Annotated in this window: 804 protein-coding genes, 15 tRNA genes, 7 rRNA genes, 1 other RNA gene, 21 pseudogenes, 1 riboswitch and 1 other annotated feature (2 of these 850 running past the window's edge); of the genes and pseudogenes, 336 read left to right on the forward strand and 512 right to left on the reverse strand. The window is 41.8% G+C overall.

The window, feature by feature from the left end; genetic code table 11:
- Positions 1 to 409, forward strand: a pseudogene (locus CC97_RS19480) (phage tail tape measure protein); it begins 467 nt to the left of the window's first position.
- Between the two features lie 71 nt (positions 410 to 480).
- On the opposite strand, the gene CC97_RS04300 reads toward CC97_RS19480, so the two are convergent.
- A complete protein-coding gene (locus tag CC97_RS04300; RefSeq protein ID WP_044973979.1) occupies positions 481 to 1,140 on the reverse strand; it encodes a hypothetical protein in 660 nt (219 codons plus the stop codon).
- Between the two features lie 114 nt (positions 1,141 to 1,254).
- Between CC97_RS04300 and CC97_RS20845 the strand changes: the two genes are divergently transcribed.
- The 8 genes and pseudogenes from CC97_RS20845 to CC97_RS04330 all read left to right on the forward strand — a co-directional run bounded on the left by CC97_RS20845 (position 1,255) and on the right by CC97_RS04330 (position 6,589).
- Entirely contained in the window at positions 1,255 to 1,410 is a 156-nt protein-coding gene (locus CC97_RS20845) for a hypothetical protein (RefSeq protein ID WP_242848122.1), read from the forward strand.
- Positions 1,392 to 1,706, forward strand: coding sequence for a phage tail family protein (locus CC97_RS04305; protein WP_242848123.1), 315 nt, complete (start codon positions 1,392 to 1,394; stop codon positions 1,704 to 1,706). The genes CC97_RS20845 and CC97_RS04305 overlap by 19 nt, the downstream gene beginning before the upstream one ends.
- A gap of 148 nt (positions 1,707 to 1,854) precedes the next feature.
- Positions 1,855 to 1,941, forward strand: a pseudogene (locus tag CC97_RS21510) (hypothetical protein); the annotation flags it as partial.
- Between the two features lie 12 nt (positions 1,942 to 1,953).
- Positions 1,954 to 2,094: a hypothetical protein gene (locus CC97_RS21515; protein ID WP_347493884.1), complete on the forward strand. Its 141-nt coding sequence runs from the start codon at positions 1,954 to 1,956 to the stop codon at positions 2,092 to 2,094.
- Positions 2,095 to 2,329: 235 nt separating this feature from the next.
- Entirely contained in the window at positions 2,330 to 3,325 is a 996-nt protein-coding gene (locus CC97_RS04315; protein ID WP_044973980.1) for an IS5 family transposase, read from the forward strand.
- Between the two features lie 161 nt (positions 3,326 to 3,486).
- Complete coding sequence (locus CC97_RS04320) at positions 3,487 to 4,869, forward strand: lectin like domain-containing protein (RefSeq protein WP_044973981.1); 1,383 nt, start codon at positions 3,487 to 3,489, stop codon at positions 4,867 to 4,869.
- Between the two features lie 244 nt (positions 4,870 to 5,113).
- The gene (locus CC97_RS04325; RefSeq protein WP_044973982.1) at positions 5,114 to 6,007 is read left to right on the forward strand and encodes a phosphatase PAP2 family protein; all 894 of its coding nucleotides are present in this window, start codon (positions 5,114 to 5,116) and stop codon (positions 6,005 to 6,007) included.
- Between the two features lie 126 nt (positions 6,008 to 6,133).
- Positions 6,134 to 6,589 carry a GNAT family N-acetyltransferase gene (locus CC97_RS04330; RefSeq protein WP_081849984.1) on the forward strand — a complete coding sequence of 152 codons (456 nt, stop codon included), beginning with the start codon at positions 6,134 to 6,136 and terminating at the stop codon, positions 6,587 to 6,589.
- Positions 6,590 to 6,716: 127 nt separating this feature from the next.
- Here CC97_RS04330 and CC97_RS04335 read toward each other — a convergent pair whose 3' ends face one another.
- Positions 6,717 to 7,580 (reverse strand): hypothetical protein, encoded by an 864-nt coding sequence (locus tag CC97_RS04335; RefSeq protein WP_044973983.1) that lies wholly within the window; start codon positions 7,578 to 7,580, stop codon positions 6,717 to 6,719.
- Between the two features lie 267 nt (positions 7,581 to 7,847).
- Between CC97_RS04335 and CC97_RS04340 the strand changes: the two genes are divergently transcribed.
- The 6 genes from CC97_RS04340 to nudC all read left to right on the forward strand — a co-directional run bounded on the left by CC97_RS04340 (position 7,848) and on the right by nudC (position 12,832).
- Entirely contained in the window at positions 7,848 to 8,408 is a 561-nt protein-coding gene (locus CC97_RS04340) for a hypothetical protein (protein WP_044973984.1), read from the forward strand.
- 149 nt (positions 8,409 to 8,557) lie between these two features.
- Entirely contained in the window at positions 8,558 to 9,541 is a 984-nt protein-coding gene (locus CC97_RS04345) for a hypothetical protein (protein WP_044973985.1), read from the forward strand.
- 491 nt (positions 9,542 to 10,032) lie between these two features.
- Positions 10,033 to 10,386: a hypothetical protein gene (locus tag CC97_RS04350; protein ID WP_049962685.1), complete on the forward strand. Its 354-nt coding sequence runs from the start codon at positions 10,033 to 10,035 to the stop codon at positions 10,384 to 10,386.
- Positions 10,379 to 11,332, forward strand: a complete 954-nt coding sequence (locus CC97_RS04355) for a HigA family addiction module antitoxin (protein ID WP_049962686.1) — start codon at positions 10,379 to 10,381, stop codon at positions 11,330 to 11,332. Before CC97_RS04350 ends, CC97_RS04355 begins: the two co-directional genes overlap by 8 nt.
- 202 nt (positions 11,333 to 11,534) lie before the next feature.
- The gene (locus CC97_RS04360; RefSeq protein ID WP_044973986.1) at positions 11,535 to 12,008 is read left to right on the forward strand and encodes a low molecular weight protein-tyrosine-phosphatase; all 474 of its coding nucleotides are present in this window, start codon (positions 11,535 to 11,537) and stop codon (positions 12,006 to 12,008) included.
- Positions 12,009 to 12,010: 2 nt separating this feature from the next.
- Positions 12,011 to 12,832, forward strand: coding sequence for an NAD(+) diphosphatase (gene nudC / locus CC97_RS04365; protein WP_044973987.1), 822 nt, complete (start codon positions 12,011 to 12,013; stop codon positions 12,830 to 12,832).
- A gap of 50 nt (positions 12,833 to 12,882) precedes the next feature.
- On the opposite strand, the gene CC97_RS04370 is transcribed toward nudC, so the two are convergent.
- The 6 genes from CC97_RS04370 to CC97_RS04395 form a co-directional block, all read right to left on the reverse strand.
- Positions 12,883 to 12,954: transfer RNA gene (locus CC97_RS04370), tRNA-Gln, on the reverse strand.
- A gap of 189 nt (positions 12,955 to 13,143) precedes the next feature.
- Entirely contained in the window at positions 13,144 to 14,109 is a 966-nt protein-coding gene (locus tag CC97_RS04375) for a hypothetical protein (RefSeq protein ID WP_044973988.1), read from the reverse strand.
- Positions 14,110 to 14,124: 15 nt separating this feature from the next.
- On the reverse strand, positions 14,125 to 14,553 hold the full coding sequence (locus tag CC97_RS04380) for a hypothetical protein (protein ID WP_044973989.1): 429 nt from the start codon (positions 14,551 to 14,553) through the stop codon (positions 14,125 to 14,127).
- Positions 14,553 to 15,134, reverse strand: coding sequence for a hypothetical protein (locus CC97_RS04385; RefSeq protein ID WP_044973990.1), 582 nt, complete (start codon positions 15,132 to 15,134; stop codon positions 14,553 to 14,555). Before CC97_RS04385 ends, CC97_RS04380 begins: the two co-directional genes overlap by 1 nt.
- Complete coding sequence (locus tag CC97_RS04390; RefSeq protein ID WP_044973991.1) at positions 15,131 to 15,688, reverse strand: hypothetical protein; 558 nt, start codon at positions 15,686 to 15,688, stop codon at positions 15,131 to 15,133. Before CC97_RS04390 ends, CC97_RS04385 begins: the two co-directional genes overlap by 4 nt.
- A gap of 12 nt (positions 15,689 to 15,700) precedes the next feature.
- Positions 15,701 to 16,258 (reverse strand): MotA/TolQ/ExbB proton channel family protein, encoded by a 558-nt coding sequence (locus CC97_RS04395; protein WP_044973992.1) that lies wholly within the window; start codon positions 16,256 to 16,258, stop codon positions 15,701 to 15,703.
- 374 nt (positions 16,259 to 16,632) lie between these two features.
- Between CC97_RS04395 and CC97_RS04400 the strand changes: the two genes are divergently transcribed.
- The 14 genes and pseudogenes from CC97_RS04400 (at position 16,633) to CC97_RS04465 (ending at position 32,807) form a co-directional block, all read left to right on the forward strand.
- Positions 16,633 to 17,619 carry a Gfo/Idh/MocA family oxidoreductase gene (locus CC97_RS04400; RefSeq protein ID WP_044973993.1) on the forward strand — a complete coding sequence of 329 codons (987 nt, stop codon included), beginning with the start codon at positions 16,633 to 16,635 and terminating at the stop codon, positions 17,617 to 17,619.
- A gap of 175 nt (positions 17,620 to 17,794) precedes the next feature.
- The gene (locus CC97_RS04405; RefSeq protein ID WP_044973994.1) at positions 17,795 to 19,147 is read left to right on the forward strand and encodes an OFA family MFS transporter; all 1,353 of its coding nucleotides are present in this window, start codon (positions 17,795 to 17,797) and stop codon (positions 19,145 to 19,147) included.
- A 335-nt stretch (positions 19,148 to 19,482) separates the two neighbouring features.
- Positions 19,483 to 19,986, forward strand: coding sequence for a 5-(carboxyamino)imidazole ribonucleotide mutase (gene purE, locus CC97_RS04410; protein ID WP_044973995.1), 504 nt, complete (start codon positions 19,483 to 19,485; stop codon positions 19,984 to 19,986).
- 59 nt (positions 19,987 to 20,045) lie between these two features.
- Positions 20,046 to 20,762: a phosphoribosylaminoimidazolesuccinocarboxamide synthase gene (gene purC, locus CC97_RS04415; RefSeq protein ID WP_044973996.1), complete on the forward strand. Its 717-nt coding sequence runs from the start codon at positions 20,046 to 20,048 to the stop codon at positions 20,760 to 20,762.
- 3 nt (positions 20,763 to 20,765) lie between these two features.
- Entirely contained in the window at positions 20,766 to 22,187 is a 1,422-nt protein-coding gene (locus CC97_RS04420) for an amidophosphoribosyltransferase (protein WP_044973997.1), read from the forward strand.
- Positions 22,188 to 22,219: 32 nt separating this feature from the next.
- Positions 22,220 to 23,254, forward strand: a complete 1,035-nt coding sequence (purM, locus tag CC97_RS04425; RefSeq protein WP_044973998.1) for a phosphoribosylformylglycinamidine cyclo-ligase — start codon at positions 22,220 to 22,222, stop codon at positions 23,252 to 23,254.
- 15 nt (positions 23,255 to 23,269) lie between these two features.
- The gene (gene purN, locus CC97_RS04430; RefSeq protein WP_044973999.1) at positions 23,270 to 23,893 is read left to right on the forward strand and encodes a phosphoribosylglycinamide formyltransferase; all 624 of its coding nucleotides are present in this window, start codon (positions 23,270 to 23,272) and stop codon (positions 23,891 to 23,893) included.
- 80 nt (positions 23,894 to 23,973) lie between these two features.
- The gene (locus CC97_RS04435; protein WP_044974000.1) at positions 23,974 to 24,693 is read left to right on the forward strand and encodes an IMP cyclohydrolase; all 720 of its coding nucleotides are present in this window, start codon (positions 23,974 to 23,976) and stop codon (positions 24,691 to 24,693) included.
- A 17-nt stretch (positions 24,694 to 24,710) separates the two neighbouring features.
- Positions 24,711 to 25,892, forward strand: coding sequence for a phosphoribosylaminoimidazolecarboxamide formyltransferase (locus tag CC97_RS04440; RefSeq protein WP_044974001.1), 1,182 nt, complete (start codon positions 24,711 to 24,713; stop codon positions 25,890 to 25,892).
- A 103-nt stretch (positions 25,893 to 25,995) separates the two neighbouring features.
- A pseudogene (gene purD / locus CC97_RS04445) lies at positions 25,996 to 27,283 on the forward strand (phosphoribosylamine--glycine ligase).
- Positions 27,284 to 27,305: 22 nt separating this feature from the next.
- A complete protein-coding gene (locus CC97_RS04450) occupies positions 27,306 to 27,938 on the forward strand; it encodes a hypothetical protein (protein WP_044974002.1) in 633 nt (210 codons plus the stop codon).
- A gap of 109 nt (positions 27,939 to 28,047) precedes the next feature.
- A complete protein-coding gene (hflX, locus tag CC97_RS04455; protein ID WP_044974003.1) occupies positions 28,048 to 29,289 on the forward strand; it encodes a GTPase HflX in 1,242 nt (413 codons plus the stop codon).
- Between the two features lie 99 nt (positions 29,290 to 29,388).
- The gene (locus CC97_RS04460; protein WP_044974004.1) at positions 29,389 to 30,336 is read left to right on the forward strand and encodes an AEC family transporter; all 948 of its coding nucleotides are present in this window, start codon (positions 29,389 to 29,391) and stop codon (positions 30,334 to 30,336) included.
- Positions 30,337 to 30,416: 80 nt separating this feature from the next.
- Complete coding sequence (locus tag CC97_RS04465) at positions 30,417 to 32,807, forward strand: glycoside hydrolase family 3 N-terminal domain-containing protein (RefSeq protein WP_044974005.1); 2,391 nt, start codon at positions 30,417 to 30,419, stop codon at positions 32,805 to 32,807.
- Between the two features lie 183 nt (positions 32,808 to 32,990).
- On the opposite strand, the gene ispE is transcribed toward CC97_RS04465, so the two are convergent.
- Together ispE and CC97_RS04475 are read right to left on the reverse strand one after the other, a co-directional pair.
- Entirely contained in the window at positions 32,991 to 33,869 is an 879-nt protein-coding gene (ispE, locus tag CC97_RS04470; RefSeq protein ID WP_044974006.1) for a 4-(cytidine 5'-diphospho)-2-C-methyl-D-erythritol kinase, read from the reverse strand.
- Between the two features lie 15 nt (positions 33,870 to 33,884).
- Positions 33,885 to 34,721, reverse strand: coding sequence for a histidinol-phosphatase HisJ family protein (locus CC97_RS04475; protein WP_044974007.1), 837 nt, complete (start codon positions 34,719 to 34,721; stop codon positions 33,885 to 33,887).
- 285 nt (positions 34,722 to 35,006) lie between these two features.
- On the opposite strand from CC97_RS04475, the gene CC97_RS04480 reads away from it, so the two are divergent.
- Entirely contained in the window at positions 35,007 to 36,566 is a 1,560-nt protein-coding gene (locus CC97_RS04480) for a hypothetical protein (RefSeq protein WP_044974008.1), read from the forward strand.
- A gap of 145 nt (positions 36,567 to 36,711) precedes the next feature.
- Here CC97_RS04480 and CC97_RS04485 read toward each other — a convergent pair whose 3' ends face one another.
- From CC97_RS04485 to CC97_RS04490, 3 genes are read right to left on the reverse strand one after another with little or no spacing between them, the layout of a single operon-like run.
- The gene (locus CC97_RS04485; protein WP_347493464.1) at positions 36,712 to 37,941 is read right to left on the reverse strand and encodes a monomeric [FeFe] hydrogenase; all 1,230 of its coding nucleotides are present in this window, start codon (positions 37,939 to 37,941) and stop codon (positions 36,712 to 36,714) included.
- On the reverse strand, positions 37,925 to 38,191 hold the full coding sequence (locus tag CC97_RS21520; protein WP_347493465.1) for a hypothetical protein: 267 nt from the start codon (positions 38,189 to 38,191) through the stop codon (positions 37,925 to 37,927). The genes CC97_RS04485 and CC97_RS21520 overlap by 17 nt, the downstream gene beginning before the upstream one ends.
- A gap of 28 nt (positions 38,192 to 38,219) precedes the next feature.
- Entirely contained in the window at positions 38,220 to 38,996 is a 777-nt protein-coding gene (locus CC97_RS04490; RefSeq protein WP_044974009.1) for a hypothetical protein, read from the reverse strand.
- A 267-nt stretch (positions 38,997 to 39,263) separates the two neighbouring features.
- Between CC97_RS04490 and CC97_RS04495 the strand changes: the two genes are divergently transcribed.
- Positions 39,264 to 40,493 carry an AI-2E family transporter gene (locus tag CC97_RS04495; protein ID WP_044974010.1) on the forward strand — a complete coding sequence of 410 codons (1,230 nt, stop codon included), beginning with the start codon at positions 39,264 to 39,266 and terminating at the stop codon, positions 40,491 to 40,493.
- Between the two features lie 115 nt (positions 40,494 to 40,608).
- Here the strand turns inward: CC97_RS04495 and CC97_RS04500 are convergent, their stop codons facing one another.
- On the reverse strand, positions 40,609 to 41,529 hold the full coding sequence (locus CC97_RS04500; RefSeq protein WP_044974011.1) for an aldo/keto reductase: 921 nt from the start codon (positions 41,527 to 41,529) through the stop codon (positions 40,609 to 40,611).
- A gap of 37 nt (positions 41,530 to 41,566) precedes the next feature.
- On the reverse strand, positions 41,567 to 43,525 hold the full coding sequence (locus tag CC97_RS04505; RefSeq protein ID WP_044974012.1) for a YgiQ family radical SAM protein: 1,959 nt from the start codon (positions 43,523 to 43,525) through the stop codon (positions 41,567 to 41,569).
- Positions 43,526 to 43,750: 225 nt separating this feature from the next.
- Between CC97_RS04505 and CC97_RS04510 the strand changes: the two genes are divergently transcribed.
- Complete coding sequence (locus CC97_RS04510; protein WP_044974013.1) at positions 43,751 to 44,737, forward strand: radical SAM protein; 987 nt, start codon at positions 43,751 to 43,753, stop codon at positions 44,735 to 44,737.
- A gap of 209 nt (positions 44,738 to 44,946) precedes the next feature.
- Here CC97_RS04510 and CC97_RS04515 read toward each other — a convergent pair whose 3' ends face one another.
- Positions 44,947 to 47,697 carry a hypothetical protein gene (locus CC97_RS04515; RefSeq protein WP_044974014.1) on the reverse strand — a complete coding sequence of 917 codons (2,751 nt, stop codon included), beginning with the start codon at positions 47,695 to 47,697 and terminating at the stop codon, positions 44,947 to 44,949.
- 56 nt (positions 47,698 to 47,753) lie between these two features.
- Entirely contained in the window at positions 47,754 to 49,859 is a 2,106-nt protein-coding gene (locus CC97_RS04520; protein WP_044974015.1) for an MMPL family transporter, read from the reverse strand.
- A gap of 330 nt (positions 49,860 to 50,189) precedes the next feature.
- On the opposite strand from CC97_RS04520, the gene CC97_RS04525 reads away from it, so the two are divergent.
- Entirely contained in the window at positions 50,190 to 50,807 is a 618-nt protein-coding gene (locus CC97_RS04525) for a TetR/AcrR family transcriptional regulator (RefSeq protein WP_044974016.1), read from the forward strand.
- 139 nt (positions 50,808 to 50,946) lie between these two features.
- Here the strand turns inward: CC97_RS04525 and CC97_RS04530 are convergent.
- Both CC97_RS04530 and CC97_RS04535 read right to left on the reverse strand, forming a co-directional pair.
- Positions 50,947 to 52,918, reverse strand: a pseudogene (locus CC97_RS04530) (ABC transporter ATP-binding protein).
- Between the two features lie 607 nt (positions 52,919 to 53,525).
- Positions 53,526 to 55,265 carry an ABC transporter ATP-binding protein gene (locus CC97_RS04535; RefSeq protein WP_044974017.1) on the reverse strand — a complete coding sequence of 580 codons (1,740 nt, stop codon included), beginning with the start codon at positions 55,263 to 55,265 and terminating at the stop codon, positions 53,526 to 53,528.
- A gap of 334 nt (positions 55,266 to 55,599) precedes the next feature.
- Between CC97_RS04535 and CC97_RS04540 the strand changes: the two are divergent.
- The 3 genes and pseudogenes from CC97_RS04540 (at position 55,600) to hpt (CC97_RS04550) (ending at position 57,944) form a co-directional block, all read left to right on the forward strand.
- Positions 55,600 to 56,431: pseudogene (locus CC97_RS04540) on the forward strand (undecaprenyl-diphosphate phosphatase).
- Between the two features lie 111 nt (positions 56,432 to 56,542).
- Positions 56,543 to 57,415 carry an SGNH/GDSL hydrolase family protein gene (locus CC97_RS04545; protein ID WP_044974019.1) on the forward strand — a complete coding sequence of 291 codons (873 nt, stop codon included), beginning with the start codon at positions 56,543 to 56,545 and terminating at the stop codon, positions 57,413 to 57,415.
- A 25-nt stretch (positions 57,416 to 57,440) separates the two neighbouring features.
- Positions 57,441 to 57,944, forward strand: coding sequence for a hypoxanthine phosphoribosyltransferase (gene hpt, locus CC97_RS04550; protein ID WP_044974020.1), 504 nt, complete (start codon positions 57,441 to 57,443; stop codon positions 57,942 to 57,944).
- Between the two features lie 75 nt (positions 57,945 to 58,019).
- Here the strand turns inward: hpt (CC97_RS04550) and CC97_RS04555 are convergent, their stop codons facing one another.
- Positions 58,020 to 58,607, reverse strand: a complete 588-nt coding sequence (locus CC97_RS04555) for an NADH peroxidase (RefSeq protein ID WP_044974021.1) — start codon at positions 58,605 to 58,607, stop codon at positions 58,020 to 58,022.
- A 353-nt stretch (positions 58,608 to 58,960) separates the two neighbouring features.
- A complete protein-coding gene (locus CC97_RS04560) occupies positions 58,961 to 59,869 on the reverse strand; it encodes a diacylglycerol kinase family protein (RefSeq protein WP_044974022.1) in 909 nt (302 codons plus the stop codon).
- A 381-nt stretch (positions 59,870 to 60,250) separates the two neighbouring features.
- Here CC97_RS04560 and CC97_RS04565 point away from each other — a divergent pair, with 381 nt between their 5' ends.
- Positions 60,251 to 60,961 (forward strand): hypothetical protein, encoded by a 711-nt coding sequence (locus CC97_RS04565; protein WP_044974023.1) that lies wholly within the window; start codon positions 60,251 to 60,253, stop codon positions 60,959 to 60,961.
- 97 nt (positions 60,962 to 61,058) lie between these two features.
- On the opposite strand, the gene CC97_RS04570 is transcribed toward CC97_RS04565, so the two are convergent.
- Positions 61,059 to 61,769, reverse strand: a complete 711-nt coding sequence (locus tag CC97_RS04570) for a glutamine amidotransferase (RefSeq protein ID WP_044974024.1) — start codon at positions 61,767 to 61,769, stop codon at positions 61,059 to 61,061.
- Between the two features lie 146 nt (positions 61,770 to 61,915).
- Entirely contained in the window at positions 61,916 to 63,136 is a 1,221-nt protein-coding gene (locus tag CC97_RS04575; RefSeq protein ID WP_044974025.1) for a MurT ligase domain-containing protein, read from the reverse strand.
- A gap of 212 nt (positions 63,137 to 63,348) precedes the next feature.
- Between CC97_RS04575 and fabV the strand changes: the two genes are divergently transcribed.
- The 22 genes from fabV to CC97_RS21280 all read left to right on the forward strand — a co-directional run bounded on the left by fabV (position 63,349) and on the right by CC97_RS21280 (position 83,968).
- The gene (gene fabV, locus CC97_RS04580) at positions 63,349 to 64,527 is read left to right on the forward strand and encodes an enoyl-ACP reductase FabV (protein WP_044974026.1); all 1,179 of its coding nucleotides are present in this window, start codon (positions 63,349 to 63,351) and stop codon (positions 64,525 to 64,527) included.
- A 35-nt stretch (positions 64,528 to 64,562) separates the two neighbouring features.
- Positions 64,563 to 65,663 (forward strand): EAL domain-containing protein, encoded by a 1,101-nt coding sequence (locus CC97_RS04585; protein ID WP_044974027.1) that lies wholly within the window; start codon positions 64,563 to 64,565, stop codon positions 65,661 to 65,663.
- Positions 65,623 to 66,267 (forward strand): EAL domain-containing protein, encoded by a 645-nt coding sequence (locus CC97_RS04590; RefSeq protein ID WP_197021822.1) that lies wholly within the window; start codon positions 65,623 to 65,625, stop codon positions 66,265 to 66,267. The genes CC97_RS04585 and CC97_RS04590 overlap by 41 nt, the downstream gene beginning before the upstream one ends.
- A 77-nt stretch (positions 66,268 to 66,344) precedes the next feature.
- A complete protein-coding gene (locus tag CC97_RS04595) occupies positions 66,345 to 68,258 on the forward strand; it encodes a glycosyl hydrolase 53 family protein (RefSeq protein WP_081849990.1) in 1,914 nt (637 codons plus the stop codon).
- A 181-nt stretch (positions 68,259 to 68,439) separates the two neighbouring features.
- A complete protein-coding gene (gene hisZ / locus CC97_RS04600; RefSeq protein ID WP_044974029.1) occupies positions 68,440 to 69,627 on the forward strand; it encodes an ATP phosphoribosyltransferase regulatory subunit in 1,188 nt (395 codons plus the stop codon).
- Between the two features lie 108 nt (positions 69,628 to 69,735).
- On the forward strand, positions 69,736 to 70,371 hold the full coding sequence (hisG, locus tag CC97_RS04605; protein WP_044974030.1) for an ATP phosphoribosyltransferase: 636 nt from the start codon (positions 69,736 to 69,738) through the stop codon (positions 70,369 to 70,371).
- A 19-nt stretch (positions 70,372 to 70,390) separates the two neighbouring features.
- Positions 70,391 to 71,677 carry a histidinol dehydrogenase gene (gene hisD, locus CC97_RS04610; RefSeq protein WP_044974031.1) on the forward strand — a complete coding sequence of 429 codons (1,287 nt, stop codon included), beginning with the start codon at positions 70,391 to 70,393 and terminating at the stop codon, positions 71,675 to 71,677.
- A gap of 95 nt (positions 71,678 to 71,772) precedes the next feature.
- On the forward strand, positions 71,773 to 72,831 hold the full coding sequence (hisC, locus tag CC97_RS04615; protein WP_044974032.1) for a histidinol-phosphate transaminase: 1,059 nt from the start codon (positions 71,773 to 71,775) through the stop codon (positions 72,829 to 72,831).
- Positions 72,828 to 73,418 carry an imidazoleglycerol-phosphate dehydratase HisB gene (hisB, locus tag CC97_RS04620; protein WP_044974033.1) on the forward strand — a complete coding sequence of 197 codons (591 nt, stop codon included), beginning with the start codon at positions 72,828 to 72,830 and terminating at the stop codon, positions 73,416 to 73,418. Before hisC ends, hisB begins: the two co-directional genes overlap by 4 nt.
- Entirely contained in the window at positions 73,418 to 74,023 is a 606-nt protein-coding gene (hisH, locus tag CC97_RS04625) for an imidazole glycerol phosphate synthase subunit HisH (protein ID WP_044974034.1), read from the forward strand. Before hisB ends, hisH begins: the two co-directional genes overlap by 1 nt.
- Positions 74,020 to 74,748: a 1-(5-phosphoribosyl)-5-[(5-phosphoribosylamino)methylideneamino]imidazole-4-carboxamide isomerase gene (gene hisA, locus CC97_RS04630; RefSeq protein WP_044974035.1), complete on the forward strand. Its 729-nt coding sequence runs from the start codon at positions 74,020 to 74,022 to the stop codon at positions 74,746 to 74,748. The genes hisH and hisA overlap by 4 nt, the downstream gene beginning before the upstream one ends.
- 3 nt (positions 74,749 to 74,751) lie before the next feature.
- Positions 74,752 to 75,507: an imidazole glycerol phosphate synthase subunit HisF gene (hisF, locus tag CC97_RS04635; RefSeq protein ID WP_044974036.1), complete on the forward strand. Its 756-nt coding sequence runs from the start codon at positions 74,752 to 74,754 to the stop codon at positions 75,505 to 75,507.
- A gap of 12 nt (positions 75,508 to 75,519) precedes the next feature.
- A complete protein-coding gene (gene hisI / locus CC97_RS04640) occupies positions 75,520 to 75,855 on the forward strand; it encodes a phosphoribosyl-AMP cyclohydrolase (protein ID WP_044974037.1) in 336 nt (111 codons plus the stop codon).
- 66 nt (positions 75,856 to 75,921) lie between these two features.
- Complete coding sequence (gene ligA / locus CC97_RS04645; protein ID WP_044974038.1) at positions 75,922 to 77,904, forward strand: NAD-dependent DNA ligase LigA; 1,983 nt, start codon at positions 75,922 to 75,924, stop codon at positions 77,902 to 77,904.
- Positions 77,905 to 78,026: 122 nt separating this feature from the next.
- Complete coding sequence (locus CC97_RS04650) at positions 78,027 to 78,395, forward strand: hypothetical protein (protein ID WP_044974039.1); 369 nt, start codon at positions 78,027 to 78,029, stop codon at positions 78,393 to 78,395.
- Between the two features lie 133 nt (positions 78,396 to 78,528).
- Positions 78,529 to 79,113, forward strand: coding sequence for a GGDEF domain-containing protein (locus CC97_RS04655; RefSeq protein ID WP_049962687.1), 585 nt, complete (start codon positions 78,529 to 78,531; stop codon positions 79,111 to 79,113).
- A gap of 251 nt (positions 79,114 to 79,364) precedes the next feature.
- Positions 79,365 to 79,874, forward strand: coding sequence for an RNA polymerase sigma factor (locus CC97_RS04660; protein ID WP_049962688.1), 510 nt, complete (start codon positions 79,365 to 79,367; stop codon positions 79,872 to 79,874).
- Positions 79,864 to 80,865: a hypothetical protein gene (locus CC97_RS04665; protein ID WP_044974040.1), complete on the forward strand. Its 1,002-nt coding sequence runs from the start codon at positions 79,864 to 79,866 to the stop codon at positions 80,863 to 80,865. Before CC97_RS04660 ends, CC97_RS04665 begins: the two co-directional genes overlap by 11 nt.
- Before the next feature lie 37 nt (positions 80,866 to 80,902).
- A complete protein-coding gene (locus tag CC97_RS04670; protein ID WP_044974041.1) occupies positions 80,903 to 82,333 on the forward strand; it encodes a hypothetical protein in 1,431 nt (476 codons plus the stop codon).
- A gap of 31 nt (positions 82,334 to 82,364) precedes the next feature.
- Positions 82,365 to 83,477 carry a hypothetical protein gene (locus CC97_RS04675; protein WP_044974042.1) on the forward strand — a complete coding sequence of 371 codons (1,113 nt, stop codon included), beginning with the start codon at positions 82,365 to 82,367 and terminating at the stop codon, positions 83,475 to 83,477.
- On the forward strand, positions 83,446 to 83,757 hold the full coding sequence (locus CC97_RS04680) for a hypothetical protein (RefSeq protein WP_044974043.1): 312 nt from the start codon (positions 83,446 to 83,448) through the stop codon (positions 83,755 to 83,757). The genes CC97_RS04675 and CC97_RS04680 overlap by 32 nt, the downstream gene beginning before the upstream one ends.
- A gap of 79 nt (positions 83,758 to 83,836) precedes the next feature.
- A complete protein-coding gene (locus CC97_RS21280; protein WP_278245312.1) occupies positions 83,837 to 83,968 on the forward strand; it encodes a hypothetical protein in 132 nt (43 codons plus the stop codon).
- A gap of 152 nt (positions 83,969 to 84,120) precedes the next feature.
- On the opposite strand, the gene pepT is transcribed toward CC97_RS21280, so the two are convergent.
- Entirely contained in the window at positions 84,121 to 85,347 is a 1,227-nt protein-coding gene (gene pepT / locus CC97_RS04685; RefSeq protein WP_044974044.1) for a peptidase T, read from the reverse strand.
- A gap of 248 nt (positions 85,348 to 85,595) precedes the next feature.
- Between pepT and CC97_RS04690 the strand changes: the two genes are divergently transcribed.
- The 7 genes from CC97_RS04690 (at position 85,596) to fliB (ending at position 91,111) form a co-directional block, all read left to right on the forward strand.
- Positions 85,596 to 85,940, forward strand: a complete 345-nt coding sequence (locus CC97_RS04690) for a helix-turn-helix transcriptional regulator (RefSeq protein WP_044974045.1) — start codon at positions 85,596 to 85,598, stop codon at positions 85,938 to 85,940.
- Positions 85,937 to 87,223, forward strand: a complete 1,287-nt coding sequence (locus tag CC97_RS04695) for a type II toxin-antitoxin system HipA family toxin (protein ID WP_044974046.1) — start codon at positions 85,937 to 85,939, stop codon at positions 87,221 to 87,223. Before CC97_RS04690 ends, CC97_RS04695 begins: the two co-directional genes overlap by 4 nt.
- A 95-nt stretch (positions 87,224 to 87,318) precedes the next feature.
- Positions 87,319 to 88,107, forward strand: a complete 789-nt coding sequence (locus CC97_RS04700; RefSeq protein WP_049962689.1) for a Cof-type HAD-IIB family hydrolase — start codon at positions 87,319 to 87,321, stop codon at positions 88,105 to 88,107.
- 240 nt (positions 88,108 to 88,347) lie between these two features.
- On the forward strand, positions 88,348 to 88,728 hold the full coding sequence (locus tag CC97_RS04705) for a RidA family protein (protein ID WP_044974047.1): 381 nt from the start codon (positions 88,348 to 88,350) through the stop codon (positions 88,726 to 88,728).
- Between the two features lie 102 nt (positions 88,729 to 88,830).
- Positions 88,831 to 89,172 (forward strand): phenylpyruvate tautomerase MIF-related protein, encoded by a 342-nt coding sequence (locus tag CC97_RS04710; protein ID WP_044974048.1) that lies wholly within the window; start codon positions 88,831 to 88,833, stop codon positions 89,170 to 89,172.
- The gene (locus CC97_RS04715; RefSeq protein WP_044974049.1) at positions 89,172 to 90,128 is read left to right on the forward strand and encodes a site-specific DNA-methyltransferase; all 957 of its coding nucleotides are present in this window, start codon (positions 89,172 to 89,174) and stop codon (positions 90,126 to 90,128) included. Before CC97_RS04710 ends, CC97_RS04715 begins: the two co-directional genes overlap by 1 nt.
- The gene (gene fliB / locus CC97_RS04720; RefSeq protein ID WP_044974050.1) at positions 90,125 to 91,111 is read left to right on the forward strand and encodes a flagellin lysine-N-methylase; all 987 of its coding nucleotides are present in this window, start codon (positions 90,125 to 90,127) and stop codon (positions 91,109 to 91,111) included. The genes CC97_RS04715 and fliB overlap by 4 nt, the downstream gene beginning before the upstream one ends.
- A 217-nt stretch (positions 91,112 to 91,328) precedes the next feature.
- Here fliB and CC97_RS04725 read toward each other — a convergent pair whose 3' ends face one another.
- The 9 genes from CC97_RS04725 to hydE form a co-directional block, all read right to left on the reverse strand.
- Positions 91,329 to 92,573 (reverse strand): phenylacetate--CoA ligase, encoded by a 1,245-nt coding sequence (locus CC97_RS04725; protein ID WP_044974051.1) that lies wholly within the window; start codon positions 92,571 to 92,573, stop codon positions 91,329 to 91,331.
- Positions 92,574 to 92,633: 60 nt separating this feature from the next.
- Positions 92,634 to 93,218 carry an indolepyruvate oxidoreductase subunit beta gene (locus CC97_RS04730; RefSeq protein ID WP_044974052.1) on the reverse strand — a complete coding sequence of 195 codons (585 nt, stop codon included), beginning with the start codon at positions 93,216 to 93,218 and terminating at the stop codon, positions 92,634 to 92,636.
- Positions 93,211 to 95,004, reverse strand: coding sequence for an indolepyruvate ferredoxin oxidoreductase subunit alpha (gene iorA, locus CC97_RS04735; RefSeq protein WP_044974053.1), 1,794 nt, complete (start codon positions 95,002 to 95,004; stop codon positions 93,211 to 93,213). The genes CC97_RS04730 and iorA overlap by 8 nt, the downstream gene beginning before the upstream one ends.
- A gap of 144 nt (positions 95,005 to 95,148) precedes the next feature.
- A complete protein-coding gene (locus CC97_RS04740; RefSeq protein ID WP_197021823.1) occupies positions 95,149 to 97,824 on the reverse strand; it encodes a hypothetical protein in 2,676 nt (891 codons plus the stop codon).
- Positions 97,751 to 98,137 carry a hypothetical protein gene (locus tag CC97_RS04745; RefSeq protein WP_044974054.1) on the reverse strand — a complete coding sequence of 129 codons (387 nt, stop codon included), beginning with the start codon at positions 98,135 to 98,137 and terminating at the stop codon, positions 97,751 to 97,753. Before CC97_RS04745 ends, CC97_RS04740 begins: the two co-directional genes overlap by 74 nt.
- Positions 98,138 to 98,302: 165 nt before the next feature.
- A complete protein-coding gene (nadA, locus tag CC97_RS04750) occupies positions 98,303 to 99,214 on the reverse strand; it encodes a quinolinate synthase NadA (RefSeq protein WP_197021824.1) in 912 nt (303 codons plus the stop codon).
- 19 nt (positions 99,215 to 99,233) lie between these two features.
- Complete coding sequence (gene murD, locus CC97_RS04755) at positions 99,234 to 100,571, reverse strand: UDP-N-acetylmuramoyl-L-alanine--D-glutamate ligase (RefSeq protein WP_044974055.1); 1,338 nt, start codon at positions 100,569 to 100,571, stop codon at positions 99,234 to 99,236.
- Between the two features lie 18 nt (positions 100,572 to 100,589).
- Positions 100,590 to 101,948 (reverse strand): hypothetical protein, encoded by a 1,359-nt coding sequence (locus tag CC97_RS04760; protein ID WP_044974056.1) that lies wholly within the window; start codon positions 101,946 to 101,948, stop codon positions 100,590 to 100,592.
- Positions 101,935 to 102,996 carry a [FeFe] hydrogenase H-cluster radical SAM maturase HydE gene (gene hydE / locus CC97_RS04765; RefSeq protein WP_044974057.1) on the reverse strand — a complete coding sequence of 354 codons (1,062 nt, stop codon included), beginning with the start codon at positions 102,994 to 102,996 and terminating at the stop codon, positions 101,935 to 101,937. The genes CC97_RS04760 and hydE overlap by 14 nt, the downstream gene beginning before the upstream one ends.
- 316 nt (positions 102,997 to 103,312) lie before the next feature.
- On the opposite strand from hydE, the gene CC97_RS04770 reads away from it, so the two are divergent.
- From CC97_RS04770 to CC97_RS21290, 15 genes are all read left to right on the forward strand, one after another.
- Positions 103,313 to 104,257, forward strand: coding sequence for an ACP S-malonyltransferase (locus CC97_RS04770; RefSeq protein ID WP_044974058.1), 945 nt, complete (start codon positions 103,313 to 103,315; stop codon positions 104,255 to 104,257).
- A 1-nt stretch (position 104,258) separates the two neighbouring features.
- On the forward strand, positions 104,259 to 104,561 hold the full coding sequence (locus tag CC97_RS04775) for a phosphopantetheine-binding protein (RefSeq protein WP_044974059.1): 303 nt from the start codon (positions 104,259 to 104,261) through the stop codon (positions 104,559 to 104,561).
- Between the two features lie 2 nt (positions 104,562 to 104,563).
- A complete protein-coding gene (locus CC97_RS04780; RefSeq protein ID WP_044974060.1) occupies positions 104,564 to 105,289 on the forward strand; it encodes an enoyl-CoA hydratase/isomerase family protein in 726 nt (241 codons plus the stop codon).
- A 4-nt stretch (positions 105,290 to 105,293) separates the two neighbouring features.
- Complete coding sequence (locus CC97_RS04785) at positions 105,294 to 105,692, forward strand: thioesterase family protein (RefSeq protein ID WP_044974061.1); 399 nt, start codon at positions 105,294 to 105,296, stop codon at positions 105,690 to 105,692.
- Positions 105,689 to 106,261 carry a hypothetical protein gene (locus CC97_RS04790; protein WP_044974062.1) on the forward strand — a complete coding sequence of 191 codons (573 nt, stop codon included), beginning with the start codon at positions 105,689 to 105,691 and terminating at the stop codon, positions 106,259 to 106,261. Before CC97_RS04785 ends, CC97_RS04790 begins: the two co-directional genes overlap by 4 nt.
- 4 nt (positions 106,262 to 106,265) lie before the next feature.
- Positions 106,266 to 106,973 (forward strand): enoyl-CoA hydratase/isomerase family protein, encoded by a 708-nt coding sequence (locus tag CC97_RS04795; RefSeq protein ID WP_044974063.1) that lies wholly within the window; start codon positions 106,266 to 106,268, stop codon positions 106,971 to 106,973.
- Positions 106,973 to 107,413: a 3-hydroxyacyl-CoA dehydrogenase NAD-binding domain-containing protein gene (locus CC97_RS04800; protein WP_044974064.1), complete on the forward strand. Its 441-nt coding sequence runs from the start codon at positions 106,973 to 106,975 to the stop codon at positions 107,411 to 107,413. The genes CC97_RS04795 and CC97_RS04800 overlap by 1 nt, the downstream gene beginning before the upstream one ends.
- The gene (locus tag CC97_RS04805) at positions 107,385 to 108,098 is read left to right on the forward strand and encodes a hypothetical protein (RefSeq protein ID WP_044974065.1); all 714 of its coding nucleotides are present in this window, start codon (positions 107,385 to 107,387) and stop codon (positions 108,096 to 108,098) included. Before CC97_RS04800 ends, CC97_RS04805 begins: the two co-directional genes overlap by 29 nt.
- A gap of 139 nt (positions 108,099 to 108,237) precedes the next feature.
- Positions 108,238 to 109,377: an alpha/beta hydrolase gene (locus CC97_RS04810; protein ID WP_044974066.1), complete on the forward strand. Its 1,140-nt coding sequence runs from the start codon at positions 108,238 to 108,240 to the stop codon at positions 109,375 to 109,377.
- Between the two features lie 173 nt (positions 109,378 to 109,550).
- The gene (locus CC97_RS04815) at positions 109,551 to 110,756 is read left to right on the forward strand and encodes a beta-ketoacyl-[acyl-carrier-protein] synthase family protein (RefSeq protein WP_044974067.1); all 1,206 of its coding nucleotides are present in this window, start codon (positions 109,551 to 109,553) and stop codon (positions 110,754 to 110,756) included.
- Positions 110,757 to 110,772: 16 nt separating this feature from the next.
- On the forward strand, positions 110,773 to 111,126 hold the full coding sequence (locus tag CC97_RS04820; protein WP_044974068.1) for a hypothetical protein: 354 nt from the start codon (positions 110,773 to 110,775) through the stop codon (positions 111,124 to 111,126).
- A gap of 17 nt (positions 111,127 to 111,143) precedes the next feature.
- Entirely contained in the window at positions 111,144 to 112,706 is a 1,563-nt protein-coding gene (locus tag CC97_RS04825) for a class I adenylate-forming enzyme family protein (RefSeq protein ID WP_044974069.1), read from the forward strand.
- A 92-nt stretch (positions 112,707 to 112,798) separates the two neighbouring features.
- Positions 112,799 to 113,047 carry an acyl carrier protein gene (locus CC97_RS04830; RefSeq protein WP_044974070.1) on the forward strand — a complete coding sequence of 83 codons (249 nt, stop codon included), beginning with the start codon at positions 112,799 to 112,801 and terminating at the stop codon, positions 113,045 to 113,047.
- Positions 113,040 to 113,363 carry a thioesterase domain-containing protein gene (locus tag CC97_RS21285; protein ID WP_044974071.1) on the forward strand — a complete coding sequence of 108 codons (324 nt, stop codon included), beginning with the start codon at positions 113,040 to 113,042 and terminating at the stop codon, positions 113,361 to 113,363. Before CC97_RS04830 ends, CC97_RS21285 begins: the two co-directional genes overlap by 8 nt.
- A complete protein-coding gene (locus CC97_RS21290) occupies positions 113,344 to 113,760 on the forward strand; it encodes a thioesterase domain-containing protein (protein WP_044974072.1) in 417 nt (138 codons plus the stop codon). The genes CC97_RS21285 and CC97_RS21290 overlap by 20 nt, the downstream gene beginning before the upstream one ends.
- 405 nt (positions 113,761 to 114,165) lie before the next feature.
- Here the strand turns inward: CC97_RS21290 and CC97_RS04850 are convergent, their stop codons facing one another.
- Entirely contained in the window at positions 114,166 to 115,152 is a 987-nt protein-coding gene (locus CC97_RS04850; protein ID WP_044974074.1) for a diaminopimelate dehydrogenase, read from the reverse strand.
- A gap of 311 nt (positions 115,153 to 115,463) precedes the next feature.
- On the opposite strand from CC97_RS04850, the gene asnB reads away from it, so the two are divergent.
- The gene (gene asnB / locus CC97_RS04855; RefSeq protein ID WP_044974075.1) at positions 115,464 to 117,002 is read left to right on the forward strand and encodes an asparagine synthase (glutamine-hydrolyzing); all 1,539 of its coding nucleotides are present in this window, start codon (positions 115,464 to 115,466) and stop codon (positions 117,000 to 117,002) included.
- Between the two features lie 74 nt (positions 117,003 to 117,076).
- Here the strand turns inward: asnB and CC97_RS04860 are convergent, their stop codons facing one another.
- Positions 117,077 to 117,853, reverse strand: a complete 777-nt coding sequence (locus tag CC97_RS04860) for an RES family NAD+ phosphorylase (RefSeq protein ID WP_044974076.1) — start codon at positions 117,851 to 117,853, stop codon at positions 117,077 to 117,079.
- 299 nt (positions 117,854 to 118,152) lie between these two features.
- Between CC97_RS04860 and CC97_RS04865 the strand changes: the two genes are divergently transcribed.
- Genes CC97_RS04865 through CC97_RS04875 form a run of 3 tightly spaced genes read left to right on the forward strand, consistent with a single transcriptional unit; the run spans position 118,153 to position 122,306 of the window.
- A complete protein-coding gene (locus tag CC97_RS04865) occupies positions 118,153 to 119,025 on the forward strand; it encodes an efflux RND transporter permease subunit (protein WP_044974077.1) in 873 nt (290 codons plus the stop codon).
- Positions 118,976 to 119,512 carry a hypothetical protein gene (locus tag CC97_RS04870; RefSeq protein WP_156036772.1) on the forward strand — a complete coding sequence of 179 codons (537 nt, stop codon included), beginning with the start codon at positions 118,976 to 118,978 and terminating at the stop codon, positions 119,510 to 119,512. Before CC97_RS04865 ends, CC97_RS04870 begins: the two co-directional genes overlap by 50 nt.
- Positions 119,424 to 122,306, forward strand: coding sequence for an efflux RND transporter permease subunit (locus CC97_RS04875; RefSeq protein WP_049962691.1), 2,883 nt, complete (start codon positions 119,424 to 119,426; stop codon positions 122,304 to 122,306). The genes CC97_RS04870 and CC97_RS04875 overlap by 89 nt, the downstream gene beginning before the upstream one ends.
- Positions 122,307 to 122,483: 177 nt before the next feature.
- Here CC97_RS04875 and CC97_RS04880 read toward each other — a convergent pair whose 3' ends face one another.
- Entirely contained in the window at positions 122,484 to 122,927 is a 444-nt protein-coding gene (locus CC97_RS04880) for a MarR family transcriptional regulator (RefSeq protein ID WP_044974079.1), read from the reverse strand.
- A gap of 308 nt (positions 122,928 to 123,235) precedes the next feature.
- On the opposite strand from CC97_RS04880, the gene CC97_RS04885 reads away from it, so the two are divergent.
- Together CC97_RS04885 and CC97_RS04890 are read left to right on the forward strand one after the other, a co-directional pair.
- Complete coding sequence (locus tag CC97_RS04885; protein WP_044974080.1) at positions 123,236 to 124,006, forward strand: exonuclease domain-containing protein; 771 nt, start codon at positions 123,236 to 123,238, stop codon at positions 124,004 to 124,006.
- Positions 124,007 to 124,019: 13 nt separating this feature from the next.
- The gene (locus tag CC97_RS04890; protein WP_044974081.1) at positions 124,020 to 125,159 is read left to right on the forward strand and encodes an acyltransferase; all 1,140 of its coding nucleotides are present in this window, start codon (positions 124,020 to 124,022) and stop codon (positions 125,157 to 125,159) included.
- Here CC97_RS04890 and CC97_RS04895 read toward each other — a convergent pair.
- Positions 125,143 to 125,379 carry a hypothetical protein gene (locus tag CC97_RS04895; protein WP_044974082.1) on the reverse strand — a complete coding sequence of 79 codons (237 nt, stop codon included), beginning with the start codon at positions 125,377 to 125,379 and terminating at the stop codon, positions 125,143 to 125,145. The genes CC97_RS04890 and CC97_RS04895 overlap by 17 nt on opposite strands.
- 283 nt (positions 125,380 to 125,662) lie before the next feature.
- On the opposite strand from CC97_RS04895, the gene CC97_RS04900 reads away from it, so the two are divergent.
- From CC97_RS04900 to CC97_RS04915, 4 genes are all read left to right on the forward strand, one after another.
- Positions 125,663 to 127,093, forward strand: a complete 1,431-nt coding sequence (locus tag CC97_RS04900) for a GGDEF domain-containing protein (protein ID WP_044974083.1) — start codon at positions 125,663 to 125,665, stop codon at positions 127,091 to 127,093.
- A gap of 21 nt (positions 127,094 to 127,114) precedes the next feature.
- The gene (locus tag CC97_RS19995) at positions 127,115 to 127,303 is read left to right on the forward strand and encodes a hypothetical protein (protein WP_044974084.1); all 189 of its coding nucleotides are present in this window, start codon (positions 127,115 to 127,117) and stop codon (positions 127,301 to 127,303) included.
- Positions 127,236 to 128,093, forward strand: coding sequence for an HD domain-containing protein (locus CC97_RS04910; protein WP_081849994.1), 858 nt, complete (start codon positions 127,236 to 127,238; stop codon positions 128,091 to 128,093). Before CC97_RS19995 ends, CC97_RS04910 begins: the two co-directional genes overlap by 68 nt.
- A 79-nt stretch (positions 128,094 to 128,172) precedes the next feature.
- Positions 128,173 to 129,090 carry a CorA family divalent cation transporter gene (locus CC97_RS04915; RefSeq protein ID WP_044974085.1) on the forward strand — a complete coding sequence of 306 codons (918 nt, stop codon included), beginning with the start codon at positions 128,173 to 128,175 and terminating at the stop codon, positions 129,088 to 129,090.
- Positions 129,091 to 129,267: 177 nt separating this feature from the next.
- Here CC97_RS04915 and CC97_RS04920 read toward each other — a convergent pair whose 3' ends face one another.
- The 4 genes from CC97_RS04920 to CC97_RS18605 form a co-directional block, all read right to left on the reverse strand.
- Positions 129,268 to 130,197 carry a hypothetical protein gene (locus tag CC97_RS04920; RefSeq protein WP_044974086.1) on the reverse strand — a complete coding sequence of 310 codons (930 nt, stop codon included), beginning with the start codon at positions 130,195 to 130,197 and terminating at the stop codon, positions 129,268 to 129,270.
- 167 nt (positions 130,198 to 130,364) lie between these two features.
- Positions 130,365 to 132,554 carry a hypothetical protein gene (locus CC97_RS04925; RefSeq protein ID WP_044974087.1) on the reverse strand — a complete coding sequence of 730 codons (2,190 nt, stop codon included), beginning with the start codon at positions 132,552 to 132,554 and terminating at the stop codon, positions 130,365 to 130,367.
- A 21-nt stretch (positions 132,555 to 132,575) separates the two neighbouring features.
- A complete protein-coding gene (locus CC97_RS04930; RefSeq protein ID WP_044974088.1) occupies positions 132,576 to 133,001 on the reverse strand; it encodes a hypothetical protein in 426 nt (141 codons plus the stop codon).
- A 12-nt stretch (positions 133,002 to 133,013) separates the two neighbouring features.
- Positions 133,014 to 134,093, reverse strand: coding sequence for a DUF1002 domain-containing protein (locus tag CC97_RS18605; RefSeq protein ID WP_049962693.1), 1,080 nt, complete (start codon positions 134,091 to 134,093; stop codon positions 133,014 to 133,016).
- A 280-nt stretch (positions 134,094 to 134,373) separates the two neighbouring features.
- Here CC97_RS18605 and CC97_RS04940 point away from each other — a divergent pair, with 280 nt between their 5' ends.
- On the forward strand, positions 134,374 to 136,290 hold the full coding sequence (locus tag CC97_RS04940; RefSeq protein ID WP_044974089.1) for a BMP family ABC transporter substrate-binding protein: 1,917 nt from the start codon (positions 134,374 to 134,376) through the stop codon (positions 136,288 to 136,290).
- A 48-nt stretch (positions 136,291 to 136,338) separates the two neighbouring features.
- Entirely contained in the window at positions 136,339 to 136,995 is a 657-nt protein-coding gene (locus tag CC97_RS04945) for a metallophosphoesterase family protein (protein ID WP_044974090.1), read from the forward strand.
- Between the two features lie 137 nt (positions 136,996 to 137,132).
- Here the strand turns inward: CC97_RS04945 and CC97_RS04950 are convergent, their stop codons facing one another.
- Positions 137,133 to 137,564 carry a thioesterase family protein gene (locus CC97_RS04950; RefSeq protein ID WP_156036773.1) on the reverse strand — a complete coding sequence of 144 codons (432 nt, stop codon included), beginning with the start codon at positions 137,562 to 137,564 and terminating at the stop codon, positions 137,133 to 137,135.
- Between the two features lie 18 nt (positions 137,565 to 137,582).
- Complete coding sequence (locus CC97_RS04955; RefSeq protein WP_044974092.1) at positions 137,583 to 138,848, reverse strand: SGNH/GDSL hydrolase family protein; 1,266 nt, start codon at positions 138,846 to 138,848, stop codon at positions 137,583 to 137,585.
- Positions 138,849 to 139,205: 357 nt separating this feature from the next.
- Between CC97_RS04955 and CC97_RS04960 the strand changes: the two genes are divergently transcribed.
- The 3 genes from CC97_RS04960 to CC97_RS18610 all read left to right on the forward strand — a co-directional run bounded on the left by CC97_RS04960 (position 139,206) and on the right by CC97_RS18610 (position 148,411).
- Complete coding sequence (locus tag CC97_RS04960) at positions 139,206 to 142,844, forward strand: AMP-binding protein (RefSeq protein ID WP_044974093.1); 3,639 nt, start codon at positions 139,206 to 139,208, stop codon at positions 142,842 to 142,844.
- A 394-nt stretch (positions 142,845 to 143,238) separates the two neighbouring features.
- The gene (locus tag CC97_RS04965) at positions 143,239 to 145,839 is read left to right on the forward strand and encodes a CotH kinase family protein (RefSeq protein ID WP_044974094.1); all 2,601 of its coding nucleotides are present in this window, start codon (positions 143,239 to 143,241) and stop codon (positions 145,837 to 145,839) included.
- Between the two features lie 319 nt (positions 145,840 to 146,158).
- On the forward strand, positions 146,159 to 148,411 hold the full coding sequence (locus CC97_RS18610; RefSeq protein WP_049962694.1) for a bifunctional diguanylate cyclase/phosphodiesterase: 2,253 nt from the start codon (positions 146,159 to 146,161) through the stop codon (positions 148,409 to 148,411).
- Positions 148,412 to 148,717: 306 nt separating this feature from the next.
- On the opposite strand, the gene CC97_RS04975 is transcribed toward CC97_RS18610, so the two are convergent.
- From CC97_RS04975 to CC97_RS05030, 13 genes are all read right to left on the reverse strand, one after another.
- Positions 148,718 to 149,116, reverse strand: a complete 399-nt coding sequence (locus CC97_RS04975; RefSeq protein WP_044974095.1) for a (deoxy)nucleoside triphosphate pyrophosphohydrolase — start codon at positions 149,114 to 149,116, stop codon at positions 148,718 to 148,720.
- A 12-nt stretch (positions 149,117 to 149,128) separates the two neighbouring features.
- A complete protein-coding gene (locus CC97_RS04980; protein ID WP_044974096.1) occupies positions 149,129 to 152,095 on the reverse strand; it encodes a DEAD/DEAH box helicase in 2,967 nt (988 codons plus the stop codon).
- A gap of 289 nt (positions 152,096 to 152,384) precedes the next feature.
- Positions 152,385 to 152,534, reverse strand: a complete 150-nt coding sequence (locus tag CC97_RS20000; RefSeq protein WP_156036774.1) for a hypothetical protein — start codon at positions 152,532 to 152,534, stop codon at positions 152,385 to 152,387.
- 28 nt (positions 152,535 to 152,562) lie between these two features.
- Positions 152,563 to 153,558, reverse strand: a complete 996-nt coding sequence (locus CC97_RS04985) for a hypothetical protein (protein ID WP_044974097.1) — start codon at positions 153,556 to 153,558, stop codon at positions 152,563 to 152,565.
- A gap of 370 nt (positions 153,559 to 153,928) precedes the next feature.
- The gene (locus tag CC97_RS19490; RefSeq protein ID WP_197021902.1) at positions 153,929 to 154,096 is read right to left on the reverse strand and encodes a hypothetical protein; all 168 of its coding nucleotides are present in this window, start codon (positions 154,094 to 154,096) and stop codon (positions 153,929 to 153,931) included.
- Positions 154,062 to 154,850: a class I SAM-dependent methyltransferase gene (locus CC97_RS04990; RefSeq protein WP_044974098.1), complete on the reverse strand. Its 789-nt coding sequence runs from the start codon at positions 154,848 to 154,850 to the stop codon at positions 154,062 to 154,064. Before CC97_RS04990 ends, CC97_RS19490 begins: the two co-directional genes overlap by 35 nt.
- Before the next feature lie 87 nt (positions 154,851 to 154,937).
- Positions 154,938 to 155,264, reverse strand: a complete 327-nt coding sequence (locus CC97_RS04995; protein WP_044974099.1) for an Imm8 family immunity protein — start codon at positions 155,262 to 155,264, stop codon at positions 154,938 to 154,940.
- 551 nt (positions 155,265 to 155,815) lie between these two features.
- A complete protein-coding gene (locus CC97_RS05005; RefSeq protein ID WP_044974101.1) occupies positions 155,816 to 156,400 on the reverse strand; it encodes a hypothetical protein in 585 nt (194 codons plus the stop codon).
- Positions 156,366 to 157,373, reverse strand: a complete 1,008-nt coding sequence (locus tag CC97_RS05010; protein ID WP_044974102.1) for a hypothetical protein — start codon at positions 157,371 to 157,373, stop codon at positions 156,366 to 156,368. The genes CC97_RS05005 and CC97_RS05010 overlap by 35 nt, the downstream gene beginning before the upstream one ends.
- Before the next feature lie 185 nt (positions 157,374 to 157,558).
- Positions 157,559 to 158,260 carry an endonuclease V gene (locus CC97_RS05015; RefSeq protein ID WP_044974103.1) on the reverse strand — a complete coding sequence of 234 codons (702 nt, stop codon included), beginning with the start codon at positions 158,258 to 158,260 and terminating at the stop codon, positions 157,559 to 157,561.
- Between the two features lie 213 nt (positions 158,261 to 158,473).
- Positions 158,474 to 159,256: an ATP-grasp domain-containing protein gene (locus tag CC97_RS05020; protein ID WP_347493472.1), complete on the reverse strand. Its 783-nt coding sequence runs from the start codon at positions 159,254 to 159,256 to the stop codon at positions 158,474 to 158,476.
- Complete coding sequence (locus tag CC97_RS05025) at positions 159,256 to 159,804, reverse strand: RNA 2'-phosphotransferase (protein WP_044974105.1); 549 nt, start codon at positions 159,802 to 159,804, stop codon at positions 159,256 to 159,258. The genes CC97_RS05020 and CC97_RS05025 overlap by 1 nt, the downstream gene beginning before the upstream one ends.
- 113 nt (positions 159,805 to 159,917) lie before the next feature.
- Positions 159,918 to 160,460 (reverse strand): metallophosphoesterase, encoded by a 543-nt coding sequence (locus CC97_RS05030; protein ID WP_242848124.1) that lies wholly within the window; start codon positions 160,458 to 160,460, stop codon positions 159,918 to 159,920.
- 282 nt (positions 160,461 to 160,742) lie between these two features.
- Between CC97_RS05030 and CC97_RS05035 the strand changes: the two genes are divergently transcribed.
- Positions 160,743 to 161,180, forward strand: coding sequence for a DUF4869 domain-containing protein (locus CC97_RS05035; RefSeq protein ID WP_044974106.1), 438 nt, complete (start codon positions 160,743 to 160,745; stop codon positions 161,178 to 161,180).
- A 7-nt stretch (positions 161,181 to 161,187) separates the two neighbouring features.
- On the forward strand, positions 161,188 to 162,147 hold the full coding sequence (locus CC97_RS05040; RefSeq protein WP_044974107.1) for a hypothetical protein: 960 nt from the start codon (positions 161,188 to 161,190) through the stop codon (positions 162,145 to 162,147).
- Positions 162,148 to 162,355: 208 nt separating this feature from the next.
- Here CC97_RS05040 and CC97_RS05045 read toward each other — a convergent pair whose 3' ends face one another.
- From CC97_RS05045 to CC97_RS05100, 13 genes are all read right to left on the reverse strand, one after another.
- The gene (locus CC97_RS05045; protein ID WP_044974108.1) at positions 162,356 to 162,874 is read right to left on the reverse strand and encodes a hypothetical protein; all 519 of its coding nucleotides are present in this window, start codon (positions 162,872 to 162,874) and stop codon (positions 162,356 to 162,358) included.
- Positions 162,874 to 164,568: an HNH endonuclease gene (locus CC97_RS18615; protein WP_347493859.1), complete on the reverse strand. Its 1,695-nt coding sequence runs from the start codon at positions 164,566 to 164,568 to the stop codon at positions 162,874 to 162,876. The genes CC97_RS05045 and CC97_RS18615 overlap by 1 nt, the downstream gene beginning before the upstream one ends.
- Complete coding sequence (locus tag CC97_RS05055) at positions 164,543 to 165,070, reverse strand: DEAD/DEAH box helicase family protein (RefSeq protein ID WP_049962696.1); 528 nt, start codon at positions 165,068 to 165,070, stop codon at positions 164,543 to 164,545. The genes CC97_RS18615 and CC97_RS05055 overlap by 26 nt, the downstream gene beginning before the upstream one ends.
- A 187-nt stretch (positions 165,071 to 165,257) precedes the next feature.
- A complete protein-coding gene (locus CC97_RS05060) occupies positions 165,258 to 166,253 on the reverse strand; it encodes an IS5 family transposase (protein ID WP_044973980.1) in 996 nt (331 codons plus the stop codon).
- Between the two features lie 345 nt (positions 166,254 to 166,598).
- Positions 166,599 to 167,021, reverse strand: a complete 423-nt coding sequence (locus CC97_RS05065) for an HD domain-containing protein (RefSeq protein WP_044974109.1) — start codon at positions 167,019 to 167,021, stop codon at positions 166,599 to 166,601.
- A 25-nt stretch (positions 167,022 to 167,046) separates the two neighbouring features.
- Positions 167,047 to 167,499, reverse strand: a complete 453-nt coding sequence (locus CC97_RS05070; protein ID WP_044974110.1) for a GNAT family N-acetyltransferase — start codon at positions 167,497 to 167,499, stop codon at positions 167,047 to 167,049.
- A gap of 318 nt (positions 167,500 to 167,817) precedes the next feature.
- Positions 167,818 to 168,972, reverse strand: coding sequence for a hypothetical protein (locus CC97_RS05075; RefSeq protein ID WP_044974111.1), 1,155 nt, complete (start codon positions 168,970 to 168,972; stop codon positions 167,818 to 167,820).
- Positions 168,973 to 169,324: 352 nt separating this feature from the next.
- The gene (locus CC97_RS20855) at positions 169,325 to 169,690 is read right to left on the reverse strand and encodes a GxxExxY protein (RefSeq protein ID WP_049962697.1); all 366 of its coding nucleotides are present in this window, start codon (positions 169,688 to 169,690) and stop codon (positions 169,325 to 169,327) included.
- Positions 169,674 to 170,867 (reverse strand): AAA-like domain-containing protein, encoded by a 1,194-nt coding sequence (locus CC97_RS05080; RefSeq protein ID WP_049962698.1) that lies wholly within the window; start codon positions 170,865 to 170,867, stop codon positions 169,674 to 169,676. Before CC97_RS05080 ends, CC97_RS20855 begins: the two co-directional genes overlap by 17 nt.
- 115 nt (positions 170,868 to 170,982) lie before the next feature.
- Positions 170,983 to 171,711 (reverse strand): HAD family hydrolase, encoded by a 729-nt coding sequence (locus CC97_RS05085; protein WP_197021825.1) that lies wholly within the window; start codon positions 171,709 to 171,711, stop codon positions 170,983 to 170,985.
- Between the two features lie 125 nt (positions 171,712 to 171,836).
- On the reverse strand, positions 171,837 to 173,468 hold the full coding sequence (locus tag CC97_RS05090) for a hypothetical protein (protein ID WP_044974113.1): 1,632 nt from the start codon (positions 173,466 to 173,468) through the stop codon (positions 171,837 to 171,839).
- Positions 173,461 to 174,165: an ABC transporter ATP-binding protein gene (locus CC97_RS05095; RefSeq protein ID WP_044974114.1), complete on the reverse strand. Its 705-nt coding sequence runs from the start codon at positions 174,163 to 174,165 to the stop codon at positions 173,461 to 173,463. Before CC97_RS05095 ends, CC97_RS05090 begins: the two co-directional genes overlap by 8 nt.
- 204 nt (positions 174,166 to 174,369) lie before the next feature.
- Positions 174,370 to 174,813, reverse strand: coding sequence for a GNAT family N-acetyltransferase (locus tag CC97_RS05100; RefSeq protein WP_044974115.1), 444 nt, complete (start codon positions 174,811 to 174,813; stop codon positions 174,370 to 174,372).
- Between the two features lie 343 nt (positions 174,814 to 175,156).
- Between CC97_RS05100 and CC97_RS05105 the strand changes: the two genes are divergently transcribed.
- The gene (locus tag CC97_RS05105; RefSeq protein WP_044974116.1) at positions 175,157 to 175,951 is read left to right on the forward strand and encodes a YhfC family glutamic-type intramembrane protease; all 795 of its coding nucleotides are present in this window, start codon (positions 175,157 to 175,159) and stop codon (positions 175,949 to 175,951) included.
- A 133-nt stretch (positions 175,952 to 176,084) separates the two neighbouring features.
- On the opposite strand, the gene CC97_RS05110 is transcribed toward CC97_RS05105, so the two are convergent.
- The 44 genes and pseudogenes from CC97_RS05110 to CC97_RS05290 form a co-directional block, all read right to left on the reverse strand.
- Complete coding sequence (locus tag CC97_RS05110; RefSeq protein WP_044974117.1) at positions 176,085 to 179,186, reverse strand: type I restriction endonuclease subunit R; 3,102 nt, start codon at positions 179,184 to 179,186, stop codon at positions 176,085 to 176,087.
- Positions 179,187 to 179,232: 46 nt separating this feature from the next.
- Entirely contained in the window at positions 179,233 to 179,787 is a 555-nt protein-coding gene (locus CC97_RS05115) for a hypothetical protein (protein WP_044974118.1), read from the reverse strand.
- Positions 179,788 to 179,790: 3 nt separating this feature from the next.
- Positions 179,791 to 181,059, reverse strand: a complete 1,269-nt coding sequence (locus CC97_RS19495; RefSeq protein WP_081849998.1) for a restriction endonuclease subunit S — start codon at positions 181,057 to 181,059, stop codon at positions 179,791 to 179,793.
- Positions 181,060 to 181,064: 5 nt separating this feature from the next.
- A complete protein-coding gene (locus CC97_RS05125; RefSeq protein WP_044974120.1) occupies positions 181,065 to 181,742 on the reverse strand; it encodes a hypothetical protein in 678 nt (225 codons plus the stop codon).
- 30 nt (positions 181,743 to 181,772) lie between these two features.
- Positions 181,773 to 182,873 carry a PDDEXK nuclease domain-containing protein gene (locus CC97_RS05130; RefSeq protein ID WP_044974121.1) on the reverse strand — a complete coding sequence of 367 codons (1,101 nt, stop codon included), beginning with the start codon at positions 182,871 to 182,873 and terminating at the stop codon, positions 181,773 to 181,775.
- Positions 182,873 to 184,445: pseudogene (locus tag CC97_RS05135) on the reverse strand (type I restriction-modification system subunit M). Before CC97_RS05135 ends, CC97_RS05130 begins: the two are co-directional and overlap by 1 nt.
- A gap of 349 nt (positions 184,446 to 184,794) precedes the next feature.
- Positions 184,795 to 185,367 (reverse strand): hypothetical protein, encoded by a 573-nt coding sequence (locus CC97_RS05140; RefSeq protein WP_044974122.1) that lies wholly within the window; start codon positions 185,365 to 185,367, stop codon positions 184,795 to 184,797.
- Positions 185,368 to 185,482: 115 nt separating this feature from the next.
- A pseudogene (locus CC97_RS05145) lies at positions 185,483 to 186,005 on the reverse strand (Fic/DOC family protein); the annotation flags it as partial.
- Between the two features lie 379 nt (positions 186,006 to 186,384).
- Positions 186,385 to 186,822, reverse strand: a complete 438-nt coding sequence (locus CC97_RS05150) for a MaoC family dehydratase (RefSeq protein WP_049962699.1) — start codon at positions 186,820 to 186,822, stop codon at positions 186,385 to 186,387.
- 37 nt (positions 186,823 to 186,859) lie between these two features.
- Positions 186,860 to 187,270 carry a VOC family protein gene (locus tag CC97_RS05155; RefSeq protein WP_044974123.1) on the reverse strand — a complete coding sequence of 137 codons (411 nt, stop codon included), beginning with the start codon at positions 187,268 to 187,270 and terminating at the stop codon, positions 186,860 to 186,862.
- A gap of 14 nt (positions 187,271 to 187,284) precedes the next feature.
- Complete coding sequence (locus tag CC97_RS05160) at positions 187,285 to 187,719, reverse strand: class I SAM-dependent methyltransferase (RefSeq protein ID WP_242848125.1); 435 nt, start codon at positions 187,717 to 187,719, stop codon at positions 187,285 to 187,287.
- Positions 187,706 to 187,897 carry a hypothetical protein gene (locus tag CC97_RS20860; RefSeq protein WP_242848126.1) on the reverse strand — a complete coding sequence of 64 codons (192 nt, stop codon included), beginning with the start codon at positions 187,895 to 187,897 and terminating at the stop codon, positions 187,706 to 187,708. Before CC97_RS20860 ends, CC97_RS05160 begins: the two co-directional genes overlap by 14 nt.
- Positions 187,898 to 188,023: 126 nt before the next feature.
- Positions 188,024 to 188,836, reverse strand: coding sequence for an AAC(3) family N-acetyltransferase (locus CC97_RS05165; protein WP_044974124.1), 813 nt, complete (start codon positions 188,834 to 188,836; stop codon positions 188,024 to 188,026).
- Between the two features lie 176 nt (positions 188,837 to 189,012).
- Positions 189,013 to 189,495 carry a hypothetical protein gene (locus tag CC97_RS05170; protein WP_044974125.1) on the reverse strand — a complete coding sequence of 161 codons (483 nt, stop codon included), beginning with the start codon at positions 189,493 to 189,495 and terminating at the stop codon, positions 189,013 to 189,015.
- Between the two features lie 64 nt (positions 189,496 to 189,559).
- Positions 189,560 to 190,112: pseudogene (locus CC97_RS05175) on the reverse strand (HD domain-containing protein); the annotation flags it as partial.
- A gap of 36 nt (positions 190,113 to 190,148) precedes the next feature.
- Complete coding sequence (locus tag CC97_RS21525; protein ID WP_347493477.1) at positions 190,149 to 190,397, reverse strand: hypothetical protein; 249 nt, start codon at positions 190,395 to 190,397, stop codon at positions 190,149 to 190,151.
- Complete coding sequence (locus tag CC97_RS21530; RefSeq protein ID WP_347493479.1) at positions 190,381 to 190,539, reverse strand: hypothetical protein; 159 nt, start codon at positions 190,537 to 190,539, stop codon at positions 190,381 to 190,383. Before CC97_RS21530 ends, CC97_RS21525 begins: the two co-directional genes overlap by 17 nt.
- Before the next feature lie 14 nt (positions 190,540 to 190,553).
- Positions 190,554 to 190,955: a hypothetical protein gene (locus CC97_RS20865; protein WP_242848127.1), complete on the reverse strand. Its 402-nt coding sequence runs from the start codon at positions 190,953 to 190,955 to the stop codon at positions 190,554 to 190,556.
- Positions 190,912 to 191,184 (reverse strand): hypothetical protein, encoded by a 273-nt coding sequence (locus CC97_RS20870; RefSeq protein ID WP_242848128.1) that lies wholly within the window; start codon positions 191,182 to 191,184, stop codon positions 190,912 to 190,914. The genes CC97_RS20865 and CC97_RS20870 overlap by 44 nt, the downstream gene beginning before the upstream one ends.
- Before the next feature lie 112 nt (positions 191,185 to 191,296).
- A complete protein-coding gene (locus CC97_RS05190; RefSeq protein ID WP_044974126.1) occupies positions 191,297 to 191,758 on the reverse strand; it encodes a GNAT family N-acetyltransferase in 462 nt (153 codons plus the stop codon).
- A 116-nt stretch (positions 191,759 to 191,874) separates the two neighbouring features.
- On the reverse strand, positions 191,875 to 192,519 hold the full coding sequence (locus tag CC97_RS05195; protein ID WP_044974127.1) for a hypothetical protein: 645 nt from the start codon (positions 192,517 to 192,519) through the stop codon (positions 191,875 to 191,877).
- A 55-nt stretch (positions 192,520 to 192,574) separates the two neighbouring features.
- Positions 192,575 to 193,192, reverse strand: coding sequence for a DUF6796 family protein (locus CC97_RS05200; RefSeq protein WP_156036775.1), 618 nt, complete (start codon positions 193,190 to 193,192; stop codon positions 192,575 to 192,577).
- A 323-nt stretch (positions 193,193 to 193,515) separates the two neighbouring features.
- Positions 193,516 to 194,169: a TipAS antibiotic-recognition domain-containing protein gene (locus CC97_RS05205; protein WP_242848129.1), complete on the reverse strand. Its 654-nt coding sequence runs from the start codon at positions 194,167 to 194,169 to the stop codon at positions 193,516 to 193,518.
- Entirely contained in the window at positions 194,093 to 194,266 is a 174-nt protein-coding gene (locus tag CC97_RS20875) for a MerR family DNA-binding transcriptional regulator (RefSeq protein WP_156036777.1), read from the reverse strand. The genes CC97_RS05205 and CC97_RS20875 overlap by 77 nt, the downstream gene beginning before the upstream one ends.
- A 206-nt stretch (positions 194,267 to 194,472) precedes the next feature.
- Positions 194,473 to 195,264 carry a hypothetical protein gene (locus CC97_RS05210; RefSeq protein ID WP_044974129.1) on the reverse strand — a complete coding sequence of 264 codons (792 nt, stop codon included), beginning with the start codon at positions 195,262 to 195,264 and terminating at the stop codon, positions 194,473 to 194,475.
- Positions 195,265 to 195,588: 324 nt separating this feature from the next.
- Entirely contained in the window at positions 195,589 to 197,649 is a 2,061-nt protein-coding gene (locus CC97_RS05215) for a glycosyl hydrolase (RefSeq protein ID WP_044974130.1), read from the reverse strand.
- 451 nt (positions 197,650 to 198,100) lie between these two features.
- Positions 198,101 to 198,913, reverse strand: coding sequence for a prephenate dehydrogenase/arogenate dehydrogenase family protein (locus CC97_RS05220; RefSeq protein WP_347493483.1), 813 nt, complete (start codon positions 198,911 to 198,913; stop codon positions 198,101 to 198,103).
- 107 nt (positions 198,914 to 199,020) lie between these two features.
- The gene (locus CC97_RS21535) at positions 199,021 to 199,200 is read right to left on the reverse strand and encodes a hypothetical protein (RefSeq protein WP_347493484.1); all 180 of its coding nucleotides are present in this window, start codon (positions 199,198 to 199,200) and stop codon (positions 199,021 to 199,023) included.
- A gap of 190 nt (positions 199,201 to 199,390) precedes the next feature.
- A complete protein-coding gene (locus tag CC97_RS05225; protein ID WP_044974131.1) occupies positions 199,391 to 200,572 on the reverse strand; it encodes a GGDEF domain-containing protein in 1,182 nt (393 codons plus the stop codon).
- Positions 200,573 to 200,880: 308 nt separating this feature from the next.
- A tRNA-Ser gene (locus CC97_RS05230) sits at positions 200,881 to 200,971 on the reverse strand.
- A 172-nt stretch (positions 200,972 to 201,143) separates the two neighbouring features.
- Positions 201,144 to 202,061 carry a hypothetical protein gene (locus CC97_RS05235; protein WP_049962700.1) on the reverse strand — a complete coding sequence of 306 codons (918 nt, stop codon included), beginning with the start codon at positions 202,059 to 202,061 and terminating at the stop codon, positions 201,144 to 201,146.
- Positions 202,062 to 202,143: 82 nt separating this feature from the next.
- Entirely contained in the window at positions 202,144 to 202,830 is a 687-nt protein-coding gene (locus CC97_RS05240) for an HAD hydrolase family protein (protein ID WP_049962701.1), read from the reverse strand.
- Between the two features lie 88 nt (positions 202,831 to 202,918).
- On the reverse strand, positions 202,919 to 203,977 hold the full coding sequence (locus CC97_RS05245; RefSeq protein WP_044974133.1) for a cysteine protease StiP family protein: 1,059 nt from the start codon (positions 203,975 to 203,977) through the stop codon (positions 202,919 to 202,921).
- On the reverse strand, positions 203,978 to 205,105 hold the full coding sequence (locus tag CC97_RS05250; RefSeq protein ID WP_049962702.1) for a phosphoribosyltransferase domain-containing protein: 1,128 nt from the start codon (positions 205,103 to 205,105) through the stop codon (positions 203,978 to 203,980).
- On the reverse strand, positions 205,098 to 206,150 hold the full coding sequence (locus CC97_RS05255; protein WP_044974134.1) for an HpcH/HpaI aldolase/citrate lyase family protein: 1,053 nt from the start codon (positions 206,148 to 206,150) through the stop codon (positions 205,098 to 205,100). The genes CC97_RS05250 and CC97_RS05255 overlap by 8 nt, the downstream gene beginning before the upstream one ends.
- A 20-nt stretch (positions 206,151 to 206,170) precedes the next feature.
- Positions 206,171 to 206,962 carry an FAD-dependent protein gene (locus tag CC97_RS20880; protein WP_242848130.1) on the reverse strand — a complete coding sequence of 264 codons (792 nt, stop codon included), beginning with the start codon at positions 206,960 to 206,962 and terminating at the stop codon, positions 206,171 to 206,173.
- A complete protein-coding gene (locus tag CC97_RS20885) occupies positions 206,871 to 207,572 on the reverse strand; it encodes an NAD(P)/FAD-dependent oxidoreductase (protein ID WP_242848131.1) in 702 nt (233 codons plus the stop codon). The genes CC97_RS20880 and CC97_RS20885 overlap by 92 nt, the downstream gene beginning before the upstream one ends.
- Positions 207,511 to 207,762: a hypothetical protein gene (locus CC97_RS20890; RefSeq protein ID WP_242848132.1), complete on the reverse strand. Its 252-nt coding sequence runs from the start codon at positions 207,760 to 207,762 to the stop codon at positions 207,511 to 207,513. The genes CC97_RS20885 and CC97_RS20890 overlap by 62 nt, the downstream gene beginning before the upstream one ends.
- 180 nt (positions 207,763 to 207,942) lie before the next feature.
- Positions 207,943 to 210,471, reverse strand: coding sequence for a heavy metal translocating P-type ATPase (locus tag CC97_RS05265; protein WP_044976800.1), 2,529 nt, complete (start codon positions 210,469 to 210,471; stop codon positions 207,943 to 207,945).
- A 165-nt stretch (positions 210,472 to 210,636) separates the two neighbouring features.
- The gene (locus tag CC97_RS18630) at positions 210,637 to 211,935 is read right to left on the reverse strand and encodes an ABC transporter permease (protein ID WP_156036778.1); all 1,299 of its coding nucleotides are present in this window, start codon (positions 211,933 to 211,935) and stop codon (positions 210,637 to 210,639) included.
- Positions 211,936 to 211,943: 8 nt separating this feature from the next.
- Positions 211,944 to 213,314: an HlyD family efflux transporter periplasmic adaptor subunit gene (locus CC97_RS05275; protein WP_044974135.1), complete on the reverse strand. Its 1,371-nt coding sequence runs from the start codon at positions 213,312 to 213,314 to the stop codon at positions 211,944 to 211,946.
- 21 nt (positions 213,315 to 213,335) lie between these two features.
- Positions 213,336 to 214,709, reverse strand: coding sequence for an ABC transporter permease (locus CC97_RS18635; RefSeq protein WP_049962704.1), 1,374 nt, complete (start codon positions 214,707 to 214,709; stop codon positions 213,336 to 213,338).
- Positions 214,696 to 215,433: an ABC transporter ATP-binding protein gene (locus tag CC97_RS05285; protein ID WP_044974136.1), complete on the reverse strand. Its 738-nt coding sequence runs from the start codon at positions 215,431 to 215,433 to the stop codon at positions 214,696 to 214,698. Before CC97_RS05285 ends, CC97_RS18635 begins: the two co-directional genes overlap by 14 nt.
- On the reverse strand, positions 215,426 to 216,901 hold the full coding sequence (locus tag CC97_RS05290) for an efflux RND transporter periplasmic adaptor subunit (protein WP_044974137.1): 1,476 nt from the start codon (positions 216,899 to 216,901) through the stop codon (positions 215,426 to 215,428). Before CC97_RS05290 ends, CC97_RS05285 begins: the two co-directional genes overlap by 8 nt.
- 403 nt (positions 216,902 to 217,304) lie before the next feature.
- On the opposite strand from CC97_RS05290, the gene CC97_RS05295 reads away from it, so the two are divergent.
- Positions 217,305 to 217,652, forward strand: a complete 348-nt coding sequence (locus tag CC97_RS05295; RefSeq protein WP_044974138.1) for a hypothetical protein — start codon at positions 217,305 to 217,307, stop codon at positions 217,650 to 217,652.
- A gap of 57 nt (positions 217,653 to 217,709) precedes the next feature.
- Here CC97_RS05295 and CC97_RS05300 read toward each other — a convergent pair whose 3' ends face one another.
- Complete coding sequence (locus CC97_RS05300) at positions 217,710 to 217,928, reverse strand: hypothetical protein (protein ID WP_044974139.1); 219 nt, start codon at positions 217,926 to 217,928, stop codon at positions 217,710 to 217,712.
- 261 nt (positions 217,929 to 218,189) lie between these two features.
- Between CC97_RS05300 and CC97_RS05305 the strand changes: the two genes are divergently transcribed.
- The gene (locus tag CC97_RS05305; RefSeq protein WP_156036779.1) at positions 218,190 to 220,370 is read left to right on the forward strand and encodes a C39 family peptidase; all 2,181 of its coding nucleotides are present in this window, start codon (positions 218,190 to 218,192) and stop codon (positions 220,368 to 220,370) included.
- Positions 220,371 to 220,538: 168 nt separating this feature from the next.
- On the opposite strand, the gene CC97_RS05310 is transcribed toward CC97_RS05305, so the two are convergent.
- Positions 220,539 to 221,294, reverse strand: a complete 756-nt coding sequence (locus CC97_RS05310; RefSeq protein WP_044974141.1) for a dockerin type I repeat-containing protein — start codon at positions 221,292 to 221,294, stop codon at positions 220,539 to 220,541.
- A gap of 306 nt (positions 221,295 to 221,600) precedes the next feature.
- Between CC97_RS05310 and CC97_RS05315 the strand changes: the two genes are divergently transcribed.
- From CC97_RS05315 to CC97_RS05330, 4 genes are all read left to right on the forward strand, one after another.
- Positions 221,601 to 222,455, forward strand: a complete 855-nt coding sequence (locus CC97_RS05315; RefSeq protein WP_049962705.1) for an MBL fold metallo-hydrolase — start codon at positions 221,601 to 221,603, stop codon at positions 222,453 to 222,455.
- A gap of 29 nt (positions 222,456 to 222,484) precedes the next feature.
- Positions 222,485 to 223,840, forward strand: a complete 1,356-nt coding sequence (locus tag CC97_RS05320) for an MATE family efflux transporter (protein WP_044976804.1) — start codon at positions 222,485 to 222,487, stop codon at positions 223,838 to 223,840.
- Between the two features lie 102 nt (positions 223,841 to 223,942).
- Positions 223,943 to 224,026 (forward strand) — tRNA-Leu (locus CC97_RS05325).
- Positions 224,027 to 224,291: 265 nt separating this feature from the next.
- Positions 224,292 to 224,459 (forward strand): hypothetical protein, encoded by a 168-nt coding sequence (locus tag CC97_RS05330; protein WP_156036780.1) that lies wholly within the window; start codon positions 224,292 to 224,294, stop codon positions 224,457 to 224,459.
- A 278-nt stretch (positions 224,460 to 224,737) separates the two neighbouring features.
- Here the strand turns inward: CC97_RS05330 and CC97_RS05335 are convergent, their stop codons facing one another.
- The gene (locus CC97_RS05335; protein WP_044974143.1) at positions 224,738 to 225,439 is read right to left on the reverse strand and encodes an RloB family protein; all 702 of its coding nucleotides are present in this window, start codon (positions 225,437 to 225,439) and stop codon (positions 224,738 to 224,740) included.
- A gap of 2 nt (positions 225,440 to 225,441) precedes the next feature.
- Positions 225,442 to 226,797, reverse strand: coding sequence for an AAA family ATPase (locus tag CC97_RS05340; RefSeq protein WP_044974144.1), 1,356 nt, complete (start codon positions 226,795 to 226,797; stop codon positions 225,442 to 225,444).
- A 470-nt stretch (positions 226,798 to 227,267) separates the two neighbouring features.
- On the opposite strand from CC97_RS05340, the gene CC97_RS05345 reads away from it, so the two are divergent.
- Positions 227,268 to 228,653, forward strand: coding sequence for an RNA-binding domain-containing protein (locus CC97_RS05345; protein WP_044974145.1), 1,386 nt, complete (start codon positions 227,268 to 227,270; stop codon positions 228,651 to 228,653).
- 63 nt (positions 228,654 to 228,716) lie between these two features.
- Here CC97_RS05345 and CC97_RS05350 read toward each other — a convergent pair whose 3' ends face one another.
- The 3 genes from CC97_RS05350 to CC97_RS05360 form a co-directional block, all read right to left on the reverse strand.
- Complete coding sequence (locus tag CC97_RS05350) at positions 228,717 to 229,007, reverse strand: hypothetical protein (protein WP_044974146.1); 291 nt, start codon at positions 229,005 to 229,007, stop codon at positions 228,717 to 228,719.
- 24 nt (positions 229,008 to 229,031) lie between these two features.
- Positions 229,032 to 231,707, reverse strand: coding sequence for a DUF6055 domain-containing protein (locus tag CC97_RS05355; RefSeq protein WP_044974147.1), 2,676 nt, complete (start codon positions 231,705 to 231,707; stop codon positions 229,032 to 229,034).
- A gap of 499 nt (positions 231,708 to 232,206) precedes the next feature.
- Positions 232,207 to 233,817, reverse strand: coding sequence for a transposase (locus tag CC97_RS05360; protein ID WP_044973085.1), 1,611 nt, complete (start codon positions 233,815 to 233,817; stop codon positions 232,207 to 232,209).
- Here CC97_RS05360 and CC97_RS05365 point away from each other — a divergent pair.
- Both CC97_RS05365 and CC97_RS05370 read left to right on the forward strand, forming a co-directional pair.
- Positions 233,811 to 234,914 carry an ATP-binding protein gene (locus CC97_RS05365; protein WP_049962706.1) on the forward strand — a complete coding sequence of 368 codons (1,104 nt, stop codon included), beginning with the start codon at positions 233,811 to 233,813 and terminating at the stop codon, positions 234,912 to 234,914. The genes CC97_RS05360 and CC97_RS05365 overlap by 7 nt on opposite strands.
- A complete protein-coding gene (locus CC97_RS05370) occupies positions 234,907 to 235,353 on the forward strand; it encodes a hypothetical protein (protein ID WP_197021826.1) in 447 nt (148 codons plus the stop codon). The genes CC97_RS05365 and CC97_RS05370 overlap by 8 nt, the downstream gene beginning before the upstream one ends.
- 154 nt (positions 235,354 to 235,507) lie before the next feature.
- On the opposite strand, the gene CC97_RS05375 is transcribed toward CC97_RS05370, so the two are convergent.
- The 10 genes from CC97_RS05375 to lysA form a co-directional block, all read right to left on the reverse strand.
- Complete coding sequence (locus CC97_RS05375) at positions 235,508 to 236,680, reverse strand: hypothetical protein (RefSeq protein ID WP_156036781.1); 1,173 nt, start codon at positions 236,678 to 236,680, stop codon at positions 235,508 to 235,510.
- A gap of 10 nt (positions 236,681 to 236,690) precedes the next feature.
- On the reverse strand, positions 236,691 to 237,473 hold the full coding sequence (locus CC97_RS05380) for a DUF6304 family protein (protein WP_044974149.1): 783 nt from the start codon (positions 237,471 to 237,473) through the stop codon (positions 236,691 to 236,693).
- A 130-nt stretch (positions 237,474 to 237,603) separates the two neighbouring features.
- Positions 237,604 to 238,047 carry a GNAT family N-acetyltransferase gene (locus tag CC97_RS05385; RefSeq protein WP_044974150.1) on the reverse strand — a complete coding sequence of 148 codons (444 nt, stop codon included), beginning with the start codon at positions 238,045 to 238,047 and terminating at the stop codon, positions 237,604 to 237,606.
- A gap of 223 nt (positions 238,048 to 238,270) precedes the next feature.
- On the reverse strand, positions 238,271 to 241,618 hold the full coding sequence (locus CC97_RS18640) for an EAL domain-containing protein (protein WP_049962707.1): 3,348 nt from the start codon (positions 241,616 to 241,618) through the stop codon (positions 238,271 to 238,273).
- A 62-nt stretch (positions 241,619 to 241,680) separates the two neighbouring features.
- Positions 241,681 to 242,049: a hypothetical protein gene (locus CC97_RS05395; RefSeq protein WP_044974151.1), complete on the reverse strand. Its 369-nt coding sequence runs from the start codon at positions 242,047 to 242,049 to the stop codon at positions 241,681 to 241,683.
- Positions 242,033 to 242,569 (reverse strand): hypothetical protein, encoded by a 537-nt coding sequence (locus CC97_RS05400; RefSeq protein WP_044974152.1) that lies wholly within the window; start codon positions 242,567 to 242,569, stop codon positions 242,033 to 242,035. Before CC97_RS05400 ends, CC97_RS05395 begins: the two co-directional genes overlap by 17 nt.
- Positions 242,570 to 242,683: 114 nt before the next feature.
- Positions 242,684 to 243,259: a class D sortase gene (locus CC97_RS05405; RefSeq protein ID WP_049962708.1), complete on the reverse strand. Its 576-nt coding sequence runs from the start codon at positions 243,257 to 243,259 to the stop codon at positions 242,684 to 242,686.
- Between the two features lies 1 nt (position 243,260).
- Entirely contained in the window at positions 243,261 to 244,082 is an 822-nt protein-coding gene (locus CC97_RS05410; RefSeq protein ID WP_044974153.1) for a hypothetical protein, read from the reverse strand.
- Positions 244,083 to 244,126: 44 nt separating this feature from the next.
- Entirely contained in the window at positions 244,127 to 244,297 is a 171-nt protein-coding gene (locus CC97_RS20470; protein ID WP_197021827.1) for a DUF6472 family protein, read from the reverse strand.
- A gap of 15 nt (positions 244,298 to 244,312) precedes the next feature.
- Positions 244,313 to 245,611, reverse strand: a complete 1,299-nt coding sequence (gene lysA, locus CC97_RS05415; RefSeq protein ID WP_044974154.1) for a diaminopimelate decarboxylase — start codon at positions 245,609 to 245,611, stop codon at positions 244,313 to 244,315.
- Positions 245,612 to 245,779: 168 nt separating this feature from the next.
- Here lysA and glyA point away from each other — a divergent pair, with 168 nt between their 5' ends.
- Both glyA and CC97_RS05425 read left to right on the forward strand, forming a co-directional pair.
- Positions 245,780 to 247,033, forward strand: a complete 1,254-nt coding sequence (gene glyA / locus CC97_RS05420) for a serine hydroxymethyltransferase (RefSeq protein ID WP_044974155.1) — start codon at positions 245,780 to 245,782, stop codon at positions 247,031 to 247,033.
- A gap of 124 nt (positions 247,034 to 247,157) precedes the next feature.
- Positions 247,158 to 248,427: pseudogene (locus tag CC97_RS05425) on the forward strand (replication-associated recombination protein A).
- Between the two features lie 217 nt (positions 248,428 to 248,644).
- Here the strand turns inward: CC97_RS05425 and CC97_RS05430 are convergent.
- Positions 248,645 to 249,757 (reverse strand): cation diffusion facilitator family transporter, encoded by a 1,113-nt coding sequence (locus CC97_RS05430; RefSeq protein WP_044974156.1) that lies wholly within the window; start codon positions 249,755 to 249,757, stop codon positions 248,645 to 248,647.
- A 258-nt stretch (positions 249,758 to 250,015) separates the two neighbouring features.
- Here CC97_RS05430 and CC97_RS05435 point away from each other — a divergent pair, with 258 nt between their 5' ends.
- Positions 250,016 to 250,696, forward strand: a complete 681-nt coding sequence (locus tag CC97_RS05435) for a TIGR00266 family protein (protein WP_044974157.1) — start codon at positions 250,016 to 250,018, stop codon at positions 250,694 to 250,696.
- 108 nt (positions 250,697 to 250,804) lie between these two features.
- Here CC97_RS05435 and CC97_RS05440 read toward each other — a convergent pair whose 3' ends face one another.
- Positions 250,805 to 252,484, reverse strand: coding sequence for a CotH kinase family protein (locus CC97_RS05440; protein ID WP_044974158.1), 1,680 nt, complete (start codon positions 252,482 to 252,484; stop codon positions 250,805 to 250,807).
- A gap of 340 nt (positions 252,485 to 252,824) precedes the next feature.
- On the opposite strand from CC97_RS05440, the gene CC97_RS19500 reads away from it, so the two are divergent.
- The 3 genes from CC97_RS19500 to CC97_RS05455 all read left to right on the forward strand — a co-directional run bounded on the left by CC97_RS19500 (position 252,825) and on the right by CC97_RS05455 (position 256,350).
- Positions 252,825 to 254,678 (forward strand): leucine-rich repeat protein, encoded by a 1,854-nt coding sequence (locus CC97_RS19500; RefSeq protein WP_081850001.1) that lies wholly within the window; start codon positions 252,825 to 252,827, stop codon positions 254,676 to 254,678.
- 207 nt (positions 254,679 to 254,885) lie between these two features.
- On the forward strand, positions 254,886 to 255,557 hold the full coding sequence (locus CC97_RS05450) for a hypothetical protein (protein WP_044974159.1): 672 nt from the start codon (positions 254,886 to 254,888) through the stop codon (positions 255,555 to 255,557).
- Positions 255,481 to 256,350 carry a hypothetical protein gene (locus CC97_RS05455; protein ID WP_044974160.1) on the forward strand — a complete coding sequence of 290 codons (870 nt, stop codon included), beginning with the start codon at positions 255,481 to 255,483 and terminating at the stop codon, positions 256,348 to 256,350. Before CC97_RS05450 ends, CC97_RS05455 begins: the two co-directional genes overlap by 77 nt.
- Positions 256,351 to 256,412: 62 nt before the next feature.
- Here the strand turns inward: CC97_RS05455 and CC97_RS05460 are convergent, their stop codons facing one another.
- Positions 256,413 to 258,416 (reverse strand): dockerin type I domain-containing protein, encoded by a 2,004-nt coding sequence (locus CC97_RS05460; protein ID WP_044974161.1) that lies wholly within the window; start codon positions 258,414 to 258,416, stop codon positions 256,413 to 256,415.
- Between the two features lie 216 nt (positions 258,417 to 258,632).
- On the opposite strand from CC97_RS05460, the gene CC97_RS05465 reads away from it, so the two are divergent.
- The gene (locus tag CC97_RS05465) at positions 258,633 to 260,006 is read left to right on the forward strand and encodes a hypothetical protein (protein WP_044974162.1); all 1,374 of its coding nucleotides are present in this window, start codon (positions 258,633 to 258,635) and stop codon (positions 260,004 to 260,006) included.
- On the opposite strand, the gene CC97_RS05470 is transcribed toward CC97_RS05465, so the two are convergent.
- Both CC97_RS05470 and CC97_RS05475 read right to left on the reverse strand, forming a co-directional pair.
- Positions 259,978 to 260,643, reverse strand: coding sequence for an HAD family phosphatase (locus tag CC97_RS05470; protein ID WP_081850202.1), 666 nt, complete (start codon positions 260,641 to 260,643; stop codon positions 259,978 to 259,980). The genes CC97_RS05465 and CC97_RS05470 overlap by 29 nt on opposite strands.
- A gap of 70 nt (positions 260,644 to 260,713) precedes the next feature.
- Entirely contained in the window at positions 260,714 to 261,997 is a 1,284-nt protein-coding gene (locus CC97_RS05475; RefSeq protein ID WP_044974163.1) for a hypothetical protein, read from the reverse strand.
- Between the two features lie 543 nt (positions 261,998 to 262,540).
- On the opposite strand from CC97_RS05475, the gene CC97_RS05480 reads away from it, so the two are divergent.
- The gene (locus CC97_RS05480; protein ID WP_049962710.1) at positions 262,541 to 263,533 is read left to right on the forward strand and encodes a type II CAAX endopeptidase family protein; all 993 of its coding nucleotides are present in this window, start codon (positions 262,541 to 262,543) and stop codon (positions 263,531 to 263,533) included.
- A 124-nt stretch (positions 263,534 to 263,657) separates the two neighbouring features.
- Here CC97_RS05480 and CC97_RS05485 read toward each other — a convergent pair whose 3' ends face one another.
- From CC97_RS05485 to CC97_RS05525, 10 genes and pseudogenes are all read right to left on the reverse strand, one after another.
- The gene (locus tag CC97_RS05485) at positions 263,658 to 264,539 is read right to left on the reverse strand and encodes a hypothetical protein (RefSeq protein WP_347493489.1); all 882 of its coding nucleotides are present in this window, start codon (positions 264,537 to 264,539) and stop codon (positions 263,658 to 263,660) included.
- Between the two features lie 84 nt (positions 264,540 to 264,623).
- A complete protein-coding gene (locus CC97_RS05490) occupies positions 264,624 to 267,005 on the reverse strand; it encodes an EAL domain-containing protein (protein WP_044974164.1) in 2,382 nt (793 codons plus the stop codon).
- Positions 267,006 to 267,304: 299 nt separating this feature from the next.
- Positions 267,305 to 270,418 carry an HD domain-containing phosphohydrolase gene (locus CC97_RS05495; protein ID WP_049962711.1) on the reverse strand — a complete coding sequence of 1,038 codons (3,114 nt, stop codon included), beginning with the start codon at positions 270,416 to 270,418 and terminating at the stop codon, positions 267,305 to 267,307.
- A gap of 378 nt (positions 270,419 to 270,796) precedes the next feature.
- On the reverse strand, positions 270,797 to 272,020 hold the full coding sequence (locus CC97_RS05500) for a DUF6382 domain-containing protein (protein ID WP_044974165.1): 1,224 nt from the start codon (positions 272,018 to 272,020) through the stop codon (positions 270,797 to 270,799).
- 230 nt (positions 272,021 to 272,250) lie between these two features.
- Positions 272,251 to 273,658 (reverse strand): annotated as a pseudogene (locus tag CC97_RS05505) (aminopeptidase).
- A 5-nt stretch (positions 273,659 to 273,663) separates the two neighbouring features.
- Positions 273,664 to 274,137, reverse strand: a complete 474-nt coding sequence (gene coaE / locus CC97_RS20895; protein ID WP_347493861.1) for a dephospho-CoA kinase — start codon at positions 274,135 to 274,137, stop codon at positions 273,664 to 273,666.
- On the reverse strand, positions 274,112 to 274,306 hold the full coding sequence (locus tag CC97_RS20900) for a dephospho-CoA kinase (RefSeq protein ID WP_242848133.1): 195 nt from the start codon (positions 274,304 to 274,306) through the stop codon (positions 274,112 to 274,114). The genes coaE and CC97_RS20900 overlap by 26 nt, the downstream gene beginning before the upstream one ends.
- Positions 274,303 to 275,322, reverse strand: a complete 1,020-nt coding sequence (locus CC97_RS05515) for an L-threonylcarbamoyladenylate synthase (RefSeq protein WP_044976811.1) — start codon at positions 275,320 to 275,322, stop codon at positions 274,303 to 274,305. The genes CC97_RS20900 and CC97_RS05515 overlap by 4 nt, the downstream gene beginning before the upstream one ends.
- Positions 275,323 to 275,402: 80 nt before the next feature.
- Complete coding sequence (prfA, locus tag CC97_RS05520; protein ID WP_044974166.1) at positions 275,403 to 276,479, reverse strand: peptide chain release factor 1; 1,077 nt, start codon at positions 276,477 to 276,479, stop codon at positions 275,403 to 275,405.
- 14 nt (positions 276,480 to 276,493) lie between these two features.
- Positions 276,494 to 276,694 carry a DUF951 domain-containing protein gene (locus CC97_RS05525; protein WP_044974167.1) on the reverse strand — a complete coding sequence of 67 codons (201 nt, stop codon included), beginning with the start codon at positions 276,692 to 276,694 and terminating at the stop codon, positions 276,494 to 276,496.
- 205 nt (positions 276,695 to 276,899) lie between these two features.
- Between CC97_RS05525 and CC97_RS05530 the strand changes: the two genes are divergently transcribed.
- The 7 genes from CC97_RS05530 to CC97_RS05555 all read left to right on the forward strand — a co-directional run bounded on the left by CC97_RS05530 (position 276,900) and on the right by CC97_RS05555 (position 282,574).
- Entirely contained in the window at positions 276,900 to 278,435 is a 1,536-nt protein-coding gene (locus CC97_RS05530) for a hypothetical protein (RefSeq protein WP_044974168.1), read from the forward strand.
- A gap of 147 nt (positions 278,436 to 278,582) precedes the next feature.
- Positions 278,583 to 279,869 (forward strand): folylpolyglutamate synthase/dihydrofolate synthase family protein, encoded by a 1,287-nt coding sequence (locus CC97_RS05535; protein ID WP_044974169.1) that lies wholly within the window; start codon positions 278,583 to 278,585, stop codon positions 279,867 to 279,869.
- Entirely contained in the window at positions 279,866 to 280,354 is a 489-nt protein-coding gene (locus CC97_RS05540) for an HD domain-containing protein (RefSeq protein ID WP_044974170.1), read from the forward strand. The genes CC97_RS05535 and CC97_RS05540 overlap by 4 nt, the downstream gene beginning before the upstream one ends.
- Before the next feature lie 108 nt (positions 280,355 to 280,462).
- Positions 280,463 to 281,269 (forward strand): dihydropteroate synthase, encoded by an 807-nt coding sequence (folP, locus tag CC97_RS05545; RefSeq protein WP_044974171.1) that lies wholly within the window; start codon positions 280,463 to 280,465, stop codon positions 281,267 to 281,269.
- Positions 281,270 to 281,272: 3 nt separating this feature from the next.
- Positions 281,273 to 281,842 (forward strand): dihydroneopterin aldolase, encoded by a 570-nt coding sequence (gene folB / locus CC97_RS05550; protein ID WP_347493490.1) that lies wholly within the window; start codon positions 281,273 to 281,275, stop codon positions 281,840 to 281,842.
- Positions 281,724 to 282,092 carry a 2-amino-4-hydroxy-6-hydroxymethyldihydropteridine diphosphokinase gene (gene folK, locus CC97_RS21540; RefSeq protein ID WP_347493492.1) on the forward strand — a complete coding sequence of 123 codons (369 nt, stop codon included), beginning with the start codon at positions 281,724 to 281,726 and terminating at the stop codon, positions 282,090 to 282,092. Before folB ends, folK begins: the two co-directional genes overlap by 119 nt.
- Complete coding sequence (locus CC97_RS05555) at positions 282,089 to 282,574, forward strand: dihydrofolate reductase (RefSeq protein WP_044974172.1); 486 nt, start codon at positions 282,089 to 282,091, stop codon at positions 282,572 to 282,574. Before folK ends, CC97_RS05555 begins: the two co-directional genes overlap by 4 nt.
- Positions 282,575 to 282,782: 208 nt before the next feature.
- Here CC97_RS05555 and CC97_RS05560 read toward each other — a convergent pair whose 3' ends face one another.
- Both CC97_RS05560 and add read right to left on the reverse strand, forming a co-directional pair.
- On the reverse strand, positions 282,783 to 283,580 hold the full coding sequence (locus CC97_RS05560) for an amidohydrolase family protein (RefSeq protein WP_044974173.1): 798 nt from the start codon (positions 283,578 to 283,580) through the stop codon (positions 282,783 to 282,785).
- A 137-nt stretch (positions 283,581 to 283,717) separates the two neighbouring features.
- Positions 283,718 to 284,638 carry an adenosine deaminase gene (gene add / locus CC97_RS05565; RefSeq protein WP_049962712.1) on the reverse strand — a complete coding sequence of 307 codons (921 nt, stop codon included), beginning with the start codon at positions 284,636 to 284,638 and terminating at the stop codon, positions 283,718 to 283,720.
- A 302-nt stretch (positions 284,639 to 284,940) separates the two neighbouring features.
- Here add and CC97_RS05570 point away from each other — a divergent pair, with 302 nt between their 5' ends.
- The 3 genes from CC97_RS05570 to CC97_RS05580 all read left to right on the forward strand — a co-directional run bounded on the left by CC97_RS05570 (position 284,941) and on the right by CC97_RS05580 (position 289,397).
- Entirely contained in the window at positions 284,941 to 286,440 is a 1,500-nt protein-coding gene (locus tag CC97_RS05570) for an aminotransferase class I/II-fold pyridoxal phosphate-dependent enzyme (RefSeq protein WP_081850002.1), read from the forward strand.
- A 201-nt stretch (positions 286,441 to 286,641) separates the two neighbouring features.
- On the forward strand, positions 286,642 to 287,772 hold the full coding sequence (locus tag CC97_RS18650) for a carbohydrate-binding domain-containing protein (protein ID WP_049962713.1): 1,131 nt from the start codon (positions 286,642 to 286,644) through the stop codon (positions 287,770 to 287,772).
- Between the two features lie 83 nt (positions 287,773 to 287,855).
- Positions 287,856 to 289,397 carry a helicase HerA-like domain-containing protein gene (locus CC97_RS05580; protein WP_044974174.1) on the forward strand — a complete coding sequence of 514 codons (1,542 nt, stop codon included), beginning with the start codon at positions 287,856 to 287,858 and terminating at the stop codon, positions 289,395 to 289,397.
- A gap of 99 nt (positions 289,398 to 289,496) precedes the next feature.
- On the opposite strand, the gene CC97_RS05585 is transcribed toward CC97_RS05580, so the two are convergent.
- Complete coding sequence (locus CC97_RS05585) at positions 289,497 to 290,039, reverse strand: inorganic diphosphatase (RefSeq protein ID WP_044974175.1); 543 nt, start codon at positions 290,037 to 290,039, stop codon at positions 289,497 to 289,499.
- 74 nt (positions 290,040 to 290,113) lie between these two features.
- Positions 290,114 to 291,295, reverse strand: coding sequence for a dockerin type I domain-containing protein (locus CC97_RS05590; protein ID WP_049962714.1), 1,182 nt, complete (start codon positions 291,293 to 291,295; stop codon positions 290,114 to 290,116).
- 323 nt (positions 291,296 to 291,618) lie between these two features.
- Here CC97_RS05590 and CC97_RS05595 point away from each other — a divergent pair, with 323 nt between their 5' ends.
- The 7 genes from CC97_RS05595 (at position 291,619) to CC97_RS05625 (ending at position 299,260) form a co-directional block, all read left to right on the forward strand.
- Positions 291,619 to 292,998 (forward strand): MATE family efflux transporter, encoded by a 1,380-nt coding sequence (locus CC97_RS05595; RefSeq protein WP_044976815.1) that lies wholly within the window; start codon positions 291,619 to 291,621, stop codon positions 292,996 to 292,998.
- The gene (locus CC97_RS05600; protein ID WP_044974176.1) at positions 292,974 to 293,216 is read left to right on the forward strand and encodes a helix-turn-helix domain-containing protein; all 243 of its coding nucleotides are present in this window, start codon (positions 292,974 to 292,976) and stop codon (positions 293,214 to 293,216) included. Before CC97_RS05595 ends, CC97_RS05600 begins: the two co-directional genes overlap by 25 nt.
- 154 nt (positions 293,217 to 293,370) lie before the next feature.
- Positions 293,371 to 295,278 carry a cellulase family glycosylhydrolase gene (locus tag CC97_RS05605; RefSeq protein WP_049962715.1) on the forward strand — a complete coding sequence of 636 codons (1,908 nt, stop codon included), beginning with the start codon at positions 293,371 to 293,373 and terminating at the stop codon, positions 295,276 to 295,278.
- A 286-nt stretch (positions 295,279 to 295,564) separates the two neighbouring features.
- Positions 295,565 to 297,901, forward strand: a complete 2,337-nt coding sequence (locus CC97_RS05610; RefSeq protein WP_044974177.1) for an AAA family ATPase — start codon at positions 295,565 to 295,567, stop codon at positions 297,899 to 297,901.
- A complete protein-coding gene (locus tag CC97_RS05615; RefSeq protein WP_044974178.1) occupies positions 297,864 to 298,046 on the forward strand; it encodes a hypothetical protein in 183 nt (60 codons plus the stop codon). Before CC97_RS05610 ends, CC97_RS05615 begins: the two co-directional genes overlap by 38 nt.
- A 64-nt stretch (positions 298,047 to 298,110) precedes the next feature.
- On the forward strand, positions 298,111 to 298,656 hold the full coding sequence (gene yfcE / locus CC97_RS05620; protein ID WP_044974179.1) for a phosphodiesterase: 546 nt from the start codon (positions 298,111 to 298,113) through the stop codon (positions 298,654 to 298,656).
- A 10-nt stretch (positions 298,657 to 298,666) separates the two neighbouring features.
- Positions 298,667 to 299,260 carry an epoxyqueuosine reductase QueH gene (locus CC97_RS05625; protein ID WP_242848134.1) on the forward strand — a complete coding sequence of 198 codons (594 nt, stop codon included), beginning with the start codon at positions 298,667 to 298,669 and terminating at the stop codon, positions 299,258 to 299,260.
- 45 nt (positions 299,261 to 299,305) lie between these two features.
- On the opposite strand, the gene CC97_RS05630 is transcribed toward CC97_RS05625, so the two are convergent.
- A complete protein-coding gene (locus CC97_RS05630; RefSeq protein ID WP_044974180.1) occupies positions 299,306 to 301,063 on the reverse strand; it encodes an RNA-binding domain-containing protein in 1,758 nt (585 codons plus the stop codon).
- 255 nt (positions 301,064 to 301,318) lie between these two features.
- On the opposite strand from CC97_RS05630, the gene CC97_RS05635 reads away from it, so the two are divergent.
- From CC97_RS05635 to CC97_RS05645, 3 genes are all read left to right on the forward strand, one after another.
- On the forward strand, positions 301,319 to 302,842 hold the full coding sequence (locus CC97_RS05635) for a hypothetical protein (RefSeq protein WP_242848135.1): 1,524 nt from the start codon (positions 301,319 to 301,321) through the stop codon (positions 302,840 to 302,842).
- A gap of 108 nt (positions 302,843 to 302,950) precedes the next feature.
- Complete coding sequence (locus CC97_RS05640; RefSeq protein WP_044974181.1) at positions 302,951 to 303,289, forward strand: hypothetical protein; 339 nt, start codon at positions 302,951 to 302,953, stop codon at positions 303,287 to 303,289.
- 131 nt (positions 303,290 to 303,420) lie between these two features.
- Positions 303,421 to 304,008 (forward strand): nitroreductase family protein, encoded by a 588-nt coding sequence (locus CC97_RS05645; RefSeq protein ID WP_044974182.1) that lies wholly within the window; start codon positions 303,421 to 303,423, stop codon positions 304,006 to 304,008.
- 102 nt (positions 304,009 to 304,110) lie between these two features.
- Here the strand turns inward: CC97_RS05645 and CC97_RS05650 are convergent, their stop codons facing one another.
- From CC97_RS05650 to CC97_RS05670, 5 genes are all read right to left on the reverse strand, one after another.
- Positions 304,111 to 304,800, reverse strand: a complete 690-nt coding sequence (locus tag CC97_RS05650) for a GNAT family N-acetyltransferase (RefSeq protein WP_081850004.1) — start codon at positions 304,798 to 304,800, stop codon at positions 304,111 to 304,113.
- 357 nt (positions 304,801 to 305,157) lie between these two features.
- The gene (gene xylB, locus CC97_RS05655) at positions 305,158 to 306,681 is read right to left on the reverse strand and encodes a xylulokinase (protein WP_044974183.1); all 1,524 of its coding nucleotides are present in this window, start codon (positions 306,679 to 306,681) and stop codon (positions 305,158 to 305,160) included.
- A 15-nt stretch (positions 306,682 to 306,696) separates the two neighbouring features.
- Complete coding sequence (gene xylA, locus CC97_RS05660; RefSeq protein ID WP_044974184.1) at positions 306,697 to 308,013, reverse strand: xylose isomerase; 1,317 nt, start codon at positions 308,011 to 308,013, stop codon at positions 306,697 to 306,699.
- 126 nt (positions 308,014 to 308,139) lie between these two features.
- Positions 308,140 to 310,203, reverse strand: coding sequence for a glycoside hydrolase family 3 C-terminal domain-containing protein (locus CC97_RS05665; RefSeq protein ID WP_044974185.1), 2,064 nt, complete (start codon positions 310,201 to 310,203; stop codon positions 308,140 to 308,142).
- Between the two features lie 18 nt (positions 310,204 to 310,221).
- A complete protein-coding gene (locus CC97_RS05670; RefSeq protein WP_044974186.1) occupies positions 310,222 to 311,070 on the reverse strand; it encodes a hypothetical protein in 849 nt (282 codons plus the stop codon).
- Positions 311,071 to 311,351: 281 nt separating this feature from the next.
- On the opposite strand from CC97_RS05670, the gene CC97_RS05675 reads away from it, so the two are divergent.
- A complete protein-coding gene (locus CC97_RS05675; protein WP_044974187.1) occupies positions 311,352 to 312,218 on the forward strand; it encodes an AraC family transcriptional regulator in 867 nt (288 codons plus the stop codon).
- A 143-nt stretch (positions 312,219 to 312,361) separates the two neighbouring features.
- Here the strand turns inward: CC97_RS05675 and CC97_RS20015 are convergent, their stop codons facing one another.
- The 17 genes and pseudogenes from CC97_RS20015 to CC97_RS18655 form a co-directional block, all read right to left on the reverse strand.
- The gene (locus tag CC97_RS20015; protein ID WP_156036785.1) at positions 312,362 to 312,535 is read right to left on the reverse strand and encodes a hypothetical protein; all 174 of its coding nucleotides are present in this window, start codon (positions 312,533 to 312,535) and stop codon (positions 312,362 to 312,364) included.
- A 239-nt stretch (positions 312,536 to 312,774) separates the two neighbouring features.
- Positions 312,775 to 313,969, reverse strand: a pseudogene (coaBC, locus tag CC97_RS05680) (bifunctional phosphopantothenoylcysteine decarboxylase/phosphopantothenate--cysteine ligase CoaBC).
- An 83-nt stretch (positions 313,970 to 314,052) separates the two neighbouring features.
- Positions 314,053 to 314,457, reverse strand: a complete 405-nt coding sequence (gene panD / locus CC97_RS05685; RefSeq protein WP_044974188.1) for an aspartate 1-decarboxylase — start codon at positions 314,455 to 314,457, stop codon at positions 314,053 to 314,055.
- 7 nt (positions 314,458 to 314,464) lie between these two features.
- Entirely contained in the window at positions 314,465 to 315,313 is an 849-nt protein-coding gene (gene panC, locus CC97_RS05690) for a pantoate--beta-alanine ligase (protein WP_044974189.1), read from the reverse strand.
- Between the two features lie 20 nt (positions 315,314 to 315,333).
- The gene (gene panB, locus CC97_RS05695) at positions 315,334 to 316,191 is read right to left on the reverse strand and encodes a 3-methyl-2-oxobutanoate hydroxymethyltransferase (RefSeq protein ID WP_044974190.1); all 858 of its coding nucleotides are present in this window, start codon (positions 316,189 to 316,191) and stop codon (positions 315,334 to 315,336) included.
- A gap of 98 nt (positions 316,192 to 316,289) precedes the next feature.
- The gene (queF, locus tag CC97_RS05700; RefSeq protein WP_044974191.1) at positions 316,290 to 316,781 is read right to left on the reverse strand and encodes a preQ(1) synthase; all 492 of its coding nucleotides are present in this window, start codon (positions 316,779 to 316,781) and stop codon (positions 316,290 to 316,292) included.
- Between the two features lie 12 nt (positions 316,782 to 316,793).
- Positions 316,794 to 317,474: a 7-cyano-7-deazaguanine synthase QueC gene (gene queC / locus CC97_RS05705; protein WP_044974192.1), complete on the reverse strand. Its 681-nt coding sequence runs from the start codon at positions 317,472 to 317,474 to the stop codon at positions 316,794 to 316,796.
- A gap of 6 nt (positions 317,475 to 317,480) precedes the next feature.
- On the reverse strand, positions 317,481 to 318,059 hold the full coding sequence (gene folE / locus CC97_RS05710; protein WP_044974193.1) for a GTP cyclohydrolase I FolE: 579 nt from the start codon (positions 318,057 to 318,059) through the stop codon (positions 317,481 to 317,483).
- A gap of 7 nt (positions 318,060 to 318,066) precedes the next feature.
- On the reverse strand, positions 318,067 to 318,732 hold the full coding sequence (gene queE / locus CC97_RS05715; RefSeq protein ID WP_044974194.1) for a putative 7-carboxy-7-deazaguanine synthase QueE: 666 nt from the start codon (positions 318,730 to 318,732) through the stop codon (positions 318,067 to 318,069).
- Between the two features lie 9 nt (positions 318,733 to 318,741).
- A complete protein-coding gene (locus CC97_RS05720; protein ID WP_044974195.1) occupies positions 318,742 to 319,161 on the reverse strand; it encodes a 6-carboxytetrahydropterin synthase in 420 nt (139 codons plus the stop codon).
- Positions 319,162 to 319,734: 573 nt separating this feature from the next.
- The gene (locus CC97_RS05725) at positions 319,735 to 320,007 is read right to left on the reverse strand and encodes an acylphosphatase (protein ID WP_044974196.1); all 273 of its coding nucleotides are present in this window, start codon (positions 320,005 to 320,007) and stop codon (positions 319,735 to 319,737) included.
- Positions 320,004 to 320,912: a tRNA (adenosine(37)-N6)-dimethylallyltransferase MiaA gene (gene miaA, locus CC97_RS05730; RefSeq protein ID WP_049962716.1), complete on the reverse strand. Its 909-nt coding sequence runs from the start codon at positions 320,910 to 320,912 to the stop codon at positions 320,004 to 320,006. Before miaA ends, CC97_RS05725 begins: the two co-directional genes overlap by 4 nt.
- 235 nt (positions 320,913 to 321,147) lie before the next feature.
- Entirely contained in the window at positions 321,148 to 321,570 is a 423-nt protein-coding gene (locus CC97_RS05735) for a hypothetical protein (RefSeq protein WP_044974198.1), read from the reverse strand.
- Positions 321,567 to 323,045, reverse strand: a complete 1,479-nt coding sequence (locus CC97_RS05740; protein WP_044974199.1) for a DNA methylase — start codon at positions 323,043 to 323,045, stop codon at positions 321,567 to 321,569. The genes CC97_RS05735 and CC97_RS05740 overlap by 4 nt, the downstream gene beginning before the upstream one ends.
- Before the next feature lie 4 nt (positions 323,046 to 323,049).
- Positions 323,050 to 323,607, reverse strand: a complete 558-nt coding sequence (locus tag CC97_RS05745) for an ImmA/IrrE family metallo-endopeptidase (protein WP_044974200.1) — start codon at positions 323,605 to 323,607, stop codon at positions 323,050 to 323,052.
- Between the two features lie 18 nt (positions 323,608 to 323,625).
- Complete coding sequence (locus CC97_RS05750; RefSeq protein ID WP_044974201.1) at positions 323,626 to 324,054, reverse strand: helix-turn-helix transcriptional regulator; 429 nt, start codon at positions 324,052 to 324,054, stop codon at positions 323,626 to 323,628.
- Between the two features lie 87 nt (positions 324,055 to 324,141).
- Positions 324,142 to 326,874 carry an ATP-binding protein gene (locus CC97_RS18655; RefSeq protein WP_049962717.1) on the reverse strand — a complete coding sequence of 911 codons (2,733 nt, stop codon included), beginning with the start codon at positions 326,872 to 326,874 and terminating at the stop codon, positions 324,142 to 324,144.
- A 174-nt stretch (positions 326,875 to 327,048) separates the two neighbouring features.
- Between CC97_RS18655 and CC97_RS05765 the strand changes: the two genes are divergently transcribed.
- The 3 genes from CC97_RS05765 (at position 327,049) to CC97_RS05770 (ending at position 328,723) form a co-directional block, all read left to right on the forward strand.
- Positions 327,049 to 327,864, forward strand: a complete 816-nt coding sequence (locus tag CC97_RS05765; RefSeq protein ID WP_044974202.1) for a hypothetical protein — start codon at positions 327,049 to 327,051, stop codon at positions 327,862 to 327,864.
- Between the two features lie 63 nt (positions 327,865 to 327,927).
- The gene (locus CC97_RS20905) at positions 327,928 to 328,155 is read left to right on the forward strand and encodes a hypothetical protein (RefSeq protein ID WP_242848136.1); all 228 of its coding nucleotides are present in this window, start codon (positions 327,928 to 327,930) and stop codon (positions 328,153 to 328,155) included.
- Positions 328,156 to 328,168: 13 nt separating this feature from the next.
- Entirely contained in the window at positions 328,169 to 328,723 is a 555-nt protein-coding gene (locus CC97_RS05770; protein ID WP_242848137.1) for a TIGR02452 family protein, read from the forward strand.
- Between the two features lie 196 nt (positions 328,724 to 328,919).
- On the opposite strand, the gene CC97_RS05775 is transcribed toward CC97_RS05770, so the two are convergent.
- The 5 genes from CC97_RS05775 to CC97_RS05795 form a co-directional block, all read right to left on the reverse strand.
- On the reverse strand, positions 328,920 to 329,765 hold the full coding sequence (locus CC97_RS05775; RefSeq protein WP_044974203.1) for a DUF3737 family protein: 846 nt from the start codon (positions 329,763 to 329,765) through the stop codon (positions 328,920 to 328,922).
- A gap of 163 nt (positions 329,766 to 329,928) precedes the next feature.
- Positions 329,929 to 331,212, reverse strand: a complete 1,284-nt coding sequence (locus tag CC97_RS05780) for a carbohydrate-binding domain-containing protein (RefSeq protein ID WP_044974204.1) — start codon at positions 331,210 to 331,212, stop codon at positions 329,929 to 329,931.
- A gap of 178 nt (positions 331,213 to 331,390) precedes the next feature.
- Complete coding sequence (locus CC97_RS05785) at positions 331,391 to 331,558, reverse strand: hypothetical protein (protein ID WP_156036787.1); 168 nt, start codon at positions 331,556 to 331,558, stop codon at positions 331,391 to 331,393.
- A gap of 41 nt (positions 331,559 to 331,599) precedes the next feature.
- Entirely contained in the window at positions 331,600 to 332,364 is a 765-nt protein-coding gene (locus CC97_RS05790) for a zinc ribbon domain-containing protein (protein ID WP_044974206.1), read from the reverse strand.
- 219 nt (positions 332,365 to 332,583) lie between these two features.
- A complete protein-coding gene (locus CC97_RS05795; RefSeq protein ID WP_156036789.1) occupies positions 332,584 to 333,735 on the reverse strand; it encodes a hypothetical protein in 1,152 nt (383 codons plus the stop codon).
- 337 nt (positions 333,736 to 334,072) lie between these two features.
- Between CC97_RS05795 and CC97_RS05800 the strand changes: the two genes are divergently transcribed.
- Positions 334,073 to 334,723, forward strand: a complete 651-nt coding sequence (locus CC97_RS05800; protein ID WP_044974208.1) for a helix-turn-helix transcriptional regulator — start codon at positions 334,073 to 334,075, stop codon at positions 334,721 to 334,723.
- Positions 334,724 to 334,808: 85 nt separating this feature from the next.
- On the opposite strand, the gene carB is transcribed toward CC97_RS05800, so the two are convergent.
- The 25 genes from carB to CC97_RS05915 form a co-directional block, all read right to left on the reverse strand.
- Complete coding sequence (gene carB, locus CC97_RS05805; protein ID WP_044974209.1) at positions 334,809 to 338,000, reverse strand: carbamoyl-phosphate synthase large subunit; 3,192 nt, start codon at positions 337,998 to 338,000, stop codon at positions 334,809 to 334,811.
- Position 338,001: 1 nt separating this feature from the next.
- Positions 338,002 to 339,102 (reverse strand): carbamoyl phosphate synthase small subunit, encoded by a 1,101-nt coding sequence (locus tag CC97_RS05810; protein ID WP_044974210.1) that lies wholly within the window; start codon positions 339,100 to 339,102, stop codon positions 338,002 to 338,004.
- A 23-nt stretch (positions 339,103 to 339,125) separates the two neighbouring features.
- Positions 339,126 to 340,046 carry an orotidine-5'-phosphate decarboxylase gene (gene pyrF, locus CC97_RS05815; RefSeq protein ID WP_044974211.1) on the reverse strand — a complete coding sequence of 307 codons (921 nt, stop codon included), beginning with the start codon at positions 340,044 to 340,046 and terminating at the stop codon, positions 339,126 to 339,128.
- Positions 340,047 to 340,064: 18 nt separating this feature from the next.
- Entirely contained in the window at positions 340,065 to 341,159 is a 1,095-nt protein-coding gene (locus tag CC97_RS05820) for a dihydroorotase (protein WP_242848138.1), read from the reverse strand.
- Between the two features lie 7 nt (positions 341,160 to 341,166).
- The gene (locus tag CC97_RS20910; protein ID WP_242848139.1) at positions 341,167 to 341,346 is read right to left on the reverse strand and encodes a hypothetical protein; all 180 of its coding nucleotides are present in this window, start codon (positions 341,344 to 341,346) and stop codon (positions 341,167 to 341,169) included.
- A 94-nt stretch (positions 341,347 to 341,440) separates the two neighbouring features.
- Positions 341,441 to 341,974, reverse strand: a complete 534-nt coding sequence (gene pyrR / locus CC97_RS05825) for a bifunctional pyr operon transcriptional regulator/uracil phosphoribosyltransferase PyrR (RefSeq protein WP_044974212.1) — start codon at positions 341,972 to 341,974, stop codon at positions 341,441 to 341,443.
- 377 nt (positions 341,975 to 342,351) lie between these two features.
- Positions 342,352 to 343,197 carry a dockerin type I repeat-containing protein gene (locus CC97_RS05830; RefSeq protein ID WP_044974213.1) on the reverse strand — a complete coding sequence of 282 codons (846 nt, stop codon included), beginning with the start codon at positions 343,195 to 343,197 and terminating at the stop codon, positions 342,352 to 342,354.
- Between the two features lie 108 nt (positions 343,198 to 343,305).
- The gene (locus tag CC97_RS05835; protein WP_044974214.1) at positions 343,306 to 344,433 is read right to left on the reverse strand and encodes a hypothetical protein; all 1,128 of its coding nucleotides are present in this window, start codon (positions 344,431 to 344,433) and stop codon (positions 343,306 to 343,308) included.
- Complete coding sequence (locus tag CC97_RS19505; protein WP_197021828.1) at positions 344,426 to 344,599, reverse strand: sigma factor-like helix-turn-helix DNA-binding protein; 174 nt, start codon at positions 344,597 to 344,599, stop codon at positions 344,426 to 344,428. The genes CC97_RS05835 and CC97_RS19505 overlap by 8 nt, the downstream gene beginning before the upstream one ends.
- Before the next feature lie 17 nt (positions 344,600 to 344,616).
- A complete protein-coding gene (locus tag CC97_RS18660) occupies positions 344,617 to 344,946 on the reverse strand; it encodes an RNA polymerase sigma factor (protein WP_049962718.1) in 330 nt (109 codons plus the stop codon).
- A gap of 261 nt (positions 344,947 to 345,207) precedes the next feature.
- A complete protein-coding gene (locus CC97_RS05845; protein WP_049962719.1) occupies positions 345,208 to 345,648 on the reverse strand; it encodes a MarR family transcriptional regulator in 441 nt (146 codons plus the stop codon).
- Positions 345,649 to 345,722: 74 nt separating this feature from the next.
- A complete protein-coding gene (locus CC97_RS05850; RefSeq protein WP_049962720.1) occupies positions 345,723 to 346,538 on the reverse strand; it encodes a putative RNA methyltransferase in 816 nt (271 codons plus the stop codon).
- A gap of 2 nt (positions 346,539 to 346,540) precedes the next feature.
- Complete coding sequence (locus CC97_RS05855; protein ID WP_044974216.1) at positions 346,541 to 347,284, reverse strand: YebC/PmpR family DNA-binding transcriptional regulator; 744 nt, start codon at positions 347,282 to 347,284, stop codon at positions 346,541 to 346,543.
- A gap of 1 nt (position 347,285) precedes the next feature.
- Entirely contained in the window at positions 347,286 to 347,660 is a 375-nt protein-coding gene (locus tag CC97_RS05860) for a ribonuclease III domain-containing protein (protein ID WP_044974217.1), read from the reverse strand.
- Positions 347,661 to 347,701: 41 nt separating this feature from the next.
- Positions 347,702 to 348,979: a GTPase ObgE gene (obgE, locus tag CC97_RS05865; RefSeq protein ID WP_044974218.1), complete on the reverse strand. Its 1,278-nt coding sequence runs from the start codon at positions 348,977 to 348,979 to the stop codon at positions 347,702 to 347,704.
- Between the two features lie 104 nt (positions 348,980 to 349,083).
- A complete protein-coding gene (gene rpmA, locus CC97_RS05870; protein WP_044974219.1) occupies positions 349,084 to 349,365 on the reverse strand; it encodes a 50S ribosomal protein L27 in 282 nt (93 codons plus the stop codon).
- A 70-nt stretch (positions 349,366 to 349,435) separates the two neighbouring features.
- Entirely contained in the window at positions 349,436 to 349,696 is a 261-nt protein-coding gene (locus tag CC97_RS05875; protein ID WP_049962721.1) for a ribosomal-processing cysteine protease Prp, read from the reverse strand.
- Positions 349,697 to 349,702: 6 nt separating this feature from the next.
- A complete protein-coding gene (rplU, locus tag CC97_RS05880; RefSeq protein WP_044974220.1) occupies positions 349,703 to 350,017 on the reverse strand; it encodes a 50S ribosomal protein L21 in 315 nt (104 codons plus the stop codon).
- Between the two features lie 252 nt (positions 350,018 to 350,269).
- Complete coding sequence (locus tag CC97_RS05885) at positions 350,270 to 352,027, reverse strand: transposase (protein ID WP_044973470.1); 1,758 nt, start codon at positions 352,025 to 352,027, stop codon at positions 350,270 to 350,272.
- Positions 352,028 to 352,047: 20 nt separating this feature from the next.
- Positions 352,048 to 352,419 (reverse strand): hypothetical protein, encoded by a 372-nt coding sequence (locus CC97_RS05890; RefSeq protein ID WP_044973469.1) that lies wholly within the window; start codon positions 352,417 to 352,419, stop codon positions 352,048 to 352,050.
- A 217-nt stretch (positions 352,420 to 352,636) separates the two neighbouring features.
- A complete protein-coding gene (locus CC97_RS05895; protein WP_044974221.1) occupies positions 352,637 to 353,401 on the reverse strand; it encodes an energy-coupling factor transporter transmembrane component T in 765 nt (254 codons plus the stop codon).
- A 3-nt stretch (positions 353,402 to 353,404) separates the two neighbouring features.
- A complete protein-coding gene (locus tag CC97_RS05900; RefSeq protein WP_044974222.1) occupies positions 353,405 to 354,202 on the reverse strand; it encodes an ABC transporter ATP-binding protein in 798 nt (265 codons plus the stop codon).
- A gap of 20 nt (positions 354,203 to 354,222) precedes the next feature.
- Entirely contained in the window at positions 354,223 to 355,059 is an 837-nt protein-coding gene (locus tag CC97_RS05905; RefSeq protein ID WP_044974223.1) for an ABC transporter ATP-binding protein, read from the reverse strand.
- Positions 355,060 to 355,193: 134 nt separating this feature from the next.
- Positions 355,194 to 355,754, reverse strand: a complete 561-nt coding sequence (locus CC97_RS05910; protein WP_044974224.1) for a tryptophan transporter — start codon at positions 355,752 to 355,754, stop codon at positions 355,194 to 355,196.
- Positions 355,755 to 356,257: 503 nt separating this feature from the next.
- The gene (locus CC97_RS05915; RefSeq protein ID WP_044974225.1) at positions 356,258 to 356,710 is read right to left on the reverse strand and encodes a hypothetical protein; all 453 of its coding nucleotides are present in this window, start codon (positions 356,708 to 356,710) and stop codon (positions 356,258 to 356,260) included.
- Positions 356,711 to 357,436: 726 nt separating this feature from the next.
- Here CC97_RS05915 and CC97_RS20020 point away from each other — a divergent pair.
- A complete protein-coding gene (locus tag CC97_RS20020) occupies positions 357,437 to 357,652 on the forward strand; it encodes a hypothetical protein (RefSeq protein WP_156036791.1) in 216 nt (71 codons plus the stop codon).
- A gap of 556 nt (positions 357,653 to 358,208) precedes the next feature.
- Positions 358,209 to 358,284, reverse strand: a riboswitch (cyclic di-GMP riboswitch).
- A 151-nt stretch (positions 358,285 to 358,435) separates the two neighbouring features.
- Here CC97_RS20020 and CC97_RS05930 read toward each other — a convergent pair.
- Positions 358,436 to 358,636, reverse strand: a complete 201-nt coding sequence (locus tag CC97_RS05930; protein WP_044974228.1) for a hypothetical protein — start codon at positions 358,634 to 358,636, stop codon at positions 358,436 to 358,438.
- Between the two features lie 179 nt (positions 358,637 to 358,815).
- Here CC97_RS05930 and CC97_RS05935 point away from each other — a divergent pair, with 179 nt between their 5' ends.
- The gene (locus tag CC97_RS05935) at positions 358,816 to 360,678 is read left to right on the forward strand and encodes an IS1634 family transposase (RefSeq protein ID WP_156036793.1); all 1,863 of its coding nucleotides are present in this window, start codon (positions 358,816 to 358,818) and stop codon (positions 360,676 to 360,678) included.
- A gap of 204 nt (positions 360,679 to 360,882) precedes the next feature.
- On the opposite strand, the gene CC97_RS05940 is transcribed toward CC97_RS05935, so the two are convergent.
- The 3 genes from CC97_RS05940 to CC97_RS05950 all read right to left on the reverse strand — a co-directional run bounded on the left by CC97_RS05940 (position 360,883) and on the right by CC97_RS05950 (position 364,095).
- The gene (locus CC97_RS05940; RefSeq protein ID WP_044974230.1) at positions 360,883 to 361,749 is read right to left on the reverse strand and encodes a carbohydrate ABC transporter permease; all 867 of its coding nucleotides are present in this window, start codon (positions 361,747 to 361,749) and stop codon (positions 360,883 to 360,885) included.
- A complete protein-coding gene (locus CC97_RS05945; RefSeq protein WP_044974231.1) occupies positions 361,739 to 362,632 on the reverse strand; it encodes a sugar ABC transporter permease in 894 nt (297 codons plus the stop codon). Before CC97_RS05945 ends, CC97_RS05940 begins: the two co-directional genes overlap by 11 nt.
- A gap of 140 nt (positions 362,633 to 362,772) precedes the next feature.
- Positions 362,773 to 364,095 (reverse strand): extracellular solute-binding protein, encoded by a 1,323-nt coding sequence (locus CC97_RS05950; RefSeq protein ID WP_044974232.1) that lies wholly within the window; start codon positions 364,093 to 364,095, stop codon positions 362,773 to 362,775.
- Between the two features lie 426 nt (positions 364,096 to 364,521).
- Between CC97_RS05950 and CC97_RS05955 the strand changes: the two are divergent.
- Positions 364,522 to 365,104, forward strand: a pseudogene (locus tag CC97_RS05955) (TerD family protein).
- A 114-nt stretch (positions 365,105 to 365,218) separates the two neighbouring features.
- Here CC97_RS05955 and CC97_RS05960 read toward each other — a convergent pair.
- The 5 genes from CC97_RS05960 to CC97_RS05980 form a co-directional block, all read right to left on the reverse strand.
- Positions 365,219 to 365,482 (reverse strand): hypothetical protein, encoded by a 264-nt coding sequence (locus CC97_RS05960; RefSeq protein ID WP_044974233.1) that lies wholly within the window; start codon positions 365,480 to 365,482, stop codon positions 365,219 to 365,221.
- 8 nt (positions 365,483 to 365,490) lie between these two features.
- Positions 365,491 to 366,696 carry an HD domain-containing protein gene (locus CC97_RS05965; RefSeq protein WP_044974234.1) on the reverse strand — a complete coding sequence of 402 codons (1,206 nt, stop codon included), beginning with the start codon at positions 366,694 to 366,696 and terminating at the stop codon, positions 365,491 to 365,493.
- 29 nt (positions 366,697 to 366,725) lie between these two features.
- Positions 366,726 to 367,859, reverse strand: coding sequence for a DUF4317 family protein (locus CC97_RS05970; RefSeq protein ID WP_044974235.1), 1,134 nt, complete (start codon positions 367,857 to 367,859; stop codon positions 366,726 to 366,728).
- A gap of 94 nt (positions 367,860 to 367,953) precedes the next feature.
- Complete coding sequence (locus tag CC97_RS05975; RefSeq protein ID WP_044974236.1) at positions 367,954 to 368,178, reverse strand: hypothetical protein; 225 nt, start codon at positions 368,176 to 368,178, stop codon at positions 367,954 to 367,956.
- Complete coding sequence (locus CC97_RS05980; RefSeq protein WP_044974237.1) at positions 368,178 to 368,870, reverse strand: metallophosphoesterase; 693 nt, start codon at positions 368,868 to 368,870, stop codon at positions 368,178 to 368,180. The genes CC97_RS05975 and CC97_RS05980 overlap by 1 nt, the downstream gene beginning before the upstream one ends.
- Positions 368,871 to 369,524: 654 nt before the next feature.
- Between CC97_RS05980 and CC97_RS05985 the strand changes: the two genes are divergently transcribed.
- From CC97_RS05985 to CC97_RS05995, 3 genes are all read left to right on the forward strand, one after another.
- Positions 369,525 to 371,954 (forward strand): hypothetical protein, encoded by a 2,430-nt coding sequence (locus tag CC97_RS05985; protein ID WP_044974238.1) that lies wholly within the window; start codon positions 369,525 to 369,527, stop codon positions 371,952 to 371,954.
- A 257-nt stretch (positions 371,955 to 372,211) separates the two neighbouring features.
- Positions 372,212 to 374,497, forward strand: coding sequence for a glycoside hydrolase family 9 protein (locus CC97_RS05990; RefSeq protein WP_049962722.1), 2,286 nt, complete (start codon positions 372,212 to 372,214; stop codon positions 374,495 to 374,497).
- Positions 374,494 to 375,102, forward strand: coding sequence for a metal-dependent hydrolase (locus tag CC97_RS05995; RefSeq protein WP_044974239.1), 609 nt, complete (start codon positions 374,494 to 374,496; stop codon positions 375,100 to 375,102). The genes CC97_RS05990 and CC97_RS05995 overlap by 4 nt, the downstream gene beginning before the upstream one ends.
- A gap of 261 nt (positions 375,103 to 375,363) precedes the next feature.
- Here CC97_RS05995 and CC97_RS06000 read toward each other — a convergent pair whose 3' ends face one another.
- The 9 genes from CC97_RS06000 to glmM all read right to left on the reverse strand — a co-directional run bounded on the left by CC97_RS06000 (position 375,364) and on the right by glmM (position 385,145).
- Positions 375,364 to 375,948 (reverse strand): TerD family protein, encoded by a 585-nt coding sequence (locus CC97_RS06000; RefSeq protein ID WP_044974240.1) that lies wholly within the window; start codon positions 375,946 to 375,948, stop codon positions 375,364 to 375,366.
- A 33-nt stretch (positions 375,949 to 375,981) separates the two neighbouring features.
- Entirely contained in the window at positions 375,982 to 376,569 is a 588-nt protein-coding gene (locus CC97_RS06005) for a TerD family protein (RefSeq protein ID WP_044974241.1), read from the reverse strand.
- 22 nt (positions 376,570 to 376,591) lie between these two features.
- A complete protein-coding gene (locus CC97_RS06010; protein WP_044974242.1) occupies positions 376,592 to 379,309 on the reverse strand; it encodes a calcium-translocating P-type ATPase, PMCA-type in 2,718 nt (905 codons plus the stop codon).
- Positions 379,310 to 379,330: 21 nt separating this feature from the next.
- Positions 379,331 to 380,806: a kinase gene (locus CC97_RS06015; protein ID WP_044974243.1), complete on the reverse strand. Its 1,476-nt coding sequence runs from the start codon at positions 380,804 to 380,806 to the stop codon at positions 379,331 to 379,333.
- Between the two features lie 8 nt (positions 380,807 to 380,814).
- A complete protein-coding gene (locus CC97_RS06020; protein ID WP_049962723.1) occupies positions 380,815 to 382,122 on the reverse strand; it encodes a PP2C family serine/threonine-protein phosphatase in 1,308 nt (435 codons plus the stop codon).
- 15 nt (positions 382,123 to 382,137) lie between these two features.
- Positions 382,138 to 382,284 carry a hypothetical protein gene (locus CC97_RS20475; protein ID WP_197021829.1) on the reverse strand — a complete coding sequence of 49 codons (147 nt, stop codon included), beginning with the start codon at positions 382,282 to 382,284 and terminating at the stop codon, positions 382,138 to 382,140.
- A 10-nt stretch (positions 382,285 to 382,294) separates the two neighbouring features.
- Positions 382,295 to 382,780: a VWA domain-containing protein gene (locus CC97_RS06025; RefSeq protein ID WP_197021830.1), complete on the reverse strand. Its 486-nt coding sequence runs from the start codon at positions 382,778 to 382,780 to the stop codon at positions 382,295 to 382,297.
- Positions 382,781 to 383,163: 383 nt separating this feature from the next.
- Positions 383,164 to 383,796, reverse strand: coding sequence for a hypothetical protein (locus CC97_RS20480; protein WP_049962724.1), 633 nt, complete (start codon positions 383,794 to 383,796; stop codon positions 383,164 to 383,166).
- A complete protein-coding gene (gene glmM / locus CC97_RS06035; protein WP_044974244.1) occupies positions 383,796 to 385,145 on the reverse strand; it encodes a phosphoglucosamine mutase in 1,350 nt (449 codons plus the stop codon). The genes CC97_RS20480 and glmM overlap by 1 nt, the downstream gene beginning before the upstream one ends.
- A 440-nt stretch (positions 385,146 to 385,585) precedes the next feature.
- On the opposite strand from glmM, the gene CC97_RS06040 reads away from it, so the two are divergent.
- From CC97_RS06040 to CC97_RS18670, 4 genes are all read left to right on the forward strand, one after another.
- On the forward strand, positions 385,586 to 387,511 hold the full coding sequence (locus CC97_RS06040) for a carbohydrate binding domain-containing protein (protein ID WP_049962725.1): 1,926 nt from the start codon (positions 385,586 to 385,588) through the stop codon (positions 387,509 to 387,511).
- Between the two features lie 264 nt (positions 387,512 to 387,775).
- Entirely contained in the window at positions 387,776 to 388,657 is an 882-nt protein-coding gene (locus CC97_RS06045) for a DUF4261 domain-containing protein (protein WP_044974245.1), read from the forward strand.
- A gap of 26 nt (positions 388,658 to 388,683) precedes the next feature.
- Positions 388,684 to 388,896 carry a DUF4250 domain-containing protein gene (locus CC97_RS06050; protein ID WP_347493503.1) on the forward strand — a complete coding sequence of 71 codons (213 nt, stop codon included), beginning with the start codon at positions 388,684 to 388,686 and terminating at the stop codon, positions 388,894 to 388,896.
- Complete coding sequence (locus CC97_RS18670; RefSeq protein WP_197021831.1) at positions 388,893 to 389,771, forward strand: DUF4261 domain-containing protein; 879 nt, start codon at positions 388,893 to 388,895, stop codon at positions 389,769 to 389,771. Before CC97_RS06050 ends, CC97_RS18670 begins: the two co-directional genes overlap by 4 nt.
- A gap of 286 nt (positions 389,772 to 390,057) precedes the next feature.
- On the opposite strand, the gene CC97_RS06060 is transcribed toward CC97_RS18670, so the two are convergent.
- Together CC97_RS06060 and CC97_RS06065 are read right to left on the reverse strand one after the other, a co-directional pair.
- Positions 390,058 to 391,182, reverse strand: a complete 1,125-nt coding sequence (locus CC97_RS06060) for an AAA family ATPase (protein WP_044974246.1) — start codon at positions 391,180 to 391,182, stop codon at positions 390,058 to 390,060.
- Positions 391,142 to 391,345: an AAA family ATPase gene (locus tag CC97_RS06065; protein ID WP_044974247.1), complete on the reverse strand. Its 204-nt coding sequence runs from the start codon at positions 391,343 to 391,345 to the stop codon at positions 391,142 to 391,144. Before CC97_RS06065 ends, CC97_RS06060 begins: the two co-directional genes overlap by 41 nt.
- A 397-nt stretch (positions 391,346 to 391,742) precedes the next feature.
- Here CC97_RS06065 and CC97_RS06070 point away from each other — a divergent pair, with 397 nt between their 5' ends.
- Positions 391,743 to 393,353, forward strand: coding sequence for a transposase (locus CC97_RS06070; protein ID WP_044973085.1), 1,611 nt, complete (start codon positions 391,743 to 391,745; stop codon positions 393,351 to 393,353).
- Positions 393,354 to 393,698: 345 nt separating this feature from the next.
- On the opposite strand, the gene CC97_RS06075 is transcribed toward CC97_RS06070, so the two are convergent.
- From CC97_RS06075 to CC97_RS06115, 9 genes are all read right to left on the reverse strand, one after another.
- On the reverse strand, positions 393,699 to 396,605 hold the full coding sequence (locus CC97_RS06075; protein ID WP_044974248.1) for a carbohydrate-binding protein: 2,907 nt from the start codon (positions 396,603 to 396,605) through the stop codon (positions 393,699 to 393,701).
- A 327-nt stretch (positions 396,606 to 396,932) separates the two neighbouring features.
- Positions 396,933 to 397,136 carry a hypothetical protein gene (locus CC97_RS06080; RefSeq protein WP_044974249.1) on the reverse strand — a complete coding sequence of 68 codons (204 nt, stop codon included), beginning with the start codon at positions 397,134 to 397,136 and terminating at the stop codon, positions 396,933 to 396,935.
- Between the two features lie 13 nt (positions 397,137 to 397,149).
- Positions 397,150 to 398,226 (reverse strand): zinc finger domain, LSD1 subclass, encoded by a 1,077-nt coding sequence (locus CC97_RS06085; protein ID WP_044974250.1) that lies wholly within the window; start codon positions 398,224 to 398,226, stop codon positions 397,150 to 397,152.
- Between the two features lie 141 nt (positions 398,227 to 398,367).
- Entirely contained in the window at positions 398,368 to 399,210 is an 843-nt protein-coding gene (locus CC97_RS06090; protein WP_044974251.1) for a TPM domain-containing protein, read from the reverse strand.
- The gene (locus tag CC97_RS06095; protein ID WP_156036795.1) at positions 399,200 to 400,717 is read right to left on the reverse strand and encodes an EI24 domain-containing protein; all 1,518 of its coding nucleotides are present in this window, start codon (positions 400,715 to 400,717) and stop codon (positions 399,200 to 399,202) included. The genes CC97_RS06090 and CC97_RS06095 overlap by 11 nt, the downstream gene beginning before the upstream one ends.
- Before the next feature lie 298 nt (positions 400,718 to 401,015).
- Positions 401,016 to 401,570: a Maf family protein gene (locus CC97_RS06100; protein ID WP_044974253.1), complete on the reverse strand. Its 555-nt coding sequence runs from the start codon at positions 401,568 to 401,570 to the stop codon at positions 401,016 to 401,018.
- Positions 401,571 to 401,588: 18 nt separating this feature from the next.
- Positions 401,589 to 403,385 (reverse strand): oligoendopeptidase F, encoded by a 1,797-nt coding sequence (gene pepF / locus CC97_RS06105; protein ID WP_044974254.1) that lies wholly within the window; start codon positions 403,383 to 403,385, stop codon positions 401,589 to 401,591.
- Positions 403,386 to 403,493: 108 nt separating this feature from the next.
- Positions 403,494 to 404,603 carry an SLC13 family permease gene (locus tag CC97_RS06110; RefSeq protein ID WP_044974255.1) on the reverse strand — a complete coding sequence of 370 codons (1,110 nt, stop codon included), beginning with the start codon at positions 404,601 to 404,603 and terminating at the stop codon, positions 403,494 to 403,496.
- An 80-nt stretch (positions 404,604 to 404,683) separates the two neighbouring features.
- Positions 404,684 to 405,712: a 3-deoxy-7-phosphoheptulonate synthase gene (locus CC97_RS06115; protein ID WP_044974256.1), complete on the reverse strand. Its 1,029-nt coding sequence runs from the start codon at positions 405,710 to 405,712 to the stop codon at positions 404,684 to 404,686.
- A gap of 382 nt (positions 405,713 to 406,094) precedes the next feature.
- Between CC97_RS06115 and CC97_RS06120 the strand changes: the two genes are divergently transcribed.
- From CC97_RS06120 to CC97_RS06130, 3 genes are all read left to right on the forward strand, one after another.
- Positions 406,095 to 407,798 carry a [Fe-Fe] hydrogenase large subunit C-terminal domain-containing protein gene (locus CC97_RS06120; protein ID WP_044974257.1) on the forward strand — a complete coding sequence of 568 codons (1,704 nt, stop codon included), beginning with the start codon at positions 406,095 to 406,097 and terminating at the stop codon, positions 407,796 to 407,798.
- A 141-nt stretch (positions 407,799 to 407,939) separates the two neighbouring features.
- Positions 407,940 to 408,833 (forward strand): DUF445 family protein, encoded by an 894-nt coding sequence (locus tag CC97_RS06125; protein WP_044974258.1) that lies wholly within the window; start codon positions 407,940 to 407,942, stop codon positions 408,831 to 408,833.
- A 285-nt stretch (positions 408,834 to 409,118) separates the two neighbouring features.
- On the forward strand, positions 409,119 to 411,251 hold the full coding sequence (locus CC97_RS06130; RefSeq protein WP_156036797.1) for a PASTA domain-containing protein: 2,133 nt from the start codon (positions 409,119 to 409,121) through the stop codon (positions 411,249 to 411,251).
- A gap of 182 nt (positions 411,252 to 411,433) precedes the next feature.
- Here the strand turns inward: CC97_RS06130 and CC97_RS06135 are convergent, their stop codons facing one another.
- The 3 genes from CC97_RS06135 to CC97_RS06145 are packed head-to-tail and all read right to left on the reverse strand — an operon-like array spanning position 411,434 to position 414,750.
- Positions 411,434 to 412,255: a purine-nucleoside phosphorylase gene (locus tag CC97_RS06135; RefSeq protein WP_044974260.1), complete on the reverse strand. Its 822-nt coding sequence runs from the start codon at positions 412,253 to 412,255 to the stop codon at positions 411,434 to 411,436.
- On the reverse strand, positions 412,252 to 413,448 hold the full coding sequence (locus CC97_RS06140) for a phosphopentomutase (RefSeq protein ID WP_044974261.1): 1,197 nt from the start codon (positions 413,446 to 413,448) through the stop codon (positions 412,252 to 412,254). The genes CC97_RS06135 and CC97_RS06140 overlap by 4 nt, the downstream gene beginning before the upstream one ends.
- The gene (locus CC97_RS06145) at positions 413,449 to 414,750 is read right to left on the reverse strand and encodes a PLP-dependent aminotransferase family protein (RefSeq protein WP_044974262.1); all 1,302 of its coding nucleotides are present in this window, start codon (positions 414,748 to 414,750) and stop codon (positions 413,449 to 413,451) included.
- 159 nt (positions 414,751 to 414,909) lie between these two features.
- Here CC97_RS06145 and CC97_RS06150 point away from each other — a divergent pair, with 159 nt between their 5' ends.
- Together CC97_RS06150 and CC97_RS06155 are read left to right on the forward strand one after the other, a co-directional pair.
- Positions 414,910 to 415,440, forward strand: coding sequence for a TIGR04002 family protein (locus tag CC97_RS06150; RefSeq protein ID WP_044974263.1), 531 nt, complete (start codon positions 414,910 to 414,912; stop codon positions 415,438 to 415,440).
- A 262-nt stretch (positions 415,441 to 415,702) separates the two neighbouring features.
- Complete coding sequence (locus CC97_RS06155; protein ID WP_049962727.1) at positions 415,703 to 416,749, forward strand: ISL3 family transposase; 1,047 nt, start codon at positions 415,703 to 415,705, stop codon at positions 416,747 to 416,749.
- A 516-nt stretch (positions 416,750 to 417,265) separates the two neighbouring features.
- On the opposite strand, the gene CC97_RS06160 is transcribed toward CC97_RS06155, so the two are convergent.
- A complete protein-coding gene (locus tag CC97_RS06160) occupies positions 417,266 to 418,630 on the reverse strand; it encodes an NCS2 family permease (RefSeq protein ID WP_044974264.1) in 1,365 nt (454 codons plus the stop codon).
- 227 nt (positions 418,631 to 418,857) lie between these two features.
- On the opposite strand from CC97_RS06160, the gene CC97_RS06165 reads away from it, so the two are divergent.
- Both CC97_RS06165 and CC97_RS21545 read left to right on the forward strand, forming a co-directional pair.
- On the forward strand, positions 418,858 to 419,973 hold the full coding sequence (locus CC97_RS06165; RefSeq protein WP_347493505.1) for an MATE family efflux transporter: 1,116 nt from the start codon (positions 418,858 to 418,860) through the stop codon (positions 419,971 to 419,973).
- Complete coding sequence (locus CC97_RS21545; RefSeq protein WP_347493506.1) at positions 419,930 to 420,268, forward strand: MATE family efflux transporter; 339 nt, start codon at positions 419,930 to 419,932, stop codon at positions 420,266 to 420,268. The genes CC97_RS06165 and CC97_RS21545 overlap by 44 nt, the downstream gene beginning before the upstream one ends.
- 2 nt (positions 420,269 to 420,270) lie before the next feature.
- Here CC97_RS21545 and hpt (CC97_RS06170) read toward each other — a convergent pair whose 3' ends face one another.
- Entirely contained in the window at positions 420,271 to 420,822 is a 552-nt protein-coding gene (gene hpt, locus CC97_RS06170; protein ID WP_044974265.1) for a hypoxanthine phosphoribosyltransferase, read from the reverse strand.
- Positions 420,823 to 421,162: 340 nt separating this feature from the next.
- Between hpt (CC97_RS06170) and cysK the strand changes: the two genes are divergently transcribed.
- Positions 421,163 to 422,098 (forward strand): cysteine synthase A, encoded by a 936-nt coding sequence (gene cysK, locus CC97_RS06175; protein WP_044974266.1) that lies wholly within the window; start codon positions 421,163 to 421,165, stop codon positions 422,096 to 422,098.
- Between the two features lie 163 nt (positions 422,099 to 422,261).
- Here cysK and CC97_RS06180 read toward each other — a convergent pair whose 3' ends face one another.
- Positions 422,262 to 423,014, reverse strand: a complete 753-nt coding sequence (locus CC97_RS06180; protein WP_044974267.1) for a hypothetical protein — start codon at positions 423,012 to 423,014, stop codon at positions 422,262 to 422,264.
- A 244-nt stretch (positions 423,015 to 423,258) separates the two neighbouring features.
- Positions 423,259 to 424,014, reverse strand: a complete 756-nt coding sequence (locus tag CC97_RS06185; protein WP_044974268.1) for a tRNA threonylcarbamoyladenosine dehydratase — start codon at positions 424,012 to 424,014, stop codon at positions 423,259 to 423,261.
- Between the two features lie 459 nt (positions 424,015 to 424,473).
- On the opposite strand from CC97_RS06185, the gene CC97_RS06195 reads away from it, so the two are divergent.
- The 3 genes from CC97_RS06195 (at position 424,474) to CC97_RS06205 (ending at position 428,352) form a co-directional block, all read left to right on the forward strand.
- Positions 424,474 to 425,589, forward strand: a complete 1,116-nt coding sequence (locus CC97_RS06195; RefSeq protein ID WP_197021833.1) for an MATE family efflux transporter — start codon at positions 424,474 to 424,476, stop codon at positions 425,587 to 425,589.
- A gap of 73 nt (positions 425,590 to 425,662) precedes the next feature.
- Positions 425,663 to 425,962 carry an ATP-dependent Clp protease adaptor ClpS gene (locus tag CC97_RS06200; protein WP_044974271.1) on the forward strand — a complete coding sequence of 100 codons (300 nt, stop codon included), beginning with the start codon at positions 425,663 to 425,665 and terminating at the stop codon, positions 425,960 to 425,962.
- A gap of 5 nt (positions 425,963 to 425,967) precedes the next feature.
- Positions 425,968 to 428,352, forward strand: a complete 2,385-nt coding sequence (locus tag CC97_RS06205; RefSeq protein WP_044974272.1) for an AAA family ATPase — start codon at positions 425,968 to 425,970, stop codon at positions 428,350 to 428,352.
- A 152-nt stretch (positions 428,353 to 428,504) separates the two neighbouring features.
- On the opposite strand, the gene CC97_RS06210 is transcribed toward CC97_RS06205, so the two are convergent.
- From CC97_RS06210 to CC97_RS06220, 3 genes are all read right to left on the reverse strand, one after another.
- On the reverse strand, positions 428,505 to 430,112 hold the full coding sequence (locus CC97_RS06210) for a hypothetical protein (protein ID WP_044974273.1): 1,608 nt from the start codon (positions 430,110 to 430,112) through the stop codon (positions 428,505 to 428,507).
- 137 nt (positions 430,113 to 430,249) lie between these two features.
- A complete protein-coding gene (locus tag CC97_RS06215) occupies positions 430,250 to 430,885 on the reverse strand; it encodes a YbhB/YbcL family Raf kinase inhibitor-like protein (protein WP_049962728.1) in 636 nt (211 codons plus the stop codon).
- A gap of 220 nt (positions 430,886 to 431,105) precedes the next feature.
- Entirely contained in the window at positions 431,106 to 431,498 is a 393-nt protein-coding gene (locus tag CC97_RS06220) for a hypothetical protein (protein WP_044974274.1), read from the reverse strand.
- A 256-nt stretch (positions 431,499 to 431,754) separates the two neighbouring features.
- On the opposite strand from CC97_RS06220, the gene CC97_RS06225 reads away from it, so the two are divergent.
- Genes CC97_RS06225 through CC97_RS06245 form a run of 5 tightly spaced genes read left to right on the forward strand, consistent with a single transcriptional unit; the run spans position 431,755 to position 436,351 of the window.
- Positions 431,755 to 432,126: a GntR family transcriptional regulator gene (locus CC97_RS06225; RefSeq protein ID WP_044974275.1), complete on the forward strand. Its 372-nt coding sequence runs from the start codon at positions 431,755 to 431,757 to the stop codon at positions 432,124 to 432,126.
- 2 nt (positions 432,127 to 432,128) lie between these two features.
- Positions 432,129 to 433,013 carry an ABC transporter ATP-binding protein gene (locus CC97_RS06230; protein ID WP_044974276.1) on the forward strand — a complete coding sequence of 295 codons (885 nt, stop codon included), beginning with the start codon at positions 432,129 to 432,131 and terminating at the stop codon, positions 433,011 to 433,013.
- Positions 432,982 to 433,692, forward strand: coding sequence for a hypothetical protein (locus tag CC97_RS06235; protein ID WP_044974277.1), 711 nt, complete (start codon positions 432,982 to 432,984; stop codon positions 433,690 to 433,692). Before CC97_RS06230 ends, CC97_RS06235 begins: the two co-directional genes overlap by 32 nt.
- 12 nt (positions 433,693 to 433,704) lie before the next feature.
- On the forward strand, positions 433,705 to 434,499 hold the full coding sequence (locus tag CC97_RS06240) for an ABC-2 transporter permease (protein WP_044974278.1): 795 nt from the start codon (positions 433,705 to 433,707) through the stop codon (positions 434,497 to 434,499).
- A 4-nt stretch (positions 434,500 to 434,503) separates the two neighbouring features.
- Positions 434,504 to 436,351 (forward strand): serine hydrolase domain-containing protein, encoded by a 1,848-nt coding sequence (locus CC97_RS06245; RefSeq protein WP_049962729.1) that lies wholly within the window; start codon positions 434,504 to 434,506, stop codon positions 436,349 to 436,351.
- Positions 436,352 to 436,473: 122 nt separating this feature from the next.
- Here the strand turns inward: CC97_RS06245 and CC97_RS06250 are convergent, their stop codons facing one another.
- Positions 436,474 to 437,319 carry a hypothetical protein gene (locus CC97_RS06250; RefSeq protein ID WP_044974279.1) on the reverse strand — a complete coding sequence of 282 codons (846 nt, stop codon included), beginning with the start codon at positions 437,317 to 437,319 and terminating at the stop codon, positions 436,474 to 436,476.
- Positions 437,320 to 437,511: 192 nt separating this feature from the next.
- Positions 437,512 to 439,807, reverse strand: a pseudogene (gene pflB / locus CC97_RS06255) (formate C-acetyltransferase).
- A gap of 256 nt (positions 439,808 to 440,063) precedes the next feature.
- On the opposite strand from pflB, the gene CC97_RS06265 reads away from it, so the two are divergent.
- The 9 genes from CC97_RS06265 (at position 440,064) to CC97_RS06305 (ending at position 451,883) form a co-directional block, all read left to right on the forward strand.
- Entirely contained in the window at positions 440,064 to 440,723 is a 660-nt protein-coding gene (locus tag CC97_RS06265; RefSeq protein WP_044974282.1) for a Crp/Fnr family transcriptional regulator, read from the forward strand.
- A gap of 101 nt (positions 440,724 to 440,824) precedes the next feature.
- Positions 440,825 to 441,268, forward strand: coding sequence for a nucleoside deaminase (locus tag CC97_RS06270; RefSeq protein ID WP_044974283.1), 444 nt, complete (start codon positions 440,825 to 440,827; stop codon positions 441,266 to 441,268).
- Between the two features lie 142 nt (positions 441,269 to 441,410).
- Complete coding sequence (locus CC97_RS06275; protein ID WP_081850010.1) at positions 441,411 to 442,256, forward strand: alpha/beta fold hydrolase; 846 nt, start codon at positions 441,411 to 441,413, stop codon at positions 442,254 to 442,256.
- Positions 442,257 to 442,336: 80 nt separating this feature from the next.
- Positions 442,337 to 445,174 carry a pectinesterase family protein gene (locus CC97_RS18675; protein ID WP_049962730.1) on the forward strand — a complete coding sequence of 946 codons (2,838 nt, stop codon included), beginning with the start codon at positions 442,337 to 442,339 and terminating at the stop codon, positions 445,172 to 445,174.
- A 234-nt stretch (positions 445,175 to 445,408) separates the two neighbouring features.
- On the forward strand, positions 445,409 to 446,143 hold the full coding sequence (locus CC97_RS06285; RefSeq protein ID WP_044974284.1) for a hypothetical protein: 735 nt from the start codon (positions 445,409 to 445,411) through the stop codon (positions 446,141 to 446,143).
- Positions 446,144 to 446,388: 245 nt separating this feature from the next.
- Positions 446,389 to 448,464, forward strand: a complete 2,076-nt coding sequence (locus tag CC97_RS18680; RefSeq protein ID WP_197021834.1) for an ATP-binding protein — start codon at positions 446,389 to 446,391, stop codon at positions 448,462 to 448,464.
- Positions 448,465 to 448,524: 60 nt separating this feature from the next.
- Positions 448,525 to 449,814, forward strand: a complete 1,290-nt coding sequence (locus CC97_RS06295) for an extracellular solute-binding protein (RefSeq protein ID WP_044974285.1) — start codon at positions 448,525 to 448,527, stop codon at positions 449,812 to 449,814.
- Positions 449,815 to 449,829: 15 nt separating this feature from the next.
- Complete coding sequence (locus tag CC97_RS06300; protein WP_044974286.1) at positions 449,830 to 451,545, forward strand: EAL domain-containing response regulator; 1,716 nt, start codon at positions 449,830 to 449,832, stop codon at positions 451,543 to 451,545.
- Positions 451,539 to 451,883: an Hpt domain-containing protein gene (locus CC97_RS06305; protein WP_044974287.1), complete on the forward strand. Its 345-nt coding sequence runs from the start codon at positions 451,539 to 451,541 to the stop codon at positions 451,881 to 451,883. Before CC97_RS06300 ends, CC97_RS06305 begins: the two co-directional genes overlap by 7 nt.
- A 74-nt stretch (positions 451,884 to 451,957) precedes the next feature.
- On the opposite strand, the gene CC97_RS06310 is transcribed toward CC97_RS06305, so the two are convergent.
- The 18 genes from CC97_RS06310 to CC97_RS20920 all read right to left on the reverse strand — a co-directional run bounded on the left by CC97_RS06310 (position 451,958) and on the right by CC97_RS20920 (position 468,268).
- Positions 451,958 to 452,293, reverse strand: coding sequence for an AAA family ATPase (locus CC97_RS06310; RefSeq protein WP_197021835.1), 336 nt, complete (start codon positions 452,291 to 452,293; stop codon positions 451,958 to 451,960).
- The gene (locus tag CC97_RS06315; RefSeq protein WP_044974289.1) at positions 452,268 to 453,011 is read right to left on the reverse strand and encodes an AAA family ATPase; all 744 of its coding nucleotides are present in this window, start codon (positions 453,009 to 453,011) and stop codon (positions 452,268 to 452,270) included. The genes CC97_RS06310 and CC97_RS06315 overlap by 26 nt, the downstream gene beginning before the upstream one ends.
- Before the next feature lie 356 nt (positions 453,012 to 453,367).
- Positions 453,368 to 454,555 carry a hypothetical protein gene (locus CC97_RS06320; RefSeq protein WP_044974290.1) on the reverse strand — a complete coding sequence of 396 codons (1,188 nt, stop codon included), beginning with the start codon at positions 454,553 to 454,555 and terminating at the stop codon, positions 453,368 to 453,370.
- A gap of 3 nt (positions 454,556 to 454,558) precedes the next feature.
- Positions 454,559 to 455,356: an OmpA family protein gene (locus tag CC97_RS06325; RefSeq protein WP_049962732.1), complete on the reverse strand. Its 798-nt coding sequence runs from the start codon at positions 455,354 to 455,356 to the stop codon at positions 454,559 to 454,561.
- 5 nt (positions 455,357 to 455,361) lie between these two features.
- A complete protein-coding gene (locus CC97_RS06330) occupies positions 455,362 to 457,647 on the reverse strand; it encodes a MotA/TolQ/ExbB proton channel family protein (protein ID WP_044974291.1) in 2,286 nt (761 codons plus the stop codon).
- A gap of 105 nt (positions 457,648 to 457,752) precedes the next feature.
- On the reverse strand, positions 457,753 to 458,274 hold the full coding sequence (locus CC97_RS18685) for a helix-turn-helix transcriptional regulator (RefSeq protein ID WP_049962733.1): 522 nt from the start codon (positions 458,272 to 458,274) through the stop codon (positions 457,753 to 457,755).
- A gap of 30 nt (positions 458,275 to 458,304) precedes the next feature.
- Positions 458,305 to 458,544 carry an AbrB/MazE/SpoVT family DNA-binding domain-containing protein gene (locus CC97_RS06340; protein WP_044974292.1) on the reverse strand — a complete coding sequence of 80 codons (240 nt, stop codon included), beginning with the start codon at positions 458,542 to 458,544 and terminating at the stop codon, positions 458,305 to 458,307.
- A 48-nt stretch (positions 458,545 to 458,592) separates the two neighbouring features.
- The gene (locus CC97_RS06345; RefSeq protein ID WP_044974293.1) at positions 458,593 to 459,276 is read right to left on the reverse strand and encodes a hypothetical protein; all 684 of its coding nucleotides are present in this window, start codon (positions 459,274 to 459,276) and stop codon (positions 458,593 to 458,595) included.
- On the reverse strand, positions 459,269 to 460,330 hold the full coding sequence (locus CC97_RS06350; RefSeq protein ID WP_044974294.1) for a hypothetical protein: 1,062 nt from the start codon (positions 460,328 to 460,330) through the stop codon (positions 459,269 to 459,271). The genes CC97_RS06345 and CC97_RS06350 overlap by 8 nt, the downstream gene beginning before the upstream one ends.
- 52 nt (positions 460,331 to 460,382) lie before the next feature.
- On the reverse strand, positions 460,383 to 460,643 hold the full coding sequence (locus CC97_RS21550; protein WP_081850012.1) for a sigma factor-like helix-turn-helix DNA-binding protein: 261 nt from the start codon (positions 460,641 to 460,643) through the stop codon (positions 460,383 to 460,385).
- Positions 460,564 to 461,466 (reverse strand): hypothetical protein, encoded by a 903-nt coding sequence (locus CC97_RS06355; protein ID WP_044974295.1) that lies wholly within the window; start codon positions 461,464 to 461,466, stop codon positions 460,564 to 460,566. The genes CC97_RS21550 and CC97_RS06355 overlap by 80 nt, the downstream gene beginning before the upstream one ends.
- Before the next feature lies 1 nt (position 461,467).
- Positions 461,468 to 461,989, reverse strand: coding sequence for a hypothetical protein (locus CC97_RS06360; RefSeq protein WP_044974296.1), 522 nt, complete (start codon positions 461,987 to 461,989; stop codon positions 461,468 to 461,470).
- 5 nt (positions 461,990 to 461,994) lie between these two features.
- Positions 461,995 to 463,989 carry an AAA family ATPase gene (locus tag CC97_RS06365; protein WP_044974297.1) on the reverse strand — a complete coding sequence of 665 codons (1,995 nt, stop codon included), beginning with the start codon at positions 463,987 to 463,989 and terminating at the stop codon, positions 461,995 to 461,997.
- A gap of 160 nt (positions 463,990 to 464,149) precedes the next feature.
- A complete protein-coding gene (locus CC97_RS20915; RefSeq protein WP_242848140.1) occupies positions 464,150 to 464,836 on the reverse strand; it encodes a helicase-related protein in 687 nt (228 codons plus the stop codon).
- A 34-nt stretch (positions 464,837 to 464,870) separates the two neighbouring features.
- Entirely contained in the window at positions 464,871 to 466,361 is a 1,491-nt protein-coding gene (locus CC97_RS06370) for a DEAD/DEAH box helicase family protein (RefSeq protein ID WP_242848141.1), read from the reverse strand.
- Between the two features lie 32 nt (positions 466,362 to 466,393).
- Positions 466,394 to 467,086 (reverse strand): hypothetical protein, encoded by a 693-nt coding sequence (locus tag CC97_RS06375; RefSeq protein WP_156036801.1) that lies wholly within the window; start codon positions 467,084 to 467,086, stop codon positions 466,394 to 466,396.
- A gap of 29 nt (positions 467,087 to 467,115) precedes the next feature.
- Complete coding sequence (locus CC97_RS06380) at positions 467,116 to 467,877, reverse strand: aminotransferase class V-fold PLP-dependent enzyme (protein WP_242848142.1); 762 nt, start codon at positions 467,875 to 467,877, stop codon at positions 467,116 to 467,118.
- Positions 467,777 to 468,268 (reverse strand): aminotransferase class V-fold PLP-dependent enzyme, encoded by a 492-nt coding sequence (locus tag CC97_RS20920; protein WP_242848143.1) that lies wholly within the window; start codon positions 468,266 to 468,268, stop codon positions 467,777 to 467,779. Before CC97_RS20920 ends, CC97_RS06380 begins: the two co-directional genes overlap by 101 nt.
- A 532-nt stretch (positions 468,269 to 468,800) precedes the next feature.
- On the opposite strand from CC97_RS20920, the gene CC97_RS06385 reads away from it, so the two are divergent.
- Positions 468,801 to 470,357 (forward strand): transposase, encoded by a 1,557-nt coding sequence (locus CC97_RS06385; RefSeq protein WP_044973606.1) that lies wholly within the window; start codon positions 468,801 to 468,803, stop codon positions 470,355 to 470,357.
- Here CC97_RS06385 and CC97_RS06390 read toward each other — a convergent pair.
- The 8 genes from CC97_RS06390 to CC97_RS06425 form a co-directional block, all read right to left on the reverse strand.
- Positions 470,354 to 473,629, reverse strand: coding sequence for a hypothetical protein (locus CC97_RS06390; protein ID WP_049962734.1), 3,276 nt, complete (start codon positions 473,627 to 473,629; stop codon positions 470,354 to 470,356). The two genes, CC97_RS06385 and CC97_RS06390, sit on opposite strands and share 4 nt — an antisense overlap.
- A gap of 16 nt (positions 473,630 to 473,645) precedes the next feature.
- Entirely contained in the window at positions 473,646 to 474,548 is a 903-nt protein-coding gene (locus CC97_RS06395) for a DUF4007 family protein (RefSeq protein WP_044974299.1), read from the reverse strand.
- 10 nt (positions 474,549 to 474,558) lie between these two features.
- Positions 474,559 to 476,274 (reverse strand): phosphoadenosine phosphosulfate reductase family protein, encoded by a 1,716-nt coding sequence (locus CC97_RS06400; RefSeq protein ID WP_044974300.1) that lies wholly within the window; start codon positions 476,272 to 476,274, stop codon positions 474,559 to 474,561.
- 86 nt (positions 476,275 to 476,360) lie between these two features.
- The gene (locus CC97_RS20485; protein ID WP_044974301.1) at positions 476,361 to 476,540 is read right to left on the reverse strand and encodes a hypothetical protein; all 180 of its coding nucleotides are present in this window, start codon (positions 476,538 to 476,540) and stop codon (positions 476,361 to 476,363) included.
- A gap of 476 nt (positions 476,541 to 477,016) precedes the next feature.
- Positions 477,017 to 478,087 (reverse strand): hypothetical protein, encoded by a 1,071-nt coding sequence (locus tag CC97_RS06410; RefSeq protein ID WP_049962735.1) that lies wholly within the window; start codon positions 478,085 to 478,087, stop codon positions 477,017 to 477,019.
- 554 nt (positions 478,088 to 478,641) lie between these two features.
- Positions 478,642 to 478,959: a type II toxin-antitoxin system RelE/ParE family toxin gene (locus CC97_RS06415; protein WP_044974302.1), complete on the reverse strand. Its 318-nt coding sequence runs from the start codon at positions 478,957 to 478,959 to the stop codon at positions 478,642 to 478,644.
- Positions 478,959 to 479,261: a hypothetical protein gene (locus CC97_RS06420; protein WP_044974303.1), complete on the reverse strand. Its 303-nt coding sequence runs from the start codon at positions 479,259 to 479,261 to the stop codon at positions 478,959 to 478,961. Before CC97_RS06420 ends, CC97_RS06415 begins: the two co-directional genes overlap by 1 nt.
- Before the next feature lie 173 nt (positions 479,262 to 479,434).
- Complete coding sequence (locus tag CC97_RS06425) at positions 479,435 to 481,615, reverse strand: clostripain-related cysteine peptidase (protein ID WP_049962736.1); 2,181 nt, start codon at positions 481,613 to 481,615, stop codon at positions 479,435 to 479,437.
- Positions 481,616 to 481,918: 303 nt separating this feature from the next.
- Between CC97_RS06425 and CC97_RS06430 the strand changes: the two genes are divergently transcribed.
- From CC97_RS06430 to CC97_RS06440, 3 genes are all read left to right on the forward strand, one after another.
- A complete protein-coding gene (locus CC97_RS06430; protein WP_044974305.1) occupies positions 481,919 to 482,353 on the forward strand; it encodes a hypothetical protein in 435 nt (144 codons plus the stop codon).
- Positions 482,354 to 482,780: 427 nt separating this feature from the next.
- Complete coding sequence (locus CC97_RS06435) at positions 482,781 to 484,385, forward strand: AAA family ATPase (protein WP_044974306.1); 1,605 nt, start codon at positions 482,781 to 482,783, stop codon at positions 484,383 to 484,385.
- Between the two features lie 172 nt (positions 484,386 to 484,557).
- Complete coding sequence (locus CC97_RS06440; protein WP_044974307.1) at positions 484,558 to 485,181, forward strand: esterase; 624 nt, start codon at positions 484,558 to 484,560, stop codon at positions 485,179 to 485,181.
- A 263-nt stretch (positions 485,182 to 485,444) separates the two neighbouring features.
- Here the strand turns inward: CC97_RS06440 and CC97_RS06445 are convergent, their stop codons facing one another.
- Positions 485,445 to 486,455 carry a hypothetical protein gene (locus CC97_RS06445; protein ID WP_044974308.1) on the reverse strand — a complete coding sequence of 337 codons (1,011 nt, stop codon included), beginning with the start codon at positions 486,453 to 486,455 and terminating at the stop codon, positions 485,445 to 485,447.
- A 322-nt stretch (positions 486,456 to 486,777) separates the two neighbouring features.
- Here CC97_RS06445 and CC97_RS06450 point away from each other — a divergent pair, with 322 nt between their 5' ends.
- The 10 genes from CC97_RS06450 (at position 486,778) to CC97_RS06495 (ending at position 495,026) form a co-directional block, all read left to right on the forward strand.
- Positions 486,778 to 487,101 (forward strand): TfoX/Sxy family protein, encoded by a 324-nt coding sequence (locus tag CC97_RS06450; protein WP_044974309.1) that lies wholly within the window; start codon positions 486,778 to 486,780, stop codon positions 487,099 to 487,101.
- A 155-nt stretch (positions 487,102 to 487,256) separates the two neighbouring features.
- On the forward strand, positions 487,257 to 487,949 hold the full coding sequence (pnuC, locus tag CC97_RS06455; protein ID WP_156036803.1) for a nicotinamide riboside transporter PnuC: 693 nt from the start codon (positions 487,257 to 487,259) through the stop codon (positions 487,947 to 487,949).
- Positions 487,950 to 488,269: 320 nt separating this feature from the next.
- Complete coding sequence (locus CC97_RS06460; RefSeq protein ID WP_044974311.1) at positions 488,270 to 489,106, forward strand: alpha/beta hydrolase; 837 nt, start codon at positions 488,270 to 488,272, stop codon at positions 489,104 to 489,106.
- Positions 489,107 to 489,312: 206 nt separating this feature from the next.
- Complete coding sequence (locus CC97_RS06465; RefSeq protein ID WP_044974312.1) at positions 489,313 to 489,696, forward strand: VOC family protein; 384 nt, start codon at positions 489,313 to 489,315, stop codon at positions 489,694 to 489,696.
- A gap of 226 nt (positions 489,697 to 489,922) precedes the next feature.
- Positions 489,923 to 490,378 (forward strand): GNAT family N-acetyltransferase, encoded by a 456-nt coding sequence (locus CC97_RS06470; protein WP_044974313.1) that lies wholly within the window; start codon positions 489,923 to 489,925, stop codon positions 490,376 to 490,378.
- A gap of 103 nt (positions 490,379 to 490,481) precedes the next feature.
- Positions 490,482 to 490,898 (forward strand): pyridoxamine 5'-phosphate oxidase family protein, encoded by a 417-nt coding sequence (locus tag CC97_RS06475; protein WP_242848145.1) that lies wholly within the window; start codon positions 490,482 to 490,484, stop codon positions 490,896 to 490,898.
- Positions 490,899 to 491,248: 350 nt separating this feature from the next.
- Positions 491,249 to 491,620, forward strand: a complete 372-nt coding sequence (locus CC97_RS06480; RefSeq protein WP_044973469.1) for a hypothetical protein — start codon at positions 491,249 to 491,251, stop codon at positions 491,618 to 491,620.
- A gap of 20 nt (positions 491,621 to 491,640) precedes the next feature.
- Positions 491,641 to 493,398 carry a transposase gene (locus tag CC97_RS06485; protein ID WP_044973470.1) on the forward strand — a complete coding sequence of 586 codons (1,758 nt, stop codon included), beginning with the start codon at positions 491,641 to 491,643 and terminating at the stop codon, positions 493,396 to 493,398.
- A gap of 410 nt (positions 493,399 to 493,808) precedes the next feature.
- The gene (locus CC97_RS06490; protein ID WP_044974314.1) at positions 493,809 to 494,285 is read left to right on the forward strand and encodes a flavodoxin; all 477 of its coding nucleotides are present in this window, start codon (positions 493,809 to 493,811) and stop codon (positions 494,283 to 494,285) included.
- Positions 494,286 to 494,501: 216 nt separating this feature from the next.
- Entirely contained in the window at positions 494,502 to 495,026 is a 525-nt protein-coding gene (locus CC97_RS06495) for a DUF4256 domain-containing protein (protein ID WP_347493512.1), read from the forward strand.
- Positions 495,027 to 495,161: 135 nt separating this feature from the next.
- On the opposite strand, the gene CC97_RS06500 is transcribed toward CC97_RS06495, so the two are convergent.
- Complete coding sequence (locus CC97_RS06500) at positions 495,162 to 496,766, reverse strand: AAA family ATPase (protein ID WP_044974316.1); 1,605 nt, start codon at positions 496,764 to 496,766, stop codon at positions 495,162 to 495,164.
- A gap of 479 nt (positions 496,767 to 497,245) precedes the next feature.
- Between CC97_RS06500 and CC97_RS06505 the strand changes: the two genes are divergently transcribed.
- Positions 497,246 to 497,974: an AAA family ATPase gene (locus CC97_RS06505; protein WP_044974317.1), complete on the forward strand. Its 729-nt coding sequence runs from the start codon at positions 497,246 to 497,248 to the stop codon at positions 497,972 to 497,974.
- A gap of 107 nt (positions 497,975 to 498,081) precedes the next feature.
- Here the strand turns inward: CC97_RS06505 and CC97_RS06510 are convergent, their stop codons facing one another.
- Positions 498,082 to 499,569: a class I adenylate-forming enzyme family protein gene (locus tag CC97_RS06510; RefSeq protein ID WP_044974318.1), complete on the reverse strand. Its 1,488-nt coding sequence runs from the start codon at positions 499,567 to 499,569 to the stop codon at positions 498,082 to 498,084.
- A 398-nt stretch (positions 499,570 to 499,967) separates the two neighbouring features.
- Between CC97_RS06510 and CC97_RS06515 the strand changes: the two genes are divergently transcribed.
- From CC97_RS06515 to CC97_RS06530, 4 genes and pseudogenes are all read left to right on the forward strand, one after another.
- Entirely contained in the window at positions 499,968 to 500,237 is a 270-nt protein-coding gene (locus CC97_RS06515) for a hypothetical protein (protein ID WP_242848146.1), read from the forward strand.
- A gap of 128 nt (positions 500,238 to 500,365) precedes the next feature.
- Positions 500,366 to 500,863, forward strand: a complete 498-nt coding sequence (locus CC97_RS06520; RefSeq protein ID WP_044974319.1) for a CarD family transcriptional regulator — start codon at positions 500,366 to 500,368, stop codon at positions 500,861 to 500,863.
- Positions 500,864 to 500,972: 109 nt separating this feature from the next.
- Positions 500,973 to 501,449, forward strand: a pseudogene (locus CC97_RS06525) (MATE family efflux transporter); the annotation flags it as partial.
- Positions 501,450 to 501,635: 186 nt separating this feature from the next.
- Complete coding sequence (locus tag CC97_RS06530; protein WP_044974321.1) at positions 501,636 to 502,208, forward strand: flavin reductase family protein; 573 nt, start codon at positions 501,636 to 501,638, stop codon at positions 502,206 to 502,208.
- A 265-nt stretch (positions 502,209 to 502,473) separates the two neighbouring features.
- Here the strand turns inward: CC97_RS06530 and CC97_RS06535 are convergent, their stop codons facing one another.
- The 4 genes from CC97_RS06535 to CC97_RS06550 all read right to left on the reverse strand — a co-directional run bounded on the left by CC97_RS06535 (position 502,474) and on the right by CC97_RS06550 (position 504,984).
- The gene (locus CC97_RS06535) at positions 502,474 to 503,319 is read right to left on the reverse strand and encodes a Sir2 silent information regulator family NAD-dependent deacetylase (protein WP_044974322.1); all 846 of its coding nucleotides are present in this window, start codon (positions 503,317 to 503,319) and stop codon (positions 502,474 to 502,476) included.
- Positions 503,285 to 504,049: a protein-ADP-ribose hydrolase gene (locus CC97_RS06540; protein ID WP_044974323.1), complete on the reverse strand. Its 765-nt coding sequence runs from the start codon at positions 504,047 to 504,049 to the stop codon at positions 503,285 to 503,287. The genes CC97_RS06535 and CC97_RS06540 overlap by 35 nt, the downstream gene beginning before the upstream one ends.
- A 162-nt stretch (positions 504,050 to 504,211) precedes the next feature.
- On the reverse strand, positions 504,212 to 504,649 hold the full coding sequence (locus CC97_RS06545) for an Rrf2 family transcriptional regulator (RefSeq protein WP_044974324.1): 438 nt from the start codon (positions 504,647 to 504,649) through the stop codon (positions 504,212 to 504,214).
- Between the two features lie 17 nt (positions 504,650 to 504,666).
- Positions 504,667 to 504,984 (reverse strand): hypothetical protein, encoded by a 318-nt coding sequence (locus tag CC97_RS06550; protein ID WP_347493515.1) that lies wholly within the window; start codon positions 504,982 to 504,984, stop codon positions 504,667 to 504,669.
- Between the two features lie 472 nt (positions 504,985 to 505,456).
- Between CC97_RS06550 and CC97_RS06555 the strand changes: the two genes are divergently transcribed.
- Both CC97_RS06555 and CC97_RS20040 read left to right on the forward strand, forming a co-directional pair.
- On the forward strand, positions 505,457 to 506,383 hold the full coding sequence (locus CC97_RS06555) for a DUF1848 domain-containing protein (protein WP_044976839.1): 927 nt from the start codon (positions 505,457 to 505,459) through the stop codon (positions 506,381 to 506,383).
- A gap of 11 nt (positions 506,384 to 506,394) precedes the next feature.
- Positions 506,395 to 506,556 (forward strand): hypothetical protein, encoded by a 162-nt coding sequence (locus tag CC97_RS20040; protein WP_156036805.1) that lies wholly within the window; start codon positions 506,395 to 506,397, stop codon positions 506,554 to 506,556.
- A 97-nt stretch (positions 506,557 to 506,653) separates the two neighbouring features.
- Here CC97_RS20040 and CC97_RS06560 read toward each other — a convergent pair whose 3' ends face one another.
- Positions 506,654 to 508,240, reverse strand: coding sequence for an AAA family ATPase (locus CC97_RS06560; RefSeq protein WP_044974325.1), 1,587 nt, complete (start codon positions 508,238 to 508,240; stop codon positions 506,654 to 506,656).
- Positions 508,241 to 508,813: 573 nt separating this feature from the next.
- Between CC97_RS06560 and CC97_RS06565 the strand changes: the two genes are divergently transcribed.
- From CC97_RS06565 to CC97_RS06580, 4 genes are all read left to right on the forward strand, one after another.
- Positions 508,814 to 509,479, forward strand: a complete 666-nt coding sequence (locus CC97_RS06565; protein ID WP_049962738.1) for a DUF6198 family protein — start codon at positions 508,814 to 508,816, stop codon at positions 509,477 to 509,479.
- A 225-nt stretch (positions 509,480 to 509,704) separates the two neighbouring features.
- Positions 509,705 to 509,929: a hypothetical protein gene (locus CC97_RS06570; protein ID WP_049962739.1), complete on the forward strand. Its 225-nt coding sequence runs from the start codon at positions 509,705 to 509,707 to the stop codon at positions 509,927 to 509,929.
- A 42-nt stretch (positions 509,930 to 509,971) separates the two neighbouring features.
- Positions 509,972 to 510,499, forward strand: coding sequence for a hypothetical protein (locus CC97_RS06575; RefSeq protein ID WP_044974326.1), 528 nt, complete (start codon positions 509,972 to 509,974; stop codon positions 510,497 to 510,499).
- On the forward strand, positions 510,496 to 510,759 hold the full coding sequence (locus CC97_RS06580) for a hypothetical protein (RefSeq protein WP_044974327.1): 264 nt from the start codon (positions 510,496 to 510,498) through the stop codon (positions 510,757 to 510,759). The genes CC97_RS06575 and CC97_RS06580 overlap by 4 nt, the downstream gene beginning before the upstream one ends.
- Positions 510,760 to 510,858: 99 nt before the next feature.
- Here CC97_RS06580 and CC97_RS06585 read toward each other — a convergent pair whose 3' ends face one another.
- Positions 510,859 to 512,463, reverse strand: coding sequence for an AAA family ATPase (locus CC97_RS06585; RefSeq protein ID WP_044974328.1), 1,605 nt, complete (start codon positions 512,461 to 512,463; stop codon positions 510,859 to 510,861).
- Positions 512,464 to 512,702: 239 nt separating this feature from the next.
- On the opposite strand from CC97_RS06585, the gene CC97_RS06590 reads away from it, so the two are divergent.
- Positions 512,703 to 512,897 (forward strand): hypothetical protein, encoded by a 195-nt coding sequence (locus CC97_RS06590; RefSeq protein WP_044974329.1) that lies wholly within the window; start codon positions 512,703 to 512,705, stop codon positions 512,895 to 512,897.
- Positions 512,898 to 513,055: 158 nt separating this feature from the next.
- Here CC97_RS06590 and CC97_RS06595 read toward each other — a convergent pair whose 3' ends face one another.
- The 6 genes from CC97_RS06595 to CC97_RS06615 all read right to left on the reverse strand — a co-directional run bounded on the left by CC97_RS06595 (position 513,056) and on the right by CC97_RS06615 (position 515,505).
- On the reverse strand, positions 513,056 to 513,280 hold the full coding sequence (locus CC97_RS06595) for a hypothetical protein (RefSeq protein WP_044974330.1): 225 nt from the start codon (positions 513,278 to 513,280) through the stop codon (positions 513,056 to 513,058).
- A 108-nt stretch (positions 513,281 to 513,388) separates the two neighbouring features.
- Positions 513,389 to 513,601 carry a hypothetical protein gene (locus CC97_RS06600; RefSeq protein ID WP_044974331.1) on the reverse strand — a complete coding sequence of 71 codons (213 nt, stop codon included), beginning with the start codon at positions 513,599 to 513,601 and terminating at the stop codon, positions 513,389 to 513,391.
- Between the two features lie 13 nt (positions 513,602 to 513,614).
- On the reverse strand, positions 513,615 to 514,175 hold the full coding sequence (locus CC97_RS06605; RefSeq protein WP_044974332.1) for an SMI1/KNR4 family protein: 561 nt from the start codon (positions 514,173 to 514,175) through the stop codon (positions 513,615 to 513,617).
- 22 nt (positions 514,176 to 514,197) lie between these two features.
- Positions 514,198 to 514,779 (reverse strand): SecY-interacting protein Syd, encoded by a 582-nt coding sequence (locus tag CC97_RS06610; RefSeq protein ID WP_044974333.1) that lies wholly within the window; start codon positions 514,777 to 514,779, stop codon positions 514,198 to 514,200.
- Positions 514,780 to 514,990: 211 nt separating this feature from the next.
- Positions 514,991 to 515,128, reverse strand: a complete 138-nt coding sequence (locus tag CC97_RS20050) for a hypothetical protein (RefSeq protein ID WP_156036807.1) — start codon at positions 515,126 to 515,128, stop codon at positions 514,991 to 514,993.
- The gene (locus CC97_RS06615) at positions 515,125 to 515,505 is read right to left on the reverse strand and encodes a VOC family protein (RefSeq protein WP_044974334.1); all 381 of its coding nucleotides are present in this window, start codon (positions 515,503 to 515,505) and stop codon (positions 515,125 to 515,127) included. Before CC97_RS06615 ends, CC97_RS20050 begins: the two co-directional genes overlap by 4 nt.
- A 178-nt stretch (positions 515,506 to 515,683) precedes the next feature.
- On the opposite strand from CC97_RS06615, the gene CC97_RS06620 reads away from it, so the two are divergent.
- The 9 genes from CC97_RS06620 to CC97_RS18690 all read left to right on the forward strand — a co-directional run bounded on the left by CC97_RS06620 (position 515,684) and on the right by CC97_RS18690 (position 521,671).
- On the forward strand, positions 515,684 to 516,136 hold the full coding sequence (locus CC97_RS06620) for a hypothetical protein (RefSeq protein ID WP_044974335.1): 453 nt from the start codon (positions 515,684 to 515,686) through the stop codon (positions 516,134 to 516,136).
- Between the two features lie 305 nt (positions 516,137 to 516,441).
- A complete protein-coding gene (locus CC97_RS06625) occupies positions 516,442 to 517,164 on the forward strand; it encodes an SOS response-associated peptidase family protein (RefSeq protein ID WP_081850013.1) in 723 nt (240 codons plus the stop codon).
- A 31-nt stretch (positions 517,165 to 517,195) separates the two neighbouring features.
- Complete coding sequence (locus tag CC97_RS06630) at positions 517,196 to 517,903, forward strand: MBL fold metallo-hydrolase (RefSeq protein WP_044974336.1); 708 nt, start codon at positions 517,196 to 517,198, stop codon at positions 517,901 to 517,903.
- 492 nt (positions 517,904 to 518,395) lie between these two features.
- Positions 518,396 to 518,674, forward strand: a complete 279-nt coding sequence (locus tag CC97_RS06635; protein WP_044974337.1) for a hypothetical protein — start codon at positions 518,396 to 518,398, stop codon at positions 518,672 to 518,674.
- A 24-nt stretch (positions 518,675 to 518,698) separates the two neighbouring features.
- Positions 518,699 to 519,385, forward strand: a complete 687-nt coding sequence (locus CC97_RS06640; RefSeq protein ID WP_044974338.1) for an SOS response-associated peptidase family protein — start codon at positions 518,699 to 518,701, stop codon at positions 519,383 to 519,385.
- Positions 519,386 to 519,521: 136 nt separating this feature from the next.
- A complete protein-coding gene (locus CC97_RS06645; RefSeq protein WP_197021837.1) occupies positions 519,522 to 520,055 on the forward strand; it encodes an ankyrin repeat domain-containing protein in 534 nt (177 codons plus the stop codon).
- Between the two features lie 43 nt (positions 520,056 to 520,098).
- Positions 520,099 to 520,503: a hypothetical protein gene (locus tag CC97_RS06650; protein WP_044974339.1), complete on the forward strand. Its 405-nt coding sequence runs from the start codon at positions 520,099 to 520,101 to the stop codon at positions 520,501 to 520,503.
- 12 nt (positions 520,504 to 520,515) lie between these two features.
- Entirely contained in the window at positions 520,516 to 521,085 is a 570-nt protein-coding gene (locus tag CC97_RS06655; protein ID WP_044974340.1) for a GNAT family N-acetyltransferase, read from the forward strand.
- Positions 521,078 to 521,671 carry a DUF3267 domain-containing protein gene (locus CC97_RS18690; RefSeq protein WP_049962741.1) on the forward strand — a complete coding sequence of 198 codons (594 nt, stop codon included), beginning with the start codon at positions 521,078 to 521,080 and terminating at the stop codon, positions 521,669 to 521,671. Before CC97_RS06655 ends, CC97_RS18690 begins: the two co-directional genes overlap by 8 nt.
- Positions 521,672 to 521,757: 86 nt before the next feature.
- On the opposite strand, the gene CC97_RS06665 is transcribed toward CC97_RS18690, so the two are convergent.
- Complete coding sequence (locus CC97_RS06665; protein ID WP_049962742.1) at positions 521,758 to 522,564, reverse strand: arylamine N-acetyltransferase; 807 nt, start codon at positions 522,562 to 522,564, stop codon at positions 521,758 to 521,760.
- A 184-nt stretch (positions 522,565 to 522,748) separates the two neighbouring features.
- Here CC97_RS06665 and CC97_RS06670 point away from each other — a divergent pair, with 184 nt between their 5' ends.
- Both CC97_RS06670 and CC97_RS06675 read left to right on the forward strand, forming a co-directional pair.
- Complete coding sequence (locus CC97_RS06670; protein ID WP_044974341.1) at positions 522,749 to 523,216, forward strand: pyridoxamine 5'-phosphate oxidase family protein; 468 nt, start codon at positions 522,749 to 522,751, stop codon at positions 523,214 to 523,216.
- A 54-nt stretch (positions 523,217 to 523,270) separates the two neighbouring features.
- Positions 523,271 to 523,798, forward strand: a complete 528-nt coding sequence (locus CC97_RS06675; RefSeq protein ID WP_044974342.1) for an SUKH-3 domain-containing protein — start codon at positions 523,271 to 523,273, stop codon at positions 523,796 to 523,798.
- A gap of 51 nt (positions 523,799 to 523,849) precedes the next feature.
- Here the strand turns inward: CC97_RS06675 and CC97_RS06680 are convergent, their stop codons facing one another.
- Both CC97_RS06680 and CC97_RS06685 read right to left on the reverse strand, forming a co-directional pair.
- Positions 523,850 to 525,118, reverse strand: coding sequence for an NYN domain-containing protein (locus CC97_RS06680; RefSeq protein WP_242848147.1), 1,269 nt, complete (start codon positions 525,116 to 525,118; stop codon positions 523,850 to 523,852).
- A gap of 68 nt (positions 525,119 to 525,186) precedes the next feature.
- Positions 525,187 to 525,441, reverse strand: coding sequence for a hypothetical protein (locus tag CC97_RS06685; RefSeq protein ID WP_044974344.1), 255 nt, complete (start codon positions 525,439 to 525,441; stop codon positions 525,187 to 525,189).
- A 229-nt stretch (positions 525,442 to 525,670) separates the two neighbouring features.
- Between CC97_RS06685 and CC97_RS06690 the strand changes: the two genes are divergently transcribed.
- A complete protein-coding gene (locus CC97_RS06690) occupies positions 525,671 to 526,537 on the forward strand; it encodes an EamA family transporter (RefSeq protein ID WP_044974345.1) in 867 nt (288 codons plus the stop codon).
- Positions 526,538 to 526,626: 89 nt separating this feature from the next.
- On the opposite strand, the gene CC97_RS06695 is transcribed toward CC97_RS06690, so the two are convergent.
- The 9 genes from CC97_RS06695 to CC97_RS06735 are packed head-to-tail and all read right to left on the reverse strand — an operon-like array spanning position 526,627 to position 530,829.
- Positions 526,627 to 526,842 (reverse strand): hypothetical protein, encoded by a 216-nt coding sequence (locus CC97_RS06695; RefSeq protein ID WP_044974346.1) that lies wholly within the window; start codon positions 526,840 to 526,842, stop codon positions 526,627 to 526,629.
- Positions 526,832 to 527,014, reverse strand: coding sequence for a hypothetical protein (locus tag CC97_RS06700; protein WP_044974347.1), 183 nt, complete (start codon positions 527,012 to 527,014; stop codon positions 526,832 to 526,834). The genes CC97_RS06695 and CC97_RS06700 overlap by 11 nt, the downstream gene beginning before the upstream one ends.
- Positions 527,014 to 527,463, reverse strand: a complete 450-nt coding sequence (locus CC97_RS06705) for a hypothetical protein (protein ID WP_156036810.1) — start codon at positions 527,461 to 527,463, stop codon at positions 527,014 to 527,016. The genes CC97_RS06700 and CC97_RS06705 overlap by 1 nt, the downstream gene beginning before the upstream one ends.
- Positions 527,429 to 528,133, reverse strand: coding sequence for a hypothetical protein (locus tag CC97_RS06710; RefSeq protein ID WP_044974348.1), 705 nt, complete (start codon positions 528,131 to 528,133; stop codon positions 527,429 to 527,431). The genes CC97_RS06705 and CC97_RS06710 overlap by 35 nt, the downstream gene beginning before the upstream one ends.
- A gap of 22 nt (positions 528,134 to 528,155) precedes the next feature.
- On the reverse strand, positions 528,156 to 529,094 hold the full coding sequence (locus tag CC97_RS06715) for a ParB N-terminal domain-containing protein (protein ID WP_044974349.1): 939 nt from the start codon (positions 529,092 to 529,094) through the stop codon (positions 528,156 to 528,158).
- Complete coding sequence (locus tag CC97_RS06720) at positions 529,091 to 529,435, reverse strand: hypothetical protein (protein WP_044974350.1); 345 nt, start codon at positions 529,433 to 529,435, stop codon at positions 529,091 to 529,093. Before CC97_RS06720 ends, CC97_RS06715 begins: the two co-directional genes overlap by 4 nt.
- Entirely contained in the window at positions 529,432 to 529,662 is a 231-nt protein-coding gene (locus CC97_RS06725) for a hypothetical protein (protein WP_044974351.1), read from the reverse strand. The genes CC97_RS06720 and CC97_RS06725 overlap by 4 nt, the downstream gene beginning before the upstream one ends.
- Positions 529,656 to 530,438 (reverse strand): ParA family protein, encoded by a 783-nt coding sequence (locus CC97_RS06730; RefSeq protein ID WP_044974352.1) that lies wholly within the window; start codon positions 530,436 to 530,438, stop codon positions 529,656 to 529,658. The genes CC97_RS06725 and CC97_RS06730 overlap by 7 nt, the downstream gene beginning before the upstream one ends.
- A gap of 25 nt (positions 530,439 to 530,463) precedes the next feature.
- Complete coding sequence (locus tag CC97_RS06735) at positions 530,464 to 530,829, reverse strand: single-stranded DNA-binding protein (protein WP_044974353.1); 366 nt, start codon at positions 530,827 to 530,829, stop codon at positions 530,464 to 530,466.
- Positions 530,830 to 531,074: 245 nt separating this feature from the next.
- Here CC97_RS06735 and CC97_RS20495 point away from each other — a divergent pair, with 245 nt between their 5' ends.
- Positions 531,075 to 531,908 (forward strand): DUF4279 domain-containing protein, encoded by an 834-nt coding sequence (locus CC97_RS20495; RefSeq protein WP_197021838.1) that lies wholly within the window; start codon positions 531,075 to 531,077, stop codon positions 531,906 to 531,908.
- Here the strand turns inward: CC97_RS20495 and CC97_RS06745 are convergent, their stop codons facing one another.
- Both CC97_RS06745 and mobC read right to left on the reverse strand, forming a co-directional pair.
- Positions 531,909 to 533,312, reverse strand: coding sequence for a relaxase/mobilization nuclease domain-containing protein (locus CC97_RS06745; protein ID WP_044974354.1), 1,404 nt, complete (start codon positions 533,310 to 533,312; stop codon positions 531,909 to 531,911).
- Positions 533,261 to 533,623 (reverse strand): plasmid mobilization relaxosome protein MobC, encoded by a 363-nt coding sequence (gene mobC / locus CC97_RS06750; RefSeq protein WP_242836279.1) that lies wholly within the window; start codon positions 533,621 to 533,623, stop codon positions 533,261 to 533,263. The genes CC97_RS06745 and mobC overlap by 52 nt, the downstream gene beginning before the upstream one ends.
- A gap of 475 nt (positions 533,624 to 534,098) precedes the next feature.
- Here mobC and CC97_RS06755 point away from each other — a divergent pair, with 475 nt between their 5' ends.
- Both CC97_RS06755 and CC97_RS06760 read left to right on the forward strand, forming a co-directional pair.
- On the forward strand, positions 534,099 to 535,085 hold the full coding sequence (locus CC97_RS06755) for a WYL domain-containing protein (RefSeq protein ID WP_081850014.1): 987 nt from the start codon (positions 534,099 to 534,101) through the stop codon (positions 535,083 to 535,085).
- An 83-nt stretch (positions 535,086 to 535,168) separates the two neighbouring features.
- Positions 535,169 to 535,366, forward strand: a complete 198-nt coding sequence (locus CC97_RS06760) for a hypothetical protein (RefSeq protein ID WP_049962744.1) — start codon at positions 535,169 to 535,171, stop codon at positions 535,364 to 535,366.
- Between the two features lie 116 nt (positions 535,367 to 535,482).
- On the opposite strand, the gene CC97_RS06765 is transcribed toward CC97_RS06760, so the two are convergent.
- Positions 535,483 to 536,820: a dockerin type I repeat-containing protein gene (locus CC97_RS06765; RefSeq protein WP_044974355.1), complete on the reverse strand. Its 1,338-nt coding sequence runs from the start codon at positions 536,818 to 536,820 to the stop codon at positions 535,483 to 535,485.
- Positions 536,821 to 537,084: 264 nt separating this feature from the next.
- Here CC97_RS06765 and CC97_RS06770 point away from each other — a divergent pair, with 264 nt between their 5' ends.
- The 5 genes from CC97_RS06770 to CC97_RS06790 all read left to right on the forward strand — a co-directional run bounded on the left by CC97_RS06770 (position 537,085) and on the right by CC97_RS06790 (position 541,923).
- Positions 537,085 to 537,813, forward strand: a complete 729-nt coding sequence (locus CC97_RS06770) for a GIY-YIG nuclease family protein (protein WP_242848148.1) — start codon at positions 537,085 to 537,087, stop codon at positions 537,811 to 537,813.
- Positions 537,814 to 538,800: 987 nt separating this feature from the next.
- Positions 538,801 to 539,298 (forward strand): hypothetical protein, encoded by a 498-nt coding sequence (locus tag CC97_RS06775; protein ID WP_044974356.1) that lies wholly within the window; start codon positions 538,801 to 538,803, stop codon positions 539,296 to 539,298.
- Positions 539,295 to 539,726 (forward strand): hypothetical protein, encoded by a 432-nt coding sequence (locus tag CC97_RS06780; protein WP_044974357.1) that lies wholly within the window; start codon positions 539,295 to 539,297, stop codon positions 539,724 to 539,726. The genes CC97_RS06775 and CC97_RS06780 overlap by 4 nt, the downstream gene beginning before the upstream one ends.
- Positions 539,727 to 540,243: 517 nt before the next feature.
- Entirely contained in the window at positions 540,244 to 540,462 is a 219-nt protein-coding gene (locus CC97_RS06785) for a helix-turn-helix domain-containing protein (RefSeq protein ID WP_044974358.1), read from the forward strand.
- A gap of 150 nt (positions 540,463 to 540,612) precedes the next feature.
- Positions 540,613 to 541,923, forward strand: coding sequence for a site-specific integrase (locus CC97_RS06790; RefSeq protein WP_044974359.1), 1,311 nt, complete (start codon positions 540,613 to 540,615; stop codon positions 541,921 to 541,923).
- 47 nt (positions 541,924 to 541,970) lie between these two features.
- Here CC97_RS06790 and CC97_RS06795 read toward each other — a convergent pair.
- From CC97_RS06795 to hprK, 26 genes are all read right to left on the reverse strand, one after another.
- Positions 541,971 to 542,053, reverse strand: a tRNA-Leu gene (locus CC97_RS06795).
- Positions 542,054 to 542,529: 476 nt separating this feature from the next.
- Positions 542,530 to 542,617, reverse strand: a tRNA-Ser gene (locus CC97_RS06800).
- 10 nt (positions 542,618 to 542,627) lie between these two features.
- Positions 542,628 to 542,708: transfer RNA gene (locus CC97_RS06805), tRNA-Leu, on the reverse strand.
- A gap of 36 nt (positions 542,709 to 542,744) precedes the next feature.
- Positions 542,745 to 542,817, reverse strand: a tRNA-Lys gene (locus CC97_RS06810).
- 6 nt (positions 542,818 to 542,823) lie between these two features.
- Positions 542,824 to 542,940, reverse strand: a 5S ribosomal RNA gene (rrf, locus tag CC97_RS06815).
- 16 nt (positions 542,941 to 542,956) lie between these two features.
- Positions 542,957 to 543,037 (reverse strand) — tRNA-Leu (locus CC97_RS06820).
- Between the two features lie 25 nt (positions 543,038 to 543,062).
- A tRNA-Lys gene (locus CC97_RS06825) sits at positions 543,063 to 543,135 on the reverse strand.
- A gap of 6 nt (positions 543,136 to 543,141) precedes the next feature.
- Positions 543,142 to 543,258: ribosomal RNA gene (gene rrf, locus CC97_RS06830) — 5S ribosomal RNA — on the reverse strand.
- 65 nt (positions 543,259 to 543,323) lie between these two features.
- Positions 543,324 to 546,148: ribosomal RNA gene (locus CC97_RS06835) — 23S ribosomal RNA — on the reverse strand.
- Positions 546,149 to 546,343: 195 nt separating this feature from the next.
- Positions 546,344 to 546,417: transfer RNA gene (locus tag CC97_RS06840), tRNA-Ile, on the reverse strand.
- Between the two features lie 9 nt (positions 546,418 to 546,426).
- A tRNA-Ala gene (locus CC97_RS06845) sits at positions 546,427 to 546,499 on the reverse strand.
- A gap of 96 nt (positions 546,500 to 546,595) precedes the next feature.
- A 16S ribosomal RNA gene (locus tag CC97_RS06850) occupies positions 546,596 to 548,105 on the reverse strand.
- Together the 16S, 23S and 5S rRNA genes with 8 tRNA genes alongside form the textbook arrangement of a ribosomal RNA operon.
- Before the next feature lie 402 nt (positions 548,106 to 548,507).
- On the reverse strand, positions 548,508 to 549,803 hold the full coding sequence (locus CC97_RS18695; RefSeq protein WP_049962745.1) for a TerD family protein: 1,296 nt from the start codon (positions 549,801 to 549,803) through the stop codon (positions 548,508 to 548,510).
- Between the two features lie 16 nt (positions 549,804 to 549,819).
- Positions 549,820 to 550,476 (reverse strand): hypothetical protein, encoded by a 657-nt coding sequence (locus CC97_RS06865; RefSeq protein ID WP_044974361.1) that lies wholly within the window; start codon positions 550,474 to 550,476, stop codon positions 549,820 to 549,822.
- A gap of 324 nt (positions 550,477 to 550,800) precedes the next feature.
- On the reverse strand, positions 550,801 to 552,141 hold the full coding sequence (locus CC97_RS06870; RefSeq protein ID WP_044974362.1) for a penicillin-binding transpeptidase domain-containing protein: 1,341 nt from the start codon (positions 552,139 to 552,141) through the stop codon (positions 550,801 to 550,803).
- Entirely contained in the window at positions 552,138 to 553,436 is a 1,299-nt protein-coding gene (locus tag CC97_RS06875; RefSeq protein WP_044974363.1) for an FtsW/RodA/SpoVE family cell cycle protein, read from the reverse strand. Before CC97_RS06875 ends, CC97_RS06870 begins: the two co-directional genes overlap by 4 nt.
- Positions 553,399 to 553,923 (reverse strand): FHA domain-containing protein, encoded by a 525-nt coding sequence (locus CC97_RS06880; protein ID WP_049962746.1) that lies wholly within the window; start codon positions 553,921 to 553,923, stop codon positions 553,399 to 553,401. Before CC97_RS06880 ends, CC97_RS06875 begins: the two co-directional genes overlap by 38 nt.
- 2 nt (positions 553,924 to 553,925) lie before the next feature.
- Positions 553,926 to 555,224 (reverse strand): putative glycoside hydrolase, encoded by a 1,299-nt coding sequence (locus CC97_RS06885; protein WP_044974364.1) that lies wholly within the window; start codon positions 555,222 to 555,224, stop codon positions 553,926 to 553,928.
- 135 nt (positions 555,225 to 555,359) lie between these two features.
- A complete protein-coding gene (gene rpe / locus CC97_RS06890) occupies positions 555,360 to 556,004 on the reverse strand; it encodes a ribulose-phosphate 3-epimerase (protein ID WP_044974365.1) in 645 nt (214 codons plus the stop codon).
- A gap of 576 nt (positions 556,005 to 556,580) precedes the next feature.
- Entirely contained in the window at positions 556,581 to 557,366 is a 786-nt protein-coding gene (locus tag CC97_RS06895) for an enhanced serine sensitivity protein SseB C-terminal domain-containing protein (protein ID WP_044974366.1), read from the reverse strand.
- A gap of 166 nt (positions 557,367 to 557,532) precedes the next feature.
- Entirely contained in the window at positions 557,533 to 558,495 is a 963-nt protein-coding gene (gene pfkA / locus CC97_RS06900; RefSeq protein ID WP_081850016.1) for a 6-phosphofructokinase, read from the reverse strand.
- A gap of 266 nt (positions 558,496 to 558,761) precedes the next feature.
- Positions 558,762 to 562,178 carry a DNA polymerase III subunit alpha gene (locus CC97_RS06905; RefSeq protein ID WP_044974368.1) on the reverse strand — a complete coding sequence of 1,139 codons (3,417 nt, stop codon included), beginning with the start codon at positions 562,176 to 562,178 and terminating at the stop codon, positions 558,762 to 558,764.
- Positions 562,171 to 563,085, reverse strand: a complete 915-nt coding sequence (gene whiA, locus CC97_RS06910) for a DNA-binding protein WhiA (RefSeq protein WP_044974369.1) — start codon at positions 563,083 to 563,085, stop codon at positions 562,171 to 562,173. Before whiA ends, CC97_RS06905 begins: the two co-directional genes overlap by 8 nt.
- Positions 563,086 to 563,166: 81 nt before the next feature.
- Complete coding sequence (gene rapZ / locus CC97_RS06915) at positions 563,167 to 564,024, reverse strand: RNase adapter RapZ (protein ID WP_044974370.1); 858 nt, start codon at positions 564,022 to 564,024, stop codon at positions 563,167 to 563,169.
- 15 nt (positions 564,025 to 564,039) lie between these two features.
- Positions 564,040 to 564,951, reverse strand: coding sequence for a UDP-N-acetylmuramate dehydrogenase (gene murB / locus CC97_RS06920; RefSeq protein ID WP_044974371.1), 912 nt, complete (start codon positions 564,949 to 564,951; stop codon positions 564,040 to 564,042).
- 5 nt (positions 564,952 to 564,956) lie between these two features.
- Positions 564,957 to 565,940 (reverse strand): HPr(Ser) kinase/phosphatase, encoded by a 984-nt coding sequence (gene hprK, locus CC97_RS06925; protein WP_044974372.1) that lies wholly within the window; start codon positions 565,938 to 565,940, stop codon positions 564,957 to 564,959.
- Positions 565,941 to 566,229: 289 nt separating this feature from the next.
- Here hprK and CC97_RS06930 point away from each other — a divergent pair.
- Positions 566,230 to 566,302, forward strand: a tRNA-Lys gene (locus tag CC97_RS06930).
- A 28-nt stretch (positions 566,303 to 566,330) separates the two neighbouring features.
- Positions 566,331 to 566,407: transfer RNA gene (locus CC97_RS06935), tRNA-Arg, on the forward strand.
- Between the two features lie 267 nt (positions 566,408 to 566,674).
- Here the strand turns inward: CC97_RS06935 and CC97_RS06940 are convergent.
- The 9 genes from CC97_RS06940 to CC97_RS06980 form a co-directional block, all read right to left on the reverse strand.
- Complete coding sequence (locus tag CC97_RS06940; RefSeq protein WP_044974373.1) at positions 566,675 to 567,589, reverse strand: HAMP domain-containing sensor histidine kinase; 915 nt, start codon at positions 567,587 to 567,589, stop codon at positions 566,675 to 566,677.
- Between the two features lie 105 nt (positions 567,590 to 567,694).
- Positions 567,695 to 568,423, reverse strand: coding sequence for a hypothetical protein (locus tag CC97_RS06945; protein WP_044974374.1), 729 nt, complete (start codon positions 568,421 to 568,423; stop codon positions 567,695 to 567,697).
- Positions 568,416 to 569,330 (reverse strand): ATP-binding cassette domain-containing protein, encoded by a 915-nt coding sequence (locus CC97_RS06950; protein ID WP_044974375.1) that lies wholly within the window; start codon positions 569,328 to 569,330, stop codon positions 568,416 to 568,418. Before CC97_RS06950 ends, CC97_RS06945 begins: the two co-directional genes overlap by 8 nt.
- A 170-nt stretch (positions 569,331 to 569,500) precedes the next feature.
- On the reverse strand, positions 569,501 to 570,190 hold the full coding sequence (locus CC97_RS06955; RefSeq protein WP_044974376.1) for a response regulator transcription factor: 690 nt from the start codon (positions 570,188 to 570,190) through the stop codon (positions 569,501 to 569,503).
- A gap of 18 nt (positions 570,191 to 570,208) precedes the next feature.
- Complete coding sequence (locus tag CC97_RS06960; protein ID WP_044974377.1) at positions 570,209 to 570,442, reverse strand: hypothetical protein; 234 nt, start codon at positions 570,440 to 570,442, stop codon at positions 570,209 to 570,211.
- A 93-nt stretch (positions 570,443 to 570,535) separates the two neighbouring features.
- The gene (locus CC97_RS06965; RefSeq protein ID WP_242848149.1) at positions 570,536 to 572,254 is read right to left on the reverse strand and encodes a DEAD/DEAH box helicase; all 1,719 of its coding nucleotides are present in this window, start codon (positions 572,252 to 572,254) and stop codon (positions 570,536 to 570,538) included.
- Positions 572,255 to 572,357: 103 nt separating this feature from the next.
- On the reverse strand, positions 572,358 to 574,721 hold the full coding sequence (locus CC97_RS06970) for a clostripain-related cysteine peptidase (RefSeq protein ID WP_044974378.1): 2,364 nt from the start codon (positions 574,719 to 574,721) through the stop codon (positions 572,358 to 572,360).
- Positions 574,722 to 574,736: 15 nt separating this feature from the next.
- Positions 574,737 to 575,693 carry a glycosyltransferase family 2 protein gene (locus tag CC97_RS06975; protein WP_044974379.1) on the reverse strand — a complete coding sequence of 319 codons (957 nt, stop codon included), beginning with the start codon at positions 575,691 to 575,693 and terminating at the stop codon, positions 574,737 to 574,739.
- Positions 575,694 to 575,756: 63 nt separating this feature from the next.
- The gene (locus tag CC97_RS06980) at positions 575,757 to 578,123 is read right to left on the reverse strand and encodes a hypothetical protein (protein WP_044974380.1); all 2,367 of its coding nucleotides are present in this window, start codon (positions 578,121 to 578,123) and stop codon (positions 575,757 to 575,759) included.
- Positions 578,124 to 578,296: 173 nt separating this feature from the next.
- Between CC97_RS06980 and CC97_RS06985 the strand changes: the two genes are divergently transcribed.
- Positions 578,297 to 579,271 carry a glycosyltransferase family 2 protein gene (locus tag CC97_RS06985; RefSeq protein ID WP_044974381.1) on the forward strand — a complete coding sequence of 325 codons (975 nt, stop codon included), beginning with the start codon at positions 578,297 to 578,299 and terminating at the stop codon, positions 579,269 to 579,271.
- Between the two features lie 98 nt (positions 579,272 to 579,369).
- Here CC97_RS06985 and CC97_RS06990 read toward each other — a convergent pair whose 3' ends face one another.
- Complete coding sequence (locus tag CC97_RS06990) at positions 579,370 to 580,344, reverse strand: M15 family metallopeptidase (RefSeq protein WP_044974382.1); 975 nt, start codon at positions 580,342 to 580,344, stop codon at positions 579,370 to 579,372.
- A 35-nt stretch (positions 580,345 to 580,379) separates the two neighbouring features.
- Positions 580,380 to 581,258, reverse strand: coding sequence for a DMT family transporter (locus CC97_RS06995; RefSeq protein WP_044974383.1), 879 nt, complete (start codon positions 581,256 to 581,258; stop codon positions 580,380 to 580,382).
- 291 nt (positions 581,259 to 581,549) lie between these two features.
- On the opposite strand from CC97_RS06995, the gene CC97_RS07000 reads away from it, so the two are divergent.
- From CC97_RS07000 to CC97_RS07055, 12 genes are all read left to right on the forward strand, one after another.
- On the forward strand, positions 581,550 to 582,500 hold the full coding sequence (locus tag CC97_RS07000) for a MoxR family ATPase (protein WP_044974384.1): 951 nt from the start codon (positions 581,550 to 581,552) through the stop codon (positions 582,498 to 582,500).
- 11 nt (positions 582,501 to 582,511) lie between these two features.
- Entirely contained in the window at positions 582,512 to 583,702 is a 1,191-nt protein-coding gene (locus tag CC97_RS07005) for a DUF58 domain-containing protein (RefSeq protein ID WP_044974385.1), read from the forward strand.
- Between the two features lie 11 nt (positions 583,703 to 583,713).
- Positions 583,714 to 584,877, forward strand: a complete 1,164-nt coding sequence (locus CC97_RS07010) for a hypothetical protein (protein ID WP_044974386.1) — start codon at positions 583,714 to 583,716, stop codon at positions 584,875 to 584,877.
- Between the two features lie 196 nt (positions 584,878 to 585,073).
- Positions 585,074 to 586,276: a transglutaminase-like domain-containing protein gene (locus tag CC97_RS07015; protein WP_044974387.1), complete on the forward strand. Its 1,203-nt coding sequence runs from the start codon at positions 585,074 to 585,076 to the stop codon at positions 586,274 to 586,276.
- A gap of 115 nt (positions 586,277 to 586,391) precedes the next feature.
- Positions 586,392 to 587,780 carry an MATE family efflux transporter gene (locus CC97_RS07020; RefSeq protein WP_044974388.1) on the forward strand — a complete coding sequence of 463 codons (1,389 nt, stop codon included), beginning with the start codon at positions 586,392 to 586,394 and terminating at the stop codon, positions 587,778 to 587,780.
- A gap of 248 nt (positions 587,781 to 588,028) precedes the next feature.
- Positions 588,029 to 588,709, forward strand: a complete 681-nt coding sequence (locus CC97_RS07025) for a response regulator transcription factor (protein WP_044974389.1) — start codon at positions 588,029 to 588,031, stop codon at positions 588,707 to 588,709.
- Between the two features lie 10 nt (positions 588,710 to 588,719).
- Positions 588,720 to 590,516, forward strand: a complete 1,797-nt coding sequence (locus tag CC97_RS07030) for a HAMP domain-containing sensor histidine kinase (protein ID WP_044974390.1) — start codon at positions 588,720 to 588,722, stop codon at positions 590,514 to 590,516.
- 222 nt (positions 590,517 to 590,738) lie between these two features.
- Positions 590,739 to 591,452: a hypothetical protein gene (locus tag CC97_RS07035; RefSeq protein WP_044974391.1), complete on the forward strand. Its 714-nt coding sequence runs from the start codon at positions 590,739 to 590,741 to the stop codon at positions 591,450 to 591,452.
- Positions 591,449 to 591,892, forward strand: coding sequence for a DUF4869 domain-containing protein (locus tag CC97_RS07040; RefSeq protein WP_044974392.1), 444 nt, complete (start codon positions 591,449 to 591,451; stop codon positions 591,890 to 591,892). Before CC97_RS07035 ends, CC97_RS07040 begins: the two co-directional genes overlap by 4 nt.
- Positions 591,882 to 592,310 (forward strand): hypothetical protein, encoded by a 429-nt coding sequence (locus CC97_RS07045; RefSeq protein ID WP_044974393.1) that lies wholly within the window; start codon positions 591,882 to 591,884, stop codon positions 592,308 to 592,310. Before CC97_RS07040 ends, CC97_RS07045 begins: the two co-directional genes overlap by 11 nt.
- A 367-nt stretch (positions 592,311 to 592,677) precedes the next feature.
- Positions 592,678 to 593,235 (forward strand): sigma-70 family RNA polymerase sigma factor, encoded by a 558-nt coding sequence (locus tag CC97_RS07050; RefSeq protein ID WP_044974394.1) that lies wholly within the window; start codon positions 592,678 to 592,680, stop codon positions 593,233 to 593,235.
- Positions 593,232 to 594,179, forward strand: a complete 948-nt coding sequence (locus CC97_RS07055; RefSeq protein WP_044974395.1) for a hypothetical protein — start codon at positions 593,232 to 593,234, stop codon at positions 594,177 to 594,179. The genes CC97_RS07050 and CC97_RS07055 overlap by 4 nt, the downstream gene beginning before the upstream one ends.
- Before the next feature lie 205 nt (positions 594,180 to 594,384).
- Here CC97_RS07055 and glmS read toward each other — a convergent pair whose 3' ends face one another.
- The 6 genes from glmS to CC97_RS07085 all read right to left on the reverse strand — a co-directional run bounded on the left by glmS (position 594,385) and on the right by CC97_RS07085 (position 605,022).
- Positions 594,385 to 596,223, reverse strand: coding sequence for a glutamine--fructose-6-phosphate transaminase (isomerizing) (gene glmS, locus CC97_RS07060; RefSeq protein WP_044974396.1), 1,839 nt, complete (start codon positions 596,221 to 596,223; stop codon positions 594,385 to 594,387).
- Between the two features lie 43 nt (positions 596,224 to 596,266).
- Positions 596,267 to 598,495 (reverse strand): DNA topoisomerase (ATP-hydrolyzing) subunit A, encoded by a 2,229-nt coding sequence (locus CC97_RS07065; protein WP_044974397.1) that lies wholly within the window; start codon positions 598,493 to 598,495, stop codon positions 596,267 to 596,269.
- Positions 598,496 to 598,510: 15 nt separating this feature from the next.
- Positions 598,511 to 600,493 carry a toprim domain-containing protein gene (locus tag CC97_RS07070; protein WP_044974398.1) on the reverse strand — a complete coding sequence of 661 codons (1,983 nt, stop codon included), beginning with the start codon at positions 600,491 to 600,493 and terminating at the stop codon, positions 598,511 to 598,513.
- A gap of 24 nt (positions 600,494 to 600,517) precedes the next feature.
- Entirely contained in the window at positions 600,518 to 601,483 is a 966-nt protein-coding gene (gene prmA, locus CC97_RS07075) for a 50S ribosomal protein L11 methyltransferase (RefSeq protein WP_044974399.1), read from the reverse strand.
- 241 nt (positions 601,484 to 601,724) lie between these two features.
- Positions 601,725 to 603,515 carry an SH3 domain-containing protein gene (locus tag CC97_RS07080; RefSeq protein ID WP_044974400.1) on the reverse strand — a complete coding sequence of 597 codons (1,791 nt, stop codon included), beginning with the start codon at positions 603,513 to 603,515 and terminating at the stop codon, positions 601,725 to 601,727.
- 457 nt (positions 603,516 to 603,972) lie between these two features.
- Positions 603,973 to 605,022, reverse strand: coding sequence for a DUF5620 domain-containing protein (locus CC97_RS07085; RefSeq protein WP_044974401.1), 1,050 nt, complete (start codon positions 605,020 to 605,022; stop codon positions 603,973 to 603,975).
- A 407-nt stretch (positions 605,023 to 605,429) separates the two neighbouring features.
- Here CC97_RS07085 and CC97_RS07090 point away from each other — a divergent pair, with 407 nt between their 5' ends.
- Positions 605,430 to 605,843, forward strand: coding sequence for a hypothetical protein (locus CC97_RS07090; RefSeq protein WP_242848150.1), 414 nt, complete (start codon positions 605,430 to 605,432; stop codon positions 605,841 to 605,843).
- Here the strand turns inward: CC97_RS07090 and CC97_RS07095 are convergent.
- From CC97_RS07095 to CC97_RS07120, 6 genes are all read right to left on the reverse strand, one after another.
- On the reverse strand, positions 605,826 to 606,068 hold the full coding sequence (locus CC97_RS07095) for a hypothetical protein (RefSeq protein WP_044974402.1): 243 nt from the start codon (positions 606,066 to 606,068) through the stop codon (positions 605,826 to 605,828). The two genes, CC97_RS07090 and CC97_RS07095, sit on opposite strands and share 18 nt — an antisense overlap.
- 68 nt (positions 606,069 to 606,136) lie before the next feature.
- A complete protein-coding gene (locus CC97_RS07100; RefSeq protein WP_044974403.1) occupies positions 606,137 to 607,246 on the reverse strand; it encodes a hypothetical protein in 1,110 nt (369 codons plus the stop codon).
- Positions 607,247 to 607,259: 13 nt separating this feature from the next.
- Complete coding sequence (locus tag CC97_RS07105; protein WP_044974404.1) at positions 607,260 to 609,560, reverse strand: dynamin family protein; 2,301 nt, start codon at positions 609,558 to 609,560, stop codon at positions 607,260 to 607,262.
- Positions 609,535 to 611,859, reverse strand: coding sequence for a dynamin family protein (locus CC97_RS07110; RefSeq protein WP_044974405.1), 2,325 nt, complete (start codon positions 611,857 to 611,859; stop codon positions 609,535 to 609,537). The genes CC97_RS07105 and CC97_RS07110 overlap by 26 nt, the downstream gene beginning before the upstream one ends.
- Before the next feature lie 187 nt (positions 611,860 to 612,046).
- Positions 612,047 to 612,976 carry a hypothetical protein gene (locus tag CC97_RS07115; RefSeq protein WP_044974406.1) on the reverse strand — a complete coding sequence of 310 codons (930 nt, stop codon included), beginning with the start codon at positions 612,974 to 612,976 and terminating at the stop codon, positions 612,047 to 612,049.
- A gap of 391 nt (positions 612,977 to 613,367) precedes the next feature.
- Complete coding sequence (locus CC97_RS07120) at positions 613,368 to 614,213, reverse strand: Mrp/NBP35 family ATP-binding protein (RefSeq protein WP_044974407.1); 846 nt, start codon at positions 614,211 to 614,213, stop codon at positions 613,368 to 613,370.
- A gap of 237 nt (positions 614,214 to 614,450) precedes the next feature.
- Here CC97_RS07120 and speD point away from each other — a divergent pair, with 237 nt between their 5' ends.
- From speD to nspC, 6 genes are all read left to right on the forward strand, one after another.
- Positions 614,451 to 615,275 (forward strand): adenosylmethionine decarboxylase, encoded by an 825-nt coding sequence (gene speD, locus CC97_RS07125; protein ID WP_044974408.1) that lies wholly within the window; start codon positions 614,451 to 614,453, stop codon positions 615,273 to 615,275.
- 134 nt (positions 615,276 to 615,409) lie between these two features.
- The gene (locus CC97_RS07130) at positions 615,410 to 616,861 is read left to right on the forward strand and encodes an aminotransferase class I/II-fold pyridoxal phosphate-dependent enzyme (protein ID WP_044974409.1); all 1,452 of its coding nucleotides are present in this window, start codon (positions 615,410 to 615,412) and stop codon (positions 616,859 to 616,861) included.
- A gap of 6 nt (positions 616,862 to 616,867) precedes the next feature.
- On the forward strand, positions 616,868 to 617,725 hold the full coding sequence (speE, locus tag CC97_RS07135) for a polyamine aminopropyltransferase (protein ID WP_044974410.1): 858 nt from the start codon (positions 616,868 to 616,870) through the stop codon (positions 617,723 to 617,725).
- Between the two features lie 20 nt (positions 617,726 to 617,745).
- Positions 617,746 to 618,597 carry an agmatinase gene (speB, locus tag CC97_RS07140; RefSeq protein WP_081850018.1) on the forward strand — a complete coding sequence of 284 codons (852 nt, stop codon included), beginning with the start codon at positions 617,746 to 617,748 and terminating at the stop codon, positions 618,595 to 618,597.
- A 19-nt stretch (positions 618,598 to 618,616) separates the two neighbouring features.
- Positions 618,617 to 619,834, forward strand: coding sequence for a saccharopine dehydrogenase family protein (locus tag CC97_RS07145; protein WP_044974412.1), 1,218 nt, complete (start codon positions 618,617 to 618,619; stop codon positions 619,832 to 619,834).
- Entirely contained in the window at positions 619,821 to 620,963 is a 1,143-nt protein-coding gene (nspC, locus tag CC97_RS07150; RefSeq protein WP_044974413.1) for a carboxynorspermidine decarboxylase, read from the forward strand. Before CC97_RS07145 ends, nspC begins: the two co-directional genes overlap by 14 nt.
- A 350-nt stretch (positions 620,964 to 621,313) precedes the next feature.
- Here the strand turns inward: nspC and CC97_RS20500 are convergent, their stop codons facing one another.
- From CC97_RS20500 to CC97_RS20925, 4 genes are all read right to left on the reverse strand, one after another.
- Positions 621,314 to 621,451 (reverse strand): hypothetical protein, encoded by a 138-nt coding sequence (locus tag CC97_RS20500; RefSeq protein ID WP_197021839.1) that lies wholly within the window; start codon positions 621,449 to 621,451, stop codon positions 621,314 to 621,316.
- Between the two features lie 199 nt (positions 621,452 to 621,650).
- On the reverse strand, positions 621,651 to 621,839 hold the full coding sequence (locus CC97_RS07160) for a hypothetical protein (RefSeq protein ID WP_044974415.1): 189 nt from the start codon (positions 621,837 to 621,839) through the stop codon (positions 621,651 to 621,653).
- A 269-nt stretch (positions 621,840 to 622,108) separates the two neighbouring features.
- Complete coding sequence (locus tag CC97_RS07165) at positions 622,109 to 623,146, reverse strand: DUF6591 domain-containing protein (protein ID WP_044974416.1); 1,038 nt, start codon at positions 623,144 to 623,146, stop codon at positions 622,109 to 622,111.
- Between the two features lie 165 nt (positions 623,147 to 623,311).
- Positions 623,312 to 624,121: a TM2 domain-containing protein gene (locus CC97_RS20925; RefSeq protein WP_242848151.1), complete on the reverse strand. Its 810-nt coding sequence runs from the start codon at positions 624,119 to 624,121 to the stop codon at positions 623,312 to 623,314.
- Between the two features lie 198 nt (positions 624,122 to 624,319).
- Between CC97_RS20925 and CC97_RS19535 the strand changes: the two genes are divergently transcribed.
- Positions 624,320 to 624,712, forward strand: a complete 393-nt coding sequence (locus tag CC97_RS19535) for a helix-turn-helix transcriptional regulator (RefSeq protein WP_081850021.1) — start codon at positions 624,320 to 624,322, stop codon at positions 624,710 to 624,712.
- Between the two features lie 312 nt (positions 624,713 to 625,024).
- On the opposite strand, the gene CC97_RS07180 is transcribed toward CC97_RS19535, so the two are convergent.
- Together CC97_RS07180 and CC97_RS07185 are read right to left on the reverse strand one after the other, a co-directional pair.
- Positions 625,025 to 625,936: a nucleotidyl transferase AbiEii/AbiGii toxin family protein gene (locus tag CC97_RS07180; protein ID WP_044974417.1), complete on the reverse strand. Its 912-nt coding sequence runs from the start codon at positions 625,934 to 625,936 to the stop codon at positions 625,025 to 625,027.
- Positions 625,920 to 626,561, reverse strand: coding sequence for a DUF6088 family protein (locus tag CC97_RS07185; protein ID WP_044974418.1), 642 nt, complete (start codon positions 626,559 to 626,561; stop codon positions 625,920 to 625,922). Before CC97_RS07185 ends, CC97_RS07180 begins: the two co-directional genes overlap by 17 nt.
- A gap of 431 nt (positions 626,562 to 626,992) precedes the next feature.
- On the opposite strand from CC97_RS07185, the gene CC97_RS07190 reads away from it, so the two are divergent.
- The 4 genes from CC97_RS07190 to CC97_RS07205 all read left to right on the forward strand — a co-directional run bounded on the left by CC97_RS07190 (position 626,993) and on the right by CC97_RS07205 (position 630,106).
- Positions 626,993 to 627,202 carry a hypothetical protein gene (locus CC97_RS07190; RefSeq protein ID WP_044974419.1) on the forward strand — a complete coding sequence of 70 codons (210 nt, stop codon included), beginning with the start codon at positions 626,993 to 626,995 and terminating at the stop codon, positions 627,200 to 627,202.
- Positions 627,203 to 627,568: 366 nt separating this feature from the next.
- Entirely contained in the window at positions 627,569 to 628,147 is a 579-nt protein-coding gene (locus CC97_RS07195; RefSeq protein WP_044974420.1) for a DUF1836 domain-containing protein, read from the forward strand.
- A 420-nt stretch (positions 628,148 to 628,567) separates the two neighbouring features.
- Positions 628,568 to 629,458, forward strand: coding sequence for a prohibitin family protein (locus CC97_RS07200; RefSeq protein ID WP_044974421.1), 891 nt, complete (start codon positions 628,568 to 628,570; stop codon positions 629,456 to 629,458).
- A gap of 15 nt (positions 629,459 to 629,473) precedes the next feature.
- Positions 629,474 to 630,106: a thiamine diphosphokinase gene (locus CC97_RS07205; protein ID WP_044974422.1), complete on the forward strand. Its 633-nt coding sequence runs from the start codon at positions 629,474 to 629,476 to the stop codon at positions 630,104 to 630,106.
- 226 nt (positions 630,107 to 630,332) lie between these two features.
- Here the strand turns inward: CC97_RS07205 and CC97_RS07210 are convergent, their stop codons facing one another.
- The 4 genes from CC97_RS07210 to CC97_RS07225 all read right to left on the reverse strand — a co-directional run bounded on the left by CC97_RS07210 (position 630,333) and on the right by CC97_RS07225 (position 635,930).
- Positions 630,333 to 631,700 carry a carbohydrate-binding domain-containing protein gene (locus CC97_RS07210; protein WP_347493864.1) on the reverse strand — a complete coding sequence of 456 codons (1,368 nt, stop codon included), beginning with the start codon at positions 631,698 to 631,700 and terminating at the stop codon, positions 630,333 to 630,335.
- Positions 631,701 to 631,710: 10 nt separating this feature from the next.
- Entirely contained in the window at positions 631,711 to 632,622 is a 912-nt protein-coding gene (locus CC97_RS07215) for a carbohydrate-binding domain-containing protein (protein WP_044974424.1), read from the reverse strand.
- Positions 632,623 to 632,929: 307 nt separating this feature from the next.
- Positions 632,930 to 634,108, reverse strand: a complete 1,179-nt coding sequence (locus tag CC97_RS07220) for a GH25 family lysozyme (protein ID WP_044974425.1) — start codon at positions 634,106 to 634,108, stop codon at positions 632,930 to 632,932.
- 223 nt (positions 634,109 to 634,331) lie between these two features.
- Positions 634,332 to 635,930 (reverse strand): ATP-binding cassette domain-containing protein, encoded by a 1,599-nt coding sequence (locus CC97_RS07225; RefSeq protein ID WP_044974426.1) that lies wholly within the window; start codon positions 635,928 to 635,930, stop codon positions 634,332 to 634,334.
- A gap of 484 nt (positions 635,931 to 636,414) precedes the next feature.
- Between CC97_RS07225 and CC97_RS20930 the strand changes: the two genes are divergently transcribed.
- From CC97_RS20930 to CC97_RS07240, 4 genes are all read left to right on the forward strand, one after another.
- On the forward strand, positions 636,415 to 636,732 hold the full coding sequence (locus CC97_RS20930) for a response regulator (RefSeq protein WP_278245327.1): 318 nt from the start codon (positions 636,415 to 636,417) through the stop codon (positions 636,730 to 636,732).
- An 82-nt stretch (positions 636,733 to 636,814) separates the two neighbouring features.
- Positions 636,815 to 637,090 (forward strand): winged helix-turn-helix domain-containing protein, encoded by a 276-nt coding sequence (locus CC97_RS20935; RefSeq protein ID WP_242848203.1) that lies wholly within the window; start codon positions 636,815 to 636,817, stop codon positions 637,088 to 637,090.
- Positions 637,087 to 638,457, forward strand: coding sequence for a HAMP domain-containing sensor histidine kinase (locus CC97_RS07235; RefSeq protein WP_049962747.1), 1,371 nt, complete (start codon positions 637,087 to 637,089; stop codon positions 638,455 to 638,457). Before CC97_RS20935 ends, CC97_RS07235 begins: the two co-directional genes overlap by 4 nt.
- A gap of 183 nt (positions 638,458 to 638,640) precedes the next feature.
- Entirely contained in the window at positions 638,641 to 639,675 is a 1,035-nt protein-coding gene (locus CC97_RS07240; RefSeq protein WP_044976856.1) for a bifunctional glycosyltransferase family 2/GtrA family protein, read from the forward strand.
- Positions 639,676 to 639,747: 72 nt separating this feature from the next.
- Here CC97_RS07240 and recN read toward each other — a convergent pair whose 3' ends face one another.
- From recN to trkA, 15 genes are all read right to left on the reverse strand, one after another.
- Positions 639,748 to 641,415, reverse strand: a complete 1,668-nt coding sequence (recN, locus tag CC97_RS07245; RefSeq protein WP_044976857.1) for a DNA repair protein RecN — start codon at positions 641,413 to 641,415, stop codon at positions 639,748 to 639,750.
- 80 nt (positions 641,416 to 641,495) lie between these two features.
- Positions 641,496 to 641,933, reverse strand: coding sequence for an arginine repressor (gene argR, locus CC97_RS07250; protein WP_044974427.1), 438 nt, complete (start codon positions 641,931 to 641,933; stop codon positions 641,496 to 641,498).
- Positions 641,933 to 642,793, reverse strand: a complete 861-nt coding sequence (locus CC97_RS07255) for an NAD(+)/NADH kinase (RefSeq protein WP_044974428.1) — start codon at positions 642,791 to 642,793, stop codon at positions 641,933 to 641,935. The genes argR and CC97_RS07255 overlap by 1 nt, the downstream gene beginning before the upstream one ends.
- A complete protein-coding gene (locus CC97_RS07260; protein WP_044974429.1) occupies positions 642,790 to 643,593 on the reverse strand; it encodes a TlyA family RNA methyltransferase in 804 nt (267 codons plus the stop codon). The genes CC97_RS07255 and CC97_RS07260 overlap by 4 nt, the downstream gene beginning before the upstream one ends.
- A 111-nt stretch (positions 643,594 to 643,704) precedes the next feature.
- Positions 643,705 to 645,417, reverse strand: coding sequence for a 1-deoxy-D-xylulose-5-phosphate synthase (gene dxs / locus CC97_RS07265; RefSeq protein ID WP_347493530.1), 1,713 nt, complete (start codon positions 645,415 to 645,417; stop codon positions 643,705 to 643,707).
- A gap of 168 nt (positions 645,418 to 645,585) precedes the next feature.
- Complete coding sequence (locus CC97_RS07270; protein WP_044974430.1) at positions 645,586 to 646,032, reverse strand: divergent PAP2 family protein; 447 nt, start codon at positions 646,030 to 646,032, stop codon at positions 645,586 to 645,588.
- Between the two features lie 61 nt (positions 646,033 to 646,093).
- The gene (locus tag CC97_RS07275; protein ID WP_049962748.1) at positions 646,094 to 646,987 is read right to left on the reverse strand and encodes a polyprenyl synthetase family protein; all 894 of its coding nucleotides are present in this window, start codon (positions 646,985 to 646,987) and stop codon (positions 646,094 to 646,096) included.
- Positions 646,971 to 647,162 carry an exodeoxyribonuclease VII small subunit gene (gene xseB, locus CC97_RS07280; protein ID WP_242848152.1) on the reverse strand — a complete coding sequence of 64 codons (192 nt, stop codon included), beginning with the start codon at positions 647,160 to 647,162 and terminating at the stop codon, positions 646,971 to 646,973. The genes CC97_RS07275 and xseB overlap by 17 nt, the downstream gene beginning before the upstream one ends.
- A complete protein-coding gene (gene xseA, locus CC97_RS07285) occupies positions 647,152 to 648,354 on the reverse strand; it encodes an exodeoxyribonuclease VII large subunit (protein ID WP_044974432.1) in 1,203 nt (400 codons plus the stop codon). Before xseA ends, xseB begins: the two co-directional genes overlap by 11 nt.
- Positions 648,351 to 649,289 (reverse strand): peptidase M22, encoded by a 939-nt coding sequence (locus tag CC97_RS07290; RefSeq protein ID WP_044974433.1) that lies wholly within the window; start codon positions 649,287 to 649,289, stop codon positions 648,351 to 648,353. Before CC97_RS07290 ends, xseA begins: the two co-directional genes overlap by 4 nt.
- A complete protein-coding gene (nusB, locus tag CC97_RS07295) occupies positions 649,289 to 649,708 on the reverse strand; it encodes a transcription antitermination factor NusB (protein ID WP_044974434.1) in 420 nt (139 codons plus the stop codon). Before nusB ends, CC97_RS07290 begins: the two co-directional genes overlap by 1 nt.
- A gap of 14 nt (positions 649,709 to 649,722) precedes the next feature.
- On the reverse strand, positions 649,723 to 650,058 hold the full coding sequence (locus tag CC97_RS07300) for an Asp23/Gls24 family envelope stress response protein (RefSeq protein ID WP_044974435.1): 336 nt from the start codon (positions 650,056 to 650,058) through the stop codon (positions 649,723 to 649,725).
- A gap of 285 nt (positions 650,059 to 650,343) precedes the next feature.
- Positions 650,344 to 653,574 (reverse strand): hypothetical protein, encoded by a 3,231-nt coding sequence (locus CC97_RS20055; protein WP_049962749.1) that lies wholly within the window; start codon positions 653,572 to 653,574, stop codon positions 650,344 to 650,346.
- Between the two features lie 314 nt (positions 653,575 to 653,888).
- Positions 653,889 to 655,334 carry a TrkH family potassium uptake protein gene (locus CC97_RS07310; RefSeq protein WP_044974436.1) on the reverse strand — a complete coding sequence of 482 codons (1,446 nt, stop codon included), beginning with the start codon at positions 655,332 to 655,334 and terminating at the stop codon, positions 653,889 to 653,891.
- An 11-nt stretch (positions 655,335 to 655,345) separates the two neighbouring features.
- Complete coding sequence (gene trkA / locus CC97_RS07315; protein ID WP_044974437.1) at positions 655,346 to 656,707, reverse strand: Trk system potassium transporter TrkA; 1,362 nt, start codon at positions 656,705 to 656,707, stop codon at positions 655,346 to 655,348.
- A 377-nt stretch (positions 656,708 to 657,084) separates the two neighbouring features.
- On the opposite strand from trkA, the gene CC97_RS07325 reads away from it, so the two are divergent.
- The 3 genes from CC97_RS07325 (at position 657,085) to CC97_RS07335 (ending at position 661,218) form a co-directional block, all read left to right on the forward strand.
- Positions 657,085 to 659,418, forward strand: a complete 2,334-nt coding sequence (locus CC97_RS07325) for a glycoside hydrolase family 9 protein (RefSeq protein ID WP_044974439.1) — start codon at positions 657,085 to 657,087, stop codon at positions 659,416 to 659,418.
- A 418-nt stretch (positions 659,419 to 659,836) separates the two neighbouring features.
- Positions 659,837 to 660,121 (forward strand): DarT ssDNA thymidine ADP-ribosyltransferase family protein, encoded by a 285-nt coding sequence (locus CC97_RS07330; protein WP_049962750.1) that lies wholly within the window; start codon positions 659,837 to 659,839, stop codon positions 660,119 to 660,121.
- 71 nt (positions 660,122 to 660,192) lie between these two features.
- On the forward strand, positions 660,193 to 661,218 hold the full coding sequence (locus CC97_RS07335) for a macro domain-containing protein (RefSeq protein WP_044974440.1): 1,026 nt from the start codon (positions 660,193 to 660,195) through the stop codon (positions 661,216 to 661,218).
- A gap of 216 nt (positions 661,219 to 661,434) precedes the next feature.
- Here the strand turns inward: CC97_RS07335 and CC97_RS07340 are convergent, their stop codons facing one another.
- From CC97_RS07340 to CC97_RS20060, 8 genes are all read right to left on the reverse strand, one after another.
- Positions 661,435 to 661,941 (reverse strand): hypothetical protein, encoded by a 507-nt coding sequence (locus CC97_RS07340; protein WP_242848153.1) that lies wholly within the window; start codon positions 661,939 to 661,941, stop codon positions 661,435 to 661,437.
- Positions 661,942 to 662,028: 87 nt separating this feature from the next.
- On the reverse strand, positions 662,029 to 663,387 hold the full coding sequence (locus CC97_RS07345; RefSeq protein WP_044974441.1) for an ATP-binding protein: 1,359 nt from the start codon (positions 663,385 to 663,387) through the stop codon (positions 662,029 to 662,031).
- Between the two features lie 291 nt (positions 663,388 to 663,678).
- Positions 663,679 to 663,852 carry a hypothetical protein gene (locus CC97_RS20505; RefSeq protein WP_197021840.1) on the reverse strand — a complete coding sequence of 58 codons (174 nt, stop codon included), beginning with the start codon at positions 663,850 to 663,852 and terminating at the stop codon, positions 663,679 to 663,681.
- Complete coding sequence (locus tag CC97_RS07350; protein WP_044974442.1) at positions 663,845 to 665,236, reverse strand: hypothetical protein; 1,392 nt, start codon at positions 665,234 to 665,236, stop codon at positions 663,845 to 663,847. The genes CC97_RS20505 and CC97_RS07350 overlap by 8 nt, the downstream gene beginning before the upstream one ends.
- A 48-nt stretch (positions 665,237 to 665,284) precedes the next feature.
- A complete protein-coding gene (locus CC97_RS07355) occupies positions 665,285 to 666,556 on the reverse strand; it encodes a hypothetical protein (protein WP_044974443.1) in 1,272 nt (423 codons plus the stop codon).
- 658 nt (positions 666,557 to 667,214) lie between these two features.
- Positions 667,215 to 668,099 (reverse strand): dockerin type I domain-containing protein, encoded by an 885-nt coding sequence (locus CC97_RS18705; RefSeq protein WP_049962751.1) that lies wholly within the window; start codon positions 668,097 to 668,099, stop codon positions 667,215 to 667,217.
- Positions 668,100 to 668,223: 124 nt separating this feature from the next.
- Positions 668,224 to 669,276, reverse strand: coding sequence for a HipA domain-containing protein (locus tag CC97_RS07365; RefSeq protein WP_156036812.1), 1,053 nt, complete (start codon positions 669,274 to 669,276; stop codon positions 668,224 to 668,226).
- Positions 669,277 to 669,283: 7 nt separating this feature from the next.
- Entirely contained in the window at positions 669,284 to 669,490 is a 207-nt protein-coding gene (locus CC97_RS20060) for a hypothetical protein (RefSeq protein WP_156036814.1), read from the reverse strand.
- 260 nt (positions 669,491 to 669,750) lie between these two features.
- Here CC97_RS20060 and CC97_RS07370 point away from each other — a divergent pair, with 260 nt between their 5' ends.
- From CC97_RS07370 to CC97_RS07395, 6 genes are all read left to right on the forward strand, one after another.
- Positions 669,751 to 672,156, forward strand: coding sequence for an HD-GYP domain-containing protein (locus tag CC97_RS07370; RefSeq protein ID WP_049962752.1), 2,406 nt, complete (start codon positions 669,751 to 669,753; stop codon positions 672,154 to 672,156).
- A gap of 239 nt (positions 672,157 to 672,395) precedes the next feature.
- Positions 672,396 to 673,046, forward strand: a complete 651-nt coding sequence (locus CC97_RS07375; protein WP_044974444.1) for a hypothetical protein — start codon at positions 672,396 to 672,398, stop codon at positions 673,044 to 673,046.
- Positions 673,047 to 673,132: 86 nt separating this feature from the next.
- On the forward strand, positions 673,133 to 673,339 hold the full coding sequence (locus CC97_RS07380; protein ID WP_044974445.1) for a 4Fe-4S binding protein: 207 nt from the start codon (positions 673,133 to 673,135) through the stop codon (positions 673,337 to 673,339).
- Complete coding sequence (locus tag CC97_RS07385; protein ID WP_044974446.1) at positions 673,339 to 674,400, forward strand: 3-methyl-2-oxobutanoate dehydrogenase subunit VorB; 1,062 nt, start codon at positions 673,339 to 673,341, stop codon at positions 674,398 to 674,400. Before CC97_RS07380 ends, CC97_RS07385 begins: the two co-directional genes overlap by 1 nt.
- Before the next feature lies 1 nt (position 674,401).
- Complete coding sequence (locus CC97_RS07390; protein ID WP_044974447.1) at positions 674,402 to 675,166, forward strand: thiamine pyrophosphate-dependent enzyme; 765 nt, start codon at positions 674,402 to 674,404, stop codon at positions 675,164 to 675,166.
- Positions 675,167 to 675,179: 13 nt separating this feature from the next.
- Positions 675,180 to 675,728: a 2-oxoacid:acceptor oxidoreductase family protein gene (locus tag CC97_RS07395; RefSeq protein WP_044974448.1), complete on the forward strand. Its 549-nt coding sequence runs from the start codon at positions 675,180 to 675,182 to the stop codon at positions 675,726 to 675,728.
- A 136-nt stretch (positions 675,729 to 675,864) separates the two neighbouring features.
- Here CC97_RS07395 and CC97_RS07400 read toward each other — a convergent pair whose 3' ends face one another.
- Positions 675,865 to 676,215, reverse strand: coding sequence for a nucleotidyltransferase domain-containing protein (locus CC97_RS07400; RefSeq protein WP_044974449.1), 351 nt, complete (start codon positions 676,213 to 676,215; stop codon positions 675,865 to 675,867).
- A gap of 555 nt (positions 676,216 to 676,770) precedes the next feature.
- On the opposite strand from CC97_RS07400, the gene CC97_RS07405 reads away from it, so the two are divergent.
- The 3 genes from CC97_RS07405 to CC97_RS07415 are packed head-to-tail and all read left to right on the forward strand — an operon-like array spanning position 676,771 to position 677,857.
- Positions 676,771 to 676,977: a hypothetical protein gene (locus CC97_RS07405; RefSeq protein WP_044974450.1), complete on the forward strand. Its 207-nt coding sequence runs from the start codon at positions 676,771 to 676,773 to the stop codon at positions 676,975 to 676,977.
- Positions 676,978 to 677,015: 38 nt separating this feature from the next.
- Positions 677,016 to 677,501, forward strand: a complete 486-nt coding sequence (locus CC97_RS07410; RefSeq protein WP_044974451.1) for a hypothetical protein — start codon at positions 677,016 to 677,018, stop codon at positions 677,499 to 677,501.
- Positions 677,502 to 677,515: 14 nt separating this feature from the next.
- Positions 677,516 to 677,857, forward strand: coding sequence for a hypothetical protein (locus tag CC97_RS07415; protein ID WP_044974452.1), 342 nt, complete (start codon positions 677,516 to 677,518; stop codon positions 677,855 to 677,857).
- Positions 677,858 to 677,998: 141 nt separating this feature from the next.
- On the opposite strand, the gene CC97_RS07420 is transcribed toward CC97_RS07415, so the two are convergent.
- Both CC97_RS07420 and CC97_RS18710 read right to left on the reverse strand, forming a co-directional pair.
- Positions 677,999 to 679,027, reverse strand: coding sequence for a nucleotidyltransferase domain-containing protein (locus tag CC97_RS07420; protein ID WP_044974453.1), 1,029 nt, complete (start codon positions 679,025 to 679,027; stop codon positions 677,999 to 678,001).
- 75 nt (positions 679,028 to 679,102) lie between these two features.
- The gene (locus CC97_RS18710; protein WP_049962753.1) at positions 679,103 to 679,888 is read right to left on the reverse strand and encodes a hypothetical protein; all 786 of its coding nucleotides are present in this window, start codon (positions 679,886 to 679,888) and stop codon (positions 679,103 to 679,105) included.
- Between the two features lie 273 nt (positions 679,889 to 680,161).
- On the opposite strand from CC97_RS18710, the gene CC97_RS07430 reads away from it, so the two are divergent.
- A complete protein-coding gene (locus CC97_RS07430; protein WP_044974454.1) occupies positions 680,162 to 681,349 on the forward strand; it encodes an SGNH/GDSL hydrolase family protein in 1,188 nt (395 codons plus the stop codon).
- Positions 681,350 to 681,740: 391 nt separating this feature from the next.
- On the opposite strand, the gene CC97_RS07435 is transcribed toward CC97_RS07430, so the two are convergent.
- Positions 681,741 to 683,264, reverse strand: coding sequence for a trypsin-like peptidase domain-containing protein (locus tag CC97_RS07435; RefSeq protein ID WP_049962754.1), 1,524 nt, complete (start codon positions 683,262 to 683,264; stop codon positions 681,741 to 681,743).
- A 704-nt stretch (positions 683,265 to 683,968) separates the two neighbouring features.
- On the opposite strand from CC97_RS07435, the gene CC97_RS18715 reads away from it, so the two are divergent.
- Positions 683,969 to 686,983 (forward strand): glycoside hydrolase family 11 protein, encoded by a 3,015-nt coding sequence (locus CC97_RS18715; protein ID WP_242848204.1) that lies wholly within the window; start codon positions 683,969 to 683,971, stop codon positions 686,981 to 686,983.
- Positions 686,984 to 687,470: 487 nt separating this feature from the next.
- The gene (locus CC97_RS18720) at positions 687,471 to 689,615 is read left to right on the forward strand and encodes a glycoside hydrolase family 11 protein (protein WP_049962756.1); all 2,145 of its coding nucleotides are present in this window, start codon (positions 687,471 to 687,473) and stop codon (positions 689,613 to 689,615) included.
- Between the two features lie 183 nt (positions 689,616 to 689,798).
- Here CC97_RS18720 and CC97_RS21555 read toward each other — a convergent pair whose 3' ends face one another.
- Both CC97_RS21555 and CC97_RS21560 read right to left on the reverse strand, forming a co-directional pair.
- Positions 689,799 to 690,203: a group II intron maturase-specific domain-containing protein gene (locus CC97_RS21555; protein WP_347493865.1), complete on the reverse strand. Its 405-nt coding sequence runs from the start codon at positions 690,201 to 690,203 to the stop codon at positions 689,799 to 689,801.
- 57 nt (positions 690,204 to 690,260) lie between these two features.
- A pseudogene (locus CC97_RS21560) lies at positions 690,261 to 690,482 on the reverse strand (reverse transcriptase domain-containing protein); the annotation flags it as partial.
- A gap of 150 nt (positions 690,483 to 690,632) precedes the next feature.
- On the opposite strand from CC97_RS21560, the gene CC97_RS07460 reads away from it, so the two are divergent.
- On the forward strand, positions 690,633 to 691,868 hold the full coding sequence (locus CC97_RS07460) for a site-specific integrase (RefSeq protein WP_044974455.1): 1,236 nt from the start codon (positions 690,633 to 690,635) through the stop codon (positions 691,866 to 691,868).
- A complete protein-coding gene (locus CC97_RS20065) occupies positions 691,861 to 692,019 on the forward strand; it encodes a hypothetical protein (protein WP_156036816.1) in 159 nt (52 codons plus the stop codon). The genes CC97_RS07460 and CC97_RS20065 overlap by 8 nt, the downstream gene beginning before the upstream one ends.
- A gap of 124 nt (positions 692,020 to 692,143) precedes the next feature.
- On the opposite strand, the pseudogene CC97_RS07470 reads toward CC97_RS20065, so the two are convergent.
- Positions 692,144 to 693,140, reverse strand: a pseudogene (locus CC97_RS07470) (IS5 family transposase).
- 234 nt (positions 693,141 to 693,374) lie between these two features.
- Between CC97_RS07470 and CC97_RS19550 the strand changes: the two are divergent.
- Both CC97_RS19550 and CC97_RS07480 read left to right on the forward strand, forming a co-directional pair.
- Positions 693,375 to 694,055, forward strand: a complete 681-nt coding sequence (locus CC97_RS19550) for a tyrosine-type recombinase/integrase (protein ID WP_242848154.1) — start codon at positions 693,375 to 693,377, stop codon at positions 694,053 to 694,055.
- A complete protein-coding gene (locus CC97_RS07480) occupies positions 694,052 to 695,062 on the forward strand; it encodes a site-specific integrase (protein WP_044974458.1) in 1,011 nt (336 codons plus the stop codon). The genes CC97_RS19550 and CC97_RS07480 overlap by 4 nt, the downstream gene beginning before the upstream one ends.
- On the opposite strand, the gene CC97_RS07485 is transcribed toward CC97_RS07480, so the two are convergent.
- Positions 695,051 to 695,668 carry a reverse transcriptase domain-containing protein gene (locus CC97_RS07485; RefSeq protein WP_347493867.1) on the reverse strand — a complete coding sequence of 206 codons (618 nt, stop codon included), beginning with the start codon at positions 695,666 to 695,668 and terminating at the stop codon, positions 695,051 to 695,053. The genes CC97_RS07480 and CC97_RS07485 overlap by 12 nt on opposite strands.
- A 790-nt stretch (positions 695,669 to 696,458) precedes the next feature.
- Here CC97_RS07485 and CC97_RS07490 point away from each other — a divergent pair.
- On the forward strand, positions 696,459 to 696,728 hold the full coding sequence (locus tag CC97_RS07490; protein ID WP_044974459.1) for a hypothetical protein: 270 nt from the start codon (positions 696,459 to 696,461) through the stop codon (positions 696,726 to 696,728).
- 40 nt (positions 696,729 to 696,768) lie between these two features.
- A complete protein-coding gene (locus CC97_RS07495; protein ID WP_044974460.1) occupies positions 696,769 to 697,203 on the forward strand; it encodes a hypothetical protein in 435 nt (144 codons plus the stop codon).
- Positions 697,204 to 697,327: 124 nt separating this feature from the next.
- On the opposite strand, the gene CC97_RS20070 is transcribed toward CC97_RS07495, so the two are convergent.
- From CC97_RS20070 to CC97_RS07540, 10 genes are all read right to left on the reverse strand, one after another.
- On the reverse strand, positions 697,328 to 697,477 hold the full coding sequence (locus CC97_RS20070; protein ID WP_156036820.1) for a hypothetical protein: 150 nt from the start codon (positions 697,475 to 697,477) through the stop codon (positions 697,328 to 697,330).
- Positions 697,446 to 698,306, reverse strand: a complete 861-nt coding sequence (locus CC97_RS07500; RefSeq protein WP_044974461.1) for a hypothetical protein — start codon at positions 698,304 to 698,306, stop codon at positions 697,446 to 697,448. Before CC97_RS07500 ends, CC97_RS20070 begins: the two co-directional genes overlap by 32 nt.
- Positions 698,307 to 698,495: 189 nt before the next feature.
- Positions 698,496 to 699,707 carry an NADP-dependent isocitrate dehydrogenase gene (locus tag CC97_RS07505; RefSeq protein WP_044974462.1) on the reverse strand — a complete coding sequence of 404 codons (1,212 nt, stop codon included), beginning with the start codon at positions 699,705 to 699,707 and terminating at the stop codon, positions 698,496 to 698,498.
- Positions 699,708 to 699,820: 113 nt separating this feature from the next.
- On the reverse strand, positions 699,821 to 701,761 hold the full coding sequence (locus tag CC97_RS07510) for an aconitate hydratase (protein ID WP_044974463.1): 1,941 nt from the start codon (positions 701,759 to 701,761) through the stop codon (positions 699,821 to 699,823).
- A gap of 125 nt (positions 701,762 to 701,886) precedes the next feature.
- A complete protein-coding gene (locus CC97_RS07515; RefSeq protein WP_044974464.1) occupies positions 701,887 to 702,474 on the reverse strand; it encodes a hypothetical protein in 588 nt (195 codons plus the stop codon).
- A 258-nt stretch (positions 702,475 to 702,732) separates the two neighbouring features.
- On the reverse strand, positions 702,733 to 706,290 hold the full coding sequence (gene addA, locus CC97_RS07520; protein ID WP_044974465.1) for a helicase-exonuclease AddAB subunit AddA: 3,558 nt from the start codon (positions 706,288 to 706,290) through the stop codon (positions 702,733 to 702,735).
- Complete coding sequence (locus tag CC97_RS07525; protein ID WP_044974466.1) at positions 706,277 to 709,651, reverse strand: PD-(D/E)XK nuclease family protein; 3,375 nt, start codon at positions 709,649 to 709,651, stop codon at positions 706,277 to 706,279. The genes addA and CC97_RS07525 overlap by 14 nt, the downstream gene beginning before the upstream one ends.
- A gap of 87 nt (positions 709,652 to 709,738) precedes the next feature.
- Complete coding sequence (locus tag CC97_RS20510; RefSeq protein WP_049962758.1) at positions 709,739 to 710,422, reverse strand: hypothetical protein; 684 nt, start codon at positions 710,420 to 710,422, stop codon at positions 709,739 to 709,741.
- 156 nt (positions 710,423 to 710,578) lie between these two features.
- Positions 710,579 to 711,436, reverse strand: a complete 858-nt coding sequence (locus tag CC97_RS07535) for an AraC family transcriptional regulator (protein ID WP_044974467.1) — start codon at positions 711,434 to 711,436, stop codon at positions 710,579 to 710,581.
- A gap of 343 nt (positions 711,437 to 711,779) precedes the next feature.
- Complete coding sequence (locus CC97_RS07540; RefSeq protein ID WP_044974468.1) at positions 711,780 to 712,289, reverse strand: hypothetical protein; 510 nt, start codon at positions 712,287 to 712,289, stop codon at positions 711,780 to 711,782.
- A gap of 246 nt (positions 712,290 to 712,535) precedes the next feature.
- Between CC97_RS07540 and CC97_RS07545 the strand changes: the two genes are divergently transcribed.
- A complete protein-coding gene (locus tag CC97_RS07545; protein ID WP_044974469.1) occupies positions 712,536 to 713,099 on the forward strand; it encodes a sugar O-acetyltransferase in 564 nt (187 codons plus the stop codon).
- Between the two features lie 89 nt (positions 713,100 to 713,188).
- On the opposite strand, the gene CC97_RS07550 is transcribed toward CC97_RS07545, so the two are convergent.
- Positions 713,189 to 713,947, reverse strand: a complete 759-nt coding sequence (locus CC97_RS07550; protein ID WP_044974470.1) for a TIGR02452 family protein — start codon at positions 713,945 to 713,947, stop codon at positions 713,189 to 713,191.
- Positions 713,948 to 714,072: 125 nt separating this feature from the next.
- Complete coding sequence (locus CC97_RS07555) at positions 714,073 to 715,479, reverse strand: ATP-binding protein (protein ID WP_044974471.1); 1,407 nt, start codon at positions 715,477 to 715,479, stop codon at positions 714,073 to 714,075.
- 448 nt (positions 715,480 to 715,927) lie between these two features.
- Here CC97_RS07555 and CC97_RS07560 point away from each other — a divergent pair, with 448 nt between their 5' ends.
- From CC97_RS07560 to CC97_RS07570, 3 genes are all read left to right on the forward strand, one after another.
- Positions 715,928 to 716,458 carry a hypothetical protein gene (locus CC97_RS07560; protein WP_156036822.1) on the forward strand — a complete coding sequence of 177 codons (531 nt, stop codon included), beginning with the start codon at positions 715,928 to 715,930 and terminating at the stop codon, positions 716,456 to 716,458.
- Complete coding sequence (locus CC97_RS07565) at positions 716,442 to 717,302, forward strand: nucleotidyl transferase AbiEii/AbiGii toxin family protein (protein ID WP_044974473.1); 861 nt, start codon at positions 716,442 to 716,444, stop codon at positions 717,300 to 717,302. Before CC97_RS07560 ends, CC97_RS07565 begins: the two co-directional genes overlap by 17 nt.
- A 255-nt stretch (positions 717,303 to 717,557) precedes the next feature.
- Entirely contained in the window at positions 717,558 to 718,535 is a 978-nt protein-coding gene (locus CC97_RS07570; protein ID WP_044974474.1) for a hypothetical protein, read from the forward strand.
- 241 nt (positions 718,536 to 718,776) lie between these two features.
- Here the strand turns inward: CC97_RS07570 and CC97_RS07575 are convergent, their stop codons facing one another.
- From CC97_RS07575 to CC97_RS07680, 22 genes are all read right to left on the reverse strand, one after another.
- Positions 718,777 to 719,859 (reverse strand): Mbeg1-like protein, encoded by a 1,083-nt coding sequence (locus CC97_RS07575; RefSeq protein WP_049962759.1) that lies wholly within the window; start codon positions 719,857 to 719,859, stop codon positions 718,777 to 718,779.
- A 94-nt stretch (positions 719,860 to 719,953) separates the two neighbouring features.
- On the reverse strand, positions 719,954 to 720,196 hold the full coding sequence (locus CC97_RS07580; protein WP_156036824.1) for a hypothetical protein: 243 nt from the start codon (positions 720,194 to 720,196) through the stop codon (positions 719,954 to 719,956).
- Complete coding sequence (locus CC97_RS07585) at positions 720,165 to 720,578, reverse strand: hypothetical protein (protein WP_044974476.1); 414 nt, start codon at positions 720,576 to 720,578, stop codon at positions 720,165 to 720,167. The genes CC97_RS07580 and CC97_RS07585 overlap by 32 nt, the downstream gene beginning before the upstream one ends.
- Before the next feature lie 10 nt (positions 720,579 to 720,588).
- Complete coding sequence (locus tag CC97_RS07590) at positions 720,589 to 722,295, reverse strand: vWA domain-containing protein (RefSeq protein WP_049962760.1); 1,707 nt, start codon at positions 722,293 to 722,295, stop codon at positions 720,589 to 720,591.
- A 5-nt stretch (positions 722,296 to 722,300) separates the two neighbouring features.
- Positions 722,301 to 723,017: a hypothetical protein gene (locus CC97_RS07595; RefSeq protein WP_044974477.1), complete on the reverse strand. Its 717-nt coding sequence runs from the start codon at positions 723,015 to 723,017 to the stop codon at positions 722,301 to 722,303.
- 233 nt (positions 723,018 to 723,250) lie between these two features.
- Entirely contained in the window at positions 723,251 to 723,868 is a 618-nt protein-coding gene (locus CC97_RS07600; protein ID WP_044974478.1) for a DUF4428 domain-containing protein, read from the reverse strand.
- Between the two features lie 326 nt (positions 723,869 to 724,194).
- On the reverse strand, positions 724,195 to 725,601 hold the full coding sequence (locus tag CC97_RS21295) for a M23 family metallopeptidase (RefSeq protein ID WP_044974479.1): 1,407 nt from the start codon (positions 725,599 to 725,601) through the stop codon (positions 724,195 to 724,197).
- 51 nt (positions 725,602 to 725,652) lie between these two features.
- The gene (locus tag CC97_RS07610; RefSeq protein WP_044974480.1) at positions 725,653 to 727,026 is read right to left on the reverse strand and encodes a diguanylate cyclase; all 1,374 of its coding nucleotides are present in this window, start codon (positions 727,024 to 727,026) and stop codon (positions 725,653 to 725,655) included.
- A 52-nt stretch (positions 727,027 to 727,078) separates the two neighbouring features.
- On the reverse strand, positions 727,079 to 727,948 hold the full coding sequence (locus CC97_RS07615; protein WP_044974481.1) for a DegV family protein: 870 nt from the start codon (positions 727,946 to 727,948) through the stop codon (positions 727,079 to 727,081).
- The gene (locus CC97_RS07620) at positions 727,945 to 730,782 is read right to left on the reverse strand and encodes an ATP-binding protein (protein WP_049962761.1); all 2,838 of its coding nucleotides are present in this window, start codon (positions 730,780 to 730,782) and stop codon (positions 727,945 to 727,947) included. Before CC97_RS07620 ends, CC97_RS07615 begins: the two co-directional genes overlap by 4 nt.
- 146 nt (positions 730,783 to 730,928) lie before the next feature.
- The gene (locus CC97_RS07625) at positions 730,929 to 733,178 is read right to left on the reverse strand and encodes a glycoside hydrolase (protein ID WP_044974482.1); all 2,250 of its coding nucleotides are present in this window, start codon (positions 733,176 to 733,178) and stop codon (positions 730,929 to 730,931) included.
- A gap of 200 nt (positions 733,179 to 733,378) precedes the next feature.
- Positions 733,379 to 733,699 carry a thioredoxin gene (trxA, locus tag CC97_RS07630; RefSeq protein WP_044974483.1) on the reverse strand — a complete coding sequence of 107 codons (321 nt, stop codon included), beginning with the start codon at positions 733,697 to 733,699 and terminating at the stop codon, positions 733,379 to 733,381.
- Between the two features lie 21 nt (positions 733,700 to 733,720).
- Positions 733,721 to 733,918, reverse strand: a complete 198-nt coding sequence (locus tag CC97_RS07635) for a ferredoxin-thioredoxin reductase catalytic domain-containing protein (RefSeq protein WP_044974484.1) — start codon at positions 733,916 to 733,918, stop codon at positions 733,721 to 733,723.
- A gap of 20 nt (positions 733,919 to 733,938) precedes the next feature.
- A complete protein-coding gene (locus CC97_RS07640; RefSeq protein WP_044974485.1) occupies positions 733,939 to 736,719 on the reverse strand; it encodes a glycoside hydrolase family 3 protein in 2,781 nt (926 codons plus the stop codon).
- Between the two features lie 212 nt (positions 736,720 to 736,931).
- Positions 736,932 to 737,744, reverse strand: coding sequence for an RNA methyltransferase (locus CC97_RS07645; protein ID WP_081850208.1), 813 nt, complete (start codon positions 737,742 to 737,744; stop codon positions 736,932 to 736,934).
- Positions 737,745 to 737,887: 143 nt separating this feature from the next.
- Positions 737,888 to 740,671: a sensor histidine kinase gene (locus CC97_RS07650; RefSeq protein ID WP_044974487.1), complete on the reverse strand. Its 2,784-nt coding sequence runs from the start codon at positions 740,669 to 740,671 to the stop codon at positions 737,888 to 737,890.
- A gap of 153 nt (positions 740,672 to 740,824) precedes the next feature.
- A complete protein-coding gene (locus CC97_RS07655) occupies positions 740,825 to 741,271 on the reverse strand; it encodes a response regulator (protein WP_049962762.1) in 447 nt (148 codons plus the stop codon).
- A complete protein-coding gene (locus tag CC97_RS18735) occupies positions 741,268 to 744,189 on the reverse strand; it encodes an ATP-binding protein (RefSeq protein ID WP_049962763.1) in 2,922 nt (973 codons plus the stop codon). The genes CC97_RS07655 and CC97_RS18735 overlap by 4 nt, the downstream gene beginning before the upstream one ends.
- A complete protein-coding gene (locus tag CC97_RS07665; protein WP_044974488.1) occupies positions 744,189 to 745,601 on the reverse strand; it encodes a diguanylate cyclase in 1,413 nt (470 codons plus the stop codon). Before CC97_RS07665 ends, CC97_RS18735 begins: the two co-directional genes overlap by 1 nt.
- 117 nt (positions 745,602 to 745,718) lie before the next feature.
- Positions 745,719 to 746,195, reverse strand: coding sequence for a Cys-tRNA(Pro) deacylase (gene ybaK, locus CC97_RS07670; RefSeq protein ID WP_044974489.1), 477 nt, complete (start codon positions 746,193 to 746,195; stop codon positions 745,719 to 745,721).
- 90 nt (positions 746,196 to 746,285) lie between these two features.
- Complete coding sequence (locus CC97_RS07675; RefSeq protein WP_044974490.1) at positions 746,286 to 748,142, reverse strand: hypothetical protein; 1,857 nt, start codon at positions 748,140 to 748,142, stop codon at positions 746,286 to 746,288.
- A 6-nt stretch (positions 748,143 to 748,148) separates the two neighbouring features.
- Entirely contained in the window at positions 748,149 to 749,213 is a 1,065-nt protein-coding gene (locus CC97_RS07680) for an AAA family ATPase (RefSeq protein WP_044974491.1), read from the reverse strand.
- A gap of 400 nt (positions 749,214 to 749,613) precedes the next feature.
- On the opposite strand from CC97_RS07680, the gene CC97_RS07685 reads away from it, so the two are divergent.
- Positions 749,614 to 751,260, forward strand: a complete 1,647-nt coding sequence (locus CC97_RS07685; protein WP_044976876.1) for an FAD-binding protein — start codon at positions 749,614 to 749,616, stop codon at positions 751,258 to 751,260.
- A 116-nt stretch (positions 751,261 to 751,376) separates the two neighbouring features.
- On the opposite strand, the gene CC97_RS07690 is transcribed toward CC97_RS07685, so the two are convergent.
- Together CC97_RS07690 and CC97_RS07695 are read right to left on the reverse strand one after the other, a co-directional pair.
- On the reverse strand, positions 751,377 to 752,081 hold the full coding sequence (locus tag CC97_RS07690; protein ID WP_044974492.1) for a Pr6Pr family membrane protein: 705 nt from the start codon (positions 752,079 to 752,081) through the stop codon (positions 751,377 to 751,379).
- A 93-nt stretch (positions 752,082 to 752,174) separates the two neighbouring features.
- Positions 752,175 to 753,350, reverse strand: coding sequence for a hypothetical protein (locus CC97_RS07695; RefSeq protein ID WP_044974493.1), 1,176 nt, complete (start codon positions 753,348 to 753,350; stop codon positions 752,175 to 752,177).
- A gap of 849 nt (positions 753,351 to 754,199) precedes the next feature.
- On the opposite strand from CC97_RS07695, the gene CC97_RS07700 reads away from it, so the two are divergent.
- The 3 genes from CC97_RS07700 to CC97_RS07705 all read left to right on the forward strand — a co-directional run bounded on the left by CC97_RS07700 (position 754,200) and on the right by CC97_RS07705 (position 756,517).
- The gene (locus CC97_RS07700; protein WP_156036825.1) at positions 754,200 to 754,952 is read left to right on the forward strand and encodes a polysaccharide deacetylase family protein; all 753 of its coding nucleotides are present in this window, start codon (positions 754,200 to 754,202) and stop codon (positions 754,950 to 754,952) included.
- Positions 754,953 to 755,211: 259 nt separating this feature from the next.
- Complete coding sequence (locus tag CC97_RS21565) at positions 755,212 to 755,433, forward strand: AAA family ATPase (protein ID WP_347493543.1); 222 nt, start codon at positions 755,212 to 755,214, stop codon at positions 755,431 to 755,433.
- On the forward strand, positions 755,408 to 756,517 hold the full coding sequence (locus CC97_RS07705; RefSeq protein ID WP_347493544.1) for an ATP-binding protein: 1,110 nt from the start codon (positions 755,408 to 755,410) through the stop codon (positions 756,515 to 756,517). The genes CC97_RS21565 and CC97_RS07705 overlap by 26 nt, the downstream gene beginning before the upstream one ends.
- A 1,073-nt stretch (positions 756,518 to 757,590) precedes the next feature.
- Here CC97_RS07705 and CC97_RS20080 read toward each other — a convergent pair.
- The 5 genes from CC97_RS20080 to CC97_RS07730 form a co-directional block, all read right to left on the reverse strand.
- Positions 757,591 to 759,411, reverse strand: coding sequence for an SEC-C metal-binding domain-containing protein (locus CC97_RS20080; RefSeq protein ID WP_044974494.1), 1,821 nt, complete (start codon positions 759,409 to 759,411; stop codon positions 757,591 to 757,593).
- 52 nt (positions 759,412 to 759,463) lie between these two features.
- Positions 759,464 to 761,149 carry an AAA family ATPase gene (locus tag CC97_RS07715; RefSeq protein WP_044974495.1) on the reverse strand — a complete coding sequence of 562 codons (1,686 nt, stop codon included), beginning with the start codon at positions 761,147 to 761,149 and terminating at the stop codon, positions 759,464 to 759,466.
- Between the two features lie 168 nt (positions 761,150 to 761,317).
- Positions 761,318 to 762,547 (reverse strand): GGDEF domain-containing protein, encoded by a 1,230-nt coding sequence (locus CC97_RS18740; RefSeq protein ID WP_049962764.1) that lies wholly within the window; start codon positions 762,545 to 762,547, stop codon positions 761,318 to 761,320.
- Positions 762,548 to 762,870: 323 nt separating this feature from the next.
- Positions 762,871 to 764,481 (reverse strand): transposase, encoded by a 1,611-nt coding sequence (locus tag CC97_RS07725; RefSeq protein ID WP_044974496.1) that lies wholly within the window; start codon positions 764,479 to 764,481, stop codon positions 762,871 to 762,873.
- A gap of 181 nt (positions 764,482 to 764,662) precedes the next feature.
- Entirely contained in the window at positions 764,663 to 765,178 is a 516-nt protein-coding gene (locus CC97_RS07730) for a nitroreductase family protein (protein ID WP_044974497.1), read from the reverse strand.
- A 445-nt stretch (positions 765,179 to 765,623) separates the two neighbouring features.
- Between CC97_RS07730 and CC97_RS07735 the strand changes: the two genes are divergently transcribed.
- Genes CC97_RS07735 through CC97_RS07745 form a run of 4 tightly spaced genes read left to right on the forward strand, consistent with a single transcriptional unit; the run spans position 765,624 to position 768,307 of the window.
- Entirely contained in the window at positions 765,624 to 766,124 is a 501-nt protein-coding gene (locus tag CC97_RS07735; protein ID WP_197021841.1) for a DUF6431 domain-containing protein, read from the forward strand.
- Between the two features lie 42 nt (positions 766,125 to 766,166).
- Positions 766,167 to 766,781, forward strand: coding sequence for a hypothetical protein (locus CC97_RS19560; RefSeq protein WP_081850028.1), 615 nt, complete (start codon positions 766,167 to 766,169; stop codon positions 766,779 to 766,781).
- A complete protein-coding gene (locus CC97_RS19565) occupies positions 766,762 to 767,502 on the forward strand; it encodes a Mu transposase C-terminal domain-containing protein (protein WP_197021842.1) in 741 nt (246 codons plus the stop codon). The genes CC97_RS19560 and CC97_RS19565 overlap by 20 nt, the downstream gene beginning before the upstream one ends.
- Positions 767,495 to 768,307, forward strand: a complete 813-nt coding sequence (locus CC97_RS07745) for an AAA family ATPase (protein ID WP_044974499.1) — start codon at positions 767,495 to 767,497, stop codon at positions 768,305 to 768,307. The genes CC97_RS19565 and CC97_RS07745 overlap by 8 nt, the downstream gene beginning before the upstream one ends.
- A gap of 270 nt (positions 768,308 to 768,577) precedes the next feature.
- Here CC97_RS07745 and CC97_RS07750 read toward each other — a convergent pair whose 3' ends face one another.
- Complete coding sequence (locus CC97_RS07750) at positions 768,578 to 770,026, reverse strand: RNA-binding domain-containing protein (protein ID WP_044974500.1); 1,449 nt, start codon at positions 770,024 to 770,026, stop codon at positions 768,578 to 768,580.
- A gap of 281 nt (positions 770,027 to 770,307) precedes the next feature.
- Between CC97_RS07750 and CC97_RS19570 the strand changes: the two are divergent.
- Positions 770,308 to 770,424: pseudogene (locus CC97_RS19570) on the forward strand (PDDEXK nuclease domain-containing protein); the annotation flags it as partial.
- Between the two features lie 38 nt (positions 770,425 to 770,462).
- Here CC97_RS19570 and CC97_RS07760 read toward each other — a convergent pair.
- The 11 genes from CC97_RS07760 to rplM form a co-directional block, all read right to left on the reverse strand.
- The gene (locus tag CC97_RS07760) at positions 770,463 to 770,807 is read right to left on the reverse strand and encodes a hypothetical protein (protein ID WP_044974502.1); all 345 of its coding nucleotides are present in this window, start codon (positions 770,805 to 770,807) and stop codon (positions 770,463 to 770,465) included.
- Positions 770,808 to 770,869: 62 nt separating this feature from the next.
- On the reverse strand, positions 770,870 to 771,637 hold the full coding sequence (locus CC97_RS07765; protein ID WP_044974503.1) for a tRNA(His) guanylyltransferase Thg1 family protein: 768 nt from the start codon (positions 771,635 to 771,637) through the stop codon (positions 770,870 to 770,872).
- A complete protein-coding gene (locus CC97_RS07770) occupies positions 771,634 to 772,083 on the reverse strand; it encodes an ATP-binding protein (RefSeq protein WP_044974504.1) in 450 nt (149 codons plus the stop codon). The genes CC97_RS07765 and CC97_RS07770 overlap by 4 nt, the downstream gene beginning before the upstream one ends.
- Positions 772,084 to 772,199: 116 nt before the next feature.
- Positions 772,200 to 773,699, reverse strand: coding sequence for a DEAD/DEAH box helicase family protein (locus tag CC97_RS20945; RefSeq protein WP_242848155.1), 1,500 nt, complete (start codon positions 773,697 to 773,699; stop codon positions 772,200 to 772,202).
- Complete coding sequence (locus CC97_RS20950) at positions 773,650 to 775,185, reverse strand: hypothetical protein (protein ID WP_242848156.1); 1,536 nt, start codon at positions 775,183 to 775,185, stop codon at positions 773,650 to 773,652. The genes CC97_RS20945 and CC97_RS20950 overlap by 50 nt, the downstream gene beginning before the upstream one ends.
- A 188-nt stretch (positions 775,186 to 775,373) precedes the next feature.
- Entirely contained in the window at positions 775,374 to 775,646 is a 273-nt protein-coding gene (locus CC97_RS07780; protein WP_156036829.1) for a transposase domain-containing protein, read from the reverse strand.
- A gap of 99 nt (positions 775,647 to 775,745) precedes the next feature.
- Entirely contained in the window at positions 775,746 to 776,099 is a 354-nt protein-coding gene (locus tag CC97_RS18745) for a hypothetical protein (protein WP_049962765.1), read from the reverse strand.
- A 233-nt stretch (positions 776,100 to 776,332) separates the two neighbouring features.
- Positions 776,333 to 776,974 carry a hypothetical protein gene (locus CC97_RS07790; RefSeq protein WP_044974505.1) on the reverse strand — a complete coding sequence of 214 codons (642 nt, stop codon included), beginning with the start codon at positions 776,972 to 776,974 and terminating at the stop codon, positions 776,333 to 776,335.
- Positions 776,955 to 778,259, reverse strand: a complete 1,305-nt coding sequence (locus CC97_RS07795; protein WP_044974506.1) for an AAA family ATPase — start codon at positions 778,257 to 778,259, stop codon at positions 776,955 to 776,957. The genes CC97_RS07790 and CC97_RS07795 overlap by 20 nt, the downstream gene beginning before the upstream one ends.
- 311 nt (positions 778,260 to 778,570) lie before the next feature.
- A complete protein-coding gene (gene rpsI, locus CC97_RS07800; RefSeq protein WP_044974507.1) occupies positions 778,571 to 778,972 on the reverse strand; it encodes a 30S ribosomal protein S9 in 402 nt (133 codons plus the stop codon).
- A gap of 17 nt (positions 778,973 to 778,989) precedes the next feature.
- Complete coding sequence (gene rplM, locus CC97_RS07805) at positions 778,990 to 779,418, reverse strand: 50S ribosomal protein L13 (protein WP_044974508.1); 429 nt, start codon at positions 779,416 to 779,418, stop codon at positions 778,990 to 778,992.
- Positions 779,419 to 779,817: 399 nt separating this feature from the next.
- Between rplM and CC97_RS07810 the strand changes: the two genes are divergently transcribed.
- From CC97_RS07810 to CC97_RS07820, 3 genes are read left to right on the forward strand one after another with little or no spacing between them, the layout of a single operon-like run.
- Entirely contained in the window at positions 779,818 to 782,307 is a 2,490-nt protein-coding gene (locus CC97_RS07810) for a hypothetical protein (protein ID WP_044974509.1), read from the forward strand.
- Between the two features lie 2 nt (positions 782,308 to 782,309).
- A complete protein-coding gene (locus CC97_RS07815) occupies positions 782,310 to 782,942 on the forward strand; it encodes a hypothetical protein (RefSeq protein WP_044974510.1) in 633 nt (210 codons plus the stop codon).
- Entirely contained in the window at positions 782,935 to 783,657 is a 723-nt protein-coding gene (locus CC97_RS07820) for a hypothetical protein (RefSeq protein WP_044974511.1), read from the forward strand. Before CC97_RS07815 ends, CC97_RS07820 begins: the two co-directional genes overlap by 8 nt.
- Before the next feature lie 176 nt (positions 783,658 to 783,833).
- On the opposite strand, the gene CC97_RS07825 is transcribed toward CC97_RS07820, so the two are convergent.
- Positions 783,834 to 784,349, reverse strand: coding sequence for an isochorismatase family cysteine hydrolase (locus tag CC97_RS07825; RefSeq protein WP_044974512.1), 516 nt, complete (start codon positions 784,347 to 784,349; stop codon positions 783,834 to 783,836).
- A 370-nt stretch (positions 784,350 to 784,719) separates the two neighbouring features.
- Here CC97_RS07825 and raiA point away from each other — a divergent pair, with 370 nt between their 5' ends.
- Both raiA and CC97_RS07835 read left to right on the forward strand, forming a co-directional pair.
- The gene (gene raiA, locus CC97_RS07830) at positions 784,720 to 785,244 is read left to right on the forward strand and encodes a ribosome-associated translation inhibitor RaiA (RefSeq protein ID WP_044974513.1); all 525 of its coding nucleotides are present in this window, start codon (positions 784,720 to 784,722) and stop codon (positions 785,242 to 785,244) included.
- Between the two features lie 244 nt (positions 785,245 to 785,488).
- Positions 785,489 to 786,073 (forward strand): rhomboid family intramembrane serine protease, encoded by a 585-nt coding sequence (locus tag CC97_RS07835; protein ID WP_044974514.1) that lies wholly within the window; start codon positions 785,489 to 785,491, stop codon positions 786,071 to 786,073.
- A gap of 128 nt (positions 786,074 to 786,201) precedes the next feature.
- Here the strand turns inward: CC97_RS07835 and CC97_RS07840 are convergent, their stop codons facing one another.
- Complete coding sequence (locus CC97_RS07840) at positions 786,202 to 787,158, reverse strand: RluA family pseudouridine synthase (protein ID WP_044974515.1); 957 nt, start codon at positions 787,156 to 787,158, stop codon at positions 786,202 to 786,204.
- 334 nt (positions 787,159 to 787,492) lie between these two features.
- Here CC97_RS07840 and CC97_RS07845 point away from each other — a divergent pair, with 334 nt between their 5' ends.
- A complete protein-coding gene (locus CC97_RS07845) occupies positions 787,493 to 788,644 on the forward strand; it encodes an iron-containing alcohol dehydrogenase (RefSeq protein WP_044974516.1) in 1,152 nt (383 codons plus the stop codon).
- Between the two features lie 71 nt (positions 788,645 to 788,715).
- Here the strand turns inward: CC97_RS07845 and CC97_RS07850 are convergent, their stop codons facing one another.
- The 6 genes from CC97_RS07850 to CC97_RS07875 form a co-directional block, all read right to left on the reverse strand.
- Positions 788,716 to 790,278 (reverse strand): hypothetical protein, encoded by a 1,563-nt coding sequence (locus CC97_RS07850; RefSeq protein WP_044974517.1) that lies wholly within the window; start codon positions 790,276 to 790,278, stop codon positions 788,716 to 788,718.
- Positions 790,279 to 790,448: 170 nt separating this feature from the next.
- Positions 790,449 to 791,390, reverse strand: a complete 942-nt coding sequence (locus tag CC97_RS07855; protein ID WP_044974518.1) for a magnesium transporter CorA family protein — start codon at positions 791,388 to 791,390, stop codon at positions 790,449 to 790,451.
- A gap of 249 nt (positions 791,391 to 791,639) precedes the next feature.
- Entirely contained in the window at positions 791,640 to 792,743 is a 1,104-nt protein-coding gene (gene hemW / locus CC97_RS07860) for a radical SAM family heme chaperone HemW (RefSeq protein WP_049962766.1), read from the reverse strand.
- Positions 792,737 to 793,045: a hypothetical protein gene (locus CC97_RS07865; protein WP_044974519.1), complete on the reverse strand. Its 309-nt coding sequence runs from the start codon at positions 793,043 to 793,045 to the stop codon at positions 792,737 to 792,739. Before CC97_RS07865 ends, hemW begins: the two co-directional genes overlap by 7 nt.
- A 17-nt stretch (positions 793,046 to 793,062) precedes the next feature.
- Positions 793,063 to 794,865 carry a translation elongation factor 4 gene (gene lepA / locus CC97_RS07870; RefSeq protein ID WP_044974520.1) on the reverse strand — a complete coding sequence of 601 codons (1,803 nt, stop codon included), beginning with the start codon at positions 794,863 to 794,865 and terminating at the stop codon, positions 793,063 to 793,065.
- Between the two features lie 313 nt (positions 794,866 to 795,178).
- Positions 795,179 to 796,693 carry a hypothetical protein gene (locus tag CC97_RS07875; RefSeq protein ID WP_044974521.1) on the reverse strand — a complete coding sequence of 505 codons (1,515 nt, stop codon included), beginning with the start codon at positions 796,691 to 796,693 and terminating at the stop codon, positions 795,179 to 795,181.
- 217 nt (positions 796,694 to 796,910) lie between these two features.
- Here CC97_RS07875 and pap point away from each other — a divergent pair, with 217 nt between their 5' ends.
- The 5 genes and pseudogenes from pap to CC97_RS19575 form a co-directional block, all read left to right on the forward strand.
- Positions 796,911 to 798,395 (forward strand): polyphosphate:AMP phosphotransferase, encoded by a 1,485-nt coding sequence (gene pap, locus CC97_RS07880; protein ID WP_044974522.1) that lies wholly within the window; start codon positions 796,911 to 796,913, stop codon positions 798,393 to 798,395.
- A 162-nt stretch (positions 798,396 to 798,557) separates the two neighbouring features.
- Positions 798,558 to 801,218: a glycoside hydrolase family 9 protein gene (locus CC97_RS07885; RefSeq protein ID WP_049962767.1), complete on the forward strand. Its 2,661-nt coding sequence runs from the start codon at positions 798,558 to 798,560 to the stop codon at positions 801,216 to 801,218.
- Positions 801,215 to 801,430 carry an HAD hydrolase family protein gene (locus CC97_RS07890; RefSeq protein ID WP_044974523.1) on the forward strand — a complete coding sequence of 72 codons (216 nt, stop codon included), beginning with the start codon at positions 801,215 to 801,217 and terminating at the stop codon, positions 801,428 to 801,430. Before CC97_RS07885 ends, CC97_RS07890 begins: the two co-directional genes overlap by 4 nt.
- Positions 801,396 to 801,734 carry a hypothetical protein gene (locus CC97_RS07895; protein ID WP_044974524.1) on the forward strand — a complete coding sequence of 113 codons (339 nt, stop codon included), beginning with the start codon at positions 801,396 to 801,398 and terminating at the stop codon, positions 801,732 to 801,734. Before CC97_RS07890 ends, CC97_RS07895 begins: the two co-directional genes overlap by 35 nt.
- 10 nt (positions 801,735 to 801,744) lie before the next feature.
- Positions 801,745 to 802,053: pseudogene (locus tag CC97_RS19575) on the forward strand (HAD hydrolase family protein); the annotation flags it as partial.
- Positions 802,054 to 802,145: 92 nt separating this feature from the next.
- Here CC97_RS19575 and CC97_RS07905 read toward each other — a convergent pair.
- The 7 genes and pseudogenes from CC97_RS07905 to CC97_RS07935 all read right to left on the reverse strand — a co-directional run bounded on the left by CC97_RS07905 (position 802,146) and on the right by CC97_RS07935 (position 809,699).
- Positions 802,146 to 802,985, reverse strand: a complete 840-nt coding sequence (locus CC97_RS07905) for a glycoside hydrolase family 25 protein (protein ID WP_197021843.1) — start codon at positions 802,983 to 802,985, stop codon at positions 802,146 to 802,148.
- Positions 802,986 to 803,077: 92 nt separating this feature from the next.
- Complete coding sequence (locus tag CC97_RS18750; protein WP_049962769.1) at positions 803,078 to 804,565, reverse strand: SH3 domain-containing protein; 1,488 nt, start codon at positions 804,563 to 804,565, stop codon at positions 803,078 to 803,080.
- Between the two features lie 60 nt (positions 804,566 to 804,625).
- Positions 804,626 to 805,268, reverse strand: a pseudogene (gene nth, locus CC97_RS07915) (endonuclease III).
- Positions 805,234 to 806,004: a hypothetical protein gene (locus CC97_RS07920; protein WP_044974526.1), complete on the reverse strand. Its 771-nt coding sequence runs from the start codon at positions 806,002 to 806,004 to the stop codon at positions 805,234 to 805,236. Before CC97_RS07920 ends, nth begins: the two are co-directional and overlap by 35 nt.
- A 143-nt stretch (positions 806,005 to 806,147) precedes the next feature.
- Positions 806,148 to 806,528: a flagellar export chaperone FliS gene (gene fliS, locus CC97_RS07925; protein WP_044974527.1), complete on the reverse strand. Its 381-nt coding sequence runs from the start codon at positions 806,526 to 806,528 to the stop codon at positions 806,148 to 806,150.
- A gap of 84 nt (positions 806,529 to 806,612) precedes the next feature.
- Positions 806,613 to 808,994 (reverse strand): flagellar filament capping protein FliD, encoded by a 2,382-nt coding sequence (gene fliD, locus CC97_RS07930; protein WP_044974528.1) that lies wholly within the window; start codon positions 808,992 to 808,994, stop codon positions 806,613 to 806,615.
- 210 nt (positions 808,995 to 809,204) lie between these two features.
- The gene (locus CC97_RS07935) at positions 809,205 to 809,699 is read right to left on the reverse strand and encodes a hypothetical protein (RefSeq protein WP_044974529.1); all 495 of its coding nucleotides are present in this window, start codon (positions 809,697 to 809,699) and stop codon (positions 809,205 to 809,207) included.
- 114 nt (positions 809,700 to 809,813) lie between these two features.
- Here CC97_RS07935 and CC97_RS07940 point away from each other — a divergent pair, with 114 nt between their 5' ends.
- The gene (locus CC97_RS07940; RefSeq protein WP_044974530.1) at positions 809,814 to 810,476 is read left to right on the forward strand and encodes a hypothetical protein; all 663 of its coding nucleotides are present in this window, start codon (positions 809,814 to 809,816) and stop codon (positions 810,474 to 810,476) included.
- A 6-nt stretch (positions 810,477 to 810,482) separates the two neighbouring features.
- On the opposite strand, the gene csrA is transcribed toward CC97_RS07940, so the two are convergent.
- From csrA to CC97_RS07990, 10 genes are all read right to left on the reverse strand, one after another.
- On the reverse strand, positions 810,483 to 810,710 hold the full coding sequence (gene csrA, locus CC97_RS07945; protein ID WP_044974531.1) for a carbon storage regulator CsrA: 228 nt from the start codon (positions 810,708 to 810,710) through the stop codon (positions 810,483 to 810,485).
- A 2-nt stretch (positions 810,711 to 810,712) separates the two neighbouring features.
- Complete coding sequence (fliW, locus tag CC97_RS07950; RefSeq protein ID WP_044974532.1) at positions 810,713 to 811,141, reverse strand: flagellar assembly protein FliW; 429 nt, start codon at positions 811,139 to 811,141, stop codon at positions 810,713 to 810,715.
- Between the two features lie 148 nt (positions 811,142 to 811,289).
- Positions 811,290 to 811,883 carry a hypothetical protein gene (locus CC97_RS07955; RefSeq protein WP_044974533.1) on the reverse strand — a complete coding sequence of 198 codons (594 nt, stop codon included), beginning with the start codon at positions 811,881 to 811,883 and terminating at the stop codon, positions 811,290 to 811,292.
- A gap of 116 nt (positions 811,884 to 811,999) precedes the next feature.
- Positions 812,000 to 812,902: a hypothetical protein gene (locus CC97_RS07960; RefSeq protein WP_044974534.1), complete on the reverse strand. Its 903-nt coding sequence runs from the start codon at positions 812,900 to 812,902 to the stop codon at positions 812,000 to 812,002.
- Positions 812,903 to 812,921: 19 nt separating this feature from the next.
- Positions 812,922 to 813,449 carry a hypothetical protein gene (locus tag CC97_RS07965; protein ID WP_044974535.1) on the reverse strand — a complete coding sequence of 176 codons (528 nt, stop codon included), beginning with the start codon at positions 813,447 to 813,449 and terminating at the stop codon, positions 812,922 to 812,924.
- A gap of 22 nt (positions 813,450 to 813,471) precedes the next feature.
- Positions 813,472 to 815,025: a flagellar hook-associated protein FlgK gene (gene flgK, locus CC97_RS07970; protein ID WP_044974536.1), complete on the reverse strand. Its 1,554-nt coding sequence runs from the start codon at positions 815,023 to 815,025 to the stop codon at positions 813,472 to 813,474.
- A gap of 15 nt (positions 815,026 to 815,040) precedes the next feature.
- Entirely contained in the window at positions 815,041 to 815,511 is a 471-nt protein-coding gene (locus CC97_RS07975; RefSeq protein ID WP_044974537.1) for a hypothetical protein, read from the reverse strand.
- 94 nt (positions 815,512 to 815,605) lie between these two features.
- Positions 815,606 to 815,926: a flagellar biosynthesis anti-sigma factor FlgM gene (locus CC97_RS07980; protein ID WP_044974538.1), complete on the reverse strand. Its 321-nt coding sequence runs from the start codon at positions 815,924 to 815,926 to the stop codon at positions 815,606 to 815,608.
- Positions 815,927 to 816,261: 335 nt separating this feature from the next.
- A complete protein-coding gene (locus tag CC97_RS07985; protein WP_049962770.1) occupies positions 816,262 to 818,577 on the reverse strand; it encodes a family 43 glycosylhydrolase in 2,316 nt (771 codons plus the stop codon).
- A gap of 299 nt (positions 818,578 to 818,876) precedes the next feature.
- The gene (locus CC97_RS07990) at positions 818,877 to 822,719 is read right to left on the reverse strand and encodes an endo-1,4-beta-xylanase (RefSeq protein WP_044974539.1); all 3,843 of its coding nucleotides are present in this window, start codon (positions 822,717 to 822,719) and stop codon (positions 818,877 to 818,879) included.
- A gap of 628 nt (positions 822,720 to 823,347) precedes the next feature.
- Here CC97_RS07990 and CC97_RS20955 point away from each other — a divergent pair.
- Positions 823,348 to 824,964 (forward strand): annotated as a pseudogene (locus CC97_RS20955) (family 16 glycosylhydrolase); the annotation flags it as partial.
- Positions 824,965 to 825,207: 243 nt separating this feature from the next.
- Positions 825,208 to 825,801 (forward strand): annotated as a pseudogene (locus tag CC97_RS19585) (glycoside hydrolase family 16 protein); the annotation flags it as partial.
- 405 nt (positions 825,802 to 826,206) lie between these two features.
- Here the strand turns inward: CC97_RS19585 and CC97_RS08010 are convergent.
- A complete protein-coding gene (locus tag CC97_RS08010; RefSeq protein ID WP_044974540.1) occupies positions 826,207 to 827,007 on the reverse strand; it encodes an AraC family transcriptional regulator in 801 nt (266 codons plus the stop codon).
- Between the two features lie 266 nt (positions 827,008 to 827,273).
- Here CC97_RS08010 and CC97_RS08015 point away from each other — a divergent pair, with 266 nt between their 5' ends.
- The 8 genes from CC97_RS08015 to CC97_RS18770 all read left to right on the forward strand — a co-directional run bounded on the left by CC97_RS08015 (position 827,274) and on the right by CC97_RS18770 (position 832,066).
- A complete protein-coding gene (locus CC97_RS08015; RefSeq protein WP_044974541.1) occupies positions 827,274 to 828,311 on the forward strand; it encodes a cellulase family glycosylhydrolase in 1,038 nt (345 codons plus the stop codon).
- Between the two features lie 167 nt (positions 828,312 to 828,478).
- On the forward strand, positions 828,479 to 828,919 hold the full coding sequence (locus tag CC97_RS21300) for an AAA family ATPase (protein WP_278245328.1): 441 nt from the start codon (positions 828,479 to 828,481) through the stop codon (positions 828,917 to 828,919).
- Entirely contained in the window at positions 828,864 to 829,244 is a 381-nt protein-coding gene (locus CC97_RS21305) for a ParA family protein (RefSeq protein ID WP_278245352.1), read from the forward strand. Before CC97_RS21300 ends, CC97_RS21305 begins: the two co-directional genes overlap by 56 nt.
- Positions 829,245 to 829,261: 17 nt before the next feature.
- Positions 829,262 to 830,047, forward strand: a complete 786-nt coding sequence (locus tag CC97_RS18760; RefSeq protein WP_049962772.1) for a late competence development ComFB family protein — start codon at positions 829,262 to 829,264, stop codon at positions 830,045 to 830,047.
- 158 nt (positions 830,048 to 830,205) lie between these two features.
- Positions 830,206 to 830,841 carry a hypothetical protein gene (locus tag CC97_RS18765; protein ID WP_049962773.1) on the forward strand — a complete coding sequence of 212 codons (636 nt, stop codon included), beginning with the start codon at positions 830,206 to 830,208 and terminating at the stop codon, positions 830,839 to 830,841.
- Between the two features lie 125 nt (positions 830,842 to 830,966).
- On the forward strand, positions 830,967 to 831,329 hold the full coding sequence (locus tag CC97_RS08035; RefSeq protein WP_242848157.1) for a hypothetical protein: 363 nt from the start codon (positions 830,967 to 830,969) through the stop codon (positions 831,327 to 831,329).
- On the forward strand, positions 831,319 to 831,705 hold the full coding sequence (locus tag CC97_RS20960) for a hypothetical protein (RefSeq protein ID WP_156036833.1): 387 nt from the start codon (positions 831,319 to 831,321) through the stop codon (positions 831,703 to 831,705). The genes CC97_RS08035 and CC97_RS20960 overlap by 11 nt, the downstream gene beginning before the upstream one ends.
- Positions 831,629 to 832,066, forward strand: a complete 438-nt coding sequence (locus tag CC97_RS18770; RefSeq protein WP_049962774.1) for a YlmH/Sll1252 family protein — start codon at positions 831,629 to 831,631, stop codon at positions 832,064 to 832,066. Before CC97_RS20960 ends, CC97_RS18770 begins: the two co-directional genes overlap by 77 nt.
- Positions 832,067 to 832,152: 86 nt before the next feature.
- Here the strand turns inward: CC97_RS18770 and leuB are convergent, their stop codons facing one another.
- The 18 genes from leuB to CC97_RS08130 form a co-directional block, all read right to left on the reverse strand.
- Entirely contained in the window at positions 832,153 to 833,226 is a 1,074-nt protein-coding gene (leuB, locus tag CC97_RS08045; RefSeq protein ID WP_044974542.1) for a 3-isopropylmalate dehydrogenase, read from the reverse strand.
- 12 nt (positions 833,227 to 833,238) lie between these two features.
- On the reverse strand, positions 833,239 to 833,733 hold the full coding sequence (gene leuD / locus CC97_RS08050) for a 3-isopropylmalate dehydratase small subunit (RefSeq protein WP_044974543.1): 495 nt from the start codon (positions 833,731 to 833,733) through the stop codon (positions 833,239 to 833,241).
- 18 nt (positions 833,734 to 833,751) lie between these two features.
- The gene (gene leuC, locus CC97_RS08055; protein WP_044974544.1) at positions 833,752 to 835,017 is read right to left on the reverse strand and encodes a 3-isopropylmalate dehydratase large subunit; all 1,266 of its coding nucleotides are present in this window, start codon (positions 835,015 to 835,017) and stop codon (positions 833,752 to 833,754) included.
- Positions 835,018 to 835,019: 2 nt separating this feature from the next.
- Positions 835,020 to 836,690, reverse strand: a complete 1,671-nt coding sequence (locus CC97_RS08060; protein ID WP_044974545.1) for a 2-isopropylmalate synthase — start codon at positions 836,688 to 836,690, stop codon at positions 835,020 to 835,022.
- A 218-nt stretch (positions 836,691 to 836,908) separates the two neighbouring features.
- Positions 836,909 to 837,149, reverse strand: a binding site (T-box leader).
- Positions 837,150 to 837,194: 45 nt separating this feature from the next.
- Positions 837,195 to 837,776: a shikimate kinase gene (locus CC97_RS08065; RefSeq protein WP_044974546.1), complete on the reverse strand. Its 582-nt coding sequence runs from the start codon at positions 837,774 to 837,776 to the stop codon at positions 837,195 to 837,197.
- 224 nt (positions 837,777 to 838,000) lie between these two features.
- The gene (fliG, locus tag CC97_RS08070; protein ID WP_044976892.1) at positions 838,001 to 838,993 is read right to left on the reverse strand and encodes a flagellar motor switch protein FliG; all 993 of its coding nucleotides are present in this window, start codon (positions 838,991 to 838,993) and stop codon (positions 838,001 to 838,003) included.
- A 103-nt stretch (positions 838,994 to 839,096) separates the two neighbouring features.
- Positions 839,097 to 840,359: a DUF4026 domain-containing protein gene (locus tag CC97_RS08075; RefSeq protein WP_044974547.1), complete on the reverse strand. Its 1,263-nt coding sequence runs from the start codon at positions 840,357 to 840,359 to the stop codon at positions 839,097 to 839,099.
- An 11-nt stretch (positions 840,360 to 840,370) separates the two neighbouring features.
- Positions 840,371 to 841,048, reverse strand: coding sequence for a 5'-methylthioadenosine/adenosylhomocysteine nucleosidase (locus CC97_RS08080; RefSeq protein ID WP_044974548.1), 678 nt, complete (start codon positions 841,046 to 841,048; stop codon positions 840,371 to 840,373).
- Between the two features lie 121 nt (positions 841,049 to 841,169).
- Complete coding sequence (locus CC97_RS08085) at positions 841,170 to 841,748, reverse strand: phosphate propanoyltransferase (RefSeq protein ID WP_044974549.1); 579 nt, start codon at positions 841,746 to 841,748, stop codon at positions 841,170 to 841,172.
- Positions 841,749 to 841,872: 124 nt separating this feature from the next.
- A tRNA-Leu gene (locus CC97_RS08090) sits at positions 841,873 to 841,953 on the reverse strand.
- Positions 841,954 to 841,978: 25 nt separating this feature from the next.
- Positions 841,979 to 842,051 (reverse strand) — tRNA-Lys (locus tag CC97_RS08095).
- 7 nt (positions 842,052 to 842,058) lie between these two features.
- Positions 842,059 to 842,175, reverse strand: a 5S ribosomal RNA gene (gene rrf / locus CC97_RS08100).
- A gap of 62 nt (positions 842,176 to 842,237) precedes the next feature.
- Positions 842,238 to 845,062 (reverse strand): 23S ribosomal RNA (locus tag CC97_RS08105).
- A 227-nt stretch (positions 845,063 to 845,289) separates the two neighbouring features.
- Positions 845,290 to 846,799, reverse strand: a 16S ribosomal RNA gene (locus tag CC97_RS08110).
- Positions 846,800 to 847,255: 456 nt separating this feature from the next.
- The gene (locus tag CC97_RS08115) at positions 847,256 to 848,092 is read right to left on the reverse strand and encodes a HAMP domain-containing sensor histidine kinase (RefSeq protein WP_044974550.1); all 837 of its coding nucleotides are present in this window, start codon (positions 848,090 to 848,092) and stop codon (positions 847,256 to 847,258) included.
- Positions 848,092 to 848,751 carry a response regulator transcription factor gene (locus CC97_RS08120; protein ID WP_197021845.1) on the reverse strand — a complete coding sequence of 220 codons (660 nt, stop codon included), beginning with the start codon at positions 848,749 to 848,751 and terminating at the stop codon, positions 848,092 to 848,094. The genes CC97_RS08115 and CC97_RS08120 overlap by 1 nt, the downstream gene beginning before the upstream one ends.
- 297 nt (positions 848,752 to 849,048) lie before the next feature.
- Positions 849,049 to 851,625 (reverse strand): ABC transporter permease, encoded by a 2,577-nt coding sequence (locus CC97_RS08125; protein ID WP_044974552.1) that lies wholly within the window; start codon positions 851,623 to 851,625, stop codon positions 849,049 to 849,051.
- The gene (locus tag CC97_RS08130; RefSeq protein WP_044974553.1) at positions 851,618 to 852,301 is read right to left on the reverse strand and encodes an ABC transporter ATP-binding protein; all 684 of its coding nucleotides are present in this window, start codon (positions 852,299 to 852,301) and stop codon (positions 851,618 to 851,620) included. The genes CC97_RS08125 and CC97_RS08130 overlap by 8 nt, the downstream gene beginning before the upstream one ends.
- Positions 852,302 to 852,561: 260 nt before the next feature.
- Between CC97_RS08130 and CC97_RS08135 the strand changes: the two genes are divergently transcribed.
- The 3 genes from CC97_RS08135 to CC97_RS08145 all read left to right on the forward strand — a co-directional run bounded on the left by CC97_RS08135 (position 852,562) and on the right by CC97_RS08145 (position 856,566).
- Positions 852,562 to 853,179: a TetR/AcrR family transcriptional regulator gene (locus tag CC97_RS08135; protein WP_044974554.1), complete on the forward strand. Its 618-nt coding sequence runs from the start codon at positions 852,562 to 852,564 to the stop codon at positions 853,177 to 853,179.
- 193 nt (positions 853,180 to 853,372) lie between these two features.
- Complete coding sequence (locus CC97_RS08140) at positions 853,373 to 854,074, forward strand: ABC transporter ATP-binding protein (protein WP_044974555.1); 702 nt, start codon at positions 853,373 to 853,375, stop codon at positions 854,072 to 854,074.
- Positions 854,074 to 856,566 carry an ABC transporter permease gene (locus tag CC97_RS08145; protein ID WP_044974556.1) on the forward strand — a complete coding sequence of 831 codons (2,493 nt, stop codon included), beginning with the start codon at positions 854,074 to 854,076 and terminating at the stop codon, positions 856,564 to 856,566. Before CC97_RS08140 ends, CC97_RS08145 begins: the two co-directional genes overlap by 1 nt.
- A gap of 157 nt (positions 856,567 to 856,723) precedes the next feature.
- On the opposite strand, the gene CC97_RS08150 is transcribed toward CC97_RS08145, so the two are convergent.
- Genes CC97_RS08150 through nuoE form a run of 3 tightly spaced genes read right to left on the reverse strand, consistent with a single transcriptional unit; the run spans position 856,724 to position 860,892 of the window.
- Positions 856,724 to 858,469, reverse strand: coding sequence for an NADH-dependent [FeFe] hydrogenase, group A6 (locus CC97_RS08150; protein ID WP_044974557.1), 1,746 nt, complete (start codon positions 858,467 to 858,469; stop codon positions 856,724 to 856,726).
- A 22-nt stretch (positions 858,470 to 858,491) separates the two neighbouring features.
- Positions 858,492 to 860,384, reverse strand: a complete 1,893-nt coding sequence (locus CC97_RS08155) for an NADH-quinone oxidoreductase subunit NuoF (RefSeq protein ID WP_081850034.1) — start codon at positions 860,382 to 860,384, stop codon at positions 858,492 to 858,494.
- Positions 860,385 to 860,397: 13 nt separating this feature from the next.
- A complete protein-coding gene (gene nuoE, locus CC97_RS08160) occupies positions 860,398 to 860,892 on the reverse strand; it encodes an NADH-quinone oxidoreductase subunit NuoE (protein WP_044974558.1) in 495 nt (164 codons plus the stop codon).
- A 291-nt stretch (positions 860,893 to 861,183) separates the two neighbouring features.
- Between nuoE and CC97_RS08165 the strand changes: the two genes are divergently transcribed.
- Positions 861,184 to 861,864: a GTP pyrophosphokinase family protein gene (locus CC97_RS08165; protein ID WP_049962777.1), complete on the forward strand. Its 681-nt coding sequence runs from the start codon at positions 861,184 to 861,186 to the stop codon at positions 861,862 to 861,864.
- Between the two features lie 224 nt (positions 861,865 to 862,088).
- The gene (locus tag CC97_RS08170) at positions 862,089 to 864,572 is read left to right on the forward strand and encodes a glycoside hydrolase family 9 protein (protein WP_049962778.1); all 2,484 of its coding nucleotides are present in this window, start codon (positions 862,089 to 862,091) and stop codon (positions 864,570 to 864,572) included.
- A 158-nt stretch (positions 864,573 to 864,730) separates the two neighbouring features.
- Here the strand turns inward: CC97_RS08170 and CC97_RS08175 are convergent, their stop codons facing one another.
- From CC97_RS08175 to CC97_RS08185, 3 genes are all read right to left on the reverse strand, one after another.
- On the reverse strand, positions 864,731 to 866,374 hold the full coding sequence (locus CC97_RS08175) for an EAL domain-containing protein (protein ID WP_049962779.1): 1,644 nt from the start codon (positions 866,372 to 866,374) through the stop codon (positions 864,731 to 864,733).
- Between the two features lie 116 nt (positions 866,375 to 866,490).
- Complete coding sequence (locus tag CC97_RS08180) at positions 866,491 to 867,465, reverse strand: SPFH domain-containing protein (RefSeq protein ID WP_044974559.1); 975 nt, start codon at positions 867,463 to 867,465, stop codon at positions 866,491 to 866,493.
- A gap of 57 nt (positions 867,466 to 867,522) precedes the next feature.
- The gene (locus CC97_RS08185; RefSeq protein WP_049962780.1) at positions 867,523 to 867,951 is read right to left on the reverse strand and encodes an NfeD family protein; all 429 of its coding nucleotides are present in this window, start codon (positions 867,949 to 867,951) and stop codon (positions 867,523 to 867,525) included.
- Positions 867,952 to 868,330: 379 nt separating this feature from the next.
- Between CC97_RS08185 and CC97_RS08190 the strand changes: the two genes are divergently transcribed.
- Positions 868,331 to 869,536, forward strand: a complete 1,206-nt coding sequence (locus CC97_RS08190; protein ID WP_044974560.1) for an RNA-splicing ligase RtcB — start codon at positions 868,331 to 868,333, stop codon at positions 869,534 to 869,536.
- A gap of 104 nt (positions 869,537 to 869,640) precedes the next feature.
- Here CC97_RS08190 and CC97_RS08195 read toward each other — a convergent pair whose 3' ends face one another.
- From CC97_RS08195 to CC97_RS08215, 5 genes are all read right to left on the reverse strand, one after another.
- Positions 869,641 to 870,054: a zinc ribbon domain-containing protein gene (locus CC97_RS08195; RefSeq protein ID WP_044974561.1), complete on the reverse strand. Its 414-nt coding sequence runs from the start codon at positions 870,052 to 870,054 to the stop codon at positions 869,641 to 869,643.
- Between the two features lie 183 nt (positions 870,055 to 870,237).
- Positions 870,238 to 870,609, reverse strand: a complete 372-nt coding sequence (locus tag CC97_RS08200) for a NusG domain II-containing protein (protein WP_081850036.1) — start codon at positions 870,607 to 870,609, stop codon at positions 870,238 to 870,240.
- Between the two features lie 132 nt (positions 870,610 to 870,741).
- A complete protein-coding gene (gene fba, locus CC97_RS08205; RefSeq protein ID WP_044974562.1) occupies positions 870,742 to 871,605 on the reverse strand; it encodes a class II fructose-1,6-bisphosphate aldolase in 864 nt (287 codons plus the stop codon).
- A 261-nt stretch (positions 871,606 to 871,866) separates the two neighbouring features.
- On the reverse strand, positions 871,867 to 872,712 hold the full coding sequence (locus CC97_RS08210) for a helix-turn-helix transcriptional regulator (protein ID WP_044974563.1): 846 nt from the start codon (positions 872,710 to 872,712) through the stop codon (positions 871,867 to 871,869).
- Between the two features lie 34 nt (positions 872,713 to 872,746).
- Positions 872,747 to 873,589, reverse strand: a complete 843-nt coding sequence (locus CC97_RS08215; protein ID WP_044974564.1) for a hypothetical protein — start codon at positions 873,587 to 873,589, stop codon at positions 872,747 to 872,749.
- A 399-nt stretch (positions 873,590 to 873,988) separates the two neighbouring features.
- Here CC97_RS08215 and CC97_RS08220 point away from each other — a divergent pair, with 399 nt between their 5' ends.
- Positions 873,989 to 875,329 (forward strand): CHAP domain-containing protein, encoded by a 1,341-nt coding sequence (locus tag CC97_RS08220; RefSeq protein WP_044974565.1) that lies wholly within the window; start codon positions 873,989 to 873,991, stop codon positions 875,327 to 875,329.
- Positions 875,330 to 875,536: 207 nt separating this feature from the next.
- On the opposite strand, the gene CC97_RS08225 is transcribed toward CC97_RS08220, so the two are convergent.
- On the reverse strand, positions 875,537 to 876,112 hold the full coding sequence (locus tag CC97_RS08225; protein WP_044974566.1) for a hypothetical protein: 576 nt from the start codon (positions 876,110 to 876,112) through the stop codon (positions 875,537 to 875,539).
- A gap of 28 nt (positions 876,113 to 876,140) precedes the next feature.
- Positions 876,141 to 876,485: RNase P RNA component class A (gene rnpB / locus CC97_RS19305), an RNA gene on the reverse strand.
- A gap of 513 nt (positions 876,486 to 876,998) precedes the next feature.
- Here rnpB and gdhA point away from each other — a divergent pair.
- From gdhA to CC97_RS08245, 4 genes are all read left to right on the forward strand, one after another.
- Positions 876,999 to 878,366, forward strand: coding sequence for an NADP-specific glutamate dehydrogenase (gene gdhA, locus CC97_RS08230; RefSeq protein ID WP_044974567.1), 1,368 nt, complete (start codon positions 876,999 to 877,001; stop codon positions 878,364 to 878,366).
- Between the two features lie 150 nt (positions 878,367 to 878,516).
- Positions 878,517 to 879,008: a tRNA (cytidine(34)-2'-O)-methyltransferase gene (locus CC97_RS08235; protein WP_044974568.1), complete on the forward strand. Its 492-nt coding sequence runs from the start codon at positions 878,517 to 878,519 to the stop codon at positions 879,006 to 879,008.
- A 24-nt stretch (positions 879,009 to 879,032) separates the two neighbouring features.
- Entirely contained in the window at positions 879,033 to 879,908 is an 876-nt protein-coding gene (locus CC97_RS08240; protein WP_044974569.1) for a DegV family protein, read from the forward strand.
- A gap of 1 nt (position 879,909) precedes the next feature.
- Positions 879,910 to 881,436, forward strand: a complete 1,527-nt coding sequence (locus tag CC97_RS08245; RefSeq protein WP_044974570.1) for a hypothetical protein — start codon at positions 879,910 to 879,912, stop codon at positions 881,434 to 881,436.
- 138 nt (positions 881,437 to 881,574) lie between these two features.
- Here CC97_RS08245 and CC97_RS08250 read toward each other — a convergent pair whose 3' ends face one another.
- The 3 genes from CC97_RS08250 to CC97_RS08260 all read right to left on the reverse strand — a co-directional run bounded on the left by CC97_RS08250 (position 881,575) and on the right by CC97_RS08260 (position 888,235).
- Positions 881,575 to 884,388, reverse strand: coding sequence for a dockerin type I domain-containing protein (locus CC97_RS08250; protein ID WP_197021846.1), 2,814 nt, complete (start codon positions 884,386 to 884,388; stop codon positions 881,575 to 881,577).
- Positions 884,389 to 884,851: 463 nt separating this feature from the next.
- Positions 884,852 to 885,934, reverse strand: coding sequence for an ATP-dependent 6-phosphofructokinase (locus CC97_RS08255; protein WP_044974571.1), 1,083 nt, complete (start codon positions 885,932 to 885,934; stop codon positions 884,852 to 884,854).
- A 66-nt stretch (positions 885,935 to 886,000) separates the two neighbouring features.
- Positions 886,001 to 888,235, reverse strand: coding sequence for a bifunctional diguanylate cyclase/phosphodiesterase (locus CC97_RS08260; protein ID WP_242848207.1), 2,235 nt, complete (start codon positions 888,233 to 888,235; stop codon positions 886,001 to 886,003).
- Positions 888,236 to 888,534: 299 nt separating this feature from the next.
- Between CC97_RS08260 and CC97_RS08265 the strand changes: the two genes are divergently transcribed.
- The 12 genes from CC97_RS08265 (at position 888,535) to CC97_RS08325 (ending at position 909,193) form a co-directional block, all read left to right on the forward strand.
- Complete coding sequence (locus tag CC97_RS08265) at positions 888,535 to 889,209, forward strand: response regulator transcription factor (RefSeq protein ID WP_044974573.1); 675 nt, start codon at positions 888,535 to 888,537, stop codon at positions 889,207 to 889,209.
- A 61-nt stretch (positions 889,210 to 889,270) separates the two neighbouring features.
- Positions 889,271 to 890,671 (forward strand): HAMP domain-containing sensor histidine kinase, encoded by a 1,401-nt coding sequence (locus CC97_RS08270; protein WP_044976900.1) that lies wholly within the window; start codon positions 889,271 to 889,273, stop codon positions 890,669 to 890,671.
- Between the two features lie 557 nt (positions 890,672 to 891,228).
- Entirely contained in the window at positions 891,229 to 892,020 is a 792-nt protein-coding gene (locus CC97_RS08275; RefSeq protein ID WP_044974574.1) for a hypothetical protein, read from the forward strand.
- A 65-nt stretch (positions 892,021 to 892,085) separates the two neighbouring features.
- The gene (locus CC97_RS08280; protein ID WP_049962783.1) at positions 892,086 to 892,577 is read left to right on the forward strand and encodes a VanZ family protein; all 492 of its coding nucleotides are present in this window, start codon (positions 892,086 to 892,088) and stop codon (positions 892,575 to 892,577) included.
- A 77-nt stretch (positions 892,578 to 892,654) separates the two neighbouring features.
- Positions 892,655 to 894,925, forward strand: a complete 2,271-nt coding sequence (locus tag CC97_RS08285; protein WP_044974575.1) for a transglycosylase domain-containing protein — start codon at positions 892,655 to 892,657, stop codon at positions 894,923 to 894,925.
- Positions 894,926 to 895,099: 174 nt separating this feature from the next.
- The gene (locus CC97_RS08290; RefSeq protein ID WP_044974576.1) at positions 895,100 to 897,457 is read left to right on the forward strand and encodes a transglycosylase domain-containing protein; all 2,358 of its coding nucleotides are present in this window, start codon (positions 895,100 to 895,102) and stop codon (positions 897,455 to 897,457) included.
- 120 nt (positions 897,458 to 897,577) lie between these two features.
- On the forward strand, positions 897,578 to 899,995 hold the full coding sequence (locus CC97_RS08295) for a transglycosylase domain-containing protein (protein WP_044974577.1): 2,418 nt from the start codon (positions 897,578 to 897,580) through the stop codon (positions 899,993 to 899,995).
- 335 nt (positions 899,996 to 900,330) lie between these two features.
- On the forward strand, positions 900,331 to 901,446 hold the full coding sequence (locus tag CC97_RS08300; RefSeq protein ID WP_044974578.1) for a class I SAM-dependent RNA methyltransferase: 1,116 nt from the start codon (positions 900,331 to 900,333) through the stop codon (positions 901,444 to 901,446).
- 17 nt (positions 901,447 to 901,463) lie between these two features.
- Complete coding sequence (locus tag CC97_RS18775; RefSeq protein WP_049962784.1) at positions 901,464 to 903,788, forward strand: GGDEF domain-containing protein; 2,325 nt, start codon at positions 901,464 to 901,466, stop codon at positions 903,786 to 903,788.
- 120 nt (positions 903,789 to 903,908) lie between these two features.
- The gene (locus CC97_RS18780; RefSeq protein WP_049962785.1) at positions 903,909 to 905,000 is read left to right on the forward strand and encodes an SH3 domain-containing protein; all 1,092 of its coding nucleotides are present in this window, start codon (positions 903,909 to 903,911) and stop codon (positions 904,998 to 905,000) included.
- 96 nt (positions 905,001 to 905,096) lie between these two features.
- A complete protein-coding gene (locus tag CC97_RS08320) occupies positions 905,097 to 906,854 on the forward strand; it encodes an HSP90 family protein (protein ID WP_044974579.1) in 1,758 nt (585 codons plus the stop codon).
- A 2-nt stretch (positions 906,855 to 906,856) separates the two neighbouring features.
- Positions 906,857 to 909,193, forward strand: a complete 2,337-nt coding sequence (locus CC97_RS08325) for a hypothetical protein (protein WP_044974580.1) — start codon at positions 906,857 to 906,859, stop codon at positions 909,191 to 909,193.
- Positions 909,194 to 909,367: 174 nt separating this feature from the next.
- Here CC97_RS08325 and CC97_RS08330 read toward each other — a convergent pair whose 3' ends face one another.
- The 6 genes from CC97_RS08330 to CC97_RS08355 all read right to left on the reverse strand — a co-directional run bounded on the left by CC97_RS08330 (position 909,368) and on the right by CC97_RS08355 (position 916,658).
- Positions 909,368 to 909,712, reverse strand: coding sequence for a hypothetical protein (locus CC97_RS08330; RefSeq protein ID WP_156036835.1), 345 nt, complete (start codon positions 909,710 to 909,712; stop codon positions 909,368 to 909,370).
- Between the two features lie 32 nt (positions 909,713 to 909,744).
- A complete protein-coding gene (locus tag CC97_RS08335; RefSeq protein WP_044974582.1) occupies positions 909,745 to 911,004 on the reverse strand; it encodes a DUF2207 domain-containing protein in 1,260 nt (419 codons plus the stop codon).
- Positions 911,005 to 911,157: 153 nt separating this feature from the next.
- Positions 911,158 to 912,138, reverse strand: a complete 981-nt coding sequence (locus tag CC97_RS08340; protein WP_044974583.1) for a radical SAM protein — start codon at positions 912,136 to 912,138, stop codon at positions 911,158 to 911,160.
- A gap of 62 nt (positions 912,139 to 912,200) precedes the next feature.
- Positions 912,201 to 915,431, reverse strand: a complete 3,231-nt coding sequence (locus CC97_RS08345) for a glycoside hydrolase family 9 protein (protein WP_044974584.1) — start codon at positions 915,429 to 915,431, stop codon at positions 912,201 to 912,203.
- A 393-nt stretch (positions 915,432 to 915,824) separates the two neighbouring features.
- Positions 915,825 to 916,160, reverse strand: a complete 336-nt coding sequence (locus CC97_RS08350) for a hypothetical protein (RefSeq protein WP_044974585.1) — start codon at positions 916,158 to 916,160, stop codon at positions 915,825 to 915,827.
- A gap of 234 nt (positions 916,161 to 916,394) precedes the next feature.
- Positions 916,395 to 916,658 carry an IS5 family transposase gene (locus CC97_RS08355; RefSeq protein WP_044974586.1) on the reverse strand — a complete coding sequence of 88 codons (264 nt, stop codon included), beginning with the start codon at positions 916,656 to 916,658 and terminating at the stop codon, positions 916,395 to 916,397.
- 469 nt (positions 916,659 to 917,127) lie between these two features.
- Between CC97_RS08355 and CC97_RS08360 the strand changes: the two genes are divergently transcribed.
- Genes CC97_RS08360 through CC97_RS08370 form a run of 3 tightly spaced genes read left to right on the forward strand, consistent with a single transcriptional unit; the run spans position 917,128 to position 919,810 of the window.
- Positions 917,128 to 917,628, forward strand: coding sequence for a DUF6431 domain-containing protein (locus tag CC97_RS08360; RefSeq protein WP_197021841.1), 501 nt, complete (start codon positions 917,128 to 917,130; stop codon positions 917,626 to 917,628).
- Positions 917,629 to 917,670: 42 nt separating this feature from the next.
- The gene (locus CC97_RS08365) at positions 917,671 to 919,005 is read left to right on the forward strand and encodes a DDE-type integrase/transposase/recombinase (protein WP_049962786.1); all 1,335 of its coding nucleotides are present in this window, start codon (positions 917,671 to 917,673) and stop codon (positions 919,003 to 919,005) included.
- Positions 918,998 to 919,810 (forward strand): AAA family ATPase, encoded by an 813-nt coding sequence (locus tag CC97_RS08370; RefSeq protein WP_044974499.1) that lies wholly within the window; start codon positions 918,998 to 919,000, stop codon positions 919,808 to 919,810. Before CC97_RS08365 ends, CC97_RS08370 begins: the two co-directional genes overlap by 8 nt.
- Positions 919,811 to 920,106: 296 nt before the next feature.
- Here CC97_RS08370 and CC97_RS08375 read toward each other — a convergent pair whose 3' ends face one another.
- From CC97_RS08375 to CC97_RS08390, 4 genes are all read right to left on the reverse strand, one after another.
- Positions 920,107 to 920,952: a hypothetical protein gene (locus CC97_RS08375; protein WP_044974587.1), complete on the reverse strand. Its 846-nt coding sequence runs from the start codon at positions 920,950 to 920,952 to the stop codon at positions 920,107 to 920,109.
- A 74-nt stretch (positions 920,953 to 921,026) separates the two neighbouring features.
- On the reverse strand, positions 921,027 to 921,272 hold the full coding sequence (locus CC97_RS08380; protein WP_044974588.1) for a hypothetical protein: 246 nt from the start codon (positions 921,270 to 921,272) through the stop codon (positions 921,027 to 921,029).
- A 454-nt stretch (positions 921,273 to 921,726) separates the two neighbouring features.
- Positions 921,727 to 922,116 (reverse strand): SMI1/KNR4 family protein, encoded by a 390-nt coding sequence (locus CC97_RS08385; RefSeq protein ID WP_044974589.1) that lies wholly within the window; start codon positions 922,114 to 922,116, stop codon positions 921,727 to 921,729.
- A 213-nt stretch (positions 922,117 to 922,329) separates the two neighbouring features.
- Positions 922,330 to 922,746: the 3' portion of a PDDEXK nuclease domain-containing protein gene (locus tag CC97_RS08390; protein ID WP_347493555.1), read on the reverse strand. Its footprint extends 480 nt past the window's final position; 417 of the gene's 897 nt are visible here — the last part of the coding sequence; its start codon lies beyond the right edge, outside the window — the gene reads right to left on this strand; it ends in the stop codon at positions 922,330 to 922,332.

Below are 922,746 nucleotides of genomic sequence, written 5' to 3' on the forward strand. Positions count from 1 at the left end.
TGCGGCTGCGGGTACAGCCGCTGTCAAAACCGCAGCAGACTTTGACTCCGCCATGAGCAAGGTTGCTGCTGTATCCGGTGCGACTGGTGATGAGCTGGACGCACTCCGGGACAAGGCTCGTGAGATGGGCGCAAAGACCAAGCTTTCCGCTTCCGAGGCTGCCGATGCCATGAACTACATGGCGATGACGGGCTGGAAAACCGGCGATATGCTGGAGGGTATCGAGGGCATCATGAACCTCGCTGCCGCTTCCGGTGAAGACTTGGCAATTACTTCGGATATTGTAACAGACGCTCTGACCGCTTTCGGCTTATCTGCTGCCGATAGCGGTCATTTTGCTGATGTACTGGCGGTGGCAGCGGCGGTGTGGTCAACAATTACTACAACAATGACAACAGCCGCACAGTGAATCAGACCAATAATAGTCCGAAATCGCTGTCACGGCTGGAGATTTATCGTATGACGCGGAATGCGCTGAATTTATGATTTTTGATATTCATTCCAAATGGTTCTGTCTAACATACCTACGGTCAGATCGGGATACTTTTCTTTCAACATCGAAACAGCATCTCTAAATAATTCCTGTATCTCATTAGGAGGCATATTGGCGTGGCAGAAATCCCAAATACAATGGTTGATATGAACATCTACTTTACATCTATCGGTGTCACCAGCCATCATAAACAAATAGTCAACACCTGCATTGCCTAAGCCCTTAACAGAATAGAGTATTTTCTCAATAAACTCGGTATCCTCAAAGTTTTGAAAATCACTCATTGTTTCAATCTTGATATAAGACAAATATTTAGCGATTTTATAGCATACTTCTGTCTTCAGAACGCCTCCGCTTCGCTGATTATTCTGCAATACTGTTTTTGCGAATTCTGTAGCACCGTATTCATCCATGTGCTTAATGAAGGAAGTTATAGTATCAGATGCGCTATAAATATCACCATTTAGATATTTATCAGCGTATCTGTGAATGACAGGAAGTGTATGTTGATAGTATTTTGCACGAAGCGAAAATATGCAGTCAATAATGCAAATTGAAAGCGACTGATAGCTGGGTATTGGTTGAATACCTCCCAGATCATAGTTTTCATCGCAGTACTTCGCAAATGATTCGGCATTTTTATGCATAGTTATTCTCCTCACAGTTGGTAATCCAACTAAATACTTCTGATGTAAACATTTTGAGTCTCGCTTTTTAAGTTATTATACCACACCCACACCGAAAAAGTAAAGGGGGCAACCATGTTTTTTGCACTTATTCTTGAAAACGCCAACGGTGACTGGGTGGACATGACCACGACCGCCAACCAGTATATGACCGCAAAGGTCGAGGACTTGAATCCGCCTCCCGGCACGATCAGCACCTCCAGCTATGCAGCATGGGCGGCAGCTACCTGAACAATGCTTTCATCGAGAAGCGGAATATGGTCATTCACTTCGAGATGCGGGGCGTGGGACTGGAAGCCCGCCGACACCAGCTCTACAAGGTGGTGAAGCCCTCCCGTTACATCAAGGTCTACTATGCTACGGCAGGCATTGATGTGTTTGCGGAGGGCTATGTCGAGACCTGCGAGGTCAACAATTTTGAAATGCTTACTACGGGGCAGATTTCTATTCTCTGCCCCGACATTTATTGGTATTCAACCGAGTCGGTCATGGCGTATTACAGTCAGATTACCGGTGCTTTCAGGTAATCATCGAGGACAGAGGTAAACCAAAGAAGGAGAAGTTCGTGGACAGATACTGCGGTTTCCTGTACTTCGACGATGAAGGTATGCCGTTGGTAGCTCTGCACTGGGGACACCGCTTCAATCGTATGGTGAAGAAGTATAACGAGATTTATTGAGTGCAGATGCCAAACATCACGCCTCAGTCTGCCGTCATACCTATTGCAGCAATCAGGCGAAAGCAGGCAAAAACCCGAAAACGCTGCAATACCTGATGGGACACAGCGAAATCGGCGTCACACTTGACGTTTATACGCATCTGGGGCTGGAGGACGCTGCTGCGGAGCTTCACCGCATGGAGGAACTCCAGAACGCTCGTCAGGAAATGAACAGAACAAAGGATGAAGCAGTATGATATGCTTCCGGCTGCGGCTCACTCCAAGTGAGCCGTTATTTTTTTGCCCGTTTTGACTTGATGAATTGGAAGGATTATGGTATAATGATGTGGTGAGAAAAAGAATATAGAGCAGATATGGTCGTTATTAAAAGGCTTTTAGGGAAACGCTGATTTAATCGACGTTAGTATTGACAAATTATCGTATATATGATATAATGTAGTTAATAAAATATATTATGCGAGGTATTTTGATATGAACGGACAGTTAAGTTTCAGCGATATGGAATATTCCCTTAGAAAGCGTCAGGGAAAAAAAGAAGCGTTTCTTAATAGAATGGAAGAGATAATTCCATGGGATTCATGGATTCAGATAATCGCTCCTTACTATCCGTCAGGTAATCATGGCAGACCTGTAAAAGGTATCGAGACCATGCTTAGAATGTATCTTCTTCAGGATTGGTTCAATCTATCAGATGAAGGTGTCGAAGATGCTATTTATGATAGCTATGCAATGAGAAAATTCATGAAAATAAATTTTATGCATGAACAAGTTCCGGATGCAACAACATTACTGAAGTTTCGACATCTTCTTGAAGAACATAATATCGGCGACGCTATTTTCAAGGACGTTAATGATCGACTTGAAAAGGCAGGACTTATCATGCATGGTGGTACAATTGTTGACGCAACAATAATTGCAGCACCAAGTTCAACAAAGAATGCCAAGGGAGAACGTGATCCTGAAATGCATCAGACTAAGAAAGGCAATCAGTGGTATCATGGAATGAAGGTACATGCTGGAGTAGATGCTGGAACAGGATATGTGCATACAATAACCGGAACAGCGGCAAATGTGCATGATTCCACTGAAGCATCTAAGCTTATTCGCAATGATGATGAAATAATGTACGGCGATTCTGGTTATCTTGGTGTTCCGGCACAGAATGCCATAAAACAGGATGAGCATCATAAAAACATGAAGTTTGAAATCAATAAAAGACCGTCAAGTTTAAAAACCTCAGATGACTATAACGGTATTAACTGGGATAAAAAGATGGAGCATGATAAGTCATCAGTAAGATGCAAAGTGGAACATGCTTTCCTCATTGTAAAGAATACATTTGGATACTCAAAAGTAGCATACAAAGGAATAAAAAAGAACATGAATAGATTCAATTTTCTATTCGCATCAGCAAATTTGCTGATGTGTTCTCGTGCAGGAAGAACTGCAGAATTTTGCAAGGGGTAAGTGTACCCTAATGCGGATTAATTCCGCAAAAAATAATAAAAAAATGAGGTAAATGCTCGAATAGCGATTCGCATTTCAATATTATTCCAATATTACAAGGATATTTTATTATATCACGACTTATTCAGCGTTTCCTTAGATAACGAATAGCAGGAGGAAAAATGAAAAAACTACTTGTTTTATCGCTTATAATTGCAGGAATGATTTCCATAGTGAGCTGCGCTGACAATCATACTTCTGATTTTGAAAATACTGTCGAACCTACTACCGAAACTACAGCTTTGACTGAAGCGACAACTGCTGAAGTAACAACAAAGGCGAAACCGGTTTATGACTATGTACATGGTGAGGACGGATACTATAATATTGCTGACGAGATGACTGAGTTTGATATGAAGTCTCAGAAATATGGTACCTGCTGGCTCTATGCAGCATCTGCGAGCATGGAAACTTCATATTTCAAGAAAAACAGCAGCTATATAACAATAGACCCCCTGCACCTTCTCGATATCATTTATCCGGATGAAAAAAACGAGGGCATTCTCTTAAAAGAAGGCGCTGACAGAAAAGAAGTAGGTGGCTTGCAGTGGACAGTCGCAGAAGAATTGTCACACGGTTTTGATGACCTTGTTCTTAACAGCTCTGTGATCCTTGATCAAAATGACAGAGACGCCATAAAGGAGAATGTCCGAAAAAGAGGCGGAGTCGCTGTCGGCGTTCTTGATAGTGATAACAGTAAAATCGGATTTTTCGGTTCTTATCGCACCATAAACTACCATGAAAAGATCGGCTTCGACCACGATATCACTATTATAGGCTATGATGACCATTTTCCAAAGGAATACTTCAAAGAGCCTGCTTCTGAGGACGGTGCATGGATCACCTACAACAGCAATAACGTCTCGGCAGGATTCTATTATGTATCTTACAGCGCTCCTCTCGAATTCGCCATATGCCACTCCGTCACGGATCAATACAGCGAGGTTCTCAGCTATGATGCCGGTGACGAGCAGTCTCTTATATCCCTGTATACACCGTATGCAGAGGCGCTCGGCTTTGACATCAGCAGCCTGCAGAACAGATCTGTAAAGACGGAAGGCAGCACAAAGGTCGCGAATGTATTCCATAAAGCAGGAAAGCTTGCAGCTGTCGGTACTTATAACAACTTTGACGAACAGGATATCAAGATCGAGATATATGATGCAGAAATGCAGGATCTGCTGTATTCTCAGGAGGCAAAGCTCGGATGTCGCGGATATCATACCATAGAACTTGATACTCCGGTAGATGTTACCGATTATGCCGTTGTCATTACCTATCCGAACGGTGCGCCTATTGAGGGAGAGGGCATTGATTTCAGACAAATGGATCCGGAAGCTTTGACACCGATCGGCAATTTTGAATATAAAACCGTATCCGAAAAAGGTCAGTCCTTCGTTTATGTTGATGATAACTGGAAGGATATGACCGACAGCGATATAAAGGATGTTTTGAAGATAGACTTTGAGCCGAACAACTGTTGTATCAAAGCGCTTTACGAATAACAATATTGTATGGGGAAATTATCGGCGCTTTAGTAGTAACCTACTGTAATCGCTTTACTACTACCCGCTGTTTCCGCGATACGCGCCAATTCCTTAGTAGTAACACACCCTGTGTTTACTACCATTTTTACTACGAACGATGTCCTTAGAATGCTAAGATTTGCCGCAATTTGCCGAGTTCACCGTGAATCTTGACAGAATCAATACACCCCCATATACAATGGGAAAGAAAGGAGTATCTGCAATGCGTCTTGCCGTGAAACGAAATGTCTATCTTGTGATCGCAGTACTGTCTGTCATTTTGTTCGCCGTCGGCAGCTTCTGTGATCAGACGATTGCAGCGGCTGTTTACCGACCGAATCAGCCTGCCGCACTGGTTTTTACAATTTTAGGGTATGTCCTTTTCTTCGGGACATTTCAGCTTCTTACCGGTGCGCTTTTCCGGCAGCTGCTGCTTCTCTCACAGACACGCATCAAGCGCATCCTGTGCACCTTCATTTGCTGCTATACCAGTATTTCAACGGCTGTCTTAGGCGGCGCCGGTTTGATAAGCGATTCCGTCATCGGACTGCTGTTTCCGAATACGGCATTCGGTTTCCGCCATACAGTCTGCATTGGATTATTGCTGTTTCTTCCGCCGGTGATTCTTGGTATGTTTATGAACGGAAAGCAAGCGAAAAAGCACCTTGCCTACAGCATTCTGATCCTCCTCGTCATCATGGCGGTGAGTTTCTTCGGTCAGCTTATCTTCTCATCTCTCTACAGCCGCCCGCGCTTCCGCATTACGCAGAGCGGTTTGGAAGGTCTGGGATTCACACCGTGGTATAAACCGATTGACAATGCGGCTTTTTTCAGCGAAACTTATCACCTGAAAAGCGATGCGCTTCGTTCCTTTTTCAGCGGTCATGCGCTCGATGCTGTCCTCAATCTCGCCATTTTTCCCGCACTCGCACAGACATTTCCAATATGGAAAGAGAAAGAACGCTTCCTGCAGATCACAGCCTTCGTTCTGATTCCGCCGATCGCGTTCTCAAGAATGGTGCTTGGTGCACATTACCTGAGCGACATATCCGCTGGAATGCTGTGCGGTCTGGGTTTTGTTATCCTGTATGAAATTCTCGTTCATAATAAGAAATGACGCAGTTCTTACCGGCTGCGGCTCACTTAGGTGAGCCGTTATTTTTTGCCTTTTTTGACTTGATAAATTGGAAGAATTATGGTATAACGATTAAGTACGAAAAATGCATCTGAGAGGTGAAGCGAAATGATTGAAACAGAGAGATTAAAAATATACGCCGCATCTCAGGATATAATGGAAGCTTTCATCAAAGCGCAGACTGATGATGTCCTGAAAGCTGCTTACATAGAAATGCTGAACGGCTGTCTGGATCATCCGGATCAATGGGATTGGTATGCAATCTGGATGATCGAACTGAAAGACGGCACACATATCGGGGAACTCTGCTTCAAGGGGCTTTCTGTGAACGGTATTGCAGAGATCGGATACGGAATCTCCGAAGAATATCAGAACAACGGTTATGCTACCGAAGCGGTCAAAGCGGTATTGGAGTGGGCGTTTTCGCATCCGGAGGTCATTGCCATAGAAGCGGAAACAGAATCTGAAAATGCTGTTTCAATCAGCGCGCTTAAGAAATGCGGATTTGCGCTCAATGGGATCATCGGAGAAGAAGGACCGAGATGGGCAGTATCCAAGTGCTGATCCCTTAGTAGTAAAACACCACGATTTCTACTACACAGAGATGAGGCGATTTGATTACTTAACATAAAAAACATGGCTTCTCCGTAACTGATAGTCAGTCGGAGAAGCCGTTGTATTTTGTTATGTATTATTCACCTTTGTAATTCGTGAAATAATAGTAAGCTGCACTGTTTTCATCCTGATAGAGGAAATTACACAGATAGAATTCTTCACCTTTGGATGATTTGAAGTAATAATATGTTACCGGCGAATCCGGCTCGGTAGGATAGTCCTGCCCAAGTGTGGATACAACACGGTTCAGATCAGCACCGGTGTCGGAGAATTTCTTCTCTTCTTTGCGTACAAATTCAGCTTTACTGTCGGTCTGACTGCGTGCTCTCTGTGTGTATTCAAGGACGAGTTCATCATCTTTATCCAGAAGTTTTATATCAGGAAGGATAATGATACAGTATTTTTCATCATGATAACAGGTTTCTTCGTTATCCGCGTAAGCTTCGATTTGTCGCTGGTCAAGGCGATTGTTCAGATTTTGTTTCTGTAAGATAGCAGCACATTCAGATGCGGCTGTTTTCGCTGCGTTTTCATCATTTGAACGGATAACAAGAAGACTGAATGAATCGGTTTCCATTCTTACCTTGTACTTTGAACAGACAGCATCAAGTTCATCCTTTGCGACAGAAATTACTTTTTCATCGAGCTTCCGGTCGAAGTCGCTGCTTGTCTGAGGTACTGAGCCAAAACTTGATCCGTCGATGTATATGCCCTGCATACTGCTCGAAACATTGTAGTCAAAATCCTGCAGTTTGTCATGTACGGTGAGTACAGTACTCTTTGTATCCTCAGTACTGGAAACGACAGTACATTCACCGTATGTCTTTTTCGCGTACTTATGAAGTTCTTTGGCACTCTTTACTTTTCCGCATGAGGAAAGTCCGCAGACAAGAAGTGTAAGAGTAAAAACTACACCTATCCCTTTTAAAATTTTGTTCATAAAAAATCCCCCTTCGTTTTGTATGTCTTTCTTTATGCTTAAATTATAGCATCTTAAAGTCGTGATATCAATATCTATAACAAAAATCACAGACAAATTTACTTGATAAGAGCCATATTACGTGGTATAATTAAAGTATTTAAATCAACAAATATGTATCATTTGGATAGTATAAGATATCACGAAAGCATTACTCTGGAAAGTCAAATGATATTTACTGGGAATTTGTTAAGATGGAAATTAACCAGTCAGGGGACAGGGAAAAATATGAGATACAGCAGAAAGCCGATTCGGTTTAAAATCCTTCCGATGCCTTCATGGCTGCGTACAACGGACGGACTTTATCAGATATATAAGGATAAGAATACTCTGTTTAAGCACGGAAAGGTCTATTATGCCGTACTCCTTCAGGCTAATGTTGCTCTGTTTGATCCGAAGAAAAGAGGAGATTATCCCGCTAATTTTATCTATACCACAGATGAGTTCGGTGAATCAGATCCTGAAATTCTGAAGGAAACAGCGCATACCATTTTTTCATACAAGGATAAAGACCCGGAAACAATACCGGAACAGTACAGAAAAGCAGCATCGATAGTGACAGCTGAAACGGACAGGACTTCTCTTGAATTTCCGGTTACGGTAGATGACAGAGAGATACCGGTCAGATTTATGTCCGTAATGGTATTCCGGAAGGACATTCCGGGAAGATTTATTCAGGGCAGTGTTTATCCTATATTAGCCGCACCTGAATTGTGCGATTCTATTATGATTTTGCCTCAGAAATACTGGACCGGAGAGTTTATCGCCTGGAAGACGGGTATGCTGTGATGGAAGTGACAGGACCTTATTTAGACCATGTATTTAAACGACGAAGGAAATATTATGATAAAGAAGAATGATAGATTATGAAATCACTAAAGGAGTCTTTTATAGGGATTATAGTGCTGGTACTGATATTTGCCGGAGTGTCTTTTTTTATGAGATGTCCGGAAAGCTATATTGGTTACGGAGCGCTTAAAGAAATACGTTCTGATCTGCTTTTGAAAATGATACCCCATTCTTTGTGGACTTTGCTTTGTACTGGTCTGCTTATATTTTATCTGGTGGCTGTGTTCCGTGAGATCAGAGAAATATTAAGCAGGATAATTGCAAAGAAAATGGAGTACCGTGAATATAAAAAGTATTTTAATGATTTTGGCTACTATGGAATAATGGATAAACCAAAAGGTTCTGTAATTCTGGAGTGCATTAAATATGTTATAGCTACGGTCACTATACTGGCGATATATTTTGCGTTCGGAATTACGTTTGTGCCATATACTAAGGAATATCTGGACATGAATATTTTTGCCAAAACCAAACTGTTATTTGACGTTTCCAGTGATATTAAAACAGAAGAAACAGTTACGGAGGAATATAATAATTATATCCCCATGCAGAGTGAAGAGAGAGGAACAGCCTACTTTTATATTATCTGTTCGAATGATAATACAAGCAAACATTTCTCAATCGGAAGCAAAGATTACGAAGAATTAGCCGAATACGGAGGCATGTACCAGAAATCGCTTACCGTTGAATACTTTAAAAAATCCGGTTTTATAAAGAATTATGATATCAGAGGGAAAAAGTATGACTGGGCTATCAAAACACAGGAAGATATGGATATGTCATATGACAAGGTGGAAATAAGGCTGGAAGACAATATGGTGTATCGCCCTGAACATATGGAGAGTTACGGTGAGATAGGCTGGGTCATCAAGCGAAACGGAGAACCTGTAACTCCGATCATTCGTGACAATACTCCTTACACGATATATGCAACTTATTATGACCATACTGATATTTCACAGTACATCCAGGAAAAGGGAGACTATGAGGTTTATCTTTCGAAAGTTGCAATACCGAATAACAAAAAATTTGCTTTCAGTATCAGCAACAGTATTGAATTAACGGTGAAATAAAAAACTGTATTATATTATGTGTTATAAGTCGGTTAAAGCTGAAAACAAATAACCTTTGATTTACAATAATGCGATTAATACTCAACATCATTCGCCTAATGTATTGACTTTTTTAATTCTATTCCATATAATTAGGAGAAACAAAATGAGCATTAGAAAGGCGACAAAATCTGATTTTGATATAGTTAAACAAATCACTCATACACTGCTACTCTTTCAGGTTCTAACCATCCGAGCATAAAGTGGTTTAGTGCATTTATCGTACTATCACCATTTTCTCCGATGAATGCAGAAATTACGCTCATATCTGCATTATCTTCAAAATTTGTTGCATGAATTTTACATAATATGCTATCTTGGTTATACCGCTTGCAATAATTCTGTACCAGAGATTAATAAGTTCTCTAGGATTATTACACTTGACAATAATAAGATATCATGATATTATTAGATTACCAAAAAGGTAATTTAAATCACGGAGATATGTATACTTGGAAATCATATATAAAGACAAGAAAACAGAAAAAATATGCACAAGTCTAAAAGCTGCAAAAAAAGAGTTATCAGCTTATGCTACGGATTTGATGGCTAAAATAAATTTTATTGAAGGCGCCGTATCTTTTAATGATATTCGATCATATATACCTTTTCATTGCCATCCATTACAAGGGGACATGGAAGACTATTGGTCACTTGATATAAAAGGTAGAAAATGCTCATGGCGACTCATAGTTGCGCCGCTTGATGCTGAACAAAATATCATAAAAGCAGGAGCAGATTTTTCTAAAGAATGTGTTCAAATTAAAATCATATTAGTTGAGGGGGTAAGTAATCATTATGAGTAAAGAAAATAACAACGAACTTATGGCTTTCCATCCTGGATACTATATTGATGAAATTATTGAGGAAATGGGTATTACTCAGGAAGAGTTCGCTATTCGTTTAGGAACTACACCAAAAACAATCAGCAAATTAGTTAATGGTGAAACAGGAATCTCTAATGATCTTGCGTTGAAATTAGCGTCACTTTTAAATTCCAGTCCTGAAACATGGCTGAATTTGCAGAAGTCATATGATGCTAAAATGATTGAAATTAAAGAAAAAGAACAACTTGAAAAACAGGTCGAACTTATTAAACAGATCGACTATAGTTATTTTGTTAAATTAAGTTTTCTGCCTGATACGCGAGATTCGATTGAGAGAATAAAAAATCTTTGTTCATTTCTTTCTGTAGCGAGACTTGGAATTCTCCTTGAAAAAGATTATAATGTATCCTATCGAAATGGAATTAGGGATGAGAAGCAAAAAAACATCCTTAATGCAAATGTATGGGTAGAAACTGTTACTAAAATTGCAAGGGAATCGGAAGCTCAAAAGTTCGATTTGAAAAAATTTAATGCAGCTGTATCTGAAATTGCGGAAATGACATTAGAACCTTTTGATAATATAATTGATAATGTAAAAGAAAGACTTGCTGATTGCGGTGTAGTTCTCGTTCTTTTACCTTATTTAAAAGATTCAGGACTTCATGGCTTTGTTAAATGGCTCGATAAAGGGAAAGCTGTTATTGCAATAAGTGATCGAAAAAAATCGATAGATTCATTTTGGTTTACCTTTTTCCATGAAGCTCGTCATGTTCAGCAAAAAAAGATTAAGCAAATTAATTACACTTGGAATGAAAGCGATTCTATTATCAGTGATGATGAGGTAGATGCTAATGAATTCTCACAGTCTATCCTTATTCCATCGGAAAAGTATCAAGTTTTTGTATCTAAGAACGTTTTTTACTAATAGCTCAGTAAAGAACTTTTCAAAAGAAATTAATCGCCATCCAGGAATTGTTGTAGCTAGGTTGCAGAATGATCAAAAGGTTCCTTATGCATCTAGATTAAATGAATTGAAAACCTCTATTGAGTTATAATTTCTTTAAAGGTAAACCCGTAAAAGTCCCAGAAACTGCACAAATCACTGCATAAACAGGAGGTTTATACCTATGATAAAGATTATGTTTGTCTGTCATGGCAACATATGCCGTTCGCCGATGGCTGAATTTGTAATGAGGAAGCTTGTAAATGAAGCTGGCTTGTCAGATGAGATATCTGTTGCATCGAGTGCGACCAGTACGGAAGAAATCTGGCACGGGCATGGGAATCCGGTTTATCCACCGGCGAAAGCTGAGCTGAAGAAGCATGGAATCAGTGCGGACGGGAAGTGCGCTGTGCAGCTGCATGCTTCGGACGGTGACAAGTACGATTACTTTATAGGCATGGATACCATGAATATACGTAATATGAAGCGCATTCTCGGTAACCGTTATGATGATAAGATATATAAGATGATGACATTTGCCGGTCGTTCTGATGATGTTTCGGATCCGTGGTACAGCGGTGATTTCAGAAGGGCTTACAGTGATATTGAGGAAGGATGCAAAGGACTTCTGGAGTTTTTAAAGGAAAGGAATTTTTGATTATGATACAGGACATTTACCCGCATAAACTTAATAATCAGTACGACCTGAAAGCAGTTCCTTCACCGAACAGTCCGGTTCTTGTATTTGACGGACCGAAAGTTCTTGCTGATACAAACGGATGGTTCAGAATACCGAGTGCTGAGGAGATCGGAATGGATAATGAATTCATTTTTCTCTTCAGGCTGGATGACACTGCTTATTTTCTTACAAGAACTTTCAAGGATGAACTTCCGGGATATAAATTCACTGATGTAAGAGAGATCCGTGATCTGAAGGAAGCTGAAAATCATCATAAATTTGCGGTGATGACCGGTAAGCATTTAAGTGACTGGTACCGTGATTTTACTTTCTGCGGCAGATGCGGAAAAAGGATGAACCTATCTGATAAGGAAAGGGCTATGGTTTGTCCTGAGTGCGGAAATACTGCTTATCCGAGAATTATGCCTGCTGTAATTGTCGGTGTAATAAACGGTGACAGCATTCTTATCACCCGTTACAGAAAAGGATATCAGCACAATGCCCTTGTTGCCGGCTTTACTGAGATCGGCGAAACGCTGGAAGAAACAGTTGCCAGAGAGGTAATGGAGGAGACTGGTGTCCGCGTTAAGAATATCAGATACTACAAGTCACAGCCGTGGGGAATGGCGAGTGATCTTCTTGCCGGATTTTTCTGTGAAGTGGACGGCGATACTGAAATTAAAATGGATGAAAACGAACTTCAGTATGCAGAATGGGTAAAGCGTGAAGATGTCGTTCTTCAGCCGGGACGAAACAGTCTTACAAATGAAATGATGATGGCGTTCAAAGACGGCCGCATATAAAAAAGAAACCTTCGTGATCTCAGATACGCTGATCACGAAGGTTGTTTTTATTGGAGCACCGGGATTTGAACCCGGGAATGACGGAGTCAAAGTCCGTTGCCTTACCGCTTGGCTATGCCCCATAATTACAGTGCATTTAGAGAAAAGCACTTGGAATATTATATCATAAACAGCAGGTAAAAGTCAATAGCTTCATTAAAATATCTGTCCAGTCCGCTTTTTAGAAATATCGTGGATAACAAAGCATTATTAAGAAAAACACACCCTGATTTACGTGTTAAAATAACGTATTTCAGGGTGTTACTGTTTTATCAGTTTATTTCGGCAAATCTTGTCGTGAGAATTACTTCTGAAAGATATTTATTGTCGTTCGGATAGAGATAGAGGAACATAAGGATCCCGTTTTCACCGTCCGGCTGGAACACATATTCGGTTCTGTATGCCTGACCGGCTCCGCGCTGGTACTTGCCGCTGTAGTACTGATACCTTGCGCCGTAATAGGTGGTAATGTTTGCGGAAGGGAAGGAACCGATCTTTTCATCTGGGTTAATGTTGCCTATGATCGCCTTTTCTACCTGTTCAGTGCTTTTTATGTCTGATGTTGTTTTCAAAAGATCCTTGTCAAAGTAGCAGACAAACAGTGATTCCGGTACTTCGCTGGTATTGCCCGGAGTTTTGTTGAGCACGTACTGATATCCTTCGATTATTCCAAGATCGTTTTTAGCTATATCAGCCTCGATCTTTTTCCATCCGGATGGAATATAGTATTTTACTCTGCCGCCGCCAAGTGTTCTTTCCGTCGAAGCTGTTTTGTCGAAAGATGTTCCGTCAAGGGTGTAGTAGATCTCGGATGATCTGACAACAGGAGCGTCGATGACTTTTCGTACTTCTGTAAGTTCAGGTTTTCCAAGCGTACAGCTAACTCTTCCGTAAACTGCGATCTTGTCCTTGAAAGAGTATTTCAGATTAAACGACTTGTTTTTATCGAAGGTACATTTAATTGCTCTGTAGTCTTCGTCCATTACAGACAATCCTTTGTTGTCAGAGCTTTCGAATAGTCCGGACAGAAGAACGAACTGGTTATTGTACTTCGCCTGAGCAGATTTGCTGTCACGGGAAAAATCATTAAGAAGTGCATCGACAGTTATATATCTGTAAACACGGTTTGCCGATGTATCTATCTCAACCGATGAGTTGAATAAAGTGAAACTGCTTAGAGAAATGGCAGTGACAAGCAGTATTATCACAGCCAGAATATTATGTTTATTTCTGATCATAGCCTGTCCTCCGTTTTATTCAAATGAAAGTTCGAAATCGTGTTCTGAGCGTACTGCTTTCAGAGCCTTAAGTACATCGCGGTAAACGTGCGCTTCGGCATAGTCATCCACAAGGCTGATCTTCATTCCGTCTTTCAGATCCATGCTGACTTTTTTTGCAAGTTCTTCTGCACCGGATACAGATTTCTGATTGTATGTTATTTTTTCGTCGCGGACTGTTATCACAAGCATTTTTGAAGATGAATTCTGTGAACCGGACTGTTCAGTATCTGAGTCGTTTCCCTCATCTTCAAAAACAGCTGCTCCGCCCGGAGATGAGATCTCGATTGCTTTTTCAAGATCTATGAGTTTACGGCTGTCAAGAAGTTCAACAGCTTTTTCGCCCCATGAACACAGGGCAAGTACAGTCGCAAGCAGAAAAATGATTTTAAGTGATTTTTTCATTATACTTCTTCCGTTTCGTATTTAAATCCCATTTCTTTGAGCAGTGCCTTAACAGCTTCATACTTTGAGGCAACTGCATAGCTGTCAGCTATTATTACGGTATTTTCTCTTGGTACAAGGTCAAGCTTATCACGCAGATCATCAGTATTTCTGCATTCGTCCTTACAGAATCTGATTTCATTTCCCCTGACAAGTATGTAGTAAGTGTACTTGTTTCCGTTATTGTCGATGTATTTTCCGTCTTCGGAAATCTTGTCCCATTCACCGGGAGTTTCCTCAGAAATATAATGCTGTTTATATTTACGGTAAAACCAGAAGTCTTCACCTTTCTGGGCATAACCCCAGCACCAGCCGATAAAAGCAAGAGCGAGACCGGCAAGAGATGCGATCATGGAATATGAAGCAAGTTCACGTCTGTGTTTCTTACGGAACACCTTTGTGCGCTTGTCTTCCTCGAGTTCGAGAAGGCCGAAAATGGAACGTATTTTTACCACAACAGGAGAAAAGCCTATCAGGAGTAAGCCTATGATCCCGGCAAGAGCCATCAGAAGACCAAGAACTACAAGAATAACTGGTATCATGGCATGACCTCACTGAGATTTCCCTTGATGTAAACATTGCCGTATTTGCCTGAAAGTTCGTTCAGGATCTCTGTTACGGCTTTTTCATCACGGTAGAGTATTTTCTCATCGTCGTCATTGAGAGAAAGAATAACAGGTGAGTCGGTATTTGATTTAATGAATCCTTCGAGAGTTTCTTTAAACTCATTAAAAGATTCTTCTGTGTCACTGCCGACAAGCGGGAAAGATTTCAATTCATTTCCTTCGGCGAGCAGCTTTATTTCACGTTTGTGGAGTTCTTCTTTATTATACGGAACAGCAATAGATACAGCGATAATGTATTTGTTTACATTATCCATTGTATCGATCATATTTTCGTAAACTGCAATATTATTTTCCGCTTCTTCCATCATCGCTTCTGCTTCAGCCTGCTGCTCTGCAAGTGTGTTTTCCTGACTTTTAGATGCAGTGAACTGTCCGGCCATTACAACGAGCAGGACAATGAAAATAACATCGAGCAGGGAAGTCAGATCGATGATTATATCGTTCTTTTTATTACGTTTGTATCTTCTCATGTTTAATGTACCTTACTTGTCGTCATCTTTATTTGTTTCGTACATTTTGGCAAAGTCAAGTTTCTTGTAGTAGTCTTCGAGCATTACATCTACGTCATTTATAGTTTTGGAAGGGCAGAATGCATCGAATATTTTAAGACCAATAGCGAAAATAAGGCCTGAAAGGGTAGTAGTCATTGCAGTATTGAGTGAGGAAAGCATTTTTTCAATATTGTCCGCAGCTACTTCCTGAACGAGGCCCCAAACTGTACCGAGAACACCCATAAGCGGAAAAACAGGTATAAGCTGCGCAAAAACGTTATGCCATGAGTTGGATTTATCAAATTCGTTTTCGTGTTTGCGTATTGTATCAGGTGTAACGGATGAATCTTCATCATCTATTTCCTCAAGTTCGTGAGTATCCTGATTGGTGCGGTATCTTCGGTTCTGCCTTGTAATAAGTTCATTTATATGATTTTTATGTCCTGAAAGAACAGTGTAGTTCTTATACATTGCAAGAAAAAGTGCGATACCGAGACAAATTATTATTACGTTTCCCGGATTAGTAAGTCCTTCTAAAAAAGCTGCCATCATAATTCTCCTTAAAATTTATTATTATAGGGAAACACTGATTAAATCGGAAATCCGGCTTCGCCGGATTTCCGGAAGGGGAATTTGCGGGGCTTCGCCCCGGTCCCCTACGCTGATTTATGAATAAATCAGCGTTTCCATAGTATTTACGTAAATAAACCGGTTAAACCGAACGTAAAATTATTTTCTGTGTGCTATTCTAATTTTACATTATTAAGAGATGAAATTCAAGTGTTCTTCGCTCAAATCTACTTGAAGCAAATAATAAAGTGCAGTATAATTATAGTCAGTGACAATTGATTTGTCGATTTCGTTTTTAATCATTAATGAAGGCACTGAATATCATCAGGCTTCGCATCAGAAAAGAGGTATATATGGATAAAATAAGATGGGGCATAATAGGAACAGGAAAAATAGCACGTACTTTTGCGGAAGCGATAAGAGGTACTGAAGACGCGGAATTTTATGCAGTCGCTTCAAGAACTTCTGAAAAAGCTGAAAAATTCGCTTCGGAAAACGGAGCTGCAAAAGCTTACGGCAGTTACAGGGAACTTGCTGAGGATGAAAATGTTGATGTTGTTTATATCGCAACACCAATGGCGTCACATTACGATGATGCAAAACTCTGCATCGAAAACGGCAGGAACGTCCTTTGCGAGAAATCACTTTCTTTAAATGCTTCAATGACAAAGGAGATCATTGACTTTGCGGAGGAAAAGAATGTTTTTTTCATGGAAGCGATGTGGATGAAGTGCCGTCCGGTATATCTTAAGGTGCTTGAATGGATAAATTCCGGAAAAATCGGCAGACCGAACTTCATAAAGGCAGATTTCAGCAACTACATTCCTTACGATAAAAACGACAGACTTTTCCGTGCTGACCGCGGAGGCGGTGCACTTCTTGATCTCGGAGTTTATCCGCTTACATTTGCACATGCGATTTTCGGATATCCGGATGAAATAATAAGCAAGGCCGAAATAAGCAGTGACGGAGTGGATATCAACAACACCATTCTTTTAAAGTACAGTGACGGACGTTTTGTTTCCGCAGATAACGGTTTCCGTCTTCAGCTTTCAAATAACGCAATGGTATCAGGAACCGAAGGTTTTATAACTCTCGGAAACTGGTTTCACTGTACAAGCGAAGCGCTGCTCTATGACAATAACGCACAGGTTACGGAAAAATTCATCTGCGAGCCGGAGATAAACGGATATGAATACGAAATACGTGAGGTTCATGAATGTCTCCGTAAAGGCTTAAAGGAAAGCGCACTCGTTCCTCATGAGGGAACAATTGAAATCATGAAAATAATGGACGAATGCAGAAAGCAGTGGGGATTGAAGTTCCCGCAGGAAAACTGATACATTCATTTCTGTATCTGTAATTTCTGAGAAGGGAATAAACACTCCGGAAATCAAAATGTAACTGATTTGTAACCAAAATGTTATTGTTTAAAAAGCCGATTTTTGGTATAATAAATCATATATGCGTCGGGCGTAAACCCTGTTGCAAAATTTGATAAAGGAGTGTTACTCAATGGGTAATGAAACCACAACTAATAGTGGCTGGCGTTCAAACAAATGGGTGCGAGCCGCTATTCCCGCACTGCTTCTGCACTGCAGTATCGGTACGGTTTACTGCTGGTCGATCTTCTCACAGGAAATTTCAGAGTATATCGGCTATTCAAAGGGTGCGGTTGAATGGGCATTCAGCTTCGCTATCTTCTTCCTCGGAATGTCTGCGGCTTTCCTCGGCAACGTTGTTGAAAAGGATATCCACAAATCATCTCTTATCGCTACTATCTGTTTTTCAGTAGGTATGGCCGGAACAGGATTTTTCATCAGATACGGCGGTTTACATAAGGGCAGTCCTCTTGCTCTTGTAGGCATTTATATCTGCTACGGCTTTATCATGGGTATAGGCCTTGGTACAGGTTATCTTTCACCTGTAAAGACACTTATGCTCTGGTTCCAGGACCGTAAAGGTCTCGCAACAGGTCTTGCTGTTGCCGGTTTCGGTGCTGCCAAGGCTATCGCTTCACCAATTATGCAGGGTATGCTCGAAGGCCTCGGTGAAACAGGTATCTACAAGATGTTCTTCATCCTTGCAGGTGTTTACTTCGTAATGATGTTCGTTGGTCATCTTCTCCTTGCAAAGCCTGCCGGCTGGGTTGAACCTACAGGCAAGGGCGAAAAGCCTTCTATCATGGCTACTCTTAAGACAAAGCCTATCACAAACTATATCGGTATCTGGGTAATGTTCTACATCAACATTACATGTGGTCTTGCTCTTATCTCTCAGGAAAAGATGATCGTTAAGTGTGTAGGTCTCGTAGCTTATGCAGGTCTTATCTCAACTATTTCAGCAGTATTCAATGCAGGCGGACGTCTTGGTTTCTCTGCATGGGCTGACACAATGAAGGACAGAAACACTATCTACAAGCTTATCTTTATACTTTCTATCGCATTTACAGGTCTTGTAATGTTAACTCAGGGTATCAAGAACGGCGAAGGCAACGGACTTCTTATCTTCCTCGTACTTGCACTCATCTTCATTGTAAACGCTGGATACGGCGGTGGCTTCTCAAACGTTCCTACACTTCTTTCTGACCACTACGGAATGAGCTCTATTTCCGCTATCCACGGTATCACACTTTCAGCATGGGCTTTTGCCGGACTCACAGGTAATCAGGTTGCTACATACATTGTAAACCACTCAGGTGAGTTCATTGAACACGGTACTGACGCTACAGGCAAGGCTATCATGATCAATCCTGTAGGATACCAGAACGTTCTTTATTTCACAATAGCACTTTATATAGTTGCTCTTCTTCTTTCACTCTTCCTCGTTCGTAAATCTGACAAGGCTCTTGCAGCTGAAAAGAAGTAACAGTAAAATATTAAGGAAACACTGATTCCCCGGAACCCGCTTCAAAGGTTCCGGGGTTTTGTTTTGATGTAATGTATAAAAAACTGTTTTTTTAAGGTCAAGTTTTATAAATTTTTTTTTGACAAAAGTGTTGAAAAAACGAATAGAATATTGTATAATATTTTGTAGACGACTGTATAATCAGATTTATGAGGTGTTGTTATGAATTACAGAATATCATTTTCTTCTTCATGTTCTTCAAGTAACAGCATACCTGTAAATTTTTATAGATATATTGTATTCTAATAACTGTGACTATGTCGCAGTTATATTTGTTTTAGGAGGTTATTTCAGACATGGCAAAGAAAGTAGCTATAATTATGGGCAGTGACAGTGATCTTCCTGTAGTTAAAGATGCAGCAAAGGAACTTAAGAATTTTGGTGTTGAGTTTGAGATACATGTAATGTCAGCTCACCGTACACCTGAAGAAGCAGCTGAGTTTTCAAAGAATGCAGCAGCAAACGGTTTCGGTGTTATCATTGCTGCAGCAGGTATGGCAGCTCATCTCGCAGGTGTTCTTGCAGCCTATACTATTCTTCCGGTCATCGGAATTCCTATGGAGTCATCACGTCTTGACGGTATGGATGCACTTCTTGCAACAGTACAGATGCCTAAGGGCGTTCCTGTAGCAACAGTTGCTATAAACGGTGCAGCCAATGCTGCACTTCTTGCAGTTCAGATTCTTGCCCTTTCAGACAGTGATCTTGCTGCAAAGCTTACAGACATGAAGATTCAGATGAAAAAGACAATCGCTGAAAAGGATCAGAAGCTCCAGAATACCATCAAGGAACTTATCTGATTTTAATAATAAATTAAAGTAATACATATCGCGTAACAGCGGGAAACGGAGTTATTATTATGGAAAATTTACAGAAAACTGAACAGCTTTACGAAGGAAAGGCTAAGAAGGTATTCGCAACATCTGATCCTGACTATGTAATCGTATCATACAAGGATGATGCTACAGCATTCAACGGCGAAAAGAAGGGTACAATTGCCGGCAAGGGCGTTATCAACAACAGAATGACAAACTACATGTTCGGACTTCTTGAAAAAGCCGGCGTTCCTACACACCTTGTCAAGGAGATCAACGACCGTGAAACCATCGTTAAGAAGGTTGAGATCGTTCCTCTCGAAGTAATCGTAAGAAACGTAGCAGCAGGAAGCTTCTCAAAGAAGCTCGGCATTGAAGAAGGCACACCTCTCAAGCAGCCTACACTCGAATTCAGCTACAAGAACGATGACCTCGGCGATCCTTTCATCAATGACTACTATGCACTTGGTCTCGGCCTTGCTACTAAGGAAGAAATCGAAACAATCACAAAGTACGCTTTCATGGTAAATGACTTCATGAAGGATTTCTTCAAGAAGATGAACATCGACCTCATCGACTTCAAGATCGAATTCGGCCGTTTCCACGATCAGATCATTCTCGCTGACGAGATCTCACCTGATACATGCCGTTTCTGGGACAGCACAACACATGAAAAGCTCGACAAGGACCGTTTCCGCAGAGATATGGGCGGCGTTGAAGAAGCTTACCAGGAAATCATGAAGAGACTTATGGGTGAATAATCGATGGGCGGATTTTTTGGAGCTGCTTCAGAACACAGCTGTATAACAGATGTGTTCTTCGGAACTGACTATCATTCACATCTCGGTACGAGAAGAGGCGGTATGACCGCTTACTCTGCAGCAAAGGGTTTTCAGAGAGCTATCCACAGCATCGAGAATTCTCCTTTCAGAACAAAGTTTGAAAAAGACATTGAGGACATGGAAGGCAACATGTGTATCGGCTGCATCAGCGACACAGATCCTCAGCCAATCCTTGTTCGTTCAAAGCTTGGTGTATATGCTGTCTGTACAATCGGTATCATAAACAATGCACGCGAACTTGAAGAGGAACTTCTCGATTCAGGCTGCGCAAGTTTTGAAACAATGAGCAGCGGAAGCATCAACTCAAGCGACCTTGTAGGTGCTCTCATCGCTCAGAAGCCAACATTTACTGAAGGTATCAGATACGTTCAGCAGAAAATAAACGGTACAGTATCACTCATGATACTCACAAAGGACGGTATCATTGCTGCCAGAGACAAAGAGGGAAGACTCCCGATCCTCGTAGGTAAGCGTGATGACGGATACTGCCTTTCATTCGAATCATTCTCATACCAGAAGCTTGGTTATGAGACATGCTACGAACTCGGACCTGGAGAAATAATCAATCTTACTTCAAAGGGTTACGACATTCTTTCAGAAAGAACAAACGATCTTAAGATCTGTTCATTCCTCTGGACCTACTACGGCTATCCTACAGCTGTTTATGAAGGCGTAAACGTAGAAGTTATGCGTACAAGGAACGGTGAGATAATGGCCGAGCAGGATATGGCAAACGGCAAGCTTCCTGATGTTGACTATATCTGCGGTATCCCGGATTCAGGTGTTCCGCATGCTATCGGTTATGCTAACCGAAGCGGCATCCCGTTTGCAAGACCATTTATCAAGTACACTCCTACATGGCCGAGAAGCTTCATGCCTCAGAACCAGACAATCAGAAATCAGGTTGCCAAGATGAAGCTCATTCCGGTACACGAACTTATCAGCGGCAAGAAGCTTCTTTTCGTTGATGACAGTATCGTAAGAGGTACACAGCTTCGCGAAACAGTTGAATTCCTTTACGCAAACGGTGCGAAGGAAGTTCACATGAGATCAGCATGCCCGCCTATCATGTACGGATGCAAATATCTCAACTTCTCAAGAAGCAATTCAGAACTTGATCTTATCGCAAGAAAAATAATTGATGAGTTCGAAGGCGAAGAAGGCGTTAAGTACATTGCTGAATACAGCGATACAAACACTGAACGCGGCCAGAGACTCAGAAACGAGATCTGTAAGAGACTTAAGCTTACATCTCTTGAGTTCCAGTCACTTGAAGGAACTGTAAAGGCAATCGGTCTTCCGGCATGCAACCTCTGCAGCTACTGCTGGGACGGCAAGGAATGACGCGGACAAACAACTCATACGGAGGATAATAAATGAAAAGTTTTTCAGAAAGCTATAAAGAAGCCGGCGTTGACGTAACAGCTGGTTATAAGGCTGTAGAGCTCATGAAGGCTCATGTTGCAAAGACAATGACAAGCGGAGTTCTCTCAGGCATCGGCGGATTCGGCGGCCTTTATGAAATTGATCTTACTGGTATCAGCAAGCCGGTACTCGTTTCAGGTACAGACGGCGTTGGTACAAAACTCAAGATCGCTTTCCTTATGGACAAGCACGACACAGTTGGTATCGACTGCGTTGCTATGTGTGTAAACGACGTTATCTGCTGCGGTGCAAAGCCACTCTTTTTCCTTGACTACATTGCAGTAGGCAAGAACTATCCTGAAAAGGTGGCAAACATCGTTTCAGGTGTTGCTGAAGGATGTGTACAGTCAGGTGCTGCTCTTATCGGCGGCGAAACTGCAGAAATGCCTGGTTTCTATCCTGAAGATGAATATGACCTCGCTGGTTTCACAGTTGGTGTTGTTGACAAGGACAAGATCATCAGAAATGAAACACAGAAGGCAGGGGACGTTATGATTGCTCTTCCTTCAAGCGGTGTTCACTCAAATGGATTCTCACTTGTAAGAAAGGTGTTTACAGTAAGCGAACAGAACCTCGCACGTCACTACGGTGATCTTGGCAAGACTCTCGGTGAAGTTCTTCTTACACCTACAAAGATATATGTAAAACCTGTTCTTGAACTTCTTAAGGCTGTAAATGTAAAGTCTATCTCACATATTACAGGCGGCGGTTTCTACGAAAACATTCCGCGTTCACTTCCTGCAGGCATCACAGCTTCTATCGAAAGATCAGCTGTTAAGGTACTTCCTATCTTCGATCTTATCGCTAAGACAGGCAATATTCCTGAAAGAGACATGTTCAATACATTCAACATGGGTGTCGGCATGATCGTTGTTGTAGACAAGAACGATGCAGACAAGGCTATTGCTGCTCTTAAGGCTGCCGGTGAAGACGCTTACATTCTCGGTGAACTCGTAAACGGCGAAGAAGGCGTAATTATTAAGTAATACGGGGGATAATCGATGAAAAATATCGTTGTTCTCGTATCAGGCGGCGGCACTAATCTTCAGGCACTTATCGATTCTGAAGCACGCGGCGAGATAAAAAACGGGAAGATCACCTGTGTTATCTCATCTAATCCTGAAGCCTACGCTCTTGAAAGAGCATCAAAGGCAGGAATAAACACTGTAGTTATTCCAAGAAAGGAATACAAAGACAGTGTCGCTTACAGTAAGGCAATACTTGAAGAACTTGATAACCAGAAGGCAGACCTCATAGTTCTTGCAGGATTTATGACTATACTTGACAGGTGCGTTACTGAAAAGTATCCTTACAGGATCATAAACGTTCATCCTGCTCTGATCCCGTCATTCTGCGGTGAAGGTTTCTACGGACTCAAGGTTCATGAAAAAGCTCTCGAATACGGTGTCAAGGTCTCAGGCGCTACCATTCACTTTGTAAACGAAGAAGCTGATGCAGGTGCGATCATACTTCAGGGTACGGTAAACATTGAAAATGATGACACACCTGAAGTTCTTCAGAAAAGAATAATGGAAAACGTTGAATGGAAGCTGCTTCCTAAGGCTGTTTCACTTTTCTGTGAAGACCGTATCTCGATCCGCAACGGAAAAGCTTACGTTGACTGATTTAACAAACTGATGTGTACTTCCGGCGGACAGTTCTTCCGGAAGTACTCTGTAATAAAAAAATAGGAGAAACCATACTTATGAAAATGCTCGACATTTATGAAGAACTTAAAAAGAATTCATATCCTGGCAGAGGTATAGTTATCGGCAGATCAGCTGACGGAAAGAAAGCTGCGACTGCTTATTTCATCATGGGAAGAAGCGTAAACTCACGTAACCGTGTATTTACAGCTACTGATGACGGTATCGTAACAGAAGCTGCTGATCCTTCAAAGCTCTCTGATCCGCACCTTATCATTTATGCACCGGTAAGGAAGCTCGGTAACATCACAATAGTTACAAACGGTGATCAGACGGATACTATCTACGATAACATGGCTAAGGGCCAGACTTTCGAACAGTCTCTCAGAGAAAGAGAATACGAAGACGATGCTCCGAACTACACACCAAGAATTTCTGGTATCATGGAGATCGAAAACGGTAAGTACAATTATTCAATGTCTATTCTCAAGTCTGCAGACGGCGATCCATCATGCGTAGAAAGATTCACATACAACTATGCTGCACCTATCGCAGGTACAGGTCACTTCATCCACACATATATGGGTGACGGAAATCCGCTTCCAAGCTTTGAAGGCGAACCTGAAAAGATCTCTGTTCCGGATGACATAAATGAATTTGCAGATAAGCTTTGGAATTCTCTTAATGCTGACAACAAGGTTTCTCTTTTCGTTCGTTACATTGACATTGCAACAGGCGCTGAAGAAACTAAGATCATAAACAAATTTGAAAAGATCTGATTGTGGAGGAAAAACAAATGGCAAATGAAATGCTTTTAAAATACGGCTGTAACCCAAACCAGAAGCCGTCAAGAGTTTACATGGCTGACGGCAGGGATCTTCCAATTGAAGTTCTTAACGGAAAGCCGGGCTACATCAATCTTCTTGATGCTTTCAACGGCTGGCAGCTTGTAAAGGAACTTAAGGCAGCTACAGGTTACTGTGCAGCTACATCATTCAAGCACGTTTCACCTGCAGGTGCAGCTATCGGCAAGCCGCTTACAGAAACTGAAGCGAAGATCTACTTTGTTGATGATCTCGGCGAACTCACACCAATGGCTGCAGCATATGCAAGAGCAAGAGGCGCAGACAGAATGTCCTCATACGGTGACTTCATCGCTCTTTCTGATGAATGCGACGCATGCACAGCAAAGATGATCCAGAGAGAAGTTTCTGACGGTATCATTGCACCTTCATACACAGATGAAGCTCTTGAGATCCTTAAGTCCAAGAGAAAAGGTACATACAACATCATAAAGATCGATGCTGACTATGTTCCGGCGCCTGTAGAAACAAAGCAGGTTTACGGTGTTACTTTCGAGCAGGGAAGAAACGAACTGAAGATCGACAATGACATGCTCACAAATATCGTAACTGACAACAAGGATATTCCGGATGACAAGAAGGATGACCTCGTTATCGCTCTTATCACACTTAAATATACACAGTCAAACTCAGTATGCTACGTTAAGAACGGTCAGGCTATCGGTATCGGTGCTGGTCAGCAGTCAAGAATCCACTGCACAAGACTTGCAGGCAACAAGGCTGATATCTGGTGGTTAAGACAGCATCCAAAGGTTATGGGTCTCCAGTTTGTTGACAACATCAGAAGACCTGACAGAGATAACACAATTGACGTTTACATCTCTGACGAATACGAAGATGTTCTTGCTGACGGCGTATGGCAGACACTCTTCAAGGTAAAGCCTGAGGTTCTTACAGCTGCTGAAAAGAAGGAATGGCTTGCAAAGAACAAGGATGTATGCCTTGGTTCCGACGCATTCTTCCCGTTCGGCGACAACATCGAAAGAGCCAAGAAGAGCGGTGTTGCTTACATTGCTGAACCAGGCGGATCAATCAGAGATGATCATGTTATCATGACATGCAACAAGTACAACATTGCCATGGCATTTACAGGCATCAGACTTTTCCATCACTGATAACCGTAACACTATTTGAACTAATCAGATTTTATATCAGTATATCGCAGTGTACATTGTGCAGCTGCGATATACGTTTATATAACAAGGAGGTATTATTCCCATGAATGTACTCGTAATCGGCGGCGGCGGACGTGAGCACGCTCTTGTAATGAAGATACATGAAAGTGAAAAGGTTGATAAAATTTACTGTGCACCTGGTAACGGCGGTATTTCCAGATACGCTGAATGTTTCAGCGATGTCAAGGCAACTGATATTGAAGGTGTTGTTGCACTCGCTAAAAAAGTAAATGCTGATCTTGTAGTTGTAGCACCGGACGATCCGCTCGTACTCGGAATGGTCGATGCCCTTAACAAGGAAGGTTTTGCAACATTCGGTCCTAACAAGGCTGCTGCAATCATAGAAGGCAGCAAGGTTTTTTTCAAAGGATCTTATGAAGAAGTACAATATTCCGACTGCTGAATACAACGTATTCTCATCAGCTATCGAAGCTGTAAACTACATCAAGGAAAAGAACGAGTATCCTACAGTAATCAAGGCTGACGGTCTTGCACTCGGAAAGGGCGTTATAATCGCCCAGAACTTTGAGGAAGCTGAGGATGCAGTCAAGTCTATTATGGAAGACAAGATCTTCGGTGCAAGCGGTTCAAAGATCGTTGTTGAAGAATTCCTTACAGGTCCTGAAGTTTCAGTGCTTTGTTTCACAGACGGCAAGACACTTAAGCCGATGATTTCTTCAATGGATCACAAGAGAGCTCTTGACGGTGACCAGGGTCTCAACACAGGCGGTATGGGAACTGTAGCTCCTAACCCTTACTATACAGACAAGGTTGCTGAAGAATGTATGAAGACTATCTTCAGACCTACTATTGAAGCAATGAACAATGAAGGCAGAACATTCAAGGGATGCCTTTACTTCGGCCTTATGATCACACCAAAGGGTCCTAAGGTTATTGAATACAACTGCCGTTTCGGTGATCCGGAAACACAGGTAGTACTTCCTCTTCTTGATACAGACATCATCGACATCATGATGGCTATATATGATGACAAGCTTGATACTGTAAACGTAAGATGGAAAAATGAATCTGCAGCATGTGTTGTTATGGCCAGCGGCGGATATCCGAAAAAATACGAGACCGGCAAGGAAATTAGCGGTCTTGATGCCAAGGGACAGGTAAGCGGTGCATTTGTTTATCATGCCGGCACAAAGTATGATGACGGAAAGTTCTTTACAGCAGGAGGACGTGTACTTAACGTAACTGCAACCGGCAAGACACTTAAGGAAGCTCTTGATCAGTCGTACAGCTGTGTAAAGAAAATTTCATTTGAAAATCATCATTTCCGTACTGATATCGGTGCGAGAGCTCTTGCAGCTGAAGATCAGTAAAACCCGATGTGAGGTGATCTGATTGAGCCGTCTTGACAAAATCAAAACCTTCAGAGGACTTACATGGGTAGGTCTTCTTGCCAACAGCATGTTTGTTCTGTTCATCATCGTAACTCTCATCTATTATTCCTACTACCTCAGAACAGGCAACATTGTACCTGTAGTTGAAGCTATTGCCTATGCAATTGAAGTATCAGGTTTTCTGCTTATGCTGCTGAACGTGGTTGGCTATGCAGTTAAACTCAGAGGCCGTCTGCCGCTGAAGATCGCTATGTCCGTCTATTTTCTGATGGAATTTATTATTATGATCTGCGATTTCAACCTGATCGATGTTTCTGAGTTCTACACACCAGCTTCAAAAGCACTTATTATTTCACACTGTGTATTCTCAACGGCAGTAGTTATGTTCTATATGCTCATCGAAAAGGAAAACACGGTTTTACAGAAAGCCACAACTGTAGCAGCAATAATATGCATGCTTGCATGTTTTGCGATAGTATTCAATGTACGTGTGTACGCTTCTGTTCTTGTTAATTCCATTGCGTATATAGTTCTGTTTTCCGTTATTCTGTTTTATGACAACAGAGGCGTAATATATCCGGACTGTTACGGAGAAGAACAGAAGACTTTTTCAGATTCAGGATTTTTTGAATAGTGATTAAAAAACATGAACCGAAATATTTGGTTCATGTTTTTTATAATAATAAAAACGATATGCATATCTGCGTTTGCGTCTATGCACGATAAATATAAAAGGAGAACTGATGGATCAGGAAACAAAGAAAACCAAAGTCATTCTCGCTGCTGTTGACACAGGAGAATATGACATTGAAAGCTCGTTAGCCGAACTTGAAGAGCTTGCGAAAACTGCTGACGGTGAAGTTGTGGGTGTTATTACACAGAAAAAGCCTGCTTTCGATCCGGGATTCTGCATGGGTGCGGGAAGACTTGAGGAGCTTGCGGATATCTGTAAGGAACTTGAAACAGAACTCATAGTATTTGACCATGAACTTAGTGCAACACAGATCAGAAATATCGAAGATATTACCGACGTCCGCGTAATTGACAGAACAATGCTTATTCTCGATATTTTTGCTGCAAGAGCCAGAACAAGTGAAGGTAAACTGCAGGTAGAACTTGCACTTCAGAAGTACAGGCTGCCGCGCCTTACCGGTATGGGTGTCGAGATGTCACGTCTCGGAGGCGGTATCGGCACCAGAGGCCCTGGTGAAACCAAGCTTGAAACTGACCGCCGTCATATAAAACGCCGTATCACTGCTCTTGAGGAGGAGCTTAGGAACCTCGGCGAGCGCAGAAAACGAATGAGAGCACGAAGAAAGAAGGACAGCGTACTTACTGCGGCCATAGTCGGATATACCAACGTAGGCAAGTCAACTCTTCTGAATGCCCTTACTGAAGCCGGTGTTCTGGCAGAGAACAAGCTTTTTGCAACCCTTGACACAACCTCACGCTCGATCGAACTTCCTGACGGAAGAAGCGTTATGCTTATTGATACTGTAGGACTTATCAGAAGACTCCCTCACAGTCTTGTTGAAGCTTTCAAGAGTACGCTTGAAGAAGCAGCGGAAGCAGATCTCATTATCGAGATCATCGATTCATCATCGCCGGAGGCAGCTGAACAGATAAAGGTCACTCATGATCTTCTTGCTGAACTCGGATGTGAGGAAACTCCTCATATATATGTTCTCAATAAATGCGATAAAGGCGAACCGCTGATCAAACTTCCTTCTGACGTACCGCAGGTAAGGATCTCGGCAATAAACAGAACAGGGTTTGATGAACTTCTTTCTCTTGTGGTTGCAAATCTGCCTGAGACATTAAGGAAAATGAAACTTCTTATTCCTTACAGCCAGACAGGACTTACAGGAAAGATACGTGAAAACGGCAGAGTAATTAATGAAGAATACGCAGAAAACGGCGTGATCACAGAAGCGCTCGTGGATATAAGACTGCAGAAGCTCTGCGAACAGTACCTTACAGAATAAGAACCATGGTCTGTTAAGGAAACGGGGAAACCCTGCATTTTCCTCGCCGGCTTAAATCGTTCTGATCAGTGAATCACTGTCAGCGAAAGGATGTTAAATATGAATACAGTTCTGCTGGAACAGCTTATCCAGCTTTTTATGATAATGGGTGCAGGGTATGTTCTTTTCAAACTTAAATACATTGATGTTCCGTTCACTCAGAAACTCACAAGGCTTCTGCTTGATGTAACTCTACCGCTTATGATACTTGCTTCAGTCATGAAAGACGACGGCGAGAAGGATTACGGTAAAGTAGGTGCAGTTTTCATTTTTTCGTTTGCTCTGTACGTGTTCATGACAGTTCTGAGTATAGTTACAGTCAAACTGCTTCATTTTCCTTCTAAGCAGCAGGGAATATACATGTTTATGTGCATGTTCTCAAACACCGGATTTATGGGATATCCGGTCATCAATGCGCTATTCGGTTCAGAAGCTATGATATATGCAGCTGTCGTCAACGTATTTTTCAATATTTTTGTTTTCACTGTCGGCATCGTTATGATAAACTATGACGGCAGAAAACAGAAGGGAAGCAGTTCTGTAACTTCTCTTATTGATTTGAAGCACCTTCTCACGCCGGGTACACTGTGCTCGCTTGCCGCTGTGCTTCTCTATTTCCTGCCGGTTCATTATCCGACAGTACTTACAGGATTCTGCAGTACAATAGGCGGTCTTACTTCCGGACTTGCAATGCTCGTGATAGGCGCGACACTTGCAAAGATACCGGTAAAGAGCATATTTAACGACTGGCATGTGTATTTATTTACTGTGGTACGTCAGGTGGCATTTTCATTTATACTATGGCCGCTTCTGAAACTTACAGTTAGTGATGACCTGATAAGAGCGGTAATGTTCATTCTTATGATAATGCCTGTCGGAAATACAGCAGTTCTTCTTGCCGGAAGATACGAAAAAGACGAGGAACTTGCTGCAAAGACGGTTTTTGTAACTACTTTCGTTTCAATTATAACGATCCCGTTATGTCTTGATATTCTGAATGTAATCTGATAATATAGAGATACGGGGAAAGCATTTTTTTTTAAAACAGCATTTCCAAAGATTTTTGAGGAAAACAGGGGGATAAATATATGGATTCAAAAAAAAGCAAGATCAGTCAGATGACTATTTCTGATAAAGTCGCTCTGGTACACGGTGCTTCATTTTTCGGGACAGCAGAGTTCTGGAAACTAGGAATAAGAAGACTTCAGCTTCTTGACGGCGGGACCGGCATCAATTTCGAACAGCTTTTCGGGGATTTTTTTACCCGTGATGAAAATGATGAGAAGATAAAACCGCAGGGAAAAATTCTTTCAAATGTAATTAAAAACTATTATCACGAAGAAAGACTGAATGAAGAAGAAAAAAGGATCAGGGATATAATAAAGAAAAAACTTGATGACCTTACAGGTATGCCAGATATGTCACCGGGATGTTTTCCGCCGGGAATTCTTCTTGCTGCAACTTTTGATCCTGATACTGTAAGGGAAACGGGTGAAGCACTCGGTGCTGAAGCTGCTGCCTATGGTATCGATATTCTCCTTGGTACACCAAATATCAATATTCACCGTGATCCTCTCGGAGGAAGGGTTTTCGAAGGCTATTCCGAGGATCCGTATCTTATATCTGCTCTTGCTCCTGAACTAATAAAAGGCGTTCAGAAATATCCGGTTGCTGCAAATGTAAAGCATTTTGCGGTAAACAATCAGGAAACAAACAGGACCGGTGTAAATGTTTCCGTTTCAAAACGTGCTCTCGAGGAGATATATCTTCCGGGATTCCGTGCCTGCGTCAAGGACGGTGAGGTAAAAACTGTTATGAGCGCTTACAACAGAATAAACGGGGTACCGTGTTCCGAGAACAGAAAACTTCTTCACGACAAGCTCAGAGATGAATGGGGCTTTGACGGGGTAGTTATTTCAGACTGGAACGCTGTAAATGACCATATAGGCGCGGTTGAAGCTGGAAATGACCTTTCAATGCCGGGACCTCCTGACGAGAAGGTAACAGATACTTATTCACAGGCGGTAAAGGACGGCATTGCTTCGGTGGAAAAGCTCAATGAAGCTGTGCTGAATATGCTTGAACTCATTGATTATCTCGATGAAAAGAAGAAATTATATAAACCGGAATATAAAAACGCCGCTGAACTTAAAGAGCGCACTGACAGAGCTGCATACAGAGCAGCATCTGAAGGTATAGTGCTTTTAAAAAATACACGTAATATCTTTCCGTTTGATCCGGACGGTGATGATAAAATAATTATCACGGGAACAGGCTGTGAGGAACTTCTGACCTGCGGTGAAGGAAGTGCTGCTGTAATTACAGACAGAAACACCTCATTTTCTGAAGAGCTCATAAAGATCCTCGGTGAAAGCAGAGTTTCAGTCCATCCACAGATCACCGGACGTATAAAAGGGAACAATGAAACTGTTATCGTTGTTGCTTCACTTACCGGTATGGAGGGCAATGACAGGGAGAATATGAAACTCGATAAACGCGACAAGGCTGTACTGCGTGAGCTTATACTTGAAAAACAGCAGTTAAAGAGTTTCAGAATTGCGCTGATACTTAATGTCTGCGGGCCGGTATCACTTTCTGAATATGAACCTTATGTGGACGGTATTTTCTGTATGTTCCTTCCTGGCATGCAGGGAGGCAGGGCAATGGCTGACATTATTACCGGCAGAGTCAATCCTTCAGGAAAGCTTCCGGTAACATTTCCTGCTCATTACAGAGATACTCCTACCTTTATCAATTTTCCTGGTGACGGAGGCGAAGTTTCATACGGTGAAGGAATTTTCATCGGATACAGATACTACGCAAAGAAAAAGATCAAGCCTGCATATAATTTCGGCTTCGGTCTTTCATATACAACATTTAAGATCACTGATGTATGCACTTCGAAGGAACGCTTCCGCGAAAGACTCACTGTCAGCGGAAAGATAACCAACACGGGTAAAACTGCCGGAGCTCAGGTAGTACAGATCTATATAAGCGACGTATATTCTACCTGCAGGAAACCGGAAAGTGAGCTGAAAGCTTTTAAAAAGATATATCTTGAACCGGGCCAGACGGAAAGATTTGACTTTGCCCTTACGGAAAAGGATTTCACATACTACGATCCTGACTATGACAGGTTCATCTGCGAAGAAGGATATTTCGATATTATCGTTGCAACATCATCCGCAGCTGAAGATGTTGCCGCAATAAAGAGAGTCTATAAACAGGGAACAAGTCCTTATTCATACGGACTGAATTCACGGCTGAAGGTATTCTATGAAAATCCTGCACTTAAGGAACTGCTTTTCCGATTCTGGGAACTTGCAGACTATGATACCGGAATCCTTGAAAGTGCATACAAATATACTCCTGAAAAGAAACTTTACGAGATATTCCCGAAAATCGATGATTCTGATACAGAAATAAACCAGCATCTTGAAAGATTCCTTGAAGAAGTATCAAAGGTGGAAAAACGATAATCAGATTAAAAATTACGGTCTAAACTGATGTCTTAAGGAAACTCTGAAATGTTTTAAATCAGCATGGAGTACAGGGTGAAGCCACGCAAATAAACAATCAGCACATCAGGCTTTGCATGGAAATGTGAGCCTGATGTGCTGATTTCTTTATAAGTGAATAATTTTTCAGACTTTATTGTCTGATCATGAAAAGTTATTTCTTTCGGGACAAATATTAGAACATAACATTGCAAAAGGATAGAGTGCAGCAAGTTCCTTTTCTGCAGCCTCAGCTTTTGATTTGTCGGTGAAAATACCGAATACAGCAGCGCCGCTTCCGGTCATGAGCGTTCCAGTGGTATTGTGTATCTTCATAATATCTCTGATCTTTGCAATGTCATCAGGAAGTTTGGTAAGCTCAAATGTATTGAGCGCATTAGCCATAAGTGTGTTAATGTCATCATCTCTGCAGGCTTTAAGAATAGCTTCTGTATTCTGATGCGGAACGTTTTCAAGTGAATCGATCTCACGGTAAGCAGCAGGTGTGGAAACGCCTTCCGTCCCTTTTGCGACAACAATGAAGTGTTCGGAAAGAGGAGAGAGGGGTCCGATAATATCACCTATTCCGCTTATATGTGCAAGTCCGCCTCTTATGAAAAACGGTGTATCTGCGCCTGAACGTACAGATATCTCACACAGTTTTTCGTTACCAAGATGTGTTTCGAAAAGCTTATCAAGAATTCTGAAAACACCGGCAGCATTGGTACTTCCGCCGCCCATACCGGCCTGACTTGGAATGTTCTTTTCAATATCAATGTGTATGCCCGGATTTTTTATACCAGTCTCTTCAAAAAATATGGAAGCGGCTTTGTAAACTATATTCCTTTCATCACAAGGTATACCCGGTACATTACACGATACTGTAATTTCCGAGCTGTCATTAAGTGAGATTGTTACTGTATCATAAATGGAGATTTCCTCGAAAATACTGTCGATGTTGTGATAGCCGTCTTCTCTTTTTCCGGTTACGTCAAGCGTAAGATTGATCTTTGCATACGTTTTTAAAGATAAAGTTTTACTCATATTATTCCAGACTCCTTATATTGAAATACCGTACGGTACATGTTTTTTAAAGTAAAAGATCCTCGAAAAACCGGCAGCCTTTGCAATCTCCATGCCTTCCTTTATGCCTTTGCCGATGTCGCAGGTTTTATGAGCGTCAGATCCCAGTGAAATGATCTTTCCGCCGCATTCACGGTACAGTTTCACAAGATCAAGGGCAGGGAAAGTCTTTCCGTAATCCTGACGCAAGCCGGATGTGTTTATCTCAATGCCTTTATCCATCGAAGCGATCTCAGTAAATATTGCTCTGATGATGTTTTCGTGCTTATTTATATTCACAGGTATGCCCTGTTCGCCGCAGATATATCTGAGAGGGTAGGTGAGATGTCCTAAAACATCAAATTTCCCCCATTTACACATTGCCAGTATCTCTTCGAAATATTCCCCAAGGATCTTTTCAGGATCCTCTTTTCGGTAATCAAGAAACGCAAAGTCATCTCTGCCCTTAAGTTCATGCATTGAGCCGATTACAAAGTCAAGTCTTTCGTCAGAAACGACTTCATCGGCAAAATCGAAGTTGTGTGTCGGCTGCCCGAGTTCCGTGCCGTTTATAAAAACGGTATCTCCGGCAATATGTTTTAAGACTTCATGATTTGTTTCCATTGACTTATGGAAAATATCCCGGTTATAGAAATAATGCTCGTCACTTGTGTGAACTGTAGTATAATTTTCCGGACCTTCAGGACGGTTTGCTTCGACGTGCTCAGTGACTGCAAGCGCTTTAAGCCCAAGACCTGAAGCCTGTCTGTATGAAGAAAGAACATCTCCTTCTGCATCCGGAGAAACTGCTGTGTGTGTATGACAATCGATCATTATGGATTTCCTTTCTGCAGAAAACACTTTTCAAAGTATTCAGATATTAGCCGGAGCGGAATATCGGATAAATACCATTGCAGTATTTCCTGAATAAACAATACAAAATAATTATATCATATTTAAAAGTGGTATTCAATTGGAATTATCAAAAAGAAAATTTAAGTGATTTAAGCTGTAATATTAAGGTAAAATCGATGTGCATCATCTTGCAAATATTCAACCGTAGTGCTATAATATTAAGTGAAATTGCACTAATTAAACCGGCAGGAGGATCGAATATATATGATAAAGCAATTAAGGAAACCTGCAGCAATGATGTCTGCTGCTGCACTGCTGTTTTCGTCCGTTTTTTGTATGCAAACTTCAGGAGAAGCAGTAACATCGGGTTACATCCGCGGAGATATGGACCGAAACGGTAAGGTAAATATTGCAGATCTTGTACTGCACAAGTCCTATATTCTTTCCGGGGAAAAAGATAATGATCCTTTATCCGAACAGATCGCTGATGCGGGAGAAACAGGAAATGCTGACTGGCAGGACAGTATTTATCTGACCGGATATCTCCTGAACAGCGACCCTGAAAAATATACTTTAAAGACATTTACGATCACAGAATCTGCACTTATTCCTTCTTCACTTGAAGGACTGACTGCATGTGCCCAGACTACCGGTGAGGTTCGTTCCCTGAACATACTCGTGGAATTTAATAACGCCAGGTTCAGCGACAGTAAAAAAATGAGTGAAGAAGATCTTAAAACCGAACTGTTCGGGGAAGGTAAGGCAAAGTTCCCTTATGAAAGTCTTACTGCATTTATCGAAAGGGCGTCATACGGCAATCTTACAATGTCCGGAGATTTTTTTTACTGCACTCTTAATGCAGATATCGAAGACTACAGTATCGATCTTGCCAGCAGGGAAAAAATGATGAAAGATGTCCTGAAAGCACTGGATGACAAGATCAATTATTCTGATTTTGACGGTGACGGCGACGGGGACATAGATGTTCTTACATTTACTGTACCTCTCGATAAAGCGTCATCATCTCTTAAGTCATTCTGGTACGCAGCAACACACACCTGGTACTATGATCCGTACTTCAGGGTCGACGGCGTTAAAGTTGTAAAATACGCAGGAATGAGTACAATGCCTTACAAAGACAACATGTATACTTTCAAAAGGGATTATACACATGAGTTCGGACACTGTATGGGCCTTCAGGATTATTACAAATATGAGTCTGAGGATTACGAAGGCCTGAAAGGACCTGCAGGCTACTGTAAAATGGATGATTCTCTTGGTGATTACTGTACATTTTCAAAACTGATGGCCGGATGGCTGCGGGAAGATGAAGTCCAGATATATGATATAAACCGGGGAGGGGAACAGACATTTTTCCTTTCAGATCCTGCAAAAGAAGGAAGCTGTCTTATTCTTCCGCTGAAAGCGTGGAATGGAAACTTCACAGGAGAATATTTTATCGCAGACTATCAGAGCTGTGAAGGGAATAACTATGATGTCCGAAATTTTCTGAACGGATGGTATAATGACAAAAACAATACAGGTATCAGAATAATGCACGCTGATGCAGAAATGCATAAAACCTACTGGGGAAAGAAAGAATTTAAATACTATAACTATGCTGACACATATAACGGTGATGACAAGCAGCGTATTCTTAGACTTGTAAATGATCCGTCTCATGGTTACTTAAAACCGGGAGAAACACAGACAGGACTTATGGCATATGACAGCAGCGGTTATGAAACCGTCGATACAGGATATGTTGTAAAATACATCAGTTTCAAGGACGGGAAAGCACAGGTTACAGTTGAAAAGAAATAAGTTTTTCTTAAAGACCGTTCTTAAGAAAGTCAAATCAAAAAAAGGATCATCAAAGGAAAATAATCGTCCTTTGATGATCCTTTTTATTCATAAATCTATGTGAATTTAGAGGCAGAGCCGGATCTTCGTTCTGATAAGTGTGCCATTAATGCTCCATATGACCGTCACGGTACATAGAGAATTTGTCCAGAGGATACTTTTCGATGTTTTTGAGTATCTGTCTGTCATCAGCACTGTCAAGAAGTGCTTTACGTGCTTTGTGTATCTCGGCTGGAGCCCTGTGATTTGAAGGTCCGCCTACACATCCGTCCGTACATGCCATACCTTCAATAAAGTCTTCATTAAGCTTTCCGGCTTTAAGAAGGGCAAGAGCCTTTTTGCACTCAAGTGCGCCGGTCGCTTTATAAAGTGTAATTCCTGATGTATCTTCGCCGCGTTCCTTCATGCATTCAATAACGGCATTCGCTACGCCGCCTGCAGATGCAAAGCCCTTTCCGAATACTGAAGCTTCCTGATACTGCTCATCGGTCGGTTCAAACTCCAGATCGCGTGAACGAAGGAGAACCTGAAGTTCACCGAAGGTTATCGCGTAGTCGGCATTTCCTTCGACTGATTTATCAAGAGTTTCCCATTTCTTTGCAATACACGGGCCTATAAATACCGTAACACAATCAGGGTGGAGTGCTTTCATGTATCTTGAAACAGCACACATAGGAGAAACTATTTCGGACATGTTTTCCTTATACTGTTCCGGATAATTGTTTTTGAGCATATTTATAAAAGCAGGGCAGCAGGATGTAGTCATCTTTCTGCCTTCCTTTTTTGCCTCGCTCCATTCGGCACTTTCATATGCCGCTGTTATATCTGCACCGAGTCCGACTTCGACCATATCGGAAAATCCGATTTTAAGAAGAGCATTTTTAATGGACTGAAGTGTTACATTTTCACCGAACTGTCCTTCGATCGAAGGTGCACACATTGCAATAACATTTTTACCGGCTTTTATCGCTTCTATTATCTGGACCAGATAAGTTTTTGAGCTTATCGCGCCGAAAGGACAGCTGTGTATACAGTGTCCGCAGTTTATGCATTTGGATTCATCGATAACACAGAAACCGTTATCGTCGAATGAGACCGCACCGACGGGACAGACTTTTTTGCATGGCCTTACAAGATGTACTATAACTCCGTAAGGACAGGCTGCGGCACACTGGCCGCACTCCCTGCACTTGTTAGGATCTATGTTCGATCGTTTTTCGCCGATGGAAACAGCTCCGAATTTACAGGAACTGTAGCAGGCTTTGCCGAGACACAGTCGACAGTTGTCCGTTACGGTATAGGATGAAATCGGACACTGGTCACATGCCGCCTGCATGACCTGAACGACATTTTTTTGAATCAGGGTTAGCTGTGGTGTTTTTCCCTCTGGCAAGTCTTATTCTCTGTGAAACGACCTCGCGTTCTTTATAGATACAGCATCTGTACTGCGGCTTTGGGCCAGGGATAAGTTCGTACTTAAGTGAATCGATGTGGTCTTCATCAAGTTTATCTTCCCAGGCAAGCCTTGCAACGCTTTCAATGACTTTATGCTTGAAAGAAATAAACATCTTGTCGTTGGTTATCATTAATTCAGAGCCTCCGGTTTAGGAAATGTTATTCAGCTGCAGGTGCCTGAGCCTCAGTTTCCGAAGCTTCACCGGCAGCTGCACCAGCTTCTTCGTCTGCTGCTTCATCTGAAGGATCCCCGGAAGGTTCAACAGGTTCTACATATTCTGTCACAGGAGTCTTGTCAATTTCTATATTCTTTGTGTATGTAAACTCCGATATAACTTCAAGTCCTTCCGGCTGAACTGATTTTACTTTCAGTATCATGCCTGATTTAGGATCAAGAGTAATAGTGTCAGTGCCAAGACTGTTTCCGTCCTGAGCGATGCTGACCTTAGCAATGTAATTACCGTCCTTTGAAGTAACTTCCTCAAGTTTTGCATCAAAGTTCACATAGCCGAGTACAGTTGTTGACATTACCTGCTTAAGGTCTTCGTCAGTAAGTTCATTTTTAGTGATACCCATAGGAGTTTTTGTGTATCGGTTAGGATCGTCCTTGTCATTTGATACATATACACTTTGCGTGAATTCATCAGGATATTTTGCTGTATAATTGAATTCGATGAGATCACCTGTCTTTTTGTAGGCAAGAGCAAACTCACCGTTATCCATGTTATCCTGACCGCTTCCTGAATAGCTGATCACTTCCTTGAAGCCACCCTTGTATTCCACCATTTTATCAGGTTCTGAGTTTTCAATGAGTTTTTCAAGAGTAACTTCGTCCGTTGATGTATAACACGCTTTTGAACCTATAACAGAACTGTCGCATCCTGTAAATGAAAGAGCCATAGCAGCTGTAAGAAAAAATGCTGTTGTAGTTTTCATATTCTTTCCATCCTTTAAAAACATATATATATTTTAATTGTATCACGAAAATGTCAGAAGGTCAATGATTTGTTCTGTAAAAAATATGATGTTAAAAAAAAGACATTTTTATACTGATCATAAAGCTGCATATCTGAAAAACAGGGCAGATACAGGTTTAAAGAATAAACCTGCGTTCCAGCAAAAAATCACTGATAAAATTTAGTTGAATTCTTATAAATGTTATGATATACTTAATAGTATGAAGAAAATGGAGTTGACAAAAAGATGAAAATAAAATTTAATGAAAAGTATAATACAATAGCGTATTATACTGTTATAGTCTTTTCTATATGCGTACTGATCGTACTGCTTGCTTTCAGGTTTAATTCCTTTATAGGAATCGTTGGAAGCATATTAAAGGCTATTTCACCTGTTATATGGGGATTCGTTATAGCCTACATAATGCAGCCACTTGTAAGAACAATAGAACGGTTTCTTACTATAAGAGTACTTAGAAAGAAAAAGCAAAGCAAACTGTGCAGGTCGATAAGCATCGTCATAGCATCGCTGATCGGTTTTTCTGCCATTGTTGCCCTCGTTGCAATGGCTGTCCCTCAGATAGTGGAGAGTATATCAACGCTGCTCAACAAAATGCCTGAGTACCTCTACTCGTTGTATGTTTCAACCCTTGATTTCCTTGAAAAAAATCCTGAGATCAACGAGCAGGTAACCGACTGGTTCCAGCAGCAGTATGTCACTATTTCCGATCATGTAATAGGATGGATAACAGACGTTAAACCAACTTTTGAAAGATATTTCGTTCTTATCAAGGACGGTGTATTCAGTTTCCTTATGGGTATCAAGGATTTCCTTCTCGGTTACATCGTTTCAATCTATCTTCTTTACAGCAAGGAAAACTTTATAAGACAGGCGAAGAAATTTTTCTATGCTGTTCTTCCTAAGAAGACATATGATACGGTAATAAGCAAGGGTGCTCACGCAAACACTATTTTCAGTGATTTTCTTGTCGGCAAATCACTTGACTCATTCGTTATCGGCATGCTCTGCTTTATTGTAATGGTTATTTTCCAGTTTGACAATGCAATGCTCATAAGCTTTATCGTCGGAATCACAAACATGATCCCGTTCTTCGGACCATTCATAGGTGCTATTCCGTCAATCGTTCTTGTGCTTCTTACTCAGCCTCAGAAAACTGTAGCATTCATTATTATAATTCTTGTTCTGCAGCAGTTTGACGGTAATATACTCGGTCCTAAGATCCTCGGAAACAAGCTTAATCTCCCGACTTTCTGGATCATGTTTTCGATTTTCTTCTTCGGAAATCTTTTTGGATTCGGCGGAATGCTTGCAGGTGTTCCGGTATTTGCGGTTATCTACACGCTTACAAAAGAATTTGTGGATGAACGTATAAAATCCAAAAATCTCGAAATGCTGAAAAAGGGGATAAGCGAAAGCGACAGAGAAATGCTCTCTGATCTTGAAGAGGATAATTAAAAAATTATACCCGGATGTTCGTAATGTGAATATCCGGGTTTTGTATAATGGAAGCAAAAAACATGAAATAAAATAAAGATCCGGATGAACTATCAGTTTCATCCGGATCTTTATTTTACTGCGGTTCCCAGACACCCTGCTGACGGATGCCTGTCTTTTTTGCTGCTTCAGTAAGCATATCAATCTCTTCGTCTGTCAGGTTTACTTCGAGAGCTGCGGCAAGCTTTTCAGCATATACAGGTTTTGTAATGCCGACAATCGGCACGGTTCCCTTCGCAATAGCCCACAGAACCGGCACCTGTGAAGGATCGATACTATATTTTTCTGCGATTGAACGCATCATGGCAAGCAATCCTTCTATTTTCTTAAACTTACTTTTCGGAAATGCAAAATTACGCATCGACAGTGCAGGGAAGTGGTTTTCAGCGTTGTATTTTCCTCCGAGTGCTCCCTGTTCGAGAACCATATAAGCATAGTAACGCATTCCGTTGGCATTGCAGTAATCGATGATCGGCTGCTGGTCGTTTCTCAGAAGACTGAAATGATTCTGTACCGCACCCGGTTTAAGGCCGTACTCAAAAAGTGCTTTCTCAGCCTCTTTTATGTGTTCCATTGAAACATTGGAAATGCCAATGCTTTTAATTCTGCCTTCTTTCAAAAGCGGAACAGCTTCCTTCAGGTTTGCGGTGATATTATTCGGAGTGTGAAGCCAGAAAAGATCAGCATTTTCACGCTGCAGACGCTTCATACTCTCATTAAAAGACTTTGTAAGTTCACCGTTCGAATATTTTTTCGGCGGGAAGAATTTCGTTGATATGAAAATATCACTTTGTCCTTTTATAAGGGAACCAAGCAGGGCTTCACAGGTACCCATTCCGTATACAGCAGCAGTATCCCAGTTTAACAGACCGAGTTCCACTGCTTTGCTGAAAGTCTGCCTTAAAACAGATACATCCGGCGAATTTCCGAAAACAGCCCTTGCTCCGCTGATACCGGAACCCCATGCCCAGGTGCCTATCATTACTTCTTTATTCATAATCAGAATACCTCCCCGGTATGAATTATCTTCATGATCATAGTTTATATTTGGGTTTATAATTGTTATGCTTACCGTTGTTTCTTCTGTTGTCAGACTGTCCCGGTTTTCTGATGCCTGAACTTTTCTTCGGTGCATTACCATTTTTCTGAGGAATATTCTTCTTCGATGAGTTATTTCCTTTATTCGGTGAGTTTTTCTGAGGGTAGTCCTCAACAAGACATTTCGGCGATGAACCGATAAGATCACGTCTTCCGGCTTTTTTCAGTGCTTCAAGTACAATGTCCCTGTTCTGAGGACGGAAATACTGGAGCAGGGCACGCTGCATCGCCTTTTCCTGCGGAGTTTTCGGAACATATACCTTTTCCATTGTATACGGATCAACTTCCGAATAGAACATGGCAGTTGAAATAGTGCCCGGAGTAGGGTAGAAGTCCTGCACCTGTTCCGGACGTATTTTGTTTTCCTTCAGGAAAAGCGCAAGCTCGATTGCTTCGTTAAGAGTGCTGCCCGGATGGGATGACATCAGGTACGGGACAAGGTACTGTTCCTTGTCCATTCCTTTTGTGATCTCATAGAAACGTTTCTGGAAGGCCTTGTACGCTTCAATGTGAGGCTTTCCCATTTTATCAAGCACTACAGCGGAACAGTGTTCCGGAGCGACTTTCAGCTGTCCGCTGACATGATGGAGAATAAGCTCGCGTATGAATTCATCGTTCTTATCCTGCATAAGATAGTCGTAGCGGATCCCCGAACGGATGAAAACTTTCTTTATGCCCTTGATCTTTCTTATCTTTCTGAGCATTGCGAGATATTCCGTGTGATCTGCCTTAAGCGCAGGACACGGTGTCGGAGCGAGACATTTCTTTCCCATGCACAGTCCTTTGCTCAGCTGCTTTTCGCAGGATGTGTGGCGGAAGTTTGCTGTAGGACCGCCGACATCATGAATGTAGCCCTTGAAATCAGGCATCTGCGTGATACGTTCAGCTTCCTTCAGAACAGATTCCTCACTTCGTACAGTGATCCTTCGTCCCTGATGCAGAGCAATGGAACAGAAGTTGCAGTAGCCGAAACATCCGCGGTTGTGGGTAATGGAAAAACGGACTTCCTCAATACCCGGTACTCCGCCTTCAGCTTCATAGCTCGGATGGATCGCTCTTGTGTAGGGAAGACTGTAAATGTAGTCAAGTTCTTCGGTCGTCAGACTGTATGCAGGCGGGTTCTGTACGAGCATCATTTTTCCGTGACGCTGGATTACCGTCTTTCCGTAGACCTCGTCCTGCCAGTCATACTGTATTTTAACTGCTTTTGCATATTCAAGCTTATTGTCACGAACCTGCTCAAATGACGGACACTGTGCAGCACCCAGAGGGGTATTGACCGGTTCAGTGAGATAACATGTCCCGCGTACATCGTGGATGGAATGAATATCTTCACCCTCTGAAAGACGTGTGCATATCTCTTTTATCTGGTGTTCGCCCATACCGTACATGAGTATATCCGCGCCGCTGTCAACCAGTACTGATGCACGTACAGCATCATCCCAGTAGTCGTAGTGGGCAAAACGGCGCAGGGAGGCTTCCAGTCCGCCGATGGCGATCGGAACATCACCGAAGTACTCCCTGATTTTCTGACAGTAAACTATAACCGCACGGTCAGGACGTTTTCCTGCCACTCCGCCAGGAGAATAGGCGTCTTCCGAACGTTTCCTTTTAGCCGCAGTATAGTGGGCGACCATTGAATCAATGTTTCCCGAAGTAACGAGAAACGCATATTTAGGCCTTCCGAAACGTCTGAAGTCTCTGTCACATCTCCAGTCCGGCTGTGAAATAATTCCCACAGTAAAACCCATAGCCTCTATAAGTCTCGTTATAATAGTCGCTCCGAAACTCGGATGATCAACATAGGCATCACCGGTTATATAAATAAAATCGAACTGATCAATACCCAGTTCTTCCATTTCCTTTCTGGTTGTAGGCAGAAATCCTTCGTACATAACGTCATCTCCACGTAAAAGATAGATATTTATATAATAACATAACCGGTCGGAATTGTCAATTTTCAGAAAAACAGCAAAATAATAATTGTAATAGTCTTAAGGTCTGTGCTATAATTGTATAACAATATGAAAACACGGTATGCAAAACCGAATTCCGGGGATTTCCCGCTCAGCCTGCACTGATCTGTATTCATTTCAGTGTTTGCAAAGGAGAAGAAAAACATGGACTACTATATAAGTATAACTAACCGCTGCAACCTGCACTGCGAGTACTGCTACGAGAAAAAACTCAATACGGAAATGGGTATGCTTGACGATAAAACCACAGATGCAGTTATAGAATTCGTTAATTCCATCCCAAATACAGGAACCATTTACTTTTTCGGCGGTGAACCTTTGCTCGGGAAAGATATCATAAAAAAGATAACCCTGCAGACGAAAGCAAACAGCTATATAATCACCACAAACGGAACGCTTCTTGATGAGAATTATATTAAATGGTGCTCGGAACACGGAGTAAAATTCAATGTTTCCCATGACGGAGCAGATCTTTCAGCACGCGGTATCGATCCGGAGGTGCTCAACGAAAAGATCAGAATACTGCAGAAATATCAGCGCGAGATCCTGCTTCAGCTCGTTTATACAGAAAAGACTCTTCCTAAACTGCCTGATAACATCCGTTATTTCCGCGATCTCGGTATCACTGCAGCATCTGCTATAATGGAAGAGAGTACATGTCCTGCAGATACTGATGCATTCGGAGACATGCTCCTGAAGGCGTGGCGTGAAGCAGCTTCGGTTTCCGGTATCTCTATTCTTGAAATAATAAACAAGATCACAGCAATTACGGACCAGAAGCCGCATCAGTGTGATATTTGCAAAAGGAAAATGTACATTAACTGGGACGGAAAGATCTATCCCTGTCTCCAGTTCCAGAACAGAGCAGAATTTCAGTGCGGCGATGTATTTAACGGTATAAACACAGTACCTATAAAAGAAAAGTATCCGGAATATTCAAGCTATCCTTCAGATTGTGATGACTGCGAAATACGGAAATACTGCGATAATTCCTGTGCCTGCCGTAAAATGGCCACATCCGGGACGCTTAGGGCAGTATCTGATGCCAGCTGTCTTGAACAGCAGATACTGACCCTGGTCGCACTTGAAAGAATAGAAAAATATGCAAAAAAGAGACATTCTGCGTCATAAATCTGAGTGGAATACGGGATTTCAGTTACGTAATCTCTCTACTCGGAATACGGCGAAGCCGTATTCCGGCTTGATCATTGTTTACCAAAAAGTCGTTCCTCAAAAATCTATGAGGAACGACTCTTTCTTTTTATGTTCTGTATTTGTAAACTGAAGTTGTAAAGTATGATCGTTTTATTGCTGTTTTTGTAAAAGGAAAGTCAGGTTTATCAGTCATCTGCACCTATTTGGTCTGTTTCGATAACGAATTTTACGCTGCCCTTCATTGAATCAGATTTTCCTGAGAATGAAGTATATTCTTCCGATGCCTTTGAAAGCGCCTTAAGTCTGTCTGTAAAATCAGCGACCTCGTTATTGACAGTATCCGAGATCTTTCCAATGCCTTCTTCATCGAATTTTGTCATACCGTCCTTTAATTCGGAAGCACCGTCGTGTATTTTACCGATTCCGTCGATAAGAGCATCTGTTCCGTTTTTAAGACTGCCGATACCGCCTGAAAGTTCTGAAGAACCGGAAGCAAAATCAGATGTACCTTTTTTGAATATATTAAGGGAATCAAACAGTTCCTTGATTCCTCCGAAAAGAGAACCGGAACCCTTCTTAAGTTCCTTTGCTCCTTCGGCAAGCTTTTCTGTTCCTTTATCTGCCTCTGTGATACCGTTAAGAAGAGCAGAAGCACCGTCATCAACCTTTACAGCACCGTCAGCAAGTGAAGCAGCGCCAGCGTCAGCTTTGCCGATTCCGTCTGCAAGTGTACCTGTTCCTTCGTCAACGCTCTTTGCTCCGGTGCTCAATGCATCGGCACCAGCTGAAAGGTTTGCAGCGCCGTCCTTAAGTGAATTTGTACCTGCCTTAAGTTTCTGAACACCTGAAGTGATCCTGCTGCAGCCTTCGTTCAGTTCGTTTACACCGTTTGTATATGAAACTATACCACCGTTTACCTTTTCATAGCTTTCAGCAAGCTGATCAACGGCATTCTTTATCTTGCATATGTTTTCAGTAGTTCCTGAGAGCTTTTCGGCAAGAGCGTTTATAGCAGCATCAAACTGTTCGTAGCTTGCCTTAAGAGAAGCAGTACCTTCTGCAATTTTAGCGGCTGCTTCACTGATACCGTCTGAATAGTTAAGTGAACCTTCAATAAATGCGCTGTCACCTTTAAGAACAGTCACAATATTTTTCAGTGAAGCTATCTGTTCATTAAGTGCGGCAGCCTGTTCCTCGCAGCCTTCCACAGCGGCAAGTGCTTCGGCCTGTGAGGAAAGTGCTGCTATCTGAGATTCAAGAGTTTCGATGCATGCTGCATTTCCCGCTGCCAGAGAATCTGTATCAAGGCCGTTTTCAGCAAAACGGTTCTTCATGGCCTCTGAACCTGAAGCTGCCTTTAACTGTTCAGCTGCACTGTTAAGATCTGTAATGCCCTGCTTTATAGCAGATGAGGAATCCACAAGCACCTTAAGCTGTGAAGTATCTGCTGAAACTTCAGCAAGTCCGTCACGTAAAGCCTTGATTCCGTTGAGATATTCAGCCGATCCGTTAAGAAGTGCTTCTGTATTTGAAGTAAGTTTGATAAATCCGGCACTTAAGCTGTTAAGGCCGTTACCAAGATCTTCGACACCGCTGTCGAGTGAAACTGTTCCTTCACTGAGAGTTCTGGCTCCGCCTGAAAGTTCGGCAGCTCCGGCTGAAAGGGAAGAAGTACCTTCCTTAAGTGATGAAGCACCTTCGGAAAGGGCAGCAGTACCGTTCTTAAGTGAGGCTGCACCTTCAGAAAGAGCCGAAGTGCCTTCCTTAAGTGAACCTGCGCCGTTCTTAAGTGCACCGGTACCTTCCTTAAGTGAATCTACACCGTCTGTAAGTTCGCCGATACCTCCGTCAAGTTTTTTTCCGCCTTCTTTAAGTTTTCCTGCACCTTCGGAAAGCTTTGAAGCACCGTCATTTATCTGACCGGCAGCATCGTTAAGCTTTGCCGCGCCGTCTGAAAGTTTTCCGACGCCAGTCTTCAGATCCTTTGATTTTTCAAGAAGTGTGTCAATACCGTCATAAAGTTCAGAAGTTCCGTTTTTGAGTTTAAGGGAAGCTTCGGTAAGTTCATCGATCTTTGACTTCAGTTCATCAACGGTTGATGTCGGATCGATGCCGATTTCGTTAAAGATCTCATTTGTAACTACTGTAACTGATGTTTCAAGTGCAAAGTCGTTTACATCAGCTGAGACTTCAAAATATTCCGGTATATTGATCATGCTTGTATCAATAGCAGAATCATTTATCTGTTTTCCTGTTTCAAGGCTTTCCTTAAGGCCCGGGAAAGCACCTCCGGCGACTATACATCTGTTTCCGTCTGAAACTACTTTTCCGTTTTCTGCTTCCACATTGGTAAATCTGCTGCTGTCGAGCACAAGACCGGTAACTGCTGCAAACGGAACGGAAACGGTATATTTCTTTCCGTCAACATCTACAGTTCTCTTTTCATTATTGGTATAGTCAAAACGGATAGTAACATGTCCACTCTTTCCGGCAAGTTCGGAAGGGGTGACCTTGTTTCCGTCAAGTGTGTAAGTTACGGTAAGCTCTACAGGAAGGTCACGGTCTGTTTTTCCCTGATAGTAAATATCAGATCCTCCGGCCTGCCATGCCAGGCTGCTTCCCGTCTCTGAATATGCTTCGCTTCCCTTGACATTAACGATATCTTTAAGTTCGGAAACATCGTCAAGTATCTGCAGTGAATCAGGATTTGAGATCCAGTCGCTTACAGTAACATCTTCTGTATTACCGTCAGCAGATGCATTTACATAGACTGTTTCGCTCTTTGTAATTGTATCGCCGCTCTGTGAGGAGACTGCGGTTTTTTCAGTTTCCTGTATTTCTTCTGATTTAGCCTCTGCCGCTGAACTTTCTTCCGTTTCTCCGGTTTCATTTCTGCTTTCAGCATAAAGAACTGTAAAACCTGATGATAAAAACAAGTGCTGTTACTCCTGCGATTATTTTTGTATATTTCGATTTCATAATATATTCCTCCTTAAACGTGAGCAGCGTTTCTGCTGTCCGAAGCTTTATTTCTGTAAAGATCTTTCATACCGGCCGTAGTTGCGCATATGATCCTGTCAAGTACAATAAGCATTGAAGGAAGAACGGTAAGTACAACCAAAGTACTTATAACGGCACCTCTTGAAAGAAGAACTGTGATAGAACTGATCATATCGATATCGGAACAAAGACCTACGCCGAATGTTGCAGCAAAAAGGCTTGTACCGCTGATAATTACAGGTTTTATTGATGAACGGTGAGCTTTTCGTACAGCTTCATATTTATCATTGCCTTTCAGTCTGTATTCCTGATATTTGCTGGTCATAAGTATTGCATAATCGACTGTTGCGCCAAGCTGGATCGTTCCGATAACTATGCTTGCAACGAAAGGAAGGGGAGTATGCATGTAATACGGGAATGACATATTAATGCAGATCGCAAATTCAATAACACTGACAAGGATCACCGGTATCGAAAGTGACTTGAAAACGATCATGACAATAATGAAGATCGCTGCAATTGATACGATATTAACTATTGTGATGTCCACGTCAGTAACGTCCGCAAGATCTCTTGTGAGCGGTGCTTCACCAACTATGAGTGAATCCTTGCTGTATGATTTAAGTATCTCGTTTACTTTACCTATCTGATCATTTGCTTCAGTTGTAGCCGTTTTGTAGTTCGAGCTTATAAGTTCGAGTTCGTAGTTTTCGCTTTTGAGTTTTCCGCGTATATCTTCAGGAATTGCCGAATCAGGTACAGCCGGTCCTACTAATGAATCAAGACCGATAACCCAGTTTACACCTTCAACGTCCTTTATTTCATCCATCATCTGCTGTTTATCAGCTGCAGAAAGGCCGTTTTTAAGGAGCATCATGTAAACCGTATTCATATCAAAATCTTCCTCAAGCTTTTTGTTGGCTACCGCACTGTCAAGTGTTTCAGGAAGTGAACTGTCGATGTTATAATAGAGTTCGTTGTTCTGGTTTCCGTAAAAACAAGGAACACATAACAGAGCAAATATCATAAGCCAGACTGTTGTATGCTTTGTAATGAAGTCTGAAACTTTATCAAGTGAAGGAATGAAAGGTTTGTGAGTTGTTTTGTCGATGCCTTTTTCAAAGCAGAGTATCATAGAAGGGAGGAGAGTAACGCAGCAGATAACCCCGATAACTACACCCTTCATCATAACTATACCAATGTTTTTGCCAAGAGCGAAAGTCATAAGCATAAGAGCTGCAAATCCGGCAACTGTTGTTACCGAACTGCCTGTTACAGAACGGAACGTATCTTCAATGGCCTTTGCCATAGCCTGTTCACTCGGATATTTCTTTCTTCTTTCCATGTAGCTGTTAAGAAGGAAGATCGAATAGTCCATTGTAACGCCAAGCTGAAGTACCGCTGACAGTGCAAGAGTTACATATGAGATCTCGCCGATAATAACGTTGCTTCCGAGATTATATATTATCGCAGCACCTATACTTGAAAGAAAGAGCACCGGAACAAGGAATGAATCCATTGCCAGGCAGAGAACTATAAGTGAAAGTATAGCTGCTACTGCAATATATGAAGGCATTTCCTTAAGGTATAATGACTTGATATCTGTAACGACACCGGACATACCGCTTATGAAGCACTGTTTTCCGGTTATTTTTCTCATTTCGGTAACTGCATCCATTGTTTCATCTGATGAAGTGGTGTTATCGAAAAGAGCAACCATCATAGTGGAATCACCGTTAAAAAGAGCATCACGTATCTTAGACGGAAGCATGTTTTCAGGAACTGAGATATCAAAAATATCGTCGTACCAGATAACGCTGCTTACGTGATCAACGTTCTCGATCTTCTTTTTCAGCGTAACAACGTCTTTGTTATCCATGTTCTCCACAATGATCATGGAAAACGCGCCCGATTTGAATTCGTCAACCATAATGTCCTGACCTTTAACTGTTTCAAGTGTGTCAGGAAGATAGCTGAGTACATCGTAGTTTATTCTGGTTTTAACATACCCGAATACTGAAGGTATAAGCAGAAGTACGTAAAACAGGATTATTAATCTACGGTGCTTTGCAATAAAATTACCAAAGCTCTGCAGCATTTCAATTACCTCCGTTTTTTTGTTTTGTAATAGAGTAATTTTTATATATCTCTTTGAATTATATTATATTTCAAAACTGACCATCAGTCAATATCTTTTAGTAAGAAAAATGACCGTTGGTCAGAATATTGTCAATATTCTACATAGGCAGTGAATATTCTGGCCTTTATTTGTGCAGTATAGCCATATTGACAGTGATGTAATTATATATTATACTTATTTAAGAACAAACTATGTTCAATAGTTTACTGTCAGGCCCCATCTGACACGATTAGTACAGAATGTAACTGCAAACCGCATTCTGAATATTATACCGAAGGTGTTATTGTAATGAGCAGAGTTGACGAAAAGAAACTGCAGAAAAGAAATTCGCTTCTTCAGACTGCATTTGAGCTTTTTACAACAAAAGGCGTTGGAAATACTTCAATTTCAGACATTGCTGACCGTGCCGGTGTAGCTAAAGGGACTTTCTATCTGTATTTCAGAGATAAGATAGATATAAAAAACAAGCTTATCGGACACAAAACGGAAAAACTCTTTGAAAAGGCTGTTGAAGCTCTTGAAAAAGATCCTCAGAAAACTTTCACTGACAAGGTCATTTTCGTAGTAAACAACATAATAGATCAGCTGGTAGAAAACCAGGCACTGCTTCTGTTTATCAGCAAGAATCTCAGCTGGGGAATTTTCAAGAACCTTATAGATTCCGGCGAAAGCAGATCAGAGCAGGGAATAGCAGCAACCTACGAAAAGATCATGTCGGAAGAAGGCGACAATATTGAATCACCTGAAATAATGTTCTATATGATCTGTGAATTTGTAAGTTCCGTGTCGTATTCACCGATCCTTTACAAGGAGCCGGTACTTATCGATGAACTGAAACCGCATATATTCAGAACTATCCGCAATATAATCGCTCAGTATCAGAAAGTTCCTGACAAATGTGAGTAATACGGAATTAACCGTCAGGTAAAATAAAAGGGATGGTTAAAAAACTCTCCGAAAACAAACCCGCCTATCCGGACCCACGTATTTACGTGAGCAGGATAGGCGGGTTTGTCTGTGTTAAAGACTTTTTAATTTTCCTTTATTATTTTAGCTCGAAAGCTCCTGTATAGAGTCTGTAGTATGTTCCGCGTGCAGCGATAAGCTGTTCATGATTACCGCGTTCAATTATACGTCCCTGTTCCATAACAAGAATAAGATCAGAATTTCTGATAGTTGAAAGCCTGTGAGCAATAACAAATACCGTACGTCCCTTCATAAGGGCATCCATACCTTTCTGAACTATAACTTCCGTTCTGGTATCGATCGAACTTGTAGCTTCATCGAGGATCATTAAAGGAGGATCCGCAATTGCTGCACGAGCAATTGAGATAAGCTGTCTCTGGCCCTGTGAAAGATCAGAACCGTCGCCCTTGATAACTGTATTATATCCTTCAGGCAGCATTCTGATAAAATCATCTGCATTGGCTAGACGGGCAGCAGCGATGCATTCTTCGTCAGTGGCATCCAGCTTACCGTAACGGATATTATCCATTACAGTACCTGTGAAAAGATTTACTTCCTGAAGTACAACTCCGAGAGAGCGCCTTAAGTCATTTTTTCTGATCTTTTCAATATTGATGTCATCGTAGCGGATCTTACCGTCCTGAATATCATAGAACCTGTTTATGAGGTTCGTAATAGTTGTTTTACCTGCACCTGTAGATCCGACAAGAGCAATTTTCTGACCGGTATGAGCAGCAAGTGAAATATCATGAAGAACAGTCTTTTCAGGGACATAACCAAAATCGACATTTTCAAATATGATATTTCCCTGAAGAGGAGTATACGTAACAGATCCGTTGCTGTGTTTATGTTTCCATGCCCACATTCCGGTTCTTACTGTACTTTCAGTTAAATATCCGTTTTCTGTTTACGGCATTTACAAGCTCAACATAACCTTCATCCTGTTCAGATGGTTCATCAAGTACGCGGAATACTCTGTCTGCTCCGGCAAGCGCCATAGCTACAGCGTTTATCTGCTGTGACACCTGCGAAATATTCTGGCAGAACTGTCTTGTCATATTGAGATAAGTAATGATAACAGGTATGGTGAGAAGCTTTTCACCTTCGGTAATTGCTCTGACAGAAGGATTGATCCAGCCGTTCAGCGCAAATACACCACCGACAAAAGCTACAAGTACATAAAGAATATTACCTATATTACCCATGATAGGCATAAGAATATTGGCAAATTTATTTGCACTTCTCGCATCCTCAAAAAGCTGTTCATTCAGTCTGTCGAAATCTTTTTTTGAAATATCTTCATGACAGAAAACCTTAACTACTTTCTGCCCGTGGATCATTTCTTCAATAAAACCTTCAGTACGTCCCAGGGACATCTGCTGCTGCATAAAGAAACGTGCTGAATTTCCTCCGACAATTTTGGTTACCATAAACATTGCGCAGACACCAATTCCGACAGTAAGTGTCAGCCACAGACTGTAATAAAGCATTACACAAAGAAGTACAGTAATAGTAATAGCTGATGAAATAACATTAGGAAGTGCCTGTGAAAGAAGCTGTCTGAGAGTATCAATGTCGTTTGTGTAATAAGACATGATATCACCGTGGTTATGAGTATCAAAATACTTTATCGGAAGGCTCTGCATTTTAGCAAATACCTTTTTACGAAGTCTGTAAAGAAAGCCCTGAGTAATTACAGCAGTAAGTCTTGTCTGAAGGAAAGAACCTGCAAGACCGATAATAAAAATTACGATCATGGCAGCTAAAGTCTTTATGATCTGAGGGCGAAGTGATCTGTAAACTTCGACAAACTGGGATTTCTCAGTATAATGATTAACTGAGATAGTATTAAGTCCGTCAGTAATAATTGATGCGATCCTTTCAGTAAAGACAGAAGGCGCGGCGCCGACAAAAGATACAACAACCATGCAGATTATTACGAGGGTAAGTGCACTCCTGTATTCTTCGAAAAGCATGGAAATGAGCCTTTTAAGAGTACCCTTGTCAATTTTCGGTCTTGGTCCGCCTTTCGGGCCGCCCATTCTTCCCATACCCTGAGCTCCGCCCGGTTTTCTTCCGGGAGGCCCGCCCTGAACACCCGGCGGAGGACCTCCGGCTCTTCTGTTTTCCGGTCCTCCGGATTTACCGTTCTGAATACCGCCCGGAACTCCGGCTGGAGGTCCGCCGGCTCTTACTGGGGCAGCCTGTGATGACTGAAGCTGAACGGACGGTCTGACAGGTCTTCCGTTCTGATCGAGCTGTACAGAAGGGGAGACTGGTCTTCCGTTCTGCATCTGACGAGCCAGAGCAGCATTGATAGCAGCCTGCCTCTGCGCTGCAAAAGCAGCTGTGGGACTGGAAGCAGTATTACTCTGTACCGGTCTGCCGTACTGGTCTAACTGAACAGATGGTGAAACAGGCCTTCCGTTACGGTCAAGCTGAACAGATGGTGTAACCGGTCTTCCGTTCTGGTCAAGCTGAACTGAAGATGGCACGGGTCTTCCGTTCTGATCAAGCTGAACGGAAGGTGAAACGGGTCTTCTGTTCTGTACAGAATTAATATACGCCTGTCTCTGCGCTGCGAAAGCAGCTGTAGGGCTCTGATTCTGGGAAGGCTGTCCATTCGGACCGGTAACGGCAGTTCCTCTGTAATAATTATTATCCATTTAAACTGCCTCCTTTCACCTGTGATTCATATACTTCACGGTAGATCATACTCTTTCCGAGAAGCTCTTCATGGGTACCGAATGATTCAATTCGTCCGTTATCCATTACAATTATAAAATCACAGTCCTGAACAGAAGAGATCCTCTGAGCAATGATGATCTTTGTAGTATTAGGAATAGCAGTTCTGAAAGCCTGTTTAAGAAGGGCGTCTGTTCTGGTATCAACAGCACTGGTCGAGTCATCCAGAATAAGTACCTTAGGTCTTTTAAGGATCGCTCTTGCAATACAGAGTCTCTGTTTCTGTCCGCCTGAAACGTTAGTACCGCCCTGCTCGATATAGGTATCGTAGCGGTCTGGCATTCGTTCAATAAATTCGTCAGCCATTGCAAGCCGGCATGCAGCAATGATCTCAGTATCAGTAGCATCAGGATTTCCCCAGCGAAGGTTATCCTTGATAGTACCGGAGAAAAGCACATTTTTCTGAAGTACTACAGAAACTGCATTTCGGAGTGTCTCAAGATCATAATCCCTGACGTCATGACCGCCGACAAGAACACGACCCTTTGTTACATCATAAAGACGTGAAATAAGATTTACAAGAGTCGTTTTTGATGAACCGGTTCCGCCGATTATACCGATCGTCTGACCAGTCATTATTTTTAAATTTATGTTTTCAAGAGCATATCCTGAACTCTTTTCATAACGGAATGACACATTTTCAAATTCGACCTGACCGTTCGGAACGTTCATAACAGGTGATGAAGGATTTGTAATGTCGCTTTCCTCTCTGAGAACTTCAGCCACACGGTTGGCAGCTTCGATTGACAGAGTAACCATTACGAAGATCATTGATACCATCATAAGACTTATAAGTATCTGTATGGAGTACACAAGCATACCTGAAAGGGTACCGATCTTGATAACAGCACCGTTTTCGGAAATGATGAGCTTTGAGCAGAAGAATGATATGAATATGATAATAGTATAAATAGCAAGCTGCATGAAAGGTGTATTCAGAGCAATGAGTTTTTCAGCTCTTGTAAAGTCATCACAAACTTCCTTCGCAGCAGCATTGAATTTTTTCTTTTCATATTCTTCACGTACAAAAGATTTTACTACACGCATACCTTTAATGTTTTCCTGAACAGACTCATTGAGTTTATCATATTTTCTGAAAACACTGACAAAGATAGGACGAACAACACTGATTATTTTAAAAAGAGCAAATCCGAGAAGAGGAATCACCACAGCAAAAATCAGAGAAAGCTTACCGCCGAGTTTTACTGACATCACAAAAGCAAAAATAAGCATAAACGGACACCGTACTGCAACTCTCGTAACCATCATGTATGCCATCTGAAGGTTATTAACGTCTGTTGTCATACGAGTAACAAGGCTTGAACTTGAAAACCTGTCTACATTTTTAAATGAAAAATCCTGTATTTTATAGTATAAGTCATGTCTGAGATTCTTGGCGAATCCGCAGCCTGCTTCGGCACAGTAATTACCGGACAAAACCCCGAATAAAAGTGAAACAAAGGCCATTAAAACAAGAATAAGGCCGTATTTCACAATAGTTCCCATATCACAGCCACTTTGAATTCTATTAATAAGTGCAGCAATTTCCATAGGCAGCAGGCATTCAACGACTACTTCCAGTGAAACAAAAAATGGTGTGAGCAGCGTGGCTTTTTTGTATTCTCTGACACACCCGAGCAAGGTTTTGATCATTCAAAAGATCCTTTCTGAAATAGTAAACTGTTCTCCAATAATCTAAAAACAGCATTAAACACAGCTGACATAAACTGCGCTTAACCCGCCTTTATCAGACGAAAAACTACACTTTCGTCCCCTAAAGTCACACAGATAATATTATAACACTTTAACCGAAATATGTCAACAGCATATTTTTTTTTAAAAAATTAGTGACAAATCACTTTATATATGTTATCATATGATGTAGACTATTAAAAAATGATTGAAGGAATACCGAAACACTGTGTGTAAAGTCTTCTTGCTTTACAAATGTTTTTCATCAGGAATTCCTCAGGAAAGAGGTTAGCAAATGTCATTTATCGAGATCCTCAAAGCAGTTTTTTTTCGGAATTGTTGAAGGAATTACTGAGTGGCTGCCGGTAAGCAGTACCGGCCATCTGATCCTGCTTGATGAATTCATCAGGCTGAATGAATCAGAAGAATTCAAAAGCATGTTTGATGTCGTGATACAGCTCGGCGCTATTATGGCGGTAGTTGTACTGTACTGGAAGGAAATATTTCCTTTTTCGTTTAAAGAAAAGCCTGTGATCAAAAAGGATATTTTTGTTCTCTGGTTCAAGATACTTGCAGCATGTATTCCAGCTGCTGTTGTCGGACTTTTATGGGATGATGTTTTTGAAAAATATTTCTACAATCTTCCTTCAGTAGCTACTGCACTTATCGTTGTAGGTATTGCATTTTTATTTGTAGAAAAAAAGAACAAGGGAAAAACACCAAGAGTAAACAGTCTTTCTGATATTACATTCAGAGACGCTTTACTGATTGGAATATTCCAGCTCCTTGCTGCAGTTTTTCCTGGAACTTCACGTTCCGGATCCACAATTATGGGTGGTCTTGCAATAGGAATTTCAAGACCGGTCATAGCTGAATTTACTTTCTTTCTTGCAATTCCGGTCATGTTCGGAGCAAGTCTTCTTAAGATCGTAAAATTCGGTTTTGACTTTTCATCAGCGCAGGCTGTACTGCTCGCCGTTGCCATGATCGTCGCTTTTCTCGTATCAGTAATCGTAATTAAATTTCTTATGGGATACATCAAAAAGCACGATTTCAAAGTATTCGGTTGGTACAGAATCGCGCTTGGCGTTATAGTACTTCTTTATTTTGTATTCAGAAATCTCTGATCAATTAAATAATCTCTGTAAATCCGGTCTGTCTGAATAGATGTCGGACCGAAAAAATACAGCTGATGACTGGTTTGTTTATGCATATTAAAACTGAAAGGGGATCATGCTATGAAAATCGATAAATACAGAAGAAGGCAGATAACTGCACTTCTGTTACTGATCGTTATCATTGCTGCTATGGTAAACATGGTAAAATGCACGGCAAAGGTTCTCCGTAACAAAGATAAACCAGGCGGACTCATCGAATCTTCCCGGTCTGAAAGCTCAGTTACTGAAGAAAAAGAAGAGTCTGAACCGGAGGCAGAAGACCTCAGTTACTCTGAAATCCGTTCAACGCTCGAATTCAGACCTGAAGCTGAGCTTCCGCTAGAAAGCGTTCTTCTTGCACCTGATGATGTATCTCTCATCAATGAAAAATATCTTGATGATGTCACCGTTATCGGCGATTCGATCTGCAAAGGCTATAGCGTCTACGGAAGACTGAAGGAGGACAATGTTCTGGCAGTTGGATCCATCGGAGTCAGAAACGTTCTTGAAAGCAGTTTTACTTATCAGGGCTATGAACTAGGGATCACAGATATTCTTCAGAGAAAAAAGCCGAAATATATTTTTGTTTCACTCGGAATGAATGATATAAATATACGCACTGCAGAACAGTATTCTGAAGATTATAAGAAATTTATAAATGAGATAAGAAATGCATCTCCTGAATCCGTTGTTATAGCATGTGCAATAACGCCGGTATCAAGGCAGACCACATTTACTAAAAACGAAACTATAGATCAGTATAATGAAGCACTCAGAAAACTTGTTTTCGATCTTAAGGATGATAAAGTTTTTTATGTTAATGCAGCCAGATATCTGAAAGGCAGCGACAACTACCTGATTCAGGACTTCTCAAGCGGTGACGGTATCCATCTCGCTGCTGAAGCTTATGATCATCTGCTTACTTATATGCTTGCTATGCTTGAATGGATTTAATAAAATATAAAGGAAAGACGTTATTATGAGGATAAAATGCCTTTTTACAAAAGATCAGATCTCAAAGAGAGTAAAAGAACTCGCTTCACAGATCTCACGCGATTATTCCGGTACAGACGAGCTTATGGTTTTATGTGTGCTCAACGGTTCCATGTTCTTTGCAGCTGACCTTCTCAGGGAATTCAGAATGTCATGTCAGCTGAACTGTATAAAAGCCTGTGCAAATGAAAGCGGGAAAATCGAGCTTTCATACGGCGGCGATATAAACGTAACAGGAAAAGATGTACTTCTGATCGAAGATATTGTTGATTCCGGCATCACGCTTAAATCACTTATTGATATTTACAGCAGACAGGGGCCTAAATCAATTAAGGTCTGTACATTTCTCGACAAGAAAAAGCGCCGTATTGAAGATGTTCAGGCTGATTACGCTGGATTTGAGATCGATGATTACTTTGTTGTCGGTTACGGTATGGACTATAACAGCAAATACCGTGAACTGCCGTACGTAGGATACATAATCAGTTAAAACATAACAAAAACAGCTTCGCACCACATAACATGAGGTGCGAAGCTGTTTTATTTTAAGCTTTTACGGTTACGATCAGCCGAAGTATCTGTCAAGAAGACCCTTGAGAGCCTTGCCGTGTCTTGCTTCGTCTCGTGCCATTTCATGAACGGTATCATGGATAGCATCAAGATTGTTCTTCTTTGCGCACTTTGCGAGATCTGTCTTGCCCTGAGTAGCGCCGAATTCACAGTCAACTCTCCATTTAAGGTTTTCCTTTGTTGAAGCTGTCATCTTGCTTTCAAGATCAGAACCGAGAAGTTCAGCAAACTTTGCAGCATGTTCAGCTTCTTCAAAAGCAGCCTTTTCCCAGTAAGCGCCAACCTCAGGATATCCTTCACGGTATGCTACTCTTGCCATGCAGAGATACATGCCGACTTCAGAACATTCGCCGTTAAAGTTAGCCTGTAACTGTTCGAAGATATACTTCTTGTCTTCCTCGCTTATTGCGCTGTTGTTTTTTACTGTTTTAGCGTAAACACCGAATTCATGTTCTGAAGCAAGTGTAAGTTCACCTTCAACCTTATTGAACTGTGAACCTGGTACGTGACATACAGGACATTCTGCTGGTGGTTCATTTCCTTCGTGTACATATCCGCAAACCGGACAAACCCATTTAGCCATTTTTGTATCCTCCTGAATTGATTATTATAAAACTACCTGACTTAAAACATAACTGAAATTCGTTTTAATATGCAAACAGAAAAAAACTCTGTCGATCCGATATGACGGATCTGTCATATTTCCTTTAGTGTTGTCATTCAGGTGTTCTTAGTAGTATATCATAAAAGCATATATAATGTCAACAGATTTTCGATGAAATTCCGCACCTGACACTATACAATATTCGGTGTATATTTCATATAAAATGACCAAATCCGGACAGCAGATTCAGAGGAGCTGAAGTATAGCGGAATTATGACTTACATGATAAGAAAAAAGGCCCGGAGAATTATCTCTGAGCCTCTGGTAAATGATCATCTGCTTGTAATAAATTTAATTGCTTTTCTGTTATTAACAATGTGGACTTCACGCTGATCGCCGCCGGATTCACCATCGATAGTCCATTTAAGTTCCGTTTCGCTGTTGCACGTGATCAGAATTTCTGAAGTCTTGAAGTAAAGTACATGTTCCGTATCTATATCCTGTGATATATTCAGAAGGGAAGAAAGGATCTTCTGTAGTTCGATCGGATTTCCAGGAGTACGTATAAGCGTTACTTCGTACATTCCGTCATCAAGAGAAAAATCATTCATGGACAGCAGACCTCCGACGTACGCTGTATTGGAAATCATGCCGAGAACAAAATTATCTGTTATTGAATTACCATTGTATGTGACTGTGAGGTTATACGACTGGATATTCTTGATATGTTTCATCGCTTCAAGCAGATATGCTGCATGACCGAGAATGTTCTTCTGCTGCTGGGAAGTTTCATAAGGCACTTCCGTGAATGCACCGAAGGCTGCAATATATGTAAAGTACTTATCGTTGAAGCTTCCGATATCAACAGGAAAGTAAGTTCCTGCAAGAATAGACTGAAGAGCATCATCTGCATTATCAGGTATATTGAGGCTGTGCGCAAAATCATTAGTGGATCCGGCCGGTATGTATGCTACAGGAAGTTTCCTTTCACAGTTCATAACACCGCTTATTACCTCGTTTAATGTACCATCGCCGCCTGAACAGAGAATAAAATCATAGTACGGATCAGTAGTTTCCGTGCATATTCTCGCAGCAGTTTCTGTTGCATCGCCGCGTTTCTGTGTCGGCCTTACCGTCACATCATAGCCGGCTTTGGTGAGCCTGTCGATTATTTTTGTTACTTTAGCTACAATGGTCTTTTTTCCCGAGCGGGGATTATAAATAAAAAATACGTGTTTCATTATTACTCCTTTTACGAAAATACGATATTTCCGTTTGCTTTGTATTCTTTATTTATTATATATCAAATTGTATTTTTTTTCAATAGCACTTATTATGAATCATATCCGTTTTCCGCAGTTTCGAACATATATAAGCACAAATACCGGAACATTTCCAAAAGGAAGATCTATATAATAAACAAATCAGCTGTGGACTATTGCAATAATTTATGCAATATGCTATAATAGTATCAGGGATTAAACTGTACAACTACAGTCAGATGTATGAAAACATAAGAAGCTGCAGGTTTCGTCTGCAAAATCTTACTGTGTTTTCACTTCAGAGGGGATCACTGCTCTGATCAGGGTTATTATGATACTTGATATAAAGGGGGAAATGTTATGAAACTGAAATGGGATGATATCCGCGATATATTTGAAAGCGCCGGAATATGGGAAAACGGTCACGATATGTACTGGTACAGGCTCATGTGGGGACTGATGGATTACCGCGGCCTGAATGTATATGATTCAGAAGAAGACGTTAAATATGTTTTTTCAAAAGCGTTTGCAATAATAAGCATCTATCATGAATTTATCAATATATGCTTTGACGGCGACGAGGATATTACAGAATATTTCAGTTCCGGTGACAATGTTTATAGCATTATGCGGTATCTTTATTCAGAAAAAGATATAAAAGACATATTCAGAGCTTTGAACGAGGAGCTCGGGCTCGTAAGAACCTTCTACAGCATTTTCATAACATGTGTGGAATTCAGGGACGGAAAAATAAGCTACACAAATGATAATGATGAATATGAAGATTTTGCCGGCGGACTTTTTTCCGCGCTTGCTCCGGAATACGGCATCAATTATGACTTTGATTCGGAAGAGATCAGAGAAACAGATGATTTTTACGAAGATTCACTTTCAGATAATGAGACTGACGATTATCCGGAAAATCCGTCTGAAGACTATTACAACAGCTTTGAGACATATCTGAATGTTCTGGCTGCTTCATCAATGAGTATTCTGCGTGACTGCTCGCCTGAAAAACTTGCCGGATATATATATCTTTCAAGAAACATGAACAGATCAGGTGCAGTATGAAAGCAGGGTACACAGGAAACAAAAAATAACGGACAGGAAAAAGCGCTTAACGCGGATTCCTGTCCGTCCTTTTATTATTCATGGAACACTTATAAATTTATTCAGTAACACATCTGCATGTTCTGAAGTCAGTGATTCTGTCCTTATAAGCCTTAACAGACTGTTCACGAAAAGCACATTTCGGATCACTTACACCGAGTTTGCCCATCAGGTACTCAGTAAAATAAGGATTCATGACCAGCAGAGGTCCTACCATACTGGTAGCAAAGAAATTATTTACGTGAACGCCTTCAAGCTTTGACTCCCTGTTGATTCCTGCGCCGCGTTCGACCTTTACAAAATAATTTCCCGAGTTATCTCCGTATATCTGAGTAAACTGAGTCTTGAAGCCGACTACTTCCTTTCCGTCAAAACTTCCGAGCACAAGAGTATTGAATCTTTCGAAAATACGCTGCTTCGCATACAGATCAAATATGCCGAGGCATTCAACTTTGCTTTTATCATCTTTTTCGATATATTTATAGAAGATCTCAGGGGCATTTCCGGTGAAAAGCATGACCTTTCCGTTGTCTATTGCTTCCTTAAGCTTTTCCTTATAAGGCATAAGACGGGAAATTATCTTTTCCTGATTGCTTTCTGTACATGCACCCATGTAGATCATATCAGGATCACCGGTAACGAAAAACGGTGTATCGTTAAGAGAAGTATTAATGAATTCAGCATCCGGAAGACACTTTTTCAGGTAGCGTATGTTTCCGGAATCTCCGAAAAGATTGCACTGTTCAGGGTAAAGTACTTCAATCTGCATTTTTCATCATCTCCTTTATTTTTTCCTTAAGGATCTCCTTGTACTGATCAACGTACATATCAAAGAAAATGTAGATATTCTTCGATATTTTAAGATTAAGAAGCTTGTCAGCATCAACTTCGTGCTCTGTTGTGCGGATCTTCTCCTCAGGAACACCGGCAACAAGAAGTCTTAAAAGCAGGTCGCCTGCCCGTTTTTCCGGCTACGATTATCTGCTTTATATTGTCGTTTACAAGGAATTCAAAGTCAACGTCATAGTACCAGGCTGTGTTTTCCGAAGTTTCCTTTCTGTCATAATAATCGTCCCAGAGAAGGATCACGGCAGTGTCAGGAGTATTTCTTGCAATGTTAAGCGAGTGCGAGCAGGCAACAGGGTTCTGCCCCTTTGCCATGATGCATTTGAGAGTTCTGCCTTTTTCCTCGGTAACGTCGTAACGTGAACGGACAACGTTTATTTTCCTGAACGAAGCGGCAAGCTGTTCTTCAGTTAATCCGAATGTCCTGAGAGCCGCTGTAACAGCTGTTGCATTGTAAAGATTGATCGTGTTTTCGCACGGAACATTATATTCTTCAGTCTTTCCCTCATGAAGAACCTTGATGTCCGCACGGCCGTCCGGTGTAAATACACGCTCTGTTGTGTCAAAATCAGGCTCAGGAGAACAGAAATCACACTTCGAGCATTTTGCACGCCCTACATGATTGTAGCGAAGAAAACTGTATTCGAGCGGCGAGCTGCAGACAGGACATGCTGTTATGTCGCGGACTATGTTATTTCCTATAAGCTGTTCACCGCTGAAAGGTTCCATGCCGAAATAGGTTCTTGAATTGTTTTTCTTCAGTGAAGAACTAATAAGATCATCCGCATTAAGAATAAGATGTGTTTTGTCCGGAATATTATCGTTGAGAATATTGAAGATATATTCCACGTGTGCGTTTCTCTTGTATGAGTCGCGTGTAAGATTAGTAACTATAAGAATATCCGGCTGAACATAAGGATAGACTCTTACAGCACTGCGTTCATCTATCTCAAGTACGCAGTATTTCTTTGTGGCTCTGCCTGTGAGAGTGCTGTCCTTGAGCAGGGCAGCAGATATACCTGTATCAACATTGCCGCCGAAATTATTGTTTGTACAGTCGTAGCCGTTATCGGTAAGAATATCAAGAAGCATGTTGCTGCATGTTGTCTTGCCGTTGGTACCTGTAACTGCTATTATTTTTTCAGGTTTTTCAAGATACTTCAGAAAGTCCGGACACAGTGTAAGAACAACTGATCCCGGAAAATTGGTAGCTCTTTTCTTCAGCATCTTAAGAAGCAGTATCGTAAGCTTTCCGCAGAATAAAGCAAAATAAAATCTTACTGGTTTCATAGAGTTTATATCAGCTCCGTATTATATTTTCAAATATTAAAGTGTATACACCATACCTGTGCACACAAATATAATTATAACATTTTTTTTACAGGTGCACAATAGCATGATTTAAAAATTGTTTGGTCAATTTACTTGATTATCCTGTCGGTTTATGGTATAATAATTGTGTATTTTATTGATTGTTTACAGATAAGGAGTTAAACACTGACATGATCATTCAACCAAAAACAAGAGGATTTATTTGTACAACAGCACATCCTGAAGGATGCAGAAAAATCGTTTCTAAAAGCATCGAATACGCAAAAGCCCATAAAAGTGAATGCGGTGCAAAGAAAGTTCTCGTAATCGGTTCATCAATGGGTTACGGCCTTTCATCAAGAATTGCTGCAGCTTATTCAAGCGGTGCCGCAACGATAGGCATTATTTTCGACAAGGAAGGTTCAGAAAAGAAACCTGCATCAGCCGGCTGGTACAATACAGCTGCATTCGAGGAATTTGCCCATAAGGACGGACTTTACGCAAAGACCATCAACGGCGATGCTTTTTCAAAAGAGATAAAGGATCAAACTATAGCACTTATCAAAAAGGATCTTGGAAAAGTTGACATGGTTATCTACAGCCTTGCAGCTCCGAGAAGAACAACTGCTGACGGTACTGTATATTCATCAGTACTCAAGACAACAGAAGGAAACTACACTAACAAAACTATAGACCTTAAGGATAATTCAGTTAAGGAAGTTACCATCGAACCTGCAACAGAAGAAGAAGTTCTTCACACCATCAAGGTAATGGGCGGCGAAGACTGGATGGACTGGATGGATGCCCTCAAGGCTGCCGATGCAATTGAAAAGGATGCAGTGACTGTAGCATTCTCATACCTCGGTCCTGAAATAACACATCCTATCTACATGAACGGTTCAATCGGCCAGGCGAAGAAGCATCTTTACGAAACATCAAAGGCTATTTCAGCTAAATACAGCGATATAAAAGCATATATTTCGGTAAACAAGGCTCTTGTTACACAGTCAAGCTCAGCTATTCCTGTAGTTCCGCTCTACATTTCACTTCTTTTCAGAGTAATGAAGAAGAACGGTACTCACGAAGGCTGTATCGAACAGATGACAAGACTTTTCACAGATAAACTTAAAGCCGGCTCAGCAATTACTGATGAGGGCGGAATGATCAGACTTGACGACCTCGAAATGAAAGATGAGATCCAGGCTGAAGTTAAAAAGCTTTGGGACGAAGTTAATACTGAAAACGTTAAGGATCTTGCAGATATTGACGGATACTGGAGCGATTTCTTTGCACTTTTCGGATTTGGAGCAGAAGGCATCGATTATGAAGCTGACACTGATCCGGTATACGACATAGCATCATTGAAATAACGTATTTACTCATGATTATTAAAGCGGGTGATTAAATGGGGATTGTAAGCAGTCCGGAAAAAACAAGGACTCTGTTTGTTATAAGATCAGAAAAATCCAGAAAACATAATTTTTCAGATATGTTTTCCGGAAGTTATGATCTGATAGAAACAACGTTCAGTAAAGATAGTATCGAACTGTTAAAGAAACATTACAGTGAAATTTCACTCATAGTGATCGATACAGCAGATGATACTGAACAGAGCATAAAGTTTATCAGACAGACAGAGGCTGACGAAAAATACAAAGCGATACCGGTCATTGTCATTGCAGACGATTCGCTTGAAAACGAAGAAGAGAGATTCCTTGCAGAAGGTGTTTCAGCTTTTACAACTTATTCCACAAAACAGAATCTTATTCTTCTGCAGACAGCCAACCTTATAAGTCTGCGCGAAAATGCTGAGACAGGTATCGTTTCCGATATTGACGAGGTAACCGGTCTTTTTAACAGATTTGCCTTTTTTCGGGTTGCTGATAACATTCTTGAGGAAAATCCGGATGATGATTTCGTTATCTATATATCAGAAGTTGACGGAATTAAAGGATATAATGAAAAGAACGGCAAAGAAGCCGGTGACGCACTGCTCAGGACAATAGGCGAATACATGCGTAATATCGGCGACGAATGTCTTGCTGCCGGAAGATTTGCCGGTGACCAGTTCGTTTCACTGTTCCGCAAGGACGAAAAGCTCAACAGCAGACTGCTTGAGCTTAACGTCAGTGAAGCCTATTCATTCTTCAAGGGTGATGCAGGTATCAACAAGCTCCGCATAAGATGTGCGATTTATGAAGATATCGAACACGGAATACCAATATCCGAGACCTGTGACCGTGCACTTCTAGCACTTCAGACGATCCGCGGAAAATACGGCAAGACTATCGTTCACTATGAGGCATCTGTCCTTACCGAACACAGGAAAAAAGAACGTATTGTAGACAGCATGAAGGAAGCGCTTGAACAGAATCAGTTCAGAGTTTTCTATCAGCCGAAACATGACGTAAACACAGGTGAACTTACAGGAGCGGAAGCTCTTATAAGATGGGTGCATCCTGACTTTGGTTTTATGTCTCCGGGTGAGTTCATCCCTGTTTTTTGAACAGAACGGATTTATTTCAGAGGTAGACAATTTCGTATGGAACAGAACATGCGAGAATCTTAACAGGTGGATAAAAAAGGGACTGAGGGTGGTTCCGATCTCGATCAATGCTTCAAAGCTTGATTTTATGAAACCTGATTTCTTTGATAATCTTCACAAGGCATCCACAGACATGAACGTTCCTCCGCAGCTTCTTCACATCGAAGTTACAGAATCACTTTTCTCGGACCAGATCGATGAGCTCGTAGAAACACTTACCAAATGCCAGAAAAACGGATATAAAATAGAGCTTGACGACTTCGGCAGCGGATATTCCTCACTTAACACACTGAGTGTTCTTCCGCTTGATATAGTCAAGATGGACATGTCACTTGTAAAAGCGATCACAAATTTCAAGAACATGAGAGTGTTCAGTGCATGTATCAATCTTGCCAAAAGTCTCGGACTGAAAACTGTTTCAGAAGGCGTTGAGACCAATGAACAGATGTGGACTATCCGTGAACTCGGCGGCGACGCAATCCAGGGATATTTATATTCAAAACCATTATCTGAAGACGATTTTGAAAAATACCTTATTGCCAATACCCGTACAGAAGAAACATAAGTATATATTTTTCTTAAGGCCCATGCAGAAATGCGTGGGTCTTTAAATAATCACCAGTTTTAAAGGAGTTATAAGAAATGAAGCAAAGGAGAATTGCAGCACTTGCTGCGGCATCAGCGCTTGCATTAAGCAGTTTTTCATACACCGGATCTGTTCTGGCTGCTGTACAGTACAAAGATGTAACTTTTAACGGTGTTACAGTAAACGGCGGTGAAGCAATTGCCGGTGTTGACATTTCCTCAGTTATTTCTCTTGAAAAGAGCGGAGTGGGTTTTAAGGATAAGGACGGAAACCCACAGGATATTTTTCTTACTCTTAAAAACGCAGGTGTCAATTACATTCGTGTACGTATATGGAACAAGCCGGAAACAAATTCCGGAGTTACATACGGCGGCGGAGCGAACGACATCGGTACAGCAGTCGAGATTGCAAAACGATGCAGCAAGTACGGACTTAAACTTCTCGTGGATTTTCATTACTCCGACTTCTGGGCAGACCCGGGCAAGCAGAGAGCTCCAAAGGAATGGGCGAACTATTCAGTTGATCAGAAATGCGACGCTGTAAAGAAATTTACTTCGGACTGCCTTGATAAACTTAAAAGTACCGGCGTGGAAATAGGTATGGTACAGGTAGGAAACGAAACAAACGGAGGACTCTGTGGTGAAAAAGACTGGCAGAATATCTGCAGGATCATGAATGCCGGTTCTTCAGCTGTAAGAAGTTTTGACAAAAAGGTTCTTGTGGCTGTGCACTTCACCAATCCGGAAAAATCGGGAAACTATGATTACATTGCCGGTAATCTTGACAAATATAAAACGGACTACGACGTTTTCGCTTCATCATACTATCCTTACTGGCATGGAACACCGGAAAACCTTACTTCGGAACTGAGCAAGGTAGCTTCAAAATATGGCAAATACGTCATGGTTGCTGAAACATCATGGGCTAATACTTTTGAAGATTCAGACCAGTTCGCCAATACGATCGGCGATGCTTCCAGCCTTGGAAACTATGTTTCCTATGATATAAGCGTACAGGGTCAGATTGAAGCTGTAACAAAGGTGTTTGAAGCAGTTGCTGATGTGGGTCCTAAGGGAATAGGTGCCTTTTACTGGGAGCCGGCCTGGATAACTGTCGGAAATGATCGTGCCGGCAATCTGGCGCTCTGGGAGAAAAACGGATCAGGATGGGCGACAAAAGCCGCGGCCGAATATGACCCTGATGCAGGACAGTGGTACGGAGGTTCTGCTGTCGATAATCAGGCGCTGTTCTCATCTGACGGAAAGCCGCTTGACTCACTTTATATTTTCAGCCATATCAAATCAGGTATCCAGACAGTTTCCTCTGATAATTTGATCACCGATCCGGGATTCGAAAACGGCGGAACAGGCTGGAAACTTGAAAACACGACTTCCGGTGAATATGCGAAGTTTGAAATAAACGATGAGATGACTCATAAAGGCGGAAAGGCTGCACACTGGTATTCTGCAAATGCATTTGAATACACCGGACTTTACGCCGAATACACAGCACCTGAGGCCGGAAAATATCGTTTTACCGATTATCTGGCCGGCGAAAAGACATCTTACAAAAATCTTATATCGGTAAACGGAGACCACAGAGCTTCTGATGAAGGTATCGTTTCCGCATATGACAAATGGAACAAGTCAGTAGTTGAATTTACAGCAAACAAGGGCGATACAATTGGTATCTGGATAGAGCTTAACGGTGAAGCAGGCGGATACGGTTCCGTTGATGACTGTGAACTTTGTTTTACCGGACAGGCTGAGGATGATCCGATAAAGGGCGATCTTAACGGCGACCGGAAAGTTAATGCCTCTGATCTTGTGATTATGCACTCGCATATGATGGGCGGAACATCATTAAGTGATACTTCATTCCCGCAGGCAGATATGGATTACAACGGCAAAGTGAATATAGCAGATCTTCTGCTGCTTAAAGAACGTATACTCGACGGGAACTACAGATAGTCACGGTGCTTATATTCCGTCCTGAATCCTGACTGTTTTTATTTAAACCTACAAAATTCAAAGGACAGTATTTATGCATATCCTATAAGCTTGACTTTTTCATATTATTATGTTATCATATTAGCATATTAGCACGCTAAAGCGTTCTGCAAATTTTTTACAGAAAGAAATGAGGAAAAGAATGAAAAATAATAACCTTATCACGCCGGAAGGTACAAACGACCTTTTATTCAAAGAGTGTGTAATGAGAAGAACAGTTGAAAAGGCTGTTTCCGAAGTTTTCATGGAAAGAGGATACAGCGAGATAATCACTCCGGGCATCGAATTTCTTGATGTCTTCAATCTGAATTCACGACATTTTCCTCAGGAAGAACTTTATAAACTTGTAGACCGCAAGGGCAGACTTATTGTTTTAAGGCCAGAATCAACCATGCCTATCGCACGAGTTGTAGCTACAAGGCTTAAGGAAGCAACACTTCCGCTCAGACTCTGCTACGACCAGTATGCTTTCAATGTAAGCACTCAGATGCGCGGCAGAAGCGATCAGATCTGTCAGGCCGGTATTGAACTCATTGGTTCATCAGACAGAATAACTGATTTTGAAGTTATTGAAACAGCAGCTGCTGTTCTTGAAAAATGCAGTACAGGTGATTACTCACTTGAAATAGGCGACATCGGTTACTTCAAGGAGCTTATGAACCAGCTCAGCGCAACCGATGAAGACAAGGAAACTATCAGAGATTTCATTGAAGAGAAGAATTATCCTGCTCTTAATGACTTCCTTGATACATTCGGTGATAACAGCATTACAAAGGCTCTTAAAATGCTTCCGCGTCTTTTCGGCGGCGAGGAAGTTTTTGAAAAGGCTTCAAAGCTTTTCTCTGATGAAAAGACTGATGCAATACTTTCTAACCTTAAGGATCTTTTCAAGGATATCAAAAAACTCGGCCTTAAGGGAAGAGTTACAGTTGATCTTGGTATGGTAAACAAGACTGACTATTACACAGGCGTTATACTTAAGGGATACATGGAAGGTTACGGCGAACCGGTCATCTCCGGCGGACGTTACGATAAGCTCATTTCCGAGTTCGGTTACGACGTTCCTGCTACAGGTTTTGCAGTAAATGTTGATGCCGTAGCAAAGATCAGACTCAGAAACGAAAAGATAGCTGTTCGCGAAGTTGAAGCAATCGTCTTTGCCGAAAAAGGCTTCGAGATGAAGGCTGTTCTTCACGCACGAAAGCTTCGAGCTGAAGGAATGAAAGTAGAACTCGGTGCATTTAATGACATTGACAAGGTAAGAAAATATGCTGCTGAAGTAAAAATCGAAAAGATCATTTCAGTAGGCGAAAACATCAGAGAGATATAAGAACATAAACGGCAGCCGGTCCTGTCCGTACTGAGTTTTCGGTATCCCCCGCAGCTCAGCACTGGTCAGTGTTCACCTGTTCATAAACCGAAAGGATAGTGTAATAAAATGTCTAAACCATTAAGGATAGCTCTTACAAAGGGCAGACTTGAAAAAGATACAGTAGGACTTCTCGAAAGCCTCGGTTTCGACTGTACTGAGGTACATGAAAAAGGAAGAAAACTTATTTTAAGCATTCCTGATGCAAATCTTGAAGTAGTTCTTGCAAAGGCTGCTGACGTAATCACATACGTTGACAGAGGCGTATGTGACCTCGGCGTTGTCGGCAAGGATACTATCATGGAAATGCCGGGCAAGTTCTTTGAAATAGTTAATTTAGGATTCGGAAAGTGCAAATTCGCTCTCGCAGGCAAGAAGGGCGTAAACTTTTACGGTGGTTTCGGAGTAAAGACCATTGCCACAAAGTACCCTAACGTAGCAAGAAACTTCTTTGAAGCAAAGGGTATGGACGTTGAAATCGTCAAGATCGAAGGCTCAGTTGAGCTTGCTCCGCTTCTCGACCTTTCCGACGGTATAGTTGATATCGTTGAAACAGGTACAACTCTCAGGGAAAACGGTCTTGAAGTTAAGGAAGATATCGCTCCTATCGCCGCAAGACTCATCGTAAATACAGTAAGTATGAAGATGCGCCAGCAGGAGATCGAAGCGCTGGTTGAAAAGATCGAAAAGAAGATCGCAGAGTAATCGAAAGGATAATTACGAAATGATAAAGAAAATAAAGGCAAACGGTACTGATGAGTATAAGTTCCTTAAGGAACTTGAAGCACGTAACGTTGAAACAGATAAAAAAATCACAGACATTGTAAGTGACATAATAAATAATGTGCGTAAAAACGGCGACGAAGCAGTAAAGGAATACACGCTTAAGTTCGACGGAAAACTTCCTGAATACTTTGAAGTTCCGCGCGAAGTAATCAACGATGCACTTACAGAAGCAGACGAAGAACTGGTAAGCGCACTTTTAAACGCTATCGAAAACATCAGTGACTTCCACAACAGACAGAAGACTGAAAGCTTCATAGCACCAAAGGACAACGGTGTTATTCTCGGCCAGAGGATCAGAGGTCTTGCAAAGGTTGGTCTCTACGTTCCGGGCGGTACAGCTGCTTATCCTTCAAGTGTTCTTATGAATGCTATTCCTGCAAAGATTGCAGGCGTTGAAGAGATCATCATGATCACACCACCTCTTAAGGACGGTACACCAAACAAGGATATCCTTGTTGCTGCAGCCCTCTGCGGTGTTGACAGAGTGTTCCTTGCAGGCGGTGCTCAGGCCATTGCAGCACTTGCATACGGTACTGATACTATTCCGAAAGTTGACAAGATCGTAGGCCCTGGCAACATTTTCGTTGCTACAGCCAAGAAACTTCTCTACGGAACAGTTGACATCGACATGATCGCAGGACCAAGTGAGATTCTCGTTCTCGCTGACAGCACAGCAGATCCTAAGTTCGTGGCCGCTGACCTCATGTCACAGGCAGAACACGACAAACTTGCTTCAGCTATTCTCGTTACAACAGACGAATCACTCGTAGAAAAGACAGAAGCTGAAATCAAGCGTCAGATGGAATACCTTTCAAGAAAAGAAATCATCGAAAAGTCACTTACAGACTTCGGTGCAGCTATAATCTGTGAGGACAAGGAAAAGGCAGTTGAAATAGCAAATGCTATCGCTCCGGAACACCTTGAAGTCCTCTTCGAAAATCCTCTCGAATACATCGGTAAGCTCGACAATGCCGGCTCAGTATTCCTTGGCCAGTACGCTTCAGAACCACTCGGCGACTATTACGCAGGACCGAATCACGTTCTTCCTACAAGCGGAACAGCAAGATTCTTCTCACCGCTCGGTGTTCAGAGCTTCACAAAGCGTTCAAGCTTTATTTACTACACAAGAGAAGCTCTTGAAGAAGCAAAGGATGATATTGTTCTCATCGCTGAAAGAGAAGGTCTTACAGCTCACGCCAATGCTATCAAGGTAAGATTTGAATGATGCATGACGGAATCCGGAAACATTTCCGGATTTCTCTTCAAAGTTTATGAAAAATCATAACAGGAAGAGGCAAGTATTTTTAAGGAGCGAAAATTATGTCAACAGGTTCATGGGAGAATAATGTACGCAAAGTCGTACCGTATACTCCGGGCGAACAGCCGAAAGAAAAAGTAATAAAGCTTAATACCAATGAAAACCCGTATCCTCCTTCACCAAAGGTAAAAAGGATACTTGACGAATATAACTGCGATAAAATGAGACTCTATCCTGATCCGGATGCGACAGTTCTCGTTGATGCCATTGCAGAAAGATATAACGTAAAGCCTTCACAGGTATTTGTAGGCGTAGGTTCAGACGACGTTATTTCAGTTGCTTTTCTGACATTCTTCAATTCAGAAAAGCCGGTACTTTTCCCTGACATAACATACTCATTCTATGATGTTTGGGCAGATGTTTACAGGATACCGTTTGTTCAGAAGCCGCTTACAGCTGATTTTAAGATAGATCCAGCAGACTACAAGTGTGAGAACGGTGGAATCATTTTCCCTAATCCTAATGCACCTACAGGCTGCGAGGAAAGCCTTTCAATGATAGAGGATATCGTTAAGGCAAATCCTGATTCAGTAGTTATAATTGACGAAGCTTACGTTGATTTCGGTGCTGAAAGTGCTCTTTCACTTATAGATAAGTATGAGAATCTGCTTGTTATCCAGACTTTCTCAAAGTCCCGTTCAATGGCAGGCATGAGGATAGGATATGCTATAGGCAGTGAAAAGCTCATTAAGTACATGAATGACGTTAAGTTCTCCATCAATTCCTATACAATGACACCTCTTACACAGCTCTGCGGTGCCGAGGCTATAAAAGATGAAGAATACTTTGTAAGTACAGTAAAGAAGATCGTGGAAACAAGAGAATATTCAAAGAAAAAGCTTGCTGAGCTCGGTTTTGAATTCACTGACTCAAAGAGCAACTTCATTTTTGCTTCACACAAATCAAAACCTGCTTCAGAGATCTTTGCGGCTCTTAAGGAAAAGAAGATCTTCGTCAGATACTGGAACAAGCCGAGAATAAACAATCACCTCAGAATCACGGTAGGCACACCTGAAGAAATGGACGAGCTCTTTGCAGCTCTTAAGGAGATCCTGAAATGATAAAGGAAAGAACAGGTACAGTTACACGTACAACACGTGAAACTGATATTAAGATAAAAGTTACGCTTGACGGAAAGGGAACAGCAAATATCGATACCGGTATCGGATTTTTCGATCACATGCTCACAGCGCTTTCAGTTCACAGCGGCATCAGCATGGATATAAACGTAAAGGGAGATCTTCACGTTGACGGCCACCACACAGTCGAGGACACTGGAATCGCCCTCGGACAGGCTCTTGCAGCTGCTCTGGGAAACAAATCAGGTATTAAACGTTATGGTACTTTCTACATTCCTATGGATGAATCACTTGCCATGACAAGCCTTGACATTAGCAACAGACCATTCCTCGTGTTCAACGCGGAATTTACAAACCAGAGCTGCGGAGACTATGACGTATGCCTTACTGAGGAATTCTTCAGGGCATTTGCCTTCAACGCTGGCATTACAATGCACATAAACCTGATGTACGGCTCAAACGATCACCACAAGTGCGAGGCTATCTACAAGTCCTGCGCACACGCTCTTAAGGAAGCAGTGGAGATCACTGAAAGCGGAAAGACACTTTCCACGAAAGGAGTTCTCTGATGATCGCAATTATCGATTACGGTGCTGGCAACATTTTCAGCGTTAAGAATGCACTGGACTACTTGGGTTTTGAAAACAAGCTTACTTCTGATAAGAATGATCTTATAAATGCTGATGCACTCATTCTTCCGGGTGTAGGTGCATTTCCGGAAGCTATGAAGATGCTCGGAAATTCCGGTCTTATCGGTGTTATAAAGGAAGAAGCAAAGAAAAAGCCTCTTCTCGGTATCTGCCTCGGAATGCAGATGCTTTTTGAAAAAGGCTATGAATTCGAGGAGACCGACGGACTCGGACTTATCGGCGGTAAGGTAGATAAGATCGTAGCTCCGGGCTATATAATTCCGCACATGGGCTGGAACAAACTCGAAAAGTTAAATGACTGTCCGCTTATGGACGGACTGGGCGACAACGAGTACGTTTACTTCGTTCACTCATTCCAGGCTTACTGCGATGACGCAAACATAGCTGCTTACTGTGAATATCCGGACAAGGTACCGGCTCTTGTTACAGACGGAAGATTCGTCTACGGTGCTCAGTTCCATCCTGAAAAGAGCGGAAGCACCGGATTACAGATACTTAAAAACTTCGGAGGGCTTATAAAATGATAATACTTCCAGCTATAGATATTAAAGACGGAAACTGCGTAAGACTTTTCAAAGGTGACTTCAGTACTGTAGAAAAAGTTGCTTCTGACTATCTTGAAACCGCTAAGGGATTTGAAGCGGCAGGTGCCGAATGGATCCACATGGTTGACCTTGATGGTGCCAAAGAGGGAAGACCTGTAAACACAAAGATCTACACTGACGTTGCAGAAAAGACAGGTCTTAAGGTAGAACTCGGCGGCGGGATCAGAAGTCTTGAAACTATTGATGAATATCTCCGAATGGGAATTTCAAGGGTTATTCTCGGCTCAGTTGCACTTAAGAACCCTAAACTCGTTAAGGAAGCTATTGATAAGTTCGGCAGCGAAAAGATAGTAGTCGGTATCGACGCCATGAACGGCATGGTAGCTACTGAAGGATGGCTTGAAGAATCTGATGTGAACTACATTCAGCTTGCAAATATAATGATAAAATTCGGCGTAAAGTATTTTATCTTTACAGATATTTCAAAGGACGGAACACTCTCCGGAGTCAATGCCGAGCAGCTTAAGGCTCTTGCAGAAGGCACTGATGAAAAATGCAATATCATTGCAAGCGGCGGTGTTCACACTATCGAAGACATTAAGATCTGTAAGGCAATGAACCTTTACGGAACTATCTGTGGCAAGTCCATCTACAAGGGAACTCTCGATCTGAAGGAAGCAATCGCAGTAGCGGAAGGAGAATAACAGATGCTTGCAAAGAGAATCATACCGTGCCTTGATGTACGCAATGGAAAGGTAGTCAAAGGCGTTAATTTTGAAGGAATCAAGGAAGTAGGCGATCCTGTTGCAAGTGCTGAGGAGTACAACAGACAGGGCGCAGATGAAATAGTTTTCTATGATATAACTGCTTCATTTGAAGGCAGAGGAGTTTTTCTTGATGTAGTCCGCGAAACTGCAAAGAAAGTTTTTGTACCTCTTACAGTCGGCGGCGGAATAAAAACTGTTGATGACATCCGCGAAACCCTCAGAGCAGGTGCAGACAAGGTATCAGTAAACTCACAGGCAGTAAAGAACCCTGATCTTATCAGAGCAGGTGCCGATATTTTCGGAAGCCAGTGCATATGTGTCGGTATTGACGCAAAGAAGATCGCTGATCACAAGTGGACTGTATATATCAACGGCGGCCGTGTTGATATGAATCTTGATCTTATAGACTGGGTACACACTATCGAAAAACTCGGTGCCGGTGAGATCTGTCTCAATTCCATTGATGCTGACGGAACAAAGGCCGGATTTGACATTGAAATGCTTAAGGCTGTGTGCGACAACTGCTCTATCCCGGTTATTGCTAGCGGCGGTGCCGGAAGGATAAATGACTTCTATGAGGTTTTCGAAAAAACGGGAGCGACAGCTGCTCTTGCAGCATCACTCTTCCACTTTAAGGAACTTACAGTAGGCGAGGTAAAGGACTACTGCAGAAACAAAGGTGTTATAGTAAGATAATAAGGAGAACACATGGTAAAGATCGATCTTAATGACCTCGACAAATTCTTTGTAAAGGGAGAACTTATCCCGGCAATCTGCTATGAGGTAAATACAAAAACCGTTCTTATGCTTGCATACATGAACAAGGAAAGTCTTAAGAAGACACTTGAAACAGGATACACATGGTTCTGGAGCCGCTCACGTCAGGAATACTGGAACAAGGGCGCGACAAGCGGTCATCTTCAGAAAGTGGTTTCTATTTACGGTGACTGCGACAACGATACACTCCTCGTAAATGTGGAACAGACCGGAGTTGCGTGTCACACAGGCAGCTACTCCTGCTTCTTCAATGAAATTTACGGATAATTTTTCTAGGGAACTGCCAACTGGTTTTCGCAGTTCCCTGAATGTGTTTATAAAGGAGATATATGAATGGATCTTAATGAAGCTAAAAACAGAGTCGATGAGCTCACTGAAATAATAAACAGACATAATCACGCATACTACGTACTTGATAATCCTACCGTGGATGACTATGAATATGACATGCTCATGCAGGAACTTAAGAAGCTTGAAGCAGAATTTCCGGAGCTTGCGTCTGAAAACTCACCTACAAAGCGAGTAGGCGGCACCGCTCTGAACACCTTTGCAAAAGTACCGCACCGCGTTCAGATGGGAAGCCTTCAGGATGTTTTCTCGTTTGAACAGGTAAAGGAGTTTACAGAAAAATGTATATCCGAACTCACATCTCCTGTATTTATCGTTGAACCAAAGATAGATGGTCTTTCGGTATCACTGGAATATCATGACGGAGAATTCTTTATCGGTTCCACAAGAGGCGACGGTTTCACAGGCGAAGATGTATCAGCCAACCTTAAGACCATCAGATCTATCCCGTTAAAAATCGACAGCTCGATCCCGCTTCTCGAAGTACGAGGCGAGGTATATATGCCGCGTGAAAGCTTTTTCAAGCTGGTTGAAAAGCAGGAACTCAATGATGAAACACCTTTCAAGAATCCTCGTAACGCTGCAGCCGGTTCTCTCAGACAGAAAAGCTCGAAGATCACTGCAGAAAGAAAGCTGGATATCTTTGTTTTTAACATTCAGCAGAACGAAGGCAAAGCTGTTTCATCACATAAGGAATCTCTTGACTACATAAAGAAACTTGGTTTCAAGACCATTCCGAGCTATGTGCCATGTACCACTTATGAGCAGATAGAAGCCGAAATAAAGAAGATAGGCGAAAACCGTGCCACATATCCTTTTGACATAGACGGTGTCGTTATCAAGGTTGATGATTTTAACCAGCGTAATATCATGGGAGCTACTTCAAAATATCCTAAGTGGGCAGTGGCTTATAAATTCCCGCCAGAGGAAAAACAGACCGTTCTCAGAAGCATTGAAGTAAATGTCGGCAGAACAGGTGCCATTACACCTGTAGCCGTATTTGATCCGCTTCTTCTTGCCGGAACAAGCGTTTCCCGTGCCGTACTTCATAACCAGCAGTTCATTACCGACAGGGATATACGCATAGGCGATACCATCACTGTAAGAAAAGCAGGAGATATCATTCCGGAAGTGCTTAATTCCGTTTCACACGCTGAGGGTTCTGTTCCTTATACACTTCCTGAAGTCTGTCCTGTCTGCGGAACGAAGGCTATCCATGTGGATGAGGAAAGTGCATTAAGATGTCCGAATACTTCATGTCCTGCGCAGCTTCTTAAAAATATCATCCATTTCGCATCCAAGCCGGCCATGAATATTGACGGACTCGGTGATGCTATCGTTGCTCTTCTCGTGGATAACAGACTTATCACATCAGCAGCAGATCTTTACGATCTTACCGAAGCAAAGCTTATGACTCTTGACCGTTTCAAGGAAAAATCAGCAGGAAATCTTGTAAAGGCAATTGAAGCTTCAAAGTCAAATACTCTCGACAGACTGATTTTCGGCCTTGGCATCAGAAATATCGGTGCAAGAGCCGCAGTTCTTCTCTGCGAAAAGTTCGGAAGTCTCGATGCGATAATGAACGCTGATGTTACTGAGATCTCTTCTATTGACGGCTTCGGAGATGTCATGTCACAGGGTGTCTATGAAGCACTAAGGGAACCTCATCTTGTTGCCCTTATAGAAAAGCTCCGCACCCACGGACTTAATTTCACATATGCCTCAAGTAAGAAGAGTAATAAGCTGGAAGGTAAAGTATTCGTTCTTACAGGAACTCTTCCTACTCTCAAACGTGATGAAGCCAAAAAGATCATAGAAGACATGGGCGGTAAGGTTTCCTCTTCAGTTTCAAAGAAAACTGACTACGTTGTTGCCGGTGAAGAAGCCGGAAGCAAGCTTACAAAGGCTGAAGAACTTGGTATTGCCATTCTTTCCGAAGCAGAACTTCTCGCCATGACCGGTGAATAAAATCATGTCTGTAAAGTTAAGAAACAGCTGATTTATTCATAAATCAGCGTGGGGCACGAGGCGAAGCCCCGCAGACTTTTTTGCCGGATTTATGGGTATTATTGATATAAAGGGGGAATTGTATGTCTGTATTTGATTATTTTTCTGACCACTGGGGAATGCTGGTCCTTATTCTGGGAATGACTATAGCTCTGACTTCTGAAATACATCTTGAAAAAAGAATGGTAAACCGGATAGCTGCTACCAATGTTATGCTTCTGTTATACTCAGTGGCCTGTTACATTGAAACTTATCTCGGAAATCAGGAGAATTTCAGTATTTTCAGGCCTGTACTGAGTGCCGTATGCTATTCGCTTATTGCATTTATTCTTGTTAATATAGTTATGATAGTTTATCCGAAACAGAAAGCCTATCTTCTGTTTCCTGCGATCCTCAACGCAGTGCTGTGTTTCATTTCGATACCGACCGGTATAGTTTTTCACCATAGATGAACATAATCATTTTCACAGAGGAACTCTTGGATATCTGACCTATTTCATCAATGCACTTTATCTTACTTATCTCCTCATAAACGTATTTAAAAGCGGCAGAAAACAAAAAGAAGATTACAGAATACTGTTCTACATGGCTCTCACTTCGCTGTTCTGCCTCGTTGCACCTCTGTTCGTTGAAACAGCTGATATGCACTGGTTCAACGTGACAATAGCAGTTAATATTATGCTTTACTACGTTTATCTGCTTCAGCAGTTCACAAAGCGCGATCCGCTGACAAAACTTTTAAACCGTCAGACCTATTATTCCGATGCGGAAAAATATATCAACGATGTAACAGCCGTTATAACAATGGATATGAACGGCTTAAAGGAAATAAACGACAGCGAAGGTCATGTGGCCGGAGACACTGCACTCAAGGCACTGGCGGACTGTTTCTGGAAGGCAGCCCATAAAAAAGGACAGCGCGTCTACAGAATAGGCGGCGACGAATACGTAATTCTCTGCATAGGCTCCGGTGAAGATGACGTTAAGTCACTCATCGAACGTATCAGAGCTGAAGTCTCTGAAACTCCTTACACCTGTTCCATCGGCTACGCTATGAAATCAAAGGGAAGCACGATAGACACCCTTTACTACCAGGCCGATGAAATGCTGTATGAGGAAAAGAAGGAGTTTTACGTGAAAACCGGTAAGACAAGGCAGAGGAAAAAATAAATAAGATAAGAGCGGGGAGCATCCCCGCTTTTTTTATGTACAGCAAATTTTCTCAGGAAAAACACTGATTTATTCATTAATCAACACGGGGCTCCGGGGCGAAGCCCGCTGATCTACCCTTCGTAAATCCGGATTTCTGATTTAATCATTTTTTTAGAGATAAAATAATTTTTTTAAAATTCACCGAACTTTTAGGGCAGCGAATGAGTAATATATAATGAAGGACTTCAAAACAAGGAAAGGAGCAGCATTTGAAAAGCAAAACTGATATCAGCGAACATATTGAAAAATGCGGAGAACGACTGTCACGTCTCTGCATCAACCTCTGCAGAGATCATCACGATGCTGCTGACCTTTTTCAGGACACCTGTCTCAGAGCGCTTAAGTATTATAAAACCTATGATGCCTCGCAGGAATTTGAAAAATGGATATTCGGGATCTGTGTGAACACCTATAAATCCACGCTAAGACGACTGTATAATTCAAGACCGCTGCTGTTCGGATCAAACGATGAGCATGATGAATTCTTTGAAATGATACCGGACGATGATGATACAGCGACTCATGAAGAATATAAAGAACTTCTTAAAGCTGTAAAACGACTGCCTGAAAAATACCGCGTGGTAGTTGTTTTAAGATATTTCAATGACTATTCCGAAAAAGAAACAGCTGAAATTCTCGGTATACCGACAGGGACAGTAAAATCACGTCTTAACGCGGCGAAAGTACTTTTAAGGAAGGAGATGGAACATGAAGAGTAAGTATAACAACGAACGTCTGGATAAAATGCTTGGAAATCTTTTAGGCTCGGAAGTGCCTGAAAATCTGCAGTTTCATAACGAAATGTCCGGCGAAATAATTGTAGCCGTAAAGAATAAAGAACATAACACCAGAGGAAAGATCATCACTGTATGCGCTTCGCTGGCTGCAGTATTTTGTATCGCACTGCCGGTTTACGGTCAGCTCAACAGTAACAAATCTTTTGATGACACTGAAACAAGCGTTTCTGAGGTCGTTTATGATGAAGAGCTTCAGAAAAGCATTGATGAATTCAATGAAGACCGCGCTGACTTCGGTTTCATCAGCATCCCCCTCGACAGCAGCGAAAATTACAGAAAGTTTGTAAAAGCTCCTGAAGTGGAATACTATAATACTCCTGAGGCCGGAATTCTTCTTTCCCTTGGCCTTATCCCGTATGAGATCACCGAGACAGAAGGAAAAGAGTTGTTTGTAAAAGTAATTTCCGCAGGCGGTAAAACCGTATTTACCGAAGACGCCTATGTTGCAGGATATGATAAAGAGGGAAATATCAATTACCTTCTCCACACTAACGAACGTATCACCGAAGAGGAAGCTTTAAATCTAACGGAAACAGATCAGTTTAAGGGTGACGCAAATTCCCGCGCCGGTTTCCAGAAAATTGTTTCCAAATTCCAGAACAAAGATGCTCCGGTAAAAATCGACGGCATTACAGTAAGAGAAGCGCTTGACGCTGATACTGATTTTGAAGTTAAAACAGGAGAACTTCACGCATTTGTCAGAAGAAACGGTGAACTTATCCCTGTGAATTTCTTTGAACTGGATTATACCGTCAGCAAAAAGCTTCGTGTGCCGGAAGATATTCCTGATTTCATTAAGGTTTCATCAGAGGGTGGGGAGACATCCTATTTCGGAATACTGTCGTATGACTGTACTAAATCCAATTCAGTCAGAACATCACTTTCGGTGAAGGATAACCTCTGGCCGGTATAAAGAATGCATTGTGTATATGAACGAAAGGAAAGAATAAATGAAAATAAAGAGAATACTAAGTTTTATACTTGCGCTGTCGCTTGCAGTTACAGCTGCATCGTGCGGTAAAGAAGTCAGAGAGCCGCTTAATTCCGGTAATTCGACAGCAGAAAAAGAGATCAAAAATACTACGTGGAAAAAGAAACCGAGCGGGTATGATACTATAACACTTTTCTATGATGAAGTACAGGTATGCGATGAAGACCTTACCGGAGCACATCCTGCTGCTGCTTCTGCTGAAAAAATATACTATATCAAACCTGTAACTGAAGAAGATGTATATACTTCAGGAACCAGCGGCTATATCGTAAATATGACTGATTCTTCTGTTATCGCTGACGATCATGATAAAATTGATGCGCAGGACATAATTTACCGTGATGACAAGAGAATAGTGTATTCCGGTATTGGAGATGAATGGAATAAAATTATTTCATATGATTTACAGAGCAGTAACAGAAAAACCGCGGACGCAGAAAATGTCTGGTATGCCAAAGCAGATTCATCCGGAAACTTATACTTAATAGACCGTGATAATATACTTAAATGTTTCGATTCATCTCTCAACCTTGTAAAACAGATCGATTTATCAGATCAGATGTCAAAAGAGCTCTTCCTGAAAGATATCTGTATTTCTGACGACGGAAAAATCTATCTGGTAATGGATGTAAAATATGAGTATTACACTGTTTTTGCTATAGACGAAAATGACAAACTGACAAAACTCACCGGTGAAAATCCTCTTGGAGATATAGTAACCGGCTTTTTCACTGACAAAGACGGGAACGTTGTCCTGACCAGTCAGCAATCTGTTGATGTCATCGATCCGAAGACCGGTGATCTTGTGCACATGTATGATCTGTACGGCGTTAATGAATTCATAGGACCATCCCTCGACTATGATATGGTATTTGTATGTTCGGACGGTATCTACGGCTATCACTACGAAGATGACAGTAAGGAACTCATAGTGTCTGACGACACGCTTCCAAAGCTCGGTTCTAATTACAGATCTGCGTATCTGAGCGGAAACAGTCTTTACGTAGCTCTTGCAGATGCGGGAACTGCATCTTTGTATGAGATCGACAGAAAAACGGGTGAAACAGTTATAACAGACTGCGAAGGAAACGGAGCATCATGCATTTCACCTGACGGTACTTTCTATTATATTTCTGCTGAACACATGCTGAAAGGATCTGAAGACGGATATACATACGAATCTGTCAGCAATTCAGTATACCGCCATGAAAAAGACGGTAATGACACTCTGCTTTTCAGGCTGCCTGAACTTCATTTTGAAGCATACACCGGCAGGATGGTAATGAATTCATCCGGCGAACTGATGATAGTTTATCCGGACGAAGAAGACAATGCGTGTATTATGGTCTATGATACTTCCGGAAATCTGAAAAAAAACAATTATTCCTGAAGTTTATGATGAACACTACGGACTTACGCTGGTGCAGAACAGTGACAATACTGTATACACTGTTATTCAGACGTACAGCGATAATAGCGAACAGGTTCAGGTTTTTAAATATGATAATGAACATAATGATATCGGAGAAAAGATTACATCATTTACCTGGAATGACAGCTGGTGTACCTTTATGGACGGATACGGAGATCATGATATTGTCATTTGTGACGAAACAGAAATTCATGGCTGGAATGAAAATACAGGAAAAACAGAGCTAATCGCATCTTTTTCGGATTTTTCAACCAGCTTCTATCACGTAGGTGAATCACTGCCGATAAGCGATACTGAAATCCTCGGCATAGACGGCATCAAACTTGTAAAGGCGGATGAGGAACGTCTTGCTGTTCTTAATTCAAGAGAGGTCATCACTCTGGCAGTTCCTCATAGCTATACAATAAAATCGCTTGCTGCTGATTTTAATAAGAAAAGTGACACTTGCTATATTCTCCTGAAAGACTATTCGAAGTATTATTATGATTCAGAGGATGCTGAAAGTGAAAAGAACTATAATGAGATAATCGATAATGCTCTTTCAAAAGATATCATCAATAATGACATTCCTGATATTATACTGATGGATCAGCTTGATCTCTCATCGTATATCATGAAAGGTCTGTTTACAGATATGCGACAGATCGCTGATACAGATCCTCAGTTTGATCTGAATGGTATTTCAGAATATATCATCGATGCATTCACTTATAAAGACTGCCTGTATACTATTCCTGCAGGGATCACTCAGTCGGTACTTTTTTCAGATGAAAAACTTGAAAAACTGGATTATAATGAATTTATGTCCCTTGATTCAGGTGACAAAGATCTGTTTCCGTATTATCATCTCGATTATGATAATATTTCAGGCAGTGTTCTCCTGCCGTATTATACTGAACACGTTGATCTTGAAAATAAAAAATGTGATTTTGATAACGATGAGTTTATTTCGCTTATAAAATTTTTAAAGGAAGAGGGAATCACTAAAGAAGAAGCGGAGGAAATAAACGAATCTGATAATTCCCAGAACAGAGAGGATAAACTGGTAGGAGCGGAAATCTCATGTCTGAATGATTTTTTTCAATGTTACAGAAAGATATAGTGACAGACCATCTGTTGAATATGTTTCAGGCTGGCCGTCAGATAAAGGCGGTACAAGACTAATTTCTCCTGTTCTTTCTTTCGGAATAACCAGCAGTTCGGAGCATAAGGAAAATGCATGGGAATTCATTAAATATGTCATAAACAACATGAATACCAATTACAGCTATGGTCAGTATACATATTCATCCTCAAACGATGCAATATCTATTTCATGCATTTCATCAGATTCTTCTGTAATGAAAAGTCAGATTGATGAAGAAATAAAAAAACTCTTATAATGACACTTACATAAATTTTACATCTGATGATGAGAATGCATACCGCAGTATATATACACTGCCGGCAGTAACAGATGTCATGTACAGAAAAGTTTCCGAGATCGTAAATGATGAACTTCTTACATATTTCTACTCAGACGATTTAGCAGCAGAAGAAACTGCCAGAACAATTCAGAATAAAGTTACGCTGTATCTGAACGAGATCTCATGATTTCCTAAACTCTAAAAAACAAGCGAGGGCTTAAGTGAAAGTCATCGCTTGATTTTTTTTATAATTCTGATCTTTTTAACTTATCAAACAAATCAGAATATTCTACGCTTTATCTTTTTTGCTGATTTGTACCGATGAAACGATTGATATCATCATCTCTTCGCCGTCAGCCTTACCAGTATCTCCACGATCTTCTCCATTGAATCGGCGCAGCAGTATTCGAATCTGCCGTGGTAGTTGTGGCCGCCGGTACAGATGTTCGGGCACGGGAGGCCGCGGAAGGAGAGGGCGGAGCCGTCTGTGCCGCCGCGGATCGGCTGGATTTTCGGTTCGATGCCGAGTTCCTTCATTACCTCGCAGGCGTTGTCGATGAGGAACATAAAATCAGGCTCTATCTTTTCGCGCATGTTGTAGTAGGTATCTTTTATGTTCACTTTGACCGTTCCGGCGCCGTAGCGGAGATCAAGCTGGTCGCCGATGCCGTACATGATGGCTTTGCGGTTTTCGAAGATCATTCTGTCGTGATCACGTATGAGATAAACGAGTTTCGCACTTTCCGTGCTTCCTTCAATACCCATAAGATGATAGAATCCCTCGCGCCCCTCGGTAAATTCCGGTCTCTGTTCAGCCGGCAGCATGGAATCAAATTCAGTGGCAATACGAGCGGCATTGATCATCTTGTTTTTAGCTTCGCCGGTATGAACATTTACGCCGGTTATTTCTATTACTGCTGATGCAGCATTGAATGTTTCATATTCCAGTTCACCGATGCCACCTCCGTCAACCGTATAGGCGTAATCAGCGCCGAAGCGTTCCATGTCAAAATTAACTGTACCGGCACCGATCTCTTCATCAGGAGTAAAAGCAACAGCGACAGGTCCGTGCGGGATCTCCGGATGGGAGAGGAGAGTGTCTGCCATTGTCATTATTTCAGCGACACCGGCTTTGTCATCTGCACCAAGAAGTGTTGTTCCGTCGGTAACGATGATCCTCTGACCTTTATATGCTTTAATTTCAGGATATTTTGCGGTTTCCAGTACAATGTTCAGTTCTTTGTTAAGGACAATATCCTCGCCGTCATAGTTTTCAATAATACGCGGCTTAACATCTTTTCCGGAAGCTTCCGGAGATGTATCCATATGTGCGATAAAACCGAGAGTTTTTCTGTTTTCATATCCTTCCGAAGCCGGTATTTTCGCATATACATAGCAGTGTTCCTCATCGTAGAAAACATCTGAAGCTCCCATATCAGTCAGTTCCTTATAAAGCAGTGACGCAAGATCGCGCTGACCTGCCGTACTCGGTGCAATTTCACTCGTTTCCGATGATGTTGTTTCTATTTTTACATATCTTAAAAAGCGTTCGATAACTTCACTCATTTAAAAGCCTTCTTTCTGATCCGATATATTCAAACAATTTACCATTTAATTGTATCATATTTGTATTCTGATGTAAAGATTATTTAAGTCTCATTACTCAGCATGCTGCGTGTAAGATATCTTTTTAAAATATTGACTTTTCCGTTGCGGAATGCTATAATACTAACAGGCAATATCTTGTCAGTTAGATGACGTTTTACAGCTTAATTATTAATATATTATCTGTTATATTTACCGAGGTGATATGTATGGATCTGGACGGAAAATTTGAAAGTGAGATTTTCAATGAAATAACTGAACGTGTAAGGCAATACCGCATATCCTGTGAGATGACTCAGTCCGAACTCGCTGACAAAGCTTTTGTTGCTCCGGGAACGGTGGCAAGGTTTGAACGCGGAAAAGATATCAGTCTGCTTAATTTTATTAAGATAATGAAGGCGCTCGGACTTGAAAGCAATATGGAACTGCTGATACCCGATCATACTAAGCGCCCGTCATACTACGTTTCTGAACGTAAGGAAAAACAGCGCGTCAGAAAGAACAGAAATGATGAGAAAAAAGAAAACACATGGAAATGGGGCGATGAAGAATGATAAATTCAGTTGAAGTCTTTTTATGGGGAAAAAGAATAGGTATTCTGTATCAGAACGAAAATGCCTTGTGTGCTGACTTCGAATATGACAGAGATTTTCAGAAGAGCGGAATCGAACTTTCACCGTTTAAAATGCCGCTTGGCGGAAGAGTATACAGTTTTCCGGAACTTGGCCGTTCCGATGCATTTCACGGTCTTCCTGGACTTGTGGCCGACTCGCTGCCGGACAAATTCGGTAACGCAGTAATAAACAGCTGGCTTGCACGAACAGGCCGCTCACCGGAAAAGTTCACAGCATTGGACAGACTTTGCTACACGGGCAAAAGAGGCATGGGTGCTCTGGAGTATCAGCCGGCTTCAGATCTTGTACGCACGGGTACTGACCTTATCGATCTTACCGAAATGACAAAGCTTGCATCAGACGTTCTTGCAAACCGCACGAATCAGTCACTTACAAGCGACGACGTCAGCAAAATGCAGCTTCTTGAAATAGGTTCATCTGCCGGCGGCGCAAGAGCCAAGGCGATCATTGCCTGGAACGAAAAGACGGGTGAAATACGCTCGGGACAGATAAACGCCGGTGACGGTTTTGAATACTGGCTCATCAAGTTTGACGGAGTAAAAAACAACGGCGATCACGAACTTGCCGACCCGAACCAGTACACACTTATCGAATACGCCTACTATCTGATGGCGAAAGATCTCGGAATAGAAATGAGCGAATGCCGCGTTATAAAAAAAGACGGTCTTAATCATTTCATGACGAAAAGATTTGACCGGTTAAACGGGGAAAAGATCCACATGCAGACACTTGCGGCACTGTGCCATTTTGACTACAACTACCCGAACATATGCAGCTACGAGGAATACGCACTGCGCGCAAGACAGCTCGGGATAACAAAGAAGGAAACCGAACAGATATTTAAGCGCATGGTATATAACGTGATCGGTATAAACTGTGATGACCATGTAAAGAACTTTTCATTCATGATGAACAAGGCAGGGAAATGGAGTATAACTCCGGCCTATGACATTACATATTCCTACAACCCGCAGAACCGCTGGATCTCACAGCACCAGATGTCTGTAAACGGAAAGTCGTTTGACATTACCGATGAAGACATGCTCGAAACAGGAAAGAAAATGGGACTTTCCTCAGTCTTCTGCCGTGAAACAATAGAAAAAACCAGAAGTGTGACAGCGAACTGGATGCACTATGCTGAGCTTTCCGGGTTAAGTGACGAAAGATCGAACGAAGTAAATGAGCTTATAAACAAAATATGAAACAGTGGTGCCTGTGGCACGATAATATGATATGATCCTTTAGTACAGGAATTTAATCAGTAATCTGGATCAGATAAGGAACCGAGGTAAATTCATTGAAGAAAATAATGTTTTTTGATATAGACGGAACACTTATACCTGAAGTACATGGTGCTGCCGTGCCGGAAAGTACGCTGAAGGCGCTTGAACTTGCCAGAAAAGCCGGGAATCTGCTTTACATCAATACAGGAAGACCGTACGTGAACGTTGATGACGATGTACGCAGTCTCGGATTTGACGGCTACGTTTACGGATGCGGTACCATGGTCGAGTGCGAAGGGGAGGAGATCTGGTACAACCGGCTTGAAAAGGATCTCTGCATGAAAACTGCGGAACTTATCCGTTCCTGCAATGCGGTTCCGATGTATGAACGAAAGGACTGCGTTCTTTTTGATTTTACTGTAAGAAAATCACCGGTTATCGACAAAATAAGAGAAAACTTTGCTCTGGAAGGTAAAAACGTTGACCACTGTACTGAAGACGAGGACTTTTCTTTTGATAAATTCATAGTGGCATTTGATGAACACACTGACCTTAAAAGACTTATGAAGGAACTGGAAAAGGATTATTTCTGGATAGACCGCGGCCCTGTGTTTGCTGAAATAGTTCCGAAACCATGCTCAAAGGCGACAGGAATAGAAATGGTGCTTAAGCACTACGGAATGGATAAATCACAGGCTTACGCAATAGGCGACAGTCTTAACGACCTTCCTATGTTCAGTGCAGCAGGAACATCTATATCAATGGGCAACGGAGAAAAGCTCAAACAATATGCTGATTATGTAACTGATGACATTATGGAAAACGGAATATACAACGCAATGGAGAAATACGGATTTTTCTAAAGAAATGCTGATTTATGAATAAATCAGCGTGGGGCTCCGGGGCGAAGCCCCGCAAATCCCACCTCCGGAAATCCGGCGAAGCCGGATTTCCGATATAATCAGTATTTCCCTAAGATAAATGGATTTCTGTTATAGCCAGAATTTATATTCTTGTAAAACCTTTCAGATTGGTGTATAATATTATAGTGACGTCATAATTTCAGATATGACTCAGAATAACCGAAAAAAGGAGAAAATACCATGATAAAAATACAGACTGAAAAGGCTCCGGCTGCTATCGGACCTTATTCACAGGCGATCGTTTCAAACGGAATGGTTTACTTATCCGGACAGATAGCTATAAACCCAGAAACAGGAAATGTAGAAGCATCAGATATCAAAGGTCAGACAGAACAGATAATCAGAAACATTTCAGCAATTCTTGATGTCTCAGGTTCATCTTTCGAAAAGGTAGTAAAAACAACATGCTTCCTCGCTGACATGAATGACTTTGCCGCTTTCAATGAAGTTTACGGAAAGTACTTCGTTTCACTTCCTGCAAGAAGCTGCGTAGCTGCAAAGGCTCTTCCGAAGAACGTTCTTGCAGAGATCGAAGTGATTGCAGAATCATCATACAAATAATAAACGAATATCCGGAACATGCAGTATGCCGGCGTATACTGCTCGTTATACATAACACAAAACATCGTATCAGTATTGTATTATTAAGAAAGGCGGATCATTATGCCATTTATAAATGTTAAAACAAACACACCTGTTTCAAAGGACAAGGAAACTGCTTTAAAATCTGCGCTCGGTAAAGCTATATCAATTATTCCTGGCAAGTCTGAAAGCTGGCTCATGGTTGAAATAGAACCTGAAAGAAAGCTCTACTTCAAGGGAACTGACGCTCCTGCTGCTATGGTATCAGTAAGCGTATTCGGTTCAGCTGATTCAGCTTCATTCAGCAAGCTTACAGACAGCATCTGCACCATCCTTAACAGCGAACTTGGTATCGATACAGCAAGAACATACGTTAAGTACGAAGCAACAAGAGACTGGGGCTGGAACGGATCTAATTTTTAATGAAGAAAAAAGTAAAGCTTGATATATACTGCGGGGATATCCTCGAAAAAATGAAAGATATTCCGGACGAATCCGTCGATCTTATAGTAACCGATCCTCCGTATAATCTCAGCAAGAACTACGGCAACACGCACGACACGCTGGAATTTGCCGAGTACCTGAATTTCACCGAGGAGTGGATGAAAGAAGCCGACAGAGTTCTTAAGCCGGAGGGGACTATCTACATTTTCATGGGTATGAGGTATATTTCCTACGTCTACAATTATCTTGACAGCCAGCTGAAGTACCACTTCAACTCATGGATCGTATGGTACTACACCCAGGGAATAGGTAAGACCATCGGATTCAGTCCGCGTCATGACGACATACTTATGTTTACCAAAAGCAAGAAGTTCACCTTCAACCTTGATGCAGTAAGAATACCTCAGAAATATTACCGCTCGGTAAACAACATGCGCGGTGCAAATCCGGGCAACGTATGGGAATTCTCACACATGCACTACTGCAGCAGAAACCGTCTGTCCCATCCGACACAAAAGCCGGAAGGACTGTACGAGAGGATCATTCTTGCAAGCACCAACGAAGGAGATACCGTACTCGATCCGTTTGTAGGATCAGGCACTGCACTTCGTGTATGCCAGCAGACAGGGCGAAACTGCATTGGGATCGACATCAACCCGGAATACGTGAAAATGTGTAAGGAAAGACTTGCAAAACCATTCACCGGCTTCGATTCTATCGATGACAGAATGACAAGAGTGCCTAATGATCTCAACGACCCGGAACTTCGTGCTGAATACATCAGAAACCACGTAAAATGGTTCCTTGTCAATCACGAAGATGCCATTCCTGAATTTATAAAGGAAGTAAAGGCAAAGTACGGTGAAAAGCTGAAAAAAGACGGTCAGATGGATCTTCTTGACGAACTGACAAAAGGAGTAAAGAAACCCCGATGATACTCCGCATGCCTGACTACTGCTCTGATTTCCGCTGTACCGCAGAAAGATGTACTGACAACTGCTGTATAGGCTGGGAGATCGACATTGATGACAGCACACTTGATTATTACCGCTCCGTATCCGGAGAATTCGGCAGAAGACTGAAAGACAATATAAGCACCGTAGAAACCGCATCATTCAAGCTCCTTAATAATGACCGCTGTCCGTTTCTGAATAACAGAAACCTCTGTGATATTTACACTGAACTCGGCGAAGAACATCTGTGCCAGATCTGTACGGATCATCCACGTTACTTTGAATGGTTCAAAGGCGTAAAGGAAGGCGGAACCGGTCTTGGATGCGAGGAAAGCGCCCGTATCATAATCACTCAGGATAAGAAATTTTTGTTTACGGAAACAGTTATTCCTGACGATGACTGCGAAGACTATTCTGACGTGCTTTATGACTTTCTTTATAAGGCAAGAGAGAATATCATAAATCATCTTCAGGACCGAAACCTTTCTGTTGATGAACGTATTGCTGATGTTCTTTCCTATGCGGAAGAACTGCAGTACCGTTTGGATAACGGTGAGTATGGAACCTTTAAAATAGCAAAGGACATGGAAAGGGAACTGCCGGACGAGGAAAAGCTTCTGTCCTTCTTTTCAGAACTCGAACCTCTTGATCCGAAACGTCCTGAGTACTTAAAACACTGCTTTTCACTTGCGGACGATGTAAAAAAGAACAGGAATGCCTTCCGGAATGCAGTTCCGGATATGGAACGTTATCTTGAAAACATTGCTGTATATTTTATCTGGCGGTATTTTATGAAAGGCGTTTTCAATGAGGAATTTTATTCATACGTTTTCCTTATGGCAGCAAGCGTCACGGTAATACGTTATCTTTACGAATGCTTTTACCTTGAAAACGGAACACTGACTGTAAAAAGACGTTATCAGAATAGCCAAGGAGTACTCAAAGGAAACAGAGTATTCAGATGACAATATAAACGCAGTCCTTGATCTCGCATATAATATTTAAAAAAACAGACCACGTAAACTTATGAAAACAGGTAAGTTTACGTGGTTTTTGTTTTTATCCTCCGGTATTACCGGACACAAAAATCCCCTGTCCTGAATAAACGGGACAGGGGATAATTATTATCAGTGAACAGACAGATGAAATACATCGTCAGTCAGTATTATACTGAATATAAGATCAGAGCTTTCTGTCGTCTGTAACTCTCTTTGTCTTCTTTTCAGATCTTGGAAGTGTACCGATCGGAACAACGATTACCTTGTTAGGTGTCATACCGATAAGAGCCTTGAACTTCTCCATGATTTCTCCTGAAACCTGATTGAAGTCATACTTACCGTCACATTCAACTGTAAGAAGCATAACATCCTTGTTTGTACCTTCTTCACGTGCGATTCTGATAGCATATTCACTTGATGTACCTTCAACCTTTGCAAGGAGCTCTTCAACCTGCTTAGGGAACATGTTTACGCCGCGAACCTTGAACATGTCATCGCTTCTGCCCTTGATAGTATCGATTCTCGGATAGCATCTTCCGCACTTGCACTTACCAGGAATTATTCTTGAAAGGTCATGAGTTCTGAATCTGAGGAGAGGAGCACCTTCCTTAACGAGAGTTGTGATAACGATCTCGCCGTCTTCGCCGTCTTCAACCGGCTTGCCTGTGATAGGATCGATAACTTCAATGTAAATAAAGTCATCCCAGTAATGGATACCGTCGTCTTCTTCACATGTGATACCGATACCAGGTCCGTAGATCTCTGTAAGGCCGTAGATATCATAGATCTCGTCAACGAGTTCCTTACGGATTCGTTCTCTTGTTGTCTCGCTCCATCTTTCTGAACCGAAAACGCCCTTCTTAAGCTTGATCTTGTCCTTAAGACCTCTCTTCTGGATCTCTTCAGCAAGAAGGATACCATATGAAGAAGTAGCAGTGATAACTGTAGTTTCGAGATCCTGCATCATCTGAAGCTGCTTTTCTGTGTTGCCAGGGCCGAGCGGTACTGCCATTGCGCCAAGCTTTTCGCATCCTGCCTGGAAACCGATACCTGCTGTCCAGAGGCCGTAGCCAGGTGTGATCTGGATTCTGTCCTTTTTGGTTACGCCTGCTGTTTCATAGCATCTTGCAAACATGATAGCCCAGTCATCAACGTCCTTAGCTGTGTAAGGAATGATAACAGGCTTGCCTGTCGTACCTGATGATGAGTGGATTCTTACGATCTCAGACTCATCACATGCCATGATTCCAAGAGGATAAGCATTTCTGAGGTCGTCCTTACCTGAGAAAGGAAGCTTTTCAAAGTCCTCCTGACATGTAACACCAGTGATGCCAGCCTTCTTGTAAACTTCGCCGTAGTAGCTTCCGGAAGCAATAAGTCTTTTCACCTGCTTGTCGATAAGCTCGATCTGCTTTTCGGTTAATTTCATTATTCTTTCTCCTGTCTTGTTTTGATTTTCCCGTAATTAATCCCGTAATAAGCATTTTATTTATGTGTTTGCCAAACTTTCGCCTTTTTCAAGTGCACGAAGATTGAGGTCAACAAAACGTTCCTTGACACGTTCCCTGATCTCAGCAACAACGTGATCCTTTTTAAGGCCAGCCTTGCCTGTGCCGAGAGCAACGCCAAGAATTGCAACGTTGAAAACTTTTGATGAACCAAGTTCACTGCATATCTTTTCAGCGTCAACAACGATCACTGAACACTTCTTTTTAAGATATTCTATCATTTCGCTGCCGTCGTAGCCAGTGCTCTTAAGAGACTCAGTAACAGGTTTAACAGGAACTGAATTTACGATAACAACGCCGTCTTTCTTAAGATATTTAAGATTTCTAACAGCTTCAGAAGGCTCAAATGCAAGAATAAGATCTGCTGATCCGAGCGGAATAAGGGGAGCGCTTGCCTTTTCGCCGATGCGAACATGGCTTGTAACAGAACCGCCGCGCTGTGCCATACCAATAGTTTCAGCTGAATGAACGATATTTCCGTCACGCATTGCTGCTGATGCGATAAGCTTTGAAGCGAGTACAGTACCCTGACCGCCTACACCGCAGAGAAGGATATCCTTATTCAATTGTAACACCTCCTATCGCATTTACAGGGCAGATCTGACCGCAGAGTCCGCAGCCCGTACAGAGTGACTTGTCAATTGCAACCTTACCGTCTTCGATAACGATAGCAGGACAGCCTATCTCTCTTATACACTTTTTGCACTGAATGCACTTGTCAGAGATCACCGCTCTCTTTGTCGCTCTGAAAAGTGCGATACAAGGTGACCTGAAGATGATCGCCTTTACACCAGGAGTATCAGCACATTCCTTAACAGCTGCAACTGATGCTTCAAGATCAAGAGGATCAACTGTTATGATCTTCTTAAGACCGATACCTTCAAGGATTTTTATAATATCAACCTTTTCAATTATGTCACCCATCATGTTCTTTCCTGTACCAGGATGAGGCTGATGACCTGTCATAGCAGTTGTTGAGTTGTCAAGAACGCAGAGGATCATATCTGCTTCATTGTATACAGCGTTTACAACACCGGTCATACCTGAAGCAAAGAATGTCGAGTCACCGACAAATGAGAATGCCACGCCGTCCTTTTCAAGGTGATTGAAGCCCTGAGCCATTGTAATGCCGGCACCCATACATAGACAGGTATCGCACATGTCAAGAGGCATAGCGTTGCCGAGTGTGTAGCAGCCGATATCGCCGCAGTAGAATGTCTTTCTGCCAGCCATAGCCTTCTTTACAGCGTAGAAAGATGCACGGTGAGGGCAGCCTGCGCAGAGCACCGGAGGTCTTACAGGAAGTTCCGGAAGATCTGAAATATCAAGCTTTTCAGGAAGAGTCTCACCAAGAAACTGTGAGATGATTTCAGCAGCGTAGTCGGATGAGTTTTCACCTGCAAGGGCGCCGTGTCCTGTAGCCTTGCCGAGGATCTTTACAGGAAGATGATGCTTTCCTGCAGTCTTAAGAAGCTGGTTCTCAATATAAGGGCTGAGTTCCTCAAAGCAGAGAACTTCGTCACATTTTTCGAGAACAGAAAGCGCAAACTTTTCAGGGAACGGATGAGGTGTTGCGATCTTTACAAGAGTAACGTCCTCACGGTCACCGAGGTATTCCTTAGCATATGAGTAGCTTACACCGGAAGCAAAAACTGCTTTTCTGCCTGAGCCCTGAACTGTATTGTGTGAATATTCCGAGAAATCATCACCCATAATGACGTTTCTCTTCTCAATCGCAATATGATTGTTATATGAAAGGCGAGGGAAGATGACCCATTTCTTTGAGTCCTTGATAAATCCTTCGTATTCCTTTGCCTTAAAGTTTTCATCGAATTCGATTGACGCATACGCGTGACAGACTCTTGTAGTCGGTCTGAAAAGAACAGGTGTATTATACTTTTCAGAGTAGTCAAAAGCATCCTGGATCATCTGGAAAGCTTCTTCAGGTGAAGTCGGATCAAAAACAGGAATGCGGGCAAAATCCCCGAACATTCTTGTATCTTGTTCAGTCTGAGATGATATCGGACCCGGATCGTCTGCGGAAACAATGACCATACCGCCCTTAACGCCGACGTAGGCAAGTGACATGAGAGGATCGGAAGCAACATTGAGTCCGACCTGCTTCATTGTTACCATTGTACGTGCGCCCGTATACGCTGCACCAGCAGCAACTTCAAGAGCAGCCTTTTCATTAACTGACCACTCAAGATATACATCTTTCCCCTTGTATTTCTGAATTGTCTCAATAATCTCTGATGAAGGTGTTCCCGGATATCCGGAGACAAGATTTACTCCGGCAGCAAGTGCACCGAGTGCTATGGCGCTGTTGCCCATAACATATTCTTTTTTCATGACAAAATCCTTTCACGATAAAATTAGGACCGTACTGAACAGTAAGAAACTGCACAGTACATAATATGAGAAAACCATATGATCCCATTTATATAAAAACACAAAACAATCCGCATTACAGCAGGTTATATTAAGAGTGTTTTATCAGCAGAATTCAAGAATGGATATCTCACCGGAAGAAGCAGCTTGATCGGCAGAGTTTTCTCCGGCAATGACATACTCCACAGCACTGTGTGATATCATTCTTATGTAAATATATGAATCATCTGACGGCGATTTGATTCTTATAATATGTTTCTGTGCCATTGAAGCAGACATCTTATTATCAGCAGCTTCAGGCAGACACGTATAGTACAGTTCGATCCTCGGAACATCCGCCTCGGTAAATCTGACCCATTCGCCGTTTTTAAGAGCTGTCTTCGGAAGATCACATATGAAAATATCGTCCTCACAGTGACCAAGGTAGTAACCAAATGAGTTTTCCTCCCTGGTTTCATTGGATGACACAACTTTGATACGTGAACCAAGTCTTCCTTTTATAAGTCCGTAGGCAACGCCGGTCTTTCCTGTAGGACCGGACAGTTCTCCCGGAACGGCACTGATACCGTTTCTGCGCTGGATTTCAGCAGCTTCAGGAGTTCCTAGCGACGGGTAAATTCTGAACAGTTCTGTGACATATTTCTTTTCCGTCGAATTTGAATAGAGTTGAATATATTTTTCAAACAGCTTTTTGAGAAGAGGACATTTTCCTGAGTTTCCGGCGAGAAATATCTCCATACCACCGTACTCAGCAATTTTATCGATGCTGAAACAGTTTTTCAGAAAAATGAAAAACTGACGGACACCCTGCTCAATACGGTCTTCAAGAAGCTGGGAAAGATCAATGTATATACCAACGGCGTCATTGCAGATATCAAGCATAAAATCTTCAAGCAGATCACCGTCATTGTCGAAAAGGTCAACTTTTATATAACCCTTGTCAAGCTGTTTGAGAGAAGTAATGCTTGCTTCATCCAGGTTCGTTGAATCAGAATACGGATCAACTCCGCTCCCGAGAGTTTCCCAGAACGGACGAAGTTTTTCCATAAGCTGCTTCATATTACGCTTTGCTTTCTGTGAATTTGAAATAAGCGTTTCAGAACCAAGAAATCGCTCACATCCGTTCGGAAGAGAGAATTCAATACCCTTGAAATCATATTTTCCGTTCCGGCGGAGGAGTCTTGAATAATTTGCCTTGAAAATCTCGAAGGCAAGCAGTTCAAGAAGATTTTCACCGCCGAGGTAGCGGTCACCGCCTGAAGAAATATGGGTAATAACATAGTCATATTTCTTCTTTTCAGAAACATCGGAACGTCTGTAGGAACCGAAGCTGAAATCAGTAGTACCGCCTCCGAAGTCAAAAACACCGTAAAGGAATTCTTCACTGTCAGAAGGCTTCAGTCCGAATTCACTGAATGCTGTAATGGCATAGGCCACAGGCTCACTGACACCGGTCTGCACACTAAAAATATCCATACAGTTCCTGTCAGAAAGAACAGTCACCGGAAGAGATTTTCTTATGCCCCTGCGGAAACTGTCAAGTATCTTTTCCTTAAGCTCTTTCTCGTAGGTAATAGGGAAGGAGAGCAGATAGTCAAGATAGATACCGTTGCGGATATTGTTTATATACAGCCCGAGATAGTAAGCATAGATCTCAAGCGGATCGAATCTGTTATCATTATCTGAAGTATATGAACTCAGCTGATATTCGTTGCCGCACTGGTCTTTGATAGTAACGATATGATTTTTGTCAGAATCTGCACACCACTGCTTAAGATCATAAAAATAGGAATAGAAATTATCTGAAACAGTGCTGGAAGTCATGTTCCTGTACGCAGTATGGGAAACAGTAACATCATTCCATTCAGTATCCGGCCGTCCTTCGGCTTTTTCATAGCTTTTCATGAAGGACTCCATATCCTTGATTTCAATTACAGTCGGGTTTTCATATTGTTCAGGGCGTATCTGCGAACTCATATCTCCGACACCTATTCGCATCGGCATGATAGTATCCGTTCCGTCCTGAAAAACAACGATCGTGCTCCTTGTTCCGAAATCAATGCCCACAATACCGTCTTCTTTTACGTCGGCCAAAGGATTCCTTCCGACAAAGGTATGATCTGTTGCTATTTTAATTTTGTTTCTTCCTCTGGATTCTGATTCCCAGAGTTCCCACATTCCCTGATTAGGGTCAGTAAGACGTTTTTTATCGTATTCTTCTATTTCAGCACGGACTTTGTCCGCACAGAGAACAGAAGTCTCAAATTCTTCCCTGAATCCGTCATCGAGAATGACAATACTGTTCTGAGCATCACTTTTAAGACTTTCAGAAAGACTGGTAAGCTCGAATTTTATTCCGAATATCTCATTGATCCTGTCTTCAAAAACATCACTCTTAAACTTTTCAGTAAAAGAAAATCCGCCTTTTTTTACTTCGATATACTCTGACTCAAACAGCTTGTTCAGCATTCTGAGCAGAGCCTTGCCTGATTCAGCAAGTTCTTCAGGTACAAGATCGTAGTAAACAAGATTTTCTATAAGAGTCCTGTGCTTCAGTTCAAATACAGGAATTTTCACACCATAGCCCCAGCTGCAGTTCTTGCAGTGGTTATAGAGGCTTTTATAGCAGCATGAACGATTTCCCTGAGTATTTATACACTCAAAGGTATTGTCACTCTTTGTACGGTATCTGACAACACAGTGGTTGTCACCGCCGTTTGAAAAACCATACGCTGTCTGCAAAGAACGGGTTCGATGAACGTCCTGCGAAGAACATGTCATATGCCTCATCTTCAGCAATGATACGTCCTTCAAATCCGTCGAATACGTTTCTGAATGAGCTTTCATTAACGATCGAACACCGGAATGTATTTATATCAGGAATAAGAATGCGATGTTTGTGAATATAATAAACATCTCTGTCTTCAAGCTTCATCCATGCTGATGAAACTGAAGTGAGTTCCTTTGAAAGAACTGATGCATATTCATTAAGCTTTTTTTCAGCTTCCGCGATCTGTTTTCTGCAGTGCGACCGCGCAAGATCCTCAAAAAAGTTTTCATTGACCCAGATCTCATTAGTACTTTTGGTATTCAAGAGATCCACCTCCGTCCGCTATATCATAAAGGAAACGCTGCTCTGTAATCATCAGAACATATATTATAATTCTACTATATTAATTAGTTTATGTCAAGTACTGGAAAGAAAAAAAGAAAGGTCTCTCTGAAATTTTACAGAGAGGCCTAAAATCAATGCTTAATTTTATCCAAGTTCTATCATTTTGTCAATACAGCGTTTTGCAGACTTTATCATATCATCAGAAAGGCTTATTTCTGTTCCGCCGGTTCCGTTTACGGCATTAAGTACATCCATAAGTGTTGTGATCTTCATATTGTGACACATAAGGTCAATAGACAGTGGATAGAATTTCTTGTCCGGACATTTATACTGAAGGTGTTCAGCAATACTTACTTCCGTTCCGATTATGAATTCCTTATGATCTGACTTTTCTGCAAAGTTCATGATACCGGATGTAGAGCCAACATAATCAGCCTTTTCAGTTACCTTCGGCACACATTCAGGATGAACAAGAAGAAGAGCCTCAGGATGAAGTGCCTTTGCCTTTAAAGCTTCAGCTTCTGTGATTTTTGCATGCGTAGGACATCCGCCCTGAAGAAGCTTTATATTCTTGTCAGGAAGCTGCTTTGCCACATAAGAACCAAGATTGCAGTCTGGAATAAAGAGAATATTTTTGTTCTCAAGCTTGCTTACTATATTTACAGCAGAAGAAGATGTAACACAGACGTCACAGATAGTTTTGAGTTCCGCAGTTGTGTTGATATAAGCAACTACAGTGTAATCCGGAAACTGTTCCTTGACTGAGCTGATAAGCTCCTTATCCATCTGCTCAGCCATAGGACAGCCTGCATAAGGGTTGGCAAGAATAACTTTCTTTTCAGGTGAAAGTATCTTTACTGTTTCAGCCATGAATTTTACACCACACATAATTACTGTGTCAGCGTCAGTCTTTTCAGCCATTACGCTTAACTGGAACGAGTCACCTGTGTAGTCAGCAACTTCAAGTATCTCAGCAGCCTGATAGCTGTGAGCGAGAATGCAAATATTCTTTTCTTTCTTAAGTCTGATTATCTCATCCTGGATATCTCTTATCATTATTATTACCTCATTATAATTATTCGGCGAAAACAAGTGCCTTAAAGGCATCGCCGCGTTCCTCAAAGTTTTTGAAATCATTGTAGCTTGCAGCAGCAGGGGACATAACGCATGATTTTCCCTTTGCAGTAAGTTCCTTCGCAAGCTTTACAGCACCTTCAAGTTTTTCAGTAAGATGAAGCTTTGAAAGGAATGTTTCATCGGAGTATTTTGCTCTTATTTCGTCGTTTATTCTCTTTCCTGTATCGGACATGAGAATAATGTTTGATACACTGCATGATGAAAGAAAATCAGTGAGTTCAGTATAGTCAATACCGCGGTCCATACCGCCGATTATCAGTGTATCCACATCCTTAAGGCTCTTTACTGCCTGAATTGCAGCAGCGCATATTGTGGAAATGGAATCGTCGTAATACTTTACTTCATTTACCGTACCGATATATTCGAGTCTGTGCGGGAGAGGGGAGTAGGTACATACACTCTTCATAATGTTTTCAATGCTGAGTCCGTACATACGGCACACCGCATATGCAACAGCAACATTATAGCAGTTATGTGTTCCTGCAAGCTTCATTTCACCGACAGGAATGTTTACAGTCTCACCGTTATAGGAAATAATATTTGACGGAACAAAGATGTCAGCCATTCTGTTCTTCTGGGAAACGGTGATTATTTCAGCAGGGCAGTCAGCCTTTTTAGGCTTGATGTCAGCGTTACAGAAAAGCCTGTCGCCGGCTTTCTGATGCCTGTAAATATTCTGCTTTGCCTCAGCATATTTTTCAAATGAACCGTAGTGGTCAAGATGCTCCTCAAAAAGATTAAGGAAAACGGCAATTGAAGGAGAGAATCTGATATTTTCAAGCTGATGGCATGAAAGTTCAAAAACTACCTTTGTATCATCCTTTATATTATCGATAACGTCAAAACACGGAATGCCGATATTTCCGGTAAGAACAGCATCCACACCGTTTTCAGAGAGTATGTGATGTATAAGAGTAGTAGTAGTGCTCTTTCCCTTGGTTCCTGTAATACCAATAACGTTTGAAGCATATCTTTCAAGGAATATCTCAGTCTGTGACGTTATTTTACATGTATATGAATCAAAGTCATTCTTAAGAACAACTCCGGGACTTTTGAAGACAATGTCGTAGTCATTAAGGCTTTCCTGATACTGATCACCTGAAATGATCTTTACGTCATCAGGAAGTTCATCCTTTATCTGATTCTGGTCAGCGATCGTAACAGATGCATAACCGCCGGTTTCGCAGAGTCTTCTGTAAGTGGACTTTCCCTCACGGCCGAAGCCAAGAATAAGAACATTTTTTCCTTCAGTGTACTGCTTTAATAAGTTTAACATTTTTAAATCCCCCTGTGCTTAAAAGCATTTATTCCTAACGATCGCTGCGAATTCTTCAGGCAGACCGTTTTCATTATTATAATAAGTATAAAGCGGATTTTCCTTAGCGGAAAACTCCTTAAAAAGATCAGTTGTTTTATAGAACTCAAAAAGATAAGGAAGTTTCTTCTTCTCGCTTTCCATATTGCTTATAGCCTTAACGATAGAAAAGTTTATCTCTTCACGGCTTCCGACGCACTCAAAAGGCTTTTCATCTGCCATACCGATAAGTCCTTTGAACATATCAAGCATATCCTCACGGTCTGTCATATCGTTTCCAAGGATATCACAGAGTTCCTCATGAGCGATAAACGGAGAAAGAATGAGGAAAACAAAAAGACACTTTGAGCAGTTACCGCACCATGAATCCGTTTTGCTTCCGGCATTGCAGCTTCTGAAAAGTTTATGGAACTTTTTAAGGCCGGCAAAATGCTTTGCGATCTGGAATTCACTGAGCGGTCTTAAAAGACTGAAGTAGTAAACACCGGATCCGATGTATTTCTTTTCATAATCAACAAAATCCTTTTCAAACTGATAACTCTTGGAATACTGATGATTAACGTCAGAATCCTTCACCGTGCTCTCATTTGCACTCGCTTCGTTTGAAAGAACAACATACTTTCTTCCGTTAATGAAGGCAGCGATAACTGCTGAAAATGCAACTATTGCTGAAAACGGAGTATGCCCGTTCAGAAAGCCTTCGGAATTGAGCCTTATCATGTTCTGGTCAAGAGTTCTGCGTGACAGAATTATATCTTCATCGGAAAAACCGGCAGTATAGGCTTCCTTATAAATAGATTCCCTGCGGTTGATAAGATAGCAGGAACTGTTTCTTCGCATTTCACTTAAAAGATCAAGAGTAACAATGGAATCCTTGCCGCCGCCGACTGGTATAAGGCAGCCGCTCAGTGAACGGTCTTCTGAAGATCCTTTGACTTCACTTCCGGAAGATGTGATAGTCATAAACGACTCAAAATCAGCAGCTATACCGTTTCTGTAGAAAAACTCGCCGAGGCCGTTGAAATACTGGCGTTTCCACCATACTTTCTGTTCCTCGTCCAGAGATCCGCAGAGAACGGTAACGGAAGGGGAGCAGGTGATTTTCCAGTAGCTTACGAGCTCGACCATTCCAAGTGAGAAAACAAGCTTTCTCAGAACAGCGCTGTCTGTAATGTTTTTACCTGCAGGCTTTTTGATTTTCCACTCAGGTGAAAACTCCGAAAGACCCTTAATTTCGAAATTATACTTTATATATATTTCATCAGTGTTTTCGTCCAGTCCAAAGCTTTTGTAAATGAATTCAGGATATTCCGAACGAAACTGTTCATATTTTGACATCAGTTGCACCTCTGTTATAGTTTTTATGATCACCGCGTGAGAAAGACATTTCATACCCCGCAACCCTTATGCGGTTTTTCAGGCAGTTCAGGCATTCAGCAGCTTCTTCACCGGTACATATTTTATTTTCATAAAGGCTGTATTTTTTTCTTACACCGACAGGTGAAAGATTTGGCATTACGACATTTGCTCCGGCTTTAAGAGCACGTTCACGTCCGTCACCGGACAGAGTTCCCATAGCAGTAGTAGCAGGGAGCAGGACTTCCGGAAACATAAGTCTCAGAACCGAAAGAAGTCTCAGCGTAACAGAAACACTGCCGTCCGGCCGGTCAGCAAACGGAGTCTGACTGTGATGAATAAATGGTCCGATACCGATCATTTCAGGTTTCAGTTCTTCAAGAAAACGTATATCGGAAACCAGTTCTCTTACTGTCTGAAAAGGAGAACCGACCATAAATCCCGCTCCGGTCTGAAAGCCCAGTTTTTTCAGATCAAACAGGCATTGTTTTCTGTGTGACAGATCCATTGAAGCCGGATGGAGCATCCGGTAATGTGCTTCGTCTGCAGTTTCGTGCCTTAAAAGATAACGGTCAGCACCAGCCTTTCGGTATGCAGCAAAGCTTTCATATGATTTTTCTCCAAGTGAAAGAGTAACAGCACATTCCGGGAATTCTGATTTGATCCTGCTTACCAGTGAACAGATGATATCGTCGGAAAAAGCATCATCTTCACCGCCCTGAAGAACAAAGGTTCTGAAACCCAGTTCATAGCCGTTTCTGCAGCAGGAAAAGATCTCAGCGGATGTAAGCCTGTATCTTTCGGCATCTTTGTTACCGGCTCTGATACCACAGTAATAGCAGTTGTTTTTACAATAACTGCTTATTTCTACAAGCCCTCTTATAAAGACTTCCTTTCCGTACACCTTCTGCCTGACAGCATCAGCTTTTTCAAAAAGCAGGCTGTCATTATATTCACCTGAAATGATATACGCAAGTTCATCGTCACTTACAGGACTGCCTTTAAAAAGTTTATTAATTATTTCTGTCATAAAAACCTGACCTTATGTTATTATGGAAAACACTGACCTGATAATAGATCAGCACTATCTCATACTACTCAATTATAGCATAAAATGATCAGTTAATCAATCTATTATCGTTTATAAAATCGTCGTGCAAAATATAACATAAAGTTATTTTTATCATTTGACCTGACAGATCTATATGTACACTATGCACAATTTGCTGTTGTTTCAGTTGTTAAAATAGTACCACTGAATGAAATTCCGAAATTTGCTTGAAATCTCCCTTAATTTTTGATAAAATACTATGTAATGGGAAATTAACAATAGGAGGATTTTATATTTGGCAGGAGACACAGAAACAAAGAATGTTTTCCTTTTCCAGGGTATCGGATGCAATCTGGACAGACTTATTAAAGCATTAAGTGAAGAAGAATCAGAAATGCTGAATACAATCTGCGCTGAAGCTTCAGAATATGCAAAAACAGATTTGCTGAAATATCTTAATTACAGAAAAGAAGACACTGAAACAACCGATGTTTTTTCAGAATGGCTTGTGGCAAGCTTAACGGACGTTGCAGTTTTCAGGACTTACCAGAAAAAAGGAATCACACCTGACTACATTGTCGGATATAGTCTTGGTCTTAACAATGCCATGCACTGTGCCGGATCAATATCGCTTGAAGCATGTGTTAATATACTGAAGAGCGGAATTGAATGCCGTGAAGAAGCAAGCAGAAACGGACAGTCAAAATATGAAATGGCTGCAGTTATCGGCCTTGAGGAAGATGTTATAACAGACCTGATCAGGCGTTACTCTTCTGATGAAAAGGTGAAGATAGCAAGCATTAACACAGAATTTATGATGGTTTTGTCAGGGGAGAAGGAAGAGATTCAGATAATACTTGACAAGGCGATGGAAGAAGGGGCGCTTAAAGCATTTCTGCTTGGTGTAGGGATTCCTTTCCATACCAGCATGATGAAAGATTATTCATCATGCTATTTTAATGCAATAAACAATGTTCGATATGGCGACGCTGTATACCCGATAGTGTCTATTTATTCACAGAAAAAGCTGATCACAGCTGAAGAAATGCACATCGAAATGTCAAGAAATGTTCTTGAAGAAATGAAATGGAAAGGCACTATTGAATATCTTGAAAGTATTGGAGTCAGGGATTTCTATGATATGAGTGCTACAGAAGCCAACAGAAAGGCAAGCACTTTAGGAAATAAAGGATCCAGATTCATTACTATAAAAACTTTAAAAAAAAACGGAGGATTTTAAAATGAAAGAAATTACACCAGAAATCAGAAAAGAAATCGAAGACATGATTTTTGACTACTACGCTGAAGAATGCGAGATTGACAGAAGCGAGATCTCAATGGACGCAGACCCGCAGGAAGACCTCGGCGGAGATTCACTCATGTTCGTTGAACTTATAGAAATGGCATCTGACAAGTACGATATTGACGTAAAGCTTCAGAGTGTCGGCAAATACATGCTCAAGGCTCCTCTCAAGTCAATGAAGGACGTTGTTGATGTATTCTGCAAGATCTATCAGTACGGTAACGATATCGTTAATTTATAATCATGCCGGAAATAAGCTCAAACATCTCAGTTCTTGAGATAAAGGATGATAAAGCAATCCTCACACTGAATAACGGACCAAAGAATCTTCTCAGTATTCCGGAGTTTTTCAGTCTGGATCTTCTGAAGAAAACTATTGATTCCAATCCGCAGCTGAAAGCACTTATCATCACCGGAGCAGGAAGGCATTTTTCACATGGTGCTGACACTTCAAAGTTCTCTCCCGAAGGACTTTCAGAGATTCCTGAAAATCTGAGAAAATCAAGAGAACTTCTCAACTATATCGAGGCACTTCCGCTTGTAACTGCTGCCGCCGTAAACGGCGGCTGTTTCGGCGGAGGAATGGAAGTGGCCATGAGCTGTCAGTTCCGTGTATGCAGCAAAAACGCTGTATTTGCTTTACCTGAAACCTCAATAGGAGTTATACCTGGAATGAGCGGTGTGGAACGTCTGGCAAGACTTGTCGGAAAAAGCAAGGCCATCTCTATGGTACTTGGCGGAAACATGATTTCAGCTTCAGAAGCTGCTGATCTTGGTATTGCAGATCTTGTAACTGAAGAAAAGAATTGTCTTGATAAAGCAGTTGAATTTGTAACAGAACTTACTGCTGACAGAACTGTACTTCAGATAAGATCAGTTGTTTCCAGAGTAAACAAGGCTCTCGCATCTCCTGAAACAGACGTATCTGATGACAGTTTTGAAAAAATACTAGAGGAAAAGCTTAAATAACAAAATGGATAAAAGTATATTTAGATTAACTGTACGCGGCTATGAGCTTGATTCATTCGGTCACGTTAATAATGCTGTTTATCTTCAGTACGCTGAAGAAGCTAAATGGCATTTTTTTTCGGAAACGAAACTTCTCGGTCTAATGAACGAAAGGGGACTGTTCCCGGTAATTCTTGAAAACAAATTAAGATACATGCATGAACTTAAAATGCATGATGAAGTGAGGATCGAAACTTCATGGTCCACAAAAGGAAAGACCCTTCACTTTACGCAGACTATTTTCAATGAAACTGAAAATGTTAAATCATGTGTAGTAAAAGGCACGGTTGCTTTTGTTGACCACGAAAGAATCATGCATGATATACCTGAAGAATTATTTAAACTGGAGATACTACAAAAGTGAACATAACAAAAAAGAATAATTACCTGCACATCACAGACATTGATTCTCTTGCAGATGCGGTGTCTGTATGCTGTAAAGAATATGACAATGATTTTTTTGCTGCAGTATTTGAAGGCATAAAAGAGCCTTTAACTCCTGAAGAAAAGAAATTACTGGCAGATGTGCCTTTTATCACAGCTGTTTACTCAGACAGTTTAACCATGCCGGCTGAAGACCTTCTCTGTTTCGACCTTCGTTTTTCAGCTGATACATTTAAAACAGACAGGGAAACTGCAAAAAAGCTTTCTGAAGAAAAGAAGTTTTCTGTACTTTTCAGTGACAAAAGAGCTTATGCTCTCAAAGAATTCGCAGAAAATTCAGATGCAGATGAAACTGAACTTGAATATTTTTCTGTTACAGCCGAAAACTTCGATGATTACTTCAAAAGAATATATAAAGATAAAACTCCTTTCCAGATCAAAATCCTCACAGAATGTCTTGTATCTCTGAGAACAGGCGATGCTGAAACAGGTTTTGCAAAAGAATCAGAAAACTTTTACAAGCTGGCAAGAGTAATTACAAAGGAATGATATGATGAGTGAATCAGCTTTTTTCACTTTGGAAAACAAAGATAATATACTGGACCTGACAATGAATGCTCCGGGCAACAATATCATGACTGCAGATTTCATGACCGGATTTGAGGATATTGTTAAGGAAGTTCAGAAAACTGCCGCAGAAAACAACAGTATAAAGGGACTTATAATCCATGGTGCAGGCAGACATTTCAGTGTAGGCGCTGATGTTACATCGCTTCTTGAAAGAACCGGTGATGAACTTTCCGAATACGAAAAGACCGGTAAAATTCCTGAAGGACATGTTATTCAGAAAGGTTCAGTACTTTCGTTTAACAGTTTAAAGTTTCCTGTTGTCAGTGTAGTGAATGGTTTCTGCATTGGTTCAGGCAGCGAGATTGCAGCAAGCGCACATTTCAGAATATGTGAACCTGCAACAAGAGCCGGTCAGCCGGAATCTACTTTCGGTATTCTTCCTGCTCTGGGCGGTATCACAAGATCCGCTGCAATATGCGGACTTTCACAGGCAATAGACATTGTAATGTCAGGAGAGCTTTTTACAGCTGAACACGCCGGAAAGATCGGCTGGGCAGATATATTATGCGAAAAGAAACAGGGCTACGGCAAAGCGGTGGCTCTTATAGAATATATTAACGGTACCGGATCATTTGATCCTGCCAGAAGCGCTGAATACATAAGCGGATTTCTTAAAAGCGAGGAAAAATAATGAACTCACTTAAAAAAATCGGTATTCTTGGATACGGAAAGATGGGAAAAGAGATCTTCGATCTTTTCCACAGCAAACTGCCTGATTCTGAATTCGTTGTATTGCTCAGACACGATATAAGCGAAGAAACGGAAAAGGTAGAAAAAAATCTTTCGAAATCACTCAGAAGGAAAAAGATAACTGAAGAAGTATTTGAAAAGATGAGCAGAAACTTTCTTTTCACTGATGATTTAAGCAGCTTCTCTGACTGCACACTTATTATAGAAACAGTAGCAGAGAACCTTGACATTAAGAAACAGCTTTTTGCTGAACTTGATAAAAAGGTAAATGATCAGTGTGTATTTGCCACAAACACTTCTTCTCTTACTGTAAGCGAAATATTTTCGTTATGCAGCAGCGAAAGAAAAAACAATGGGCATGCATTTCTTCTATCCGCTTAAGCTTACCGGATTCATTGAAATGAACGAATGTAAAGATGCTGAAACTGCTGAGAAGACAGCTGAAGTTACAGGAAAATCTCTTGTTAATTTTTCAAAGAGCTATTGTTTTTATCTCAATCAGTACATTTTCTTCTGTACAGCTCATGCATTTCTGCTGTCAGAAAAATACGGCACAGGTATTCTTAAGGCAATGGATATATTAAATGACCTGTTCCCGATGCACAGCCTTTTTGGTATGGCCGATTCGATCGGACTCGGGCTCATGACATCAGGTACAACTGAAACTTCTGTCAGAAGAATCAAACCTCTGCTTGACTCAGGAAGAGCCAAAATCAGTTCTTATCTTTCAGCCGGCTGTTCTCCTGAAACGGGAAAGTTTATTGAATTTATAACCGGTCAGGAAAAGGGCAGGGAAGAAAAGGACATTGACTCAGACAGCTTTAAGCTTGATATGATATCAGCAATGCTGAATGAAGCGGTAATCGCAGCTTCTGAAAATGAAGGAAACATTACAGAAGCACTTTATGATGCCGTTGGACTTTCTGAAAAATTCAGCTTCTATTATAAAAATTTCGGTTACGATAAGATCGCCGGAAGTCTTGAATCGCTGAAATCTTTCAGTGGTATGGAGCTTTATCAGTGCGCTGACAAAAGCTTATACGAAAAGTATTTATTAACAGAATAAACTGTTATCCGAAAGCATGGGGTACGGAGCTTGTGATTCATTCTTTCCGTAAAACTTCGTAAACAGCAGTGATTATGATAAGGGATAAGGCTTGTAGGTATGTAAAATATTAATTTATAAGCAAAGCGAGGCAATTAAAATGAAAAAATGGCCACTTAGAAATTTACTTAATCCTGTAGTTACCCGTTCACTTCTTTACGGAACCGATTCATTCGATATGGAATATGTTCTTCAGAAGATCGACCAGATCAAGACAATGAGCGGTAAAGAAGTAAAAAGAGTCTGGTTCGGCGAATGGGAAAGAAAAGCAGCACGTTATATCGAATGTGCTGAAAAAGCTGAAAAAGCCGGAAACAAGATTTCTGCTGAAGCTTTTTACATGATGACAGCTCAGTGCTATTATGCCGGTTATCAGATAAACACAGATGATATCGAGCAGAAACGTGAAGTTTATGAAAAACTTGCTAAGTACTACAAAAAGGCTGTAAGCTACCGTGAAAACAAGGTTGAATACATCGAAATACCTGTTCCTGCACTTGGCGATGTAAAACTCTGCGGTTATATTCATTATCCAAACAAGGGCAGAAGCAAAAAGTATCCTATCGCAATTACATATTCAGGTGTAGGAAGCTGCAAGGAAGAACTTGATCTTCTTGCACGTCCTCTTATCGAAAGAGGCATTGCTGTACTTACTGTTGATATGCCGGGTACAGGCGCTACTCTGTTTGATTATGACGGAAAATGTATCGGAAGCCAGCTCGAAGCTGCAATTGATGCGATCGGTGAATACGTTGAAAACCGTGACAACATAGATAAAGACAGAATCGCAAACTTCGGTCTCTGCATGGGCGGCGGTTACTCATTCCGCGCTTCTGCAAAAAGAAAAGCTGTTAAGTGCTGCGTAAGCCTTTTCCCTCTTTTCATGAATATTGCCGATACAGATTCTATTCCGATCTGGATGAAGCACGGTAAGTGGGCAATGTTACAGTACGGCACAGGCGATGACGCTAAATTCATGACTGAAATGAAGCTTCTGGAACAGGGAACTATCGACTGTGATTTCCTGCTTGTATACAGCCCTGATGATAACTGGATGAACAGCAGCGCTTCACTTTCAATGCTCGACAGAGCAACCGGATACAAGGAAAGCCTTGAGGTCAATGAAAAGCCTGCATATGTATCTGAAGAAACTATCATGCACGCAATGCCGGTCGGTGAACAGTTCCACTGGGTAAAACACATTGCTGCTGACTTTATTGCTGACAGACTTAAAAAGTAAACGGATACTTGGTGTTTGCATCTGTCCCCATACGCTGATTTAAATACAAATCAGCGTTTCCTTATGTTTTTTTACTTTTTAAAGCAGCGTTAATAACAGCTAAATAATGTAGGTATTTGTATGGGTAATTTATCATTAGTAATATAATTGATTTATTAAAGGGAGGAACAACAATGGAGAAAGTTGTAATTACAGGTATGGGCGCTATCTGCTCATTAGGAAATGACGTAGAAGAACTCTGGAATAATCTTATAGAAGGTAAAAGCGGAATTGGTAAAATAGAACGTATATCAACTGAAAACCATGATTCTACTGTTGCTGCTGAAATAAAGAGCGACGCTTTTGAAACAGTATGCAAAAAATACTGGACTAAGAGACAGCTCAACACTGTTACTGGCCCGGTACGTCTTGTAATGGCTACTGCCGCACAGGCAATAGAGGACTGCGGAATTGATCTTGAAAATTATGACAAAGACAGGGTAGCTGTAATATACGGTATTGCAGACAGTGGTTATGAAGACGACGAACGCTTAAAGACGACAAATATAGTTCTCAAAACAATGCCAAGTTCCGGACCGTCTCTTATATCTGAGAAATTTGGTTTTCACGGCGTAAGTTTTAACCTTTCATGCGCATGCGCAAGCTCAGGATATGCAATTGCGCTCGGAGCACAGCTTATTGAAACAGGTGTTTATGACATGGTAGTTGCAGGCGGACTTTCAAACTACGTTACACATGACAGAGTCAAGGGATTTAACCAGATACTTGCAATGTCTGCTAATCCGGATCCTGAAACAGCATGCCGTCCGTTTACAAAGAACCGTGACGGTTTTATCCTCGGTGAAGGTGCAGGTACTGTTATACTTGAATCTGAAACATCTGCAAAGAAGAGAAATGCAAGAATCCATGCAAAGCTTTCAGGTTATGCATGCTACAGTGAATCTTCGAATATGACTGCGCCTCTTGAAAACGGTGCCGGTATGAAGATAGTTATGGAAAGAGCTATTGAAAAGGCTGGTCTCACACCTGACAGGATCGACTACATAAACGCTCACGGTACTTCTACAAACCTCAACGACAAGTATGAGACTATGGCTATCAAAAATCTCTTCGGCAAGCATGCCTATGAGCTTTCAGTATCATCAACAAAATCAGCTATCGGTCATACACTTGGTGCGGGCAGTGTTATAGAGGGTATCGTTACAATAAAAGCACTTAACGAAAACCTCGTTCCGCCAACAATTCACTATGATGAACCAGATCCGGATCTTGATCTTGACTACACTCCTAACAAGGCTAAGAAGAGAGAGATCAATGTTGCATTATCCAATTCATATGGTTTTGGCGGACAGAATGTAACTCTTATTTTTGAAAAATAATAACGGAGATATTAAAATGCCAATTTGTCAGATCAAAACAAATTACAAGTTTACACCGGAAGAAAAAACTGAGTTTTTAAAATGCGTGGCTTCTGAACTCTCAGTAATACTTGACAAGCCTCTGCCGGCTGTAATGACAATGCTGTCTGAAGAATACATGTTTATGAACAATTCTGATGACACTGTGGTTTTTGCAGAGTTCAGATATTTAAAAGATTTTGCTTCTCCTGAAGAAAAAAGCGCATTCTTAAAGGATTTCGCTGACAGGGCTCTTGCTCTGTTCAGAAAATTTACTTCAGTTGATCCTTACAGGGTCTACATGCAGTTTACAGAAATGACACGCGAAGGCGCATGGAGATACACAGAATAATAAGGAAGGCATATTAAATGAAAGACAATTTTTTCAGCAAATACAAAGAGTATGCAGCAAAGACACCTGACAAGGTTCTTCTTCGTATCGATGACAGCGAACTCACTTACAGTGACTTTCTTGAAAGAACTGCTGTAATGAGTTCAGGAATGAGAAAACTCGGCATCGGAAAAGATGATAAGGTAGGTATTATAATGCCTAACAGTATCGACTGGTACATTGTATTCTGGTCAGCTGTAAGAATCGGAGCACAGCCTGTTCCGATTGATCCTCAGAGCGGTGTGCTGGAACTTTCCAGACTCATTCCTGCAACCGGAATAAAGATCTGCTTTGCTGCGGAAAAATACAAGACAAACAATATCAGAGAAGCTGTTAAAAAAGTAGAACCTGATAAACTTACTGTTGATCATGTAGTATTTTTCGGTGAAAGTTCAGCATCTGAAGAAACGGACAAATTCATCTCATCATCAGTATTCTTTGATAAATATACAGATGATTATTCTGAGATCTATGTTCCTGAAGATGATCACGTAATGAATCTTGCCTGCACATCAGGAAGCACAGGTACACCTAAGATGCTTTCTATACCTTACTACGGTTTCTATCAGGCTGCTGTGGATATGGGTAACTATCTTGGCTTCAGTGAAAATGAAGTTATGATGCTCGGAATGACTCTTTATCATCAGGGCGGATTCGGCATGGGTCTCCAGACAACAGTTAACGGCGGTACAGTTATGTATCAGCCTCAGTTCAACCCTGTTACATTCCTTGAAACAGTTCAGAAGTACAGAGTTACTGTTATCCAGCTCACATCAACACTTGCAAAGGTGCTACTTTCAACTCCGGACTTTGACAAATATGATCTTTCAAGTGTAAAGGCCTGCTATTTCGCAGGAGAAGTTCTCCCTAAGGAGATCGCTGACACATTCGTTGAAAAGCTCGGTATCAGAGTAATCAATGTAATCGGATCATCTGAAACAGCAACAATGGTTGTCTGGGATTCAGACAAGGACAGAGGAACTGATCCAAGCGATTTCAGAAAGCTTCCTTTTACCGACTTTATAGTTGCTGACGCAAAGGGAAATAATATTGAAGCTGAAGATGAAGTCGGCGAACTCGTTATTTATACAACAGCAGTTATTCCTGACTATTACGGTAATCCGGAACTTTCTGCTGAAAAAATCAAGACTGATTCTGAAGGAAGACGCTGGTTCTTCACCGGTGACCTTGTAAAGCGCATCCCGGACGGAAAAGTAAGATTTGCCGGAAGAAGCAAGAGAATCATCAAGCGCGGTGGTAATCTTGTACACGCTGAAGAAGTTGAAGCTTGTCTTCTTACACATGAAAACATTGAAGCTGCAGCTGTTACTGACGATCTTCACCCGGTAATCGGTCAGCAGATTATTGCTTATATTCAGACCGTTAATAACCAGAAAATAACAAGAGGGGAGATAGCTAAGTTCTTCGAGGGCAAGCTTTCTGCCTATAAAGTTCCTGATAAAGTAATCGTTGTTGACGAGATTCCTAAGGATGTCGGCAAGGTACAGTTCAAGTATCTCAGAGAACAGAATAAAAAGTAATACATGAAGGATAACCCGTAGCAGACCGGATCTTCTGCGGGTTATCAGTACTTTCATTATAAATTATAACTGAATTTAAGGAGTAAACTATTATGAATAACATTTCATGGGATGAATTCACTAAAGAAGTATCTGACTACGTTGGTGTAGACGCCTCAGAGATCACAAAAGACACTGATATCTATGAAGACCTTTGCCTTGATTCACTTGGCGTATTTGGTCTCGGCACACAGCTTACAGAGACATTCGGTCTTACAGTTGCACTTTCTTCAGTAGCTGTAGTAAGTAAAATTGGTGACATGTACGATATTCTGAACGAAAAAGGCGTAAAAAATGCATAATGAAATAAAGCTGTGTTTTTTTGCACATGCCGGCAGTTCAGCAAGAAGCTATTCAAGCTTCAAAAAATTTCTTGACCCATCTATCAAACCGGTACCGATCGAGTTAGCAGGACGTGGAAGCAGACTTTCAGAACCAAGATTCACAGATGCGGAAAAATGCGCAGGAGATGTATTTCTTAAAAATAAAGAGATATTTGAAGAAGGAAACTATGCATTTTTCGGACACAGCCTTGGCTCGATCATATCTTATGAAACGATTAAGATAATAAAAAAATGCGGACTTCCTGCTCCTTTCCATGCATTTTTTTTCCAGTAGGCCGGCACCTCAGTCAAGAATAGAAAGTGCTGTATCAGGTTCATCAACACTTCCTGATGACGAGTTTATCCGAATCTTTTCATCATACGGTGGACTTCCTTCGTCTCTTACTGAAAACAAGGAAATGCTTAATATGCTGCTTCCGATACTCAGAGATGACGTTACAATGGCAGACAACTACCATCCGACATTCAGTGAACCGGAAATTGATACAGACATTACAGTCTGTTACGGCCGTGGTGACAGCATCTATTCAGGAGAAAACCTTGAACTGTGGCAGAAATGCACGACCGGCAGTTTCAGCAGTATTGCATTTGACGGTGATCATTTTTATTTCAATATTCCTGATAATAAAGAAAAACTCTGCGAGTATATAAACAGAACTTTACTTGGATGATCACTGCAGATATTATTTCTGAAAAGCAAAACTGTATGTGTAAACTAAAAAAACATGATATGAATAAGTCCGGATATAATTACGGACAATATAAAAACATCAGAAAAGCTGGTTTTACCGTTGTTTACGGTATACCGGCTTTTTTATGGTTAATGCTGTTTTCTGTCTTTTTCCGCTTCTCTTATTTCGCAAAAGTGTCCTTTTGCGAAATAATATATAGAGATAAAAGTGCACTCTCCGACGGATCAGTTTGTCTGAAAAAAACTGATCCTGTACGTGATTAAATTATACGTACAGGATCTCTGATATTTCAGATATCATAATTACATGTCCGGAAAAAAATAATTTACGATAAATGTAATTCATTTAATTCACAATTATATAATACAGATTCAAACCTGCGGATTAAAGTAAATGTGATCTGAGTTCGTCCGGGCTCTGCTTGCAGAGATATGCAGGAGCAATATCAAATATAGTCTTGCATCCGGTTACGCCTTCAGCATTGAGTCTGTATGCAGCTCTTGCAAATGCACAGAGAACACTTGATGTGAATTCAGGGTTTGAACCAAGCTTGAGACTGAATTCTACAGTGTGTTTTGTCTGGTTATTTTCACCAGTTGTACCTGTGCGGATAACGAAACCGCCGTGCGGTATTCCGCTGTGATTCTTTATAAGTTCTTCTTCAGTGATGAAGTGAACTGTTGTATCGTAGTCTGAGAAGTAGTTAGGCATTGTCTTGATGTCCTTTTCGATCTGTGCAAGATCTGCACCTTCTTCAGGAACAACAAAACATTCTCTTGTGTGCTTTTCGCGTGTTGTAAGTTCCGGATTTTCGCCGTTTCTTACTCTTTCAAGAGCGCTTTCTACAGGAATAGTGTACTGCTTGCCGTTCTTTACGCCCTTAACGCGTCTGATAGCATCTGAATGGCCCTGGCTTACGCCCTTGCCCCAGAATGTATAGTCTTTTCCGTCAGGAAGAACTGCGTTGCCGTACATTCTGATAAGTGAGAAAAGGCCCGGATCCCAGCCGATAGAGATGATGCCTACCTTGCCTGCTTCCTTTGCAGCCTTGTCAACATTGGCAAAGTGTTCAGGAATTCTTGCGTGTGTATCAAAGCTGTCAACTACGTTGAAAAGCTTAGCAAATTCAGGAGTCTGTACAGGAAGGTCGTTTGCACTTCCTCCGCAGAGAATGAGAACGTCGATTTCTGAAGCGTGAGCTGCAGCATCGTTTACTGAGTAAACGGGAACGTCCTTTGTCATGATCTTGACTGTAGATGGATCACGTCTTGTGAAAACCGCCTTGAGACTTAAGTCATCGTTCTGAGCGATAGCATATTCAACGCCCTTGCCAAGATTGCCATAGCCTAAAATACCAATGCGAATACTCATTTTAAAAACTCCTTAGGTTTAATTTGTGGTAATGGTTTCCTACAAAGTCTGTAGTTTTTATACCTCAAAGTTTATTTTATCAAATAATCCTTTTTATGTCAATATAATTTTGAAAAAAAATTTTTCGTTATTTAAAATTTTTTTAAAAATAGATTTGAAAACAAATTTTCATTATGATATAATTATTAAGTGATGCGTTTTAAGGAAGCCCTGATCATAAAGAACAAATAATCAGCGGTACGCAGAAACGGGTCAGCCCGTTACGTGTTTCCTTTGCGTTCATAAAAATGATATTCGGCAGGTGCAATATAATGAAAGAGTTAAAAACATACAGAGGACACATCAGAAACTGGAAAGAACTGTGTGCAGTTCTTGGGATAGACACTTCCCTTTCACGTGAAAAAAGAGAAGAAGAGATCATACTCAAAGGCTGTGAAAAATGGGGAGAAAATATTGCTGACCACTTATACGGAATGTTTGCCTTTGCTGTCTGGGACACAGATGAAAAGAAACTTTTCTGCGTAAGAGACCATTTCGGCACAAAGCCTTTCTACTACTACGAAACAAAGGACGGCGAACTTCTTTACGGTACATTCATCCGTGATATAACAGAGAAAAAGGAATTTGTAAAGGAAATAAACAGGGACATGCTCCAGATCTACATGACGCTTACTTACGTTGCCGGCGAAGACACGTTCTTCAAGGGGCTTAAGAAGCTCATGCCGGGATGCCATCTTACATGGCAGAACGGAAAGATCAGTATCGTCCGTTACTGGAAGCCTGAGTTTAAGCCTGACAATTCAAAGAGCCTTGAAGACTGGGCAGATGAGATCCACACAACAGTAAAACAGATGATCGATGAAGTAAAAACACCTGATGAAACTGCTGAATCATTCCTTTCAGGCGGCGTGGATTCATCTTATGTATTTGCTGTATCCGATGCAGAAATGTCAGATTCATGCGGATATGACGACGAAAGATTCGATGAGTCATTCCTTGCAAAGAAGACAGCAGATATGCTCGGCAGAAAGAATTCAAGATGCCTTATTACTCCTGAGCAGTACTTTGAAGCTGTTCCGTACGTAATGTACAACATGGAACAGCCGCTCGGCGATGCTTCGGCAATCGTTTTTGCCATTGCCTGCAAAGCTACTGCTGAACATACAAAACTCTGCTACTCCGGTGAAGGAGCTGACGAATTCTTCGGCGGCTACAACATGTACAGAAACGCTGAACGCTACGGCGAGAACCTTAAGACTTTCTACGTAGGCAATACAAATATCATGAAGGAAGAGGAAAAGCAGAAGATCTTAAAGCATTACGATCCTTCAGTCCTTCCAATCAATCTTGTTAAGCACATCTACGAAGAAACAGAAGGACTTGATCCGCTTTCAAAAATGTCAGACGTAGATATTCAGATCTGGCTTGAAGGCGATATCTACTTAAACGTTGACAAGATGAGCACATGCTGCGGTCTTGAAATAAGAATGCCTCTTACAGACAGAAGGGTATTCGACATCGCTTCCCGCCTCCCTTCAAAGTTTAAGGTAAATGAAGAACAGAACAAGGTCGCATTCAGAACAGCTGCAGCCAAGGTTCTTCCTGATGAAATAGCTTTCAGAAAGAAGCTCGGTTTTATCGTTCCGATCAGAATATGGCTTGCAGATGACAGATACAACAGCGACGTAAGAGCAAAGTTCAACAGCGACTACGCAGCTGAATTCTTCAACACTGACGAGATCAACGCTATCTTCGAGGATTACAAAAACGGTAATTCAGACAACTGGAGAAAGGTATGGACTATCTATACATTCCTCGTATGGTATGAAGAATACTTCATCAAAAGATAAATAAACCGTAAAAAAGAGCATATACGTTTTTCACCGGAAAAAAGTGAAAACATATATGCTCTTTAATTTTTTATCTACAGTTCAAGTATCTCTTCGGCATTGATATCTTTGAATTCGTACTTTACTTTACTGCACCGAAGTACTGTACTTCGCACAAACCGGCATTTCTCCTCGTCAAAAATCGCTATGTTATAGCCTCCGATATGCCTCATGGAGGAATAACGTATTCCGGAAATATCCTCGTGAGCAATTCTTATATATTCCGATACAAACTGGCTCGGCAGATAGTCGATAAGTTCATTTGTAACAGGAAGTGAAAAGCTTCGGAACATATCCTTTAAAAACAGCATACCCTCAGGAGTATCCTCGTAGCTCGGTATGTTGTCAAGAACGAAATCAGCTACGACAATGTCCTCGGCAACTTCATATTCCGCAATACTCACAAACTCATTCTTTATAGGTCTAAGTTCCGCGCATGCAGTATACTGTTCAGCTGCGGTATACAGAACCGGTATACCGGCTATATTGACTCTGCCGTTATGTGTTTTCCTGTACGGAGGAACGCCTGACTGCTTTTCATCAAAACCGCAGTTTATACCGTTCGACTTTCTTATTTCATCTTCGGTAATTTTTCTTCCCCTGTACAGGACAGCGCCTTTCGGAATACTGTAGGTCAGCTTGTTCTCACCGATTATCTTGTCAAGAAACCTGCAGACATTTTCCTTTTCCTCAGAACCCGTAAATCTGTTATGAAAAACGAGATGATCAGCAAAATTCTTCCATGAAGGAACATTTATCGTTTTAGGATCTGCTTCATTAAATGAAATCCTGTGTTCTGTATTATTCCACATTATGACATTTCCTCCGGCGGCGGCATTTTTTATTGTATACCCGGACAGACCAGAGTTCAGGCATACAGTGCGATATAAATAATACATTGCTGAATAATGTTAATAGATTTTTACGTTCCTTATAATTATAGCATTAAAAAAGCAATTACGCAAGACCAAATCAAGTCCCAATTATACAAAACAGAGAATTTTCACTTAATTTTCATTGTTTAAAGCCTATAATCGTGGTATAATTAGAGTGATTTTTTATAAACACATTATTAATTCGTGCCAATCAACTAAACGGAAGGTGAATATTATTGTTTTCTAAAGAAAGTGTAAAGAAACCTTTTACAGTACTTGTTTGCGTAATTATAGTTCTTGTAATGGGTTTTGTATCATTCACAAGAATGGTGCCTGACCTTCTTCCGAGCATTAACCTCCCCTACGCTATCGTAATGACCACGTACGTCGGAGCAAGCCCTGAGGAAGTGGAGCAGACCGTTACAAGACCGGTCGAGCAGTCCATGTCCACAATAAACAACATAAAAACTGTAAGTTCAACGTCGCAGGAAAACGTATCGCTTGTAATCCTGGAATTTGATGACAACGCCAATATGGATTCTGCTACGATCGATATGCGTGAAAGCCTTGACACCCTTTCGAACGGCTGGGATGATACAATAGGCAATCCGCTTATCATGAAACTCAATCCTGATATGCTTCCGGTTATGATCGCCGCACTCAGCGTTGAAGGAATGGACAACAAAGAAGTATCAGACTATGCCAATGAAACCCTTATCCCGATGCTCGAAGGCATTGACGGCATAGGCAGCGTTTACGCTTCAGGTCTGATAAACGAAAACATAAATGTCGTTATCAGGGAGGAAAAGGTCGATAAAATCAATGAAAAACTGAAGAACAGTGTTTCCGGTAAACTTGATGACGCAAAGGTAAAACTTGACGACGCTAAAACAGAAATAGCTGATAACAAAAAGAAGCTCGAAGATGCCAAAAAGCAGTTTAACGACGGCATGATCCAGGGATCCCAGGGTATCGACGAAGCAAAATTCGAGATATTAAAGAATGAGATCAAACTTGCCAACGGCAGAGAAGAACTTGCAAAAAAAGAAACTGAACTTCTTGACGGTCTTAAACAGATCGAGGAAAACGAAAAAAACTCTCAACGATAATATGCAGGCCCTGCTTGAAGGTCAGAAACAGCTGGATGAAGGAGCTGCTCAGATTGAAAGCGGCATCAAACAGATCGATGACGGAATAAAAGCCATAGACACAGGACTTGAGGCAATGAAAGCCGGCCGCGAACAGCTGGAACAATCCGCTGAGGCAGCAAAAGCCGGTCTTCTTCCTGATGAAATGGTGAAAATGATAATTTCGCAGACAGCAGTACAGATGGAACTCGATACATCCGGTATCACGGACCTTGACGGACTGCTCGCTGCCTTTGATGCTAAAAAGACAGAAACTGAAAAAACACGTTCCGAACTTCTGACCCAGAAGGCTGATCTTTTAAATAAATCTGAAGAACTCGAAAACAAGAAGACTGAACTTTCAGAAGGAAAAACAAAGCTTGAAAGCGGTATGGCAGAACTCGCAGCCGCTAAAAAAACAGGCACTGGAAGGCAAAACAGCACTGGAAGCTGCAAAGAAGGAACTTGAATCCGGTTCTGATCAGATAAAGAATGCCAAAGACCAGATTAATGAAAAAGAATCAGAACTCGAAAACACAAGAAATGAAAAAGGCAAGGAAATCAGCGACGGCCTTGACGCTATCAACGAGGGCGAAACTAAACTCAACGAAACCCTTGACAACTGGGATGATACAGTAAACAACGCTCTTGACAGTGCTGATGTCACTGAAACACTCACTGTCGATATGATATCGAATATTCTTAAGGCACAGAACTTTGCTATGCCTGCCGGCTACATAAACGAAAGCGACGGTTCCCAGTATCTCGTCAAAATAGGTGACAAGATCGACAACGCAGAAATTCTCAAAAACCTTGTACTCTTTGACCTTAAGATCGAGGGAATGGATCCTGTAAAGCTTTCCGATGTTGCTGATGTATTCGTTACAGACAACTCTGATGAAGTCTATGCTTCAGTTGACGGAAAAGACGGTGTTATCCTCACTTTCCAGAAACAGAACAATTTTGCTACAGCAAAAGTAGCAGAAAGCATTCAGGAAAAGTTCGCTTCAATTACAGAAGAAAACAGCAATGTCAGGTTCATTGAACTTATGAACCAGGGCGACTATATCCACCTTATCGTAAACTCTGTTATCAAGAATCTTCTTCAGGGTGCGGTATTCGCTATAATAGTTCTACTGCTCTTCCTGAAAGATGTAAGACCTACATTCATCATTGCATGCTCTATTCCGATAAGTGTTATTTTCGCTGTAGCACTGATGTATTTTACAGGAATAACGCTCAACCTTATTTCCCTTTCAGGTCTTGCGATCGGTGTCGGAATGCTGGTTGATAACTCAGTCGTGGTAATTGAAAACATCTACCGACTGAAGAACAAAGGCTATTCCGCTGTACAGGCTTCAGTCAGCGGTGCAAAGCAGGTTGCAGGCGCTATCACAGCTTCAACGCTTACTACTGTCTGCGTATTTGCACCTATCGTATTCGTAGAAGGCATTACCAAAACACTCTTCGTTGATATGGCGCTCACTATCGGTTTCTCACTGGGAGCAAGCCTTATAGTTGCGCTTACGGTCGTTCCGGCAATGACTTCCAGAATGATGAAGAATTCAAAACCTGTAAGCACTAAATTATTTGATAAAATACAGGCAGCATATGCAAAATCAGTAAAAGTCGTACTTCGTTTCAAGATCATTGCTCTTCTCGCAGTTGTGATCGCGCTCGGAGCTTCTGCCTACGGTGCCTACTCAAAGGGCGTTTCATTTATGCCGGAAATGGACAGCACACAGGTTTCAGTTGACCTTGAGATGCCTGACGGAACAAAACTCGATGATACTGTAAAGGTTTCAGAAGAGATCATGGAAACCATCGGAAAAATGGAAGACGTTGAAACAGTTGGTGCCATGCTTTCAAGCGGTCAGGCTGCAATGTTCGGTCTGAATATCGATGCCAGCACCACTCAGGTATCAATGTACGTTATCCTGAAGGAAGATAAAAAACGTACAAGCCAGTCCATTGCTGCAGAGATCAATTCAATGTACGAAGACAAGGAATACAAAGTTACAGCAAGCGGATCACAGATGGATCTTTCCGCTCTCGGCGGATCAGGCGTAACTCTCAGAATCGTCGGAAACGACATTGAAAAGTTACAGGAAACAGCGGTAAAAGCTGCTGAAAAACTCGGCAAAGTTGAAGGTATCGGTGAAGTTGATGACGGAATCGATAATCCTTCACCTGAGCTCAAAATCACAGTAAACAAGGAAAAAGCTATGCTCAACGGTCTGACAGTAGCACAGGTATTCGGTGACATAGCAAAATCACTCTCAGATTCATCAAAAGCAACAACGATCACAACAAACGGCAAGGATTTCGATATAATCGTTGAAAAAGGCGAAGAAGGCAGCATTACCAAAGACAATATAAAGGATTACAAATTCAAGATAGTCGATATGGCAGCTGCCGGTAATACAGATGAAGCAATCGCATTTGACATGAAGGAAGAAAAGGAAGAGGATGAAGACGAAGAAAAGGAAGAGGAACCGAAAAAAGAAGAGGTTGCTCTTCATGAAATAGCTGAAATCGAAGAGACCACTACCCTTTCTGCTATTTCAAGACGTGATCATAAGAGATATATCACAGTAAGCGGAACTATTGCAGACGGATACAACGTAGGACTTGTAAGCCGTGACGCAGAAAGCCAGTTCGAAAACTTCGAGCTTCCTGAAGGATTCACTCTCGAATTTGACGGTGAAAACGAAACTATCATGGAGTCAATGAAACAGCTGGGACTCATGCTTGCACTCGCTGTTGTTCTTATCTATCTTATCATGGTAGCTCAGTTCCAGTCTCTTAAATCACCTTTTATCGTCATGTTTACAATGCCTCTTGCGTTTACCGGAGGTTTCCTTGCTCTTATCATTACCGGAAAGGAACTCAGCGTAATCGGACTTTTAGGCTTTGTAATGCTTTCAGGTATCGTCGTAAACAACGGTATCGTGCTTGTAGACTACATAAACCAGCTTCGTCTTGAAGGTATGGAAAAACGTGAAGCTATTGCTGAAGCAGGCGCTACACGACTAAGACCTATTCTCATGACAGCAATAACAACGATTCTCGGTCTTATTATGATGGCCGTCGGAAAGGAAATGGGTTCTGACATGGTTCAGCCTATTGCAGTCGTTACTATAGGCGGTCTTGTATATGCCACATTTACAACGCTCTTCATCATCCCGATAATCTATGACATGTTCAATAAAAAGGAAATGAAGAAGATAGACAGCTCTGAACTTGAGTTTATAGACGATTAAAAAAACAAACGGTGTGAAGATCATTATCTGATATTCACACCGTTATTTTTTTAGGGAATCGCTGATTTATTCATAAATCAGCGTGGGGTTAGGGGCGAAGCCCCGCAAGTCCTACCTCCGGAAATCCGGCGAAGCCGGATTTCCGATTTAATCAGTATTTCCTTAGGAAAACAATAGTTATAAGCTATGCGAAAACTTATTGAAAAGTTTTATATACTGTTCCTGGACATCGTTCATCTGCCTGAAGTTATCAATGCCAAGCTCCCTGACGGAATCCATTTCTATTTTCAGAAGATCAGCTATGAGTCTGTCTGAAATCTCGCGGCCTTTCTTGGTGAGCTTAATAAACTTGCTGCGTTTATCCATTTCATTGACTGTAAGCTCAACATAACCGTCATTTTCAAAGCGCTTAAGTATCATGTTGACCGTCTGCTTGGATATTTCAAGTTTTTCAGCTATCTGTTTCTGGGTACAGAATTTGCTTTTGGCAACAAAGTTGAGAACAAGAGTCTCATTGCAGGAAAAGCCATAAACCTTTGACCAGTTTTCATACATAGCTTTGCACAGGCACCATAAAGTGAAGTATCTGTCAAGTTCATTTGAATAAGCTTCGGTAATCATATTATCATCCCCATAATTTAATCCGGTAACCAAACTGAAAAAATTACGACAGAAAGCACAGAAATAATAAAGAAACAAATTCTTTTCATGTGTTTTCTTTTAATAATATTATAACATAAACAGGCTTATAAAACAAGTCCGTTATTTTACTACAGCCGCACTTTATTCTTGACTTTTTTTATAAAAAATGCTAAAATTAATAGGTAACTTATTAATGTATTTTAAGCATAATATAACAGACCGGGAAGTTGGAATTAACGTTCTGAAACTTTCCCGGTCATCAGAAATAAATCGATCCGGAGGTTTTTATGACTGGATTAGTTGATATTGAGTTTAATACCGGTGGTCCGACCGGAAGAGTAAAAAGCGACATAACAATGATCGAGTTCACGCTTCAGATTGTTGACGAAACACAGAACTACAAAGAGATCGATCTGTACGACGTCGTAGTAAAGCCGCCGAAGGGCCGCACTATAATCAACGAAAAAATCAAAGAGCTTACGACCATAAGCCAGGAAGAAATAGACAACGGCGTCAGAATGGACGAATTCTACAGAAAGCTTTACGAATACTACCAGAAATATGATCTGAAAGAAATATACACATGGGGCAACTGTGATCAGGACGTTGTTCACTGGAATTTCGGAAGATATGACATTGAAGCACTTACAGGACTCAAACGTGAGCAGGTTTGTATAAAGTTTACTGATCTGAGTACTGTGATCAAGGACAAATATGACGGAAGGCATCCCCTCTCGCTTATAAACATGGCTGTTCTGTGCGAATACAAGCCTGTAATGCAGCACAGGGCCTATGCCGATGTTGAGACAATGCGTAATATCCTTATTGAGCTGAAGCATACTGATGATGCTGATATGCGAAGCAGATTCAGCGCGTATGACGTATACGCTGATCTGAAAGATATGTACAGTAAAATGAGAAAAGTTATTTCCATTGCAAAGGAATATGACATTGACGTAGACGAAATGCTCAGCACAGCAAAAAACGGTCATGAATTTCCTGTTTTTGATGAAGCATACAACGACACATACAACAAGCGCACTTTCGGCTGGCTGTGAACAGGAGGCAGTTTTGATAAAACCAGATTTCAGAAAAATCATTAAAAACACAGTAAAACCTGAAGAAAAGGTATCTTCAGGTTTTACTCTTGTATCAAAGTACAGGTCTGCTATAATGGGCTTTGCCGCATTATGGATACTGTATTTTCATGTATTCGGTACCGTAATTACCATGGATCATCCCATAGCAGCATGGATAGAAGCAAGGGCAAAACGCTTCGGCTACTGCGGCGTGGATATATTCTTTCTGCTTTCCGGCATGGGACTTACCTACGCTATCACCAAATCAAAACTTCCCGTATTTTACTACAGAAGATTCAAGCGAATCGTACTGCCTTTTGTTACGGTTGCCCTGCTTAAAGCACATACGGATCACTGGACGGTAAAATGGTTTTTTGAGTGCATATCGGGTAAAGCTTTCTACGTAAATTCAATTTACATGTTTCTCTGGTTCGTACCCGCCATACTTACGCTTTACATCCTGTTTCCGCTTTACTGGCTCGGTTTCCGGAAAACCGGCGGCGCTTTCTGGACCGTAACAATGATACTTGCATGGTTTTTCGTAATTCTTATTCTTCGCGATAAAATCAGAGGCGATCTTTTCGGATTTTTAAACCGTATACCGGTTTTCATGCTTGGCGTTCTGCTCGGTGATCTCACAAAAAAACACAGGGAACTTGCTTTCAGGCGAAGAGCCTGGCTGCCGCTGTTCCTTGTGTTCGCACTTGGGATCTATATGCTTGAACTTGCTAACTTCCAGTCGTATTACATTCTTGTTCCTACTTCCAACTGTTTCCTGCCTACCCTGTTGTGTGCCGTTTCTCTTCCGTTTCTTGCGGCTAAATTTCTCAACATACTTGACAGTCACAGATTCACCTGTATCGCAGGACACATTATCGGCGGAATTCTTAAGTTTTTCGGTATGTTCTCCATGGAGATCTACTGTCTGCAGGAATGGTTCGCAGGCCAGGTCAGACCAAAATTTGAAGAACAGGGATGGACTCCTTTAAAAATGAACATAGTTCTCTTCATCGAAATAACCGCTCTTTCATTTGCAGGTTATCTGGTGTTCAAATACTTCTGGAAACTGCTTGAATTTATATGCAGAAAAACCGGAGGACTTATAAAGCGGGCCGTCAGACATTCCGCTTAATAACTTCCATTATAGCTTCAAGGCGCTTTTCCCCTATTCCGCTGATCGCTGAAATTTCATTTTTCAGCTTTTCAAGGTCAGTTTCTGAGGACGACGCCGGATGATCTTCAAGAGCTTTTTTATAACCGTCCTCGTAGATGCGTTTTAAAAAGCTCTTCATTTGTTCCCGGTTCATATTTTTTATGTCTTTGTACATATTTCTTGCAAGTATTTCTTCCATATACACTCCAGTCTGATAATAAGCTGATCTCATAAGTTCATAAAAGGCACCTTCAGAGCGCAGATAAGGCTTCAGAAATAATACGCAGCGGCACCCGGACTTATGATACGAACAAAGTTTTATACAAGTTTTATTATACTCTAAATCTCCCGTCAGTGCAAGTGTTACATTGACACTGAGTGTACAAAATAATTGATTTTACAGACTGATTATGCTATAATTAACATATATCGATAAGAACGGCTCACCTGAGTATTCTTTTATTTTTTGCGGAGGGATTATTATGGATTTACAGCAGCTCGCAGACAGCTTTACACCTATGACATGCATTATTTCCGTTGAAGTTTTTCCTGACGGTAACTACGGAAATATAAGACTCGTATGCGGAAACAAGGCGTATATTGATTCCATTGAAGTTAAGCAGTCTGATAATATGGCTTACGATACAATGCTCAGTAACAGGTTTATACCGAATTCACCTTATGAAAACTATATTCCAAAGGATCTTAACTTTGAAAACGCCTGTTATCTCAGCGCTGTAATGAAAAAACCGTTTCACACTTACATGCATCCGGAAAGATATCCTTTCTGGGTCGATATGTATATCATGCCCGTAGCGTACACAAACGGAAATACTCACTACTGCACTTACTCAATGGATCTTACTCCTGAAGCAAGTGTCAGCCGTATGTCAGACAAGGAAGCAGCAGTAACAGCATCTGTACTTGAAACCTGTATCAAGCTTCGCGACACAAAAGACTTCAAGCATACAATGGATGAAGTTATCGAAGATATAAGACTGCTATGCAGTGCAGAAAATGTATGCATTCTTCTTACCGACTACAAAACAAGATCCTGCTCCATACTGTGTGAATCCACTTCGCCTGATTTTGACAACAGACGTATAGCAGAATACTTCAACAACGGTATTGACAGTTTCTTTGACGTCGTAGACACCTGGAAAGATACGATCGCAGGAAGCACCTGTCTCATCATACAGAATGAAAGCGACATGAATGTAGTCCGTGAAAGGAATCCTGAATGGATAGCATCACTCGAAGAATACGGTATAAAGAGCATCGTTCTCTATCCGCTCAACTACAATAATGAAACTCTCGGATATGTATGGGCAGTTAATTTTGCTACTGAAAACACCGCCAAGATACGTTCCACTCTGGAAACAACAACTTATTTCATAGCATCTGAAATAGCAAATCATCAGCTTCTTGCAAGACTTGAATACATGAGTTCTGTCGATCTGCTTACAGGCGTGATGAACCGTAATGCCATGAACAAAAGAGTTGACGACATTATTTCCGGCAAAGAGGTCCTGCCTTTACGTGTCGGCGTTGTTTTCGCCGATCTGAACGGACTGAAAAAAGTCAACGATACAGGCGGACACACTGCCGGTGACAGCTACATAAAGAAAGCAGCCGGCCTTCTGAAGGAAACTTTCCCTGACAGCGAGATCTACCGTGCCGGCGGCGATGAATTCATGGTCATAAACTGTTCACTTTCCGAAGCAGAACTGAGATCCAGAACCGATGAACTCAGAAAACTTCAGGAAAATGCTGATGATGTCAGCTTTTCACTAGGTTACTTTTACAATGAAGGAAAGACCGATATTCGCAAAGCTATGAGTTCTGCCGATATGGAAATGTACAGAGACAAGCAGAGTTACTATGAGCGTTATCCTGAACGCAGAAGAAAATAAATTATCACGGAGGCATTTTTAATGATAAATGACAGATTCACAAAACTCGCAGACGCTGAAATAGGAACATCTTTAAGCAGACCTGTTCTCATTTCAGGCATAAGCGAAAGCGTTGCAAAAAACGGAAAAAACATTCGTAAGAATGACCATGAAGGACGGTGCAACGGAACAGACTGCAACTATGTTCGACACTTCTGTCGCATCACTTGAACTCAAAGGGATCACTAAGGAAACAATAGCAGACGTTATCCTGAACGTAAATGAATATCAGGGTTCAAAGAACTTTATCGTAAACGATATAACGATCACGACAGACCACTCGCTTTCAATAAATGATTTTATCAAAGTTCCTCCGGTAGCCGTTGATCTTATGTACAATGAGATCATTTCGATAATACGAAACAGTGCTGACGACTGTAACGGTAAGTACACTCCGCTTTCCGAACTTGCCGTAAAAATAATCGAAAGCAAGAAAGAAGCCTACACTTCATCCTCCGCTGCAATTTCAATGCACCATAATCTCAAGGGCGGACTTATTTATCATTCCTACCGCATGGTAAAGGCTGCGGAAAAAATCTGCGAGGTGTACAATAATCTTGACAGGGAACTCATGGTATGCGGAGCGGCTCTTCACGACATCGGCAAGATATGGGAATATGATACTGATCCGACCGGCAATGCGGAATTCACTGTAAGCGGCGTTCTTTTCGGACATCTCTACATGGGTGCTTCACTTATCAAGAAAAGTGCCGACGGACAGAATTATAATCCGGAAAAGATAAAAATGCTTACACACATGATCCTTGCACATCACGGTGAACAGGAATACGGAGCAGTAGTCTCCCCTGCCATCGCAGAAGCATTTGCACTTTACATGATCGACAATCTTGACGCCAAAATGTACGTATTCGACGAACAGCGTGATCTTCTTGGTCCTGGCGGACTTACTGAAAAACGTCCTTTCGGAATGGAAAACAAGATCTACGTTCCTGATCTCTGATAACTGACAGAACATGGCGTACGGGGCGAAATATATCCCTCCTCCCGTCATTCCGGAAAAGCAATTTGAGGTACCTGCAATGTATTATTACATAAAAAACACTCTTGAAAAGGCGGATTCCATCAACTTCAGGAATTCACCTGATCAGTTCGTATCAGTACTTACTTCTGCCGAATGGCTTGAAAACAAGGATAATTTCGACATGGGCATCGAAATGGATATCGACCTTTCATCGATCCATTCAACCAAGGCCGAAGTAAACTACGATTCACTTACAGGAACATTCTCCGTTCCTGACCGCAGTAATATTTCCGCTCCGAACACCACATTTGCATTTGCTCTCGATGAAAAAGGCATTGTATTTATTGATGACAGCGGACTCGTAAATGATATAATCGGAAACATCCAGCGCTCAAAAAAATGGGCTAAACCAAGCCTTGAACGTTTTATTTACGACTTTCTCGAACAGATAGTCACAAAGGATCAGAGCATACTTGAAACACTTGACAAGGAGCTGGATGACATTGAATCAGAGATTCTTGCAGGCGGCGGTGAAGATCCTTCGCACAGAGTAAACAAGATTAGAAGTGATCTCCGTGACATGAGGGTACACTATGAACAGCTTCTGGATCTTTCACAGGAACTTGAAGAGAATGAAAACAACTTCTTCAAGGCTGAAAACGTTCGTTACTTCCACCTTTTCTCACAGAGAACTTCAAGACTTCACGACCTCACAAATTCACTGCGAGAATATTCGATCCAGATACGTGACCTCTATCAGTCACAGCTCGACGTAAGACAGAACCGCATTATGGGGCTTCTCACAATAGTAACAACAGTATTCACCCCGCTCACACTCATCACCGGCTGGTACGGAATGAACTTCAAATACATGCCGGAACTTGAATACCGTATATCCTACCCTATCGTTATTCTTCTGTGCATAGTTATCGTAATCTCCTGTCTGGCATTCTTCAAAAAGAAAAAGTGGCTCTGATATCAAAGCAAAACATAAACTCTGCTGTGATCAGCTTTGCAGTTTCACCCCAAAAGTTACAGAATAACTAATAACCAAAATAAAACCACCGGTGTTACCTTAAACGGATAACGCCGATGGTTTTATTTATGCTTACTAAGATTATTAAAAAAGTCCTCTGTGCGAATGTGCATGGCATTATTCAGCTACTGCACTGTTTACAACTTCATCCGGTATTTCCAGTGTACCTGATTCATATCCGTCTATAGTAACGTTCAGTGTGAACGAATTATATCTGCTTATATTATTCAGGGATTTACCACTCATCATCGGCGTGAAATCAACATCATAGGACTTAAACGCCTTTGTTTCCTTATCAAAATACATTGTCATATCCAGTAAAGATGACAGTTCAGCATCTGCAACGCCGTACGGAATGATCACTCCAAAAAGATTCTGGTTTAAAAAAGCGTACTTGATCTGACCTTTGATTATATACTGGTCATCAGTTTCTTCAAGAGCAAGTTCACGGAAATGAGTGCTTCCGAGATATGATCTTCTTTTACCGCTTCCGGTTAGCTTATGCCATACACCAGGTTCATCGGAAGTCTTTTCATACAGGGTAGTATAGCCATCAGCATAAATGCTCCAGAACTCTGCGGATAAAGAATCATCGTCCAGCGAAGTTGAGATCGAACCGCCTACATAGGCAGTTTCGTCATATTCCCTGTAGCTGTAGCTGCTGTAGAGTGTATAATCCAGTGTCTCACCGTCCAGCTCTGCTGTCATCGAGCATGTTTCGGAAATTGTGCCGTATGTGATGTCGTACTGATGAGCAAAATAATCGACACCGTCGATCAGGCTTTCCGCGGTTATCTCTTCTTCTGCAGGCTCGGTTACCGGTTCTTCAGCTGTTTCTTCGGCTGTAGTTTCCTCTGCACCTTCTGTCGTTATTTCTTCAGACACTGCAGTTTCTGCTTCATCATACAGAAGGTCCGTCACAAGTTCGGTTTCTGTTTCTTTGTTTTTCCCGGAACTGTTGTCTCGGCCCGGAAAGCTGAATGAACAGGATGTGAGTGCTGCGCATAAAAGAAGTGCAAGAACCACAGACAGTTTATTTCTTTTCATTATTTCTGTTTTCCTTTTCTGAAATTATAGTTAACGTCAAATTAGGGAAACACTGATTAAATCGGAAATCCGGCTTCGCCGGATTTCCGGAGGTGGGATTTGCGGGGCTTCGCCCCGGAGCCCCACGCTGATATATGAATAAATCAGCGTTTCCTTATATCTGACTTTCACAGGAAAGAACGAAGTATCTCCTTTTTCAGCAGGAGCAGATCGATGATATTCACCTTTCCGTTGCCGTCAAAGTCCATCCAGTCTTCCTTAACTGCGTTTTCTGCACCGAAGATATACTGCATCACTGATACGATATCTTTGGTGCTGTATTTCTTTTCCGGTTCCTCCTTCGGCGGGTTCTCCTTAGGATCGGCTTTCTTTATCTGATCGTCAAGGCGTGTAAATGTACCGGCTTCGACGCTGTACTTCCAGAGAGTGTTGTCTTCCCTGGTAATGAGGATGGTATAGTCACTGCCGTCAAAGAAGGTACCGGTGCTTTCCTTTACATGAGTAAATGAGGCAAATCTGTCGAGGCACGTGAAGTTTTCTGTTCCGTCATCTGTGCGGAGAGAAATACCAAGAACACTGTCGTCATTTATTACTGTTGTACCCGCTGCTGTTGTATTCTCAGTGAATAAATAACGTGTATCCCTTGTTTCGTAATCATACTGCTTGTTATCGAAAAGATCAAATCCGTTTTCAGCCTTTATCTCTTCACCTTGATTTGTACAGCTGTATGCTTTACCTTCCTTGTCTGTATAGGCAATGTCTGCTTTCTGATTTGTTCCTTCTCCTCGACGGTATAAATAGCCGCATCCTGTAACATCAGAAGCGATAAGAGCTCTGCCGACTGATTTTGTAATTTCCTTTGATGAAGTTTTCACTTCGGCTTTTATCATGTAAAGATCATTTTTGTCATCAGTAACATAGAACGTGCCGCCGCGGAAAAGAAATCCTCCGCCGTTTGTAACTACAGACTGCCCCTTCACACAGCTTACCGGGTTGATGTTCAGGTTAAGTCCGAAAAGGCTGTATTCATTTTCACCGTCTGTTTTATCAGAATACATCAGAGATGTTTTTCCGTCTCTGGTCTGAATAAGATCAGGGTTTGACGGACACATGGCTCTAACATTGCTCATTATCTTATTGACTTTGTATCCGCCGCCGGCAACTCCGCTTACAGTTCTTATTATTCCGTCTGAACATAAAAAGTTAGTCATATATTCTGACGCTGTAACAACCTTGAAGTCTTCGGTAATGTTATCGCCGTTTATTTTAAGTGTTCCGTCTTTATAAAGAACAATTTGGTTTCCGTAACTGTCGCTGCTTATATCGCTGACATTTTCATCGGCTGGAGTAAGTTCTCCTTTGCCCTCTTTGTTGTAGGTATACATAATACCGTCATCAAAGAGCAGATATGCCCATCTTTCATGAATTCCGCGCTGATCTGAAGATTCGTCAGTAATAATTCTGACTGTTCTTTTGTTTTCCGTATCCAGCGGCTCATCGACCGGTTTGTTCTCGATAACTTTGATTTTACCTTTTCCGATCTGATTGCCATCTTTATCACTGTACTGATATTCCGTTTCACCGGTTTTTTCAGAATAGATAAAGTTGTAGTAATCTTCATCCGCTTCATCGGTAAAAGTATCGGCTGAATAATTTGTAAACTTCACTGTTTCAGGATCAGTTACAGTAAACTTTCCTTTAATTGCTCCGGCCGGTCTTACTGCAAGCGGTGCAAGAAATCCTGCGGGCAGTTCGTAGTCAGAAGTTCTGATGTACTTCACTACTTCAGCACTGTCGATCTTTTCGTCAATATACAGTCTTTTAAGATCAAGTTCCTTAAGTGCATCAAGATTCTTTACCGTCGTTCCGGAAGTGGAAACACTCAGAAGACCTGAGAATGGCTTTAAAGTATTAAGATCAAAGTCTTCGGTATTGAATATATCAATATCATTAATGTGAGCTATTTCTTTATCGCATTCAGCAAATGTCGAATCAGTAAGTTCTATATGATGAACATTCACAACGTCACACAGTAAAACAGGATCGAAGTTCTTCCAGTTTAATATATTTATATGACTTAATTCAGGCATCTTTGTGAGATCTTTAAGTGAACTGATTTCTTTGATAATACTGCCGTCAAGAGTTACAGTGAAAACTTCCTTAAGTTCCTCATCGGATATGACGCCGTCCTTGTTTCTGTCAAACAGCGAATCATGCTTCAGAATAGACTCAATGATCTTATCATTGATATCTGCCTTCTGAACCTTTGTTTCCTCGGCACCGATAAATGTCATGCACTGTGAAGCGAGAATGACTGCTGATGCAAATGCTGTCACTTTTCTAAGTTCTTTTTTCATTATAAATACCCCCGAAGTAATTTAGCTTATTTTCATTCTTTTAACTATCACACAGGAAAGGACAGAAAAAATTACTGCCACGAACTGTGCGATACGAAGAATATTGTTCTCGAAAGAGAAAAATTCCATTGTGCTGATCTTCACTACTGAAAAAACAGCCGCTGCTGCCTGAATAGCCCAGATTGCAAAGTACACCAGCCATTTAATGCCGCCGCCATGAGCAAAAGCCTTGAAAGATGCATTTACGAGGAATGCAGTAAAAGCTATCAGAAGATAGAGTATAATTCCGGCGACTGCTGGCATGAAATAAACCAGCGACTGAGCACCGGCATCGCCAATGACGATCGGTGAAGGAACAGCCTTTGACTTAAGAATGAGACTGAAAACAAATTCAGCAGCTATAAAAATGAGTGATGCAGTACAGGATTGTTTGATTTCTTTTTTCATGTCTGTCCCTCCTTAGTTTATAATATCTGAAAGATCTTCAGGAATTACATCATAATCGATTATGTCAGTATTAATGTTATCGAAAATATTCTGTGTCTTTTCCTTTAAGCTGTCAGTATCTATCTTCAGTTTACCGGTATCGAATGTGAACATGAGCCAGTTTTTAAGCGTTCCCCAGAATTTCTGGAAAGCACTCAGTCCGGAGCTTACTCTTTCAGAAACATCTCCTATGTTGATCTCAGTATTGAAAGTGATATTGAACCCGTCTGAAATACGGTCAGTAAGTGAAGCCAGTTTGTCTTCAAACTTTCCCTTGTAATTCAGTTTCGAGAATGATTTTACATAATCGAGCAGCTTGTCATAGGTCTTCTGTTCGAGTTCGATCTTGTACTCGTCAAGATATTTGTCGAGAAGTTCCTTTGCCGAATCTTCAGTGAGATTACCGTTGAGAGCCTCAGTCTTCAGATCGTTGATGAACTTGAAAATATATTCCTCGGTCATACTTTTGTCTTCCTTGCCGCCGCCGATCTCCTGCTCTTTCAGATTTTCGGCCACTTCGTTGATAATATCACTGGTAACGATAAGTTCCTTTGTGGCAGTCTCTTTCTTTTCCTCGTCAAGCTTTTCGCCGGATGATTTTTCGTAGGAAGTAAGAATGCCGGTAAGCGCACCCGTACCGGATACCTTGAACGGAGCAGTCGCAAGCACCTGACAGTTTTCGACTCCTGCAGTAAGCAGAGCGTTGGCTATCATGTTTTCGTCAACGTAAGTGAGGTTTGCAGTCTTTACGATAAGTCCGCCGGTCTGCATAGGCATGATATACGAACATGAAAGCGTTCTTGTTCCGATAATATCATCGGAAACCAGTCCCTCAAGGTACTGCCTTTCCTGCTGATTGTTGATCTCGATGACCATGGTGTCCGAAGGATCGGCACCGAAAAATTCAAATATCTTTTCTTTCTGTGCATCTGTAAGGTCAGCTCCGAGTGTAATGACCGGGACCGCGTCAGCATATGATGTAAAAGTGAAAGCACCGGCCGTAAGTGACATTGCCAGAGCCGATGCAATAATTTTAGAAGTTATCCTTTTCATACAGTTCCCCTCCTTAAAAAACAAGGCTGTTCTGTTATCCGGAAAAACGTATGAACGCGTTATTTTTCCGGCAAAAGCCTTTCCCCTTTACGCTTAACAAATTCAGCGTATTAATAAATTTTATTATACCCTATTTTCACAAATTTTGCAACATTGATAAAACACCGATCTGTCCGTGCATAATACGAAGGAATTTTTTATTAACAAAATATACATTGAAAACAGAAGTATAATCTGATAGAATATATATGTATGAACATATTAAACATGGAGGTGCAATATGGCTATTACAGATTATCAGAAAGCTCTGAAAATCGGTCTTAAAACAAAAAGAACAGGAAAAAACAGTTTACTGATGAAGCTGGAAGACAGAATCGCAGACGAACCGCCTATGTCCCAGCAGCGTCTCGGCCTTATAGAAATACCTATTGAACTTATAGTAGGAACATATTCATCCGGAAGAACAAATGCTTTTGCCAGCGACTTTATGCCGCTTCTTTCGGCTGATACTGAATTCGCTACGAAATGGTCTGAACTTTATGACTCTCTTACTGAATCCGGTCAGCGTGACCCGGTTGTCGCTTATGAATATCTGAACCGCTACTACATTGTCGAAGGCAACAAACGTGTCAGCGTACAGAAATATATGGATGCAGTTTCAGTCGAAGGCATTGTCACAAGACTGATACCGCAGAAAAGCGATGAACCTGAAATTCTGATCAACTATGAGTATCTTGAATTCTATAAAAAGACCAAGGTAAATTATATCCTTATGAGCAGGCAGGGAAATTACGAGCGTCTTTACAGACACATTCATCCTTCCGGAAATGATCCGCTTACTGATGATGAAATGCTCGACCTTAAATATGTCTACAGCTGCTTCAGAAAAAGTTATATTGAAAAAGGCGGTCTCAAAAAATTCAAAGCCAAAATAGGTGACCAGCTCCTTGCATATATCGACATTTACGGATATGAAAACATATGTGAACAGTCATCCGCTGAAATACGCGAAAACCTGGTCAAGATCTGGAATGAATTCACAATGTTTGAAAAGGAACAGCCTCTTCAGATGGTTGATGAACCGGAGGACCAGAAAAAATCCATTGCCCATTCCATTGCTCACATTCTAACGAGCAATGTAACAAGTCAGGTACTGAAGGTCGCTTTTGTTCATTTCAAGAGTCCTGAAGAATCAGGCTGGACACGTCGTCATGACCACGAAAGCAAAAAAGTACAGGAATCTCTCGGTGACAGAATAGAAACATGCTCCGTTGTCACCCATGACAGCAGTGATTATTCTGTACTCGAAGACCTTATCGCCAAAGGCTACAAGCTTATTTTCACTACCACACCTGTACTCAGTTCAATAAGTCTGCGGTGTGCAATTGAACACCCTGAGATCACCATATGCAACTGTTCACTCAACAACGCATACAGGCATTTAAGATCATATTATCTGCGTGTTTACGAAGCGAAATTCGTTATCGGAGCAATTGCCGGAATTATGTCTGAAAACAACAAAATCGGTTATATCGCCGATTATCCGATCTACGGATCTCCGGCAGCCATCAACGCATTTGCACTCGGCGTAAGACTTACAAATCCACGTGCAAAAGTTTATCTCGAATGGTCATCACTTAAAGGTGAGGATCCTCTGGAAAGACTGAAAAAGAAAGATGTCGATATCGTTTCGTTCCCGGACCTTACAGGACGTAACAGTGACAATGATACCGGACTGTGCGGTCTGATCAAAGATGCAAAACCTATACAGTTTGCAGTACCGAAATGGAACTGGAGCGTTGTATATGAATCTCTTATCAGGTCTGTTCTTGACGGAGAATGGAAAAATGAAGACACAACGCATAACGGTCAGGCTCTCAACTACTACTGGGGCATGTCTGCAAACGCTATTGACATTGAAACATTCGAAATAACCGAAGGTCCAGGTCAGCTTGTCTACATTATAAAGCAAATGGTCAAAAAAGGTCTGATGAATCCGTTCTCCTGTGAAATCAAGGATCAGAACCACCAGATCGTAAACGAAAACGAAAACCGTATGAGCACATCTGAAATAATAAACATTGACTGGTTTATGGATATAGTCGACGGTAAAATACCTGACATATCAGAGTTTACTGAAAGCAGTCATGAACTGATTTCACAGCTTGGAGTAAAACTAAGATATAATCAGAGCTGAAAGAAATCCGCATAAGTAAATAAATTAGATTTAAGGAAGTTGTTTTAAATGATATTAAGAAGAAAGCAGATAAAGGATGATAATCCGGACAAAAACCCGGTAAACATTCTTGTTATTGCCGATGAACAGGTTCAGTCCTTCTACAGTGACTACGAAGAAAAGCACAGGGTATTTGACGGAATCGACCTTATAATATCCTGCGGCGATCTTTCACCGCATTATCTTTCCTTTATTGCAGATGCTGCTCACTGCAACGTTCTTTACGTTAACGGGAACCATCACTGTGACAAGGATGAAGAACATTTAGGGTGTCTTTCGATCGACGGTACACTAAGCGTTCACAAAGGAATCCGTATTCTCGGTCTCGGAGGATCAATGAAATACAAGGATTGCGGAGCACCGGCAATGTATACTGAAGAAGAAATGGTAAAAAGAGTAAAGAAGCTCAGAAATACTATCAAAAAAGCCGGAGGATTCGACATACTTGTTACACACTCACCTGCTTTCGGTATCAACGACGGAACCGATCTTCCTCATACCGGATTCAAGGTGTTCAATGAACTTCTTGAAGAATACAAACCGAAGTATTTCCTTCACGGCCATATCCACAACAACTACGGAACATACAAACAGAAAACCGAGCACAATGAAACGCTCATAATCAACGCTCACAGAAGAGTAAACTTTATTTACACTTTTGACTGACTGAAAAAAATGAAACACGAAAAACACCCGCAGGGTTTGATCATGATCCAAACCCTGCGGGTGTTTTTGTTTATTAAATGATGATACGGACACACAACACGGCATCCGCCTGTAAAAAAATGTAGGATAAACGCCGGTTACGCCGGAAACGGCTCTTCCGCCATCTGCTTTTTAAGTTCTTCGAAAAGTCCCGGAAGCTCACGCTCAAGTCTTACAAATTTTCCGTCTTCATGAGTAAAGCAGTGCACGGATTCACCTTCAAAAATGAATGCCCCGTCTGATTCACGGTACATTCTGTACTTTAATACAAAACTTGCACCCTTTACTTCTGTAACATAAATATTCACAAGTATAACATCAGTAAACTCCGCGCTGGTTCTGAATTTACCGGATACGCTTACCACCGGCGAAACAAGGCCGCTGTCCTCGAGTTTTTTGAAACTCCATCCTATCATGTCGAGATAATACACTCTTGCTTCTTCCATCCAGCGGATATAGTTTGAATGGTGAACCACCTTCATTTTATCTGTTTCATAATACTGTACTGTGTGTCTGTACGGTTCCGTAATTAAAACCTCCCTGTTTTACTATATTCCTTCAAAACAGCTGGCTATACGCTCAGCTAAAATTCTGTGGCCTTCTTCATTCGGATGCAGTCCGTCAGTAAGATAATTGTTCTTTACAAAGTCATCCTGAGGATTCATTCCGTAGATAGTATTGGTATCGATGACCGGTATCTGCATTCTCTGACATCTGTTTTTAATAGCATCGATGTAATGATACAGAGTATATCCGGCTTCATTTCTCTGCTTGTCCGTATTCAGTCCTCCGAACTCAACACGGTGAAGAGGAGTCAGAAATACAATGGAAGCGCCGGGATGTTCTTTTTTCAGTCCCATAAGCAGTTCATAAAGCGCACCGTAAAAAGATACATCGGTAGTGTCATCTTCAGTTCCGAGAGGTGTATTGAACCCGTAGTCATTCGTTCCGCCGAAAATTACGATAAAGTCCGCATCTCTCTTGATATCCTTGTACCGTTCAACAAAAGGCGGAATGTCCGTTCCCATATCGGACTGCGATGAAATGCATGATCCGGCAACGCCGTAAGGAATAGCTTCCTTAAGGCCGAGGATCTCGCCGAGATAATCCCAGTAGCCTTTACCGTCTGATGTATTGAATCCGGCAGTAATGCTGTCTCCGAGAAACGCACCGACGCAGCCTTTCCATTTACCGTCCGGTCCCGGTATCACGGTATCGGATTTTTTCCTGAATGTTATGTAGTTTACGGTTTTTTCACCGTTCTCGTCTATGTCAAATCCGGTCTTGTATTTAAGTGACTGCTGATCATCTGAAAGAAGCATCTCCTTACAGCTGCCGAGTCCGCCGTTTCCGGTAATGAACCTTATCTTGACACCGTCATTCTTCTGAGCAGCATCAAAATAGGAAACCAGCTGACTGAACCCGTAGTCTCCGCTGCTGACCAGCTCTGCCTTGTAACTTATGTCGCCTACACCGGCACTGAATATCAGTTCATCATCGCTGTTGTCCGATACCCAGCTTCCGTACAGAATATCAAAGACCTCCTCAGACTTCATTTTCTTTTTTATAGAATGATCCTTGCCCGTCGGTTCCGGAGTGTCATTTTTAACTTCTGTATCACTTTCTTCCGTGTCCTGTTCTTCACTGTCTGCAGGCTGATCTGATGATGATCCTGAAACGTCCGTACCGACAGACTCTTCGTCTGCACCATCCTCAGCAGCTGCTGCATCGGATTCATTTACAGCACCGCACCCTGAAGTCAGAACCGGTAAAAATAATGCTGATAACAGTAATGCAATGATCCTGCCCTTCACAGAAAGCACTCCCTTTCCCATATCAAATTAACACAGCACAGATAAAAAGATTTTTATCTGAACTGAATAAGAATATCTGATTCCGCTCTGCATATCAGCAGGCGTTTTCACGCTTTATAAGCGTCCCCTAAATATAGATAATTATACCACATAATACAGATCAATTCAAGCTTTGCATTAAATAAAGTAAACTTTTTTAGTAATAGAAAGTTATACAATATCTCAAAAAGATATTGACTTGTGCATTAAACTCTGATACAATATTCTTTAATGTGTCGTGATACCATCACATATTAAGATACTGCGTATTACGCAACACATAAAGCAGATGTGCATGATTATCAGGGGGTATAAAAAATGATCAGCTCAGACGGAATAAGAAATTTAAACGACTACTTTACAAAAGCCGAAGAAATGTACGGAACCTGTCCTTTTCTGAAATATACGGAAAAAGGGAATGAACTCTCGCGTACGTATACGGAATTCATGACACGCGTACGGAAATTTGCTCACTTTATACGGGAATACAGCATCTCTGCAGGACGAAAAATCAATGCTGCACTTATCGGACACACCGGTTACGACTATCTGACAGTTATGATCGGTACAGTATATGCCGGTTCAGCCATCGTCCCGCTCGATTCTCAGATGAATGCGGAAACACTTGCCGATCATCTGCAGAGATCCGGGGCAGAGATCATTTTTTATGAAAAAGATCTTTCAGGTACTGTTAAAGCTGCACTTGAAAGCTGTCCGGAAGTAAAGCTCTCCTTTCCTGTCTCTGACGCAGACAAACCGCTCGACAGTCTGATTTCAGAACATCCTGCAGAATATTTCACTGACATATCACCGGATGAATGTGCCTTTATTATATACACTTCAGGTACTACAGGAAAAAGCAAGGGCGTAATGCTCAGTCACAGAAATATGTTAAGCACGATACTAACAGTAAAACCGAATCCGGAACTTGAAAAAGGCAGCGTATGTGCCTTTCTTCCGCCTCATCATGTATTCTCTGTAAACTGTGACTACCTGTATGCATTCCGCTTCGGAATGGCGGTATGCATCTGTGATGATCTTTCTCATTTCACAGACGATATAAAGAAATATCAGCCGGCAACAATACACATAGTTCCAATGATGGTAAAGGCGATATACCGCGCACTTGTCTCAGCAAAAGAAGAATATCCGGAGCTTGGTGTCTCTGAAATAAAGGAACTAGTACTCGGAAAGAAATTCTCAAGGATCCTGAGCGGCGGCGGAGGCCTTCCGGACGATCTTCGCGTGGGTATTCTGAACTTCGGACTTCGCATTGCATCCGGATACGGAATGTCCGAGTGTTCCCCTTCCATTACCGAAGCTCCGTTTGATGCACCGTCAGACAAAAAAGGAACTGTCGGTATGCCGCTTTCAAGCTGCAGAGTACGTATAGCTGATGACGGAGAAGTCCTTGTAAAAGGTGACAACGTAATGATCGGTTACTACGGATCTCCGGAACAGACCGCAGAGGTTCTTTCTGAAGACGGCTGGCTTAAGACCGGTGATATCGGACATCTTGACAATGATGGTTTTCTTTATCTCACCGGAAGAAAAAAGAATCTCATCATACTGTCAAACGGCGAAAATGTATCACCGGAGGAAATTGAAAAAAGGTTCGCCGACTGCAGAGCGGTCGCTGAAATAATCGTATTCGGAAACAACGACTCGCTGGCAGCAGAAATTTATCCTGATCCCTCAGCTGTCGCAGAAAACGGCAGAGAAAAAACAGAAGAAACTGTACGAAAAGCAGTTTCAGAGATAAACAGAGACCTTCCTTCATACAAGCGCATAGCTGAAGTTATTTTCAGAGACAAACCTTTTGAAAGGACGTCTTCAAAGAAGATCATACGTTCTAAGGCAGGTACAGGTATTTCATCTGCTCAGTCCGGTACTGCTCAGAAAAAGCAGTGTGCATCTGATCTTGAAAAACTGACAGCAGAAATCATAGCAAAAGCCTCAGGAAGAAAGGATTTCGGCACCGACGAAACTTTCGCCTCGATCGGACTCGACTCTTTCGGTTGTGTTTCTGCAATAACTGACATTTACGAAAAGCTCGGATGCAGCATCGACCTTGCCGCACTTATGGAAAATGACACGGTGGAAAAACTTGCTGCATATATCAAATCATCTGAAAAGACCTATACTGATCATTCTGTCAGAAATGAATATCCTCTTTCAAATCTGATGAAGTATTTCATTTATGTAATAAACGGAAATACAGTCGGCAATGTACCTTCAGCCATCGAGCTCCCGTTAAATACTGATACGGAGCGTCTGAAAAATGCCGTAAGTGCAGCCATTGACGCTCATCCTGTACTGAAAGGCACAGTAGATATGAAGCGTGCTGTCATTCTGAGGAACGATAAGTCCGAAAACCATATCGACATAATCAAAACGACTGAATCAGAGTGGAAAAAGATAAAAGAACATCTGGTCGCTCCGTTTACCTATAAGCCAGGCGAAAAACTGTATCACATCGGTATTTACAAAACTGAAAAGGCCGTTTATCTTCGTCTCGATCTTTCGCACGCAGTTACTGACGGAGTTTCGCTCGGAATGTTCATACGCGAGATAAGCCGTGCCTACAGCGGTGAAAAGCTCACAAAGGAAACAAACTCATTCTACGAATATCTGCTTGACGAAAAGGCCAGAGCCGACAACGGCGTTCCTGATAAAGACAGCGAAAAATTTGCTGAGATCTATAACGGAATAAAGATCGGCGGAAGCAATATGACGATCGATCACGGTATGGATATCGACACTGTTATACCGGCTACAATAAAGCAGAGACTATACCGTATAAACCGTGAGAAGGTCATGAATTTCTGCGCAGAACACTGCACATCGGAAAATATACTTTTCCTGACTGCATTCAATATCTGCATTTCACTGTTCAGCGGAAATGAAAGCATTTTCACAACAAGCATCCACAGCGGAAGAACAGACGGAAGATATGCAGATTCCATTGGTATGTACTTCAGACAGTATGCATGCCGCTATGATTCCGGTAAATGCCGTACAACTGATGAGCTTCTCGAAGACACGGCTTCGCAGGTAAGAGACGTCATGAAACTTCATACATCATGCTCAAGCAACGGAGAATATCTGTTCCAGTTCCAGGGTGATATCTTCAACGTTGACCGCATAGGTGACCTTCAGTGTAAACGCGTTGATATCAGCATTGACAGTCATCCGTTCCGTATCATGATCATGAACAGGGCCAGAAGCTATATGCTGCATCTCAGTTATCACGCAAACCGATTTGACACGAGCACGGTCTATGTGCTTATAGACTGCTACCAGCACGTAGTAAATGCTCTTCTGGAAAACAAAACTATACCTGAGATCATCTCGGGACTGCCTGAAGAGATCTGTGCGGGAAGACTTATGCTTTCTTCAGAAGAAATAAACGCTGAATCCGGCAGAGCTCTCATTCCTGAGTCATCAGAAAACACAGGAGTATGGATCCTCGACGAACACACCCTTGATCTGAAACCTTTCGGTGCATGGGGTACGCTTTTCATAGCAGACAGAAAACCTGCTTCATACACATCTGCACTGAAAAATCCGCATGCGGCAGGAATTCTCTATAACACCGGAATAAAAGCAAGAATAATGCCGGACAACTCACTGAATGTATTCGGTCCTGAGTCCCGCGTGGTAAGAGTCGAAAACCACAAAGGCGGTTACTACTACGATCTGAACGAGGTCGAAAAAGAAGCCATGAAATGCAAAGGCGTCACCGCAGCCCGTGCTTATCTTGAATACTCAAAGGAGTACAGGGTGTACGTACTCAGACTCGACGTTGAAACAGACAGTTCCATGAACAAGGAAGACGTAGTATCCTACTTCAATGACAACGTACCGGAAAACCTGCGTCCGGTAAAGATTGCAGACAAAAAACCAAAGATCAGACATAACCAGCTGAAACGAAAAAACATTACCGCCGGTTTTTAATCTCATTCTGAACTGATTGATTCTGCAGAATAACAAAAAATCACGTCCGAACAGACCTGCTATTATGCGACGATCCGGACCGGTTTCTATAGTACAGAAAAAGCATTCTCCCTTTTTCGGAGAATGCCTTTTTTTTCTGATTGCAATCATCATTTATTGCTGTTTATCATTGACTGTTATCAGATATTGTGCTATTATATACAGGATAATGCTTATGAGAAGAAATTTGATTTTTCCGGGAACCTTTTCGGCATTTCATGTATCTAATTACAGGATGTTTATGATAGCGGGATTTTTTATGTGTAACGTTACTTAAAAGGATATTAAAAGAATATCAGCTGACACTCCATGAACGGACAGACGGAGTGCGGCGGAACTTCCGGAGGTACTAATTATGACTCAGAACAGAAAAACTGCTCTGTCAGTATGCTGCATAGCATCACTGCTGGGTACAATGGCTTCTTTCCCGTTATCTTCAGCAAATGCCGCTGAAAAAGGTTCTATCGTAATCAATGAAGTGTGTGCAAAGAATACCGAATTTGCTGCACCGGACGGAAACTTCTATGATTTTATCGAACTTTACAATTCTTCTTCAGAAAGCATCGATATCAGCGGATACGGACTTTCAGACAATGCTGAAAAGCCTGATAAGTTTAAATTCAATGACGGCACAGTAATAAAGGCAGGCGAGCATCTTCTCATTTACTGCAATTCAAAGGAATTCACACTTGAAGGAAAGAACACTGCATTTTTCGGGCTTTCCACAGACGGTGAAACACTCACTCTTACAGATAAAAGCGGAAATGCTGCTGATACGATCTCTTTCGGTCTTATAGAAGCAAATGTTTCCTACGGAAGATCAAGCGACGGAGCTTCAGAGTTTGCTGTTATGAAAATGACACCTGGTGAAGCAAACAAGACTGATTCTGTGATCAAAAAGGTAGTTCAATCCCCTGTTTTTTCAGCACCGTCGGGTTTCTATAACGACAGTTTTGATCTTACACTCAGCGCAGAAGAAGGGTCAAAGATCTATTTCACTGTAGATTCATCCACTCCGGACAAAAGCTCCAATGAATACACTTCTGCAATAGATCTTGCAAATGCTTTGAATAAAGCCGTTCAGTCGGAAAGAAAGCCGGAAGACGGAAAACGTCCTGAAGACGGCAAAAGACCTGAGGACGGCGGTCCTGATGCAGGAAAGAGACCGGATGACAAGGACCCGGGCGCACCACAGCAGAACGGATCAAATGATGCGGCAGTAATTCGTGCAATAGCATATGATTCCGAAGGCAATGCAAGCGAACCTGTAACAGCTGTTTACTTCTTCGGCTATCAGAACAAGGCATCATACTATCAGGATTTTAAGATAATTTCACTTGTTACCGACAGCGATAATCTTTTCAGCAGAGAAAAAGGCATCTGGACAAACTATGAAGAAAGCGGCCGCGAATGGGAACGTCCTGCAAACATGCAGATCTTCAGCAGCGGCAAACTCGATGTTGATCAGAATATCGGAATCAGAATACACGGCGGATATTCACGTAAATTCAATCAGAAGAGTTTCAACGTGTATGCAAGAGAAGACTACGGAAAATCAACTATTGAATATGATCTTTTCTCAGGAGCTCTGCGAAGTGAATCCACCGGAAAGAAAATTAAGGAATTTGACAGCTTCATTCTCAGAAATGCCGGCAACGACTGCCAGGACACAAGATTCAGGGACAAACTCAACCAGGCACTTGTAAACGACCGCGAATTTCTTGAACAGGCTATGGAGCCTTGCATAGTTTTCGTAAACGGTCAGTTCTACGGACATTATGAAATAACTGAAAAGCTCAGTGAAAAATACATAAAGGACCACACCGGCGTAAGCAAAAAGGACGTATGCATCGTCAAGAACCAGAAGCTTGACGAAGGCGAAGAAGCAACTTACAAGGAATACGAGGAACTCGGTGAATGGGTAAAGAAAACCGATCTTTCTTCATCGGAAAACTACGAAAAGCTCTGCAGTCTTGTTGATATGGACAGCTTCGCTGACTACATGGCAACTGAGATCTATATAGCAAACAAGGACTGGGGCAAGAACAACGTTGCACTCTGGAAAGCGACAACAGTCGATGAAAGCAATCCGTATGCAGACGGCAGATGGAGATTCATTCTATTTGATACCGAATTCTCATCGAATATCTACAACACAGTTCCGGCAAATATAAACCTGTTCCAGATCCTTGACAAGGAAGAGAATTTTGTGAACACCCTTCTCAAAGCTGCGCTTAAGAACCCTGAATTCAGACAGAAGTTCACTGTAACTTTCATGGATATAGCAAACTATAACTTTGACACAAACAAGGTAAACGCCCTTATAAGCGAATATACAGGCATATACCGTGAACCGGCCGCAGATACTTTCAAGAAATTCTGGGGAAACAGCAATAACTTCTCAAACTCAGTCTCTACAGTAAAGAACTGGTTCGGTTCAAGATACCAGTATGCTGTTTCACATCTTAAAAATGCTGCCGGACTTAAAGGCAGCCTCGTATCAGTTACGGTTTCAAACGACCAGAAATACGGAACAGTTAAAGTAAACACTCTTACACCTGATTTCTCATCAGGAAAATATACAGGAAAATACTACACGGATTATCCTGTAACAGTTTCGGTCGAACCGGCTGAAGGCTGTGAATTTGCTGGCTGGAAGCTTAGTGACGGCACAGTTGTAAAGACAAAGACCGCGGAGATCACTTTAAAAGACAGCACGACAGTTACTGCACTCTATTCAGGTACCGGTTCATCCGGACAGACATCTGATCCGAAAAATGATACCGTAAACGGCGACGTTAATTCGGACGGTTCAGTAAACTCAAAAGATCTCGTAGCTGTGATCTCTGTAATGTCCGGAACCGCAAAGGCAGAAAACCTTAAAGCTGACGTAAACGGTGACGGTAAGGTAAGCATTCTCGATCTTGTTTTACTCAAGAGCAGACTGCTCCGCTGATCAAGTTAAAAAGCTGATCTTCAGAGCTTTCCCCCATCCTGAACTCCGGATCAGCTTTCCCCCTTAGATATTTTCGTCAATCAACTCTATAAAATCCAGAGGCTGATATTACCTACCTTTTATCAGCTTCGGAGTAAAGTCCTGAGGAAGTGCACTAATCTTTCTCAGGACTTTACTTTTTTCACATATTTCTATTGAATATTCCGGAATTATATTGTATAATATATTTATATATATTCGATAAACCATTCAACTGTTATACCATAGTCTTACTGGGATTACTGCTTCCTGGAACGGGGATTTTAAGAAAGGAGCTGCTATGGATCTACAGAAAATCGCAGACAGCTTTTATGAGGCTACCTGCATAATATCAGTACAGAAAAAAGGCGATGACGGATACGGGGAGATTCGTCTTGTCGCAGCAAATGAAAAATACATTATTCCTCTTGAACAGCCGCTTGGTGATCTTTCAGAGGTTCCCGGAATTCCGGATATTTTTCAGCATGAAAAAAAATACATTCCGAACTCACTTTATGAAAACTATCTGCCGAAAGATCTGAACTTCGAAGACATATGCTTCAGAGCCGCTGTAAAAAAACTTTCGGTACACACATTTTTCAATCTGAACGATCTGAATATGTGGTTTGAGATCTTCTGCGTGCCGGTAAACTATGAAAAAGATGATCTCTGCTACTGTGCCTATACTGCTATCCCAGGCAATGCATACAACGTAGGCATGAGTTCAGGCAAAAACAGCACCACATCGGAAGACGTTATAAAAACCTGTATAAAACTGAACAGCACCGATGATTTTGAAAAAACGATGCAGAGCATAATTCATGACATACGTCTTATCTGCCGTGCAGAAGTATGTTCCATCATGCTCACAGATATTGAAAAAGATACTTTTTCAATTATTGCTACTGACCGTGCTGAACACACATATATAAGACCTTTTGCACAGCGCAGTGATTATTCAGTGGTTGCAAGGACCTGGGCAGATATGATAACCGGAAGAGACTGCCTGATCGTAAAGGAAGAAAAAGACTGGATCTATCTGCAGAAAATCAATCAGATATGGTACGAAGACCTCAGAAAAGCAAACGTCAACAGCATTGTTTTTCTTCCGCTCCGGTATGCCGGTGAAATACTCGGTTACATCTGGGCTACAAATTTTGAAACTGCTGATACTATACGCATCAAGGAAACTCTTGAGCTGACCACATTCTTTATTTCTTCGAAGCTTTCAAGTCATAAAATGCTCGAACATCTTAAAAAGATAAGCTATACCGACCGGCTTACCAGTATTCCTAACCGGTTTGCCTGCACGGACGTCATCAGTTATCATATCAGAACACGCACTGCTTTTTCCGTTGTATCAGCCGATATAAACGGTTTCAAGAGCATAAACGACAGTATGGGATTTGAAGCTGGAAATTACGTGCTCAAAGAAATTGCATCAAGATGGACAAAGATCGCTAAGGAAAACACGTCCGGCACTCAGAACCTTATCGCACGTATGGGCGGTGATGAATTTGCAATCGTGATCAAAGGAGATTATTCAGAAGAAGAGATAATGCGGATAATTTCACAGTACGAAGAAGCATTAAACAAACGTGTTAATATTGACGGACAGGATATTTTCGTTACCGCAAGTTTCGGTTACTCTTCCTATCCGGAAGATGCAAACACATCTGACAGCCTTATTTCCGAAGCCAGCGCTGCAATGCGTGAAGTAAAAAGGCTGAACAGCAGCAATCACATCCTGCATTTCACATCTGACATGCTTCGTCCAAAGCGTTCACTCATTATTGAAAACAAACTCAGAACAGCACTTGAAAATGACGGCGTTTTCTTTCATCTTCAGCCTCAGTTTGATATGGAACACAAACTGTACGGGTTTGAAGCGCTCGCACGTATGAAGGACGAAAACGGCGATTTTATCAGCCCGGGTGAATTCATACCTGTTGCTGAAAAAGTCGGACTTGTTGACAAGGTCGATACGGTCGTATTCAGGAAAGCTGCACTTTTTGTAGGCAGTATTATAAAGAATACAGCTTCAGAAATAGTTCTCAGCGTCAATGTATCAGTACGTCACCTGATGAAAAAGGATTTTCCGGAAGAAGTACAGAATATTCTGCGTGAAAGCGGAATGCCTGCAAGCTCACTTGAACTGGAAATCACCGAGTCAATTATGATAGAATCAGCTGATAAAGCCCTTAAATGCATAGATGAGCTTCGCAAAATGGGTATAAACATAGCAATTGATGATTTTGGTACCGGATATTCTTCTCTGAGTTACTTGAATAAATTCCCTGCCAATCTGCTTAAAATAGACAAATCATTTATTGACAAGATGAATGAGAGCGATTTTTCAAAGCAGTATGTGGCAGCGATAATATCTATCGGTCACATTATGGGCTTTAAGGTCATTTCCGAAGGTGTTGAGGAAGATACTCAGCTTGAGACCCTGAAGGATATAGGATGTGACCTTATTCAGGGATATATATGGGGAAAACCGATGCCGGCAGAACAGGCTGAAAAGCTTATTACTGACACCGAAGCGGATTAAGGGGTGAGAATCATCGAGCAGGATCGATGCGCTGACACATGTATTTAACCGAAATGCCCTTAACTCAAGACTTGATGCTTTCAGCACAGGTACTTTGTTTAATCATTTTCTAAGCGGATGACTGCAAAGGGACAACCTTATAAAGGGGAAGAACGACAAAATTCGCAGTAAAAGCCGGCATTTCTTCCCCTTCCTTCGGTTTTCCCTCTGCACTCCCTTTCCCAACACCTTCCCCATCATTGCCGGCTTTTGCTTTTTATTATAGCTCGGAGGTTTGCGGGCTTAAGGCTTGGTTTATGCGTAATATTACAGTTTACGTCTGATAATATCGATTAATTCTCTGTCCGCCGGCAGCCAGTCAACTGAATCAAGCGTATCGGCAGTTAGCCATTTTGCGTCTTCTGCTTCTTTCAGAACAAGATCACCTTGTTTTACAACAGCGTAGAAGCAGTCCATGGACAGGTGGAAATTCGGATAATCATATTCTACTGTATGGAACATTTCCAGAGGAATGATCTCAGTATCAAGTTCTTCTTTTATTTCACGGACAATAGCATCTTCCGGTGATTCATTCTGTTCTATCTTTCCGCCTGGAAACTCCCATCCGCCTTTGTATTCGCCGTATCCGCGGGCTGTCGCAAAGATCTGGGACGGTTTGTCCGATGAATCAAGTATTACTGCTGCTACTACTCTTATTGTTTTCATTTAAACTAACTCCTATGTGTTTGCAATGTATTCATAAAGATCTTCCCTGACCGGAACATCAAGCAGCCATTCTATTTCGACGGCTGTTTTATCTGTACCAGGCATGATGAATTCCTCTGTCTTTCCGGTAGGTCTGACATATCCGAGATAATAAAACTCCTTTGAGATTTTATCATCTTTATTTTTTCTTACGAAGAGATGAACTGCGATTCCAAGTTCCTTTGATTTAATAAATTTCTGCACATCTTCCGATTCCAGAGTTCTTCCGGATTTTGAAACAGCGATAAGTGAACTGTTACTGGTAAAATGATCACTGTAGTTGATAGTTGCTGAAATATCTTCGCTCTTGTCGTAGTTTATAAATATCGGAAATGTGTTTGTTGTCTTATCATATTTATATCCGCCGATATTGAGCGGCACTTCGCCTTTCTCCCAGTTAAGCAGACGGCATACATCTTCGTAAGTGTATTTCTGATAAAGTACAAGATCAGTATCCTTATATGAGTTTAAATAATCTCTTTCATAACGGCTTATGCCGAAACCGATGAGTTCTTCAACTGTATTATAAAAATCCCTGTCAGACATCATATCAAGGAAACGAGCAGACGCTTTATAGTCTGAGCCGCTTTCTTCAATAAATACGCAAACCTTGTACGTATCTTTTCCGCTTCCCGTCGCAAATTCATTGGTAAGGATCTTCGCTGTGCTGTTGCAGTTAAGTAAAGTCATTTCTTTTTTATATCGTACTTTGACCTCACTCTTAAGAGAATTGAAAAGGTTATCATGTTTTCCTTCAAGTATCAGTTTTAAAAGCAGAAGCTCATAAACACGCTTACCGGATGCCAGTTTCTTCGAAATAAATTCAAGAACCTTTTCTTTATCGCTGTCAAAGCGGATAGTGTATTCTTTTTCATGCTTTACGAGAAACTTATAATATGAGCCGAGGGTATTTGAATCAAAGATCCTGCATACATCCATTTCACCGTAGGTATCAAAATCCATAAGCGATGGAATACGACCAATCTTATTTTTCAGCGTAAGATAATTCTCTTTAATCATTCTGACATCGCTGAAATTCGCACTGTCAACAGATGAAAGGATCCTGTTACGGCTTATCTCATCAAAGTGGATTGTTGACGATCCGGTAATTGTTCGTCCGCCTTCAATCACGCCTCTACGCAGATTATCCTTGTTATATGTTCTGTCCCCATAAAGCGCAACCGGAATCAGAAAGTTCTTTGTATAGTTTCCGATGAAATCAAGTACGACAACAAATTCCTTGCCTTCGCATTTTCTTAAACCTCTGCCGAGCTGCTGAATGAAAACGATCGGCGACTGAGTAGGACGAAGCATAATTACCTGATTAACGGATCTTATATCAACACCTTCATTCAGAAGGTCAACTGAAAAGATATAGTCAAGCTGTGATTTTCCTGATTTAGTTGTTTCCGAATCCATTTCAAGACGCTCAAAGGCTTCAGTACGCTGTTCATCAGTTGAAGCACCGGTCAGAACAAGTGTACGGTAGCCCCTTATATTCATTTTAGCAGAGAGTTCTTCAGATTCTTTTATTGTCCTGCAGAATATTATTCCCTTGACTCTGTCCCCGCTGTAGCCATAGTATTTTGCATTTGAAATGATATGACTAACTCGTTCCTCACTGGTAAGCAGGCTGAAATCTTCCGCATTCAGCTTTTCGTTCATACCGGTTTCATCACTGATAAGATCAAGATCGCTGATACCGAAATAATGGAACGGACAAAGCAGGTCTTCTTCAAGAGCCTTCTGCAGTCTGATCTCATATGCTATCTGGTAATTGAAGATTTCATAAATATTCTTTCCGTCCCTGCTGTCATCATTCTTATCTGGAGTCGCAGTCATACCGAGCCAGAAAGCCGGCCTGAAATACTGAAACACCTTGCAGAACATATCACTGCTGCTATGATGTGCCTCATCAATAACAATACAATCGAAATGATCCGGTTTAAACTTCTTCAGATTTTCTTCTTTACTCAAAGTCTGAACCGTAGCAAAGATAAGATCACTGTCAGTATCATGTTTACCGTTACCGATAAACCCCATTGTTTTCGTGTTCCCGAATACATTTTTGTATGACTTCTCTGTCTGAACGGAAAGCTGAGTTCTGTGAGTTACAAACAGTATCTTATCAAATCCAAGCTCTCTAACTGCAAAAGCAGAGGCATATGTTTTACCTGTACCTGTTGCAGAAATAAGAAGTGCTCTGTCTTCGCCGGATTCAATGATCTTTTTCAGATTAACAATGAAATTTGTCTGCATTGAATTCGGCTTTAACTTATGCTGATCAAGTGAGATGACGTTATTATAATACGAAAGAGCTCTCTGATGCTTTATGATATCATACTGTATTTCATAAGTTTCGATAAAATCATTGTAATCAGATGTATGCTCTGAATTCCAGAAAGCTTCAAATTCATCAATGATCTGCTTTGCCATTTCTCCGTTTTCAGTAGAAATAAATCTTGTATTCCATTCGTGATTGGTGGTAAGCGCAGTTCTTGTCATATTAGAACTTCCGATGATTATACGGTACAGATCATCCTTGCGGAAAATATATCCCTTTGTATGAAAACCTTCACTCGCCTTCACATCGAACATTTTCAGCTGAATGTTTTTAAGTTCATGAAGTTTTTTCAGAGCAGCCGGTTCACTGAAGTTAAGATAGTTTGTAGTAAGAATACGTCCTTTAATACCTTTCCTCTCAAGTTCCTTCAATGTCATGAGAAGCGGAGTAATTCCACCTATAGTGATAAAAGCAACGCTTATACAGAAACTGTCACAGTTCTTCAGTTCATCTTCAATCGTTGAAAGAACTTTCCTTCCGTTCCGATAATCGTTCGATACAAACTGCGGCCTGTAAGCAAGATTCGATAAATTTGTACTGTCTATAAAAGCTGTAGTGAAACCGTTGTTCAGTTCCTTAATTATCCCGTTTTCCAAATTTCAATCCCCCGTCATTTATTATCATTCAACTTGTCTGTTCTTCTCATATGATACCTTTAAATCCATTTAATATTACTATTCTATGATACTATGTTATGAGGTGAAAATCAAGTAATATATACATTATGGAGACGATCTTTTTTAACTATAAAAAATTCTCCCTGAAAGCAGCATTTTCATACTGTCTCAGGGAAGAAAATGTACGCCTTCGACGTGCTATTAAAATTGCTGCGATAGCAGCCTCCATTTGAACACAATCAATTGAAATATGGCGATTTTTTATTATTTACTTCTTCATATTAGTGATCTCAGCAGTTCCGTTTACAAGATCCAGCTTAAATTCCGTATCGAACAGCTTCGTCAGATCATCAGTGGTAAGTTCAAAACCATACGAAGTAGTACTGATCTCAATCTTCCCGCGAAGATCTGTTTTCACACCGTTGCGCTCAGCGAAACATCCGCTTTCAGAAAAAACGGAATACTACCTTCTCATCTCCCCTGGCAAGCGTGTAGCTTTTGCTGTCAGCGGCATATGGTTTAAAGCCTGTACACTCTGCAAATGAAGCAAGCCACGGAAAATCAAGTATTTCGTTTTGCTGAACATTACACCAGTCTGAAACAGTATACAGATTTTCACCAGTTTCAATCGGAAGGTCCTGACCTGTGTTCCTTGCACGCGAAAGATCATATTTCCTGTTCAGCAGCATGACTTCAAGTCTGCCTGGTCCATACTTCGCCAGTATCTCATCAGGCAGAACAACATGTATATAACCGTGGCGAACGTCGTCAACATATTTCCACTCAGCGTTATATATCTCACGTTCCTCGTCATAATCTACCTTTTCCGTACCGTCGGAAAAATTAAACAATGAGGAAGACGTGATCGACTTCTCATTATCTCCGTCCAGAAAGGTAACCATGACAACGGGGCGATCGAACTTCAATTCGTAATCATCATCAATATCGGACAACGCAGGTATATTGTTCGAACTGTCTTCAACCAGTGCACAGGCAGCCTCTACTGCCGTATGAATCTCATCAAAACTGCGGGCGTTGATTTTCGTCCCTCCTCCGTAATCCACATGGATAAGATTCCGCTCATCTATTGCGGAGTTCAATTCCGGGTGGTCATGTACCCATTCAAGAAGGTAATCGCAAGCATATTCGTAGTAGAAGCTTCCGAAGTAACCGTGCTGCTTCTTATGACGCGTCACCGTAAATTCCGTACCGTCAGCGCATTTCATGCTGTACAGTATTGGCAAAGTTTCACCATTCTGCTGTTCCTGTTCGGTGATCTCTACCTTATATCCAAGCTTTTTTGACAGCACATTAACAAGCTCTTTGTCTGAAAGCATCTTGCCTTCTGAACATCCTGTAAGTGCAAAAGCCGCCATCGCCGCAAGTACAAGTGCCGACATGCGGAATAATTTTTTCATTCTGAAACAGTGTGGTTTTATCATTATCACTGTGTCCCCCTTATTTTGTCTTTCATAAGATTATAGCATATATCAATGGATAATTCAATACAACATGATTTAATCCCGTTTTCAATCAGAGTTTTTCCTTATACATAACGCCTCCACCCTGCCTTAAGCCCACCAACCTCCGCACTATAATAAAAAAGCAAAAGCCGCAATGTGGGGGAAGTTCAAGGAAAGGGTGTGCAGAGGGAGAACCTTAAGGATGGGGAGAAATGCAGCTTTTTCAATTGCGCCGACAGGCGCAACCATTTAATCGGAACGCCTTCGGCGTGCTATTATAATTGCTGCGGTAGCAGCCACCATTAGTAAAGAAAAAGACACAGGAGCTCAAAATGTTCCTGTGTCTTTTTCATTCGAATTCAAGCTGCATAAACGCGGGTTTCGGCTCCGGATAATCCTTGGCTTTTTCCATTACCAGATTGGTAACTGCCTTTTTCGCTACTTTCCGGGGATCGGAATCTTTGTTTATCCATTCGTTCAGATCATCTTTTGCGAGTAAGCTCAGCAATAGATACATAGTGGAGAACATCAAACTGTTCCGGTGCATTTTCCATAAGGAACTTTGTGTGATCTTCTTCCCAGAGTTTAATCGTCTTTTCATCCATCGAAGCGCCGACGCCTCTGCATGCGCGCATTCTGCCATGCCAGCTTTCACGTGTAAAAGGTACATTTACATCAAATTCTTCCTGAAGAGTAATGTCAAAGAATTCAAGGTACTCATCCGGTACCCAGACGTGCTTTCTGGTATCACCGTGACCGGACCAGTCCGGATTGTACTTAAGGATAATCTCCTCGCTGCCTCCTGCGATCTTATCTTCATACGGCAGCCAGCCCATGTAAAGGATAAGGAACTTTCCGCCCGGCTTAAGTATCTTAGCAAATTTCGGTGCAGTTACCTTATGGTCAGGATACCAGATGCACTGACACGCCGTTATTACATCAAATGTATTCTCGGGGTAGTCGATCTCCTCAGCCGGGCACGTATACAGTTCAATGTCCATTCCCTGTTCTCTGCACAGCTCTTTAGCAGATTCGATCTGGTTTTCTGAGATATCGGTACCGATCCACTTTGCACCGTGTGAATACAGTGCGCGGGGCACATTCGCGGTTCCTGTTCCTATGTCGAGTACAGTCTGTCCGGAAACGCACACGCCAAGTGAAAGGATCTTGTCATAGAACTCCTTAGGATAGATGTCCCTGAACTTCGCATAATCCTTAGACGTTTTGCCCCAGTCAAATGAATTACCGTTATCAATGTCCTGATTCTTCATAATTGCTTTCACCTCATTTTGTTTTACTGAAACTGTCGTAAATGCAATTTTGCATATGTGTAGTTTCATTTTTATAATTTATCTTTATTAATTCAATCTTCTGAAATATGAGCTTAATTCGATATAATTATCTTCATCATCTAAATGTCTGCACTTAGAAACTATTGAATCAATCTCTTTTGCAATAAGATTTTCATCAAATTCTTTTACAATTATCCAACCTCTGTTTAACATAACCGAATTGCCTGTTTCGTTCTCAAAATTAGTATATAATCGTTTTATGCTAATAACATTAAATTCAAAAACGTCGTAAACAAAATCTTCATCCTCTGGTCCTATATAGATTTCACCAGAAATTATAAAGTCATCATAATCAAAGTCTTTATCAAAATAATTAATAGTCTTAACTTCCATTTAGTACGCCTCAATTTTTGGATGATTGTTGCTTTCAAAGAAGACTTCATAATCATCAGTTTTAATACAATACAAAATTCTATCATCACGTTCTTCAAAACTTAATCCAATAAGAGTCTGCTGAATATTATCAAGTTTATTGTCTGTCATATTCTTTGGATCATCCAGATTAATAGAAAAATTATTGAAGTTTAAGACTTCGAATTTTGTTCTGTTTCCAGTATTAATATCTCGAAATATGATAATGACAGAATTGAAATTTGTCTTTATATTTTCTACGAATTGTATTGAGTTATTTATAATTTGTTTTTCATATGAATAATCATGTTTCATCTGAATAGCAATCATTACTCCTTTTGAAATTTTAAATATGTTTTATTATTACATTTTCATACTCATAAGTATAATAGTTTTTTTTGTTTAGAGTCAACTTTGGATTTAATTAAAATTGTGCCGCAGGCACCACCGTTTATCTAATCGTGATTTAGTAAATCGTGATTTGATATTATTATACTGTATACCGACCGTTGAACATTATCCAGTTTTAAGTATTACCACCACATTTTCATGTCAGTGAATATCTGATTGTTTATATAATATGGAATAGCATTAGCTTCTCCTGCATATCTGAGTGCTGCCTGAATTTCCTTGTTATAATCCATTGATAAATAAACAGGGTGCCCGGTTTTGCACTTTAACAGGTACAGAAGATCACCTCTCTGTTTCGGAAGATCACGTGTGAAATGCAGGAGATCGGGCATTACCTTCCATACTCCGTTTTTCGTAAACAGCTTTATCAGTCTCCACTGTACGATGAAGTCTGTTTCAGCGTATATCAGATTCTTTAGTTCATCCTTATCAAAATCAAGCGCCTTCCCTGCAATACGGAACGCAGCCTTCGCAAGTACCGGATCATCACTGTGCATAATCTTCAGAACGATATCCTTGCTGTCTTCCGTACCGAGCTTAACCAGCGCATACATCGCCTCACGGGGATACTGTTCAAGATACTGACGTATAAGCGGGATATCATCTTTGGTACCGGAATTTGCAAACTCCCAGAGTGACTGCGGCAGATTGTCTCTGCAGAACTTCAGAATATCAAAAACCTGTCTTTTTAAGATTTCTGCGTGCAAAATTCCTTATATGAGCAGATTCAGAAAACAGCAGCTGTTCAAAGCCTTCCCATATTCCCTCTTTTTCAAGGCTATACTCATATGCGATCAGACGAACATGTTCATTTTCGTCATTCGCAAATATCGCCTGAACTTCATCGGGAATGCATTCTCCTGACATTTTAATATATATCCGTTCCAGTAAACACCGCAGTTCATATGAACATTCATTTTTGAAAAAATATATGATAAGATCACGGTATTTCGGTTCCGGGTGAAGGAAAAACAGTTTGTAGCAGAGCCTCCTTGTATGTATATACGCCTTCAGTACTGTATCAGCGTTTCTCTCAAAGGTCTCCATAATATAAGAATCAAGGTAATCCATCGAGAACTCAGCAGAACGCTTTGCTTTCTGTCCTCTGCGCACATGCTCAACATAAGGCATCGCATTTACCAGATATTCAGCTGCTCTCTCCTTACGCATCAGTTCATAAAATATCTTCATTGCAGTACGACGCACCTGCGGAACAGTATCATTAAAACGGATAAGCGTATATCCAATCATGTCATAAAGATCATCATCCACAAAATGCTCCAGACACTGTTCACGGAAAAATCCGTTCGGATGTGCTGAACCGAATATGAGCAACGCACGGTAGTACAGATAATATCCGCCAGGGCAGCTTCTTTCTTTCCACTTTTCAAAATCTACTTCACCGATCTCCACAGGAGCAAATTTCATCATATTCTCGGCAAAAAGAAAAAAATTCACATTATGATTTTCAATATAATGTGCCTGCGTTCCTATAAACTTTATCTGCTCCGGAGACGGATCATAAAACAGCGCTGAATAAAGATGCGGAAAACAGTAATACTGCCTCAGGCGAAAATTGTCATCATGGTTATAATATGAAGTGTGACGCTTGAATCTATCCGAAAGCTCATTTCTGTAACGCTCGATAATGCACTGCGCATGCTGTGTTTTGTCTGTCATATCTCTCTATAAACCCCTTTCCATATAAACAAGCCCACCTTATTAAGCATTGTATTCTGCCTTTTACAAGGTGGGTATGTAAGTATTATTATAACCGCAAACACATGATGTGTCAAATGCACAGCTTATGGTACGCCTTCGGCGTTCTATGGAAAACGGCCGCCGTTCGGCGACCGTTGAACATATCAGCAAGCACCCATAATGCCGGACGCTTTGCACTCTATTCTCTTCTTATGAGTTTCAAGATCAGCTTCTCTGGTCGGTACCGGAATGTGGCTTTCTTTATCTGTAAGGCTGAGAACAATATCGATAGACGTTTTAAGTGATATGTAATTTCCGGCTGATACAAAAACCGGTTTTACATTATCCATTGTTCTGAGTACGCATCCGTACACTTCATCATTTATCACGATATCAGTCATATCACCTCTTGATTTTCCCGGCTCTGTATAATCCGTATCCTCAATTTTATAATATGATTTTGCCACACCGATAGATGGTTTTCCGATATCAAATGAAGCCTGCGAAGCTATACCCATATGTCTCGGATGAAGATATCCGTTTCCGTCAAACATAAAAATATCCGGATCATTTTCAAGGAGTTTTACTGCTTCACGAATCAACGGAATCTCCCTGAATGAAAGAAATCCTGGGATATATTCACATGTGATCTTACCGGCATATGATTTTCTCTCAATGACTTCGTGAGTATTAAAATCCACGACAACGATACAGCACACCGCACATTCGCTGCCATTTTCATCATTCCAGTACGCCAGATCTACGCCCGCAACTGTTTTTATCTCATCCATTCGGATTCTGTCTGTCAGATCCAGCTTATCTCTTAATGCGTTTTGTATTTCAATGTATTGTTCTTCGTTTTTCATTGTATATTTCCTTTCGTTTTATCAAATCGTGATTTAGTAAATCGCGATTTGATATTCTCGTAAATTAATCAGTGTCTGTTACGAAACCAGATACACGCAATGTGTAGCTGGTTTTTCAATTGTGCCGCAGGCACCACCATTTAATGGAACGCCTTCGGCGACCGTTATTCCATACATCCATATTCAGAATAATAATCTGATAAGATTTTTGAATCAAAAATCATACTCATCTTCTCTGTCAAGCAGCTGGCTCCATCTTGCTGATATCAGTTTCGCATAATGAACATGATTAAGTCCATAATTACCGAGTGAATAAGCATCATTAAATTCTACAAGAAGAGTTCGGTTATCCTTTGTAACACAAATATCCATACTGCATGCAACAGGTCTGTTTTCCCATGATTTAAATGTTTCCATTATTTCTTTGAGAACAGTTGCATCATAATGATAGTAATAACTTTCACGATTTGAATCAAGAATCAAACCATATGGTCTGACATCAAGAAGTCTGTCATATAGAATAAAGCATCGCCACTCAGCTTCAATATCAAGAGGTTCACTGCATATGACTTCATAGTTTTCATTCTGATTACCACAACCAGTGAGATCATAAATGCTTTTAATTATCTTGCCGGTAAAAACTTTACTTTTCTTTGGCTTTACAAACCATCCGGCAGACCATTTTGATTCATCGACGCTTATGGCTTCGATAGTATCAGTCCATATTTTCCTTCCGAGATATTTCTTCATGGTCTCAGGATAATCTGGTACATATGGTTCTACGCCAAACTTATTGAATATCTCTTTACACTGATCGATATAATCAAGTACAATATCTTCCTTCTCAACTTTATCGTATATTTCATCTATTGTATGATAAGGTACAATCTCAGCACCAAGCTCACGGAAACCATACATCGCACAAGCCATATTCGGACTATGCGGTATTTCCATGTTCATACCTTTATCAAGCTTCGTTTTCAGCCAAACTTTCATTATTGCATCACCTTAATATACTTCGCCGGAACAGTATCCGCTAACCAGACTTTATCGTTTCCTAAGTAAAACATAATGCCGTCTTTCCACGCTGTTTCTGCATCAATAACTAGAATAGCCGGGTTATCATCGCGTCTTTTGCCCACCTGAAGTGCGGTGTCGATATCAGCAGACAGATGAACATACTGTCTTTTATTCGGCAGTAATCCACTTTTCATTATTGATCCGGTAAAACGTACTGGTGTGCCATGATACAGAATCTTTGGAGGTTCAGCAGCTTCTTTAACTATCTTTTGAGGAATGGAATGTCCGTAAAACGCTCTGATTTTTCCGTTACTTATTTCATGCCTTTTCTTATCTGAATTTTCAATAATATACCGCAGATCCTCTTCAGTTACTTTTTCCCACTTGCTGTTTTCTCTCAGAGCATTCAGTAACTGATTTACACTGACCCAGCCGTTTTCATCCAGCTCCAGTTCATATTCCCACGGTGCATGTCTGAGTGCATATGATATTTCCTTGCTTAGTTCTGTATAATATTTATCCATATCGTTCCTCTCTTTCGATTATATCATTTCTTAAATACACATTATCTGATTTATCTCTATGTCCGGAAAGGTCACATCACCTTTCAAGAAATGCCAGAGCTTTCTTGTATTTTTCAAGTCTTGTATAGTCCTTTTCCGTAGGATTCGGAATGCGGCTCAGATCCATATTGTGTTTTAACCCCGACATCTGATTTTATCTTTTCAAACGACACAGGTTTATAACCGATCCTTTCAACACTCACGCAGTATCCATGACTGCTGTAGTCGTTATAGTTCGGATTATTGTGAATGTGTCCGTATATATTTGCATACGGCATATTTTTATTTACATACAGCGGTTCATGAGACAGCATCCAGAAACCATCAAGGATGACCGGTAGATCATAGACCTCAGTAAAACCGTTATTTCTGTAATAATTGCTGTCGTACATATCGTGATTGCCTTTTACCAGAATTTTAATACCATTCAGCTCGCTTATATATCGTTCATTTCCGATATCTCCGAGCAGGTAAACCGTATCGTCCTTACCAACTACTCTGTTCCAGTTTTCTATGATAGCAGCGTTCATTTCTTCAGCGGTTGAAAACGGTCTGCTTTCATAATTCATTATATTCTCATCATCAAAATGCAGGTCTGCAATAAAGAAAATGCTCACGGTTTTGTTCTCCTTTCACTGTCAGCTATTTATCATTCTCTATTTTTCATCACATATCGTCCTTCATACTAAAAAACAAAACCCACCTTTGAAAGCATTGTATTTCTGCCTTATTCAAGGTGGGGTCTGTAAATACTATTATAAACTCAAAGTCGTACTGTGTCAAGTTTCTGGAAATATAATACGGTGATTCTGTTTTTCCTCTTGAATAACATGGCTTTAAATGCTATAATTATACTTAACACAAGGAATGATCACATACTGAAACCAGAGGTGAATTAAATGCTTAACGTGTATTTCGGAGATATGCCTGAAGCAATCTACAATACAAATGTCTATTTTAATAATACTTATAAAGACAACTGGATCACCAAACAGCTTTCTAAAGATATAATAAAAGCAGTTGACAAATCTGAAGTTATCGATGAAAGAAATATACTTAGCCCTGTATTCGGAAATATGAGTCCCAAAAAGTTATCCGGTGGAGTTAAGACTTTGCTTCTTATCGCATACGACAAAACAAAAATCTTCAACGCCTCGACCTGTGGTGATAACTGTGCCGAGTGGATACTAAAAATCGCAGAGGAGCGAAAAGTAGAAATCAATTTACGTCACCTCATGGATTTCGGTAAAGGCGAGTTTAAAATTAAGGTTATGAATACCGGAAAGATCGTAAAAAATATGGGCGAACTTGTATATGAAGCCGGAGAGTTTGTGTGAGGTATTTATGACTGGAAAACATCATGTTGAAATAAAAAACCGTGATGCGGTGTTCAAATTTGATCTGAACCGTAATATCACTATAGTTAAAGGTGACAGTGGAACCGGTAAAACCACTCTGTTTGAAATGGTTGCCGATTATACAAGACTCCGTGAATCAAGCGGAGTAAATATTTCGTGCGACAAACAATGCGCAGCACTTATTGATACTGACTGGAAAAATCAGCTTAGCGGACTTAATGAATGTATTGTATTCATCGATGAAGGTGCTGAATATCTTAAAACAAAAGATTTCGCAGGAACGATTAAGAATTCAGGAAACTACTACGTTATATTCAATCGTGAAAGCCTTCACGATCTTCCTTACAGCGTAGATGAAATATATGAGATCAAAGCCAGCGGAAAATATCACAGCTTCAAAAGATTGTTCAAATCCAGTTCTAAGCATATATATTACAGAGACAAAGCTGCCACAAAACTGAAATACGATACTTTACTAACTGAGGATTCAAAATCCGGTTTTCAGTTTTATCAGAATTATTTTTCCGGAAGCGATATCACATGCTTTTCTTCATCATCTAATTCATCGATTTTCTCATGGCTGAAAGAAAACAATGAGAAAAAAGTACTTGTAATCGCTGATGGTGCTGCTTTTGGATCTGAAATAGACAGAATACTAAAACTAGATTCTTCTTCAAATATCAGACTGTGTCTTCCGGAATCATTTGAATGGCTTATTTTGAAATCAGGACTAATCAAAACCGATAATATCAATGCTGTCCTTGAAAATCCATCGGAATATATTGAATGCTCAGAATATTTCAGCTGGGAAAATTTCTTTGAAAAATACCTTATAGATAACACGGTAAATACCCCATTCCAGTATGCTAAAAGAGAAATAAATCCGATATATCTTAATGAAATTAATTCAGAAAAAATTATAGCTGAAATCTATACTGTCAAATAACGATCTGAGCCTTGTTTCCGTACTGGAAGCAAGGCTCATTTTACGTATTTTCAATTGTGCCGAAGGCACCACCATTTAAATGGAACGCCTTCGGCGTGCTATTTTTAAAAGATCGCAATTCAGAGATTGCTGCTGATAACAACAAAACGCTTCAGAGCCTTTTTCCTACATCCTTATTATATCATTTGCAATATGCACTCTTTGATTATCAGCTCAGTCGAATCATTATCATCTGATCAAGTTTGATTTCTGAAATATCACAAGGAACATAATCTTTCAGATATATTTTAAGTTTTAACATATTAAGTGTATGCTTGATACTATCAGTCAATTGTTCACTTCTACGTTTGTAATTAAAATCATTGATAATTGTACGAAGCTTAAGACGTTTATAACCTATATCCGTATACATAAGCTGAAGCTTGATCAATCTGAAATATCGTTCGATTAAATCATCTGGCAGCTCTTCATTCATTGAACAGCCTGCTTCTTTCATTATCAAATGTATATCGTCAAGTTCTTCTTCGCTTGTTTCATAATAAATGCACTTATCTCTGACTAATTTACGAAACTTATCATAACTATTTCTATGCATTGCAGAAATATCACTATTAAGATTCTGAAAAATGCTCTTTATTACAATCTCTTCCTGAGATCTCCGCAAATCTGAGGAAACAAGAAGAAGTGCAACATCATCTGGAGTATATTTATACTTTGATTTTCCCATTACTTATCCCCTTTTTGCATATTGCAAGTTCTGCAAAGCACCTGCAGATTATCTTCTTCTGTAAGTCCACCCTTTGACATAGGAACAATATGATCAACGTGAAGAAACTGTCTTGTATCAAACACTTTTTTACAGCATGCGCAAACATACTGACCAGCTGCATTCTTAGCTTTATTATAAACCTTTTCACGTAATTCTATGCCTGTTTTTGGGAAACGCTGTATGAGATCATAAAGGCTTAATTTTCTGGCTTCTATAATCTCAGACTGGGATTGAGGTTCAACATTTGAAACCTTGATATAACCATTTAACTTATCGAGTTCTATTTCAATCATTTTCTTAAAGAAATACTGGTTTGAGAAATAAACCGGAACGACACTGCCATCTTCATTCCAGAGTTTATCAATATATTCTCTTTCTGATTTTCTGGATAAGTCGTTCTCATATATGTACTTTGCGACATCAGAAGCGTCAAGTTTCTTTCTGTCAAGTTCATCTAGCGTAATAAACAATGGTTCAAATGGCCTTTCTGCAAAATACTTAATCAGATGTTCAATGTCTGATCGTTTACATTGCGGAATCAAATCTTCACTGAAGTATTTTTCCATACAAATATCTATCATCTCGTTCATAGATTCTTCAGTGAATTCATTCACAAATTCTCTGGCTTTTAAATCTGCAATAAGACTGCTGTATGCTTCCTTATTGCTGCTGTAAATCAGAATAGTATAAGTTGCGTCATCCATTTTAAGAAGATACATGCCAAGTGGAATTCGCTCAATCATAGGTATGCTGTCCAGACGAGATGTATCTACATTTGAATCTGCCATCATAGCAAATTCTTCAAGCTTTGAAATTGAGATCCAGCGAACTTGAGTGTCGCGACTGTTATGAATATCATCTTTCTCAAAATACTCTTCATCACTGAGGATTTTTGGATTAACCCAGGCGATTTTGTCATGCCAGTTATCTATAAAGCTAACTATATACGCTTCTTTTGTACCTTTTGCTTTTTCACCGCGCAATGCTCTACCTACCATCTGAGTCATAAGCACGCGGGAAACAGTAGGACGAGCAAGAAATACAGTATGCGTTTGAGGCAAATCTGTTCCTTCAGTAAGAATATTTACATTAATAAGGACTTGAATATCACCATTACGGTAACTATCAATTTTTCTTTCATTATCTTTATTGGAAATGGTTATACCAGTTGCTTCATCTCTAATGTCTGAAACTATAAAATCAGATTTTATACCCAGCTTTTTTCCCTTTTCATTAAAAAGTTTATTTAGTGCAACAGCATGCTCTTTTCCAACCGTAAAAACAATAGTCTGACCATATTTCTCATAATTATCAAGATAATTTTTTACAATGAGAGCGTTACGTTCGGAATCTCCCCCGATCTTTTTGGCAATGTCCTCTGGGATTTTATCAAAGTTTTCAATACTCTGCAGCGCTTTAATCCCTAATTGTTCTGAATAATCCAGCTTTGTTTCAACTTCTTCATAATAAGGATATGCAAGGATTCTTTTATCGATCAGCTCCTGAAGATCAACTTTATAAATGATATCATCAGTAAAGATCTGTTTTAAAGCACCCTTTTCATCTTCAGAAGTACGGAACGGAGTAGCAGTAAGACCAAGCAGCTTTACTGATTTTGCATGCTTATCAACATAGTCTATAATTTTTTTTATAAGACCTAGCTACTGCATGGTGAGCCTCGTCAATAACAAAATAAATATCTTCGTTTTTAATCCACTTATCAAGCTTTTCAAGACTGCGTACTAAGCTGTCTTTTCCTGCTATGATCACATTATCATCCTGTTTTATATTTACCGGTTTATCGTGTACTCCGGATACCAGTCGATAATTGAAGACTGTATGATTGATCATATCATCTGTATATGCATTCAACGTAAATGTTTCGGCAGCCTGTTCCAAAAGCAACTGACGATGAGCTATCCAGAGTATCTTTTTCCCTTTATCTACAGCATTTTTAAGAAGCCAGTTTACTGCTGTTAAAGTTTTCCCTCCGCCTGTAGGAAGTACAAGCATTGTTCTGAATTCCGGCTTCTTATCAATATCATTAAGAGCCTTTATCGCCTCAGCCTGATGCTCATACAAAGTTCTAGGATTATGACCATTAGCCGGTGTAATCTCCTTACAATTAATATTCATAGTAGTATTGTTTGACATAATAATCCCTCTCATTTTCGACTTGTAATATTCTACCGCTATTTATTTTTAGGGAAACGCTGAATAAGTCGTGATATAATAAAATATCCTTGTAATATTGGAATAATATTGAAATGCGAATCGCTATTCGAGCATTTACCTCATTTTTTTATTATTTTTTGCGGAATTAATCCGCATTAGGGTACACTTACCCCTTGCAAAATTCTGCAGTTCTTCCTGCACGAGAACACATCAGCAAATTTGCTGATGCGAATAGAAAATTGAATCTATTCATGTTCTTTTTTATTCCTTTGTATGCTACTTTTGAGTATCCAAATGTATTCTTTACAATGAGGAAAGCATGTTCCACTTTGCATCTTACTGATGACTTATCATGCTCCATCTTTTTATCCCAGTTAATACCGTTATAGTCATCTGAGGTTTTTAAACTTGACGGTCTTTTATTGATTTCAAACTTCATGTTTTTATGATGCTCATCCTGTTTTATGGCATTCTGTGCCGGAACACCAAGATAACCAGAATCGCCGTACATTATTTCATCATCATTGCGAATAAGCTTAGATGCTTCAGTGGAATCATGCACATTTGCCGCTGTTCCGGTTATTGTATGCACATATCCTGTTCCAGCATCTACTCCAGCATGTACCTTCATTCCATGATACCACTGATTGCCTTTCTTAGTCTGATGCATTTCAGGATCACGTTCTCCCTTGGCATTCTTTGTTGAACTTGGTGCTGCAATTATTGTTGCGTCAACAATTGTACCACCATGCATGATAAGTCCTGCCTTTTCAAGTCGATCATTAACGTCCTTGAAAATAGCGTCGCCGATATTATGTTCTTCAAGAAGATGTCGAAACTTCAGTAATGTTGTTGCATCCGGAACTTGTTCATGCATAAAATTTATTTTCATGAATTTTCTCATTGCATAGCTATCATAAATAGCATCTTCGACACCTTCATCTGATAGATTGAACCAATCCTGAAGAAGATACATTCTAAGCATGGTCTCGATACCTTTTACAGGTCTGCCATGATTACCTGACGGATAGTAAGGAGCGATTATCTGAATCCATGAATCCCATGGAATTATCTCTTCCATTCTATTAAGAAACGCTTCTTTTTTTCCCTGACGCTTTCTAAGGGAATATTCCATATCGCTGAAACTTAACTGTCCGTTCATATCAAAATACCTCGCATAATATATTTTATTAACTACATTATATCATATATACGACAATTTGTCAATACTAACGTCGATTAAATCAGCGTTTCCTTAGTACTTGATTAATTCTATCACACCTCATTTTAATATAATCGGTTGAAAGCGGCTCTGCCGCTTTCTATTGAATGGATGCCTATTATCATACATATATTCTACACTATTTTGTCGTTTGTGTCAATATCGTATTAATTTTTACTAAAAAATATGTGTCAATATTACAACTGAGTCAAACAAAAAATCCTGAAATACCGTTAATCGATACATCAGGATTTTCGTAATTTGGATTATATCTGACTCATCAGATCACCCTTCAAGAAACGCCAGAGCCCTCTTATATTTTTCAAGTCTTGCATAGTCCTTTTCCGTAGGATTCGGAATGCGGCTCAGATCCATATTGTGTTTTAAATCTGCTATCTTTACCGCTCTTGCGACACTGTCAGAGCGGATGTTTTTAAGATATTCTTCATATGGAACGTTTTTGTCTTTGGTAAGAAGTTTTATGGAATCCACTATCTTTGGAGTGAAACCCATATTAAGAAGATCATCGGCAGTAATCGGTATATCTTCAATAACGTCATGCAGATATGCCACGATCTTCTGTTCAGTTTCTTTCACCGATGCCGCAACAGCGGTCGGATGACCTATATACGGCTTTCCGCCCTTATCGACCTGATCCTTATGTGCTTCTGTGGCAACCTTTATGGCAAGTTCAAGCAGTTTCTCCATCTTTACAGCCTCCCTTGTTAAGATATCATTCCCCTGTCGGAACGTCTGAATTCAGACTCTTGTTACGATAGTTAAGATTCGTTCTTAAAGAATATCCCTGATTCTCCCAGAATATATTTGCTGTATCATTATCCTTGAAAACCAGCCCGAAAATCTTCTGTATGCCTTCTTTCTGTATCGCTTCTTCAGCAAGTGACACCAGATGACGTGCTATTCCCATACGACGATAGTCCGGATGAACACACATATGATGAATGATAGCCCTGCGTCCGTCATGTCCGGTAAGGATAACACCAATAATTTTACCATCCTTTACAGCTGCAAAACATGTATCAGGATTTCGCTTTAAATATCTCTCTATACCCTCACGTGAATCATCAACCGGGTTCAGAGCACGGCGACTCTGTTCAGTGCTGTTCCAAAGTTCATAAAGTGCATCGTAGTCGTCGATTGTTACCTTTTTAATTTCGTAGTTCATAATAAACCTTCTTTCTTTATATACTTTGATATGTATAGATTTCTCCAGCCGATTTCTATACATTTCGGGAGTTCAATTCCCGTTTTGTATAAAAGCATCGATGGATTTAATACAAAATAGTACAACAAACGAGTAATACGTTTATTGTACCACATTAACTTAAGCAAATCAATTATCATAAACACCATTGTCAATGCCAAATGGTACCACAGCTAAATTTTGCTAACAGAAAAACCTGATATATCTTTATTCGATATACCAGGTTTTTCATCATTTACTTAAAGCATATAACCGATGACTAAAAATCATACTTACAAATCACTCAGTTATCTGATAAACAGGAATAACCTCGCCGGATACTGCACTGACATATGTTACAATATTCTGACCTGAGTATTTCGCTTCGGTATATGCGCCGGATAGCATCCACACCGGTTCAGTCGTGATCGATACTGAATCTGATTTATACACTATTCGGTTTACAGTTACAAGATCTATTGACGTTATACTGCATTTATGAGTGTCTTCATAGCTGCGGCGAAGGGTGTTGAAGGCGTGAACAGGTGAAAGTATCTGTGCTTCCTCTGCGACTGATGAACTTCTGATAATTCCATTGATCTTAAACCATGTTATTTTATCATCAGAGTAAATACAATATACCATAGAACAGTCAAGAACTTCATCTTCCTTATTTTCTGTTATTCCGGATGAAGGAAGTCCGCCGTGCACTACCGGATAAACTATGAGATATGTTTCTTTTTCAGAAGAGCTCTCTCTGGTTTCGTTTTCACTGTTTTCGTCGTTATTTTCCGTTTTGATATCATTTATCGAATAAACATCAGGGCTCAGAACCTTTTCGGAAATACCTGCTGCATCCATTATTGCATCTGATGCTGCAAGGGCATCGGTGATTTTCTGATCATCAGCTGCATCAGTACTGATCCTGTTTTCATCAGTTATATATTTCCGGATATCATTATCCAGTGAAGCGGTTTTGTTTTCAGGCGATGTAAACGTGATCTCTCCGGACTGAAAAACAATTTCTGAACCATCATCGAGCTGGTATTTAACTCTTTCGGTTCCTGCAATTTTTTCATGAGGATCATATACCTTTCTGTCAGTAACAGATCTGCTCGTTATCAGTCCGTTTTCTGTAAGGTCAGCTATGATTTTTTCACTGTCCCAATCCATATAAATGGAATGATATGTATTTAAGACGGTATCCTTATCATAGTCTGAAGGCATAGTAATTTCAGCGTCAGCTGTTATGTATTCGTTTTCAACGTCGGAAAGATGATCAGGAAACAGTTCCGGATCTGTCTCAGTCTTCTGTTCATCAGTAATTGCAGACTGAAAAGTGTGCTCATTTACAGAAATCTCTATAGATTCCGGAACATCGTTCGTCGATCTGGAACATGAAGACAGAAATAAGATACACAGTACAGATATACTTAAAAGTTTTGATTTTGCCAATTGAATTACTCCTTATCAGGTACTATAAAACACAAGGAGTATTCAGTTAAATTCTGAATACTCCCCTGTGATTTATCAATAAACATATACAATTCCCTTGATACATAGTAAAACTATGTACTATCAACATAACTTATTATATCATTTAAAAGCTATAAAAGTCAATTGACAAATTTCATATATCTTATCATCATATTATTTAAAAATACAGATACTATACCGTATAATTTTACTGTACCGAAAACTATAGACTGATATATCCTAAAATCAGATGTACAGTTAATTGTGCATTTTCAGCGTAATGTAATTTAACACCAATTCTTAAACAAATGCTTCTGCGAGATTCTTGCCTTCAACTGTTTTGAAAATCAAACCAGAGTTTTTTCTTCTTATTGAAACTGTAAGTAAGAAGATAACCCTTATCAAGATGATAATGCTCAAGATAAGCTGCAAGCTGCTTCTCGCCTTTTTCGTGATATGCTACTCCGCGCCATATCTTAAGTTCAACTACAAAACGCTCACCGTGATAATCAATTACAATATCCATGCGTTCATTATTACGGGTACGCGCTTCAACATAATAGTTTCCTGTACCATTTATGACTGGTCTCACAAAAAGCAAAAATCTTCTTCTGCCTTCTTCTTCATCAAACGCCTCCGCTCTGCCTTCGTAAATATCATCGAAAACGACAGCGTATCTTTCAAGAAGCTTTTCCATATTCAGCTTTCCGTTTTCTATGATGCTTTCTTTTTCGGAAAAAACCGGAACGTGAAACTGAACTTTCTTTAAGCTCATTACGGCTGAGAAAATAATTATAAAGCAGCATTTCAAACATCCTGTTTGAAATTGCAAGCACACCGTCATTATTCTTAAGAAATCCGTACATTTCTCCATCCATCGACGGAATGTTATACTGATTATAAATTATCTGTTCCCCGCCGAGGAGTATTCTTTCGAGAAGATCACTGAGCGGTTCGTTGTCAGATACTTTACCCATCAAAGAATCAAATAGCATATTGGATTCTTTTAATATTATTTTTACCGCTTCGCTTACACCAAATGTATTCCATGAATCTGTAAGTCTTTCATCTATTGTCTGACATATACAGCTAACAAGATACGGGTATCCGCTTGTGTAGTCAAAAATCTCTTCAGCTATCCGTCTTGTATCCATACCGGTATGATAATCTTTTTCGTATTCATCAAGCATACCAGTTATACCATCCGCTGAAAGGCTCATATCAATATTAAAGTTAGCCGCTATATTCCACGGGCTGTTAAATTTATGTACATCTTCAGGACGAAGCTTTCTCTTAAGATTCTTAACATCCGTCACACCGGCAAGTATTACAGATTGAAATGTATCAGCTCCTTTGGATACACGAGCGATATATCCTGATCTTAGCTGTGCCAGAAAATCAAGAAAAACCTGATTGTTTGCTGCACTGTCCACTTCATCGATGATCAGTACCACCGGTTTATCAGATTCTTTACACCATCTTCTGAATACACGGAAGATATCTGCCATACGAACTTTTTCTGTATCGTTTTGTGTTATCTCACGGAGCATTTCAAGATAGGGTTCTGGTATTTCAGCATCATTTAACTCACATTCATCGATCAGCATCTGCGCCAGTGCCTGAGTAAATACTCTTCCGCTAGAAAAATCATCTTCATCCAAATCCTGAAAATCAAGGCTTAAAACATCGTATTTATCTTTAAGATCTTTCTTAAGGGCCGTAAGTGTAGTTGTCTTTCCATACTGTCTTGCTCTGTTTATTGTGAAATAATCTCCGGCATCGACCATTTTTCTGATCTTTTTAAGGCGTTCTGTTATATCGACCATATAATTATTTTCAGGTATACATGCTCCTGTAGTAGTAAATACTTTCAATCGTAGACCGCCTTTCATTAAGAATTTTCGAATTAATTCTATTGTACCATATTAACAGATGCAAATCAATTATTAGATTCATTATATATACCTTATCGGAACCATCCGCGAGGCGTTACACCTCTAAAAGATCCTTAAATTCATCCCAGTTTCTTACGTATAAATACGGAAAATCCGGTTTAATCTTTTCGTTTCTTTCAAAAAGATTATGCGGTACGCTCCGGTCGTCGTACAGCACCGGATGAAAGCCGAAACTTCCGGCACCGACTACATCTGCTGCCATATCGTTTCCTACGTACCATATTTCGTCCTTTTCGAGTCCGCTCTTACGAAGCGCCATTTCGAACATGTGCGGGTCCGGTTTACGGAAAATGTACTCGCTGGATGCGAGAATAAATTCAAAGTTATGCTCCGGAAATCCTTCGGTCAGTCTTCTTGTAAGTACCGCTCCCGACCAGCAGAGATTGCTTATTACACCGGTACGAATATTATTATCTCTGAGGAATGCAAGCATTTCAGCCGCTCCGGGAGTCTGACGCGGTGCGGATATTCCGTTCCAGGTGATGTATTCAGCCTCTTCGAACGGTACTGAAAGCTTCATATCAAAATGCTCCAGTACGTTCTTCATAAAAATATGCTCATGTATTTCGATGAGATCTCCGCGAAGAGCTTTGATCTCGTCAAACAGTTTTAAAAGATATGCCCCGAATTCTTCAAGACTTATATTGTGAGGATTCTGACATATGTACGGATAGATTGCCGCATTTCCGCTTGCAGGATCAAAATACGGCTCGGACATCAGCGTTCCGCCGTAATCAAATAGGATCATTTTTGGTTTATTCATATATTCAAAGATCATCCTTCCTGTTATTATTAGCCGATATCCAGGAAGCAAACATGCTCTGAATACCGGCTGTGTAATGTAAATGATTCTATTATAGTAAACCTAATTGGGATATCAACATTGAATTATTTCAGATTAAAACGCTTCGGTGCAAGCTTGTACACAAGAAGAAATGAAACCGGAATAAAAAGAAGTGTCGCTAAGGCAAATATCACAAAGAAATATCTCAGTGAAGTTTCAGTCCAGGCGCCATTATTGGATATCATATAAAGAGAATACATACCAATTACCATAACCGCATTTATAATCTTGTAGGCCTTTCCGTGTACATTCATGTCTTCAGTATAAGGCTGGAAAATGTAATACATCATTGTATGGAAAACTGAGAAGAATACCGATGACGCAAGATAACCGAAACTTGCAAAACACGCTGTAAAAAGAAAATCTGTATGATGTGAAAGAAGCACTACCTCAAAAGGTATCAGACTTAGCACTACTGAAGGTAAAAGATCGATTAAAATGATATATTTAATCCTGCACCTGAAATTTTCAAGAACCGCTCTTCCCTGTCGGTAGTACCCGTATTTAAGCAGTGCTCTGTCACAGTCATAGAAAAGGGACTGACAGATAACCTGAGCCGAAGAAAGAATGAACATCCAGTAGATCATCGCAGGAGCCTGACGTACGACGCCCATAAAATCTTTTGTATTTCCGAATTCAGGAACAAACATATACAGAATAAATACCATAATTGCAGCTCCGAGAACTATTACCATCTTAAAGGCAGCCTTCGAAATGAACAGATGTCTGTGTCTGTCAAAAAAGATAGCATTAATATATGCATATCCCTTCTTGTTCTCATACTTTCCTGTTCCGGACTTAAGCATAGCCTTTTCATCTTTTTCGTTCATTACAAGAAAAGCTTTGAGATTCTTCTGCTTATTAGTTTCCTTTAACTTTACAGAGACCTGTTCATAAGTAATAAGTTCCTTTGCTATCATACGGTAACGTCTGTATTTTACAAGATAAATGCAGGATATTGCAGCTGCTAAAACCGTACAGATTATTCCCGGAACACTCGTCATGACTCCATAAGTATTAATACTTCCGAGAGTAACGATCGACATTATTTCACCGATGAAAAATGCCGCTGCGAAAGTCAGTACAGCAATAATAGTCTTAACCGATCTTGATTTTGTACGGTCATATAAAAACAGATTTAATGCTTCGCCTATAAATCTGAAACAGATTACATACGCACAGCATAAAAGCCAGGTCTTTAAGCCTCCGAAAAACACCAGAACAAAGAAATCTGCAAACGTTCTTATGATTCTTCTGAACAGAAGTGTCATGTAATATTCCTTTGCAGGTGTATGCATAACATGCAGCATTATATAATCGTTTCTTTCCTTCGAAGGAGCTGCAATACAGTTATGACCAAATGCTCCGAAAATACAGAACATCCAGAACATAAGATGAAACATCAGAGCCTGATTATTTTTTACTGCTGACGGATCATCAAAAACAAGGCACGGAAAAATAACAGTGAAAAAAACTGCTAAACATCCGAGCAGAAATTCGAGAATGGTTTTTCTTATCTTGTTTATTATCGAAAGGAAAAGCTTAACATCCCTGTTTTTGTAGCACTCATCTGTAACAAGCTTTTTAGTAAGCGGAAATTTCTGAAGATAATAGATCAGCTCATTACCTTCCCTGAAAAAACTGATCTTAAGCTGTTTGAAGTAAAGATTATTCATTCTTATAATCCTCCTTCAGGATCTCCATTACATACTCTTCAAGTTCTCTGTCTGTTTTGCCATCAGTTGACAGTCCCTGAAGTTTTCCGTCATGGAGAAGAACGATCTCATCACAGAGATCTGATGCGAGCTGCATGATATGAGTCGAAAGAATGGTAATATGATCTTCCTTCATTGAAAGAAGTATTTCCTTCATTTCGTGGGCAACTACAACGTCAAGTGATGTCATAGGTTCATCGAGAAGAATTACTGCCGGATGTGAAATGAAGAATGTAAGCATCTGAAGCTTGTTTTTCATACCCTGAGAATAGCCCTTGACAAGCTTGTGCATGTCCTCATCTGTAAAACGAAGCTGGCGGAGATAATCTTCAGCAGTCTTTCCCTCGTTTACATTCTGGATCTCCATATAGAACTTGATAAATTCATAACCTGTAAGGAATTCAGGAAGCACCGGAGTTGAAAATGCAAAACCGATCTCGTTTTTCTCTGTTACGTCAGTTCCGTTTTCATCGAAAATAGAGACCGTACCGTTTTCGTATCTCATATCACCGCTGATACAGTTGAAAAGTGTGGTCTTACCGGCACCGTTTCTTCCGAGAAGTCCGTAAATCTTTCCTTTTTCAAATTTAAAAGTTGCTCCCTTAAGGACTTCCTTATCACCGAATTTCTTGTGAATGTCATTTACATTAAGTTTCATTGTTTTTGCCTTTCTTTATGTTATTTTTATTTATCTTGTTGTGTTCATCATACCAATATCAAAACTTTATAAATATTATAGCACAAAAGCTTGATTATTTCCATAGTTTATAGTAAATTATTTTTTCATGATGCACATGATATGCAAGTGTCATGATATTTTAAAACGGGTATACTAAAGCAGGACAACCGTCGTATATCAGATTTACATTGTTCTTCGCAGATACACCATATCCACCAGCTGAACACCGCATTCATATATCGGGTGATCATAGTTATCTGTAAAGAAATTCGGAACAGTATGTGAGCGCACAAAATCACACTTCTCATAAAATGGAACTGTAAGCGGACTGTCACCTGTTCCCACCTGTAATACAGAATATCGTTCACTAAATGTCTGTACAATAAAATCAATCAATATTTTCGCATATCCCTTTCCCTGATATTCCGGATATGTTGCGATATTTTTAATTTCAAGCAAGCCGTTCCCTTCCTCTGTAATGACGCATTCACTCTTTACTCCATCATCGTCTAGTACATACATCTTTCCTTTTTCGAGGTAACGATCAATCATATCTTCCTGTTCATCTGCCAATAGCAGCAGGTCAATGTATTCTTTTTTGTTTTCTGTTATTTCAATTATCTTCATAAGTCACCTGTTCTTTTTTCCTCAGTATGTGCAAATTATGCACATACTGAAATGGTATGCCTTCGGCATGATATTTTTATATTTCTGAATGGATTTCACCCTTTTAGTCTCTATTCGCAACTTGTGCATTTTTGGCACAAGTTGAATTCTAAGTCTATAAATAATATGATATCACCATTTGTTTAATAGGTCAATTGATTTTGTATTTTATACCTTGCCGCTTAAAACAAAATGCACCTGATCAGGTGCATTTTTTCTATAGCACGACGAAGTCGTACCTTGATAAAATTGATGAAATCTGATATAATAAGTTAAAATCATTAATTGATATGAGGAAAACCATATGGAAGAAATAAAAATATCAGTACCTACGCTGATTGGGTTCGGCATTGGTGCATTTTTCGGCTGGTTTATGCCGCTCATAATGTGGATAGTATGGCGAAAGAAAAAACATGCCGCGTATTTTCCGTTTATCTCAGGAATCGTGGCATACATACTTATTTCACTTGTAAGAATGGTAGTGCGGATAATATTCCTTAGGGGCGTTTTAAGGAATCATTTTACCGACGGTCTTATTTCCGGTGTATGTGAAGAAGTCGGACGATTTCTTGTTTTCAGATATGCACTATACGAATATAAAGATCCGAAAAATGCAGTATCATACGGCATCGGTCACGGTGGGTGGGAAATGTTCATAGTTTACGGTTTAAACGGACTATCATCCCCTGCGCTGATAACCGGACTTGCGTATACAATACTCGGTATGGAAAAATATCTGAGCTACGGTGACCTGACATATGAACAAGCTAACGAAACTCTTTCATCTCTTGCTGAAATGAATATCGGTACAAGTATTATGTCTGTCATCGACGCCTTTTCAGGAATGACTTTCCATATCGCACTTTCTGTTCTTGTATTTATTGCTGTACACTCGGAAAACTGGAAAAAGTATCTTTTATCTGCTGTCGCAATACATACAATATCAGATTTCCTTGCCGGTCAGCTGTTCGGAAGTCAAACATCCATCGAACGTATGATTGCCGGTCTTTGCGAGACCGTAGGTGTTATATATTTCGTTTATATGGTTTATCAGAAATACAGTGAGGAAAATGTGTATGCTGACCATGTGCAGCAATAATATAAAATATACGTTTAACCGGTACCAGATTAGGTGCCGGTTTTCTTTAGCACGACGAAATGGTATGCCTTCGGCATGCTATTATTAAACGGGTACCTTCGAAAAGGCACCCGTTAGTTTTTATATTGTAATGTCATCCAATATTCCAGAATCGCTCGAAGAAAGATTTAAGTTTTTCGATAACAGTTTCCTTCTTCTCTTTACGATTGCCGCCGCCAAAGCGTGATACTGCCGGAAGGATCTTATCAATGTCAGTTCCGGTTGTTTTGATTCCACCGTCACGGAATGCACCTTCAACGAATGACCTTGTTTCAGCTTCTTTAAGTTTTTCTTCTGTAATAAGGGCTGTAAGTGCCTTTTCACGTTCTTCGGCAACATAGCTGTGCCACTCATTCATAACATCGTCAACTTCATTGATACCTGCAATAAAGTTTTCAATGAGCTCTTTCTTACTTCTGAGTTCCGGACTTGAATCAACAGCTTTCTGAATGGAAACAAGTATTTCCTTGTCCTTACAGTGAGTGTCATGATACTTCGTAACAAGCATTAGAATATAATCAATATTGATCTCGATCTGTTTTATAAGCTCTATCTCAAAAACAATGTCATCATCAATATCTGTCAGCTCACCTTTTTTGCGACGTTCTTTCCATTCATCACGAAGGTCCTGGTAACGACCGAGATAATCCTGAAAATCACGTTCTGATATTATTTCCATCCCTTCGAATTCATCGAAGCTGACAAGAATGTTACGCATACGGAGTATCGCCCCAACAAGTGCGATAAAGTCTTTCTGACGCTGTTCACCGGTAATCTGCTGTTCAGTAAGCGGATATTCCTCAATGAGTTCATTTATCATATCAGCATAGCCGTCAACGTGTTCACCTTTCTTGTTAGTAAAACCGTTGTAGTAATCATTGAAACTCTGTAAAGTAACAATACCACCTGCGTTCTTGTCTCCGAAAAGTGAAATAGCCGAGTCTGTACGTTTCTGCAAAGCTCTGAAGCATATGATGTTTCCAAAAGTCTTTATAGAATTGAGAATACGGTTTGTTCTTGAAAACGCCTGTATCAGTCCATGCATTTTCAGATTTTTGTCTACCCACAGTGTATTGAGAGTAGTGGCATCAAAACCGGTAAGGAACATGTTTACTACAATAAGAAGATCAATCTCCTTGTTTTTCATTCGTAAGGAAATATCTTTGTAGTAACTCTGGAACTTATCACTGGAAGTATCATAGTTCGTATTGAACATACGGTTGTAATCACGGATTGCATCTTCAAGAAAATCCCTTGAAGTCTGATCAAGTGCAGATGTATCTTCCGGATTTTCTTCATCGAGTATGCCATCCGGCTCTTCTTCGTTTGCTCCGTAACTGTAAATAACAGCGATCTTAAGAGCCTTCTCAGGATGCTGTTTCATCTGTTCCTTAAATTCTCTGTAATAGAGTTTTACAGCTTCAATGGAGTCAACAGCAAAAATTGAATTAAACCCGCTGATATTTGACTTCTGATGAATTTCTTTTACTGCGCCCTTATTTTTGTCGGCAGCCACTTCCGCAACATTTGTCAGAACGCTCTTGGAATAGCTTTTCTGATTTCTGTAGGTTTTCTGATCAAAGTGATCAAGTATATAGCTGGTTATCATCGACACTCTTGTAAGTGAATGATACGCCTTGACGCGATCGATGTCCCAGACTTCATCATCTTCAATGTATTCTTCCTTTTCCATTGTTTTGATATAGTCAACACGGAACGGAAGAACGTTCTTGTCGTTGATAGCGTCAACGATGGTATAGGCATGAAGCTGATCACCGAAAGCCTGTTCAGTTGTACGAAGGTTCGGATTTTTTCCTGTACCGGAATTCATTGCGAATATCGGTGTACCGGTAAATCCGAAAAGATGATATTTCTTAAACTTCTTAGTGATAGCAGTATGCATATCTCCGAACTGACTTCTGTGACACTCATCAAAGATGATAACAACTCGTTTGTCATATACATCATGAGTCTGATTTTTCTTGATAAATGTCGCCAGTTTCTGAATTGTCGTTATTATAATGCGACAGTCCTGATCTTCAAGCTGCTTTTTAAGGATAACCGTTGAAGTATTACTGTTAGCCGCTCCCTTTTCAAAACGATCGTACTCTCGCATCGTCTGATAATCGAGATCTTTACGGTCAACTACAAAAAGAACTTTATCAATAAAATCAAGTTTTGAAGCAAGACGAGCAGATTTAAAAGAAGTAAGTGTCTTACCTGAACCCGTAGTGTGCCATATGTAACCTCCACCGGCAACTGAACCGTATTTCTTATAGTTGTTTGCTATTTCAATACGGTTAAGAATACGTTCGGTAGCAACGATCTGATACGGACGCATTACAAGGAGAAGGTTTTCCGATGTGAAAATACAGTATTTCGTAAGGATATTCAGTATAGTATGCTTAGCGAAAAACGTCTTTGTAAAGTCAACAAGATCAGGAATAACTCTGTTGTTTGAGTCCGCCCAGAATGAGGTGAATTCAAAGCTGTTGCTTGTTTTGGTTTTCTTACGTGCCTTCCCTGCTTCCTTAACAGCGTTGAAACGCGTAGAATTTGAGTAATATTTCGTATTTGTACCATTTGAAATTACAAATATCTGAACATACTCAAAAAGACCTGATCCAGTCCAGAAACTGTCTCTCTGATAACGGTCTATCTGATTGAACGCTTCACGAATTGGTATGCCACGACGTTTCAGTTCGATGTGTACAAGCGGAAATCCGTTTACAAGTACAGTGACATCATATCGGTTCTTTCGTGTTCCTGTATCGACTGAGTACTGATTAATGACCTGAAGGCTGTTGTTGTGAATGTTCTTCTTGTCTATAAGAGTGATGTTCTTGGTAGTCCCGTCATCACGTTTCAGATTTTTAACGCTGTCTTCCTGTACGGTCTTTGTTTTCTCAACGATACCTTCATTGGCATTAGCGATATATTCAGTAAAAAAGCGTTTCCATTCCCCATCAGTAAACGTATATCCATTGAGTTTTTCAATCTGAACCCGAAGATTTGTAATAAGGTCATCTTCCTTATGGATGGTAAGATACTCATACCCCAGTTCTTCAAGTCTACTGATAAATTCTTTTTCCAGCTCCGCTTCGCTCTGATAAGCTTCGGCAGTACGCTGTTCGGGTGTATATTCGGTAACGACAGTATTTTCAGTTGTTGCAGCTACGATGTTGAAGTAACTCATTAATAATCACCTATTATCACAGTTATTAATCCGTTTATAATTCTGCTTAGTTAATAAAATCAATTTCCAGAATATTTGATTCTATATCTGTCGGAAAGTTCGGACAAAGTTCTTCTTTTGCTTTCGAAAGAATGACAAATAACGCAGACAACGAGAGCATTATATTTTTAAGATTGGCTTTCTGGTAATTGAAATTGCCGTTTTCATCTTTCTCTGTTCGCTTATGCTTTACAAGATTATAAGCCTTCCACCAGTCAGCTGAATCTGTTTCATTAAATTTAGCAAACGGTACAAAATTGATTTCTTCATAAGGAAATTTCGTTTTGCATTTCCAGCTCTGAAGTTTAGGATACTTGTCTATAAGAAGATTTATTTTTTTCGTTATGCCATAACGTTCTTTTACACTTGCATCAAATTCCTTGCAAAATTCATCAGCAAGAGAGTCGATTTCACTGCATATGGTAAGATACATTGAAATGAACTGATTTGAAAAAGTAGAATAATTCTTAGGGTCAATGGTTACATAGTCAGAAAGTTCCATCATTCTTTTTTCAATGAGTCTGAACTGACCCCAGTACATTTGAAAAGTTACACGTTCCATTTATCAAGCCTCTTTTTTCTCTTTGAATGTTAAAAGTTTATCACGGTAGTATTCATACTGTTTCCGCCTTGCCTCTATCTCCGCAGGCAAGCCCTCAGAAATGTCGTTGCAGAGCTTGTCAAAGCGGTCGAGGATTCTTACTATGCGTTCTTGTTCATCTATTGGTGGAACAGGAATCATTACTCCTCTCAATCCGGTTTTGTTGAATTTTGGCATAGCACTTTTTGAAATAATCTTTGATAACGCATTCTTGCCGTATTTAGAATTGAGCCAATAAAAATAGAACTTATTATTGTTTGTCTTCAACATTACAGCATTAGGAGCAAGACTCATTTTAATGTCTAACATAGGACAAAGGAAAGAATTACCTACTCCTGCGCCGATATTATTTATTATGATTTCGCCACCGAAAAGCCTTGATTTTTCAAGAAATTTATATGCGTTTTCATCAATGTAAATCATTTGATCTCTATCAAATCCGTTTGAAAAATCAACTGTTCTGATAAGTGCAGCGAAGTCAGGATTTCGCTTGTATGTAACATTTTCTCTTAAACTTGCAAAGCTACCATTAGCAACATAATCTGTAACTTCCGCAACATCTCCAAGCGTTCTCCATTCGCACTCACTTGCCCCCCCGTGGACACCGAAGTCTAACAGGAGGTCACGATAGTATTCATACTGCTTTTTACGAGCTGTAAGCTCTTTTTCAAGTTCCTGTTGTAAGGTGGTGCCACTTGCGGAATACTCATCAAGGATATTGACAATTTCAGCTTGTACCTCCAAAGGCGGTACAGGGATTGTTATATCGGCAAGTTTGTCGGGAGTGACCTCTATAACTTTTGTTCCGTGTGCTAACTTTTTCTTTTGAGCATAGAACATTGCTGTATGGAAATAGTAGCACAGGTATTTCGGGTTTAGGGTGTGATGAATAATAGCGGTATGACCGCTTAGGGCGATTTCATCATCACCGAGCCACGCAACACACTTGCACACATCATCAATGTTTTCGCTTGTCACCGCCATTACAATATCATTCTTGACAGCGTATTTCTGCTTTTTGGCGGCATCTTCGCTTATGAAGGTCAGCGTTTTATCAGCAAACAAGCCGTATCTTGTGTATATCTGCCCGTAGTGGATACAAGGCACACCGTCCTCGCAAAAGTCTTTTTTCTGAAAGCTGCCGCCCCTGCTGATAGTGGCAACTTCACCGAGCTTTTTGTATTCCACACCGTTAGGGCAAAGCTCTTTTATCAGTTGTTCAAGTTTGGTCATTGACATCACCTATAATCATTCTTTTTTGATTTGCGTAAATGTTTATCAAGAGCGTATAGCTTATCAATATATAGTCTTGCAACCCGATAAATATCATCAAAATTGCAGCCGATATATCGAAAAAACTTCATCCCATCATCTTTATCAGAATAAACATAGAAATAGAAGTCACATTTCCGATTCCCATTTGCATAAAGCCCGTTGAAATTTAATTCATAAATTGTATCCGACTTACTGAAAGGCGACGTTATGTCTCGCTTAAAATCTCTGATATCCACGCAGATATAGTTTCCATCGAATCCGAATTGAGGATGTCTACTCGTTGAAAGCGGATGTGCTACCGCAAAAGAGCGAATTGCATTGATATATTTCTTGCCGTTTGATAATTCAGAGTCTTTGGAATATACAAAATAAGACATAACATCTTGACGATATAACTTTTCAATCTTTTCAAATGCTTCTTGAATCCAAACGACAAGAATAATAACATATATAATAGATTTCATCGTCGGTTTGTCCAACTGGGGAATCTCAGAATTCAAATCTTGAATACTAAAATTAATTTTTTGCATAAAATCGCACATTTTGCTATAATCTGACTTGTTAGATAAAATCCAGTGTTTATATAGTCCTTTTCGGGAATTAAAGCAAATATCGTTCAAATTCCTAATTGGCTCAATCATAATTATCCCTCAATCCTCGCAGAAATGCTGTCATTTTTGCTCATTATGCTTATCCTCATTCAATTCCGCTTCAATTTCCTCTATCGTCGGCAGCGAACCCTTAAAGTTTTCGGGTATCAGCTTGGAAAGTTCATAGCTCGACACGCCAAGCGGCTGCGAGGTGGATTCAAGTGCATACTGAGCTTCTACACTGTCGAGTGACTTGCATACAATCAGCCCGATAGCAGGATTCTGCCAGTCTTCTTTAAGCTGATGGTTTACGGCTACCACATATGTACCGAGCTGTCCGGCAAATGATGGTTCAAACTCAGTAACTTTTACTTCAAGAACTACATAGCACTTTAAATTGATATTGAAAAAAAGCATATCAATAAAGTTTTCTTTACCGCCTATTTCAACGCGATATTCACGGCCAACAAAAGAAAATCCGCTTCCAAGTTCAAGAAGAAACTTTGTAATATTATCCATAATAGCATCTTTCAGCTCTTTTTCATTATATCTTTCTGTAAGCGTAAGAAAGTCGAAGTTATAAGGATCTCTGGTCATTTCCTGTGCAAGATCACTCTGTACTTCCGGGAGCGTGTTCTTAAAATTGGTTATTGCCTTACCCTGTCTTTCATACAAATCGGTATCGAGAAAGTTGAGCAGAACGGCTCTTGACCAATGATTTTCAATTACCTTTTCCACATAAAACAAAGCTTTCTGCTGATCATCACGGCATTTTCCAATAATCTGGATATGATGTCCCCACGGAACGAAAAAAACACTTTCGCTTATGTAGTCTTTTCCAAGTGAAAACTGTTTCTCATTATCTTCCAAATCCACAACAACTTGTTGTGGATTTAAAGAATAAAGATCGTAAAACCACGCCATGTAACGTAAATTCGTCTCGGAAAACGCTTTAACAGTAGGTAGAAGTTCTTTCAGATCAAAGCTTAGTCTTTTATAAAAGCCTGAACCGTATTGGGTAGTAAAATTCTTCTGAGAAATATCTCTGCCAATAGACCAGTAAAACTTAAGCATCTCAGAATTAACTTTTACTGCCGCTTTTATCTGACTTTGACGAAATCTATTGGATATATCAGCAATCCATTCTTTATACTCTTTATCAGCTTTCAAAAGTGTACTCATCAGTTCTGATCTCCTTCAATCTCCGCAATAATCTTATCGATTTCTGCCCTAAGTACATCCTCTCGCTTTACGATCTCAGCAATATCCGCATTAAGAACAGCAATATCAATTACTTCCCTTGTATCCTCCTGCTCAATGTAGGTAGACACAGAAAGATTGTAATCATTTGCCGCTATCTCATCATTTGGAACAAGGCGGCAGAAATACTCTTTGTCAAGACGTTCTTCAAACGCTGAAACGATTTTCGAAATATTCTCCTCTGTCAGCTTGTTGTTGTTCGTAACCTTGACACATTCCTTTGATGCATCAATAAAGAGCGTACTATTGACAGCCTTGTTCTTCTTAAGAACCATAATACAGGTAGCAATGGAAGTACCATAGAAAAGATTATCCGGTAACTGAATGATACAGTCCACAAAATTGTTGTCAATCAGATATTTACGTATCTTCTGTTCAGCACCGCCACGATACATTACACCTGGGAAACATACGATAGCAGCCGCACCGTTATTGGCAAGCCAGCTCAGTGAATGCATTATGAATGCAAGGTCAGCCTTTGACTTCGGAGCAAGAACACCTGCAGGTGAGAAACGAGGATCATTTATAAGGAGCGGATTTGCGTCGCCCTCCCACTTGATGGAATAAGGCGGATTTGATACGATAACTTCAAACGGTTCATCATCCCAGTGCTGCGGTTCAGTAAGTGTATCCTCATGGGCAATATTGAATTTATCGTAATCAATATCATGCAGGAACATATTGATTCGGCAGAGGTTGTAAGTAGTAATATTGATTTCCTGTCCGAAAAAGCCCTGACGCACCTTGTCTTTACCTAGTATCTTTGCAGCCTTAAGAAGAAGTGAACCGGAACCGCAGGCAGGATCGTAGACTTTGTTTACTTCTGTCTTCCCTGTTGTCGCGAGTCTTGTAAGAAGTTCAGATACTTCCTGAGGAGTATAGTATTCACCACCGGATTTACCAGCATTTGAAGCATACATACCCATGAGATATTCGTAAGCATCGCCGAATGCGTCAATGGTATTATCCTTGTAATCACCAAGCTGCATTGATGCTACACCGTTCATGAGTTTAACAAGGCGCTCATTACGCTTAGCAACAGTACCGCCGAGCTTATTACTGTTTACATCAAAGTCATCAAACAGTCCCTTGAAATCATCTTCACTGTCACAGCCCTGTGCAGAACTTTCGATGCTTCTGAAAATGCCTTCAAGTGTTTCATTAAGATTTTCATCGTTTTCAGCTCTGTCAAGAACATTACAGAAAAGCTGGGACGGAAGGATAAAGAAACCCTTTGTCTGCACCATATCATCACGAGCGGTTTCAGCTTCATCATCCGGAAGTTTTGTATAGTCGAAATCCGGTGTACCTGCTTCGGCTTCACCGGCATTTATATAATTTGTAAGGTTTTTCTGAAATATAGCGGTAAAACAGCATTACAAGAACGTAATTCTTAAAATCCCATCCGTCAACGCTGCCGCGAAGGTCATTTGCGATTCCCCATATAGTACGATGAAGTTCCGCACGTTCCTGTTCTTTCTTATTATCTATCATAGTCAATAACTCACTTTCCTATAATCCATATACTCATATTATTCGTCATGGTATTAATATAAATATTATACCACAATTTGTATAATAGGTCAATTACTTTTGACCTTGATTTTGTGGTTTATGCCTTACCGTTTCAGCCAAACTGCACCTGAGAAGGCGCAGTTTTTGGGGTAGCACGACGAAGTCGTACCTTTTCGTCGGAAGCGTAAAAAAAGCTGCGTGACAATTATAGTCACACAGCTTTTTTGAGAGGATGACAGAACATTCATCAGCACCAGAAATGGTATGCCTTCGGCATTCTATTTTAAAACGGGCACCTTCGAAAAGGTACCCGTTGTTTAATTTTTGATCACTTGAATATCTTTTTTGGCGCTGTTATTTTAACTCTTAACCAGTCAAGAATCACCCTGAGCATTTCATCTTCGTAGATAAAAGCATTACAGTCAGGCAAGAATCCGTTAACTATCAGTTTTTCGATATATTCCTTCTGTTCAACGCTGAAGAATTCACCGAACACGTTAATATACTGCTTCAAAAGTTCTATAGCATCATTTTCAGAAGTGCAGTATTCAGCGTCATCCGGATCCATATCCGCTTTCTCCTCATTGGAACACATTTCACAGTAATCACCGTTTACAAATTCAATTATCCTGCGGAATATAGCGTCGATAAGACTTCCGGCAAATTCTTTGCATTCTCCCGGACCTGTTTCAATAATAACAACGCTGTCATCAGGTCTCCAGGCATATAGATCACCGTATCCGTCAACTGCAAAAACAGTCATATCTTCGATTGATAATGTATCTATCCAAAGATTCTTACGATATTCCATCTGCTCCGGCGCAAGAAATTCCATTTCAGTGAGCCAGACTTTTAAGACTCCTTTTTCAAGGAGTTTGTTGTATAATTCTTTGTTTTTCATGTTGTACCTCCCCACAATCAATCACGTCGACAGACTCAATATCATTAGTCTTAAAGTCAACCTCAGTACGTTCCAAAATGAAACCAACTAAATCTGCCACAACTTGTGGCACAATTTATTTTTCATATCCCTCATAATAATAAGATTGTTCAATTCCCTTGAAAATAACTTCGCGGTCATCGACTTTATCAGTAAGATTAGGCTGTATCAGAAACCTCAGTTCAAGGTCATTAACCGGACTACGCTCCATTGCCGACAGATACTGTTCTTTATCAATAGCCGACCAGTCAACTACCTTACCAAGATTCTTTTTTAAGATCATATCCAGCCAGATACGTGTACTTCTGCCGTTGCCCTCAAAAAAAAGGATGAGCGACATTCATCTCTACATATTTGGCAATTATCTCTTCGAATGTATTCTCAGGCATTTTTTCTACTGCTGAAAGAACTTCATTCAGATAAAGGCAGTTTGCAAATCGGAAATTCCCCTTTGAAATATTCCTGTCACGTATCTTTCCTGCAAATTCGTACAGTCCATCAAAAAGTACCTTATGGATTTTCTGAAGTCCTTTTACTGTACCAATTTCGATTTTATCTATTTCACCACTGATAAACAGCTTCTTAGCGTTTTCAAGGCTTTTTGCATCGATTTCATTCTGTATCATACTATTTCCTCATTGTAAGATGTTGCCAAATCCACAACAACTTGTTGTGGATTTGATATCTCAATAATACTGATAATAAAACTCTATAAATCGTCAACAAGTTGTTGACGATTCTCGACAAGCGTCTTTTTTTTATATCATTAAAAACGTTATTCGTCAATGTATTGACACAAACATTATACCATAATTTGTATAATAGGTCAATTGCTTTTGACGTAGATTTTGTGATTTATGCCTTACCGCTTCATTCAAAATGCACCTGAGAAGGCGCAGTTTTACTACGACAATATTGTTTCACATGAACAATAATAAGGACAGTCTGAGATTTCTCCAAACTGTCCTTATAGCTTGATCATTGCTGCTTAAGTCTGCATTTGATTATTGCTTCCGTTACCGCAGTAAGAACGTGCTCACCGTTCTGGTTAAACACTTCATGAGTAAGTTCGGCAATTCCGTTTTTCTCGTTTCTCTTAACAAGATTTGTGATCGTAACCTTGCTTGTAAGTGAATCTCCGGCAAAAACAGGCTTCATCCATTCAACTTTGGTTGACTTACCTGCCAGTACCTGCTCACCGAAGAAATCCACCTCCAGATACTTAGCCCATACGGCCAGAAATGACATAAAACCGGGTGCTATAGGCTGTCCGAAATGTGTAGTCTTCGCATATTCCTCATCAGTATGAATCGGGACGTTATCATACTCCAGACCAAACTGCATCATTTTTTCCTTATCAATTACCGCCGGTGCAGTCTCCACCGACATTCCTGTTTTAAGTTCTTCGAAATACATAATCTACCTCCGTTAAATTGACTTCTCAATGTCTATTTTACTTATCCTTCTCTTCGTAAGGTTTATTCCAGGAACCTATTTCTATCAGATTCCCTTCAGGATCGGCGATATAACAGGTTCTCTGGCCCCACGGTTCAAGTTCCGGTTCAAGTACCGGTGTCGCACCGTTTTCTACAGCTTTTTTAAATGCTTCATCGACCTCTTCAAATGTATCGACATAAAGAGCAATTTCATAATGGCCATTGAGCCCTTTGACATATTCATATCTTCTGCTCGTCATCTTTTCAAAATCTTTTCTGCCATACAACAGAAACAGCGTTCCGTCTTTTACAAGATATACGTTAGATGTATCTTCTGCTTCTTTTATCTCAAAACCAAGTACATCTCTGTAAAAGCGAATCATTTTCGCCATATCCTCGACCAATATTCCAAAGCCGTCTAATCTCATAATTACTCCACCTCTCATCTAACATTCGGCTTCTTGGTTATAACTGCAATTGCGCACGGCATTCTGCCTTGAACTACGTGATATTTCACATCGTTATATCCCATTTTTCTGAAGAAATCCTTATAGGTTTCAAGGTCAAACTGTTCCTTGAAATCAGCTCCAAGAAATTCAATGAATTTTACGGCAAGTCCGGCTGATTTCTTTGACATGTTGATATAAGTCGGAATGATTATCTTTCCGCCAGGTTTGACCACACGTTCCATCTCTGCAAGTGCTTTTGCCGGATCCGGGAGAAGATGAATTACATTACCGGCAACGACCTTGTCAAATCTGTTGTCACGGCATCTTATATTAGTAATATCCGCACGTCTGAACTTGATATTATCGAATTTTCTGCATTTAGCCGAAGCCTGTCTGAGCATACCGATAGCAAAATCAGTAGCGACCATTTTTCTGCATTTGGCTGCAATGCAGACCGTTATCGCCCCCGGTACCGCAGGCGCATTCAAGAACATCATCTCTGCTGTCGATAAATTCGGCTACTTTCTTCCCTGTACCTTCATAAACCTTATGATTGTACACATTCTCAAATAAATCGTAAACCGGTGAAATTTTATCCCAGAACATATTTTTTACCTCCCTAAAACCGACTCAGTATTCTTTTTTTAGACCTGCTTTTAATTATCTGTGAAATACTTCATAAATTCAATAAATTCTTCTTTGCTCTTTATATGGCCGAGCATATCGATGTGTTTATTCATTTTGTTCTTCACTTTCTTCATACCATTCACGGGGAATCGGTTCAGGCGAGATACAAAGGTCACGGCCTGCCTTCTCCCATATTTTTCTGCAGGTATCTGTCATCTTTCTGCAGTCACAGACATACACTAATGCGTTTCCAAGCTTTGAATATGTCACAGCGCCAGTATATTCGAACGCTTCTTTGTAGTTTGGATAATACTCTGAAACGCATCTGTCTGATGCAGCCGTGTAATGAGTATGGAACGGAGGAGATTTAAGCATCTTTCCATCGTAGTCCACAATCGTGATCTCAAAAGGATTTGGATTCAGTCTGTCCGGAATTCCGAGCCGCTCATCCACTGAATGAAGATATGTATTACGTTCATGTCCGACACCGACGAGGAGTACTTTTCCGTTTGCTTCGTAAAGTCTGCTGATACAACTACCCACTGGGGCAGGAGATGCGCATTTTTCTTCTCCACGTACAAATTCAGCTGCACCTTTACCAAACACTGCAACAGAATGAGTCGGATGCAGGGATCGTACACCGTCCTTACGAAAAGCAGCTATCTCAGCAAGCGTTCCAATATCAGGAACAGTAGATCTGACATCGTAATAAGGTGAATTCTTCCAAACCTTATCCCATGTATGCGTCGGAACAATAAAGAGTCCGTCATGCAGGTACTCACGGAATGCATCAATCAGACCGTCAGCACCATTCTCAATTTCTCCGATTGCTCGTAAAGAACAGTGAATGGTTACTATGTCATCATGCTTAATTCCCGCCTCTTCCAGAAAGGCAAATATATCACGCTTTGTTATCAATTTAGCACGTCCTTTCTTGTTCTTTTTTATGATCTCGATGTGATTTTCCAGTCTGAGACTGGAAAATTTCTATTTTATTTCCCGAAGGGAAATACTCCTTCTAATGCAACGAACCAAGGCATAAATGCCATATCCACCAGCAACACCTGAAGTAGATTATTAAGCTCTGAATGATTCTAACGAATCAGCTGCATTAATCCTGATAATATAGCTGAAAGAATCGTAAATCCAACGCAGGAAGCAGCCCATTTTCTGATTTTTACTTTTGCATTTATATAAGGTCTAAGATTCTCTGTGCCCGGAATGATCCATGCTTTAGTGTGTCCGACCCACCATTCGTCAATAAATAATCTGTCAAACAGATTCATGATCATATAAATTCCTAAAAGCTGAAGAAATCCATTCAGAAATCCATCGACACCGTTATAGAAATACACGACAGCCGGAACAACAGTCAAAATCGGCACAAACAAAGCAATACCCGATATTGCCGATGCCTTTTTTATTTTTTCAGCTGTCGTCAGTCCGAGTTCAACTGCCTTGTCTTTCACATCCTGCTCGTAAAAGGTCACCAGTCCAACAGCGCCATTTGCAATACCAACAACGCAGATGATCAGTAACCAGAAACTCATTATTAATCCTTCAAATATTATCAGCATCCTGTTTCATCTCCTTAGTCTTATTCTGAATTTCCCTCATACAATTCTCTGGGAATAGGCTCTTTTCTATTTTGTTTATCGTATCCTCAAGAATCGCTTTTCTTAGTTCTGTAAGCCATTCCGAAAAAGAAACGGTATCAAATGCATAACTCTTGTTTAACTCAAATTCATTATCAGACCACGAATCAAGAGGCGATTCATTATGCTGTATCAGCGCTTCAAGTTTATCAAGAGCTTTATAGATCTTTGATTCTGTCGTTTCCTGTGCTTCCATTTCACTGTATAATGCTGAAATGTCTTTTGACAATTCGGAAGGCATTGAATTAATCCATTTCCGCAAAAGTGAATCTTCTGTTTTTCTGTCCGTATCTGTTTTAAGAAAGGTTGGAATATCACCAGTAAAAACATTCTCCAAGGTCATGGATCAGACACATGCTTACAACTTTGTCCATATCAGCATAAGGAAACTCTTTTTTCAGTAATAACGCCATAAGCGATACTCTCCAACTATGCTCTGCAACACTCTCTGTCCTTCCGTGCGAAGTTTTACAATGTCGAGGTGTATCCTTTAATTTTTCTGCTATATGCAGTATATCCAGGTATTCACGTACATTCATATAATTCACCTAATATTCTTTTTCGAAGGGAAATACTCATTTTTCAACGCGCTGGATTCCATCCATTATTGCCTCGTATGATTCAGCTCTGATAACTTTGAAATTCTTTTCGATCTCAGCAGTCCACAGATCTATCTCGCCTTCAATATCAGAGACTTCAGGCAGAATGAATCCCCATATTTTGCAGCCTGTTTTCTTTAATTCAGGGAGGAAGTAAGTAAAACCCCATTCTACATCTTCTTTAACATCTTCAAATCCGTTCCTTGCATCAACAATGAAAAACACTGTCTTTATGTTCTCTGAGTAGATTCAACGATGCGGTTACAGGATCACGATAGTCATCGTAGTGAGCTTCTTTTTTCCAGACATGAAATACAGCATTATCTTTTTCTATGTATTCTATTTTGGCGTATTCACTTTCAAACATATTTGATATCTCCTCTATCTTAAAGCTGAATTTATAAAATCAAGTCGTACTAATTTTTTCCCGTTAGGTAAATCATATACGTCAGTTGTACCACTGATATACCCGATTTTCTGCATAGCACCAGCGAGTTCATCTTCCTGTATCTGATGATGTATTTCATCAAGACGGTCAAATACATGCAGATATGGTGAATCAGAAACGAAAGATGTATCTTTATTTATTTGAATAATGCAGGATACGTATTTAGGATGTACGGTTTTTACAGCATTTTGAAAGCACTCATATCCTATGTATTCGATCAAAAGATTTGCAACAAGCAGATCGGCATAAGGCAGTTTCAGATTGACTTCGGATAAATCAGCGCATACAGGTTTAAAAAATGCTATCCAACTCAGAATATCTCTTTGAACATTCATTTAAATATTCCTGATTAATATCTACTCCATATACACATTTTATTCGTTCCCGATCAATGTGTTCAAGCCCATTGCCGCCTGCAATTCCAAGAATCATAATTGATTCGACATCATAATCCGAAAACTGCTCTTTAATCATTTGATTCATTGCCTGCAACTGGTGAACGCTTTCTAAACTCATATGAGCTTCATAAGAATTCAAATCTATATCTTTCCAGGGATTATTCATAACGCACCTATTAAAATTCTCTCCTCCGCTCTTTCGGAACATGTGATTTTCCAGTACCGGACTGGAAAATTTCTATTTTATTTCCCGAAGGGAAATACTCCGATGATACCTCTCAAAGTTTATACTGCATAAAATTATTGTTATGAGTAAATCCAAAAGCAGTATAAAGTTTAACTCCCATATCTGACGCAGTGATCTGAACTGTACCGCATCCGTATTCTCTTGCTTCATTTACAACACGACTTAAAAGTTCTCTCGCAATTCCTTTGCGTCTGTATTCTTTATCGGTAAACATACTTGAAAGAAGTCCTATCTTACCGCTCGGGCAACCGAAATACGGGGGTTTTTCGACAAATGACATCCCGCTCGTTCCAATAATCTTTTCACCATCAAGAGCAAGCCAGGACACAAACGTTCCGTCAGCCATATGTCGTGTATAATAATCTTTCAAAGCCGGATAAAGATCGATATCTTCTTTTGCCCCCTCCTCACGAAGCTGGGCTATACGCATTTTTATAAAAGTATCAAGTTCTTTTTCAGTTAATCTTTTGTATTCAATTTTGTTTTCAGACATTTTTATTTCTCCCTAATACTCCATTATAAAATCGATTCGGTCATATCACCGTTATCATTGATATAAATTTATCTGTTTTCATTAATTTATTTTCCGAAGGAAAATACTCCTTTTTTTCAGGTTTTCAAAGAAAAATGAATCACTACAACTACAACCATAACGATCAGTGCTATGATCACTGCTGCCGTTTTTGGATCAAGATCCTGAGGAAAATCAACGTCGTCTCCGTAGTCCACTGCCCTGTCAATATCAATACCGCATTTTTCAGCCCAGACAAGAAAAGTTTCATAGTTTTCATAATCTCGTGTGATACGTATTTTCTTTCCATTCGAAAGATAAACTGTAATAATCCTAATTCGTGATACCTTTATCTGATTAATATCAGAACAGTGAAAATCCTCTTTTTTATATCGGAAAAACTCACCTTTAACTTCCGGCATAGGTGCGTAGCGAAAAAAAATCGCTGCAAATATAAATACAAGCACCAGAAGCACTGACATAATTACCGGCATCAGCTTATTCAAAGTCAGTTTCTCGCCTGTCATATTAGCGTAAAGTATCGGTTTAATAGCATAACGAATCATCATTACTAAACTGAGACTTACTGTAGGCAATATGGTCCCGACTGTAGCCTTTGACAAAGGCATACTGAAATCAAACTCTGAGAGATCCTTTTCAAAAGCGTTTCTGCGTTCCTCTCTGAAGCTTTCTTCTATTTCTTCCAGCTTCTTCTTATAGTCATCATTATTAAATAATCCCATCTAAAATCTTCTCCTAAAATCACTTAAGTCAGTATCAAAATCCCGATTTTTCTTTTCAAATAAGCATCAAAAGTCCTGCAAACATTACTGCTCCGCACCAGTTTCCGGTACCACCAATATGAAAAGGAAAAGTTAATGCATAAAGGGACAGAATATTAAATACGCAAGCCCACGCTGGAAGATCAGTCTTACCTGTGATAACCGAAACAAACAGAGCAATTCCAAATACAGCCCATCCAAGATAGCAGACTATCATTGTGGCCGAAGTATCTTTAAATAGTTTTATAACCGCTCTAAGTGCTTCTTCAGTTCTTCCCATAGATATATACATCCACTCTGCAACACCGCAAAGAACATGATGTGCTGTACCAGCAATCAGAAACAGTGCAGATGAGATCAGTATGATTGCTGCACACACTTCGGAAAATTCTTTCATCCAGAGATATATTCCATAATATCCTGCCGAACACATAAATAAGGCCAGACATCCGAGAAGCATTGAAAGCACTGGATTTTTAAGAGGCATCTTTTCAAACGTATCTGCCATCAGAGCATTATCTTTCAACTGTTTTGCTCCAAATTTCTTACCGCCTGGTATATAAGTCAAAAGACAGTCGCAATATCCGCAGAGCAAATGTCCGACAATTGCAATCAAAAACAATATTTTTATCATGTTAATCCCTCAATCTTCGAAATAATACGATCAATCTCTGCCCTCAGCTCATCTTAACGCTTCACTATCTCAGCTATCTCCGCATTAAGAACAGCATGAAGTTCTGCACGTTCCTGTTCTTTCTTATTATCTATCATCATTAATTACTCACTTTCATATAATCGGCATACTCATATTTTCCGTCATGGTATGAATATAAATATTATACCACAATTTGTATAACAGGTCAATTATTAAAAAGCACCGCACCAAACCATTATGATGTGATTTTGGTGCGGTGTTTTCATATAGATTTACCCACAGTTCACTAAGTTCAAAAAGGATTATTTTACAGAGCTGCAGTATTTATCTATCGCATCAGAAATAAACTGCGCTGTTCCTTCACCGTGCCTGTCAATATTCTTTCTGAAACGTTCATCAGCGGTATACATTTGACCAAGTCCTGCGAGGATCTCATCTGTACAGGTATAACTTGTTTCAGTGATATAATTCTGAAGCTTTCTTACAAGGCCCTTTGCTTCAGCACTGTCCGGTGCGAATCCGTTTTTCATGCATTCTGCAAATTCAGCCATAACTTCATCTATACCGGCTGCCAGAGATCTGATATCATCCGTCGAAAATGAGCCGTTCTTCTTTTCGAATTCACTGTAAGCTTCGGTATTTCCCCACTTCTCTTTTGCTTCGCGGGCGTATTCCTCACGCTTTTCCTCAAATTCACTGTTATCAAATACCTTCATATTGATTTTAACTCCTTTCACGGCATCGTCGAGAGCTGAAATAAGCTTTTCAATCCTGTTCTTTTTTAGGATCATAAGTTCTTTCTGTGCCTCGAGAGCTTTTTTTCTGTCATAGTCAGGAGATGACAGGATCTTTAAAATATCCTTCAGAGGAAAATCAAGCTCACGGTAAAACAGGATCTCCTGCATTCTTGCAAGACTGTTTTTCGTCGTAAAATCTGTAACCGTTCTGTTCGTCAACAAAAGCCGGTTTCAGTAATCCTGTTTCATCATAGTAATGAAGTGTGCGCACACTTACATCAGTAAGCTTTGCAAATTCCTTTATCTGATATTTCATAGCATTGTACCTCCTGTGATCATTAGTATATACTATGACGTTACGTCAGAGTCAAGAGGATTTGATAATATTTTTTAATAATTTCGGTCTACTGACCAGATAAACTCCATCCGGATTCCATTAGCCCCGCCTGTTACAACAGCAACTTTATTCTTAAACATTCTGATATCTCCGTCATAATTCTCCTTTTTCACATCTCAATATCTTTAAAACTCAAATTCAAGTTCATCGAGCGGGACGTCAAAGCTGTCTGTGATCTCTTTTTCTTTATTCAGACAGTCTACGTGCAGAATATTTCCCTCCACATATGAAGCCTCAAAATTTTCTGCATCATACTCCGGAGCCGGAAGGTAATCATCAAGGAAAATAGTTTGACTGATCTTAGGTTTCGGATCATCAGCACTCTGTGTGAAGAGCTGTACAGCCGGCTGACCGATTCTGTCAGGTCCGTGGTATCTGAACAGCAGAATATCGCCGCTGTCCAGGACATGAAAAGTTATCACTCCGTTAGTGATTCTTATAATATCAGTGGTACTTTCAGCCTGTTTCCAGGTCTTCCCGAAATCTGATGTATAAGCAGCCTCGTAATACTGTGATCCAGCAGCATCTCCTACATGACGGATACACATAGCCAGTCCGTCTGCACTGTCAGAAACGCTGGCCATTCCTTCTTCAAACAGCTCATTAAAAGTATGCGTTCCGCCGTAATCTGCATATTCTCCGAATACGATCTCTTTTGTACCGTCAATTGCAGCAAGATTGGAATCACGTTTCGAAGCTGATTCCGTAACTGCTGGCTCAGTTTCTTCCGGTTCGGTCTCTGCTTCTGTTTCAGCCTCAGTGATCTCTTCTGTTTCAGCAGCAGCTTCTTCAGTCACTTCCTCCGTCACCGTTGGTTCCGCAGCCGGCAGTTCAGAGTTCTCCACAGGTCCGCATCCTGTAAATACTGTTCCTGCCATTAATGCTGAAAGAATTATAGTGCCATAATGTTTTTTCATTTTTTGATCTCCTTATCCATTATATAAAAGTAAAAACTTTATAATTATCATACCATAATTTGTATAACAGGTCAATGGTTTTTGACATTTTACAAAGAAAAATACAGCACCACAACTACAACCAGAACTATCAGTGCTATGATCACTGCTGCCGTTTTGGGGTCAAGATCCTGAGGGAAGAAAGCAAGTATATTCTGCATATAAAGACCACAAAAGCTGCGTTACGGTGATAACGCAGCTTTTTCTTAATATATCCTCAAAATCAGGGAAACTCTGATCAAACCGGCGATCAGGCTTCAACCGATGCAGGATTTATGAAACTGATCAGCCAAGCTTATCTATCTTCTTTGAAAGATACTGACGAAGTCTTGCAAGATCGGCAAGCGTGAGTTCTCCGTCGCCGTCAATGTCAGCAAGCTTCTTCTGATCATCTGTAAGCTTTCTGTCTCCTAAGAGAGCGAGTGAAAGTTCGGTAAGATCTGTTACGTCGATTTTGCCGTCTGTATATACGTCACCGAGACCTGCTGATTTTACATCCTTATCCGGAGAAGGTTCCGCAGTCGGATCAGTATTTTTATCAGGATCTTTATCTTTTCCAGGATCTTTGTCTTTCCCGGGATCGGTCGGAGCGGTAGATGCCTCATAGCCTTTCCAGTCCTTCGGGAGTTCTGAAAGTGTTATGCAGTAATCACTCTTGTAAAGCTTTTCTACTTCTTCTGCATTCTGATATTCCTCGCCTGAAAGGAACTTCGGTGTGCTTTCTTCATCGTACCAAGGGCAGAAATAGAGCCAGCCGGCCTTTTCGATCGTTATATTGTCGAGTGACGGGATGGTGTCGTTTTCAGGCATTGAAACCATCTTCTTACCTTTAACTGTATCGTACAGTTTCCAGAAGATACCTGATTCCGCATCAAGGTTCGGTCCGCTTGTTTTTCCGTCATGACGATTGTACTGTGTGTTGTATTTGTCGTATCCTACAATGTCAACATACTCATCACCTGTGTACCATTCTGCAGATGCATCTGACCAGGTATAGAGGTTCTGTTCCCAGATGAGATTGTGGATTCCGTATGTATCCTGAAGCTCTTTCTGAAGATACTTCCAGAGTTTGTTGTACACTTCCGGACCTTCCTTGCCCCACCAGAACCATGAAACGCCGCCGTTTGAGTAGTTACCGTCAGCTTCGTGAAGAGGACGGAAGAGTACCGGAACTCCAGCTTCCTGAAGTACTGAAAGCTGTTCAGCGAGATTCTTAATACAAAGTGACCAGTAGTCGTTTTCCGGAGTACCCTTTTCCATTGCCTTTGAAGGACTGAAGTCACATTTTTCAGAATATGTTGTCTTTGAGAAGTCGAGTGGTTCGCCGAGAGTATAGTCAGCCATTGTTACAGGAACGTTAATATGCCATGATGCTGTACAGATACCGTTCTTGTTGTTTGTCCAGTCGATCATTCTTTCAACGATGCCGTCATCCCACTTGTAGCACGGACAGTTGGCGCCGAAGTCAAATCCCTGAATAGCCGGCATGTCTCCGACTGTTTCCTTAAGATATTTAAGTTCCCTGTCGTATTCGCAGTAGCTGTAGTTACGGTTCTGGGAATCATAGCTGTAAACCTGACCGTTTTCGTCCTTGCACTTCCATACGAACTTTGAACCGTCATCTGCAACTGCCTTGTCAGCCGGATCAAAGCTGTATTCCTTACCTGATTCATCAACGCAGATATCCTTTTCAGCATTGTAGCGGATAGTAGTATTCATTTTGTGACCGCCGCCGTAGATCGTCTGCTGACCGGAAAGAATGCCTGTGCCGTAAACACTGTAAAGATAATTCATGAGTCCTTTAGCTTCCTTTGTTGCATCAGGATCGCACGGAACAGCAGTAGCCGCCGCCTTCAGATCAGGCATTACAGCTTTCTTTATTGTGATTTTATCGAATGCGGCATAACCGTATTTCGGAATAAGCGCTATCTTGTTTGTACCCTTTTTAAGTCTGTATTTTCCGAATTCTGTATCGACCCACTTGTCAGTGTAGGCAAACACTTTACTGTATTCTGCACCGTTAATAGTGATAGTCTGCATTCTTCCCTCCTCGCTGAGAATCTGTGCATATCTTACATCAATTTCATAAAGTCCTTCTTCAGGAGCTTCGACCTCGAATTCTATGTTTTTAGCTGTGAGATAAGCAAAACCGTCTCCTGAATAACCAGGGATCTGGTTTTCATAGATCGAAGTCCAGTTTTCCACTCCATCTATTTTTTCTGCTTCCGATTCAAATATTACGCCGGTATCTTCAGCTGAAACAGATACCGGAAAAACTGAAGCCGCAGTACTCATCATTACTGCTGCGTTTACTGCTGATATAATTCTTACGAGATTCTTTGACATAAACACTACCTCATTTCAAAAAATAAATTTTCCTGAAATACACACCGTGGAAAACTGATTAAGTTAAAGTTTAATTAAGGAAACACTGATTATATCGGAAATCCGGCTTCACCGGATTTCCGGAGGTGGGATTTACGGGGCTTCGCCCCGGAGCCCCACGCTGATTTATGAATAAATCAGCGTTTCCTTAAATAATTAATCTTTGCTTTCCCTGAAATCTTTACTGTTTTTATTTTACTACAGATTAATTAAGCTGTCAAGTAAATCATAAATTTAAGATGCCTCTTTAGTTAAATATCACTCTTTTTAAGTGAACGTATACACCTTTATCATCGTGACGGGCAGAAAATGTTATCTAAAATCTCACAATGTATATCGTCTGCCTCAAACAGATGAAAAAAAGCCGACGGTCAATTAAACCGACGGCTCTGATAATATATACCTGAAAGATCTATCTGCAGTAAACTTTGTAATTCTTTTCTTTAAGTACCACAACAGCAAGATCAAGTGCTTCGTGTGTATAGAACTCGATACGGAGAACGCCTTCCTCAAACTCACGGTTATTGATGATACCGATATTCTTGATGTTAATGCCCTTGAAAGCAAGCATGCTGGCAATGATAGCGATCCCGCCGGCCTCATCGACAAGGTCAACAAACATTTCATAGCAGACAGTGCTCGATCTCTTGTTCGGAATAAAGAGCGAATCGCGGTACTCCTTGGCTTCCTGAAAATAATTGAGAAGTTCCTGCTTTTCCGAGTGATCTATGCTCTCACGGAGACGTGTTATTTCGTCGATGTACTGATCCATGAGCGAAACGAGCTGTTCCTTGTTTGAAAGACAGATGCTCTGCCACATAACAGGAGATGATGCTGCAATACGAGTCATATCTCTGAATCCGCCGGCAGCAATAGTCTTCATTGTTTCATCCTGATCGTCAATGTTCCTTACAAGGTTTGTAAGAGCATAGGAGATCATATGCGGAAGATGGCTGATGGATGCTGTTGCATAGTCATGCTTTTTATAGTCAAGAACAAGCGGGATAGAACCCAGGGACTTTACAAAACTACGGAATCCTTCGATCTGTTCCTCAGTATTTTTTTCAGTAGGCGTAATTATGTAGTACGCATTTTCCAGCAGATATTCATCGGCGTTTTCTATACCGGTCTTTTCAGAACCTGTCATAGGATGTCCGCCTATGAAGTTCTTTTCAAGATCAAGACGGATAACCTCTTCGTGTATCTCAGTCTTGGTACTTCCCACATCAGTGATCACACAGTCCTTGCGGATAACCGGCTTAAGCTTGTGAAGGTAATCAATATTGTTTTTTTACCGGTGCACACAGAAATATTACATCACATCCTGAAAAATCAGAGATTATACAGGATTTTTTTATTGTCTATAAGTCCGGCAGCATAAGCTGTATCGATCGTTTCCTGTCTTCTTTCTGAAGCAATAATTTTAACGTCAGGATCATTGATCCTCATCTTTTTAGCTATCGATCCGCCGATAAGGCCGAAGCCGATAAAACCTACAGTTTTAAATATCATTTTTTACTCTCCGGTTTAAAAATTTAAATCAGAACTGCTCTGACATACATTAATGATTTTACAATAAAGAGAACACAATGTCAAGTACAAGTAAAAAATCAGCACATCCTTCCTGTGCAGACAGGTCAGGATATACTGATTTAAGTAATTATTTAAGGAAACTGAGCGGAAATCCGCGGTGACAATTCATTTAACCGCTGACGTTTTCCGTTAAAAATTCAGCAGTGGCTTTTTTCTTTACTTCAGACTTGTTGGCGTACATAAGATTGTCCGCTTCATAAAACACTTCGGAAAATGAAAGTCCCTTTTCATAGACTTTCATTCCGCGGGCAATGGAAAGAGGAAATTCCACTCCGTCGGAAACAGCTTTTTCGTGAAGTATTTCAGTATCAAATCTTCTTAAAAGCTCTTCCCTGTTTTCATAATCTGAATGCTCGAGTATTGTGACAAATTCATCGCCGCCTATTCTGAAAATAGGACTGTGATCGAAGATCCGGCAGATAAATCTTGCTGATGTCCTGATATATTCGTTTCCGGCTTCATGGCCGAAATTGTCATTGATCTTTTTAAGACTGTTTGCATCCATTACAACAAGTGCAAATTCTGCAGTACCTGCATCGATCTGGGCCTTGATATGTCCGGAAACAGATTCATACAGAGCGGCATTTCCAACACCGGTAAGTGAATCTTTGAATGCAAGAATATCGAGTTTCTGGTTGCTCTTGCTCAGTACATTTACATAAAGGTAGATCAGGCCAAGCGAAATGAAAGGCCAGAGAAGGAAACCCTTGAAAAGAATCGAAAGAATTCCGGCCATAAATCCGAACATTGCGAAAATAATTATGTGCCTGTAATTCTCACGCTTGATATCAGTTGATTTTCTATAGTAGGCAATAAGGAAGAAAAGTCCGCCTAATACATAAACTATCGGCCAGATAACGACATACACGAACCCGGTCGAAGAGAGTCTGGAATACTTATCGTTTTCACCGATCTGAAATGCAAACGGTTTTACAGAATTGACGACCAGAACAGCAAATGTGATGATCATGGGAATGTATGTCAGGATCCGGATAGTGCGCGACCTGATTTTTTCAACTCCCATACAGTATTTCAGTATTTCAAGCGGAAAAAGCGCCTGAAGAAAGAAATAACCGTTCATTATCATAAGATGCACAATATGAGTATGCGGCATCATATCATTCTGAATAAGGAGTGAAGCAGTATCAAGCAGAAATATCGATTCTATGATAAGGAGAATATTTTTGAAAGATCTGGTAGAAAAGATCTCCTGCTTGTCCTTAGCCTCTTTATGCTGTATTATAAGACAGGTAAAGAACCCCAGTATATTAAGTTCTGCATAGTATACCATATAATAACCCTTTCATAAATAAGGAAAACACTGATCAAAACAGATTCGGATCTTGCGAAAATAAGCGAAAGGATCTCTGACCATCCCCAGTAAATTTGTATTAAAAACCGATCAGTGAATTCATAAAACTTCATACTATTATTATATAGCAAATTATCAAAACAGTCAAGATATCAACACATTTCAGATCTTTTTTGTGTATTATTGCTATTGATTTTTCGGATTACCGTGCTTTGCATAGTACAGATTTGTACTAAATCAACAACATAAAAACGCTGAGTCCAAAAGAGAACTCAGCGTTTTTTTTCTGGCGCAGCGGGTGGGATTCGAACCCACGTCCCCTCAGGGGGGCATCATGATTTCGAGTCATGTCCGTTATGACCACTTCGATACCGCTGCATATATTAAAATGTGCTGTGTTACGTTCACACAGCACATTTATTATAACATATTTTTGTCTGTAAAGCAATAGTTTTTTCAGATTTTAAGAAGATTCTGACCGGCAGATACTAACCGGACACGAATCCGCTGCACAGCTCATATCATAAAAAGCAGCGTTTTCTTAATGATATCAGCCGATAAATTCCTTGATAAGTGAATTCTTCGGAACAAAAACTGAAGGAATAGGTTCTATTTCTTCAAGATATTTAAGAACCATGGAACGCATGTCACTGTACTTCGACTTTTCAGCATTCAGCAGATCATCATAGATAAGTCCCTTGTATACCGGTGTTTCGTAATCGATAAAAGTATCTATATCAAAATCTGCTCTGTTCTTGTACGGCATTATATAGAGATTTTCGCCTCGCTGCACACTCTTGTACATAGCAAAAATGTCGTCGTATTCTCTTCCACGGAAAAGTCTGTCACGAAGAAGTCTTCTCATAAGCCTTACGTGCGAAGGATGCAGCAGATCGCCGTTCTTTGTCTTGAGTCGGGTTCTGACACTGACATAAACACAGGTAGCAGTATCGGTGACACCGCCGTTTACTTCCGGATTAAGTGCATGAATGCCCTCGAAGATCATTACCTCATTCTCTTCCCTTGTTATCGGCGTATATGATTTATAATCCTGCGTTACAAAATCAAATTCAGGAACTTCAACAGGTTTGCATTCAGCCATAAGCCTCATGTGTTCCTGGAACATCTTAATATCGACTCTGTAAGGAGATTCAAGGTCAATATTACCCTCTTCATCACGAGGAACATTCTTTTCTTCAATATTCTTGTTCGGTATGAAATAATTATCCATTGAGATAACCCGAGCCTTTATTCCGTTCTTTCCAAGCTCATCTGCCAGTCGCATTGCTGTAGTTGTCTTGCCTGAACCGGAAGGACCGGACAGAAGAACGATCGGCTTGCCGCTTTCAGCAACACTTTTTGCAACGGCAGCGACCTTTGCCATATAGTCTTCATTTGATTTTTTTATGAATTCCAGTGCATCGCCCTTTATTGATTTGTTAAGCTGTGAAATATTGATACATCTCATAATAACCCCACCTTTACCTATTATCATTTATTTTTTCCGGAAAATCCGGAGATTTAACTTTAAAGAAACTGACAAGCTGAAGTCAGTTTGCGATATCTGAAATATATTCCAGGATCTGCTCTGCAAAGTTTCTTTCTGCTGTATCAAACCCAGTGATTTTATCCGTACTGACATAATGCATAAGATCCTTCGGACAGAGCGCAATGTCTGCACTTTCCAGCATTGAAATATCAAAATCGCTGTCCCCGGCACTTATTACAAGAGAGGGAGAAAATTTTTTCCTGAGCCTTTCGACAGCTTTTCCCTTGGTAAGAATTTCAGGAAAAATGTACACCTTGTCTCCGGTGTTCCAGGTACAAACCTTATTCATGTCAAGTATGCCTTCCAGTCCGGCTCTGGTTCCTGCCGGATCCGAAGACTTCGTGAATACGAAAAGCTCGTCCACAACACGTATTTCAAAATACACGTTTTTGTCTGCGGAAAGCCATTCGATCCCCTTTCTGAATTCTTCCTGACAGCCGGAAATCATCCTTTTGGATTCCTCAAACCATTCATCGTCAAATATGCCGTCAGTATAAAGTATTCCGCCGTTGGCAGCAAGGGCTATCTCCGGAGGACCGTCATCAAAAAAACTGATGCGTTCATACTGCTCGGAAGAACGCGTGGTAAGCGGTGCGAATACCAGTCCGCTCTGATTTTTCAGCTTCTTAAGCAGATCAAGAGCATAAGGCGTCATGTATGACAGAGCTTTTTCTTCTTTGTACTCCACACATACATCAGTTTCTGCCGCTCTTTTGTAGGAATGTATAAGAGTGTTGTCAAGATCGGAAGCAAAGAGTATTATCAGTAATCACTCCTTAAGTATCTGCAAGTTTTTTTATAATACCGCAGGCACGGTAGCGTACCATAGGATATTTTATTACTTCGACATTTTTTTCTTCAGCCAGTCTGAAAATGTGAGCAAGATAATCCTTGTCATCCGGATCACTTACAAGTATTTTCCACGGAACACGTCTCAGAAGTACTCTGGTCGTCTCACCGATCCCTGGCTTAACAAGATTAATATCACCGACAGAAAAGTCCTTCTGTATCTTTTTAACCTCGTCAAGTCCAGTAACTTTACAGCTTTCGGAATCGGAAATTTCGTAATTTTCAGTAAAATCTATTGTATTCATCACAGTATCAATAAACTCAGCCGAAAGATCTTCCTTTTCAAGCTCACCATAATATGCAGCTCCGTGAAAGTCGTTTTCACCGATTATATCAGGCCGGAGAAATGTACGGCTCATAAGTCCCGATACAGTAGAGTTAAGGCAGGAACTCGGGATCAGAAAATCTGATTTGGTTCCGGAAAGGCTGGTTATATTAGCCGGATCTGCAAGAACAGCAAGTTCTGAAGATACTCCCGGATATGCGGAAAGTTCTCTTTTCAGTGTGTCAAGTATTGCACCTTTACCTGTCCATCCATCAACAAAACAGATGTCCGATGCGGCATGTCTTTCCAGAATATACTTCATCGCATTGTGATCAATACCTTTTCCGCGAATGATCGAGATAGTATAATGAAACACATTGAGAAAAGGATATTTTCTGTTAAGATACCGCTTTATGATTATGCCGACCGGGGTACCTGCTCTGGCAAGAGAAACAAGTACAATATTACTGCCGTATCGTTTTTTTATTTTTTCAGCTGCAACGGCTGCCGCTCTTCCTGTTTCGGCGGAATATTTCCTTAGCGCCTCTCTGTACAAAGCAAAGTATTTTTCTCCGGGCCTGTACTCAAGCGGAAGCATTTCGCAGTAATGTGTCCCTGACTGGATCAGCTTTTCCCTTACCTCAGAAGGAAGCGGTTCAACCATTCCCGTAATATCCTTAAGAAGTATTGTTACATCCTCTTCACTGTAGGAGGAACGCATTTACTTCACCCACCTGACAAGAGTGAATTTTTTCGTCAGCGGGAATGCAGCAGCAAAAGATGAGAAATCATAATCTTCATTTTCTGAATCAGTTACGACTATAACATGATCATATTCTGTCTCATCAGAATTGTAAATATAGGTCTTTCTGCCTTTTTCGTAAAAACTGTCGACCTCATATCTTGAAAACAGCGGATACCTTGTTGTAGCTTCCGGAACGATAGGACTTCTGGTAGTTGAATGAGTTACTGCAGTAACCTTATCCATTACAAGCCTTGAAGCTGTCATTATCGCTGGATACATACATTCCTCAGTACCTATAACTGCTATACGCTGCTTTTGGGAATGCGGTATCTCAGCTGTTATCTGCTTAGCCAGATTTGTGCAGGCCATTTTATAGTCCTTCGCTTTCAGACCTTTTCTAGGATCCACCTTACCTGATATATGTTTTTCAGTAAACTCATAATCCGAAGTACGCTTTTTACACTTTGGTTCGCATGTATAGGTTTCATCCGAATCCGGTGAGGCTTTGATTTTTACAAGCCACTGAACGTCTATTTCATTCTGTCTGAAATACTCTTCAGTTTCTTCACTCATCCCGTTAAGAAGTGAGCAGACTGCGAACTTCAGTCCCCACGGAAGATCATCGTACTGCTTTAAGGCATCAATAAAATTAAGTACAGTTTTTCCTGTAGTGACTTCATCATCAATGAAAACAATATACCTGAGACCTTTGATAACCTTATCCCAGTCATCACAGTAAAGATACTGTTCTGTGGCATGGCTGTGTTCCTCACTGAAAACAGCAACAGGAGTTCTGGTCTCATCCTTTTCCCTGGTGGTATGTATATAATAAGAGTTTATGAACCGGGCAGCAGTCATTGCACCTATAGCTGTAGCTGTCTCTGCAAAACCTATGAAAAGTATCTTTTCTGTTTCGATCGATTTCTTTATCTCTCCCGCAAGTGTAGTGCAGAGGTAACTTACCTGTTCAGGATCAGTAGGAATATGTTTTCCCTGCCGGCTGTTTACAAGCAGGTAATTTCTTTTCGGATTGTTATCCCTCTTTACCATTTTAACAAGATCTGTATCAGGAAAGAGTGTTTTGTTTTTTATAATTTCAAGCAATGTCTGTTATCCTTTCTGTTTCTTTTATTCCATATACGGCAGCTCTTATAAGTATTCTGCCTGCCCAGTTTCTGTGCACGGCAAGTTCATTCATGCGGTTGCCTGCTGTTCCCTTTGCAACTGCAAGAGCTGTATCTTTCCAGTTCAGCAGTTCACATGCATCTTTATAGTCCTCAGGCGATACGGCCAGAAGTTCATCTATGACAGGAAGCTGAGAAGGATGTATAGCGGTCTTGCCTACAAGGCCGTTAAGAATGTCCATGTGCATTTCTTTTCGAAGTCCTTCCGCCCAGGATGTATCATTCCTGTCCGAACCTTCAAAATAGTCCCATACCGGAGCCGAAATAACATAGTCTTCAGCAAAAACGTTCACAATATCACTGATCACGGCATTTACTGCAGCTATATCGTAAATTGTGTCATTTATACTGCGGCGCACGCCGAAACGTGAACAGAAATCATTCCCTCCGATACGTATATTGACTATAATGTCACGGTATGAATCTATTACATCCTTCAGAGTAAGAAGTGTTGTCACGCGGCTTCTCAGGTCAGAAACAGCACGGGATTCGATTATCGGCATCGCATAAAGAACACGGCCGGTCCTTTCAGATGCCTTTGTTATCTCCTCAAGATACGCTCTCGCGTTGCTCATATCAAATTTCGGGAAAATAAAACCTGAAAGTATTCCGTCATCATCTGTTTCTTCCAGAACTTTGCTTATCTGTTCCGGATATTTCACCCTGATAAAAATATACGGAAGATCATCTTTTAAGATCCTGCCGTCGTGAACATTCTTCTTAAGTTCACTGAAAGTCGTTTTAAGCTGTTTTACTGCTTCCTCCTCGGAGCCGTCTGCAATAGCGTCTTCAAGGCACAGTGCCAGTGAACGAAGATGCTGATATTTTTTTGCAGTCAGAAACTCAGCCACTTTATCATTGTGTGCAGGTGTGTACATCAGTCCTCCGAGTGAATATGCTGTAAGATCCCTTTCCTTCACCTTTGAGCAGGAAGCAAGGATTTTTCTGTTAATAATGTTTTTCATGTCTATCTGCCTTTTCTTTATTATTCAGGAGAGAATCTCTCCATTAATTTATAAGCTGTTTTTATACCGTCTACAGCCGCTGACGTTATTCCGCCGGCATATCCCGCACCTTCTCCGCACGGATATAGGTTGTCAAGCACCGGAGAAACCAGTTCTTCATTTCTGAGTATACGAAGCGGTGATGAAGTCCTTGTTTCAGGAGCTGTCATTATCGCGCTTTCGTCTCTGAAGCAGCGCATTTTACGGCCAAAATCCATAAGGCCTGCTTTCAGCATACTGTTTATCTTTTCATTAAAAAGCCTGTTAAAATCACATTCTGCAAGTCCGCGTGCAAACGTTGGTACAATAGCAGATTCCAGAGACGGTTTTCCGCTCATGAATCCGCCCACCGTTGTTGCAGGCGCTTTATAGTCTCTTCCGGCAAGCTCAAATGCACGCCTTTCCAGTTCTCTCGCAAAATACATACCGTCAAGAGGTGAACTGCCAAAGTCCTTTTCGGATACAGAGACCGCAACAGCTGCATTCGCATTTTTTCCGTTACGTAAAAACTCGCTCATGCCGTTGGTTACTACAGTATTTTCCTCGCTTGCTGAAGGAACGACCATTCCTCCCGGACACATGCAGAAAGTATAGACTCCTCTGCCTTCATTGTCTCTGTATGAAAGCTGGTACTCACCGACCGGCAAAAACGGATTGTCCTTAAACTCACCGTAAAGGCTTTCATTTACGCTCTCCTGAAGATGCTCTATGCGGACACCGACTGAAAACGGCTTGGTCTGCATAAGAATGCTGTTTGAAAAAAAGCATTTCAAAGGTATCTCTTGCGGAATTTCCTACAGCCATAACAACTGCCGCTGCATCATGATCGCCCTTGTCAGTCTTTACCCTGCATATTCTGCTGCCGTCTGTTTCAAACCCGGTAACAGTAGTGTTAAAATGCACTTCTCCGCCGTTTTCCATTATCTGCTCACGCATTCTTTTTATTATACTTTTAAGCTTGTCCGTTCCTATGTGCGGTTTAGCCCTGAAAAGGATCTCCTCAGGCGCACCGAATTTCACAAAGCTCTCAAGTACGTAACGGCAGAAAGGATCTTTTATACGTGTAGTAAGCTTACCATCAGAAAAAGTTCCCGCTCCGCCTTCACCGAACTGAACGTTCGAGCTGATATTGAGCGGTCCTCCGTTCCAGAACCTTTCCACTGAACGTGCACGGTCGTCAACCGTTTCCCCTCGTTCAAAAACTATCGGTCTGTATCCGTTTTCAGACAGAACCAGAGCACAGAACAGGCCTGCAGGACCGAAACCGGTGACAGCTATCCTTCCTTTGTAGTTACCGCTTTTTATAACCGGTTTTTTCACTTCACTGTCTATATACTGAAGCGAAGCATCCGAAGCACAAAGCTTTTTTTTCTCTTTCTGCATCACCAAGATCGGCATAAACAGAATGTACAAAATGAATATCAGTACGTTTTCTCGCATCCAGCGATGTCTTGTAGATGCCGGTTTTCAGTGTATCTGATTTTCTGATATCTGCTTTTTTCAAAGCTTTACGAATCACATTTTCTGCATCTTCGGATATCTGCGATTTTATGTTGTTAATGATTATAGACATCTGTTTACTCCGTTATATTCGTAAAACACTGATCATTCAGTGTTTTCCTGATAAAATTGTCATTTTATAAGAAAGTTACTACTAATAGTATACCATATTTCACGCAGAAAATCAACGAATTATACAAATTCAAAATAATTATTTTTGAATTTAATGTTTCCTTAAATCAAAAACGCAGAGTCAGAAACTGCCCTGCGTTTTTGGTATATATTGATTTGGTGGTTTTGAAAATATCAGTATTTTTTTTCTGAGTATCCTTACGGAGTTAAGCACACAGAGCATTGCTACACCTGAATCAGCAAATACTGCAAACCACATGTTTGCGAACCCTGCAATACCCAGTATCATTACGGCAAGCTTGAACGCAAGAGCAAAAATGATGTTCTGCTTTGCAATATGATTTGTGTCCGAAGAGATCTTAAGTGCTTTCGGAACGGCATCCATTTCTGAATTCATTATAACTATATCGGCAGCTTCGATCGCAGCGTCAGCACCGCTTCCCATCGCCGCACTTACGTCAGCTCCGGCAAGTACCGGTGCATCGTTTATACCGTCACCGACAAACATTACTGCTCCGTATTCACTGCGGATATCTTTCATTTTTTCAAGCTTTTCCTCAGGAAGAAGCTTAGCAAAGTAACGGTCGATATTTGTCTCGCGAGCTGTTTTTGCAGCGCTGGCTTCCGAGTCACCTGTGAGCATTACAGTTTTAATGCCTCTGGATCTGATGCTCTCGATTGCCCCGACGCTCTCGCCTTTCAGTGTATCGCTTATTCTGAAGCATCCGGCAAGCACACCGTCCACAGCACAGAGGACATCAGTACACGCTTCACCTGCTGTATACGATGAAATGTCAATATTTCTGTTTTTCATAAGTTCAGCATTTCCGCAGATAACTCTTTTTCCGTCGATCACCGCTTCCATGCCCATTCCGGCATATTCAGTAATATCTTCAGCATCGGAAAGCTTAAGGTCAAGTTCCTCTGACTTTCTTACTATGCACTGTGCTACCGGATGTGTTGATACAGCTTCGCACGACGCACAAATGCGGCAGAGTTCATTTTCATCTGTATCTGAATAGGTCTCAGTACTGTCAACGCTGAATATACCGCTGGTTATTGTGCCGGTCTTGTCCATTACAACAGCTTTAACAGCAGATACTGCTTCGATCGATGAACCGCTCTTGAAAAGTATCCCCTTCTTCGAACCGGCTCCGATACCTGCAAAGTATGTAAGAGGTACACTGAGAACGATCGCACACGGACAGCTGATTACAAGAAAGGTAACTGCAGTGTAGATCCATTTGCGCCAGTCTCCGGTTATCAGTGAAGGGACAACTGCAGTAAGTGCAGCTGCAGCAACTACAACAGGTGTATATACATTTGCAAATCTAGTAATAAAACGGTCTATCTTAGGTTTGCCGGCTGCTGCATTTTCGACGCTGTCAACGATCCTGCTGACCATTGACTCCGAAAGATACTTTGTTACTCTTATCTTCAGAACGCCGCTTAAGTTTACGCATCCGGAAAGAACACTTTCATGTTCCTTTACAGCAACCGGCAGATGCTCACCGGTTATTGAAGATGTATCAATCTCACTTTTCCCTTCAACTACTACTCCGTCGAGAGGTATTCTGTCGCCGGCTCTTACAAGAATGATGTCATCCGGTTCTGCTTCCTCAGCAGGAATAACGGTAACCTCATTTCCTTCAACAAGGTTTACTGTTTCAGGACGCATGTCGATGGCATCCATAACTGATTTTCTGCTTTTTTCAACCGCCCTGTCCTCAAAGTATTCGCCTATGCGGAAGAAGAGCATAACACCGACAGCTTCAGGATATTCCTTCAGAACAAAAGCCGCTATTGTAGCAATGGACATAAGAAACTTCTCGTTGAAGACTCTTCCGCGTAATATTCCCTTAAAAGCATCGGAAAGGATCTCCCAGCCGAGGATAAGATACGGTACAACGTACATTAAAGCATTCAGCCATTCATTTTCCACAAAGAATTCAGCAATTTTAGCAGCCACCAGAAGCACAGCACCTGCAATTATAACAGGCAGCTCTGATTTTTCGCTTTCGCCGTGTTCGTGAGAATGAACGTGGTCATGACTGTGTTCAGATGCAGCCTTTTCTTCATGATGATGCTCATGTTCATGCTCATGTTCGTGCTCATGTCCGCAGCAGCAGTGATCTTCTTCATGATCGTGGTGATGGTGCTCGTGTTCATGCTCATGTTCGTGCTCATGTCCGCAGCAGCAGTGATCCTCTTCGTGATCGTGGTGATGATGCTCGTGTTCATGCTCATGTTCGTGGTCATGGTCGTGACAGCAGCAGTGATCCTCTTCGTGATCGTGGTGATGATGTTCGTGTTCATGTTCGTGGTCATGATCATGGCAGCAGCAGCCTTCTTCATCACGTTCATGGTGATGATGTTCTTCCACGTGGGAATGATTTCTGCGGGTACGGTGAGATGTTCCGCTGCCTTCCTCAATTAGTTCCACACCGGGTTCGATCGCATCACATTTACTGCTTATTTTATTAAAAAGTTCTTCTGTATGCCTCGCTTTTATCCTGAATTTTTTCGAAGTGAAAACGAGTATTGCCTCTTCCACTTCTTCCATTTCATTAATGGCAGCTTCGATTTTTGAAGCGCAGTGAGCACAGTCGAGGTTTTTGATGTTATAAACTTTAAGAGTAATTTCGTTCATTTCAGGACACCGTCTTTCTATCATAAGAACATATGAATATCTGTTCATGTATTCATTATAGCACCATCACTATGCTCTGTCAATATATTTCAAAGAAAAAACAGCAGAAATTTCCGAAAAAACTTCTGCTGTTTTTATTTGGTTTATTAATACGAATTCCTGTAATTATTCGTAACGCAGTGCGTCAACGACTTCCATCTTTGCAGCCTTGTCAGCCGGATAAACGCCGAATACAAGTCCTACAACAAATGAGAAAACAACTGAGCCGATGATTGCTCCCAAAGGTACAGTAAGATCGATGCTGATCGGAAGATTAAGGTTAGCAGTAAACTTTATAGCAAGCATTGCCATAAGCTTTGCCTCGATAAGCCCTAAAACAATACCAATAACAGAACCGATAAGTGATATTACAATAGATTCAGTAATAAACTGTAATCTGATCGACTTATTATCAGCACCCATGGCCTTACGAACACCTATCTCCATCGTTCTTTCATTTACACTTACGAGCATGATGTTCATAACGCCGATACCGCCGACAATCAGAGAAACTGCAGCGATTGCGGCAATTATAAGAGTAAGTACATTGATAATTGTATCGACCATTTCAATTTCTTCAGTAGAAGATTCAGTGTATACCATCTCACCTTCAGCAAGGTAAGGAGTATAGAGCTCAGTAGCAACTTCTTTAAGCTCTTTAGGAGATATATCGTCAGGTGCTATAAACTGAATACTGTTGGAATTTTTCACCTTTGAGCCCATTACCCTGTCAATATACGAATAAGGGAAAATAGCCATCTGCGGTGAGTTATCTGATCCGCCTAATCCTAAAGCGTTTATATCGATCTTATCTTTAGTAACGCCTACTACTGTTGCGTTAAGAGTGGCCCTTCCAAGCTCAGGAGAAGGAGTCGACTGACTGACATTTACCTGTCTGCCGACAGCACTTGCATCTTTACCAAAGAGTTTCTCAGCTGTTTTTTCTGTTATAACAACAGAAGCTGAGCAGTTATCAATATCTTCCTCAGTAATAAACCGACCGTCTATTATATCGACGCCCAGTGATGTTATAGTGTTAGGTGAAACACTGTAAACAATGATCTTTGAACTTTCTTCGCCGTTCGCATTCAGAGTGCTGTGTCCTACCATAGAAGCCGTTACTCTTTTTACGCGGCCGTCAAACGCATCTTCAAACTGTCTGATCATGTCTTCGGTCATCTCAGTTCCGGACATATCGCCTTCATTAGCAAATTTCTGCATATCAAAAAGCATTATAGCAAACTGATTTCCCTGTACAAGATCGCCAAGTGCTGTACTCATAGTTTTGCTGATAGTACTTCCTATGGTATTGATAAGAATAACTGAACTAATACCAACGACTATACCAAGAGTAGTAAGGAAGGTTCTCATCTTACTGGCTGTCAGACAGCGAAAAGCCGAAAGAATATATTCTGTAATACTCATATCAACTATCAACCTTCCATTCCCTTCACCTTGATCCTGTCACCTTCATTATGCGTTGTAACATTACCAACAATAAGGTCACCTTCATTAAGACTGTCAGACTTAACTTCAACATAAAACGAAGATTCATAGCCTTTTTCTATATTCACTTTTTCAGCAACGTACTCATCGCCTTTTTTTACAGCACGGTAAACATAGTTGTTTCCGTTTTCGTCCTCACCAATTGCATCGTACTGAACCGACGGACGTGATCCCTCGTTTACAAGATAAATCTTTGCAGCCGTCGCAACATTATGTCTAAGCTTATCCATAACTGATTTATCTGTAATTTCAAGCTCTACAGCATATCCATCGCCTGTATTGCTGTAAATGTCTGATACCTTTAATACCTTGGCCGGGATCTCTTCCGCACCGGTAAGAGTTGTCCTGAAGCCTGCTTCCTGACCTGGCTTAATATCAAGTACATCTTTACTGTCAACATAGGCTTCAACTTTATAATTTCCGAGAGTTCCTATTCTGAAGAGACCACCGTCAAAAGCATATCCGCCTTCTGAAGCAAAGCAGTCAGCGATTATTCCGGACTTAGGCGCTTTAACTATAAGATGATCTTTCTCATCCTTAAGTTTCTGAAGCTGATCTTCATAGTCACGGATTATAGCGTCAGCATCAGTGATAGACTTGATGTAATCATTACTGCTGAGAGTATCGATAACTTTTCTCTGAGCATCCCTGGCCTGGGAAAGAGTCTTTTCTGCTGCTCTTATCTGATCATTGATGCCATCAAGCTGCGACAGATACTGATTGTACATCTCCTCGTACATAGCCGCTTCTTCAGGATTTGATGTTGAGTAACATTTATCAAAGTATTCAGAATACTTGTTATAGGTGTCATCGTACATCTTTCTTGCTGAATTTACTGCAAGCTGTGCACTTTCCACCTGAAGTGCTGCCTGTTTTCTCTGATATTCAGCAGTACCAGCCTCTTCGTTATTGTCAAGTGCATCTGCTGACTTTTTATCGCTTATATATTTCTCGATACGTGCAATTTCTTCGTCGATACCCTCACCGTCAAATTCGCAGAGAACATCGCCTTCCTTAACTTCATCGCCGAGTTTGAAATAAACTTTTTTTATCTTCTGGGTAACATTAGTTGACACAGTTTCAATGTCATTCATTACCACTTTACCTGTAGCAGATCTGTACTCATTAAGATCCCTGCTTTCAAATGGGATAACATAATCATAAGTATTAGGATCGCTGTTAAGATCAAGCTTCAATGCAGCGAACCATGCCAGAAAACCTGCTATCAGAAGCCAGAAAATCACATTTCTGATGATTTTTCTGGTTTTCTTTTTATTTCTGATGGATTTTTCTTTCATTATCTGTTGTCCTTTCACGTTCTATTCATATCTCAATGCATCGACCGGCTGCATTCTGGCACCCTTGTTCGCAGGATAAAGTCCAAATATAATACCTACTGCAAGTGAGAAAAGGGTTGAAATAACAATTGCGTTGACCGATGGTGTAACGTGCACTTCTGCATTCTTTAAGAAATACTTAAAGCTTTCGTTAGGAATAAGATCATACAGCTTGTCAAGATTAGATTCCAGTATCATACCGAAAAACATTCCAAAAAAAACACCCACAGCACATGCTATAAGACAAATCATTGCAGATTCAAAAAGAAACTGTGTGCGGATAGAGCTGTTTCTGGCGCCGAGAGCCTTCTTTATACCTATTTCCTTAGTTCTTTCTGTTACACTTACAAGCATGGTATTCATAAGTCCAATACCACCGACAAGAAGCGAAATAGCTGCTATCACAACAAAAGAACCGGTTATAACAGAAATAATATTAGTTATCGAGGACAACTGATCAAGAATATCAAGAACGGAATAATTATAATCCGGATCACTGCCGTATTTATCAAGCGCAAAGCTTTCGATTAATGCTTTTGCTTTTTCTGTTGACGCTTTATCCTTTACAACAAAGCGCATAACAGCCGTTTTATCATCGTCTTCTCCGATAACTGCATTAAAAGTCTGAGAAGGACAAAGCAGATCAGTAACAGTGTTTTCAGTTGTAATATCCGGTGTACCTTTTGATGCAACATATTCATAAACGCCGACAACTGTTAAGCTCATAGTAGCTTTATAAGTATATAGCTGCTCATTGCCTTCTTCGTCATAATATGTTTCAGAAAAAACAGCTTCAAAATCAAGAGTTTTACCAATTGCATCATTGCATGAACCAAAAAGTGATTTTGCCGCAAAATCTGTAATAACGCATACCGGCTTTCTGTAACGGCATTCCTCAAGATTTATAAATCTGCCGTTAGTTATCCTGAGTTTCTGAGTCAGAGCATAAGACGAAGTAACGCCCTTCACATCAACATTTGCTTTATGTTTATTATCCAGCATGATCGTCGCCGCAGCATCAGCATACGTACCATTATCAAAATCAATTATAACGCCATCTGTCGAATTAATGAAATCATAAATTTCATCTAAGTCAAACGGGTATTTATTATAATCGATATCACTGTTCGAATTCTGGTCATTAATATCCCATCCTGAAACAAGATAAATCGTATTTCCGCCCGTAAACATCTGAACCATGTAATCTTCAATTATCTTGCTGACCGTATCACCGATAGATACAATGGAAAGGACAGAGCTCAGACCGATAATAATACCGATCATCGTAAGAAATGTTCTTTTTTTATTAAGGACAAGTGAATTATATGCCTGACGAATGTTTTCAAACAGCAGCATTTTCTTCACCTCCGGCATCCTGTACCTTTGTTCCGGTATCAGAAACTACAGAGCCGTCGGAGATAGTAATTATTCTCTCTGTTTCCTTAGCAAGTTCAGGACTGTGTGTGATGAGGATTATCGTCTTTCCTGATTTATGAAGCTTATGGAAAATATCCATAACTATACGGCCTGTTTTAGTATCAAGAGCACCGGTTGGTTCATCGGCAAGGATAAGCGCAGGATCGTTGGCCATCGCTCTTGCAATAGCAACTCTCTGCTTCTGTCCGCCTGAAAGTTCGTTAGGATTATGGTCATAACGTTCTGCCATTCCGACGATCTCAAGAAGTTCCTTGGCGCGGTTTGTTCTTTCCCTTCTTCCCTTTCCGGCGTACATCATCGGGATCTCAACGTTCTTGAGAGCTGAGGTTCTCGGAATAAGATTGAAGTTCTGAAAAACGAAACCTATCTGCCTGTTTCTTATATTACTGAGTTTCTTATCGGAAAGTTTGCTTATGTCTTCACCGTTGAAGAAATAGGAACCCTCTGTCGGTCTGTCAAGTGCACCTATTATGTTCATAAGTGTACTTTTACCGGAACCGGATTCGCCTACAATGGCAACAAATTCACCTTCGTGAACTTTAATATCCATACCGTTCAGGATCTGAAGTTCGTTCGGCTGACCAATGTAGAATCTTTTGATTATTCCCTGAAGATCAACGACTACTTTTTTACTATCACTCATCGTCGTTTTCTCCCTTTTCTTCATCAGTATCATTTCTGTTTTTTCCGGTTACCTTTACGTCTACGATGTCATCTTCCTTGCATCTGCCCGGCATAGATACTATGTAGTCACCTTTTTCAAGGCCTTCACCTGATATTTCAACATAAGTGTTGTTTTCATTGCCCTTTGTTACTTCAACTTTTCTGAGCTTGTATGTATTATCTGACTGCTTTTCAGCTTCATATACATAAAACTTTTTATCATCTTCGTTTTCACTGTCATCATCTTTCCTGTCACTGAAAACGGACTTTTTAGTTACGGCAAGAGTATTCTCCGCATCGAGTGTTGTAATAACAACTGTAGCTTTCATACCTATACGGAAATTTGTAGGATCATCTATATTTATATAACCGTCAAATCCGTTTGCTGACTTGATGTCAAGTACTCTGTCAACTACACCTGAGTATTCGTCATCTTTTCTTGCAGGTATAGTAACAACAGCTTTCATTCCGGACTTTACGCTGAGAAGATCCTTTTCATCTATTGATACATGAACACATACATTCGATGCATTCTGAAGAGTCATAAGAATACCGTCACGGCATACCTTGCCTTCTTCAGCAGGAATAGTTGCTATAACTCCTGCGCCCGTTGCCCTGACTTTTGTTTTTTCAAGATCTTTCTTAAGCTCTTCAAGTCTGTTTTTGTTGTCTGTATCAGAACTGTTTGTAAGAGAATATGTATCTATATTATACTGTGCTGAATCTGCCTGGCTTTTGGCTGAGATCTTTGCTGATTCAACAGCCTTTTCATACATCGCAATAGTTTCCTTAAGGCTCTGCATCTTGGAATTTGCGGTTTCATAAGCACTCATTGCGGCAGCTACTTCACCCATTTTCAGCTTGTACTGCTCCATAAGCACCTTGGCCTGTACTTCATCACCTGCATTCAGAGCCTGATTCTGAAGATCGTTTGCCTCGTTTGTCAGACTTTCATATCTGGCACGGTTCTCGTTATAGGAATTCTGTTCTGAATTATAACTGTTTCTTGCATCTTCAAGCTTTTTATTCGCTTCATCAATATCAAGCTGACCTGATTTTCTTGTGTTTTCAAGTTCTTTCTGAAGTTGCTGATATTTGTAATCGTAAAGTGTACTTGAGTCGCTTATATTCTTCTCAAGATTAGCGATATTCTTTTCAATCTCAGAAGAATCAAGTTCACAAAGAATGTCGCCTGCTTTAACTGAATCGCCTACGCTCACATATAATTTTGTGACCTTAAGATTTGTAAGATCAGTCATAACTGTTGAATCTTTCTCTGTACTTTCAACAGTACCTCCGAGTTCAAGCGTTTCACTAAGATCCTTTTCGCTCAGTTCCGCAACATTTACCTTTTTCAATGAGCTGCTGTCTGATTTCTTTCCGCATCCGGCAGAAAGAAGGCATACCGAGCAAAGAAGTGCAGTTACTCTCAGCATTTTTCTGTTCATAAAATTTGTCTATCCTTTCTTGTTTTGTTTTAATATGACACTAAGCAATGAAAGATGTCACATAAATAAATTATACTACTGACATGTAGAATTGTCAATATAATTTGTACATTAAACAGCTACGAAATCAACACAATTCGTAAGTTTCGTGCATTTATAATTATGTATTAAGGAAACACTGATCAAACCGGAAATCCGGCTTCGCCCCGGAGCCCTGCGCTGATTATGAACGAATCAGCGTTTCCTTGAGTATAATAAAGACGCCCCCATTATTATCGCAGATACGGACTGCAGTACAGTAGACAAACGAACCATTTTATGATATAATTATTAGTAAACAGTAAATATGAATACATCACGGTTTGGAGTCTGAGATACACTCATCAGATCGGGAGGCGGTAATATGGGGTATAACAAATATTTATGGAATACAGGTAAAAAAGAAGAAGAGGAAACATTCGGACAGGTAAAGATCTCGCCTATTGACGAAGCCGCCGTGCCGACTTATGAAGTAGTGATCCATTACGGTGCAGGACACAAATGTGAGATAGCTGACTTAAATCCTGACAACGTAGTTCCGAAGGCTCTCTATCTTTTCAGCATCAGTTACTATAACATCATAAGGGTATCTGATCCGGCTGGTATTTTTCAGGATGACGGAATAATGGTCGAAACCCGAAGGATAATAAACAAGCAGATGAACATGTACGGACACACAAGACTTTATCTTGTAAAATCATATATGTTTTAAATTAAAAAGGATGCATACTTCCCGAAAGAGAAACATGCATCCTTTTTGTTCTACTTGTCAGCTGATAATTACAGAACCCGTAACATCATCTTTATAGTACTGCTTAATTATTTTTCCCGTTTCAGCATCCGCAAGCACCACACTGCACAGCGTACATCCGCACAGAAGAGTGTATTTTTCTACTGCAGCAGCGAAATCTTCAAAGCTGTCTCTTTTGACTTCAAGAATGTCACTGTCCTTTTCCGGTTCCTCCACGTAACATACTATATATCTCATTTTATACCTCCGTAATAATAATATTTCAGTGTTCCGCTACAATTGATTTTAGCATATGTCATTACAAAAGTCCAGTCTGATAAAAAAAATTTGACAAACATCCTGCTAAGTAGTAAAATAGAAATGTTTGATTATACGGGGACACTGATCATAACGGTAACCAGATTTTTAATAGTTTCGGCAGCCTTTTCTGCACTCATCCGCATCTCCGGCGGAAACTGCCCCGACTGCCTTTGCTGTTACAAAACTTCAGGAGGAAAAATGAATAAAAAAATCAGCAAGATCATACCTGCTGCTCTTATTGCTGCTCCCCTGCTCATGAACAATCCATGGCCGGATGAATTAAACGCAGCAAGCAATACTTCAATTGCAGGTCTGAAAAACTACATATTCGGAAATATTCTGCAGCATGCAAATTACGATGCTGCACTTGACACAAACAGCGACAACTGTCTTGATGTCTTTGATATCATCAGATTCAAGCAGGAACAGTACAGCATCGGTACCTGCGGACTTGACAACAAACCTGCAGTAACCACAGGCACATCTGCTGTAACTTCCGGACCGGCGGAAACCGGAAGCACTGAAGTTACTACGACAAATGGAAATGTTATAACCGAAACATCTGCTGTAACAGAAATCACAACTGGAGCCGCTTCTTCAGGACAGGTTTCTGAAAGCATCACATTCTCAGAAACAACTGCATTTGTTTCTTTACCTGCATCTACTGAAGTACAGGTAACTGAAGCACTTACAACCACAGTTACGGAAACACAGGCCGGTGTTACAACTGCTCCGGTTTCTTCGGAAACAACAGCCGCATCAGGAACCACCGCTGCAGCCGTAACTTCAGAAGTGACAACTTCTGTTCCGGTAACATCTTCTGTGACTACAACGACTGCACCTGTTACAACTGCTGTGACAACTACTACATCTGCTCCGGCAGCCACAACTGTGACGACTACTACATCTGCTCCGGTAACTACAACAGTAACGACTACAACTGCGGCTCCTGTTACCACAGCAGTAACGACCACGACTCCGGCACCGGTAACAAAACTTCCGGAAAAGAAAATAATTTCGAGCGTAAAGAGCATGCTTCAGAGTCCGGAACTCCCGACAGGATGTGAAGCGACCGGTCTTACTATAGCAGTAAGATGGTACGGTTACGATGTAAGCAAGACTGATATAGCTATGAAATACATGCCGCGTCAGGATTTCCACTACTCAGGCGGAAAACTCATCGGTGCTGACTTTATTACAACATTCGCCGGAGATCCTTCAAGAAACGATCTTTCTTACGGATGCTACATTCCTTGTATGGTCAAGACAGTGGATAATTACTTCCAGGCTGTCGGAAGCAGCTACCGCGGCAAAGATATTTCCGGCAAGGAACTCGAAGACCTCTTCCCTTATATAGCAAACAATATTCCGGTCGTGGTTATTTCCACTCCTGAACTTGTAAACCCGAGAACGGGCGATTCATGGTATACTGCAGACGGCCGTTATGTCACATGGCAGCGTGGTCACCACTGCACAGTTCTTATCGGATACGACAAAACAAGATCAAAGGTTTACTGTGCAGACCCTATGATGCTCAAGGGTGTTGTTGAATGGGATATTGCTCAGTTCAAGAACATTTACAACCAGAAGGGCAAGCACGCTATGATAATCGACACCGGATCAGTTACACCTCCGAAAAAAGCTCTTAAGGAAGGCGATCAGGTAAGATTTGCAGGATGGCTCAACACAAGCAGCGACGGAAAAGGTACTGACAAATACATCGATTCCGGTGTATATACTATCACGAAGATACTTGATCCTTCACTTGAAAGACCTGTAAACATCGGAAACTCCGGATGGGCAAGCTACGATGCGATCTATGAAAATCAGCCATATTTCGGAAACGGAACACCTTCTGCTCCGACAACACCTGAAAACCCGGCAACACCTTCACCTTCATCAAATGCCGTAACTGCACTGACAAACGGTCAGGTCTACAACATAGTAAACTGCATGAGCCGTAAATACTTAAACGTAGACTACGGAAAAGATGCTGACGGCACAAACATTTACCAGTGGACAAGCGACGGAAGCACCGAACAGAAGTTCAAGGCTGTTTCAGCTTCTGATGCATGGAAACTCCTTGCTATGTGCAGTTCATCCGGCGGAAACCGTATGGTAACTGCAGTCAAGCCTGATAACGGAGAAAACGTATATCTCTTCAAACCGACAAATGATGTAACGCAGCTGTGGACACTGACAAAGATAAAGGACGGCGTTTTTGCAATCGGACTCAAAGCATATCCGGGATACGTACTTACAGTACCTGACTACAATAACGGTTCAGCTTCAGGTACTTCAAAATCATCAGGCGGCAACGTATTCATAAGCAAATACACCGGTGCTGAAAACCAGCTCTGGTATTTTGAAAAGAAATAAAAACGCAGAACTATGCTGGGCTAAGCAAATCAGATCAGAAAACGTATCTGATTTCATAAGTTCGGTATAAACGAAACAGCTCTGAATGTTATCCACATTCAGAGCTGTTTTTGATTATATGATTTACGACGCGTTTCCGATTAGACAGGTAAATCAGTTTTTCACTTATTACTTATCTTCATTCATAAAATATGAAGGTGGTCCGTAAACCAGCTGAACAGGGTCAGGTTCGTACTCGGGTTCTTCTGATTCCGGTGTTGTTATTTCAGGTTCCGCCGGTTCTGCTTCTGTATTTGCGGGAGCGACGGAAGGTTCAGCAACCGGGGCACCGTAAACAGGCTGCGGCGGTTCTTCCTCAAAAGTAGTTACAGGCTTTGTCACCGGAACGAAGCTTGGAATGATCGGTGGTATACCGTATTTAGGCTGCATACCCGTATCCCAGAAAGTCGGGTCAGTTTCCGGTTCAGTTACTGCAGGTTCATCATCAGTAATAAATACAGGCGGAGCCCCGTACTTAGTCTGATAAGACGGCTCCGGAGAAACTTCCGGAATTCCGTATTCCGGCTGAGGAACAATATCATCCGGCGGCCACATATCATCGTTCGCCGGGAGTCCGAACAGAGAACGCTGCATTATTTTTATATCTGTTTTGCTTATTGTTTCGTCAGCGTCAAAATCTCCGAGTTCCTGCCAGTATGTCGTCTCGTTATCTCCTGTTCCGTTGGATTTCATCAGGATAAGATCAACAATATTTATCTTATTATCCATATTGAGATCGCCCTTAGCGTAAAACACCCACGGTGGTCCGTAAAGAACGGCCGCCTCAGATTCATTGCCTGATGAAGGAGCTGCTAACTGAGACTGAACTGTAACCGCTGCAGAAAGAAGCGCTGCAGTCATAATAGTTTTTTTCGTTTTCTTCATCTGAATTCCCCTTTCAGAACTTACTGATATTATTCATAAACACCACTGACGGAATTCATCATCAGCCAGTGAACGCCGGTATAACATACCCATGTATAGTCATAAAAAAACATGTATCTAACGCATAAATCTATACATTTTTATTATATAATACAAGTATTGAGATGTCAATAATACGTACAAATATTTATTTACAAATGCACGATAATGTGTTATCATTAAAGTAAACTTCAATATATTTTGTCACTTAATAAACTACATTCTGATTTACAAACCGATCATCAGAGCTCAGAAAGGAGAGCGTGCATGGCAATGTACTCTAAAACAATAAAAGCTGCTGCTTCGCTGATCATTGCTGCATCAGTAAGTCTCGGACTCTGTTCCTGCAGCAAAACAGGACTTAACAAAAAACAAATGGCAGTTTACTTCTTCCAGGCCGGCAAGGCTGACGCTCAGCTTATCTATACCGACGACGCTGCTGTTCTTATAGATGCAGGAGACAAGAATTACGGCGATAAAATTGCAGAATATCTGAAGAAAAAAGGTATCGGCAAACTGGACGCACTGATCCTTACTCACTACGATGAGGATCATATAGGCGGTGTTCCTACCCTGCTCGACGATGTCCTTCCTGACAGGATCTATGTTTCAAATCTTCCGAAGGATTCAAAGGAAACTGCTGCCCTGAACGAAGCACTGACACAGAACAGCCTTGTCACAACTTTAGTTGAAGGAAGCGAAGCTGTGGAACTTGATCTTGACGGAATGAAAATAAAGATTGACGGACCGGATGAAAAGCTCTATGAGGAAAATGATTCGAACAATTCATCGCTGATAACTGAAGTTACATATAACGACCACAATCTCCTGTTCATGGGTGACGCTCAGAAGCTGAGAGCCGAAGAATACATGGAGCAGAATCCGGATAAAACATTCGAAATCCTGAAGGTCCCGCACCATGGCTACTACCACAAATATCTCAAAAGTGTGGCTGAAAAGTTTTCACCGGAATACGCAGTCATAACCTGTTCAAACAAAAACGGCGGTGAAGAAAAATCAGTAAAAGCCTTCGAAGACAGAGGAGCGACAGTTCTCAAAACCTGCGACTCCCCTGTTTATATGATAATTGACGATAAAATCACTGTAAAAACGGAAACATAAAACATAAAATATAAATGATAAAAAAACATATGAACAACAAATCCGAAACCGCCTCACTGAACATGACAGAAGGCGGAATACTAAAGAATCTTTTAATATTCGCAGCACCTATCCTGATAGGAAATATATTTCAGCAGCTCTACAACGTAACTGATACCGCTATAATCGGCAATATACTCGGTGACAATGCGCTTGCGGCAGCCGGCGCATCTGCACCTGTCTACGGACTTCTGATAAGTTTTTCACACGGCATGTCGAACGGTTTTTCCGTCGTCATCGCAAGATATTTCGGAGCTCAGAATGAACGCGAAATGAAAAAATCAGTTGCACTCACCTATCTGCTTTCAGCAGTGATCGCACTGATACTTACTGTAACCTTTGTTCTTCTGCTTCATCCGCTGATGCAGATACTGAAAACTCCGGCAGATATCATAAGTGACACCGAAAACTATCTTCGTATAATACTGCTGTTCTCGACAGTCACAATTGCTTACAACACTCTTGCCGCAATGCTCCGTGCCGTCGGAAACAGCCGCGCACCACTCTACTTTCTTGTGATAAGCACACTGGTAAATATCGCTCTCGACTTCCTTTTCGTCAAAGGATTCGGCATGGGTATTGCCGGTGCAGCATGGGCTACAGTTATCTCGCAGGTAATATCGGTCATTCTGTGCTTTATCTATACTTTAAAGAAATGCAGATTTCTGATTTTCAGAAAGTCGGAACTGGTTTACGACACCACACTGCTCGGCGACCTCATTTCCACGGGCATGGCTATGGCACTTATGCATGGTGTTGTTCAGGTAGGTTCCGTTATCCTCCAGAGCGGCGTAAACAGCTTTGGTACAGCCACAGTAACTGCACATACCGCCGGACGAAAGATAGACGAAATATTCATGCTTCCGCTCGGAACTATTTCAATGTCGGCAGCAACTTTCACGAGTCAGAACTTCGGTGCAGACAGATTGGACAGAGTTAAAAAAGGAATCATCTGCAGCATTATGATAGCTGAAGTATGGAGTGTTATAGCACTTACAGGATCTCTCCTTTTCAGGATACCGCTCGTAAAGGCACTTTCAGGATCGACCGATGAGTTCATAATTTCAACTGCCTCAAAGTATATCATCATCAACGTATCGTTTTTCTTCATACTTGACGTACTGCTGGTTCTCCGAAGCAGCCTCCAGGGCGTCGGCAGAAAACTTGTGCCGATCACCGGAAGCATCATGGAGCTCATACTGAAAGCTGTAACGGTAGCTGTACTCGCACCATGGCTCGGATATCTAGGAATATGCATCACGGAACCTATAATATGGATAGTGTGCGCAATCTTAGTGCTCATCGATTATTCGGTATTCCTGAAGAAGTATCGTTTAGCTCAGTAAGTATATTAATCAGATATTATGTTTCAAAACTATTTTCGAAAAAAGTATTGACACAGCATTAAACTTGTGGTATAATTATTAAGCACTCAAACGAGTGGGCATGCCGCTGTGGTGAAATCGGCAGACACGAGGGACTTAAAATCCCTTGGTAGAAATACCGTACCGGTTCAAGTCCGGTCAGCGGCACTATATAAAGAACCCGAACTTTTGATTTCAGAAGTTCGGGTTTTCTTTATCCTACATTGTGTTACCATATTTTTTCTCCTATTTATATTCCTGATTCATTGATTTTTCTCCTAAATAGGGTATGTTTTTAGGAGAAAAAATAATTTAGGAGAATAATTAGGGGAAACATAAATTTATCTTATTCATGACACTATTGAAAGTTGGTATAACTATGCGCAACCTTTCCATTTATGATAATGTACCTCACTGCAAAATGATAGAAGATATGCTTGATGAATATAAAAAGCAGATTTCACAACAAATAAGATATGAAGCTGCACACCGACTTATAAAGCTCGACAAATATTCTTTCGAAGTAATTGCAAAATCAGTTGAACTTTCCATCGATGAGGTTATTGAGATTTCAAAACATCCAGAGTATTTTGATGATTGACTTTCACACGCATGCTTTTCTGATAATGGTGGCACCTTCGGTGCAATTGAAAACGGCAGTACACTGATCAAAAAAGATCAGCGCACTGCCGTTATAACACCCTGCAATACAGCGTAAATCTATTATCAGAAATTATTGAAAATGAAGATATGATGTGATATAATGTACAAAGTTTCGGCTCTGTATATTTTCTCATTGTATGAGAATGTTCATAAAAATGTTACAAATTTGAAAACGTAAAAGGGGCTGTTGCAATGTGCAGCAGCCCCCTGAAACAATCATATATTCGGTTTCTCGTTTATTATCGTTTCAATGATCTTGCCAATATTGCAGCTGACCTTTCCTTTGATATCGTGAATATCCTGATTGATCTTCTTCTCCTGTTCAATAGCCATCAGCACATTATCTGCAAGATTTCCTATTTTACCATTCTTCTTAGCGTTCATTCCTGTCAGTTTCAGAAGAACATTGTAAGCATAGCTGTAACTGCCCTTTTCGTCCATAGTCAGGTATTCCTGCTCATGTCCTTTGATTCTCTGTTCATAGCCTCCGTCTATATGAAGGATAAGAAACAACTCAAATCCGGGATTTGATACAGCGGCAATATCAGTCTTTTCAATCTGTGCAATCAGTTCATCATACCCCTGTACTTTCTCCTCAAAGATGTCTCCATCAAACACAATGACCATTTTATCTCTTTCGGGATCAAAATCATTGTCAGGAACAGTTTTTTGCTTTTCAGCAAATACGACAAGGTTCTTGGCAAAAGACAGATTTTTGTCTTCATCAGTCTTCTCCCACAATCGTATATCGATCAAAGGATGGATACCCAGCTCCTTTCTCAGATCGATCAGCCTCTTAAAATAAAATGTCTCTGTATTAGCACCTTCGCAGATGAAAAAGTATTTTCGGAACGGTTCAATCTGCTCTTCATTATCAGAAGGACGGCTGTTCCAGTTAGTATAAGTGTGTACCGGCATACTTACTCTCCTTTCGGGAAAGAAAACTGCCTGAATACAGGGATTGCACCGTATCTTCCTTCAAGGTACGCCTTGCTCAGCTTCTTATCATATCTTTCCTTAAAACGATCCAGTGAATAAATCTTGCTGGCATTTTCTGCATCTCTTTCAACAAACCAAATCTCATCTCTTCTGAAAAGGCTCTGATCCATGATCGTATCCTCATGTGTTGTGAATACCAGCTGCATTCTTACCCCGTCATGAGCTTGCATAAACAGCTTAAGAAAATGCTCTGTGAGCTTCGGGTGCAGACTGCGTTCCAATTCATCAACAACAAAAACTGTATCAGGCCGATCTGTAAGCAGCATATCGATCAGATCAAACAATCTTTTGGTTCCGTCTGATTCCTCTGAGAAATTAAAGTCAAAAACAGATTTGCCGTGTCTCAGAACAAGAGTTGTGATCTCAGGCTCCGAGTTTTCTTTAATTCGGATATTGAAAAAGCCACCTTCTACTCTCCATGTCATCTGAATTCCCGGCAAATTTGTCATCTGCATCTGAGCTTTCAGGTGAGCAAAGATGCTCTGCACAACTTCCGCAGGGATCATCTTTCCCATTTCATCTACAGTGATCTTCCTCGTTCTGATTTCGGTCACGCCGGTGTCAAACGTCTGAATAAGCCTGCTGATATTATCAAGGGATTCATCATTATAATATGCTTCTGTATTAGAGATGCCTATATTCGGATTGATGACAATAATATTATTCATGATCCAGCCGAACACCTCAGAGAAAAAGCTGAGTTTTGAATTCTTAGCATATTTTTTTCCACGATTCATTTCTGTAAGAAACAGACGGGTATCCTGACCAGCAAAGTCTTCCGAATAAACCTCAAATCTGCTCTTCTCAGCTGCCGAAAGCTTTACACTCTCACCAAGTACAGGTTTGTTGCTGCCTTCTCTGATAAACAGTTGATGTGAACCGCCATCCTGCATCAGTTCGTACATCCACTCTTCAGTGATCTTTCTCTTACTGAGGATAGCAGAAAAGCCATAGGCATAAAAAGTATCTCCTACTGTAAACTGTAGTTCAAAGATACTCTCTCTTGTTTTATTCTCCTGACTGCTTCTGCAAAAATCATTTACAGAGCCTACAGGCAGCCCTTCCATCAGAACGTTCTTGATAAATGCGAACGCAGATACAAGATTTGATTTACCTGATGCATTCGCACCGTAAACGATAGCGTTTTTTAAGAGCTGAGTCTGCTTTATCTTTACACGATGATTTTTATTACCCTGCATCTTGCTTGAGGAAATCATCGAAAGTTCTTCGTTCTTATCAAAAGATTTATAGTTGTCAATTAATACTTTGACCAGCATAGAACATGCCCCCTTCCGGTTTTCTCTTTTATTATACCCAAAAATCACAGAAATGTCAATATTCAAATTGCATATTTAGAGATTTTTTCTCTAAATATATATGTGAAATCTAGTAAACACATCTTTCACTTTCTCATTTCATTGATTTTCGACTTAGCTCCATACACCTCAGCTTATATTATATCTATTACTCACTGTATGATATATATCATAATTTATACAAAAACGGCACAGGAAATCACTCAGTACTTCCTGTGCCGTCAGCCTGTATCAATCATATACTTTTCCCTTTCCCTAAAGTTTCAAAGTCCCGTTCTAAATTAACTCATTAAGTGAGATTTCTCATATCTTTGATTATTTTATATAAAGGCTTGATACATCGGTCAAAATACGCTATAATTTAAGAAACCACATTTTGTTTCTAATTAAAACTCAGAATTTTTTCATAGTTTCCAGAAAAGGAGATCATTATGGCTGAAAGTCAGGTCGTTGAATATAAAGAATCATGGAAAGACGAGTATCTTAAATGGATATGCGGCTTTGCCAATGCTCAGGGCGGAAGAATATATATCGGCATTAATGATAAAGGCGAAGTTATCGGTGTTAAAGATATAAAGAAATTACTTGAAGATATCCCTAACAAGGTTCGAGATAAACTCGGTATAATCGTTGATGTGAACCGTCTCGAAAAGGATGGCATCGCTTATATTGAAATAATAGTTGCACCGAGTGGTGTTCCAATCAATTATCAGGGAGAATACCATTACAGAAGTGGAAGTACAAAACAGCTTCTGCAGGGAGTTGCACTTACTCAGTTTCTGATGAAGAAAACAGGTATCAGATGGGATTCTGTATCTGTTAATAATATTGATGTTGATGATCTTGATGAAGTAAGTATTGAAATATTCAAGCGTGAAGCTCTTAGAAAAAAGAGAATTTCTGAAGCTGATCTTAAAGTATCACGTACTGAACTTCTCGATCACCTCAATCTTCTCGATGATAATAATCTTAAACGTGCTGCTGTTATGCTGTTTTATAAAAGGCCGGCTAAACTTGTTGAAGGCTGCTACGTTAAAATCGGAAAGTTCGGAGATGGCGCTGATCTGCAATATCAGGATCAACTTGAAGGTTCCCTGTTCAGGATGGCTGATCAGGTAATAGACCTTATATACACCAAGTATCTGAAAGCTAAAATCACCTACGAGCACAATGTCCGTGTCGAAACTTATCCGTTCCCGATAGACGGCGTTCGTGAAGCTATATACAATGCTCTTGCTCATAACAATTACGCTCGCTGCGTACCTATTCAGATCCGGATCCAGGATGATGCAATGTTCATAAGCAATAGCTGTATCCTCCCTTCAGGCTGGGACGTAGAATCTCTGCTTCAACCGCACAGATCGGTACCATTCAATCCTGCAATAGCTAATGCTTTTTATCGTGCAGGTTATATTGAGACCTGGGGCAGAGGTATTCAGAAAATATACGAATCCTGCAAAGAACTTGGCGTTCCTGCACCGGAATACAGTATTGTCGGTGAGGATATTACAGTTAAGTTTACTGCTCATGACAGCATTTTTTCTGAAATCGATGGTACTAAACATGACGTTAATGGTACCAATGGTACTAATCATGGTACCAATCATGGTACTAATGACAAAGGAACGCTATCCGTTATTGAAAGCAACGTGCTTGCAGCAATAATTAATAATCCTTATATAACAAAGTCGCAGTTGATTGCTCTTCTCGGTATAGGAGGAACAACGGTTTCACGCACAACCAAAAAGCTTAAAGAACTTGGTTATATAGAGAGAAGCGGTACTAACCGAACCGGACACTGGGTAATCATAAAATAATCATACTTCATACAAAAAACGGCACAGGAAATCACTCAGTACTTCCTGTGCCGTTAGCCTGAATCATTCAATCCTGTTATTATTCACAAGATCATTATAAGCAATATTAGCCTGCTCGCTTGCTTTTTTCTCTCGCCATCTGTCTATATCGCTTCTGATTGAAACCATTTCATCAGCAATAAGTTCTATTCTGTCAGGACGCACCTGTTCAAGATATGATATCATGCGTTCCATGCCTTTCGGACTTCCGATATGTTTTGCTATCATATCTCCAAGCCCGGCCGGATAGCCGAGAGTCTGCAGAGATATAACGAGTCTGTCTCTCGTGCGCGCCCATTCTTCTTTACTGTTCATAAATTCATTTTCCTTTATTTATCATTAAGCAAGCAGCTCCTGCTTCATCGTGCAGAGATCGGCAATGTTGAGTCTGCCGTCTTCTTTAAGGTCACCGGCTTTCGGATCCGGAAGTTTGGTTTCGGTGCCGAGCAGCCACTTTTGGAGGAGAAGAACGTCGGCTGAGTTGAATTTACCGTTAAGGTCAATGTCACCGCGCAGTGATGAATCGGGTTCTTCGGAGCCGGTATATGTGATGTCCGGTTCCTCCGATTTCTGAAAAAAGAATTCACAGTAATCAAGCGCACCCCTGAAATATTTATCATCAGGACCTTTGCCAAGATAACCGGCATCGTTCTCTGAAGCACTAAGTACATTTACAGGAGTCAGCGTGATATCACCCGAAGCAACTTTATTACCACCGAGAAGTATTTCGCCCTTTCCGCCGATAATTCTTACCGTGATCTTATTCCAGACGTTTTTCGGAAGAGGTGATGTCATGACCAGCTTTTCCTCAGTTTTACCGTCAGTTATGAAAAATTCAGCATTACCGCTCTCTCCTTCCGGAACAAGGCGCATGTTTGCTTTTTCGTCTCCGGCAAAGAAAATATCTCCGCCTCCGCCTTTCCAAAGCGCTGCGACACTTAACTGAAGTTCATGGTCACGGAAAGCTGAAGGATCTAATTCCACATAAGCTCCGTTTCCGTCAAGCGAAATGACGCCTTTTGCAGATGTCCTTTCCGCTTCCCACTTTGCTCCGCCTTTTAAAAGTGCATCTGTTGCAGCAAAGCGGTCAGATGTCCATACACTGCACTGTTTATTAAAATCGTAACCAGAGATCATTCCGTCGGTGTACTTTTTGCTTACCTGATCAAGCCAGCCGAAGCCGATGCCTGAATCAAGTTTTTCTTCGTTTGCGTAGTCGCCGTCAAGAATCACCTGTCCTGAGTAAGAGCCGGCACCATAGGCATATGTCATACCTTTGGCAACTGCGTTTCCGGAAAGTGTAACTCCGTCAGTTACAAATGCCTTCTGTGAGACTTTTGCATTGTCCTTAAGAGTAACTCCGCCTGACACAACAGCCCCGTCCGAGACCTGCGCATTTTCTGACAGATTGACCTTTCCCTGCTGCCACTGATTGTTTACATAGATCCAGCCTCCGCCGTCAACAACTGCATGACCGCTTATTACAACATTATCTGAAGCAGTCACATCTCCGTTTACCACAGCCTTGTCCTCGACACGAACATTTCCTTTTAGAACAGCATTACCGAGAACCATAGCATACGGACCGACATATACTGACGAGTCTACCTTGGCCGTCGATGCGACAAATCCGCCGCCGTTAGGATGTTTACTGCCCTTCTTTCCTGTCGAAGTATATCCGCCGCTCTGTATAACTTCCGCCCCGTCAATTTTTATCTCATAAGGATAGCGTCTGCGTTCATCTCCGTATTTATATGATGAATCCTTTTCCTTGTGGAAAGCATTTTCACGAACAAATTCCTGTGGTGCTCCGGCAACGGTCATATACGCAGAAACAGCATTTTTCGCAGAGATGGTCATACTTTCTCCGTCGGTGAAAAGATCAGAATAAGAAGCATTTCCCTTGGCATCAACAGTAACGAGACATGCCTGCCATCCGGCATTGGTATCAGCAGAAAGGCCGGATAATTCTGCTTTTATTGTATCACCAGTTATATCAAGCGGAATTATATTGATACCACCCTGCATAGGTGCGTCTTCCTGCGGCACGCGGTACTTACCTTCAGCGGTCGGCTCCGGTATGGTGTGATACAGATTCCAGTAGAACGGAGTCTGCTTCATCACAGTGTCAAAGCGTGACTGATAGGCATCCTTCATGCCGAAATCAAACGTCGCCATATGTGCTGCATAATGTCCGAGAACAATATGCGCGTCTGTTCCGAGAATTCTCGTTATCATGTCAAGCGGATATTCATTTGGTTTTGATTCGGACAAAAGGCGGTGAACTGCATCAAGGCCCAGCCCCGGAAGATCATCAGGATTGTACGATAAATAAAGCAGGAACGGAAATGTTTCGTAGTAATTTCGTCCGTGAGGCAGAGCAAGACTCATGTTGCGAAGATAAGGATCAAAATTTCCCGTCTTAACATCAGAAGGATTGTATGAACTTCCAAGGTACATTTCACGGAACCAGTTTGCCACAGGTTCCCACCATGCACCGCTTATCTCCTGATCGATCCAGTTTTTCTGCTGATGGTGAACAACATGTCCGAACTCATGGGCAATGGTCAGATCATCAAGCATAGCATCCGGGCTAATTATCTCAATACCGTACCCGTCTTCCGAACTCATGAAAGCCCATCCGTCCGGATATGCACCAAGTCCTGTATAGGTAAGGTAAATATTAGTCTTGTACTCCTGATTGCTCTTTCCGTAAATATCAACGTTAAGTCCGGTCATTCCGAGATATTCAGTGTAGCAGTGCCAGAGCCGCTCATAGGCTTCAAGATTTCTTTTCAGAAACGCATCATTTACCTGTCCGGTAGTATCATGGTTTCCATAGAAAATCACAAAATGCTCGGACTCCACATAGTTCGCGGTCTTACAATAACCCCACTTGTCTCTTATCAGCATTTCTTCCGCTGCATTCACCTGCGGAAACGCTGAAAATGACGACGATGCGATCATATATCCAGCTGCTGTTGCTGCTATTTGTTTTGCTATTGATCTGCCCATTTAAATCACTCCTGTCGATTAATGATCTCTGATTTCTGTCTACTTCGTTACATATCATTATACCATAATATTTCCATTTCATCAAGAGAAAATAACAGTGTTGGTCCCACAATTACATCCGTAAAAAAATTACGGCAATCTATTGACTTGTTCCAAATATGGCTGTATAATTAATAATGAAGATAGATTTAAAAGTATTATTATCATTAAATTAGTAAAAGAAAGCTGGGGTTTTATGCTTAAAACATTTGAAGTAAAAGGTTTTAAAAACTTTAAAGACAGCATCAGAATAAATTTTTCAGATGTTCATGACTATAAATTCAACACAGAATGTATTACTGCAAATACGCTCAGTAAAATTATCATATGATTAGAGCGTCAAAACAGCGATTTTGACTTTTCAAAATTCCAATAGAATCTTGAAAATTTAATATTATTACAAATTATGGATATATCGAAACGTAAATCTCAATATTTAGTAGCTTTCCTTACTCATTTTTCAGGCTATTACCGCATTTTGGGCGCGGCATGCCGAGCCTTGCATGAATTTGCAAAACTTCTGGATGTTCATAGCAGTTACTTTAGCTCCAAAGAATAGTTTCTTTCGAATCATACCTCTTGCCGGTATTTTGTCAACATGATATTTTCTTCGAAGAATGGATGGAAGTGATTCAACACCATTTCGGAATTTAGTTAAGTCACTAAATTCTTTTGTAGAACGTTTTCTCTGTTGCTGAGCTCTGTTTTTACTTTTTAATGAGACTGTTTTCTTACAAACCTTTACTCTCAAGTTAGGTTTACATTCATTAAAGTGTGGACAGTTTTCGCACTTTTCTTTATCGAAGGATGCTACACACTGCCCTGTCTTTTTATTGTAGCTGCAGCTTATTGGTTCATGTCCTCCGGGACACTTTAAGATCTGTGTTCCGTCTTCACTGAATTCAAAATCAGCATTGATATCTGGTGTTTCTTTACCAGTAAGATTAGTGTTTACAATTTCAATGTTTTTTGATTTTGCTAATGCTTCATCAGCTGTATATGCACCGTCAGCTACTATTACTGTGCGGTCGTCTTCCGGCTGAGAATTCATTCTTTCCATTGCATCATTGATGAATTTCTTATCACTGTAATTGTTTGCTTCAAACTGAAAATCAGTTACAAGCGTATCACCGTTTTCATTTGATGATTCTACTAAATTTGCAGCGTATCCTATATGATTTTTACCTGCTTTATGGCGAAATGTTGCTTCCGGATCCGCAGGATTCTGAAGTATTGAAGAATCCATACTTGAATCGTCTGCATCTTTAAGCTGACGGATTCCGTTAGGATATATGTTAGTCTGCTCATTGAGAAAGCGTACCAGCAATTTATATGCACTGCTGTCTTCAATATCTTCATCACACAGGTTCATCAGAATTTTTGCATCTTCAAGAATAGTTACAATCTTGCTATCAACAGATTCACTACGATTATGATATACTACTTTATTTCTGTCATCTACATCAGCATAATGCATGTATTCCAAAGGCACTTCTGCATTACTGCGTTTCATCTCTTTTACAAGGTTTGAAACACATGTATAAAGCAGTTCGAGACGCGACATTTTCTTCACATTTGCAGATATCATCATGCTATCCATACGTTTAAGATGATGATCTATTCCCATAACAAGCGCCATAACATCTGTTATTTCTTTTTCCGTATTTTGTATGAGATCTATTCCTGTTTCAATTTCATACATTGCTAATCTTTCACGAAATCTTCCAAGACTTCTGTCACTAAGGGGCTGTTCATCAAATGATGTTGTGTGAAGTGCATACTGATATCTTATGTCAAACAGCAATGATTCAAGAAATTCATCATCGGACTGTCCTGTTAGCTGCTGAATGAATATTGCGCCTACGAGAACGTTTACCGGAGTATTTGGACGCGATAATTTTTCGCTGTAAAGAACCGCATACGGTGTTTCATCTATTGCAGGAAATACTTTTTCAGCAAATACTTTTGCCCATGATTTTTCTAAAAATCTGCGTTCTCTTTCTGTTAAATTCAGCGTGGAATCGAACATTGATATTTGTTCATTCCTTAAATCGTTTGCTACGAATGACATTTCTTTTTCCTCCGAAATTTGATACTTCTATTGTACCATATTTCGCGTTTTCATTTGTTGTAATAATATTAAATTTTCAAGATGCTTTTGTTGGCTCAGATTGGTCTTACCCTTTTGACGCCCGAATCATCATATACGGTAAAAACTCAGTCGGTAAAAGTAATCTCGGACTTGCCATTTTTGATATAGTTACTCATCTTACAGATAAGAATGTGACTCCAGGACTCTATGATTACTATCTGAACTCTGACGGATGCACTTCGGCTTCTTTTGCATATGTTTTTCAGTTTGATAATAACACAGTAGAATACCGCTATTCCAAAGGTAAAAAGAGAGAACTTCTGACTGAGGACATAAGTATTAACGGCAAGCTGCTTTTTAATTACGACTATCAGAGTAAAAAGGGCGATTTTAATAATCTGAAAGAACTTAACCCTACACTTAACTTAGATCTTGATGACATCGATTCTGTTCTGAGATATGTTATCAATAACACTTCTCTTTCCGAATTACATCCTTTAAAAAAGCTATTCAGATATGTATCATCCATGCTATGGTTCAGAAGTCTCGACGAAAACAGATATATCGGATTCAAGAACAATACTAACGACTACCTCGACTTTCTTCTTGAAGGAGAAACGCTTGACGAATTTCAAAGTTTCCTGAACAGATCAGGCGTAGAGGAAAAGCTTATTATCAAAGAAGATACTGACGGCATCAGACGTCTATACTTTGACATGCCAACACCTTTACCGTTTATGAAAACAGCATCAAGCGGAACAAAAGCTCTCTATACTTTCTTCTACTGGTATAAAACTGCAGCAGATGTATCCATGATGTTCATAGATGAATTTGATGCTTACTATCATTATGAATTATCTGAGAGTATCGTACTGATACTTGAAAAGATGACTAATACTCAGGTAATTCTTACTTCTCATAACACAAATCTTCTTTCAAACAGAATCATGCGTCCTGACTGTTATTTCATCCTCAGCGACACTGGAATCACTTCACTTGTAAATGCTACCGGAAGAGAATTACGGGAAGGGCATAATCTTGAGAAGCTGTATATGAGCGGTGAGTTCAATGAATAATAAAACTCCGAAAATACTGATGCTTGTCGAGGGCGCTAAAACTGATGTACTACTGATGAAGCATCTTCTCAGTATTTATGGCATCAGCAGTAATCATGAGATAGTTTCGTACAACACAAACATATATACTCTCTATCAGGAAATGTTTGCAGAAAATGATCCGGAAAATATGGATATTCTTCAAGTCCTTCGCTCCAGAGAAAAAAATGAAACACGAAAACAAATCTTTGATGAAATCTATTCAGATATTCTACTCATTTTTGATCTTGACCCTCACGCTCCTGATTTCACTCCTGAAAAAATCACTGAAATGCAGGAATACTTTACAGAATCCTCAGATATGGGGAAACTCTATCTGAATTATCCTATGGTCGAAGCGTTTTACCATATGACTGGAATACCTGATTATGATTATAATTCAAATTTTATTCCGATTTGAAACGAGACTGTCCTGCAGTCTCGTTTTTCAATTAGCGCCGTAGGCGCATCCTTTTCCGAAATGGTAGCACCTGCGGTGCAATTGAAAACGGCAGTACACTGATCAGGACGATCAGCGCACTGCCGTTATTTGTTATAACGTTACAAAATCATTATTAACCCACATGATCCACCGAAAACCAGAAAACAAAGTCTTCGGGTATCGGTGTACCGGGACTGCACTGGATTGTTTTTAAAGTATCGTGTGAATGGTCTAAATCTTCCTTATCTTTTCCGAAACTACCGAAACAGTCGAAAGTCCATTTGATCCCGTTTTCATCAAGGATCTTTGTTATTTCAGAAAGTGTGCCGTTATGCGGGAGTGACGGGACCACTTTCATTTCTTCGGCATCTTTATCACGCACTACATATACAACATGGTCTATATTGTCAAAGAACGCGACCTGGCCAGTTTCAAAATACTTTGTGCTGATATATACCGTGCTGTATGTATAATCAACATTTAACCATTTAAGGTCAGCCATTAATCCCTTGTAATCCTGCCCTTCAGATTTGAAAAACACTCTGAATAAAATACGAGATTTTTCATCTTTCAGGTCTTTGATAATCTCTTCTGTATTCTGCATTCTGGCTGCGACTTTTTCGATATCATAAATAGCTTTATCAAATCTTTCCTCATCATAAAGATTGATTCCGTCAATCGTTTTTATGATTCCAGATTTTATATAATATTCAATTTCAATATCTTTTCCAATTTTTCTGCATGCACGAACATATTCTTCAGCTGTATCTTCATACAGCAAAGTGCTATAGCCCTCAAAGGAAAAATAACTTACATTATAATTTCTGCCACCTCCTCTTGAAGGTGGCGAATAAAAGTGCACTTTCATTCCAAGATCTTCAGAATTCATTTTTACTGAAACAGTATTTTTATTTACTGCATCAGAAAAAAGAAGACAACAGTACTGAAGTCTTGAAGGTTTTTCATTATCAACTTCGATATTACCATATCGATCAGACATATGAAATAAGCTTAAGAGCAGCGAAATGCCAATGATTATTGCTGCTAAAATGATACAAGGCTTTATCCTTAACTCTATGTTCCATGTTTTAAAATTAAACAGAAAAGCCAATATATAGATCTGACAAACGGATGCAAATCCACTGTAATTTATAATATCCAACATGATAACTAACGGTGAATTTGTTTTCACGCTAAGTTCATAAAGTCCATATCTTAAAAAACCAACAATCGCAAATACAAGTAAACCTTTAACAACATCTTTTGCGGTCATTTTGGTTGGTGTTTTTTTGTATTGATTATTCATATATTTTTCCTTATTTTGTATGACTGATGCCATCAACATATCCGCGGTAGCCTTCACATCTTGTTCTTGGATCGTATTCTCCGCAAAGATATGTTTCCTGCCTTATTTCATAATCATCTGTAAGATATTCAAAATACTCATCTTTGCTGTTCACTTTCAGATATGAATCCTTTTGCTTACGGTAACAGAGCATGCAGCCGTAATCATCGCAGCCGTATGGCGAATAGTCTGAATACTGGCAGGTAAAACAACATTTCAGATAATATTCCGGAGATATCTGTCTCTGCAGATCCATTAATGCAGATTCAAAATACAATGTCTTCTTTGAACTATCAAACTTCTTCCCGCCTATCTTCAGAGAAAACTCATTCACAGTGACATCGTCGTGATATACTCTCTCGTCATCGCAATAATACAAACACTGTGTTTTACTATGATCATGTTCCGTATATTCAAATGAAACTCTGATCATTCCCAGCAGATCACTGCTATCGCTTCTTCGAAATACTGTAACTGGTATTTCGACATCAAGAGAGTATCTCAGAAGCGTATACCAGTACGGAACCACCGAGTCTCCTGAAATGAATCCGCCCGCTTTCATAATATAGAATTTCTCAGATGCTTTTTCAGCGTCACCATCAGTAACCTGAAAATCTGCAATTGTCGAACCTTTAAAAGTGATGCCGTCCAGGGTAAATGAAAGTGGATCACTACTGTATTCCCCTTCTGTATTAATAATGTCGATGACAGCATCGTGGTTTTTATCTTTGTAATGTGCTTTACATATCTTCATTTTATATTACTCCTGTCATTTCATTCTACTGTTTATGTCTTCTTCGTTACATTTCATTACTTTCCTTAAAAGCAAACGCCCTCCGGTAATAATCCGTAAGGCGTTTATTTTATTCTGCCGGACAAATCGGCTATTCTTTAAGTTCCTTTTCCATACGAATACAGTCAAATGTAACACCGTGGATGATGTTTTGGTCTGTAACGATGTAGCCGAGTTTCCTGTAGAAATCAACTGCAACGTCACGGCTCTCTATAACTGCTTTGGTATATCCAAGTTCAGAAAGCCATTTTTCTGCTTCAAGAACAACTTCTCTGCCAAGGCCTCTGCCGCGGTATTCCGGGAGCACCACCACCCTGCCTATCATGGCAGAAGATGCATCAAGCGGATATAAACGGCAGGTGGCTACCGGAAAATCAGAATCGGTGAGAACGATATATTTTGTTTCCGGTGTATCATGCTCATCAAACTCCCGACGCAGTGTAATGCCGTGCTGACGCGCCATTCCCTGAATACGTACATAGTAGGCACCAGCCTGCTGCCATGTTTCTTCAGCCCTTATAACATCAATATTCATAACTTGCCCTTCATTCAGATTTATCTTTCACTGATCAGCGTTTTCCTAAGAAAACGCTGATTTATTCATAAATCAGCGTGGGGTTCGGGGCGAAGCCCCGTAATCTCCCCGCCCCAGCAATCCGGCGAAGCCGGATTGCTGGCTTAATCAGTGTTTTCCTAAAAATATCAGCCTGTCAGAGCAGGCTGATATTTTTTATAGAGAAGATCTGTGTTACCTTCATTTAGTCATAACTTATATTTCCGTCTCGTTCAGCTTCCTGACCGTTAATTATCAGCCTGAATCTGCTGTTCGAGATTTTAACATTTCTGTCATCTGCCATCGTTTCTTTTCCGAGAGACGTTCTTATCTTTATGTTAATGTCTGAATTGCAGAGAATAACGTTTGAATCTTCATTATAGCCGCCGAATACGAGTGCATTCTGTCCGGCAGCATCCACTTTCAGATGTGTATCAGAAATATTAAGGAACGTACTTCCGTTAAGAGCGCCGAGAACAGTTGATGCATCAGCCATAACATTGAGCGTAAGGCTGATAAACCTTGTCTTCAGCGAAGCCACGGATCCTCTGAGCGAACCGATAGCAACCAGCGTTTCCCCGTGATCGTACAGGCTTACTGAACTCTTGACGATCGAAACTGAGGCATCACCTTCAAGCGAGCCTATAAAAGCGCCTACAGCTGCTGCAACCTCTGCATCGATACGGCATGTTGTGATATTAAGATCAACAGCGCCGCTGACAGAACCGATACAGACAATGCTTTCCGTGTCAATATCAAAATTATACTCGCCCCGGTTGATACGAATTATGCCGCCAAGTCCGGAACCGATACAGACACCAGCCTTGCCACGGCTTTTTATTCTGATGAGACCGTCCTGACCGAATACTATCTCACCGTGAGCAGAATTAAGATCATTACCGATTGCATATGATTCAGCAGAGTCGAGATCGATACTCAGTGAACCGTTTCCCTCAACAAGAAGCCTTGATGATTCCGGTACCCTGATTCCTGCCCTGTACAGAGTGTTTGAACCGACAAGAACGAGTGTTACATTGGAGTTGGAACTGATATCGATAGCAGGTCTGTTTTTGATATTTGAAAAATAAACATCCTCGAGCGTGATACATCCCTTGTATCCCGGCTCTATCAGTATGTGCAGGTCTGTTTTCATCTGAGGCGTTCCGATAATGGAAATATCCTTGTAGACCATATCGTCATGCCCGATAATAATATCAGTACAGCCGTCCTTAACAAGATTGGCCAGAGAAACACGGTTGGTTTTTCCAGCAATATAAATCCGTTTCGAGTTGCCGTCAATACGTTCCTGATAATAGTGCATTATCTCACCGCGTACCTTTTTATCTATCTCACCGATGAGCGAGGCGGACGGGCGTGCAGTATAGTATCCCTGAATGAGATCGGCTCCAAGATGAATAACTGTTCTCAGTTCGTCGGAAGTTTCAATGCCTTCGGCAAGTGCCTTGATGCCGTTATCGTGACAGAAATCAATGATCTCACGGACAAAGTGCTGCTTCTGTGTGTATTCATGTATGTCACTGAGAAGCGAACGGTCAATTTTGACGAAATCAGGCATGTATCTGAGAAGATTGCTGACATTCGAATAACCGGTTCCGTAATCATCAATAGCGATATTCAAATGAAGTTTCTCAAAATACGACTTCAGATTTTCAAGCTCTGAGTCCTTAAGTTCCGCTTCTTCGGTAAGCTCAATAACGACTTTATCGGAATGGGAAGCAAGATGGCTGTCAAGCTCCGCAAGCGTCTCCTCTCCCAGACCTACTCCGGGTATACTGTTAATAAATATTCTTGCTTTTCCAATCGCAGAATCATTAACGTCTATCAGTCTGATAACATTAAGAAAAGTTGCACGTTCGACATCAGACAGCCTGTCCTGCATGGCAGCGTATTTAATAATATTAAGCGGTGAAACTTTTTCATCAGTACGTGAGCGCATAAGCGCCTCATAAGCATAAACACTTCCGTCAGATGCGCTGACAATAGGCTGAAAATAATAATCGAGCAGATTGTCATCAAGTATTTTTGAAACAAGATGATACTGATTTTTTTCATCAGTATTAAGATTTTCATAGGCACGGTTGGAAACACTGAATTTACTGCTTTTTATATGGTCGATCTGTTCCTGCATCTGCTGCATGATTATTTCACGTCTCAGACACTCGAATCCCCTGATCACTGATCCGGTCCAGCGACGGTATGTGTCATCGTAGCTTCGCGGAGTGCTGCCGTAACTTACCGCAGCATAGCCAAAGCATTCCTCCCCGAAAAACAAAGGAGTAAAAAAGAAAGCAACAGGATTTTCATGACTTTCATACAGATCAGGAAGCATTTCTTCAATACTGAAAACATCCTCAGTGCCTACAATATTGTTTTTTCTGTCAGAACAGTAGCGAATTGCATGTATCATCTTACTTGAATACCCTCTGTTGCGGACGCGGACTCCCTGTCCCATGTTTTTCCATTCCACCGGAAGACAAAGATGAAATTCCTCTGCGTTTCTGAGCTGGTACACATATGAATAAACGGTATTCAGAAAATCAGGAAGCGAGATCTGGGATATAAGGTCTTCATCTATCGTATTGAAGACGGAAGCATAACGTTCCTCGGAAATATCTGTAGCCCATTCGTCACGTTTAAACATGTTTTTCCTGTCAACAGGACAGCAGGAACATCCACAGCTTTCACCGATGACCAGCTCCGAACCGGAAACAAAAGGTTCAGGAGCAGCGCTGTTATTCATCATACTGAACAGATACTCAAACGCATATTCACCGAAACGTTCAGCAGGTATCATTGCTGAAGTAACAGGTTTCGGACTGGTACGGCCTTCAAGAGTGGAATCGTAACCGACTACGGCAACATCTTCAGGCACACGTATGCCCCGTTCGTTCAGAGCCTTGCACAGTCCGATAGCCATCTGGTCATTGGCGCATACAACAGCATCGGGAAACTCTTTTCCGGCAGAAAACAGATCTTCAGTGCAGACTTCCCCGCTCTGATACCAGAAATCGCCGTAAACAAGCCTGTCCTTTCTGACTTCCAGCCCTGATGCCTTCATGGCATCACAATAGGCATTATATCGTTCTATAGAATGCTTGTGATACTTTTTCCCTGCAAGAAAAGCTATGTCTCTGCATCCGTGCTCCTTAATAAGATGAGTCACAAGATCAAATACAGCAGAGTGACAGCTGGTACAGATCCACGGAAACAGTTCACTTTCTTTTTCAATTACCAGCACCGGCTTATCAAAATTGTTCTTCAGTGCGCACTCAAGATCATAAGCCGCATTTTCCGTCTGAATACTGTCCTTAAGTATAACAGCAGCATCGAATTTGTCCGGATTCATAAGAGAAAAAATATTTGAATCTCCCATTTCACGTTCAGCTGTATCCTGATATTTAAGATACATTGAAAAAACGCAGACATCAAAACCTGATGCGAATGCAGATCTCAGAAAACCGGTAATAAAACGGCTCTGATACGATTCATCAGCCTGTCCGGCAAACAATGCAATTCTCTTCCCTGTAAACATAATAATCCCTCTCTAAGAAAACAAAAAGCTCAGAAAACAGCGACCTTTCCGGTCAGATATGATCACTGTACTGATACTTTTTTTCTTCCTGCTACCCAGAAAATAATCATTGAAATAATTGAAAATACAAGCATAGCTGCATTTATCATGAGCAGCACATCAGTATAATAATAGCACGCACCTGTGATCGCAGAATATATGTGCTGTGCTTTGATAGCAAAACGATTGAAATATTCTGACTGCTTGAGCCAGATACCACCGGCAAGAATAAGTAAGGACACTGATCCGAACGGAATACTGATCCAGTAGAAAAAGCCTGAAAAACCTTTAATATTGGCAATCAGAAGAATAAGAACAAGAAGACCGGCTAAAGCGAACGAACCGATAAAGAGCATATCTGAATAACGGGCCGTTTTAGCAGCAAGATTCATAAATCCTGCCTTCTCGATCTTGCGCATCTGAAAAACATCGACTGTATCTGCTATTTTTTCTGATGCTGAGGCATAAACAGAATCGATTTTTTTCATAATAGGCATCATCCCTTGTGTAGTTAATGGACTTTGCATAGTCATCGAAAAATTTTTCAAGTGCGGTTCTGAGATCTGAAAGCTTTTCATCAGATGCTGAACTTTCGACAGTCTGTGCATTTCCGTTTATACGTTCAAATGCAAGATCGATCTGATCATCGATCAGCGAAGAAACATAATCCGGGGTAATCGTATCGGTATACACCGAAACTGGAATACCGGTGGCATTCTCTTCATTTTCAAACTGCTTTTTTATTTCATTATAGGCTTTGTCATATGAACCGCTGACAAGAAGAATATGCTTGTATGTCGCCGGTTCAAGAGCATAAAACTTCAGAACAAATGCACCTTCAGCTGCAAACGCCGCAAAGAACAGAAGTATTGCAGTAAAAACGCATAGAATATAATTTCTTAATTTATACATTTCACACCTCAGTTATAGTATTTCGAATCGACAGGCTCACATATAACAGCATAACGCTGTGTGGATGATCCGAGCACCTGTTTAACACATGTATAAAGTGTGAGCTTGTCTGTTTTATCCTGTGAAATGTATTTTTTTATCTGTTTTTTCGAATGTTGCAAATTCCTTTACCCTGTAGGTAAATTCACCGTATGAAGTATTGATCTTAACTTCATCGCCTTCCTTCATTTTGTTAAGGTCGGCAAAGAAAGTATTTACATGAGCATCTATCACAGAATTTCCCTTTTCACCTATAACTGCTGAAGCAGTAAGCTGACATGCTCCGTTTTTCAGAAGCTCCTCGCTGCTTCCCCAGTAAACAGGGACATAAAGGTTAATTGATTCGCATGAAAGCATCGCATACTGCTGACCGAATGAGGGGATGACAGCCTTGCCTTCACTGCTTGTTTTAACATCACCCTTCAGTTCATAGGTATTGATGTCCTTGCTTACAACTATACTGTCAGCCGCTGAAGTTGTGTTTTTCATTGAATCACTGAATGAAACGTGAAGATAAGTCTGGAATTTGTTGTACGGAGTAATTCCGAGCACAACAGTTACCGCAGTGCAGATTGCGAAAATAAGGAACGGTGTGATGATCACGACAGGAAGCGGAGTGTACTTTTCTTTTTTCTGTTTTGTTTCCGCCATATCAGAGCTCCTTTGACCTGTCGCCGCGAAGTGAACGTGACATAATGATAAGCCCTGCAGCTGAAACGAGAACAACTCCGGCTGCAGCAATATAAAGACCTGTATAGTTTATACCTGTATCATCCACGATAACACCGATCGAAGATATGTCAACAACTCCGCCTTTGTCATCGCGTATGCTGTATTCGATCTTATCCTTGGAAAAACTGTCAACGGAAACGTTCATGCCAAGCGCTGAACTTGCATCGATCATACTGTTTATGATCTCCATCTGCTTTTCCTTGTCAAGATTCTTGAGAATCTGGTTCTTTTCAGCCTGAGGCATGTTTTTAATGTATTCATCCTTTTCTTCTTCAGTCATTTTAGAAAAGTCTGTTTTTGTTTCCTTTGCCGGAGCCGCATTTTCGTGGTTTTCTCCGGATTCTGCCGCCGGCTGTGCATTTTCAGTATTTCCTGCTTCCGGTGATGCGGAACCGTCATTCTGTACTTCAGGTGTCTGTTCTTCCGCAGCCTGATTTTCTTCTGATGATGAATCGGGAACGGCATCCTCACCGAGATACTGTCTTATCGCTTCATCAGTCCTGCCTGTATACCCAAGGATAGCTGAAACCATTTTATCATACTGTTCCGGAGTGTATTCAGTTCCCTGAAGGTAATTTGCCCCCTGCTGAACGTACGTTTCCGGAAATCCGGCAGCTCTTGCAGCAGCAATAACATCAGCTTCTGATGCAGCCTTTACTTCCGGAGAATTACCGGCCATAAAAGGTACCAGAGCGACAGCTGCCGCTGCAGCGATACCTGAATATTTCATTCTGTTTTTCATTATCCTTATACCTCTTTTCATAATCACGGATACAGAAAACACTTTCACTGCTTACGGGCGATTTTGTATTCATCGCCGTCTCTGTAATACGGACATTTTCTGTAATGTCCTTCGATAAGACGACAGTATTCGTCTTCATCAAGGTCCATTTCACAAACATATGAATCCCATTCCTCATCATATGAGTAATAGGCGCATGTCTCACATTCGTTCATACTGACGCTTCCTTATCAGATATCGTTCTTTATGATATCGTCGAGAGATTCTCTCTGAACCACGATCCTGTCTGATGAGGAGTTTACAAATACAACTGCAGGCTTGCGGAGTCTGTTGTAGTGTGATGACATCGCATAGTTATAGGCACCTGTAGCGCAGACTGCAATGATGTCACCAGGCTCACAGTGCTGAAGCGGCATGTTTTCACCGATCATATCGCCTGTTTCGCAGCATCTGCCGGCAATTGTAACCTTTTCGTCCTTAGGAAGAGAAGCCTTGTTTGCCACAACTGCATCGTACTCTGCCTGATAAAGGATATATCTCGGGTTGTCACACATGCCTCCGTCAATGGAAACGTATGTTCTTATGTTCGGAATAATCTTTCTGCCGCCGCATGTGTAAAGTGTGATACCTGCGGAACCGACTACTGAACGGCCCGGTTCGATAAGTATAAACGGTCTCTTAACATCATTCTTTTCGCAGAATGAATTTACAACTTCTGCAACGGCCTTCATGTATTCGTCATAAGGGAGCGGATCGTCACCTTCAACGTACTTTATGCCGAAGCCGCCGCCAAGGTTGAGTTCAGGGATCTCGAATCCTGTTTCGTCCTTTATCTGCTTGATGAACTTCATCATGATCTCAGCCGCTGCAACAAATCCCTGTGTGTCGAGGATGCTTGAGCCGATGTGACAGTGAATTCCTGCAAAATCGAGGTTTTCAAGTGACATTGTTTTCTTTACGGCTTCAAAAGCTTCTCCTGTTTCAAGAGCAAAACCGAACTTTGAGTCGATCTGTCCGGTACTGATAAAGCTGTGTGTATGTGCGTCAACACCCGGCTTGATCCTGAGAAGAACGCGGAACTTCTTTCCCTTTTCCTTTGCGATCCTTTCAAGGGTATCAAGTTCAAATACGTTGTCAGCAACGATTCGGCCGATGCCGAGATCTGCCGCCATGTTTATTTCCTCTTCAGTCTTGTTGTTTCCGTGGAAAACAGCTTTGCTCATATCAAAGCCAGCCTTGTATGCTGTATAGATCTCTCCTGCGGAAACGACATCGATGCCCATGCCTTCCTGCTGCATAACACGGTAGATTTCCTTGCACGAGAAAGCCTTGCTTGCAAAGCATGCCATGCCCTTTCCGTCGTAGAACCTGTTTATACTGTCTATATATGTACGGCAGTGAGTTCTTATCATGTCTTCATCCATTACATAAAGAGGTGTGCCGTACTTCTTAGCGAGATCAACGGTATCGTGACCGTTTATCGCGAGATTACCTTTTTCATTTACACTTAGATTTTCTGATACAAACATTATTAACACCCTTTCAGAATTAAAAAACTCTTTTTTATTATAACATTTTTTTTAACTCATTTCAATACAAATTCCCAAATTAAAAAAAGTCACAGACATTACTTGAATTTTAGGTGCTAATAGTATATAATAGAAATATCTAATTTTTCTTAAAAGGAGATCGTAATAATGTACAGTAATTTAATGGACTCAATCGGATTCGTTGCAAAGAGCGACCCTGAAGTAGCTGAGGCTATGAACAAGGAACTCGGCCGTCAGAGAAGAAACCTCGAACTCATCGCAAGTGAGAACATCGTTTCACCTGAAGTAATGGCTGCTATGGGTTCTGTTCTTACAAACAAGTATGCTGAAGGTTATCCTGGCAAGCGTTACTACGGCGGATGCGAATACGTTGATATAGTTGAAAACATCGCTATTGAAAGAGCAAAGAAACTCTTCGGCGCTGAATATGCAAACGTTCAGGCGCACTCGGGCGCACAGGCTAACACAGCTGTTTACTTTGCTGTTCTCGAACCAGGCGACACTGTTCTCGGTATGAGCCTTGCACACGGCGGACACCTCACACACGGTTCACCGGTAAACCTTTCAGGAAAGTACTTCAACTTCATTCCTTACGGCCTCGGTGATGACGGCAGGATCAACTACGACGAGATTGAAAAGCTCGCTAAGGAAAACAAGCCAAAGCTTATCGTTGCAGGTGCTTCAGCTTATCCAAGAGCAATCGACTTCGAAAGAATCTCAAACATTGCTAAGTCTGTAGGCGCATTATTCATGGTTGACATGGCTCACATTGCAGGTCTTGTTGCTGCCGGATGTCACCAGTCACCTGTACCGTATGCAGATATCGTAACAACAACAACTCACAAGACTCTCAGAGGGCCAAGAGGCGGTCTTATCCTTACAAACAACGAAGAACTCGCAAAGAAGATCAACAAGGCAATCTTCCCTGGCATTCAGGGCGGTCCTCTAATGCACGTTATCGCTGGTAAGGCAGTATGCTTCGGCGAAGCACTCAAGGACAGCTTCAAAGAATATGAAACTCAGGTAGTTAAGAATGCAAAGGCACTTGCTGATGCTCTCATGGCAAAGGGATTCAACCTTGTATCAGGCGGTACAGACAACCACCTTATGCTCGTTGACCTCCAGTCATTCAACATCACAGGCAAGGAACTCGAACACAGACTCGATGAAGTATTCATCACAGTTAACAAGAATGCAGTTCCTAACGATCCTCAGAGCCCGTTCGTTACAAGCGGCGTAAGAATCGGTACACCTGCAGTTACAACACGTGGTCTTAAGGAAGACGACATGAAGCAGATCGCTGAATTCATCTACCTTGCTGCAACAGATTTCGAAAACAATGCAGACAAGATCAGAGAAGGCGTAAATGCTATCTGCAAGAAGTACCCTCTCTACGAATAATAGCTGTCAGAGAAAAGGAAAGCACTGATATAATATCAGCGTTTTCATAACAGATAAATTTCTTATTCAGGGACTTTACCTATGAAGTCCCTGAATATTTTTATATGATAAAGAGGAATGATCAATGGCTTCACCTTTAGCAGACAGAATAAGACCAAAAACACTCGATGATGTTGTCGGACAGAAGCATCTTCTTTCCGAAGGAAAGCCGCTCCGCCGGATAATCGACAGCGGACGGATCCCGAATATGATATTCTACGGTCCTTCGGGTACCGGCAAAACCACTGTTGCCAGAATAATTGCAGAAAGCACAAACATGTCCCCTGTTCAAGCTCAACGGTACATCAGCTTCAACGGATGATATACGTCAGGTCATAGCTGAAACCAACACTTTTGACGGATGCAACGGCGTTCTGCTCTATCTCGACGAGATCCAGTACCTTAACAAAAAGCAGCAGCAGAGCCTTCTTGAATACATAGAAAACGGACAGATAACGCTTATTGCCTCAACCACTGAAAACCCGTACTTTGCAGTATTCAACGCCGTTATAAGCCGCTCAACCGTTTTTGAATTCAAACCTGTAAACGCTGAAGATATCGCCAGAGCTGTTGAACGCGCATTCAGAGTACTTGAAGAGGAAAACGGATATACTATAACCGTTGAAGACGGCGTTATAGAACACATAGCATTTTCCTGCGGCGGAGATGTAAGAAAATCAATGAACACTGCAGAACTAAGCGTACTTTCCGGAGATGCGGACGAAAAAGGGATAACTGTTACTCTCGAAAGCGTTAAGCTTCTGGCTCAGCGCAGCAACATGAACTACGACCGTGACGGTTCACAGCACTACAACATTCTTTCCGCACTTCAGAAATCCATACGCGGATCTGACGAAAATGCAGCACTGCATTACCTCGCAAGACTGCTTGAAGCCGGTGATCTTATTTCAGCGACACGAAGACTCCTCGTAATCGCCGCTGAAGATGTGGGGCTTGCCTATCCTGCTGCGATTTCGATCGTCAAGGCATGTGTCGATTCCGCACTGCAGCTCGGAATGCCCGAAGCACGTATTCCTCTTGCTGAAGCAGTGATCCTTATGTGTACCTCGCCTAAATCCAACAGTGCCATCTGCGCCATTGACGAAGCACTGAACGATGTAAGGCACTGCAGCTACGGTGACATTCCGGCTTATCTTAAAGACGGTCATTACGCCGGAGCTGAAAAGCTCGGAAACGCAACCGGATATAAATACCCTCACAATTACGTTAATCACTACGTTAAACAGCAGTATCTTCCGGACAATATCAAGGACAGAGTCTACTATCGATTCGGAAACAACAAGCAGGAAAAAGCTGCAGAAGAGTACCGTAAAAAAATAACTTCCGGAAACTAAGGAACACTGATCAAATCGGAAATCCGGCTTCGCCGGATTTCCGAAGGTGGGATTTGAGGGACTTCGCCCCGGAGCCCCACGCTGATTTATGAATAAATCAGCGTATCCATAAAAAAATAACCCCGCAGTTTCATCAGCGGAACTGCGGGGTTTGTTTTATGATTCAATATAGGTTCTGTCGAAGGTTATAACGGTGTGGTATTTAACATCGTCTCCTTCAAAAACAGAATCTATTTTTTTTCTTTATCTCATCATTGGTAAGTGCAAGGTCAAACGGGACAACCACGTCAAAGATCATATTGATGTCGCATTCACCCGATGTAATACGGAAATCGTGGATACTCATACGATCATCGATGCTTTTTACAGTGACATTCATACGCTGGCGAAGTGCATTCACCTGTTCATTGTCAACATCGACCGGATCGGTATGGATCGTCATGATTATTCCAAGCTCATCGAAAATATCACGCTCACATGCATCGATAAGTTCATGGATTATAACAATGTTTTCTTTGCTGCTTACCTCTGCGTGACAGCTTGCGAGCATATTACCCGGACCGTAATCGTGCACTATCAGATCATGCACGCCGATTATTTTTTCCTTTTCCATGAGCATGTCGTTTATCTTTTTGACCAGAGCCGGATCTGCCGGTTTTCCGATAAGGTGATCAACGGTCTCTTTAACGATGCCGTAACCGCCTTTTATGATAAACAGAGAAACCAGAATACCCATCACTGCATCAACAGGAAGCTTTGTAAACAATGTGGATATCAGACCGATAAGAGCAGCCAGAGTAGAAACAACGTCATTTCTGCTGTCCTCAGAAGTAGCGAGCATAACTGAGGAATTGATCTCTGTGCCAAGTTTTCTGTTAAACACAGACATCCATAGTTTGACCCCGATGGAAGCCACAAGAGATAACACCGCACCCCAGGTAAACTTAAGTTCTTCAGGATCAAAAAGCTTTAAAAAAGAATTTCTCAGAAGTTCAAATCCAACCAGAAGAATGATAAAAGAAATCACAAGGGAAGTAAGATATTCGACTCTTCCGTGTCCGAAAGGATGATCCTTGTCTGACGGTTTGGCTGCCGCTTTATAGCCGATCATGGTAATTATACAGCTTGCACTGTCGGAAAGGTTGTTGAAAGCATCTGATATGATGGCAATTGATGAAGTGAGGAATCCCACAAGGTATTTTATAACAAACAGCAGTATGTTGCAGACTATACCGGTAATACTGCTGAGCATACCGTATTTCTCACGTACTTTTATATCATCTGTTTTTTCATAGTCTTTTACAAATCTTTTAACAAGAAAATCAGTCATTATAATTATCCCCTCTGAAGGCCGGACGAACTATCGCACCGGATCTTCATAAATATGCAGTCGGTCTGAAACTTAAAAAGCATCTTCCGATTCATTAAATTATAACAGATTGTACCCTTTAAGTCAATGCGTAAGAGCTCTTATTCATGGACACTGTTCAGTTATTACGCATATTATTTTCTAAAAATACTATTGACAAATAGTTTAATTTGTACTATACTCTAATTATAATTTTTTTACACAACAGGAGGTATATTTATGAACTACACTATTACAGGCGCACCGTTCCCGGTTGTTTCCTGCGAATTATCTGCAGGAGAATCAATGAACTGTCAGAAGGGCGCAATGGTATGGATGACAGAAAACATGAAAATGCAGACAGGCACTGAAGGCGGTCTCGGTAAAATGTTTACACGTGCTCTTTCAGGTGAGTCAATTTTTCACAACACTTATACTGCTGAAAAAACAGACGGCATGATCACATTCGGTGCAAGCTGTCCGGGAAACATTCTCGAATTTGATATTTCAAACGGCAATACTATCGTTGGTCAGAAGGGTTCTTATCTTGCATCTGAAACAGGTGTTGCTTTCGAAACATTCTTCCAGAAGAAACTCGGTGCCGGACTTTTCGGCGGTGAAGGCTTCATTCTTCAGAAGTTCACAGGAAACGGAAAGGTATTCCTTGAAATTGACGGAAGCGTAGTTGAATACACACTTGAAGCAGGTCAGACAATGCTCGTAGATACAGGATACCTCGCAGCTATGGACGCAACAGTTTCCATCAGCATCGATCAGGTAAAGGGCATCGGCAATGCACTCTTCGGCGGTGAAGGCTTATTCAATACAAAGCTTACCGGCCCTGGCCGCATCTGGCTCCAGACAATGCCAATATCTCAGTTTGCAGGATCTATTATTCCTTACATTCCTTCAAAGGGCTGATATCAACAGATATAAGACGTAAAAATACAACCGGTCTTCCGAAAGGCTTAACCTTTTCAGAAGACCGGTTATTTTTATAGAAGTGATCAATAAATCAGCGATTCCTTATTATTTATGCCAGTAGTCGTTTAAAAACTTAACTCTATTTTCAAGCCATCCGTGAAGATAATCTGCAGCTTCCTCTTCTGTTTTACATTTTATTGCTTTACTATGAATCTCATCTATATATGGAACTTCTTCACCGGAAGGAAGCTTTTTCCCGATATTCCCCCACTTTTTATAGTTGTTTTCAAAAGCTGTTTTGTATTCAGCTTTATCATTCTCAATAAGCTTTAATCCACGTTCGAAAACGCCGTCATCATAAGCTTTAGTCCACTTTTCTCTGATAATATCGGTGTACCATGACTGAGGCATCAGAACTGCAAGCCATGGATTTATCGTTTCATACTGTGCGTCAATTCCAAGTGAATCATTGGCATTTACATCCGGTACGGCACTTGCAGCATAGAATCCTGTACCATCAGCACAGCGGTCTTTGTTACCCATTGCAGAGTCAAAATCCCACGGTGCCTCAAAATGCAGTATTTTGTCTCCGTCTGCACTGAAATCCACATCCATAAAAAAGCTTGCTATGGCAACATCAGCATCACATGTAAGCTCACTGATAATGTACATATCAGCAAGCGAGTTCAGATCCACAACTTTTTTAACCGCTTCCTCAGGAGTGATGTCTGAGCTCTCAGTGATCTTAGTATAGTCATCATTAAACACATATGCCTTGTTTTCATATGAAGCACTGTACATGATCCTGTACACATTATTGATGTAGTCTGCAATAAAATCACGCTGTTTCTGTGAATAAATATCACTTTTTATGGTCATGCCGATAAAGTCACCAGCTTCAATAATTACACCATCCGGTTTCGGAATGACTGTGATACTCTTACCTGTTTTATCTCCGTTAAAAGATTTTAGCGGTGCATTGTCTGCGTAATCTACAACGAACGTTTTGCTTTCATCTTCGGCATAATAATTGTTGTCATATTCAAGGAAATAGCCTATATCTGTTCCCTGATAATCTTTCTCCGGATCATTTATATTAACACGATTTTCATTGACCTGCTGCAATTCAGCAAGAAGATATACACCCCAGTATTCCCCGTTGATATCTACTTCAACGAACTCTGCGTCCGATGCGTACAGTCCATCACTTTCGCAGATTTCACGCGCCATGCTTAAAGCTGCTTTGTTACGGAGCATTGAAGCATCTTTATACTCGGCAAGCAGTACCCAGTTTCTGAAAGCATTTCCGTCGTTAAGGTCGCCCATGCTCTGCTTTTCATTAAACCTGATCCTTAACGGCTTTTTATCATAGGTCGTGGTCCAGTTACCGCGAACCTTTACATCAGCCTGTGCTCCGTCAACCAGGATACTTCCGTCAGGATCACGAAGAGTCACAGTGCATGCTTCGTAATATGGTTCCTTGGGAATCTTAAATCCCGGAGTATATGTAATCATAATATCTGAAACGAATCTGGCAATAGGAACTGTAACAAAATCCATGACTTTCGGATCCTGACTTACAGTCCGGATAGATAAACGCTGCATGCATAAGTTACTGTAATCCGGTTCTGCAGCTTCTTCCTTTGATGTTTCAGTCTGGCCCGCGGCGTTCTGGTTCGACGAATTGCCAGCCTTGCTTTCCCCTGCTCCCCCTGTGCCGCCTGCTGTGCATGATGTGAGCATAATTAAAGCACTAATAGCAGCAATGATCTTTGTGTACTTCATAGTGTTTGTTCTCCTTATAATATGACGTCAGAATTACAGTAAACGCAAAAATATTTATTCGTTTACTATAATTTCAAAATTTATGTTTTCAGTATATCACAGCATGGAATATTAATCAATATTGTCGCCGATATTTTAACCTTTTTGTAAACTTCGCATAATAATATTATAATAAACCTAATCAGTCCCTTATCTGAATTTTAATAAATCAACACTTTCCTGTAACAGTGACAAATGTCACTACTTTTATCATACCTTCTGAAAACGCTCCAATTCAATTGACATTGACTGTTCACAGTGCTATAATTTTAATATTATTTATGAATAGGAGCATTTTATAATGAAAAAATTAACTGCAGCAATCTTATCAGCATGTTTACTTTCGGCAGCCGTTTCTTCCGTACCGGATCAGACATTTGCCGCAAAGACAAAGGGTGATATCAACGGTGACGGAAAGGTCAATTCCACCGATCTTCTTTCAGCACTGAAATATTTAACAGGCGCCTCAGCTAACACTGATATCTCCTCACTTGATATGAACGGTGACGGAAAGATCAATATTATCGATTTCATCGATCTTAAAACAAAGATCGTTCCTGAAGCAAAACCTGAAACAAGTGATTTTGAAATAAAGAACGGTGTACTTTTAAAATATAACGGAACGGACGAAATCGTAAAAATACCTGAAACAGTAACAGAGATCGCCGAACGTGCTTTCTGGAGCAACAGGAATATAGTAGCTGTATACATTCCGGGAACAGTAAAGAAGGTTGGAGACAGTGCTTTCTGGAGCTGTGATGCTCTGGAGTTTCTTGATATTGCTGAAGGCGTTGAACATATCGGAGACTCACTTACATGGAGCTGCCCTTCATTAAAGGACGTTAATCTTCCTTCTACAATAAAGCTTTCTGCTGATCTTTCAGAAGGACAGCTAAATATTTTTGCAAACTGCCCGAAACTTAAAATACATCTTTCCGAAAGCGCAAAGGGAAAGAATACTGACAGCGAAAAAATTGCAAAAAACAGTAAGCAGGCCTCAGAATCATGGGCAGATACTCCGTATGATTTCAAACCTGTAACTTACGTACCTGCCGACAGATCAAAGATGATAGTGCCGGGAGCATATGAATACGGAAAATTCAGCGAATTTACCATCCCGGAAGGAACAACAGAGATCGGTGCGAGAGCTTTCCAGTACTGCAAACAGCTTAAGAGCATTATCATTCCGGGCAGTGTAAAGTCGATCGGCGTGGATGCCTTTGAATACTGTGAATCACTCACTGACGTATATATCAGTGAAGGCTGTGAAACTCTTGAGTACGGTTCATTCGCATACTGTAAAACTCTTAAAAACGTTACTCTTCCGGCAAGCATCACTTCAATACACAAAGGTGCTTTCGACCACAGCAAGGATTCTCTGACGATCCACTGCCCTAAGGGATCATATGCAGAAAAATACGCAAATGAAAACAAAATAAAACACGATAACAATGTATCCGGAAAACCGGAAACACCTGCAGTTACAACTACGCCTGCTGTAACTGCACCTGCTGTTACAAAAGTTACACAGCCTGTAACTGCTTCCGGAACTGAGATTACAACTACAGCACCTGTAACAACAGTAAAATCTGAAACGACAACCACAGCAGCGGTCACAACAGTGTCAGCTGCAGCAGTTACAGCACCAGGGGTAACAACACAGGCAGTTACAACTACAGCCGTTTCTGCAGCAAAACCTTTCAGTATAAAAACAGCAGCAAAGTTTGCAGTTACATCGAAGAATCTAAACGGAGGTGTATGGGATGACGTAATTTCAAACACATCCAGAGGAAAGAATGCCTCCCCTGAACTTTCATGGGCTCCTGTCGAAAACGCTTCATGCTATGCGATATACATGATCGACACATCTGCCGGCAACTGGATGCACTGGAAATCGAACGGCATAAAAGAAACAAGTCTTAAGCAGGGCTATGCAAAGAGAAACGAATATGTAGGTCCGTATCCGCCGTCAGGCACACATACCTATCAGATCTATGTTTTTGCATTAAAGGATCCTGTTTCATCAATGCAGGGTAATTTTGATGATGAAAACGCAGGCATTGAAACACTTGCAAAGTCACTTGACAAAACCTCATCAGGTGAAGTCGGAAATATTATTTCATACGGTCATATTTCCGGTAAATTTTCACACTGAGAAATTACTGATCTGAACACGGTACAGTAAAATCTGATAAAAAAGCTGTGAGAGCTGAATAAAAGTTCTCACAGCTTTATTTTTTTGTAGTCTTGAAAACCGCTCTTCATTGTGTTACAATTAATATGTGTGTAATAAGTTTTGGCGATTTCTATGTAATCACTACTATACGACAAGCAATACTATTTTTCTATGAAAGAGGCAAATATGAGTTTTATTAAGAAACACGTATCCTGTTTACTGGCGTCCACACTGCTTATCACAGCTTCGCTGTCACTCAGCAGCTGCTCATCAAATCAGGAGATCGTTGTAAAGCCTGATGGCAGTACAGATACTGCAGTCACCGGTGCAGCTGTAACAGTTACAGAAAAAGCAGAAATTACAGAACCGGCCGTTACTGAACCGGAGGAAAAACTTCCTGATCTGAGTACGGTAAAAGTAAAACCTGAACAGACTGATGACGCAAAATATTCAACTGTTTCGGACTACGAAAGTTTTCTTACTGTCAGAGACGGATTTTATCAGTTGTCTTTTCTTGATGACAAGGAATTTGAAGATACGATAAACTCTGATATTAAAGAGGCATCGAAAAAGCTTAAGGCAGACTACGGCGAAGAATTTGCATATGAAGCTTCACGTTCCCACTCCAGAAACGTAGCACAGGCAGGCGGTATAATGGCCGATGTGATCATCAGAAACGGTTTTCTTTCCGTAATGCTTGAATATGGCTATTATGAGCCGTACGGAACTGATCTCGCCGGCGGATACAGCAATCTCCTCAAAAACAAGAGAACGATATACTGTGGACCACGCCGTTACGCTCAATTACGAGCTTTCAACCAGAACAAAAATAAACAGCATTACAGACCTTTTCTATAACGGCGCTGACTGGGAACAGGAACTTACATCTGCAGTCTACAAAGAATATCACGGTGATCCGTCATTTCTTCCTGAGGGTGCTCCGGAAATGTTCACTCTCGATTATTTTCTTGTTCCGACTGATGACGGTGACTACGCTGTTGTAAGATATAACAGTGAAGATCTTAACCTGAGCTACTGCGGTGACATGATCGCATCCCATTACCGTTCAATGAACGGCGTAGTCTCAGAGACAGCGGACAGAAATTATGAAATGTACACTCAGTCTTCAATTGAGACCTGTCCGAACTGCGGATTTAATTATATTCATCTTCGTTTTGACACTTCACGTTTCTACAGCGATGATGAACTCATACAGATGAACCGAGAACTTGAAACTCTTTACGACCACGGCTTTATGGGAAGAGAAAACCACGAGTGCAATTCTCTTCGCTCAAACTACGGTACAGTAAGACAGTATAATCCTGAATCAAACAAGCGCAATTTCGGTATAGATCTCTGGAGCTACTCCGACAAGGAAAACAAGCTTTATTTCTTTGATCCGAATTCGTACGAAAGACTCGGAATCGAACAGGTGATTGGCTGGAACTGGCGTGACTATGCTTCATCAGAAGATCCTGATACTCCTGACATAAGCACATTTGAACCTCATGCATTTGTTTCAGCAAGATATGATAAATCCGAAGGCATCGTCATCGCTGAACTCACCGGATATTCTCCTACCTATCAGCGTGACATCATTGTTACTGCCAGGGTTCCTGCAGATGAAGCAAATGAGAATTATCTCGACTGAAAATAAACAAAAAAATACCGCCTGCCGGGATTCTATTAAGAAACCGGAAGGCGGTATTTTATTTATGCAGCAAGCTTTGATCTGAGAAGAATATAGTCTACTATATTGATCTTTCCGTCGTCGTTCGCATCAGCTGCTGTAAAGTTTACTTTGTATCCGTCGTCTGCAATTCCGAGGATCTCTTTCTGAAGAATTATCAGATCTGTACTGTTTACTGAACCGTCTTCATTGATGTCGCCCTTTGTGATAACAGGTTCAGGAACTGTTGTTACAGGAACAGTAGTTTCTTCAGGAGTTGTCACGGTTGTTACTACTGTGGTAACAGCCTCTGTTGTCGTTACAGCTTCTGTGGTTGTAGCTTCAGTTGTAACCACTGTTGTAACAGGAGGTTCTGTCACCGGCTGAGCAAAAGGTGCTGATGGCTGAGCAGTAAAACCTGCACTCGGAACGCCCTTCTGAGCATATCTGAGATAATTCATATTTCCTGCCTGAGACTGTGCTGCGGAAGATGACTGGCAGTATCCCTTGACCTGATTTGCAGCAAGCGCCTTGTATCTGTAATTTGTACCCGGCTTCCATGATGTGCCTGTTGCAGTACTGTTGCTGTCGCCGCCCTGCTTTGTTCTCTTGCAGTTTCCGAAAGTTGAACCTGTTTCTGTGTAGTGGCCGACAATTGAAACCTTATCCCAGTCGCAGATAACATTTCCGCCGTTTTCATAAACACAGTTTTCAGCGAAAATATCACAGTCAGAGATTACTGTATATGCCATGCTGAATTTATTTACATAGTTGTTAAGTGAGTGGAAGTAACCCCATCTCATAAGTCCGGGACCTCTTGTTTCACATCCGTTAAAGCTGTTTGAGATGAGTGACATGCGCGGGAATCCGCCGTATTTTGATTTGTTGCCTGCATTATCATCCGGATAACCAAGGATAAGACCGTATTTGTGTTCTCCGAATGAACAGTCTGAAACTGTACAGTAGTCTGCGTCATAGCAGCATGCAAGGAATTTGTCCTCATCGACCTGCCCTGTCTTAGGTGCTTTACCGTGATTGCTGTGACCGGTAAATGTAACATGGTCAACCCAGATATTCTGTCCTGAACCAAAGTAGCAGACGATAGAGTCATTATGATTTGATTCCGCATCGTGACCCATTTCAAGGTTTTTAATAATGATATTATTACCGACACCGCTGTTTGAAGAAGTGCAGAACTGGACGTTGAATGTCTTGTGAGCACCGTAGCTTCCTATAATAGTCTTGTTGCTGTGAACGTAAATACGTCCGGCCTTGCACATATATCTCTGGCCGTTAAGATCAAGATTTGATACTTTGATCTCCTTTGTGATGACGATTGTTAGCGGTTCGTCTGAAGTTGCATATTTCTTGAGTTCATCAAAGGATGAAGCTTCAACTGTCTTACCGAAAAGTCCGCCGATATCACTTGCTTTAGCCTTACCTGTGTTGTCGTTGTAGCAGAAGCCGGCAAAGCCCTGAAGTCCGTCGCAGTTAAGGAGCCAGTGCTGTGAAATATCGCCGGTGTATCCTGTAAGAGTGATACCTGAAGCTGTACGTGTGAGTGCAAGAGATGTGTCATTGTAGTTTACGATCTTGTAATTGAATCCGTTTCCGAGACGATCCTTGTTTACAGGGATCACATACCAGTGCTGACACTTTTCTGACTCACTTCCGTATACGATAACTCCTGTACCGTTCTTAACGGTATATTTGTCAGGGGTTATAATTCTTCCGGATTCTGCGTTGCAGATTTTGAAAAATGATCCGTTCTGGTCTGTACCGACAAAATCGAAACGCCATGAACATGAAAGATTGTTTCCGAGTTCATTTGCCGCAAGTGGTGAACTGTCTGAAGTTCCTGTTTCGCTGAGTACAATTCCGTCATTTTCTGCTGAAACAATGTTCATAAGCTGTGCCGGATAATCTGCAGATACTGCTGAAACATGAACCGGTGCAGTCTGAACACTGAAAAGCGGCAGTAAATATGTGAGTATCACGGCGAAGCATACTGCACATACAGACATTAGCTTTGTCCTTAATTTTTTCATTTAACTTTACCTCCGTTTACAGGTGTGAACTTATACTATAATTTTAACATACAAATGGCGTTTATTCAATAGTGTAAACGATTAATAACTGACTTATCATCTGATTTGTTCTTAAAATCATAATAATTTGTTCTCTTACCTTGAAAGCTATGTCTGAATATGCTATAATTTACTATGTATTCTTTACGGAAGCATTACAGTTAAGGAGAAAATAAATTGAAAAGAATCAATACGATCACTGCAGCTGTGCTTGCAGTGGCTGCTTTGTCTTTGTCAGCATGCAGCGGAACAAACAATGAAAATATTTCAGAACCGGATAATAAAAATACTGTCACAGAAACCACAGAAATTCCTGCAGACTCCGGCGATGACAGCACCGATGATATCTTTCATGAAAAGGTATACGAACACAGCGTGGATTTTTTCGGACAGCTTGATGATGATTCAAAGCGTCAGACTGAACTTATAGCGTCTAAGCTTCCTGAACTTATCGGCGAGGCTTCATACATTCTGGTGAGCGATCTCGACGGAAACGGACGATGTGAACTCATACTTTCTGATCCGGGATTCAGAATTTTTGAAGTATCGGAAGGACGAGACAGTCTTGCCCAGACAGTCTCGAAACAGGACGACTGCCCTTCCCTCTATCCTGTTACAGACAAACTGATCTGCACTGAAGAAAGCGGAAAAAGGCATTACATCTGGAGGTCAGTAAAAGAAGAGGAACAGGGCCGTATACGCGAAAGTGAAAAAGAGTATACATATGAAAACGGCATCCTCAGTGAAAGGATGCTCCGTTCAAGAGTATTTGACAAATTCAGCAGCGTTTATACCGGGTATTATAACGCTGAAGGGGAACCTGACCGTGAAGGATATGCACGTGCAGTATCAGGTGTAATGTTCCGCAGCGGCTACAGACTTTCACAGTGCAGTATCGGAATTCTCACTGCCTCTGATATAAAAAACACAGACAGTGAAAACCTGAAACAGCTTGTTGCAGAACTCAAAGGTTTCTTTAAAATATACGAACCAAAGGAAAAATATCAGTACACTGACCTTGAAGGCAAATGGATAAGAACGGGTGGATTCTCAGCCGGAGACCACTACTTTCAGTCAGGTGACAACGGACAGCTTGCACTTACAGTAAGCGGTGATTCCTATCAGTTCACAGGCGCCCTGCAAAGCGACACATCTCCTGTTTCATTCTGCCTCGGAGGAACTACCACAACTTCTCTCTGGTACGGCGATCTTACAGAAAACAACATTGTGAAAAATGCTTCTGTACGTATCGAAAGCGACGGAAAACTGATCCTTGAAGGAATAGTGCTTAACAGTGACGGTAATCCGGTGAACGCTGAATGGAGTTTTATGCGTGAAGGATCACCGGAACTTGAAAAGCAGATGAACGCAGCACAGAACAGCGCAAGTCCTGAAAATGCACAGAACGAAGCTGCCGTAACTCCTGAGGCAGCGCAGAACAGTCAGGCTGTGATTCCGGAACCGATTCAGAACGAACAGACAGAAAATCCTGCGCAGGCTCAGAACCCGGAAGAACAGAACGTCAGTGATTCTGAAGGTTTTCTATGGTAAGAAGTCCGATAATATCGTCAAGCCTGTCCACACAGGCATAAAGATACGGCTCAACCTCACTGTCCGGGCCGGTCATATCAGGAACCATAACTACTTTGCAGCCGGCTTTGCCGGCTGAAATTATTCCGTTAGGTGCATCTTCAACCGCCATGCACTCTTCAGGCTGCAGACCAAGTTCTTTACATGCATACAGGTAAATATCCGGAGCCGGCTTTCCCTTTTCCACCATTGTTGCACTGATAAGCTTTGTAAAATAGTGCTTTATTCCGGCTTCATCAAGATATTTTTCAGTACGTGCCATATCAGACGCAGTGGCAACAGCCGCAGCAATGCCGTTCTCCTTAAGATAGCTTAAGATCCCGACTGCACCGGGTTTAAGTTCAATACCGGTTTCGGCAAGCCGGGCGTTCATAAGTTCCTTACGCTTCTCCCTTACTTTTATGTAGTCAAAGTCTTCACCGAACCATTCACGGAATCTCTGCGGAGCGAATGGTCTTCCGAGGCTTCTTAAGGAAAGGACCTGTTCCTTTGTCATCTCATATCCGAATTCAGCCAGAGCTTTAGGCCAGAATTCCTGATAGTATTTTTCGGTATCTATAAGTGTACCGTCCATGTCAAAAATTACTGCTTTTATCAAGTGTAACTCTCCTTTATACGAAAATACGGCATCCGGGATCATTAAAGAATCCGGATGCCGTTTTATATACTTATTTCTGCTTTCCGTCATTCATATTCTGCTGCATATACTGAGGATTCATTTCTTCCTGCTGCTGCATATATGCACCGTTCATCATTCCCTGATGCATGTACGGACCATTCATCATCTGACCGTTATACTGACCGTTCATCATTCCCTGCTGCATGTACGGGCCGTTCATCATCTGGCCGTTATACTGACCGTTCATCATTCCCTGCTGCATGTACGGGCCGTTCACCATCTGGCCGCTGTACTGGCTGTTCATCATTCCCTGCTGCATGTACGGGCCGTTCATCATCTGGCCGCTGTACTGGCTGTTCATCATTCCCTGCTGCATGTACGGGCCGTTCATCATCTGGCCGTTATACTGACCGTTCATCATTCCCTGCTGCATGTAAGGTACGTTCATCATATTCTGACCGCCGTATGTGCCGCCCATCATATTCTGATTAGGGTTCCCATACTGGCCCGGCACACCATTCTGCTGGTTAGGAACACCATACTGTCCCATCATCACGCTCTGAGGGCCGTTCATCATATCAGGATTCATAACCTGACTTGTATTCTGTGAAAACTGAACGCTCATCTGGCTCCTGTTCATACTCATACGACTGACATTCATGCCTCTGTGTCTGCCGTCAACCGGCTGATACTGATGGACAACATCGTCCATTGTGAAATAAGGAGTCTGTCCCTGCTGCATATTCTGTTCAGGTGACTGAGGAGGCTGAGCTGCGTTATTATCAGCATTGTGATCCGGCATGGCGAACAGATACTTCGTTTCGCTTTTACCGCCTTCATCGGTCTCCTTTTCAAAATCAGGAACAAATGAGAGCAGTTTTTCCTTTTCGCTCCTTTTGGCTGTTATATCTACCTTAAGGATCTCTATTGATGAATTATCTCCTTCAGGATCATATTCAGAAATATCCTTAAGCTTAATATACTTGTTGTTCGGTGAAACAACGTCAGTGGCAGCATTGTATTTGTCAAGTTTCATGATCTCTTCGATTTCTTCCTTTTCAGGAAGAACAGGTACCATATCGATGCAGTTCATGATGATCATCGCTGCAATTCTCTTGTTTTCAGAACCGGAAATTTTTTTGACAACTTCTTTTTCAGAGCTTCCGGTAATAAGTCTGCCTTCAACGTATTCAGTCTTGTTAAATGCGCTGTAAAGCTTGTCGTCTTCTGTAACAGCTACACAAAGAGTGTCCTTTGAAAAGAATTTTGTTCCGTCATCTTTTTTAGCTGTGATTATTTCGACAGCTTCTGAGTAAATGTAATCATATTTCATTGTTTCGATCACTCTTTCACTATAATAGATTGATTATGACCGTCTGTACAAGTAAAACTCTGACTTCATTCAGAGCGCAGAACGGCGTATAATAAACAAAAGTATCTCTTTCGTTTATTATAGGGTAAGGTTTCATAGATTCTATAGTTTTATTATACAATTTTTTGACGATTATTGCAAGTGCATTCCACAAATATTATAGTAAACAAATCATATATTTTTATTTACTTTGATTTCACGAGCATTATGTGATATAATACTGATAGTATGTTTTTATATCGAACGATTATAAACATCAGAGAACGCTGAATCCTGTTTTACGCATATCCAGGGAAACACTGATCAAACCGGAAATCCGGCTTCTCCGGATTTCCGAAGATGGGATTTGCGGCGCTTCCCCCAGAAACCGTTCAGCGTTCAGAGTCAGTAAACCCGTTTTCAGACAAAGGAGATTTTTTATGCAAAACACAGAAAAAACCAAAATCATCTTGTTCTTCGTATTCGCATACGGCCTAACAGCTTTAATGTCAGTACCGATGTACATTGGATTTCGCAACGGCTGCGATCTGGCTGTTTTTTCCGATTGCCCAGATGCTTTTCCCTGCCTGCGGTGTAATCGCCGGCAATCTTGTTACTTCCCGAAAAACAGGAAAGAAATATCCGGTTGCAGCATATACATTAATACTCGCTTTTACTTTCCTTGCAGTTGTCCTGTCGTTACTCAGCGTATTTTTCCCGGCAAACACAATACTCGAAAATACTGCCATGGAGATGACGCCTTATAATATGGCGGTTCAGTTAATAGTTTTACCTGTATCTCTGGCAGCGTTTATCCTTTTCCTGACAGCTTCCCGTGAAAAAAAGGAAAATGCCGGAACTATCCGTAAAAACATATTAAAAAGCATAATCATGATAATAGTTTTTCTGATCATCTATTCGGCAAGAATATTTCTCGGATACATGATAGACGAACTGACAGGGAACGGCGGTATTGAGGAACTGAATAAGTTTCTTGAAGGATTTATGACTTTAAGTACTATGGGAATGCTTGGCCTCACCATTATCAATTATCCTCTGACTTTTACCCTGTTCTTCGGTGAAGAATACGGATGGAGATATTTCCTTCAGCCGCGAATGCAGGAAAAATTCGGAATGAGAAAAGGCGTGCTACTGCTCGGTCTTATCTGGGGTCTCTGGCACACACCGATGAATTTCATGTACTACACAACTACATGCGGTCCGCAGTCATTGTGCAACCAGATAATCGTCTGCGTTGCCTATGCTATATTCTTCGGATATGCATATATGAAAACTGAAAACATCTGGGTACCGGTCGCTATTCACTACCTGAATAACAATCTTATCCCTGTTGTCAAGCAGGATGTATCTGTTGATGTACTTCAGCACCAGGAAATTAAATGGAGTGATATTCCACCTGCAGCCCTTCTTATGATAGTATATGTTCTTTTCATTTTTGCTTCTGAATACAGATCAAAAAAATCAGTCAGATCAAAGGAATCAGCTGCAGAATCCTGAAAAAATATTCTGTCTTTCTGATCCTGTTCACCGCACACAAATGAACATTCCGGATAAATCAGTAATACAAAGCAAAGCCCTTCACCGGGAATCGAAACCGGTAAAGGGCTTTATTTTTTATTCACTAAAAAGCTGAGGAAATTACTTCCTTGTCCATAAGAAGACCGTAGAACACCATTCTCACCTTGTCGCGGAATTCAGGTTTAACAAGATAGTAAAGATAGTATTCAGTCATTGAAAACGCATTGAGCGTTCTTCCCTCGATCTTGAACTGGGAAAATCCCATTGGTACATATTTTTCGAAAATATCTTCCGGAGTAATATGTGTTGAATGTTTTTTTACATCTGCAAAATCATATTTCATGTACGGACAGTAATCTGAATTCTCATCCTTTGCACCGTACTTTTCAGGATCAAACGGTACCTTCTGGCTGGTTTTAAGATAACTGCATATTGCCTTCTGCATTTTTCCGATATCCTGATAATGCTGCACGCGTTTAGGACATCCAGGCTGACAGCAGGCATTTACAAGTATTTCGCATTTTTCTTTGTTTTCTACTTTTTCAAGAAAATCAAAACGGTTATTGAAATCATAATCGAGTACAACGATATCATAATTCTTTTCTGATTCTTCATTAAGTTTACTGATATCAGTTATTCTTTTACATGTCGAACTGGTTATCCTGTAATCAGGATACTTCGTTCTGATGTACTCCTCGAGCAGAGGAGAAACCACGATGACTCCGTTTTTTCCGTTATTCGCTGTTTTAAGTACGTAGTTACAGAAATCGTCTTTAAGATCTTCCTCAGTTATTTCTGGATTCGTGAATGTAAAGCGAAGCGGTATACCCAGCTTGTCAAATTCACGTACAACAATTTTAACAGTATTTTTATCAAATACTCCGTTTACTATTCTTCCTCCGTTCCACAGAGACTGCGGAAAAGTTCCGTAAACAGATGCTATTTCCAGCCCGTCTATAAAATAATCAGGAAACTGTTTCAGCAACGCGAGAAAAAACTCTGTTAAAATGATAGTGTACTGCAAAATCAGGCAGATGAAATTTTATGCTCATTATTCCTCCGGTTAAACTCAGTCTTCATCCGGAACAATTTCTCCGAATGCAAGCCTTTCAAATTCACTTACTGATACAGGCTTTGAAAAACAGAACCCCTGAATGATCTTTCCGCCTGAATCCTTAAGTATTTCTTTTTGCCAGTCGAATTCTACACCCTCAATAACTATATCTTTTTTTATCTCACGCAGAAATGCAATTATACCTGAAACGAATTCACGGTTAAATCCTTCACCTATCTTGTCGATAAGTCCTTTGTCGATCTTGATAACGTCAAAAGGAAGTCTCTGCAGTGCAATAAGAGATGAATATCCTGAAGCAAAGTCATCCATAAGGAGCTTGAATCCGCGTCCCTTAAGTCCTGACATTACATCCTGGAGAGCATCCTCACTGTTTTCAAGAAGTGCACTTTCAGTAATTTCCACTTCAACGAGTTCAGGCGGAATTTCATATTTTCTGACAAGATCCGCAAACTCATCGACAAAGGTATCATGAATAATATGCATTCTTGATACGTTAACGGACACAGGAATATCTTTATATCCGTGATCACGCCATTTCTTGATAACCTTGCAGGTTTCCTCCCAGACAAAACGATCAAGGGTAATGACAAATCCGTTCTTTTCAAAAATAGGTATAAACTTGCCCGGTGAAATTATTTCACCTGAAGTATGGTCCTTCCAGCGGACAAGAGCTTCGGCACCTACTACCTCACCGCTGAATATATTGCATTTCGGCTGAAGAACTATATAAAAATCATGATTTTCGAGAGCCGTGATCTTGTTGCTCTCAACGAACTTCTGAACTTTATGGTTTTCATCAAATTTCTCATCATAAATAGCATAGATCTGAAGAAGATTACCCTTTACAGTCTTAAGGGCAATACCGGCATAATCGCAGAGAATGCTTATGTCCATATCCAGTCCGGCGTTTTCACATATACCGAAATGAACTGTTATCGGCATATACTTTTCTGCTGATTTCTTAATTTCTTCATTAGCTCTTTCAATTTTCTGGGTAACAGCTTCCAGAAAGACATATCCGACACAAATTACAAAAACGTCATTTCCGAGATATCCGAAAATTGCATCAGGACCAAAGACATTTGTAAGGTCATCAGCAATACCAAGAAGTATACGGTCGCCTATCTCCCAGTCAAAAATGTCATTTATAAAGCTGAAGTTGTCGACATCGACTCGTACAATTGCGTATGTTCTTTCCTGATTGGCAGAAATGTATTCAAGAGATTTCTTGGCAAATGCTTCGCTGTTGTAGAAATTAGTCTTGCTGTCATGTTCAGCCTGATACTTTAATTTATCCACAACACTGTTGATCTCGGAAACGAGTTTGCCCATTTCATCATTTGTATTTACTTCAATAGGATTTACAAAATCGTTCTTTGCTATACCCTTTACACTGCTGCGGACATTGTTGACCTCTTTAACTATCCTGTCCGAGAAGCTCATTACAAAAGCAATGATAAGAAGAGTACTGATCACTGCAAATACAATAAGCATGATCATTGTCGGTCGTGACTGTTGAATGAGCGGCTCCACAGGAACTACATAACATAGCATATAATCACTGAATTCATGCAGCTCTGTTTTCTTCATAATATACGGAGTACCGCCGGCGTTAACCGTAACTGATTCATCAGTAACTTTTTCCGCGATACGCGCCAGTTCATTGATATCGTTAGAATTACCGGCCACAAAAAACAGTCTGTCTTCACTGTCAGTTATAAACCAGACCTGATTACCGATATTGGTCTGCATACCTATCATGGAGGTAAGTGCCTGATCATTCGTACCGAATGCAATAGCTGCAACACAGTCTCCCGAACTGTTCACAACAGGATAAACAAATGTAAAAAGCGATACGTCGCCAAGTTTAACTGAAGGAGTACCGATCATATAATTCTGGCACTGTTCCAGTTTTTCGCGGTCATACCAGTATTCCTCTCCGGTAAATTCCGAACTGAATCCTCTTGAACCGATAATAACTTCCCTGTCAAAAACCGCAACCTGTACCTTTGAGAGTATAGTACTCTGCGAAGCCATACGGTTAACCGTTTCTCTGAGTGATTTAGTAAACAGTTCATTATTAGGACTGTGTTCCACAATCAAAAGTATCTCAGCAGAAATTGTGTCCAGCTGACTGCTGTTAAGAACTGTATTGATATTATCTGACAGAATGCCTACCTTCGACTCCTGCTGTCCTCTCAGGGCACTCATCATGTTCTCCGAAGACATTCTCTGTGAAAGCAGAATGCTTACATAGCAAACAATCCCCATTACAATTGCAGCAGGAAATATACACTGAAGCAAAAATCTGTATTTCATTTTTCCTTCACGCTGTTTTTTCTGCCTGTTATCTGATTTCGACGGATTTTCAGCCATAGTATCCCTCCCAATTTAATCCCTTTTTATCAATAATTTTACCGTCTAATAACAGACGATTCCATCTGATATTCTTATTATACTAAAAATCACTAAAAAAATCAAGCTATTTCAGTACTTTTTTCTCTTTTCTCACTAATTAATATAGAAACAACTCATAGCCACTGAAAAATCCCAATGGAACAGTGATTAAAACGGAAACCCGGCTTTGCCGGATTTCCGTAGGTGGGATTTGCGGGGCTTCGCCCCGGAGCCACACGCTGATTTATGAATAAATCAGCGTTTTCCTAATGAAATGATCACTTCTGCTTACGATGGATATTATCTATATCCTCCATTGTTCCTCCGCCGTTATCATTTTCAGCACGGAATTCTCCTTTTTCTACAAGCCTTAAAAAAGCATCCACAACATCAGAAGCAAGCTGAGTACCGCTTACTTCCTTCATAATTGAAACAGCTTTTTCAAAATTCATGCGCTTACGGTACGGTCTGTCCGAATACATTGCATCAAATGTGTCAGCTACAGCAATTATCTGTGCTACACGAAGTATCTGGTCCCCTTTAAGGCCTTTCGGATACCCCTTTCCGTCCGGACGTTCATGATGCATACCTGCACCGACAGAAAGTTCCGGCATTATACTGATATTTTTAAGTGCTTCATATCCCAGTGCGGAATGAGACTTGATAATATTGAATTCCGTATCTGTAAGCTTTCCGGGCTTGTTAAGTACCTCAGGCGGAATGCCTATCTTTCCTATGTCATGAAGAAGTGCTATATTATAGTATTTCTCAACGGTATCCTCATCACACCCGAGTTCCTTCGAGAGCATTGCTGTATACTCTGCCACGCGGGTAGAATGACCGTTTGTATAGCTGTCTTTCATATCTATGACCTTCGCAAAAGATTCCACTATTTCACGAATGAGTTCCTTCTGCTGTCTGTTCTTCTCTTCGTATTTTCTTGTACGGTATGATATGTATGCCTTGAGAAGAGCAGCAAGCAGTGCCAGTATGAGAACAAGTGCTATGATATGAACGACTATCTTTTCATACCATTTCTTTTCCTTTATTATCTTTATGACGGTTTCCTTGGTACTGTCCCCCTGCGGATCATCCACTTTCATAACAAAAGTATATTCACCGCCGCGGAGATTTGTATAGGAAGCAGGCGTGAGTTCACTTCTCTTTACGGTTACAGGATTGTGTTCAAAGCCTTTGAGATAATAGGTTACATCAGGATTCATCAGTGAATAGTTGTATACATAGCTGTATACCGTAAGCTTTACAGATGATGACGGTATTACGTAATTACCGTTTTCGTCCGGAAAAATATATGAACCGTCCACCTCAACATACGGAACTGACACTTTTATATCACTTACATTTTCGAATGACTTTTCAATATTAACGGCAGCTACACCGTTTGTTCCTGCGATATAGAGCATTCCGCGCGGAGTAAGACAGCTGTACGAATTCGAAGTAGCTGTACAGGAAAGTCCGTTGTCCATACCATAGTGCAGATACTGGATCTCTTCGTTCTTCAGTATTTCTTCAGTTTCTGAAACGTAAATACCGTTCGAGCTCAGGATCCACATTTCATCGGAACTGTTCTGAAAAATATCAAAATTATTAGGATACGGGAAATTGCTGATAGTTCTTACCCTGTAGGATGCATCCATACAACTGAGAGAGTTACTTGTAACTACCCAGTACAGATTTCTCTTTCTGTCCTTTTTGATCCTCATTACCACGTCGGAGGACAGTTCTCCTTTTTCTACGGTAAGGTGCTTTATGTTACTGTCTCCGCCGATGATATAGATACCGCCGCCGTCGGTTCCCAGGATAATATCGCCGTTTTCAGCGCAGACTACAGTAAGGATCTCGGTGTTGTCGATGCCGTCGTCCTTGCTGTAAACTTTTTCGATCTTTCCGTCGCGTATAACAGCAATTCCGCCTGTACACGCTGCAATCACCGAACCGTCGCTGCATTCATAAACTGTTCTTACCCTCTCGGAAGGCATGCCGTCTTCCACAGTGTATCTTGTGACTTTTCCGTGATCATAGCATACAAGGCCAAGATGACTGAATGTCGAAAACCAGAGCCGGTCAGATGAATCTTTATAAATTGAACGTATACGCTTGTCTTTCAGAAGTGTAATAAGGTCGCCGTCCCTGAACCTGCTGCCAGATGAACTTACCGATGATTCAACAGGAATGCTGTCAACCAGCCCGTCTGTGGAAAGCACTTTAAGTCCTTCAGTTTTACCGGCTATCCAGAGTTTGTCATCGTAAACACAGTCAGACTCAACTACATCGTCAGGAAGACCATACTTCTCGAAAATATCAAGGAACTGATTAGGAACGATCTTCATGATCCCCTGCTTTGAAGACGCAAACCAGAGATTTTTCTGATAGTCCACTGCCATATTTTCAACTGACGTATTCATCGGAGTATTTTTTACCGGAACAAATCTTCCGTCATTGAGAAATCCGATACCTGTATCTGAACAGATCCATATCATGTCGCCGACTTTTTCAATGGAATTTACATATTCAAGAGGATTCAGCATGATCATCTTCTCAGATTTGAAACCTTTCTGAAGACGGCCGTAATAAAGAGCAGATCCTTTGTTGCCTATATAATAAAATCCCGGTCTGTCGCTGTCAGGAAGTACTGCATGAATATCACTTATTCCGAGATCATCTGAAGTATAAAAACCTGTAAGTTTTCCTCCTTTAATGGTGAACACGGAACCGCTCATCGTTAATCCGCAGATCGAACCGTCGTCGCACGATCTGATTTTACGGATATATTCATTTACAAGATCTTCCGATTCAAAATTATGCAGGTCGCCTTCCGGATCGACAAAGGAAAGTCCGCGGGTCGTCCCGAGCCATACGTTTCCTGCATTATCCTCTGCAACGGACCGGACAGAAAGCGACTTCATTCCGTCAGAATGCCTGTACACTCTGAACTCACCGTTCTCCATTACAGCGGCACCGCTGTCATTTGTACCGACCCACAGACGTTTCTGGGAATCCTCAAAAAGACTTACTACACTTGTTACGCCGGTTGAAGCTTTTATACGTTCAAAATTACAGCCGTCATAACGTATGAGCCCGCTGTAGCAGCCTATCCAGATAAAACCGTCAGACGTCTGTAAAACTGCATTTGCCTCACTTGTAGGAAGCCCGTTTTTATTGTCATAAAGTACTGCAAGATAACCGTCGCCTTTACCGGTCGGATCAACAGCAAGTGATTCTTCATCAATAACTCTGCTGAACTCCCCGGCATAAACTTCTTTACTGATACACGATACTCCGCCTGCAGGCGTATATAAAAGAGCAAGAGCTGTAACTGAAGAAACACAGAATACAGCAAAACGTTTAAGATCAGTAGTTATCTTTCCCATAATCATCATCCCCGGATCATTTTTATCGCTCAAAATACGGAAACAGTTCATCTTTTTTCAGACAGGATATCAGCCTTGAAATTTCTGAAATTTTCTGGCTTAAACCCGCTGACAGATTCCCTTTTCCGGAATACTCTTTGATTATAACACAAATTAAAAGAAAAATCCAGTAAGTATATATGATTTTATGAAAGTAAATTCACATTGATTTTAAAACTTCTGCTGTGTACACAGCAATTAAGAAAAACAGTCCTGCAGATCAGTATGGGATAACAAATCTTTCTGAAGGCATAAATAAAAAAGCACACAGGTTTAACAGAAAAAAACCGTGTGCCTTTAAGAAAGCACTGTTCAAATCGGAAATACGGCTTCACATGATCATAAGCTTAATCTGAATTCTTCATCGGCAAGTGTAATACGGCTGTTGTTACTCAGTCTGTATTCTTTCTTACCCTTAAGTTCCTGATCGTCGAGGTACGTATGATTAGTGGAATTGTTATCTGTTATGTAGAGCACGCCTTTTTTGTTTATAATATCAGCGTGTGCTCTGCTCACTGCACAGTTGTCAGTAATACAGTAGTCTGAAGTTCTGCTGTCAGAACCTATACGGAAACGCTTTCCCTTTATTTCTATTCTCTCATCATTAGATAATCTGATCAGCACCGGAGCAGTGTGTCCGGATCTGCTTCCGAGAACAACTGTACCGTTTCTGTCTTTCTCTCTGTTAAAATATCCTTCCTTTCCGTCACTGAACCCAGCCATAAGAGCATCGTCATCTGCAGATTCATCAGTACTGATACCTGCAGGATTTTTCTGTATTTTATTTTTCCTTCCGAGAAATCCGGAGAAAAAGCCTTTTATACTGCTATCCTCTTCCATTTCTTCGTCGGCAAAACTGTCAAGTGCTGAAACCGGACACGACGACTCATTTCTGAAAGAATCACTGTTTTCTGAATTGTTTTCCGAAAAGTTGTTTACCTGATGGTTTTCGAAAGATGTTTCAGCCAGCTGAACATTGTTTTCCGGGGTACAGTTCTGAACTGAATTTAAGTTTTCGCAGCTGTTCTCATCTGCTATCCTTCTGATAAACTCCGTATCACATGTATCATCGTTAAGTGCGCCGAGAATTTTTCCGATGTAATCACAGTTTTCTGTGCTGTCGAACTTTACACGGCATATGAAATTTTTCAGAAAATCCTTTGTCTGAACAGATTCACGTTCTGTTGTAACAAACGGAAATACACAGAGATGGAGTCTGCCGTTTTCTTCATCATAAAACATTTTATCAGCTTCAAGAATAACCGAACCAGAACTTATCATATAATCCGGACAGAGCGCCATAGCTTCAGTAACTGTACTGATAACTGAAAGGATCTCTTTCTTTGTAACTGTCCTTTCAAGCATTTCAGAAAGAGTTATAAACGGCGTTACATCATAACGAACAGTTGTAACGTCATCGAAATGCATTACTGAAAACGGAAGCATACCGGCTATGTCGTTGTTTTCAAGCATTCCCTGTGCAACTGTGTCGAGAACGGCACCTGCATCTGACTCGATAATAAAATAATTCTTTCTTTCGTCATTTTTTATATAGCTTCTCATAATAACATTAAATCTCCCTTACTGTAAAAAAACTGATTTCCTTTATTATACATCATCCTTTTAAAAAAGTCAAGACATTCCAAGGAATTTTTTTGTAGTTTTTCCGTGATGTATTAAATAGCTTAAAATACAGTTAAAGTGACAGTAAAAAAGCGAAAGTACCAGAATGTATCCATCAGTACTTTCGCTTATTATTATAGGAACCTGATCAGCGTTTACATAAGCAGCTTTCAGTCATCAATAAATGCTCTGAACGCCTTGTACGCCATATAAAGGTCAGCCTTTGCTATAACTTCGTAAGGTGCATGCATTGACAGTACAGGTACACCAACATCGATAACATCGACATTCATAGCCGCAATGTACATTGCAACTGTTCCGCCGCCGCCAGCATCTACCTTGCCAAGTTCGCCTGTCTGCCATATAACATTGTTTTTATTCATAAGAGTACGGATACGGCCGGTAAATTCCGCTGAAGCATCTGAAGTACCGTATTTGCCTCTCGAGCCAGTATACTTTGTAACAACAACACCGTAATTAATGTATGAAGCATTGTTCTTTTCCATTACACTCGGATATGTCGGATCAAATGCTGAATTAACATCAGCTGACAGACACTCTGAATTTGACAGAACAGTTGTTGCTCTTACACCGAAGTCAGCAGCAAGATCTTCAATAAAATATCTGAGGTAAGAAGAATTAAGTCCTGTATTGCCGTCGCTTCCTATCTCTTCCTTATCAGTCAGTACTGTAATGATAGTTTTTGAAGGTATCTTCTCAGTATTGAGTGCAGCCATAAGAGCCGGATAAGCACAAACCCTGTCGTCATGTCCGTATGCGCCTATCATGCTTCTGTCAAAAACCTATATCCTTAGCCCTGAATGCAGGAACTGCTTCAAGTTCAGCTGAAAGGAAATCCTCTTCCTTAATACCGTACTTTTCAAAAAGAATATTAAGGATATTGAGCTTGACAAGTTCACTTTCCTTGTCAGACTTAAACGGACGGGATCCGATTATTATGTTAAGGTTCTCACCTTCAATAACTGATGAACCGTTTTTCTTCATCTGTTCCGATGCAAGATGAGGAAGAAGATCGCTGATAACGAAAACAGGATCTGATTCGCTTTCACCTATATTGATGTCTGCCTGAGTTCCGTCGCTGAGTACAGCTACACCATGGAGAGCAAGAGGAATAGCTGTCCACTGATATTTCTTTATGCCGCCGTAGTAATGGGTTTTAAAAAGCGCTATTTCACTGTCTTCATATACCGGGCACTGCTTAAGGTCAAGACGAGGTGAATCGATATGCGCTGCATTGATGCGGACACCGTTTTTCACAGATTCACGGCCGATAACTGCAAGAATGACAGCCTTTCCCCTGTTATTTACAAACACCCTGTCACCAGGCTTAAGCTCAGATCCGGCCTGATACTCAGTGAACCCCTTTTCCGTTGCAGCAGACAGAGCAAATTTTACTGCTTCACGTTCTGTCTTGGCGTCATCGAGGAACTTCTTGTAATTTTCAGAAAAGGCATTGATCTTCTTTACCTCTTCTTCATCAATGAGCTGGTAAATATTTTTCTTTTTATAGAAAAGATTATCCTTCAGTTCTTTTTCAGGTGATTTTTCCTTACTCATTTAATTCACTCCAGATCTTTAAATTTATTCGAATAGTAACACTTGATTTTGTCAGACATTTCATTCACTATATCATCAAGTCCTGACATACCTTCATTATTTCGGATTATGAAATCTGAATTATCAACAAAGAACTTTTCATTATGCTGAGCACTCATTCTTGCTTTTGCCTGTTCTTCGCTGATATGATCTCTTTCTATAATTCTCTTGAGACGGGTAGCTTCGTCGGCAATCACTGAAATGATTATTTCACAGAAATCATCTGCACGGCTTTCGAAAAGAGTCGGAGCGTCGAGCAGTATGAGTTTCTTCCCTTCGGAAGAATTTGACCTGATCAGTGAAAGTATCTCCGAAGTGATGTGAGGATACATGATACTGTTGAGCTGTTCAAGTTTCTTTGGATTATTAAAGACAATATCCGCAAGTCTCTGTCTGTTCAGTGATTTGTCTTCTTTAAGTATTCCTGTCCCGAAAAAAATCGGTTACTTCACGAAGGCAGACGGAATCCGGCTGCATAATATTTCTGGCTATTTCATCCGCATTGATGACAGCGAAACCGTTTTCCATAAATTTTCTGCATGCAGTAGTCTTGCCTGAGCCTGTCTGTCCTGTAAGACCGACGACCATTACACCTTCCAAATGATTCACGTTTCCACCACCTCATATCCTGCAGCTCTGATAAGCCTGTTGTATACAGCGAGACCTACACCGTCCTTCTGAGGAGCTCTGACGTAAAGGTTCTTAACACCTTTTTCATCTGCTTCACGAAGTTTTGAGAATATCTGTTTAGCCTGTTCTTCAGAATCCGATCCGTAAGTCATATATTTAAAAGGAAAACCTTCAGCATCCTGATCATAAATAAGGCAGCACATACCTTCATCTTTTCTTGTGGCCGCATATTTAATAAAATGATCAAGATCACCGCAGACAAGAACAACTCTGGCTGCCGGTGAATAATGCTTGTATTTCATTCCCGGAGAACGTACTTCCTTTACTTCAGGAACAACATCAGAAAGAATGTTTTCATCTATAATTACTTCATCTACATATTTTCTGAGATCTTCAGCAGTAATGAAACCAGGTCTGAGTATACGAATTGAATCATATCCGTCAAAGCATATAACTGTCGATTCAACACCTACTGTACACTCGCCTCCGTCCACAACAGCTTCTATTCTTCCGTTCATATCTTTTCTGACATGCGCAAGCGTGGTCGGACTTGGAGAGCCTGAAAGATTCGCCGAAGGGGCGGCAAGAGGTTTGCCGACCAGATCAATGATCTTTCTCATGACCGGATGTGAAGGCATTCTTACGGCTACTGTATCGAGACCGCCGGTCACTATTTCCGGTACATTATTCTTTTTAGGAAGTATCATGGTAAGCGGTCCCGGCCAGAATGCTTCAGCAAGTCTGTACGCCGCCCGCGGGATGTCTTCAGTATATTTCTCCATCATACTCAGGCTGGTAACGTGAATGATAAGAGGATTGTCCGCCGGTCTGCCCTTTGCAGCAAAAACAGATGCCACCGCTTCACAGTTTGTAGCATCAGCAGCAAGTCCGTATACAGTTTCTGTAGGAAGCGCAACTACCTTTCCGCTTTTAAGAAGTGATGCAGCTTTTTCAAGGTCACTGTCCCTGTCAGTTAGACAAATAATATCTTTCATACTTACACTTTCCGATCCCATTGATTTTCCCGGATCCTGATCTCCTTCTTGAATAAAAGTATACCCCTTAAATCACTAAATCACTGTTCATTCTGTGACGCAAGCTTTGCAGCCTGGTCTGCAGTTGCAAGTGCGTCGATCACCTCATCAAGATGACCGTTGAGCACATCGTCTATTTTATATAAAGTAAGTCCGATACGGTGATCAGTTATGCGCCCCTGAGGAAAGTTGTATGTTCTTATCCTCTCTGATCTGTCTCCGGTACCTACCTGCATTTTTCTTTCAGATGCTATCTTGTCAGCCTGCTCCTGCTGTAAAGCTTCATAAAGTCTTGAACGAAGGATCTTCATGGCACGTTCCCTGTTCTTGAACTGGCTTCGTTCGTCCTGGCACTCTACCACTGTACCCGTCGGAAGATGGGTTATACGAACTGCAGATTCAGTTTTGTTGATGTGCTGACCACCGGCACCGCTGGCACGGAAAACATCTATTTTAAGTTCTGTCGGATTGATCTCAAGTTCAACTTCATCTGCCTCAACAAGTACTGCGACCGTAACTGTTGAAGTATGGATCCTTCCCTGTGATTCAGTTTCCGGAACACGCTGAACACGGTGTACACCGCTTTCATACTTGAAACGGGAATATGCCCCTTCACCTTCAATGGAAAAACTGATCTCCTTGAAGCCGCCGAGCTCAGTTTCATTCGAATTGAGGACCTCCTGCTTCCATCCGCGTGACTCTGCATACATAGTGTACATTCTGTAGAGGGAATTTGCAAACAGAGCAGCTTCCTCACCGCCTGCTCCGCCTCTTATTTCAATAATAACATTCTTTTCATCGTTAGGATCCTTAGGAAGGAGAAGAATACGCAGTTCATCAGTAAAACGCTCAATGTTTTCCTTCTGTTCCTCGAACTCGGTCTGAGCCATTTCCTTCATCTCGGCATCGAGTCCGCCTGCATCGAGCAGTTCCTTTGCCTCTTCAAAATTCTTCTTAGCGTTTAGGTACTCGTGGTATTTTTCCACTACCGGTGTAAGAGTCTTGTACTCTTTCATAAGCGAGGTGTACAGTTCAGTATTGCTTATGACGTCCGGGTCTGATAATTTCAGATTTATTTCATCAAATCTCTGTGAAGTAAATTTTAGCTTTTCAAACATTAATATTTATTCCTTTATAAGTTCTGATTTTCAGCATTTTCCCTGATAACGCTCTTGATCCTGCTTTCTATCCTGCTGCGCGGCACCATGAATTCTCTTGAACATCCAAGACATCTGAGTCTGAAATCGGCTCCGGATCTGATGACGAAGAACTCGTATTTTCCGCAGGGATGCGGTTTTTTCATTACAAGAATATCGCCCGGCTGAACATCCACAGTACCACTCCTTTCCGAGCATGTGCACATTATATTATAAACTATTTTTTCGAATTAAGCAATAATAAAAACAGATTTTTTAACTGTGAATGATAAAAAAATATCTTCATTATTTGTACTTTACAAGAATGATCATTTGTGGTATAATGATAAGTGTTCTGTCTGAACACAGAATAATAAGAATGTTTTTATTGAGGAGAAAAAAATGAACGAAAATGAAAAGTACCTCAATGTCACTCTCACCAACGCAAGAGAGGAACAAGAGGACGAACAGATCAGTATATCTATAGTAGGAATACTGAGAAATCTCAGAAGATTTTTTGCTTTATGGCTCGCGATAACTATAATCGCTTCAGTACTCGCTCTGGTAGGTACTGCACTCGTAAAACGCGACAGCTACAAGAAAACAGTTTCACTTGTAAGCTTCACATTCAGCGGAATAGAAAACGGTCTCGACCCTAAAGGCAATACATTCGACATAAACACACTGAAAAGCCCGCAGATAATCGAAAGTGCACTTGACGATCTCGGAATACCGTCTGAAAAACTTGAAGATATCAGAAAGAACATCTCTTTTGAAGCAATCAGACCGGAAGAAGAAGTTGAAAGACTCACAGCTTACAAAAACATCTTCGATGCCGGAACAGGCAATTCAATGAATGCGATTTCCGAACTTCTCAAAACCAATACTTATCCTTCTACTTATAAAGTATATTTTGACTATGCACCTACAGGTCTTACTGATACTGAAGCTGCATCAGTACTCAATACAATGCTTGAATGCTACAGCGAATACTTCATGGAAGCATACGGCTACAACAAGTCACTCGGAAGTTCGCTTGCTGCGCTTGACTACAAGGACTATGACTACGCTGAAGCAGTCGATGTATTCGATGATGCTCTCACGAAGATCTCAAACTATGTAAGCCAGGTCGAAAAGACAGAACTTCAGAACGGTTCATCAACTAATTCAAACCGTTTCCGTTCATCTGACACAGGCTACACATTCCCTGACCTTTCAGAAACGATCAGCACATTAAGATCTATTGATCTTGAAAGGATCTCTTCCTACGTTACTATCAATACAATAACAAAGGACAAGGATACTCTCCTTACAAACTACACATATCAGGTCGAACTTCTCGAAAGAAAGAAAGCTGTATGCAATGATACTCTTTCAACTATAAATGCTTCTATAAAAGGTTATCAGAAGAACACTGTAATGATCTACGGTTCTGATACTGACGATAAAAGAAACATGACAGCAACACAGGCATCTGAGGAATACGACAAGCTCTTCCAGAAGAAAGAAGAGATACAGAATGAACTTTCAGAAACAGTTCAGAAGATCAATCTTTACAACAAGAGAATCGAACGACTTAATTCCTCAACAACAGTAAATTCTGCTGCCAAGAAAGCCAAAGTTGAAGCTGATCTCGAAAAGCTCGACAAGCAGATCAAGTTACTTATCGATCTTGTAAACAGAACAACTGATGACTTCTACAGAACAGTAGTTTTCTCAAAGGCTTACAACATTCTTGTTCCTGCAAATTCATCAAACAGCAATTCAGCAACACGTGCTCTTACAGACGCCGTAATGCCGATTGCTATTGCTGATGCTATTATATTTGTCATTTACTTCGCAGTTGCATTCATTCTTTCATGCATTGAAGAATACGCAAAGGAAGATAAAAACAAGAAAAACAAAAAGGAAAAAAAACCTGAAGCTGCATCAAACTGATCAGTTATCATACCCGGTCTATAAACAGACCGGGTTTTATTTTTATATTGACATACTTTCAGAATGTATTGTATAATTATTGTGTATGAACTAACGAGACGGCGCTTCCCTGAACGCTGCCGGTAATATTACAGGAGAAGAGAAAAAATGAATTTTACAGAAACAGTTGATTACCTATCTTCAGCCGAACAATATGGAATAATCCCGGGACTTGACAGTATAAAAAGACTGTGTCATAAACTGTCCGATCCTCAGGACACTCTTAACATAATACACATTGCCGGCACAAACGGAAAAGGCTCGGCAGGTGCTTTCCTTGAAAGTATTCTCAGAAATGCCGGCTATAAAACGGGACGGTACGTTTCTCCTGCAGTTATGGACTATCTTGAAAAGATACAGTACTGCGGCAGAAACATTACGGAAAATGAGTACGCCGCAGCAGTTTCAAAAGTTAAAAAGGCAGCAGATGAAATAGTATCGGAAGGCTATCCTCACCCTACTGTTTTTGAACTTGAGACTGCAGCTGCTTTCTGCTTCTTTGCCGATCACGACTGTGATCTGATACTTCTTGAAGCCGGAATGGGCGGACGATCAGATGCCACAAACATCATAAGCAGCAGCGAACTTTCAATAATAACATCGATCAGTCTTGAACATACAAAATTTCTAGGAAACACGATTGAAGAAATTGCTGCCGAAAAAGGCGGCATCATAAAGCAGGGCGGCAGTGTTCTTACACTCATGCAGAATCAGGCAGTTACAGGTGTTCTGACAGATATATGCAGGGAACGCGGTGCAGATCTCAGCATTACCATGATCTACAATATCTCAGACTACAGTTTTACCGGAACGACTCAGACCTTTACATACCAGAACTTTAAAGATCTTAAAATACATCTTCTCGGCAAATATCAGACTGAAAACGCAGCTTTAGCTGTAGATGCATGCAGCATATTAAACAACAAGGGATATGTTATCACTGAAGACAATATCCGTGAAGGTCTTTCGAAAACAGTATGGCCGGGACGCTTTGAAGTAATAAGGGAATCCTCGCCTATGTTCATTATAGACGGTGCGCATAATGTTTCCGCTGCAAGAAGGCTCAGGGAAACAATTGATATCTGTTTCACCGAAAGACACATAACATATATAATGGGAACATTCAAAGACAAGGAATATTCTGAGATAGCAAGATATACTACCAAGCGTGCAGATATGGTCTATACTGTAAGTACAGAAGGAAAACGCGGTCTTGATGCTGAAAAACTTGCGGAGGCTGTAAAACCATACAACAGCAATGTAAAACCGGTCTCATCTGTCGCTGAAGCGGTTTCAAAATGTCTTGAAGATAACTGTGACATTGTCATAGCCTTTGGTTCCCTCTCATTCTTAAAGAAAATCAGAGACTGCGTAAACGGAGCAAAAGATAAATGAATCTTAAATACCAGAGGATCTTAAAGAACAGATCCTATATCACCATTATTAAAAACATTGAAATCCGGGAAAGAAACAGATTTTTCTGTCGTCACGGTATGGAGCACCTTATTTCAGTAGCAAGAATAGCATACATTATTTCCCTTGAGGAAAAGGTATCAATCTCAAAAGACATCATCTACGCTGCTTCCCTGCTCCATGACATAGGCAGATACGAAGAATACGAAACCGGTCGTTCACACAATGAAGCCGGTGCCGAAAAAGCGGAAGCCATTCTTCTTGAATGCGGTTATTCTGATGATGAAATAAAAGAAATTACCGCTGCTATACGCACACACGGTCACGACGGTTATCCTGAAAAGGCATCTCCTCTTGAACGGCTTCTGTGTATGGCAGACAAACTTTCGCGAACATGCTTTAACTGTCCTGCTCACGAAGAATGCAACTGGTCAGCAGATAAAAAAAATGAAACGCTGTTTTACTGATAATGTACCCTCAGAAGATCATTATCACGTAAACTGACATATATCCGGAAAGCAGAACGGGTTCTGCTGATCCCGGAACAGCAAATACTCCAAGGAAGTGCATACACTATGATTATCGGAAACAAAAACTTTGAAGGACACACCTACATAATGGGCATACTTAACATGACACCTGATTCTTTCTCGGACGGAGGAAAATTCAACACGGTTGATTCTGCCCTTAAGCACACTGAACAGATGATAGCAGAAGGTGCGGACATTATCGACGTAGGCGGTGAATCCACAAGACCGGGTTATGTCCACATTACACCGGAAGAAGAAACGGAAAGGGTCTGTCCTGTAATTGAAAAGATAAGAGCTAACTTCGATGTTCCTGTCTCCGTTGATACTTACCATTATCAGACCGCTGAAGCAGCTGTTAAATCAGGTGCTCATCTGATAAACGACATCTGGGGATTCAGATATGATAACGGTGAAATGGCTGCTGTTGCTGCAAAATACGGAGTTCAGGTCTGTCTTATGCATAACAGAAAAGTCCCTGAATACGGTGACTTTTTAAACGATGTTGTAAACGACCTTGCCGAAAGCATAAGAATTGCGGAAAAAGCCGGCGTTGACAGAAATAACATCCTTACAGACCCGGGAATCGGTTTTGCAAAGAGTTTTGAACAGAATCTTGAACTGACAAATCATCTTGAAGTACTTGACAGGCTCGGACTTCCGGTACTTCTCGGTACATCAAGAAAGTCGATGATCGGTCTTGCACTGGATCTCCCGTCTGATCAGAGAATTGAAGGAACTCTTGTCACGACAGTAATTGCAGTGCAGAAAAACTGCCTGTTTGTCCGTGTACATGACATAAAGGAAAACAAGCGTGCGATAACAATGACTGAAAAAATAACTGGAAAGATTTAAACTATGGACATTATTAAAATAAAAAACCTCGAAGTATTCTCAAACCACGGCGTTCTTAAGGAAGAAAATGTTCTCGGACAGAAATTTCTTATTTCTGCCGACATTTATCTTGATACACGGAAAGCCGGAACCACAGATGACTTAAACGAATCAGTGAATTATTCTGAGATCTGTCATCTCGTCAAGAATATAATGGAGAACAACACTTTCAAGCTTATAGAAACAGCAGCTGAAAAGCTTGCAACTGCCATACTTCTCGAATATGGTCTTATAAAAAAGATCGTACTTGAAGTAAAGAAGCCGTGGGCTCCTATTCTCCTTCCGCTTGAATATGTCAGTGTGACCGTGGAAAGAAAATGGCATAAGGTTTTTCTTTCTCTTGGTTCAAACATGGGCGACAGAGAAAAATATCTTAATGATGCAATTCAGTTTTTAAAAGACAGCAAATACTGCCGTGACATTAAAGTTTCTTCATTTATCGAAACTGAACCATACGGCAACACTGAACAGGACAGTTTTCATAAACTGCTGTGTAAGTCTCGAGACCCTGTACTCCCCTCACGAACTTCATGAAGTTACTTCTCAGGCTGAACAGAATGCAGACAGAAAAAGACTTATCCACTGGGGTCCGAGAACTCTTGATGTAGATATAGTTTTATTTGATGATCTGGTAATGCACGATGAAACACTGACTATTCCACATATCGATATGGCAAACAGAGAATTCGTTCTGAAGCCTCTCGCAGAGCTTGATCCGTATGCTGTGAACCCTGCGCTCGGAAAAACAGCTGCTGCTTTGCTCGCTGATCTTAAAAAGTCATGATAATAATTGCATGTGCCGACAGAGAATGGGGAATCGGACGCGGCGGCGATCTGCTTTTTAATATTCCCGAAGACATGGAATTTTTTAAAACCGCCACCAGAGGAAAAACAGTGGTAATGGGTCGTAAAACTTTTGATTCTTTACGAATAAAACCTCTTCCCGGAAGAAGGAACATAGTTCTTACCAGAAGTGAAAGCTTCTCGTTTGAAGGGATTGAGACCGTTCATTCGTTAGACGAACTTTTCTCACTTCTTGAAAACACACCGCAGAATGATGTTTTTGTTATCGGCGGTTCAAATGTATACAGACAACTTCTGAAATACTGTGATACAGCACTGATCACAAAGGTATCTGCTTACGGAAAGGCTGACAGTTTCATTGTCAATTTCGATAAACTCTCCGGCTGGAAAAAAGAAAGTGCCTCAGAGCTGAAGAACCGGAACGGAACCGAATATCAGTTTGTTAAATACGTAAGACAATAATAATGACCCTCAGGTAACAGAAAAGCTCCTGCTAAACTTAAGGAAACGCTGATTTATTCATAAATCAGCGTGGGGCTCCGGGGCGAATCCCCGCAAATCCCACCTTCGGAAATCCGGCTTCGCCGGATTTCCGGTTTAATCAGTGTTTCCTTAAAATGAAAATAAGTTTAGCAGGAGCTGTTTTATTGTGTTTTAAAGCCGTACCGTATCAGATATTCTTTCCGTACTTCCTAAGAAGATTTTCCATATTCTCGTGGAGAATAAGCTCGCGTTCCTCAGCTGTAAGCGGAAGCTTCGAGAAAAGTTCAAGTTCGTCACTCATGTTCCACATAGGAAAATCAGTACCGAACAGAATATGGTCAGCACCGAAAGCATCAACCATGTTTCTTACTTCCTCAGGAGTAAGCTTGTAGAGCGAACTTGAAGTATCAACATAGACTTTTCTCCCTTTGTACGCTTCAGGTGTTCTCTCCCACTCTGACCATCCGCCGAAATGTGAAGCGATAACGTCAAGGTTCGGGAAAAGGTCCATTACCTTTGCCATCTTCTCAGGTTTTGACCATCCTGTGCGGTAGTCACCGGTATGGAAAAGGATCGGCATTTTACCTTCAGCTGCTCTGTATATCTCAAAGGCTTTTTCATCGTCTATGTCAAACCGCTGGAAATCAGGATGAAGCTTAATACCCACAAGTCCCATTTCACGTGCTCTTTCAAGTTCTGCTTCTATTCCCTGAAAATCAGGATGCATAGCACAGAAACCGATGAGTTTATCGCCGTGCTTTCTTACATTTTCACCAAGAAAATTATTGATACTTGCAACCTGTTCAGGTACAGTAGCAACAGACAGGATGACAAATTTGTCTATTCCTGCTTTTCTGCCTTCAGCAAAAACGGTATCAAGCTTTCCGTCGTGTCTCATCGGAAGGTCGTAGAATTTTCCTATTCCTGCAACGGCCTTCTCAGCAATTTTATCTGGAAAAATGTGAACATGCGAATCGATTATCATTAAAAACGCTCCCTGTAATATATTATTGGAAAAATGATCACAGATACTTATTCAGATCATCTTCAATTTTCTTTAAGCATTTTTCTTTAAGTGTATCATCGGCAAATGACGCTGTTACAGAATTTACAAGCAGCGTTTTAAGTTCCGGCACGCCAAATCCAAATGCTTTTACTGTTTTTTTTCAGTTCATTTTTTATATCAGTGGACGATACGCTCATATTGTCGGTATTTATCGTAACTCTGATCCCCTGCTCCATGAATTTTCTTACGGGAAGTTCAGAAACATTCTGAACCACGCAGGTGTTGATGTTGCTCGTCGGACATATCTCAAGCGGGATGTCCTTTTCCTTCAGAAGACTGACAACATTTTCATCTTCTGCAGAGCGTACTCCGTGGCCGATGCGGTCTGCACCGTTTTCAAGAGCAGTCCGCACACTCCCTGCTCCGAGCGCTTCACCGGAATGAACTGTAAGTTTTACGCCAAGACGACCGGCTTCATCAAAAATACTGATATAATTTTCATTTGGAAACAGAGCTTCCGCACCCGCAAGATCGCAGGCACATACTCCCTTGTTCTGAAATTCCGAAGAAAGTCTTACTGTTTCAAGATTTTCGACACTGTTGTCTTTCCCGTCACGCATGCAGCATAGGATAAGTCCTGCACTGAAACCAGATCTCCTGATACCGTCAAGCACAGCCATAACAGCTTCTTTCTGGGTAAGTCCTTTTTCACAGTGCTTCTGCGGTGCAAAACGGATCTCGGCATACATAAGCCCCTGTTCCGCAAGAGTAATGCACAGATCGTACGCCGCAGCACCGAGACTTTCCTTCGACTGCATAAGAGATACCGGAAGCGAAAAGCGCTCGAGATATTCATTAAGATCGGCACAGTCTTCCGAGACCATCAGCATATTTCTCAGTATTTCGTCGTCATCGGGCAGAGATACTTTTTCGATCGCTGCAAGGCGGCGGGCCGAAGCGACAGAAACTGAACCGTCCAGATGAAGATGAAGATCGGCAAGACACTGTAAAGAGTCGATAATACTGCATATATCCATTGTTATTCCACCGTCCTCCTGTAATATTACTTAAATATACAAATGAAGCACTGACTGAACAGCACCTGAGTCCGGGGATACACCCCATAACCCTGATTCTGCATAACCGCCGGAAGCGTTTATGCAATCACATACTTTATTATAGCACTTTAAAGCGGAAATAACAAGAAATTATTTTTATATTTTTTCGAAAATACTATTGAACTTTTCTATAACTGGTGATATAATAGAATTCAGAGATTGAACTCGAAATTGAACTTTCGGGTGCTTAAAATTGAACTTTCTAATTAAAGGTAATTTTTATGAGTGATAATCTTTTTTCAGAACGTCTGAAAGAGAAAATGAAAGAACGCTCTCTCAGACAGATCGATCTTTTAAAGGCCGCGGAAAAAAGCGGAATCAAACTTGGAAAAAGTCACATCAGCCAGTACGTAAGCGGTAAAACAGTTCCGCGTGATAATATAATCAGCTTCCTTGCGGAGGTTCTTGATACTGATCCTGAATGGCTTAAAGGAAACAACATTTCAGACAAGGCAGACAAAAGTCCCGTCGTGACTGAAAAGAAAACTACAGGGGGAACCAAAATGAAAACATTCGGTAAATCATCAAAGCTTGAAAACGTACTTTACGACGTAAGAGGTCCTGTCGTTGACGAAGCAGCAAAAATGGAGAAGTCAGGTACTCAGGTACTCAAGCTCAACATCGGAAACCCTGCTCCGTTCGGTTTCAAGGCTCCTGATGAAGTTATATATGACATGCAGACACAGCTTACTTCCTGCGAAGGCTATTCTGATTCAAAGGGACTTTTTTCAGCCAGAAAAGCTGTAATGCAGTACTATCAAAACAAAAATATTGACGGTGTTACTATCGACGACATTTATACAGGCAACGGTGTAAGCGAACTCATCAATCTTTCCATGCAGGCTCTTCTCGACGACGGCGATGAAGTACTCGTTCCTTCACCTGACTACCCTCTCTGGACTGCATGTGTAACTCTTGCAGGCGGTAAGGCTGTTCACTACATCTGTGATGAACAGTCAGACTGGTACCCTGACATTGAAGACATGAAAAACAAGATCTCTTCAAGAACCAAGGCTATCGTCATCATCAACCCTAACAACCCTACCGGTGCTCTTTATCCAAAGGAACTCCTTGAACAGATAGTTGAACTTGCAAGAGAAAACCAGCTTATCATCTTCTCTGATGAAATATATGACAGACTTATCATGGACGGCGAAAAGCACGTTTCCATTGCTTCACTCGCTCCTGATCTTTTCTGCGTAACATTCAGCGGCCTTTCAAAGTCACACATGATCGCCGGTTACAGAATCGGATGGATGGTACTCTGCGGCAACAAGAAGATCGCTGCAGACTACATTCAGGGGCTGAACATGCTCTCCAACATGAGACTCTGCTCAAACGTTCCTGCTCAGTCAATCGTTCAGACTTCCCTTGGCGGATACCAGAGCGTTGAAAACTACATCAAGCCGGGCGGACGTATTTATGAGCAGCGTGATTTCATTTACAAGGCACTCAACGATATTCCTGGTATATCAGCTGTAAAGCCGAAGGCTGCTTTCTACATCTTCCCGAAAATAGATGTACAGAAGTTCAATATCACAAATGACGAACAGTTTGCTCTTGATCTTCTTCGCGAAAAGCACATACTCATTATTCACGGAAGCGGATTCAACTGGGCACAGCCTGACCACTTCAGAGTTGTTTATCTCCCGAGGATCGAAGTGCTCGAGGAAGCATCATTCAAACTCGGTGAATTCCTTTCAACATACAGACAACAGTAAAAACATGTTATATCACCTTTTACAGAAGCTGTTTTTCCGTACGGATGAACAGCTTCTGTATTTTTATGTTGCAAATTTCATGTATTTCGATTATAATTATAGTAAACGTCTGACTGATTCCGGCGTTTAATGATAAGATAACCGTACCATAAATAAACGGGGATTACTGAAACAGAAATATATGATAAAGGCGGTTCAATTATGAAAAACAGAAAACCACTCTGCGTTACTGCATTATTTTGTACGGCTGCGCTTCTCGCTTCCTGCGGGTCTGCAGGCGAAGAAACATCAGAAGGTACTGCCCAGGCAGAGACTTCCGTTTCTGTCACTGATGTTTCTCAGACAGAAGTTTCTGAAACAGGCACGGTGACAACAGTGTCGGAAACAGTATCTGAAACAGACGCAGCCGTTTCAGATACCAGTACTTCTGAAACCAGCACAAGCGTTTCAGAGACAGTGGGCTCAGTTTCTGAAACCCGAACTGCTGAAACAGCTGCAGAAACAAAAAACGAACAGGGATCTGAAGGCGGCAGTTCAGGAAACGAAAACTCCGGACAGGAAGCAGCCACTGAAAAGCCTGCCGAACCGGAACCTGAACCGGAGCCGGAACCTGAAAGCGGCGATGCTGTCATTGAACTTAAAGGTGATACGGCAGAATCATCATCGTCAAAAGTTTCTGTAAACGGTTCTGAAGTTACTATAAAGGCGGAAGGCACTTATAAAATTTCCGGTACACTCAACGGATGTATTGTAGTCGCTGCTCCTAAAGATGCAAAGGTAGATATTGAACTTAACGGTGTTAATATATGCAATTCAAACGGTTCTGCTGTCAGAGTGGACACCGCTGATAAAGTAAAGATCATATCAGCTTCCGGTTCGGATAATTCACTTTCGGACGGAGGTTCTTCAGAAGCGTGTATCTTCAGCAAGGAAGATATCACACTCAAGGGCGACGGTGTTATAAGAATAAACGGCAATGTAAAAAATGCTGTTCAGAGCAAAAACACTCTTAAAATTACCGGCGGTACACTCGAAGTAAGTTCTCAGAACAACGGACTTGTAGGAAAAGACAAAGTTGCCGTAGAAGCCGGACAGATAACCATAAACTGTGCACGTGACGCATTAAAGGCAACCAATGATTCTGACGCAGGCAAAGGTGTCGTTTACGTCACCGGCGGCAGCATAAACATCTCTGCCGGAGATGATATCATACAGGCAATTTCCGAAGTAACCGTAAACAACTGCAGCATAAATGCAAAGTTTGAAGGCAAAAAAGCCAACTGTCCGGGAGCAGTAAATGTTGACGAAGGCTGTATAACAAAGATAAAATAAAGGCTTTCAGCCTGTATTAAAAAACAAGTGAAGGCAGGATCCTTCTGTCTTCACTTTAATAAATTTCACGGGAGAAAAAAGATATGTTTGAAAACAATAATATTTACATGGGACTTTCAGAAAAAGGCGAACGCGTTTACATGAATCTTTCCCAGTGCAACAGACACGGACTCATAGCCGGTGCCAGCGGTACCGGTAAAACAATTACTATGAAGGTAATGGCTGAATCATTCTCAGCTGCCGGGGTTCCTGTTCTGCTGTGTGACATCAAGGGTGACGTATCAGGTCTTGCTGAACCGGGTACAGACAATGAAGGTATGCAGAAAAGAATTGAAAAATTCGGAATAAAGGATAGCTTCAGCTACCGCTCCTATCCGACTGTATTCTACGATATCTACTCAAAAGGCGGTCATCCGGTTCGTGCGACTGTTTCTGACGTCGGTCCTTCCCTGCTCGCTCAGCTCATGGAACTTTCAGATGTTCAGACCGGCGTGCTCATGACTGTTTTCAGGATCGCTGATGACAAGGGACTGAAGATCATTGACCTTAAGGATCTTCGTGCCGTTCTTAACTACGTTTCCGAGCACCGCACTGAATATACCACAACATACGGCAACATAGCAACACAGAGTATCGGTGCCATCACAAGAGCGATAATCCCTCTTGAAAACGAAGGCGGAAATGATTTCTTCGGTGAACCTGCTCTTGATATACGTGACTGGATAAGGTGCGCAAACGACGGACGCGGTATCATCAATATACTTCACTGTGTCGATGTTATCCGTTCACCGCGTATCTACGCCACCTTCCTTCTCTGGATGATGGCTGAGATGTTTGAGGTACTTCCTGAAGCCGGCGACGGTGAAAAGCCGAAGATCGTAATGTTCTTCGATGAAGCTCACATTCTCTTCAAGAACACACCTAAAGCTCTGGTTGATTCTATCGAACAGACTGTAAAGCTCATCCGTTCCAAGGGAGTCGGCATTTACTTTGTAACTCAGTCACCTGCTGACATCCCTAATCAGGTACTTGCACAGCTTTCAAACCGTGTTCAGCACGCTCTGCGCGCATACACACCTGCTGAACAGAAGGCAGTCAAGGCTGCTGCACAGTCATTCCGTACAAACCCTGACTTCAAAACTGAAGACGCTATTCTTGAACTCGGTACTGGTCATGCGCTTACTTCATTCCTTGATGAAGACGGATCACCGCAGATAGTTCAGAAAACAGCGATCATCTGTCCGGAAAGTCTTATGGGACCATGCAGTGACAGCACACGTTCACGCTGCATTTCCGATTCACCTGTCGCAGGCAAGTACGATAACTATGTTGACAACGAAAGTGCATACGAAGTTCTCGAAAAGCAGAACGCTGCTGCTGCCGAAGCCGAGGCTCTCCGCAAGGAAAAGGAAGCGCTTGAAGCTGAACTGGAAAAGATGAGAAAAGAACAGGAAAAAGCAGCTGAAGCCGCTCAGAAAAAGGCAGAACGTGAAGCTGAGAAGAAAAAGGAAGCTGACAAAAAGAAAGCCGACAGAAGAAAGGCAAAGATCGAATCCCAGCTCATTTCAACCGGCGGTTCACTTTTAAGACGCGGCATTCTCGGAATACTCAAAGGTAAGAAATAAAAACAACGGGACAGATAATTTTTTTATCTGTCCCGTTGCTTTATAGTAAATGATAAAATTTATATGAATAAATCAGTTTGCCCTTAAGTGCGGATATTATCAGTAAACTCCGCCGCAGAACTTATCCTTGTAATTATGCATAGCATTTTCTATAACTGCAACAGCCTCTTCAGGTCCGCCTATGTTCTTTACTTCGGTGATCTTCTGGTTTTCGAGCTGCTTGTAAACAGAAAAGAAATGTTTGAGTTCCCCGAAAATATGTGACGGAAGCTCATTTACATCCTTGTATCCTGAATATGTCGGATCTCCGAACGGAATAGCTATGATCTTTTCATCGCCCATACCGCCGTCTTCCATATACATAACACCGATAGGATAGCTTCTTACAAGAGTCAGAGGTTCAATTCGTTCCGAACAGAGCAGAAGTACGTCAAGCGGGTCCTTGTCATCGCCGAATGTTCTCGGAATGAATCCGTAGTTCATCGGATAATGTGTTGCCGTAAAAAGAATTCGGTCAAGCATCAGCATGCCGGTTTTCTTGTCAAGTTCATATTTCTGATTGCAGCCTTTTGAGATCTCAATTACTGAAATAAAGTCGCGTGGTTTGATTCTGCCTTCATCGATATCGTGCCATATATTCATTTGACCATCTCCTGTTTAAGTAATACATCTATATTTTACCTGACTTATCTTAAAATGTCAAGTTACAGTATTGTCTATTTCATAAGAATTGCTCTGATCGTCAGAAAATCTCTTACATCAACTGTTCCGTCACCGTTTAAGTCCGCTGCCGAAGCTGAAACTGAACGGTCGTGACCGATTATATATTTCTTGATCATAACAAGATCACTTGTCGATACAGAACCGTTACCGTCAATATCGCATCTGACAGCTTCTTCAGGGGGCGCTGACTGCACGTTGTTAAGATCAAAAAACGTAACAGTATAATTTATTTCAGTATCCGCGCCGGTGATATTTACCTCAAAAACATCGCCTGCTTTATAGGAAACTTTTTTCGGCTGGAATATGATGCAGCCCTTGCGGCCGTAGCCATCGTTATTAACATAAAATTCACCGTCAGATGAACCTGAATACAAAGACCAGGTTTTCATGTCGTTCTTTCTTGTAAGCGTTACCTTTACAGAACTTCCGTTTACCACCTGACCTCTTGAATAGGTCCAGATATAATCATCGTGACAGAAATTGACCGGCATATTCTGAGCAGGCCAGCAAACACCTGTAGCATCTGTTTTGCCAAAGGAATTGTCAAAAGCATACATCGCACCGTATCTTCCGGCTTTTCCGAATCCGGTATACTGCATCGACGGATTAAGGCACCATCTGCGGTGACCCATTCTCGGTATAAGCGAAGGATAATTATCGCTCATGTACCCGGTTATAATGCTGTCTGCAACGTTTCGGTATCCGTCTGCCAGATTGGATGAACCTGCACCCTGACATCCGGCATCATACAGAGAATCAGGCAGTCCTGACGGACGGGCAGGAGTATGTGAAATACCGCCGTTCAGAGCATTTACAAGAGAGGCTGCCTGTGTAAGAGCACAGTAATCCTCTTTGATTTTAACCTCATCAAGCCCGGCAGTATACCTTACAAAATTAAGGGCATTCAATCCGTTCTGAACCGATCCGTCACTGAGTTTACCGGCAGAATACGGTGAAACAAGTGATGGTTCCAGGGCGTACTCATCCTTTTGGCTGAGTGAAAACTGATGAGTTCTGTAGTATTCAGCAATTTCTTCAGGAGTGTGTACTGCGACGTTTACACCTGATGATGCTGAAACTGTCTGAACCGCCGAAAAACCCGGCGGTTCTTTACCTGAGACTGCAGTCATCCCCATCAGGACTGCAGCTAAAAACAAGGCACTTTTTCCTTTCATAACTTTTCCCCCTCTTTCAGACCGACTGTTTTCTGATAATTTTCCCCGATATAATTTATTGTATTATTTCTATAATTTTATATTTATCAGAACCGATCTGATTGTTTATATTACTAATTATAAACCATTCATTAGATATAGTCAATCATATTTTTTTTAAATTCTATTGACAGTACCATGAATCTGTGTTAATATAAATAGCTACATGATCCATAACAAATACATTAAAAGCAGGAAAACGCTGATTTTACCGCAGAGTGACTGAGATATCTGCATTCACTTTTCATATCAAAAAAGCGTTTTACAAAAAAGAGGAAACAAAAATGAAAGAAGACAAAAGAAAATTATTCGGCTCTGGCGTGTTTTACGGCAACGCACTTAAGATCGCCGTACCAATAATGCTACAGCAGCTTATCCAGAACCTTGTATCACTTATCGACAATTTCATGGTCTCCGGTCTCGGAGACATATCCATGTCGGGAGTCAATGTCGCAGGACAGGTACTGTTTGTGTTCATGGTATATCTGAATGCCATTGCAATGGCAGGCGGTATATTCATGACACAGTACTTCGGTGCAAAGGACAAAGGCGGAATGAAACAGGCTTTCATCTTCAAGCTTATAATGGGATTTGCGGCTTTCATACCGTTCTTCCTTGTCTGCATTGTCTTTCCGCGAAAAGTACTGTCACTTATGCTCATCGGAAACACTGAAGCCGACCTGATACTTGATGAAGCAGTAAAATACATGAACATAATGTTCTTCACAGGAATTCCTATGACATTTTCAGTATGCACGGCCAGTTCACTGCGCGACATGGGAAAAGTGAAGATCCCGCTGGCAGTAACTATTGCAGCTACTGTCACAAACACTCTCTTCAACTGGCTTCTCATATACGGTAACCTCGGATTTCCGAAACTCGGAGTCCGTGGTGCAGGTACAGCGACAGTTATCGCACGTTCACTCGAATTTATCATTTTCGTTATAATCTACATCAGACGTAAACCTGAATTTTCAGTACGAATTTCAGAATTCTTTCACGCCGACTTTGCTCTGTTCCGGAAAATGCTCAAGAAAGGATCCCTTGTTCTTTTCTGTGAAATGGTCTGGGTAATGTCTGAAACAGTTACCACCGCAGTCTATAACGGAAAAGGCGGTGCCGATGTGGTTTCAGGAATGGCTGCAAGCTTTTCAATTGCCAATCTCTTCTTTGTTGCATTCGGAGGAATTTACGCTGCAACCGGTGTTGTACTCGGAAAAACTCTCGGAGCAGGAGAACTTGAACGCGCCCGCCGTGAGAAGACCTGGCTCCTGTCCGGCTCCGCTCTGTTCGGCATATTCATGACACTGTTCGGATTTGCCACAACTCTCATGATCCCTGTGGTATACGGTAAGCTGAGTGAAAGCGCAGTAAGCATTGCAAGAAGCATGGTCATACTGATGTCTCTGTTCATGCCGGTCTGGGTCTATATGAACACGCAGACAGCTGTTTCAAGAGCCGGCGGAGATACAAAAATGGGCGCTGTAGCCGATTCACTCATAACGATCTTTGTCATGATCCCGCTTGTTTTCATCATCGGATTCTGCACCGATTTGGGTCCTGTTGTGCTTTATCTTGGTGTAAAACTCATCGACATTATAAAAGTTGTCGTATTCCACTTCTGGCTTAAGAAAGAACGATGGCTCAAAAATCTTACAGTATAGCAAAACGCCGTAACGGTCTGCTCAATAGCTTCCGTTACGGCGTTCTGCTGTTTAGAGTGGTGGTATTTATCATTTCTGAAATAACCGCCTCACTTGGATTTTCATCACAGAGTGCTTTTTCTGCTGCATTCAGGAAATTTACAGGCAAGACCCCGCTGCAATTCAGGAACCGCTACAGCGACGAATATCCGTTCCGTTATCTGGCAGAAAAAGAATGAACATTTTCCGGTTAAAAGTGCGATGAAAATACATTAATCAGCGGTTTCAACATTCATTTCAGCTTATTTTTAACTTGACTTTTTTTTACAATATAAGTTACTATTAAAGTACATACAAATTCTTATCTCAACTTATCAAACGGGAGGAAACGAAATGAAATCGATAAGAAGAATTACTGCTGCGGTTCTTGCCCTGGGTATGACAACTACTCTGGGAAGCAGTTTTTCACCTAATAAGACAGCTGCACCGGGAAATACAGTTTCTGTAAAGGCTGCTGATGACTGTCATGACGACTGGATCCATGCCAAAGGCAACCGCCTTTACGACATGAACGACAACGAGGTATGGCTCACAGGATGCAACTGGTTCGGATACAACGTAGGAAGCCAGGTATTTGACGGCGTATGGTCCGCAAACATGCACCAGTGCCTTAACGAGATCGCTGACCACGGATTCAATCTTCTCCGTGTACCTATGTCAACAGAGATCATCCTCGGATGGAAGGAAAAGAAACCGGATGATATCATCAAAGTTAATCCTTACTCAAACCCGGAACTCACAGTCAGCGGTGAAGCTGCTGAAGGCGCAATAAAGTACAGCTTCGACATCTGGAACATGGCTGTTCAGTGGTGCAAGGAAAACGGAATCAAGATCATGATGGACATCCACAGCGCTGAAACTGCTTCAGCAGGACACCAGATTCCTGTATGGTACACAAGCAAGTTCTCTGAAGATGACTGGATAGAAGCACTCGAATGGTTTACTGACTACTATAAGGACGACGATACTATCATCGCTATAGATCTTAAGAACGAACCTCACGGAAAAGCAGATGAAGGCGAATTTGCAAAATGGGATGACTCTGATGACAAGAACAACTGGAAGAGAGCCGCTGAACGCGGTGCCAAGGCTTGTCTTGACATCAACCCTAACCTTCTTATCATGGTAGAGGGTATCGAAGTATATCCTAAGTTCGAAAAGGGATTTGACTGGTCAAGCCCTTCCGTTGACTACGCTCACTATGACGATCCTGACGCTCAGCCATACTACGGCACATGGTGGGGCGGTAACTTCCGTGGTGTAAAGGATCACCCTATCGACCTCGGAAAATACCAGAGCCAGCTCGTTTACTCACCTCACGACTACGGCCCGCTCGTTTATGCTCAGAAATGGTTCGACAAGGACTTTGACAGCGAATCACTCATGAAGGACTGCTGGCACGACAACTGGTTCTATATCATCGAAGACAACACAGCTCCTCTCCTCATGGGCGAATGGGGCGGTTTCATAGACAAGGAAAATGACCCTACGGGCGACAACACCAAGTGGATGAAGTGTCTCCGTGATCTCATGATCGAGCACCATATCAACCACACATTCTGGTGCTTCAATGAAAACTCAGGCGATACAGGCGGACTTGTATACGACAACTTCGGCAAATGGGACGAAGACAAATACAACCTTGTAAAGCCGGCTCTCTGGCAGGATGAAAACGGCAAGTTCATAAGTCTTGACCACCAGAGACCAATGGGTCAGGGCGGCAACGGTATTTCAGTTGCTGAGTATTACGGCGGTACAATCCCGAAGCAGGAACCAAAGGTAACAGATGCTCCGAAGGTAACCGATGCACCTAAGACTACAGACGCTCCGAAGACTACTGACGCACCTAAGACGACCGATGCTCCGAAGACTACTGATGCTCCAAAGACTACAGACGCTCCGAAAACTACAGACGCTCCGAAGACTACTGATGCTCCGAAGACTACAGATGCGCCTAAGACAACTGATACTCCTGTAACAACTACAAAGACTGAACCGGCTGCAACAGAATCTCCTGCAAACAGCCAGACCGTTGTATACGGTGACGTAAACGGAGACGGTCTTGTAGACGTAACAGACCTTTCTACAATGGCTGTAAATCTCGTTGACAAGAAGGAGTTCAAAGCAGACCAGATCAAAACTGCTGACGTTGACGGCGACGGCAAGGTAACACTTACAGACCTCGCAACTATCAGACAGTATCTTTCAAAGAAGATCACAAAGCTCGGACCAGGCAAATAATCTGGTTTAACGAAACAACGAGCATCGCAGCTCCTGTTTTTAGCAGAGTCAGATGTGATTCGCCCTGTTCTGATTTCAGTTCATTATAAAAGCATAAATGCCCGGTGATTTTATTAAAGTCACCGGGCATTCATTTGTTTCAGACAGACAATAGCAGAACGGATACTTACCCCCTGACGCATATTCGGACTTTTATCCGCTTGCATTCATTACCGAAATATGTTAAAATTAATTTGTATGTACTTACGTAACCGATATTCTTTTTCCGGAAAGGAGGTATAATCGTTTGAAACTAAGAACTGTTTATATAAAAAACTTCGGCAGGCTGAGTGATTTTAAACTTAAACTTAAGCCGGGTCTGAATATTATATGCGGAAACAATGAATCCGGCAAGACTACTGTTATGAATTTCATAAAAATGATGTTCTACGGTACCTCCGGAAAGTCATCTGACATAGGAAAAAACCTGAGGAAAAAATATTCCCCGTGGAACGGTTCGCCGATGGCCGGATATATCGAATTTGAAGCATCGGGACAGGAATACAGACTGGAACGTGAATTCGGAAACTCCAATATCAGTGACGTGGTAACGCTGTGGAATCTTACTACAGGACAGGCAGAACCTGTAAGCTGTAAATATGAGCCCGGTGAACGTTTTATCGGAATGAATGCGTCGGCATTTGAACGAAGTGTTTTCATCGGTGACATATCTTCTGTTATACACGGTACTGACAAGGATGACGAGATCACAAAAAAGCTCATGAATTATTCCTCATCTGCAGAAGAAAACGTATCATATGAAAAGGTACGCAGGCGTCTTCAGAAAGCACATGAGGAGCTTCGTTCAAAAAGCAGAAAAACCGGTGCTGTTGATATCATGCTTTCTGAACTTTCTGAACTTACAGAGCGACTTTCAGCTGCCGAAGATGAAGAAAGACTGCGTATGCATGATGAAGAACTGCACGCTTCATACTGCAGTCAGCTTGAAAGCAGAAGGAATCATGCTGAGACACTGGAAAAGCGTATAAAGGAACAGCGCATAATACGCGAGCTCCATACGCTTGAGATCCAGAACCGGAAGAACGCTGTAAAGTCTGTTCTGAAAGAAAAGATTGATACTCTTACCGGTTCGATAACTAACGGTGATTTCACTGTGACGGATTCTTTCCTTGATGAATGTTCTGACCTTCTTGCAAGACTTGATCATCTGAAGGAAAATTTCAGGGAAAAGAAACGTGAATTCAACCAGATGTCCGCCGAACTTTCAGATATGAGACTTGATGAAAGTATTGCAGAATACGAAACAGATCTGGAATTCGTGACCGAAGAACTGAAAAACAGCGTAAATGAAAACAAAGAACTTAAAAATGAGCTTGCCCGTATCGGCAGTGCCTGCGACGAAGTAAATGATCTCATAAGGGAAACTCAGATCAAAGAAGAAATGTACAAAGAACATCTTGCGGATCTGGAACCGAATTATCTTGTACTCATACCTGCTGCTTCCATGATCATAATCGCAGTTTCACTGTTCATAAAAAATCCGTGGTTCCTGCTTGCTATAATACCTGTCGTACTCATGATATTCCTTGGTACGAAGATTGCTGCCGCAATAGAAGATCTGCGTAACCGCAGGAACGGTACCGAACATACCGAACCGGACTACGAAGCAGCGTACAGAAGCTACGATGAAAAACTGAAGGAATACGATGAACAGAAGGCGGAACTTGAAGAAAGAATAGTCCTTTCTGATTCGGCTGTCTCAGAGACTGAATCGAAGAAGAATGATATCGAACAGGAAGCAAACAAACTTAAGCTTGTAAAGGAACAGAAAGATTCCGAACTTTCAAAACTCGGTAATGAGCTGAATAAATCAGGTTCTGACATAAACGAGCTTGACCTGCACCTGATAAGTGTGTTTTCAAAATACAAAACAGTTTCAGGAACAGCTGAAATTCCTGATCTTATTGACAAGGCTATTGAAACCATCTCGGAAATTGAAACAACAAAAGCTGTTTTAAACTCAAAGCATGATGAGGACAATGTTCCGTACTCACCTGAAGAAATCGCTGAGCGTTCACTTCTTCTGCGTGAAAAACTGAAGCAGCTTACAGGAGACAGCTCTCCTGAACTTCTCCCGGACAGCGTCACGGACGCCCTCGAAGAGGAACTTGAGGAAACAGAAGCTTCGATAAACGAACTGAATGAGACGATCTCTTCACTGCGTTCAAGGATCTCGGCTAAATATCATTCAGATGATGAGCCGGCGGTTCTGCGTGAAAAGATCGATGATTTAAAAGTACATATCTCGAAGCGCGTAAAATACGACAATGAACTCCTGACAGCCTCTGAAGTAATGGAAGAGGCGGGAAATGAAATAAGGCAGACCTTTGCACCAGAGCTCAACAGCAAAAACGGAAAAGATATTCTCGCACCTGACCGGCGGAAAATACCGAGGAGCAATCGTATCAAAGGATCTGGCAGTAACCCCGGTGGACAGCAGAGACAATTCGATGCGCGACTGGCAGTACTTAAGCACCGGTACAGCCGAACAGGCTTATCTGTCACTGAGACTGGCACTGTCCGATATGATCGCAGGAAACAAGATACCGGTCTTTCTCGATGATGTCTTCGCTCATTACGATGAAGAACGCACAAGAAAAGGTTTTCTGTTTCTCAGCGAATACAGCAGACTCGACCAGGTAATATTCTTTACCTGTCACAGATATTCACTTACCGAAGACCAGTGCACAGACTTCCCGGAACAGTAAAGTTACCGAACCGTATGCACTGGCAAACGCTTTATTCACCTAAGTATATGAAAGAGGTACCCAAATGAAATTTATGATCGCATCTGATATACACGGTTCTGCATTCTGGTGCAGAAAAACACTTGAAGCCTTTGAAAGAGAAAAAGCTGACAAGCTCCTTCTTCTCGGAGATATTCTCTATCACGGACCAAGAAACGATCTTCCTGATGAATACGCACCAAAGGAAGTCATCAGTATGCTGAACCCGCTGCGTGACAAAATACTCTGTGTCCGCGGAAACTGCGACACCGAAGTTGATCAGATGGTACTCGACTTCCCTGTTCTTGCGGACTACGCATACATAGTTTCCGGAAACACAACGATTTTCGCAACACACGGCCATGTTTACAACGAAAACAATCTTCCGCCAATATCTGCCGGAACTATCCTTTTAAACGGACACTTCCACGTACCGGCATGCAGAACACTTGAAAACGGCGTTATTTACATGAACCCGGGTTCAGTATCTATCCCGAAGGAAAATTCACTTCACCAGTACATGACTGCAGAAGATGGCACTTTTGAATGGAAAGACCTTGAAGGAAAAGTACTGATGAAAGTCAGCCTGTAAGGATGGTCTTATGAAAGACAATATTATCATTTTCAAGAATGACTGCAGCAGCAAAAATCCGCGTATTCTCATGCATACCTGCTGTGCTCCGTGCTCGGTCTACTGTATAGATATCCTTCGTAATGAAGGGACAGAACCGGTAAGTTTCTGGTACAATCCGAATATTCATCCGTTTACGGAATACAAAATGAGAAAGAATACCCTTACCGATTACGCAAAATCAGTAAACATGAAGCTCATCATCGAAAACGAATACGGACTTCGTAACTTTATAACCTCCGTATATCCTGACTTCGACAACAGATGTTCATACTGCTATGAATCACGTATTTACAGAACCGCGGAATTTGCCGCCGAAAACGGATTCGACCGCTTCACCACCACCCTGCTAGTAAGTCCGTATCAGAACCACGAACTGATCTGCGACATCGCCGAACGCGCTGCATTTAAATACGGTGTAAAATTCGAGTACCACGACTTCCGTCCCGGCTTTAAAGAAGGACAGGAAAAAGCCCGTGAGCTCGGACTTTACATGCAGAAATACTGCGGATGTATTTTCAGTGAAGAAGACAGATATAAGAAAAGAAAAAAGAATCAGGAGTGACCGTTAAGGCCGCTTCTGATTCTTTTTTCATGTTTTATGTCGTGATTACTTCAAAACCCATTTACCGGATTTATTATTTCCTACTCGGAATAACACTCCGGCTTCCTGTAATTCTTTTATATACCTTAATACCGTGCTCCTGGAAATTCCAGTATTTTCAGCTAACTGATTAATAGTATAATTATCGTTATTAATTATTTCCATCACAATATGCTTGGCCACTATTTTTTTTCTTTCTTTATATGAATCAACTAATGTCATAGCCATTATTCCAAAGTCATCAACTTCATTTTTTAAATGTTTTACGGTATCATTTACTTCTTTTTCAGTGCCAACTAAGCTTTTATTGGTGTCATTTAAGTCTTTATTAGTATCATTTAAGCTTTTATCGGTGCCATTTAAGTCTTTATTAGTATCATTTAAGCTTTTATCGGTATCATTTAAGTCTTTATTAGTATCATTTAAGCTTTTATCGGTGTCATTTGAATTTTCTATATTGTCACTTTCACAATTCTCTATGCCATTTTCATCATAAAAATCTTCACGAATAAACAACCTTGTGATAAAGAAGCTATGCTCATCATCGGTTATGAATTCAGGAAGCGGAGAACCATTTCGTTCAAGAGCTTTAAGAATTTTTCTGAATCCGGTATTTCTGCCTTCTGTAAGGTGCATCTCTTTAAGAAAATCCCCTATGCGGCGATTACGGTATCTGCGTACAAATACATTGAAATTCTTTAAAGCATCAACTGTAACCGATCTGTCTGGTCCAGGGAAACTGAGTATTTCGATTTTATCCTTTTCTACGCGCACTTCAATAGGTTCACGCACATCATATGCCTTATGATAAACGGCATTTGCAAGACTTTCTTCTATTGCTGCATACGGATAGTTAAAGAAGCGATCAGCCTCTGCACGATCCGGATACTTTATAACACGTTCCTTGATCACGGTATTCTGAATATATCGCAGGGCCTCACGTAACTGCTGATGCAATGGTCCTTTGAATATCTTTTCCTCGATTCGATCTCCCCCTACACCCTCAGGGAATTCAACGACATCGATCTGAGCACACGGAATATACTTTTCAGGATCCATACTGAAGAACAACAGACCAACATTTTTAGGTCTCATAAATTCCGGCATACTGTTTGATATACCGAGATTTATGCAAAGGCGATTAAATTCCATAGTATCCGCTTCATCAAACAAAGCACTGTCGATCTCTTTCAGATATGATTTGATAAGTGTGATATTAAGGTCTGTCATATCAGCCTGATGACAGATGCGGTCATCAAACGGGATCTGATTTGAAAGAGCAAAAAGATCATTTGTCTCCTGCGGAGATGGCTTTATAGTACTCGCCATTTTACGGATCCAGTAAACAGTTTCAGAAGATGCCACAGCTTTCCCTTTTGAATAAGTGAACGTTGACGGACTTCTGTACGGGCGAACAGCTCCGCCGGGGCACCATACTACTATGAGTTTTGTATTTGCATCATAATCAACAGGTGCAACTATAGGAAGATAATCCGGTTCAATAAGCTTGCACTTATTGAGAAGATCTTTCAGTATAGTATCGACTTCGGAAAGAGGCAATCCTTTTATCGGAAACTTCGGCCTTCCGTTATCGTCTTCTACTCCGATCACAAGATAACCGCCACCCCAGTTATCAAGGTCGTTAGCAAATGCTGTTATGGTTTTTAAAGAAGCCTCCGGTTTCCATGATTCTTTGAATTCAATACGTGCCCATTCGACCACACTTCCGGAAAGCAGGGTATGTATATTTGTAGGAATAGCCATGTGTTTTCACCGTCTTTCTGATTTAACTACTTTAAATTATATAATAAAAAAACAATAATCGCAACTACGAATTCCATGATTTCACAATAATTAGTCATTATTTAGCTGATATTACATCGCTAATTCATCGTACAATATTCAAAACAAATATTGTTTTTTTATATCGAATGTGCTATAATTAAACCACAATATGTATAGACTTATTAACTAATATTTTCATTGCGAAAATATAATATGATATTGGAGGGATTAAAAATGCAATGTCCTAATTGTGGCGCTGAAATCGTAAATAATAAATGTGATTACTGTGATACCAAGATTTCAAATTATCATAGCAAGAATACACCAAGTATCCGTCCTAATTATAGCAATTTTTCAAATTCATTAGCAATTAACGGTGGCAATGCAACAGGTAATATAGGCCAAGTTAATAAACTATATGATGAAGAAAAGTTTCATGCAGCACAAGGACATGGTTATGCAGCTGAAAGAGCAAACAATTTATGCGATAAAGCAACTGGTCATAAAGCTAAGATTGTAGGAGATAACAATGCTTTAAATGGAGCAGATCGTATAGTTGACGGGGTAATGATTCAATCAAAGTATTGTAAAACCGGAAAAGCTTGTATAAATAATTGCTTCCAAGACGGCAAATTCAGATATATGGTGGATGGTAAACCAATGCAAATAGAAGTTCCGTCAGATAATTATGAAGAAGCAATAAAGGCTATGGAAGAAAAAATAAAAGAAGGGAAAATGCCTGGCATAACCAACCCTAATGAAGCTAAAAACATAATAAGAAAAGGTCACTTTACCTATTCACAAGCCAAAAATATTGCTAAAGCAGGAACTATTGAATCGCTTTCCTACGACGCAGCTAACGGCATTATAATATCGTCTTCTACATTTGGAATTACAACAATCATTTCTTTAGCAACAAACCTATGGAACGGAGAAGATTTTGAAAAATCACTTAAAATGGCAACTTTATCAGGTTTAGAAGTAAGCGGAACTGCATTTGTCACGACTATTATTTCAAGTCAATTAGAAAAAGCAGGATTAAATTATGCTATGGTTGAAAGTACAGAGGCAATTGTTAAAGTTTTAGGTCCAAAAGCTTCGGCTGTATTAGTAAATGCATTTCGGAAATCCACTCAAAACGGAAGCAATATACATGGTGTGGCCGCAATGAAAAGTGCAGCCAAAATATTAAGAACTAATATAATAACAACTGGAACGACAATAGTGGTTCTTTCATTTTATGATATTATCGATATATTAAATGGTAGAATCTCTTTCAAGCAATTACTTTTGAATTTTAACCAAAACGTGATTTGTAAAACATCAGGAAGTATTGGGATAATCATTTCTGGAACTATACCTGGAGTTGGACATATTATTAGTATTGCTATCAGTTCAGCAGTAACTTCAACAATTAATTTAACAAACACCTTTATTATGGAAAAATTGGTTACAAGTGATGCACAACAAATGATAAAAGTAATTCAATGTGAACTTGAAAAATTATCTATCGATTATTTACTAAATCAATCTGAAATAGATATAATTCAGAATAATTTAGCTGAAATTATTGATGGCAATATAATCAAACAAATGTATGCTAGTAAATGCAGAGAGGAATATGCATGCAATCTTCTTATTCCAATCATCGAAAAAGAAACTGGAAAACGTAACAGATTAGAAAAAATTAATACTGATCAAATATCTGAAAATCTTAAAGTAATACTCGAAGATATTGCAAATACTTCTAACTTATAAAACCAATAAGCTCTGATATTAGCGAATTGAAAGATTATAAAAATCAATTCTGGATAGGAAATATCAACTCATATTCTCGCAGAACGGAGTAAAAACAATGAATTTCGAATGGAAAAGTGTTATCTCAACGTCCCGTTAAACGAAACCGGAATTCAGGATCATGAATACGATACTGATATGTCTAACATATACACTGTAACACTCGACATCAAAGAATACGATCTTCTCAGTGATTTATTTCATGAATGGAATCAGAAGTTTGATATCATTATTGATATCTTTGAAGATGAGACATTAAATGCTGAATCATGTTCAGAAGCAATGATAATACTTGATAATCACATTAATCAGAACAATAATGAAGATTTCAGAAAAGCAGCGCAAAAACTAAAACTTGCACTCAGTAAAGCAATACAGCTAAACATGCCGCTATTTCTTGATTTTTAAGTTACTAAAACTTCTTAGTTCTGTCTTATCGGATGTGAAAAACTTAACTCAGATTTTCCAGACACCGTCTGGAAAATTTCAGATGTAGATATCTTATAACAATCAAATAAAACCTTTCAGGAGAAACAAAAATGAACTCAATATATGACAGAAGAAGCATACGAAAATACAAGGACAAATCGGTAGATAAGCAGCTCATAACAGCTATGATCGACGCCGGCAGAGTTGCACCTTCAGCGAAAAACAGACAACCGTGGAAATACATTGTTTTCTCTGGACAATCAAAAGAAGAAATGCTTGATAAAATGGAAGCCGGAATTAACAGAGAAGTAAACGGATCACCTTCCCTCCCGGCATCATCAAATGGCATTCCTGATGCACGTAATACACTTAAAATTATGCGGGAAGCACCGGTCATCATTCTTGTACTCAATACAAACGGAAAATCACCCTTTGAACCAATAAGTGCAGATGGCCGTATCACTGAGATATGCGATACACTTTCGATAGGTGCATCAATACAGAATATTCTCCTTAAGGCAACTGAGCTTGGACTCGGTACCCTTTGGATAGCAAACACCTGCTTTGCTTACAGAGAACTCACTGAATATCTTGATACCAAAAATCAGCTTGTCGGCGCGATTGCCGTCGGCTATCCGGATGAATCACCAAATCCGCGTCCGAGAAAATCACTCGATGAAATAATAGAGTTTCGATAATGGATTGTCCGCTTTTGAACGATTATTACGGAACGAATAATAACTTCATTTACGACCACTTAAAAAGGAACAGCCGCCGGCTGTTCCTTTTCCAATTTATAATCAAATCAATGACGAATAGTACACCCTAAACTTTTCAGCACACTCTTTCCATTCTCGTTCTGCAGCCTGCCAGATAATATTACCTTCTTCGTCGCCCACATTCAGATAAATTCCATCGCACTGGTTCCAGCCATATAATAGATATCGTCTGTTTCGGATATAGAAACTGCATTCTTCACCTTTTTCAGCACAGCGAAACAGTTCATCCTGAAAGCTCAGCCGCATCTGATACCATTCTGCGCCGCCATGTGATGAATCTGAAACGCCTTCATTTACAAATCCAAAACGGCTGTAGAATTTTATAAGTTCTTTTTTACATGTAAGAACAATGCCTGTACGACCTCGTTTTTTGGTTTCTTCAATAACGAAACTCATAAGCCGTGATACATTTCCTTTTCTCCTGTATTCCGTATCTGTTGCCACTCCGAATAACATGAGCCACTCTCCGTCAGGGGCAAAAAGCGATGTGTCTTCATACATCTGATCACACAGGTCTCTCTTCGATGCCGGCATTCCGTTTATCATTGAAATGATCCTGCCCTCGTCTTCGACGACCCAGAAAGTATCACAATATTTATTTATCCTTAATTCAAATGAATTTCTTTTTGCCGCCTCAGCCAAAGTAAAACATCTGCTTTCAAGTTCTGTTACACTTTCAAGATCAGACAGAACAACATTTCTAATTTTCATTTTCAGTATATCTCCTTGCAACTTCTTTTCCGGTGATAAGTACCTCTTTCTTGTGAAGCAACTTGCCCTACTAATAATATCAAAACAGTATGATTATATCATACCGCCGAAAGTATGTCAATCAAATATATCATTTATACCGAGATATACCAGAACAAAAAATCAATTCATTTACGACCACTAAAAAAACAGGAGCAGCCTTCGTGTTGCTCCTGTTTTTGTGTGTCTGTTATGACTACTATATGATGAGATGAGAAAGGAAAATGTCTTAATCTTTGCGATCTTCGCACTGCTGCGATTTTCGCGACGGACTTCACTGCGGTTCAGAACAGTAAAGTCTGATTATGCACGCTGTTATCAGAGTGCTGCGAGTTCCTTGCAGTTTCCTGCTATAGAACCGTAAAGTTTTGTGTAGAGCTGATAGTACTTTTCGTACTCAGCTGTTCTTGAAGCGTCAGGTTCCTGTGTCTTGTCAGTCTTTATCATGACTTCACATGCCTTTTCAACGCTTTCGTAAACGCCTGTACCAACGAATGCAAGTATCGCAACACCGAGTGCCGGACCTTCCTTGCATGTTACTGTTTTAACAGGACAGTCATAAAGATCTGCGAGCATGGTTCTCCAGAGAGGAGATGTTCCGCCGCCGCCGCAGGCCATCATGTCATTTATCTCAGTACCCATTTCACTGATGATACTCTTGCAGTCGCGGAGTGAGTAAGCTACACCTTCCATTACCGCACGGATGAAATGAGCCTTGGTATGCATTGCTGAGAGTCCGAAGAAGCATCCTCTTATATCAGGATCGAGATGAGGAGTTCTTTCTCCCATGAGATAAGGGAGATACAGAAGCTTGTCAGCGCCTATTTTAACTGATTCAGCTTCCTTGTCCATAAGGAAGTATTCACTTACACCTTCAGCATTAGCCTTATCCATTTCTTCCTTGCAGAAGTTGTCACGGAACCACTTGAGTGACAGGCCGGCAGCCTGTGTAACGCCCATGATGTGCCAGCAGCCTGGTACCGCACAGCAGAATGTATGAACTCTGCCCTTAGGGTCGATCTGAACTGATGATGTGTGTGCAAATACAACACCGCTGGTTCCGATAGTTGTAAATGCCTTTCCGTCCTTAACAATTCCTGTACCGACTGCAGCTGCAGCATTGTCGCCTGCACCGCCTACGACCGGTGTGCCGGCCTTAAGTCCGGTGATCTGTGCAGCCTTCTCGGTTATGTAACCTGTTATTTCAGGTGATTCATAAACCTTTGCAAGAAGTGATTTGTCTATATCAAGCTTTTCAAGCACTTCATCAGACCAGCATCTGTTAGGAACATCGAGAAGCTGCATACCTGAAGCATCAGATACTTCAGTAGCATATTCACCTGTGAGCATGAAGCGTACATAGTCCTTTGGAAGAAGGATATGACGACACTTCTTGTAATTCTCAGGTTCGTTGTTTCTTACCCAGAGGATCTTTGAAGCTGTAAATCCTGTAAGTGCAGGATTTGCTGTTATCTCAATAAGTCTCTTTGCTCCAACTTTTTCAGTTATCTCTTCGCATTCCTTTGCAGTACGCTGATCACACCAGATGATAGACTTTCTGATGACTTCATTATTTTCGTCAAGCATTACAAGACCATGCATCTGACCTGAAAGCCCAACACCTGCGATATCGGAAGCATCAACTCCGCTGTCAGCAATTATCTTCTTTATTGTATCAGCAGCAGCGTTATACCAGTCTGTCGGTTCCTGCTCAGCGTATCCGTTCTTTTCCTGATAGAGCGGATACTCGGCTGAAGCAGAAGCCATAACCTTACCTGTTTCGTCGAACAGAACAGACTTTGTGCCGCTGGTGCCTATGTCAACACCAATTGCGTATTTCATCGAAGTCCTCCGGAATTATAAGCTGAAAAGTACGTTGTTTACGATTGATTCGAGCATTTCCTGTCTGCCGCTTGTGAGTGATGCTGTAACGTCACCCTTTTCAAGAGCATACTTTTCAAGGTCAGCAATTGTAGCCTTGCCTGAGATAACGTCAGCACCGATACCTGTGTTCCATGAAGAGTAACGGTCAGCTACGAACTTGTCGATACGTCCGTCTTCGATGAGCTTAACTGCTGCTCTTAAACCAAGAGCAAATGTATCCATACCTGCAATGTAAGCGTGGAAGATGTCTTCTCTTGTGAATGAACCTCTTCTAGCCTTTGAGTCGAAGTTGAGACCGCCGTTTGTGAAGCCGCCTGCCTTGAGAACTTCGTACATGCAGAATGTTGCGTCATAAATGTTTGTTGGGAACTGGTCTGTATCCCATCCGAGGAGTGTGTCGCCCTGGTTAGCGTCGATAGAACCGAATACACCATTGTCTCTTGCAACGCGGAGTTCGTGCTGGAATGTGTGCTGTGCAAGTGTAGCGTGGTTAGCTTCGATGTTCATCTTGAAGTCCTTGTCGAGGCCGTATTTCTTTAAGAAACCGATAACTGTAGCTGTATCGAAATCATACTGGTGCTTTGTTGGTTCCTTTGGCTTTGGTTCAATGTAGAAGTCACCGTCAAAGCCGATTGAACGAGCGTAGTCAACAGCCATTCTCATGAGACGAGCCATGTTGTCCTGTTCGAGCTTCATGTCTGTGTTGAGGAGTGTTTCGTAACCCTCACGACCGCCCCAGAAAACGTAGCCCTTACCGCCGAGCTTAACTGTGCATTCGATAGCCTTCTTGATCTGAGCTGCTGCAAATGCGAAAACGTCAGCTGATGGTGATGTGCCTGCACCGTGCATATATCTTGGATTACCGAAGCAGTTTGCAGTACCCCAGAGGAGCTTCTTGCCTGCAAGCTTTGTCTTCATGTAGTCTGTGATCTCATCGAGTCTCTTGTTTGTCTCAGCAAGTGTTTCAGCTTCAGGAGCGATGTCTCTGTCGTGGAAGCAGTAGTAGTCGATAGAAAGCTTGTCCATGATCTCTGCAGCTGCATCGATCTTAGCCTTAGCTATTTCCATCGGATCAGAAGCACCCCACTTCTTGTCTGTTGTACCAACGCCGAACATATCTGTACCGTCGCCGCCCATTGTGTGCCACCATGAAAGTGCAAACTTGAGGTGTTCACGCATCTTCTTGCCGCAGATTACTTCTTCAGGATCATAATACTTGAATGCGAGTGGGTTTGTGCTTGTCTTGCCTTCGTACTTGATCTTATCGATTCCTTTGAAAAATTCGCTCATGATAATTAACTCCTTTTATTATGAATTAGTTTTAGGAAACACTGATTTCAGGAGGTAGGATTTGCGGGACTTCGCCCCGAACCCCACGCTGATTTATGAATAAATCAGCGTTTCCTTAAAAATTATTTATTTGTTTATCTTAACAGATACCGTTTCAGTACCTGTAAGTTTTCTGCTTAATTCATCCGGCTGTGAAATACCGGCGTAAAGTGTGAATTCCTTTCCGTCGAGGGAACGGGTTCCGTCTTCGTGTACAGCTGTGAAAGATCTGTCTTCGATCTTAACTGAAACTGTCTTCTTTTCACCCTTTTTAAGGTCTACTCTTGCAAATCCGCAGAGGCTGTGGTTCGGAACTGCATCGGCTGATGTATCCTTAATGTAGAACTGAACTATTTCCCCGGTATCAAAGTTACCGGTATTTTCAACAGTAACAGTTGCGGTACCGTCAGCAAATGAAAGATCTGAAACCTTTGTCTTTGAATATGTAAGGCCGTATCCGAACGGATAAAGAACATTTCCTTCAGCGTAGCGGTATGTTCTGTTCTTCATGCTGTAGTCCGTAAACTCAGGAAGCTTTGAAGCATCTTCGTAGAAAGTAACCGGAAGTTTGCCTGAAGGTGAAACATTTCCGAAAAGAATATCAGCAAGAGCTGTACCGCCGAACTGTCCCGGATACCATGCATGGATGAGTGCATCCGGTTCTTCTTCAATATTGATCGCACTGCCTGTAGCATTTACGATAATTACCGGCTTACCTGTTCCGAGAACCGCTTTTATAAGCTTTCTCTGTGTCTCAGGAAGTCTGAGATCCGGCTTGTCACCTGAACAGAATTCATTGCCTGTATCGCCTTCCTCGCCTTCAAGTGTTGCGTTAAGACCAACACAGAGGATAACGACATCAGAATTTTCAGCAGCTATTACAGCTTCTGCAAGTCTGTCATCAGCTACTGCAAGATTCATTACCCTGTCCTTGAAGAGGGCTGAACCTTCGGAGTAGAAAATACGACCGTCAAATGCATTTCTGATACCTTCAAGGAAAGTAACATATTCATCTGCACGTCCGCAGTAGTTTCCTTCGAGAGCTTCACGGCTGTCTGCATTAGGACCGATAACAGCTATCGACTTTAAACTGCTTTTGGCAAGCGGAAGGATTCCATTGTTCTTAAGAAGTACCATTGATCTGCGTGAGCATTCAAGCGCAACCTTCTTGTGTTTCTTACATCCGACAACGTCGTACGGAATACTGTCAAACTCAGTGCCTTCCTCGAACATTCCGAGTCTTGCTCTGGTTCTCATTGCATGAACACAGGCTTTTCTTATATCTTCAGGTTCTATAAGTCCTTCTTCAAGTGCTTCAAGAATATGAAGATAAGTATTGCCGCAGTTTATGTCACATCCTGCTTTCAGCGCCATTGCAGCTGATTCAGGAGCTGTGCTTGTTACCTTGTGCGATGTGTGGAAGTCTCTGATCGCCCAGCAGTCTGAAACGAAGTAACCGTCAAAGTTCCATTCCTTAAGCTTACCCATAAGGAATTTACTTGCACATGCCGGTTCGCCGTTTACTCTGTTGTAGGCTCCCATGACACCTTCAACGCCTGCGTCTTCGATAAGTTCTCTGAAAGCAGGGAGATAAGTTTCTTCCATGTCCTTCGGTGATGCCACAGCATCAAATTCATGTCTTAAATTTTCCGGACCGCTGTGAACTGCAAGATGCTTTGCACAGGCAGCAGTTTTAAGAAATTCACCTTTTCCCTGAAGACCTCTTACAAAGGCGGAGCCGAGTTTACCTGTAAGGAACGGATCCTCACCGTATGTTTCCTGTCCTCTGCCCCATCTCGGGTCTCTGAAAATGTTGATATTTGGTGACCAGAGTGTGAGTCCCTTGTAAATATCGCGGTCTTCGTGTCCTGAATACGCATTGTACATTGCTCTCGCTTCAGTTGAAATTACGTCTGCGACTTCTTCAAGGAATTTATCATCGAACATTGCAGCAAGCCCGATTGCCTGCGGGAACATGGTTGCTGAACCTGCTCTTGCAACGCCGTGAAGTGCTTCACTCCACCAGTTGTATGCCTTAAGTCCTGCCTTTTCATTTGCCGGAGCATCGTATTTAAGCTGTTCAGCCTGCTCCTCAGTAGTCATTTTTGCAGTGATTTCCTCTGCCTTCTGCTGAAAATAGTTTTTATCCATCAGCGCTCCTCTTTTCAATCATCTCTTTTTAATTTCCCAGACTTCATTTATCACTGCTGATTCGCCAGGAGCATATTCTCTTTCATCTCCTACAACTTCACATTCGATAAATTTTTCGTTGGTATATGTTTCAAAGTTGCATCCGAAATCAGGATAATTCTTTTCCGGATCATACTTGTCAAACCTTTTGATATATATCTGATTTCCGCATGCGTACATTGCCTGACCGGAAACTACATTGAATCCGGCCTTGAAAGCATGTGCTATTGTCGGATCCATGCGAAGAACCGCCCTGCCGTCATTCAGTGAAAAACGAATGTCGTGGATCTCGGAATAAGGCCAGAGTGCAATCGTTCTGTTCGGAAGATAACCGGTATCTTCTGTATTAAGATCAATGTACTCGGTGCCGCCCGGAGCAAGTCCGGTTATTGACCAGGGTGCAAACTTAAGCGGTGAATCAGAAACATTAACTATTGTATTCTTTACATTCAGTGTTTCATCATCGTTGAAACTGATCTCTATTGAATACTGTGTGCCGAAAGGAGTCGGTTCCGCAGTCAGAACAACCTTTTCATCTGTAACATCAGCCTTTACAGGTCTGTTGTCCGGATAATAAGTTTCAGGTACTATTTCAGGAGAACGCCATAATCTGTGTCCGCCGTATGTGTACCAGGTGCCGTATCCTTCAACGTCCAGACTGAAGTCGCGGTTAATGTCTTCAAAAAGAATGTTTTCTTCGTCTTTCAGTCCGTAATAAATAATTCTCGGTCCGTATTCAAGTGATGCCATTACAAGTATGTTTTCTGTTTCCATACAGAGGCATCTGCCGAAATTTTTATATTCCGTTTCGCTGTGAGTAAACTTCATACATAATCCTCCCGTTCCGTTAAATGTTTTTTGGGCACAATTCTGATTGGTGTATGTGTATATTATAATATACCGTGGCTAAAATTACTTATCATAATTTGCGGTATATTATATTATTAATTGCTTTGATTTTCAAAAAGTGCGCCTTGAATATTGCATATCTTACGTAGTTGTGTTATAATTCAATAAAAGGCGATCGAAATATCAGTCAAAACGAGTTCTGATATCAGCAATTTATAAGAGCAAATACATATTAAAAAATGACATGGAGTGATAGTGATATGATCCAGCATCTCAACGGCGACTTCGAGACAGTCGAATTCGGCAACAATGGTTTTATACTACTGTATGATAACGTTGAAAATGAAGATTACCCTATGCACTGGCATAATGCAATAGAAATCATTATGCCTCTTATCAACGATTTCAGAGTAACTGCGGGCGGAAAAAGCTATGAACTTAAGGAACGTGAAATAATAATAATTCCTCCCGGAGAGCTTCACTCGATGATCGCACCTGATCACGGTCAGAGGATCATCTTCCAGTGCAGCAGCAGTGTTCTGAATGATTTTGCACCTTTAAGTGTAATTTCTGCTTTGTTTACTGACATAACAGTGATCGACAGCAATTCACCGGAATATCAGAAAAGTGTGGCAAAAAAAGCTATGCTTGAGATCTATGACGAATACTTTAAAAAAGATGAACTTTCAGAACTTAAGATATATCTGAAACTCATTAATATGTTTGTTCACCTTCACGAAGGTGCCGCATCCGAAAAGCGTGATCTTATGGGATGTACTTCAGTGAAGCTGAATGAATACAGCGAACGTTTCGGTGCAGTAAAAAAATACATCGAAAAGAATTACATGGAGGATATTTCGCTGGATACTCTGGCCGAGATCGCAGGATACAGCAAATATCACTTCTCACGGATTTTCAAGCAGTACACGGGCTCATCTCATATCGAATACGTAAACAAGACACGTATCAACGTTGCACAGAAACTTCTTCTTGATCCTTCGATTTCGATCACTGAAGTTGCCATGAATTCAGGATTTACAAGCATTACCTCATTTAATCGTGTTTTCAAGGAAATAAAGCACTGCACACCTTCTGAATTCAAGAAATTCTATAAAAATTCAGACTGATAAAAATCCGTGCTGCAGAATACAAAAAACACCGGAGCCGTTCTCCTGTTACCGCTCCGGTTTATGATTATTAATGTAAAAAAACAAGAGGACAGAATTCCGGTTCTGTCCTCTTGTTTTATCTTATGTGTTATGATACATGATCACTTTTTGTCGTCTTTATTCTTAGGCTTGCTGCTGAGTACAAGACATGCTACGATAAGCACTACAGCAATGATCGCTACGATCACAGGTGTTTTCATGTTTCTGGTGTCACCTATTACCGGATAAGGTATCGTAAGAAGTCCGGCAGCAAGAGACATAATATTAAAAGCCATTTTATAATCCTCGCTTTCTAAAATTCTTTGATAACGGAAACCTGATCATGCCGGAAACTAAAATTTCAGTATTTCCGGATGCGGATTATCGGATGTTATATCCTCATTCCGTTTATGACCGGTGCATCTCCTTTATATATTATATCACAGGTAAATGCGCTTTGGAATAGCATAACTGCCATTTATAAGAAATCGAACGTAAAAATTTCTGCCGATTATTTAAAAATATTTATGCAATGTCACTCCAGCTCTGCTTTGATCTTGTCAAGTATCCTTGACGCTGTCTCATCCTTGCTGAGAAGCGGAAGCTCTGTTTCAGAGTCAGCAGTTATCATCGTGACAATATTGGTGTCTCCGGCAAAACCTGCTCCCGACTGTTTAAGATTATTGGCGCATATCATGTCAATTTTCTTTTTTCTGAGTTTGGCCCTTGAATTTTCAAGCATGTTCTCCGTTTCCATCGAAAATCCGCAGATGAACTGTCCTTCACGCCTGTGCTCGCCGAGATACGCAAGTATATCCTGTGTGCGTTCAAGCGGAATACTCATGTCATCATCTTTTTTTCTTGATCTTCTGGTCACTCACAAAAGCCGGTCTGTAGTCCGCTACTGCTGCCGACTTGATGATTATGTCGCAGTCTCCGGAATTATCGCGTACTGCCTCAAACATATCTTTTGCGGAAACGACATCGATAACATTTACAAACGGCGGAACTTCAGCTGTCGCAGGTCCTTTTACCAGAATAACCTCCGCTCCCCTGAGCATGGCCTGCCTTGCAATGGCAAATCCCATCTTGCCGCTTGAATGATTGGAAATATATCTTACAGGATCAAGTGCTTCCTGAGTAGGACCCGCTGTAACAAGTATCTTTCTGCCCTTAAGATCCTTTTCGCAGGCTATTTCCCTCAGTACGTGATCCACAAGTACCTTTTCCGAAGGAAGCTTTCCCTTTCCGCTGTCACGGCATGCAAGGAATCCGTCATCCGGTTCAATGAAATGATAACCGAATCTTTTCAGCTTTTCAATGTTATCCTGAACTATCGGATTTTCGTACATCGCAGTATTCATTGCCGGTGCGAAATATACCGGCGCCTTCGTCGCCATGATAGTTGTGGAGAGCATATCGTCGGCAATTCCGGAAGCTGTTTTTCCGATTATGTTTGCCGTTGCCGGAGCAATGAGAAAAATATCAGCCTTTTTCGCAAGCGATACGTGAGCTACATGAAACTGAAAGTTTCTGTCGAACGTATCGACAAGGCACTTGTTATTTGTAATGGTTTCGAAAGCAATAGGATTAATAAAATTCACAGCGTTCTGAGTCATTATAACATGAACGTCACAGTGAAGTTTTACAAGCATACTTGCTATATTTGCAGCTTTGTATGCCGCAATGGAACCAGTAACACCTATTACTGCACATTTTCCTGTAAGCATAATTTCATCTCCTTATTTCCGGTAAACCGGATCACCATAAAACAAGTGCAGGGTAAACGTACACCCTGCACAGCAATCTTATCTTATGACAGTTCTGCCATCTGTTCAGTCAGCAGACCGTGTTTTTCATAATGGTGAATGCTCTTAATACCATTATTTTCATCTACAAAGACAACTGTCGGTCTGTGTGTCTTTGCCTCATCCGGAGTCATTGATGTATATGTCATGATTATTACAAGATCTCCCGGTTCAACGCATCTTGCTGCAGCACCGTTAAGGCACACTACTCCTGAACCAGGCTTACCTGCGATAACATATGTTTCAAGTCTGTTTCCATTGTTGATATCAACTATCTGAACCTGTTCGTATTCAAGAATACCAGCGGCCTCCATAAGATCTGAGTCTATGGTAACACTCCCTACATAGTTGAGTTCAGCCTGTGTGACAACAGCACGGTGTATCTTGCTCTTGAGCATTGTTAATTCCATTTAGTAATTATTCCCCTTCGTAGAAATAGTTATCAATGAGTCTTGTCTTTCCGATATATACAGCCATGGCAACCAGAGCACTGTCAGTAAACTTCGTGATCTGCTGCATAGTATCAAGTGAAACTACCTTGATGTAGTCGATCTTTGCGAGAGGTTCAGCATTTACGATATCTGTCATCTGTGAGATAATATCGGCACTTTCACGTACACCGGACTTTATAAGTTCCTCAGCTTTGCGTACAGCCTTTGAAAGAACAAGGGCAGCCTTACGTTCTTCTGCATTAAGATATGTATTTCTTGAACTCTTTGCAAGGCCGTCATCTTCCCTTACTATAGGACAGCCGATTATCTCGATGTCCATATTGAGATCAGTTACCATTCTCTTTATAACTGCAAGCTGCTGGGCATCCTTCTTGCCGAAATATGCTCTGTCAGGCTTTACGATATTGAAAAGCTTGGTTACAACTGTGCACACGCCTCTGAAATGAACAGGTCTTGTAAGACCGCAGAGTTCTTCTGTAAGAAGATGCATGTCAACAAATGACTGGAAGTTGTCCGTGTACATCTCCTCCGGCTCCGGAGCGAAAATGAGATCAGCACCGGCTTCAAGGCACTTTGCCTTGTCACGTTCGAGGTCTCTCGGATATGTTGCAAGGTCTTCAGTCGGACCGAACTGCATAGGGTTAAGGAAAATACTTACCACTACTCTGTCGTTTCCCTTGTCAGCGGCCTTTATAAGGCTCTGGTGTCCTTCGTGAAGATATCCCATTGTCGGAACGAAACCAACAGTAAGACCTTCTTTTTTCCACTGTTTAACAGTTTCTCTTACTTCCTTAATTGTTTTTACAACGATCACTTTGAAAACCTCTTTCTGTTTTAAATATTATCGATCTCCTGCAGTTTTTCTGCAAGCTTTTCATAATCCGTTGTGTCTTCTGTCCTGAATGAATGTGCCTTGTCCGGAAAAGCACCTGACTGCATTTCAGAAATATATGCTGCAAAAGCAGCTTTCATGTCAGCGCCTACATCTGCAAATTTCTTTGCGAACTTCGGTGTAAAATCAGGAAACATTCCGAGCATGTCCTGATAAACCAGTACCTGACCGTCACATCCGGCTCCGGCTCCGATACCGATCGTCGGAACGGAAAGCCTCTTTGTAATATATTCCGCAAGCTTTGCAGGTACACACTCAAGAGTTACCATGCTGGCACCAGCCTTTTCGACTGCAAGTGCGTCTTTTATAAGTTTAAGGGCAGCAGCTTCATCCTTGCCCTGAAGTTTGAATCCTCCGAACATGTTGACCGACTGAGGAGTCATGCCGAGATGAGCAACTACAGGGATCGAAGCTTCTGTAATAGCTTTTATCTGCGGGCACACAGACTCTCCGCCTTCAAGCTTTACAGCATTGGCACGGCCTTCCTTCATGAGTCTTCCGGCATTTACAACAGCATCGTAAACTGAAGTCTGGTATGACATAAACGGCATGTCAGCAACAATAAATGCGTTTTTAGCACCTCTTGCTACTGCAGCTGTATGATGTATCATATCCTCCATTGTTACAGACAGCGTATCTTCATAACCGAGAATTGTCATTCCGAGTGAATCGCCTATAAGGATCGAATTGATCCCGGCTTCATCCATAAGCTTTGCAGTTGAATAATCATAAGCTGTGAGCATGGAGATCTTAACACCGTTTTTCTTCTGCTCCTTAAGTGTCGCGATAGTATTTTTCATTATATTAAAGTCTCCTTACCGATTAAAATTATTAAGGACCTTCTTCAATGCACAACTTTAAGTATAGCACAGCGCAGTGAAAAAGTCAAAGAATGATGTTACCTGTTGTCGATTTTTTCCGGATACATATCATGATGCAGGAGTCTGTGAAACGCAAACTTTTCCCACTTTGTTCCAGGTCTTCCGTAGTTGCAGTACGGGTCGATCGATATGCCTCCGCGCGGAGTGAACTTTCCCCAGACTTCAATGTACTTAGGATTCATAAGTTTTATAAGATCCTTCATGATAATGTTCACACAGTCCTCGTGGAAATCGCCGTGATTTCTGAAACTGAACAGATAAAGCTTAAGTGACTTGCTCTCGACCATTTTTTTATCAGGAATATATGATATGTATATCGCAGCAAAGTCCGGCTGCCCTGTTATAGGACAAAGGCTCGTGAATTCCGGACAGTTGAATTTTACGAAATAGTCATTGCCCTGATGCTTGTTTTCAAATGTTTCAAGTATCTGCGGTGCATAGTTGTCAGGATATTTTACTTTCTGGTTTCCAAGCAGTGAAATGCTGCCCATTTCCTTTTTAGTTCTCATGTATACCCTCCCTTACTTTAACGCAGGATCAGCGATCCCGTTTTCAGCGAATGCTTTCTGTCTGTCGATACATGTGCCGCATTTTCCGCACGGCTTGTCACTTCCGGCATAGCAGCTCCATGTAAGTTCATACGGAACGCCGAGTTCAAGGCCTTTTTTCACAACATCCGCCTTGGTAAGTGAAACGAAAGGTGCCTCGATGGTAAGCTCATTTCCGCTTCCGAGATAAATTGCCCTGCCCATTGCCTCGTTGAAATCAACGCTGCAGTCAGGATATGCATTTCCGGCAGCATCGTCGCTGTGAACTCCGTAGTAAATAACACTGCAGTTCTTTGAAAGAGCGATGCTCGCTGCTGAAGAAAGGAAAAGACCGTTTCTGAAAGGAACGTATGTTGAAACCGGACTTCCGCCGGTCTCCTTAAGCTGTTCATCATAACTTCCTTCAGGAATATCGTCAGATGAACCTTCAAGAAGTGAACAGTCGCTGTAGGAAAATATCTTTCCAAGGTCAAGCGTTATAAGCTCAACGTTATAGTATTCTGCTATTTTCTGAGCAGCCTCGATCTCTTTTTTGTGCTTCTGTCCGTAAAACACAGACAGCGCTGTTACGTTTTCACTTCCGTATTTTTTTACCGCCATAGCAAGACAGGTCGTACTGTCAAGTCCGCCGCTGAATAAAACAAGTGCTCTCATACGGTGTCACCTCTGAAGAAATAATCTGTTCTGAAGCGCCGCATCTGTTTCAAATCTTCCGCGGAGCGTGCTTGTTACAGTCTTTGAATTGGTTTTCTGGATACCGCGGGCGGTCATGCAGCTGTGGCATCCTTCAATGAGAACTGCAACGTCCTCGGATCCCGTAATTTTCTGAACTATCTCAGCGATGTCAGAACCGATTCTTTCCTGAAGCTGAAGTCTTTTGCCGACCATATCTGCAATTCTTGCAAGCTTGCTTATTCCGATAACCCTGCCCTTAGGCATATAGGCTATCGCAACCTTCATGTCATACATAAGCGCCATGTGATGTTCACAGTAGCTGAAAATGTCAATATCCTTGACAATGACCATGTCACTGCCGCCTTCTTCCTTTTCAGCGGAGAACGTCTTGTTGAACATTTCGGCGATCTCGTCGTTGGTGTAATTCATTCCCTCGAATACTTTTTCGTACATTCTCGCCACACGTTCAGGTGTATCAACAAGTCCTTCCCTGTCCGGATCATCACCCAGAGCCTCAAGTATTCCGCGAATGTGGTATTTTATTGCTTCTGTATCTATTGCCAACTTATTCTCACACTCCTCTTTTTGCCGGATCCCAGATTATCTTGTGCAGCTGAAGCTGAAGATTAACGTCGTTGAAATTGTTTTCCTTGATAAAATCAACTAACCTGTCCGGCGAGATCTTACCGTAAACCGGACTGATATATACGTTGGTTCTGTTACGCAGTTCAAATTTTTCAATTACCTGCTTCATTTTTTCAAGATCGGTCTCGTCACTGACTACAAACTTGACCGTATCGTTATGATCAGCGTAACGGTAATTCATCATGTACATGCTGCGTTCCATTCCGCTTCCCGGAAGCTTGTAGTCTATCGTAAACGAAGGTCTGTTTTCTATATCCATAAACTGTGATACTGAAACACTTCCGTTGGTCTCGATCTCAACACGAATGTTTTTCATCTGGGCGAGAGTTTCGATCAGTGTCCGTATTCCGTCCTGTATCAGCGGTTCACCGCCTGTAAGTGTAACGTTTTTTACACCTGTACTCTTTATGTAAGCTGCTATCTGCTTTTCATCAAGTATTTCATAAGGCTGAAGCATGGTGTTCGCCCATTTTGTATCGCAGTACGTACAGTCAAGATTGCATCCGCAGAAACGGATGAATACTGCAAGCTGTCCGGCACGTCTTCCTTCGCCGTTGATACTTACGAATTTTTCTGCAATATTGTAAAACATACATCCACCTCACTGACTGTATGATGCGCAATTGTTAGGGGTTTCGTAAACACTGACTTCCTTTACACTGAATCCATGGTCTGACAGTCTGCGGAAAAGATATTCCGCAAGGTTTTCCGCTGTCGGCCGGAAGTCAAGTGTGATCATTCTGAAATTGTTATTAAAAAGCATATTGTAAAGTTCCTCAGGAAGCGAACCTTTCTCAATGATCAGTGCATGATCAAGCTCTTCAGCTTCCTGCTTAAGAACATGCTTGAACTGACTGAAATCAACCAGCATGCCTCGCTCCTGACCGCTTTCAACCAGCTTTTCTGAATATATCTCAGCAACCACTCTCCATCGGTGGCCGTGTATGTTGCTGCATTTTCCTTCATATCCGCTCAGAAAATGAGCACTGTCAAACGCTGCTTCTGTTTTTAACGTGTACAAGAACAACACTCCTTGTCTGTTTTTCTACTCACATATATTTTCCGTATCTAATGCAAAACTGATTAAATCGTAAATCCGGCTTCGCCGGATTTACGGAGATGGGATTTACGGGACTTCGCCCCGAACCCCCACGCTGATTTATAAATAAAACAGCATTCACTTATTATCACTTTAATTTTTCGGTCCGCCATATACAAAAAGGCAGACATTAAATGTCCGCCTGTTCCTAACTATAGCATTGTGACATAGCATCACAAATTGTAGTCCTGGTTTTGTTTATAGACAGGATGGCACTGGCGAACTGTCTTAAGTGTTTTGTTTTAAACACTCTGGTCTGAACACGGCATTACTGTTCAAAGCTAATGTCATGTTATTTCAATAGTTAGTATATCACGTATTTACCGCATTGTCAACGCTGATATTAAAGATTGGTCTTATGAATAATTATTCATCGTTTATTCATAACGGATTTATAATATATCACCAAGTAAGCACCGAACGGCTCTCCGGAGGAAACCAGTTGATTCACCCCACACCTCATGCCGGTCAGTTAACGATCAGTTTTTTTCATACTTACCTCACTGAAAATCCGTATTCGCTTTCTTCGAGAGGAACGGTTCTTGCATCCATGTTTTCAATATTCACGAAAGTTCCGCGTTCGATTGCCATTATGACTGCATCTATCTGTTCCTCAGTTCCCTGAATTTCCATGCTCACACTTCCGTCCCACTCGTTGTGTACCCAGCCGGTACATCCGAAATGTTCAGCAGCATTGCGGGCACGGTAACGGAAACCCACACCCTGTACACTGCCGTAAAAAACAATATGTCTGCGTATCAATATCATTCACCTGTCTTTTCAACGTAAAACTCATCGATAAGAGAACATGCTTCGTTAAACGGATCTGTACTCATGTCGAGCCAGTGCATGTCCTTTCGTTTTCTGAACCAGGTCATCTGCTCCTTGGCGAGATGACGTATTTCCATGAAGAGTTTTTCGTAAAATGCTTCGTAGCTTTCGAACTCGTTTCTTAAGTACATGAGTATGTAACGGTATTCAAGACCGAGACCGTAGAGAAATTCATCAGTCGCACCGTTCTCACGCAGTCTGACAATTTCGCCGATCATATCCTGTTCTTCAAGACGCATATCAAGGCGTTTTTTGATTCGTTCATAGAGCACATCGCGCGGCCAGTTTGTTCCGAGTATAAGCGTTTCATATCTCGGAGTGTTTTCCGGCTCATCGGTATTGCCCAGGATCACCCGCTCAACAGCCCGCTCAATCCTCCTTTTATTGCACAGATCAAGTTTTTTCAGTACTTCCGGATTCTTTTCCTCCAGGAATGAAATAAGCTCCTCAATTGATTTCGAAGCGACTTCATTTCTCAGTTCCGGATCGATCTGCTTTCCTGTCAGATTATATCCGTCCGCAACCGAGTTTACGTAAAGGCCGGTACCTCCGACCATAAAAGCCTTTACTCTTCGTGAGAGAATGTCATCTATTGAGCTGTATGCAAGTTTCTGAAAATCCTTTACCGAAAAGAAGTCATTCGGCTCTGCAACATCAAGAAGCCAGTGCGGAACTCCTTTGGTTTCCTCCGGAGTCACCTTGCCAGAACCAACGTCAAGGCCCTTAAACACCTGTCTTGAATCTGCTGAAACTATTTCCGCATTATATTTTAAAGCAAGATCGATTCCCAGTCCGCTTTTACCGGATGCCGTCGGTCCTGCTATAACAACAAGTTTATTCATTATCATTTCTCCGTTTTTTCTAAGGAAACACTGATTAAAGCGGAAATCCGGCTTCGACCCGGAGTCCCGCGCTGATTTATGAATAAATCAGCGTTTTCCTGATACTGTTATCTGTGAAGTTACTATACTATTTTAGCATCAGTAAGCTCTTTCGTCAACAGAAAGTGAGTGGTATATTATAGTAAACGTACAGAATGGAAAGGCAGAAAAAACATGACCGGACTGTGATCAGGACTTATTCAGTGTTAAACTGATCCTTGTTTACGAACTCTATTTTTCTGACCATATCAGCATCGATAACTGTCTGATCGGTAAACTTAAGAAGGTTGCTTCCGGCGTCAAAAAAACGGAACACGCCCCTGTAGGTCTCGTATTCCCCTCCGTATTTCTTCATATCGGGTTTAAAAAACGTTATCAGTACTTCCGGTCTGTCCGATTCAAGCATGGCATTGAATGCCGTATTCAGTTCGTACGCCCTGTCTTCGGTAAGAAAAACCAGATCTTCAGTAAGTCTGGCAGTTTCATCTATCTCATCACCAAAGCCTGTAAGTGCAGCAAACGGAGCGAACTGAGCTGCACGGTCATGAAGCGGCATCTGCGGCCGCAGTTCTGAAACGTGATGAGCGTGATTTATAATATCTTCGTAGTTATCACTCATGCCCGGTGACCGCCGACCTGACCGTTACGTTCAATGGCGGTTCCTCCTTTCTCAAAATTCATTCCCTTAAGAACGGCGTTTTTTCCGTATTTTGATTTTATCTGAACAATTGCCTGCTGTATCTTTTTTTCGCGTGCAAGCTTTTCTTCTTCAGCTTTGCGTTTTATGTCTGCAGCTTCATTGTCTTCAAAGAAGCTCAGCTGGATATCCGGTGCATCGGGAACTGTATCTTCCGGAATGACATGATTTGCTGCAATGCATATTCTGCGTACAAGAAGCCGCCGGTCGGCAATATCATGAAAAAGCTTTGCCGCGGCACTTATAAAAAGGACAGTGGATGCCGTGTATTTTCCGAGATTCACAGTACCGTGTGCGCTTTCAGGGACTTTTTTTCCGTAATGATTAAGTACGGTCTTTCCTTCATAATCCTGCGGTATAAGTGAATGGTCATATCCCAGAGTGAGCACAAGCTGATCGGCAGTCACTCCTTTACGCACAAGATCAAGCGAAAGCTGATCTGCCATTTCCTTTACAATAAGAAGTGCGTCATCATATTTATAAGGTTCGGCAAGGACCTGTCCCTGACTCATACTGTGATTTTCAGGTCTGTATTCCTTTATCTCAGCTATTGTACAGGGTTCCCAGCCCCAGGCGTGGTCAATGATAAGCTCCGCATTTTTGCCGAACTCCCTGTACAGAACATTTTCGTTGCGTTCTGACACGCGTGCAAGATCGCCGAGTGTGTGTATTCTGAGTTTTTCAAGTCTTCTGGTTATTCCGGCACCGAAACGCCAGAAATCAGTAAGCGGTTTATGTCCCCACAATTCTCTGCGGAAAGTATACTCATCAAGCTCTGCAACACGCACTCCATCCCTGTCAGCCGGCATTTTCTTTGCAACTATGTCCATAGCGATCTTTGCGAGAAACATGTTTGTACCTATGCCTGCAGTTGCAGTTATTCCGGTCTCATCAAGCACATTACGGATCATGCGCATGGCGAGATCACGCGGAGTGCAGTTATACATGCGTATATAGTTTGTAATGTCCATGAACACTTCATCCACGGAATAAACATGTATATCATCAGGTGAAAGATACCTGAGATAAATGCTGTAAATTTCAGAGCTCACTCTCATATATTCTGACATATGAGGCGGAGCTGTTATGAAGTCGGCCCTGAGGCTGCGGTTTTTCTGCAGTTCACCGGCAAAATGAGAACTTCCGGTAAATCTGCCTGACGGAATTCCGCGCAGACGTTCTTCATTTACATTCCGCATTATCTGATTCACTTCAAAAAGGCGTGGTCTTCCCGGTACCCCGAATGCTTTCAGCGAAGGTGTGACTGCAAGACAGATGGTCTTCTCGGTACGGGTTTCATCTGCCACCACAAGATTGGTGTCAAGCGGATCGTAACCCCTTGCCACACACTCGACCGATGCGTAAAAACTCTTAAGATCAATACAGAGACAAATCATGCTGTCACCCGCAGCTGCAGCAGTTTTCGTTCCAGAGTCTGCCGCCCAGGAATCTGCTGTCAGGTCTGTACGGAAGCTCGGGAACATCATAACCTTCGTCTTTCATGATTTCTATCTTGTATGCAAGAAGTTCATACGGGACATTGTACTCAGCCGCAAACTGAAACAGCGATCCTTCACTGTTTTTCATTTTTTCATAAAGGATATCACTGCTCCCGAAGAGAAGTTCGGCAGCGAAAAGATTGGCCTCGCGTTCAGTAACTGAAATGTCGTCAAAAAAGCCGGTATCAATATGATTTTTCCTGTGCAGCACGGCATGACCGAGTTCATGGGCTATTATAAATCGCCGTACAGTATCAGGCAGAGCACTGCTGTACTGAATACAGCTTACTCTTGAAACTGTCATGGTCATAGCCTTTATTGCAGTTTCCGAACTGCCGAAGTCAGCCTCGCAAAGTATGATATCCATGCAGCTGCAAAGTTCAGACGGATCTGACGTTTTATAGCGTCTGACGAGTTTCCTGACTTTCGTGCTTATGTCATGGCATGAAATACTGAGCATATTACATCCCCCGCGATCCTATTCTTTCTTTCCGTACTTAACCTTAGCCTGTTCCTTGCACTTCATGTATCCGGCAACGACTGCTTCAAAAAGAGCAGCCTTTTCCTCCATGGGAACATCTCCTCCGGCAAGGAACGCAAGACTTTCGCTGATAAGCGCATCGGCATCTCGCACGCTGCTGCTGCCTATCCTTCCTGAAACCTCAGCTATACGACGGTCAAGCTCAATGTCAGCCTTCGGGTCCTCGCAGTTATCATCCTTAAGATACTTTACAGAAACTCCGAGAACAGCTGCAATACGGTATATAACACGGTCGCGGGGGATCTTTTCCCCTTTTTCGTATGAAAGCACGGAACGCCTGCTTACTTCGGCTTTTTTTCCGAGCTCTTCCTGTGACATGTTAAGACATGCACGGGCTTCTTTTAATTTTTCTGAAAATGATTTCAATATTCTTCACCTCTGGTCGATGTTCAGAAAAAACGCAGTGAACTTTTGTGAACTTTAAATTAATTATACACTAAAATTCACACTCTGTCAAGACACGGAGGAATTATTTCTCTGAGTGATCAGCATGCGCAGTGTTTCAGCAAGACGGTCCGGTTCTATAGGCTTGGTAAGATGCGCATCCATTCCCGCCTGAAGCGAACGCTGAACATCCTCTTCAAATGCATTTGCAGTCATTGCGATCACAGGTACGGTACGGGCATCGGCTCTGTCGAGCGAGCGTATCGCCTCTGCAGCCTCAAGGCCGTTCATTTCAGGCATACGGATATCCATAAGAACAGCATCGTAATAATTAATGTCACTGTCGCGGAACATATCGGTGCATATCTTTCCGTTGACAGCGTGATCTGCTTCCATGCCGAACGATTCGAGAATATTTTTCAGGATCTCAGCGTTGATCATCATATCCTCTGCCATAAGGACACGTTTTCCGGACAGTTCCGCTTCGGCGCAGAGTTCTTCTTTTTCTTTATTACTGCAGCTTTTATCTGAAGTTTCGTTTTCCTGCAGGGCTTTCAGAGTAATAGTAACGGTAAACACAGAGCCTTTGCCTTTTTCGCTTTCAACGTCTATCTTTCCGTTCATCATATCCACAATGTTTCTGGTGATCGCCATTCCAAGTCCGGTACTGCCGAACATCCCTCCACAGTCTGACTTCTCCTGGGAAAACGGCTCAAAAATTTTCGGTATGAACTCCTTGTCCATGCCGGCACCGTTGTCCTTTACTGTAAAGCGAAGTGTAACGTTATCCTTAAACCGTGCAGTTTCCTCAGTTGTGAATGTTACCGTTCCATGAGGCGGCGTATATTTCACAGCATTGGACAGAAGATTTATGAAAACCTCTCTGAGTTTCATGTCGTCACCGATATATCTTCCGCAGGCAGATCCGCAGATCCCGCAGTTATATGTGATCCCCTTTTCACTGCACTGGGCGCTGATCATTGTATTCACCTGTTCCAGAAGATCACTGAGTACGAAAACCTCTGATTTCAGGGTCATGCGCCCGCTCTCGATATGTCCCATATCAAGTATGTTGTTTATAAGCGTAAAAAGATGATCAGCGGCAGCTTTTATCTTTTCAAGATATCCCCTGGTCTCTTCAGAAAGATCAGGATCTTTAAGTGCGATGCTGTTGTAGCCTATTACCGCATTCATCGGTGTTCGTATCTCATGGCTCATGGAGTTAAGGAACGCAGTTTTGGCTGCGCTCGCCTCCCTGGCCTGAGTGAGTGCATCAGACAAAGTGTGGTTCTTTATCAGTTCCTCACGCGTTTCACGGTCCACGTCTGAAATACCTATCTCAACTGTATGTATCTTACCGTCGCTGCGGCCTTCTGCTTTGCTCAGATCGGCTACACGCACCATTTCATACTTGTTTTCCGCCGTCTGGTACCGGTATGAGATATTCGGTTCCGATGAAAGCAGGGAACGTATATTTTCCAGGGAAAGAAATCTGATGAATCCTTCCCTGTCATCCGCCGAAACGCAGTTGCCTGCATACCACAGGACCATTTCACTGAAAGATCCCGGAGCGCTGCAGAGATCACCGTCATTTTCCTTTTTTTCATCCGAACGGTAGCACACAGCAAGATCAGTATCAAGATCAACATGGTAAATGCTGCGGTAATCTGCTTCCACAGCAGTAATATAAAGCTTCAGATGTTCACTTAAACTGCGGAATGTACGTGTCAGTATTCCGACCTCATCATCAGCGTTGTAATCAAGTGAAAAGTCAAAACGATCGGCATTCAGTCTTCCGACAGCACTGATAAGCCGGCGCAGAGGCGAAACGATATGACCCGAAAGCCTTGAAGCAAGGAGAATAAATATTGCCAGAAGAGAGATCATGGCAATAACGTTCTGTATCATAAGTCTGCGGCAGAATCTGTATGTCTCGGAAACCGGTACTGAAACATTCAGACTCATGCCGTTGCTGAGACGTTTGCTTACCGCCTCTTTTTCAACTCCGCCGAAACTGTAAATGACAACTCCGTCATTCAGGTCAGCAGTTCCTTCATTCAGGCTCTGTGCTTCAGCAGCGCCTTCCTTTTCAGAAACCGGATGATAAATAATTTTTCCGGAATCATCAGTTACAAATGCATATCCCTGTTCGTAAAGCCGGATATTGTCCACCTGACTTGTCATTGTCGAACAGTCGATCTCAACGCCTATTACTCCAACAAAAGTTCCGTCAAGATAGACAGGGACATTATATGATATTACCATCACGTCAAGATTATCTGTCACGTACGGAGAAAGCCAGATGGACCGGCCAGTATTCTTCGGCACGGTAAACCACACAAGATTATCGGTTTTGCCGGTATCATAAAGTGTAATGTCCGTAACTTCGTGCTCGGTAAATCCTTCACCGTCAAGATTGGTGTACCAGAATCCCTTTACGCTTTCAGATGCTTCAGGATCAATACGGTAGTAATATGTCAGAGCACCGTTTGCGTTACTCATTGTTTTTTCAAAAAAGCCGCGTACTCTCTCAAGATGGGCTTCAAGTTCAGTGTCATCAAGCGATGTCAGATCCTCTTCAACATAAGCCTGAACACTGGTAACGGACTGCTCAACACTGTTGAAATAATGATCAAGGTTTTTTTCTCCGGTCTCACACAGAAGAGAAAGGCTCCGTGCAGCGTACTCATCACCTGTACGTTTTATAGCAGCAATGCCAAGCATTGAGGATGTCATAACAGAAAGAATTATACCGCAGAGTGTAAGGCCGGTAACTTTCGATTTTATTGACCGTAGTCCCATATCTTATTCCCCTTTTCCCTTTATCAGCAGAATAACAGAGTCTGCTGTAATTACATTATAACACTGAACCGGTCATTATACAATGGTTTTATTCTGTTGCTATTGACACTTAACCCCAAAAATATTATACTTATGAGTATAACGTTTGTGTAATTTTCAGTAAAGGGGTGGAATATGGGTAAATGGTACAATATCACGGGAACCAGGCTTCTTGTGATCATCGGACTGTCTGTATTATGGATAGCTGCAGCATCAGTTATCTATGTATTGATCGGATCTGAACACGGACCGCACGGCGGACTTGACAGTATTGCAGATGCGATCGTATATGCATTTATATGGAAACTGTTCATATACGTACTGCCGGTACTTGTCTCAGTGATCAGCTTTATGATGTGGCTCTGGCAGAAACACCGCAGATCTTTTATATGGATCACGGCAGCTGCGATCCTTTGTGCATCAGCCTCCGTTGTCTATGAACGGTGTCTGAAAAAGTATGTCCATACACCGGAATATGCTGCACGAAAAACGGAAAGCTTTGAAAAATGGAATGAACGACAGTATGTCAGCGGCATCTATGAAAAATACACTGAATCTGACAGGATATGCACCTATATAAACAGTATTGTTTCAGACGCTGTTTCTGAATGGGAAATGTACTGTCCGCCGGAAGATGAAGAAAAGAAACTTGTATATATAAACTCGGTAATGGAAGCGCACTCAGGAGAGCTTTCCCATGTTGAATCATGGGAGTACATACCTGATGTAAGAAAACTGATACCGCCCCGGAAAGACGGCGACCCGAAATTTCTGCTTAACAATGCGGAAATGTGCATGATCGCTGATCATTACGGCAAAAAGCTGAGAACAGATCACTGGTATGACAGATATCAGTTTAAAGATTCTTTCATAGCCGAATGGTATTCATGGCTTCCGGAAATGGCTGTTATCTACGATGACGGAACAATGGATCTTGTAATTGTACGTTAAGAAAAAGTTACATAATATCACGAAAAAGAGGTGTAAAGCAGACAAGCTTGTCTGCGTACAGAAATGAATAATATAGCCGTTGCAAATGAAACAATAAAAATCACCGCTGACGGATACTACGAAAATGACGGAAAAAAGATCACACTTCCGGAATATGACTATTCAGAGGTAAAAGTTTATTCACCTGAAAAAGGGAATGAACTGATAAAGAACATTGTAATACCCGATGCACAAATGTGCAGAATAACAGTTACGTCCGAAGATTCATTCACTGCTGCCGGACGGTTTTGAAAAGGCCTTCGTTATGAACTTTGCAAATGCACACTGCCCCGGAGGCGGCTTCAGACTGGGAGCGAATACGCAGGAGGAAGCACTGTGCAGGTGCAGCACACTGTATGCATCGATCACATCGAATGCCGCAAAGGAGATGTATCTGTACAACAATCTTCATATAAATCCGGTCGAGTCCGACTACATGCTCTATTCTCCGAATGTATGCGTATTCCGTAATCACAAATGTGTGCACGCTGCAGAACCTTTCATGGCATCAGTCATAACACTTCCGGCACCAAACCGCCGCGGTGCCGCAATTGCAGCATCCGGCAGAAAGATCGCTGAAGCAATGACACGAAGAATAAGAATAATGCTTGCCGTCGCCGCAGAAAACGGACATAAGGATCTTATCCTCGGCGCATGGGGCTGCGGTGCTTTCGGGAACAAACCGGAAGATGTTTCCGGCTATTTCAGAAAAGTCATAACTGATGAGGGTTACGGTAAATTATTCGATAACATCTGCTTTGCCGTTTACGGAAAGGAAGACAGCAGAAATATAACCGCTTTCAGAAAAACATTTTCATGAGTTTATACACAGAAAAACGCAGCATAGCTGTATGGTTATGCTGCGTTTTTACCGTCAGTCCGCTTCTTCAGCCGGCAGAAACTGCCGGTTACTGATCGCCGGCAATATCAGCCTCAAGGACACCCTCAATGACAATAAACTTTAGGTATACATCAGAAATTTTTTTATTTTTTAATGTGCAGCTTAAAGTTTACAGTTATGATTTTCTGCAGATGATCCTTGTCGCACTGACATCTACCCTGTCTGATTCCATAATGATCTCACCGATCTCATCAGCAGTTATGCTTCCGCCGGAAGGGTTCTTTATACTTTCAACGAATCCGTTTATCTCAGCATTCACTGTAGAGTATTCAAAAGCAAGATTTGTATTATTCAGTGTACAGTTTTCAAGTACAAGATCCTCACAGAAACATAATCCCTGAAGGCTTTCGACAGTACAGTTCACAAGAGTGAGCTTTTTTGAATTCCATCCGAGATATTCGCCGCTTATCACACTGTTCTCAACGGTTATATTCTCACTGTTCCAGAACGAATCCTTGCTCATGAGTCTTGAATTGCGGATCGTAATATTTTTCGCACCGTCAAAGCTGTAATTTCCGTCAAGATCAAGTCCGTCTATCTCCATATTTTCACAGTTCATTGCCAGATAATCGCCTCTGGCCTTCACGTTCTTCAAAACAACGTCACTGCACTGCCAGAGCGTTTCCTTTGCATCTGAAAACTCCACATTTTCAAGAGTCAGCCCTCTGCAGCGTCTGAATCCCTTGGGAGCGATGTATTTTATGTTCTTAAATACAGAATTATCAGTATACCATACAGCCGCTCTTGCCATTTCGTGAAATGTACTGTCCGACACAGTTATATTTCTGCTGTACCACAGCGGGTATTTCCATTTGAAATCAACTGAATTCACTGTAAGATCGTGACTGTGCTTTAACGGAGATTCTCCGTCTTCAAAAATGCAGTTTTCAATTACTGAATTTTCACACATGAAAAGAGCACGTTCTCCTGTAAAAGACTGGTTTATATATTTATTGTTCATTCAAAAATCCTTTCCTGTCTGCCGGAAAACATATAAAAGCACATAACCATCAGTTAAGCGGCTATGTGCTTCTTTACGGCCTGCCTATGTTATTCACCGGCAGCAAAGCTGATATGTATATATTATACTCCAAAAACAGGAATAATTCAACATGGTATTTGAATCATCTGAACATTCCGCCGTTCATTCCGCCGCGGCCGCCTCTCATTCCGCCGCCCATCATACTCTGCGGGATCTCGTTTACTTCTGTGCCGTTTACGATTATAGTACCGCCGTTGAATTCAGCCTTTCCGTCGTAATCGAATGAAGACATCTGAGCATTGACACTTACCGTACCGCCGTTTATGTAAATTGATCCGTTGGAATCGATACCGTCAGTATCGCCCTGACCCACAGTTACATTTACGTTTCCTCCGTTGATTTCGACAGCAGTTTCGTATGAGGATGAACCGGACGAGGCATTGATACCGTCATCGCCGGCACTGACTGTTATTTCACCGTCGTTTATAAGAATATATGTTGCTTCAAGGCCTTCCGATCCTTCTATGTTCAAAGTTCCTCCGTCTATCTGGATGAGTCCGATGGCATCAATTCCGTCGCTTCCGGCACTTATGTCAAATTTTCCGCCGGAAATCGTAACTGTACCTTCGCCTTCATCATTTTCACAGTGGAAACCGTCCTTGTTTGCTTTTACCGTGAATGTTCCGTCATTTATGAGGATAGAGTCATTGGCCTCGAACGCATCCAGAGCTGATGAAACCGCATATGTACCGCCTGTTATCTTCAGATCATCCTTGCATGATACACCGTTTGCATAGTATGAAACAATATTAAGTGTACCTGTTCCGTTTAATACAAGGTCATCCTTTGAGTATATTACTGCATCGGTATTGTTTTCACCGTCAGCACTGAACTGACCGCTTACTGTAAGAGTGCTTTCGGAATCAGTCGTTGTTACAAAAACTTTGTCAGCTGAAACTACATATATTGCAGGAGCATCTTCATTTTCAACATTTACTCCGTCAAGTACGAGCTGAACTTTTGCTTTTTCATCAGCGTTTACTTTTACAGTAAAATTCTTTGCATTTCCGCTGACAGTATAAACTCCTTCTTCAGTGATCTCCACAGTTTCACCGTCTTTGGCAGTTATTGCGCCGGCATTGGCTGTATCAGCAGTCTGTTTCAGGTCACGTTCAGTAAATAATGTTTTTTCTTCTTCTGAAGACTCTTCAGTGACATCCTGATCTCCTGCCTTTTCACTTAAAGATTCACTCATCACTGTGACTTTACCGGAAGACTTATCGGTTTCCGAACCAGTGATAACACTGCTGTCCTCCCTGACAGATTCACTGAGATCCGGCAGCGAACTGCATCCAGAAAGTGCAGCCATAAGCATTGCTGAAATGATAAGTGAAGGGGCGCCTGATTTTTTTATTCTTTTATTCATAAGTAACACATCCTCTGATTATTTGTAAAGGAAACACAGATCCGTTATTTCCTTTAAGCTTCTTTTCGGTTTCTGTGTTCTTATTATAATGAAGAATTTTGATATTAAAATGAGGTTAATGTGTAAACTTACCCGAAAAATATGAAATCTGTGTGAATAAATGTAATCGTTCTGATAATCAGGCTTTCTCAATCACACAGCTGTGATGCTTGAATTCCGGTATCCATTCATCTGACTTGGTCGATGTACGGAATTCATCCATTATTTCCTTATTAGGAATAAATACTTCGCTGGTCTCATCATCAAATCCAAGATTTCTTTCCTTCAGGTGACTTGCCTGTTTCACGCAGGATCGCATGATCCGGATCCGGAGGGATTCTGAATGAACTACCGTTTCTGATATAAGACCAGTTCAGGATCTTCACAGTTTCGGCCGTATGTGCTGACAAGAATAAATTCAGCATTTGCTGCAACTCCGAAAACTTTGTCTCCGCCGAATTCGCATTCAAGCTGTGTTCCGAGATAAGTGGTGTCATCATCGAGGAACTTTACCGTTAAACCATTCGGCAGTCTGTATTCGAGATTCACGTAGCTTCCGACCAGCGGGATAAGCTTTTCGACTTTCGGCATTCCTTCGATCCCGAGCGCATTTATCTCACCGATGAGTTTCTGCTTAAACTCCTCAAGCTTTCCGTCTCCGCCTAGTTCCTTGTAGCGTTTCCAGTAATCAAGCTGCGGAAGCATTTCTTTCAGATAAGCACGCACTTCACTCTCCGGATATTCTTCACCTGCCATGTTCTTTACGCAGACTTCGATAAGATCATCCATGCTACTGTACATATACTGACCCCCTGCATAGCACCACTTGCAGTAACTGCTGTTCAGAGTTCCGTCCTTCTCCCTACTGAACATTTCACTGTCAAGAGGCATACCGCAGCACTGGCAGATAAGCTTTTCTCCCGCTCCGAGAAGCGTATTTATCGATACTCCGAACAGTTCGGAAAGAAGTTTCAGTGTATCGGTATTAGGCACAGTCTCCCCGTTCTCCCATCGTGAAACAGCCTGACGTGTCACAAACACCTTACCGGCCAGTTCCTCCTGTGACATCCCGCTTTCAGTACGCAGCTTTAAAATAACATTTTTTGTATCCATAAATGACTCTCCTTTTTCTGTCACCGCAATGTTTATTTACATCCGATGACCTTTTGTGTTCTTTAATGTTATTATAACGCAATGGAAACGTAACATCAAGCAATTTGCTGTTGCTGCAGGCAGCTCACTATAAGCGTGCCGCAGGCACGCAAAAGCCGTTCAGCACATTATATGCTGAACGGCTAAAAAACATTTTAATCTTTATGTATTTTATCTGTATTACAGAGGCATACAGCACTTTACCAGTACGTTCATCTGTGACTCGAAATAAAGTCTTACAGGAACATTCAGCGGAATATCTGTAAGGAGAAGATTGTCAAAAGCAATGCCTTCGGAAAACATCTGTTTATCAGGCATGACCAGAGTTAATCTGTTGTTTGCAGGATCTGAAATAACTTTGGTTACAATACCGTCAACTGTAAAAGTATTCTTTTTTGTCAAAGGTCTCTGGAAAGCGATACGGTTCATAAGCCACTGTATCCATAATTCGCAGAAAAGAGCTGCACATAACGGAAGAAAATATGCGTTATGTTCCAGCCAGAATTTTATACCCAAAACTATCAGTATCAGAGTAATACCGGTAAACACGGTCCAAAGAATTGAGTAAATGCCTTTATCAAAAGGATTTACGCTTTTGTATCTGGAAGGAAGATTATCATAGTCTTCATCAGTAACTTGTTTGATATCTGTTTCAAAAATCTGTACGTGTCTGAACTTTGAATAGTCATATGTACCGGGAATATTCATTCGTTCAAGTTCAGCTGAGTGATCAGGTGCATAATAGCAGAAATCTGCGGCATTTTCCGGTATTTTTACAAGCCTGTATTTCGATGAATCCGATTTAATAACAAGTACAGTATCTCCGCAGTAAAACTGAGTTGTCTCATGGACTGTGACAAGTTTACGGGTGTTATGAAGAGCGACAATATAATCAGCCCTGACCAGCTGGTGTCCCCTTGTTGAATAATAGGCATTACGCATTTCAACGATTTCACCTGCTTCAACGAGTGATTCACGTGTAACCTTTCTGCATTTACGGTTGTCATATGCTATATAGCAGAATACAAAACCGAACAGGCCAAGCATAAAAGACACGAAAATAAATAAAGCAGCGTTTTCGACGTGATTTATCGCATCTCTTATACTGCAGACAACACCGCATATGGTCAGAATGATATCTCCGACCATCAGAAAAAACGGCAGTACCAGGTAGTTGTTGGTGTTCCGGAATTTAAACGGAACGTTCGAATATTCATTCTCCGTTATTTTTCTGAAATTCACACTGTTAAGCGGCGCTTCAGTATACCTCTGACCAATGTAGTAATCAAGCGAACTTTCATTTTCCCTTTCTCTCTGATTATCATTAAACATAATCATCCTTCTTTCTTTTGTTCTTTTGTTTTTGTCTCTGTATGATGAGTTTATCTTCTGGAAAATGCTGATCAATTTATAAATCCAGACGCTGGAATTTCTGCCTGATCAGTGTTTCCATAGAAAACTCCGGTTTGATTATAACACATTTTCATTCTGTTTTCAATAAAAAAGAAACATTTAAATGGTAGTGGCCGCCTCTTCGAGACGACCACTGCTATTTATAAATTTTTCATCACGAGTGATGAAAAATACCTTTTATGAATCAGGGAGATAATTCATCTCTTGACAGTGTACTCCGCAAGACTGTATACTTTCTATAGGAGGCGACCATAATATGAAAAGAGAAATACACGCCTATGACAAACTATATCTTGAACAAGCAATGTCCATACTTGCTAGAATGCTTGATTATGCGGTAAATGATTTAAAATATGATATTACAGAATTTTTCAATCTTTTTATTTCAAGCGATTTAGCAAGAAAATTTGAAACCGGAGATCCATCTGTTGTTGCAGGCAGATCAGGAGTCGAACTTGCATATATAGTTCTTGAAACAGCCGGACTGAAGAACAACTTTATCAAACCACAATATTCTGCCGACAGAAGCGAAGAATACTGGACCGGATGGGCACTCGCCTACTATCAGTGGTATACATCACTTTCGTTTGCAGAGATAATAAAATACATTCCTGTTAAAGATATTAAAGATCTTTATGATCCGTATCATGAAATGGACATCCGACAGTTCTGCGACAGGATGAATGAAATGTACAAAGCCGCCAAACCGGAAACCAATCTAAAGATACTTCGCAAAGAATCCGGATTAAGTCAGAGCCAGCTTGCAGCTGAAAGCGGAATATCTGTTCGTACTATTCAGAATTACGAACAACGGGTCAAAGATATCAACAAAGCACAGGCTGATAATCTTATGATGATTGCGTATGTGCTTAACTGCAGTATGGAAGATCTAATGGAACGGATATAAACGGTAGTAACCGTAGGCACGAAACAAAAAAGCCGGTCAGCATTTTTCTTGCTGATCGGCTTTTTACTTATTTGAATATTATTTATCAGATCTTTGTAATATCGATAAGTTCAACGTCATCAATAGTACGTCCTGTCTGGAGGACATTTGCAAGGGCTCTTGCGGTATCGATCGCTGTGAGTGAGCAGATTGAACGTTCTACTGACTTACGGCGCATCTTAACGCTGTCTCTTGCAGGGAGACGGCCTTTTTCTGATGTTGAGATGACGTAGTGGATCTTGCCGCTTTCGAGGAGGTTGATCGCGTTCGGTTCAGGTTCGGATACTCTGTTTACATGGTTCGTAGCGATCATGTTTCTGTTGAGTACACCGGCTGTTCCGGCTGTTGCGTAGAGTTCGAATCCCATCTGTGAGAACTTGTCGGCAATTGCGATGATCTCCTGCTTGTCCGTGTCACGTACTGTGATGAACACGCCGCCTTCCTTCTTGAGGTCGAATCCGGCAGCAACGAGACCCTTGAGGAGTGCATCTTCAAATGTGTGCGCAATACCGAGGCACTCACCTGTTGACTTCATTTCAGGTCCGAGCATTGTATCAACGTCGTGGAGCTTTTCAAAGCTGAATACAGGAACCTTGACAGCAACGTAGTCAGCAGCAGGATAGAGACCGCTCTCGTAGCCGAGTTCCTTAAGAGTAGCACCGAACATGAGCTTTGTTGCGATGTCTACCATCGGAATACCAGTTACCTTGCTGATGTACGGAACTGTTCTTGATGAACGAGGATTTACCTCGATTACGTAAACTTCGTGGTTGTAAACAACGTACTGGATGTTTACGAGACCTACTACCTTGAGTTCAAGAGCAAGCTTTCTTGTGTAATCGATGATAGTGTTCTTGATTCTTTCGGAAAGTGTCTGAGCCGGATATACGGAGATCGAGTCACCTGAGTGAACACCGGCACGTTCGATGTGTTCCATGATACCAGGAATGAGGAAGTCCTTGCCGTCGCAGATAGCGTCTACTTCAACTTCAGTACCCATCATGTACTTGTCGATAAGTACAGGGTTTTCGATCATCGTTCTTGTGATGATCTCCATGTATTCAACTATATCCTTTTCGGAATGAGCAATGATCATGTTCTGACCACCGAGAACGTATGAAGGTCTCATAAGTACCGGATAGCCGAGGTCTTCAGCAGCTGCAACAGCTTCCTCTGTTGTCATTACTGTATGACCCTGCGGACGCGGAATGCCGCATTTTTCAAGGATCTCGTCAAAACGTTCACGGTCTTCGGCAGCGTCAACGCTGTCAGCCTGCGTACCGAGGATCCTTACACCCATGTCTGAAAGATGCTTAACAAGCTTGATAGCTGTCTGACCGCCGAACTGAACTACTACGCCGTAAGGCTGTTCTGTTTCGATGATGGATTCAACGTCTTCCTTTGTGAGCGGATCGAAGTAAAGTCTGTCACCGGTATCGAAGTCAGTTGAAACTGTTTCAGGGTTGTTGTTGCAGATGACTGCTTCGTAGCCGAGTTCCTTAAGAGTCCATACGCAGTGAACTGAGCAGTAGTCGAATTCGATACCCTGACCGATACGGATAGGACCTGAACCGAAAACGATGACTTTCTTCTTACCCTTGTCAGTTCTTTCGATAAACTGCTTTGCTTCGTTTTCCTCGTCGAATGTGGAGTAGAAGTAAGGCGTTTCAGCCTTGAATTCTCCGGCACATGTATCAACCATCTTGTAAACGGCTCTCTTGCGCATCGGGCACTTCTGGCCGGACATTCTTTCGATCGTGCTGTCGAGATAACCGTAGTTCTTTGCGGTAAGATATTTTTCCTCTGTGAGCTCACCGTCAGCAAGCCACTTTTCGAGATTTACCATGTTGAGGAGCTTGTTAAGGAACCACTCGTCGATCATGGTCATTTCATGAAGCTTTTCAACGGTAACGCCTCTCTTAAGAGCTTCGTAAACCTGGAATGAGCGTTCGTCGTCAACCTCTTCGAGTTTCTTCATGAGTTCTTCATCGGAAAGCTTTTCAAGTTTCTTAAGATTCATTGAATCAACGCCGAGTTCAATCGAACGGACAGCCTTCATCATAGCCTGTTCAAAGCTTGTACCGATAGCCATTACCTCACCGGTAGCCTTCATCTGTGTACCGAGTGTTCTCTTGGCATAAACGAATTTATCGAAAGCCCACTTAGGAAACTTAACAACAACGTAGTCGAGTGCAGGCTCGAAGCAGGCATAGGTCTTTCCTGTTACCTGGTTGATGATCTCGTCGAGCGTGTAGCCGATAGCGATCTTTGCTGCAACCTTGGCAATAGGATAACCGGTAGCCTTTGATGCAAGAGCTGATGAACGTGAAACTCGCGGATTTACTTCGATAACGCTGTACTGGAATGATTCCGGATGAAGAGCGAACTGACAGTTACAGCCGCCTTCTACCTTGAGTTCTCTGATAATATTGATAGCTGCTGTACGGAGCATCTGGTACTCGCGGTCAGTAAGAGTAACTGCAGGAGCGATAACTATGGAGTCACCTGTATGTACGCCGACCGGGTCAAAGTTTTCCATTGAGCAGACTGTGATACAGTTATCCTTGCTGTCACGGATAACTTCAAACTCGATCTCCTTCCAGCCGCTGATACATTTTTCAACGAGGATCTGAGTGATAGGTGAAAGACGGAGACCGTTCTTGGCAATATCACGGAGTTCTTCTTCATTCTTTGCAATACCGCCGCCTGTACCGCCGAGAGTAAATGCAGGACGAACGATGACCGGATAACCGATTATCTTTGCAAAATCAACAGAATCTTCGATAGTTTCAACGACCTTTGAAGGGATGCAAGGTTCGCCGATCTTTTCCATTGTATCCTTGAAAGCCTGTCTGTCCTCAGCCTTGTGAATCGTAAGCGGATCTGCACCGAGAAGCTTTACATTATTCGCTTCGAGGAATCCTTCTTCTGCAAGCTGCATAGAGAGAGTAAGACCTGTCTGTCCGCCGAGTGTGGAAAGAAGGCTGTCCGGCTTTTCTATTTTGATTATTCTCTTGATAACGTCAAGTGTAAGAGGTTCAATGTAGATCTTGTCTGCCATCGCCTTGTCTGTCATGATGGTAGCAGGGTTTGAGTTTACAAGAACAACTTCAAGACCTTCCTGCTTGAGAGCACGACAGGCCTGTGTACCGGCGTAGTCGAATTCGGCAGCCTGTCCGATAACGATAGGACCTGAACCTATAACAAGTACTTTCTTAATATCTTTTCTTAACGGCATTTTACTTTTCCTCCATTAACTGTACGAATTCGTCAAATAAGTAAGATGTGTCAAGCGGACCGCCATGAGCTTCCGGATGGAACTGTACTGTGAATGCTTTTTCGTTCTTGTATCTTACACCTTCGCAGGTCTTGTCATTTGCATTGATGTGTGAAACTTCAGCAATGGATGTATCAACACTGTCATTGAGAACGGCATAACCGTGGTTCTGTGTCGTAACGAATGTCTTGTCGAGGGCAAGATCGATAACCGGCTGGTTTGCACCGCGGTGACCGTACTTAAGTTTTTCTGTCTTAGCACCGTGTGCGAGAGCCATGATCTGATGACCCATGCAGATACCGAAGATCGGTATTCCGAGCTTTGAGATCTCGGCAACATTCTTTATTACCTCAGTATTCTCGGAAGGATCCCCGGGGCCGTTTGAAAGCATGATTCCGTCAGGAGCGATCTCTTTTATCTCAGCTGCAGTTGTTCTGTCCGGAACAACGATAACGTCGCAGCCTCTCTTAAGAAGTTCCTCACGAATGTTTCTCTTGTAGCCGAGGTCGATGAGAACTACTTTGTACTTACTGTTTTCAGCCTTGTATTCACACTTTTCAGGAACTGTGACTGTGTGAACGGCATCCTTAATCGTATATGCCTTAATAAGCTTTAAAAGCTCATCCTTCTTTGCGAAAACATCTTCAGTTGTGATGGCACCGTTCATAACACCGTACTCTCTTATCTTTCTGGTAAGACTTCTTGTGTCGATGGAATGGATGCCGATGATGTTCTGTTCCTTCAGGAAGTCATCGATATTTCCTTCGCAGCGAAAGTTTGACGGAGCATTGCACCATTCTCTTACGATATATCCGCTGACATATGACTTTGTGGATTCAAAGTCCTCTTTGTTCACGCCGTAGTTTCCGATAAGCGGAAAAGTCTGAACAACGATCTGACCGTAGTAGCTCGGGTCAGTAAGTGTTTCCTGGTATCCCGTCATACCTGTTGTAAATACAACTTCACCGATAACAGTTCCCTTTGCACCGAAGGACTGTCCGGTGAGAACAGTTCCGTCAGCAAGAAGAATATAAGCCTTTTCGCTCTTATTGAATAATGCCATTTTATCAGATCCCTTCAAAAGTCTTACCTGCAGATTACAGATGTTATATCGTCGCGCATTCTGATAACTTCACGTCTTGAAGCCTTTGCAAAATCCTTTTCATCGCAGCCTTCCTTTGTGTATGCACACATAATGGCTCTTGATGAGTTTACGATCGCACCGAGGCCCTTTGCATCAAATGCACCCTTAAGGCCTTCAGCACCGCCGCCCTGAGCACCGTAGCCAGGTACGAGGAAGAATGTGTGCGGAAGTCTTTTACGGAGCTCGGTAAGCTGTTCAGGATAAGTAGCACCTACAACAGCGCCGACTGATGAGTAACCGTACTCACCGATCTGTTCGCTTCCCCACTTTTCACACATGTCGCCCATTACTGCATAAACTGTATTGTCGCCGATCTTCTGGTCCTGAAGCTCGCCGCTTGACTTGTTTGAAGTCTTGACGAGAACGAAGATGCCCTTGTCCTTCTTTTCACATATCTCGAGGAGAGGAGCGATTCCGTCTGTTCCGAGATATCCGTTTACTGTAAGGGCATCAGCACCGAAAGCTTCGATCATCTGTGAGCCTACCTGAGTAGCACCGAGATGAGCTGTTGCATATGCTGTCATTGTTGCACCGATGTCGTTTCTCTTTCCGTCGGTCATTACGAACAGGCCCTTCTTCTGAGCATATTTAATAGTCTCTGTAAGAGCCTTTACGCCCTGCCAGCCGTACATTTCATAGTAGGCTGCCTGAGGCTTTATTGCAGGAACAAGGTCGTATATTTCATCAATGATAGCCTTGTTAAATGTAAGAAGCGCATCAGCTGCACCTTCGAGTGTCTCGCCGTACTTTGTGAAGCTTTCTTTTCTGATGAACTCAGGAACGTAGTCGAGCTTCGGGTCAAGTCCTGCAACTGTCGGATTCTTCTTGTCAATAATGTTCTTAATAAGTCTGTCAAATGACATAAATATATCCTCCCTGTTTTACTTTGTTTCGCTGTAAATGATTTTACCCTTTGAGATCGTGATCACTGGTTTTCCCTTAAGTGTCACGCCTTTGAAAAGAGTGTTGTGAGATTTTGAATGAAGCTTTTCCGGATCAACTGTCCATTCCCTGTTAAGGTCTGCTATACAGATGTCCGCTGTGCTTCCCTCACGTATATATACAGGCTCAAGCCCGAGAAGCTTTCTCGGATTCTCTGACATGAGCTCGGATATTCTTTCGAGTGTTATCTTTCCGGTGTGGTAAAGATAAGTAACTGTCGCGGCAAATGATGTTTCAAGGCCTACAACACCGTTAGGAGCCTTTTCAAAATCAGCCTTTTCATTTGCCGCATGCGGTGCATGATCAGTAACTATGCAGTCAATTGTTCCGTCGATAACTGCCTCAGTAATCGCTTCAACGTCGCGTTTTTCGCGGAGAGGCGGATTCATTCTGAAGTCTGCATCACGGGCAAGAAGCTTTTCATCGGTAAAGATGAAGTAGTGCGGAGCTGTTTCGCAGGTTACCTTAAGTCCGCGTTTCTTTGCATCTCTTATAAAGCCTATGCTTCCTTCTGTACTTACATGTGCTATGTGCACCGGAACTCCGGCCGCACCTGCAAGAGCCATTTCCCTTACTGTTATGCTGTCTTCTGACGCACGGTCCATGCCCGGAACGCCAAGCTTTTCAGAAACGGCACCCTTGTTCATGATCCCCTTTCCGATTATGTCCATGTCTTCGCAGTGCGAAGTGAGCAGCAGGCCGTACTTATCAGCATTTATAAGTCCCCTGCGCATAAGTTCTGCATTTTTTACCGGTTTTCCGTCATCGGAAACTGCGACTATGCCGAGTCTTTTGTACATTTCAAAATCAGCAAGCTCGCCGCCGGCCATTCCCTTTGTTATGCATGCTGTCTGGTAAATGTCTATTCCAGTCTGAGCAGCCTTGTCCTTTATGTAATTAATAGTTTCCTCGTTGTCGACAGGAGGATTCGTGTTCGGCATACAGAGAACCCCTGTTACGCCGCCTGCTGCAGCTGCTGCCGCACCTGTAAGTATATCTTCCTTGTGAGTAAAGCCCGGATCTCTGAAATGCACGTGCATATCAAAAAAAAGACGGAAACGCTGTAAGACCTGTACCGTCGATAACAACTGCGCTATCGTCTTCAGGAGCGATTCCGACTTTCTGTATTTTTCCGTCACGGATATAAATATCATAGGTTTTATCAGATGAAAGCATTTTGTCAACAACTGAAATGTTTCTGATTATGATATTCTGATTCATTTTTCCCACTCATCCTTTCTGTAAACAATTCAAAGAAAACAAAGACCATTCCGGTTTCCCGGTTCATTAAAATCTAATGTTTTCTTAACTGACTTTATGATTCAGGTTCATAGATAGTCACACTGTCTGTGCCGTCCATCTCTGTTACCTGTACCTTTACCATCTCTTCGTGAGAAGTAGGCAGATTCTTTCCTACAAAATCCGGTCTTATCGGGATCTCCCTGTGACCGCGGTCAATGAGAACTGCAAGCTGGATACGCTGCGGTCTTCCTCTTCCGATAACGGCGTCAATAGCCGCTCTCGCGCTTCTGCCTGTGTATATAACGTCATCAACAAGAATGATGACCTTGTTATTTATATCAAAATCAACAGATGTGCCGTCCGGTTCAGATAATCTTCGTTTATCATCTCTGTACGGTGTTATATCGAGCTTTCCGCACTCTACTTTAATACCTTCGATCTCTTTTATTTTCTGTGAGATACGCTCAGCAAGAAAAGCACCTCTTGTAAGAATACCGATTATACAAAGATCAGCCGCCCCCTTGTTCTGTTCGAGTATCTCGTAGGTGATCCTCGTAACAGCCCTTCTTATTGCACTTTCGTCAAGGATAACTGCTTTTTCTTTCAAGAAACAAACCCTCTTTACAACAAAAATACCTGTCCGCACAAGTCAGACAGGTACAATTATCCCAAGCTTATTTAACGTAATCATGTAAGCAGATCATATCCGCAGGATACAGTAATGTCCTGAAAATACCGGATGAACCGCTTCGTAAACTTAAAACAAATACCTTGCCGACCTCTCCGGATCAACTTAAAGGAGTTATGTGTAAATCATAGTAAAAGTCAGTTTTTGACCCGACTTTCATTATATTATAGCACACACGGTTTTGTTTGTAAAGTTTATTTGATCACGTTTCTGATATTTTGGCATGTTGATCTAATTTACATAACATATCGATCAAGGATTTATGTCATTATAATAGCGTATCTGACTTACGCGTCTTAAGTAAACGCTATACCAGTCCCTTCTGAAAACATATCTATGGTATTGTAATGACTTGAAGCCTTGCTGTTGTTATGCGGATTATCCGGCACAATAACTACGTTGTAGTAATACGAAGCCAGGCATGTCATTGTACCGGGGTTATATCTGTCAAAATAAAGATTTACATTACCGTCTGAATCAGTTTTTACAGCAGTAAGTTTCTGACCCATACCGTTGACTTCCTGCTGATTCATTTCTATCACTATTCGTTTGTTTTCAAAGAAGTCATCACCTACAGTTATTCCTGCTTTTTCGAAAGCATCTGCAGCCATTTCATAGCAGCCGATACACTCGTCATATTCTTTCTTTGTCGAAATCATTGCTGTATAATCATTTCCATAATCCCCATGATTCATTATGAAATTACTGTAAATAGCACATTTCATATTGTTATAGTAATTATCAATGTCAAAAGTAATACACTGTCTGGTTATATCTTTAAGTTCTGACGTGTCAGCGTTTACTGTCATCTTAGTAGAATCTGCCGGTGCAGTTTCCTTTCCGATATTTTCTCTCTTTTTGGAGATGAACGATCTTAAACATGCCAGATCGCCAATGTCTACGGAATGATCATACTCAACGTCAGCTGCTTCTTTGAGTTCATCATTTTCAAAGTTCTGGTCTCCTATAAGATAAAGCGAAAGTATTGAAAGATCTGTAACATCAACTATACTGTCTGAATTGAGATCTCCGTATATTATTTCGTCCTTTGCTTCTATAGTTCTGCCGCCGTTAATATTTGCTGCTGTTATTATCATTGCAAGTGCAGTAATAAATGCTGCTGTTTTTCTGTTATTTTTCATTTAACTTCATCCTTTCTCATTCATGCTTCCTTTGGAAAACGCTGAATTATTCATAAATCAGCGTAAGGTTCCGGTGCGAAGCCGGGTGTCCGGTTTGATCTATTTTTCTTAGTTTTTAAAGGTGACTTTCGTGTACGGAACATGTGCAATGAGCAGTTCTTCTGTCGTTACAAGGCCGTTGATCACAGCATATTTCAGCGTACAGCGATAACCGCCGTCAAAGACTACCGTATATTTTCCGGGATGCGGTATCGAGTAGAAAAATCTGTCATCCTCAATTATAAGCGGATCCTCATTTTCATCCCACTCTGATCCCGATGATATATAGAAATTTATATCATCCGCATCTGTTGATTCTGCAGGTGTTTCAGTATATGCTTCTGTCACACAGTCTGTGGTGCATACCGGTTCAGCCTCAGTTGTGCACGGATAAGTACCAATGTTCCACCATGGTTCTGTTGCCGGTTCAGCCTCAGTTGTGCACGGATAGGTGCCGATCGGTTCTGTTACTGGTCTGGATCTCGTTGTTGCTTCAGTTGTAACCGGATAGGTGCCGATGTTCCACCATGGTTCTGTTGCCGGTTCTGCTTTTGTTGTCGCTTCAGTTGTACACGGATATGTGCCGATGTTCCACCACGGTTCTGTCGATGCATTTACTGTAACCGGTACTGTGTAGGCCTGAGTTTCAGTGTTCTGCCGCGGGGTAGTATGCATACCTTCAGTAAAAGGCACTGTATACGGTTTTGTCTGCGAAGCAGCATGAGCATCAGTCTGTCGCTGCTGGCTTTCGGTTTCTGATTTTCCGGCTGATCCGGTATTATCTCCGCTGGTAATTACTTCGTATGAAAATATTCCGGACGGCAGATCAGTACTGTTTTCAGGAGTGCTGTAAGCAGCTGTACGCTCTCCGGCAGTAGTATTTTTCTCAGCATTTGTATACATATCATTTCCGGTGAAGTCATGCAGATCATTGTTTCCTGAAGTAATATCAGGAAGCATTAGTTCGTGATCATATTTTCTTCCGAGATCATAGAAATGGAACGCAACAAGAAGTGAAAATACCGCAGCTGCTGATGCGCATGCTGCTATTACCGGAAACCGGTTTTTCCTTCCGGATAATGTAACGTTTCTGTTTTCTCTTCTGAGGTCAGCATTTCTCAGAAAATCATCTGACAGATGATCCCCTGAAGCTTCAAAGCTTTCCCTTATATCTTTAAGTATATCTTTTTCAGTCAACGTTATCACCTCCGGAAATCTTTTTTAATTTCTTTATCGCATTGTTGTATTTCCAGATAACAGTTGCTCTCGGGCGCCCGGTGATCTCTGCTATTTCTGCATGAGTAAACCCCTGGGAGTACATAAGAACTATCTCACGTTCCTCTTCTTTCAGATGCTTAAACAATGCTTTTACGGTTTCACTTACAGTGATCTTTTCAAAGCAGTCATCAGAAGGAATATTTTCATCAAGATCAGACCTTTTTTACTGCTTCTGATCCAGTCGATCGACATATTGCGTGCGATCATCATGATCCATGACTTCGCATTTTTTCCTGAAAACGAAGGAGCAGCCGACCAGACCTTCAGAAAAGTATTCTGCATTATATCCTCAGCATCGAAATCAGATTGCGTATAGACAAGCGCCAGTGAGTAAACGCTTGTTTTCATCATTGAATACAGTTCAGACAGTGCCTGTCTGTCATTATCCTGTATCCGCAGGATGAGATACTTTAAATTCTCATTATTCACCATATGGGGTTACACTCCGTTTGAAAGCTTTCATATATAAGACGAATGAGAAAGCTTAAATATTTGAGTTTCCGGAACATTTGTAACATTGCACAATTTCCAGCGTTTAACTTTATACACATTTTCAATAAAAAAATTACCGGAGCTGCAGGCAATGCTTACACTCCGGTGTTTCCTTAAGTAAACGCTGATTTATTCATAAATCAGCGCTGGGCACGGGGCAAAGCCCCGCAATATTTCCGATTTAATCAGTGTTTCCTTAAATTATTTTATAAGGGTTTTAAGATTTTCAGCATACTTTGAACAAAGACTGATCATCTCATTCATTTTTTCTTCGCCGAGCATAGACATACTCTGGTGTTCCGCATCGATTATCGTCGGAATAATTTTGTCTGCATACTTTCTGCCTTCTTCGGTAAGCTTAACAAGCTTGTTTCTTCTGTCAGATGCGATCTCCTCCATTGAAATGTATCCCTTGATGAGATACGACTTCATAATGGCACTGACTGTCTGTTTGGTTATAACTGAAGAACGGCAGATATCATTCTGCGTACATCCTTCCGGCACTGTGTAAAGCATACGGAGCACGAAAAGGCTTTTGTATCCAAGTCCGAATTTTTTAGCATACTTCTCGTACAGTGAATACTGCATATATCTGACTGAAACATATTCCTCCGATTTTAATTCAATCTGTTCTTCTGTCATATCTGTACCCCTTTCATCTTTCTGGAAAATGCTGACTTTAGAAGCATTTCCTTTGAAATGAAAAACTGAATTCCTTATAATTTTCTGAATGCAAGAACCGCAAACTCCGTACTCACCTTCATTGAATCGATCGATTCAAGCTTTTTAAAATCCTTTTCCGACGTCTTATAGTAATATGGAGTCATCATAAAAAGATTTTTTATATCTTCACATGATCCGAGTTTTACTTTCCGGTGGAGTTCACTGCATCTCGCAAGTTCGAATCCTTCTATAGCATATTCTTTTACTTCATTTTTATACGGATTATCGTAAACAGCTTCCTTCAGTTCCCAGAGATGATTTTCAAGCGGAATGATCTGAATATAGATACCGCCTTTTTTAAGTACTCTTTTAAATTCCTCACCGCAGAACGGAGCAAATACATTTACGATTATATCACATGATGCATCTGAAAGCGGAAGATGAAAAATACTTGCAACTGCCTTTTCTATCCCCTTCGACCTGCTCTTTGCACAGGCAAGCGCATTTTTTGATATATCAACGGCAAGCACCGCGGCACTGATACCGGCACTCTGAAGTTTTTCGTAAAAATCGGAAGTGTAGTAACATTCACCGCATCCGGCATCGAGTATAACGGAACCGTTTTGCGAAAACTTTAAAACTGTCTCGCTTATCTTATCGCGGAGAGCGCTGTAATAGCCTTTATCAAGAAAATCGCGTCGGGCATGGACCATGATTTTGTCATCGCCGTGATTTCCGGATTTCTGTGACATGAGCAGATTTACGTATCCGCTTTTTGAAAGATCAAAGCAGTGATTCTTTTCACAGACAAGAGACTTGTCACGGTTTTCAAGTACACCGCCGCAGACAGGACATACAAATCCTGACATGATCATTCTTCTTCAGCAGCTTCAGGATTCTCCCAGTTATGCCATACGTTCTGAACATCATCGTTATCTTCAAGATGTTCAAGAAGGAGATTCATCTTCTTGATGGATTCTTCATCTGTAAGTGTTACGTAGTTGTCAGGGATCTGAGCTGTTTCAGCTGAAAGAATTGTATAACCCTTTTCAGTGAGAGCATCTCTTACTGCGTGAAGATCGGCAGCTGCTGAGATAAATTCTACTGTATCATCTTCGATGCTGTAGTCATCTGCACCTGATTCAACGCAGTCTTCCATGAGCTTGTCTTCATCGTAGCCGTTGTTTTCAACTTCAACTATACCGCGACTTGTAAACATGAATGATACGCATCCGCTTGTTCCGAGGTTGCCGCCGAATTTATCAAAGTAATGACGAACATCACCGGCTGTTCTGTTCTTGTTGTCAGTAAGTGTTTCTACGATAACAGCGATACCGTTAGGGCCGTATCCCTCATATACGATAGAGATGTAGTCGCTCTTGTCTTCGCCGCCGCTTGCCTTCTTGATAAGTCTGTCGATGTTGTCACTTGGTACATTATTTGCCTTAGCCTTGGCAATAAGGTCACGAAGCTTTGCGTTGGTTGTCGGATCAGGGCCGCCTTCCTTAACGCATACTGTCATTTCACGACCGATCTTTGTGAAGATCTTTGCTCTGGCCTGGTCAGTAGCTTCCTTCTTTCTCTTGATTGTACTCCATTTTGAATGTCCTGACATTTCAGTCATCCTCCTTCGTTTCAGATAATATGATTTTCATTAATTCTTCAATACGTTCTCTTCTGCCTGTAAGATGCAGAAAACCAAAAAGGCACTCAACTGCGGTTGCCCTTCTGTAATCTATAATACTGGCACTTTTCGGTGCTGAACAGCCTGTTGCATTTCTCCCCCTCTTGAGAACAGATGTTTCATCTTCATCAAGATGCGGAAGTATAACATCATAGGCTTTCGACTGAAAAACTGCACATACTTTTTTTGTCGATGCAGCATGAAGCCTGGAAACAGCGGTATTCGCTTTAAGAACAATATCCTCACGGACAAGCTGTTCGTAAACAGAATCTCCTAAAAAAGCAAGCGTGAGCGGAGAATACTGCATTGCTTCCCTTGCTGATAAAACTTTATCCGTAAGCTTCACCCCTACTTAACGTACTCAAACTCAAGTCCGAAAATATCGACTGTGTCGCCTTCTTCAATACCCATTTCCTCAAGTCTGGTAAATACACCGCTTGTCTGAAGGACTCTCTGAAGATACTGAAGTGATGAATAGTCATCAAGGTCAACTGTTCTGAGAATCGGTTCAAGCCAGTTTGCCTCGACAAAATAGATATCCTCTTCCTTTGTAACAGTGATCTTCTTTCGGTCATCCTCGATCTGCATGAGTTCTTCTTCAGGGATCTCTTCAGGTTCATATTCCTTGATAGGAGGAAGCTTGTCGAGTTCTCCTGAAATGTATTTTATAAGTTCTGCTGTTCCCTGTGTTGTAGCAGCAGAAATCTCAAAAAAGGCGTAACCCTTGTCCTCGATGTACTTTTTCAGCGCACCGATCTGTTCAGGTGAAGCCATATCTGATTTGTTGGCAGCAACGATCTGCGGACATTTTGCAAGGTCTGGACTGAACTTTTCAAGTTCAGCGTTGATTATGTCAAAATCTTCGGCAGGATCTCTTCCCTCTGAACCTGATACGTCAAGTACATGAAGGATAAGACGGCAGCGTTCAACATGTCTTAAAAACTCATGTCCGAGTCCTATACCGTCGCTTGCGCCCTCAATAAGGCCAGGAATATCTGCCATTACAAAAGATTTTTCGGCTTCAACCTTTACAACTCCGAGAACTGGTACAAGAGTAGTAAAGTGATAGTTTGCTATTTTAGGCTTCGCCTGGCTGACAACAGAAATAAGAGTTGATTTTCCGACATTCGGGAAACCAACAAGTCCTACGTCTGCAAGAAGTTTAAGTTCAAGTGAAAGTTCAAACTCCTCACCCGGATAACCCGGCTTTGCAAACTTAGGTATCTGTCTTGTAGGCGACTTGAATGCAGAATTGCCCTTGCCGCCGTTTCCGCCTCTGGCAATAACCTGTCTGTCCTTTCTTGAAAGGTCAGCTATTATTCTACCGGTATTAAAATCCCTTACAAGAGTACCGCGCGGGACCTTGATGATAAGGTCCTGTCCGTTTCTACCGGTACAGTGCTTTGCGCCTCCGTTTTCTCCGCGCTCAGCAATATATTTCTTCTTATATTTAAAGTCTATAAGGGTCGAGAAGTTATCATCTATAACAAATATAACATCTCCGCCCTTGCCGCCGTTTCCACCGTCCGGGCCACCGGCAGCGACATATTTTTCACGATGAAATGATACCGCACCGTCTCCGCCGTCTCCGGCTTTGACTCTGATCTTCGCCTTGTCTACGAACATTTTAAATCACCTTCCATGTGTGCTTGAACGCACATGACATTATACAATAAAATCCCAAGCAAAGCATATGCTCGGGATTTTTACTGTAAATAAAAAGCGTTATTTTACTGTGCAGCGTAAACTGATACTTTCTTACGGTCACGGCCGAGTCTTTCGAACTTAACTCTTCCTTCAACCATAGCGAAAATAGTATCATCAGAACCGATACCTACACCATTACCTGGATGGATGTGTGTACCACGCTGACGTACGATGATGTTGCCAGCCTTAACGTACTGACCATCTGCTCTTTTAACACCTAATCTCTTTGACTCAGAATCACGGCCGTTCTTAGTAGAACCTGAACCCTTCTTATGAGCAAAAAACTGCATACTAAGATTTAACATATCTTACACCTCCGAAATTTTAGTTTTAATCGTTCTTTCAAAAGATTTGCCAAGATAATCAAGATGAACTTTAAGCCCTGCGATGATCGTAGAAGCTGTTTTTCTGATTTTCTTCACTGATTTCCGCAATCTTCAGAGTAACTACATTGTCTGCAACTTCCGTTTCAGCCTTAAACTTAAAACTGTCAGTTATAAGATCGGCTGTAAGTTCAACCGCAGATGAGACACTGGCACAGACAATATCAAATCCGTGATCGTCGTAACCTGCGTGTCCGCTGACTCTGAAACCCGAAAAATCACTGCCCTTTTTATAAAAAACAGCAGTTATCATTCGTGATTAAGCCTTGATTGCTTCGATCTTAACCTGAGTGTAAGGCTGTCTGTGGCCCTGTCTTCTCATTGAAGAACCCTTCTTTGGCTTGTAAGTAAGAATGTTGATCTTCTTGCCCTTGCCGTTCTTAACAACTGTAGCAGATACTGTAGCACCGCTTACGTATGGAGCTCCAACTGTAAGACCCTTGTCTGTGTTCACAGCAACAACCTTATCAAAGCTAACCTTTTCGTCAGCTTCAACTGCGAGCTTTTCGATGAATACTACATCGCCCTCTTTTACTTGATACTGCTTACCACCAGTTTCGATAATTGCGTACATTTTGGTTTACTTCCTTTCCAAAAAACTCGCTGTACAAGGTGTGTTTCGTCAGTGCGGAACATCTTGCGAACCTGTATACATGCGGCTTTATTATTTTACCATATAAATCTTGGGTTTGTCAAGCATTTTTTATATAAACGGAAAATTAATTTTTAATTTATGTTACTATTCACGACCTAATTTTCCCAGTACAAAAGAAAACAACACCACTGGACCGGTTTTATTACCGGCCTGGTGGTGCTGTATTTTTTATTATTCACATTCAGCAAATATTTCTTCGACAGTATATGGGTTACCATCACATAATCTTGTTAATGCATCATATTCGTTGATTCCATTTCTTCGGCATGTTTCAATGTATGTACGAATCATTGCATAGTTATTTGCTGTTTTTGAAGATGCGAACTGACCTGACACCTTCATTTTTGTTTTCGTCCCACGTAGTGCTCGTTCTGAGAGATTATTTGTTGTAGGCAGACTGAAATCATATACCCAGGCGAAGTAATTGCTGCGATATTTTATGATTCTGCGTATCAGAGCGCGTTCCGGACCGCCTGAATATTTTGATGTATTCGCTTCTGCCAGCGTTTCTGCTCTTTGCAGAAGTTCTGTAAGCTTGCTTTCAAAATTTTCAAGATATCCATCATCAAATCGTGTTGTTCCTGCTTGTATCAGATTCTTTCGGTCTTTTATCGTTGCTGATATCAATGCTTTTATTTCAAGCAGTACTTCATGATTGGTTTCATCTGCAAGTTTCTGAAGATCGCGCTGCAAATGTGCATTACACTCAATATTTATGAACACAAAACGTTCATTGTAATTGATGCTGTTATGATCATGCATAACAGATGTTTCAGCAGAAAGATTTTCAAGTATTCCATCCAGAAGAATTCCGTTCATATCTTTGTTTTCATGGGCTGCAAAGAACGCGATTCTTTCGTCTCCGTAAAATCTCAGGCAGATTCTTTTGGTATCGGCGTAAACCACGGTATCATCCCAGTAAATGAGCAGTCTTTTAAGTAACTCCCTTCGCAAATCATTATGAAAAACTGCCAGTGCTTTGGCGGCTCTGGCCTGTACTTTAGCTACATACCCTTCACTCGGACTGATCTCTCCGTTTGTTATGCCCTGAAAGAATACAGGAACCTTATTTATTGACGAATTCATAATATTCAGCAAAACAAGTATCATTGCCTGTACGTTTGCTCCATATCTTACTTTCGTTCTTTTTTCAGGTGCCGTTCTGCTGATCACCAGGGTCCCGCAATTCTTACATTTGTAGACGTAATACTTATGCTTCACCCTCTTTACTTTAACTTCTACTTCTATTTCATAGCGATTTTCTGTTTTTCCGGTATATTCAAACTCATCTTTTTTGCATTTCGGACAACAGTCATCTTCAGTTAAACAATGTTCCGTTATATCAGTTATTGCTTCTTCTGCAGGTGGTTCAAGCTCTGATCTTTTATGCCCTGTTTGGCCTCCTTTGGAATTATCGGTTTCTTCTCTGCTGTTTGGTCTTGCTTTTGATTTCCCGATTGGTGTCTGCGATGTAGGCAGAGATGTATTGGTTCCATCTCTGTCCTGTACCGCTTTCATATGCCGGATCTCGGCTTTAAGTGTTTCTATTATGGTGTCTTTCTCGTCAAGTGCTTTTTGATATTCTTCGTCCTTCTTAGCAAGCTTTTTTTGATACTCACAGAACAAATCATAGTTTTCCTGTCTTAATTTACAGATTGTATCTATCTTTTCATCAAGCTCTTTGGTGTGATTTTCGCATTCAATTACAAGCTGTTCATACCAGATATCGCGTACTTTCTTCACTGCATTTTTTGATGACCGAACTTGTCTGCAAAGCTGTTTTATCCGCCTCTGATATCCAAGATATATGAGATGATGATTATGCTGCAGTTTTTTATATCTCTCACCATTTTCAAATTCTTTTACCAGACGTTTAAGTCTTTTATTTTCATATTGTAATGATGTATTGATAAAAAACTGCCTGTTCATAGCTTGCTTCCTGTTCTGTTTTATTTCTGTTCCAGCGCTCTTTCTGCTGATTCCTTTATGTTCAGTAAGTGATTTTTAAGAATAGCATTTTGTTTTTCAAGTTCGCTGATTCTTTTATCTTTCTGTATACTTTCTTCTTTTAGTTTTTTTATGATTTCCTTGTAATCCGGTTCTGCTGTTACCTTCGTTTCAACAGTATTGCTATTTGATTCTGATTTAGCCTTTCGTCCCGGCTTTCCTGTAGACGGTATCAGTTCTCCCGTTACCGGATCTTCCACTCCAAGATACTTGCGTATTGGTCTTGATTGTTTGGTTACAGGGTCGTAGTGTGATGTTGATTCATAAAGAACCACTCTTCCGGTTTTCTTATCTGTGTAGCGTACAATCGACATGATTTCAGCTTCCTTTCTACACTTGGTACTTATTATTATATCACATACCAACGAAAATGTCAATAGTTTTATTGGTATCTATTTAAACAAATACCACTATGCTTTTTTGTACTTTTTTTACGTAAAAAAACAGTGCTGAAAACATCGCATTTTCAATGTTTTCAGCACCATTATCATTTTTCTATTTTACATTATTTGGCCGTGAATAGTAACTAATTTATATCATTATACCCCCGGCGATAACCACTGCACAGATAAGTACAGCAAAGATGTCGTTGCTGCCGAAAGGATATTTTTTATATCCGCTTTTTGCTGTTCTGCGGTTGAAGCCGCGAAGCTCTGCTGCTATTGCGCTTGAATCTATCTTCTTAACAGATGATATAAGGAGCGGAACACAGAGAGGAATTATAAGTCCTATTTTTTTGAAGATATTCTTTGTATCAAATTCAACGCCTCGTGCGGTCTGTGACTCGATAATGCCAGCCATTTCAGATGCGAATACCGGAATAAAACGAATTACCGTGATAACTGCAAATGCATATTTATAAGGTATTTTCAGCTTTGAAACCATTACGTTTGCAAGATCACTCATCTGTGTAACTGAGAGCATAATCGCAAGCGGAAGAGCTGTTGCCAGGAGTCTGAGTACAAAAAGAAGTGAAAAATACACGCCGTCATCCGTTATCGGTAATTTAAGTCCCGGAATTGTAAAAAGCGTATTTCCTGTTCTAACGAAAAGGACCTGTACAATGAAGAGTACAACAGAAAGTTTGGAAAGGCCAGATAAAATAGATAAAGCCATTTTATGTATTCCGGCTGCAAATGCTATAAGAAGATTTATAACAATAACTCCGGCTACGAAATATATATTTGAACTTACAAAGCACATTGCGCAGAGTACAACAGCAAGAATAAGCTTTGAAAGCGGATTCATCCTGTGAAACACAGAATTACCGTCTTTATAGTCAAGAAATCCTTTCATTGTTTACACCCTCACCTTTTCTCTGATTTTCTGAAGCATTTCCTCATGAGTATAAACATCGTCAAAGCCTTCAAAGCGAAGAGCGAGATCAGCTATCTGAGGCGGTAAAAGTCTCGCTTCGGAAAGTACTTCCATGTTCTTCATGACTTTTCTCATTTCATCGAAAGCTATCATTCTTCCGTCAGTCATCACAAGGACTTTCTTAGCGAAGTCAAGAACAAGTTCCATATCATGAGTGACCATAACGACAGTAGTGCCGCGTGAATTCAGTTCAGATACTATATTAAGTATCTGCATGCACTCTGCGTAGTCAAGTCCCGTAGTAGGCTCGTCAAGTATAAGAACATCCGGTTCAGTGACTATAATTGATGCAAGTGCGATCTTCTGGCGTTCACCGCGGCTTAAACTGAACGGATCATGGGTCGGATCAAAGCCGAATTTCTCTATTATAGCATCAACACGCTTCTGAGCTTCAGCCGTATCAGCTCCTATGCATTCCATGCTGAACATAAGCTCGTCACGTATTGTGTTTTTGCATATCTGTCTGTCCGGGTTCTGAAACAGAAATCCTATATGTTTCGCAAGCATACTTGTACGTGTTGTCTTTGTGTTGAAACCATTTATGGTAACATCGCCTGATGTCGGCTTTAATATACCGTTGAACAGCTTGCTCATTGTTGTTTTACCGGCGCCGTTGGAACCGAGTATTGCAACAAAATCCCCTTTATCTATATGAAAGTTAAGATTCTTAATAGTATCTTCTGTTTCATATCTGAAACATACATTTTTAAAATCGATCATTTATTGTCCTTCCTCCGCGGTCAAAGAATACTGCGAACCATTTTTTCCGCACTGTCAAGTTCAGCCGGATATTCACCGCTGTAAAGTCCGTTTTCATGGAGCATTCTTGCAAGTGTTACGATTCGCGGACAGTTGATGCCCATGTTTTCAAGATCTTCACTGTGTTCAAGTACCTTTTCAACAGTATCGAAATGAACTGCCTTTCCTCCGTCAATAACAAGAAGCTTGTCAGCAAATTCACACTGAAGCATGATTTTCTGTTCAACAACGATAACTGTCATACCGTATTTCCGGTTGAGTTCCTTCAGAAGTTCGAATATCTCGCGGCTGCTCTGCGGATCAAGTTCACCTGTAGGTTCGTCAAGAACAAGTATTTTCGGTCTGAGTGCGATCATCGCCGCTATTGCAGTTTTCTGTTTCTGACCACCGCTTAAGGTTCCGATACTTCTGGTACGGAGTTTTTCAATGCGAAGAGCTTTAAGAGCTTCATCTATTCTTTCCTCTATCTCCTCAGCCGGACATCCGAAGTTTTCAAGTCCGAAAAGTATTTCATCTTCAACGATTGTTGCCGTCATCTGAGCGTCGATATCCTGAAAAACGCATCCCACTTCCCCTGCTATCTTTTCAGGCTTGTTATCAACTGTATCAAGGCCGTTCACCTTTACAGCACCGTAAAAATCGCCCTTGTAGTGGTGTGGTACTGTTCCGTTGATCGCATAGGTAAGAGTCGATTTACCTGCGCCGCTTGGTCCTATTACTCCGATGAACTCACCGTCGTTAATTGTCAGATCAATACCGTCAAGAGCAAATTTCTTACCGCCCGAATACATAAACTTCAGATTGTTAAATTCGATCATCTGCAATTTTCCTTCCGTTTGTGATTTATATTTATTGTCTGATAAAAAAAGTTTATATCAAAATTATAGTGAATGCCGGAACCGGGTCCGACATTCACTATAAGCTATTCTGTCTTAAATGTTATGATTATCGATTACTTCTTAAATGCAAGCTTTACAGGAGCATAAAGAACTGAAACTATTATTGTGTTGATAACTGATGTACCCATAATGATTCCCATGAATACTGAAAGAGCAACCGGCTTTACATCTGCACCTGCATAGTAGAGAATGTAGAGAAGTCCGAGATAAACCATACCACTTGTAAATGTTGAAATGAATGTACATACTGCAGGAGCGATATCGACCTTGCCGAACTTCATCGGGATCTTGAGAAGGAGGTACATAAGAAGCGCACCAACAAGCTCACTTCCGATATTGATAAAAGGTGTACCTGGGAAGAACTGACATGTTACACCGGCAAGTATACCGATAATCGCTGCCTCTGAGAATTTTGGTCTGATTACAAGAATAGCAAGACAGTACATTGCAATAATAAAGTTTGGCTTCATTCCGCCGAAGTTGATAACTGATCCGGCAAAGAACTTAAGAACAGCACCTGCAGCAAGAAGAACAGCTACAAAAATGATTTCCTTGAGTCCGAATCCTGTAGTTTCCTGTGTTTTAACTACTCTTTTTTCGCTTACGTTTTCCATGATTAAACATCCTTTCAAAAATAAAAAATTTTTAATGGAGTGCTGTCAGTATCGTAATTGACCCCGGACACAAAAAAATCCTTATGTACCCCCATAACCAGGGTACATAAGGACAGAATACTCTCTGCGGTGCCACCTTAATTGTCTGAAAAGATCAGACCGCTTACGAAAATGCCAACACATTTTCTGCCGTTAACGCCGGCTTACGTTTCCGCTACTAAATACTAATGTATTTTTCACTTCACCCTCAGCGATCCATTTATCACACTGCATTTCCGCGGTTTTCCAGCGTCCCCGCTCTCTGTAGGCGCATGACATGATTTTATCTTCGCATCACAGGTTTATTAATTATTTCAATTGGTATTTTAGCATATCTGATTTTATTTGTCAATAGAATTTTTTCAAATCAAGAAGCCAAAACTAAAAATTGTCAGTTTAGTAAAATACCATCCGCATGAGCCAATTTATTTTAGACATTATAGAAAACAGAAGCCAGTCTGTTTTTATTCTTCAATTTTACCGGCTACCTTTTCAACAAACTTTGTATTGAATTCTTCCTGAGTCACTTCTTTTGCTGAAGAAGGCATTGATAAAATGCTTTCCTCAAAACTGTCGTCAAGTTTTTCAATGTACATGGCTGATCCGTCTTCGCTGAGTATCGCATAAAGCTTATTGTTATCGATTAAAAATTTTGAAAAAGTATCAGTTGTTCCCTGATAGAATTCATCATATTTATATGTCTTTCCTTCAAGCTCGGTTTCTCCGCTTTCAACATAACCATAATCCGCAAACATATCCACTGAATTATCATCAGCGTCATCCACCGGAACCTTATAGTAGATGTCATCGATCAGAGTATACTGAAAACCGTCCTTGTAAAGAGTGCTGTAGACCGTATCCATAAAATCCACATTAACAAGTATACCGTTTCTGGTATAGTATATATCCTGTTTCATAGAAGAACCTGAAACATCTGCTGACAGAATCAGATGGTATTTGTCTGAAGTAAGAAGTTTTATCTCTTTTTCGCTGTCAATACCGGTAAAATCATTTGTAACCTTATCTTTTTTGATTTGTTCTGCGGATACAGCAGATTCAGCACTGTTATCTTCCGATATACTGTTTTCTGATGATGCGACTGTACTTTTTTCATCCGAAGAAGAGGCAGCGTTTTTTACCGCCGCAGGAAGTAATTGCAGCGCACAAACACAGCACTGCAGCCGAAGCTATTATTTTTTTGATCATAAGGGAAACCTCCGTATTCTGAATAGTAAACGAAAAACATGTTCCGTATACTATAATATGGTTTTCTTTCTCTGCAAACCATGTTTCCTTAGCATAAATATAACCGGTCCTGCTGCTTCACGCGGACCAATATAATTATAACACTTTCTGACCATTTTGGCAATACTGGTTTTAAACCATGAAGCAGTAAACAGAATCAGAAGATTCTCATCGGCTGTATTCATATCATATCCGGAATATTGATTTGACTTTAATAAAAGTTTATGATATACTTTAAAACTGTGAAAAGGAATTATGCGGTATTATCACCGTTCGTTCCTCAGGAGGTGTTTATTATTCCGTCACACTGGTACATATTTCTTTCTGTTCTGATAGTTTTCTGTATTATAGTCAGCAGGGACAGAAGAAGAAAAATAATAATAAAAAAGAATTTACGAATGAAAAAGAAAGGGGTAAAACGAACAATGCCTTTGGAACTGCTCAATGACTGCATAGGAAAAGAAGTTATTATCTGTGTTGAGGGCGAGCTCAGCGGATTTAAAGCCAATGTTATTTCTATAAAGGATAACTGGATAAAGGTAGAAGAGAAAAACAATATCCGTCTGATAAACGGCGATATGATCACTCAGATTTTTATTCCGAAAAAGAAGTAAAAAAATAAGATGCGCTTTATCAGCGCATCTTATTTTTTTCTCGTGATTTTATCCCCATTTTCCTTAAAAGTACCCCGGCCGATCCTTACAATAATCCCTAAAGTAATTGTTCCCCAACAAAAACTATCTCATATCGCCCCGCCGATCAGAAATCCTCATCAACCTATATCTTTTCCCCATCAACTATTTCTCTGCACCCCACCGGTCTGCCTCGCAATAATCCGGAATAACATTGTTCCCCAACAATACTATCACAATTCCGACGCTTTCCCCAGCAGAAGTGATCCTCAATAGTCCCGAGCGGCAAGTCCTGTCCCCCAACACGACCTGTCTGGTTTCCCCTTTTTTCATTTCCGTAATACCCAATAATCATTCTGAACTGTCCCGTCCCCCAACGAAACTGTTCATATACCATAGACCCCATTTCACGGTTCCCATATAATCCGTTTTATCAGCCTGTAAAATCAAAAAACCCACAGTATAAATACTGTGGGTAATTCTCATTTATCAGTGTCTGTGCAATTCTTAGTAAATACTAATAAAAAGTATTTATTATCATTGCAGCTGGCTGACATTCCACAGTCCCTATAGCTTTGCGTCACATCTTTTCAGATGCTTTGCCCTTCTGATAATATCAGTTTCGATGTTCTGTTTAAACATCTTTAACTGATGTTTTTATTATAAATCATTAAAACCTGTTTGTCAACCGTTTATCACAAAGTTCAGCACTTTATGTAATAATAAAATGCATGTTTTGTGCAAATTAACCACGAGATCTTCTGATTATCCCTTTATTGCTCCGGCAATAAGGCTTTCCTGGATCTTTCTGCTTATGAAAGCATACACAAACAGTGTCGGGAATGTAGCGATAACAAGAGCTGCACCGATCGGTCCCCACTTTGTAGTATATGATCCGAAGAAAGTATTTATTGCAACAGGAAGTGTACTGAAACGTCTTTCACTGTTGAAAATATTAGCAAACATAAGTTCGTTCCACGCCTGAAGGAAAGTAAAGATGATAACTGTAGAAACGGCACTTTAACACTTCCAAATCAATATAACCAATTCAAACCGCATAATTGCGGCTTTTTTTGTGTCAAATTTTCTGAATTTTTTCGTTGTATGGTGTTGTATTTTTATTTCAAATATGGTATAATATAAATATGAAGCTTAATTACGATAAAAAATCCAAAGATCCCACCTATTTTATCCAGATGGGAATCAGAAACGGTAAAAAGACAACAACCAAAAATGTAGCTCGTATCGGTAAGCATTCAGAACTTCTTAAGATTACAGACGATCCTCTTTCATATGCGAAAGAACAGGTCAGAATATATAACGAGGAGCATAAGAAAAATAAAACACTTGCACTTGATCTGAAAATCGACTTTAATGAGAAGATCAAAGCTACCGATGCTGTTACTTCATTATCCACAGACAAAAATATAGGCTATTTCTTTCTTCAGTATATCTACGGAAAACTTGAAATAAGTTCATTTTTCAAAAACATCACTGAAGACAGAAAAATTGAATTCAACCCTAATCTTGTAAACAGATTTATTACGTTTTCAAGAATTATTGATCCGGATTCAAAACTCGGTTCGTTCCAGAAAATGAGTAACTATTACGAACAGCCTGATTTTGATTACATGCATATAATGCGTACCATGGATCTGATGAAAGACCATTACGACGAATATATCAGCTACCTGTATGAAAAAAGCTGCAGTATTATCAAAAGGAATACATCGGTGTGCTATTACGACTGTACAAATTATTACTTTGAAACCGAATGTGAAGACGAAGACTATGTTGATGAAGTAACAGGAGAATTCATCAAAGGGCTTCGTAAATATGGTCCTTCAAAAGAACATCGTCCAAATCCTATCTGCGAAATGGGACTGTTCATGGATGCAGAAGGTATCCCTTTATCCATGTGTATTTCATCAGGTTCTGATAATGAGCAGACTACTGCTATTCCGCTGGAAAAGAAACTTACTAAAATGCTCCAGGGGAAAAAGTTCATATACTGTGCCGATGCAGGTCTTGGATCTTTGAATATCCGTAATTTCAATTCTATGGGTGGTCGTGCGTTTATCGTTACACAGTCCGTAAAGAAACTTTCCTCAATGTTACAGGAGGCGGTTTTTAACGATTGTGATTACAAGCTGCTTTCCAGCAATAAGCATATTTCACTAAACTATATGAAGACATTCGACAGAAAAAATCCTGATAATCTGAGTCTTTACAACGATCATGCCTACAAAATAATTGACGCGGATAAAGCGTTCGATGTAGGACTTTACGAAGAAAAAATCTGCAAAAACGGAAAGGTAAAAAAAGTTAAATCCAAAGCAACGCTTAAACAGAAAATCATTATCTCATTTTCAAGAAAAATGATGGAATATCAGCGTTACATACGCAACAGGCAAATTGAAAGAGCGAAAAAGCTGCTTGAAAATATCGATCCTGAAACTTACAAAAAGGGGCCGCATGATGTTACCAGATTCATCAAAAGAATCTCTAAGTCCAAAGCTGAAGAGAACGGTTCCGACACCTACATTCTTGACAAAGAAGCAATTGAAAAAGAAGAAAAATACGATGGCTTTTATGCCGTAGCAACCAATCTTGATGATGACGCAAAATCTATTCTTGAAATCAGCATGAACCGCTACAAAATAGAGGACTGTTTTCGAATCATGAAAACCAATTTTGACGCAAGACCTGTTTACCATAGTACCCTGAACAGAATTATTGCTCATTTTATGATATGCTATACTGCGCTTTTGATTTATCGTATTCTTGAAAAACTGCTTGAAGAAAAAGGATATCATTTTTCAGTATACAATATCATTGAAACAATCCGGAATATGAACGTTTCAAATATCCAGGATATGTGCTACATGTCCAATTATACTTGCTCTCAGGTGTGTACTGCTTTGAACGAAATTACGGGACTTGAGTTAGACAAACAATACTATCTGCCAAAGACTTTGAATGGAAAAATAAAATTAATTTCCAAATAATTGCTCATACAACATTTTTGAAAAACGAAAAAAGAGGCGTAATCAACGCATTTGCGTTAGTTACGCCTCGATTGTTTTCTTGAAGTGTTAAAGTCGGGATTATAAATCATTAAAACCTGTTTGTCAACCGTTTATCACAAAGTTCAGCACTTTATGTAATAATAAAATGCATGTTTTGTGCAAATTAACCACGAGATCTTCTGATTATCCCTTTATTGCTCCGGCAATAAGGCTTTCCTGGATCTTTCTGCTTATGAAAGCATACACAAACAGTGTCGGGAATGTAGCGATAACAAGAGCTGCACCGATCGGTCCCCACTTTGTAGTATATGATCCGAAGAAAGTATTTATTGCAACAGGAAGTGTACTGAAACGTCTTTCACTGTTGAAAATATTAGCAAACATAAGTTCGTTCCACGCCTGAAGGAAAGTAAAGATGATAACTGTAGAAATTGCCGGCTTCATAAGCGGAAGGATTATTCTGAAGAATATTCCGAATGTACCGCATCCGTCCAGACAAGCTGACTCTTCAAGTTCCTTCGGAATGTTTACCATAAAACTACCGAATATCATTATTGCCATAGCAAGCGAGAAAGCTGCATACGGAACAATAAGTGCCTGATAGGAGTTAAGCATTTTAAGTGACTTGAGCATGAGGAATACAGGAAGAAGTGCAGCATGGATCGGAAGAGTAAGACCAAGCATAAAAATGTTGTTTACTGTTTCACGTCCGCGCCATTCCATTCTTGTAAGAGCATAACATGCCATGAGTGCACATACAATTGTAAGAGCAATAGTAAACACAGAAATGATAATACTGTTTTTAAAACCTAAAAGTATAGAACTGTCACGCATAAGTCCTGAACTAAGTGTACCTGAACGCATAGCGTCCGCATAGTTGGACCACATCCAGTTTCTCGGAAGTCCGAGAACATTTTCGCCGAATATTTCAGAGTTTTCCTTCAGGGAAAAAGTGAACATCCAGTAAAGCGGAAATACGCAGAGCACAGTCCAGAGAAGAAGAACTACATATGTACCAACCGGCACTTTATTTAATTTTTTACTTTTCATCGTAATCCTCCGTCTTGATTCCTTTCTTGATCAGTATTGCAAAGAAGAAGCAAAGGAATATGATCATTACTGCTATAGCACTACCGTAGCCATATCTGCTTTCGTCAAATGTCATGTTTACCATAAGAGTACTCGGCACTTCACTTGCATGGTCCGGGCCGCCTCTTGTGAGTACGTAGATAAGGTCGAATGTTTTAAGTGAACCGGTTACCGCAAATATTACGCAGATCTTGATTACTGGCTTTAAAAGCGGAATAATGATCTTTGTGTTGATCTGCCAGTCATTAGCACCGTCAATACGGGCTGCTTCTATGACATCAGGTGATACGCTCTTGATACCGGCATACATGAGAAGCATGTGATAGCCTACATACTGCCAGAGGTTAGGAAGAAACGCCGCAAGCAGTACTGTCTTCGGTTCAGCCAGCCATGCTGTTTTTGAAAGGCTGTCAAGTCCGATTTTATCAAGAAGTACATTAAGAACACCGTAATTCGGATTATAGATCTTTAACCAGAGCTGTCCGATTACAACTGTTGACATAAGTACAGGTATAAAAAAGACTGTCATGAAGAAACGCTCACCTTTTATCCCCTTTGAGATAAGAAGAGCAAGTGCAAGCGACAGAGGAAGCTGGATGAAAACAGAAAGTACAGCAAGAAGAAGTGCATTCATTGTAGTTTTCGGAAATCCTGCTGATTTACTGGTAAAAAGTTCAATATAGTTCTGGAAACCAATGAACTTAGGTTCTGTGATTCCGTTCCAGTCCTGCAGACTGTAGATAAATGACATTATAATCGGGACAATTATTATCCCGGCAAACAGGATCACTGCCGGCAGCAGAAATACTGTCAGCGCCAGTTTGTTTTTTCGTATGCTTTCCATATAAGACCTGCCTTTACGAGATAGTAATCCTTTTATCATAGCACTGACCGGCTGAAATAACCGGTCAGTACTATGATATTATTGTAAGGATTTCAAGGAAAATTCAGATTAGAATTATTAAATGAAGAAATATTCTTAAATTATTTTTCAAGCTGAGCAGCCATTTCCTTCTGGAAGTCTTCAGGGGTAATTGAACCTAAATAGAGCTTCTGGAGAAGTGCAAGATATTCGTTTGCATCCTCTGATGTAAGAAGAGTATCAAACCAGAGTGTGAATGATGTTGCGCCGTTAGCATAGTCAGCAACTTTCTTTGTAAGTGCAGGAACCTCTGAATCATCATAGTTTACCTTCCATGCCGGGATACCAGCACCTGTGAGATAAGCGTACTTAGAGATGCCCTTTGTTAATTCGAAAGCAAATTCAGCTGAAAGATCAGCATTCTTTGTTGAAGCAGCAACCATGAGTGAGTCAGCACCGCCGCCCATGAAGTCAGTGATCTTTGCATTCTTATCATTAACAACCGGGATAGGAGCAACTGAGAAATCATCAGGATTTGCAGCATCTGTCATAATAGAGCCGCCCATCCAGCTTCCTGTAAAGTACATTGCAGCCTTGCCTGCATAGAACTCAGCACTTGCTTCATCGTTTGAAAGTGCTGCAGCACCATCAATGAATGCGCCCATATCAGAGAGTTCCTTGATCTTCTGTGCTGAAAGCAGGAAGTCAGGATCGCTGTATGAACCACCCTGCTTCAGAAGTGTCTTCTGGAGCTTGTCAGGACCTACAGACTTAAGTGTAAGACCGTCGTGAAGCATTGCAAGAACCCACTTATCCTTTGCACTTGTAGCGATAGGTGTTACGCCTGCATCCTTAAGTGTCTGGCAAACCTTTACGAAATCATCCCATGTAGCAGGAGCTTCGAGGTTGTTTTCCTTAAAGATCTTCTGGTTGTACCACATTGCTGAAACAGGAGTTACGATAGTTGAACCGTAAACCTTGCCGCCGTATGTAATGTTTGCAACAGCTGCTTCTGAAAGGTCTGCCTTGTAGTTTTCATAGTAGCTTGAAAGGTCAAGAACCTTGCCTGAGTCAACGAATGACTGTGAGAATCCGCCTGCCCATGTATAGAATACATCAGGGAGCTCATTAGCAGCAACTGCTGATTTTATCTTCGTCTTGTAAGATTCGTTTTCGAATGTTTCGTGAACTACTTTTACACCAGGATGTGAAGTTTCAAAGTCCTTGATCGCATTAGCGTAAGCTGAATGGAATGAGTCAGACTCTGTAGCAATGCTCCATAGTGTGAGTGTTGTTTCCTGAGCAGCGTCATTTGAGCCTGCATTGCTGTTTCCGTCATTTGATGCTGTACTGCTGCCGCCGCCGGCTGCCGGGCCGCATCCTGTTACTACTCCAGCCATAAGAACGGCTGCTGCGATTCCGCTAAGAATTCTTCTGATTTTCATAATATAAAATTCCTCCTGTTTGTGAAATTATTTTGTTTGTTTTCACATCTCTTGATGTTATTATTATAGCTCATTTTCTTCACTTATGGAATGCATTTTCTTTACCCGTTTAGGGTAATATTTTTACAACATTGCGATATTGATCATCTGAATCATGTTGATGATTGCTAATATCGCTTCTCTGCCCGGTTTTATAATTAGCTATTTCACACAACAAGATTTAATTAAATAGAAGAATGTATCGCAACTTTTAGTAAATCTCCTCTTATGAAACTTGCGCATTTGGGCAATAATATATCCGTAACTATATAAAAAAGTAATTGACTTTATAGTAATAACAATGTATAATAGCTTTATGATGTTCCTTTGCAAGGAAAAGGAATTCATGAACTATAAAATTAAAACACGAACACAGGAGGAAACATTATGGCTATTTCACTTCAGAAAGGTCAGAAAATCGATCTTACAAAAAACTAATCCGGGTCTTCAGAAAGTAATAGTAGGACTCGGCTGGGACGTAAATAAATATGACGGTGGTTCAGACTTCGACCTGGACACATCAGCATTTCTTCTTGACGCTTCAGGAAAGGCTCCGTCGGAATCATCATTTATTTTCTACAACAACCTCAGATCTGACTGCGGTTCCGTATGCCACATGGGCGACAATCTTACAGGTGCAGGCGACGGAGATGATGAACAGATCAAGGTAAATCTCGCTACTGTTCCTGCAAACATTGAAAAAATCGCATTTACAGTTACAATTCATGATTATGAGACAAGACAGCAGAATTTCGGTCAGGTTTCAAACGCTTACATCCGTATTCTCGATGAATCTACAGGCGTTGAACTTATAAGATACGATCTCTGCGAAGATTTCTCAATTGAAACCTGTCTTGTTGTCGGCGAACTTTACAGACATAACGGCGAATGGAAGTTCTGTGCAGTAGGGAGCGGTTTCACAGGAGGTCTCGCATCACTCTGTTCAAACTACGGCCTTAACGCAGGCTGATACAAACTGCATAATAACGAAACAGTAAAAAGTTCTGAATAAAACAGGATCAGCATATCTTACTCGCGTAAATACGCGGGTTTGATATGCTGATCTGTTTTTTATGAGATTTTTTTATATATCGTTCTTTTTCTTTTCTAGTTCGGATTCAAGCCATGATTTAAGCTCTTCAAGGCCTTCCGGAGTTTTTTCAAACTCCTTTACATCCACAATGTCTTCCTCTGGAGTTTTTGCCAGACAGAACTTCCCCATCCACACAGTAACAGTAAGAACATCACCGTTGACTATTTTATAGTTGAATATATTGTGTACACTGCCTGTATAGTTATTTTTCTCGGCAAAATACGTAAAACCAGGTATATCAAATACTTTTTCCATTTCAGACCTCATGAATAAATATTTTTCCCGAATTTCTTCGGCATAATAAATTTTGTAAAGCAGTCATTGAAGTAGCGGTCAGTCATTCCGGAAATATAGTCAACCACTATTCTCCCCTGCATGTTGTTTTCACTGTATTTTCTGAAATAATCCGGATTGTACGAACTAAGATAGTCGCTGTATATTTCAGATTCCCTGTTTCCTGATACGAGCTGGTCATAAAACCTGTCATATACAACGGTAAACATATTCTGAAGCTTTGAATCCTCATCCTTTATTGAAGGGTTTTTATATATTCTTTCATAATTGAATTTAAGAAGTTTTTTCATTGCTGAGTATATATCAGGAGAGATCGTAAGATACGGCTTGTCATAGCTGCTTACTATAATATCTGAAATAAGGGCATTGATTATACTGCTGTTCGTATCGCCGAGAACTTCTGATACCTCAGCCGGGATCTCATTACGTTCAATTATCCTGAGCGTAACAGCATCTTCAATATCACGCCCGATATAGGCAATAATATCGCTTATTCTTACAACACATCCCTCAAGAGTCATAGGAATGATTTTTGCGCTGAAATTCTTCTCGGTAAAGCAGCTTTCATATTCCTTCAGAAAACGATCAAAAGTCTTGTTTCTGTCAGGCTCATATCTGGACTGAAGAATTTCACCGTTATGTGCAAGAACTCCGTCAAGCACCTGAAGGCTAAGGTTAAGGCCTTCACCGTTTTTTTCAAGTTCCATAAGGAACTTCACGCTCTGAGCATTATGGCAGAAACATCCCATGTTCTTTTCCGCACATATTGCATCAAGATATCTTTCGCCGTCATGACCGTACGGAACATGTCCCAGGTCATGTGCAAGAGCTATCGCCTCGATAAGATCTTCATTAAGTCTGAGACAGCGTCCGATCATACGCGCGATTTTTGAAACGAGCTGAACATGAAGAACGCGGTGTGTTATATGGTCATTATCAAAGAATGAAAAAACCTGTGTTTTGTCTATATATCTCGTATAGGCTTTGGAATGGATTATCCGGTCTGCATCATGAAAAAAAGCAGGACGTACATTCTTCCTGTCAGGTATAGGTTCCTCATACAGACGAATACACTCAGAACTCCTGCAGGCATACTTGCTGAAGGTTCTGATCTCACGCTTGTATTCAGTTTTTATTATATCACTGAATATTTTATATTTCAGACTTTCTTCCATTCACTCCACCCCTCACATCATAAAAGCTTTTATTTAAGAACAGCAGGAAGGCCGTTTACAACAATATTAGGATCGTCAAGATCAATTATCAGACAGTTTCTGCCTTCTATACTGCTTGTCCTGAGTCTGCACGCAGCATCTTTTTTGATGTTGATAGTAACATCCGGTGTAGACACAACCGTCCTGTTTTCGGCAAGATTTGAAGCAGTAAGATCAGTCTCGCCTACGATCTGCTGATAAGCAGGTTCAAGCGCCTGAAGTTTTTCCTCACTTACGCCGGCATCTGAAAGAATATGCTTAAGCTGTTTGTCATTGATCTTCGCTGCTTCAGTTTCGTTGCGGCTCAGTTCAACTACTTCCCTGATCTTGTCATTTACCTGTGTAATGACATTATAATTGAGTTCGTCAGAGCAGACTGCATTAAGCACCTGCTGAAAACGTGCTTTTTCATTTTCAGCTGACATAACGAAAACACAGTCAAGAACATTTTCAATAATTGAAATATTCGGCTTGTCAGCTTTCTTTGAAAAATACATTATGTGATTAACATCCGGACTTCTGTCGCTGAAAACAGGATACATAAATCCGTCTGTAGGGATCTTGCTTATTATCATTTCATTATTTGTTTTCTTTGAAATAGTACAGGACTCTTCATCGTAGAAAAGACCGACGTCATTTGTATTTGCCGGGCATACCGCTGTAACAATAAAATTATATTCATCTGTAACGTTATCAGGATCATCGTCGTCATTACGGTTCTTTCTCATAATACTGTATGTGCAGTGTGCTGCAAGCAGAGTAAATGACGCCGCGTAGTCAATATTTGAAGTGATTTTTTCAAGGAACGTATCAATGAGAGACTCGTCTTTCATTTTTGATTCCACAAGATCATAGAGTATCTTCTGTGCTTTACCGTCTTCAAATGATTCAAGAGGAAACTCATACTCAACGAGATGTTTTCCTATAGTACCTGTAAGTACCTTTTTGAGTGAATCAGTAATTACCTCACGTTCATCATCAGCTATTATGCTGTATGGTTTGCTCATTTTGTATTTAACATTTTTTTCGGGATCAATATATGCTGAAAAAAAAGTATTGATGACAAACAGTCCGCTGTCATCATTAAAATTCTTTTTGATCTCATTAAGTTCTTTCTTGTTCATTTAACCATTATCCTTTTCATTGTATGTATTACATTTCTGCTGTGTAACGCAGAGAAACATCAGCCTCTGCGCCGGTAATGCCTTCAGCCGTATCTCAGTAATAATCTGCATCACGGAATTTTGAGCATTTCTTCTGAGCCCAGAGGATCGATTTCGGTTTTTTAAAGATCTTATACTTTTCACAGTGCAGCGGATCATTTTTGTCCCAGTAAATGCACTGTCTGCACTGCAGCGGAAGTCCTCCGGACACACGGTATGAATCCGAACTCATTTCAAAATTTTCTTCAATTATAGTGTTGGTTCCGTCATTATCTCTCATTAAACGTAAAACTCCTCCATAGTGTCAAGACAGAGACAGCCAAGCTTTCCTCCGAAAACTGCTCCGCAGTCGATAAATATATTTCCCTGATTTATATATATTCTGTTCTCGCCGCAAAGATTACATGTCGGCGTATGACCGCAGACTACAAAAACCGAATCATCTTCAAAAAGGCGTTTGTCTGCATCCGGTCTGGCTGCGATGAGTTCGTATACAGTATATTCCTTCAGTTTCTTGTTCTTCTCAAAGTTGCCCAGACCGGCATGGCTCATAATATAGCACTTTTCTCCGATCTCAACTATTTCAATAAAAGGAAACCCTGATATAAAATTCAGGACTGCTTCACGCTGCTCCGGTTCAAGTGCACGGAACTGAAGCATAGTGTTTATGCCGCCGTCATCCATCCATTCAAGGACCTGATTCATAAGTTCAGGAGCAAGTGATGTTGTATCCGGCGTTATCTCCTTTACAAGCTGCTTTAATAGTTCACAGGCAAGATAATCATGATTTCCCATCAGTGTAATGACATTCTTTCTTTTCATAAGATCCATCAGAAGATTAACAGGTTCCTCTCCCCTGTCAACAACATCACCGAGAATATAAAGAATATCTTCGTCTGTCAGTCCGATAAGATCAAGCATCTGCAGAAATCTCCGGTACTCACCGTGCAGGTCACTCATGACGTAAGTCATTAATATTCAACTCCTGTAGCGTAAATTTTTAAGGAAATACTGATAAACCGGCTGTAATAGCAAGCCTGCAGGAAAACAGTCAGCGTTTTCAATGCAGTCCTCAGCGGAGATAATACACTATTCCCTCAAGAGTGTAGAAAAACAGGATATAATGAATTAGTACACGCAATATAATAATAACATGAAAATGCAATATGGTCAACCCGTATAAACAAGCATCCGCAGATCATTACTGAAAACATTTACCGGAAAAATGCATCTATACTATTATAAATGTACTTGATAATAATTCATGACTGCATAATATATATAGTATAAATCGACAGATTAATGAAAAATTAAATAGGCTCATAAAAATTTTCTTTTGGATGACGAAATTCACAATTCAGACTACTTATATAAGTCACACTAAAGGAATTATGACGAAAACCGTAAATCAAAACGGATATTTCGTCGCATTTCATTCAACTTTTGTTAGCTTTTTTAGGTGGACTTTAACAAATGTGCCGAAAATGCTTGCATTTACTGAATTAGTATGCTATACTCTAAGAGTATTTTGTATATTTATAATATATTATTATAAAAAACGGGGTAGACAAAGACATAATGCGGTCTTCACATATCCTAGTTATTTATGAAAGGTTGATGAAAATTATGGCATTATTCAAGAAAGTATCAGCAGCAACACTTGCACTTCTTATAAGCGCAAGCACAATTTCAGCATCTGCTGCAGGCTCAGGAATTCTTCTTACATCAAGAATCGGTGACGCAGACAACAATGGTTCTGTAAACACCAGAGACTTCGTAGCTATCGCTGATTACATTGTAAACGGTACTGGGGAAATCTACAATTCAGACTTTAACTTCGATAAGAAGAACGACGCAAAGGATATCGTATTCTTAAAGAAGATTCTCGCTAGCGGAGAACTCGAACAGTTCGATGCTTTTGCAGCATACAAGAGCATGATCGCTGCTTATCTCAGTGCTGAAAAGAGTACTGTTGAAAGCAAGGTTACTTCACAGCTCAACGACAGTGCAGAAAGAACAACAACAACATACTTCACAAGAAACGGCGATAAGGCTCAGATAAAGTCTGCTAACGCAGCCGTTGAACAGGATGTTCTCGTTGATCTTACAGGCAGCGAAGCAGTTATCTACACAAAGGGCGCAGATGACAAGGACGTTGTTACCAAGAAGAACAAGACAGTTTCTGCACTCAAGGAAATCGTAGTTGACCTCATCAAGAAGGCTCAGTTCGATGATAACGATGATGTTGTTTCAGTAAACATTATTGATTCACTTTTACTTTCTGATTCAGTAACAGAAGCAAGCTTTGAAAATGCTTACACATACGAAGATGAAAACTACAAGTACATCGCTGTTCCTGTAGAAGACATCGTAAGCGGCAAGGAAGCAAAGAACGTTGCCGGTACTTACATGATCCAGCTTGACAAGCAGAACAGACCTGTTCAGATCGATATCGTTATCGGTACATCTACTTCAGGCACTTCAACAATCGTTGAAAACGGTTATGCTAAGTTCAAATTAGGTGAAGCAGTAGTAAGAGATCCAAAGACAGGTGAGATTGTTGATCCTACACCGACAAATACAACACCTACAGCTCCTACAACAACACCTACAGCTCCTACAACAACACCTACAGCTCCTACAACAACACCAACAGTATCACCTTCTAATGATCCATTCGAGCAGGGTGACCCAATCAAGGATCTTACAGTATACGACATGCTCGTAAACAGCATCAAGGCATTTGCAGATGCAGAATACAGCAACTTCGATGGTGAAACATCTGAAGAACTCGTAAACGGAGAAGTTAAGTATACAAACAAGGCTAAGGTTAAGGGTTCTAAGGCTGGCAACGACTATAAGTTCAACTTAACGGACGGCGAATTAGTATACGATAACGATACTTACACATACGAAGCTGACGGCTACGCAGTATACGGCGGCAAGAAGGCTACTGAAGTTTATGCTGACGCAACAGTTAAGAATGGTGAAAACACATTAACAACTGGCTGGATCAAGAAGGGTACAAATACTTCTGTTTCAGATGCTAAGTCAGAAGGTCTTTCAGCTGCAAGATCTGTTTACGCTAACGTAATGGATCAGATCATCGCTGACAAGAAGGCTGAACTTGACAAGCAGGCTGATGTAGATGCACTTCAGGCTCTCCAGAAGCAGGCTGACGAACTCCAGGCTAAGGCTGACAAGGCTCAGGCTGATGCTGATGCTGAAAAGAAGGCATTAGAAGACAAGGCTGAAGCTAAGAAGGCTGAACTCCAGGCTAAGATTGATGCAGCTACTAAGGAATCAGACAAGGAAGATCTCGAAGCTGAAAAGAAGGCTGTAGAAGATGAACTCACAGCTGACAAGAACGCTCTCGAAGCTAAGTACAACAAGATCAAGGATGACCTCACAGCTGAAAAGAATGCTCTCATCAAGGATCTTAACAAGGCATTAAAGCTTGACGAAGCTAACGAAGATATGGACAAGATCGATGCAGCTATCAAGGAAGTTAAGGCTACAGTTGATCAGCTCAAGAAGGAAGAAAAGGCATTTGAAGACTACAAGAACAGCGCTGTTAAGACAGCTAAGGAACAGTTAGACTTCGTATTCCCTTCAAAGAGCGAACTCCAGGCAATCGTTGGTGGTAAGAACGGTGCTAAGGAAAGAATCAACAGCAACTCACAGATCACAACACTTGCAAATGATTCTTCTAAGATCATGCTTACAATCAGCGCTAATGCTCTCAAGGATGGCACTGAAAAGTACCTTGATACAGTTGACGGCGAATTCATCTACATAATCGAAAAGGATACATTCAGACCACTCCATGCTGAATTCAGAAACTCACAGGCTGTTGCAACAGACCTCAACAAGAAGGCTACAGCTACAATCGAAACAGCTTACATTGACTTCGAATACCCAGAAGAAGTTAAGGTTTCAGTTCCTGTCAATGTTAAGGACAACGCTGTTGATGCTGTAGAATACATCAAGACAAACAAGGACTTCACAAAGTTCGCTGCTGATGTTATCTCAAGCAAGGTTAAGATTGCTGACTAATCAGACTGAAATAAACTAAACACTAAACAGTTTTATCACCCTGTCAGAAATGGCAGGGTGATTTTTATTTGCAAAATAAGATTATTTCTGTTATAATTCTAAAGGTATAAAAACTTAAGGAAGCGCTGATTAATTCATAAATCAGCGTGGGGTTCGGGATAAAGCCCTGTAAATCTCACCTCCGGAAACCGGTGGAACCGGATTTCCGATTGAATCAGTGTTTTCCTAAGTAAAGTTATAAAAACAGGAGAATTATTATGTCTGGTTTAAAAAGAATACTATCAGGAATAACTGCCTTTTCCCTGCTCTTTTCAGTAACAGGAAACGGATTGTTTGCTTACGATACAGCCTGTGCAGCTGAAGCAAAGTACAACTATGCTGAAGCACTTCAGAAATCACTGTACTTCTACGAGGCACAGCAGGCCGGTCCTCTTCCGGAATGGAACAGGGTCTCATGGAGAGGCGACTCTACCATGTCAGACGATGTTACCGGCGGATGGTATGATGCAGGAGATCATGTAAAATTCAATCTTCCTATGGCTTATTCTGCTTCAATGCTTGCCTGGGGACTTTATCAGTACGGTGACGGCATAAAGAGTGCCGGTCAGTATGATATTTACAGAAACAATCTTGAATTCGTCCTTGATTATCTTGTGGACTGTGACAGAGGGTCTGAAGTTGTTTATCAGATAGGTGACGGTGAACAGGACCATAAATGGTGGGGTCCTGTGGAACTCGTTGAACTCGAAATGGGTAAACGTCCTTCCTATACATGTAATGCCTCGTGTGTCACTGGTGAAATGGCTGCTGCTCTAGCTGCGGGCGCTGCTGCTCTTAAGGATTCTGACAAATGCGGAGAATACAAAAAATACGCAGAACACTATTTTGACATTGCGTGGAAAACAAAGAGTGATGACTCCTATACCAAAGCAAAAGGTTTCTACGATTCCTGGAGCGGATTCTGGGATGAGCTTTTCTGGGCTTCAAACTGGCTTTATATAGCTACAGGAAAAAAGGAATATCTGAAAAAAGCCAAGGAATGCATTCCGAATCTCGGACGTGAAGACCAGGGCGATGAACTGAAATATACATGGGGAATGTGCTGGGATGATGTTATGCAGGGTGCTATGCTTCTGTACGCAGTAAATACCGGTGATAAGGAATATAAAGAACATGTGGCAAAGCATCTGGACTACTGGTCAAATCCTGAAGGAGTAAACGGTAAATCAGTTCAGAGAGCACCAGGCGGCCTGGCATGGCTTGATTCATGGGGCTCACTCAGATATGCCACAACTGCTGGCTTCCTTGCTGCAGTGGCTTCTGATACGATTTTCAGCGGCGACAAGGCTAAAGTAAAGCAGTATAAAGAATTCTATGAAACTCAGATAAATTACTGCCTTGGTGACAATCCTGATAAAAGAAGCTACGTGGTAGGATTCGGAGATGATTCGCCGGAACATCCTCACCACAGGACATCACACGGAGCCTGGGATGATATGAAAAATGACGGTGTAAAGGATCATCGCCATGTTCTCTACGGTGCTCTTGTGGGCGGTCCTTCCTTAGACGGCTCCTATACTGATGACATAGAAAACTATATGTGCAATGAAGTCGCTGATGATTACAATGCCGGTTACACTGCCCTTCTCTGTAAAATGGCCGGCGAATACAAATGCAGGCCGCTTTCTGATTTCCCTCCGGAAGAGAAACCTGACGGACCTGAATTCTATGTAACAGCCTCACTAAATCAGCAGTCCGATTCATTTACAGAAGTAAAAATACTTTCCGTAAACCATTCCGCATGGCCGGCAAGAGTAATAACTGATCTTTCACTTAACTATTATTTTGACCTCTCCGAAGTTTTAGGATCCGGTCTTTCAGTAAATGATGTTACTGTACGCATTGGTTATGATGAATGGTCACAGGCTGAGGTCTCTGAACCGATACAGTACAAGGACAATATTTACTATGTTAAAATCACATACCCTGACGGATCTGTTCTTGCTCCAATCGGAAAAGAACAGGAAAGCGCTGAGCTTCAGATGAGAATATCAGTCCCTGATCAGAACAAGGTATGGGACGCATCAAATGACTATTCCGCTGAGGGGCTTAAGACAGGAAACCAGGATATTGAAATTACTGATCATATAACAATGTATGACGGAGACAAACTCATCTGGGGGACTGAACCCGACGGAACCAAAGCAGATGGTGTTGTGGATTTTGTTCCCGTAACAGCTAAGGATTCATCAGAAAACAGCAGTTCTTCTGATGATAATAATGAATATGATGACGATGCCGGACATACTGTTGTGATAGAAAACGACTGGGACGGCAATGACGAAAATATCACATCTGACAGTGAAAACACAGATGATAAATCAGAAAAGTACACTCCTGATGAAAATGACACGCCTGAAAGTGCAGACAGTGATGAAATAAACGCACGTATTTTCGGAGCTGCAGTTATCGGTGCCATCCTTTTAGGTCTTATTACAGCAGTGATCATTTCAAACAGCCGAAAAAAGAGGAACAGTAAATGACCTATAAGACACATCTTGCAGCCGGCTATGCTGCTGTTCTCTATACTTTTTCACCGGATACTCTTTCTGAACTCATTCTATGCACAGGTACTGCAGCTATTGGCTCTGTAATAAGCGACGTTGACGCTTCAGAATCACACAGCAGAAATAATCTTGCAAAAGTTTCGGCAGTAACATTTTTAAGCATTGCAGGAATTCTTTCAGCTGATCATTTTGCAGGCACAGACATTGCATCACATTTCAGATCCAGTGCTTCGCTGATGAGACTGGTTACCGGCTTTCTGATATTTCTGGGGGTATGCATATTCGGCGAACATCTTCCCCACCGTTCATTTATGCATTCAATTGCAGGTACTGCCTCGGTAACGATCAGTTTTTCCGTTATACTTCCTTCTGCAGCTCCTTATATGGCAGTTTCCATGCTTTCTCATATACTGCTTGACATGTTAAATAAAAAGAAAATTCAGCTGTTTTATCCTCTTCCGAAGCCGCGTATCGGTTTCGGTATCTGCTCAGCTGACGGAAGCATCAATAACCTTCTGTTCTATGTGTTCAGTGCCGCTGCACTTATAAAACTCATAATAACAGTGAAAGGTTTTTTATAAAAACACAACAGCAGTACAGGATTTTTTCGCCTGTACTGCTGCCCTTTTTAATATCTGTACTGGAAGGAGATGTTAAGAAACTCTCCTTAAAAGCAAATCAGCATATCTGAACCCACGTATTTACGTGAGTAAGATATGCTGATTTTGTTGTGTTCAGGACTTTTTTAACAGCCCCTTCTGTTATTAAATACTGTTTTAACCAAAGCTGAAATCCGGATGCTCACCGGACATCAGTATGATTTTGAATAATCATTTCATGTATCAGACATCTACACCGAAGCTTCTGCAAAGTGCCTCAAGTCCGCCCTGATATCCGGCTGCTACAGCGTTGAACTTCCAGTCGCCGTTATTCTTGTAGATCTCGCAGACAACAAGAGCTGTTTCAATTGAAAAATCTTCAACAAGATCAAAACGAAGGACTTCAGAACCAACCATGTCATCATCAGTTTCCATCTTTGCAACATGAACATATGCATTTGAAACCTGACCGAAGTTCTGCTTTCTTGCCGCAGCATCATGAATTGTAACTGTGATCGCTATTTTTTCAATGTTTTCAGGAATTTTGGAGAAGTCAATTGTGATAACTTCGTCATCGCCGTCACCGGCACCGGTTCTGTTATCCCCTGTATGCACAACTGCTTCATTTCTGCTCTGAAGATTGTTATAGAATATGAAGTCTTCATCACATGTTACCTTGCCGTTTGATCCGAGAAGAAAAGCAGAGGCGTCAAGGTCAAAGTCATAACCGCCGTCATATCTGTTTGTATCCCATCCGAGACCTATAAGTGCCTTTACTATTCCCTTGTCAAGACTAACTCTCTGTCCTTTTGAAAGACTAACTGCCATAAATAATACCCCCTGAAATAAATAATGTTTTTATCAGATAAATCTCTTTACAAGTGCTGCCACGCCGTCATCTCTTGTGCCTTCACCTACAGCGTTGAATTTCCATTCTCCGTTATGTCTGTAAAGCTCACCAAAGATCATCGCTGTCATTCCGTCATAATTATCTGACAGATTGAAACGGCAGAGTTCCTGATTGTTGTCCGCATTCACTATTCTGATGAAAGCGTTTTTGATCATGCCGAACTGCTGGTTTCTCTTGTATGCTTCGTAAATTGTAACAGCAAATACGATTTTGTTGTACTGCTGAGGAAGATCACTTAAGAACACCTTGATCTGCTCATCATCGCCGGCACCGGCACCGGTAAGGTTATCACCCTGATGAAGGATGCAGTGACTCTTGTGTGTAAGGTTATTATAGAAAACGACATCGTCATTGCTCTTTACCTTATCATCTGTAAGCGCTATTGCAACTGCATCACAGTCAATATCGTCTCCTTTTCCGCCGAAAAGGCTGAACTTTTTCGGTGCTTCATCCCATCCTAATCCGACTATTACTTTCTTTAAGCCGGCGTTTGTTTTTGTAAGGTCGATTTTCTGACCTTTCTGAAGATTAACTGCCATAATTTAGAATCCTTTCTGTAAATTATTTGTTTTTCATAACTGCCTTTCTTATGAGATCCACCGGAATGATGGAAACTGCCATTACAAGTACTACGATCCATTCGGTTACGCCGAGACCGTGACATCTGAGAACGCTTCCGCCAAGATATGTCATTGCTATCTGAACTACAGCGATAAGTCCGAGAACCTTAAGGAAGCCCTTGTTTCCGCTGATATTTTCAAACAGATCCATCTTGTCTGTTCTTGCGTTGAATGCGTTGAATACTGCTGAGAATATGAAGTACGCAAAATATGCAGTACCGAGTTTAAGATATGCCGGATCAGAGAAATCTGCAGGGTTGAATGTCTTTACATCTGCTCCGAGATCAGCGAATACCTTCTGAAGCGGAGAGAATGTGAGCATAAGGAAACCAAGAATGAACATCCAGAGTGAGTTCATGATGATGCTGCTCCACATGTTCTTGCTTACGATGCTTTCAGAACGCTTCTTCGGCTTTTCTTTCATGTATCTGTGGAGAGCCGGTTCACCGCCGAATGCGAGAGCTGCAAGTGTATCCATTACGAGGTTTACCCAGAGGATCTGGATAACTGTAAGCGGTTCGTTGATTCCGAGAAGAGGACATACAAATGAGATAAGTACAGCTGCAACGTTGATAGTGAGCTGGAAGATGATAAACTTTCTTATGCTGTTGAAAATTGTACGGCCGTAAAGGATAGCCTTGTCGATAGAATTGAAGTTGTCGTCAAGAATTACGATGTCACTGGCTTCCTTTGCAACTTCAGTACCACCGCCCATAGCAAAACCAACGTCGGCTTTCTTAAGAGCCGGTGAGTCATTAACACCGTCACCTGTCATACCTACAACGAGTTCAAGTTCCTGAGCGCATCTTACAAGGCGGCTCTTGTCTGTAGGAAGTGCACGTGCGATAACCCTGATGTCCTTGAGAACCTTCTTGATCTCATCGTCAGACATCTGCTGAAGTTCATCTGAAGTAAGAACAACGTCTGTGTCTGCTGTAAGAAGTCCGGCTTCCTTTGCAATGGCCACAGCTGTATCCTTACGGTCACCTGTGATCATAACTACCTGAACACCGGCCTGATGTACTTCGCTGATAGCTGTAACAGATTCAGGTCTGACTTCGTCTCTGATACCGAGAATACCAATGAGTGTCCAGTCGCCTTCTGGAAGTGAGTTTTCACCGAGAGCTTCATCAGCGATCGCAAGGCCAAGAACTCGGATAGCACGTCCGGCAAGCTCATTGATCTTGTCTTCGATCTGAGCACCCTTTGTGAACTCCTTCTTGTTGCCGTCTTCGTCAAAGTAGTATTTACATCTTGAAATGATCTTTTCAGGAGCACCCTTTACAAGTGTGCAGTTGTAGTCACCCTTTACCTGGGTAGCAGAATATTTGTTTGTACTGTTGAAAGGAATTGAAGCTACCTTTTCAACATTGATGTTTTCAGGAATAAGGTCTGCAGCGAATGCGAGAACTGCCTTTTCAGTAGCGTTACCGCCGACAACCTTTGTCTCACCGTTTTCCTTTGCAACGATAGAAGTTGTATTGTGATGAACAGCAACTGAAAGGATTTCGGAAAGCTTGCCCTTAACGTCACTTGCCTGTCCTACTTCAGTCATGTCACCGTCTACAAATGTAACAACTTCAAGTTTACCCTTTGTAATTGTACCTGTTTTATCTGAGAAAAGAATGTTTAAGCTTCCGGCTGTTTCAATACCGTTGATCTTTCTTACAAGTACGTTATCCTTGAGCATCTTGCCCATGTTCATTGCTGATACAAGAGCGATCATAAGAGGAAGTCCTTCCGGAACAGCCATTACTATTATGATAACTGCGAGAATAACAGCATCAAGGAAGTCTGCAAGAATGTTGAAAATACCTGAATTTATATAAGCTGAAAAACCGCCGCCGGTGATCATTCTCTGGAACATGAGAGCAACAGCGATTGCGATACCGCCGATATAACCGAACTTACTGATACCGTCAGCAAGATTTGAAAGCTTAACCTTAAGCGGGCTTTCACGGTCGTCGTCCTGCTGAAGTTCCTTGGCGATCTGTCCGTAAACTGACTTGTCACCTACAACAGTAACTTCCATTACTGCATTGCCTGAACATACAACAGAGCCACGGAAAACTTTGTATGGATTAAGGAAGTCCATCGGCTCGCCTTCGTCACTGTAGTCATCAGGTACAGGAACCTTTGATGCTTCCTTTGACTCACCGTTGAGAACACTCTGGTCAACCTTGATGTCTCCGTCAATTATCTGACCGTCAGCAGGGATCTTGTCACCTGACTGAAGAAGGATGCAGTCACCGACAACGATATCATCGATCGGGATCTCCTTGATCTCGTCATCACGATAGATCTTACATACGATCTTTGAAGCTTCTTCCTGAAGTTTCTGGAATGCGTTTTCATTTCTGTATTCAGAGAATGTTGAAACGAATGTGGCAAGTACGATCGCAACTGCGATACCTACCGGTTCATACCACTCAACATCCACGCCCTTGAGCACACCAGTTGCGCCGAGGATAAAGATAAGAACGTTGACTGCCAGTGCTACGCAGAGTATCTTGATCATCGGATCGCCAAAGTTACCAAGCAACTTGCTTAAAAATGTTTCACCCTCAACCTGAGTCAGCCTGTTGCTGCCGTGTTCCTCAAGTGATTTTTTTACCTGTTCGGAGGTAAGACCAAATTTTTTTTCTTTTTGATTGCTCATAATTTTTCTGATTCTCCTTGTTTAGTTAATATTGAACAGTTCAACTTTCATAAGCAGACTGTCATCATCACGCAGTAGTCTGAAAGCCGCTCCCGGATAAAGCTCAGTAGCATATCCTACCGGAACTGTGCTTCCGTCAGGTGAAAGAAGATTCTTCAGTGTAAGATTTACAAGATAGTAACTTCCTTCTTTTTTCTGGATGTACGCCTTGACTTCACGGTCAGGAGCCTTTTCATCCGGAAAAATATTTGAATGAAGATTCCATATGCAGAGCGGAGTATTGTTTTCAGCGATCATTTCGCTCTTTCTGAACCACCTGCCGGGATTTCCCCTTCTCTGTGCATAGAAATCAAGTTTAAGAATCGTATCGTCTTTGATCTTTGTTCCGCAGAAAGGACATACGGGATCATTGATATCGTGAAGAATAAAGTATCTTTTTTCGCAGTTCGGATTGGAACAGCTGTGAAGAAGATTCCAGGTCTTAAGAAGCCCTCTCTCCCATTCAATAGCCGCCGGTCTCTCCGACGGATCATGCAGTCCCCTGCAGAACACACGGAGAAAGAGATCTTCAAGATATGGTCCCAGATCTTTTATCGTGACTTTGAGATCATCCGGTCTGTTTGAAGTATCGTCTGGATCTTCAATGAAAGTAGCCTTTTCGCCGAGACATAAATAGTCGTCCTTTTCAGGATCTTCTGAATAGATCTTCGGACCGATTATCGGATGCCGCAGAAAGATATATTCATAAATCAGTACCGCCATTGAATGAAGGTCTGTCTGAACACCCGGAAACTTACGCTGTTTTCTGTCCATCCCGAGTGTCTGGAGCACCTCAGGAGCAACATAGCCTCTGGTTCCTATTACTTCAGGAGGATACAGTCCCGGTACCACCAGTGAGTCTATGTCGATCACAACACAGGTACCTGAACGCGGATCAACAAGTACGTTGTTCGGTGACAGGTCTGAATGTGCGAGACCGGCCTGATGAAGTCTTCTGACAGCACGTGAAAGAAGTATTGAAATCTGCAGCATTGAACGGAAATCACCGAGTTCTGATGAATTCAGATATTTTCTGCTTCGTCCGGTGAACCAGTTGCTTTTTTTGTCCTTTCCCTTTATCTGAAGGATCTGGGATGCATTGTCACCGAAGAAAAAATTCTTCGGGTAAGCCGGACTTACGATCCCGAACTCAGGCCTTATTACGATATCGACAGGCCAGCAGTAGCATTTTGAAAAATAAGAAGCTGTCCGGTCATCGTTTCCGTTGGCACCGCCGAGTTCCTCAGGCACAGTAGGATTGTATCTGCCGAGTATTGCTTTCAGGCGGTCCTGTATACCGGGGTCTGCGGCATTTTCAGGATCATTGAAGAACTGGACTACAAACGATTTGTCCGGTGTGAAATAAGTGTACTTCATTCCCCCGCGCGGAGGATTCTTAGTTACAACATATTCGATCTCACGGCCGCTAAGCAGCAGTCCGCGTCTGATATTGTCCATCTGGTGTTTCACTCCTGATCAAATTCGAGCAGAACAAGCGTTCTGTCATCAAATGAGCCTCGCTCAGTATAGTTATCCAGCCATCTTAAAAGTCTTTCTTTTCTTTCAGACGGAAGATCAGTATCAAAGTTCTCAAGCGATGCTTTCTTTATAAAAGCCGTATTCTTCCAGAGCGTTTCAAGATCTGTACCGGTACGTTCCTCAAGACGTTTGGCGTACTGGCACATTATCTTTTTCTCATTGTCATTTACCCATGGATGAACAAGCGGCTGAGGAACAGTCTCAGGAATTTCTCCTTCTGATGACGAATCATCGACAGATGTAATACCGTTCAGACACAGGTCCAGATAAAGTCTGAGAAGTTCCGGTGAATTAGGAAAATAATCATCTGCAACACCGTCAGTCATAAGCATGAAAGCTGAAGACTTTCCGCGCATGATCTTGGTCTTGCCCATAAGGCTTTCCTTTCTGGTCTGGTTATCAGAAGTGATAAAATCAGTTTCACCTGAATATTCACCGCTGTCAGGCACACTGAGTAGTCTTAATGCCTTTTCAAAAGGGCTGTTTCTGTCAACGGAACAGATTATGCCGTCGCCTATCTGGATCGCGGCTGCAAAATACTCTTTTGATTCACCGACCATTACCGGAAGAACAATGCATACTAAAAATGTACATGCAAAATCCTTTATTTCAAGATCGCGTTCCACAAGATCAAGATAGCGAAACTGCGTCTTTCTCTCGTCAAAAGCTGCCTCAACAGCTTCCTTTGCCTTTAATACTGAATCCTGAAGAATATTCGCAAAAACGCCGCAGCCTTCCATAAAACCGCTGTCGTCGAGAGGCAGAGAAAGCTTGGCTTTGTCATCCTCTGAAGCGTTACCGAGGTTTTCCCTGAGATACGCTGCTGCTGCACTGCATGCTGCCTTTGCACCAATTCTTGAAAACTTTCTGGAGCCGGCACCGTCAGATGCAATAAGGATCTTCCAGTCGCCGTTTACATCATATTCATACCAGTCGTCGCAGTTTGTTCCGTCATGCTTGTGTTTCTTGCCGCGTACTCTTGCAGCAGTTACCCTTCCGCATTCAATTTCCTGCTCTGAAGACATATACTCTTCAAAAATTTCAGGTTCGTTTTCCGAAACTGCCTTGTACTGCCAGAGCGAAGCCGTCTTGTCTGTTATGTTAAGTTCATTGAAAACAGACAGCCTGTCCATGCTTTCCTTTATGTCTTCCTCGGTCGCTGAAAGAAGTTCATCCGGCTCAATGTCGATCACTTCATCTTCAGAATACTTTCCTTCTTTTTCTTTGTTACTCACAATTTCACCTGCCTGTTACGGAACAATAATGAAGCCCTGAGGCGGCGGAGGAAGTTCGATAGGTGCTCCCGGAAGAGCATCAACACTTCCTGATGACATCTTGATAGATCCTGATACCCAGGCAAAGAACTGTGCAAGATCGCCTGCTGAAAGGCTGTTCATCATAAGAACATTATTTGTGATCTTCTTGAGAACTGAAGTATCTGCCTGAGCACCGGCTGCACATGCTATGATATTGGCTGGTTTTTTTGCTCTTAAGTTCTTCGGCTGCCTGTTCCCATTCATCTGTAGGCGCACCGTCAGTAAGAATGAATACAAGCGGCTTCCAGTCGCCTTTCTGTTCTGTACTTCCCTTGCGTACTTCGTCTTCAATACATTCTGAAAGAAGTCTGAGTGCTGCGCCCAGTGATGTGATACCACTGGCCTGAAGTTCAGGTTCCTTAAAGTCTATAAGTTCAGTAAGCGGGCACACCTGTCTTGCCACACTGTCAAATGTAATAACTGAAAGATAGGCAGTTTCAAGCGCCTGCGGATCACTTTTAAGTTCCATAAGAAGAGCCTTTACACCCTGTCTTACCGCTTCGATAGGTTCTCCGTTCATAGATCCGGAAGTATCAAGTAAAAGATAAACCGGTAATCTCCTTATTAATTCTGACATAACATTTTCTCCTGTCTCTTTTTTTATATTTTTTCTGTTCATGTATTAACTTGTGAACTCGATTTAAGTTCTTGTGAACCGATAAAAGAAATGAGCTCTCCATTAATAGAACATTGTCATTATTATACTCTCTTTTTTGTTATTTGTCAATAAAATAATGCAAAATTATTTTGCCATTTTCTATAGTAAACGACTAAGATGTCACCATGCACAAAATGCACAGCCAAAACCTGTTTCAGGCACATTAAGCTTTTAAATAAAAAAGCAGCATGACTCATTCTTCTGAAAGTCATGCCGCTGAATAGCTTATAATATTGTCATGCTGATCTGTGTTTCCTGATTATCAGCTGAGGGCAAACGCCGGATTCCTTGTTTACTGTTTGTTATTGTCTGTCGTAGTATGCCCTGCCTCTGTCAGGCTTGAAATATGTTCTCAGATAACCGTCCGATGACACAACAACAAACTCATTTGTATCTTCAATGTAGTATACATCATCGTTGTCATCCTTTTCCTTCTTGTGAAGTGCGTCAGGTGAATTCACAACATCAGATGCTGCCTTTTCGTACTCTTCTGCAGAAGCAAATCCCATTTCCTCGCCGTGTTTTTTATAATGGTCATTTAAAAGCTTACTGTTTCTGAAAACGTATTTCTGTCCTTCGGATACCTCACCGGAGAATTCTTCAGGTTCTTCGGAACCTGCCTCTGCTTCGGTCTGAACATCCTGTTCCGTTACAGTTTCCGAGACAGGAAAAACGTCCTCTGAAAGACTGACGGTTTCTGTATCCTGCTCAGCTGTCGCTGCATCTGTTTCACTGTCGGTCAGTATCTGAAGTGCAGGCTCAGTGACTGCTTCGGTTACATAACCCGGAATAATATCATCCTGCGACTGAAGTTCATTATCATTTCCGAATCCGGAAAAACCGTTAAGAAGAAGAAAAGCTAACTTCAGGACGACCAGTATAGCTATGGCCGCAAGAGAGAGTTTCAGTACCTTCCTGACATTTTCATTTTTCATCAGACTGCGTATCCTTTATTAACGATCACTTCTGAAACTTCATCAACATATTTTTTGCATACTGAATCAGTTTCTGCTTCAACCATAACTCTGACAAGAGGTTCTGTACCGCTGCCTCTTACAAGTATTCTGCCGTTGTCTCCGAGTGCCTCTTCAACTTTCTTTACTGCAGCAAGAACATCTTCATCTTCCATGGCAAGTTTCTTGTCAGTAACACGTACATTCTTAAGAAGCTGAGGATAGATGGTCACAGGTGCTGCAAGTTCAGCAAGTTTCATTTTTGATTCAAGTACAACTTCCATTATCATAAGTGAAGTGAGGATGCCGTCGCCAGTGGATGCGTACTTGCCGAAGATGATATGGCCTGATTCTTCTCCGCCGAGCTTGAATCCGTTTGCAGCCATGTTCTCGTAAACGTACTTGTCACCTACAGCTGTCTTTTCATAGGAGATACCTTCAGCGTCAAAAGCTTTGTAAAGACCGATATTGGACATGATCGTTGTAACTACAGTGTTGCATGTGAGCTGACCCTTGCTCTTGAGATATTTACCGCAGATGTAGAGGATAAGGTCTCCGTTTATAAGCTTTCCGTCATGGGCTACTGCAAAGCATCTGTCTGCATCGCCGTCATATGCAAATCCGATATCGCATCCGGATTCCACTACGTACTTCTGAAGTGCCTCAGGATGTGTTGAACCGCATCCGTTATTGATATTTGTTCCGTCAGGAGTATTATTGATCACATGTGTTTCAGCTCCGAGTGCATCAAAAACGCACTTTGCAATTGATGAAGCACTTCCGTTTGAACAGTCAAGAGCAACCTTCATGTTCTTGAACGAACGGGTAGCAAGAGAGATAAGGAAACCGATGTAGCGGTTACGTCCTGCAGCATAATCGACTGTGCGTCCGATGTTTTCACCTGTAGCAAGCGGTATTGAATCCGGATCACCGTCAATATACTCTTCTATCTTCTTTATTGTTTCGTCATTAAGCTTCTCGCCTTTTCCGTTCATAACCTTTATACCATTGTCATAAAACGGATTATGACTTGCTGAGATCATGATACCGCAGTCAAAATCATCAGTTTTGGTCACATACGCAACGCTCGGAGTAGTTGTAACGTGAAGCAGATATGCATCTGCGCCTGACGCTGTGATACCTGCTGCAAGAGCGTACTCGAACATGTAGGAACTTCTTCTTGTATCCTTGCCTATTACAATGCGGCATTTGTCATTCTTGCCCTGTGAATAATACCAGCCAAGGAATCTGCCTACCTTGAATGCGTGATCAACAGTGAGATTTTTGTTGGCTTCTCCTCTGAAACCATCTGTACCAAAATACTTTGCCATAATAATTATTTCCCCTCTGGAATCTTATTTTTTCCGTTTGATTATACTCATACCTGCGGGCTTTTCCCGCTGACTGCAGTACCATTCTCTGCAGCGCTTTGCATTTTATTATACAACTATTCAGAAATAAAATCAAGTCCGATTATTGTCAGATGTATTTCCGGAGCAGTCATCCGGGAAACTCCTCTTCCTTCCGGAATACGGATAAACAAGCACATCATATACATATTAATAAGACAAATTAAATACAAATATCATTTTTATCCACCTTTTATGCATATTATAGGTTGTAAAATGCAGATAACTATGATATGATTTATACAGGATTTTATGTTATGTTGATAATATTTTTCAATTATCAGCTAATCAGTGTATTTTTTTATGACTGGATCTGTAACTCCTTCAGTCATTACCCGAACACGAAAAGAGGTATTATTCATATGTCATTTAAACTGAAAAAAGTGATTGCATCACTGACAGCGTTTGTTCTTTCTGCAGGAATGATGTCATTTACTGCCGCAGCTGATGAAAACACATCTGCCGTAAATGGAACCTCAGCAGCCGAGAATTCCGAAACTCCTGACAGCGGAGCAGAAAAAGAATTTTTCTTCGTTGATCATTTTGATGACGGCAATCACAGCTGGACAGGACGCGGCGGCGCAAAACTCTCATTAAGTGATGAAAAACCGTTTGACGGTATCAACTGTCTCTATGTAACCGGACGTACAGCCGCATGGAACGGTGCACAGAAGGAACTCGATCTTACTTTATTTGAACCTGGAAAAACATACAGTTTCAGCTGCAATGCAATGCAGACAGCAGGCGGATCTGAAGAAACATTCTACATGAAACTCCAGTACACAGACGGTTCAGGCAAGACAAATTATTCTGCAATTGCCGAAGCAACAACCCTCAAGGGCGAATGGGTACAGCTTGCAAATGCTGAATACCAGATACCGGCTGATGCGACTGAAGCTTTCCTTTATGTCGAAACAGAAAGCGGAACCTTTGACTTCTATGTTGACAATGCTGCCGGTGCCGGAGAAGCTACACAGATTGAAGGACCAAAGGCCAAAAAGCTCACATACGGCGACATAAACTACGACGGAAAGATCAACATTCCGGACCTTTGCCTTATCAAAAGCGCCATAACTGACGGACTCGAAGACGAGGCAATGAAAAAGGCCGCTGACGTAAATCACGACAAGCAGATCAATGCTGAAGATGCAATGCTCATTTTCCAGTGGCTCAATGCTGAAATAGAAGCATTCCCTGAACCGCCTAAGCCGGAAAACGTATGGGATGACTATCAGGAAACAGCATCTGCTGAATGGATAAACTTCTACAAGAGCTCTATCCTCAGCATGGGCAATACAGCACGTCTCGCAGCAAAACTTGATGCTGCATCACAGGGTGCACCGCTTACTCTTGCTTATCTCGGCGGTTCGATCACTGAAGGAAAGAACTACAGCAGTCCGTTCTCATCATATATAAAGAACAACTTCTGCAAGGGAACTTTCAAGGAAGTAAATGCCGGTCTTTCCGGTACTTCATCAGTAGTTGGTCTTGTAAGAAGTGAAAAGGATATCTGCAGCCACAATCCTGATATCGTGGTTATCGAATTCTCTGTAAACGACCACGAAGACATCATGTACAAGAAGTGCTTCGAAAGCTGCATCAAAAAGTTCCTCTCACTGCCGAACGATCCTGCAGTTATCGCTCTTATCACAACATCAAAGGGCGGATATAACAGCCAGGCTCAGATGGAAGCATCAAGCAAGGTGTTTGACATTCCTGTTATCAGCATGCACAATGCTCTTCAGGGCGCTTTCAAGAGCGGATTCCTCAAGCAGAGCGACTACTTCTCAGATGAATACCATCCGCACAAGAACGGCGGACAGCTTGTAGCTGACTGTATGGCTTACTATACACGTCAGGCTATGAGAACTGAAAACCGCTCTGAATCATACAGCATACCGACCGGATCAAAATACGGTTCTGAATACTACACATGTATAAACGCTGATCCTGACAAGGATCTCCAGAATTTCAACGGCGGGTCATTCAAGAGAGGAAACGGATACAATTCACTTCCTTACAGCTATACATCAAGCGGCGGAGCGCCGATGACATTCAAGGCTAACGGCAAGGGACTTATCATTGTATTCAAGGCTAACAGCTCAGGAATGGGAAGCGTAAATGTAACTGTAAACGGCAAAACCACAAAGGTAAACGGCAACAAGCAGTATACATGGGGCGGTCCTGACGCTGAACTCGGTTACTATCAGGATACTGAAGGCGTTCTTGATGTTTCTATCTCAGCATCCGGAAACTTCACTATCTGGGGTCTCGGTCTTGTAAAATAAGATATCTTCAAAATACAATATATCAATTCACCCTCGTCTGTTTTCCCTCCATCTAATCAAGGAATCAGACAAGAAAAACGACTGCATAACGCAGTCGTTTTTTTCTATTGAAATATTAAGATGAATATGATAGAATTAATGGAGTAATAATAAGGAAACAATGAAAATAATCCTAAAAACACAGCTAAGATCCGGGTGTCCCCCAGCCCCGCTGTGATTTTCGGTTTAATAATGTTTCCTTAAATAAATGATCGGAGAATTCCAATGAAAAGCAATTATAAAGCAAAGACTGCATCAGCACAGTATGAACAGCAGAGCAACGTATTCGAAATGTGGCTTCTCTTCAAAGATAAACCGGTACGTCCTGAGGAACCTGTACTGAGAGCCGCTCTGGAAAGCAAATGCGGCAAAGTGGATGTAATCGCGTCAAGCCCTGAACTGACAAGCTTCGGCGTTAAACGTTTCATGAGTCATTTCAGGGACGCCGACCTTCCCGCTCAGGTAATGCTGGGAAACGTAATGCCGTTCAGACAGACTGACATCACCAATGCAGAACGTGCCCAGATAAGAGATATCAAAGACCGTGACACTTTTCTTTCATCATGCACGCACAAGATACTTGCCGCTGACATGATGGCCGCACTCGATACTGAACACAGAACACGTCTTCTGATGAACTGGCTTGAAGTAGTTACAGATATATTCAAAGACTGTGTCGCTGTATGGATTCCGTCCGGCGGAAAGCTCATTCCGGCAGATCTTATAAGAAGCGGAAAGGTGGAAAAGCAGGATCGTTTTGTATGCTTCTGCGTTAATGCACGTTTCTTTAAAATAGAAAAGACGGATGAAATGCTTGTTGACACACACGGTATGTGTGCTGTCGGACTTCCTGATATCCAGTGCCACTTTAAAAATCTTGATGCTGATGCGGTCGTAAACTATGTATACAACATAGCCTCGTTTGTAATGCAGAGCAGAGACCAGATAAAAGACGGCGACACTATTGAAGGACTTAACGCCGAAACATCAGAGTTCGACGAAAACGTTCTGTGGACAGTACGCTATGAAGATGCAATGGTACAGCCAATGCGTGCGGTAATCGATGTCTGTCCGGGAGAAAACGCTGCCGGCGAAAGAGAAAAGTAATAATCAGTCAGTAAAGGAGAATAATCATGCTTCCAAATGATCCGGCTATACTTCTTAGTGTAATAAACACAAAACTTCGTGATCAGTACAGTTCGCTTGCCGCTCTCTGCGACGATCTTGACGTTTCAGAAGACGAAATAAAAAAACAAGCTTGCAGGTATCGGATACGAATACGATGCCGCACAGAACAGATTCAGATAACCCCGGACGTAAAAAGTCAAAAGGAGAAAATGAGATGAATAATGAAGTCGAAACCAATATGGAAATAATGATGGTCCAGTTGTTATTTAACAGCAAACCAGAGTCACCGACAGCGGATAAAGTTAAAAAGGCACTTGAAAAATATCTTGGTGATCTCGGAGAAATTCCGTATGCAGAACCTTCCAAGATAAGTTCCGGAGACATGTTTATGTTTCCGCTTGAAAAATATAAAGTGGTAACTAAGGATCATCCGGACGGCATTCCTGCTATGGCGGTGTTTTTATCATCTGAGCCGGAATCCAGGATAGAAGTGGATGAAATGGCACGCTCTCAGTTCTGGGATGTACAGGACGGTGAAGCGATAATAAATGATTGTAAATACACTGTGCTTGTTCATACTATGCTCGGAATGGGACTTACCTATCAGGAACAGGCAGAGATACTGCTTGCTCAGGTCGGCGCAGCACTTGACTGTTATCCGGGATGTACTGGAATATATGCAACGCAGAGCGGAAAGCTTATTACTCCTGATAAATTTGAAAGCTTCAAAAAATACAGCGTGTCAGAAAGATTCATTGATCTCTTTGTCAATGCAAGATTCTTTAATATTTCTGATACAGATGAAATGGTAGTTGATACACTTGGATTCTATGTTTTCGGGGCTGCTGATGTACAGATGCATTTCAAAAACCTCGATCCGACTAATGTTGTAAATTACGTTTATAACATTGCGTCATACCAGTTCGACAACGGCTTCCCGATCCAGAGCGGTGAAACCATTGACAGTATTGATGAAAACGGTAATATTCAGATGAAACCGCAGTGGCCGGTACAGTACGAAAACTCACTTATAGATCCGCCAAGAAGCGTACTTGATATCAACTGCGGCAAATATGCCGGCGGAAAGAGATAAGACTGAAGGAAGTAAAAATTTGAAATATCAGAACATTACTCAGGCCTTATATCACGAACCCAAGCAGCTCAGCAATCTGAGCTGCTTTTTCAATTGCGCCGAAGGCGCATCCGCTTAAATGGAACGCCTATCGGCGTACTATTCCAGAAAAGGCACCCGTTGGGTGCCTTTTGAATAAGCGAGCGCTCGGCAGCGCACGAAAAACAGACTACATAACCCATGCGGTCACGCAGTCTGTTACTCTGTAATCGGTGATTTTCCAGTCTGCGACTGGAAAATTTCTATTTTATTTTCCGAGGGAAAGATCCTTTACAGTTTTATTATCTACTTTATCTTTGAAATAATTCCATATTTCCTTCCTGAATACGATCTGTATCTCTTTATTTGGTATGCGCAGCGGCAAAAGTTCAGCATCTTCTTCTACCGCCTTTGAAAGATATCCTGTTTCAAGCAATGCAGACCAAAGATTATCTCCGTTTTCATGAATAAGATGATATGGTACATGTTCATTTACAAAACATTCAATAGTCTCACCGGCAAGCAATTTTTCAAAGTTTTCATTTGCATCATCAGTTTTTCCAAGAAATCCGTGTATAAGATTCTGCGATGTTTCTGAAGTATTTACCCAGTAACTTTTAGGTCCTCTGAGGTTACTGTATGATCCGTCAAGAACCGAACGCACATACAACAGTACATCCCACGGACAATACATCTTTTCACGTCCAAAGATATATCCGTCATACCATTCTGAAACAGTGTCATATCTTTCTGACAAACCTGCATCGTCAAGAAGATTTCTTACATTTTCATCTGTGAATCCGATAGCTGTTGCAAAAACAGGTGACAGAACTGTATAAGGAATGATATTATTAACTCCGGTATATGTACTGTTTTTTACTGTATAAAGGCATCCGGAAAGAATAACACCTTTGACATTTTCGTTTGTCTTGCAGACAAAGCTGAGCATATGCTCGATCATATCCCGGACTTTATCATATTCCGGTTTACCAAGTGCTTTTGCCATTGGTACGTCATATTCATCCACAATAACAAAAACCTGTTTATTATAGTGATCGTGAAGCATACGGACAAGTACATCAAGTGCTGCTACACTTTCAACCATATCAGCTTTTTTCTGCTTTAATTTAAGAAAGATTTCTTTGTCGTCATTATCCGTTTTTTCGCTTTCCGAAAGAAAATTCAGACTCTTTACTGTATTGGATATTGCAAGCTTAAAATTTCCTGCTATGGTGTCAAAATCACAACCATAGATTTCTTTCATAGAAATAAACACCACCGGATATTTGTTCATATATTTGTCCACTAATTCCGGATTGTTCATGACCTTAAGACCATCAAATATATCTTTGCTATCCCGGCGGATATCCAGAAATTCCCTGAGCATTGTCATTGTCAGAGTTTTTTCCGAATCTTCTCGGACGTGCAAACAGCACTGCCTTATCGAATTTATCAATTAGAAATTCTTCTATCAGTTCTGTTTTATCTATGTAATATGAATTGTTTTCTCTGAGTTCACGGAAACTGTCGTATGATGCTCTGATATTTAATTTCACTACTTTTGCTCCTTCCTGTATTTTTTCTCATGCTATAAGTATAACACGTTTCACTCTTTCAGGCAACAGAAAAGTAATTCAGTACTGCTGTATACATATCTGTTTTTGATCAAAGCAGCTCAGCAGTCTGAGCTGCTTTTTCAATTGCGCCGAAGGCGCATCCATTTTAAGCGGGACGCCTAACGGCGTACTATCTCAAAAACGGGTGCCTCAACCTGAGACACCAGTTTCAATTGATGAAAAAGTAACGGTGAAGTAAAAATAATTATGATTCGGGCGTCAAAAGGGTAAGACCAATCTGAGCCAACAAAAGCATCTTGAAAATTTAATATTATTACAACAAATGAAAACGCGAAATATGGTACAATAGAAGTATCAAATTTCGGAGGAAAAAGAAATGTCATTCGTAGCAAACGATTTAAGGAATGAACAAATATCAATGTTCGATTCCACGCTGAATTTAACAGAAAGAGAACGCAGATTTTTAGAAAAATCATGGGCAAAAGTATTTGCTGAAAAAGTATTTCCTGCAATAGATGAAACACCGTATGCGGTTCTTTACAGCGAAAAATTATCGCGTCCAAATACTCCGGTAAACGTTCTCGTAGGCGCAATATTCATTCAGCAGCTAACAGGACAGTCCGATGATGAATTTCTTGAATCATTGCTGTTTGACATAAGATATCAGTATGCACTTCACACAACATCATTTGATGAACAGCCCCTTAGTGACAGAAGTCTTGGAAGATTTCGTGAAAGATTAGCAATGTATGAAATTGAAACAGGAATAGATCTCATACAAAATACGGAAAAAGAAATAACAGATGTTATGGCGCTTGTTATGGGAATAGATCATCATCTTAAACGTATGGATAGCATGATGATATCTGCAAATGTGAAGAAAATGTCGCGTCTCGAACTGCTTTATACATGTGTTTCAAACCTTGTAAAAGAGATGAAACGCAGTAATGCAGAAGTGCCTTTGGAATACATGCATTATGCTGATGTAGATGACAGAAATAAAGTAGTATATCATAATCGTAGTGAATCTGTTGATAGCAAGATTGTAACTATTCTTGAAGATGCAAAAATTCTGATGAACCTGTGTGATGAAGATATTGAAGACAGCAGTGCATATAAATTGCTGGTACGCTTTCTCAATGAGCAGACTAACATATATCCTAACGGAATCCGTCAGCTTAAAGATGCAGACGATTCAAGTATGGATTCTTCAATACTTCAGAATCCTGCGGATCCGGAAGCAACATTTCGCCATAAAGCAGGTAAAAATCATATAGGATACGCTGCAAATTTAGTAGAATCATCAAATGAAAACGGTGATACGCTTGTAACTGATTTTCAGTTTGAAGCAAACAATTACAGTGATAAGAAATTCATCAATGATGCAATGGAAAGAATGAATTCTCAGCCGGAAGACGACCGCACAGTAATAGTAGCTGACGGTGCATATACAGCTGATGAAGCATTAGCAAAATCAAAAAACATTGAAATTGTAAACACTAATCTTACTGGTAAAGAAACACCAGATATCAATGCTGATTTTGAATTCAGTGAAGACGGAACACAGATCTTAAAGTGTCCCGGAGGACATGAACCAATAAGCTGCAGCTACAATAAAAAGACAGGGCAGTGTGTAGCATCCTTCGATAAAGAAAAGTGCGAAAACTGTCCACACTTTAATGAATGTAAACCTAACTTGAGAGTAAAGGTTTGTAAGAAAACAGTCTCATTAAAAAGTAAAAACAGAGCTCAGCAACAGAGAAAACGTTCTACAAAAGAATTTAGTGACTTAACTAAATTCCGAAATGGTGTTGAATCACTTCCATCCATTCTTCGAAGAAAATATCATGTTGACAAAATACCGGCAAGAGGTATGATTCGAAAGAAACTATTCTTTGGAGCTAAAGTAACTGCTATGAACATCCAGAAGTTTTGCAAATTCATGCAAGGCTCGGCATGCCGCGCCCAAAATGCGGTAATAGCCTGAAAAATGAGTAAGGAAAGCTACTAAATATTGAGATTTACGTTTCGATATATCCATAATTTGTAATAATATTAAATTTTCAAGATTCTATTGGAATTTTGAAAAGTCAAAATCGCTGTTTTGACGCTCTAATCATAATTATTAGAAAAACAGATATAAACAATGTATCATAAAAGCTCCTGAAAATCAACAGGTTTTTTAAGTCCAGTTTAAAAACTTTCAGATAAAAAAACTACGCTTCACAGTTTCGCAATGAATCTGTGAAGCGTAGTCTGTTATAGGAGTGATATAATGATGAATACTGATTTTAAATGAGCACCGGGATCAGTATCCGGTACTGCTCTGACATCAGGCTATAAACGATGTGATCTTTCCGATGAAAAACTCAATGATCTTTGAAACGTCATCAGAATCATTCTTTTCATTTTCATCGAAGTCACCGTTTGCACTGTATTCGCCGCCGAGTGCTGCGTTCTTTAACATAATGACATCGGCAATGTTTACTTTTCCGTCTTCGTTTGTATCGCCGAATACAACTTCAATATCTACTGAGCTTCCCTGTACATCCGGATTCCACCAGCTGAGGTTGAAAAGTGAATCTGTACCGTTGCCGCTGAATACGAAGTAGACATCCTTTATACCGCTTGTCTTTTCGATCTTTGCAGTTTCTGTCTTCCACTTCTGCCAGCCGCCTGTGTATGTAACATCGACCTCACCGATAGTTTTTCCGTCAGGGCTGCCGAGTTTGATAGTGATCTTTCCGCCTTCAAGATTTGAAGCTACTCTGAAGTCGATCTTTTCTGTGGATTTTCCGAAGTCAACTCCCTTGAAACCTATGTAGTCGCCGTTGTTGATATAAGCAACATCCTGGCCGCCTTCGCTGCAGGTTTCAAGCTCTGTTCCTGAGTTTACGTCGTATGATACTGCAGATATACCAACCGATGTACCCTTTATTCTGAGAAGCTTCTTTGATCTGCTCTTTACTGTACCGTCGTTTCCGACTACATAAAGATAATATTCGCCTTCCTTTGCAGGAGTTTTTATTTTTGTTGCTGTACCTGAAGCCTTCGTCATGTTATCCCCTGCTGTGAACGATGTAGTTCCGGAAGGAGCAAGCCAGATGGTGTTGTCTTTGCTGCCGCTGCTTCTTACAGGAAGAACTGAGCCGCCGGTAGTTTCACATGCTGCCGGGAATACTCTGTCTGCATCGGAAAGCAGATAACCCGGTACAAGTCCTGCATGATCATCGTCAAGACCTGAATTAAGACAAACCTTGTACTGTGCGAAAGGCCATACATTGTCCTTTACTACGATCGGAGTATCTATCTCACTGTTCGGAGGATTCTTGCCCATCTTGTTTACTGTAGCATATGTACGCTTGATCTTAAGATGATGCTTCTGGCCGTAATCTTCACAGTTGATAGTATATGTTACGTTAGGGTCTATTTCGAGTACATTGTCGTTTTCCTCGATATATGCTGTACCTTCATCGTTGTGAAGTCCGTAAGTCGGCTGATATGCCGCTGCAGCCGGTATGCCTTCAACGTAGTTTTCATTTATGATAGTGCCCGGCATCTGACCGATGGTATAGATACCGCCGCTGTCGTGAAGTCTGTTAAGACAGTTCGTAACACGGTTGTAACAGATGGAATTGTTCTTACAGGTAGTTGAATCCTTGAAATTGCACCAGCCCCATCCGAGATGGATACCGTTGTAGGCTGTCTTGTTTATCTGGTTGTGATTAATTGTAATACCTTCAACGAAATACGCTGTGATAGCTGCGCATCCGCCGAAACCGTGAACAACGGAAATATCATAGAGCATGTTGCCGCTGACATTGTTGTTTTTACAGATGCCTTCAATACCCGGAGCATATTTTTCATGGTTTGAGGAACTTCCGTCACCGATGTATATGTGCTGCGGATGTCCGACTGTAATACCGCTGGATGTAATATCCGTAATAAAGTTGCCCGTTACCTCTGAATTAATAACGTCATTTGTCATTGAAAGGCCGTCTGCACCGCTGTGCTTGATAACGTTGTCTGTAAATGAAATCGACTCACTGTTTGTGACATTTATCATACCAGGAAGTGTGTCAGCCATTTCGTATTTTCTGTTGTGCCAGTTGGAATCAGCAAAAGCTGTATATGACTGAGCAGCCTGACATGTTGCTTTTCCGTGTGATCCGGCTACTTCAGTAAGCTGGAATTCTGTATTTTCAAAAGTAATACCGCTGAATGAAATATTCTTTACTCTGTCAGTGGTTGATTTTCCGGCAATGTTAATGATCTTGTCAAGTACCGGTGCCTCGACATCTGCCGTGTTTATATCCTCGCCCTGACGCGGCCAGTAGTAAAGCACCTTTTCGGTCTTGTCAAAATAGAACTCGCCCGGTTCATCCATGAATTCGAATGCGTTGTATATCGTATGAGTGCCTCCGCATGAGAATCCGGCTCCCCAGCCAGGTGTCTGTGCTATCGCACCGTACGGCTGCTGCAGATACATGACAAGATTTCCGTTTACGTTCTTGATATCTCTTGTACAAACGATATTTTCATTCCATGTTGTACCGTTTATGATCTCAAGATCGTCCTTGTTGCGTTTTATCTCCGGCAGGTCATTTGGGTTGTATGAAATACCGTCGCTCTTTTTGCCGGAATCCCATGCCCAGTCAGCCTGACCCTTGTTTACGTTGTAGTCACCGAAACCGCCCTTTGCATTGACACGTTTGCTGGTCATATTTGCACGTCTGTCATTTACGAACAGGTTTCTTAATTTGTAGTCTCTGTCAAGAGGTGCCTTGTATATTCCGTCCTTGTACTGTGTCCACCCTGTTACCTGTGTCGCAGCATTGAGTTCAGGAACTTCATCCTTGTAGGCCATATAATAGACCGTATGACCGTTTGTACCTGAATCTCTCGTGTCGAACTCTGTTGTCTTTGTAACACGGTATGTACCGCCTCTGAGATAAACACAGATATCACCGCTCATGTTCCCGTTGATCTCTCTTACAGCATCTCTTGCTCTTTCAAGAGTACGGAAAGGCGAATCGATCGTACCGCTTCCGTTGTCGTCACCGTCAGGTGAAACATAGAATTCTGCTGCATAATCCGCTGCCTTTACAGTGTCCGCCTTAAGTAAAACTTCTCCTGAAGGAAGTACAACAGAAGTCATTCCAAGACAGCATCCCATTAAAACGGCAATACCTTTTCCTGCTTTAGGGCGCACTCCGCCCCTCTTAAATACTTTACGCATACTTATCTCTCCTAAAAACCTAACCCTTTACCGTAATGCGCGACCATTTTCACGCACCGGTAATCAATCCTGAAATCGTGCCGCCATACGCAGCACGCACACTTACAATAATTATATTACTATTATTTCATACAAAAGTCAATAGTTTTTGTATACAACTTATATACATAGTGCATAGTGGCTTAAATTTACAGCAATATATTGTTATGAACTGAAATAAAGTACCATTCGTATTTTCAGAGAAACTATACAAATTAACCGCCGTGTACCAGATGGTAAACACGGCGGTTTTGTTTTTTATATAATGAGCATCAGCGGACTGACTGTTCACTTATTTTCCTTCGGAATAGCAGTCTTTTCAATTCTCTTGTAGAGATAAGTATCTGTCTTTCTTGAAAACTTCAGACTGTTTCTTTTAATGTACTCAGCGGCTGCATGCTGCATGTGAACTGAAGTAAGCGCGCTTTTCTGTACAAATGCTATGATAACTCCGATAAGAATTCCTATCAGGATAGCTATTACGTAATTCATGCTGTACCCCTCCTTATGATCCCATGAAATATGCTATTATGCAGGCAATGACTGCACATACTGTTGAATACAGTGCCATCGCTTTAAGGAATGCTGCCTTGTCAAGCGGCAGGTTTCCGACGAATTTTCCTGTCTGACCGTTCATTGCAAAGAGGAACTTCTGGTCATTCCACGTTGTGTTCAGGATCCATACCGGATAGAGAACATACTGTGCCTTGCCGTTATGGAGCTGAATCGCGTTGCCTTTTTCAGTTACCTGTGAATATCCGATAACTGAATCCCTGAACGTATCGATAACGCTCTGCTCTATACGGTGGTTTGCACGGTCAATGCTCTGTTCAGCAGTAACATCATATCTGTCTGCAAGATAACCTGAGAGATATGCTTTTTCAAAAGTAACTGCATCCTTATAGTCGAACGGCTCTATTGATTCCATAAGATCGTCAGGCATTCTTGAAGATCCGTCCACAGGAACATGTTCAAATGCAAGCGAACCGGTACGTCTTACATTATAGTAGCTCTTTTCAACGTAACGGTAATTGCTGTCTGACCATCTGCGTTCCTTGACACCTTCGTAGCGGATATCGCCGTCAGCATCTGCATCGAAAAGCCAGAAAGGAACATAAACGCCCTTTATCTCATCAATATGATTCTGGTCGGTAAACGCCTTTGGAAGAAACTTCTTTCCCTTAAGATGCTCCGCAAGTTTTTCCTTCGCCTTGTTCTTGTCAAGCTTGAACGGGATAACAAGGTCAGGTCTTAAGTCACCGTCAAATGTTCCTGAAATTACAACAGGATTTCCGCAGTACGGACAGCTTGACGCACCTGTAAGTTCATCAGCTACGATCTCACCGCCGCATGACTTGCACGAATAGATCTTCATGCCCTCTGTTTCACCCGGCTGCCAGTCTGTACCTGCTGATGTATCCCAGCTCATGTCATTTGATGAAAGCTGGTCAGCCTGCATTTCCTGTACTGCCTCAATCGAAAATTCACTGTCACAGAACGGACACTTCATGTTCTGTGATGCGCTGTCGAATTCTATCTGTCCTCCGCAGCACGGGCATTTGTAATCTGTCATTCCACTCATATTTTTTTCTCCTTTTCCTATATCTTTAGGGAAACACTGATTAAATCGGAAATCCGGCTTCGCCGGATTTCCGGAGGTGGGATTTACGGGGCTTCGCCCCGAACCCCCACGCTGATTAAAAAAGCGTTCCCGTATTTTACATCAGAAACTGTGGCCGCCTCCGCCGCCGCCACTTCCTCCGCTGCTTCCTCCGCCCCAGCTGCCTCCGCTGTAGTCATCAGAACTGAACCAGCTGCCGGAACTTCTTACGCTGTCTGATTTATTATCATCATTACGGTATTTTGTTTTGCTGAGGTTATTTATTTTTACTTTTACTCCAAGGTTATGTTCTGTATATTTCAGCAGTTCAGAAGAATCAGCAACAGATCCGGCAGAATGGTTTCTTGCATTTTCATACACAATAAAACCTGCAAAAAGCAGCGCGAGCAGAATACAGCTGATATATTTCATCGGCTGTGCTATTTCACTGCCTTCAAGAAGCTGTATTTCCTGCTCAAATGCATGACAAGCGCATTCTGTGTACTGAGCAAGTGTAGCATAACGATAGATGTTGTCAGTGATGATATATCCTCTTGGCTGCGTAACGGTTTTAAGAATATCGCCGTTACTGAATATATAAATCTGCCGGTTTACAAGATCTATGAGAAATACTGTTGCACTCTCTTTTCCGAAAAGAGAATGAAGATTGCTTTTGGCATAATCTCTTGTGGATTCAATATATCCTTCCGATACTGTAAGAAGCGCCGCATTACCATACTCTGTCAGTGCCTGCATCTCTTCGGTCAGCTTTCCGTAATACGGATCTTCATCTGAAATAAGTCCGGCAGTATCATCGATCACAGCTCTGTAGCCTGTAACAGAATTTCTGTATATCTCATCAGCTTTTACAGCACGGTCAGGAGTAATAACAAAACACAGTATCAGGAAAACAGTCATCGTAAACACACGAAGACAATTTCTTTTTAAATTCGCATTATACTGCACTGTCATCACCGCCTTTATGAACGCTGAACTGCGGAAGAGGACGTGTAGCTATCCTGTTGTAGTTTCTTATCAGAAGCAGGAATGACACAAGCTCCGCAGCCAGAACTGTCACACCGACAGCATAGTAACAGTAATCCCATACCGGTTTTGCTGCAAGCACAATATTTCCTGCTATACCTGATGCCATATTTATCAGCGGACACAAATACAACGAAACCGACTTGTCTTTCTTTTTTACACTCTGAAGATCACTGAACAGGCACACCAGAAGAATGAGATGAATAATGTTTATCACAACAGCTATGACTGAAAAGGAAGATGCATTAACAAAGGTCACAAAATCCGGTTCTATCAGGCACAGGATCTTGAATACAGCGATCACTCCAAGTATCACAAAAAATACCACCAGCGAAATTCCGTTGACCAGATTATCTCTCAGCCTGCCGGCGATCCCGTCTGATGAACGATTTTTAAGAGCAGCTGTATCTTCCGCACAGTACCCTGTAACAAGCATAGCCATGATTACGGAAATAAGTGTTACACTTACAGGAAGAATCGTTGTGAACATCAGCAGTACAAAAGCAATAACTGCCGCGATAAGAAACCTTATAAAAAAAACTTTGGTGTCAATAGGAGTATCGGATACAACACGTCCTGTCTGTCCGTTTACTGCAGCATATGCCACACGGTCGCCTTTTCTGTATGAAAGAAACCAGACTGGCATCATCGCAAGTTTTACACTGTTGATCCTTGTACCGAACTCTTCTTTTTTCAGAGTTATGTTGTATGTACTGAGTTTTGAATGTGTCTCAATATATTTCTGTGCTCTGTCCTCCGCAACATTTACGGCATACTCCTCATATGTCGATGACGGAACATCAGCCGGTTCGGCATAAAATCCTGCAAAATATCCTTCACTGAATTCTCTGAATTCCGGAGATCTCCGGTGAAATCCCGGATTCCGGACCGTCTCAAACGGTTCGGTTTTTTCGCTCAGATCATCATGAAAAACAGATGAAGCATCATGCATGATATGTTTAAAAACTGAACAGTTAGTGCCGGTTACCTCATCCTTAAACTGATAAGTGTATTCGCCGTGAACTTCAGTACGGTCACCTTTTCTTGTAAAAGAACCTTCCTGCCTTACGTCATAGATCCAGTAAGGAACATATATTCCCCTGAATCCGTCAATAAATTCGGGATCTTTCAGCTTTTCAGGAGTGTAAGGGTTATTTTTAACGTATTTCATGTAAGCATTCTTACACTGCTTTTTGCTGATTCCGAAAGGAATTATATAGTCCGGTTTTTTCTGCTTTTCAAGCTTTGATTCAAAAACCACCGGCGAACCGCAGAACGTACAGTTACCGGAAAGATCGTGATCGGTACTTGTCAGTACGCCTCCGCACTGCGGACAGGTAAATACTGTCGCTTCGTAAGTGTCATCACCCTCAGCCGGCGGTTCACTGCCAGAGTGTTCATCAGGTCTGGCAAGCACATTTTTTTTCATATGGACTGTACAAAGCGCTGCATGACATGCACTTTAACTGCTGATCATAAATACTGAATTTCAGCAGGCCCCCGCAGCCAGGACAGTTTGCCATTTCATATCCCCCCTGATTCATAGAATATCATTATTTTACCATAAAACCGGTTTAATGTCTACTGTTTTCTGATCATTTTGTTTAAGGAAAAGCTGATTTATTCATAAATCAGCTTAGGGGACCGGGGCGAAGCCCCGCAAATTCCCCTTCCGGAAATCCGGCGAAGCCGGATTTCCGATTTAATCAGTATTTCCTTAAAAATAATCATATAAAGAAAGCAAGTTCACGTTTAAGTCTTGCTGCAGGAAGTCCTACAACATTGAAGTAGTCACCTTTTATACTCTTAGCCGGAAGAAGTGCCCCGTCCTGTATGCCGTAAGCCCCGGCCTTGTCCATCGGTGATCCGGTGGCGATGTAATTCTTTATCTCACCGGCAGTAAGCTCAAAGAATTCAACCTCAGTAGTTTCCGAAAAGCTTTTCTTCTTTCTGCCGCTCATTATGCAGACACCGGTAATTACCCTGTGAACTTTTCCGGAAAGAGCCGTAAGCATTCTTTCAGCATCTTCCTCATTACACGGCTTTCCGAAAACCTTTCCCTCATATACCACCACAGTATCACAGCCTATGACAATATCTGACTGATGACTTTCCGCAACGGATTCTGCCTTTATGCATGCAAGATATTCCGCACTTTCCTCAGCGGATACACCCTCCGGTATTGTCTCATCTATATCTGACGGTATACATTCAAAATCACTCACTATATAACCCAACAGTTCCCTTCTTCTCGGCGATGCCGATGCAAGTATAACTGCCATTTAAATGCCCCTTTCCAATCAGTCTGTAAGACTGTCAAGCTCGTCGATAAGCTCGCCGAATATTTCAAGGGCTGAGTTTACAGGGTCCGGTGAAGACATGTCAACGCCGGCGGTCTTAAGAAGCTCTATCGGAGAAGCGGAGCAGCCGCCGCTAAGGAACTTGATATAGTTATCCACTGCCGGTTTGCCTTCCTTAAGAATCTTTCTGGAAAGAGCTATGGCAGCGCTGTAGCCTGTAGCGTACTGGTAAACGTAGTAGTCATAGTAGAAGTGCGGTATTCTCGCCCATTCAAGGCTTATGTCCCTGTCAATCACAATGTCATCGCCGAAATAAAGCTTGTTGAGATCATAGTAGATAGCTGAAAGGTTGTCAGCAGTAAGACCTTCGCCGTTTTCTGTCATTTCATTTATCTTAAGTTCAAACTCAGCAAACATTGTCTGACGGTAAAGAGTTGTTCTGAACTGTTCAAGGAAATAGTTTATGAGATAAGCCTTCTGCTTTTTGTCGGTTGTGGTCTTAAGAAGATATTCCATAAGAAGTGCCTCGTTGCATGTAGAAGCCACTTCAGCAACGAAGATAACATAGTCCGAGTAAACCTGAGGCTGAGTTTTGTTTGAATAGTACGAATGGATGGCATGACCCATCTCGTGCGCAAGAGTAAATTCACAGTTAAGCGTATCCTTGTGATTCAGAAGAACGAACGGATGTACCTTTGCGCCTGCTGAATAGGCACCGCTTGTCTTGCCCTTGTTTTCATAAACGTCGATCCAGCGGTTGTTAAAGCCTTCCATAAGAATGGAGCGGTATTCGTCACCCATTGGTTCAAGGGCGTTGTATACATTTTTCTTAGCCTCTTCAAAGCTTATCTTCATGTCGCAGTCTGAAACCACAGGAGTGTAGAGATCGTACATGTGGAGCTCATCAACGCCGAGAAGTTTCTTTCTCAGTCTTACGTATTTATACATGTACTCCATGTTTTTGTGAACTGCATCGATAAGATTGCGGTAAACGGAAACCGGTACATCTGTTCTGTCAAGTGAGGCATGAAGTGACGATTCATATCTTCTTGCCTTTGCGTTGAAAGAAAGCTGCTTTGTCTGGGCTGCAAGCATTGATGCAATAGTGTTCTTGTACTTGTCGTAGCTTGCATACATTGAATGGAAAGCTGATTCCCTGAGAACTCTGTCAGAACTCTTTACAAGCGGGATATATGTTCCGTGTGTCACCTGATGCTTTTCACCCTTTGAGTCAGTGGCATCTTCAAAATCAAGCTCAGCATCGGAAAATACGGAATAAATTGTATCAGGTGCTTCCTGCATCTGTCCGGCAAGAGCCATGATCCTTTCCTCAGCTTCGGAAAGTGTGTGTTCCTTTCTCTTCTGAAGACGGCTTATGTAAAGACGGTAAAGACCAAGATCCTTGTTTTTCTCAAAGAATCCTTCAAGCACGTTCTCATCTATTGAAAGGATCTCCGGCACTTCAAAGGCACCTGCTTCAGCAATGTCTGAGATAAGTGCTGAAAGTCTGCCGCACATTTCCTGGTAAACTGAATTCCTGTTGTCCTCGTCTCTTCTGCGGTGAGCGTAGTTTACAAGGCTGTCGAGCTTAATACCAAGATCATCGTTGAGCTTAAAATACTCAAGCATTGTTTCAGCTGATTCAGAAAGTCTGCCCCTGAATGAAGCAAGCTTTTCAGTCATAGCCTTTACTGCGTTGTAATCATCGTTCCAGCAGTCATCATTTTTGTAGATATCGGTAACTGCCCACTTGAATTCTTCTGATACTTCAGAACGTTCCTTAACTGTTTCCATCATAATTTTCCTCCGTTTCTTTTACAGTGAACCTGTTTCATTAAGTTCACCTGATTTTCATTGTACTGCATACGGCAGAGTGCGTATGCATATCCGGCTTTCACCGGAAGGTTATCTTATCGTCTGTACCGTAAAGTAAACAGCTGCAAGTCCGGCAAGAAGCGCAAAATTCACCGTCGAGAAAACCGCCATGTATTTCTTCATGTCGGCTCCTTCAGCTTTGGAATACTGTTTCCATGAAATAACACTTGCAAGCGACGCCACCAGAGTACCCAGTCCTCCGAGGTCAACACCAAGAAGAAGCGCGCCCGCATTGTCTGTAAATCCTGAAAGCATTACAGCCGCCGGAACATTGCTTATTACCTGACTTGCCAGTACACCGGCGATGAATTCATGTCCGGCCACGACTGACGAAAGAGAACTGCTTATAACATCTATCTTTGTGAGGTTTCCGACAAAGATGAAAAACGCCACAAAGGTAAGAAGCAGAAAATAATCCACCTTTGCAAAAAGCTTATGATCTGTAAATGCGCATACTGCAGCTACTACGGCAAGACAGACATAACAGTTTAAAATTCTTAACACCGTAAGCACGCATACTGCAAACAGAACCGTGTAAATGATAAAGTTTCTTTTGCTGCTTATCTTCGCTGTACCTGTACGGTCCGCGGTAAGCTTCATGTCCTTTATAAGGAAAAATGTCACTATGTTCACAAGAGCAAGGCTCACAAGTCCGTAAGGAATGACCGCTTCTGAAAACTCGCTCATCTTCATGCTGAACTGCGAGTAGATGTACAGGTTCTGCGGATTTCCGAAAGGCATTATCATGCTTCCGAGATTGGCCGCCACTGTCTCCATAACCACAAGCGGAATAAGGCATTTCCTGCCGGCACCGTTATAGAGTCCCACTGTAAAAGGAACAAGCGTGATAAGGGCTACGTCATTGGTAATAAGCATAGCACTGAAAAACGTTATGTTTACCAGAAGCATGGCAACTGTTCTTGAGCTGTCGGAGCTTTTTAATATAGCCGCCGAGATTACGTCAAAAAGCTTTGTTTCCATAAGCCCTGCCACGACCATCATGAGGCAGAAAAGAAGAATAAGCACCGAAAAGTTTATGTACCCCAGATAATCGGCCGAAGGATGAACAAAAAAGGCAGACAGGACCGCACCTGCAGCTGCCGCAGAAAGAACAGGTTCTTTCCTAAGAAAAGATATCATTAAATTCCGCACCTCTTCTACACAAGTAAAGGATCACTGAACTGTGTTTTCAGTGATCCCGAATTAAACAACCTTTAAGATCAAAGAAGATCTGCAAGGTCGAGGATGAGTCTTTCAGACTTTTCCCAGCCGAGGCACGGGTCTGTGATGGACTTTCCGTAAACGCCCTCACCTATCTTCTGGGCACCGTCTTCAATATAGCTTTCGATCATAAGTCCCTTTACCATGCTCTTTATGTCATCGGAATGTCTGCAGCTGTGGAGTATCTCCTTGGCTATACGTATCTGTTCAAGAGGCTTCTTTCCTGAATTTGCGTGGTTTGTATCTACGATAAGAGCAGGGTTGAGAAGATTTCTCTGCTGGTACATATCGAAAAGCTGGATCATATCTTCGTAGTGGTAGTTGGCGTGTGACTTTCCGTCGCTGTCAACATATCCTCTGAGGATGGCATGAGCTGTGTCATTGCCTGTTGTCGTTACATCCCAGCCTCTGTAGATAAATGTATGCGGCACCTGAGCTGCCTTGATGGAATTGAGCATTACTGAAATGTCACCGCTTGTCGGGTTCTTCATTCCTACAGGAATAGTAAGGCCGCTGGCAACAAGTCTGTGCTGCTGATCCTCAACTGAACGCGCACCGATCGCACAGTAACCGAGAATATCATCAAGATATCTGCCGTTTTCCGGATAGAGCATTTCGTCAGCACATATAAGACCTGATTCGTTTACAGCTCTTGCGTGAAGTTTTCTTACTGAGATAATACCTCCGATAAGGTCTTCCTTCTTTTCCGGATCCGGCTGGTGAACCATTCCCATGTAGCCCTCGCCTGTTGTTCTCGGCTTGTTTGTGTATATTCTCGGAACGATCATGATCTTGTCCTTTACCTGCTCCTGTACCTTTGCAAGTCTTGTGACATAATCGATCACTGAATCCTCATTGTCAGCAGAGCACGGTCCTATTATAAGAACAAATTTGTCAGATGCCCCTGTGAAAATATCCCTTAATTCCTTATCTTTATTTTCCTTGACGCTGACGACCTTTGCATCGATCGGGAACTGTTCCTTGATCTCCTTCGGGATCGGCAGCTTGCGGCTGAAATTCATGCCCATTTGAAAAACTCCTTACAATAAATATAAACCAGCTATGATCTGCAGTAAAAAAACAGATTTACCGGTTACTGTGAAAGCATATTTTTCTGCATTCTTTTTTATTATACTATAAAAATCTTGTTTTTTCCAGTCGTAATTGAATTTTTCAGATTTTGTTCAGAAAAGTTCATTTTTGATTGACTTTTTAATATACTTGTGATAAAATAAATATATATCAAAAGGAATAATTGTTGTTACTTTTTCGTCGTTTCGCATAAAGCGTGACAAGGGTAATCTCACTTATGCGTCACGGTGACCAAAGTTAAGACGATTAAAGATGCAAAGAAAATCACTAAATCTGTAAGGAGGATGGACTGTTCTTTTACAGTCTGATGTACATAACATGGAAATTATCAAAGTAAATCCGCAAAAATGCATCGCGTGCAATGCTTGTATCAGAATTTGTCCTGCACCAGAAGCTTGTGTTCCAAGTACAACTCCGGAAGGCAAAAACTATGTAGGTATCAATTCTGCCAATTGCATCAGCTGCGGTGAATGTATCAGACACTGCCCGCACGACGCAAGATACTACGAAGACGACTATGAAGACTTTATTGAAGACATGTACAGTAAAAAGGGAAAGGTTTCCCTTCTTGTTGATCCTTCTATAAGAGTAGCTTTTCCTGACGTATGGCAGGATGTTCTCAAATGGTTCTATATTCAGGGCATAAGAAAAATCTATGATGTTTCTTTCGGCGCCGACATAGCAACATGGGCGCAGCTTCGTTCAGTAAGCAGCGGAAAAATCAAGAAGTATATTTCATCCTCATGTTCTTCAGTTGTCAGCTACGCTGAAAAGCATGACCATTCACTTCTTGAAAAGCTCTCACCTGTTTACAGCCCTGCAATATGCATGGCTCTGTATGCAAAGTTCAAGCTGAAGGACACTTCAGAATTCGCTTATCTCGGTCCATGTCCCGGCCGCAAGGCTGAATTCGAGTCCACAAAGCTTATTCAGTACAATGTTACATTCAAGAGAATGAAAGAATACTTTGCAAAACGACAGATCACATTTTCAAGCACAGGCCAGGGCTTCAGCTTTGAATTCACACACAGACAGGGTCTCATGGGTGCTCTTTACTGCAAGCCGAAAGGACTTAAGGAGAACCTTCACGAATACCAGCCTGACATCAACATTTCAAACTGTGACGGAATTTCAAAGGTTTACAGCAACCTTAACAAATACAACGCTCTTGCAGCAAAGGACTACATTCCTGATGTTTATGAAGTTCTCAGCTGTGACGAAGGATGCAACGGCGGTATCGGTATAGAAATTAACGGTGAAATTCCTGCTCCGGCAGTTATTTCAAGGGTAATGGATGTAACAAGAAAAGATGCTGTCAAGAGACAGAACGGTATTTTTAACCTCAACAAAGGTGACAAGCTGTTCAAGGAATTCGACAGAGAACTTAAACTTGAAACATTCCTCAGGAAATACGAGCCGCAGAGAAACACTCTCCGCACTCCGACACTTCCTGACCTCAACAACATATACAATTCCATGTTCAAGTTCACAGATGCAGACAGAAATATCAACTGCCAGGCCTGCGGATGCAAGACATGCAAGGAAATGGCTATCGCTGTTTTCCACGGTACAAACATTAAGGAAAACTGTGTTTACTATTCAAGAAACATCGGCGGAAACGACTCAGCTGCTGTTGCCGAGATCAGAAACACCCTCGATGCAGTCGAAAAGATCATAAGAGAGAACATGCCGTCACTCAACGATCAGGTCGCTGTTATCAGAAAAGAAGCTGTTTCGATCTACTCAAACAACGACAAGACAGCCGAAGCTGCAAAGACCATCAACAAGGTAATTACCCAGATGATCGATGCCTGCAACAATCCGAAGGGCGTTTCAAGAGAAACTATCTCAGAGATCGCAGGTACTCTTGAACTCATCAGAAAGATAATTGTAAACCTCGACAAGTTCGTTACCAAAAACTCTGAATCCGGTTACACGATCGACAAATGTGTATCATCCATTGACGAGATATCAACCAGTATTCAGAACACTGTGAACAATGTTACTCACCAGAACAGATAACATTCACCTGTCAGTTTACATAACCCGGGCGGCTCACTGATCCGGTCCGGAAACTGCTTTAAAATAAAATATGTGTTCTGTTACTCCGCCGCGTTTCTGCTGACGGAGTAACAGTGTTTATGAAAGAAAGATGGATACAGAATGAATTACGAATTGATAACCGCACCGATAATCGGTGCAGCAATAGGAACAGTAACAAACGGAATCGCAATAAGAATGCTTTTCAGACCATGGAAGCCGGTATTCATAGGCAAATTTCAGCTTCCGTTCACACCGGGTCTTATTCCAAAGGAAAAGCCGAGAATCGCAAAATCGATCGCTGACGTTATCGGAAACAATCTTCTCGATGATGCAACTATCAGAAAATCACTGCTTTCAGATGATATTAAAACGAAGATCACAACAGCTCTGAACCAGAAGATCGAATCTCTTTCAGAAAGTACTGAAACACTTTCAGGACTTCTTGATTCAAAAGGAATTATGACAGTTGTCGATGACAAGGAAAAATCACTGAAAGACACAGCAGGCTCAGGCATTGCCAGAAAAATGATCGACATGAATGTTGCTTCCTCTCTCCTCGACTTTGCTGAAGAAGAGCTTGCAAACAATTCGAACCCTCTCATTTCCGGTTTTGCTCCGAAAGCGATCAGTTCCGCCCGTGATTCACTTGTAAAAAAAATAAATGATCTTATCACGGAAAAGGCACCGACACTCATCTCCGGTCTCATTGACAAGGAATATGAGAAACTGAAGGACAAGCCTGTCGGCGAAACGATCATTTACCTTAAGGAAAAATTCCCGGACTATGAAGAAAAACTGTGGGCACTCTACTCAGGATTTATAGAAAAATATCTCACTAACCTTCTTAAAGGCTTCAATATAAGCGGGATAGTCGAACAGAAGATAAATGAATTTGAACTTCCGGAACTCGAAAAACTCATTATGGACATTGCCCGCAAGGAGCTTAATGCCCTTGTAGCACTTGGAGGTCTGCTCGGTTTCCTCATGGGATTCCTGAACGTACTTCTCGGATAATATTCAGGCGGTATTCCTCGTCACAGTGAAGAATACCGCCATTTTAATATAATTTTACAGTTAATTGCTATTTGTAAATAAAAAACTTGAACATTTCTGTGCGATTTAAACAAAATATTTTAGATTTTTTTTAACAGCAATCAGCTTAATTCGGTTGAAAAACTCACTAAAATATGATAAAATTATACATAGATTAATATAGAAAACGGAGGTCGTTTTATATGAAATGTCCAAACTGCGGCGAGATTATAAAAGAAAAAAAGAAAATGAACTTCTGCGGTTACTGTGGTGCAAATCTTAAAACCGGCGAGAAAAACTTTTACATCACCGGAACCGAGAGAAAATATATCAGTAAATACAAACCCGGAAAAGATCAGTGATTTCAAACCGGAAGCACATGCTCCGGTACGTTCCGAAACACTTGATTTCGGTTCACCTTTTGAGAGAATGGTGAAGGAAAATGCATTAAAGGATGCTCAGGCAAATCCTGATTTCGGTTCCCCTTTCGAAAGAATGGCAAAGGAAAATGCATTAAGCCAGGCAAAAAACGGTTTCCAGACCACTGTAACACCTCCGCCGTTTAATTCCTTCCAGCCTAATGATTTTACTATGAACAAACCGGGCGCAGCGCCTGTACCTGAACAGAAAACAGTTGCACCGCCGCCTATCATCCCTGATATACCTTCAGGTTTTACCGATCCTTTTGCTCCGCATCCGGCAGCACCGGCCCAGACTGCTGCTCCGGTCCCTGAAAAGCCGGAAGCTCCGAAAAACGCTTCGCCTATCGCTTCATTTGATCCGGCTTCGCTTTCAATGTTTGACCCTTATAAAATGAACAACGGCGATGCAGCCGGCAGCCATTCAGCCTATGAAGCTCTTGACCCTGACCCGCTGGATGCAAAGCCTGTTTCAATATCATCTTTCAACGAAAGACTCTCTCTTCTCATCGAAGAAACTTCGCAGCCGATCGGTGCGGTATCAGGCAGCGACGCAAAACCTTCACCGGAAGAAAAAGCCACTGAAAACACCACACCGGAAAAACACAGAGACTATGATCCTACAGTTAACATAGCACGAAATGTAACCATGAGAAATGCTTCAGATGACCCTGATGCAAACCCAATAACCTACATGGAATACACCAAGAGCACAGACAGGAACAAATTCTCTGCATTTGATTTTACAGTTCCGGAATCAAAACCTGAAACTGAACCGGTAAACAATACTGAAGAAAACGACGTCCGTGAAAAAATCAGAAAGGAAGAAGCCAGAAAGGCTCTTGACGAATCAGTTGATTCAATACTTGATTTCACTGCAAAGAAATCATCAGCTGAAGCACAGCCGGACAAGCATGAACAGAATGCAAAACCGGAAATCAGCAAAGAAGCTGAAGCTCCAGCTGCCGATCCTGCAAAACAGGCTGAACAGAAGCAGGAAACCGTATCTGAACAGGAAGTTAAGGCCGAACCGGAAATCAAGCCGGAACCTGCACCTGAACCAGAGCCTGTAAAGGAAAAGATCATTAACTATGTTGGTCAGGAAAAGAAAGCAGCTGTCCAGATGATCAAATTCAAGGGTCTTGTTCCTGAAATAGAATATGCAGACAGCGACAAGGATTTCGGCTTTGTAATTTCACAGAGCATTCCTGCCGATACGGAAGTGCTTCCGGGATCTGTCATCAAGCTGACAGTAAGCGCCGGCAGCTGGTCTGAATGGGAAGAAAATCCTATGCCGGTATCACCGAACAACTTCCTTATCGAGACTAAGACCGAATACAGAAAAAGGATCAGAACACGCACAACTGACAAGCGTGATACAACAGATACAAGCGAATACGAAGGCTACACACTCACCGGTACTGATCAGAAATTCTCAGAATGGGAAGTGGATCAGTACTACACAGCAGAGGCTATACCACCGGGACCAACATGTGAAATAGTTCGTGTTGCAAGCGGCTTCAAATATGCAGGATGGTTCAATCCGGCGAACATGAACGGTATGTCATTCTCAAGTCCTGATGTAGCAAACTTCTTCAATACAAATCTAAACGGTGTAAACTGGATCTATGAAGAGATCATTTCAGAACAGAACATAAAGCCGGACGTTAAGAACTGGAAACTTGTTACTGATAACATGACCTCAACACCTGCCGGCGATCCGATGATAAGCAATATATTCTTCAGCGCACACGTTGTTGACGGCAAATCATACGCAATGAAGTTCGGTTCAACAGAAACTGAATGGTACATTTACAAGAGAAGAAATCTTCTTGAAACAATATATCACTTTGAAAAGGAGATCGTTTCCGACTGGGGCGAGTGGACAGAATGGTCTGAAACACCGCTTACAGAATCAGAAGACTGTCAGGTAGAAAAGAAAGTTCTTACCCGTTCAAGAAGAAAGATTCCGAATAATTAAGGGAACACTGATTAAACCGGGAATCCGGCTTCGCCGGAATTCAGGAGGTTGGATTTGCGAGGGCTTCGCCCCGGAACCTCCACGCTGATTAATTCAAAAATCAGCGTTTCCTTAAGAGCTAAAAAAACGACCCTCCCGCAGTGCGGAGGGTCGTTTTTTTCATATACAGCAATATTATAAAATCAGAAACTGAGTATTACTTTTGTTACAAGTTCTGCAAACTGTTTTGACACACGGTCTGCAATTTCCTGTACTTCCTTATGGTTGAGCGGTGTTTTTGATATTCCGGCTGCCATGTTGGTAATACACGAAATTCCGCACACTTCCAGTCCCATGTGCTTTGCTGCCATCGCTTCACATGCAGTACTCATTCCTACGGCATCGCCGCCCCATATTCGGGCTAGACGCACCTCAGCAGGTGTTTCATAGTTTGGTCCGGTAAACTGTACGTACACGCCTTCCTGTGTTTTTATTCCGCATTCCTCGGCACAGTTTTTTATCACCTGTATGATCCTGCGGCTGTAGACCTCGCTCATATCAGGGAATCTTGTTCCGAGTTCTTCGATATTAGGACCGATAAGAGGACTTGGTACACCTGTGGTAATATGATCAGTGATTATCATGAAATCACCCGCGTGAAAATTCTCATTCACACCGCCTGCAGCGTTTGTCAGAAAGATCTTTTTCGCTCCCATCATTCCCATGAGTCTTACCGGAAGCACAACATCAGTCATCGCATAGCCTTCGTAGTAGTGCACCCTTCCCTGCATGATCACTACAGGGACTTCTCCGACATATCCGAAAACGAATCTTCCCTTGTGACCCTTTACAGTTGATACAGGGAATCCTTCTATGTCCTTATATTCCACCGAAGCGACCTGCTTTATGCTGTCAGCGTAGTCACCAAGGCCAGAGCCGAGTACAAGTCCGACTTCCGGAACAAAATCTGTTTTTTCTCTTATGCTTTTTAAGCATGACTGTAATTTTTTATACATAGCATTCATTCCTTTCTGATTTTGTCAAGAATGGAGGCACCGATCGTTCCTTCCGGCATTTTAAGGCCGAAGTTGTCGAGTATTGATGCTCCGATGACTGCAAAGCAGTTCTGGTCATCTATCCTGCCGCCCTGCTTCATTGACGGCGAATAGGCGATAAACGGGACCTTTTCCCTTGTATGATCTGTTCCCGTGTGGGTTGGATCATTTCCGTGGTCAGCGGTGATAATAAGCAGATCATCATCGCGAAGCACTTTCAGAAGCTCGCCAAGCTTTACGTCGAAGCGTTCCAGTTCTTCGGCGTAGCCGACCGGATTTCTTCTGTGTCCCCACAGTGCGTCGAAGTCAACGAGATTTACAAAGCAGAGTCCGGTAAAATCTCTTCCTGCTATCTCAATGGTCTGTTCCATTCCGTGGACTGAGCTCTTTGACTTGTTTGACTCTGTTATTCCCTCTCCGTCGAAAATGTCAGATATCTTTCCTACTGAAATAACGTCAAAGCCGTTTTCCTTAAGTACATCAAGAGCAGTTTTTCCGAATGGTTTCAGCGCGTAGTCGTGACGGTTGCTCGTACGGACAAACTCACCTTTTTTCTTTCCGACATACGGTCTGGCGATTACTCTGCCCACCTTCCATTCATCCTTCATGGTAAGTTCCCTTGCTATCTCACAGCAGCGGTAAAGCTCATCAAGACCGAACGTTTCCTCATTGCCGCAGATCTGAAGAACTGAGTCCGCTGAGGTGTAGACTATCATGTGCCCGGTACTTATCTCCTCCTCACCGAGCTCATCGAGAATGACCGTACCGCTGGCGCTTTTGTTTCCGATCACCTTATGACCAGTACGCTTTTCCAGTTCTTTTATAAGCTCTTCAGGGAATCCTGTATCGGTAAATGTTTTAAACGGAGTTGTGATCTTAAGCCCCATCATCTCCCAGTGGCCTGTCATGGTATCCTTTCCGTTGCTTGCTTCGTACAGGTATGCAAATTTTCCTGCAGGTGCACCGACAGGACTTACCTTATCGATACTGTGAAGATTGGCAAGACCAAGTTTCTGAAGTTCCGGGATCTTAAAGCTGCTTACCGACTGTGCGATATGTCCCAGCGTATCAGTCCCGCTGTCGCCGAATCTTTCAGCATCAGGCATGGCTCCTGCGCCGAGTGAATCGATGACAACTGTAAAAATTCGTTTGTATTTTTTCATTTAAATTACCTCCTTTATAAGCAAAACGGCTTTTTCAAGTTCTTCCGTCTTAACTGATGTGCATGAAAGAAGAAGAACTGCACCACCGTTTTCATCTGTCTTACTTTTAAACTTAAGGCCCTTTTCTGCTGCACGTTCTTTAAGTTTTTCAGGCTCATGTACATTAGAAAAACGAGCCTTTACCATTACTCCGCTTCCGCAGGGCAGGATCTTTACCGAATCGCCGAAAGTTTTCTTTATTATTTCCGCAAGCATTGCGGATTTGGCCGCATAAAGCTTCTTGAGTTTTCTTATCTGCGAATCCATGTGTCCGTCCCTTATGAACTGACACAGGGCTATCTGCTCGGTCTTGGATGCGGTCTGGTTGTAGTCAGCCGCCACTTCAAGATACTTTTCCATCATTTCATCGGGAAGAACCATGTAACTCATTCTGATTGACGGCAGAAGAAGTCTTGAAAACGTTCCGGTGTAGACTACGTTTTTGCCTGAAGCCAGGCTCTGGAGCGATGGTGCTCTTCCTGAAAAATAGGAAAACTCATTTCCGTAGTCATCTTCGATTATAAGCCTTCCCGCGTCCATTGCTGATTTTATGAGTGAAAAACGTTGCTCAACAGTCATGACATCGCCGAAGTCGCCCTTGCTTGACGGATTTACATAAATAACATCGGGATCATCATCAGTAATGATCCACCCGTGGTCCCGGAACACAGCTGTACCCTGTCTGAAATCAGGGTTACTGAAACTTATCTTCTTTTTTTCACCAATGACGGAGCAGAGTATATGCAGAAGGCTCTGAACACCCGCACCCACAACTATGTTGTACGGCGAGCACACAACGTTTCTGCGTGAAGATATAAACGAAGCTATAGCTTCACGGAGTTCATACTCCCCCTGCGGCTCACCGTATGAAAGAAGCCTCTCGTCCTGTCTGAGAGCACTCTTGATATATCTTCGCCACATATCAAAATTAAAGCTTTCCCTGTCAGCACCCGCCGAGGAAAAATTATAAATGATCTCCGGGCTGCGGGACTCATCTTTTTTCATAGCCTGTCTTCTGTCAGCCGGACAGATGGAACTAACGTAGAAACCGCTGTTCTTCCGCGAAATAATATATCCGTCAGCAGCAAGGGACATATATGCATTTTCAACTGTGGTACGGCTTATCTGAAGTTCTTCAGCGCACCGTCTTATCGACGGTATCTTCTGACCCGGTGAAAGCGTACCGTCTGTGATCATGTTTTTATAATAGCCGTAGACCCTGAGGTAAAGCGGCTTGTCATCATCAGGAAACTGATACTTCATAAAGTGACCCCTTAAAAATTCTTGTTTTTGTGTATTTCAATAATGACAAAGTTATATTATTATTATATACATAAGATTCATATGTTTCAAGTAGGTTTTTAAAATACTGCAGTAATTTTAATCAGCGCATTATAAATTCGGATTCAAGGAGTTGTTACAATGAAAGATCAGAAAATCAAAACTATGACCACAACAGCTATGTTTACAGCAATTATCACTGTTCTCACAGCATGCTTTCAGATAAAGACTGTAAATGACGGATACATTCACTTCGGTGATTCAATGATATACCTTGCATCCTGTCTTCTTCCTGCACCGTACGCAGTCTTTGCAGCTTCTGCAGGCGGTGCAATGGCAGATATTCTTTCAGGTTCCGCAGTATGGGCACTTCCTACACTCATCATCAAGGCACTCAATACACTGCCTTTCATCGTCGCTCTGAAATATATTAAAAAGAAGGACAGCGACAGGATCATGACAAAGGAAATGATAATAATGAGTGCTGTTTCCGGTGTGATAACAATAGTCGGCTACTGGATCGCCGAGGGAATCATGTTCGGATTTGCCGCATCGACGATAGGTACAGTTTTACGCGGCTTCATTCAGCCGGTCTGCAGCTCGGTACTGTTCGTATGTGTCGGAACAGTTCTTGACAGAGCAAAGTTCAAATCTCTTATTTACAGAGTATAATTCAAAAAATTTCCTCACTGTTAAATATTAATCTAAGGAAACACTGATTAAATCGGAAATCCTGCTTTGCTGGATTTCCGGAGGTGGGATTTGCGGGGTTTCGCCCCGGACCCCCGCTGTTTTATGAAAAAATCAGCGTTTTCTGGCTCTTCATTAACATGTGTGGAAATAAAATCGCAGAAAAAGCCGTAAAAAATTGAAAAAGCATATGATATCTGTTATGATTTTTTTGACGAGAAAAAATTAAAACAGGAGATACCATATGCTTTGTAATAATTATATCAAAAAAATCTTAAATGTCAAGTATACAGCGATAGATAAAACTGTATTTGAAGACGACACGTTTATCATTCAGGTCCATGCAACCAAAGGACATCAGTGCAGATGCGGAATCTGCGGCAGGAAATGTAAAGTATATGATGCAGGAAACTATGGAGCAAGAACGTGGCGAGCATGTGACTGGTCAACATACAAAGTGATACTTGTAGCCCCATCATGCAGAGTCAGGTGTCCTGAACACGGAGTAGTTACATGTCAGTTTCCGTGGGCAAGGCATAACTCAGGTTTCACCTATGATTTTGAGCAGATAACAGCCTGGCTGGCTGTTAATTGTTCTAAAGTTGCAGTTTCAGAATTCATGAGAATTTCATGGGGTACCGTTGGAGCAATCGTTAAAAGAGTAAACGATGCACTTGATACTGACCCTGAAAAAAGATTTAATAATCTCTTTAGAATCGGTGTAGATGAAACAAGCTACAAGAAAGGTCATAAATACATAACGACGGTGATAAACCATGATACCGGAAAGGTGATATGGGCATCTGAAGGTCATGGTAAAAGTGTGTTTTCTTCATTCTTTGATCAGCTAACAGAAGAACAGAGAGCAAACATACAACTCGTATCCGGAGACGGAGCTAAATGGATTGATGAATGTATAAAAGAATACTGTCCAAACGCTGAGCGCTGTGTAGATCCTTTTCACGTAATCAGCTGGGCAATGGAAGCACTTGACGATATGCGCGTAGATACATGGCGTTCAATCAAAAAGGAAGTAGCACTATGTAAAAGACCAGCCAAACGTGGTCGTAAGCCCAAGGATACTCCGAAGACGATTGACGTTGCTAAAGAAATAAAGACATCCAAGCTCATATTAGGAAAGTCGATGGAAAAACTCACGTCCAGGCAAGCTGACAAGATTGACTGGATATCGAAAACAGATCCTAAACTATTCAGAGCTTACAAACTTAAAGAAGCGCTTAGATACGTCTTTCATAGTGATACAGCTGAGGAGGCTGAAGAAAAAACTTGATGCATGGATTAAGTGGGCAAGACATTGTCGTTTGCCAAAGTTTGTTGAGCTACAAAAGAAAATCAATCGTCATAGAAAATCGATTCTGAACACGATAAAATATCATCTTTCGAACGCAAGAGTTGAAGCAATTAACAACAAGATAAAACTATCTATACGTATGGCCTATGGCTTCAGAAATATCGATAACATGTTAGCTATGATAATGCTGAGATGCTCAGGCATTGATGTTAGACTGCCTTGGAATTAGCGTTCATCCTTCTTCTGCAATTAGAAATTGTAGCATATGTGAATATCAGTATCAAGGGTGCAAGCACCGCTACGCGGAAACCCTTGACACTGATATCCACACACGCTGGTTTCTCTAATAGCAGCAAAAGGATAAAGAACAGAGGCGGAAAAGTTACCACACATATTAACGATGCCTCCGTTTTCTGAACAAGAAAATCCCTGCTTTTTTTCACGAAAGCAGGGATTTTCTCGACTTATAAAAAGTGACAGATACCCGAAAATCCCTTAAAGTAAAATATACTTGAGAACGAAAAGAACTGAAAGAACATATACAAGCGGAGGTATCTTCTTTCCTTTACCGCAGATCAGGTTGATGACCGTGTAGGAAATGATACCAAGTGAGATACCCTCTGAAATGCTGTAAAACAGCGGCATGGAAATAATGCATATATACGCCGGTACGGCATCGGTATAATTCTTTTCGCTGAATTTTATATCTGCAATCGCCGAAAACATGAGGAAACCGACAACAATAAGTGCAGGAGCTGTTGCAAATCCCGGTACCGCTGTGAAAACAGGTGCGAAAAAGATTGATACGAGGAAAAGAACAGCGGTGGTAAGAGCCGTAAGTCCGGTTCTTCCGCCTTCAGCAACACCTGCAGATGACTCAACAAATGTAGTTGTTGTAGAGGTTCCGAAAACCGCGCCTACTGCCGTAGCTACTGAGTCAGATAAAAGTGCCGGCTTTATTGCAGGAAGCTTTCCGTCCTTGTCAAGCATCTTCGCCTTTGCGCTGACACCGATTAGTGTTCCGAGTGTATCGAACAGATCAACAAACAGGAACGAGAATATGATAACTATAAAACTGAACCAGTCGATTGTGTTCAAATCAACGTTGAAACACTGTCCGAAGGTATTGAAAAAAGCGTTAAAGTCCGTCATCTGCACAGACGGAAACAGTGAATAGTATCCGGCTTCAGGTGAAGGAACATAAACTCCCGCAAGCTGACATACCATTCCTGCTGCCCAGGTACCGATTATTCCGAGAAGGGCCGATCCTTTTACCTTTTTAAGATAGAGAATGAAGGTAAACAGTGTTCCAAGAAGAGCAAGCAGTGCGCTTATTCCTGCAGTACTGAAATTCGCCGTAAAATCAGTTATGGAAACAAGAGTTGATCCGTTATCAACGCAGATACCCGCATTCTGCAGTCCTATAAATGCGATGAACAGACCTATGCCCACTGAAACTGCAGTTTTCAGCGACAGAGGTATGGCATTAAAGATGGCTTCACGTATATTTGTAAGGGAAAGCACGAGAAAGATTATTCCCTCAATAAATACAGCAAGAAGAGCGACCTGCCACGGATATCCCATTATTCCGACTATGGTATATGCGAAAAACGCATTGAGCCCCATACCAGCTGAAAGCGCAAACGGCAGGTTAGCCATGAAAGCCATACAGGCTGTTCCGACAAATGACGCTAGACACGTAGCAATAAGCACAGCAGTCTGGTCCATTCCGGCCGCACCGAGTATCGAAGGATTTACCGCCAGAATGTACGCCATAGTCATAAAAGTAGTAAGGCCTGCCGTAAGCTCCGTTTTTACACTGGTATTGTTCTGTTTTAATCTGAATATTTTTTCAAACATATGATACCCCCGCATTATTCGTTATTCATATAATAATTATAACATAAAAATCGTTTTTAATCTATTAAATTTCATGTATTTTTTATAAAATCATTTCCGGAGATCTCTGTAAACTTCTTATGTTTCCGGTTTGATCTCTTTGTTTTCTGAGTCTTTACTGTTTATGTTATATATGCTATAATTTATAATAGTTTGTCTTCCGGCATGTTTGAAGGAAAGGATAATAAATGACATCAAAAAAAGACTACCTTGCTATGATGCGGAACGGGGAAAAACTCTCGCTTTATGAACAGCTGTGTATGATAATCACTTTAAGCATTCCCGCGATCATGGCTCAGGTCTCATCAATAGTTATGCAGTACACCGACGCTGCAATGATCGGGCATTTAAGCCCGTCTGACTCAGCTGCGATCGGGCTTGTATCATCAACCACCTGGCTGTTCGGCGGTATATGTTCAGCTGCATCCATCGGTTTTACCGTTCAGATAGCACATCTGATCGGTGCAGGTGAAGACCTAAAAGCCCAGAACACCGTTAAGTCAGGTCTCATTTCAGTACTTCTTTTCAGTATGGCTTTAATGATCACCGGCATCGCTGTCAGCAGTATACTTCCGCACTGGCTCGGCGGAGCAGAAAATATACGCCGCAGCGCATCCGGATATTTCATGATATATGCAGCTTCCCTGCCGTTTTTTCAGCTCAATCATATTTCTGCAGGAATGCTTCAGTGCAGCGGTAACATGAAACTGCCGAGTACACTGAATATTTCAAAATGCTTTCTTGACGTGATTTATAACTTTATGCTTATATTTCCGTCACGTACGATCAGAATTTTCGGCAGTGAAATATATCTTCCGGGCGCCGGCCTCGGCATTTACGGTGCCGCTCTGGGAACTGCCCTTGCAGAGATAACTGTTCTTGTCTTCATGCTTTACGCACTGCTGAAAAAATCAGATTCGCTCCATTTGAGGAAGGGCGAGAAAATGCATTTTTCCGCTGAAACTATGAAGCAGGCTCTCCGCATTTCATTTCCGGTCGCAGTCGAACAGCTTATTGTATGCAGTGCCTACATTGCCTCCACAAAAATCGTTTCACCTCTCGGAACAATTGCAATAGCGGCCCACTCATTTTCCATCACTGCAGAAAGTCTGTGCTATATGCCCGGATACGGTATCGGTTCTGCCGCAACAACGATAACAGGTCAGTGTATCGGAGCCGGACGTTCCGACATGACAAAAAAAATCAGGCATACTCACCACTGTGACCGGAATGGTCATCATGACTGTGATAGGATGCCTGATGTATATTTATGCACCGTATATGATAGGTTTTCTGTCAGATGATGAAGAAATACGCAGACTCGGAACAGAAGTGCTTCGTATCGAAGCGTTCGCCGAACCGCTGTACGGCGCTTCCATAATTGCTTCCGGAGTGTTCCGCGGTGCAGGAGACACCCTTATACCGAGCTGTCTGAATTTCTGCAGTATGTGGCTGATACGCATTCCTCTTTCAGCATTCCTTGCTCCGCGTTACGGACTTAAAGGTGTCTGGACAGCAATGTGTATCGAGCTGTGCATCAGAGGCATTCTTTTCCTCATCAGACTTTTCACTAAAAAATACGACAGCAGCAGAAAATGAGATCACTGCTTTTCTTCATCGTATTCAGCTATGTAAGGCAGATTTCTGTAGTATTCGTCACAGTCGAGTCCGTAGCCTATTACGAACAGATCAGGAATTGTGAACAGCGACATGTCCGCTTCGAATTTCACAAGACGTCTCGAAGGCTTGTCGAGCAGAGTGATCACCTTCAGTGAAAGCGGATTTCTTTCCTTAAGTTTCTCCACCACATCATGAAGAGTACGGCCTGTATCTATAATATCCTCAACGATTATTACATGATATCTGCTTAAATCCTGGCTTACATCCATTGTTATGCTTACTTCCCCTGTCGAGACAGTTCCGGAATAATAGCTTTTGGCACACATAAATGCAACTTCACACGGAATGGTGATCTGACGGCAGAAATCAGCCATAAAAACAAACGCTCCGTTCAGTATGCTTATAAGCAGAAGCGGCTTGTCCTTATATTCACGGCTTACCCATTTACCCGCTTCAGCAGTTTTTGCCTTTATCTCCTCCTCTGTGAATATCACCCTTTTGATTTTTCCGTTTATCTCTTCAGTATTTATCATATTCCCAACGCTCCTGTCATTATTTCATAAATTTCCGGGAAACTAAAGTCTCCCCTGCGTACTATAATTGTAGCATATTTACGTGTCCAATGCAAATCAGAGATATAGATTTTACCTATAAGCTGCTATGTGTAAACTGTATTGGACAAACAGAATCCGCAGCGTTATAATAAGACCATGATAAGAATTACTTAAGACCTCACTATTGACAATTCGTGCTCAATAGTGTATTATTAAAATATCAACTCCTACTTATCCTGTAGGAAAACAAGGTTTACATCAATAATTGCTTATCATTACAGTAATTATTATTATTTTATATTTAACGGAGGGAATTATTATGGCAGACATCAAGCAGAGTTCACTCGAACTTATCGGAGGAACACCTATTCTCAAACTCAACAACTATACAAAGAAGGCTGGTATCAGCAATGCAACTATTCTTGCAAAACTCGAATACCTCAATCCGGCTGGTTCAGTTAAGGACAGAATCGCACTCGCAATGATCGAAGACGCTGAAAAGAAAGGCATTCTCAAGCCGGGAGCAACAATTATCGAACCTACAAGCGGTAACACAGGTATCGGTCTTGCAGCTGTTGCAGCAGCAAAGGGTTACAAGGCTATCCTTACACTTCCTGACACAATGAGCGTTGAAAGAAGAACACTTCTTGCAGCATACGGTGCAGACCTCGTTCTCACAGAAGGTGCAAAGGGTATGAAGGGTGCTATCGCAAAGGCTAACGAACTCAACAAGGAGATCGAAGGTTCTGTTATCCTCGGTCAGTTCGTAAATCCGGCCAACGCTGAAGCACACAGAAAGACAACAGGTCCTGAGATCTGGGAACAGACAGACGGCAAGGTTGACATCTTTGTAGCAGGTGTCGGCACAGGCGGTACACTTACAGGTGTAGGCGAATTCCTCAAGTCAAAGAATCCTGACATAAAGATCGTAGCAGTTGAACCTGCATCAAGCCCGGTACTTTCAAAGGGCGAAGCAGGTCCTCACAAGATCCAGGGTATCGGCGCAGGCTTCGTTCCTGAAGTTCTCAACACAGATATCTACGACGAAGTTATCACAATCGAAAACGAAGACGCATTTGCTGAAGGCGCTGCATTCGGCGTAAGCGAAGGTATCCTCGTTGGTATTTCATCAGGTGCCGCTCTTAAGGCTGCATCTATCCTTGCTGAAAGACCTGAAAACAAGGGCAAGACAATCGTTGCACTTCTCCCTGACTCAGGTGACAGATATCTTTCAACACCACTTTTCAGCAAGTAATATTCTCAGGGAAACACTGATTTAAGAATAAATCAGCATTTACTTTAGTCCCTTATTTACTGACATTAAAACTCTCTTTCAAAACGGTCATGTCTTCGAGGCATGGCCGTTTTACTTTCCCCTAAAAATAAAAACCGGCTGAAAAAGCCGGTTTTATTTTTATTTATTCACTTGTTTCTTTCCCTGTTTCATCGCTGCCGCCGTTTTCAACGCTTTTGCAGGAACATCTTCCCTTTTCATCCTTTGAGATCTGCCATTTTTTCTGTCCTGAAAGCTTAAGCTGTGAATTGTTTTTCTCAGTGCCGGTTATACCTGTATCGTCACAGATCCAAACGCCTATGCTGTCAAACTGGACATCTTTCAGAGCAGATGTAAGTTTCTGAATATCTTCGCTCTTAAAAGGCTTGTCCTTACCTGTATATACCTCTACTTCAATGTTCAGGTTTGATTCCGTCAGAAGCGGTTCAACGTTGCCGTCCTTGCGGTAATCACCGTTCAGTTCCGGATAATCGACCGTTACAAAAGCAAAAGCCTTCGCGTTCGGAAGCGCAGTTTCCACGGCTTTCACAAGATAATCCTTGGCCGGCTGACGCATTCTCAGCATGAACCTGTCTTCGAATATCTGGCCTGATGAAGTTATCCACATACATACAACATCGCCTGAATCACTGTTTTCAAGTGTTGAAATAAACATTCCGGCAGGAATTTTATTACCAAGTTTCTCTGTTCTTCCTAAAATACCGGTAGCCTTCCACTCTTCATTATACGTTTCACGCATATAGTTTTCAACGTATTCTATCTGCTTTTCCTCACTCAGTGAATGAAACTCAGAATCACCGCACGATGTCATAACAGGCAGTGCAAGCAAAGTGACCGCTGCCGGTAATACAAAAGATTTAAACTTATTTTTCTTCAACCCCGTCGCCTCCCCGCTGTTATCATAAAACAGTAATGCATTAAGCAAGCACTGATCAGTTCAAAAATCATGTTTTCTTAAGGAAACACTGATTTAATCGTAAATCCGGCTTTGCCGGATTTACGGAGGTGGGATTTGCGGGGCTTCGCCCCGAAGCCCCACGCTGATTTATGAATAAATCAGCGTTTCCTTAACACTATAATTTTATCACATTTATCTTTATAATTCAACCATGTGTACAGGTTTATTTTGCGATAAGATCCTTCACTACCTCGCCTGCTATCATAAGTCCTGCGACTGCCGGAACAAAGGCTGTGCTTCCCGGAATATCCCTGCGTTCGGTACACTTGTGCTGTGCTCCCGGAGGACATACACAGTTTGTGCGGCAGCTTGCACCCATATCTTCACGCGGTCTTATCTGTGGTTCATCGGAGTAAACGACCTTGAGTTTTTTCACGCCGCGTCTTTTGAGCTCATACCTCATTACCCTGGCCAGCGGACAGCCTGAGGTCTTGTAGATATCAGCTATTTTGAATCTTCCCGGATCAAGCTTGTTTCCCGCGCCCATAGCGCTGATAACAGGAACGTTCTTTGCTTTCGAGCGCATTATGAGTTCAAGCTTTGCTGTAACAGTATCAACTGCGTCAACAACGTAGTCATACTCTTCAAACGGAAAGTCATCAGCATTTTCCGGAAGGAAGAAACAGTTGTGAACACGGACATCGACATCAGGGTTTATATCCTTCATTCTTTCGAGCATGACTTCAGTCTTGTATCTTCCGATAGTCTTTCTTGTAGCTATTATCTGACGGTTAAGGTTTGTCAGACATACCTTGTCGTCATCCACAAGATCAAAGTGACCAACGCCGCTTCGTACAAGCGCTTCGCAAACATATCCGCCTACTCCGCCTATACCGAAAACTGCTACCCTGGCTTCCGAAAGTTTCTTTATTCCTTCCGCACCGATTAGCAATTCTGTTCTTGAAAACTGATTTAACATACGATAAACACCTCATAATACTTAAGGCGGATGCATGGCTGGAAGATCATCACCCGCTTTTCATACTGATTTGATAGACATAATAAATTATATACTAATCGGCTTTGGTTGTCAAATAAAATTCAGATGATTTTGTCAATTGAAAAAGTTTTGTCATTTTGATATAATTTATATTGAATGTCAAAATCAAATAAATTATTCAGGAGGTCTGTTAATTGGATACAGAAAAGATCCAGACAAAATCCATGACGGAAGGTGCGCCGTGGAAACATATTCTTAAATTCTCACTGCCGGTTCTTGCAGGTTCACTTCTTCAGCAGCTTTACAACACTGTTGATACTATAATCGTCGGTAAATACTCAGGCGAGGATTCACTTTCCGCAGTCGGAACAACTGCAAGTCTTGCTTTTTTCTTTCTCGCGGTAGCCATTGGTTTTTCATCAGGTAACGGTGTTGTCGTTGCACAGCATTACGGTGCCGGTAGCGAGAAAAAAAGTACGTGCCAACGCATCGGTCGGAATCCTTTTCCTGCTGGGTCTCGGCGTGATCTGTGCCCTTGTTGGAATTCTGACCGCAAAACCTGCCTATACATATCTTCTTAACGTTGACCGGAGCATTGTCGGTCTTACCGTAAACTATTTCCGCTGGTACTGCATAGGCCTTGTTTTCCAGTTCGGATACAATATTTTCTCGGCTATTCTCCGTGCTGTCGGCGACAGTGCTGCGACCCTCTATTTTCTTCTTATCTCATCAGTGCTGAACATCGGTCTCGATCTTCTTTTCGTGGCGTATTTCAAATGGGGCGTAACAGGTGCCGCCGTTGCAACAGACATTTCACAGGCAGCTTCATTTGCAGCGGCATATTTCTACATGACAAAGAAATATCCAGTATTCCGCTTTAAGCTCTCCGACTTCCGCTGGGATTCACAGATGATAAAAGCTACAGTCAGAATAGGTTTTCCTATCTCGCTTCAGCTCATGATCGTTTCCTTCGGTCTTACATTTATCCAGCGTGCTGTAAATGAATTCGGAAAGGTAATGACAGCTTCCGCAACAGTAGGCCAGCGAATCGAAATGTACCTCAACCTTCCGGCTACAGCTTTCCAGACCACACTTGCCACCTACACCGGACAGAACATCGGCGCAGGCAAACCGGAACGTGTTAAGAAAGGCGTAAAGCAGGCGCTTGTGATTGCTCTTTTATTCACTCTGTTCATTTCCGCCATGGTAACGGTATTCTCCGGTTCAATAGTCACTCTGTTCAGTCTGAGTGACCAGGCTGCGGTATACTGCCTGCAGCATCTGCGTGCCATAGCACTCGTAAACATAGTTCTCACAATGTACGTTCCTGTTTTCGGAGTGTTTCAGGGTTCAAACCACAGTGCTTTCCCGATGATCGTCGCCACAGTCGCTCTCGGCACACGAGTTCTTGTAACTTATCTTTTCCGATACAGTGACATTTTCGGACACACTATCATCTGGTGGAACGGTATTTTCGGATTCGGCATGGGATTTATTGTAACATGGATCTATTATCTCAGCGGAAAATGGCAGAACAACGCAGCTATAAAATAATATCTTATCTAAAGAGAGGGAGATCGCGCTTCCTCAGCAAATATAGTTTTTCATAGAACGAAAGGAGCATACAATGGGTTTACAGGGACAGACATTAGAAAGGACCGGTTCAAAGACAAAGGAACCGAAACGATACAACGTGATCATGCTCAACGATGATTTTACGACAATGGATTTTGTCGTGGCTGTACTGATCGATATCTTTCACAAAGATAAGCTGACTGCTGAAGCCCTGATGCTTGATGTGCATAAAAAAGGGAAAGCTGTAGTCGGAACATATTCATACGACATAGCTGTGACGAAGACACGTACAGCAATGCAGCGCGCACGTGATGAGGGGTTTCCTTTCAGAATGCTTGTAGAGGAGGCATAAAACAAATGGAATATTCTGAACATCTTCTTACAGCGCTTATAAACGCTGCGGAATTTACAAAAAATCAGAAACTGGAATTATGCACTCCGGAAACTGTGCTTTATTTTATCTGCGATGATGAAATGTTTGACAGTGCTTTCTCCGACTGCGGAGGAGATACTGACTTTCTCGAAGCTGATCTTTATGATTACATTGAAAATAATATAGACAGATACAGCAGCGAAACCAATACAGTACAGAATTCCCTTGCGCTTGAATGTGCACTGGAAAACGCCGCAATAAGCGCTTCAAACAGTGGAAACCGTGAAATTGAGATAAAGCATTTTATCCACGGAATGTGGCAGATAGAGGATCTTTATGCCGTTTATTTCATTGAAAAGCAGGGTATAAAGGAAACCGATCTTTTATGTGCTATTGCTGAACTTGATGATGAAGAGCCGCATCCTGAAGATGTCATAATAAAAAAGCGTGACGACACTGATGAACATACATACTACAGTGTCGAAGATGATGATGAAGATGAGGACGATGAATTTATCACCGGACCGGAATCTTCAGGTAAAAGTCATCGCAGCACAGAAGGCTTTGTAACCTGCCTTAACGACAGTCTCGGCGATGTTAATCCGCTCATAGGACGAACCGAAGAACTTGAAAGGACAATGCAGATACTCTGCCGTCTTGACAAGAACAACGCCCTTCACATAGGCGATCCGGGTGTAGGCAAAACTGCAGTTATGTACGGTCTGGTAAAAAAGATCGTATCGGGTAAGGTTCCGGAGCCTCTGAAGAACGCTCGTGTTTATTCCTTCGACATCGGCTCGATGCTTGCCGGAACGAAATACCGCGGTGATTTCGAGAAAAGGCTTAAGAAGGCACTTTCCGATATAAGCCGTGACGAGAATCCGATAATCTACATCGATGAGATCCACAACATCGCCGGTGCAGGTGCCACGGGTGACGGCTCATTTGACGCTGCAAATCTGTTAAAACCGTATCTGACAGACGGAAAGATACGCTTTGTCGGCGCCACGACATACGAGGAACACAAAAAATATTTTGAAAAAAGCAAAAGCCTCATAAGACGATTCCAGAACGTTGAAATAAAGGAACCTTCAAAGGAAGAATGCATAATGATCCTTGAAGGTCTTAAAAGCAGATATGAAAATTTCCACGGTGTAAAATATGCGGATGACGTAATACCGTACGCAGTGGAGATGAGTTCAAAATACATTAACGAACGCTTCCTTCCTGACAAGGCCATCGATCTTATCGACGAGGCCGGAGCATATCTTAAACTCGGTATGGACAAAAAAGATCAGGATAATGAATCCGCTTTCTCATCTGTTACGGAAATGCTTTTAAAGGAAGCCGGTGCTGTTCCGGTGGTGACCCGCGAAATAATAAACGCCGTACTCACAAAGATATGCCGCGTTCCGGTCGAAACTGTTGAAACTGAAGATATGGACGGAATTGCAGGACTTGAGGAAAAACTGAGTGCTCTTATCTTCGGACAGAACGAAGCAATAAAGCAGGTGGTCAACACCGTCAAGTTCTCGAAGGCCGGGCTCAACGATGAAAACAAACCGCTCGCAAGTCTTCTTTTCGTTGGTCCTACCGGTGTCGGAAAAACCGAGATTGCACGTCTGCTTGCTCTGAAACTCGGACTTAAGCTCATACGCTTTGACATGAGTGAATACGAGGAAAAGCATGCAGTTGCCAAGCTTATCGGCTCTCCTGCGGGATATGTCGGCTACGAGGAAGGCGGACTCCTCACTGAAGAAATAAGAAAAAATCCGTCTTCAGTCCTTCTTCTTGACGAGATAGAAAAGGCACATCCGGACATCTACAACATTCTTCTGCAGATGATGGATCATGCAACACTGACGGACAATCAGGGACGCAAGGCTGATTTCCGCAATGTCATCATAATTATGACATCGAACGCAGGCGCCAGCCGCATCGGAAAAAGCGTTATCGGATTTGAAAGCAGAGACCGAGACAGCAGCGTTGTCATGGAGGAAGTAAAACGTATTTTCCAGCCTGAATTCCGCAACCGTCTCGACCGTATCGTTGTATTCAACGGCATGGATGACAGCATGGCGGAAAAGATCATCGGTAAAAAGCTGGGTGAACTTGCTGACAAACTTGCAGTTAAGAACATCACACTTGAATACGACAAGGCTGCAGCTGATCTTATCAAGAAAAAAGGTATCTCATCTGAATACGGCGCCCGTGAAGCAGACCGTGTGATCAGAAACGAGATAAAACCGCTTTTCGTTGACGATATCCTTTTCGGAAAACTGAAAAACGGAGGAAAGGTAAACCTCTCCGCCGATGGTGATAAATTTGTTATTAATGTGGATTCAGAGATTGTGGATCTTCAAAAATAATAGTTTTCTCTGCTAAATAACAAACACGCCGCATCTCACCGGTTAGTCCGGTTCTGAGATGCGGCGTTTTTTGTTTTCAGTTAAATTTTTATGTTTGTAAAAATATCATAGGTCTCTGCAAAGGGACAACCTTAGGGAGAGAAAAATCTTATTCAGTTAATATCTGAATTCGGGATCGTAACAGTCCAGCTGCTGGATGTCTCTTTCGAAGATTCTTCAAGCTCTTCTTCAGTTCTTAATCTGATGACCGTATTGTCACCATCCGCATCAGTGCTGTAGTAAAGATGATGATCCGGATCCGGGACTTTAACCTTTTCTTCATCATCGTTCAGACCGATGACTTTAGTGGAAACTGTTCTGCTTCCTCCGCCGGATGTAGTTACTTTTACCGTTTCTTCTTCCTTCGCTTTCAGGTATCTTTCATAGGAAACCTTGAAAGACTTGTCACATCCGTCGTTTATGTACTCAACTTCAGAAAGTTTGCCGTCAAGGAAAGTAAGATTAATGTGTTCGTGCTTATAAAGAGGATCCATGTAACGGAACATACGGTCATTCATAAGTTCAGGAAGTTCTTCTTCAAAATTATCATAGTTATAAACACCGTCTTCTATTTCCACGTCCGGATGATCGGATTCCATGTATGAGAAATAGTAGTATGCTTTTATAAGTGCATCATTTTCAGATATTTCCGGATAATCAGGAAGTGATGCAGTTTCCGGATCTTCTGAGGTCTTATCAGCAAAACCGTCCTTCCAGTTCTCCTCTCCGGAAGCATACTGATCAAGTCCGGATGTAAACGGAATCGCAAGATTCTGAGGAACAGCAGCCGGATATGCCCCTGTTACCTTACCGTTTAAATCTGTCAGATAAACCGATACGACCTTACCGTCCGAAATGTGTATCGCCCACTTAAAATTAAACTTGTTTGAAAATCTGGCAAGTTTGTTCAGCTGAACGCAGAAGTCATCGTCATCGGCTCCGTTTACAATTATTCTTTCTCCGGCAAGTTCTTCTGTGTATTTGCCGTTTTTAATTGCATTTATGAGTGCAAGTCCGGTAAGTCCGTACATCATCTTTGCGTCGTCATTAAGCTGTGAAACAGTACGGGAATAACTGTGCCAGTCCGCATCTGAACTGCTCATCATTTGAAAAAAAGATGTATCGACTTTGTCAAAAGGAATTATAATATCATTCGGTATTCCAAGAGGATATGCTCCAGTCTTTTCATTATTTACAGAACATATAACTTTTGTCTGACCAAAAAAGCTGTAGTCAGCTATCCATTTAAGATTACGATATCCGTATTTATCATGAATAATGCGATTGACTTCTTCTGCAGTTTCGCTTCCGTCATCAAACGAAACAGATCTTCCTTTTTCCTCAGGAATACCAGAATCGCTGCGAAGCAGTCCGTTTATAATCTCAGCAACTGTTGCAGCCATACGGTTGAGTTTCTGAGAATCGTTGATATCCTTCTCGTAATCAGATGAACTCAGAACATGTTTATAGTACGAATGATCTTCGTATATTGATTCCTTCATGGAAATAGTATCGAGTATGTTCACTACCCCGTCTTCGTTTACATCCAGTTTTTCAGAAGCTTCTCCATCAGATTTTCCTGTCATGAAATCGAACATTCCTGAAAGATCGGACGGTTTAAAATATTTCTTCGCCTTCTCAGTATCTGCTGCATATGCTGTAATAAAAACTGATGAAACGAGAGTAACTGCAAGAACTGCAGAAATAACTTTCTTTATCATAAATCTTATCCTCTTTTTGTGGTTTGTGTTATTGGATATATTTTACCACGAATGTGATTCAAAGTCAATTCAGATATGCAGAAAAACCACGCTCTCTTTTCAGAAAACGTGGTTCACCTGAATAATTTAATTGGTAATTAATTAAACGCATAAGTCCCTGCAATATGTCCATAGGAAATAACATTTCCGCCGCCGTTGTCAAGCGACTTTATCGTTTCAAAGAACTCCTGATTCATATTGTCAAATCTTACTTCAACGGATTCTGCAGGTTCCTTCAGGGCGAAGACGTAGACTTCATAATTGTGGTCTCCGGTTCCGGCCGGCGGATACGGGCCTTTGTATTCTTCTGCCGGTGCCCAGCCTGTCGGGAGATCAGTTTCCTTGCTTACGGACTTCCAGTGAAGCCAGTTGTAGGCACTTGTATCTATCATGTAGATAACGTACTCTCCTGCGCCTTCAACAGATCCCCATGAAAGCTGCGGAGAAACATTGTTCCCTTTTTTCTTCAGGCTTCCTATATCGTCCTTCCACTTTCCGTCTTCACCAAGGTCTGAAGATGTTATTTCAAATGTGCTGAGATTTTCAATGCTGAACTCTTCTGCCGCTTCAGTTAATTCTGCTGCAGTTTCTTCGGAAGATCCTTCATAGGCTTCCGTTACCTGCACTATTTCAGAGTTCTGAGCACTGCCGTTATCAGTTTTTGCTGCAGTTCCGCATGAAACTAAAGCAAAAGCCGAAAGAAGTGATGATATTAATAATACTGTCTTTTTCATAGAATACTCTCCTTTGTATAGTGTGATACAATTATTATATCACACTAAGCATAACAATGCAACACTAATTATCAAAATAGCTCATAATACATATAAATAAGGTGTATCCTAAAAAAATATCAGAATACACCTTATTCAATGCAATAAAAAACCCTGCTCGGTGAGCAGGGTTAATATAAGGGTAAAGCCATGTACTGCTATGATCCTGTGTTTCAGGATGTTAAGTTATTGTTGTTTCGCTTCCGTCATCAAACGAAACAGATCTTCCTTTTTCCTCAGGAATACCAGAATCGCTGCGAAGCAGTCCGTTTATAATCTCAGCAACTGTTTCAGCCATACGGTTAAGTTTCTGGGAATCGTTGATATCCTTCTCGTAAGCAGATGAACTCAGAACATGTTTATAGTACGAATGATCTTCGTATATTGATTCCTTCATGGAAATAGTATCGAGTATATTCACTACACCGTCTTCGTTTACATCCAGATTTTCAGATGCTTTATCGGCAGGTTTGAAATATTTTTTTGCCTTCTCAGTATCGGCAGCATATGCTGTGATGAAAACTGATGAAACGATACTGACTGCAAGAACTGCAGATATAACTTTCTTTATCATAAATCTTATCCCCTTTTTGCGGTTTGTTTTATTGGATACATTTTACCACAAACACTGGGCAAAAGTCAAGGAACCTGTCCATGATAACGGCATATCCGATCGCCTAAATACGTGGGTTTGGATATATCTAGTTTCTTTTTAAGAGAGTTTTTAACAAACACTTTCTCCGGAAAAATAAAAAAACTATTGACAAAACTGTTATCATTGATTATACTGTATATATACCGATATACACAGTATGTCAAAGGAGATTTTCATGAAAATAATTATAAAAAACAAATCAGAACTGCCTATCTATGAACAGATCGAGGAGCAAATGAAGACACAGATACTTGACGGGACCATAAAGGAAGACGAACAGCTTCCGTCTATCCGTCAGCTTGCCCGTGATCTGAAGATAAGCGTAATCACAACAACAAGAGCCTACAACGATCTTGCTGAGGAAGGTTTCATCATCTCGGTGGCCGGCAAGGGCTATTTCGTTTCTCCGAGAAACAACGAACTCCTGAAGGAGCGAATGCTGTTCGAAATGGAGGAAGGACTTGAAAAAGCCGTAACAAGCGGCAGAAATGCCGGACTTTCTGACGAGGAGATCATAGAGGCGCTTAAGAAATTTATGGAGGGATGACAATGGAAAACATTCTTGAAATCAACGGCCTTAATAAATCATACGGGGATTTTGCTCTGAAAGACGTAAGCTTTTCCCTTCCAAAGGGCTACATAATGGGATTTGTCGGCCAGAACGGATCCGGCAAGACTACTACTATCCGCTCGATACTCAATATGGCGAAAACCGACAGCGGAAAGATATCTGTCTTTGGTCTTGACAGTGTAAATGACACTATCGAGATCAAACAGCGTACCGGCGTGGTTTTCGACAGCCTTTATCTTGCGGAACATCTTACTGCAAAACAGATAGAAAAGCAGTTAAAGCCGTTTTACAATGACTGGCAGAGCGATGAGTTCTTTAAGCGCCTTAAAAGTTTTGAACTTCCTGACAACAAGAAGGTCGGCGAGTTTTCAAAGGGCATGAAGATGAAACTGATGATAGCCGTTGCCCTCTCCCACAAGGCAGAGCTCATTATACTGGACGAACCAACAAGCGGACTTGATCCGGTGGCCCGTGATGAACTGCTGGACATTCTTTCGGAATACATTGAAGATGAAAACCGCGGTGTGCTTTTTTCAACGCATATCACTGCAGACGTTGAGCGTATAGCCGACTACGTAACTATACTCCACAACGGAAAAGTGTGGTTTACCGGCGAACTCAACGCACTTGCGGAAAGCTATGCAGTTTTAAAGGGCGCGGAAGAAGATATTCCGGAAACGGTAAAAGATAAACTCATCGGCTTCCACGCATACCGGAACGGCTTCGAAGCATTAATAAAAACCGACGATCTGGCAGGACTTCCGGATTCCCTGGAATATGAAAAGGCTAACCTCGACGACATCCTGGTCTACATAGCAAAGGAGGATAAGAATGAAAGACATGCTGAAAATAATGCGGTTTGATTTCTTAACCGCCGCAGATACCGGATATTTTCCGGCAGTTTTCCTTGCTGCCCTGTCTGTATCAGGAGCATTCCTTTTCGGTCCGGGCTGTGCAGCCGCTCTGATACTGACGTCCATATGCTTTATACTTCCGCTTACAAGCGTTGCTGAGAAATCTGAGTTTCATAAACTCTACGGAATTCTTCCGGTAAAAAGAAAAAACATAACCCGCGGACGTTTTCTGTATATATTCATGCTTCATTTCATACCGGAAATGATCGCGCTTTTACTGTTAAAACCGGCTTTCACTCTGAAGGCATACAGATTTCTTCCTAATCAGGGCAGTGCAAGTCTGCAGATGATCGAAAATGCTTTTTCATCAGAATTCCGCTCTCCGTGCATGATCATCTTCACCGTTTTTTCGATTTCATGTTTTGCTTTCCTCTACATGGAATTCACCGGACAGATCTTCGGACACGAAAATGATATTAAGAGCATCATGGTATTACTCCTGACCGTAACAGCAGTTGTTACGACCCTGACAGCACTCGGAAGTCATGACATAATACAGGTGGATTTCGAAAAGATCCGCAATTTAAAGACACTTACCGCCGGCATCTCTCTGAACACACTGCTGTTTATGATCTGCCTGCTGCTCGGAGAAATAACCGCCGGAAAAGTATCGGCAAAAGAGCTATGAGGAGGGATAATCATGGATCTTACTGTAATCAGAAAAATAATAAAATCAGACCTTACAAATATAAGAGGCGGTAAAAACTCGATGACTTCCCTTATAGTAATAACAGCCGTATTCTTTCTCGGAACCGGATTTCTTGTTTCACCGATAGCCGGTCTGTACGGACCGTTTCTGCTTGGAGTCTTCGTCGTACCCGCACTTTTTTCCAACGAGATAAAATATCACAGTGAAAAGCTCCCCTTTATTCTTCCGATACGGCGCAGTGATCTTGTAAACGCAAGATTTCTGTTTGCCGCAGGTACATATTTTATAGTCGGTCTTGTGGTCTATGTTCTTATGCTTTTATCAGAAAAAATAAAACTTTACACATTGATCCTCGGAGATGAAGACGCCGATTTTCTTAAAGTGATTTCAGAACGTCTCGGCTTTTCACCGCTGTTGTTTTTCAGCATGATATACTGCCTTGCTTTTGCCGTAGGATTATTATCTTTAGGAATGCAGCTCCGTGCCTATTTCAAAGATCCTGCAAGATTAAAAGCAGATCTGGATATGACATCAAATAAAAACTCTAAAAAAGAAAAAATTGCTGTAGTTATTATATTTTTCGGAATATTACTTTTTATACTCGTCGTAACAGGCATTATTCCGGTAACAACAGCTCTGGCTGTAATACTTCAGCTTTTTGCAAATCTTGCTCATGCCGGAAAAGGAGTTTTCCTGACTGTTTTTACACTATGCTTAGGATTTATGAGTCTTACTTTCAGTTACACATGCACAAGACTTGAGTATGAGGAAAAGGATCTGGGGTGATAAAATGAAAAATCTGTTTAAACGCATGACTGCTGCTTTGTGTGCAGGACTTATGCTTTCATTTCCTGTAAACATTTCAGCTGAAGAAATTCCTGAAAATGATATTACACTGCCATCAGGCAAAACACTGAAAGAAGTGATCTCTACAATAGCCTCAGACTGTAAAGCTACTGAAGATATTCTGGACTTCGCATCAGCCGAGATCAGTATATTCAAAGGTAACGAAGAGCTATACACCGGTTATTTCGGTGAAGTGAACAAGGAAAAACACATCGCCGCTGATGAAACATCAGTTTACGAATGGGGCAGCATTTCGAAAACACTCATCTGGGTAAGCGTTATGCAGCTTTATGAACAGGGGCGTATAGATCTTGACAAGGACATCCGTGAATATCTTCCGGAAGGATTCTTTAAGAATCTCACATACGACGATCCGATCACAATGATGAACCTTATGAATCATAATGCTGGATGGCAGGAAACAACGAAAGCTATCCAGGTAAAAGACGAAAAGGATATAAAGCCGCTGGGAGAAGCTCTTAAAGAAATCGAACCGGCGCAGGTTTTCCGTCCGGGAAAAGTTACCGCCTACTCGAACTACGGTGCTGCTGTGGCGGGATATGTGGTCGAATGCATAACGGGCGAAGATTTCTGTGACTATGTTCACGAGAACATTTTCAACGTTCTCGGAATGGAACACACTTCACTGAATCCGAACCACAGCGACAACGCTTACGTTTTCGAAAAGCGAAAGGAAATGCACAGCTATTCAACTATGTTCTTTGAATCTGTTGACGAAGGAAACTGTCTTTACTACATTCCCTGCTACCCTGCCGGAGCAGCAGCAGGAACTTTAGCGGACTTAAGGACCTATGCGCAGGCATTTGTAAATGATGATGCACCGCTTTTCAAAAATCCGGAGACTCAGAAGCTGATGTTTGAGGGAACAGCTTTTTACGGTGATTCGGACATTCCGGAAAACTGTCACGGCTTCTGGCCGGAGGAACGTGAAGTACGTGTTTACGGTCACGGTGGTTCAACACTTTTCGGAGAAGCTGATATGAAATTTGATCCGGTATCAAAGATAGGATTTGTCGTTATGGTAAATCAGTACGGCGGCAACCTGGTAACTGAAAACGCACCGTCACTGGTCTTCGGACATTTTCCGAAAGACAAATATATTTCCGAAACAGATGATAAAATTGATATAAAAGGATATTATTTGATCTCACGCGGAGTTTTCAAAGGACTGATGAAATTCCAAAATACTCTGACAGCAATTTCTGCAGATGAACTTGGTGATACTAATTTAAGAAAACTGAATGACGGTCTGTATGTTATTGAAGCCGGTGAAAGCGGTCAGTTATCTTCAGTCAGAAACTACGAAAACGGCGACTGGGGGCTGCTTATACAAAGTGAAGAACTGATACATACTGGCAGTTATCTTTTCGCACTGGCTCTCCTTGCTGCCTACGGACTTACCGCAGTCGCATCGTTTTACATGCTCCGTATCCGTTTCAAAGTTCGTAAACTCAAAAAACAGTCACTTACTTCAGGTGTTATAACTGCCGGAGAAACAGCGATACTTGTTTCAGTAATTCTTCTGCTTACAAGTTACGTGTACACATTGAAATTCCTGGGTGGTCTTCCGGAGGCAGCAATGACCGTCTTCGGCACCTGTCAGATCATATGCGCGGCTGTATGTGTTGTTTCAGCAATCGCTGCGGTAAGATCCGCTTTAAAAGATAAAGATAAAATAAAGAAAACGGTCTGCATCATCAATACTGTCTGCAGTGTAATATGCGTTTCTGCGATAGTGTATTTCGAAATGTACCGCTTCTGGGGCTGCTGATAAAAGCCGCACTTACAGAGAAAAAATAAACTGTAGAACAAAAGATAAATAATACAAAAAGGGTAACAGTCTTTGCTTTTATCGCAATGACTATTACCCTTTTGTATTTTCAGTCAGCATTTTCACGCAACATCTACATTAAGTGCAATGTAAAGTCTGACTTCGTCATCAGTTGCTTTTCTGGTTCCTTCCATGGCAGCAGAACCGTTTTCTGCGATAAAATCCAGAAATACATCGTAGTCATCTTCGTGCATTACATCAGCGTAGTGACCGATGCCGGAAAATGAATAGGTACATGTTATTATTTTTTCCTTATCAATAAGTTTGAGCTGCTCATCAAAGAACTTTTCCTTCCAGATAAGATAGTCATCATCATCTACTTCAGGAACCAGCTTTTTTAAGATTTTTTTGTTCCTGTCATAATCGTCAATATTTATATAGTGAAATACAGTATCGTGGGCAATGTCAGTTTCCAGTCTGAGGCGGTAACGGAATTTCTCTTCAGCAGTCATTCCGGAAAAATCGCAGTCAACTTCATAGATCTCGTCAGAATATTTTCCTACCCCCCATTCTATGATCTCATCTGTTTCATCATTATCACAGACTGTAAGATTCATCAGATATTTCAGGAGTGCTGTAACATCATCCTCAGGGACTTCCGAAAGTGCCTCGATTATTGCATCATTGTCGCCGTCATCAAAATCAAAGCCGAAAAAGTTATCAGTCACGGTGCTTTCCACGATCTTTATAAAGTCCATAAGCTCCTGTCCGGCAAGCGACTCACATTCAGAAAAATATTCAAAAATATTTTCCTCTGATTCATGGAAACACGAAGTACCGTCCGAACAGTTATTGAGCAGCCATCTGGTTTCACCATCGCAAGTATATTTCACTGCTGCAACAACTGTTATTTCATTATCAAAAATAAATTCTTTTCTTCCTGCGTCTTCAATCATTATACGACTCATTAACTGTTCCTCCTTTACTGCAAAGTTATACTCAAATACTTATTATAATAATTTTACAATAAATTTTCTTAAAAGTCAATGTTTTTTATGATTTTTGCTCATGTTCTTATTTTTACTCACTTTTATTGCATGAAAACAGGCTGCGCGGCATAAGTCACGCAGCCTGTTTCGTACCAGGGAGTATATCAGGAATTATCTTGTTGAATGGAATGTTCTTGCAATAACGTCGAGCTGCTGTTCCCTTGTAAGATCGACGAACTTGACAGCGTAGCCCGATACACGAATCGTGAAGTTAGCGTACTCAGGATTTGTCGGATCCTCCATGATCTTTTCGAGATATTCTCTGCCGAATACGTTCACGTTGAGGTGATGTGCACCCTGTGAGAAGTATCCGTCGAGAACATGTACGAGGTTTGTAACGCGTTCTTCCTCAGTTCTGCCTATGGCATCCGGATTGATGCTCTGTGTATTTGAAATTCCGTCAAGTGCCCATTCGTAAGGGATCTTGGCTGTTGAATTGAGAGATGCAACAAGTCCGTTCTTTTCTGCACCGTAGCTTGGATTTGCGCCAGGTGAGAATGGTTCGCCGGCCTTTCTTCCATCAGGAAGAGCACCTGTAGCACGTCCGTAAACCACGTTTGATGTGATAGTGAGGATAGATGTTGTAGGTTCTGAGTTCCTGTATGTATGTCTTTTCTTTATCTTTGCAAGGAAAGTCTTAAGAAGATCAACACCGATCTGGTCTGCACGGTCATCATCGTTTCCGTACCTCGGGAAATCTCCCTCAACTTCGTAGTCAAGAGCGATGTTCTTTGCCACATCGACTACGTTGCCCTGCTTGTCCTTCACTTCTACATCGCCGCGGATAACCTTTACCTTAGCGTACTTTATAGCTGAAAGTGAGTCGATAACATGTGAGAATCCTGCAATACCTGTTGCAAATGTACGTCTTACATCTGTATCGATAAGAGCCATTTCTGCTGCTTCGTAGTAGTACTTGTCGTGCATGTAGTGGATGAGGTTCAGTGTGTTTACATAGATACCTGCGAGCCATTCAAGCATTACGTCGTACTTCTTCATAACTTCATCGTAGTCAAGATATTCGGAAGTGATCGGCTGATATGCCGGAGCAATCTGCTTGCCGAGCTTTTCATCGATACCGCCGTTGATAGCGTAGAGGAGTGCCTTTGCGAGATTTGCACGGGCACCGAAGAACTGGATCTCCTTGCCTGTCTGTGTAGCAGATACGCAGCAGCAGATCGAGTAGTCATCGCCCCATACCGGCTTCATAACGTCATCGTTCTCGTACTGGATAGAACTTGTCTTTACTGAGATGTATGAAGCGTACTTCTTGAAGTTTTCCGGAAGATCCTTTGAGTAGAGAACTGTGAGGTTAGGTTCCGGTGAAGGTCCCATGTTTTCGAGTGTGTGGAGGAAACGGAAGTCGTTCTTTGTTACCATGTGACGGCCGTCAACTCCGATGCCGCCTACTTCAAGTGTTGCCCATACCGGGTCGCCTGAGAAGAGGTCGTTGTATGAAGGGATTCTTGCGAACTTGACCATTCTGAACTTCATTACCATATGGTCGATAAGTTCCTGTGCTTCCTTTTCAGTGATCGTTCCTGCCTTAAGGTCACGCTGGATGTAGATGTCGAGGAATGTTGACACACGTCCTACTGACATTGCTGCACCGTTCTGTGTCTTGATGGCTGCCAGATATCCGAAGTAGAGCCACTGAACTGCTTCCTTCGCATTCTTTGCAGGTTCAGAAATATCGTATCCGTAGATCTCAGCCATCTTCTTCATACCCTGAAGTGCTCTGATCTGGTCTGAAAGTTCTTCACGCTGGCGGATAACGTCATCAGTCATTGTACCGTCGCCGCAGTTTGCCTTGTCGTATTCCTTTTCCTTTATAAGGAAGTCGATACCGTAAAGAGCAACTCTTCTGTAGTCGCCGACTATACGTCCGCGTCCGTATGTATCCGGAAGGCCTGTAACTATATGGCTGTTTCTTGCTGCCCTGATCTCAGGTGTGTATGCATCGAAAACGCCCTGGTTATGTGTCTTGTGGTATTCATTGAAGATCTGGTCGAACTTAGGATTTATCTTGTAGCCGTAGCTTTCAGCTGCCTGTTCGGCCATCTTGATGCCGCCGTACGGCATGAATGCTCTCTTTAACGGCTTGTCTGTCTGAAGACCTACGATCTGTTCAAGGTCCTTCATTGACTCGTCGATATATCCCGGACCGTATGCTATAAGGCTTGTTACGACCTCAGTTTCGCAGTCGAGGACACCGCCTTTTTTTTCTTGCTTCGATCTGTAAAGCGCTGAGCTTGTTCCAGAGCTTTTCAGTAGCTTCAGTCGGTCCTTCGAGGAAGGATGCATCGCCGTCGTAAGGTGTGTAGTTGTTCTGGATGAAGTCTCTTACATTTACTTCCTCTGTCCAGAGACGACCCTTGAATCCGTTCCACTGTTCAAATTTTTTCATAGCAGTTACCCCCTGTTTAAGATTGAATGATTTATTTGATTCCACGATGATTTATGATAAATCATCGTTTTCTTAAGCTTTTCTGATAAGAGTTTTTTTTTGTTTTCTCTTATCTTCTGTCACTATAATATCATAACCGGGGATAAAGTTCTGTGACTTAGTCATATTACAGAAAAAATTTTCAATTGATTAAAGCAGGTAAAAATGATATAATTACAATAATAAAAACTGATACATATGAAAAGAGGTTCGGTCAATGGAAGAGATACTTAAAAAGCTGCCGTTCTGGGAAAAGCTCACCAGACAGGAACAGGATCTGGTAGTCACTTCGGCAGTCATTCAGAAATACGATGCAGGACAGATGATACACACCTGCGACAAACAGTGCGTCGGTCTTGTATACGTTATAAGCGGAAATGTGAGACTTTATCTTCTTTCCGAAGAAGGCAGGGAGGTAACGCTCTTCCATGTGCTTGCAGGCGATACCTGCGTGATCTCCGCTTCATGTGTAATGGAACAGATAAGCTTCCACAACGAACTTTCCGCTGCAGAAAAAACTGAGATACTTATTATACCTGCCGCGGTTTTCGGAAGGATAATAAAGGACAATATCTACGTCCGCTGTCATATGTACGAGCAGACATCAAAGGCTCTTTCCGACTCAATGTGGGTCATCCAGCAGATAATCTTTAAAAGCATCGACAGCCGTGTTGCCTCTTTCCTGCTTGAAGAATCTGACCGCACCGGATCGGATACCCTTAACATCACACAGGAAACCATTGCAACAGAGATAAATACCGCCCGCGAGGTAGTTGCACGTATGCTCAAGCGCTTTGCCGCGGAAGGATACATTCAGAACCAGCGCGGAAAGATCATAATCACCGACACTGATGCACTTGAAGACATTGCAGGATGAGCAAAGAATACGGCAATGAGCTGATCATATGGCACTGCAGGTTTTCATAAAAAAATGATCCGTCGGCCGTTTTGCCGGGATCATATTACGAGGATAAATATATGAATGAATTTATGAGAATGGCAGTTGAGGAAGCCGAAAACGGAATACGTTCCGGACACGGCGGTCCCTTCGGCTGCGTCATAGTAAAAGACGGAAAGGTAATAGGCCGTGGTCACAACGAAGTTATAAAGCGCAAAGACCCGACCTGCCACGGCGAAGTAATGGCCATAAGGGCTGCAAGCAAAGCTCTGGACACATTTGACTTAAACGGATGCGAACTCTACACGACTGCTGAACCATGTCCGATGTGTTTCGGAGCTATCCGCTGGGCGAACATAAGAAAAGTATACTACGGCTGCAATATCGCAGATACGGATTCCATCGGTTTCCGTGACAGGGAGTTTTATCTTTCCCCTGCAGATATATGCGAGGAACTCGACCGAAAAGAATGTCTTGATCTTTTCGACGAATACCGGAACCTCGAAGGCAAAACCAATTATTAAGGAAACGCTGATTTATTCATAAATCAGCGTGGGGGTCAGGGGCGAAGCCCCATAAATCCCACCTTTGGAAATCCGGCTTCGCCGGATTCCGGTTTAATCAGTGTTTCCTAAAATAAAAGAACTTCAAACAGGGAGGTAAATAATGAAAGAATTCTTTATAGACAGCGACGGCATCCGTCTTCACGCAAAACTCGATCGTCCTGAAGGCGCGGACAAGGGGCCGCTCTGTATACTTGTACACGGATTTACCGGACATATGGAAGAAGAACATATAATCGCAGCAGAAAAAGCCCTTCTTGATTCCGGCATTTCCGTACTCCGTGCCGAGATGTACGGCCACGGCAGCAGTGACGGCAAATTCAGGGATCACACTCTTTTCAAATGGATCACAAACGCACTCACAGTGGTCGCTTATGCAAAGAAACTCGATTTTGTTACTGACCTGTACATGTGCGGACATTCACAGGGCGGACTTTTGACAATGCTCATAGGCGGCATGTGTCCCGATGATCTCAAAGCCATCCTCCCGCTCTCCCCTGCCTGGGTGATCCCGGAAAATGCACGAAGCGGCTCCATGCTCGGAACCTCATTTGATCCTGAACACATTCCGGAAAGCATATTCGTAAACGGACGTGAACTCTCAGGTGACTACATACGCGTCGCTCAGATGATACATCCCGAAGATGCCATAGCAAAGTACAAGGGTAAAGTATTTATCGTTCACGGCGACAGCGACGAGACTGTTCCGTTCTCCTGCGCAGAAAAAGCCGCCGCACTTTACGCCGACGCTGTCCTTGTTCCGATCCCCGGTGCTGATCACTGCTTTACCGGCCGCACCGACTCGATGGCAGATGCTATACGCGGATTTTTTAAAAAACTTCGGCTGACGGAGATTTTATTAACATATAGTACTTTAAAGAATATATGCATAATCGTATTATTCGTCATTGTTTGTTTAAAAAAACTGTGCTATAATCACAGTGTATGAGATGTGTATTTATCCCGTGACGGTAAATACGCATACGGGATCGTATATAAAGTTAAACACTCAATGACAGGAGGATACGAATGAAAAAAATCGTAAAAAGTACAGGTGCTGTACTTACTGCTGTGGCTCTGTTTATCTGCCAGCTGTTTGTCATGCCGGTCAGAGCTGCAGGAGGAACCGACCTTTATGTTGGTTATCCTTCAAAGCAGAATAATTTCAGCACTGTTCAGCAGGCCGTTGACAAGGCCGCCGGAATTAAACCGGGAAGTGAATCAGACCGTGTTACCATCCACATTGCACCGGGAACGTACCGTGAACAGGTCATAGTCCAGACACCGTACATTTCCTTTGTAAATGACGAACCTTCAAAGGACGTAGTACTCACCTGGTATTACGGCATCGGCTATAAATACTACAGCGTAGGCTCAGGCGGATACTACGACGCAAACTCAGCAAAACAGAAGAGCACCAAGAACACGCCTTCCTACCGCTGGGGCGCAACCGTTCAGCTTCGTCCATCAGCGTCGTACTTCAAGGCCAAGGACATAACATTTGAGAATTCATTCAACAGATACATCACTGAAGAAGAAATACGTGACGGTGTTGAGCTCACACATGATACATCAGTCACTAACATCTCTCAGGTACGTACCTCATCCACTGATGCACGTTCAAAAGCAGCTACCGAAAGAGCAGCCGCACTTTCAGCAGATACTGCATATGCGGAATTCTTAAACTGCCGTTTTCTTTCCAGTCAGGACACACTTTATACAGGAAGCAGACCGCAGTACTACAAAAACTGTCACATTGAAGGCAACACCGACTACATCTTCGGCGATTCATCGGCTGTGTTTGATCAGTGTGAACTCTGTTTCTACGGATACAGCGACAAGGGATATTCAGGATATATAACCGCTGAAAGAGATGAAGAAAACGATGACTCGGGTTATCTTTTCTGGAACTGCAGAGTAACTGCAAATTCTTCACTGAAGCAGACTGCAGGATATCTCGGCAGACCATGGCGCGACTCTGCAAAGGTAATGTTCCTTAACACAGTACTTGACAACGGAAACCTTATTCTTCCTGCAGGCTGGACAAAAATGTCCGGAGTGGAACCTGAGACTGTAGCCGGATTCAAGGAATACGGAACAAAGCTTGCAAACGGTTCAGGCGTTGACCTTTCACAGCGTAAGGGACACACACTTTCCGCATCAGACGCTTCTACAGTAAAACCTGTAAACTACATGAAGGGCTGGACTCCTTCGTTTATGAACTCATCCGGTCAGTCCGGAAATACACCTTCGGAAAGCACACCTCAGAGCGGCAGCACGCAGAATGCGAGTGACGCCGTAACACTCTGCGGCGGCTGGTTCGAAACAGCTTTTGCCGAATGGGATCAGAGCAAACTCGGAAACAGTATCAAGGTATCATACAAGGAATCATCGGCCTCAACATACACACAGGCAGATTCACAGCTTATAAGAGGAAACCGCGTTGATATACCGGGACTTAAAGGCGGCGTTTCCTACGATGTACTTATCGAGGGTTCATCAGGAAAAGCATCATTCAGTGTAACTCCGATGAGCCACGACAGAAGCGGATATGCTCACTGGAACTACTCATCAGGTGTAGGTGCATACAACAACGACGGAACGCTTAAGTCAGGAGTTACTGTTATCTACGTAAATAACTCAAACAAAGATACGGTCACATACAACGGCAAGACCGGACTCTACAATATTTTCTACAGTGCAAAGCCTGAAAATGTAGTGTTCAGATTTATCGGCACTATCGGCGTACCTTCCGGAGCAAAGGCAAATGACGGAAAGCAGAATGACGGTTCCTCAATGCTCTATCTCCAGCACGCTAAAAACGTAACTATTGAAGGTATCGGATATGATACGGCACTTGACAAGTGGGGCTTTGAAATGAAGAGATGTTCTTCATGCGAAGTAAGGAACCTCTGGCTCGGAAAATATCCTGACGACGGTATTTCCATGACCGGTGACTCATCAGACAAGTCAAATCACATGTGGATACACAACAACACCCTCGAATCCGGATATAATGCATTTGCCGGAAACGGAACAGTTGACAGCGACAAGGCTGAAGGTGACGGATCTGCTGATATCAAGTGGTCCGAATATGTAACGCTCTCGTACAACCAGTTCGTAAAATGCCACAAGACATCGCTGGTAGGCGGCGGCGAAACTCATATGCAGGATTACATAACCTATCACCACAACTGGTTCAATTCAACAGCATCACGTAATCCGCGTGTAAGAAATGCACATGTTCATTCATACAACAATTATTTCTACGGTAATACAGAATACGGCATCGGAGCTTCGTACAACTCAAAGGTATTTTCCGAAAGCAACTACTATGAAAATGTAAACCTCCCGCTCGACGCTGTAAACATGGGAAAGGATGCATATTCCGGAACCATCAAGTCATTTAACGACAAGTTTGACGGCTGTAAAATGGGAAGCGGACTTGCTTACAGGATCGTTTCATCACGCAGTGAAAATGCATCGATAGCAAATCTTAAATCTGGCGGTGCTGCCTACGACAACTTCGACTTAAAAATGTACAGTTACTCCCCTTCCACACCTGACAAAGCAAGGGATGACGTAAAGAACTATTCAGGCAGAATGCAGCACAAGGCATACGGAAAGACTGAAGCGACAGTAACACCGGGCACTCCTTCAGAACCTTACGAACCTTCAGAACCGGCTGCCATAAAGGGCAATGTCAATGCCGACGATTCATTCAACGCATCTGACGTTCTCATGATGCAGAAATATTTCCTCGGCACAGGAGATCTGACAGACTCATCTGCTGCCGACCTTAACGAAGACGGAAAAATCACAATCATTGACTTCTGCCTCATAAAGGAAATGCTGGTTTCTAAATAATAAAGAAAAGGTCCCTGCACGCAATGTGCCGGGACCTTTTTAACTGTGCCGGTTGTCAGTATTTTATCTGAAAATTAAATTTTCTTGACATGTATAAAGCTAATTGATATAATAATTTCATACACATCGATGAAACAGGCTCTATGCTCGTTCCGGGAAAACTGAAATCGCTTGAATATCTGAGCTTATCAGTAAAAAATGAATCACCATAATAATCGAAAAGGCGGTACATGTATGATACGTAAAATATTAAAAATAACTCTTACAGTTCTCATCTCCTTAATTCTTCTTATCACTGTGTTCCTGCTTATAGTGTCACACAATCCATCGTTTTACCGTGTTGTTTATCCGGGAATAGATGACACTATGACTGATTATCCGCTCACAGATGTAAGTGTACCTGCTGATTTTGTCACACGTACTGCTCACGGCATTAACATAAGAGCTCCAAAAGAACACATTAACAATCCTAAACTCCCCGGCACAGGCGGCAGTACTCCGTTCAAAAGCGATACGCTTACCGTCTTTGTTCAGTCGTTAAGCGAAGATTACAAATTTTCATCAGATATAAAGGAACCGTTCAGCGATAAGGATTATGAACATTATTTCAAAAATTTAGGTATAGAAAAGCCTGACAATATGATAGACAAGATAGTTTATATCCGTGATAAATTCAACGCTGAGTGCTGCCGGAACCTGCACTTAAAGGATCTGCTGATTTTCAATTTTGAGGCATACGGCAAAAAGACCGTCATAAATATGGAGACTCCTTATTACTATCACGGCAGTAATTTCGACGGTCTGATCTGCGAAATACCTGCAAAAAGAAAGATGACAAATGTGGTTATATGCAATCCTGAGCTTCGCTATCACGTGACCATTACTATTATATGTAATGATACAGAACTCACAAACCAGATCATCGCAGGTCTTGATCCTTCACCGTTCCTTGCCGGAGATGTTTTATAAAATACGTGAAAAAGTATTGACACATGAAAAGAATTATGATAATCTGTAATTAAAGGGATATTTAAATGGGATATACACGATCGGGGATTATAAAGATTTATATTTATTCGCATAACAGCCAGAGAATCATTTCCTGATCCTTTGGCTTTTTTTATTTTTAAAACATCAGCCGGCCGGGCACACGGTATCCGGGACGGATCACAGACCGGAACGGCTTTAATATGATACGGGGAGCAGAATACGTTATGAAAAAGACTTTTGTTATTACCGCTAACGTGTTCATTATGACAGTAATGCTGATCTTTGTTGTTCTGTATTCAAACCTTCAGAGCAGACAGACGGCACGGATACAGGTAGAACATTTTGAGAACACCACGATTTCCATGGAGCGTGTCACTGAGAATTATCTTGAAGGAGAACAGCGCATCTGCGACGTGTGGGCAAGATATATCAACGGCCGTAATATGACTATTGAAGATGCCGTTTCATTCATACGCATATCTCACGTGCTTCCAAACGCTTCTGCACATATTGTGTACCTTGATACGCTGTCCGGACTGTCTACAAAAGCACGGCCGGATGACTCCGGTGATTACACCGTTTCCTACAAGCGCATGGATTTTCTGAATGATTTAAGCTGGATATCGGACATCGGGGAATCCATTAATATTTCCCGTGCATATACCAATCCGGTAAACGGTGAACAGTCTCTGGCATTCTGCAATTTCATTAACCTTCGCAATCCGGAAACCGGAGATCTTAAGAAAGCTGTTCTGCTTCGTGTGCTTCCGGTCTCGGAGCTGGAGCAGAAATGGATCTTCCCGCAGGAGGAATACGAAAACGCCGAGCTTTCCATGATCGATGCGAACGGCAATTATATAATCAAGGGCCATTCCTTCAAAAACTCCAATTTCTTTGAGTTTTACAGATCATACAATGCTGCCGGTCCTGCCGAATCAAAAGAACTCGTACAAAAAATCACTGCTTCCACCGGCTCTGTTTCCATGCGCAATTCCCGCGGTGATGAATGCATACTTGCATATACGCCGATCGACACGAAGGCAGGATGGGCACTTCTCAGCTTTCTGCCGGTTAAGGAGCTGCATGTCAGAACTGAAAACTGGCTGCTCGTATGCATTGTTTCCGCAGGTCTTCTGATCCTGTTTTTATTCGATCTCGCAGTCATGCTCCGCTTCAATCAGAAACTTAAAGAGACGGCAAAGGAAGCTGCATCGGCAAGCAAGGCAAAAACTGATTTTCTCTCGGCAATGTCTCATGACATCCGGACGCCGATGAACGCGATAACCGGTCTTACGGAGATCATGAAAAGAAATCCTGATGACGCGGATGCCGTGAAGGAAAATCTTGAAAAAATCACGCTTGCGAGCAATCATCTGCTCACACTGATCAATGATATACTTGATATTTCAAAAGTTGAAAGCGGAAAACTGAAACTCAGTCCGCAGACCTTCTCGATTATCGAAACGGTCGAAAATCTTGAGAATATTCTGCAGCCGATGATAAAGGAAAAGAAAATAGACTTTGACATCACCTTAAGCAATATAGAGACCGAATTTCTCTATGCAGATGCGCTCAGACTGAATCAGATTTTTATAAACATTCTTTCCAACGCTGTGAAATACACAGAATCAGGCGGACGCGTCACTGCTTCGGTGTATGAGGAAAAAAGTGAAAAGCCCGGATGCGTGCGGCTTACCTATAAAGTATCCGACACCGGTATAGGCATGACTCCGGAGTACATGGAAACCATGTATCAGCCGTTCACGCGCCAGACCGACAGCCGTGTGAACAACATTCAGGGAACCGGACTCGGACTCGCCATCACAAAGCAGATGGTCGATCTGATGGAAGGAACCATCGACTGCACGAGCGCACCGGGAAAAGGAACGACATTTACAGTAATTCTTGACATTCCAGCCGCAGAACAGCAGAAAGAAAAAATGAAGTCTGAAAATGACGATTCTGATCTGCAGGGAATGAATATTCTGGTTGCCGAGGATTTTGACGTAAACTGGGAGATCATTTCGACTCTCCTCGGCATGTACGGTATCACGACTGAACGCGCTGAAAACGGTCGCGTATGCGTGGAAAAAATGAGATCGGCGGCAGAAGAAAGCTACGATCTTATCTTTATGGATATTCAGATGCCGGAACTTAACGGTATCGAAGCTGCAAAAGAGATACGCACACTCGATAACCGGTGGGCGTCGTCCATACCTATCATTGCCATGACGGCAGATGCGTTTTCGGAAAAACGTGACCGAATGTATGAACGCCGGTATGAACGGACATATATCTAAACCAGTGGATATTAACCTTGTCATAAAGGAAATTCGCAGAATCAAGGGGGAAAAACGGGGATGAAAAAACTGTCCTGCATAATTCTGAACATAGCAGTGATCATGTCAATGACCGCCTGTGACGGAAAAACAGACGACAGATCTGAAGCGGGATTTGATCCGCATCTTGACACAAAAACAAACTGCAGCATAACGGTAGCCGGAAGCTACGACAACTTTGAAGCACTCGAAGCGGAGTTTGACCGGTTCAATGAAATATATCCGGATGTACGCATGAGCTATTTAAAGCTCGATGACTACAACAACACAATAGGCATGGCGTTAAGCGGAAAAGAAGGACCCGACATTTTCTTCTCCTACGCCTGGATGATCGGAAACAGCCAATACGACACGGTGTTTTCATCGGCAGAAGATCTTTCCGACCCGAAGCTGTCGCTTGATCTTGACTGCATACGCTCCGGTCTTGTAAACCATGATGCAGAGGGACGCGTGTTGATGGTACCGATCTTCTCGAGGACCTACGGTATGCTTGTGAACACTGATCTGTTTAAAAAAGAAGGTCTTGAAGTTCCCGACACATGGCCGGAGCTGCTTGATGTATGCGGAAAATTCCGTGACAGGGGTTACGCAAGCCCTATGATGGGTTACAGTCACGATCCGTCAAGCTGCTTTATGAACACGGTCGCTTATCCGTGCTTTACAGCCACGCTTGCATCAGACAAGGAAGCACTTAAACTGGCAAACGACCTGTCACCTGCTGCCGGTGAATACATGCGGCCTGCACTGAACACGGTTGAGCAGCTTATCGAAAACGGATGCATTGATCTGAGTGCATGTGATGAGATAGAAGACAACTACACCCAGGTTATACTGCGCTTTTTTGAAGGCGATGTTCCGATGATGATATGCACCGGTGATACCGTATCCGGTACAAGGAAACGTGAAAGCCAGTCGGAAGCATTCACAAAGGCTCCTTTTGAATACAGATTCTATCCGATCCCGTGCACAGATGAAGGCGGATACTTTATCGACAGTCCGTCCGTAGAGTTCTCCGTAAACAAAAACTGCGATGATCCTGACATGACAAACGAGTTTATGCGCTTTCTTATCACTGATACGGAACTTAACAACATGGCTTCCTTAAAACGTCTGGTAACTCCTGCTGCGGACATGTCCTTCGACCCGGTTTACGCTCCTTTCGGTCAGATGCCTTCCGACCGTATACTGTCCCCGGAAGTGCTCGGCATAACCGATCCGCTTACGGTACAGATACGCGCCGCGGCATTCCGTGTGGGAAAAGGTGAACTCACCGTAGATGAAGCCGTCGCAATGTACGGAAGCTTTGAATAGGAAGGGGTATCATTTATGACTGCTAAAAACAATTTCAGTATATCCGAAGAAAGAAGACGCATTCTGCTTGTCGAGGATGATATTGTAGGTCAGGAGACGATGAAGGCAACTCTCGGCGACAGATACGAGGTCCTGATCGCGGAAACCGGAGAAGAAGCTCTGGAGATCATTAAAGATCAGCACGAAACACTCAGCATAGTCCTGCTCGATCTCCTTCTTCCCGGCATCAGCGGTATGGAGGTCCTTGACCGGATAAAAAAGGACACCGACTGTTCCCGCCTTCCTGTCATCGTAATGACATCGGACAATGAAGCCGAAGTGGAATGTCTGACACTGGGCGCAGTGGATTTCATACCGAAACCCTACCCTGCCTCAAAAGTTATCCGTGCGCGCATACGCAGGACAATAGAACTGTACGAAGACCGTGAGACTCTACGTCTGACCGAGAAGGATCAGCTTACCGGACTCTACAACAGGGAATTTTTCTACCACTATGTCGCACAGCTCGATCTCTACCACAAAGACACTCCGACAGATGCGATCGTGTTCGATATCAATCATTTTCACACATACAACGACCGTTACGGAAAAAAGCGCGGCGACGAGATACTTAAGTGCATCGCAGACAAGGCCATGTCATATGTAAACGAAGCCGGCGGCATCGTGTGCCGCAGCGGAGCAGACACATTTCTGATGTACTGCAGGCACACCGGAGATTACAAAGCACTTCTTTCCCGTCTGTCCGCGTGTCTTGACGATAACAGCAACGGTGAAAACCCTGTCCGTCTGAGAATGGGTGTTTACGTTGATGCGGACAATGACACCGACATTGAGCGCAGATTCGACTGTGCGAAAATGGCGGCAGACAGCGTCCGCGATCATCTGACATCCCCGATAGGATTTTTCGACAATTCGATGCGTGAAGCGGAGATCCTCAGAGAACAGCTTATTGACGACTTTCACGCTGCTATACGTGAAAAGCAGTTTACAGTTTTCTATCAGCCGAAATTCGACATAGGAAAAGATGTTCCGGTTTTAAGCAGTGCCGAAGCTCTGGTACGCTGGAATCATCCGAAGCTCGGACTTGTTAGCCCTGCTGCGTTTATCCCGCTGTTCGAGAACAACGGTCTTATTGAAGAACTTGACCACTACGTCTGGTCACAGACCGCATCACAGATAAAAGACTGGAAGGAGCGCCTGAACATCTCACTTCCAGTCTCGGTAAATGTCTCACGAATAAATCTGTACGATCCGGAACTGCCGGTAAAGCTTCTTGAGATCACGAAGGAAAACGGGATAAAGCCTGAAAACCTTCTGCTCGAAATAACCGAATCGGCCTATACGGAAAAAACTGATCAGATAATAACAACGGTGAAGAAGCTTCGCGAGCACGGATTCTACATCGAAATGGACGACTTCGGCTGCGGTTATTCTTCACTGAGCATGCTCATAGATATGCCTATCGATGCACTCAAACTCGACATACAGTTCATCCGCAGTGCTTTCAAGGAGCAGAAAGACACAAGGCTTCTTGAAGCGATGATCAGACTTGCAAAATCCTTCGAAGTACCGACCATTGCCGAAGGCGTTGAGACTGCCGAACAGTATGCCGAACTGAAAACGCTTGGCTGCAATGTCATCCAGGGCTACTACTTCTCACGTCCTCTCCCGGCAGATGAGTTTGAAAAGCTGATGATCAGTTCACCGAAAAAGGAGGGGCTGTTATGCTGACAGTGAAAAAACTTGAAGAATACGGTGCAGACACGAAAAAAGGCATGTCCCGCTGTGCCGATAACGAAGCACTCTACCTTCGTCTTGTAGACATCACCGTTAAAGAGCTTTCCTCCGGTTCACTCGGAGAAGCCCTCGAAGCAGGTGATCTTGATAAAGCGTACCACATCGCCCACAAGCTCAAAGGCGGCGTAAACAACCTCGAACTCAAACCGATAGCCGCTCCCCTGTGCGAACTTACCGATCTGCTCCGGAACAAACAGCCCGGTGACTACAAGGCGCTTTATGATGAGATCATAAGCAGGACGAACGAGCTTCTTTCCCTGATGAATTCCTAGCATAAAATACACACGCCGCATCACACTTCCGGTTCACCGGAGCTGAGATGCGGCGCGTTTTGTTTTCTTATAGATTATTCACGGCCATATGTTTCAATTGAAGGATATTCAGCTTTATCACCATTAAGAATGATAAGGCTTTCTCTTTTCGCGGAATTGATAACAGCAGGCGCATGAGTTGTAACAATGAACTGTACCTTCGGGAATACTTTCATAAGAACTTCAAGTATCCTCTGCTGCCATTCCGGATGAAGATGCAGATCAATCTCATCGATAAGGATTATGCCATCAGTTTCTTTAATTGCTTTCTTTTTAAGCCCCGGATTAACAGATGCCATACGATAGGCTATATCAGCAATAAGACAAATAAAACTGCGGTACCCATCACTTAATTGTGATGTAAGAAGCACATGTTCCTTTTTTTTTCTTATCTTTATAAGTTACTTCAAGCTCATGTTCCAGCAAATTGCTCTGTACCTTTACACTGCTAAATCCACTTAACAGTTTAAATGCATCTTCAACAGCCTCAGTTACGGCAGATAACAAAGCATCGCTTTTACGGGACTGCAATTCAAGATAAGTCATTTTCTCAAACCAGATATTCATTGATTTTGAATCAAGATGAGCATCAAGGCAGCTGGAATATCCGTTTTTACGACTGAAAGATGTCTTCGTAAGATTATCAAGCGAAATACTTTCAGAGTTATTCCATAATCGTCCGGCACCGTATGCACAAACAACCGGTAAAACAGTATTATCATTCTCTTTTGCAAGTTTATCATTATAAATTCCTGAAACTTCAGAAGCAGCATAGCTGTTTCTGTTGCCGTTATATTTCATTGTCTGGGTATAACTGCATTCCAGTCCCGAAACATATCCTGACATTGATATTTCAACCGGGAAGCATTTCTCACCTTTATTAAGTCGAATATCATTTTTTCTCATAGTTTCGCTTTTGAAATCAAAAAGAGATCTGAATACAACGCTTAATAACTTCCCTGTTGCATCAATTATTGTAGATTTACCGCTTCCATTAGCACCAATGATCACGGTAAGTCTGTCTTTAAACTCAATTTCAAAATCTTCGTATTTTCTGAAATTTTTCAGGTTAAGTTTATCAACTAACATAATATTTCTCTTTCTCCGTTTACATCAAACAGCAGATGGTGTTCATTTCTGTTATAGTGAATATTAAAAAATAAAATCAATTATTATTATAGCATAATAATTGATTTATAGCAATTTCATCATAGTGTTTTTTTGAAAGATAATTACAGGTCTTTTGCAAAGGGACAACCCTATGAAGGGGGAGAACGATTAAACCGCAGCAAAAGCCGGCATTTCTCCCCCTTCCTACGGTTTTCCCTCTGCACTCCTTTTCCGTCACCTTCCCCCACATTGCCGGCTTTTGCTTTTTTATTATAATGCGACGGTTTGCGGGCTTAAGGCAAGGTTGATGCGTTATGGAAAGGTTTAAGATACGATTACGACAACCACCTGATCATAGAGTACACTGATTCTCTCCACCCAGAACGATGAACTATTCTATACTGACTATTCTCGAATTCATGAAACAGATCACTTTTAAGTTCTGCCGCTGTTTCATGATATTTTTGAAGTATCTTTAAAAATATATTTTCATATACATCAGTAGGCATGATATATATAGGACCGTACTTTTTATCTTTTGAATCTTTTTTGCTTTCGTAATCAAGAAATTCAGTTGCTACAAATTTAGGAAATGTCATAACAATCATATTGTGATTACCGTATCGAACTACTTTCTGAGCATTATATTCAAGCGCTCTGGCTCTCCAGAACTGACCTCTTTCGCCTTCGCCAAATAAGTCGTTTATCTTTTTAGCATTGAACCACGAATTAAGAAGAGTCTTGATTTTACCAGGAAGATTATTATATTTTTCCGTATCAGGACCGATAAATCTTTCAGCGATCTTTTCAAGATCAAGATATTCAGCAAGATTAACTTTATTCATTTTAGTAACAAAATTAATGAAAAATTGTGTCTTATCATTTACGTCATATTCATTCACTATGTCACACAGAAAACTTTGTCCGGCTTTTATATAGTCCTTTCCTGAACAATATAAATATCTTGATTTTATGATTTTTTTCCCAAGGCGAGAATAAGGTTTAATATTATATCGATCCTGCATAACGAATTCATAATCATCTTTTGAATTCTTGCTTATAAGAGTTGTCAGAACCAAATATGGCGAAGACATTATCATCTCTTCAACATCTTCTATACTAATACTATAACTTCTAAGATATTTACCATTTTCAGAAAGGTCCATCAAAACCCTCTGATTATAATTATCAGGATTATTATCAAAGTAATTCTGCCATGAATTATAATAGCATTCCATTATATCCTGAGATGAACGATGCAGCAATACCAGTTTAATTTTTCGACTGATATCCATTTTCTTCTCTTTCGGTAGATAATAAGCAAGGTACTGGAGTTCATAATCTTTTAGCAAATCCGAATAACCAGCAAGAGCAGATTCCTTTAAGCCGCTTATTTCTTTAATTTTCTTCTCAATAAAACCTTCTGGCGGATTTTCAAAGTCTTTTTTACTCTTGTGTTCATTTGCAATCAGATTCTTTTGCTTTATAAGTTTAAGAGGTTCATAATAAACTTTTACATCCATAGGTCAGTCCTCTGTTTTATTACTTTCAAGTATTTCCTTCAGTTCGTTTATCATTTCGTCATCTTTAAGCCTGAACTTGAATTCTACTCTTCTTGAAGCATCACTATCAACTTCGCCGTTTTCTTTATAGATCAGATTCGTCATTGATTTTCCGTTTGTAGTAAGAATATTTTTCAGGTTATCATATTCTTCAGTCGAATTAAGAAGAGAAGGATTATCGAGACAATATTTTGATACTGAAAAAGCTCTCTTCTGTGACAATTCAAGATTATAAACATAATCCCCTACATTATCTGTATATCCTTCGATAATAATCTCTGAAATATCATCTCTGAATCTGTCATTCAAAATGCTTTCCATATAAATCGGAATAAACTGATTAAGGAATTCCTCACCACTCTTCTTGATATCTGACTTATTATAATCAAACAAAACGCTCGAAGCGAAAGCTATGGCACCGGTATTATTATCGATTGTTACCTTCAGATCAACATCATTAAAAGCATCACTAAGTTCTTCAATGATCTCGGCTTTTACGCCAATCAGATCATTAATTTTCTTTTCCTGTTCTTCAAGCAGTTCCTGCTGTCTCTTCATGGCTTCATTTTGTTCCATGATCTGCTGCTGAGCCAGACGCTGTTCTTCAAGTTTTTTCTGATACTCATAATTGGATTTAATAAGTATCGCCATAGTAATAAGTATAAACATCAGGAGAAGTGCAGCCATAAGATCTGAATATGATTGCCAGTACCCTATACCCTCTTTGGATTTTATCCCGCGTTTTCTTTTCCCTTTTCTCAATCAACTCACCCCTGATCCGCAGTTTCCTTGCTTAATTTATCCGCACATTTGTCGAGTGTATCAGTCATCTGATTGATTGACTTATATAATGATGGCTGAATACTGTCAACGACCTCCTGGATTCCCTTTATAGAAGAATTCAAATGTCCGGTTATTTCAGCAAGATTTCTGTCAAATGTATCAAATGAAGTTGTCAGCGATTTTCCAAGTGAACTTTCAAGTTCATGACATTCTGAGCCAATCTTTGATTTGATACCCTTAAGTTCATTCAGCACTCCATTTGAAAGTTCACTTACTGTATCGAGTTCACATTTAAGATTACGAAGAGAATCTTCTGATATTTTCCTATAGGTTTCCATAAGTTCATTAAGCCTGCTGCTGCACTGTTCGGAAAATGTTTCGCCGGACTTGCTAAGTTCAGATACAAGATTAGAAACAACGTCCTTAAATATATTTGTCTGTTCATCCATCTGCTTAATTGTACTCTCTGCAGTTTCCTTATATGAATTAGTAAGTGTCTGGATTTTTTCATCAAGGGAGCTGATTAACTTACGATTACTATCAAGAACTTCTACATTGCTATCCGACATTTTCTTCATAGAAGTTACAACATTATTAGTCTGATCCATAGTTTTGGAAAGGGCATCAGTAAATTGCTTAACATCAACTGAAACATTTTTAAACGAATCTGTAAATCCATTTTGAAATCTCGTTATAGTTTCTTCTATTTTTTCTGTGAGAGTGTTTGTAGAATCGGCAATAATGTCCTTCACCTTATCATGCATTTCAGCTGAATTCTTAGCAATACATTCGACTAAATCAGACTGAATTTCAGTTACTCTCGTTGCTGTTTCAATAAAGTATTCCTTGATTCCTTCCTGCATGATCTGGTTTGTATCTGCAACAGATTTTTTTAACTCTTCCTGCATAGTACGAACTTCAGCGGAGGTTTCCCGGAACACTTCATTTACGCTATCCTTCATAGCTCCTATACCGCCAATTGTATCAGAATACGTTGAAGTAACAAGTTCCTGAACACCCTTAATATATCCAAGAGAATTCGAAAGATCTTCTTTGAGTTCTCTGACGCCGCCAATGGCTTCTGTCTGCATTGCTCCGATTTCCTTGATAAGAGTCTGTGTTTCTTTATTATTTTCAAGAAGAGACTCATTATACTGATTAAGTAGATTCTCATACTTTCCAATGTTATCAAGAGCATCATCAAGCGCATTATTCATTTGTGCCAGAGTTGTTTCCTGCTTAATAATATCGGAAACAACAGTTTGCATCAGTTCATTATTCTGCTTTGATACTTCACATGTTTTTTCTATCGTTTCACCAAGATCTGCAAATTTATCATGCAAAGCCTCGTTCATACTGGAAACAAAATGGTTTACGATTGTCTCCAGATTCTCCTTCTGACTATTTATAGCCTGATTAATAAACTCGCTAAGAAGCTCATCTAGCTTATTCATTGTAGGAGTAAGAACATTATTGATTTCGCTGACCATAGCTTTGGAAACTGATTCAGACATAACTTCAGGCATTCTTAAAAGAATATCGTTCTGAGCGCGCTGAAAATCAATCATCTGATTGATATTTTTAGTATCTGGTTCCTCATCGACATGACTGTAAAAAGCATTATAGAAATTATGCAGTGCCTCTATTCCGTCCTTATATATTGCTTTATAAAAAAGATTATAGAAAATAGAATAGATTACACCGAATACCGAGGTAAGAAAAGCTGTTTTCATACCATCAAGAAGCATCGGGATTCCTGAGGCCAGCTGCTCAGTATCGCCTGAGAAATTTCTCAATCCGACGATAAGTCCGACGAATGTTCCAAGCAGACCGATACCTGTCATAATACCAGAAATCTGATCTGATATACTTTTGTTTATGGCAGAATCGAGCAGGTCTTCATTTATATAATCAGAAATGTCGCAACTATACTTTTTACTGTCAGAAAGGTAATTGTCATAACACTCTGAAAGTACATCCTGTTCAAATATAATTGCAGATTTTACATCTCCATTTGAATTCATTAGAATTGACTGAGTGACATTTTCAAGATCATCAGCTATTTTATTAAACTTCTTAAAACGGCTGAAAAAAGAAAACCATGTACTGACACCCATGATTCCAAGCGCTATAGAGTTGAGCGCAATCATAAAACCAGTCAGATTATCCTTAAGCAAAAACCATGCTATAACGGCAAGAGCCAGCATAAGTAAAATACTGATCAGTGATGCATATTTTTTTGCAGTTCTTTTTAGAACATTAAATTTCATTACAATCCTAATGCATATTTAATTGGTGGAAATGAGGGAAAGCTATTCACTTCCATACCATTATAATTTCTAAGGAAACACTGAATAATGATCATTCATAAAGAATTAATCGGTATTTCGATTTTTCATTATTTTTTCGATTATCTCATCCTGTGATGTAATCTTATTCATAGCCATTATTAATTCTTCTTTTATTTGAGAATGTTCGATTTCTAATTCATTTAATTTAGCTCTGACTTCAAATAACTGATCATTCAAAACTTTTATTTGCGAACTCATCTCTATGATAAGCTTATCACTATTACCTGATTCATTTTTCTTCTCTACATTAATACTGGAAGATGGCTTGCATTCTACTTGCTTTTTTACTGAATTCTGATAACCTTCTGGTCTAATTTCAAATGTATCAATCAACGAAGCTGTATTTTCATTCGATCCAAATACATTCAACAATGCCAGAAACATACTCCATGTAAGCTCTCTTTGCTTCTTTTCCGCGGCAAGAATAGTTTGCCTGCTTACTCCAACAACCTGAGCAAGTTCTGCTTGTGTCAATCCACTTTTAGCTCTTAATACAGGCAAGTTCTCTATCATTCTATCAATATATATTTTTTTGTTATCAACCATAACCAACACCCCTAAATATATTACCGGATTTTAAAACTGTAGCCCTTCAACACACGCACGACATAAACTCTTTCCTTTATAGTCAATAAGATTATCGCTGCTCCCGCATATAACACATGAACCATTCAGTTTCTTTAGTATTATCATATCTTCATCAGTAAAGATTTCTAAGCTTTCCTTATCTTCAATGCCTAAACCTTTTCTGACTTCCATAGGTAATACTATTCTGCCAAGGTCATCGATTTTTCTTACTACACCTGTTGTTTTCATGTTTTAGTACCTCTTCTTTCTTAATTATCAATTGATTCCTCAAACCTTCTATGCGTCAATATCTGTAGCATAAAAAACTAAGTCTGCTTCTGGCCTTAAATCATAAAATTGCAATAATATTCTAATTGTTAAAACAATCTCTTCATTAGTCATGTCATTTATGTTATAGTATATTCCGGAATTTCCAAGCGGCTGAAAACCTTGTTCCTCGCAATAATATGAAAATATCTTAACTTTTTTTTCTGCAACGATTAAATATCTGTTTACAAGATAAGATATTTTATCTTTATTTATAGACCGCAAGACATAACAAATAATAGAAAAAGCCTCATCCATTCCTTTTACTTCATAGGTGCTATTCATTAGTTTTATAGATTTTACTTTCATTTTCGTAAAATCTGAAAAAACTGTTAATTCATAAATCTTCTTTGATGCATTTAATTCAGCATTGTTTTGACTTGTATTTTTTTCATTATTATTTAAATTCAAAAGTTCTCTTATTCTCTTTAATTCAGCATTAAGAGACATCAATACATTTAATGTTGCTATATTAGATTCTAGTTCGTCAGTTAATATATCTGAACTTAGACTGGATATTATTAGACACAGTTTCTTTTTATATTCCATAATCACTTTATCTGTATATTCTACAACCTCATCAATGGTATTAAAAGAACTTTCGGCCGATAAAGCTGTATTTATTATTTGCTGTGTATTATTTATTTTATTCAAAAAACTGTCTAGTGTAGTTTTTTATAGCATTTAAAGAACAAATATTGCTATGTATTTCTGAAAAAACAGTTACCGCTTTCTCATGATCTTCACATTCAATAATTTCTGATGCAGCCTTTTTCAGTTTTGATATTGTGGCAGAAAATGAGTCATTTATACTGGAAACGCACTTAATAATACTATCACTGGTTTTAGAAACCGGTTTTATTTCCGATTGTTTAACCTCCGTTTTAGCTGGAATAGTATTAATTTCAGTTTCACTGATATGTACTTTTTCAGTTGGAAGATCACTAATGTTGTCAGCTGTGGTTTTTGTTTCTTCATTAATTAACGACTTTCCGTCATCAACAGATTTCTTTTTTTCATGTTCTGCATTGACATCAGTATTTTTCTTACACCCAATAACAATATCTTTTATATCAGCATTACAAACGTTAATATATTTTCTTATCTTAAATAAGAGTTCCTCTGTATTATAATCTGTTTTGATGTATATGTCTCGGCTGATAGGTTTGAAATTATCTTCAGAATAATCACTCGGCAAATCCTTAATCCTGAAAATATCGCCGAAACCTGCCCAAGATGCAAGTTTAGAATCGTATCTATAAGCAAGTAAAGACATAACTTTTACATATACATCCTTCCAGTTATTTAAATAGAATACTTCATTTTTATATTTTAAATATGTTGGCATACAATCAGCGTAAGCTTTTTCAGAATATAAATTCACGATAGTATCATCAGAAGCAATGTCATTATCTGATGATAAACTATTTGATATCGATTCTGTTTTAGCTGAATCAAATTGATAATCACTTCTTGATGTTTTTAAATTATAAGACGATTTTCTGGAATTTTTCTTACCATATGAATTTCCATAGTTTGTGGATATTATTCGAACCCCTTTGGACATAAGTTTTTCGATTATATAGCTTGTTTTCGCATAAGCTATGTTTCTTTCTTCACATATATTACAGATTTCTTCTTCAGTTAACTCTCCTTTTACAGTAGCCCTTCTCAACAAAATCTCTATTACTAATTCTTCAGGACTCATATTATCACTTCCCTTTTTTTATTATCCAAAAGCCTTCACAATAAAACTTATCTCAAATATACCCTTCAAACATTCTTGATACTTTAACACTTTTTTTAAATTTTCTAAAAGCCCTCGCTTCTATCTGACGAATACGTTCTCTTGTGACCCCATACTTTTTTCCTGTTTCCTCTAATGTATGACTTCTTTTACAATTCAAACCATAGCGATATCGTAAAACATCTAATTCTTTTTCACCTATTATACCAGCTAAACCAGAAAACAATCTTATCAATTCTTTTTTTTTCAAGATTCTCCAAAATATAAAATTCATCTTCAATTACAACTTCATCATTCAACTCAATAATTTCATCAAGAGATTTAGGAGTCTGATACTTAATAAGCTGAATAATTTTATCAATAGTTTCCGAATTTCCAAAACAATTTTTCAGATTATCTTCATCTAGATCGTATTTAGTAAGAATAGTTTTATAATCATATTTTTCATGCAAATGAATAGGTAATCGAATCAATGATTGATTATCTGCTATGTAACGATCTATCTTTTGCCTCATCCCCAAACCTAAATACGAGACCAGATAGCTGCCATTGTTTTTATGATAATGTGCTAAAGCATCTATTATTCCTTGAACAGCCACCGGAAATAAGTCTTCTATAGGTATAACAGTTCGATTTCTGTAATTATAACAGATTTTCAGAGCACTTTTTAAATATCTTCTTATAAGATATTCTCTGGCTAACTTATTTCCGTTTTGGGCTTGATCAAGTAACGGCATAATAGATACCTTTTCCTGATAATTAAAACTACGTACAGCATCAATGATAAAATCCATTCCCGGATAGTTTTCTTCGAAAAAAGAGTAAACAATTTCTGCCTGTTCATCCGTATAATCGACTGTATCTTCATCTGCATATGATTCTGAATTATCAGAAAAAACAACATCAAAAAAGACTGGAGAATCTGAGATTAAAACTCCTTTTGCAAGAAGACTATCTGTTATATAGTCGGTACGGTGAAAAGGTATATCATAATCATCACAAGCATCTGCAATTTCTGATTCTGTAACATAATTGTTTTTTCGAAAAAGCTGGATTAAAACTTCTATTACTTTTTCTTCAGGCTTTTGCGAATTCATATTATGCTCTTATCTTTCTACAAAGCTCAAGTAATGAATCCATATCAATTTCCTGATTATATCTGGTATCAAATTCTTCGAGAAATTCATACAATCTTATGGTATAATCCTCTGGATTATTAACTCCTTGCATAAGTTTTTCATAGAGTACTTCAACTCCACCGCGAACATAGCTCTCATAAAGATCGATGTCTGACTGAACATTCTCGCCTCGAAAAGCTTTGTCAATTCTCTTTTCAGCATTAGGTTCATTTTTGACATCAAGAAGCATGATTAATCTGTAATTGAACATAAGGTCATCTCTGTTATTAAACAGAATATCACCAAATATTTTAGTAGGCTTAATATCAGGTTTTGAATCCATCTCTGACTTACGCTGATAGAGAAAACCTATTACTGGTGCCAACAGATAAACATCAAAGTTTCTTGAAAAAAGTCTATGTCCAGCATTATCGAATTCTTTTGTCAGATTATTAACATACTCTGCATGCATTCCTTTAAAAGCATATTCTTTATCAAACACTATAATCACCTCTGCATCAGATTAGTTTCAAATTCGTTTACTTTATCAAAACTGTAATTCATTCCTATCTTACTGCTAAGATACTTTTCTGCGATTTCACCGTCGGTATCCTTAATGAAAATGATAACCTGTTCAGCAATATTAGGAAGTGTACTACATACCGTCTGTATTCTCTCCTTGTCAAATGCTGATAACGGAGCATCCATAACAAGCGGATAAGCTTCAGTCGAAAGCATTTCATTAGTCTGATCATTTTCTCTTGCTACCTTTATTACACCTGCAATAAAAGCAAAAATAATAGAAATGCTCTGTGCTGTTGAAGTCTCCACACCTTCATTATAACTATTAAAATCATTTACGATTGTCTGAACATTATAACGTTCATCTATTTTTAATGATAAACCACCATTATAGATTTTTTTGAAAATTGTATTGATGTTTTCTTCCAGTTTACTTCTTACAATATTCTCCTGATTATCATAATCATTCTTAATAACGTTAAATATTCTTTCAGCATAAGCCTTATAAAGCTCTATTTTTCTGTTATTGTCATTTTTCAAAGACAGTTCTTTTCTCAAAGTTTCGTTCTTCTCAATTTCAGAATTCAATACCCCTACTCTCTTAGTTAATTCGTTTAATTCATAACGAGTCTTCTTTTCTTCATCATTGATTTTATTAAGTTCCTGCTGAATTGAGCCAACATCGTCAAGTTTGCTTATATCATCAACTATGCTTTTCATAAGCCTATAATCTCTGTCCAAAGAGTTCTCTTCAGTTCTTTTATCTGCCACATCACGTTTAAGTAATTCAAAAAGATCCGGTGTATTTTCAATTTTAGTTTTGCATTCTTTGACAAAATCATTAATCATATTCCCTAAAGCTTTGGGTGGAATATACTGAAGCAAATCAATAAGTGTCTTATATTCATCAGAATCCAGCGTAATCGGATTTCCGCATATACAACATCCACGCTTAATTAAAAATTCTATTGTTCGCTTATGAATATCCGGAACACCTTTATCTAACTTATCTGTTTCCGATAAAACTGACAAAGCATCTATCATCATCTTTTTACTAAAATGGTTTTTATAATAAAGGCCAAAATTTGCAATCATCGCAGTAGTATATCCACTAATTCTTTCTTTTTTATGTTTAATATCTGACTCAAGTATTTTCTTTTGATTGGCCAGCTGTTCACTACTTTTGTTTTTTTCGATTATTATACTTAAATCTATCTTCTTTTGATTAATTATCTCGAGTCTTTGATTAAGTTCATCTATTCTTTTATTCTTAGAGTCAAGTTCTGTTTCAAACGACATTATTTTGTTAGAATATTCTCTAATTTTTCCATCAGCATCATCACTGTACTGATCATTGTAACTTCCTATTACAGTATTCTTTCCTGCGCGAACACCTTTCAAATGTGTCATGGCTGAAATATATGATTTCAAGCCAAGCAAATTTTTAACAGCATCTGCAAACTCATCACTTTTACCTGACTGAATCTCTTTACTCATATTACCGATTCTTTCTCCATCAAAGAAAAAGTACTTTGAAAGTTCAAACGGCAAAATCTCTTTTATCTTATAATCTCTTTCAAAATCAGGTACAAACCTCCTATTACCATCGCGATCCTTAAATGCTATCTCTTGTTCTGCAAATAAAGGCTTTCTTAATGTGCCTACCATATCAACTGTATATACTTGTTTTCTTGTTATTGTATAATCAATTCCATTATGCCTTAACTCAATGGCAACACTAACAGTTTTACTGGTATTCTGGCCCATTTCCTGCAAAGTAGCTTTACACAATACATTAGGATCTGAAAAATCAGTTTTTCCATAAAGGCACCATGTAAAAGCCTGAGCAAGAGTTGTTTTACCTGAACCGTTTACACCCATAATAACTGTTACGTTTTTCTGACTGTCTGTTGCAAATTCTACTTTCTGTGTCCCCTTAAACTGCCTGAAATCTGTAAGAGTAATGCTTTTTAATAACATTTTACTTCCTCCTCAATCATGCTTTTTATATCCCTAACCATCTGCGCATCAGACTTTTCTTCACTTTTAATGTTTTTACTTTCGGCTACAATAATTCTTCGAATTAATTTTTTTTACCTTTGCTTCGTCAATTTCTAAATCCGATTCTTTGTATGAATAATCACTCATAATAATCAAACTCCTCTTTAAACTGATCAATTTCTTCGTCTATACCATACAATTCTTTGATTTCATTAAGTATATCGTTTACCTCTATGTAATTATCTGCTATATCCGCAAATTCAAATGCACGTTTAAGTTCTTTTCTTACAAGTCCTAACGAAGGTTCTATTTCTTCTTTAGTCGCTGAAAAGGTATCATTAAGCTTCTGAGGCAGCGTTATGAAATCATAAATTTCCGCAAAGTCTTTTCCTTCATAAAGTCTAAGTACTCTTCCTCGCCTTTGAATATATTCCTTAGGATTTGATGTGCTCGCAAGAATAAATGCAGTTTTTATACTTGGAATGTTCACACCTTCATCAAGGCACTTAATTGCAACCAAAGCCTGAAGTTCTTCACCTTCTGCAAATGCATCCTTAATAACTTTTCGTTCAGGCATGCTTTCTCTTGATGTATATTGTGAAACTTTCATGTTAAGCTTATTTCCAAGAAGAACAGTTATCATATCGATTTGACGTATATCTTCATCTTCTATGTTCATATTGCCGCTATCGATATTTGGCATAGTTGCTGAGCCGCAATACACTAAAATATGATTGTCGTTCAAATAAGGCTGAATAACTTTTTCAAGTTCATAAATTTTGTTTTCCGCAGCAGCTACTCCCCTGGCTCTTTTTAACGCAAGCATTTTTCCGGTATCATTCAGTTTTCTGTTACCGAATTTATCTACAGATAAACCGGAACGTACGATCTGCCTTGTTAATGCATTGTACTTTTTTTAATTCATCGGAAGTAAGCTCAACCAAAACCGGATAATATTTATATCGTGTAAGTTTCTTTTCTTCTATAGCTCTTCTTAGATCATATTCTATACACTTATTGCCGAAATACTCCATGAGTTTCTTTGTTCCGTCTTCATCATATATTCGTTCAAGTGTAGCTGAAAGAGCCAGACGATAATTATATTTTTCATCAAGCAGCTTTCTTAAATTTAACGAACCAAAATTATGTGCTTCATCAACAAGTAGTAAACAATCACCATTAATTCTATTTAATTGTGTCTGTACAAAAGAACTTGAAAAAGTAGCATTTGTGCAAACTAAGCAAAAGAATTCTTTTCCTTCCAGATTAAGTTTCTGATCGAATACAGCATTTTCAAGAGACTTCTTCCAGTCCTTTTGAGAAGAAGAACTGTATCCGATAATAGGTTCCATATTAAACTTACGAATATCTTCAGCCCATTGTTCAACCAGGTGCTGAAACGGACATACTATGATAACTGCAAGTTTATGATTTAATTTTTCAGATAATCTAACTACCGATCCTAACCCTGTATATGTTTTTCCTGTACCAGTAGCCATATCAAATATGCCAACATAATCATTCTTTTCCCAGTTATCAATTGCTTCTAACTGATAATCATGAAAACTAAATCCATCAGGAACTCTTGGATAATGATTCGTATCTAATTCTACTTCTATATTGAAATCCGGAAAATCATAACCACGATCATTATCTTCTTTTTCAAAATCAACATCTGATTTCTTGTACCTATTGATAATTTCATCAGTAAGCTCTGGAAAATCAATAATGGTCACATTCGGATCAACATTGTTCCATATTGATTCAAATGCCTGTTCCTTGATAATTACACGCTTTTCTTCATTCGCTCCGTTCCAGCTGCAAAACGCATCTATTGTTTCGTAATTAACAAGCAATGCAGTTGATGACTCATTCATTGAACCTGAAAATGCCACTCTATTACCATCAGAATCAACGATTATCCCCATTTTTTCATGATACATTCCCAGATTATTTTTATCTTCAATAAGAGCAATTTTTATATCCATGACACCGGACGAAATCAAATTAGCAAGTATATTTAAACGCTGCCCTTCAAACACGGTTTCCGGTTCTTTTAACTCTTTAAGTATTGCTTCCTTAATAATTCTATCACGATCTTCATACCCCATCTTAATAGAATGAATATCACTTTCAGAAAGATACGGAGATGCTACTAACTGAATATGTCCGCCATTTCTGACAAGACCAAATATACCTTTTGATATTTCACTCAGAGCTGATGAAGAGAAAAAACCTACCGACCTTTTATACATAACAGCTCTACTCAGCAACGGATTATAAAAATCCTTAACGATATTCCCGACTAACGAACGGTATTCCGGCTGAACCTCTACCTCAATCAAACTCATTATCCCACCACCATTTCATAATAGAATATAAATCATTTTTGTCTCTGCGATAACTTTTCATAATAAACAGTAAGTATATCTTTACTTCTCTGAATAATATTTTTCACATCAACAATTGAAAAACTATTCCATAGATTTTCGTTAAAGAGAAGACAATCTGTTTCTTCATCATATCGAATATATTTCACAAGACACGATCTTCCTAACGGATTGAAAAGGATCAACTTTTTTATTTCTTTATCAGTCGGAGATGAGTTGTAAAAAATACTATCAGATCGTTCTGCTAAAAGATTGTTATTTTTTCTGTCTTCATAGAATTCTTTGAAATATCTCACTAAGTCTGAAACAAATACTTTACCTTTATCATCAGCACATTCAAACATCCCTAACATAGTAACAGGCATATAAGATGACTGACATCTTGAGCGATTATAATCAAAAAAGAATCTCTTTTTTATCAGATCTCCGCTTTCTTCCTGATAATTTCCCTGCTCTTTTAAATATAGTTTTCTTCGTTCTGATACATTATGGATTACCTGTTTCTTAATCAACTCTTCATCTGAAGCAATATCAACGCCGTGACTTGACAACATTGCATATATTCCTGGTATCTGATCAAAACTTATATTATTATCATCAATTACAGAAAAGAAATCATCCTCAGTAATGTAATTATTTCTTGATTTTGTAATAAGCTTTTCAACTATTGACTTTATATTTTCCACTATATTCATCCCCTGTAGTACAGCTACATTCATGAATTCTCTTCAATATATTCAAGTACTTCGTTCAGCTTTTCAAAGTCTGCATCCTCATTAAAGTAATTCAAACTAAACCGTACCGTTCCTGCCGGAAATGTTCCTAAAAACTTATGTGCATATGGTGAACAGTGAAGTCCTGTTCTTACAGCTATGTCATGGTCACTAAGAACCTGTCCGATGTTGTCACTGCTGTAACCGTCAAAGGTACATGATACAACTCCTATGCTTTCTTCAGGTTCAATGACATTGATGTTTGAATATGATTTAAGAACAGATACAAGTCTTTCCTTCTTTGTCTGTTCCTCAGAATAGATCTTTTCTATACCTGTTTTCATGATCCATTTAAGAGCTGCATTAAGTCCTGCTGCCGCTGAAATATTATGACTTCCTGCTTCATACTTTACAGGTACTTCATCCGGCATATCCTGATTTGCTGACTCGACACCTGTTCCGCCGTAAATCAAAGGCGGAACTGAAACAGATTGTTTGCATATAAATCCGCCGATTCCCATTGGTCCATACAAGGTTTTGTGTCCTTCAAAAACGGCAAAATCAAAAATGTCACTGCTCAGATCGGTATCAATTAGACCAGCAGTCTGGCACATGTCAACTATAGTGACTGCGTCAGACTGTTTTGCTTCTGAAAAGATATATTCAATTGGAGCAACCGCTCCGCAGACATTGCTTGCATGACTTACAATAACACAAAACGGTTTTTTTATTTTTAAACTGTTCAGAGATTTTTGCAGTATCATATGCTTTTGTTTCTTTGTTGACCGAAAGCTGTTCTATACTGAAATCTGTTTTCTTCTGCAGATGATGCAGCATTCTTGTTACCGCATTGTGTTCAAACGGAGAAATGTAAACCGTACTTTTTTCCGGGATATCTATTCCTGAAAGAATAAGATTTATTGCTTCTGTTGCCGTACCTGTAAATACAACTTTTTTATTGCTGCAGTGAAAAAGATCAAGCAGTAATTTTCTTGTCTCCTCTATAAGAGCATTTGCTTTGGCCGAAAGCCTGTGCTGACCTCTTCCGGCATTTACTCCGCATTCACGGTAGAACTTATCCATGAAGGAATAAACTTCTTCCGGCTTTGGAAATGTCGTTGCCGCATTATCAAAGTATGATATTCCGTTTACCATCTTTCATCCTCTATCTGAACATCTTTTCGAGTATTTCAACAAGTACCTGACGTTTTTCCTGTTCAGTTATTGACTGTCCCATTTCATCAATAGCACTTGTTATATCATTGTAGAGAAGCTTTGCACGGTTGCTGTATTCAACTTTATCAAATACTCGTACAACTTCTTCTCCGTTGTCATCGTAAAAAGTAAATTTACATGATTCTTTTGCATTTTCCGAACGACTGTGATCTTTACTGTTGTAGTCTTCTACTGTATCAATGAACTGCTGAAATTCAGTTTTGTATTTTTCCAGACCTTCAGCATTCCAGTCGTCTATGCGTAAGCCTACAATGAGTTTACCGAGAGTTTCAATGTATTTATCCTGAGTTCCCGGGTTTTTCTTAGTCTACATCACAGGATTGTAGTTACAAGCGCATGATAATTCACGCAGATACGTAATTTATTTGAATATCCACTTGATTTCTGACATGAAAAATGATATAATGTAGATATAATAAATTTAGTCTACATCATTTGCTGTGAGGGAATCATGTATATAAACTATAATATCGTAAACGGTAAAGAATATGGAACAGTGACTGCATCTGTTCGAAAAGGAAAAAGTGTTTCAAAAGGCAAACAAATATATCTCGGAAGAGTAATAGACAAGGAAAATGGTATATTCAAAAATCGTGAAAGAGGGTTGTTTAAATACGATCTTGCAACAGATTCATACAGTTCTGTTTCAGCAGATTTTGAAGAGCCAAAAGACCAGCGAAAAACAAAGTATCAAAAACGTCCAGTTCTGATAGTATCTTTCGGAGATATATATTTACTTGATTCATTCATGAACAAAAGTGGAATTATGTCAGCAGTGAATGCAATCAATTATAAAAATCAGGATACCCTTCATGCGCTGGTTGCTTACTACATATTAACAACATACTCCAACTGTCATGCAGAAGACTGGTGGGAACTTACATATGCCAGATATCTTTATCCTAAAGCACAGATGGCATCTCAGAGAATAAGCGATGCACTCGCTGATATAGGCAGTGAAGATGCTAAGCGCCACTTCTTCAAGGAATACTTTAAGTTTCTTTCCTTAAAAAAAGACGCAGATGAATCAAATGAAATTGATGACGGTATACTTATTGATAGTTCAGGGCTTCCAAATTCTATACATTTTCCATTAACCGCCGTAAGCAATCATAACGGAATAATCAGTGAGGAACTGAGGCTCATTTACGTTGTTCAGCAGCACACTGGAATGCCGTTGTTTTTCAGATATGTTGCAGGTAATGTTATCGATGTAAGTACAATAACAAGAACTATAGCTGAACTAAAAGCGAATGGCATAAATACCAAATTTGCGATTCTTGATGCCGGATATTATACAGGAGTAAATGCCGATGCACTTCTTGATTCAGGAATTTCTTTTATGGCTCGAATGAAAAGTAATTTCAAGGTGTACAAACGAATCGTAAGTGAACATCTTAATAATCTGATGATTAAGGAAAATGCAGTGATATTCAACAAACGACTTATCTATATCAAATGCGTTCCATGTGAAATAGGTCAGAAAGAAAATCGTAAAGCATACGCTTTCCTGTGTAAGGATATGACGGCATACAATGAAGGACAGAAAAATGCTATTGCAAGAGCTGAAGATGAAAGTCTTACAGCATCAGATATTTATGATGATTTACAAAGGCAAGGAGTATTTGTGATTGTATCAACCAGAAAAGTTGCAGTCGAAAAAATACTGCCTCTTTATTATATGCGTGATCAGGTTGAAAAAATATTTGAGCTATGCAAACAGGGAGGTAAAATACTTCCGATTAACGTAGAGTCAGAAGCAACATTACGTGGGCATTTGATGTTGACTTTTATTGCAACTGTTGTACTTAAAATGATGAGTGACAAGCTAAGAAATACTGCCTTGACAACTGAATCTGTGTTTATGAATTTACATGAACAGCATGCCATCGTGTATGACAAGGAATTTGTAACAACAGAACCGATTAAGAAAATGAACGATGCATACAAGGCTTTTAAAATTCAATGTCCTGTTTCTATAAAACGTCTGCTTGATAATGTAGACTAAAAAATTCTCGGGAACTTAGGTTTATTTTCATTGTTATCAACGTTACCAATAATAGAAATGATCTTGTTTTCATTGTTCGGAAACTGATACTGAAGCGTCTCAGTTTTTAAAGTTTCATACCAGTCCCTAAGAGTTGAAGTTAGTGATGCTTCTTTTTGGCCTCCGAACAGTTTCTTGGTTTTATTGATTATTTCATTTATCAAATTGCTTCGAGAAGTATCAAAGATTTTTTTCACTTCAGAAATCTTATTTGCAAGCTCCTTTGATACAGCTTTCAGACCAAATACTTTCGGAAGTTCCTCAATAAGATAATTTCTGTTATTATCACTTGGCTGCTTTAATGTAAGCATAAATTTTGTATATTCTTTAGGTAAATTCTTATCAGAACCATAGATTCGCTTCATTTCCTTTGAACATCTTGGTAACGACATATACCAGCGATTCATTGCAGCCGCAATGTAAGTAAAACCATTATAGCTTTTTTCTTTTTCAACGATAAATTCCGCAAACACTTCTTCAAGCTTTTTCAGATAATCTGTTTTATCGTTGTCCCAGTTTTCCATAATAACAGAGTACAATTCAGGCGTTTCATTAATGCTGTTCAGAGTTGCCGCATTAATTCTGGTTTCTGAACCCTTATACCTGATTACAATATCCTTCTTTATAAAATGAAGTACAAGTGCAATATAAACAGGAATAACGCCACGCTTTAATCCGATATGGTTTTCAGGTAAAGTAAGCTTGTTGTAAAGAACTTCAAAAGAAGACTCGCCTTTTTTCGCTGTACCATTGAAGAAATCACTAATAACAGAAAGCATATCTTTCATATTCTCATCCTTCGGTTCAAGGGTAAGAGACCAGTTGCCTTCGTTTTCAAAAAGCAACCCGGTCTGCATCAGCGAGCTTCTCATAAATGAAACATCCTGACCTGTACCTGTAAGGCCAAGGTTTTCTTCCACCATATCATTTTCAAGCAATGCCGAAATCAGCTTTGTTCTGCTGTTTATCGCCATTGTAGGAAGAATGTTTTTATTAAGAGATTCATTATTTATAAGCGGAGTTTTGCTGTAAACCTGTTCACAGATCTCTGATAATCTGTTTGACAAATGTGCTTTTCTTGAAATGTTAAGCTCGCCGGTCGAGTCGTAGTAATATGATTTTTTCTTTTCCGGCTGAACATAATCAGAAATGAAATTATGCATTATCTCTTCAAGATCTTCGAGATAAAGGTTATACTCATCAAAAAGAACATCGTCTTCTATGCTTTCATCTCTTAACTGAGAGACAGCCATAAATTCATAAGCAACTGAATTTATATCATAGTCATTATTGTAATTCTTCGGAATAATAACAACTGCCTGTGCACAGTTCAGATTAACTTTTTCATTTTTATGCTTTTCAAAATCATCAGCATTTTCGAAAAATACTGCCTGAACAAGACCGCTTGCATCAGGATCAGCATTATAGTAGCTGTCCTTTATTTCATCAATACCTGTAAATTCAAATTCGAAATATCTTGTTATGCAATGTTCATCATTATACCTTACTGGATAAATGAAACTGTCAAATGAAGCGTTATTAAGAATAGCTTTCACTGTCGTCTGAAGTTTAAGCTGTTCTACTCTTTCCCTGATCTGATCCTCAGTATTTACTCCACTTGTCTTTTTCAGTTTCAGATAGTTATTGCTTCTCTTAAGATAAATAATACAAGAGTTTGAAATAAGATCATTAATAGCATCTGTGATCTCCTTCGGATCTTTCACTACATCAATGAAAGTGTCCTTTATAAAATCTACAGTCGGCGGCATCTTTTCAAACTGCTCTATCATATACACAAGTGCAATTGTTTTTATGATCTTAGCGTGAAGCGAGTTTTTTTCAACCTTCTTAAGAACATTGGAAGCAAGGCTGTATGTCTTATAAATCTCACTTGAATTCAGTTCTTTTTTAAACTGCATTTCAAAGTAGTTATAAAGATAATCCGGAGTTACAAACGGAAAATCTTTGTCGTTCTTTTCAATGAAATCTACAAGTGTATTCTTCTGCCCTGCAGAAAGAAACGTAAATAACGTCCTTTCATTCTGTGCGACTTTTTCTGATAATCTCGGAAGAATAAAAACAGTTGACGGATGAAGAGGATAACATCCTTTTACTATTCCTTCTACATCAGGCTGATTGGAAAGTACAGAATTATTTGAGTATCTATCAGTGATCTCTTTAAAGATTTTCTTATTTTTATCACAGAATGATTCCCACTTGTCTTTATTCTTCTCAATTGCAGCAGACATAACTTCATACATCTGGCTGAAGTTATTCTGAAGGTTTATGTGTTCAAACCTTGCTGATATTCCTCTCCAGCCATCTACTTTATCCTGCGGAAGGTTCATGTCGATATAGTTTGAAATATCCTTATGGCATATGAGAAGAAGATGCATCTGATTATTACCGGAACGTGTGCATTTCTCTGCGAAATCCTGAAGCAGTTTTGTATCACTCTCAGTTGCTGTGGTAATACTTGTTTCAAGATATTTTCCGAATTCATCATAAACTATGTATAGTCCGCTGTAGCCATGTTCCTTAACAGCTGCACTTACATTTTCATATATATTTACAACATCAAAACCTACAAACGGATTAAAAACACTTCCTGCTGTGAGACTCGGATAAAGAGTAATAAAATTCTGATATGTTTCAGTATTATTGTTTTCGAGATTCTTTATATATTCATCAACGTCATTTACTTTTTCTTCAAATGCGTCGTATGTGTCAGGATAATTATTTTTCCAGTTTTCAATTGCATTCACAGCAGCTTGAAAATGAGAATCAGGCATGATACTCTCTAAACCGAAATAGTTTAATGATTGCTGAAGAGCATTCATAAATGACTGAGTAAGACTCGAATTGCTTCCGCTTATAACTACAGGCAAAAGTTTAAATTTGCTGTCAAGAATATTTAAAACAATCTTGTAAATATCCTCATTATAAGCCTTCATTTTATCAAGAATTCTTCTGTATAATTCTTTATCCTTAACTTCTGAAAGAAGTGAAAGAGCTACTAAAACTATGTGTGATTTTCCTCTTCCATAAGCACCAGATAAAATTTTTGCTCTCTGAGTTGATTCGCTCTGAGTACCTGAAAGAAGATCATATATCAAATCAATTGAAGAATTTGTCGGTATAAAATTACGTATCTTTGATTCGTTTTTCAGATCATACGCAATGTTTACTGATGTCTGAAACCCGCTTGATACTTTAATGATTTCACTTAACATATATAACTCCTAAAACCTACTTATTTAAACTGTCATAATACTTTTCGACGCATTCTTCAAATGTCATGTCTGTCTTAATTTCAATAACATCCAATCCGGCGGTTCTGATAACCTTTATGTAACCGAGTGATTCGATCTTATACAGAATATTGATAAGAGTGATCGAATCTAAATTGAATACCTTACCTATGCTTTTTTCTTTATTCTGCAGTTCAGAAATTCGTATTTCCTTTTTACCTTCTGTACTTTTGATTATAAGAGCAAGAAGAACAAGCAAAGGCAGGTTTTCTGACTTAGGTGTTGATTTTTTATAAATACCTTTTTTCTTGTCAACAACATCTACAAGACCGATTTCTCCCAAAGGACAGTCTATGTTGTTTTCAGGATGTACTTTTTCCGGATTCAGTTTTGCACGCGGAACATAAGAGTTTATCAAACAACTGAAGTCATCACTGATAGACCTGTCAGCAATTTGTCTGTCCTTGTTTGTAAATTTATCATCATCCTGCATGTTAAGATATTTTTTCACCGCAGAATAAAAATCATCGTAATCAAATTCCTGCTTGTTAAACTGATTAAAGAAAATATACCATGCTGTAGCATCTTCTTCATTAACGGCCAGATTATAATGGAGAAGGCATAAGGTTCCTACTTCCTCCATGTATCTGTCGTTATTATAAATAATATCACCAAGCTTAGTAGGCGACTGATTTTTCTTCCCACTCTTAGGTTCTGATGTAAGACCAACTGCCATAAGCCAGTATCTCAAAGACTTGACCATATTGGCCCCTATTCCTAGAACATCCATGCTTTTGCTGGACGAACCCTGAAAAATACCTGGCTCTTTTATGATATTACTCATTCCCTTGTACAGCCATCCCTTTCGGATAGCAAAACTTTCATGCCCTCTAAACTTCATGTGATTTACCTTATTCCTTAGTCCTTAAATATTTTTCCATCAGACAACCGCCTTCAAGATATTTTGCTGTAACACACATCTTGCAGCGTTTGCACTTTTCACTGTCAATATAATACGTATCGCCCACAATTGAAATTGCTCCGAAGTGACAAAGTGATTCGCACTTAAGACATTTTCTGCAGGCGTTAAATTTCTTTATCTGATATCCTATCATTCTCTGAAGATCATCATGCTTTGCAACATTCATTGTTTTTATCTTAACAGAGTATTCGTAGCCTTCCTGCGTAAACGGCTGAATTGAAATGATAGGTGTCTGTGTTTTTATGTCGAGAACAATTGTCTCGTTGATAAGTTTACGTCCAAGTTCTTTCGACACTTTACCGAAAGGAGTAAACATACCGAGAAGTTCATCATCAACTGCTCTGTTAAGCTGATATATCTTTGCATTATCTTCAACTGTGCAGTTGGTATATCTGATCTTGATATCCTGAGAAGCTTCAAGACCATTACCACCCTGACGAGCTTTCCATTTACCAGTATCAATATATACTTCCGGATCAGGTTTGCCAATTTTCTTTGCAAAATCGACAAGGAAGTTATGCCACTTCTTATACTGTTCAGGCATATAAATTGAAGAAAGGAACTGAGCCCTGTCATTATTATTCGGACAGCACCAGCATCCTACACGATCATAGCCAAGTCGGTATGCATCATTAAAATCAATTTTCTCACCCAGTATATAAAGCCAGATATCAAGATCCTGCCAGAGGAAAATCGGTGAAGCAACTTTCTGCTTCTGAATTTTCACTGACTCCGCATTATCTTCAACACGATTGTATTTGCTTCGTGAAACTGATTCGCACTTTCTTATACCGTAAAAAGTAAGAATATTAATGTCCTTATAATAACGATTCAGAATTCTTGTTATCGGTCCTGTCTTGAACATAGAACAGCACCATCTCATCATTCTTGCAGGAGGCCCGATGTCTTCACAGACACTGTAAAAGTCCTGTTCCTTATTCTGTGCGCTTCTGAAAATCGCTTTAGGATTATTCTCTCTGAACCTGGCTGCGTATTCGAGAGTAAGCGGAAACTCCAGAGTAGTGTTTCCGAAAATGTGAACCATGCTCGGATCGCTCAGAGCTTTTGCTGCTAAGTCAGCTGTAACTGTAGAATCTTTTCCTCCTGAAAATGATAATACTATATTTTCACGAGGATATTTTTCAGCCTCTTTCTGAATAAAAGTATGTGCTTCATCAATTATATAATTCAGCCTTGATCTGTTGGCCTCAATGAATTTACTGATGTGCTGATCAAAATACTCATATGTATTCTGACTCTTGTATTCCTCTAATTTTGATATGATATATTCCGGTGAATATTTTTTATAATGCTTCTTGGAAATGTTTATCGTCTCACCGTCAATATAATACTTGTTAGTGTTAGCCCATACTGATTTTTTATGGAACTCCATCGGCTTATCAAGTAAGATCTCAATCAGTAGCCTTTCTTCAGGAAACACAGGTCTCATATCTGAAGCCATGTAAACTGCTTTACCACTACAAACAGGACATCTGTGACGATCAATGTCCACAGGATATCTTATTATAGGGGTGTTACATGAAGGACATCTGTATATTTCAGCTGGTATATCTGCAGTAGTCTGTCTGCCGCAAAATTCGCAAACAGATTCATTAGTTTCTCTTCTGCAATCCTTGCACCACAAAGTTATTTCTCTCCTTGCTAATTAATAACGCAAAAAACGCCTGAAACAACCTTCAGCAAATGCTAAAAGCTATTTCAAGCGTTTTTTTAATTTGTTATTATATTTATAGCAAGAAAAAAAGGCAGACTTATCCTGTCTGTCTGTCTGTCTGTCTGTCTGTCTGTCTGTCTGTCTGTCTGTCTGTCTGTCTGTCTGTCTGTCTGTCTGTCTGTCTGTCTGTCTGTCTGTCTGTCTGTCTGTCTACAAATTATGCGGCATTTTAACATCCTTGTCAACCCCTTTTCATAAAAAATCATCATTATCTCCATTTTCGTCAAAAACAGCAATGAAGATATCTTTATTATACACTAATTTAGTGCATATGTCAACAATTATAGTCCGGCATTGTACCAATTTAGAATAAAAAAACCAAAGTGAGCAGCATTTTTTTATTACTTAAGTCATCATGTATTAGTCCTTCTCCATAACGCATCAACCATGCCTTAAGTCCGAAAACCTTCGCATACGAATAAAAAAGCAAAAGCCGGCAATGTGGGGGATGGTGAAGGAAAGAGAGTGCAGAGAGAAAACCTTAGGCAGGGGGAGAAATGCCGCGCTTTTGCGGGCTTTTATCGTTCTCCCCCTGCATATGGTTGTCTCTTTGCATCGTCGTAACAAATGAAATTTGCAGCTCATCAGAATAAAAAACGATCCCTGAAAGCAGTAATTACATACCGTTCCAGAGATCTGTGATCTGATTAAATTACATCACAAGTGGTTTGCCAAGTGATTTCGCTATCTGTTTTAATGTGTCAACGTCCAGGCCGGTGTAACGACCGATCTTATCTGCAGTTTCTCCGTCGTTGATCATCATTTCTGCAAATCGAAAATCTTTCTCTTTGATGATCTTGTCCTTTTCTTCAAGACTTTTATCTTTTTCTTTAAGACTTCTGTCTTTTTCTTCAAGAATTCTGTCCTTCTCGGCAAGCTGTGCCTTTGCCTTATAATAGTCTTCTGTATAATATCCGCTTATATTGCACATTTTATCCACCACCTCATCGTATTCCTTTGTCATTTTTATATTGTATATTTCTTCAAGCTTACTTCTCTTATTTTCCGAGGTCTCATATTTGTCAAACAATAGACTCAGCATATCAACAAGTTTATCTCCACAGTTACCTTCTTCTCCGTTTGTATGCAGACAAACCATGATTGTTTCCATCAGATCGTAATCCTTTTTTGGAAGTTCCATATTCCCCAACATGCGGGTTTCTATAGTATGATAACGATTTATTGAATTCTGAAATTCCGGTTTCGGATCGATGCATATCCATATGGAGTATACCTTTTTGATATCACCGTAATTTGAATCGTCAAATTCTTCTCCGTGCTGAGCTGAAATCATTCTGGCGTTATAGTAAATGCCTCTTGATACAAGCGGATATCCGGGATCAAACTTGTTCTGTGCTTCAAGATTTATTATTACTTTCCTGTACTCATTATTTTTAGGAATATGTACTATAAACCGAACATCGAAGGTGACTTTACCTTCATCTACATCCAAATCTTCGTTTTTTAGCTGACTTATCTTTTCTGGAATATCATCTATCCTTGCTGAATCTCTGTGTACAGGTACACATGCTATTTCCGGTTCACTAACTATGTATTCCGCAGCTATCTGTTCTACCGAATATTCAGATAATTCTGATATACACTCCTTAAGAATGAAAGCACTTATTACACGATAACTCAGTAATGCCTTTCCTCCCGCATCAAGATATTCTTCTCCGCTCAGTTTACTGAGTATCTGCCAGAACATTGTCCGTTTTTTCATATTTCCTTCTCTGCCTCCATTATATCATTTTTTTCAATGATATTCAAGTTTTTTATTTACTGCAGCAAGGATATTATACCACAGTTTTACAAGTCAGTCAATACCATTTAAGTTATTTTACAAATCATTTTCTTTGTACTATCCATTTAAGGCTGCTATAATGTAATAGACATTACATATTCCATTTAATCCAAATATATTTATCTTACGATATTCTGCTTAGAACCAGATATAATCACAGTAACTATATTTGCAAGATAATAGCTAACGAATAATACCTCTCCATAACGCATCAACCACGCCTTAAGTACGATAACCTTCGCATACGAATAAAAAGCCAAAGCCGGCAATGTGGGGAATGGTGAAGGAAAGAGAGTGCAGAGAGAAAACCTTAGGCGGGGGAGAAATGCCGGCTTTTGCTGCGGTTTCGTCGTTCTCCCCCGGCCTATGGTTGTCTCTTTGCATAGACCTATGAAATCTCAAATCACTTAAAATAAAAAAATTTCCCTGAAAGCAGCATCACCATTTGAACGCCGCCTCAGGGAGAGAAAATATTACCTTAATTTATTCTCGTAATTTTCCAACGAATGAAACATATTAGTGATTGTCACAACATCTCCATCTATTCTATATAATAAAAAATAATCATGCTTTAAAAAATTGATTCTCTTTAATCTTCTTTTTTGTAATTCTTCACTCTCTGGAATCTGCAAACTATCTGCTACCAGTTTTAATTGCGAAACTGTATTTTTAAAATCAGTAACTATGCTTTTAGCTGCTTTTGGGCTTCTTTTTTCCAGCCTAAGATAGTCACTATATCGTTTAAGATCTTCCTTTGCATCAAATGTAACCTGTACTTTATATGAAACCATCAGTCACACTCCGCAAGTAATTCATCAATAACTTCATCTGCATCAATACACATTCCGGCATCAGCCTGAGCAAGTGATCTGTCTATGCGTTCCAGCAACTGTTCCTCAGTTTGAGGCATAAACGGTTTTAAAGACTGATTATTATTATTGATATCTAATTCACGATTTTTATTTAAAAAAGCAATAGCAATTTTCTGAACAGCTTCAAGTTCATCATCTGATAAACTCGATATGAGATCATATGTATACTCAAGTTGCGATAAATCATTTCTCGCACAGTCAACAGAAACATTTACTGCCATATCTATCCCTCCTGCATTATACCTAAAATATATCTCTCATCTATAATATTACCACATTAGAGGTGTTATTTCAACAGTTAAAACGAAACTTCTATAATAAGGCTTATTAAACCATGCACGCAAAAATCGTTCAAATTCGCCTTTTGCTGCGGTTATTCTGATTAAAAATTACATCACGCTTCCTCGAAGTAAATATCGTCTCCGTCAATGGTGAACCATACCGGATCTGTCACGTCAAAGTCTCCGTAGATGTCGTTGATGACGAATGAGTAGAGGTAGTCTCCGTCATCAAGATAATCGTAGAATATCTCAGAGTCTGCTTCGAAAACATATTCATCGCCTTCGTAGTATTCCCCTTCGGCATCTTCATCGGTAAGGCTGTAAATGCCGTACAGAGGGATGATAACATCACCCGGTTCCGGTATGTATCCGCTTCGGGATGCAAGACCGTTGTCACCTATGCCGTCCCAGATGTCGATGATCTTTATTCTGTCTTCGTTGTAGTAGTAGGCAAAACGAAGATTGGTTTCTTCTCCTTCAAACATTACAGGAGATGTGTAAATGTCGTAGCCGTCGCAGTATTCCTGAAGATAGGATGCGAGTATTTGACCGTCATCGAGCATGAACCAGCAGCCGTCAAAACCGTCTTCAAATTCACCGGTCTCATAGTCGCCGTACACCTGACCGGTAGTGCCGAGTTCAAGAACTTCCTCACGCTCGTCATCAAGCGCCATGTAAATTCCCGCTTCCACTGATTCAGTCTGTACAAGTGACTCCTCCGAAAGTCTGAACCAGTAGTTTCCGTCTTCACTGAATTCCGGATAAACATCATATCCGCAGCATCCGCCCTCACCTGAGGAATAATCGTCTGCGTAGTCCCATTCATCACAGTCGTCGTCAAAAAGATAGGAAAGCAGACCGTCAAGAAAAGTGTATCCGTCATCGCTCCAGTCATTTGAAAACAAATCGAGTATGCTCTGGTTGTCGTACCCTTCCATGCCGTCGTGTGCAGCACCGTAAGCTATCTTGTCAACCACACCGAGATAGTATGAACTCAGCGCAATGTCGCTGAAAATGCCAAGCTCCTCTGATCCGCTGACACTCAGAGGATAGTATACTGCCAGACCTCCGGCATCTTTGTGGTCACTTCCGTTTTTCCTGTATACGACCATATTTTCAAGTGCATCAAGTGCTGCATCAGCGTTTTCAGACCAGTCTTTTCCCGCTTTTATAAGTCCGCTTAAATCGACCATATTGGTATAGCCGACGATTCGGTTGTTTCCGCCGAAATTATCGACTTTCTTTATCTTACGTGCAAACTCGGAAAACTCCGTAATATCATCTGTCAGAGTGTATATACCTTCTGCAAACCGGTCAAATGCAGTTATGAATGCATCAGTCCTGCCAAGATCGATAACTGCCATAGTTGCTTCATCATCTGTCCAGTCATCCTCACAGGCGGAATAGTAACTGTCTGTGATCGCTTTTCCGAGTTCAGCCCCGTCACATTCCGGATGAGCCGCCATGTAATCGCCCAGTGCTTTATAGTCCCATCCGGTACCCGGTTCTGTTTCCTCTGATGCCACCATATACTTTGCGTGTGTTGACATTACTGCAGCGGTTTCCGCCGTTCCCATAAGACACGCGTCAAAGCCGATGAATTCAAAAGGCTCGGTCATTTCATCGAAAATGCTGTAAAAAGCAGCATCGATCTCCTTGAGATAAAGGCCGTCATCGTCATGGTTTTCATCAAAGCAGACACCGTTTATACTTCCGCTGCCATGATCCCAGAAGATAAATCCCATGTTCGCAGCCGGGTAGCTCTTTATTCCCCACTTTGCGAAATCAGTCAGCGTCGAACCCTCACCCATGTTCACGTCATCAGCGGCATAGACAAGCTCTCTTCTGCCGTCATGGATAAGATAGCGCTGGCACTGCTCTTCATCAACATCATTTTCCCAGTAGTATGCACCGCCGGTCTGAACAACGAATTTTACATTTCCGCCGGCCGATGACTTTTCCATTTCCTCAATGTCTGCCGAGGCCATGCCGCCATCCGATTCAAGATCAGAACCGCACATGTACACAAACACCGTCCATGTACCTGCGTCCCCCATCGGTGTTTCCGCTTCTCTGACACTTCGGCTGATGCGAACGGGAGTGCCTGCAGCACCGGAACCATTCGCCCCTGTGTCGTGTTTACCGCCGGACGATCCGTGGTCTTCCTTTTCATCCGATACCGAAGAGGTTTCTTCTTCCGTCATATCAGTCTCATCGTCGAGACATGAATACAGCGATGCCGTAACAGCAATAAAAACAAAACATCCCGCAAGTATATTCTTTAATTTCCCCATGATCATAACCTCCGGTTTCAGGCAAACACTGAGGGAGAATTCTCGCGGCTCGCCCTCCCCCCGCTGATCCAGAAATAAATCAGCGTTTTCCTAGTGTCGCAAATGTGATTCTATCTGATATTTTAACATAATTATCATTTCAAATCAAGATTTAAAAGTTGACGTACTCCATGACAATGTGTTACAATATGAGTTGATAAACTATAAGGAAACGCTTATTTATTCATAAACAAGCGTCGGGCACGGTGCGAATCACCGCATTTCCCCATCTTCCTTAACTCTGTACAGGAAAAGGAGAAAGTCATGGAAACTGCTGTAATTTATCTTTTGGCATATGCGCTGTATGCTTTGATATTAATATCACTGATTATTATGCTCGTGATTCTGGTATCAAAAATAAAAAAGCACAAAAAAATCGGAGCAAAAATATATGCCGGCATGATCGCAGGAATGTTATCCGGAAGTATCATCACAGTCTGGATCTGCTCTCACAGATCATGTCCAATGATCAATGACTGGGCGTTTCTGGGAAATGATATCAGCACTGTCGAACAGAAATACGAAAAGTTTGAACGATACAACAAGAGAGAAGACGGATCCGGATATGCAGTCCTGATGACGGAACAGATAACAGGCAGAGAAATGTATGATTCAAATGATTATTCCTGTTATAATATGGAGTTTGATCAGAACGGAAAAATCGTCAAAGTATACTGTTCAAGACCATTAGGCGGCTGAAACGCTGCTTAAAAGGTCCCTGCACATATTGTGCAGAGACCTTTTTTATTGTGCCGGAGGCACCACATTTTCATCGGTACGCCTGTGGCATGCTATTGAAAAGCCGGACTGATTGAGGTATAATTTGTAATGTAAGTAATGCGAGGAATAGCTCGTATAAATCGGAATTTACTGAGCCGATTAACTTTCAGTTTTTTTTGTTATAGTTCAGTTTTTAGGATATCGGAAGTTAATCGACAAATTCTGATTTATTGCAGTATTTAACTGCGAAGTTTGAGTTAATTCATTTATATTGCCTTGCAGATCCGCAAACTACGTTTGCTCCCTGCATATCTGCTAATAGTAAACGCAAAAAATATTTTTCGTTTACTAAATAGAAAAAAAATGATATACTTATATATGAATAAAACAAAACGGAGGAGTGATCATGGGCACGTACTTTAATCCCGGAAACAAAGCTTTCACAAAATCAGCTGAAGATACATTATACATTGACAAAACAGGTCTGCTGAATATTACTAACAAGGCAATCAATTCTGAGAACAACTGTATTGCACTTAGTCATGCCCGCAGATTCGGAAAATCGCAGGCCGCCTGTATGATCGATGCGTATTACAGCAAAGGATGCGATTCAGAAAAATTATTCTCTGCACTTGAAATTTCAAAGTCTCCTGAGTTCAGAAAGCATTTGAATCAGTATAATGTCATCCATATTGATGTTTCCAGTTTTTCTGATGATTACGGAACCAATCTGGTAAAAGAAATAAAGCGTCATATTTATGATGATTTCAGAACTGTATATCCTGAAATAGACTACACTAAAAGTACAGCAGCTGTTCTTATGCAGGTCTATGAAAAATCTGTAACAGCAATCAATGGTGAAACAGAAAACATTCCGTTTGTTATTATAATTGATGAATGGGACTGCGTAATAAGAAATTATTCAGATAAACCAAAGTTTGTTCATGAATATCTGCAGTTTCTTCATTCTTTATTCAAGAGCACTGAATCCAGAACATTTCTTGCTCTTGGATATATTACAGGTATTCTTCCGATAAAGAAAATCAAAGATGAGTCAGCTTTGAATAATTTCAAGGAATATACAATGATCAGTTCAAAGGCATTCACAAAATATTTTGGGTTTACTGAAGATGAAGTAAAAGAACTGTGTATTAAATACAAAATGAATTTTGATTCAGTAAAAACATGGTACAACGGATATCTCATAGACGGAGAACATATGTATAATCCAAACTCTGTTATCCGGTCAGTCAGTGATCACAGTCTTGAATCTTACTGGAAAGATACATCAGCCTTTGAAACTATCAATCAGTTTATTACGCTTAATTTTGACGGACTGAAAGATGATATAATAAAAATGCTTTCAGGCGGAAGAACAAGAGTAACCACCGATAGATTTAAAAACGATCTGTCTGTTATAAATTCAAAAGATGATGCGCTTACTGCTCTTATTCATCTTGGCTATCTTGGATATGATTCTGAAAGAAAAAACGCATATATTCCAAATTATGAAGTGGCAACTGCATTTCAATCCGCTATTGAAGACGGAAACTGGAAAGAGATAGCTGAAACAATAACTCAAAGTGAAGATTTACTGTGGGCAACAATTGACAATGAACCTGAAAAAGTCGCTGGACTTATAGAACTTGCTCATAACAGTTATACATCTGTATTACAGTACAACGATGAAAATTCCCTTAGCTGCGTACTGACAATGGCATATTTCACAGCACCGGCTTACTACACGATCATAAGAGAAATGCCATCAGGAAAAGGATTCGCTGACATGGTATTCATTCCGCGTGCAGACTCAGGTGATAAACCGGCAATGATTATAGAGCTTAAATACGATAAAGATGCTGATACCGCACTTAATCAGATCAAAGAAAAAAGATATACCGGCAGCCTGAAAGGATACAAAAACAATATTATACTAGTCGGTATAAATTATGATAAAAAAACTAAAAAACATGAATGTGTTATTGAAAATATAAAGCAACTCAGTCTTTGAGTTTTTAAAGGTCCCTGCACCTATTGTGCAGAGACCTTTTTTATTGTGCCGCAGGCACCACATTTTCATCGGTACGCCTGCGGCGTGCTATTGAAAAGCAGGACTGATCGTAGTATAATTTGTAATATAAATAATGCGCGGGACCTCCCGCATAAGCAGGAAAGGATAAGTAATGATAATATACGAATTTGGAGATCCGAAGGCAGATACCGTTCTTATCCAGCCGGTGGACGAATACGACCTTGCGGGCATTGAAAACGAGATTGCTCTCATCTCCGGAAGCAGCGATAAATCTTTTCGTCTGATCGCCGTAAAAGTCGATAACTGGAATAACGATCTTTCGCCGTGGAAAGCGCCATCCGCATTCGGCAAAGAAGATTTCGGAGGAGGCGCAGAGAAAACCCTCGGAGAAATACTGAAACTCTGCTCCGACGAGAGCAAATCATATTTTATAGGCGGTTATTCACTTGCCGGACTTTTCGCATTGTGGGCAACGTATCGTACGGACAGATTTTCGGGTGTCGCGACTGCGTCCCCGTCGATGTGGTTTCCGGACTTTACGGATTATATGAAGGCGCATGAGATCAGAACCGGTACAGTATATCTCAGCCTCGGAGACAAGGAAGAAAAAACCCGCAATCCCGTTATGGCGACAGTCGGCGACAGAATTCGCGAAGCCTCTTCCCTGCTATCAGAACACGGTGTAAAATGCGTTCTTGAATGGAACAAAGGAAATCACTTCAAAGATGCCGACGTACGCACGGCAAAGGCGTTTTCGTGGGTGATCAGGAGTTAATCTCTGGCTGCGATCTGCGGGGTAGCTGGTATTGCAATTGCTGACCAATGACGAAATGTCTGAGCTTAACGCTAATCTGAACCTACTGCTTTACTGCTTTATCTGTTTGACATGGAGAAGAAATGAATGAATGAACGAATGATTGATGATTAAATTCTGACTTATCGCAGTAAAAAGGTCCCTGCACGCATCGTGCAGAGACCTTTTTTAATTGTGCCGCAGGCACCACATTTTCATCGGTACGCCTTCGGCGTGCTGTTTTATTATGCTGCAGACAGCCTTTCTTTCATAAATTCCACTGCCCTGCCGTGTTTTCTGAAAACTCCGGCAATCATGCAGCTGCCGTCATTTGATCTTACACATACGATATATCTTTTACGGTCATCAGCGGAAGCGCGGCTGAACTCCACGGTTGCAAGCATCGTGCTGCCGGAACGGCTGAAAAGAAACATATCTGTGCAGTCACCGGATCTGACTGCTTCCGGAAGGAACAGGTGAACAAACCTTTCCTTCTTTTTTACTCTGATCTTATACTCCTGGTATCCTCCTTCGCCGTAAGATAAGCGGAGATCAAGTTTGTCACGAATATCGTCAATGTATTCATTAAAGAGCCTGCCTTTTTTCTTTGAACACATCTTTACAAATTTCTCCGGATCGCTGAAGTACGATCCTAAAAGGAGCTCTCTTTCGATAAAGTATCTTTCTCCGTTGTTTTCGGCAATATCCTTAACCGATTCGTATATAAACTCCACGTCATTTTCTATATCTGTTTCACAGATCTCCTCTTCTGCTTCAAAAAGTGCAGTATCGGCATCAGTGTCGTTGTTTACAGCATTCACATAAGTCTGGAGCACCAGTCTGGCGAAATAATATATCCTCCTTATAAACAGATCATCAATACCGTTATCGATCATTTTTTCGATTGTAAGATCATTCAGCCTCTGTACATAGCTGACTAATAAGCACTTTAATTCATCATCGTATTCTACGGTCAGAGAATAAACAGATCTCATAACTTTGTTTATCTCATTTACCAGTTTCACATCAGGTTTTTCTGAAACGGATATTTCCAGAAATACAGAAGCGCACGGATTTTCCTTATCTATATTCAGGATATTGATACGATGTCCGAAGATAAGGTTGTCAAATGGTTCAGTGCAGAATCTGAAGTGTCTGCTGAAGATAAGGATCGTGTCCTCGGAACCGACCGGATCATACGGAAAGTTTACTTTTTCAGCATAGTTTTCGAGCATCTCATTAAACTTCTTTACCATACGTGTACTCCTCCTGTTAAGTTGAACTTCTGATGTTTCAAAAGCGAAAGGAATTTAAGTATACCATAATAAGCTGCAGGTGTAAACAGGTAATTTTCACAAATTTTCATTCCGGATATTGTGGCCGGGAGAACCAATATGATGACGATATAAATGGCGCTGCTCATACGGATCTGCTTTCTGTTTTTCGTACAACGGATTGAAAAATGAATCCGGTTACGATATAATTGTTAATATAACCTGCTCGCATAAATCTGAATTCAGGAAGTAAAACCGCTCTTTTATAATTCTGATTTATCGCAGTAAAAAAGGAGTATCTGATATGGAAAAAACAAAAGTTAAAGAGCTGGCCGGATACATAACGGAACAGCTTTCGGACCTGGAAAACATCCGTAAAACACCCATGATGGGCGGCTATATATTTTACTATAATGAACGCATTTTCGGCGGTATATACGAACCGGGATTTATGGTGAAAATAACTGAAGCAAGCAGAAAATATATGCCCGACAGCATAGCCTGCCCGCCGTATGACGGAGCAAAGAATATGCTTCCCGTAACGATAATCGATGACAGAGAACTGCTTCAGAAAATGGTATCGGAAATGTTTGACGAGCTGCCTGAACGGAAACCGAAAACCAATTGACTTATTCAGGAGTTTATGTTATACTGAACAGGCATTCAAAAACTACAATAAAATAACTATAAACTGCCACCGGGTAGTAATGCGTAAAGCATTCGATACACATCGTTAGGTCTTAGAAGATGTGTTCGGATGCTTTTTATTTTGGAGGAAACAATATGCTCAGAAAGATAACTGCCTATTTTTCGAGAGGAGAAATCATATTATGGCTTTCGTCAGTTATGCTTGTTATGACAGCATTCTTCGCTTTCGACAGAACGAACTGCCTGTCTCTGATAGCTTCACTGACCGGTGTGACTTCACTGATCTTCAACGCTAAGGGAAATCCGGCCGGTCAGGTTCTGATGATTGCATTCAGCCTGCTTTATGGTATCATTTCGTACTCATTTTCTTATTATGGCGAAATGATAACATATATCGGTATGACAATGCCTATGGCGGTCATTGCACTGATATCATGGCTTAAAAACCCTTTCAACGGAAAGAAATCTGAAGTTAAAGTCGGAAATATAAGCAGGAATGAAACTGTTTTGATGCTGTTCCTTACGGCCGCGGTCACTGTGCTGTTCTATTTTATCCTCAGACATTTTCATACAGCAAATCTCATTCCGAGTACGCTGTCCGTAACAACAAGTTTCATAGCAGTCTATCTCACATTCAGAAGAATACCGCTCTTTGCAATCGCTTATGCGGCAAACGATATAGTGCTGATCGTACTATGGACTTTGGCAAGCATTAAAGATATACACTATCTATCGGTTCTTACATGCTTTGCTGTATTCCTGGTCAATGACATATACGGTTTTGTAAGCTGGAGGCGAATGAAGAAAAGACAGTCTATACAGTACTAAGAAAGAATATTTTAATTGTGCCGCAGGCACCAACTTTTTATCGGAACGCCTGCGGCGTGCTATTGAAAAGCAGGAATGATTGTAGTTATCTTACTCTAAATTCTGATTTACTTCAGTAAAAAGGTCCCTGCACATTACGTGCAGAGACCTTTTTTAATTGTGCCGGAGGCACCACCTTTTCATCGGTACACTTGCGGCGTACTATTGAAAATCAGGACTGATAGTAGTATAATTTGTAATATAAGTAATGTGAGTAACTGCCCGTATAAAATGGAAATTACAAAGATAAAGCATAAACAGTAGCAAGGAAAATGTGAAAAATGAAAGACAAGTTCAGAAAAGATCTCGAATTCGTTCAGATAAACGGTCATAAAATGCATATCTTCAGATGCGGTGATGAGAGTAAACCAAAGCTCGTATTCATGTCAGGTTCAGGCACGGTAGCACCGATGTATGATTTCAAGGTCTTATACCAGAAACTGCTCGATGATTATCGGATAATTGTAATTGAAAAGTTCGGTTACGGATATTCTGATCTGTATGAATGTCCGTGTGATATAGATTCACTCGTTTCCTTTCAGAAACAGGCACTGAAGATGGCAGGTGAAAAAGCTCCGTATATTCTCCTCCCCCATTCAATGAGCGGAATAGAAGCTATCAGATGGAAGCAGTTGTATCCTGACGATATTAAAGCAATAGTCGGTCTCGATATGGCAACTCCGCTGACATATATGGAATGGGGCGACAAAGAGATCAACAGTCGGTTAGCACTTATGCGGAAATTTAAGAGGCTGAATGATCTCGGACTGCTGTTCTGGTATCCTGTAAGCAAAAGAAGTCTGAGCAAGGACGAAATACAGCAGCATAATCTACTTAAAAGACGTAACCTTATGAACAACTGTTATATCAATGAGGCAAAGCAGGTACTAAAAAACGCCGGAATCGTTGACGGAGCAGGAAAAGCCGACTGTCCGACTTTAATGTTTGTATCTGACGGAAAACAGACATCGCCAAACTGGATAAACAACGAACGTGAGTACGCTAAGTCAGTAAACGCCGAGATGGTTTTACTTAACTGCGGGCACTATATCCATTATTACAAAAGCGATAAGATCAGCTCAAAGATCCAAGCCTTTCTGTCAGACTTACAGGACTGATTGTAGAAAAACCCGAAACCCCGTTATGGCGACGGTCGGCGACAGAATTCGCGTGGTCTCTTCCCTGCTCTCAGAACGCGGTGTAAAATGCGTTCTTGAATGGAACAAAGGTAATCACTTCAAAGATGCTGATGTACGAACGGCAAAGGCGTTTTCGTGGGTAATCAGGAGTTGATCTCCGGCTGCGATCTGCGGAGGTAATTTAAATGAAAATAGAACACATTGCAATGTATGTAAATGATATCGAAAAGGTCAGAGATTTCTTTGTTAAATATCTCGGCGGAAAATCAGGTGACAGATATCATAATCCAAAAACAGATTTCCGTTCTTACTTCATATCTTTTGATGACGGTGCACGACTGGAAATAATGAACAAGCCTGATCTGGCAGATGAAAAGAAATCCCTGAACCGTACAGGTTTCATTCACATTGCGTTTTCAGTCGGAAGCAAAGAGCACGTTAATGAACTGACAAGGCTGTTACATAACGATGGATATCAAGTAGTCAGCGGTCCGAGAACTACCGGAGACGGATACTACGAAAGCTGTATTGTTGCAGTTGAAGATAATCAAATAGAGATTACTGTCTGATAAATATCTATTCAGAAAATACACAGATGTTTGGACTATATTTTTTATGTAGGAAACATCTATGAATAAGAAACCGCGACCTTTTTAATTGTGCCGCAGGAACCTCATTTCCATCGGAACGCCTGCGGCGTGCTATTGAAAAGCAGGACTGATAGTAGTATAATTTGTAATATAAACAATGTGCGGGATCACTCGCATAAATCGGTATTTGCAGAGGTAACATATTATGACGATAGAATACAGGCAGGCTGTTTTAGAAGACGCAGAACTATTGGTAAATATCTATAATGCGTCTTTTTATGATGATTATATGCGATATGGTTCGTGTCCGGGATATGGGAAAACAAAAGAAATGATGGAAGAGTCGATCAGCAAATATATAAAATATATCATACTATGCGATAATGAATCTGTCGGCTGTGTTTCATGTATAAAACTGGAAAACGGAACTTATGAGATTAGTTGTTTGTGCGTTATTCCGGAGTATCAAGGTAAAGGGATAGGGACACAAGCAATTCAATTTGTAAAGACATCTTATGAAGATTGGAAGATGCTCACTTTAGTAACACCCATAAGCAAAAAACAAAATGTGAAGTTTTATACTGAAAAATGCGGATTCCATATCGAATCAACTGAAAGAGACGGCAATGTAGAACTTGCTCGATTGGTATTGGAAAGATAAATTCTGATTTATCGCAGGAATAAGGAAGTTTTGAAGAAAGGATAAGAAAAAATGAGAAGAAAAGATAGAGAAATAACTGACAATAGCGCAATTGAAGCCTTTATTGCAAAAGAAAAAGATCATCAGGATAGCTTTCTATGATGACGGAGATATCTATATCGTCCCTTTAAACTACGGATACATAAATAATAACGGAAAATACAGCTTCTATTTTCACGGCGCTAAAGCAGGCAGAAAGTATGAGCTTGCGAAGAATACTCCGACAGTCGGGTTTGAAATAGACGGTAACTATGAGCTGCTTGAAGCAGACATAGCCTGTAATTTCTCAGCTAAGTTCCAGAGCGTTATCGGAACAGGTATTCTCAGCCTTGTCGAAGATAAGAATGAAAAGATCAAAGGTCTGAATACGCTTATGAAACAGACTGCCGCAAGACCTGAATGGAGCTATGACGAGGCAAAGCTCAATTGTGTTGCTGTATTTAAGCTCGATGTTGAGAAAATGTCCTGCAAGGCAAAATAATTTGAACATGAATACATAAAGAGATCATTATGAGAGTTTTTCCGTGCAGAGATCTTTTTTTAATTGTGCCGCAGGCACCACCTTTTCATCAGTACGCCTGCGGCGTACTATTGAAAACCAGGACTGACTATACATTGTTACTATTCACGGCCAAATAATGTAAAATAGAAAAATGATAATGGTGCTGAAAACATTGAAAATGCGATGTTTTCAGCACTGTTTTTTTACGTAAAAAAAAGTACAAAAAAGCATAGTGGTATTTGTTTAAATAGATACCAATAAAACTATTGACATTTTCGTTGGTATGTGATATAATAATAAGTACCAAGTGTAGAAAGGAAGCTGAAATCATGTCGATTGTACGCTACACAGATAAGAAAACCGGAAGAGTGGTTCTTTATGAATCAACATCACACTACGACCCTGTAACCAAACAATCAAGACCAATACGCAAGTATCTTGGAGTGGAAGATCCGGTAACGGGAGAACTGATACCGTCTACAGGAAAGCCGGGACGAAAGGCTAAATCAGAATCAAATAGCAATACTGTTGAAACGAAGGTAACAGCAGAACCGGATTACAAGGAAATCATAAAAAAACTAAAAGAAGAAAGTATACAGAAAGATAAAAGAATCAGCGAACTTGAAAAACAAAATGCTATTCTTAAAAATCACTTACTGAACATAAAGGAATCAGCAGAAAGAGCGCTGGAACAGAAATAAAACAGAACAGGAAGCAAGCTATGAACAGGCAGTTTTTTATCAATACATCATTACAATATGAAAATAAAAGACTTAAACGTCTGGTAAAAGAATTTGAAAATGGTGAGAGATATAAAAAACTGCAGCATAATCATCATCTCATATATCTTGGATATCAGAGGCGGATAAAACAGCTTTGCAGACAAGTTCGGTCATCAAAAAATGCAGTGAAGAAAGTACGCGATATCTGGTATGAACAGCTTGTAATTGAATGCGAAAATCACACCAAAGAGCTTGATGAAAAGATAGATACAATCTGTAAATTAAGACAGGAAAACTATGATTTGTTCTGTGAGTATCAAAAAAAGCTTGCTAAGAAGGACGAAGAATATCAAAAAGCACTTGACGAGAAAGACACCATAATAGAAACACTTAAAGCCGAGATCCGGCATATGAAAGCGGTACAGGACAGAGATGGAACCAATACATCTCTGCCTACATCGCAGACACCAATCGGGAAATCAAAAGCAAGACCAAACAGCAGAGAAGAAACCGATAATTCCAAAGGAGGCCAAACAGGGCATAAAAGATCAGAGCTTGAACCACCTGCAGAAGAAGCAATAACTGATATAACGGAACATTGTTTAACTGAAGATGACTGTTGTCCGAAATGCAAAAAAGATGAGTTTGAATATACCGGAAAAACAGAAAATCGCTATGAAATAGAAGTAGAAGTTAAAGTAAAGAGGGTGAAGCATAAGTATTACGTCTACAAATGTAAGAATTGCGGGACCCTGGTGATCAGCAGAACGGCACCTGAAAAAAGAACGAAAGTAAGATATGGAGCAAACGTACAGGCAATGATACTTGTTTTGCTGAATATTATGAATTCGTCAATAAATAAGGTTCCTGTATTCTTTCAGGGCATAACAAACGGAGAGATCAGTCCGAGTGAAGGGTATGTAGCTAAAGTACAGGCCAGAGCCGCCAAAGCACTGGCAGTTTTTCATAATGATTTGCGAAGGGAGTTACTTAAAAGACTGCTCATTTACTGGGATGATACCGTGGTTTACGCCGATACCAAAAGAATCTGCCTGAGATTTTACGGAGACGAAAGAATCGCGTTCTTTGCAGCCCATGAAAACAAAGATATGAACGGAATTCTTCTGGATGGAATACTTGAAAATCTTTCTGCTGAAACATCTGTTATGCATGATCATAACAGCATCAATTACAATGAACGTTTTGTGTTCATAAATATTGAGTGTAATGCACATTTGCAGCGCGATCTTCAGAAACTTGCAGATGAAACCAATCATGAAGTACTGCTTGAAATAAAAGCATTGATATCAGCAACGATAAAAGACCGAAAGAATCTGATACAAGCAGGAACAACACGATTTGATGATGGATATCTTGAAAATTTTGAAAGCAAGCTTACAGAACTTCTGCAAAGAGCAGAAACGCTGGCAGAAGCGAATACATCAAAATATTCAGGCGGTCCGGAACGCGCTCTGATACGCAGAATCATAAAATATCGCAGCAATTACTTCGCCTGGGTATATGATTTCAGTCTGCCTACAACAAATAATCTCTCAGAACGAGCACTACGTGGGACGAAAACAAAAATGAAGGTGTCAGGTCAGTTCGCATCTTCAAAAACAGCAAATAACTATGCAATGATTCGTACATACATTGAAACATGCCGAAGAAATGGAATCAACGAATATGATGCATTAACAAGATTATGTGATGGTAACCCATATACTGTCGAAGAAATATTTGCTGAATGTGAATAATAAAAAATACAGCACCACCAGGCCGGTAATAAAACCGGTCCAGTGGTGTTGTTTTCTTTTGTACTGGGAAAATTAGGTCGTGAATAGTAAACTATACATTCTGAGCATACCTGTGTATAAGATATAAGTATTATACATACTGAGCAAACCGTGCTATAATAAGTACATGGCATAAAACCTGTACTCTTTTTGTTTTTTGACAATTACGAATATCTCCGACAAGGACGGTATACAGGAAAAGGATAATTATAGTGAACGCATAAAAGATTTATACGTTCACTATAATTAATTCATTTATATTGCCTTGCAGATCCGCAAACTACGTTTGCTCCCTGCATATCGGCTAATAGTAAACGAAAAATATATTTTTCGTTTACTATAATTCATCGTAAAACGAGGAGGAAACCATCATGAGCAAAACTTTAGTAGCATTTTTTTCAGCAAGCGGTGTAACTGCCGGACTTGCAAAAAATCTTGCAGAAGCCGCAGGAGCAGACCTTTATGAGATAAAGCCTGCTGTGCCGTACACAAACGCTGATCTCAACTGGCAGGATAAGAACAGCAGAAGCTCGGTTGAAATGAATGACAAGTCATTCCGTCCTGCTATTGCAGATACAAATGCCAACATAGCTGATTATGACACGATCTTTATCGGCTTCCCTATATGGTGGTATGTTGCACCGACGATCATCAATACTTTCCTGGAAGCCTATGATTTTTCGGGCAAGACGATCATTCTGTTTGCTACATCAGGCGGCAGCGGTCTGGGCAACTCCGCAAAGGAACTGAAAACCAGCGTTTCCGATACTGCAGTTATAAAGGACGGCAAGCGTTTCGCTGCAAACACATCGGTAAGTGAACTGAAAAAGTGGGTTAATTCACTGTGATTTTAAGGAGGCCGCACCGGTAAATTCTGATTTACTTCAGTAAAAAGGTCCCTGCACATTCCGTGCAGAGACCTTTTTTAATTGTGCCGCAGGCACCACCTTTTCATCGGAACGCCTGTGGCATGCTATTGAAAAGCAGGACTGATCGTAGTATAATTTGTAATATAAGTAATATGCGGGACCGCTCGCATAAATCGGAATTTATAGGAGGCGAGCATGATGTTGGAATTACTGAAAGTGAGATTTTCAGAACAAAAGGAACTTCATCCGGATTTGGAATGGTCTGAGGTGGAGCAGAGGCTGCGCGAGGTTCCTGCTGTCATCACGATTTTGCAAAAAATGGAGGAAACCGGCGGTGAACCTGACACCATAGGGTATGACGTAAAGACGGGAAAACTCATTTTCTGCGACTGCGCAAAGGAATCGCCCGTCGGGCGAAGAAGCCTGTGCTATGATGAAAAGGCGTTGCATAGCCGCGCTAAAAACCCGCCGTCAAGCAGCGCCGAGCGGAAAGCGAAAGAGATCGGCATATCGATGATGACGGAGGAACTCTATCGTCGACTGCAAAGTCTCGGTTCATTTGATTTGAAAACGTCAAGCTGGATCGCTACGCCGGAGGATATCCGCAGCAAGGGCGGCGCGTTGTTCTGCGAACGGCGCTATGATACCGTTTTTACTTTTCACAACGGAGCAGATTCCTACTATTCTGTGCGCGGATTCAGAGGGTATATTCTTGTCTGAACACCGGACTCAACGATAAAACCCCTGCAATTTATTGGGCTGAAACATTGACAAATTCTGATTTATCGCAGTAAAAAGGTCCCTGCACGTATTGTACAGAGACCTTTTTAATTGTGCCGGAGGCACCACCTTTTGTCACTCAGGAACATACTCCACGATCTTACAGGTATGCTTCTTTGAATTATCAGAAGCATCTTTCTCATAACTGATGCCAACAAGAAGGATCTTTGTACCCAGGTTTTTAAGTGCCTCAGGATACTTCTTATTTTGGATCTGATTAATAGCTCCATCCGCGTCTTTATTCCATTTCAGTTCTATGATCAGCACAGGCCAGTCAGAATCACGGCGAGGTATGTATGCAACATCGGCACATCCTTCCCCTGCTCCCAGTTCTTCAAACTGAACATAATGATCACGGTAAGAGTAGTAAGCAAGTTTTATAACACTGCGAAGACTGTCTTCCCTGTTATAGTGCAGCGGTGCAGTTTCCTCACGATGGATTTTCTCTATCTGTGCAGCAACAGCATCCGCATTTCCGTTTACCGTATCAAGAAACAGCTGCTCGCTTTCTCTCAGACGGTCAAGCGTAGCTTTGTGATTTACCTGTTTTACAGCTTTTGAGAATTCCTTCTTGATTTCCTCGTTCGGAATCCTTACGGTTCCATTCACAGAATCATACGCAAGGTAGCCAAGGTGGATCATAAGTGTCAGGACATCGTCCTTACCACGGAACGTAGTCAGATCATTAGCAAATCCTGTGGTGCTGACTTCGACATCCACACCGCCGATAAGTTCAGCTATCGTCTTTGTCAAACCGTTATAATCCTGACTGATGTACTCCAGAAGGCCTTCAGCGGCTGACGTTTCCGTCCAGTACGAATCGAAATCATCATTTCTTATTGATTTCATAACGGAATTCGGATTATATACAGAACCGACATTTTTAAAAGAGTATCCGTCGTACCACTTTTTCATCATTTCAAAATCAGCGTTTTTCTTCTCACATATTTCTTTCACTTCTGCTTCAGTAAATCCGACATATTCTCCGAAATCAAGCGGCTTGATCATAGAGAACTCATCAAAATCAGAGATAGCAGACTGTGATCCGTCTTTTTTGACAGGAAGGATTCCAGTCATATATGCAGCAGCTACTACTTTCGGAGTGAAGCTGTTGTTTTTGAACCATCCTCTAAGAAGATTCAGATAAGCCTGCTGTGCAGCAGGATCATCCTTTGCTTCACGAATCATGGCATCCCATTCATCTATAATAAAAATGAACTGTTTACCATGTAATTCATCAATGTATTGAACCAACTCTGAATTCAAAGACTGCCCTGAAAACGGTTTTACATTGAGAAGCCGCAGTTCAGAACGAATTTCCTTCATGATCATCTTCGGAACTTCTATCAAAGGCAGATCATTACTTCTGGCGTCTGAAATAAAGCTTGTGATATCCAGACTAATTACATTGTATTGATTAAGATTCTTTTCATATGAATCACTTTCAGCGATCTTCTTATCATCAAACAGGGTGTGAGAATCACAGGTGCAGTCATAATACGCTGTAAGCATTTTAGCAGCATAGGATTTACCGAAGCGTCGTGGTCTGCTTACACAGACAAGATTCTTTTCTGCATTGATACGCTCATTGATCAGATCAATCAGCAGGGTCTTATCTACATAATTCGGACCGGCGATTTTTCTGAATCCGGCATTTCCCGGATTAATATAAGTCCCCATATTCTCACGCTCCTTCGCAGATGTTATTGTCGTACTTATATATCATTTTTAGTATACCAAAAAACAGGCAATAAATCAAGTATTAACGATCCTTAGCACTACTTAGCAACAGCACGTCTTACCATTTCATATCTGTCCTTATAAGTGAAATGATGATTCTCCTTACCTAACACAATGGTTCGATGATTTTAAACGGTCCCTGCAATCGTGCAGAGACCGTTTTTAATTGTGCCGCAGACACCACCTTTTCATCGGAACGCCTGCGGCGTGCTATTGAAAACCAGGACTGATTGTAGTATAATTTGTAATGTAAACAATGTGCGGAACCCGCTCGCATAAATCGGAATTTATCAGAGGTGTTTGGGATTAAAACTACAATTTCTGATCTGATTTATCGCAGGATTAAGGAAAGAGTGGATAGCAGCGCACTTGGCTTTAGTGCGGTAAGTATGTGGATAAGGTTGGTGTGGTGAGGACTTATGCTGTTATCAGATGAATTATATCTTACCGGGTTAAAAATTCAATGGGAAAACATTGAACATGACAGCTATCTCAGAAATATTGAAGCTATAAAAGGAATAGATGAACTGCAGTTTCATTCCCCTGTTACTTTCTTTGTTGGTGAAAACGGCAGCGGTAAATCAACTCTTTTGGAAGCTATCGCTGTTGCTTATGGATTTAATCCGGAAGGCGGTACAATGAATTACAGCTTTTCAACTTATGATTCACATTCTGAGCTTTGTGGCGCAACAAAACTGATTCGGAGCTATAAAAAAGCAAAATGGGGATATTTTCTAAGAGCTGAGAGCTTTTATAATGTAGCATCTGCTGAAGAGTATTATTCCAGTCAGCCAGGCGGATCTCCTCAGCACTATCATGAAAAGTCACACGGCGAGAGCTTTATTTCAGTAATACAAAACAACTTTAATAAAGAAGGCTTGTATATCCTCGACGAACCGGAAGCTGCATTATCACCGCAAAGGCAGCTTACTCTGTTGCTTGAGATGTCAAAATGTGTGAAGAACGACTCACAGTTCATAGTAGTAACGCATTCTCCTATCCTGCTCGGATTTCCTGATGCTGAAATACTGAGCTTTGACGAAAATACTATAACACCGATAAGTTACGAAGAAACTCAGAGTTATCAGATAACAAAGATGTTTGTAAATGATCGCAGGCACATTCTCAGACACTTACTGGGAAATTAACGGAATATTCTGACGAATTTATAGTCTTTCTTTCATACACCGAAGAATAATGAAAAATAACAAAACAGCGGTCAGTCATATCGGCTGATCGCTGTTTATTTATTATCTTATCTGTAAAATTTTCTGTTCATCTTTCCGTTGTAGGTTCTTGCAACCTCATCAACCTCTTCGATCTTCTTAGGGGTTTTGTAAGGCTCAAGACTGTGTGAAAGCTGACGGCGGATTTCATATGCATCCATAGTTCCCTTTTCTTTCATTACAACAAGAAGTTTAAGTGAATTGCCGTAAAGCTCACTTTTTTCTGCGATGCAGATACAATCCTTTATTCCTTCAATGCGGATAGCGGCTGACTCAACCTCCTCCGGCGCAACCTTAAGTCCGCCTGTGTTGATAACATCATCAGCACGTCCTCTTACAAATACAAATCCGTTTTCATCAACATAGCCGAAATCATTTGTATAGACTATTCCGTCTTCAAGAATTTCAGCTGTAAGCTCAGGCTCGTTGTAGTAGCCTTTCATTACTGAATTGCTTCTGAACGCAAGTTTGCCCATGTTTTCCTTAGAGGATTTTATTGGTTTACGATCATCATCTACAACAATTGCTTCAGTATTCGGCAAAAGCTGTCCTATGCAGTATTCAAGACCTGTATATTTATTGTAAACAAGATTTGTGAGAATACCTGCCTCAGATGAACCGTATGCGTTGTGAAAATTGGTATTCGGGAGCAATTCCATTGAAAGTTCCTTGTCATGCTCAAGCAATGGCGCTGTACCGAGCTTGATGTCCCCTATTCTGTCAGAATATTCTGCGAGTTTTTCAGGTACCATAGTCAGAAGAATTCTGAGATTTGCGGGAACAAGTGAAAGGAGCAGTTTTTCGCACGGATAGTCAAGTGCTTTGAAGTATGTATTTAAATCAGCCATTCCACGAAGTATGTAAACTGTTCCTCCGCTGCGGAGCATTCCTCCTGTTTCCCATATTCCCTTTGCGTGATTAAGCGGAGTAGGAGTAATAAGCACACCATGCTCAGCGTAGTACTTCATATCAAGGAAATCAGCGATTTTTTGTTCAGATGCTCCCATTGCTTTGAATGTAATTTCAACACCCTTTGATGCACCTGTTGTACCTGTTGTAAACATGATGATCTGTGTGTCATTTTCAGATGGAAATTCAAGACCGCTCATGTCATCTGCAAGTGAAATGCTTATTGAACGAATATCCTGCATTGAGAAATATTTCAGATTATCAGGTAAATCATTTATGGCAATTTTTTCGGAAATAACAGTATCTGCTTTCAGTTTTAAGGCAACCTGTATTGTTGAACTTGATGGCATATTTTGTTCAAGAGCACATGGAACAGCGCCTGCAAGCTGTAATCCGTAGTAGCAGATTAAATAACTCGCACTCTGTGCAGCTTTTATGGCGACCAGACTCCCCTTATTTATGCCGTTTTCTTTGAAAAAATGAGCTGCTCTGCAGATTTCTTTCCAGAATTCTGAATATGTAAGCTGTTCTTTATTTGATACAACAGCAATTCGATTGGATTTTGTAACTGCGTAATCAGAAATTACGCTAAGAATGGTATTATTCATTTTAATTCCTTCATAGATTTTTTTTGCTGATTTGACTATACTACTGAGATATTTTTTCTTTTATCGTCAGCTTGAAAATAATCATATTCTATTCCACATTACAAGTGAATCAAGATTAAGTGGCATGCACACTGCATTTCATTATACACCAATCCAAATGAAATTACCAGTGGAAAAAGAAAAATCATCGATATTAATGACCCGTTATATTCTTTTGTTGATGTTTTTAATCATATCAGCCTAAAAAATATATTACAGAGAAGGACTGCAGTACAGAACGTCGATCCGAAAGTTTGAAAAACTTTGTTGAATATCGCCTTTGACATCAAAAAATATTTTTGCTATACTATTCAGGTAATCATATTTTTATAGCACTGACACACGTTGTATTCTAAGGAATGCGTAAATCTGATCACGGAATGCTATCCGCAGATGAAGTATCCTTTGAGTACAACGTGTTTTTTTGTGCGGAAGCTGCTTTCCTCTACTATCCTTACTATGCAGGATTCAACATCTTTACGTTCTTTGCCAATTGGATCAGGCTCGTATGTTTCAATTTCCCGTTTGCATTCTTCTCGCAGCTTTTCTTTATCCAGCCTTTTATCAGGACATGCTTCAAGGCGGTATTCAGAAGAAAAGCCGAATCAGCTCAGACTGTAAAGGCATAATATTTGTGCAAAAGTCCCTTTGCTTTATCTCCTTGAAAAGTGATATAATAGAATAAGAGAACGTGTAGCAGTTACTGCGTAAGTCCAGTTACTTGCTTCACGTTCTATTTTTTTATGAGGTGATACTTATGTACAGCATAGGCGATAAGATAATGTATAGTTCATTTGGCATATGTAAGGTAACAGCGATAGAAAAGCGTAATCTTACAGGAGAAGAACAGGAATATTACATTCTCAAGCTTATAAATTCTGATAAAAACATCTTTTATGTACCTACCAATAATGACACGGCTCTCAGCAAGATGCACCCGATATGCTCAAAGGCTGAGGTCGATGAGCTGATCTCCCACATGAACTCCGAGGGACTTATATGGATAGACAACGACATCAGGCGTAAGGAAGAATACAGCCGCATCATTAAAGATGCCGACAAACATGAGATCATACGACTTATCAAAACGCTGTACCTTCGCCGCAAGGAGCTTGCCGAAAGCGGAAAGAAGCTCCGTTCCACGGACGAAAACTATCTTAGCCTTGCTGAAAATATGCTCTTTGAGGAGTTTGCCTACGCTCTTGATATCGACAAAAGCGAAGTTGTTGAATATATCGAAAAGCATATAGCATGAAACAATACAGCACCTGTCGGCTCTTATCTCGACTGATACAATTTCATATCATCAAAACAGCGTGTGGCTTTAAGCGTAATTCCGGCTTATAGCTTCACGCTGTATGGACGCAGGGCTGAAAAGCCGGGTGCGTGAACTGTTCACAAAGCTCCTGTTAGCAGAAGCAGCTGTCGGAGCGGTCGCCCTGATCTTTGTGGAGTTCTTCCCACGTCAGCTTATCGGCATATTCGGAGCTGCGAACGAGAGCAGCTATTACACAGATTTTGCGGTACACGCTTTCCGCATCTATCTCTGTATGATGATATTTGCCTGCGTGAACAAAGCTTGCTTTATCTTCCTGCAGGCTATGGGCAAGGCTGTGGAATCAACAGTACTTTCCATGATAAGGGAGATCGTATTCGGTGTAGGCTTTGCTGTGATTCTGCCGTTGTTCTTCGGACTGGATGGTGTGCTGTATTCAATGCCTGTATCAGATTTACTGACATTTGTGGTTACCTTGTTCCTGATAATAAGGACATATAAGGAACTAAGTCTGCGGCAAACAAAAATCAGCCTGGAAATGAAATATCAGCCGGGGTCGAAATAATAAAACACGATTGATGATAGAGAAAGCATTCGAATCAGTGATATAAAAATCAAACTTTTCAGATGCTTGTAAACCATTTATCACTTTGCTTGCAGGCAGAGAATTGACATAGGTTGTGTTTGTGTTATAATTATAGTACAGGCAAGAAAAATGTCAAGCCTGAATGTTATAACGGAGGTAATCAAAATGAGAAAGAATTTAGGAGTACAGCCGGCTCTTTTCCCAATGCCTGTTGTCATCGTAGCAGCATACGGAGCTGACGGCAATATCTGTGCGATGAACGCTGCCTGGGCACAGATATGCGATATGGACAAGATTGCACTATTCATCGACTCAGATCATAAGACTACAAAGAACATCATTGAAACCAAAGCATTCACGGTGAGCATTGCCGATGTGTCGAATATGGAAACCGCTGATTTCTTCGGCATTGCAACAGGTAACAAGATGCCTGATAAGTTTGAGAAAAGCGGTTGCCACGCCGTCAAGAGCGAATTCGTCAATGCTCCGATCATCACGGAGTATCCCGTGGCACTGGAGTGCGAGCTTGCCGAGGAGATCAACACTGAGAATATGCACGCTATCGTTGGTAAGATCGTCAATGTAAGCGCTGAGGAAAGCGTTGTCGGTGACAAGGATAAGATTCTGCCCGAAAAAGTCAATGCACTTGTATTTGACCAGTACAGAAACGGGTATTTCTCCATTGGTGAAAAGGTCGGTCAGGCTTGGAATGCAGGGGCAGGACTTATGAAGAAATAAACACTTTGAACCCACTGGATTCAAAGTAGCGCACAAGGGCTGTTACTTTACATAACATCCCTTTTCATCGCAAATATTCAAAGGACTATATTGATAAGCAATACGAAAGTGGGAATTGGAACGAGTGGTGCTGATATAACTTAGCAGAGGTCAAAAAAATGCAGTCGGCAATGTCGGCTGCATTTTTGTTATATGATCTCAAAATGGAGGAATATATCATGGAACAGAAAGGCTATTGCACATTGACGGTGCAATAGCCTTGATTTTATATCCTGTCTAAAATACTATGAATATCCCCATTGATAAGAATACTTTGCTCTGCTATCTCATCCGGCGCATACGCTTCCCCGAAATTCAGGCAGGCATAGACCGCCTTCGGGTTTGCATAGGTCATCTTCCAAAACGGATACTTTATGATGACAGGCGTGTTCATGCCGACACCAAGCTCCAGAAACAGGATATGCAGTCCCTCATGGCGGCGCAGGAACTCATCATAACGCTCCGCTGCTCTGTGCCATCCCTCGTCCTCGACAAAGGTGTCATCTGCTCTGAGGTTCATGCTCATGGGCTTTCCGCAGACAGGACAGTGCGGAACAAGCTCTGACGGAACACGCATATCCCTCTGCTTTTCAAACATCGCCCTGACGGTTTCCTCGTTGTCATAGGTCTTTTGATGGCAAGGCTCACTGCACTGCCAGAGACCGTAGTCGCCCTGTGTATAGAAGAGACGGTGCTTGTCAAAGCCAGCCTTCTGGAATAGGTGGTCAACATTGGTAGTGAGAACAAAATAGTCCTTATCCTTCACAAGCTCAAACAAACGCTTGTATGTGCCGTTATCCACGTCCATGTAGCGGTTGATGCAGATGTAGCGTGACCAGTACGCCCATTGTTCTTCAAGAGTAGAAAAGGAGTAGAATCCGCCGGAATACATATCCCGAAAGCCGTATTTCTCCACGAAATCGGCAAAATACTTCTGCAAACGCTCTCCCGAATAGGTAAAGCCTGCGGCGGTGGAAAGTCCTGCACCTGCACCGATGACGATTGCATCGGCAGTCTGTATTTCTTTTTTCAGAAGGTCAATTTCCGCCGAGTAATCTCTTGTAGATCTCATGATCGTCCTCCTTGAATACATTGAAAATGACTTGTGTATCGTAGCTTTTGCGAAATTCCCTGACGGTGCGGACTGCTATCTCCGCCGCTTTATCCTGCGGAAATCCGAACACACCCGTTGAGATACAGCAGAAAGCGATACTCCTGATACCGTTCTGTACGGCTATCTCAAGACAGCTTTTGTAGGAGCTTTCAAGCAGACGGCAATGTTCATCTGTAAGAATACTGTCTACGATCGGTCCGACGGTGTGTATCACATAGCCGCAGGGCAGGTTGTAGGCAGGCGTTATTTTTGCCTTACCCGTGGGTTCTTCATGCCCTTGTGTCTGCATGATCTGACCGCACTTGTAACGAAGCCGTACCCCTGCAAAGGTGTGGATACAGTTGTCGATACAAGAGTGGCACGGCTGCCAGCACCCCGTCATTCCCGAATTGGCAGCGTTGACTATCGCACCGCATCGGAGCGTGGTAATATCACCTTTCCAGAGATAAATTCCGTCCTCTATTGGCGACAGATCTGCAATATCCGTGATACCCTTGCTCTCGGTCAAGGCTGTGAGATATTCGTCCTCGGCTTGCAGATAATCCTCGTCCGCCTTGACAGCAGGGCGGATATTCACAAGGCTTCTGTAAAGGCGGAATTTATCCGCATCATTGTTTGGTATCTCTATTTCGTCAACATCGTTTCTTTCTGACAGCAGATAGTTTATCAGAAGATCAAGTTTCACCATACGATCATCTCCTTATGACTGCCCCCACAGGACAGACCATCGCTGTCCACTGTTGCAACAACAGTGGAGTGTATCCCGTCCACGATAAAATTCAGATAATCATGTGCTGTCATATGTCCTCCTATGGAAAAAGTGTGCCGATCATTTCAGCACACTCTTTTTTTATTCTCCGTCTATTATCTTGCGTGTATCAGCAACAACTTGCGCAAGTGTAGTGCTTTTCAGCTCATTTTCCAAAGCCGCCTGAGCCGTTTGCAGTCTGTCGTCCATAGCCTTATGGATATTGCGCCCCACAGGACAATCCGCATTGGGATTTTCATGGAAGTGGAACAGCCCCTCATCATCTACGCAGTCAACCGCCTTGTAAATATCGTACAGCGTTATTTCGTCAAGTGCTTTTGCAAGGTGTGCGCCGCCGCTGCCCTGACGAGTTTCAACTATCCCTGCATTGCGAAGCTGTCCGAGGACACCACGGACTATCACCGCATTTACACCCGTACTGCCCGACAGGAAGTCGCTGGTCACTCTCATCTGACCGCCAAAAATGTCGATGCAGGTGAGGATATGCACTGCCACTGTGAATTTACTTGTTATCTGCATAGATGCTCATCTCTTTCTTACTCTCTTACCACGCTGATACGCTGCCTGATGTGAGCGCCTTTTTCAATCTCGTCCACCATTGCAATAGCGTAATCTGCATAGCTGATAATGCTCTCGCCCTTAGAGTTGAGCGTCAGCTCCTCGCCTGCGAGAATGTACTTGCCGCTGCGTTCGCCGTCAGCCTGAAAATCTCCTGCGGGGCTGATGTAAGTCCACTTTACGTCATTTCTCTGACGGAGTTCGCCAAGCGCCTTTGCCATAGCAGAAGCCAGCGGCTTGAACACTTCGGGAAAATCAGCACCGTCAGAAACGCAGGCGGTATGCTCAGCGTTCACATACAGGCTTCCTGCGCCGCCGACAACGAGAAGTCTTGTGTCAGTTCCCGAAAGAATGTCACACAGGTGAGCAAGTGAAGTGGAGTGCTGAGGAAGCGTTTCGGGTGTCCATGCAAAGTTGTAAGCACTACTGTTTCAACTTTCTGATATCAATATATCATGTAAACGTTAAGTTGTCAATATTAACATTACAACTTTGGTGGATTGCATAAAAGGACTGTGAAAAAATATGTGCATACTCAACAAACTATAGGTTTTCTTATCCTTTCATTCCATACTGGCTGAAATTTCTTCCAAGTAAAGCTCTTTCTCTGGCTTCTTCGATTCAACCATTTGAATGTTACAAACTTCGCATGATTATAAAGACTGCGAACTTCGTGGTACGCTCCGCTTTGACACATACTTGATGAGGACTGACCGTTGTAAAAACGAGCTGAATATGGTAAAATAGGAAGAAAGGACGGTGAGGTACATGATAATCAACACGGGTATGCGGACGGATATTCCGGGTTTTTATTCGCAGTGGTTCATGAACAGGATACGGGCAGGCTTTGCGTTGGTGCGCAATCCTTACCGCCCCGACTGGATCACTCGCTATGAACTGAATACCGATGTGGTGGACTGCCTTGCTTTCTGCACGAAGAATCCTGAACCGATGCTGAAGCACCTTGATGAGCTGAAAGTCTATCATCAGTATTGGTTCGTATCGATCACGCCCTACGGCAAAGATGTTGAGCCGAATGTTCCGCCAAAAGAAAAGGTAATGCAGGACTTCATCACGCTTTCCGAAAAGGTCGGAGTGAACTGTGTGGGCTGGCGGTATGATCCGATATTCATCGACCGCACCTACACGCTTGAACGGCATATAGCCGACTTTGAGCAAATGTGCCGCATACTTTCGGGATATACAAAAGTCTGCGTTATCAGCTTCATTGACCTCTATGAAAAGGTAAAACGCAATTTTCCGCAGGCAAGGACAGTCACACCGCAGGAGCGTATCACCATCGGCAGGACGTTTGCAGAGATTGGCAAACAGTACGGCATCACAATAAAAGCCTGCGCCGAGGGAACAGACCTTGAACCATACGGAGTGGACTGCGGCGGATGTATGACAAAGCAGACCTTTGAAACTGCGATCGGCAGCAATCTTATCGTTCCGAAAAAGAAATCGCAGAGAGCCGAATGTGCCTGCGTTCTCGGAACGGATATAGGAGCTTATGATACCTGCGGACATCTCTGCCGTTACTGCTACGCAAACTATAACCACGAAAATGTAAGACGGAATATGCGTCTGCACAACCCCGAATCGCCGTTCCTTGTAGGTGATTTGCAGGAGGGCGAGGTCATACATCTGGCAAATCAGGAAAGCTGGATAGATGCACAGCTTTCATTCTTTTAGGCGGTGATACTATGAACAAACTTCTTACGTTCCTCAGAAATGAGGTACGGTCTGACATTACAAACCGTAAATCCTACTTCTTCAGCGTTCTCTACAAGGAAGCTGAAGATAAGGATTTCATACGAAATGACGAATCGAGAGCAATCGACTATGACGTTAAGCATAACCTTTGATCCCGCTGAAAGGAGGCGAAAACAATGACATAGATTACAAACTGCAACAAAAAACCGCCTGCGGATAAATCACAGACGGCTTGAAAGATATTCGGTTTTATGCTTTTTCGATCGTGCAGGTATGCTTACCTGTTTTCTCGTCATAATTGATTCCAGCCAGAATGATATTGCCGGCAAATGGCTTTAAAGCAGCTGTGTACTTCTTAGCCTTGATCTGCTCAATTGCACCGCCAGCAGTCTTGTTCCATTTCAGCTCAATCACTAAAGCAGGATAATTTGACATAGGCTTTGGAATATAAACTACATCAGCAATGCCTTTTCCGGACGGCATTTCTTCTATTTTTGCGAAACTGCCCTCCGTGCAAATGTATGCATATTTTATAATCGCTCTCAAAGCCTGTTCATTGTTATAAAACTGTGGAGCGTAATTCTCGCAGCGGATCTCTTCCATGATTTCTGCTACTGTATCAGCATCTTCTTTAAGAGTTGCGTCAAGAAGTTTCTTTGACCGCATGATGAGTTTCATCCATTGCTTGCCTTCATTTTGAGAAGAAATGAATTGCTGGAATTCTTCACGAACTTCATTATTTGGAATATGAACTGTTTTATTATCTGCATGATATGTCAGATATCCTAAATGAACGAGAAGCGTTAAAACATCATCCGCTTTATTAAAGGTTTCAAAATCATTTTGAAAGCTTCTAACATTTACAGAGATGTCCTCGCCCGATACTAATCTAGCAATTGTTTCCTGTAGCCCATCAAAATTCATGTTAATATAGGACTTCAGAGATTCTGCTGCAGATGTTTGCGTCCAATATGACTGACACTTTTTCTTTTCCAGCGCCTTCATTACCGAATACGGATTATAAATTGCTCCTATATTCGGAAAATCATATCCATCATACCATTCCTTGACTTCCTGATAGTCAAGGCCTCGTGCCAGACATTTTTGCTGTACTTCTTCTTCCAGAAAGCCTGTGAATTCAGCAAAGTCACACGGTTCAATAATCGGATACTCATCAAAATCAGAAATCGCAGACTGCGAACCATCTTTTTTTATAGGAAGGATACCCGTCATATAAGCGGCGGCTACCACTTTCGGAGTAAAGACGTTGCTCTTAAACCATCCCCTTAGAAGATTAAGGTATCGTTTCTGAGCTTCAGGATCATCTTTTGCTTCACGGATCATGGCATCCCACTCATCAATAATAAAAATAAAAGGTTTATTTCCTTTTTTATTTACATATGCAATCAATAGCTCTTCCAGTCCCTTATCGACAGGAAGATTCGGATCCATCGCTAACAAATCTTCTTTAACTGCATCAGCAATTTGATCAGGTACTTCTTTTAAAGCAATTCCTTTTCGCTGTGCTATAGAAATAAACCATGTGATATCAAGGTTAATAACATTGTATTGATTCAGATGTTTTTCATACGAATCACATTCGGCAATTTTCTTATCATCAAAAAGCCTGTGGGAATCACAAGTGCAGTCATAATATGCACTTATCATTTTAGCAGCATAAGATTTACCAAAGCGGCGTGGTCTGCTGATACATATCAGCTTATTCTTCTTGCAAATACGTGAGTTGACAAGCGAAATTAACATTGTCTTGTCCACATAATCCTCATCGTTTATCTCATCAAATCCGGAATTACCGGGATTGATATAAGTTCCCATATTCTCACGCTCCCTTCGCAGATGTTATTATCGTTCTTTTGTATCATTTTTAGTATACCAAAAAACAGACAATAATTCAAGTCTTAACAATGTTTCTCTGCGCTAAAAGCCGAAAATTCTGTTTCTTCTGCTTCCTTTCCGGGACAGCAGTATAAAGGAATTTTATATAAATAACTCAAACTAAAAAAATTATATCATAAATGACGGTGCTGCGCAATAAAAAAGGTTTTACTGATTGAATTTTTCGGGGTGGTTTGGTATAATAAGGTTAAGCAAGAGAGCAATACAGCCCTCTCTGCTAAATCGGAATTTGTCGATTAACTTCCGATATCCGAAAAACTGAACTATAACCAAAAAACTGAAAGTTAATCGGCTCAGTAAATTCTGATTTAGCTTAGTAACTGAATACGCTCAAACACGGATAACTGTCCTCACACAGCAGACGGCTATCCGTTTCTTTAGTATGATCAATTGAAATAAGAGCAATTTAGAGAAATCAGAAAGGAACTGTGACATAGTGTGTACATGGTTCTACGCTGATTATAAGCATCTGTCAAAGGAGAAAATCTACCTGTGGTAAAAGACAAAGAAAAGAAAAATCCAAAAGATCTGATACAACGATATTTGCTGTTTCTATCAGGACTATTTATTGCTTCAATGGGTGTTGCTTTCTCCACAAAGGCAGGACTTGGTACATCGCCTGTGGCTTCTGTGCCGTATTCGGTATCTCTTGTGAGCAGTCTGTTCACCTTTGGCGGCTGGCTGAACCTACTGAGTATAACGCAAATAACCGCACAAATCATTATCCTAAAAGGAAAATGCAATTATGTCGAGATAGCGATACAAACGGTTCTCGCATTTGTGTACGGCTATCTGACCAATCTATCCTGCTATCTGATAAGAGAAATAGAAGTGAACGCTTATCCTATGCAGTTTCTCTTTATGCTTCTCGGTTGTGTGATTCTTGCGCTCGGAATATGGATACAATTCAAAGGTGCGGTTGCGATGCTACCGGGTGAAGCAATGAACCGTGCAATCAGCAAGGTCACTGGCAAGCGTTATGAGAATATCAAGATATTCTTTGACATTCTCTACATTGCAGTATCGGCTGTGATATGCCTGATCTTTCTTGGAAAACTGCAAGGTGTCCGTGAGGGCAGTATCATTGCTGCTATATTAGTCGGTACAATCATTAAAGGCTATAATAAAGTCTTTGATATAATCGTCAAAAAACAATAGAGAAAATAAAGGATTAAAGAGCTTATCAGTTCTTATGATATAAAGGACGGTGAAACATGAACAAGATATATGTAGCGATAGACCTAAAATCGTTTTATGCTTCGTGCGAATGCGTAGAGCTTGGGTATGATCCGCTGAGATGAGCTGACGGAGGACGAGATCACCGATCTTAACGCTAACCTGAACCGTCTGCTTGACAGCCTGGACGAACAGCCTGAGATCAGCGTGACCTACTTCGTACCCGATGAAAAGAAGTCGGGCATCCAGAGATGCTATGTCGAGACCCTGACAATATACGCAAAAGAAAAGACCTACGTATTTTCAGCTCAGATGGATATCGACTATGACGAGGTAGCCAAAGACCCCGCAAGCATGACCGCACAGTTTGAGAACAGCAAGTTCTCACGCCTCAAAAACTACATCGAGGAGCGCATTTATATAAATATATAAATGCGGACAGGCTAAGAAAAATCTGACAAAGGAAATGAAAAAATGAAAGAAAAATACGACTATGACACTGTCAACGATACCTCTGCCACGGAAGGTTTAATATTTTTTGCCGCAGTTGGACTGATGATATATTTATTCATGAAAGGTGACCATCTCGATAGACGGATATTCTGGATATTAGTTTTTATATCAGGTTCCGTGCTGGCATTCTTTATCGGACGAATCTTAGTCAGTGTGCGCTTTTCCGCTGACGACAACGCTGTCACATTCAGCAGGATATTCAGGAAGCGGATACCCTATTCCTCAATAAAAAGCATCGATCTGCGCACCGAAACAAGATCGTTCAAGAAAAAAAAGACGAAGTACCAAATTGTCACATATACAGGTGTCACCGAAATAATAACTTTCCACTGTGACGACGGCGACCATTCATTCGCGGGCATACTTGTCCCGCCGCATGACACATCCGAACCGTCAGGTGTGTCAGCCGAGGACATGGCAAACAGCAAGTTCTCACGCCTCAAAAACTACATCGAGGAGCGCATTTATATAACAACATCGTCAGAATGATAGTTGACGGGATCTGCTCAAAGTCTCCGTTTCAGGATATATGCGGTGAGATAAAAAGCCGCCGTGAAATTGCTGAAGTGATGCTGCGTGTTGATCTTGAATGTATCGAACGAGCTATCAGCAAAACTGAGGTACGGTCTGACATTACAAACCGTAAATCCTACTTCTTCAGCGTTCTCTACAAGGAAGCTGAAGATAAGGACTTCATACGGAACGACGAAGCAAGAGCAGATTCATACGACGCCAGAAATAATTACTGATTTCGCAGAAAAGAGGCGAAACCAATGACATGTATTAAAAACTGCAACAGAAAACCGCCTGCGGATTAATCACAGACGGCTTGAAAGATATTCATTTTTTTACTCTGGAGTATACTCAACGATCTTACAAGTGTGCTTCTTGGAATTATCAGAAGCATCCTTTTCATAGCTGATGCCAACAAGAATAATTTTTGTACCCAGGTTTTTAAGAGACTCTGGATACTTCTTATTCAGAATCTGATTTATAGCTCCTTCCACTTTTTTATTCCATTTTAGTTCTATAATCAGCGCAGGCCAGTCAGAATCACGGCGAGGAATGTATGCTACATCGGCATATCCTTCTCCTGTTCCCAGTTCTTCAAACTGAACATAATGATCACGGTAAGAATAGTAAGCCAGCTTTATCACACTGCGCAGACTGTCTTCCTTGTTATAATTCATCGCTGCAGTTTCCTCACGATGGATTTTTTCAATCTGTGCAGCAACAGCATCCGCATTTCCATTGATCGTATCAAGGAATAACTGCTCACTTTCTCTCAGACGATCAAGTGTAGCCTTGTGGTTTACCAGTTTTACAGCTTCGGAGAATTCCTTCTTGATTTCCTCATTCGGAATTCTTACAGTTTTATTTACAAAATCATATGCAAGATAACCGAGGTGAATCATAAGTGTCAGAACATCGTCCTTGCCGCGGAATGTAGTCAGATCGTTGGCAAATCCCGTTGTACTGACCTTGACATCCACACCGCCTATCAATTCAGCGACTGTCCTTGTCAAACCATTATAATCCTGACTTATATAATCCAGAAGACCTTCAGCAGCTGACGTTTCTGTCCAATAGGAATCAAAATCATCATTGCATATGGCATTCATAACAGAATTCGGATTATATATGGAACCGACATTCTTGAAAAAGTATCCATCATACCACTTTTTCATCATTCCGAAATCAGCGTTATTCTTATCGCAGATTTCTTTCACTTCTGCTTCAGTAAAACCAACATATCCACCGAATTCCAAAGGCTTTATCATGGTGAATTCTTTAAAATCTGAGATTGCAGACTGTGATCCGTCCTTTTTGATAGGAAGAATACCTGTCATGTATGCCGCGGCTACTACTTTTGGAGTAAAGCTGTTGTTTTTGAACCATCCTCTAAGCAAGTTAAGGTAGCGTTCCTGAGCTTCAGGATCATCTTTAGCTTCACGGATCATGGCATCCCACTCATCTATAATAAAAATGAACTTCTTACCATTAAATTCATCAATATATCGAATCAACTCTGAATTTAAAGACTTCTTTGCTGATAGTTTAGCATTAAGAAAGCGTAACTCAGATTGAAGTTCCTTCATGATCATCTTCGGAACTTCTTTCAAAGGTATATCATTACTTTTGGCATCTGAAATAAAACTGGTAATATCCAGACTAATTACATTGTATTGATTCAGATGTTTTTCATACGAATCACATTCGGCAATTTTCTTATCATCAAAAAGCCTGTGGGAATCACAAGTGCAGTCATAATATGCACTTATCATTTTAGCAGCATAAGATTTACCAAAGCGGCGTGGTCTGCTGATACATATCAGCTTATTCTTCTTGCAAATACGTGAGTTGACAAGCGAAATTAACATTGTCTTGTCCACATAATCCTCATCGTTTATCTCATCAAATCCACTATTACCCGGATTAATATAAGTTCCCATATTCTCACGCTCCCTTCACAGAGACTATTATGTATCATTTTTAGTATACCAAAAAACAGACAATAATTCAAGTCTTAACAATGTTTCTCTGCGCTAAAAGCCGAAAATTCTGTTTCTTCTGCTTCCTTTCCGGGACAGCAGTATAAAGGAATTTTATATAAATAAAACGAACTGTTTACTGATGTGTGATGCATAATCGTACATCAAAACAGTCTGTGTACATGAAAAGAGGTGAATCCATGTCCAAGTCAATCATTACCCAGGACGGCAACATCGTAAACTACGGCAATCTTGTAGCTGTGTACATTGAAGATGATCTTGATGACGATGAAAATGTCCTCGGCTACAATCTTATCGGTCTGACCGGTACTTCAAATGAACGCCTTCGGCGTACTATTACCAGAAAAGGCACCCGTTGGGTGCCTTTTGAGTAAGCTGTTTTTTAACAGCCCATCTAATCATTAACGTAGGATTATGTATCGCTTACAAAGAGACTCGCCGGAAGAAAGCAAAGGCAATGACTTGAGTACATGCACTCGACAGCAAAAGCCGCCTGCGGACTGACCACAGGCGGCTTTAATGATATTCTTTTTTATTTCCAGCCGAAATATTCCGCTATCATCATGATAAATTTCGGCAGAGACATGATACTGCTAGCAGTAATGATAATGGTTACAATACCGAGAGGACCGAATCTCTGGCTCTTGCCGCTCTTTACTCTTTTATTCCATATAGGAATCATGATAAGTGGAGGAACGACGATCCAGAATGCCATAGCACCCAAAACTAAAAAAACTATTTCTTCCAAAACCTCCATTGTTCTCTTCTCCTTTTAGTTCTTATTCAACAAGACAATATAATCATACCACATTTTCACTGATAAATCAAGTATGTAGGAAAACGCTGATCACACTCCCGGCTCATTTCATATCTTCGCATCACATACTGCATTATCGTCTGCCGCCTGCATATTTACTTCACCAGTATCGTTATTAAACTTGACTAAATAACTATCTACTTTATCCACCTTACAATATGTTCCAAGAAGAAAATACACATGATCTCTAAGATAATGCATTTCTTCATTACTATGCATTCTTCTAACCCATTCATCAAAATCACTTATAAAATCAGTCAATGTTAGTTTTCATTCATCTCATTTTATTCCTTTCTTCCATAAATCTTATCCACTTATCGGCTATTGCTTGCGATTTTTTTATTTTTTCTTCCGGATCCTCAGCAGCCTGTGCTTTTTTCTCTTCAAAACCGATTATTTCTTCTTCACATTCCTCTATCAATCGATGTAACTCATGTTCAAGATCAAACGATTTAATTGTACCGTTGTAACATGAGTACAGTTCGCCATCTGCCGGATTTAACGCTATCCTTTCTCCGTCTCCTATTCTCTCTCCAACTGTATAATATTCATCCGGAACCATTGCATCCTTTATTCCAAACATATCTGTTCCGTATATTGTTGCACTTGTTCCCATTATGGTAGCACCATTAGCAAATCTAAGAAATGCCTTATATTCTTCCGGTAATTTCACTTTATATGTCTTTTCAAGATTTTCAATCTGTTCTTCCGTTGCCGCTGCATTAAATGAATTATATCCAGCAGGATCGTCGCATTCATCAATTAATCTCTCACGGTCTTTTTCCAGTCTCTCAAAACACTCTTCCAGTGTTTTCGGTTCTTCTCCTATATACATTTCAATTTCTCCTCATAATCCGTCAGTCTTCCGGCCATATTCCTTTCATATTCATAAGTAAATCTTCTATAGAATCAGCAAGTTTAACTGAATGCCTGTCTCCAACTTCAACTGCTGTAACTTCACATGTCTCATTATTGACATGAACAAGATAGCTGTCTATTCCATCTATGTTACAGTATGTACCTATTAAGAAAAATACTTTATTTCTTATATAATGAGTTTCTCCATCAGCAATTGAGCCCTTTACACATTTTGCAAGATCCGTGCTTGGCAAAATAGAATCCAATGCAAAGCAAACAACACCTTCATAACTCATAATTTTAGCCTCAAGACGGCGAAAATAATAAGTATTGAAATATTGCTTTATCTGAGGATGAATTTTAAAACCAAGTTCTTCCTCAACATTTTCAAAAGAAAATACTTTCTCCTGAAGCTGTGGTCTCCATACCGCATAGCCTTCATCATCACGTGTTTCAGTTAAAATCAGTTCATCCGATACATTTCCTTTTGTATAAGGGATTCTCGGAAGTTTCCCCCAAAAGTTCATACTATTCCTATCCATTTCCTCAAAAAACGTCTCAAATGCTTCTTTCATGCTCATAATTAATCTTTCCCCTTTTAATTATTTTTCTCTCCATATTTCTTTCATATTAACTTCCGATTTTGCATGACGTTCATCGTCAGATAATATTCCAATTATAACATGCTTTAATACTGTTTTCAATCAAAAAGAATAAGAAAAAAAGCAGCGCTGACCGGACGCAGCTAAGCTACTGTCTGAATCAGCGCTGTTTTATTAGAATTATCCTTTATTATTTCCTGTTTTCCAGCTCCGGATGTATGTCTTCGATATACTTTTCAATCAATTCTGTAAGGAAAGAAGCGAGTCTGTCAAAATCATTACCGCCTTCATCCTTCTTTGCTATAAGATATACTGCATTCCTCTTCATTTGTAAATCTGTATCAGTTCCACCTGCTCGCCAAGAGGTCCGAAGCAGAACGCTACCCTTGCATTGAACGGAACAGAAATATCCTTTGATGATATGAAAACTTCATATCCGGCTGAACGTACTTTTGAAATTGTTGAGTCAACGTTATCGGTTTCAAGAGCAACATGTCGGATTATTCCGTATTCCGCTTCATCGTCCTTGTTAGTAAAAATCTCGATAAGTCCGTTTCCTGTATCGAATAAAACTCCGTCAGGATCTGCTTCATCACCCCAGGTGCGATAGCTCATACCAAGAACTTCAGAATAAAAATGTAAAACTTCTTTGTACTGTCTTCCTTTGCTACACTTCAGCGAAACGTGATGTATTCCTTTAATCATATTCTTCTCCCGTTTTTTATTATTCAAACTAAAAAAATTATATCATAAATGACGGTGCTGCGCAATAAAAAAGGTTTTACTGATTGAATTTTTCGGGGTGGTTTGGTATAATAAGGTTAAGCAAGAGAGCAATACAGCCCTCTCTGCTAAATCGGAATTTAAGGGAGTGAGTTTATCTATGAATTCAATATGGAGCGATTATAAGGAAGAACTGATTGAGAAAGAATATCTTGAGGCAGAAGAAATCTTTATTGCTGTATTTTCAGAAGCATACAAACATACTACTCAGAATGCAAAGCTGTTTACAGATCTTTATAACTGGTATACCTGCGGTATAGAAGATGGTATGTATCAGTTTTTTGAGTTTGAATACAGGACTGTAGATTCTTTATCTGACTTAGGTAAAGTAATTCAAAAATACCTTGGAGTCATTGCTTATGGTTGTTTTCAAAAGTGTGTCACAGAGCTGATGCCGCTTGTATACAGTGATTCGCCTGATTCTGCCGCTATTGATGAGATTTCAGAATCTATGAATGTTTATTTTAAGGAAAATGAAAAAGCCCTGTTGCATGGAATAAAAAATTATCTGCTTGAAGAAGGAGATAAGATTGCAGAAGAAATAGGCTGGTAAATTCTGATTTAGCTTAGTAACTGAATACGCTCAAACACGGATAACTGTCCTCACACAGCAGACGGCTATCCGTTTCTTTAGTATGATCAATTGAAATAAGAGCAATTAGAGAAATCAGAAAGGAACTGTGACATAGTGTGTACATGGTTCTACACTGATTATAAGCATCTGTCAAAGGAGAAAATCTACCTGTGGTAAAACTTACTTATTCCGCTTATGACACCAGATGTTAACATAAAGTGGGATAAGTAAGTTTCTGTTATTATTATATTGAACGTCAATAATAATTTGATGCTCAATATAATATCGAAACAGCGGACCAGAAGCCCGTATGGAAAGACTCTTGGTTCAGGCGGCGGTGTGTGATCCCTGCATCATGGTACTACGAATGGGGCATATCGCCCTCTGAAATCGGCTACCGTAACGCAAATGAACAGCGGAACATCAAAAAAGAAAAGTATGCGATACAGCTGGAAGGAGCTGAAAGCAAGGCTATGATAATACTGATAACCGGAGCATCACACACAGGCAAAACGCTCCTTGCACAAAAGCTGCTCGAAAAATATCATTATCCGTATCTGTCGATAGACCACCTGAAAATGGGGCTTATCAGAAGCGGACAGACTGACCTGACGCCTTATGATGACGATAAGCTGACAGACTATCTCTGGTCGATTATAAAAGAAATGATAAAGACTGCGATTGAGAATAAGCAAAACCTGATTGTAGAAGGCTGCTATATTCCGTTTAACTGGAAAGACAGCTTTGATGAGGAGTATTTATCTCAAATCAAATATATATGCCTTGTGATGAGCGAATCGTACATTGATGACCATTTTTCCGACATTATAGGAAATGAAAATGTGATCGAAAAGAGATTGCCGAACGAGGACTTCACTATTCAGTTTGTGAAGCAGGAGAATGAGTATTATCTGAAAACCTGCACACAATACGGGCTTGACTACATTCTTATCGATACAGGCTATTTTGAAAATGTCCGTGCCGGAGTGGATAGAATAATGAAATAGGCAGATGCGGATTGGACAGGGAGAATTCATTATGAATGACTGGTTTACTGTTGAGGAGATCGACACAGAAACTTTTGCTATTAGTGAATATCAGCATTGGGAAGAAACGCATTGCTATTTGATATGCGGACAGGAAAAAGCCTTTCTGATCGACACCGGATCGGGAATCTCAAACATCAGGAGCGTTGCCCTTCGTTTGACTACGCTCCCCATTACAGTGCTTACCACGCACGTTCATTGGGATCATATTGGCGGGCATCAACATTTTGAGAGAATAGCCGTACACGAAGCTGAAAAAGATTGGATAACGGGCGGCTTTCCTCTTTCGCTGAAGGAAGTGAAGGAACAGCTTACAAGGATTCCTTGCAAATTTCCGAAGGATTTTAATATTGATGCATACAAAGTCTTTCAAGGTGAACCTAAAATCATCTTACAAGACGGTTACTGCTTCGATTTGGGTGGGCGAACAATTCAGGTAATACATACACCAGGGCACTCGCCCGGACACTGTTGCTTTTATGAGCCGAAGAGAAAGTATTTGTATTCAGGGGACTTGATCTACAAAGGCAGCCTTGATGCATTTTATCCAAGCACCGATCCTCAGCTTTTTCGTCAATCTGTAAAACGACTGATGGACTACAATATCAACAGAGTTTTTCCCGGTCACCACGAATTAGATATACCTGTTTCAATGATCAGTAAGATCGAAGCTGCTTTTTCACTGTTAGAAGGGCAGTGACAACTGAAACAAGGGAAAGGTTTATTTGAGTTTGGAGATTTCTCAATTCATATCTGAGCTTAAAATCATGATTTATAAAGGACTTGACTATGAGAAAAGAACTATCTGAAATGACATTTGAAGAATTGTGGAATCTGTTCCCCATATTTCTTGTTCAGCACGATGTTCGATGGAGCGAATACTTCAAGGAGATAGAAGCCATGATTGCAGATCGGAAGATAATCAGTCGCAGACATACATACTTAACAAGAATACGAAGAAGATACATTATCCGTGGTGTTCCTCGGTTGAGGATATGGCGGAGCATAATAAACAGGAGTACACCGGAGATATAAATGAAATAATCGGACAGGACTACTCTCCTTGTAAACGGTGTAACCCGTCTTAATTACTGTATCAGCTCAGATTGAAAATCAGGGCTGATTGTGGTATAATTTGTAATGTAAGTTATGTGTGGATTGCTCGCACAAATAGGAAGTGAGAGGGATATGTATGAATGTATACGGTATTATAAAAAAATATATTGATGAATATGATTTTGACGATTTATTAGCGATAGGTGCGCCTAATGATGAATATGATTTAGAAACGGAAAGGATAAGCCAGAGAATCAATATTCAAAGTTCAGTATTAGAAATTGCAGAGACAATCTCTGATGTATTTCTTCATTCAATGTGTTCAGTCGTAAAAGCCGATGTAACCAATCCTGATCATTTCCTTGAAGTTGCTAAAAAAATAAAAAATGAATTAAATACTGGTTTACCGAAGTAAACAACACAGAGAGGAGTGAACCCCATGTGTACTTGGTTCTATGCTGAAAAATCTGTGCTGTCACCGATCATCACAAAGGCACAGCAGTTACCATTGACCGATACCATAATGAACACTATGGCGCGATCAGCAGCAATGTCGGGAAATATCCGTCCTACTGATATGGCAGCGGTGTTTGCTCCGAACAAGCAAGGCAATATGGCTGTGTTTCCTATGATATGGGGCTTCACTGTCGATGCATCTCCAAAACCGCTTATCAATTGCCGTATCGAAACAGCGGACCAGAAGCCCGTATGGAAAGACTCTTGGTTCAGGCGGAGATGCGTGATCCCTGCGTCGTGGTACTACGAATGGGGCATACCGCCCTCTGAGGTCGGCTACCATAACGCAAATGAACAACGGAACATCAAAAAAGAAAAGTATGCGATACAGCCCGAAGGAGCTGAGATCACATACCTTGCAGGACTGTACCGCTTTGAGGAGCATAGAGGTGTTCAGATACCCATGTTTGCCGTCATAACAAGGGAATCGGTCGAACCAGTTAGCTCAATCCATGACCGAATGCCCCTTATCCTCGGCAAAGAGAATTTGAGAGAATGGATACGCCCCGACGGTGATCCCAGCAGGATAGCGAAGAAGGCACTGACAAATATGGTCATGGAAAAAGCGGTTGACTATCCTGAGCCGAAGCCGGAGTTTATGCAGATATAGGATAAGATGAAAAAATTATTCAAAGTAATCAGGAACGGCGATTTTAATGAGGTCAAAGAGATAATAACAAAAAAGCCGGAATTGGTAAATTGCGTGGCGAAACAACCGCCCAAAAAAGGACGATGGGCAGTCGCCTTTGCAGGTAGCATTAAAAACGGGAAATTTTGAGATCGCTAAATATCTTATTGAAATGGGTGCTGATCTGAATTTTATGGAAGATGAATCATGCTGTAATGAGTGGAGAACTCCTGTTATTCATGATGCTATCACAGCGGCTGTCATGTGCAGTAGATGGAATACAAATAATAAATATATGGGTTTTAAGCTCTTCTCGACCAAAGAAAGAGCTGACGATGCTTTCGATACACTCAGTCTTATGATCAAAAACGGTGCTGATGTTAATGGTATCGATTCTCATGGCAATTCGGGAATATGGAGATTCTGTCTGCAATCAAATCAGGTCTTACCAAGTTTTAATTATGTTGACCATGTAGAAAGTGATGATCGCTTATTCACCGATGAACTACATGAAGACTTGCGAAGAATACTTACAGCACTGAAAGAAGCCGGAGCTGATCCGCATTATGCCGCACCTAATTTCGGCAAATGTCCACTTGAATTTTATACAGAAGGCTCTCTTTCAATAATACTAAAAGAGGTATTTGGATAATACATGGACAATTCTGATTATTTAGCAAAGAGGTGAACACGCTATGCCGGATAACTACGATGATATAAAACACCTCACCCGTCCGCAGTATGACGATCTGCACTCTATGTCCATGAGTGACAGGGCGGCACAGTTCAGCCCCTTTGCGGCACTTGTGGGCTATGATGATGCCGTCGCTGAGACTGCAAGGCTGACCGACAACAGAGCCGTGCTGACGGAAGACGATATATTTGAGCTGAACGTAAACCTGAACCGTCTGCTTGACAGCTTGGACGAACAGCCTGAGATCAGCGTGACCTATTTCGTCCCCGATGAAAAGAAGTCGGGCGGCAGATATGCGGAAAAGGTCGGTACTGTGAGGATATATGACAGTTACGCCAATGAACTTGTGTTCACGGACGGTGTGCGGATAGCGGTAGCTGATATGGCAAGGCTTGAGATACGATAAGGAGTTGCAAACATGATTATAGAAACAGAAAGGCTTATCCTGCGTCCTTTCACGGAAAGCGATGCAGCCGATGTACTGGAATACCTGAGAGAGCCTGCGGTCAACTGCTTTGCTTCTATGAAGCTGAACTCTCTCGATGAAGCAGAAGCTGAGATGAAGAACCGCTGCGGAGAAACGGAATACTATTTTGCGATCACTCTGAAAGATACGGGCAAAGTTATCGGTGAGATCGACGCATATCCCGAAACCGGAGAACAGCACTCCGATGAAAACGATCCGAAGGACACGTTCTCTCCGTGCTGGATGCTGAATAAGGGATATCAAGGCAAGGGCTATGCCTATGAAGCAGCTTACGCTTTCTTTGACTATCTTTTCAAAGATAAAGGGGCAAGGCGTATCTATGCCTATACCGAGGACTACAACACATCAAGTCAGCATCTCTGTGAAAAGCTCGGTATGCGGCGTGAGGGCTTGTTCTTGGAGTTTATCTCATTCGTGAATAATTCCGACGGTACTCCTCGCTATGAGAATACCTATCAGTATGCTATTTTGAAGAAAGAATGGGATAAGCAAAATGTATAAGTTTATCGGATTTGTAAAAGCTGATTACAGATACGACTATGAACCGCTGCCTGACAACGCAAGACTAATGGCGGATAGATCAACAACGATAACTATAATTACAGGACTTCTTGGGATAGCAGTTGGATATGTATTGCTTCTTGTGAAGCAGTATATTCTAAACGGCGGAGAAGCTGTATTAAATAAGCCCTTCATATTATTTGGTGCTGTATTGGGAGCTTTGTTTTTACTGCTTCATGAGTTCCTTCATCTGATACCGTACCCTAAGAACAGCACCAAAATAATATCTATAAAAGGTGGAACACCGAGTGCTTTCTGTTCGGCAGCCGTCAGCAAAGGTGCATTTATTGTTTCAAGCCTTTTGCCTGTTCTGCTCGGAATAATACCATTGATACTGTTTATGTTTCTACCTTCAACATATCAGGTAATAAACACCATTCTTTGGACAATGGGAACAATAGGACTTGCTTCTCCTGCTAATGATTACGCCGATGTTCTCAGATGTTTGCGAAGTGTACCGTATAAATGCAAAATACAAAGCGGTAAAGGTAGATTTTACTATTTTGGAGAGAATACTAAAAAATAGGATTTCTCTTAATCAACTTTGACCCCACTGGAGTCAAAGTTCCCCATAAAGAAAGGACGGCTCGCCTGAACCGTCCTTTTTAGTGGTTATAGTATTATCGAAAATACGTTTTTTAGAATTTCCGTTTTTGCCTTGGCTTTTATTTCTTCATCTTTTATGATCTCGCCGCCGTTAAACTCCTGAAAATGTCCGTCCCATATCCGCATATTACTGTGATCGGTAAATATAGATACCTTCTCAAACTTGTTTATCCCCGAAAGAGGGTGAATATCACAAAAGGTACAGGGCATTATGAAGTCTATATCAAGCTGTGGTTCTTCTGTAAAGCCATACAGTCTGCGCCAATCTTTATTTCTGAGCTTCTGCCACAATATCCAGCCGAAGAAATCGTCTTTTTCAAAGCGGTACTCCGAGATGCTGTCGCTTTGAACAAGCCCTTCTGCAAGCAAAAGAGGCTTTCTTGAACATTCGGAATTAACGCCAACATCGGTCAGGTATCTTTCCCCGTCTATCGTGACGGTCATCACTCTGTGAGTGCGCTGATGTATCTCGCCTTCGGGAATAATGTATCTGCTGAGATGGCTTCTTACATCAAATCCGATGCTTTTCAAAAGCCACGCATACAGCCCGTTCAGCTCAAAACAGATACCGCCTCTGTGTTCGGTTATCAGCTTGCGATACAATTCCTTATGATTGAGTGAAGTAAGCCTGTGTTCAAGGCTGTCATAGTTTTCATAAGGAATGTGAGTAAGATGAGATATTTGCAGTATCGAAAGGCTTTTAAGGTCTGCCGTTAAGACGTTGTTTATCCCAATACGCTTCATATATCCCATTATCTCATCATCGGTCATGGGAGCATTGTCGATACTGTATTCTATTTCTGTGTCTGACATAGTGATCGCCTCTATATTGCGTATACTTAGTATTTATATTATAGCACTGAGAATACATAAAGTCAATCTGCAAGGGCTGTTTCTGAAGTGTTGAACTGATTGACTTTTTCAGGTAATTGAAGTATAATATTGATAGGGTAAGCACTCGGCTTACTTATGTTCGTGACCATAACAGGAGGATACAATGAGAAGAAATGATAGAGAAATAACAGATAACGACGTGATTGAAGCATTTATTGCTAAAGAACAGATCATAAGAATAGCTTTCTGTGATAATGGCGATATTTACATCGTACCTGTAAACTACGGATACATTAATGAAAACGGAAACTACAGCTTCTATTTTCATGGAGCTAAGGCAGGCAGAAAATATGAGCTTTCAAAGACTTCTCCGAAGGTGGGGTTTGAGATAGACGGCAACTACGAGCTCCTTGAAGCAGATGTAGCCTGCGATTTCTCTGCTAAGTTCCAGAGCGTTATCGGAACAGGTACACTCAGCTTAGTGGAGGATACGAGCGAAAAAATCAAAGGTTTGAATACGCTTATGAAACAGACCACTGCAAGACCTGAATGGAGCTATGAAGATGCAATGATAAACGACGTGGCGGTTTTCAGGCTCGATGTTGAGAAAATGTCCTGCAAGGCAAAATAAAATCAACTTTGAACCCACTGGATTCAAAGTTCCCCATAAAACAGGAGTGATACGATGATAATTCATGATGAAGCAGTAAAGAAAGTCCTTATGGACAGCGGTTGGAATGAAGAACGAAATGTTGATATAACTGAATTTATCGAGGCGTATAATAAATATGGATATGATATGCCAGATAAAGTTAAGGAAGTCCTCTCAGCTTTCGGCGGTTTAACTCTGAAAATACCAGATTATCGTTATCAGTATTACTGTGAAGTCACAGGAAAAACTTCGGCAAAAGAAACTGATCTCTACACATTCTTAATCGTAAAGCCCGATGAATTATTGAAAAATGATTCTGAGCGAATGATCAAAGAAACGAGAGATTATACAAAAGAAGTTGCAGCTTTTTATAAACTGTCCGAAGTTTATCCGATAGGCTACAGATCAGATTATGAAGAAGAATATTATATTGGTGAAAATGGTGAACTCATAGATACACATGAGGATATGAGCATTTGCCTTGGAAACTCCTTCGAGGAGGGAATAAAGCGTATAATGACAGATAAGGATACTGACATGGAGTATTTCAGTGAGTATTGACTATCTTCATAATAAACGAAAGGACGGCTCACCAGAACCGTCCTTTTTACGTTATTTCTGAATTTCTATCACGAAAACTCCCTCGGAGTTCACCTTGAGCCGCAAGGTCTTGACATACCGATTGCAGAAATTCTCCATCTCCTTCATGGTAGCGGTCACTCTTGTGGCTTCGTAGATCTTGTGGGTAAGGTCCAGAGGGTTCTCACCGATGAGGTCGGGCAAATGCTTTTCAAGCTCCGCAAAGAGGACGGCTCGCTTCATGTCCTCGGTGGCAGCGGAGCAGAAATCGTCAATGGCACAATAATAGATGCCGTGCTGTGCGAGGGCGTTCTTGATCGCCGTTCCACATTTCTCGTATTCGTACATAACGAGAAACTTCGCTTTCGGCAGGCTCTCGATGAGTCCCCAAAAGTCGGAATCACTCGACACAATGATAAATGATGTGATGCCGTTACGGTAGAAGTCCGTGACTACGCTTGCGGTCATTCGCACATCGACCAGGGATTTTCGATCAGATACTCTCTCTATCTCAATATGCTCAACTGGAATCTGCGTGAATTTGGAGAGCCAATCCCAGCCTGCGGTAGTGTTCGGATCGTCATAGAGCGTGATTTTCTCGATCTTGGCAAGTTCTTCTTGATTTAAGCCTTTCAGAACACTATACAGCTTGTACGGGTTGGAATTCTCGCAATCGACAGCGATAGCAGTTTTCTCGGTGCTGTCGATAAAATTATATATATTATTTCGGGTTTCATCATCTGCATCCCGATATTTCGTATAGTCAGTGAAGCTGTCATTATGCTGACCGTAGATGATCTTCAGGAACTTACGGTCGGAATAGACGATGCTCCCGACTTCGGCAGGCTGCCAGTGAATATACATCTGAAACGGGTAATGCTCGATGTTTGCCATGTATTTATTGAATTCTTCCTTCATTACGCCGTTTTTATTATACTTCGGGACAAAGAATAAATCTTTGATATACTCCCAGTTCAGCCAGTCATAGAACAGCCGGGAGCATTTATCAATGTTTTCATTGATGAGCCTTGTGAAATCCTGCATATACTTTTCTGAACGGTAATTCGCTTGTATAATGGTAAATCCCCATTTTTCAAGCTGTTTGATGTTATCGTGGTCGTACCACTCTATGTTATGCAGGTTTTTGAGCTGAAACCGCATCAGATCATCGGTCTTTTTGAACCTCTGCATCAGTACGGTTCGCAGCTTGCACAAATATCTTATGGTAGTAGCATCACGGTCGGCTCTGAGCTTCTCAATCAGCTCAGAACACTCTGCATAGCTTACTTGCAGAGCCGACATTCGTACACCTATCAGGTAGGATATCGTGGTAACTACTTCTTTGGTATCAACGGTCAAGGAAATCCCTCCTATGTATCGTCATTGATGTTGATATGATTATCTATGACCGTCATTATCTCGTTAAGCCGACTTTCTCCGATACCTTTGATCTTGCTCAGATCGGCTCGTAAGCTGTCATAATCAATGGGGTGCGTTTCTTCCTCGGCTCTCTGATAGCCCTGATTAAAGATATTCCTTACGAAACTCTCCATTTCGGCACGGTTCATTGATTTGATATGCTTGTATAATGCACGGTTTACTAATTCTTGATTTTCGTTCTCCATTGCAGTTCACCTCCGATCTGTTCTATAACTACATTATAGCACAAATGGCGGTATATAGCAATGAAGGATACTTAGAATAAGGTTTACTAATTGACTTTTTCGGGGTGGTTTGGTATAATAAGGGTTAGTGAGAGGGCAACTTGGCTTTCTCTGCTAAATCGGGATTTATCTTAGAGATAATTGATGGACGAGAATTACCAGAATATATGACAATGAATAAGGGGAAGATATGTGGCTGATCATGGCGGCTTTGTCCGCGCTCTTTGCCGGACTTACGGCGATACTTGCGAAATGCGGAATCAAAAAGACTGATTCAGACGTGGCGACTGCTCTGCGGACGGTCGTTGTACTCCTTTTTGCCTGGATCATGGTGTTTATCGTTGGCTCTGCTGGAACGATCACGGAAATATCGACAAAATCTATCATCTTCTTAATTCTGTCCGGCTTTGCGACAGGAGCCTCGTGGATCTGCTATTTTAAAGCCCTGTCCGTCGGCGATGTGAACAAGGTCGTTCCCGTCGATAAATCCAGCACGGTTCTGACAGTGCTTATCGCAATCATCCTTTTCAGTGAGACAGAACATCTGGCGGTCAAGCTGATCGGTACTGCACTTCTTGCGGCAGGCGTGTTTCTGATGATCGAAAAGAAGAAAACTGAAGCAAAGGACACAAAGCGCACGTGGCTGCCCTACGCGATCGGTTCCGCTGTTTTTGCTGCCCTGACCTCTATTCTGGGAAAGATCGGCATAACGGATGTAGAATCAAATCTCGGGACGGCGATCCGTACTGGTGTTGTTCTTGTTATGGCTTGGCTGATCGTCTTCGTTAAAGGCAAAGGTGCTGAACTGAAAAATACTGATTCCAAAGAACTTGTATTCATAGCTCTGTCCGGGATTGCCACAGGCGCATCATGGCTCTGTTACTATTACTCCATACAGAACGGCGTTGTCAGCGTTGTCGTACCGATCGATAAGCTCAGCATTATCGTTTCCGTCGCTTTTTCCTATTTCGTATTCAAAGAAAAGTTGAGCAGAAAGGCGCTTGCCGGGTTGATTCTGATTGTTGTCGGCACTTTGGCGATGGCGATCTGGGCATAGGAAACAAATAACGGCAAATTCTGATTTAGCTTAATAATTGAATACGCTCAAACACGGATAACCGTCCTCATCAGACGGCTATCCGTTTCTTATTCAGCATACCCGCAATCCAGCACCCTGAGCTTTGTATGTTCTCCGTCCTGCGGATCAACAATATCATAGGTGATCGAGCCGCACCAGAGTTCGTTGCAAAGCTCGGTAGCACGTTTCAGGAAGTCCGGCGGTATCTCGGTAAGAGAACCGTCGTTTTTTATGAGCTTTACTCCGTTTCTTCGCAAGTCCTCGATGAAGTCCTCACTCGTCATTGTCCTGTTCCTCGATGCTTTCTTCACCCTCGCTCGTTTCAAGGGTGATCGTGTGAGTGTAGATCATGTGGTCGTTCAGGCAGTCAAGGGAGCAGTAAGGCTGATTGGTGTCCTGATGCCTGTAATAGCTCTTGCCTGCGGGTATCTCTTTATAACAGTTCGCACAAAACATTATTCCTCGTCCTTCCATAAATAAATCATCGCTTCGTTGACAGCTCTCTGAGCCTGCATACGGAGCATATTTCCGATTGAGCCTGAAAGATTGATTGCTCCTATTTCGTTTGCTATCTGATATTCACGGCTCGACTGCATTAGCAACTCGGTCTGACGGTTTACAGCGTCCGTGACTTTGGTATCAAGCTCGTCAAGGTGCTTGTAAATTTCACCCTTGTCCACGATCTCCTGCAAGAGTTCGGGCCGCTTATCTTCAATGTGATGCAGATAATACCTGATGTGGTCGGTGTGGAACACATAACGCTCCTTTTGGCCCGTCTTTGGGTTGATATGCGTGACCGTCTGCGTGTCAGTGTCAACAGCCCACAAGGGTAAGCCGTCCCATTCCTGTTTGCTCTTGAAGATCATGTGATCACTTCCGTTTCCGTGTGAAGTAGTACGCTGCACCGCCGACTCCTGCGAGAGCTGCAACTCCTGCAACAACAGGCAGAGGATTGGCTCCGGATTGTGCAGAATTGCCCTCAGAACTGCTTGACGGAGTATCGGTGGTATCGTTACCCTCTGCGGAAGAACCGCCCTCAGAAGCCTTTTCCGTTCCTCCTGTGACATCTCCGATCACTCTCGGACTGTCCTCGCCCTTATCGTTGATCTCATAACCGCCTGTGCTTTCTTCAGATTCGTCTTTCAGGGTACTGAACGGAGGAAAACTGTCCACGGTATTGCCGTTCTTGTCGATCATCTGCCAGTTACCGTTAAGGAGCGTGAAGCTGTAAAGGTTGTCCTCAGTCTCAATTGTCCAGCCGCCATCATTATCGTCCTCAAAGTCCCAGCCGTCGATAAGACTGCGGTAGTATCTGCGGTATCCGTGTGTGACCTCTCCTACGTCGGTCCAGTCATAAGCTCCTGTGCCGTAGTTCTCGTCAAGCCACTTGTCAAGCAGATGATGCTTGTATGATGCTTCGGGATAGTCAAGTCCGTTATCTCCCTTGCCGTTCCATAGATCTTCCCAAATGGCAGTTTCAAGGCTTTCACGGTCAGGTGCTTCGGCAGCATAAGCGGTAAAGCCTGAGCTGAGTGCAAGTACGGTGCAGAATAACGCTGTAATAATCTTTTTCATGATGATGACTCTCCTTTATATTTCAGGTATTGTTCTTAAAATAGAATTCTAACGCCTTTTCAATGGTTTCCGTGATTTCTTTGGGTTTTGTACCTTCTGCGAAATACTTGGTATAGGTGTAGTTGCTGATCTTCACGCTCTTTGGCTTCGGTGTCTGCTCACTATCATCACCATAGATAATGCTGTGAACAGTATCACGGTCGATATATCCGTCGCTTTCGGCAGATGCACGGAGCATCTTGGCGATTTTATATTCGATCTTATCTTCCTCAGCACACTCGGCAACAATAGCCTGCGTATCTTCCGACAGGAAAGAAAGCTCCACTCCTGTCCTGATAGCAATATCTCCGCTGTCCACAAGGGCTTTCAGTCTGTCAATCAGCTTGTTTATGCGAATAAGACGAATAACTGAACCCTTGCTTACGCCGTATTCCGCACCGACTGTTTTTCCGCTGTCTAACTTTGACCCCACTGGAGTCAAAGTTGATTCCTCGACTTCTGCATTAGGATTTTCAAGGAGTTCAAGCTCCCTGAGAATGTCATTTCTCTTGCCCTGAGAGAACATTTCATTATGGCGGAGAGCAACAGCGGCAGCCTGTTCTGATATTCTGAGGTTTTCAAAGCCTCTCTGCATAACATTACTCTCGATAACGTACATTTCGGCTTCGTCCTCGGTAAGTCCTGCCTTGATGATAACAGGTACAGAAGGAAGTCCTGCGAGCTTTGAAGCGTTCCAGCGGTTGTGACCGATAAGGATTTCATATCCGTCACCGTCGGGCTGTACGATGATCGGTGAAAGTACACCGTTCTCCTTGATGCTTGCAACCATATCTTCAAGTCTTTCACCTGTATAAAGCTCAAACTTGTGATTGTGGTACGGATGGAGCATTTCGCACGGTATCTGCTGTACTGCGGTCTGTTGTGTGAGCATAGCACTCAGGTCAAACTGCGGTGTATTCATCTTTTCTTCTTCCTTTCCATATTCGTAAGCTGTTTCCTCAGTTCACGGTTATCAATGTCAAGCTCCATAATATGCTTTCGGAGCTTCTTTATCGTAACATCGGCACGGACGATAATATCTGCAAATTGTAAGAGCGTGAGCTTATATCTACGCTGATTGTAGTTGAATCCGTAGCAGAGCTTTCCTGAGAGCCTGTCACGGCTCTCGGAAAGGCTCCCGATGATCCTGCGTGACGTTTCGGCTACTGATTTGGTATGATCGGAGCTGAAATACTCGTCAAGCTCGCCGTCATTGTGAGGAGTGAACAGCCACGGAGTTTTATCAGTATCATAGGGCATCATGTCACGTCCTCCCCATCATCTTCATCGGTACAGTAATCAAGTCCGTTCTGAATCTGAATGAGAATGCCTGCATAGCGGTCATGTTCCTCCTCGGTATCACAGCACATTTTGGCTTCTAGGAAATAAACCATTGCTTCTTCACGATCGTCCCATACTCTTTCCATACCGTGACACTTGGTTGTTACTCCACGGTTCGGGTTCATTGCAAGTTCTGACATCTTTAACATCTTGAAAGCACCTCCTGAGCTAATTCATCATATTCTTTACCTATCCTGTGACCTGTGAGACAAAGCGGTGTGCCGTTTTCGGAGCTTTTGGCAGCTTCAACGGATTTGCTGATGCTTGTCCTGAACAGCATATCACCGTACTTTTCATTGAGAGTATCCATAGCCGTCCTGCTTACCTTAGTGCGGTCAACCATAGTCGGCAGCACTCCTACAAGGTTCAGCTTCGGATTGGTGTTGACTTTAACAAGCTGTGTTAGAGCTTCAAGGGATTGCAGACCGTCCATACTGAACTTCTGTGTCTGTACCGGGATAAGCACTCTGTCGGCGGCGGTGAGAGCGTTGATAAGGAGCGTTCCGAGGGACGGCAGGCAGTCGATAAGTACAAAGTCATATCCGCTGATAACATCTTCACTAAGTACCTTGCGGAGAATGTACTCCTTTGAGATCATCGTGACCATAAGCGTTTCCGCATTTGCAAGGTTGATGTCGGACGGAATATAGTCCACTCCTGCGGTTTCATTGTGGTGAATGGCTTGCCGTACTGTACCGGCAGTCAAAGGATTGCCTGTATAGAGCGACATAATGAGCTGAGTCATAGTCGGATTTCCGTCCTGCTCGTATTTCAGGTACTCTGAGAGATTAGCCTGCGGATCGAAGTCCACAAGAAGTACCTTCTTATCATGTTTCAAAGCAAGGCAAGCTCCAAGGTTATAGGCTGTGGTCGATTTGCCGACACCGCCTTTCTGATTACTGATTGCAATGATAGTGGTTTCCATTTCTTTATCCTCCTGTGATTACGGTTCAGAACAGCGGTTCTTCGCCTGATCCGACGTTGGTATTGCTGTTATTGTTCTTCTTACCGCCTGAGAAGTGGATTTCTTCGACCTTTACCTCGGTGGAGTTACGCTTCTCTCCGTTCTTTTCATACTGGTTGATATGTACCGCTCCGACGAGTGTGATAATATCGCCTTTGCCGAACCAATCGACTACTACATCAGCGTTGCGGTTCCAGGCGGTGCAGGTGAAGAAGTCGGTTTCAGTTTTCTCCTCACCCTTTCGTTTCGGTCGTTCACAAGCGATAGTAAACTTGCAGAGGCGGTTATCGCCAACGGTCTTGATTTCGGGATCGGCAGTCATTCTGCCTGCTACTAAGAATTTGTTTAACATAGGATTTACCTTCCTTTCGTAGTTTCGGGTTTCTGTGTTCCTGTTGTGCTTTTATTATACTTGACTTTACACCCAATGTCAAGTATAATTTTCTGTATTTTGGAATCTTTGTAGGGGCGCAGCAATCAGCACCCCGATTTTCGGTTTTCCCCAGTGTGATTTGACTAAATTTCGGATTATGCTTGACTTTGCACCCAACATTTGATAGAATAGGTGTAAAGACCTATATTCAGGGGGGATAACCTTTGTTTAAGCATAAATGTGAGATGTGCGGACTGGAGTTTGAGACAAACAACACCCGTGCCAAATACTGTATCTATTGCCGTGATAAGGTTCAGGTACAGAGGAACAGAGCCTATGCGGAGAAGAAGAAGTCCGGTTCTGCTGTTAAGATCGGCAGCGAACAGGTTTGCCCGATCTGCGGAAAGACCTACACCGTGACCTCCGGCTCTCAGAAGTATTGCAAGGAGTGTACCGCAGGCAAGAAGCGGAAAAAGTCCGCTCCGAACACGGAATACCTCAAAGGGCATTACGATTATATCCGTGTCAATGTTCCGAAGGGAGAGCGTGAGAAGATCAAGGCTTATGCGGAATCGCTCGGTATGAGCGTGAATAAGCTGTTGCTCACGGCTTTGGAGGAATATCAGGATAAACATAACAACAGTAAAGCAAGCAGTCAATCAAGTTGCTATACCTATTTCATGATAAGAGGTAATTTCGATCCTGATTCTATAACCGAATTGCTTGGACTTGTGCCTGAAAAAACATGGAGAATAGGCGATAAAAGAAAGAACGGCACGGTCTATGACTTCGCTATGTGGCAGTATGGTACTTGCGATGCGTATGATGTTTATGTCGAGAACCAAATGTTAAAGACAATCACTCCGCTTCTTTCAAAGATCAGCGCTTTGAAAGAAATAAAGCAAAGATACGATGTGGAGTTCACATTGGAGGTCGTTCCTACAATAAAATCTTCTGAAGGAGTACCTTGTGTAGCTCCCTCTATGGAAGTAATGCAATTCTGCTGTGATACCGCCACGAAAATAGATATTGATCTGTATGTGGATATTGATGAATAATCACTCCAAATCACCATTCTTATTCTTCTTACGTTTCTGCTGTTTAGTCTCACGCTCCTGCCTGAGAAAATCATCAATATCACGCTGAGCCTCGCCCAGTTCTTTTGCCTTGATCTTAACAGTTTCATACTGAGATTTTAACTGTTCACGCTCTTGTTTAAGGGCGTGAATTTTTTTCTCCGCCGCTTCGACTGAGGGGATATGACCTGACGGATACCATTCGAGAATCTGTTTCTGACATTCTCCGTATTCATTCAGCTCGGAACTATGCTCTGAACGGAACTGCTTTGCCTGCCGTCCGCTGAGTGTTTTCAGCTCTGCAGCTATCTCACTAAGACGGCGATATTTTTTCAGAACCTTAACCTGTGCGATAAGATCATCAAGCTGTATATCGACTGCATTTCTCTGTTCGGAAAGCTGACCTTTCAGTATAAAGGCAGCCATAGCTTCACCTTCGATTTCATCAGCTCTGATACCGTACTTGGAAGCGATATTTATGGACTTGCTGACTTGCTTCATATTTGCACGGTCAATGTAGTCTCTGAGATACTTGTTTTCCTGCACCTGAGCTGTCCGCTTAACCCTCGCCCTCGGAGCGTATGACATAACGCCCTTGTACATATCAATGCGTTTCTTTATCTGAGCTGTTTCGTAATACCAGCCCAGCGTTTTTGCACGGGTAAACTTAGCACGGGGATTGCGTTCTTTCTGCTCGGCAAGCATAAATTTCAGGTCGATCTTATGGTCGGGATTGTACTCGACAAGAATACCGTTCTCCCTGCATTTTTTCAGAAAATCATCGAAGTCATCACTCTGCTTTGCTACTTGGTCAATCGCATATTTCAGCTTCGCTTTCCATGACAGTCCCTTACGGTTCATTGCCCACTCCCAATAGGACATTCCCTTATCAGGTTCGGGACAGATAATGACAGACAGATTATGCTCCTTACATACCTTATCGGATATATCACGAAGCTTATTATATGAGCGGTCTTTCTGAGTGTATCTGCGGTTCTCGTTAGTCTCAAAAGTGCGTCCGTTCCATTGGTTTACGTTGTTGAATATAACGTGCAGATGAATATGGTCACGGTCGTTATGGACTGCAAGAAAATACTGATACTCTCCCTTGAGAAATCGCTCACACATTTCCTTGCCGACCTGCAATGCCTGTTCGGGTGTAATTTCCCCAGGTGCAAAACTCTGAATGAAGTGCTGTGAGAGGACTGTACTTAAACCCGTTCCCTGCTTCCTGATCTCCTCAAAATCACGGCTCGCTTGATAAGGATCTTCGCTGCACCCTGATGTTAAAATCAGTCTGCCGTTGTTGGTCTTATCGGGATTGGCGATATACGCTAATGCTTTAGCCTCAGTAGCTGTGATTGGAAATATCTTAGTGGTTGCCAAATCTGATTGATTTCCTCCTTGATTTCAGCAATATCTTCATCGTATACTTTACCTGTGCTGTTGGCTCTCACGGCTATTTGATTCACGTTATTCGCAATCGTAGTCATAAGACGGTGGATCTCCCTCAGCTCAGTCTCGCTGAAAATAACGATATGCCCCTCCATGATCATAGTCCTGATAAAGTCACTCTTGGACTTCATACCACTATTCTGAAACTTGTTATTGATAGCTTCAAGTTCTTCATCACTGACTCGGAATTTAATGAACTGTGTTCGGCTGTCTTTCTCAGCATTTCTACTCGTTTTTATCACTTCCTCTCTGCTTTCAGAATCGGGGTTTTAGGGGTGTCCCTCTGACAAGCTATGCAAGGCGTTGTCACGGATTTCCGTGGGAACGAATTGCCGTGCTTGCTGGGTTTGATTTGCCCCCTTCGGGAGCAATTTCATTTTGAGCCTTCGGCTCACGAAAATACCCCCTCACTTATCAACCGACGTTTTTGAGTTTTTGGGGTTAAATCAGCCAAATGTTCACAGAAAGTTTACAAATAGAATTGCTTTTACTTAGACATACCGAATAATATGCCGCACTATTCCGAACCTCATTGAAGGGGAGCGTATGATGTGATAAAATAATAATAGTGTTTGACGGTAATTTTTTCCGTCCCCAAAAAAGAAAACCTCACTAACCTGAACGGGCAGGTTTAGTGAGGTCGCTGACTTTATGCTCCCTGTTCTGATAAGCTCTCAGGACAGGGATTTTTTTTGAAATCAAAAGTGGAGGTATATTATGGAACACGAAAGAATAATCTGCGTACTGGAATATCTCTCCCGATATTCCGATGAAAACACCTATGTCAGTATCAAGCAGATACAGGATTATGTTTCGCAGGTCGGCAACTTATCTATGCCTGCCGAGGTCACTATCCGCCGTGACATAGATAGACTCACCAACATGGGCAATAACATTGTCAAAAAGAACTGTGATCACAACAAGGCTTTCTATGCTCTGATCGACAAAGGTTTCTCGTTCAATGAGATACGCTTCATAGTAGACTCCATATCAATCAACAAGTTCCTGACTTCAAAGCAGAAGCGTCAGCTCATCAAGAAATTTGAAGGTATGTGTTCCGATGCCGAGATCAGACAGCTCATCAGCCGCATCACGCTCAACGAAAAGTGTTCTCCTTCCCTTGATCTGCTGAACAACTTAGACCTTATCCATAGGCTGATAGCAGAAAAAAGAAAAATCAACTTTGAGTACGGTAAATATGATACCGACAAGAAAATCAAATACTATCACAAGAAGCGAGAGCTTATCCCTGTAAAAGTGGTTTTCTTCAATAACCGCTTTTATCTGAAATGCTACAATGAAGAAACCGAGGCTTGGCGTACCTACCGCATAGACCGTATGAAGAATATAGAAAGCGGTGAAGTATCAAGATGCCTTCTGCCGAAAGAAGAAAAGTGTGACGGCTTTATTATAGATATGTTTGAACCCGAATACTATGAGAACGTCACACTCAGAGTAAAGCGTGTTCTGCTCGATGATATGATGGAGCATTTCGGAGAATATGCCTCTGTCTCCAGATACTCCGATGACGGTAACTCAGTAAACATTTCCGTTCGTGTAGGCATCAACCAGAGATTTTATCTATGGGTGATGAAGTACGGTGACGGAATAGAGCTGCTGTCTCCGCCAAAAGTTCGGTCTGAGTTCTTATCAGAAGTCAGAAAAATGCTCGGTGCTTATCCTGATTTTTCTTTTCAGAAGTGACTGTACTGACCGCAACCAGTGCCTTGACACTCAATTCCCATTGTAGTATAATTGAAAAAGTGTGTAAATTCAGGAGGTATACTATGATGGATTCAATAACAGTAGGCGCAAAGATAAAGCTGAACGATGCTGGCACATACAGCGAAAAGCCAGTCGGCAGCACAGCAACGATCATTTATATCGACGAACATGATATGGTGTATGTTGAATGGTCAGACGGTAAACTTTCTTCATACTCCGAAGGACAGCTCCGAAAGAGCTTCGTACCTGCAATAGCATAAAAAATTAATAAGTCCTTCCTCAAATTTGAACGGAAGGACTTATTTTATTATTAATCGTTGGTTAGTTAGGTCAAGAGTAAGCAATATATAATTTCACGACTTCACAGATATATTTATCAATTTAAACGTACATACTCTCTGAATACGTAACCAGATACAGTGTTTCCGCTTACTCCTGTTCCAGTGACAAAATACCATTCATCTGTAGAGTAGTTGAGGTTAATATCTATTATGGTGCCGTTATTGAAACAATCTATTTTATTTCCGTTATCTGGAGAGTTGATTATTTCAGGAGATGAGCGTATAAATAGTACGTCACCATCAGTAAAAACCGTTCCTTTATGATTAGGATTTGTTCCGTCAAGATTTAATAATGTAGAGTTTTCAACATAACATTTAATAGGTTCACCTACTACTCCTGCTTCGTTAAATGGAGTTACAATAACATAAGCAGCTGGGTATCCGTTATAGGGCAAAGTAATATATTCTCCAATATCATCAACACTGTAGTATTCTGTATCGTATTTATAATCATCTACATTACTGTATGTTACAATGGAAACAGTATTAAAATGCCCTGACAAATACAACCGGCTTTCATCATAAATTGTTTTAGCATATCCCTCAACATTTGGGACATCATCCAGCAATTCTCGTGGACAAAGTTCTTCAATCGCACTTGTATCGGATAAGCGATATCCTTTTAATGCCGTTCCATACGTTGTGTAATCTAACAAATCACTTTCTTCACGAATTAGATTTTGAGATATAGACCAAGAATCGGAATCTCCATCCATTTCTAATAAAGTCAGAAAATAATATCCTTGGTGTCCGGTATTAATGTACAACTTATCATCTTGAGTTGAAAGCCAGCTATGAGTTACAGAAAAATGGCTAATTTCTTTTACTTCATTGCTACTTGTATCGATAGTATATATAAATAATATAGCATCAGCTTCTCCTCCACCTACATGAGTGATGAGCTCATATATTCCATCACCGTTTATATCATATAAATAATAATTGTAATATGTTGGATTGTTCGGCAAAATATCCCCAAATGTGCGTGCAAGCATTTTTATCATAGAATAATAAAAACAATAAATAGAATTATCTTCTTCATTGTTTTGGGGATTATCTTGAGTTGTATTAGGCTCTGATCCATTCAAAAATACATTTCTAAGTTTTATAAAATCTATAGAATCAACTTTTCCATCACAGTCAATATCAGCAACAGAATTTGTCGCTTCCGTTCCAATAATCATTTTGGCTAAAGAGATTAAGTCACTTGTTGTAACAGAACCATCTTCATTTACATCACAGTATTCAGTATTAGCCCAAGCTTTAATCGGAGTTTTACTCCAGATGCCACTTCCTGAATCTATAGCGATAATATTTGTCATCATACTTGCTATCATAATAGCAAGAAACCTTTTAATTAAGTGTTTACGCATTTTTTATTCCTCCCCATAATAAAAAATCAAATCATATATCTTGCCAAAAACAAAGATATATGAGACTATCCCTATACAACTATTATATAATACGAACAAGTGTTCTGCAATATTACAAGTTCATTTTTATCACTATGCACATAGATGCAATTAGCATATGGTGCAAATCGACGTTTTAATAATATACAATTGATTAAACCAATACAATATGGTATAATCAGGTAAATAGGATTATCATTCTATAAAAAACAAGGGAGATTTAATATGGCTATTTTATTCTTTTCTGATGTTTTGAAAAAAGTCGGCTTGGATCCAGCAAAAGTATGTTTGATTAGACACGCTTACTCGGATAAAACCTTTAGGGAGTGTGCAGACAGTGGTAAGGTATACGAATATACTTGTCATCAAAAAAGCAAATTTAAGGGACATACCTTTGAATACTGGGCAGTATTTATAAGTGGGCAAGGTACACTTGCGAAGCTATTTGCATTGTATAAGGTAGGAAAAAATATCGTTTCTGATACTCCAGATAAAATTCCTGCGGGAGTACCTGAATTAGAAGCAAGTCATTATAAAGGCGAAGGCGTTGTTTATGAGCTTGAACCTGTTGAGCTTCTAAAAGAATATGAAGGCAAACTGACCATTGAATGGGGCTCTGCGACACGTTCATGGAATCAGAAAGGTACTAATGAAAAGGAAATAATTTCTCTAATACCTGATGAGAAAAAGGTATTCGTGGGATATGAGAATGTTTTGCTGAATTATGATCAATTAAAAGATATTGTTAATAACGCTATAGCATATGAACCTTGGCATATAGCTTTAAAATCGGTATATGCAATATATCTTATAGTAGATACTGAAAACGGTAAACAGTACGTCGGTTCTGCATATGGAGAAGGTGGTTTATTAGAAAGATGGAAGTGCTATGTAAACACTAAACATGGCAATAACAAAAAAAATGCGAGAGTTGATTTGCGATTATCCAGATAGATACCACGCCTTTCAGTTTTCAATATTGCAGATACTTCCTAAAACTGTAGTTGAAGATGATGTCATAAAAATTGAAACCATTTGGAAAAATCGACTTTTAAGCAAAAAATTCGGTATGAATAATAACTAAGTTCACAACTTTGAACCCACTGGAGTCAAAGTTACAATCATAGAGCTGTTGCCCTTACAGGCAATGGCTTTTTTTCTTTTACAGCAGAAATCGTAACAGAAGTAAATTACTGAACATCTGAAATGATATAATTATTTCTGTCACATCGAGTAGAAGTGAAGTTTTGGCGTTCTGTTTTGGTATAATATAATCAGAAAGGCATATAACTCGATTATTTGATCGTTCATTAACAGTTCCATACAAACACAAAGGAGTTATCGGAATCAGGAGGAGGTGATAACTGTGTACTGGACTAAAATGAAATCACCCTGTCTGCTACGATAGCCTTGCGGTTTATCTGTGCTGTGACATAATTGAGAGGAAGTATGCTTACTTCAACGGCATTAGGGGCGGTCTGAGCAGATCAGGCCGCCCTGTTTCTATATGTACAATGTGATAAACAGATGAAATTTTGGTGAAGTGTCCACAAAGTCATTTACCGAAAAACTATAGTGATTAGTTAGCAAAACAGGGCTAATCAAGGTTTTCACAATTTATTATTTCAGAAAGCTGATTTTTCAACAAATCCTTGTGAAATGGTGCTTTTCTGAATTTATGCTGTCCACTTATGTGGACGCCGAAAATTTGCTTTTTCTGCCGTATTAGGTCATAATAGTATAGAACGCAACATTGTGATTATGCGGTACTGATACAGTGAGCCTTACTGCGCAGGAGGGTTACTCGATCACTGTATTATAACTGAATATATGTAACAGTCAAATGACCGGGTAATGTTTGATTGTCGGACGGTTTATTCCGAATGACAGTCGTACTATGTTCATTTGATGCCTCCGTCCGACGGAAAGGACGGGAGCAATATGAAAACAAAAAGAGATATAATTCGTATTCCATTGTTCAGTGAACTGAAAGAACCCGATAACTACGATGTTTATGTATATGGCACGGAGCAGCTTGAAGAAAAGCAGCAGGATACATTTACTAAAGCTCTGAACCGTTACCTCGACTACTACGGAATAAACGTAAGAGAGCTTTCATTACTTTCAGGATTATCAAAGTCAGGGATCTACTATTACTTCTCAGGCAAAAGACACGTTACATATGATTCGCTATGTGCGGTCTGTATAGCACTCAGACTTCACCCTATGCGACAGAAACACTTGTTCTGCAAGTCGCATCTGATGATGCCTGCTGATGATCCTTATCCCAGCCCCCGTGATATTATATTACGTTCTTTTCTCGCTGCCTGTGCATTTAAGGAAGAATATATCGTAATAGCCTGTAACGATAGTCTTATAGAAAAAGGCTGTAAACCTATCTCCGCTTTGACCTCCGCAAAGGAGGAAAGAACGGAATGAGCCGATTTTTATATGTACACTTCGATGAAGACGTTCCCCGTAACGTAGAAAAGGAATATAACAGAATGCTCCGCAGGGAGAAATACCTTGAGGAGCGTGATGCAGAGTATCTTAACCAGAGTGCTGACTTTGATGACGTACTGGAGATAAACCCTGATCCTGCAAGTATCCCCATAAGCGAGTTTGAAGCTGAGGAGATACAGAAGCATAACCGTAGACTTGATTATCTGCCTGTTGCTATGCAGATGCTCAGAGCCGACTATCCGGAGGGATATTTTCTTATCAGAGACTATTACTATAATCAGGATAAAGTCAGTATGATGTATCTCGCAAGCAAATATGGTATGACTTTTGAAGCAGTACGTTACAGAATAGACCGTGCGAAAGAACTGCTAAAAGATTATATCACATTGCACGAAAATATATGATTGGTTTTAGTGAAAATGCCGTTTTTTCTTTTTGAAAGCAATTTTTTTGCGAAAATCAACCCCAAAAACTCAAATTTTTCGGTTGATGTATAGAGGGCATTGACCTCTATGCGGTGTGAGAGGAAATAAACAACCTCTGACATACTGTTACCTCCGAGTTAAGGGACGGTGCGTTTTTTCCATTTCTGTACCGTCCCCATCTTTAAAAAGCCATCAAGTATGATTCCTTTATTTTCAAATGACAGCAGAGATGCTGTCGGGAGTGCCTGTACGTTAAAGAGACAGGCATTGCCGATATCATCTCATATTATGAAATCTCCTATCAGTTTGACAGCGATATGCTGTCGGGAGCTTCCTCACTTCTGAGATTCGTGAGGAAGCTGCCAACAGTACATCATTTTCGGGCATAAAAATAACGGATAGACGATGTACTGCCGTTCTTACGGTGGAGTATCTTGAAAATTAAATATTCATCAAGGCTATAACTACGAGATATAGGGATAAGGAGGATTGGCTTATGACGGACTATGAAGCCTATGACAAGCTCTTTAGCAAATACCCTGATATTGTGACAGTCAAAGACGTAAGCGAAATGCTTGGATTAGGCATCAGAAACACATATAAGCTGTTCTCTGACGGAAAACTCCATTCTCTTAATGTATGTAAGAGAATACTGGTTACTAAGGTAGAAGTCATAAATTACGTTCTGCAATGCGCACAACAAAGGGGCGAATAACGAGCTTTATAATGACAAGTTAGTAGAATCGCATACAAGACTTTTGAAAACACTTGAATATACTGCCAATGCGCGCTATAATGGTGTTGCCAACCAAAACTTGATGCAGACTTTCTACCAGCTTTCATAATAACAAGGAGGTTAATCGCAATGAAAGCAAGTCTGCCCTTTAAGTACATCACCGCTGTAAAAGGCGGAAAACACTATGTAGTATTTGACTACAAGGACAATGAAGGCAAAAGGAAAAGGAAATGGGTGGGAACTGATCTTCCTGAGAACTGTAAGAAGAAGGAGCTGTCAGCTAAGGTTGACGAGATCGTAGCCGATTTCTATAAGGAATACATCAGCGGAAATATCGTTAAGAGCGAAAACGCCGTTAAGATGCGAATTTCTGAGGACGGTCAGTCTCTTGAAACAGCTAAGACAGAATACACATTCACTGAGTTCTTTAAGGTGTGGCTCGAATCAATCAAGCCTACGGTCGCTGAGACTACCTTTGCAGGATACGAACACACTTCTCACCGTATAATCTCATATTTCGACAGAGTATTTCCTGATATTAAGCTCAGCGAACTGAAAGCTATGGAGCTTCAGCGCTTCTACAATGATATGTATGCAAGCGGTCTTTCGGCTAATACTATCAAGCACTATCACGCAAACATCCACAAATCGCTGAAATATGCGGTGAAGATGGACTTGATCACAGTCAATGAGTCGGAAAAGACGGAGCGTCCTAAAATGGAGAAGTTTGAAGCAATGTTCTACAACGAGCAGGAGCTTGGATTGTTGTTCAACGCTTTCAGAGGAGACCGTATGGAAATCGTGGTGCTTATCGCAGCCTATTACGGACTTCGCCGCAGCGAGATCATCGGTCTGAGGTGGGACGCTATCGACTTCGACAAGAAAACCATCACTATTCGTGAAAAAGCTTATACTGTGAGGGAGGACGGCAAGGGAATAACTAAGTTCCATAATCAACTCAAAACAAGGGCGAGTTACAGAACACTTCCGCTTATTCCTTATATAGGAGAGCTTCTGAAAGAGAAGAAGGAGAGAAACGAATATCTCTCTAAGCTCATGAAGCACGAATACTGTCATGATTATGATGATTATATCTGTACCGACAACTTCGGTAATCTGATCACACCCGTTTATGTAACCGACCACTTTGCAAGTATGATCAGGAAGCACAGGCTCAAGAAGCTCCGCTTTCATGATCTCAGACATTCATGTGCAAGTCTTCTGCTTGCCAACGGTGTTCCTATGAAAGCAATTCAGGAGTGGTTAGGTCATTCCACATTCCAGGTAACTGCTGATTTTTACAGTCATCTGGAGTTCAATTCAAAGCTGTCCTCGGCTGATGCTATCGCTCAGGCTCTTGGTGCTTGCAATCCCGATGCGGAAGAAGCAAGCAGTAAAGCAGACAATAACAAGCCGACAAGCAATGATGAGAACGCATAAAAAAAAGAACCGAGCTTATGAAAAGCCCGATTCTACGCTGATTTTAGTGGTGCCGATGGCGGGACTCGAACCCGCACACTTTCGTACTTGATTTTGAGTCAAGCGTGTCTGCCAATTCCACCACATCGGCACATATTGAATTTTATTCTTCTGAAAGGCAAGGATATTTCGGTAGATTTTCGGTAGAAGAAAAAAGAACCGAACAAGTTCTTTCTACCATAATCTCAGATTTCTTCGTGGTTAAGCCGTTAGAGCGATGTTAAAATCAGTCGGTATTCAAAAACTTCAAAAATGGCAAGAGGATTTTGAATCAAACGTCAATTTGTAAACGAACCACGAAAAATCGGTAGAAAAATGGTAGAAAAAACGGAAACACGAACAAGTCCGTTCTACCAAAGCTATCAGATAACCTCGTAGATAAGCCGTTTGAGCGATGCTGAAAAACAATCGGTACTCAAATCCTGAAAAAATGCTGATAGGATTTTGAGTCCCTCACGTCTGCCAATTCCATCACACCGGCTTATGAAACAGTGAAATGAAATATGTTCACTGTTTATTTCTATAACCTAAAAAGCACTCGATACTAAAAGTACCAAGTGCACATAACGCAAAGAGAGGGATTCGAACCCTCGAACGGGGTTAACCGTTACACGAGTTCCAGTCGTGCGCTTTAGACCAGCTCAGCCATCTTTGCACGTTATAAGTGCGAGCGACGGGACTTGAACCCGTACGTCGAAGACACACGCCCCTCAAACGTGCCTGTCTGCCAATTCCAGCACGCTCGCAGATATAGTATTAAATTTCAGTCTTAAAAAAGACAATGCACCATCGGGGGCTCGAACCCAGGACCCACTGATTAAGAGTCAGTTGCTCTACCAACTGAGCTAATGGTGCATAAAGTACCGGCGTCTATCTATCTTCCCGGGTCGTCGCCAACCGAGTATTTTCGACGTAAAAGAGCTTAACTTCTGTGTTCGGAATGGGAACAGGTGGAACCTCTTTGCTATCAACACCGATTATATTAAATTTTAAATGCGAGCGACGGGACTTGAACCCGTACGTCGAAGACACACGCCCCTCAAACGTGCCTGTCTGCCAATTCCAGCACGCTCGCATATTAAGTTAGACCTTTCGGTCAGTGCACCATCGGGGGCTCGAACCCAGGACCCACTGATTAAGAGTCAGTTGCTCTACCAACTGAGCTAATGGTGCATAATGTGCCGGCGTCTATCTATCTTCCCGGGTCGTCGCCAACCGAGTATTTTCGACGTAAAAGAGCTTAACTTCTGTGTTCGGAATGGGAACAGGTGGGACCTCTTTGCCATTAACACCGACTATCTTTAAACTGAATATTCCGATTTTCTTTCTACGATTTCTCTCTACAGACTTTCCTGATACTCTAGGAAAAGCCCTCGACCGATTAGTACTCACTCGCTTAACACCTCACGATGCTTACACGTTAAGCCTATCAACCTCTTAGTCTTTGAGGGGTCTTACTCTTTCGATGGGATATCTTATCTTAAGGCCGGCTTCACGCTTAGATGCCTTCAGCGTTTATCCGATCCGCACTTAGCTGCCCAGCTGTGCCACTGGCGTGACAACTGGTGCACCAGAGGTGCGTCCATCCCGGTCCTCTCGTACTAGGGACAGCTCCTTTCAAATATCCTTCGCCCACGACAGATAGGGACCGAACTGTCTCACGACGTTCTGAACCCAGCTCGCGTACCGCTTTAATTGGCGAACAGCCAAACCCTTGGGACCGAATTCAGCCCCAGGATGCGATGAGCCGACATCGAGGTGCCAAACCTCCCCGTCGATGTGGACTCTTGGGGGAGATCAGCCTGTTATCCCCAGGGTAGCTTTTATCCGTTGAGCGACGGCATTTCCACTCACATACCGCCGGATCACTAACTCCAACTTTCGTTCCTGCTCGACCCGTCAGTCTCGCAGTCAGGCTGGCTTTTGCGTTTACACTCTCTGGTATGGTTTCCATCCATACTGAGCCAACCTTTGAGCGCCTCCGTTACCTTTTAGGAGGCGACCGCCCCAGTCAAACTGCCCACCTAACATTGTCCCCTGACCAGATTCATGGTCACAGGTTAGAATTCCAGCACTTCAAGAGTGGTATCCCAACAGCGACTCCACACAAACTGACGTCCGTGTTTCCCAGTCTCCCACCTATCCTGTACATGAAATACCGAAATCCAATATTAAGCTACAGTGAAGCTCCATGGGGTCTTTCCGTCTAGTCGCAGGTAACCGGCATCTTCACCGGTACTACAATTTCGCCGGGTAGGTTGTTGAGACAGTGCCCAAATCGTTACACCATTCGTGCGGGTCAGAACTTACCTGACAAGGAATTTCGCTACCTTAGGACCGTTATAGTTACGGCCGCCGTTTACCGGGGCTTCAATTCAGAGCTCTCACTCCTCCTCTTAACCTTCCGGCACCGGGCAGGTGTCACCCCATATACGTCATCTTTCGATTTAGCATAGAGCTGTGTTTTTGCTAAACAGTCGCTTGGGCCTATTCTCTGCGACTCATTTCTGAGTACCCCTTCTCCCGAAGTTACGGGGTCAACTTGCCGAGTTCCTTAACAACCTTTCTCCCGTTGGCCTTAGAATTCTCTTCCTGTCTACCTGTGTCGGTTTGCGGTACGGGCTCCTTGTATATACACATGACTTTTCTCGCCTCTCTCCACAAATACTTCCCGCTATTGCAGTCCCTTACGACCGGGGCAACCAGCGCCCGGCTATTCGCTTCAAAAGTGTCCTCATGCTTAAATACTTCGGAGGCTACGGAATTTCCACCGTATGTGCATCGGCTACGCGTTTCCGCCTCACCTTAGCTCCCGGCTTACTAGGAGCGGACGAACCTTCCTCCTAAAACCTTAGACTTTCGGCCATTATGATTCTCACATAATTCTCGCTACTCATTCCGGCATTCTCACTCGTATCTCGTCCACCATCGCTTCCGCTATGACTTCACCCTCGATACGACGCTCCTCTACCACTGATACTTGCGTATCAATCCCAAGCTTCGGTACAGATTTTAGCCCCGTTGAATTTTCGGCGCAGGGTCACTCGACCAGTGAGCTATTACGCACTCTTTTAATGAGTGGCTGCTTCTAAGCCAACATCCTGGTTGTCTGGGCAACCCCACATCCTTTTCCACTTAAACCTGTTTGGGGACCTTAGCTGTGGGTCTGGGCTCTTTCCCTTTTGACCGTGAGACTTATCTCACACGGTCTGACTGCTGTGATCTTATTATCCGGCATTCTTAGTTTGATAGGGTTCAGTAATCTCTCGACCCCTAGCCCATTCAGTGCTTTACCTCCGGTAATCATTCACAACGCTAGCCCTAAAGCTATTTCGAGGAGAACCAGCTATATCCGAGTTCGATTGGAATTTCTCCGCTAGCCACACCTCATCCGCCACCTTTTCAACGGGGGTCGGTTCGGCCCTCCATGGAGCTTTACCTCCACTTCAGCCTGGACATGGCTAGGTCACTCGGTTTCGGGTCTATCTCACTCAACTCAACGCCCTGTTAAGACTCGCTCTCGCTTCGGCTCCGTACCTTAAGTACTTAACCTTGCTGAGTAAGATAACTCGCCGGACCATTCTACAATAGGTACCATATCACACCTTGACGTGCTCTATGTGCTTGTAAGCATATGGTTTCAGGTTCTTTTTCACTCCCCTCCCGGGGTTCTTTTCACCTTTCCTTCACAGTACTCTTCGCTATCGGTCATTGGGTAGTATTCAGGCTTGGAGGGTGGTCCCCCCGGCTTCCCACCGGATTTCTCGTGTCCGGCGGTACTCTGGATCCTGCTCGCTTTCTCGTCTTTTCGCTTACATGACTGTCACATTCTCTGGTGTGCCTTCCCATGCACTTCAGCTAAAACTTAAAATACTAAATGCAGTCCTCAACCCCAAAGGCATTGCTGTCTCTGGTTTGGCCTCTTTCGCTTTCGCTCGCCACTACTCACAAAATCTCGTTTGATTTCTCTTCCTCCCCCTACTTAGATGTTTCAGTTCAGGGGGTTCCCCTCATACAGCTATTGATTCACTGTATGATGCATGACTGTTAATCATGCGGATTGCTCCATTCGGAAATCTGCGCATCAATGCTTGCTTACAGCTCCGCGCAGCTTATCGCAGCTGACCACGTCCTTCATCGGCTCCCAATGCCAAGGCATTCTCCATACGCTCTTATTAGCTTTACCTTTTGTATCAGTTCGAAATTATGTCTGTAGAATTTTGTTACCTGACTATTAAAAAAACTTGTTTTTTAAATTGTCGTTCTTCTTCTCGTAGTTTTAATATCTTAATATTCAGTTTTCAAGATGCTTTGGTTTGTATTCATTAAGAATACATGTCAGAGGATAACTTTTTATCATCTGATATCTGTTCTTAATGAGTGGGCACAAATGGATTCGAACCATCGACCTCACGCTTATCAGGCGTGCGCTCTAACCACCTGAGCTATGCGCCCAATTAAGAATGGAGATAAGGAGGATCGAACTCCTGACCCCCTGCTTGCAAAGCAGGTGCTCTCCCAGCTGAGCTATACCCCCATTTTAAGGATAAGTATCCTCAAAGCTGAACAATGCCTAACCCATGAACTAACCTTAGGAATTTTGTTCTTCTTCATGAAGAACGGTTCTCCTTAGAAAGGAGGTGATCCAGCCGCACCTTCCGATACGGCTACCTTGTTACGACTTCACCCCAGTCATCAATCCCACCTTCGACAGCGTCCTCCTTGCGGTTGGACTACTGGCTTCGGGTGTTACCGACTCCCATGGTGTGACGGGCGGTGTGTACAAGGCCCGGGAACGTATTCACCGCAGCATGCTGATCTGCGATTACTAGCAATTCCGACTTCATGCAGGCGGGTTGCAGCCTGCAATCCGAACTGAGACAATTTTTTCGGGTTTTGCTTTACATCGCTGTATTGCTTCCCTCTGTTCGATTGCCATTGTAGTACGTGTGTAGCCCAGGTCATAAGGGGCATGATGATTTGACGTCATCCCCACCTTCCTCCGTTTTGTCAACGGCAGTCCCATTAGAGTGCTCTTGCGTAGCAACTAATGGTAAGGGTTGCGCTCGTTGCGGGACTTAACCCAACATCTCACGACACGAGCTGACGACAACCATGCACCACCTGTCTTTGTGTCCGAAGACATATCAATCTCTTGATACTTCACTCGATGTCAAGACCTGGTAAGGTTCTTCGCGTTGCTTCGAATTAAACCACATACTCCACTGCTTGTGCGGGCCCCCGTCAATTCCTTTGAGTTTCAGCCTTGCGGCCGTACTCCCCAGGTGGATTACTTATTGTGTTAACTGCGGCACGGAAGGGGTCAGTCCCCCCACACCTAGTAATCATCGTTTACAGCGTGGACTACCAGGGTATCTAATCCTGTTTGCTCCCCACGCTTTCGAGCCTCAGCGTCAGTTAAAGCCCAGTAAGCCGCCTTCGCCACTGATGTTCCTCCTAATATCTACGCATTTCACCGCTACACTAGGAATTCCGCTTACCTCTACTTCACTCAAGAACCACAGTTTCAAATGCAGTCTGCCAGTTGAGCCGGCATATTTCACATCTGACTTGCAGTCCCGCCTACACTCCCTTTACACCCAGTAATTCCGGATAACGCTTGCTCCCTACGTATTACCGCGGCTGCTGGCACGTAGTTAGCCGGAGCTTCCTTCTCGGGTACCGTCATTTTCGTCCCCGATGACAGAGGTTTACAATCCGAAAACCTTCTTCCCTCACGCGGCATCGCTGCATCAGGCTTGCGCCCATTGTGCAATATTCCCCACTGCTGCCTCCCGTAGGAGTCTGGGCCGTGTCTCAGTCCCAATGTGGCCGTTCAACCTCTCAGTCCGGCTACTGATCGTTGCCTTGGTGGGCCGTTACCTCACCAACCAGCTAATCAGACGCGAGCCCATCTTTCAGCGATAAATCTTTGATATCAATACGATGCCGTATCAATATGTTATGAGGTATTACCATCCGTTTCCAGAAGCTATCCCTCTCTGAAAGGCAGGTTGCTCACGTGTTACTCACCCGTCCGCCACTAAGTTTAAAAGAGCAAGCTCTCTTAAACTCCGTTCGACTTGCATGTGTTAGGCGTGCCGCCAGCGTTCATCCTGAGCCAGGATCAAACTCTTTATAAAAGTTCTATAATAACCTTTCGGTTTATTATCTTTCCTGTACTCTGTTCAGAATACTTAGCTGCAGATTTTATTATGTCTTCTGCTTGACTTCTTAAATAATTCAAGAGAATTAAATCTCAAAGAATCTTCAAGGGTATTTATAGTGCATTGTTCAATTTTCAAGATACTTATTATTCTGTCTTTCGGAGTGTTCTCTCGTCCGACAGCTTTTTAATTATACCACAGTGAAATTTATTTGTCAACACTTTTTTAATATTTTTTTCAATTTTTTTATTACTTCCTGATTTTTTCAGTTTGACTATCGTAAATACGATAAACGAAAGCGCTAATAACAGGGGGTTAAGTAATTTCGTTTTCGGGATCTTCATAAAACTATCCTCTCCGTTGTACACTAGCAAGATGCTATGAAACTATAAGTCCATAGCTTGCACATAATCTTTTAAGTCCTTCCCTGTATCCCTGTCCGATAGTATTAAGTTTCCATCCGGTGCCGTGCTTGTATATTTCCATAAAGATTATGGTTGTCTCGGCAAACAGTTCTGAAGCGGTGTACCGCATTATCTCCCTGCCGCACTGCACCACGGCTATAAACGGTTCCATGACCTTGGAAAAGTTATCGCCCGGTCCCGGCTGATAAATGGAATATACAAATGATATCTTTTTTATGTGTTCCGGAACCTTTTTAAGATCCAGTTCTATTGAACCGTCATCCATGAATGTAATTGCCCCACTCATGGTTTCACGGTTTCCGAAAAATACAAAATCGTCATCGCAGCTCGTTACCCCGCTGGCATCAAGCATGAATGCATAAGGATCGATATCGATATCCTTGAACAGACCGCGGTAACTCATGTAAACGCGAAGCGGTTCTCCGGAATAGGCATCAATGTTTATTCTTTCCCCTCTCACCAGAGAACGGACTTCGGTCTGGCGCGGCGGTGAACCTGCGTTATTAGCCGGCCTTGTCTGCGTTTCTCTGAGATCCGGTTTTTCTGCAGGAGCCGGCGGTTCCGGTCTGCGAAGTTCCTTCAGCATTTCTGCATTTCTGGAAGGTGCATCTTTAAGAAGATCTATCTCGTCCTGATCTGCTGAAAGAACAGTTTTTTCAGATACTGCCTCTGCGGTGTCTGAAGCTGTTCCCTGAAGATAGAATCGTCTGTTAAAGAATGTCTTCATGAGAAGATCGCCGTAGATAAATGTTCCCGAAGGAAGTGAGGATGTTGTTACAGTTATCCTGTTTATTCCTTTTGTAAGTGCAGAAGGATCAAGAGTCACGTCCTGCATATCTGTGACGATCTGCCCTTCTGAAGGCGAATACAGTTCGATCACATAGGAATTGGCCGTACCGGCACGAAATGCCCCGAGCTTTATCTGCTTGCTCATGTCAGGAACGGTATCTTCATCTCCTGCGCCTGCAGTCGGGCCTATTATTTCAACATTTTCCGTACTGAACGGATAGCGTGAGCACACTGAAAATCCGTCGGAAAGCGGATCTATCATTTCTATTCGAAGATCTTTTAATGTTACGTCAGGTGAGTCAATTATAAATACATTATCGTCGGAATTCCAGAGCGTTGTTCCGTTTCCTTCAACCGTACACGGACGGGACACATAGAATGGTCCTCTGAATTCACCGGCCGGAAGTTTTACAACGCCGTTTCCTGAATCGATAAGCTGCTGAATTTTGTTGTCGCTCAATTTACAGTCCTCCAGATCACAGATTAAGTCCGACAATAACAGTAAGAGGAATACCGATTATCAGCATGACTGTAATTATCGAAATATATGCTATCTGATATCTGAGCAGTGGAATTACTTTTATATGATCAAGTTTACGGTCTCTCAGAAGATTGAAACCGCTTTCCTTCCAGTCTATCAGTATTAGTGCATAAAGAATAATGCCGAGCACAACAGCTATAATGCTGCGTATCTTCGGAAGTGCAAGGAAAAGAACAAACTGAAGCAAAAAAAGAATAATTTCTGCTTTGTCACGCTGTGAAAGAACGAACTCCTTTTCACCCAGGTATTCTATCCTGTACTGCTTTAATATAAATTTCATTGCAGACTGTGCACTGCTGAAAAAAATGAAATGCAGGTCTTCGGTTTCATCCGCTTTTTTTCCGTAGAGAAGATGTGCTACCGAGCATGAACCGTCAGGCATGATGAATAAAATATCGTTTCTTGTTTTATGCTTTGCAGCTGGTATTATATCATCTTTATTGTATCTGCTTACATAAAGATGCGGATTGTCATATGTTTCTTTTTTAAACTGCTCCATTATTGCAGCTTTTTCATTTTCATCTGGTATGTACCATGTAAAAGTCTCGTCATATGAATCAAAGCATTCCTGAATGAAAGCTAATTCTTCCATTGATTCACCTCGTTTTTTCAGAGTAGCCTGCGTATAATTGTCCGGATCTGTGCAGGTCCATTTATATTGGAAAATTATAATAGTGAACGTCGGATCATTTACGGCGTTCACTATAATTATACAAAATTATGTCCTGCTCGTCAATCATTCTGTATAAAGATTCCAAAACAAAATACAGAGTTTATACATGAAAATATAAAGGAAACTCTGATTTATTCATAAATCAGAGTGGGGTTCCGGAGCAAATCCCGGCAAATATCACCTCTGGAAATCCGGTTTAATCAGTGTTTCCTTAATAATACAGAAAGAAAAACAGGATATTTTTTAAAGCGAGTCAAGAAGAACACTTACTATCGAGTCAGTTGTTATTCCCCACTGATCCTTGTTTTCAATAAGAACGCAGAACGCGATCGGTTTCTCGGTATCAGTATTGAATCCCACAAGGAATGAGTTTTCCTCGTCACCGTTTTTAACCTGTGCTGTTCCGCTTTTAAGTCCTAGAACATAGCCCGGAATAGAATCGGAATATCTGCTTCCGTTACTTATCATAATCTCACGCATATATGAGGCCGTGGAAGCTGAAAAAAACTGTTTTGAATGCCCGGGTGATTTCATATCATTTCTGTTTCCGACTACATCGGTCGTGCTGCTTATAACATAAGGAAGTACAGAAAAGCCCTTTTCTGTAGCTACGGCACTCTGCCACATCATAAGCATGCAGGGACTGATCATCGTTTCGCCCTGGCCGATGAATCCCCACTCAGTTGAAAAATCGCCCTTGTCATTGAGAACGGTTGAAGCAGTTTCTACATTTATCCCGTTGATCTCAAGAGTCATTGCTTTCGAACCGTTGACTGAATATCCGAGATCACGAAATACTTTCATGACATTGTTCATGACAAAATCACCGTCTTCAACAAGCTGAGCATAGAACGGATTACAGCTGTTCGCAAAAGCTTCATGTATGTTCTGCTCGCCGTGTCCGGAAAGAAAATGACAGATTATTTCCTTGCCTGATCTGTTGGTGAATGCACCATCACATCTGTATCTTTTTGAATCGAGTTTGTCTGCTCCCATTGTTTCGCAGGCAGCAGCAGTAGTGAGGATCTTCTGTGTTGAACCCGGTGTGAATTTATAAAACGCCTTACAGAGAAGACTTCCCTCCTCCAGACCTGTGTATCCGCCGAAAGGGTCAAGTCCCGGTCTGCTTACGCAGACAAGTACCTCACCTGTCAGATAATTATAGGCAATCGCAGTTCCGTTTTTATCACCGAAAGCATCGTACACTCTCTGATTTGCAGCATGATCCAGCGTAGTGACTATACTACTGCTTCCGTTTTCATTTCTGAGACCGGCCGAAAAGGAATAGTTACTCAGATACTGCATGTTTTCTGATACAAGCGTATTGGTCATCTGGCCGCTGTCGTTGCCGATAAAATTAGCTACATCGGTGAAATGACCGTATCCGTACGTTTCAGGATCAGCATTCTGATCAAAGAGGACATCACCGTTTCTGTCGTACACTTTTCCAAGAGACACGGAATCAGAATTACTCATATAGAAAGAAGACTGCGAATATATTCTGAATACAAGTGCACCCATTCCCGCCATGAACAAAGTCAGCATTGCTGTTATGAGTCTCATGTTTCTTCTGATGCTTCTCATGGCTTCTCACCTCTTTCCGGTTCGACTTCCACAATGTTTCTGATAAATACAGGAGACTGTGTGGCTTTGAGCATGCCTATCAGAAAACCGCTTGTAACGATAGATGTACCTCCGTTTGAAAGGAACGGAAGAGTAACGCCGGTAAACGGGATCATATTGCATGATCCGAATATGTTGAGTGACATCTGTACAACGAACACAGCTGTTACTCCGACTGCTATAGTTCCGTGATAATAGCACTTCGGTGTGTTAATAAGTGAAGTCGCGAGCATAAGAACGATTAGTATAACGAAGAGAACAGCTGCGAGAAGTCCCCATTCCTCCGATACTGATGAGAATACGATATCGGTGTCATATGCTGCGATATTGCTTAGCCGTCCGGCACCCGGTCCTTTGCCAAGCCATCCGCCTTCAGCCATTGCAATAAGGGCACGGCACTGCTGGTATCCGTTTCCGTACTGATCAGCCCAGATGTCAACGTAGAGTCTGTCCTTAACGTAGGCAGGAGCAAATCTGACTGCTGCAAATCCAAGTGCAAGAACTGCTCCGGCAAGAGCCGCTATTTTTCTTTTGGAAAACGCAGCCTTAGGATAGCAGAGTCTGTTGATAAGCGCACATCCGGTAACAGCAGCAAACGTAGGTATACTGCCGAGATCACGGCACCACCACTGAAATGCTATGATGAGAGCTGAAATGAGAACCATTCCGATATTATTCGGAGCGGTGCGTATTATCCAGTATTTTTTCTTTGTCTGCTGGCTTGAAAGTGATGAAGCACAGATCATGACAAGAAGCGGTTTCATAAATTCAGAAGGCTGAACGGAAAATCCGCCTATTCTTATCCACATGCTTCTTGAGCCGGCAAAAAGAAAGATTATAATCATAAGCACTGCTATGCCGGCATAACAGTACGGTCTGAATTTTTCCGCCTTAAAGCTGTTACGAGTAAATAAATAGCCGGCATGACATGAAATCATTCCGGCAGTAAGGGTTATAAAATGTTTAAGATTAAATTCTACACCGCCAAAACACGACTGAAATATCAGACTTATGTTTGCAATCAGTACCAGCAGGTAATCAACTGTGTAAGTGTCCTGCGTAAACGTCCCCAGGATCATGAAGTATGCTATGTCTGAAAAAATTACAAAGGCTGAAAGAATGATTACCGCAGCCACATCATCATAGGTCCCGTTCAGGTAAACGTTCAGAAGCAGAACAATGTGTGTAAGTACAACGAATAGTCTGATGAAAAAGTAACTAAGCTTTTCGTTTTCCTTTACCTTTTCTGCTGCCATTGTTTGTCTCCTTTATTCTCTTTATACGGAAAACCACTGCGCCAAGTCTGATCTCGTCATCCACATTGATCACAGCAGAATGTATCTTCTTTCCGTTAAGGTATGTGCCTGACTTTGAATTGAGATCTTCAAGAAGAAATACTCCGTCAGAATAAGTCAGTACTGCGTGATACCTTGAAACCGACAGATCAGGAAACTGGATATCTGCTGAACGGTGCCGGCCAAGAAGTATCTCGGAAGTTTCCACAGGAATTACCCTGCGGCCTTCGACAACAGCTATATATCCGAACTCTTTACGCCATTTCCTGTTACAGAGTTTCTTTTCCGATCCGCTTTTGAGCAGTATGATAAGAACACAAAGGTCAATGAAAAGCATGACGAACACACTTGCAAAACCTTTGAATGTAATTATCTGTGCGTAGAGTCCGTTAAGAAGATCTGAAACGGACTCTAGGTTTAAATTTACATTGTCAAAATTAAAATCCATGATTATCTGATCATATAGAGATCATATCCCATTGACTTGAGAGTTCCTGTAACTGAAGCGCTGTCGCCGCCTGCTGAAACGCACGGAACTACCTTCATGCTGCCTGTTTTGCCTTTTATCTTATCAAGTACGGAATGAAGTGACTCGCCGCCGAAATCATCCATGTTTACATTTACAACGAGAGACATTGTACCGAATTCTTCAGGATGGAATACTTCAGCTGAAGAGTTGATTATATCCGAAGCAGAAACCTCAAGCATAACCTTGCCGCCGTTTGCAGCTGCAGACTGGCTGAGCATATTCACAAGGTTTGTAAGTCCCTTGTATCGTTCAGGTGACTTTACGATCTCACCGATGTATCCAAGGTCCTTTTCACGGAAAGGCGGGAAATAGTTATCAGTACAGATAACACTCTTGATACCGGCTGATGTGATTTCATCAACAAGTGCGCAGAGATAATCCTGAGCAATAGGTGAGAAAGGTGAAAGCCAAGGCTTACCGCCTGCTTCAGCCTTGTTGTCAAGCCATTCACCGGTATAGCCGTCTTCGAACTGATAAGCTGCTTTTTTGTATGTTACAGGATAAATGTTATCTGCCACAGTACTTATGGAAGCTACCGGTACAAGTCCTTTCTCAGTTACAGCGTTTACGATGTCTCCGAGTGAGATATCAGATGAAACTGCTCCAGAAAGTCTTGCTGAGTTCACCTGTGAATCATAGTTGAGCTCACCGCCTGTTACCTTAAGCGGTATTGCAACAGATGTGCAGTCCTTAACCGATGAAAGCCGTGCAGAAAGCGCATCGATACTTGAAATGTCAGAAGCTGAAAGATAAACGCAGCCGCCCTTTACTACAGCCTGCGGAGCAGGTGACGGAGATGCTGACGGTGACGGTACAGGCTGAGCCTCAGCAGCATATTCAGTTGTAACCGGTACAGTTACTGCAGGAATCGAAGTAACAATAGTATCGTTTTCTGTAACGATAACAGTTGTCACTGCCTTTTGTTCAGAATCGCCCGTCTTTTCTATTTCAAGTCCGTCAAGACTGGTCTTGTATCTTGTGGTCACTGCCTCAGTAATAACCGGCAACTCCTCGTCAAGAACTGAATCGGATACCATTACCTCAGGTTCTGAATTCATTGTACGGAACACCTTGGCCATTGGTACAGCAATTACATAGTAACCGAATATACCTGCACCGAAAACTACAGCACATGTTCCGAGAATGGAACCGATCTGGCTGGAAGCTCCTCTCTTTTTCTTTCTCTGTTTATATATTTTCATACCTTTATTTTTTTTCATTTTAAAACTCTCCTTAATTACGGAAAACACTGACCATATACGGCAGTTCACGGTAACCGTCAGTACGGAACACGTTTAATGTTTATATCTGTCTGCCTGCCGGACAACAGGTGTCCTGTGTTTTCGCCCGCATTATCATTTTAAAGATCTGACTGCGTCTGCCATGGAAGCTGCATTGAACAGATAGCTTCCCGAAACAATAACATTTGCTCCGGCATCTCTGACAACGGAGATGGTCTTTGCGTTTATTCCGCCGTCGACCTGAATGTCAGTATCAAAACCATTTTCTGTAATGTATCGTCTGAGAGTACTGATCTTTTCAGCAGTTTCAGGAATGAATCCCTGTCCCCCGAAGCCGGGCTCCACTGTCATAATGAGAACCATGTCGACTCTGTCGAGAAATCTGTAAATTTCTTCAACAGGTGTCTTCGGCTTTACTGAAATACCGCATCTGATGCCTGCTGCCTTAACAGCGGCGATCACTTCGTCCGGATCGGAACTGCTTTCGACATGGAATGTGATCATGTCACTGCCGGCTTTTACAAATGCGTCTATATATTTCAAAGGATCACTGATCATAAGGTGAACATCTTTGAAAATGTCTGTATATTTGCTTAACTTCTCGAGTACAGGAAGTCCGAATGAAATATTGTCAACAAACTGACCATCCATTACATCGAAATGGAGCATGTCCACTCCGTTCTCCTTAAGTCTGTCGCATTCAGCTGCGAGATTAAGAAGATCAGCACCGAGTATAGAAGCAGAAATATAAGTTTTCAAAAAAGTTCAACCTCCAGAAAGATTCATAATATCAATACATACATATATATAATACCCTATTTTCGCCCTGCGGTCAACAATAATACGATATTTTTCTATAAAAAAATCCGGCACATGATTCAGATTTATTACGCAGATTGCACATAGTCTGAAAAAATGCAGTAAAAAACTCCGCGGGCAGGAACGAGCCTTAAGTGCGGAGCTTAAGCAGTGCTTTTAATAATACGTCCCCTTTACAGATAAACTTTCCCTGTAAAAGGGAGAAAGCCCTGTTCTATAAGAACAGAGCTTTCTAAAGGAGATATGAGAAAAAACACTATTTATAAGAAAATTTCAATAATTAATGATGTAAGGAAACTTTTATGTCTTCCTTACTATGGTTATATTATAGCATGAAAAAATAGCTTTGTCAATATAGATTATTATCTATCACTAAATTTACATGAAAAATGTATACATGCACAAAAACCAAATGGTCTGATAGTGGATTATATCTACGAACTGTACAAAACTGTTCTTTTTATATTGTCATATGGACAGTTTTGTGATCATCTGGTGTAGAAAGGTACTCTGTTTTCAACCGCTTTTTTTACCGAACTCATCTGAAAATCCTGCAATTGAAAGAGGACGGCCGTTAAGTGCCGGTTTTATTTTTTCTGCAATATTGTCGAACAGATTCTTTCTGATGCTCTTTACTTCATCTTCTGATGCATTTTCAGGAAATTCGTTGTCTACAATAAGAAGATAGCTTACATCGTTTCCTCTTCTCATAAGCTGAAGGTAAGCCTGTTCAACAGTGCCGTCTTCATTGAAGAAGTCCCTGAGAGCATCCTCGAGTTCTTCAGGATGTTCCTTGAGATCAGCTATGAAAACCTGTGAATTGTTTCTTTCATCGATGGCACTCTTTAATCCTTCAAGCAGTTCCCGTGAAAGAAGTATATTTGAACCGTAAGGATCTATGGCAAGTCCTCTCGGGCCTTCAGCGTCTGAAGCCACAATGTTTATATACTGGTCGAAATTACAGATAACAGTCTGGAAATGATCTTCCTTACGCCATTTTCTCACTTCTTCCATACTTGTGAATGCAGGAAGGAATCTTTCCTTTTTATCATTCTGAAGCATCATGAACTGTATACGTGTTTCACCCTTCTGGGATGAATCCTCAGCTACTCTGAATTCTCCGTCTTCACCCTTTACCTCAACGACTGCAGGAGTGATAAATGTTGCTCTTCTGAGTTCACTGATAAACTTTGCTTCAGTTTCCTTGGTTTTCTTGTCCTTCATTTCATACATTGCATAGACAAGTGCAGGGTTTTCTATTTCATCAAGTCTTATCTTTTTGTTTTCTGTATTTTCGCTCATTGTTTTTCACCTCATATAATCTTGTTGCTTTCAGGTTTGATTCCTGTATAAATCATTATTTTATTCTACCACTTTTCCCATGCAGATGTCAAGTAAAAAAAGGCTTTCCGAAAAAACCGGAAAGCCCCGTGTATTCAGGAAAACAGTGTTTCCTTAGAATTCTTTATCAGATAGCAATTTCTCTTGCTACTTCGTGTGTGTGTGTTTCGTATGGCTTCTGCATTGAAAGTGCTTCCTGAATGTCGAAGTCAACGATCTTGTTATTCTGCATACCTACAACTCTGTTGCCGATTCCCTGTGTGAGAAGATCAACAGCATAGTTACCCATAAGGCTTGCGATAACTCTGTCTCTTAATGTTGGTGAACCGCCGCGCTGTACGTGACCGAGAATTGTTGCTCTTGCTTCGATGCCTGTCTTTTCCTGAAGTGTCTGAGCGATCTCCTGTGAATGACCAACACCTTCAGCAACAACGATGATGAAGTGCTGCTTGCCTGTCTTTCTTGTTTCGAGCATCTTCTTTGCTACTTCGTCAAGGTCATAAGGCATTTCCTTTGTGATGATCTCTGTAGCGCCGCAGGCAATACCTGTGTTTACTGCGATGTAACCAGCGTTTCTGCCCATTACTTCAACGACACTGCAGCGGTCATGTGACTGAGCTGTATCTCTGATCTTGTCAACCATTTCGAGTGCTGTGTTCATTGCTGTATCGTAACCGATAGTATATTCTGTGCAGGCAATATCATTATCGATAGTACCAGGGAGACCGATGCAAAGGATTCCCTTTGCTGATAAGTCTGCAGCACCTCTGAACGAACCGTCGCCGCCGATAACTACAATACCTTCAAGACCGATTTCCTTGCACTTGGCAACTGCCTTGTCAACACCTTCAGCTGTTCTGAATTCAGGACATCTTGCTGTGTAAAGGCATGTGCCGCCCTTCTGAAGTATATCTGAAACTGAGCGTTCATTCATTTCAATGATGTCGCCGTTGATAAGACCATTGTATCCTCTTCTGATACCGTAAACCTTAATTCCTCTGCTGATAGCAGTTCTTGCAACTGCACGTACTGCAGCATTCATTCCAGGGGCATCTCCGCCGCTTGTTAAAACACCAATAGTTTTGATCATATCCAAATACTCCATTCTGCCGATCGGCTTATTATATATTACAGTTAAACCCAAAACAGCAATGACTTTAACCATATTATATTTATTTTTTTAATTTTAACAAACACATTATACGTGTTTATATATCTGTAAACTGCATTTTATATGCGCAGTTTCTGTAAACAGCAGGCCGGTTTATATGTTCCTTAAAAAAAACCCGCCTCTATATATTTTACTACATTTATGAAGTTTGTCAAGTCCTAAAATGCAAAACGCTTACAGAACGGTCATATAAGAGCTGTTTTATCCGGTGGAAAAATCCTGACAAGTTCCCTGTAATATTCGCGTGTAAGGTCAGCACTGAGTTCTCCGTGAGGCGCAATTATCTTTCTTAAGTCGGAAAGATAGAAACATATCTTAACATTTCCCGCTTCTGACGACGGCAGTTCTGAAATTGTATCCTTAAGTTCCTTCGACGTGGTACTTATGCATAGTTTTCTCCGCAGAGCTGCATTTCTGAATTCATCAGCAGTAAATACTGCGGAAACAATAATGCTTTTTCCCTTTTCCTTTTCCGAGATCTTTCCGGTTATACGGACCGTACTGTCCTTTTTTAGCTTGCCGCCGTAGTTTTTCCATACATCCGGGAAGACGACGCATTCTATCTTTCCTGTCATATCCTCAACGGTAACAAAACTCATTCTGTCGCCTTTTCTGGTCGTATGGCTTTTCTCGGATACTACTGTTCCGAAAACTGAAACTTCACTCTGATCGCTGTATTTTTTAAACGGATCTTCGGTAATTTCAGCTGTATCAGGAATACGCGAAAGCTTTACAAGATAATCGTATTCCTCAAGAGGATGTCCGGACATGAAAATCCCCGTGACCTCCTTCTCCATGGCCAGGAGTTCATTATAGGGATATTCCGGAGCGTCCGGCACAAAGACATCATTATCTGTTCCGGATCCTCCGAAAAGATCAAGCTGACCTTCAATAACAGAACTGTTTACCGCGATGATCGTATCAAGGTTTTCGAGCATCTGTCTGCGGTTGAGTCCAAGGTCGTCAAATGCACCGGCATAAATCAGGCTTTCCGTCATCTTGCGGCTGATACCGTATTTTTTAGTCCTGACTGCAAAATCACGAAGCGAACGGTAAAGACCGTTGTTTTCGCGTTCAGAAATAATATCACTGACCGCTGCCCTGCCGATATTCTTCACAGCCGAAAGACCGAAGCGAATACCTTCGGGAACTGCGGTAAAATCAACGCCGCTCCCGTTTACGGATGGTTTGATTATGTTTACACCTGAAGCACGGCATTCGTTCATGTACTCCATGAATTTCCCGCCGGCACCGTTAAGGCAGGCAGACATTACGGAGGCCATGTATTCCTTAAAGTAATGACATTTCAGATAAGCTGTCTGGTAGGCAAGATATGCGTATGCAGCTGCATGTGATTTGTTGAATGCGTATGAGGCAAATGCAGACATACGTTCAAATATTGCTTCTGCTGTTTTTTCAGGAATACCGGATGCTACAGCTCCGCGGCACGGTGTTCCGTCACTGCCGTCACTTCCATGGATAAATCTTCTTCTTTCATTTTCCATTACATCGTGCTTTTTCTTTGCCATTGCACGGCGGACCTTGTCAGCTCCGCCGTAGGTATATCCGGCAAGTCTGCGGAAGATCTCCATTACCTGCTCCTGATATACGATACAGCCGTAGGTCACCGAAAGAATATCTTCCAGTTCAGGACAGTCGTATCTGATTTCTTCAGGATGATTCTTGTTATGAAGATATACCGGGATAGACTCCATCGGTCCCGGTCTGTACAGTGCAATGGCAGCAGTAAGGTCTTCTATGCTTGACGGCTTAAGCTTCATTATCAGGGCACGCATACCGCGGCTTTCAAACTGAAACACTGCCGACGTGCTGCCTTCGGACATCATCCTGAAAACCTCTGCATCATCAGTCGGAATACGGTTCATGTCCGGTCTGCTGCCGCCGATCCTTCTAAGGCAGTTTTCGATTATTGTCAGGTTGCGCAGGCCGAGAAAATCTATTTTAAGAATACCAAGGCTTTCGAGTACCGACATCGGATACTGTGTTGTGACAACGTCATGGCTTATGCGAAGCGGAACGGAATCACTGACAGGGCCGTTTGCGAGAACGACTCCTGCTGCGTGAACTGATGTATTGCGCGGCATTCCTTCAAGTTTTTTCGCCATGTCAAGCAGACGACGTACCTCCTGATCGGTACTGTAAAGCCTTTTAAGCTTTTCTTCCTTTTCCAGAGCCTTTGCAATAGTCATGTTGAGTTCCGGAGAGATGAGCTTTGCAGTGGCGTCACATACTCCGTAGGATATTCCCATTGCTCTGCCGGCATCACGGACCGCACTTCTTGCAAGAAGCGTGTCGAACGTTATTATCTGTGCCACACGGTCCCTGCCGTACTTTGAAGCCACATAATCGATGACTTCGCCCCTTCTGTCAACGCAGAAGTCAATGTCGAAGTCCGGCATGCTTACTCGTTCAGGATTAAGAAAACGTTCAAAGATCAGGTTGTAGCGTATAGGATCAACTGCAGTAATACCTATGCAGTATGCACACAGGCTTCCGGCACCTGATCCTCTGCCCGGACCGACAGGTATTCCGTTTCTTCGGGCATAGTCGATAAAATCCCATACGATCAGATAATAATCGACATACCCCATTCCGGAAATAACGCTTATCTCGTACTCCATTCGTTCGGTTATTTCCTTTGAAGGATTTTCACCGTATTTTTCATGAAGGCCTTTTTCGCAGAGTTCCTTAAAGAAGACAGTTCTGTCTCTGCCGTCATCCATAGGATACTCCGGAAGACTCGCCAGACCGAATTCTATTTCTACATTGCATCTGTCTGCTATTTCGGACGTTACACTCACAGCCTCCGGCATATTTTTAAAGAGTTTCATCATTTCATCTTCGCTTTTCATGTAAAACTCATCTGTCGGAAATTCCATGGAAGGATCATCAACTGTGCTGCCGGTCTGGATGCACAGCATGACTTTCTGCATTTGGGCATCTTCCTTTGAAATATAATGAACGTCATTGGTAGCCGCGAGCGGTATTCCTGTTTCTGATGACAGCCTTGCAAGTAGAGGAGTTATCTTTTTCTGCTCAGGTATTCCGTGGTCCTGAACTTCCAGAAAATAATTATCCTTACCGAAAATGTCTCTGTACTTAAGTGCAGTCTTCTTTGCCGCTTCATAGTTTCCGTCTGTAAGTTCCGAAGCGACTTCTCCTGCCAGACACGCAGACAGGCAGATAAGACCTTCATGATATTTTTCAAGAAGGTCTGTATCCACCCTGGGTTTGTTGTAAAAACCAGTGATAAAGCTTTCGGAAACAAGCTTTATCAGGTTGTGGTAACCTGTATTGTTTTCGCAGAGAAGTACAAGATGATAGGGCTTTGAGTCGATGTTATGCACCTTGTCAAACCTTGTTCTCGGAGCCACATACACTTCACAGCCGATCACCGGTTTGATCCCGGCTTTTTTCGCTTCTGTGTAAAAATCAACTGTACCGTACATTACTCCGTGATCTGTAACGGCAACAGCCTTCTGACCGAGTTCTGCAGCACGCTTTACCAGTTCACTGATCCGGCACGCTCCGTCAAGAAGGCTGTACATACTGTGAAGATGAAGATGAACGAAATTACTCATTGTTCTCTTTCCTTATCTGGTCGGCTATCTGTTTTATGCGCTTCAGCCGATGGTTCACTCCTGATCTTCCGATAGGAGGATCGAGGATCTCGCCGAGATCGTTGAGACTGAATTCAGGATTTTCAAGTCTTGCCTCTGCGATCTCGCGAAGAGTGTCCGGCAGATTTTCAAGTCCCATCCTGCTTTCGATGAGCCTGATATCCTGAAGCTGACTGACTGAAGCAGCACTTGTTTTATTAAGATTGGCCATGTCACAGTTGCGGACACGGTTCACCCTGTTTCGCATATCCTTGAGGATCTTGATATTCATTATTTCGAGAGTGGAGTTCTGCGCACCCATAAAAGTGAGTATCTCCTCAATGTTCTCGCTTTCCTTGATGTACAGGATGTAATTGTTCTTGCGTGTAACCGTTTTTGCTTTCAGATCGAAGGAGTTAAGCAGAATATTCAGGTCTTCGCAAAGATTTCCGGTACCTATCACAAACTCAAGATGATATCCGTTTTCAGGATTATTGACACTTCCGCAGCTTAAAAATACTCCGGCAAGAAAATTTGCCATGCTGTTGTTATCGATATTCTTCAGATCGATTTCGCGGGCCTCCGGATCGATCCTGAACCTGTCAGTTATGACCTTTACGTTTTCACGTCCTGTAACAGTAAAAGAATACAAGGATGTGCCGTTTTTCCGTTCGGTCACATCCTCATTAATTTTAACTGTGTTTTTAAATATCTCAGCAAAGAGCGCCGAAAAGGTCTCTGCAACAAGCTGATTCTCTGACTGAAAACATATTTCGTCGCGTGTGATCCTGTTGCAGAAAAGGATCAGGCCGTAGAGGCAGGCGAATTTTTTATCCTTGTCTGTAACTGCAGAAATGATCTCTGCTTTTACTTCATTTGAAAATGACAAAGCAATTCTCCTCTGTATATACGAAAAACTGCTGATACATATCAAAGTCTTTGCTTACAAATAAAAATATCAGCGTTTTCCTTATGATTTTGTTATATCCCTGTGGGTTTTAAGAACGTCGTAGCCTGCTTCTTCAAGGAAACCTGCCATAAGTTCGGTAAACGTAACTGAACGGTGCTTTCCGCCGGTACATCCGAAGGCAATGACAAGCTGACTCTTTCCTTCACTTATATACATCGGAACAAGGAAAGCGATAAGATCCTCGAGTTTTTTCAGCAGTTCACGAGACTGTTCAAATCCCATAACGTAGTCTCTTACCTCTTCATCGCGTCCGGTAAGATGTTTGAGTTCCGGTATGTAAAACGGATTCGGCAGACAGCGGACATCGAACACAAGATCAGCCTCTGCTGATGAACCGTATTTAAAGCCGAATGACATTACCTTGATAAGTATTGAGTCACTTGATTTTTTCAGGAAAAGATCAACGATCGATTCCTTAAGCTGCGAGCTCTTCAGATAGGAAGTATCGATGTAATAGTCGGCAACCTCACGAAGGCAGTCAAGTTTTGTCCTTTCATATGCAACTGCCTTTTCAAGACTTCCGTCAAAATCATTCCCGAGGGGATGCTTTCTTCTCGTTTCCTTGTAGCGTTTGATTATAACGTCATTGCTTGATTCAAGATAGAGCACCTTTACATCAAAATGTTCTTCCTTCATCTCTTCGATCGAACGGATAACTTCCTTTGAGAACATTTCACCGGAACGGATGTCCACGGCAAGAGCGACCTTGTTCATTTTACCGTCACGGCAGATCTCGACGAACTTCGAGATAAGCTGAGGCGGCAGATTATCGATACAGTAGAAACCTATGTCCTCAAGCACATTCATCGCACAGGATTTTCCCGATCCGGAAAGCCCTGTAACTATCACAAACTGCATTTAAGAATATGCCTCCTATTTGAGTATCTCAGGCTCGAGTTCAAGTTCGTAGCCGGTATCTGCTTTAACTTTTTCCCGTACATGTTCAACAAGGCTCATAAGATCTTCATAAGTTGCATTGCCCTTGTTGATAACGAACCCGCTGTGTTTTTCGCTGACCTGAGCATCACCGACAGAAAATCCCTTAAGTCCGCACTGTTCGATAAGAGCAGCTGCAAAGACATTGTTCTCCGGTCGCTTGAATGTGCTTCCGGCACTCGGGAAATTAAGCGGCTGTTTATCACGGCGCTTCGTAATGAGTTCATCCATTTTCTTTTCTATTTCACTGACGGATCCCCTGCGGAGTCTGACTCTTACTCTGAGGATGATCCTTCCGGAATTCATAAATGCACTGTGACGGTATGAAAGATCCATACATTCTGATGAAATGGTTCTTATTTCACCGTCGGTGTCAAGATAATCAGCTGAGATCACCACGTCAGACATCTCACCGCCGTATGCGCCTGCATTCATGTAGAGGGCGCCTCCCACGGTGCCCGGAATTCCGTACGCAAATTCAAGACCTGTATAGCCTTCATTTCTTGCTGTTATACAGAGACGTGAAAGCATGAGTCCTGATTCGCACTCAATTACTCCGTCCTTTATGTAGTTTATCGCGGAAAAATCATTTCCTATAATGATAACAGCACCGTCAAAGAATTTGTCTTCAGCTATCACATTGCTTCCGTTTCCGAGAACAGCGTATTTCACACTGTTTTCACGGCAGTAGGAAACAACTGATGCAAGTGACTCCTCACTGTTTATAAACACAGCGATACGGCATTTTCCGCCTATTCTGAAAGTGGTATGCTCCTTAAGGGATTCATCAGTGCTGTATCTGCATCCGAAACTGTCACATAATGAGATCAGTTCGTTTAAATATGACATTTATTTCACTCCAGTACTCTAATTATGTCTTTTCCGCTCTGCTCCATACCGAGTCGTTCAAGAAGCTCGTGTGTAGCATTGTAACCCATTTTCTTCTGTCTTGCATTCATGGCAGCGACCTCGAGTATTACCGCAAGGTTACGGCCCGGCTTGACCGGGATAGTAACTGCCGGAATATTTACACCGAGAATTGAAATGTACTCGTTGTCGATACCGAGTCTGTCGTAGAGTTTTTCCTTGTCCCAGATCTCAAGTTCAACAATAAGGTCAATTTTTTCCGAAACCTTGACTGCACCGACACCGAAAAGTGTTCTTGCATTGATTATGCCGATTCCGCGGAGTTCAAGAAAATGGCGGATGTTGTCAGGAGAAGTTCCGACGAGACTGATGTTTGAAACTTTTCTGATTTCAACGGAATCGTCAGCAACGAGTCTGTGTCCGCGCTTTACAAGTTCGATAGCAGTTTCACTCTTTCCGACACCGCTTTCGCCGAGAATAAGAACACCTTCGCCGTAGATCTCGACAAGAACACCGTGTCTTGTGATCCTCGGAGCGAGTTTAAGGTTCAGGAAGGCGATAAGCGCAGCCATAAAACTTGACGTACTGTCCTTTGATCTGAGAACAGGTATTTTTTCCTCTTCTGCAAGAGAAACGAATTCAGGGAAAATGCTAAGATCAAGATCACGGGTAATTACCAGTGCAGGGATCTTGGTCTTGAACAGAGTGTGAATGATCTCGGTACGGTTTTCCTCGCCTATGGTCGAAAGATATGCGAATTCAGTTTTTCCGAGTATCTGTATACGTTCAGGATTGAAGTATTCGTAGAAATTCATGAGCTGAAGACCTGGTCTGTTTACTTCGTTTTCTGAAATAAGAACCTCCTCAGCCGGTTTTGGAAGATAAACTGTTTCGAGTTTAAGTTCATCTATTATCTGCTGCAGTGTTACTGTAAATTTATTTGCCTCCGTATTCGGCGTTGTATGTGACATTGACACGCACCCCTTTTTCCTGATTAAACGGACTTGAATTATTCCGGTCGAATAAAAATAATATCAGTTTTATTATACATTAAAACGGGCATTTTTTCAAGTCCTAACATAAAATGAACGAGTTTATACGTCATGATGTTATTCAACACAGTTTTTCACATACTGTTGAATTTTTTTATGAGTATTATCACAATAAAGAAATATTTCAAAAAAGGTGTTGACAAAGTTATCGACTGGTGGTATAATAAATATCGTTGTCACGGGCGATACGAAACGTCCTTAACACGATGAGGTATTAGCTCAGTTGGCAGAGCATTTGACTTTTAATCAAAGGGTCTGGGGTTCGAATCCCCAATACCTCACTTGATTTGAATTAATCAAATCCCACATGCGTCTGTAGCTCAGCTGGATAGAGTGACTGGCTACGAACCAGTAGGTCGGGGGTTCGAGCCCCTTCAGGCGCACCAGAGAGCACTTCTTTTGAAGTGCTCTTTTTTGTTATGTTCTTTATTTTTTTTAGGATCTTTAATGTAATAAATACAGGATCAGCCTGACCTGCGTATTAACTTATGCAGGTCAGGCTGATTTTTCGTATTTCCATAAGGAAACGCTGATTTATAAATAAATCAGCGTGGGGCTCGGGGCGAAGCCCCGCAAATCCCACCTCCGGAAATCCGGCGAATCCGGATTTCCGATATAATCAGTGTTTCCTTAACATTCTTTGTTTTGATCCATCAGTTCTGCAGATTGTTTACTGTTATTTTCACGCTGAAAATATTCTGTTTAGTTATTTCTGCACTTACTGTCCAGCCGAGACGTTCACACAGAAGTTTTACCACGTAAAGGCCAAGTCCTGAACCTTCCGCTGTTCTTGCATTCATACGGTAAAAAGGTTCAAACACACGTTCTGTATCAACTGAAACTCCTTCGGATAGACCATTGAAAACTTTTAAAGTTACGTGATCCTCTGCATTTTTCAGTGAGACTCCGAAGCTTCCGTCAGCATATTTCCTGACGTTGGACATAAGGTTTTCGAGTATTCTTTCAAGCATGTGAGGATCGGTATTTATCACGATCCCGTCTTCCACTTCAAAATCAGTTTTCATCTTCCTGCTTTCGATCCATGAATGCTGTTCAAGCAGAGTCTCCGTCATAAGATTGCTTAAGTTCACATCTTCAGTAGTCATATCGCCGGACTGATTTTCATTTCTGGCGAACTCAAAAAAGTCATCGGAAAGTTCTTTGAGATAACGGTTTTTCTGAATCGCTGTCGCAAGATATTCCCTATTCTTTCCCATAAGCTCACCGTTTTTTTCGATCATCTGAAGATAGCCAAGCGACGATGTAAGTGGTGTGCGGAAATCATGGGATATACCTGAAATGACCGTTCCGAGTCTCTTTTCCTTTTCACGGTATCCTGCTCCGAGTTCACGCTGGATATCAACATGCTCATTGACTAGAACTGCAAGCTTTACAAGATCATCATCAAAATCAGTGACCTTCACAGGCTGACGGTAATCAGAAGATTTTAGCTTTTCAAGTTCGGATGAGAAATTTCTTATATTTCGTTTAAGCAGAATATATTTCACAAGTATCCATACAATAAAAACAGAGAGGCACACGATAACGGAAATAAAGATCATATCCATAGCGTATACCTCCTTTTTTTATGAATTCACTGATTAAGTCAGCAATCCGGCTTCGCCGGATTGCCGGGGTGGTGAGATTGCGGGGCTTCGCCCCGTGCCCCGCGATTATTTGTACGACTGTTCAGTAACCCATCTTTTCTTTGTCGAAACGTAAGCAAGCCAGTACATAAGTGCAGTCACTATGACTGAGCTTATAATTATTTTAACTGCGATATGTTCATTCGGTATCGCTTCCAGCATCGAAGCATTTAATTCTGCACTGCCGAGAGCATACAGCTGTGTGGACACCAGCATGGAGACTGCAGGTGAAACATCAGTTCCTGTAGCATATCCGAAAAAGACAAACGGCATAGTCTCAAAGGCAAGCAGCATAAGCGAGAAGACACTTACTGCCACATGTTTGAATGCTATCCCGAAGCTCATTATGAAAACATATATCCTCATGATGCAGAGCCAGATAAGGAACAGAGTACCGGCAGGAACTGAACCCAGAACTGCGAGCAGCACAAGCACCGGAAGACAGTAAAATACGTTCAGAATAAATGCTCCGAGCAGAAGTTTGCTTAAAACTATTTCATGCGGTGAATATCCGCCGGCAAGTTCGTACTGCCCAAGTCTCAGATGAAAAGCGTAAACTATTACTGAAGTCACGGCGACGGCCGCTGCCGAAGTCATACTCAAAGCTGCCTCAAGAAAACTGTCAAGGGAAACTGCCATTTCTTCATTTACAAACAGCACTATGGCTGCAGACATAAGAAGAACGGACCACAAAATAAGCCACTGTGAACCGGTATGTTTTATTCTGAACCATTCAGCTTTTATAAGTCTAATCATGGCACTCACCTACCTTTTCAAGATAGTAGTCCTCAAGATTCTGACCTTCCTCATTGAATCTGGTAATTATCAGACCCGAATCAGTAACTGTTTTTGAAATGCGTTCCGGCTCATCAAGCCTTTCAAAAATGTGTATCTCGTCCCCGTGGATAACCTTGTAGTCGTGAAGTGAAAGCTTTTCCTCAAGTACCGCTGCCGTTCTGTTTATATCATTGGTTCTGAGGGCAATGTGGTTCCGGCACTTAAGGAGAAGTTCCTCACGGCTGAGGTTTTCAACAAGACTGCCGCTGCTTATTATGGAGAAATCGGTACAGATCTCACTCAGTTCCGCAAGAAGATGACTGGAAATGAGCACAGTCACTCCCCACTCCTCCTGCATTCTTCTGATAAGATTTCTTATCTCGACGATGCCCTCCGGATCAAGACCGTTTACCGGTTCGTCAAGCACCATTATCTCCGGTTTCGGAAGCAGTGCCATTCCTATTCCGAGGCGCTGTTTCATTCCGAGTGAAAACTTTCCGGCATATTTCTTTCCGGTATCAGCGAGTCCGACAATATCAAGTATCTCATCGATACGCTTTTCATCGGGATAGCCTCTGAGAATTCTGATGTACTCAAGATTATCCCTTGCCGTCATTGAAACTGAAATGACAGGCTGTTCGATCATGAAGCTCATTCTGGCGCGGTTTTTCTGTATATCTTCTGCACTTCCGAAGAACTCCATTTCACCTGAATCCGGTAAAATGATACCGGCAAGGCATTTCATTATCGTAGTCTTGCCGGCACCGTTAGGTCCAATAAGTCCGCAGATATGACCTTTCTCAACGCTTAAGTCAAAATTCTTAAGGACCTTTGCTTTTCTGTAGGACTTTGAAAGTCCCTTTATAGTTATAACACTGTTTGTCATAGCCACCATCCTTTCTCTTTCTGTATCTTATTCTAAACGAAAAAGGTAAAGAAAACGTTAAATGAATGGTTAAGAAAAGGTTAAATTAAACCGGAAATCCGGCTTCGCCGGATTTCCGGAGATGGGGTTGCGGGGCTTCGCCCCGGGCCCCAAGCTGATTTATTAATAAATCAGCTTAACAGCCTGTAACCCATTCCCCAGACAGTTTCTATGTATTCATTATCCGGATCGTGTTTTTTGATCTTGGCACGAATGTTACTCATGTGTACCTTTACCGTGTTGTCGTCACTGAGATACGACTCACCCCAGACACTTTCAAAAAGATTGGCCTTTGACCAGATCTTCGCCGGATTCTTCAGCATAAGTGCGAGTATGGCAAATTCCTTGACCGTAAGGGCGAGTTCTCTGCCGCAGACCTCTGCTGTTCCGGAGTTCAGATCCAGCGTCAGATTTTTAAAACTTAAGATCTGTTCTTCGGTATCTGCATTGTCACCGCCGCCGGAACGTCTGAGCACTGCTTCCGTGCGCACAAGGAGCTCGTCGAGGTCAAATGGTTTGGTGAGATAATCGTCCGCACCCATTTTAATGAGATCTATCTTTGTGCTCGTTTCGCTCTTCGCAGAAAGAATGATCACGGGAACGGAAGAAAACTCCCTTATCTTTTTAAGAACCATGTCCCCGCTCTGAAAAGGAAGCATAAGATCAAGTATCACAAGTGATATGTCCGTATTTTCACGCACCTGACGCACTGCCTCAAGTCCGTTAAGTGCTGAAAGTGTATCAAAACCTTCCGAGGAGAGATAATCACACACAAGGCGGTTTATCTGCTCATCATCCTCGGCTATAAGTATTTTCCTCATTGTCACCGAAGCCGTATATCAGCCTGCTCTGAAAACTGAAAAGAACGGGATCGCTATCGCACCAATGAACATGAGTCCTGCAACGACAAGGATAAGTATCCTTAAAACCATGCTTTTATTTGAAGTACTGCTGCTGTAGCTGTATGCCGGTCTTTCACCAGCGCTGTTTGCATTTTCAGTTCTGGTATCTGCATTGTTTGCCGGCTTTACACTGTTTACTTTTCTTGGTTTTCTCTTTTTGTTGTTTGCCATTTAAAAAGCACCCCTTTTAATAAATTGCACAAGCACTTTTGATTCGGAGATCTTTAAGCGGGAAGTCCTGCTTTTCCCCTGTGCTTAAAACCATTACTTTCTTTTACGGCGTTCATAGCCCTGAGGCTTTCTTCTGCCGTGGTGATCGCCTCTTCTTGAAGAGCCGCTTCCGCCGTGACGCTGTTCCCTCTTTTCAGACTGCTGCTTCTCGCAGAGTTTTACTGAGACTTTTCTGCCGTTTATTTTGGTATTGTTGAGTGCATCAACAATGAATTCAGCATCGGCTATCGGCACTTCAACTGTTGAGTATTTGTCGAAAATATCTATCTTTCCGAAGCTCTTTCCCTGCATTCCTGTTGCTTCAACAAGTGCACCGAGAATGAAGTTCGGAGCTATTCTGCTTAACTTTCCGGCTGAGATCTCGATCTTGACAGCCTTGTCCTTTGTAAGCTTCTGACCGCCGCCGGCAGGTCTTGCCTTTTCCTTCTTGACTATCTTCGGGATCTCGAATTCAGGAATGTTCTTAAGTTCCTTGTTAAGTCTTAAGTTGATAAGGATCCCTGCGATTTCCTCGACTGAATATCCTTCCTTTGTAAGAATGTTCAGAATAACTTCAGCTTCCTCACGGAGAGGCTGTTCCGAAGCAGCCGTGATCCTTGAAACCACCTTGAGCATCTTGGATTCGATTATCTGACTGCGCTGCGGAAGTTCCTTTTCCTGTATCTCAGTCTTTATATATCTTGAAAGTGCGCGGAGATCACAGATCTGTTTGCGGTTGCTTATAAGAGTGTATGCTGTACCTGATTTTCCGGCACGTCCGGTTCTTCCGATACGGTGGATGTAATACTCGTTGTCCTGCGGGAGATCGTAGTTGAATACCACGTCAACGCCGCTTACATCGATTCCTCGTGCAGCTACATCAGTTGCGATAAGAATGTTTATTCTTCCTGACTTGAACTTGTCCATTACAAAGCTTCTCTGCTGCTGCTTCATGTCACCGTGAAGGCCGGCAGCCTTAAAGCCCTTTGCTGTAAGTGCATCGGTAAGTTCATCAACCATCTTCTTGGTGTTGCAGAAGATCATTGAAGCCTTTGGTTCATAAGCCATGAGAAGATACTGCATTGCTTCAGTCTTCATGCCGGCCGGAATGTCGAAATAGTACTGTTCTATCGTATCGACAGTTCTGTACTTCTGATCGATCTTTATAAGTTCAGGATCGTTCTGGTACTGGTTTGTGATAGCCATAATAGCCGGAGGCATTGTAGCGGAGAACATTATTGTCTGTCTTTCCTCCGGTATCTGCTGGAGAATGGTCTCGATGTCCTCACGGAAGCCCATGTTCAGCATTTCGTCTGCCTCGTCGAGAATGATCATCTTAAGGTTTTCAAGCTTTATCGTGCGCCTTCTCATGTGATCCATTACTCGTCCCGGTGTACCGACAACGATGTTGGCGCCCTTCTTAAGGTCGAGGATCTGTCTGTCCATGCTTGCACCGCCGTAAACGGCACACGGTTTTACCCATCCCATGTATTTTGAGAATTTCTTTATCTCATCGCAGGCCTGCATTGCAAGTTCTCTGGTCGGACAGAGAATGAGCACTTCAACGCCTTTTTTCTCGTATGATATACTTTCGATGGCAGGGATACCAAATGCAGCCGTCTTTCCTGTACCGGTATTTGATTTACCGATCACATCCTTACCTGTACGGATAAGCGGGATACTTTTAGCCTGTATCTCAGTTGCTTCGCTGAATCCCATGTCTTCGATGGCTCTGAGTACTTCTTCTGTCAAATGCAGTTCATTGAATTTCATATAATAATCGCAGTTCCTTCCTGTAAAAAAACAAGGGCGAACCTATGGCCGCCCACAATCAAATAATATGATAACATTAAATCAAGGTTATGTCAAGTGTTTTTTATTTTACATCAATAGCCTCTGTCCAGTATTCCTGGTTGTAGATGTCAGTGAATCTGTAGAGCACCTTGACTGCGCCGTCGCCTACAACTGTATCGCTTACCTTCATATCAGAAGTTACTGTCATCTTTTCACCAAAGTAGAAAGAGTCAACATATTTTCCGTCATACGTGTAATAGTCGCAGACGAAATCAAGCTCATCGCCGGCTTTGAGTTCGGTAAGGTTCTTGGCAACTGCATCTGTCTCACCGTCAATGTAGTCTGTTGAAGCGCCTGCGATGAATCCGTTTTTGCCGTCCTCAAAAACAAGTATCAGGTTTACTCTTTCACCGTTGAGGAATGCAGGGACGTAACCGGAAACTGTGAAATTCTTACCGTCATCTGTTGTATCAGTGTGATAGTACGCAACAGGCTGGCCGTTGATGGATACCCATGTCTTGTCGGTATCAGCAACGAGGTCGCCGGCATCTGTAAAGTCGAATACGTTGTCAGTTCCGAGATCGATGTATCCGCTGCCGTCATCGTAGAACATGTTCTTGTCAAGTTCATGAACAAGTGCCCACTGGCTTTCTGACATTGAGATAGTGTACTTGTCACCGGAATTTTTCCAGATGAGGTTGTTCGTGTCGATCATGTTTGCTGCAAGATAGTTTGTTGTATCTTCATCAGACATCGGCATTTCCTTCATGAAGTCGATGTTTGAAAGATCGAGTCCTGCTACTGAACCGCCTGTAAGGCTTCCGAGAAGTGAATTCACAAGTGAACCGGAGCCGCCGGACATGAGCTGTGAAGCAATGTCTGATCCTGAAGGCATGAAGCTGTCGAGAAGTGATGATACAGGTGAACCAGCTGCTGAACCGCCTGCTGCGATCTGACCGCTTGTTTCAAGGCTTGCGAACTGTCTGATACAGCTTGCATAGTCATTGTCCATACCGATCTTGTTCATTGTGCTGCATGCGGAATCGACCTTTGAAGCTGCCTTGTAAGGGAAGTAGATCGATACGCCGTAGGCTTCAGTCATTTCTTTTGATGTCTGGTTGTACTTTACGGCACTCTTCAGAACTGAAGCAAGCTCCTTGGCTTCAGGTGTTCCTATGTTGTTTGCAAGGTGAACAAGGTCTACCTGATCTATTCTTGAACTCTGGGCAAATTCTCTTGTGTTGTATCTTGCGTCTGAGATCTGCTTGTAGTTCTTGTTCTTAAGTTCTGTACTTACTGACTGGGCAAAACCGCTCATCTTTGAAGGAACAGTGTTGATGAACTCGGCAAGGTCGATAACTGAAAGAGTTGTCTTCTGACCGCGGCACTGTGAAGCACATGTGCTTACAAAGTCGTCAACGATGTTCTTGCCGATGTCGAGTGTTGACATTGAAGGATTGTCGCCGAGATTTGTGAGCCAGTTCTTGTAGTACCAGCCGATACCCGGTTCTGTTTCCTCAGATGCGATAAGATAGTCTGCATACTTTTCAGCCATAAATGCTGTTTCAGCAGTAGCCATAAGGCATGCGTCAAAGCCGATGAAGTCGAATGTCACTCCGCCGTTCTTAAGAGCTGAGTCAAGCTTTGAAAGATCCATTGAACCCTTGTTTCTGTTGATCTCGTCATAGCCGTAGCCTGAAACTGATCCGCCGCCGTGATCCCAGAGAATAAGGTCGTTTCTGTTAGCCGGATAATTCTGAGCACAGTATTTGATAAATGAAGTAAGTGTTTCAGGATCAGTCATGGCCCCTGTGCCCATGTTCTTTTCGAGGCATCTGATGCCGCCGCTCTCGACCTTGTAGATCTGGTTTGATGAGCTGCTGATACCGTTTGTTTTCCAGCCTCTGCATCCGCCCGTGTAGACAATTACGTTTACATTGTCACCGAACTTTGCGGAAGCCATTTCCTGAAGGTCGTTTGTTGCCATGCCGTACTTGGACTCAAGGTCGGTACCGCACATATATACCATAAGAGTAACCTGATCAGCGCCGTTTCCGAGAATGTTTGTTCTCTTTTCGCGTGATCCTGCTGCTACGGAAGTATCAACTGCAGAGTAGTCAGCTGAGTAACCGACGCTGCCTGAGCTGCTTCCTGAGCTCACGAACGAATCCATGATGCCGTTGTTTCCGCCCATAAGATCGGAAACATCGATACCGCCGCCTGAGCCGCCTAAAAACTTAAGCAGGAAGTAACCTGCAATAAGTAAGACAGGAAGGCCTATTCCGCCTCTTGTGATCACTTTTCTTGATGTCGACGATCCGCTGCTGTGAGAAGAAAAGCTGCCCGAAGAACCTACCGGTCCTGTTCCGAGTCCTTCTCCCCTTCTGTGAGCGCCGCTTCCGCCGGAAGTAACATTTTTTTCACGCGAACGTGGTCTGTTATCCATTGAATCATTCTCCTTTTACTTATTTATGAATTTGTCTATAATATATCTCGGTCTCTGCTTTACTTCAGCATAGATCTTACCGACATATTCACCGATTATACCAAGGCACAGCAGCTGAAGTCCGCCTATGAGCCAGATGGAACAGAGCGTGCTTGACCATCCTTTTTCAGAATGACCGATTATTTTGACAACAAACGCCCAGATAAATGCCAGTATACTGAGAATTGACATTATACTTCCGAGTGTTGTTATAAGCTTAAGAGGCTTGGTGCTGAATGATGTGATACCGTTTACTGCAAAAGCCAGCATTTTCTTGAGAGGATATTTGCTTTCGCCGGCAAAACGTTCATGTCTTTCGTAGTAAACATTACAGCTTTTGAATCCGATAAGAGGTACCATTCCGCGGAGGAAGAGATTCACTTCCTTAAAGTTTGCAAGTTCTGCAAGCACGCGTTTGCTCATGAGACGGAAGTCAGCATGGTTGTAGACAACATCCGCACCCATCACCTTCATGAATTTATAGAAGCTTTCAGCTGTAAAACGCTTGAAGAAAGTATCAGTGTCCCTGGCATTTCTTACGCCGTAGACTACCTGATTGCCGTCGTAGTATTTTTCCACCATGGCGTCAATGGTATCGATGTCGTCCTGAAGGTCGGCATCCATTGTGATAGCCATGTCACAGATATCCTTTACAGACATAAGTCCGGCAAGAACTGCATTCTGGTGTCCTGCATTGTGTGCAAGATTCACACCGGAGAAAAACTCAGGTTCAGACTCATGAAGTTCGTAGATGATCTCCCATGTGCTGTCCTTTGAACCGTCATTTACAAAAACGATACGGCTTTCCTTTGAGATCATATTTCTTTCAATAAGTGAAATGTATTTTTCCTTAAGTCTTGAGGATGTTTCAAGAAGCACAGCCTCTTCGTTGTAGCATGGAACTACCATGTAAAGTATTTCAGGTTCAGTCATTAATATTACTCCTTAATATATTATTTTTACGGAAAGCTGAAAGGATCAGATTTTTCCGGTCTGTTATCTCCAGAATTCAAAAAGCCTTGCAAATGAAAGCATATTGGCCTGCCACTCAGTACTGAAGCCTTCTTCCGGTTTGACGTATGACCAGATCTGGGTCAGATTCATTACAACGCTGAGCGCAAGTGAAGCAGTCATAAGCCTGTTCAGATGCACCTTTGTGTTTGATGCGCAGTGACTGTATACTATGAAGCAGATAACAAGCGCTCCGGTTATCATCTGCCAGATAAAGTCAACGCAGTATCTTGCTGCAAAACCGCTCTCCCAGATGGAAAAGATCACGGCAAAAGGACAGATGATGCACACCGAAAGTATGATAAGACTGTAGAGCGTTCTGTTTCTGTTTTCTGTAAGCCTGTATGCTTTGAAAGATGCAGAATACGCAGCAACAGGAAGTGCCTTCCATATAAGACCGAGGGCAGCACCTGTAGCAATGAAATAATATCCCTGAGCATCGAAAAGATGTATGCTTTCCGCCTTGAAAAACGGAAAATATTCAGTAAACACCGGCATCTGGAAAAGGAATGCCAGAAATCCGATCACGGCAAAATGAGTGTGATACTCTGATCTTGTAAAGTCGTTGATAGTCAGCGAGTACTGTATTCCAAAGTCAAGAGGATTACCGAATCTTGCTGCATTGTACCAGGCCTGAACTGAACCGATCACAATGTACGGCACCAGTGCGGCCGCAAGGTACGGGAGAAGAAACACAACTCTGCTCTTTCCTGATTTTTTATCGTAAAGTGCATTCTGCTTTTTTGCACCTGCATAAACGAGAAGCATTGCAGCAAGGCAGTAAACTGCGATAGTCGGACGGCTTAAAACCCCGAGACTCAGCCATATTCCTGAAACCGCAAGGCGGAATTTATTTATCTTTCCTTCACCGAGAACATTTGAACTTATAAGGAAATATGCTCCCGCTGCAGTACACAGAAAACCAGCAGACTGGGCAATCTCATAAAACAGAGGTGAAATGTTGCAGATGAGTATTCCTGATGAAAGCTGCATTATAAAAAATCCGGAAAGAACAAGCGAAGCGCTGATGTTTCTGAAGAATTTATCTGCCAGGCAGAGATAGAATTTTGTGAGGAAAAGCGTACCGAACATTCCGAAGAAAAACACTGCCCACACTGACGGGAAATAGTAACCCGTAAGCAGATGATACGGCAGGAACACAAGAAGAACAGGCGCTATTCCATAATAGGAATAATACTTTCCGTTAAACAGAAGATGATCCCACGGATAGCTTCCGACTTCATCGGTTCTCTGGCTCCAGTCGTACGGATTACCGAGCTCAAGCAGTTTCGGATTCATATCGGTCATTATATCAACACGGCCGTGCTCAAAGGAATCAACCAGTTCCTGTGTGATCTGATTGCCTCCTTCAAGGGCAAAATCCTTAGCCATGCTGTGATTTTCATCGGTGTACCTGCCCATGTTGGCGATAAAGAGTCCGAGCAGAATAATTACCGCAGTAAAGGCCAGTGCGCTGATGTCAGTAATTTTCTGAACCTCCGCATAAGGACGGAACAGCACCTTTTCTGATGTAAGTGAATAAACTATAAAAGCCGAAAGGAGCATAAGTGCAAAACGGATAACTGAAAAACGGAATCTCACCGGCTCATTTGCAGTTATGCTGCTGACGGTGACCTTTTCATTTTCATCGGTGCTGAAAACAAATCTTATATCGTGAACATTTCCCGAAAAATTACACGGTACTGTACGGCTCCTTCTGTTTCCGTTAATAACTTCAGCCTTTGCTGCGCCCCAGCGGTATGAGCCTGAATGGGTGTCATCTGACATGTCTACCGAGAAGGAAACCCTGCTCTTTTTATCAGAAAAAGCATTGAAGGTAAGCGTTCCGACAGGAATGTTTACGTTTTTATATTCGATAACAGTCTGTCCGCTTCCCTCGTTGGTCATTGTCACAGGATCAAAATTCTGAAGTTCTGCAGCATGAAGGTCGAACACTACTTTACTGTATTTACCCGAAAGAAGATGTGCCGAATTGATATTGAATACAAAGATCTCAAGAGCAAGGCTGACAAGTATTATCCTTACTGCTGTACCTGCATGAGATGAATACTTTGCCGGTATTTTTCCTGAACCGGTAAACCAAGCTGCAGCGAATGCGGCAAGATCAACAAAAGCAAGAAATCTGTATCCGCTCATTCCGGCGGTACCTGTAATGTCAAGAACAAGAAGTATCAGCGAAAGCACTGTCCCTCCTGCCAGAACAAATCTGCTTCTGTTTTTCAGAAAGGAAAGCACTCTGCTTTCACTTTTACCAGTATTTGCAAAAACCAGTGCAGACGCAGCTGTGTACAGGGCTATATTCAAAAAAAAAGCGGCTATCGATAAAGACATTTTATACCTCCGGATATGGCTTTGTTCAGTGTTTTATCAACACATACATATATTCAGTGTACATTCTTTTTCTGATAATGTCAATAGTATATAAAAAATAAACCTTTTTGCTATTGAATTGATCTTTGCGCTGTGTTATAATTTTTATAAACGTATTTTTAGGGAGAAAACCAATGGAAAAAATCACAGTCATCGTTCCATGCTACAATGAAGAGGAAACCATTCCTTTATTCATTACAGAAATCGAAAAAGTCTATGAAAGCATGAAAGAAAAATATGACATAAAAATGGAGTACCTTTTTGTCAACGACGGTTCAAAGGACAGGACAAATGATGTACTCGAAGAATATGCAGAAAAAAATCCGCGTGTCAGCTATATTACATTTTCAAGAAACTTCGGCAAGGAAGCGGCTATGTATGCAGGGCTCGACAATTCCGATGCCGACTATACAGTTATAATCGATGCCGACCTGCAGGATCCGCCTGAGCTCATTGAAGAAATGTACCGCATACTCAAGACAGAGCCGAAATACGACTGCGTTGCTTCACGAAGATACACGAGAACAGGTGAACCTCCGGTAAGATCCTGGTTTGCGAAGCGCTTCTACGGACTCATGGGCAGAATATCAAAAACTGAGATAGTTGACGGAGCCCGTGATTTCAGAATGATGAGCAGACAGATGGTCGATGCGATTATGTCACTTACAGAATGCAACCGCTTTTCGAAAGGTATTTTTTCGTGGGTAGGATTCGAGACAAAGTGGCTTGCCTTTGAAAACAGGGAACGTGCCGGCGGACAGACAAAATGGTCGTTCTGGGGACTGCTAATTTACGCTATTGACGGCGTTGTGGCTTTCTCAACTGCTCCTCTTGCAGTATCGTCGATAATCGGTATTATTTTCTGTGTACTCAGCTTCATCGGTGTCTGCTTTATCTTTATAAGAGCACTTCTGTTCGGCGACAAAGTTGACGGATGGCCGTCAACAGCGTGTATTATCTGCTTTGTCGGCGGAATACAGCTTTTTTGTAACGGTATCAGCGGAATGTATCTTTCAAAGACCTATACGGAAACAAAGCACAGACCGCAGTACATTGCCAAAAAGATACACCGTGCTTCTCTCAACGGCAATGATGAAGAAGACAGGTAAACGATATTTTTTCATAAAAAACACATCAGCATATTCCGGCCTGCGTATTTACGCGGACAGAATATGCTGATTTTACTTTATCAAAGAATTTTTAACAGTTATTTTTCTATTGTGATAACGAAACCGTCTGCATTGTTTCCCGAAACTGTATACTCACAGTTCACAGGTACATACAGCTCAACGTTTCCGCTTCCCGATTCGTCTCTGGCGCGGATGTAGTAGACCTCAAAATTCCTGTCGAAGCATGAAACCTGCAGTGTTTTGCTTCCGTAGGCATATTTTTTCAGAGCCTGAAGATATTCTTCAAGTGAAAGATCATTTTCCTTCATGTACCATGCATGTGGTATTCCGACATATCTGAAATGTTCACCGTGATCCCTTATGCCTGTGTTTTCCGCTTTTTCATCTCTGTAGCGTTCTATGAAACCGTACTTTGTACAGTTGTCTCTTATCCAGGCATAGTCGCCTGACGGAACATAGCGGAATGACTTTCCTTCTTCCGGATAAATGCCAAGATCAACCGCAAGACCGGTCTGATGTTCGGAATATCCGCCCTTGCTTTCAACTCTTGAATTTTCAAGTGCCTGATTGTAAATAACGTTCTGGCGGTCAGCAGATACATATGCTTCTGTCACCATGATGTCCCTGTTGGAACATTCCTGATAGAAACCGTTCATCATGCTGTTGAAATTTTTCAGAGCAAGATCATTCATCTTCATTCCGATATCACGTATTGAATAGTACTCGTTCTTTTCACTGTCGATATCAGCAAGTGATCCGCCGGCAGTAGCCGACGTATACGGATGACTGTCATTTACAAGAATAAGACTTCCCTTGCTTATGTCTGAAAGCGGAACAACTTTTTTTTCAAATTCCAGCTTTGATGAAACTACCTTGCTGCTTACACCGTCAGAGCCATCCGGCTTCGAAGCTTTTTCCTTCTTTGCTCCCGACACAGAACCGGCGATGATAAATATGATAAGCAGAATGACTCCGGCAGCAGCTCCTATGAGCATTGAACGATCCTGACGGAATCTGCGTTTTCGTGAAGAATGCGGAGAATCTGATGGCATGGTATCATCCTTTCATTCATAAATACTGTCTGCGGTCAGGCCTTTTCGGCCTTTGCAGGTCTTATAACTGTATAGTACCACTTGAGAAGCGCTGTTCCGATTATTATAAAGTAACCGGCAAAGCTGAGTACGTCCGGGATCTGTCCCAGAAAAACAAAACCAAAGACTGCCGCAAATATAACAATTGAAAAATCATATACCGATATTTCCTTTGCAGGTGCGCAGGAGTAGGCACTTGTGATACCGATCTGTCCGCCTGCTGCAGCAAGTCCGGTAAGAACAAGAAACATCCACTGCACCGGTGTCATCGGTTTGAAGTTAAAGATCAGGTACGGAAGCAGCAGAAGTGTCGTAAATCCGGAAAAGAAAGCAACAACGATCATGCTTTTCTCTCCTCTTGTACCGAGTACCCGGACAAATGTATATGCTATGCCTGCTCCGAGTCCGCCGGCAACTCCGGCAAGAGCCGGTATAACTTTAATGTCAAAGGACGGACGAACTACAAAGAGCATTCCGATAAAAGCACATATTACAGCGCCCCACTCAAATTTATTCGCCTTTTCCTTAAGCAGGAGTGCCGAAAAAACAACTGCAAAAAAAGGTGACAGCTTGTTAAGCATCGAAGCATCAGAAATATCCATGTGATCCACTGCATAGAAATTGCACATCATCCCCAGGCCTCCGGTCAGGGAACGCATTACCATGTATTTTACATTTCCTTTTCCGGGTCTGAAAGGTATTCCTGCCTTTGCAAGAGATGCCATAGCTATTGCAAGTGCAAACAGATTTCTGAAAAAGCATTTCTGAAGTGTGGGTACATCGCCTGTAAGTCTTATGAAAAGGTTCATAAGAGCAAAGCAGAACGCTGATGCTATGATATAGATTACACCTTTTTTATGATCTGATTTTTCCATTATGTTCCTTCCGTTCTGTGCACTGTCCGTGTAAGATGTCATTGTATCTTTAAGAAAACGCTGATTTATTCATAAATCAGCGTGGGGCACGGGGCGAAGCCCTGCAATCTCCCCACCCGGAAATATGGCTTCGCCGTATTTCCGGTTTAATCAGTGTTTCTTTAATATTATAGCAGTGTTTTCTGTGCTTTGTCAATGAAATCATATTGAAACTCCAGAAAAAAAATGTTATAATAAAAGTTAGCTTTATAGTACAGCAATGAACTACAGATAAAAAGGATGTAACAAAATATGACAAACGCTAATTCAATAAAAACTGTAAGACTTATAATAGATGAAGTAAAAAAAGCTGTAATAGGCAAGGACAAGATAATTATCAAGATCCTGCTTGCAGTCCTGTCAAAAGGACATATACTTCTTGAAGATATCCCGGGAGTAGGAAAGACTACTCTGGCTCTTGCATTTTCAAAGGCACTGTCACTGGACTACAACCGTGTTCAGTTTACGCCTGATGTTCTTCCTACGGACATCACAGGTTTCACAGTATACAACAAACACAGCGGAAGCTTTGAATTCAAACCGGGCGCCTCAATGTGCAACCTGCTTCTCGCTGACGAAATAAACCGTACATCAAGCAAAACACAGTCGGCTCTTCTTGAAATCATGGAGGAAGGAAAGGTAACGGTCGACGGCAGCACACATGAGCTTCCGAAACCGTTTATCGTAATGGCCACACAGAATCCTATCGGGTCAGTCGGCACTCAGGAACTGCCGGAATCACAGCTTGACCGTTTCATGATAAAAATTTCAATGGGCTATCCTGATCTCGACAGTGAGATCGAGATCCTGAAAATCAAGTCAAACTACACACCGCTTGACTCCATAAGTCCGGTCGCTGACACTGAGACACTCATCTCACTTCAGAAAGTAGTGGAAAATGTTCACGTTGACGACAAGATCTATTCCTACATAGCAAAACTTGCAGGAGCTACCCGTGAACATCCGATGATAAAGCTCGGCATAAGTACACGAGGAGCAATAGCACTCATGCAGATTTCAAAGGCTACTGCCCTGCTCAAGGGCCGTGACTACGTTATTCCGGATGATGTTATGTACATGTATCATGACGTATTCTCACACCGCCTTATACTTGGCGCAAATGCACGTATAAACAATGTCAGCGCCGTACAGATCCTCGATGAGATCGCAGGACAGGTAAAGCACCCTGACTTCAGCAGATAAGAGGTCTGAATATGATCAAAAGCAAAATCATCTATCTGATACTGCTTGTCTGCATGATTTTTTTCTATATTCTCTTTGTAGACAGCATGTCACTTCTGATACTTATTCTGACAGCTGTTTTTCCTGTTATGCAGCTTCTGGTACTGCTGCGGATCTCGAAAAACATTACGGCAGTTCTTGACATTGACTGTTCAGCCATTGAAAGGGACACCCCGGCAAAAATCGCTGTAAAGCTGAAGAACCATTCGGTGTTCCCTGTTTCATGTGCCGTTGTCTCACTTGATATAATAAACACGCTTACAAATGAAAAACAGTCACTGACTACCATGCTGCCTGTCGCTTCAGACAATGAGCAGAGCATAAAGTTCAGCGTTTCATACGCTCACTGCGGAATGGTCAGGGTGGCACTGAAAAGTATAAAAATATACGACTACATAAAACTTTTTTCAAAGCAGATAAACTATAACTGCACACACGACATAGCTGTACTGCCGACACTTCAGACCATTGGTTCCGGTTTAAGCACAACACTTGACAGCATGACAGAAAATGAAGAGTTTTCAAAACTCAAAGCCGGCGACGACTGTTCCGAAATATTCAGCATACGTGAATACATCTACGGAGACAAGATTAACCGCATACACTGGAACCTCACTACAAAGCTCGACGAACTGATGGTAAAGGAATACAGTCTTCCGGTCAGCAGCCAGATCATGATCATTTTTGAATTCTGCAGAAACGGAAACGATGATGAAAGTCTGTACAGGAATGACGCTTCACTTGAAACCGCGATGGCTCTTTCCTACTACATGTTCCGGAACAGCATAACGCATAAAATTGCATGGTATGATCCGAAACTGAAAATGCTTCATACTGAAAAGATAAGCAGTGAGATCGACTTTTCATCATTTTTAAGTGCTGTTTATTCTTCAGGAACATATACCGACATGTTCAGTGCATTCATTTACAGCAAGGCTGAAAACAGTGATTCGCATTTTTCTCATGTATTTTATATTTCCCCGGCAGTTTCCGATGAGCTGTATCATAATTTTTCAGTTCTGAATAATGCTGACCATAAAACTTACCTGTACGTAAACAACGGATCTGAACTGCCTGATTACTTCACAAGTACAGATACCACGTGCGCAGCTTCAGTCGAATGCGACAGTATTTCAGACAGTCTTAACAAGGTAATTATCTGAAAAGGAACAAAATGAAAAGAAATACAGAAAACCATACAATTTCAGGAAGCGGGATAAACATCACCGATTCGATCTCGCTTGCCTTCAACAGCAGATACCGTATAAACTCCCGCCTTCTTCTCATACTTATAACCATGGCGGGTATTGCAGGTTTTACTCTGTCCTTTCTCTCGCTTTTCAGCCTGGACTGCAGCAGAAAAATGATCTATCTCTCCGAGGCAGTTTTCTTCGTTATTTCCTCGGTGTTCTGCATGTTTCCTTCAAAGGCAAGAAACCTGAATCTGCTGCTGTACCTGGTCTGGGGCTTCATCGTCTACAAAAATATCAATGAATTCGCCCTCGGGTACGGAATACTCATAAACATAATTTCACATAAGATTGGACTCGTAGCTCCGGCTCTTACAGTGTATCACATTCCTTCTGACGCCGATCCGTACTACTGTCTTACACTGTTCATGATGTTCATGCTTTCGGCGATCGTTCCTGTCCTGTGTTACAACACAATAGTAAAGCCGCGTTTTATAATCGCCTTTCTCGTTACCTTCCCGTTCATCGAAACAGGCCTTATGTTCGGTTTCAGTCCTGACCACACTGCATTTTCCCTGCTGATCTCATACTGGGTTGCTGAATTCACTATGAGAGTTGCAGGAAACCAGTATCATACCGAATCGGGAAAACCTGTTTTCGTAAGAAGAAACAATATATTCGTTTCTTCCGGAAACCTCAGAAACAATGTTATCGAGGACATAGGAATAATAACCCTGATCTCAGTTTTCGCCGTTTTTATTATATCTTCAGCGGTGATCTCAGCTTTCAGGGTGGAACGTCCTGATAAAGTCGTTAAAGCGAGAACCGATATAAAAACTGCAATATCTGATTTCTCAATAGAAAAAATCGCAAACAACATACAGACTGATTCTGACAGAAATCCTGCTATGGAAAAATCTCAGCTGGGAAATTTTTCTAAAGTTTCTTTCCAGAACAAGACGGATCTTACCATGCTTATTTCTGATAAAGTATCCGGCATAATATATCTGAAAGGATTCACAGGATCGGAATACAGAAACAACACATGGTATTCCCTTTCCGATAAAAATGCTGCGGAATATAAAAGCCTGTTTGATACGATGAAAAAAAACAGAGCAGTATCCGCAGTACTTCAATTACAGAAATGACGCCTACCTGAGCACAGTATATCAGGGTGAACCGGCAAGAAGAAACGTCATAATCACCTCATGGTTCAAGATAAACAAATATGCATTCACGCCTTACAGTATTTCACCGGATACTCAGCTTATCCCGGAAAAAGACGGATTTTTAAAACTTGAAAATGTTTCTTCCTACTCGTTTGATGCCTACTTTACAAATAACATGTTTGTAAATACTGATCATCTGATAAGCCACAGGGACGAGCTTCCTGCCGCAACTGATTTTGAAAAGGCATACAGAGATTATGTATACGCAAAATACACGCTACTTCCGGACAGCGATACCATGAATGAGCTCGCGCAGGAGTACGGCTATATTCCGGACTATGACGGAACAAATATCGCCGGCATAAGCAGCGCCATAAGAAAAATACTGACGGACTCTGCTGAATATACTCTGGAACCGGGTATAACGCCGTCAGACAAGGAACTCACATGGTACCTGCTGAAAGAAAACCACAAGGGGTACTGTTCACACTTTGCCACAGCAGCTGTCGTTCTCGCACGTATGAACGGTGTACCGGCCAGATATACCGAAGGATATATAGTTATTCCTTCAGATATAGAAAAGGCCGACATGGTCGAAAACTACTATAAAGTAGATATTCATGATTCACGTGCCCATGCATGGGCTGAATTTTACATTGACGGATACGGATGGCTTCCTTTTGAATTCACTCCGGGTTATGACCACGGTATCATTTCTGCGGAAGAAAAGATGAACGAAGAAGCTGCATCCACTGAAGAAGCGGCTGTAACTGTAACTGAAACTGTTACCGAACCAGTTCAGACGGAAGCAGTAACGGAAGCAGCTCCTGTTACTGAGATCGTCACTGAGATTGTTGGTGTTCCTGAAAGCCGGGAAACTGAAGAAGCCGAAACACAGAATGATAACGAAAATGAAAAAGAAAAAGGATTTTTCGAAACTGCTGTTTCAGCAGTTACCGGATTTATTACCGCAGCTGCAGTACTGTTCGTTATCATCGCTTCGGTAATTATTCTGAAACATATCAGTGTGATAAACAAAAGGAACAGAAGTTTCCGTAATGCATCAAACAACAGAAGCATGGCCGCCGTATATTCATACACACTGGAGCTTCTCGCTCATTACGGCATAGGAAAAGGCAGCATGATGCCTCTTGAATTTGCTGATTATGCTGAAGAACAGGCTGAAGGGCTTGTTGAAAAAGGTGCACTTAAGGATATGATCGATCTTGCGCTGAAATCAGGATTCAGTAAAGATGAAATAACTGACGAAGAACTCGCTCGTTCAGTAAAAACAGCAAAAACTCTTGCTGAAAGTATCTGCAGCACCAAAAGCAGAAAGGAAGGCTTTGTTTTCAGATACATACTCAACCTGAAATAAAAAGTACAGACCGGTCCGGTCGTTACGGGGTATGGGGCGAAGCCGGATTTCCTGTTTAATCAGTGATTCCTTAGGCAACTACTATTCCAATATTATTCAGAAAGAAGAATCATTAATGCCAAAGTCCAGAAATGAAATAGACATGTGTAACGGGCCGATTCTGCCTGCTCTGCTTGAACTTACCATACCGCTGCTGCTTTCAAGTGTTCTGCAGCTCCTGTTCAATGCGGCAGACGTTATCGTTGTCGGAAATTTCGCCAGTGAATACTCGCTAGCCGCAGTAGGTTCGACCACTGCGCTTGTCAACCTCATGACGAATCTTTTTCTCGGGCTTTCTGTAAGTGTAAATGTACTCACCGCCAAATTCGCCGGTGCCGGAAACACTCGTCAGATATCCCGTACAGTTCACACATCAGTTTCACTCAGCATCATCTGCGGTGCGATACTCATGGTTTTCGGGATCATATTTGCCCCTGCTCTGCTGAAACTTATGGCCACTCCGGACAACGTCCTCGGACTTTCATCACTTTATCTGAGAGTGTATTTCACCGGTATGATCCCTATGATGATCTACAACTTCGGCAGCTCACTTCTTCGTTCCAAGGGCGACACAAAAAGACCGCTTCTCTACCTCACAATAGCAGGGGCTGTAAACTTTGTTCTTAACCTGTTTTTTGTAATTGTTCTTAAGATGGATGTAATGGGCGTCGGACTGGCAACTGCCATTTCACAGGTAATATCAGCGGTTCTCATTCTTATATGTCTTTCACGGGAAGATGATGCATTCCGCTTTTCATTCAGAAAACTTTCACTTGACCCGCACATCGTTTCCGCAATACTGAAGATTGGCATTCCGGCAGGTATTCAAGGCGTGATATTCTCGCTCTCGAACGTTGTTATTCAGTCATCGGTAAACAGTTTCGGTGCTATAGTAATGGCAGGCAGTGCCGCCGCTTCAAGCATCGAGGGATTTGTATGGGTTTCGATGAACTCATTTTCACAGGGCGCACTCACCTTTATGAGCCAGAACATAGGTGCCGGCAGATTTTCAAGACTTAACAGGATAGCTGTTACCTCCTGCTTGTGCGCAGCTGCTACCGGCCTTATACTCGGAAATGCAGCGTATCTGTTCGGAAACCAGCTTCTTGCAATATACGATTCCCGTCCTGAAGTTATCAGTGCCGGAATGACACGTATGTTCATGGTGTGCTGCTTCTACTGCACATGCGGACTGATGGACTGTATAGTGGGCAATATCCGCGGAATGGGATACGGCATGACACCGACTGTAATCTCACTTATCGGTGCCTGTGGTCTCAGAATAATCTGGATTTCCACTCTTTTCAGACTGCCGCAGTTCCACAATGAATCAATGCTGTTCTTATCATACCCTGTTTCATGGATCATCACCTTTATCGCCCACTTCATCTGCTTCCAGTTCATGCGAAAGAAATATCCGCATACTGACCGTAAAAATGAAACACCGGAAGTTCCGGCTTCCTGACTCATATAGCATCTGCCGTTTCTGCAGATGCTATACTATTATCGGATCAAAAAATATATCCAAAACTCACAAATGATATATCAATGACACATCGGTACGCTATAATACTTACTGGAATGCAAAATAACATTGTATTCCGCTGATTTCAAAACTGCAAACAGCCTATCTTACGGAGACACCGAGTTTTTATACTCCTCCCGGTGTTTCCGTCTGTACGCTGTCTGCGCCATGATCACAGAGGTGAAAAAATGCATATTCTTCTTGTAGAAGACGATCTTCAGATATGTGAAGTCACAGAAAAATATTTTAAAAGAAAGGGAGCAGAAATAACCACAGTTACAAACGGTGACGATGCGCTCGAGCTCATTTATTCCGGAAATCTCGCATTCTCACTGGTACTGCTGGACATTATGCTGCCGGGAGCCGACGGGTTCACAATATGCAGGAACATAAGAAAGAAAAGCGATATACCTGTGATATTCATAACTGCAAGAGGTCTTGAGGAAGATATCCTGCGCGGCTACGACCTGGGATGCGACGACTACATAGTAAAGCCGTTCCTCCTTTCCGCACTGTATGCAAAATGCTCGGCACTTCTTAAAAGAACTGAAAGAATAACAGAGAAAAAAACAGACACAGTTCTCTCATGCGGTGCCATACAGCTCAACACAAGAACACTCACCTGCTTTGTTTATGGTAATGAGATCGAATTAACACCGAAAGCCTTTGCAATTCTGCACTACCTTATGGAACACCCCGGCTGGGCCATCGACCGTGACACCCTCCTCGACAACGTCTGGGGCGAAGATTATTTCGGAGCAGACCGCGTAGTTGACAACCACATCAAACGTCTCAGAAAAGCTCTCGGGAATGCAGGAAGTCAGATACACACCGTGATCGGCAGAGGCTATAAACTGACCGATTCATAGGAGACGTACCATGAAAAACAAAAAACGCGTAAAACCTTACATCGTCATACCGATATATGCAGCAGTAATAGCATTGCTGACCAAAATGGTGTCAACTTGCACTGACCAATATATAGATAACAGGATATACGACAAGCAGATAAATAACATGAATTACTCTGTATCTCAAATACAGAAATATTCTTACAATTATGAAGAACAACCTCTAGAAGAAGCGATATCATCACTGCGTACAACAATGGGCCGGAACATAGACAATTATATATATATGCCCGGATTTAATTTGTTTTTCACACTCTTCAGCAATCCTTATTCCGAATTGAGAACTTTTTTCAGAGACTCTGAAAAAACAGATTTTTTTTCAAAGCAAACAGGAAACATTCACAGTGTTGCAATTCTGGTTGATGAAGAAAGAAATGTTCTTGCTTCTAATTTATCAACACGCCAGGCAGTAATGTATTTTGAAGATTTTACCGGAAGCAATGATGATAACTATTTCTGCTATGACTCTCCGGAAACATTAAATGTAATAAATGAATATTACGAAAATAATAAAGATTTGTTAAAACCTGAAAAGGATAAATCTATGATTTTTCCAGAGCTTGTACTTGACAGTGCTTATGTAAACAGAAAAACTCATGAGTTTATAATGAAGCAGATAACCTTCAGCTGGATCAAATTAAATTATGACGGATATGGTTATACAAGCAATGGCGTAGAAGAAACTGAACCAATCCGTAAAGACACAATTATTCTTCCTGTCGATGAAGATACCTCAGATTTTAAATTATACGAATTTTCTGACACAGACAGTCAGAAGTGGCCTTATTGCAGATTAACGAATTATTTCGGTGAGTCTCAGGAGATAATCGACTCTACTGAGAAAGTCGCCTGTGATCTTTACGGTTATGGAGGTGTAGTTTCCGTTGATGACCGAACAGGAGATGACGGAACGGTTTTCTCATTACGAAACATACCGTTAAAAATCGATGGAAAAAACTGTATTCTTAGTTTACGATACTTCTATGATCCGGATGATCCGTATATTAAAAATGTAAAGAAAAAATGGACAATTTCCATTGCCGTGTTATTAAGCATCATCGGTCTTATCATGCTGATCATCCGTTACTTCAGACTTAAGTCAGCCTATCGCTTTGAAGATTACCAGCGGGATCTCACCAACCACCTCGCCCACGATATAAAAACCCCGCTCATGGCGATCGGAGGATATACCGAAAACCTTCTTGAAGGTGACATGACAGCGGAAGAACAGAAACGATATCTTGATTCAATACTGAGCAACATCTCATTTACCGACTCCGTTATAAACCGCACCCTTTACCTGAACCAGACTGAAAAAATACGCGTCCGGAAAGAAATGACTGATCTGAGGGCACTCATTGAATCTGCATTTGAAAAGTACAGACTGATGCTTGAAGAAAAACAGATATATTTCGAAGTGACCGGTGAAGCCACAATAAAAACAAAACGAGATCAGATAGAAATGCTTATCGAAAACCTTATCTCAAATGCCGTGAAATACACTACTGAGCAAGGTAATATTTCCGTACTGGTAACCCCAAAAAGCATTACCGTAAAAAACAGCGTTTCTGAAAAACTCAGAACAAGGAAACTGAAGCAGCCATTTGTCCGCGGCGACAAGGCAAGAAGCAACGTCAAAGGAACCGGCCTCGGTCTCTCCATAGCCGACCGAGCTGCTACAGCTACCGGATTCAGACTGAAACTAAGCTGTTCCGGTTCGGAATTTAAGGCTGCTGCAAGGAAGAAGCTTTTGACGCTGAAATAGAAAATGTACGCCTCCGGCGTACTATCATAGCAATGCCACCTCGAAGAGGTGGCATTACCTTTTATGAAGCAACAGAGTTTCCGGTTAACATTTCTAGAATAACTGCTTTCATTTGTCTCCGATTACCCTTGATATTATTATCATGTAAATGGTATAATAGAATATACAGCATTGATTAAATTAATAAATTACGTCATTAATCATTGAAAGGCGGAAGTATCTTTGTCACAGACATTTCTATGGATAGAAGACAGAAAAGGAAAATCGGGTTATAATTTTTGGAAAGTGTTTTTAAAAACTTTGTATCCTGATATAATTCTTGAAAGTAAAATCAATAATTCCGAACTTATAAAGGCTGTAAAGTCATTGCAGGATAACGAAAACAAGTACATAATTATTCTCGACAATTCATTTGACAATTCTCAGATAGTTTCAGAACATAAGTATTTGAGAAATCTTATAAAATCCAAAGAAAACGTTTTTTTGGTCAATGTCATTTGTTTTGAATATATACTTCTGGAATTTGAATATCTTACCCAATGGGTATTTGCTCCTGATGACGAATTACGTGTTAAAAGAGAAAAAGCATTACTCGCCCGAAAGGAACTTGTTTCAGCAATCTCTTCTGGAAATATGAACTATAAAACCTTTCGTGAGATCATTGATTATGATCAGAATATAGATTCTCATAATATTGAACAGCTATCGGCTCGTTTACTCTTTGATATAACAAGAAATACCGGATTTGAGGTAAGCAAAAAGAATATAGGAGAATGCTGGATCAATTCCTGCTGCGAATGGAAATCAAGACAGAATGATGATATTTGCGGTCTTGATAACAGAAGAATCGATATTCGTGAAAAAATGTCAGCAATATCGGAAAGAACAGGATCATTACAAAGATTAGCACAGCTTTACAGGGAGGCGGTATTGTGATATCGGTATACAAAGAACTGAAAGATATTCCGAAAGATTCAGAATATATTGAGATCAATGATATTTTCTTCAATCAGCATACTGCAATGAAAATTGATGAAAGAGCTGCTGATATTATAAACAGAATCGATAATTCAAAACTAATCAGTAAATTTAAAATAGAATCCCGATTTGATAATATAGTTCTTAATATCGACAAACTTTCATCAGGATGTAAAACCGCTCTGAATGTACTGTATTTCCCTGATAAAGTGTTCTGTGTAAAAGAATGCGGTGAAAATGCTTTGTCTGAGATTTATTCATTCGAAGAAGGAAGAATCTACAGTGACTATCCGATGATCCCTTTCGATCTGAAAAAAGTGTTTGCTGTTACTTCTGAAAAAAGTTTGATAACAGAAGATTATGAAGAACTGAAAGAATGGTGGAACCATGAAGATTAATCCTGTTGTTACGGATCATTTCTATACGACTCATACGTCGTTTATAGTGGACTTTAAATTCAATAATAACATTACAATATTAACCGGTGATTCCGGAGAAGGAAAATCTGCAGTTTTTGGTTTTATTCAGGAGTGCATGGCAGTAGATCCTAAACTCGCTTGCTTTAACTACCTTGATAAACAGAAAAATATATTCGATGAGATTTCAAATTTAGTTAATAAACTTATAGTTATCGATAATGCCGACATTCTTCTTGATGAAAAAACAAGAAAATTCATTTCTCTTGATGACAAAAATCAGTATCTTATAATCGGAAGAAATCCTTCAAATTTATTTGCAACAACTGACAATTTATTTGAACTGGTAACTGAAATAAAGGAAGACATTGTTGTTTTTAAGCTGGAGTCTTATCTCTAAATCGTATTAAAATATATCCACCGAAACATATCATAACTGATATAGTTCCTGGGGATTGTTTTATAGCTATGCACGGAGACCCGGATAACATCACAGTGGGAATCTTTTTACAGATTATAATGTATGCGGGATTAAAAATGTACCGGCATCTCACCTGATACTCTAAGTGAAATTAAGAAGACAATGACCTGATACTTCTCTATTCATGAGCAACCTATATTAACCAGACACAGAGCATCTGTATTCCGCAGATGCTCGTACTGTTTTTACAGCTTTTCAGAAATAATTTTCAAAACACCCCAATATTTCATTTCGTTTTGCGGCTATATAAGTGAAGGCCTTTAAATCAGAAGAACGGAGGGTGCAGATGGATGACCAGAGCATTATTGAACTGTTTATCAGGCGAGATGAAAATGCAATAAAAGAATCAAAAGAAAAATACGGAAAATACTGTGCAAGGATCGCTTCCAATATTCTTTCAGTTTCAGAAGATGTCGAAGAATGTCTGAATGATACATGGATTTCCGCCTGGAACAGGATACCGCCATTGATTCCGGTATCACTGAAAGCGTTTTACGGAAAACTTGTAAGAGATATTTCTTTAGATAAATACAGAGCAAGTCACGCAAAGAAACGCTATAACGGATTAATAACGATCCTTGATGAGCTGTCCGATTGTATTCCATCCGGACAGGACGTACAGAAATCACTTGAACAGAAAGAACTTTCTGAAAAGATAAACTGCTGGCTTGGCAGTCTTCCAAAAGAAGACAGGATTCTGTTTATCAAAAGATACTACTACGGAGAAACAGTTAAAAATCTTGCGCTGGTGATGAACTGTACTGAAAACCAGATGGCACAGAGAATGATGAAACTCCGAAACGGATTAAAATCTTATTTGAAGGCAGAGGGTGTTATGTTATGAAAAAAGAAGATATCTATAATGCGGTTTCAGATATTCGTCCTGAATATCTGGATGAAGCAGATAATTATAAAACGACTGAAGGTAATTCAGTGAATAATTCTGAAAATGAAAATAATATTGTTTCTGAAGAGTATCCAATCAGAACAGAGACGCATTCCGGCAGAAGATATGTGAAATATGCGGCCTCCGCAGCTGCATTAATCCTGATAGCCGGAACAACTTTCTGGGCTGCAAACATAAAACTCCACAGTGATAATAAAAATTTAAGTATCGTGAGTGTTTCTGAAACGCAGACTTCTTCACCGGTCACCGAACCATCTGTTTCTGATTCAAATGATACTGTTAAAGAAGCATCAACAGCGAACGCTGTTTCTGAAAGCACTGTACAAACTGAATCTGAACCAACAAATTCTGAAACTACATCAGAAACTGTAATCAGTACAATGCAGAACATTTCTGAGGACAGCAAAGAACAGAAAAATGAAACCGATGCCCCTAAGGAAAACAATAACCCATCAGATAATGATACACCAGCTGTTATCACCACAGAGCGCAGTACCGTAACCGAAACTGTTGCCGATACTCCAGCTGAATCACAGATACCGGAAGTTACTGTAACTGAGGTCGTTAAAGAAATACATTTGCCTTGCATTCCATATGATCCTACAGAACAGCATCCGTATGGTGAGAGTATAACCCCTGAGAATTTTTCCAAGATGCTTGAATCATTATCCTATTCACCTGAAACCTGTGACGGTTTACCTGAATACAGATATACTGCACCTGACGGAACAGAGTATTATATCCTTATGAGCTGTAAGCATGTCTGGAGGCATAATATAAATAAAAATATTATGGAAGAAGCCGAATTATCGGATTATAATTACTCTATGATAATGGCGTATATTGCTTTCTACGGATTAGAAGAATGTATGTGGGATTAAAAAAATGTACGCCTTCGGCGTACTATCATAGCAATGGCACCTCGATGAGGTGCCATTACCTTTTTACCTGTGCTTTCATGAATCCAATACAAACACTGATCCCCCGAAACGTGTCATAACCGACAACGTTCCGGGGGATTATTTTAGCTGAAAAATCGGGTCCCGTTTATGTAAGACTTTTTAAATTCAGGTTATAAGTAAGTAATTACTCTACTGTAACACTCTTAGCAAGATTTCTCGGCTTGTCAACGTCGTAGCCTTTTCCTACTGAAACGTAGTATCCAAGAAGCTGAAGCGGAATTACTGAAAGGCTTCCTGCGAAAAGCGGATCAGTCTGCGGAACGTAAACTGTGAAGTCAGAAGTATCTTCAATTGAGTAATTACCGTAAGTTGTAAGGCCCATAAGTGATGCGCCACGGCTCTTAACCTCTACCATGTTGCTGACTGTCTTTTCATACAGAGCCGGCTGTGTAAGCACACCGATAACGACTGTGCCGTCTTCAATAAGGCTGATCGGTCCGTGCTTGAGCTCACCTGCAGCATATGCCTCAGAATGGATATAGCTTATCTCCTTCATCTTAAGGCTTCCCTCAAGGCTGATAGCATAGTCTATGCCGCGTCCGATGAAGAATGCATCCTTTATGTTTACAAGTTTGTTTGCATACCACTGAATACGTTCCTTGTCCTCAAGTATCTTTGCGATCTTTGAAGGAAGTGTCTGGATCTCGGTGATGAGTTCATTGTAACGTTCATCAGTGATCTCACCTCTTGCCTTCGCAAACTGAATTGAAAGGAGATATCCTGCGACAAGCTGTGTTGAATACGCCTTTGTTGTTGCAACTGAGATTTCAGGACCTGCAAGTGTATAGAATACATTGTCAGCTTCTCTTGCAATCGATGAACCTACAACGTTTACGATACCAAGAGTCTTGATGCCGTTTTCCTTTGCTTCACGGAGAGCTGCAAGGCTGTCTGCAGTTTCACCTGACTGGCTTATGATGATAACGAGACTGTTCTTTATAAGTGACATTTTTCTGTAACGGAACTCGGAAGCAAGTTCAACACGGACATTGATCGATGTGAGTTCTTCCATTACATACTGCATTGCCATTCCGACATGATAAGCTGAACCGCACGCAACGATGTAGATCTGGTTAATGCTCTTCATTTCTTCGTCTGAAAGATCAAACTCAGCGAACTTTACTTCGCCGTCCTTAAGAACAGAGTTGATGGTATTTTTGATAACCTCAGGCTGTTCGTGGATCTCCTTGAGCATGAAATGCTCGTATCCGCCCTTTTCAGCAGCTTCAGCATCCCACTTGATCTCAGTAAGAGGCTTTTCGATCTCTTCACGGTCGATGTTGTAGAAAGTAGCCTTTCCTTCTGCAAGTCTTGCGATTTCAAGATTTCCGATGTAGTAAACACTTCTTGTGTAGTTGAGGATAGCCGGAACGTCAGAAGCAACGTATGTTTCGCCGTCTGCAATACCGATGATCATCGGGCTGTCCTTTCTTGCTGTATAGATCTCGCCCGGATAATCCTTGAACATTACCGCAAGCGCATATGAACCGCGTATACGCATCATTGCACGTGCTATGGAGTCAACAGGACCGAGAGCATATTTTTTGAAGTAGTAATCAATGAGCTTGACTGCAACTTCAGTATCTGTCTGAGAACAGAATGTATAGCCGCTCTTTGTAAGCTTTTCCTTGAGTTCCTGATAGTTCTCGATGATACCGTTGTGAACTGCGATAACATTTTCATCATCACTGGAGTGAGGATGTGCATTGAGTTCAGACGGTTCACCGTGAGTAGCCCATCTTGTATGGCCGATACCGCAGCTTCCCTTAACTGCAGCACCTTCATTTGTTTTTTCAATGAGGACTTTGAGCTTGCCCTTTGCCTTAACTACTTCCGGAGCCTTATCTCCGTCACGTACTGCAATACCCGCTGAATCATATCCTCTGTACTCAAGTTTGGAAAGCCCGCTCAGAAGTACCGGAGCAGCCTGCTTTCTTCCTGTAAAACCTACTATACCGCACATATTACTTTTTTCCTTTCATATAACCTTTTTTCATTTCACTACTTTATAACTCAAGCTGTCCCGGAAAAACGTCAGCATTACCTGTCGCTGTTCCTGCAGCCGGAATAGACTTTGCTCTGAATTTGTCAGCCGAAGCTTCTTCGGTAACAATGGCAGCCTTTGTTATAACGGCACTGCCGCGAAGCGTCATGACCTGAACTCCCTGCGTGTCACGGGTCGATTTCGGAAGAATGAGACCTGTATCAAACACAAGCGACTTTCCTGCTGATGATGAGACCAGCAGATCACAGTTGTCGGCAGCGTACAGAATTGCCACAAGAGGAGACTTGCCTGAATACGCTTTCTGAAGTTTCTTTCTGTTGGTCTTGGTCTCGTATTCCTTAAGCGGAACCTTTGCTACCTTTCCGTTTTCAAACACAAAGAACATGAATCCGGAATAATCGGTGGTGTTCACCATGAACCTTACATTTTCATCCTGGTCAAAGCCAAGCTTGGCAGGAACGTAGTCACCGAGCACACTCGCCTTGGTATCATCAAAGGCACTCGCCTTGGTCTTGTAGACCTGCTGCATGTCAGTAAAGAAAAGCAGATCAGACTTGTTGTTCGACTCTATATGAGCGACGATCCTGTCGCCTTCCTTGAGCTTCTGATCACTGCTCATTCTGAGTGACTGATTTGTGATCTTCTTGAAATATCCGCTTTCCGAGAGGAAAAGATTTACCGGATAATCAGGAATATCCTCGTCGATGTCTGCATTTTCAGTATCATCATCATAGATGACTTCTGTAAGTCTCGGCTTGCTGTATTTCTTTATAACATCCTTAAGTTCTGTTATGATGATCTTTTCGATCTTTTTCGGATCGGCAAGAATTCCTTCCATTTCGGCAATATCATTCTTCAGCTGTTCAGTTTCCTCGACACGTTTAAGAATATATTCCTTGTTGATGTGACGAAGTTTTATTTCAGCAACATATTCAGCCTGGATCTCGTCTATTCCGAAGCCTATCATAAGGTTCGGAACTACATCAGCTTCCTCAGCTGTTTCCCTGATGATCTTTATCGCCTTGTCGATGTCCAGAAGGATCTTTTTAAGACCTTCGAGAAGATGAAGCTTATCCTTCATCTTTGTAAGATCGAAGTATACTCTTCGTTTTATGCATTCCTTTCTGAACGCCGTCCACTCGGTAAGTATTTCTCCGACACCCATAACCTTCGGATTTCCTGCGATAAGGATGTTGAAGTTACACGAGTAGTTGTCCTGCAGAGGAGTAAGTCTGAAAAGCTTCTGCATGAGCTTGTCAGGGTCAGTTCCCCTTTTGAGATCTATTGCAAGCTTAAGACCGCTCAGATCTGTTTCATCACGCAAATATGATACTTCACGGATCTTGCCGAGTTTTATAAGCTCGATTATCTTGTCCATTATTGCTTCGACAGTTGTGCTGTATGGTATCTCGGTTACCTCGATACAGTTTGCCGCCTTGTCGTAGCTGTACTTTGCACGTACCTTCATGGAACCCTTGCCTGTTGCACAGATCTTAGCAAACTCGCCCTCATCGTAGATGTAGTAGCCGCCGCCCGGAAAGTCAGGTCCCTTAAGGGTGGTGAGAACGTTGTGTGAAGGGTTCTTTATAAGCGAGATACAGGTCTCGCACACTTCCTCAAGATTGAAAGGGCACACGCTGCTCGCCATGGAAACGGCAATACCAACGTTGGAGTTTACGAGAACCGACGGGAATGTCGCCGGGAAAAGTGTCGGCTCCATCATCGTGTTGTCGTAGTTCGGTACGAAATCGACCGTGTCCTTGTCGATGTCCCTGAACATCTCGGCACATATAGGGTCAAGTTTTACTTCCGTGTATCGTGAAGCTGCATAGGCCATATCCCTTGAATAGGACTTACCGAAGTTGCCCTTTGAGTCTATGTACGGATGAAGCAGAGTCTCGTTGCCGCGTGAAAGACGTACAAGTGTCTCGTAAATCGCACCGTCGCCGTGAGGGTTAAGACGCATGGTCTGTCCAACCACGTTTGCGGACTTGGTTTTCTGGCCGGTCAGAAGTCCCATTTTGTACATGGTATAGAGAAGCTTTCTGTGTGAAGGCTTGAAGCCGTCGATCTCCGGCAGAGCTCGTGATATGATAACGCTCATTGCGTACGGCATGTAGTTCTTTTCAAGAGTCTCTGTGATCTTTTCCTGAACCACAACACCGGCACCTTCAATGTAGGCGTTTGGTATCTTTTTTATTTTGGTTTCAGTTACATGTTTCTTTGCCATTTAATAACCCCGCAGTTATGAAATATCAGCCATTTCAAGATAATCTCCGCCGAACTCGGAAATGTAATCCTTACGGCCCTGAAGATTATCGCCAAGAAGAAGGTCAAACATGTTCGCAGTTGCTTCCATTTCGTCCCTTGTAACCTTTATAAGTCTTCTTGTGTCAGGGTTCATGGTAGTCAGAGCCATCATTTCAGGTTCGTTTTCGCCAAGACCTTTTGAACGCTGAAGAGTATATTTCTTATCGCCAAGCTTTTCAAGTATTCTTGTCTTTTCCTTTTCGGTGTAGGCAAAGTACGTCTTGTCCTTTGTCGTAATCTCGAAAAGCGGTGATTCAGCTATATAGACAAATCCTTCGTCGATAAGCGTAGGAGTCAGTCTGTAGAGCATTGTGAGAATAAGAGTTCTTATCTGGTATCCGTCCACATCGGCATCGGTACAGATAACGACCTTGTTCCATCTGAGATTTTCGAGACTGAATGATGAAAGATCCTTGTTTGCCTTGGTGTTTACTTCGACACCGCAGCCCAGAACCTTGATTATGTCAGTGATGATCTCGTTCTTGAATATCTTGCTGTAGTCAGCCTTAAGACAGTTGAGTATCTTGCCTCGTACCGGGATGATAGCCTGGAATTCAGCCTCCCTGGCAAGCTTAACGGCACCAAGAGCCGAGTCACCCTCCACTATGTAGAGCTCACGTCTTGAAACATCCTTGGTACGGCAGTCAACAAATTTCTGTACCATGTTTGAAAGGTCGATGGTACCTGCCAGCTTTTTCTTTATGTTAAGACGGGTCTTTTCAGCATTTTCACGGCTGCGCTTGTTTATCATGATCTGCTCGCAGATCTTAAGCGCCTCGTCCGGATTTTCGAGGAAGTAGACCTCGATCTGATGCTTCAGGAATTCCGTCATGGCTTCGTAGATAAATTTGTTGTTTATAGCCTTCTTGGTCTGGTTCTCGTATGATGTCTGTGTCGAGAACGATGATGAAACGAGAACAAGACAGTCTTCAATATCAACGAAAGTGATCTTGCCTTCGTTCTTGAGATATTTACCGTTCTGTTTCAGATAAGTGTCTATCTGTGAAACAAAGGCCTGCTTAACTGCCTTTTCCGGTGAACCGCCGTATTCAAGATAACTTGAATTGTGGTAGTACTCCAGTTTCTTTATCTTGTTTGAAAAAGCAAAGGCAACTGAAAGACGAACCTTGTAATCCGGCTTGTCAGCTCTGTCACGGCCTTCACGTTCACACTGCCAGTACTGGATACTGGTAAGTGCATCTTCACCGACTGTTTCCTTAAGATAGTCGGTTATACCGTTTTCGTAAATGAAATTTTCTTCCTCAAAAGTACCGTCTTCATTTTCAGTACGGAAAATGAAAAGAAGATTAGGGTTTACAACAGCCTGTCTTTTGAGTATATCTCTGAAAAAGTCATCTGAGATATCTATCTCGGTAAATACTTCAAGGTCAGGACGCCATCTGGTCTTTGTACCGGTGTTCTTTCCCTTGTACTCTTCCTTTTTAAGTCCGCCTACATTGTCGCCCTTTTCAAAATGAAGCGAGTATTTGTATCCGTCACGGAGAACCTCGACATCCATGAACTCGGATGAGAACTGCGTAGCGCAGAGACCAAGGCCGTTAAGGCCGAGTGAATATTCGTAGGTATCGCTTTCCGTACCGTACTTGCCTCCGGCATAGAGCTCACAGTAGACAAGTTCCCAGTTGAAGCGGTCTTCTGTTTTGTTGTAGTCAACAGGACATCCGCGTCCGAAGTCCTCAACTTCAAAAACGTTGTCCTTAAATTTTGTGATGATGATCCTGTCACCGTAACCGGCACGGGCTTCATCTATAGAGTTGGATATGACTTCGAAAACCGAGTGTTCACATCCGTCTATACCATCCGAGCCGAAGATTACCGCAGGTCTTTTTCTTACCTTGTCGGCGCCTTTGAGCATCGTGATACTGTCATTACCGTATCCAGCAGTTTTCTTTGACATCTTTATCCTTCTTTAAATATCAGATTATTTTTTTCTGAGCATTACTGCTGCCCAGTCGCTTTCCTCGCAGGCCTTGATTATTTCAAAACCTGCACCGGTAACTGCATCAGTTACCTCTTCCTTGCGTTCGTCTATAATGCCTGAGATTATGAGTATTCCGTCAGGCTTTAAGAATTTATAGAAATGATCCTTCATACCGATGAGGATATCTGCGACAATGTTTGCCGTTATTATGTCGTAGCCATCACCTATACGGGCTGTAAGTTCGTCGTCTTTTATAATATTTCCGCAGTATGCTGTGTACTTTGCGGTATCGATATGGTTTTTCTCAGCGTTTTCCACTGCTATCTTGACTGCATTTTCCTCAACGTCAACTGCCACGGCACTTTCAGCACCTAAAAGCATTGCTGCGATCGAAAGGATACCGCTTCCGCAGCCAAGGTCAAGTACTTTTTTCCCTGTAACGTCAAGCCCGTCAAGGAATTCAAGACAGAGCTTTGTAGTGTAGTGCTGACCGCTTCCGAAACTTGAAGCAGGATCTATTTCGAGGATCGTACGGTCTGTTTCACCGATGTTTTCCCACGAAGGCTTTACAAGCAGCCTTTTTCCTATCTCCATAGGCTTGAAGTACTGCTTCCAGTTATTAGCCCAGTCCTCTTCCTTTACGTTCTTCATTTCTGTTTCCAGTCTTCCGTAAAGGCCTTCACTGTCGTTTGCCTTCATTTCAGCAAGCATAGACTTTATCGAAAGAAGCATTTCAGCACCCTGACTGTTTTCAGGAAGATATACTGTTACCGTAGTTTCACACTCAGCAAGCTGCATAAGGTCATCTTCAAGATAATCCCAGTTGCCTTCCTTGTTCTGAAGAAATTCTTTAAAATCATTTGCATCTTTTATGGCAAATCCTCTGATACCGATATCCATAAGTCCGGATGTCACAAGGTCTATTCCTTCGGTGGTTGTAAAAATATCAAGTTCTGTCCAGTTCATGATAGAATCCTCCCTTAAAACACTCAATTCTTAATATACCACAAAAATGAAAAGTTGTAAAGTGGAATTATTGTGAATGTAACGTTCTTTTTTCCTTTTCGCTCTGATTATACATAAAAAATGCCCTGACAGACTGGTGTGTCAAGTCTGTCAGGGCATTAATACCTGATTAACTTTTTTTAATGTGCAGAACGCTTATTAACTGTTTTCTTACCTTGGCTTTAGAAAGAATCATTTTTCGCTATTTTCTGTTTGCAAACATATCCTTCATAACTGCGAGATCAGTAAGTGTTACTGACCCGTCTGAATTGACATCTGCTTCCTCATAGAGAATATTCGTTTTTTTCCCTTCAAAATGCTCTTTCAGTATCACGTAGTCCAGTACGTTAATAAAATTATTACCGTCAACATCGCCTTTAAGAACGCCTGTTCCTTCTGACTGAGGCTTCATTACAGCCGGTCCTGACATTGCTGTTCCAAGAACGGTTTCCGGCGGAATTTTCACCGGTTCTTCCTTTTCCTCATTTTCAGCAGCCGAATGTTCCTCCGGCTGACTTATAACCGGCTGAGGCTCTTCCGATACTTCCGGAATGTCCTGTTTATCATCCTCAGGTACTACATAGTCAAGGCATATCCAGCCTTTTCTGTTTTTATATTCAATCATTCCCCATCTGCCGTTTTCATCTTCACCGAACACTTCAACAGATGTTCCCAGCGGAAGAACACAGATTATTTCATTTTCTGTTCCCGGACCTGTACGGAAATTCAAAGCATCACTTGTTTTGCATTTAATTTTCTGAAATACTGAAGCTACAGTTTCTGCCGTTGTCACCGTCGTGGTTAACGGCGGTTCAGTGGCCGTTGTCACCGTTGTCGTTACCGGCGGTTCGGTAGTCGTTGTCACCGTTGTCGTTACCGGCGGCTCGGTAGTCGTTGTCACCGTTGTCGTTACCGGCGGTTCAGTGGTCGTTGTCACCGTTGTCGTTACCGGCGGTTCAGTGATCGTTGTCACCGTTGTCGTTACCGGCGGTTCAGTGATCGTTGTCACTGTTGTTGTCACAGGTGCTTTTTCAGTAACTTTTACCGTAGTCACTGGCGCTGCTGTTACTTCTGTTTCCTTTGCATCGTTATTCCCTGCCGGCTCGGTAACAAGTGTTACTGCCGGTTTATCCTCACCGCTGTACGGAAGAGCGTACTCAAGACATATCCACGCTGGTGCTTCATCATAAATAATCATTCCCCAGCATCCTGAAATACCCTTGACATCCACCCTGGCTCCGCTGAAAAGTCCTCCCAGGCGCTCCGATGCTGAATCAGGATGTTTTCTTACATTAAGGATGTCAGCAGTAGTTATGTATTTTCCGGGATCAAAATTATACTGAAGTTCAGGCAGAACCTGAGTTGTATATTTTGATTCAAACACCTTGATACAGGTATTTCCCTTATGATCATACTGTTTAAAAACATCTGTATTTCTGTATCCGCCCGGATCGAATGAAATGATCCTGTTGTTTTCAATTCTGTCTACAGCCACCCAGTGTCCTGAATTCAGTACATCTATTATGACGAGTTTTCCTTCATCACAGTACTTTTTTATAGCATGAAATCTTTCTTCGTAAGGAAGATTCTGTTTCAGATATTCTGTTTTTACATATCTGAATCCCGGAGCAACTTTACTTACTCTGTCCCAGAAAATATCCCCTTCGGGACCAAATCCTCCGAACTGGCTCATTAGTCTGCAGAAAACACCCGGATCAAAACCGGTTCCTTTGAAATTTCCGGCTTTGGCTACCAGAAACGCAAGAGAAGTAGCTGCACATCCGCTTCCGCGCATATTATATCCGCTTTTGCCAAGATGGATATCCCCCCATCTGTCATCGAACTGTTTCCATTTTCTGAAACTGTCAATATCTGATTCAGCCCATACTACAGAAATATCACCTGCAGGTACAGGACATGACGCGACAGCTACCAGACAGGCCGCTGTAAAAGACAGAAACCTGAGACTTCCCCTTTTAAATAATCCCTTCATAATATCTTACCCCTTTAATAATCCTAAGGAAACGCTGATCGAATCGGGAATCCGGCGATGCCGGATTCCCGGAAGTGGTATCTGCAGGGGTTAGCCCCGGACCCCCACGCTGATCTATGAATAAATCAGCGTTTCCCTAAATTTAATCTGTATCATTATTCCCATAAAATGTTACAAATCTGTTTCAAGTCCCTATTACATTATAATTGATTTGACGGAAAGTGTCAATGAAACGTAATATTTTTTGTTTATATTCACATAAGATTGAGGGGCTCTTTGTTATCTCATAAGTATATTATATTTTTCAAGGGGTTAACCAGAATTTTTTTTAATTTTTTATAAATAAATCAGCGCTTACTTAGAAAACAAAATCAGCACAATCAGCCGGCGTATTTACGTCAGCAGGTTGTACTGATCATTTTCTTCTGATTAAAATATCATACGGTACGCCGGCACATTACCCTGCCAGTGCGTATTCAACACAGATCTCCTTTACTGTCACTTCAGGAAGACTGCAGCGCTCAAGTGTGAACCTGAAACTGCCTGACATATCGGCATTTATTCTTACTACATCAGGAAGCACCCAGGTAACTTCCGTTTCATTTTTTTCAGAATTTACTATAAGTCCGACACTTTCACAGATTCCTCCGCGGAAATCGCCCGAATCAACACCGATCCTTCCTTTCAGTTCTGAAACCGGAGCTGTTCCTTCGAACTTAAATGTGACAGAACTCGGGACCTGATATGATTCCAGTACTGAAGGGATCTCGACTGCAACTGTATTATCCGGCTCAGAAGGTTTCAGCACCTTGCCGATCGCCGTGCTTTTTTCGCCGTCACAAGGTATCAGTTTAACTGTTCTTTTGTGACACACGACCTTGTCAAGGACAATTTTGTCAACATTACTCCACCAGTATCCGAAAAGCAGAGAGCCCTTCGGAACTGTAACATAGTCCTTTATCTCTTCAGGTATTTCCCATGTAACTGTTCCGAAGCTGTCAGCTCTGACAGAAAAATCCTCCGGAGTCTGATACCATATGTTATCTGTCTTTGCTTCGCACTTGTTATCAACAGAAATACCGAATCCGCCCTTTACTTCACCAAGCGATGATACCTGATCAGCAGAATGATAGTAGAATGTGAAACTGTCAATCATATCTCCGGTATCAGCAAACTTTGTAAGATCCATCTTGTAGGTTTTTCTGCTGTTCTTATCAAGAGTTTCACCGATATCTGTAATTTCAGTTTCAGTTTCTGAAACGACCATCTTCAATGGACTTTCATGAGGCGGTTCTGTTTCAGGCTGCTTTGTCACGGAATTTACATCCCAGTTTTCAGTGAATTCTTCCGCATTTGTCGTCCGTGTTACTTCAGCTGTTTTTTCATTATTATCGTTCGAACCATTTTTACCGATAACAAAAAGAACAAGCGCCACAAGTAAAACTCCAAGTATAAGGAAAACAATTAGATATATTGTAAGTTTTCCTTTTGATTTATCTTCATTCACTATGTTTTCTCCTCGAATTTGCCTCTTTGCCGTTATTGAAAAAAAACATTTTTTGTGTTATCATTATCATATACAGGAAACTAAATCTGCCTGCTGTTTTAAGCTCAGCAGATTTGGGAAAACACTGATCAAACCGGCGTTTTCCTGGTTTTCTGTGTGAATCAACTGAAAGGAGAATGACTGTATTCAGTCATCCGGGAAACTCTGATATATACAAGCACATAAAACGGAAGAAAATCCGCAAAGTACAGGTTTATCAGTATTCCCCCTGGTTTTCGTTAATGCATCATATCAGCTATAAAGTGGCACTTGGAGGAATAATATCCTCGCTGTGCCTGATCTGTATGTTTCTCACCGGAGTATTTCCGGTACTCTATATTACTCTGCCGATGATAGCAGGAGTACTCATGATGATAATGTCCGCAGAGATATCACCATCATGGGCTTATCTTACTTTCATGGCTACCGGACTGCTTGCCTTGTTCGTTACATTTGACAAGGAAGCGGCTCTGCTTTACATTCTGCTGTTCGGACATTACCCTGTAACAAAACAGTTCATTGACAGGCTTAAACCTTTTGCAGTAAGGCTTTTCGTAAAACTTTTCATCTTTAATGCGTGCATTCTGTCAGAATTCTACATAACTGCAGAAATTCTCGGCATGACTGAATTCTACGATGAAATATACGCCAAAGGAAAGACATACGCACTCCTGATTATGCTGCTTATCAACTTTGTATGCTTTACATACGACTTCAGCTTAAACGGAGTGCTTGATATCTACTTAAAACGTATAAAACCCAAATTACTCGCCGGCAGGTAATTCCAGATCAGTACTGCTGACTTTTTCAATATAATCATTTACTTTTCTTCTGAGAAGCGCTGCATACAGCAGCGCTTTTTTTATTTCGCCTCTGATAACAAAATGATCAGTAACTTCAGCAATACGGTCTATGTGCTTAATTTCCTTTTCAAGTTCTTCGCCTTTTCCGGAAAGAATAAGAAGCCCGCTTTTGTAAAAAAACAGTGTCCGCCTTAAGCATGTCATTAGCCTTGAAAACAGTCCTGTTGATCACTTCTGCTGTGATCTTTTCTGATATTTCCACTGTAATCACCTTATTCCTTATTGTCGATCATTTTCTGAACTGCCCTGATTCTGGAAACCGCAATGCTGTGCAGCAGATTAGGAAGCTGACGATGAAAATAATCATCAACAACAATGGTAAACTCAGTTATAACGTTATTCCTGTTGAGCACTTCCTTATATTCGAGTTCCGTCTTACCGGAAGCCAGCTTTTTATGGTCCGCAAATACCTTGTCGAAAAGAGCGACAGCATATTTTCTTATCATGTCACTTTCTTCATCAAGTCTGAAACTCAGAAGTTCTGAAATATAGTCAAGATAGAATTCGCTTATCTCTGACGGAATATCAGACCCGTTGCTTAAATACATATCCTTGAAATCAAGTACAAAAGAACCGATTATATCATCCGTATCAATAGGGAGTGAACCGAATTCAAAAAGCTTCAGGTAACGTGAAAACTCAGTCGGATTATTTATTGAAAAATAATGCTCATATGTTCTTTCAAGAAAAGTCTTGAAATGAATATCAAACCTGTTGTCAACACGATATTTTGCGCCTTTGAGTTCTTTTCTGTACTTGCTTTTTATGTATCTCAGGTTATCAGGCTTTATTGTGAAAAATCCGGTTTTCTCTGTTCCTGCTGCATATTCGTATATCTCGACACCGTAGTTTCCGAATTCGCGGTAGGCTTCTTCGATTATTCTCTGAGATCTTTCAATGTCTGTATATCCTGCACGTCTCTTTTCATTGTACAGTACAACATCAACATCTGCATTCTTTGCAGATCCGACTGTCTTCTCAATGAGATAGCGCAGATTTTCCTTTTTGTACGGGAAATCAGCAAAAATAACAGATTTTCCGATCCTTATTTTTTCCTGATCTGCAAAAGCAGACTTGAGATCGATACCTGATACCGGAAATTCAACTATTCTGCCTTCCGGTACCTTTGAAGTATAAACCAGGACCCTTTTCTCATCTGTAATTACGTTTTCAACATTTGAATTGATAAATACATAGCTAACATTTATCCTCAGAGAATTTGAATCTATAAGATGTCCCTCAGGCATAAGCTCCTGTGCAAAACGATATCTTATATCATCACCAAGGCAGATTATAAAATTATTGCAGCTTATATTCTTCATCAGTTATTCTCCTTCAGATCGCAATTTTATCGCTGCCGGAAGTACAGTTGAGTGATCTCTTCAGTTCTTCGATCCTGTAGTAGAGTGACTTGATCGTACCGATCTGTCTGTTGATATTCTTTATCTTTTCATTCTTCTCGTCATTTGACAGCGACAGCTGGAACCTGAGAGCATCGATATTCTTGTTGATAAGATCAAATCTTCTTTCAAGATCATTATGAAGTATTTCATCAAGCTTGATCCTGAATTCTTCTGAAAATCTGTCTATAGCCTCAGCAGCAAGGGTCGAATATGAATTTGTGCCCTCATTATAGAATGATTCGATGTACATTTTTTTCTTCAGATACAGAGCAACGTTTTCACGTATGTATCTGTTCTTGAAGCCTTCACGCTTTTCGTCAAGCTGTTTGTGAAGTTCTGAAAGAATCGAACTCTTGAGATGTATTTCCTCATTAAGTTCGCCGCTCGGCTTTCCGTCGTATTCAATGGCATTGTACTCAAGTGTTTTCTGCCTGATCTGTTCTGAGTACTCAGCCAGACGCATTTCGACTTCCTTCTTCCAGGCGCGTGTTTCAGTGTCATCGATATATTCTGTTGTTTCAGTGATCTTCTTCTTTCTGAAAAGTCCGAACAGGCTGAAACGAGGTTTTTCCTCGGTAGCATAGACTCTTTTTACCTTCGGTTTTTCGAGTCCGTTTTCATACTGCTGCTTTTCTTCCTTTATGAGGTTTAGGTCATTATAGATCTTTTCGCGTTCCTTTTCGATTTTCAGAGCCTTTGTATACTGAGCCGTGAGCTCATCCAGCTCTGCCTGCATCGCATTTATCTCGACACATGTCTTGTTAACGCTTTTCTGATACTGTTCGATACCAAGTTCAAATGAATTCTCGGTCTGATTATAGCGGCAGTCAGGACAAATATTGAATTCATATTCTGAAATGTATATCCTTACTGACTCTGCAACGTCCGGAAGATATTTTCCTACAGCATTTGTAATGTCATTGACAAGTTTTTCCTTGAATTCAAATGTAGCGGCACTTACACCGTTGTTAATGATCGAAGGAAGACTCTTTTCAAGCTCAATAAGGTCTTCGGTCGTCTGGAAAGTCTGAAGATTTGCGATCTGACGGCCCTTGAAAAGTCTAACCTTGGTAAGTGTGAATTCAAGAACGTTCTTCAGATTCTGATCAATATCAGCATTGATCCTTGATTTCAGCTTGTCCATCTTGCTTTCTGTTTCAGTGATCTTCGCTGAAAGCTCATCGATGATCTGCTGCGCATCACTGTTGTCAACAGCTGAATCATAAATAGCCGATTCTAGTTCAAGATTCTTAAGTGTTTCATCGATCATCTTGGATGCTCTTGAAATAGGCGTAATAAGGCTGTTCTTTGCCTTGTCACCTTCAGTTATGAAATTCCAGAGTCCGTCTTCAAACTCTTCCATTCTCGACATTTTAAGAAGTCTGGCTTTGTCTTCATCGGAAACGGAAGTACGGCCGCGGTATGAAAGATTCTCGTGTGATCTTGCAACCAGTGCCTGATATGCTGAAATACACCAGAATTCAGGAATATCCGTTGCATCAGGGAATATTCTCCCGAAATTCTTGAGCATATTTTCTGCAACTTTTTCATATGATTCATTTTCGTTATTCTTGATCTGATCGATCTTGTTGAGTACGAATATGATCTTGTCCGCTTTCGTTCTGATCTGACTTAGAAACTCAAATTCAGACTGTCCGCCCGGACGGTCTGCACTGAACATGAAAAGACAGACATTTGACTTCATTATCTGGGCTTCAGTGATCTCGCGGTGTCCGTCAGCAGTACCGTTAAGACCAGGAGTATCGACAAGAGTGATGTTGCCGTCGAGGAACGGGGAATCAAGGAACAGATCCAGATGATTTACCGTTGCTGCAACAGGTATGTCACTTCTTGTACTTACATACTTGGAAATAACGTCAGTTTCTATGCTGTCAATATCCTCTGAGGTACCGTCCGCATAGTAAACACAGCCCTTCTGGTGATTATCTGCCTTGTTCTTGTGCCTGAGGCATGTAACTGTGGCAGTGGTCTCATCAGAATACGAAGGAAGGATCTTCTCGCCCATAAGCGCATTGAGAAATGTAGATTTACCAACGCTGAACTCACCGACGATAACAATCGAGAATTCTTCCTTCTGAAGCATATCAATAAAGTCAGCTATTATCTTTTCTTCAGCTGTATATCCGTTTTCAGAGTAAAATCTGAGTATATCTTTCAGAACGAGACCGGTTTCTGTTCGTTTGTCTTCAAACTGCGATAGATGTTTGTTCATAATCCAATTCCACCTTAAGTTCGTTATACATTTCTTCGATCTTCGTAATTTCAGCCTTCTTATTTTTGAACCTGTTCTGTATATCTATAAGGTTTCCGTTTATGATCTCGTCAAGAACACTGTTCTTTTCCGAGAGTCTCTTTTCAAATTCGTTCTTGATATATCCTTTGACCAGTTCTGAGTTTGATGCTACGTCTGAAACAAGCGATTCCTTAAACAGTTTTGTGATGGAATTATCGCCCTCGAAAAGATATGCTTCAATATCCTGTCTGAGCTGCTTCTTGCGGAGCGTGAAGTACTCGGTTTCGAGACGTTCCTCAAACATGAGAAGCTCGTCCTTCTTGGCTGCGATCTCGTGGTTGAGAATATCCATTTTTCTTGAATAGGATGCCTGTTCCTTGTCATGAAGTTCGATTTTTTCTTCGAGTGTGCATTTCTTTGACTCAAGGTTTGAAAGTTCACGGTTGATCGCTTCGCGCTCTTCGTCCGTACGTTCCTTGATCTCGCGTTTTTTCTTGTCCCAGGCAAGTCCCTTGGTATCGTCGTACTGCGGAACCTGTCTTGTGGATTTCTTCTTTCCTAAAATAAACTGGAAAAGACGTGCTATGCCCTTTCGGTCTTCTTCAAATTCCTCAACGATGTATCTTACATCTTCAACAGGTCTGTCGCCAAGGGCTGCTTCCTTCCGTCTCTGCTCGGCAGTAAGATCTTCCTTGTGCTTCTTCGCCGCATTGATATCAGCAAAAATCTTTTCGATCTCAAGCCTGTAGCCTTCGCGCTGCTTGTTGAAATCCTCAAGAAATTTCTTGTTGTTAACTGCAATCTGTTCAAGATTCTTTATGTCGTTCTTGATATTGTCCGCAGCAAGCTCCTTGTCGATAGCAGCTGAGATCTTAAGATCAGCATTGCTTCTGTCAGCCACACTGATGATGTCACCGTACTCATCTATACGTGCAAGTATGGTCTTGTAAACAAGCTGGAAGCAGTTTTCCTTCTTGTAGTCAAGTTCAAGCTGATAATCATCGATGAGTTTCTGAAGCATCTGTTTGTAAACATTTGTTTCGACCTTCTGTTCAAAAGTGCTGTAGTCACTTTCGCTGTTGATGCTGTTGGAAATGGATTCATAGATCCTGCTTATGCTTTCATCGATATCACTGTTCAGGATTCTCTTGTTTTCGTCAAACAGATGAACTATAAGTTCATAAAGCTGTTCAAGAACAGCGTCCTGATTTCTGTTCATCTCGATCTTCTGCTGCTTGATCTGACTGATATCCTTGAAAGCACGGTCCTTGAGGATCTTGTTTTCGATCTCGGACTGTTTCTTTTTGGATACCATCAGAATGTATTCCATGAGATTCATTACAGTATAACAGTTAGTGATATATCTGTTTCTCTGGAAGTTAACGTCGTTAAAAATAGACGTGAGTATTTTCTCGAATTCAGCGTAATTTGATTCTTCAAGAATCTGTTCACGTTCACTCTCTGAAATATCACGGAAGTCATCTTCGTAAAGGCGCTTTATTTCCGTATCCTTGCCTGCAAGAGCCTTGAGTGCAGACATACCGCAGTAATAAGTGATTATTCTTCTGTCAGTCTGTGAAAGGACGAAACGCTCAATGTTCTCCTTTATTCCGGCGATCTTTGTCTCAGGATACTCACCCTCAAACGCATTCAGCTCGTCTATGAAATTATAGATGAAGATAAATGTGTTCTGATAATTGGATATGTACTTTATAAAGTCGATATCCGTCTGGGCAACACCGCGTTTCGGGAAAAGATAGATGCATGAATGTGCCTGCTTTATCTCTTCAATCGTCAGTTCCCTGTGCTTGTCAGCAAGACCGTTAAGACCCGGAGTATCTACAATGACCAGTTCATCGTCGACATCAAGAAAATCGATGTAAATATCAACGCTTCGTACTTCAGCTACAACATCGATCTCAGACTGCGTGGTGGTGTACTTCTCAAGTTCAGAGAGTCTGTCAAGATCTTCAACTGTACCGTCTGCAAAAGTAATTGTGCATGTGCCGACCCTGCTGTCATCAGACTTCACATTGTGAATATATGTAAGTGCAGCGGTAGTTTCAAGGGTCGCATGCTTAAGCAGATCCCTGCCGACTATTGCATTGATGAAAGTCGACTTGCCGGCGCTGAATTCTCCCACTACGGCGATTTTGAATTCATTCTGGTCAATGCGGTCTTCCAGTGTATCAATAGTGTCTTTTATATTTGCACCGTCATATATTACTGAATATGACTTCAGAAGATCAAGCTTCTGCTTTAAATCACTGTTCTGCATGATATAAAATCACCCTCTTTTCATGTAAATTAGATCTCGTAAAATTCCCGTTAAATATAATTATAACTCATTAATTTATAATAACATTTTTTATGTAATTTGTCAACAATAATAAAGACCCAATAAGCATGATTTTTTAATGAAATAACAAAAAAGGGACTGTTTAAATGCAGTCCCTTGAAAAATTTCAGCCCTTTATAACAGAAACAAACTCGTTCATATCTTCTTCAAGACTGAAAAGTATATCGTAATAATCTCTTACTCCTGAAGACAGGAGTTTCTTTACACGCGTGCCAAGTTTATCCACAGCTTCCGTGATCCTTACTGCGAGACGGTCGATGTCATAATCTGTTTCACCGCAGAAATTGATCAGCTTACCCCGCTTGTCATAACCCTTTTTGGATACTCCGAAAAATTTCTTTGCAAGCGAAGGGTCATATCTGTTGAATGCAAACAGAAGTCCGACACAGTCAGAAAGCATTTCTTCCCAGATTATATTCTTATAGTCTGAAAACAGTCTGCGCATAATGAATCTTGCACATGAACTGTAGATCTTTATCTTGACAGAAACATTGTCCCAGACAAATTTGTCAATACCGGCTTCAGAAGCAGTCAGACCGCAGTAACCGCCGCTGCCGATAAGGATTATCGAATCCTGGAAATTTTTCTTGTCATCGGTAAATCTCCTGAGTTCGTCTCTCCATGTGATCTTTTCGCTGCCTGCTTCAAGATAGCTGTTCATGTGCTCTTCAATACGCCGCCAGTTTGTGACGCCGAGTATCTCAGCACTTTCGATCTTTGAAGCGACTTCAGCCGGTTCTCCGGCAAAAGCCATTATCTGCAGAAAACGTTCAAAATCACTGCGTTCGTGAAGATAGACAATATCCACTCTTCCGGCAGGTGTGACTTCAGAGAAAAGTTTGTCATTGACATTTCCCTTGAACCCCGGCAGATCATCGGTCCTGATCTTTTCGTCGATCTCCTTTGGAATTTTTCCGTAACGGACTATGTCTGAATAGGCTACCGTTCCGGACATCCCCTTTTCAGGAGTCAGATAAAGCTGATTGTATCTGTGAGCCATTTCCCGCACCACAGACTGAGTTCCTTCTGTTCCCATAAAAATCCCTCCATGAATCACATCATAAGCCATCCTTGTCAATTATGATGTTAGAAAATAAATAAATTAATCCCCTTTCGTTACCGCGGGACTGGTCATTCTTCCAATCGCTGACACTCCACGCTTATAACTATAGTTATTATAGCACAGAATATGCGATGTGTCAATAAAAACAGACAAATTTCTTGAAATTATATGCGATTTATTCAAAAATCCATTTAAAAGACACAATTTAGGCCCAGATTATGGTATCAGAAGTTTATTTTAAGGAAACGCTGATTTATTCATAAATCAGCGTGGGGCTCCGGGGCGAAGCCCCGCAAATCCCACCTGCGGAAATCCGGCAAAGCCGGATTTCCGATTTAATCAGTGTTTCCTTAATCTGTGAAAATTATTTATCAGCTGTTTTCTTTTCAACGGCAGCAAACGCCTTTTCAAGCCATTCTTCGTCACCGCACATTTCAACAGTGCCGTTGTCACATGCAGCAGCGATCTCAGGCTTTATCGGAATCTGAGCAAGAGCCTCGACGCCGTATTCAGCAGCAACTTTTTCAAGTTTGCTTTCACCGTAAAGATTTATCTTCTTTCCGCAGCAGTCACATTCGATGTAGCTCATGTTTTCAACAAGACCGATTATCGGAATGTTCATCATTTCTGCCATTCGGACAGCCTTACCCACGATCATTGAAACAAGATCCTGAGGAGATGTTACTATTATAATTCCGTCAACAGGGATTGACTGGAATACTGTAAGCGGAACGTCGCCGGTTCCCGGAGGCATGTCGATGAACATGTAGTCAACGTCGCCCCACATAACATCTGTCCAGAACTGCTTTACTGTACCTCCGATAACCGGGCCTCTCCAGATAACAGGTGTTGTCTCGTCCTCCATAAGAAGATTGAGTGACATGACCTTTATTCCTGTCTGTGTCACTGACGGATCAAGAAGATCCTTGTCATTTGCCGTTGCTCTTTCCTTAAGTCCGAAAGCCTTAGGAATGGAAGGGCCTGTGATGTCAGCATCAAGAACCGCCGTCTTATAGCCCTTTTTATTTGACTTTACTGCAAGTGATGAAGTAACGAGTGACTTGCCGACACCGCCCTTGCCGCTCACAACAGCAATTACCTTTTTGATTTTTGAATATTCATTAGTTTTTTCAATGAAGCTCTGCGGTTCCTTTCTTTCGCCGCAGCTGCTTGAACATGACGAACAGTCATGTGTACATGATTCGCTCATTATTACTGATGTTCCTTTCAAAATAATACTGAGTCTGAGTGATCACACCCCTGTAAAGCGAGCTCACAGCAGATGGCGGGCCGGCAGAGGATCAGTCGTTTATCAGACTATACTATAATATAATATCACACACGGACAACGATTGTCAATTCAGTGAATGTCAATTTAAGCAGGCAAAAATTCAGAAATTTATTGATTTTCACCTCAATATATGATAGAATAAATTGATACATTATTATGACTGGGAGGTCGATTAAAAAATTGGATAATAACAAGCTTTCCCTGTATGGGTTCAACAATCTTACCAAGACCCTTAGTTTCAACATTTACGATGTCTGTTATGCAAAAACCGAACGCGAACAGCATGATTACCTTCAGTACATCGACGAGCAGTACAACTCGGAACGTCTCACAAGAATACTGTGTGATGTAACTGATATAATAGGAGCCACCATTCTCAACATATCCAAACAGGACTACGATCCTCAGGGGGCTTCCGTAAATATTCTCATAGCGGAAGGCGAAGTGCCTGTTTCTGAAATAGACCAGTCATGCAACCGCGGTAAAATGGTCGCACATGAAACAGTGCATGCTCATCTTGACAAGAGCCACCTTACAGTGCATACTTTCCCGGAATCACACCCGGACAACGCTATCTCCACTTTCCGTGTTGACATAGACGTTTCAACCTGCGGTGAGATATCACCTCTTAATGCACTTGACTACCTCATCGAAAGCTTTGATTCTGATATTATCACGATCGACTACCGTGTACGCGGATTCACACGTGACGTTCACGGCAAGAAATACTTCATTGACCACGACATAACTTCAATACAGAACTACATCAACGAAGCAACGCTTCAGCGCTATGACGCAATTGATGTAAATGTATATCAGTCGAATATATTCCACACCAAGATGCTCATAAAGGAACTTCAGCTCCAGAACTATCTGTTCAACACTGACGTTTACGAGCTTCCGCCGAAACAGCGCCTCGATATTTCCAACAGCCTGCGCCGTGAGATGATCGAGATCTTCAGCGGTGCGAATATCTACTGATACATTTATCTGACAAGAACAGCTGATCCGGATCTCAGCACACCTTTACCGTACGCACGGATGAACATGCTTACGTAAAGAGGGTGTGCCCGGGTCAGTGTTTCCTATATTATGAAACGGAGGATTACCCGACAATGCATTATACCCAGAATGATGCTCCGTTATACGAAGCAATGAAAAATTTCAGACAGAACAGGGTCGTTCCGTTCGATGTTCCCGGTCACAAAGGCGGCCGCGGCAACGAGGAACTGACAGAATTTCTCGGAGTGAACTGTCTCAAGGCTGACGTAAACTCCATGAAGCCTCTTGACAATCTGTGTCACCCTGTTTCAGTCATAAAGGACGCACAGGAACTTGCTGCAGAAGCTTTCGGCGCAGCAGCTTCATTTTTTATTGTAAACGGCACCACCGGTTCAGTACAGGCAATGATAATGTCATCGACCAAGGAAGGTGACAAGATCATCATGCCGCGAAACGTTCACCGCAGTGCCATCAACGCACTGGTAGTAAACGGTGCAAAACCTGTCTACGTAAATCCGGGCGTGAACAACAGACTCGGCATACCGCTTGGAATGTCGGTCAAGGACGTGGAAAAAGCCATCGAGGAAAACCCGGACGCAAAAGCCGTTCTTATAAACAACCCGACTTACTACGGCGTATGTTCCGACCTTAAGGCAATAGTTGACCTCGCACACAGACACGGAATGAAGGCTCTTGTTGACGAGGCACACGGTACTCACCTCTACTTCGGAAAGGACATGCCGCTGAACGCAATGGCCGCCGGAGCAGACATGGCAGCTGTAAGCATGCACAAGTCAGGCGGTTCACTTACACAGAGCTCGATTCTCCTGCTTGGCCCTTCGGTAAACGAACCGTATGTCCGTCAGGTCATCAACCTTACGCAGACCACGAGCGCATCTTATCTCCTCATGTCATCGCTTGACATCGCAAGAAAGAACCTTGCTCTCAACGGTGAGGAAATATTCGCCAAAGCCACAAAGTACGCACAGTACGCCCGCGATGAGATCAACAGGATCGGCGGGTTCTACGCATTCGGGCCTGAGCTTATCGACGGCGACGCATTCTTTGATTTCGACAGAACAAAGCTCTCGGTAAACACTTTTGAGACGGGACTTGCCGGTGTTGAAGTCTATGACCTTTTACGTGACAAGTACAACATTCAGATCGAATTCGGCGACATCGGAAACATACTCGCCTACATTTCAGCCGGCGACCGTGCTCTCGAAATAGAACGCCTCATTTCCGCTCTTGCCGAAATAAAGCGCAGATATTCCAAGGACAAGTCCGGTATGTTCGATCACGAATACATAAAGCCTGATGTAACGATGACGCCTAAAAAGGCGTTCTTCAGCAGCAAGGAAAAGCTTGAACTTGAAAAATGCGAAGGAAAAATCTGCGGAGAATTCGTCATGTGCTACCCTCCGGGAATTCCGATCCTTGCTCCTGGCGAAAGAATAACAAAGGACATCATAGGATACATCCTCTACGCAAAGGAAAAGGGATGTTTCCTGACAGGCACACAGGACATGGAAGTAAACAGTCTTCAGATCGTAACAGAGGAGTGAAATAAAGTGGAACTTTGGTATACGGAAAACCATACTGACAATGTCAGATTTTCAATAAAGGTAGACAAACACTACTACTCGGAACAGAGCGAATTTCAGAAAATAGATGTCTTTGAGTCGAAGGAATTCGGCCGCATCCTTACTCTTGACGGCTATCTGATGGTAACTGAAAAGGATGAGTACATCTACCACGAAATGATCACGCACATTCCGATGGCGACCAATCCGGATATAAAAAGCGTTCTTGTCGTAGGCGGCGGTGACGGCGGCACAGTACGTGAACTCTGCCGTTACAGTACGATCGAAAATATCGATCTCGTCGAGATAGACGAAATGGTAGTTGACGTATGCAGAAAATATCTGCCTTCGATCTCATGCTCCCTTGATGATCCCCGCGTTCATATCCACTACGAGGACGGCGTACGTTTTGTACGAAATGCTCCCGACGGAAAATATGATCTCATTATCGTTGATTCAACAGATCCTTTCGGCGTAGGCGAAGGGCTTTTCACAAGCGAATTCTACGGAAACTGCTTCAGGGCACTGAACGATGACGGTATTCTGGTAAACCAGCACGAAAGCACATTCTACGATTCCTACGCAAATTCCATGAAGCGTGCTCACAGCAGGATCAAGGAATTTTTCAGCACTGCTCTTGTTTACCAGGCACACATTCCTACCTACCCTTCAGGCCACTGGCTGTTCGGATTTGCTTCAAAGAAATTCGATCCGCGCACAGACTTAAAGGCAGACTGGTGGAACAGCCTCGGACTCGTTACAAAATACTACAACACTATTCTTCATACAGGATGCTTTGCCATCCCTAACAATGTCAGAAACACACTTCGTGAAACATACAAATGATCACAGGAGGACAAAGAAGATTGAATAAAAATATAAGCACATTCATCGCCTGCGACGCTGAGTACGACGAAAGTAAAATAGTTATTTTCGGTGCTCCGTTTGACAGCACGACATCATACAGACCGGGCACACGTTTCGGAAGCTCTGCTATAAGAAACGAAAGCTTCGGCATTGAAACTTTCAGTCCCTACACGGACAGGGATCTTCTCGACACAAAGATTTTCGACGCAGGTGATCTTGAGCTCTGCATGGGAAGCAGCGAACTTGCCCTTAAGGACATCGAAGAATTTACAGACAAGGTACTTGAAGACGGAAAGATACCTTTCATGATCGGCGGCGAACACCTTGTAACTCTTGGATCAGTCCGCTCCGTTTTCAGAAAATATCCGGACCTTCACATCATCCACTTCGACGCACATGCCGATCTTCGCGATGACTACCTCGGAGTTAAGCTTTCACACGCATGCGTACTTCACAGATGTCACGATCTCGTCGGCGACGGAAAAATATTTCAGTTCGGTATACGAAGCGGAGACCGTGAAGAATTCCGCTGGGGAAAAGATCGCGTCTACACAAACCGTTTCAACTTCGACACACTTGAAGATGTGGTAACGAAGCTAAAGGGCAAACCGGTATACTTTACTCTCGATCTTGACGTACTTGACCCTTCAGTATTTCCGGGGACCGGTACTCCTGAAGCAGACGGCGTTTCCTTCCGCGATCTCATCAACGCGGTAAAACTTGTTTCAGAACTCGACATAGTAGGTCTCGACATGAACGAGCTTTGTCCGGTCTATGACCAGAGCGGTGCCTCAACAGCACTCGCATGCAAGCTTCTTCGCGAGATACTTCTTATGATCTATAAATTTTAATTTCAAGGAGGACAAAAAATTGGGTAGAGCATTAATTATTGGTGCAGGCGGTGTAGCAAGCGTTGTCGTACACAAGTGCTGCCAGAACAGTGAAGTATTTGAGGAGATCTGCATAGCAAGCAGAACAAAGTCAAAGTGCGATGCACTCAAGGCAAAGCTTGACGGCGGAAAGACAAAGATCACAACAGCTCAGGTAAACGCTGACAATGTTGATGAACTTGTTGCACTCATGAAGAGCTACAAGCCTGACATCTGTATCAACGTTGCACTTCCTTACCAGGATCTTACTATCATGGACGCTTGTCTTGAATGCAAAGTGGACTACGTTGACACTGCAAACTACGAGCCTCTTGATACTGCAAAGTTCGAGTACAAGTGGCAGTGGGAATACAGGGAAAGATATGAAAAAGCAGGTATCACAGCACTTCTCGGAAGCGGCTTCGATCCTGGCGTTACAGGTGTTTTCTCTGCATATGCTCTCAAGCACTACTTCGATGAGATACACTACATAGATATTCTCGACTGCAACGGCGGCGACCACGGCTATCCGTTCGCTACAAACTTCAACCCTGAGATCAACATCCGTGAAGTATCTGCCAACGGAAGCTACATTGAAAACGGCAAATGGGTTGAAACAAAACCGATGGAGATCAAGAGAGTATATAACTTCGACGAAGTTGGAGAAAAGGATATGTACCTTCTTCACCACGAAGAACTTGAATCACTTGCTCTCAACATCAAAGGCATAAAGAGGATCAGATTCTTCATGACATTCGGCCAGAGTTACCTTACACACCTTAAGTGTCTTGAAAACGTCGGCATGACATCTATCGAACCAATCATGTACGAAGGAAAGGAAATAGTTCCTCTCCAGTTCCTTAAGGCTGTTCTTCCTGACCCTGCATCCCTCGGTCCGAGAACAAAGGGCAAGACAAACATCGGCTGTATCTGCCACGGCGTAAAGGACGGCAAGGAAGTTCACTACTACGTATACAATGTCTGCGACCACCAGGAATGCTACAAGGAAGTAGGCTCACAGGCTATCTCATACACAACCGGTGTACCTGCTATGATCGGTGCCATGATGGTAATGACAGGCAAGTGGAAGAAGCCGGGCGTTCACAACATCGAAGAATTCGATCCGGATCCGTTCATGGATGCACTCAACAAGTGGGGTCTCCCTTGGAAGGAGAACTTTAACCCGGTTCCAGTAGATGACAGTCATGTTGAAGCCTGAATTTGATCCGTATAAGGTCGTTACTCCGTCATACATCATAGACGAGAAGGCACTTATACACAATCTTGAAATATTAAACGGCGTGGAAAAACGCACGGGCTGCAAGATACTTCTTGCTCAGAAGGCGTTTTCCTGCTATCATCTCTATCCGCTTATAGCAGAATATATCAGCGGTACAGCATGCAGCGGTCTTTACGAAGCACGTCTCGGTCATGAATGCATGGGTAAGATAAACCATGTGTTCTGTGCCGGATACCGTGAAAACGAAATAGATGAGATCACAGATTACTGTGACCATATAATATTCAATTCATTTTCACAGCTCGACCGTTACAGGGACAGAGTCCTTGCAAAAGGAAAAAAGATCGGTCTCCGCATCAATCCTGAGTTCTCCACACAGGAAGGTCACGAAATCTACGATCCCTGCTCCCCTGTTTCCCGCCTCGGCATCACTTTAAAGAACTTCAGAGAAGGCGATCTTGAAGGTGTTACAGGACTTCATTTTCACACGCTGTGCGAACAGAATTCCGACGATCTTGAAAAGACACTCGACGCCTTTGAAGAAAAGTTTGGAAAATATTTAAGCAGAATGGAATGGATCAACTTCGGCGGCGGTCATCACATTACCCGTGACGACTATGACATCCCGCTTCTTGAAAAGTGCATAAAACGCATGCAGGACAGATACGGCCTCGAAGTATTCCTTGAACCCGGTGAAGCCATAGCACTGAATGCCGGTTATCTCGTTACTGAAGTTCTCGACATAATCGAAAAGGACGACATGAACATTGCAATTCTCGACACATCAGCCGCATGCCACATGCCGGATGTTCTCGAAATGCCGTACCGTCCTCCACTTCTTGATTCAGGCAAAGCAGGTGAAAAGAAATACACCTACCGTCTCGGTTCACAGACCTGTCTTTCAGGTGATCACATCGGTGAATATTCCTTCGACGAAGAACTTAAAATAGGTTCCAGACTCGTATTCGCCGACATGGCCATCTACACAATGGTCAAAAACAACACCTTCAACGGCATGGGCCTCCCGTCCATCCTGCTCTGCAGAAAAGACGGCACAATAGAAACACTTAAGTCCTTCGGCTATGAAGATTTTAAAATGAGATTATAATAACAAAACACGCAGGTTATCGAGCCTGCGTGTTTTTTTCTACTATAACCATCCAGAAATATTGATACCTTTGGCGGTAAATTTACTACGACATTTTCTACGACATTTCCTACGACATTTTCTCTCTTTCCTTCTTCCTCTGCCTTTATAGAAGCAAATTCTGAATTAATATATGCTATCACTTGTGTATAATCATCCGAGTCATTATCCGGACCGAAAACCAGCCTTGGAGAAAGGTAATCGGAGGTCAACGACCTCCGATTGCTATTTTATTAAAATGACTGCAATGCAGCCATTTTATCATATTGTAGTAGCGAAGTTTTGCACAATATAATAATTTGCATACGCTTCTATTCTTCTTCAATTTGTCCTCTTGCAGATGTGGTTAGCTCCATCATCTTTTGTTTGTAAGTGTCACCGTCGATTTCTTCATCGGAATATTGACGCATTAACTCATTGATTTGTTCTTTCAGTTCTTCTTTGGTCATTTTTCTTTCTCCTTATAATTTGTTGCTTTGCCAAAAACGTACATCTGATACTTTTCCGCACATATCACATTGTAGTGGTTGAAAGAAACCACCACGTTCAAGTATATCTTTTGCATCAGCGTTTGCTTCAAAGCTAGCTGAAGCATTTTGCATACAATATGGACACATATATGTGCAATGCACGGTTAATGAATTATTATCATTGTAAAATATCTGGTATGTTCTTCCCGGCATTTGCTTGTGCGGTCTTGCCATTAGTTATCATTGCTCCTTCCGTTCCAATAGTCTTCATGTGATTCAAGTATGTTATCTGCAGAAATACTGTTTTTATAACCACACTCGGAACATTTCCATACATAGTGATGATCGTCGAATCTATCTTGGTCATTCAGATAAGCTCCACAACGATCACACCACCAATCAGTATCTGGAAATCTATCGCTCATATTTTACACCTCCATTTTATATATCACAGTCCAGTGCAAGGTGAACATTACAATTTCGTAGATAAGTGTCTCAACAACCACTTTTTCTAAAATGAATACTGTAGCTGATTGAACATCACGTTTTCAGAACACTTATGTAAAACCAATCATGAAATAAAAGTAGTTATTGTATAGTGTAGTCGTTTTAAACGTTAATGAATAAGCTATATTTTTATTCATCGTTTTCAGTATTATTGTTTCGTTGAGAAAGCATTATCGATATTTCTTTTTCACTTTCACTATAACTTAAATTTAACCTGTAACCTTCAGAATCAGAACCGTAATAATAATTAAAATAATCTCCTATGCTTTCAACTACATCATTTACAAAACCTTTATCTTTGCACATTTCGATATATTCTTTGTAATTGTCTAAAGTCATTCCCTGAATGTCAAAACTTAACACATTTGTATTTTTGCCATAAAACTCATTATCTATACATATTGCATCTATCTTAGGAAGTCTGTCTGCTATGTCATAATCCACCCACTTCTTCACGGTTTCAGTTTTTGAGTCTTTATTGTATTTACATGATTTAAAATCGTAATAAACTGTTTTCATCAGTTCTCCGTCAATGTATTCAATTTCCGCAATATCTGGCTCTACAAGCTGGAAATGATCGAATGATCTCATATATATATATCCAGTAAAATAATGCAGATCTATATTAGAAACTGATTCATCTTTAGACATAAGTGTATCTGATTCTGCATACATTGATATCCCAGTTATTGATTTTTTTATTTCTTCAATGTCTTCTTCTGTAGCGCCTGTCATATTTTTCAATTCTTCAAAAAAAGTACTCTTTTGTTCTTCTGAAATATCCTTTTTTTCGGAAAAAGATAAACGGAAGCTTCTAATAGGATAGTTACTATTGTTTTTTACAGACATCAAAACAGTTCTTTCTCCATCATCTATCAGTTCTTCTACTGACCAAACAATATCTTCAATAACAGGATAATCAACTTTATCAGTTTTTATTTCATCACTTGTTACACCTTTTAATGTTTCAATTACTTCTCCTTCACTTTCTGATAACGTTGATCCTTCAGAAGCAGCATCAGCACTGTTATCCACGGAAGAGTTTTCTGTTAAAACGCTTTCCTGATTAACACTATTATCTGATATTCCTGTACTTCCACAAGACGCCAAAGTCATCATCAATATAATAACAGCTAAAATATATTTTACGTTACTGGTTATTTTCATTAGTATTCCTCCCCAATATTCACATTATGTTTTCTGTGTTCAAAAAAACACTTTTGAACACGCCCCTATATATTCACTCTACTTTTAAGAATATAGTACAGAACACCTCGACGAGATGTCCTGTACATTTTTCGATAATCATCTTTCTATTCCCAATGTTCAGCATTATACATAATATGGGTTTGGCGTAAAAAGAAGAATTATAAAATCTATAAACCAGCCAAGTCCGCCAAGTCCTAATGTGAACATATATAAAAGTCCAGTTCCAATTTTGCCCTCATAAAAACGATGAATGCCACACCAGCCAAGAAGCAGACAAAGGAGTAAAGCTACCCATTTATTTTTCTTGCGGCCATAATTCCCCACATTATTAGTATTAACATTTGTGTTTGTATTCTGAATAACAATGTTCGGCTGTTCTGTTTTCATCTGTCCAATCTGGCATCCACAACTTGTACATATAATAGCTGCTGCCGGAACCATAGCACCACAAGTTGAACAAAATTTGGTATTACCATTAGGAACGTTTCTTTGCATATTCTGTGGCATCATACCCATCTGTGGGTTCTGATACATCATATTCATCTGCTGTCCTTGCTGTGGCATCATGTTCATCTGAGGATTCTGGTACATCATGTTTACTTGCTGCCCCTGCTGTGGCATCGCCATTGGTTGTCCTGACTGCTGCATTGTCATTTGAGGCATTGGCTGAGTATAATTTACTTGCTGTTGTGCCTGAAATGTAGCTTCTGCTCCTTGAGTATCTTCCGTTTCCACCTGAGTGTTCTGCATTACAGTTTCAGAATGTTGAATTTCAACAGATGAATTCTGATTGCTTGAATCATTAGTAACATCTTGCACTGTCTCAGAAGCCGAACTTGTTTCGTCATTTTTACTAACTGTGATTTCTAATGAAGCATTACCTTCATTAGCTGTAATCTCTTCACGCGTAGTATTATTATTTTCTGTGTTCATAATAATCCCTCCTGTTATCATTAATCATTGTAACTTGTGTACAAAAAATCATACACCTCATGTCATTATTATATCAAAAAGGAATGTTTGTGTCAACCCTTTAGGGATGTTTTATTAACCCCTATAAGGATTTGAATAATCTTTTGTTTGACGATACAATTTAAAAAAATACCTTCAGGGTAGAATGTAGGTGTTCTAATGAAAGAAAACAATGGAACAATTTCAAACATAATAGGTGACCGTATCCGTAAACTTCGTACAGAACAAAAATTAAGTCAGGAGGAACTTGCATTTGCATCAGAACTCCATTCCGCATATATCGGTAAAATAGAACGCGGTGAAAAATGTCCGACTGTAGAAACTTTATATAAAATCGCCAAGGGATTAAAACTTCCACTTTACAAACTCCTTGACTTTACATCCGAAACAACCACTGACGAAAATGTAGCGCTTTTCAGAATAAATGAAGCTCTCTGTGGATTAAATGACGATGAAAAACTTAAGGTTGCTCAAATAGTAGAACATATATCAGACCTTATAAAGCACAATGAGATAAATATGACTATAAATGAAACTAAGATTGATCAATAGCAAGTTTCCAATATGATTCACTTAAAAACTACTTTCTGCATGGTGATTTTATCGTTGCACAGGGTCATATCTCCGGTGACTGGGAGGTAACTTTCCCGTTAGAGTGATATTGCATAAACGCTTTTTACTTTTCTCCTCTTTTTTATTCCACACATTTCCGCCATAAATAGCCATTTAGAAACAAAACACCGCAAGATCCGAATTATAATTAACCGGATTTTGCGGTGCTTTTTTGTATTTTCGAATATAATTTCAGAGCCTTTGTTCTGTATGGACAAATAGGTTACTGATATTTACATATGCCAGGTATATTTACTCACTGAATATCCCTGAACGGACAATTTTATCAATTGCCGATACAGCTTCATCGTACGGTATTCTTTCTTCAAGAAGCTTTAATGTAAGTGTCTCATAATCCTCTCTGTAAATTTCCTCTTTAACTATCAATTCCAGTAAATCCGGAATATTAACACCAGGCTGTGCCGATGGACAAATATTAGTTTTCGCTCTTTCGCACCTGACTTCTTTAACTAATTCTTTTAAATCCTCAGTCAACGGAACAATCTCCAGTAATTTATAAACGTCATATAGATGGCGTGAATATTTCTTAATTCTTCCCTGCAGATAATAATCACATACAGCAAAAACCTTATCCGCTAATGTTCTGTCAAGCGACTGAACCTTCATATCAAATAAATCAAGATTATATGTTTCTATCAATTCAGGCGCTTCATCACTAAATGTATCACCAACATAACTATGAACCGGAAGCAAAACTGTCGGAAACGATATCTCTGCAAACGAAGTTTCCATTAATACAGCATTCTTAACTGCATCATCAGGTTCTTCCAGTACTGAGTTATATTCGAGAATGTACCTGTTATAACTTCTGCGGCTTCTCGTTTCATCAATATTCGGAATGCTAAGATCAAGATCCAGTGCAATTGATTTAATGGCTTGCTTCAGTTTTTTCATCTGCCCTTGTGAAAGTTTCCTGTCTATCGTAATATCAATATCTTCTGAAAATCGTTTAATTACTTTATGACACTTTGATAATGAAGTTCCACCTTTAAAAACTATATAATCCAGTCTGCTTGCCAGTCCCTTAAGAATCACTGTTACATAATAATCTTTTTCAACTGCTGACGGAAGAATTCTGTACCTGTCTGCCGCTAAATTGATCGCCTCATAAAACTCCTGTTTACTCTTATGTAGCCACGCCATTTAATAACCCTACCTCGTACATATTTTTATAGATTCTTTCCGGATAATATTTGAAATATGGTTTCAGCATATCAAATTCCAAATTCCTTGTTTTAAGATAGTAAAGTAAACGTTCAGTAAGCACCGGACCATCAACTTCAGAAACTTCAACTACTTCTCTCATAAGATCAAGGAACTGTAAAGCATAAACATTCTGCTCATTAACTTCTGTATATGGTCTTCTTACAATCACACGAAAATTTCCGAGTCTGGTATCCCTGTAGTCAGTCGTTGCTTTATTGGAACAGACCTCATACGTCATAGGTACCTGTGTTGTAAGTCCGAGTTTATTCGCAAACAGAATGCCGCTCAGATAACCGCATCTGTTTTCACCGTCCTGCAAATATTTCTTTTTTATCACTTCATCTACAGACAATGCGGACCCAGACTTAAATATAGATTTTTTTGGAATATAATATATACCCGTATCAAATCTCTTCACTCTTCCGTCTTCCGTTAGTTTCTTTAACTGCTGACGAACTGACACATCACTAATTTCCGGAACAGACAGTTCTGAAAGGAAAACCGGTTCGTTTTCCTGATAATTTTCTATGAGATATTCAAAAACATTATCTGCCTGTGACATTACCGACCCTCCTCTCCCTACTTTTAAGAAGCGTTATCTTTCTCATTTGTTATGATATCACTTTTTCAGAATAATGTCAAGAACAAATAAAACATTGTATAGATATTTCAGATGTGTTTTGTTCAAGAAGGAAATTACTGCAAATAACAGAATAACCGGTATACTGATTATAAGAATAACATCAACTTCATTTTCTCTATAAAGTATCGACTCAAACCGGACGCCTGAAAAGGTGTTCGGTTTTTTCTATTGCAGAGACCGCTCTGCAGGGGCGATCTCTACCGATTATTCTGTAAGTTAATGATAGTACATAAAATCATTCACTATCCTCGTAAAACCATCCTATAGTTAATAATTCAATATTGATTTTCATGGTATTATGTGTTACAATAGTATCGAAGAGGAATATATTATATATCAGGAGACAATTAATGAAAAATGACATTGAAAGAGGTCATGAAGAAATGTGCAAGATAATGGATGAAATTAGTGCCGAAAGAGAACGTCAGAGAGTTCTTCGTATAGCTATCAATCTTATTAACAGAGGAAAGGATACTGCACAGGAAATTGCAGACCTTACAGGACTAACAGTTGAAGAAATCAACCAGCTTTCAACACAACTGGCTTCTATAACCGCTTAATTTGTGTCTTTTAGCTGTATTCTAAAGTCAACATAACAAAATATTACCGGGAGTATTGACGAATGCTCCCGGTTTTTCTATTGCACCGCAGGCGCAGCCTTCGCTAAAGGCATACCGATACCATAAGATTATATACAGTTTTTTAAAAAACTTTAAAATTTATAGAATAAACGAGATATTTTCATAATTCAGACTTAAAACAGCAAATTTCAGCCTGAAATCCGCAAAAATCGGTTTGCGGTTCACGTGAACTTATGTTATAATCATATCATCACATAAAGAGTTTATGTGATGAATGAATAAGGTTGTTAGAACGTTTTTAAAGTTTGAATGACTTATTAAATTCAAAACAAAGGAGTCAGAAAAATGATAAAAACAATACCGGGTACAACACTTCAGTACTCAGAAAAAGTTAAAACGGAAGCTTTCTCACTCATTTCTCCTATACTTTCAGCTACAGGAGGATTAACCTTATCACAGCTTTCGAAACTTACCGGACTGGGCGGATCCACCATCCAGAACTGGATCAAGCGTGGATGGGTCGTAAACATTCCGGGCAAAAAATACTATGAGGTACAGGTAATACGTATCCTTCTCATCAACATGCTGCGCGGAACAATGCAGCTTGAAAACATTGCGGTTCTTATGAATTATATCAACGGTAAGGTTGAAGACACAAGCGATGATATAATTCCGGATATCGATCTCTACAATATATTCTGCACGATAATCTGTGAACTGGATGAGAAAAAGATATTTGAATCTGAACCTATTCGTGCGACGATCAAAGAAGTAATCAAACACAACGACAATTATGTCAAGGAGCAGGAAGAAATACTTGAAAACACGCTTTTCATTATGACTCTTGCATACCAGTCTTCCCTCATAAAGGCGCAGCTTGAAGCCGAGTACGAGCGACTGGATATAAAGAAATACAAGCTGTGAGGAACAGATAAAAACATCCTCCGGCAGGGAAAGAACAAAAGAGAGAAAAACATTTTTTATAGGAAAATAAAAGAGATATAAGAGAACAAAAGAAGAACACAAAATAAGAAAAACAAAAGCCAGAAGAACAAAAGAAAAAAGAAAAAGAAAAACAAAAGTCAAAATAAGAACAAAAGAAAAAAGCAAAACAAAAAAGTCAAAATAAGAACAAAAGAAACACAGAAAAGAAAATTTCAAAAAGAAAAAAACACAAAACGAGAACAAACAACGGTATTGAACGTGAAGAACAGAGGAAAAACCCGAATAACAACCGGAAGACAACAGCAAAACACAGGAAAAATCAGCTGATCATCCCCGTATTTCACAGATCTGAAAAGGATCTGTGATTTGATCAGCAGCCATTTAAAGGAGAGACCGGACATGAAAGAACAGACATATGTAAACATGAAGGAAGTAAACAAAAAATCAGGAAAGATCGCAGGCGGCATTATTGCCGCTGTGGCAGCTGTTATACTGGTTTCATCATCAGTTGCTATCGTTCCTGCAGGACATACAGGCGTTGTACTTACCTTAGGCAAGGTATCGAACAGTTCATATCAGGAAGGATTTCACCTGAAAGCTCCTTTAGTACAGTCAGTTGAAATGATGTCCAACAAGATCCAGGTCTATGAGGCAAATGCGACAGCAGTTTCAAAGGACCTGCAGTCAGTTGTAAGCAACATTGCAGTAAACTACAAGATCAGCAGCGACCAGAGTGCAAAGATCTACCAGACCATCGGACGCGATTATGAGAGCATTATTCTCATGCCTGCGGTACAGGAAAGCATGAAATCTGTAACAGCAAAGTACACAGCTGAGGAACTCATTACAGAACGTGCAGTAGTTGGCGAAGAGATCAAGACAACACTTGAACAGAAGGTAAAGGACTACGGTATCATAATCGAAAAGTTCAATATAGTAAACTTCGATTTTTCATCTGAGTTCAATGCTGCTATCGAAGCAAAGCAGGTTGCTGAACAGAATCTCCTTAAGACAAAGACAGAACAGCAGCAGGCTATTGTAATTGCTGAGGCAGAAGCAAAGAAAAAGACAATTGCAGCCGAAGCTGCAGCACAGGCAACACTTACCGAAGCAAACGCTCAGGCAGAAGCCAACAGGCTCCTCAACGAATCACTTACAGATCTTGTTATTAAAAATGAGCAGATTTCAAAGTGGAACGGCGAGCTTCCTAAGGTTGTATCAGATGCATCTGCACTTTTTGACATCGGCCTTTCAGACACCGGCGCAGCCGCTCCTCAGAACGGTCAGTAAGGTGACTTAAGACTCATGGCAGAAAAATGTTTTATAACCGGTGCAGGTTCGCACTACTCAGGCGATGATTTTACTCCGTCTGCAGATGATCTTGTTATCGCTGCTGACGGAGGATATATCTTCAACAGCCTGCAGAAGATAAAGACAGATATACTTATCGGAGACTTCGATTCTCTGGGAGAACAGAACACAAACTATACAGGAGAAGTTATAAAGCTTAATCCTGTAAAAGATGAAACTGACATGCTGTGCGCAGTCAATGCAGGTCTTGAAAAAGGCTGCAGCGAGTTTCACATTTTCGGCGGTACAGGCGGAAGAAACGACCACACCTTTGCAAACATTCAGGTACTCAACTACCTTGCCTGCAAAGGCAAAAAAGGTTTTCTGTATGCGGAAAATGAGATAATGACTGTCATACATGATTCAGAAATAAACTTTAACAGCGAAATGACGGGCTTTATTTCAGTTTTTTCACTCGATACAGAGTGTGAGGGCGTCACTGAAAAAGGTCTTAAATACACTGTAAATGATTATCATATGGATAATCGCTTTCCGATAGGTGTAAGCAATGAATTCTGCGGCACTGATTCCTCCGTCAGCGTCAGAAAGGGTTCACTGCTTATAATCTATCCACGATACAACTTCTGAAATATTCAGGAAACACTGATCAAACAGGAAATCCGGCTTCGCCGGATTTCCTGAGGTGGGATTACGGGGCTTCGCCCCGAACCCCTCGCTGATTTATGCATAAATCAGCGTTTCCTTAACAAAAGAACCCGTAACTTAAGATTTAAGCCACTTAAGTTACGGGTTCTTTCTGTTTATACTTTCGTTAAGATGATCTCATATCTCTGTATGAAACTGCTGTTCCGATTTACTGCCACTGGAAACCGCCGAATCCGCCTGAAGCTCCCTGCTTCATGAGTTTCGCATTAACAGTAAATTCAGCAACCTTTTCTCCGTTTACGTTAATTGTATAGCTGCCGCCCATCTGGATGTCAGGTGAGCTGATGACTGCACACTTGAAAGCGTTCTCGGACTTGTATGAAAGAAGTTCCTTTCCGCTTCCGTCAAGAAGTGTTACCGTGCTGCCGCCGTTGTACTTTGTTGAACCGTTCCAGTAAAGTGAATACTGCTGCGATTCATTGCACGGAAGTTCGCCGAGGCCAGGACCGCTGACACCGACAAGGATACCGCCGTTGGCAAAGATCTCGCCGTCTGCGTCGATAGCTGAGTCAGGACCGTCAACAGATCCTTCAGCATATACCTTGCCTCCGTTGAAGTACATGTGACCGTTCGAGTCGATACAGTCACCTTCTGCTGTATTTGTAACATACGCATGGATAGTACCGCCGTCTATTTTGATAAAGCAGTTCTCATTAGCTACGAAAGGAGTTTTTACGCCCTTTTCACCTGCATTGACAGCATCGTCAAAAGCATGGATAGTGATATCACCGTCCGTGATATGTACCTTCATGGCTTCAAGACCTTCATAGCCGTCCTTTACAGTTATCTTACCGCCGCTGACGTTAAGAATGCTGTCACAGTGAACAGCGTCATCTGCTGTTATTACTGTAATGTCTCCGCCTTTGATCTCGAGTATATCACTGCAGTGGATGCTGTCATCAGTTGAATTAATGTTTATCGTGCCGCCGTTTATTGTTATTGAGCCGCCGATCTGAGCTTCACCGTTACCTGCCTTTATACCCTTGGCACTGAATTCGAGCCCGAGGTCGTGACCGCTGTCATCCCAGCTGAAGCCGCCAGGGAATCCTCCCCAGCCACCCTGCTGACCCTGACCGTCCTGACCAGGCATTGTCCAGCCACCCTGCTGTACGCCGCCGTTCGGATCATTCTGTCCAGGCATTACAAATCCGTTCTGACCGCCATTCTGACCGTCCTGTGCAGGCGGTGTGAAACCGCTCCAGTCGAAACTGCTCCAGTCCATGCTGCTCCAGTCCTGAGCTGCCGGCTGCTGGTCTTCACCGGCCATAGCATTTCCCCAGTTCCAGCCCTGACCAGGTCCCTGCTGTCCGCCCGGCTGTCCCTGCTGTCCCTGCTGAGCCTGCTGACCGGATGATTTGTACTCTGATCCTACATAAGTCTTTATGGTTATGTCACCGCCGTTTACAGTAACTGCTCTTACTGCCTGGATACCGTCAGAATGTGCTTCCACGCTAACCTTACCGCCGTTGATCTCGATAGAGCCCTTGTTTTCATCCTTTGTATTTGTAGCTCTGATACCGTCACCGTCAGTAGTTTTTTACTGTTACGCTGAGATCATCATAAGCTTCGTCGTCAGCATCGCCGATCTTAACTGAATCCTTGCCTCTGATACCGTCATCCTTGGCATTTACTTCTATTGTACCGTTAAAGAGCTTGAGATCGTTTGTAGTAACGATTCCGTCAGCTGTATTTCCGTTTACAGTGAGTTTACCCTTGCCCTTGATCTTCAGATCATCGCGCGAGAAGATGGCAGCCTTGATTTCACTTACCTTGCCGTCATTCTCGTATGTGTCGGTATGGGAAGTACCGTCTGAAATAACGTTTTCCGTACCCTTCTTAGCTGAAATAACACACTCGTCAGCAACTGATGCAACATAAACCGGTGCGGAAGTGCTGTTTGAAAGTGTAAGTCCGTTAAAGTTAAGTGTCACCTTGCCTTCAGGATAAGTAGTCTTGTCAACGTCAACAATGATCTGGCCTGTATCAGATTTACCTGAGAATGAGTATTCGCCAGGCTGCTTAACTGTTACAGCCGCTCCGCTTACTGTCAGAGCCGGACTTGATGTTACCTTGTTTCCGTCTGCGTCAGTAAGTGATACTGATGTGCCGTCAAATACTACGTTTACTCCTTCGCCGTCAGTCTTTCCTGCTGGCTCTGAAGACACTGAACCGCCTGAAAGCCTGTTTTTCATAAGGACGAAATCGATGATGCTGATTTTTCCGTCTCCTGAAAAATCGCCTGCTTTCCAGTCCTTAAGTTCCTTTCCTGTGATAAACCAGTTCTGAAGTGCAACAATGTCAGTGGTGTTAAAAACTCCGTCTCCTGTTACATCTCCTGAAGCAGCTTCTGCTGCGGAAACTGCAGGACCTGCAGTCATAACCGAGCTCAGAATTATTGCTCCTGCCAGTGCAGATGATAAAAACTTCCTGTTTCTCATGTTCATTAACTCCTTCATGTCGGGGATTTATACTGCTGCCGTTACAAACAGGGTGGAACCGAAACGACTGCAGAATATTTTATTGTATTTATATTCTATTATACATTTCTTAATTGATTCTTAAAAAATCGAAATTTATTTGTGGCTTTTTTGTGACAAATAACGGAACAAGGAACATAAAAAAACCGTTCAGATTTTCAGTAAATGAAAACTCTGAACGGTTTATCAGTATTATTCTGTTATGTGATTTGACTGCAACGGACTTAAATAATATTATTCCTTTGCTGTATCTCAGGAAAATACATCATCAGAATCCGTTGATATGAAGTGCTTTCATTATTTCAGGATAATCCTTGTATGAAATATCAAGATCAACATATCCGGAGTTCTGTTTCAGTATGTCAATGCCGTCTTTTCTGCCTTTTTCTGAATGCTGCCATATTCCACACGACAGACCAGGTCCGCTGGTGTTATAGCCGGCACACCAGATATCGAATTCATCAGTTACACGGCTTCTTTCAAGAAATCTTGTTGAGAAGTCTGAATTGGTGTAAAGCATCGAATAATATCCGCCACGCTCGATTGTTCTTAAGAAACCGAGAATCGCATCAGTAAGCGCAGTTTTGTCATAACGCAGCGGATTACTCAGATTTTCTATTGCTGTATATTCATAGTCACATGCTACCGGATATTCAAGCTGATAATCTGAAACTGTTTTAAGGCACGCCTGAGCCTCAGCTATAGCCTCATCATAGGATGTCGCTTTTGAGAACCAGTAAACACCGCAGTTTAGTCCTGCTGCTTTTGCGCCCTCAATGTATTCATAAAATGTATCGGAAGTTCTTGTTCCTTCACCGGCTTTTATCATTACGAATTCAACACCGTCGTCGCGAAGGCGTTCAAAGTCGATCTTACCCTGCCATCCTGATATGTCAACACCATTTCTCTGCTTTGGTGAAGGCAGTTCAGGAACTGAAGTATCTTCTTCTGTTTCCTGAGGTTCAGTGACTTCTTCAGTCTGCTCAGTTTCTGCCGGTTCTGTTGTTTCCGGTTGAGCAGCCTGCGTTTCAGCCTCAGTTACTGCAGCCTGTTCAGCAGCGATCCTTGCAGCTTCTTCGGCTGCCTTCTTTTCTTCTTCTGCTTTCTTTTCTTCAGCTGCTTTTCTTTCCTCTTCGGCTTTCTTTTCTTCCTCTGCTTTTTTTCTTGCTTCCAGTATTTCAGCTTTCTTTTTGCTTCGTGCTTCCTTTATCTGTTCTGCGTCCTTTTCATCGAACACACCGTCAGAATTGAAGTCAAATCCCGGAAGATAGATATTCTGAAATATTGTGTTTATACCCGGGCGGGTACTTTCAGCTGCTTCCTCGCACACGCGGTAAACAGGGCCGATAAAGGCCTCTTTCTGTGATTTCTGCTCCGGAACATCCGAAACACCTCCGCGAAGTGCGGCTACGGAATATACGGCTGAAATCATAAAACTTAAATTCATGATGTTTTTCTCTCCTTTTTACGTCAAGAGGTTCGTATAATTCGTATATAAAGCATAAATCATAGCTCTATTATATCAAAAAATCTTTTTAAAGTCAAATTAAAAATTGTGAAAAATATATAAAATTGTGTTTTAGTCGTCATCAGAAAGACACGTAAAAATTCGAAAAGTAATTTAAAGATTTACTTATAATAAGTATTTTCTCTGAAAATACAGGTCAGCATCAGCTTCTGTTTTTCTTGAAGTCAAGATATTCTTCGTAAGTACCGAGCCTGTCGATTATTCCGTCAGGGGTAATCTCGATAATTCTGTTTGCTACAGTCTGGAGAATTTCATGGTCGTGTGAGGTAAAGAGCACCACACCCTTGAAAGTCTCAAGGCCGTTGTTAACTGCTGTGATGCTTTCGAGGTCAAGATGGTTGGTAGGCTGATCAAGAACGAGAACATTCGAACCGAAAAGCATCATTCTTGAGAACATGCATCTGACCTTTTCGCCGCCTGAAAGGACATTTACAGGCTTGTAGACATCGTCACCGGAGAAGAGCATTCTGCCGAGGAATCCACGGAGATAGGTATCTGTCTCGTCGTTTGTGGAATACTGTCTTATCCAGTCAATGATAGAAAGTTCACATCCGTCGAAATATGCTGAGTTGTCCATCGGGAAGTAAGAAGTAGATGTGGATACGCCCCACTTGAAGCTTCCTGAATCCGGCTGTTCCTCTTCCATGAGGATCTTGAAAAGCATTGTAAGAGCACGTTCATTTTCTGAAACAAATGCTATCTTGTCCTCACGTCCGACTGTGAAACGGACGTTCTTGAGAAGAACTTCTCCGTCTTCTGTCTTGCATATGTCGTCAACTGAAAGGATCTCCTTTCCGAGTTCCCTGTCAGGAGTGAATCCGATGTACGGATATTTACGGCTTGAAGCCGGCATTTCCTCAACAGTGATCTTTTCAAGAAGCTTTCTTCTTGAAGTAGCCTGGTTTGACTTTGACTTGTTTGCAGAGAATCGCTCGATGAATGACTTGAGTTCCTTGATTTTTTCCTCAGCCTTTTTGTTCTGCTGCTTGATCATACGCTGGATGAGCTGGCTTGACTCATACCAGAACTCGTAGTTACCGACATACATTTTGATCTTTGTATAGTCGATATCGACAATGTGTGTGCAGACATTGTTGAGGAAGTGTCTGTCATGGGATACGACAAGAACTGTACCGAAGTAATCTGCAAGGAAATCCTCAAGCCATCTGATAGCGTCTATGTCAAGATGGTTGGTAGGCTCGTCGAGAAGGATAATATCCGGATTGCCGAAAAGTGCCTGTGCAAGAAGCACCTTTACCTTTTCGTTACCGGTAAGTGAAGACATCTGCATGTAGAGCATGTCCTCGGAAAGATCAAGTCCCTGAATGAGCTTTGAAGCGTCTGACTCTGCTTCCCATCCGTTGAGTTCAGCAAATTCAGCTTCCAGTTCAGATGCCTTTACGCCGTCTTCCTCTGAAAAATCTTCCTTGGCATACAGTGCATCCTTTTCCTTCATTATGCTGTAAAGTCTCTCGTTGCCCATGATTATTGTATCGAGAACTGTATATTCTTCATATGCAAAGTGATCCTGTTTGAGCACTGACATGCGGGCACCTTTTTTGATGGATACCTCACCCGTGGTTGGTTCAAGATCTCCGCTGAGCACTCTTAAAAAAGTCGATTTTCCGGCACCGTTGGCACCAATGATACCGTAGCAGTTACCGTTTGTAAACTTAAGATCAACATTCTTGAAGAGAGTCGAACCGCCAAACTGAACACTTACATTTGAAACTGTTATCATTTGTAAATAAACTCCTCTGTAATTTTAGTCAGATGCAGTACAAAAAGCATCCAGTTTATATTATACCAGTTAACCGTTTTTTAATCAATTCGTTTAACATACGAATAACAGCCTTAATAATCACGGTTTTTCGGCACTTATCCTCTCCGAAAAAATTTGTTCGTTTCAAAATATGCTTTTTCCACAAAATCTATTGACAATTACTCGTTCATATGCTATAATAGTGACAACGAACAGATGATAACTTAGTCAGTCATCTGTTTGCGCTCAAGATTTTTTCATCAACTTTTCTAACTCTTTTTTCATCACCTTATCCGCTTTGGAAGCGGAAAAATTCTCCGGTTTCATCACCGGAGAGCAGCATCGCACTGATCCCCCGTCGGTGCGATGCTTATTTTATGTCCGTTTCAGGTTGTTATGTATACCTGTTTATGATATAATTGCTTTATGATCAGATAATATTTTTATTTAAACAGGAGATATTATGAAATTACTTATAGCTGAAGATGAAAAATCACTTAATGATGTTATAACGAAAAAGCTTGATCACGAAGGATTCAGCACTGAAAGCTGCTATAACGGTGCAGATGCGCTTGACCGTCTTCTGTACGCTGATTATGATCTGGCTGTTCTTGACATTATGATGCCTGAAATGAGCGGCACGGAAGTGGTGACAAAACTGCGCAGGGAAGGAAAAACAGACTCCGGTTATTTTTCTTACTGCAAAGGACACCTTAAACGACAGGATCACCGGTCTGAATCTCGGAGCCAGCGACTATATTGTAAAACCGTTTTCATTTGACGAGCTTATTGCCCGTATACACGCCGTTCTGAGGACCGCTTCCGGCAGCATTTCTGAGTCAGTGACTCTGGGCGGACTTACAGTGCACACTGACAGCCATATCACCGAGCTTGACGGAAAAGAGATAACACTTACCGGCAAGGAATACGACCTGCTTGAATTTCTCATGATAAACAAAGGACGTATCCTCAGCAAGGCAAAGATCTTAAGTCACGTCTGGGGATATGACTACGAAGGCGGTGACAAGATCGTGGAAGTCTATATGAACTATCTGCGTAAAAAAATAGATTCCGGCCGTGATGAAAAGCTTATTCATACAGTACGCGGCATAGGATATGTAATGAAGGTGGAAAAATGAAACAGCACGCAGTTGATCCTAAAACACTCAAACCGCGTTCACTGAAACTGAAAATGTCACTGTGGTATACCTTTATCCTGCTCATGATCTGTATCGTGTTTATGTCAGTGATACTAAGCATCTACCGCTCAGCTGAAAGAAAGACTGCAATTTCCACACTTGAAAAAATAGTTGACGACACGGCTCTTAACACCAGCAGAACAGATTCACTTATAAACGGCAGTTCGGACTACAGCGACTTCATAGCTGATGACGTTCAGCTCATGATATATGACGGTGACGGAGAACATGTAGCTGGTTTTTTCTACCCTGAACTCGACAGTCTGCCGCTGACATCCGGTACGGTACCGTCAAAAACGGAACTTGGCGGCAACAGCTACTACTATGTAAACAGACTTGTGAAAAATTCCACGAACGCCTACTACATCCGCGGAATAATCGCAGCGGAAAATGATCTTTCCGAAATGATAAAGAGTCATAAGGAAATACTGGCTACCGTTCCGGTGCTTCTGGTAATGGCGCTTATCGGAGGATATTTTCTGACACGAAGCTTTCTCAAGCCGGTAAGAAACATGCGGCGCACTGCTGACGAGATACGGAAAAGCAGTGATCTTTCAAGGAGAATTCGTACAAACGGACGCGGTGATGAGCTGGACGAATTAGCAAAAGTTATCAACGCGATGTTCGACAAACTTGAAAATGATTTTGAGGCGCAGAAGCAGTTTACATCCAATGTCTCGCACGAACTGCGCACACCGGTATCTGTGATACTTGCACAGTGTGAATACGGATTTGACCGGGCTGATGACCCGGAGGAACTTCTTCAGATAATCGCATCCATACAGGAACAGGGATATAAAATGTCCGGACTTATAAACACCATGCTTATGTTCACGAGGATCGAACAGGGTACGGAAAAGTATCCGAAATCGGAAAACGATCTGACAGGAACGGTACACGGTCTGTGTGAGGATATGCGGATAATCGATGAAAAAAACACCGAAATATCGGAGGATCTTGATGACATCACTGCAAATGTAAATAAGGAAATGTTCAGTCTTATGGCCGGAAATCTTATTCAGAACGCACTGAAATACGGAAAAGAAAACGGACATGTAAGTGTATCACTTAAATCATCCGGTGATTATGCGGTCCTTAAAGTCACCGATGACGGTATCGGTATACCGGATGAGGATATGCCTCACATCTGGGAACGCTTCTACCGCGCAGACAAATCACGAAGCACAAAAGGCACCGGGCTCGGTCTTGCTCTTGTAAAGGAGATCGCCGAATATCACGGAGGATATGCCGAAGCTGAAAGCAGCGAAGGAAAAGGAAGCTGCTTTACAGTAAAGATCAGAAAATAAAAAAATTATTTTTTCTAACCTTATTCTAACCTTTGAACTGTAGAATAATAATCACAGAAGGAAACCGTGAGCAATTCACAAAGCAGTGAAGCTGCAGGTATAAAACCGCAGTCTCCGCAGCTCCTGTTTCCCGATTCATCACAGGTTATCAGACATAAAACAGTTTTAAGGAGAAGAATAAATATGAAAAATACAAAATACATCGCTGTTATACCAGCATACAAGCCAGGCATGGAAATGACAGAAACAGTCCGTGAACTTAATGAAGCAGGTTTTGAGGTCATCGTAGTAAACGACGGAAGCGGAAATGAATACGATCATGTATTCGGCATTGCACGCGGACTTACCACAGTTCTTGAGCACGATGTCAACAAGGGCAAAGGTGAAGCCATCAAGACAGGTATCAGATATATCCGTGAACACTATGCAGAACCTTTTATCATCGTTACAGCCGATGCTGACGGACAACACAAAACCAATGATATAATCCGTGTATGCAGCGAAGCCGAAGCACATCCTGACAGTCTCATCCTCGGAAGCAGAAAATTTGAGGGCGATGTTCCGTTAAGAAGCCGCATGGGCAACGCCATCACAAGAATGGTCTACAGGATCTCCTCCGGCGTAAAAGTATTTGACACACAGACCGGCCTCAGGGCTTTTGACAGCAGCCTTTCTGAACTGATGCTTGAAATAAACGGCAGCAGATACGAATACGAAATGAACGTCCTCATGGAAATGTCCGGCCGCTCAGTACCGATAAAGGAAGTGTGGATCGAAACAGTTTATCTCAATGACAACTCATCCTCACACTTCAGCACCGTAAAGGACTCCTTCAGGATCTATAAAGAGATACTGAAATATTCAGCATCATCATTCATGTGTTTCCTCGCTGACTACGGACTTTTCTGTGCACTTTCACTTCTCACCGGTTCCGCAGTTTACTCAAACATAATCGCAAGGATCTGCAGCAGTCTCTTAAACTTCGGAGTAAACAGAAAATTCGTATTCTGTTCCGAAACCAGATTCTCTTCATCAGCACTTAAATATTTCTGCCTTGCAGCAGTAGTCCTTCTTCTTAACACCCTTATTCTCCGCGCTCTCGCAGCCATCGGCATCAGCACATACGTCGCAAAGCTTATGACGGAACTGATCCTTTTCGCTTTCAGCTATATCATGCAGCAGAAGTTCGTTTTCAAGAAGACTAAGGCGACGGTGTGAATAACTGACTGAATACATAACAGCAAAAGCTGATATACACTGAAAATGATCCGTGTATATCAGCTTTTTATATCATTTTTTTCTTCTGTTTGTATCAAGCAGTTCTTCCGCGTTTTTCAGCATCAGTTCACTTGGGTTTTCGCCGCTCATTATTCTTGCTATTTCGCGTATACGGCCTGCTTTGTCAAGCTTTGTTACGTCAGTAGCTGTGCGGTCACCTTTGGTCTTCTTTTCAATGAGAAGATGATTGTCCGCCATTACTGCTATCTGTGAAAGATGCGTTACACAGAGTACCTGACGGTGGGCGCTTATTTCCTGAAGCTTGATGCCTATCTTCTGCGCTGCACGTCCGCTTACACCGGTGTCGATCTCGTCGAATATGAGTGTCGGGATGTCGTCCTGGTCAGCTAAAACCGTTTTAAGTGCGAGCATGATTCTTGAAAGTTCACCGCCGGATGCAATTTTTGCAATTGGCTTCGGCTCCTCACCCTTGTTTGCAGAGATCAGAAATTCAACAGAATCCATTCCGTTTGTGGAAAGTTTGCCCTTTTCATTTTTCACTTCAATGATCACATTCGGCATGTCGAGAAATTTCAGTTCCTCAGCAACTCTGCTTACGAATTTTTCAGCTGTACGCGCACGGTATTCCGAAAGTTTTTTCGCTTTCTCAGTCGTCTCTTCCAGCAGGCGTTTTCTTTCAGCTGTAAGCTTTTCGATCATCTCAGAGCTGTTTTCCATGCTGTCAAGCTCTTCAGCTGCTTCCTCGTACATGGTGATGACTTCATTCAGTCCCCTGTTGTACTTGCGCTTCAGAGTGCTTATGATGTCACGGCGTGCAGAAATAGTACTGAACGTCTCTTCATCTATTTCAAGAGATGAGGCACAGTGGGAAAGCTCGGAGGCAATATCGGAAAGTTCTATGTTTATTGAATGGATCCTTTCCAGAAGGGCCACGGCCGGTGAATAAACATCTGTAACACCTTCAAGAAGTGCCTCAGTATCATTCAGCCCGGAAACAATGCATTCATCATCACTGCTTATGCAGTTCTTCGATGCCATGAGTGCCTCGATTATATCAGTGCTGTTTTTCAGCATTCTGTATTCTTCTTCTATCTGGATATCTTCATCCGGTTCAAGTTCAAGAGGCCCTATCTCATCAACGACCGTCTGAAGATATATCATACGGTCAGAAGCCTGCTGTTCAAGCTTTTTCAGCTCTGCAAGCTTTCTTGCACACTGCTGAAGTTCACGGAAACTTTTTCTGTAGTCTTCAATGAAACTGTCATCGCCGCCGAAGCTGTCGAGAATTGCAATGTGGCGTTCAGGTGCCATGAGTATCTGATTGTCGTGCTGACCGTGAATGTTTATGAGCACCGCACCAAGCTCACGCAGAACAGATACTGTTGTTGCCCTGTTGTTTATTCTTGCAATGCTTCCGCCGTCAGCGTGTATCTCTCTTGTCACAGTTATCTCATCGTCAGAGTAACTTATTCCAAGTTCATCGAGCTTTGCTTTGACACTGTCGGAAAGATCTGTAAAAAGAGCAGTGATAAGTGCCTTTTCGCTTCCCGTACGGACAATATCCTTCGTAACTCTCTGACCAAGGACAGCATTAATACCGTTTATAAGAATAGATTTACCTGCACCGGTCTCACCGGTAAATGCGTTGAAATTTTCTTCCAGAGGGATCGATGCATTCTTTATGACTGCAAGGTCCTCAATGTATAGTTCCCTAAGCAAATTAGCTCCTCTTTTCTTTCTGTTTTCCTCATTCTCTCTCAGCAGACCGTGCTGATACATTCACTGTATACAGCTGTACATCAGCCCGTCATCTTCTTCAGTTTCTGCATGAACTGTCTTGCATTCTCCTCGTTTCTGAGAAGTATAAAAATCGTGTCGTCTCCTGCTATGGTACCAAGCACCTGCGGATAATCCATTGAATCGATCATGGCGCAGGCTGCCTGTGCCATACCTGTATGACACTTGATAACAACCATATTCATGGCATAGTCAACGCTTATTATTGTCTGAAGGAGCAGGTTGGAAAACCTTGCATCAGTATTTCCTGACTGTATGTACCTGTACTTTCCCTCGTCATTTACAGCCTTCACCAGTCTGAGTTCCTGAATGTCACGCGAAACAGTAGGCTGTGCGGCCCTGAAACCTTCTTCAGCAAGAAGCAGCTGAAGTTCTTCCTGGGTCTCAACGTCTTTTGCCGCTATTATCTCAAGGATCTTTTTCTGTCGTTTATTCTTCATCAGTTCCCTTTCAGCGATCTCATAAGCTTTCTGTTAAGTGAATCGTAAAACGTAATTCCGGTCATGTCGATGAGCTTTATCTTGCAGGCAGATTTTCTGACAACAAGTCTGCTTCCGCTCCGCAGCACTACAGGTTCATTGCCGTCAACTGAATAGCCTATCTGAACTTCCTCCGGTGAATGATGAACAAGTGTTATCACACTGTCAGCATTAAAAATCATCGGACGGACGAAAAGTGAGTGAGGACAGACGAGATTCATTTCAAGACATTCAAGTTCCGGCTCAATTATCGGACCGCCTGCTGAAAGTGCATAGGCAGTTGAACCTGTAGGTGTACTGAATACGACACCGTCACCCAGATAGCTTCCGATAAGATTATCACCGACATAAACATCAAATTCCATGATCTTTGAATAACGGCTTGTGACCACAACGTCATTCAGTGCACGGAAAATTTTCTTTCCGTTTTCGCCTTCATTTTCCACAGCAAGAAGCATTCGTTCCGAAATTTTGTAATCACCGGAAAAAAGCTTTTCAAGGATCTGAAGATTATCCTTTTCAACCGACGCCATGAATCCGAGGCGCCCCGTGTTTATGCCAAGAAGCTTAGTATCCGTGCCGGTCATGGCAGAAGCGCACTTAAGGATCGTTCCGTCTCCGCCTATGGCAACGGCAAAATCCGCTTCTTCCGCAAGCTTTCTGAACTCACCGTATTCTATGTTTCCGAGTGATGAAAAAGTTTCACGGTACATGCTGTCCATGAAGATCTCAGCACCGAGTTTTCCGAGAATACCGCATACATCGAGCGTACAGCTGTACGCATCCTTTTTCTTTAAATTTGGAAAAATAACTATCTTCATTTTTCTTTTCCTAACGCCTCTCTTACAAGTTCGTCTGCACTGAATGAAACCGGAACACAATTTCCGCCGGTGTGTTTAAGATACATAAGATACTCCGCATTTCCGGTACCGCCTTTTATCGGTGAAACACAGATACCCGAAACGCAGAATCCGCATACTGACGCAAATTTCGTCAGATCACTTATGACCTGTCTGTGGACTTTCGGATCCTTTACAACACCTTTTTTGTTCAGATTTGATTTTCCTGCTTCAAACTGCGGCTTGATAAGAACGACCGCTTCGCCGTTTTCCGAAAGAATTTCCTTTATTTTAGGAAGAACAAGCTTAAGCGAAATAAACGAAACATCCGTTGCAATGAAATCAGGCTGCTTTTTAAAATCATTTACGACTGTTTCACGGATGTTTGTGTTTTCCATGTTCACAACACGCTCATCTGAAGCCAGTTCAGGTGCAAGCTGACCGTGTCCGACATCAAGAGCGTACACTTCAGCGGCACCGCCTGAAAGCATTACTTCAGTAAACCCTCCGGTAGATGCACCTATGTCAAGACAGACTCTGCCCTTAAGATCAATTTCAAAAGCAGAAACCGCCTTTTCGAGCTTAAGTCCGCCCCTGCCGACATAACTGTGATCCTCACCAGTCACCTCAAGCACATTTTCATCAGTGACTGTAAAAGCAGGTTTTGCACACGTTCTGCCGTCAACAGTTACAAAACCGTTTTTTATAAGCTGTCTTGCACGTTCGCGGCTTCTGCATAGGCCGCGTTCAAAAAGTTCAACGTCGAGTCTGTTATCAGACATAGATCATTCTCCCTGTCAGAAAGCACTGATTTATTCATAAATCAGTGCAGGGATACGGGGCGAAGCCCCGCATTCCCTCCTGCCGAAAATCCGGCTTCGCCGGATTTTCGGTCAGCTTATTGTTTCCTTAACTTTATCGATAACTGAATCGGTATCAAGACCGTATTTTTTCAGCTGACTTGTCACAGAAGCCTGTTTTATAAATCCTTCAACAGCAGTGATGCTGAATCTGCCGCAGAATCCTTCACTGCATACAGCACTGAGAAGATGTTCGGCAATTCCTCCGCTCTTCATGCCTTCCTCAAAGAAAAAGATATTACTGTATGATGCTGCTTTCTTTACCATTTCACTGTCAAGCGGCCAGATCCTGTTAAGCTTCAGTACGTCACACTTTAACGAATACATATTTTCAAGTATGTCAGAAGCTCTTATTACGTTTTCAGCTGTTCGTCCGTAGCTTACGAGAAGAGCTTCAGCACCTTCACGTTCTGTAAATGAATAGTCAGAAAACTCCGTCTGCTTCTCTCTTTCCGTACAGTCCTTTCCGCGCGGATAGCGCAGACATACCAGACCTTCAAGTTCACCGACAGCTCTTCTGAGATCATACTTAAGCTCGTCATATCCGGACGGTGAAAAGACTGTCACACCCGGTACAGATGTAAGCATCGGCACATCAAAAACACCCTGATGTGTCTCACCGTCTTCACCAACAAATCCTGCCCTGTCGATCCCGATGACCATATGGCAGCGCGAAAGAGCCGCATCATGCACGATCTGATCATATGCACGCTGAAGGAATGACGAATATACGGCAAATACAGGTACCATTCCCATACTTGCAAGTCCGGCGCAGTAAGTTACTGCATGCTGTTCAGCTATACCGACGTCAAAGAATCTTTCCTTGTACTTTGCAGCGAAGAACTGTAATCCTGTACCGTATTTCATAGCTGCCGTGACAGCGCATATTTTATCATTCTCACCTGCAAGTGATGCAAGCTCACGTCCGAACTCAGATGAAAATGAATCAACACTGCTTACTTCAGGGTTTCCTGTAGCAATGTCAAAACGCGGAATACCGTGATACTCACCCGGATTTTTTTCAGCAGGCGTATAGCCCTTTCCCTTTATGGTATTTACATGTACAAGAACCGGCTTGTGCATAGACTGTGCAACTTTGAGCACAGCCTCAACTGCTTCAATGTCATGTCCGTCAACCGGTCCGAGATATTCAAAGCCGAGATCCTCGAACATGGTGTTGCCCTTGAGTACAACTCCCTTGATCGCGGATTTTGAAGCGCTGAGCACCTTGCTTATAGGCTGTCCGACTACCGGTGTCTTTTTCAGTACCTGATCGACGGCATTCTTTGTGTTCATGTAGCTTTCCTTGTTTCTGATAGCGGAAAGATACTTGGCAAGAGCGCCTACGTTCTTTGAAATGGACATGCCGTTATGGTTGAGGATAACGATAAGATTGCTGTGACTCTTGCCTGCGTTGTTCAGTCCCTCATATGCAAGGCCGCCGGTAAAGGCACCGTCACCTATCACTGCAACAGCGTGATTGTTCTTGTTTTCAAGTTTCATCGCCTCGGCAATTCCGCAGGCTATCGAAATAGATGTGCTGCTGTGACCGCTTACAAACGCATCATGTTCAGATTCGTCAGGTTTAGGAAAACCTGAAATACCGTTTTCCTGACGCAGAGTGGAAAAACGGTCAAGACGGCCTGTCAGGATCTTGTGAGTGTATGTCTGGTGTCCCACGTCCCATACGATCTTGTCTTCAGGCGAATCGAAGACTCTGTGGATCGCAACTGTCAGCTCGACCACTCCAAGATTTGATGCAAGATGACCGCCGTTTTTTTGAAACAGTCTTGATCAGAACATTTCTTATATCCTTGCACAGATCCCTGCACTCATCTATGGAAAGAGCCTTAAGTCCTCCCGGAAGGTCAAGCTTTTCGAGTTTAGTTTCGTTCATTTTTTTTCAACTGCCCTTTATTTTATCGGGAAGAAAAATCCGACAAGTGTACCGACAACGGCACCGCCTATAACCTCGATCGGAGTATGTCCGAGGAATTCATTAAGATCCTTTATTCCGACCTTTTCTGAATTTTCTTCCTTTATTCTGAAATTAAAAAGTCTGTTAATCGTATTGAGTTCTTTGGCATGAAGGCCTGCTGCATGTCTTACATTCAGCGCATCATAGATGACTACAGCAGAAAATACCGCTGCCACACCGAAAACTGAAGAATGTACTCCGTCAATACGTCCTGTTGTCACAAGCGCTGCTATTACCATTGCTGTATGTGAACTCGGCATACCTCCTGCACCTATCATTCTTTCATACGCAACTTTTCTGTTTTTTACTGCATGTATAAGTGTCTTGAGAACCTGAGCTGTAAACCATGATGCAGCACTTATAATTAAAATATTGTTAAACATAAATCATACTTCCCTTAAGTTCCACTTAGAGCCGATCCCCATAAAGATCCCGCCAAAGTTTTTATTTTCTTCTGTCAAGAAGCTCATTTGTCAGAGCCTTCAGGAAACCGCTGTCTTCAAATCCATCAAGAAGATCCAGCGCTTCCGCTGTGAGTCTGTCTGCTTCTTCCTTAGCTTTTTCTATACCCATAACAGTTACAAATGTTGTTTTGTTGTTTTCCTCGTCGCTTCCGACCGGTTTTCCAAGTTCCTCGGTTGTTGAAGTAACGTCAAGTATATCGTCAATGATCTGGAAAGCAAGGCCGATCTTTTTTGCATATTCATCCGCCCTGTTAATCATTTCTTCAGAAGCTCCTGCTGCTATGCATCCCATACGTGCGGAAGTTCTTATAAGAGCTCCCGTTTTCAGTGAATACATGTATCTGAGATTTTCTTCATCGACGTCGTTTCTTGTTTCATTGTCTATATCGATAGCCTGTCCGCCTATCATACCTGTTACAGCGGTGGACGCTGCAAGGTCAGAAATTATTCTTGCTTTTTTCGCTCCGTCAAGAGCCGTGTCTTCAGCAATTATCTGAAACGGCAGCACAATAAGCGCGTCACCGGCAAGAATAGCTTCAGCTTCAGTATACGCTTTATGACATGAAGGCCGGCCGCGTCTGAAATCATCATTGTCCATTGCAGGAAGATCATCATGTATGAGTGATGCAGTATGTATCATCTCTATAGCCGCTGCAGGAGCAGCTGCCATTTCAGCACTTCCTCCGCAGAGTCTGCAGAATTCAGTTACAAGTACCGGTCGTATACGCTTTCCTCCGGCTTCAAGTGAATAACGCATTGCTTCCGTAAGACGGTTCTGCGCAGGATTTCCTGATCTGTCTTCCGTATATTTTCTAATATTCTTCTCAATACCGGCAATGTAACCGATCATAATATCTTTATACTTCTGTTCCATCGTTTTCTCCAGCCACTGTAATTTTCATTTTTGCCTCGTCAAGTTCCTTGCGGCAGTCAAGTGAAAGCTTCATACCTTTGCCGTAAAGTTCGACGGCCTTGTCAAGCGGTATTTTACCGCTTTCAAGAGCAGCTACGATCTGCTCAAGTTCTTCAAGTTTTTTCTCAAAAGACATCTTTTTTTCTCTCCGTATCTGTAACCGATGCACAGGCTGAACCATCGGCAAAATCTATTCGTATGCTATCCCCTGCAGTTATCTCTGAAACGGATTTTATCATTTCACCGTCTTTTCTGTAAACTGTTGTATATCCGCGCTTAAGCACTTCAAGAGGATTAAGTGTTTCAAGACGTGCAATTTTACCGGCAAGAGCATTCTCTCTTCCGGTAAGAATATTTTTCATGGAATATTCAAGCCTTTTCCGCTTCATTTCAAGCTCTGAAATATTCTTTAAGAGGATGTTTTCCGGTGACATCTTCCCAAGTCTTGTCATCAGTGATGCAAGCCTTGTTTCCAGTCTTGCGGTACTAAAATCAAAAGCCTTTTCAGTACGGTCTCTGAGGGAATCAACATATTTTCTCATATCTGAGATATCAGGTACAGCCAGCTCCGCTGCAGCTGAAGGAGTAGGTGCTCTCATGTCAGCGACAAAATCAGCTATTGTAAAGTCCGTTTCGTGTCCGACTGCACTTATTACCGGCGTATTCAGATGGTAAATGTAATACGCCAGCTGTCTGTCATTAAAAGCAGCAAGATCTTCGTATGAACCGCCGCCGCGCCCGATTATTATCACATCACAGTCACCGCAGTCTGCCATGCTCAGGGATCTGCACAGTGATGCCGGTGCATCAGCACCCTGTACGAGTGACGGATAGATCACAAGTTCAGCAAGAGGATATCGTCTGGACATTATGTTGATCATATCCTGAAGCGCAGCTCCCTTTTCCGAGGTAACTACACCGACACGCTTTGGATATTCCGGCAGCTGTTTCTTGTGTTCCTTATCAAAAAGGCCCTCGGCTTCCAGTTCCTTTTTCAGTTTTTCAAATTCCATCTGCAGTTTTCCTGCACCGTCCGGAACCATGTCAGTAACGTAAAGCTGATAAATACCGTCCCGCTCAAAAACTGAAACAGATCCCATAGCTATAACGCTCTGGCCGTTTTCAGGCATAAACCGGAGAGATGCTGCGTGGCTTCGGAACATAACTGCTTTTATAAGCGTTTCACTGTCCTTCAGCGTAAAATACAGATGTCCGGCATTTTTAAAATTCGAGATCTCCCCCTTAAGAAATATCCCTTTGAGTTTGTCGTCCTCCTTAAGCTTAAAGGCGAGATATCTGTTGAGCTGAGATACTGTAAGTATATTCAATATATCTGTACTCCCGATTTTATTTTCGCATAAACTGCAAGTCCTGATGCATTGTCGCATGAAAACTCCGGCTCTGCAAAGTATGCGTCAAATTCCTTTTCAAGTTTTTCTCTGATTATCCTGTCAGACATTACTCCTCCGGCAAAGACCACCGGCATGTTTCCGTACTTTTCTAAAGCTGCAGCGGTCATGGCCTTTACTGTCTCGCAGACATATGTAAGGCAGAAAAGCGCTATATCTTCAGCGGGCTGATTTTCTTCCTTCATTTTTCTGCACTTGTTTTCAAGTCCTGAAAGAGAGCAGTCTGTCCCGCGTATTACAGGCTTCACCTTAAATTCTCTTCTGCTTTCCGACGCCAGCTTTTCAAGGGCCGCTCCGCACGGAAATGCAAGATCAAGCATGAGCCCTGCGCGGTCCACAGCCTGACCGGCTTTCAGATCAAGGGATGTGCCCGCCTGAGTAATGTTTATTATGTTTTCATCATCCGGTCTGCATATAAGGCAGTCCGTCGTTCCTCCGCTCACATGAAAGGCGATAAACTCCTGTGAAATAAGGTCAAGTCTTCCTGCTGAATAAAGTGCTGCAAGAATATGCCCGGTCTGATGAGACGTCCTGTAAAGCTCCGCTCCCGTTATTGCCGCAAGTGATCTGGCAAGACCTTCACCGCACAGGAAACACGGCATGTATGAACCTTCGGCAAGCCTTGGTTTTACAGAAACGCCTATCGCGGTCAGGACGATATCTGAAGTGAGGGCCTCCACAAGATCAGGCAGCTGCTTTGTATGGTGAAAAACAGCATCGCTCTGTCTTAAGCCTAAGTTTCCCTTAGCTACAGGCAGAAGTTTTTTCTGCTGCTTCATCTCACCTGTAACACTGTCATAAAGAGCTACCGATGTGGTATAGTTACTGGTGTCTATCCCCAGAAAGCAGCCCATTATTTGTTTTCACCTTCAAGGCTTCTTGTGTATGCACCGAGAATACCGTTTACAAATGAAACGTCTTCCTTGTAGGAATAGTTCTGTGCAAGAAGTACAGCTTCGCTTACAGCCGAGTTTGTCGGGATCCTGTCATTGTAAAGGATCTCGTAGAAAGCTATTCTGAGAATTGCAACGTTTATCTTTGCGATACGTGCAAAAACTCTTTTTTTGCTGTACTGAGCGATCATAGCATCAAGTTCCTCTGACTTTGCAAGAACATCAGTTACCATCTGTCTGACATCATCATTGACTGTGATCTCGTCGATGTCCTCAGCCATTTCAAAAAGCTCATCAACCGGATCATCTCTGAGCAGTGATTCGTATATTATCTTGAACGCACTGTCTCTGATGTCTCTTCTTGTCAGTTTATCTGCCATATAAAAAACTCCTTTTATTTCTTTTCAAAGCTTATGCCCGATACGTTAACGTTAACTCTGGATACAGTAATTCCGGCAGCTGACTGCACTTCTGACTTTACTGCATTCTGTATCTTTTCACAGGTCATAACAGCACTTGCCCCGTGTTTGAGAACAACGTCAGCAGTGATCTCGACAACGTCACCGTCAGCCTTAACACTTACCGGATTTGTTTTCATAAAGAAGCTGCGTATAAATCCATAGTCTGAACGGATCTTTTCAACTCCCTTGATCTCGTTGATCGCATTTGCTGCTATGGAAGTGATCACTTCCTCTGAGATCCTGACTGCACCGGTGTTTTCCTTTGACATACTATTCCCCTCCGTATACTGATATGATAAGCAGCCGCCGGCTGAAAGCACATAACACGGCCGCAGCTAGCCTCTTTGAATTCAATCTCTTATATTATAACATTTTTTGAGTCTGTTTACAACCGTTAAAGGTATAAAAATATGCCGCATAAAAATATCCCTTCAGATCACGTCAAATGATCCGAAGGGATATGGTATTGTTTAATGAAAATACACGCGGCAGACCGGTCCGGGTTTTCACTTTTTATGATACGTTACCAGTCTGTATGCCGGTAAGTGTTTTGCTTAATTTGCTGCCAGATAAGCACTTGCAGCCTTCTGCACTGCTTTTGAAGCGTCTTCGGCAGTCATATCAGGTGATGTGAAGTATTCCACTGCTGCTTCCCTGATAACATTATAGTAATCAGAACCCTTAGGACTGATGTATGCTTCACCGTTCACAGCTTTTCTGAACTTGTCAACTGCCTTGGAGTCGATCTCATCGATCTCGTACTCTTCGCCCCATGTTGTATTTACTGTCGGAACAAAATCTTTTCCGTTCAGCATACGTTCGAATCTGAATGAAGTTCTGTCTGAGATCATCTGGTCAAGGACTGACTTTCTTACAGGAAGAATATCTGAATCGATGTGGCCTTTCATCTCTTCCTCGGTATAGCCTTTTTCCTGACCCCATCCGTAGAAGTCCTCAGTAAAGAACTGACGGATAAATCTCCATGTCTCAGCCTTGGCGTCAGAGGTCTTCAGAACTGAGAAACACATGCCCGGTTCAACTTCAAGACCAAGTTCCTCGTTTGATGAAGGCATGCCCTTTACGATAAGGGACTCGCCGACTGCAGCTTCTTCGTACGCAAACTTATTCGGTGATGAAAGAAGATCTGCACGTACCGGATACTGCTTGTGAGCTGTTCTGTCATAATCGATCGACGGTGAATCCGATACAGGCGGGAATGCATCTGCCCACTGAAGAAGTTCCCTGAAGTCCTTGTTGTCAAGAGAGCATGTTCCGTCCTCAAAGTTGGTACGGTCTGTAACGAAAGCAGGAAGTACTGCATCGAGAGCATCTTCTTCATTTACGTATACAGTATTTGAAACATTTGCTGCTTCAAGGAATTCACTGATCTTCCAGTGGTTCTTGTTTTCAACAGCCGATTCATCAGCTACAAATGTTCTTCCCCTGAATACCGGGAATATTCTGTACATTACATCATCATATTTAAACAGACCGGCTATGTTTTCCATAAAGTCGTCTTCTCTGATCTCAGGATCATCCTTTATGAGTTCGCTGAGGTCAGCAAATTTACCTTCTGCAGCATAGGAACTAAAGTCGTTGTCAGCAGGATCGTAAACAATGAAGTCAGGTGTGAATCCTTCACGCATATCCTGTTCAAGTTTCTGCATTCCGTTGATCCTTACTTCAGAAGGTGTGTATGAAGTTTCAGATTTATCGTCATCTTCGTCTTCGTCTTCATCATCTTCATCTGTATCGTCAGCGTCTTCATCTTCATCATCTTCAGATTCTGAAACTTCGTCATCCTCTGTTTCTTCATCTTCTGAATCTGTATTCTTTTCGTCCTCTTCGTCTTCCGTTTCCTCATCCTGAAGAAGTTTCTTTTCCTCTTCGTTTTCCGGATCTGTCAGAGTAGTAAGAGTACCGAATTTATTGTAGTTCTTAGGGTGGATAAAGTACTGGTCATTAGTACTGTTGAATTCCTTGATTCTTGAGATAAGATCGTATTCAGTACCATTGATATTTACAGTAGCATAGATATCGCCGGCTACTGTGATTATTCTTCTTGAATTGATGTCAGCAAGTCTCTGTGCATCAGCCTTTACAAGACGAACCGGCTTTGTAACGATCTCTGTCTTTACAACAGGTGCCGGAGTTTCTGATTCAGTCTGCTCTGTAGGATCTTCCGATGTCACTTCATCTTCATCCTCGCCATCGCCTTCTTCATCGTCATCTTCGTCTTCATCAGAAGCATCTTCATCCGTTTCCTCTTCACCGGATGATTCCTCATCTGTTTCATCAGCTTCCGTATCATCTGTATCTTCTGCGTTTTCTGCATCTTCACCGTCATTTTCTGCATCTTCACCGTCATTTTCTGCCAGCGCAGCTTCTGTTACTACAGCTTCATTTGTCGCAGCAGGAGTTTCTTCTGTAACAACAGTTTCGCTCTTAAGGCAGTAGATATCACCTGCATCCTTGATGCCAAGGCATGTAAGAACAGATGCATCAACATCAGCATCAGTCCACTGCATGAGTTCCTCTGTCTTTCTGTCAGCTGTCTTTATTCCGTAAACGGAAGACTGATCGGAAAGGTATGCATCATAGACGTTGTCACCCGCAAGCTTTGTAACAACTGTACCCATATCGGTTGAGATCTTAGTTGAAAGATCAGGCTCTCCTTCGTCGTTTATCATGCACAGGCACATGCTTCCGTCTGAATCCCTGAATGCTCTCCAGAGTTCAGCACCGCTGCAGAAGAAAACGTCATCGTCGTAGCTCTCCACTGAAAAACGGCCGGTACGTATACCGTAGCTGTCAAACCGCTGAACTGTCTTTCCGTTTACCGGATCAGTTTCAATAACAAAGATATTTCCGTCTGATGAAACGAACAGGTCATTGAGCTCAACATTGTAAGGAAGTGTTTCACCGCCTACCATTCTGTTAAGAGTTCCGTCCGGTTTCATTCTGTAAAGTTCTATTTTTGTATTGTCTGCGACCACTGTTTTTTCAGGAGAAACTACGGTCGTTTTCTGAGTGCGCTCCACCTTTGCAAAGTAAAGATCACCCAGGCTGTTTACAAACGCACCTTCGATATGTCCGTCAAAGCCCAGAGTCATCTTGGTCTCATCAGTCACTTCACCGTTTGCGTTAGCTGCGTAGAAGTGCTTGAGTGTCTGAGGCTTTTCCTGATACACGATTATGTACTTCTTGCCGTCAAAGAAAGCACCGAGTACTTCCTGATCAGTTGTTCCGGCTTTTTCAATTACTCTTTCAGTACCTGTTTTTATATCCTTTACGCAGACACCTTTTTCATTTCCGTAAAGTACTCTGTCAGTGAAAACAGTGAACAGTCTGTCATTTTCACCAAGAGTAACACCTTCCGGAAGATCAGAAGGATTCGCAGGTGTGTACACAAATCCTTCCGGCGCATTGTAAAGATCTGTTCTCTGCATTGTGGCAATATCGATATTGCACATCCTGTAACCGGAACCGCTTGTGTATGTTATATCATCTGTAAGATAATACATGTGGTCGCCGCCGTACAGTGTATCTGTTATTTTTCCGAAAAGTCCCCCGACTTCGGAAAGCGGCTGTTCCTCATAGTAACATGTAAGCTTGTATTCGTTTCCTATTTCAACAGGCTCAGCTGAAGGTTCCTCTGTAGCGGTGACTTCAGGCTGGGATTCCTCGATTATCTGACTGCTGTCCTCCGTTTTCTTGCATGATACAAATGAAGACGAAACGGCAAGTGCAGTTATAAAACTGATTATTCTTCTTGATTTTTTCATTTCTACTCCCTTTTCTGCATCCGGTTTAGGAAAACACTGATTTAACCGCAGCACCGGCTTTTCAGGTACTGCAAAACGGAGAGTTTACAGGGCATTGCCCCGCACACTCTGCACTGATTAATATATTGATCTGTGGTTTCTTAAACAATCACTGATTGATTTTTATCACACTTTATTATTATACAAAATTTTTTCGCCAAATGCAACGATTATCACAAAAATTAAGGAAAAAAATTATCCGGCAGAAAAGCTCTGCCGGATAACGATAATAAACATATAATTCTTGATAGTCTTTTACTGCACATTTGACAGTATCAGAATTTATTTCTCCATACTGAAGGAGAAAGCATTACTATGACCGGAAGGCACTCAAGTCTTCCTAAAAGCATGTCAAATGACAGAATAATCTTTGCAAAGTTTGAGAAGAAAGAAAAGTTCTGTGTCGGGCCTACCTTGTTAAGTCCCGGTCCTATGTTGTTGATACACGTTACTACTGAAGAAAATGAAGTTGCAAAATCATTATTGTCGAACGAAACAAGGAGAAGCGATATGAACAGAAGTCCGGTGTAAAGAATGAAATACGTCTGAACTCCGTGAACCGTTGCCGTGTCCATGGTCTTGTCCTCTCCCTTAAGTACATAAACGCACTTCGGACTGAGCGTCTGACGAACGAATTTCTTGACACTCTTGAACATGATTATTATTCGCTGCACCTTGAGACCGCCGCCGGTGGATCCTGCACAGGCACCGATAAACATCAGCATGAGAAGTACCATCTGTGAAAACTCCGGCCAGAGTGCATAGTCATCTGTTCCGAACCCAGTCGATGTCATTATGGATGACACCTGAAATACCGCTGATCTGAAATTTTCCTCCGGATCAGGATGTATCAGAATGTTTGATCCCATTATAAGTCCGGTGGCTAAAAGAATAATAATAAGGTATACTCTTAATTCTGCATTTCTGAGCACTGTTTTTATATGTCCGGTCAGGATAAGATAGTAGATGCTGAAATTAACGCCGAAAACTATCATTCCCACCGTCAGAACGTATTCAATATATTTCGAATTGTAAAACGCTATACCGTTGTTTTTTATACCGAATCCGCCGGTACCGGCCGTTCCCATTGCGTGGCATATACTGTCGAACACCGGCATGCCGCCGAGTATCAGAAGAACTGTAAGTGCAACTGTAAGAACACCGTATATTATGTAAAGATAACGTGCCGATGTTCTGCCCTTCGGTGTGAGTTTTCCGACCTGCGGGCCGGCACATTCGGCTCTCATAAGATACATGGTCGCCTTGTTCGCCGGAAGGATAGCAATGGCAAGTACAAGTACCCCCATGCCGCCGACCCAGTGTGTAAAGCTTCGCCAGAACAGCATTCCGTGCGACATGGACTCAATGTCCGTAAGAATGGTCGAACCGGTAGTTGTAAATCCTGAAACACTTTCAAAAACCGCATCGACAAATGACGGAATCTCGCCGGAAAGCCAGAAAGGAAGAGCTCCGGCCACCGGATATATGACCCACAGAAGTGCAACGATCATAAGAGCTTCCTTGGCGAACATGTCACTTTCCTTCGGTTTCAGTATCGCCATCGGAAGTGAAAGCACGGCCACACCGATCGCAACTTCCAGGAAAGCTTTAAGTGCATCCCATTCACCGTAGAAAAGGCTTACAAGTGCCGGAATAAGGAAAAGTAGGGAGCCCCATGACGTGATCCTGCAAAGATAATGTGCTACTGCCTGTTTATTCATTCCTTAACTCCTTAATCTGCAAGAATATCTGTAATATCAGAAAAATGGTGTTCCTTGGAAATAACGATCACCGAATCATCTATTGTGATGAAATCATTACCGTTCGGGATGATGACCGTCCTTCCTCTGATTATACCGCAGATAAGAATGTTCTTCTTAAGGTTCAGGTTTTTAAGAGGAATGTTGATAAGTCCGTCTATAGCCTTGGTTATCCTGAATTCGATAGCCTCGGCCTTGTTCTCGACCAGATGATAAAGCGCCTCAATGTTGCTTCCTGAAGTGTTCTTCATGGAGCGGACATAGCTGAGAACTACTGATTCTGTCAGCATTTTCGGTGAAATAAGGCAGTCAAGACCCACCTGACCGGCAATTTCGCGGTAGCTTTCACGGTTTATCTTGGTGATGACCTTGGCCCCGGAATTTCTGGCAGCAAACAGCGACATGATGATGTTTTCCTCATCTATGCCTGTCATGGATATAAACGCATCTGCGTGCCTGAGTCCCTGCTCAATCAGTACCTCCTGGTCAGTTCCGTCTGCATGGACAATGTCAGCATGCGGAAATTCCATTGCGAGATTCTGGCACTTCTTCTCGTCTATCTCGATTACCTTTACCTGCATGTGCGCATTAAGAAGCTGCTTGATAAGGTAGCTGCACACTTTGCCTCCGCCTACGATAAGCACGGTCTTGATCTTCGAACGCGTTGAGCCGATAGCCTTGAAAAAGCCTTCAATGTTACGGTGCGATGCCGCAATATTCACTTTGTCGCCGCTGTGAAGTATAAAGTCACCGCCCGGAATATACAGCTTTGAATCACGTTCAACTGTACAGATGAGGTATTTTATCTTGTGTTTTTTATAAATATCGGCAAGTGTCATGCCGTCAAGTTCAAAACGGTCACTGAGCTTATGCTCGACAAGTTCTATTCGTCCCCTTGAAAAGACTTCAAGCTTTGCCGCCGCCGGGAAAATAAGTATACGCATTATTTCATCGGCGGTGATTAGTTCCGGATTTATTACCATGGAAAGACCTATGTCTTCCTTTAAGATTCCTATCTGAGCAAAGTACATCGGATTGCGCACTCTGGACATGGCGCGCTCAGCACCAAGCTTCTTTGCAAAAAGGCAGCAGAGAAGATTGAGTTCGTCATGCGGTGTGGTCGCAATGCAGAGATCCGCCCTTCCGGCATCAGCCTCCTGAAGCACATTTATATCAGCACCGTTTCCGTTTATGCACATGATATCCTGAGTATCCTGTATTCTTTTTATAACAGCATCGTTTGTGTCGATGGCAATGACATCATGCCCTTCCTTGGACAGTGCATTTGAAATATTGCTTCCGACCTTACCGGTCCCTATAATAACCACTTTCATAGTCTGGAAAACCATCCTGTTCTAAATAAACATCAATACTTTATTATAAATCCTTTTGAGTACATTTGTCAACCTTGATTGCCGGGCAAAAGATGAATGATCATTAAACATTGAGTATACTTACGTGAAATTCCGTGCCGGACGGAAATAAGATTCCGCCGGATATAAAAATTTTCACCTGCAACAGCTGAAAACAGGATAGATTTTGATGCGGTTTTGTGGTATAATTCATATCAGACGGATGATTACGGGACACTGTCCGCTGATGTAAAACAGCAATATCCGGAATTCCGGTCAGTGTTTCCGGTACAAAACTGTACGGCAGTTTTATGTTTTCAGTTTTTCTGAAAGCGGCATACATTAAGGAGGCTTATCAAATGAAAAATCCGGCATTAAAAAAAGCGGTTTCTGCGGTACTTGCTGCATCAATGATCGCTTCATCAGCTGTTCCGGCTGTATGGGCAAAAACAACACCAGGCAAGGCTGACTATGAGGAAACCGACAATAACTGGGCAAGACTTCTGCAGCATACACTTTACTTCTACGACGCAAACATGTGCGGTGCAGACGTTAAGGAAAACAATCTTCTTCCATGGCGCGGAAACTGCCATGTCTATGATGCTGAAGTTCCTCTTGACTCTGAACACACTAATCTTTCTGATTCATTTATCAAAAAATACAAGGACGTACTCGATCCGGACGGCAACGAAACAGTAAACGTATCCGGCGGTTTCCACGATGCGGGTGACCATGTAAAGTTCGGTCTTCCGGAAGCATATGCAGCTTCAACCGTATCATGGGGATACTACGAGTTCCGTGAAGCATATGAAAAGACCGGTCAGGCAGATCACGTCGAAACCATCTGCCGTTACTTCTGCGACTATTTCATGAGAAGCACATTCCGCGATGATGACGGAAAGGTCATCGCGTTCTGCTATCAGGTCGGCGACGGTGACATTGACCACGCTTACTGGCAGTCACCTGAGATCGATGCAATGGCAAGACCTGCATGGTTCGCCACAAGCGAGATCCCGACAACTGATGACGTATCTGAAAGTGCAGCCGCACTTGCGATAAACTACTATAATTTCAAGGATACTGATCCGGCATACGCTAAAAAATGTCTTGACTACTCAAAGGCTTTATTTGACTTTGCAACTGAAAACAAAAAGGCAGTCGGCGACGGTGCAGACGGTCCTAAGTCCTACTACACATCAAACAAGTGGGAAGATGACTACTGCTTCGCAGCATGCTGGCTCTACCTTATAACCAAGGATCACCGATATATCGCTGACAGCATCGGCTACGTTGATTACTACGCTCCTCCGGGATACATTCTCTGCTGGAACGATATGTGGAACGGTGTCGGTACACTTCTCGGCCGCATCCAGGAGATATATCCGGAAGTAAAGGAAGAATACCGTGAAGCTGCCGGAAGAAATCCATACGAAGAGATCGACTTCTGGAAAATGCAGGCCAAGTCTATGAACGCTGCCATGAACGGTGATGCAGGTACTATCACACCAGCCGGATATTTCTGGCTCAACACATGGGGTTCAGCCCGTTACAACACAGCTGCGCAGCTTACAGGTCTTATCTACGACAAGTACAATAAGGGCAAGGATCTTTACAATACCAAAAATCCTGACTACACATTCTCTGACTGGGCTCTCGGCCAGATGGAATACATCATCGGTGACAATCCTATGGACCGCTGCTATGTTGTAGGATATGCTGAAAATTCAGCTAAATATCCTCATCACAGAGCCGCATCCGGTCTTACAATGGCTGAAGACACTGCAAAGCACAAGCACGTTCTCTACGGCGCTCTCGTAGGCGGACCTGATGCTGAAGACAAGCACAACGACATCACAAAGGACTGGATCTACAACGAAGTTACCATCGACTACAACGCAGCTATACCGGGTGCGGCAGCCGCTCTTTATCTGCGCTACGGCGATGAAACTATGAAGCCGGATGAAAACTTCCCGCCGGAAGAGGAAACAGACGACACACAGATCTTCTCAGGCGATAATTTCTGGGTATCCGGTTACTGCTCTGATCAGGAGGAAAGTGACGGCGCAGGTGCAACAAAGCTTACATTCTTCGTTCAGACTGACTCACTCACACCGCACGATGATCTTTCAATAAGATACTACTTCGATATATCGGAATTTGAAAACAACAAGGATATTCCGTCATCATTCGTTCTTCAGAAGACCTACGACCAGGTACAGACAGAAGTTGACGACAAGGAAGCTGTTCTTTCAAAGCCGGTAAAATACAAGGACAACATCTACTACGTCGAGATATCATGGCCGGGTTACGCAATCGCGAACTCAAACAAGAAATATCAGCTCATCATCGGCATGTACTACGGCGACAAATGGGATCCGTCAAACGATCCGAGCCGCAAGGGCATCAAGGACATCGGTCCTGATTACGATGATATCGTTGCCGGTGTCGAACTTGCAGAAAAATGCGACTACGTCTGCGTATATGCCGACGGCGTCCTCGTAGGCGGAACAGAACCTGACGGCACACAGCCGAAAAAGGTATACAACGCATCACAGGTACTCCGCCTCGTTCAGCATCTTTCAGGTAAGAAGGAACTTTCCGATGACGCAAAGATGATGTTCGACTTCAACTCAGACAAGAAGGTCAATATCAAGGATCTTATTCTTCTCAAAGAGCTTGTTTTAGGTAAGTGATGGTGAATATTATGCGAGAAGAGTACAATATTGAAGAATTAAATCCACGCCAGAATCCTTATTCTGAGAAACTAAAAAACAGTAATGATTCTGTTTCATCTGAAGAACAGACTGATTCAGATACAGAATGCCATCCCGCATAAAATGGTGGCAGCTCATTCGAGCTGCAGTTGATAATTTTCACCTCAATTCTGAGGTGAAAATGACCTTTTAACAAAAGTGATCGCCCTGATTTCAAGCAAAGTCAGGGCGATCACTTTATTATGTATTAAGTTTACGTAAATTTCATTTCTGATCTTTTCCGGCATATATAACCGCCATAAAAATACGCATCAGATCTGAAATACTAGAAACCCTTAAACAGATATTGAATAAAAGCCTGCTATGCATTATAATATTATTATAAGGAGATTACTTCATGAGTATAAAAGGCGGAAAACTACTTTATCATTTAACCACACTGGATGCTCTCCCATCGATTGCTGCAACAGGACTGCTTTCACGCGGAGAATTAGCACGAAGAAATATTGTATTTACAGATACGGCTGATCATGAAATTCTATCAGGGAGGGAAAGGCTTGGCCTTTCGGATTATATTCCTTTTCACTTTCATCATCAGACATCATATGACAGTGGTGTTAAATACAGCCACATTAATACGGTTTTTATTTACATTCGTATAACAAGAAAGTTTCAGATATAATAGGATTTCCACCGCCATTTATTGACGTTGACGAAAACGGAATATACTTTTAGAGGAAGGGGCGAATCACCATGTTTAGGTTTACCACGGGAGATATATTGAAATCTGATGCCTATGCATTAATAAACACCGTTAACTGCGAAGGCTTCATGGGCAAAGGCCTGGCGTATCAGTTTAAGCTCCGCTCCCCTGAAATGAATAATGAATATATCCGTAAGTGCAAAGCACATGAACTGACTCCCGGAACATTGCATTGTTATAAAACCGATGATAAACTCATTATCAATTTTCCTACTAAGGACAAATGGCGCGAAAAATCAAAAATCAGTTTTATCACATCAGGACTGGATGCACTTATAAAAGCAATAAATGATTACCATATTGATTCAATTGCAATTCCTCCTCTCGGAAGCGGAAACGGCGGTCTCAATTGGAATGAAGTACGCGAGATCATCATCGAAAAATTATCCGCTGTCAGCGAACATACTGATATAATTATCTACGAACCGGCACTCAGCGGCACAGCATCTTCAAAAAAAGAGCCACAGTTATCATTATCTGCCCTGATACTTATGCTTATCAAATTCAAACTTGAAAAGTCTCATTTCAATAAGATTGGTCTTCAGAAAACCGTATATTTCATGAATATCCTTTCAGGCACTAATCTTTTCAGTTTTAAAAAAGCACCTTACGGACCTTTTGACAGTTCAATCAGCAGGGTTTCTGATGAAATAAAATATTTTCAGCAATATTATAACGGAATAAACACCAGAGAGGCTTATGATTTGCTGATGCAAAAGCTTATCAGCAAAAAAGTGAAAGATCAGTTAGATTTTTATGAACCGTTTATAAACAAAGCCGCCTCATTCACTAATCATTTCTCTTCAACAAAAGAAGTTGAAGGAGCTGGAACAGCTCTTTTCATTATTCAGAATCACCCAGGTATCAGTGAAAATGAAATAATCAACGAATTTCAAAACTGGTCAAAAGACAAGGCAGCCCGCTTTTCTGAAGATTCCATCATACAAGCTGTAAATGAACTCGAAAACTATGGATTTATAGAAAACTCACTATGCGGATACCAGATTGCAAGATGAATTGCATAAAATGGTAGCAGCTCATCCGAGCTGCATTCAATAATTTTCACCTCAGTTCTGAGGTGAAAATGACCTTTTAATAACAAAACTATCCCCCTGCTTTCTCTAAAACTGAAGTCAGGGGGATTTGTTTATGCCTTATTTTCTTCTCTGTTCCATAGCCGAAAAGAATTCCTCCGCTGAAACTCCTTCACCGGCTTTTGCCTGAGCTATGCCTCATTCCATCTTTGCGTTAAATTCTTCTTTTGTCATTTCTTCGAGTGAAACAGGATGTTTGGATGGGATTGAAGGACGATGTAAATACTCCGTAAGAGCATTCTTCAGATATTTATAACGTTCAAACTTCTCCGCCTTCGCAAAATGTACTTCACGGAACTGCTCAGGATTACTGCTGTAATCGAGTTTTTCGTCTCCGAACTGCTCACTGGTAAGGTCAAACGCCACATCTCCGACAACGTTGTAGCAGTGATAATTGCCGCCGCTTCGAAGAATACCATAAACCTTTCCTCCGAAAATATCCTGTGCGAGAAATGCAGTTATCGAGCACTGACCAAGTGTTTTATTATCTTCGCTCCAGAGCTTACGAAGACGCGGCGCACATGTGTACTCGCACCAGATCTCTGAAAGGATATCATAAAGCTTACGTGGATCTTTTATATCCTTAAATTCATCATTTACCGGCTGAACATTAGCATCTTCCCAGCCGTAGAAATTGTAATTCATCGTATTCACTCCTTGTATAAAGGTTATTTTCTCCTCAGTTCTGAGGTGAAAATTATCAATAGCAGCTCAAATGAGCTGCCACCATTTTCACATATCCAGTGCACTCAGATCCACTTCATGTTTCAGTTCATGTTCAGGTTTCTGTTGTGTATAGAACATTATCATATACCAAGGTAGATAATCAACATCATCTTTTTCTACATTGCCTTTGCAGAAAACTGTTGCTTTACCGAACTTCCATTCCGTTACAGTTCTTACTCTGTCAAGGGCATTATGCTTTTTATAATCGTTTCCGGATTTTATTTCAATAAGATCGACCTTCATTCCATTCTGAGTGATGAAATCAAGTTCACCGTATCTTTTTGAATCGAAATAATAGAGACCGAAACCATTTGCTTTCAGTTCCTGTGCCATGACATTTTCGAGAATACTGCCAAGGTTGATATCGAGGTCACCTTTAAGAAGATCAAACTGAATGTTTTCCATGCAGGCAGCACAAAGTAGTCCTGTATCTCCCATGAAAAGCTTGAAAAGATTGTGTTTGCTGTTCAGTTCCAGCGGAAGCTGCGGTTCGGTAACGTTGTAGCACGGAAGAGCAACCCCGGCGTCTGAAAGCCATTCAAAGCAATTTTCATATCGAAATGTACGTGCGCTTTTTTCGATTTTAGAGAGAAGAAAACGTCTGTTTTTATCGTTAAGCTGAGAAGGTACACTATCAAATACCGCTTTGATTTTTATCTTGTCACCGCCGTATGAGTATTTGGAGATATCCTGACGATACTGTTCAAGAATCTCTTTCTGTTTTTCAATGACGATGTTTATATCATGAGTGGTTACATATGTGTTTACGATGTCCGGCATGCCGCCTACCACGATATATGTATAAAAAAGATTAAGCATTGTATTATGGACAGCATCAGATACAAAATTCATGTTATCATAGCATTCCTTAAGATAACTGATTGTTTTATCCTGTACTCCGTTTGCCACAATGAATTCTTCGAGATCCATAGGATACATGTAGTATATTTCTTCAAATCCCACAGGATATGATCTTACCTGATTATAGCGTACACCTAGCATTGAACCGGTTTCGATATAGTCAAACCTACCGTCTTCAACTAGGAATTTTATTGCAGTTCTTGCCTCAGGACATTCCTGAATTTCATCAAACAGTACAAGAGTTTTGCCGGGAGTCATTGGCTTACGAACATATGCGGTAAGATTAGTAATTATCGTATCTGCCGAAAGCTCACCTTCGAATATTCTGACAGCATTTTTATCAGCTATAAAATTGATCTCTACAAAATTTTCGTAGTTTTCTTTTCCAAACTGTCTCACAAGAGTTGTCTTGCCAATCTGCCTTGCACCAATTATGCAAAGAGCCTTTTTATCAGCAGAGTTTTTCCATTCGTTTAGCTTGTCCCATGCTTTTCGTTTAAACACAGTATCACCTCAGTTTTTGAATAATGTTGCACTTAACAATTCACGGTTTTATCGTATCTCACAACTATATTGTAACATTATTCTTAAGTTTTTTCAATACCTTTGTAACGTTTTTCTTAATTTTTCAGCATATGTTTGTAACGTTTTTCTGAGATATTTGATGTGAATCTGTAACGTTTTTCCGAAAACGATTCGAAAGTTTGTACCGGTCAATAAAAGCAACACAAAAAGGTATCAGAACACCTCTGTACTGATACCTTTCGTTTCTATTTCATTTAGTCGAGTGAATAATCACCAGTCATTGTCGTCATCGTCCCAAAGTCTTCTGCGTTCCTCTTCCTCTCTTTCACGTCTGTACTCGCTGTCATCCCAGTTGTAGACATATTCTCCACGATCATAACTATAGCCGCTCTCATCAATGTACTCATACTCGCCGGAATCATAATTGTAACAATACTTAGCCATTCCTGTCACCTCCAAGTTCTATAACTTTTCTGTACCAGTCGTTCAATTCGACTAACAAATTTTGTATAGCAGCAGGAGCATTATTAATCTTACTTGTATCAACATCAATTATATTGAAAACAAATCCACTTGGAAGCATGTGATTGGCCGATATAAAGTGTAGAGTTTCATCATATTTAAGCTCATATTTCAAAACAATATCTTTCATTCTTTCTTTATCCAGACGTTTGTTTTTTATTTCTTCGATTTGCTCATTACTTAGTCCATTTTTACGCATTTCCTCAATGGTTTCATTCAAAGCTTTTAATACTGCTTCATATTCTTCATTGATACTTGTTTCGATATAACCACTTACTTTTTCGAATACTTTTTTATTATGCAGTAAAGCTTTACGTATCGACTTTTCTGCTGAATCATACTTTTTTCTGTTTATAAGACCTTCTATAATATCTTCAATGAACGGATATATGATACTGTTATCTGACCCATGCATATACCTGTGTCTATACCCTTTAACTGAAAATTCATCTGAAAAATAATCAACGATTCTTTCATTTTCAGTTTTGACGACAGCATCAACAATTGCACAGTCCATCTCATTTACGAATTTTATGTTTGAATCACTATTCTTTTTTCTATCTGCTCCATATTCAATATATCCTAATATATCAAAGGTTTCTCTTCCGCGCAAATAATACAACATCTGATCGTCATTATTATCTATAGCAAGAAGAATAGCATTTTTCCTTAACCTATCATCATGCATAACTTTTGATGTTATATCATTATAAATAACTCCTCGGTGAACACTATTATTCTCTTTATTTTCAGGTCCCATGTTTGTTCCACACCCAAACTGCATGATTGGAATTTCCGTTTCTTTATCATCTGGTTCAGATGCAAACCACATATACTTTCCATAAATCAAATACTTTAGAAAATCGTAATTTTTGAACTCTACTACATAATCAATAATTGTTTTTCCGTATTCATCAGCACATACCAGAAACTCATTTTGACTGTTGATGTACTTTTCCCATATAGCTTTATCATGAGAAGCAGCAATATCATAGTTTCTTACATGCGATTCCGGAAAAACATATTTTTTCTGTCCTGCCGAAAGGATTTCTTCTACAGACACTTTAAGCAACTCACTCACTGTTAAAAGATCATTACTCTGTATCGCTTTCTTTCCGTTTAATATATCTATGAACCTGTTTTCCATGTTTTTAATACAGTCATCATCTAATTTACTTCCTTGATGCTCCAGACAATGCTTACAAAACTGTCTTACCGATGTTTTTTTACCCTCAAGTCCAGAACTATCTATTAATCTACGAAGATAAATACCTATCTTTTCTTTCTGTTCAGCTGTAAATTTCATCTATTTACTCCTTAAAATTAATTATTATCCTTTTTTGAGTATTCTTAGTCAACAGCAGTTTCTTTCATTCATGGAAACAAACTTGTCAATCCATTCATTCATCTCTCTAATCAGAGATTTTATATGTTCTGGACCTTTCAATTCATTAAGATATATCAAATTCGATATTATCCATTCATATGTATCAGGCTTTCGGCAAAATATTATATTATGCTTTTTTTCATATCTAATCCATCGCATAACACTGCACATGATCTCTTCTTCGGTTGGAAAACAACGTGCATACTCTTCAAAACTGCATCCATTACTATAGCACTGCATCATCGCTTCTTTTTTCTTAGTGTTAGTTTCAAGGCACTTACTATGAAATTCATTATCAAGAATATTTTTAACTGTTTCATAAATCTTTTTGTTATGAGCAATAGCACGTTTGATATATATTTCAGCATGATCATATCTTTTATTTTCAATCATAGTTTCTATGATGCGACTATAAAACGGACAAACAACTATACTGTTCTCTTTTTCAATCATATACTCAGCAGAAAAATAATCTAAAACTGCATCATTCTCACATAAGGCAACAGCATCTATAACCGAGTTTAAAAATTCTTCTGTTACTTCAACATGATTTGTGTTATATTCCGGCCTTGAAATTATATACTCAATCGCTGAGGTACTTCTTGCTCGTAACATATCAAGTACTTCAACATTTCCGTTCTCTATAGCAAGAATTATAATTTTTGTTCTGAGTCTGTCTTCTTTTCTTATATTAGATTCCCAAAAGCTATTATTCATGTTGGATTCTTTTTTATAATCTACTTCAAATAAATCTGTGCCATATTTATTATCACTTTCTTTATCAGCAATAAGCCAGATGATATCTTCCTCAATCATATATTTAAAGAGCTTGATATTCTTTTTCTCAAACGCATAATCAATTACCGACTTTTTAAATTCGTCAAGATATAAAGTACAGCCATGATCAAGATACTGTTTCCATAAAGAAGGATCATCTGAACATGCAATATCATAATTGGTGATATGAGCTGATGTAGGAAATCTTAACTTTCCTGCGGAAAGAATCTCTTCACAGGAAACATCAAGTAATTCACTTGTCAGAAGCAAATCATACGCAGGAATCTCATTTGTTCCTTTAACGATTTTATAAAAACGATTTTCAGTGTTTTGTGTATCTTCATCAGTTTTACCGAGCTTATCAAGAAATTTTCGTGAGAACGCTTTCCTTGAACCATATTTTCTTGTTATCAGATCATCAAGATACTGACCAATTTCATCAGGTTTTGCACTATAACTCATCAAAGAGCCCTCCTATAATTGATTTGCGGTACCGACTTCATCTGCATTTATTATATACTGAAAAGCGGCTGTTATCAATCATGAATTATTATATCCGCTAAAAACATACCACTTTGATGCAGTATCTTTTTAGCGGTTATAGTATAACTACTGATAAAGAAACAACGTGGCAAAGCCACGTTTACAATAGCACACCGCAAGGCGTACCGCTTCTGTGGCAATGACTGTACACAAATATCTAAATACTATCAGATCATATGTAACTATTATCTTTTTTATTAATAGCATCTGCTTATACAGATTTATTCTCGAGCGCGCTTACTGTATTTAGCAATTCTAAATATAATCTGTGTTCTAATGTTTAAACCCTTCGTTGACGTTTCACCCATTCAATGTTATAATCTAAGTGTATGGTAAAGTTAAATTCGGATTATGGACAACGTTTTAAACATATAAATGAAACAATGTTCATAACCAGGGAGGAACGTCTGATGAGACATTATAAAAAGAGAGCGGCAGCGATAATACTCCAACCGAAAAGCTCTGATGCCTTTGTTGTGTACTGAAAAGCATATCAGCATATTCAACCCACGTATTTACGCGAGATGAATATGCTGATTCTATTGTATTCAGGACTTTTAAAGTTCATTCTTTCTGTTCATGAACGCAGTATCTCTTTCAGCACCAGCAGATCCTGAACATCTGTCACGCCGTCTTTGTTCAGATCAGCTGCTCTGGGTTCAGCGGGCACTGTCTTTCCGAGGATAATGTCTGCAAGTGTGACGAAATCAGCAGTGTTTACTGCTTCGTCCTCATTTACGTCGCCTTTTATTCTTTTATCGCCGTGAATCTTAATGTATCCGTTGTACATTCCCTTTGTAAATACGAAAGCCATCTGAAGATTTCCGGCAGTGTCATTGGCTGAATTCATAAATGTATCGCCAACTACACCGTCATCGACATACGAAAAACCAATCGGGTAAACTTCGCCGCGGTCTGCATTTTCCGGAACGATAAAATCTATGGTAAACAGACTGCCTCTGTCTATTACCACATCTTTGTCGGAATATGCGTAAAACGCGATTTCACCGTCTTTCACGAGTGCTGATCCTGTTGTAAAATCAGTAACCGCTTTTCCGGGTGTAACAACTTCACCTTTTGAATTATTCTTTATTTTCAGTCTGGTATCGTAGAACATATGAAACTTCATCATGCTTACCGGTTCTGTCGGACCGACAAGGCTTATATATATCCTCTGAACTTTACCCGGAGCATCTTTGAGATCCAGTCCGATCTTATCAGCAAAGATCATGATCCATCCTTCAAAATCCCGGGGATCAACGGCAGAACATTTCCAGTCCGCCGGCTGAACCCAGCTGTGCCGGTCATACGGAACTTCCATGTCATCCTGTCTGTTGCACGGATTTTCCGAGCCTTCATAGGCAGCAGAGATATGTTCAGCAGGCACGCTGAACGGACTGAATACAGCGCAGCAGGCAAGAACGCATGACATAAATGCTGCAGTGATTTTATTTATACTCATGATTTTATATTCCTTTCTGTCACAGTTAAGGGCATAAAAAGAAACACTGATCAAGTCAGTTTATTACTACGGATGTTTAAAAATCCCCAACGAACACTGAACAGATCAGCGAAAAATAAATCACTTAATACGTTGCAGCTATATCTTTTTCCACTTCATCATCAGTTGAAATGACCTGTTTACGATTTTTCACACCGGCAAGCATTTCAAGATTTCTGATCCTGCGTTCTGTAAGTTCAGCGATTGCATGAATACGTCTTTCCTCCAGATAATCCTTTGCTTTTTCATCTGACAGTATATCGGTGATCATTTTTCGAACATCTGAAAGAGCAGAAAAATCGATCCAGTCAAACGACGAAACAAGCTTCAGCTGTTCTTCATGATGCTTCTTAAACGGCTTGCATACCACTTCAGAATCATCTCTCATCATCGGAATGCTCTTGTCATATCCGAGTGAAGAACCGCTGTCGTATACCGGTGCCATACCGATCCATTCAAGTGTCTCTGCGTTACGTACCGCACCGAAATTATTGAGATGCCTGTCCTCATTTGCGATAATATAATCGAGTACGATCATCCGGTCAAGAAACGCTCTTACTCCCGGAATGCCAAGCGTTTCCGCACAGTCGATAAAATGCTGGTAAAGAGATTTATTATTCGGCTGCTTCTGTGTCTGAATGATACGCCACGCAGGAACGAGTTCCGAGCTACCGCTCACAAAATCCTCGCACACGCTGTACGGAGCACCTTTATTCCAGATAACCCGGTACGGCACATGAGGAATTTCAAGTCTTTTCATGATCTCAGATGCTATCACTTCATTAAGCGGCTGCTGACGATACGGATTGGAACCGCCTTTGACCAGACATCGTTTTTCGTTTATGATTTTCCAGCGTTTTTTCAGATTTCCGTCAGATGTGTTATCCGGAGATGAAAAATCAAGCGGATCTGCTTTCCTGCCGGCACCGAACAGAACATCACCAATATCATCGGAAAAATCATTATCAAAGAAGTTTATCTTTTCCCAGGTAAGTCCTGAGTTTTCCGGACAGATCCAGTACTGATCTGACAGACTGAGTCCGAAACAGCGTATCAGAAGTTCCCTTGTATCTTCTATCTGAAGCGTTTCCATCGCTTCACGCACACCGGAGCGGCTCGACGGGATAGAGCGGTCCATCCACCACTCATTCAGTGCAGCCCGGTCGGCAATGCCTTTTTTTCACGCCAACACCTACTGGAAGATGCTCAGGCGCAAACACATCCCCTATTTTCAGAATAAAACCGATATCTTCATCAAGACTGAGTTCCGCAACCGCCGTGCATCTGTGCATAAGCGTAAACTTCAGTATTCCGTCCGGCAATGTGGCTGCTGATCTATTTGTTTCAGGCATAGTGTTCACTCCTCTCCAGCCAGCGTGTTCATAATGCAGTCAAACTATTACTTACAATTATACCTTGTTTTATTCGTTTCGTCAAATGTCTGTTTCCCTTGAAAAATCGACTGATAAGTGCTATACTAAAAGTATACACATATAAAATAGTGCCGGGGTTTACAGCACATTTACAGGCAGCTTAGCTGCATCGGAATAAAATGATTGTTTATAGTGAACGTAATTTTTCACTGTAAAAATTGATATACAGGGGATCAGTTATGGGGTACATTTTAGATTTAATAAAAGAATATCAGATGAATATAATGCTCGTCCTCAGCAGTATATGCGGGATGCTTGCATTTTTCGTCCTTATAACTAAAACACTTACAAAACGAAGAAAATGGATAATGCTTGCGCTTGAGCTGGCTTCCATGCTTCTTCTTGTTTTTGACAGGTTTGCATACTACTATCGCGGCAATACTGATGTCGTCGGATACTGGATGGTCAGGATAAGCAATTTTTTGGTATTTATGTTTACTCTTGCTATACCGCTGATCTTTACGCTCTATCTTATAGATATTCTCGTAAGCGACGATAAATATGACAAACCACCATTACGACTGCGGCATTCGTGTTATATCGCCGTGATAGGATTGTCACTTCTTATCATCTCGCAGTTTACAGGATTTTACTATACTTTCGATGAATTAAACTGCTATCAGAGAGCAGACGGATTTATAATTTCATATATCTTTCCGTTAGCCATTCTGCTTATCGACCTTTCAGTTGTAATCGACAATTACAGACGGCTTGGCAGATTTCTTGGCCTGTCTCTCCTGCTCTTTTCGATTGTTCCGACCAGTGCAGCTGTTCTTCAGATATTCGTTTACGGCATATCATTTACCAATATATCCCTTGTCGGAATGGCCATGATCACATATATCATGTCACTTATCGACACGAACGATATGCTTGAACAGGCAAGTATGCGTGAAATAGAGCTTGAACGTGAGGAACGCAGAAACATGAAGCTGCTTTTCGAACAGACGGCTTCAGCACTTGCAAATGCGATCGATGCAAAGGATAAGTACACTCACGGACATTCACGCCGCGTAGCGAAATATTCCCAGAAAATAGCGCATTATGCCGGTAAAACCGATAAAGAGTGTGAGGAGATCTATTTTGCCGCTCTGCTTCATGACGTAGGCAAAATAGGTATTCAGGACAGCATAATCAACAAGGAAGGAAAACTCACTGACGAGGAATATGCTATCATCAAATCTCACCCGGTCATTGGAAAACAGATACTTTCCAGTATTAGTCAGTCGCCTTATCTGTCATTGGGTGCTAATTATCATCACGAAAGATATGACGGTAACGGCTATCCTGAAGGACTTAAGGGAGAAGATATTCCTGATCTCGCCAGAATAATCGCCGTCGCAGATGCCTACGACGCAATGACATCCAAACGAAGCTACCGCGATCCTATACCTCAGCAGATAGTACGTGAGGAATTTGTAAAGGGTATCGGAACACAGTTTGATCCGGTTTACGCAAAGATAATGATACATTTCATCGATCTTGACTCGGAATACCAGATGAAGGAACGTGAAGATCCTTATGAACTTGAAGGTGACACTTCCCTTGTATGCAGCAGTTACCGTTCATCTTCATCGGCAGGAATACTGCTTACAAACACATTCACACATATTCGCCTTACTACAAAGATGAATGACGGTTTTAAGGAAGACATTTTTATTCCTACATTCATCATTTTTGATTCCATCGATGCACGTGTATATGAAGACGAAAATAAACGCCGCGATCTGTTTTATCTTGAATATGCAACCATCCGTGCTGACGGTGTAATAGAGGTATCAGAAGCCAGAAACGTAAAGTCTGAAACAAAAGATATAAAATCCGCCGCTGAAGAATCGAAAGCGTTCATCCACGATGAAGTAACGATCGAACTCGATGCAGTACGTTTCAAAGATCATGCACTTATCCGCATGACAGACGGCTTCCGTTCGCATGAGATAATTCTCGCTCTTCAGGACAGCACAAGATTTGCATATATCTCAGTTACAGGCGAGCACTGCACAATAACAGACGTTGACGTAAACAAAACTGATGAGGAGATCAGTGAAGGCTTTATTCCGCGTATTGCTGAAGAGATAAGCTACATAAACGTTCCTGCCGGAGATATTCCGAATGTTCAGGTAGACGGATGGCGCGCCGCCTCTTCACAAGGAATAAAAGTTACTGACGGTATGAAGATAAGTTTCCACACCATGAGCCTTCCGACCGCCAGACTGGTATGGCACTGCGCTTTCGCCTTTCTGTTCACTTCAGATGACGGTAAACCTGACGGTGAGAATTACCGTGAACTAACTGTTCTGCGACTTGACGGTGAAGGCTGGGAAGAAGACGAACTTGCTGATAATCAGGTTTCTGTTACAAAGCTTGATTCATTTACAAACTGGAACGACTGGAAAACGAAAAACAAATCCGGCCTTGACTGTGAACTTACGTACCACAAAGAAAAGGGTAAGGTTATTATCACAACGGAATACTGCGGTCTTTCGATACGTTCTGTAACGACATATGAAGAAACTGTCCCGGAAGTATACACTGCGCTGACAGGTGATCAGTGCGCGATCACCAATATACGTATAAAAAGATAAAGATATTCATTAAAACGCTGATCAGGGCACATTTCATCCCTGATCAGCGTATTTGTTTTTTTCAAAAATCATTGACTGTATATCAGAAAAGTGGTATAATAGAACTGTTAATTCAAACATTTGCTTTCATGTTATATTCCCTTCACGGGGAATATGACATATTTTTTGTCAGGACGAGGAAAAACGCACCTGCAGAAGAAGCATACAATCCGCCAGAATTAGTGTAAAGGATAATTCGAATGCAGTTTAAAAAGATTACGATCATCACAGGCGAATACGGATCAGGCAAGACCAATCTTGCTGTAAATCTCGCATATGCAATGAAGGAAAACGGAACGACCGCGATCGTTGACATCGATACAGTCAATCCGTATTTCAGGACTGCTGACTTCAGAGATGAGCTTACTGAAAACGGCATCGATGTGATCACACCTGATTTTGCAAATTCAAATCTTGATCTTCCTGTGCTCAACTTTGACATTGAACGTATCATCCGCTCTCACGATCACACAGTCATCGACGTAGGCGGTTCAGACGCCGGAGCATTCGCTCTTGGCAGATATCAGCATGTCATCGAAAAGTACGCAGGCGACTACGATATACTGTACGTATACAATATGTACCGTACAACAGAGGTTTCGGCTGAGGAAACCGTTACCCTGATGCACGAAATAGAAATGGCCTGCCGTATGAAAGTCACAGGACTTGTAAACAACCCTAATCTCGGAGCAGAAACCACAGCTGCCATCGTTGAGAACGCCTCCGGCTTCTCTGATGACATAGTGAAACTTACCGGACTTCCTGTTAAGTTCAGGTGCATACCTGAAAATCTCGTTCCGTCTGAAGGAGACTTTACAGTAAAAAGAAAAGTAAAACTCATCTGGGAATGATCTGACACTGTTATCCCTGCGGCCGGCTGCCGCCTTCAATATAAGGATAAACCAGAAATATTAAAAGAGTAAAAGAGGCGAAAAGAATGATAACCATAAACTTCGAAAGATGTAAAGGCTGCGGACTCTGCGTTGAAGCATGTCCGAAAAAGATAATCAGACTCTCTGAGGAAAAGCATAACCAGAAGGGATACTATCCTGCAGAATGTACTGACAATTCTAAATGTATTTCCTGCGCACTGTGTGCAATGATGTGCCCTGACTGCGTTATAAAAGTTGAAAAAGGAGAATAATAATGGAAAGAGTTCTTATGAAAGGCAACGAAGCTCTTGCTGAGGCTGCTATCCGTGCAGGCTGCAAATGCTTCTTCGCATATCCTATAACACCTCAGACTGAGGTAGCTGCTTATCTTGCAAAAAACATGAAGAAGAGAAACATCACATTTCTCCAGGCTGAAAGTGAACTTGCTGCTGTAAACATGGTACTCGGAGCAAGCTCAGCAGGTGTCAGAACAATGACATCAAGCTCTTCACCGGGAATCTCCCTCAAGAGTGAAGGTGTTTCATACCTCGCAGGTTCAGACCTTCCTGCTGTTATCGTAAACGTACAGCGTGGCGGCCCGGGTCTCGGAAGCATCCAGCCTTCGCAGTCAGACTACTGGCAGGCTACAAAGGCTCTCGGCCACGGCGACTTCCAGCTCATCGTTTTCGCACCTGCTTCTGTTCAGGAAACAGTTGACATGACTATCAGAGCTTTCGAGGAAGCTGACAGATACCGTATGCCTGTAATGATCCTCACAGACGGCTTTATCGGTCAGATGATGGAACCTGTTACATTCTCCGACGAAGCTCCTAAGCTTGAACCTAAGGAATGGGCTGCATGCGGCCACAAAGGCGGAAGAAAGCACAACATCATCAACTCACTCTTCCTCCAGCCGGATGAACTCGAAGCTTCAGTTAACGCAAGATACGAAAAGTACGAAACGATCAAGAAGAACATCCACGACGCTGAGATCTACAAGTGTGAAGATGCTGACCTCGTTATCACTGCTTTCGGTACAACAGCACGTGTTGCAAAGTCTGCTGTAAACCAGGCAAGAGAAAAAGGCATCAAGGCTGGTCTTTTCAGACCAAAGACACTCTGGCCTTTCCCTGTTGAAGAGATCAACGAAGCATGTAAGAACGCAAAGAAAGTATTAAGCGTTGAAATGTCAAAGGGACAGATGGTTGATGACATCCGTCTTGCTCTCAATTGCAGAATTCCAGTAGAATTCTTCGGCAGAAACGGCGGTAATATCCCGACACCTGCTGAAATTCTCGATCAGATAGTAAAGATATCAGAAAGGGGTCTCTAATATGGCAGTAGTATTTGACAAACCGCACGCACTCTGCGACGTACCTACAACTTACTGTCCTGGATGTACACACGGTATCATCCACAGACTCGTAGCAGAAGTAATGGACGAGCTCGCTATCGAAGGAAAAACTATCGGTATTTTCCCTGTAGGCTGCTCAGTAATGGCATATAAGTTTTTTGAATGTGACATGGTAGGCGCTCCTCACGGAAGAGCTCCGGCTGTTGCAACAGGTATCAAGAGAGCACTTCCTGATTCTGTAGTATTCACATATCAGGGTGACGGAGACCTCGCAGCTATCGGTACATGTGAAACTGTTCACGCTGCTGCAAGAGGCGAAAACATCACTGTTATCTTCGTAAACAACACTATTTACGGTATGACAGGCGGTCAGATGGCTCCTACAACTCTTCCTGGCCAGGTAACACAGACAACTCCTTACGGACGTGAACCGGAGATCCAGGGTTATCCGGTAAAGGTATGCGAAATGCTCGCAACAATCGACGGTACAGCTCTTGCACAGAGAGTTTCAGTTGATACTCCTGCTCACATCCGTGAAGCAAAGAAGGCTATAAAGAAGGCTTTCGAAAACCAGATAAACGGAAAAGGCTTCTCACTTGTTGAAGTACTCTCAACATGTCCTACAAACTGGGGTCTCACTCCTGTTGACGCTCTCCAGAGATTACGTGATGAAATGATCCCGTACTTCCCTCTCGGAGTTTACAAGGACGAAGCAGTATGGAACAAGGAAGAAAAGGCTGACTGAAAGGAGAACTAAAATGCTTACAGAAACCATTATATGCGGATTCGGCGGACAGGGCGTTCTCTTCTCAGGAAAACTCCTTGCAAACGCTGCTCTTATGGAAGGAAAAGAACTTTCATGGCTTCCTTCATACGGTCCGGAAATGCGCGGCGGTACATGTAACTGTTCAGTATGTATCTCAGACGACCCGATCGGTTCGCCGCTCGTTACAGCACCTGACATTGTTATCGCAATGAACGGTCCTTCATTCGACAAGTTCGAACCAATGGTAAAGCCGGGCGGAATCGTATTCGCTGACAGCTCTATCATCGACAGAAAGTCTACACGTGACGATATCACTGTTTACTACATTCCTTCAACAGAAATGGCAAAGGAAAACGGCCTCACAGGTATGGCCAACATCATCATCCTCGGTAAGGTTATCAGAGAATGCTCTGACAGATACTTCGGAATCGACGATAAAAAAATCATTTCAGTTTTCGAAAAGATCATCCCACCGAAAAAGGCTGCTATGATAGAAAAGAACACTAACGCTTTCAAGCTCGGATATGAATACGAGAAGTAATTCGTAATCGGATATAAATGTTACAGCCGTGAAGGTATTTTACCTTCACGGCTGTTTTATGGTGGTGCGCTTTCAGCGCACAATTGAATTGGGCATACCTGAATAGGTATGCCCAACCTTTTATTCGTTTTCAATTTTATTTATTGACATAAACATCCACTCCTTTTGTATCAATCTCATCTATCAGCCATTCACTGTGTATAGTGTTGTAATGTACAACATCAGCATTAACATCCAGAAGACTTCTTATTGGTCTGGATATACTAAAAAATTCTTCATCAGAAAGGATATCCGGAGCATCAACAGCAATATCAAGATCACTACCCATACCGCAGTTACGGGTCACTGCACTTCCGAACACCCGAATACGTTTTATAGCTTCGCAGGAACCGGCAAAATCAATAACTTTCTGAACCTGCTTTTGCATCGACGGAAAAATATGTATCAAAACATCATCACCATCGCAGCGTTTTGGAAAACTGTACATGTCCTTCACTTCCTCTCATTGTTATCTCAGTTTCATTACATGTAAATTGTTAACTATCTATTATTAGTATACTATAGCAAAACTGATTTGGCAATAGAAAGTTTATCATTATACAGGTGGAACTGTTCATCTACGAAATGGTAGTGTGCCTACGGCACACAATTGAATTTGGCATACCCATTCGGGTATGCCAAACCTTTTAAAACTTCCACTCTCAGTAGGAACCACTGCTTTTAAAACTCCCACTCTCAGTAGGGACTACTGCTTTTAGAACTCCCACTCATAGTAGGGACCACTACTTTTAATAAATATCTGGACAATGTTATGTCATTATCTAAAGTATAGACTATTACAAAGGGTTCGTCAAGTTTTTAATGATAAAAAAATCTGTAGCATTGCATACAATCGTATGAAGTGAGATTCGTTCATTATTACAAAATTTATATATTGCACAATTTACTATTTACAAAATAGTTTTAATAAGTTATAATATACATATAAGATATCTTTACAACCCAATAATTTCGTCTATTATTTTATGGGAGGGATTGATTTATGTCATACGCACCAAACAAATGTCCGGTATGTAGTTCTTACGACTGGATAAAAATCTCATCAGATTACAAAGGACTTAGTGCCGGCAAAGCAGTAGTTGGAGGATTACTATTAGGTCCTGTCGGACTAGCCGGAGGATTACTAGGAAAGAAATACGATACATATTACTGTAAAAAATGCGGATTCAAAAATGAGTATCGTGCATAACTCGGTAACTAACATTTTATGTTCTGGAGACTTGTTCAATGAAAAACAAAAATACATGCTGTGATATTATAATTGCAGCACTAATCACACTTTTAATTTCTGGATGTAATTCAGATACTTCAAGTGAAACTAACGACAATGATATTTGTCAGACAGAAGAAATGACTATTGTATCCACAACAGCTGAAACAAAAAAAGGAATCGATTATCAGTCACCAAAATCTGAAAACACTAATAAATCTAAAACAACAACCACATATAAACCAGCGTCATATGACGATAACGATGAACTATCAGAAGGTCAATATTATTGCATGGGCAAAAATGACACTTGTAAAAATAAAACCTATAGTCCAACTGATTTATACTGTCGTTCCTGTGATCCTGATGACAACAATATAGAAGGTGACCAAAGAACCAAAGATGGTTATGTTGGTGATAACAATGGTAATGGAAGTATTGATGATGATGACTGGGAAAAAGAATGGGCTGATTATCTTAACGAAAAACTAAATGATTATTAAAAAGGAAACATATCATGATTACAAATGAAACTAACGATTTAAATCAGCAATCTACAATTACACCGCAAAAGAATTCTGGAGTTAAACTATTTTGTATTGTAGGTATTTTATCTGGAATACTCTCAATCATATTCGGGATAATCACACTAAAGAAAGATGCTGGTTCATATGTATCTTCTCAATCTTACGGTGGTGATGCATACACCGGAATTCAAAATGCCTCTGCTAAAGCAGCAAACAACATTCAGGATCTTGCGGAAATTCTTAAATTTGGATTAGGCGGATTACTAATAGTTTTAGGCATAGCAATCTGTTGCTACTTTTTTATAAAAATAAATCAAAATAACAAATCGTAAAAATTAACCGAGGCTGTTGAAAACGGCCTCGGTTTTCAATTGTGCGCCACAGGCGCACCACCATTTCGTGAACGGACGCTCCCAACTACGCCAAAAACAACAGCCGTGAGGATCATCACTACCCTCACGGCTGTTAAACTATTAGACTTCCTCTTTTACAACTCTTTCATTTACATACATCGTAAATTCCCTGATAGCTTTATGATCCGGCTTTTCAGGCAGCGAAGTGTTGTCGCTTGCATATTCAAGACGTTTTTTGTAGTCCTCAACAAGTTCGAAAAACTCCTCCTTCGGCTGTCTGTTTTCATCAAGATATGCACCGTTTCTGATACTCATGAGCAGATCGTGCTCGGCTTCCCTGTATGTGATGATCTCGCCTTTTTCAAGAATGTCGATGCACATCATGTAAAGTCTCAGAAGATGCATCATGTGTTTTCCAAGCTTGTCATGCGTGACCGCATTCTGATTGCGCTTTCCGAATTTTCCGTAGTCGCGGACGATATCCGCCATACGGTTCCACATATCCTTGTAGTCACGAAGCGGATAGTGCTTTAAGTTCACATCCATAAAGATCTCGGTATCGAGTTCAGGAGAAACTGCCTTGTCGATGTACAGCTTAATTGAATCTTCCGGATATTCGAAATACATGTTCTTAAAGTTTTCCTCTGCAAGCTTTACGCTGTTCAGGATATGCTGCTCCTGAACATTCTGGTCCGCGAGTCTTCCGGCTTTGTTATCAAGACGTCTGAACTGGGCCGTTGCGTAACCGCTGAAAGAATGCAGCGCCTTCTTTGAAAGAAACATTTTTCTTTTATCAAGCAGTTCCCTGCCGATGTCCGAAAGATAAAGATAATGCTCTTCCTTAAGTCCCAGGATCTCGATAGTGTTCGGATTACAGTCAGTGAGCAGCTGCATGAGTTTGTTAAAGGAATAAACAGTCGTGTCAGTCGGCTGGTCAGTTACCTGCTCGAAGTTATCACGGCACAGAATTTCCTCTTTGCTGTTCAGCGCACATCCGCGTACATCAAGGTCTGATGTTTCTGTAAAAGTTCCGTAAGCATGCGATCCGCCGAGTCCGAGCAGAATGATGTTTTTTCCCAGATGTTCATCTTCCCGCAGAAAATCATACTCCGGTTCTCCGATCTTCTTTTTGATATCTTCCAGTTTCATTTTCATCTTCCTTTCTTACCAGTCATTTATATATACCGGCTTATCATTAAAACTTCGCGTTGATCATTTATATGTTCAGTCCGTATCATCTCCGGCATTTTTCTTCAGTGTTTTCTGATATGATATGCAGTGACGTATCTGGCTTTCCCTGTCAACACCGGCAAGTCTCAGTTTGTGTGCATATGAAAGTATTTCATCTTTGTCATCGCTTAACACCATTCCGGCATCGGTTAGATCTTTAAGCGACGCATACGGGCGCGCCATTGTTTCATTGAATTTAGCGAGGCGATCCAGAAGAAATTCTTCAGAGTCATCACATTTCGGTATCTTTCCAAGTCCGTCACAGACTGCAAGTTCAATAAGATCAAACGGATCTGCCACAGTGTCGAAAAGTTTGTTTGTCTTTTTCATTTTAGATCCGGCTCGCGCCATTATATTCGGATCCATGTGAAGTCTGGTCATACTGAGAACGTAGAATTTAAGTTTTTCATCTGCGCCCAGGCGTTCAAGAAACGTACGCACGACCGGAAGGCCGGCAGTCTCATGTTCATAGGAATGCACTGTCCCGTCCTCTGAAACTGTCGTGCTTACCGCCTTGCCAAAGTCGTGACAGAGCGCGGAAAGCATAAATCCGAAAGGAAAGTTTACTTTGTCACGTCTTCCGGCGGCTTCATCAAGTACCATCATGGTATGAGTCCAGACGTCGCCTTCTTTATGATAATCTGTATTCTGCGGCACGCCGATAAGTGCGTATATTTCCGGAAACATATTTTCAAGTTCTCCGCTTCCCCGTATGGCTTCAAAATACTCCGACGGCTTTTCTTCACCGAGCAGTATCTTTTCAAGGTCTGTTACTGTCATGACATTCTCTCCTTTCATATGGTTAGTATTACATTATAACACGTCTCAGACCTCTTGGCAAGCCTTCTTAAAACTAAAATTTTTACTTAAATCAACCAAAAATATTGAAAAATTCAGTATCGTGGTGTATAATATAGGAAACACTGATCAAAGTGGAAATCCGGCTTCGCCGGATTTCCGGAGGCGGGATCTGCGGGGCTTCGCCCCGGATCCCCACGCTGATTTATGAATAATTCAGCGTTTCCTTATATCAATAATACGGAGGTTCTGAGTATGGACGCTAAAAAATATATTGCACTGATATGCACGGCTGCTGTTGTCCTTACCGGCGTAAGAATCGGAGTCAGCGCTGATGCAACTGATAATAAAACAAACGAGACAATAAAAATACTTCCGGTCGGCGACTCCATCACTGACGGTTACGGCACAGAAGGCTCCTACAGAAAATTTCTTTACAACGAACTTACCGAAGCAGGTTATTCCATCGACATGACCGGTCCTAACGCTTCATGGGGCGACGGCGAATACACCGATCCTGTTTCAGGTGCGTTTTTCCGATACGATAATGCTCACTGCGGATACAGCGGATATGCAATTGAGGAATATCCGGGACGAAACGGAATACTCGAAACTCTTAAAAACGGAGATTACGTAAACAAGTACGATCCGGACATTGTCATTCTTCAGATAGGTACAAACGATATAATCGACAACCATGAAATAGACACAGCCGGAAAGCGACTCGACAAACTCGTGACCTACATTCTTCAAAACATAGATGAAGATGACGCTCTGTTCGTTACAACGATCCCTGATCTTGACCCGAACCGCGAAGGCGTTTACGACTGGTTCGCAAACTACAGACATCTTGCTGACTGGACACCTGTCTCCGATGTCAATGCTGAAAAATGGGTCGGTGACCAGATTGCAGAATACAACGGACAGGTAAAAGCACTGGTAGAATCAAAGCAGAAGTCCGGTGTAAAGAACATTTACTTCGGCGACATAAACCATACCATTACTGATGTAAAAAGCTATCTTAAGGATGGAGTTCATCCGAATGACACTGGCTATAAGCAGATGGGTATATACTGGGCCGGTGTTATCAAAGAATATCTCGGAAACCGCACTTCTTCACCGGAACCATCAGTCACCGCTGCAGAACCGGTAATAACTACACTGCCGTCCGAGACCACATTACCAGAGACAACAACTATGCCGGTAACAACAGAACCTGCTGTCACAACTGAACCTGATCATCCCGGTCCGAAACTTGCAGAACCTTTCCCTGGTGATGTAAACCTTGACGGTACACTGAATACAGCAGACTTTACCGACATGATAAATCTTCTCACCGGCAAAGAACATGTATCAACAGACCGTATTTCCTGTGACTTAAACAGTGACGGCAAACTCAATATAGCAGACCTTATTCTTCTAAAAGGAACGCTCATGAAATAACGCTTCAATAAGAACCGTCTGCCGCATTTGCTCATATATAATAAACAGAACTCCCATATGGTTTTTCCATACGGGAGTTCTGTTTTTCAGAGTATATTTTTCACAAGTTCCGGAGGAATGTTGTCTGAATTCATCTTCTATCAGAAGTACGTTCATGAGGTATCATCTCCCTTTCACTATAAACATTATATCATATCAATGTAACGTTTGTATATCCATAATAAAAAAACTGATGGCAGAATATCCGGTAAAGGATACTCTGCCATCAGCGGGAGGGATTTTGTGTGTCAAGTGTATATTTATGAAAGAGATGGAAATATCATTTTAAGAAAACGAAATATTAATTTTTCGTTCACTGTTGCTGCGGTCAAACCGCATAATTTTCATATTATCAGAACGGAAAATCAAAGCCGAAATCTGAGAACGGGAACGGGAATCCGCCGTTCTGTGAACCGCCGCCGTACGGATACTGACCGCCGTTTCCGTCATTGCCGCCATTGCCGTATCCGAACTGTGAAGGATCAGGTGCTTCTTCATTCTGGCCTTCATCCTGCTGTGTATCTTCAGGATTCTGGCTGTCCTGCTGCTTTTCTTCTGTATTTTCTTCAGAAGATTCTGTTTCAATTACAGCCTCTTCAAGAACTACATTTATATCAACATACTTGTTATCTCTGATAACTGTGATCTTAAGAGTATCTCCGGCCTTGAACTGATTCTTGACCTGATTGAGTTCTGAGATACTGCCGACCTGCTTGCCGTCAGCACCTACGATAACGTCACCAACTTTAAGACCTGCCTTTTCAGCTGCTCCGTTTTCATTCATACCAAGGATCTTAACACCTGAAAGTGAAGAATCCTGTGTTGAAGTAACGTTCTGACAAGTGATACCAAGCTGCGGTCTGCCTGTTACATAACCGTTGTTCATAAGGTCATCAACAATCGCGCGTGCTTCATTGATCGGAATAGCGAATCCAAGACCTTCAATGGTAGCTGATTCTGATGAACTGTAATTATTTGAAAGCTTCATTGAGTTGATACCGATAACCTGACCCTTGTCGTTTACGAGCGGACCGCCTGAGTTACCGTTATTGATAGCAGCATCTGTCTGGATAAGGTGCATTACGCTGTCATCCATTGCTATTTCACGGTTAAGTCCTGAAATATAACCTACTGTAAGGGTTCCGAAAAGATCGAAGCCAAGCGGATTGCCGATTGCAAGAGCTGTATCGCCAACGCTTAATGCTGAGCTGTCACCGAATTCAGCGGGTGTAAGATCATTTGCATCCTTTGCTTTGAGAACTGCAATATCTGTCTGAGTGTCGTAACCGATTATATCAGCTTCAAGTTCAGTCTTGTCGCTTAAAAGAACAGTTACCTTGCTTGCCTTACCGCCGTATTGAGCTTCGTAGATAACGTGAGCGTTTGTTATAATGTAACCGTCAGCTGACATTATAATGCCGGTACCTGTACCTGAAACCTCACCGGCCTGTGAATCATTCTGGCCATATCCGAAAAATCCGCCGTATGAATTCTGTGCCTGATAAGTGAATGTTGAAGTTACACCTACTACTGACGGAAGCACCTTTTCGTAAACTTCCTGTGTTGTAAGAGCACCATCGCTCTTTGAAAGCTGAAGAAGGCTTTCTACTTCGTAGTCACTTCCTGCGCTGTCAGATGAAACAGCTTCTTCAGTTGATGAAGTTTCTTTTGAAACACTGAGGTTTTCCTCTTTACTGTTATTATAGTACTGATATCCCTTTACTGAACCGAATGAGATTGCTCCCATAAGGCAAAGAACTCCGATACCTTTTATTACTTTCTTAAAACCGCCTTTTTTCTTTGCGGATGTTTCCTGAACCGGAACGTACTCAGCTTCTTTTGTGTTTGTTGTTGAATCGTATTTGTTTTCAAACATAATTATCTGCTCCTTTTCAATGTCACGTTCAGTGACGTAACTGTATTTCTGAGAAAAGCTGACTGCTTTCAGTAAGCTTCCGTTTTCTGTTTTGTTTTTTGCTATAATTATATTTTACTCTTTTATGTGATAATTTTATGTACAGTTTTCGAAAAGAAAGTAATACCGGTATAAGCTGAATGTGAAGAAATACAGTGGACTTTTTTCACATTCATCAGTTTTCAATCACACAAAACATGATAGTAAAAATGACGTTCCACTATTATATAGTATTCCGGATCAGGTATTTTTTTTACGGTTTCATGCATAATCTTTACTACTTAAATAAATACGGCTTACTTAAATTTGTTTTTCCAGGGAAAAAGGTGATCTGATCATATAAACCGGAAAACTGCTCCTGCGGCTTGATATTGGCAGAAAACATGCTAAACATATAATGCACGCATTAATTTATGGTACATACAGTGCATTATCAACATACCAGATAGCTTTCATTTTTCTTTCAAAATATTTGTTCGGTCCATTTTCGTCACTTTGTATATCATATATTGCGAACAGACACATTTTCTATCTATCTTGACATAGTTTTTTCAAAGTTGTATACTATGATCATAGAAAGAGGTGGTAAAATGAAACACTCAAAAAAAGTTTTAGGTGGTTTCATCGCATTATCAATGGCTCTGCCTTTTGCAGCGCCGGCTGAAATGATCAGCTTATCGGACGTCCTTACAGTTAAGGCAGCTGATCAGCAGAAAACTGGTAAGACCGCTGACGGTTACGACTACGAGCTCTGGAATCAGAACTACACAGGTAACGTCGACATGCAGCTCGGATCAAACGGTGGATTCAGCTGTTCATGGAGCGGAATCGAAAACTGTCTCTTCCGTACGGGTAAAAAACTCGGAAGCACAAAGGGTTATAAGGATTACGGCAACATCAGTATCGATTATGATGTAGACTATCAGCCAATGGGTAACTCATACATGTGCGTTTACGGATGGACTGAAGATCCAACAGTCGAATATTACATCGTAGAAGCATGGGGCGACTGGAGACCACCGGGACAGCAGGGTGGCAAGGGTACAGTATCTGCTGACGGAAAAACATACGACATTTATACATCAACACGAGTAAATCAGCCTTCAATCCACGGAACTGAAACATTTGAGCAGTACTGGAGCGTAAACAAGACAAATCCTGCTCAGGTAAACCAGATGAAGAACCTCAAGGGTACTATTACAGTATCTGATCACTTCGCTGCATGGGAAAGATCCGGAATGAAGATGGGCAAGATGTACGAAGTTGCCCTCAACATTGAAGGTTACCGTTCAAGCGGTAAGGCAAACGTTAAGAAGAACAACCTCCAGATCGGCGGTTCAGGTAACAGTAACAATCAGCAGCAGAATCCGCAGCAGGGTGGACAGCAGAATCCACAGCAGGGCGGACAGCAGAATCCTTGGCAGCAGGGCGGACAGCAGCAGAACCCTTGGCAGCAGCAGCCGGCTCAGAATCAGAATCCTGGCGGACAGCAGAGTGCTGCAAACGGTCAGAAGTTCAGCGTAGGCAACGGTCAGAATCAGCACAAAGCTGACAACGTTGACGGCTACAGCTATGAGATCTGGCTTGACAACACAGGCGGAAGCGGTTCAATGACACTTGGAAGCGGCGGTACATTCGATACAGAGTGGAGCGCTACAGTTTCAAGAGGTAACTTCCTTGCACGCCGCGGCAGAAACTATGACGCTACAAAGAAAGCTACCGAATACGGTCCTATCGTAATGGACTACGCTGCTGACTATTCAGCAAGCTCACAGGGTAACTCAAGACTCTGCGTATACGGCTGGATGAAGAATCCTCTCGTTGAATACTACATCATCGAAGACTGGGTAAACTGGTGCCCGAAGCCAAACGGTGCAAGCAAGACAGTTACGATCGACGGTGCTGAATACGAGATCTTCCAGCTCGATCACACAGGTCCTACTATCCTCGGTACAAACGAAACATTCAAGCAGTACTTCAGTGTCCGTAAGTCAAAGAGAACATCAGGTACTATCACAGTATCAGATCACTTCAAGGCATGGGCAGACGCAGGCTGGAACATAGGTAACCTTACTGAAGTTGCTCTCAACGTTGAAGGATGGGAAAGCAGCGGTAAGGCTAACGTAAGCAAACTTACTATCGGTACAGGCAGCGGTGAAAGCAGCAATACTCAGCAGAATCCGCAGCAGCAGAACCCACAGCAGCAGAACCCACAGCAGGGTGAACAGCAGAATCCATGGCAGAACCCTTGGCAGCAGAATCCTCAGCAGGGTGAACAGCAGAACCCATGGCAGCAGAATCCTGGTCAGAATCAGCAGCCAGCTCAGAATCAGAATCCGGGCAACAGCCAGACATCTTCTGATTCACTCAAGGGCAAGTTTGCAAACTGCTTTAAGAGTGGTACTTCTGTAAGTCCTAATGAACTCGGTTCAGGCGGAGACTTCATCAAGAAGCACTTCAACTCTATCACTCCTGAAAACGAACTCAAACCGGACGCTCTCCTTTCACCTGGCTCTGACAACACAAGAGCTAAGGTATCTCTCCAGAGAGCAGCTCAGACACTTAAGTTCTGTGAATCAAACGGTATCGCTCTCAGAGGTCATACATTCGTATGGTACAGCCAGACTCCTGACTGGTTCTTCAGAGAGAACTTCAGCCAGAACGGAAGCTATGTATCAAAGGATATAATGAACCAGCGTCTTGAAAACTTCATCAAGGATACATTTGACCTTCTTGCAAAGGAATATCCGAACCTTGAAGTTTACGCTTATGACGTATGTAACGAACTCTTCGTAAATGACGGCGGCGGACTCCGTCCGGGCAGCAATTCAGGCTGGACAAAGGTTTACGGCGACAGCAACGATGAATTCATTATCAACGCATTTACTTATGCAAGAAAGTATGCTCCTAAGGGATGCAAACTTTACATCAATGACTATAACGAATATATTCCTGCAAAAACAAACGATATTTACAATATCGCTATGAAGCTCAAGGAAAAAGGTGTTATCGATGGTATCGGCATGCAGTCTCACCTTGATATCAGCTATCCAAGCGCTCAGGTTTACAAGACAGGTCTTGAAAAGTTCTTAAGCACAGGTCTCGATGTTCAGATCACTGAGCTCGATATCACATGCGGTTCAGACTTCAATACACAGGCTAAGCTCTTTGCAGACGTATTCCAGATGGCAGCTGACCACGCTGATCAGATCCCTGCAGTTACAGTATGGGGTACAAACGACAGCATCAGCTGGAGAAGAGAAAACAATCCTCTCCTGTTCAGCTCAGGATACAAGGCAAAGCCGGCATATGAGTCAGTAATGGCCGTTAAGGTACCTTCAGGTTCAACACAGAAAACTGAACCTGCTGCAAGTCCTTCACCATCACCTTCTCCTTCACCTAGCCCGTCACCAAGTCCTTCACCATCACCAAGTCCGTCACCTTCACCTGTAGTTATCAACGTTCCGGCACCTTCACCGGTAAATAATCCGGAACCTTCATTTGTAGCAGGTGATGCTGACATGAATGGTTCAGTCAACACAAGCGACCTCATCGCAGTTATGAAGCACATTGTAGGTTCTTCAAAGCTTACAGGAGACGCTGTAAAGGCAGCTGACCTTAACGGTGACGGTTCAGTTTCAATTCTTGACCTTATCAAATTAAGAAATAAACTTATTTGATCCAATTCAATCCAACCCGGGAAAGTCCGTCTGTAGTAAATACAGGCGGACTTTTCCTTTTGTATTATATCAGTACTTAAATTGGTCATATGTCGAATGTGACTTGATTGCGTATTCGTAAATATTATCTCCGTTATTTGCTGATCCTGCAAGTATTATTTTTACCCGATAGTGATAATTATTTACTTAATTCTTTTATTAAAAAATTAATTAGCTTAAATTTTAAGCTATTTCAGCTGTGACGAAACTTTGTCAAATAATTGACATTAGTCATTTACTTACAGTCATCCGGTTTACATCAAAAAATCATCGTACATTTTTGGCATACTGCACATTTCCTCTCCGTATCCAAATAAACATTTGTCTATGAAAGTGTCGAGCCATTAGTGATACTGCACAATGAAAAATTCAATACCGCCGGATTATTATCGAACTTGACATATATTATGAAAAGTTGTATACTGAGTGCAAAGAAAGAGGTGGTATAATGAAACACACAAATAAGATCGCATGTTGTTTCATAGCATTATCAATGGCTCTGCCTGTCGCAGCATCGCCGGAACTGATCAGTGTAAACGATATACTGACTGTTAAAGCTGCAGATCAGGTCGGACAGAAATTCACTGTAGGCAATGGTCAGACACAGCACAAAGCCGACAACGTTGACGGCTACAGCTATGAGATCTGGCTTGACAACACTGGCGGAAGCGGTTCCATGACGCTCGGAAGCGGCGGTACATTCAGCACAGACTGGAGCGCTACAGTTTCAAGAGGTAACTTCCTTGCCCGCCGAGGCAGAAACTATGACGCTACAAAGAAAGCTACCGAATACGGTCCTATCGTAATGGACTACGCTGCTGACTATTCAGCAAGCTCACAGGGTAACTCAAGACTCTGCGTATACGGCTGGATGAAGAATCCTCTCGTTGAATACTACATCATCGAAGACTGGGTAAACTGGTGCCCGAAGCCAAACGGTGCAAGCAAGACAGTTACGATCGACGGTGCTGAATACGAGATCTTCCAGCTCGATCACACAGGTCCTACTATCCTCGGTACAAACGAAACATTCAAGCAGTACTTCAGTGTCCGCAAGTCAAAGAGAACATCAGGTACTATCACAGTATCAGATCACTTCAAGGCATGGGCAGACGCAGGCTGGAACATAGGTAACCTTACTGAAGTTGCTCTCAACGTTGAAGGATGGGAAAGCAGCGGTAAGGCTAACGTAACAAAGCTCACTATCGGCGAAACCGGCAGCGGAAACACAAACCCTTCACAGGGGCAGACTAATCCGACACAGGGCCAGGATCCAGGCCAAATGCCTTGGGGCCAGATGCCTTGGGGTCAGGGACAGGATCCGGGACAAATGCCTTGGGGCCAGATGCCTTGGGGACAGGATCCGGGTCAGACAAACCCTCAGAATCCTGGTGTAAATCAGAACCCGAATCCAAACGGACAGCAGAATCCTGACACAAATTCAAACCCACAGCCGTCAGCATTCTCAGGCAGTCTTTCTGATATTCAGAAACAGGCAAAGGCCGACTTTACTTCAAACGTACCTGCTGAGGCAAAGCAGACTGACTCAGGCAAGCTTACAAAGATAAAATACCAGTCAAAGAAAGCAAACAGACAGAAGCCTGCAAACGTATGGCTTCCGGAAGGCTACACAGAAGGAAAGAAATATCCTGTTCTCTACGTAAATCACGGCGTAATGGGCGGCGAAGACGACCTTACAAAAGGCTGGGGAATCTGCGAAATGGCTTCATACTTCATCAAGAAAGGTATAACAAAGCCATTCATCATCGTATTTACACAAATGTATACAGATCCAAAGTCAGACAGAGCGCAGGGCATCACACAGGATGCTATGGACCGTTATGATGACTTCCTCTACGATCTCACTGAAAGCCTTATGCCATACATGGCTGAACACTATTCAGTAGCTGAAGGCAGAGAAAACACAGCTATCTGCGGATTCTCAATGGGCGGCAGAGAGTCACTCTATATCGGTATGAAGGCATGTGACAAGATCGGTTACGTTGCAGCTTCATCCCCTGCTCCAGGTATCGTACCTGCACAGGATATGTTCCTCAACCACCGCGGAAGCATGACTGAATCTGAATTCAAATTTGCTACTGCACCTTATCTGCTTATGATAGGCGGAGGTACAAACGACTCTGTCGTTGGAACATTCCCTAAGCAGTATCATGAACTTTATGACAAGAACGGCGTGGACAATATCTGGTTTGAAGTACCGGGTGCAGGTCATGACGCTTCTGTAGGCACACCACTGTTCTACAACTTCATCGGACACATCTTCCCTGTCAGTGCAGCACAGTCGGCACAGCCTTCTCCAAGCCCGTCTCCAAGTCCTTCTCCAAGTCCTTCTCCATCTCCGAAACCTGTTCAGAGTCCTTCACCTGAACCGACTCATAACGGCGGAAGCAACGTTGTTGAAGGCGATGCTGACGGCAACGGCTCAGTAAATACAACTGACCTTACCGTTCTTATGAAGCACCTTATCGGAGCTTCATCTATCAAGTCAGAAAACGTAAAAAATGCTGACTTAAACGGTGACGGAAAAATCTCCATCATCGACCTTATCAAGCTCAAGAACAAGTTATCATAAAACACTGTTTATAAGAAATCACTGAACGGTCCCGGGATCCGGTATACCGTTTCCCGGGAAAGTGATCTTATTGATGTGAGTCATCTAAACCAGTTATATTCTGAACCATATCGAGTAGGAGGCGGCAATGAGCCGCCGACCTCTCACACCACCGTACGTACGGTTCCGTATACGGCGGTTCAATCAACTTAACGTTTTATTATAATAATCTAACATCGAGACTAGTCCAAATTTGGCTAGTCTCTCATTGCTTATGGCTTTCTGCACCCATCCGTTATGGGCTAGGCGTGCATATCTATTTCCGCAGTATGCGATTTTATATGCCGCCCATCTCTCAACACCAAGTTTTATTAGGTTCTTGGCTCTATTTCGTGGAGTTTTCCAAAATTTCCATATACACATACGAAGTCTAACTCTTATTCTTATATCGAGTTCTTGGCAAAGTCTTTTCATACTTCCAATTCTAAAGTAATTTATCCATCCTCGAATAAGCTGGTTCAGTTTTGAAACCTTGTAACTGTTACTTACTCCCCAGTTTCGACATGTTAATTCTCTCATTCTTTTCTTGAATTTCTGTACCGATTTCATGTGAGGTTTAGCTTTATACTGATGAGCTTTTCTATCGTGATAAAATCCAAATCCAAGATATTTTATGCCTTGCGGCTTATCTACTTTACTCTTTGATATATTCACCTTAAGTCCAAGTTTATCTTCGATGAATTTTGAGATATTTCTCATCACTCGTCTGGCAGACATTTCGCTTCCAACCATGATGATGCAGTCATCCGCATACCTCACAAAGTTCAGACCTCGCTTTTCCATTTCCTTGTCGAGTTCATTAAGCATGATGTTGGCTAGCAGTGGCGAGAGATTTCCACCTTATGCAAAGAAAGTTGTTATGCTAAGTAACACATCATAGAGCACGAATTTTCGTAATTTGCTATTGCACAACTTTGCATAATATCCGAGAATATATAATGAGTTCACAACTCAAAAATATATTTTCGGAGGTAAACTATGAATCAAAAGCTATTATCTGACTTGGTTTCAGATTTGGAACAGGAACTTTTACGTCTTGGTTATACGGAAGGCAGCATGTGCTTCTATCGAAGAAGATGGAAGCAGCTGATAAATTATGCTGAAGAGCATAATGAAGAATACTTTACTGAACAACTTGGAATCGCTTTTCTCAAAGATAAATTTGGAATAGCTCAAGATGATTTTGCCAAAGTACTTCCTCAAAAAGAAACTCAGGAAATACGCGTTATTCGTATGATAGGCGATTTTCAAATACATCATGCGGTACTTCGACGTTACATGAAGCATAAAGAAATCCTTACAGACCCGGTATTTGTTGAAGCCAGAGTGAAATTTAAGGATTTCTGTATTGAAAAAGGCTATTCCAAAGTTACAATCGGACATTACGTTAAGCAGTCAGCATACATGATGGATTACCTGTCTGCAAATGAAATAAGTGATTTTAATGACGTAACTATAGATATCATCTTTGCATATATACGTACTCTTGCGGGATTTACTTACAAAACAATTGAACAGAATATGTGTTCACTAAGAGCTTTCTTCAGATTTCTTTATCAAAATGAAATGATAAACCATGATCTGGCAAGTGAAATGCCAATGATCAAGGCGCGTAAGCAGACAAATATTCCTTCAGTATGGACACATGATGAATTGAAAAAACTTATCGGAGCAATTGATCGTGGAAATCCGAAAGGAAAACGAGATTATGCAATTATTCTTATTGCCTGCCGGCTTGGTTTAAGATGCAAGGACATTAAAGAGCTTCGGTTTGAAAACTTTAACTGGTCAGAAAAAAAGCTCTGTTTTACTCAGTCTAAAACCAAACAGCCAATGGAATTGCCTCTTGTTCCGGATGTCGGATGGGCTGTAATTGATTATCTTAAATATGGAAGGCCTAAGGTGGACAGTCCGTATATTTTTGTGCGTCATCTTGCACCGTTTCTGCCTTTTTCAGATGAAGATCATCTTAATCAGTTAATCAAAACCTATATGATTAAGGCTCATATTTCAACAGCAAACAAGCATAGAGGTATGCATAGTTTAAGGCATACTATGGCAAGTGTACTTCTTGAAAAAGAAACACCTCTTCCGGTGATTTCAGATATCATAGGTCACATAGATACAAATTCTACTGCCGTTTATCTTAAAGTTGATATGAAGCAGCTCTCTGAATGTCCATTGGATTTTGAGGAGGCGATTGATCTTGGCTGAAAATGAATTTTCCGGACCATTTGCTAAAGAAATGAGCGATTTCGTTGAATTAAAGATGGCGCTTGGTTACAAATACACTACCGAAAGAGGCATATTAAAACGTTTCGGAAGCTTTCTTTCATCAGAATACGATGATTTAGGGAAACGCTGAATAAGTCGTGATATAATAAAATATCCTTGTAATATTGGAATAATATTGAAATGCGAATCGCTATTCGAGCATTTACCTCATTTTTTTATTATTTTTTGCGGAATTAATCCGCATTAGGGTACACTTACCCCTTGCAAAATTCTGCAGTTCTTCCTGCACGAGAACACATCAGCAAATTTGCTGATGCGAATAGAAAATTGAATCTATTCATGTTCTTTTTTATTCCTTTGTATGCTACTTTTGAGTATCCAAATGTATTCTTTACAATGAGGAAAGCATGTTCCACTTTGCATCTTACTGATGACTTATCATGCTCCATCTTTTTTATCCCAGTTAATACCGTTATAGTCATCTGAGGTTTTTAAACTTGACGGTCTTTTATTGATTTCAAACTTCATGTTTTTATGATGCTCATCCTGTTTTATGGCATTCTGTGCCGGAACACCAAGATAACCAGAATCGCCGTACATTATTTCATCATCATTGCGAATAAGCTTAGATGCTTCAGTGGAATCATGCACATTTGCCGCTGTTCCGGTTATTGTATGCACATATCCTGTTCCAGCATCTACTCCAGCATGTACCTTCATTCCATGATACCACTGATTGCCTTTCTTAGTCTGATGCATTTCAGGATCACGTTCTCCCTTGGCATTCTTTGTTGAACTTGGTGCTGCAATTATTGTTGCGTCAACAATTGTACCACCATGCATGATAAGTCCTGCCTTTTCAAGTCGATCATTAACGTCCTTGAAAATAGCGTCGCCGATATTATGTTCTTCAAGAAGATGTCGAAACTTCAGTAATGTTGTTGCATCCGGAACTTGTTCATGCATAAAATTTATTTTCATGAATTTTCTCATTGCATAGCTATCATAAATAGCATCTTCGACACCTTCATCTGATAGATTGAACCAATCCTGAAGAAGATACATTCTAAGCATGGTCTCGATACCTTTTACAGGTCTGCCATGATTACCTGACGGATAGTAAGGAGCGATTATCTGAATCCATGAATCCCATGGAATTATCTCTTCCATTCTATTAAGAAACGCTTCTTTTTTTCCCTGACGCTTTCTAAGGGAATATTCCATATCGCTGAAACTTAACTGTCCGTTCATATCAAAATACCTCGCATAATATATTTTATTAACTACATTATATCATATATACGACAATTTGTCAATACTAACGTCGATTAAATCAGCGTTTCCTTAGATTCATTATCAAAAGAAGCTGTGACGAAGTGGTGCTCAAAAACACTGCATGAAACAGACAACAACCATTGTTCGCGCGCTTCTTTAGTAAGGCAATTTTCAAAGTATTTGAATAGCATTGGTATTAAAGCGTGGGTATTGCCTAATAAATATTATCCTAAAGGCAATAAATACATACCGCATATTTATACTCCTGATGAATTAACACGCTTTTTTTCAGCAACTGATAAATGCACATACTGCTCTGAAGTTCCATATCGTCATTTAATTATGCCGGTTTTCTTCAGGCTTCTTCTTTCCAGTGGATTACGATGTTCCGAAGCTCGAATGCTAACTGTTGATGATGTGGATTTGGATCTTGGCATACTTAAAATATCTGATTCAAAGAACCACAATGACCGATTAGTACCACTTTCAAAAACAATGCTTATCAGACTTCAAAGGTATTCAGAACAGGTTCATTCTTCAGGTTCACATGAATTCTTTTTTCCAGGATACAAAGAAAAACCTATGACGTTAGGAAATGTGTACAAGAATTTTAGACGTTTTCTATGGAAGGCTGGAATATCACATACTGGAGACGGTCCAAGAGTTCATGATTTCCGTCATACGTATTGTGTTTTTAAATTGCGGGAATGGGCTGAACAGGGAAAAGATCTGATGGTATTAATTCCTCTTATGCGAACATATCTCGGTCATCAGACATTCAATGAAACGGCTTACTATCTCAAATGGACTGCTGATGTATTTCCTGATATCAGACTTAAACTTGAAAGATATTGTGAAGGTATCATACCTGAAATGGAGGAATTTCAATGACTCCAACAGATTTCTCTAAACATCTTACCGATTTCTTCTCGAATTACCTTCCACTGCAGAAAAATGTCAGCAAAAACACGATAAAGGCTTACAGAGACACTTTTAAACTTCTCTTATACTTTTGCGAAAGCGAAGAAAAAATCAAACCTGAAAAACTTTCCATGCATCATTTATCATCGGATCTCATAGAGCGATTTTTGCTATGGTTGGAAACAGAAAGAAATTGTTCTGTTTCTACAAGAAATCTAAGATTAGCTGCTCTTCATGCTTTTTTCAGATATGCTCAGTCTGAGTCACCGGAGTCGTTATTTCATTACCAGAAAGTTATTGCTATTCCTGTGAAGAAAAAGAAACAATCTATTGTTGAACACCTTTCTCCTGAAGCGGTTAGATTACTTTTGGAACAACCGGACAGAACAACTACACAAGGAAGACGAGATCTGGCTTTACTCAGTCTTTTGTATGACAGCGGCGCAAGAGTGCAGGAACTTATTGATCTTTCTGTCTCCGATTTTGTTGCCGGTTCTAATCCCATACTTATACTAACAGGAAAAGGAAACAAAATCCGGCGTGTACCGATAATGAACAATACAGCAGTTCTGGTTCAAAAGTATATATCTGAAAACAAGCTTGATTTACCTCATAAATGCAATTATCCTCTTTTCACAAACAAACAGCATAGTAAACTTACAAAAGAAGGCGTTGCATATATTCTCAATAAATATGCAGTAATGGCTCGAGAAAAGACTGATAAAATACCGGTTAAAGTTAAATGTCATATGCTCCGCCATTCAAAAGCTGTTCACCTTTTACAGGCTGGCGTAAACTTGATTTATATCCGCGATTTTTTAGGCCATAGTGACATTAAAACTACTGAAATTTATGCAAGAGCAGATTCCGAACTCAAAAGAAAAGCTCTGGAAAATGCTTATCCCGATTTGGTAGATACTAATTTACCAGACTGGAATGAAAATACTGATCTTATGAACTGGCTTTCAAAACTGTGATTTAAACAGAAGATTATGCAAAGCAACATTCCCATGAATCACGATTTTATTGGTTTTATGCGAATTACTTTGAATAATATTTTTCTTTGCATAAGGTGGATTATGCAAAGCTTCGCATAATCCACCCTGTGGAGTTCCAATGACTGACTCTTCATATTCATCGTCAATCATTATTCCACTTACAAGGTATTTTCTGATTATTGAGATCACATCGCCATCTTTTATTGTCTTGCCCACCAGTGTCATTAGCTTATCATGATTTACCGTATCAAAGAACTTTTCAAGGTCAATGTCTACAATCCAGTCGTTCCCGTCATTCATTATATCCAATGCGGTCAAGATTGCCTGTTGTGCACATCTGTTTGGCCTGAATCCGTAACTGTGTTCATGGAATTGTGCTTCATAAATTGGTGTAAGTACCTGTGCTATAGCTTGTTGGATAAATCTGTCGGTTACCGTTGGTACTCCCAGATTTCTTACTCCGCCGTCAGGTTTGGGTATTCCTATTCTTCGAACCGGCTGAGGTTTATATTTTCTTGTTCTCAGCTGTTCTCTGATTGTTTCGCCGTTCTTTTCAAGGTGTTCTTTGAGTTCTGTGTATTTCATTCCATCCACACCCTCTGCTCCTTTATTCCGAACGACTTGCAGATATGCTCTGTTAAGATTGTTTCTTGACAATATCTGCTCCATTAGATTATTTGTTTCCACGCGTTCTTTCCTTTCCGTCTCGCTTGATTTGACCACCCTTTTTCCCGATTGGTTACGGCAGATGTTTGTCATTTCTGCAATTCGAGACATACTTGAACTTATTGATTGTTCGCCCCTTCACTCCATTTCCATTACAGAAACTTCTTCGCTACTATGGGCTCGGCTGACTTCTCACAGTTCGTTGTTACTACAGCTAATGAGACTGCCTGTGAGACCTCCACGCTTAAGGTGCACGCTCTTTCTCTCCATATATCCGCCACATTTACTTTGCTACTACAAATGTGATAGTTATTAGACTTTGTTGTTCTATGCCAACTTATCTCTCGCAGCCCAGCCTCGTATGTGATTTCTGTTCGTCGGACCAGAGATTTGCCTACAGCTTCCTTCAGATTCCACCTCACGATGGACACCCTTGCTGTTCAGCTATACACTTCCCACTATCTGGGCGTGTTCGGGACTTTCACCCGTTAGAGCGCGCCCATGGCGCGCAAACACAGTAAAAGTGCGTACCTTTTCAGATACGCACTTTTTTATGCAATAAACAGTTGTTTTTTTTCAGATCAATGATATAATGACTTATATAGCTAAGCAGGCACTGAACCGCGCCAAAATGCATCATGGCGTATTTCCAGTTTGATCAGTGTCTCCCTGGCATGAGAGATATGATACAGAAACACGGAGGGGTATTATGACAACAGTAAAAGAGCACACTATCATAGAAGATATGACCAGATATCTTCAGAGACAGTACACTATTTACAGAAATGCAAAGGGTGCGGAATCAGCCGATGTTGAAGTCCTTTATACCAGTATGATAATTTACATCCACGGATTTATACGCGGGATAAGAGTACTGTTTCCTGATTCAGAAGCTCCGAGCAGGATAGAATCCATGCTTATCAAAGAGAATTCCCGTCTTCACGAAGAATCGATGAAACTGATAAAGAAACTGCACTGAACAGATCTGATTCAATGTATTTTCAGGGAGGGGATCATCTGTGGAGATAATAATTATAATCGCTGTAATAGTCGTTCTTTGTCTTATGCTCGGGGTAAAAAAGATATATCTTGTCTTTGCAGCACTGGCACTTATTGCACTCGCCTATGCCGCAACTGTAATTCTTCTGAGTTTTTTCTTTATAGTTATGATCACCTCAAAAAAACAAAAAGCATCTTTTTCCCGTATTGACCAGAGTCCGCGAAGCCGTTTCAAAGTCGCCTGGTACACTGTAGACGGAAAAGAATATCCGAATATCTTCCCGGAAGAAGGCTTTATGCAGAACAAACTCTACCGTTCTGACAAAGAATGCGCAGTTCTGCTTTCCCAAAATCGTAAATATGTTTTCGATAAATTTTCTGCTGCCACATGTACCATAGGATTTATTCTCGGTATCGGTACAGTCATTGCCATAGTTCTGATCCTTATAAAGTGAACGCCTGATCCTCATCAGCGTTCACTTTTTTGTATAAAGAAAACAGCATATCCGGTTTACGTAAAACACGCAGACTGGATATGCTGTTCTTTTTTAGGAAAAGAATCGTTACATACTCACTTTATTAATCGAAAAAGAAATCAGAAATGAGCCAGTTACCGTCTTCAAGAACAAAATAAGCTGTTCCTGTTCCATAAAGAGCATCTGATTCATTAGTTGTGGCAGTAAAGCTTGTTTCCGTTTTATCCGGATTTAATACTGTCTGACTCATCATACGAAATAACACCTGAGAATAATCCCTGCAAATCTGAAAATGTATCCATCTTCTGAACAGCATCTCTGCTTTGCTCTTCCGTCTCCCCGTTATCGCCGGTCAGCACTTCATATGATAAGATTTTCCATTCATTGTCTTCGGCTGCGAATTTAAATTTACCCGTACCGTAAAGAGTACTGTTTTCATTTGGGGTAACTGTAAACGATCTGTCAGTAACATCAGAAAGAACTACGCCCTGACTGAGATCAAAAGAAAGAGAGCCTCTCCCCGCTTCTCTTGCATACAGTTTCCCGTCTTTTTCGACATACATTTCACTGACGAGATCAGTATTCTCTGATGCAAGACTTCCTGAGAGCGTGTTTTTGATAAGCTTCTGAAGTTCATCGATAGAAGATATCTTTTCGCCGTCTAAAACTCTGTAATAATTAAAACCGCTTACTGTAACAGAATCTGATCCATCTGTTTTTATGAATCCGGCAAGCAGTGCGTCAATCGTGAAAAAGTCACTCAGCTTTTCTTCAGCGACCTTTTCTGAAGCTTTCGGAAGAGTTTTTGGAGTTTCATCTGATTTTTTTGCCGCTTCTTCCTTCTTCGCCGAAGTAACAGCTGCGGTTTGTGATACGGCTGTGACTTCCGACGTTACAGGAGTAGTTTCTGATACCGCTGAAGTTACAGTTGTTTCTGCCGGCACTTCTGTTACTGTTGTTTCTGTCTCTGCTGTAGTAACTTTTACATCATCCGTCTGCGGATCGTTTGTCTGACTGCATGAAGTCATTGACGCTAAAAGTGAAGCTGCCGCGATCAGACTAAGTGTTTTTTTCATTTTCATTATTTTTTTGCCCCCATCACAATTGTTTTCGGAATACTGTAGTATTCTGATAAAACATATTATACTACAAGGGGACAGTCATTTCAAGGATTTCCGGTGATTTAGGTCCTTTAAGGACACTAAAAAAGACAGCTCCGTACAAAACAGAACTGTCTCTTTTTTAGTATAAAAGAATAATTGTGAAGCTTATCAAGCCATAGCGTCAAGTCTCTTGCCGATTTCCTTGAGGAATTCTTCTGAGTCAACCTTCTTCTTGTTTTCGAGCTTTGAGATGAGGTAGAGGTCGCCTGTCATTACGCCTTCTTCGATTGTCTGGATAGTAGCCTTTTCAAGCTTGTCAGCGAATGCGCAGAGTTCAGGAGTATTGTCGAGTTCTCCTCTCTTTCTGAGAGCGCCGCTCCATGCAAAGATAGTAGCAACTGAGTTTGTTGATGTTGTTTCGCCCTTAAGGTACTTGTAGTAGTGTCTCTGAACTGTACCGTGAGCTGCTTCGTATTCATAGATACCGTCAGGTGAAACGAGTACTGAAGTCATCATTGCAAGGCTGCCGTAAGCTGTTGAAACCATGTCTGACATAACGTCGCCGTCATAGTTCTTGCAAGCCCAGATGTAGCCGCCGTTTGAACGGATAACACGTGCAACAGCGTCATCGATGAGTGTGTAGAAATATTCGATGCCTGCAGCTTCAAACTTTTCCTTGTATTCTGCATCGAAAACTTCCTGGAAAATATCCTTGAAACGGTGGTCGTACTTCTTTGAAATAGTATCCTTTGAAGCGAACCATACGTCCTGCTTAAGGTCAAGACCGTAGTTGAAGCATGCTCTTGCAAAGCCTCTGATACTGTTGTCCTTGTTGTGGAGACCCTGGATGATACCGTCTGTATCCTTGAATGTGAAGATCTCCTGTCTTGTTTCGTTGCCTTCAGCATCTGTAACAACGAGTTCAGCCTTTGAGCCCTTCTTTACCTGCATTTCTGTGTTCTTGTAAACATCACCGTAAGCATGACGGGCAATTGTGATAGGAGCTGTCCATGTAGGAATATATGGTGTAACACCCTTGACAAGGATAGGTGTTCTGAAAACTGTACCGTCAAGGATGGCACGGATAGTACCGTTAGGTGACTTCCACATTTCCTTGAGATCATATTCTGTCATTCTTGCAGCGTTTGGTGTTATTGTAGCACACTTAACTGCAACACCGTACTTCTTTGTAGCTTCAGCACTTTCAACAGTGACCTTGTCATCTGTTTCGTTTCTGTGCTTAAGTCCGAGGTCATAGTACTCTGACTTGAGATCAACATAAGGAAGGATGAGGATATCCTTGATCCACTGCCAGAGGATCCTTGTCATTTCGTCGCCGTCCATTTCAACGAGCGGTGTTTTCATCTGAATCTTTGCCATTGAAGTATCCTCCTGTTTTGAAATTAATAGTTATAATACCTGTCCGCCGGCTTCCTTATTGTAAAGCCGGTGAACAGATAAAATACAATAGTAAAATCCCCGTATGCCTTTGATTACTTTTTAAGGTTCTCTCTTGTGTAGTCAAGAAGACCGCCGGCAAGGATGATGTCCTTTGTACGTCCTGTGAGTTCGCAGAGAACAGGAATGTTTGCACCTGTTGTCTTGTTTACTACTGTGAGTTCAGTCTTGTTTGCTTCGATATCTGCACGAACGTTCATGATCTCGATATCGTCGCCTTCATTAATCTTGTCGTAGTCTGCTTCGTTTACGAATGTGAGCGGAAGAATACCGGCATTTATGAGGTTAGCTCTGTGGATTCTTGCGAAGCTCTTAACGAGAACAGCCTTGATTCCGAGGTAGAGAGGTGCAAGAGCTGCATGTTCTCTTGATGATCCCTGACCGTAGTTTGCGCCGCCTACGATAATCGACTGACCGAGGCTCTTTGCTCTTTCAGGGAACTTTTCATCACATACTGTGAAGCAGTGCTGTGAAATAGCAGGAATATTTGAACGGAGAGGAAGGATCTTTGCACCTGCAGGCATGATGTGGTCAGTTGTGATGTTGTCCTCAACCTTGAGTGATACCTTGCACTTAATGTCCTTAACGAGCGGAGCAGTTTCCGGATAAGGCTTGATGTTTGGTCCGCGGAGGATCTCAACGCTGTCCATATCCTTTTCATCAACAGGAGGTACGATCATGTTATCGTTGATAACGAACTTTTCAGGAAGTTTGAAGTCAGGCATTTCGCCGATGTCTCTTGGATCTGTGAGAACACCTGTAATTGCTGAGATGGCAGCCATTTCAGGTGATACGAGGTAGATCTGTCCGTCCTTTGTTCCTGAACGTCCGAGGAAGTTTCTGTTGAATGTTCTGAGTGAGATACCCTTTGAGTTAGGTGACTGACCCATACCGATACACGGACCGCATGCACTTTCGAGGATTCTTGCACCGGCATCGATCATGATGGAGAGAAGGCCGTTCTGAGCGAGCATGTTGAGAACCTGCTTAGAACCAGGAGCGATAGAAAGTGAAACGTCAGGATGAACAGTCTTACCCTTGAGTATGTGAGCAACCTTCATCATGTCGAGGAGTGATGAGTTTGTGCATGAACCGATACAAACCTGATCGATCTTGATGTTTCCGATCTCCTTAACACTCTTAACGTTGTCAGGCATGTGAGGACATGCAGCAAGAGGAACAAGTTCCGAAAGGTTGATCTTTATTTCTTCGTCGTAAACAGCATCTTCATCAGCAGCAAGAGGAGTCCATACTTCTTCACGGCCCTGTGCTCTGAGGAACTGCTTTGTAACTTCGTCTGAAGGGAAAATTGATGTTGTGGCACCGAGTTCAGCACCCATGTTTGTGATAGTAGCTCTTTCAGGAACTGAAAGAGTCTTTACACCTTCACCGCAGTATTCGATAACCTTGCCTACGCCGCCCTTAACAGACATGATACGGAGAACTTCGAGAATAACGTCCTTTGCAGCAACCCACGGGCTGAGTTTGCCGGTAAGTTCAACCTTAACTACCTTAGGGCATGTGATGTAGTATGCGCCGCCGCCCATAGCAACAGCAACGTCGAGTCCGCCTGCACCGATAGCGATCATACCGATACCGCCGCCTGTTGGTGTGTGGCTGTCTGAACCGATAAGTGTCTTGCCAGGGATACCGAATCTTTCGAGGTGTACCTGATGGCAGATACCGTTACCAGGTCTTGAGAAATAAATGCCGTGCTTCTTTGCTACGCTTCCGATAAATCTGTGGTCATCAGCATTTTCAAAGCCGTTCTGGAGAGTATTGTGGTCGATGTATGCAACAGAACGTTCTGTCTTTACTCGCGGAACACCCATAGCTTCAAATTCGAGGTAAGCCATTGTTCCTGTAGCGTCCTGTGTAAGTGTCTGGTCAATACGGATACCGATCTCGCTGCCCTTGATCATTTCACCGTCTACGATATGGTTTTTGAGGATCTTTTCAGTTAATGTAAGTCCCATTAATTTACTCCGTTTCTCCGCAGCCTGAAAATAGTCTTAGTGTTCGGAAACATCTTCTGCGGTGCGATGTACCCGATGCAGTGAACATTTTTACGTCCACTCACACACACTATTTATTTTACCACTTATACGCGGTACTTGTCAATTAGATTTTCAATACATTTTACGACTTCTCCGACATTCTGTGAGGCATCTATACGATGGAGATTTCCATATTTCTCCGAGCGTCCCCTGTAGAAATCTGCCTCATCGGCAAGGAAGCGTCTGCACACTTCGCTGTAATCAGGCGTTTTCTGGCGTGATTCACGGTCTATGCACCTTTTAAGCCGCTCACCGTTATCCATTTCCAGATAAAACACCACTATGTCACTTCTGTCGTATTTTTCGTAGAGTTTGTCGATAACATCCGGCGTACAGATGATTATGTGATCAGTCTTTCCTGATATATCAATAGTACAGGTAAAATAGTTCCAGTCGCCGTGTACCGTATGGTAAGTACGCCTTTCAATGACTTTTCCCGCACTTTCGAGCTCATGAAGCTTTTCCTCATCGACGAAATGATATTCGACCCCGTCGGTCTCCCCTGTTCTTATCGGTCTGGTGGTATAAGTGACCACCCTTTCAAGATCAGGTATGTTTTTATTCATAAGTGTATTGAAGGCAGTATCCTTTCCGGAACCGCTCTTTCCAATAAGGCAGTAGATCTTTCCCATTAAATTTCCCTCCGTTGCTGTTTTCCCACATGGGCATTTAAACATTATGATTATATCATTTTGGAAACGGTTTTTCAATGCAAAATAAAGAAAACGTTCAGAGAAAAAATCTCAGAACGTTTTCTTTTTTTATTGAAAAGGTGAACATATTACGATAAGAAATTCTGAATTCTCAATGGCGTTTACTATATCCTCACTGAGGTCACTGCTCGACTAATGCTTTGTATTTGTAAGCCATAATATTCCCTGTATTGTTTATCAGCGCTTCATTATTTCCGCGTATTTTCCAAGTTTCAGCGAATAGATAACGGCACACTTTACTTTTTTGTTTTCTGTTTTTTCCAGAGCAGCACGGTAGATCTCCAGCTGGAGCGAGTAGTTTTCCACAAGTTCTGAAATATCTGTTACATAATCGGTCTTGTAATCAACAAGCACCAGACCGTCTTCCTCCTCGAAGTACATATCGACAATGCCCTGTACCATGCTGTCAGAATCCTTAAACTTTTCAAAGGCTGCATCATTAAGTTCCAGATCACCGAGACGGACAAGGAATTTTCGTTCCCTCTCCATACGTTCTGATGAGACGGCACGTCTGAAAAGTTCCGATGAAGTGAAGGCTTTTATATACTCAGGATCAATGCCCTCAGCCTGCCTAGCCGTGATAAATCCCTTTTCGGCTGCACGCTTTATCTCACCGGCCGGATCGTTTTCAAGAGCTCTGAAATCAGCATGCTCAAGGATACTGTGTATCGCTGTACCGCGTTCGGTTCCGGTCATTCCGGTGCGTTCCTTCATAAAGGCCGGACGCTTAAGTACTGTTCCGTATTTTTCATGATCCTTCGAAATATCCGAAACTGCAAACTTGGCCTCATGAAGAACGGACGTCTGTTTTACTGATGCAAAGCGTCCGGTTATCTTTACGGTAAGTTCCGGATCAGCGCTGATCTCTTCCGTTTCGGTATCAGCCTCTCCGGTCACTTCACTCATCGCGGATGCTTCTTCAAATTCCACTCTGAATTTTTCATCGGAAACAAAGAACATATCCTTTCCGCTGAGTTCCCTGAGCTTTTTACCGTCCGGATGTGTAATGAGAGCCATCAGCAGCCAGTCTTCCATACAGCCGGCTTTTGCTGCAAGATCAGAAGTGATCCCTCCGGCCCTGTGTGCTGAAGCTGCATATTCCGCAAGCTTCTGCACTGTCGCTTTTCCGGTGTCGAGCGTGATGAAAAGGCGCTCCCTTGCCCTCGTCAGCGCAACGTAGAGCAGTCGCATCTCTTCACTTACGGAATCACGCATGTTCCGTATGTTTATAAGTTCAAACGGAAGAGTTGTGTAGCGTCTGAACTCACGCCTTTTCTGAAGTCTGAAGCCTATACCGCTTTCGAAGCTGAGCTGTATCTTTTTAAGACTGTCCGATCTGTTGAACGGCGCCTGAGTTTCACAGAGGAACACAAACGGATATTCCAGACCCTTCGATTTATGAATAGTCTTGATGGCAACCACGTCCTCCGATGTGGAAGCTGTCTGGCCGGACTTAAAGTCCCCGTTCATTTCAAGAGTACGGTCGATATATCTTATAAATCCGCTCAGTCCCTCGTCCGATGCCTGCTGATATGTCCGTGCATATTCCAGCAGGGCGCGGAGATTGGCACGCTTTTTCTCACCGTCATCCAGCATATAAACCAGCGAAATGAAATCCGTTCTTTCATAAATGTACTGAATAAGTTCCACAAGGCTTCTCGAAGCCGCAAGCATCCTCAGTTCCGAAACAGTGTCCATAACATGGATCACCTTGCGTTTCATTTCCTCCGGTATCTGTTCGGTGTTATCACCGTTATATATGTCAAGAAGTGCATGGTACAGATGTCCCGTCCTTTTTTCAAGACGCAGGATGATCATTTCATCGTCAGTGAACATGAAAAGCGGAGACATGAGTACCGCTGCAAGCGATGTGTCGATAAGCGGATTGTCCGTCATACGCAGAAGATTCAGAAGTACACTGATCTCCCTTGAACTGAGATATCCGGCAGTTTCCTCGCTGTATGCCGTAATGCCGTATTCAGCGAGAGCTTTTATATAATCCGCCGCATCCTTCTTTCGTCTCAGAAGAATACAGAAATCCCTTTTCGTACACGGACGCACGCCGCCTTTTCTGTCATCAACAGGAGTCCCATCCTTCAGCATCGAGGCTATTTTACGTGCAGTGTATTCTGCCTGAGTTACCGGTTCATCCGCATCCGGATCAGTAAGGGCCACAACGGTTTTCCTGTCACGTTCCGAAAACTCTGCACCCTTTATCAGTTTTTCGCCCTCATCGTATACGATCTCGCCGACTTCACGGCTCATGACTGAGCGGAAAATGAAGTTTACAAATTCTATAACATCTTCAGAACTTCTGAAATTTCGGTTAAGGCGTATGCATGAATTTCTTCCGCCGTTATTTTCAGAATAATCCTCCGAGTTTTCCATTGTGTTTATGAATATTTTCGGGTTGGCAAGACGAAAACGGTAAATCGACTGCTTCACGTCACCGACCATGAACAGATCGTCGCCCGGACATCCGGCAGTTCCTCCGTGCGAGAGCATTCTGAAAATAAGGTCCTGATTGTTGTTCGTATCCTGAAACTCGTCGATCATTATGACCTTGTAGTATTCCGAAAGCTCTTTTGCAAGTGCGGATTTTACCGGAACTCCGTTTTCGTCCTGTACTGAAAGAAGCTTTACTGCCAGCGATTCAGCATCGGAAAATCCTATGCAGCTTTTCTCTACTTTCTTCTTCCAGAGTTTTTCTTCCAGTTCCTTTATGATATCAGTAAATGCTTCAAGCACGCGGCAGTGCACGGCAATGTCCTCATCTGCACAGAGTATGAGTTCCTTAGCTGAAACAAGTTTTTCCTTCAGTATTTTCTTGTAGCCGTCACGCAGCGCCTTTATGCTGTCCTTTGCTTCCGGAGTAACTGTTTTCGCCATTCTGAGCACTGCGAACGCCGGCTCTTCGTACGAACTTATCCTCTCCTCCGGAGTTCCTTCATTTCCGGATAAAGTCCGGTAAATCATCTTTATTGTGTCATTTTCAGTTCTGATAATATCCAGAGCCTTTTCACCCACATCATCCGACTCCGCAAGTTCCAGGCATTCACCGGAAAGCGTGCAGGCATTACGGACAGCTCCGCAGATATATCTTAAATATTCGTCCTTAAAATATCTGCCGGTATTTCCTTCAGAAGAATATCCCTTACATATGCTTTCAAGCCATGAAGTTCCGTAAGGTATGGAACTTACGAATCTCCAGATCTCCTTAATGATATCCTCTATCGGTGTATCGTTCCGGCTGCAGAACTGATCGTAGAGAAGCCCGGTCATCTCAGGATGTGTTTCATATCTTTCCGTTACTATTTCCGAAACAAGCCTGCTTTCCATAAGTTCCGCTTCAGTTTCATCAAGTATTCTGAAGCTGCCTGTAAGCTCCAGCTCATGGATGTTGTCACGTATAAGGTCAAAGCAGAAAGAATGAACAGTGGATATTTTCGCACTCTGCAAAAGAAGCTGCTGCTCACTCAGCCACTGGTTTTCCGGATCCTTTTCTATCAGGTCAGCCAGCGCCGCAGTAAGTCGCTGCTTCATTTCAGCAGCTGCATCCTTCGTAAAAGTAACGACGATCATTCTGTCCGCCGGCACTCTGTTTTCGCTGTCCGAAAGAATACGTACAAGCCTTTCGACCAGTACCGACGTTTTTCCGCTTCCTGCCGCCGCAGATACAAGCAGCGAGCATCCCCTTGCATCTATCGCCGTTTCCTGTTCCTTAGTCCAGCCCATCTATTTTCTCCTCCCCGTCACTTCCGAGAATATTCATTTTCAGTTCCTTAACATCGTCCGGAACAAAGCGTTCGTACTTACGAGGAAAGTTTCCGCATATCTCTTTGTAGTCGCAGAATCTGCAGACATCTTTCTGTGTATCGTAGTTAAGCGGCAGTGCACTTACATCACCGTCAAGAAGATCGGCCGCCATTTTTTCAAGCATTTCTCTTACATGTCTGCGAAGGCGCTCGAACTGCGGTCTTGTAAGGCAGCGGCTTCTTGTTTTGTCCAGTTCAAACGTGCCTTTTTTCACCGCATCTGCCGTAAGCTTTGCAGGGATGTATATACCGGCTATATTCTCCTCCATAGCACGGAGTACCTTCAGTTCCTTCAGTACTACACCGCTCATACGGTAAAATTTGCTGAGATACGCTTCGGTATCATCGTCTCCGGTCCTGTCACGTCCGAGTTCTATCGATCCTGAAGGCATGTAGAGAACTCCGGCAGGTATGGAATCGCCGTAAACTCCGCCCCCGGATGTAACTGAGAAAAGATAGAGAAGCATCTGTATGTCGATGCCGTAGAGTATCTTTTCAAGTTCAAAGCTTTTAACGCCGGTCTTGTAGTCTATGATCCTTATGAATTTTTCACCTGTTTCAGGATCGGTGTAGCTGTCAACACGGTCGATCTTGCCCTTAAGTATGATCTCGGTGCCTTCATGCCCTTTTATTCGGAACGGCTCCCCGCAGGTCGCCTCATTTATCTCAAACTCGAATTTTTCCGGCATGAACTGTGAAGCAGCCAGTTCTTTCTTAAGATGGTTCACAAGATACAGCGTATCTTCCGTAAACTTTTCAAACTTCGAATCAAGTCTCGCATTTTTGCCGAAATCGCCTGCAAGGTTTTCAGCCTTGTATTTTTCAGCGAACTCCTTAATTTTTTCTGTAATGACCTCATCAGTCAGCGAGATAAACTCATCCTTCGTGCTGCATCCGGAAAGAATGTTTTCAAGGCAGCTGTGAACAAGACTTCCGAGATCTCTGAAATCCATCTCTCTCCTGTCGCGGGCTCTGATGTGAAGTCCGTATTTACAGAAATAGCGGAAATGGCACTCGCTGTAATCTTCAAACGAGGTTGCCGACACCTGTATTCTGTCGCCCATAAGTCTGCCAATAAGCGAGCTGTCACTTACGGCGTGTACTCCGTCTTTACCGATAGAATCGAGGTACTCTATTTTGCTTTTATACTCAGGAATATTTAAAAGCGCTTCGCGCAGCGAGGCTTTTTCCTGCTCATCACGGAACATGCCCTGAACGTAATTGCGGTAAGCGGCAGCAGGTGTCGGTGAATAGAACAGCACGTCATATTCCGCGGCCGGTTTTCTTATATTGTCCGTATACATGCCGGCTATCTGGTTAAGTATATACGACGGAAAGCGTGTTCCTCCCTGTGCATCGCAGAGCGGATAGGAAATTATCACGCGTTCTGAAGCAGATGAAAACAGACGGTACACCACAAATCTTTCATCTGCCAGAAGGCGCTTTGTGTCCTTGCCGAGATCGATGCCAAGTTTTTCAAACGCTTCCTTGTCAGTGCTGCTCAAAAGTCCTGATGACTTTGCCGCAAACGGAAGAATTCCTTCATTTGCGCCCGTAACGAAAATCACCTTCTGTCCTTCAACTCTCGCCTTTTCAGCTGACACTACCGAAACGATATCGAGTTTCTGCGGAGGTGCAAGGAATCTGTTCTGCCTTACGATAAGTGTGAACAGCTCTGCAAATTCAGAAGGATCTGTAATCTCATCGCCCAGTACTTCAGCAACCGTATCGAAGGTGTCCATGATACAGTTCCACAGACGTTCCAGTTCCGAAGCTGTATCAGTTATTCCGTTGTTTTTGTATTCTGCAATAAGACCGGAGACATTTTTCGTTATCTCCTGTTCCTCAAGGAATTCATAGATATACCGGCACATCTGCGCCGCCGTGCTTCCCTTCATCTTTTTACGGAGCGCAATGATCGGATCGGCAAGTCTCATCCTGAGTGCTTCGGCATTTGCAAGATTCTCTTTCCTTTCCGTACCGGAAAGTCCGGTATCAGTAAAGCTTTCCTCCCACATGGCCCCGTCAACATTCCACTTGTAGCAGAAGTTTTCAAGAAATGCTGTTTCGGTCAGTGAGACCGGAGTAAGACCGGTCTTGGCATAACGGAAAAGAACGTCGCTCTGAATTTTTTTCATACCGGACAAATCAAGAAGTGATGTTATCAGTATTACTATGGAAGTATGCATGACCGGAGTTTCCTCATCGGAAAAATAAGGGATGCCGTAGCGTTCAAGCGCTGACTTAAGTATGATGTCATAATCCTCCGGCTGACGTGAAGCTATGGTTATCTCACCGTACCGGCATTCATTTTCGTCAACGAGTTTTCTGATATATGAGCATACAAAATCAGCTTCCCTGTAAAGGTCTTTCGCCTCGGTTATCTGTACAGCTCCTTCGGACGGAACCGGAGCCGTCCTTCTTCTGAAGATACTTCCGCTCAGTTTCTTAACTGCATCGTTTCTGAAACGATGATTCTCCGTAAGAAGCTCAGTTTTCTGTTCTGTCCTGTACTTTTCAGCTAAGGCCTTAAGCCTTGCATAAGTGGTATTAACAGTCGAAAACAGTGAATTCTCCTTCTTTTCCGTCTCCGGTGTACACAGAGCGATATTTATTTCCGAACACTCTGCTGTCATGACATCGATCATTTCCAGTTCATCCGGACTGAATGAATCGAACTCATCGATGAAGCAGACGGTATCCTCAAAAAAGTCATTCATATTGGCGGCAGCCGCTGCCTCGGTTATATCTGTAAGACTGTCACGAAATCCGCGTTCAGTCATTATGCTGTCGTAAGCCGAATAGATCATGGATATGTCCGACGCCTTTTCCTTCAGCTTTTCATCCATGCCGTTTATACGTGAAGCAAGACTGTCAGCTGTAACCGAAGCACGTCTGAGGTCTGCGACTATTTCAAGGGCATCGTTTATAAACGATCTGCTTTCCGCCTGCCTTCCGAAAAACATAAATGATTTATTTTTTCGTATCTCCTTAAGTGCGAGATACATAAGTGCGGCCTTTGTGCTGTCGTCCGCATATTCACCGGAACGGCTTCCGAAAGTATCGAATATCAGGCGGGCAAGCCGTGTAAAGCTGAGAACATTTATACTGTTCGACACAGAGCTTCCGAGTTTCTGATACATCTTACGCTCATATTCAAAAGAAAACTGCTCGGGAACTATAACAAATATTCTCCTGCCGCTTTCCGCATGCGTCTTTATTCTTTCTATTATGGCAGATGACTTTCCGGAACCTGCCTCTCCAAGTATGAATCTTAACATTCCGGCCTCCCGTTTACGTAAACTATGTGAAATTCCCATAATCAATTATCCCCCGAAAACCAGATCACGGTTCCGGGGGAGTATATCTTATTCTGTAAACACCCTCATATCTTTCACTTCAATGTTTTTATCAGTTTTAAACACAACTCCGCCTTTGAAAATACAGTTGCTTTCCTTATCATAAAATTCATAATGGATCCAGTTTTCCGTTCCTTTTTCAGCAGCAGCAAGCCACTTTTCCTTCGGCTGTGTGATAGATTTCTCCCAGGTCGCACCCGGTTTCATCTCTTCATCGCTCTTGTAATAGACCTGATCAGATACATTAACAAACTCGATCGTCAGAGTAGCACCTCCGTCCGCTTCCTCCAGTGATTTTACATAAGCACCGAGGTATTCGTTCTGAACATCAAATGAATATTCCGGAACAGGTTCCTCAGTAACTTCTTCGGCAGAACTCTCATCATTCTCTTCAGCAACGGAATCCTTATCATCCTTTGAGTCTTTGTTATCCTTTGATTCTTTATCGTCCTTTGAATCCTTGTCGTCCTTGCTTTTCTTATCATCTTTTGATTTTTTATCGTCCCCGGAATCCTTGTCTTTATTATCATCTCCGGAATCGTTATCTTCTTTTTCATCATCAGTTTCAGGCTCGATCACATTTCCTGAAACATCTGTTTCTGCGACACTGTCTGCATTTTCCTCATCACTTTTACCGCATCCTGCAAGAAGCAGAACAGCAGCGGTAAGTACGATCAAAAATTTTTTCTTCATTGTATTTTTCCCCTTTATAATTCATCATTCCCATGTATTTATACTGTCTATGATAGCATATTTTCAATAAAAAAACAACCTCTCTGCAGGCGTATGACTGTCTGCAGAAAGGCTGTTCTGTTGTATGTGATCAATTAAATATCAGTTTTCTGACGCTTATTTCTTCTTCACCGGGATCCAGATCTCGCAGTAATAATTCCCGTCTTTAGTACCCTTTTCGTACTTGGTCGGATCATCATAATACTCCACGCAGTATCCGGCTGCAAACTCATAATCCTTTAACGCCGGAAGCCATTCTGTGAAGATCTTGGTGTTTACGTCCTGAAGTGCGTCCGGCATTGCTCCTCTGCACGGGAAAACCGCCCATTCAAATGAAGGTATAGTTCTTGTGACTAATCCCTCCGGCACCTCCTTTTCCGGATCATACGGATCTGCGATAAGGTATTCAAAATTTTCCCTGCCCATAGCGGTGTCGATATTGATACCGTACATTCCCATTACATATTTTCCGCAGCCTGATGCGTAATGTTCCTGCCAGAACTGCGGAACATTTTCCTTTGCACCTTCGTATGAAAATGTCTTTGCATTAGCGATAACCGTAAAAGCGTCCTTCTTAATGATCTTGTAATCCATGAGATATCCTCCTTCTAATGACAGCTTCAGTTTCAGCGGAGCAAAGGTCTTGAGAAGCACCTCATCCCTGCGCACGGATGAAGGTGAAACGCCGTGGAATCTTGTAAAAGCTTTGGTAAAACTGTCCGGAGAGTCATACCCGTACTTCATGGCGATATCGATTATCTTTTCATCAGTTATCAGAAGATCATTTCCCGCAAGAGCCAGTCTTCTGTTACGGATATATTCCGCAGCGCTGAATCCGCAGAGCATTGCAAATCCTTTCTGAAAATAGAACGGAGACACACCCACAGCTTTCGCCGCATCATCTGCCGTTACACCTTCAGTGATATGATCCTCAATATACTGAATCGAATCGCCTATTATCCTCATCCACTCCATATTGTTCTTTCTCCCTTCGCCTGCTGTGATTCTATCTTACCACACTGACGAATATCTTTCCCGATTTTTCTTGGCTTTATTTGTCCGTCAGAAAATCACCGGTATCTCATTCTTTTAACTCATAAAAATAAAACCGGCAGCATGAAACCGAACTTCCGCTGCCGGATAAAGTTTTCTTTACTGTCCGACACAAAAAATGAAGTCTTCCGGGATGGATACATTAACATTAAACAATTACCTGTCCCGTAGAATAACGAATAACGGAAAACTATAACCGTAAACTTTTACTCTGTGATATAAAAAGGGTGTGTGAACAGTAAACGGAAAGAGCTTTTACTCTGATTTATAAATCAACTTCCAGCTCGGCAGTACTGTTTACTGTATCAAGTGCAAGCTGCGCTCTTGCTATCTCAGCAGAAAGATCTTTATAGTCTTTTTCCGCAAGATCAATATCGTAGTTCGCATACCGGTAATCAACCACATTTGTGCCTCTTCCGAATCCTACGTTTTCACGCACCTTCGGAAGAGCGTCCTTCATAGCAAAAAGCTTGGTCTGACGCTTCTGAAGCTGCGGCAGATATACAAGCATTTCGTCGATGGTAAAACCATATTCCGGTATCACCGTATTTGTATTGAACACATTTACAGCATGCTTCAGTTTACGGATCTTCTGTTCAACCTTTATCTGCTCCTCCTGCATTGAAGCATAGTCATACGAAGGACGAACCGATTCCACATCTTCACCGAGTGATGCTAAGAATGACTTTGAATTCTCATCACGCACCTGAAGTGTACGGAGTTCATCATTAAGCTGACGAAGAAGCTTTGAAGCCTGTGCAGATGTCATTTTCATATTTTTTACCTCTCTCCCAGTTTTTATTACATAAATAACTTAACCTTAAATCCACCACTCAGGTGTCAGTTCACGTTATTATTTTATCACGCTATTCATTAACAGTCAATCACTATACTATAACTGCAAAGTATATCAGAGTATTCACTATAGGCATTTGCTATTTTCAGAAAGTCTTGTTATAATGAATACAACAAAAGCGTTGCAGGTGCGCACATAAAAGAAAGCTACACGGAGGTAACAGCCATGACAACAAAAGAATTCATTGACTTCATGTCCAGCGGAAAACAGGTTACGGCTGAATGTGATGTTCATCAGACGATGCACAGGCTCAGTCAGGAAGCGATCCGGATCACAATGGAGATCAACAATCATTACCATACCCCCGACGAGATCAATGCATTGATGTCGGAGCTTATCGGTGAGCCGGTTGAGGTCGGACTGTTTCCTCCGTTCAACGCCGACTGCGGAAAGAACATTCATCTCGGCAAGAACGTGTTTATAAATTCCGGCTGTAAATTTCAGGATCAGGGCGGCATCTATATTGGTGACGGAGTGCTGATCGGTCACAACACGGTGCTTGCAACGCTGAACCACGGAATTCTGCCTGAAGAACGCCACGATCTGATACCGAAACCCATTCACATCGGTAATAATGTGTGGATCGGATCAAATTCAACTGTTCTTGCTGGCGTGACTATCGGAGATAATGCTGTGATCGGTGCAGGCTCGGTGATCACTAAGGATATCCCCGAAAACATGATAGCTGTAGGCAGTCCGGCAAGAGTTATAAAGAGCATATTTGATTAAGTAACTCAAACATTCTCGAATTAGCTGATGCTCATAACCGTTTTAAAAGTCCTCTAGGCATAGAAAACGAAGAAGCGTGCATAACAATATCAATCTTTCCGGCTGTAAAGCACCCTTTCAAACGCGGCATAATTTCTATCCGGCGGTACAGCAAAAACTACTTGTTTTACTACGGTATCACTGAATAATTCTATGAACAGACTTGCCACCCTCTCCGGTCTTTGGGCAAAAACTCCGCATCCAAATGCTCCGGCAATCAATACTTCCACATTCAGCGAATCACAAATATCTCTTATGAAACGTATTCTGTCCTTCAGTGCACGATCATTCTGCTCTTCACTTATACTTCCTTTTTTAAGCATCACAGAACGATTAGGTGCTGCGCATGTTATTACATCAGCGGTTACATGCTTATTTTCGTCATCATTAAAGAAGTACACACCAGGAGAATAGAGCGCCCTGTTCATATACAAACCCATATTATAATTGGCTTCATTCCATTCATAATAATCCGGAAAAGTACTGAGTACATTATATAAGAACGATGCGTGACATAACGCCTCTTCCTGTGCCATAGCTCCATTTAAAAAGCCTCCTCCGGGATGTCTGTAGCTTGCAAAGTTAAGTACAGCAAGTTTATTCCCGTTAGAATGCTTTAAAACACTCTCTTCGGTATATGACTTTTCAAGAACAAACTCCGCTCTTTTTCCTGTTATCTTATCTCTCACAAATTCGGTTCCAAATACATGCGTTGCCAGAATACTCTTCTGTATTTCATCGGAGTACTGTTTCACCATTTTTTCAGTATGCTTCAAAGCTTTATCTTTAAGATCATCTTTTCTTCCCATCATCATTTCTCCTTTTCATAAATATAAACAAGCACGTAAATTGATATAGTCAACTTACGTGCCGTTTTTTTAGCTAATAAAAGTATATCAACAAACCACATCGGCTGTCAAGATGAATATACGGATTATACATTAAAAAGATCATCAGGTTCTACAAGAAATATATTCTTCTCGTTCTCTGCCTTTTCTCTGATCCATTCTGTAAATCCGCCTTTGCTGAAGAAATAAAAATACTTTTCAGTTATACCGCTGAAATTATCTGCGGTAGCACATATAGCATCAAACTCTTTTTTATCAAGCGGTGAATTTTTATATTTGCATTCACAGAATACGGCCTTACGGTTATCTCTGCTTAGTAAAAGAATATCACAGTCATCCTGACGCTTCAGTTTACTGTTCGTTCCCCACCATTTTCCCATCTTATGTGGGATAAAAGGAAGCTTTTTCTGTTTGGCAAGGCGTTTCATGTACTGGCAGCATATCTTTTCAAATATAAGTCTCATATAATTGTTGAAAGAGTCAGGATCAGTTATTTCTCTGGCTGCGTCCTCCGCTCCGATAAGTTCGTAGTAGCTTTTTTCAGTAAAAAGATACCGGAACCAGAATGCGAAGAAATTATCACTTATACTGTAAAGCGTTTTACGTGAACTTTCTTCCTCACCGCACGGGGTATTTCTGCTGATAAGTTTCAGATCTATAAGAGTTTTCAGATATTTACTGCATTTTGAAGGTTCTTCATGTATCTTCTGTGTGATATCATTCATTCTGCTCGCACCATTTGCGATTGCTTCAAAAATACTGTTATACACTGCCGGATCACGAAGTTCCATCTTCAGAAGCGACTGTGGCTCTTCAGTCAGAAATGCGCCTGTACGCAGAATATTTTTGGCGATATTTTCTTTTATCGATCTTTCAGGATCAAATGTCTGAAGATAACATGGTATTCCTCCCAGTATCCCGTATGCCGCAAGTTTTTCCTCTGAAGAATAGTTTCTGAAAAACTCTGCACTGTCAAGGTAATCAAAAGGAAGCAGTTCCAGCTGTGATGTGGATCTGCCGTAAAGAGGACTCTTGTACCCCATTACGTCATTCTCCATAAAACTTACACTTGATCCGCACAGTATCAGAAAAATGTTTTTGTTTTTCCACGAGTGATCTACAGTATGTTGAAGAATGCTTTTTATACTCGGATTTTCCGCTGCTATAAAAGGAAATTCATCTATGATAATAGTGACTTTGTTTTTGCCAGAAGCTTTAAGACCGATATAGTCAAATGCCTTTTCCCAGCTTTCAAAGCTTCCGAAATCTTTTCCTTCAAAGTACTTCTGAACTGTTCTGGAAAAATCAATAAGGTTCAGAGCATCATTTTTTTCCTGTGCTGAAAAGAAAACAGTAGACGATCTGGTGCTGAACTCCTTCAAAAGCGAGGTCTTACCAACACGCCTGCGGCCGTAAAGCACAAGAAATTCAAATCTTTTCGAGCTGTGCAGCTCATTCAGCAGCTCAAGTTCATTCTGACGTCCTATGAACATAGAATCCTCTCCTTTTCATTTTAGTGAATTACGATTATTATACTCCTGTTTCACTAAATTGTCAATAGAAGAATCAGGTACTGTCGGCTCGTCAGAGACGGCAGTACCTTTTTGAAGAATGCGGTCAGTCTATGCTGTAACAAACTGCTTATGAAATACCGTAAACTCATTCACCGGCATATCCGGCAGCTCACCGTACTTTTCAAGCAAAAGTCTGATGATCGCGGCCGACTTTGCCTGCGTGTTTATACATTTGTTTATCTTTTGTACAGGTCATCTGTCAGCTGCACGATCTTTTTTTTCTTATAAAACGCAATCAAAAAACTATTGATTTTCTCCGGTAAATTGTGTATAATACAATTAAGAGGTGAAAATAATGATTTTTTCTGCATCCATGTTATCACAAAAGCTGAATAATTACAGTGATCCTGCAGGAAGGATAATGAGAATGAAAAAATCCGGAGAAATAATTTCTCTTGTCCGCGGACTGTATCAGGATGATAAAACTGTTCCTGCATATCTTATGGCCGGAGCCATATACGGTCCTTCCTATATATCTTTTGAATACGCCTTATCTTACTACGGACTTATTCCTGAAGCTGTGTATACTGTAACTTCAGCAACTTATGAAAAGAAAAAAATAAAAGAATACAGTAATTTCTTTGGCAATTACTATTATCACGACATTCCTGCCGAAGCTTACCCGTTCGGAGTCTCTCTTTCAGAAGAAAACGGGTATCAGTTTCTTATAGCATCCCCTGAAAAAGCCCTGTGCGATAAACTCTGCATTATGCCGCCGGTAACCAGTCAGAAAGATATAAAGAAACTGCTTTTTGAAGATCTGCGAATAGACCGGGCTTTATTCTATACTCTCAGTTTCGGGGATATATTTGAAATCGGAGACAAATACCACAGCAACAATATAAAGTATCTCATAAAATTTCTGAAAAAGGAGCAAAGTAATGAACAGCACAATTGAAGAAATGCTGAAATACTATCAGACCAATAATCTTACCGATAAAAAGAATGCGATGAAGGAGATAATACAGGAAATTGTTCTGTGCGGACTTTCACGGGCAGGATTCTTTAATAAAGCTGCATTTTACGGTGGAACCGCTCTGCGTATATTCTACGGCCTGAACAGATTTTCTGAAGATCTTGATTTTTCTCTTACAAGTCCCGAACCTGATTTTGATCTGTCGTCATATTTTCCTGTTCTGAAAAAGGAAGTCACTTCATGGGGATTAAACGTTGATATTTCGCTGAAAGAAAAAAATACAGATTCAGCAATACGTTCCGCATTTCTTAAGGGAAACACTATGGAACACATGCTTGTATTTTATGCTTCAGAATCATTAAAAAGCGGGATTTCCAGAGATGAAGTTATAAAAATCAAATTTGAAGTTGATACCATGCCTCCTGAATGGGCAGGATATGAGAATAAATATCGTCTTCTTCCCTCACCTTACGAAGTTAAGATGTATGATATGCCTTCGCTTTTTGCCGGAAAAGTTCATGCAGTTATCTGCCGTGCTTGGAAACAGCGAGTAAAAGGAAGAGATCTCTACGATTACATTTTTTATCTTTCCCGCAATGCAGCACTTAATTTACCGCACCTGAAAGCCAGACTCGTTCAGTCCGGAGCATGGGATCCTGAAAAAGATCTTTCGATTGAAGATACACGTGATCTTCTTTTTTCAAGATTTGATTCAATAGATTTCGAAAATGCCAAAAACGATGTGCGTCCGTTTATCAGAGATACTGATTCACTCAATATCTGGAGTGCGGATTTCTTTAAGCAGATAACTTCGAATCTTCGGTGATTATTCATTCAGTTATACATTAAAAAGATCATATAGCAAAGAAATTTCTGACGAAGCAAGACAGTTTCCGTGCAATAATCACACAATTTTAGGCGTTATCACCCTATGTCATTTGACAATACACTGATTTTATAAAGAAATGCACAAATATTTCTGCATTTTGTTGTAGATCACAGAATCTGACTATACATTTAAGTTTTTTTATTGTATAATATATAGTAAACCACAAATACAAATAATGGAGGTTATATACAAATGTCAAGAAAAATCAGAAAAACAGCAGCTGTTGCTTTTGCTCTTGCAATGTTCGCTGCTTCAGCATCTTATTATCCTGCATACAGTAACGTTCAGACAGTAAACGCTGCAGAACAGGCTGTATCCGTGACCAAAGCTGCAAAAGGAACAGCAGGCCCGACAGTTGATGCCGGTATTTACAAAGTAAAGAAAGGCGAAACATTCAAAGTCAAGATAAAGGTAACTAACAACGCTGACGGATTCAATGCTGTAAACTCATGGCTTGATGTCAACACCGATTACTTTGAAATTGTAAAATCAGAAGCCGGAGACCCTGACATCAAAGATTACGAAGACAGCGAAGCATATTCAAATGTTACACTCAACTCATTCGTAAAAAAAGGCGGTCCTAAAAACATAAAGACTCTCCTTGCACTTTACAGTGACGCAAACAACTACACAGGTGATATCGTTATTGCTACTTTCACACTTAAAGCAAACGACAGCGCTCCGGAAGGATACTATTCACTTCCTTTTGATGCTGACGGTGATGACGGAGCTATGGCAAACCGTATAGTCAACGATAACGGAAACAGATCACCTGTTGTTATAAACCCGACATTCCGCGGTGCGCTCGTTCAGATCGGTGACAGTACAGATGATCATACTGCTCCTGCAAAGACCGAAGGCGAACTCAGAGGTGACGTAAACCTTGACGGAAAGGTTACTCAGATCGATGCAACAATACTCCTTCGTGACGTACTTTCAGTTTCAGTAAACGGCAAGTCTGTTCTCGATGATCTTATCAGCGCTGATGCCAAGAAAAAGTATCCTAACTACGTTGAATTATCAAACAAAAACGGCGACATCGATAACTCTGACAAGGGTTCAAAGTACCGTCAGACTGATGCAACATACATTCTCAGAGCTCTCCTTGAAACAAGCCTTGCAGGCAAGGACGAGATCGATGATGAGATCTGGGGCAAAGTTGTAAAGTAATCTGATCTCACAAATACTTTTTAAAGCTTACAAAAGGGCGCAGAAAGCTCCCCTGAAAGCAGATCAGCATATCACAGGACACGTATTTACGTGATCCGGATATGCTGATTTTTTGTATACAAGAATTATCTTTTATACTTATTCTCTTTTTTCAAAAGCCTTAGGAATATTCTTTACGCTTTCAGTTATTATATTTTTGACATTGTTCAAAAGGATCTTACGCGCTTCCGGATTCATGTCATCAAAGTTTTTTCTTGATTTCCGGGATCACCTTCATAAAATCTATGTCATCGAGAGTTTCAGCATTTGTCGTGTTGAAAAGCTCGAACAGCGACTGTATGATCCTTGAACGTTCCTCGTAGTTCATGTCAGCGATCCACTTGTTTACAGATACATTAAGAATACGGCTGTCGTATGTAAGATCGTCCGTAAAGTCAAACTCACCTTCAGGCGTTATGTGCCAGTAGAACGCCATATGCTGTGAGAATCCGCGGCCGTCTGATTTCACTATCCGGTAATCTTCACGTTTTTCCATTATCAGACCGATAAGTGATGACTGAGGAACAACTTTTACTACCTTGTCATATATCTGGTCGATCAGTTCTTCGTTCACCTCATCATCCACACCCGGACCGTCAAACGAATAGATCTTCGTGATCCTGTTCCTTATGGATTCGTCGCATAAAGCTGACGAAAATATCGCCAGATTTCCGCCTTTGGAATGACCTCCTGTTATTATCTCTCCGTCAAACCCTGAAGCGCAGCGGGTAAGATAGCGGACGGATGATTTCTGCGATTCAACCGGATCCGCCAGGGCAAGACAAAGGTCTTCCTTCCAGCCTACAATAAACTTGTCAGTACCGCGGAAAGCAACGAACCTTAAGTTATCGGAAATATGAAAATTAACAGCTGAAAACTGCTTCAGCGTTTCCGGATCAAGACGGCTTACGTAATGGCTCACGCCTGTGTCACGGAAACGCGGGCTTGCTGCAGCTGCGCAGAAAAGTGCCTTTGTTTCATCATAGGCTACTGCTGTTCTGAACAACTGTTCAAAAAGTTCGGCCTTATAAAGATCTCCTAACCGTACCGCATCGTCCGGAATACAGTTTTCAGGAAAGTCGATATACGCAAGCCATGAAAACACAAGAGCGTCAGCATCACAGAAAGGCTTTTCCTCAAAAGTCTCCATCGTATTTTCAACGTACGAAATGAAATTCATGTGTTCTTCCTGCTTTGTCTGAATTTCTTCAGACTGGATCTCTTCTTCATTTCTGTTCACTATTTTCTTTGCGTGAAGGCGATAGAAATTTCTGTTTAGCTCCATATTAATTTGTCTCCCGTTTTATTTTATCTTTAAAAAAGAAGCGCTGACAGTATGCTGTACCGGAAACCCGGTTCACCTGTGCGCTTCTCATATTTCATCTGCACATACTGTACAATCTGCTGAAGCCGCTGCGAAATCCGGCTATATCAGCTGTTTCGTAAACTCCTGAGATCTGTTCACCGCCTGTAAGATTTATCTGATAATTTACTCTGGCGATCAGTACTGCATTCGTGAATACATCAGATGCCGTTGTGGTTATACCGGCAAGCCGTTCCGTAAGAGCTGTATACTCGGCAGCAGTGTTTTCAAGCAGTCCCTTCATATTCAGTGCGACCATCTTCTGATCGCTGATCTCTCTGTCTGCATTTTTCTGAAAATCCGGTCAGAAAACTGTCAAGTACCGTTTTATAGTTTTCAAGCTCGCTTTTAAGGGTAACAAGAGTATTCTCTGCTACAAGCCTGTTCTTTTTCAGTTCTCCGGTAATCACTCCGACTTTGCTGTAATGCTCCGAAAAAAGCATCCAGTATTTTCTGATCTTTCTTTCCGCAAAAAAACCGCTCTTCGTAAAATCAATGCCTGAAGGATCAAGGACATCGAGATATTTTGCAAAGGCTGAAATAAGTTCTGCAGAACGTACAGCAACGTTGTTCGGACCGCAGCACAGATCTATACAGCTTTGTGCTGACGATACCGCTTTTTTCATTTCTGTAGAATACATAAAACTTTCCTCAGAGATTTGCGTTGAAAAGATTCTTTAACTGATAAACGACGTCTTCGCTTGCCGCATCAATACTTGCCGCTTCGTTTATAGATGAGATCTTTTTGAGTTCATCAAGGTCTGCGTTGTATCCGATAGTATAGATCGGTGTTTTTAAGCTCTTTACGGCTGCCCTGATATCGTTGAATGATGCCCCTACATTCTGTTCGCCGTCACTCAGAAGGAATATCATTGGCTGAACGTTCGGTGTGGTTTTCATAAACTCATCAAGCATAATTGAAGCCTGGGCAAGAGCCGAGTAAGTCGCTGTGCTTCCTGAAGCATGCAGCTGATCGACCGCACCCTGGAAAAGCGCCTGCTGATTGATGTCGAAAATGCCGATAGGAAGATCTATGTTCACGTCGGATGCATAGCTTATTACGCCGACATAATTTGTGGTGTTGATATAACGGATACTGTTTGTAAGCGAACTCTTGAGTGCATTTATAGGTTCACCGGACATTGAGCCTGATGTATCGAGCACGAATACTGCAGCGATCGGTTTTGCTGTATTCTTGTTCTTCTTCCATACCTTCTGCATCTGTGACCATTTCTGGCCGTCAGTAGCAGGGATGCTGTCCTTATAGCTGTCAAGCTGGTTAAAGCCGTAATCTGTCGAACGCTTTTTCGCAGCATCTGTTGAACAGTAAGCGCTGAAAGCTTTAAGCAGATCCGTTTTTTCAGCTGAAATGCCCTTTACTGCATAGAGCGGATTATCGTGTCTTATACCGTAAGGAAGAAATTCATAATTATTCTTAAGGTCAATGTTATTATAGTAACCCTGATATTCAAGAATAAAGCTTGTGAAAGTATTGTTCGATGCAGCGTCTCTCATCTGAAGAGTGTTGTAGGCTACAAAAGGAACGTTATTCTGGAACTTGTTGAAGCCTTCAACTGCTGCAGCACTCAGCGGGTCAGCCTTGTCGTAGCTGTAGAGTGTTGCCGCAAGGAAATTAAGTCCTGATGTACTTGAAAACGGATTTGTGTAACCCGCTGTGATTTTTCCTTCTTCAGTTGCAGTGATAACAGTCTGAATATCCACACTGCCGTACTGTGATTCAAGATCACTGTATGTCTTTTTGTCGATAAGTACACCTGCAACGTTTCCGACCATTCTTTCAGAAATGAGTTCAAGCTTTGTACCGCTGAATTCAAGCATATCCGCCCACATGGATGCTGACGGAGTAATAGCATCAGGAACATAGACTCCTGACTCAATATAATCTATCTGTGTGCCGGATGAAACTGAACGCAGAGCAATGCCGGCTGTTTTTCCGTCAACCTGCTGGTTGCTGTCGTTGTATTCTTCAGCGAGTTCCTTAAGCCATCCGTCTGTACCGGAACCTGCCTTTTCAGGTGAACTGAAAATCTCGACAACAAGTTCCTTGCCTGAAGGTTTTACTACAAGCGGATAGGATGTATCGATGTCAGGGAGCTCCTCTCTGGAGGTAACTGCATCATATGAAACAGTTCCTTTCGGAGCATGGTTCTCGGTTACTGAAACTCTGCCGGCTGCCTTTGAAAATACTTTGAGTGCTTCCGCTGATGAGATCTCTGATATTCCTGATTTATCATTCCCCGCCGGTTTGTCATTTCCCGTTACAGCGAAAACTATACCCAGTATTGCGCCTATAAGGCATATTACTGCGCTGATAACTATTACTGGTCCTTTTTTCATGAGTTTTACATCTGCCTTTCTTTAATTTTTTTATAATTCTGTGTCTGTTCCACAAGTCTGGTCACTTTTTCAAGAGGCACATCTGAAATGTCATCAAGATTGACAAGCTCATGCATAAGATCATCAATGTGATCAATTACAACATAGTTTTTCTGGTAAAGATCATCCACCTCAGAAATATATTCATCTGCATGTTCATCGTTTCTGTTATCACTCCAGTTCTTATAGTCGAACACCTCAATACGCTTTTTTATTCCGCCGAGATTATTGTTGAATATCTTCATTACCTCATCAAGCGTACTCATGTAAGTGTTATAGGTAAGATCTTCAGTCGAAAACGAATCGCGGAGAAGTTTCCGGATATTATCGTTTTTCTGCTTCATGCTGACACAAAGGTCATATATATCTCTTTTTCTGCTTTCAAACGGTCCGAGATTAGCTCCGGCCATTCTTCTGTAAAAATCAGTGAATTCTTCAAGTCTTCTTACTTCTGACACTGGTGCCTTTGTTTCTATGGCAGGAAGCTCACTTATCTTCGCCGCCTGAAGAGCACTTATAGTCAGATAAATAACGAGACCTATCATCAAAAGCATTATAACTATCCCTGCAGCTGTACGCAGAGGGTTTCCGTTTATAAGATGAAGACCGAATCTGGAATAGATAAGTACCACTGCAAGAAGAAATCCGCCGTAAACAGGTATAAGTTTTTTAAGGTATTTCATCTCTTTCCACCTACTTTCCTCCTGTAAATTATCACAAATATTATTTTACCACATATTTTTCTTATTGTAAATAAAAAAAGAAGTTCATTTTAAGCTCATCTGCGGTTTCAAGGCACCCTGACGGAAAAATCCGCAGGGCCGGAAAAATAAAAACACCCCTTCAGAAGACCTTGAAAAAACGGTCATCACCGAAGGGGTGAAATTATTTCATTATCATTATCCAACATAAATAATCAGCTTATCTTTCTTGCACTTCTGTAGTAAGGTCTGAATGTTTCCCTGACTTCATCGAGCATTTCTTTGTATTTTCTGTATTCTGCCGAACCTGTATCATCTGTGATCAGTTCGTCACGGTTTACCCGGATCGGAATTACACTGAACCATGGCGAATCGATGGTGAGAATGAAACTGAAATTACAGCTTACATAACCGTCAGGCACTTCGTTTTCAATGCCTTCCGAGCTTTCGTAATAATCACCTGAATCGATAACTTCAATGTACTCATCAAAACCTGTGATCTGGTCAAAATGAATTACATCCGGCTGGTACTTTGTCCACTTGTCTCCTTCTGCAGCGAAAAGAACAAGCTTGTTTTTGTCGTCGATCACAATACGCTCTTTTTCCCCTATGATGCGTGTGATCTGGAACTTTTCAAGAAGTTCCGAACTCTCCTTTCTGTACTCCAGATGTTCTTTCAGCTTTTCAGCATCAGTAAATCTGGTGTACTTGACCAGCGGTGAGATCTGATGGCTGCATTTTTCACAGATAAAACCGCAAGGCAGCTTTTTTCTGTAGAAGGCCCCGATATTCTCTCCGCACGCACAACATTTCTTCTTACCAAACAAACTCATAAAATCATCCCCTGTTCTTAAAAAATCATAAAACCCTTTGATTCCCATTTCATGTCAGTAATTTACTGCTACATTATCAAAACCGACATGATTATCAAAATCTTGTTATTATTATAACATTATCTGTGCAATATTACAACATATTAATACAGAAAATTTCCAGTATCTTTTTTGAACATATCACACAACATCTGATGATTAAAGAGCTTATTTATTTCAATTTGGTTACAGAACGATTTCATTTCAGAATCATTAGTTACGGCAGCATTAATTGTACTCTTTTCAAACAATACAAATTACGGATGAAACGTCAAAATACGACGATATCATCCGTAATTGATATATGTATAACTGTCCGGATTTGTCTTCTCTCCGTTCTTTCTGACTTCAAAATGGAGATGTGGTCCTGTTGAATATCCGGTAGAACCCACCAGTCCTATGAGCTGACCTTTTCTTACATGCTCGCCCTCGGAAACATAGATGGTGTAGCAGTGTGCATAAACTGTCTGGTAAACGCCATCATCGTGCTGAAGAACTATGTAGTTGCCGTATCCGCCGCCGCATCCGCAGCTGTAGTTCTTTCCGTATGAATGTGTGCAGTAGTTGCATGCCGTAACTACCGTACCGTTTTCAGCAGCATAGATCTTTGCGAATTCGATAGTGTCGTTCGGGTTTCCCTGAATATCAATCGCCTTGTGATCACTCTGGTCAAACTCTCTGTATCCGTAAAAGCTTGAATGACTTGTATATCCCGGCACCGGCCAGAGCATGTTCGCTGACGATGAAGATACATTTATCTGTGAAGGTCCTGTGTTTTTCTTCTTTACTCCTCCGGGTATCGTCTTCTGTTTACGGGCTTCCTCCTCGAGTTTTTCCATTTCTTCCTTGAGTCTCGCCTGTTCTGCCTTTATGGCCTTTGTGATCTTCTCCTGTTCCTTCTGCTTTTCAGCAACAGCAGCTTTTTGGGCATCGTATTCATTTTTGTACCGGTTCTTCTCTTCCGTGATCTTTTCGAGTTCAGACCTGATGTTTTCATAGTCTTCCTTCATTTCCGCCAGTTCTTCATCCAGTTCAGCTTTTCTTTCCGATACTGAAGCAAGGTTTTCGTCAACTATCTGTTTTTTGAACTTCAGCTGGTCATCCAGAACACTGAGTTCTTCCAGCTTCTTTTCAAGTGCGTCAAGTGTCTTCCTGTCCTTTTCCGCGATCCTTGAAACAAGTTCAGCTCTTGAAATTATCTCGGAAACGCTTGAAGAACCCATAAGAACAGAGGAAAGATTATCCGGCTTTGACATATACGAAACACGGAGACGCTGCTTGAACAGCTTAAGTGCTTCTTCCGTATCCTCACGAAAGCCCGACATTTCCGACTCGATATCCGTCATCATTTCACTTGTATTATAAGCTTCAGTCTCGAGCATGTTTATCTGACGGACAGTGCATTCGAGATTTTCATTTCTCAGTGCCATCTTTTCATCAAGCTTTTTTATATATTCCTTTTTGGCACTTTCACTTTTCGAAGCAGCCTCATACTGCTTTCTTGCCTGCTCAATTCCCCTCTGAAGCGTATCAAGCCTGACGTTGTTCTTTACCTTCAGTGTGTCAAGCTCATTCAGCGACTTGTTCTCAAGAAGGTCTTTTCCGTCATCCTCGGAGCTTACAAAACCTGTCCCGATCTGCATTACAAGAAGAAATGCCGTGACCAGAACACCAATTCTTTTCCTTAATTTCATTTTTTCATCCCTATACGCCTTAGTAATGTTGTTTTCCCGGGGAACCGCTTATCAGTCAGTGCATCCCTGACCTTTGCTTTCAAGCCGTTCCGTCTCATAACGGATATCAACCTCAGGACCGGTATATATGCTTCTGAAATTGTCCATTATTCTGCCTGCGATCTGCCCGCAGTCCTCCTCATCAGCATTCATAAGCACAACGAGTATCTGCCTTCCTGAATATCTGGTCGATACATCAACACGCCTGAGAGACGCAAAAACAGCCTTTTCAAATATTTCAAGCGTTCTTTCATAATCTGTGTCATGACTTACAGGAAAAGTAAAGGTGAACAGCAGAGTCTGAACATCACTCGCACTGCGTCTGACTATACGTCTGATAAAATTGTACACATGGCTGAACGATTCAAGATTGAGAATATATGAACCGTTGCTGGCATCTGAACGGGCAAGATAATCATTAAGATATCCCAGATCAACAAGATTTTCTGTACGTTTTTTGTCATCAGCTTTTTCATCACGGTAAAAATGGAAGGCTCCCTTACCGTTCTGTTTCACGAAATACAGTGCCTTGTCAGCACTGTGGCAAAGCGAAGCAAAATCATCGCCGTCAGTCGGGAAGAACGATATGCCGACCGATGCAGTCGTACCGGTATTGTATCCTGCGTCATGGACTTTTGCGGTCAGATCTTCAATTATTGCTCCGGCAAGCGCACTGAGTTCTTCGGCAGATCTGCTTTTCTTTATAAACATGACAAATTCGTCACCGCCAAGACGGCAGATCACATCGCCCTCCCCGGAATGTTCCTCCAGCGTCCGGGCAAACATTTTAAGCACACTGTCTCCGGCAGCATGGCCGTATACATCATTTATTATCTTAAAATTGTCCATGTCTATCATGAACAGTGTTCCGTTTCCTTCCGAAGAAAGCAGACTGTTGACCGCTTCAGCCGCTGAATTTCTGTTAAGCAGTCCGGTAAGTCCGTCATGGCTGGAGCGCTCCCGCATAACTGAAACTTCCTGTATCTTCTGGTCGAGCTTGCGGCGAAGGCTGGTCCTCAGTTCTTCAAGTTCAAGTATTCTGCTTATTCTTGAACGCATTACAAGCGGAATAAAAGGCTTGGTGATAAAATCAACAGCACCGGCTTCAAGGCAGCGGCATTCAGTTTCTGCTTCGCTGTCTGCTGTAAGGAAAATAACAGGAACATACTGAAGCCTGTCGTCTTTTCTTATAGCTGTCATTACTTCATAGCCATCCATATCAGGCATGTTTATATCAAGAAGAATGAGGTCCGGTATATTTGATGCAAGGAAACGAAGCGCCTGATCTCCGGATAGTACGGCGGTGATTCTGTACACATCGCTCAGAGCATTGCGGGCCATTGTGAGATTGGTCTTGTCGTCGTCAACTATTAGAAGATGCTTCATGTTATCATCCTTTCGTATATAATTTTATTATTCATGGAACACTGAACCTCCGTCACTGCTTTTTCACATACACCACACCAACGCTGTGCGGTCCGCAGTTACACGACACGGCAGCCGATGATTCTGCAACGCAGACGTTAGTGAATAATCCGCTTTTTTCAAAACGCTTGTGCATCGTATCCATCTCACGGAACAGGCATCCTGCGTGTATAAGGTAAACTCTTTCAGGATCAGCCTCTTCAGAATTACGCACCTTTCTTATAATGGAATTGATAAAGCGAAGTTCCGTGTTCTGATAATCTCCCTTGTAAAACTTTTTAGCGACCATGCGGCCGTGCCTGAGTTCAAATACAGGGTGTATCGAAAACAGCGAGCAGAGTTTGTATGTAATATTCCCCACACGCCCGTTTCTGCGGAGATTCTCCAGATCTTTTATAAGAAACTGAGTTACAATCTTGCTTCGGTACTCTGTAAGTTCAGTTATTATTCTGTCGGGAGATGAACAGCACTCGGCAAGTGAACACGCCTTCAGCACTATAAATCCTGTCCCCATGGAAAGATGCTTCGAATCAAATATACGGATGTTCTTTGCGTTTTCTCCCATTATCCTCAGTGCTTCACAGCAATTTCTGTAGGAACGGCTTATCTCCGAACTCATGCATATATGAATGATATTATCCGCCTCTTCAAGATGCTCAGTAAAAAATCTGATACAGTCATCAACAGAAGGCGCTTCACTTCGTATCGAACCTCCGCTGCTCATGTGTTCAAACACATTGTTCGCTGTGATCTCCTCACGGTCAAGAAAACATCCACGTTCTGTTATAATGTTGAACGGCAGTGTTCCTATACCATACTGTTTAAGAAGTTCATCGGAAAGATCACTTGTACAGTCCGCAGTTATCTGAATTTTCTTTTTCATGATTCTCCCCCCGTACTGTTGATCCCCTTTATGAAATCGTTTATTATTCCGCCCGCCTGATCATATTCATAATCATTTGCAAGCTTGGCAGCCTTTCCGAAAACGTCTTTAAGATTCATTCCTCCGAATGAATAACGTGACGCCTCTTCACACAGTTTCGAAGCTGCATCCGCATCGAAGCCTGCGCATGCATCGGCAGCCTTCGTTAAGATCTTTAAAAGCTCTTCTGCTTTTATCGGCGGGGCAAGTTTAAGATTATCCTTAACAGGCTTTATTTCTTCCCCGACCTTTATGCCCTTTAAGGCAAGATACTTCACGCCTTCGTCATAAACGTCGTTACAGTATTTAAGGAAAATTGAATGGCCGGTACTGATCTTTTCAAAATCACATGCACGTCCTGCCATCTCCATCTCTTTTGCAGCGTCGGAAAGTGTACGGCTTCCGATGGAAAGTGATGCACTCTTGAGAGCATGTGTCTCTATAACATAATCCTTCCATTCCTCTTCCTCGTAAAGCTTATTGATGTAGGCTGTCTTTTCCGGAAGTCTTTCGATGAAATCCTTCAGAATATCAAGATAGGCCTCCTCATTTCCGCCTGTATAGTTAAGTCCGAGATTTACGGATATGAGTCTTCCGCTGGCTGCTGTTCCGCCTTCGCGGTCGCTCTTTCTTCTTCCGCCCACCATTACAGTTCGTACCGGAGGACAGATAAGTTCAGCAGGAAGCCATTTTTTCAGCACCCTGTCAAGCGTGCTGTGTTCGATTGGCTTAGGAATAAAGTCGTTGAATCCTGCTTCAAGGAACATCTTTCTGGCACCGCTGACCGCATTGGCCGAAAGTGCTATTATCGGAAGTTTCTTAAAGTATTCATCCTCAAACTCACGGATAAGCGTAGTAGCTTCAACGCCGTCCATTTCAGGCATCATATGATCCATAAGCACAAGGTCAACTTCCTTTTTACGTAACAGGGTAATAGCTTCCTTCGCGCTCGACGCAGTAATGAACTGCATATTGTAAGGTCTCATAAGTCCTACAGCGACTTTAAGGTTTATCTCATTGTCATCAACTATCATGACACGCGCCTTCGGTGCCGAGAATGTGATCTGAGAATTTCTTCTTTCATTCAGGTTGAGCACTATGTTTTCATTATTGAAAACTGATGCGACCGACAGTGAATACAGCGGCTTGTATATGCACTTCATATTAGGTTCAGGCTGAATTGAATTAATGATATCCTGAATGATGATAACCTGAACGATATTGCTGATATCCTTGATATACTGTCTGTTTTCGAGATATCCTTCCTTGGTCACAAAAAGATGCGTAATACCTGCGTCCGGAACAAGGAAAAGTGCCTTTACTTCGTCAATGCTGTCAGTCTGTACGACATTGATCTTAAGTTTCGTTCTGATCTCATCAACAAGTTCATTATATTTCTCGCTTACGATACTGTCCGGCAGTCTGTCTGAACGTATGAATGCGACAGCATTTATCTTCTCGGCATCCTTTATCAGAATGAACGGTCTCTCATTAGAAACACGAAGCGGAATAACAACTGAGAAAACAGATCCCTTTCCTGATTCACTCTTTACATTAATAAATCCGCCCATCTTGGAAACGAGTCTTTTGGAAATGGCAAGTCCGAGACCTGTACCCTCTACTGCACGGTTCTTTCTGGTATCCACCTGCTGGAAGCTTGTGAAAAGCTTTTCAATATTCTCCGGAGATATACCTATTCCCGTATCTTCGACTGTCACTTTAAGATTGATACCGTAGTTATGCTTTGTATATGACAGTCTTAATATAACGGCTCCTTCGTTTGTATATTTGACAGCATTGGTCATGATGTTTATCATGATCTGTCTTATACGTATCTCATCACCGATAAGACCTGACGGGATATCAGGATCAACAAAGGCGATAATTTCGATCTTCTTGTCACGTTTTCTCGTAACAGTCATATTGATGACATCGTTGAGCGTGGAGGCTATGTTGAATTCCGACTCTATAAGCTCCATTTTTCCGGACTCGATCTTTGAAAAGTCAAGTATGTCATTTATGATGTAGAGAAGGTTTCTGCCCGAACTCTGGATCGCAAAACAGTTGCTGCGCACGTTGTCACTGATATCAGGCTCACGGAGAATAAGCTCGCACATACCTACTATAGCGTTCATAGGTGTTCTGATTTCATGGCTCATGTTTGCAAGGAAATCACTTTTCGCACGGCTTGCATTTTCAGCAATATCCGTCATCTCACGCAGTGATTCGCTTCGCTTTACAAAAGCCCTTGATGCTGTACCTATCAGTAAACCGAAAAGTAAAACAAATCCTACAGATGTTACCGCTTCATAATAGAAATCATCCGACAGTTTATTGTCATGCGCTCTCTGAACAAGTCCCGGAATAAGTCCGCCAACGCTGAACAGCATAGTGATATTGGTAAGACGCTGGTCCTCGTAAAAAAGAGTCATCGCGATCGGTACAAAAAATACGGCAAAAGCGCTGGCGCAGTCATAGTGCGTAGTGTAAAGCACAAGGCCTATTACAATAAAGGTAATAAGCATTATATATTTCTGATAAACGTCCCTGCGTTCTGATTTTTCTGTTCTGGTCAGAAAAAAGATCTCGGAAAACATCGCAAAGATGTTCATCAATGACGGCATAACAAGATAATCCATGCAGTAGTCAAAACTCAGAATGAAATCCGGTTTATGAAAGGTATTATATACGATACTGAATACCTCCATCAGAAACTGAAACAGAACGATCAGCATCTGAATGATCAGCATGGTTTGCTTTCTGGTTATCCCCTCTCCCTGATAATCCTTTATCATAAAAAGATCCCCCCTCGATCTCTTCGTACATAGTTATATAATTTATTATATATTCTGAATCGTTTTTTGTCAATAATAAATCAAGCCCATGAAATGAAACTGATGCATTTCATGGGCTTTTTTGTTTAATTATTTAATAACGATTATTACGCAAATAAAGATCTGAGAGTAATGAAATCAATGATGTTAATCTTTCCGTCCTTGTTAAGATCGGCATTTTCTGCAGTAATCGCTTCATCTTTTCCGAGGATGAAAGATGAAAGTGTAATGATGTCGGATGTATTGAGAACACCGTCATTGTTTACGTCACCCTTTACCGGTTCCGGTGAAGGCTCTGTTGTTGGTTCGGCTGTAGGTTCCACTGTTGGCTCAACTGTTGGCTCTGCTGTAGGTTCCACTGTTGGTTCGACTGTCGGAGCTGCCTGTGCAGCATCGCCGTAAACTGCGATCTCTGCAATGTTGCAGCAGTAAACTGAATCCTTGTTGATGCTGCTGTCCGGTTTGCCTTCCGGAACCTGATATTTGATGTATCTTACTCCTTCAGTGTTCTGAAGTTTTGTAAGTGTATGCATTCCGAATGAAGGAACGGAAGTGATCTTGTACATTTCCTTCCAGTTCACACCGTCGGCTGATGAGAAGAACTGTCCGCCCGGACATCTGTATTCATAGCCTGAACGAGGTGAATATGCAATTGCTGAAATATTGTAGACGCCGCCGAGGTCAGCCTGTACCCAGCCGTTGCCTACACCGTCAAAGTATGTTGATGTGTTTCCGTCAAATACCTTCTGAGCTGTATCTGCTGAATTCTTCCACGGATTGCTTCCTGTTACCTTTGAAGCATCGATTTCGATCTTATTGCCTGCGAAAGCTTCTGCCTTCACGCCGTCAACGATGTATGTTGTGATTGAAAGCGGAGCAAGAGTTGCCTTGAATCCGTTGTCGTTTGTTGCAATAGTTCCGACTTCCTTCCAGTGTTCACCGTTGGACATTGTACCGCTTGTTCTGATTACCTTTACACTGTCGCCGACAGCACCGAATTCTGAAAGGTCGAATTCGAGGTCACGCTGACCGCCGTCATTTGTTGCTACGATAACGAGCTGATTGCCCTTAGGGTCGTAGGCAGCAACTGTCTTGTCAGATGTCTTGAGCATTGTGAATCCCGGACGGATGTAACGTGAATACTGTCCGAATGCGTAATATTTCTGTGTAAGGATAACGTCCTTCTTATCATGGTCGCAGACTGAAAGTCCCCAGAAACCCTTGGAGATATCGATCATACCGCTGTCTTTCTTTCCGTTGTAGCCGTTCTTTGAAATGTGCTTGTCGATAGCCTGCCAGAGGATCCATGCTGAACACTCGAGTCCGTTGCAGTCGTCGCGCATTCTGTTTGCGAGCCAGAGGGCCGGAGCCATTTCACCTGCATTGGTACCTGCTGTACCGTTGCCGTCAACTTCACTCATCCAGAGATTCTTGCCGTTCTGAAGAGCCAGGTTCTTGAGGTCTGTTCTCTTCCAGCCGCCGTATGTATGTGTATCGATTCTCTGAACTACCTTCTTGGCATCGCCTGAAAGAGCCTTGAATGCATCGATCTGTGTATCGATAGATGTTTCGTCTGAAGCAACGATCATTGTGCCGCCCATGTTCTTTGCATCCATGGCACGTTTCATTTCCATGAGCATCTTTGATTCGCTGTTGCCGATATCGAAGTGGCAGCCTTCCTGCTTTGGACTGTAGGCTCCCCAGAAATTCGTATACGGTTCGTTGAAAGGTTCAACACTCTGAATATGTATTCCCCATTCCTTTTCGTAATGGGCACAAACTTCAGCCATGTAGTCTGCAAAACCTGCGTACCAGTTATCCTTGAGGTTGTTCTTGCCTGCATCCTTGTTACCGCTTGTACATCCGCTGTTTGTCATGTAGTACGGAGGAGAGTTCGAGAACATTTCAACAATAAGATCCTTGTTCTTTCCCAGAGCCTTTTTAAGAACGTTTCTCTGATTGTAGTCCGCATTCCAGTCGTAGACTACCTGTCCGTTCTGGTACTTTGAGTAACCAGGCATTGCAGAGTCAGTTCTCGTGATGTGGTTGTGCGAAGGATCGTCACCGCCGCCGATGTTGAATCTTGCAATGTTCATGCGAAGACCTGTGTCACCGAAGAAAAGCTCTGCTGTCTTTTCAGCAAGTTCATCGGAATAACCGACACGGTTGGCCCACCAGCAGAGTGATGTGCCCCATCCTTCGAACACGCCGTTGTTGATCTCGTATTTGCTGTTTGGTGAAAGAGATACGACAGCAGCTGCCTTTACCTCATTTTCACTGAATGTCAGGTATCCTGCCATTGTACCGCACAGTCCTGCTGCTGTCATAAATGACACGATTCTTTTAAAAACTTTCATTACATACGCTCCTTACCTGTTAAATTCAATTTTTGCGGGCATACCTGAAAATGCCCGTCATCCAATCCTGATTATTATTTTAACACATAAATTCAAAAAAATCAAGCTGTTTTATGTATATTGCGCACAAATATTGTATTAAGTTAATTAATTAAATAATTAAAGCTGCTTAACCAGTCAGTTAAGCAGCTTTATTATTTTCAGATGTACTCTTCGAGCATTTTTTCAACCTGAGGCTGATCTCTGTATCCTACAGCTGTAGTCATGCATTTTCCTTCCTTCATGACCATAAGCATAGGAATGCTTGAAACTCCGAAGGAATCAGCGAGTTCAGGAACTTCATCAACATTGACCTTGCCTACTCTGATCTTTCCTTCATATTTTTTTGCTACCTCTGCGACAACCGGCGAAAGCATTCTGCACGGTCCGCACCATTCTGCCCAGAAGTCAAGAAGAACAGGTATACTGCACTTTTCCACTTCTTCCTCAAAGTTTTCAAGAGTAACATTGATCTCTGCCATTTTTTAACCTCCGTATTTCATTTATTTTGACTTGTAATAGAGCATGCAGTGACAGAAACCTTCAAATTCAGGATCCTTTATCTGATCCCTGAATTCCTGGCACATGCACTTGTATTCTTCCTTTTTGCCTATTCTGCACGGACAGTATCCGCCTGTGCGTTCAAGACCTTCCTTTATTGTCTTTACTACTTCTTCGTCTGTATTAAGTGTTACTTTCATAGAATCCCCGCTTTCTTTAACTAATCATGCCTTCTTTCGAAAGGCTTTACTAACCTGTACCTTATGCTTTTTATATCAAGACCGCTCTGTCCGAAATAGAACCGGACGGTATTGAAACGTGAATACATGTTCACACTGCGTACCTCAGAAACATATTTTCCTCCGGTACCGTTGAATGTATAGGTAGCGCAGACTGTACCGTTGCAGAAATATGTGACAGGTATCTGTGCAGTCTCGCTGTTTTTCGAAGAAGCTGTTATTTCCGCCTCAAATGCACCCGGCGTGGTAATGGTAAGCTCATAGCAGTAAATGCATCCCTTGTCGGTCTTAACATTTTCAAACGGTATCTCTATCTCATTTTCAAGCTCATAGAATACAACCGGTGCATCACTTCCCTCATCCTCTTCAGGACGGTTTATGATCTCAGTTTTTTCGTATGTGCCTTCAAGGCGCTTCATCGCATTTGTATTCATAAGGAAACGGCAGATGTTTGCTGCGTTTCTCTGGAGTTCAGCCCTTGTAAGCGTTCCGTCGGCAAGAGAGGAAAGTGTGTTGTCATCATGATCGGCACTGTCCGAGCAAACCATGTAAACGTCATTCTGGGCTCTTGCCATTGCAGCGAAATTGTTCTTGCACTGCTTTTCTCCGCGCTCGTTTATATCGGCCCACCAGTCGGTCATTACCATTCCCTCAAAGCCCCATTCGTTTCTCAGAACGGATGTGTCGAGGTCGTAGTGTCCGGCTGTCCACAGGCCGTTAAGTGAACCGTATGTTGTCATAACGGTACGTGCACCTGTGTTCTTAATGACCATTTCAAAGCCTTTTAAATAGATCTCGCGAAGCGCTCTCTCGGAAATAACAGAATCGATAACAAGACGTCCTGTTTCCTGATTGTTTCCGCAGAAATGCTTGATCGTTCCCTCGGAACCGCTTCTGTGAAGGCCCTCAAGTTCGGCACATGCCATTATTCCGGTGAGATACGGATCTTCGGAGAAATATTCAAAGTTTCTGCCGTTAAGCGGATGACGGTGGATATTCATTCCCGGTCCTAAAAGACAGTCAACTTTGTTTTCTGCCATTTCATATCCTGTAAACTCAAAAAGCTCGGTTACAAGTTCCGGGTTGAACGTGGAGGCGATCATCGTTCCGTTCGGAAGACTGAACGCCTTTATTCCGCAGTCAAGTCTCATTCCCGAAGGACCGTCCGCACAGCATCCGCACGGTATGCCGAAGTCTTTCAGGCTGTCTGTGACTCCTCCGAAAGCTGAAGCCGTTCCGGCTGTTACCTTCGGACTTCCCATACCCTCGCCGCGTATTATGCATGCAAGGTCATTGTCTGAAAGCTGTGCGATGAATTCATCCATCGTACGGCTTCTATTCCTGACATCCTTAAGCTTTATTCCCCTGTCTCCCGTATACGGGATCTCAGGCGGCAGGTTGTCAAGACGTTTTTTATTTTCATCTGCTTCAAGAAGCGGAACATCTTCAAAAACAACTTTGTACGTTCCGTCATTCTGAAGTTCAGGACGCATTCTCTTAAACGGAAGTACCGGTGCGACACACTGTGAAAGTTTCTTTATTACCTCAGTGTTTTCCAGTGTAACTGAAGATACAGGCTTTGCACTTCTAACATCGGTTCCGGCATAGAATTTATATTCACCTGCTTCAAGCACGAAACATGAACGGTGTCCTGTAACACCGGAGTCATCGTAGGAAGCGGCTTCTGACAGCGGAACTTCGATAGTAAAGCGTTCCTCCTCACCAGGTCTCAGTTTCTTCGTTTTCTTAAATCCGCAAAGCACCCTTAAAGATTTTCCAAGTTTTCCCTGCGGAGCCTCACAGTAGATCTGTACTACTTCCTTACCCGAATAATTACCGGTGTTCTTTACTGTAATATCAAAAACTGAAGTATATTCCGAATAATCGCGGTACGCTTTCGAACTGGTTCCGTTCACCTTTACGTCAAAAGTCGTGTATGAAAGGCCGTAGCCGAACGGGAAATGCACCTTTTCCTTCGCAAAAGTTTCAAAATAACGGTAGCCGACATAAATGTCCTCAGCGTAGAAATTGCGTTCCTTATCGCCGAAATACTCCGCAGCCGGATAGTCTGCTATCTTAAATGCAGCAGTATCCGTAAGCTTGCCGGACGGTGAAACTTCACCTGTAAGCACCCTGGCTGTACCGGTTCCGCCTGTCATGCCTCCCTGCCAAACGTACAGAAGTGCATCAGGCTCATTCTCCTCGATAAACAGAGTATTCATGATTCCGCCTGTGTTCAGAAGGACTATCATTTTCGGAAAGGCTTTTCTGACCTTTCTTATCATGTCACGTTCAGTTTCGCTTAGGAAAAACGCACCGTCTTCCTCACGGTTATCCTGTTCCTCACCTGCTGTTCTGCCGATTATTACTACAGCAGTCTTACACTGAGCTGCTATTCTTTCAACAAATTCATCTTCAAGAGGCATCTCCTTCTGTGACCACGGTTCGGTTCCCCAGCCCTCACCGGGATCGAAAGGATTCTTTTCATCCCATTTTTCATAAACGGAATAAAGCTCCTCATTTACCGGCACACCGCTTTCACGGAGACCGTCAACGATTCCGGTCACTTTCGAAACGTTTACCATTCCGCCGGAGCCTGTTCCGCTTTTATAGTAGTGCAGCTGTATTCTTCCGAAAACTGCTACCTCTTCATTTTTACTGAGAGGAAGCGCACCGTTCCTGTTGATGAGCATTACAATACCCTCGGAAACAGTCTGCACCGCCTTTTCAATATATCTGTTCCAGTCTAAAATTTTTTTCATTAAAAATATTACCCTTCTATCATACGGTTTTCTTATGAAAAGCTGTTTTAATATCCGGCACATCACTTAAAGCCGGTCTTCATCATTTTCAATTCACTGATTATCACTTTCCAAAGCTGTGTATGAATTTATATATTGTAATTATACCAAATATTAATTAGATTTTCAATCTTTTTTGAAGAATTTATATAAAATCCCGTCTGGTTTTTCTTTTATTTTTTCTTTCTTCCGAGCTGCCAGAAGGCAACTGCGCTTGCTGCGGCCACGTTAAGGGAATCGACGCCGTGTGACATTGGGATTTTCACGGTGTAGTCGCAGGCTTCGATGGTGGAAGCGAGAAGTCCTTCACCTTCCGCTCCCATTATGACTGCAAGTTTCTCCTCTGAATTAAGTGCTGCATCGTCAATATCAACGGAATCGTCACACAGTGCCATTGCTGCCAGTGAAAATCCGAGATTCCGGAGCAGTTCGGTATATCCGTTTTCTGCGGCATCGATAAATGTCCACGGCACCTGAAAGACCGTCCCCATGCTCACACGGGATGAACGCCTGTAAAGCGGATCAGTACAGCCTTTCGTCAGCAGGACAGCATCCATATCAAGTGCCGCTGCACTCCGGAATATCGATCCCATATTAGCCGGATTCACTACATTTTCAAGTACAGCTATGCGCCTTGCATCACGGCATATCTCCTCAGCTGCCGGCAGTTTCCTGCGCCGCATTGCACATATTGCACCGCGTATCAGTTCAAAACCGGTAACAGCAGTTATTTCATCATAATCACCGGTATAAAGCGGTATGTCTCCGCACCGGGAGATGATCTTTGCAGCCTCACCGGTAATATCACGCCGGCACATCATAAGTTCAAGCGGCTCGTAGCCGGCATTCAGCGCCCTTTCGATTACTTTCGGACTTTCAGCAATAAAGATGCCCCGATCCGGTTCGTAATAATGATAAAGCTCACGTTCCGGCACCGATGTGAATATCTCTGTTTCTTTCCTGTTTTCACTGCTGATTTCAATTATATTCAATGTATTTCCTGCTTTCTTTTTTGTTTAGGGAAGCACTGATCAAACCGGAAATCCGGCTTCGCCGGATTTCCGGAGGTGGGATTTGCGGGGCTTCGCCCCGGAGCCCCGCGCTGATTTATGAATAAATCAGCGTTTCCTCAGGGAAGTTTCTGTCTGACTGAGAACGAGAAACGTGAACCAAGGCCGTATACACTTTCAGCCTTCAGCGATGAATCCATCATTTCAAGCAGCCGGTTTGCGACCGGCAGACCGAGGCCAAGACCTTCTGAATTATTTCCGTTTTCAGTTTCAAAGCGTTCAAAAGCTGAAAACAGTTTGCGCATATTTTCTTCCCTGATACCGCTGCCGGTATCCTTGACGGAAACATTCAGCAAAACGCTGTCCGGATCATCCGGAACCTTTTCACAACCTGCCGAGAAAGTAACACTTCCCCTTTCGGTGTATCTGACAGCATTCTGCAGGACTGCATCGATTATCTGCCTCATTCTTTGTCCGTCACCGCGGAGTATTTCCGGAAGTTCAGCATCAGTATCCGCTATAAGAAAGATACCCTTTTTCTCGGCTTCCTTCCTCATTTTGAAAATTAAATCGCCGATCATATCCTTAAATCTGTAGTCACTATCCTCAAGCCTGATTTTGCCGGCTTCGATCTCGGAGTAGTCAAATATGCCGTTTATATATTCCTGCAGAACTTTTCCTGATTCTCGTACTCCTTCTGCATATTCAAGTGTATCAGGTTCACTGCTGTGATCGAGTATCTTTTTGTTCAGGCTGAGTACTGTAACCAGCTGTCTGCCGATCTCATGCGACATGACAGAAAGGAATGACGACTTGGCTTCGCTTGCGGCAAGCGCACGTTCCGACATGTCGATGAGCTCATCACGCTTTTTCTTTTCGGCATCGATGTCCTCAACAAGCCAGAGTACATGTACCGGTCTGCCTGACTTCGCACGTTCCGAAACCATGAATCTCATACGCACCCATTTGTTTGTGGCAGTATATGCTTCCATCATAACAGTATCGCATTCCAGCAGACGCGTGCTGAGCGTACTCAGATCGACAAAACGCAGTGTCTCGTCTGCTGACCGCTGATCAGTGAATTTCAGCGTGATCTCGGACAGCAGCTTCTGTGCATTGTCACGTTTGTCGCGAACAAGATTATCAACATTTGAATTGGATGACTTTATAACCTCAAAAGTATCACGAAGAATATCGATATCGTATACTGTCATGAACACGTTCGAGATGGACGCCATCTGTGAATTCAGACTCTCAGCGGTTTCCGAAAGTGCGTCCCTGCGGCGTTTTTCCTCATCGATATTTTCAACAAGCAGAAGCACCTGTTCTGCCATTCCGCCGGCCCCGCGCTTTGATACGACAAATCTTGCCCTGAACCATACATTTTCATTGTCCATAAACTCTTCGGTAACACTGTCTTTGATCTTAAGGCGCTCACCAAGAGTTAAAAAATCGGTAAACCTGCGCATGCTGTCAGCATAGTTTCTGCCGGTGATTTTGTCCATTACCGTATAAATGACCTGCTGTGCTCCTCCGCTGCTTCCGTCAACTATCTCAGTGAGCTTGCGTTCATCTGACTTTAACTCACTGAATGTGTCGTTTTTAAGATTAATATCATGTATTGAATAATAGATATTGGCAACGGATGAGATCTGCTCATTCATCAGCTTTACAGCTTCAAGCGTCATATCGCGTTCACGCTTTTCCCTGTCGATATCCTCAACCATGTACATCGCTCTTGCGACATTTCCGTCAGGTGTCCTGCCTGAAACTATGTACCTTGCTCTTCTCCAGAGTTTATCCTCATTAAGGAACTCTGTCGTTATGGTGTTGCAGTCCCGCAGGCGTTCATTAAGCTTGCTGAAATCCACAAAATCAAGAATAATATCACGTGTGGTCTCATCAGAAAACTTTGTCATTATCTCGCGTATCTTTTCCTGACAGCTGTCATGTACTTCGCTTATGACAGGATATGCCTGAGTCTTGTTATTTCTTATTTCACTGAAAGTATCATCGATGAAATTGATCTCGTGAAGCGAAATGTAGATATCTGCAGTCGAGGAAAGCTGTGAATCCAGACGGGCCGCGATCATGCTTCTTCTGCTGGCTCTTGCCATCATGATTCCGACTGTCACGACTATTGCGATTATCGTCAGAACTGTAAAAATGAATATCGTAAGGATGGCCCGAAGATCTCTTGTGGCATCACCGGCCGATATACAGTACCAGCCGTTTTTCATCACATTGCAGTATACGATATTGTGCCGGCCGTTGTACATGATATCAAAATGCTCCCTGCCGGTAAGCATTTTTTCGCCGACTATTGCCGCTCCGAACGAACCGTCATCTATACTGTAGTTTTTTCCGATTTCTCCTTTTTCAGAATTTGCAACAACGGTATTGTTTCTGTCAAGTACGAAAAGCATATCCGTAATTCCGGATCTTACTGTTTCTTCTGTAATATGCTGCAGTTCGTCAAGTGTTATGTCAAAAGCGACAACGCTTTCCCCGTCAGACAGCATCTTGGCAAGTGTTATCATGACAGTACCGGTCTTGACGTCAGTATAAGGATCAACTATGGTTATCTCGCCGCCTGCTGCCATGGCGGTCTTATACCACGGCCTTGACTGAGCTACGAAACCTGGTTCAGGCACCCAGCCGGATCCGTTAAGGAATTCACCGTTTATAAGGCCGTAAATACCGTTGCTCTTCTTGTCTATCGCTGCTTCGATACCATCTGACTGATCGGTAAGATACTCCAGTATGTCTCCTGCCGATCTGCCGTCATTTATCATTTTGTCAAGCGTATATGATGTCAGCTCAATGGTATCATAGCTTATGGAAAGATAGCTGTTCATTTCACTGACAGCCTTTACAGATGCCATTTCACCGTTTCTGACCATCAGTTCACGTTTTTCCTGATAGATCTGCCTGTAATAGAAAAGCACTATACCGACAAAGAAAACTGTCAGTGTTAAACTTATCAGAATGCTTCCTGAAACAGAATATCCCTTGTTTCCGTTTTTTTTCCCTCATATCATATCACCCTCTGTCCATCAGGCTTCGATATTCATCCAGCGACCGCTTTCAAAAAAATGATCGATACTCGCCAGCATTCCCTGACGTTTCACAGACTTGAGCATATATCCCTGAGGTCTGAGTTTCAGGCAGTCCATAACACTGTCTCTGTCTGAATGACCGGTAAGAAAAACTACCGGTATGTTTGCAGTCTGTTCATCCGTTCTCAGTGCTTCAAGTACTTCCGGTCCGTTCATACCCGGCATTTCAAGATCAAGCAGGATAAGGTCCGGACGTTCGTTGTATGCCGCAGGAACCGCTTCCGGACCGTTTCTTACAGCAATTACATGATAGCGGTCTTTCAGCCAGTCACTTACTATCTTAAGAAACATTATATCATCGTCACATATGAGAATGTGATTTTTGTCATGTATGAACTGTTCTTCCCTGACATCCGTTTTAGCTTCATTCACTGTGCCGCTCATAATAATACCCCTTTCAGTTTCTGACCAAGTTTTCTGCTTCTCTCCGTCAGTTCCCCTGCGTTTTTATCAAGCTTTTCCATGTCTCCGTTTCTGCCTGCGCTTTCGAGTTCCGCTGCGAGATCTCCGAGTCCGGAAGCGCCGATTATACGTGAAGTACTTTTCAGTGCGTGTATTCTGATAACCGCATTCTCCGCATCACCGTTTTTCAGGTACTCATCGATGCTGTCTGCATATTCATCGACCATTTCCGCATATATCTTCAGCGTTTCAAGATACGAATTCTCATCTCCGCAGTTTTCAACACCGGCAGATATATTCAGTTCCTTTATCTTTCTTATGCTTCCGGGAATAACGGAAACCTGCCTTTCGCTTTCCCTCTTCTCAGCTTCAGACGGATCCGTTATGATCACTTTTTTCCCAGGAAGCCTGTCAGCCAGAAGTATCTCCAGAAGTTCCGGATCAACTGGTTTTGTAAGATATTCGTCGAATCCGGCTTCGATATACTTTTCCTTTGCTCCTGATATCGCATTGGCTGTCAGACACACCGCAGGTGTACCTGCGTTTATGCCACCCGGATCGGAGCGTATTCTCCTCAGCGTTTCGATCCCGTCCATATCAGGCATCATGTGATCAAGGAAAATAATATCATATTTCTTTGCAGACGCAAGCTTCAGACATTCAGCTCCGCTCTCTGCAGTATCTATCTTTACTTTCGTTCTTTTAAGAAGGTTTCTGAATACCATAAGATTCACCGGCGTGTCATCTGCAGCAAGTACGCATGCATCAGGTGCACGGAACATCTCATAATATCTTTTTCTGCTTCCCGGCAGTTTTGTGTCTTTTGCATTACAGTCACCCACAGGTTCACGGTCTGTGACTTTCTGCTTCAGTTCAAACCAGAACCTTGAGCCGAGTCCGTAAATACTGTCAACTCTGAGAGATGAACCCATAAGTCCGAGAAGCTTTTCCGTAATGCTTATTCCAAGGCCGGTTCCCTCGATGTTCCGGTTATGATCCTCATCGATACGTTCAAACTCTGAAAACAGTCTGCGCATATCCTCCGGCTTTATTCCTATGCCGGAATCCCTTACTGAAATGATGAGAACTATCTTTTCAGGATCATCATTATCATTACGGTATCTGATACTCAGCTCTATGCTTCCTTTTTCCGTGTACTTTACTGCGTTGGTCAGAAGATTGGTTATTATCTGTCTGATACGTGATCCGTCACCGAAAAGATTCCTCGGTATGTCAGGACTGACGTCGAGAACAAAGTGAAGTGCTTTTTCCTCCGCCTTTATCTGAATCATATTCACAATATCGTTTATAAGAACGGACAGATCATACTTTGATTCCGTTATACTCATCTTGCCCGCCTCGATCTTTGAAAAATCGAGTATGTCATTTATAAGACTGAGCAGTGCAGTTCCGGCAGCACGTATATTTTCGGAATATCCGAGAATGTTTTCATCATCACATTCGCGGAGTATCATTTCATTCATACCCAGCACCGCACTGATCGGGGTACGGATCTCGTGGGACATGTTCGAAAGGAATGATGACTTGGCCTCACTTGCGGCGAATGCCCGCTCCGACAAGTCGATAAGCTTGTCACGTTCCTTCTTTTCACCGTCAATATCTTCCGAAAGCCAGAGGACGCGCTTGAGCCTGCCGTTTTCGTCACGTCTTGAAGCAACGAATCTTCCTCTTCTCCACTGACCGTTTCTGTGCATGTATTCGATAGTCATCGTCTTGATACCGAACATGCGCTGTTCAAGGGTGTCAAGATCGGTAAATCTTAATACATTATCAGTAAAAGCCTCATCAGTTATACTTTTCATTACTCTTTGCAGAGTTGCACGGGCGTGGTCATGAGCTCCTCCGACGAGTTCGCTCACCGCTCTGCTGTCGGACTTCAGCTCAGTAAACGTGTCATTTTCAAGATCGATGTCATGAGCAGTCTGATAAATATCCGCAATGGATGAAATACGGTAGTTGAGCGTTTCTGCCGTTTCAGCGAGTTCGTCACGCTTCCTCTTTTCCTCGTCGATACCTTCGATGAGCCACATTACGTGTGCCGGCGTGCCGTCTTCATTTCGTTTTGAAACAACGAATCTTGCACGTCCCCAGACACCCTTGAAGCTTAAAAACTCCTGCGTTATCGTGTTTCTGTTTCTAAGACGCTCGTTCAGTGTGGAAAAGTCAACGAATTCAAGCATCGCACTTCGGGTTGTATCATCTGCGAGCTGTTTCATTACGGCATACATTGTTTCCTGTGCATTGACATTATCGGCATAAGCCAGTTCCGAAACATCATTTGTATTTGTTTTTATCTCAGTAAACGAATCATTTTCAAGATCGATGTCATGCATGGTAAAATAGATGTTCGCCACTGATGCCATCTGACTGTTCAGCTTTCTGAGCGCTTCAAGTGTCAGATCACGGTTTCTCTTTTCCTCATCGATGTCCTCGATAAGATACATCGCTCTGGCAACTCTGCCGTCAGGCATTCTTTCCGAAACTATGTACCTTGCTCTCCTCCACTTTTTTTCAGCATTGAGGAACTCTGTCGTGATGGTGTTACGGTCCTTGAGCCGGACGTTCAGCTTACTGAAATCAACAAAGTCAAGCACACTTTCACGCGTGGATTCATCGGAGAACTTCTCCATTACAGCACGTATCATCTGCTGGCAGTCCGAACGCGTATCGCCTATCATATCGACTGCTTCAGACTTGTTGTTACGTACTTCAATAAACGTATCGTCTATAAAATTGATCTCGTGAAGAGAAATATATATATCAGCCGTTGACGAAAGCTGATTGCTGATGCGCTGCGTTACCTCATTTCTTCTGTACAGTACGACCGCAGCAGCTGCTGTCACTGAAACTGACAGGATGACCATGATAAATACAAGCATTACGATCCCTCCTGTCTCCTGCGGCGGTCACCGTGAGTCCTGTAGTAGGCCGCCTTGTCCTGATACATCATATGATCAGCACGTCTGAAAACATCCTGGTAATCGGAATCGATACCCGGGCGGAAAATGGCATATCCTCTTGATACTGCAAAAGTCTGACCGTACGGCTTCTCTTTGGCATTTTCAGCAGCAATATGATAATCGAATCTGGAAATGGAGGTCTGTATCTCATCCTCGGAAAGTGAGTTTATTATTGCAATGAACTCATCGCCGCCGACACGGTAGACCCTGTCGCATCCGTACACTGCAATAAGTATGTCCGCTGCATCCTTAAGAAGCATATCGCCGTATGCGTGGCCGAGACTGTCATTGACTTTTTTCAGTCCGTTCACGTCGAAAATGACAACGGTAAATGCTGCGCTGCCTTTTTTTATCCTGAGACTGATCTCACGCTCACGTTCAATGTATGCCGACTTGTTGCGCACTCCGGTCATACTGTCAGTGAATGCCTGACGGCGCACACTTGCAAGAAGTGAATAGAGATCGTCCTGAAGTATTATTATCCTGTGCTGGATCGCTTCGATATCATCCTGTGCAGTATAATTGTCTTCAGTTTCAAATACTGACGGGTCATCTCCGGATCCCGACATATTACGTACTTCAGTCATAAGTCTGGTAAAATTATCAGCAAGTCCGACAAGCTGACTGTTTACCCTGCTTATTCTTTTGCGGGTATTGCTCGTGAACATGATGACAAGTGCAACACCTACCGCAAGTGAAACTGTAACTATAAGAACAGTTGTCCACAGGAAGCGGTTCACATATGAATCGTACCAGGTTTTGTCGAAATCCACTGCGATTATTCCGGCTACATTTCCTTCCGAATCAAAGACAGGACTGTAGGCGCTGTAGAATGACCCCCATTCGTCACTGTACGACACCATATCAGCCGCAGCTTTTCCGCGGCTTGCACTGAAAAGAGCTTCGGTAAATACTACGGGAGCTCCGAATTCACCCGGATCAACCGGAGTAGGGTCAATACCGAAAACAAAATTCTTATTTCCCTTGTCCTGTATGCAGTAGATATATTCCAGTTCAATATTATCCTGAAAATGTGTCAGCACTTCCATTATCTGTTCATACTCAGGTGTTCCGGCATCTTCCGCTGTAATATTTTTCAGAATATCACCGTCGATCATGTCAGCAGCAGTATTGGTGATATCAAGCATTCGTGCTGATATCAGAGTCTTCATCGCTTCGCCTGATTTTTCGGAAAGAAACAGTCCGAGCAGAATATTTACAAGCATCATGAGCGTGGCTGCAAAAACATATTTCCAGGTAGTTATGCTTTTCCGACGCTTCTCCGGTTTTTTTCTTACCGTCTGTTTGTTTTTATTAATTACCCCATTCATCTCTATACCTCATATATCTGACTTCAACGTAAAAGTTCAAGGCAGATTGCTGTAATATCGAAACAAAAAATTTACTTTATTATAGCACATTTCGGTCAAAAGTGCAACATTTTCTGTTCAGACTATGATATCGGCTGTTTTTATTCCCGCAACCCCCATAAGATCAGCAGGACTCAGCTCTATCTGGGCTCCGACTCTGCCGGCACTTACGAAGATCTTTTCAAATGAAGGTGCCGTTTCATGTATAAAGGTCGCAAACTGCTTTTTCATTCCTACAGGTGAACATCCTCCGTGAACATATCCGGTAAGCGGAAGAAGATCCTTCTGCTTAAGCATGCTTATCGCCTTTTCGCCCGCCGCCTTTGCAGCTTTTTTCAGATCAAGCTCCTCCTTTACCGGAACAACGAAAACATAATAAGTACCGCTCTTCGCCTGAGTAACAAGTGTCTTGAACACTTTTTCCGGATCCTCACCGAGAATACCGGCTATCTGTTCGCCCGTCAGTGTCGGATCTGCTTCGTAGGTATGACTCTGATATTCTATTTTCTTACCGTCAAGTATTCTCATGACATTTGTTTTTTCTTCTTTTTTCATATGGTATACTCCTCTGTAATGTATTCAGCGTTTTATTTCGCTTTTCAGATCCGCAGACCGGATGATGTATGTTTTAAGTTACTGATACTGTCATCTCCTGCTGAAGTAAAACACCTTTCCCTGCGCTCTGAACGGAAGTGAATATCCCCTCGGAAGCATGAATGCGTGTTCGTGGTGCACGGTCAGATCTTTTTCTATCATTCCGTCAGTGATTATCAGTATTGGTCCGTCATTCGGAAAATCCTTATCGCGTTCGAGAAGATCAACGGCAGGCTGAATAACTGTTCCGCCGCGGCCTTTTACCTCGACTGTTCCTGCTAAGTCATCCGGACGGATCCAGCCGGCATCATATGCGGTGGCATCACAGAACACGACTCTTACAAGCGGAACTTCCCTTTCAACCGAATAGCTTACGACCGCACCGAGTGCAAGACCGATATCTTCCGGCGACATTGAACCCGACGTGTCGATAATTACGCCGTAAGTACGGCTGTGTTCCGGTATCTCTTCGGTGACATAACTCGGCCGCGGAATGTCCGGAGTACTGCTCTGCCTTCTGCTCGGGCGGGCGTATGTTCTCTTTTTTCCCACCGGTTCAAAGTGGTCTTCAAACCACTTTGCCAGCTCAACATCCCATGGTATCGGCGGCTCTGACAGTGCGCGTATCTCCTCGATGAGTCCTGCAGGAATGTAACCGCGTCCCTTTTCGGTATGATATTCAAGGCCTGATCTTAATGCACTGCGGCAGAAATCATCAAGCGTTACCGGTTTATATTTGGATTCGGCATAGCCTTTATCAAGTATGTCACATTTGCTGTTTCCGCGGAACGTCTGATATTTCGAGCTTCGGCGTATGTCACTTACAATGATATCGTATATCTCTTCAGCCGAGCATCCTTTAAGTGTTTCATCGTAAAGGCCGCCGTTTACCGGCATTTTTCCGATCTGCATTTCATGAAGCCAGCCATTGATGACGAAGTCGCACGCCACGTTCCAGAGGTACGGGTCACGTCCCTCGCAGCGCTCGTGATGCATAAGTCCGGCGTGCAGATATTCATGAGCCAGAACGAATTTCCATTCCTCACTGTCAAGTCCGGCTGCTGTGTTTACATATATCTCGCGTTCAGTGACATTTATTGCAGCAACGCCTATGTCAGCGTTCATGGGTGCAGCACTTCCGAATCCGACTTCGGTTATCCTGAATGCTGACGCAAGTGCACCGAGCAGCGGATAATGTGCAATGAACCACTCAGCCGCTTTTTCCTGAACGGTCTTTTTCCGGTTATCGGTTTTTCCTCCGGCTTCATCGATGACTGAGCGGACTGAATCGGCCAGTGCAAAAGCAAACTCGGCAGCATAGCTGTGGTTCCTTCGCCAAAAACTGGCTGAGATCCCGTTCCAGAACATATCTTTACCGTGTGCTGCCGTACTGAAGATAAACGGACGTTCCGAATCTTCTTTACCGCACAGCAGATCATAGATCTTACGTTCATCTGAAGCGGTGAGTTCCTGCGGCGGCGGATCTGCACCCGGAAATTTTATATCTGCAAGAAATTTTGCTATGTAAATATCACATGCGGTATTCCATCTTTCACGGTCACAGTGCACGGTCCACTTTTTACTGCCGTCTTTCTGTTCCTCGTAAAAGCCCGGCATTTTCTCGCTTTCAAAGTGTCCGAAACAAAGATGGAGCATGCAGTGAGCAATTATATATGCCCACTGACCCGGTGTACGGCTTTCATCGGGGTTCAGCAGAATGTCGCCGCTTTCACATGTAAGTGCGGCAGTTTCCTTGTTAAGCTTTCCTTTCAGATACTTTCCACGGTTTGCGATATTAAGGCCGATATCCAGCTTTCCGAAAAGCCTGTGATCTTTTATGATATCCATACCGGCATAAAGGTTCTGCTCGTTCTGAGTGAGTTTGTCATCAGCCTTTTTCTTAGCCATTGATCATCACCCGCCGTTTTTGACAAGACGCGGAAGATCACGTACAATTTCGACCATGAACCATTCCGGAAGCACCTTGTCATCATCAGAAGATACCACCATCTGTGCTATTTCAAGATTGATATGCGAAAGATCCTTTATAAGAGCCTTTGCTCTGTGTGTAAGCTGCTGGGTCGTGCGGTCAAGATCCTGCTTGTCACGCGGCAGTTCAAGAAGCAGCCTTGCACGGAAACTCTGTGCAGTAAAGTAGAGCACATCCCTGTCGGCCGGATCAGACGGGAACTTTGCATTGCCTTTTATGATCTCACTTAAAAGGTCCTTGTTCTTTATCTGCTTGATAAACGCAATGAACATTCCGGCATGACGCGCTGATATACATCCGTATGCAAGCACCCTCAGAATATTTTCAGGCACCGTTTTTTCCCCTGCTCCGTATTCCTTAAGTGCATCGCTCAGCATATGCCACGAACGCGGTGTTGAATACGGCTCCTCGGTTTTCGGCGGTTCCGAGAAAAGATGATCAGGTCTTTGTGTGATATAATCCGTTATCCACGGATGAAGTCCCTCATCATACGCCCACTGAAGCCACTGTTCCGGATCGGCAATGAGCTGAACGTGAAACATTCTGTTTATGAGTGCAGTTGACATGGTCTTTACGATTGCACCGTCCTGTGAACGGTTTCCTGCACCGATCACAACGCTTCCCGCCGGCAGATGATACTCGCCTATACGCCTTTCATGTATAAGGCTGTAGAACGCTTTCTGCACTTCCTGCGAGCAGGCGTTCAGTTCATCGAGAAACAGAACATACGGTTCCTTCCTCGCTATCATCTTCGGCGGCATGAAACGTGAAGTCTCTCCGTCGATCTGCGGAATACCGATTATATCTTCCGGGGCAAGCTGGCTTCCAAGAAGTGAAACGCACTCCATTCCCACGTCATCAGCAAATTTCTGAACAAGTGCTGACTTTCCTATTCCCGGTGCACCCCATATGAACACCGGCCTTTTCGGCGAGATATTCAGCAGCAGATCTGAAAGTTCGTTTTGTGTCACTGTATATGGCAGATTCATGTGTATCTCCTTTTTCTTTAGGAAACGCTGATTTATTCATAAATCAGCGCGGGGATCCGGGGCGAAGCCCCGCAAATCCCACCTCCGGAAATCCGGCGAAGCTGGATTTCCGGTTTAATCAGTGTTTCCTTGGTTCTGTTTATCATCTTTCGAACAATATGTCGTTTTCTATTATACCATCTCTGAGCAGCTTTTTCAATCATCATCTGACATAAACTGCACGGTGTAAATGATCAGCGGAAATGAGAAGCGTGCATCAGCACATACGTATTCCCCGCTTCTGTATGCGCTGAGTGATTTCACAGATGTATTTGTGTTCAGTCTGCAAAAGTGCTATAATTATACTGAACGCCAAAAAGAATTTTACGTTCACAATACGTCAATAAAAGGAGATCTTAAAATGGAAAATGGCAACAGCTGCTGTGTACTTACCGAAGAAGAAATTAAATGCTCGGTATGCGAAACAGGTAATATCACACCGGATGAAATACTTGACTACGATATCGTAGTAGTGGGTGCAGGTGCTGCGGGAGTTCCGGCTGCGGGATGGGCTGCTGAAAGCGGTGCAAAAACTGCTCTTCTTCAAAAGGAAAGCGGTGTTATCTCTCAGGGAAACTGCGGTTCGGCTATCATAAAATCAAGATCCACACCGGGTGGTATCGCAAAGTGGATACACCATACAAACAGTCTCTGTGACTGGAGAGCGGATGTAAAACAACTGCGCGCATATGCCGACCATTCCGAGGAGGCAATGATGTGGTTTTTAAACCGTGCGGGGCTTACATCTGAAACGGAATACGGCGACGGAAGCAAGGTCGACAGCAATTCAGACAGTGCAAAACTTCTTAATGACGGTGAAACCCTCTGCGCTTTCAGAAGTACGAGCGGTGATTTTACCGGACTTTGGAAGGATCGTATGAACAGCTACGACTACGGTGATGACCATTGTTATTTCTGGGCTCCGTGGATAGGTCCGAAACCGTACAACACAGGCAATGCCATGAAAAATGTCATAAAGAACATTCAGAAAAATTGCGATAACCTTCATACGTACTTTTCAACGCCTGCTGTAAAACTTGTTAAAACCGGAAACAGAGTAACCGGTGTTATTGCCAGGACCTCTGACGGAAAACACATTCAGTTCAACGCTTCAAAGGCCGTTATTCTTGCAACCGGTGACTACACAAACAACAGTGCAATGGTATCACGCTGGTGTCCTGACATAGCTGAGTTCGACAAAAAACAGTTCGGCAAGACCGGTGACGGTCATGTTCTTGCCATAAGTGCAGGCGCAGTGATGGAAAACACCGGACACACAAAAATGATGCACGACTTTGACTCTGCCCTTATGTTCGAAGAGCCTTTCCTCTACCTTAACATGAAGGGCGAACGTTTCACCAATGAATACACAGGCTTTGTCTACATGGGAAACATTCTGAAATACCAGCCTTCCTTCAAAGGACCGAATACTGACGCTGATCATCCTGATGGTTCAAAGGGATGGTACTGTGCGGTGTATGACAGCTCATACATGGAATGGCCGGATGATGAATTTGTTGACGGAAAGGTTCCGCCGTTCGTTATGGAAAAATTCATTCCGGGTGCGGTCGAAGAACCTCAGGGTGTGTTCAGAAACCTTATTGACCTTCACCGCTGTGATACTCTTGAGGAACTCGCGGAAGAACTCGGTATACCGTTTGATGCTATGAAAAAATCGATTGACAGATACAATGAGCTCTGCGACAGACAGTATGATGAAGACTTCGGAAAGCCCTCAAAGTACATGCATAAAATAGAGAAGACACCTTTCTGGGCAGCAAGAAAACACATACGTGTTTCAGCTGAAGTTTCCGGTGTCATAACCAATGAATACGCACAGGCCCTTGACAGAAACGGAAATGTAATAGACGGTCTCTACTGTGCGGGTAATCTCGGCGGACCTTTCTACGGAGGCAATGACTACCCGTTCCATCAGACAGGACTTTCTCTCGGACGCTGCTACACCTCCGGCATGATAGCCGCAAAGCACGCCCTCGGTTTACTTTGATGAAACAGTAACCGTTCACATTTTCTGTCCGGATCACAGGTTCCGTCCGGTCAGTTTTTCGGTTAAAGAAAACGGCCGATGCAGTTGCCATGTTACTGCATCGGCCGTTATATTTTTTATTTACGTAAAAATATCCTTTTAAGCAGATCGGTTATAAGAAGATAGATAAATCCGACGATTATCAGTGCAATAAGCAGGAAGATCATCCACCAGGCAGTACCCATGTACGGAAGATCCTTTGTAAATCCGAACGCTCCCGCCGGACTTCCCCAGTTCAGAAAGAAGTACGGATAATTGTATCCTGTGGCAAACTGCCAGTTATTTATGTATCCGATACCTGCATATCCCGCATACAGCAGCGGCGGAACTGTGACCCAGAGTGAATTTATCTTTTTTATCCTGCTCTGGATCCCTGTAACGAAAAAGTCGATAACCGATGCGAGCGGTACAACTATATGTGTAAGAACGTTCTGCAGATTGAACGCATCTTTCATGGTCGGCGCAAGCACAAAGCAGAAAACCGCTCCTGTAAGTGTGATAGATATCGTTCCTGCGAACTTGACAACGTACCATACGTCACTGAACCGCCTGTTTTTCAGCATCATAACAAGTCCTGCAAGGCATATGGCTGCAAGTGCGATATTGGACTGTATGGTAAAATACATAAACACATAACGTCCGCCCATGAAGTCGTCGCTTCCGGCAAGCGCGCTTATCAGCGTGCCGGTAACTGCGGAAATTATCACAATTATCTTAAGCACTGCAGATAAAATGATCTGTGCTTTTGAAAGTTCATTATCCGGTATATTTTTCTGACTCATAAATCTGTCCCCTTATTCTTTTTTAAGTAATCGGGCAGCCGCGAAACTTTCGCATGAACCGTTCAAAACGGGATCAGTAAGCTTATGCCCGCATTATCTGATCAGAGACTGTAATTTTTCATACAGTCCGTTATAGTCATAACCGTTTAACGAGGACACTGATTCTGTCACAAGTCTTCCGCCTGTGAATTCCGAAGGAACTGTCATAACCGGATAAACTCCTGTATCACCTGTTCCGTCTTTTTTAGTTACTGCTGCATATTCGCAGTTTCCGCTGTTTATGAAAATATAATAGCTGTAATCCTTAACTGTTCCGTAATCCTCAGAATACTTTGCAAACAGAGCATCGTATTCACTTCTGTCGAATGTGTCAGGAATTCCAAAGCATTTATCTTCATCTGATGAGATTATATACTGTCCTTTTACATCTTTTCCGTCGCATTCAAGATCGGTAAGAACAGTCTGTACAATTGTAAAAAGAGATTTTGCAGTTGAATTTGACATCGACTGCCTAGCTTTTTTCGCAAATTTTCTCATCTCATTATTCAGTTTCCAGCCTTCGCCTTCAACATTGAACACGTAGAAATAATCTTCGTCCGGCTCACCGTCGACATTGTATTTTACAGTAACGTCATAGCCTTCCGTCGTTTTATAGGTTCTTTTCATTTCTGAATCCGGCTCAGCCATACCGAGAAAATAGCCGTAGAGCTCCTCTGCCATTTCTTCATCCAGATTTTCCTTTCCGCCGTATTCTTCTATTTTATCAAGGGAATACGCCATGGAATCAAAAAGCTGCATGTAAACATCAGTTTCATCTTCAGTCATTTCTCCGACAAGCTCGATATCAGTTATTTCATACTGCTTTTTTCCGTCGAGTATCTGTGAAAGATCATTTTCGCCAGGTTCATTTACTGCCTGGATCGCCTTTATAACCTTTTCAGGATAAAAGGAACTGAGCATCCCGTCAACATCGCTGTTATTCAGAGCGTCATAGTAATCTCTTATTGCCTTATCACAGCCGGCAGGTAACTCTGACGTTTCACTTTCAGCTTCAGTTACTGCACCTGCCGTCTCTGCAGCTTCTTCTGTAACTTCAGCAGTTTCTTCGCTCTCTTCAGATACTGCATCTGTTTCCTCAGCCACTTCGGTACCGGCTTCAGTCACCGCAGCGTTATCCGCTTCTTCCCCTTTTCCGCCCATAGGTCCGCATCCGGTAAACGCAAGTCCGAATATTAACAGCGCCGTTAAAACGATCTTATTCTTTCTCATTTTGAAATAATCCCTTTCCTGTTTTTCATTGCATTACTGCAGAAACTTCTTCAAACAAGCCGTCAAAAAGTCATTTGTCATTATCTGCAGCAGGTTTTTATTATATCATATTCTGACAGAAAACTCAATATGACGCGGTTTTCCGGCAAAAGCACTAAATAAACTTTACTAGTTTAAGCTTTTCATCCTCTATCGGTTTTGAATCAAAATATCTTTCGGAATATCTTTCCTTTGCAAGTTCAAGAAATGTCATTGTGTTTTCCTCCTGTTATATTCATACCTGTATTCCTGTGAAAATTACTGCATCCGGCATAATTACACCTTTATGATCGATCATTTTTTTTCAACTGCGAGATATCTCTCAGAGGTTTCTAGGGAAACGCTGATTTATTCATAAATCAGCGTGGGGCTCCGGGGCGAAGCCCCCGCAAATCCCACCTTCGGAAATCCGGCTTCGCCGGATTTCCGATTTAATCAGTGTTTCCCTAGGTTATTATTTTATTGATATATACTTCTGATACTTACTATTCGGTTTTTCAGGTAATGTCATTGAAAGTTGACCTTTCTCTAACAAGCTTCTTTACCGTAAATATCTACAATTCTCGGTACACCTCGTCCGGACATCTCACTTATATGCTAAACCTCACTCATTATCAACAACTCCAGTATTATCATTTATGATCAATGCATCTATACAACACAATTATACTCGCTATTTAAATCAATGTCAATCCACATAAAACGAATTGCCTGTTATTTAGCCAGAATACCCATTGAATTCTTTTACTTTATGTGTATAATAGAATTATAATTATTACTTAAGTCGCCCTCTGAGAAAGGAATCATATAATGAAGAACATTTTTGCGAGAAGCTCCGCAGCATTACTGTCATTATGCATGCTCACAGGTCTAACATCGTGTGCAGCAAAAGAAGCGAACGAACCTGTAGCGAATACTCCAGCCGACGAAGCAAATGAAAAGTATATCGCTCTTACTTTTGATGACGGCCCAAATACATCGACAACCAATGAAGTCCTTGATATTCTTGAAGAGTATAATGTAAAGGCAAGTTTTTTCCTTATCGGAGATAACATTGATGATAAAAGCGCAAAAGCCGTAAAGCGTGCGCATGATATGGGATGCGAGATCGATAACCATTCAAAATCCCACGACTACATGGATAAAATGACTGTCGACGAGATCAAATATGAGATAAAATATGTTGATGACTATGTATACAAAATCACAGGCGAATATCCATCCTTTTTCCGCCCGCCTTTTATTGCAGTCAGTGATGATATGTACAGCGCAATTGATATACCGTTTATCTGCGGTAAGGGCTGCGACGACTGGATGGATGACGTAACTGCTAAACAGCGTGCAGATGCTGTTATCAAAAATGCCAAGGACGGCCAGATCGTTTTACTGCATGATGCAGAAGGCAATAAGCAGACAGTCAAAGCGCTGAAGACTATCATCCCGGCACTGCAGAAGGAAGGGTACACATTCGTTACGTTGAACGAATTATTTGAATGTAAGAATGTTGAGCCGGATGAAGATCATATGTACAGTATTGTACCGGACACTGATACTGCTGCATAAGATAATGAACGATTTACTATTGATCACTCATCATCTTATGTGATGCAATTGAAAACTAACGCCAAAACTCGCAGAAGTTTTCAATGAAAAAAATTAGTCTGAAAATCTGAAATGATATTACAAAAGCTGCACCTCGCGTGCAGCTTTTTTCCATTGTGCCGAAGGCACCACCATTTTTCTATTGATTACTCTCCTCTTATATGATATAATAATGAAAACTAACATCAAAACTCGCAAAAGTTTTCAATGAGGTGATAACATGGAGATCAAAAGAGACAGATATCTTCGTCAGATCATAGGATTTATGTGGGACGGTCAAGTTAAGGTCATAACCGGTATCCGTCGCTGTGGGAAGTCTTTTTTATTGAACACCTTATTCAAGAAATATCTGCTGAAACAAGACGTCCCTGCTGACAATATCATATCTGTAGAACTCGATCTGACAAAGGATATCAATGACAAAGGATATCAAATACCGTGATCCACTTGTGCTGGCAGAATATGTTCGCAGCAAAGTCGAAGGTAATGACGGACAATTCTATCTGTTCGTTGATGAAATACAGATGTCAGACGAAGTAAAGAACCCATACAATCCCGATGGCAAGAAGATCACTTTCTATGACGCTATGAACGATCTGCGCTCATTGCCTAACCTTGACGTGTATGTAACAGGCAGCAACTCAAAGATGCTTTCCAGAGATATTCTGACTGAATTCCGTGGTCGCAGTGACGAAATACAGGTTCATCCGCTCAGTTTTGCTGAGTATTACTCTGCTGTGGGCGGAGACAAAGAGGACGCTTTTGAAGAATACGCATTCTACGGTGGTATGCCTCTCGTCCTGTTGCGTCCAGATGATACAGCAAAAGCAAACTACCTCTCCTCCCTGTTCACAGAGGTATATATCAAGGATATTATAGAACGAAAGAAGATCGAGCGTGAAGACATTCTCGGTATGCTCCTCGATCTGCTCAGTTCGTCGGTAGGCTCACTGACCAATCCAAAGAAAATTGCTGATACCTTGCGTTCAAAAACTGGTGATAACATTTCACAGAATACTATATCCTCATATATCTCACATTTGGAAGATGCTTTTCTTTTCAGTGAAGCCAAGCGTTACGATGTTAAGGGACGCAAATATTTTGAGTACCCATACAAGTATTACTGCGAAGACCTCGGGCTGAGAAACGCGCGTATCGGCTTCAGGCAACAGGAAATGACCCACATTATGGAGAATATCATTTACAACGAACTTATCGTCAGAGGTTTCTCGGTAGATGTAGGCGTGGTTTATGCCAACGAAAAGAACCCATCCGGCAGCTACACAAGAACTGCGCGAGAGATAGATTTCGTAGCAACCAGGGGTGGTAAGAAGGTATATATCCAATCAGCACTGGCTCTTCCCGACGAAACCAAGACCGAACAAGAGCTTCGTCCGTTTTCACTAACAGGCGATTCATTTCCAAAGATCATCGTTCGCAGGGATATCCGAAAAAAGTGGTATGATGATAACGGTGTACTGAATATCGGAATAAGTGAGTTTTTACTTGATGAAAATTCAATATAACAAAATGCGGTTACAGAATTTGAAACTGTAACCGTTTCTTTATGTCCCTCAAAAAATGAAAACTAACGCTAAAACTCGCAGAAGTTTTCAATGAGCAAACTCTAACGTTATCGGCTTATTAATTTGCTGTAAGATATTCAAAGAAAATTCTGTTAAACAAATGAATACTATTCTTGCATATATGGTACCTCGAAAATGGTATCGTAGTTCAGACTTAGTAAATGTTCTTGGCTTAAAAGAAACACGTACAAAAGAGCTCCTGTGCCTCATGGTAAAAAAAGGATGTCTTATTGATAACAGAGCTACTAAAGGAAAGAGATATCAGATAAACGAACATAACTCGCATTAAAATAACTATTCAGAAACTATTTAATTCGAGAGATTTCAGAAAAGGAACTCATAACACAAGCAACCCCTCCTCAGTTTTCAGAGGAGGGGTTTATATATTCGAAATATAATTTTTTTGAAACATGATAAATCCGTTATTAATACTGATAAGCAGTTCCTACAGCTTCACGTATATTGCAGACTGTTTTACAGTATTTCACAAAACAAAAGCGAATTGATCAAATAATGGCCAACTCGCTCTGAATAACTTGTATAAACCGCGTAAATGCGATCTTTGAGTAAAGAAATAATTATCTCTTTGAGTCGTGTTGAATGATTCTCATAATATCTCACAACTTCTCGTAACTAACGCAAATACGGAATTTTAATTAGTTAAAAAGCATTTAAACCTTTTCTATTATATCATAATTTATTCTATCTTACAATAACTTTGTTGCACTTTTGATGCACAAATCGGTAATCTAACATCGGCGTATCCTTGCATATAACCATCGGTGGAAAGGCTCTTTTCACTGATGGTTTTTTTTCTTTTCAGCTTATTAACAGCATTCTTATTTTAAGTGTGAGTTAAGATTCTTTTAATACACATAAATCTGGATATCTGTTTCAGCATTCTATTCAAGAAAAATGTTCCTCAACAATGGATTTTAGCTGTGTTGAAATCTCAGAAAAACTCTTGTTCAGATCGAGAGTACGAACGGTTCATTTAAGTGATATTTATGTTTTTACTTTAGTCCGCAGCATTTTTTATATTTTTTGCCGCTGCCGCATGGGCACGGACTGTTAGGGGATGTTTTAACTGTACTTGCCAGTTCGCCAGAAAACGTCAGAAAAGGATCTTTAAGCATATGATTTACAGGAGCAGCTCCATAAAGATTATCAAGGTTGCTTATTATTTGTTTCTTAAGTTCTCTGTTCATTTTTGTTAATTCGGCAGTTGCTTCGTCCGGTGTATGTCCTTTAAATTCAGGCATTCTTGTGTTTAACACAATCTTATCCAATATTGGTAAGAATAGATTATTATATCTTTTAGTGTTTTTTAAAACACCTATTTCAGATAGATAAACTGGAATAATTCCAATTGAATCCATACCTGCCGCAGCAAGCTGATAAATTTTTATGCACGTATCTTCAATTTTCTCATCGTCGAAGTCTGACTCTTTTTTCAGAAACGTTCTTAACATTTTATATGCATCAGACTTGTATGGATACAAATGTTCAAATAGTTCTCTGATTTCATTTTCGTTAATAATGGTCCATTCAATTTCGCTGTATTTTTTGATGATTTTTTCATAGGTCTTATTTTTAAGAACACCGTTAGCGATAATATAATCATTCTGTATAGTAATACCTGTTGACATCAATCTGGTCATATCTGACAGAATTTCGGTGAACTCATCTTTATCATGTGTGAAACTGTTATTAGTGCAATACATTCCATACATGATTTTTAAAGGAGCAACAGAATAACACCATTGGAATGCAAACAGACAGTTACGTATCCAGTATACTTTACTATGGTAATCACGATACGATTCTGAAATATAGTTCGTATAAATTTCGCTGAACTCTTTCGAAGGAAATATTTTGTTATCAGTTGAAATGAAAAAATATCCTAATTCAACGAGCTTGCACATTTCAGGATTTGTTTTGTCAAAGATATCCGGATCATTGATGCATTTTTCTATAAGATCAAATGATTCTGGCTTCAGCAGAGTGAGATTAAGTTTAATTATTTCTGGTTTCAGAAGAAGTTTGCAGAATTTCTCCAGACTGCTTACTCTGTTCGAAAAATCAAAATTAAATTTAAAGTCCTCAGTATAATACTTTAAGGAATTATCACTGAAATGAGAAAGTATCTCTGACATAGATGGATAACCTGAAGACTGTTTCTGTTGTTTTGAATTAATGAATTTTTCAAGCGTTTTTGCTGTTTCATACAACAGTTCTGACCCTGAAGCTTTCCTTTTATCTGTTATGTCTTCAGTATCATTTGACAGAATAATTCCGCTGCCTGATCTTATGTTTCCTGTTATCTGACTGAAAGTGGAACAGACCTTTTCCCCATAGCTTAGTCCGAATTCCGTTTCCATTTCACTGTTGATATCTTTCGAATCACGAGCCCAGTATCTGTCATCTGGTACTACTGTCCATTTGAGTATCTGAGGGGTAAAGATATGATTTTCATCTTTGCTTTCATAAACTTCGAATTTTTCAACATCGACCGTATATTCTGGCAAATCTGTATTGCCAGAAATTCTGAATGTGAATCTCTTTTTGCATTCCAGATAATTATTTATAAACGTGTCCGGTGAGTTCAGATATGTATAGTAATAGGAATTTTCATAAACCGTTTCATCAGTTATTTCCATCATTCTGTATTTACGCAGAAAATCAAACTGATATTTATCTGTTTCTTTGATTTCAAGGACTTTTTCTAAAATAACTGCGAGCTGTGCAAAAGTTATCTCAATCGGTACCCGTATTCTGCGCCATACAGGTGGCTTTTCACCTTTTCTGATGATCTTTAGAATTGCAAATGTCATACGTTATCCTTTCAATCGGTAATTTTCCGAAGGAAAATACTCCATTTTCGAATCAGTTGCCTGTCACTTTTCCTATGATACACTTTTTACCCCAGAACACCATACCATACTGCAGTCTTGTCGTATATCCTTCATACTCAAGTCTGCTTTCATATTTATTACGAACAATCTGACTTTTTGCTTCCTTCAGTGCATTTTCCATTTCCGATTCTTCTTTTACGTGCTTAAGCTCAAGAATCAGGCAGCATTTTCTGGCGGTATCACGGATTATCAGGTCTGTTCTTCCGTATCCGCTTTCCCTTTCCGAATCCACCATGTACCCAAGTCCTGTAAAGAATCCGTCAAGGATCAAATGATAGCTGTATTCATGGTATTCGTGATAGAACGAAAGTGTTGCCTCAAGGATCTGATTCATTGAAGCCTTTGCACTTTCAGTACTCTCTGCCCAAAGCGAATCTATGAGATTATTTACGAACTCATTATTTATTTTGGTGTTAAAGTAATTCCAGACTTCCTGCCGGAACACTTCTTTAATTTCTTTGTTCGGTATTCTTAAAGTCATGACTTTCATTCGTTCTTCTGTAGCCTTTGAAAGATACCCGGTTTCAAGCAGTGCTGACCAGAGATTATCGCCATTTTCATGAATAAGATGATATGGAACATGTTCATTTACGAAACATTTTACAGTCTCACCGGCAAGCAGTTTTTCAAACTTTTCATTTACTTCAGAAGTTTTTCCTAAAAAGCCATGAATAAGATTCTGTGTTGTATACGATGTATTCACCCAGTAGCTTTCAGGTCCCATTATTTCACTGTATGAACCATCAAGAACTGATCGTACATAAAGAAGCACATCCCAAGGACAGTACATTTTTTCACGTCCGAAGATATATCCGTCATACCATTCTGAAACAGTATCATATCTGTCTGACAACCCGGCATCTTCAAGAAGCTTCTTTACGTTATCATCGGTAAATCCAATAGATGATGCGAAATTAGGTGAAAGAACTGTATATGGTATGATATTATTCACACCTGTATAAGTACTGTTTTTCACAGTATAAAGGCATCCGGAAAGAATAACGCCCTTGACGTTCTCGTTAGTCTTGCAGACGTAGCTAAGCATATGCTCGATCATATCACGGACTTTGTCATACTCAGGACTGCCAAGTGCCTTTGCCATCGGTACATCATATTCATCAATTATAACAAATACTTTCTGCTTATAATAACTTCTCAGCATCTGACACAGCAGACCTAGCGCCTGCTCGGTATCCGGCTGTTCGGCTCTGCGATTCCAGAGGTTAGCAAATAATGATTTACTCGTTTCGCTTATATTCGTATTGTTTTCTTCGACTAAAAAACGATTCTCTTCACAGAGATTCGAAACAGCAATACGTAAAGAACTGAATATTGATTTAAAATTTTCTCCAAAGACTTCCTTCAGCGATATGAAAACCACTGGATATTTATTCATGTAATTTTCAACAAGAAATGCATTATCCATAACTTTCAGTCCACAAAAAATGTCCCTGCTTTCCTGTCTGATATCAAGAAAATCTCTGAGCATCGTCATTGTAAGTGTCTTTCCGAATCTTCTCGGGCGTGCAAACAGTACTGCCTTATCGAATTTATCGATAAGAAATTCTTCTATCAGGTCAGTTTTATCTATGTAATACGAACTGTTTTCTCTTAATTCACGGAAACTGTCATATGATGCTCTGATATTTATTTTCAAGACTTTTGCTCCTTCCTGCGTTTTTTCTCATGCTATAAGTATAACACGTTTTGACTGTTCAGGCAACAGAAAAAGCACTGAGCACGAGGTTATCAGCACCGTATTAAAAAACAGCATATCCTTAACGTCAAAACACGTATTGGATATGCTGATAAAACTTTATCTTATTTATGCTGAAGCACAACAATTCATCTTGCTTTTCAGTTCCCGTTTACGCTCATACATAAGCCTGTCGGCGCGCTCGAAAACGTCATGAAAACTCTGGTCTTTGCCGTCTTCGTAATCAGTTATACCAAGTGCAACAACTAACGGAAAATCCGGATCGACGGGATGTTCAATTGTAAAGTTGAAACTTTCGGTTAGTTCTTCTCTTTTATCAAAATCATCACGTTCGAGTATGGCAACAAATTCGTCACCGCCGATACGGAACACCGGGCTTCGCTTGAACTGAGCGCATATTACTGCACAGGCATCCATGATAAACTGATCGCCTCTTTTATGTCCGTAGGTATCATTTACCTGCTTAAGTCCGTTTACATCAAATACTGCAACCGCAAATTCCAGATTTCGTCTATTTTTGATATCTGAATTCTTTTTGGCTTCAAACTCGGCATACGCAAGCTTGCTCTTTACTCCGGTAAGCGTATCTTTGTATGCAAGAACACGTGTGCTGAGCAGTTCAAGATACTGTTTTTTCTCTCTTTCTAGAGAATTTTCAAGTTCGGTAGTAATCTCGGCTCTTTCACCGTTAATAACAAATGTATGAAGAAGGCAGGTGCCCAGCATATATGCTATGGAGTACAGTGGAAGATACGGGAACCAGAGCTGTATTGTAAGGAACACCCCCACTACAAGTCCAAAAAATCCAACTGTACAGTAGCGGAATCTGAGAAGGCCGCTGTTGCTTCTCATATGAACAAAAGCATGAATCGTCAGAAGCGCAAACATCAGAATCTGCAGAACAAGCATAACGTGGCGGAGAGGTTTGGCAACGTAAACGCAGTTACTGTCTACTTCAAAAAGTATCGGCACAAAAGCGTTGACAAGGATACCTGCTAAAAACACGGCAAAGAATATCCGCCCTGTAATGACAAGAGCACGCCCTAGATTATTTTTTGAATTGATATATGTAACCACGAAATTCGTCCAGAACAGAAGTCCTCCTGCCATGGCTACAAAATAGAACAGCGTATCAATATACAGCAGCATCGGCAGCTTTAAGTATTCAATGAATCCCCATAAAGCATCTGTAACATAGTACACCAGTACTGAGAGCAGGAATTTTCGGTACACTTTCCATTCTGAATTTTTCGCAAAGCTTCCCAGTTTCAGAAAAATATCATAATTTTCTATAAGTAAAATAAATATTGCGAGTATACCTATTGCTGAGTAATACATGCACTTTCATCCCCCTGTTATCCCATATAATTCATCCTTCAGCGAAATAATGCCCAAAGCGTAAATCATTCTTATCCCCGATGATCTACGTACAGATCAGATAATTTCTGACACTGCATGATTCGCTTTTTATCCGGAAATATCCTGTTGCTTCCGGAATAAAACAAAGAATTAACATAAATATATAGTTATGATTAGAGCGTCAAAACAGCGATTTTGACTTTTCAAAATTCCAATAGAATCTTGAAAATTTAATATTATTACAAATTATGGATATATCGAAACGTAAATCTCAATATTTAGTAGCTTTCCTTACTCATTTTTCAGGCTATTACCGCATTTTGGACGCGGCATGCCGAGCCTTGCATGAATTTGCAAAACTTCTGGATGTTCATAGCAGTTACTTTAGCTCCAAAGAATAGTTTCTTTCGAATCATACCTCTTGCCGGTATTTTGTCAACATGATATTTTCTTCGAAGAATGGATGGAAGGGATTCAACACCATTTCGGAATTTAGTTAAGTCACTAAATTCTTTTGTAGAACGTTTTCTCTGCTGCTGAGCTCTGTTTTTACTTTTTAATGAGACTGTTTTCTTACAAACCTTTACTCTCAAGTTAGGTTTACATTCATTAAAGTGTGGACAGTTTTCGCACTTTTTTTTATCGAAGGATGCTACGCACTGCCCTGTCTTTTTATTGTAGCTGCAGCTTATTGGTTCATGTCCTCCGGGGCACTTTAAGATCTGTGTTCCGTCTTCACTGAATTCAAAATCAGCATTGATATCTGGTGTTTCTTTACCAGTAAGATTAGTGTTTACAATTTCAATGTTTTTTGATTTTGCTAATGCTTCATCAGCTGTATATGCACCGTCAGCTACTATTACTGTGCGGTCGTCTTCCGGCTGAGAATTCATTCTTTCCATTGCATCATTGATGAATTTCTTATCACTGTAATTGTTTGCTTCAAACTGAAAATCAGTTACAAGCGTATCACCGTTTTCATTTGATGATTCTACTAAATTTGCAGCGTATCCTATATGATTTTTACCTGCTTTATGGCGAAATGTTGCTTCCGGATCCGCAGGATTCTGAAGTATTGAAGAATCCATACTTGAATCGTCTGCATCTTTAAGCTGACGGATTCCGTTAGGATATATGTTAGTCTGCTCATTGAGAAAGCGTACCAGCAATTTATATGCACTGCTGTCTTCAATATCTTCATCACACAGGTTCATCAGAATTTTTGCATCTTCAAGAATAGTTACAATCTTGCTATCAACAGATTCACTACGATTATGATATACTACTTTATTTCTGTCATCTACATCAGCATAATGCAAGTATTCCGAAGGCACTTCTGCATTACTGCGTTTCATCTCTTTTACAAGGTTTGAAACACATGTATAAAGCAGTTCGAGACGCGACATTTTTTTCACATTTGCAGATATCATCATACTATCCATACGTTTAAGATGATGATCTATTCCCATAACAAGCGCCATAACATCTGTTATTTCTTTTTCCGTATTTTGTATGAGATCTATTCCTGTTTCAATTTCATACATTGCTAATCTTTCACGAAATCTTCCAAGACTTCTGTCGCTAAGGGGCTGTTCATCAAATGATGTTGTGTGAAGTGCATACTGATATCTTATGTCAAACAGCAATGATTCAAGAAATTCATCATCGGACTGTCCTGTTAGCTGCTGAATGAATATTGCGCCTACGAGAACGTTTACCGGAGTATTTGGACGCGATATTTTTTCGCTGTAAAGAACCGCATACGGTGTTTCATCTATTGCAGGAAATACTTTTTCAGCAAATACTTTTGCCCATGATTTTTCTAAAAATCTGCGTTCTCTTTCTGTTAAATTCAGCGTGGAATCGAACATTGACATTTGTTCATTCCTTAAATCGTTTGCTACGAATGACATTTCTTTTTCCTCCGAAATTTGATACTTCTATTGTACCATATTTCGCGTTTTCATTTGTTGTAATAATATTAAATTTTCAAGATGCTTTTGTTGGCTCAGATAGGTCTTACCCTTTTGACGCCCGAATCATAGTTATTATACATCGTTTTATACAAAAGCGCAAGTAAAAAATAAATAACGGTCAGATGTAGATAACTGTATCCTCAAGCGGTTTCTTATCTGAATGAAGCTTTGCAGGGTGACTGTCTGCAGACGGATAGCCCAGGGCTACCATCATTGCAGGAACATGATTTTCCGGCAGATCAAAGGCTTTTCTTACATCGTCTGAATTGAATCCGCGTATCCATAAACTGTGAACGCCGAGTTCTGTTGCCTCAAACATCATGTGAAGTGCAACGGAACTTGCATCCTGCTCTCCGCAGTTATATCCTTCTTCACGAGGATTGTGCCATACTTCATCACTGTCGTAGCAAACAAGAAGTACCAGCGGGCATCCGGAAAGTGAAGCTTTTGTGCTTATCGCCTTTTTCTTCGCCTCTTCGCTCTTGATAACATATATCCTCTGCGGCTGATAGTTACATCCCGTAGGTGCGAGCCTTCCGGCTTCAAGGATGAGTTTAAGCTTTTCATCCTCTACCGGCTTTGAATCAAAATATCTTTCTGAGAATCTTTCCTTTGCAAGTTCAAGAAATGTCATTGTGTTTTCCTCCTGTTATATTCATACCTGTATTCCTGTGAAAATTACTGCATCCGGCATAATTACACCTTTATGATCGATCATTTTTTTCAACTGCGAGATTGTTACCGACCACCCATAATGTCGTCCAATAGGCACTGTATCTTGTCACGCAGGCAACAGTTCTGTCAAGGGAAATGTACAAGATTCTGGAAAGTCAGTCCTGCAACTGCGGCCCAGACACGGAATGCTCACGGGAAAACCAACGCGATAAACCCATCCTTCGGGCACGCGGTAACAAATAATAGAAAACGGCATCGTTCCGATTCGAATTTCGGGATGATGCCGTCTGTGTTTTTATCTATAAAAATGATATAATAATTGTATTAACCTTTAGAAAGGAATAAACGATAGCTGTTTTGATCGTCATAACTCGCAATTATGACACAGCTATCGTCCCTCAACAATGAAAAGTATATCATTTTTTCGTGAAAAAGTCAAGGACGGAATCGTCGAAATTACAGGAACAAATTCACCTGTTTGTCCAATTTGCGGCAAACCAATGAAGTCACACGGAAGGTGCAGACGGTATCTGCGCGTATCCGGCGAAGAGCGAATCACTCTGTCTCTCAGAGTTTTCTACTGCCCGGAATGCGACCGTTATCACCGCGAGCTTCCGGATTACGTTGCTCCTTACAAACATCTCAGTACTGAAATAATAGCTGAAATATATGATGGTCTTGACAACTATGATGTTGATGACAGCACGATAATACGCATCCGAAACTGGGTAAGAAAGTTCCTGAATTTTGGTTCTGCGACTGTCAGAAGACTTAAAATTGAGCATCCTGCACTGGTCGTCAGAAGCAGTTTTGAATCAACATTTGACACGCTCACCTATTTTGTCAGAATAGTCGTAAATTCCAATGAATGGAAGTTCATTAGTTCGCCTGTCATTTCAGTCTGACCTGTACTATGATAGAGATATCAACTACAAGGAGGTACCTCTATGGACATGAAAAATCAGAAACTGGCAAAAGAGATAGCTGAACAGCGTGTGATCATGATAGCGCCACTGCTTGATACCACTCTGTCTCAGGATGAGTATTACGGCAAGCGCCGGGAATTAGCTGATACGTTTGAAGTATCAACAAGAACACTCCAGCGCTATGTGGATGCGTATAACGGAAATGGAATCGACGGATTAAAACCCAAAGGGAAAGTACCGGAACAGAATACCGTGATCACTAAGGAGATCCTGGAAGAGGCAATCCGTCTGCGCCGTGAAGTTCCGTCACGAAGCGTCCCTACCATCATCCAGATACTTGAACTTGAAAACAAGGTCGAAGTTGGCATGCTGAAACGAACGACGCTTCAGCGTGCACTATCAAGGGCGGGTTATTCATCTCAGATGATGAAGACCTATCAGGATCATGGATACGGTTCACAGCGTTTTGCCAGAGTTCATCGCTGTGACTTGTGGCAGGGAGACCTGAAATACGGACCAACGCTGACTATCGACGGAAAGCCGCAGCCAACGTACATGTCGTGTCTGATTGACGATGCAACACGTTACATTGTTCATGCTGAGTTTTTATGGAGATATGGAGCAGAGCATTGTTGAGGATACACTGAAGAAAGGCATTCAGAAATTTGGACTTCCCCGTCGTATCTACTTCGACAACGGTTCACAGTATCGTACCCAATGGATGAAGCGTGCATGCAGTCTTCTGAGTATTAAACTGCTGTATGCTAAACCGCGTAATCCTCAGGGTAAAGGAAAACAGGAACGCTTCAACCATACCGTTGACTCGTTCATTGAAGAGGTAAACCTGAACCGTCCTGACAGCATAGAAGAACTGAACAGACTGTTTAACGCCTGGCTCTCTGAATGTTACCACAGTAAAATACACAGTGCACTCGGAATAACCCCGGAACAGGCATTCAAATGCGATTCCATGCCATTACGCTATCCGGATGATGCAATACTCTCAACTGCTTTCCTGCACTGTGAAACCCGTAAAGTTAACAAGTCAGGATGTATCAGCTTCATGGGTAAAGATTATGATGTTGGCGTTCTTTATGCCGGACAGCAGGTGGATGTTGTTTATGATCCTCAGAATATTGCACGTGTAAGGATTGAAGCAAAGAATCATGAACCGTTTTACGCTGAACCGGCTAAGGTAGGTACACACGTTGCTAAAAAACCGAAACGTGCTGAAATTGAAAGTATCCCAGCGGATTCTTCAAGACTTCTTGATGCTGTTACAAAGAGCGCCGGGGAAAAGGAACGTCGAGCTATTATTTCGTATTCACAGGTATTGGAGGGTGCTGAAAATGTTTGAAATGTTTTATGGTATGCAGCATACACCGTTTACGCGCGGTATTCCATCTGATCAGCTGCACAGAACACATCAGAATACTGAAGTTTTCAGTCGTCTGATCATCACTGCACAGAAACAGTCATTCGCACTGCTGATTGGTGAACCAGGTACCGGCAAGACAAGTACACTTCGTCGTTTAAAGGATGAACTTCCTGAATCAGAGTACATGGTTCTGTACGTTTCTGATTCAAAACTGACTCCGCGAAGCTTCTACAACTATCTCCTGAACCAGCTCGGATGCAAATCCGAATTTCATCGCAATGCAGCGAGAAACGCTTTGCATAAGCAGATTGAAATAATGAGGAATATGCAGAAACGTAAAGTGGTCGTGATTCTTGACGAAGCACATCTGTTGCCAAAAGAAATGCTTGAAGAGGCCCGCTTTCTTCTGAATTACAAAATGGATTCCGAAAATCCAATGGCACTAATACTTTCGGGTCAGACTGAACTCTGGGACAAACTCCGTCTTTCCGCATACAGAGCCATTCTTGAAAGAGTAGATGTTGAATGCTTTCTTACTCCTATGGATTTTTCAGAAACCAAGCAGTACATTGAATCACAGCTTCATTATGCCGGACAGGAAAATCCTGTCTTCACTGAAGATGCAATGAAATCTATTTTTACTTTTTCAGGCGGAAATCCACGACTCGTAAACCGTGCCTGCAGTCAGTCACTTATCTATGGTGCACAGATGAAACAGACCTGTATCGACAGCAAATCTGTAGATATTGTACTTGAAAACGAAGTAACCGGAGCCGGTCACTGATTATCTGATGTTGCGGTTCAACTTGATTAACGGGCTTTTGCCCACAATGGAGGATAGGGCAACGCTGGGGAGCGACCTGAGCGCCATGTGGGATTTTGCCGAGAGCATAGCTCTCTAGATTGAAATTGACACCTCCGTGCTGGGGGTGTCAGTTTGTTTTTCCAATTCAGTTGACAAAATACTGTCCCTGCCCTGACAAAATACATTCACTTTTGGATGACAGGATAGGTGGGCGCTAACACGAGATATCTCTCAGAGGTTTCTAGGTTATTATTTTATCGATATATACTTCTGATACTTACTATTCGGTTTTTCAGGTAATGTCATTGAAAGTTGACCTTTCTCTAACAAGCTTCGAATATATTTTGAAGCAGTTTTTCGCTCCTTAACTCCCAAATAGTCAGCAATTTCTCTTGTGCTTCTTGCCGTTTTACAGTAATCAAGTATTTGTTTCTCAATTTGATTTCTGATATTCGAACCAGAATTTTCATTGCTTGTTTCTATAGTAGTATCTTGAGTAGCATCTTGGGTAGCATCTTGGGTAGCATCTTGGGTATTACTACCCAAGTCAAGACGATCAAAAGGAATTGTGACAACTATTGCGTTATCTCTGAATTCAAAAGCTTCTTTACCGTAAATATCTACAATTCTCGGTACACCTCGTCCGGACATCTCACTTATATGCAGCTGAAGAAATATTTCAGAAAGCTTGTCATTGACCGGAACAGAAATCCCGGCAAAAAATCCGTCTTTTGTCTGGTTGGACGGTAAAGTCCCAAGCGAAGTGATCTCTATTCTATCCTTATATGCATGAAATTTAGGGGCTGAACCACTTGTCCACAAATTATGCTGAAAGGCATTGATCACTGCTTCCATAAACGCATTTTGATTAAAAAGCCGTACTTCTTTCCGCTCAACTCTCCTGTCTCTTTCATCTGCCTGCGGAACATTTATGGTATCACCATAATCGATAACCTTTTCAAGAGCCAATAGCAAACACATATTACCGAAATCACGAACGGCATACATAGTCGAACTTTTATCATTACCATTGAACAAGGCAAATCTTATAGGTATATGAGGAGTGTCAGACAGAAGTTGTGCCAGCATATTGTATTTTCCGGTAGGTGTCAGGAGTTCAAGATTCTTTTTAAAGGTTTCTTCTCTTAACCTGATACCTTTCATATCATAGTAAAGAAATAACTGCTCAAATGTCAGATCAGTATATCTTGACTCTATATTCAATAAAGTTGGCGGACCATAGTTCAGATAACTGAAAAGAGCTGCTTCACGGTCAGGATGCTTCTTGATATTTTCTTTACTCGATCCAATTCTTATATATCGAACTTCCTTATATTCAGTAGGAACAATTCTTGCAGCCGGAATAATGAGAACAACCACACGTTTTCCTTCTATTTCTTCTTCACAAAATCTGAAATAAATCGCAGGAGTCAGATTTCGGCTCAGATAATGCTGGAAAGGCTCATTGTTTATGTCCTTGTTATAATTAAATTTCGTATCAGTAAACTCATGTGTCACATTATGAATGCCCCAAATCAGGTATCCGAAAGGTTCATGTGCCATAACCGCTGCATTGGATAACGCTGCAATATACTCACCTATATCATCAGGCTTATTCAGATTTTCCTTAAATTCAAACCATTCTGCTTCATCACCGTGAGAAATACATCGATTGACAATATCAGAAACTTCTCTCATTTACTTCAACTCCTTACTCTTTTATTTTCCGAAGGAAAAAGATCAGTTATATCTATATAATACGAATTGTTTTCCCTTAGTTCGCGAAAGCTGTCATATGATGCTCTGATGTTTAATTTCAAGACTTTTTCTCCTTCCTTTGTTTTTTCTCATGCTATAAGTGTTTCCTTCCGCCAAAGGCTTCAGTACAACAAATCTCTGGAGCATGAAAAATGGTATAATTTCTATTCTGAAAAACTCCAACAAGTTGTTGGAGAACCCCTGAAGCAAGTAAAACCCGAAGAATAGATATGCTTTTCTATCATATAAAGCTAAAATGTTATGTTGTTGTTGAATTAAAAGTTGAAGCGTTCACACCGAAATCTGCCGGAAAATTCAATTTTTATGTAAACGCTGTTGGTGAGCTCAGTAAACCATGCTCCCGAACGCTTTGATTTCAGTCTTTTCCTAAAATCTCGGTTGAATCATCCATAATGATATCCCTGAATTCGCGTCCACCTATAACCGTGCTTTCCAGCATATCATGCATATCTGCATATTCGCCAAGCAGATCATAATTATTGTTTTTGGCCGCATCAGACTGTATGTAGATACCATACATCGCTTCTCTGCCATCTGGAAGTATAGTATTTTTCTGCTTATACATCGGACCAGTTTGCATTCGATAAATCGTATCATTATATTTGAAATCGAGTCCAAGCCAGTGACCTTCTGATGGATTCCAAACGCCAGTGTATTCGCTAATAAACTCTTCGGGTGAATTGTACTCGTTGATTCTCATAGAAAATTATACTCCTTACTAATCAAACTATGATTTGATTTTGAAAAATCAGAAATCAGTTTTCATTTCTCATCTTCAAGGAATTTCAGTACAAATTTTCTGTACTCTGTACCAAGCGGAAGTTCAAGATCTGTGTACAGTTCACGTCTTTCGGTGATCACCTTTGTATTTGTACGCGGATCGACGCCTTCTTTCTGTACATTTCTGAAATATATGCCCTGTCCTCTCTTCTGCCATGCCGGAAGATCGTTATAGTTTATTCCGTGCTGGAAAAGAAGTTCGTTCTTGTATGCAAGACTTTTACCACTCAGTTCACGGGTCGCTTCATCCTTGTTCATACCCTCTTTTCTCAGCAGCCAGTAGCAGTGAGCGTTGAGTGAATTGCGGTGTGAGTCTTCCTGCCTCCATGCGAAATAATCCTCTACCCTTTTGAGATTCGGGAGCGGAACTATGCGGCAGTCAAATGTTGCAGCTCTGCCAAGCATAAGTGAAAATGCCGCACTTGCTTCACCGGCAAGTGTAGTGTTTAACTTACGTACCTTTCTTCCAAACGCATTGTCTTCAGGGTGGAAAAGCAGCGATATCTCATCGCTTTCACTGTAGCCGTAAACGATACGGAATCCGGATGACTCCATAAGTGCCTTTACCGTACCTGTCATCATATCGCGGAAGCGCACATCAAAAGGCGCTTCAAACTTACATATTTCCTTGGTAAGACGAGTAAAACTTCTTCCGTCCAGTCTCGCAACAATATACATATCCGGGAGGATGTACTGGTCAAGTGACTCCTCGTATACTCTCATCATTTTATCAAACTCATTAAACCTCATGTTTTTTCCTCCTTCCATTTTTCTGTAACAAAATTACCGTTTTCCGTATATACATAATAAAGCTCGTCAAATCCCTCACTGTAGTCCGGCATTTCCAGTATTGCATGGGTATGTGCGACTGCAGTTCTCGGAACTTTCGCTTTTCCTTCACGCTTTTCATTACGTTCGATGCATTCTGATATAGAAGAGCGGAAGTAATAACCTATGATCTTAAAACCCGCCTTCTTAGCCGGAACAATATATCTTTCCCGGTCAGCTCTTGTCGGATCAGTATTATCGATCACAAAAGATCTGCCCGATGAAATGCACTCCTCCAGCATAAGTTTTTCCCTGTTACGTGTATTGAGCACGTCCAGACTGATGTGAGCATAGTCTTCAAAATATTTATGATAGTAACTGGTCTTACCGCAGGCCTGTATTCCTGTGAAAATTACTGCATCCGGCATAGTGACACCTCCATGATTGTTTATCAAATACGTTGAACTGTGTGGTTATTTTCAAAGTAATATCGCCGCCAAGGATCTCAAACTCAGGCTCCGGAGAATCATGTTTTAAACATGATTTACAAATTTTCTGAAAAAGTTATCTCTAAAAGTTCCTGAGAAATTTCTTTACTTTTTATTCGTATGATATTATCTTCTTCCTTAACTGAAGAAAGCAGATTCACACTTCCATACCAGACTATTTCTTTATCTATAACCGCAAAATGCTCATGCATATATTTTTTCAAAACTACATTTACACCACTTAATTTCAGTATTCCTATCCGTTCTGATGCTGATTCAACTCGCTCTGCAGGATATGATTCTGCATCCAGCGTAACTACTGTAATTCTTACTCCGTTTTCCTGCTTTTCCCGAACAAGATTAAGAAAATTTGTAAGAGTGGTTTTATTCAAACCAGGACTTGAAATAATGATTTCATAATTTGATTCAGTTAAATCTCTCTTATAAACATTTAAGTACGATGACATATCATAAACTGAATTGGTTTCCTGCTTTTCTGTTATTATGCTGCTGCATATTTCATAGCCTATTTTTTTATATGTACGCAATCTTTTATGATACATCTTTTCAAGCACTCTTATATTTACATCAACGTAATCATAAATAATAACATTTTTCTTTGATTCATAGTCTCTGTGCAGTCTTCCGGCATACTGTTCAACATTTCCTTCCCAGGCTACCGGCATCGTAAGCATCATGGTATCAAGTCTCGGATAATTAAATCCTTCTCCTATGTACTTATCTATTGCTACAAGTATTACTGTTTCGTTTTCAGGAACAGAACGCAATTCTTCACGTATTCTGTCTTTTTCCTTTCTGCGACCTCCGCCTTGAAGCAGAAATATATGATCTGATTTATCTTCAAGCATACTGTAAAGTAATTCAGCATGTTCTTTATATTTGCTGAGAACCAAAGGAGTTCTTCCTTTCAAAATACATTTTTCAACATCATTTATTATTTGCCTGTTTCTGATTTCACTTGAAACAACAGCTTTATATGCCTCATTTATCTTTAAATCGCTACTGCTAACCAGTCGTGTAAATCTTGGATATATAAAATGACTTATTCCCTGCTTCGCAGCCCTTTCTTTGGCAGTGTATCTGTAACGAACAGGTCCAAACTGCATATAGACTTTTTTCTCCTGACCATCATCTCGCTTTGGCGTCGCAGTTAATCCATATACCCAGTGAGCACGAACTGCTCCTATAACATCTGTAACAGTCTGTGCTGCACCATGGTGGCATTCATCCATAATAACCATTCCATAATTCTGAATCCAAGAAATAAATTCTTCCTTCTGACCTATTGAAGAAAACATCGCAACATCAACTATACCTGTCAGAGAATTATGTCCAGCATATAGTTTTCCGATAACACTTTTTCGTTTTCTAATACGCCCGGTTTTAGTTTTATATTCCGGTAGTTCTTCATTTATCTGAAGAAACTTTTCCAGGTCTTCCGTCCAATTCTTTAGTATTTCAGTATTATGTACAAGAATTAGAGTATTAACTTTTCTTACTGAAATCATATTGGCGCCAACTACTGTTTTTTCCAAAAGCTGTAGTTGCAGCAATAACACCATTTTCGTATTTCATAATGCAGTTTACGGCATCCTGCTGTTCCGGATATAATTCCCCCGTAAATTGAACACGTATATTATTTCCGTTACAGCGTTCATCTTTAATAATATACTCAACTTTTGCCTCTTCCGCTTTACTTTTAACAGATTCAATCAACGACCTCGGAAGACATATATAACCGCCTTCATCACTTCCGCAGTAAACAATTCTTGGAATACCTTTTACTGAAAATCCCATTCTTGATTTTTTATAAAATTCAGGATTACTGAAAGCTGCCATACGTCTTAACAAGTTCTGCAGTCTAGGCTTAATATTTTTGGTGCTTATATATACTTTATCCGCAAGAATAATATGCAATTTACCGGAAACATCACTACTGTCAAAAGTGAACTTTGGCTTTTCCCATGGTCCAGGCGCATCTGAATCTATGTTATTATCTATATCATTAGCCAGCATTCCTAAAACATTATCCGATCCCCATTCTTTTATTTTATCATTTATAAAACTTCCGGATATTCGTTTCACATTTTTTAGTATCTGCCACTGATTTTCATAAGCATTCCATTTTTCATCTATAAATGCACTGTTTCCGTTTTTAAGCGCCATCCCCTGAAGCGGCAATGCAACAAGATTTCCAAGTCCTGTTTTCCCGGTTTTCATATTCACCGGAAGATGATCCTGCGCAGGAATCATTCTGTCATAATATCTGAATGATTTTAAATTTACAGATTCAGCCCCCTTTGTCAACAGAGCACTTCCGAATCTTCTTGCTATTGCTGCCGGAATCGCTTCAGAAAAAATTAGCCAGATATGCGCCCCTTTTCCTGAACGAGATCGTTCAACCAAAACAGGAACATCATTATTTTTACAGATATCACGCATTACGTTCACTTCACGAATCCATTCGTTATTGTTATCGTTAACTTCATCATGATTATCAAAATCAAATACAAGAAAATTACATGTTTCATCTGAATGCACCGGATATAACCCTATTACATCAGAACAGTCTTCCTTAGTTCCAACTAAATGATTATAGAGAATCTGTGGAGTAAGTTCACGATAAGACTGATTTTTACATTCATCGCATTTTATCTTATATCCGCTTTTTCTCGGGCAAAGTCCATCTATCCAGTAATTCCTGCACTGTGTATAATATGCCGCTTTTCCGGTATCTTTATTAGGTGCGCTTCTCTTGCTGTATACATCTTTTCGTCCTTTAAAAATTGAATAGAAATATGAAACATGCTTTGCAGTAATTATCTCCGGTTTAATCCGTCCGCCTTGATCTGCTGCCTTTTCAGACTGTCTTAAATCATCCAGTTTTTCTTCAGAAATATCATTAATAACAATATTTCTCCTATATGAAATTCCTGCATTGTCAAGAATGCCTCTCAAATATGATATTTCCGATTCAAGTAAATCTATTTGTTTCTGATAAAACTCTATATTCTGAATCATAATAATTCCCGACTCCAAAAGTAAATGATATAAGCAATTGTTATATTGCTATTATAGCACATCAGTATAAATAATCAAAGAGACAATAGAAGCTAAAATGTATATGATAGAAACAATTCTAAAAAAGTACTGGTGTTTTTATTGACAGAACTCCTGTACTTATTTTGTAAGCGATACATAATCCTACGTTAATGATTAGAGCCCCACGCAAAATTCAATGCATGGGGCATGTTTATCTGTATTTTATTTTTCGACTGATTTCTGCAATAGTCAGGAAGCGCTTCGCCCCATGGCAGAACGCAGGCGAGCTGCTCATCAGTAGGAGCTTCGCCTAACTTCGGAAGCTCGGTAAGAAGAAAGTTAAGATATCCAAACACGTCAAGATCGTTCATCTTTGCTGTTTCAATTATGCTGAACACATCGGCACTTGCTTCTGCGCCTTTCTCTGTATCAGCAAACAAGGTCATATGTTCCCTGAATTATCTGTATCAGTCACGCCTTACCTTTTCGCATATCCGTGTATCCACAGATTACATATATGTTTGGAATGGCGGTTTCTCTCAGCATAGCTCCAGTCCTCTGATTACTGATTCTATTACTGCCTCAGTCATCGGAAACTCGACAGTTACATCGTTTTTCCTGATCCGGATCACTTCAGTTGATGTGACCGGTTCCTGTCTGATTGTTTCTTTGTGAAGATTGATCTGAACTATTTCCGCCGCTTTGGCTGTCGGCAAAGATTCTATCATCTTCATCTGAAGCTTATGCTGCCAGTAGAAGAATGACTTTATGCTGACATTATTCTCCCGGCAACACGCTGTCTTGCTTATTCCGCTTTCGTTGCAGTTAACTACGATTTCCGTCCATTTCTGCGCTTTGAGATCGTTAGAGTATTTCGTTAATTTCGACTTCATTGCTATTTCCTCCATGTGCATATCTAAACTGACTTATTAGCCGTTTTTGATATTTTAGCATGGTTTCTAGCTCCTGTGAAGTCGGGTGATTATGATCGCTTACGCTATGTCGCTGACTGAGAAAATCTATACACACGTTAATGTGCAGGAGCTGCTGGAGGGTTATTAATAGGATATAGACATAAAGGAACCGCTGAGGGAGATAATCTCTCAGGGATTTCTATGTAAATTGTTTATTTATCAAAGTGTTCTATGAAAAAGCTCAATCCTAATTCCGTCAATACATATACATCTTTGAAATAATATCCTTTGTATTTAATGAATTTATTAGGCGTATAAAAAGTACCGTCTTCTTCCCAAGTAGCTCCAATTGTTTCATCATATTCTACGTTTTTATCAGAACTAACTACTGTGATAAATGTAACATGTTCTCTTGCAAATTTTAGAATATCTGTTTCATCAGCAATTTTTTCAGAAAGTTTAGAGTATAGAAAAGCTATCAACCATAAGCTGCTGAGCATTTTCTTGGGTGTTGATTTTAGAATATGTTCGATTGGTTCATTTTTAAACTCGATAAGGAACCATTCGTTTTCCTTATTAACACAAACGGCATCTACAGCAGATGGTTGATGATTATCTTTTAATTCTGCCAATTCACAACGTCTTTTTTTATTGAAATCTTTTGTATACTCATCAAGCTTAAGAACTTCCATATTGAATTTTTCATTAGTATACACAAGCTTATGGCCGTTAGAATCGTCTTCGGAAGCACTAATCATGTCGCTTAGGCAATCATTAAACTTAGAAGCATCCATCAAAGAGCGCTTTACAACATTACAAAACTTGATAAAGTAGTCATTCGTTATCTTCTTCATCAGAATCACCTCTTGTTAACTCATCGAGTTTCTTGTTCGCAAGCGTATACATTCCACTTTTGAGGCTCTTTTTCATCTTTGTAAGATTATCGGTGCTATCAGATATTGTAACACCTTTTTCATTTTGAACAGGAATATAATAGTTTCCTTTATCAGCAACCCCATACTTTTCCATATAATAAATCAACGATTCCAAGAATTGAGAACTATGTGTTACTAATAATATTGTTAAATCAAATGTCTTTTGAAGAATAACTATCAATTCAGCGTAAATAATCTGCCACTCAGAATGCAGATGTATTTCCGGTTCGTCAAGAATAAGAACATCTTTCCTTTTCAGTACACCGGTTTTAAGCATTCTTTCGATTAAGGCAAATGATTTTAAACCAGCTGAAATATTTCTAAAATCAAACTCTTTACCGTTTTCATCAGTATAAAAATATTTACCGTTACTGATCTTGGTATTTCCTCTATAAGCATGATTCAAAACATCTTCTACTATTTTCATGTCAGCTCTGTTTGTAACAGATTCAAGTATATTTGACATAGAATCTGCATTTATATCAGCCTGAGCTTTAACAATAGCATCAATAGTGCTTCTGTCCATAAGATTCATAAATCTCATAATATTCACGCGTTCAGGATTATTGAGCCAGTCAAGAACAAAAGGACTGTTAATATAATAAGCGGTATGCTGTATCAGTACGTTTAAATTATCGCATTTGCACCCGGATTTATAAAATACGATTTCATTTGAATTATTTTTTCTCGAATTTTCATCTTTAAAAATAGCGTTTATACTACATTTACCTGTAGAATTATCGTTTTTGATCTGCCCATTCATTACGCTATCGAAATTACGTAAAACTAACTCATTAATAACTTCCGAAATAGGTGCATTCAATGCCTCAACCAAGGGAGCAAGGCTATCCTGTGTAAGTTTAACATGACCAGGAAGCAAGATATGATCATCTATATATTTCTTTAATTCTTTTGCGGATATTTTCTCTCTGACAATAAAATCGGAAAAAGAGTCATCATTACGAAATGAATAACCACTATGACCCGTAAATGAAAATGCCTGAGAATATAGAAAACTTCTTATTTTATTTAATTTATTTTCAGATATTTTATTGTTCAAATCGTACAGGGCATTAAAGAAAGAAAACAAAGCCTTTCCAACTGTACTCTTTCCAGAATTATTATCACCACAAATGACAGTGATGCCGTCAAGTTTTATATTGGCCTCAGTTATTTTCCCGAAATTCTTAATCTTAAAAACCATAACATTCACTCCATTCATCGCAGTCAGATTCAGCTATTATATTTTACTATATATTTCTCATTGTGTCAATACATCAGATTAATTGCGCCATAATAGCCATACACTATTTTAGTTCGATTATACATAGTTAAGATAATAGCAAAAATAACTATTAAATAAGTAAATAAGGCATTTACCACGAAGGGCAAATGCCTTAAATTCTTGTTTATTACGTGCCGTTTACCGTCCAGAATCCAGCATATTTCAAATGAATACGAACTGAACGGAACAGCGTAAATACGAAATTTTGAATACTCCCAGTAGAGATAAAATTATCTCTTTGAGAACTGTGGTGCACGACGTGCAGCCTTGAGACCGTACTTCTTTCTTTCCTTCATTCTTGGGTCACGTGTGAGGAGACCTGCTGACTTGAGAGTTGCTCTGAGTTCAGGGTTGAAGAGAAGGAGTGCTCTTGAAAGGCCGTGTCTGATAGCACCAGCCTGACCTGTTACGCCGCCGCCTGCAACTGTGCAAACGATGTCGAACTTGCCAAGTGTTTCTGTGAGAGCCATTGGCTGACGAACGATGAGCTTAAGTGTTTCAAGGCCAAAGTAATCGTCGATGTCTCTGCCGTTGATTGTGATCTTGCCTGTACCGTTGTATACTCTAACTCTTGCTACAGAATGCTTTCTTCTGCCTGTTCCGTAGTAGTATTTTTCCTTTGATTCGTACATGTTAATTTGCTCCTTTCTTAGAATTCGTAAGCTTCTGGCTTCTGAGCTGCCTGCTTGTGTTCAGCACCCTTGTAAACTCTGAGACGAGTTAAAGCTGCTCTGCCGAGTGTGTTGTTAGGGAGCATGCCGTTTACTGCGATCATCATAGCCTTGTCAGCCTTGTTAGCCATAAGGTCCTTATAGCTTTCTGACTTAAGACCACCGATCCAGCCTGTGTGCCAGTAGAACTTCTTCTGTTCGAGCTTCTTACCTGTGAGGATAGCCTTGTCACAGTTGATGATGATTACGTGATCGCCACAGTCAACGTGTGGTGTATATGTTGGCTTGTGCTTACCTCTTAAAATGTGTGCAGCCTTAGCAGCAACTCTACCGAGCGGCTTGCCTTCTGCGTCTAAAATATACCACTTACGATTTACTTCGCCTGATTTAGCCATATAAGTTGACATATTCGATTCCTCCATCTGTTAATTTAGATATATTATAATAATTGCCGATAAACCAAATATCGCAAGAAGCCTTTAACGGCAATCATTCAGTATTATCGCAACACAACATTAATAATTATACATTGATTCTCCCGCTTTGTCAATCGTATTTTCACGATTTTTAATCTGTTTTTCTGTATTTTCACTGATTTATTCCGATTTATTGAATCCGCACATCTGATTTATGCAATATCATCATTATTCTTCAGATTTCTCTCCGTTTTATATTTACGGTTATATTTTTCTGTCCCCTGCTATTGAAAAACACAGTGCATTGTGCTATACTACTTATTAATGACCGCGTATCTGAACATATGATCGCGTCCGTAATGAAACACTGAATAAACGAAGGGAAAAAGAATGAAAAAAAAAGTTCTGTCAGTCCTCTGCTTTGCTTTTCTTGTATGCTCTTTAAGCAGCTGTTCGGCCGCTCACACAGGAGACTATTACAGGAACCGCATGAACAGTGCTGTAAAAGAGCGTTCCGAAATAAACAGTGATACTGATTATATAAAATACAAAGCCGATCTTTCTGCCGGAAGGCTTATCGACGGGCATTATTATGACTCGGGCTTTCCTGTCGATACAGATTTCTCCGATACATCTGATACTGAAGGATCTGCAGCCGTGTCATTTGCGCAGAACAGCATGCTGAATGTACGGTACTATCTTGATGAAGAACACAAAAATGAGATAGCTGACCCATATCATGGTTTTATTTATCTTGCTCCGGGTCAGTCACTTTACGCATCGGCTGAAAAGAAAAGCGGAAGTGCACCGGACAAATACACGTTCTCCGGCTTTCGCGTTTACAGTATAAAAAACGGAATCAAAACACTGGTCTCAGAAGGCTTCGACACGAAGGCAGGGCTTTTTTTCACTGCACCTGAAAACTGTTCCGGAACAGAATTCGCTGTGGAACCTACCGGTAAATATGAAAACAGGAAGCTTTCCCTTTCCGATTACTACACCGATGACACTTTTAACCACATAGATGCCGGCGGCGTCTGGAAGATAGGCGACAAGGAATTCAGCGCCGGCGAAGCGGAAACAGGACCATTCGGAATGTATTCCGTAAAATACGAATATGATGCTGAAAAGTACTTTTTCGTATCTGCCGAACCGAAGTACAGCCTGCAGAATGAAAGCAGCGTTGTATTCCGTCGTGCTTCGGCTTCCGACGATATTCAGGAGTATTCCGTAGAACTTCATCCGTACATAACCACTACACTTAAAGCACCGGCGACGAATGCACGTGCAGAAATAAACGGCGAATCAGCCGGATCTTTCACCAGGGGACAGGATATAGTACTGGATCACCTGAAATTCGGTGACGTGATCGTTCTCAAATGCAGCAAGAAAGATGTTCCTGAGTACGATAAGACTGTTCTGTCACTCGAAAAATCGGATGACAACTTCGCCACATATACATTCGTTGTAAAAGAACAGTCGGAAGACTTCACTTTCGACCCGGCTGATTATACATTTGAACACGGCAGCGTAACATTCAGCTATCTCGGTAATCCTATAACCGGAAAGATAAGTCTTGCTGCCGGCCGTCAGATCGAATACTGCGAAGACTCAGCTGACGAGGGATACTGGCTGCCGACCGGAAACAATGTTATAACCGTTTCCGAAGATCCGGAGGAGACACAGAAACAGATCGAAAAAATACGCTTTTATCAGAAGAAACTTGTTACTGTTACACTTCCGCAGCCTTCTGCAGGCGGAAGTATCACCTATAAAACCGAAGACAGGACACTTACCGGAAAAACCGAAAAGCTGCTTGCCGGTACTGAGATAACACTCATTCTTAAACCGTGGGCCGGCTGGGAAAGTGCCGTCGAAGGTGACACATTCACCGTCTCGGATGAATCGGATGAACAGACCGTTACTATTGAAGAAGTCAGCGCCAAGAATATTTTCAGGGAGATAAGCGAACACAGACCTAAACTGAAGGTCATCGCTGACAGACTCGTCGGTACTGACATGCAGTTCACAATAAGGACCTCTGATATCTCTGAAAACCAGCTCAGCCGCGACATCAAAAACAATGTTCTGCTCGAAGCGACAACCGGAACTGCTGACGGCATATATATTTCAGCTGACAACGGGAAGATCGCAAAGAGCCAGATCGTCAAGCTTCAGATCGTCAAAACCGATTCCGAAGGAAAAGAAACCACCGACATTATTTATCTGGGTGATGTTCCTTCAGAAAAGAAACTCGACATCTATCCGCAGACCGGGCAGAAAGAAAACGACGTTTTCTACAAGGATATCACGATCACAATATCCATCGCATTCAGACAGACCTACGAACCGAGAAATTTTGAAAATGCAGTACTGTCCCTTCAGTACGCTGATTCCTCGGATCATCAGGCTATCTCAGCAGGTGATGTGCTCGACCGTGACAGACTTGTCAGCGTGATTTTCAAGCCGGCCGAAGGGTTCTACATAACCGGAGACAACGTAAAGGATAACGTCTATACCGCACAGATGAAATACTCTGAATACCTGCAGGTCGCTGAAAAGATCGGCAAAAACTATCCGCGTAAAAAGATATATACCGTTGATCTCATCACCACCGACAAATACGGAAAAGTAACTTTCACGCTGAACGGCAAACCGGTAAGCGGAAAGACACAGGTAAAAGAGGACGATAAACTGGTGATGGACTATGTTATCGAAAACAAGGACTACATAATATACAAGGACTTTATTTCCGCGATGTACGATCTTCTGAGCAAGTCGCCGTACGAACGCAGTGAAACGATAACAATAACCGAAGATCTTGACGGTTCATCGATCAAACGTGAAGACTTTATCGAAGTACAGAAGAAGGAGAAATGACAATGAGGCGCCGTACCAGCATAAAGCATATATCACTGACCAGTGTTATGGTTGTAATTCTTGCGGTTCTTCTGTACATACTGTTCTTCTGCACATTTCCTGCATATCAGAACGCTTCCGAAAACGGAAGAATACTCGGCGAAGAAACCGGCCGTAAAGTCGGAGTGTACACGGGTTCTGTCAAAGGCATACAGAACGGTGTTGAACAAAGCCGGAACACTGAACACACCATAGCTGAAACTGCAGAGTCTCTGAAAAGAACAGCCGCAGCAGCCGGAAAGATGTGTCTTCTGTCACAGACCATTTCGGACAGTTCAGTACCGGAAAACGCAGAGAATGAAAGCAGCAAAGGAACAACAGCCGTTTTTACCGTTGATCTCGGGAACGCAGAAGTCACGGTAACGGGAGACACATCTCTGATACTCAGGATCCCGAACCCGGAATGCCATATTTACAGAAACTCAGACAACACGGAGGCGGCAGCGGCAAACGGTATCATAGATGAGAGCATCCGCCGTGAAGCAAGACAGACCGCACTTTCACGTACCGAAAAGCTGGCTGAAACAGTATGCGGAAAAAAATATATCTGTTCAGTTGAATTTACTGATCAGAAAGGCGGTGGTACAGGTGAGTAGAAAATTACCGGCAAGAAGAGCCGTAAAACGAAGAAGGATAAACTTTTCAGCTATAATTCTTGCAGTGCTCATAATACTTGCAGCAAGCCTTAACCTGGCTCTTTACAGGACTACCGTTGAAGAAAGCACGTCTGCCTTTGACAAAGCATACACTGAATCAAAAGAAGCGCAGACACCACTGACATATGAACAGTATTACCTGGCCGCACTGGAACAGTACAAAACCACAAATGATATCAGAACGGATATTACAGCAGACTACGGCAATGGGAAACTGGAAGTAATGAAAATATACGATACAGTTGCAATCCCCCAGACTGCTGAAGAAGACGGCGTAAGCTCACTGACACTTGTAATACCAGTAAACGGAGTGTACACAGCTGATCTTCAGCTTGCAGAATTCATCACTGACCAGCAGCGCAGAACAGTCATGGTACGCATTCCGTATCCTGAACTCAGTGATATTACAGTTGATTATGACAATGCAAAGCTTGTCGATGAATCAGGAATAGTCATAAGTGCCGGCAAGATGACCACACCTGAACTCGCGCACAGTGAGTTTGAGGAAAAAAGCATTGACGTACGTGAACTGATAAGCTCAAATAAAGTATTCAGTGAAAACGCCGCCGAAACAGTCCGACGGAAAATAACATCCGCTATAATGGCCCTCAACCCGTATGAAGACGTCATTACCGAAGTGGAATTCATAAACTGAAAAAGTCCTCTGACATCAGCAAAAATGTCAGAGGACTTATAGTAAACGAAAAATTCATTTTTCGTTTACTATTAGCCGATATGCAGGGAGCAAACGTAATTTGCGGATCTGCAAGGCAATATAAATAAATTAATTATAGTGAACGTAAAAATCTTTTTTGCGTTCACTATAATTTTTTAAACCACATTCACCTGACAGACTTTCATTGCTTCCAGTGCATTTCTGTGGCTTTCAGGAGTTACACCGGCGCAGCAGTTTTCATACACTGTTATGTCCGTTTCAGGTGAAAACGCTCTTATGAGCATTGCATTGCTTATAACGCATATATCTGTGCAGAGTCCGGTCATATAAACCCTGTCCGGTTTTAATTCTTTCATGAGTTCTGCCAGCTTTTCGGAACCGAATGTAACCTTTTCGATAATGCGTCCTTTTTTATAAGCCTTTGTCTCCTTAAGAGCATCGCATATCTCCCAGCCTTCAGTTCCCTTTATGCAGTGTTTCACAGGGAGCTTTTTTCCTTCAAGAGTGTCCATGTAGTCTTCATAGTGGGTGTCCTTCGTGAAGATCACATCGCCTTCAAATTCATTCACAGTTTTCACAACTGCCGGAACTATATTCACTGCTTCCTTTGTTCCGAGAGCACCGTCGATGAAATCATTCTGCATGTCGATTACAAGAAGTATCTTTTTCATTTTACATTTCCCTTCCCTTTTCAAGAAATACTGTGTTATATGTGTTCCGTAATGCCTGGCACTGAACCGGAACCGGTTTGTTTTTCTGATTACATTATACCACTTATACTGAACTTTATCAATTGCAGGCTAAGTCAGACGGGACTTTCTGACATCGGGACATAATTCGGATCACCGTACAGGCGAATTCCGGATCATACACTTTTGACTTTCGTTCTAATAATAGGTAATAAACAAATTTCTTTTTTGTTTAATTGGGCAAAAAAATATTGAAAACCTATTGCCTTTTTTTAAGAAAAGTGATATAATACAAATATCAACTTAGCATACTAATTTTTTATGTATGCTTTGTTACAAAGGAGGAATTTGTATGAAAACAATTATATCAGCTAAGAAAATGAACATTCCACAGGCTTTTGACGACTACGCAAAGGAGAGACTTGATTCAAGATTATCAAAGTTTTTCGGTGACGACGCTGACGCAAAGATCGTTATCTCTGAAGCAAGAGGTCAGATCGTTGTCGAACTTACTGTAAGATACAACAATATTATTTACAGATCAGAAAAGAGTGCCGTTGACAAGAACGATGCGCTGGATGCAGCTATCGACAAGATCATCAGACAGATCCGCAAGAATAAGACACGAGTAGAAAAGAAGCTCAAGGAAAATGCTTTTGCTGCTCCTTATGCTGAAGATGTCGAAGAACAGTACGATTTCGAGGTTGTTAAACATAAGAAATTCACAATGCGTCCTATGGACGTGGACGAAGCAATTCTTCAGATGAACCTTTTAGGCCACAGCTTCTTCATGTTCAGCAATGCACAGACCGGTTCCACAAATGTAGTTTACAAGAGAACTGACGGAAACTACGCTGTACTCGAACCTGAAGTTTAATGCCATACTCACAGCAATTAAGCTGTAATGATAAACTATCCCGAAAGGGAAACCTAAACAGAACAGGAAAGGCTGCCGCTTACCAGGCAGCCTTTCCTGTTTTTTTCACGCGGCGTTCACCTTAAACTATTGACACTGTCATATTGTTGTGTTAAAATGTTTTTAAAACAAAAACAAAAAAAGGTTCACGGAAATACTGACCTGATCAGCTGTATTCCGTACCGTAAAAAAGGAGACTGAAAAAATGAAAAAACTACTATCAAAATTCGACTACAATGCTCCGGTAATACTCACTTTTACCATTATAGCATTTGTCGTACAGCTTATCAGTTCGATCCCCGGCACACGACTGTTTCACAGCCTTTTCGTTGTTCAGCGCGGATCTCTTCTTAACCCGTTATTTTATTTAAGGCTGTTCACACACGTCATAGGACACGGCGGCTGGGCTCATTTCATGGGCAACTTCAGCTTTATTCTTATTCTCGGACCTATGCTTGAAGAAAAGTACGGCAGCAAGCGTCTGTTATTCATGATGGCAGTTACTGCTGTTCTTACCGCTGCTATCAACATTGTATTCTTCAATGTTGCCCTCTGCGGTGCAAGCGGTATCGTGTTCATGTTCATCCTTCTTGCTTCATGCGGAAACATTAAAGAAGGCAATATTCCTGTAACACTTATTCTTGCAGCAGCATTTTATCTTGGAAATGAAGTTATCAGTTCACTCGGTCATGACAATGTTTCACAGCTTTCACATATTCTCGGCGGTCTTATCGGTGCCGGTTTCGGTTTCCTGTTTGCGCCGAAGAAACAGAGCAGTTTCCAGTACTGATACGCTGACGGTCAGTGATCGCAGGACTGTGCTCCTGTATTCGTAAACACGCAGGCAATGACTATATAAAATCAGAATCGCTGTCCTTCACCTTTCAAACGGTGACGGACAGCGATTTTTTTACTGTACTATGCAAGAAACCATATATCGCGGCATTCAAACTCTCTTCCTTCAAGATAGGAAAGAACATTTTCCTCTGTAGTCTTCTTAAATAAAAGTCTGTATGCGCAGAGAGCCTGGTATTCAAATCCTGAGCGCTCATTGACATCTGCCCTGCCGTATTTCGTGTCACCTGCTATCGGACATCCTATAAACGCCATGTGAGCTCTTATCTGATGTGTACGTCCGGTAACGAGTTCGACTTCAGCAAGCACATGGCCTCCGAACGAAGGGTCTATCACCCTGTAACTTGTGATGATCTGTTTGCTTCCCTCAAATTCCTCTTTCATCACCGTTACTATATTGGTGGCGTTATCCTTTCTGTGCCAGGCTGTAATGGTAGCCTTCGGTTTATCAGGCAGCGCAGAAAGAAGACAGAGATATTTCTTTACAACACTGTTCTCTCTTATCTTTTTATTTATTTCCCTGAGTGCAGCTGCATTTTTGGCGCCGATAACTATTCCGGCAGTGTTTCTGTCCAGACGGTTACAAAGAGCCGGTGCAAACGAGTTTTCCGAAGCCGGATCGTATTCCCCGTGTTTGTAAAGATAATTCTTCAGCCGGTCAGCAAGAGTATCGGTATCATTTTTGCTGTCGCTGTGAACTATGACACCGGGCTTTTTATTAAGAAGTATAATATTTTCGTCCTCGTAGATAATATCTTCCTTTTTCAGGGATGATCCGCTGCGGAAAACCTGTTTTTTCTCGGTTTTCTGATTTCCGAGGAGTTCGTCATTAATAAATATTTTAAGTTCGTCCCCTGCTCTGAGTCTCGTGGATATTTCGCAGCGCTTCCCGTTTAACTTGATGTTTTTGGTACGTATTGCCTTGTACATAACGCTTTTCTGAAGTTCAGGAAAAGCTTTGAGTATGAACCTGTCGAGTCTCTGGTCAGCGTCATTGCTCTTTATAATAAACTGTTTCATATATCACCTTTTATATTTTGCAAATAATGTAATTCAAAGTATAACATATAACTGTTATATAGTCAACGATGGAGAAAAATATTTTATATATATTGTACATATATTTCAACACTATTATATTGACTATGTGCAATTTTTATGATATAATTATATTAATGAATTTACGGAAACTACGATACCCTAAGTAAGTACTGTCTGCCGCACCGGATACGCAGACTTTATTTCAAAACGTATCAGCGTTTCCTTTAACGGAGGTGAGAATCAATGAGTGTGAGAAAAAAATATCTGTCGTCAATGCAGCAGATATCCTGCAGTATACTGCGAATGAAAAAAAATGCATCTGGCAGAAAAATATACCGGTTCGGGATCAGTCCTTCATATTGCAGAAATAATGCGCAATGAAGGTGCCCGCAAAGTCATGATCGTTACGGACGAAAATGTTCTTGAAAACGGTATGACTTTCCGGTTCGAGGAACAGCTGGTCAGATATGATATAGAATTTACCCGTTTTACTGAAATATGCGGTAAGGCAGACATGGAATGTCTTGAAAAAGGAACGGAACTGTTTTTATCAGAAAACTGCGACACTATAATGGCCATAGGCGGAGGAACCGTCATCGACTGTGCCAAACTGATCGCACTTAAGGCCGCTAATCCGACCAAAAGCATGAACTATTTTCTTGACTACACATCCACACCTAAACGTGCTGTCCCGCTCTACGCGGCTCCTACAACACCCGGAAGCGGATCGGAAGTTTCGCTTGTCTCATTCTACACCGACCAGAAAGGCCGGAGATGCCCTGTCGTTTCATCAGAATTTGTTCCGCGGGCAGTTGCACTTGATCCGGATTTTCTCTATTCGCTTACCCCTGAAATGATCGCATGGTGCGGAATGAGCATTCTTACGCGCGCCATTGAATCGTATATCAGCACTTACTCGGAAAGATTCTACAGAGATACTGTCAACGCACCGAAAGCCTGCAGAATGGTTTTTGAAAATCTGTATGAAGCATGGCTTGATCCGGATAACATTACTGCCAGAATGAATCTTCTGAAAGCCTCATACTACTCCGGTATTTCATTCCGGCGTGCATCGGGCGGATACATTTCAGCTCTTGCAAACAGAATGACAGAACTCTATGGGATCCACTTCGGCAAAGCATGCTCGGTATTTCTTCCGGTGATCCTTGAAGAGTACATGCCGGAAATAATAAGCGACCTGGCTGCAATAGCCTACCACTGTGACTTTACAGATGACAGGAACACAGAAGTTGAGAATGCCTTCCGTATGATCGAACAGATAAGAGATCTTAATATGATGCTTGATCTTGACGATCACTTTGATGAACTTCGTGAAACAGATATAAGTACCATAGTAAAACGTACTCAGAGTGACACCCGTATATGCGGTTGCCCGAAGATATTTACAGATTCTGAACTGGAAGCTCTGCTTTTCAGTATAGCATACAAGCGCAAACCTTCCTAGGAAAACGCCGGGGAAATAAAAAATGCAGATCACGAGGATCTGCATTTTTTATTTTATTACTGATTTTTCTGTTATTCAGTCATCATACCGTTTTCATCGAAGTTTCTTTCAGCACCGTCGTACATGTACTTACCAGCTCTGATAACACCGTCATCGCCGAAGAAGTATACTGTTCCGTCGATGTTCTGGAATCCCTTCTGGAGAATACCGTCAGAGTTGAAGAAATACTTGTTGCCGTCAATTGTCTGGTAACCTGCAACACCGTGTCCGTCTGATGCGAAGTAATATTCATCACCGTTCATGCTGATCCAGCCCTGCTGTACAACACCGTTGCCGTCAAGATAGAATCTTCCTTCACCTGTACGAATATATCCTGTTACCTTATTACCTCTGTTATCGTTATTGTCCCAGCTGAAGTAATACTTATAACCGTCGATGTTTCTGAAGCCTCTGCACATCTTACCGTCGTTTTCGAAGAAGCATGTCTTGTTGTTGTATGAGCGCCAGCCCTTAGCCATTCTGCCTTCGTCATCGAAGAAATAATAGCTGTTGCCGATCTGCTTTTCTCCGCCTGTTAAGATTGTGTAGTCATCGTTTGTATAGTAAGTATTGTCACCTGACTGAGCAAAGCCCTTTGCAAGTGTAACACCATTGTCATCGAGGAAGTACTTCTTGCCGTCGATTTCGTTGAGACCCTTGAGCGGTTCGCCCTTGTCATTGAAGAACTGCTTGTGGCCATCAGGAACTGCCGGCTTTTCAGGTTCCTTGTTTTCAGCTGGTTTATCAGAAGGCTTGTCTTCCGGTTTATCTGCAGCCTTGCTTTCTGCCGCTGTAGTTACTGCTTCTGTAACAGCTTCGGTTGTAACAGCAGTTGTTGTTACTTCTGCAGACTGGTCAGGACAGCCGAATTCATCGAAGTTGTATAATGTGTCATCTACACGAAGTTCACCGCTTGCTGCGCTGAAGTCATCTGTAAAGTAATGAGTACCGTCGTCGAGGATCTTCCAGCCTCTTGCAAGCCTACCGTCTTCATCAGCGTAGTAGTTCTTTCCGTCTGCTTCAAACCAGCCGGTCTGCATTATACCGTCATTGTTGAAGTAGTAGTCATTGCCTTCGATATTCTGGAATCCTGTCATTGCCTGACCGTCATCTCTGAAGCAGTAAATATTTCCGTCAACAACTTTAAATCCGGTGAACATGCCGTAGTTTTCTTCATCGAAGTAGAATATCTGTGAACCGATCTTGTAAATACCGGTAGCAAGTGTTCCTTCCTTTGTAACATAAACGAGGTTATCTTCATATGTTGTCCAGCCCGGTGTGATTCCTCCGTTTGCGTCGAAGAAATACATCTTGCCGTCGATCTCATGAAGTCCCTGAACCTTTTCATGTGTCTCAGGATCAATATAGATCATTCTTCCGTCAATGCTGTTCCAGCCTGCGCTGTTTTCAGTTGAAACTGACTGCTGAGGACCGCCGCCTCCGCGTGACATCATAAATCCGATTACCGGAAGAGCTACGAGTACTGCAGCGCCGAATACGCAAACTGCAACTATCATCGGATCCTGTTTTTTCTTTTTGGTGCCCGGATTAAAATTAACGTTCTGCTTATTATTAGCTTTAGCTTTCTTTGCCAACTTTATCACCTCATGATTAATATTTTACAGTAAAATCAAAAAAATATCGTTCACTGTAATAATTACCGAAAACTTATGCTGAACACCCTTCATTCAATTATACCAGTATATTTTATCATATTATTATTTATTTTTCAAGTCTTTATCAGAAAAGTTTTTCATAAAGCGGATCAGAAAAGCTTTTTCTTGAAGAAAATGAACGCTATAATAAGACTCAGCACTATTGTAAAGATGATAACCAGAGCAAATCCGTGCGGATTCTGCGACAGCGGCATACTTGCCGGACTGAGATTCATTCCGTAGGCACTGAATATCATTGTAGGTATGGAAAGAACAATAGTGATAGTTGCAAGGATCTTCATAATAATATTAAGATTATTATTGATTATAGAGGCAAAAGCATCAGTCATTCCGCCAAGGATGCCGGAATAGATGTTTGACATCTCCATGGCCTGTTTGTTTTCAATAATAACGTCTTCGAGAAGATCCTGATCTTCAGGATATTTCTTCACAGCCTCTGTTTTGAGAAGCTTTTCAAGAACCATTTCGTTTGAACGAAGTGAAGTCGTAAAGTACATAAGGCTCTTTTCGAGTTCAAGCATTTCGATAAGTTCCTTGTTTTTGGTGGACTTGTGCATGTTTGTTTCAATATTTTCGCTCTGCCTGTTTATGTTGCGAAGATACTGAAGAAAGAGCGATGCATTCCTGTAAAGGATCTGAAGCACGAACCTTGTTTTCATGTGCGTATGGAAATTACGTATCTTCGACTGTGCAAATGCCTTGAGAACTTCCGTTTCTTCAAGACATACAGTGATGATCGCCTTTCTCGTAAGTATTATTGACATAGGTATCGTCACATAATACTGTTTCTCATTATGTGTTTCGACAGTAGGAACGTCAACGATTATCATAGTGTAAGCGTCTTCTATCTGAATACGTGAACGTTCCTCATCATCGAGGGCAGCACGGATATCGTCTGTCTCAATGCCGTTCTGCTGGGCTATCTCGATAAGTTCAGTTTCCGAAGGTGCTACAAGAGAAATCCAGCATCCTTCTTCCCATGAATCAACTGTACTGATCTTGCCGTCATAGGTCTTGTAGATCTGTTTCATAATAAATATGACACCCTTTCCGGATCCGGACAGACGGACCGTATGGGTCTGAAAAATCATCTGAACGGATCAGTTATATTGTAGTTATTACACCCAGGATCGCCGTCCATTAATTTTTCACCTTCTCTTTAAAATTATTCGGAAACGTCTGAAATACGTTCCCGGAACTTTCGGCTAACGGAAAATCCGTTCCGCTCACCGTATTATTATATTGTATCACACAGTTATGATTATTGCAATAATCAATCTTCAGAAGTCTGCAAGGAGTCTTGAAATGATCTCGTTTGACAAAAGAAAACCTTCGGCAGTAAGGCTTACAACTCCGTTTCTGCATTTCACGAGTCCCGTACCTGCAAGTTTTTCAGCCTGTTTCAGAACTGAAGGAGCTTCTTCCGGATAATTATTAAGATCAATACCTTCGGTAAGCCGGAGAGCAAGCATAGCTTTTTCAAAAAAGCCGCAGGGATGATCCTCATTGATGATCTCCTGCTGGTTCTTCTCTTTTATAAATTTACTGAGATCACGCGGGACCTCGTACCTTTTTCCGCCGAAGCACGAGTGTGCCGAAGGCCCTATGCCTATGTAGTCATCGCAGTGCCAGTACTTAAGATTATGTCTGCTTTCATATCCGGGACGTGAAAAGTTCGATATCTCATACTGATGATATCCTCTGTCCGCAAGCGTTTTCACCGAAAGCAGATAAAGCTCTGCAGTTTTTTCTTCATCAGGGACTTCAGAAGAGATCCCGTTTCTGAAATACTCCGTCCCCTGCTCGATCTTGAGCATATATGATGAAATATGATCGAGTTCAAGATCTGCCAGTGCGTTCACAGACTTCATAAGCGTTTCTTCAGTCTGTCCCTTTATTCCTGTCATAAGATCGCCTGAAATATTTGAAAATCCCGCTTTTCTCGCCAGTGAAACAGCTGTTTCGGCCTCACGGAAATTATGTATACGTCCAAGATCACGAAGTTCACTGTCAACAGCCGACTGGATGCCGAGTGAAAGACGGTTCACACCGGACTGCCTGATGCCGGCAAGTTTTTCTTCTCCGGCCGTTCCGGGATTAAGTTCCGCAGTGATCTCAGCACCGTCATCGAGGTTATGCTTAAGACTTTCCAGAACATCCCGGAAAAATGATACCGGCATGACTGAAGGCGTACCGCCTCCGAAATATACCGTATCGAAAACAATCTCCGGATATTTTTCAAGATAGTTCTGTATATTGCGTATGACCGCAGAGGTATACTGTCCGTACTCGCTTTCGCTGCATCCGGCAGCGGAATAGAAATCACAGTACGGACATTTTTTTATGCAGAACGGAACATGAATGTAAAGCCCGGTATTCACCATACATCATTGCGGTTATTCTTTGCAAGTCCGAAGAACAGACCGTCAGCCAGACGGCATACGAAATAAGCAGCGGCAAAGATGCCGAGACAAGCCAGATAATTATGTGTGCTTCTGAACACCATGATAACGGATATCAGAACAGCGGCCATTACAACGGTGCTGAAAATGGTTGAATCAAGGCCGTGAACTGAATGTCTTCCGCATTCCGGACACTTTCTTCCGGATGCAGTCATATTTCCTGCAAACATTTTTGAAAGGAAAGAATATGTCATCTTTCCGCAGTACGGGCATTTATACTTCATAATACTGTCTCTCCTTTTTATTCATCAAGTTTAAGAACACTCATGAATGCTTCCTGAGGTACTTCTACCGTACCGAGCTGACGCATTCTCTTTTTACCTTCCTTCTGTTTTTCAAGAAGTTTTTTCTTTCTGGTAATATCGCCGCCGTAACACTTGGCAAGAACGTCCTTTCTCATGGCCTTGATCGTCTCACGCGCAATGATCTTGCCGCCAATAGCAGCCTGGACCGGAACCTCGAAGAGCTGTCTTGGAATGTTTTCCTTGAGCTTTTCAACCATTTTTCTTGCACGCGCATAGGCGTTGTCAGCATGAACGATAAACGAAAGTGCGTCAACGTTGTCTCCGTTGAGAAGAATATCAAGCTTGACAAGCTTTGACGGCTGATAGCCGATAAGTTCGTAGTCAAATGAAGCATATCCGCGGGTTCTTGACTTCAGCGCATCGAAAAAGTCGTATACTATTTCGTTCAGCGGAAGCTCGTAGTGAATGTTTACACGGGTGTCGTCAAGATAATCCATGGTCTTGAACACACCGCGGCGGTCCTGACAGAGTTCCATGATATTTCCGACAAATTCCGAAGGTGCAAGTATTTCAGCTTTGACCATCGGTTCTTCTGCTGATGCAATAACCGCAGCATCCGGATAGTTGGTAGGATTGTCGATATACACGGTCTCACCGTTTGTAAGATTGATCTTGAATATAACTGACGGTGCAGTTGTGATAAGATCAAGATTGTACTCACGTTCAAGTCTTTCCTGAATGATCTCCATGTGTAAAAGTCCGAGGAATCCGCAGCGGAAGCCGAATCCGAGAGCGATGGAAGTCTCAGGTTCAAATGAGAGCGAAGCGTCATTGAGCTGAAGTTTTTCGAGTGCATCACGAAGATCGCCGTACTTGGCTCCGTCAGCAGGATAGATACCGGAGAACACCATAGGATTTACCTTACGGTAACCCGGAAGCGGTTCGTCACACGGTCTGTCACTGTTTGTAACAGTATCACCGACACGGGTGTCACTGATATTCTTGATCGAAGCTGCAATGTATCCTACTTCGCCTGCTTCAAGAAAATCCTTGTTGATATGGTTTACTGCGTCCATGAATCCGGCTTCGACTACTGTAAATTCAGCACCGGTAGCCATGAGCTTTATCCTGTCGCCTGTTCTTACAGTACCTTCCTTGACTCTTACGTAAATGATAACGCCCTTGTAGGAGTCGTAATAGCTGTCAAAAATAAGAGCTTTGAGCGGAGCTTCGGTATCTCCCTTCGGAGGCGGGACCTCCTTTACGATCTTTTCAAGCACTGCTTCAATATTGATTCCCATTTTTGCAGAAATACGCGGTGCATCCATTGCCGGTATTCCGATTATATTCTCAACTTCACTGCATACCCTTTCAGGATCCGCTGAAGGGAGGTCTATCTTGTTTACTACCGGAAGGACCTCAAGATCATGTTCTATTGCAAGATATGTGTTTGCAAGAGTCTGTGCCTCAATGCCCTGTGATGCATCAACGACGAGCACCGCACCTTCACAGGCAGCAAGCGAACGTGAAACTTCATAGTTGAAGTCAACATGACCTGGTGTATCGATAAGATTGAATGTGTACTCCTCACCGTCCTCAGCCGTGTAAAGAAGTCTTACAGCTCTGGCTTTAATGGTAATTCCGCGCTCACGCTCAATATCCATGTTGTCGAGCAGCTGTTCTTCCATGTCTCTTTCAGCAACGGTCTTCGTCTTCTCGAGTATTCTGTCTGCAAGAGTTGATTTTCCGTGATCTATGTGCGCTATAATGCAGAAATTTCTGATCTTGTTATTTGCCAAAAATGTTCCCTCCGTTAATTCATTATACAGTAAAGTAAAATTCGACGTATAAAGTAATTATACCATATGAGCATTTTAAAGTAAAGAAAAAATAGGGACTGTTAAAAAACTCTCATAAAAAGAAAAATCAGCACATCCTTACCCGCGAAGTTATTCGGGTAAGGATATGCTGATTCGGTTGTATTAAGGAAACGCTGATTTATTCATAAATCAGCGGGGGCTCCGGGGCGAAGCCCCGCAAATCCCATCTCCGGAAATCCGGCGAAGCCGGATTTCCGGTTTAATCAGTGATTCCTTAAAAAATTCTGATATATCAGCTCTTTGCTTTGGCTTCTTTCTTTACATCAGCCTTTTTCTTTGAAGAAGAGCCGTAAAGCTTTATCATTTCCTTGTTTACTGCAAGAACAACAGCTGCTGCAATGTAAACTGCAAAAATGACAGCGCAGAGAATGAATACTGTTGAGAATGAATCCTTTACTGCGTGCTTGATAACGCCTAATGTTGATGATGAAGCGTATGTAAGAATATTGTAAGCCTTTGGGAAAACCACTGTTCTGTAGTAGTCATCCGTAGTCTTTACTACGTCATTTGTAATATCGTCTATCATCGTATTGAGCTTTGAGATCTCTTCCTCAACCTTTGCCTTCTGGGCTGATGAATTAGCCTGTGTTGAAGCATTGAGTCTTTCGATCCTCTTGTTGTAAAGATTGATCTGCTGGGCAGTTGATGAAAGATCATTCTGTATAGACTGTCTCTTTTCAAAAAGATCATCGTATTCCTGTGATGTGATAGTGGCAGTCATATCATTCTGATTCTGTGTATCACCCTGTGAGAAGTACATTATAGTGTTCTTCTTGTAGTTGTTTATGGATTCATTTACTGATGCAAGTGTTTCATTGCATACTGTAAGATGTCTCTGGAGAGATTCAATCCTGAACATGTAATAGGTCAGAAGTGTTTCCTTGTCCTTTGTAACTGAGTTGATGCTTACATAGGAATCAATGGTGTCAAGATTTCTTTCTCTTATTGTTTCAATAGCTTCTGTAAGGTCAGCAAAGGTATAGCCTGTTTCGCTTGAACGGAAACGTGTTGTATCGTTGCTTGATACCTGAGTGATGTATGTTGAAAGCTTTGTAAGTGATGAATCAAAAACATCGATCGCTTCAGCATAGTCATAATCAATATAGTTGAAAGCATTGAGTGACTTGCTTAAAGACTTGTTGTATCCGTATGCATTGAAGAAGTGCTGGCTGTAGCACTTGAGCATATTGTTGATAAAATCAGCAGCCTGACTGTTTCCGAGTCCTGTAGCAGCATAGTCAAAATGTACTTTGTACTGTGTCGGATAGTATGTAGTCTCTGATACCGACTGAGTTGATGAAACTGACTGTTTGCCGTCAAAAAGGTTATTGCTTGAAGTTATTCTTGAGATCGCATTTTCCGGAATAACACCTTCAAATGTAATGTTTCTTCTGATAATATCTTTCTGATCAGCCGGAATGTTCATGTTCTTCATTACTTCATCAATGATCTCATCACCCTTGATGGAGTTTACGTAAAACTTGTTTCCGTTAGGGTCAAGTCCCTTTTCAACACCGTCATATGTAAAGCTTATTACAGCTGTAAGCTTCTGATATGCATCCTGCTTGACAACTGCCGTAGCCGAAACGACCACAAGTGACAGAACAACAGATACAATGATCCACAGTACAAGCAGTCTTTTCATCTGTGCAAGTATATCACCGAGTGTTACATTAAACTGTCCTTCACGTCTTCTGAGGTTTTTCCTCAGAGCTGCCCCCACACCGGCGACAATATTTTCTTCCATAACTTTCCTCCGTATACTTTTTTATAAATAGTATTTGGCAGGGGATATCCCCTGATCCCGTTAACAAACAGAACGTATTCATTATATCATACAATAAATATTTTGTAAAGTCCATCACAACTTCGTACTTGAATAAGTCGATATTATATGATAAAATAAATACATGGGGAGAAATTTTGTAGCCATTCACAAAAATGATACAAGGGAGGAATGACTTATGTTAGAAAAAGCGGTTTCCCGGACAGTAAAAAAATCTGCACTTCAGGAGATGAACAAGGAACTGAGCGAGTCTCTGCCGCATCTCCAGCTGAAAATAAAAGAGCAGAGCAGACCTGTCATACTGGTGTTTGAGGGCTGGGAGGCATCCGGAAAAGGCAGCGTGATCGCTTCGGTGATAAAATATCTTGACCCGCGCTTTTTCAGAGTATTCACTGTAGAAGCACCTGACAGTCAGGAAAAAAGATATCCGTTCCTTAAACGTCACTGGGAGATGATACCTGAAAAAGGCAAAATATCAGTGCTGGACAAAAGCTGGTATTCAGAGATCGCCTGCGCATTTCTTGAAGGAAAGATCTCAGAAGCCGAATACGACAGACGGATCATCTCAATAAGAAACTTTGAACGCCAGCTTTCAGATGACGGATATATCATCGTGAAGATCTTTCTCCAGATCGATGCCGATGAGCAGAAAAAGAGGATGAAAAAACTGAGTGATGATAAAAAAACGAAGTGGCGTGTAACCGAAAGCGACCGGTTTCAGAACAGAAACTACAGCAAATACTACCGCACCTATGATGACCTGCTTTCAATAACCGATTTTCCGTTTGCGCGCTGGAACGTAATCGACGCCAGAAGATCATCATTCACAAAACACATGGTTTATACCATAATCAATGAAACTGTTAACAACGCCATAAACAATGAAAACCGTTCCATTTCAAGATCATCACCTTTCAGACTGCTCGACATGCCTGCGCTGTCTGAAACTGAACTTGACGGAAAAGTTATCAGCACGGAACGCTATCCTGAACTTCTTAAGAAATATCAGAAAAAGCTTTCCGACATACACAATATACTATATAAAAAGGGTATTCCGCTCGTTCTGTGTTTTGAAGGCTGGGATGCTGCCGGAAAAGGCGGAGCTATCAAAAGGATCTCTGCCGCACTTGATCCGCGCGGATATGAAGCGATTCCGGTCTCGGCTCCTGACAAGTCGGAACTGGCACACCACTACCTGTGGCGCTTCTGGAGACGTATGCCGAAAAGCGGTCACATCGCGATATTTGACAGGACATGGTACGGCCGTGTAATGGTCGAAAAAATTGAGGGATTCACTGAAAAAAGCCGCTGTGACGCCGCATTCAATGAGATAAATGAATTTGAATACGAGCTTACCGGTTCGGGCGCTATAGTGATAAAATTCTGGCTTCACATTGATAAGGATGAACAGCTCAGACGATTCACTGAACGTCAGAACAATCCGGAAAAACAATGGAAGATCACTGACGAGGACTGGCGTAACCGCGACAAATGGGATCAGTACGAACTGGCCGTGGATGAAATGATATCAAAGACATCCACCACATTTGCTCCGTGGCATATCATCGAAGCCAACAACAAGCTGTACGCCAGACTCAAGGTCATAAACATTATTATTAAAACCGTTGAGGACCGTATCAGGAAATCACAGAACGGAAAATAAACACGCTGTCCGGAGCTGTTGATATTTCTTAAAGCCAGCATTTTTTAAGTTGCATTAAGCACTGGCTTTGTAGTATAATTTATAATGAGTGTGACCTCACACCCATTCCATACATTTCTATTTTATTAAATGCAGACTTATTGCAGAAAGGTTGATTTTCCAATGAAGAACAGAAAAATCTGGGGTCGCTTTCTTGCAGGTGCTCTGAGCCTCACTGTCGTCAGCAGTGCTATGGCTCCGTCACTTGTGGATGCAACTGCCGGAGATCCGCCTCCGGAGATCTGGGACGATGAAAGAGTGTTCCCTGATCCGGATTCATTCAGCTACGATGACGTGGAAGTAAACTTCGCCAAGGCACTCCAGTACGTGCTTTACTTCTATGACGCTGAAATGTGCGGAAAGGATGTAAACCCTAAAACAGGCGAAAAGCTCCGCCAGCTTGAATGGCGCGGTCAGTGCCACGTTGAGGACTATGCTATTCCGCTCCAGCCTGTTGATATGGAAGGCGCCGATGCCAAGTTCGGTACTAATCTCTCGCAGGAATTCATCGATGAATACCGTGACATTCTCGATCCTGACGGAGACGGAACTATCGACTGCGGCGGCGGTATGCACGATGCCGGTGACCATGTAAAATTCGGTCTTCCTGGTACATATGCTGCATCAACTCTCGGATGGGGTTACTACGAATTCAGAGACGCATACAAGGATACAGGAAATCAGGAACATATCGAAACCATTCTTCATCAGTTCAATGACTTCTACATGAAGGGTACATATCTTGATGAAGATGACAAGGTAGTTGCTTTCTGCTACCAGGTCGGTGAGGGTAACAACGACCACAACTACTGGTGTCCGCCGGAACTCCAGGACACAAAGATGCTCCTTAACTTCGCAAGACCGGCATACTTCGCAACAGTTGACACACCGGCTTCAGACATGTGTGCAGGCGCAGCTGCTTCACTCGCTATCAACTACCTCAACTTCAAGGACACAGAACCTGAATACGCTGAGGAAAGTCTTAAGAAAGCCATCGCTCTCTACGACTTCGCACGCGAGACCCACAAGGAAGCAGAAGACAGCAATGAAGTGCTCAGCCTTGGTTACGACGGCGGCTTCTACACTTCAAGCTACGACTACGATGAACTCGCATGGGCTGCTGTATGGCTCAACATCTGTACAGGCAAAAAGGAATACATCGATCACATCAACTCGGTCGATACTTCAGAAGTAACCGAAACAGGCGGTTACAAATATACCGGATATATCAAGAGGATCATGGAGACTACAGGTTCTACATGGCAGAATATCTGGGTACACTGCTGGGATACAGTATGGGGCGGTGTTTTCGCTAAACTCGCACCTATCACAAACAACGAACGTGACTGGTTCATTTTCAGATGGAACCTCGAATTCTGGTCAGGCGAACCGCACCTCAAGTGTGCAGGCCTTGCTGACGAGATCTGGAACATGGACTACCAGCACATCAAGGACGTTGATGTAAACGACAAAACATATATCAACATGTCACCTTCCAAGTTCTCCGTAGTAAACGAATACGGTTCATGCCGTTACAACACAGCCGCAGGTCTCTGCGCTGCCGTTTACAGAAAGGAAACTGCAAAGTTTGACGAGGAATACACAGGATTCACCGACTGGGCCGAAAGACAGATGGAATACATCATGGGCAAGAACCCGATGAACCGTCCGTACATCGTAGGTTACTCACCTACTGCAGCTTCACATCCTCACCACCGTGCAGCTCACGGCTCAACAACATTCAGCATGGATGATCCTATCGATCAGGCACATACACTCTGGGGTGCTCTCGTCGGCGGTCCTGACTCAACAGACTGGCACAGAGACATCACCAAGGACTACGTTTACAACGAAGTTGCCGTTGACTACAACGCAGGTATCGTCGGCGATCTTGCCGCACTTTACAAGTGGTACGGAACAAAGGACATGAAGCCTGATGAAAACTTCCCTCCGAAGGAACCTGCAAAGACAGACTTCTGGATCGAAGGCAACGTTGTACAGGAAAACGTTGAAAGAACTCAGGTAACTGTACGTGTACACAATGATACAACACAGCCGCCGAGATATCTTTACACTGAAAAGCTCAAGGCACGCTACTACTTTGACATCTCGGAACTCGTGGCCAAGGGTCAGAGCATAAAGGATGTAAGATCGGAAGTATACTACGATGAAGTTCAGTCAACTACTGACATGAAGGAAAGTGCAAAGGTATCACAGCCGATACATCTCAAAGACAATATTTACTACGTTGAAATGGACTGGACAGGAACTCTCTGGCACGGTTCAAGAGCTCTGCAGTTCGGTATTCTCGTAGGACAGGACGCTGAATACGAAAGCAACTGGGATGCCACAAACGACTACAGCCGTGAAGGTCTCAAAATGTCCGAGGAATTCGGTCCGACAGACAGAATTCCTGTTTACTTCGAAGATGAACTCGTTTACGGAACTCCGTACGGTGAAGAACCGAAGGAATTCCCTCCGATCAATCCTTCGGAAGCTCCTTCATCTGAGACTACAAAAACACCTGCTACAAAGACTCCTGCCACAAAGGAACCTACAGACAAGACTACAAAGCTTGTATACGGTGATATCAACGCCGATACAAAGGTCGACGTAACAGACATGTCACTTCTCAGCCTTTACCTCATCGGTGACCGCAAGCTTACAGGCGATCAGCTCAAGGCTGCAGACGTACTTACTGACTCTGCTGTAAATCTTACAGACCTTGCAACACTCAGACAGTATCTTTCAAAGAAGATAAAAACTATCGGACCTGAAAAATGATCGTCAGAATGATATGCACAGACCTCGACGGAACTCTGCTCCGGTCTGACAAGACCGTGAGCAGGTATTCCCTGGAGGTTCTGAAAAAAGCATCAGAAAAAGGCATTCTCATCGTACCGGTGACCGGAAGGCATCTCGGAGGCATTCCGAAAGAGATACTTGCTCAGGGTGTAAGATATGCAGTTTTTTTCAAACGGTGCAGGATTATATGATCTTTCTGCCGGAAAAATGCTTAGGGAAGAATGTATTCCGGACGGCATAATGGCTGAACTTATTCCCCTGTTTCCGGAACTCGATGTTATGTCCGATCTTTTCACAGCTGAAAACGCCTATACGGACAGCCGCTGTCTCGGTGTGCTGAATGACGTGGATGCTTCTGACGCAGTCAAAGCCTATATCAGAAACAGCAGAATACTGACTGACAGTATAACTGAGTTTTACACAATAAACAGGCCGGATGTTGAAAAGATCACCGTCAACTTCCGTAAAATAAACGGCGAATACAAAAAACCGTGACAGACTTCTTTCCATACTGAAAAAATATGACGAAGAACTTGTATGTGTCACAGGCGGTGCAAACAATATCGAAATAACATCAAAAAAAGCCACCAAGGGAAAATGCATAACCGCTCTTTCTGAAGTGACCGGCATACTCCTTTCAGAGATCGCCGCACTCGGCGACACTGAAAATGATCTCAGCATACTTGGGACAGTCGGTATAAGCACAGCAATGGCAAACGCAGACGAAAACTTAAAAAAACTCTGCCGCTTCACAACTGACTCGGACAACGACTCAGACGGTGCAGCAAAGTTTATCGAAAAAATGTTTCTCTGATAAAAATCCAATAACAAAAATGATCGTTATCTCACCGGAATGAGACAACGATCATTTTTTATTATGGAAGCGCTGATTTTTTCATGAACAGTTTATTCTATGAACAGGTTAAGATCAGCATAGTTTATAATTCCGTCAACCTTTCCTTCATCGGTATACTGCCACATGCTGAACTCATACGGAAACTCCGGATGCTCCTTGTATTCCGCAAGCCAGAGATCATATCCGGAGATCTGCTCAAGATCGTACATATTAAACTGGTCACGCAGAAGATTAAGTGAGGCGTAGATTATCGGTTTATAGCCGTTTTCCTCAATTGTACGGCAGAATGCGAGTGCGCATTCGCAGAGTTCATCGCCGGCAAGGGAATCCGTTCTCGCTGTGTCATGGGTCACAGGTTCCCAGTCGTACGCCACCGGACAGGTAATATTGTAGTCCTTGATAAGGCCGAGCACAAAACGTGCTTCCTCTTCAGCCTCCTCCTTTGAAGTAGCCTGGGAGAAGAAGTAAACACCTGTTTCAAGTCCGGCGTCCTGAGCGCCTTTCATATTTCTGTGGTAATAATCATCAACGTTGAGTTTTCCGCTCTCATATCCTCTGAAACCGGCCCTGACCATTGCGTAATCAATTCCGGCAGCTTTAACTTTCGGCCAGTTTATTTCCTTCTGGGCGTAGGATACATCAACGCCTTTTTTCACAGTCTTTTCGCTGTCACTGTAGTTTATAAAGCCGTTTTCCCTGTAAAACTTCGTCCTGTCAAGCTTGCTGAAAGTCACGTTTATGTTCGGAACTGTAAAGGGTCCCGGATCAGGCATTTCCTTGTTTCTGCCTGAAAGCATAAATACGATCAGAACAATAAGCAGAACCGCTGCTGCGGCGGCGATAACAGCAATAATAATAAGGGTGTTTCCTATACCTGTTTTTTTTCTCATATTTTCATTTCTTATCATAGTCTTATGAAAAAGTCTCCTGAATGAATATTGATTTTGCTTTCCCCTGATTATTCCCCGTTTATCCCTGTATATCAGTCTGTCAGATCTTCAAAGACCTGTTCTGCTTCTTCCTGTTTTGCAAGCATATCGTGCTTGATGTGTATCGTGTCAAAAATGTTTATTATACCGTCACCGTTAATATCGCCGGATTCGGTGATATCATTTTCAGAAGCACCGAGAATATGCTGCTTCAGGCAGTAATTATCCTCCGGATCAAAAGTACCGTTACGGTTGATGTCTCCCCGGCGTGCCTTTACCCTGACGATCAGTCCGCATGATGCGCCTTTGTAATCAACAGTTATAATACTGTCTCCCGGTACCATCGTGTTTCCTTCACAGCCGTAATCCTCAACTATTTCCTCGCGTCCGTCGCTGTAGCAGGCCGCAACGACCATACCGGCATTTTCAAATATCTCACCGGCAAGATAGTCAAGTTTCTGTGGCATTGCTCTCAGAACAAGATCGACCGGCGGTTCATCCGTACCAAGCTTTCTTGCATAATTGAGTACGCACCAGCCTGGCTTGCCGTTATACTCGGTCCTTCCCCAGAGATAATCACTGTCCTGAAATGTTTCATATACGGTTATTACCGCTTCATACGGAACAACATCAAGTATGTCAAAGTCAGTTCCGTGATTGTAACGGAGCCTTACCCCTGTGGTCGAAGTAATACTGTACTGATCGAATTTTTCTTCATCCGGCTCAACAACAGTTTCCACTTCTCCTCTTATGTGTTCCGCATAGTCAAGAACACACCATCCATCCGTTCCGCCGTAGCTGGTCCTGCCCCACAGGAACCCGCCGCTCTCCTTTTTTTCGTCAACGGTTATCGCATGATTGTAAGGGATAACATTTATTATTTCGGCACTGGTGTCGGCGCTGCTTCTCAGACGTATGCCGGTCGAAGATGTTACGCGCCACTTTTCACCTGTTTCGTTCGCAGAATAATCAACTCCGGAAAGGAAAAGTGCGGCTTCGGTCTCACGCCTGCGCACCAGTCCGGGAAGTACCTGTCCTCCGGCCTTGCACCAGAGTTTGAAGGCATCGGTTATCTGCTCCGGTGTATAATTCTCAATACCGTTTACAAGATATGTTCTTATAGTAACTTCAGATGTGTTGTTCCAGACGTTACCCATGTTGTAAGTAAAACTTACCAGAGCATCATACTGGTTCTGAGTAACTGATATCCCGTACTTGTCAAGAAAATTACGGACAAATTTTTCATAAACGACAACTACCTCACGAAGCAGTCTGTCTGCTTCAGCCTCAGTTATTCCATCCGGATACGCATCCTTGTCTACCCCTGTGCCATATCCTATCGACCACTGGTGATAATCCCACTGGGCATATTTTGAAAATCCTTCAAAGCTTTTAATAAGAGCAAGTCCGTTCTCGCTGATCTGATATGATGAAGCAGAACAGACTATGCCGCATTTATCGTTTACTGAATAAACTTCAGAAAAAAGATCTGAACCTGCAAGTGTCAGTGCCAGAAGCAGACTCATACATTTTCTTTTCATTTACTATCCTCCGATCTGACGGTCATCCGGCGGTATCCGCGGATGGCTCCGGGACGTCTGTTACTGCTTTCCGGCACTGCTGAAGTATCTGCAGATATCTGAAAGGCAGCACTGACTGCAAAGCGGTTTTCTGGCTTTGCAGATCTCACGTCCGAAAAAAAACAAGACGATGACAGAGATCTGAACCTTCAGCAGGAGGAACGATCTTTTTCAGATCTTTCTCAACTTTATAAGGCTCAGTATTGTCTGTAAGTCCCAGTCTTCCTGTTATTCTGATACAGTGAGTGTCAGTAACGACCGCAGGTTTACCGTACACGTCACCGAGAATAAGATTGGCGGTTTTTCTTCCTACACCCGGAAGAGATGTAAGCTTTTCGATGGTATCAGGGACCTCGCCTCCGTACACGGAAATGATCATAGCAGACATTTCCTTTATACTTTTCGCTTTGCCGCGGTAAAATCCGCATGGTTTCACAATTTCTTCGAGATCTTCAAGTGAAGCATCCGCAAAACTCTGCAGTGTGGGATACCTGGCAAACAGGTCTCTGGTAACTATATTTACGCGGGCATCGGTACACTGTGCCGAAAGCCTCGTGGCAATAAGCAGTTCGTATGGTTTGTCATAGACAAGTGAACAGACAGCTTCAGGATATTTCTCCTTAAGACGTTCACATACCAGAACGGCCTTTTCTTTTTTTGTCATAATGTTCTTTTGCCTCCATCAGCAGGATCCTCTCCTGCGGATCGTCAAGACTCCTGATAGCTTTGTCAAACTCAAGGTTTACTGTACGGAAACTGCAGTCCTCCGGAATTCTGAGTTTCTTTTCAGTATATGTTCCGAAATACATTATGGTCTTCTGCTTTTTTCCTTCTCCGGATCCCAGCATATATTCGGTCCGGAAATCATCTGTGTCCGGTTTTATGCCGGTGTAATGGTTCACCACACGGACAGAAGCCTGCTTTTCTGATTCACCGTAGCTGATAACATCCTTGATAAAGCTTATCTTTTTTGTTTTCCGGTCTTCAGCCAGAAGGAATCTTATTGTGTCTCCGTAGTCCTTGACAAGGATCATACCGCAGACTATGGTCATGTAGAACTCAAAATCAGACTTATGCTGTCTTTCATAAAAGCCGAGACATTCACTGATCTGCTGTTCACAGTAGAGTTTGCCCTCAGGAGCGGCAACGAAAAGGAGACGCTCACTTGAAGGACGTTTTATAGTAGCGAGGATCTTTCCCCTGAATTCGTCTGAAACATCCTCAGCGCCCATTATATAGATCATGTGCCTTTCCTGCTTCGGCAGATCCTTTTCAGCAGTGAAGAAACCCATTTTTACAAGATAGCTCATGCTCTTGCGTCCGACGTTTCTTGATCCCTGCTGCTTGTCAACAGTAATGTCCGCATCTCTTCCAAGCAGAAGATTCCGTGTATTATGCACTTCAATTATCCTTCCTGATTTATGTATACCTACTTATTTTACCACAAAAACTTAATATATGCAAGTTTCGGCTGTAAACGGCGTATTTACGTATACTGTACAAAGCGCCCCGACCTATAGCGGTCAGGGCGCAAACAAGGAAATTATTTCATGTGCACTTTCTTTTCAGCCTGCTGGAATGAATCCTTCAGTTCTGTAAGCATCGGGATTATCGGTTTGAAAACCTCAACACGCTTGCGGATATTTGCCTGAACAAGTGTTCTGATGAAGTAATCGTAAAGCATGTGAAGATTTCCTGATATCTCGTACTTGTAATCAAGAATGCCGTCAAGGTAGTGGATTATTCTCTGCGCTTTCCTGATAGCCTTGTCGGCTTCATCAGGATCATTCTTTTCTTCAATGTAGAAGACTGCGTGATTGAGCATCTTGATGCATTCCTCATAAAGAACGATGATAAGTTCTCCCGGTGTCATGGTCATTATTGCCTGTTCTTTGTAGTTGTTATATGGGTTTGAAGCAGCCATAGAAGACTTCTCCTTTCAGGTTAATTAAATAGTGTTGTTACAGTGAACGCCGGACTGATCATCCGGCATTCACCACCGTTGTTATCAGAATCCTCCGCCTATCATTGATGCGAAGTAATTAGCTGTTGAATTCATATTTCCCAGAGCCGATTCCATTGAGTTGAACTGTTTCCACAGTCTTTCCTTTCTGGAGTCATACTGTTCCTTGAGCTTTTTGATAGTTTCCTTGATAGTATCGATGCGCTTGCTTATAGTATTGTTCTTTTCAGTAGCCTTGCCCTTGAGTCCGGCAAGTGATACAAGTGAACCAGGCGAACCGGAAGAAGTATTGGCTGCCTTCTTGCATGCGCTGTCAAGTCTTGAAGCTATGCCGTTTGAGCCTGTGAATATATCAGCAACGCCCTTGGCATCGTTCTGGATAGCATCCTTGAGCTTGTCCTTGTTGATCGTAAGCTTGCCGTAGTCTTTCCAGTCACTGCTTGATTCTATTCCTATCTCGGAAAGAAGCTTCTTGTCTCCTACCTTAGTATAGAGAACTGTACGCATTTCATTGAGGAAACTTGAAATATCATTGTCACCGCTTAAAAGGCCCTTGTTGGTCTTTTCCTCCCACTTCTTGATCTCACTTTCAGTCATCTCGTCCTTCTGTGCATCAGTAAGAGGCATGTACTGCTTGTATTCAGCCTTTTCGTGGGTCCTGTCATTGAGATCCTTGATAAGAGCGTTGTAGTCTTCAACGAATGAAACTATGTTATCAAGCACCTTGTCATTATCGTTTGTGGTCTCGATGTTTACCGGACCGTTTGTAACATTCTTCAGTGTGAGATTGATGCCGTTGTACTTAAGCTCATTGCCTGAGTAGAAAACATCTTCACCGTCAATGACTGCGTGAGCATCGGTTCCCTGCTTGCTGATAGATGATGTTCCGAACATTTTCTTAAGAATGCCGTTTTCATCACTGTCGCTTGCTTCGATCACTGAACCGGAACCTGTTTCCTGGCCCTTTATACTGAACTTGTCATTCAGCGAGTTGTATGTGATCGTAACACCGGCACGGCTCTCGTTTACTTCCGTCATCATGTCGGAAAGCTTTGTATCGCCTGTAAATGAAAAATCTGTTCCGTTTATACTGAACTCGATCTTGTCAGAATCATTATATCCGTAAAGATCTTTAAGCGTCATTGAGGTGTCAAGCTGGTTTGTAGCACCCTTTGAATCCATTCCGATGAACTCAAGAGAACTTTCGTCACCCTTTATCTTGATGTTCTTTCCTGTGCCGGCTGTGATCTCGCCGCTGTCTGCATCAAAATGGATACCTGAGCCAAAGGCCTGGAAAAGCTTTTCACTGAAGCTGTCGGCTGTATCTGTTGATGTCAGTGAGATATCCTTTGATACACCGTTAAATGTTATATTCAGCTTACCCTTTGATTCGATCGCCGGTACATCAGCTGAAACTTCAGATGTTCTTGAAGCTTCCTGCTTGCCGCTGAATCCGAGTGCCTTCAGATCATTTGAGTCTGATGCAGCTTCAATGGTGATCTTTTCAACATCAGAATTACCTGTAAACTTGAGCTTTTTGTCATCGCCGGTGCCGTCATACGATACTGTTATTCCTTTTCCTGAAACCTGAGCATTGATCTTCGAAAGAATATCCTCATCAGAATCATTTTTGCTGAGATTAACAGTAACATCTTTACCGTTTAATTTGAATGTATAGTCCTTCGCATCTGCGGAAAGCTTTGACTTGTCAAATTTACCTGAAGTAACAGAAGCATTTTTGACCGTCGCACTGCTGCCGTTTACTGAGATATCTGTTGAGGCGCCTGTTCCGGAGAACTTAAGTTTTCCGTCTGAACCGACTGAAACTGATACATCAACAGCAGATGATGAATTCTGTCTGTTGTATGTTGTTATGCCCTTGTTGATCTTGTCAGCCATATCACTTGCTGAAGCTGCACCGCTTACATCGACTTCAATGTCTGTACCCCCGACACTGATCGTCATTTTAGCAGCTGAAGCGGACATAAGTTCACCGCCGGCTTTTACATTCATGCCCTGGCTGGCACTTACGCTGCTTGTAAACTTTGCTTCAGAAGCAAGTTTTATTACTTCAACATCGAAGCTTCCCTCAACTGCATCCGCTGTTGAAACAGCCTTTACTGCAGAAGATGTACTTTCAGTAGTTGTACTCTTGAAGCTTGATGTAAGAGCGAGAGTTTTCTCACCGGTAACTGAAAAGTATTTACCCCTGAAATCATTGATCTTGTCAATAACCTCACGATACTGATCCTGCTTCATTTCAAGAACTTTCTGCTGCTGTTCCTGCTTGTCTATTTTTGTCTGCATGTCGCTCATCATTGACTTGACAAGACTTTCAGTGTCGAGTCCTGAGTTCATGCCTGAAATACCCTTATTGCTGTAGGATGCATTCGTGTACGTATTTTCTGAACTTGAACTTACCTGCATATGTATCCCCCCTGATCATAAAATTTAAGAAATCACTGATTAAAGACATCAGCACAGGAATATAGGGATCTGCCTGTAAACTCCGCTTCCGGTATATCCGGATTTAACGGAACTGATGTATTACCAGTGTTCTGGTGCTTGTATTAGATTAATCTGCTTATTATATTATTCGGCATTTTTACATTTTTTTAAAGAGTTTTTAAGAAATTTTCATATAATTCTGCTTTTTTGTGTAAAGACTCTGTCCCCCTGTCCCTGAGTCTCATTTACCGCGCTGTAAAATCTTGCTGCCTTGGCACTCTGTCCGGAATTGTTCTCTCTGATCTCTTCGAGAACTCTGTCCATGGACTTCTTCAGTCTGTCCTGAACCATCGGTATGGCCGCACTTATCCTGTAGGCAACAGCGTTTACTTCCTGCCTTTTCTCAAATACTACGGCATATTCTTCGGCCACGTCTTTTCTGTCAGTGAGCGGTTCTGTCGCTTTTTTCAGTTCGCCGGTCTCATCTTCGGCACACAGCGAATCTATCCCGGCAAATAGTTCGTCGGTAATCTCACGGTATCTGTTAATTCTTTCCACTGAAATGTCAACATCATCAGGTGAACAAACATAAAGTTCACCTATTTCCTTTTCCATTTCAAGCAGCACTTCCACGATCTCATCAAAGCAGCTGCAGATCTGTGCTGTTCGTTCATTGTTTTCCATATTTTTCTCCCTTGTCTGAATAAAAATACGAATTTTTTCGTTCACGGTATATTCCAATTCATCAGATTTTATGGTATAATAATAGAATAATACGATTATTTGGGGGTGTAATCAGTGTTTCCTGTAAAATGCAAAGCGATACTCAAGCTTATAAACGGTGAAATACTGGAATACGGTTTTGCTTCGTACTCGGCTGAAGATCAGCACTTAGACTTTACAGCTCAGTTTGTGCCTATTCTTCAGATCAATTCAAAAGTCACCGTAGTCTGTACTGAAAACGGAGTTACGACACACGTGTTTACCGGTGAGGTTTATCTTTCTTCTCCGAAACTTCTCCGGGTCATCTCACTTAAATGCGCTTTTATTATGGGTGCTGAAAAAGTACTTGCCGCTCACATACCGTTTGAAGCCCAGGTTTATGTTCCTGCCTTCAGACACACTTTTTTCGCAAACAGACTTACCTACAGATGGGAAGAATGCTGTATAAAAGCGATATCCATGAACGGTGCCGCAATAGAGTGTCCGGAGATCGTCAGTGAATTTGCTGACAGGATCACAATAAAAATTTCCGATCCTATATTTTCTAAGCCTACGGAGATTCATCTCCATACAGGAGAAAAAGGGCTCATGTTTGGAAATCATACCAAATACAAATATAAAATCGGAAAAATCAATAAACGATGTGAATCTGAACTGAGAGCATTCATACGCAATGCAAATATGGCTCTGCTCGGCAACATAGAACTTGTTGACGAGCAGACCCTGTACAGTGACTGATCAGTGTTATTTTTTGATCTGACCAAGCATATTCTTAAATGCGTCAGGCGCAACAGCGTCTGATGCTTTTTTATTGCTCTCCATGGTCTGACGCAGTTCGCTTCTCAGCACCTTAACATCCTTAGGTGCTTCAATACCGAGTCGTACCTTATCCCCGCTGACTTCAACGATCTTGATCTCTATATCTTCATTTAAATAAACTGTTTCCCCCACTTTTCTTGACAGTATAAGCATTGTTAGTCCTCCTTAACATTTTCAAAAAGCTTATATCGGATAGTGTAGTCCTCTTCAGCTAAGAACTGAGCAGCCCTTCTCTCCTCGAGATTCACAACGATAGGACTCTTGAGATTAACAGTGGATTCACCGAAGTTGTCTGCAACTACCATTACAAGCCACATTTCATATGTTCCCTTGCCGATCACCTTTGTGATATCTTCCTCAAATGTCGGTGCATATTCCTGATTCAGTGTTTTAGGATTTGCAAGTACAAAGCAGAGATCTGTATCATCAAGGCACTGCAGCCAGATAAATTCGCCGTTAAGTGATTCATCGATCATGAATACGTATCTTTTGTTTTCCTCAAATCCTAAGATCGGCTGTTCAAATGTGATAATGTCGTTCTCTGAGATCTCGATCTCACCAAAAGTTCTAGTGTTTACTTTCATAATTACCTCCGCATTCATTGCTTCCTGCCGGTCGTGCAGCAGGAGACAGTATTCTGTAGTTTATGTGCTGTACTTAAGCACTTTGTCAGTGCATGTACGGTTAAAAAAACAGGGAATATGCCGTTTAAGCACATTCCCTGTTATGTTCCTATTCTTCCGGTTCTTCATAATCAGGCGCGGAACTCTTTGGCACGTAATTGAAACCGCCAAGATATTCAAATTCCACATGTGCATATTCTTCAACTATCTTTCGAGGCTGCGGCTTCGGTGCATGAATCTTTACCGCCTTCGGAGCTTCTTTCGGCTCCGGCTCCCACGATTTGTCCGGCACTACAGAATCAAGGCTGTCCATTGCCGAATCTATAGTGGCTGCCGACTGTATGTTCTGACGCATATATTCCGCGCAGTTCGGTTTCGGCTCAGGTCTGACGTTTTTCTTTCCGTAGCAGTAATTCACACTGTACTCACTGCCTTCAGTTTCCGAAGCACTTTCGTGCATCATACTGTCAGGCTGCCGGTTTATGAATTTCTGCTGAACGCCGCCGGCAGCTTTATTGCCGACCACATTACCGTCGTACATCTCCGGATTGTTTTTTGAAGAATGTGTATTTTTAACCGGAATTCTTACATTCGCTGAATTAACTTCAGCATTTTCAGGAGAAAAGTCCGGATTATTATCAGCCGTGATATTCTCCTGTTCTTTAAACTTAATCGGAACTGTAGTTATTTTCAGAAGCTGCATTCAAATCCCTCCCTGAATAATGAATAATCAAACTTTCCTTGTTAATATACAAACTTCTATTCACTTGTTCTTATTTTGACATACTACATTTTATATGATAAAACCGTCAGGTATTATCAGTTGACATAATCCATAAGTGACTTCGGAACGATATTCTTTCCGAACTGAAGCACCAAGTTCCAGGCGTTCTGATAACCAAGGAAATTGGTTATTTCAGTTGCATCATCGACGCCTTCGATATCCTTCTGCATTTTCTTGAGTGAAGTATTCTCCTGTTCTAGTCTGTCGAGGTTGGTTTCGAGGAACTTCGACCTTACGCCGAGCTCAGATTCTGCTGCGATAACCTTATCAGTCTGCTTCTGAAAATTAACCATAACTGCACTGATCTTATCAATAACATCAGCAATATTAGAATTACCATTTTCATCTTCTTTAATGCTATTGATCGCATCCTGCATCTGAGTCATCATGTCATAAAGATTGTTAGACACATTCTCACGATCCTGTCCGTTATTGGTTCCAGTGGCACCAGCTTTAGCCTGTAATCCTTTTATTTCATCATATGGAATAGTTGTAGAGCCATAGCCCATAGCTGCAATACCATCTACTGTAGTTTTAAATGCAGTTTTAGGAGCCACTTTACCGTTTCCAGCCACTGATATATCAAGTCCTATATCTACATAACTATCGCCAGAATATTTTACAGGATTATCTTCATAATAATAATTCTCCGGATCGTTCTGAATCTGAGTGCTTGTCGGCATATTTTGTATTACAGCTGGATTAACAGGTTTCAGCTTATCTCCGCCTTCTACCGAAGTACTGTCTTGCAACGTTCCCTTAAAGCCTTTATGACTGCAATCGGTGATCCAGAATATGCCGTTACGCCAGTTATCGACATCGTCATTTCCACTGCCAAATTGATCAAGAAACTGTTTTTCATTCATATTAAAAAGATTAAGAACTTCGTCAAAACCTACTTTTTCAGCATCATATCCGTATTCGCATTCGTAATCCAAACTAGTATTCGAAGCATTTTTACTTATCCCTAACCATTGGTTTTTTATCGACCATTTTTTCAATGGCACTACCGTTGAACTCCATCTTACCATCAACGTTTGCCTTAAACGGTGCAACATCGATACCTAATCCGCCGAGAACGTATTTGTCATTGTACTTGGTATTCGCAAGACGCATGAATTCGTCTTTAGCTCCGTCGAGGAATGCACTGAATGTTTCCTTACTAGCCTGAAGTGTAGGTGTGTTCAATGCTTTGAACATTTCGGACTGAACGTTTGAACAGATGTCGTTCATCTGCTTAAGAGCAGTTTCAGCCATGTTGAGCTGCTCAGCGGCAGTATTCACATTGTTTGTCATCTGTTCATTTCTGTATATTCTGGATCTAACATTTATAGCTCTTGTAGCCTGAGTGACATTATCAGATACCCTCTGAAAATCCCTTCCGGATTCAACACGTTCCATTGCCTTGTTCATCGCATGCTGCGAACCGTTGAGGTTTTTAAGATAAGTTCTGTTGGTCGTGCCGCTCGTTATTCTTACTGCCATGATGTCTCACCCCCGTTCATCCCTATCCAAGAGCACCAATCTGATTTATGATAACATCAAGAAGTTCATCCATTGTAGTCATCATCTTGGCTGCAGCCTGGAATGCTCTGTTATGTGTAAGCATAGCAACAGTTTCCTCACTTTCGCTGACACCTGTGATATTTTCACGGTTGTCCTGAAGTTCGTTGGAATACTTCTCGCATGCCTCATATTTTGATTTTGTAAAACTTACATCTGAACCTATTTTAGCTGAATAGTCAACTATAAAGCCCTGAAGCGTACCTTCATATTTTTCAACGCCGTTTGTGAAGGTGTGCTTGCCTTCCATAAGTTTACCTATCATATCGAGGAAATACGCATTATCTGTACTGTCCTTGTCAGGAAGTATGTATGACGGATCACTCAGAAATTCATCGGAAATTGTTATGTTAGCCGCATTGACCTTTCGGTTTACATAAACTTTCTCATTACCATTTTCATCAATCTCACTGTCACCTACAAGCTTCTTGTAAGGATAAGGATGTTCCTTGCTATCCGGCTTATATTCAGGATCCGGAACGGTATTGTTAAGTATCTCAGCAAGCTGAACAGCAAATGAATCGAGCTGATCCTGATAGTACTTGAAACCGCGCACATCAGAACCGGATATACCTTCAGAATTGAGACCCCTGCCATTGATAATCTCTGCAGACGCCTTCAGTATACCGTTCTGTTTATCCATACCCTGACCATTACTCTTCCAGAGAAGTGAAACAGTATTGTCCCTGTTCTCCTGGAAAACTATCCTGTCAGTTTCCTTGCCTTTGATACAAAGATGATTATTAAGTTTTACATCTACTGTACCGTCAGTCTGATTCTTTACTTCAACCTTACCGAACGTAGAAAGTTCATCAAGGAGCATATTTCTCTTATCGATAAGTTCGTTCGGACCATACTGTTCAGTATAACCTGCTCCAGCCATTACATCCTTAATCTGCTTGTTAAGTGTAGCGATGTCCTCCATGATAAGGTTGGCATCCTTCACCTCAGTCTGAAGCTGATCCTTGTATGAATTATTCGCTTCTTCAAGTTCCTGTGAAGTCCTGTTAAGAAGTGATGTCATATTCTTAACAGCATCAGCAAACAGTACTGAATTGGCACTGACATTCGAGTTATTGGACAAAGCTTCAAGTGATGTGTACATGGTCTTCAGACCCCAGCTGAGTCCGTAGCCGTCACCGTCCGTACCGATATCAATTTCAGATATGATAGTTTCCAGTTCGGAAAACATATCGTTGCTCTTACTGTAGTAAGAAGTATCGGAATATGAATTTCTGAATGCTGTATCCATTCTCTCGTCACGGGTCTGGGAAATACCCTCTACGTTCGTACCCATGCCGATATGATTGTAAGACGTGTCACCGACCCTGCTTCTGTATGCATAGTTAGCCACAGAAACCTGATCAGTACGCTGCCTCGTATACCCCTCTGTTGACATATTCGCAAGGTTCTGTCCGACTATATCAAGCGCTTTCTGGCTTGCGAAAATCGCTGTCTTCGATGCCTCGAACCCCATAAATGTCGGTCTGACACTCATAATAATCCCTCCGCTTCAGGCCTGTCTGTCAAGAATGTTCTGCATGGTATGAAACTTTTCAGAAACATTTCCGCTCTTATCGTAACAAGCCGGATCGTTTATATCATAGTCCTGCATGCCCATTTCCTTCAGGTTTTTCTTCACGATGTCAAGCGATCTGCTATTATAGTCGCGCGCAGCGATAACAGCGTCCCTGAAATCACAGAACAGGTCCTCAAGTTCTTCACGTCGATCGCCGCTCTCTGCATCGACGATCTCCCTGAAGGTTTTTCCATCGAGTCCTATTTTCTTAAATAGCTCTTCTCTTCTCTTTTCATAATTCTCTGCTTTTGAAACAAAAACCTGATAATCGGCGAGAACCTTATTGATAAGTTCCAGATCTTCAGACGCAAGAGCATCCATTTTCAGTTTTTCATTTTCTGATACTTCGGCGTAAAAGTCAGTATATTGTTCCATAAAATCATAGAACTCATCGTAATTATTCATCCGTATTCATCTCCGGTTTCAGATTTTTTCTCAAAGCTGTAAGCCGACCCCCGTCTGGCTTACATTTCTTTTCCCCTGTATTTTCGTTACCCTCTTAAAATGCCATTCTGTCAAGAATAGCATCAGCTACACTGCCAGCTGATACACTATAAGTGCCTGACTGGATCTGTGCCTTAAGAGAACTGATCTTTTCCTGTGAAGCAGGACCGCTTACTTCAGAAGAGATCGACTTTGTTGTTTTATCAAGTTCACAGTATGATGATGCTTCAGGGCTGATCGAAACCTTGTCACGCTGAGGTGCAGCCGGTCTGCCTGATGAAGTCATTATATTTGTGTAAGCCTTGATACCAGCAGCGCTGCCGACCTTTTCGGTTTTCATGAATCCGCCGGAAATGTTGCCCACGTTGAAATTCATAAGCACAACTCCTTTCTGTAGTTTGAATATAAATCGTCGCAGAATAATCCCTACAATATATTATTCGGAAGTTTGTATGATTTTTAAATAGACAAAAAAGAATTTAGAAAAATATTTTCACATATCCGCAGAAGCGATGATAAAACCGGAATCCGGGCCGTACTTTCAGGCTAATAACCCGAGTTTCCATAAAAAAGGACCACATTCCGTTTGATGAATGTGGTCCGTATTACAGTCTGACAGATAAAGCACTGAGAAGTTAAAAAATCAGCTTCTGCATTAATTATCCGGTGCTCCCGGATACCCGGTGTATCACTGTCCTCCTGTTTTATTTATCATTCAGCCTTCCAGCTGTCGAATTCGATCCCGTCAGCCGAGAAGATGAAATAAAGATCCGTTGTGCCGTTAAGCTCGCCGAATACTGCTGCTTCAACCTCCTGCATTTCACTGCCGGCAGGTACTTCGATGTAAGCCACTGCATCACCTGTCTGCTTTGTGCAAACCTTGATAACACCGCCGCTCTTCGATCTTACCTTCGCTGTTATCGCAGATGCGCCCTTGTCGAACTTAACATTAGCAACCTTTGTCCAGTCGCCCTTGTTTACGTCTGTTATGTATGTATCACCAAGTCCGCCGATCTGGATTCCTGCCTGGTTCTGCATTGTTTCAGCCTGTACTGTTTCATAAGGATTGAGTGTGCCGATCGCACTTGTGCCCTTCATATCGCCCTTACATGTAAACTTTCCGCCGCTGAACTGAGCTTCGTTTATATGTGTCGAACGGTAGTTACCTTCACCGTTGTTTGCTCTGCCGTCCTTTTCGTAGAACTTGTATCCGTTTGCCTTCTGCATTCTGATCACCTGCTGGCGTGCATGGTAAGCTACGTAATACTTGTCCTTGAACTTAATGATCGAGTGATGGTTGTTACCGCCGCCATCGATTCTCTGTGAACCTGTATTTGCAAATACCATACCGGCAAAGTTGCTCTTGCTCCATTTAAGCGGATCTTTTGAAGTCATATAGCAGATATCCGCACTGCCGAACGAAACGCCGTTGATCTTTGCACCTGCCGGTACGTTCCAGTTAGAACAGTATGAATAATACCATGTATCGTCAACCTTGATAACGCTTGAATCTTCAAAGAGATAAGGAATATCCATCTTTACAGGGTTGCCTGCAAGTGATACCTTGTTTTCCTGAAGGTTTACCTTTACAACTCGTCCTGTACCAGGGCTGTCTGCAGGAATACCGCTCTTTCTGCCGCCGCCGAAGAAGAGATAACATTCATCAGTCTTTTCATCGTAGTATACGCCAGGGTCAAACATCCACTCAACATCTGAGCAGTTAGGCGAATTATGTGAAAGAAGTGCGCCGCCGATTGGATCCTTCCACGGACCTGTAGGACTGTCGGACATAACTACACCAATACCGCCGCCGCTGTTTGCGAAGAAGAGATAGAACTTCGGCTTGCCGTTGAACATCTTGCAGCATGCATCAGGAGCCCATGCGGCAAATGCCCATGAAGCAACGCCGTTCTTTGTTCTGCCGTTTCTTGCTGCGATAGGCATAGGACCGTGGTCAGTCCAGTTGATCATATCGGAAGTTGATACACAGTTGATCGTACCTGAGTCGTATGTATTTATTCTCATTCTTCCGTCGTTGAGATATTCGAACGCATCGTTTGTTGTGTAGAGATAGAGCCTGTCATTGTATACGAGCCAGCCCGGGTCAGCACCGAATCGCTGTGTTGTAAGCGGATTGTTCTCTCCGTCATACTTCCAGCTCTTCGCAAGGTTGATTCCTGAGAACATTGAACTGAATTTCTGCTTGTCACTGTCGCTTATTGTCGGTCCCGGAGGTGTGTTTACCGGGAATTCATCAAGTGTTCCGAGAAGATACTTCTGCACGTAGAGAGCATCTTCAGCATCCGTTGTTCTGCTCTGGTCAACGTCAGCGTTCTTCTTCGCACCCGGTGTTTTCCATCCGCTGAGTACTCCTGACTTAAGGAGAAGAAGATCCTGTACTGATATTCTTTTGTCCCCGTCAAGGTCACCGCGTACGTCTGATACAGGCAGCGGTTCAATACCCTTTGGTCCTTCTATTACCGTTCCTGCCTTTGCGATGACAACTTCGTCCACCGTAAAGTCGCAGGTGGTGTCTGTTGACTCAAAAACAAGTACGAGGTTTTCAGCTCCTTCCGGGATCTTATAATTCGAATTGCTGAGCATTATATAGTTTCCGGCTGCTGTGGAGCTTTGAGCCACCTTATCATATGTTGTCTCTCCGCCGGCATCATACTGAAGGGTGATCTTGAATTCAGTATCTTCCGCCCCCTTAAACGCTGCTCCAATGGCGTATTCGCTTCCCGCACTGACTGTCGCTGAGTCAAGTGCAAGCTGAGCACCATTCCACTTTGCCTCACGGCCTGTTACACTGAGTGCACCGTTTCCTTTAAATGCATCAGTCGATGACGAAACCGAAGCAGCTCCTCGTCCGGTGAAATCACCCACTCCGTTTTCCATGTCGTAATGATAATAATAATCTGTTTCATCTGCTGAGAGTCCCGAAAATGAGGTCTCTGGCAGATATGCCGCCATGCCTGCCGACATGACAAGTGCAGTAAGGCCTGCACTGAGTTTCTTTACATGCATACACAATCCTCCTGTAAAAAATCCAAACCCTGGTTTTTACATGTCTGTTATACTCAAAGCGATCAGAACTATTCTGATAAACAGATATGCAAAACCATAAACGCAAAATCAAAAATGCGTTTTCACAATCCATCGTGTAAACAGCCGGTAAGTGCACAGCGACTTTCCGCATATCCGGCTGTTACACTATAATTATAGCACTAACGCCGGATATCTTCAACAGTTCAAAAAAAATAACGGACCATATCCGAAGATATGATCCGTGTATTTTATGATCTTAGGGATCAGTTATTCATTTATCAGCTGAACTGCCATGAATCAAATTCAATACCGTCTGCTGAGAAGATGAAGTAAAGATCTGTTGTACCGTTAAGGTCGCCGAATACTGCTGCTTCAACTTCCTGAACGTTGCCTGCAGGTACATCGATGTAAGCTACTGCTTCACCTGTCTGCTTTGTGCAAACCTTGATGCATCCGCCGCTCTTTGAACCTACTTTTGCTGTAATCTTTGTAGGAGCCTGACCAAACTTAACGTTTGTAAGGCTGATCCAGTCGCCCTTGTTTACGTCTGTAACAACTGTGTCGCCTACACCGCGAACGTTGATGCCGCCGTTGTTGTTCATTGTTTCAGCCTGAACAAGCTTGAACGGATCAAGTGTATCAACCGGGCTTACACCCTTCTGTGAACCGCTGCATGTGATCTTGCCGTTGCTTAAAGTTGCCTTGTCGATACAAGGTGATCTGTAGTTAAGACCCTTTCCGCCGTTTACGCCCATACGCATTTCAAGCTGACGTGAGTGATAAAGTACATAGTAGCTGCCCTTGAATTCGATGATTGAGTGGTGGTTGTTACCGCCGTTGTCAAGTCTCTGAGTACCTGTGTTCTTGAATACAACACCCTGGTACTTGTATCCGCCCAGCGGATTTGTTGATGTCATGTATCCGATATCAGCACTGCTGAATGAGTTACCGTTTACACTTGTGCCGCCCGGAACACTCCAGTTGTGGCAGAATGAATAATACCATGTGTTGCCGATCTTGATCATGCTTGAGTCTTCGAAGAGGTACGGTGTACCCGGATCGAATGGTGTGCCCTTGATTGAGATCATGTCATCGCCAAGCTGAACGATACGTCCCTGCTTAGTCTGAGCTGCCTGTCCCTGAGGAACACCGCCGCCGTATGCCATGATTGCTGTATTTGTTTCAGGATCGTAGTAAACGCCCGGGTCGAAGAGCCATGTTACGTTACTGTTTGGTGTGCTTCTTGAAATGAGTTCCTTGCCGATAGGATCCTTTACATTCTTTGTGAATGTCGGATCATCAGCTGTGATAACACCGATACCTGAACCGTTGTTTGCAAAGTAGAGGAAGAACTTGTCCTGTCCGTTGATCTTCTTCCATGCAGCATCAGGAGCCCATGCGTTGTTTGCCCATTTTGCAATAGGAGTTCCGTTTACTCTTGTCTTTGCTACAGGAATTCCGCCGTGGTCAGTCCAGTTTACAAGGTCTGCTGTTGATAAGCAGTTGATGTAACCTGAAGAATAGTCATTTTCGATCATCTGATTATTCCTGTATGCGAACTGATCGGCTGTTGTGTAAACGTAAAGTCTGCCGTCATATACGAGCCAGCCCGGGTCAGCACCGAAACGCTGTGTATAAAGCGGATTGTTTTCGCCGTCCTTCTTGTTTGACTTAGTGAGGTTAAGTCCTGAGAACTGCTGTGCAAACTTAGCGAGATCTGCTTCGCTTACTTTAGGACCAGCAGGCTTGTTTTCAGGGAATTCAGTGATTTTGCCGAGGAGATAATCACGTACATACTGAGCGTCAGCTGCGTTTATCTCTCTGCTCTGGTCAACGTCTGCATTCTTCTTTTCTGAATCTGTTCTCCAGCCGTTAAGAATACCGTTCTTGAGAACTGAAAGGTCAGCGACAGTGATTCTTTCGTCTCCGTCAAGGTCGCCTCTTACTGAAGACTGTGTAACAGGCTTCTGTCCCTCAGGACCGTCAACCTTTGTGCCGGCCTTAGCCATGATAACTTCGTCGATGCTGAAGTCACATAATGAATCAGTTGTTTCAAATACAAGTGTAAGATCTGAAGCGCCAGCCGGGATCTTGTAGTTTGAGTTTGAAAGCATTACCCAGCTTCCTGCTGCTGTAGCAGCTGATGCAACTTCATCGTACTTTGTTTCTGTTCCGTCATTGTACTGAAGTGTCATCTTGAAGGTAGCGTCTTCCTTACCCTTGTAAGCTGCAGCGAATGAATATTCTTCGCCTGCCTTGAATGTTGTATAGTCAAGAGGAATCTGGATACCGTTCCACTCAGCTGTACGTCCTGAAGCTGAAAGGCCCTTGCTTCCCTTGTAGAAATCGCCTGAACCCTCTACTGTATTACTGCCTCTTGCGCTGAAGTCAGAAACTCCGTTTTCCATATCGTAGTGATAGTAGTAACCGTTTGAATCCGCGGTCTTCGGGGAAGGAGGAGTAACAGGAGTATCTCCGCCGTACGGCTGCTGATTTTCAGGAGATACCATCTGCATAAGTGCATTGTAAGCTGCCTTTGGCTGATTGTTTGTATTGTGGAGAAGCGGAGCATTTTCCGTCTTGATCCATGTATTAGCGTCATTCGGACCCCATATACAAACTGCAGTAACCTTACCCTTGTACTTTCCGCTTGTATTGCAGTTGATAGCCGCCTGGAATACATCCTTATACTTGTTTGCCTGATCGGTTTCTGAATACTTTCCGTTTTCACGGCTGATATCAAGTTCTGTTACCTGTACGTCACAGCCGATCTCAAGGAACTTCTGCATTGCAGTAGTATAAGCCTGTGTACCTGAGAAACCGTTTCTGTCAGCATTGATGTGACTCTGCATTCCGATACCATCAAGAACGCCCTTGCTGTAGAGGTTCTTACATGTGCTTATAATGCAGTCACGCTTGTGATCCCAGTATTCATTATAGTCGTTGTAGTAAAGCTTACATGTTGAAGGTGCATACTTTCTTGCGTATGTAAATGCCTTTTCCATGAAAGCGTTGCTTCCGTAAACCTGTACCCAAGGTGACTTACCGTTTCCGTAGCCCGGCTCACGAGCACCGCCGTTGTTCTTTGTACGGTCCGCGTTATCTGAGATACATTCGTTACATACGTCGTATGCATAAAGGTTAAGTGTAGGATACTGCTTCTGGAACGCTGCGAACAGGTTCTTGATGTAGCTTTCCATACGCTGATCCATTGTTGAGGAGTTTACCCATGCACCGCTGTCGTTGAATCCTTCCTTGAAGAACCACTGTGGTGTCTGGCTGTGCCATACAAGAGTATGACCTCTTACCGGTATATTGTTCTTAACAGCGAAGTCCATGATGCTTGCGCAGCTGTTAAGTGAAACGTTGATGTTTGTATTTGAACTGCCGTTCTTTACGAGCGTTGCATCAGGCTTTGTTTCGTTTTCACATTCAAGACTGTTGTAGTTCTGAAGGATCATTCCTGTGATGCCGCTGTTTCTTACTGTACCGCCGTTAAGAATGTTACCTACACGGAAGTACTTTCCGTATACGTCCTTAAGGCCGCTGGCAGCATAAACCTTGCCGTCATTGTACTTTTTACCTGAAACTGTGAAATCATCGAACTTGAAGTCGCAGGTACTGTCTGTTGTGATCTTAACAACGAACTCAGTAGCACCTTCAGGAGCTGTGAAGCTTCCGCCTACTTCTGTCCATTCACCTGATGATACAGATGATTCTGCGATTGTGGCAGTTTCCCATGTTGTTTCATCTGAAAGAAGGTATGAAAGTGTGATCTTAAAGTTTTCGTCTGAACCGCTGTCGTGCTTAACGAATACTTTATAATCGTACTTTCTGCCGCCCCAGAGATAGAAGCCCTTTGCTGAGCTTACACCGTCTTCCGGAGAAAGACGATCTGTAACAGCCATGCTTCGTGTACCGCCGTGAGTGTCCTCCCAGTCAGGCTCGAGCTTGACCTGCTCACCCATGTTGCACCAGCCTTCGTAGGTGACATCAAAATCATTTGCTACGTAAACGGCATCTGCTGAAACCTGCGGAAACGAAGTTTCAGGAAAGAACCCGAACGTACCGGCTGACATGATGACTGCCGTAACTGCTGCACTAAACTTTTTTACGTTCATACATTATCCTCCCACTTAAATTTTGTGCGGTCTGTTTATACGCCTGCGGAATATCCGGACCGTTTCTGCACGGTCAGCGTATGACCTCAAATCGTAATGAAAATAGAATTTTGTTTTTTTCTCTGTCTGTGTATTCACGATTTGAATTATATAATATTGACAACCGCCGGGAACATCATAAAACTGAAACAGTATTTTTAAATCAGTACTCATCGGGGGATTAATTTGTACACTTATTAGAACGTACAAATTTGAATCTGATTTGTATTTTTCAAAAATATGCACAATTTTTCATGACATTCTCCTTGATTATATTTCAATTCTACCATGAGGATATATACTTTTTCAACCCATATTCTGAATATTTAGTGGAGAAAACTCACATGTACTATTATATTAAGTACAAATCGGGACCAACTTGTTTCGGTTAAAATTTTATTATTTTCAGCAAAAAAAAGATATATAAACTGCAGGATTAATTATACAATATAGATAACATGCAATGGCGGATTCTGCCCTGCATTTTTTCACAATTGTTTATCATTTATATTCATAATCAATAATCTTAAGGAGGTTTTTTAAATTGTTAAAGTTCCATAAAAAGACTTTATCAATCGTTCTTGTCGGCATGCTGGCAGCCGGAACTCTCGGTACTGTCGCTGCTGTCGCAGGCGGCGACATCAACAGTGACGGAAAGGTTGATGCAAGCGACGCAAGAGCAATCATCGAATACTTCACCGGAAAGTCAGCGAACGCAAACAACACTGACGCCAACGGTGACGGCAAGGTCAATGTAGCCGATGTATGTACAGTAAAGAACAATGTTCTTAACGGCAAATCAAGTGTCGTTCAGCCGGGCAGTATTCCTGATTTCGGTACAGCAATGCATGCAAACGCCACAATGGTATCCGACTTCCGTACAGGCAAGGCAGGCGACTTCTTCGCATCTGACGGATGGACAAACGGCAAGCCGTTTGACTGCTGGTGGTACAAGCAGAACGCTCAGATCAAGGGCGATCACCTTGAACTTTCAGTTGACAAGAAGTGGACAAACGACAGCAACCCTGACTGGAACCCTGCTTACTCAGGCGGTGAATTCCGTACAAACGAATTCTACGGCTACGGTTACTACGAAACATCCATGAAGGCTATCAAGAACGACGGTGTTGTTTCTTCATTCTTCACTTACACAGGTCCTTCTGACGACAATCCTTGGGATGAGATCGATATCGAAGTTCTCGGCAAGGACACAACAAAGGTTCAGCTCAACTACTATACAAACGGCACAGGCAATCACGAAAAGATGATCGACCTCGGCTTCGATGCTTCTGAAGGTTATCACACTTACGGATTTGACTGGCAGCCTGGTAAGATCACATGGTACGTTGACGGCAAGAAGGTTCATGAAGCTACACAGAACATTCCTGTAACACCGGGCAAGATCATGATGAACGCATGGCCTGGCAAGACTGTTGATGACTGGCTCAAGGCTTACAACGGCAATACCCCTCTTACAGCTTACTATCAGTGGGTAACTTACGAAAAGTCAGCAAATGCGCAGAATCCTCAGCCTACTGTTCAGCCTACAGTTCAGCCAACAACCCAGCCTACCCAGAACAACGGTTCACTCAAGGACTACGGCACACCAATGGATACTTCAGCTACAATGATATCTGATTTCCGCACAGGCAAGGCAGGCGACTTCTTTGCTTCTGACGGATGGACAAACGGCAAGCCTTTCGACTGCTGGTGGTACAAGCAGAACGCTCAGATCAAGGGCGATCACCTTGAACTTTCAGTTGACAAGAAGTGGACAAACGACAGCAACCCTGACTGGAACCCTGCTTACTCAGGCGGCGAATTCCGTACAAACGAATTCTACGGCTACGGTTACTACGAAACATCTATGCAGGCTATCAAGAATGACGGTGTTGTTTCTTCATTCTTCACCTACACAGGTCCTTCTGATGACAACCCTTGGGATGAGATCGACATTGAAGTTCTCGGCAAGGACACAACAAAGGTACAGCTCAACTACTATACAAACGGCACAGGCAATCACGAAAAGATGATTGACCTCGGCTTCGATGCTTCTGAAGGTTATCACACTTACGGATTTGACTGGCAGCCTGGTAAGATCACATGGTACGTTGACGGCAAGAAGGTTCATGAAGCTGCACAGAACATTCCTGTAACACCGGGCAAGATCATGATGAACGCATGGCCTGGCAAGACTGTTGATGACTGGCTCAAGGCTTTCAACGGCAAAACTCCTCTCACAGCACGTTATCAGTGGGTAACATACAAGAAGAGCGGAAATTCACAGAATCCTAACCAGGGTCAGAATCAGAACCCGAACCAGAACCCTAATCAGGGACAGAATCAGAACCCTAACCAGGGTCAGAGCCAGGGCGGCAAGGGCACATTCAACGCTTCTGCAACAATGGTATCTGATTTCCGTACAGGCAAGGCCGGTGACTTCTTTGCATCTGACGGATGGACAAACGGCAAGCCTTTCGACTGCTGGTGGTACAAGCAGAACGCAGTGATCAACGGCAATCACCTCGAACTCAAGATCGACAAGAAATACGGAAACGACAGCAATCCTGACTGGAACCCTCAGTACTCAGGCGGCGAATTCCGTACAAACAAGTTCTACGGCTACGGCTACTACGAAACTTCAATGAAGGCTATCAAGAATGACGGCGTTGTTTCTTCATTCTTCACTTACACAGGTCCTTCTGACAACAATCCTTGGGATGAGATCGACGTTGAAGTTCTCGGCAAGGACACTACAAAGGTACAGTTCAACTACTATACAAACGGCAAGGGCGACCACGAATACATGTATGATCTCGGCTTCGATGCATCACAGGGATATCATACATACGGATTTGACTGGCAGCCTGGTAAGATCACATGGTACGTTGACGGCAAGAAGGCTTATGAAGCTACACAGAACATTCCTACAACACCTGGCAAGATCATGATGAATGCATGGCCTGGCAAGACTGTAGATGACTGGCTCAAGGCTTTCAACGGAAAAACTCCTCTCACAGCTTACTACGAATGGGTTACTTACAACAAGTAATATACCTGTCGTCAAGCGTTTCTGCCTTCAGTATATCAGCGGGTCTTCCATGCTGATATACTGAGGTATTAATAATAGTAAACGACAAAAAATTCTGCCGTTTGCTTTTCAAAGCCGGAAATCCGGTTTTCAGGGTAAGGATACGGCATAACCCACAGTGAAAGTACTGATCCGCAAAAGATGAAATACTTTCCGAAATCCGTAATTTGTGTAAAGCTAAATGGAAAAATTAATGCACCTTATCATTCCGGACTGAAACGGTAATTTATCCGGAATGTAAAAAACCGGCAGCGTAAAGCCACCGGTCATAAACATAAAAATATTCTATTTTCATAAAAAACAAAAGACAGAAATATATAAACCAAAAAACATTTTTTCCCTTTAAACAGCAGTTCTTTATTCAGAACTGCTGTTTTTATTCTGCATAGCCTCAAGAAGATTATTTCCGAAGAAATTATACTTTTTCTTATACTCATTAGGAGTTATTCCCTTGTATTTTTTAAAAACCTTGATGAAATAGCTCTGCGTACTGAAATTCAGTATATTGCTTATCTCAAGTATCGAGCTGCCTGAATATCTGATCATATCAGCTGCGACCTCGACCTTTTTTATAGTAACATATTCGCTGAAAGTAACCCCGAGTTCCGACTTGAAAAGTCTTGAGAAATACGGAAGGCTCAGATTCAGGTAGTCAACAACATCCTGCATTTTTATCTTGTCATGAAGATGCTCGCTGATATAGTCGATGGCCCTGATGACCTGCTTGGAATACACTCTTGTATTTCTGACATTTCTCATTCGTTTTGTGAAGCTTATTATCATCTGGTCATGCATTTCATGAACTTCTTTTTCAGTGTTGCACGTATCCGCCTTCATGATGTAGACATCACTTAAATTATAGGCTTCCTCAGGTGTCATACCGCTGCTTATGCAGAACCTTGTGATCATTGCAACAGAAACAACAAAGTGGTATTTGAGATTTCTTAAAGGATCCTTTGACAGATTTCCGTATCCTCCGCTGCACAAAGGTGTAGCAAGAAGCTTTACCTTTTCAATATCCCCTGTGCAGATACTTTCATAAAAAGCAATTTCCCTGTCGAATGAAGCGTGCTCAAAATTCTCTTCTCTCTGAGTAAAAAGGTGTTCGAAAAGCTTTCTGTTAGTCGAGTTATCATCGGCGGAATTATTGCTGTTCATAGTATCACTCCCTTTCGGTGCATAGCTTTTAATATTTATTATATAATAACAGAACAATTTTTTCAATATAACCGAAGCTAATTTCGTCAATATTATCAATAAAATCTGTTTTTAAAAAAGAAATGTTAATAAATTAATATACAGGCACATATTAATGATATACTTTTTACGTTCTCTGATATATAATAAACACTGAAAGTAAAACAGGTCAACGATAAGAAAACACGTATAATATCTCATCATATACTATCTCAGGAGTTGATAACATGGCTAAAGTAAAAAAACTTGAAGGATTCATGAAAGGGATCAACCTCGGCGGCTGGATCTCACAGGGCGAAAAGGATCCGGAATACATAAAAAACTTTATCACAGAAGACGACATAAAAAGAATAGCTTCATGGAAGGTCGACCATGTCAGACTTCCGGTTGACTTTGACATTATACAGGATGAAAACGAAAATCCTCTCGAACTCGGTCACCAGTGTATTGAGAACTGCATAGCATGGTGCAGAAAGTACGGACTTAATGTTGTTCTTGACATTCACAAGGCTGACGGTTATGTTTTTGACGCATACAAGGGATCAGCATTCTTCAATGATGAAAAGCTTCAGGAAAAATTCTACCGTCTGTGGGATGATCTTGCAAAAAGATACAGCAAGCACAAGGACATGCTCATTCTCGAACTTCTCAACGAAGTAGTTGATCCGAACGTTGCAGAACAGTGGAACGAGATCGCTGCGAAAGCCATAAAGGTAATAAGGGACATATCTCCTGACGTTCGTATCATAGTCGGAGGTGTTGAAAACAACGCCATCACTTCGATAAAACTCCTTGATCCTCCGGCAGACGAAAACATCATCTACACCTTCCACTGCTATGAACCGCTTATCTACACTCACCAGGGAGCACACTGGATCGATACAATGGACGTTAATTTCCGCATCGCATACCCTGCCCCGTTTAACGAATATCTGAAGCACTCAAAGGAACAGCTCGGTGAAAAGGCCGGCTTCCTCTTTAACGAAAAGTTCGGTTTCACCGAAATAGGGCCGGACTTCTTCGAAAAGCTCTTTAAGGAAGCAATAGACATCGCTGCCGAAAGAAACGTTACTCTCTACTGCGGTGAATACGGAGTTATCGACCGTGCTGATCCTAAGGAATCGATCAAATGGTACCGCGACATTCAGTCCGTATTTGAAAAATACGGTATAGGACGTGCTGCCTGGACATACAAGGAAAAGGATTTCGGTCTGATCGGATCTGCCTATGACGAGATCAGGGACGAAATAATTGCCCTTCTTTAATCAGTATTCCCATATTTGACGGATTTTCACTTACTGCCGGAAACGTACTGTGTTTCCGGCAGTATTTTTATAAAAAATTATTCTTTTTACTGGGATAAATGTATTGAAATATTATTAAAAACTTGCTATAATAGTAGTAAGTTTAAATTTCACGATGAGGTATAGAGATGGCAAGAATTATTTCAGTTATTACTCAGAAAGGCGGAGTCGGCAAGACTACCACAGTTAACGCGCTTGCAGCTACTTTAAATAAATTGGGAAGGCGAGTCCTCGCCATAGATATGGATCCTCAGGGCAATCTCTCGTTCAGTCTCGGTGCCGAGACCGAAGATGTACGTACCATTTACGACGTTATCCGGAAAGAGATGAACGCTCTCGACTGCATACAGCGCTGCAATACATCTGACGTTATACCATCTGACATCCTTCTGAGCTCCATCGAACTGGACTATACCGGAAAAAACAGAGAATTCCTTTTAAGAGAAGCTCTCGGAGACGTAAAAAAATCTTTACGACTACATTCTCATCGATTCACCTCCGAGTCTCGGTGTTCTGACAGTAAATGCGCTTGCTGCCAGCAAATACGTTATTATGCCTATGCTTCCTGACATCTTCAGTCTTCAGGGCATTGCAAAGGTATATGACGTCATTGAGCACGTAAGGCTTTCATGTAACCCGAAACTTGAAATAGGCGGAGTTCTCGTTAACCGTTACAACAGACGTTCCAAACTCCATAAAGAAGTAATGGGAACCGCTCAGCTCGTTTCAAGAAAGCTGAGTATTCCTGTTTTCAGAACAGCCATCAGAAACAGTCCCGCAATATCAGAAGCACAGTCGCTCCAGTGCGATATCACAGAATACAACAGAAGAGTAGCAGCAATAAGAGATTTTAAGGCACTTACAGAAGAATTGATCGAACGAGGCATTCTATAATTCAGACGGAGGCAGTTATGACAAATACAAGGAGAACAAAAAGAAATATAAACAAGGAACTGATGTTCAGTAAGATAATGCCTACCTACTCAACAGGTACTTATAACGAATACTATCAGAACGGCACCGAAGCCAGAGGACCGAGAGGCAGTGAGCCTGATACATTCAAAATACGCGAAAAGGTTCTTGACGCCCTGAAGGACAGAGTTCCGATGCAGGATGATGACTTTGATATGCCGCCGGTAAAGAATTCCTCTTCTGATTTTTCAGGCGAATCATACCGTCAGGCTTACCAGAATTATCATCAGAACAGTGATCGTTTTGAACAGGCACAGCAGGTACAGAGCACACGTGTGTTCCCTGTTCAGACACAGCAGACTCCTTCACACATGCAGTATACAAATGATTCATCTGTGAAGACTCCTTCCTATACGCAGTATACACAGAACACTCAGGTTCCTTCTCACATGCAGTATACGCAGGATACAGCTGTTCCGCGTGAAATACGCACTCCTGTTCAGACATCACCTGTCAGTGCAGATGTTCCGCGGTACATCAATATGACCGAGGAAGTTCTTCTCTCAAAGCTGGATGAAATGATAGCAAAATTCAAATGCTGCAGCTGTGAAAAATGCAGACAGCACATAATGCTTCAGGTACTCAACAGTGTGAAACCGGAATATGTTTATAAAAAGCCTTCAGAAGTGAGGGAACTTATAGAAAACAACAACTATGTTGATATAAATCAGCCGATAATAAAAGCGGTGCTTGAAACAAAATCAAATCCGCCGCACAAAAAGTAATCGTAAAAAGTCACAAATACCTTTATGGTTTTTTGTGACTTTTTGGTCTTTAATTCCTATGATTTCTGACGACAAATATAGTGTACGACGATGGTTAGCTATAACTGTGTCTGTATAGAAAAGTGCAACGGATTGCACTATAACGGGGAGGGAAATCCATGGAAATAAACGATACTACCAAGATCAGCTCTTTCTATCCGAAATCTGAAGTCAAAGGTGTAAAGAAGTCTTCTCAGACTTCCTCCGAATCCAGTACCGCTGCAAATGCACAGGAATCCGGTATTTCTGCACTGCAGAAGCAGGACACGTTTGTACGACAGGAAAGTGTTGCACCTACTGACACCGGTATCTACTCAAAAGAGTCAATAACAAAGACCATTGAGGAACTGGAGGATCAGAGGACTCAGGCTTTTGTATCTATGATCGAAAAAATGTTTCAGTCACAGAGCAATTCCGAGTTTCTTTCAGTAGGCGACATCACGAAGAATATCTCTCTTCACTTCAGCACCGAGGATATCGAAGCAGCAAAGGAATCCATCTCTGACGGCGGTTTCTACTCTGTCGATGCTGTAGCAACAAGGATAATGGACATGGCAATGTCACTTGCAGGAGACGATCCTGCAAAAATTTCCGTGATGCGCGATGCAGTTACAAAGGGATTTGGTAAAGCAGCAGAAACCCTTCATCTTAAAGAAGACGATATGCCTGACATTACTAAGGACACCCTTGCAGAGGTAATGAAACGTTTTGACGACTGGGAGGAATCCTACAAAACAACCGAAGAGAATGTCTGACTAAAAGATTATTTCCGGCTCGGGGATTAGCTGTATTTATAACAATACAGCTAATTTTTTGTCCGGACGCAGATAAACACTTTCCCGCTCAGCTTAAATTAGCGGAAACACAAGGAGAATACACATTGGAAATCACATATATTCACGAACCGACTGATCTGCAGTGCGGACAGGCGGTTCTTGCTATGCTTGCAGGAACGACTGTGGATGAGATAATCACATTTCTTGACAACGAACGTGAAACCACTCTGAAGGAAATGAAGAAAGCAGCCGCTCACTACGGACTTGTAATGAGTCCGCACAGGATCGAAGTCCGTGACAGAGCAGAGCTTCCTGAAACATGCATACTCAGTCTTGAAACGCCACGCTGCTGGCACTGGTCGCTCTACTGCAGGGGCGTATTCTATGATCCTGAGCATGGTGTTATGGACAATTTTCCTGAAGCAAACCGAAAGTACTACTGGGAGATAAAACGCAATGAACGATGAACTGACAAAACGAAGATTTGAAGATCTGGCAGACAAGGCGTTCCGAAGCAGTCACTACACTTTTACATCTTTTCTGACCGAGGCTGAGCTTTCCGAATTCTATACTGTAAAGCACCTCTCCCCTTCCTCATACACGATATGGGGCGGCAGAGAAAACGCTGACAGGGTCATGATACGCTTCGGAAACCCTGAAGAGCTTGGCTACACAGAAGAATTCCCTATAAAATGCATTGTCATCGAACCGCTGTCAAAAAAAATTCGCCGAGGAACTGACCCATCGCGACTTTCTTGGATGTCTTATGAATCTCGGTATAAAACGCTCGGAAACAGGCGATATTATTGTAAACGAAAAAGCTGCATACGTCTTCTGCACTGAAAAAATGGCAGAGTACATATGCAGCGAAATAACACGCGTTCGTCATACCGTGGTCTCATGCAGAATAACCGAAGAACTGCCGGAGATCGCCGGAACGTCACCGTCTTCGCTTGAAATACAGGCCGCCTCTGAACGTATTGACGGGGTGATATCTAAGGTTTTCCACATTTCGAGAAGTAATTGTTCAGAACTTTTCCGTGAAAAGAAGATCTTCGTAAACGGAAGGCTCAATGAAAACAGCAGTTATCTTCTCAAGGAAGACGACAAGATATCAGTCCGCGGTTTCGGAAAGTTCATCTTCAAAGGAATAAGCGGAACCACACGTAAAGGAAACAAGATCATTACTGTTGAGAAGTTCTGATCTTCACTTCTTCATACATGAAAAAGAATACCAAAACGAAGCTCAGCATATCCGGCACGTATTTGTACCGGATATGCTGAGTTTTTTCAGATATTTTCAAGTATTTTTTCAGTCATCTCAGTGCAGCTGAGCGCATTTCCACCGGATGTTCCAAGAAGATCTGCAGTTCTGAAACCTTTTTCAAGAACTGCGTCCACTGCCTTTTCAATGCAGTCTGCTTCTTCTTTCAGATCAAATGAATAGCGGAGCATCATAGCCGCCGACAGAACGGTTGCTATCGGATTTGCCTTGTTCTGACCGGCAATGTCGGGTGCAGAACCGTGTATAGGTTCGTACATGCCGCGCTTTGTGCTTCCGAGTGAAGCAGATGCAAGCATGCCGATGGAACCGGTTATCTGGGAAGCTTCATCGGACAGGATGTCACCGAACATGTTTGAAGTAACTATTACGTCAAACTGACCGGGATTTCTTACAAGCTGCATGGCCGCATTGTCAACGAGCATGTCGGAGTACTCAACTTCCGAGTATTCCTTCGACATTTCATGCATGATCTCACGCCACAGACGCGATGTTTCGAGTACATTCGCCTTGTCGATGCTTACAAGCTTTCTGTTTCTCTTCATCGCTGTCTCAAAGGCCACCCTGCCGATACGTTCGATCTCCATTCGGCTGTATGCTTCCGTATCAAACGCCTCAGGACCGTATTTTCCCTCGCGTCTTCCGCGCTCACCGAAGTAGATGCCGCCTGTCAGCTCGCGGACTATCATCAGTTCAAAACCACCCGCAACAATATCCGCTCTCAGCGGTGAGGCATTCTTAAGTGCCGGGTAAAGCTTTGCCGGACGAAGATTTGTAAACAGTCCGAGAGCCGATCTTATACCGAGCAGTGCCTTTTCAGGTCTTTTGCCTCCCGGCAGGTTATCCCACTTCGGACCTCCCACCGCTCCGAGGAGGACACTGTCGCTTGCAAGACATCCCTTTACCGTTTCCTCCGGAAGCGGCTCACCCGTTGCATCGATCGCACATCCGCCGATAAGGTAAGGGGTAAACTCAAACTCATGGCCGTACTTTGCACCAACCTTTTTCAGCACTTCAACTGCGCTGTCAACTATCTCAGGACCGATACCGTCGCCCTTCAGTAATGCTATACTGTATTTCATGAGCGTATCCTCCTACTTTATTATTCCGTCGGCGATGGACTTTACAAGTCCGCCGTTTTCAATGATCTTCTGAACGAATTCAGGGAACGGTGCAGTCTTATACTGCTTCCCTGTTGTTTTGTTTGTGATAACGCCTGCGTCCATGTCTGCCACTACTTCATCTCCCTCGGATATTTCAGCAGCAGCCTCAGGACATTCAACTATTCCGAGCCCTATGTTGATGGCATTTCTGTAAAAGATACGAGCAAAGCTCTTTGCGATAACTATTGAAATTCCGCTCTCCTTTATCGCAATAGGTGCATGTTCCCTTGATGAACCGCATCCGAAATTCTGGCCTGCCACCATTATGTCCCCGGCCTTTACCCTGCCTGTAAATAAAGTATCTAGGTCTTCCATGCAGTGTGAAGCCAGTTCCTTTCTGTCGCTGGTGTTAAGATATCTTGCCGGGATTATAACGTCTGTGTCAACGTTGTCGCCGTACTTAATTACTGTGCCTTCGTATTTCATAGCAAATACCTCCGTAAATCACGCCATTACTGCTGCAGGATCAGCAAGTTTTCCGGCAACGGCACTCGCTGCCGCAACAGCCGGACCTGCAAGATAAACCTCCGAACCCGGATGTCCCATTCTTCCCACAAAGTTTCTGTTCGTTGTCGCAACTGCACGCTCGCCTTCCGCGAGAATGCCCATGTGTCCGCCGAGACACGGTCCGCAGGTCGGTGTCGAAACAACTGCACCGGCTTCAATGAATGTTTTAAGATATCCTTTTTCCATTGCTTCAAGGTAAATCTTCTGGGTAGCCGGAATAATTATTGTCCTTACGTGCGGTGCGACCTTTCTTCCTTTGAGTATCTCCGCTGCTGCCGCCAGATCTTCAAGCCTTCCGTTTGTACATGATCCGATAACGACCTGATCTATTCTGACATCGCCAATCTCGTCAAATGTTTTTGCATTTTCCGGAAGATGAGGGAAAGCAACTGTTGACTTAATTTCGGAAAGATCTATCTCAATAACTCTTTCGTAAACTGCATCCTCATCAGCTTTATAGATAACCGGTTTTCTGTCGCTGTGTTCGGCAATGTACTTAAGTGTGATGTCATCCACTTCAAAAATGCCGTTCTTTGCACCGGCTTCAATAGCCATGTTTGCAATGCACAGCCTGTCGTCCATGCTGAGGCTCATAAGGCCTTCGCCTGTAAATTCCATGGACTTGTAAAGTGCTCCGTCAACACCTATCATACCGATTATGTGAAGAATAAGATCCTTTCCGGAAACGTACTTTCTGAAGCTTCCCTTAAGAACGAATTTTATAGCTTCAGGTACTTTGAACCATGCCTTTCCTGTCGCCATTCCGCAGGCCATGTCCGTTGAACCCACTCCGGTCGAGAAAGCACCGAGAGCGCCGTAGGTACAGGTGTGTGAATCGGCACCGATAACTGCATCTCCTGCAACAACAAGCCCTTTTTCCGGAAGCAGAGCGTGTTCAATGCCCATCTGTCCGACGTCGAAGAAATTGGTGATCGACTTTTCACCGCAGAACTCACGGCACATCTTACACTGCTCTGCTGCCTTGATGTCCTTGTTCGGAGCGAAATGGTCCATGACCATTGTCACCTTATCCTTATCGAAAACATCTTTTTTTCCGAGTTTGTTAAATTCCTTTATGGCAACCGGAGATGTGATGTCGTTTCCGAGCACCAGATCAAGATCGACCATGATTAGTTCGCCGCTTTCGACCTTATCCACTCCGGCATGAGCAGCCAGTATCTTCTGAGTCATTGTCATTCCCATAATTACGCCCTGCTTTCTTTCATAGATTTATTTACTGCGCTTACAAGTGCCTTTGCTGAAGACATTATGATATCGGTGTCGATACCGGTTCCCCATGAAAGGCTTCCGTCTTCATTTTTGATTCCCACATAGGAAACAGCCTTTGATGCTGAACTGCTTTCAAGAGCGTGTTCCGTATAGGTCTCTATCGTGTATTTAAGTCCGAGGTAGGACTTGAGGGCATTGCTTACAGCATCGAGACGACCGTTACCGTTATTTGTTATGCTCGCCTTTTTGCCGTTATACTCGAGGGTGATGTTGGCCTCGATACCGTCACCCTGCACGTAGTGGATCTCTTTGATAGTTACCGGCGTACTGATGTTTACGTATTCTTCTGTGAATATTCTGAACACATCGCCCGGAAGAAGTTCCTTGTGTGCGTGATCGGAGATGTTCTTCACCTTGTAGCCGAATTCCTCTCTCATCTTCACCGGAATATTCATGCCGAACTTTGTTTCCATGAGATATCCTATGCCGCCCTTGCCGGACTGGCTGTTGATCCTGATGACATCGGTCTCGTAGGTACGTCCCACATCGGAAGGATCGATCGGAAGATACGGAACGTTCCACATGTCACAGCCTTTGTTTTCACGCCACTTCATGCCCTTGGCTATGGCATCCTGATGCGATCCGCTGAAAGCAGCAAACACGAGCTGGCCGCTGTATGGCTGACGTTCGTAGACTCTCATTCTTGTGACATTTTCGTAAACTTCAGTTATTTCCGGAATATTCGAAAAATCAAGTCCCGGATCAACGCCCTGTGAGAACATGTTGAGTGCAAGAGTGATTATATCAACGTTTCCGGTACGCTCGCCGTTTCCGAAAAGAGTACCTTCAACACGGTCAGCACCAGCGAGAAGTCCCATTTCGGTATCTGCGATCGCACATCCGCGGTCGTTGTGCGGGTGGAGTGAGACAATAACATTCTCACGGTATTTAAGATTCTCACACATGTACTCGACCTGATTGGCATAGACATGAGGCATTGAATGTGAGACCGTAACAGGGAGATTGATTATCACCTTGTCATCAGCCTTCGGCTTCCACACATCGAGAACTGCATTGCATATCTCGAGTGCATATTCAGGTTCCGTTCCGGTAAAGCTTTCAGGTGAATATTCAAAACGGAAATTGCCTTCCGTCTTTTCACGGTATTCCATACAGAGCTTTGCGCCCGATACGGCAATTTCGGTTATTTCCTCCTTGCTTTTCTTAAATACCTGTTCACGCTGTGCAACAGAAGTTGAATTGTAAAGATGTATTATAGCATTTTTCGCACCTTTGAGTGCTTCAAAGGTTTTTGCGATTATGTGTTCACGTGACTGAGTAAGTACCTGAATAGATACATCGTCCGGGATCATATCATTTTCAATAAGCGTCCGGCAGAATTCATACTCCGTTTCGGAAGCAGCCGGAAATCCGATCTCGATCTCCTTAAAACCGATCTTTATGAGCATTTTGTAGAACTCGAGTTTTTCCTCAAGGCTCATCGGAGTAATGAGAGCCTGATTACCGTCCCTGAGGTCTACACTGCACCACTGCGGCGCCTTGTCAATGTAGGACTTTTCGGTCCATTTCATTTTTGTCTTCGGAGCTTCAAAAAACTGTCTGGTGTACTTGTCTGCATTTTTCATAGCAAAAATTCCTTTCAAAGAAAAAATAATTTTTGCAGATGACTAATCACTGTCATTTAAATTTTTCGCCGCGGATCTGATCGTCCGCATACGAAATAATATAAACAGCGATGCTGAATGGATTTTCCACTGCAGGGAGTCAGATCCTGCCGGCATAGGATCTTCTCAAATATCCCGGATAAAACAAAAACGTCCCTTTTATGTTCCTTTCGAAACATAAAAGAGACGAAGTAATTTTTCTCCGTGGTACCACTCTTTTTGGTATGCTTATATGCACACCCACTCATCCGCATCATTCAATACGTTTCTCTGTAACGGGAGAACCCGTTCAAGCTTACTCGTTATCTTTCAGCCGACTGCTCAGGGAGGAGCTATGACCATTATCATCTTACTGCCTCGCACCAAACGGCAGCTCTCTGAAAAGACTTCAAAGGTTTTATTTCCCTTCATCGCATTTGTATGTGTTTATTATAATCGGTTTTCATGTAATTGTCAATAGGAAATTTAAAATAATTCAGAATTAAACACGATCTTAACCTGCAGGCCGCCTTTCAGGTTATATTCCGTAATGAGCCGGTCAGCGGCTGCTTCTGCTGAATCTCCGTTTATATTGAACCGTCCGCTCATTCCGATACTTTTGTATTTGGCTCCATAGCATGTGATATCTTTTTTTATTTCCCTTATCAGTTCTTTCCTGTGACTCTGCTTATACTCTTCATTATCATATACTTCATCATTTTCATCTGTATAAATAATTCTTTCAAAAATATTCTCAGGAGAATCATAAAGCTCTATTCTTAAAAAATCCGGTGACTGAATGTATCTTTTTATCCCTGTTATATAATACACCGGTGTGACAGCGAGTACAAGATCATCATTATGATGAATAATATTTCTAAGAACTTCTCCCCGTTTCATATCTCTGTCATACAGCCAGCCAGTATTGACAAAGCTGTCAATAGTAGTATTGAAATACTTCTTAACTTCATCATCAAGATCAAAATACTTATACCCTAACTTTTTCGCGAGTATTTCCCCGACAGTAGATTTTCCGACACATGATACACCAAACAACAATATTTTCATAAATGATCCTTTTCTAAAATCAAATAAAACTTCTGTAATAATCTATTCCCTTTGATATTCTCATTTTCCTATAGAATAATATTATCATAATTCAGTCTTTTTTTCAAGCCGTCATGTGTTAACAGATAACCATCATGATACTGTAAAGAATTCCGCAAGGAATAAAAAAACAGTGAACATTAAAATAAATATAATGTTCACTGTACTTGATGTTTCTTTGAAAATTACTCGATAATAGCGTCCTTTTCGCCCTTTGAAATAACGATCGTACCCTGTTCCTCGAGCTTTCTGATAACTGCAATGATCCTCTGCTGAGCTTCTTCAACGTCACTCATACGGATATTATGCAGGTACTGCATATCTGTCTTGATAGTTTCCTGCTGACGCTGCGACATGTTTCCGAAAATAGCATCGGAGATCTCCTGCGAAGCAGTCTTGAGTGCAATTGTAAGGTCTTTGGTGTCGCATTCTCTGATGAACGCCTGGATCTCCATGTTGTCGAGACGCGTGATGTCTTCGAAAACGAACATTCTCTTTCTGATTTCCTCGACAAGCTCCGGAGTAGTTCCGCTGATCTCGTCGAAAATGTATTTTTCCGTCTTCATATCGACGTTGTTCATTACTTCGGCAAGATACTTGATACCGCCGACTTCCGCCATATCAACAGAAGCCATTGAACCGAGCTTCTTGAGCATGATGTTTTCAACGACCTTGATGACTTCCGGTGAAGTACGGTCAAGATTAGCAATACGCTGGAAAACGCTGACCTGAAGGTTAGGAGGCAGTTCCGCAAGTATCTTGGACGCCACCTCAGGAGCGGTATACGAGAGAACAAGAGCGATCGTCTGCGGATGCTCGTTCTGTATCATCATGAGTATTGTTTTGTAGTCAACTTTCTTGAGAAATTCAAAAGCGACCTGACGACCGTTTTTGTTGATCCTCTCCATAACTTCCCCGGCTCTTTCCTTACCGAACGCCTTGAGAAGAACGTCTTTGGCATAGGACTCACCGCCCTCGGCGATAACCTTCTGCTGAACGCACTGTTCATAGAATTCATTCATTATCTCCTGTGACTGCTGAGGAGTAATGGAATCCATTTTTGATATCTGAATAGACAGCTCTTCTATTTCATCATCACGCAAATATTTGAATATTTCCGAAGAAACATCTGCCCCGAGTGCGATGATGATCGAAGCTGCCTTAGTAATCGAATCCATTTTGGCTTTCAATCTTGTTTCACTTCCCTCGAATAATCATAATAAAAGTCATATATATTATTTTAACATTAACTAAAATAAAATTCAATAGCAGATATAATATTTAATTGATTTTTACAAGAAAAGCGTTGTCAGGAGCCACTCTGCTGCCCCTTATATTAAGAAGCCAGTCAGCAATTTTGTTTATGCCGGTCTGGAATTTTTCATTTGCCTTTATTTCTTCCGAGAAAAGTGAATCGTGAACTGCTGTACAGTAAACTGTTCCTTCGCTTACGGTATCAACTTCAGCCCATACATACTCGGCATCATTTCCTGATCCTTCAGCGGCATCCAGTTTTACCTTTACTATGCCCTTTGCTCCCGGTACAGCAAAACCCTTGATGAAATGAGGAATAGTCTCCTGTGCGAGTACAGTGATTCTTTCTGACTCTTCCGGAGAGTATTCTATAACAGCCTTTTCAAGTGAAAACGGAGTCACATCACTTGCTCTTACCAGTTTCTTTTCACCGCCGTCATTAGGTCCGATAAACAGAATACCGTTGAAAAGCTGCTGGACCCTTGGTCTTCTTTTGCCTGTTCCAAGTACACCCTCAGGATATACCCCTTCTTCGCCTTTCCAGAAACGCCATGAAGTAGTAAGCTTCTTTCCGTCTTCAAGTGAGGCAACATCAAACGGTTCCATTTCACCCGGGAATGTTCTCTCTGTTATAGCCTTGTTGGCAGTAATGCTGATTGCCGTAGCGTAAAAGTCAATGTTCTTTCCTTCGGCGTTTATTACTTCAAGTTCCATAAATCCGCAGCGGTTAAGTCCCTGTGTAAAGATCCATGCTCTTTCACTGCCTTCAGAGGAATTTTCCCTGTCAGCTGCAATATTGATAGAATAGATATATGACGGACCCGGTGATACTGCCGATGCTGCGACCTGTCTGAGCCATACCGGTGAGAAGATCCTTCTTACATTGAAGTCAGCCACTGCTGCAAGTTCAGGTACTGCACAGTTAAGCAGCTTAAGCTGGAAATGATGAGAAGCAAGTATATCATCACTGAATGTAAGTGAAACAGTCAGTCCGACTTTCGCCTGCTTGATCTGCTTCATGCATTCATCCGGAACAGGATGGCTGAACATGAAGTCAGGAGATATTGCACTTACCGGCTCTATTTTAAGATCCACCACAAATTCCATGTCTTTGTATCCGACAGTGATCATAGGACACATGTTCTTGTCATCGAAAGAAATATTCTTAAGATCAAATTCTTCATTTGCTTTTATTCTGTCATAGATAAGACCCGGTGTATCTATATCTGCATCATTCATAGGAATACCCATGATGTATGAAGTGGTTTTTTTGATTATTCCGCTTTTCATATTTTCCTCCCTCAGAGTACTTCAACCATTTCAAGAACTACGTCTGCTACCCTTTTGGCTGCTATCTTTTCAAATTCATCAAATGACATAGCGCCTTCGTCATCAGCATTGTCAGAAATGCATCTTACGCTTACGAAAGGCACTTCATTTAAATATGCGCAGTGTCCGACCGCTGCACTTTCCATATCAACAGCAAACGGATCGAACTTTTCCTTGATACCGTTTTTTACAGCTGTATCTGTGATAAATGCTTCACCGGAAACAATCCTGCCGACAAAGCTCTTTACACCCTGCTTTGTACAGGTATTAACAGCTGTTTGAATAAGTTTTTCATCCGCTTTGAAAATTCCGCAGTAAGGCGGATAATCCTTCAGAAAATGAAGGTCAAGATCATGCGGAAGAACTTCATTTGAAACAACTATGTCGCATACTTTTATACTGCTGTCCATACCACCGGCAATACCTGCGTTGATGACTGCATCAGGCCTGAAATTATCTATAAGCACCTGTGCACATAACGCAGCATTGACCTTTGCGATACCGCAGCATGCATTAATAACTTTTTTACCGGATACTTCATTGATATAAAAGTCAAATCCTGAAATACGCTTTATTTCCGCATCTTTAAGAGTATTTCTGATGTCTGCAAGTTCCGATGGCATAGCACCGATTATTCCGATTGTATTCATTTTTCTGATTTCCTTTCACTGGTTTTCTGAAAATGGCTGAATAAAATTAAGGCAGGAAATTTGTTGAATGAAACTTCCTGCTTTAATCATCTGTTTATGTTTAGTTTACAGATATAAAAGATCAGAGCTTAACGATCTCGCCCATAAGATTGCCTGAAGCACCAACAGCGTTTGATTCGTCTGTATCGATGTGCATAGCTCTTGCAAACTTATCTGAAACACGAACTACAACGTCGCCGAGAATAGCTTTTCTTCCGTTTGTGTCAAGCTTAACCCATACGATGTCCTTGTCCTTTACGCCGAGTTCTTCAGCATCAGCAGGTGTAAGGTGAATGTGACGCTTAGCAACGATAACACCTTCGCTGATCTCAACTTCGCCGCATGGACCAACGATCTTACATGCACCTGAACCAGAAATGTCGCCTGATTCTCTTACAGGAGCTGCAATACCGATAGAACGTGCATCTGTTGCTGATAATTCAACCTGGTTTGCTGAACGTACAGGTCCGAGGATAGATACGTTAGCGAGTTCCTTCTTAGGTCCAATGATTGTTACTCTTTCTTCGCTGGCAAACTGGCCTGGCTGTGAAAGATCCTTCTTGTGTGTAAGAGTTGCACCCTTGCCGAAAAGTGTTTCAAGAGCTTCCTGAGTTACGTGTACGTGTCTTGCTGATGTTTCAACAATAAAATTTTTAGCCATTTTTTAAAAAACTCCTTTAATGAATTTCTTTTATCTTAATAATTGTACTACTTTTTGCATTATTCGTCAAGGTATCGGTATAAAAAAAGAAAGCATTCTGCAACCAATGCAAAATGCTTTTAAGTGCGAGCGACGGGACTTGAACCCGTACGTCGAAGACACACGCCCCTCAAACGTGCCTGTCTGCCAATTCCAGCACGCTCGCATATTAAGTTAGACCTTTCGGTCAGTGCACCATCGGGGGCTCGAACCCAGGACCCACTGATTAAGAGTCAGTTGCTCTACCAACTGAGCTAATGGTGCATATAAGTGCCGGCGTCTATCTATCTTCCCGGGTCGTCGCCAACCGAGTATTTTCGACGTAAAAGAGCTTAACTTCTGTGTTCGGAATGGGAACAGGTGGGACCTCTTTGCCATTAACACCGACTATCTTTAAACTGAATATTCCGATTTCTTTCTACGATTTCTCTACAGACTTTCCTGATACTCTAGGAAAAGCCCTCGACCGATTAGTACTCACTCGCTTAACACCTCACGATGCTTACACGTTAAGCCTATCAACCTCTTAGTCTTTGAGGGGTCTTACTCTTTCGATGGGATATCTTATCTTAAGGCCGGCTTCACGCTTAGATGCCTTCAGCGTTTATCCGATCCGCACTTAGCTGCCCAGCTGTGCCACTGGCGTGACAACTGGTGCACCAGAGGTGCGTCCATCCCGGTCCTCTCGTACTAGGGACAGCTCCTTTCAAATATCCTTCGCCCACGACAGATAGGGACCGAACTGTCTCACGACGTTCTGAACCCAGCTCGCGTACCGCTTTAATTGGCGAACAGCCAAACCCTTGGGACCGAATTCAGCCCCAGGATGCGATGAGCCGACATCGAGGTGCCAAACCTCCCCGTCGATGTGGACTCTTGGGGGAGATCAGCCTGTTATCCCCAGGGTAGCTTTTATCCGTTGAGCGACGGCATTTCCACTCACATACCGCCGGATCACTAACTCCAACTTTCGTTCCTGCTCGACCCGTCAGTCTCGCAGTCAGGCTGGCTTTTGCGTTTACACTCTCTGGTATGGTTTCCATCCATACTGAGCCAACCTTTGAGCGCCTCCGTTACCTTTTAGGAGGCGACCGCCCCAGTCAAACTGCCCACCTAACATTGTCCCCTGACCAGATTCATGGTCACAGGTTAGAATTCCAGCACTTCAAGAGTGGTATCCCAACAGCGACTCCACACAAACTGACGTCCGTGTTTCCCAGTCTCCCACCTATCCTGTACATGAAATACCGAAATCCAATATTAAGCTACAGTGAAGCTCCATGGGGTCTTTCCGTCTAGTCGCAGGTAACCGGCATCTTCACCGGTACTACAATTTCGCCGGGTAGGTTGTTGAGACAGTGCCCAAATCGTTACACCATTCGTGCGGGTCAGAACTTACCTGACAAGGAATTTCGCTACCTTAGGACCGTTATAGTTACGGCCGCCGTTTACCGGGGCTTCAATTCAGAGCTCTCACTCCTCCTCTTAACCTTCCGGCACCGGGCAGGTGTCACCCCATATACGTCATCTTTCGATTTAGCATAGAGCTGTGTTTTTGCTAAACAGTCGCTTGGGCCTATTCTCTGCGACTCATTTCTGAGTACCCCTTCTCCCGAAGTTACGGGGTCAACTTGCCGAGTTCCTTAACAACCTTTCTCCCGTTGGCCTTAGAATTCTCTTCCTGTCTACCTGTGTCGGTTTGCGGTACGGGCTCCTTGTATATTCACATGACTTTTCTCGCCTCTTTCCACTAATACTTCCCGCTATTGCAGTCCCTTACGACCGGGGCAACCAGCGCCCGGCTATTCGCTTCAAAAGTGTCCTCATGCTTAAATACTTCGGAGGCTACGGAATTTCCACCGTATGTGCATCGGCTACGCGTTTCCGCCTCACCTTAGCTCCCGGCTTACTAGGAGCGGACGAACCTTCCTCCTAAAACCTTAGACTTTCGGCCATTATGATTCTCACATAATTCTCGCTACTCATTCCGGCATTCTCACTCGTATCTCGTCCACCATCGCTTCCGCTATGACTTCACCCTCGATACGACGCTCCTCTACCACTGATACTTGCGTATCAATCCCAAGCTTCGGTACAGATTTTAGCCCCGTTGAATTTTCGGCGCAGGGTCACTCGACCAGTGAGCTATTACGCACTCTTTTAATGAGTGGCTGCTTCTAAGCCAACATCCTGGTTGTCTGGGCAACCCCACATCCTTTTCCACTTAAACCTGTTTGGGGACCTTAGCTGTGGGTCTGGGCTCTTTCCCTTTTGACCGTGAGACTTATCTCACACGGTCTGACTGCTGTGATCTTATTATCCGGCATTCTTAGTTTGATAGGGTTCAGTAATCTCTCGACCCCTAGCCCATTCAGTGCTTTACCTCCGGTAATCATTCACAACGCTAGCCCTAAAGCTATTTCGAGGAGAACCAGCTATATCCGAGTTCGATTGGAATTTCTCCGCTAGCCACACCTCATCCGCCACCTTTTCAACGGGGGTCGGTTCGGCCCTCCATGGAGCTTTACCTCCACTTCAGCCTGGACATGGCTAGGTCACTCGGTTTCGGGTCTATCTCACTCAACTTAACGCCCTGTTAAGACTCGCTCTCGCTTCGGCTCCGTACCTTAAGTACTTAACCTTGCTGAGTAAGATAACTCGCCGGACCATTCTACAATAGGTACCATATCACACCTTGACGTGCTCTATGTGCTTGTAAGCATATGGTTTCAGGTTCTTTTTCACTCCCCTCCCGGGGTTCTTTTCACCTTTCCTTCACAGTACTCTTCGCTATCGGTCATTGGGTAGTATTCAGGCTTGGAGGGTGGTCCCCCCGGCTTCCCACCGGATTTCACGTGTCCGGCGGTACTCTGGATCCTGCTCGCTTTCTCGTCTTTTCGCTTACATGACTGTCACATTCTCTGGTGTGCCTTCCCATGCACTTCAGCTAAAACTTAAAATGCTAAATGCAGTCCTCAACCCCGGGAGCATTGCTGTTCCCGGTTTGGCCTCTTTCGCTTTCGCTCGCCACTACTCACAAAATCTCGTTTGATTTCTCTTCCTCCCCCTACTTAGATGTTTCAGTTCAGGGGGTTCCCCTCATACAGCTATTGATTCACTGTATGATGCATGACTGTTAATCATGCGGATTGCTCCATTCGGAAATCTGCGCATCAATGCTTGCTTACAGCTCCGCGCAGCTTATCGCAGCTGACCACGTCCTTCATCGGCTCCCAATGCCAAGGCATTCTCCATACGCTCTTATTAGCTTTACCTTTTGTATCAGTTCGAAATTATGTCTGTAGAATTTTGTTACCTGACTATTAAAAAAACTTGTTTTTTTAAATTGTCGTTCTTCTTCTCGTAGTTTTAATATCTTAATATTCAGTTTTCAAGATGCTATGTTAAGAATACTTTTTAAGTATCCTCAAAATTGAACAATGTCTTACCCATGAACTAACCTTAGGAATTTTGTTCTTCTTAGAAGAACGGTTCTCCTTAGAAAGGAGGTGATCCAGCCGCACCTTCCGATACGGCTACCTTGTTACGACTTCACCCCAGTCATCAATCCCACCTTCGACAGCGTCCTCCTTGCGGTTGGACTACTGGCTTCGGGTGTTACCGACTCCCATGGTGTGACGGGCGGTGTGTACAAGGCCCGGGAACGTATTCACCGCAGCATGCTGATCTGCGATTACTAGCAATTCCGACTTCATGCAGGCGGGTTGCAGCCTGCAATCCGAACTGAGACAATTTTTCGGGTTTTGCTTTACATCGCTGTATTGCTTCCCTCTGTTCGATTGCCATTGTAGTACGTGTGTAGCCCAGGTCATAAGGGGCATGATGATTTGACGTCATCCCCACCTTCCTCCGTTTTGTCAACGGCAGTCCCATTAGAGTGCTCTTGCGTAGCAACTAATGGTAAGGGTTGCGCTCGTTGCGGGACTTAACCCAACATCTCACGACACGAGCTGACGACAACCATGCACCACCTGTCTTTGTGTCCGAAGACATATCAATCTCTTGATATTTCACTCGATGTCAAGACCTGGTAAGGTTCTTCGCGTTGCTTCGAATTAAACCACATACTCCACTGCTTGTGCGGGCCCCCGTCAATTCCTTTGAGTTTCAGCCTTGCGGCCGTACTCCCCAGGTGGATTACTTATTGTGTTAACTGCGGCACGGAAGGGGTCAGTCCCCCCACACCTAGTAATCATCGTTTACAGCGTGGACTACCAGGGTATCTAATCCTGTTTGCTCCCCACGCTTTCGAGCCTCAGCGTCAGTTAAAGCCCAGTAAGCCGCCTTCGCCACTGATGTTCCTCCTAATATCTACGCATTTCACCGCTACACTAGGAATTCCGCTTACCTCTACTTCACTCAAGAACCACAGTTTCAAATGCAGTCTGCCAGTTGAGCCGGCATATTTCACATCTGACTTGCAGTCCCGCCTACACTCCCTTTACACCCAGTAATTCCGGATAACGCTTGCTCCCTACGTATTACCGCGGCTGCTGGCACGTAGTTAGCCGGAGCTTCCTTCTCGGGTACCGTCATTTTCGTCCCCGATGACAGAGGTTTACAATCCGAAAAACCTTCTTCCCTCACGCGGCATCGCTGCATCAGGCTTGCGCCCATTGTGCAATATTCCCCACTGCTGCCTCCCGTAGGAGTCTGGGCCGTGTCTCAGTCCCAATGTGGCCGTTCAACCTCTCAGTCCGGCTACTGATCGTTGCCTTGGTGGGCCGTTACCTCACCAACCAGCTAATCAGACGCGAGCCCATCTTTCAGCGATAAATCTTTGATATCAATACGATGCCGTATCAATATGTTATGAGGTATTACCATCCGTTTCCAGAAGCTATCCCTCTCTGAAAGGCAGGTTGCTCACGTGTTACTCACCCGTCCGCCACTAAGTTTAAAAGAGCAAGCTCTCTTAAACTCCGTTCGACTTGCATGTGTTAGGCGTGCCGCCAGCGTTCATCCTGAGCCAGGATCAAACTCTTTATAAAAGTTCTATAATAACCTTTTCAGGTTTATTATCTTTCCTGTACTCTGTTCAGAATACTTAGCTGCAGATTTTTTTGTCTTCTGCTTGACTTCTTAAATAATTCAAGAGAATTTAATCTCAAAGAATCTTCAAGGGTATTGTTTAGTGCATTGTTCAATTTTCAAGATACTTATTATTCTGTCTTTCGGAGTGTTCCCTCGTCCGACAGCTTTTTAATTATATCACGCCGCAAGGCACTTGTCAACACTTTTTTCAGAATTTTTCTTTAATTTTTCGGGTTTGTTAATGTTCCACAGTTTATTTGTCACTCATGGATTTTTTATATTAACAAATCCGGTCATTAATCATTTCATTTATTATTACTTTCATAAGGAAATTCTGATTATCATGAAATACGAGGGTAAAGCACCACCATCTTCCCGCTCGGAAATACGGCGAAACCATATTTCTGATTTAATCAGTGTTTTCTCAGGAAAACTTTAAACTCGGCACCACCGTCTTCTGATGAAGAAACAGTTATGTAGCCGCCTTCGCTTTCGATTATCTGACGGCTGAGATAGAGGCCTATGCCTACGCCGTTCTGTTCCCTTACTGCTTTGCCTCGGTAGAACCTTCCGAATATCAGATGCTGCTCATCTTCAGGGATTCCGGGACCGTTATCTTCTACAGTTATACAGACAAACATCTCGTACGGCTCTGCGCTGATTTTTATCGTGCTGTTTTCCGGGCAGTATTTTACCGCATTGTCTGTGATATTGAAAAGCGCTTCCGCAGTCCATTTTACATCAAAGCAGGCTGCTGTATTTTCAGAAGAATATTCGATTTTTATATTTTTCGCTTTTGCTGACGGAGCGACCTGACCGATTACCTGTCTTACAAGGTCGTCGGTATTGTTTTCTGTAACAGTCATCTGGAATGTTCCGGATTCAAGGCGGGATGTTTTCACAAGTGATTTTATCAGAAATTCAAGTTTTTGCGACTGTGAACGTATCTCGTTTACACACATGCGGCTCTGCTCGTCGAGGGGCTGCTCTTCAAGGATCTGTGTGTAGAGAAGGATGTTTGAAAGCGGTGTTTTGGTCTGATGTGAAATATCGGACACGAGTTCCTTCAGCTTTTTCCGCTCATCTTCTGTTTTCTGCGCGGAAAGCTTTGAAGATGTAAGATAGCGCAGCCATTTCGATTCAAGTTTTGAAAGTCTGGTCTCGCTGTAGTCGGATTCCTTAAATGTTCCGTTTATTCCGTCTTCAAGCATTTTATCAAGACGGTCAAGAGTTCTTTTTATGCCGAACATCAGTTCACCCTCCAGAGGTATCCGATACCGTAAACTGTTTTTATTGTTTCAGACGCTTCAAGTTTCTTACGCAGACGGTTCACGGTTACTGAAAGTGCGTTTTCATCAACGTATTCCTCGCTTCCGGTCCACACTGCATCGATCAGCTTTTCTCTGGTCAGAGTCTGGTTTTTGTTTCTGATGAGGCACCTTAAAAGCTTCTGTTCGGTCTTGCTGAGTTCCACCGGATCTCCTTTGACTGTAAACTCCATTTTTTCAAAGTCGAAAAAGTATGTTCCGTCGTCATAGCATGAGGCTCCGGACTGTGATGATCTTTTAAGGATCTTATCTATTCTCGCTCTTAAGACCATGAGGCTGAAGGGCTTGGTTATGTAATCGTCGGCACCGAGTTCAAGTCCGGTGACTTCATCTGTTTCAAGGTCATTGGCTGTCAGAATAATTACTGGCGTATCGGAAGTACGGCGAAGTTTTTCAAGGAAATCAAATCCGTATCCGTCAGGAAGATTCACATCAAGTATTATAAGGTCGGCGGAGTCAGGATCTTTAACTTCGCCAAGGCTGTAAAACTGCTTAAAGGAATATCCGGTGTTTTTAAGCGCCAGGGCTATTCCGTTATTCAGGGCATTGTCATCTTCTACTATAAAAATTGTCTTTGTCATTATGTTCACCGAAATTCATCAAAAATATTCTATATTATGATATCATGTTATCATATCAAAATCAAGGAAAATACTGATTTGACTGGAAATCCGGCTTCGCCGGATTTCCAGAGGTGAGATTTGCGGTGCTTCGCCCCGGATCCCCCACGCTGATTTATGAATAAATCAAAGTTTCCCTAAAATCCGGATCTGCTGGATACAGCGAAACACTGTCTTAAGTATAACAAATAACTGCAGCCTCTTACTGTGGTGTTTCACAGTTAAGAGGCTGCTAAGATCATATAATGAGGATGGATATCAGTTTTCTCTAAGTCTTTCGACTACTGATTCACGGCAGAGAATTCTGTATGCCAGTGCAGGAATGACCGCCGAAAGGATCAGCAGTACGGGAACGCAGACAAGCACCGGTATCAGCGTGAAACTGTCAGAGAACGATTCCCCTGCGATAAAGTTTACAAGCACAAAACATAAAGGCGTTCCGAACAGTACAGATGCAGCCGCCGTAAGAACTGCGTAACTAACACCTTCCCACATGAGCATGGAACTTAACTGTTTTCCTGTCATGCCAACTGCATTCATAACTGCCAGTTCGCGTTTACGTGAAACAATTCCGGTAACTACGGAATTTACAAAGTTTAAGATACCGATCAGGCCCAGAATAGTGCAAAGGGATCCGCCGACTATCTTTATCATTCTTGTAAAATCTTCATATTCTGCCCTGAGGCTCTCAATGCTTTTCAGATATATGCCCGGTTCGGGTGCAATGATGTCATTTAATTTTTCTGATACTTCATCATACTTTCCTTCTCCGGCATTTATCATGACTGATAATGCTTTTCTGTTTTCAGTTAAACCAAAGTATTCAGTTTCCGGTATTATTACCGTCGAATCAAAATAAAAAGACGACTGTTTATCAAGTGTTTCGGGAAGGCTGCCGACAGCCATGACCTCATATTCCCTCTTTTCCGTTTTTCCTGTATCCTGATCTGTCATCGTAAATGTAACCGTATCACCCGGTCTGTAAAGCACATCCTCGTCTGTTTCCATTCTGCGAAGCTTCAAATATCCGGTTGTAACTATCGCATATCTGCCTGTTTTCCATTTCTGTTCGTCAAATTCTCCGTCTGATAATACAAGTTCTTTTCCAAAACCATCCGAGATACCGTAAAGCGTTCCGAACGCGCCGTGATTTTCGATGGTTTCGAATACACCTGACTTGTCTGATGCAGCGTATTTTTCCTTAAGAGCGTTCATCTTTTTTTCAGCTTCACCCGAAAGTTCAAGAAAGATCTCACTGCCATACACGGTTTCCATTTCACTGATGCCTTCCGTATTTCTCAGCGATTCGAGAATTTCCGGATTTATTTTCTGTAACTCATCTGAAAAAGATTCGGCAGAGTTATGCATTACCTTTCTGACAACATTAAAATCACCGGTTATCTCTCCGCGGATCTGATCTTCAAAACTGAAAGTATTTAATAAGACAGAAACTGAATTCAGAATAATAAGGCTGAGTGAAAGTGACAGCACAACTACTATACCTTTTTTTCTGTTTCGTGCCAGATTGCTCAGAGCCAGTGAAAGAGGAGTTGTTTTCCCGGTTTTCTTCTGTTCTTTTTTTATGTTTATACTCGTTTCGTTGTAACGGAGCGCCTCGATCGGGGAAACATTTCCGGCTGCTCTGCACGGTCCGGAACAGCTTATCAGCACGGTCGCAAAGGTAAATACAGCCGCTGTAACACAGACCGGCAGAAGAATATCTGAACTTACAGTATAATTATCTGCGGAACCAATGTTAAGAGTTACAGTGATGAACTTCATAAGAGCTCTTCCGAGAAACACACCGCCGCCAAGTCCGAAAGGAATGCCGATAAGTGAATAGATCAGTGCTTCGGTTCTGACCATATGTCTTATCTGTTTTGATGTGGTGCCTATAGTTTTAAGAAGACCGTAACTGCGAATGTTTACAGATATATTTATGCGGAAGATATTGTAGATTATAAGATATCCCGCTGCAAATATCAGAAGCGTGAACATAAGATATCCGGTAACGGAATCAGAATCAGCATTACTGGTCTGATAAGCCGGATTCACACCGAAATAAGGTGCGTTTTCCTTGTTTCCGTACAGCCTTTCAGCCAGTTTTTCTGTCTTTCCTGCAATGTCAAGGCTGCTTCGGAAATCAAAACTTACCTGCATATAGCCTGCGTATTTCACACCGGAATCTTTTCCTTTGCCGAGCTGATCGTAAAAAGAAGTCTGAGGCTTCGGAACATTCTTATTTACAAATTCACGTGATACCCAGGCCTGCTGTGCCGGTGCCACAGGATCACCCTTCCAGAATCCGCAGAGAGTAAATTCATGTTCACTTATCTCACCGTCGATATTAAGAACAACAGGTACCTTTACTCCTGTTTCGTAAGGAAGATCAAGTCTGTCAAGCATAAGTGTGCTGACTGCTATCTCGTCCTCAGATTCCGGAAGTCTGCCGGTTTCAGGAAAGCAGAATGAATCCTTCGCCTCATCATCACTTCCGGCATGATTGAGTTCAACATTAAGATCCTTAAGCTCATCGTTTATCACGGTGCCGACTATTATGCGGTAAGTAACACCGGTAACCGAACGGTCGGAACGGATTTTTTCGTAATCTTCCTCCATGCAGAATTTAAAACCTGCCATACTCTTTGCACCGACAGCTCTCATGCTTTCGTTCTGAAAACCGTTTATCAGCGCACCGCCTACTGAAGCAAGTGCGGCAAACATTACACAGGTAAGTATTACTGAAAAGATCACTATGCAGTTCATCTTTCCTGATTTTCTGAATTCACGGAAAGCAAGACGGCGGATAACTGCTTTGTTTTTTACCTTATTCATTTCCGGCACCGCCCTTTACTATATGACCGTCCTCAATACGTATTATTCTGTCAGCCATCTGTGCTATTGCTTCGTTGTGAGTTATCATGACGATGGTCTGGGAAAATTTCTGACCGGTCACCTTAAGGAGACCGAGCACATCCTGGGATGTTTTACTGTCAAGATTTCCGGTAGGTTCATCCGCAAGAACAATGGCCGGTTTGGATGCAAGTGCTCTTGCGATAGCAACTCTCTGCTGCTGACCGCCTGAAAGCTGGTTCGGAAGACGGTTCTTCATGTTTTCCAGCCCAAGAGTACTTATTACTTCACCGACAAATTTATCGTCCACATCACTTCCGTCAAGCTGAATCGGGAAAACTATGTTTTCGTAAACATTCAGAGTCGGCACAAGGTTGAATGACTGAAACACAAACCCTATTTTTCTTCTGCGGAAAATCGTAAGTTCTTCATCCTTCAGCGAGAAGATATCCTTGTTTTCAACATAAACCTTTCCGGATGTTGGTCTGTCAAGTCCGCCCATCATATGAAGCAGAGTAGATTTTCCGCTTCCGGATGTTCCGATAATCGCAGCAAAGCTGCCTTCTTCTATGCATAACTCAGCATTTTCAAGAGCCGTTACCTTATTCTGTCCTTTTCCGTACACTTTCGTAAGTGCTTCTGTTTTTAACACGTACATTACTGTCACCTCATAAAACTTTTGGGATCAGTGATCCTGATTTTTATCACTGAATATATTCTAACAAATGATCCTTTCATGAGTCTTTCTGAAATCTAACAGTTTTGAAAGAATTGAAATTTTTTTTTACCTTTTTTCTGCCCGTTTACTTTATACCCGCACTTTTTTCTCCTTATTAAAGCAAACACCCCTTGACAGGAAGATCATAATATGGTAAGATAACAGTGTTACGTAACAGTGTTATCTTGTGAGGTGGAATTATGGAACATGATAACGAAAGCAGAGAAAAGCTTATTGTTTCGGCAAAGAAGGAGTTTCTGGAGAAGGGATTTGAAAAGGCTTCACTGCGGTCGATAAGTTCGGCAGCGGGACTTACTACCGGAGCTGTGTACTTCTTTTTCAGGGATAAAAACGGACTGTTCGGTGCAGTGGTCGATGAACCGGTTCAGAAGATCATGAGTGTGATAAAGGAGCATTTTGCTGCTGATACGGAAGTCTCTCCGGAGGATTTCACTCACAGCTCCGGCGATCATGATGATTTTGCGGATGCACTTATTTCCGCACTTTATTCGGACAGAGACGCCGTACTTATTCTTCTTGAAAAGGCATCCGGATCGGTGTACGAGAACATCGTTGATAAATTCATCGGAATGATGGAACAGTACAACGCAAAACTTGCGGAGAATTATCTGGTGATGTTTCCGGACAAGCGGGTGGATGAATACATGCTTCACTGGCTTTCCCATGTTCAGATAAATGCTTTCGTGCATCTTATCACACATGAAGAAAACCCGGAAAAAGCTGCACGCGAGATCAAATCAGTTATTGATATGCTCGTCGAAAGCTGGATAGCACATATACTTACAGAGAAAGAATAGAAGGCTTGCTGCATCATATCTGACTGACAGAAAAATGCATACCCTGCCCTGTTTATAAGCCTCTGCAGATCGCAGGCTATGCATTACAGATAAGTGCGTGAAAAACTTATCTATCAGTGAATGTCATTTAAAACTGGCATTCACTATATTTTGAACAGGCGGTTAGCATAAACTTACTGAGGAGGAGACAAAAATGTATCTTGAAGTGAAGGACGTAAAGAAAAGCTACGGTAAAGACAACAGTTACATTCAGGTACTGAAAGGGATAAGCACGAGTCTTGAACAAGGACAAATGTGCGTAATACAAGGCACAAGCGGTTCGGGAAAATCTACGCTTCTAAACTGCATCGGCGGACTGGATACGATGGACTCCGGTTCGATCACTGTTGACGGAACGGAGATCTTCGGTATGAAACCGAATCAGCTTTCAGACTACAGGCGCGATAATCTGGGCTTTATTTTTCAGTTCTATAACCTGGTGCCGAATCTGACCGTCAGAGAGAACATACAGATATGCGAATATATTGCCGATGATCCGCTGGACATCGATGAACTTCTTGAAACGCTCGGACTTACCGAACACCAGAACAAGTTCCCGGCTCAGCTTTCAGGCGGTCAGCAGCAGAGATGTGCCATCGCCAGAGCACTTGTTAAAAATCCGAAGCTCCTCCTCTGTGACGAGCCGACAGGTGCCCTCGATTCAAAAACCAGCCGCGACATTCTTGTCCTTCTGGAAAAGATAAACGGGAAATACGGAACAACGATGCTGATAGTTACCCACAACAACTCCATTAAAAACATGGTACACAAGGTAATTATCATAAAGGACGGACTTATAAAGAAAGAATATGAAAACGAAACGAGAATACCTGCTGCGGAACTGGAGGATCTGTAATGAATAGAGTTTTAAACCGACGTAATCTCCGCAGTCTTAAAAGCCGTTTTCCAAGATATCTTGCACTGCTTCTGCTGATAGTAATGGGCGTTTATCTTATAATCTCGATAGTAGGATCTGCGGAAATGATCATTCAGGGCACTGAAAAACAGAAGAAATTTAACAAAGTCGAGGACGGACAGTTCACGGTATTCCTTCCGCTTACCGACAGCCAGATACATGAGCTTTCCGGATATGATACGGTGATAGAACCGATATTTTCTATCGATCTGAAAGCCGAAGACGGTTCAACGCTGAGAATGTTCAAAAACAGAAAAAAAGTTGACCTGATACAGCTGGATGAGGGCCGTCAGGCGGAAAAATACGGTGAAGCCGTAATAGAAAAAGGATATGCATCTGCCCACGACATACACACCGGTGACTTCATTACAGCCGGAGGCGTTAAACTCAGGATCACCGGAATCGGATCCGTGCCGGATTATGATATGTGTATTGCCCGTTTCAGCGATACGGCTGTCGAAAGGAGCATATTCGGGCTCATATTCACAAGTGACGAACAGTATGAGAAACTGAAGGAAAAGAATGATCTGAATGCAGAAGAATACACTTATGCATACCGCCTTGGATATCTGTCTGAAACAACGCTAAAGAATGATCTGAAAAAGATAAAGATCGATCCCGAACAGGTGGACAACAAATACTTCCGTGAGATCATCAGCGAAAAACTTAAGGACCGTCATGAATTCGAAGACAGTATAAGTGATCTCAATGACGGTGCAGAGAAGCTTTCAGAAGGACTGAAGGGCTTAAGTTCAGTTATACCGGAACTGAAAGACGCCGCCGAAGGTTCTGCCGAACTAGCAGACGGCACGAAAAAGCTTAAGGAAAACACCGGCGAATTACTCGATAAAGTCTTTGAGGTAAAAATCGAAAATCTTACATCATTTATCCCGGCAGATGAAAACATAAAAATAGAAGGTGCAGCCGGAGACGTTGTAATGGACAAAAACGCCGGACTGGTTGCCGGAATAATTGTTCTTACCCTTTTTGCCTACGTCATTTCAGTTTTCGTAGTTCATCAGATTGAAGAAGAACAGAGTGTCATCGGCGCGCTGTATGCACTGGGAGTTAAAAAGAAGGATCTGATGCTCCACTACATAACCCTTCCGACACTTATATCCCTGGCAGCCGCCGTCATTGGTTCCCTGCTCGGATTTTCACCGCTCGGCATACTGAAGCAGTCGGAAGATACCTACAGCTACTTTTCACTTCCGCAGTTCGATACGGTTTATCCGCCGTACCTCATCGTATACGCACTGGTTCTTCCGCCGGTGATATGCGCTGTGGTAAATGCCGTTGTCATAAACCGGAAGCTTTCACGCACTGCCCTTTCGCTTATGAAAAATGAGCAGTCCGGAAGAAGCTACAGACAGTTCACACTGAAAACCAGAAGTTTCCCGAAACTTTTTGCCATTCGTCAGATGGTAAGGGAATCACGTTCAGTGATAACTATAATCCTCGGTATGTTCGTTTCCCTCATGATCATCATGCTCGGAACAGACTCTGCCGTGCTCTGCGGAAACGTAAACGACTGTACGGTAAATGACACGAAATTCGAATATCAGTATCTGTACAAATATCCTGACAAAACTCCGCCTGAGGACGGCGAAGCGGCATATGTCGAAACGCTGAGCACGGACTGTATGGGATATACTCTTGACGTAAGCGTTATCGGGCTCGGAGAAAAAAGCAGGTATTTTGATGTATCTGTCGCAAAGGGAAAAAACAGAGCAGTCATCAACGCTTCCCTTGCAGAAAGATACGGTTACAGAAAAGGTGACAAAGTCGCTTTTACTGATTCATCGTCAGACACGGACTACTGCTTTACCGTAACAGATGTATGTGACTATTCCGTAGGCTTCGCCATATTCATGGACATTGACAGCATGCGTGAACTTTTCGGAAAGGACGAGGACTACTATAACATTGTTTACTCGGACAGAAAGCTTGACATTGACGACGGCAGACTTTACTCCGTCACATCAAAAGATGACGTCATACGCGGTGCCGGAGTTTTCTCAAAGCTTATGCTCCCGCTGGTAACGACTCTCATTGTTACCGGAACGATAGTTTTCTGCATTGTAATGTACCTGATGATGGGCGTAATGATTGACAGATCAGCAACGGGTATTTCACTCATCAAGATCTTCGGCTACCGTGCCGGTGAGATCAGGAAACTTTACCTGAACGGAAACCTTGTCGCAGTAGCTGCCGGAGCAGTTCTGGCACTGCCGCTCGCAAAGAAAGTTATTGATGCCATTTTTCCTTCATTCATTCCGAACGTTGCATGCACCATAAAGCTTGCTTTTCCGTGGCAGCTCTATTTACTGTTCTTCGTCTCCGTTCTCGTTATATACTTTGTAATAAACAGAATGCTCACCGGAAAGATAAACAGGATATCTCCTGCAGAGGTTCTTAAAAACAGAGAATAATTATACAAAAAGATCATCATATCCATTCAGCTGTGAAAAGGATATGATGATCTTTTTTATTCCGTATCTGACGTAATTCCGTTATAGCTTCATTTATTACGGTCAGATACCGGAAAATATAAAAGTGAACGCAAAACAGATTCTGTTTTCACTGTAATTATTCAAATGAATACTTGCTTCTTGGTACATAAGTTGTATGGAGATATTCGTGGCACTTATGTGAACCAGGAGTTTCGAAGAATTCTTTATACAGGAGATCCATTACAGGGCTTTCGTGTGATCTTCTGAGTTCCATGCTGCTGTCAGCATCGTAGAGAGCCTTTGATCTGAGAGTCTTGAGATCCACAAAGTTTCTTACGCTGTCGCTCTGGACCGGCTGACCGCCGCCGTTGATGCATCCTCCCGGACAAGCCATAATCTCGACGAACTGATAATCGCGCTCGCCGCTCTTAATTCCTTCGATGATCTCTCTTGCATTTGCAAGACCGGATGCAACAGCTACCTTAACTGTTACGCCGCCGACTGTGTAGCTTGCTTCCTTGATGCCTTCAGTACCGCGCACTTCTGTAAATTCAAGTGCCTCGCACTTTCCGTCAAGCTTTACAGCCGCTGTTCTGAGAGCTGCTTCCATTACACCGCCTGTTGCACCGAAGATAGCACCTGCGCCTGAAGCTGTTTCAAACGGATCGTCAAACTTTTCATCAGGAAGAGCATTAAAGTCGATGCCGGCCTCTCTGATCATGCGGCCGAGTTCGCGTGTTGTAAGAGCAACGTCAACATCAGGAGTGTCATTTCTGAACTGCTCTTTTCTTGTCACTTCAAACTTCTTTGCAGTACAAGGAATAACGCTTACCACGAAGAGATCCTTCGGATCGATACCGTTCTTCTGAGCATAGTAGCTCTTGAGAACAGCGCCGAACATCTGCTGAGGTGACTTGCAGCTTGAAAGGTTAGGAAGAAGTTCAGGATAGTTGTGCTCCAGGAACTTTACCCAGCCCGGACAGCACGAAGTGAACATAGGCAGTTTGCCGCCGTTCTGTATTCTCTCGATAAGCTCGTTTGCTTCTTCAACTATTGTAAGGTCGGCTGTAACATCCATGTTGAACACATGGTCAGGGCCGAGTCTTCTGATGGCAGCAGCCATTCTTCCTTCGACGTTGGTACCTACTGGCTCGCCGAATTCCTCACCGAGAGTTGCTCTTACGGAAGGAGCTGTAAAGAAGATGACCTTCTTTGAAGGATCGGCGATCGCATCCCAGACCTTCTGTTCACTGCTCTTTTCAGTGAGAGCGCCTACAGGACATGCAACGATACACTGACCGCAGCCGACACATGAAGTTTCAGCAAGAGGTACGTCAAACGGTGAACCGATGTGAACGTTGAATCCACGTCTTATGCTTCCGATAACGGAAACACCCTGAACATTTCTGCAGGCTGCAACGCATCTCATACACTGGATGCACTTGTTGTTATCTCTTACAAGATACGGTGTGGAGTCATCAACAGGCTTGTCCATGGTCTCAGGCATAAATCTGTCCTCATCAGCGCCGTAGGCAACGCTGAGCTTCTGAAGCTCGCAGTTATTGGCTCTTACGCATGACAGACATTTTTTCTTATGATTTGAAAGCAGAAGTTCAAGAGTTGTCTTTCTTGACTTTCTTACCTTAGGAGTATTAGTGAACACTTCCATGCCCTCTGAAGCAGGATGTGTACATGCCGCAACAAGTCCGCGTGCGCCTGTTATTTCAACAACACAGATACGGCAGGCACCGATACAGTTGATATCCTTCAGATAGCAGAGTGTAGGTATATCCACACCAGCTGCCTTTGCGGCTTCAAGAACAGTAGAGCCGGCAGGTACTTCGACCGGAATACCATTTATTTTAAGATGAATCATTTCCATAGTATAAATATCCTCCTGTGCCTTACTTTCTGACAATTGCGCCGAACTTGCAGTTACCTATGCATACGCCGCACTTGATACACTTGTCTGTATCGATGACGTGCGCTTCCTTAACTGTGCCTGTAATAGCGGAAACAGGACACTTTCTTGCGCAGAGCGTACAGCCTTTGCACTTGTCAGCGATGATCTCGTAGTGAAGCAGGCTCTTGCATACGCCTGAAGGACATTTCTTTTCGTTTATGTGGGCAAGATATTCGTCGCCGAAATACTGTAAAGTTGAAAGTACAGGGTTCGGAGCTGACTGACCGAGAGCACAGAGTGAAGATGACTTCATGTGTGTTGCAAGGTCACGGATCTTTTTGAGATCTTCAGGCTCACCCTTTCCTTCAGTGATCTTTTCAAGAAGCTGGAGGAGCTTTCTTGTACCTACACGGCACGGAGTACATTTACCACAGCTCTCATCTGCAGTAAAGTTGAGGTAGAACTTTGAAACGTCAACCATACAGTTGTCTTCGTCCATTACGATAAGTCCGCCTGAACCCATCATTGAACCGAGAGCTGAAAGGCTTTCGTAGTCGATCGGCGTGTCGATGTGCTCTGCCGGGATACATCCGCCTGAAGGGCCGCCTGTCTGAGCTGCCTTGAATGCCTTGCCGTCAGGAATACCACCGCCGATCTCTTCGATGATCTCGCGGAGAGTTGTACCCATCGGAACTTCAACGAGTCCGACGTTTGTGATCTTGCCGCCGAGGGCAAATACCTTGGTACCCTTTGACTTTTCAGTACCGATGGCAGAATACCATTCAGCACCGTTTCTTATTATCTGAGCAATGTTTGCGTAGGTTTCAACGTTGTTGAGCAGTGTAGGCTTTCCGAAAAGGCCCTTTACTGCCGGGAACGGAGGTCTTGGACGCGGTTCACCGCGGTGACCCTCGATGGATGTGAGAAGAGCTGTTTCCTCGCCGCATACGAACGCACCGGCACCGAGTCTTATCTCGATGTCGAAATCGTGGCCGGATCCGAGAATGTTCTTACCGAGAAGTCCGTATTTTCTTGCCTGATCAAGGGCGATGCGGAGTCTGTGTACGGCAACCGGATATTCTGCTCTTACGTAAACATAACCCTGATGTGAGCCGACAGCGTAGGAAGCTATGATCATGGCTTCAATCACGGCATGCGGGTCGCCTTCGAGGATAGAACGGTCCATGAATGCACCCGGGTCGCCTTCGTCGGCGTTGCAGGCAACGTACTTTACTTCACCCGGAGCATCCTTGGTAAACATCCACTTGCGTCCTGTCGGGAATCCGGCACCGCCTCGTCCTCTGAGGCCGGAGTCGAGAACTACCTGACAGACTTCATCAGGTGTCATCGATGTGAGCACCTTGTAAAGTGCCTGGTAACCGTCAGTTGCGATATATTCTTCAATATCTTCAGGATCGATGACGCCGCAGTTTCTTAATGCGATTCTCATCTGCTTTTTGTAGAAATTAGTTTCGCTTAATGAAATGATGGATCCGTCATCGTGAACTGTTTCCTGATAGAGAAGATCCGTGCATATCTTTCCTTCGATAAGGTGTTCGTCAACGATCCTCTTTATTCCTTCAGGTGTTGCCTGTGCATAGAAAGTTCCCTCAGGATAAACGATAACGATCGGTCCGAGTGAACAGAGACCGAAACATCCTGTTCTGACAACGAGTATCTCGTCAGCTATTCCCTTTGCAGCGAGCTCGGCATTCAGAGCTTCGAGAACCTCCATGCTGTGTGATGACTGACATCCTGTACCGCCGCACACAAGCACCTGCTTGCGGTATCCCGTTACCTTTGAAAGCTTTTCACCTTCCTCGGCGATGATAGTTCTGACTTTAACGATATCCGCTTTTGCGGCTTTGATTTTATTAAGTTCTTCAATAGTCATACTGCCATATCTCCTATTCTGTATAACTGTCTATGATACCAGCGACCTGTTCCGGTTTGAGTTTGCCGTAAACGTCGTCATCAACGAGCATAACAGGAGCAAGTCCGCATGCGCCTACACAGCGGCATGAATCGATGGAGAACATACCGTCAGGTGTGCATTCACCGCTCTTAATGCCAAGCTTTGCTTCAACAGCCTCAAGTATCTTGTCAGATCCCTTGACATAGCACGCTGTACCGAGACAGACGCTTATTCTGTGCTTACCCTTAGGAGTAAGAGAGAACTGCGAATAGAATGTGGCTACTCCGAACACCTCGGACAGTGATACGTTCATTCCGTCAGCGATCATCCTCTGTACCTCAACAGGAAGATATCCGTAGATCCCCTGCGCTTCCTGCAGTGCCGGCATCAGTCCTCCGGGCTGGTCATGGTATCTGGCGATGACCTCCTTAAGCTGCGCCTCCTGCTCAGGAGTTCCCTGAAAAGGAATAACGTTTTTTTCAGTCATATTATAAACCTCCTACAAAGAAATCATATAACATATTATGAACAATTGTTTTCCTGAATTGCATTATTGTTCTAACATTTGTAAAGTACTATATACCAACATAAAGCAAATACGTAATCTCTTTAATTATACGCTATTTTTCATTTTTCTTCAAGGCTTTTCCTGCAATCTGATTTAAAACTTCTTGCGGTATTTTTATGAAAATCTGATAAAAAAACAGCCGTTGTCCTTGCTATTCGGTTTAATATTTAGTATACTATAGTAAACACGAGAAGAAAGGAGTCCGATAGTATGGAATTTGATCTTTCAGTTCTGAACAAGGAAAATCCGTACAATATTAATATAGAGAAGTTCATTGAACAGTTTTACGGATTTATACAGATCAATCATCTTTATGATTCGGCAATACACATGATTGAAACAAAGCTTGAGATAATAGACAGTGAGTTTCAGTCAAATTTTTCAAGAAACCCGATACACAACATCTCGAGCAGACTCAAGTCGCCGGAAAGCATTGCGAACAAGCTTATAAAAAAAGGTATTCCCATCACTGCGGAATCAATACTGAGCAATCTGCACGACATTGCGGGGGTAAGAGTTATCTGCCACTACATCGAGGATATTTACCAGATAGCGCACTATCTTTCGATGCATGACGACATAAGAATAATCAAGCAGAAGGACTACATTCAGAATCCGAAGCCGAGCGGATACCGCAGTCTTCATCTTATAGTGACGGTTCCGGTTTATCTTTCAACCGGCAAAAAGGTGGTGCCTGTTGAAATACAGATAAGGACCATCGCTATGGACTTCTGGGCAAGTCTTGAACACCAGCTGAGATACAAGACCAAAAACAATGTACCGGCAGATCTTTCAAAAGAACTGAGATCACTTGCTGACACCATAAACAGCACTGACATGCGCATGGAAGACATTTATCACAAAATAAATGATCTTGATGACGAGGAATAAAATCCGGAAACAGCGATTTCCGGATATGCAGACCCGATCCAAAACGGGTCTGTTTTTTATCGCCAGTTCATTATAAAAAATATATTTGATTTTTCTGTTGAATTTGTATTAAATTACTGATATAATAAGAGTGTATGGGGCAGATTTTTTTACATCTGCTTTGGTTGGTTCTTAGAAAACACGACAGGTGTTTTCCGTGTTAATTATTGAAAGGAGAATTTCAAGTGAATTCATTATCAAAAAGAATCGTTTCATCTGTAACAGCTCTTGTTCTTGCTGCTTCAGGTGCGACAGTTTTCGGCGGTACAAAGGCTGAAAACACAGTAACTGCCGCAGGCAGCTACAACTACGCAGAAGCTCTTCAGAAGTCAATGTTCTTCTACGAAGTACAGCAGGCCGGCGTTCTTCCTGAATGGAATGAAGTTTCATGGCGCGGCGACAGCATGGTGAACGACGTTGTTCCGGGCGGCTGGTTCGATGCCGGTGACCACCTTAAGTTCGTTCTCACAAACGCATACTCAGCTACTCTTCTCGGATGGGGCCTTGTTGAATACGGTGACGCAGTTAAGAAGGCAGGCCTTGATGAACTCTACAAAAACAACCTCAAGTGGGGCCTTGACTACATAGTTGAATCAGACAAGGGCGACAGCATCGTATACATGATCGGTGAAGGCTCATTCGACCACGTATGGTGGGGCAGTCCTGAAGTTTACATGAACAAGTACATCCTCAAGGGCGGCAAGGATCCTCGTCCTGCTTACACATGCCAGGACAGCTGTATCGAAGCTCAGATGGCATGTGCTCTTGCAGCCGGCTACATGGTATTCGGAGACGAAAACTATCTTAAGCACGCAAAGGATCTCTTCAAGAGAGCCGACGCTGAAAAGTCGATCGGCGATGACAAGGAAGAACATCCGTACTACAAGCCGTCATCTTTCTACGATGACCTCTTCTTCGCTGCAAACTGGCTCTACAAGGCTACAGGCGAAAAGGATTATCTCGACAAGGCTACTTCATATGTCCCTAACCTTGACAAGGAACAGCAGTCAGAAGAAATGAAGTTCACATGGGGCCACTGCTGGGATGACACAACTCAGGGCGGTATGCTCCTCTACGCTCAGAACACAGGCGAAGATGAATGGAAGACTCAGGTAAAGAAACACCTCGAATACTGGACAACAGGTTACGGCGGAAAGCAGATCAGCCACACACCTGACGGCCTTGCATGGCTCTTCCAGTGGGGTTCACTCAGACACGCAACAACAACAGCATTCCTTGCATCACTCGCAAGCGACACTATTTTCAAGGATGATGCTGACTTAAGCAAGAAATACAACGAATTCGCTAAGTCAACAATGGACTACTGCTTCGGCGATAATGCAAACAAGATGTCCTACGTTCTCGGTATGGGCGAAAACAACCCGAAGGCACCGCACCACAGAGCAGCCAGCGGTATCCATGATGACCACTGGAACGAACTCGGTACAACACCTAAGGCTGCTGAAGCTAACGGTGAAACATGGCAGACAGAATATGCCCACACTCTCTACGGTGCTCTCGTAGGCGGTCCTGGCAGCGACGGTTCTTACAAAGACCAGGTAAATTCATACGAGAACAGTGAGGTTGCCATCGACTACAACGCAGGATTTACTGCTGAACTCTGTGCACTTATCGAAGACTACGGCGGAACAAAGCTTGCTGACTTCCCTGAAAAGGAAACTCCGAAGTGGGCTGAATGGGAAGTTGCTGCAGTAGTAAACGGCACACCTGGCACAAGCTACACAGAACTCAAGACATGGACAATGAACCACACTGCATGGCCGGCAAGAGTAGCCAAGGACGTTGCATTCCGTTACTACTTCGACATAAGTGAAGTACTTGAAGGTGGCCTTTCAGTAGACGATATCAAGGTAGAAACAAAGTCACAGCAGTATTCACAGGGCGAACCTGGTTATGCTATAGCAAACGGTCCTGTTCAGTACAAGGACAACATCTACTACGCTGAGATCAAATTTGAAGACGGAAGTGCTATCATGCCGACAGGCCAGAGCGAACACAGAGACGAAGTTCAGTTCAGAGTTTCCATCCCTGATGCAGTTGACGGCAAGTCCACAGCAGGCTGCTGGGATACTTCAAACGACTGGTCATATGAAGGCGTTGAAAAGGCAACAAGCCTTAAGAGCAATGATTCACTCAACGAACACATCTGCGCTTATGTAGACGGCGTTCTTGTATGGGGCGAAGAACCGGACGGCACAAAGCCTTCTGCTGACCCGACAGTAATGCCAACAAACAAGCCGGCTCCTACAAAGACACCTGATCCTACTAAAACTCCGGATCCTACTAAAACTCCGGATCCTACAAAAACTCCGGATCCTACAAAGACACCAGACCCTACAAAGACTCCTGACCAGACCAAGACTCCGGATCCTACAAAAACTCCGGATCCGACAAAGACTCCTGATCAGACACCTACATCAACACCGGGCGGCAATGAACCAACAGAGAGTGCTGTTCTCGGAGACGTTGACTGCGACGGCAAGATCGATATAACAGACCTTTCAACACTTGCTCTCGCACTTGTTGATCACAAGGAACTTAAAGGTCAGTCAAAGATCAACGCTGACGTTGACAAGGACGGCAAGGTTGCTCTTACAGACCTCGCTACTATCAGACAGTTCGTTTCAAAGAAAATCGATAAGTTCTGATAACGAAGCAAATATCCGGAAACTGTTTTTGAACAGATAACAGGACGAGGTTCCGGAAGTCCGGCAGAGCCGGATTTCCGGTTTAACCGGATTATCCTGTGGTCACATAATGAATAAAAAAACTGCGGACCTCCTGGTTCGCAGTTTTTTTATGTATTCTATTCATACCTGTCACTTAACAGATCAACAGTATTTCTGCTCAAAGACTGTATTGTAAGCAGATACTTTGGTTCAGCAGCAGCAAACGCCCTGGTAACCCGCAGACTCATCCATTTGTAAATGTTATTTACCGACAGCAGCCTGAACGGCTCTTCAATAAACGTGGACCCTTCTGCATCCATTCGTTCGCAGAATTTCTCGCTGATGAAAAAGTCCCTGAATCTCGCCTGGTCATTTTTATGGATATAGTTTTCCATGAAATACTTAAGTCCGAAATTTATGCTTTCACTGTTGAAAAGGTTCTTAAAACCGGAACTTGAATAGATTTTGTGGATCCTGTCTTCATCAGGGTACATCATCATTACGATTTCATAAGTCGAATAAACTACCTGGCTGAATTCCTGCATGTCATCAGAACGGTTATCTGAAATATGCGGATCGTAAAGATTGATCATCGCAGCTATCATCGTACGGTTTCCGTAGCTTGCGATACGCTTTGCCTTGAAGGTGAAATAACCGCAGTTCATGACATTGTCGATAGTCTGTATTTCATCAGTTTCACAGACCATGTCCATGAAATCAAAGAACACCTGATGGAACTTTCTTTCGTCTTCATTGATCGCTTTTTCCAGAGCTTTCTCAGAACAGATGCCAAGCTTATGAAGATCTTTTATATATGAGTCGTTTATATAAAGATAATTTGCGTTTACACCATTGTACTCGATAAGGCCGAAAGATACGCCGCTGACATATCCGCAGATATCCTCATCTTCCGAAAAGGATGTACTGCTGCACCCCATAGGATTCGGACTCAGGAAATTGACGCGTCCGACTGTTTCCATGTAGGCTCTTTCCTCCGGTATCTCAACACCTGCAGGACATTCGATGAAGAATTCGGCCAGATCATCAAGCGAAAGAGGCTTTGAAAAGTAGTATCCCTGGAAGATCTCACAGCCTATGCTTTTCAGGAAGTCAACATCTTCCTTTGTCTCAACACCTTCGACAAGAGCGTGAATGTTGATCACCTTGGCCATGCTTATGATGGCTGCAAGGATATTCTTTGAACGCTTTCCATTGTTGCTTAAGAAACGCATGTCTATTTTAAGCACATCAAACTGATAATCCTTAAGTACATTGAGAGATGAAAATCCGCTTCCGAAGTCATCCATATAGATATTAAAACCTGAATCATGAAACTTTTCAAAATTCTCCTTCAGAGCAGCAGGCTCGTCAAGCATAACGCTTTCAGTGATCTCAATATTAACAGCATCACGCGGAACACCACGGCGTTCCAGCACTTCCGTGATATCGTGCTGCATATCTCTGTGATAGAAATCTATCCTTGAAAGATTTATGGAAAACGGTACAGTACTGATTTCCTTCTCCTTAAGATACAGATAGGCATCGCATACACGTTCAAGTATAGCTAAGTCAAGCTTGTGTATAAGCTCATGTTTTTCAAGTACAGGAACAAATTCCACAGGCGGAATGACCGTACCGTCCGGAAGTATCCATCTTGCAAGTGCCTCACATCCGCAGACACTTCCTGTAAGAGTTCTGATTTCCGGCTGGAAATATGCAATTATCTGTTTTTCCGCCAGAGCCTTTTCGAAATTATCTAAAATAAACTTTTCATCAGTCAAAATGTACACCCCCGTATTAATCCGCTGATCACAACAAATATAAAAACAGGATCCCCGGAAGTATATATTTTTTAAAGGTATATACGCCGGGGATCAGTTATTTCCGTTAATGATTATTATCCGTTCTGTTTCTTGTCGTCAATGTCAACTACTGACTTGATACCTGCAGCAAGACCTGCAATTCCCTGGATCTCGCTTGGGATAATGATCTTTGTAGCCCTGCCGTCTGCAGCCTTTGCAAAAGCTTCAAGTGACTTGAGGGCGATAACCTTTTCGCTTGGAGAAGCATCGTTGAGTTTAACGATACTATCAGCAAGTGCCTGCTGTACAAGTTCGATAGCTCTTGCTTCACCGGTAGCTTCAAGGATCTTCTGTTCCCTTGCGGCATCGGCACGGAGGATCATTGCTTCCTTTTCAGCCTGAGCCTTGAGGATCTGAGCCTGCTTTTCAGCTTCTGCACGAAGAATCTGTGAATCCTTTTCACCTTCTGCAACGAGGACTGCTGATTTCTTTTCACCTTCAGCCTGAAGGATCTTTTCACGTCTTTCACGTTCAGCCTTCATCTGCTTTTCCATGGCATCCTGGATCTCACGAGGAGGAAGGATGTTCTTGAGTTCAACACGGTTTACCTTGATGCCCCATCTGTCTGTTGCTTCGTCAAGCTTTGCTGTGATCTTTGTGTTGATGAAGTCTCTTGATGTAAGTGTGGCATCGAGTTCGAGTTCACCGATGATGTTACGGAGTGTTGTAGCTGTTAGATTTTCGATGGCTGCCATCGGCTTTTCCACGCCGTATGCAAACTGCTTTGCATCTGTTACCTGGAAAAATACGACTGTATCGATCTGCATTGTAACGTTATCTTTTGTGATAACCGGCTGCGGCTTGAAGTCAACAACCTGTTCCTTGATCGATATCTTCTTGGCGATCCTGTCAGCAAACGGTACTAAGAAGTGGATACCTGTTGTCCATGATTCGTAGTACGAGCCGAATCTTTCGACTACGAACTCCTGTGCCTGAGGAACTATTTTGATGCATGAAATGATAATAAAGAATAAAATAATGCAAATACCTATAATTACATATACTCCCATAGTGTTCACCTTTTCCTTTTCATTGTTTCGTTTTGTTTTTCTCTTTTTCTCATGAACTTAAACGGTTTTTTCAACTGTAAGCCTTGCTCCTCCGACTTCGACAACCGTAACAGTCTCGCCTGACTTTATCATGCTTCCGTCTTTTGACGATGCACTCCAGTCAATTCCCTGGACTCTTACACGGCCGGTACCGGCTGATGCGTTGATGTCTTCGATGACAAGCGCAGTTTTTCCAAGATCAAGTTCATGGTTTGTAGGGACAGCAGGCTTTCTGAGCTTTTTTAACAGCGGTCTTGTTGCAAGCAGCATGACAGCAGTAACTACCACAAAAACTGTAAGCTGTCCGACAAATGGAAGCTTAAAGGAAGATGCGAAAGCTGCCAGAGCACCGACTGCAAACCAGATCGATATCAGCTGCATTGAACACAGTTCAACAACAACTGCAAGTACAAAAATCACTGCCCACAGAATCATCTGCATATCCATATATTTCTCTCCTTTCTGTTTCAGACCCCGGAGCACTGTCGTTACAGAGATCAGTGTACTCCCTGTCTGTTTACAAATATATTTTAACACAATATGCGCGAATATTCAAGTATATTTGTTAATAATCACATAAAAATATATCTTCAAGTGTTATAATTTGGATGATATTTAGCTTGCAAATTACTGGTTTTTTTCCTGACGGGTGTGATATACTTTTGTTATGATCTGCATAATTTCAGAAAAAACACATTTAAGGAAACGCTGATTTCGTCATAAATCAGCGTGGGGCACGGAGCGAAGCCACGCAATCTCCACAACCGGAAATACCAAAGCCGTATTTCCGGTTTAATCAGTGTTTCCTTAACAGGAAGGAAGAAACATGAAGGAAGTAAAAGGAAAATTCGGATTTGCAAAGATCTTTACAGATGTAACAGACGAAAATGCTATGGCGCAGATAGCTGAGCTCTGCGACCTGCCGATGAGTGAAGGGGCTGTTATACGAATAATGCCGGACGTTCACGCCGGTGCAGGATGTACCATCGGTACAACAATGACGATAACTGACAAGGTCGTTCCGAATCTTGTCGGTGTTGACATAGGCCGCGGAATGGAAACGGTAAAGCTTAAGGAAAAGCACATCGAAGTTCAGATGCTTGACAAGCTTATCTATGCAAAGATACCGTCAGGATTTGATATACGTGAAACGCCGCACCGGTACATCGAACAGATCGACCTGACGAAACTTTACTGCTACAAGCACATCAATCCGGAGCGCGCTGAACTCAGTATCGGTACGCTCGGCGGCGGCAATCATTTTATTGAAGCAGACAGGGGCGATGACGGAAGTATTTATATTGTCATCCATTCCGGTTCACGTCATCTTGGTGTGGAAACGGCAAAGTACTATCAGGAGGAAGCATTTAAGCGGCTGCATACTGATAACAGGGAAGAAATAAAAGCAGTCATTGAAAAGCTGAAAAGCGAAGGCCGTGAAAGCGAGATACAGACGGAACTTCTGAAGCTTAAGAAGGTCACCGTTCCGGATATTCCGAAGCATCTTGCCTACTGTGAGGGCGAGCTTTTCGACCAGTACATCCACGACATGAAAATAGTCCAGCAGTTTGCCATGCTGAACCGTCAGGCGATGATGGATGAGATCATAAAAGGCATGCATCTGCACGTTACTGAACAGTTCACCACCATACACAACTACATAGACACCGATACAATGATACTTCGTAAAGGCGCTGTTTCCGCTGAATCAGGTCAGAAGCTGCTTATTCCGATAAACATGCGTGACGGAAGCCTTATCTGCACAGGAAAGGGCAACCCTGACTGGAACTGTTCAGCCCCGCACGGCGCCGGCCGCCTGATGTCCCGCTCGCAGGCAAAGGAAAGCTTTACGGTCTCGGAATTCAAAAAACAGATGAAAGGTATCTACACCACATCAGTAAACGCACAGACCCTCGACGAATGCCCGATGGCCTATAAGTCACTTGATGACATTGTGAATAATATAGGCGATACGGCTGAAATAAATGACATCATTAAACCGATATACAATTTCAAGGCAGGCGATGAATAATCAGAACTTCCCGCAGCGGTACGTATTAACACGGCTTTTAATCCTCACATAACAAAAAGGCGGCTTCGTTTTAACTTAATAAAACGAAGCCGCTTATGATTTTTTTATTTTTCTTCCAGAGATTCAGTACCGAAACCGAGTCCTTCCATGTCGAGGAAATCAGCCTCATCCGGTTCAGGAATTCTTGCACCGCATGTGCCGCAGAACTTGAACTTTCCGTTTACTTCAGCCTTGCACTGAGGACAGATCTTGAAGCCTCTCATGTTATGGAGTGAGAACATCATCTTCTTGATTCTGCGCTTACGTGTGTTAACGTCATCGCAGAGGACTCTGAGTTCTGAAAAATCCTGATTGTTAGGATCCATGTTATAAAACTTTTCGCCTATTTCAGCGAAAACTTCCACTATTCTTTCTCTTTCGTAAACTATCTTCTTCTTAAGATTTGCAACTTCCTGCATGTTCTTCGTCTTTTCATTAACGCTTCTGCTTGTTGCATTTACCACGTCTAAAATACTCATGTACTTCAACCCCTAAAAAAATAAATAATTAAAATAAGCAGAGAGCAGAACACCCTCTTCGGCTATAACATATATATTGTATCACCAAATCACTTTAGTGTCAAGTCATAACAGATTACAGCCGCAAAAATTGTTTAATTTAACGTCGAATCAGGCAAAACCACCTGTTGCATTTTTTAATATTCAGTTTGCCATAATGTCAGGTTCATTATCAGTTTTTTTCTTTTCTACACGAATGATCAGTTTATTCGGAAGGCAGGATATCGGAACCGTTCCGTCTGAAATATAACCTGTATGCATGCATATCTTATCCGGGCAGGATGCTTCGGTTACATGTATTTTCCCCTTTTCCGCCTCAACAATGTTATAACCGCCGTTTTCTGAATCTATTCTCATGGTAACTGTTTCGTTTATACTGTCAAGAGGCAGAGTGTACTTAAGCTCCCCGTCGCTGTAAATATACGCCGTGGCATTATTCCCTTTCGTACAAAGCAGAATAACTGACAGCACAGCTGCCAGCACAAACAGAATGCCGATGACTGCAGCTGTTATAATGACCGCCCTGCTTTCCGGATTGTCACGGACATCATTTTTTTTCTTTTTTCATTAATGATTATTACTCCAAAAAAATATCAGGAACAAACCGAAGTCCGTTCCTGATACAAAACTGTTTGTTTATTCAGTAAATCAAGCCTTGCCTACAGAACCGAAGAGTTCCATCTTTTCCTTAACTGTAGCCTTGATAGCTTCGAAGCCAGGAGCGAGGAGCTTACGTGGGTCAAAGCCCTTACCCTGCTTGTCCTTGCCTTCTTCTACGTATGTTCTTGTAGCAGCAGCAAATGCGAGCTGGCATTCTGTGTTTACGTTGATCTTTGCAACGCCGAGTGAGATAGCCTTCTTGATCATGTCTGAAGGGATACCTGTACCGCCGTGGAGTACGAGTGGCATTTCGCCAACCTTGTTCTTAACAGCTTCGAGTGTTTCAAAGCTGAGGCCCTGCCAGTTTGCAGGATATACGCCGTGGATGTTGCCGATACCTGCTGCAAGGAAGTCAACGCCGAGATCAGCGATCTGCTTGCATTCGTTAGGATCTGCGCATTCGCCCATACCGATAACGCCGTCTTCTTCGCCGCCGATTGAACCAACTTCAGCTTCGATTGAAAGGCCAAGGTGGTGAGCTGCATTAACGAGTTCTGTTGTCTTTGCAACGTTTTCGTCGATCGGGAAGTGTGAACCGTCGAACATGATTGATGTGAAGCCTGCCTTGATGCACTTGTAGCAGCCTTCGTATGAGCCGTGGTCGAGGTGAAGAGCAACAGGAACTGTGATTCCGAGTGACTTATCCATAGCAGCTACCATAGCAGCAACTGTTTCAAAGCCGCACATATACTTACCAGCACCTTCAGAAACACCGAGGATTACCGGGCTCTTGAGTTCTTCTGCTGTGAGAAGGATAGCCTTTGTCCATTCAAGGTTGTTGATGTTGAACTGGCCTACTGCGTATTTGCCTGCTCTTGCTTTATCGAGCATTTCTTTAGCTGAAACTAACATTATTAAAATTCCTCCGTAAGAATAGATTTTTTAACCTTTATAATTATACCCGAATTGCAGATAAAAAGCAATTGTTTTCTGAAAAATTATCAGGTATTAAATAAAACTCAGCTCATTTTGATGACTTTTAGTCCATTCTGCCCGTTCCGAAGAGGACCTTCGAGAAGAAATCCCTTGTCACATTTTCACCGAGAGAGGACTTGAACATGTCAGTCGATTTTGTTTCAGTAAGATCGTAAAGTTCATAGTAAGCCTTGCGGTTTATTTTTTCCTTCTTTTCTTTTTCTTCTTTCCGTTTTCGTCGTCATCATCATCAGGCACTCCTATTCTGTAGGCGTTAATAAGCCAGTAGTAAAGCGGGATCGTAAGGAATGTAAGCCAGCCCGGATGCCAGAGATCAAACAGGAATCCGGAAATGAGATACATCATCGTAACGAAAACCGGATAGCAGAAAATATTTGCATTTTTCTTTCTTATAGCTTCTATGGTCGTGTAGTAAAGCGGGATCGTAAGGAAGAGCATCCAGAGCGGATGCCATGCGTCAAGCAGCGCGCCTCCGCCCAGAAATGCACCGAGCGCTGCGATCGGATAAGGAAATTTCATAAGGCTCTTATAGAATTTTTCGTCATTCTGTATTCTGCCTATCAGGTCACTTACTGACGAAGGACCTGCCGGAGTACCGGCGGCCGGAGATGTCTCCTGACGCGCCGCAGGAAGCCCTGCTCCCTCATCGGCAGTTTCGTATCTGAAATAGCTGCTCATATCCTGCTGCGGTTCAGCATACTGTGTCCCCGGCATCTGCACGGATGCAGCCTGACCGGCTGTATACTGAGGTGCTGCGTTCGGATATATTTCTCCCGCATTTTTATCGAGGGAGATCGTTGAGCGCTGGTTTACAGGATCAGAATTAAGCTCAAACAGCCTGTCGAGTGAAACGCCGTAAAGCTTTGCCAGCTTAAGCAGATTTTCTGTATCCGGCGAGATATCTGCACTTTCCCATCCCGCAACAGTCGGCAGATCTGTTCCGAGCTTTTCAGCCAGATCTGCCTGCGAAAGTCCGTTCTGCTTTCTTAAAGCTATAAGTTTGTTTGCTATCGTTTTGTCCATTTTCTTCTGCCCCTTTTAATTTTTATGTATTATGTTATTCTGCTTTTTCTGTATCTGCAGCAGCCGCTGTCTCAGATCCTGCTGTTTCTGTAACTTCTGCAGTTTCAGCAGTTTCTTCCGCTTTCTTTTCCGTTACCGCCGGTGCAGTTTCTCCGGAAATACTGCCGGCAGCGTCATCTGCAGCCGGTTCTTCAGCATCTTCAGGATTTTCAAAGTAACTGTCGTAAAGATATATTTTGCCGTTTATAACGGGAAGAATGAATTCAAGTTTGTCTGTCGTCCTGGATTTTGAGCCTCTTATTGTCTGATCAAAGTAAACGTAATAGAGATCATCAAGTCTGACATCATTCTTAAATGCATCTTTCATCCTTCGTTCAAGATCTGTAACTGATTCATCACTCAGCTGAAGTACGGATGTAACGGATGCAAACATGTAAAAATCATCACCGTACTGCTCAGCCATTGTTTTTTTCAGGCTCTGCATGTACTCATCGTTTGTTTCACCGTACAGCTTGTTTTCATTTTCTATCGATCTCTTGTAAAAGTCAGGGAACGCATCGAAGCACTTGTCATGATCTGCTTCAGTAAGGCCGTCACAGTACTGCTTGAGAAGATCTTCCGCGGCTTTGGTTACATCGGAATTGTCGGTACAGTAACGGTTCTCTGAAATGCCGGCTTCTTCTGCGGCCTTTTTCTGTTCTTCAGATAATTCTGGTTTTTTTTCATTACTGTTTTCCATACCGGCAGCTGATGATGAAACACTGTCATTATTTTCAGTATTCTGCCCGTTGTTTCCGGCACAGCCTGCACTTGTCAAAAGCATAAGGAGCGAAGCTGAAAAGGCTGCCGCCCTCCCGAACCACTTGTTTTCTGACATAAAATTAATCAACACCTTTGCATTAATACTCTGTTATATATTATAAGGTTACTCGGGTTTAATTGCAACTGAATTAATGAAATTCTAATAAAACTCATACTAAACACCATGTGAAATATCATAACTCTCTGTACATTCTCAGTTAAATGTACACAGAAATCAAAAATCCATTCAATTGTTTTTTGTAAGTTTTCCACAATCCAGTTATCTGAAATCATACCAGTTTTTATGATTTCATTTATGTGCAATCGCTGAATAACTATAGTTTTTAATTTGTGTTTTGCACAATTTTTCAGTAATCTTTGTTAATGTTATTGACAAATCCGTAGGAGAAGTATATCATAATAGCATAAGAAAAATCCACAACACTCACAAACTACACCAAGGGGATTATCTGCTATGGACACTCACTTCCGTTCCGTATTATCATCTTTTTTATCAGCAGCAATTATTTTCACTTCTGCTGCACCGGCTGTATCAGCCTATGAAAACCAGTTTGACATCCGCACTGAAGCTCCTGAAAACAATGAGGAAGCTCCGGAGTACCGCTACTACTACAGTACCGAGAATCCTTACAACACTTTTCACTGCGAAATGCCGAACTGTACAGCATATGCGTGGGGACGCATATTCGAAATATTAGGGGAAGCACCGCTGCTCAGCCGCAACAACGCCGGCAGATGGTACGGTGAAAACAGAAACTCACACGCTTACTCATACGGATGCGAAGCAAGAGACGGATCAGTAAAATGCTTCGACAGATATGACAACTACACCGGCCACGTATCAGTTACGGAATCTGTTTCGGAAGACGGAAATACAGTTCTGATCTCTGAATCACAGTACGGCGGTGCACTTTTTACAAGCTACGAGGAAATGTCTGATGCCACATGGGAAAACAGAGGCTACAGACTTCTGGGATATATTTATCCGGATGACACTGAAGGCAGATTTTACGGTGATGCTTTCAGAATAAAAACCGGTTTTTCAGAAGATTATCTGACACGCACTGACGAATCAGATCCTGCTTTAAATGCAAGAAATGCTTCAGATGTACGACAGAATTTCAGATTTGAACCGCTTGAAAACGGCAGTTACAGAATATGCTCAGTTTATTCTGAGCTTGTTCTTACAAGAACTGAAAACGGAGTATTCTTTCTTGAAAATGATCTTTCGGAAAACACCGAATGGAGTGTTCTCACTGAGATCAACGACCTTTACACTATATGTGATCCGGCGGACACCAATCAGGTACTTGCCTTCACCGAAGGCAGAGCTTATGTTTCAGAATACGAAGCACTTGATGACCAGTTCTGGGATCTGAAACGCGTGACCGGAGATACTGATCTTAACACCACTGAAAGAAATATAGTATTCTCGCTTGACTGTACAGCATCAAGAACTGAATACTACACTGATGAATTCCTTGATCTTTCAGGAATAAAGTTCTTCCTCAACAACAGGGAGATCGCAAACGTTGACACAGCTAAGCTTACAGCTTTCTACGATTTTTCAGTTCCGGGAACACAGACAGTCACAGTTGTCTACGGATATTCAAGCATTTCATTTGACGTTACTGTCACAGAACCTGGTGAAAACGAGGAAGTAATACGCAACAGTGAATTCAGATCAAACATCGCAGACTTTATACTTCTTTCATCTGATGTTGAATTCAGCTCTGATTTTGATGTAAACCTTGACGGAACTGTCAATTCACTTGACCTTATAACGTTCACATAAAAGGCTTATAAAAACGGCAGATACATATGCAGTCAGATACATTTACATTAATTCGTTAATAAACAGGAAATTGCCGGGCTTCGCCCAGGAGCCCCCGCTGATTTATGAATAAATCAGCGTTTCCTTAACACTATATCAGCGACTCCATAAATAAAAAAACAGAGGATGCATATCATAACGTGCATCCTCTGTTTTTTATTAAACGGATCATTTCTTCTTTTCCTCTGTCAGAGCCATTGTTTTATAGATCCTGCGGAAATCCTCTTCGTATTTCGGAAATTCTTCAGCATCTGCCACACATGTAAGAACGTATGAACGACCCTCTCCCATCACATAAGCTGAAAGTGCCGAAAATGTTCTTATTCCGCTGTCAAGCGAAAGCCCGTAATCGAAACGCACCACATGCACCTGAGCGCCTGCAAGCATTTCATCTTTTTCTTCTCTTATATTAAATGAATCGGTAATATTTTCATATTTTCTGACTGCATTGTATGCATAATTCACAAGATCATTGTCTACTTTTTCTGAAGTAAGACTGACCGTTGCTCCGTCCTTGACATATGATGTATAGAATTCATTCTGAGTTTTTTCATAATCCTCAGGAACGTAGAGAGAAATGCCGGGAACTGAAGTGTTTTCCCACGGTTTCATACCAAGCCTGAGCATTTCATAATCGGTTATCTTTCCGCCGTTTCTTATCACTATAAAGTAGAGACCGGCAAGAACGGCAGCAACAAGAAAAGCTATGACCGCAAATATAACTGCAACCTTTTTTTTACTCAAATTTTATTCTTCTTTCCGGAAATATAATAAAATGAGTAAGCCTGTAAGCCGGGTTCTGTCGTGTACGGTAATTTATCTACGACCTGCGTCGCCGCAGGCCTCTAGCCGTCATTACAGGCTGTCCACCGAGCAGATGTTACGACAGACTGTACCAATAGACGTTGCATCGGACAGGGTTTACATAGCAGTACAGTCTCCTGCACTCTGGTGAGCTCTTGCCTCGCCTTTCCACCCTTACCGGAAAAACCGGCGGTATATCTCTGTTGCACTGGCCCTGGAGTCGCCTCCGGCTGCTGTTAGCAGTTGCCCCGCTCTGTGATGCCCGGACTTTCCTCATGACCTTAAACGATCACGCTACCGCACAGCTTACTCATCTATTCTATTGTACACATTTGTCCGACAGGTGTCAAGTGCAATTTTTCAGCAGGCAGGAGTCTGAATTACAGATATTATGTATAATTAATGTTCATATTTCTGTATGGCCGCGGAAGCTATAAAAAAACACATGTTCGCGGCACGGAAACAACTCTATTTAATTCCTTGATTTCCCTTTAAATCCAATCATGCAAGTTGAGAAGCAGCTACTTGCAAAAATCTGTAATAATTCTGTAACTTTCAGCCTGCAAACATAGGATTTTGTTAAGCGAACATGTCAGAGGCTCTGAATGCCGTATCTGCGTACTTTTGCAACACTGATATAATTTTCCTGCAACTCGCCTGAAGCAGAAATTCTAATATCTGACAGAAAAATTTCATGTTTTTCAAATTTTTTCTGATTTTTATCTTGATTTTTTTAAAGAGATATTTTATAATTATTTTCGTGAGTGATTCAGAGAAAAAATCACTTGTAGTAACAAGTTAAATTTTTTTAGGAGGATTTTCTAAAATGGCTATCAAAAATGAATACTTAAAGAACTTACTCGATAAGGTTGCAGCTCGTAACGCTAACGAACCTGAATTTCTTCAGGCTGTTACTGAAGTTTTCGAAACACTCGAACCAGTTGCTGATAAGAGACAGGATCTCATCGACGCAGGCGTTTTCGACAGAATCGTTGAACCTGAAAGACAGATCATCTTCAGAGTACCGTGGGTTGACGACAACGGCAAGGTTCAGGTAAACCGTGGTTTCAGAATCCAGTTCAACTCTGCAATCGGACCTTACAAGGGCGGTCTCAGACTTCACCCATCTGTAAACATCAGCATTCTTAAGTTCCTCGGCTTTGAACAGATCCTCAAGAACTCACTTACAACACTTCCTATGGGCGGCGGTAAAGGTGGTTCTGACTTCGATCCTAAGGGCAAGTCAGACGCTGAAGTTATGCGTTTCTGCCAGAGCTTCATGACAGAACTCTGCAAGCACATCGGTGCTGACACAGACGTTCCTGCAGGCGACATCGGTACAGGCGCAAGAGAAATCGGTTATATGTACGGCCAGTACAAGAGAATCAGAAATGAATTCACAGGCGTTCTCACAGGCAAGGGCTTACAGTGGGGCGGCTCACTCGCAAGAACAGAAGCTACAGGTTACGGTCTCTGCTACTTCACAGACTGCATGCTCGCTGCTAACGGCAAGTCATTCAAGGGTCAGACAGTTGCTATCTCAGGTTCAGGCAACGTTGCTATCTACGCTACAGAGAAGGCTACACAGCTCGGTGCTAAGGTAGTTACAGTTTCTGACTCAAACGGCTACGTTTACGATCCGGACGGAATCGACCTCGCTCTTCTCAAGCAGATCAAGGAAGTTGAAAGAGCAAGACTTACAGAATACACAAAGAGAACATCACACAAGAACGCTGAATACCACGAAGGCAGCGTATGGACACTCAAGTCAAATGCTGGTCTCATCAAGATCGACATCGCTCTTCCATGTGCTACACAGAACGAAATCAACGGTGAAGGCGCTAAGAACATCGTTGCTGCTGGTGCATACGCAGTTGCTGAAGGTGCTAACATGCCTTCTAACCCGGATGCTATCAACACATACCTCGGCAACAAGCTCCTCTACGGTCCGGCTAAGGCTGCTAACGCAGGCGGTGTTTCAGTTTCAGGTCTCGAAATGAGCCAGAACAGCGAAAGACTTTCATGGACATTTGAAGAAGTTGACAAGAAGCTCAAGGACATCATGACAAACATCTTCAATAACTGCAGCAACACAGCTAAGGAATACGGCATGGAAGGCAACTACATGGCTGGTGCTAACATCGCAGGCTTCCTCAAGGTTGCTGAAGCTATGAAGGCTCAGGGCGTTTGCTGATTAACTGCTTAAACTTATCTTAAACAGACAATATAAACTCATAAAAAACAAAGGTACTTTCAGTTCATTCTGAGAGTACCTTGTTTTTTACTGTCTTTTATGATATAATTGATTATGTTCTTTACTATTTTTAATAAAGCAGGTTTTATAATGTACAAATTAAATATAGTTCTTTTCGAGCCGCAGATTCCGCAGAATACCGGAAACATTGCAAGGACATGTGCTGTTACAGGTGCTTCGCTTCATCTTGTTGAGCCTCTCGGCTTTCAGATAGATGACAAAAAGCTCAAGCGTGCGGGCCTTGACTACTGGGACAAGCTCGACATCACATACTATAAAAACACTGACGATTTCTTTGCAAGGAACAACGGTAATTTCTTTTTCTTTACCACCAAAGCAAAGCATAATCACAGTGATGTCTCCTACCCTGAGGACAATGTCTACATTATCTTCGGGCGTGAGGATGCCGGCATCGATGAAAAGATACTTTATGAAAACATGGACAAATGTGTCCGCATTCCTATGCGTGATACGCTCAGAAGCCTTAATCTTTCAAACTCCGTTGCCATCGGTGCATACGAAGTATTAAGGCAGTGGGGTTATCCTCACTTAAGTTCCGAAGGAAAACTTACAAAATACTGATATAAAGGGAAATGGAGTAAAACTATGAGCAAAATCAAAATTATCACAGATTCCGCATCGGACATTGATGTTAAAACAGCTGAAGAATACGGCATCTGCCTTCTTCCGTTCACAGTACTTATAGACGGAAAGGAATATACTGACGGTGTTGACCTCACTCCGGATGAATTCTATGAAAAAATGAGAACCAGCAGTGAGCTTCCGAAAACTTCACAGGTAAAGACGGAACAGTTCACAGAATGTTTTGAAAAGCTCTATGCTGAAGGATATACTGAACTGATCTACATTTCGATATGTTCGACCGGTTCATCCACATACAACAACGCACTTAAAGCAAAGGAACTTTTCTTTAACGAACACCCGGATGCGAAAGATAAAGTAAATATAACCGTTATCGATTCATTCAACTATACATTTACTTACGGATATCCTGCTGTCGAAGCCGCTGCAAAAGCTGCAAGAGGATGTTCCGCTGATGAAATAACTGCTTTCATAGAGGAATGGCTTTGCTGTGCTGAAGTTCACTTTGTTTCATACACTCTTGAATATGTCAGAAAATCCGGACGTATATCAGCCGGAGCTGCTTTCATGGGTGAGCTTCTCGGTCTCAAGCCTATTATATCCATTATTGACGGCGAATCTAAAGTAACTGACAAGGTCCGCGGAGAAAAAGGCATCATTCCGAAGATAACGGAGATAGCAAAGAACAATATGATACCTCAGACTCCGTATATTCTCCTTGAAGGAAGCCTGCCGGATGAATCAGCTGCACTGAAAAAGGAAATAACCAAAGCTGTAGGTTATCCGCCGGAAAGAGTCGTAAAGATCGGCCCTACCATAGCTTCACATGCAGGCCCGAAGGTTATAGGAATCGTACTCAAAGGCCAGCGCAGAAGATAAGGTGATTTTTATAAAAAAATATGCTTTACCTTCAGGCATTATTGCACTGATCCTGTGCATGGCATCGTTTTACCTGATAACTGCTGATTCGGTGTTCACTGTACATGATGACATTCTTACATATATGCAGGTCCAGAGAGGAAACCTTTGGCAGACTGCCGTGGATGACGCAAAGCACGGCAGGGTCGGCCACATTCCCCTGACCTTTCTGCTTTACATCCCCTACTTTTTTAAAAGTCCTCTTATTGTAAGGGCTTTTTCGGCAGGGGCTGTTTTGTTTGACATGGCCGGACTTTATTATCTTGTAAAGAATAATACAAACAGGCGTGCCGGTCTTCTTTCATGCATACTTTTCATTTCGTTTGCATGCATATCAAACCAGCACAACCTGTTTGTTTCCTATATTATCGGTCATCAGATACCATCGGGTATGGTACTGTTTGCTTTGGGTATCTTCACAAAATATTATCCGGAACGGAAAGGCAGAAAAAAACTTATCGCAAGTGCCGTACTTCTTACGTGCGCTTCACTTCTCTATGAAGCATGTACGGCGTATATACTGCTGTTTTTATTAACAGCATACTTGAAAAATGAAGGAAAGTTCACGGAAAAAGTTTTAAAGGCCTTAAAGGATAATATCATTCACTTTGCTTTCCTTGCGTTTTACGTACTGGGCTATTATTTATGGCGCAGATCATTCCCTTCTGACTATTCTGGTTCGGTACTCGCCTTTGACAATATTCCGCAGAGTTTTATAACAATGTTCCGCTACTCCTTCGGAATGGTTCCGGAACTTCCAGCTGCGGCAATGCTAATCAAGGGATACGTCCCTGTTTCAGAAATATTAAGCGAACTAAAGCTATGGATGCTCACAGCCCCCCTTGCGGCAGCCGTTTCATTCGGAATACTGTTTCCGGAAACGGAGATAAAGCAGAAAAAAGGCACGCTTATCCTATACTGTCTTGCAGGTATAGTAATTCCTAACCTCATAATCAGTTTCACACCAAAATACGCTGAATGGACTAAAACCGGAAGCTATTCCTACGTGACTTCATTTTACAGCTACTTTTTCCTGATACCGCTTTTCATTTTAGTTTTAAAATGCATAGTTAAAAATGAAAACAGAGTATCGGTAACTGTTCTGAGCGTGCTCGTATTTGCCGTGTCACTTGTTTCGTCTGTGAACAATGCAGCATGGAACCGTTATTTCAGAACTGATCTTGAAAGATACAAAGCATTTTCCGATGCCGTTTCATCAGATTACTTTGATGCTCTTGAAGACGGTACAACAGTTTATATACCTGACTACGCCGGAATACATCATGACATGTCGATAACGGAAAGCTTTGTTTCCATATACACCGACGCAGATCTTACATTTACAAATGAGCCGGAAAACATTGATTTCGCAAGACATGTTATAATGCTGAAGTACGATCCGGAACAAAAAACCGTTAGCTGCGGAAAAATGAGTCAGGATATGAGCTTCACTCCGGAATTTACGACCGCAGCATCTTCCTCTTCCTGATCAGTTTTTACTGTTCAGTTATCAGGAGGCCGCTTCACAGTCAGAAGACTAATAAATACCAGTATCAAAAAAGCCGCTTATTTACATCGTCTGTAAATAAGCGGCTTGCATTTTTTTTACTCTGTTGATCCAGCCTGATTATTTTCCAAGCTTGGTGATCTTCTTGGAGATGTACTGTCTGAGAGTTGCAAGGTCTGTAAGAGCAACATTTCCGTTGCCGTCAGTATCTGCTGCCTTCAGAGCATCTTCGGAAAGTTCAGTGTCACCCAGGAGATAAAGTGAAAGTGTTGTAAGGTCGGTAACGTCTATTTTACCGCTGAAGTCGATGTCACCTGTTACGATCTCGCCTGTCTTTGCAGTAGCTGTAGATGTCGGAGAGGCTGTTGGTGATGCTGTCGGCTTTGATGTAGGTGAAGCTGACTCAGTTGGTTCTGCTGTAGGCTTGGTTGTTTCAGTAGGTTTTACTGTAGGCTTTACTGTAGGAGTCGGAGAAACCTTTGCAGTAGGCTTTGGTTTCGGGCTCCCGTCGCTTATCTGGCCGTATACGATACCGCATCCTACGGTTGACATGTATACCTTGCCGAATTCATCCATGTCGCCTACGAGGTAGTTACCGTTACCTGTACCGCCGTAGAGATGGTCTGTGTTGATGCATACCCATGTCTTGCCGGCATCCTGTGAACGGTAGATACCTTCAGGATCAGAATCCTTCGGCTTGCCGTAGATGAAGAGTGTGTTTACGTCACCCTTCTTTTCAGGAGCACCGTAGCCGACGCACTTTGCATATGCAACGCTGTCAAGCTTTTCTACCTTTGCTCCCTTGTCGGAAATGAGGTAAAGTCCGTGGTTTGCACCGGCAAGAGCAACTGTACCGTTACCGACATAAGCAAGATCACCTGTGTGCTCAAACTTCCATGTAAGTTCCCAGTTATAAGGGCAGACACGTGTTTCCTTAAATGTAGCACCGTAGTCTTCACTTACAAAATAAGAATAATGAGCTTCATCGTATGTAGGTTCCTTCTTGGACATATCAGATGACCAGTATTCATTGTACTGTGCACCTGTAGCGTACACGATCTTCGGATCATCAGGATCAACAAGTGCATACGCTCCCTTTGAAGCCTGTATTCCTGTACAGTCCTTCCATGTTGCACCCCAGTCATCAGAATAAGATGCACCACCCTTAGGACTAGTATTGATAACTCTGTACTTGCCCTTTGAAAGCTCAGTTATAGCAAGTTTACCGCCTGTGCATGCCGGCTTGAATGCCTTCCATGTCTTACCGCGGTCAAGTGTATAGTAGCCGCTTCCTGTGTTGTTTCCGTCACCGTTTGCAGTTCTTGCCCATACGTCTGTGTTCTGAGGGCAAACTGTGATTGCGGATGTTGAACCCATATTCGGATTGTACTGTTCAGGTACTTCATTCGGATCTGTATGAACGAATCCGTCATAGTCACCGATAGCAGAGAGGTCAAGACCGTCAGCTGTGCTGAAGAAGTCAAGGCTTACGCATTCCTCAACACCGTCAGGCTGGAAGTAGAACTGGATGCCCTTTTCGTCCCACGCATTGTCGCAGGCAAAAACGCCGTTACCGGAAGTGAGGAGAAGTCTGTCACCTTCCTTGTCTCTCGGGTCGATAACGATGCTGCTTCCCCAGTGACAAGCTTTGCCGTACGCCCAGTCATAGCCGTTGGTAGCAAGCGGGAGTGAGATAAAGTTCTTTACGCCTGTGCCTGTAGAGTAATCTGTCGGACCTGCACCAGGAGTGATATCCTCCCATGTCTTACCGCCGTCAGATGAACGGAAGAAGTGGTCGCCCCAGCCGATAGTACCTTCATTTTCAGGAGTTGAAGGATCGTCCTGTACCCATTCATCGCCGAACCACTGATCTGACCACATACCGCATGTACGTGCGAACATCTTGTTCGGATCGTTTTTGTCAACTTCGATCATACCGATAGAGTTATCGGACACGGTAAGCTTTTCAGCCTTTCCTGAAGCGATATTGTACTTATAGGCGCCGCCGGAAGCACCCGCAAAAGCGAGGCCGCCGATATATGTGAAGAAAAGATTTCCGTTGTGGTCACTTGTGATGGAAAGCGGATAATTGTCGTTCGGAAGAGCCTTTACAGCTTCAAACTTGTCGTCCTTGACACTTGCAACGTGAACGTTGGCCTCACCCTTTACTGAAGTACCGACATAAACCTTGCCGCCTTCAATGTAAACACAGCCGATACCGTTCTGTTCGTTGTAAAGCTTGGCTGGTTCTGTTCCTCTTACCATGTGGTCTGTCCATGAAGGATACTTGAGTTCGCCTGAGAAAAGACCGAGCGCATCATAGCCTTCAACCGGCTTCCATGACTTACCGCCGTCTGTTGACTTAATAAGCGCTGACTTGCCGGCAGTTACGTCGCCGCCTGCGTAGATAGTATCCGGATTGTCAGGGTCAACTGCGATAGGTTCGATACATTCACGTCCGTCACCGTTTCCGTGAACCTGAATGTGCTCTGTAACATCAACGCCTGTAAATGTCTTACCACCGTCAGTTGTCTTGTAGATAACTGTCTTTGCGTCTGAGAAGTAAGCACATCCGCAGAGGAAGTAAGCAGTCATATCGTCTGTAGGATCAATAGCGATACCCTTGCAGCTGAGAAGTCCGCGGTCATCTTCATTGATAAAGCCGAAGAGCTGTACCCATCTGCTCTGTTCGTAGTCGTATCTGTATACGCCGCCTACGTCTGTACGGAGATACATTTCCTTATCGCCGGCAACGATACCTGAAACGAAGCCGGCACCGCCCATTCTGAGAGTATCCCATTCATAGTTTGCTGTATCAGCAGCGTTTATGATATTTTTTCTGGCAGCATCGGAAAGTACATTAACCGCACCAACCGAGAGTGCTGCAGCAGCTGTAAAAGCAACCGCTCTTTTTCTGAAAGAAACTGAACTCATTGTTATCAACATCCTTTACAATATTCATCCTCAAAGAAATTCCGGAACACGACTAGGTGAGATCAGTATCAGCACTCTGCAGAATAATATGCTGAAGGATTCACGAGTCTGCTCTGGTGCAGTGTTCCGGTCCGTCTTTTCTTAAAAAACTGATTAAACGTTATACAATTTAATTATGTATACGTTTTCTTAAATTAATTTTACATCATTTCCGCTAATCTGTCAATAGAAATTGTCTGGTCATTATGCCGATTTGTGCAAAACTCCGATTGTACAAATCACTAAAATTGTAGAAAAGATTTTGCGTTTTCATTTAAAGAAACACTTATAAGCCGGAGTTCCGGAGGCGAAATTTACGTTGCTTCTCCCCGATTCCCATGCTGATTTATAAAAAAACAGCGAATCCCGTTCATACCGAAGAGTTCCGCTGTATTTGTGTTTTAAAGTTACAGATGACTGTTCATCAGTCACCGAATGAAACGCCGAGTTTCTTTGCAGTCTGTACGATCTGTCCTTCAGGATCAACAAACTTTGTAAGTCCGGCAATGTCTTCAAGCTTATTTGCTGTTACAACGGAATTTACCATTGCCACAGTCTTTCCGTAGTCTTCATTCTTGATAAGCTCTGCTGCATGAACGCCGAACTTTGTTGCAAGTATTCTGTCGTATGCTGACGGTGAGCCGCCGCGAAGCATATGTCCCGGAACGCACACTCTTGATTCAATGCCGGTAGCCGCCTGGATCTGAGCTGCTATTCTTGAAGTAGCCGTAAGGATACCTGCTTCTGATCTTTTCTTTGCTCTTTCCTTTTTCTTCATTTTGGCTTCTTCAACGTCGAAAGCGCCTTCAGCAACCGCAACGATGGAGAATCCCTTGCCTGATTCAGCACGCTTTGTCAGCGACTCGGCAACCTTGGTGATGTCGTAAGGAATCTCAGGAATGAGAATAACATCCGCACCGCCGGCAATACCTGCATTTACTGTAAGCCAGCCCGCCTTGTTGCCCATGATCTCACAGAAAAGAATTCGTGAATGGCTTGCAGCTGTTGTGTGAAGCCTGTCAATTGCATCAGTTGCTATGTCAACTGCAGTATGGAAGCCGAATGTTACGTCTGTTCCGTAAATGTCGTTGTCAATAGTCTTTGGAAGACCGATTATGTTCAGTCCCTCATCGGCAAGAAGCTTGGATGTCTTGTGAGTTCCGTTGCCGCCGAGAGTAAGAAGACAGTCAAGTTTCAGCTTCTTGTATGTCTGCTTCATATTCTTTACTTTGTCAACATTATCCTCGCCTATTACAGTCATCATCTTGAACGGCTGTCTTTTTGTGCCGAGAATAGTTCCCCCCTGAGTAAGGATACCGGAAAACTCTGAAGCATCCATTTCCCTGGCTATATTGTTTATAAGTCCGTAATATCCGTTCTGGATGCCGACTATCTGGACATTCTCCTCACCGAAAGACTCGAAGCATGCTTTTGCAACGCCTCTGATAGTTGCGTTAAGTCCAGGACAGTCTCCGCCGCTGGTAAGTATACCAATTCTTCTCTTCATACTTTACATCCCCATTCTGCTGCTGTGCAGCCTGTTTTATAAACTGTTATATTTCGAAAATGCCGCTTATTTCTGCAGCATACTTCTTCTTAAATAATCAGTGAGCTCTTCGGCACACATCGGTTTTTCAAACAGGAATCCCTGAATAAAGTCACAGCCAAGTTCCTTTAATATCTCTAACTGCCCCGGAGTTTCAACACCTTCAGCTATTGTGTTTATCCTCTTGGATTTTGCTATCTTGATAATAGCAGAAACTATTTCACGGGCAACGTTGTCATCTTCAATAAGTGTAATGAAAGACTTGTCGAGCTTAAGCAGAGTAATCGGCATTTTCTGGATATAACTCAGTGATGAGTAGCCGGTACCGAAATCGTCCATCGCAAGTTTAAGTCCGATGTCACGAAGTTCCTGCATCTGTGAAACCGCGAAATCAATATCCTTCATTGCAAGTGATTCAGTAAGCTCGATCTCAAGCCATTCCGGAGCAAGCCCTGTTTCCATAAGCTTTTCCTGAATAAACTGCTTTACGTCTTTCTGGTAGAAATCCTCTGAAGTGAGGTTGATGGACATTACGATCGGAGGAAAGCCCATGTTCTGCCATGCCTTGTTCTGACGGCAGGCTTCATCCATGACGTATTCACCGATCTTGGTTATAAGATGTGAATTTTCTGCTATCGGCACAAAATGCTTCGGGGCGATAACTGTACCGTCCGGTTTTATCCATCTGATAAGTGCCTCAACGCCCATGACCTTTCCGGTCTTTACTGATATTTTCGGCTGATAGTAGAGTGTGAGCTCACCTGATTCGATGGCTTCCGCCAGCGATCTTTCGAGAGCCGCCGTATTGAGTATGCTGTCATGTACTCTTGTGTCAAACATTACAAGCGAACGTTTCTTGTCACCTGTCGAAAGTGCAAATTCTGCCCTCTCGAAAACCGTGATGAAATCCTCGCCGTCGGCCGGCATTCTTGAATAACCTGCCGAGCATGAGATGTTCTGCTTGAAGTCGTGTTCCCTGCCGATCGATGCGATCTCCTCCTGGATCTCCTGTGCAATGAAGATCGGAGCATTTGGATCACCGTAGTCCTGAACGATAAGTGCGAAGTTATCGCCTCCGACACGGGCAGCGAATCCGTTTTTGCCTTTCTTTTTGTAAAGAATATCTGAAAATTCCTTAAGCATCTGATTGCCCTTGGCGTAGCCGCAGGTATCGTTAATGATATGGAAATTGTCAATGTCAAAAACTATGACCCAGTATGAAAGTTCAAGTATCTTGCAGCATTCGTAGATCTCAGCTCCGTTGATAACGAGCTTGTTTCTGTTGTAGATGCCGGTCACCTCATCAATGTAGGCCATACGCTCGATAAGATAATCCTTTTCCTTGTCCTTTGAAATGTCAATTATCGCGCCGCCTATTACCGGCATGCCGAACTGACCGTTAGGTGAATTTCTGTAACGGAAAGCGTACCATCTGTACTTGCCGTCGAAGGAACGGATCCTGAGGTCCATACTGTTGGAGTGATCGATGCGAAGGGTATTTGCGCGTGCGGATTTAAGATATGATAAGAACATCATACGGTCATCCTTGTGAATGAGCTCAACAAAGTCATCCACCTTTATGAGATCGCTTTTTATTCCGAGCATATCCATGAGTTCTTTGGAAATATTGAAGAACTCATCACAGTGCTCGTTTATGATTATGCCGATCTCGGCAAGATTCATTGCCAGCGAATAATGCTTTTCCTTGGCTGCAAGAAGATTGTTTGTTTTATTGAGCTGCTGTCTGATGACCTTGTTCTCGGTTATGTCAAATCCGATAGAGATGATCATTCTGTCAGTATCGTCATTTCCGAAAATAAGAACTGAACTTGACCAGCTTACATAAAGTATCCCGTAACGTGAATCGAGCGGAAATTCCTTTACTCCCGAAAGCATCATGCCGCTTTTTCCGTAATTGACAAACCCCTGTGGGAAAAGCACCGGAAGAATATCCTGACTCTGCCACTCAAGGACTTCAGGCTTGAGCGCTTCCTTGAGCTTGTTGTTCATGAGAAACATATTTCCGTCCTCGGACCAGATGACAACATATGAATTGATGGCGTTCATAAGGGATACTATTCGCTTTTTATTAAGATTGGTCTCGTCATACCTCTGGACGTTGATTCTGTAACGGCTGTAAAGAATAGCAGCAGCAGTGAAAATTGTATATAATAGTAAGATAAACTTTGCACTTTTCTCATTCAGAAACGAAAGTGCAACCAGAAGTGCAGATAATATAAGGTACAGTACCTCAAATAACATAAGTCCCAAGTTACGATCATTCTCCCCGACGTGCCTGACCGTATCAGCGGCAGACACTCTAATTTTGTATACTACTGAGTTAATTATAACAAAAAACGATATTCATTGTCAATGAATTCGTGTATATTTCAGTGTTATTATATTTATTTTCCTGCAGATTTCACATTCTATTCACATTTATGATGTATCATAATAAAACAGAACGGGAAAATCAGAAAACGCTGATCTGCAGATAAATCATTGTTTTCAGAACGCATGACAGAAGGTGTTTTTTGCCATAAGCAACAGGAGGTAAATCAATGAGCCGAATACTTATTGTAGACGACGAAGTAAACATCAGAAATGTAGTAAAGGAATACGCAGAATTTGAAGGATATGAGGTGGCAGAAGCCGAAGACGGCATGCAGGCTGTCGAAATGGTAAAGAATAACGACTTTGATATAATAGTTATGGACGTTATGATGCCGAAACTCGACGGCTATTCCGCATGCAAGGAAATCAGAAAGATAAAGAACATACCTGTTATCATGCTTTCCGCACGCGGTGAGGAATACGACAAACTCTTCGGTTTCGAAATAGGCATAGACGATTACGTGGTAAAGCCTTTCTCACCTAAGGAACTGATGGCCAGAATAAAGGTAGTTATCAAGAGAAACTCTGTTCCGGCTGAAACAGCTTCGGAAAGAATGAAATTCGAAGGTCTCGAGATCGACATGGCAGGACGTGAGGTATATGTAAACGGACAGAAAGCGTCAATGACGCCAAAGGAATACGATCTGCTGTTTTTCCTTGTAAAAAACAGAAACCTTGCAATGTCGCGTGACAAACTGCTGGAAAGTGTATGGGGCTATGATTTCTTCGGAGATGACAGAACAGTTGATACACACATCAAAATGCTCAGAAACAGCCTCGGCGAGTACAGAAAATTCATAATCACACTCCGTGGAATGGGGTATAAATTTGAAGCTGAGTGATATTAAATCCAGAATTGAAAAATGCCGCAGCAACGGATTTACCATCAGGAACCATATCCTGATGAGCTATCTTCTGCTGGTGGGGCTTTCACTTGCACTGCTCTGGGGCACACAGATACTTTTTCTGAACAGATTTTATGAAAACGAACGTATAAATATCGCTGAAAAAGCCGCAGACACCATGACTGAACAATTCAGCCAGTCTGAAAAGCTCACTCCGGACAATATCAGCGACCTGACAGACATATACGACGAAATAGCATCATCAAACGAGCTTTCCTACATGCTCGTCGACCGTGACTACAGGATCATTCATGAGAACAGCAAGGGCATTGCACATCAGTTCTCAAGAAACGAGATCGATTTTCTTCAGACCAGCGCCAATCTGAAGGGCGGAAAATACACCACAAGTGCCGAAGGCACTGCACAGGACACCAAGGTGGTGATCATCTGCCGCATTCTTAAAAATGATAATACGGACCAGGGGTGCTACCTTATAGTAAACACACTTATAACCCCGGTCAAGACTACCATTTATATGCTGAGGAAAACGACATATCTTGTTACTATCCTTATGATACTGATATCAGTTATCGCAGCACTTATAATGTCAAAATCACTTGCAAAGCCGATACAGAACATAACGGAATCGGCTGACAAGCTTGCAAAGGGTGAATACAAAACAGAATTCAGGGGCGGAAAGTTTGCCGAAACAAAACAGCTTGCCAGAACCCTTAACTACGCTTCATCGGAAATCTCAAAGATAGACGAGCTTCAGCGCGACCTTATTGCTAACGTTTCACATGATCTGCGCACCCCGCTTACCATGATAAAGGCATATGCCGAAATGATCCGTGATCTTTCGGGTGACAGAAAAGAAAAGCGTGAGGAGCACCTTGCGATAATAATAAAGGAAACAGACAGACTTGCACAGCTCGTCAATGACATTCTTGACCTTTCAAAGCTTGAAAACGGCAGACAGCCGCTGAACATTTCGAGCTTTGACATAAGCTCAAAACTTCATGACATAATGGAGCGCTACAAGGAATTCACAATGGCAAACGGCTACACGATACACTGTGAAGATCATCCTCCGGTCATTGTAAAATGCGACATCGGCAAAATAGAGCAGGTAATATACAATCTTGTGAACAACGCAATAAACTACACAGGTGAAGACAAACAGATATACGTTTCAATGGAAACCGAAGACGAATTTGTAAAGATCTCGATAAAGGATACGGGCAAGGGAATTTCCGAAGACAACCTGCACCAGATCTTCGAAAAATACTACCGTGCCGAAAAGACGAAACGTGAAGTAGTAGGTACCGGACTTGGTCTTTCAATAGTACGTGCAGTACTCAAAGCTCACAATTTCCCGTTCGGAGTTCAGAGCACACCAGGCAAAGGAACCACTTTCTGGTTCAAAATCAGAAGAGACAAAGAGTCAATTTGCATTTAAATAGACGTTTTATACAAATCAGCGCCGGAAAACCTCCGGCGCTTGTTGATAATTTACATGTTTCTATTACTTAATAGCCTGAATTGATTTTCACACAATTTTCACAATACTATCATAATCTGCACACATAGACCGATTATAATATAACCATACTCGACGAGGGAAAACAAAACAGAATCCCATAAGTCAGATAACAAATTCGGAAGGTCGGGTATATAAATTACGGTATTTTACGTTTACACCAACGTAGAATATAAATCCCCAATAATCCCTATATCATAACCAGGAACGCCCCTTGCTTGCAAGGGGTGTTTCTGGTTAACTACGCATCAGACAAAACACGGTATGGTTCCCGTATCACTCCCCGCAGACCGTACCTTATAATGATCACAAATTACCGCTTTCCTGTAAAGCGGTTTTTCTGTGCAAAAATATTTCATTAAAACTATTGTAACTCAGATTATAAAATGTTATAATTATAGAAGTCGGTTTTGTACGGGAAACTTTCTTCAGAAAACCGGCCGAGAACAACAGAACAATCTAAGGAGGAATACTATTTGCCTGAAAATAGAAATACCCGTTCACTGATAAAACCGGTAATGTCACTTATCAGTCTCGGTTACGCAGGGCTCATGGGCTTTCTTGCATTTGCCTCACTTTACTACGACGTACAGATCGTAAGCAAACCTGCATTCGTTGCTCTGGAGATAATACTTGCAGTAATATTCGGCGGAGCGATGATATATACCAGAAAGCAGATACTTACTTCAATAGCCGGTCTGTTCGGACTTCTTTTCTATCTTCCGATAGTTGTACTTTACTACAGTCCGGACAATCTGATAATGCTGGTACCGCTCGGAATACTTGCCGTGCTGCTGTTTTTCTGCAGCGGAGCCGGAGAAGGGATCAAAACGATACTCGGCACGATCTATCTTCTTCTGTATGTAATAGGTATACTTGCCTATTATCTTTACGTTTCCATTTTCGCCGGAAACACGATCGACGTAGTTACATTCCACTCAACTTCACCTTCTCAGTCTTACAGATGCTACGTACTTGACATAACAGACTCATCTGAAGGTTCAACCAGAGTAGTTATTGAGCCGAACACATACGACATTGACTACGGCAGTATCAAATTCATAGAAAAAGGTTACAAGAGAACCGTTTACAACGTAAGAAAGAACAAGCTTAACATCATTCCGGAATGGTCATCCGACACAAGCGACCGTGACGTACTCACCATCAACGGAGAAGTTCGTTTCAGAGGTTCAGATGCGACAAACCCGGATGATGCATACAGATATTTCGACGTTAAAAAGAGAAAATTCAGATTCTTAAATTCTTAAGGAACACCGGAAGCGTTAAGCTCTGCAAAGGGCTTAACGCTTTTATAGTATTGAAAGGATAGCCAATGACAAAGAAAAGAATAACCGGACTTATATGTCTCATCGCCTGCATGGTAATGATCTTCGTTTTCTCTTCGCAGAATGCTGACATCTCCGGGAACCTCAGTGAAGGAATAACCTACAAAATAGCGTGTCTCACTGTAAAGGACTTCGAAACTTTCACATATGAAAAGCAGAAAGAGATCGTTGAAGGCATGCATTTCTACATACGCAAGGCAGCACACTTTTCCGAATACGCTCTGCTCGGTGTTATCACATTCCTCAACTCATCACTTTATTTTAACAGAACTAAAACCAGATTCCTCACCACCCTTCCCTTCTGTCTTCTCTACGCTGCGACCGACGAGATGCATCAGCTTTTCACAGACGGCAGATGCGGAAGTCCGGTTGATGTAATGATAGACTTTTCCGGTTCGGTAACAGGAACATTATTTATTTTCATAGTTTCAGCCGCGTTTAATGCTTTCAGGAAAAAACACGGCAGTGTGACAGACTGATTCATCCGTACCGGCTGTCCGCACATTATAAACAGGATAAACAGGCTGCGTAAAACAGATCAGAAGGAAGTGAGAAAATGGAAAAAGCCGCAGGTAAAATATCGAAATTTATATGGATAGTTATAACCACCGTTCTGTGCATAACACTAATACTGCTGGTTACGGCTGCCGGTTTTTCCATTGCCGCTGTTTTTGCAGCTTCAGAAAAACTCGCAAACGTAAGCGAGGTATATATTCCCGAACCTGAAAAGGAAAAATCCTCATACATCTACTGCACTGACAAAGCCACGGGAGAGGACAAACTTATTTACAAGGTAACTCCGTACACCGGAAATGCAAAAAAGGAAATAGACATTTCCACCCTTCCGGAGCATGTCAGAATGGCATTTGTCAGCATTGAGGACGAACGTTTCTACAGTCATGAAGGCATCGACCTTTTCACAACTTCCGCCGCAATGGCTAAGGAGCTGTTAAGAACTGCGGGATTCATAACCACAGAGGAAGTGACCGGCGGTTCAACAATTACACAGCAGCTTGTTAAAAACATAACTTCGGACAACGAGTTTTCCGTTGACAGAAAAATCCGGGAGATCTCCCGTGCAGTAAGTCTGGAAACTCATTACACCAAGGACCAGATACTTGAAAAGTATCTCAATATAATTTATTTCGGCCAGACTGAAAACGGATATAATATGTACGGCATTGAAGCAGCTGCCGCAGGTTATTTCGGGAAACATGCAAAGAATCTTACCGCAGCGGAAGCAGCGTGTCTTGCAGCCGTGATACAGAACCCGGAACTCAGGAATCCCCTCACGGGAAATGAACGGAACCGCGACCGCCAGCTTTACTGTCTGAGAAAAATGTTTGAATCGGGATATATCTCACCGGAAAAATTCGAATCTGCAAGAAAAGAAAAAATGAACTTCGTTCATCCCGGGGACGAAGTCAGAGTGAACATATCCGAGATAAGCGAGGACTTTAAAAACCCGGAGGTCACTTCCTGGGCGATAGATACAGCACTGGAGGAATTCTGTGATTTTATCTGTGAATACAAAAAGCTGAGCTATGAGGACGGCATGAAGGAATTCATGAGCGGAGGATATGAGATATATCTTACCATTGATGAAGACATTCAGGCAGAACTTGAACGAAACATGTCCGATCTTACCTATTTTCCTGAGGAAATGGCCTGCTACACGGATGGAGACGGGAATGAACAGTGGGAAAATGCAGATGCAGCAGCTGTTGTCATGGATTACTTCGGCGAAATAAAGGGTATATGCGGAGGACTCGGCGAAAAAACATCATCATTCTGCTGGAACAACGCCACTGATGCACACCGCCAGCCGGGCTCCACGATAAAACCTCTTGCGGCTTACTGTTACGGAATAGAAAATGATCTTATAAACTGGTCCACTTTTCTCACAGACTCCCCTCTTCCTGCCGGAACTGCCGACGAGAATGAATGGCCTGCAAACTACAACAACAAGTACACAGGAAAATCCTATCCTGTCTGCACCTTTCTTGCAGAGTCCTACAACACCGGTTCAGCACAGCTCTGCAGCATGTTCGGCGTTGAAAATGTATTTGATTTCGCAAAGAACACAATGAGGCTGGATCTGGATCCGGAAACAGACATGACCTATGCAGCGGTAGGTGTCGGTGCAACAGGATCAGGTCCTTCCCTTGTAAACCTCACAAATGCCTACATGCCTTTCGGAAACGGCGGCGTATGGCACAAAGCCCACATTGTAAAAAGAATCGGAGATTCCTTTTCTGAACGCGTATATCTGGAAAACGACTCATGGAAGGGCGAACGTGTAATAAGTGAGGAAACCGCATTTATCATCAGAAAAATGCTCCGCGAAGTTGTTGTAAACGGAACAGGAAAAAAGGCAGCCCTGCAGAACAAAGAGGTATGCGGAAAAACCGGCACCACGGAAAACTACCGCGACATTCTCTTCGTTGGACTCACTGAAGACTACGTTTCATCGGTCTGGATAGGCTACGACAACGGACTGAACCCGCAGGCGCTTAAAGATGCATCATCATCCGAAATCTGGAAAAATGTTTTCGGAAACTATGCAGACAGTGTTGATTCCGGTGCCTCATTTCCTGAATGTGAAAATGTGAAAATATCTGCCTACTGCGCCGAGACCGGAAAACAGTCATCAAAAAGATGTCCGTGGGGCGGAAAGGGTTACTACAAGGCAGACCATCCGGATGTATGCAAAAAAACACATCCGGTACAGCATATAAAAGTTACCGCTTCACCGTCTCCGGCAGTCTCAGCGCCGGCAGAAACTACCGCAGAAGCCGCTGTAACCACTGTTAAATCCGGCGAATAATAGTCAGACTCTACAAATTATTTTTCGTATACATTCTTTTTATCACTTTTTGAACAAATCACATTTTGTTTTCTAAGAAATATATTAACAAAGGAACACTTATGTGATATAATTATAGGGAACGTCAAAAAAATTCTGACGTTTCCATAATACGCTTCTGAAAGGAGCAGACCAATGGATAACAACAATAAAAAACGGTCTGTTGCGGAAAAGGTGTTTGAAAGACTCGGTGATATCAGAGATGAGATCACTGATCAGTATAAAGATATCTATTCCGGCTACGAGGAAGACCGCAGGCGAAAACGAAAACAGCGAATGTATGAGTTTTACGGCGGAAAACCTCCGAGAGACAGAAAAGCAAGAGAACTGTACATCGGACTTTATTTTCTGAAAAAGATATTTCAGGGTATCGGAACGGCGATATTCACACTGTTCCTTATGTTCGTGCTTACCGGTACTATAGTAGGAACGGTCGTTGCGGTCTACCTGATGAACTTCATGGATTCGACCGACTCCATCGTGCTCAGCGCTTTCAAGCAGAGCTTCGCGTCCTACATTTATGAAATGGATCCCGAAACCGAAGAATACGAACTCATATACAAAGTCACCCCTGAATCGCACAACGTAAAGCTTCCGTGTGATATAAACGCACTTCCTGATCATGTAAAGTTTGCTTTTGTATGTATCGAGGACGAACGTTTCTATGCACATGAAGGTGTTGACTTCAAACGTACCAGTGCAGCTATCCTGAACCTCGCACTCAGCCAGCTTGGTGTACACCGTTCGGAATTCGGTGGTTCCACCATCACCCAGCAGCTCATCAAGAACGTTACACACGATGACGAGCAGACATGGGACAGAAAAATGCGAGAGATCTTCAGAGCGATGAAATTCGAAAAGGCCTACACGAAGGACAATATCCTTGAGGCTTACCTCAATGAGATCTACTTCAGCGGTGTCGAAGGATACCACATGTACGGCATTGAAGCTGCATCGATAGGATATTTCGGAAAGTCAGCAACAGAACTTACGATTGCTGAAGCAGCTGTTCTGGCCGCTATACCGAAAGCTCCGAACGAATACAATCCTGTCGAGGAATTCGAGGCGAACAAGGAACGTAAGGAAATATGCCTTTACAAAATGTTTGAGCTCGGCGTTATCTCCGCAGAAGAATACGAAGAGGCAATGAACGAGGAAATACTCCTGACCACAATGCCTGAATTCCAGAAAACACATAAAAGCTACAAGAAGCTCACTGAAAGCGACGAGGAATTTGAAAACCCTGCCGTTCTTTCATGGCCTCTTGAAACTGCTCTCAACGAGATCGGTGACTACCTCAAGGAAAAGAACAACCTTGAATCACGTCAGCAGGGACTCGAAATGTTCAACAGCGGCGGTTACAAACTCTATCTTTCTACTGACCGCGAAATGCAGGAATATCTCGATGAGAAATATGAAGACTGGTACTACTTCCCTGAATCACTCAGTACGGAAGGCCAGATGATCCAGTCGGCGATCGCTGTAATGGACTACAAGGGACACATTCTCGCCCTCGAAGGCAAGCTCGGAAAGAAAACCTCTGCCGACAACCGCGGATTCAATGCCGCATACGAAGGCGGACGTCAGCCGGGTTCAACTATCAAGCCGGTAACCACATACGGATATGCGATCGAAAACAACATTATGACCTATTCGTCATTCTACTACGACCAGTACCTTCCTTACGGTGCCGTACCAGGATTTGACTACTGGCCTCACAACTACGACGGTGCACCTTCAGGCGGCTACTATCCGGTCTACTACTTCCTCAAGCAGTCGATCAACACGCTGCCGGCCCAGATTGTCTACAACGACGGCGACAACCGTGCCCGCGCAGTATTCGACTTTGCAACAAGAAAACTTCACCTTGACCTTGACCCTGAATGGGACGTTGACTACGCTCCGCTCTGTATCGGTGCGACAAACACCGGACCGAGTGTTATCAACCTTGCAAATGCCTACATGCCTTTCGGAAACAGGGGCAGATACTACAAGGCAAGCATAATAAGCAAGTGCGTTGACGTTATGACAGGTGACTGCATAATCAACAATGAAAAGCGTGACTATGAACAGGCCGTAAGTGAAGAAACAGCATACATCATGAACAGACTCATGGAAAATGTTATAACAGACGGTACAGGTACTGCCGCAGCGCTGTGGAATACACCGCTTGTCGGAAAGACAGGTACATCAGAAGACTGGCGTGATATCTCATTCGTCGGACTCACACCTGACTATATCTCAGCTATCTGGATCGGTTACGACAGAGGTACAAACTCATGGGCTATCGAAGGAGCAAATTCAGCAGGTATCTGGAAGAGTGTATTCGGATACTACGCCGATGAACATGCTTCAGGCGACGACTTCCCTGCCTGTGAAACTGTAGCACACGAAAGCTACTGTGCTTACTCAGGTATGAGAGCTACCTCAAGATGTCCGGTAGGCGGCATGGGTTATTTCAAACCTGAAGACGGCTACTGTACAGCACACTGACAAACGGACAAAAGCATCCAAGCAGCAAAACAGGTGATCAGCACGCAAAGCTTTTCACTTCAATAAAGATAAAACCGGTTCGGGAACTTCCGAATCGGTTTTTTAGAAAGGAGTATGCAAATGGATAACAAAAATGGCAGCCAGAACTCAGAAGACTACATAGACAAAATACTGCAGGAAACTGAAAGCACCGGCGACATTCTTGACGATCTCACACCAGACAATGCATCAGCTACAGAAAACAAAACCACAGCAGCCGTTCCGCCTGACGGTACACATCCGGCGGAAAATGGTACTGCGTCCCCTTTCATTGAAAACCTTCCGGTTTCGGACAAACTGAAGGAGAGACTCGAAGACATAAAAGAAGAGCTCTTCGACGATTACGAAGCGGAACGTGAAATGCAGAAGAAACGTAACCTTTACCTTTTCTACGGCGGTAAACCACCGGAGGATCCGAAGGAACGCAGGCTCTACATTACAGTCTACGCAGTAAAGAAATTCTTCAGCGTTATCGGAACAGCACTGTTCACACTTTTCCTCATGATGGCTCTTACCTTCACGATCGTGGGAATGGCTGTTGCATTCTATCTGCTCGACTTTATGAACACTACCGACGGCGTTGTGCTCCAGGCTTTCAAGCAGAGCTTCGCTTCATACATCTATGAAATGAATCAGGAAACAAATGAGTACGAACTGGTTTACCGTGTAACCCCGCAGTCACATGACGTAAAGCTCCCGTGTGATCTTAAAGCTCTTCCTGACCACGTAAAATACGCCTTCGTAAGTATCGAAGATGAACGTTTCTATGCACACGAAGGTGTCGACTTCAAACGTACGAGTGCTGCCATCATCAACCTTGCCCTCAATCAGATCGGTGTACACCGTGCTGAATTCGGCGGATCCACGATCACACAGCAGCTGATCAAGAACGTTACACACGATGACGAACAGACATGGGACAGAAAGATGCGTGAGATCTTCAAGGCGATGAAGTTTGAACGTACATACACAAAGGACGACATCCTTGAAGCTTATCTCAACGAGATCTATTTCAGCAGCATCGACAGCTATCACATGTACGGTGTTGAAGCTGCCTCAATCGGATACTTCGGAAAACCGGCAAGTGAACTTACCATTGCCGAAGCTGCTGTACTGGCAGCCATTCCGAAAGCCCCGAATGCATACAATCCTACTACCGACTTTGAAGCCAACAAGGAACGTAAGGAAATATGTCTTTACAAGATGTTCGAGCTGGGCGTTATTTCAGCCGACCAGTACGAACAGGCAATGAACGAAAAGATACTTCTTACGACCATGCCTGAATTCAAAAGCAAGCATACTGATTTCATGAAGCTTACTGAAAGCGATGAAAGCTTCCAGAATCCTGAGGTACTTACGTGGCCGATAGAAACAGCTCTTGCTGAAATAGGCGACTACCTCATGGAAACCAACAACCTTGAATCACGTGAAGCAGGTCTTGCAATGTTCAACGGCGGAGGTTACAAGCTTTACCTTACAACAGACCGTGAGCTTCAGGCTCATCTTGATGATACCTACAAGGACTGGTACTACTTCCCTGAATCGCTCAGCACGGCCGGTGAAAAAGTTCAGTCAGCCATTGCGGTACTTGACTACAAGGGACACATTCTCGGACTCGAAGGCAAGATCGGCGAACGAACACCGGAAGACAACCTCGGATGGAACATCGCATACGAAGGCGGACGTCAGCCAGGTTCGACAATCAAGCCGGTAACTACCTACGGATATGCGATCGAAAACGGAATCATCACTCCTTACACCTGCTTCTATGATGAATATCTCCCGTACGGTGTTGTACCGGGATTTGACTACTGGCCGCGAAACTATGACGGTGCTCCGTCCGGCGGATACTACCCGGTAGAATACTTCCTGAAGCAGTCGATCAATACTCTTCCTGCTCAGATCGTATACAACAACGGCGACATCGCTATCGAACAGGTATTCGACTTCGCTACAAGAAAGCTCCATCTTAATCTTGACCCTGAATGGGACAAGGACTTCGCTCCGCTCTGTATCGGTGCCACACGTACCGGTCCGAGCGTTATCAACCTTGCAAATGCCTACATGCCATACGGAAACGACGGCAGATGGTACAAGGCAAGTATAATCTCAAGATGCGAGGACGTTATGACAGGTGATGCGATCATCGACAACGAAAACCGCACCTACGAACAGGCTGTAAGCCACGAGACAGCATATATAATGAACAGAATGCTCTCAAAGGTAATCTCAGCCGGTACAGGTACTGCAGCTGCCCTCTGGAACGCACCGCTCGTCGGAAAAACAGGTACATCGGAAGACTGGCGTGACATCTCGTTTGTCGGTCTTACTCCTGACTACGTTTCAGCTATGTGGGTCGGCTACGACAACGGTACAAACTCATGGGCTATCGAAGGCGCCAACTCTGCAGGCATCTGGAGAAACGTATTCGGTACCTACGCAAACGATCACTATTCAGGCGATCCGTTCCCTGTATGCGATACAGTTGACTATTACTGATAAATCACGCTCCGGTTCATACCGGGGCGTTTTTTTTAACAGGATCATCATATTCTCCGCAGACCGGCAGATCAGTTACTGATGTTAAATCACTGATTATCTTAAGGTAACGCTGATTTATTTATAAATCAGTGCGGGGCTCCGGGGCGAAGTCCCGCAAAGCCCACCTCTGGAAATCCGGCAAAGCCGGATTTCCGATTTAATCTGTGTTTTCTTAATATTGTGCATTATTTTTTTATTTTTGGTATTAACAAACGAACAGTTTTATGATATAATAGATTTGTATACATACAGACAGAAAATGAATTTTCATATACAATTAAGGATGTGTTTTTTTGAATAAATATACGATCTCGTGCCCATGTCACTTCGGACTTGAAAGCGTACTTTCATTTGAAGCAAAAAGAATCGGTGCAGAGAACGTTACTGCTGACAACGGACGCGTTACCTTTGAGGGAGACATGGCAATGATCGCAAGAGCGAACATCTGTCTCGCAACAGCAGAACGTGTGCTTATACATCTTGCTGAATTCAGGGCTCTTACATTTGAAGATCTCTTTGAGGGTGTAAGAAAAATACCTTTTGAGGAATTCATCGGGAAAACAGAGGCTTTTCCTGTAAAAGGATATTCACTGAACTCACAGCTGCGCAGCATTCCTGACTGCCAGTCGATCATAAAGAAAGCCGCAGTCGAAAGACTGAAGGAAAAATACGGAGTGAACTGGTTTGACGAATCAGGAGCTGTACACCAGATACAGTTCGGTATCATGAAAGATGTCGTTACCATCTATCTCGATACAAGCGGCACCGGCCTTCACAAGCGCGGATACCGCAGAAACTCAAACCTTGCTCCTATAAAGGAAACACTTGCAGCCGGAATCATAGACCTTGCACATGTCCGTGAAGACAGCCGTGTGTGTGACCCGTTCTGCGGAAGCGGTACTTTCCTTATCGAATCAGCTTTTAAGTCACTCAACATAGCACCGGGTATAAACAGAAGATTTTCCGCTGAAAAATGGGAGATATCAGACAGTTCTGTCTGGAGCGAAGAAAGAAAACGTGCTGTCTCTCTTGTAAAAAGAGATGCAAAGTTTGAAGCATGCGGCTATGACGTTGACGAAGAATGCGTAATGCTTTCAAATGACAATATTAAAAAGGCCGGGGTAGCGTCAAGAGTCACTGCTTATCAGGCCGACATAAAACACTTCGACAGTGTTGAAAATTCGATCGTTATCTGCAATCCTCCTTACGGCGAGCGTATGCTTGAGCTCAAGGAAGCTGAAGAGCTCTACAGAATAATGGGAAGAAAATTCACCATGGACAAGGGAAACACATACTACATAATCTCACCGCATGAAAATTTTGAAAACTTCTTCGGAAGAAAAGCTGATAAAAGGAGAAAACTCTACAACGGAATGATCAAATGTCAGCTTTTTATGTACTTTAAATAATCACAGGAGTATATTTAATGAGTAATCCAAACCTTAATATTGGACTTTACGTTAGTAATCTCGCTGACGATTCCGTCTACTCCTTATGCAGCGGAGCATCGTCAGCTGCGAAGGAGCTCGGTGCCAACCTTTTAATTTTTCCTGGAATGCATCTCAACGGCGACTACAACGACCCACTGAAGTCTCCTTACTATTACCAGTACAATACAATATATGAACTCGGCCGTAAGATAAATCTTGATTTTCTTATAATAATGGCCGGAATAATCGGAAACACGCTCTCCGATGAAGAGACTCTGAAGTTTATTGAAAACTTTCCGGGCATACCTGTTATGACCGTCGCAGCGGAATATGAAAACTATCATTCCATCAGGCTCGACAACAAAACAGGTCTTAAAAAGGCCCTGAACCACCTTATACACCGGCACAACTGCCGCAACATCGGATTTGTCAGCGGTTCAAGGCTCAATTCAGATGCCGAGGAACGCCGTAACGTATATGTTGAAACGATGCTTGAAAACGGTCTTGCAATTGACAAGAATCTTATTGTATACGGTGATTTTTCTGAGAACAGTGACAACGTTGTAACTGAGCTTCTCAATGACAATGAACAGATCGACGCTATCTGTTTTGCCAACGACGAAATGGCAAAGGGCGGATACCGCGTATTAGAAAAAAGCGGCAAATTCAAGGTAGGCAAAAACATTTCAGTTGTCGGCTTTGACAATTCAAAAACTGCAGTTGAGCTTTATCCTCTGCTCACAACCGTAAACGCAGACAACTACAGCATGGGATACAAAGCTGTTTCTATGATACCTGAGCTTCTCACAGCAAAGGAACCTAAGCATACAGTTATTCCTACAAATCTTATTGTGCGCAACTCATGCGGATGCAAGAACACTTCCTACGAGAATTTAAGCTATATTTTCGCTGACACCAAACTCAGCAAATCTCAGCTTGCGGAATTCACCCCGAAGGATTACATGAATTATCTCTTCAGGGATTCATCAAAACTCAAGATCAAAAAATATTTTCCCGGAGAAAAGTATGACAGGATCGTACAGGTATTCGAGAATTTCTTCGAAATAGTATTTGACTACGGTTCATTCATGAAGGCAAAGCACTACCGCAAGGCCGTGCAGAATGCCGTGCAGGAGATCATTGCTACCGGTATTCTTTCAATTATGCCGACTGACGAGATCTATAACATAATTGACATCGTTCAGTACAGACTTACCACTGAATACTCATGCGATTACGAAATAGGGCTTGTCTTTTCACAGATATACCGTGAGATCGCGACCTTCAATCATACATCGCGCCGCCGTGAGCTCAACTATACCGTAAACAGCGACACGATAATCAACTGCATCGTCAACGACGTTATCATCACAGGCGAAGCAAGCAAGCAGTCGCTGCGTCCTATAATGACCCGACTCAGTGCACTGGGCATTGACCAAAGCTACATGTATCTTTTTGACGCACCTGCCGAACACAAGGAAGGAACAAAGTTCAGTCATCCTGAAACGATCTCGCTTATCTATTCACAGCACGGTGATGTTATACATTACTTCAGTGAAAACAACAGGATATCACCTACTGATCTTCTGAGTGACAAACATATCGACAACAGCGACGGTCTGCCGATGATAATAACCCCGCTGTTTTCAAATGAGGAAATATACGGAATTCTTATCTGCTCTGCAAGGCCTGCTCTTTACCAGTACATCAACAAGATCGGCATTCAGATAGGCACTGCACTCAAGTACAACAGCATTCTGAGAAATCTTCATTCTCTTCTTGCGACTGAAAAGGAAAACAGCCGTAATTTAGAAAAGATCTCAAAATACGATGAACTGACTGGTATTTTTAACAGAAGAGGATATTTTGACAATGCCGAAGCAGTTATCCACAATCCGATAAACAAGGGCAAAAACGCAATTGTCGTATTTGCGGATATGGACGGGCTTAAGTCGGTAAATGATCAGTTCGGCCACGATGACGGAGACTATGCACTCAAAAGCATCGCAAACATCCTTTCCCATTCATTCCGAACAACTGATATCGTCGGAAGGATCGGCGGCGATGAATTCGCAGCACTGGCTCTTCTCGGCGGTACGGACAACATGAACAATATCCTCACCCGTATAAACAAGACTATGGACAGCTTCAATGAGTTTTGTGAAAAACCGTACTACGTAAACATGAGCGTAGGAATTTATCCGTTCATCTGCGGCGACGACATTGTTCTGAGCGACATTCTTGAAAAAGCCGACGAAATTCTTTACCAGCAGAAAAAGACCAAAAGGAAATCAGTACTCAAAGAACCAAAGAATCAGTGAAAATCCTGTCTTGACAATCAACCTTAAAGTATTATATAATGAATATTACAGGTTTTCCTGCTTGACAAATCAGAGTTTAAGATACTGATCACATATTATTACATAAAGGTGATAGAGATAATGAAAAAATTATGCAGAAACTGCGGAGCAAAAGTTCCGAAAAAAGCAGAAATATGTCCTAAATGCGGTGAACCATATGAATACATCGACCTTGTAAGGCTTGATCCGGAAGAAGAAAAACTCATACAGGTCGACAAGCCTTCAGTTATGCCGAACGTATGCGCACTCATACTTTCCATAGCTGCATTCTGCTATGCGCTTACACTTATCTGGATGCATTTCAAAGACAACACCATGTCAGAAGCCAAAAAACCTTCCGAAGCTTCACTTACCGACGAAGTTTCAGAACCGGCTGAAACTGCTCCGGCAGATTTTTCAGAAGTGCATTACAACGCAGTCGATTTTCTCGGCATGTCCTTCTCCGACGTAACGAAGCTCCTCGGTGACAGATACAGCATCAAGATTTCCGATACAGTGGCAGCTGAATTCATGGACTTCCCTGTAACTGTTTCAACACTTGAAAGCCAGCTTACTGATGACGCTCCTATTTCAAAGGTCATCGTTTCCGGAAACGGACAGATCTCTCCGGTGGCTTCTGCTGACATGACATTCGAAGAGCTCAAGATCGTTTTAAGTCTTAAGGAAAATGCTCCTGAACTCAATGAAAAGGATGCATTCTACTATGCACACACAAATTTTGACAATGGTGTATGCAAAATAAGCGCAGACTTCAAGTTTGACAACGAAGCGATTGACAGAGCACCTATCGAGGTTATCCTCACGGACATTTCACTCAACGTTCCAAAGGTAATGGGAACTGTAACAGGTATCGATCAGGATGACGTTCTGAACATGCGTGCAGAACCTTCCTATGACGCTGACTCCATCGACGAACTCACAAACGGTGCTCAGCTCGAGATCATTGATACAGTTACTGATTCCGACGGTAACGAATGGTACAAAGTAAAATCAGGAGACAAGGAAGGCTTTGTTTCAAAAGAATACGTAGTTAAGAACGACGAAATCAGAAACATCGACAATTCATCATCAGAACCGGAAGAAAGCGAAGATGAAGATGACGAAGATGAAAATGACGAATCAGAGGACGAAGATGACGAATCTGATGATGAATACGACGAAGACTACGAATAATAACTTCCTTTAAAGCAGAAACCGGCATATAACATGCTTTTTTAAGATGTTATATGCCTTTTTTGTAACACCGGAAAGCATCGAGGAAAATGCATTATGAAAGAATACAATTTTACTGTTAATCTCGGCGGCATGATGGATCTCCTTTCGAACCATCTTTACAGCACGCCGAAAGTATTCCTGAGAGAACTGCTCCAGAATTCAGCAGATGCCGTCATGCTCCGAAAAGCACACGGAATGGATGAGGAACCGCGTATCGACATTACGATCGAGGAAAACAGATCACTCACTTTCAGGGATAACGGAAGCGGTCTTACAGAAGAAGAAATACACAAATTCATCTCGGTGATCGGTCAGTCACTCAAGCGTAACAACAGGGAGAACATATCATTCATCGGTAAATTCGGTATCGGCATGCTTTCCTGCTTTATGGTCACTTCAGAAATAATACTCAGAACCCGTTCGTACAACGAACCTGACAAGGTGTTCGAATGGCACGGCAGCACTTCGGGAAAATACACCGTTGAGGAGATCGAATCAGACATGCCTGTCGGAACTGAGATCGTCATTTCCGCATCTGAAAAATACGCACCTTATTTTACTTTTACAGAAATACTCAGTGCGGTACGCTACTATGCACTGCCTATGTCGTTTCCGATATACGTTACATCAGGAACTTTTTCAGCACGGGCAAACCCGCTTTTCAACAAGATCAGTGCAAATGAACGTGAAAATGTTCTCACCATGGGCAGACAGATATTCGGAACGGATTTTGACTTTATCGACTATATTCCGCTCGAATCAGAAAAAGGTCTTTTCAGCGGTGTAGCATACATTCTTCCTTTCACGGTGTCGGCGGCATCGGTAAGAAGCCACCGCATCTACCTGAAGAGCATACTTCTGACCGAGGACGGATCACAGATACTTCCTAACTGGGCTTTCTTCATCCAGTGCTTCTTCAACACCGACAGACTCAGTGCAAATGCTGCCCGTGAAAACTTCTACCGAAACGAACTTCTTCTTGAAGCTGAAGCAGAAATTGAACACTGCATTTCAAGTTATCTTGAAAGGATCTCCATAAGAAATCCAGCCCTGCTCGCGAAGATAGTTTCTATACACGGCAATGCACTCAAATCAGTTGCAGCTGAAAACGAACGGCTTTTCAGGATCTTCATGCCGTATTTCAACTTCGAGAGCAGTTTCGGAATAAGAAGCGGCAAGACTCTCATGCACTACGACTACACGATCTTCTATACAACCGATGCTGATACTTTCAGGCAGCTCAAGCCTGTTTTCTGCGAGAAGGATGAGCTGCTTGTAAACGCAAGCCAGATATACATCCGCGAACTCATCACCATGCTTGACGAACTTGGCATCGCTCATACCGAAGCAGTAAGTGAAACACTCCTTGACACATTTCTTGAGGAACCGCCGGATGCCGGTGATTACGACTACCTGTGCGACATCGCATCCATTGCGCTTGAGAAATACGACTGCAGTGTACGTATAAAGAGCATCATCCCGGCACAGCTGACTTCACTGTACACACTCAACACCGACGGTCAGCTCAAACGCGACATTGAAAATTCGAAAAAGAAATCTGACGGCATGTTCGATGAAATGCTTGACGCTTTCAGCGAGGAACTTACAGCCGATTCGTCCGCAGTGCTTTATCTCAACGCGGAAAACCCGCTGATAATGAAGCTTGCTGACACTGATGATCCGGACAAGATCGAAGTATGTGCAAACATTATTTACATACAGGCACTTATCGCCGGCGGCTTCCCTGTAGATGCCACAGATCTGTTTATGATGAACGAAAACCTGATAAAACTAATCGAATGGGGACTGTAAAAATGTTCGACTTTTCACACTTTGAAAATCTATCCGAAGGCGATGAACGTCTCCGGTATCTGAAAAAATGCATTCTCACAGCCGATCACCGGAGAAATATCGCCGAAGCTCTTGATCTGAGATACCGCTACATCCAGGAATCAGTTTTCAACAGTGACAGCTTCGGTGCAATGATCATGTTTCCGGAATACATGGCCATGTTCTCAGCCAATACTGAAAAGCACAGTCCGCTTTCATTTCTGACTGCGTTCAAGTGGTTCATTGAGGAAATGTTTTCGTACTATCAGGTAACATATCAGAAATCGGAAGAGTACTTTGCAAAATACGAAGAACTCCTCCATGCATTCGGATATTCCATGAGAACATATCACATGCTGCGTATCAAATACTACATGATACACGATCCGTCGAAGATTTCTGAGCACCTGAAGCAGTACCGCAAATGTCCTTCAGACGAACTTAGTGACTGCATGGCCTGCGAACTCGACACCGAAATACAGGCTGAACTGCTTACCGGATCAGAAGAGAAAGCTGTCCGCATGCTCGCCTCTCTTATGGAACAGAACATTTCATGTTCCGAGGTTCCGCACAAGACATACGGAAAATGCGTCGAACACTTCACACGCATAGGCGACCTCGATGAAGCCGACTACTACGCTGATCTGCTTCTGCCGCTGATGGGAGTGGACACGAACTTCCTTGCCGAAGCCGGTAACATACTGCTCCTCAAATCATATACAGCGCCTAACTCCGCCTACAGCCTTTTCTGTAAATACCTTGATGTGTTTTTAAGAAGCAAAAATCCGGGAATGAAATTTTCATTTGCCAACGGCGCTGCCATTTTCTTTGAAAACCTTAACCGTGACGAAAACGAACTCATAAGCATGAAGCTTCCGAGAACATTCGAACTCTACAATGATGAAAATCAGTACGACCCTGATATTATGTTCGACTACTTCCGCGGCATCGCTTCCGATATAGCAGGAAAATTTGACAAAAGCTTCAGAAACACCTACTACTCTGATATTCTCAACTACGAATATCCGTCTGAACCGACAAAAGAACTCTCTCTTCCTGAGCACGGTATAATCGAACGTCTGCCGTTCTCGGTAGCGGTACCGTTCACAGACGAGGACAGTGTTCCTTCGAACGAACAGATCATTGCTCTTCTCAGAACAGTTCCTGACATCGAGTTCAATGACATCTCCGCTTCAGACAAGGGATCGGTTATCATATGCGGTTACAACAGCTATATTGAAACAGGATTTATATGCCGCCTGAACATCTGCGATCCGGAGGATCTTGATGATTACCAGGCTGTTCATCCTGACATTACGAATGAGGATGTAAAGGATCTTGCGGAGCACTGCTGCACTACCATAGTAATATCGACACTCTTCCACAAGGGAACTGAAAATCCTGAAATGACAGCACTCCTTCAGTTTGCGGATGTTCTTAACACCGAACACTCACCGGCTATAATGTGTGTAACAAACGGAACGCTGCTTTCGTCAAAGTGGGTACATTTTCACGCTGAAGGAAGACTTCCTCTCTTCGACAAGTATCTTTACAGTGTACATCTTTATCCGTCGATATATGACGAATCAAAATACGATATAATGACCACCGGTCTTGCGCAGCAGGCATGCCGCGACCTCACCGCCGTCGGAATAGATGATGAAGACGTGGATTTCAGCGCATGTGTGCTCCGCCAGATAGCAGACCTGATCTGCGGTTTCACGGAACTTCGTGATGAAGGATGCACCACCGGCTTCGGAGTCGTGTACAACGAGGAGTCAGAAGTGCAGTTTTCATGGCTTCCTATGGACAAAGCCTATCCGGATAATTTCACCCGTTCCGACAACGATCTTGCCGTACCGCTGCTTTATCTGAGTGCTGACGATGTCGACATGAAACGCGGATACCTTATCAACGAGGTGCCGGAAGCTGCCCGTTACAGGATCGATTTCCGTGATTCGCTGAAGTCACTGCGTATCGAAGCCGTTCTTTCGAAGCGAAATCTGCCGTACGCCTTTGATGCGCTTTCCCGCCTTGAAGGAAGTACCCTTGAGATTGCCCTGACTGTACGTCCGGCAGTCAGCGAAATCGAAGATCTTGATGAAGACGATGAGGTCACTGACGAGATCTGCATCCTCGGCATGTCGTATGACGAAGACAGCTTCACTGTTACCGGAAGAGTGCTTATCGAATCCGATCTTTCACCTGAATACGAATATGACAGTATAGTAACGCTGAGCATAGACGATATCATTTTCTGGCGTTTCGGATACAACGGATCGATCTACACGCCGGACGACACTTACAGACTTCTTCCGTGATCCGGTGATCATCTGTTTTCCAGGTAATGATCACTCTCCGCGGCAGCTTTATGCGGCTTACCGGAAAGATAAAAAAACTGAATACAAAAAAGTCAGCATATCCTGATCACGTAAATACGTGGATCAGGATATGCTGCTCTGCTTTAATGAGGTTTTTTCATCCCCGTTATTTTATCAGTCAGCGCCGCCGCCTCCGCAGCTTGAACAGCTTGAACAGCTCGAACAGCTTGAGCAGCTCGAACAGCTGCTTCCGCTGCTGGAACTTGATCTGTATACATCATGCCATGTGGAATCTGAAACGAATATGAAATTATACAGGTCATCATCGTCGCGGCCTGATGAACTTAGTTTTTCACGTGTTGTGTTTAACAGTAAAAGAAGCGTATAAGCATCCACGCGTCCGGTACGTTCAAGAAGCGTAAAGCAGTCAAGTGCGCTTACCTTTGTATCAATGTACTTCGCGTTCTTTTCCCAGAACTCAAATTCCTTCTTCAGCTCATCGACGGTTTTTTCTGTCATTAAGCTCCTTAAAAAGCGGACTTTTACTGATCTCACTGCTGTATTTTTTTTCTCCATTCCTCAATTTCCTTAACTACAGTGTCATTAAACTCTTCTTTCATTGTCCTATAGTAAAATACCGGACCGTACTGATCTTCACTCATGGTAAAGTGTTCGCTGAGCAGTTTCATGAAATCACCGTTCATGGCGTTCTGCACTTCATCTGTACATATACTGCCGGCGCCGTTGTTTACTCTTAAGCCCTCCGGAACTGCAGTGAAATATCCTCTTGCGCACAGATCAAAGAGCTCCGCGTAAAATACAAGCACATGATCCTGTGAAAGAAATACTTTTTTAAACGGATAAAGTGTATACCAGACAAAAGGCATGCCTGCCGATTCGATCTTATCTGCTGATTTTTTGAAACAGTCAGGATCTTCCTCAAGCATTCTGCGTACCTTCTTCCTTTTCTTCATCGGAACAATTAAATAAATATAAACCATAATTACCGGAAAGAATGCCATCATGATAAATCCGAGCACTATATAACCGAACGAAATTTCATCGTCCTCTCCTCCGTCAACTGCACGCTGAATGTGTTCCGGAACATTTACATCGGCAACTCTTGTAAGATTTTTAAAACCTTCCGGTGAAATATCAAGCCGAAGCTTGTATATGCCGCTCACATCGGAAGCGTTGAAGTAAAGCGTATTTGTAGTTACGTCCGATTCACCCTGAGAAATGCTGCAGTTTGCAGTGTCATCATCATAAGGAAGATTTACTATAGCTGTCACCGTACCTACCGTTTTCGGAAAATTCTTTCCTATAAGGCGGTAGCAGAATTCAGCTCTGTTGTTTTCATTGAGTTTGAGCGCATTCGGTATTCCGTAGACAATGTCGTATTCAACCGTTTCGTTATGCGCAGCCTTGAACCACTGTAATGAAAACCTGTCATTCTGAGCTTCGACATAATAGTGATTATCCACCCTGTCAAGCGTCTCGGAACGCTCACAGTCTGTTCCGTTTATGGATGCACTGACTATCTTCAACTGACTGATATATTCAAGCTGATTCGACGCATTGTATACATCCTTATAGAATCTGGTGAAATTACCTTTCTTATAGGTAACAGTCCAGTGTTCCTCTACAAGTGCTGTACCGTCTTCGCCGAATTTTATATCAAAATCTGCTGCGTCCACACTGTATTCCTTGTCATCGGCATACACCGTGATCACCGGACACATCAGTATCACAGTCATTATCAGTGCGATAAGTGCCGCCATGCTTTTGAATACGGTCTTTCTTTTTTTCATCTTTTCCTATACCTCCAAAAATCCATTATTAGTGAAAACACTAAGGAACCACTGATTAAATCGGAAATCCGGCAAAGCCGGATTTCCGAAAGCGGGATCTGCGGGGCTTTGCCCCGGAGCCCCCCGCTGTTTTATGAATAAATCAGCGTTTTATTATAAGTAACAGTTGATATCCTTTCCGTGCATATTACCCGTGACAGCATAGGTAAGGCACTTTGCGCCTCCACGGCACAGATGCGCCTTCGGACATTTAAAGCAGTCTTCCGGGATCTCATCTCTGTTAAGCTCCGCGATAAGTTCACTCTCACGGTAAAGTGTGGTCATATCTTTTTCAAGGCAGTTTCCGACCGGCACAGGCAGTCTCCTGCACGGAAGCAGCGTCCCGTCAGCCAGAAGCGTGAGAAGTGTCGTGCCTGCTGCACAACGGTAGTAGCAGTCTCCGCCTTCAAGAAACTGCATCGCCCTGTTCAGATGCACATCAGTGCGGTGAAAGGGAGTTTTTCTGAAATGTTCCTTCGTAAGAACACGAAGCATTTCCTTAAACTCCTCATTGCTCAGAATATCCTCAGTGTTCGAGCCGAAGGGTATAAGGCGGTCGGTCCAGAAACGGTCAACACGGTTTTTCCGCATAAGCTTTATGACATCCCCGAGTTCCCTGTAATTTCTCTTATGACAGGTAAATGACGCCATAGTCTGTATGCCTTCTTTTCTGAGGTTCTTAAGCCCTGTCATCGCTCTGTCAAAGTTTCCTCTGCCGCGTATACTGTCGTGGGTCTCACGCGTTCCGTCAATGCTTACCTGTACAAATGACAGGTTTTTAAATTCCGAAAGGCATCCGGCAGTTTTCTCATCCAGAAGCGTTCCGTTTGTGAGCAGACCAAATGTAATTCCCCTGCTTTCACACAGCGTCATAAGCGGAAACAGATCATCCGAAAGCAGCGGTTCGCCTCCGGTAATGTTTATATGTCCGCGGAATCCGTATTCCTCACAGAAGTCCATGTACTGGATAAAAAGCTTTTCCAGTTCGGAAAACTTAAGTTCCGCAGCGTTTTCGTCCTGATAGCAGTGCGTACAGTGAAGGTTGCACCTGTGAAGTATATGCCACTGCAGAACATGTTTTTTCTTTTTCTCCATACTACTCCAAAATAAAAGTACAGAGAAATCCGGAACGGATCCGGTTTTCTCTGTACCGGTTTTTATTTACTCTGTTTTGCCGGGAACTCTGTTATCTTCTTTGAAAGATACTGTCTGAGCGTTGCAAGGTCAGCAAGATCGACTTTTCCGTCACCTGTTACATCGGCATTCTTTTCCATCATATTGAAAAGCGGTTCGTTATCAACAAGTGAAATAGCAAGCGTGGTAAGGTCAGTAAGATCTACCTTGCCGCTGCAGTCAACGTCGCCCGGAATATACGGATCATCCAGGTATTTATCAGATGTTTCGCTAACTCCCGGATCTGAAGTCGGCAGCGCTGTAGGAGATGTAAGCGGTGAAGCCTTCTCTGTCGGTGACGCTGTCGGCTTTGGTGAAACCTTTTCAGTCGGTTCCGGTGACGCTGTAGGCTTTGGTGAAGTCTTTTCAGTCGGCTTCGGTGATGCTGTAGGCTTCGGTGAAACCTTTTCAGTTGGTTCCGGTGATGCTGTAGGCTTTGGTGAAACCTTTTCAGTCGGCTTCGGTGAAGGATCAGATGAAACTGTCGTTTCCGGATTCTGAAGGAAAGCAGCTACCCACGCAAGTGATGCATTTGTTTCAAGCGATACGCTGTTTACTGACCACGCCGACGCATCAGCATAGCAGCGCTGTCTTATATTTCCCTGCTTCATTGCAACAAATCCCAGTGCCTTCATGTACTCATCCATCATAAGACCGCTCGGACCGGATGATGCAACACCGTCAGGTACTTTCGGGAAACTGCGATCAACGCTTTCAGCCCAGTATCTGTGATACGGAGCATCCATCGAGTATGAGCCGTAACCGGAGATATATGAGAATGAAAGCGGATTCGTGCCAAGGAGGTAGTCCATAGCAGATGTCACGCCGTCCTTATACTTCTGATCACCGCTTAAGTCACTTGCATATGCCATGATAACAGCGTTGTTCAGAACACATCTGTTTGAAAAAAGTTCATATCCCGGATCTTCATCACTGTAAATCGAATATGGATTTTCATAAACTGTGTCGGCAAGATACGGAATACCGTATCCCTGTTTTTCTTCTTCTGCGATATACTCATCGGCAGCGGCAAGTATCTGGCTTTCTACCTTCTTTGCCTTATTCTCCTTAAGCAGATCTTTATTCAGTGCCAGTGAAAGTGTACCTGCTGCTGCAGTATTTCCCCAGTTGAATGAAGTAAATGATCCTTTGCCTAAGAAATTCCGTCCTCCGAAATTATTATCACCGCCTCTGAGCCTTGTACCAACATTATATGCATCATCGTATTTTTCGAGTTCCTTAAGGTACTTTTCAGCTGCATCTGATTTCATCCTGCTTGCCGAGATAAAGATCTCGCATGCTGCAAGGTAAGCGTCGTCCTGTACATTATCGTCACCGTAGTTATTAGTCTCGGTACCCCGCATCGGTGCATAGAGTGATTCTTCATTCAGTTCTTCAGCAGGAACTGAATAGCCGTAGTCAGGATGGATCTTCTCTTTTGTATCTGCTATATAGTAATTCTTCTGATAAGCATCATAAGCGTCGATAGCTGAATCAAGATATTTTTCAGCCTTTTCGCTGTCATACGGAGCCCAGAGTCTTGCAGCCTGAGCAGCACACGCAGCATAGCCAAGAGTTGCAGCAAATGTCGGAGGAGATACTATACGTACCGGTTCCCATGCAAGAACCTCGTCCTCATAAACATAATTCCATGGTTTAACTGCAATGCCTGCCGGTACATGGTCATTTACCTTGTGATAGTAAAGACCTGCAGCATTCTCACCCCAGGTCGGTTCATCTTCAGCAACCTTCAGTTTTGACATCCAGTCAAGCTCATAAGCTGTTTCGTCGAGGACATCAGGAACCTTGTTTCCTGTTTCAGGAACAACTACCTTGCCTGAACCGTCACGGAACATATTTACGTCCGGTGAAGCAGCGATCGCTCTTTCATACATATTCTGAAGTGTCCATACAGCCATGGCACCGCTTACAACGTTTTTGGCATTTTCGCCGCCTGCCTCATACCAGCCGCCTGAAGAATCGATGGCAGATGATTTATACTGTGTTGCAGCTTCATCCTGCGATAAGTACCTGTCTTTCCAGACTTTCTGAACTCTTCCTTTCTCGCTCTTATGAGTTCCTCTGTGAGCAAGCTGTGTCTTGTCACCTGAAGTGATATATTTTTCTTCTATGTCGATACCGGATCGGTTCTGATAGAAATAGTTCATAGCATTGGTAACAAGATCATGACCTTTTTCTTCGTAGATATCATCGCCGATATTAAATTCAAATGATATGTAATCACCGGACTTCAGGTAGTATCTGCCCGGTGTTTTAAAGTCTGAAAAATCGAGTTTGCAGACTGTGTCACCGGAATCTTCATCCTTTACAGGCTCAGTTGATTTACCCTTAAATACGGTTTTGGCTGAAACAGCATCGATCAGTTCAAACTCTGCAGCTTCTTTCAGCTCTATTTTTTCACCGCCGTCGATACCGTCCAGCATGTCAAACCTGTCATCGCCAAGAACTGCAACCTTTCTGCTGTTGCAGAGATAACCGACCTGATTTACTGAGATGTAGTTGTTTTTCAGTCCGCTGTTCTTACGGTTTACATAGCCGTAGTCAGGTTCGCCGTCCGGAGCAAGAACACCTTCAGTTACGTCCGTCAGTGATATACTGTCAAACCAGAGTTCATCGCCGTCCACGGCATTGCCTTCATACATATTTCCTCTTGCGTACTGGAATTCCCACTGAACACCTTCAAGATCATCGGTCGGAGTGAAAGTTCCCTTGTATGTAGTCCACTCAGTAGAAAGTCTTGCCGCCCTTCCCCATTTACCGTTTCCACTGTGAGGACCGTTATGGAACTCTGTCTCATCAAGGACGCAGTAGTATTCGCTTCCTGTTATATTGCTTATCTGTGAGCAGAGCTGCATTCCCTCACGCTTTGCCTTGACTTTTACTTCAAGTTCATAGGTATGTCCTGCCTGAAAGCTGAGATTTCTGTGACGAATCTCCAGATCCCACTTTTCCCTGTCAGCACCGACAGCACTCAGTATACGTATATGCAGCTCGCCATCTTTCGTGATTTCAAACTGCTGTTTTGCCGGGCTTGATTCAACAGGCATCCACGGCAGGATCTTGTGGTCAAAAGTTGTTTCACCTAAAAGCTGATAAGCTGCATTAACTCTGGTTTCAGCCGGAAACGCCACTGACGGCGCAAGCATAGCAAGCGCGCATACCGCCGCAAGACCTCTTCTGAAATTTCTCTTCATTTTACCATCTCCTTTATAAATATAAGAACCAAAACAGCAGACATCACAGTATCTGCTCTTAAACCACTGTATGCTGTACATAAACATTTGTACAGCATACAACCTCATTGTCAATATTGTACCACACCGCAGATAGAATGTAAATAGTTTTTGTGAAAAACAGCTTCGGTACGCCTGCGGCGTACTATTTTAAAAAACAAAACATGAAGATCGCTCTTCATGTCTTGTTTTTCATATATTGCAAATCATTTTATGATCTTTTCTATCCGGCATTCGTGCTTCCTGTTTTCCTTATCGTAATTGATCCCAACAAGTAATAGCTCTCCGCTGAATGCTTTCAGTTTTTCCGTATAGTTCTTATTCTTTATCTGACTTATCGCTCCTTCGGCTGTTTTATGATAAATCAGTATTTAACCAATCAAGTATTTTATAATAGATGTTTGCCCATTCAGGTAATTCGTTCTCTGTAAATACATGGATTACACTCTCAATTTGTTTTGTTAATTTCTTTTTTGTTATGTGCTTAAAATAACTTTCATCCTTAAAATACTCATCTTCACACCATTGATATTCTTCATACGGTAAGCTGTTGTTATCTATGCCCCATTCATATACTTCACAAGGTCCGAATGATAGCCTCTTAATCAGAACAATATGTCCATCCGAGTCAGAATTCATATTAGGCATTAAATATGACCAGCTTCCAACAAAAATACTTTTTGAGGGCATTATGATTCCTCCAAAAATTCCAATTTACATGAGCAAGACGAGAGCCTACCCTTATCAGTAATTATACATCACCACCCCGAAAAAGTCAATCTTTCAGCGACAGAAAGAAAAATATTTTTACATCAGAAAGAAAAACATCGACACCGACACGCCTACGGGCAAATTCATGTTGACCGTGTTCGCAGCGACGGCATAAAATCATATTTCAGTTCTTCATCACGTTTTCTGCTGCGGTCAAGATGCATAGCTATCATAAATAGCATCTTCGACACCTTCATCTGATAGATTGAACCAATCCTGAAGAAGATACATTCTAAGCATGGTCTCGATACCTTTTACAGGTCTGCCATGATTACCTGACGGATAGTAAGGAGCGATTATCTGAATCCATGAATCCCATGGAATTATCTCTTCCATTCTATTAAGAAACGCTTCTTTTTTTCCCTGACGCTTTCTAAGGGAATATTCCATATCACTGAAACTTAACTGTCCGTTCATATCAAAATACCTCGCATAATATATTTTATTAACTATATTATATCATATATCTGATAAATTGTTGACTCTAACGTCGATTAAATCAGCGTTTCCCTAAAATAAAAATAGTAAATAGGGACGGCATTCTGTTACCGACCACCCATAATGTCGTCCAATAGGCACTGTATCTTGTCACGCAGGCAACAGTTCTGTCAAGGGAAATGTACAAGATTCTGGAAAGTCAGTCCTGCAACTGCGGCCCAGACACGGAATGCTCACGGGAAAACCAACGCGATAAACCCATCCTTCGGGCACGCGGTAACAAATAATAGAAAACGGCATCGTTCCGATTCGAATTTCGGGATGATGCCGTCTGTGTTTTTATCTATAAAAATGATATAATAATTGTATTAACCTTTAGAAAGGAATAAACGATAGCTGTTTTGATCGTCATAACTCGCAATTATGACACAGCTATCGTCCCTCAACAATGAAAAGTATATCATTTTTTCGTGAAAAAGTCAAGGACGGAATCGTCGAAATTACAGGAACAAATTCACCTGTTTGTCCAATTTGCGGCAAACCAATGAAGTCACACGGAAGGTGCAGACGGTATCTGCGCGTATCCGGCGAAGAGCGAATCACTCTGTCTCTCAGAGTTTTCTACTGCCCGGAATGCGACCGTTATCACCGCGAGCTTCCGGATTACGTTGCTCCTTACAAACATCTCAGTACTGAAATAATAGCTGAAATATATGATGGTCTTGACAACTATGATGTTGATGACAGCACGATAATACGCATCCGAAACTGGGTAAGAAAGTTCCTGAATTTTGGTTCTGCGACTGTCAGAAGACTTAAAATTGAGCATCCTGCACTGGTCGTCAGAAGCAGTTTTGAATCAACATTTGACACGCTCACCTATTTTGTCAGAATAGTCGTAAATTCCAATGAATGGAAGTTCATTAGTTCGCCTGTCATTTCAGTCTGACCTGTACTATGATAGAGATATCAACTACAAGGAGGTACCTCTATGGACATGAAAAATCAGAAACTGGCAAAAGAGATAGCTGAACAGCGTGTGATCATGATAGCGCCACTGCTTGATACCACTCTGTCTCAGGATGAGTATTACGGCAAGCGCTGGGAATTAGCTGATACGTTTGAAGTATCAACAAGAACACTCCAGCGCTATGTGGATGCGTATAACGGAAATGGAATCGACGGATTAAAACCCAAAGGGAAAGTACCGGAACAGAATACCGTGATCACTAAGGAGATCCTGGAAGAGGCAATCCGTCTGCGCCGTGAAGTTCCGTCACGAAGCGTCCCTACCATCATCCAGATACTTGAACTTGAAAACAAGGTCGAAGTTGGCATGCTGAAACGAACGACGCTTCAGCGTGCACTATCAAGGGCGGGTTATTCATCTCAGATGATGAAGACCTATCAGGATCATGGATACGGTTCACAGCGTTTTGCCAGAGTTCATCGCTGTGACTTGTGGCAGGGAGACCTGAAATACGGACCAACGCTGACTATCGACGGAAAGCCGCAGCCAACGTACATGTCGTGTCTGATTGACGATGCAACACGTTACATTGTTCATGCTGAGTTTTATGGAGATATGGAGCAGAGCATTGTTGAGGATACACTGAAGAAAGGCATTCAGAAATTTGGACTTCCCCGTCGTATCTACTTCGACAACGGTTCACAGTATCGTACCCAATGGATGAAGCGTGCATGCAGTCTTCTGAGTATTAAACTGCTGTATGCTAAACCGCGTAATCCTCAGGGTAAAGGAAAACAGGAACGCTTCAACCATACCGTTGACTCGTTCATTGAAGAGGTAAACCTGAACCGTCCTGACAGCATAGAAGAACTGAACAGACTGTTTAACGCCTGGCTCTCTGAATGTTACCACAGTAAAATACACAGTGCACTCGGAATAACCCCGGAACAGGCATTCAAATGCGATTCCATGCCATTACGCTATCCGGATGATGCAATACTCTCAACTGCTTTCCTGCACTGTGAAACCCGTAAAGTTAACAAGTCAGGATGTATCAGCTTCATGGGTAAAGATTATGATGTTGGCGTTCTTTATGCCGGACAGCAGGTGGATGTTGTTTATGATCCTCAGAATATTGCACGTGTAAGGATTGAAGCAAAGAATCATGAACCGTTTTACGCTGAACCGGCTAAGGTAGGTACACACGTTGCTAAAAAACCGAAACGTGCTGAAATTGAAAGTATCCCAGCGGATTCTTCAAGACTTCTTGATGCTGTTACAAAGAGCGCCGGGGAAAAGGAACGTCGAGCTATTATTTCGTATTCACAGGTATTGGAGGGTGCTGAAAATGTTTGAAATGTTTTATGGTATGCAGCATACACCGTTTACGCGCGGTATTCCATCTGATCAGCTGCACAGAACACATCAGAATACTGAAGTTTTCAGTCGTCTGATCATCACTGCACAGAAACAGTCATTCGCACTGCTGATTGGTGAACCAGGTACCGGCAAGACAAGTACACTTCGTCGTTTAAAGGATGAACTTCCTGAATCAGAGTACATGGTTCTGTACGTTTCTGATTCAAAACTGACTCCGCGAAGCTTCTACAACTATCTCCTGAACCAGCTCGGATGCAAATCCGAATTTCATCGCAATGCAGCGAGAAACGCTTTGCATAAGCAGATTGAAATAATGAGGAATATGCAGAAACGTAAAGTGGTCGTGATTCTTGACGAAGCACATCTGTTGCCAAAAGAAATGCTTGAAGAGGCCCGCTTTCTTCTGAATTACAAAATGGATTCCGAAAATCCAATGGCACTAATACTTTCGGGTCAGACTGAACTCTGGGACAAACTCCGTCTTTCCGCATACAGAGCCATTCTTGAAAGAGTAGATGTTGAATGCTTTCTTACTCCTATGGATTTTTCAGAAACCAAGCAGTACATTGAATCACAGCTTCATTATGCCGGACAGGAAAATCCTGTCTTCACTGAAGATGCAATGAAATCTATTTTTACTTTTTCAGGCGGAAATCCACGACTCGTAAACCGTGCCTGCAGTCAGTCACTTATCTATGGTGCACAGATGAAACAGACCTGTATCGACAGCAAATCTGTAGATATTGTACTTGAAAACGAAGTAACCGGAGCCGGTCACTGATTATCTGATGTTGCGGTTCAACTTGATTAACGGGCTTTTGCCCACAATGGAGGATAGGGCAACGCTGGGGAGCGACCTGAGCGCCATGTGGGATTTTGCCGAGAGCATAGCTCTCTAGATTGAAATTGACACCTCCGTGCTGGGGGTGTCAGTTTGTTTTTCCAATTCAGTTGACAAAATACTGTCCCTGCCCTGACAAAATACATTCACTTTTGGATGACAGGATAGGTGGGCGCTAACAGCATTCTTTCAAGAAGCCGTCCCTATTTACAAAAAAAACAATTTTTTCGAAATTATTAGCTGTTGTTTGCTGATTTCCATTTTCCTTCTATATCGTAGCTGTCAACACCCCACGGACCGAATTTCACCTTATTTGTCTCGGAATCAACTATAAATTTGAACCCGAATACAGGATATTCTCCTAAAAGATTCTGTTCGCTTCCTTTGATATGGAAATAATAGTATGGGGGAATATTCTCCGTGGGCTCTACGTATTCGTATCCGTCATATACAAAATAATCTGATGTGACAGGCGCTTCCGACATACCTAGGGACTGTAGGAACGGGAGTATCTCCTCTTCCGTCATATCATTGTCATTGAACGTTAGCCCCCCGGGATACATCATGCGTTCTTCGGTATTGGAACCCTTTGCATCAAATTTTGCCACGATTGAATCACCGACAGTTTTTGCGTTATTATAACTTGAAACGCATTGTGCTTCTAAAATGATGGAAGGATCGGTTTGGGATTGGATTTCGATATCAAAGTATTCTTGAGGATTACTTTCCATATACTCATCGTTTACGCTAATAATATATCTGTCGTTGTATTCTTCATACAGCGACCTTACGGTGTAGTATCCGCCGTCACGGAACAGATCGTCATCTATCTTCACATAACCCGACCTCAGATTTGCATTCCTGATTTCGTTTTCGGCATTGTTTGTGGATACTTCTTCGGCTTTACTTTCTTCAGAATTTGCTTCACTTTCCTCAGAAGGTGTTTCTTCACTCTTTGCTGCTGTTGTTTCGGAAGGCTTTTCTTTTACATCGGTATCACTGTTCCCGGTGTCTCCACAGCCAGTTATAGCAAGACATATGCCAAGCGCTGCAGTCATTGATGTGAGCTTCTTTATGTTCATTTTTTATTCCTCCTCAAAATATGGTCGGTATCCTGTTACGATATATCCGGTTTATTATACAATAATTACTTTTTTTATTCGCATATCACTTCATCGTCAAACAGATCATCCGGTAAGAAATCACTCATTTCACTTAATGATTTGGTTACAAGCTTATATATGAATTCAGTGGTAGAAAGATCAAATTTAAAAAACTGAAAACCATCGCCATAAACGATTATATTCATTTTATTATTCTCAGGTTTCCAGTAAAATACTGTTCCGTTATTGCAGTAAGCCCACGGTATTAATCCGGCTTCATCCGTGTTCTTATTTGACATGCGCCTGTTTTCAAAGCACTATCAACAACTTAAGAATCCAATATAAAGCGCACAAAATCATTTTTTAAGTTTGTACACAATACCGCGATACTCCTTTATAAAAAATCTTATGGATTTATCAATAAAATCACACGTTTTAAATTTTATCATTTTTCACGGCATATGTCAATGCGAATGTTGCGATTTAGAAAACATAGAATAGAATATATAAAATGGAAAAGACTGCTTCCTTAAAACAGGGTGAGCAGTCTTGGGGTTAGGAAACCGCTGATTTATTCATAATTAAGCGTGGGGGGCGTGGCGAAGCCCCGTAAATCTCACCTTCGGCAATCCGGAGATGCCGGATTGCCGATTTAATCAGTGTTTCCCTAGTGATTATTACACATTTAATCAGCATTATTTCCACTGCAAACTTCTAACCAATCTTCTCCAAATTCTTCTTCTGCTGCTTCTTCTAAATATCCAAGAAGATTTGATAAAAACTCATCAAAACCATCATATCTTTCTTGTTCTTCGCCATAAACGCTAAAGAATTCTCCTGTTTTTTTGAAAAATAAAGATGATCTCCATCACCAATAATATTGCCAATAAGAACATCGTCATTCTCTATGCTTTCCAACTCAGGAAAATACAGTTCACAATATCCCCCATAAACATAAGCATATTCTGATAACAAAAGCCAACTTTTATACATTTTAGGAATCGTGATATTATTGTCTTTTTCCCATTTTTTTATTTTTTCTATAGCACAAGGATCAGAAAAATCAGAAGATTTACCTAAATAAGATGATAACAATTTTATATCGTCATAAAAATCCTTTACCACTTTACTAATACGAAACATAATTAAAAACTCCTTTTTTATTTCATTTTTCAAATTTTTAGTAAGCCAGCACGATCTTCCATTGTTTTTTCTGTAATACTCTATAAGAACTATACAGTAAAATGCAAAGTGTGAATTAAAATTGTGCCGCAGGCACCACCTTTTAATCGGTACGCCTTCGGCGTGCTATTAAAAAAAAACAAAACATGAAGATCGCTCTTCATGTCTTGTTTTTCATACATCAAGTTTTTGAAACTCGTCGATTCTCAACTCTCGTTTCAATTCTTCTTCTGTAGGGAGATATGTGAAATACTTTGAAGCGAAAATCTGGTTATTGCCATCCGGCAGAGTATATTTTACAACCGCATCGTTCTTCTCGGCACAAAGCACGATACCGATAGGCGGATTATCGCCCTCGTTCATCAGCTCTCTGGTGTAGTAGTTTACATACATCTGCATCTGTCCCAGATCCTGATGCGTGAGCTTATCCGTTTTCAGGTCAAACAGCACAAAGCATTTGAGGATATAGTTGTAAAAAACAAGATCAATGAAAAAGTCCTGTCCGTCGAGCGTAAAGCGTTTCTGCCGTGATACAAAGGAAAATCCTCGTCCGAGCTCCAAAAGGAAGTGCTGTAAATGGTCTATCAATGC

It is taken from the genome of Ruminococcus sp. HUN007 (assembly GCF_000712055.1).
Lineage (GTDB): Bacteria > Bacillota > Clostridia > Oscillospirales > Ruminococcaceae > HUN007.

Excerpts from the sequence above, each read along its gene's own strand:
- CC97_RS18745 (WP_049962765.1), bottom strand. The coding sequence starts at position 776,099 with ATGAAGTCGAAATTAACGAAATACTCTAACGATCTCAAAGCGCAGAAA.
- CC97_RS04380 (WP_044973989.1), bottom strand. The coding sequence starts at position 14,553 with ATGAAAAAATCACTTAAAATCATTTTTCTGCTTGCGACTGTACTTGCC.
- CC97_RS04995 (WP_044974099.1), bottom strand. The coding sequence starts at position 155,264 with ATGGAAGTTAAGACTATTAATTATTTTGATAAAGACTTTGATTATGAT.
- CC97_RS04650 (WP_044974039.1), top strand. The coding sequence starts at position 78,027 with ATGTCTGTATTTGATTATTTTTCTGACCACTGGGGAATGCTGGTCCTT.
- CC97_RS06060 (WP_044974246.1), bottom strand. The coding sequence starts at position 391,182 with ATGACAATGCTCAGGGAATTTCTGGATATCCGCCGGGATAGCAAAGAT.
- CC97_RS08335 (WP_044974582.1), bottom strand. The coding sequence starts at position 911,004 with ATGAAAAAAAGAAAGACCGTATTCAAAAGCATGGCGGCACTTATCGCA.
- CC97_RS07525 (WP_044974466.1), bottom strand. The coding sequence starts at position 709,651 with ATGTTAAGATTCATACTTGGAGAGGCAGGTTCCGGAAAGTCATCTGCC.
- CC97_RS18735 (WP_049962763.1), bottom strand. The coding sequence starts at position 744,189 with ATGCTTGTATTTATCATGGTCATCCTGTCAGTTTCAGTGACAGCAGCT.
- CC97_RS07935 (WP_044974529.1), bottom strand. The coding sequence starts at position 809,699 with ATGGAAAACAATGAACGAACAGCACAGATCTGCAGCTGCTTTGATGAG.
- CC97_RS04710 (WP_044974048.1), top strand. The coding sequence starts at position 88,831 with ATGCCATTTATAAATGTTAAAACAAACACACCTGTTTCAAAGGACAAG.
- folB (WP_347493490.1), top strand. The coding sequence starts at position 281,273 with ATGGACATTATTAAAATAAAAAACCTCGAAGTATTCTCAAACCACGGC.
- CC97_RS06555 (WP_044976839.1), top strand. The coding sequence starts at position 505,457 with ATGATAATCAACACGGGTATGCGGACGGATATTCCGGGTTTTTATTCG.
- CC97_RS07635 (WP_044974484.1), bottom strand. The coding sequence starts at position 733,918 with ATGAAAGTAACACTTAATACAGACGAAGAAGTAGTAAAGACAATAAAG.
- CC97_RS18705 (WP_049962751.1), bottom strand. The coding sequence starts at position 668,099 with ATGAGTATAAATAAAATCACTGCAGCATTTATGTCATGCGTTCTTGCC.
- CC97_RS04825 (WP_044974069.1), top strand. The coding sequence starts at position 111,144 with ATGAAAGACAATTTTTTCAGCAAATACAAAGAGTATGCAGCAAAGACA.
- CC97_RS06000 (WP_044974240.1), bottom strand. The coding sequence starts at position 375,948 with ATGGCAGTTAGTCTTTCAAAAGGACAGAGAGTTAGTCTTGACAAGGGA.
- CC97_RS05190 (WP_044974126.1), bottom strand. The coding sequence starts at position 191,758 with ATGTCTGAAAACAAAATTGAATACAAAAGATTAACTGAAAAAGAACTT.
- CC97_RS18630 (WP_156036778.1), bottom strand. The coding sequence starts at position 211,935 with ATGAGTATTACAGAATATATTCTTTCGGCTTTTCGCTGTCTGACAGCC.
- CC97_RS04670 (WP_044974041.1), top strand. The coding sequence starts at position 80,903 with ATGAAAATAAAGAGAATACTAAGTTTTATACTTGCGCTGTCGCTTGCA.
- CC97_RS06650 (WP_044974339.1), top strand. The coding sequence starts at position 520,099 with ATGCCGGATAACTACGATGATATAAAACACCTCACCCGTCCGCAGTAT.
- CC97_RS20865 (WP_242848127.1), bottom strand. The coding sequence starts at position 190,955 with ATGAATGTTCAAAGAGATATTCTGAGTTGGATAGCATTTTTTAAACCT.
- CC97_RS06790 (WP_044974359.1), top strand. The coding sequence starts at position 540,613 with ATGAAAGCAAGTCTGCCCTTTAAGTACATCACCGCTGTAAAAGGCGGA.
- CC97_RS07485 (WP_347493867.1), bottom strand. The coding sequence starts at position 695,668 with ATGAAATACACAGAACTCAAAGAACACCTTGAAAAGAACGGCGAAACA.
- CC97_RS05125 (WP_044974120.1), bottom strand. The coding sequence starts at position 181,742 with ATGATTGAGCCAATTAGGAATTTGAACGATATTTGCTTTAATTCCCGA.
- CC97_RS06530 (WP_044974321.1), top strand. The coding sequence starts at position 501,636 with ATGAGAAAGAATTTAGGAGTACAGCCGGCTCTTTTCCCAATGCCTGTT.
- CC97_RS04795 (WP_044974063.1), top strand. The coding sequence starts at position 106,266 with ATGAGTGAATCAGCTTTTTTCACTTTGGAAAACAAAGATAATATACTG.
- CC97_RS05975 (WP_044974236.1), bottom strand. The coding sequence starts at position 368,178 with ATGAGAGATAATGACGGAACCAACACTATAATTGAAGAAAATTTTGAA.
- CC97_RS04880 (WP_044974079.1), bottom strand. The coding sequence starts at position 122,927 with ATGATTACCGAAGCTTATTCAAATGAACTTGACAGATACTTCACTTTA.
- CC97_RS07965 (WP_044974535.1), bottom strand. The coding sequence starts at position 813,449 with ATGGCAGTAAGAATAACGAGCGGCACGACCAACAGAACTTATCTTAAA.
- CC97_RS05315 (WP_049962705.1), top strand. The coding sequence starts at position 221,601 with ATGGCAATGTACTCTAAAACAATAAAAGCTGCTGCTTCGCTGATCATT.
- CC97_RS04490 (WP_044974009.1), bottom strand. The coding sequence starts at position 38,996 with ATGAAAACTACAACAGCATTTTTTCTTACAGCTGCTATGGCTCTTTCA.
- CC97_RS08150 (WP_044974557.1), bottom strand. The coding sequence starts at position 858,469 with ATGGAAATGATTCATCTTAAAATAAATGGTATTCCGGTCGAAGTACCT.
- CC97_RS08145 (WP_044974556.1), top strand. The coding sequence starts at position 854,074 with ATGAATAGAGTTTTAAACCGACGTAATCTCCGCAGTCTTAAAAGCCGT.
- CC97_RS21300 (WP_278245328.1), top strand. The coding sequence starts at position 828,479 with ATGGCAAGAATTATTTCAGTTATTACTCAGAAAGGCGGAGTCGGCAAG.
- CC97_RS05745 (WP_044974200.1), bottom strand. The coding sequence starts at position 323,607 with ATGCTCAGTATTTCATGCCATGACATAAGCACGAAAGTCAGGAAACTC.
- CC97_RS08065 (WP_044974546.1), bottom strand. The coding sequence starts at position 837,776 with ATGAAAATATTGTTGTTTGGTGTATCATGTGTCGGAAAATCTACTGTC.
- CC97_RS07600 (WP_044974478.1), bottom strand. The coding sequence starts at position 723,868 with ATGAGTTTGTTTGGTAAGAAGAAATGTTGTGCGTGCGGAGAGAATATC.
- CC97_RS04300 (WP_044973979.1), bottom strand. The coding sequence starts at position 1,140 with ATGCATAAAAATGCCGAATCATTTGCGAAGTACTGCGATGAAAACTAT.
- CC97_RS08380 (WP_044974588.1), bottom strand. The coding sequence starts at position 921,272 with ATGTCAAATAAGAACACGGATGAAGCCGGATTAATACCGTGGGCTTAC.
- CC97_RS05265 (WP_044976800.1), bottom strand. The coding sequence starts at position 210,471 with ATGAACGAAATTACTCTTAAAGTTTATAACATCAAAAACCTCGACTGT.
- CC97_RS06075 (WP_044974248.1), bottom strand. The coding sequence starts at position 396,605 with ATGCGTAAAGTATTTAAGAGGGGCGGAGTGCGCCCTAAAGCAGGAAAA.
- CC97_RS07675 (WP_044974490.1), bottom strand. The coding sequence starts at position 748,142 with ATGGCTAAGAAAAAGGCTGATGACAAACTCACTCAGAACGAGCAGAAC.
- CC97_RS07300 (WP_044974435.1), bottom strand. The coding sequence starts at position 650,058 with ATGTCAAAGGAAAACACCGGTGCAGTCAGGATCTCAGAGGAAGTGATC.
- add (WP_049962712.1), bottom strand. The coding sequence starts at position 284,638 with ATGGATATATGCAGTATTATCGACTCTTTACAGTGTCTTGCCGATCTT.
- CC97_RS07625 (WP_044974482.1), bottom strand. The coding sequence starts at position 733,178 with ATGAAAGTTTTTAAAAGAATCGTGTCATTTATGACAGCAGCAGGACTG.
- CC97_RS06495 (WP_347493512.1), top strand. The coding sequence starts at position 494,502 with ATGATGTTGGAATTACTGAAAGTGAGATTTTCAGAACAAAAGGAACTT.
- hisD (WP_044974031.1), top strand. The coding sequence starts at position 70,391 with ATGATAAAGAAAATAAAGGCAAACGGTACTGATGAGTATAAGTTCCTT.
- CC97_RS08220 (WP_044974565.1), top strand. The coding sequence starts at position 873,989 with ATGGACACTCACTTCCGTTCCGTATTATCATCTTTTTTATCAGCAGCA.
- CC97_RS05585 (WP_044974175.1), bottom strand. The coding sequence starts at position 290,039 with ATGAATATATGGCACGATATCGATGAAGGCAGAATCAAACCACGCGAC.
- CC97_RS20960 (WP_156036833.1), top strand. The coding sequence starts at position 831,319 with ATGAACGATGAACTGACAAAACGAAGATTTGAAGATCTGGCAGACAAG.
- hprK (WP_044974372.1), bottom strand. The coding sequence starts at position 565,940 with ATGTCACATACAACGCCGAATACGGAGGCAAATAAATTTACAGTAACA.
- CC97_RS05595 (WP_044976815.1), top strand. The coding sequence starts at position 291,619 with ATGAAAGAAGACAAAAGAAAATTATTCGGCTCTGGCGTGTTTTACGGC.
- CC97_RS06685 (WP_044974344.1), bottom strand. The coding sequence starts at position 525,441 with ATGGAGAACGAAAATCAAGAATTAGTAAACCGTGCATTATACAAGCAT.
- hpt (WP_044974020.1), top strand. The coding sequence starts at position 57,441 with ATGAGGATAAAATGCCTTTTTACAAAAGATCAGATCTCAAAGAGAGTA.
- CC97_RS06770 (WP_242848148.1), top strand. The coding sequence starts at position 537,085 with ATGGCTATTTTATTCTTTTCTGATGTTTTGAAAAAAGTCGGCTTGGAT.
- CC97_RS06595 (WP_044974330.1), bottom strand. The coding sequence starts at position 513,280 with ATGGAGGTTTTGGAAGAAATAGTTTTTTTAGTTTTGGGTGCTATGGCA.
- CC97_RS21550 (WP_081850012.1), bottom strand. The coding sequence starts at position 460,643 with ATGAATTTTATATTTTGGAGAATCTTGAAAAAAAAAGAATTGATAAGA.
- pepF (WP_044974254.1), bottom strand. The coding sequence starts at position 403,385 with ATGATGGAAACAGTTAAGGAACGTTCTGAAGTATCAGAAGAATTCAAG.
- CC97_RS06295 (WP_044974285.1), top strand. The coding sequence starts at position 448,525 with ATGAAAAAACTGTCCTGCATAATTCTGAACATAGCAGTGATCATGTCA.
- CC97_RS04715 (WP_044974049.1), top strand. The coding sequence starts at position 89,172 with ATGAAGAAAAAAGTAAAGCTTGATATATACTGCGGGGATATCCTCGAA.
- CC97_RS05255 (WP_044974134.1), bottom strand. The coding sequence starts at position 206,150 with ATGAAAAACATTATTAACAGAAAAATCCTTGCTTCCTGCTCAAAGGTG.
- CC97_RS06220 (WP_044974274.1), bottom strand. The coding sequence starts at position 431,498 with ATGATAAAGAAAGTTATATCTGCAGTTCTTGCAGTCAGTATCGTTTCA.
- hisH (WP_044974034.1), top strand. The coding sequence starts at position 73,418 with ATGATCGCAATTATCGATTACGGTGCTGGCAACATTTTCAGCGTTAAG.
- CC97_RS20860 (WP_242848126.1), bottom strand. The coding sequence starts at position 187,897 with ATGTTCTGGGATAAAATTTCACCGGTTTACGATTTATTTGAGAATGTG.
- CC97_RS06775 (WP_044974356.1), top strand. The coding sequence starts at position 538,801 with ATGAAAACAAAAAGAGATATAATTCGTATTCCATTGTTCAGTGAACTG.
- CC97_RS20950 (WP_242848156.1), bottom strand. The coding sequence starts at position 775,185 with ATGATTCAGAATATAGAGTTTTATCAGAAACAAATAGATTTACTTGAA.
- CC97_RS05340 (WP_044974144.1), bottom strand. The coding sequence starts at position 226,797 with ATGCTGGTCAAAGTATTAATTGACAACTATAAATCTTTTGATAAGAAC.
- CC97_RS05515 (WP_044976811.1), bottom strand. The coding sequence starts at position 275,322 with ATGAAAGATATTATTTGTCTAACTGACAGGGACAGTGACCTTGAAAAA.
- hisZ (WP_044974029.1), top strand. The coding sequence starts at position 68,440 with ATGAAAAATAATAACCTTATCACGCCGGAAGGTACAAACGACCTTTTA.
- CC97_RS06140 (WP_044974261.1), bottom strand. The coding sequence starts at position 413,448 with ATGAAAAAATACAAACGAATTTTTACAGTTGTCATCGATTCACTCGGC.
- CC97_RS06535 (WP_044974322.1), bottom strand. The coding sequence starts at position 503,319 with ATGAGATCTACAAGAGATTACTCGGCGGAAATTGACCTTCTGAAAAAA.
- CC97_RS06225 (WP_044974275.1), top strand. The coding sequence starts at position 431,755 with ATGAAAATAATTATAAAAAACAAATCAGAACTGCCTATCTATGAACAG.
- CC97_RS06210 (WP_044974273.1), bottom strand. The coding sequence starts at position 430,112 with ATGATAAAGAAAGTTATTTCTGCAGTTCTTGCAGTTACTCTCGTTTCA.
- CC97_RS05985 (WP_044974238.1), top strand. The coding sequence starts at position 369,525 with ATGGCATTATTCAAGAAAGTATCAGCAGCAACACTTGCACTTCTTATA.
- CC97_RS05850 (WP_049962720.1), bottom strand. The coding sequence starts at position 346,538 with ATGTCAGGATTTGTATGTCCTGTCTGCGGCGGTGTACTTGAAAACCGT.
- CC97_RS07430 (WP_044974454.1), top strand. The coding sequence starts at position 680,162 with ATGGACGCTAAAAAATATATTGCACTGATATGCACGGCTGCTGTTGTC.
- CC97_RS07590 (WP_049962760.1), bottom strand. The coding sequence starts at position 722,295 with ATGAAAAAAGGACCAGTAATAGTTATCAGCGCAGTAATATGCCTTATA.
- CC97_RS05020 (WP_347493472.1), bottom strand. The coding sequence starts at position 159,256 with ATGAAAGTTTGGCTGAAAACGAAGCTTGATAAAGGTATGAACATGGAA.
- CC97_RS05115 (WP_044974118.1), bottom strand. The coding sequence starts at position 179,787 with ATGGAACGTGTAACTTTTCAAATGTACTGGGGTCAGTTCAGACTCATT.
- CC97_RS20925 (WP_242848151.1), bottom strand. The coding sequence starts at position 624,121 with ATGAACACAGAAAATAATAATACTACGCGTGAAGAGATTACAGCTAAT.
- CC97_RS19560 (WP_081850028.1), top strand. The coding sequence starts at position 766,167 with ATGGACATGAAAAATCAGAAACTGGCAAAAGAGATAGCTGAACAGCGT.
- nudC (WP_044973987.1), top strand. The coding sequence starts at position 12,011 with ATGATACAGGACATTTACCCGCATAAACTTAATAATCAGTACGACCTG.
- CC97_RS05460 (WP_044974161.1), bottom strand. The coding sequence starts at position 258,416 with ATGAAAAAATTAAGGACAAAGCTAATGTCTGTATGTGCAGTATGCTTC.
- rpsI (WP_044974507.1), bottom strand. The coding sequence starts at position 778,972 with ATGTACGAATCAAAGGAAAAATACTACTACGGAACAGGCAGAAGAAAG.
- fliS (WP_044974527.1), bottom strand. The coding sequence starts at position 806,528 with ATGGCTGCTTCAAACCCATATAACAACTACAAAGAACAGGCAATAATG.
- queE (WP_044974194.1), bottom strand. The coding sequence starts at position 318,732 with ATGTTTTACAATATTGCAGAAAAATTCGTAAGTATCAACGGCGAAGGA.
- CC97_RS05170 (WP_044974125.1), bottom strand. The coding sequence starts at position 189,495 with ATGCTGATAATATTTGAAGGATTAATAATGAGTTTCTGGTTACTGATC.
- CC97_RS07015 (WP_044974387.1), top strand. The coding sequence starts at position 585,074 with ATGTTTGTAAATACTGATCATCTGATAAGCCACAGGGACGAGCTTCCT.
- CC97_RS05430 (WP_044974156.1), bottom strand. The coding sequence starts at position 249,757 with ATGACTGATTTTCTTGTTAAAAGATTTGTAAAAGACTATGAAAAAACA.
- CC97_RS04900 (WP_044974083.1), top strand. The coding sequence starts at position 125,663 with ATGGATTTACAGCAGCTCGCAGACAGCTTTACACCTATGACATGCATT.
- CC97_RS18655 (WP_049962717.1), bottom strand. The coding sequence starts at position 326,874 with ATGGGACTACGGTCAATAAAATCGAAAGTTACCGGCCTTACACTCTGC.
- nspC (WP_044974413.1), top strand. The coding sequence starts at position 619,821 with ATGTTGAAGCCTGAATTTGATCCGTATAAGGTCGTTACTCCGTCATAC.
- folP (WP_044974171.1), top strand. The coding sequence starts at position 280,463 with ATGATTATCGGAAACAAAAACTTTGAAGGACACACCTACATAATGGGC.
- CC97_RS07725 (WP_044974496.1), bottom strand. The coding sequence starts at position 764,481 with ATGTCATTCGTAGCAAACGATTTAAGGAATGAACAAATGTCAATGTTC.
- CC97_RS20050 (WP_156036807.1), bottom strand. The coding sequence starts at position 515,128 with ATGAAGAGGAATGCAGTATATCTTATAGCAAAGAAGGATGAAGGCGGT.
- CC97_RS05615 (WP_044974178.1), top strand. The coding sequence starts at position 297,864 with ATGATCGCAGGAAACAAGATACCGGTCTTTCTCGATGATGTCTTCGCT.
- xseB (WP_242848152.1), bottom strand. The coding sequence starts at position 647,162 with ATGTCTTTTGAGAAAAAACTTGAAGAACTTGAGCAGATCGTAGCTGCT.
- CC97_RS08155 (WP_081850034.1), bottom strand. The coding sequence starts at position 860,384 with ATGACTATTGAAGAACTTAATAAAATCAAAGCCGCAAAAGCGGATATC.
- CC97_RS20080 (WP_044974494.1), bottom strand. The coding sequence starts at position 759,411 with ATGACATTTGCAATTCTAAAGATCATCAGAAAAGGTGAAAAGCCACCT.
- CC97_RS06235 (WP_044974277.1), top strand. The coding sequence starts at position 432,982 with ATGAAAGACATGCTGAAAATAATGCGGTTTGATTTCTTAACCGCCGCA.
- CC97_RS06305 (WP_044974287.1), top strand. The coding sequence starts at position 451,539 with ATGCTGACAGTGAAAAAACTTGAAGAATACGGTGCAGACACGAAAAAA.
- CC97_RS06985 (WP_044974381.1), top strand. The coding sequence starts at position 578,297 with ATGGAAAAAATCACAGTCATCGTTCCATGCTACAATGAAGAGGAAACC.
- rplU (WP_044974220.1), bottom strand. The coding sequence starts at position 350,017 with ATGTACGCAATTATCGAAACTGGTGGTAAGCAGTATCAAGTAAAAGAG.
- CC97_RS06755 (WP_081850014.1), top strand. The coding sequence starts at position 534,099 with ATGGAACACGAAAGAATAATCTGCGTACTGGAATATCTCTCCCGATAT.
- CC97_RS05635 (WP_242848135.1), top strand. The coding sequence starts at position 301,319 with ATGCAATGTCCTAATTGTGGCGCTGAAATCGTAAATAATAAATGTGAT.
- CC97_RS19535 (WP_081850021.1), top strand. The coding sequence starts at position 624,320 with ATGAAAGAAAACAATGGAACAATTTCAAACATAATAGGTGACCGTATC.
- CC97_RS04830 (WP_044974070.1), top strand. The coding sequence starts at position 112,799 with ATGAATAACATTTCATGGGATGAATTCACTAAAGAAGTATCTGACTAC.
- CC97_RS21290 (WP_044974072.1), top strand. The coding sequence starts at position 113,344 with ATGCATTTTTTTTCCAGTAGGCCGGCACCTCAGTCAAGAATAGAAAGT.
- CC97_RS04395 (WP_044973992.1), bottom strand. The coding sequence starts at position 16,258 with ATGGCAGCTTTTTTAGAAGGACTTACTAATCCGGGAAACGTAATAATA.
- CC97_RS07615 (WP_044974481.1), bottom strand. The coding sequence starts at position 727,948 with ATGAAAAAGAAAATTCAGATAACTGCGGACTGTACAAGTGATCTTTCC.
- rpmA (WP_044974219.1), bottom strand. The coding sequence starts at position 349,365 with ATGTTAAATCTTAGTATGCAGTTTTTTGCTCATAAGAAGGGTTCAGGT.
- CC97_RS05435 (WP_044974157.1), top strand. The coding sequence starts at position 250,016 with ATGAACTACACTATTACAGGCGCACCGTTCCCGGTTGTTTCCTGCGAA.
- CC97_RS06370 (WP_242848141.1), bottom strand. The coding sequence starts at position 466,361 with ATGAGTTTGATTGAGGTAGAGGTTCAGCCGGAATACCGTTCGTTAGTC.
- CC97_RS05360 (WP_044973085.1), bottom strand. The coding sequence starts at position 233,817 with ATGTCATTCGTAGCAAACGATTTAAGGAATGAACAAATATCAATGTTC.
- CC97_RS06865 (WP_044974361.1), bottom strand. The coding sequence starts at position 550,476 with ATGGAAGAATTAGCTTTCATTCAGGAATGCTTTGATTCATATGACGAG.
- CC97_RS07750 (WP_044974500.1), bottom strand. The coding sequence starts at position 770,026 with ATGAGAGAAGTTTCTGATATTGTCAATCGATGTATTTCTCACGGTGAT.
- CC97_RS08195 (WP_044974561.1), bottom strand. The coding sequence starts at position 870,054 with ATGAGTATTTTAGACGTGGTAAATGCAACAAGCAGAAGCGTTAATGAA.
- pap (WP_044974522.1), top strand. The coding sequence starts at position 796,911 with ATGTTAGAAAAAGCGGTTTCCCGGACAGTAAAAAAATCTGCACTTCAG.
- CC97_RS06070 (WP_044973085.1), top strand. The coding sequence starts at position 391,743 with ATGTCATTCGTAGCAAACGATTTAAGGAATGAACAAATATCAATGTTC.
- CC97_RS06240 (WP_044974278.1), top strand. The coding sequence starts at position 433,705 with ATGGATCTTACTGTAATCAGAAAAATAATAAAATCAGACCTTACAAAT.
- CC97_RS05200 (WP_156036775.1), bottom strand. The coding sequence starts at position 193,192 with ATGATAAAAATATTGTTTTTGATTGCAATTGTCGGACATTTGCTCTGC.
- CC97_RS07855 (WP_044974518.1), bottom strand. The coding sequence starts at position 791,390 with ATGAAACAGATCTACAAGACCTATGACGGCAAGATCAGTACAGTTGAT.
- CC97_RS21285 (WP_044974071.1), top strand. The coding sequence starts at position 113,040 with ATGCATAATGAAATAAAGCTGTGTTTTTTTGCACATGCCGGCAGTTCA.
- CC97_RS07580 (WP_156036824.1), bottom strand. The coding sequence starts at position 720,196 with ATGGTCGCACTGAATATGAAGGGACTGCTTGAAAACACTGCTGCCGAG.
- CC97_RS07240 (WP_044976856.1), top strand. The coding sequence starts at position 638,641 with ATGAAAAATACAAAATACATCGCTGTTATACCAGCATACAAGCCAGGC.
- hisI (WP_044974037.1), top strand. The coding sequence starts at position 75,520 with ATGGTAAAGATCGATCTTAATGACCTCGACAAATTCTTTGTAAAGGGA.
- CC97_RS05055 (WP_049962696.1), bottom strand. The coding sequence starts at position 165,070 with ATGTCAAACAATACTACTATGAATATTAATTGTAAGGAGATTACACCG.
- CC97_RS04990 (WP_044974098.1), bottom strand. The coding sequence starts at position 154,850 with ATGAAGAATCAGGACATTGATAACGGTAATTCATTTGACTGGGGCAAA.
- CC97_RS04375 (WP_044973988.1), bottom strand. The coding sequence starts at position 14,109 with ATGATCAGAAATAAACATAATATTCTGGCTGTGATAATACTGCTTGTC.
- CC97_RS06200 (WP_044974271.1), top strand. The coding sequence starts at position 425,663 with ATGGGTTTACAGGGACAGACATTAGAAAGGACCGGTTCAAAGACAAAG.
- CC97_RS05215 (WP_044974130.1), bottom strand. The coding sequence starts at position 197,649 with ATGTCAAAGAATCTCGTAAGAATTATATCAGCAGTAAACGCAGCAGTA.
- CC97_RS04665 (WP_044974040.1), top strand. The coding sequence starts at position 79,864 with ATGAAGAGTAAGTATAACAACGAACGTCTGGATAAAATGCTTGGAAAT.
- CC97_RS06165 (WP_347493505.1), top strand. The coding sequence starts at position 418,858 with ATGACATCAAAAAAAGACTACCTTGCTATGATGCGGAACGGGGAAAAA.
- CC97_RS07980 (WP_044974538.1), bottom strand. The coding sequence starts at position 815,926 with ATGAATTTCAACGTGGGCAACATTTCCGGCGGATTCATGAAAACCGAA.
- CC97_RS04460 (WP_044974004.1), top strand. The coding sequence starts at position 29,389 with ATGAATACAGTTCTGCTGGAACAGCTTATCCAGCTTTTTATGATAATG.
- CC97_RS21295 (WP_044974479.1), bottom strand. The coding sequence starts at position 725,601 with ATGAAATTAAGGAAAAGAATTGGTGTTCTGGTCACGGCATTTCTTCTT.
- CC97_RS04535 (WP_044974017.1), bottom strand. The coding sequence starts at position 55,265 with ATGATCAAAACCTTGCTCGGGTGTGTCAGAGAATACAAAAAAGCCACG.
- carB (WP_044974209.1), bottom strand. The coding sequence starts at position 338,000 with ATGCCGTTAAGAAAAGATATTAAGAAAGTACTTGTTATAGGTTCAGGT.
- CC97_RS07415 (WP_044974452.1), top strand. The coding sequence starts at position 677,516 with ATGATTACAAATGAAACTAACGATTTAAATCAGCAATCTACAATTACA.
- purN (WP_044973999.1), top strand. The coding sequence starts at position 23,270 with ATGAAAAATATCGTTGTTCTCGTATCAGGCGGCGGCACTAATCTTCAG.
- CC97_RS06765 (WP_044974355.1), bottom strand. The coding sequence starts at position 536,820 with ATGCGTAAACACTTAATTAAAAGGTTTCTTGCTATTATGATAGCAAGT.
- CC97_RS04545 (WP_044974019.1), top strand. The coding sequence starts at position 56,543 with ATGAAAATCGATAAATACAGAAGAAGGCAGATAACTGCACTTCTGTTA.
- CC97_RS18715 (WP_242848204.1), top strand. The coding sequence starts at position 683,969 with ATGATCAGCTTATCGGACGTCCTTACAGTTAAGGCAGCTGATCAGCAG.
- CC97_RS21535 (WP_347493484.1), bottom strand. The coding sequence starts at position 199,200 with ATGATATTTAAAACTGTAGGTTTTATCGGCTTCGGCCTTATCGGCGGA.
- CC97_RS06340 (WP_044974292.1), bottom strand. The coding sequence starts at position 458,544 with ATGAAAACAACAGGTGTAGTAAGAAAAATCGATGACCTTGGCAGAATA.
- CC97_RS20905 (WP_242848136.1), top strand. The coding sequence starts at position 327,928 with ATGAATAATATAGCCGTTGCAAATGAAACAATAAAAATCACCGCTGAC.
- CC97_RS06395 (WP_044974299.1), bottom strand. The coding sequence starts at position 474,548 with ATGAAGTTTAGAGGGCATGAAAGTTTTGCTATCCGAAAGGGATGGCTG.
- CC97_RS05370 (WP_197021826.1), top strand. The coding sequence starts at position 234,907 with ATGAATAATAAAACTCCGAAAATACTGATGCTTGTCGAGGGCGCTAAA.
- CC97_RS08330 (WP_156036835.1), bottom strand. The coding sequence starts at position 909,712 with ATGACAGAAAAAACCGTCGATGAGCTGAAGAAGGAATTTGAGTTCTGG.
- CC97_RS04695 (WP_044974046.1), top strand. The coding sequence starts at position 85,937 with ATGATAAATTCAGTTGAAGTCTTTTTATGGGGAAAAAGAATAGGTATT.
- CC97_RS06450 (WP_044974309.1), top strand. The coding sequence starts at position 486,778 with ATGGAAAAAACAAAAGTTAAAGAGCTGGCCGGATACATAACGGAACAG.
- CC97_RS06780 (WP_044974357.1), top strand. The coding sequence starts at position 539,295 with ATGAGCCGATTTTTATATGTACACTTCGATGAAGACGTTCCCCGTAAC.
- CC97_RS06870 (WP_044974362.1), bottom strand. The coding sequence starts at position 552,141 with ATGAGAAGCATCAGAAGAAACATGAGACTCATAACAGCAATGCTGACT.
- purE (WP_044973995.1), top strand. The coding sequence starts at position 19,483 with ATGGCAAAGAAAGTAGCTATAATTATGGGCAGTGACAGTGATCTTCCT.
- CC97_RS21555 (WP_347493865.1), bottom strand. The coding sequence starts at position 690,203 with ATGAAATCGGTACAGAAATTCAAGAAAAGAATGAGAGAATTAACATGT.
- CC97_RS05935 (WP_156036793.1), top strand. The coding sequence starts at position 358,816 with ATGAAGCTTAATTACGATAAAAAATCCAAAGATCCCACCTATTTTATC.
- CC97_RS05350 (WP_044974146.1), bottom strand. The coding sequence starts at position 229,007 with ATGAACAGTAAAGAAGAATGGGCGCGCACGAGAGACAGACTCGTTATA.
- CC97_RS07540 (WP_044974468.1), bottom strand. The coding sequence starts at position 712,289 with ATGAAAATGACATCTGCACAGGCTTCAAAGCTTCTTCGTCAGCTTAAT.
- CC97_RS20890 (WP_242848132.1), bottom strand. The coding sequence starts at position 207,762 with ATGTCTATAATCATTAACAACATAAAATCGCAGATATCCGAAGATGCA.
- CC97_RS06380 (WP_242848142.1), bottom strand. The coding sequence starts at position 467,877 with ATGATACTGCAAAAATCTCTGAACAGTTTAAAAATAAAAAAACCGTTT.
- CC97_RS05910 (WP_044974224.1), bottom strand. The coding sequence starts at position 355,754 with ATGGAAAACGTAAGCGAAAAAAGAGTAGTTAAAACACAGGAAACTACA.
- CC97_RS07705 (WP_347493544.1), top strand. The coding sequence starts at position 755,408 with ATGACAAAGGATATCAAATACCGTGATCCACTTGTGCTGGCAGAATAT.
- CC97_RS04500 (WP_044974011.1), bottom strand. The coding sequence starts at position 41,529 with ATGAATAAAGAAGTAATGATAGGCACCTGGGCATGGGGTTCCGGTATC.
- CC97_RS04775 (WP_044974059.1), top strand. The coding sequence starts at position 104,259 with ATGAAAGAAATTACACCAGAAATCAGAAAAGAAATCGAAGACATGATT.
- CC97_RS07395 (WP_044974448.1), top strand. The coding sequence starts at position 675,180 with ATGCTTACAGAAACCATTATATGCGGATTCGGCGGACAGGGCGTTCTC.
- CC97_RS06940 (WP_044974373.1), bottom strand. The coding sequence starts at position 567,589 with ATGGATATGATCTTTATTTCCGTTATCGTGTGCCTCTCTGTTTTTATT.
- xylB (WP_044974183.1), bottom strand. The coding sequence starts at position 306,681 with ATGAAATACGCAATTGGTGTTGACATAGGCACCAGCGGCACAAAGTCT.
- CC97_RS06955 (WP_044974376.1), bottom strand. The coding sequence starts at position 570,190 with ATGAGGAAAATACTTATAGCCGAGGATGATGAGCAGATAAACCGCCTT.
- CC97_RS06480 (WP_044973469.1), top strand. The coding sequence starts at position 491,249 with ATGTCGATTGTACGCTACACAGATAAGAAAACCGGAAGAGTGGTTCTT.
- CC97_RS05945 (WP_044974231.1), bottom strand. The coding sequence starts at position 362,632 with ATGGAAAGCATACGAAAAAACAAACTGGCGCTGACAGTATTTCTGCTG.
- CC97_RS06965 (WP_242848149.1), bottom strand. The coding sequence starts at position 572,254 with ATGAAATTCAATGAACTGCATTTGACAGAAGAAGTACTCAGAGCCATC.
- CC97_RS05995 (WP_044974239.1), top strand. The coding sequence starts at position 374,494 with ATGACCTATAAGACACATCTTGCAGCCGGCTATGCTGCTGTTCTCTAT.
- CC97_RS07575 (WP_049962759.1), bottom strand. The coding sequence starts at position 719,859 with ATGGAGCTAAACAGAAATTTCTATCGCCTTCACGCAAAGAAAATAGTG.
- CC97_RS05670 (WP_044974186.1), bottom strand. The coding sequence starts at position 311,070 with ATGAAGTTTACTCACAGCGAAACGGAATATAAAAATTTCGGCAGATGC.
- asnB (WP_044974075.1), top strand. The coding sequence starts at position 115,464 with ATGAAAGAGTTAAAAACATACAGAGGACACATCAGAAACTGGAAAGAA.
- CC97_RS07350 (WP_044974442.1), bottom strand. The coding sequence starts at position 665,236 with ATGAAATTTACAGCTGAACAGAAAGAAAAGATAGGTATTTATCTTCGT.
- CC97_RS05580 (WP_044974174.1), top strand. The coding sequence starts at position 287,856 with ATGTTTGAAAACAATAATATTTACATGGGACTTTCAGAAAAAGGCGAA.
- CC97_RS20915 (WP_242848140.1), bottom strand. The coding sequence starts at position 464,836 with ATGCTTGCGTTAAAAAGAGCCAGGGGAGTAGCTGCTGCGGAAAACAAA.
- CC97_RS07865 (WP_044974519.1), bottom strand. The coding sequence starts at position 793,045 with ATGAAGTATAAATGCCCGTACTGCGGAAAGATGACATATTCTTTCCTT.
- CC97_RS06435 (WP_044974306.1), top strand. The coding sequence starts at position 482,781 with ATGGGCACGTACTTTAATCCCGGAAACAAAGCTTTCACAAAATCAGCT.
- CC97_RS07180 (WP_044974417.1), bottom strand. The coding sequence starts at position 625,936 with ATGGCGTGGCTACATAAGAGTAAACAGGAGTTTTATGAGGCGATCAAT.
- CC97_RS07120 (WP_044974407.1), bottom strand. The coding sequence starts at position 614,213 with ATGAGCGAATCATGTACACATGACTGTTCGTCATGTTCAAGCAGCTGC.
- CC97_RS20910 (WP_242848139.1), bottom strand. The coding sequence starts at position 341,346 with ATGAATCAGAATATCATAATCAGAAACATTTCAGTTGTTGACAAAATG.
- CC97_RS08295 (WP_044974577.1), top strand. The coding sequence starts at position 897,578 with ATGGATAACAAAAATGGCAGCCAGAACTCAGAAGACTACATAGACAAA.
- CC97_RS08355 (WP_044974586.1), bottom strand. The coding sequence starts at position 916,658 with ATGAACGGACAGTTAAGTTTCAGTGATATGGAATATTCCCTTAGAAAG.
- purM (WP_044973998.1), top strand. The coding sequence starts at position 22,220 with ATGAAAAGTTTTTCAGAAAGCTATAAAGAAGCCGGCGTTGACGTAACA.
- CC97_RS04335 (WP_044973983.1), bottom strand. The coding sequence starts at position 7,580 with ATGAACAAAATTTTAAAAGGGATAGGTGTAGTTTTTACTCTTACACTT.
- CC97_RS20920 (WP_242848143.1), bottom strand. The coding sequence starts at position 468,268 with ATGGTAAACGGAATATCATACTTTGATAATGCGGCAACGACATTTCCA.
- CC97_RS05090 (WP_044974113.1), bottom strand. The coding sequence starts at position 173,468 with ATGAATAATCTTTACTTCAAACAGCTTAAGATCAGTTTTTTCAGGGAA.
- CC97_RS07340 (WP_242848153.1), bottom strand. The coding sequence starts at position 661,941 with ATGAATTACAATTTCTACGGCTGGGAAGATGCTAATGTTCAGCCGGTA.
- trxA (WP_044974483.1), bottom strand. The coding sequence starts at position 733,699 with ATGGCAGAGATCAATGTTACTCTTGAAAACTTTGAGGAAGAAGTGGAA.
- leuB (WP_044974542.1), bottom strand. The coding sequence starts at position 833,226 with ATGAAATACAGTATAGCATTACTGAAGGGCGACGGTATCGGTCCTGAG.
- CC97_RS18710 (WP_049962753.1), bottom strand. The coding sequence starts at position 679,888 with ATGACAGTAACAGACCTTGAAAAGATACTGCTCGGTGAAGAAAAGCCG.
- rapZ (WP_044974370.1), bottom strand. The coding sequence starts at position 564,024 with ATGCAGTTTGTGATAGTTACAGGGCTTTCCGGATCGGGAAAATCCTGT.
- CC97_RS07795 (WP_044974506.1), bottom strand. The coding sequence starts at position 778,259 with ATGGTTTTTAAGATTAAGAATTTCGGGAAAATAACTGAGGCCAATATA.
- CC97_RS07560 (WP_156036822.1), top strand. The coding sequence starts at position 715,928 with ATGAAAAAATCCGGAGAAATAATTTCTCTTGTCCGCGGACTGTATCAG.
- CC97_RS05640 (WP_044974181.1), top strand. The coding sequence starts at position 302,951 with ATGGAAAAGTGTTATCTCAACGTCCCGTTAAACGAAACCGGAATTCAG.
- CC97_RS08370 (WP_044974499.1), top strand. The coding sequence starts at position 918,998 with ATGTTTGAAATGTTTTATGGTATGCAGCATACACCGTTTACGCGCGGT.
- CC97_RS06150 (WP_044974263.1), top strand. The coding sequence starts at position 414,910 with ATGAAAGATCAGAAAATCAAAACTATGACCACAACAGCTATGTTTACA.
- CC97_RS05100 (WP_044974115.1), bottom strand. The coding sequence starts at position 174,813 with ATGAAGATAATTGAAATAACAGAAAACAAAAAAGAATACATTGACCTG.
- CC97_RS05740 (WP_044974199.1), bottom strand. The coding sequence starts at position 323,045 with ATGATTTGTCTCTGTATTGATCTTAAGAGTTTTTACGCATCGGTCGAG.
- CC97_RS07290 (WP_044974433.1), bottom strand. The coding sequence starts at position 649,289 with ATGGGCTGCTTTCTGGGGATAGACACCAGTAACTATACCACATCGGTA.
- CC97_RS07890 (WP_044974523.1), top strand. The coding sequence starts at position 801,215 with ATGATCGTCAGAATGATATGCACAGACCTCGACGGAACTCTGCTCCGG.
- CC97_RS05570 (WP_081850002.1), top strand. The coding sequence starts at position 284,941 with ATGAGTGATAATCTTTTTTCAGAACGTCTGAAAGAGAAAATGAAAGAA.
- CC97_RS06675 (WP_044974342.1), top strand. The coding sequence starts at position 523,271 with ATGATAATTCATGATGAAGCAGTAAAGAAAGTCCTTATGGACAGCGGT.
- CC97_RS05225 (WP_044974131.1), bottom strand. The coding sequence starts at position 200,572 with ATGGTATACTATGCAGAACTTAATATACTGGGGTTCTTTACCTGTCTT.
- CC97_RS06355 (WP_044974295.1), bottom strand. The coding sequence starts at position 461,466 with ATGAATTCGCAAAAGCCTGAAGAAAAAGTAATAGAAGTTTTAATCCAG.
- CC97_RS06995 (WP_044974383.1), bottom strand. The coding sequence starts at position 581,258 with ATGGAAAAATCAGATCATAAAAAAGGTGTAATCTATATCATAGCATCA.
- CC97_RS07545 (WP_044974469.1), top strand. The coding sequence starts at position 712,536 with ATGACAACAAAAGAATTCATTGACTTCATGTCCAGCGGAAAACAGGTT.
- CC97_RS07825 (WP_044974512.1), bottom strand. The coding sequence starts at position 784,349 with ATGAAAAAGATACTTCTTGTAATCGACATGCAGAATGATTTCATCGAC.
- CC97_RS07050 (WP_044974394.1), top strand. The coding sequence starts at position 592,678 with ATGGATGACCAGAGCATTATTGAACTGTTTATCAGGCGAGATGAAAAT.
- CC97_RS06885 (WP_044974364.1), bottom strand. The coding sequence starts at position 555,224 with ATGAAAAAAAATAAAGGTATGAAAATATATAAACAGAGAAAGAAAAAG.
- CC97_RS04315 (WP_044973980.1), top strand. The coding sequence starts at position 2,330 with ATGAACGGACAGTTAAGTTTCAGCGATATGGAATATTCCCTTAGAAAG.
- CC97_RS06440 (WP_044974307.1), top strand. The coding sequence starts at position 484,558 with ATGATAATATACGAATTTGGAGATCCGAAGGCAGATACCGTTCTTATC.
- CC97_RS07535 (WP_044974467.1), bottom strand. The coding sequence starts at position 711,436 with ATGGAGTGGATGAGGATAATAGGCGATTCGATTCAGTATATTGAGGAT.
- CC97_RS06545 (WP_044974324.1), bottom strand. The coding sequence starts at position 504,649 with ATGCAGATAACAAGTAAATTCACAGTGGCAGTGCATATCCTCACCTGC.
- CC97_RS18765 (WP_049962773.1), top strand. The coding sequence starts at position 830,206 with ATGGAAATAAACGATACTACCAAGATCAGCTCTTTCTATCCGAAATCT.
- CC97_RS20060 (WP_156036814.1), bottom strand. The coding sequence starts at position 669,490 with ATGCCTGAAACAAATAGATCAGCAGCCACATTGCCGGACGGAATACTG.
- CC97_RS06695 (WP_044974346.1), bottom strand. The coding sequence starts at position 526,842 with ATGACGAGTGAGGACTTCATCGAGGACTTGCGAAGAAACGGAGTAAAG.
- CC97_RS04960 (WP_044974093.1), top strand. The coding sequence starts at position 139,206 with ATGATCAGCTCAGACGGAATAAGAAATTTAAACGACTACTTTACAAAA.
- CC97_RS05440 (WP_044974158.1), bottom strand. The coding sequence starts at position 252,484 with ATGAAGTACACAAAGATCATTGCTGCTATTAGTGCTTTAATTATGCTC.
- CC97_RS07480 (WP_044974458.1), top strand. The coding sequence starts at position 694,052 with ATGACTCCAACAGATTTCTCTAAACATCTTACCGATTTCTTCTCGAAT.
- CC97_RS06605 (WP_044974332.1), bottom strand. The coding sequence starts at position 514,175 with ATGTATATAGGAGAAGAACCGAAAACACTGGAAGAGTGTTTTGAGAGA.
- CC97_RS06950 (WP_044974375.1), bottom strand. The coding sequence starts at position 569,330 with ATGACAAACAGTGTTATAACTATAAAGGGACTTTCAAAGTCCTACAGA.
- CC97_RS06015 (WP_044974243.1), bottom strand. The coding sequence starts at position 380,806 with ATGGACAATATCAGACGCGGACTGCTGCTTAGCGGCCGTGAGATCGAA.
- CC97_RS05355 (WP_044974147.1), bottom strand. The coding sequence starts at position 231,707 with ATGGGCAGATCAATAGCAAAACAAATAGCAGCAACAGCAGCTGGATAT.
- CC97_RS06615 (WP_044974334.1), bottom strand. The coding sequence starts at position 515,505 with ATGATTAAAGGAATACATCACGTTTCGCTGAAGTGTAGCAAAGGAAGA.
- CC97_RS05900 (WP_044974222.1), bottom strand. The coding sequence starts at position 354,202 with ATGATCGATTTTAAAAATGTATGTTTCAGATATGAAACAGAAGATACT.
- CC97_RS06580 (WP_044974327.1), top strand. The coding sequence starts at position 510,496 with ATGATAGTTGACGGGATCTGCTCAAAGTCTCCGTTTCAGGATATATGC.
- murB (WP_044974371.1), bottom strand. The coding sequence starts at position 564,951 with ATGTCATATTTAAACGAACTGATCTCATTATGTGACAGTTTCGGATGC.
- CC97_RS08115 (WP_044974550.1), bottom strand. The coding sequence starts at position 848,092 with ATGTTCGGCATAAAAAGAACTCTTGACCGTCTTGATAAAATGCTTGAA.
- CC97_RS05070 (WP_044974110.1), bottom strand. The coding sequence starts at position 167,499 with ATGAACTACGAAATTAAAAAGGTAACAATCGACGACTACGATGCACTT.
- CC97_RS04595 (WP_081849990.1), top strand. The coding sequence starts at position 66,345 with ATGAAGCAAAGGAGAATTGCAGCACTTGCTGCGGCATCAGCGCTTGCA.
- CC97_RS07500 (WP_044974461.1), bottom strand. The coding sequence starts at position 698,306 with ATGAAAATGAAAAAAACACTTAGTCTGATCGCGGCAGCTTCACTTTTA.
- flgK (WP_044974536.1), bottom strand. The coding sequence starts at position 815,025 with ATGAGTGTCAGACCGACATTTATGGGGTTCGAGGCATCGAAGACAGCG.
- hflX (WP_044974003.1), top strand. The coding sequence starts at position 28,048 with ATGGATCAGGAAACAAAGAAAACCAAAGTCATTCTCGCTGCTGTTGAC.
- CC97_RS04385 (WP_044973990.1), bottom strand. The coding sequence starts at position 15,134 with ATGATACCAGTTATTCTTGTAGTTCTTGGTCTTCTGATGGCTCTTGCC.
- CC97_RS18635 (WP_049962704.1), bottom strand. The coding sequence starts at position 214,709 with ATGCTGCTGTTTGAAAACATTCGTCAGGCATATAATTCACTTGTCCTT.
- CC97_RS06875 (WP_044974363.1), bottom strand. The coding sequence starts at position 553,436 with ATGGCAGCAGAAAAGGTAAAGGAAAACGAAAAGCTTAGTTACTTTTTC.
- ispE (WP_044974006.1), bottom strand. The coding sequence starts at position 33,869 with ATGAGTAAAACTTTATCTTTAAAAACGTATGCAAAGATCAATCTTACG.
- CC97_RS05305 (WP_156036779.1), top strand. The coding sequence starts at position 218,190 with ATGAATAAAAAAATCAGCAAGATCATACCTGCTGCTCTTATTGCTGCT.
- CC97_RS07105 (WP_044974404.1), bottom strand. The coding sequence starts at position 609,560 with ATGAACAAACATCTATCGCAGTTTGAAGACAAACGAACAGAAACCGGT.
- CC97_RS06720 (WP_044974350.1), bottom strand. The coding sequence starts at position 529,435 with ATGATGCCCTATGATACTGATAAAACTCCGTGGCTGTTCACTCCTCAC.
- CC97_RS18720 (WP_049962756.1), top strand. The coding sequence starts at position 687,471 with ATGAAACACACAAATAAGATCGCATGTTGTTTCATAGCATTATCAATG.
- ybaK (WP_044974489.1), bottom strand. The coding sequence starts at position 746,195 with ATGAAAAAAGAAGAAAAAACAAATGTCATGAGAATACTTGACGGTAAG.
- CC97_RS18685 (WP_049962733.1), bottom strand. The coding sequence starts at position 458,274 with ATGGTTGATAACAAAAAAATATATATTGATAGAATGATAGAGAACTTG.
- CC97_RS07045 (WP_044974393.1), top strand. The coding sequence starts at position 591,882 with ATGAAGATTAATCCTGTTGTTACGGATCATTTCTATACGACTCATACG.
- CC97_RS07130 (WP_044974409.1), top strand. The coding sequence starts at position 615,410 with ATGCATTATACCCAGAATGATGCTCCGTTATACGAAGCAATGAAAAAT.
- murD (WP_044974055.1), bottom strand. The coding sequence starts at position 100,571 with ATGTTAAACTTATTAAAGCAGTACACTGAAGGAAAAAATGTTCTTATT.
- CC97_RS07200 (WP_044974421.1), top strand. The coding sequence starts at position 628,568 with ATGAAAGAACAGACATATGTAAACATGAAGGAAGTAAACAAAAAATCA.
- CC97_RS04975 (WP_044974095.1), bottom strand. The coding sequence starts at position 149,116 with ATGAAAACAATAAGAGTAGTAGCAGCAGTAATACTTGATTCATCGGAC.
- CC97_RS06700 (WP_044974347.1), bottom strand. The coding sequence starts at position 527,014 with ATGTTTTGTGCGAACTGTTATAAAGAGATACCCGCAGGCAAGAGCTAT.
- CC97_RS05665 (WP_044974185.1), bottom strand. The coding sequence starts at position 310,203 with ATGGATAAAAACTATTTTCAGCAGAAGGCAGAGGAAATCACTGCAAAA.
- yfcE (WP_044974179.1), top strand. The coding sequence starts at position 298,111 with ATGAAATTTATGATCGCATCTGATATACACGGTTCTGCATTCTGGTGC.
- CC97_RS05540 (WP_044974170.1), top strand. The coding sequence starts at position 279,866 with ATGAATCTTAAATACCAGAGGATCTTAAAGAACAGATCCTATATCACC.
- CC97_RS04465 (WP_044974005.1), top strand. The coding sequence starts at position 30,417 with ATGGATTCAAAAAAAAGCAAGATCAGTCAGATGACTATTTCTGATAAA.
- CC97_RS04555 (WP_044974021.1), bottom strand. The coding sequence starts at position 58,607 with ATGGCTAAATGGGTTTGTCCGGTTTGCGGATATGTACACGAAGGAAAT.
- CC97_RS04895 (WP_044974082.1), bottom strand. The coding sequence starts at position 125,379 with ATGGAAGAAATACTTGCAAGAAATATGTACAAAGACATAAAAAATATG.
- CC97_RS07270 (WP_044974430.1), bottom strand. The coding sequence starts at position 646,032 with ATGTTTAACAATATTTTAATTATAAGTGCTGCATCATGGTTTACAGCT.
- CC97_RS05330 (WP_156036780.1), top strand. The coding sequence starts at position 224,292 with ATGCTTGATGAATATAAAAAGCAGATTTCACAACAAATAAGATATGAA.
- CC97_RS08385 (WP_044974589.1), bottom strand. The coding sequence starts at position 922,116 with ATGTTTCGTATTAGTAAAGTGGTAAAGGATTTTTATGACGATATAAAA.
- CC97_RS04525 (WP_044974016.1), top strand. The coding sequence starts at position 50,190 with ATGAGCAGAGTTGACGAAAAGAAACTGCAGAAAAGAAATTCGCTTCTT.
- CC97_RS05285 (WP_044974136.1), bottom strand. The coding sequence starts at position 215,433 with ATGAGTGATAGTAAAAAAGTAGTCGTTGATCTTCAGGGAATAATCAAA.
- CC97_RS07275 (WP_049962748.1), bottom strand. The coding sequence starts at position 646,987 with ATGGAACAGAAGTATAAAGATATTATGATCGGTTACATTGCCGGTATT.
- leuC (WP_044974544.1), bottom strand. The coding sequence starts at position 835,017 with ATGGGAATGACAATGACTCAGAAGATACTGGCTGCTCATGCCGGAGTG.
- CC97_RS05380 (WP_044974149.1), bottom strand. The coding sequence starts at position 237,473 with ATGAAGATATGTAAAGCACATTACAAAGATAAAAACCACGATGCTGTC.
- CC97_RS05645 (WP_044974182.1), top strand. The coding sequence starts at position 303,421 with ATGAACTCAATATATGACAGAAGAAGCATACGAAAATACAAGGACAAA.
- CC97_RS04800 (WP_044974064.1), top strand. The coding sequence starts at position 106,973 with ATGAACTCACTTAAAAAAATCGGTATTCTTGGATACGGAAAGATGGGA.
- CC97_RS07655 (WP_049962762.1), bottom strand. The coding sequence starts at position 741,271 with ATGAGCGGCACAGTGAATGAAGCTAAAACGGATGTCAGGGAAGAACAG.
- CC97_RS08280 (WP_049962783.1), top strand. The coding sequence starts at position 892,086 with ATGACAAAGAAAAGAATAACCGGACTTATATGTCTCATCGCCTGCATG.
- CC97_RS05855 (WP_044974216.1), bottom strand. The coding sequence starts at position 347,284 with ATGTCAGGACATTCAAAATGGAGTACAATCAAGAGAAAGAAGGAAGCT.
- CC97_RS05405 (WP_049962708.1), bottom strand. The coding sequence starts at position 243,259 with ATGGCGGAAACAAAACAGAAAAAAGAAAAGTACACTCCGCTTCCTGTC.
- hisA (WP_044974035.1), top strand. The coding sequence starts at position 74,020 with ATGATAATACTTCCAGCTATAGATATTAAAGACGGAAACTGCGTAAGA.
- CC97_RS06665 (WP_049962742.1), bottom strand. The coding sequence starts at position 522,564 with ATGTCAGACACAGAAATAGAATACAGTATCGACAATGCTCCCATGACC.
- CC97_RS06485 (WP_044973470.1), top strand. The coding sequence starts at position 491,641 with ATGAACAGGCAGTTTTTTATCAATACATCATTACAATATGAAAATAAA.
- CC97_RS06085 (WP_044974250.1), bottom strand. The coding sequence starts at position 398,226 with ATGAGTGGAATGACAGATTACAAATGCCCGTGCTGCGGAGGACAGATA.
- CC97_RS08265 (WP_044974573.1), top strand. The coding sequence starts at position 888,535 with ATGAGCCGAATACTTATTGTAGACGACGAAGTAAACATCAGAAATGTA.
- CC97_RS04435 (WP_044974000.1), top strand. The coding sequence starts at position 23,974 with ATGAAAATGCTCGACATTTATGAAGAACTTAAAAAGAATTCATATCCT.
- CC97_RS04420 (WP_044973997.1), top strand. The coding sequence starts at position 20,766 with ATGGGCGGATTTTTTGGAGCTGCTTCAGAACACAGCTGTATAACAGAT.
- CC97_RS05765 (WP_044974202.1), top strand. The coding sequence starts at position 327,049 with ATGGGTAAATGGTACAATATCACGGGAACCAGGCTTCTTGTGATCATC.
- CC97_RS08320 (WP_044974579.1), top strand. The coding sequence starts at position 905,097 with ATGAAAGAATACAATTTTACTGTTAATCTCGGCGGCATGATGGATCTC.
- CC97_RS07055 (WP_044974395.1), top strand. The coding sequence starts at position 593,232 with ATGAAAAAAGAAGATATCTATAATGCGGTTTCAGATATTCGTCCTGAA.
- CC97_RS06095 (WP_156036795.1), bottom strand. The coding sequence starts at position 400,717 with ATGAAAAAAAATGTGCTTGCCAGACCTGATGAACACTCTGGCAGTGAA.
- CC97_RS04480 (WP_044974008.1), top strand. The coding sequence starts at position 35,007 with ATGATAAAGCAATTAAGGAAACCTGCAGCAATGATGTCTGCTGCTGCA.
- CC97_RS04885 (WP_044974080.1), top strand. The coding sequence starts at position 123,236 with ATGACTGGATTAGTTGATATTGAGTTTAATACCGGTGGTCCGACCGGA.
- CC97_RS07065 (WP_044974397.1), bottom strand. The coding sequence starts at position 598,495 with ATGGCAAAGAAACATGTAACTGAAACCAAAATAAAAAAGATACCAAAC.
- CC97_RS07735 (WP_197021841.1), top strand. The coding sequence starts at position 765,624 with ATGAAAAGTATATCATTTTTTCGTGAAAAAGTCAAGGACGGAATCGTC.
- CC97_RS06135 (WP_044974260.1), bottom strand. The coding sequence starts at position 412,255 with ATGAATGCTATGTATAAAAAATTACAGTCATGCTTAAAAAGCATAAGA.
- CC97_RS08125 (WP_044974552.1), bottom strand. The coding sequence starts at position 851,625 with ATGAATAAGGTAAAAAACAAAGCAGTTATCCGCCGTCTTGCTTTCCGT.
- CC97_RS07810 (WP_044974509.1), top strand. The coding sequence starts at position 779,818 with ATGAAAAAAAAAGTTCTGTCAGTCCTCTGCTTTGCTTTTCTTGTATGC.
- CC97_RS06230 (WP_044974276.1), top strand. The coding sequence starts at position 432,129 with ATGGAAAACATTCTTGAAATCAACGGCCTTAATAAATCATACGGGGAT.
- CC97_RS19495 (WP_081849998.1), bottom strand. The coding sequence starts at position 181,059 with ATGACCAAACTTGAACAACTGATAAAAGAGCTTTGCCCTAACGGTGTG.
- CC97_RS20870 (WP_242848128.1), bottom strand. The coding sequence starts at position 191,184 with ATGAATAATCCCTGGAAAGATATAGATTTGAATTCTTATGAAGCTCAT.
- CC97_RS05775 (WP_044974203.1), bottom strand. The coding sequence starts at position 329,765 with ATGAACAATAAATATATAAACCAGTCTTTTACAGGAGAACGTGCTCTT.
- CC97_RS05235 (WP_049962700.1), bottom strand. The coding sequence starts at position 202,061 with ATGAGATGTATCAATATTTCACAGCTTAACAAATCAATAAAGGGCGAT.
- queC (WP_044974192.1), bottom strand. The coding sequence starts at position 317,474 with ATGAGAGCACTTGTTTTATTCAGCGGCGGACTTGACAGTACGACCTGT.
- CC97_RS07095 (WP_044974402.1), bottom strand. The coding sequence starts at position 606,068 with ATGACATGCTTAAGGCGGACACTGTTTTTTTACAAAAGCGGGCTTCTT.
- CC97_RS20070 (WP_156036820.1), bottom strand. The coding sequence starts at position 697,477 with ATGATGAGTCAGACAGTATTAAATCCGGATAAAACGGAAACAAGCTTT.
- CC97_RS04405 (WP_044973994.1), top strand. The coding sequence starts at position 17,795 with ATGGGTAATGAAACCACAACTAATAGTGGCTGGCGTTCAAACAAATGG.
- CC97_RS07420 (WP_044974453.1), bottom strand. The coding sequence starts at position 679,027 with ATGAAACTGGAAGATATCAAAAAGAAGATCGGAGAACCGGAGTATGAT.
- CC97_RS04505 (WP_044974012.1), bottom strand. The coding sequence starts at position 43,525 with ATGTACGAAGGATTTCTGCCTACAACCAGAAAGGAAATGGAAGAACTG.
- CC97_RS20020 (WP_156036791.1), top strand. The coding sequence starts at position 357,437 with ATGAAAAAGAAAGGGGTAAAACGAACAATGCCTTTGGAACTGCTCAAT.
- CC97_RS04320 (WP_044973981.1), top strand. The coding sequence starts at position 3,487 with ATGAAAAAACTACTTGTTTTATCGCTTATAATTGCAGGAATGATTTCC.
- CC97_RS05830 (WP_044974213.1), bottom strand. The coding sequence starts at position 343,197 with ATGAAAAATAACAGAAAAACAGCAGCATTTATTACTGCACTTGCAATG.
- CC97_RS04360 (WP_044973986.1), top strand. The coding sequence starts at position 11,535 with ATGATAAAGATTATGTTTGTCTGTCATGGCAACATATGCCGTTCGCCG.
- glmM (WP_044974244.1), bottom strand. The coding sequence starts at position 385,145 with ATGGCAAAGTATTTTGGTACAGATGGTTTCAGAGGAGAAGCCAACAAA.
- queF (WP_044974191.1), bottom strand. The coding sequence starts at position 316,781 with ATGAGAACTAAAAAGGAAATGGGCAGCATTTCACTGCTTGGAAACCAG.
- CC97_RS06005 (WP_044974241.1), bottom strand. The coding sequence starts at position 376,569 with ATGGCAGTTAATCTTCAGAAAGGTCAGAAAATCGACCTTACAAAAACA.
- CC97_RS05085 (WP_197021825.1), bottom strand. The coding sequence starts at position 171,711 with ATGAATAAACCAAAAATGATCCTATTTGATTACGGCGGAACGCTGATG.
- CC97_RS04820 (WP_044974068.1), top strand. The coding sequence starts at position 110,773 with ATGCCAATTTGTCAGATCAAAACAAATTACAAGTTTACACCGGAAGAA.
- CC97_RS06040 (WP_049962725.1), top strand. The coding sequence starts at position 385,586 with ATGTCATTTAAACTGAAAAAAGTGATTGCATCACTGACAGCGTTTGTT.
- CC97_RS06730 (WP_044974352.1), bottom strand. The coding sequence starts at position 530,438 with ATGGAAACCACTATCATTGCAATCAGTAATCAGAAAGGCGGTGTCGGC.
- CC97_RS07410 (WP_044974451.1), top strand. The coding sequence starts at position 677,016 with ATGAAAAACAAAAATACATGCTGTGATATTATAATTGCAGCACTAATC.
- CC97_RS04785 (WP_044974061.1), top strand. The coding sequence starts at position 105,294 with ATGGATAAAAGTATATTTAGATTAACTGTACGCGGCTATGAGCTTGAT.
- CC97_RS07115 (WP_044974406.1), bottom strand. The coding sequence starts at position 612,976 with ATGGGAACAGAAGGAACTCAGTCTGTGGTGCGGGAAATGGCTCACAGA.
- CC97_RS04690 (WP_044974045.1), top strand. The coding sequence starts at position 85,596 with ATGGATCTGGACGGAAAATTTGAAAGTGAGATTTTCAATGAAATAACT.
- CC97_RS20505 (WP_197021840.1), bottom strand. The coding sequence starts at position 663,852 with ATGGCTAAGTATTGTTACAATTATGATTCCGGCGAGTATGAGTACATT.
- CC97_RS04330 (WP_081849984.1), top strand. The coding sequence starts at position 6,134 with ATGATTGAAACAGAGAGATTAAAAATATACGCCGCATCTCAGGATATA.
- CC97_RS05650 (WP_081850004.1), bottom strand. The coding sequence starts at position 304,800 with ATGAAAATTAGAAATGTTGTTCTGTCTGATCTTGAAAGTGTAACAGAA.
- CC97_RS04815 (WP_044974067.1), top strand. The coding sequence starts at position 109,551 with ATGGAGAAAGTTGTAATTACAGGTATGGGCGCTATCTGCTCATTAGGA.
- CC97_RS04520 (WP_044974015.1), bottom strand. The coding sequence starts at position 49,859 with ATGCTGCAGAGCTTTGGTAATTTTATTGCAAAGCACCGTAGATTAATA.
- addA (WP_044974465.1), bottom strand. The coding sequence starts at position 706,290 with ATGGGCTGGACTAAGGAACAGGAAACGGCGATAGATGCAAGGGGATGC.
- CC97_RS04560 (WP_044974022.1), bottom strand. The coding sequence starts at position 59,869 with ATGAAACACGTATTTTTTATTTATAATCCCCGCTCGGGAAAAAAGACC.
- argR (WP_044974427.1), bottom strand. The coding sequence starts at position 641,933 with ATGAAGAATAAACGACAGAAAAAGATCCTTGAGATAATAGCGGCAAAA.
- hisC (WP_044974032.1), top strand. The coding sequence starts at position 71,773 with ATGTCAACAGGTTCATGGGAGAATAATGTACGCAAAGTCGTACCGTAT.
- CC97_RS06500 (WP_044974316.1), bottom strand. The coding sequence starts at position 496,766 with ATGGGGACTTATATTAATCCGGGAAATGCCGGATTCAGAAAAATCGCC.
- CC97_RS05010 (WP_044974102.1), bottom strand. The coding sequence starts at position 157,373 with ATGACAGACAAAACACAGCATGCGCAGTGCATTATCGAGCGTTACAGA.
- CC97_RS07260 (WP_044974429.1), bottom strand. The coding sequence starts at position 643,593 with ATGTCTGATAACAGACTCGACGTTGAACTTTTTGAACGCGGCCTATGC.
- hisF (WP_044974036.1), top strand. The coding sequence starts at position 74,752 with ATGCTTGCAAAGAGAATCATACCGTGCCTTGATGTACGCAATGGAAAG.
- CC97_RS05590 (WP_049962714.1), bottom strand. The coding sequence starts at position 291,295 with ATGAAAGGAAAAAGTGCCTTGTTTTTAGCTGCAGTCCTGATGGGGATG.
- CC97_RS07640 (WP_044974485.1), bottom strand. The coding sequence starts at position 736,719 with ATGAAAAAAATTTTAGACTGGAACAGATATATTGAAAAGGCGGTGCAG.
- CC97_RS06735 (WP_044974353.1), bottom strand. The coding sequence starts at position 530,829 with ATGTTAAACAAATTCTTAGTAGCAGGCAGAATGACTGCCGATCCCGAA.
- CC97_RS04925 (WP_044974087.1), bottom strand. The coding sequence starts at position 132,554 with ATGAAAAAAGAACTTAGAAAAGTGACAGCATTTGCATCAGCAGTCATT.
- glyA (WP_044974155.1), top strand. The coding sequence starts at position 245,780 with ATGTACAGTAATTTAATGGACTCAATCGGATTCGTTGCAAAGAGCGAC.
- CC97_RS05725 (WP_044974196.1), bottom strand. The coding sequence starts at position 320,007 with ATGATATTGATACGCAGACATATTGTTTTTTACGGCAGTGTACAGGGT.
- trkA (WP_044974437.1), bottom strand. The coding sequence starts at position 656,707 with ATGAAAGTGGTTATTATAGGGACCGGTAAGGTCGGAAGCAATATTTCA.
- CC97_RS05735 (WP_044974198.1), bottom strand. The coding sequence starts at position 321,570 with ATGAGTGATAACTACGAAGATATTATAAATCACGCTCATCACGTTTCA.
- CC97_RS05150 (WP_049962699.1), bottom strand. The coding sequence starts at position 186,822 with ATGTATTTCGAAGAACTTAAAACAGGAATGTCGGTGGAGACTGCACCG.
- CC97_RS05395 (WP_044974151.1), bottom strand. The coding sequence starts at position 242,049 with ATGAATCTTGCTGCTAAAACGGCCCGTTATTCAGATATGCTCTTTATC.
- CC97_RS07310 (WP_044974436.1), bottom strand. The coding sequence starts at position 655,334 with ATGAATAAACAGGCAGTAGCACATTATCTTTGCAGGATCACGTCATGG.
- CC97_RS21280 (WP_278245312.1), top strand. The coding sequence starts at position 83,837 with ATGTACAGAAAAGTTTCCGAGATCGTAAATGATGAACTTCTTACATAT.
- CC97_RS07460 (WP_044974455.1), top strand. The coding sequence starts at position 690,633 with ATGAATCAAAAGCTATTATCTGACTTGGTTTCAGATTTGGAACAGGAA.
- CC97_RS18680 (WP_197021834.1), top strand. The coding sequence starts at position 446,389 with ATGAAAAAGACTTTTGTTATTACCGCTAACGTGTTCATTATGACAGTA.
- CC97_RS07745 (WP_044974499.1), top strand. The coding sequence starts at position 767,495 with ATGTTTGAAATGTTTTATGGTATGCAGCATACACCGTTTACGCGCGGT.
- CC97_RS06445 (WP_044974308.1), bottom strand. The coding sequence starts at position 486,455 with ATGGTAAAGAAGTTTAATGAGATGCTCGAAAACTATGCTGAAAAAGTA.
- CC97_RS06245 (WP_049962729.1), top strand. The coding sequence starts at position 434,504 with ATGAAAAATCTGTTTAAACGCATGACTGCTGCTTTGTGTGCAGGACTT.
- CC97_RS05800 (WP_044974208.1), top strand. The coding sequence starts at position 334,073 with ATGAAAAGAGAAATACACGCCTATGACAAACTATATCTTGAACAAGCA.
- CC97_RS07205 (WP_044974422.1), top strand. The coding sequence starts at position 629,474 with ATGGCAGAAAAATGTTTTATAACCGGTGCAGGTTCGCACTACTCAGGC.
- CC97_RS06520 (WP_044974319.1), top strand. The coding sequence starts at position 500,366 with ATGTACAGCATAGGCGATAAGATAATGTATAGTTCATTTGGCATATGT.
- CC97_RS18780 (WP_049962785.1), top strand. The coding sequence starts at position 903,909 with ATGAAAAAATTATGCAGAAACTGCGGAGCAAAAGTTCCGAAAAAAGCA.
- CC97_RS06620 (WP_044974335.1), top strand. The coding sequence starts at position 515,684 with ATGAATTCAATATGGAGCGATTATAAGGAAGAACTGATTGAGAAAGAA.
- CC97_RS08130 (WP_044974553.1), bottom strand. The coding sequence starts at position 852,301 with ATGTACGTGTTAAAAACAGAAGCACTTACGAAAGTGTACGGAAAAGGA.
- CC97_RS08290 (WP_044974576.1), top strand. The coding sequence starts at position 895,100 with ATGGATAACAACAATAAAAAACGGTCTGTTGCGGAAAAGGTGTTTGAA.
- CC97_RS05155 (WP_044974123.1), bottom strand. The coding sequence starts at position 187,270 with ATGAGATTAGACGGCTTTGGAATATTGGTCGAGGATATGGCGAAAATG.
- CC97_RS06635 (WP_044974337.1), top strand. The coding sequence starts at position 518,396 with ATGAATGTATACGGTATTATAAAAAAATATATTGATGAATATGATTTT.
- CC97_RS05275 (WP_044974135.1), bottom strand. The coding sequence starts at position 213,314 with ATGAAAGAAAAATCCATCAGAAATAAAAAGAAAACCAGAAAAATCATC.
- CC97_RS07610 (WP_044974480.1), bottom strand. The coding sequence starts at position 727,026 with ATGAAGCATCTTCTAATAGTTGACGACGACAAGACCAATCTCACAATG.
- CC97_RS06585 (WP_044974328.1), bottom strand. The coding sequence starts at position 512,463 with ATGGGAACTTATATTAATCCGGGTAATAGTGGATTTGATGAGATAAAC.
- CC97_RS05110 (WP_044974117.1), bottom strand. The coding sequence starts at position 179,186 with ATGAGTTACTTCAACATCGTAGCTGCAACAACTGAAAATACTGTCGTT.
- CC97_RS20875 (WP_156036777.1), bottom strand. The coding sequence starts at position 194,266 with ATGAAATATCAGATAAAGGAATTTGCAAAGCTTACTGATGTAAGTGTG.
- prfA (WP_044974166.1), bottom strand. The coding sequence starts at position 276,479 with ATGTTTGAAAAGCTAAAATTTACTTCACAGAGATTTGATGAAATAAAT.
- CC97_RS08015 (WP_044974541.1), top strand. The coding sequence starts at position 827,274 with ATGGCTAAAGTAAAAAAACTTGAAGGATTCATGAAAGGGATCAACCTC.
- leuD (WP_044974543.1), bottom strand. The coding sequence starts at position 833,733 with ATGAAATACGAAGGCACAGTAATTAAGTACGGCGACAACGTTGACACA.
- CC97_RS06460 (WP_044974311.1), top strand. The coding sequence starts at position 488,270 with ATGAAAGACAAGTTCAGAAAAGATCTCGAATTCGTTCAGATAAACGGT.
- CC97_RS05795 (WP_156036789.1), bottom strand. The coding sequence starts at position 333,735 with ATGTTTAATGATAATCAGAGAGAAAGGGAAAATGAAAGTTCGCTTGAT.
- CC97_RS05060 (WP_044973980.1), bottom strand. The coding sequence starts at position 166,253 with ATGAACGGACAGTTAAGTTTCAGCGATATGGAATATTCCCTTAGAAAG.
- CC97_RS05015 (WP_044974103.1), bottom strand. The coding sequence starts at position 158,260 with ATGAAAAACGAAGAACAATACATTGAAATACAAAACGCATTAAGAGAT.
- CC97_RS06100 (WP_044974253.1), bottom strand. The coding sequence starts at position 401,570 with ATGGCAGTTATACTTGCATCGGCATCGCCGAGAAGAAGGGAACTGTTG.
- obgE (WP_044974218.1), bottom strand. The coding sequence starts at position 348,979 with ATGTTCGTAGACAAGGCGAAGATCAGAGTCAAAGCCGGAGACGGCGGA.
- CC97_RS08260 (WP_242848207.1), bottom strand. The coding sequence starts at position 888,235 with ATGTTATTTGAGGTACTGTACCTTATATTATCTGCACTTCTGGTTGCA.
- CC97_RS06350 (WP_044974294.1), bottom strand. The coding sequence starts at position 460,330 with ATGAGTCCTGAAGAATTAGTAATAGAGATTTTGTTGAGAAGGGCTACT.
- CC97_RS06715 (WP_044974349.1), bottom strand. The coding sequence starts at position 529,094 with ATGAATACACCGCAGTTTGACCTGAGTGCTATGCTCACACAACAGACC.
- CC97_RS05025 (WP_044974105.1), bottom strand. The coding sequence starts at position 159,804 with ATGGATAAATATTATACAGAACTAAGCAAGGAAATATCATATGCACTC.
- CC97_RS08135 (WP_044974554.1), top strand. The coding sequence starts at position 852,562 with ATGGAACATGATAACGAAAGCAGAGAAAAGCTTATTGTTTCGGCAAAG.
- CC97_RS07505 (WP_044974462.1), bottom strand. The coding sequence starts at position 699,707 with ATGGCAAAGATTCAGATGAAAACACCGCTCGTTGAAATGGACGGCGAC.
- CC97_RS04860 (WP_044974076.1), bottom strand. The coding sequence starts at position 117,853 with ATGTGGAATAATACAGAACACAGGATTTCATTTAATGAAGCAGATCCT.
- CC97_RS08010 (WP_044974540.1), bottom strand. The coding sequence starts at position 827,007 with ATGAACAGCAATAATTCCGCCGATGATAACTCGACTAACAGAAAGCTT.
- CC97_RS06415 (WP_044974302.1), bottom strand. The coding sequence starts at position 478,959 with ATGGTTTCATATAAAGTACAGGTTACATTTGATGCAAAGGAAGATCTT.
- CC97_RS06215 (WP_049962728.1), bottom strand. The coding sequence starts at position 430,885 with ATGAAAAAGACAGTATTATTAATATCATCACTTCTTTCGGCTTTTGCT.
- CC97_RS04760 (WP_044974056.1), bottom strand. The coding sequence starts at position 101,948 with ATGTCAAAATATGAACAGTTTCGTTCGGAATATCCTGAATTCATTTAC.
- CC97_RS07490 (WP_044974459.1), top strand. The coding sequence starts at position 696,459 with ATGACAACAGTAAAAGAGCACACTATCATAGAAGATATGACCAGATAT.
- CC97_RS08215 (WP_044974564.1), bottom strand. The coding sequence starts at position 873,589 with ATGTCAGAAAACAAGTGGTTCGGGAGGGCGGCAGCCTTTTCAGCTTCG.
- CC97_RS07985 (WP_049962770.1), bottom strand. The coding sequence starts at position 818,577 with ATGCATGTAAAGAAACTCAGTGCAGGCCTTACTGCACTTGTCATGTCG.
- CC97_RS07730 (WP_044974497.1), bottom strand. The coding sequence starts at position 765,178 with ATGACATTTCTTGAACTTGCAAAGGAAAGATTCTCAGAAAGATATTTT.
- CC97_RS07550 (WP_044974470.1), bottom strand. The coding sequence starts at position 713,947 with ATGGGAAGAAAAGATGATCTTAAAGATAAAGCTTTGAAGCATACTGAA.
- cysK (WP_044974266.1), top strand. The coding sequence starts at position 421,163 with ATGGCAGACATCAAGCAGAGTTCACTCGAACTTATCGGAGGAACACCT.
- CC97_RS07570 (WP_044974474.1), top strand. The coding sequence starts at position 717,558 with ATGTCAAGAAAAATCAGAAAAACAGCAGCTGTTGCTTTTGCTCTTGCA.
- CC97_RS07010 (WP_044974386.1), top strand. The coding sequence starts at position 583,714 with ATGAAAAGAAATACAGAAAACCATACAATTTCAGGAAGCGGGATAAAC.
- CC97_RS07690 (WP_044974492.1), bottom strand. The coding sequence starts at position 752,081 with ATGAGTCAGAAAAATATACCGGATAATGAACTTTCAAAAGCACAGATC.
- CC97_RS04475 (WP_044974007.1), bottom strand. The coding sequence starts at position 34,721 with ATGATCGATTGTCATACACACACAGCAGTTTCTCCGGATGCAGAAGGA.
- CC97_RS06975 (WP_044974379.1), bottom strand. The coding sequence starts at position 575,693 with ATGACTGAACCTGAAATACTTTACATGGTAGTTCCATGCTACAACGAA.
- CC97_RS07760 (WP_044974502.1), bottom strand. The coding sequence starts at position 770,807 with ATGAGAATCAACGAGTACAATTCACCCGAAGAGTTTATTAGCGAATAC.
- CC97_RS06425 (WP_049962736.1), bottom strand. The coding sequence starts at position 481,615 with ATGGGGAAATTAAAGAATATACTTGCGGGATGTTTTGTTTTTATTGCT.
- CC97_RS05245 (WP_044974133.1), bottom strand. The coding sequence starts at position 203,977 with ATGCGTTCCTCCTACAGTGAAGAGGATGTAACAATACTTCTTAAGGAT.
- CC97_RS07840 (WP_044974515.1), bottom strand. The coding sequence starts at position 787,158 with ATGAAACAGTTTATTATAAAGAGCAATGACGCTGACCAGAGACTCGAC.
- panB (WP_044974190.1), bottom strand. The coding sequence starts at position 316,191 with ATGAAAAATACTATCGCGACACTTAAGGAGCAGAAGAAAAACGGTGTT.
- CC97_RS05845 (WP_049962719.1), bottom strand. The coding sequence starts at position 345,648 with ATGACAGAAGAACAGATTGAATTAAAATCGGAGGAATATGTTTCAGTC.
- hisB (WP_044974033.1), top strand. The coding sequence starts at position 72,828 with ATGATAAAGGAAAGAACAGGTACAGTTACACGTACAACACGTGAAACT.
- CC97_RS05560 (WP_044974173.1), bottom strand. The coding sequence starts at position 283,580 with ATGATAATCGATTCGCATGTTCACATTTTTCCAGATAAAATTGCTGAG.
- CC97_RS07895 (WP_044974524.1), top strand. The coding sequence starts at position 801,396 with ATGCAGTTTTTTTCAAACGGTGCAGGATTATATGATCTTTCTGCCGGA.
- CC97_RS04850 (WP_044974074.1), bottom strand. The coding sequence starts at position 115,152 with ATGAGTATTCGCATTGGTATTTTAGGCTATGGCAATCTTGGCAAGGGC.
- CC97_RS21565 (WP_347493543.1), top strand. The coding sequence starts at position 755,212 with ATGGAGATCAAAAGAGACAGATATCTTCGTCAGATCATAGGATTTATG.
- CC97_RS18610 (WP_049962694.1), top strand. The coding sequence starts at position 146,159 with ATGGATCTACAGAAAATCGCAGACAGCTTTTATGAGGCTACCTGCATA.
- CC97_RS06710 (WP_044974348.1), bottom strand. The coding sequence starts at position 528,133 with ATGAAAAAGATTATTACAGCGTTATTCTGCACCGTACTTGCACTCAGC.
- CC97_RS05345 (WP_044974145.1), top strand. The coding sequence starts at position 227,268 with ATGGCTGAAAGTCAGGTCGTTGAATATAAAGAATCATGGAAAGACGAG.
- CC97_RS21545 (WP_347493506.1), top strand. The coding sequence starts at position 419,930 with ATGTATATTTATGCACCGTATATGATAGGTTTTCTGTCAGATGATGAA.
- CC97_RS08285 (WP_044974575.1), top strand. The coding sequence starts at position 892,655 with ATGGAAAAAGCCGCAGGTAAAATATCGAAATTTATATGGATAGTTATA.
- CC97_RS08340 (WP_044974583.1), bottom strand. The coding sequence starts at position 912,138 with ATGGAGAAAAAGAAAAAACATGTTCTGCAGTGGCATATACTTCACAGG.
- CC97_RS20485 (WP_044974301.1), bottom strand. The coding sequence starts at position 476,540 with ATGTTAAAATGCCGCATAATTTGTAGACAGACAGACAGACAGACAGAC.
- CC97_RS04920 (WP_044974086.1), bottom strand. The coding sequence starts at position 130,197 with ATGAAAAGAAATAAACTGTCTGTGGTTCTTGCACTTCTTTTATGCGCA.
- CC97_RS06690 (WP_044974345.1), top strand. The coding sequence starts at position 525,671 with ATGTGGCTGATCATGGCGGCTTTGTCCGCGCTCTTTGCCGGACTTACG.
- CC97_RS07585 (WP_044974476.1), bottom strand. The coding sequence starts at position 720,578 with ATGTATTCTACAGAAATGAAAAAAGCGGTATCGTCAGCACAAAGCTGT.
- CC97_RS05980 (WP_044974237.1), bottom strand. The coding sequence starts at position 368,870 with ATGACTTACGTCATGAGTGACCTGCACGGTGAGTACCGGAGATTTCTG.
- CC97_RS07365 (WP_156036812.1), bottom strand. The coding sequence starts at position 669,276 with ATGGACCGCTCTATCCCGTCGAGCCGCTCCGGTGTGCGTGAAGCGATG.
- CC97_RS07765 (WP_044974503.1), bottom strand. The coding sequence starts at position 771,637 with ATGAGGTTTAATGAGTTTGATAAAATGATGAGAGTATACGAGGAGTCA.
- CC97_RS06270 (WP_044974283.1), top strand. The coding sequence starts at position 440,825 with ATGAATGAATTTATGAGAATGGCAGTTGAGGAAGCCGAAAACGGAATA.
- CC97_RS06315 (WP_044974289.1), bottom strand. The coding sequence starts at position 453,011 with ATGTTAGTTGATAAACTTAACCTGAAAAATTTCAGAAAATACGAAGAT.
- CC97_RS08325 (WP_044974580.1), top strand. The coding sequence starts at position 906,857 with ATGTTCGACTTTTCACACTTTGAAAATCTATCCGAAGGCGATGAACGT.
- speD (WP_044974408.1), top strand. The coding sequence starts at position 614,451 with ATGACTGGGAGGTCGATTAAAAAATTGGATAATAACAAGCTTTCCCTG.
- pfkA (WP_081850016.1), bottom strand. The coding sequence starts at position 558,495 with ATGATCAAAACTATTGGTGTTTTAACAAGCGGCGGAGATGCCCCTGGA.
- CC97_RS06185 (WP_044974268.1), bottom strand. The coding sequence starts at position 424,014 with ATGTTAAATCAGTTTTCAAGAACAGAATTGCTAATCGGTGCGGAAGGA.
- CC97_RS06430 (WP_044974305.1), top strand. The coding sequence starts at position 481,919 with ATGGAAACTGCTGTAATTTATCTTTTGGCATATGCGCTGTATGCTTTG.
- CC97_RS07005 (WP_044974385.1), top strand. The coding sequence starts at position 582,512 with ATGATCAAAAGCAAAATCATCTATCTGATACTGCTTGTCTGCATGATT.
- CC97_RS08085 (WP_044974549.1), bottom strand. The coding sequence starts at position 841,748 with ATGGCTAAAAATTTTATTGTTGAAACATCAGCAAGACACGTACACGTA.
- CC97_RS06365 (WP_044974297.1), bottom strand. The coding sequence starts at position 463,989 with ATGTTATTAAAAAGCATTACTCTTACAGATTTCAGGCAGTTTAAGGGG.
- CC97_RS07515 (WP_044974464.1), bottom strand. The coding sequence starts at position 702,474 with ATGGGAAAGATCTACTGCCTTATTGGAAAGAGCGGTTCCGGAAAGGAT.
- CC97_RS05625 (WP_242848134.1), top strand. The coding sequence starts at position 298,667 with ATGAAAGACAATATTATCATTTTCAAGAATGACTGCAGCAGCAAAAAT.
- CC97_RS06275 (WP_081850010.1), top strand. The coding sequence starts at position 441,411 with ATGAAAGAATTCTTTATAGACAGCGACGGCATCCGTCTTCACGCAAAA.
- CC97_RS19995 (WP_044974084.1), top strand. The coding sequence starts at position 127,115 with ATGATAAATGACAGATTCACAAAACTCGCAGACGCTGAAATAGGAACA.
- CC97_RS06080 (WP_044974249.1), bottom strand. The coding sequence starts at position 397,136 with ATGAATTACGTAATAGCTATCCTGATAGGAATTCTTATCGGAGTTATC.
- CC97_RS20845 (WP_242848122.1), top strand. The coding sequence starts at position 1,255 with ATGTTTTTTGCACTTATTCTTGAAAACGCCAACGGTGACTGGGTGGAC.
- glmS (WP_044974396.1), bottom strand. The coding sequence starts at position 596,223 with ATGTGCGGTATAGTAGGTTTTACAGGAAGAAAGCAGGCTGCTCCGGTA.
- CC97_RS06990 (WP_044974382.1), bottom strand. The coding sequence starts at position 580,344 with ATGCCATCAGATTCTCCGCATTCTTCACGAAAACGCAGATTCCGTCAG.
- CC97_RS06420 (WP_044974303.1), bottom strand. The coding sequence starts at position 479,261 with ATGGCAGTAAATGTTTCTGTTGACTGTGCGAGAAATGATTTATCGCAA.
- CC97_RS06025 (WP_197021830.1), bottom strand. The coding sequence starts at position 382,780 with ATGTCAGAATTAATAAGGAGATTACCGGTTTATCTTTTACTTGATACT.
- CC97_RS04340 (WP_044973984.1), top strand. The coding sequence starts at position 7,848 with ATGAGATACAGCAGAAAGCCGATTCGGTTTAAAATCCTTCCGATGCCT.
- CC97_RS04740 (WP_197021823.1), bottom strand. The coding sequence starts at position 97,824 with ATGACATGTTCTTCGCAGGACGTTCATCGAACCCGTTCTTTGCAGACA.
- CC97_RS06655 (WP_044974340.1), top strand. The coding sequence starts at position 520,516 with ATGATTATAGAAACAGAAAGGCTTATCCTGCGTCCTTTCACGGAAAGC.
- CC97_RS06670 (WP_044974341.1), top strand. The coding sequence starts at position 522,749 with ATGAGAAGAAATGATAGAGAAATAACAGATAACGACGTGATTGAAGCA.
- panD (WP_044974188.1), bottom strand. The coding sequence starts at position 314,457 with ATGGAATTAACAATGCTCAAGAGCAAGATACACCGTGCTGTTGTCACA.
- CC97_RS07025 (WP_044974389.1), top strand. The coding sequence starts at position 588,029 with ATGCATATTCTTCTTGTAGAAGACGATCTTCAGATATGTGAAGTCACA.
- CC97_RS07080 (WP_044974400.1), bottom strand. The coding sequence starts at position 603,515 with ATGAAGGGATTATTTAAAAGGGGAAGTCTCAGGTTTCTGTCTTTTACA.
- CC97_RS20500 (WP_197021839.1), bottom strand. The coding sequence starts at position 621,451 with ATGACCAAAGAAGAACTGAAAGAACAAATCAATGAGTTAATGCGTCAA.
- CC97_RS04705 (WP_044974047.1), top strand. The coding sequence starts at position 88,348 with ATGATAAAAATACAGACTGAAAAGGCTCCGGCTGCTATCGGACCTTAT.
- CC97_RS05490 (WP_044974164.1), bottom strand. The coding sequence starts at position 267,005 with ATGGCTGAAAATCCGTCGAAATCAGATAACAGGCAGAAAAAACAGCGT.
- CC97_RS06285 (WP_044974284.1), top strand. The coding sequence starts at position 445,409 with ATGATACGTAAAATATTAAAAATAACTCTTACAGTTCTCATCTCCTTA.
- CC97_RS04915 (WP_044974085.1), top strand. The coding sequence starts at position 128,173 with ATGTATTATTACATAAAAAACACTCTTGAAAAGGCGGATTCCATCAAC.
- CC97_RS04930 (WP_044974088.1), bottom strand. The coding sequence starts at position 133,001 with ATGAAAAAAGAAATCAAACAATCCTGTACTGCATCACTCATTTTTATA.
- CC97_RS18650 (WP_049962713.1), top strand. The coding sequence starts at position 286,642 with ATGAAAAACAGAAAACCACTCTGCGTTACTGCATTATTTTGTACGGCT.
- CC97_RS19490 (WP_197021902.1), bottom strand. The coding sequence starts at position 154,096 with ATGTATCTATTGCTGAGCTTACTCGCAAAAGATGATCTGAACGAATGG.
- CC97_RS08375 (WP_044974587.1), bottom strand. The coding sequence starts at position 920,952 with ATGAACATAAAGAAGCTCACATCAATGACTGCAGCGCTTGGCATATGT.
- CC97_RS05475 (WP_044974163.1), bottom strand. The coding sequence starts at position 261,997 with ATGAAATATGATTACATTTACTCAGAAGCTGTCGAAATAATCACAGCT.
- purC (WP_044973996.1), top strand. The coding sequence starts at position 20,046 with ATGGAAAATTTACAGAAAACTGAACAGCTTTACGAAGGAAAGGCTAAG.
- CC97_RS05885 (WP_044973470.1), bottom strand. The coding sequence starts at position 352,027 with ATGAACAGGCAGTTTTTTATCAATACATCATTACAATATGAAAATAAA.
- CC97_RS07380 (WP_044974445.1), top strand. The coding sequence starts at position 673,133 with ATGATAACCATAAACTTCGAAAGATGTAAAGGCTGCGGACTCTGCGTT.
- CC97_RS05960 (WP_044974233.1), bottom strand. The coding sequence starts at position 365,482 with ATGGAAAAAGTATTTGATATACCTGGTTTTACGTATTTTGCCGAGAAA.
- CC97_RS07220 (WP_044974425.1), bottom strand. The coding sequence starts at position 634,108 with ATGAATTTAAGTTTTATGATTTCAGCCGTATATTCCGTAGCCGCACTT.
- CC97_RS05045 (WP_044974108.1), bottom strand. The coding sequence starts at position 162,874 with ATGGGAAAATCAAAGTATAAATATACTCCAGATGATGTTGCACTTCTT.
- CC97_RS06640 (WP_044974338.1), top strand. The coding sequence starts at position 518,699 with ATGTGTACTTGGTTCTATGCTGAAAAATCTGTGCTGTCACCGATCATC.
- hemW (WP_049962766.1), bottom strand. The coding sequence starts at position 792,743 with ATGGTGAATACCGGGCTTTACATTCATGTTCCGTTCTGCATAAAAAAA.
- ligA (WP_044974038.1), top strand. The coding sequence starts at position 75,922 with ATGGATCTTAATGAAGCTAAAAACAGAGTCGATGAGCTCACTGAAATA.
- CC97_RS04485 (WP_347493464.1), bottom strand. The coding sequence starts at position 37,941 with ATGCAGGCGGCATGTGACCAGTGTCCGATTTCATCCTATACCGTAACG.
- CC97_RS06760 (WP_049962744.1), top strand. The coding sequence starts at position 535,169 with ATGATGGATTCAATAACAGTAGGCGCAAAGATAAAGCTGAACGATGCT.
- CC97_RS06205 (WP_044974272.1), top strand. The coding sequence starts at position 425,968 with ATGGAATATTCTGAACATCTTCTTACAGCGCTTATAAACGCTGCGGAA.
- CC97_RS05410 (WP_044974153.1), bottom strand. The coding sequence starts at position 244,082 with ATGAAAAACAGAATGAAATATTCAGGTATCGCTGCAGCGGCAGCTGTC.
- CC97_RS18675 (WP_049962730.1), top strand. The coding sequence starts at position 442,337 with ATGAAAAAAATCGTAAAAAGTACAGGTGCTGTACTTACTGCTGTGGCT.
- miaA (WP_049962716.1), bottom strand. The coding sequence starts at position 320,912 with ATGAATAAACTTGTTGTTATAGCAGGACCGACGGCATCCGGTAAAAGC.
- CC97_RS04440 (WP_044974001.1), top strand. The coding sequence starts at position 24,711 with ATGGCAAATGAAATGCTTTTAAAATACGGCTGTAACCCAAACCAGAAG.
- CC97_RS05965 (WP_044974234.1), bottom strand. The coding sequence starts at position 366,696 with ATGGAAGAAAGTCTGAAATATAAAATATTCAGTGATATAATAAAAACT.
- CC97_RS06590 (WP_044974329.1), top strand. The coding sequence starts at position 512,703 with ATGTCCAAGTCAATCATTACCCAGGACGGCAACATCGTAAACTACGGC.
- CC97_RS07435 (WP_049962754.1), bottom strand. The coding sequence starts at position 683,264 with ATGTTTGAAAACAAATACGATTCAACAACAAACACAAAAGAAGCTGAG.
- CC97_RS04355 (WP_049962686.1), top strand. The coding sequence starts at position 10,379 with ATGAGTAAAGAAAATAACAACGAACTTATGGCTTTCCATCCTGGATAC.
- CC97_RS07185 (WP_044974418.1), bottom strand. The coding sequence starts at position 626,561 with ATGTCACAGGCAGATAATGTTTTTGAATATCTCATAGAAAATTATCAG.
- CC97_RS07700 (WP_156036825.1), top strand. The coding sequence starts at position 754,200 with ATGAAGAACATTTTTGCGAGAAGCTCCGCAGCATTACTGTCATTATGC.
- CC97_RS06330 (WP_044974291.1), bottom strand. The coding sequence starts at position 457,647 with ATGAAATTTAATGTTCTAAAAAGAACTGCAAAAAAATATGCATCACTG.
- CC97_RS18660 (WP_049962718.1), bottom strand. The coding sequence starts at position 344,946 with ATGGTGAATAATGAGAATTTAAAGTATCTCATCCTGCGGATACAGGAT.
- nuoE (WP_044974558.1), bottom strand. The coding sequence starts at position 860,892 with ATGACTGAAAAAAACGTTATTCCTTTTCAGGGAACTCCTGAGCAGGAG.
- CC97_RS05130 (WP_044974121.1), bottom strand. The coding sequence starts at position 182,873 with ATGAGTACACTTTTGAAAGCTGATAAAGAGTATAAAGAATGGATTGCT.
- CC97_RS07595 (WP_044974477.1), bottom strand. The coding sequence starts at position 723,017 with ATGAAATACCTTAAAAAACTTATACCTGTTTACGGCGGATTTCTTCTT.
- CC97_RS08185 (WP_049962780.1), bottom strand. The coding sequence starts at position 867,951 with ATGGATATGCAGATGATTCTGTGGGCAGTGATTTTTGTACTTGCAGTT.
- CC97_RS07090 (WP_242848150.1), top strand. The coding sequence starts at position 605,430 with ATGATGATAATGTCCGCAGAGATATCACCATCATGGGCTTATCTTACT.
- CC97_RS05160 (WP_242848125.1), bottom strand. The coding sequence starts at position 187,719 with ATGGTCGCTACTGATTTTGCTATCGGTATGCTCAGACAGGCTTCGGCT.
- CC97_RS06390 (WP_049962734.1), bottom strand. The coding sequence starts at position 473,629 with ATGTTAAGTGAAATCATTAAAGTATCAAGCGGGTTTCAGACATCAGTA.
- CC97_RS05535 (WP_044974169.1), top strand. The coding sequence starts at position 278,583 with ATGAATTTTACAGAAACAGTTGATTACCTATCTTCAGCCGAACAATAT.
- CC97_RS07405 (WP_044974450.1), top strand. The coding sequence starts at position 676,771 with ATGTCATACGCACCAAACAAATGTCCGGTATGTAGTTCTTACGACTGG.
- CC97_RS08180 (WP_044974559.1), bottom strand. The coding sequence starts at position 867,465 with ATGGGAGTATATGTAATTATAGGTATTTGCATTATTTTATTCTTTATT.
- CC97_RS07650 (WP_044974487.1), bottom strand. The coding sequence starts at position 740,671 with ATGGTCAGAAACGGTGAAATGGCATCTGTAAAGGCTGTCAGTGAAATG.
- CC97_RS06980 (WP_044974380.1), bottom strand. The coding sequence starts at position 578,123 with ATGTCTTTATCGATAGCCGCTTTTTTTTTGAATATAGCCCTGTACACA.
- CC97_RS07905 (WP_197021843.1), bottom strand. The coding sequence starts at position 802,985 with ATGAGAAAAAAAACAGGTATAGGAAACACCCTTATTATTATTGCTGTT.
- CC97_RS05140 (WP_044974122.1), bottom strand. The coding sequence starts at position 185,367 with ATGAAAAACAAAGAATTATACAACAAACTCCTTGAAAAAGGAGTCTTA.
- CC97_RS04325 (WP_044973982.1), top strand. The coding sequence starts at position 5,114 with ATGCGTCTTGCCGTGAAACGAAATGTCTATCTTGTGATCGCAGTACTG.
- CC97_RS05630 (WP_044974180.1), bottom strand. The coding sequence starts at position 301,063 with ATGGCTATTCCTACAAATATACATACCCTGCTTTCCGGAAGTGTGGTC.
- CC97_RS18690 (WP_049962741.1), top strand. The coding sequence starts at position 521,078 with ATGTATAAGTTTATCGGATTTGTAAAAGCTGATTACAGATACGACTAT.
- CC97_RS08080 (WP_044974548.1), bottom strand. The coding sequence starts at position 841,048 with ATGAATACAATCGGAATAATCGGTGCTATGCCATCGGAACTTGCAGAC.
- CC97_RS06155 (WP_049962727.1), top strand. The coding sequence starts at position 415,703 with ATGCTTTGTAATAATTATATCAAAAAAATCTTAAATGTCAAGTATACA.
- CC97_RS06945 (WP_044974374.1), bottom strand. The coding sequence starts at position 568,423 with ATGATTAGACTTATAAAAGCTGAATGGTTCAGAATAAAACATACCGGT.
- CC97_RS06145 (WP_044974262.1), bottom strand. The coding sequence starts at position 414,750 with ATGAAGTATCAGTTTCCTGATGATGACAAGCCGCTTTACCTCAGGGTC.
- CC97_RS05065 (WP_044974109.1), bottom strand. The coding sequence starts at position 167,021 with ATGGAGAAACTGCTTGAACTTGCCATAAAGGTTGCCACAGAAGCACAT.
- CC97_RS07885 (WP_049962767.1), top strand. The coding sequence starts at position 798,558 with ATGAAGAACAGAAAAATCTGGGGTCGCTTTCTTGCAGGTGCTCTGAGC.
- CC97_RS18740 (WP_049962764.1), bottom strand. The coding sequence starts at position 762,547 with ATGTATTACTCAGCAATAGGTATACTCGCAATATTTATTTTACTTATA.
- CC97_RS05895 (WP_044974221.1), bottom strand. The coding sequence starts at position 353,401 with ATGAAAGGATTTCTTGACTATAAAGACGGTAATTCTGTGTTTCACAGG.
- CC97_RS06110 (WP_044974255.1), bottom strand. The coding sequence starts at position 404,603 with ATGATATCTTTTCTTAGGAAAGAACCTGTTCTTTCTGCGGCAGCTGCA.
- CC97_RS08240 (WP_044974569.1), top strand. The coding sequence starts at position 879,033 with ATGAGCAAAATCAAAATTATCACAGATTCCGCATCGGACATTGATGTT.
- fliW (WP_044974532.1), bottom strand. The coding sequence starts at position 811,141 with ATGAAAGTAAACACTAGAACTTTTGGTGAGATCGAGATCTCAGAGAAC.
- CC97_RS07020 (WP_044974388.1), top strand. The coding sequence starts at position 586,392 with ATGCCAAAGTCCAGAAATGAAATAGACATGTGTAACGGGCCGATTCTG.
- CC97_RS06160 (WP_044974264.1), bottom strand. The coding sequence starts at position 418,630 with ATGTTTGAAAAAATATTCAGATTAAAACAGAACAATACCAGTGTAAAA.
- CC97_RS07335 (WP_044974440.1), top strand. The coding sequence starts at position 660,193 with ATGTTTAGGTTTACCACGGGAGATATATTGAAATCTGATGCCTATGCA.
- CC97_RS07695 (WP_044974493.1), bottom strand. The coding sequence starts at position 753,350 with ATGAGAAAGAATAAGATCGTTTTAACGGCGCTGTTAATATTCGGACTT.
- CC97_RS05890 (WP_044973469.1), bottom strand. The coding sequence starts at position 352,419 with ATGTCGATTGTACGCTACACAGATAAGAAAACCGGAAGAGTGGTTCTT.
- CC97_RS07835 (WP_044974514.1), top strand. The coding sequence starts at position 785,489 with ATGAAAAAACTACTATCAAAATTCGACTACAATGCTCCGGTAATACTC.
- CC97_RS07680 (WP_044974491.1), bottom strand. The coding sequence starts at position 749,213 with ATGAATCTGCCATATACAGTGACACAAAACGAACTTTCAGATCTGCTG.
- CC97_RS07400 (WP_044974449.1), bottom strand. The coding sequence starts at position 676,215 with ATGTACAGTTTTCCAAAACGCTGCGATGGTGATGATGTTTTGATACAT.
- CC97_RS07225 (WP_044974426.1), bottom strand. The coding sequence starts at position 635,930 with ATGATAACAGTTTCAAATGTAAGTGTTCAGTTTGGCGGTTCGACTCTC.
- CC97_RS08255 (WP_044974571.1), bottom strand. The coding sequence starts at position 885,934 with ATGAAGAGAAGAATTGGTATACTTACCAGCGGCGGAGACTGTCCTGGA.
- CC97_RS05770 (WP_242848137.1), top strand. The coding sequence starts at position 328,169 with ATGAACTTTGCAAATGCACACTGCCCCGGAGGCGGCTTCAGACTGGGA.
- CC97_RS06510 (WP_044974318.1), bottom strand. The coding sequence starts at position 499,569 with ATGAATAATACCATTCTTAGCGTAATTTCTGATTACGCAGTTACAAAA.
- CC97_RS08075 (WP_044974547.1), bottom strand. The coding sequence starts at position 840,359 with ATGAAAAGCGGAATAATCAAAAAAACCACTTCATACATCATGGGTATT.
- CC97_RS05035 (WP_044974106.1), top strand. The coding sequence starts at position 160,743 with ATGCTTAACGTGTATTTCGGAGATATGCCTGAAGCAATCTACAATACA.
- CC97_RS06610 (WP_044974333.1), bottom strand. The coding sequence starts at position 514,779 with ATGAGCATGAAAGAAGCATTTGAGACGTTTTTTGAGGAAATGGATAGG.
- CC97_RS07215 (WP_044974424.1), bottom strand. The coding sequence starts at position 632,622 with ATGAGAAACAGGAAGTTTTTATCATCTGCACTGGCAGGAGCAATAATT.
- CC97_RS05450 (WP_044974159.1), top strand. The coding sequence starts at position 254,886 with ATGAGTTTTATTAAGAAACACGTATCCTGTTTACTGGCGTCCACACTG.
- CC97_RS19565 (WP_197021842.1), top strand. The coding sequence starts at position 766,762 with ATGGAGCAGAGCATTGTTGAGGATACACTGAAGAAAGGCATTCAGAAA.
- CC97_RS04940 (WP_044974089.1), top strand. The coding sequence starts at position 134,374 with ATGGCTATTACAGATTATCAGAAAGCTCTGAAAATCGGTCTTAAAACA.
- CC97_RS05940 (WP_044974230.1), bottom strand. The coding sequence starts at position 361,749 with ATGAAAAGTAAAAAATTAAATAAAGTGCCGGTTGGTACATATGTAGTT.
- hpt (WP_044974265.1), bottom strand. The coding sequence starts at position 420,822 with ATGATAAATACTGAAGAGATAAACGGAAAAATCAAAAGGGTGATATTC.
- CC97_RS07370 (WP_049962752.1), top strand. The coding sequence starts at position 669,751 with ATGGGGTACATTTTAGATTTAATAAAAGAATATCAGATGAATATAATG.
- CC97_RS06320 (WP_044974290.1), bottom strand. The coding sequence starts at position 454,555 with ATGGATGTAAAAGTTTATTATGAACCTCTTAAACTTATAAAGCAAAAG.
- CC97_RS04400 (WP_044973993.1), top strand. The coding sequence starts at position 16,633 with ATGGATAAAATAAGATGGGGCATAATAGGAACAGGAAAAATAGCACGT.
- CC97_RS05365 (WP_049962706.1), top strand. The coding sequence starts at position 233,811 with ATGACATTTCTTTTTCCTCCGAAATTTGATACTTCTATTGTACCATAT.
- CC97_RS20510 (WP_049962758.1), bottom strand. The coding sequence starts at position 710,422 with ATGAAGAAAAAATTTTTGATCGTACTTACCGCTGCTGTTCTGCTTCTT.
- CC97_RS18670 (WP_197021831.1), top strand. The coding sequence starts at position 388,893 with ATGAATAATGAAGTCGAAACCAATATGGAAATAATGATGGTCCAGTTG.
- pyrF (WP_044974211.1), bottom strand. The coding sequence starts at position 340,046 with ATGTCATTTGACAGACTTATTAAGAACATTATTGACAAGAAGAATCCG.
- gdhA (WP_044974567.1), top strand. The coding sequence starts at position 876,999 with ATGGCTATCAAAAATGAATACTTAAAGAACTTACTCGATAAGGTTGCA.
- CC97_RS07955 (WP_044974533.1), bottom strand. The coding sequence starts at position 811,883 with ATGCAGCTTCTGAAAATAACTACAGTTCCGATTAAGTTTAAAGAACAG.
- CC97_RS05040 (WP_044974107.1), top strand. The coding sequence starts at position 161,188 with ATGACTGGAAAACATCATGTTGAAATAAAAAACCGTGATGCGGTGTTC.
- lysA (WP_044974154.1), bottom strand. The coding sequence starts at position 245,611 with ATGTTTGTATCAGAAAATCTAAGTGTAAATGAAAAAGGTAATCTCGCG.
- fabV (WP_044974026.1), top strand. The coding sequence starts at position 63,349 with ATGATCATTCAACCAAAAACAAGAGGATTTATTTGTACAACAGCACAT.
- CC97_RS20480 (WP_049962724.1), bottom strand. The coding sequence starts at position 383,796 with ATGAAAAATGAAAATGTCAGGAAGGTACTGAAACTCTCTCTTGCGGCC.
- CC97_RS07875 (WP_044974521.1), bottom strand. The coding sequence starts at position 796,693 with ATGGAAGAAAATATTGTCGCCGGTGTGGGGGCAGCTCTGAGGAAAAAC.
- CC97_RS05600 (WP_044974176.1), top strand. The coding sequence starts at position 292,974 with ATGGCTCAAAAATCTTACAGTATAGCAAAACGCCGTAACGGTCTGCTC.
- iorA (WP_044974053.1), bottom strand. The coding sequence starts at position 95,004 with ATGAAAAAAGAATATGTTATGGGCAACAGCGCCATAGCACTCGGTGCA.
- CC97_RS04305 (WP_242848123.1), top strand. The coding sequence starts at position 1,392 with ATGGGCGGCAGCTACCTGAACAATGCTTTCATCGAGAAGCGGAATATG.
- CC97_RS18775 (WP_049962784.1), top strand. The coding sequence starts at position 901,464 with ATGAGTAATCCAAACCTTAATATTGGACTTTACGTTAGTAATCTCGCT.
- CC97_RS07555 (WP_044974471.1), bottom strand. The coding sequence starts at position 715,479 with ATGTTCATAGGACGTCAGAATGAACTTGAGCTGCTGAATGAGCTGCAC.
- CC97_RS20930 (WP_278245327.1), top strand. The coding sequence starts at position 636,415 with ATGAAATTACTTATAGCTGAAGATGAAAAATCACTTAATGATGTTATA.
- CC97_RS06250 (WP_044974279.1), bottom strand. The coding sequence starts at position 437,319 with ATGAGTCGTATAATGATTGAAGACGCAGGAAGAAAAGAATTTATTTTT.
- nadA (WP_197021824.1), bottom strand. The coding sequence starts at position 99,214 with ATGATAAGAGATATCCAGGATGAGATAATCAGACTTAAGAAAGAAAAG.
- CC97_RS04655 (WP_049962687.1), top strand. The coding sequence starts at position 78,529 with ATGGCTCTCACTTCGCTGTTCTGCCTCGTTGCACCTCTGTTCGTTGAA.
- CC97_RS08345 (WP_044974584.1), bottom strand. The coding sequence starts at position 915,431 with ATGAAGAGAAATTTCAGAAGAGGTCTTGCGGCGGTATGCGCGCTTGCT.
- CC97_RS18770 (WP_049962774.1), top strand. The coding sequence starts at position 831,629 with ATGAATCTCGGTATAAAACGCTCGGAAACAGGCGATATTATTGTAAAC.
- CC97_RS07110 (WP_044974405.1), bottom strand. The coding sequence starts at position 611,859 with ATGCAGAACAGTGATTTAAAGCAGAAGCTTGATCTTCTGAAGTCATAT.
- CC97_RS08235 (WP_044974568.1), top strand. The coding sequence starts at position 878,517 with ATGTACAAATTAAATATAGTTCTTTTCGAGCCGCAGATTCCGCAGAAT.
- CC97_RS07255 (WP_044974428.1), bottom strand. The coding sequence starts at position 642,793 with ATGAAGATAGTTATTTTTCCAAATTTAAAGAAAAAGGATGCGTACAGC.
- CC97_RS07510 (WP_044974463.1), bottom strand. The coding sequence starts at position 701,761 with ATGGGACTTACATTAACTGAAAAGATCCTCAAAAACCATATCGTAGAC.
- CC97_RS07990 (WP_044974539.1), bottom strand. The coding sequence starts at position 822,719 with ATGAACGTAAAAAAGTTTAGTGCAGCAGTTACGGCAGTCATCATGTCA.
- csrA (WP_044974531.1), bottom strand. The coding sequence starts at position 810,710 with ATGCTTATACTGTCAAGAAAAGTGGGGGAAACAGTTTATTTAAATGAA.
- CC97_RS04725 (WP_044974051.1), bottom strand. The coding sequence starts at position 92,573 with ATGAAATTAACCGAAAAGCAGATCGAGCTTATCGACAAGCAGGTGAAA.
- CC97_RS07845 (WP_044974516.1), top strand. The coding sequence starts at position 787,493 with ATGCATCTGGCAGAAAAATATACCGGTTCGGGATCAGTCCTTCATATT.
- CC97_RS18760 (WP_049962772.1), top strand. The coding sequence starts at position 829,262 with ATGACAAATACAAGGAGAACAAAAAGAAATATAAACAAGGAACTGATG.
- CC97_RS04390 (WP_044973991.1), bottom strand. The coding sequence starts at position 15,688 with ATGAGAAGATACAAACGTAATAAAAAGAACGATATAATCATCGATCTG.
- nusB (WP_044974434.1), bottom strand. The coding sequence starts at position 649,708 with ATGGCAGATAAACTGACAAGAAGAGACATCAGAGACAGTGCGTTCAAG.
- CC97_RS07325 (WP_044974439.1), top strand. The coding sequence starts at position 657,085 with ATGAAAAATCCGGCATTAAAAAAAGCGGTTTCTGCGGTACTTGCTGCA.
- CC97_RS06010 (WP_044974242.1), bottom strand. The coding sequence starts at position 379,309 with ATGAGCAATCAAAAAGAAAAAAAATTTGGTCTTACCTCCGAACAGGTA.
- CC97_RS08165 (WP_049962777.1), top strand. The coding sequence starts at position 861,184 with ATGGAATTTGATCTTTCAGTTCTGAACAAGGAAAATCCGTACAATATT.
- CC97_RS05875 (WP_049962721.1), bottom strand. The coding sequence starts at position 349,696 with ATGATAACTGCTGTTTTTTATAAAAAGGGCAGTGATTTTTCGGGTTTC.
- CC97_RS07100 (WP_044974403.1), bottom strand. The coding sequence starts at position 607,246 with ATGAAGAATATAAGCTGCAATAATTTTATAATCTGCCTTGGTGATGAT.
- CC97_RS06050 (WP_347493503.1), top strand. The coding sequence starts at position 388,684 with ATGCTTCCAAATGATCCGGCTATACTTCTTAGTGTAATAAACACAAAA.
- CC97_RS07685 (WP_044976876.1), top strand. The coding sequence starts at position 749,614 with ATGGAAAATGGCAACAGCTGCTGTGTACTTACCGAAGAAGAAATTAAA.
- CC97_RS05495 (WP_049962711.1), bottom strand. The coding sequence starts at position 270,418 with ATGGGAAAGATAACTACTGATCTTAAACGTTTTGCTGTATTCTGTGTT.
- CC97_RS07235 (WP_049962747.1), top strand. The coding sequence starts at position 637,087 with ATGAAACAGCACGCAGTTGATCCTAAAACACTCAAACCGCGTTCACTG.
- CC97_RS06680 (WP_242848147.1), bottom strand. The coding sequence starts at position 525,118 with ATGTCGGCTCTGCAAGTAAGCTATGCAGAGTGTTCTGAGCTGATTGAG.
- CC97_RS07190 (WP_044974419.1), top strand. The coding sequence starts at position 626,993 with ATGAAAAATGACATTGAAAGAGGTCATGAAGAAATGTGCAAGATAATG.
- CC97_RS07375 (WP_044974444.1), top strand. The coding sequence starts at position 672,396 with ATGCAGTTTAAAAAGATTACGATCATCACAGGCGAATACGGATCAGGC.
- CC97_RS05930 (WP_044974228.1), bottom strand. The coding sequence starts at position 358,636 with ATGTTTGCTAATATTTTCAACAGTGAAAGACGTTTCAGTACACTTCCT.
- CC97_RS21520 (WP_347493465.1), bottom strand. The coding sequence starts at position 38,191 with ATGATAACCAACGACAAGATGTTTATTTCTTTCAAGCATAAAGTCATT.
- CC97_RS05780 (WP_044974204.1), bottom strand. The coding sequence starts at position 331,212 with ATGAATAAAAGAATAAAAAAATCAGGCGCCCCTTCACTTATCATTTCA.
- pepT (WP_044974044.1), bottom strand. The coding sequence starts at position 85,347 with ATGAGTGAAGTTATCGAACGCTTTTTAAGATATGTAAAAATAGAAACA.
- CC97_RS04910 (WP_081849994.1), top strand. The coding sequence starts at position 127,236 with ATGACCATGAAGGACGGTGCAACGGAACAGACTGCAACTATGTTCGAC.
- CC97_RS04585 (WP_044974027.1), top strand. The coding sequence starts at position 64,563 with ATGGGGATTGTAAGCAGTCCGGAAAAAACAAGGACTCTGTTTGTTATA.
- CC97_RS04565 (WP_044974023.1), top strand. The coding sequence starts at position 60,251 with ATGAAACTGAAATGGGATGATATCCGCGATATATTTGAAAGCGCCGGA.
- CC97_RS07355 (WP_044974443.1), bottom strand. The coding sequence starts at position 666,556 with ATGAGTTATAGTGCAAAACCTGATGAAATTGGTCAGTATCTTGATGAT.
- CC97_RS06960 (WP_044974377.1), bottom strand. The coding sequence starts at position 570,442 with ATGGCAAACAACAAAAAGAGAAAACCAAGAAAAGTAAACAGTGTAAAG.
- CC97_RS07565 (WP_044974473.1), top strand. The coding sequence starts at position 716,442 with ATGAACAGCACAATTGAAGAAATGCTGAAATACTATCAGACCAATAAT.
- CC97_RS20855 (WP_049962697.1), bottom strand. The coding sequence starts at position 169,690 with ATGGAAAAGCTTCTTGAAAGATACGCTGTCGTTTTCGATGATATTTAC.
- CC97_RS06490 (WP_044974314.1), top strand. The coding sequence starts at position 493,809 with ATGAGCAAAACTTTAGTAGCATTTTTTTCAGCAAGCGGTGTAACTGCC.
- CC97_RS20470 (WP_197021827.1), bottom strand. The coding sequence starts at position 244,297 with ATGAACGAATGTGAGACATGCGCCTATTACTCATATGATGAGGAATGG.
- CC97_RS05210 (WP_044974129.1), bottom strand. The coding sequence starts at position 195,264 with ATGAAAAAACATTATGGCACTATAATTCTTTCAGCATTAATGGCAGGA.
- CC97_RS20040 (WP_156036805.1), top strand. The coding sequence starts at position 506,395 with ATGAACAAACTTCTTACGTTCCTCAGAAATGAGGTACGGTCTGACATT.
- CC97_RS05095 (WP_044974114.1), bottom strand. The coding sequence starts at position 174,165 with ATGAAACTTAATGTAAATGACATTCACAAGAAATTCGGTGATAAGGAA.
- CC97_RS05385 (WP_044974150.1), bottom strand. The coding sequence starts at position 238,047 with ATGAATATTGATGTTATAAGGGCTGAAGAAACATGGCAGCAGGCTGGT.
- CC97_RS06465 (WP_044974312.1), top strand. The coding sequence starts at position 489,313 with ATGAAAATAGAACACATTGCAATGTATGTAAATGATATCGAAAAGGTC.
- raiA (WP_044974513.1), top strand. The coding sequence starts at position 784,720 with ATGAAAACAATTATATCAGCTAAGAAAATGAACATTCCACAGGCTTTT.
- CC97_RS04495 (WP_044974010.1), top strand. The coding sequence starts at position 39,264 with ATGAAAATAAAATTTAATGAAAAGTATAATACAATAGCGTATTATACT.
- CC97_RS06470 (WP_044974313.1), top strand. The coding sequence starts at position 489,923 with ATGACGATAGAATACAGGCAGGCTGTTTTAGAAGACGCAGAACTATTG.
- CC97_RS07195 (WP_044974420.1), top strand. The coding sequence starts at position 627,569 with ATGATAAAAACAATACCGGGTACAACACTTCAGTACTCAGAAAAAGTT.
- CC97_RS05195 (WP_044974127.1), bottom strand. The coding sequence starts at position 192,519 with ATGGGATTATTTAATAATGATGACTATAAGAAGAAGCTGGAAGAAATA.
- CC97_RS07070 (WP_044974398.1), bottom strand. The coding sequence starts at position 600,493 with ATGTCAAAGAAAACTGCTGGATACGGTAATGACAGTATCACGATGCTC.
- CC97_RS08360 (WP_197021841.1), top strand. The coding sequence starts at position 917,128 with ATGAAAAGTATATCATTTTTTCGTGAAAAAGTCAAGGACGGAATCGTC.
- CC97_RS08190 (WP_044974560.1), top strand. The coding sequence starts at position 868,331 with ATGAAGGAAGTAAAAGGAAAATTCGGATTTGCAAAGATCTTTACAGAT.
- CC97_RS05335 (WP_044974143.1), bottom strand. The coding sequence starts at position 225,439 with ATGCCGGTACACACTTATACTAACTGGAACAGCCGTCCTTCTGATAAT.
- CC97_RS08120 (WP_197021845.1), bottom strand. The coding sequence starts at position 848,751 with ATGACAAAGACAATTTTTATAGTAGAAGATGACAATGCCCTGAATAAC.
- fba (WP_044974562.1), bottom strand. The coding sequence starts at position 871,605 with ATGTTAGTTTCAGCTAAAGAAATGCTCGATAAAGCAAGAGCAGGCAAA.
- CC97_RS07390 (WP_044974447.1), top strand. The coding sequence starts at position 674,402 with ATGGCAGTAGTATTTGACAAACCGCACGCACTCTGCGACGTACCTACA.
- CC97_RS04510 (WP_044974013.1), top strand. The coding sequence starts at position 43,751 with ATGGACTACTATATAAGTATAACTAACCGCTGCAACCTGCACTGCGAG.
- CC97_RS04680 (WP_044974043.1), top strand. The coding sequence starts at position 83,446 with ATGATTTTTTTCAATGTTACAGAAAGATATAGTGACAGACCATCTGTT.
- CC97_RS21530 (WP_347493479.1), bottom strand. The coding sequence starts at position 190,539 with ATGTTTGAAAGTGAATACGCCAAAATAGAATACATAGAAAAAGATAAT.
- CC97_RS06540 (WP_044974323.1), bottom strand. The coding sequence starts at position 504,049 with ATGGTGAAACTTGATCTTCTGATAAACTATCTGCTGTCAGAAAGAAAC.
- CC97_RS08365 (WP_049962786.1), top strand. The coding sequence starts at position 917,671 with ATGGACATGAAAAATCAGAAACTGGCAAAAGAGATAGCTGAACAGCGT.
- CC97_RS06905 (WP_044974368.1), bottom strand. The coding sequence starts at position 562,178 with ATGAGTAATTTCGTTCATCTTCATCTTCACAGTATGTACAGCCTTCTT.
- CC97_RS04985 (WP_044974097.1), bottom strand. The coding sequence starts at position 153,558 with ATGATAAAACCACACTGTTTCAGAATGAAAAAATTATTCCGCATGTCG.
- CC97_RS05915 (WP_044974225.1), bottom strand. The coding sequence starts at position 356,710 with ATGAAACAGGATATATACTATACCAGAAACGGTATACTTGTTAATGTG.
- fliD (WP_044974528.1), bottom strand. The coding sequence starts at position 808,994 with ATGCAGGTAAGTTCAAGTTCAGAAAATACGTACACGAATGCATCCTAC.
- CC97_RS07665 (WP_044974488.1), bottom strand. The coding sequence starts at position 745,601 with ATGAATGGGGTAATTAATAAAAACAAACAGACGGTAAGAAAAAAACCG.
- CC97_RS08270 (WP_044976900.1), top strand. The coding sequence starts at position 889,271 with ATGAGCTATCTTCTGCTGGTGGGGCTTTCACTTGCACTGCTCTGGGGC.
- CC97_RS07165 (WP_044974416.1), bottom strand. The coding sequence starts at position 623,146 with ATGAAAATAACCAGTAACGTAAAATATATTTTAGCTGTTATTATATTG.
- CC97_RS05675 (WP_044974187.1), top strand. The coding sequence starts at position 311,352 with ATGATCCAGCATCTCAACGGCGACTTCGAGACAGTCGAATTCGGCAAC.
- CC97_RS05860 (WP_044974217.1), bottom strand. The coding sequence starts at position 347,660 with ATGCAGTATTCTCCGCTCACGCTTGCTTTTTTAGGAGATTCTGTTTAC.
- CC97_RS05530 (WP_044974168.1), top strand. The coding sequence starts at position 276,900 with ATGAACGAAAATGAAAAGTACCTCAATGTCACTCTCACCAACGCAAGA.
- CC97_RS05605 (WP_049962715.1), top strand. The coding sequence starts at position 293,371 with ATGAAATCGATAAGAAGAATTACTGCTGCGGTTCTTGCCCTGGGTATG.
- CC97_RS05400 (WP_044974152.1), bottom strand. The coding sequence starts at position 242,569 with ATGTATAAATTAAGAAATTATATTCTATGCGTTTTTACTGCAATACTT.
- CC97_RS20475 (WP_197021829.1), bottom strand. The coding sequence starts at position 382,284 with ATGAACAGCCTTTCAGCAGGCGATCTTGCACAGTTCTTTGCCTGGGTA.
- CC97_RS06575 (WP_044974326.1), top strand. The coding sequence starts at position 509,972 with ATGAAAGAAAAATACGACTATGACACTGTCAACGATACCTCTGCCACG.
- CC97_RS08060 (WP_044974545.1), bottom strand. The coding sequence starts at position 836,690 with ATGAAAAATGCAGACAAGTACACCAGACAGTTTTTTGAAGCTCCGAAG.
- CC97_RS05555 (WP_044974172.1), top strand. The coding sequence starts at position 282,089 with ATGATAATAATTGCATGTGCCGACAGAGAATGGGGAATCGGACGCGGC.
- CC97_RS08210 (WP_044974563.1), bottom strand. The coding sequence starts at position 872,712 with ATGGACAAAACGATAGCAAACAAACTTATAGCTTTAAGAAAGCAGAAC.
- CC97_RS20055 (WP_049962749.1), bottom strand. The coding sequence starts at position 653,574 with ATGAAAAAATCAAGAAGAATAATCAGTTTTATAACTGCACTTGCCGTT.
- CC97_RS07790 (WP_044974505.1), bottom strand. The coding sequence starts at position 776,974 with ATGAAGAAGATAACGAATGACTACTTTATCAAGTTTTGTAATGTTGTA.
- fliG (WP_044976892.1), bottom strand. The coding sequence starts at position 838,993 with ATGGATTCGATTACTAAGGCAGCTTCGATCATCATCGCACTCGGGGCA.
- CC97_RS06300 (WP_044974286.1), top strand. The coding sequence starts at position 449,830 with ATGACTGCTAAAAACAATTTCAGTATATCCGAAGAAAGAAGACGCATT.
- CC97_RS05300 (WP_044974139.1), bottom strand. The coding sequence starts at position 217,928 with ATGAGATATATAGTATGTTACGTGGAGGAACCGGAAAAGGACAGTGAC.
- CC97_RS06970 (WP_044974378.1), bottom strand. The coding sequence starts at position 574,721 with ATGGATAACAGACCACGTTCGCGTGAAAAAAATGTTACTTCCGGCGGA.
- CC97_RS04810 (WP_044974066.1), top strand. The coding sequence starts at position 108,238 with ATGAAAAAATGGCCACTTAGAAATTTACTTAATCCTGTAGTTACCCGT.
- CC97_RS04345 (WP_044973985.1), top strand. The coding sequence starts at position 8,558 with ATGAGATGTCCGGAAAGCTATATTGGTTACGGAGCGCTTAAAGAAATA.
- pnuC (WP_156036803.1), top strand. The coding sequence starts at position 487,257 with ATGCTCAGAAAGATAACTGCCTATTTTTCGAGAGGAGAAATCATATTA.
- xylA (WP_044974184.1), bottom strand. The coding sequence starts at position 308,013 with ATGAGCGAATTTTTCAAAGGAATCGATAAGATCAAGTACGAAGGCAAG.
- CC97_RS06895 (WP_044974366.1), bottom strand. The coding sequence starts at position 557,366 with ATGAGCGAAAATACAGAAAACAAAAAGATAAGACTTGATGAAATAGAA.
- CC97_RS05375 (WP_156036781.1), bottom strand. The coding sequence starts at position 236,680 with ATGAATAATCAATACAAAAAAACACCAACCAAAATGACCGCAAAAGAT.
- CC97_RS07000 (WP_044974384.1), top strand. The coding sequence starts at position 581,550 with ATGACAAACGCTAATTCAATAAAAACTGTAAGACTTATAATAGATGAA.
- CC97_RS06515 (WP_242848146.1), top strand. The coding sequence starts at position 499,968 with ATGCGTAAATCTGATCACGGAATGCTATCCGCAGATGAAGTATCCTTT.
- CC97_RS05950 (WP_044974232.1), bottom strand. The coding sequence starts at position 364,095 with ATGAAAATCAGAAGAATTCTTAGCGGAATCGCAGCAGCCGTTCTTATG.
- CC97_RS07330 (WP_049962750.1), top strand. The coding sequence starts at position 659,837 with ATGAGTATAAAAGGCGGAAAACTACTTTATCATTTAACCACACTGGAT.
- CC97_RS05810 (WP_044974210.1), bottom strand. The coding sequence starts at position 339,102 with ATGGCATTATTCAATAAGAGCGAAAAGGCTTATATTCTTCTTGCTGAC.
- CC97_RS04570 (WP_044974024.1), bottom strand. The coding sequence starts at position 61,769 with ATGCAGATTGAAGTACTTTACCCTGAACAGTGCAATCTTTTCGGAGAT.
- CC97_RS04780 (WP_044974060.1), top strand. The coding sequence starts at position 104,564 with ATGCCGGAAATAAGCTCAAACATCTCAGTTCTTGAGATAAAGGATGAT.
- CC97_RS07770 (WP_044974504.1), bottom strand. The coding sequence starts at position 772,083 with ATGCCGGATGCAGTAATTTTCACAGGAATACAGGCCTGCGGTAAGACC.
- CC97_RS06505 (WP_044974317.1), top strand. The coding sequence starts at position 497,246 with ATGCTGTTATCAGATGAATTATATCTTACCGGGTTAAAAATTCAATGG.
- CC97_RS04945 (WP_044974090.1), top strand. The coding sequence starts at position 136,339 with ATGATATTAAGAAGAAAGCAGATAAAGGATGATAATCCGGACAAAAAC.
- CC97_RS08140 (WP_044974555.1), top strand. The coding sequence starts at position 853,373 with ATGTATCTTGAAGTGAAGGACGTAAAGAAAAGCTACGGTAAAGACAAC.
- CC97_RS05105 (WP_044974116.1), top strand. The coding sequence starts at position 175,157 with ATGGAAGAAATAAAAATATCAGTACCTACGCTGATTGGGTTCGGCATT.
- CC97_RS07620 (WP_049962761.1), bottom strand. The coding sequence starts at position 730,782 with ATGATAAAGGATTATCAGGGAGAGGGGATAACCAGAAAGCAAACCATG.
- CC97_RS18750 (WP_049962769.1), bottom strand. The coding sequence starts at position 804,565 with ATGAAAAGAAAATGTATGAGTCTGCTTCTGGCACTGACACTTGCAGGT.
- CC97_RS07815 (WP_044974510.1), top strand. The coding sequence starts at position 782,310 with ATGAGGCGCCGTACCAGCATAAAGCATATATCACTGACCAGTGTTATG.
- CC97_RS06880 (WP_049962746.1), bottom strand. The coding sequence starts at position 553,923 with ATGGATTTTAATTTTGACAATGTAAATTTAAACCTAGAGTCCGTTTCA.
- CC97_RS05320 (WP_044976804.1), top strand. The coding sequence starts at position 222,485 with ATGAACAACAAATCCGAAACCGCCTCACTGAACATGACAGAAGGCGGA.
- CC97_RS04575 (WP_044974025.1), bottom strand. The coding sequence starts at position 63,136 with ATGAAACCAGTAAGATTTTATTTTGCTTTATTCTGCGGAAAGCTTACG.
- CC97_RS06785 (WP_044974358.1), top strand. The coding sequence starts at position 540,244 with ATGACGGACTATGAAGCCTATGACAAGCTCTTTAGCAAATACCCTGAT.
- CC97_RS06265 (WP_044974282.1), top strand. The coding sequence starts at position 440,064 with ATGGAAGAGATACTTAAAAAGCTGCCGTTCTGGGAAAAGCTCACCAGA.
- CC97_RS05290 (WP_044974137.1), bottom strand. The coding sequence starts at position 216,901 with ATGAACAGAAAAATGCTGAGAGTAACTGCACTTCTTTGCTCGGTATGC.
- CC97_RS05500 (WP_044974165.1), bottom strand. The coding sequence starts at position 272,020 with ATGAGAAGCTATATAAAAAATGACGAAAGAAAGAATTATTTTATTATC.
- CC97_RS07030 (WP_044974390.1), top strand. The coding sequence starts at position 588,720 with ATGAAAAACAAAAAACGCGTAAAACCTTACATCGTCATACCGATATAT.
- CC97_RS06120 (WP_044974257.1), top strand. The coding sequence starts at position 406,095 with ATGGAAATTATCAAAGTAAATCCGCAAAAATGCATCGCGTGCAATGCT.
- CC97_RS07160 (WP_044974415.1), bottom strand. The coding sequence starts at position 621,839 with ATGACCAAGATAGATTCGACGATCATCACTATGTATGGAAATGTTCCG.
- CC97_RS20015 (WP_156036785.1), bottom strand. The coding sequence starts at position 312,535 with ATGGCTTTTAATATTATGTCTCTTGCTGCCGGACTTCTTACGATACCT.
- CC97_RS06725 (WP_044974351.1), bottom strand. The coding sequence starts at position 529,662 with ATGTTAAAGATGTCAGAACTTGCAATGAACCCGAACCGTGGAGTAACA.
- CC97_RS05310 (WP_044974141.1), bottom strand. The coding sequence starts at position 221,294 with ATGAAGAAAACGAAAAAAACTATTATGACTGCAGCGCTTCTTTCTGCA.
- CC97_RS05790 (WP_044974206.1), bottom strand. The coding sequence starts at position 332,364 with ATGGATACAAAAAATGTTATTTTAAAGCTGCGTACTGAAAGCGGGATG.
- CC97_RS20885 (WP_242848131.1), bottom strand. The coding sequence starts at position 207,572 with ATGCAGAAAGAGAAAAAAAAGCTTTGTGCTTCGGATGCTTCGCTTCAG.
- CC97_RS06560 (WP_044974325.1), bottom strand. The coding sequence starts at position 508,240 with ATGGGAACTTATATCAATCCCGGTAATTCCGGATTTGATGAGATAAAC.
- CC97_RS06115 (WP_044974256.1), bottom strand. The coding sequence starts at position 405,712 with ATGGGCATGAATTTCAGCCGCAAGCTGCCGATCCCGAAGGAGATCAAG.
- CC97_RS06410 (WP_049962735.1), bottom strand. The coding sequence starts at position 478,087 with ATGAAAAAACGGACAATGTTCTGGCAGATACTCAGTAAACTGAGCGGA.
- CC97_RS05990 (WP_049962722.1), top strand. The coding sequence starts at position 372,212 with ATGTCTGGTTTAAAAAGAATACTATCAGGAATAACTGCCTTTTCCCTG.
- CC97_RS06385 (WP_044973606.1), top strand. The coding sequence starts at position 468,801 with ATGTATATAAACTATAATATCGTAAACGGTAAAGAATATGGAACAGTG.
- hisG (WP_044974030.1), top strand. The coding sequence starts at position 69,736 with ATGTCTAAACCATTAAGGATAGCTCTTACAAAGGGCAGACTTGAAAAA.
- rplM (WP_044974508.1), bottom strand. The coding sequence starts at position 779,418 with ATGTCAACTTATATGGCTAAATCAGGCGAAGTAAATCGTAAGTGGTAT.
- hydE (WP_044974057.1), bottom strand. The coding sequence starts at position 102,996 with ATGACAGAAATAATTAATAAACTTTTTAAAGGCAGTCCTGTAAGTGAC.
- CC97_RS05970 (WP_044974235.1), bottom strand. The coding sequence starts at position 367,859 with ATGAACAAGAAAGAACTTAATGAGATCAAAAAGAATTTTAATGATGAC.
- CC97_RS05295 (WP_044974138.1), top strand. The coding sequence starts at position 217,305 with ATGGGGTATAACAAATATTTATGGAATACAGGTAAAAAAGAAGAAGAG.
- CC97_RS19500 (WP_081850001.1), top strand. The coding sequence starts at position 252,825 with ATGAAAAAATTAACTGCAGCAATCTTATCAGCATGTTTACTTTCGGCA.
- CC97_RS08250 (WP_197021846.1), bottom strand. The coding sequence starts at position 884,388 with ATGAGTTCAGTTTCTTTCAGAAAAAGAGCGGTTGCTTTTACAGCTGCT.
- fliB (WP_044974050.1), top strand. The coding sequence starts at position 90,125 with ATGATACTCCGCATGCCTGACTACTGCTCTGATTTCCGCTGTACCGCA.
- CC97_RS07975 (WP_044974537.1), bottom strand. The coding sequence starts at position 815,511 with ATGAATAATTACGATGAGTTCTATGATTTTATGGAACAATATACTGAC.
- CC97_RS06125 (WP_044974258.1), top strand. The coding sequence starts at position 407,940 with ATGAATTACGAATTGATAACCGCACCGATAATCGGTGCAGCAATAGGA.
- CC97_RS05905 (WP_044974223.1), bottom strand. The coding sequence starts at position 355,059 with ATGATCGAATTTAACAATCTGAAGTTTATGTATTCGGGCGGTAAGAAA.
- CC97_RS06630 (WP_044974336.1), top strand. The coding sequence starts at position 517,196 with ATGAATGACTGGTTTACTGTTGAGGAGATCGACACAGAAACTTTTGCT.
- CC97_RS18605 (WP_049962693.1), bottom strand. The coding sequence starts at position 134,093 with ATGAAAAGGATAACTTCTAAAATTATTGCATCGGCTCTGGCAATGTCA.
- CC97_RS08350 (WP_044974585.1), bottom strand. The coding sequence starts at position 916,160 with ATGCCCTCAAAAAGTATTTTTGTTGGAAGCTGGTCATATTTAATGCCT.
- CC97_RS18640 (WP_049962707.1), bottom strand. The coding sequence starts at position 241,618 with ATGTTTACAGGGAAGAGAATTGCATTGTTTGCCGGACAGGCTGATGAA.
- prmA (WP_044974399.1), bottom strand. The coding sequence starts at position 601,483 with ATGAACTGGACAGAACTTGATATTTTTACAACCACCGAAGGAATAGAC.
- CC97_RS04965 (WP_044974094.1), top strand. The coding sequence starts at position 143,239 with ATGACTCAGAACAGAAAAACTGCTCTGTCAGTATGCTGCATAGCATCA.
- CC97_RS06045 (WP_044974245.1), top strand. The coding sequence starts at position 387,776 with ATGAAAAGCAATTATAAAGCAAAGACTGCATCAGCACAGTATGAACAG.
- CC97_RS04805 (WP_044974065.1), top strand. The coding sequence starts at position 107,385 with ATGGGCATGCATTTCTTCTATCCGCTTAAGCTTACCGGATTCATTGAA.
- CC97_RS21515 (WP_347493884.1), top strand. The coding sequence starts at position 1,954 with ATGGGACACAGCGAAATCGGCGTCACACTTGACGTTTATACGCATCTG.